Source organism: Chryseobacterium sp. BLS98 (genome assembly GCF_001045445.1).
Classification (GTDB): domain Bacteria; phylum Bacteroidota; class Bacteroidia; order Flavobacteriales; family Weeksellaceae; genus Chryseobacterium.
Genome location: NZ_LFNF01000001.1, coordinates 173,014 through 1,092,871, shown reverse-complemented (window position 1 = coordinate 1,092,871; position 919,858 = coordinate 173,014). Strand labels below are relative to the sequence as shown.

Annotated in this window: 825 protein-coding genes, 14 tRNA genes, 3 rRNA genes, 1 pseudogene and 4 riboswitches (1 of these 847 cut by a window edge); of the genes and pseudogenes, 458 read left to right on the top strand and 385 right to left on the bottom strand. The window is 37.9% G+C overall.

Features of this window, described 5'->3' with window-relative positions; translation table 11 throughout:
* Positions 1–494: 494 nt before the first annotated feature.
* Together rpmA and rplU are read right to left on the bottom strand one after the other, a co-directional pair.
* A complete protein-coding gene (gene rpmA, locus ACM40_RS04925; protein ID WP_027383144.1) occupies positions 495–752 on the bottom strand; it encodes a 50S ribosomal protein L27 in 258 nt (85 codons plus the stop codon).
* Positions 753–764: 12 nt separating this feature from the next.
* Positions 765–1,340 carry a 50S ribosomal protein L21 gene (gene rplU, locus ACM40_RS20225; protein ID WP_073062670.1) on the bottom strand — a complete coding sequence of 192 codons (576 nt, stop codon included), beginning with the start codon at positions 1,338–1,340 and terminating at the stop codon, positions 765–767.
* A 195-nt stretch (positions 1,341–1,535) separates the two neighbouring features.
* Here rplU and ACM40_RS04915 point away from each other — a divergent pair, with 195 nt between their 5' ends.
* The gene (locus ACM40_RS04915; RefSeq protein ID WP_048501659.1) at positions 1,536–2,423 is read left to right on the top strand and encodes a metalloprotease; all 888 of its coding nucleotides are present in this window, start codon (positions 1,536–1,538) and stop codon (positions 2,421–2,423) included.
* Positions 2,424–2,537: 114 nt separating this feature from the next.
* Positions 2,538–3,629: an acyltransferase family protein gene (locus ACM40_RS04910; protein WP_048501658.1), complete on the top strand. Its 1,092-nt coding sequence runs from the start codon at positions 2,538–2,540 to the stop codon at positions 3,627–3,629.
* Here ACM40_RS04910 and ACM40_RS04905 read toward each other — a convergent pair.
* Positions 3,626–3,883 carry a hypothetical protein gene (locus ACM40_RS04905; RefSeq protein WP_048501657.1) on the bottom strand — a complete coding sequence of 86 codons (258 nt, stop codon included), beginning with the start codon at positions 3,881–3,883 and terminating at the stop codon, positions 3,626–3,628. The two genes, ACM40_RS04910 and ACM40_RS04905, sit on opposite strands and share 4 nt — an antisense overlap.
* A 150-nt stretch (positions 3,884–4,033) precedes the next feature.
* Between ACM40_RS04905 and ACM40_RS04900 the strand changes: the two genes are divergently transcribed.
* The 6 genes from ACM40_RS04900 (at position 4,034) to ACM40_RS04875 (ending at position 11,802) form a co-directional block, all read left to right on the top strand.
* Positions 4,034–4,615, top strand: coding sequence for a tRNA-(ms[2]io[6]A)-hydroxylase (locus tag ACM40_RS04900; RefSeq protein WP_048501656.1), 582 nt, complete (start codon positions 4,034–4,036; stop codon positions 4,613–4,615).
* A gap of 22 nt (positions 4,616–4,637) precedes the next feature.
* Positions 4,638–5,255, top strand: a complete 618-nt coding sequence (locus ACM40_RS04895; RefSeq protein ID WP_040992774.1) for a DUF502 domain-containing protein — start codon at positions 4,638–4,640, stop codon at positions 5,253–5,255.
* 93 nt (positions 5,256–5,348) lie between these two features.
* Positions 5,349–6,725, top strand: a complete 1,377-nt coding sequence (locus ACM40_RS04890) for a tryptophanase (protein WP_048501655.1) — start codon at positions 5,349–5,351, stop codon at positions 6,723–6,725.
* A 243-nt stretch (positions 6,726–6,968) separates the two neighbouring features.
* Positions 6,969–8,048, top strand: a complete 1,080-nt coding sequence (locus tag ACM40_RS04885) for an FAD-dependent monooxygenase (protein ID WP_048501654.1) — start codon at positions 6,969–6,971, stop codon at positions 8,046–8,048.
* 4 nt (positions 8,049–8,052) lie between these two features.
* Positions 8,053–9,210 (top strand): pyridoxal phosphate-dependent aminotransferase, encoded by a 1,158-nt coding sequence (locus ACM40_RS04880; protein ID WP_048501653.1) that lies wholly within the window; start codon positions 8,053–8,055, stop codon positions 9,208–9,210.
* Between the two features lie 162 nt (positions 9,211–9,372).
* Entirely contained in the window at positions 9,373–11,802 is a 2,430-nt protein-coding gene (locus tag ACM40_RS04875; protein WP_048501652.1) for a TonB-dependent receptor plug domain-containing protein, read from the top strand.
* 68 nt (positions 11,803–11,870) lie between these two features.
* Here ACM40_RS04875 and ACM40_RS04870 read toward each other — a convergent pair whose 3' ends face one another.
* On the bottom strand, positions 11,871–13,088 hold the full coding sequence (locus ACM40_RS04870) for a PQQ-dependent sugar dehydrogenase (protein WP_048501651.1): 1,218 nt from the start codon (positions 13,086–13,088) through the stop codon (positions 11,871–11,873).
* A gap of 218 nt (positions 13,089–13,306) precedes the next feature.
* Here ACM40_RS04870 and uvrB point away from each other — a divergent pair, with 218 nt between their 5' ends.
* On the top strand, positions 13,307–15,298 hold the full coding sequence (gene uvrB, locus ACM40_RS04865; protein ID WP_048501650.1) for an excinuclease ABC subunit UvrB: 1,992 nt from the start codon (positions 13,307–13,309) through the stop codon (positions 15,296–15,298).
* A gap of 88 nt (positions 15,299–15,386) precedes the next feature.
* Here uvrB and ACM40_RS04860 read toward each other — a convergent pair whose 3' ends face one another.
* The 4 genes from ACM40_RS04860 to ACM40_RS04845 all read right to left on the bottom strand — a co-directional run bounded on the left by ACM40_RS04860 (position 15,387) and on the right by ACM40_RS04845 (position 18,258).
* The gene (locus tag ACM40_RS04860) at positions 15,387–15,614 is read right to left on the bottom strand and encodes a DUF3820 family protein (protein ID WP_083996787.1); all 228 of its coding nucleotides are present in this window, start codon (positions 15,612–15,614) and stop codon (positions 15,387–15,389) included.
* Positions 15,615–15,616: 2 nt separating this feature from the next.
* Entirely contained in the window at positions 15,617–16,705 is a 1,089-nt protein-coding gene (locus tag ACM40_RS04855; protein WP_048501649.1) for an AI-2E family transporter, read from the bottom strand.
* Between the two features lie 20 nt (positions 16,706–16,725).
* The gene (locus ACM40_RS04850; protein ID WP_048501648.1) at positions 16,726–17,463 is read right to left on the bottom strand and encodes a hypothetical protein; all 738 of its coding nucleotides are present in this window, start codon (positions 17,461–17,463) and stop codon (positions 16,726–16,728) included.
* A 72-nt stretch (positions 17,464–17,535) separates the two neighbouring features.
* The gene (locus ACM40_RS04845) at positions 17,536–18,258 is read right to left on the bottom strand and encodes a hypothetical protein (protein WP_048501647.1); all 723 of its coding nucleotides are present in this window, start codon (positions 18,256–18,258) and stop codon (positions 17,536–17,538) included.
* Positions 18,259–18,305: 47 nt separating this feature from the next.
* On the opposite strand from ACM40_RS04845, the gene ACM40_RS04840 reads away from it, so the two are divergent.
* Together ACM40_RS04840 and ACM40_RS04835 are read left to right on the top strand one after the other, a co-directional pair.
* On the top strand, positions 18,306–19,283 hold the full coding sequence (locus tag ACM40_RS04840) for an aminodeoxychorismate synthase component I (RefSeq protein ID WP_048501744.1): 978 nt from the start codon (positions 18,306–18,308) through the stop codon (positions 19,281–19,283).
* Positions 19,267–19,893, top strand: a complete 627-nt coding sequence (locus ACM40_RS04835; RefSeq protein ID WP_048501646.1) for an aminotransferase class IV — start codon at positions 19,267–19,269, stop codon at positions 19,891–19,893. The genes ACM40_RS04840 and ACM40_RS04835 overlap by 17 nt, the downstream gene beginning before the upstream one ends.
* On the opposite strand, the gene menD is transcribed toward ACM40_RS04835, so the two are convergent.
* Positions 19,890–21,566, bottom strand: coding sequence for a 2-succinyl-5-enolpyruvyl-6-hydroxy-3-cyclohexene-1-carboxylic-acid synthase (menD, locus tag ACM40_RS04830; protein ID WP_048501645.1), 1,677 nt, complete (start codon positions 21,564–21,566; stop codon positions 19,890–19,892). The genes ACM40_RS04835 and menD overlap by 4 nt on opposite strands.
* Before the next feature lie 84 nt (positions 21,567–21,650).
* Between menD and ACM40_RS04825 the strand changes: the two genes are divergently transcribed.
* Both ACM40_RS04825 and ACM40_RS20485 read left to right on the top strand, forming a co-directional pair.
* Complete coding sequence (locus tag ACM40_RS04825) at positions 21,651–22,601, top strand: isopenicillin N synthase family dioxygenase (RefSeq protein WP_048501644.1); 951 nt, start codon at positions 21,651–21,653, stop codon at positions 22,599–22,601.
* Positions 22,602–22,799: 198 nt separating this feature from the next.
* Entirely contained in the window at positions 22,800–22,961 is a 162-nt protein-coding gene (locus ACM40_RS20485) for a hypothetical protein (protein ID WP_165579273.1), read from the top strand.
* 140 nt (positions 22,962–23,101) lie between these two features.
* Here the strand turns inward: ACM40_RS20485 and ACM40_RS04820 are convergent, their stop codons facing one another.
* A complete protein-coding gene (locus ACM40_RS04820; RefSeq protein ID WP_048501643.1) occupies positions 23,102–24,151 on the bottom strand; it encodes a PA0069 family radical SAM protein in 1,050 nt (349 codons plus the stop codon).
* 121 nt (positions 24,152–24,272) lie between these two features.
* On the bottom strand, positions 24,273–24,467 hold the full coding sequence (locus ACM40_RS04815; RefSeq protein ID WP_048501642.1) for a hypothetical protein: 195 nt from the start codon (positions 24,465–24,467) through the stop codon (positions 24,273–24,275).
* A gap of 174 nt (positions 24,468–24,641) precedes the next feature.
* Here ACM40_RS04815 and ACM40_RS04810 point away from each other — a divergent pair, with 174 nt between their 5' ends.
* Positions 24,642–24,992: a hypothetical protein gene (locus tag ACM40_RS04810; RefSeq protein ID WP_048501743.1), complete on the top strand. Its 351-nt coding sequence runs from the start codon at positions 24,642–24,644 to the stop codon at positions 24,990–24,992.
* 57 nt (positions 24,993–25,049) lie between these two features.
* Here ACM40_RS04810 and ACM40_RS04805 read toward each other — a convergent pair whose 3' ends face one another.
* Genes ACM40_RS04805 through ACM40_RS20160 form a run of 3 tightly spaced genes read right to left on the bottom strand, consistent with a single transcriptional unit; the run spans position 25,050 to position 29,625 of the window.
* Positions 25,050–27,704 (bottom strand): hypothetical protein, encoded by a 2,655-nt coding sequence (locus ACM40_RS04805; protein WP_048501641.1) that lies wholly within the window; start codon positions 27,702–27,704, stop codon positions 25,050–25,052.
* A 36-nt stretch (positions 27,705–27,740) separates the two neighbouring features.
* Positions 27,741–28,538 (bottom strand): DUF2797 domain-containing protein, encoded by a 798-nt coding sequence (locus ACM40_RS04800; RefSeq protein WP_048501640.1) that lies wholly within the window; start codon positions 28,536–28,538, stop codon positions 27,741–27,743.
* 31 nt (positions 28,539–28,569) lie between these two features.
* A complete protein-coding gene (locus ACM40_RS20160; protein ID WP_053077092.1) occupies positions 28,570–29,625 on the bottom strand; it encodes a DUF389 domain-containing protein in 1,056 nt (351 codons plus the stop codon).
* A 75-nt stretch (positions 29,626–29,700) separates the two neighbouring features.
* Between ACM40_RS20160 and ACM40_RS04790 the strand changes: the two genes are divergently transcribed.
* The 9 genes from ACM40_RS04790 to msrA all read left to right on the top strand — a co-directional run bounded on the left by ACM40_RS04790 (position 29,701) and on the right by msrA (position 43,237).
* A complete protein-coding gene (locus tag ACM40_RS04790; protein ID WP_048501639.1) occupies positions 29,701–30,723 on the top strand; it encodes a GDP-mannose 4,6-dehydratase in 1,023 nt (340 codons plus the stop codon).
* Between the two features lie 142 nt (positions 30,724–30,865).
* Positions 30,866–31,087, top strand: a complete 222-nt coding sequence (locus ACM40_RS04785; protein WP_002662059.1) for a DUF2795 domain-containing protein — start codon at positions 30,866–30,868, stop codon at positions 31,085–31,087.
* 126 nt (positions 31,088–31,213) lie between these two features.
* The gene (secA, locus tag ACM40_RS04780) at positions 31,214–34,288 is read left to right on the top strand and encodes a preprotein translocase subunit SecA (RefSeq protein ID WP_048501638.1); all 3,075 of its coding nucleotides are present in this window, start codon (positions 31,214–31,216) and stop codon (positions 34,286–34,288) included.
* A 153-nt stretch (positions 34,289–34,441) separates the two neighbouring features.
* Complete coding sequence (locus ACM40_RS04775; RefSeq protein ID WP_048501637.1) at positions 34,442–36,589, top strand: TonB-dependent siderophore receptor; 2,148 nt, start codon at positions 34,442–34,444, stop codon at positions 36,587–36,589.
* A 44-nt stretch (positions 36,590–36,633) separates the two neighbouring features.
* Positions 36,634–37,836, top strand: a complete 1,203-nt coding sequence (locus ACM40_RS04770) for a PepSY-associated TM helix domain-containing protein (protein ID WP_048501636.1) — start codon at positions 36,634–36,636, stop codon at positions 37,834–37,836.
* Positions 37,836–39,953: a TonB-dependent receptor gene (locus ACM40_RS04765; protein WP_048501741.1), complete on the top strand. Its 2,118-nt coding sequence runs from the start codon at positions 37,836–37,838 to the stop codon at positions 39,951–39,953. Before ACM40_RS04770 ends, ACM40_RS04765 begins: the two co-directional genes overlap by 1 nt.
* A gap of 51 nt (positions 39,954–40,004) precedes the next feature.
* Positions 40,005–41,216 carry a PepSY-associated TM helix domain-containing protein gene (locus tag ACM40_RS04760; RefSeq protein ID WP_048501635.1) on the top strand — a complete coding sequence of 404 codons (1,212 nt, stop codon included), beginning with the start codon at positions 40,005–40,007 and terminating at the stop codon, positions 41,214–41,216.
* 83 nt (positions 41,217–41,299) lie between these two features.
* Entirely contained in the window at positions 41,300–42,268 is a 969-nt protein-coding gene (locus ACM40_RS04755; protein ID WP_040992816.1) for an ROK family protein, read from the top strand.
* A gap of 417 nt (positions 42,269–42,685) precedes the next feature.
* Entirely contained in the window at positions 42,686–43,237 is a 552-nt protein-coding gene (gene msrA, locus ACM40_RS04750; RefSeq protein ID WP_048501634.1) for a peptide-methionine (S)-S-oxide reductase MsrA, read from the top strand.
* 63 nt (positions 43,238–43,300) lie between these two features.
* On the opposite strand, the gene ACM40_RS04745 is transcribed toward msrA, so the two are convergent.
* Positions 43,301–44,152 carry a hypothetical protein gene (locus ACM40_RS04745; RefSeq protein WP_048501633.1) on the bottom strand — a complete coding sequence of 284 codons (852 nt, stop codon included), beginning with the start codon at positions 44,150–44,152 and terminating at the stop codon, positions 43,301–43,303.
* Between the two features lie 2 nt (positions 44,153–44,154).
* On the bottom strand, positions 44,155–44,514 hold the full coding sequence (locus ACM40_RS04740) for a hypothetical protein (RefSeq protein WP_048501632.1): 360 nt from the start codon (positions 44,512–44,514) through the stop codon (positions 44,155–44,157).
* 19 nt (positions 44,515–44,533) lie between these two features.
* Between ACM40_RS04740 and ACM40_RS04735 the strand changes: the two genes are divergently transcribed.
* From ACM40_RS04735 to ACM40_RS04710, 6 genes are all read left to right on the top strand, one after another.
* Positions 44,534–44,743 (top strand): hypothetical protein, encoded by a 210-nt coding sequence (locus ACM40_RS04735; protein WP_048501631.1) that lies wholly within the window; start codon positions 44,534–44,536, stop codon positions 44,741–44,743.
* Positions 44,744–44,811: 68 nt separating this feature from the next.
* Positions 44,812–46,449: an ATP-binding protein gene (locus ACM40_RS04730; RefSeq protein ID WP_048501630.1), complete on the top strand. Its 1,638-nt coding sequence runs from the start codon at positions 44,812–44,814 to the stop codon at positions 46,447–46,449.
* A 13-nt stretch (positions 46,450–46,462) separates the two neighbouring features.
* On the top strand, positions 46,463–47,128 hold the full coding sequence (locus ACM40_RS04725; RefSeq protein ID WP_048501629.1) for a response regulator: 666 nt from the start codon (positions 46,463–46,465) through the stop codon (positions 47,126–47,128).
* A gap of 125 nt (positions 47,129–47,253) precedes the next feature.
* A complete protein-coding gene (locus tag ACM40_RS04720) occupies positions 47,254–47,559 on the top strand; it encodes a DUF3892 domain-containing protein (RefSeq protein ID WP_165579272.1) in 306 nt (101 codons plus the stop codon).
* A gap of 12 nt (positions 47,560–47,571) precedes the next feature.
* Positions 47,572–47,946, top strand: coding sequence for a DUF6232 family protein (locus tag ACM40_RS04715; protein ID WP_048501627.1), 375 nt, complete (start codon positions 47,572–47,574; stop codon positions 47,944–47,946).
* 13 nt (positions 47,947–47,959) lie between these two features.
* A complete protein-coding gene (locus ACM40_RS04710; RefSeq protein ID WP_131705329.1) occupies positions 47,960–48,274 on the top strand; it encodes a hypothetical protein in 315 nt (104 codons plus the stop codon).
* Positions 48,275–48,335: 61 nt separating this feature from the next.
* Here the strand turns inward: ACM40_RS04710 and ACM40_RS04705 are convergent, their stop codons facing one another.
* The 3 genes from ACM40_RS04705 to ACM40_RS04695 form a co-directional block, all read right to left on the bottom strand.
* Complete coding sequence (locus ACM40_RS04705; protein ID WP_048501625.1) at positions 48,336–48,785, bottom strand: GNAT family N-acetyltransferase; 450 nt, start codon at positions 48,783–48,785, stop codon at positions 48,336–48,338.
* On the bottom strand, positions 48,778–49,401 hold the full coding sequence (gene yihA / locus ACM40_RS04700; RefSeq protein WP_048501624.1) for a ribosome biogenesis GTP-binding protein YihA/YsxC: 624 nt from the start codon (positions 49,399–49,401) through the stop codon (positions 48,778–48,780). Before yihA ends, ACM40_RS04705 begins: the two co-directional genes overlap by 8 nt.
* 64 nt (positions 49,402–49,465) lie before the next feature.
* Positions 49,466–50,227, bottom strand: a complete 762-nt coding sequence (locus ACM40_RS04695) for an alpha/beta fold hydrolase (protein WP_048501623.1) — start codon at positions 50,225–50,227, stop codon at positions 49,466–49,468.
* A 272-nt stretch (positions 50,228–50,499) separates the two neighbouring features.
* Here ACM40_RS04695 and mraZ point away from each other — a divergent pair, with 272 nt between their 5' ends.
* The 16 genes from mraZ to ACM40_RS04615 all read left to right on the top strand — a co-directional run bounded on the left by mraZ (position 50,500) and on the right by ACM40_RS04615 (position 70,016).
* The gene (gene mraZ, locus ACM40_RS04690) at positions 50,500–50,958 is read left to right on the top strand and encodes a division/cell wall cluster transcriptional repressor MraZ (RefSeq protein ID WP_048501622.1); all 459 of its coding nucleotides are present in this window, start codon (positions 50,500–50,502) and stop codon (positions 50,956–50,958) included.
* 40 nt (positions 50,959–50,998) lie between these two features.
* Positions 50,999–51,892 (top strand): 16S rRNA (cytosine(1402)-N(4))-methyltransferase RsmH, encoded by an 894-nt coding sequence (gene rsmH / locus ACM40_RS04685; RefSeq protein WP_048501621.1) that lies wholly within the window; start codon positions 50,999–51,001, stop codon positions 51,890–51,892.
* Positions 51,893–51,954: 62 nt separating this feature from the next.
* Entirely contained in the window at positions 51,955–52,320 is a 366-nt protein-coding gene (locus ACM40_RS04680) for an FtsL-like putative cell division protein (RefSeq protein WP_048501620.1), read from the top strand.
* The gene (locus ACM40_RS04675) at positions 52,304–54,295 is read left to right on the top strand and encodes a penicillin-binding transpeptidase domain-containing protein (RefSeq protein ID WP_048501619.1); all 1,992 of its coding nucleotides are present in this window, start codon (positions 52,304–52,306) and stop codon (positions 54,293–54,295) included. The genes ACM40_RS04680 and ACM40_RS04675 overlap by 17 nt, the downstream gene beginning before the upstream one ends.
* A 34-nt stretch (positions 54,296–54,329) precedes the next feature.
* Positions 54,330–55,790, top strand: coding sequence for a UDP-N-acetylmuramoyl-L-alanyl-D-glutamate--2,6-diaminopimelate ligase (locus tag ACM40_RS04670; protein WP_048501618.1), 1,461 nt, complete (start codon positions 54,330–54,332; stop codon positions 55,788–55,790).
* A 98-nt stretch (positions 55,791–55,888) separates the two neighbouring features.
* On the top strand, positions 55,889–57,130 hold the full coding sequence (gene mraY, locus ACM40_RS04665) for a phospho-N-acetylmuramoyl-pentapeptide-transferase (protein WP_048501617.1): 1,242 nt from the start codon (positions 55,889–55,891) through the stop codon (positions 57,128–57,130).
* A gap of 84 nt (positions 57,131–57,214) precedes the next feature.
* On the top strand, positions 57,215–58,540 hold the full coding sequence (gene murD / locus ACM40_RS04660; RefSeq protein ID WP_048501616.1) for a UDP-N-acetylmuramoyl-L-alanine--D-glutamate ligase: 1,326 nt from the start codon (positions 57,215–57,217) through the stop codon (positions 58,538–58,540).
* An 83-nt stretch (positions 58,541–58,623) separates the two neighbouring features.
* Complete coding sequence (locus tag ACM40_RS04655) at positions 58,624–59,862, top strand: FtsW/RodA/SpoVE family cell cycle protein (RefSeq protein WP_048501615.1); 1,239 nt, start codon at positions 58,624–58,626, stop codon at positions 59,860–59,862.
* Positions 59,863–59,885: 23 nt separating this feature from the next.
* Positions 59,886–60,998, top strand: coding sequence for an undecaprenyldiphospho-muramoylpentapeptide beta-N-acetylglucosaminyltransferase (gene murG / locus ACM40_RS04650; protein WP_048501614.1), 1,113 nt, complete (start codon positions 59,886–59,888; stop codon positions 60,996–60,998).
* Between the two features lie 60 nt (positions 60,999–61,058).
* Complete coding sequence (gene murC, locus ACM40_RS04645; RefSeq protein ID WP_048501613.1) at positions 61,059–62,417, top strand: UDP-N-acetylmuramate--L-alanine ligase; 1,359 nt, start codon at positions 61,059–61,061, stop codon at positions 62,415–62,417.
* An 88-nt stretch (positions 62,418–62,505) separates the two neighbouring features.
* Positions 62,506–63,471: a cell division protein FtsQ gene (locus tag ACM40_RS04640; RefSeq protein ID WP_048501612.1), complete on the top strand. Its 966-nt coding sequence runs from the start codon at positions 62,506–62,508 to the stop codon at positions 63,469–63,471.
* An 84-nt stretch (positions 63,472–63,555) separates the two neighbouring features.
* The gene (ftsA, locus tag ACM40_RS04635; RefSeq protein ID WP_048501611.1) at positions 63,556–64,938 is read left to right on the top strand and encodes a cell division protein FtsA; all 1,383 of its coding nucleotides are present in this window, start codon (positions 63,556–63,558) and stop codon (positions 64,936–64,938) included.
* An 87-nt stretch (positions 64,939–65,025) separates the two neighbouring features.
* Entirely contained in the window at positions 65,026–66,945 is a 1,920-nt protein-coding gene (ftsZ, locus tag ACM40_RS04630; RefSeq protein WP_048501610.1) for a cell division protein FtsZ, read from the top strand.
* A 97-nt stretch (positions 66,946–67,042) separates the two neighbouring features.
* The gene (locus ACM40_RS04625) at positions 67,043–67,489 is read left to right on the top strand and encodes a GatB/YqeY domain-containing protein (RefSeq protein WP_048501609.1); all 447 of its coding nucleotides are present in this window, start codon (positions 67,043–67,045) and stop codon (positions 67,487–67,489) included.
* Between the two features lie 463 nt (positions 67,490–67,952).
* The gene (locus tag ACM40_RS04620; protein WP_048501608.1) at positions 67,953–68,363 is read left to right on the top strand and encodes a BrxA/BrxB family bacilliredoxin; all 411 of its coding nucleotides are present in this window, start codon (positions 67,953–67,955) and stop codon (positions 68,361–68,363) included.
* 105 nt (positions 68,364–68,468) lie between these two features.
* Positions 68,469–70,016: a GH3 auxin-responsive promoter family protein gene (locus ACM40_RS04615; RefSeq protein ID WP_048501607.1), complete on the top strand. Its 1,548-nt coding sequence runs from the start codon at positions 68,469–68,471 to the stop codon at positions 70,014–70,016.
* Positions 70,017–70,124: 108 nt separating this feature from the next.
* On the opposite strand, the gene ACM40_RS04610 is transcribed toward ACM40_RS04615, so the two are convergent.
* The 17 genes from ACM40_RS04610 to ACM40_RS04530 form a co-directional block, all read right to left on the bottom strand.
* A complete protein-coding gene (locus ACM40_RS04610) occupies positions 70,125–70,538 on the bottom strand; it encodes a hypothetical protein (RefSeq protein ID WP_048501606.1) in 414 nt (137 codons plus the stop codon).
* Positions 70,539–70,573: 35 nt separating this feature from the next.
* Positions 70,574–70,936, bottom strand: coding sequence for a hypothetical protein (locus ACM40_RS04605; protein WP_048501605.1), 363 nt, complete (start codon positions 70,934–70,936; stop codon positions 70,574–70,576).
* Positions 70,937–70,940: 4 nt separating this feature from the next.
* Entirely contained in the window at positions 70,941–71,915 is a 975-nt protein-coding gene (locus ACM40_RS04600) for an endonuclease/exonuclease/phosphatase family protein (protein ID WP_048501604.1), read from the bottom strand.
* A gap of 79 nt (positions 71,916–71,994) precedes the next feature.
* Positions 71,995–72,984, bottom strand: a complete 990-nt coding sequence (locus tag ACM40_RS04595; protein ID WP_048501603.1) for an endonuclease/exonuclease/phosphatase family protein — start codon at positions 72,982–72,984, stop codon at positions 71,995–71,997.
* A gap of 6 nt (positions 72,985–72,990) precedes the next feature.
* Positions 72,991–73,719: a rhomboid family intramembrane serine protease gene (locus tag ACM40_RS04590; RefSeq protein ID WP_048501602.1), complete on the bottom strand. Its 729-nt coding sequence runs from the start codon at positions 73,717–73,719 to the stop codon at positions 72,991–72,993.
* Between the two features lie 3 nt (positions 73,720–73,722).
* Complete coding sequence (mutL, locus tag ACM40_RS04585) at positions 73,723–75,519, bottom strand: DNA mismatch repair endonuclease MutL (protein ID WP_048501601.1); 1,797 nt, start codon at positions 75,517–75,519, stop codon at positions 73,723–73,725.
* Between the two features lie 453 nt (positions 75,520–75,972).
* Positions 75,973–76,800: a YoaK family protein gene (locus ACM40_RS04580; protein WP_048501600.1), complete on the bottom strand. Its 828-nt coding sequence runs from the start codon at positions 76,798–76,800 to the stop codon at positions 75,973–75,975.
* A gap of 36 nt (positions 76,801–76,836) precedes the next feature.
* Positions 76,837–77,331: a hypothetical protein gene (locus ACM40_RS04575; protein ID WP_048501599.1), complete on the bottom strand. Its 495-nt coding sequence runs from the start codon at positions 77,329–77,331 to the stop codon at positions 76,837–76,839.
* 237 nt (positions 77,332–77,568) lie between these two features.
* The gene (locus tag ACM40_RS04570; RefSeq protein WP_048501598.1) at positions 77,569–78,972 is read right to left on the bottom strand and encodes a sensor histidine kinase; all 1,404 of its coding nucleotides are present in this window, start codon (positions 78,970–78,972) and stop codon (positions 77,569–77,571) included.
* Between the two features lie 3 nt (positions 78,973–78,975).
* Entirely contained in the window at positions 78,976–79,683 is a 708-nt protein-coding gene (locus tag ACM40_RS04565) for a response regulator transcription factor (RefSeq protein ID WP_048501597.1), read from the bottom strand.
* A gap of 163 nt (positions 79,684–79,846) precedes the next feature.
* Positions 79,847–80,332, bottom strand: a complete 486-nt coding sequence (locus ACM40_RS04560) for a GNAT family N-acetyltransferase (protein WP_048501596.1) — start codon at positions 80,330–80,332, stop codon at positions 79,847–79,849.
* A 16-nt stretch (positions 80,333–80,348) separates the two neighbouring features.
* The gene (locus ACM40_RS04555; protein ID WP_048501595.1) at positions 80,349–81,764 is read right to left on the bottom strand and encodes a PLP-dependent aminotransferase family protein; all 1,416 of its coding nucleotides are present in this window, start codon (positions 81,762–81,764) and stop codon (positions 80,349–80,351) included.
* A 41-nt stretch (positions 81,765–81,805) separates the two neighbouring features.
* The gene (locus tag ACM40_RS04550; RefSeq protein ID WP_048501594.1) at positions 81,806–82,174 is read right to left on the bottom strand and encodes a hypothetical protein; all 369 of its coding nucleotides are present in this window, start codon (positions 82,172–82,174) and stop codon (positions 81,806–81,808) included.
* A gap of 367 nt (positions 82,175–82,541) precedes the next feature.
* A tRNA-Leu gene (locus tag ACM40_RS04545) sits at positions 82,542–82,626 on the bottom strand.
* 178 nt (positions 82,627–82,804) lie between these two features.
* Positions 82,805–82,888: transfer RNA gene (locus ACM40_RS04540), tRNA-Leu, on the bottom strand.
* A 6-nt stretch (positions 82,889–82,894) separates the two neighbouring features.
* Positions 82,895–82,970: transfer RNA gene (locus ACM40_RS04535), tRNA-Gly, on the bottom strand.
* Between the two features lie 4 nt (positions 82,971–82,974).
* A tRNA-Leu gene (locus ACM40_RS04530) sits at positions 82,975–83,056 on the bottom strand.
* A 170-nt stretch (positions 83,057–83,226) separates the two neighbouring features.
* On the opposite strand from ACM40_RS04530, the gene ACM40_RS04525 reads away from it, so the two are divergent.
* Genes ACM40_RS04525 through ACM40_RS04515 form a run of 3 tightly spaced genes read left to right on the top strand, consistent with a single transcriptional unit; the run spans position 83,227 to position 85,195 of the window.
* A complete protein-coding gene (locus ACM40_RS04525; protein WP_040992893.1) occupies positions 83,227–83,604 on the top strand; it encodes a DUF3127 domain-containing protein in 378 nt (125 codons plus the stop codon).
* Between the two features lie 60 nt (positions 83,605–83,664).
* Positions 83,665–84,318 (top strand): leucyl/phenylalanyl-tRNA--protein transferase, encoded by a 654-nt coding sequence (gene aat, locus ACM40_RS04520; RefSeq protein WP_048501593.1) that lies wholly within the window; start codon positions 83,665–83,667, stop codon positions 84,316–84,318.
* Complete coding sequence (locus ACM40_RS04515) at positions 84,305–85,195, top strand: DMT family transporter (protein WP_048501592.1); 891 nt, start codon at positions 84,305–84,307, stop codon at positions 85,193–85,195. The genes aat and ACM40_RS04515 overlap by 14 nt, the downstream gene beginning before the upstream one ends.
* A 176-nt stretch (positions 85,196–85,371) precedes the next feature.
* Here the strand turns inward: ACM40_RS04515 and ACM40_RS04510 are convergent, their stop codons facing one another.
* The 6 genes from ACM40_RS04510 to ACM40_RS04485 all read right to left on the bottom strand — a co-directional run bounded on the left by ACM40_RS04510 (position 85,372) and on the right by ACM40_RS04485 (position 93,070).
* Positions 85,372–86,754 carry a tetratricopeptide repeat protein gene (locus tag ACM40_RS04510; protein ID WP_048501591.1) on the bottom strand — a complete coding sequence of 461 codons (1,383 nt, stop codon included), beginning with the start codon at positions 86,752–86,754 and terminating at the stop codon, positions 85,372–85,374.
* Positions 86,755–87,042: 288 nt separating this feature from the next.
* Positions 87,043–88,425 carry a phosphoglucosamine mutase gene (glmM, locus tag ACM40_RS04505; protein ID WP_048501590.1) on the bottom strand — a complete coding sequence of 461 codons (1,383 nt, stop codon included), beginning with the start codon at positions 88,423–88,425 and terminating at the stop codon, positions 87,043–87,045.
* Between the two features lie 61 nt (positions 88,426–88,486).
* Complete coding sequence (locus tag ACM40_RS04500; protein WP_048501589.1) at positions 88,487–89,515, bottom strand: DUF4421 family protein; 1,029 nt, start codon at positions 89,513–89,515, stop codon at positions 88,487–88,489.
* Between the two features lie 221 nt (positions 89,516–89,736).
* The gene (feoB, locus tag ACM40_RS04495) at positions 89,737–91,770 is read right to left on the bottom strand and encodes a ferrous iron transport protein B (RefSeq protein WP_048501588.1); all 2,034 of its coding nucleotides are present in this window, start codon (positions 91,768–91,770) and stop codon (positions 89,737–89,739) included.
* Positions 91,770–92,024 (bottom strand): ferrous iron transport protein A, encoded by a 255-nt coding sequence (locus ACM40_RS04490; protein ID WP_081780125.1) that lies wholly within the window; start codon positions 92,022–92,024, stop codon positions 91,770–91,772. The genes feoB and ACM40_RS04490 overlap by 1 nt, the downstream gene beginning before the upstream one ends.
* Before the next feature lie 134 nt (positions 92,025–92,158).
* Positions 92,159–93,070 (bottom strand): GLPGLI family protein, encoded by a 912-nt coding sequence (locus ACM40_RS04485; RefSeq protein ID WP_048501587.1) that lies wholly within the window; start codon positions 93,068–93,070, stop codon positions 92,159–92,161.
* Positions 93,071–93,273: 203 nt separating this feature from the next.
* Here ACM40_RS04485 and ACM40_RS04480 point away from each other — a divergent pair, with 203 nt between their 5' ends.
* Positions 93,274–93,771 carry a DinB family protein gene (locus tag ACM40_RS04480; RefSeq protein ID WP_048501586.1) on the top strand — a complete coding sequence of 166 codons (498 nt, stop codon included), beginning with the start codon at positions 93,274–93,276 and terminating at the stop codon, positions 93,769–93,771.
* 65 nt (positions 93,772–93,836) lie between these two features.
* On the opposite strand, the gene ACM40_RS04475 is transcribed toward ACM40_RS04480, so the two are convergent.
* Positions 93,837–96,587, bottom strand: a complete 2,751-nt coding sequence (locus ACM40_RS04475; protein ID WP_048501585.1) for a hypothetical protein — start codon at positions 96,585–96,587, stop codon at positions 93,837–93,839.
* Positions 96,588–97,022: 435 nt separating this feature from the next.
* On the opposite strand from ACM40_RS04475, the gene ACM40_RS04470 reads away from it, so the two are divergent.
* Entirely contained in the window at positions 97,023–97,904 is an 882-nt protein-coding gene (locus tag ACM40_RS04470; protein WP_048501584.1) for a cupin-like domain-containing protein, read from the top strand.
* Positions 97,905–97,939: 35 nt separating this feature from the next.
* Here ACM40_RS04470 and ACM40_RS04465 read toward each other — a convergent pair whose 3' ends face one another.
* The 14 genes from ACM40_RS04465 to ACM40_RS04400 form a co-directional block, all read right to left on the bottom strand.
* Entirely contained in the window at positions 97,940–98,344 is a 405-nt protein-coding gene (locus tag ACM40_RS04465; RefSeq protein WP_048501583.1) for a hypothetical protein, read from the bottom strand.
* The gene (locus tag ACM40_RS04460) at positions 98,334–98,615 is read right to left on the bottom strand and encodes a hypothetical protein (protein ID WP_048501582.1); all 282 of its coding nucleotides are present in this window, start codon (positions 98,613–98,615) and stop codon (positions 98,334–98,336) included. The genes ACM40_RS04465 and ACM40_RS04460 overlap by 11 nt, the downstream gene beginning before the upstream one ends.
* A 143-nt stretch (positions 98,616–98,758) precedes the next feature.
* Positions 98,759–100,483, bottom strand: a complete 1,725-nt coding sequence (locus tag ACM40_RS04455; RefSeq protein WP_048501581.1) for a hypothetical protein — start codon at positions 100,481–100,483, stop codon at positions 98,759–98,761.
* Between the two features lie 173 nt (positions 100,484–100,656).
* Positions 100,657–101,406 carry a metallophosphoesterase family protein gene (locus tag ACM40_RS04450; RefSeq protein ID WP_048501580.1) on the bottom strand — a complete coding sequence of 250 codons (750 nt, stop codon included), beginning with the start codon at positions 101,404–101,406 and terminating at the stop codon, positions 100,657–100,659.
* Position 101,407: 1 nt separating this feature from the next.
* Entirely contained in the window at positions 101,408–101,950 is a 543-nt protein-coding gene (locus ACM40_RS04445) for an RNA 2'-phosphotransferase (RefSeq protein ID WP_048501579.1), read from the bottom strand.
* Positions 101,951–101,962: 12 nt separating this feature from the next.
* Positions 101,963–102,904 carry an ADP-ribosylglycohydrolase family protein gene (locus ACM40_RS04440; RefSeq protein WP_048501578.1) on the bottom strand — a complete coding sequence of 314 codons (942 nt, stop codon included), beginning with the start codon at positions 102,902–102,904 and terminating at the stop codon, positions 101,963–101,965.
* Entirely contained in the window at positions 102,904–103,590 is a 687-nt protein-coding gene (locus ACM40_RS04435) for an SIR2 family NAD-dependent protein deacylase (protein ID WP_048501577.1), read from the bottom strand. The genes ACM40_RS04440 and ACM40_RS04435 overlap by 1 nt, the downstream gene beginning before the upstream one ends.
* On the bottom strand, positions 103,587–104,624 hold the full coding sequence (locus ACM40_RS04430) for a DUF2971 domain-containing protein (RefSeq protein WP_048501576.1): 1,038 nt from the start codon (positions 104,622–104,624) through the stop codon (positions 103,587–103,589). Before ACM40_RS04430 ends, ACM40_RS04435 begins: the two co-directional genes overlap by 4 nt.
* 13 nt (positions 104,625–104,637) lie before the next feature.
* Positions 104,638–105,453, bottom strand: coding sequence for a TIGR02452 family protein (locus ACM40_RS04425; protein ID WP_048501575.1), 816 nt, complete (start codon positions 105,451–105,453; stop codon positions 104,638–104,640).
* Positions 105,443–105,871 carry a hypothetical protein gene (locus tag ACM40_RS04420; protein ID WP_048501574.1) on the bottom strand — a complete coding sequence of 143 codons (429 nt, stop codon included), beginning with the start codon at positions 105,869–105,871 and terminating at the stop codon, positions 105,443–105,445. Before ACM40_RS04420 ends, ACM40_RS04425 begins: the two co-directional genes overlap by 11 nt.
* Before the next feature lie 44 nt (positions 105,872–105,915).
* Complete coding sequence (locus ACM40_RS04415) at positions 105,916–106,986, bottom strand: adenylosuccinate synthetase (protein ID WP_048501573.1); 1,071 nt, start codon at positions 106,984–106,986, stop codon at positions 105,916–105,918.
* A gap of 3 nt (positions 106,987–106,989) precedes the next feature.
* Positions 106,990–107,844, bottom strand: a complete 855-nt coding sequence (locus tag ACM40_RS04410) for a hypothetical protein (RefSeq protein ID WP_048501572.1) — start codon at positions 107,842–107,844, stop codon at positions 106,990–106,992.
* Between the two features lie 2 nt (positions 107,845–107,846).
* Complete coding sequence (locus ACM40_RS04405) at positions 107,847–108,182, bottom strand: hypothetical protein (protein WP_048501571.1); 336 nt, start codon at positions 108,180–108,182, stop codon at positions 107,847–107,849.
* A 373-nt stretch (positions 108,183–108,555) separates the two neighbouring features.
* On the bottom strand, positions 108,556–109,233 hold the full coding sequence (locus tag ACM40_RS04400) for an NUDIX hydrolase (protein ID WP_048501740.1): 678 nt from the start codon (positions 109,231–109,233) through the stop codon (positions 108,556–108,558).
* A gap of 187 nt (positions 109,234–109,420) precedes the next feature.
* On the opposite strand from ACM40_RS04400, the gene ACM40_RS04395 reads away from it, so the two are divergent.
* Complete coding sequence (locus ACM40_RS04395) at positions 109,421–109,630, top strand: hypothetical protein (RefSeq protein WP_048501570.1); 210 nt, start codon at positions 109,421–109,423, stop codon at positions 109,628–109,630.
* Positions 109,631–109,670: 40 nt separating this feature from the next.
* Here the strand turns inward: ACM40_RS04395 and lepA are convergent, their stop codons facing one another.
* The 5 genes from lepA to ACM40_RS04370 form a co-directional block, all read right to left on the bottom strand.
* Positions 109,671–111,467 (bottom strand): translation elongation factor 4, encoded by a 1,797-nt coding sequence (lepA, locus tag ACM40_RS04390; protein WP_048501569.1) that lies wholly within the window; start codon positions 111,465–111,467, stop codon positions 109,671–109,673.
* 212 nt (positions 111,468–111,679) lie between these two features.
* Positions 111,680–112,708: a hypothetical protein gene (locus tag ACM40_RS04385; protein ID WP_048501568.1), complete on the bottom strand. Its 1,029-nt coding sequence runs from the start codon at positions 112,706–112,708 to the stop codon at positions 111,680–111,682.
* 170 nt (positions 112,709–112,878) lie between these two features.
* Positions 112,879–113,400 (bottom strand): hypothetical protein, encoded by a 522-nt coding sequence (locus ACM40_RS04380; RefSeq protein WP_048501567.1) that lies wholly within the window; start codon positions 113,398–113,400, stop codon positions 112,879–112,881.
* A 7-nt stretch (positions 113,401–113,407) separates the two neighbouring features.
* Positions 113,408–113,941, bottom strand: coding sequence for a hypothetical protein (locus ACM40_RS04375; protein WP_048501566.1), 534 nt, complete (start codon positions 113,939–113,941; stop codon positions 113,408–113,410).
* 18 nt (positions 113,942–113,959) lie between these two features.
* Positions 113,960–114,511 carry an RNA polymerase sigma factor gene (locus tag ACM40_RS04370; protein WP_048501565.1) on the bottom strand — a complete coding sequence of 184 codons (552 nt, stop codon included), beginning with the start codon at positions 114,509–114,511 and terminating at the stop codon, positions 113,960–113,962.
* A 190-nt stretch (positions 114,512–114,701) separates the two neighbouring features.
* Between ACM40_RS04370 and ACM40_RS04365 the strand changes: the two genes are divergently transcribed.
* The 4 genes from ACM40_RS04365 (at position 114,702) to ACM40_RS04350 (ending at position 119,179) form a co-directional block, all read left to right on the top strand.
* Entirely contained in the window at positions 114,702–115,451 is a 750-nt protein-coding gene (locus ACM40_RS04365; protein ID WP_048501564.1) for a Rossmann-like and DUF2520 domain-containing protein, read from the top strand.
* Positions 115,441–115,959, top strand: coding sequence for a KdsC family phosphatase (locus ACM40_RS04360; RefSeq protein ID WP_048501563.1), 519 nt, complete (start codon positions 115,441–115,443; stop codon positions 115,957–115,959). The genes ACM40_RS04365 and ACM40_RS04360 overlap by 11 nt, the downstream gene beginning before the upstream one ends.
* A gap of 9 nt (positions 115,960–115,968) precedes the next feature.
* On the top strand, positions 115,969–116,523 hold the full coding sequence (locus tag ACM40_RS04355; protein WP_048501562.1) for a Maf family protein: 555 nt from the start codon (positions 115,969–115,971) through the stop codon (positions 116,521–116,523).
* An 85-nt stretch (positions 116,524–116,608) separates the two neighbouring features.
* Entirely contained in the window at positions 116,609–119,179 is a 2,571-nt protein-coding gene (locus tag ACM40_RS04350) for a tetratricopeptide repeat protein (protein ID WP_083996786.1), read from the top strand.
* Between the two features lie 52 nt (positions 119,180–119,231).
* On the opposite strand, the gene tsaB is transcribed toward ACM40_RS04350, so the two are convergent.
* The 7 genes from tsaB to rpiB all read right to left on the bottom strand — a co-directional run bounded on the left by tsaB (position 119,232) and on the right by rpiB (position 125,967).
* Positions 119,232–119,918, bottom strand: coding sequence for a tRNA (adenosine(37)-N6)-threonylcarbamoyltransferase complex dimerization subunit type 1 TsaB (tsaB, locus tag ACM40_RS04345; protein ID WP_048501561.1), 687 nt, complete (start codon positions 119,916–119,918; stop codon positions 119,232–119,234).
* Positions 119,919–120,003: 85 nt separating this feature from the next.
* Entirely contained in the window at positions 120,004–120,753 is a 750-nt protein-coding gene (locus tag ACM40_RS04340; protein WP_048501560.1) for an SDR family NAD(P)-dependent oxidoreductase, read from the bottom strand.
* Between the two features lie 55 nt (positions 120,754–120,808).
* On the bottom strand, positions 120,809–121,180 hold the full coding sequence (locus ACM40_RS04335) for a YraN family protein (protein WP_048501559.1): 372 nt from the start codon (positions 121,178–121,180) through the stop codon (positions 120,809–120,811).
* A gap of 3 nt (positions 121,181–121,183) precedes the next feature.
* Complete coding sequence (locus ACM40_RS04330) at positions 121,184–122,113, bottom strand: LD-carboxypeptidase (RefSeq protein ID WP_048501558.1); 930 nt, start codon at positions 122,111–122,113, stop codon at positions 121,184–121,186.
* Entirely contained in the window at positions 122,110–122,796 is a 687-nt protein-coding gene (locus tag ACM40_RS04325) for a LysE family translocator (RefSeq protein WP_048501557.1), read from the bottom strand. Before ACM40_RS04325 ends, ACM40_RS04330 begins: the two co-directional genes overlap by 4 nt.
* 62 nt (positions 122,797–122,858) lie before the next feature.
* A complete protein-coding gene (rnr, locus tag ACM40_RS04320) occupies positions 122,859–125,012 on the bottom strand; it encodes a ribonuclease R (RefSeq protein ID WP_048501556.1) in 2,154 nt (717 codons plus the stop codon).
* A gap of 520 nt (positions 125,013–125,532) precedes the next feature.
* Positions 125,533–125,967, bottom strand: a complete 435-nt coding sequence (rpiB, locus tag ACM40_RS04315) for a ribose 5-phosphate isomerase B (protein WP_048501555.1) — start codon at positions 125,965–125,967, stop codon at positions 125,533–125,535.
* 555 nt (positions 125,968–126,522) lie between these two features.
* On the opposite strand from rpiB, the gene ACM40_RS04310 reads away from it, so the two are divergent.
* Complete coding sequence (locus ACM40_RS04310; RefSeq protein ID WP_048501554.1) at positions 126,523–127,713, top strand: phosphoglycerate kinase; 1,191 nt, start codon at positions 126,523–126,525, stop codon at positions 127,711–127,713.
* A gap of 459 nt (positions 127,714–128,172) precedes the next feature.
* On the opposite strand, the gene ACM40_RS04305 is transcribed toward ACM40_RS04310, so the two are convergent.
* The 6 genes from ACM40_RS04305 to ACM40_RS04280 all read right to left on the bottom strand — a co-directional run bounded on the left by ACM40_RS04305 (position 128,173) and on the right by ACM40_RS04280 (position 136,938).
* A complete protein-coding gene (locus ACM40_RS04305) occupies positions 128,173–128,994 on the bottom strand; it encodes a class I SAM-dependent methyltransferase (protein ID WP_048501738.1) in 822 nt (273 codons plus the stop codon).
* 113 nt (positions 128,995–129,107) lie between these two features.
* Entirely contained in the window at positions 129,108–130,970 is a 1,863-nt protein-coding gene (mnmG, locus tag ACM40_RS04300; RefSeq protein ID WP_048501553.1) for a tRNA uridine-5-carboxymethylaminomethyl(34) synthesis enzyme MnmG, read from the bottom strand.
* A 150-nt stretch (positions 130,971–131,120) separates the two neighbouring features.
* A complete protein-coding gene (ybeY, locus tag ACM40_RS04295) occupies positions 131,121–131,540 on the bottom strand; it encodes an rRNA maturation RNase YbeY (protein WP_048501552.1) in 420 nt (139 codons plus the stop codon).
* Between the two features lie 4 nt (positions 131,541–131,544).
* Positions 131,545–133,701: a patatin-like phospholipase family protein gene (locus ACM40_RS04290; protein ID WP_048501551.1), complete on the bottom strand. Its 2,157-nt coding sequence runs from the start codon at positions 133,699–133,701 to the stop codon at positions 131,545–131,547.
* A gap of 2 nt (positions 133,702–133,703) precedes the next feature.
* The gene (locus ACM40_RS04285) at positions 133,704–136,151 is read right to left on the bottom strand and encodes a bifunctional UDP-N-acetylmuramoyl-tripeptide:D-alanyl-D-alanine ligase/alanine racemase (RefSeq protein WP_048501550.1); all 2,448 of its coding nucleotides are present in this window, start codon (positions 136,149–136,151) and stop codon (positions 133,704–133,706) included.
* Between the two features lie 199 nt (positions 136,152–136,350).
* Positions 136,351–136,938: a thymidine kinase gene (locus tag ACM40_RS04280; protein ID WP_040992993.1), complete on the bottom strand. Its 588-nt coding sequence runs from the start codon at positions 136,936–136,938 to the stop codon at positions 136,351–136,353.
* A gap of 61 nt (positions 136,939–136,999) precedes the next feature.
* Here ACM40_RS04280 and ACM40_RS04275 point away from each other — a divergent pair, with 61 nt between their 5' ends.
* The 3 genes from ACM40_RS04275 to fabG all read left to right on the top strand — a co-directional run bounded on the left by ACM40_RS04275 (position 137,000) and on the right by fabG (position 140,222).
* On the top strand, positions 137,000–138,493 hold the full coding sequence (locus ACM40_RS04275; protein ID WP_048501549.1) for a hypothetical protein: 1,494 nt from the start codon (positions 137,000–137,002) through the stop codon (positions 138,491–138,493).
* 2 nt (positions 138,494–138,495) lie between these two features.
* Entirely contained in the window at positions 138,496–139,170 is a 675-nt protein-coding gene (gene rsmI, locus ACM40_RS04270) for a 16S rRNA (cytidine(1402)-2'-O)-methyltransferase (RefSeq protein WP_048501548.1), read from the top strand.
* A 308-nt stretch (positions 139,171–139,478) separates the two neighbouring features.
* Positions 139,479–140,222, top strand: a complete 744-nt coding sequence (gene fabG, locus ACM40_RS04265; protein ID WP_048501737.1) for a 3-oxoacyl-[acyl-carrier-protein] reductase — start codon at positions 139,479–139,481, stop codon at positions 140,220–140,222.
* Positions 140,223–140,350: 128 nt separating this feature from the next.
* On the opposite strand, the gene ACM40_RS04260 is transcribed toward fabG, so the two are convergent.
* Positions 140,351–141,391 carry a GMP reductase gene (locus ACM40_RS04260; protein ID WP_048501547.1) on the bottom strand — a complete coding sequence of 347 codons (1,041 nt, stop codon included), beginning with the start codon at positions 141,389–141,391 and terminating at the stop codon, positions 140,351–140,353.
* A gap of 70 nt (positions 141,392–141,461) precedes the next feature.
* Here ACM40_RS04260 and ACM40_RS04255 point away from each other — a divergent pair, with 70 nt between their 5' ends.
* From ACM40_RS04255 to ACM40_RS04245, 3 genes are read left to right on the top strand one after another with little or no spacing between them, the layout of a single operon-like run.
* The gene (locus ACM40_RS04255) at positions 141,462–142,232 is read left to right on the top strand and encodes a prolipoprotein diacylglyceryl transferase (protein WP_048501546.1); all 771 of its coding nucleotides are present in this window, start codon (positions 141,462–141,464) and stop codon (positions 142,230–142,232) included.
* Positions 142,207–142,434 carry a hypothetical protein gene (locus ACM40_RS04250; protein WP_228376135.1) on the top strand — a complete coding sequence of 76 codons (228 nt, stop codon included), beginning with the start codon at positions 142,207–142,209 and terminating at the stop codon, positions 142,432–142,434. The genes ACM40_RS04255 and ACM40_RS04250 overlap by 26 nt, the downstream gene beginning before the upstream one ends.
* An 11-nt stretch (positions 142,435–142,445) precedes the next feature.
* On the top strand, positions 142,446–143,849 hold the full coding sequence (locus ACM40_RS04245; protein WP_048501544.1) for a radical SAM protein: 1,404 nt from the start codon (positions 142,446–142,448) through the stop codon (positions 143,847–143,849).
* A 124-nt stretch (positions 143,850–143,973) separates the two neighbouring features.
* Here the strand turns inward: ACM40_RS04245 and ACM40_RS04240 are convergent, their stop codons facing one another.
* Positions 143,974–144,639, bottom strand: a complete 666-nt coding sequence (locus ACM40_RS04240) for a GNAT family N-acetyltransferase (protein WP_048501543.1) — start codon at positions 144,637–144,639, stop codon at positions 143,974–143,976.
* Positions 144,639–145,409, bottom strand: a complete 771-nt coding sequence (surE, locus tag ACM40_RS04235) for a 5'/3'-nucleotidase SurE (RefSeq protein WP_048501542.1) — start codon at positions 145,407–145,409, stop codon at positions 144,639–144,641. The genes ACM40_RS04240 and surE overlap by 1 nt, the downstream gene beginning before the upstream one ends.
* A gap of 571 nt (positions 145,410–145,980) precedes the next feature.
* Between surE and ACM40_RS04225 the strand changes: the two genes are divergently transcribed.
* Together ACM40_RS04225 and ACM40_RS04220 are read left to right on the top strand one after the other, a co-directional pair.
* The gene (locus ACM40_RS04225) at positions 145,981–146,802 is read left to right on the top strand and encodes a hypothetical protein (protein ID WP_048501540.1); all 822 of its coding nucleotides are present in this window, start codon (positions 145,981–145,983) and stop codon (positions 146,800–146,802) included.
* Positions 146,803–147,108: 306 nt separating this feature from the next.
* Positions 147,109–149,238 carry a carboxy terminal-processing peptidase gene (locus ACM40_RS04220; RefSeq protein WP_048501539.1) on the top strand — a complete coding sequence of 710 codons (2,130 nt, stop codon included), beginning with the start codon at positions 147,109–147,111 and terminating at the stop codon, positions 149,236–149,238.
* 52 nt (positions 149,239–149,290) lie between these two features.
* Here the strand turns inward: ACM40_RS04220 and ACM40_RS04215 are convergent, their stop codons facing one another.
* Positions 149,291–149,794, bottom strand: coding sequence for a superoxide dismutase family protein (locus tag ACM40_RS04215; protein ID WP_048501736.1), 504 nt, complete (start codon positions 149,792–149,794; stop codon positions 149,291–149,293).
* Between the two features lie 147 nt (positions 149,795–149,941).
* On the opposite strand from ACM40_RS04215, the gene ACM40_RS04210 reads away from it, so the two are divergent.
* The 9 genes from ACM40_RS04210 (at position 149,942) to ACM40_RS04170 (ending at position 157,930) form a co-directional block, all read left to right on the top strand.
* Positions 149,942–150,844: a GyrI-like domain-containing protein gene (locus tag ACM40_RS04210; RefSeq protein WP_048501538.1), complete on the top strand. Its 903-nt coding sequence runs from the start codon at positions 149,942–149,944 to the stop codon at positions 150,842–150,844.
* A 92-nt stretch (positions 150,845–150,936) separates the two neighbouring features.
* A complete protein-coding gene (locus tag ACM40_RS04205) occupies positions 150,937–153,180 on the top strand; it encodes a TonB-dependent receptor (protein ID WP_048501537.1) in 2,244 nt (747 codons plus the stop codon).
* Between the two features lie 81 nt (positions 153,181–153,261).
* Positions 153,262–153,915, top strand: a complete 654-nt coding sequence (locus ACM40_RS04200) for a hypothetical protein (protein WP_048501536.1) — start codon at positions 153,262–153,264, stop codon at positions 153,913–153,915.
* Positions 153,916–154,044: 129 nt separating this feature from the next.
* On the top strand, positions 154,045–155,373 hold the full coding sequence (locus ACM40_RS04195; protein WP_048501535.1) for a 2TM domain-containing protein: 1,329 nt from the start codon (positions 154,045–154,047) through the stop codon (positions 155,371–155,373).
* Positions 155,360–155,662: a 2TM domain-containing protein gene (locus tag ACM40_RS04190; protein ID WP_048501534.1), complete on the top strand. Its 303-nt coding sequence runs from the start codon at positions 155,360–155,362 to the stop codon at positions 155,660–155,662. The genes ACM40_RS04195 and ACM40_RS04190 overlap by 14 nt, the downstream gene beginning before the upstream one ends.
* Before the next feature lie 165 nt (positions 155,663–155,827).
* Positions 155,828–156,397: a methyltransferase family protein gene (locus ACM40_RS04185; protein WP_048501533.1), complete on the top strand. Its 570-nt coding sequence runs from the start codon at positions 155,828–155,830 to the stop codon at positions 156,395–156,397.
* Positions 156,398–156,544: 147 nt separating this feature from the next.
* Complete coding sequence (locus ACM40_RS04180) at positions 156,545–156,841, top strand: 2TM domain-containing protein (protein WP_048501532.1); 297 nt, start codon at positions 156,545–156,547, stop codon at positions 156,839–156,841.
* A 22-nt stretch (positions 156,842–156,863) separates the two neighbouring features.
* Positions 156,864–157,139: a 2TM domain-containing protein gene (locus ACM40_RS04175; RefSeq protein WP_048501531.1), complete on the top strand. Its 276-nt coding sequence runs from the start codon at positions 156,864–156,866 to the stop codon at positions 157,137–157,139.
* A 47-nt stretch (positions 157,140–157,186) separates the two neighbouring features.
* The gene (locus ACM40_RS04170; RefSeq protein ID WP_083996785.1) at positions 157,187–157,930 is read left to right on the top strand and encodes a LytR/AlgR family response regulator transcription factor; all 744 of its coding nucleotides are present in this window, start codon (positions 157,187–157,189) and stop codon (positions 157,928–157,930) included.
* Positions 157,931–158,058: 128 nt separating this feature from the next.
* Here ACM40_RS04170 and ACM40_RS04165 read toward each other — a convergent pair whose 3' ends face one another.
* Positions 158,059–158,955, bottom strand: a complete 897-nt coding sequence (locus ACM40_RS04165; RefSeq protein WP_048501530.1) for a hypothetical protein — start codon at positions 158,953–158,955, stop codon at positions 158,059–158,061.
* A gap of 120 nt (positions 158,956–159,075) precedes the next feature.
* On the opposite strand from ACM40_RS04165, the gene ACM40_RS20710 reads away from it, so the two are divergent.
* The 3 genes from ACM40_RS20710 to ACM40_RS04150 are packed head-to-tail and all read left to right on the top strand — an operon-like array spanning position 159,076 to position 161,025.
* Positions 159,076–159,828: a glycine-rich domain-containing protein gene (locus tag ACM40_RS20710; RefSeq protein ID WP_048501529.1), complete on the top strand. Its 753-nt coding sequence runs from the start codon at positions 159,076–159,078 to the stop codon at positions 159,826–159,828.
* Positions 159,716–160,198, top strand: a complete 483-nt coding sequence (locus ACM40_RS04155) for a hypothetical protein (RefSeq protein WP_228376138.1) — start codon at positions 159,716–159,718, stop codon at positions 160,196–160,198. Before ACM40_RS20710 ends, ACM40_RS04155 begins: the two co-directional genes overlap by 113 nt.
* A gap of 5 nt (positions 160,199–160,203) precedes the next feature.
* The gene (locus tag ACM40_RS04150) at positions 160,204–161,025 is read left to right on the top strand and encodes a hypothetical protein (RefSeq protein WP_048501527.1); all 822 of its coding nucleotides are present in this window, start codon (positions 160,204–160,206) and stop codon (positions 161,023–161,025) included.
* A 152-nt stretch (positions 161,026–161,177) separates the two neighbouring features.
* On the opposite strand, the gene mnmA is transcribed toward ACM40_RS04150, so the two are convergent.
* Positions 161,178–162,365: a tRNA 2-thiouridine(34) synthase MnmA gene (mnmA, locus tag ACM40_RS04145; protein ID WP_048501526.1), complete on the bottom strand. Its 1,188-nt coding sequence runs from the start codon at positions 162,363–162,365 to the stop codon at positions 161,178–161,180.
* A 117-nt stretch (positions 162,366–162,482) separates the two neighbouring features.
* Between mnmA and ACM40_RS04140 the strand changes: the two genes are divergently transcribed.
* The gene (locus tag ACM40_RS04140) at positions 162,483–163,010 is read left to right on the top strand and encodes a hypothetical protein (protein WP_048501525.1); all 528 of its coding nucleotides are present in this window, start codon (positions 162,483–162,485) and stop codon (positions 163,008–163,010) included.
* A gap of 258 nt (positions 163,011–163,268) precedes the next feature.
* Here ACM40_RS04140 and ACM40_RS04135 read toward each other — a convergent pair whose 3' ends face one another.
* Positions 163,269–165,803 carry an ATP-dependent Clp protease ATP-binding subunit gene (locus tag ACM40_RS04135; protein WP_048501734.1) on the bottom strand — a complete coding sequence of 845 codons (2,535 nt, stop codon included), beginning with the start codon at positions 165,801–165,803 and terminating at the stop codon, positions 163,269–163,271.
* A 152-nt stretch (positions 165,804–165,955) separates the two neighbouring features.
* Here ACM40_RS04135 and ACM40_RS04130 point away from each other — a divergent pair, with 152 nt between their 5' ends.
* Genes ACM40_RS04130 through ACM40_RS04110 form a run of 5 tightly spaced genes read left to right on the top strand, consistent with a single transcriptional unit; the run spans position 165,956 to position 169,611 of the window.
* Complete coding sequence (locus tag ACM40_RS04130; protein WP_048501524.1) at positions 165,956–166,183, top strand: hypothetical protein; 228 nt, start codon at positions 165,956–165,958, stop codon at positions 166,181–166,183.
* Positions 166,180–167,274: a glycosyltransferase gene (locus ACM40_RS04125; protein ID WP_048501523.1), complete on the top strand. Its 1,095-nt coding sequence runs from the start codon at positions 166,180–166,182 to the stop codon at positions 167,272–167,274. Before ACM40_RS04130 ends, ACM40_RS04125 begins: the two co-directional genes overlap by 4 nt.
* Positions 167,275–167,321: 47 nt before the next feature.
* Complete coding sequence (locus tag ACM40_RS04120; protein ID WP_040993040.1) at positions 167,322–167,741, top strand: SufE family protein; 420 nt, start codon at positions 167,322–167,324, stop codon at positions 167,739–167,741.
* Positions 167,742–167,743: 2 nt separating this feature from the next.
* On the top strand, positions 167,744–168,715 hold the full coding sequence (locus tag ACM40_RS04115) for a glycosyltransferase family 9 protein (protein WP_228376134.1): 972 nt from the start codon (positions 167,744–167,746) through the stop codon (positions 168,713–168,715).
* A complete protein-coding gene (locus tag ACM40_RS04110; protein ID WP_228376133.1) occupies positions 168,715–169,611 on the top strand; it encodes a glycosyltransferase family 2 protein in 897 nt (298 codons plus the stop codon). The genes ACM40_RS04115 and ACM40_RS04110 overlap by 1 nt, the downstream gene beginning before the upstream one ends.
* A 52-nt stretch (positions 169,612–169,663) precedes the next feature.
* Here the strand turns inward: ACM40_RS04110 and ACM40_RS04105 are convergent.
* From ACM40_RS04105 to ACM40_RS04095, 3 genes are all read right to left on the bottom strand, one after another.
* Positions 169,664–169,738: transfer RNA gene (locus tag ACM40_RS04105), tRNA-Val, on the bottom strand.
* Between the two features lie 35 nt (positions 169,739–169,773).
* Positions 169,774–169,848 (bottom strand) — tRNA-Val (locus ACM40_RS04100).
* Positions 169,849–169,890: 42 nt separating this feature from the next.
* Positions 169,891–171,135, bottom strand: a complete 1,245-nt coding sequence (locus ACM40_RS04095; protein ID WP_048501521.1) for a bifunctional folylpolyglutamate synthase/dihydrofolate synthase — start codon at positions 171,133–171,135, stop codon at positions 169,891–169,893.
* Positions 171,136–171,233: 98 nt separating this feature from the next.
* Between ACM40_RS04095 and ACM40_RS04090 the strand changes: the two genes are divergently transcribed.
* The 5 genes from ACM40_RS04090 to ACM40_RS04070 are packed head-to-tail and all read left to right on the top strand — an operon-like array spanning position 171,234 to position 175,443.
* Positions 171,234–172,571 carry a TolC family protein gene (locus ACM40_RS04090; RefSeq protein WP_048501520.1) on the top strand — a complete coding sequence of 446 codons (1,338 nt, stop codon included), beginning with the start codon at positions 171,234–171,236 and terminating at the stop codon, positions 172,569–172,571.
* A gap of 1 nt (position 172,572) precedes the next feature.
* Positions 172,573–173,172 carry a SprT-like domain-containing protein gene (locus ACM40_RS04085; RefSeq protein ID WP_048501519.1) on the top strand — a complete coding sequence of 200 codons (600 nt, stop codon included), beginning with the start codon at positions 172,573–172,575 and terminating at the stop codon, positions 173,170–173,172.
* Complete coding sequence (locus ACM40_RS04080; protein ID WP_228376132.1) at positions 173,166–174,248, top strand: mannose-1-phosphate guanylyltransferase; 1,083 nt, start codon at positions 173,166–173,168, stop codon at positions 174,246–174,248. The genes ACM40_RS04085 and ACM40_RS04080 overlap by 7 nt, the downstream gene beginning before the upstream one ends.
* A gap of 30 nt (positions 174,249–174,278) precedes the next feature.
* Positions 174,279–174,941, top strand: a complete 663-nt coding sequence (locus tag ACM40_RS04075; RefSeq protein ID WP_048501518.1) for a hypothetical protein — start codon at positions 174,279–174,281, stop codon at positions 174,939–174,941.
* On the top strand, positions 174,910–175,443 hold the full coding sequence (locus tag ACM40_RS04070) for a GNAT family N-acetyltransferase (protein ID WP_048501517.1): 534 nt from the start codon (positions 174,910–174,912) through the stop codon (positions 175,441–175,443). The genes ACM40_RS04075 and ACM40_RS04070 overlap by 32 nt, the downstream gene beginning before the upstream one ends.
* A 166-nt stretch (positions 175,444–175,609) precedes the next feature.
* On the opposite strand, the gene bcp is transcribed toward ACM40_RS04070, so the two are convergent.
* Positions 175,610–176,059 carry a thioredoxin-dependent thiol peroxidase gene (bcp, locus tag ACM40_RS04065; RefSeq protein ID WP_048501516.1) on the bottom strand — a complete coding sequence of 150 codons (450 nt, stop codon included), beginning with the start codon at positions 176,057–176,059 and terminating at the stop codon, positions 175,610–175,612.
* A 34-nt stretch (positions 176,060–176,093) separates the two neighbouring features.
* On the opposite strand from bcp, the gene ACM40_RS04060 reads away from it, so the two are divergent.
* On the top strand, positions 176,094–176,714 hold the full coding sequence (locus ACM40_RS04060; protein ID WP_048501515.1) for an endonuclease III domain-containing protein: 621 nt from the start codon (positions 176,094–176,096) through the stop codon (positions 176,712–176,714).
* Positions 176,715–176,797: 83 nt separating this feature from the next.
* On the opposite strand, the gene ACM40_RS04055 is transcribed toward ACM40_RS04060, so the two are convergent.
* From ACM40_RS04055 to ACM40_RS04045, 3 genes are all read right to left on the bottom strand, one after another.
* Positions 176,798–177,244 (bottom strand): DinB family protein, encoded by a 447-nt coding sequence (locus tag ACM40_RS04055; protein ID WP_048501514.1) that lies wholly within the window; start codon positions 177,242–177,244, stop codon positions 176,798–176,800.
* Positions 177,245–177,247: 3 nt separating this feature from the next.
* Positions 177,248–178,153, bottom strand: coding sequence for a DUF6438 domain-containing protein (locus ACM40_RS04050; protein ID WP_131705328.1), 906 nt, complete (start codon positions 178,151–178,153; stop codon positions 177,248–177,250).
* An 83-nt stretch (positions 178,154–178,236) separates the two neighbouring features.
* Positions 178,237–180,033: a DUF885 domain-containing protein gene (locus ACM40_RS04045; RefSeq protein ID WP_048501731.1), complete on the bottom strand. Its 1,797-nt coding sequence runs from the start codon at positions 180,031–180,033 to the stop codon at positions 178,237–178,239.
* Between the two features lie 168 nt (positions 180,034–180,201).
* Here ACM40_RS04045 and ACM40_RS04040 point away from each other — a divergent pair, with 168 nt between their 5' ends.
* From ACM40_RS04040 to ACM40_RS04025, 4 genes are all read left to right on the top strand, one after another.
* Complete coding sequence (locus tag ACM40_RS04040) at positions 180,202–180,663, top strand: hypothetical protein (protein WP_048501512.1); 462 nt, start codon at positions 180,202–180,204, stop codon at positions 180,661–180,663.
* A gap of 170 nt (positions 180,664–180,833) precedes the next feature.
* On the top strand, positions 180,834–181,538 hold the full coding sequence (locus ACM40_RS04035) for a MotA/TolQ/ExbB proton channel family protein (RefSeq protein ID WP_048501511.1): 705 nt from the start codon (positions 180,834–180,836) through the stop codon (positions 181,536–181,538).
* Between the two features lie 9 nt (positions 181,539–181,547).
* On the top strand, positions 181,548–181,946 hold the full coding sequence (locus ACM40_RS04030) for an ExbD/TolR family protein (protein ID WP_048501510.1): 399 nt from the start codon (positions 181,548–181,550) through the stop codon (positions 181,944–181,946).
* 32 nt (positions 181,947–181,978) lie between these two features.
* On the top strand, positions 181,979–182,866 hold the full coding sequence (locus ACM40_RS04025; protein WP_048501730.1) for a hypothetical protein: 888 nt from the start codon (positions 181,979–181,981) through the stop codon (positions 182,864–182,866).
* Positions 182,867–182,881: 15 nt separating this feature from the next.
* On the opposite strand, the gene ACM40_RS04020 is transcribed toward ACM40_RS04025, so the two are convergent.
* The 9 genes from ACM40_RS04020 to ACM40_RS03980 form a co-directional block, all read right to left on the bottom strand.
* Positions 182,882–183,274, bottom strand: coding sequence for a hypothetical protein (locus ACM40_RS04020; protein ID WP_048501509.1), 393 nt, complete (start codon positions 183,272–183,274; stop codon positions 182,882–182,884).
* 161 nt (positions 183,275–183,435) lie between these two features.
* Positions 183,436–184,839: a nucleoside recognition domain-containing protein gene (locus ACM40_RS04015; RefSeq protein ID WP_048501508.1), complete on the bottom strand. Its 1,404-nt coding sequence runs from the start codon at positions 184,837–184,839 to the stop codon at positions 183,436–183,438.
* A 199-nt stretch (positions 184,840–185,038) separates the two neighbouring features.
* Positions 185,039–185,548: a DUF6973 domain-containing protein gene (locus tag ACM40_RS04010; RefSeq protein ID WP_048501507.1), complete on the bottom strand. Its 510-nt coding sequence runs from the start codon at positions 185,546–185,548 to the stop codon at positions 185,039–185,041.
* A gap of 54 nt (positions 185,549–185,602) precedes the next feature.
* The gene (accD, locus tag ACM40_RS04005; RefSeq protein ID WP_040993809.1) at positions 185,603–186,457 is read right to left on the bottom strand and encodes an acetyl-CoA carboxylase, carboxyltransferase subunit beta; all 855 of its coding nucleotides are present in this window, start codon (positions 186,455–186,457) and stop codon (positions 185,603–185,605) included.
* A gap of 91 nt (positions 186,458–186,548) precedes the next feature.
* Entirely contained in the window at positions 186,549–187,619 is a 1,071-nt protein-coding gene (fbaA, locus tag ACM40_RS04000; RefSeq protein ID WP_040993081.1) for a class II fructose-bisphosphate aldolase, read from the bottom strand.
* Positions 187,620–187,690: 71 nt separating this feature from the next.
* Positions 187,691–188,557 carry an NAD kinase gene (locus ACM40_RS03995; protein WP_048501506.1) on the bottom strand — a complete coding sequence of 289 codons (867 nt, stop codon included), beginning with the start codon at positions 188,555–188,557 and terminating at the stop codon, positions 187,691–187,693.
* A gap of 1 nt (position 188,558) precedes the next feature.
* Entirely contained in the window at positions 188,559–189,134 is a 576-nt protein-coding gene (locus tag ACM40_RS03990; protein WP_228376131.1) for a CBS domain-containing protein, read from the bottom strand.
* A 262-nt stretch (positions 189,135–189,396) separates the two neighbouring features.
* Positions 189,397–189,927, bottom strand: a complete 531-nt coding sequence (locus ACM40_RS03985; protein WP_048501504.1) for an RNA methyltransferase — start codon at positions 189,925–189,927, stop codon at positions 189,397–189,399.
* Between the two features lie 5 nt (positions 189,928–189,932).
* Positions 189,933–190,553 carry a toxin-antitoxin system YwqK family antitoxin gene (locus ACM40_RS03980; protein ID WP_048501503.1) on the bottom strand — a complete coding sequence of 207 codons (621 nt, stop codon included), beginning with the start codon at positions 190,551–190,553 and terminating at the stop codon, positions 189,933–189,935.
* A 56-nt stretch (positions 190,554–190,609) separates the two neighbouring features.
* On the opposite strand from ACM40_RS03980, the gene ACM40_RS03975 reads away from it, so the two are divergent.
* Positions 190,610–191,209 carry a hypothetical protein gene (locus ACM40_RS03975; RefSeq protein ID WP_048501502.1) on the top strand — a complete coding sequence of 200 codons (600 nt, stop codon included), beginning with the start codon at positions 190,610–190,612 and terminating at the stop codon, positions 191,207–191,209.
* A 9-nt stretch (positions 191,210–191,218) separates the two neighbouring features.
* On the opposite strand, the gene ACM40_RS03970 is transcribed toward ACM40_RS03975, so the two are convergent.
* The gene (locus tag ACM40_RS03970) at positions 191,219–192,097 is read right to left on the bottom strand and encodes a bestrophin family protein (RefSeq protein WP_048501501.1); all 879 of its coding nucleotides are present in this window, start codon (positions 192,095–192,097) and stop codon (positions 191,219–191,221) included.
* A gap of 105 nt (positions 192,098–192,202) precedes the next feature.
* On the opposite strand from ACM40_RS03970, the gene ACM40_RS20475 reads away from it, so the two are divergent.
* Together ACM40_RS20475 and ACM40_RS03965 are read left to right on the top strand one after the other, a co-directional pair.
* Positions 192,203–192,364 (top strand): hypothetical protein, encoded by a 162-nt coding sequence (locus ACM40_RS20475; RefSeq protein ID WP_165579271.1) that lies wholly within the window; start codon positions 192,203–192,205, stop codon positions 192,362–192,364.
* An 88-nt stretch (positions 192,365–192,452) separates the two neighbouring features.
* Positions 192,453–193,334 (top strand): cupin-like domain-containing protein, encoded by an 882-nt coding sequence (locus ACM40_RS03965; RefSeq protein WP_048501729.1) that lies wholly within the window; start codon positions 192,453–192,455, stop codon positions 193,332–193,334.
* Between the two features lie 166 nt (positions 193,335–193,500).
* Here the strand turns inward: ACM40_RS03965 and ACM40_RS03960 are convergent, their stop codons facing one another.
* Entirely contained in the window at positions 193,501–194,031 is a 531-nt protein-coding gene (locus tag ACM40_RS03960; protein ID WP_048501500.1) for a GNAT family N-acetyltransferase, read from the bottom strand.
* 297 nt (positions 194,032–194,328) lie between these two features.
* Between ACM40_RS03960 and ACM40_RS03955 the strand changes: the two genes are divergently transcribed.
* Positions 194,329–195,795 (top strand): T9SS type A sorting domain-containing protein, encoded by a 1,467-nt coding sequence (locus ACM40_RS03955; RefSeq protein WP_048501499.1) that lies wholly within the window; start codon positions 194,329–194,331, stop codon positions 195,793–195,795.
* A 66-nt stretch (positions 195,796–195,861) separates the two neighbouring features.
* Positions 195,862–198,450 carry a DNA mismatch repair protein MutS gene (mutS, locus tag ACM40_RS03950; protein WP_048501498.1) on the top strand — a complete coding sequence of 863 codons (2,589 nt, stop codon included), beginning with the start codon at positions 195,862–195,864 and terminating at the stop codon, positions 198,448–198,450.
* Between the two features lie 97 nt (positions 198,451–198,547).
* Here the strand turns inward: mutS and ACM40_RS20355 are convergent, their stop codons facing one another.
* Positions 198,548–198,706 carry a bacteriocin gene (locus tag ACM40_RS20355; RefSeq protein ID WP_117614851.1) on the bottom strand — a complete coding sequence of 53 codons (159 nt, stop codon included), beginning with the start codon at positions 198,704–198,706 and terminating at the stop codon, positions 198,548–198,550.
* 30 nt (positions 198,707–198,736) lie between these two features.
* Positions 198,737–198,898: a hypothetical protein gene (locus tag ACM40_RS20470; RefSeq protein WP_165579270.1), complete on the bottom strand. Its 162-nt coding sequence runs from the start codon at positions 198,896–198,898 to the stop codon at positions 198,737–198,739.
* A gap of 151 nt (positions 198,899–199,049) precedes the next feature.
* On the opposite strand from ACM40_RS20470, the gene ACM40_RS03945 reads away from it, so the two are divergent.
* From ACM40_RS03945 to ACM40_RS03935, 3 genes are all read left to right on the top strand, one after another.
* Positions 199,050–199,538: a TlpA family protein disulfide reductase gene (locus ACM40_RS03945; protein WP_048501497.1), complete on the top strand. Its 489-nt coding sequence runs from the start codon at positions 199,050–199,052 to the stop codon at positions 199,536–199,538.
* Between the two features lie 10 nt (positions 199,539–199,548).
* Complete coding sequence (locus ACM40_RS03940; protein WP_053077091.1) at positions 199,549–200,208, top strand: thioredoxin family protein; 660 nt, start codon at positions 199,549–199,551, stop codon at positions 200,206–200,208.
* Between the two features lie 153 nt (positions 200,209–200,361).
* The gene (locus tag ACM40_RS03935) at positions 200,362–200,760 is read left to right on the top strand and encodes a DUF2809 domain-containing protein (RefSeq protein ID WP_048501496.1); all 399 of its coding nucleotides are present in this window, start codon (positions 200,362–200,364) and stop codon (positions 200,758–200,760) included.
* Here ACM40_RS03935 and ACM40_RS03930 read toward each other — a convergent pair.
* From ACM40_RS03930 to ACM40_RS03915, 4 genes are read right to left on the bottom strand one after another with little or no spacing between them, the layout of a single operon-like run.
* Positions 200,747–201,160: a hypothetical protein gene (locus tag ACM40_RS03930; protein ID WP_048501495.1), complete on the bottom strand. Its 414-nt coding sequence runs from the start codon at positions 201,158–201,160 to the stop codon at positions 200,747–200,749. The two genes, ACM40_RS03935 and ACM40_RS03930, sit on opposite strands and share 14 nt — an antisense overlap.
* 9 nt (positions 201,161–201,169) lie before the next feature.
* On the bottom strand, positions 201,170–202,087 hold the full coding sequence (locus ACM40_RS03925; RefSeq protein ID WP_048501494.1) for a YARHG domain-containing protein: 918 nt from the start codon (positions 202,085–202,087) through the stop codon (positions 201,170–201,172).
* Positions 202,084–202,722, bottom strand: coding sequence for a DUF2306 domain-containing protein (locus ACM40_RS03920; protein ID WP_048501493.1), 639 nt, complete (start codon positions 202,720–202,722; stop codon positions 202,084–202,086). Before ACM40_RS03920 ends, ACM40_RS03925 begins: the two co-directional genes overlap by 4 nt.
* Positions 202,723–202,728: 6 nt before the next feature.
* Complete coding sequence (locus ACM40_RS03915; protein ID WP_048501492.1) at positions 202,729–203,934, bottom strand: NAD(P)/FAD-dependent oxidoreductase; 1,206 nt, start codon at positions 203,932–203,934, stop codon at positions 202,729–202,731.
* A gap of 113 nt (positions 203,935–204,047) precedes the next feature.
* Here ACM40_RS03915 and ACM40_RS03910 point away from each other — a divergent pair, with 113 nt between their 5' ends.
* The gene (locus ACM40_RS03910) at positions 204,048–204,542 is read left to right on the top strand and encodes an acyl-CoA thioesterase (protein ID WP_048501491.1); all 495 of its coding nucleotides are present in this window, start codon (positions 204,048–204,050) and stop codon (positions 204,540–204,542) included.
* A gap of 96 nt (positions 204,543–204,638) precedes the next feature.
* Complete coding sequence (gene thiL / locus ACM40_RS03905; protein WP_048501490.1) at positions 204,639–205,703, top strand: thiamine-phosphate kinase; 1,065 nt, start codon at positions 204,639–204,641, stop codon at positions 205,701–205,703.
* An 87-nt stretch (positions 205,704–205,790) separates the two neighbouring features.
* On the opposite strand, the gene ACM40_RS03900 is transcribed toward thiL, so the two are convergent.
* Positions 205,791–207,383, bottom strand: coding sequence for a helix-turn-helix domain-containing protein (locus tag ACM40_RS03900; RefSeq protein ID WP_165579269.1), 1,593 nt, complete (start codon positions 207,381–207,383; stop codon positions 205,791–205,793).
* Between the two features lie 672 nt (positions 207,384–208,055).
* Here ACM40_RS03900 and ACM40_RS03895 point away from each other — a divergent pair.
* The 8 genes from ACM40_RS03895 (at position 208,056) to ACM40_RS03855 (ending at position 227,974) form a co-directional block, all read left to right on the top strand.
* A complete protein-coding gene (locus ACM40_RS03895; RefSeq protein ID WP_048501488.1) occupies positions 208,056–208,817 on the top strand; it encodes a hypothetical protein in 762 nt (253 codons plus the stop codon).
* Between the two features lie 218 nt (positions 208,818–209,035).
* Positions 209,036–209,725, top strand: a complete 690-nt coding sequence (locus tag ACM40_RS20155) for a hypothetical protein (RefSeq protein ID WP_131705327.1) — start codon at positions 209,036–209,038, stop codon at positions 209,723–209,725.
* A 111-nt stretch (positions 209,726–209,836) separates the two neighbouring features.
* Positions 209,837–212,077 (top strand): S8 family serine peptidase, encoded by a 2,241-nt coding sequence (locus tag ACM40_RS03885; protein WP_048501487.1) that lies wholly within the window; start codon positions 209,837–209,839, stop codon positions 212,075–212,077.
* 10 nt (positions 212,078–212,087) lie between these two features.
* On the top strand, positions 212,088–214,055 hold the full coding sequence (locus tag ACM40_RS03880) for a T9SS type A sorting domain-containing protein (protein ID WP_048501486.1): 1,968 nt from the start codon (positions 212,088–212,090) through the stop codon (positions 214,053–214,055).
* A 65-nt stretch (positions 214,056–214,120) separates the two neighbouring features.
* A complete protein-coding gene (locus ACM40_RS03875; RefSeq protein WP_048501485.1) occupies positions 214,121–224,362 on the top strand; it encodes a SpvB/TcaC N-terminal domain-containing protein in 10,242 nt (3,413 codons plus the stop codon).
* Positions 224,363–224,775: 413 nt separating this feature from the next.
* Positions 224,776–225,594 carry a helix-turn-helix domain-containing protein gene (locus ACM40_RS03865; RefSeq protein ID WP_048501483.1) on the top strand — a complete coding sequence of 273 codons (819 nt, stop codon included), beginning with the start codon at positions 224,776–224,778 and terminating at the stop codon, positions 225,592–225,594.
* 173 nt (positions 225,595–225,767) lie between these two features.
* Complete coding sequence (locus ACM40_RS03860) at positions 225,768–226,958, top strand: multidrug effflux MFS transporter (protein WP_048501482.1); 1,191 nt, start codon at positions 225,768–225,770, stop codon at positions 226,956–226,958.
* Positions 226,959–227,071: 113 nt separating this feature from the next.
* On the top strand, positions 227,072–227,974 hold the full coding sequence (locus tag ACM40_RS03855; protein WP_048501481.1) for a DUF6268 family outer membrane beta-barrel protein: 903 nt from the start codon (positions 227,072–227,074) through the stop codon (positions 227,972–227,974).
* A 153-nt stretch (positions 227,975–228,127) separates the two neighbouring features.
* Here ACM40_RS03855 and ACM40_RS03850 read toward each other — a convergent pair whose 3' ends face one another.
* The 6 genes from ACM40_RS03850 to pepT form a co-directional block, all read right to left on the bottom strand.
* The gene (locus ACM40_RS03850; RefSeq protein ID WP_048501480.1) at positions 228,128–228,859 is read right to left on the bottom strand and encodes a LytR/AlgR family response regulator transcription factor; all 732 of its coding nucleotides are present in this window, start codon (positions 228,857–228,859) and stop codon (positions 228,128–228,130) included.
* Positions 228,849–229,910 (bottom strand): sensor histidine kinase, encoded by a 1,062-nt coding sequence (locus tag ACM40_RS03845; RefSeq protein ID WP_048501479.1) that lies wholly within the window; start codon positions 229,908–229,910, stop codon positions 228,849–228,851. The genes ACM40_RS03850 and ACM40_RS03845 overlap by 11 nt, the downstream gene beginning before the upstream one ends.
* Positions 229,911–229,986: 76 nt before the next feature.
* Positions 229,987–230,583, bottom strand: coding sequence for a porin family protein (locus ACM40_RS03840; RefSeq protein WP_048501478.1), 597 nt, complete (start codon positions 230,581–230,583; stop codon positions 229,987–229,989).
* A gap of 147 nt (positions 230,584–230,730) precedes the next feature.
* Complete coding sequence (locus tag ACM40_RS03835) at positions 230,731–230,973, bottom strand: hypothetical protein (protein ID WP_048501477.1); 243 nt, start codon at positions 230,971–230,973, stop codon at positions 230,731–230,733.
* Between the two features lie 215 nt (positions 230,974–231,188).
* The gene (locus ACM40_RS03830) at positions 231,189–231,761 is read right to left on the bottom strand and encodes a hypothetical protein (protein WP_048501476.1); all 573 of its coding nucleotides are present in this window, start codon (positions 231,759–231,761) and stop codon (positions 231,189–231,191) included.
* Positions 231,762–231,766: 5 nt separating this feature from the next.
* The gene (gene pepT / locus ACM40_RS03825; protein ID WP_048501475.1) at positions 231,767–233,014 is read right to left on the bottom strand and encodes a peptidase T; all 1,248 of its coding nucleotides are present in this window, start codon (positions 233,012–233,014) and stop codon (positions 231,767–231,769) included.
* Positions 233,015–233,158: 144 nt separating this feature from the next.
* Here pepT and ACM40_RS03820 point away from each other — a divergent pair, with 144 nt between their 5' ends.
* From ACM40_RS03820 to ACM40_RS03720, 21 genes are all read left to right on the top strand, one after another.
* Positions 233,159–233,575 (top strand): RrF2 family transcriptional regulator, encoded by a 417-nt coding sequence (locus ACM40_RS03820; protein WP_083996783.1) that lies wholly within the window; start codon positions 233,159–233,161, stop codon positions 233,573–233,575.
* Positions 233,576–233,658: 83 nt separating this feature from the next.
* Positions 233,659–234,372: a phosphoadenylyl-sulfate reductase gene (locus ACM40_RS03815; protein WP_048501473.1), complete on the top strand. Its 714-nt coding sequence runs from the start codon at positions 233,659–233,661 to the stop codon at positions 234,370–234,372.
* A 10-nt stretch (positions 234,373–234,382) separates the two neighbouring features.
* A complete protein-coding gene (cysD, locus tag ACM40_RS03810) occupies positions 234,383–235,291 on the top strand; it encodes a sulfate adenylyltransferase subunit CysD (protein WP_048501726.1) in 909 nt (302 codons plus the stop codon).
* 102 nt (positions 235,292–235,393) lie between these two features.
* A complete protein-coding gene (locus ACM40_RS03805) occupies positions 235,394–236,632 on the top strand; it encodes a sulfate adenylyltransferase subunit 1 (RefSeq protein WP_048501472.1) in 1,239 nt (412 codons plus the stop codon).
* 3 nt (positions 236,633–236,635) lie between these two features.
* Entirely contained in the window at positions 236,636–237,466 is an 831-nt protein-coding gene (gene epsC, locus ACM40_RS03800; protein ID WP_185097181.1) for a serine O-acetyltransferase EpsC, read from the top strand.
* 112 nt (positions 237,467–237,578) lie between these two features.
* The gene (gene cysK / locus ACM40_RS03795; protein ID WP_048501470.1) at positions 237,579–238,490 is read left to right on the top strand and encodes a cysteine synthase A; all 912 of its coding nucleotides are present in this window, start codon (positions 237,579–237,581) and stop codon (positions 238,488–238,490) included.
* A gap of 25 nt (positions 238,491–238,515) precedes the next feature.
* Positions 238,516–239,361: a uroporphyrinogen-III C-methyltransferase gene (gene cobA / locus ACM40_RS03790; RefSeq protein WP_048501469.1), complete on the top strand. Its 846-nt coding sequence runs from the start codon at positions 238,516–238,518 to the stop codon at positions 239,359–239,361.
* Entirely contained in the window at positions 239,351–241,060 is a 1,710-nt protein-coding gene (locus ACM40_RS03785; protein ID WP_048501468.1) for a sulfite reductase flavoprotein subunit alpha, read from the top strand. Before cobA ends, ACM40_RS03785 begins: the two co-directional genes overlap by 11 nt.
* Before the next feature lie 17 nt (positions 241,061–241,077).
* A complete protein-coding gene (locus tag ACM40_RS03780) occupies positions 241,078–242,751 on the top strand; it encodes an NADPH-dependent assimilatory sulfite reductase hemoprotein subunit (RefSeq protein ID WP_048501467.1) in 1,674 nt (557 codons plus the stop codon).
* Between the two features lie 138 nt (positions 242,752–242,889).
* Entirely contained in the window at positions 242,890–245,766 is a 2,877-nt protein-coding gene (locus tag ACM40_RS03775; RefSeq protein ID WP_048501466.1) for a TonB-dependent receptor, read from the top strand.
* A gap of 5 nt (positions 245,767–245,771) precedes the next feature.
* Positions 245,772–247,298, top strand: coding sequence for a TSUP family transporter (locus ACM40_RS03770; protein WP_048501465.1), 1,527 nt, complete (start codon positions 245,772–245,774; stop codon positions 247,296–247,298).
* Between the two features lie 181 nt (positions 247,299–247,479).
* Entirely contained in the window at positions 247,480–248,328 is an 849-nt protein-coding gene (locus tag ACM40_RS03765) for a hydroxymethylglutaryl-CoA lyase (RefSeq protein WP_048501464.1), read from the top strand.
* Positions 248,329–248,490: 162 nt separating this feature from the next.
* Positions 248,491–249,330 carry a sulfurtransferase gene (locus ACM40_RS03760; protein ID WP_048501463.1) on the top strand — a complete coding sequence of 280 codons (840 nt, stop codon included), beginning with the start codon at positions 248,491–248,493 and terminating at the stop codon, positions 249,328–249,330.
* 380 nt (positions 249,331–249,710) lie between these two features.
* The gene (locus ACM40_RS03755; protein ID WP_083996782.1) at positions 249,711–251,594 is read left to right on the top strand and encodes a type VI secretion system Vgr family protein; all 1,884 of its coding nucleotides are present in this window, start codon (positions 249,711–249,713) and stop codon (positions 251,592–251,594) included.
* A 160-nt stretch (positions 251,595–251,754) separates the two neighbouring features.
* Positions 251,755–253,197 carry a PAAR-like protein gene (locus ACM40_RS03750; protein ID WP_165579268.1) on the top strand — a complete coding sequence of 481 codons (1,443 nt, stop codon included), beginning with the start codon at positions 251,755–251,757 and terminating at the stop codon, positions 253,195–253,197.
* A complete protein-coding gene (locus ACM40_RS03745; RefSeq protein WP_048501461.1) occupies positions 253,194–254,003 on the top strand; it encodes a hypothetical protein in 810 nt (269 codons plus the stop codon). The genes ACM40_RS03750 and ACM40_RS03745 overlap by 4 nt, the downstream gene beginning before the upstream one ends.
* Before the next feature lie 85 nt (positions 254,004–254,088).
* A complete protein-coding gene (locus tag ACM40_RS03740; protein ID WP_048501460.1) occupies positions 254,089–255,753 on the top strand; it encodes a hypothetical protein in 1,665 nt (554 codons plus the stop codon).
* On the top strand, positions 255,750–256,232 hold the full coding sequence (locus ACM40_RS03735; RefSeq protein ID WP_131705326.1) for a hypothetical protein: 483 nt from the start codon (positions 255,750–255,752) through the stop codon (positions 256,230–256,232). The genes ACM40_RS03740 and ACM40_RS03735 overlap by 4 nt, the downstream gene beginning before the upstream one ends.
* Before the next feature lie 17 nt (positions 256,233–256,249).
* Complete coding sequence (locus tag ACM40_RS03730; RefSeq protein WP_048501458.1) at positions 256,250–257,119, top strand: hypothetical protein; 870 nt, start codon at positions 256,250–256,252, stop codon at positions 257,117–257,119.
* A 110-nt stretch (positions 257,120–257,229) separates the two neighbouring features.
* Complete coding sequence (locus tag ACM40_RS03725) at positions 257,230–258,819, top strand: hypothetical protein (protein ID WP_048501457.1); 1,590 nt, start codon at positions 257,230–257,232, stop codon at positions 258,817–258,819.
* A gap of 46 nt (positions 258,820–258,865) precedes the next feature.
* A complete protein-coding gene (locus ACM40_RS03720) occupies positions 258,866–259,798 on the top strand; it encodes a hypothetical protein (RefSeq protein WP_131705325.1) in 933 nt (310 codons plus the stop codon).
* A 119-nt stretch (positions 259,799–259,917) separates the two neighbouring features.
* Here ACM40_RS03720 and ACM40_RS03715 read toward each other — a convergent pair whose 3' ends face one another.
* Genes ACM40_RS03715 through ACM40_RS03700 form a run of 4 tightly spaced genes read right to left on the bottom strand, consistent with a single transcriptional unit; the run spans position 259,918 to position 261,817 of the window.
* Complete coding sequence (locus ACM40_RS03715; protein ID WP_048501455.1) at positions 259,918–260,244, bottom strand: SUF system Fe-S cluster assembly protein; 327 nt, start codon at positions 260,242–260,244, stop codon at positions 259,918–259,920.
* A 3-nt stretch (positions 260,245–260,247) separates the two neighbouring features.
* Complete coding sequence (locus tag ACM40_RS03710) at positions 260,248–260,949, bottom strand: 3'-5' exonuclease (RefSeq protein ID WP_048501454.1); 702 nt, start codon at positions 260,947–260,949, stop codon at positions 260,248–260,250.
* A 14-nt stretch (positions 260,950–260,963) separates the two neighbouring features.
* Complete coding sequence (locus ACM40_RS03705) at positions 260,964–261,311, bottom strand: tRNA-binding protein (protein WP_048501453.1); 348 nt, start codon at positions 261,309–261,311, stop codon at positions 260,964–260,966.
* A complete protein-coding gene (locus tag ACM40_RS03700) occupies positions 261,308–261,817 on the bottom strand; it encodes a hypothetical protein (RefSeq protein ID WP_048501452.1) in 510 nt (169 codons plus the stop codon). Before ACM40_RS03700 ends, ACM40_RS03705 begins: the two co-directional genes overlap by 4 nt.
* Positions 261,818–262,574: 757 nt before the next feature.
* On the opposite strand from ACM40_RS03700, the gene ACM40_RS03695 reads away from it, so the two are divergent.
* Genes ACM40_RS03695 through ACM40_RS03685 form a run of 3 tightly spaced genes read left to right on the top strand, consistent with a single transcriptional unit; the run spans position 262,575 to position 265,255 of the window.
* Positions 262,575–263,471 (top strand): hypothetical protein, encoded by an 897-nt coding sequence (locus tag ACM40_RS03695; RefSeq protein ID WP_048501451.1) that lies wholly within the window; start codon positions 262,575–262,577, stop codon positions 263,469–263,471.
* Positions 263,472–263,481: 10 nt separating this feature from the next.
* A complete protein-coding gene (locus tag ACM40_RS03690) occupies positions 263,482–264,330 on the top strand; it encodes a hypothetical protein (protein ID WP_048501450.1) in 849 nt (282 codons plus the stop codon).
* Between the two features lie 7 nt (positions 264,331–264,337).
* The gene (locus tag ACM40_RS03685; RefSeq protein WP_228376129.1) at positions 264,338–265,255 is read left to right on the top strand and encodes a hypothetical protein; all 918 of its coding nucleotides are present in this window, start codon (positions 264,338–264,340) and stop codon (positions 265,253–265,255) included.
* A gap of 114 nt (positions 265,256–265,369) precedes the next feature.
* Here ACM40_RS03685 and ACM40_RS03680 read toward each other — a convergent pair whose 3' ends face one another.
* From ACM40_RS03680 to ACM40_RS03655, 6 genes are all read right to left on the bottom strand, one after another.
* Positions 265,370–266,380, bottom strand: a complete 1,011-nt coding sequence (locus tag ACM40_RS03680) for a trypsin-like serine peptidase (RefSeq protein ID WP_048501449.1) — start codon at positions 266,378–266,380, stop codon at positions 265,370–265,372.
* A gap of 65 nt (positions 266,381–266,445) precedes the next feature.
* Positions 266,446–267,291 (bottom strand): caspase domain-containing protein, encoded by an 846-nt coding sequence (locus ACM40_RS03675; RefSeq protein WP_048501448.1) that lies wholly within the window; start codon positions 267,289–267,291, stop codon positions 266,446–266,448.
* 457 nt (positions 267,292–267,748) lie between these two features.
* Entirely contained in the window at positions 267,749–268,393 is a 645-nt protein-coding gene (locus ACM40_RS03670; protein ID WP_048501447.1) for a response regulator transcription factor, read from the bottom strand.
* The gene (locus tag ACM40_RS03665; protein WP_048501446.1) at positions 268,390–269,160 is read right to left on the bottom strand and encodes a sensor histidine kinase; all 771 of its coding nucleotides are present in this window, start codon (positions 269,158–269,160) and stop codon (positions 268,390–268,392) included. The genes ACM40_RS03670 and ACM40_RS03665 overlap by 4 nt, the downstream gene beginning before the upstream one ends.
* A 19-nt stretch (positions 269,161–269,179) precedes the next feature.
* Positions 269,180–269,821, bottom strand: a complete 642-nt coding sequence (locus ACM40_RS03660) for a hypothetical protein (protein WP_131705324.1) — start codon at positions 269,819–269,821, stop codon at positions 269,180–269,182.
* Positions 269,822–269,832: 11 nt separating this feature from the next.
* Complete coding sequence (locus ACM40_RS03655; protein WP_048501444.1) at positions 269,833–270,396, bottom strand: hypothetical protein; 564 nt, start codon at positions 270,394–270,396, stop codon at positions 269,833–269,835.
* Positions 270,397–270,795: 399 nt separating this feature from the next.
* On the opposite strand from ACM40_RS03655, the gene ACM40_RS03650 reads away from it, so the two are divergent.
* The 7 genes from ACM40_RS03650 (at position 270,796) to ACM40_RS03620 (ending at position 281,129) form a co-directional block, all read left to right on the top strand.
* Positions 270,796–271,377, top strand: coding sequence for a DUF4840 domain-containing protein (locus tag ACM40_RS03650; RefSeq protein WP_048501443.1), 582 nt, complete (start codon positions 270,796–270,798; stop codon positions 271,375–271,377).
* 97 nt (positions 271,378–271,474) lie between these two features.
* Positions 271,475–272,041: an RNA polymerase sigma factor gene (locus ACM40_RS03645; protein ID WP_048501442.1), complete on the top strand. Its 567-nt coding sequence runs from the start codon at positions 271,475–271,477 to the stop codon at positions 272,039–272,041.
* Positions 272,034–273,425: an outer membrane beta-barrel protein gene (locus tag ACM40_RS03640; RefSeq protein WP_048501441.1), complete on the top strand. Its 1,392-nt coding sequence runs from the start codon at positions 272,034–272,036 to the stop codon at positions 273,423–273,425. Before ACM40_RS03645 ends, ACM40_RS03640 begins: the two co-directional genes overlap by 8 nt.
* 35 nt (positions 273,426–273,460) lie before the next feature.
* The gene (locus tag ACM40_RS03635) at positions 273,461–274,423 is read left to right on the top strand and encodes a T9SS type A sorting domain-containing protein (protein ID WP_048501723.1); all 963 of its coding nucleotides are present in this window, start codon (positions 273,461–273,463) and stop codon (positions 274,421–274,423) included.
* A gap of 185 nt (positions 274,424–274,608) precedes the next feature.
* Positions 274,609–276,144, top strand: coding sequence for a YifB family Mg chelatase-like AAA ATPase (locus ACM40_RS03630; protein ID WP_048501440.1), 1,536 nt, complete (start codon positions 274,609–274,611; stop codon positions 276,142–276,144).
* Positions 276,145–276,521: 377 nt separating this feature from the next.
* Entirely contained in the window at positions 276,522–279,620 is a 3,099-nt protein-coding gene (locus tag ACM40_RS03625) for an amino acid adenylation domain-containing protein (RefSeq protein WP_048501439.1), read from the top strand.
* Positions 279,621–279,761: 141 nt separating this feature from the next.
* Positions 279,762–281,129 (top strand): head fiber protein, encoded by a 1,368-nt coding sequence (locus tag ACM40_RS03620; protein ID WP_048501438.1) that lies wholly within the window; start codon positions 279,762–279,764, stop codon positions 281,127–281,129.
* Between the two features lie 42 nt (positions 281,130–281,171).
* Here ACM40_RS03620 and ACM40_RS03615 read toward each other — a convergent pair whose 3' ends face one another.
* Together ACM40_RS03615 and ACM40_RS03610 are read right to left on the bottom strand one after the other, a co-directional pair.
* On the bottom strand, positions 281,172–281,645 hold the full coding sequence (locus ACM40_RS03615) for a YdeI/OmpD-associated family protein (RefSeq protein WP_048501437.1): 474 nt from the start codon (positions 281,643–281,645) through the stop codon (positions 281,172–281,174).
* Between the two features lie 72 nt (positions 281,646–281,717).
* Entirely contained in the window at positions 281,718–283,928 is a 2,211-nt protein-coding gene (locus ACM40_RS03610; RefSeq protein WP_048501436.1) for a S46 family peptidase, read from the bottom strand.
* An 86-nt stretch (positions 283,929–284,014) separates the two neighbouring features.
* Here ACM40_RS03610 and ACM40_RS03605 point away from each other — a divergent pair, with 86 nt between their 5' ends.
* Positions 284,015–284,449, top strand: a complete 435-nt coding sequence (locus tag ACM40_RS03605; RefSeq protein WP_083996781.1) for an META domain-containing protein — start codon at positions 284,015–284,017, stop codon at positions 284,447–284,449.
* Positions 284,450–284,557: 108 nt separating this feature from the next.
* Here ACM40_RS03605 and ACM40_RS03600 read toward each other — a convergent pair whose 3' ends face one another.
* The 4 genes from ACM40_RS03600 to ACM40_RS03585 form a co-directional block, all read right to left on the bottom strand.
* The gene (locus ACM40_RS03600) at positions 284,558–284,983 is read right to left on the bottom strand and encodes a hypothetical protein (RefSeq protein ID WP_048501435.1); all 426 of its coding nucleotides are present in this window, start codon (positions 284,981–284,983) and stop codon (positions 284,558–284,560) included.
* A 6-nt stretch (positions 284,984–284,989) separates the two neighbouring features.
* Positions 284,990–287,536, bottom strand: coding sequence for a beta strand repeat-containing protein (locus ACM40_RS03595; RefSeq protein WP_048501434.1), 2,547 nt, complete (start codon positions 287,534–287,536; stop codon positions 284,990–284,992).
* Positions 287,537–287,540: 4 nt separating this feature from the next.
* Complete coding sequence (locus tag ACM40_RS03590; RefSeq protein ID WP_048501433.1) at positions 287,541–288,023, bottom strand: T9SS type A sorting domain-containing protein; 483 nt, start codon at positions 288,021–288,023, stop codon at positions 287,541–287,543.
* Positions 288,024–288,183: 160 nt separating this feature from the next.
* Positions 288,184–288,891, bottom strand: coding sequence for a LytR/AlgR family response regulator transcription factor (locus ACM40_RS03585; protein ID WP_048501432.1), 708 nt, complete (start codon positions 288,889–288,891; stop codon positions 288,184–288,186).
* A 204-nt stretch (positions 288,892–289,095) separates the two neighbouring features.
* Here ACM40_RS03585 and hflX point away from each other — a divergent pair, with 204 nt between their 5' ends.
* The 9 genes from hflX (at position 289,096) to ACM40_RS03540 (ending at position 298,720) form a co-directional block, all read left to right on the top strand.
* Positions 289,096–290,322, top strand: a complete 1,227-nt coding sequence (gene hflX / locus ACM40_RS03580) for a GTPase HflX (RefSeq protein ID WP_048501431.1) — start codon at positions 289,096–289,098, stop codon at positions 290,320–290,322.
* Positions 290,322–290,951, top strand: a complete 630-nt coding sequence (locus ACM40_RS03575; protein ID WP_048501430.1) for a DUF4919 domain-containing protein — start codon at positions 290,322–290,324, stop codon at positions 290,949–290,951. Before hflX ends, ACM40_RS03575 begins: the two co-directional genes overlap by 1 nt.
* Before the next feature lie 20 nt (positions 290,952–290,971).
* The gene (locus ACM40_RS03570; protein WP_048501429.1) at positions 290,972–292,258 is read left to right on the top strand and encodes a cation:proton antiporter; all 1,287 of its coding nucleotides are present in this window, start codon (positions 290,972–290,974) and stop codon (positions 292,256–292,258) included.
* Positions 292,259–292,308: 50 nt separating this feature from the next.
* A complete protein-coding gene (locus ACM40_RS03565) occupies positions 292,309–293,028 on the top strand; it encodes a DNA alkylation repair protein (protein WP_048501428.1) in 720 nt (239 codons plus the stop codon).
* Between the two features lie 84 nt (positions 293,029–293,112).
* Positions 293,113–293,781: a hypothetical protein gene (locus ACM40_RS03560; protein WP_048501427.1), complete on the top strand. Its 669-nt coding sequence runs from the start codon at positions 293,113–293,115 to the stop codon at positions 293,779–293,781.
* Positions 293,782–293,796: 15 nt separating this feature from the next.
* A complete protein-coding gene (locus tag ACM40_RS03555) occupies positions 293,797–295,818 on the top strand; it encodes a hypothetical protein (RefSeq protein WP_048501426.1) in 2,022 nt (673 codons plus the stop codon).
* Positions 295,819–297,057 (top strand): hypothetical protein, encoded by a 1,239-nt coding sequence (locus ACM40_RS03550; protein ID WP_048501425.1) that lies wholly within the window; start codon positions 295,819–295,821, stop codon positions 297,055–297,057.
* A 27-nt stretch (positions 297,058–297,084) separates the two neighbouring features.
* Positions 297,085–297,423, top strand: a complete 339-nt coding sequence (locus tag ACM40_RS03545) for a DUF6122 family protein (RefSeq protein ID WP_048501424.1) — start codon at positions 297,085–297,087, stop codon at positions 297,421–297,423.
* Between the two features lie 226 nt (positions 297,424–297,649).
* Entirely contained in the window at positions 297,650–298,720 is a 1,071-nt protein-coding gene (locus tag ACM40_RS03540; protein WP_048501423.1) for a calcium:proton antiporter, read from the top strand.
* A 46-nt stretch (positions 298,721–298,766) separates the two neighbouring features.
* On the opposite strand, the gene ACM40_RS03535 is transcribed toward ACM40_RS03540, so the two are convergent.
* Complete coding sequence (locus ACM40_RS03535; RefSeq protein WP_048501422.1) at positions 298,767–299,147, bottom strand: group III truncated hemoglobin; 381 nt, start codon at positions 299,145–299,147, stop codon at positions 298,767–298,769.
* 397 nt (positions 299,148–299,544) lie between these two features.
* Between ACM40_RS03535 and ACM40_RS03530 the strand changes: the two genes are divergently transcribed.
* The 10 genes from ACM40_RS03530 (at position 299,545) to ACM40_RS03490 (ending at position 317,089) form a co-directional block, all read left to right on the top strand.
* The gene (locus ACM40_RS03530) at positions 299,545–300,924 is read left to right on the top strand and encodes a T9SS type A sorting domain-containing protein (RefSeq protein ID WP_048501421.1); all 1,380 of its coding nucleotides are present in this window, start codon (positions 299,545–299,547) and stop codon (positions 300,922–300,924) included.
* A 10-nt stretch (positions 300,925–300,934) separates the two neighbouring features.
* The gene (locus tag ACM40_RS03525; RefSeq protein WP_083996780.1) at positions 300,935–311,254 is read left to right on the top strand and encodes an RHS repeat-associated core domain-containing protein; all 10,320 of its coding nucleotides are present in this window, start codon (positions 300,935–300,937) and stop codon (positions 311,252–311,254) included.
* Between the two features lie 19 nt (positions 311,255–311,273).
* Positions 311,274–311,978 carry a hypothetical protein gene (locus ACM40_RS03520; protein ID WP_048501419.1) on the top strand — a complete coding sequence of 235 codons (705 nt, stop codon included), beginning with the start codon at positions 311,274–311,276 and terminating at the stop codon, positions 311,976–311,978.
* A gap of 294 nt (positions 311,979–312,272) precedes the next feature.
* Entirely contained in the window at positions 312,273–312,872 is a 600-nt protein-coding gene (locus ACM40_RS03515) for an RHS repeat-associated core domain-containing protein (RefSeq protein WP_048501418.1), read from the top strand.
* Positions 312,869–313,024, top strand: a complete 156-nt coding sequence (locus tag ACM40_RS20465) for a hypothetical protein (protein ID WP_165579267.1) — start codon at positions 312,869–312,871, stop codon at positions 313,022–313,024. The genes ACM40_RS03515 and ACM40_RS20465 overlap by 4 nt, the downstream gene beginning before the upstream one ends.
* A gap of 88 nt (positions 313,025–313,112) precedes the next feature.
* On the top strand, positions 313,113–313,622 hold the full coding sequence (locus ACM40_RS03510; RefSeq protein ID WP_131705323.1) for a hypothetical protein: 510 nt from the start codon (positions 313,113–313,115) through the stop codon (positions 313,620–313,622).
* 277 nt (positions 313,623–313,899) lie between these two features.
* Positions 313,900–315,003: a T9SS type A sorting domain-containing protein gene (locus tag ACM40_RS03505; protein WP_048501416.1), complete on the top strand. Its 1,104-nt coding sequence runs from the start codon at positions 313,900–313,902 to the stop codon at positions 315,001–315,003.
* A gap of 200 nt (positions 315,004–315,203) precedes the next feature.
* On the top strand, positions 315,204–316,175 hold the full coding sequence (locus ACM40_RS03500; protein WP_048501415.1) for an ion channel: 972 nt from the start codon (positions 315,204–315,206) through the stop codon (positions 316,173–316,175).
* Positions 316,175–316,663, top strand: a complete 489-nt coding sequence (locus ACM40_RS03495) for a YkgJ family cysteine cluster protein (protein ID WP_048501414.1) — start codon at positions 316,175–316,177, stop codon at positions 316,661–316,663. The genes ACM40_RS03500 and ACM40_RS03495 overlap by 1 nt, the downstream gene beginning before the upstream one ends.
* A gap of 114 nt (positions 316,664–316,777) precedes the next feature.
* On the top strand, positions 316,778–317,089 hold the full coding sequence (locus ACM40_RS03490; protein ID WP_048501413.1) for a hypothetical protein: 312 nt from the start codon (positions 316,778–316,780) through the stop codon (positions 317,087–317,089).
* Positions 317,090–317,130: 41 nt separating this feature from the next.
* Here ACM40_RS03490 and ACM40_RS03485 read toward each other — a convergent pair whose 3' ends face one another.
* The 4 genes from ACM40_RS03485 to ACM40_RS03470 all read right to left on the bottom strand — a co-directional run bounded on the left by ACM40_RS03485 (position 317,131) and on the right by ACM40_RS03470 (position 321,269).
* Positions 317,131–317,499, bottom strand: coding sequence for an iron chaperone (locus ACM40_RS03485; RefSeq protein ID WP_048501412.1), 369 nt, complete (start codon positions 317,497–317,499; stop codon positions 317,131–317,133).
* 130 nt (positions 317,500–317,629) lie between these two features.
* Positions 317,630–318,988 (bottom strand): NADP-specific glutamate dehydrogenase, encoded by a 1,359-nt coding sequence (gdhA, locus tag ACM40_RS03480; protein WP_040993259.1) that lies wholly within the window; start codon positions 318,986–318,988, stop codon positions 317,630–317,632.
* 190 nt (positions 318,989–319,178) lie between these two features.
* Entirely contained in the window at positions 319,179–320,288 is a 1,110-nt protein-coding gene (gene dprA, locus ACM40_RS03475) for a DNA-processing protein DprA (protein ID WP_048501411.1), read from the bottom strand.
* Positions 320,289–320,501: 213 nt separating this feature from the next.
* Positions 320,502–321,269, bottom strand: coding sequence for a rhomboid family intramembrane serine protease (locus tag ACM40_RS03470; RefSeq protein ID WP_048501410.1), 768 nt, complete (start codon positions 321,267–321,269; stop codon positions 320,502–320,504).
* Positions 321,270–321,526: 257 nt separating this feature from the next.
* Here ACM40_RS03470 and ACM40_RS03465 point away from each other — a divergent pair, with 257 nt between their 5' ends.
* Together ACM40_RS03465 and ACM40_RS03460 are read left to right on the top strand one after the other, a co-directional pair.
* Positions 321,527–322,453, top strand: coding sequence for a DUF3078 domain-containing protein (locus ACM40_RS03465; RefSeq protein WP_048501409.1), 927 nt, complete (start codon positions 321,527–321,529; stop codon positions 322,451–322,453).
* A gap of 214 nt (positions 322,454–322,667) precedes the next feature.
* Positions 322,668–323,588 carry a DUF3078 domain-containing protein gene (locus ACM40_RS03460; RefSeq protein ID WP_048501408.1) on the top strand — a complete coding sequence of 307 codons (921 nt, stop codon included), beginning with the start codon at positions 322,668–322,670 and terminating at the stop codon, positions 323,586–323,588.
* Between the two features lie 203 nt (positions 323,589–323,791).
* Here ACM40_RS03460 and sufD read toward each other — a convergent pair whose 3' ends face one another.
* The 6 genes from sufD to ACM40_RS03430 all read right to left on the bottom strand — a co-directional run bounded on the left by sufD (position 323,792) and on the right by ACM40_RS03430 (position 328,726).
* Complete coding sequence (gene sufD / locus ACM40_RS03455) at positions 323,792–325,099, bottom strand: Fe-S cluster assembly protein SufD (protein ID WP_185097183.1); 1,308 nt, start codon at positions 325,097–325,099, stop codon at positions 323,792–323,794.
* A 113-nt stretch (positions 325,100–325,212) separates the two neighbouring features.
* A complete protein-coding gene (gene sufC, locus ACM40_RS03450) occupies positions 325,213–325,956 on the bottom strand; it encodes a Fe-S cluster assembly ATPase SufC (protein WP_048501407.1) in 744 nt (247 codons plus the stop codon).
* A 2-nt stretch (positions 325,957–325,958) separates the two neighbouring features.
* Complete coding sequence (locus ACM40_RS03445; RefSeq protein ID WP_048501406.1) at positions 325,959–326,480, bottom strand: GNAT family N-acetyltransferase; 522 nt, start codon at positions 326,478–326,480, stop codon at positions 325,959–325,961.
* Between the two features lie 14 nt (positions 326,481–326,494).
* On the bottom strand, positions 326,495–327,943 hold the full coding sequence (sufB, locus tag ACM40_RS03440) for a Fe-S cluster assembly protein SufB (RefSeq protein WP_048501405.1): 1,449 nt from the start codon (positions 327,941–327,943) through the stop codon (positions 326,495–326,497).
* A gap of 38 nt (positions 327,944–327,981) precedes the next feature.
* Positions 327,982–328,356 carry a four helix bundle protein gene (locus ACM40_RS03435; protein WP_048501404.1) on the bottom strand — a complete coding sequence of 125 codons (375 nt, stop codon included), beginning with the start codon at positions 328,354–328,356 and terminating at the stop codon, positions 327,982–327,984.
* A gap of 40 nt (positions 328,357–328,396) precedes the next feature.
* The gene (locus tag ACM40_RS03430; protein WP_048501403.1) at positions 328,397–328,726 is read right to left on the bottom strand and encodes a HesB/IscA family protein; all 330 of its coding nucleotides are present in this window, start codon (positions 328,724–328,726) and stop codon (positions 328,397–328,399) included.
* 212 nt (positions 328,727–328,938) lie between these two features.
* Here ACM40_RS03430 and ACM40_RS03425 point away from each other — a divergent pair, with 212 nt between their 5' ends.
* Together ACM40_RS03425 and ACM40_RS03420 are read left to right on the top strand one after the other, a co-directional pair.
* Entirely contained in the window at positions 328,939–329,862 is a 924-nt protein-coding gene (locus ACM40_RS03425; protein ID WP_048501402.1) for a GLPGLI family protein, read from the top strand.
* 10 nt (positions 329,863–329,872) lie between these two features.
* Positions 329,873–330,718 carry a GLPGLI family protein gene (locus tag ACM40_RS03420; RefSeq protein ID WP_048501401.1) on the top strand — a complete coding sequence of 282 codons (846 nt, stop codon included), beginning with the start codon at positions 329,873–329,875 and terminating at the stop codon, positions 330,716–330,718.
* Positions 330,719–330,770: 52 nt separating this feature from the next.
* On the opposite strand, the gene ACM40_RS03415 is transcribed toward ACM40_RS03420, so the two are convergent.
* On the bottom strand, positions 330,771–331,628 hold the full coding sequence (locus ACM40_RS03415; RefSeq protein ID WP_048501400.1) for a neutral zinc metallopeptidase: 858 nt from the start codon (positions 331,626–331,628) through the stop codon (positions 330,771–330,773).
* A gap of 77 nt (positions 331,629–331,705) precedes the next feature.
* Here ACM40_RS03415 and ACM40_RS03410 point away from each other — a divergent pair, with 77 nt between their 5' ends.
* From ACM40_RS03410 to ACM40_RS03400, 3 genes are read left to right on the top strand one after another with little or no spacing between them, the layout of a single operon-like run.
* Positions 331,706–332,026 (top strand): hypothetical protein, encoded by a 321-nt coding sequence (locus ACM40_RS03410; RefSeq protein ID WP_048501399.1) that lies wholly within the window; start codon positions 331,706–331,708, stop codon positions 332,024–332,026.
* On the top strand, positions 332,026–332,352 hold the full coding sequence (locus tag ACM40_RS03405; protein ID WP_048501398.1) for a hypothetical protein: 327 nt from the start codon (positions 332,026–332,028) through the stop codon (positions 332,350–332,352). Before ACM40_RS03410 ends, ACM40_RS03405 begins: the two co-directional genes overlap by 1 nt.
* A 3-nt stretch (positions 332,353–332,355) precedes the next feature.
* Positions 332,356–333,483 (top strand): glutathionylspermidine synthase family protein, encoded by a 1,128-nt coding sequence (locus ACM40_RS03400; RefSeq protein ID WP_048501397.1) that lies wholly within the window; start codon positions 332,356–332,358, stop codon positions 333,481–333,483.
* Here ACM40_RS03400 and ACM40_RS03395 read toward each other — a convergent pair.
* From ACM40_RS03395 to ACM40_RS03340, 12 genes are all read right to left on the bottom strand, one after another.
* Positions 333,473–335,551: an LTA synthase family protein gene (locus ACM40_RS03395; protein WP_048501396.1), complete on the bottom strand. Its 2,079-nt coding sequence runs from the start codon at positions 335,549–335,551 to the stop codon at positions 333,473–333,475. The genes ACM40_RS03400 and ACM40_RS03395 overlap by 11 nt on opposite strands.
* Positions 335,552–335,734: 183 nt before the next feature.
* On the bottom strand, positions 335,735–336,250 hold the full coding sequence (gene ribH, locus ACM40_RS03390) for a 6,7-dimethyl-8-ribityllumazine synthase (RefSeq protein WP_048501395.1): 516 nt from the start codon (positions 336,248–336,250) through the stop codon (positions 335,735–335,737).
* Positions 336,251–336,253: 3 nt separating this feature from the next.
* Positions 336,254–336,961 carry a hypothetical protein gene (locus tag ACM40_RS03385; RefSeq protein ID WP_048501394.1) on the bottom strand — a complete coding sequence of 236 codons (708 nt, stop codon included), beginning with the start codon at positions 336,959–336,961 and terminating at the stop codon, positions 336,254–336,256.
* Between the two features lie 243 nt (positions 336,962–337,204).
* Positions 337,205–337,741 carry an adenine phosphoribosyltransferase gene (locus ACM40_RS03380; RefSeq protein WP_048501393.1) on the bottom strand — a complete coding sequence of 179 codons (537 nt, stop codon included), beginning with the start codon at positions 337,739–337,741 and terminating at the stop codon, positions 337,205–337,207.
* A complete protein-coding gene (locus ACM40_RS03375) occupies positions 337,741–338,937 on the bottom strand; it encodes an NTF2-like N-terminal transpeptidase (protein ID WP_048501392.1) in 1,197 nt (398 codons plus the stop codon). The genes ACM40_RS03380 and ACM40_RS03375 overlap by 1 nt, the downstream gene beginning before the upstream one ends.
* Positions 338,938–339,064: 127 nt before the next feature.
* On the bottom strand, positions 339,065–340,081 hold the full coding sequence (locus tag ACM40_RS03370) for a hypothetical protein (RefSeq protein ID WP_228376128.1): 1,017 nt from the start codon (positions 340,079–340,081) through the stop codon (positions 339,065–339,067).
* Between the two features lie 156 nt (positions 340,082–340,237).
* Positions 340,238–341,569: a hypothetical protein gene (locus ACM40_RS03365; protein ID WP_048501391.1), complete on the bottom strand. Its 1,332-nt coding sequence runs from the start codon at positions 341,567–341,569 to the stop codon at positions 340,238–340,240.
* A gap of 8 nt (positions 341,570–341,577) precedes the next feature.
* On the bottom strand, positions 341,578–342,291 hold the full coding sequence (locus ACM40_RS03360; protein WP_048501390.1) for a c-type cytochrome: 714 nt from the start codon (positions 342,289–342,291) through the stop codon (positions 341,578–341,580).
* On the bottom strand, positions 342,284–342,805 hold the full coding sequence (locus ACM40_RS03355) for a DUF3341 domain-containing protein (RefSeq protein ID WP_048501389.1): 522 nt from the start codon (positions 342,803–342,805) through the stop codon (positions 342,284–342,286). Before ACM40_RS03355 ends, ACM40_RS03360 begins: the two co-directional genes overlap by 8 nt.
* Positions 342,792–344,189, bottom strand: coding sequence for an NrfD/PsrC family molybdoenzyme membrane anchor subunit (gene nrfD / locus ACM40_RS03350; protein WP_048501388.1), 1,398 nt, complete (start codon positions 344,187–344,189; stop codon positions 342,792–342,794). Before nrfD ends, ACM40_RS03355 begins: the two co-directional genes overlap by 14 nt.
* Positions 344,190–344,214: 25 nt before the next feature.
* Complete coding sequence (locus ACM40_RS03345) at positions 344,215–347,274, bottom strand: TAT-variant-translocated molybdopterin oxidoreductase (protein WP_048501387.1); 3,060 nt, start codon at positions 347,272–347,274, stop codon at positions 344,215–344,217.
* A gap of 23 nt (positions 347,275–347,297) precedes the next feature.
* Complete coding sequence (locus ACM40_RS03340) at positions 347,298–348,662, bottom strand: c-type cytochrome (protein WP_048501386.1); 1,365 nt, start codon at positions 348,660–348,662, stop codon at positions 347,298–347,300.
* A gap of 182 nt (positions 348,663–348,844) precedes the next feature.
* On the opposite strand from ACM40_RS03340, the gene ACM40_RS03335 reads away from it, so the two are divergent.
* Positions 348,845–349,393, top strand: a complete 549-nt coding sequence (locus ACM40_RS03335) for an SPOR domain-containing protein (protein WP_048501385.1) — start codon at positions 348,845–348,847, stop codon at positions 349,391–349,393.
* A gap of 48 nt (positions 349,394–349,441) precedes the next feature.
* Here the strand turns inward: ACM40_RS03335 and ACM40_RS03330 are convergent, their stop codons facing one another.
* From ACM40_RS03330 to ACM40_RS03310, 5 genes are all read right to left on the bottom strand, one after another.
* A complete protein-coding gene (locus ACM40_RS03330; RefSeq protein ID WP_228376127.1) occupies positions 349,442–350,719 on the bottom strand; it encodes a DUF6080 domain-containing protein in 1,278 nt (425 codons plus the stop codon).
* 76 nt (positions 350,720–350,795) lie between these two features.
* Positions 350,796–352,337, bottom strand: coding sequence for a protein adenylyltransferase SelO (locus ACM40_RS03325; RefSeq protein ID WP_048501384.1), 1,542 nt, complete (start codon positions 352,335–352,337; stop codon positions 350,796–350,798).
* Positions 352,338–352,412: 75 nt separating this feature from the next.
* Positions 352,413–354,791, bottom strand: coding sequence for a penicillin-binding protein 1A (locus ACM40_RS03320; RefSeq protein WP_048501383.1), 2,379 nt, complete (start codon positions 354,789–354,791; stop codon positions 352,413–352,415).
* A gap of 6 nt (positions 354,792–354,797) precedes the next feature.
* The gene (locus ACM40_RS03315; protein ID WP_040993286.1) at positions 354,798–355,262 is read right to left on the bottom strand and encodes a gliding motility lipoprotein GldH; all 465 of its coding nucleotides are present in this window, start codon (positions 355,260–355,262) and stop codon (positions 354,798–354,800) included.
* Positions 355,255–356,664 (bottom strand): stage 0 sporulation family protein, encoded by a 1,410-nt coding sequence (locus ACM40_RS03310; RefSeq protein ID WP_048501382.1) that lies wholly within the window; start codon positions 356,662–356,664, stop codon positions 355,255–355,257. The genes ACM40_RS03315 and ACM40_RS03310 overlap by 8 nt, the downstream gene beginning before the upstream one ends.
* A 277-nt stretch (positions 356,665–356,941) precedes the next feature.
* On the opposite strand from ACM40_RS03310, the gene ACM40_RS03305 reads away from it, so the two are divergent.
* The 5 genes from ACM40_RS03305 (at position 356,942) to ACM40_RS03285 (ending at position 362,907) form a co-directional block, all read left to right on the top strand.
* Entirely contained in the window at positions 356,942–358,180 is a 1,239-nt protein-coding gene (locus ACM40_RS03305) for an OmpP1/FadL family transporter (protein WP_048501381.1), read from the top strand.
* Between the two features lie 9 nt (positions 358,181–358,189).
* Positions 358,190–359,752 carry a G-D-S-L family lipolytic protein gene (locus ACM40_RS03300; RefSeq protein ID WP_048501380.1) on the top strand — a complete coding sequence of 521 codons (1,563 nt, stop codon included), beginning with the start codon at positions 358,190–358,192 and terminating at the stop codon, positions 359,750–359,752.
* A gap of 85 nt (positions 359,753–359,837) precedes the next feature.
* Positions 359,838–360,776, top strand: a complete 939-nt coding sequence (locus tag ACM40_RS03295) for a ribose-phosphate pyrophosphokinase (RefSeq protein ID WP_048501379.1) — start codon at positions 359,838–359,840, stop codon at positions 360,774–360,776.
* A gap of 56 nt (positions 360,777–360,832) precedes the next feature.
* Positions 360,833–361,468, top strand: coding sequence for a 50S ribosomal protein L25/general stress protein Ctc (locus tag ACM40_RS03290; protein WP_048501378.1), 636 nt, complete (start codon positions 360,833–360,835; stop codon positions 361,466–361,468).
* A 218-nt stretch (positions 361,469–361,686) separates the two neighbouring features.
* Positions 361,687–362,907, top strand: a complete 1,221-nt coding sequence (locus tag ACM40_RS03285) for a cysteine desulfurase (RefSeq protein ID WP_048501377.1) — start codon at positions 361,687–361,689, stop codon at positions 362,905–362,907.
* A gap of 44 nt (positions 362,908–362,951) precedes the next feature.
* Here ACM40_RS03285 and ACM40_RS03280 read toward each other — a convergent pair whose 3' ends face one another.
* Complete coding sequence (locus ACM40_RS03280; RefSeq protein ID WP_048501376.1) at positions 362,952–363,077, bottom strand: GNAT family acetyltransferase; 126 nt, start codon at positions 363,075–363,077, stop codon at positions 362,952–362,954.
* 133 nt (positions 363,078–363,210) lie between these two features.
* Between ACM40_RS03280 and ACM40_RS03275 the strand changes: the two genes are divergently transcribed.
* Positions 363,211–363,843 carry an NAD(P)H-dependent oxidoreductase gene (locus ACM40_RS03275; RefSeq protein ID WP_048501375.1) on the top strand — a complete coding sequence of 211 codons (633 nt, stop codon included), beginning with the start codon at positions 363,211–363,213 and terminating at the stop codon, positions 363,841–363,843.
* A gap of 170 nt (positions 363,844–364,013) precedes the next feature.
* On the opposite strand, the gene hemE is transcribed toward ACM40_RS03275, so the two are convergent.
* The 6 genes from hemE to hemA form a co-directional block, all read right to left on the bottom strand.
* Complete coding sequence (gene hemE / locus ACM40_RS03270) at positions 364,014–365,045, bottom strand: uroporphyrinogen decarboxylase (protein WP_048501374.1); 1,032 nt, start codon at positions 365,043–365,045, stop codon at positions 364,014–364,016.
* A 64-nt stretch (positions 365,046–365,109) separates the two neighbouring features.
* Positions 365,110–365,781 (bottom strand): uroporphyrinogen-III synthase, encoded by a 672-nt coding sequence (locus ACM40_RS03265; protein WP_053077089.1) that lies wholly within the window; start codon positions 365,779–365,781, stop codon positions 365,110–365,112.
* A 4-nt stretch (positions 365,782–365,785) separates the two neighbouring features.
* Complete coding sequence (locus ACM40_RS03260) at positions 365,786–366,442, bottom strand: peptidoglycan recognition family protein (protein WP_048501373.1); 657 nt, start codon at positions 366,440–366,442, stop codon at positions 365,786–365,788.
* An 8-nt stretch (positions 366,443–366,450) separates the two neighbouring features.
* Positions 366,451–367,032 carry a DUF1287 domain-containing protein gene (locus tag ACM40_RS03255; RefSeq protein WP_048501372.1) on the bottom strand — a complete coding sequence of 194 codons (582 nt, stop codon included), beginning with the start codon at positions 367,030–367,032 and terminating at the stop codon, positions 366,451–366,453.
* Positions 367,033–367,074: 42 nt separating this feature from the next.
* Complete coding sequence (hemC, locus tag ACM40_RS03250; RefSeq protein WP_048501371.1) at positions 367,075–367,983, bottom strand: hydroxymethylbilane synthase; 909 nt, start codon at positions 367,981–367,983, stop codon at positions 367,075–367,077.
* Positions 367,970–369,244: a glutamyl-tRNA reductase gene (gene hemA / locus ACM40_RS03245; RefSeq protein ID WP_048501370.1), complete on the bottom strand. Its 1,275-nt coding sequence runs from the start codon at positions 369,242–369,244 to the stop codon at positions 367,970–367,972. Before hemA ends, hemC begins: the two co-directional genes overlap by 14 nt.
* Positions 369,245–369,619: 375 nt before the next feature.
* On the opposite strand from hemA, the gene ACM40_RS03240 reads away from it, so the two are divergent.
* From ACM40_RS03240 to ACM40_RS03215, 6 genes are read left to right on the top strand one after another with little or no spacing between them, the layout of a single operon-like run.
* Positions 369,620–370,645 (top strand): rod shape-determining protein, encoded by a 1,026-nt coding sequence (locus ACM40_RS03240; RefSeq protein WP_034700899.1) that lies wholly within the window; start codon positions 369,620–369,622, stop codon positions 370,643–370,645.
* 28 nt (positions 370,646–370,673) lie between these two features.
* Complete coding sequence (mreC, locus tag ACM40_RS03235; RefSeq protein ID WP_048501369.1) at positions 370,674–371,528, top strand: rod shape-determining protein MreC; 855 nt, start codon at positions 370,674–370,676, stop codon at positions 371,526–371,528.
* Positions 371,521–372,027 carry a hypothetical protein gene (locus tag ACM40_RS03230; protein ID WP_048501368.1) on the top strand — a complete coding sequence of 169 codons (507 nt, stop codon included), beginning with the start codon at positions 371,521–371,523 and terminating at the stop codon, positions 372,025–372,027. The genes mreC and ACM40_RS03230 overlap by 8 nt, the downstream gene beginning before the upstream one ends.
* Entirely contained in the window at positions 372,024–374,030 is a 2,007-nt protein-coding gene (locus ACM40_RS03225; protein ID WP_048501367.1) for a penicillin-binding transpeptidase domain-containing protein, read from the top strand. Before ACM40_RS03230 ends, ACM40_RS03225 begins: the two co-directional genes overlap by 4 nt.
* Positions 374,027–375,256, top strand: coding sequence for a rod shape-determining protein RodA (gene rodA, locus ACM40_RS03220; protein ID WP_048501366.1), 1,230 nt, complete (start codon positions 374,027–374,029; stop codon positions 375,254–375,256). The genes ACM40_RS03225 and rodA overlap by 4 nt, the downstream gene beginning before the upstream one ends.
* Positions 375,257–375,306: 50 nt before the next feature.
* Entirely contained in the window at positions 375,307–375,879 is a 573-nt protein-coding gene (locus tag ACM40_RS03215) for a pentapeptide repeat-containing protein (protein ID WP_048501365.1), read from the top strand.
* 227 nt (positions 375,880–376,106) lie between these two features.
* Here the strand turns inward: ACM40_RS03215 and ACM40_RS03210 are convergent, their stop codons facing one another.
* The 4 genes from ACM40_RS03210 to ACM40_RS03195 form a co-directional block, all read right to left on the bottom strand.
* The gene (locus ACM40_RS03210) at positions 376,107–376,817 is read right to left on the bottom strand and encodes a C40 family peptidase (protein WP_048501364.1); all 711 of its coding nucleotides are present in this window, start codon (positions 376,815–376,817) and stop codon (positions 376,107–376,109) included.
* Between the two features lie 338 nt (positions 376,818–377,155).
* Positions 377,156–379,351, bottom strand: a complete 2,196-nt coding sequence (locus ACM40_RS03205; RefSeq protein WP_048501363.1) for a glutamine synthetase III — start codon at positions 379,349–379,351, stop codon at positions 377,156–377,158.
* 259 nt (positions 379,352–379,610) lie between these two features.
* A complete protein-coding gene (locus ACM40_RS03200; RefSeq protein WP_048501362.1) occupies positions 379,611–380,015 on the bottom strand; it encodes a hypothetical protein in 405 nt (134 codons plus the stop codon).
* Positions 380,005–381,333 carry a hypothetical protein gene (locus ACM40_RS03195; RefSeq protein ID WP_048501361.1) on the bottom strand — a complete coding sequence of 443 codons (1,329 nt, stop codon included), beginning with the start codon at positions 381,331–381,333 and terminating at the stop codon, positions 380,005–380,007. Before ACM40_RS03195 ends, ACM40_RS03200 begins: the two co-directional genes overlap by 11 nt.
* A gap of 168 nt (positions 381,334–381,501) precedes the next feature.
* Between ACM40_RS03195 and ACM40_RS03190 the strand changes: the two genes are divergently transcribed.
* The 3 genes from ACM40_RS03190 (at position 381,502) to ACM40_RS03180 (ending at position 385,877) form a co-directional block, all read left to right on the top strand.
* Entirely contained in the window at positions 381,502–383,193 is a 1,692-nt protein-coding gene (locus tag ACM40_RS03190) for a DUF6909 family protein (RefSeq protein WP_048501360.1), read from the top strand.
* A gap of 210 nt (positions 383,194–383,403) precedes the next feature.
* Positions 383,404–383,880: a hypothetical protein gene (locus ACM40_RS03185; protein ID WP_048501717.1), complete on the top strand. Its 477-nt coding sequence runs from the start codon at positions 383,404–383,406 to the stop codon at positions 383,878–383,880.
* 158 nt (positions 383,881–384,038) lie between these two features.
* On the top strand, positions 384,039–385,877 hold the full coding sequence (locus tag ACM40_RS03180) for a M1 family metallopeptidase (RefSeq protein ID WP_048501359.1): 1,839 nt from the start codon (positions 384,039–384,041) through the stop codon (positions 385,875–385,877).
* Positions 385,878–385,990: 113 nt separating this feature from the next.
* Here ACM40_RS03180 and ACM40_RS03175 read toward each other — a convergent pair whose 3' ends face one another.
* Positions 385,991–386,593: a hypothetical protein gene (locus ACM40_RS03175; RefSeq protein WP_048501358.1), complete on the bottom strand. Its 603-nt coding sequence runs from the start codon at positions 386,591–386,593 to the stop codon at positions 385,991–385,993.
* A gap of 259 nt (positions 386,594–386,852) precedes the next feature.
* Here ACM40_RS03175 and ACM40_RS03170 point away from each other — a divergent pair, with 259 nt between their 5' ends.
* A complete protein-coding gene (locus ACM40_RS03170; RefSeq protein ID WP_048501357.1) occupies positions 386,853–387,611 on the top strand; it encodes a type III pantothenate kinase in 759 nt (252 codons plus the stop codon).
* 9 nt (positions 387,612–387,620) lie between these two features.
* A complete protein-coding gene (locus tag ACM40_RS03165; RefSeq protein WP_048501356.1) occupies positions 387,621–388,163 on the top strand; it encodes a GNAT family N-acetyltransferase in 543 nt (180 codons plus the stop codon).
* A 5-nt stretch (positions 388,164–388,168) separates the two neighbouring features.
* Here ACM40_RS03165 and ACM40_RS03160 read toward each other — a convergent pair whose 3' ends face one another.
* From ACM40_RS03160 to ACM40_RS03100, 13 genes are all read right to left on the bottom strand, one after another.
* On the bottom strand, positions 388,169–388,600 hold the full coding sequence (locus ACM40_RS03160; protein ID WP_048501355.1) for a nucleoside deaminase: 432 nt from the start codon (positions 388,598–388,600) through the stop codon (positions 388,169–388,171).
* 1 nt (position 388,601) lies between these two features.
* Positions 388,602–389,228: an energy transducer TonB gene (locus ACM40_RS03155; protein ID WP_228376126.1), complete on the bottom strand. Its 627-nt coding sequence runs from the start codon at positions 389,226–389,228 to the stop codon at positions 388,602–388,604.
* 55 nt (positions 389,229–389,283) lie between these two features.
* Positions 389,284–390,204, bottom strand: coding sequence for a helix-turn-helix transcriptional regulator (locus tag ACM40_RS03150; RefSeq protein ID WP_040993314.1), 921 nt, complete (start codon positions 390,202–390,204; stop codon positions 389,284–389,286).
* Between the two features lie 154 nt (positions 390,205–390,358).
* Entirely contained in the window at positions 390,359–391,216 is an 858-nt protein-coding gene (locus ACM40_RS03145; protein WP_048501354.1) for a hypothetical protein, read from the bottom strand.
* Positions 391,217–391,221: 5 nt separating this feature from the next.
* On the bottom strand, positions 391,222–393,150 hold the full coding sequence (locus ACM40_RS03140) for a hypothetical protein (RefSeq protein ID WP_048501353.1): 1,929 nt from the start codon (positions 393,148–393,150) through the stop codon (positions 391,222–391,224).
* Positions 393,151–393,222: 72 nt separating this feature from the next.
* Positions 393,223–397,017 (bottom strand): hypothetical protein, encoded by a 3,795-nt coding sequence (locus ACM40_RS20350; protein ID WP_131705322.1) that lies wholly within the window; start codon positions 397,015–397,017, stop codon positions 393,223–393,225.
* Positions 397,018–397,039: 22 nt separating this feature from the next.
* Positions 397,040–399,340 carry a hypothetical protein gene (locus ACM40_RS03130; protein ID WP_048501352.1) on the bottom strand — a complete coding sequence of 767 codons (2,301 nt, stop codon included), beginning with the start codon at positions 399,338–399,340 and terminating at the stop codon, positions 397,040–397,042.
* An 18-nt stretch (positions 399,341–399,358) separates the two neighbouring features.
* A complete protein-coding gene (locus tag ACM40_RS03125; protein ID WP_048501351.1) occupies positions 399,359–400,117 on the bottom strand; it encodes a leucine-rich repeat domain-containing protein in 759 nt (252 codons plus the stop codon).
* A gap of 7 nt (positions 400,118–400,124) precedes the next feature.
* Positions 400,125–400,748: a leucine-rich repeat domain-containing protein gene (locus ACM40_RS03120; protein ID WP_131705321.1), complete on the bottom strand. Its 624-nt coding sequence runs from the start codon at positions 400,746–400,748 to the stop codon at positions 400,125–400,127.
* A 7-nt stretch (positions 400,749–400,755) separates the two neighbouring features.
* Complete coding sequence (locus tag ACM40_RS03115) at positions 400,756–401,388, bottom strand: leucine-rich repeat domain-containing protein (protein WP_048501349.1); 633 nt, start codon at positions 401,386–401,388, stop codon at positions 400,756–400,758.
* A 299-nt stretch (positions 401,389–401,687) separates the two neighbouring features.
* Complete coding sequence (locus ACM40_RS20460; RefSeq protein ID WP_165579266.1) at positions 401,688–401,858, bottom strand: hypothetical protein; 171 nt, start codon at positions 401,856–401,858, stop codon at positions 401,688–401,690.
* Positions 401,859–402,090: 232 nt separating this feature from the next.
* Positions 402,091–403,128 carry a patatin-like phospholipase family protein gene (locus tag ACM40_RS03105; RefSeq protein WP_048501347.1) on the bottom strand — a complete coding sequence of 346 codons (1,038 nt, stop codon included), beginning with the start codon at positions 403,126–403,128 and terminating at the stop codon, positions 402,091–402,093.
* 189 nt (positions 403,129–403,317) lie between these two features.
* Positions 403,318–403,818 (bottom strand): M15 family metallopeptidase, encoded by a 501-nt coding sequence (locus tag ACM40_RS03100; RefSeq protein ID WP_048501346.1) that lies wholly within the window; start codon positions 403,816–403,818, stop codon positions 403,318–403,320.
* A 306-nt stretch (positions 403,819–404,124) separates the two neighbouring features.
* Here ACM40_RS03100 and ACM40_RS03095 point away from each other — a divergent pair, with 306 nt between their 5' ends.
* The 5 genes from ACM40_RS03095 to ACM40_RS03075 all read left to right on the top strand — a co-directional run bounded on the left by ACM40_RS03095 (position 404,125) and on the right by ACM40_RS03075 (position 409,988).
* Positions 404,125–405,708, top strand: a complete 1,584-nt coding sequence (locus ACM40_RS03095; protein ID WP_048501345.1) for a Na+/H+ antiporter — start codon at positions 404,125–404,127, stop codon at positions 405,706–405,708.
* Positions 405,709–405,884: 176 nt separating this feature from the next.
* Positions 405,885–407,156, top strand: coding sequence for a Y-family DNA polymerase (locus tag ACM40_RS03090; protein WP_048501344.1), 1,272 nt, complete (start codon positions 405,885–405,887; stop codon positions 407,154–407,156).
* 228 nt (positions 407,157–407,384) lie between these two features.
* The gene (locus tag ACM40_RS03085) at positions 407,385–408,245 is read left to right on the top strand and encodes a hypothetical protein (RefSeq protein WP_048501343.1); all 861 of its coding nucleotides are present in this window, start codon (positions 407,385–407,387) and stop codon (positions 408,243–408,245) included.
* Positions 408,246–408,255: 10 nt separating this feature from the next.
* Positions 408,256–409,068 (top strand): hypothetical protein, encoded by an 813-nt coding sequence (locus tag ACM40_RS03080; protein WP_048501342.1) that lies wholly within the window; start codon positions 408,256–408,258, stop codon positions 409,066–409,068.
* An 8-nt stretch (positions 409,069–409,076) separates the two neighbouring features.
* Entirely contained in the window at positions 409,077–409,988 is a 912-nt protein-coding gene (locus tag ACM40_RS03075) for a hypothetical protein (RefSeq protein ID WP_048501341.1), read from the top strand.
* Here the strand turns inward: ACM40_RS03075 and ACM40_RS03070 are convergent, their stop codons facing one another.
* The 4 genes from ACM40_RS03070 to ACM40_RS03055 all read right to left on the bottom strand — a co-directional run bounded on the left by ACM40_RS03070 (position 409,989) and on the right by ACM40_RS03055 (position 415,131).
* Positions 409,989–411,539, bottom strand: coding sequence for a helix-turn-helix domain-containing protein (locus ACM40_RS03070; protein WP_083996778.1), 1,551 nt, complete (start codon positions 411,537–411,539; stop codon positions 409,989–409,991).
* Positions 411,540–411,554: 15 nt separating this feature from the next.
* Positions 411,555–412,169, bottom strand: coding sequence for a YdeI/OmpD-associated family protein (locus tag ACM40_RS03065; protein WP_228376125.1), 615 nt, complete (start codon positions 412,167–412,169; stop codon positions 411,555–411,557).
* A 2-nt stretch (positions 412,170–412,171) separates the two neighbouring features.
* A complete protein-coding gene (locus ACM40_RS03060; protein WP_048501339.1) occupies positions 412,172–413,305 on the bottom strand; it encodes a serine hydrolase domain-containing protein in 1,134 nt (377 codons plus the stop codon).
* Between the two features lie 284 nt (positions 413,306–413,589).
* A complete protein-coding gene (locus tag ACM40_RS03055) occupies positions 413,590–415,131 on the bottom strand; it encodes a glycine--tRNA ligase (protein WP_048501338.1) in 1,542 nt (513 codons plus the stop codon).
* A 233-nt stretch (positions 415,132–415,364) separates the two neighbouring features.
* Between ACM40_RS03055 and ACM40_RS03050 the strand changes: the two genes are divergently transcribed.
* Both ACM40_RS03050 and ACM40_RS03045 read left to right on the top strand, forming a co-directional pair.
* On the top strand, positions 415,365–416,060 hold the full coding sequence (locus ACM40_RS03050) for a pseudouridine synthase (protein WP_048501337.1): 696 nt from the start codon (positions 415,365–415,367) through the stop codon (positions 416,058–416,060).
* Positions 416,061–416,183: 123 nt separating this feature from the next.
* Positions 416,184–417,221: a quinone-dependent dihydroorotate dehydrogenase gene (locus ACM40_RS03045; protein WP_048501336.1), complete on the top strand. Its 1,038-nt coding sequence runs from the start codon at positions 416,184–416,186 to the stop codon at positions 417,219–417,221.
* 29 nt (positions 417,222–417,250) lie between these two features.
* Here the strand turns inward: ACM40_RS03045 and ACM40_RS03040 are convergent, their stop codons facing one another.
* Together ACM40_RS03040 and ACM40_RS03035 are read right to left on the bottom strand one after the other, a co-directional pair.
* Positions 417,251–418,135 (bottom strand): hypothetical protein, encoded by an 885-nt coding sequence (locus ACM40_RS03040; RefSeq protein WP_048501335.1) that lies wholly within the window; start codon positions 418,133–418,135, stop codon positions 417,251–417,253.
* Between the two features lie 28 nt (positions 418,136–418,163).
* A complete protein-coding gene (locus tag ACM40_RS03035) occupies positions 418,164–419,408 on the bottom strand; it encodes a DUF445 domain-containing protein (RefSeq protein ID WP_048501334.1) in 1,245 nt (414 codons plus the stop codon).
* Positions 419,409–419,564: 156 nt separating this feature from the next.
* On the opposite strand from ACM40_RS03035, the gene msrB reads away from it, so the two are divergent.
* From msrB to ACM40_RS03020, 3 genes are all read left to right on the top strand, one after another.
* Entirely contained in the window at positions 419,565–420,011 is a 447-nt protein-coding gene (gene msrB, locus ACM40_RS03030; RefSeq protein ID WP_228376124.1) for a peptide-methionine (R)-S-oxide reductase MsrB, read from the top strand.
* Positions 420,012–420,140: 129 nt separating this feature from the next.
* Positions 420,141–420,896 (top strand): murein L,D-transpeptidase catalytic domain family protein, encoded by a 756-nt coding sequence (locus ACM40_RS03025; RefSeq protein WP_048501332.1) that lies wholly within the window; start codon positions 420,141–420,143, stop codon positions 420,894–420,896.
* 9 nt (positions 420,897–420,905) lie between these two features.
* The gene (locus ACM40_RS03020; RefSeq protein ID WP_048501331.1) at positions 420,906–421,286 is read left to right on the top strand and encodes a hypothetical protein; all 381 of its coding nucleotides are present in this window, start codon (positions 420,906–420,908) and stop codon (positions 421,284–421,286) included.
* Between the two features lie 63 nt (positions 421,287–421,349).
* On the opposite strand, the gene ACM40_RS03015 is transcribed toward ACM40_RS03020, so the two are convergent.
* The 8 genes from ACM40_RS03015 to ACM40_RS02980 form a co-directional block, all read right to left on the bottom strand.
* Positions 421,350–422,405 carry a serine hydrolase domain-containing protein gene (locus ACM40_RS03015; RefSeq protein ID WP_083996776.1) on the bottom strand — a complete coding sequence of 352 codons (1,056 nt, stop codon included), beginning with the start codon at positions 422,403–422,405 and terminating at the stop codon, positions 421,350–421,352.
* A gap of 88 nt (positions 422,406–422,493) precedes the next feature.
* Positions 422,494–423,063 (bottom strand): helix-turn-helix domain-containing protein, encoded by a 570-nt coding sequence (locus ACM40_RS03010; RefSeq protein WP_048501712.1) that lies wholly within the window; start codon positions 423,061–423,063, stop codon positions 422,494–422,496.
* A 22-nt stretch (positions 423,064–423,085) separates the two neighbouring features.
* Positions 423,086–424,327, bottom strand: coding sequence for a beta-ketoacyl-ACP synthase II (gene fabF, locus ACM40_RS03005; protein ID WP_048501330.1), 1,242 nt, complete (start codon positions 424,325–424,327; stop codon positions 423,086–423,088).
* A 2-nt stretch (positions 424,328–424,329) separates the two neighbouring features.
* Entirely contained in the window at positions 424,330–424,755 is a 426-nt protein-coding gene (locus tag ACM40_RS03000) for a PaaI family thioesterase (RefSeq protein ID WP_048501329.1), read from the bottom strand.
* Between the two features lie 8 nt (positions 424,756–424,763).
* A complete protein-coding gene (locus ACM40_RS02995; protein WP_048501328.1) occupies positions 424,764–426,032 on the bottom strand; it encodes an acetyl-CoA C-acetyltransferase in 1,269 nt (422 codons plus the stop codon).
* 10 nt (positions 426,033–426,042) lie between these two features.
* Complete coding sequence (locus ACM40_RS02990) at positions 426,043–426,648, bottom strand: TetR/AcrR family transcriptional regulator (protein WP_048501327.1); 606 nt, start codon at positions 426,646–426,648, stop codon at positions 426,043–426,045.
* Positions 426,649–426,892: 244 nt separating this feature from the next.
* Positions 426,893–427,309: an OsmC family protein gene (locus ACM40_RS02985; RefSeq protein WP_048501326.1), complete on the bottom strand. Its 417-nt coding sequence runs from the start codon at positions 427,307–427,309 to the stop codon at positions 426,893–426,895.
* Between the two features lie 87 nt (positions 427,310–427,396).
* Complete coding sequence (locus ACM40_RS02980; RefSeq protein ID WP_048501325.1) at positions 427,397–428,263, bottom strand: helix-turn-helix domain-containing protein; 867 nt, start codon at positions 428,261–428,263, stop codon at positions 427,397–427,399.
* A gap of 237 nt (positions 428,264–428,500) precedes the next feature.
* Here ACM40_RS02980 and ACM40_RS02975 point away from each other — a divergent pair, with 237 nt between their 5' ends.
* The 12 genes from ACM40_RS02975 (at position 428,501) to ACM40_RS02920 (ending at position 449,251) form a co-directional block, all read left to right on the top strand.
* Positions 428,501–429,379 carry an AraC family transcriptional regulator gene (locus tag ACM40_RS02975; RefSeq protein WP_048501324.1) on the top strand — a complete coding sequence of 293 codons (879 nt, stop codon included), beginning with the start codon at positions 428,501–428,503 and terminating at the stop codon, positions 429,377–429,379.
* A gap of 397 nt (positions 429,380–429,776) precedes the next feature.
* Positions 429,777–432,677 (top strand): SusC/RagA family TonB-linked outer membrane protein, encoded by a 2,901-nt coding sequence (locus ACM40_RS02970; RefSeq protein WP_185097180.1) that lies wholly within the window; start codon positions 429,777–429,779, stop codon positions 432,675–432,677.
* A 10-nt stretch (positions 432,678–432,687) separates the two neighbouring features.
* Positions 432,688–434,316 carry a SusD/RagB family nutrient-binding outer membrane lipoprotein gene (locus ACM40_RS02965; protein ID WP_048501323.1) on the top strand — a complete coding sequence of 543 codons (1,629 nt, stop codon included), beginning with the start codon at positions 432,688–432,690 and terminating at the stop codon, positions 434,314–434,316.
* A 183-nt stretch (positions 434,317–434,499) separates the two neighbouring features.
* Positions 434,500–435,792: an MFS transporter gene (locus ACM40_RS02960; protein WP_048501322.1), complete on the top strand. Its 1,293-nt coding sequence runs from the start codon at positions 434,500–434,502 to the stop codon at positions 435,790–435,792.
* 41 nt (positions 435,793–435,833) lie between these two features.
* Positions 435,834–436,805, top strand: a complete 972-nt coding sequence (locus ACM40_RS02955) for a glycoside hydrolase family 130 protein (RefSeq protein ID WP_048501321.1) — start codon at positions 435,834–435,836, stop codon at positions 436,803–436,805.
* Positions 436,806–436,933: 128 nt separating this feature from the next.
* Positions 436,934–439,168 (top strand): GH92 family glycosyl hydrolase, encoded by a 2,235-nt coding sequence (locus ACM40_RS02950; protein ID WP_228376123.1) that lies wholly within the window; start codon positions 436,934–436,936, stop codon positions 439,166–439,168.
* A 32-nt stretch (positions 439,169–439,200) separates the two neighbouring features.
* Positions 439,201–440,628, top strand: coding sequence for a glycoside hydrolase family 125 protein (locus tag ACM40_RS02945; protein WP_048501319.1), 1,428 nt, complete (start codon positions 439,201–439,203; stop codon positions 440,626–440,628).
* Between the two features lie 181 nt (positions 440,629–440,809).
* Positions 440,810–442,945, top strand: coding sequence for an endo-beta-N-acetylglucosaminidase H (locus ACM40_RS20220; protein WP_228376122.1), 2,136 nt, complete (start codon positions 440,810–440,812; stop codon positions 442,943–442,945).
* 55 nt (positions 442,946–443,000) lie between these two features.
* Complete coding sequence (locus ACM40_RS20215) at positions 443,001–445,415, top strand: endo-beta-N-acetylglucosaminidase H (RefSeq protein WP_083996772.1); 2,415 nt, start codon at positions 443,001–443,003, stop codon at positions 445,413–445,415.
* A gap of 138 nt (positions 445,416–445,553) precedes the next feature.
* Positions 445,554–446,429, top strand: a complete 876-nt coding sequence (locus ACM40_RS02930; RefSeq protein ID WP_048501318.1) for an ROK family protein — start codon at positions 445,554–445,556, stop codon at positions 446,427–446,429.
* Positions 446,430–446,433: 4 nt separating this feature from the next.
* Positions 446,434–448,704, top strand: a complete 2,271-nt coding sequence (locus tag ACM40_RS02925) for a GH92 family glycosyl hydrolase (RefSeq protein WP_048501317.1) — start codon at positions 446,434–446,436, stop codon at positions 448,702–448,704.
* Positions 448,705–448,753: 49 nt separating this feature from the next.
* A complete protein-coding gene (locus ACM40_RS02920) occupies positions 448,754–449,251 on the top strand; it encodes a phosphoheptose isomerase (RefSeq protein ID WP_048501316.1) in 498 nt (165 codons plus the stop codon).
* Positions 449,252–449,585: 334 nt separating this feature from the next.
* On the opposite strand, the gene ACM40_RS02915 is transcribed toward ACM40_RS02920, so the two are convergent.
* The 5 genes from ACM40_RS02915 to ACM40_RS02900 all read right to left on the bottom strand — a co-directional run bounded on the left by ACM40_RS02915 (position 449,586) and on the right by ACM40_RS02900 (position 455,822).
* Positions 449,586–452,270, bottom strand: a complete 2,685-nt coding sequence (locus tag ACM40_RS02915) for a TonB-dependent receptor domain-containing protein (protein WP_053077088.1) — start codon at positions 452,268–452,270, stop codon at positions 449,586–449,588.
* A 68-nt stretch (positions 452,271–452,338) separates the two neighbouring features.
* Positions 452,339–452,698, bottom strand: a complete 360-nt coding sequence (locus tag ACM40_RS20210) for a hypothetical protein (RefSeq protein ID WP_083996770.1) — start codon at positions 452,696–452,698, stop codon at positions 452,339–452,341.
* An 18-nt stretch (positions 452,699–452,716) separates the two neighbouring features.
* Complete coding sequence (locus ACM40_RS02910; RefSeq protein WP_048501315.1) at positions 452,717–453,343, bottom strand: hypothetical protein; 627 nt, start codon at positions 453,341–453,343, stop codon at positions 452,717–452,719.
* Between the two features lie 79 nt (positions 453,344–453,422).
* The gene (locus tag ACM40_RS02905) at positions 453,423–454,109 is read right to left on the bottom strand and encodes a response regulator transcription factor (protein WP_002982671.1); all 687 of its coding nucleotides are present in this window, start codon (positions 454,107–454,109) and stop codon (positions 453,423–453,425) included.
* 165 nt (positions 454,110–454,274) lie between these two features.
* The gene (locus ACM40_RS02900; RefSeq protein WP_048501314.1) at positions 454,275–455,822 is read right to left on the bottom strand and encodes a sensor histidine kinase; all 1,548 of its coding nucleotides are present in this window, start codon (positions 455,820–455,822) and stop codon (positions 454,275–454,277) included.
* Between the two features lie 201 nt (positions 455,823–456,023).
* Between ACM40_RS02900 and ACM40_RS02895 the strand changes: the two genes are divergently transcribed.
* A complete protein-coding gene (locus ACM40_RS02895) occupies positions 456,024–456,506 on the top strand; it encodes an SRPBCC domain-containing protein (RefSeq protein WP_048501313.1) in 483 nt (160 codons plus the stop codon).
* Between the two features lie 191 nt (positions 456,507–456,697).
* Here ACM40_RS02895 and ACM40_RS02890 read toward each other — a convergent pair whose 3' ends face one another.
* From ACM40_RS02890 to ACM40_RS02870, 5 genes are all read right to left on the bottom strand, one after another.
* Positions 456,698–457,039 carry a hypothetical protein gene (locus ACM40_RS02890; RefSeq protein ID WP_048501312.1) on the bottom strand — a complete coding sequence of 114 codons (342 nt, stop codon included), beginning with the start codon at positions 457,037–457,039 and terminating at the stop codon, positions 456,698–456,700.
* A 19-nt stretch (positions 457,040–457,058) separates the two neighbouring features.
* Positions 457,059–457,448: a four helix bundle protein gene (locus ACM40_RS02885; RefSeq protein ID WP_048501707.1), complete on the bottom strand. Its 390-nt coding sequence runs from the start codon at positions 457,446–457,448 to the stop codon at positions 457,059–457,061.
* Between the two features lie 12 nt (positions 457,449–457,460).
* Positions 457,461–459,506 carry a S9 family peptidase gene (locus ACM40_RS02880; protein ID WP_048501311.1) on the bottom strand — a complete coding sequence of 682 codons (2,046 nt, stop codon included), beginning with the start codon at positions 459,504–459,506 and terminating at the stop codon, positions 457,461–457,463.
* Between the two features lie 170 nt (positions 459,507–459,676).
* Positions 459,677–460,417, bottom strand: a complete 741-nt coding sequence (locus tag ACM40_RS02875; protein WP_034724052.1) for a uroporphyrinogen-III synthase — start codon at positions 460,415–460,417, stop codon at positions 459,677–459,679.
* 12 nt (positions 460,418–460,429) lie between these two features.
* The gene (locus ACM40_RS02870) at positions 460,430–461,098 is read right to left on the bottom strand and encodes a DUF4271 domain-containing protein (RefSeq protein WP_117614848.1); all 669 of its coding nucleotides are present in this window, start codon (positions 461,096–461,098) and stop codon (positions 460,430–460,432) included.
* A gap of 79 nt (positions 461,099–461,177) precedes the next feature.
* Here ACM40_RS02870 and ACM40_RS02865 point away from each other — a divergent pair, with 79 nt between their 5' ends.
* From ACM40_RS02865 to ACM40_RS02850, 4 genes are read left to right on the top strand one after another with little or no spacing between them, the layout of a single operon-like run.
* Entirely contained in the window at positions 461,178–461,894 is a 717-nt protein-coding gene (locus ACM40_RS02865) for a polyprenol monophosphomannose synthase (RefSeq protein ID WP_048501309.1), read from the top strand.
* Positions 461,891–462,262, top strand: coding sequence for a DUF4296 domain-containing protein (locus ACM40_RS02860; RefSeq protein WP_048501706.1), 372 nt, complete (start codon positions 461,891–461,893; stop codon positions 462,260–462,262). The genes ACM40_RS02865 and ACM40_RS02860 overlap by 4 nt, the downstream gene beginning before the upstream one ends.
* Positions 462,263–462,321: 59 nt before the next feature.
* Positions 462,322–463,452, top strand: coding sequence for a tRNA guanosine(34) transglycosylase Tgt (tgt, locus tag ACM40_RS02855; protein ID WP_048501308.1), 1,131 nt, complete (start codon positions 462,322–462,324; stop codon positions 463,450–463,452).
* 16 nt (positions 463,453–463,468) lie between these two features.
* Positions 463,469–464,578, top strand: coding sequence for an LptF/LptG family permease (locus ACM40_RS02850; protein ID WP_048501705.1), 1,110 nt, complete (start codon positions 463,469–463,471; stop codon positions 464,576–464,578).
* Here ACM40_RS02850 and ACM40_RS02845 read toward each other — a convergent pair.
* A complete protein-coding gene (locus ACM40_RS02845) occupies positions 464,572–465,288 on the bottom strand; it encodes a biotin--[acetyl-CoA-carboxylase] ligase (RefSeq protein ID WP_048501307.1) in 717 nt (238 codons plus the stop codon). The two genes, ACM40_RS02850 and ACM40_RS02845, sit on opposite strands and share 7 nt — an antisense overlap.
* Positions 465,289–465,373: 85 nt before the next feature.
* Here ACM40_RS02845 and rsfS point away from each other — a divergent pair, with 85 nt between their 5' ends.
* From rsfS to ACM40_RS02795, 10 genes are all read left to right on the top strand, one after another.
* Entirely contained in the window at positions 465,374–465,742 is a 369-nt protein-coding gene (gene rsfS / locus ACM40_RS02840) for a ribosome silencing factor (RefSeq protein ID WP_040993372.1), read from the top strand.
* 16 nt (positions 465,743–465,758) lie between these two features.
* Positions 465,759–467,774 (top strand): ATP-dependent zinc metalloprotease FtsH, encoded by a 2,016-nt coding sequence (gene ftsH, locus ACM40_RS02835; RefSeq protein WP_048501306.1) that lies wholly within the window; start codon positions 465,759–465,761, stop codon positions 467,772–467,774.
* A gap of 137 nt (positions 467,775–467,911) precedes the next feature.
* A complete protein-coding gene (locus ACM40_RS02830; RefSeq protein ID WP_048501305.1) occupies positions 467,912–468,493 on the top strand; it encodes an LUD domain-containing protein in 582 nt (193 codons plus the stop codon).
* A gap of 24 nt (positions 468,494–468,517) precedes the next feature.
* Positions 468,518–469,390, top strand: coding sequence for a phosphatidate cytidylyltransferase (locus ACM40_RS02825; RefSeq protein WP_048501304.1), 873 nt, complete (start codon positions 468,518–468,520; stop codon positions 469,388–469,390).
* Positions 469,391–469,394: 4 nt separating this feature from the next.
* On the top strand, positions 469,395–470,048 hold the full coding sequence (locus tag ACM40_RS02820) for a phosphatidylserine decarboxylase family protein (protein WP_048501303.1): 654 nt from the start codon (positions 469,395–469,397) through the stop codon (positions 470,046–470,048).
* A gap of 235 nt (positions 470,049–470,283) precedes the next feature.
* Entirely contained in the window at positions 470,284–470,697 is a 414-nt protein-coding gene (locus tag ACM40_RS02815) for a hypothetical protein (protein ID WP_048501302.1), read from the top strand.
* A 6-nt stretch (positions 470,698–470,703) separates the two neighbouring features.
* Complete coding sequence (locus tag ACM40_RS02810; protein ID WP_048501301.1) at positions 470,704–471,024, top strand: hypothetical protein; 321 nt, start codon at positions 470,704–470,706, stop codon at positions 471,022–471,024.
* 334 nt (positions 471,025–471,358) lie between these two features.
* The gene (locus tag ACM40_RS02805) at positions 471,359–472,348 is read left to right on the top strand and encodes a helix-turn-helix transcriptional regulator (RefSeq protein WP_048501300.1); all 990 of its coding nucleotides are present in this window, start codon (positions 471,359–471,361) and stop codon (positions 472,346–472,348) included.
* 156 nt (positions 472,349–472,504) lie between these two features.
* On the top strand, positions 472,505–474,298 hold the full coding sequence (locus tag ACM40_RS02800; protein WP_131705320.1) for a hypothetical protein: 1,794 nt from the start codon (positions 472,505–472,507) through the stop codon (positions 474,296–474,298).
* 102 nt (positions 474,299–474,400) lie between these two features.
* Positions 474,401–475,171 (top strand): sterol desaturase family protein, encoded by a 771-nt coding sequence (locus ACM40_RS02795; RefSeq protein ID WP_228376121.1) that lies wholly within the window; start codon positions 474,401–474,403, stop codon positions 475,169–475,171.
* Here ACM40_RS02795 and ACM40_RS02790 read toward each other — a convergent pair.
* From ACM40_RS02790 to ACM40_RS02775, 4 genes are all read right to left on the bottom strand, one after another.
* Positions 475,168–475,512, bottom strand: coding sequence for a DUF1801 domain-containing protein (locus ACM40_RS02790; RefSeq protein WP_048501298.1), 345 nt, complete (start codon positions 475,510–475,512; stop codon positions 475,168–475,170). The genes ACM40_RS02795 and ACM40_RS02790 overlap by 4 nt on opposite strands.
* Before the next feature lie 30 nt (positions 475,513–475,542).
* Positions 475,543–477,375 carry an ABC transporter ATP-binding protein gene (locus tag ACM40_RS02785; RefSeq protein ID WP_048501297.1) on the bottom strand — a complete coding sequence of 611 codons (1,833 nt, stop codon included), beginning with the start codon at positions 477,373–477,375 and terminating at the stop codon, positions 475,543–475,545.
* A 191-nt stretch (positions 477,376–477,566) separates the two neighbouring features.
* Positions 477,567–478,487: a M28 family peptidase gene (locus ACM40_RS02780; RefSeq protein WP_048501296.1), complete on the bottom strand. Its 921-nt coding sequence runs from the start codon at positions 478,485–478,487 to the stop codon at positions 477,567–477,569.
* 394 nt (positions 478,488–478,881) lie between these two features.
* On the bottom strand, positions 478,882–479,271 hold the full coding sequence (locus ACM40_RS02775; protein WP_048501295.1) for a DUF4293 family protein: 390 nt from the start codon (positions 479,269–479,271) through the stop codon (positions 478,882–478,884).
* A gap of 145 nt (positions 479,272–479,416) precedes the next feature.
* On the opposite strand from ACM40_RS02775, the gene rho reads away from it, so the two are divergent.
* Positions 479,417–481,243, top strand: coding sequence for a transcription termination factor Rho (gene rho, locus ACM40_RS02770; RefSeq protein WP_048501294.1), 1,827 nt, complete (start codon positions 479,417–479,419; stop codon positions 481,241–481,243).
* A gap of 286 nt (positions 481,244–481,529) precedes the next feature.
* Positions 481,530–482,126: a superoxide dismutase gene (locus ACM40_RS02765; protein ID WP_048501293.1), complete on the top strand. Its 597-nt coding sequence runs from the start codon at positions 481,530–481,532 to the stop codon at positions 482,124–482,126.
* 72 nt (positions 482,127–482,198) lie between these two features.
* Here the strand turns inward: ACM40_RS02765 and ACM40_RS02760 are convergent, their stop codons facing one another.
* The gene (locus tag ACM40_RS02760) at positions 482,199–482,618 is read right to left on the bottom strand and encodes a DUF6146 family protein (RefSeq protein WP_048501292.1); all 420 of its coding nucleotides are present in this window, start codon (positions 482,616–482,618) and stop codon (positions 482,199–482,201) included.
* 54 nt (positions 482,619–482,672) lie between these two features.
* Positions 482,673–483,860, bottom strand: a complete 1,188-nt coding sequence (locus ACM40_RS02755; protein ID WP_048501291.1) for an endonuclease — start codon at positions 483,858–483,860, stop codon at positions 482,673–482,675.
* 246 nt (positions 483,861–484,106) lie between these two features.
* Here ACM40_RS02755 and ACM40_RS02750 point away from each other — a divergent pair, with 246 nt between their 5' ends.
* Positions 484,107–486,974, top strand: a complete 2,868-nt coding sequence (locus ACM40_RS02750) for a carboxypeptidase-like regulatory domain-containing protein (RefSeq protein ID WP_048501703.1) — start codon at positions 484,107–484,109, stop codon at positions 486,972–486,974.
* A 36-nt stretch (positions 486,975–487,010) separates the two neighbouring features.
* Positions 487,011–488,402, top strand: coding sequence for a DUF5689 domain-containing protein (locus ACM40_RS02745; protein WP_048501290.1), 1,392 nt, complete (start codon positions 487,011–487,013; stop codon positions 488,400–488,402).
* A gap of 732 nt (positions 488,403–489,134) precedes the next feature.
* Here ACM40_RS02745 and ACM40_RS02740 read toward each other — a convergent pair.
* From ACM40_RS02740 to ACM40_RS02715, 6 genes are all read right to left on the bottom strand, one after another.
* The gene (locus ACM40_RS02740; protein ID WP_228376120.1) at positions 489,135–489,605 is read right to left on the bottom strand and encodes a DUF6702 family protein; all 471 of its coding nucleotides are present in this window, start codon (positions 489,603–489,605) and stop codon (positions 489,135–489,137) included.
* 58 nt (positions 489,606–489,663) lie between these two features.
* Positions 489,664–490,416: a TIGR00730 family Rossman fold protein gene (locus ACM40_RS02735; RefSeq protein WP_081780138.1), complete on the bottom strand. Its 753-nt coding sequence runs from the start codon at positions 490,414–490,416 to the stop codon at positions 489,664–489,666.
* A gap of 8 nt (positions 490,417–490,424) precedes the next feature.
* The gene (locus ACM40_RS02730) at positions 490,425–491,138 is read right to left on the bottom strand and encodes a nucleotidyltransferase family protein (RefSeq protein WP_048501288.1); all 714 of its coding nucleotides are present in this window, start codon (positions 491,136–491,138) and stop codon (positions 490,425–490,427) included.
* 106 nt (positions 491,139–491,244) lie between these two features.
* On the bottom strand, positions 491,245–491,652 hold the full coding sequence (locus tag ACM40_RS02725) for an RNase adapter RapZ (RefSeq protein WP_048501287.1): 408 nt from the start codon (positions 491,650–491,652) through the stop codon (positions 491,245–491,247).
* Positions 491,653–491,734: 82 nt separating this feature from the next.
* The gene (locus ACM40_RS02720) at positions 491,735–492,139 is read right to left on the bottom strand and encodes a GxxExxY protein (protein WP_048501286.1); all 405 of its coding nucleotides are present in this window, start codon (positions 492,137–492,139) and stop codon (positions 491,735–491,737) included.
* 32 nt (positions 492,140–492,171) lie between these two features.
* Positions 492,172–493,191: an aminoglycoside phosphotransferase family protein gene (locus tag ACM40_RS02715; protein ID WP_048501285.1), complete on the bottom strand. Its 1,020-nt coding sequence runs from the start codon at positions 493,189–493,191 to the stop codon at positions 492,172–492,174.
* A gap of 245 nt (positions 493,192–493,436) precedes the next feature.
* Here ACM40_RS02715 and xrtF point away from each other — a divergent pair, with 245 nt between their 5' ends.
* Both xrtF and ACM40_RS02705 read left to right on the top strand, forming a co-directional pair.
* The gene (xrtF, locus tag ACM40_RS02710) at positions 493,437–493,967 is read left to right on the top strand and encodes an exosortase family protein XrtF (RefSeq protein ID WP_048501284.1); all 531 of its coding nucleotides are present in this window, start codon (positions 493,437–493,439) and stop codon (positions 493,965–493,967) included.
* Complete coding sequence (locus ACM40_RS02705) at positions 493,954–494,391, top strand: exosortase F system-associated membrane protein (protein WP_048501283.1); 438 nt, start codon at positions 493,954–493,956, stop codon at positions 494,389–494,391. Before xrtF ends, ACM40_RS02705 begins: the two co-directional genes overlap by 14 nt.
* Before the next feature lie 76 nt (positions 494,392–494,467).
* On the opposite strand, the gene ACM40_RS02700 is transcribed toward ACM40_RS02705, so the two are convergent.
* The 18 genes from ACM40_RS02700 to ACM40_RS02615 all read right to left on the bottom strand — a co-directional run bounded on the left by ACM40_RS02700 (position 494,468) and on the right by ACM40_RS02615 (position 519,179).
* Entirely contained in the window at positions 494,468–495,469 is a 1,002-nt protein-coding gene (locus ACM40_RS02700) for a cation diffusion facilitator family transporter (protein WP_048501282.1), read from the bottom strand.
* A gap of 53 nt (positions 495,470–495,522) precedes the next feature.
* Positions 495,523–496,515, bottom strand: a complete 993-nt coding sequence (locus ACM40_RS02695; RefSeq protein WP_048501281.1) for an aspartate-semialdehyde dehydrogenase — start codon at positions 496,513–496,515, stop codon at positions 495,523–495,525.
* Between the two features lie 66 nt (positions 496,516–496,581).
* Positions 496,582–497,022, bottom strand: coding sequence for a hypothetical protein (locus tag ACM40_RS02690; RefSeq protein ID WP_048501280.1), 441 nt, complete (start codon positions 497,020–497,022; stop codon positions 496,582–496,584).
* Positions 497,023–497,106: 84 nt separating this feature from the next.
* The gene (locus ACM40_RS02685) at positions 497,107–499,800 is read right to left on the bottom strand and encodes a TonB-dependent receptor (RefSeq protein WP_048501279.1); all 2,694 of its coding nucleotides are present in this window, start codon (positions 499,798–499,800) and stop codon (positions 497,107–497,109) included.
* A 209-nt stretch (positions 499,801–500,009) separates the two neighbouring features.
* Positions 500,010–500,870, bottom strand: a complete 861-nt coding sequence (gene nadC / locus ACM40_RS02680) for a carboxylating nicotinate-nucleotide diphosphorylase (protein WP_048501278.1) — start codon at positions 500,868–500,870, stop codon at positions 500,010–500,012.
* A 12-nt stretch (positions 500,871–500,882) separates the two neighbouring features.
* On the bottom strand, positions 500,883–502,454 hold the full coding sequence (gene nadB / locus ACM40_RS02675; protein WP_048501277.1) for an L-aspartate oxidase: 1,572 nt from the start codon (positions 502,452–502,454) through the stop codon (positions 500,883–500,885).
* Between the two features lie 30 nt (positions 502,455–502,484).
* Positions 502,485–503,111 carry an NAD(P)H-dependent oxidoreductase gene (locus tag ACM40_RS02670; protein WP_048501276.1) on the bottom strand — a complete coding sequence of 209 codons (627 nt, stop codon included), beginning with the start codon at positions 503,109–503,111 and terminating at the stop codon, positions 502,485–502,487.
* 129 nt (positions 503,112–503,240) lie between these two features.
* The gene (locus ACM40_RS20150; RefSeq protein WP_053077087.1) at positions 503,241–505,502 is read right to left on the bottom strand and encodes a T9SS type B sorting domain-containing protein; all 2,262 of its coding nucleotides are present in this window, start codon (positions 505,500–505,502) and stop codon (positions 503,241–503,243) included.
* A gap of 250 nt (positions 505,503–505,752) precedes the next feature.
* On the bottom strand, positions 505,753–508,005 hold the full coding sequence (locus ACM40_RS20145; RefSeq protein ID WP_053077086.1) for a lectin-like domain-containing protein: 2,253 nt from the start codon (positions 508,003–508,005) through the stop codon (positions 505,753–505,755).
* 157 nt (positions 508,006–508,162) lie between these two features.
* Positions 508,163–508,639: a ribonuclease HI gene (gene rnhA / locus ACM40_RS02655; RefSeq protein WP_048501275.1), complete on the bottom strand. Its 477-nt coding sequence runs from the start codon at positions 508,637–508,639 to the stop codon at positions 508,163–508,165.
* 80 nt (positions 508,640–508,719) lie between these two features.
* Positions 508,720–510,309: a replicative DNA helicase gene (gene dnaB / locus ACM40_RS02650; RefSeq protein ID WP_048501274.1), complete on the bottom strand. Its 1,590-nt coding sequence runs from the start codon at positions 510,307–510,309 to the stop codon at positions 508,720–508,722.
* A 203-nt stretch (positions 510,310–510,512) separates the two neighbouring features.
* Positions 510,513–512,636 carry a T9SS type B sorting domain-containing protein gene (locus tag ACM40_RS02645; RefSeq protein ID WP_048501273.1) on the bottom strand — a complete coding sequence of 708 codons (2,124 nt, stop codon included), beginning with the start codon at positions 512,634–512,636 and terminating at the stop codon, positions 510,513–510,515.
* A 102-nt stretch (positions 512,637–512,738) separates the two neighbouring features.
* Positions 512,739–514,877 carry a T9SS type B sorting domain-containing protein gene (locus tag ACM40_RS02640; RefSeq protein ID WP_048501272.1) on the bottom strand — a complete coding sequence of 713 codons (2,139 nt, stop codon included), beginning with the start codon at positions 514,875–514,877 and terminating at the stop codon, positions 512,739–512,741.
* A 91-nt stretch (positions 514,878–514,968) separates the two neighbouring features.
* Positions 514,969–516,204, bottom strand: coding sequence for an MFS transporter (locus ACM40_RS02635; RefSeq protein WP_048501271.1), 1,236 nt, complete (start codon positions 516,202–516,204; stop codon positions 514,969–514,971).
* A gap of 93 nt (positions 516,205–516,297) precedes the next feature.
* Positions 516,298–516,660, bottom strand: coding sequence for a hypothetical protein (locus tag ACM40_RS02630; protein ID WP_048501270.1), 363 nt, complete (start codon positions 516,658–516,660; stop codon positions 516,298–516,300).
* 69 nt (positions 516,661–516,729) lie between these two features.
* A complete protein-coding gene (locus ACM40_RS02625; protein ID WP_048501269.1) occupies positions 516,730–518,229 on the bottom strand; it encodes a GH3 auxin-responsive promoter family protein in 1,500 nt (499 codons plus the stop codon).
* Positions 518,230–518,357: 128 nt separating this feature from the next.
* Positions 518,358–518,606, bottom strand: a complete 249-nt coding sequence (locus ACM40_RS02620) for a hypothetical protein (RefSeq protein ID WP_048501268.1) — start codon at positions 518,604–518,606, stop codon at positions 518,358–518,360.
* A 180-nt stretch (positions 518,607–518,786) separates the two neighbouring features.
* Positions 518,787–519,179: a hypothetical protein gene (locus ACM40_RS02615; RefSeq protein ID WP_048501267.1), complete on the bottom strand. Its 393-nt coding sequence runs from the start codon at positions 519,177–519,179 to the stop codon at positions 518,787–518,789.
* A 257-nt stretch (positions 519,180–519,436) separates the two neighbouring features.
* Here ACM40_RS02615 and mfd point away from each other — a divergent pair, with 257 nt between their 5' ends.
* The 7 genes from mfd (at position 519,437) to pth (ending at position 528,253) form a co-directional block, all read left to right on the top strand.
* Entirely contained in the window at positions 519,437–522,805 is a 3,369-nt protein-coding gene (gene mfd, locus ACM40_RS02610; RefSeq protein ID WP_048501266.1) for a transcription-repair coupling factor, read from the top strand.
* A 355-nt stretch (positions 522,806–523,160) separates the two neighbouring features.
* Complete coding sequence (locus ACM40_RS02605) at positions 523,161–523,982, top strand: hypothetical protein (RefSeq protein WP_048501265.1); 822 nt, start codon at positions 523,161–523,163, stop codon at positions 523,980–523,982.
* Between the two features lie 6 nt (positions 523,983–523,988).
* Complete coding sequence (locus ACM40_RS02600) at positions 523,989–524,804, top strand: hypothetical protein (protein ID WP_048501264.1); 816 nt, start codon at positions 523,989–523,991, stop codon at positions 524,802–524,804.
* Positions 524,805–524,811: 7 nt separating this feature from the next.
* On the top strand, positions 524,812–525,555 hold the full coding sequence (locus ACM40_RS02595; RefSeq protein ID WP_048501263.1) for a hypothetical protein: 744 nt from the start codon (positions 524,812–524,814) through the stop codon (positions 525,553–525,555).
* A gap of 148 nt (positions 525,556–525,703) precedes the next feature.
* Entirely contained in the window at positions 525,704–526,576 is an 873-nt protein-coding gene (locus ACM40_RS02590) for a hypothetical protein (protein WP_048501262.1), read from the top strand.
* 98 nt (positions 526,577–526,674) lie between these two features.
* The gene (locus ACM40_RS02585; protein ID WP_048501261.1) at positions 526,675–527,604 is read left to right on the top strand and encodes a hypothetical protein; all 930 of its coding nucleotides are present in this window, start codon (positions 526,675–526,677) and stop codon (positions 527,602–527,604) included.
* An 85-nt stretch (positions 527,605–527,689) separates the two neighbouring features.
* Entirely contained in the window at positions 527,690–528,253 is a 564-nt protein-coding gene (pth, locus tag ACM40_RS02580; protein WP_048501260.1) for an aminoacyl-tRNA hydrolase, read from the top strand.
* 146 nt (positions 528,254–528,399) lie between these two features.
* Here pth and ACM40_RS02575 read toward each other — a convergent pair whose 3' ends face one another.
* From ACM40_RS02575 to ACM40_RS02540, 8 genes are all read right to left on the bottom strand, one after another.
* A complete protein-coding gene (locus ACM40_RS02575; protein WP_048501259.1) occupies positions 528,400–529,035 on the bottom strand; it encodes a carbonic anhydrase in 636 nt (211 codons plus the stop codon).
* 45 nt (positions 529,036–529,080) lie between these two features.
* Positions 529,081–530,673, bottom strand: a complete 1,593-nt coding sequence (locus tag ACM40_RS02570; RefSeq protein ID WP_048501258.1) for a SulP family inorganic anion transporter — start codon at positions 530,671–530,673, stop codon at positions 529,081–529,083.
* A gap of 136 nt (positions 530,674–530,809) precedes the next feature.
* Positions 530,810–531,109, bottom strand: a complete 300-nt coding sequence (locus tag ACM40_RS02565) for a hypothetical protein (RefSeq protein WP_048501257.1) — start codon at positions 531,107–531,109, stop codon at positions 530,810–530,812.
* 23 nt (positions 531,110–531,132) lie between these two features.
* On the bottom strand, positions 531,133–531,801 hold the full coding sequence (locus ACM40_RS02560; RefSeq protein WP_048501256.1) for a carbonic anhydrase: 669 nt from the start codon (positions 531,799–531,801) through the stop codon (positions 531,133–531,135).
* 341 nt (positions 531,802–532,142) lie between these two features.
* On the bottom strand, positions 532,143–537,074 hold the full coding sequence (locus tag ACM40_RS02555; protein WP_048501255.1) for a T9SS type A sorting domain-containing protein: 4,932 nt from the start codon (positions 537,072–537,074) through the stop codon (positions 532,143–532,145).
* 373 nt (positions 537,075–537,447) lie between these two features.
* Positions 537,448–537,999, bottom strand: coding sequence for a serine acetyltransferase (locus ACM40_RS02550; RefSeq protein WP_048501700.1), 552 nt, complete (start codon positions 537,997–537,999; stop codon positions 537,448–537,450).
* A 10-nt stretch (positions 538,000–538,009) separates the two neighbouring features.
* On the bottom strand, positions 538,010–539,161 hold the full coding sequence (locus tag ACM40_RS02545) for a glycosyltransferase (protein ID WP_048501254.1): 1,152 nt from the start codon (positions 539,159–539,161) through the stop codon (positions 538,010–538,012).
* Positions 539,162–539,725, bottom strand: a complete 564-nt coding sequence (locus ACM40_RS02540) for a DapH/DapD/GlmU-related protein (protein ID WP_048501253.1) — start codon at positions 539,723–539,725, stop codon at positions 539,162–539,164. It abuts the gene before it with no gap.
* Positions 539,726–539,768: 43 nt separating this feature from the next.
* Between ACM40_RS02540 and ACM40_RS02535 the strand changes: the two genes are divergently transcribed.
* Entirely contained in the window at positions 539,769–540,743 is a 975-nt protein-coding gene (locus ACM40_RS02535) for a ketoacyl-ACP synthase III (protein WP_048501699.1), read from the top strand.
* A 29-nt stretch (positions 540,744–540,772) separates the two neighbouring features.
* On the top strand, positions 540,773–541,006 hold the full coding sequence (locus ACM40_RS02530) for a phosphopantetheine-binding protein (protein ID WP_048501252.1): 234 nt from the start codon (positions 540,773–540,775) through the stop codon (positions 541,004–541,006).
* Positions 541,007–541,141: 135 nt separating this feature from the next.
* Here the strand turns inward: ACM40_RS02530 and ACM40_RS02525 are convergent, their stop codons facing one another.
* From ACM40_RS02525 to ACM40_RS02515, 3 genes are read right to left on the bottom strand one after another with little or no spacing between them, the layout of a single operon-like run.
* Positions 541,142–542,308, bottom strand: coding sequence for a glycosyltransferase (locus tag ACM40_RS02525; RefSeq protein WP_048501251.1), 1,167 nt, complete (start codon positions 542,306–542,308; stop codon positions 541,142–541,144).
* Entirely contained in the window at positions 542,308–543,147 is an 840-nt protein-coding gene (locus ACM40_RS02520; protein ID WP_048501250.1) for a glycosyltransferase family 2 protein, read from the bottom strand. The genes ACM40_RS02525 and ACM40_RS02520 overlap by 1 nt, the downstream gene beginning before the upstream one ends.
* A 6-nt stretch (positions 543,148–543,153) precedes the next feature.
* Entirely contained in the window at positions 543,154–543,696 is a 543-nt protein-coding gene (locus ACM40_RS02515; RefSeq protein WP_048501249.1) for an acyltransferase, read from the bottom strand.
* 105 nt (positions 543,697–543,801) lie between these two features.
* On the opposite strand from ACM40_RS02515, the gene ACM40_RS02510 reads away from it, so the two are divergent.
* The 9 genes from ACM40_RS02510 (at position 543,802) to ACM40_RS02475 (ending at position 551,521) form a co-directional block, all read left to right on the top strand.
* Complete coding sequence (locus tag ACM40_RS02510) at positions 543,802–544,572, top strand: class I SAM-dependent methyltransferase (RefSeq protein ID WP_048501248.1); 771 nt, start codon at positions 543,802–543,804, stop codon at positions 544,570–544,572.
* Between the two features lie 129 nt (positions 544,573–544,701).
* Positions 544,702–545,730 (top strand): acyltransferase family protein, encoded by a 1,029-nt coding sequence (locus ACM40_RS20205; RefSeq protein ID WP_083996766.1) that lies wholly within the window; start codon positions 544,702–544,704, stop codon positions 545,728–545,730.
* Between the two features lie 31 nt (positions 545,731–545,761).
* On the top strand, positions 545,762–545,893 hold the full coding sequence (locus ACM40_RS20800; protein WP_262483707.1) for a hypothetical protein: 132 nt from the start codon (positions 545,762–545,764) through the stop codon (positions 545,891–545,893).
* A 17-nt stretch (positions 545,894–545,910) separates the two neighbouring features.
* Positions 545,911–547,638, top strand: a complete 1,728-nt coding sequence (locus ACM40_RS02500) for an HAD-IIIC family phosphatase (RefSeq protein ID WP_048501247.1) — start codon at positions 545,911–545,913, stop codon at positions 547,636–547,638.
* On the top strand, positions 547,635–548,543 hold the full coding sequence (locus ACM40_RS02495) for a class I SAM-dependent methyltransferase (RefSeq protein WP_048501246.1): 909 nt from the start codon (positions 547,635–547,637) through the stop codon (positions 548,541–548,543). Before ACM40_RS02500 ends, ACM40_RS02495 begins: the two co-directional genes overlap by 4 nt.
* 4 nt (positions 548,544–548,547) lie before the next feature.
* Positions 548,548–548,787 (top strand): acyl carrier protein, encoded by a 240-nt coding sequence (locus ACM40_RS02490; RefSeq protein ID WP_048501245.1) that lies wholly within the window; start codon positions 548,548–548,550, stop codon positions 548,785–548,787.
* The gene (locus ACM40_RS02485; RefSeq protein WP_048501244.1) at positions 548,787–549,164 is read left to right on the top strand and encodes a VOC family protein; all 378 of its coding nucleotides are present in this window, start codon (positions 548,787–548,789) and stop codon (positions 549,162–549,164) included. The genes ACM40_RS02490 and ACM40_RS02485 overlap by 1 nt, the downstream gene beginning before the upstream one ends.
* Before the next feature lie 8 nt (positions 549,165–549,172).
* Entirely contained in the window at positions 549,173–550,588 is a 1,416-nt protein-coding gene (locus ACM40_RS02480; RefSeq protein WP_048501243.1) for an MBOAT family O-acyltransferase, read from the top strand.
* Positions 550,589–550,594: 6 nt separating this feature from the next.
* A complete protein-coding gene (locus ACM40_RS02475; RefSeq protein ID WP_048501242.1) occupies positions 550,595–551,521 on the top strand; it encodes a hypothetical protein in 927 nt (308 codons plus the stop codon).
* A gap of 162 nt (positions 551,522–551,683) precedes the next feature.
* Here the strand turns inward: ACM40_RS02475 and ACM40_RS02470 are convergent, their stop codons facing one another.
* From ACM40_RS02470 to ACM40_RS02350, 25 genes are all read right to left on the bottom strand, one after another.
* Positions 551,684–552,622, bottom strand: a complete 939-nt coding sequence (locus ACM40_RS02470; protein ID WP_048501241.1) for a glycosyltransferase family 2 protein — start codon at positions 552,620–552,622, stop codon at positions 551,684–551,686.
* A 2-nt stretch (positions 552,623–552,624) separates the two neighbouring features.
* Positions 552,625–553,560, bottom strand: coding sequence for a glycosyltransferase family 2 protein (locus tag ACM40_RS02465; protein ID WP_048501240.1), 936 nt, complete (start codon positions 553,558–553,560; stop codon positions 552,625–552,627).
* Positions 553,557–554,708: a glycosyltransferase family 4 protein gene (locus ACM40_RS02460; protein ID WP_048501239.1), complete on the bottom strand. Its 1,152-nt coding sequence runs from the start codon at positions 554,706–554,708 to the stop codon at positions 553,557–553,559. Before ACM40_RS02460 ends, ACM40_RS02465 begins: the two co-directional genes overlap by 4 nt.
* Entirely contained in the window at positions 554,708–556,510 is a 1,803-nt protein-coding gene (gene asnB, locus ACM40_RS02455; RefSeq protein WP_048501238.1) for an asparagine synthase (glutamine-hydrolyzing), read from the bottom strand. The genes ACM40_RS02460 and asnB overlap by 1 nt, the downstream gene beginning before the upstream one ends.
* 160 nt (positions 556,511–556,670) lie before the next feature.
* On the bottom strand, positions 556,671–557,633 hold the full coding sequence (locus ACM40_RS02450; RefSeq protein ID WP_048501237.1) for a hypothetical protein: 963 nt from the start codon (positions 557,631–557,633) through the stop codon (positions 556,671–556,673).
* Between the two features lie 6 nt (positions 557,634–557,639).
* Positions 557,640–558,428 carry a glycosyltransferase family 2 protein gene (locus ACM40_RS02445; protein WP_048501236.1) on the bottom strand — a complete coding sequence of 263 codons (789 nt, stop codon included), beginning with the start codon at positions 558,426–558,428 and terminating at the stop codon, positions 557,640–557,642.
* A 10-nt stretch (positions 558,429–558,438) separates the two neighbouring features.
* Positions 558,439–559,389 (bottom strand): glycosyltransferase family 2 protein, encoded by a 951-nt coding sequence (locus tag ACM40_RS02440; RefSeq protein ID WP_048501235.1) that lies wholly within the window; start codon positions 559,387–559,389, stop codon positions 558,439–558,441.
* Between the two features lie 10 nt (positions 559,390–559,399).
* Positions 559,400–560,068 (bottom strand): NAD(P)-dependent oxidoreductase, encoded by a 669-nt coding sequence (locus tag ACM40_RS02435; protein ID WP_048501234.1) that lies wholly within the window; start codon positions 560,066–560,068, stop codon positions 559,400–559,402.
* Positions 560,069–560,092: 24 nt separating this feature from the next.
* On the bottom strand, positions 560,093–560,965 hold the full coding sequence (locus ACM40_RS02430; RefSeq protein ID WP_048501233.1) for a glycosyltransferase: 873 nt from the start codon (positions 560,963–560,965) through the stop codon (positions 560,093–560,095).
* Positions 560,966–560,967: 2 nt separating this feature from the next.
* Positions 560,968–562,152: a glycosyltransferase family 4 protein gene (locus ACM40_RS02425; protein ID WP_048501232.1), complete on the bottom strand. Its 1,185-nt coding sequence runs from the start codon at positions 562,150–562,152 to the stop codon at positions 560,968–560,970.
* The gene (locus tag ACM40_RS02420) at positions 562,149–562,745 is read right to left on the bottom strand and encodes an acyltransferase (protein ID WP_048501231.1); all 597 of its coding nucleotides are present in this window, start codon (positions 562,743–562,745) and stop codon (positions 562,149–562,151) included. Before ACM40_RS02420 ends, ACM40_RS02425 begins: the two co-directional genes overlap by 4 nt.
* 3 nt (positions 562,746–562,748) lie before the next feature.
* Positions 562,749–563,666: a glycosyltransferase family 2 protein gene (locus ACM40_RS02415; protein ID WP_048501230.1), complete on the bottom strand. Its 918-nt coding sequence runs from the start codon at positions 563,664–563,666 to the stop codon at positions 562,749–562,751.
* A gap of 1 nt (position 563,667) precedes the next feature.
* The gene (locus ACM40_RS02410; RefSeq protein ID WP_048501229.1) at positions 563,668–564,300 is read right to left on the bottom strand and encodes an acetyltransferase; all 633 of its coding nucleotides are present in this window, start codon (positions 564,298–564,300) and stop codon (positions 563,668–563,670) included.
* A 3-nt stretch (positions 564,301–564,303) separates the two neighbouring features.
* Positions 564,304–565,386 (bottom strand): DegT/DnrJ/EryC1/StrS family aminotransferase, encoded by a 1,083-nt coding sequence (locus tag ACM40_RS02405; RefSeq protein WP_048501228.1) that lies wholly within the window; start codon positions 565,384–565,386, stop codon positions 564,304–564,306.
* A gap of 9 nt (positions 565,387–565,395) precedes the next feature.
* The gene (locus ACM40_RS02400; RefSeq protein ID WP_048501227.1) at positions 565,396–566,592 is read right to left on the bottom strand and encodes an ABC transporter ATP-binding protein; all 1,197 of its coding nucleotides are present in this window, start codon (positions 566,590–566,592) and stop codon (positions 565,396–565,398) included.
* Entirely contained in the window at positions 566,592–567,332 is a 741-nt protein-coding gene (locus ACM40_RS02395) for an ABC transporter permease (protein ID WP_131705319.1), read from the bottom strand. The genes ACM40_RS02400 and ACM40_RS02395 overlap by 1 nt, the downstream gene beginning before the upstream one ends.
* Before the next feature lie 821 nt (positions 567,333–568,153).
* A complete protein-coding gene (locus tag ACM40_RS02390; RefSeq protein ID WP_083996765.1) occupies positions 568,154–569,254 on the bottom strand; it encodes a DegT/DnrJ/EryC1/StrS family aminotransferase in 1,101 nt (366 codons plus the stop codon).
* Between the two features lie 22 nt (positions 569,255–569,276).
* Positions 569,277–570,245, bottom strand: a complete 969-nt coding sequence (locus ACM40_RS02385; protein ID WP_048501224.1) for a ketoacyl-ACP synthase III — start codon at positions 570,243–570,245, stop codon at positions 569,277–569,279.
* 9 nt (positions 570,246–570,254) lie between these two features.
* Positions 570,255–570,485 carry an acyl carrier protein gene (locus tag ACM40_RS02380; RefSeq protein WP_048501223.1) on the bottom strand — a complete coding sequence of 77 codons (231 nt, stop codon included), beginning with the start codon at positions 570,483–570,485 and terminating at the stop codon, positions 570,255–570,257.
* Positions 570,486–570,489: 4 nt separating this feature from the next.
* Positions 570,490–571,017: a GNAT family N-acetyltransferase gene (locus tag ACM40_RS02375; RefSeq protein ID WP_048501222.1), complete on the bottom strand. Its 528-nt coding sequence runs from the start codon at positions 571,015–571,017 to the stop codon at positions 570,490–570,492.
* Positions 571,018–571,037: 20 nt separating this feature from the next.
* The gene (locus ACM40_RS02370) at positions 571,038–571,451 is read right to left on the bottom strand and encodes a sugar 3,4-ketoisomerase (RefSeq protein WP_048501221.1); all 414 of its coding nucleotides are present in this window, start codon (positions 571,449–571,451) and stop codon (positions 571,038–571,040) included.
* 190 nt (positions 571,452–571,641) lie between these two features.
* Complete coding sequence (rfbA, locus tag ACM40_RS02365; RefSeq protein ID WP_048501220.1) at positions 571,642–572,505, bottom strand: glucose-1-phosphate thymidylyltransferase RfbA; 864 nt, start codon at positions 572,503–572,505, stop codon at positions 571,642–571,644.
* 2 nt (positions 572,506–572,507) lie between these two features.
* Positions 572,508–572,972: a hypothetical protein gene (locus ACM40_RS02360; RefSeq protein ID WP_048501219.1), complete on the bottom strand. Its 465-nt coding sequence runs from the start codon at positions 572,970–572,972 to the stop codon at positions 572,508–572,510.
* Between the two features lies 1 nt (position 572,973).
* The gene (gene rfbB, locus ACM40_RS02355) at positions 572,974–574,053 is read right to left on the bottom strand and encodes a dTDP-glucose 4,6-dehydratase (protein ID WP_048501218.1); all 1,080 of its coding nucleotides are present in this window, start codon (positions 574,051–574,053) and stop codon (positions 572,974–572,976) included.
* A 3-nt stretch (positions 574,054–574,056) separates the two neighbouring features.
* Positions 574,057–575,370, bottom strand: coding sequence for a UDP-glucose dehydrogenase family protein (locus tag ACM40_RS02350; protein ID WP_048501217.1), 1,314 nt, complete (start codon positions 575,368–575,370; stop codon positions 574,057–574,059).
* A 69-nt stretch (positions 575,371–575,439) separates the two neighbouring features.
* Between ACM40_RS02350 and ACM40_RS20455 the strand changes: the two genes are divergently transcribed.
* From ACM40_RS20455 to pckA, 13 genes are all read left to right on the top strand, one after another.
* Complete coding sequence (locus tag ACM40_RS20455; protein ID WP_165579265.1) at positions 575,440–575,580, top strand: hypothetical protein; 141 nt, start codon at positions 575,440–575,442, stop codon at positions 575,578–575,580.
* A gap of 7 nt (positions 575,581–575,587) precedes the next feature.
* Complete coding sequence (gene rimP, locus ACM40_RS02345) at positions 575,588–576,055, top strand: ribosome assembly cofactor RimP (RefSeq protein WP_048501216.1); 468 nt, start codon at positions 575,588–575,590, stop codon at positions 576,053–576,055.
* 15 nt (positions 576,056–576,070) lie between these two features.
* Positions 576,071–577,306: a transcription termination factor NusA gene (gene nusA / locus ACM40_RS02340; protein ID WP_048501215.1), complete on the top strand. Its 1,236-nt coding sequence runs from the start codon at positions 576,071–576,073 to the stop codon at positions 577,304–577,306.
* 76 nt (positions 577,307–577,382) lie between these two features.
* The gene (gene infB / locus ACM40_RS02335; RefSeq protein ID WP_048501214.1) at positions 577,383–580,331 is read left to right on the top strand and encodes a translation initiation factor IF-2; all 2,949 of its coding nucleotides are present in this window, start codon (positions 577,383–577,385) and stop codon (positions 580,329–580,331) included.
* A gap of 627 nt (positions 580,332–580,958) precedes the next feature.
* Positions 580,959–583,802, top strand: a complete 2,844-nt coding sequence (locus tag ACM40_RS02330; protein WP_048501213.1) for a SusC/RagA family TonB-linked outer membrane protein — start codon at positions 580,959–580,961, stop codon at positions 583,800–583,802.
* Positions 583,803–583,812: 10 nt separating this feature from the next.
* Entirely contained in the window at positions 583,813–585,237 is a 1,425-nt protein-coding gene (locus tag ACM40_RS02325; protein ID WP_048501212.1) for a RagB/SusD family nutrient uptake outer membrane protein, read from the top strand.
* A gap of 55 nt (positions 585,238–585,292) precedes the next feature.
* On the top strand, positions 585,293–585,970 hold the full coding sequence (locus tag ACM40_RS02320; RefSeq protein WP_048501211.1) for a hypothetical protein: 678 nt from the start codon (positions 585,293–585,295) through the stop codon (positions 585,968–585,970).
* A 126-nt stretch (positions 585,971–586,096) separates the two neighbouring features.
* Positions 586,097–588,037 (top strand): putative porin, encoded by a 1,941-nt coding sequence (locus tag ACM40_RS02315; protein ID WP_048501210.1) that lies wholly within the window; start codon positions 586,097–586,099, stop codon positions 588,035–588,037.
* A gap of 13 nt (positions 588,038–588,050) precedes the next feature.
* Positions 588,051–589,637 carry a bacillithiol biosynthesis cysteine-adding enzyme BshC gene (gene bshC, locus ACM40_RS02310; RefSeq protein ID WP_048501209.1) on the top strand — a complete coding sequence of 529 codons (1,587 nt, stop codon included), beginning with the start codon at positions 588,051–588,053 and terminating at the stop codon, positions 589,635–589,637.
* 38 nt (positions 589,638–589,675) lie between these two features.
* Positions 589,676–591,619 carry a LysM peptidoglycan-binding domain-containing protein gene (locus ACM40_RS02305; protein ID WP_048501208.1) on the top strand — a complete coding sequence of 648 codons (1,944 nt, stop codon included), beginning with the start codon at positions 589,676–589,678 and terminating at the stop codon, positions 591,617–591,619.
* Positions 591,620–591,689: 70 nt separating this feature from the next.
* Positions 591,690–592,565, top strand: coding sequence for an ACP S-malonyltransferase (fabD, locus tag ACM40_RS02300; protein WP_048501207.1), 876 nt, complete (start codon positions 591,690–591,692; stop codon positions 592,563–592,565).
* A gap of 10 nt (positions 592,566–592,575) precedes the next feature.
* Entirely contained in the window at positions 592,576–593,481 is a 906-nt protein-coding gene (locus ACM40_RS02295) for a GYDIA family GHMP kinase (protein WP_048501206.1), read from the top strand.
* A gap of 127 nt (positions 593,482–593,608) precedes the next feature.
* The gene (gene pckA, locus ACM40_RS02290; RefSeq protein ID WP_048501205.1) at positions 593,609–595,225 is read left to right on the top strand and encodes a phosphoenolpyruvate carboxykinase (ATP); all 1,617 of its coding nucleotides are present in this window, start codon (positions 593,609–593,611) and stop codon (positions 595,223–595,225) included.
* A 107-nt stretch (positions 595,226–595,332) separates the two neighbouring features.
* Here pckA and ACM40_RS02285 read toward each other — a convergent pair whose 3' ends face one another.
* Positions 595,333–595,740, bottom strand: coding sequence for a type II 3-dehydroquinate dehydratase (locus ACM40_RS02285; RefSeq protein ID WP_048501204.1), 408 nt, complete (start codon positions 595,738–595,740; stop codon positions 595,333–595,335).
* A gap of 244 nt (positions 595,741–595,984) precedes the next feature.
* Positions 595,985–596,081: riboswitch (SAM riboswitch) on the top strand.
* A gap of 83 nt (positions 596,082–596,164) precedes the next feature.
* On the opposite strand from ACM40_RS02285, the gene ACM40_RS02280 reads away from it, so the two are divergent.
* Together ACM40_RS02280 and ACM40_RS02275 are read left to right on the top strand one after the other, a co-directional pair.
* Complete coding sequence (locus tag ACM40_RS02280; RefSeq protein ID WP_048501203.1) at positions 596,165–599,101, top strand: SusC/RagA family TonB-linked outer membrane protein; 2,937 nt, start codon at positions 596,165–596,167, stop codon at positions 599,099–599,101.
* Between the two features lie 19 nt (positions 599,102–599,120).
* Positions 599,121–600,614, top strand: coding sequence for a RagB/SusD family nutrient uptake outer membrane protein (locus ACM40_RS02275; RefSeq protein WP_048501202.1), 1,494 nt, complete (start codon positions 599,121–599,123; stop codon positions 600,612–600,614).
* 326 nt (positions 600,615–600,940) lie between these two features.
* On the opposite strand, the gene ACM40_RS02270 is transcribed toward ACM40_RS02275, so the two are convergent.
* From ACM40_RS02270 to ACM40_RS20725, 4 genes are read right to left on the bottom strand one after another with little or no spacing between them, the layout of a single operon-like run.
* Positions 600,941–601,309 (bottom strand): hypothetical protein, encoded by a 369-nt coding sequence (locus ACM40_RS02270; RefSeq protein ID WP_048501201.1) that lies wholly within the window; start codon positions 601,307–601,309, stop codon positions 600,941–600,943.
* 4 nt (positions 601,310–601,313) lie between these two features.
* Positions 601,314–607,937: an RHS repeat-associated core domain-containing protein gene (locus tag ACM40_RS02265; protein WP_053077085.1), complete on the bottom strand. Its 6,624-nt coding sequence runs from the start codon at positions 607,935–607,937 to the stop codon at positions 601,314–601,316.
* A gap of 51 nt (positions 607,938–607,988) precedes the next feature.
* Positions 607,989–608,465, bottom strand: coding sequence for a hypothetical protein (locus ACM40_RS02260; RefSeq protein ID WP_048501200.1), 477 nt, complete (start codon positions 608,463–608,465; stop codon positions 607,989–607,991).
* A gap of 8 nt (positions 608,466–608,473) precedes the next feature.
* Complete coding sequence (locus ACM40_RS20725) at positions 608,474–609,346, bottom strand: hypothetical protein (protein ID WP_053077084.1); 873 nt, start codon at positions 609,344–609,346, stop codon at positions 608,474–608,476.
* A gap of 572 nt (positions 609,347–609,918) precedes the next feature.
* Between ACM40_RS20725 and ACM40_RS02250 the strand changes: the two genes are divergently transcribed.
* The 19 genes from ACM40_RS02250 (at position 609,919) to ACM40_RS02160 (ending at position 633,542) form a co-directional block, all read left to right on the top strand.
* On the top strand, positions 609,919–610,242 hold the full coding sequence (locus ACM40_RS02250; protein WP_048501199.1) for a DUF6660 family protein: 324 nt from the start codon (positions 609,919–609,921) through the stop codon (positions 610,240–610,242).
* Between the two features lie 134 nt (positions 610,243–610,376).
* Entirely contained in the window at positions 610,377–614,738 is a 4,362-nt protein-coding gene (locus ACM40_RS02245) for a CusA/CzcA family heavy metal efflux RND transporter (RefSeq protein ID WP_083996764.1), read from the top strand.
* Between the two features lies 1 nt (position 614,739).
* Entirely contained in the window at positions 614,740–616,002 is a 1,263-nt protein-coding gene (locus ACM40_RS02240; protein ID WP_048501197.1) for an efflux RND transporter periplasmic adaptor subunit, read from the top strand.
* 125 nt (positions 616,003–616,127) lie between these two features.
* A complete protein-coding gene (locus ACM40_RS02235) occupies positions 616,128–617,009 on the top strand; it encodes a bestrophin family protein (RefSeq protein WP_048501196.1) in 882 nt (293 codons plus the stop codon).
* Between the two features lie 20 nt (positions 617,010–617,029).
* A complete protein-coding gene (locus ACM40_RS02230; protein ID WP_048501195.1) occupies positions 617,030–617,923 on the top strand; it encodes a cation diffusion facilitator family transporter in 894 nt (297 codons plus the stop codon).
* Positions 617,924–617,936: 13 nt separating this feature from the next.
* Entirely contained in the window at positions 617,937–618,356 is a 420-nt protein-coding gene (locus ACM40_RS02225) for a Fur family transcriptional regulator (RefSeq protein WP_048501695.1), read from the top strand.
* Positions 618,357–618,400: 44 nt separating this feature from the next.
* Entirely contained in the window at positions 618,401–620,365 is a 1,965-nt protein-coding gene (locus ACM40_RS02220) for a heavy metal translocating P-type ATPase (protein ID WP_048501194.1), read from the top strand.
* Positions 620,366–620,597: 232 nt separating this feature from the next.
* Positions 620,598–620,960, top strand: coding sequence for a hypothetical protein (locus tag ACM40_RS02215; RefSeq protein ID WP_048501193.1), 363 nt, complete (start codon positions 620,598–620,600; stop codon positions 620,958–620,960).
* A gap of 135 nt (positions 620,961–621,095) precedes the next feature.
* A complete protein-coding gene (locus tag ACM40_RS02210; protein ID WP_048501192.1) occupies positions 621,096–621,371 on the top strand; it encodes a YHS domain-containing protein in 276 nt (91 codons plus the stop codon).
* Positions 621,358–622,041, top strand: coding sequence for an SCO family protein (locus ACM40_RS02205; protein ID WP_117614847.1), 684 nt, complete (start codon positions 621,358–621,360; stop codon positions 622,039–622,041). The genes ACM40_RS02210 and ACM40_RS02205 overlap by 14 nt, the downstream gene beginning before the upstream one ends.
* 187 nt (positions 622,042–622,228) lie before the next feature.
* Positions 622,229–622,903: a superoxide dismutase gene (locus ACM40_RS02200; RefSeq protein ID WP_048501190.1), complete on the top strand. Its 675-nt coding sequence runs from the start codon at positions 622,229–622,231 to the stop codon at positions 622,901–622,903.
* Positions 622,904–622,906: 3 nt separating this feature from the next.
* Positions 622,907–623,275: a hypothetical protein gene (locus ACM40_RS02195; protein WP_048501189.1), complete on the top strand. Its 369-nt coding sequence runs from the start codon at positions 622,907–622,909 to the stop codon at positions 623,273–623,275.
* Positions 623,276–623,489: 214 nt separating this feature from the next.
* Complete coding sequence (locus tag ACM40_RS02190; protein ID WP_048501188.1) at positions 623,490–624,317, top strand: MbnP family protein; 828 nt, start codon at positions 623,490–623,492, stop codon at positions 624,315–624,317.
* Complete coding sequence (locus tag ACM40_RS02185) at positions 624,310–625,356, top strand: cytochrome-c peroxidase (protein WP_048501187.1); 1,047 nt, start codon at positions 624,310–624,312, stop codon at positions 625,354–625,356. The genes ACM40_RS02190 and ACM40_RS02185 overlap by 8 nt, the downstream gene beginning before the upstream one ends.
* Positions 625,353–626,309: a transporter gene (locus ACM40_RS02180; protein WP_228376119.1), complete on the top strand. Its 957-nt coding sequence runs from the start codon at positions 625,353–625,355 to the stop codon at positions 626,307–626,309. Before ACM40_RS02185 ends, ACM40_RS02180 begins: the two co-directional genes overlap by 4 nt.
* Before the next feature lie 250 nt (positions 626,310–626,559).
* Positions 626,560–626,745: riboswitch (cobalamin riboswitch) on the top strand.
* A 108-nt stretch (positions 626,746–626,853) separates the two neighbouring features.
* The gene (locus tag ACM40_RS02175; RefSeq protein ID WP_048501186.1) at positions 626,854–628,884 is read left to right on the top strand and encodes a TonB-dependent receptor; all 2,031 of its coding nucleotides are present in this window, start codon (positions 626,854–626,856) and stop codon (positions 628,882–628,884) included.
* Entirely contained in the window at positions 628,881–630,014 is a 1,134-nt protein-coding gene (locus tag ACM40_RS02170) for a YncE family protein (protein WP_048501185.1), read from the top strand. Before ACM40_RS02175 ends, ACM40_RS02170 begins: the two co-directional genes overlap by 4 nt.
* A 14-nt stretch (positions 630,015–630,028) precedes the next feature.
* On the top strand, positions 630,029–631,237 hold the full coding sequence (locus ACM40_RS02165; protein ID WP_048501184.1) for a hypothetical protein: 1,209 nt from the start codon (positions 630,029–630,031) through the stop codon (positions 631,235–631,237).
* A 28-nt stretch (positions 631,238–631,265) separates the two neighbouring features.
* Positions 631,266–633,542, top strand: a complete 2,277-nt coding sequence (locus ACM40_RS02160) for a DUF5074 domain-containing protein (RefSeq protein WP_048501183.1) — start codon at positions 631,266–631,268, stop codon at positions 633,540–633,542.
* 167 nt (positions 633,543–633,709) lie between these two features.
* Here the strand turns inward: ACM40_RS02160 and ACM40_RS02155 are convergent, their stop codons facing one another.
* The 12 genes from ACM40_RS02155 to ACM40_RS02100 form a co-directional block, all read right to left on the bottom strand.
* Positions 633,710–634,498 carry a T9SS type A sorting domain-containing protein gene (locus ACM40_RS02155; RefSeq protein ID WP_048501182.1) on the bottom strand — a complete coding sequence of 263 codons (789 nt, stop codon included), beginning with the start codon at positions 634,496–634,498 and terminating at the stop codon, positions 633,710–633,712.
* Between the two features lie 218 nt (positions 634,499–634,716).
* Positions 634,717–635,481: a T9SS type A sorting domain-containing protein gene (locus ACM40_RS02150; RefSeq protein WP_048501181.1), complete on the bottom strand. Its 765-nt coding sequence runs from the start codon at positions 635,479–635,481 to the stop codon at positions 634,717–634,719.
* A gap of 143 nt (positions 635,482–635,624) precedes the next feature.
* Entirely contained in the window at positions 635,625–636,830 is a 1,206-nt protein-coding gene (locus ACM40_RS02145) for an MFS transporter (protein ID WP_048501180.1), read from the bottom strand.
* A gap of 58 nt (positions 636,831–636,888) precedes the next feature.
* A complete protein-coding gene (locus ACM40_RS02140; RefSeq protein ID WP_048501179.1) occupies positions 636,889–637,545 on the bottom strand; it encodes a FadR/GntR family transcriptional regulator in 657 nt (218 codons plus the stop codon).
* Between the two features lie 131 nt (positions 637,546–637,676).
* Positions 637,677–638,303, bottom strand: a complete 627-nt coding sequence (locus ACM40_RS02135) for an FMN-dependent NADH-azoreductase (protein ID WP_048501178.1) — start codon at positions 638,301–638,303, stop codon at positions 637,677–637,679.
* Positions 638,304–638,362: 59 nt separating this feature from the next.
* Entirely contained in the window at positions 638,363–638,941 is a 579-nt protein-coding gene (locus tag ACM40_RS02130; protein ID WP_117614854.1) for a Crp/Fnr family transcriptional regulator, read from the bottom strand.
* 180 nt (positions 638,942–639,121) lie between these two features.
* Positions 639,122–639,193, bottom strand: a tRNA-Glu gene (locus tag ACM40_RS02125).
* Positions 639,194–639,289: 96 nt separating this feature from the next.
* A tRNA-Glu gene (locus ACM40_RS02120) sits at positions 639,290–639,361 on the bottom strand.
* A 10-nt stretch (positions 639,362–639,371) separates the two neighbouring features.
* Positions 639,372–639,626 (bottom strand): 30S ribosomal protein S20, encoded by a 255-nt coding sequence (gene rpsT, locus ACM40_RS02115; protein WP_048501176.1) that lies wholly within the window; start codon positions 639,624–639,626, stop codon positions 639,372–639,374.
* Positions 639,627–639,693: 67 nt separating this feature from the next.
* A complete protein-coding gene (locus ACM40_RS02110; protein ID WP_048501175.1) occupies positions 639,694–640,014 on the bottom strand; it encodes a hypothetical protein in 321 nt (106 codons plus the stop codon).
* Positions 640,015–640,026: 12 nt separating this feature from the next.
* Positions 640,027–640,101: transfer RNA gene (locus ACM40_RS02105), tRNA-Glu, on the bottom strand.
* Positions 640,102–640,159: 58 nt separating this feature from the next.
* The gene (locus ACM40_RS02100; RefSeq protein ID WP_048501174.1) at positions 640,160–641,449 is read right to left on the bottom strand and encodes an N-acetylmuramoyl-L-alanine amidase; all 1,290 of its coding nucleotides are present in this window, start codon (positions 641,447–641,449) and stop codon (positions 640,160–640,162) included.
* Positions 641,450–641,500: 51 nt separating this feature from the next.
* Between ACM40_RS02100 and ACM40_RS02095 the strand changes: the two genes are divergently transcribed.
* From ACM40_RS02095 to ACM40_RS02085, 3 genes are all read left to right on the top strand, one after another.
* Complete coding sequence (locus ACM40_RS02095; RefSeq protein WP_410492730.1) at positions 641,501–644,086, top strand: putative LPS assembly protein LptD; 2,586 nt, start codon at positions 641,501–641,503, stop codon at positions 644,084–644,086.
* Positions 644,087–644,217: 131 nt separating this feature from the next.
* A complete protein-coding gene (locus ACM40_RS02090; RefSeq protein WP_040993923.1) occupies positions 644,218–644,598 on the top strand; it encodes a RidA family protein in 381 nt (126 codons plus the stop codon).
* Positions 644,598–645,053: a hypothetical protein gene (locus tag ACM40_RS02085; protein ID WP_048501173.1), complete on the top strand. Its 456-nt coding sequence runs from the start codon at positions 644,598–644,600 to the stop codon at positions 645,051–645,053. Before ACM40_RS02090 ends, ACM40_RS02085 begins: the two co-directional genes overlap by 1 nt.
* Positions 645,054–645,111: 58 nt before the next feature.
* Here ACM40_RS02085 and ACM40_RS02080 read toward each other — a convergent pair whose 3' ends face one another.
* Positions 645,112–646,641 (bottom strand): trypsin-like peptidase domain-containing protein, encoded by a 1,530-nt coding sequence (locus ACM40_RS02080; protein WP_048501172.1) that lies wholly within the window; start codon positions 646,639–646,641, stop codon positions 645,112–645,114.
* 363 nt (positions 646,642–647,004) lie between these two features.
* Here ACM40_RS02080 and ACM40_RS02075 point away from each other — a divergent pair, with 363 nt between their 5' ends.
* Both ACM40_RS02075 and ACM40_RS02070 read left to right on the top strand, forming a co-directional pair.
* A complete protein-coding gene (locus tag ACM40_RS02075; protein WP_048501171.1) occupies positions 647,005–648,381 on the top strand; it encodes a rhodanese-related sulfurtransferase in 1,377 nt (458 codons plus the stop codon).
* Between the two features lie 3 nt (positions 648,382–648,384).
* A complete protein-coding gene (locus ACM40_RS02070) occupies positions 648,385–648,960 on the top strand; it encodes a 5-formyltetrahydrofolate cyclo-ligase (RefSeq protein ID WP_048501170.1) in 576 nt (191 codons plus the stop codon).
* On the opposite strand, the gene ACM40_RS02065 is transcribed toward ACM40_RS02070, so the two are convergent.
* Together ACM40_RS02065 and ACM40_RS02060 are read right to left on the bottom strand one after the other, a co-directional pair.
* Complete coding sequence (locus ACM40_RS02065) at positions 648,909–649,490, bottom strand: hypothetical protein (protein ID WP_048501169.1); 582 nt, start codon at positions 649,488–649,490, stop codon at positions 648,909–648,911. The genes ACM40_RS02070 and ACM40_RS02065 overlap by 52 nt on opposite strands.
* Positions 649,474–650,655 (bottom strand): hypothetical protein, encoded by a 1,182-nt coding sequence (locus ACM40_RS02060; protein ID WP_048501168.1) that lies wholly within the window; start codon positions 650,653–650,655, stop codon positions 649,474–649,476. Before ACM40_RS02060 ends, ACM40_RS02065 begins: the two co-directional genes overlap by 17 nt.
* A 182-nt stretch (positions 650,656–650,837) precedes the next feature.
* Here ACM40_RS02060 and ACM40_RS02055 point away from each other — a divergent pair, with 182 nt between their 5' ends.
* Entirely contained in the window at positions 650,838–651,179 is a 342-nt protein-coding gene (locus ACM40_RS02055) for a hypothetical protein (protein WP_040993509.1), read from the top strand.
* A gap of 167 nt (positions 651,180–651,346) precedes the next feature.
* On the opposite strand, the gene ACM40_RS02050 is transcribed toward ACM40_RS02055, so the two are convergent.
* The 7 genes from ACM40_RS02050 to ACM40_RS02020 form a co-directional block, all read right to left on the bottom strand.
* Complete coding sequence (locus ACM40_RS02050) at positions 651,347–652,114, bottom strand: TrmH family RNA methyltransferase (RefSeq protein ID WP_048501167.1); 768 nt, start codon at positions 652,112–652,114, stop codon at positions 651,347–651,349.
* A gap of 37 nt (positions 652,115–652,151) precedes the next feature.
* Entirely contained in the window at positions 652,152–653,654 is a 1,503-nt protein-coding gene (rmuC, locus tag ACM40_RS02045; RefSeq protein WP_410492727.1) for a DNA recombination protein RmuC, read from the bottom strand.
* Between the two features lie 77 nt (positions 653,655–653,731).
* Positions 653,732–654,409: a hypothetical protein gene (locus ACM40_RS02040; protein WP_048501166.1), complete on the bottom strand. Its 678-nt coding sequence runs from the start codon at positions 654,407–654,409 to the stop codon at positions 653,732–653,734.
* A gap of 80 nt (positions 654,410–654,489) precedes the next feature.
* Positions 654,490–654,726, bottom strand: a complete 237-nt coding sequence (locus tag ACM40_RS02035; protein WP_048501165.1) for a hypothetical protein — start codon at positions 654,724–654,726, stop codon at positions 654,490–654,492.
* 127 nt (positions 654,727–654,853) lie between these two features.
* Positions 654,854–655,324 (bottom strand): YciI family protein, encoded by a 471-nt coding sequence (locus ACM40_RS02030; RefSeq protein WP_048501164.1) that lies wholly within the window; start codon positions 655,322–655,324, stop codon positions 654,854–654,856.
* 45 nt (positions 655,325–655,369) lie between these two features.
* On the bottom strand, positions 655,370–656,548 hold the full coding sequence (gene pncB / locus ACM40_RS02025) for a nicotinate phosphoribosyltransferase (RefSeq protein WP_048501163.1): 1,179 nt from the start codon (positions 656,546–656,548) through the stop codon (positions 655,370–655,372).
* A gap of 94 nt (positions 656,549–656,642) precedes the next feature.
* Positions 656,643–657,119 carry a Dps family protein gene (locus ACM40_RS02020; RefSeq protein WP_048501162.1) on the bottom strand — a complete coding sequence of 159 codons (477 nt, stop codon included), beginning with the start codon at positions 657,117–657,119 and terminating at the stop codon, positions 656,643–656,645.
* Positions 657,120–657,484: 365 nt separating this feature from the next.
* Between ACM40_RS02020 and rpsL the strand changes: the two genes are divergently transcribed.
* The 7 genes from rpsL to ACM40_RS01985 all read left to right on the top strand — a co-directional run bounded on the left by rpsL (position 657,485) and on the right by ACM40_RS01985 (position 664,359).
* Positions 657,485–657,898 (top strand): 30S ribosomal protein S12, encoded by a 414-nt coding sequence (gene rpsL / locus ACM40_RS02015; protein WP_002983146.1) that lies wholly within the window; start codon positions 657,485–657,487, stop codon positions 657,896–657,898.
* Positions 657,899–657,921: 23 nt separating this feature from the next.
* On the top strand, positions 657,922–658,398 hold the full coding sequence (gene rpsG, locus ACM40_RS02010; RefSeq protein ID WP_048501161.1) for a 30S ribosomal protein S7: 477 nt from the start codon (positions 657,922–657,924) through the stop codon (positions 658,396–658,398).
* Between the two features lie 6 nt (positions 658,399–658,404).
* The gene (gene fusA / locus ACM40_RS02005) at positions 658,405–660,522 is read left to right on the top strand and encodes an elongation factor G (RefSeq protein WP_048501160.1); all 2,118 of its coding nucleotides are present in this window, start codon (positions 658,405–658,407) and stop codon (positions 660,520–660,522) included.
* Positions 660,523–660,538: 16 nt separating this feature from the next.
* Positions 660,539–660,844, top strand: a complete 306-nt coding sequence (gene rpsJ, locus ACM40_RS02000; RefSeq protein WP_002661363.1) for a 30S ribosomal protein S10 — start codon at positions 660,539–660,541, stop codon at positions 660,842–660,844.
* Positions 660,845–661,160: 316 nt separating this feature from the next.
* Positions 661,161–663,380 (top strand): TonB-dependent siderophore receptor, encoded by a 2,220-nt coding sequence (locus tag ACM40_RS01995; protein WP_048501159.1) that lies wholly within the window; start codon positions 661,161–661,163, stop codon positions 663,378–663,380.
* Between the two features lie 18 nt (positions 663,381–663,398).
* Complete coding sequence (locus tag ACM40_RS01990; protein WP_048501158.1) at positions 663,399–663,662, top strand: hypothetical protein; 264 nt, start codon at positions 663,399–663,401, stop codon at positions 663,660–663,662.
* Between the two features lie 199 nt (positions 663,663–663,861).
* A complete protein-coding gene (locus ACM40_RS01985; protein ID WP_048501157.1) occupies positions 663,862–664,359 on the top strand; it encodes a low affinity iron permease family protein in 498 nt (165 codons plus the stop codon).
* Positions 664,360–664,390: 31 nt separating this feature from the next.
* Here ACM40_RS01985 and ACM40_RS01980 read toward each other — a convergent pair whose 3' ends face one another.
* The 7 genes from ACM40_RS01980 to ACM40_RS01950 form a co-directional block, all read right to left on the bottom strand.
* Positions 664,391–667,117, bottom strand: a complete 2,727-nt coding sequence (locus tag ACM40_RS01980; protein ID WP_048501156.1) for a hypothetical protein — start codon at positions 667,115–667,117, stop codon at positions 664,391–664,393.
* 84 nt (positions 667,118–667,201) lie between these two features.
* The gene (locus ACM40_RS01975; protein WP_048501155.1) at positions 667,202–668,173 is read right to left on the bottom strand and encodes a hypothetical protein; all 972 of its coding nucleotides are present in this window, start codon (positions 668,171–668,173) and stop codon (positions 667,202–667,204) included.
* Entirely contained in the window at positions 668,170–668,589 is a 420-nt protein-coding gene (locus tag ACM40_RS01970; RefSeq protein WP_048501154.1) for a hypothetical protein, read from the bottom strand. Before ACM40_RS01970 ends, ACM40_RS01975 begins: the two co-directional genes overlap by 4 nt.
* Before the next feature lie 370 nt (positions 668,590–668,959).
* Positions 668,960–669,760: a hypothetical protein gene (locus tag ACM40_RS01965; protein ID WP_048501153.1), complete on the bottom strand. Its 801-nt coding sequence runs from the start codon at positions 669,758–669,760 to the stop codon at positions 668,960–668,962.
* Positions 669,761–669,769: 9 nt separating this feature from the next.
* Positions 669,770–670,501: an MIP/aquaporin family protein gene (locus ACM40_RS01960; RefSeq protein WP_048501152.1), complete on the bottom strand. Its 732-nt coding sequence runs from the start codon at positions 670,499–670,501 to the stop codon at positions 669,770–669,772.
* 22 nt (positions 670,502–670,523) lie between these two features.
* Entirely contained in the window at positions 670,524–672,020 is a 1,497-nt protein-coding gene (gene glpK / locus ACM40_RS01955; protein ID WP_048501151.1) for a glycerol kinase GlpK, read from the bottom strand.
* 11 nt (positions 672,021–672,031) lie between these two features.
* Positions 672,032–673,630: a glycerol-3-phosphate dehydrogenase/oxidase gene (locus tag ACM40_RS01950; RefSeq protein ID WP_048501150.1), complete on the bottom strand. Its 1,599-nt coding sequence runs from the start codon at positions 673,628–673,630 to the stop codon at positions 672,032–672,034.
* A gap of 117 nt (positions 673,631–673,747) precedes the next feature.
* On the opposite strand from ACM40_RS01950, the gene ACM40_RS01945 reads away from it, so the two are divergent.
* The gene (locus tag ACM40_RS01945; protein ID WP_048501149.1) at positions 673,748–674,512 is read left to right on the top strand and encodes a DeoR/GlpR family DNA-binding transcription regulator; all 765 of its coding nucleotides are present in this window, start codon (positions 673,748–673,750) and stop codon (positions 674,510–674,512) included.
* A gap of 84 nt (positions 674,513–674,596) precedes the next feature.
* On the opposite strand, the gene ACM40_RS01940 is transcribed toward ACM40_RS01945, so the two are convergent.
* Both ACM40_RS01940 and ACM40_RS01935 read right to left on the bottom strand, forming a co-directional pair.
* The gene (locus ACM40_RS01940; protein WP_048501148.1) at positions 674,597–675,040 is read right to left on the bottom strand and encodes a GNAT family N-acetyltransferase; all 444 of its coding nucleotides are present in this window, start codon (positions 675,038–675,040) and stop codon (positions 674,597–674,599) included.
* Between the two features lie 10 nt (positions 675,041–675,050).
* On the bottom strand, positions 675,051–675,443 hold the full coding sequence (locus tag ACM40_RS01935; protein ID WP_048501147.1) for a rhodanese-like domain-containing protein: 393 nt from the start codon (positions 675,441–675,443) through the stop codon (positions 675,051–675,053).
* A 132-nt stretch (positions 675,444–675,575) separates the two neighbouring features.
* Here ACM40_RS01935 and ACM40_RS01930 point away from each other — a divergent pair, with 132 nt between their 5' ends.
* From ACM40_RS01930 to rplQ, 29 genes are all read left to right on the top strand, one after another.
* On the top strand, positions 675,576–676,469 hold the full coding sequence (locus tag ACM40_RS01930) for a LysR family transcriptional regulator (protein ID WP_048501146.1): 894 nt from the start codon (positions 675,576–675,578) through the stop codon (positions 676,467–676,469).
* A 191-nt stretch (positions 676,470–676,660) separates the two neighbouring features.
* Entirely contained in the window at positions 676,661–677,287 is a 627-nt protein-coding gene (gene rplC / locus ACM40_RS01925; protein WP_007839520.1) for a 50S ribosomal protein L3, read from the top strand.
* Entirely contained in the window at positions 677,278–677,907 is a 630-nt protein-coding gene (rplD, locus tag ACM40_RS01920; RefSeq protein ID WP_048501145.1) for a 50S ribosomal protein L4, read from the top strand. The genes rplC and rplD overlap by 10 nt, the downstream gene beginning before the upstream one ends.
* A 3-nt stretch (positions 677,908–677,910) precedes the next feature.
* Positions 677,911–678,201: a 50S ribosomal protein L23 gene (gene rplW / locus ACM40_RS01915; RefSeq protein ID WP_040993527.1), complete on the top strand. Its 291-nt coding sequence runs from the start codon at positions 677,911–677,913 to the stop codon at positions 678,199–678,201.
* 21 nt (positions 678,202–678,222) lie between these two features.
* Positions 678,223–679,044 (top strand): 50S ribosomal protein L2, encoded by an 822-nt coding sequence (gene rplB / locus ACM40_RS01910; protein ID WP_048501144.1) that lies wholly within the window; start codon positions 678,223–678,225, stop codon positions 679,042–679,044.
* A 2-nt stretch (positions 679,045–679,046) separates the two neighbouring features.
* The gene (gene rpsS / locus ACM40_RS01905) at positions 679,047–679,325 is read left to right on the top strand and encodes a 30S ribosomal protein S19 (RefSeq protein ID WP_002983209.1); all 279 of its coding nucleotides are present in this window, start codon (positions 679,047–679,049) and stop codon (positions 679,323–679,325) included.
* A 2-nt stretch (positions 679,326–679,327) separates the two neighbouring features.
* Positions 679,328–679,726, top strand: coding sequence for a 50S ribosomal protein L22 (rplV, locus tag ACM40_RS01900; RefSeq protein WP_048501143.1), 399 nt, complete (start codon positions 679,328–679,330; stop codon positions 679,724–679,726).
* Between the two features lie 7 nt (positions 679,727–679,733).
* On the top strand, positions 679,734–680,480 hold the full coding sequence (gene rpsC, locus ACM40_RS01895) for a 30S ribosomal protein S3 (RefSeq protein ID WP_040993530.1): 747 nt from the start codon (positions 679,734–679,736) through the stop codon (positions 680,478–680,480).
* A 98-nt stretch (positions 680,481–680,578) separates the two neighbouring features.
* Positions 680,579–681,004: a 50S ribosomal protein L16 gene (gene rplP / locus ACM40_RS01890; RefSeq protein WP_040993531.1), complete on the top strand. Its 426-nt coding sequence runs from the start codon at positions 680,579–680,581 to the stop codon at positions 681,002–681,004.
* An 11-nt stretch (positions 681,005–681,015) separates the two neighbouring features.
* Complete coding sequence (rpmC, locus tag ACM40_RS01885; RefSeq protein WP_040993532.1) at positions 681,016–681,204, top strand: 50S ribosomal protein L29; 189 nt, start codon at positions 681,016–681,018, stop codon at positions 681,202–681,204.
* An 11-nt stretch (positions 681,205–681,215) separates the two neighbouring features.
* Complete coding sequence (gene rpsQ / locus ACM40_RS01880) at positions 681,216–681,473, top strand: 30S ribosomal protein S17 (protein ID WP_053073319.1); 258 nt, start codon at positions 681,216–681,218, stop codon at positions 681,471–681,473.
* A gap of 2 nt (positions 681,474–681,475) precedes the next feature.
* On the top strand, positions 681,476–681,844 hold the full coding sequence (gene rplN, locus ACM40_RS01875; RefSeq protein WP_007839504.1) for a 50S ribosomal protein L14: 369 nt from the start codon (positions 681,476–681,478) through the stop codon (positions 681,842–681,844).
* A 22-nt stretch (positions 681,845–681,866) separates the two neighbouring features.
* Positions 681,867–682,193 carry a 50S ribosomal protein L24 gene (rplX, locus tag ACM40_RS01870; RefSeq protein WP_047427597.1) on the top strand — a complete coding sequence of 109 codons (327 nt, stop codon included), beginning with the start codon at positions 681,867–681,869 and terminating at the stop codon, positions 682,191–682,193.
* A 13-nt stretch (positions 682,194–682,206) separates the two neighbouring features.
* Complete coding sequence (gene rplE, locus ACM40_RS01865; RefSeq protein WP_048501142.1) at positions 682,207–682,758, top strand: 50S ribosomal protein L5; 552 nt, start codon at positions 682,207–682,209, stop codon at positions 682,756–682,758.
* Positions 682,759–682,761: 3 nt separating this feature from the next.
* The gene (gene rpsN, locus ACM40_RS01860; protein WP_040993535.1) at positions 682,762–683,031 is read left to right on the top strand and encodes a 30S ribosomal protein S14; all 270 of its coding nucleotides are present in this window, start codon (positions 682,762–682,764) and stop codon (positions 683,029–683,031) included.
* A gap of 144 nt (positions 683,032–683,175) precedes the next feature.
* On the top strand, positions 683,176–683,574 hold the full coding sequence (gene rpsH, locus ACM40_RS01855) for a 30S ribosomal protein S8 (RefSeq protein WP_048501141.1): 399 nt from the start codon (positions 683,176–683,178) through the stop codon (positions 683,572–683,574).
* Between the two features lie 17 nt (positions 683,575–683,591).
* Positions 683,592–684,137 carry a 50S ribosomal protein L6 gene (rplF, locus tag ACM40_RS01850; RefSeq protein ID WP_048501140.1) on the top strand — a complete coding sequence of 182 codons (546 nt, stop codon included), beginning with the start codon at positions 683,592–683,594 and terminating at the stop codon, positions 684,135–684,137.
* A 15-nt stretch (positions 684,138–684,152) separates the two neighbouring features.
* Entirely contained in the window at positions 684,153–684,506 is a 354-nt protein-coding gene (gene rplR / locus ACM40_RS01845; RefSeq protein WP_034725976.1) for a 50S ribosomal protein L18, read from the top strand.
* A 20-nt stretch (positions 684,507–684,526) separates the two neighbouring features.
* Positions 684,527–685,048 (top strand): 30S ribosomal protein S5, encoded by a 522-nt coding sequence (gene rpsE, locus ACM40_RS01840; RefSeq protein WP_048501139.1) that lies wholly within the window; start codon positions 684,527–684,529, stop codon positions 685,046–685,048.
* 10 nt (positions 685,049–685,058) lie between these two features.
* Positions 685,059–685,235 (top strand): 50S ribosomal protein L30, encoded by a 177-nt coding sequence (rpmD, locus tag ACM40_RS01835; protein ID WP_007839493.1) that lies wholly within the window; start codon positions 685,059–685,061, stop codon positions 685,233–685,235.
* Between the two features lie 95 nt (positions 685,236–685,330).
* Complete coding sequence (rplO, locus tag ACM40_RS01830; RefSeq protein ID WP_040993538.1) at positions 685,331–685,780, top strand: 50S ribosomal protein L15; 450 nt, start codon at positions 685,331–685,333, stop codon at positions 685,778–685,780.
* 9 nt (positions 685,781–685,789) lie between these two features.
* Positions 685,790–687,169: a preprotein translocase subunit SecY gene (secY, locus tag ACM40_RS01825; protein WP_034725974.1), complete on the top strand. Its 1,380-nt coding sequence runs from the start codon at positions 685,790–685,792 to the stop codon at positions 687,167–687,169.
* A 3-nt stretch (positions 687,170–687,172) separates the two neighbouring features.
* Positions 687,173–687,388, top strand: a complete 216-nt coding sequence (gene infA, locus ACM40_RS01820; RefSeq protein ID WP_034684855.1) for a translation initiation factor IF-1 — start codon at positions 687,173–687,175, stop codon at positions 687,386–687,388.
* A 110-nt stretch (positions 687,389–687,498) separates the two neighbouring features.
* Positions 687,499–687,615, top strand: coding sequence for a 50S ribosomal protein L36 (gene rpmJ / locus ACM40_RS20195; RefSeq protein WP_007839480.1), 117 nt, complete (start codon positions 687,499–687,501; stop codon positions 687,613–687,615).
* 9 nt (positions 687,616–687,624) lie between these two features.
* Positions 687,625–688,002 (top strand): 30S ribosomal protein S13, encoded by a 378-nt coding sequence (gene rpsM / locus ACM40_RS01815; RefSeq protein WP_002983260.1) that lies wholly within the window; start codon positions 687,625–687,627, stop codon positions 688,000–688,002.
* Between the two features lie 12 nt (positions 688,003–688,014).
* Positions 688,015–688,404, top strand: a complete 390-nt coding sequence (gene rpsK / locus ACM40_RS01810) for a 30S ribosomal protein S11 (RefSeq protein ID WP_040993541.1) — start codon at positions 688,015–688,017, stop codon at positions 688,402–688,404.
* A 19-nt stretch (positions 688,405–688,423) separates the two neighbouring features.
* On the top strand, positions 688,424–689,032 hold the full coding sequence (rpsD, locus tag ACM40_RS01805) for a 30S ribosomal protein S4 (RefSeq protein WP_040993542.1): 609 nt from the start codon (positions 688,424–688,426) through the stop codon (positions 689,030–689,032).
* 33 nt (positions 689,033–689,065) lie between these two features.
* Complete coding sequence (locus ACM40_RS01800; protein WP_040993543.1) at positions 689,066–690,061, top strand: DNA-directed RNA polymerase subunit alpha; 996 nt, start codon at positions 689,066–689,068, stop codon at positions 690,059–690,061.
* Positions 690,062–690,067: 6 nt separating this feature from the next.
* Entirely contained in the window at positions 690,068–690,595 is a 528-nt protein-coding gene (gene rplQ, locus ACM40_RS01795; protein WP_040993544.1) for a 50S ribosomal protein L17, read from the top strand.
* Between the two features lie 102 nt (positions 690,596–690,697).
* On the opposite strand, the gene ACM40_RS01790 is transcribed toward rplQ, so the two are convergent.
* Entirely contained in the window at positions 690,698–691,132 is a 435-nt protein-coding gene (locus tag ACM40_RS01790) for a hypothetical protein (RefSeq protein ID WP_048501138.1), read from the bottom strand.
* Positions 691,133–691,307: 175 nt separating this feature from the next.
* Here ACM40_RS01790 and ACM40_RS01785 point away from each other — a divergent pair, with 175 nt between their 5' ends.
* The 7 genes from ACM40_RS01785 (at position 691,308) to ACM40_RS01750 (ending at position 700,765) form a co-directional block, all read left to right on the top strand.
* Complete coding sequence (locus ACM40_RS01785; RefSeq protein ID WP_048501137.1) at positions 691,308–691,937, top strand: response regulator; 630 nt, start codon at positions 691,308–691,310, stop codon at positions 691,935–691,937.
* A 5-nt stretch (positions 691,938–691,942) separates the two neighbouring features.
* Positions 691,943–692,728, top strand: a complete 786-nt coding sequence (locus ACM40_RS01780) for a hypothetical protein (RefSeq protein WP_048501136.1) — start codon at positions 691,943–691,945, stop codon at positions 692,726–692,728.
* 639 nt (positions 692,729–693,367) lie between these two features.
* The gene (locus tag ACM40_RS01770; RefSeq protein ID WP_048501134.1) at positions 693,368–694,156 is read left to right on the top strand and encodes a sensor histidine kinase; all 789 of its coding nucleotides are present in this window, start codon (positions 693,368–693,370) and stop codon (positions 694,154–694,156) included.
* Between the two features lie 263 nt (positions 694,157–694,419).
* Positions 694,420–695,712 (top strand): phosphopyruvate hydratase, encoded by a 1,293-nt coding sequence (eno, locus tag ACM40_RS01765; protein ID WP_040993554.1) that lies wholly within the window; start codon positions 694,420–694,422, stop codon positions 695,710–695,712.
* An 82-nt stretch (positions 695,713–695,794) separates the two neighbouring features.
* On the top strand, positions 695,795–697,081 hold the full coding sequence (locus ACM40_RS01760; protein WP_048501133.1) for a citrate synthase: 1,287 nt from the start codon (positions 695,795–695,797) through the stop codon (positions 697,079–697,081).
* A 179-nt stretch (positions 697,082–697,260) separates the two neighbouring features.
* On the top strand, positions 697,261–698,322 hold the full coding sequence (locus ACM40_RS01755; RefSeq protein WP_048501132.1) for a helix-turn-helix domain-containing protein: 1,062 nt from the start codon (positions 697,261–697,263) through the stop codon (positions 698,320–698,322).
* Positions 698,323–698,401: 79 nt separating this feature from the next.
* Complete coding sequence (locus ACM40_RS01750; protein WP_228376118.1) at positions 698,402–700,765, top strand: TonB-dependent receptor domain-containing protein; 2,364 nt, start codon at positions 698,402–698,404, stop codon at positions 700,763–700,765.
* 43 nt (positions 700,766–700,808) lie between these two features.
* Here the strand turns inward: ACM40_RS01750 and ACM40_RS20450 are convergent, their stop codons facing one another.
* Entirely contained in the window at positions 700,809–700,973 is a 165-nt protein-coding gene (locus ACM40_RS20450) for a hypothetical protein (protein ID WP_165579264.1), read from the bottom strand.
* 310 nt (positions 700,974–701,283) lie between these two features.
* Between ACM40_RS20450 and ACM40_RS01745 the strand changes: the two genes are divergently transcribed.
* The 4 genes from ACM40_RS01745 (at position 701,284) to ACM40_RS01730 (ending at position 705,556) form a co-directional block, all read left to right on the top strand.
* Positions 701,284–702,198, top strand: coding sequence for a dimethylarginine dimethylaminohydrolase family protein (locus ACM40_RS01745; protein WP_040993558.1), 915 nt, complete (start codon positions 701,284–701,286; stop codon positions 702,196–702,198).
* Between the two features lie 93 nt (positions 702,199–702,291).
* Entirely contained in the window at positions 702,292–702,699 is a 408-nt protein-coding gene (locus ACM40_RS01740; protein WP_048501131.1) for a four helix bundle protein, read from the top strand.
* 42 nt (positions 702,700–702,741) lie between these two features.
* Positions 702,742–703,665, top strand: a complete 924-nt coding sequence (gene ctlX / locus ACM40_RS01735) for a citrulline utilization hydrolase CtlX (protein WP_048501130.1) — start codon at positions 702,742–702,744, stop codon at positions 703,663–703,665.
* A gap of 130 nt (positions 703,666–703,795) precedes the next feature.
* Positions 703,796–705,556, top strand: a complete 1,761-nt coding sequence (locus ACM40_RS01730) for a discoidin domain-containing protein (RefSeq protein WP_083996763.1) — start codon at positions 703,796–703,798, stop codon at positions 705,554–705,556.
* Between the two features lie 192 nt (positions 705,557–705,748).
* Here the strand turns inward: ACM40_RS01730 and ACM40_RS01725 are convergent, their stop codons facing one another.
* From ACM40_RS01725 to recJ, 7 genes and pseudogenes are all read right to left on the bottom strand, one after another.
* Positions 705,749–706,639, bottom strand: a complete 891-nt coding sequence (locus tag ACM40_RS01725; protein WP_048501129.1) for an alpha/beta hydrolase — start codon at positions 706,637–706,639, stop codon at positions 705,749–705,751.
* An 82-nt stretch (positions 706,640–706,721) separates the two neighbouring features.
* Positions 706,722–709,022: a TonB-dependent receptor domain-containing protein gene (locus tag ACM40_RS01720; protein ID WP_048501128.1), complete on the bottom strand. Its 2,301-nt coding sequence runs from the start codon at positions 709,020–709,022 to the stop codon at positions 706,722–706,724.
* A gap of 47 nt (positions 709,023–709,069) precedes the next feature.
* The gene (locus ACM40_RS01715) at positions 709,070–711,301 is read right to left on the bottom strand and encodes an outer membrane beta-barrel family protein (protein ID WP_048501127.1); all 2,232 of its coding nucleotides are present in this window, start codon (positions 711,299–711,301) and stop codon (positions 709,070–709,072) included.
* Positions 711,302–711,655: 354 nt separating this feature from the next.
* A complete protein-coding gene (locus tag ACM40_RS01710; protein WP_040993564.1) occupies positions 711,656–711,994 on the bottom strand; it encodes a DUF3817 domain-containing protein in 339 nt (112 codons plus the stop codon).
* Positions 711,995–712,052: 58 nt separating this feature from the next.
* A complete protein-coding gene (gene nadD, locus ACM40_RS01705; RefSeq protein ID WP_048501126.1) occupies positions 712,053–712,637 on the bottom strand; it encodes a nicotinate (nicotinamide) nucleotide adenylyltransferase in 585 nt (194 codons plus the stop codon).
* A 67-nt stretch (positions 712,638–712,704) separates the two neighbouring features.
* A pseudogene (locus ACM40_RS01700) lies at positions 712,705–713,031 on the bottom strand (four helix bundle protein).
* A gap of 25 nt (positions 713,032–713,056) precedes the next feature.
* Positions 713,057–714,769 carry a single-stranded-DNA-specific exonuclease RecJ gene (gene recJ / locus ACM40_RS01695; RefSeq protein WP_048501125.1) on the bottom strand — a complete coding sequence of 571 codons (1,713 nt, stop codon included), beginning with the start codon at positions 714,767–714,769 and terminating at the stop codon, positions 713,057–713,059.
* A 108-nt stretch (positions 714,770–714,877) separates the two neighbouring features.
* Between recJ and ACM40_RS01690 the strand changes: the two genes are divergently transcribed.
* Positions 714,878–715,690, top strand: coding sequence for a M48 family metallopeptidase (locus ACM40_RS01690; protein ID WP_048501124.1), 813 nt, complete (start codon positions 714,878–714,880; stop codon positions 715,688–715,690).
* 82 nt (positions 715,691–715,772) lie between these two features.
* On the opposite strand, the gene ACM40_RS01685 is transcribed toward ACM40_RS01690, so the two are convergent.
* Positions 715,773–717,395, bottom strand: a complete 1,623-nt coding sequence (locus ACM40_RS01685) for an ABC-F family ATP-binding cassette domain-containing protein (protein WP_048501123.1) — start codon at positions 717,393–717,395, stop codon at positions 715,773–715,775.
* Between the two features lie 190 nt (positions 717,396–717,585).
* Between ACM40_RS01685 and smpB the strand changes: the two genes are divergently transcribed.
* From smpB to ACM40_RS01660, 5 genes are all read left to right on the top strand, one after another.
* Positions 717,586–718,044: an SsrA-binding protein SmpB gene (smpB, locus tag ACM40_RS01680; protein WP_048501122.1), complete on the top strand. Its 459-nt coding sequence runs from the start codon at positions 717,586–717,588 to the stop codon at positions 718,042–718,044.
* Between the two features lie 77 nt (positions 718,045–718,121).
* Entirely contained in the window at positions 718,122–719,606 is a 1,485-nt protein-coding gene (locus ACM40_RS01675; protein ID WP_048501121.1) for an OmpA family protein, read from the top strand.
* A gap of 93 nt (positions 719,607–719,699) precedes the next feature.
* Positions 719,700–720,440 (top strand): YebC/PmpR family DNA-binding transcriptional regulator, encoded by a 741-nt coding sequence (locus ACM40_RS01670; protein ID WP_048501120.1) that lies wholly within the window; start codon positions 719,700–719,702, stop codon positions 720,438–720,440.
* 57 nt (positions 720,441–720,497) lie between these two features.
* Entirely contained in the window at positions 720,498–721,322 is an 825-nt protein-coding gene (locus ACM40_RS01665) for a UDP-2,3-diacylglucosamine diphosphatase (RefSeq protein ID WP_048501119.1), read from the top strand.
* Entirely contained in the window at positions 721,323–722,294 is a 972-nt protein-coding gene (locus tag ACM40_RS01660) for a glycosyltransferase family protein (protein ID WP_048501118.1), read from the top strand.
* Here the strand turns inward: ACM40_RS01660 and ACM40_RS01655 are convergent.
* Together ACM40_RS01655 and ACM40_RS01650 are read right to left on the bottom strand one after the other, a co-directional pair.
* Positions 722,283–722,573 carry a GNAT family N-acetyltransferase gene (locus ACM40_RS01655; RefSeq protein WP_048501117.1) on the bottom strand — a complete coding sequence of 97 codons (291 nt, stop codon included), beginning with the start codon at positions 722,571–722,573 and terminating at the stop codon, positions 722,283–722,285. The genes ACM40_RS01660 and ACM40_RS01655 overlap by 12 nt on opposite strands.
* Before the next feature lie 238 nt (positions 722,574–722,811).
* Positions 722,812–723,561 carry an RDD family protein gene (locus tag ACM40_RS01650; protein WP_048501116.1) on the bottom strand — a complete coding sequence of 250 codons (750 nt, stop codon included), beginning with the start codon at positions 723,559–723,561 and terminating at the stop codon, positions 722,812–722,814.
* Between the two features lie 27 nt (positions 723,562–723,588).
* Here ACM40_RS01650 and ACM40_RS01645 point away from each other — a divergent pair, with 27 nt between their 5' ends.
* The 8 genes from ACM40_RS01645 to ACM40_RS01610 all read left to right on the top strand — a co-directional run bounded on the left by ACM40_RS01645 (position 723,589) and on the right by ACM40_RS01610 (position 731,477).
* Entirely contained in the window at positions 723,589–724,572 is a 984-nt protein-coding gene (locus tag ACM40_RS01645; protein ID WP_048501115.1) for a stage II sporulation protein M, read from the top strand.
* Positions 724,559–725,518, top strand: coding sequence for a DUF4013 domain-containing protein (locus ACM40_RS01640; RefSeq protein ID WP_228376117.1), 960 nt, complete (start codon positions 724,559–724,561; stop codon positions 725,516–725,518). Before ACM40_RS01645 ends, ACM40_RS01640 begins: the two co-directional genes overlap by 14 nt.
* Positions 725,511–726,308: a hypothetical protein gene (locus ACM40_RS01635; protein ID WP_048501113.1), complete on the top strand. Its 798-nt coding sequence runs from the start codon at positions 725,511–725,513 to the stop codon at positions 726,306–726,308. The genes ACM40_RS01640 and ACM40_RS01635 overlap by 8 nt, the downstream gene beginning before the upstream one ends.
* A gap of 19 nt (positions 726,309–726,327) precedes the next feature.
* Complete coding sequence (locus ACM40_RS01630) at positions 726,328–727,485, top strand: DUF4350 domain-containing protein (RefSeq protein ID WP_048501112.1); 1,158 nt, start codon at positions 726,328–726,330, stop codon at positions 727,483–727,485.
* Between the two features lie 64 nt (positions 727,486–727,549).
* The gene (locus tag ACM40_RS01625; protein ID WP_048501111.1) at positions 727,550–728,581 is read left to right on the top strand and encodes an AAA family ATPase; all 1,032 of its coding nucleotides are present in this window, start codon (positions 727,550–727,552) and stop codon (positions 728,579–728,581) included.
* Positions 728,582–728,687: 106 nt separating this feature from the next.
* Positions 728,688–730,010, top strand: coding sequence for a DUF58 domain-containing protein (locus ACM40_RS01620; protein WP_048501110.1), 1,323 nt, complete (start codon positions 728,688–728,690; stop codon positions 730,008–730,010).
* A 28-nt stretch (positions 730,011–730,038) separates the two neighbouring features.
* Positions 730,039–730,983, top strand: coding sequence for a proline dehydrogenase family protein (locus ACM40_RS01615; RefSeq protein ID WP_048501109.1), 945 nt, complete (start codon positions 730,039–730,041; stop codon positions 730,981–730,983).
* Positions 730,984–731,057: 74 nt separating this feature from the next.
* Complete coding sequence (locus ACM40_RS01610) at positions 731,058–731,477, top strand: OsmC family protein (protein WP_048501108.1); 420 nt, start codon at positions 731,058–731,060, stop codon at positions 731,475–731,477.
* Positions 731,478–731,537: 60 nt separating this feature from the next.
* On the opposite strand, the gene ACM40_RS01605 is transcribed toward ACM40_RS01610, so the two are convergent.
* A complete protein-coding gene (locus ACM40_RS01605; protein WP_048501107.1) occupies positions 731,538–734,153 on the bottom strand; it encodes an MGH1-like glycoside hydrolase domain-containing protein in 2,616 nt (871 codons plus the stop codon).
* Between the two features lie 186 nt (positions 734,154–734,339).
* Positions 734,340–734,446: riboswitch (SAM riboswitch) on the top strand.
* A 58-nt stretch (positions 734,447–734,504) separates the two neighbouring features.
* Between ACM40_RS01605 and ACM40_RS01600 the strand changes: the two genes are divergently transcribed.
* The 7 genes from ACM40_RS01600 (at position 734,505) to metF (ending at position 744,120) form a co-directional block, all read left to right on the top strand.
* Complete coding sequence (locus ACM40_RS01600) at positions 734,505–735,443, top strand: alpha/beta fold hydrolase (protein WP_048501106.1); 939 nt, start codon at positions 734,505–734,507, stop codon at positions 735,441–735,443.
* A gap of 1 nt (position 735,444) precedes the next feature.
* A complete protein-coding gene (locus ACM40_RS01595; protein ID WP_048501105.1) occupies positions 735,445–736,983 on the top strand; it encodes an ACT domain-containing protein in 1,539 nt (512 codons plus the stop codon).
* A gap of 84 nt (positions 736,984–737,067) precedes the next feature.
* Positions 737,068–738,228 (top strand): O-succinylhomoserine sulfhydrylase, encoded by a 1,161-nt coding sequence (locus ACM40_RS01590; protein ID WP_048501104.1) that lies wholly within the window; start codon positions 737,068–737,070, stop codon positions 738,226–738,228.
* A 23-nt stretch (positions 738,229–738,251) separates the two neighbouring features.
* Positions 738,252–739,262, top strand: a complete 1,011-nt coding sequence (locus ACM40_RS01585) for a homocysteine S-methyltransferase family protein (RefSeq protein WP_048501103.1) — start codon at positions 738,252–738,254, stop codon at positions 739,260–739,262.
* 92 nt (positions 739,263–739,354) lie between these two features.
* Complete coding sequence (locus ACM40_RS01580) at positions 739,355–740,446, top strand: fatty acid desaturase family protein (protein ID WP_048501102.1); 1,092 nt, start codon at positions 739,355–739,357, stop codon at positions 740,444–740,446.
* A gap of 7 nt (positions 740,447–740,453) precedes the next feature.
* Positions 740,454–743,114 (top strand): methionine synthase, encoded by a 2,661-nt coding sequence (gene metH / locus ACM40_RS01575; RefSeq protein ID WP_053077083.1) that lies wholly within the window; start codon positions 740,454–740,456, stop codon positions 743,112–743,114.
* Positions 743,115–743,160: 46 nt separating this feature from the next.
* Positions 743,161–744,120 carry a methylenetetrahydrofolate reductase [NAD(P)H] gene (metF, locus tag ACM40_RS01570; RefSeq protein WP_048501101.1) on the top strand — a complete coding sequence of 320 codons (960 nt, stop codon included), beginning with the start codon at positions 743,161–743,163 and terminating at the stop codon, positions 744,118–744,120.
* A 51-nt stretch (positions 744,121–744,171) separates the two neighbouring features.
* Here metF and ACM40_RS01565 read toward each other — a convergent pair whose 3' ends face one another.
* Positions 744,172–745,326 (bottom strand): hypothetical protein, encoded by a 1,155-nt coding sequence (locus ACM40_RS01565; protein ID WP_048501100.1) that lies wholly within the window; start codon positions 745,324–745,326, stop codon positions 744,172–744,174.
* Positions 745,327–745,415: 89 nt separating this feature from the next.
* On the opposite strand from ACM40_RS01565, the gene folE reads away from it, so the two are divergent.
* From folE to ACM40_RS01525, 8 genes are all read left to right on the top strand, one after another.
* Positions 745,416–746,084, top strand: a complete 669-nt coding sequence (gene folE / locus ACM40_RS01560; protein ID WP_048501099.1) for a GTP cyclohydrolase I FolE — start codon at positions 745,416–745,418, stop codon at positions 746,082–746,084.
* A 5-nt stretch (positions 746,085–746,089) separates the two neighbouring features.
* Positions 746,090–746,521 carry a DinB family protein gene (locus ACM40_RS01555; protein WP_048501098.1) on the top strand — a complete coding sequence of 144 codons (432 nt, stop codon included), beginning with the start codon at positions 746,090–746,092 and terminating at the stop codon, positions 746,519–746,521.
* Between the two features lie 120 nt (positions 746,522–746,641).
* Positions 746,642–748,108 carry a cysteine--tRNA ligase gene (cysS, locus tag ACM40_RS01550; protein ID WP_048501097.1) on the top strand — a complete coding sequence of 489 codons (1,467 nt, stop codon included), beginning with the start codon at positions 746,642–746,644 and terminating at the stop codon, positions 748,106–748,108.
* A 241-nt stretch (positions 748,109–748,349) separates the two neighbouring features.
* Complete coding sequence (locus ACM40_RS01545) at positions 748,350–749,516, top strand: T9SS type A sorting domain-containing protein (protein WP_048501096.1); 1,167 nt, start codon at positions 748,350–748,352, stop codon at positions 749,514–749,516.
* 148 nt (positions 749,517–749,664) lie between these two features.
* Positions 749,665–752,319 carry a 4-alpha-glucanotransferase gene (locus tag ACM40_RS01540; RefSeq protein ID WP_048501095.1) on the top strand — a complete coding sequence of 885 codons (2,655 nt, stop codon included), beginning with the start codon at positions 749,665–749,667 and terminating at the stop codon, positions 752,317–752,319.
* A 139-nt stretch (positions 752,320–752,458) separates the two neighbouring features.
* Positions 752,459–753,499: a hypothetical protein gene (locus ACM40_RS01535; protein ID WP_048501094.1), complete on the top strand. Its 1,041-nt coding sequence runs from the start codon at positions 752,459–752,461 to the stop codon at positions 753,497–753,499.
* A gap of 170 nt (positions 753,500–753,669) precedes the next feature.
* On the top strand, positions 753,670–754,119 hold the full coding sequence (locus ACM40_RS01530; RefSeq protein WP_048501093.1) for a hypothetical protein: 450 nt from the start codon (positions 753,670–753,672) through the stop codon (positions 754,117–754,119).
* A 126-nt stretch (positions 754,120–754,245) separates the two neighbouring features.
* Positions 754,246–754,755, top strand: coding sequence for a ferritin (locus ACM40_RS01525; RefSeq protein ID WP_048501688.1), 510 nt, complete (start codon positions 754,246–754,248; stop codon positions 754,753–754,755).
* 141 nt (positions 754,756–754,896) lie between these two features.
* Here ACM40_RS01525 and ACM40_RS01520 read toward each other — a convergent pair whose 3' ends face one another.
* The 6 genes from ACM40_RS01520 to ACM40_RS01495 all read right to left on the bottom strand — a co-directional run bounded on the left by ACM40_RS01520 (position 754,897) and on the right by ACM40_RS01495 (position 762,219).
* The gene (locus tag ACM40_RS01520) at positions 754,897–755,796 is read right to left on the bottom strand and encodes a hypothetical protein (protein WP_131705318.1); all 900 of its coding nucleotides are present in this window, start codon (positions 755,794–755,796) and stop codon (positions 754,897–754,899) included.
* A 51-nt stretch (positions 755,797–755,847) separates the two neighbouring features.
* Positions 755,848–756,177 (bottom strand): hypothetical protein, encoded by a 330-nt coding sequence (locus ACM40_RS01515; RefSeq protein ID WP_048501091.1) that lies wholly within the window; start codon positions 756,175–756,177, stop codon positions 755,848–755,850.
* 37 nt (positions 756,178–756,214) lie between these two features.
* Complete coding sequence (locus ACM40_RS01510; protein ID WP_048501090.1) at positions 756,215–756,634, bottom strand: hypothetical protein; 420 nt, start codon at positions 756,632–756,634, stop codon at positions 756,215–756,217.
* A 30-nt stretch (positions 756,635–756,664) separates the two neighbouring features.
* Positions 756,665–757,408 (bottom strand): hypothetical protein, encoded by a 744-nt coding sequence (locus ACM40_RS20720; RefSeq protein ID WP_048501089.1) that lies wholly within the window; start codon positions 757,406–757,408, stop codon positions 756,665–756,667.
* Between the two features lie 129 nt (positions 757,409–757,537).
* Positions 757,538–759,019: a hypothetical protein gene (locus ACM40_RS01500; RefSeq protein ID WP_048501088.1), complete on the bottom strand. Its 1,482-nt coding sequence runs from the start codon at positions 759,017–759,019 to the stop codon at positions 757,538–757,540.
* 44 nt (positions 759,020–759,063) lie between these two features.
* Positions 759,064–762,219 (bottom strand): UvrD-helicase domain-containing protein, encoded by a 3,156-nt coding sequence (locus ACM40_RS01495; RefSeq protein WP_410492729.1) that lies wholly within the window; start codon positions 762,217–762,219, stop codon positions 759,064–759,066.
* 168 nt (positions 762,220–762,387) lie between these two features.
* On the opposite strand from ACM40_RS01495, the gene ACM40_RS01490 reads away from it, so the two are divergent.
* From ACM40_RS01490 to ACM40_RS01480, 3 genes are all read left to right on the top strand, one after another.
* Complete coding sequence (locus ACM40_RS01490) at positions 762,388–763,134, top strand: carboxypeptidase-like regulatory domain-containing protein (protein WP_048501086.1); 747 nt, start codon at positions 762,388–762,390, stop codon at positions 763,132–763,134.
* A gap of 5 nt (positions 763,135–763,139) precedes the next feature.
* A complete protein-coding gene (locus ACM40_RS01485) occupies positions 763,140–763,934 on the top strand; it encodes a hypothetical protein (protein WP_048501085.1) in 795 nt (264 codons plus the stop codon).
* A 70-nt stretch (positions 763,935–764,004) separates the two neighbouring features.
* Positions 764,005–764,739, top strand: coding sequence for an SIMPL domain-containing protein (locus ACM40_RS01480; protein WP_048501084.1), 735 nt, complete (start codon positions 764,005–764,007; stop codon positions 764,737–764,739).
* A 129-nt stretch (positions 764,740–764,868) separates the two neighbouring features.
* Here the strand turns inward: ACM40_RS01480 and ACM40_RS01475 are convergent, their stop codons facing one another.
* Genes ACM40_RS01475 through ACM40_RS01455 form a run of 5 tightly spaced genes read right to left on the bottom strand, consistent with a single transcriptional unit; the run spans position 764,869 to position 769,783 of the window.
* Positions 764,869–765,381: a GNAT family N-acetyltransferase gene (locus ACM40_RS01475; protein WP_048501083.1), complete on the bottom strand. Its 513-nt coding sequence runs from the start codon at positions 765,379–765,381 to the stop codon at positions 764,869–764,871.
* 2 nt (positions 765,382–765,383) lie between these two features.
* Positions 765,384–765,605 carry a PspC family transcriptional regulator gene (locus ACM40_RS01470; protein ID WP_034712816.1) on the bottom strand — a complete coding sequence of 74 codons (222 nt, stop codon included), beginning with the start codon at positions 765,603–765,605 and terminating at the stop codon, positions 765,384–765,386.
* Positions 765,598–766,869: a DUF2851 family protein gene (locus ACM40_RS01465; protein ID WP_048501082.1), complete on the bottom strand. Its 1,272-nt coding sequence runs from the start codon at positions 766,867–766,869 to the stop codon at positions 765,598–765,600. Before ACM40_RS01465 ends, ACM40_RS01470 begins: the two co-directional genes overlap by 8 nt.
* 27 nt (positions 766,870–766,896) lie before the next feature.
* The gene (gene bshA / locus ACM40_RS01460; RefSeq protein WP_048501081.1) at positions 766,897–768,045 is read right to left on the bottom strand and encodes an N-acetyl-alpha-D-glucosaminyl L-malate synthase BshA; all 1,149 of its coding nucleotides are present in this window, start codon (positions 768,043–768,045) and stop codon (positions 766,897–766,899) included.
* A gap of 4 nt (positions 768,046–768,049) precedes the next feature.
* Positions 768,050–769,783, bottom strand: a complete 1,734-nt coding sequence (locus ACM40_RS01455) for a glycoside hydrolase family 3 protein (RefSeq protein WP_048501080.1) — start codon at positions 769,781–769,783, stop codon at positions 768,050–768,052.
* 115 nt (positions 769,784–769,898) lie between these two features.
* On the opposite strand from ACM40_RS01455, the gene ACM40_RS01450 reads away from it, so the two are divergent.
* Positions 769,899–770,456 (top strand): hypothetical protein, encoded by a 558-nt coding sequence (locus ACM40_RS01450; RefSeq protein ID WP_048501079.1) that lies wholly within the window; start codon positions 769,899–769,901, stop codon positions 770,454–770,456.
* A gap of 143 nt (positions 770,457–770,599) precedes the next feature.
* Entirely contained in the window at positions 770,600–770,995 is a 396-nt protein-coding gene (locus tag ACM40_RS01445; RefSeq protein WP_048501078.1) for a hypothetical protein, read from the top strand.
* A gap of 68 nt (positions 770,996–771,063) precedes the next feature.
* Here the strand turns inward: ACM40_RS01445 and ribA are convergent, their stop codons facing one another.
* From ribA to ACM40_RS01405, 8 genes are all read right to left on the bottom strand, one after another.
* Positions 771,064–771,660 carry a GTP cyclohydrolase II gene (gene ribA / locus ACM40_RS01440; RefSeq protein ID WP_048501077.1) on the bottom strand — a complete coding sequence of 199 codons (597 nt, stop codon included), beginning with the start codon at positions 771,658–771,660 and terminating at the stop codon, positions 771,064–771,066.
* A gap of 16 nt (positions 771,661–771,676) precedes the next feature.
* A complete protein-coding gene (locus ACM40_RS01435; RefSeq protein WP_048501076.1) occupies positions 771,677–772,135 on the bottom strand; it encodes a hypothetical protein in 459 nt (152 codons plus the stop codon).
* Complete coding sequence (locus ACM40_RS01430) at positions 772,132–772,746, bottom strand: DUF4254 domain-containing protein (RefSeq protein ID WP_048501075.1); 615 nt, start codon at positions 772,744–772,746, stop codon at positions 772,132–772,134. Before ACM40_RS01430 ends, ACM40_RS01435 begins: the two co-directional genes overlap by 4 nt.
* A 15-nt stretch (positions 772,747–772,761) precedes the next feature.
* On the bottom strand, positions 772,762–772,977 hold the full coding sequence (locus tag ACM40_RS01425; protein ID WP_034702992.1) for a twin-arginine translocase TatA/TatE family subunit: 216 nt from the start codon (positions 772,975–772,977) through the stop codon (positions 772,762–772,764).
* 31 nt (positions 772,978–773,008) lie between these two features.
* On the bottom strand, positions 773,009–774,571 hold the full coding sequence (locus ACM40_RS01420) for a peptidoglycan DD-metalloendopeptidase family protein (protein WP_048501074.1): 1,563 nt from the start codon (positions 774,569–774,571) through the stop codon (positions 773,009–773,011).
* Entirely contained in the window at positions 774,568–775,413 is an 846-nt protein-coding gene (locus ACM40_RS01415) for a DUF4292 domain-containing protein (protein WP_048501073.1), read from the bottom strand. The genes ACM40_RS01420 and ACM40_RS01415 overlap by 4 nt, the downstream gene beginning before the upstream one ends.
* A 107-nt stretch (positions 775,414–775,520) precedes the next feature.
* The gene (locus ACM40_RS01410; RefSeq protein ID WP_048501072.1) at positions 775,521–776,537 is read right to left on the bottom strand and encodes a sugar phosphate nucleotidyltransferase; all 1,017 of its coding nucleotides are present in this window, start codon (positions 776,535–776,537) and stop codon (positions 775,521–775,523) included.
* A 154-nt stretch (positions 776,538–776,691) separates the two neighbouring features.
* Entirely contained in the window at positions 776,692–778,113 is a 1,422-nt protein-coding gene (locus tag ACM40_RS01405) for an oligosaccharide flippase family protein (protein WP_048501071.1), read from the bottom strand.
* Positions 778,114–778,293: 180 nt separating this feature from the next.
* Here ACM40_RS01405 and ACM40_RS01400 point away from each other — a divergent pair, with 180 nt between their 5' ends.
* Positions 778,294–779,631 (top strand): dihydroorotase, encoded by a 1,338-nt coding sequence (locus ACM40_RS01400; RefSeq protein WP_048501070.1) that lies wholly within the window; start codon positions 778,294–778,296, stop codon positions 779,629–779,631.
* A gap of 63 nt (positions 779,632–779,694) precedes the next feature.
* Here the strand turns inward: ACM40_RS01400 and ACM40_RS01395 are convergent, their stop codons facing one another.
* Positions 779,695–780,297 carry an FMN-dependent NADH-azoreductase gene (locus tag ACM40_RS01395; protein ID WP_048501069.1) on the bottom strand — a complete coding sequence of 201 codons (603 nt, stop codon included), beginning with the start codon at positions 780,295–780,297 and terminating at the stop codon, positions 779,695–779,697.
* 108 nt (positions 780,298–780,405) lie between these two features.
* On the opposite strand from ACM40_RS01395, the gene ACM40_RS01390 reads away from it, so the two are divergent.
* Complete coding sequence (locus ACM40_RS01390; RefSeq protein ID WP_048501068.1) at positions 780,406–780,780, top strand: winged helix-turn-helix transcriptional regulator; 375 nt, start codon at positions 780,406–780,408, stop codon at positions 780,778–780,780.
* A gap of 84 nt (positions 780,781–780,864) precedes the next feature.
* Here ACM40_RS01390 and ACM40_RS01385 read toward each other — a convergent pair whose 3' ends face one another.
* The 3 genes from ACM40_RS01385 to ACM40_RS01375 form a co-directional block, all read right to left on the bottom strand.
* Positions 780,865–783,162 (bottom strand): GH92 family glycosyl hydrolase, encoded by a 2,298-nt coding sequence (locus ACM40_RS01385; RefSeq protein WP_083996762.1) that lies wholly within the window; start codon positions 783,160–783,162, stop codon positions 780,865–780,867.
* A 110-nt stretch (positions 783,163–783,272) separates the two neighbouring features.
* Positions 783,273–783,959 (bottom strand): response regulator transcription factor, encoded by a 687-nt coding sequence (locus ACM40_RS01380; protein ID WP_048501067.1) that lies wholly within the window; start codon positions 783,957–783,959, stop codon positions 783,273–783,275.
* Between the two features lie 18 nt (positions 783,960–783,977).
* A complete protein-coding gene (locus ACM40_RS01375) occupies positions 783,978–785,225 on the bottom strand; it encodes a sensor histidine kinase (protein ID WP_048501066.1) in 1,248 nt (415 codons plus the stop codon).
* Positions 785,226–785,395: 170 nt separating this feature from the next.
* On the opposite strand from ACM40_RS01375, the gene ACM40_RS01370 reads away from it, so the two are divergent.
* From ACM40_RS01370 to ACM40_RS01350, 5 genes are all read left to right on the top strand, one after another.
* The gene (locus tag ACM40_RS01370; protein WP_048501065.1) at positions 785,396–785,803 is read left to right on the top strand and encodes a DUF1573 domain-containing protein; all 408 of its coding nucleotides are present in this window, start codon (positions 785,396–785,398) and stop codon (positions 785,801–785,803) included.
* A gap of 181 nt (positions 785,804–785,984) precedes the next feature.
* Positions 785,985–786,866, top strand: a complete 882-nt coding sequence (locus ACM40_RS01365) for an SDR family oxidoreductase (RefSeq protein ID WP_048501064.1) — start codon at positions 785,985–785,987, stop codon at positions 786,864–786,866.
* Positions 786,867–786,952: 86 nt separating this feature from the next.
* On the top strand, positions 786,953–789,151 hold the full coding sequence (locus ACM40_RS01360; protein ID WP_048501063.1) for a M1 family metallopeptidase: 2,199 nt from the start codon (positions 786,953–786,955) through the stop codon (positions 789,149–789,151).
* Between the two features lie 255 nt (positions 789,152–789,406).
* Complete coding sequence (locus ACM40_RS01355; RefSeq protein ID WP_048501686.1) at positions 789,407–790,234, top strand: endonuclease/exonuclease/phosphatase family protein; 828 nt, start codon at positions 789,407–789,409, stop codon at positions 790,232–790,234.
* A gap of 153 nt (positions 790,235–790,387) precedes the next feature.
* Positions 790,388–792,253, top strand: a complete 1,866-nt coding sequence (locus tag ACM40_RS01350) for a M1 family metallopeptidase (RefSeq protein WP_048501062.1) — start codon at positions 790,388–790,390, stop codon at positions 792,251–792,253.
* A gap of 73 nt (positions 792,254–792,326) precedes the next feature.
* Here the strand turns inward: ACM40_RS01350 and ACM40_RS01345 are convergent, their stop codons facing one another.
* The 9 genes from ACM40_RS01345 to clpB form a co-directional block, all read right to left on the bottom strand.
* Entirely contained in the window at positions 792,327–793,331 is a 1,005-nt protein-coding gene (locus ACM40_RS01345; protein WP_048501061.1) for a zinc metalloprotease, read from the bottom strand.
* 408 nt (positions 793,332–793,739) lie between these two features.
* The gene (locus ACM40_RS01340; RefSeq protein ID WP_048501060.1) at positions 793,740–794,756 is read right to left on the bottom strand and encodes a zinc metalloprotease; all 1,017 of its coding nucleotides are present in this window, start codon (positions 794,754–794,756) and stop codon (positions 793,740–793,742) included.
* 261 nt (positions 794,757–795,017) lie between these two features.
* On the bottom strand, positions 795,018–795,659 hold the full coding sequence (locus tag ACM40_RS01335; protein WP_048501059.1) for a response regulator transcription factor: 642 nt from the start codon (positions 795,657–795,659) through the stop codon (positions 795,018–795,020).
* Positions 795,656–796,327, bottom strand: coding sequence for a sensor histidine kinase (locus ACM40_RS01330; protein ID WP_228376116.1), 672 nt, complete (start codon positions 796,325–796,327; stop codon positions 795,656–795,658). Before ACM40_RS01330 ends, ACM40_RS01335 begins: the two co-directional genes overlap by 4 nt.
* A gap of 92 nt (positions 796,328–796,419) precedes the next feature.
* Positions 796,420–797,070 (bottom strand): hypothetical protein, encoded by a 651-nt coding sequence (locus ACM40_RS01325; RefSeq protein ID WP_048501057.1) that lies wholly within the window; start codon positions 797,068–797,070, stop codon positions 796,420–796,422.
* Positions 797,071–797,099: 29 nt separating this feature from the next.
* Positions 797,100–797,639 carry a hypothetical protein gene (locus ACM40_RS01320; RefSeq protein WP_048501056.1) on the bottom strand — a complete coding sequence of 180 codons (540 nt, stop codon included), beginning with the start codon at positions 797,637–797,639 and terminating at the stop codon, positions 797,100–797,102.
* A 178-nt stretch (positions 797,640–797,817) separates the two neighbouring features.
* The gene (locus ACM40_RS20445) at positions 797,818–797,970 is read right to left on the bottom strand and encodes a hypothetical protein (RefSeq protein ID WP_165579263.1); all 153 of its coding nucleotides are present in this window, start codon (positions 797,968–797,970) and stop codon (positions 797,818–797,820) included.
* Positions 797,971–797,981: 11 nt separating this feature from the next.
* The gene (locus ACM40_RS20440) at positions 797,982–798,158 is read right to left on the bottom strand and encodes a hypothetical protein (protein WP_165579262.1); all 177 of its coding nucleotides are present in this window, start codon (positions 798,156–798,158) and stop codon (positions 797,982–797,984) included.
* A 149-nt stretch (positions 798,159–798,307) separates the two neighbouring features.
* The gene (clpB, locus tag ACM40_RS01315; RefSeq protein ID WP_048501055.1) at positions 798,308–800,902 is read right to left on the bottom strand and encodes an ATP-dependent chaperone ClpB; all 2,595 of its coding nucleotides are present in this window, start codon (positions 800,900–800,902) and stop codon (positions 798,308–798,310) included.
* Between the two features lie 362 nt (positions 800,903–801,264).
* Here clpB and ACM40_RS01310 point away from each other — a divergent pair, with 362 nt between their 5' ends.
* From ACM40_RS01310 to ACM40_RS01220, 19 genes are all read left to right on the top strand, one after another.
* Positions 801,265–801,840 carry a TetR/AcrR family transcriptional regulator gene (locus ACM40_RS01310; RefSeq protein WP_048501054.1) on the top strand — a complete coding sequence of 192 codons (576 nt, stop codon included), beginning with the start codon at positions 801,265–801,267 and terminating at the stop codon, positions 801,838–801,840.
* 152 nt (positions 801,841–801,992) lie between these two features.
* Complete coding sequence (locus ACM40_RS01305) at positions 801,993–803,309, top strand: phenylacetate--CoA ligase family protein (RefSeq protein WP_048501053.1); 1,317 nt, start codon at positions 801,993–801,995, stop codon at positions 803,307–803,309.
* Positions 803,309–804,394 carry a 2Fe-2S iron-sulfur cluster-binding protein gene (locus ACM40_RS01300; RefSeq protein ID WP_048501052.1) on the top strand — a complete coding sequence of 362 codons (1,086 nt, stop codon included), beginning with the start codon at positions 803,309–803,311 and terminating at the stop codon, positions 804,392–804,394. Before ACM40_RS01305 ends, ACM40_RS01300 begins: the two co-directional genes overlap by 1 nt.
* 83 nt (positions 804,395–804,477) lie before the next feature.
* Entirely contained in the window at positions 804,478–805,416 is a 939-nt protein-coding gene (gene paaA / locus ACM40_RS01295; RefSeq protein WP_048501051.1) for a 1,2-phenylacetyl-CoA epoxidase subunit PaaA, read from the top strand.
* A 122-nt stretch (positions 805,417–805,538) separates the two neighbouring features.
* Entirely contained in the window at positions 805,539–805,820 is a 282-nt protein-coding gene (paaB, locus tag ACM40_RS01290; protein WP_007846956.1) for a 1,2-phenylacetyl-CoA epoxidase subunit PaaB, read from the top strand.
* Positions 805,821–805,907: 87 nt separating this feature from the next.
* Entirely contained in the window at positions 805,908–806,657 is a 750-nt protein-coding gene (gene paaC / locus ACM40_RS01285) for a 1,2-phenylacetyl-CoA epoxidase subunit PaaC (RefSeq protein ID WP_048501050.1), read from the top strand.
* 71 nt (positions 806,658–806,728) lie between these two features.
* The gene (gene paaD / locus ACM40_RS01280; RefSeq protein ID WP_048501049.1) at positions 806,729–807,193 is read left to right on the top strand and encodes a 1,2-phenylacetyl-CoA epoxidase subunit PaaD; all 465 of its coding nucleotides are present in this window, start codon (positions 806,729–806,731) and stop codon (positions 807,191–807,193) included.
* A gap of 140 nt (positions 807,194–807,333) precedes the next feature.
* Positions 807,334–808,134 carry an enoyl-CoA hydratase/isomerase family protein gene (locus ACM40_RS01275; protein ID WP_048501048.1) on the top strand — a complete coding sequence of 267 codons (801 nt, stop codon included), beginning with the start codon at positions 807,334–807,336 and terminating at the stop codon, positions 808,132–808,134.
* Positions 808,135–808,272: 138 nt separating this feature from the next.
* Positions 808,273–808,524, top strand: a complete 252-nt coding sequence (locus ACM40_RS01270; RefSeq protein WP_316932865.1) for a four helix bundle protein — start codon at positions 808,273–808,275, stop codon at positions 808,522–808,524.
* Between the two features lie 40 nt (positions 808,525–808,564).
* Positions 808,565–809,698, top strand: coding sequence for a 3-hydroxyacyl-CoA dehydrogenase NAD-binding domain-containing protein (locus tag ACM40_RS01265; RefSeq protein WP_048501047.1), 1,134 nt, complete (start codon positions 808,565–808,567; stop codon positions 809,696–809,698).
* Positions 809,699–809,770: 72 nt separating this feature from the next.
* Complete coding sequence (locus tag ACM40_RS01260; protein ID WP_048501046.1) at positions 809,771–810,184, top strand: PaaI family thioesterase; 414 nt, start codon at positions 809,771–809,773, stop codon at positions 810,182–810,184.
* 30 nt (positions 810,185–810,214) lie between these two features.
* The gene (locus ACM40_RS01255) at positions 810,215–810,910 is read left to right on the top strand and encodes a DUF6624 domain-containing protein (RefSeq protein WP_048501045.1); all 696 of its coding nucleotides are present in this window, start codon (positions 810,215–810,217) and stop codon (positions 810,908–810,910) included.
* A gap of 51 nt (positions 810,911–810,961) precedes the next feature.
* Complete coding sequence (pcaF, locus tag ACM40_RS01250; protein WP_048501044.1) at positions 810,962–812,167, top strand: 3-oxoadipyl-CoA thiolase; 1,206 nt, start codon at positions 810,962–810,964, stop codon at positions 812,165–812,167.
* 96 nt (positions 812,168–812,263) lie between these two features.
* Positions 812,264–812,857, top strand: a complete 594-nt coding sequence (locus ACM40_RS01245) for a transferase hexapeptide repeat family protein (RefSeq protein WP_048501043.1) — start codon at positions 812,264–812,266, stop codon at positions 812,855–812,857.
* 51 nt (positions 812,858–812,908) lie between these two features.
* Entirely contained in the window at positions 812,909–813,703 is a 795-nt protein-coding gene (locus tag ACM40_RS01240) for an alpha/beta hydrolase (protein WP_228376136.1), read from the top strand.
* 84 nt (positions 813,704–813,787) lie between these two features.
* Positions 813,788–816,283 (top strand): phenylacetic acid degradation bifunctional protein PaaZ, encoded by a 2,496-nt coding sequence (gene paaZ / locus ACM40_RS01235; RefSeq protein ID WP_048501041.1) that lies wholly within the window; start codon positions 813,788–813,790, stop codon positions 816,281–816,283.
* A gap of 192 nt (positions 816,284–816,475) precedes the next feature.
* Positions 816,476–817,165 carry a hypothetical protein gene (locus ACM40_RS01230; RefSeq protein ID WP_131705317.1) on the top strand — a complete coding sequence of 230 codons (690 nt, stop codon included), beginning with the start codon at positions 816,476–816,478 and terminating at the stop codon, positions 817,163–817,165.
* Positions 817,166–817,171: 6 nt separating this feature from the next.
* On the top strand, positions 817,172–817,591 hold the full coding sequence (locus ACM40_RS01225) for a hypothetical protein (protein WP_048501039.1): 420 nt from the start codon (positions 817,172–817,174) through the stop codon (positions 817,589–817,591).
* A 79-nt stretch (positions 817,592–817,670) separates the two neighbouring features.
* Positions 817,671–818,369: an SMUG2 DNA glycosylase family protein gene (locus ACM40_RS01220; protein ID WP_048501038.1), complete on the top strand. Its 699-nt coding sequence runs from the start codon at positions 817,671–817,673 to the stop codon at positions 818,367–818,369.
* Positions 818,370–818,433: 64 nt separating this feature from the next.
* Here ACM40_RS01220 and ACM40_RS01215 read toward each other — a convergent pair whose 3' ends face one another.
* Both ACM40_RS01215 and ACM40_RS01210 read right to left on the bottom strand, forming a co-directional pair.
* On the bottom strand, positions 818,434–819,255 hold the full coding sequence (locus tag ACM40_RS01215) for a T9SS type A sorting domain-containing protein (protein WP_048501037.1): 822 nt from the start codon (positions 819,253–819,255) through the stop codon (positions 818,434–818,436).
* Positions 819,256–819,276: 21 nt separating this feature from the next.
* Positions 819,277–819,825 (bottom strand): phage tail protein, encoded by a 549-nt coding sequence (locus ACM40_RS01210; protein ID WP_048501036.1) that lies wholly within the window; start codon positions 819,823–819,825, stop codon positions 819,277–819,279.
* A 304-nt stretch (positions 819,826–820,129) separates the two neighbouring features.
* On the opposite strand from ACM40_RS01210, the gene ACM40_RS01205 reads away from it, so the two are divergent.
* The 11 genes from ACM40_RS01205 (at position 820,130) to ACM40_RS01155 (ending at position 826,896) form a co-directional block, all read left to right on the top strand.
* Positions 820,130–820,894 carry an enoyl-CoA hydratase/isomerase family protein gene (locus ACM40_RS01205; protein ID WP_048501035.1) on the top strand — a complete coding sequence of 255 codons (765 nt, stop codon included), beginning with the start codon at positions 820,130–820,132 and terminating at the stop codon, positions 820,892–820,894.
* 132 nt (positions 820,895–821,026) lie between these two features.
* Entirely contained in the window at positions 821,027–821,644 is a 618-nt protein-coding gene (locus ACM40_RS01200) for a hypothetical protein (RefSeq protein ID WP_048501034.1), read from the top strand.
* Positions 821,645–821,703: 59 nt separating this feature from the next.
* On the top strand, positions 821,704–821,994 hold the full coding sequence (locus ACM40_RS01195) for a winged helix-turn-helix domain-containing protein (protein ID WP_048501033.1): 291 nt from the start codon (positions 821,704–821,706) through the stop codon (positions 821,992–821,994).
* Positions 821,995–822,059: 65 nt separating this feature from the next.
* The gene (locus ACM40_RS01190) at positions 822,060–822,350 is read left to right on the top strand and encodes a hypothetical protein (protein WP_083996761.1); all 291 of its coding nucleotides are present in this window, start codon (positions 822,060–822,062) and stop codon (positions 822,348–822,350) included.
* A gap of 20 nt (positions 822,351–822,370) precedes the next feature.
* The gene (locus tag ACM40_RS01185) at positions 822,371–823,210 is read left to right on the top strand and encodes a metallophosphoesterase (RefSeq protein WP_048501031.1); all 840 of its coding nucleotides are present in this window, start codon (positions 822,371–822,373) and stop codon (positions 823,208–823,210) included.
* 10 nt (positions 823,211–823,220) lie between these two features.
* The gene (locus ACM40_RS01180; protein ID WP_048501685.1) at positions 823,221–823,514 is read left to right on the top strand and encodes a hypothetical protein; all 294 of its coding nucleotides are present in this window, start codon (positions 823,221–823,223) and stop codon (positions 823,512–823,514) included.
* Between the two features lie 11 nt (positions 823,515–823,525).
* Positions 823,526–824,011 carry a Coq4 family protein gene (locus tag ACM40_RS01175; protein ID WP_048501030.1) on the top strand — a complete coding sequence of 162 codons (486 nt, stop codon included), beginning with the start codon at positions 823,526–823,528 and terminating at the stop codon, positions 824,009–824,011.
* Positions 824,012–824,020: 9 nt separating this feature from the next.
* Positions 824,021–824,317, top strand: a complete 297-nt coding sequence (locus ACM40_RS01170; RefSeq protein WP_048501029.1) for a hypothetical protein — start codon at positions 824,021–824,023, stop codon at positions 824,315–824,317.
* A gap of 95 nt (positions 824,318–824,412) precedes the next feature.
* Positions 824,413–825,786: a DUF4153 domain-containing protein gene (locus tag ACM40_RS01165; protein ID WP_048501028.1), complete on the top strand. Its 1,374-nt coding sequence runs from the start codon at positions 824,413–824,415 to the stop codon at positions 825,784–825,786.
* 5 nt (positions 825,787–825,791) lie between these two features.
* Positions 825,792–826,331 (top strand): hypothetical protein, encoded by a 540-nt coding sequence (locus ACM40_RS01160; protein ID WP_048501027.1) that lies wholly within the window; start codon positions 825,792–825,794, stop codon positions 826,329–826,331.
* Positions 826,332–826,383: 52 nt separating this feature from the next.
* Positions 826,384–826,896 (top strand): hypothetical protein, encoded by a 513-nt coding sequence (locus ACM40_RS01155; protein ID WP_048501026.1) that lies wholly within the window; start codon positions 826,384–826,386, stop codon positions 826,894–826,896.
* A gap of 77 nt (positions 826,897–826,973) precedes the next feature.
* Here the strand turns inward: ACM40_RS01155 and ACM40_RS01150 are convergent, their stop codons facing one another.
* The 4 genes from ACM40_RS01150 to ACM40_RS01135 all read right to left on the bottom strand — a co-directional run bounded on the left by ACM40_RS01150 (position 826,974) and on the right by ACM40_RS01135 (position 830,132).
* Positions 826,974–827,366 (bottom strand): ACT domain-containing protein, encoded by a 393-nt coding sequence (locus tag ACM40_RS01150; RefSeq protein WP_048501025.1) that lies wholly within the window; start codon positions 827,364–827,366, stop codon positions 826,974–826,976.
* Between the two features lie 99 nt (positions 827,367–827,465).
* Positions 827,466–829,118: a S8 family peptidase gene (locus tag ACM40_RS01145; RefSeq protein WP_048501024.1), complete on the bottom strand. Its 1,653-nt coding sequence runs from the start codon at positions 829,116–829,118 to the stop codon at positions 827,466–827,468.
* A gap of 107 nt (positions 829,119–829,225) precedes the next feature.
* Positions 829,226–829,675, bottom strand: coding sequence for a D-aminoacyl-tRNA deacylase (gene dtd / locus ACM40_RS01140; protein WP_048501023.1), 450 nt, complete (start codon positions 829,673–829,675; stop codon positions 829,226–829,228).
* A gap of 1 nt (position 829,676) precedes the next feature.
* Positions 829,677–830,132 carry a hypothetical protein gene (locus ACM40_RS01135; RefSeq protein ID WP_048501022.1) on the bottom strand — a complete coding sequence of 152 codons (456 nt, stop codon included), beginning with the start codon at positions 830,130–830,132 and terminating at the stop codon, positions 829,677–829,679.
* A 110-nt stretch (positions 830,133–830,242) separates the two neighbouring features.
* Between ACM40_RS01135 and greA the strand changes: the two genes are divergently transcribed.
* The 7 genes from greA (at position 830,243) to ACM40_RS01100 (ending at position 836,105) form a co-directional block, all read left to right on the top strand.
* Positions 830,243–830,713, top strand: coding sequence for a transcription elongation factor GreA (gene greA, locus ACM40_RS01130; RefSeq protein ID WP_040993748.1), 471 nt, complete (start codon positions 830,243–830,245; stop codon positions 830,711–830,713).
* 40 nt (positions 830,714–830,753) lie between these two features.
* Positions 830,754–831,143 (top strand): HIT family protein, encoded by a 390-nt coding sequence (locus ACM40_RS01125; protein ID WP_040993750.1) that lies wholly within the window; start codon positions 830,754–830,756, stop codon positions 831,141–831,143.
* 59 nt (positions 831,144–831,202) lie between these two features.
* Positions 831,203–832,390: an ATP-dependent Clp protease ATP-binding subunit ClpX gene (clpX, locus tag ACM40_RS01120; RefSeq protein ID WP_048501021.1), complete on the top strand. Its 1,188-nt coding sequence runs from the start codon at positions 831,203–831,205 to the stop codon at positions 832,388–832,390.
* Between the two features lie 75 nt (positions 832,391–832,465).
* Positions 832,466–834,406: a T9SS type A sorting domain-containing protein gene (locus tag ACM40_RS01115; protein ID WP_048501020.1), complete on the top strand. Its 1,941-nt coding sequence runs from the start codon at positions 832,466–832,468 to the stop codon at positions 834,404–834,406.
* A gap of 5 nt (positions 834,407–834,411) precedes the next feature.
* Complete coding sequence (locus ACM40_RS01110) at positions 834,412–834,633, top strand: hypothetical protein (protein ID WP_048501019.1); 222 nt, start codon at positions 834,412–834,414, stop codon at positions 834,631–834,633.
* A gap of 61 nt (positions 834,634–834,694) precedes the next feature.
* Entirely contained in the window at positions 834,695–835,987 is a 1,293-nt protein-coding gene (locus ACM40_RS01105; protein ID WP_048501018.1) for a TlpA family protein disulfide reductase, read from the top strand.
* Between the two features lie 44 nt (positions 835,988–836,031).
* Positions 836,032–836,105, top strand: a tRNA-Met gene (locus tag ACM40_RS01100).
* A 203-nt stretch (positions 836,106–836,308) separates the two neighbouring features.
* Here the strand turns inward: ACM40_RS01100 and ACM40_RS01095 are convergent.
* From ACM40_RS01095 to ACM40_RS01065, 8 genes are all read right to left on the bottom strand, one after another.
* The gene (locus tag ACM40_RS01095; RefSeq protein WP_048501017.1) at positions 836,309–837,607 is read right to left on the bottom strand and encodes an HlyD family secretion protein; all 1,299 of its coding nucleotides are present in this window, start codon (positions 837,605–837,607) and stop codon (positions 836,309–836,311) included.
* A 41-nt stretch (positions 837,608–837,648) separates the two neighbouring features.
* Entirely contained in the window at positions 837,649–839,841 is a 2,193-nt protein-coding gene (locus ACM40_RS01090) for a peptidase domain-containing ABC transporter (protein WP_048501016.1), read from the bottom strand.
* A gap of 136 nt (positions 839,842–839,977) precedes the next feature.
* A complete protein-coding gene (locus ACM40_RS20435; RefSeq protein ID WP_165579261.1) occupies positions 839,978–840,154 on the bottom strand; it encodes a bacteriocin-like protein in 177 nt (58 codons plus the stop codon).
* A gap of 102 nt (positions 840,155–840,256) precedes the next feature.
* The gene (locus ACM40_RS01085) at positions 840,257–841,765 is read right to left on the bottom strand and encodes a vitamin K epoxide reductase family protein (RefSeq protein ID WP_048501015.1); all 1,509 of its coding nucleotides are present in this window, start codon (positions 841,763–841,765) and stop codon (positions 840,257–840,259) included.
* 656 nt (positions 841,766–842,421) lie between these two features.
* A complete protein-coding gene (locus ACM40_RS01080) occupies positions 842,422–843,477 on the bottom strand; it encodes a DUF3810 domain-containing protein (RefSeq protein ID WP_048501684.1) in 1,056 nt (351 codons plus the stop codon).
* The gene (locus ACM40_RS01075; RefSeq protein ID WP_048501014.1) at positions 843,473–844,918 is read right to left on the bottom strand and encodes an MFS transporter; all 1,446 of its coding nucleotides are present in this window, start codon (positions 844,916–844,918) and stop codon (positions 843,473–843,475) included. The genes ACM40_RS01080 and ACM40_RS01075 overlap by 5 nt, the downstream gene beginning before the upstream one ends.
* Positions 844,919–844,957: 39 nt before the next feature.
* A complete protein-coding gene (locus tag ACM40_RS01070) occupies positions 844,958–845,686 on the bottom strand; it encodes a lysophospholipid acyltransferase family protein (RefSeq protein WP_083996760.1) in 729 nt (242 codons plus the stop codon).
* Between the two features lie 3 nt (positions 845,687–845,689).
* Positions 845,690–846,148, bottom strand: a complete 459-nt coding sequence (locus tag ACM40_RS01065) for a GtrA family protein (protein ID WP_048501013.1) — start codon at positions 846,146–846,148, stop codon at positions 845,690–845,692.
* A 492-nt stretch (positions 846,149–846,640) separates the two neighbouring features.
* Between ACM40_RS01065 and ACM40_RS01060 the strand changes: the two genes are divergently transcribed.
* The 13 genes from ACM40_RS01060 (at position 846,641) to rrf (ending at position 865,929) form a co-directional block, all read left to right on the top strand.
* On the top strand, positions 846,641–846,904 hold the full coding sequence (locus tag ACM40_RS01060) for a hypothetical protein (protein WP_048501012.1): 264 nt from the start codon (positions 846,641–846,643) through the stop codon (positions 846,902–846,904).
* Positions 846,905–846,979: 75 nt separating this feature from the next.
* Positions 846,980–847,831, top strand: a complete 852-nt coding sequence (locus tag ACM40_RS01055; RefSeq protein WP_048501011.1) for an ATPase — start codon at positions 846,980–846,982, stop codon at positions 847,829–847,831.
* 15 nt (positions 847,832–847,846) lie between these two features.
* Positions 847,847–850,144 carry an NADP-dependent malic enzyme gene (locus tag ACM40_RS01050; protein WP_048501010.1) on the top strand — a complete coding sequence of 766 codons (2,298 nt, stop codon included), beginning with the start codon at positions 847,847–847,849 and terminating at the stop codon, positions 850,142–850,144.
* Between the two features lie 184 nt (positions 850,145–850,328).
* Entirely contained in the window at positions 850,329–850,913 is a 585-nt protein-coding gene (ruvA, locus tag ACM40_RS01045) for a Holliday junction branch migration protein RuvA (protein WP_048501009.1), read from the top strand.
* 57 nt (positions 850,914–850,970) lie between these two features.
* Positions 850,971–857,936, top strand: coding sequence for a cell surface protein SprA (gene sprA, locus ACM40_RS01040; RefSeq protein ID WP_048501008.1), 6,966 nt, complete (start codon positions 850,971–850,973; stop codon positions 857,934–857,936).
* A gap of 125 nt (positions 857,937–858,061) precedes the next feature.
* Positions 858,062–859,264 (top strand): hypothetical protein, encoded by a 1,203-nt coding sequence (locus ACM40_RS20715; protein ID WP_228376115.1) that lies wholly within the window; start codon positions 858,062–858,064, stop codon positions 859,262–859,264.
* Positions 859,265–859,393: 129 nt separating this feature from the next.
* Complete coding sequence (gene gcvH / locus ACM40_RS01025) at positions 859,394–859,771, top strand: glycine cleavage system protein GcvH (protein ID WP_048501007.1); 378 nt, start codon at positions 859,394–859,396, stop codon at positions 859,769–859,771.
* Positions 859,764–860,123: a VanZ family protein gene (locus ACM40_RS01020; protein WP_083996759.1), complete on the top strand. Its 360-nt coding sequence runs from the start codon at positions 859,764–859,766 to the stop codon at positions 860,121–860,123. Before gcvH ends, ACM40_RS01020 begins: the two co-directional genes overlap by 8 nt.
* Before the next feature lie 581 nt (positions 860,124–860,704).
* Positions 860,705–862,221, top strand: a 16S ribosomal RNA gene (locus ACM40_RS01015).
* A gap of 218 nt (positions 862,222–862,439) precedes the next feature.
* Positions 862,440–862,513: transfer RNA gene (locus tag ACM40_RS01010), tRNA-Ile, on the top strand.
* Positions 862,514–862,616: 103 nt separating this feature from the next.
* Positions 862,617–862,690 (top strand) — tRNA-Ala (locus ACM40_RS01005).
* Positions 862,691–862,847: 157 nt separating this feature from the next.
* Positions 862,848–865,607: ribosomal RNA gene (locus ACM40_RS01000) — 23S ribosomal RNA — on the top strand.
* A gap of 213 nt (positions 865,608–865,820) precedes the next feature.
* A 5S ribosomal RNA gene (gene rrf, locus ACM40_RS00995) occupies positions 865,821–865,929 on the top strand.
* The 16S, 23S and 5S rRNA genes sit together here with 2 tRNA genes alongside, the layout of an rRNA operon.
* A 676-nt stretch (positions 865,930–866,605) precedes the next feature.
* Here the strand turns inward: rrf and ACM40_RS00990 are convergent.
* The 7 genes from ACM40_RS00990 to ACM40_RS00960 all read right to left on the bottom strand — a co-directional run bounded on the left by ACM40_RS00990 (position 866,606) and on the right by ACM40_RS00960 (position 874,319).
* A complete protein-coding gene (locus ACM40_RS00990) occupies positions 866,606–869,134 on the bottom strand; it encodes a DUF5686 family protein (RefSeq protein ID WP_228376114.1) in 2,529 nt (842 codons plus the stop codon).
* Between the two features lie 687 nt (positions 869,135–869,821).
* On the bottom strand, positions 869,822–870,562 hold the full coding sequence (locus ACM40_RS20130) for an ester cyclase (protein WP_165579260.1): 741 nt from the start codon (positions 870,560–870,562) through the stop codon (positions 869,822–869,824).
* A 167-nt stretch (positions 870,563–870,729) separates the two neighbouring features.
* The gene (locus ACM40_RS00980; RefSeq protein ID WP_048501005.1) at positions 870,730–871,500 is read right to left on the bottom strand and encodes a helix-turn-helix domain-containing protein; all 771 of its coding nucleotides are present in this window, start codon (positions 871,498–871,500) and stop codon (positions 870,730–870,732) included.
* A gap of 290 nt (positions 871,501–871,790) precedes the next feature.
* Positions 871,791–871,864: transfer RNA gene (locus ACM40_RS00975), tRNA-Asn, on the bottom strand.
* Between the two features lie 274 nt (positions 871,865–872,138).
* Positions 872,139–872,212 (bottom strand) — tRNA-Asn (locus tag ACM40_RS00970).
* A gap of 81 nt (positions 872,213–872,293) precedes the next feature.
* On the bottom strand, positions 872,294–873,775 hold the full coding sequence (gene rseP / locus ACM40_RS00965) for an RIP metalloprotease RseP (RefSeq protein WP_048501004.1): 1,482 nt from the start codon (positions 873,773–873,775) through the stop codon (positions 872,294–872,296).
* 103 nt (positions 873,776–873,878) lie between these two features.
* On the bottom strand, positions 873,879–874,319 hold the full coding sequence (locus ACM40_RS00960) for a DUF6646 family protein (protein ID WP_048501003.1): 441 nt from the start codon (positions 874,317–874,319) through the stop codon (positions 873,879–873,881).
* A 99-nt stretch (positions 874,320–874,418) separates the two neighbouring features.
* On the opposite strand from ACM40_RS00960, the gene ACM40_RS00955 reads away from it, so the two are divergent.
* Both ACM40_RS00955 and ACM40_RS00950 read left to right on the top strand, forming a co-directional pair.
* Positions 874,419–875,174: a nitrilase-related carbon-nitrogen hydrolase gene (locus tag ACM40_RS00955; RefSeq protein WP_048501002.1), complete on the top strand. Its 756-nt coding sequence runs from the start codon at positions 874,419–874,421 to the stop codon at positions 875,172–875,174.
* A 123-nt stretch (positions 875,175–875,297) separates the two neighbouring features.
* On the top strand, positions 875,298–876,119 hold the full coding sequence (locus tag ACM40_RS00950) for a hypothetical protein (protein WP_048501001.1): 822 nt from the start codon (positions 875,298–875,300) through the stop codon (positions 876,117–876,119).
* A gap of 122 nt (positions 876,120–876,241) precedes the next feature.
* On the opposite strand, the gene ACM40_RS00945 is transcribed toward ACM40_RS00950, so the two are convergent.
* From ACM40_RS00945 to ACM40_RS00935, 3 genes are read right to left on the bottom strand one after another with little or no spacing between them, the layout of a single operon-like run.
* Entirely contained in the window at positions 876,242–876,541 is a 300-nt protein-coding gene (locus tag ACM40_RS00945; RefSeq protein WP_048501000.1) for a thioredoxin family protein, read from the bottom strand.
* Positions 876,542–876,599: 58 nt separating this feature from the next.
* A complete protein-coding gene (locus ACM40_RS00940) occupies positions 876,600–876,977 on the bottom strand; it encodes a rhodanese-like domain-containing protein (protein ID WP_048500999.1) in 378 nt (125 codons plus the stop codon).
* 1 nt (position 876,978) lies between these two features.
* Positions 876,979–878,388: an MBL fold metallo-hydrolase gene (locus ACM40_RS00935; RefSeq protein WP_048500998.1), complete on the bottom strand. Its 1,410-nt coding sequence runs from the start codon at positions 878,386–878,388 to the stop codon at positions 876,979–876,981.
* Positions 878,389–878,698: 310 nt separating this feature from the next.
* On the opposite strand from ACM40_RS00935, the gene ACM40_RS00925 reads away from it, so the two are divergent.
* The 14 genes from ACM40_RS00925 to ACM40_RS00860 all read left to right on the top strand — a co-directional run bounded on the left by ACM40_RS00925 (position 878,699) and on the right by ACM40_RS00860 (position 894,338).
* Positions 878,699–880,225 carry a helicase HerA-like domain-containing protein gene (locus ACM40_RS00925; RefSeq protein WP_048500996.1) on the top strand — a complete coding sequence of 509 codons (1,527 nt, stop codon included), beginning with the start codon at positions 878,699–878,701 and terminating at the stop codon, positions 880,223–880,225.
* A 293-nt stretch (positions 880,226–880,518) separates the two neighbouring features.
* A complete protein-coding gene (locus ACM40_RS00920) occupies positions 880,519–881,742 on the top strand; it encodes a PolC-type DNA polymerase III (RefSeq protein ID WP_048500995.1) in 1,224 nt (407 codons plus the stop codon).
* 257 nt (positions 881,743–881,999) lie between these two features.
* Positions 882,000–883,199: a diaminopimelate decarboxylase gene (gene lysA / locus ACM40_RS00915; protein WP_185097178.1), complete on the top strand. Its 1,200-nt coding sequence runs from the start codon at positions 882,000–882,002 to the stop codon at positions 883,197–883,199.
* Positions 883,200–883,242: 43 nt separating this feature from the next.
* Positions 883,243–883,665 carry a hypothetical protein gene (locus ACM40_RS00910; protein ID WP_048500993.1) on the top strand — a complete coding sequence of 141 codons (423 nt, stop codon included), beginning with the start codon at positions 883,243–883,245 and terminating at the stop codon, positions 883,663–883,665.
* A gap of 235 nt (positions 883,666–883,900) precedes the next feature.
* Entirely contained in the window at positions 883,901–885,634 is a 1,734-nt protein-coding gene (locus tag ACM40_RS00905) for a thiamine pyrophosphate-dependent enzyme (protein ID WP_048500992.1), read from the top strand.
* Complete coding sequence (locus ACM40_RS00900) at positions 885,634–886,878, top strand: MFS transporter (protein WP_048500991.1); 1,245 nt, start codon at positions 885,634–885,636, stop codon at positions 886,876–886,878. Before ACM40_RS00905 ends, ACM40_RS00900 begins: the two co-directional genes overlap by 1 nt.
* A gap of 116 nt (positions 886,879–886,994) precedes the next feature.
* Positions 886,995–887,477, top strand: a complete 483-nt coding sequence (locus ACM40_RS00895) for an energy transducer TonB (RefSeq protein WP_048501678.1) — start codon at positions 886,995–886,997, stop codon at positions 887,475–887,477.
* A 12-nt stretch (positions 887,478–887,489) separates the two neighbouring features.
* Complete coding sequence (locus ACM40_RS00890; RefSeq protein ID WP_083996758.1) at positions 887,490–887,849, top strand: energy transducer TonB; 360 nt, start codon at positions 887,490–887,492, stop codon at positions 887,847–887,849.
* Positions 887,850–887,966: 117 nt separating this feature from the next.
* Positions 887,967–889,403, top strand: a complete 1,437-nt coding sequence (gene miaB / locus ACM40_RS00885) for a tRNA (N6-isopentenyl adenosine(37)-C2)-methylthiotransferase MiaB (RefSeq protein WP_048501677.1) — start codon at positions 887,967–887,969, stop codon at positions 889,401–889,403.
* Positions 889,360–889,608, top strand: a complete 249-nt coding sequence (locus tag ACM40_RS00880) for a hypothetical protein (RefSeq protein ID WP_048500989.1) — start codon at positions 889,360–889,362, stop codon at positions 889,606–889,608. Before miaB ends, ACM40_RS00880 begins: the two co-directional genes overlap by 44 nt.
* Before the next feature lie 74 nt (positions 889,609–889,682).
* Positions 889,683–890,402 carry a tetratricopeptide repeat protein gene (locus ACM40_RS00875; RefSeq protein WP_048500988.1) on the top strand — a complete coding sequence of 240 codons (720 nt, stop codon included), beginning with the start codon at positions 889,683–889,685 and terminating at the stop codon, positions 890,400–890,402.
* Between the two features lie 39 nt (positions 890,403–890,441).
* Positions 890,442–891,728, top strand: a complete 1,287-nt coding sequence (locus tag ACM40_RS00870) for a sigma-54 interaction domain-containing protein (RefSeq protein WP_048500987.1) — start codon at positions 890,442–890,444, stop codon at positions 891,726–891,728.
* Between the two features lie 47 nt (positions 891,729–891,775).
* Complete coding sequence (gene lptE, locus ACM40_RS00865) at positions 891,776–892,297, top strand: LPS assembly lipoprotein LptE (protein WP_048500986.1); 522 nt, start codon at positions 891,776–891,778, stop codon at positions 892,295–892,297.
* A gap of 1 nt (position 892,298) precedes the next feature.
* Positions 892,299–894,338, top strand: coding sequence for a hypothetical protein (locus ACM40_RS00860; protein ID WP_048500985.1), 2,040 nt, complete (start codon positions 892,299–892,301; stop codon positions 894,336–894,338).
* Between the two features lie 53 nt (positions 894,339–894,391).
* On the opposite strand, the gene ACM40_RS00855 is transcribed toward ACM40_RS00860, so the two are convergent.
* The 4 genes from ACM40_RS00855 to ACM40_RS00840 form a co-directional block, all read right to left on the bottom strand.
* Complete coding sequence (locus ACM40_RS00855; protein ID WP_048500984.1) at positions 894,392–895,000, bottom strand: DUF4126 domain-containing protein; 609 nt, start codon at positions 894,998–895,000, stop codon at positions 894,392–894,394.
* Positions 895,001–895,251: 251 nt separating this feature from the next.
* Positions 895,252–895,626 (bottom strand): ribonuclease P protein component, encoded by a 375-nt coding sequence (gene rnpA, locus ACM40_RS00850; protein WP_048500983.1) that lies wholly within the window; start codon positions 895,624–895,626, stop codon positions 895,252–895,254.
* Positions 895,626–896,351: a ThiF family adenylyltransferase gene (locus tag ACM40_RS00845; protein ID WP_048500982.1), complete on the bottom strand. Its 726-nt coding sequence runs from the start codon at positions 896,349–896,351 to the stop codon at positions 895,626–895,628. Before ACM40_RS00845 ends, rnpA begins: the two co-directional genes overlap by 1 nt.
* Positions 896,344–896,970, bottom strand: coding sequence for a TatD family hydrolase (locus ACM40_RS00840; RefSeq protein WP_048500981.1), 627 nt, complete (start codon positions 896,968–896,970; stop codon positions 896,344–896,346). Before ACM40_RS00840 ends, ACM40_RS00845 begins: the two co-directional genes overlap by 8 nt.
* A 98-nt stretch (positions 896,971–897,068) precedes the next feature.
* On the opposite strand from ACM40_RS00840, the gene ACM40_RS00835 reads away from it, so the two are divergent.
* From ACM40_RS00835 to ACM40_RS00800, 8 genes are all read left to right on the top strand, one after another.
* Positions 897,069–897,698 carry a TetR/AcrR family transcriptional regulator gene (locus ACM40_RS00835; RefSeq protein ID WP_040999579.1) on the top strand — a complete coding sequence of 210 codons (630 nt, stop codon included), beginning with the start codon at positions 897,069–897,071 and terminating at the stop codon, positions 897,696–897,698.
* Between the two features lie 103 nt (positions 897,699–897,801).
* Complete coding sequence (locus tag ACM40_RS00830) at positions 897,802–898,797, top strand: outer membrane protein assembly factor BamD (protein ID WP_048500980.1); 996 nt, start codon at positions 897,802–897,804, stop codon at positions 898,795–898,797.
* A 41-nt stretch (positions 898,798–898,838) separates the two neighbouring features.
* Positions 898,839–899,162, top strand: a complete 324-nt coding sequence (locus tag ACM40_RS00825) for a DNA-directed RNA polymerase subunit omega (protein WP_027372958.1) — start codon at positions 898,839–898,841, stop codon at positions 899,160–899,162.
* Between the two features lie 123 nt (positions 899,163–899,285).
* Entirely contained in the window at positions 899,286–900,491 is a 1,206-nt protein-coding gene (coaBC, locus tag ACM40_RS00820) for a bifunctional phosphopantothenoylcysteine decarboxylase/phosphopantothenate--cysteine ligase CoaBC (protein ID WP_048500979.1), read from the top strand.
* A gap of 37 nt (positions 900,492–900,528) precedes the next feature.
* A complete protein-coding gene (locus ACM40_RS00815; protein ID WP_048500978.1) occupies positions 900,529–901,431 on the top strand; it encodes a DUF4835 family protein in 903 nt (300 codons plus the stop codon).
* Between the two features lie 71 nt (positions 901,432–901,502).
* Positions 901,503–903,152, top strand: a complete 1,650-nt coding sequence (locus tag ACM40_RS00810; RefSeq protein WP_048500977.1) for a DNA repair protein RecN — start codon at positions 901,503–901,505, stop codon at positions 903,150–903,152.
* A gap of 51 nt (positions 903,153–903,203) precedes the next feature.
* Positions 903,204–904,670 carry a DUF5687 family protein gene (locus ACM40_RS00805; protein ID WP_048500976.1) on the top strand — a complete coding sequence of 489 codons (1,467 nt, stop codon included), beginning with the start codon at positions 903,204–903,206 and terminating at the stop codon, positions 904,668–904,670.
* Between the two features lie 3 nt (positions 904,671–904,673).
* A complete protein-coding gene (locus tag ACM40_RS00800) occupies positions 904,674–905,393 on the top strand; it encodes an ABC transporter ATP-binding protein (protein ID WP_048500975.1) in 720 nt (239 codons plus the stop codon).
* Between the two features lie 79 nt (positions 905,394–905,472).
* On the opposite strand, the gene fumC is transcribed toward ACM40_RS00800, so the two are convergent.
* A complete protein-coding gene (gene fumC / locus ACM40_RS00795) occupies positions 905,473–906,867 on the bottom strand; it encodes a class II fumarate hydratase (protein ID WP_048500974.1) in 1,395 nt (464 codons plus the stop codon).
* Between the two features lie 136 nt (positions 906,868–907,003).
* Between fumC and ACM40_RS00790 the strand changes: the two genes are divergently transcribed.
* From ACM40_RS00790 to ACM40_RS00755, 8 genes are all read left to right on the top strand, one after another.
* Entirely contained in the window at positions 907,004–908,611 is a 1,608-nt protein-coding gene (locus tag ACM40_RS00790) for a fumarate hydratase (protein ID WP_048500973.1), read from the top strand.
* Between the two features lie 93 nt (positions 908,612–908,704).
* A complete protein-coding gene (locus ACM40_RS00785; protein WP_185097177.1) occupies positions 908,705–908,989 on the top strand; it encodes a hypothetical protein in 285 nt (94 codons plus the stop codon).
* A 305-nt stretch (positions 908,990–909,294) separates the two neighbouring features.
* On the top strand, positions 909,295–912,126 hold the full coding sequence (locus ACM40_RS00780) for an alpha-amylase family glycosyl hydrolase (RefSeq protein WP_048500972.1): 2,832 nt from the start codon (positions 909,295–909,297) through the stop codon (positions 912,124–912,126).
* A 102-nt stretch (positions 912,127–912,228) separates the two neighbouring features.
* Positions 912,229–912,337: riboswitch (SAM riboswitch) on the top strand.
* Between the two features lie 96 nt (positions 912,338–912,433).
* Positions 912,434–914,854, top strand: a complete 2,421-nt coding sequence (locus tag ACM40_RS00775; protein WP_048500971.1) for a TonB-dependent receptor plug domain-containing protein — start codon at positions 912,434–912,436, stop codon at positions 914,852–914,854.
* 7 nt (positions 914,855–914,861) lie between these two features.
* Positions 914,862–916,160, top strand: a complete 1,299-nt coding sequence (locus tag ACM40_RS00770; RefSeq protein ID WP_048500970.1) for an APC family permease — start codon at positions 914,862–914,864, stop codon at positions 916,158–916,160.
* Between the two features lie 114 nt (positions 916,161–916,274).
* Positions 916,275–917,360: a peptide chain release factor 1 gene (prfA, locus tag ACM40_RS00765; protein ID WP_048500969.1), complete on the top strand. Its 1,086-nt coding sequence runs from the start codon at positions 916,275–916,277 to the stop codon at positions 917,358–917,360.
* A 94-nt stretch (positions 917,361–917,454) separates the two neighbouring features.
* Positions 917,455–918,129: a hypothetical protein gene (locus ACM40_RS00760; RefSeq protein WP_048500968.1), complete on the top strand. Its 675-nt coding sequence runs from the start codon at positions 917,455–917,457 to the stop codon at positions 918,127–918,129.
* An 87-nt stretch (positions 918,130–918,216) separates the two neighbouring features.
* Positions 918,217–919,858, top strand: partial view of a prolyl oligopeptidase family serine peptidase gene (locus ACM40_RS00755; protein ID WP_048500967.1) — the 5' portion only. 467 nt of this gene lie beyond the right edge of the window; only the first 1,642 of its 2,109 coding nucleotides appear in the window; the start codon lies at positions 918,217–918,219; its stop codon lies off the right edge, out of view.

Sequence of the window (919,858 nt, the reverse complement as noted above, 5' to 3'; positions counted from 1 at the left end):
CCCGTTTAACCGGACTGCAAAGATATGAAAAATTTTAAAACCCGCAACCTTTTATTTCTAAAAAGTTTTAAGCTCGTTTTCCTTATATCTTTTTAAGCTTTTTTAAATAGTTATGCTTATCTAAAAGCTCTTCTGCGCTACCGTCTACTCTCGTTTTCAGTGGGGCAAAGATACATCCTTATTACATCACAAAACAAATATAGTTAACATAAAATTCATTTTTAGTTCATGTAAAGCCGTAAGAAGCTGGTATACAGTAGTAAAATTTTCAAACTAATGTTTAATTTTTTTCACCTCCCTTTCCAGAATTAGAGTTTACTATTTATTTTAGCGTATATAAGGTTGAGGATAAAATCAGATACTTCCGGAACTGGTGGTTTAAATCGAAAGTATCGGTTTTCTTTACTATATCAATATATCTATCTTTTTGGAACAGGACAAAATAAAAAAACCTCAGCGAATGCCGAGGTTTAATTTATAAAACGCTTAAATGATTATGCGTTTGGCTCTACAGATACGAAAGATCTGTTGTTTGCTTTCTTTCTGAAAACTACTTTACCGTCTACTAATGCAAACAAAGTATGGTCTTTACCAATTCCCACGTTTTCACCCGGGTGGTGTTGCGTACCTCTCTGTCTGATAATAATATTTCCGGCAATAGCATCTTGTCCTCCGAAAATCTTCACACCTAATCTTTTAGAGTGAGACTCTCTACCGTTCTTGGAACTACCGACTCCTTTCTTGTGTGCCATTTTATTACTGGATTATTTGTTAAGTGCTTTAAATTGATCGATGTTCTTAATGATAGCAGCATCTACTTCTTCATGAGTAAGAACAGTCTTTTCTAATTCAACTTTAACTGCTTTACCTAAAGTAATTAAAGTTTCTCTGTTTTCTTTAGACTGAGACAGGTTGTTTTTCTTCAAGTGATAGTTCAGTTCATGATCTTCACCAAAGTTAACCGTAGCGTTGTCTGAAAGAACTTCAGCTTTTACAGTTTCTTTTTTAGCAGCTTTCTTTGTACTTCCGTCAAAACCAGTGATACCAGTGATTTTAATTTGAGTTAAAGATTGTCTGTGACCGTTTTTAACCTGATAACCTTTTCTTCTTTTCTTTTTGAAAACGATTACTTTATCAGCTTTTACGTGGTCTAGGATCTCTGCATCTACAGTGATTCCGCTTACAGCTGGGGCGCCTACAGTGATTGAACCGTTTACAGTAAGAAGAATTTTATCAAAAGAAACTTTGTCTCCTTTTTCTCCTTTTAAACGGTTTACAAACAACTTCTGGTCTTGCTCAACTTTGTATTGAAGCCCTGCTATTTCTACAATTGCAAACATTGTTTATAAAATTTTTAGTTATTTCGAGGTGCAAATATATAAATAAATTTCTAAATAGCTTACAATCAGTTCCATATTTTTTCACAAAAATCATAACAAAAAATCATTTCACTATATTTTGAATAATTTTTTACATAAAGCGCTCATTTATAACAGATAATTTTATACCTTCGTTATCACCAAAAAATATTTTACATGAAAAGAAACTTTAAATTCTGCTTATTAGCAGGAGCCATTGCCGCTTTTTCATTATCAGCGTGCCGTGATGACAAAATGGAAGAATCTGTTCTTCCGGAATCTCAATCTGCCAGCGCCAAGATCGAACAGCCCGGAGATCTTGAAAAGAGCTGTTCTTATGTAGACCAATACTGGAGCTCAACAGCCGTTCTTAAAACAGGTCTTCAATACGCGGCAGATACCAATTTTATGAATTCCCAGATGACCAAAATCGCCAGTCTTTGGGGAAGAAGCAACCCAACTTTACGATTTGTAGATGACCCTTCTAATTTTGGTTCTACCTACAATGCAATTTCCTATTCCACAGGAAAAATTTATTATGGCTATGCCATTTATGCAGATGCCAAAAATAAAGGAGGCGATATTGTAAATGCCATGATCCTTGCCCATGAGTATGGCCACCAGCTGCAGTACATTTTTGGACTGCCTTCTGTAAGTGAAAATACAGCAAGACCCAACGAACTGGAAGCAGATGGTTTTGCAGGATATTATTTAAGAAGACCAAACGGCTACAACAAAACCAATTTCTCAGAAATTGCTGCAGCCTATGAATTTGCACAAAGTATCGGAGATTACCAGACTTCAAGCGCCAACCACCATGGGACCCCTCCTCAAAGAAGATCTGCAGTACGTTTAGGATTCCTTCTTGGACAGTATGACCTTACTGCCGCTAATTTTGACTATAACTTCTTTTACTATTACCAAGGAGTATTGAACGGTACTTATAAAATGGGTAAAAATTCTGTAAACCCAGAAATCGATGCCTATATGAGCAAATACATGGACGAACTTAGAAAAATCCAGACCGGAGAAATCTCTGAAGAACAATTTAAGCAACTTAAATAAACATTCATTTTTAGCATATTTAACAAAGGAGGCAGGCAGCAATGTTCTGTCTCTTTTTAGTTTATTTGATACATATCCCAAAGTTTATTTACTTTTGAACCAGATCCTATAATAATGAACAGAGACCTCTACATTGATTTTGCCAAGGGAATGGCAACGCTTTCCATCATATTTATCCATACCGCTTTCTGGTCCGGGCAGTTTTACATTCCCGCAGAAGTAAGGGTATTTTCCCTGGTTTTTGATGTAGCCCTCTTTTATGCCTTAAGCGGAATTACTTCCGGATCGAATATTGAAAAAACATTTTACAGATTGTTAAAACTTCAGATCACTTATATGATCTTTGTAACATTCCTGTTCTTCCTGGACTATTTTTTCAAAGTTTTTGGATTAACGTTTTTTTCTATGGAATGGCTCCAGAGTTTTTATTCAACGTTTGGATCTAAATATGCAGCTACCGGCGTTTCAGATGTTCCCCAATGGCAGAATCTCGGTAACTGGTATCTTCACCAATATACGAACGCTGATACATTCCCCGTTGTGATGGGAAGCTTCTGGTATCTGAAAGTCTATTTTATTCTAGCTGTTTTTGGAGTTCTGATCCTGAGATTTTTCCCAAAACATATCAATTGGTTTATTGGCCTATGCCTGGTTTTGACTTTATTATTCAATATTTTTCCGGAATATTACCCCGGAGGACAAGTAGGTTATGTTGCTTTTTATCTCGCCATATTCTTAATTGCCAATAGAATGCGCAGAAAAAAAATTCAAGACAGATTTGTTCCCGTCCTATATACGATAGTGGCAGCAGCTTTAATCTGGATGTTCTGGTATTACGGAAGCGACATTTTTTATAAGATCAATAAAAATAAATTTCCTCCGAAGATTCCTTATATCATTTGGTCACTATTCTCATCAACCACATTGTTCGTCCTTTATAACAGATTAAAAATTACAAAAGAAAACTTTGTAACCCATATCGGAAAGAATGCGATCTTCTTTTATTTTGCCCAAGGAATCAGCTCTTCTTTGGTTTATTTTGTAGTCGTTCCGCTAAAAGAAAATATGCCTTGGTGGATTTTAATGATGCTTATTTATATCGTGAACATCATTTTAGCATTCATCATTGCAGCGGGATTAAAAAAAGTAGATGATCTAGGCTGGAAAATCCTTGAGTTTTTACGGAAAAAAACCGCCGCCGATTAATCTCTCTCTCTTTTTGAACCTCTTGTTAAAAGAACAATAATGATAAGAAGGACAATAGCTCCTACAATGAGATATACCGGATTCGTATACCATTCCGTGGTGGTTGTGCTTGTACTTGTTGAGTTAACAGTTTTATCAGCCGTTACCGTACCGGTATCGTTATTCTGTGCAAATGACATTGCAGACATAAAGATCATAACTAAAAAAGCTAACCCTGTGTTAAGCTTATTTTTTAAAGTTGTAAGTGTTTCCATTGTTTAGATTTTTAATTATAAATATAGAATATCAAAAAAAATACCAATATTTCTATTCACTTTTATTAAAAACATTTAAACCTTTTTTAAAATTTTAATAAAACTTCTTACTTCTCGCAATTTATTTTAATTTTACAGAAAATTCAAAACATGTTTAAGTTGAAACTACCTACCGATCCAAGGTGGGCTAATATTGCAGAGGAAAACATTGAGGAAATTTTAACGGATCATGCATGGTGCGAGCAGAAAGCCGCCACTAATGCCATCGGCTTAATTACAATGCTTCCTGAATATACTGAGATTGTCACAGAACTTCTGGCCATTGCGCAGGAAGAGCTGGATCATTTCAATCAGGTTCATGAGATCATTAAAAAACGTGGGTATACTTTTGGGCGCATCAGAAAAGATGACTATGTAAATGAGCTTGTGAATTTCATTCAGAAAGGAGGCAACAGAGATGATCTCATTGTTGACAAAATGCTTTTCGCCGCGATGATAGAGGCAAGAAGCTGTGAGAGATTTAAAGTGTTAACAGAAAACATCAAAGACGAAGAATTAAAAACCTTCTATAGGGATTTGATGATTTCAGAAGCCAACCATTACACTACATTTATCGGGTTTGCAAGACAGCTTGGAAATCCCGAAAAAGTAAATCAGCGTTGGGAAGAATGGCTTGAATATGAAGCCAATATCATAAAATCGTACGGAAACAAAGAGACCATCCACGGATAAAATAAAAAGTAAAGATTCTACGTTGAAAAAACCGACCTTCGAAAATATTACCAATTTTTTTCTGAAAAATTTCTTTCAGGGACTGGTTATTATTGGCCCTATCGGGCTTACGATCTTTGTGATCTGGTATATTGTGAGTGCTATTGACAATATTATTCCTTCCGTCGCAAAAGAGATTCCCGGGCTGGTTTTTATTTCAACCATACTGATGACTGCTGTTCTTGGCTATCTTGGAAATAAGTTTGTGGTTGGAAAATTCTTTTTCGACACTATGGACCGGTTTCTTGAAAAAACTCCAGGAGTAAAACATATTTACACCCCTACAAAAGACGTCATGTCATCGTTTGTAGGTGATAAGAAAAAATTCAACGATCCTGTCTGGGTAAAAACCAATGAAAATCCGGAGATCTGGAGAATAGGCTTTCTTACCCAAAAAGAAATGTCGGACGTCGACAAGCACAATTACGTTGCGGTATATCTGCCCCACTCCTATGCTATTTCAGGATGGGTAATTGTTACTGAAGAAAAAAACATCAAGCCCGTAGTGGGAATGACTGCAGCTTCAGCCATGAAGTTTGCGGTAAGCGGCGGTGTAGCCGGATTCCATTCGGATGACAATATATTTAAAGCACCGGAGTAATTCTTCCGCTCCTTTTTAAATATATATTGATGAATTTGAATTTATTTTCAAACCAATTTTCTTTACAAACAATCTAATAAAATATTTTAACGCATGAAATTACCGTACGCGGAACCATTCCGTATTAAAATGGTAGAGGAAATCCGCCAGTCTACAAGAGAAGAAAGAGAACAGTGGCTTAAAGAAGCGAATTATAATCTTTTTAACCTTAAATCATCACAGGTTTTCATTGATCTTCTTACTGATTCAGGGACGGGAGCCATGTCCGATAGACAATGGGGTGCCCTGATGACCGGAGATGAAAGCTATGCAGGATCACGCTCTTTTGAACAGCTTCAGAATACTGTTGAAAAAATCACCGGATTTAAATATTTACTGCCTACCCACCAGGGAAGAGCCGCTGAAAACGTCCTTTTCTCCGTTCTTGTAAAAGAAGGTGACGTGGTGCCCGGAAACTCCCATTTCGACACTACCAAAGGACACATCGAGTTCAGAAAAGCACACGCTATCGACTGTACTATTGATGAAGCTTTTGACATCAATGATCTTCACCCGTTTAAAGGAAACATCAATTTAGAAAAACTGGAAGAGGTCTACAAAAGCCATCCGAAAGAAAATATTCCTTTCTGTCTGATTACCATTACATGTAATTCTTCAGGAGGACAGCCTGTTTCTCTGGAAAACATGAGAGCTGTAAAAGAATTATCTGACCGTTATGGAATTCCTGTTTTCTTCGATTCGGCAAGATTTGCAGAAAATGCCTATTTCATCAAAAAAAGAGAGCAGGGCCAGGAAAACCGAAGCATTAAAGAAATCTGTAAAGAGATCTTCTCTTACGGGGACGGAATGACGATGAGCTCCAAAAAAGACGGACTGGTCAATATCGGAGGATTTATAGCTTTAAACAGTGAAGAAGTTTTCAGAAAAGCTTCCAATTTCACAATTATCTACGAAGGTTTCATCACTTACGGAGGAATGGCCGGAAGAGATATGGCTGCCTTAGCCGTAGGATTGGACGAGGCCACTGAATTCGCTTACCTTGAAAGCAGAATTTCACAGGTAGAATATCTTGGCAATAAACTGATTGAATACGGAATCCCCGTTCAGAAGCCGATTGGAGGTCACGCTGTTTTCATCGATTCCCTGAATTTCCTTCCCAAAGTATCCCGGGCAGAATATCCGGCACAAACCTTAGGGCTGGAAATTTACAAGGAAGCAGGTATCAGAACCGTAGAGATCGGCACATTGCTGGCAGACAGAGATCCTGAAACCAGAGAAAACCGTTATCCGAAACTGGAACTTGTGCGTCTTGCCATCCCAAGAAGAACCTACACGAATAACCATATGGATTATATTGCAGCAGCAATCAAAAACGTTTATGAAAGACGTGAAGACATTTCCAAAGGGTATAAAATAACCTGGGAGCCTGATCTGTTAAGACACTTTACAGTTCAGCTTGAAGAGGCATAAAACTGAAACCGGGATTTATTTCCCGGTTTTTTGATGTATTAACTTTAAGAAAGAAATAACTGCACTTTTTTCATGACAGCATGCAAAATGTTATGTTTTTCACTTTATATTCAATCATTTTTAAACCATATCCAATTATTTTTTTCAATTAATGAATGTTTTTAATTTACATTTGCACTTATCAAATAAATAGTTTACAGAACGTAAGCTGAAACACTAACTGAAAAAATCCACTATTCCGAGATGAACAAAATTGCTGTCGTGGGCGCCGGCATCTCCGGCTTAAGCATAGCGAGTTACTTAGAAAAACACCAATTAGATTACCACATTTACGAAAGGAGAAAGAAAGATGATCTTACCGGCCATGGTTTTCTGCTTCCGAAAGAAGGAATAGAATATCTTTCACAGATTATTGATCCGTCTGTACTTTTTAAACAAGGTAACTTTTTAAAAAAATATATCCGGTATTCCCATACTGGAAAAATACTTGCAGAAAAAGAGCTGCAGGATGTCTTTGTTATTTCCAGAAGCTCCCTGATCGAGATTCTTGCCAGGAATATTCCGGCCGGAAAAATTACCTATGGTGAAACAATAACCCCATGTCATCTCCAAAAAGGAAAACTGAAAAAACAGGACGGAACCTATATAGACTCTGATCTGGCGATTGTTTCTGATGGATCTAAAAGCCGTATCAGGAGGCAAATATTTGAGGATGAAGTGATGCGGTCCGTACAGGAAAGCGAAATTGTCAATATCATCAAACATAAGGATATTGCCGCCCGCCTTGAAAATAATTTTATGAAATATCACCATGAAGACGGCGGGCTGACTTTTGGAATCCTTAAGCTTTCTGAAGACACGATACTTTGGTATTCACAGTTTGACAATGAAAAATATAAGATCAGTGAGCAATGTTCTGTTGACAACCTTAAAAACTATATGTTTGAAGTTTTCGATGAGTGGGATCCCATGGTATCTTCTATCGTTAAGGAATCCGATTACAAAAATGTTCATTTGTGGAGGGTTTATGAGCTGGAAAAACTTAATCCTTTTTATAAGGATAATATTGTTTTCATCGGAGATGCTGCTCATCCGCTTATTCCCTTTACGAGCCAGGGGGTAACCTCAGCATTAAAGGATTCTTTTACACTGACCCAACATCTGATTTCAGAAAAGGGTCCCGCTGAAGCATTCAGAAAGTACGAAGCGGAAAGAAAGCCTGAAATAGAAATCCACATCAGAAACGGAAGGATTCTGCTGGATCAGTTTTTAAAACCTCTTCACGAGCAGACAGAAAATATTTTACCCATATCATATAAATAAAGAAATGTTTACCAACAACGATATTAATTTTGATGCTTTAAAAAGGAAAGCTTATAACGGAAGATGGGCCACTATAGAAGAAGGTATTATTCCTCTTACCGCTGCTGACCCGGACTTCAGAACCGCTCCGGAAATAGAGCAGGGAATTATTGAGTATATAAAAGACGGCTATTTGAGTTACGGACCATTCTCCGGGCTTCCGGAGTTCAAGAAAAACGTTGCCGAACATTTTAACATAGAAAAACACGGCAGTTTTACCCCGGAAAATGTACTTGCCGTCAACAGTGCTGCGCAGGGAATGTTCCTGATCGCTTCCTATGTTTTAAAGCCGGGAGATGAGGCTATTATTTTAGACCCTGTAGACTTCCTGTTTAAAAAATCTGTGGAGGCAGCCGGCGGAACCGTAAGGCTGTGCCCGGTAGATCATATATCGGGAGCTATCGATTTTGAAAAACTTATAGAACTCATCAATCCCAAAACAAAACTGATCAGCATATGCAATCCCCACAATCCACTGGGAAAAGTATATTCTAAGGAAGTTTTGAAAAAAATATCAGAAATTGCGTCCGCCCATGACCTTTGGGTAATGAGTGATGAAATATGGAGCGATATTATTTATGACGATAAAGAATTTCATACCTATTCTTCAGTTTCAGAAGAAGCGAAGAAAAAGAGCTTTACGGTATATGGATTTTCAAAATCATTTGGAATTGCAGGGCTGAGAATCGGTGCCGTTTTATGCAATGACCAGGAAATCCTTGATGATTTTACAGAAAAATCCAATTTTAATTCTACAATAGAAGGAGTTTCAACACTTTCACAGATCGCAGGGAGTGTGGCTCTGGAAAGGGCAAAACCCTGGTATAAAGAGTTCCTGAACCATCTTCAGCACAACAGAGACCTTGCTTTTAACATCCTGAACCATTCAGAAATCCTTAGCCCCAATTTACCCGAAGCCACTTTTGTATTATTCCCGAAAATTCAAAATAATTTAACCAGCGATGAATTTACACAACACGTATTACAGCATGGAAAGGTAGCCGTGGTTCCCGGATCAGAAAGATGGTTCGGAAAAGGGGCAGAAGGACATATCAGAATCTGCTTTTCTACGTCCCGGGAAATTTTAGAAGAAGGGCTTGATCGTATAATTAAAAGTTTTTAAAGTTAAAAATTTTCTTAATTTATGTATTTTAAGTTTATATTTTTCTTTATTTAATGAAAATTTAACTTAATTTAAATAATTCTTACACAATAGCGTATTTTCATATTGATTTAATAGTAAAATTCAATATTTTTGATATAATCACTAACTTAAATACGAAATATGAGATTGAAGTACACGAGCATTCTTTTTTTAGGAACTGCATCACTACTGTATTCCCAAAATACTAATGATACCATTTCCAAAGAATCAAAAATAGATGAAGTTTCCATTACCGGAAGCCGGAATAAGAAGAGAACTGTTACCAATACCCCTGTTCCTGTTGACGTCATTGACATCAAACAGGTAAGTCAGTCAACGGGGCAGATAGAAGTCAACCAGCTTCTTCAGTTCAGTGCACCTTCATTCAATTCCAATAAACAGTCCGGATCGGATGGAGCTGATGCCACGGATCCGGCAACATTGCGGGGACTTGGACCTGATCAAACCCTTCTCTTACTGAACGGAAAAAGATACCACCAATCTTCCCTGATCAACGTTTTCGGAACAAAAGGAAGGGGAAATACAGGTTCGGACATGAATACCATTCCCATCGGAGCTATAAAAAGGATTGAAGTGCTCCGTGACGGAGCTTCCGCACAATATGGTTCTGATGCAATTGCCGGGGTTATCAACGTTATTCTTAATGACCGCAATCATGGCTTTGAAGGCAACGCATTTTACGGAATGAATCTTTTTAAAAGTCCGGGAAGCAATGATGTGGTATCGGATCATAAAGTAGACGGAACCACCTTTGATTTCAGCGGAAATTTAGGAACGAAAATAGGAAATAAGGGTGGATTCGGTAACTTCACCGTTGAATTCGTTAATAAAGACCGCACTATAAGAAATGCAAACCCTGAAAAATATACATCCCCGAGAGAAAGATTTGGTGATGCAAAATCCCAGAATGTTTATTTCTTCGGAAACGTGGAGCTGCCTTTATCTGACGGCTTAAAATTCTATTCCCGACAGGGGTTTTCTTACCGTAAAACCAATGCTTATGCATGGACAAGAACTCCGGATGCCGATGGAAATATTCCTGAAATATACCCTAATGGTTTTAACCCGATAGAGAATACAAGCATTACAGATTTCACGTTCGATAACGGCCTGAAATTTAAGGTTGCCAATTGGGATGTTGATTTTTACAATGCATTCGGAAGCAACAGGTTTACTTATCAGATAGACAATACCATTAATGCTACTCTGGGAGTAAAGTCACCCACGAGTTTCAATGCCGGCGGGCATGCTCTTTTACAGAATACAACCGGATTTAATGCTTCAAAACAGTTCAAAGTACTGGAAGGTTTAAACGTTGCTTTCGGATCTGAATTCAGGTATGAGCAGTTTGAGCTCATCAAGGGAGAAGAAGCGTCTTATGCCATGTATGACATCAATGGGAATGTTGTAACAACTGATACTCCAGAAAGTTTGTGGGTGAAGAACCCTCTCAATGGGAATACAAGACCAGGAGGATCACAAGGGTTTCCTGGATATTCCCAGGAATTTAAAAAAAACAGGAACAATTTTGCTGCTTATGTAGATACCGAGCTAGATATTACTAAAAAATGGATGGTTAGCGTAGCCGGAAGGTTTGAGAATTACAATGATTTCGGAAGCACTTTGAATGGTAAATTTGCGACACGATATGCATTTACCCCACAGTTTGCCTTCAGAGGATCTGTTTCCACCGGATTCAGAGCCCCTTCTTTGGCACAAAAATATTACAGCCTTCAGTTTACGAATTTCCAGGCTAACAAACTTGTAACAATCCAGCTTGCTGCCAATGATAGTGATCTTGCAAAACTTGTAATTCCTCAATTAAAACAGGAGACATCTTTAAATGGAAGCGCCGGATTTACGTTTAATACTGCAAAATTTACAGCAACAATAGATGGTTATTACATTAAAGTCAAGGACAGAATAGTTTTAACAGGAAATTTTCCTCAAGATGACGATGCCATCGGTGATATTCTAGTCGCCAACCACATTGATCAAGCTCAATTCTTTTCTAATGCACTAGATACAAGAACTAAAGGAGTAGATGTTATTTTAAGCTACACTGATAATGTTGGTCCGGGAAAACTTACCGCCACATTAGCAGGAAACTATAATGATATGGAGATTACTAAAGTAAATGTTCCAGAAAAGCTAAAAGGCAAAGAAGATATCTTTTTAAGCGCAAGGGAAAAGGCATTTATTTTAGCTTCGGCTCCTAAAACTAAGGTTAATCTGAACTTAAATTATAAAATCAATAAGTTCAATGCCAATGTTCAGCTTGTAAGGTTTGACAAAGTGAAACTAATCGGGTATGGTGGAGCAGATGATTACCAGTTTTATGGCGCAAAAGTAACTACCGACATTTCTTTTGGATATGAATTCTCCAAAAACCTCAACCTGACTATTGGAAGCAAAAACTTATTCAACCGTTATCCTACATTACAAACCGCTGCTGTAGACGGAAATACGGAATCAGGAGGAATTTTTGACCCTGTCCAGATGGGCTTTGCCGGAAGACAGGCTTTCGCACGACTTAATTTTAAGTTTTAAATAATTATTTTTTTTATGAAAGAGACTGTACCAGGATAATATCCATAATACAGTCTCTTTATCTTTATTTACTTTTTAGAAATTTTATATAATTTTCCGCTGTCTGTCACGGCATACAGATTACCGTCCATTCCATCCAGAACATCTCTGAAACGTTCTTTTTGGTCGGCAAGCAGCCGCTCTTCGCCTACTACTTTATTATCTTTCATTACAATCCTGTTAATATGTTCGCCGCTAAGACATCCGATGATTAGATTTCCCTTCCATTCCTCAATGTTTCCGGTATAGAAAGTAACCCCGCTTGGAGAAATTACAGGATCCCAGTAATAAACAGGTTGTTCCGTACCCTCTTTTTGGGTAATTCCATTTCCTACCTTAGCTCCTGAGTATTCAATTCCATAGGTTACATCTCCCCAGCCGTAATTTTTTCCGGGTTGTATCAGGTTGATTTCATCTCCTCCTCTTGGACCCATCTCAACATCCCAGAGTGTTCCGTTCGGATCTATTGCCATTCCCTGTGGATTTCTTACTCCATAAGCATAAATTTCAGGCTTAAATCCTTGTTTTCCTATAAATGGGTTTCCAGGGGCGGGTTTACCGTCTTTCGTGATCTTCAGTATTTTTCCAAGATAATTATCTGTTCTTTGGGCATACACCCTTGTTTCCTTATCAGATCTTTCCCCGGTACTTACAAAAAGGTTTCCGTCTTTGTCAAATGCCAGCCTGCTTCCGTAATGCTTGTCGCCATCATAGGAAGGTTCAGCACGGAAAATAACCTTAACTTCCGATATATTTTTAAGATGTGCTGAAAGTTTTCCTTTTGCTACAGATGTCAGATTCCCTTTTCCAAACGGCTCAGAGAAGCTGAAATAAATAATCTGATTGGTTTTAAAATCCGGATCAAGAGCTACATCCAGCATTCCTCCCTGTCCTTTTGCATCTACTTTTGGGAAGCCTTCAATTTTTGAGACCTGTTTTCCATCAGTGGAAACGATGTTCATATGACCATTTTTATCGGTAATAAGAAACTTCCCGTCTGGCAGATTAATAATTCCCCAAGGCCGGCCGAGGTCTTTATTAAGAACTTCCACTTTATAGGCAGTTGTTGTTTTTACAGCTTTAATTCTGGTTTGCCCCTTAAAAGCCGGTTGGTAGTTTGTGTTCGGTTTTCCGGTTTCTACACTACCGTCGTTTCCTGTCTGCTGCGCATTGGCGTTATTCTTTTTACACGAAGATAAAAGTAAGAACACACTGAGTGCCGGTACATAAAATTGATTGAATTTCATAGCATTAAGATTTGGTGTAAAAAGATAAATAGAAAAATAATGCCATAAAAATTTATGGGTATAAATTTATAAATAATGAAAAAATGTTACTTATATAGCGTTTTTTATTTTGCATTTAAAAAGGGGGATGAAAAAAGTTGTCGTCAAAACAGTCATTTTCAAATACTTTATGAAGGCTAAAAATTTCTTTCGTATTTTTGTTGTATACATCATTTCCTATGAAATTTAATCTTCAATCAGAATATAAACCTACAGGCGATCAGCCGCAAGCCATTGAAAAGCTTACCGAAGGTATTGAGATCGGCGAAAAATACCAGACTCTTCTCGGGGTAACAGGTTCCGGGAAAACCTTTACCATAGCAAATGTTGTACAGAATGTACAAAAACCCACTTTGGTTCTTGCTCACAACAAAACCCTGGCAGCACAGCTATTCATGGAGTTTAAAGAATTTTTTCCTGATAACGCCGTTGAATATTTTGTAAGCTACTACGACTACTATCAGCCGGAAGCATATATTGCCACAACCGGAACATATATCGAGAAAGATCTCAGCATCAATGAAGAAGTGGAGAAACTTCGTCTTTCTGCAACAGCCAGCCTGCTTTCAGGAAGAAGGGATGTACTAATCGTAGCTTCCGTTTCATGCATTTACGGTATCGGGAACCCTTCAGAATTCCATAAATCGCTTATTTCACTGGCCATCGGAGAAAAAGTGACCAGAACAGCCTTACTTCATTCACTAGTTAATGCATTATATTCCAGAACATTGGGAGATTTCCAAAGAGGTACATTCCGGGTAAAAGGAGACGTTATTGATGTTTTCCCAGCTTATGCTGATAATGCAGTAAGGATTCAGTTTTTCGGGGATGAAATTGAAAAAATTCAGAGTTTTGATCCTGTAAGCGGGAATGTTGAATCTAATTTTGACCAGATCCAGATCTACCCTGCCAATCTCTTTGTAACATCAAAAGAAACTCTGAATGGAGCAATCAGAAACATCCAGGATGATATGGTAAAGCAGGTGGATTTTTTCAACTCCATCGAGAAGCCTCTTGAAGCTAAACGACTTCAGGAAAGAACGGAGCTTGATCTTGAAATGATCAAGGAATTAGGTTATTGCTCAGGAATTGAAAACTACTCAAGATATCTTGACGGAAGACTTCCCGGTTCAAGACCTTTCTGCCTGATCGATTATTTTCCTAAGGACTTCCTGATGGTTATCGACGAAAGCCACGTTACCGTTCCTCAGGTTCATGCGATGTACGGGGGCGACCGCAGCAGAAAAGAATCATTGGTGGAATACGGTTTCAGGCTTCCTGCCGCGATGGACAACAGGCCTCTTAAATTTGAAGAGTTTGAATCCATGCAGAATCAGGTAATTTATGTCTCTGCAACACCTGCAGATTATGAACTTGAAAAAACCGGTGGGGCTTATATTGAACAGATCATCCGTCCGACAGGTCTTTTAGATCCGGTAATCGAGGTCAGACCGAGTATCAACCAGATTGATGATTTAATGGAAGAAATCCAAAAAAGAGCGGATGCCGATGAAAGGGTTCTGGTAACTACCTTAACGAAGAAAATGGCCGAGGAACTTACCAAATACTTTACAAAATTCGGGATCAGAACGAGATATATCCACTCGGATGTAGAAACCCTTGAGCGTATCCAGATCATGCAGGACCTTCGTTTGGGGCTTTTTGACGTACTAATCGGAGTCAATCTGCTAAGAGAAGGGCTTGATCTTCCTGAAGTATCTCTGGTAGCCATTCTGGATGCCGATAAAGAAGGAATGCTCAGAAGCAGAAGGTCCATGATACAGACTGTAGGGCGTGCTGCAAGGAATATCAATGGTAAAGCGATCATGTATGCGGATAAGATCACCAAATCCATGCAGGCAACCCTGGACGAGACAGAATACCGCCGAAGTAAACAGATACAGCATAATGAAGCAAACGGGCTCGTACCTCAGGCTTTAAATAAAAAGATTTCAGAAAATCTTGTGGGAAGAAGCAAAGACTTCCCGGATCCGAAATATACCCAGAAAGAGATTCTTCAAAAAGCTGCAGAAACAAAAGCAAGCTACGGTGATAAGGATATTGAAAAAATTATCAGCCAGAAGCAGAAAGAAATGGAAGCAGCAGCCAAAAACCTTGATTTTATAAAAGCTGCCAAACTCAGAGATGAGATTGCAGCATTGAAAGAGTAACTAATCATATTACAATAATTCAGGGGGGCGGCATCTTCGATGCCGCCCCCCTGAATTTATATTTTCTAATTGTCAGAAAATTCAGATTCTATTTTACAGAAGCTCTGATCGGGATCAGAAGGTCCATCAACCCGTTCAATTTAATTTCGTAAACGGTCGAAAGCTGCATTCCCAATTTACCTTTAGGCATTCCTTTTCTGTTAAACCATTCCAGATAGCTTACCGGAAGATCGGCCAGAATAGTCCCTTCATACTTTCCGAAAGGCATCTTCACGATACAGATCTCTTTTAATATTTCCGAATTTACGCCTTCCACTTTTATACAATTAAATTAATTTTTCCTTCCTGATCATTGTCTGTATCAGGCAGTTTGAGCTCAGGAGGTGTATCTTCGTCTGAGAATTCATTTCTGTAAACCTGAATCAGAAGTAAAGTAAACGAAATAAGAATCGGCCCGAAAATCAAGCCCATAAAACCGAACAAATTCATCCCCATGATAATTCCGAATACGGTATTGAGCGGATGGATATTTTCGAGTTTCTTTAGGAGAGTAAAACGAAGCAGGTTATCCGTAAGCCCTACCACTACTAAACAGTAAGCCGCCAAACCAAGTCCCTGACCGGTATTTCCTTCTGCGATCATGAATACACATACCGGAATATAAACGATAGCTGCCCCTACAACCGGAATCATGGAAGCCGCTGCTGTTAAAGCAAAAAGAAGGACCGGGCTCGGAGCACCGAAAATAAAGTACCCTACAAGGCCCACAATCCCCTGCCCTAAAGCTACAACCGGGATTCCAATGGCATTGGCCATAATCAGTTTTCTAAGCTTATCGCCGATTAAGGAAATATTTGCTCTTTTCAATGGAGCGGAAGAGCTCAGGATCTTCTCAAACAGCCTTGGCCTTTCCAGCATAAAATAAAGGATAAAATACATGGACATCACCACAGTAAGGGTGTTAAATGTCCCGCTCACCGCAGAAGTGGAAAACTTACCGGCAGAACTCTTCACTTTATCCATATTCTCTTTGCTGAGAATATCAAAGCCTGTTTTTGAGTAGATATAGGCATGTATTTTGTCCAGAAATACATTAAATTTCGCCATATAGACCTGGGCATTTCCCAGTTTCTCTATGAGGAGATCAGCAATAAAATATACCGGAAGAATAAGAATGATAAGACTCGCCAGCATTAGCACAAGTGATGAGAGCCAGGGTTTCCACTTTTTTTCTTCCTGCAGGTAAAAATTGTATTTTCTGCAGACCACATAAATAGTGATTGCCCCAAGTACTGATGGTATAAACAATGAAAGATTAAAACAGATCAGTCCGGTCAGCACCAGAATTATGGCGAGAAGGGCAACTTGTTTTATCGCAATATTGCTTATCTGTTTATCTTTATTCATTCTTTTTCTGTCTTCTTATTTTATTTCTTAAATGCAATTTGTCTTGGTTTGCCTAAAAAAGCACAGTATGCAGAATACATTACGACCATCATGAAAGGTGCCGTTAAAATAACCCCGATTCCGCACAAAATAACTCCGGCAATAGAGATCAATGCTCCCAATACCGTTGTACCAAGAAACGTTCCGTAATTTTCTTTGGCAATGTTGAAAGACTTTCCTAGAGCTTCGGTAGCTGATGCATTTTCGAATAATAAAATAGGATAACCCAATAGAAGTAAAGGATAAACAAAAATAACCGGGAAGAAACAAAGCATCATCGCAACGCTTGAAATAATCCCTGAAAGAATACTGTAGATCAGGATATTCACAAAATTCTGCTTGTATCCGATAAACAGGTCTGCAAAATCAATCTGACTTTTGGTATTATACTTATTAACAATGTAGATTAACCCTACATATAACGGGGCAAGTAAGATTCCCAAAAGACCTGAAAGCGAAAGATAAAGCGAAAAGCCGGGAGCATTCCAGTAGCTGAAGTTTGAGTAATCTCCTCCCGCATCTCTCATTTCCTCCATCATGGATGCAGAATTGAATCCGCTGACAGTCTGAATGATGAAGCCTCCTATAATATAAATTACCATCGCTACAACGCCATAAAGGAAAACCCCTTTATACATTTCAAAAGCATGGGAAATGATGGATCCTGTGTCCCTGTTCGGAACCGAACCCTGTTGATCAAATTCGTTAAATTCTGACATAGTTTAATATTTTAATGATTTCACCAAAATTAACTTTTTTTGGCATAAAAACACATTAAACCTACTTAAAATTTAACTTTTTTCGGAGAAAATCGTTTTATACAATGAGTAAATCATTGCATTCCAAAAAGGAAAGGTAAATAAACCGCCTACAAAAAACAGGGCAAACCCAATATATTTAAAGATAACCGCAACTATAACACACACAAGTATTTCCAGAAAGTAAGCTCTTAAGGCCTGCAGGTTTAGCGGAATAGCTTCAAAGATTCTCTTATTGGTAAAAAACATCAGCGGCGCAACTAATAGGGTAACAAATATCCAGATAACAGCAAGAATAATGGTCTGAAAAGTATAGATATAAACAAATAACCAGAAAATATAGTACCCTATGTATTTGAAAAAATTAATGCCATTGTATCCCGCAAGAAGATCTCCCAGTTCAAGCTTTTCGTTCAGGTCAATTTTTCTGTAAATCTGATAAAACCCAATGTTAAGAGGGTAAAGAAATACGGAAGTCCCGATAATAGCCCAAGAAAAATAGAGAAACCCCGGATTCGACTGTATTTTCATGATCTGTGCAGAATAGGCTTCCAAACCGTCTTTCGCATATTTTGCAGCTTCTGCATACTGGGCCAAAATGCCATACTTCCCGTCGAGGAAGAAAACCACTGTAAAAAATATTCCAAAAGAAAAGATTGAAAATATTAGCTGAAAGAAAAGAGTCTTACTCCAGTAGAAAAAAGCCTGCTTCAGTATAAAATCTATTCCCGGTTTCTGAGGATATTTGCTCTGCATTGAAAAATATTTCTGCAAAAGTAATCATCAATAATTATTTTTGCAGGATGTTTTCAATGAATCATCAAAAATTTCTGGAAATGGACGAACTTTCTCTTCAGAAGGTTCCCTATTTCTTCATGATCGACTTCCTTTCGGAAAATGTAGAAATCTATAGAGAAAATGAGATTGAAAAATCAGGATTATTAATTGATTTTCAGGAGTTTTCAAACATAAAACAAAGCTACAGCCTTAACAAAGAAGTTGACTGGAAACCGCTTCCGGAAACACTCGAAAGCTTTAAAGAGGGATTTGACAAGGTTCAGAAAAATATCCGTCTTGGAAATTCTTATCTTACGAATTATACCCGAAAGACTGAAGTTCAGACCAATTTAAGCCTTAAAGAAATTTTTTATCACTCAATTGCGAAGTACAAAGTGTTTTATAAAGATTTTTTTGTATTTTTTTCTCCTGAAACTTTTGTAAAGATTATAGACGGCAAAATTTTGACGTATCCCATGAAAGGCACTATTGATGCCTCTTTGGAAAATGCGGCTGAAGTTTTGAAAAACGACAAAAAAGAGAAAGCAGAGCATTATACGGTTGTAGATCTTCTGCGTAATGACCTCAGCATGGTAGCAGATAAGGTAAAAGTTGATCAGTTCCAGCATATAGACCTCATCAGGACACAGCAAAAAGATCTGTATGCCATGAGTTCTGAAATTTCAGGAACAGTAAAGCCTGAATTTGCAGGGAAGCTAGGCAGCATCATGAAAAAACTGCTTCCTGCCGGATCAATTCTCGGAGCCCCAAAGCCCAAAACGCTGGAAATAATCTTGGATGCAGAAGGATACGACAGAGGCTATTATACCGGAGTATGCGGCTGGTTTGACGGTGAAAACGTTGACAGCTGTGTTATGATCCGCTTTATTGAAAAAGAAGGTGATAAACTCTATTTTAAAAGCGGCGGCGGTATCACCCACATGAGCAGGTTAGAAGACGAATATCAGGAAATGAAAAATAAAATCTATGTCCCAATTCATTGAAAGCATAAAAGTAGAAGACCAGGAAATTTTTCTTTTGGAACTACATCAAAAACGCGTTAACCAGACTTTTGCCCACTTCGGGAAGGAAGGTTCTATAGACCTGGCCAAGATCTTCAAAAACCTTGAGCATGATGAAGACGGCCTTTTTAAACTGAGACTTTCCTATGACCTGGATAAAAGAGTACGCACCATGATGATTCCCTACGCCATTCCTGAAATACAAAGCTTCCAGCTGGTAGAAAACAACAGTTTCGACTACTCTTTCAAATTTGAAGACCGTAAGGAACTTGATAAGATGAAAATGAAGTCTAAGGCCGAAGAGATCATTATTGTTAAAAACAATCATATTACCGATACTTCGTTTTCCAATATTCTTTTTCTTAAAGGTAAGGACTGGTTTACTCCAGCTACTTATCTCCTGAACGGAGTACAGAGACAGAATCTACTGAAACATAAGAAGATCAAAGAAACGGAAATCACCCTTCAGAACATTAAGCAATTTTCTCATTTTCAACTGATTAATGCCCTGAATGATTTTGATGATATGTTTATTTATCCCATCGACAGAATTACAAATATGCCAGGGAATGAAGAGTATCTGGATCTTTAATTACCTTTCATGAATTCGAAGTAAGCCTTCTGCACATCTGCACTGTTCTTACCATACGTATTCACTTCAAGTATTTTAGGCTGTAAATCTGGTTTGAAGAAGTTTTCCAGCACCCGGTCAAGGGTAGGTTCATCCTCCACTTTAATATAGGCAAAACCAAAATGTTTGGCTAAATGTTCTGCATGCTTGCGGTGTTTTGTAGCAATAAATTCATCCAGTGTGTTCGGGTTGGCATTACCCGGACCAGGAATAATTTTAAAGATATTCCCTTCACCGTTATTGAAAATAATGATTCTTACAAATGGCGGAATATACTGATTCCAAAGGCCGTTGATATCATAGAAGAATCCCAGATCTCCCGTAATAAGCAGTGTCGGATTCGCATTTTTAATAGCAAAGCCCATGGCTGTAGAAGTAGAGCCATCTATACCGCTGGTTCCTCTGTTACAGTACATTTTTCTTTTTCCAAAATCAAACAGCTGGGCGTATCTGATCGCCGAGGAATTACTGAAATGGATATTATAGTTCTCCGGAATGGTCTGCGAAGCTTTATTAAAGAAATAAAAATCCGAAAATTCAACCATATTCAGGAACTGTTCATGCCTCGCATCTTTTTTATCCCTTAAAACATCCCAAAGGTTAAAATAAGGCCTTGGTTCAAGGTTGATAAATTTCAGAAGCTTGGAAAAGAACACTTCAGGCTTCACCTCTACTTTTTCTGTAAGAGAGAAATACGTATCCGGCTGCCATACTTCATCCAAGTGCCAGTGCTGCTTCGGACGTGCGCTCCTTAAAAATTGTTTTACCTTTTTGGAAACCACGTTCTGCCCTACTGTGATCAAAAGGTCTGGAGCATATGTTTTATAATCTTCTTCAGTGAAATTAAAGATATATCGGTCAATATGCCTGAAAAACTTTTCATGATAGAGATTGGAATTGGCTTCGCTCAATACAACAACAGAATGGTTTTTCACCAGCTGGCTTAGCTGGCTTTCCAGTTCGGGGCTGTAATCTTTTGTTCCTACCAGAATCATAATCCTTTGGGAGGTATGCCAGTCTGCAATCAGGTTGGACGGGATCTCATATTCTTTATGCCTGATTGTTTTTTCAACGGTAGGGAAAGATGGAAGCTCTGAAACCAGTTCGTACAATGGTTCCTCCAGCGGAATATTGATGTGCACCGGACCCTGTTTTTCAAAACACAGCTCGATGGCTTTTTTAATAATGTCAAAATTAACATCTTCAGCATTTTCTTTACTGTCTTCCAAAAGCTGGAAGTCACCATAAGAATGCTGATGAAAAATATCTTTCTGCCTGATCGTCTGTCCGTCAAAAATATCTACAAAATCTGTAGGCCTGTCGGCAGTCAGGATCAAAAGCGGAACATTCTGATAGAAAGCTTCAGTAACTGCCGGGTAATAATTGGCCACAGCAGAACCGCTGGTGCAGGTTATTGCCACCGGTTTTTTCTCACTTTTAGCCATCCCCATTCCTACAAAAGCAGCACTTCTTTCATCTACAATACTGAAACAGTTGAAAGCATCGGTTTCAGAAAAATGGATGGCCAGAGGTGCATTTCTGGATCCCGGGGAAATGATAACATCTGAAATTCCGTACTGCTGAAGAAGATGGGCAAGTATCTGAATACTTCTCTTAGAAGAATATTTTTTCATACAGCAAATTTAACTGATAAATACTTATTTTAGAATTATTTCATTTAAAAAAAATGTAATTTTGTCATTCGTAAATTTCTAAAAATGGATAAAATACCTAGTGTAGACCTGCGTGATTTCCTTTCGGACAACCCGGAACGCAAACAGAAATTTGTAAATGAAATCGGAAAAGCTTATGAAGAAATTGGTTTTGTTGCCTTAAAAGGCCATTTTCTTGATGACAAACTAGTAGATGAACTCTACGGAGAGGTTAAAAACTTTTTTGACCTGCCTGTAGAAACGAAGCAGAAGTATGAAATTCCAGGAATCGGTGGCCAGAGAGGTTACGTAGGATTCGGTAAAGAAACCGCAAAAGGTTTCAAAAAAGGGGATTTAAAAGAATTTTGGCATTTCGGACAGTACGTGTCTGATGATTCAAAATACAAATCCGAATACCCTGATAACGTAATCGTTGAAGAGCTGCCAAAATTCAACGAAGTAGGTAAAGAAGCCTACCAAATGCTTGAAAAGACAGGACAGTATGTATTAAGAGCCCTGGCTCTGTATCTTGGTCTGGATGAGTTTTATTTTGACAATAAGATTGCTGAAGGAAACTCTATTTTAAGACCGATTCACTATCCGCCAATTACCCAGGAACCTGATGATGCGGTAAGAGCTGCAGCACACGGAGACATCAACCTGATTACCCTTTTGATGGGATCTCAGGGAAAAGGCCTTCAGGTGCAGAACCACAACGGAGAATGGATCGATGCGATTGCAGAACCGGATGAATTGATGATCAATGTAGGCGATATGTTATCAAGACATACCAACAACAAATTGAAATCTACCATTCACAGGGTGGTTAACCCACCAAGAGAATTATGGGGAACTTCAAGATACTCCATTCCTTTCTTTATGCATCCGGTGAGTGAAATGTCACTGAATGCTCTTGACAACTGTATTGATGACAACCATCCGAAACTGTATGAAGATACTACGGCAGGAGAATTTTTACATGAAAGACTGATAGAGTTAGGATTGATCAAAAAGTAACATAAAAAAGTCAATAATTGATCTGTTTATGGTTTGCTTGCTATCTATTTTGCAGGCAATACCCAGGATTAATTATTGACTTTTATTTTTAATGTATGAATACTTATTAAAAAATTAATCCCTATTCTACCACATTTCGTTTTAGTTAAAAATATTTTAATTATATTTACTTACTATCAAATTTTTAATTAAAACAATATGAAAAATCTAAAAAAACTAAACAACAGCCAGTTAAAAAGCATCTCCGGAACAGGAGGAGTTAAACTTCCGGAACCTGAATTTTGTATGTATTACTGCAACGGTACCGTAGTTTGTGCTACCTGCAGCGATGATTTCAAATGTCCGGATAACACAATCTAAGATTGACCATCACAAAGAATAAGAAAACCGCGCCTTCAGGCGCGGTTTTTTGTTTTTTATGTTTGGCTGAAGCCATTGGAGTTTTTTATTTTATTGCGAATGGGCTAAAGCTCATTTCTATTGAATTTTACAAGAAAGTACTATTTATCAAACAATCTCAGCTGCTGATCTTTTGCTCCGGTAAAATTTGCCGTAGAAAGTTTGGGAAATTCTCTTCCGTCAAAATATTTCTTTCTTCCTATTTTAAATGTATTATGGATCATTTCAGCAATATTCCCTTCTCCCCTTTGCCTTTCAAAATATCTTTTATCACCCAGCTTTCCGCCACGCATAGAACGGATAAGATTCAAAACCTTTTGTGCCCTGTCCGGGAAATGGGTTTCGATCCAATTGACGAAAACAGGCTCCACCGTATCATTCAGCCTGACCAATGTATACCCGAAACTCAAAGCACCGGCGTCTGAAATAGCTTTTAAAATCGTAAGCGGCTCATCACTGTTCAGCCCGGGAATAATGGGCGCCACCATGACATGTACGGGAATCTTGTTTTCTGTGAGAATTTCTACCGCTTTTAATTTATTCGGAGCTGAACTCGTTCTCGGCTCCATTTTTCGCCTGAGATCTTCATTAATTGTAGGAATGCTCAGAGATACGGAAACAAGATTCTGTTCTGCCATAGGTTTTAAAATATCCAGATCTCTCAGAACAAGCGCATTTTTTGTCAGAATATTGACAGGATGTCTGTAGTCGAGACACACCTGAAGCATTTTTCTGGTGATCTCAAACTGTCTTTCTGCCGGCTGATAGCAGTCGGTATTCCCGGAAAGAAGGATGGGAGCAGGTTTATAGCCTCTTTTCTGAAAAAATTTCTCCAATAGTTCCGGAGCATTTTTTTTCACCATGATCTTTCTCTCAAAATCAATTCCGGCACTGTAGCCCCAATATTCATGAGTAGGTCTGGCAAAGCAGTAGGAACAACCGTGTTCACATCCCTGATAAGGATTCATGGAATACTCCATGGGAAGATCCTCGCTTTTCACCTGATTCACAATGGTTTTCGGAAAGACTTCCGTAAAGGAGGTTTTTACCGTTTCGAAATCTTCATCTTCAGGTTCATAGGTATACCTGTCGAAACGATTGATTACGTTTCGCTGGGCTCCCTGTCCTTTTATGAAATTTTCGTTCTGCATTCTGATGTAAAATTAGAATGGATTTTTTATAAAATCATGAGTTTTAACACTAAGTTATCCACAAAAAAATCCGGCCTCTTCAAAGGGACCGGATTTAAACATAATTAAATATATTCTTTTACTACTTCAGTGCATAAAATTCCACTCCGTGATATTCATCGTCGTGGTTTTTTCCATCAAAATGTCTGTGATAATCCGAATAGGTATCACTATATGCTTTATCTTTTTTAGTCAATATTTTTTTTAATCCAATAAAACCTAATACTGCCAAAAGACCAACTCCTCCTGCCAGTAAAACGCCAACTTCTTTTTTCATATTTTGTCCGATTTATTAACATAGCTATTGCAAAAAGTATACCTATTTTATTTTTTACAATTATAAATTTTGTTAACATTAAGCTTTATTTTAATGAAAGATGCAATTGGCTTTTTTATTTAATTTTACCTTATCAATGGTTTAATTATTGTACTCATGTTAAAAAATAATATTATGGATAATTCAGAAAATACAGACCGGATGACCACCCTGAGCCAGGTGATGAATACTTTATCGGAAAGAGGTATACAGAGGGAATTCAGAATGAATGAAGCGTGTGAAATGAAATTTGAGAATTCAGAAAAAGTGTATCAGCCTTCAGAGCTTACCATTTTAAAAACATACCGTTTTGAGGGCGACAGCAATCCTGATGATAACGCCGTATTATATGTGGTAAAGGACAATGCCGGAAACCGTGGAATGATTATAGACTCTTACGGGGCAGACAGCAACTATCCGGGAGAGGAATTCGATAAATTCTTAAGAGATATCCCTATTCAGGAAAGTGATGAATTTAATTTTTAACTTCTTTAAGATTATATCTGAAAATAACAGCTTTACCCCTTAAGATATATCCCGGAATTATTCAGTTCCGGGTTTTTCTTTTTTCTTAAAAATTCCTTTAAGGAATCCTTTCTTTTCCTTTTTCTGTTCCTGCGGCTTAAGCTCTTCTTTGTTTGCTTTAATATCCTGTTTCAGTTCTTTTACCGTCTGTTTTACTTCTTTTACAGATGAAACAGCATTTTTTACGGTCTTCTCTGTTTTATCAACATTCACTCCAATCAAAGTTTTCTTCAGACCCTGTTCAATTCCTTTCCAGAAAAGGTTAAAAAACGATTTTGTAGGATCTCTTTCAACATTTTCTACAGCAACAGCCTCCGGAAACTTTCCGGAATCTGAACGGATGAAAAGATTGGCAACAGCCGTCAGAACACCTTTTTTCTCATGATTTTCTTTATTTAAAACAGCAATTTTAAGGTCTTTATGCTTCAGGTTGAATGTTCCGTTCAGTCCGGAAGGGTTTCCTTTAAAATTAAAAAGCATTTCCTGGATGGTTCCGGAAGTAGCCGTCACATGCAGATAAGGTCTGATAAACGGATTAATGCCATTGGCTGGAAGATTGGCTGTTCTTCCTGAAATTGAAAATCTGTCATTCTGATCTGCCACATCGAAATTCCAGTTGACAGAAAGCGGGGCCAGATTCATGAATGAACAGTCGATCTTGATATCTACCCTGGTAGGCTTTCCTTTTGTTTTGGCAGAATTCAGGTTTTTAACATTCATATTAAAGTTACTGAATGTAAGCTTGCCTGGTCCTGCACTTTCAGGCGTATCTTCTTCGTACACTAAAACCGAATTCTTCAAGTCAAGGTGATTAACCGTCATTGGAATTTTTATAGAACGGAGCAGTTTAGAATATAAAGGCTTTATTTTAGGATCATCTTTAGGGATTTTACTTCTGAAAATATTGGCATCAGCGGAAAGAACTGTTACATTTGATGCATTAATCGATTTGTTGTCCGAGAAGAGCTCCCAGGTCCCATCTGCCGTTATCTGGGATACCTTAATATCGTAGAGATCCCGCTCTACCGGTATCATTCTGATAAACTGGGCTCTCGAAATGAGAGGCTTCATGGCAAAATTATTAACCTGAATCTTATTTTTATTTAATTTTAAAAGTCCCGCATTCAGATTATAGAATTGTGTTTTATAGGCAAAATTCCGGGTAGTCAGGAAGTAGTCTTTAACTTTAAAAGAAAGTCCCTGATTGTTGGGCTTTGGTGCCATTTCAATGCCATTAACCGTTGCATTAAGATCATGAAATGCCAATGGCTGCATTCCTTTATCATACACTATATCAGAGTTTTTCACAGACATCTTGCGCACGATTACTGACTGAATGATTCCCGGACCGGAATTCACTTTTGGCTTATTTGCTCCAGCCTTCACAGTTCCATTTACATTTTCAATAAGCACATCTTTAAGATCCAGATTAAGTCTTCTCTTAATAAATTCAAACTTGTTGATATTAAACGCAATATGATCAGTTTTCAGGTCCATTGATCCTTTCCCGGCCTCAGGGACTCCCGGGGACAGTATAAGATTCCTGATCTCACCGCTTTGCGGGTTTAACGCAAAACTTTCAACTGTAAAATTCTGATGGTTGGAATACTGTATATCTTTTCCTGAAAAATGGAAGTCTTTGTATCCTACAGGAATAACCTCTTCTGCAGTTACCTTATCAAATTTCAGCTGATTAACTTTTATATTCAGTGTTTTTGCGGAAAGCAGTCTGGTTCCGTCGGGCTTGTTAACGATTACCGAAGCATTATTGAGCTTTATATCTTCTAAATTAACTTCAAAATTCAGCTTTTTTTCTGCCTTTGCAGGTTTTATTCCGGTATTATAAACCGTTAGAACAGGATTTTGAAAATCAGCATTAGCCAGGGTAATTTTATTTTTTGCCAAAACGATGTCTTTGAACTCCATTTTAGGGATGGAAAATTCAAACAGTTTTGTTTTTTTAGGATAAAACCTTTTAAACTGATCAAAATTTAAAAGTGGAATCAACCGGAAATTCCCAACTGACATCTGGCCATTTGCTGTACTGATCGTGCTGATTGTTACAGCATATACATTATCCGGGCGGAAGAAAAAATTCTTTCCTTTAATATCATATTTATCAAAAACCACAGGAAGTTTATCTTCTACAGATTCTTCAGTCATCTGAAGGTTTTCTACAAAAAGATCGAGCTCCTGAACAGATAAAAACTTCTGTTTGGTATGCTTGAAAATATTAATCGTTCCTTTATTAATCCTGATATTTTCAAACAGGACTGGATTTCTTTTTTTTCCAGTCTTACGGTCTACAGGCCTGGCAAGAATAATGTTCAAATTGGGTTTAGCCAGCAGGAGGTCAGATGAGCTGATCCTTTTATTGAAGACGGCATCATAAATCCCGAACCGGCTGATCTTTAATGTATCAATGGTACCCTGAAGGCCAATAACATTGGTATTCTGTGGATTTTTACTGTTTACCGTTATTCCCGATGCAAAAATATTGCCGGACCCAAGATCCACATCTAATGTTTTATAGGAAACTTTATAATCCGTATTTTTCTTTATATATCCAGGAAGCTGGGTTTTAAGCCATACATTCAGCCCGAAATTTGCCGCAAGAAGAATAAGCAGAAGAATTCCCAGGCCTATCAATAACTTTTTAACCCATCTTTTCATATATGTGTGTGATTTTTTGTAATTTTAAATATAAGATTAATTTTTTATATCTAACTCAATCACATAACCTTCGTGTCCTCTTACATTCATAAAGTTCCCTCCCTCAAAACTAAGGTATTGTCCTTTAATCCCTCTAAGCTTACCGGTAAATTCAGGTTTTTTATCCAGAGTGAAAGAAGTTATTTTTTCGGGCTTATCGAAAGGATAATCGAACTTCCATAAATTTTCTCCTTCACTGTAGAACTTCTGGAAATCATCAGGAAAATACTGTTTAATCTTCTGCTGGAAATCAGCAAGGTCTATTTCCCCTTCAAAATCATCCTGAAGCATTTTCTTCCAATTGGTTTTGTCCGGAAGATGTTCTTTCAGGGCAACTTCTATCATCCCTGCTTCGTAGCGGTTCTCTGTACGGGCAATCGGAAGGGCAAAAGTAGCCCCTTGATCGATCCATCTTGTAGGAATTTGTGTATTTCTTGTCACCCCCACTTTCACATCTCCGGTATAGGCCAGATATACGGTGTGAGGCTGAAGCTGGATTTGTTTTTCCACTTCCAAGTCGCGTTCAGCGATGTCCAGATGGGCAGTAGAGAGTTCAGGACGAATAATTGTATCACTTGCATAGGGGCTTTCAAAAAAACAGTTTTTGCAGAATCCCATCCTGTAGACAGGCTTATTTTCTCCACAATTAACACATTGAAATCCTGTATGTTTTATCGTTAATTCCCTTCCAAACAATTCATTCATATGGATCAGATCTCCCGAAAGATTCAGATAATACTGAATGGGTTGATCATCGAAGCTTGCCATCTTTAAAATTTGCCCTTGAAACTGCATAATACTAATGTTTTAAGTAAATATAGAAATTTTATTTAATCTTGTTTTGAAATTTAAGCTGATTCAGTTCTTTTTTTAAAGCAGTAATCTGACTTTGAAGCTTTTGGAGCTCCGGATCATTTATGTTTTTTGACTGAGGTGAATACTGCCATATAAGATGAATATCCTTTATCAAATCATTATGCTCATCCAATCTCTTTTTACTGATCGTAATACTGTCATCAAGAAGAGTGATTTTAAGAAAATCCTCTCCATTTTCTTTAAATGGTTCGTAATTAATAATAGCCAGTTCAGGATGATTGTCTTTAATAATTTTAATATAATTTTCTGACCTCTCCTTTAACGTCTCTTTATCCCATTTCTTTTTGGTAAGCAATATACTTGGAAGCAAAACAATAACGGAAAGCAAGCTGATCCATACAGAAGTTTTACGGTTATTGTTGTTTTTATCTCTATAATATTTTTGATATCCCAATACCAGACTTAATATCCACGTTCCTACCGCTATAAAAAAACAATTGATCAGATAAAAATAAAAACCACCCCAAAAATATTCCCAGTTTCCATTAGCAATACCAAATCCGGCAGTGCATAAAGGAGGGATGCATGCCGTAGAAACAGCTACTCCTGCAATAACTTTTATAGCTTCTTTCCTTACAATTCCTAAAAACCAGGCTAGCCCACCCAGCAGCGCCAAAAAGCAATCAAAAATAGTAGCCGTTTTAAAGCTTTCCAATTGTGATGTTTCTGAATGAAACGGAGAAATTAGGAAATATAATGTGGAAGAACAGATAGCAACTATAATCATCAGAAGCCAGTTAAAGATTCCCAGTCTTATTAATCTTTTGTTTCCTATAGAGAATCCAAATGCAATTCCAACAATCGGGCCCATCAATGGAGAAATAAGCATAGCACCAATTACAGCAGCCGGACTGTTCACATTTAATCCAATACATGCAATTCCCATGGATATTACCAAAAGCCATAAATTATGTCCCCGAAAATAAATTCCTTCTTCTATCTCACCGAATGTAAATTCTTCATCCTCTTCTTTAGGAAGCGCAAATAATTTTTGAAGATTTATCATTATTATATTTTCTGACAAAAGTATAAAAACACCATTCAAGTTTTATTAATAAATTTGTCCATTAAAAATCCACAAATGATTTATCTTATAACTGGAGGAAGCGGCTTTATAGGCTCACACTTAATAGAACGATTATTAAGAAATGGACATTCTGTCATAAACGTTGACAATTTTGATGATTTCTATAATTATCAGATCAAAATTAAAAATACATTAGAGTCTATTGACAAAATTCCGGATTTTGAATTCTCGGACAAAGAAACCGATATTCAACATCTGATTACCCTTTCACAGTCGGATAAATACCAGTTATATTATCAGGATATCCGTGATAAAAAAGGGCTTGAAACTATTTTTAAAAGCCACAAAATAGATCTTGTCATTCATCTTGCGGCCCTTGCAGGAGTACGTCCCTCTATTGAAAGACCGCTGGAATACGAAGAAGTGAATGTACGCGGAACGATGAACCTGTGGGAACTTTGCAGGGAATTCAAGGTCAGCAAATTCATATGCGCCTCTTCATCAAGCGTTTACGGAAACAATGAAAAAATTCCTTTTGCAGAAACGGATAATGTAGACAATCCGATATCGCCTTATGCGGCAACCAAGAAAAGCTGTGAAGTTTTAGGCCATGTTTACCATAATCTATATCATATAGACATTATCCAGCTTAGGTTTTTTACAGTATATGGGCCAAGGCAGAGGCCGGATCTGGCCATTCATAAATTTACAAAACTGATCTCGGAAGACCGGGAAATTCCATTTTATGGTGACGGAAATACGGCCAGAGATTACACTTATATTGACGATATTATTGATGGAATCACGAAATCAATCCTCTATCTGGAAACCCATTCCGGAGTTTATGAAATTATTAACCTTGGGGAAAGTGAAGTTATTACCCTATCTGAAATGTTGGCTACAATAGAAACCACCCTGGGAATTTCTGCCATTAGAAAAAATCTGCCAATGCAGCCGGGTGATGTCCGGAAAACCAATGCAGATATCACAAAAGCGAAGACATTAATTGGCTACAAACCAGACACAGACTTCCAAAATGGCATAAAAAAATTTGTGGAATGGTTTTTGAGAAAATGACATCATGTAAGTTGCTGACACGGCTGTAATCCAGTCTATGACAGACAATGAACAAAAATTAATCAAAAAGAATTGAAAATCAAGTATAAAAAAGCGTATAATATAAGCTAATTTTATACTTTTGCAAAAAAATCAGAAAATTATGTACTGGACATTAGAATTAGCCTCATACCTAAGTGACGCACCTTGGCCAATGACAAAAGCAGAACTTATTGACTATGCAATCAGAACTGGTGCACCAATGGAAGTAGTGGAAAACCTTCAGGCAATTGAAGACGAAGGAGAAATCTATGAATCTATCGAAGAGGTTTGGAGTGATTATCCTACCGACGAGGATTTCCTTTGGAACGAAGACGAATATTAATGAAAGCAATAAGCTTTGAGCATTAGCTTAGAGCTTATTTGCCCTTTTTTATATACACAATTCACACGTTAAGCGTGTCATTAAAACGCTTAAAGCATATTGTTTTAAGCATAAAGCAAAAAATTTATGAGTTTTTTAAACAAAGTTCTTAAAGGGTTTTTGGGAGACAAAAAAGCGCAGGACCTAAAAGAAGTAAAAAAAGTTGTAACAAAAATCAAAGCTGTAGAACCAGCCATTCAGCAGTTAACTGATGATGGGCTGAGAGAAAAAACTGCTGAATTTAAAGAGAACATCAAATCTTCAACCAGCAAAATAACAGCGCAGATAGAACAGATAAAGGAGCAGATAAAAAATTCAGCTAACGTAGATGAAAAAGAAGCTCTTTTCTCAAAGATTGAGTCTCTGAAGAAAGAATCATACGAAATTGAAGAGAAAGTTCTTGCTCAGATTCTTCCTGAAGCTTTTGCCCTGGTAAAAGAAACAGCTAGAAGATGGGCTCAGAACGGTGAGATCCGCATCAAAGCAACTGATTGGGACAGACAATTGGCTGCTGCGGGTAAAGATTTCGTAGAGATCCAGGGAGATACTGCAGTCTGGAAAAACTCATGGGATGCTGCCGGAACTCCTGTAGTTTGGGATATGGTCCACTATGATGTTCAGTTTATCGGAGGGGTTATTCTTCACAGCGGTAAAATTGCCGAAATGGCAACCGGTGAAGGTAAAACTTTGGTAGGAACATTACCTATTTACTTAAATGCTCTTCCTGAAAGAGGGGTTCACGTAGTAACCGTGAATGACTATCTTGCCAAGAGAGACTCGGCGTGGATGGGTCCATTGTATCAATTCCACGGAATGTCTATCGACTGTATCGATAACCACCAGCCGAACTCAGACGGAAGAAGAAAAGCATACAACTCGGATATTACTTACGGAACGAATAACGAATTCGGTTTCGATTATCTGAGAGATAACATGGTTACTTCACCATCAGAATTAGTACAGAGAGAACTGAACTTTGCTATCGTGGATGAGGTTGACTCCGTATTGGTAGATGATGCAAGAACACCGTTAATTATTTCCGGTCCGGTTCCGCAGGGTGACAGACAGGAATTTGATGTCCTTAAGCCTTCTATCGACAGAATCGTTGAAGTTCAGAAGAAAACAGTTTCTGCGATCTTTAATGAAGCTAAAAAATTAATCGCTGCAGGAAATACAAAAGAAGGAGGATTCAAATTGCTTCAGGCATACAGAGGTCTTCCTAAAAACAGACAATTAATTAAATTCTTATCGGAAAGCGGAAACAGAGCATTGCTTCAGAAAGTTGAGGCGCAGTATATGCAGGACAACAACCGCGATATGCCGATTGTAGATAAAGACCTTTACTTCGTTATTGAAGAAAAGAACAACCAGGTTGATCTTACGGACAAAGGTGTTGAATATATGTCTCAGGGGAATTCTGATGCTAACTTCTTCGTTCTTCCAGACATCGGTACAGAAATCGCAGAAGTTGAGGCTAAAAATTTATCCAAAGAAGAAGAATTTGAGGCTAAAGAAAAACTTTTCTCTGAATTTGCTGAAAAATCTGAGCGTGTACACACGATGAGCCAGCTGTTAAAAGCATATACATTATTCGAAAAAGATGATGAATATGTGGTTATTGACGGTGAAGTAAAAATCGTTGACGAACAGACAGGCCGTATCATGGAAGGAAGACGTTATTCAGACGGTCTTCACCAGGCGATCGAAGCTAAAGAAAATGTAAAAATTGAAGCGGCTACACAAACGTTTGCTACCGTAACGCTTCAGAACTATTTCCGTATGTACAACAAGCTTGCGGGAATGACAGGTACTGCTGAGACGGAAGCAGGTGAACTTTGGGAAATCTACAAACTTGATGTGGTGGTAATTCCTACGAACCGTCCTATTTTAAGAAATGACAAGCAGGATTTGGTTTTCAAAACTAACCGTGAAAAATACAATGCCGTAATTGAAGAAATCGAAAACTTAACAGCAGCCCAAAGACCTGTACTTGTAGGTACTACTTCTGTTGAGATCTCTCAGTTACTTTCAAAAGCGTTGCAATTAAGAAAAATTCCTCACCAGGTACTGAACGCGAAGCTTCACAAAAAGGAAGCAGAGATTGTTGCCGGAGCAGGACAGCCAGGAGTTGTAACTATTGCAACGAACATGGCGGGTCGTGGTACGGATATCAAGCTTTCCAAAGAAGTAAAAGAAGCCGGAGGTTTAGCTATTATCGGTACGGAAAGACACGATTCAAGACGTGTTGACAGACAGCTAAGAGGTAGAGCGGGACGTCAGGGAGACCCTGGTAGCTCTCAGTTCTATGTATCTCTTGAAGATAACCTGATGCGTTTGTTTGGTTCTGAAAGAATTGCTAAAATGATGGACAGAATGGGTCACAAGGAAGGTGAAGTAATTCAGCATTCCATGATCAGCAAGTCTATCGAAAGAGCTCAGAAGAAAGTAGAGGAAAACAACTTCGGAATCAGAAAGAGACTTCTTGAATATGATGACGTAATGAACAAGCAGCGTGATGTGATCTATAAAAGAAGAAAGAATGCTCTTTTCGGGGATCACCTGAAATATGACATTACAAACATGATCTTCGATGTTGCCAACTCAATAGTTACTAAAGGGAAAGCTACCGGAAATTATAAAGATTTCGAATTCGATATTATTAAATTCTTTACTATGGAATCTCCTGTTTCTGAAAATGATTTCAAGAACAAGCAAATTCCGGAACTGACAGACATTGTATTCAAAGCTGCTCAGGAAGATTATAAAATGAAACTGAATTTACTGAAAGAGAAGTCATTCCCTATCATTGAAAATGTATATCAGAATCAGGGTTCAATGTTTAAAATGATCCAGGTTCCTTTCACAGACGGCCACAAAACAATGACTATTGTAGCTGATCTTAAAGAAGCTTACGATACTCAATGTGAAAGCCTTATCAATGATTTTGAAAAGAACATCACCTTATCCATCATCGATGAGAACTGGAAACTTCACCTTCGTGAAATGGATGACCTGAGAAGATCTTCTCAAGGTGCCGTTTATGAGCAGAAAGATCCATTGGTAATTTACAAGCAGGAATCATTCCACTTATTCAGCGAAATGGTTGACAAAATGAATAAAGAAATTATTTCTTTCTTATATAAAGGAGAAATTCCGGCTTAAGAAATCAATAATAAAATCTTATAAAAACCCCGCTTCAGCGATGCTGAAGCGGGGTTTTACTATTCAACACCAATAAAATTATGATAAAAATCAATTTTATTATTTATTTAGAACAATTAAAAACAATATATTTGCAGAAAATTAGACTTATTCATGAAAAATGTACTGATCTGCGCCTCAATGTTGGGCTCTATGCTAACGTTTGCACAAGAGAAAAAAGATTCTACCAATTCCAAAAATATTGAAGAGGTTATCATCAATAAAATGGTGAAAAAGCTCGATACCGAATCCTCCAACAAAATGCCGGTGAAATTCATAGAAAATCCACAAGTCTATTCTTCTATTGATAAAGGGATTTTGGAAAATGAAAACATTTTTACTGTTGACGATGCCTACAGAAACGTAACCGGTTTGCAGAAGATGTGGAATCCTACAGGAAGAGCCGGAGATGGCGGCTCCTTCTTCGTTTTAAGAGGTTTTCCTTCACAGGCTTCTACAAGAAATGGTGTAGTCGCTCCCGTTACGTCTACAATTGATGCGATCAATGTGGAAACATTGGAATTTCTAAAAGGTCCTGTCGGAACACTTTACGGAAGTACAGTAGCTTCTTACGGTGGTCTTATTAACAGGGTGACCAAAAAACCTCAGCAAAATTTCTTTGGTGCAGTCTCTGCGTCTGCAGGAAGTTACAATACTTACAGAGCAACTGCAGATATTAACGCTCCGATTACAAAAGGCCTTTTCTTCCGCGTAAATACAGCTTATACAAATGAAGGAAATTTCACGAAAACCAATGCCGGAAATCAATATACAACCTTCGCTCCGAGTCTGACCTGGAATGTTTCCGATAAAGTTCAGCTGAATGTAGATTATGAATTGTTCCAGAACCGGGTAACGGCAAATCCTTATTACTTCTACCTTTCGCCGAAAACGCTTAACGGCATTAATAATATGAAAGATCTGGAAAAAGCAGCCGGCCTGGACTATAAAGAATCTTTCACCGGAAAAGATTTGTATATGACGGCAAGAAATTCCAATATTTTCGGAAACGTAAAATGGAAGATCAATGATCATATCACTTCAAATACTTACATCAATAATTCCGATTCTTATTCAGACGGTTACAATCCATATTTTTCGATTTCTTACACAGAAGGACAATATTGGGTGACTAGAGCAGACCAATCTACCAACGACAGTAAAAAATCATGGTTCCAAATTCAACAAAACTTCAACTTCAATTATGATTTTTCAAATGGAATGAAAAACAGAACAGTTGTTGGTTTTGATTATATGAGAACAACAGAAAGATTGCGCTACAAATATTTGAACTCTAATTTTGATTCCGTAGCAGTTTCAGGCGCAGATTATTCAGGAATGAATGACTCTACTTTGTCAGCTCTTTATGCAGATCCTAATAACTTTTCAACCTGGGATTATTTAAGAGATCTGAATACCTATTCAGGATATATTTCCAACTTATTTACCCCGATTGCAAAACTGCACATTATGGCCGGACTTCGTTATGAAAACAACGATTATTTGGGTGGAATGTCTGGAACCAATGTAGAAAAAGCATTCAACCAATCTGCATTCTCGCCAAAGGCCGGAATTGTTTACGAAATCGTGAAAGACAAATTCTCAGTTTTCGGAAATTACCAGAACTCATTCAAATCTAACGGATATTACACTTCTGATGTAGCCGGAAACACAACTTTATCAGACCCTGAAAGAGGAAATCAGTTTGAAGGAGGTTTTAAAGCAAGTTTATTTAAAAACAGATTCAATGCAACGGTTTCTTACTACAACATCAAAGTGAAAAACCAATTGCTTTACACTGGAGAATATGCTCCCAACTTTGTTTCAGTTCAAAAGCAAGCTGCTTCTACACTCAGCAAAGGGTTCGAGCTGGAAGTTAATGCATACCTTGTAAAAGGTTTTTCTTTAGTCGGAGGTTTGGCTTACAACGATACAGTGGATGAAGGCACAGATTTAAGACCAACCACAGCAGGCTCTTTCTGGAATGCAAATTTCAACCTTGCTTATCAGTTTGTTGATGGAAAGTTAAAGGGTCTGGGATTCGGATTTGGCGGAAATTATGCCAGTGACAACAATGTAACAGGAGATTTCATTTTGCCAAAATATTTCGTTTTGAATGCCAATGCGTTTTACGATGCCAAGAAATTCAGAATCGGAGTTAAAGTTGATAATTTCACGAATGAACATTACTGGACAGGATATTCCACTGCGAATCCTCAAAAACTGGCCAACTTCTTAGGAACAATTGCTTATAAATTTTAATCAACATATTCACTATTCCTGAAATTCAGGAATAGTTTATTTTAATGAAAAAGAAGCACCACCATAAAAAGAAGCCTTCATTTACAAAAAAATGGTCTGCCAAACTGCATTTGTGGTTTGGTTTATCCGTTGGCATCATTATTTTCATCGTTGCTTTAACAGGAACAATGTATGTTTTCAAAGACGAAATTCAGAATGTTCTCAGAAAAGATGTCATTTATGTAAAACCTGGAACCATCACACAAAATCCACTTTCCATTGAAGTTCTGAAAGAAAAAGTTTCTCTGGAAATCAATGAAAAATACCCCGTCAGTTCCATTGAAATCCCTTTAGATAAAAACAAATCTTACGAATTTCTTTATTACGAAAAAGATAAAAAAGCATGGAATTATTTTGATGAAGTGCTTATTAATAAGCTGGTTTACGTTAATCAGTATACAGGAGAAATTACAGGAATTTATAATGAAAAATATGATCTCTTTCCCATTTTAAAAGCTATCCATTGGAGTTTACTGTTAAAATCGGATTGGGGGAAGTATACAGTAGGAATCCCCACAGTTCTGTTCATCATTATGCTGATCACAGGAATCATTCTCTGGTGGCCTAAAAACAAAAAAGCAAGAAAAGGACGTTTCTGGTTCAGCTGGGAAAATGTAAAGACCTGGAAACGCAGAAACTACGATCTTCATAATGTATTAGGATTTTATGCTTCATTTTTAGCGCTGCTGATGAGTTTCACAGGAATCTATTTTGCCTATCCGTATGTGAAGAATGCCTTCAATTTTACCCTGTCAGGTGCGCTTGAACTACCTAAGGAAAAAGAAATTAAGTCTCCCGATTCCCTGATGCAAAAGAACAGTTCGGTTTTTGACATCGCAGCCGGGCAGACTGAAAAACTTTATTCCTCATCTTCCAGCTTCAGAATCCCATTGAACGGAAAAAACAAAAAAGGGAAAGAACTAAAAAATATACCGGTTACCATCTACGGAAAAGATGGACGTTTCAGTGAAAGAAATACGCTGATTTTCGATAAATACTCAGGAAAACTGTTGGCAGAGAAACCTCATCAGAAACTGAACAACGCAGAAAAATACGCCAACGCCAACTATGATATCCATACCGGATCCTACTTCGGACTGTTCGGAAAAATTCTCTGGTTCATTACCGGGCTCATCTGTACTTCACTTCCTGTTACTGGATTTTTGGTATGGTGGGGAAAACAAAGAAAACTAGGAAAGAAAATATAATGAAAAAAGCGCTTTTATCAGCCGCATGCTTAGGCTCTGTATCTGTTTTTGCACAGGTTAAGGACAGTTTGCAGACCAATAATGTAGATGAAGTCGTAATGACTGCTTCCAGAAAAAAAGAAAATATTAAGGAAATACCAAGCTCAGTAACGATCGTTGCTGAAAAACAGATCCAGGCCCAGCTGACCGTCAATTCAGATATCACCAGTATTCTTCAGTATACGGTTCCCAGCCTGGGAACCAACTCCGGCCAGACTTCCAATACAGGACAAACCCTGAGAGGAAGGCAAGTCCTTGTTCTTATTGACGGAATTCCACAATCTACACCACTGAGAAACGGAGCAAGAGACATCAGAAGTATTGATCCCTCCGTGATTGAAAGGATTGAGGTCATCAAAGGAGCCTCATCCATCTACGGAAACGGTGCTGATGGAGGGATTATCAACTATATCACCAGAAGAAGCAAGACCGATAAAAAAATTTCCGGCATTACTCAGGTAGGTTTTACAGGCCAGCCGTATGGTGGAACATTAGGAGTAAGAGCCAGCCAGCTGCTATCCGGAAAGATCAATAAATTTGATTATGTATTGTCTTTAGCCTATGAAAGAACCGGCTACATGAAAGATGCCGACGGCATATACCTTACCCCAACCTACAGCACGGCAAAAATGGATAATTACAACGGAATGCTTAAAGTAGGTTATAATATCAATAATGACCAGAGAATTGAAGTTTCTTACATTGGGTATTCTTCCAGATCAGATCTTAATTTAGGTTTAAAAACCGGTAAATACGGAATAGCACCTACGATTGGTGAAGGAGAAGGAAAAAGTCTTGAAACCACACCACAGGGAACACCGAGAAACCATAATTTCAGGATTAATTATGACAACCAGAACCTTTTCGGGGGAACCACATCACTGAATTTCAATGCCTACATGCAGGATTTCAGAACCGTTTACGGATACAGCGATACATTTTTGGGTGGAGGACAATCCAATGTCATCTCCAAAAAATACGGAGCGAGATTCAATTTTGATACAAAACTCTGGAATGCCACCAATTCCCAGGGTGAAATCATGTACGGAATGGATATCCTTAACGATCAGACCGTCCAAAAACTTGAAGACGGCCGTTACTGGACTCCTGACATGAATATGACCAACCTTGCGCCTTTTGTTTTGGTTAAAATTGATTTACTGAAAAAACTGACCATCAAAGGAGGGCTCCGTTACGAAAACATGAGCGTTAAAGTTGGAGACTTCAATACTCTTTCTTCTATTAAAAGTGACGGAACTTTTACAACAAGCATTTTCGTTACCGGTGGAAAACTAAAATATAATGCTTTAGTTGCCAATTTAGGAGTCCGTTACAATATTGAGCCTTTCATTAACCTGTTCGGAAGTTTTTCACAATCCTACTCTATCAACGAGCTGGGAAGAATTCTGAGAACATCTACCCAGGAAACCATTCAAAATCTTGAAACAAAACCAATCATCGTTAACAATTATGAGTTCGGAGCCACCGGACAGATCTCAAAATGGGTTAACTATGAGATTACCTCTTATGTGAGCACTTCAAAGCTTGGGGCGTCATTCGTACAAAGCGCAGACAGGGCTTTAACCATACAGAGATCACCGGAAATTGTTTACGGGGTGGAAGGATTTCTGCATTTTACCCCTGCAAGATGGATCAGCTTTGGAGGAAGTTATAGCTGGATGGAGGGAATTACCTCCATTAAAGATGATGGAGATTATTCTGCAAAAATCAACAACAGCAGGATTTCTGCTCCAAAATTGCTGGCGTATATTCAGGTGAAGCCTATCCCCACTTTATCCATAGGTTTTGACATGCTGCATGCATTCCGGCAGGACAGATTTCAGCCCAATGCAAAAACAGGAATGTTTGTGTACGGAGAAGGCTATGTTCCGGAATACACTGTTTTCAATTTCAAATCCGGATATGAAATCAATAAAAACTGGAAAGTATCTCTGGGGGTTGAGAATATACTCAACCATATGTACCAACCTTCCATTGCCTGGTGGTCTGCCCGTGACAGCGAATTCGTGAATTCACCAGGGACAAGAGGGACTTTAATGCTGGAGTATAAATTTTAATTAAACTAAATAAAAAGTTAAGCATATCTTTGCAAGACTTTGAACTTCAATATGAAGAAAAAACATCATCATAAAAAAAAGCCTGGTTTTTTTAAAAAATGGACTGCCAAACTGCACCTGTGGTTGGGTTTAAGCATTGGCTTTCTGATCTTTATTATTTCTATTACCGGAGCGCTTTATGTGTTTAAGGACGAAATAGAAAACGTTACCAGAAAAGATGTTATTTACCACAATGAACAGAATATAGAACAGAAACACATTCTTCCTATCCGGGTAATAGAAAAATCTGTTGCAGAGCAGGTAAAAGAAAAATATCCCGTCCATTGGGTAAATATTCCGATCGATAAAAAGATGTCCTATATCTTTTATTGGTATGAGCATGATACTAGTGCCTGGAATTATTTTGATGAATTTCCTATTTACAAAGCGGCCTATGTAAATCCCTACACAGGAAAAGTCCTCAGAACCTATGATGAAAAGAACGGCTTCTTCAATATTGTAAAAATGATCCACTGGAGCTTTTTATTAAAACAGGACTGGGGAACTTATGTTGTAGGAATACCTGTTATTATTTTTGTTATCATGCTTATTACCGGGATCGTTCTCTGGTGGCCTAAAAATAAAGCAGCAAGAAAACAGCGTTTTTCTTTTAAATGGAAAAATATCAAAAGCTGGAAAAGAAAAAATTATGACCTTCATAATGTATTAGGATTTTATGCTTCTATTTTTGCCTTGATCTTCTCCATTACCGGCTTGTTTTATGCATTTTTCGTAGTGCAGGCAATGATTTATGTGATCTTTTCCGGCGGAGAAACAAAATACCCGGATTTTTCCTATATTAAAACTAAAGCCCCGATAGAAGTAAGAACGGAGGGTACGCTGGACAAGATCATTGCTACCGTTAATCAGAAATATCCGGATTCTTTCGGTTTTGCTATCGACCTTGGCCATGAGCATATGGATGACCACGAACATCCTAATTTCGAGGTATATGTAAAACACCTTTCCTATTCTTATCATAAAAGCAGCAGCTTAATCTTTGATGAAAACTCAGGAGAACTTCTTCATACCCATGACCCGAAAGACAAAAATTTTGGAGAGAAAACAGTAAATGCGAACTACGATATTCATGTCGGAGCTATTTTGGGTCTTCCCACAAAAATTATTGCATTCATTGTCAGCCTTATATGTGCTTCGCTTCCTGTAACCGGATTCCTGATCTGGTGGGGAAGAAGAAAAAAGAAAACTGCCAGACCGGCTTAAAACTTTTTTAAATAAAAGTTTTGTTAATAATCTATTAATACAATCTTTTTTATATTTTTAACCCTTTAGAATTTACAATAAGAATGTCATTAATAGATTTATCAAAACAAGTTGCTCTCGGAATTGATATCGGCGGAACAAATACAAAGTTCGGAGTGGTAAACCACCGCGGTGAAGTTCTGGAAAAAGGAAGCCTGAAGACCGATGAGTACGAGAAAGTGGAAGACTTTATCGACGCCCTGTACGAAAAGGTTCAGCCCCTGATCGAAAAATATGGTGCCGAAAAAAACTTTGACGGAATCGGTGTAGGCGCTCCCAATGCCAACTATTATAAAGGAACCATAGAACAGGCTCCGAATTTACCATGGAAAGGACTGGTCCCTTTCAGCCAGCTGATGAAAGCCAAATTCAACCTGCCTTGTACCATTACCAATGATGCCAATGCTGCAGCCCTGGGGGAAATGCTTTTCGGAGCGGCACGCGGAATGAAAGATTTTATCATGATTACCCTTGGAACAGGTGTTGGCAGCGGAATTATTTCTAACGGAAGCCTTATTTACGGGCATGATGGTTTTGCCGGAGAGCTGGGCCATACCATTGTAAAGCCGGGCGGAAGAAAGCACTGGAGCACAGGATCCGAGGGAAGCCTTGAAGCCTATGCTTCCGCAACAGGAATAGCAATTACCGCGAAGAAGATGAGGGCTGAATTCCCTGAATCGTTATTAAATCAATATCCGGAAGAATCCATCAACTCAAAAACAGTCCATGAATGTGCACTGAAAGGGGATCCGATCTCTATTGAGGTGTTCAGATATACCGGTCAGAAACTGGGTGAAGCCCTGGCGAATTTCGTTATGTTTTCTTCCCCTGAAGCCATTCTTTTATTTGGCGGTGTAATCAAAGCCGGTGATTTTATTCTGAAGCCTGCCAAACTGCATATGGAGAGAAACCTTCTCCCTATTTTCAGAAATAAAGTAAAACTGGTTTTCAGTGAGCTGGACGAAGCGGATGCTGCCATTCTTGGAGCAAGTGCCTTAGTTTGGGAAAAATAACTGAAAATATTTTAAATAACAGAAGCATCCTTTGGGATGCTTTTTTGTTTTGAACAGTTTCTGATGTTTATGTGAATTAATTTCCCCCAGATTCCCCAGATTTCACAGAGTCTTGTGTATAATTTTTAAATTCTATTAGAGAAATGTTCTTACCTGATTTGTTTTAAATAAAAGCTTTATTTCTTAAAGAGTGATCCGTGTACATCAGTGGGATCTGTGGGAATAAAAAATACCTTCCATTCCATTTATAATTCCATTGTTACATCCTCAGCAATAAAAAAAGGTAATATCAATTATGCTTTAAATCATTAGATTTCCCTTACAAAATGAAAAAGTTTTTCATATTTTTGATTGGTTTTTCATCCAATTTTATACAATTTCAAGAGAAAAACCGCTAAATAAAATAATTAAAGAATAATGGATAATAATTTAGAGCAGGTCACGTTCGGGGGCGGATGCTTCTGGTGTGTGGAAAGCTGCTTCAATATGCTGAAGGGTGTTCATTCTGCCATTTCAGGCTATTCAGGGGGGCACAAGGATAATCCTACGTATGAAGAGGTATGCACAGGAGAAACAGGACATGCGGAAGTCGTACAGATCACTTTTGACCCAAAAATCATTTCTTACGCACAGCTAATGGATGTATTTTTCTTCCTCCATGATCCTACCCAATTGAACAGACAGGGCAATGACATCGGAACACAATACCGTTCCGTTATTTATTATAAAGATGAAGCGGAAAAGGCCAAAGCGGAAGAAGCCCTTAAAAAATCCGAAACATCCGGAAAATGGCAGGGAACATACGTAACAGAAATTACCCAGTTCGAGAAGTTCTGGCCTGCAGAACAATATCACCAGGGCTATTATAACGAAAACCCGACACAACCCTACTGCAGCGCGGTAGTAGGACCTAAGATCCAGAAGTTTAAAAAACATTTTGGGGAGTTGGGAATGCTGAATGAGGCTTGATTAGCTTAAACTATTTGGCCGCAAAACAAGAAGCGAGGCCGATCAAATGATCAGCCTCGCTTCTTATTTTATATTATTCCCTGCATATTTCTCAATAATGTAAGCCGTCGATGCCCGCAGTTCTCGCCCATTTTCCGGATCCTCTCCATCCATTGTAAAAAATTCCACATTTCCATAAAACTTCGAATACCAGGTCACGCCTAAGGCATTATCAACCGTCAGTGTATCTTTCCTATTAATTCTTTTGAAATGTTTAAGCTGTACGGAATCCAACGGCTTTAAATCATGACGAGGATTTTTATCCTCACAATCAGCAAGTCTATACTCACTCTTATCCCAATACATACAGTTCTTTTCTTTGAGAGGTTCAGGTTCTGCTCCTAAAAGCTGACCAAAAGCCGGAATAAACGGTTTTTGCTTTTTATCGTCTTGAGTTCTATTTGCAAAAAAAACGCCTGCAATCAGAATTATTCCTACGATTCCCATTCCATTCTGTTTTACAAACTCCGGCATGTTGAAAGTCGGATTACTTTCCAATGTATTAGTAACTGTAATAAAAATATCAGATATTTTCTTCGACAGGCTTTCTTGTCCATCATCAACACTTATCTTAACTGTAGTAGACTTCGCTTCATCATTTTGCTTTATAAATGTTTTAGAAAAATGTTCAAAATCTTTATATTCTAAATATTGGCTTAACTTATTAAGAATTAAAGTTTCTATACCTGTTTCTTCTTTTGTTTCAGCGACAAATGAGTCATAATATCTAGAAAGAGTTTTTGCTGATATTGTAAATCTTAATTCTTTCTCAAGATCATCCGAAAGATCTTCCGCCCAACCACTTTTGGTGTCTTTGGGAGATCTCTTTCTAATTTTTTCAAATACCTCACGAATTAGTAGTTTTTTCTTGGACATAATTAGTTTTTAAAGACAATTACAAAATAGGTGATTTTCGACCATGTCGCATTACGGATTCCCATAATGAAATTCCTGTCCATTTCCTGTCTATCGATGTCCATGTTTTGTCTAACACCTGCCTCATCATTTGTTGGATATTTGTTCCAGAAATCAGTGACAAACAAAACATTAGAAAACAAAAGTACGAAACTGATTTCAAAATTACCAGATAAAACGGAGGAAAACTCCGGGTTGGGAAGCAGATGTTTCTCCTCCGTTTTTGACGGTTTACTTCCCAAAAATTTAAGAAGCGCTTCAAATTTTTTTAATCGTGTAACACTGCTTACGATCTGTTTCGTGGGGAAGAACACCAGTGCCAAATTTTAAATTTTTAAACCAATGTTAGAATTAATATTGATGCTACTGGGATTAGCATTTTCAAATAACAACGCCAATACAACATCTTGTAATAGTAATCAAATCCAAACGACAGTTCAGCTGGCAGATCCGGGAGAAGGTCTGGATCCGGGAGATGGAGGCGGAAATGGGAATGGAGGGCCAATTAGTGGGAATACAGGTCAAACACCTCCACCTTTCACTCAACCATAATACCAAAAGAGAGCAGATTGTATAAATCTGCTCTCTTTTTACTACTTTGCAGGATAAAAACCAATTCCATGCAAAAAATATTTTTCTTTTTACTGATATTTCTCTTATTATTTTCGTGTAAGAAAAAAAATTTAGCCCTTGATAATGCATTTTATAAAGAAGCAAGAAAGTTTAGAAACTCAAATATTACAGACTCCGCATTTTATTATTATAATCTGGCAAAAAGTGACTATTTAAAAGATCACGACTCAACAGGAGCAGCAAAATCTCTGGTTAATATGGCAATACTACAGTCTAAAAAAGGTGATTTTTATGGTAGTATTGAAACATCTCTAGAAGCCAATAACCTGTTAAAAAATGAAAGAGATAGTATCGTAAGAAGCACTCTTGCTTCCAGCTATAACAATATGGCTATTTCGTCTTCATTTCTGCAAAATTATGATGAATCAGCAAAATTTTATATTCAAGCATTAAAATATGCTAACCCTGGCGAGAATAAATTCATTTATTACAATAATATAGGTGACGTATTAATACTTCAGGGGAAAACGAAACTTGCGCAAAAATATTTAAATAATGCTCTCTTGGCAAAAGACAGTACTAATTATTCAAGAGCCTTAAACAATTTAGCAAAAGCTAAATTTCTAGAAGATAAAAATTATAATCCTTTACCTGAATTATATAAAGCATTAGAAATAAGATCCAGATTAAAAGAAACTGTTGAGCAAAACTCCAGTTTTGCAACTATATCAGATTATTTCACAGACAAAGATCAAAAAAAGTCATTGTTTTTTGCAAATCAGCTATTATCTACTGCAGAAAAAATTAAAAGTCCTGATGATCAGGTTCAGGCATTAAAAAGGATAATTAATCTAGATCCTGAAAATTATTTAAAGAACTTTAAAAGATTTAATTTCATTAATGATAGTATACAAACCGCAAGAAGTAAAGCAAAAAATCAATTTGCAATTATCCGTTTTGATGTTGAAAAAATAAAGGCACAAAATGCAGAAAAAGAAATTCAATTATTACAACGAAATATTGGTTTAGGTACCTTATCTATATTGTTAATCGGCGGTTTTTTCTGGAACAAAAGAAGAAAGAAAAGGCTTCAGCAGGAAAAAGAGCTTGAGATAAAAAATACACAGCTTAAACTCTCTAAAAAAGTCCATGACGTTGTTGCCAACGGCATCTATCAGGTCATGACCAAAATAGAAAATCAGGAAAATTTTGATAAAGAAAAAGCTTTGGATGAGCTGGAATTTGTATATGAGAAATCCAGGGACATCTCTTACGAAAAGACCGATCCTGAAAATGATTTAAAGGACTGGAAAGAGAAAATCTCTTCCCTTATTGCTTCTTTTAAAAACGAAAAAACAGAGACCTATACGGTAGGAAATGAATCCAATATTTGGACAGGCTTTTCTACATCCACCTTTGAAGACATCTACCAGGTTATCCGTGAGTTGCTTGTTAATATGAAAAAGCATAGCCGGGCTTCCCGCGTCGTTTTTAAATTTGAAAGAATTAATAATTTAGTCAAAATCCAGTATACAGATGATGGAATCGGAATTCCGGGTGATATGCTTTATAAAAACGGATTGACAAATACGGGAACCCGTATTGATGGTATCCACGGAGAAATTATTTTTGACAATAAATCTGAAAAAGGATTGAAGGTCAACATTTCATTTCCTGTTTCTTAAAAGCCTCAAAAGAATGTTTAAAAAAATTTTAATAGCCGAAGACCACGAAAGCAGCAGTATTTCTGTTCAGAAAACCCTTGAAGACCTTAACATATCCAATGCCGATTATGCATATTACTGTGATGATGCATTAGCCAAAGTAAAAAAATCCATCCGGGAAAATAACCGTTATGATTTACTCATTACAGATCTCTCTTTTGAGGAAGATCATCATAAACAGGATATCAATGACGGAAAGGAGCTAATCCTCAAAATACGGGAGCTGGTCCCCGATCTGAAAGTGATTGTTTTTTCAGGAGAACATAAATCAGGAATTATAGATTCTCTTTTTAATGAATATCAGATCAATGGTTTTGTCCGAAAAGCCAGAAATGATTCCAAAGAGCTGAAAAAAGCCATTGCTTCTGTTTATATCAATGAAAACTATCTGTCTCTTGACCTGAAGCAGGAAGTAAAAAAATTGAACAATTACGAATTTACATCGTATGATATCACTCTGGTTTCTCTTCTCTCCCAGGGAGTGTTGCAAAAAAACATTCCTACTTACCTGCAGAATAATAACATTAAGCCCAACAGCCTGAGCAGCGTAGAAAAAAGACTGAACAGCTTAAAAGAAAACCTCAATGTAGCAAGCAACGAACAGTTGGTGGCTTTCTGCAAAGACCTGGGAATTATTTAAACCTGTTTTTATCGGAATATATGGACCTTTCAACTTTTCGAAAGGTTTTTTGTTTTACGGAATCCCGTAAGGAATAGGCATTTAGGCTTCATACTTTTGAAATGTTAAACAAAAAATATAAAAAAATGGCAAAATTTAAAATTTCAGGTGTTTGGAAGGATTCGAAAAACATAATTACCCATTATGCTTTTCACGAAGTTAAAGAAACAACAACTTCAAGAGCAGAAAAAGTAGAAAAATCAGAAGCAGTAAGACGTCTAAAATTAGCCGGAAACAGTGCTATAACTTGGATCTGGGATTATCAAAATTCCTTTTGGAAGAATGGAGAAGAAGTAGAAGTCGTAGAAGGAAAATTTTTAAGAACAAAGCATAACAATAAAACTATTGACAATTTATCACATCTGATTGATTATGATTGGTTAAAATTTTAAAAACTACTAACTATGGAGAATCAAAATGAAACTAAATTTTATCAGGATGGTTTTGTAACTGTAACACAATCCCGTTTTGTAACCCAATCAAAAACATACGCAATGAGAAATATTTCTTCAGTTCATGTTTTTGAAATTATTAAAAGCAAAACCAAAGCAGTATTGATGATTATTTTCGGATTACTCTTTCTTTTTTCCAAAGATATTTTCTGGGTAGGATTTATAATAATTGCACTAGGAATATGGTGGTTAATTTCGATTAAAAATGAATATGCAGTGAGAATAAGTACAAATGCGGGAGAGGCCAACAGTATCGTCTCAAAAAACAAAGATTATATTCAAAAAATTGTTAACGCTTTAAATGATGCAATTATCCATAGAGGATAAAAAAATTACAACTATGAAAAAAACACTATTCACTACTCTTTTAGCCGCAGGTTTAATGCTTCCAGCAAGCTTCACAGCAACAACAAGCGGTGCTGCTTCCAAAACAGAATTATCTTCTAAAAAACAAAAGAAAAAAACGAAGACAAAAAGGAGCAAAAGCAAGACTAGCAGCAGCTATAGTTCTAGAAGATCAAATTACTATTCATCAGACAAAGGATGTACCTACAACGGTAATAAGCTGTATGTCGGCTCCCGTGGAGGCTGCTATTACTATTCAGGAAACAGCAAACAATATGTAGACAGATCATACTGCTCGGGATGCAACTGATATACAATCAAAAACTAAAAACATTCAATATAAATAAAAGCGAAGATCTCTCTTCGCTTTTCTATTTTCTGATCATTTCCGTATGTGGAATATCATCCTCCAGGTATTTCTTGCCAGTATCTACAAATCCGAATCCGGAGTAAAATCTTAATAAATAATCCTGCGCGGAGATCTTAATTTCAGAAGTATGAAAACGGTTTTCAATGGTTTCTACAGCATATTGGATAAGCTGCTTTCCAAGATTCTTTCCTCTTGCTTTTTCCGTGGTAAGCACTCTTCCCAGGGAAGTTTCATCATATTTAATTCCTTTGTCAAAAGCCCTGCAGTAGGCTAAGATTTCTCCGTCTTCTTCTGCCCAGATATGAATAGCCTTCTGATCGTAATTATCCAGATCAGGGTAAGGACAGTTCTGTTCAATAACAAAAACATCAATACGGGCTTTTAAGACCGCATACAGCTCGGGAACTGTAAACTCATCGAAGGTTTTAACCTTCCAGATTATATTACTCATCAAAACTTACACTGTTATTTTTTAAAAAGTCATTGGTTTTCTCAATGAAATTCAGAATTTCATCTCCTCCGGTTTTCTTTTCCGCAGAGGTTACATACATTTCAGGCAGATCTTCCCAGGTTTTATGCAGTTCATTCTTATAGTTTTCTACATTCTGAATAGCAATGTTTGGTTTCAGTTTATCTGCTTTCGTAAAAACAATCGAAAAAGGAATTCCGCTTTCCCCGCACCACTGGATAAATTCCATATCTATTTTTTGCGGAGTGTGTCGGGAATCTACCAAAACGAAAAGATTCACAAGATTTCTTCTGTTTAAAATATAATTCGTGATCAGCTTTTCGAAATCTTTCCTGATAGATTTTGAAACTTTAGCATATCCATAGCCCGGTAAATCCGTCAGATACCATTCTTCATTCACTAAAAAATGATTGATAAGCTGCGTTTTCCCTGGAGTTCCGGAGGTTTTTGCCAGATCCTTATGATTCATCATGGCATTGATCAATGATGATTTTCCTACATTAGACCTTCCGATAAAAGCATATTCCGGCATCGTAGGTTCAGGGCAATCCTGCCATTTTCCGCTACTCTTTACAAAACTTGCTGTTTTAATAACCATCTTTCGAATATTTTTTAGAAAAACAAACCATTAAGAAAGCTCTTAATGGTTTATTATTATTTATTTAAATTTTATCTTTTAACCAGTTGTAGAGAATTTCATTAAACTCATCCGGTTTTTCCATCATCGCAGCATGCCCGCAATGTTCTATCCAGAAGAGATCCGAATTCGGGATAAACTTATGCATATCCTCAGCCACTTCAGGAGGGGTTACATTATCCTGTCTTCCCCAGATCAGACATGTTGGTGTCAGAATCTTAGGAAGATCGTTCAGCATATTGTGTTTGATGGCGCTTCTTGCCAGCATTACCGTCTTTATTCCTTTCATTCTGTCGTTCACCACAGAAAAAACTTCGTCTACAAGATCTTCTGTAGCAATAGCAGGATCATAAAAAACCTCTTCTGTTTTCTTCCTTATATAGGAACGGTCATTTTTTCTTGGGAAACTGTCCCCGAAAGTTCTTTCATACAGTCCCGAACTTCCGGTTAATACAAGATTCTTTACCAGATCCGGTCTTGCCAAAGTCATGATAAGCCCCACATGCCCGCCCATAGAGTTTCCTACAATGGTAACAGGTTCGGAGATATGACTTTCTATAAACTTGATAATATATTTTGCAAGGGTGGTAAGATTAGTATTAAGTACGGGCAGATCGTAAATAGGCAACTGGGGAACGTATACCTTGAATCCCTTTTCCGAAAAAAAATCTACCATCTTATCGAAATTACTCAAACCACCCATTAAACCGTGCAACAGCACCAATGGATGTCCTTCTCCCGCCTCTATAAAAGTATATTTCTTTCCTTTTTTTGTACTAAATATCATAAAATGCCTTAATAAAGCTTTGCAAAAATACAAATTAAACCTCAAAAAAATTTTGATTACCCTAATTTAAACTAAAAATAATATAATATCACCCTTTTTCTGTACTTTTTTCAAAACCCTATTATTATGGGACAAATAACAGTTTTTACAACAGGCATTATATCAAACACTTACCATGTTTAAATTCAATCCTTGATAAAACTTATTAACATTAAGTCAAAAAGTGGGAAAAAGTGGGAAATTTTGGAAATTATTATATAAATTTGTCCCAAATGAAAAGTTTCATTGGAACATATGAGTGTAAAATTGACGACAAAGGCCGTTTAAAAGTTCCCTCCTCCCTGATCAAACAGATGGAAAACTTCGACGATAAGGCGTTTGTAGTCAAGAGATCTGTGTTCCAACCTTGCCTCGAAGTTTATCCCATGAATGCCTGGGACAAACTGATGGGCAAAATAAATAAACTGAACAGATTCATTAAAAAGAATGCTGATTTCATTCGAATGTTTACGGCAGGGGTAAAAACTGTAGAGCTGGACAATGCGGGAAGACTTCAGATCTCAAAAGATCTGGTTCATTTTGCAAACCTTCAGAAAGATACCGTGATTACCAGCGCAGGAGAGCTTTTTGAAATTTGGGATAAAGAAGCCTACGAAAAGGTAATCTCAACCAATGAAGCTGATTTTGCGAGCCTGGCCGAAGATGTGATGGGATCTTTTGATGAAGAATAAACCCACTTGCCGTAAAAGCAGGTAAAAAACACAATTAAGTATGTACCACAACCCCGTTTTATTGAAGCAGAGCGTTGATGATTTGGTGACGAATCCTGACGGAATATACGTGGACTGCACTTTTGGAGGAGGAGGCCATTCAAGAGAAATCCTGAGCAGACTTTCAGAGAAAGGAAAACTTTTCAGTTTCGACCAGGATCTGGATGCCCTCAAAAATACAATTGATGACCCAAGGTTTACATTGGTTAATCAGAATTTCAGGTTTTTGGAAAATTCCATGCTGATGTATGGCTTTTCCCAGATTGACGGAGTATTGGCGGACCTTGGCGTATCATCCCATCAGTTTGATGAAGCAGAAAGAGGTTTTTCAACAAGAAATAATGCTCCTCTGGATATGAGAATGAATGTGATGCAGAATCTTGATGCCAGGAGAGTCATTAATGAATATGAAGAAAGCGAACTTGCTGATATCTTTTATCACTATGGTGAGCTGAGAGAAGCGAGAAAACTGGCGAGAGATATTGTTCATCACAGAAAAACAAAAGCCATCAACACCACTGAAGACCTGAAAAAGCTTTTCAATTATCTTCCGCCGCATAAAGTCAATAAATTCTATGCACAGCTTTTCCAGGCGATAAGGATAGAAGTTAACCAGGAGCTTGAGGCGTTAAAAGAAATGCTGGTTCAGGCACTTAATATTTTAAAACCCGGAGGAAGGCTTGTGGTCATCTCTTACCATTCATTGGAAGACCGCCTGGTAAAAAGATTCCTGAAAAACGGAATGTTTGAAGGCGAGCAGGAAAGAGATATCTACGGAAACTATAAAAAGGTATTTGAATTGCTCAAAAGCAAAGCGATCATCCCCGATGATAAGGAAATCGAAGAAAACTCCAGAGCAAGAAGTGCAAAAATGAGAACAGGAATCAAGGTATAAATGATAAAATGATGAATGATCCAAATCAATTCATCATTTATCAATCATCAATTATAAACAGCGTGGCAAAAAAAACAACAAACCGCCCTCAGAAGAAGCTCACTTTTATAGATATCATAAAAGGAAACTTTCTGAACCGTGATGAGATTAAAACTCATTACAAGTATTTTTTACTGTTGTTTGTTCTGATGATGGCAATGATTTACAGCAATCACCTTGTCAACAAAAAGATCAAAATTGTCAATGCATTAAAAGAAGAAACTGAAGAATATAAATCAAGAAACGCTTACGCCCAGAGTAAGCTGATCAAAGTAAAAATGGAATCGCAACTGGGGAAGGAAGTGGCCAAAGACTCACTGATGACTTTGGAAAACCATCCTCATAAACTGCTTATAAAACTAGACAGTACAGATGCAAAAACAAAATGAATACGATAACAAACGTAAAAAAACGTTAAGGTGGGGCTACCTCTTCGCAGTGGGAGTTCTGTGCGTATTTGTGATGTTTCTTGCCAGGATAGTAATCCTGCAAAACACTAATGTTCAGGAAATTAAAGACGATTACATTAATAAAAATTACCGTGAGGCCACTTTGAAGGCTGCCCGCGGAAACCTGTTTGCCTCAGACGGCTCCATTCTTGCCACCACCGTAATGCGCTACGATATCTATCTTGATTTTAAAACCATGAAAGATACAATCTATAGCAACAATATTGGTGCGCTGACAGATTCCTTAAGCAAAATGTTCGGAAAATCAAGGGGAGAATTCAGACAGAAATTCGACGAACAGAAGAGAAAGAAAAATCAATACTATACTCTGGTAAAAGGTCTTGATTTCGACCAGTATGACCGTATCAGAAACTTTCCGATCTTTAAAAAAGGGAAAAATAAAGGAGGCTTCATTGTAGACAGGAATTATAAGAGAGAATTGGCCACTTCAGAGATCGGAGCCGGAACTATCGGTATGGATAACGGTGAAGTTAAAGCCGGACTGGAAGGCGCTTTCTCAAAATACCTTACCGGAACCGATGGTAAAAGATTAGAGCAGAGAATCAACTCTTCCCAATGGAAACCGATCGATTACTGGAAAGTAAAAGAACCGGTAGATGGAGAAGATGTTTATACCACCTTAGACCTTAGAATTCAGGACATTGCCCACTCCGCTTTAGAGAAGCAGCTGATCAATTTTGAAGCAAAACACGGAACGGTAATCGTCATGGAAACTGAAACCGGGAAAGTAAAAGCGATGGTTAATCTGAGGAGAACAGAAGATGGAGAATATGAAGATTCTTACAACTATGCTATAAAAGATAATATTGAGCCGGGTTCTACCTTCAAAACCATTTCGCTTTTAGCAGCAATGGACGACGGCTTCATCGATGAAAATACCACCGTGAACGTAGGAGGCGGAGTCTGGACCTATGCTAAACAAAGGATTTCAGACGGCCACGGCGGAGGAACTTACGACATAAGCGATGTTCTGGCAAAATCAAGTAACGTGGGAACGGCAAAACTGATCACCAAATATTATGCAGACAAGCCGCAGATTTTCCTTGATCACCTGAAAAGATGGAAATTATTCGATAAAATGGATATTGAGCTTCCGGGAATCACAAAACCAAAGATTGTGACACCGGAAAACAAGAGATGGAACGCTGCAACACTGGCTTCTATTTCATACGGATATTCATCAAACATCAACCTGTTACAGTTAGCAACTTTCTACAATGGAGTTGCTAATGGCGGTAAAATGCTTAAACCTCTGTTCATCGAAAAGATCGTGAAAGAAGGAAAAGTAGTTTACAACGCAAAACCTGAAGTAATGGTCAATAAAATGGCATCGGAAAAAGCGATTAAAATGATGACCAGTGCCCTGACCAAAGCTGTAGAAAAAGGAACCGGCCGAAGCATCTTTACTCCCAACCTGAAAATGGCAGGAAAAACAGGGACCGCAAGGTTTGAATACTGGTTACCAGGTCCTATGAAATACCGCGCATCATTTGCCGGATTCTACCCTGCAGATCATCCGAAATATACATGTTATGTAATGGTCAGTGAACCAAATACAGCAAAAGGGTTTTATGGCGCAGCCGTTTCAGCTCCGGTGTTTAAGGAAATTGCAGGAAAAACATTCCTGAAAACGCCTCAGAATATTGAAAAAGAAATGCTGGTAGACAGAAAGGTGAACCTCAATAAAATGGTAGAACCTAATGTTAAAATAGCAGTAAATAATAAACAAATGCCAAGCGTAGTCGGGCTTATTGGTAAAAATATTATCCCACAGCTGGAAAACTTAGGTTATAGAGTTGATTACAAAGGCGTCGGAAGAATTAAGGAGCAATTCCCGCTGGAAGGCACAGTAATCAGCAAGAATCAGAGAATTTATTTGTCTCTGCAGAATTAGAATTTAAAAAGCAGGAATTCCTGCCAGATATAAAATGATAATAACAGAATTATTAAAAAGGATCCCAGTTTTAGAAATTCACGGTGATGATACCCATGAGATTTCAGAATTGGTTTTCGACAGCAGAAAAGTTACGGAAAACTCACTCTATGTAGCAGTGAGAGGAACCGTTGCCGACGGACATTCATACATTGCATCATCTGTTGAAAAAGGTGCAAAAGCAGTGGTGTGCGAAGACTTCCCTGAAACATTGAATGAGAATGTAACCTATATTAAGGTGAAAGATTCATCCAAAGCATTGGGACATTTAGCCTCCAATTTTTACGGAAATCCGTCCCAAACGCTTAAACTAATCGGAGTTACCGGAACCAATGGAAAAACCTCAGTATCTACACTTCTTTTTGATGTGTTCAAGAATTTAGGCTATGATTCGGCACTGCTTTCTACTGTAGAAATCAGAATCGGCGAGAAGATTATTCCTGCCACCCATACTACTCCCGATGTTATTACCATCAATAAAATTTTAGCTCAGGCTGTTGAGGAAGGTTGCGAATTTGCTTTCATGGAAGTAAGCTCTCACGGAATTGCCCAAAACAGAATTGAAGGACTGCATTTTAAAGTGGCAGGTTTCACCAACCTTACCCATGATCATTTAGATTATCATAAAACCTTCGATGAATACCTGAAAACAAAGAAAAGATTCTTCGATGAGCTGGAAGATACAGCCATAGCCATCACCAATGTGGATGATAAAAACGGAATGGTGATGCTTCAGAATACAAAGGCAAAGAAAAAGTCTTACGCTATGAAAACCATGGCAGATTACCACGGAAAATCTTTAGAAATTGATTTCAACGGGATGCTTCTGAACTTCAATGGAAAAGAGTTTTGGACAACACTGACAGGAAAATTCAATATTTATAATTTACTGCTGGTTTTCGGAATTGCTTCCGAGCTTGGTTTTGAGCCGGATGAAATTCTGCAGGCGATCAGCAAGTTAAACAGAGTTTCCGGAAGATTCGAAACCTTCAGATCAGACGGAGGCATCTTCTTCATAGTAGATTATGCCCATACTCCCGACGCTTTGGAAAATATTCTGGACAGCATCAATGATATCAGGACAAAAAACGAAAGACTGATCACCGTTTTCGGATGCGGAGGCGACAGAGACCATTCAAAAAGACCTGAAATGGGGAATATTGCCACCAAAAAATCAACACTGGCAATTATCACTTCAGATAACCCGAGAACAGAAGATCCTGCACAGATCATCAAGGAAATTGAAGCAGGCGTTGAACCTCAGAACTTCAGCAAATACACTTCAATTCCCGACAGAAAAGAAGCAATAAAAATGGCGATAAAATTCGCAGAACCAAAAGATATAGTCTTAGTAGCTGGAAAAGGCCATGAAAACTATCAGGACATTAATGGTGTGAAACATCATTTTGACGACAAAGAAACGATCAACGAGCTTTGGAAGTTAATGAGCAAATAAATGATTTGGATTAAAAGATTTAGAAATTCAGAGATAAAGAAACACAACACGAATTTCTAAATGCCTTAATCTCTTAATCTTTAAATAAAAAAGGAAACATGTTATACTATCTATACGAATATCTAACCAGTCAGGGAATCCATATACCGGGATTGGGAATGCTGAAATACATTTCTTTCCGTGCAGGTATTGCCGTACTGTTTTCTCTTGTCATTGCCCTTGTCTATGGGAAGAGGATCATCAACTATCTGCGGGCAAGACAGATGGGCGAACTGGTACGCGACCTTGGATTAGACGGACAGAAGCAGAAAGAAGGAACTCCTACCATGGGAGGATTGATCATCATTATTGCGACGATTATTCCTGTACTGCTGTTTACCCGGATCACCAACGTATACATTGTATTACTGCTGGTTTCCATGTTATGGATGGGTGCCATCGGTTTCCTTGATGATTATTTAAAGAAAATTAAAAAAAATAAAGACGGTCTGAGCGGAAAATTTAAAATTGTTGGCCAGGTCGGATTAGGGCTAATTGTCGGAGTTACAATGTATTTCCACCCTGATATTACCGTTAAAAGAAAATATGCAGATGCAAAAGTAGTGAACAGGAACAATGTAGAGCAGAATTTCATGCCTACAGAAAAAATTACCGTTTCTACCGTACCATTTGCAAAGAACAACGAATTCGACTACAGTGGAATTCTGTTTTGGATGAATGATAAAGATGCCCACGAATGGGCATGGATTGTCTTTATTCCCATCGTTATTTTCATTGTAACAGCCGTATCAAACGGAGCCAATATTACAGACGGAATTGATGGGCTTGCCGCAGGAACCAGCGCAGTCATACTGCTTACCCTTGCCCTGTTTGCCTATCTTTCCGGGAACATCATCTTTGCAGACTACCTCAATATCATGTTCCTGCCGAATATGGGAGAAACGACCATCTTTGCAGTCGCTATGGTCGGTGCCGTCATTGGTTTCTTCTGGTACAATACCTATCCGGCACAGGTTTTCATGGGAGATACAGGAAGTTTAATGCTTGGAGGGGTGATTGCCGTTTTAGCCATCATTTTAAGAAAAGAACTTTTGATTCCTGTTTTATGCGGAATCTTCCTGATTGAAAACATATCTGTTATGCTTCAGGTCGTTGTTTTCAAATACAGAAAAAGAAAATATGGGCTGGAATATGCTCAGAATAATAGATTTTTTAGAATGTCACCATTACACCACCACTACCAGAAAGGAGGTTTCCATGAGAGTAAGATCGTGAACAGAATGATCATCATCGGGGTAATGCTGGCTATTGTATGCCTGATCACATTAAAAATGAGATAAAAACTTTTGTGTAAAGTAGAGTATTAAACAAAAACCAAATCACATTAATACCTGCTACATTATACATTTTACAAAAGAATAAATATGAAAATAGTTGTTTTAGGAGGTGGAGAGAGCGGATGCGGAGCTGCTTATTTAGCAAAAAAACAAGGTCTGGAAGTTTTTCTTTCAGACAAAGGAGCTATTAAGGATAACTATAAGCAGTTTTTAACCGAAAATGAAATTGAATTTGAAGAAGGAAACCACAACGAAGAAAGAATTTTAAATGCCGACTGGATTGTAAAAAGTCCGGGGATTCCAAAAAAAGCAGAGATTGTTCATAAAATTCATGAAAAAGGAATACGACTTTCCTCTGAAATTGAATTTGCATCAGAATTTACCGATGCAAAGATCATCGCCATCACCGGAAGCAACGGAAAAACAACCACAACTTCCCTGATCTACTACATCCTGAAAAATGACGGGCTGAATGTAGGATTAGGAGGAAACATTGGACACAGCTTTGCCAAACAGGTGGCTGATGAAAACCATGAATATTACGTCCTGGAAGTAAGCTCTTTCCAGCTGGATGATATTCAGAACTTCAGGCCTTATATTTCCCTGCTGCTTAACCTGTCGCAGGACCATTTGGACCAGTACAACTACAATTATGAAGAATATGCTTTAGCCAAATTCAGAATTGCGGAAAACCAGGAAAATGACAATTTCTTCATCTACAATAAAGATGATGAAATGAGCAAAAACATCCTTGAAAAGCTGGAAATAAAGGCCAAAATGATCCCTTTTTCCACAAAAGAGAAATTATCTGAGGGTGGTTTTATTAATAATGATGAGATCGTGGTAAAAATGAAGGACGAGTTCTCAATGAAAATTGACAAACTGTCCCTTCTTGGAAATCACAACGTTGCCAATAGCTTAGCCGCTTCAATAGCCGGTAAAATACTGGAAATCAACAATGAAAGCATCAGAAACTCTCTGATGACCTTCCAGGCGGTAGAGCACAGGCTGGAATTTGTAACGGAAACCAACGGTGTAAAATACATCAACGACAGTAAGGCAACGAATGTCAATGCCACCTATTACGCTCTGGAAAGTATGAAAACCCCGACAATATGGATCGTTGGGGGCCTGGACAAAGGAAACGATTATACAGAAATTGAGGATCTTGTTAAAAGAAAAGTAAAGGCAATTGTCTGCTTAGGAATAGACAATACGAAGATTATAGACTTCTTTAAAGACAAAAAAGAATTTATTTATGACACATCCAGCATGGAAGAAGCCGTAAAAATATCAAAATCACTGGCAAAAAGCGGTGATACTGTTTTGCTTTCACCATGCTGTGCAAGTTTCGACCTTTTCAAAAGCTATGAAGACAGGGGAAAACAGTTTAAAGAACAAGTATTAAAGTAAATGTAAAAAGTATGAAGGTATTCATGTATTAATGATTTTAACTCATGAATATATTTTACATCAATACCTGAATACAAAAAAATATGGACGAACAGAACACAGAAAACAGAATTGAATTGCTAAAGGGCGATAAAGTACTTTGGATGGTCATCCTTGTGATCTCTATTTTCTCTATTTTCCCGGTATACTCTGCAAGTTCAAATCTCGAATACATTGTTAATAACGGGACCACAACAGGTCACGTGATCAAGCATATGTTCTTTGTAGTCTTAGGTCTGGTGATCATGAGAGTCGTTGGAATGATAAAATATGAGTACATCGGAAAGCTCAGCAGCATCCTGCTTGGGCTAATGATTGTTTTGCTCATCGTTACCATGTTTACTGGCCAGACCATTGACGGAGCCAGTGCTTCGAGATGGCTGAAAATTCCCGGTACACCCATTTCATTCCAGCCTTCATCATTCGCCTTCCTTATGCTGATCATTTACCTCTGCAGGTATCTGACCAAAAAAATAACACGGGAAAGACTTCCGATAGAAAACATTATGTATATTTTCGGACCTATCCTGCTGGTTTTTGTACTGGTTGCAAAAGATAACGGTTCCACAGCATTGATGATTCTGATGGTTTCTGTAATTGTTCTGATTATCGGACAGCTTCACTGGAAATATATTGCAGGATTTATATCCTCATCCTTTGTAGCCATTATCTTATTTCTGATTATTGCTTTAAACACTAACCTCATCGGCGGAAACCGCGTGCATACATGGATGAGCCGTATCGAAACATTTACCTCCAGTAAAGCAAAAACAGCTGATGTGGACGATGAAAGTGTAAAAGCAAAAAACTATCAGGTCATGCAGGCCAAAGCAGCCATCGTGCATGGCGGAATTACAGGAATGGGACCAGGGAAAAGCGCATTGAAGCAAATGCTTCCACAGTCCGCCTCCGACTTTATTTTTGCCGTGATTGTAGAAGAATATGGACTAATCGGGGCAGCTTTCCTTATCAGTCTTTATCTCATCATGATGATCCGGATTGTAATGATCGCAAGCAAAATGCCCGCCTTTTTCGGCTCACTGCTCGTGCTCAGCCTCGGGGTGATGATTTTTGTCCAGCTTGCTGTGAATATTGCCGTAGCCATCAATTTGATCCCGGTAACAGGACAGCCATTACCATTGATAAGTTATGGAGGAACCTCCATGCTGGTTACCTATCTCCAGCTTGGAATTATTTTAAATATAAGCTCAAGAATTCAGATCTATGATGAAGAAGGAATGGGCAAAAAACAAAGTGTAGCAGAAATTAATGATATCGCTTAGATATCATCAGTAACAAAATAGAAATGAACAAAAAACTGAAAGTAATATTATCCGGCGGTGGAACAGGAGGACATATCTTCCCGGCTATTGCCATTGCAGATGAGATCAGAAAAAGATTTCCGGATACAGAATTTTTGTTCATAGGAGCCAACGGGAAAATGGAAATGGAAAAAGTTCCACAGGCCGGCTATAAAATTGAAGGCATTGATATCGCCGGAATTGACAGAGGAAATATGCTCTCAAATTTAGGTTTGCCTTTCAAAATTTTGAAAAGCTTATCCAAATCCAAAAGGATTATTAAAAATTTCGCTCCGGATTTTGCGGTAGGAACAGGAGGTTTTGCAAGCGGCCCCGCTTTATATGAAGCAAGTAAATTGGGAATTCCGATTTTCATTCAGGAGCAGAATGCTCATGCAGGGGTTACCAATAAAATTCTGAGCAAAAAAGCGAAGGCAGTTTTTACGGCTTATCCGAAAGTAGAAGGCTTCCCTTCCGAAAAAATAAAATTCCTGGGTAACCCTATTCGCGAAAATATCGTTTCGGGAATGCAGGAAACTGCTCAGGCAAAAGAAAAAATGGGGCTGGATAAAGACAAACTGACAATCCTCTCAGTTGGTGGTTCTTTAGGTTCAAGAACATTAAATAACGGATGGAAAGATAATCTTGAAAAATTAAAAGAAAAAGGCTATCAGTTAATCTGGCAAACAGGAAAGCTTGATTATAAAGAATTGAGCAACGAATCCCGGATCTCGGATCTCGGATCCCAAATCCAGTTGAAGGAATTCATCAAAGACATGGAACTGGCCTATTCTGCAGCTGATATTATTGTTTCAAGGGCCGGAGCCATTGCCATTTCAGAGCTGGCAGTAGCTAGAAAACCGGTTCTTCTGGTACCCTTCCCCTTTGCTGCGGAAGATCATCAGACCAAAAATGCCATGAACCTGGTTGAAAAAAATGCAGCCCGAATGGTAAAAGATTCTGAAATGCAGGAAAAATTCTGGAATACGCTGGAAGAAATCTGCAGTAGTGAAAGTGTAAGAAACGAAATGTCTCAAAATCTGGAATATTTTGCCAAGCCCAATGCAGCAAAAGAAATTGTGGATGAGATATTTAAAACCGTAAAGAGTACAATGTAAAATGTATTAATGGCAAAGCATACATGAATACATTTTACAAAATACATTAATACAAAAAGAATGAAGATTTTAGAAACATATCAAAATTATTACTTCGTAGGCATCGGAGGTATCGGGATGAGTGCTTTGGCACGCTATTTCAATGCTTCCGGTAAAAAAGTGCTGGGTTATGACAAAACCAACACCAAGCTTACAGAACAGTTAATGAAGGAAGGAATTGATATTGTTTTCGAAGATCTCATTGATGAAAGAATAACCCGTCTTCAAAAAGAAGACACTCTGGTAATCTACACCCCTGCCATTAAAACTTTAGGAATTCTGGATTACTTTAATCAAAATCAGTTTGAAGTTTTAAAACGGGCCAAAGTTCTTGGTTTAATCACCGAAAACACAGACTGTATTGCCGTAGCAGGAACCCACGGAAAGACAACCACTTCCACATTGGTTTCACACCTTTGTAAAGAGGCAAATCTTCCGTTTTCATGCTTTTTAGGTGGTATTTCTGAGAATTTCAGATCCAACTTCCTATATAACGGGACAAAATATTCCGTTGTGGAGGCAGACGAGTACGACAGAAGCTTTCTAAACCTTTCCCCTGATTGGGCAGTGGTAACTTCTACCGACGCGGACCATCTGGATATTTATGGTGATAAAAACCATATTGAAGAAGGCTTCAAACAATTTGCTGCTCTGGTCCCAGATGACAAACAGTTATTTGTAAGAAAAGGTCTGGACATTGGCAGAGACCATAAAACCTATGCCGTAAACGAAGTAGCAGATTACTATTCGGATAACCTGCGTATGGATCACGATAAAATTTATTTTGATTTCCATACTCCGGCAGAAACCGTAAAAGATTTTGTGTGGGAAATTCCGGGAATTCATAACGTGGAAAATGCCACGGCAGCATTAGCTATCCTTCACAATTTAGGTGTAGATTTTGAAACCCTGAAAAAGGCTATTGCCAACTTTAAAGGAATTAAAAGAAGATATACCAAACATATTTATCCGAACGGTAAAATTTACATTGATGATTATGCCCACCACCCTACAGAAATCAATGCGGTAGTAAGCTCCATCAAAACTTTTTACCCGGATAAAAAACTTCTGGTTGTTTTCCAGCCGCATCTTTTCAGCAGAACAAGAGATTTTGCTGATGGTTTTGCTGAAAGTTTGAGCAAAGCAGACGAGCTGATTCTTCTCGATATATATCCTGCAAGAGAACTTCAGGAAAACTTTGAAGGAATAACCTCTGGCTGGTTATTGGAAAAAGTGAACTTAAATAAAAAAGAAAAATCGGATTTATCCGGTGCTTTCGAAAAAATAAAAGAAAAAGATTTTGACATCCTCCTCACCGTAGGCGCAGGAAACATCGATACCCTATACGACCCTATTTGTGAATGGATTGAGAAAATGTAAAAAGTAGTAATGTATTTAAGTATTCATGACATGACAAACACAAAAAATCATGAATACATTGTACATCAATACATGAATACAATAAAGAATGAAAAATAAATACAGAATATTAAAAATTGCTGTCACAGTGATCATCCTTGGATTACTGCTGAGTTTCTCATTGAAGAGATTCAGCGGCCAGAAGATTACGGACAACAAGATTTCTGTAAAAATGAATGAAAAAACACCCGTATACTTCATTGATGAAAAAGATATCCGGGAAATTGTAAAAAAAGAAAACCCTTCAGGAAAAGTCGGGGACCTGAATATTCCGGTGCTTGAAAAAAAGATCAATGCCCTTCCTGCGGTAGACAGTGCCAATGTCTACTTAAACCTGAACGGGAAGCTGTATCTGGATATCAAGCAGAGAGTGCCTGTTTTCAGGCTGAATAAAGAAGGAAGGGATTTTTATGTAGATGAAAAAGGGATCGAGTTTCCTATTTCAAAAACCTATTCTCATCCTTGTATGCTGGTAACCGGAAATGTGAAGCCCGATGAGTACAAAAAGCTGGCTGAGCTGGTTGAAAAGATTGATAAAGATGAGTTCAGCAAAAAATTCTTTATCGGGATTTCAAAAAGCAAAGACGATTATAATCTTCTGACCAGCGACGGAAATTATAAAGTAGAAATAGGAGATCTCGATAATATTGAGTTTAAAGTAAAAGGCTTAAAAACCTTTGTGGAAAAATACCTTGTATTTCAGGATCCGCAAAAATACAGTATGGTGTCTGTAAAATATCAGAACCAGATTGTAACCACCTTAAACCCATATTTTAAAGAAAACGATAGTATTCTGAAGGCAGGAAACAAAGAGCTGGCTAATGCTCCGATTCTTGCAGCCGTAAAAAAACCGGAAGTACTGCCCAAAACTGCCGAGGCTAAAAAAACAAAAACAACTTCAGTAAAACCGAAGGAAAAAATAAAACCCAAAACGACAACACAACCAAAGGAAACCAGAAAGGCAGAGAAAAAGCCGGCCGCAACAAAGCCGAAAGCAAAAGTAAAAATAGAATAGAAAAAAGTCCGGATGGACAAATAAGTATAAAATTGGATAAGCCCAATTGTAAGAAAAAGTAGAAAAAAATCAAATCGACATAAAATGGAAAATCAAGAGTATTCAGTAGGTCTGGACATCGGAACAACAAAGATTGTTGCGATTGTCGGAAGGAGGAATGCACACGGGAAGATAGAAGTTCTCGGCGTTGGAAAGGCCAAAAGTCTTGGAGTTCATAAAGGAATTGTGAATAATATCTCACAAACCATCAACTCCATCAAGGCGGCCGTTTCTGAAGCACAGTCCAGCGCAGGAGTTCCTATCCGTAAAGTTACAGTAGGTATTGCAGGAAAACATATTCGTTCCCTTCAGCACTCGGACTATATCATGCGTGAGCATCCGGACAAATTTATTACAGACGACGACATCGAGGCACTTAAAGATCAGGTAAAAAAGCTGGTCATGCTTCCGGGTGAAGAAATTATCCATGTTCTTCCCCAGGAATATAAAGTAGATTCCGAAGGTGAAATTCAGGAACCTGTAGGAATGCACGGTAAACGTCTGGAGGCCAATTTCCATGTGGTGGTAGGACAAATGGGCAGCATCAGAAACATCGCAAGATGTGTGAGAGAGGCCGGCCTTGAAATGGAAGCCCTTACCCTGGAACCTCTGGCATCTTCAGAAGCTGTTTTAACCAAAGAAGAAAAAGAAGCCGGCGTTGCTATTGTAGACATAGGCGGCGGTACTACAGATATTGCGATCTTCAAAGACAATATTATCCGTCATACCTGCGTCATTCCTTACGGAGGCGGGATCATTACGGAAGATATCAAAGAAGGCTGCTCAATTATTGAAAAACATGCAGAACAGCTGAAAGTAAAATTCGGTTCTGCAGTTCCAGAACTGGAAAAAGACAGTACATTTGTTACCATTCCCGGACTTCACGGAAGACCGGACAAGGAAATTTCCCTTAAAACCCTGGCACAGATTATCAATGCCAGAGTAGAGGAAATCCTGGAAATGGTGAATACAGAATTAAAAGCTTACGGAGCATTCGAACAAAAGAAAAAGCTGATCGCAGGGATTGTCCTTACAGGAGGCGGATCCAACCTGAAGCATCTTCGTCAGCTGGCCAATTATACGACAGGTTTTGACAGCAGAATCGGTTTTGCCAACGAATATATCGCCAACGATAAAAACCAGTACCTGAAAGGCCCGGAATTTGCTACATCAATCGGCTTGCTGATGGAGAGTTTAAAGATCCGTGACAAAAAGCAGGGAGCCGAGGCAGAAGAGGCTGTTGAAGAGCAACCGGCCAAAGCAGAAGCTGCTGTAACACAGACAGAAACAGTTCAGTCCGTTCAGCCGGCAGCCGTGGTTCAGGAGCAAACCATTGCCAGCGAGCAACAGGAAAACAGAAGAGCTAAACTGACTTTCGGGCAGTCGCTGATGGAAAAAGTTAAAAAATTCTTTGAAGAAGTAGAGTAAAGCATAAACGATGAATGATAATTGATAAATGATGTTACCTTATCAATTATTATTATTTATCAATTATCAATTATAAAAAGCATAGTTATGGAAAACATAGATACACAAGGATTTTCATTTGATTTGCCAAAAGGAAATTCATCCATTATAAAAGTAATCGGTGTAGGTGGCGGTGGAAACAACGCTCTGAAACACATGTACGAGAAAGGTATTTACGGGGTAGATTTCGTAATCTGTAATACCGATGCCCAAACCCTGGATAACAACCCTGTTGCCAATAAAGTACAGCTGGGAACAACCATCACAGAAGGTCTTGGTGCGGGAGCAGATCCTGAAGTAGGAGAAAAATCGGCTATCGAAAGTATCGAAGAGATCAAAGCAGCTATGGGCCAGAATACGAAAATGGTGTTCATCACTGCCGGAATGGGTGGTGGTACCGGTACCGGGGCAGCTCCTGTCATTGCCAAAGTTGCCAAAGATATGGGTATCCTTACTGTAGGTATCGTTACCGTTCCTTTCAGCTTTGAAGGGAAAAGAAGACTTGAGCAGGCAGAAAATGGTCTTGAAAAACTAAGAAATAATGTTGATTCACTTATTGTGATCAATAATGATAAATTAAGACAGCAGTTCGGAAACCTTGGATTCAAACAGGGATTCTCAAAAGCCGATGAAGTTTTAACCAATGCCGCAAAAGGAATGGCAGAAGTTATTACAGGTTACTTTGATGTAAACATTGACTTTAGAGATGCCAAATCCGTACTTCAGAACTCAGGGACTGCGTTGATGTCTACCGGAATTGCTTCGGGTGAAAACAAAGCAGAAGAAGCCGTTAAAAAAGCCCTTGACTCTCCGTTGTTGAATGACAACAAGATCACAGGTGCTAAAAACGTTCTTCTATTGATCAGAAGTGGTGCTGAAGAAGTGACCATGGATGAGATTGGGGTAATTATGGACCATATCCAGAAAGAAGCTGGAAATACAGCCGATATTATCTTCGGGGTAGGTGCTGATGAAGAATTGGGAGATTCTGTAAGCGTTCTTGTGATCGCTACAGGTTTTTCAAACGACAGCAAAAAATTTGCAGGTCCTACAGAAAAAATCAGAATCAGTCTTAACGACAGTCTTGAAGCTCCAAAAGCGTCGCCTTTTAAAACCAGAGAAGAAAGAGAAACCTCTTCTGAAACACCGCGTGATTTCGGAGGAAAACATACCTTCAGACTGGATGATGAAGACAGTGATATCCCTCAGTTTGGGCTGAAGTCTTCTGAAAAAAGGATGATTATTGAGGAAGAAGAAATCAAAACAGAAATAAAATTTTTTGATAAAGAGGAGGATGTACAGAGCAATCCTGCCAACAGCTGGAGAAATGAGGAGGAACAGCAGGAAGAATCTTACAGCCTTTTCTCTTACGATGACGAAGGAGAAGATCCTAATGATCTGGAAATCGAATCTTTTAAATTTGATTTTGATGCCAAAAAAGATGAAACTCCGTCTACACCGGCAACTCGCGCTTTTTCAGACGAAAAGCCGGTTGAATTCAGTTTCTTTGTGAATAATCAGCCGTCATCCAACGAGCCTAAAACAGATTACGGGCAGCCAAAGGCAGAGTTTACAGCATCCTCAGCGGTAACCGAAATTCCGGTTCAGGCAGCGGAAACCATCTTCCAGACAAGACAGGAAGAGCCAAAAGCGGAAACAAAACCGGTTTTTGAAGAAAAAACAGAAACTGAAGCTCCAAAACCTGCAGAATCTGAATTCACGTTTGTGAATAAGGCGGTGGACCAGGAAAGAATTCTGGAGAGAAGAAATAAATTAAAAGAGTTTAATTCACGCTATCAAAGCTTTGACAGCACAAGTGAGTTCGAGTCCGTACCGGCTTTTAAAAGAAAGAATATATCTATTGACGGAACCAATGCATCAGACCAGAACATCAATACCTATCTGTCTGACAACAATGGGTCTATGCAGGTGAGAGAAAACAGATTTTTAAATAAAGACGTTGACTAAATTACTATAAGCAATAAGCAGTAAGCTACAGGCCTATCCTATCCGGAAGCCAGTTTAAAGCATTCTGCTTATTGCCTAAAGTTTAAAGCAAGAAAAAATGAGTTTAGAAAATACTATAAGCGAAGCCATTAAAACAGCGATGAGAGAGAAGGACAGAGTTGCTCTGGACTCCCTGAGAGCTGTAAAAGCGCAAATTTTACTTCTACAGACTGAAGCAAGAGGCACTGAAGTTTCTCCTGAGCAGGAAATTGCCATTCTGCAGAGAATGATCAAACAGCGTAAAGATTCTTTCGAACAGTTTTCAGCACAGGGAAGAAATGACCTTGCCGAAGTGGAGGAAGCTCAAATGAAAGTGATTGAGAAATTCTTACCAAAACAACTTAGTCCGGAAGAACTGGAAGCAGAAATCAGGAATATTATTTCTCAGACCGGAGCTGAGTCTGCCAAAGACCTAGGCAAGGTAATGGGAGCCGCTTCAAAAGCATTAGCAGGAAAGTCAGACGGGAAAAGTATTTCCGAAATGGCTAAAAAGCTTCTTTCTTAGAGTTCCGGATTTCGAGCTTCAGGTTTTTATTTTAAAATTTGTATCTCGTAACACGCATCTCAAAACAACCAAGGATATCCAACCTTTGCATATCGATTTGATTAAAGAATCCGGGAACGCTGGCGTTCCCGGATTCATTTTTGGATATTCATAATTATTAATTCAGTTATCACTATTTAAAACTGAATGAGAGCATCTGCTTTAACTACTGAAAATCAGGTTGTGTTAAATAATTTGAATGCTCGAGGGAAAGCGGTAAATGTTTTTTTCATGGTCAGTTGTTTTAGAATCATTTCAAATTTAATAAATATTTATCATTATTCATATTTTTATTTCATGTTTTTTATGATATTATTGAAATATTAATATTGCATTAATTTTTTATGACTAAAGCGTTGATAGTTTTTATATATTGACGAAACGCAAAGAATTGTTTAACTTTGTAGTGATAAAAACAAAATATATGTATCCAACAGATTTGGTAATGCCTATGAAGGCAGAACTTACAGATAAAGGTTTCGAAGATTTAACAACTCCTGCACAGGTAGAAGAGGCTCTAAAGCAGCCGGGAACTACCCTGCTGGTTATTAATTCTGTATGCGGATGTGCAGCAGGAGCAGCAAGACCCGGAGTTGTATATTCTCTTACAGGAGATAAGAAGCCTGATCATTTAACAACTGTTTTTGCAGGATTCGATACAGAAGCTGTAGCAGAAGCAAGAAAACACCTGGCTCCATTCCCGCCAAGCTCACCTTGTGTAGCTCTTTTTAAGGACGGAGAACTGGTTCACATGCTTGAAAGACATCATATTGAAGGAAATCCTGCAGGAGCTATTGCAGCCAATCTTCAGGCTGCCTTTGATGAGTATTGTTAAGAAACAATAAGTCTAAATATAAAACCGTTACATAATTTGTAGCGGTTTTTTTATTTAACACGATAAAAATTCTCTGAAAATCCAAATATTATTATATTTGTTGGAATGGCAACAAAGGCACTTTTCAATACTGTCGTCAACTGGTTTATCCGTCAAAGGATAGATCAGATTCAGAATTTCATGGATCATCCCATTGAAACCCAGAAAGGTATACTCTTTTCGCAGCTTTTTCATGCTGAAGATACTGAATACGGCAAAGCATACGGTTTTAATTCCATCTCCAGTTACCAGGACTTTAAAAACAAGGTCCCGATCGTTACTTATGAAGATTTTGAACCTTTTATTGAAAAAGCCAGACAAGGTCACAAAGATATAAGCTGGCCCGGCTACATCAAGCATTTTGCAAAATCATCGGGAACCACGAATGCGAAAAGCAAATTCATCCCGATATCTACGGAAAGCCTTGAATACTGCCACATGAAGGCAGGAAAGGATATGGTTTCTATTTATGCCAACAATCATCCGGATAATCAGCTGTTCACGAATAAAAACCTGCGTCTGGGGGGAAGTTCTGAACTTCACGCAGATTTTAACACCAAATTCGGTGATCTTTCGGCGATTTTAATAGACAACCTTCCATTTTGGGTAGAGATCACCACAACCCCCAGTAAAAAAGTTTCCCTGATGTCTGAATGGGAAAGCAAGCTTAAAGCCATCACCTCTGAAGTAAAGAATGAAGACGTAGGAAGTATCCTTGGAGTACCAAGCTGGATGATGGTTCTTCTTCAAAGGGTTCTAAAGGAAACCGGAAGCGGAAGTATTTCTGAGCTCTGGCCTAATTTAGAGGTCTTTTTTCACGGAGGAATCAGTTTTAAGCCCTATAGGGATCAATATAAGCAGATCATCGGAAAAAAGATCAATTACTACGAAATTTATAATGCTTCAGAAGGCTTTTTCGGAATACAGGACCGCTCGGACAGCGATGAAATGCTTCTGATGCTGGATTATGGTATTTTTTATGAATTCATTCCGATGGATCAGTTCCATTTTTCCAATCCGAAGGTAGTCAACCTGGAAGATGTTGAAGTGGGAAAAAACTATGCAATGGTGATCACCACCAACGGAGGATTATGGAGATACCTGATCGGGGATACCGTTGTTTTTACCTCAACCAATCCTTTCAGAATAAAAATTACGGGAAGAACCAAACATTATATCAATGCATTTGGGGAAGAGCTTATGATTACCAACGTAGAGTCTGCCCTTTCCAAGGCCTGTGAAGTTACAGGAGCCAGCATTACTGACTTTACCGGAGCACCTGTTTTCATGAAAGAAAATGAAAGCGGGGCCCATGAATGGATTTTTGAATTCAGCAGGTACCCGGATGACCTTGAACGTTTTACCGACGCCTTTGACCATCATTTAAAAACAATTAATTCTGATTATGAGGCTAAAAGATATAATAACCTCACCCTTAAAAGACCTATCGTACATATTGCCAAACCATGCTTATTCTATCAATGGCTGGAATCTAAAGGTAAACTCGGCGGCCAGAATAAAGTTCCCAGACTTAGCAATGACAGAGAGTACATAGACCCTTTGCTTGAACTTAACAAGGCAGGCTCAGAAAGAGAGACAGAAGTTGGAAGATAGAAGGTATTTGAGACTAAAAAACTAACTTCACATTAACCTTCCAGCAAAGAACCGCATAAAAAAACGCAGCCGGAATTCCGGTTGCGTTTTTTATATTTTAATATTTTTCTACTTCTTTAGATCTTCCTTCAGTTTTTTGGCTCCTTCTTCTACTTTTGAAGCCCCTTTTGCAGCAGCATCCTTAACATCTTTGCTCACCTCCTGAGCTCCTTTTTTAATGTCACTGCCTACTTTATTGGCACCTTCCTTAATATCGCTTCCTGCTTTATTAATGCCTTCTTTCGTTTTCTGTGCTGCATCATCTATTTTGTTCCCTGCAGCGTCAACTTTTGCTTTTACATCTTCTTTTGCTTTATCTATCTTAGCAGTATCTACAGATACAGCTGGAGATTCCGAAACTGTAGTGGTAGTAGTTGTTAATGATCCATCAGCATTTTCAACCTGCTCTGTTTTAGTTGTTGATTTTGTGCATGATACAACAAATAGAGCTATGGCAGCTGCTGCGAAAATTTGTTTTTTCATATTGTATATTTTTTAAAAATGTTTTTCTGTTGAATTTATTCTATTTTTGTTCCTGCGGCAGGCGCAGCATCAGAATTTTTCTGCTTTCTCTCTGCTTCTGATTTTTTCTTTTCCTCTTCCAGCTTCTTTTTGTTTTCTTTTTCAAGCTCTTCTTTCAGTTTCTGTTCTTCTTTCTGAAGTTTTACAGCTTCTTTTACGGAATCCTGGTATTTCTGGGAAGACATCCTGATCTGGCGTACAATATCTATTGATGTAGCACCTGCTGAAAATGAATCAATTGCCGCCGTATCATAGTGAACCTTCATTTCCTGTTCATTTGCGAAACCGGGCGTTTCTTTCTTTGAACAGGCAGCCAATAACAAGGACACCATAAAAAGTACAGACAATAAATTTTTCATGGAACTAATTTAGCAGAAATTCTGCAATTACAGGATAATGATCCGATAATTTTACAGATTGGTCCACTTTATAGCTTAAAGGAATAATGGATTTGGAGGTAAAGATATAGTCAATTCTCAACGGAACCTTATAATCATGAAAGCTGGTGGAAGCTCCGTTTCCTACGGTAAGGAAAGCATCCTGAAGGTCTTTCCCAAGATTATAATATTCATAAGAATTAGGTACGGAATTAAAATCGCCTGCGAGGATTACCGGATAAGGTGAAAAATCGATCACCTTTCTGATTTTTTTGATCTGATCTTCATGAGCCTTAAAAGTAGGGGTCATATGAGAAAGAAGCGTGGCAATTTTCCCTCCTTCTTTTGCAAAACCGTCAAATTTAAGCATCGATTTATGAAGTCTGAATGGCTCCAGATACACATTGACTACTCTTATGATTTTTCCGTTGATATCTATATCCGCATAAAAGGAATTTCCTCTCGCCTTATCTTCAATCAGTGATTCCTGTCTTAAAATTTTGTGCTTGGTTTTTAAAATCACCGACGGATATTTGATCATATCCTTTCTTATGGCGCGGTTGGTATCTTTTTCCTGAACAAGAATGATATCTGCATTCTGGTCTGTAATGTATTTTTTTACCTTCTCCCAGCCAAAATCACCGTATTTTACATTAAAAGTAAGAACTTTAATATCTCTGATCGATTTTAAGTTTTCTGTTTTGGGAGAAAAATTAACCCAACGTCTTACAGGGTTGTAAAAAAGAAGTGCTCCAAGTGCAAAAGCAATGGCTATTTTTTTTCTTTTGATTACCCAGACAAAAGTGAGTATAACGTAAACGATAATAAGATATGGAAAGCCCAGAGAAAGCAGGTTAAGAGCACCTAAGAAATTAGGTGGTATCCATGCATTACCCAGCGTGCATAGCAGCAGCACGGCAACAACGATATGTATAAATAGCAGTAATTGACTCAGCTTCATGGAATACGGACTAGGGTACTTCTATTTCACTCATCAAAAACCCTACCAAGCAGAAAGATTTTAACTAATTTTATGATAATTAGTTGTTTATTGAAAATGTTCCGATGACAGGATAATGATCTGAAAGCTTTATGGTTCGGTCCACTTTATAGCTAACCGACTGTATTGTTTTTGAGGTAAATATATAATCAATCCTGATGGGAAATTTATAATCGTGGAAGCTTGTCGCGCTCCCTTTTCCGGCTTTTACAAAAGCATCCTGGAGCCCATCCGACAGGTGGTAATATTCATAGGAATTGGGAACGGAATTAAGGTCTCCCGTTACAATAACAGGATAAGGTGAATTTTCAATTCCTTCTTTGATACTTTGTATCTGATCCTGATGTTTCTTGAAAACAGGAATAAGCCTTTTAACAATATTCTTCAGCTTTTTCTCGTCTTCTTCTTTTACCCCGTCCATTTTTACCATTCCTTTTTCAAATTTGAATGGTTCCAGGTAAATATTGATAAAACGATATACTTTTCCCCGGATTTCAATATCCGCCTGGGAAGCATATGCATTATTGCTATCATAATCACTCTTAATGAGTTCTTGCGTATCTATAATTTTATACTTTGAAAAGATTTTGAGAATTCCGTTTTTATTAACCTCTTCCATTCCCCGGACGGAAACTTTTTTGCCGGCTTCCTGGAGCATTACCACATCGGCATTGGCATTTTTAAGATAATCTTCGATTTCAGAAGCTCCCATTAAACCGCCTTTAACATTAAAAGTAACGATCTTCAGATCTGCTGTTTCTTTTGCACCGGAAGAAAAGTTCACCCATCTCTGTACGGGAACCATAAAAATAAGCCCGGCCAGCATAAATATAAAGGTTCTCTTTTTCAAGCTGAAAAGCCAGAAAATAGTGAATAGTATGTAGATGACAATAAAGACGGGAAACCCTAAGGAGAGCAAATTAAACCACGGAAATATTTTAGGTGGAACATATGCATTCATTAAAGTGCCCAGCAAGAGGAAAAAGATGCCTACATGCAGAATTAATACGACAAGACGGAAAACTTTCACAAAATTTTAATTGAATCTATACAGATGTTTTCTCCAGATCCTTGCAAGAATCCAGCCAACTAATGCTCCTCCAACGTGGGCAAGATGGGCAATACCTCCTCCGTTTCCTGAAACTCCCAGATATATGGACACCAAAATAACGATTGGCATCAGATATTTTACCTTCATAGGAACAGGGATAAACATCATCATGATCTTTGAATCCGGATAAAGTGTTGCAAAAGCAGCTACAACTCCGAAAATAGCTCCGGAAGCCCCAACCATAGGTGTTGTTACAATATTCTTTACATTCTCCAGCAAACCTCTTTGTGTGGCAATAGATTCTGCTGTTCCGGTAAACTCAACATTGGCGCCAGATAAATAAGCATCAACATTAAACCCGAGCTGTTGTAACTGATGGGTAAACTGCTGAACTTCTATAAAATTCCATAGATTGAAAAGGAAAAAAGCACCCAATCCACTTAAGAAATACAGTATCAGGTACTTTTTCTCACCTAATGACTGCTCAAGGATGGGTCCAAAACTGTATAACGTAAGCATATTAAACAAAATATGCATAATACTTCCATGCATAAACATATGTGTAATAACCTGCCATGAATGGAAAAACGGCGAAAAAGGATAAAACCCGGCAAGATATTCGATTGCCTTGTTTCCTAAAAAATAAGAGGCAACAAATACTATTACATTGATAATGATAAGGTTTCTGGTGATCGGCGGTATATTGTTGAACATTTTTTAAAATTTGTTTTTAAAGTCATTAAACGGAACTTCATAAAAGCATCTTTTGCCATCCGGTAAAAATTCCGGGAAGCCTAAAGCGGTGAAATCTTTGATCATCTGTTCCGCATCTTTTTTATAGATGAAATCAAATCTTGATTTAGACTGCATTTTGTTCCACTGGTTGAGATAGAACTGCATAAATTCTTCTTCCGTTTTATACTCCAGGATCTCAAAAAGATTTTCCAGAAATTTCATCGCCTGGGTTTCTTTCAGACCTTCCGGAAGGGCATCTATTCTCAGTACGCTTTCATGTGCAATTTTCATGTCAAACCCGAGCTCAGGAAGAAATTTTTTAAAAGAATTGTATTTATTCTTTTCTATTTCGTTCATGTGATACTCTAAAGAAAAGAGCAGCGTATGACTGTTTGGGTTAACGTTCGGTTTTTTTGACGTTTTATTATTTTCGGAAACGACCAGCCTGTGCATTCTTCCAAGATCGAGCATCAGGGTAACGTCGCCTTTATTGAACAGCCAATAGCCATTGGGCAACCTCATCAGGTCCTCATCAAAATCTTCATCTTCAAATAAATTGATCTTGGAAGGTTCTGCTGTAATATTAATATTCTGATGATACATTTCCGTAAGATTCTGAATTTCTTCGGGACGTACATTTCTTTCTTCAATAAATGGATTATAGTCTTTATCCACGATAATTTCCGGCATCCTGATGACTCCCCCGCCGCCGTTTCCTTTGCTTGGGAAAGGTTTATTCATCATGGCATCCATTTCAGGATCTTTATCAAAATCAAGGCTTGGAGAAACGTTGTAAATCCCCAGCGATCTTTTGATGGTAGAACGAAGAAGGGCGAAAATCAGGTGCTCATCTTCAAATTTAACTTCGGTTTTCTGGGGGTGGATATTCACATCTATTTTTTCAGGATCTAATTCAAGATAAAGGAAAAATGTAGGAACATAACCCGGCAGAAGCAATCCTTCGAAAGCTTCCTGCACTGCTTTATTGAAATACGGACTTTTGAAATACCTTCCGTTTACGAAAAGAAACTGCTCTCCCCTGGATTTTTTGGCCCCTTCCGGTTTTGCAACGAAACCGTGAAGCTTACACCAGATGATATCTTCTTTAATAGGAATCAGCTGCGGCTGCAACTTACGTCCGAAAACATCCACAATACGTTGCATCTGACTCCCTTTTCTCAGTCTGAAAACAGCCTCATCATCATGAAACAGGGAAAATTCCAGGTTTTCATGAGCTAATGCAACGCGCTGAAATTCATCAATGACATGTCTGAATTCAACATTATTATTTTTAAGGAATTTTCTTCTGGCCGGAACATTGTAAAACAGATTTTTCACCAGGAAATTGGATCCGTCGGCAGTCTGTATCGGGTCCTGAAACTGAAATACACCGCCTTCAATGTAGATATTGGTTCCGATTTTGGCATCATTCTGCTTCGTTCTCAGTTCAACCTGGGAAACAGCAGCAATAGAAGCCAAGGCTTCCCCACGAAATCCTTTTGTGGCAATTTTGAAAATATCTTCTGTTGCTTTGATCTTTGACGTAGCATGTCTTTCAAATGCCATCCGGGCATCTGTTTCAGACATTCCTTTGCCGTCATCCACCACCTGGATCAGGTTTTTTCCGGCATCCCTGATAATCAATTCTATCTTGGAAGCACCGGCATCAATCGCATTTTCCAAAAGTTCCTTCACAATGGATGCAGGCCTCTGCACCACTTCTCCTGCCGCAATTTGGTTGGCTACATGATCCGGTAAAAGCTGAATAATATCTGACATAAAACGTATAATCAACTTACAAAAATAGGCAATGGAAACCGGAATTAAAACATTAAAACCGTGAATTAAAATTTAATTATCAACATTTTAATCACATTTCCTTATCCCGTATGGCTCCAATCGTTTTAAAAAAGTTGGTAAATGATAGGGTAAATAAGGCTGTTATTTTTTAACGCAAAGTTTTATTTGGAGAACTTATGATTTAGAGAAGAGCAAGGCCGTAGCTACGCCACTGATTAAGCTATGGGGTAATGCATTTGCTTAATCGAATCAATCTTTGATTGATTCTCTTCTTTGCAGCCTTTAAATGAACGGTGTCAATAATAAAACTTTGCATTGAAAAAATTTAATTCCTTTTCTCTGAAATTCCTGAAAAAAAACACCCCTTTTCTACCATCGAAAAGGAGTGCTTCACAGCTAGTTTACACAAAAATAATATTGATATTATTTATTTTATTCATCAAAGACAAGTGTTCTTTTTTCTTTCCTTTTTGGGATCCCGTGAACTTTATCATATAAGTAGGCAAGCACGTTGGGTTTTTTATAAATCCTGCTGTAACGATACTTGGTGTTGAAATGCCTGATATGGATTTTATAGGCATCATAGCCGATGACAATCAAAAGACAAAGGCTGATCACATAAAAGACTCTAAATTCAAGATAATAATAGGTAAGTCCCGAGAATACCGCTCCTAATACATAGGCAACCATAATACTCATGAGTAGTTTCGCCCTTCCTATCAGCTCACCATTTTTTCTGTACTTTTTCTGGGTAAACATAGAAAGCAGAATGCCAAGGTCGGTGGTTGTACCTGTAAGGTGGGTGGTTTTCACCGAGAAATTGGAGATACTTGCCGTAAGACCGTTCTGAAGTCCTGTTGCAAAAAGCATCAGTGCAACCAGATATTCTGTTTCCTCCAGTGTTTTCTTGTAATAAAACTGGCCGTAAATCCCCACAAAAAGTAAGCATATGATTTCCAGCACGATCGGCATTGCATGGGCAAAATATTTACTTTTCTTATTAAAGTTGATGACAATGAAGTTGGACAAAAAGCTTCCGAAGAAGAACAGAAAAATCCAGGCTCCAACCACAGCTACCTGCGTCCAGTTTCCTTTGCTAATTTCCGCAGCTAAGATGGCATAATGCCCCGTTACGTTTGACGTGAAGGAGAGAAATATTAATAGAGAGGCAATATTTATAGTACCCGCAGTAAATGCAGTCAGCGTCCCCAATCTGATATTGTCTCCCAACGTTCGGCTGTTACTATAATTTCTTAACATTTTTTTATTCTTTTAATATTGTGTTTATCTATTTTTTTAGGCCTCAACAAAGATTTCAGCCAATTTTCCTCTTTCCGGAAGTCTTTCAGTAATTTCAACTTTAATTTCCTGAATCTTAACACCTTTGCATTTTCTGATATAAGGAGCAATATCAAATTTGCCCTTTCCTTTACTCTCAATAGATGGGGAGTAATAAGCTTCCTCAATATTTTCTGCTTTCACATAATTGTTGAATGTTCTCTGAAAGCTTCCTGTGAAAATATCGCAGACGATCTTATTGACCAGATGGGGATATTTGTTTTTGATGATTCCATAGGCATCACAGAATTCCTGCGGCCTGATTTTATTAAAAATGGTACTTTTTGTATTGAACAGAAGGTCCCTGATAGAGTCTCCCGGATCATATCCTGAAACCAAAAGAATATTATACTGATTCTGGTCTTCCGATGCATCTTTCTCTTTCAGTACTTTTTTTAATATGTTCAGTGACTCAAGAGAGTAATCCGTGGCAATTAAAATGGTTTTGGTCATATCTTTTAGATTTAGGTTTGTGTTATCTTATTTTGATGTTACAAAACTAAAGCGGCAAGATTAGAAGCCTTTTGGAATGGAATTAAAATGTGATTAAAGAGATTAAAATGAGATTAGAATATTGTTAACAGCAGTTAATATGAATAAACCGTATAATTTAAAAAAGCCGTAAAGCTAATTCAAACAGAAGAACCGAATAATTTTACTCTCGCTGATTAAGCAGATTTCGCAGATCTTTTAAACTTCTTCCGGCCGTGTACTATAAAAATTAGGAAAACGCATCTGCACAGTGGTTCCCTGGTTTTCGTGGGAACTTACGATCAGCTCGCCCCGATGCATTCTTACGATGTTTCTGGCCAATGGAAGCCCGATTCCGTAGCCTTCATAGTTTTTGGTATTGGAAGCTCTGAAGAACGGGTCATAGATTTTATTCATTTCAACTTCCGGAATTCCGATCCCGAAATCTTTAACAATGATATAAACATCTGTATCTGTGGCACCCAGCGAAACCTTTACCTGCTGGAAATTAGAATATTTACACCCGTTACTGATGATATTTGCAACTGCAAGATGCAGCAGCTGTTCATTTCCCTGTACTTTTAATTTTTTAGGATTATCAGGAAGCATACTGATATCCAAATAGATATTGTTTCTGGAATCAATTTTCCTGAGGGTTTCAATTACATCCCAAAGCAGCTGATCGATCCTTACCTTGTCCATTTTCTGAATCTTTCCATCGAAACCGGTCTGGGCAATCATTAATAATGCTTTGATCTTTTTATCCAGTTTTTCTGCTTCGTCAAGGATAATTTCTAAGGTTTCCTTGTATTCATCAGCGGTTCTGCTGATAGAAAGGGCAACATCTGCCTCGCCCATAATGGATGTCAGGGGTGTTCTCAGCTCATGGGAAACGTTTCCTATCAGGTGGTTTTGGGTTTCAAATGAGGTTTCTATACGATTCAGCATTCCATTGAAGGTATCTACAAGCTCATTCAATTCTTTGTTGTCCGGTTGTGGCTCCAGTCTGAGGTGAAGGTTTTCGGAACTGATCTCTTTTACTTTACCGGTAATCTTTAAGATAGGTTTGAATAAGGTTTTAGACAAATAAAAAGAAAAGATCATGCTGAAAAACAGCGAAAGGACGATACAGGTGATCAGCGTTCTTTTTAAAAACCCAAGATAGTAGATTACATAATGGTTTTTGGCAGAAGCAATGGCAATATAGTCCTTGTTCTCATACCTGAAGGTCTGCCCGATGTAGTAAAACTCTTTATCATTATAATTGGCCTCCCCTTTTTTAACGATACTTTTGAAAAAATAATCGGGAATATGAACTTCCTGTGAAATTTTTCTGAAATTGGAATCCGTAGGAACAGCAAAAACATAATCTCTTTCCATAGGAAGCTCTTCGTCATTCAGGCTGTTGAGGATATAATTTTCAGGAAGATCAAGGTGATCTTTGCTTTTCTCGATCTGAACAATGGTTGCCGTACGGATTTTCAGCAGCTCGTAAAATCTCTGGTGCGAAAAGTTGACAATTGAAAAGTAAACCAAACCACTGAACAACAGAATGATGGCAGTAAATACCAACATTAAGAGTACCATCGTTTTGGTCTGATTTGTGACAACTTTTTTAGACATTTATTAAGATTTTTTCAGCACATACCCCATTCCTATCACAGTATGGATCAGTTTATTATCATCCTGGTTATCCAGTTTTTTCCTTAAATAGTTTACATAAACATCTACCACATTGGTTCCCAGTTCATAATTTACCCCCCATACTGCATCCAGAATTTCAGCTCTTGAAATTACTTTTTCGGGATTATTCAGGAAGTAAAGCAGCAGTTTATATTCTGTAGAAGTTAAAGAAATTTCTTCTCCGGCACGGGTCACTTTCTTTGTATAATCATTAACGGTCAGATCCGAAAACCTGAAAACATGTGCGCTATCAGGTTCCGGTTCAGGAATTTCCTGAGAATTGAGTCCATTGCTTCTTCTTAACAGCGATTTTACACGGGCTACCAGCTCAATGAACTTGAATGGTTTTACAAGATAATCATCGCCTCCGCTTTCCAGACCCAGCACTATATTTTCGGAAGTTCCCAAAGCTGTTAAAAACAGGATCGGAACATGCTGGTTGGTTTTCCTGATTTCCTTGCAAACGTCCAGACCGTTCATTTCCGGAAGCATAATATCCAGAATGACCATATCGAAGTCATTTGCCTGTACCAGCTGTACCCCTGTACGTCCGTCAAAAGCAACGGAAACTTCGTAGCCGTTTTCCTGAAGTCCTTTCTTTATAAAAGATACAACACTGGTTTCGTCTTCGATGAGGATAATCTTTTTCATTGAAATAAGGAATTTCACAAAAATAGGGAAAAAAGAGTGAATGGGAGAAAAGGAGAATAATTAAAGGACAAGGCTAAAAGGTTAAAAGGATGAGGGTGGCTGCTATTATGAATAAAAAGATACCGGTGCGGGCATTTTATTCCATTCCGATATCTTTTTTTATTTAAATGTTGAATTCCAGAAGCATCTGGGTATCGCAACGCTCATAAGCAGAATCCGATACAGGCATATGCTTAAAACCAAGCTTCTCATACAGTCTGATGGCTGGCACCAGGATAGAGTTGGTCTCCAGGAAAATATTTTTCGCTCCTGATTCTCTGGCTTTCTCTATTAAAGACTGTCCCACCAGGTAGCCTATTTTCTTTCCCTGTGCTTCAGGACTTACCGCCATCTTTGATAATTCAAATCTAAGCGGACGGTCTGATATTTTTACCAACGCACAGGTTCCTACCGGTTTATTATTTAATAAAGCAAAAACAATATGTCCACCCTTGTTAATAATATGCTCTTCAGGATTGTCTAAAAGTTTATAATCCCCCGCCTCCATTGTGAAAAAGGATTTGATCCATTCTTCATTTAATGCCTTGAAAGCATTTTTATATTGAGGATCATAAGCTATAATTTTCACTTCATTATTTGTATCATTCATCGTTTATAAGGTTTAATTAAATTCTTTTTTTTACCATTTTTGCCAGCTTCTCAAGATCACTTTCTACCCTGTCCGTCCATTCCAGGGCATAGTTAAGGCGCATACAGTTCTGATATTGGTTATATTGGGAAAACATTCTTCCCGGGGCAAAGTTTATTTTCTGACTCATGGCTTCATCATAAAGGTTTTCTGTACATATTCTCTTATCCAGCTCCAGCCATAGCATAAAGCCTCCTTTAGGTTCCGAAACCTTTGTATTGTCCGGGAAATACTCCGCTACTGACTTCTGAATCTGAAGGTAATTTGCATACAGTTTTTTCCTGAACATTCTCAGATGGTGATCGTAGCGGCCATGTTCAAGAAAATCAGCAATCACATCCGGGTAAAGAGACGGGCTGCAAACGGTCTGCACCAATTTCTGGCGGATCACTTTTTCTTTAAATTTTCCGGGAGCAACCCAACCGACCCGGTAGCCGGGAGCAAGGGTTTTGGAGACTGATCCTATCCACATCACAAGCCCTGCTTCATCATAAAATTTACACGGCTTGGGCCTTTCGGCTCCAAAATAAAGATTTCCATAAATATCATCCTCAATCAGGGGAACATTATATTCCGTGATGAGCCTTACAAGTTCTTTTTTGTTCTCATCAGGCATCTGGAAGCCCAGCGGATTATTGAAATTGGTCACAAAACAGCACGCAGAAAGTGTAGGCATAACTTTTTTCAACGCATCAAGGTCTACTCCATAAACCGGATGGGTCGGAATTTCCACCACCTTCAGTCCCAGCTGCTTGATCGCCTGAAGGACTCCAAAATAAACCGGACTTTCCACAGCAACAGAATCCCCGGGCTTGGTTACTGCCATGAGACAGGTATATACTGCATTCATCGCTCCTGAAGTGATTACCAAATCATCTTCCGTGATTTTCCCTTCCAGAACAAGAGCCCATTTGGCAGATTCCCTGCGTAGATGCTCGTTTCCCTGTACCGGTTCATAATCTGTCCCGCTATCATTCTTCCTTTTAATCACATTAATCATAGATTTTTTCAGCTTCGCCAAAGGAAGAAAGCTTTTCCCCGGAATACCCAAAGCAAACTGGGTAACATCGGTTCCGTCGATGGTTCCGAATACCTTATCAATAAGATCTTCGGGACAGTTTTTTCTTTCTGCTCCTTTCATTGGGGCTACAGAAGGTAATGCCAGCTTTCTCTGGGAGGTCTGGCTTACAAAATAGCCATATTTGGGACGGGATTCCACTAAAGAACGGCTTTCCAGCTCCATATATGCCTGCTTGACGGTATTGAGACTTACATTATATAGTTTCTGGGCACTTCTGAGTGAGGGCAGCCTGTCCCCAAACTGAAGTGTATCACTTTTGATCTGTTCGGTGACTGATTTTGCTATTTTAAGATAGAGAACATCTTTTGACATAACGCCTGAGTTTTAAGTAAATGTACAAATTCATTTCAGGTTTATCCTACGTTCAGCCAGCCTGTCATTCTTTCGATACTGCTCTTCAGCTGATCTGCATTCCTGAAATTCCCCGAATTATTCTGCTTAAAATATCGTTCTGCACGAAGATTGAAATTCTTTTTTTCAGAATCTGAAAGTTCATTTTTTCCATGTATGGTAAATGAAATCTCTCCTTTTCCATTAATAATAAGGCTTGCAAATCCTAATATCTGATTGTTTTTCTTCACCAAAAGAAAAGGAACACCAAATTCCTTACTGAGTTTAGAAGAATTCTGTACCTGCAGAAAAATATTTTTTAAAGACGGTATATCTGAAATATAAACTTCGGCATACTGAAGCTGTTGATGGTTACGAATAATAGTTTCCATAATATTCTGTTTTAGTATAACAAAATTATGGGGTATTCATTTAAGGATACAGATACAGAAGTTAATATTATTTTGGGTACAGATTGAATAAAAATATTAATCTTATCGTTTTATGTCTAAACAAAGCTGCATTTTCTTACGCAAAGTTTAAATTGGAATGCCGGATAGCTTTAAGAATGCAAAGATGGAATCAATCTTCGATTGATCTGATTAAGCGTGTATTTCATTTCAGCTTTTAAATTAGCAAATTATTGTGTTCGAGAAATTTTACTTATTCTTGAGCTTCATATCTGATTCTGAGAAGGATTTGTTTGAAGTTCTATAAAATAAAAAACTCTCCATTGAAATTCAATAGAGAGTTTTCTTATGGTGCGGATGAAGGGACTCGAACCCCCACGCCTCACGGCACCAGATCCTAAGTCTGGCGTGGCTACCAATTACACCACATCCGCTGGTTGTCTATTCTTTTATGCAAAGAATCTGTTTCCTTTTGTGGTTACAAATATAAAACATTTTGCTTTAAATAAGAACCCAAGATATAAAAACGTTCAAAAAACTGAATAAATAAACAGCTATTTACAAACCTTTAAAACTAAAAAACTCTCCGTTGAGATCAACAGAGAGTTTTAGTACCCCAGACGGGACTTGAACCCGTACGTCCTTACGGACACAGGATTTTAAGTCCTGCGTGTCTACCAGTTCCACCACCAGGGCATGGTGTGGAGCGAAAAACGGGATTCGAACCCGCGACCCCAACCTTGGCAAGGTTGTGCTCTACCAGCTGAGCTATTTTCGCATAGTGCGGATGAAGGGACTCGAACCCCCACGCCTCACGGCACCAGATCCTAAGTCTGGCGTGGCTACCAATTACACCACATCCGCTGGTTTGTTTATTTTAAAGAGCTTGCTTCGTTTTTGTGAGTGCAAATATAGGACTTTTTCCTTTTTCTCCAAACTTTTGAGAAAAAAAAATTAAAATTCACACATTTTTTTTCCGCCCCCTCTATTATTACATTTCATTTTCTTACTTTTACAACGTTAACAATTACAATATGGAATTACAAGGAACGGTAAAGAAACTTTTTGATGCTCAGACATTTGCAAGCGGCTTTCAAAAGAGAGAAATGGTTATTTTGACTCAGGAACAGTATCCACAGCCGATAAACATAGAATTTTTGTCTGATAAGATCAGTTTATTAGATAACCTTAGAGAAGGTGAGACTGTAAAGGTGGGAATCAACATCAGAGGTAGAGAATGGGTTTCTCCACAGGGTGAAACTAAATATTTCAATTCTATTACAGGATGGAGAGTAGAAAAGGTTATGGATAACGGATCTGAACCTACACAAGCTTCTCCGTCTCAATCTGCTTCCCCGGTATCCAATGAAAATCCTTTCGCTGGAGATGATGATGACGATTTACCTTTTTAATTAAAAAATAAGATCCAATATAAATCCTGCTTTCTCAAGTGGGATTTTTTTTCCAAAAAAATGGTCCGATTAGACGAAAACGAGATTTCATTCCCCGATCCTGAGCTTTATGACGGTCATGAGGGCTTGGTTGCTTTTGGTGGCGATCTGTCCATAGAACGCATTTGGTTTGCTTATCAGCTGGGAATTTTTCCCTGGTATAACCCGGGAGAAGAGATATTGTGGTGGTGTCCGGACCCAAGGTTTGTCCTGTTTCCTGATGAAATAAAAGTATCCAAATCGATGCGGAAAATCCTAAACAGAGGTATTTTTACTTTTTCGGAAAACAAAAGTTTCAGAGAAGTTATCCTGAATTGCCAGCAGGCCAGCAGAAAAGGACAGACGGGAACATGGCTTTCGGATGAGCTGATGGAATCTTTTATCAAGCTTCACGAATATGGCTTAGCCAAAAGCATTGAGGTGTGGCAGGACGGAGAATTAGTCGGCGGGTTTTACGGTCTTCAGATTGGCAATGTTTTCTGTGGGGAAAGCATGTTTGCCAAAGTAAGCAATGCTTCCAAAGCCGGCTTTATTCACTTCGTAGAAAGGAACAAAAACAACTTAGATCTTATTGATTGTCAATCCCATACCGAACACCTTGAAAGCCTGGGCGCCAAAATGATTCCCAAAAAAGAATTTTTAAAAATCTTACACAAAAACAATGAACGCCAATAAAGAAAAATGGATACTTCTGATTGTATTAACCCTGATCTGGGGATCTTCTTTTATTCTGATCAAAAAGTCTCTTGAGCATTTCAGTCCCTATCAGGTAGGAGCGCTAAGGGTCCTGATTGCCGGTATTATTCTGATGCCTGTTGCGATCTCGAAATATAAGCTGTTTCCTAAAAAACATTTGAAATGGCTTATTCTGGCTGCGTTTACAGGAAATTTTATTCCTATGTTCCTGTTCCCGATTGCAGAGACGGAAGTGAGCAGCAGTATTGCGGGAATCATCAATTCTATGATGCCAATTTTTGTCATTATTGTGGGCGCACTGGTATGGAAGTTCGAAACAACAAAGAAACAGATTGTAGGAACATTAATAAGCTTTGCTGGGGTTTGTTTACTAGCTTTTGGCGGTGATGGAGAAGGTGGAAAATTCAAACTGATTCCTATATTACTGCTGTTATTGGCCACCTTATGTTATGCGATGAGTACTACAACCGTGAAATCTAAACTGATGGAGGTTTCCTCTACCATTTTATCTGCATTTGTTTTCTCATTTGTTTTATTTTTCCCTTCCCTTATTGCTTTGGCATTCACAGGGTTCTTTTCAACCTTCTCTTTTAATGAAGATAATATGCTGGGGCTGATGTTTGTAAGCTTACTATCTATCTTTGGAACAGGACTGGCTATGACGCTGAATTACCGTTTATTAAAAGTATCTACACCACTGTTTGCCTCAACAGTAACATTGCTGATGCCCATTGTTGCTATTATCTGGGGCTTTCTGGATGGTGAAAAACTGAGTCTTTTACAGTTTGTGGGAGCAGGAGTTATTATCGGAGGGCTGATTTTTCTAAGGTCAAAACCAGGCGTTATAAAAAAATAAAATATATTATTTAACTGATATCAACTAAAAATCCTGCATTGCTGCAGGATTTTTTATTTATGATTGTTACTTTTAACCATTAAGAATTTTTAAGCTGTTAAGGAATATTAAGGTAGATCTTTCGATTTAAGACTTTCATAAACTTCTATCTCTTCAATCTTCCTTCTCCCAACTTTTTAAGAATTCTTCTTTTTCACTTTCGCTTTGACTTTTTTCACCTCATCCTTAATGAACGGATATTTTTTCTGCATATCGGTAGCGAGTGAAGAATCAATATTTAAAGCTTTCTGAAGAGATTCTGCTCCTTTTTCCGGGTTTCTCAAGTTGAAATAGCAGTTGCTGAGCTGATAATAAAGTTCTGCTCTGTCATGCACCTTGATGGCTTTATCCAGAATCGTTACGGCCTCTTCATATTCTCCCAAAAGCATCAGTACTTCCGAATAGGCATACCAATTGTAAAATCTTGAAGGCTCTGCATCTACCAGCTTTTTAAGACAGCTAAGGCTTTCTTCAAATTTTCCGGAATCGATGAACAGGAAGGCCAGTCTTTTCTGATAGTCAAGGTTGCTGTCATTAAGCTGGGTGGCTTCTTTTGCAAAATGAAGGGCTTCTTTCATACCTCCCATTTCTTCATAAAGATAAGACTGCTCCATCATGGACAAATAAAACTGAGGGTCTTCTCTCAATGATTTCTGAAATGCATTAAGAGCCATTATGGACTGTTTCTGTGCTTTGTAGCACAATCCTATCTTATAAAATGTAAATGCTTTGGTATATTCAAGCTCAAGCATTTCCTCATATACTTCCACGGCTTTCTGATACTGCCCGAGAGCTTCATAACAGGCCGCTTTATTGGCATATACTCCTACAGAACTTGAATTGATCGCCAGCAGGTAATCATATCCTTTGATGGCTTCCTCATAGTTCTTTCTGTTGAAGTAAAACTGCCCGTACTCGAACCATGCGGTCTCGGAATAGGCAAATTCATCTAAATATTCATTAAGAAAGGCAATAGCCTCCTCGCTCTTATTCAGGTCGCTGAAGCAGATCATACAGTTTTCAAGTGAATACTCGTCCGTAGGATCTTCTTTTAGGGCTTTCCTGTAATGCTTAAGAGCGTTAAAAGGATCTCCCAAGTTTACATATTCGTCTGCAATGAAGTTGTGAAGGAAGTTCTCTTCTTCTTTCAGTTCTAATGCTTTTTTGCAGATATCAATGGCTTTTCTGGGATTTCCCAGGTTCGAATAATACTTCGCGTAGCAGACCATAAAGTCTGTGTTTTCCATAGATGAACCTTTCAGTTCGTCTATAAGTTCTTTTGCGGTATTATAATCTTCCCATTCCAGAAGAATCTCAAGTCTTTTGATCTTGATATCCAATGAATTCGGGTGAAGCTTAAGGCCATAATTAACAGCATTGTCTGCGTAGTTAAAATCTCCCAGCTCCAAATAATAAACAATAATATCTTCCAACTCTTCGGTATCGAAGTAGAATTCATCATTGTTTTCCATCATTTCCTCGAACTTTTTTACAAGTTCATTTCCAAAATACTCTTCCAATAGTGTCGTCTTCGTCGGCCAGATGTCTGAATATACATTACAAACCTCGGCAAACTTTTTAATTAATAATAACTTCTGAAACTGAAATTCAAATGTTTATGCAAAGTTGCAACTTTTTTTTGAATTAATTTTTCATAAATTTCTATATTAAAGATAGTAAAAAAAGAAAAGAGATAAAAGGATTGTGGATAAAAAACTCAAATTGTGGTTAAAAATCTGCAATGCTGTTTTCCGAACTGTTTTCTGCAAAAAAAGAACGGAACATTTCTGCTCCGTTCCTGTTTTATTTTAGATTAAACTTTTAATTTTAGCAATGATATCATCTCCAAGTTTATCGGCCTCTTCCTGTGAGTGGGCCTCGGTATAAATTCTGATGATCGGCTCGGTATTTGATTTTCTCAGGTGAACCCAGTTCTTTTCGAAATCGATTTTCACACCATCTACGGTTGAAACTTCTTCATTCTGGTATTCTTTTTCCATTTTGGCTAAGATATCATCTACATTGATCTCCGGCGTTAATTCTATTTTCTTTTTACCCATGAAATATTCCGGATATCCGGCTCTTAACTGAGATACCGTTTTGTTTTCTTTTGCCAAATGGGTTAAGAACAAAGCGGCTCCTACTAAAGAGTCTCTTCCGTAATGAAGATCAGGATAGATAATTCCTCCGTTTCCTTCACCACCGATTACTGCATTTTTCTCTTTCATCAGGTTTACAACGTTTACTTCCCCCACAGCACTTGCAAAATATTCTGAATCATGGCTTCTTGCAACATCCCTTAAGGCACGACTTGAAGAAAGATTGGAAATGGCCGTTCCTTTTTTATGCTTTAATAAGTAATCTGCTACTGCAACCAGGGTGTATTCTTCTCCGAACATCTCTCCATTTTCATCAATTAATGCCAGCCTGTCTACATCCGGGTCTACAACGATTCCTAAATCTGCATTTTCTTTTTTTACAAGCTCGCAGATGTCTCCCAAATGTTCTTTTAAAGGTTCAGGGTTGTGTGGAAACTGGCCGTTGGGTTCGCAATATAATTTTACTGTTTCGCAGCCCAGTTTATCCAGAAGCATTGGAATTGCTATTCCTCCTGTAGAGTTAACGGCGTCCAGAACTATTTTGAACTTTTTAGCTTTAATGGCTTCAACATCTACCATCGGCAAATCAAGGATCTGCTGGATATGAATATCAAATGCATCCTGTCTTGTTTCGTACTTTCCAAGGTCGTCCACTTCAGCATAATTGAAATCTTCGCTTTCTGCCAGGGCCAATACCTCAGCACCGTTTTCCCCGCTGATGAACTCACCTTTACCATTCAATAGTTTAAGAGCATTCCATTGTTTAGGGTTGTGAGAGGCTGTCAGGATAATTCCTCCGTCTGCCTTAAGCTCCGGAACCATTATTTCCACCGTTGGTGTTGTAGAAAGTCCAAGGTCTACTACGTTAATTCCCAGACCCTGTAGAGTAGCTGTAACGAGTGAAGAAACCATTTCTCCTGAAATTCTGGCGTCTCTTCCTATAACCAGGGTTAAATTCTTTTTATTTTGTGTATTCTGAAGCCAGGTCCCGAATGCGGAAGCAAATTTCACCACATCCAAAGGGGTCAAGTTATCATTTACTTTTCCTCCTATTGTCCCTCTGATCCCTGAAATAGATTTAATTAATGACATTCTGATATTATTATTTTAATTGGTTGTATTCCCGGCAAAGATACTCAAAAGACCTTATAAGTTATAAGATGGGAATTTTTTTCTGAAGCTTGTCATAATTTCTTTCTACCACTTTTGGCGGAGGAAAACGATAGCCTATGTAAAGCAATCCGAATATATTATTATTCTGCACATTCTGGTTATCTTTTTCGTTATAAGCATATGCAGTGACATTGAATTTCCCTCCAAACAGAAACCTGTCGGTATTATATCCTATATGAAGTCCTGTCGCAAACCGAAAGGTTAAATACTGTGTATTGACTTTATTGGCTTTGGATCCGTTTTCAAGAATATCCCAGCTGCTGGAGAACATCCCGCCAAGTCCCAGAGAAACATTGGGTGCAATATTGACCCTTTTTTGGACTCCCGGTACCCAGTTGTAAAAGTAGCCCATGCTGGCCCCGAAACTGTACTGGGTTTCTTTACTTTTCTGCCCGTTTAAAATATCCCTGAATACCGAAAGATCATAATCCAGAATAGGAACCCAACTCCCACGGCTTTGTTTCTGCCATTCCCCCTGAGTATAAATACTTTTCAGGGAAAAATTATCTTTCAGGACATAGGCCGTAGACCCTCCAAAGCTTTGCACTCTCAGATCAGGAAACTGAAGATACGGATCTCTTCCTTCTTTCCAGTCCGGGAAAAAATCGCTCATATTTTCCATGTAAAATCCTTTTACATTTTTGTAATAAACGGTCTGGATAAATTTTTTCGGGAAAAAGCGAAATCTCAGATCTGTGTAAGAACTGGTTCCTTTAAGCTGGTCATCATTATTCCCCGGAAGAAAACCTGGTGTGAATGAAATGGTGGCACTTATAATTCTGTAATCAATGGAAAAAGAGGTCCTTATTTTATTATTGATTGTAAAAATGGTTTCGAGGGGCTTGTCTTCGGGACCTTCTGTAAAAATATAATTCTCAATATTGGTATCAAGGTTAACGCGGACCATTACCTGATCTGCATAAGATTTGATTTTGGTGGTATCTGCCTGGGCTTTTACCAGAACTGTGAAAAGAAAAAATAATAAGGCAACTGATAATTTAAGATTCAATTTGAAATAGTTTTAGTTTCAAAAAATGAAAATACTACTATTTTTTCAATTAAAAACTTAAAAATATAATCAGGAACATCCGCAGTCCTTGTCGCAGTTGGTTCTTTTGGAGCTGAATTTTTTAGGTGCAAAATTTTTCCTGAGTACTTTAAATAAAGAGTAACAGGCAAATGCAACAATCAATATAATGATTATGTACTGAAAAATTAATGAGGTATCCATTATTTTAAAATCTGATAAGCTATTAACGACACAAAATATGCCAAACCGGTCATCATCGCCACCTGAAAGCCGGTCCATTTCCAGCTTTTGGTTTCTCTGTAGACTACTGCAAGTGTGGAAACACACTGCATTGCAAATGCGTAGAATAAAAGGACGGAAATACCTGTGGCAAAGCTGAACACTTTCTCGCCATTCGGTTTTACGTCTCTTCTCATTTTATCAATTACTTTTACTTCGGGCGCATCATCTTCCAGGCTGTACAGGGTAGACATTGTTCCTACGAAGACTTCCCTTGCGACAAAGCTGGTCAGAATTCCCACTCCCATCTTCCAGTCGTAACCGAGAGGTTCAATAAGCGGCTCAATTCCTTTGCCCATTTTAGCAAGATAGGAATGATCGAGTTCTACATTGGTGGCCACCACCTGATCAGGCTTCTGTTTAGGGCCAAAGTAACTTAAAAACCATACAATGATGCTTACAATAAAAATGATCTTTCCTGCTCCTGTAACGAATTCCCACACTTTGCCCAGAACCATTTTAAGGTCGTATCCGAAAAGTGGTTTTTTATAGGTCGGTAAATCCATTACCAGATAAGTCTTTTCTTTATTTTTGATAAATTTCTTAAGAACAGATGCTGAAAACAGTGCCACAAGGAACCCTAAAAGGTACATTGCCATCAATACCAGCGCTTTATATTTAATTCCGAGGAATGATCCGTCTGAAATAATAAGTCCGATAATAATACTGTACACCGGCAGCCTTGCAGAACAGGTCATGAAAGGAGTAACGAGTATGGTTAATAGCCTTTCTTTTACATTCTCAATATTTCTTGTAGAGATTACAGCAGGAATGGCGCAGGCGGTTCCGGATACAAGAGGAACTATACTTTTCCCGTTCAGTCCGAAAGGACGCAGCAGCCTGTCCATCAGGAATACAACTCTTGCCATATATCCTGAATCTTCCAGTAAGTATAAGAAATATAATAAAATACCGATTTGTGGTGCAAATACTACAATCCCACCGATTCCGGGGATAATTCCGCTTGAAACCAGTGAATTAATAGGCCCTTCAGGAAGATGTTCCCCTGTAAATGCAGCCAGCCATGAAAAGGTGTCGTCGATCCAGTTCATCGGATACTCTGCAAGGAAGAAAACGCTTTGGAAAATGATTAACAGGATCACGAGAAAAACTACGTAACCCCAGAATTTGTGAACCAGCACTTTGTCCAATTTTTCTGTCAGAAGTTCTTTGAACTGTGCTTTTTTAGAGATTACATTTGCCAGTATTTTATCTACGTTCTGATATCTTCTTACAGTTTCCTGAACCTGAAGCCGTTTCGGAACAAGACTTTTGGTTTCCGGCTCGTTCAGTAGGTCTTTTATTGAATCTATTTTTCCCAGTTCAGAACCTAATGAAAGGCTCATCCAGGCTTTATATTCGTTGTCAAGGCCTTTATGGGATGCTATTTTTTGTATAAAAGCTTTATGCTCGTTCGGGGTTTCAAATGATATCTTGTCGGCTTTTTGGAATCCGCTGTTCAGGACCGCCTCTTTGATCTTGTCTATTCCAATCTGCTCTTTAGCATTGGTCTGGATAATTTTAATGCCTAAGGCGTCAGAAAATTTTTGGATATCAATGCTGATCCCTCTTCTTTCCGCCTGGTCTATCTGGTTAACGATCAGAATCATTGGTATGCCAAGGTCCTGTATCTGCTGAAAGAGCAGCAGCCCTCTTTTTAAACTTAATGCTTCAAGGATATAGATGACGCCTTCATAGTTTTTCTGCTCATCAATAAGAAATTTGGAGAAAATAGCTTCATCTTCAGAACTTGGATATACACTGTATGAACCCGGAAGATCAATTACTTCAACTTCTTCGTTTTTATAGGTGTAATTTCCTGAATGGCTTGCAACAGTAACTCCTGCATAATTCCCGGTCTTTTGTTTTTTATTGCACAGTGCATTGAAAACGGTGGATTTTCCTACGTTGGGATTCCCGACCAAGAGGACCTGTTTTTTCTTATTTTCCTGCATTAATTCAATTCTTCAACAATAATATACTCTCCCTCTTCTTCACGAAGAGCGATGCGGCTTTTTTCCTCTCCAAACTCAACATACATGGGACCCTTGAACGGCGCCTGGTACAAAACCCTGAAAATAGTCTCGGGCAGAAGGCCCATTTCTATAATTTTGTTGGGCATTCTCAGCTGATCATTATCATAACCCAAAATCTTCCCCATTTTGTTTTTAGGGAATCCACTTAATTTATGTAAGTTAATCTCTTCCAAAGCCAGATTTTTTGTAAGGGCAAATATACGCTATTTAAATTTAATCTAAATAACAAAAGAGATGAAAGAAATCAACCCAAACACATTGCTGTATCTGGGTTGATTTAATAATATAATTTAGTTGATATGAATGCTTATTTTTTCTTCTTCTCCTGAGTTTGTGATGATGAAATTTCTATTGGATTATCATTGGCACTGAAGAAATCTTTAGCTACTTTTTCCTGCTTTTTCATCATTTCCCCAACGGTCATATCTGATCCAGGCATTTTCATACTCATCATTTCTGGTGTTACTCTCTGACGTGCTTCTGCCATCGGATCCTGCTTAAAGCTTGCATAAGCTTTTTCAAACTTTTCCTTGGTGGTAGGCGTTATCGTTTGAGGAATTCCATATTTTGCATTTATTTTGTCGGAATAAGACATTTCGTCATAATTAGAGATTTTCTTATTACCGCTTAGCTTCCATGAGTAATTTTTCTCGGAATCTTCGATTTTAACAATCAAGCCCGGAAGACCGTAAAATTTGTAAGGTCCATCCTGAAAAGGAATATCCGTACTGAACCAGGCTGTCCATTTTCTTCCTCCAAATTCGGTAGTGGCTTTCTGTGTATTGTATTCGCCTACTTTTTCTTTTTCCGGTAAAATGTTCCAGTTGAATTTAATGTCGTCATCGTATCCAAAAAGATTCATACTTACTCTGTCGATATACTGCTCCTTCATTTCCGGATAAGTTTTAACGACTTTATATGAAAATTTAGGCATTTTAATAAGCTTGGTTACATCTTTCCAGCTTTTTGTCTTTTCCATTTCTTCCACAGCTACTTTAATAATGGAATCTTGAGAGGGAATTGTATAATCCTGATAGATTGATTTTTTACTTGTAATGTCCAGAATAGCCACTACTTTATCCATCTTGGTGGAATCTTTCTTCGGTTTAAAAGTAAGTTCGTAAAAGAACCTGTTTGCTGTTTCTTTGGAATCTTTGGAATCCTGTGCCGATGCAAAAGCAAAAAGGGCAATAAAGAATACAGAAAATAGTTTTTTCATTGTAATAATGTTTGTATAATTAGTTATCAATTGTTGAAATATGTTACAGTTTTTTTTCAAAAATTCACCAGAACGAACATAAACTATTGCAAATCAAAAATTTACATTATTTCCAAAATAAGTCAGAAATAAAATTATGATTTCTTTAAAACTTTCTGATCTTCAAAAGCCTTATCTTTAAGTATCTAAAAAAACAAAATATTATGGACACTTTATCTCAATTAAAATCCGAACTGGAGGGAGAATTCCAAACCACAAAAAAATTTATTGAACTATTCCCTGAAGGAAAAAACGATTATGCTCCTCACGAAAAAAGCATGAAAATGATGCCTCTTGCCACCCATCTCGTAGAAGTTTTTGAATGGCCGAACACTATTTTGAAAACTTCTGAACTGGATTTTGGTAAAGGCGATTACAAACCGACTGTCCTTTCTACAAAAGATGATCTTATGAAAAAACTGGAAGACGATTATCAGTCGGCAAAAACGGCATTGGAAAATAGCACAGAAGCCGATCTCAATCCTAGCTGGACGATTAAAAATGACGGCCACGAACTGGCAAGCTGGAGCAAATATGGCGCGATTCGCCATGCTCTGAACCAGATCACTCACCACAGAGCTCAGCTGGGAGTTTATTACAGACTGAATAATATTCCTCTTCCGGGAAGCTATGGTCCTTCTGCGGATTATCAAAGTTTTTAGACAGCAGAATATATCTCAAACAAAAAACCAATCTCGCTGAGATTGGTTTTCTATTATTATGTTTTCTATTTAAAGTTGAATTTTACGGTAAACATGACTTGGCTTGGACGGAGTTGTACTCTTGTATACGCAACGCTGTTTGTAATCTGATTGATATTGTAGGTTTCAAAAACTTTTCTATTGGCAATATTCATCCACTTCAATTCAAAATCCACTTTCTTTTTAGCCCACGTGAACTGATAAGACAGATCATAAAAAGCGTTATTATATTTATTCTGACCGTCACTTGTATTCACCTGATCCCAATTGAATCCTATTGTATGATTTTCTACAGGATAGAAAAATGCGCCTAAATTATGGTTAAAGCCTGTATTGATTCCCAATCTTCCTCCTTTATCATTCAATCCTATATTGTCTTGTTTGTTTCTGGAAAAATTAAGATTATAATCTATGCTCATCCAGCTGAAATAAGTATTATTCAGTTTAAATCCATAAGACTGAGTATTATTTTTACTTAAATACTGAATATTATCCAGGAATGCATCCGATTTAGACAAGGTATTGCTATAACTTACAGAAGCATTCGTTTTAAATTTCGGAAAATATTTACCTACTTCTATGCTCAATCTGTTGTTCTTTGCATGGTTTTCCTGCTCTCTGTACTGAATTAACGTAAATCCTGTATTGATGTCAAGGATCGGAGATGCCAAGAGGTTTTTCTTACTGTCACTTAAAGAGTAGTTCACATTGAAAAACAAATTATTCAGAGGATTTCTGTACTCAATTCTTGATCCGGCGCTCTTTGAATTGGTTTGTGGAATAGGGTTATTGGGATCCATCACACTAAATCCTCCCGGACTTTGTAGCATATATCCTGCATATGCGGATTGTACATCGCCGAAATTATTGCTGATATTTCCATTCAAACTAGCTTTCCAGAAAGAGGCGAAAGAGTACTGAACAAATAGATTTGGGGTAAACGTTGTTTTATTAAGTGATTTATGAACATTTCTTAATTCATCCTCAGCTTTGATACTATTGAAATTTACCGGAGCATTAGCAAAAAGACTCCATGCTTCAGATTTATAATTTATTCCTAAAGATGCGTTAGGATTAAATTCTGTAAATCTCAGATCATTTTGATAGGCCGTTCCTTCAAAACTCGGAGCTACATCATTCTCAATAGCCGGATTTGGTATCGCTGTTCCATTAAAACGAGTATCTAGGTTTTTTGATGAAAAATCAAGTCCTACCTGAGGGGTAAAGGTCCATCCTTTCTTAGAAAAACTGATGTTCGCAGAATGAGATGTTTCCAAAGTCTTCAGCCTGAAATTCTGAATTACAGATGTTCCCGGAGCAAAATTGATTGCCGTAGCAGAATCCACTACAGGATTTTTATATAAAATCTGAAGATAGTTGGCAGGTGAAACCTCAAGGGTTTGCTTGTCGTCCTGATAACTGATATATGATTTAAAATTAACCATCTTTTCCTTCCACGGAATGATGGTACTTAACGAGTTCTGGAAAGAAGATGTTGGAGATTCTACTGCTTCATTTCCAATTCTTCCCACTCTTGTGGCCACCGCCCTGTCTGCATTCCAGAACTGGCTGAAACTTGTTGTATTCTTAAAGAAGCCCTTCTTTGCGTTTTTAGTAAAGATAAGCTCGCCTTTTACCTTGTCTGTATAAAAGTTATTTTTAGTGCTTGTTATTATTGTAGATCCCGGCTTATCATTTCTTGGGCTGTACACGGTTTCTACAATATCTTCTCTTTCCACTGCATTGTTGGTATAATTGGCATTGGCCTTAAGTTCCCATTCTTTCTTTTTATCAATATTGGTAAGATAATTGGCAGACAGATAATGTACATTGTTCATTAAATATCTTTTTACAGGAAGATTGGGAGTGCTGGCATTTTCTACATTCAGCCAGTCGTTTTGAGCAGCATTGATTCTTCTTCCTTCCCATCCGCTTCCGAATGCCAGGATATTTCCTTCATTTTCCACCTGCTCACCCATATTGTTGGTTTTATAGTTGACCACCCACTGGCTTTTCTGCCCGAAAAACATAGGGGTCAGCTTAACGTTCCATAGCCACGGATCTCCAAAACCGGTTCCTACTTCCCCTCTTCCGGTCATGGTAACAGAATTTTTTAATTTGATATTGATAGCAGCCTGATCAGAAGGCACTTTATCCTGAAGGATTTTTACCGGCTGGTGGTTTTCAAGGACTTCCACTTTCTGTACGGCATCTTTCGGAAGCGAGTTGTTGATGGTTCCATAACCTCCTTCCATAAGATCTTTTCCGTTGACATAAAATTTATTGATGGCATTTCCCTGGTAAAGAATACTTCCGTCTTTATTGACTTCAATTCCCGGAATTTTTCTCATTACATCGGCAAGCGTTCTGTCATTCTTACTATCAAAAGCCTTAAGGTCATACGCAATGGTATCTCCTCTTGCGGTAATCATCTTGGTTTTTAGCTGAACTTCTTTTATTTCTGTCGCTTCAGACTGCATTTTGAATGTCAGGGTCTGGTCGCTGTTGCTGATCTGTTTGGTCAGAGGTTTTTGATTGAATGCCTTCACCTTCAGGTCTACATTGGACTCTGAAGAAGTGAAAGTCACCTTATATTCCCCCTTGGAATTGGTAATCCCGTAGGCCAGAATGGCATCCTTACCCGGTTCTTCTATGGTAACACTGGCGCTGGGAATAGCGGATCCGTCTTCATCGGTAATTTTCCCCGACACTGTTTTCTGTGCAAAAGTGAGCACGGTGAAAAAAAGCATCAGAAATAAAGAAATCTTTCCTTTCATAATTTATTATTTGCCTAATTAGTTTACTGCTTGTGTTTTTTGTTACACTTTTATAAAGATGTGTTTTACTGGTAAAGGTTAAATTTATATCACTACAAATATAGTTATATTTTTCATTTACTAATGTTTTGGCCGCTATTTTTATAAAATGATATGTAAATTCTACTTTAATAATTTGTTTGGTATGCAAAATCCTTAAAATTATTCTGCAAAAATTAAATTCTGAATATTTATTTTCTATTTAATGATTTTCTTCCATTAACAAAAAATGATGAATTATAAAGGGAAAGTTCAAATAATTTCAGGCCTCATTTATTTTTTTAATTTTTAATTTAGTCTAAATAGTTAAAAATGATTTGAATCATAGATTAAAAAAAACTTAAACACTGATTCATATATATTTATTTAATAATTTTGTAACATAAAATTTATAGAATGGGAATTATTTTAAAGCCTATAGATGTTGTAGATGATATTACTCAGGAAGAATTTACGGAAAAATATCTAAAGCCCAGAAGGCCCGTTGTCATTAAAAATATGGCAAAAAAGTGGCCTGCTTATCAGAAATGGACCATGGATTATGTGAAGGAGGCAGTGGGTGATGTGGAAGTTCCTCTCTATGATTCTAAAAAAGCCGACCCTGCAGCACCCATCAATACACCTACTACCAAAATGAAGTTCGCAGATTATATAGATCTCATCCAAAAGGAGCCTACCGATCTGAGAATTTTCTTTTTTGACCCTATAAAGCACGCCAATAAATTATTGGAAGACTATATCTCTCCAAAAGAGCTGATGGGAGGTTTTCTTGATAAATACCCATCTATGTTTTTTGGCGGAAAAGGTTCTGTAACCTTCCTTCACTACGATATTGACATGGCTCATATTTTCCACACCCATTTCAATGGAAGAAAACATGTAAAACTGTTTGATTATAAATGGAAAGAAAGGCTTTATCAGCTTCCCTATGCTACTTATGCCCTGGAAGATTATGATATAGAGAACCCTGATTTTGAAAAATATCCTGCCCTGAACGGTGTAGAAGGAATTGAGTGTTTCCTTGAGCATGGGGATACCCTTTTTATGCCTACCGGATGGTGGCACTGGATGAAATACCTGGACGGAAGTTTCTCGATCTCTCTGAGAGCATGGGACAAATCCTGGGCTGTAAAAGCTCATTCTTTATGGAACCTTACCGTACAGCGTAAATTTGACGATATCATGAAGTCCAATTTCAAGAAAAAATATATGGACTGGAAAGAAAAAGTAGCCGTTAAAAGAGCAGAAATTGCTTTGAAAAGAGGTTTACCAAAATAAATATAAAAAGACGTTTCATTTGAAGCGTCTTTTTATTATTGTGCGTTTAGCAGAAGCTCTTCCATATTCCTTGTCACTTCATTGCATGAGAAGCAGGCTTCTTTTCCATCCTGAGAGAACCATCTGCATTGCGACCGGATCGGGCAAAAGAAAAGTTCGGTTTCTTTATGGTTATCCAGGTTCTGTACTTTCCGGGAAAGAGTACATCTGGACTCTTCTTTATCCCACTGTGCACAGCCTCCTTCAACACATTTCCCCGTAAAGCGGAAACGTTGCTCAAGGTTCTTCTTATCTCTATTCTGATCAATAAAATCTTCTGTGACGGTGAGGGGTGTAATGAAACGTACCTTCCCGTCTTTGCTGACCACTCCAAAAAGCTGTGCCCCAACTTTTCCTATATAGCTGGGACACTTCTTTGAAGTATTGGAATTAGCCTCCATAACTTTTTATTTGAGACTGAATGTCTTTCACCTGACTCTGAATATCGATTCCGGGCTTGAAAATAATGATTCCCCAAGGAAACCAGTCTTTTATTTTCAATGGTCTTATGAGTCCTTTGAAATCCCTGTGAGCTCCAAAGGCCTGAGTATTGTCAATTTTTGAAAGTTCGGACAGAACCACACTCTGAATTCCTCTGTCAATATTTTTCAACTGCTCGTCTGAAAGATCTACTCCTTCCAATGAAACGAAAAAATGCTTTTTAGTTGCCATAACTATAGTTTTTATTGGTTTTATAAAGCAAAGTTCGTTTAAACAGAAGGATTAACAGACAGGAAAAACACCCTAATTGCGTAGGGCGAAAACCTGTAAATTAAATTCTGGTTATCAATTATTTAAGTTAAAATTCATACTATCTATAAAATTCTATAAACCGGATACTGCCTGAACGTTTTTTCCTCGAAGTATGGGGAATTCCTGTAGATCCAGTCGAGTTGCGCGGTTCCATCATCCGCAAACTTTTTATCTGATGATTTTTTTGCTTCAAATGCATCTTTCAGCTTTTGATCCGTCTTTAGTAATTCTGAAGCGGTATCTTCAAAAATATAAGCGGAATAATATTCTTTCTGTGCTAAAATTCCATCAAAAAAATTCCAGTTAAAAAATGAGTCTAAAGCCTCAGGTTCAAGTGTTTCTATGATATATTTTACACCAGGCTGACCGGTCGGAATCAAATAATCTCCCGCTGAAAAAGTGAGTCTTTTTTCCTCTGCTTCCACACTTGTATCGTAGTGAAGATAGTGTCCTTCGTAAGGGTTTTTAACGGTTTTAAAATCTTTAATCCTATAAGACTGAACAGTTGCCATACTGTCTTTATGGAGCATTGTCATTTGGATCCTGTTTCTTTTCAGCTCTTCAATCACCCGGTACTGGGACTGCGGAACCACATAATATTTCGGAATGGTGATATATCCGGTAGGAACTGCTGTGGTAAAAAGCTTAATTTTTTTTGTAAAGGGTTTGTTCCTGTCGTAATACAATCTCGGTTTCCCGGAAATATCACTGGGCTTGTATTTTCCTTCGTATCCTTTAAAATCCATGGTAGAGAATTTTGAAGAGTCAATTTTCCAGCGGATTCCATACTTCATTCCGTCTTTGTACTGTTTTAAATTCTCGATACGAAGCTGCTTTATCTTCTGATAATCTTTCTCTATATTCTGAAGGTTCACCAGCATATATTTATAGGTTGCATCCACTCTTTTATCATAAGGTTTCAGCATGTGCGTTTCAGGAACGGTTCCCAGGGAGTTAAACAGCGTTGTATATCCTGTGGAATATCTCGGAGAGTCTTCAAAAGCAGCAAATCCTTCATCCGGTACATCCCCGTGAATATTGACATAAGGGGTACTTTCGTAGCCCTGCTTTTTCATATCCTCCAGGTTTTTAGCCTGATAGTCATTGTAAAAATAATTTCCAAGGGTGTTTCCCAGACGTTCTTTAAAGGTAGAAATATAGGTGAAAGTATACTGATAATCAGCTCCGTTACTTACATGATTGTCTATAAAAACATCCGGCTGAAGCCACTGATATATTTCCTGAAAACTTCTGGCGTTTCTGGAATCTGCTTTAATAAAATCCCTGTTCAGGTCATAATTTCTTACATTTCCCCTGAAACCGTATTGTTCCGGCCCGTTCTGATTCGCTCTTGAATGAGAACCCCTGTTCAGCATTCCACTGACATTGTAAGCGGAAATTGCTGCAACGATAAAGTTCTTAGGTTTCTTTACTCTCCCGGTTGCCAGATCACGGATCAGCATCATGGTAGCATCTATTCCGTCCGGCTCTCCCGGGTGAATCCCGTTGTTGACGAAGAGGATCGCTTTATCTTTTCTCAGTTTTTCCAGGTCTTTTTCCGGGAAGGGATTGTAAATGACCACATAGATCGGTTTTCCGTTGTCGTCTTCTCCTTTTTTAAGGTACTGGACTGTATTAAAGTTTTTAGAAAGTTCCTGGTAGTAGGCATTCATTTCTTCATAGGTAACCGTTTGGTTTCCGTTTCCTTTTTCAAAAGGGGTTTGAAATGAATTTTGGGCGAACAGCCAGGAAGAGCTCAGGAAGATCAGGAGGTATTTCAGTTTCATTGAAGCAATTTTTTGATCTTCAAAATTACTTAATGATTTTGTTTAAGCTTTTATTTTTAACAATAAAAAGGCACAATTTTTTGAAATAAATCGGGAGGTTGATTGTTTTCTAAAAATTATTGTGGTTTATTTTTTTCTCTCGCTGATTTTGCAGATTACCCTGATTTTTTTAATTATGGGATATTTAAGATGTCTGTATTCCGGCCTTTTTCGTCAGGATATAAGGATGGGAGCGGATCACTCTGCCAGAATTCCCTGGTATCGATATCCATTATGGAGAGGGAACCTGTAAAAGCAGCTCCGGTATCTATATTCCAGATATTTGCTTTATTTACCGGATGATTAATTCCTATATCCAATGTCGGTGTGTGGCCTATAAATATTTCATTATATAGAAGCAATCTTTTCGGATAAAGCCTCGAATCTTTCCTCAACTTTTTGTCCATGGCCACGGCTGTTTCCCAAAGAGTCCTGTCCCATCGGTAATTGCTTGAATAGACTTCTTTTTCAGGACCATGCATGGATGAGTAACCGGCATGAATAAACAATCGGTTTTCCTGATCTATATGGTAGTTTTTCATTCTCTGAAAGAATTCAAGGTGGAGCTGCAGGTCTTCCACTGAATAGTCATTATAACTTTCTACAGTGCTTTTGCCTCCATTGAAAAGCCAGATGTCCGGTCGATTTCCGGAAACGAGCCAGTCTTCGCACCAGGTATCATGGTTTCCTTTAATAAAAACACACTGCTGCTTTTCAGACAGTTCAATAAGAAAACTGATGACCTCAGCAGATTCGCTCCATCCATCCACATAATCTCCCAGAAAAATAAGATGGTCATCATCTTTAACTTGCGCTCTCTCAAAAACCTGTTTCAGAGCTTTGAAGCCTCCATGAATATCTCCTATTACTAATGTTCTGCTCATCTTACTTTGAAATATATTTGGCATCCACAAAATCTGTCAGCCAGACTCCGTTTGCTGAAAGATAGAAATGTATTCCATTATCATACATTTCCTTTGTTCTGATCGTCAGAATAACAGGTTTTCCGTGACGCATTCCTACTTTGGTGGCTGTCTCCTTATCTGCGCTCAGGTGAACATGCTGGCGGTTTCTTTTTTCAATTCCTTTTTCAAGGATGGAAGAAGTATTGGAGTCTGCGGTTCCATGATAGAGAAAGTCAGGCGGCTGTGCTGCTTTTAAAGCCAGATCTATATCGATGGAATGCCCCTGGCTGGCTCTTATTTTTGTTTTATCTTCATTAAACGCAAAACGTTTTTTATTATTGGTTTCTACTACTTCTTCAAGATCTTCAAAACTGAAGTGCATTCTGCCTTTTGCGGATTTTGCAATCAGTTCATTAACATCAGCCCATCCGTTTTCATCAAGCTTCAGCTGAATGGTTTCAGGCTGATGCCTCAGAATAAGGCTTAGAAATTTGCTTATTTTTTTATTTTCTGCTTCATTCATTGTCTAAGTGTTTCATTGTATTAATTTCTTGTGAAGCTTTTCACATAAAGCTTCAATATCGTTTTTTCTTACCAGCTCATTCACCCATTCTTCCGGAATATTTTCAAAACCATAATAAATGCCTGCAATTCCTCCGGTTATGGCTCCGGTTGTATCTGTATCTTCTCCTAAATTCACAGCTTTTAAAACAGCCTCAGCATAGCTTTCCGAGTTCAGGAAGCACCATAAGGAAGCTTCCAGACTGTGAAGAACATAACCTCCTGAACTTATTGTATCCGCATCATATTTTGAAATATCATTCTTTAAAATCCTTTCAAAAAGCCGTATCTCATTTGGGTTAAAACCCTGAATATCTGCAAATTTTAAGACTAATTCCTGAGTATGTTTATAGGCTTCCCGTTTATCTTTTCCTTTGATTAATTCAATTGCAAAAATCACATAGATAAAACATGCAAAAACAGAACGAAAATGTCCGTGAGTAATTGAAGAAACTTCTTTTACCGTTTGATATAATGTATCAATATTTTCTTCGTTTTTAAGATAAAAGGCAAGAGGAAGAATTCTCATCAAAGAGCCATTCCCATTATCTTCTTCAAAAATATTTCCTGAAAACCTTGCGCTTTCACCTTTAATTAGCCTCGCAATAGAATGACGGGTTGTTCCACCAATATCGAAAAGCCTTCCATGAGCAGTCCAATGTCCGTATTTGTTCCATTTGACAAAACTTTCTCCTATCTTTTCCAGATCATAGCCTTTCGTTAGTTCTTCTGCCAGACAAAGCGTTAATGAGCTGTCATCACTCCATGTTCCTTTCGGTTGATTCCAAGAACCAAACTCCTGCATTTTTACAACCGGAAAATTTTTCAAGGTTTCTCTGCTCTTGAATTCCACAGGGACACCCAGCGCATCTCCGATACACACTCCAAAAATTCCTGCTTTTACCACATTTTCCATTATGCCAGGTCTATTAATTTATCAAACAGCAGCCGCATTCCCCGGGTTGCAGATTCTTTCATGACTACAGCTCTTTTCCCGTAACCAAATCCTGTTTCGTTGGGATTGATCACTACTAACAGGCAGTCATCTTTGATTTCATGGATCAATCCGGCTGCCGGATATACCTGCAGAGAGGTTCCGATAACGACCAGAATATCCGCTTCTTTTACCTTTTCCTGTGCTTCTTTATATAATGGAACATCCTCGCCGAACCATACGATAAAAGGTCTCAGCTGAGCGCCATCCTCTGCTTTATCACCAATCCGGATGTCTCCTTTCTGCTCATAAATCAGGTTTTTATTGTTGCATGAGCAGGATTTGAACAATTCGCCGTGAATGTGAAGGATATTGGTGGATCCAGCTCTTTCATGAAGATCATCTATATTTTGAGTGATGATCTGAACATCAAAATGTTTTTCCAGTTCGGCTAACAATTTGTGGGCTTCATTAGGCTGTACCTCGTGAAGCTGTCTTCTTCTCTGATTATAGAACTCGAGTACCAATTCCCTGTCTTTTCTCCATCCTTCCGGACTTGCTACGTCTGTTATATTATGGTTTTCCCAGAGACCATCCCCGTCTCTGAAGGTTTTTATTCCGCTTTCGGCACTGATTCCGGCACCGCTTAATATGGTTAGTTTTTTCATTGTTTATTTATAATCTCATTATAATGAAAATCTTTATAAGGATTATCAATTGCAATCTCTTCACAATCATCACAAACGGTGATTATTGAATTAGCATATTTAACATATTCCTCATCGTTCTTGGGATAAACATTTATTAATGATTTAACTTCTTTATTATTAAAAATGTATAAGCTATTTTCTTTGATGCAAAATGCTTCTCTGAATGCCAAAATAAATTCTTTTATTTTAGATTCATTTATAGAACTTTTATAAAAAATATAATAAGATTCATGAAAAGCATTCATTCGATGTTCAAGTATATCAAACTTAAAAGTATTTACATCATATTTTAATTTTCGTTTTGTTTTTTTAATCAATTTAAAATCTAATTTAAAATTAGAAGGAAAAACTTCATAAAACCTCATATCCATATCTTTGAAGAGTCCATAAAAGGATTCTTTAATTATTTCTGGTGTATTAATTCCAAAATAAATTCCTGTGATTGCAGATGGATGAAATTTTTTCATTCCATACTTATCAAAAATCAGCCTTATTTCTTCTTCATGTCTCCAAGCCGATTTTTTAGTAGCAAACATTTTTTTAATAAATCCCTCTTGTAAGTTTGTAAGGTCATCAATACTTAAAGTTGGAATATTATCTTTATAATCAATTTCGAATTTATATTGAAAATCAAAATTTTGACCTTTATCAATTAATTTCTCTAAATCATACTCTATACAATATCCTGAATAAGAGCCTGCATAATAAGCCCATAATTGCTCATTCAAAAAATCTTTACTTAAACAATAAACTCCAATTTTTTCCTTAAAATTTAAAACCTCTTTAAATTGATTTTCGAAATTATTTAATTCTTTATATGGAAATAATTCTTTCAAAAGATTTATAATTTGAGATATTTCTTCATTAAAATAAATGTCAAATGGATCATTCAACATACTATAATTGGATGAGTAAAAAGAATTATTTTTAATTGTTTCAAAATCTCTTTTAAAAACATTCTCTTCTATTGATCTATATTTATAAACTTTCATAGAGTTAATTTTATTAAGTAAGTTCTTCGAACAATTTTATCATTTCCTGCTTTTTAGTCAAAACTGCAAAAACCACTCTTTTAAATTTGTTCTTAAACTTTCCGTGTAAGTGTTTTTTGAAAAGCTTTACAAGATCTTTTGGATCATTTCTGAAAACTCCACAGCCCCATGCTCCTAGAATCAAAGTTTCATTTCCCTGGTTCAAAGCAAGGGCAAGCATTTTCTCCATTCTGATATCCATAGCGCCATATATTTCACCCTCTCTTTCCGGTTCCTGTCTTTTTACAACGCCAGCATTCACTGCCGGAGATGTTATGAAATTACACAAAACAGGTTTTGATAATAATTCTCCTTTGTCTTTTCTAAAAACCGGAACCTTAGGACTGTAAATCATCATATCTGTATAAAAACAGGATTCCATATCTCTATGAATTTTGTAATAATCCGAAGCTTGAAGCAAAGTTTCATACAGGGCTGAAGTTCTTGCCAGACTTTCTTCCTGTGCTTCAGCTCCGTTGATAAATCCACCGCCTGGATTCTTGGCTGATGCAAAATTCAGGCACATTATTTTCTCCTGGTTTTCTTCTTCGGCTAATTGTAGAATCGCTTTTAAAGAACTGCAATGCCAGACTTCAAATTTTGTTTCAAACTCTTCTTTCGGAAGTTCATTCTTAATCATCTCAGAAAGTTCTTCAGATGAAAATAAAACGGTTCCTTTTTTACAGATTTCCAATTGGCTATTTAAATCTATTCTTTCGTTTTCCTCGTTTATATAATATGTTTTGGCCAGGATCTCTAGTGTATCTTTTGCCATTCCTTTATTGGTCATTGTTAGTTTTTTTAATTTTTAACATTAAGTTTTCAATTTCGTGGCTGTCTGTTTTTTCAAATTTATTTCCTATATATATTTTTATCACCTCAATCTCTCCCACAATTGCATCATTAAAATCATCCAATTCTTCAGACGGAACCCACAATTCATTGTGATTTCTGGCCCCAACATTCTGTGCCGGATACTTATTGACTGTTTCTTCCTTTACATTAAACTTTGTGACAAAACCCAGATAATTCCCGGCTTCATCCCTTGTGTTCCATTTTTCAGCAATTTCTGAAGCGTAGCTTTCGTCCAGGACGGGATAAAAAATAGGCTGCCATTCCAGTCTTGGCGGAAATTTTTTGTAGCCGTTTTCTGCAATCAGGATCATTTCTTTTTCGCCTACCGGTCTGTATAATGTTTTCGTGTTCATGGTTTTTAATGTATCGGCTCTATCAAATATAAGCCATTATTTGATTAAAAAATTGGTTTAAAATCTTTTGAATATGGGGAATATGAACCGTAAATCCTGTTGAATTCCTGTTTTATATTTTCTGGTTTAAACTGTTCATCGATCTGGTCCAGGCAAGTTATAACCAGGTTCTTTTTAGTCTCGGTTACATAAGCTCCATCCAAAATAAGGGCATAGTTCAGTAAATCATAATCCAGATCACCCAACCTGAGGTCTTTCTGATACTCATTAAAAATACAGGTTTCCTCTTCATTATTTTTCAGTTTCAATTCCTTCTCATTGCTCATCCAGCCGCTTCCGTGACGGGTGGAGTATATACGGGTCACATAATACATTTCAATGTCTTCTATTTTCAGCAGCCTGCAGATTTCGTATGCATTTTTAGAGGTGGTATTGGCATAGGTCACATTGGGAAATACGCCATGGTCCATATCCAGAAGAATACCCTGGCTTCCTTCAAAAATGAGGTTTTCGAATTTGTTCAGATACTTATAGTCACTTATTTTCCAGTCAATTTTATCTACTGCGTGCAGAAAATCATTCACAGCTTCTTCTACCTGTTCTTTATCCATGAAACCATAGTAATAGGCGATTCCCCTCAATTTCTCGATCAGCATTGCTCTTGGTGCTATTAAATCGGCAGCAAACAGTTTATAAGGGCTTTCGTGTCTTTTCATAGTGGCACCAATGCCTTTTCCGCAGGTTCCGTGCTCCAGGTTTTTGGTACTGGTTCTGTTTTGCCAGACATCAAACGGAGTGGTCACTTTAGCTAAAGGATGAATATGCAGCTCTGCGTTTCCATTTTTTTGCATTAATTCCTTTCTTTCATTTAGAAGAAAAACAGGATGAATGGTACAATGTTCCGTAAAATAAGACGGCAATCCCCGAAGTGCCCCGCTTCCAAAGCTGGAGTGAACATGTTTTTTATCATCGATCATTACCGTATGCGCCGCCTGCTGTCCTCCTGAAAACCTGATAACTATAGATTCCGGTTGTTGCTGTGCCAGAAAATCCGTTGTGATACCTTTTCCTTCATCACCAAAACCCAGCCCTATTACTATTTGTGCCTTTTTCATGACTTAAAACATTTGAATATGATCAAATCCTGTATTACCTGCTGTTCCTGAACTTTCATTTTTAAAAGTATTGCAAATAATTCCTTTAATAACGTCAGGAATTTGCCTGTGATCAGCTATTGAAAGACAATTCTGACCCAGCAATTCTTTCCAGCCTCTATCTGCTCTCACCGCCTGTTCTGAATGAAGAACGCTGATGTGGTATACTTCATATCTTTTCCTCGCTTCTTCCAGTAATTCATAATGAGTATAAGTGTGCTGTCCTGTTCCCATAATCTCCCTGATCGCTGATGCAGGAAGTCTTTTTAGGCAAGGCTCATCTCCTACTGTAAATAAAATTCCTTTTTGTTTTCTTTTTTCAAAAGCATCGGTTCTGGTATGAAAAGCGGCAAAATACCACGCCAGAAGATAGCTTTCCCCAGCATTTCCACCGCCACCGGATTCAATATACGTTCGGGTAAGCCACATATCCAGCTCTTCATCACCGGATTCAAACTGACCTACCTGTAAAGGAAAGCTGTCACATTCATGATCCCCGATTCCAAGAAATAAAAGTGCAGGATCCGGAACGCCGCCCTGGATAATTCCGCCCATTAATTTCGGAAGGCCTTCTTTTATAAGTTCGTGGGGGATATGTCCCATACTGCCCGTTACATCCAGTCCCAAAATAATGGGAACAGAGTTCGGGTGTACCTCAGAATCTCTGGATTCCCTGAAAGAAATACCTTTTGGGTTCATAGATTCATGAGCTCTCCCCAGTGCATTCTGAGTGAAAATTTCACCTGCGGATTTAAAACCGTAACCTGCTTTTCTTGCTCTGTCAAAACGAGCATCCATATCGTATCTTGTACTTCCCATAACTAAAATGTTTTACCGAATAAATATTCAAATCTCTTTATTGCGATTTCCAGCTGAATACTTAAATTTCTGATTGTTAATGACAATTCTATGTCTTTCTGAACAAATGCCTCCGGCTGAAAATCTGCAAAGGTTAAACTGTTCCTGTCTAAAGGGCTGATATCAATAAGCCCTTCCTGTTCCCTTTCTAGTCTTTTTATTTTAAGCTCGATGTCTTCTACCCTGCGCCTGTAAATCAATTCGGAATCTGCTCCGATGGTACGGGCACGGTCTTCTCTGATCTGGTCATTATTTCTCTGTAATGACTCGATGAATCTTGGTTTCAACTCGTCTTCCATCTTTTTAAATTTATTTTTTGTGTATTTTTTACGCTAAATAAAGCTGACATAGCAATGCCTATTCCTGCAAAGAATTTACTTATTGGAATACATTACATCGGTTCTCAAAACATAATATTTGCGGGTGTAGCTCTGTCTTTTCCATATTGAAATTGTTTTTTCTAATTGCGTTATTATTACACAAATGTAAAACAATATCATTTTATAAAACAAATTTATTTGCGTTAATTTTACACTATTTATTTAATGTACTGATTATCAATATGTAAATTTTATTGTCTTCATGTTAAAATTTGCACAAATGACACAAAGTAACGATTAAACTATAATCAAGTTTAATTCTAATGCGGAAAGTAAAGTAATGAATGAGGAGTTATTTAATTTCGAAATAAAAGCCTTCTTTTTCAAGCTCTTCATATTTTTCCTGATTGAAGGTAAAAAGTTTTCCAGGCCTGCCGCTGCCTTCTTTTTTCACATTATTGGTTTCATTGAGCAAGCCGTAGCTCATGATCTTTTTACGGAAGTTTCTGCGGTCTATTTCACGTCCGATAATGGTTCTGTACAGGTTTTCGAGATCTGAAAAAGGAAATTCTTCATTCAGCAGGTTAAAGCCGATGGGCTGATACTGAAGTTTTGTACGGAGTCTCTTTAACGCAATATCAATTATTGATTGATGGTCAAAAGCAAGTGACGGAAGTTTATTTACACTGAACCATTGGGCATCTTCTGCATCAGAGTCTGCAAAGAGTTCATGATAGGAAGGGTTAACAAGGCCCAGATAAGCCACAGAAACCACCCTGTTTCTCGGATCACGGCCTACGTTGCCAAAAGTAAAGAGTTGTTCCAAAAAATCAGGCTTTATGCCAGCTTCTTCATAAAGTTCCCGCTTCACCGCATCATCCAGGTTTTCATCATCCAGAACCAGCCCGCCGGGAAGCGCCCAGCCTCCTTTGAACGGATCAATTTTTCTTTTGATTAATAGAATCTGAAGGTCCTGCTTATCAAAATACCCGAAAATAACGGCATCAACAGCTACTTTTATATCCTGAATTTTTTTCGAAGATCCCATATTTTAGTTTGCGTTATGAATACACAAAAATACAATTTATAAATGAAACAAATCCTTCCCAAATAAAAAGAAATAAAAACAAGTGGAATCACCATCACGAAACAGTGTTTTTCCTTGCTGATTTCCTGACAGATATACTCAACTTTGGTACAAATAAAATTATACCATCATGAAAACATTATTAAGAGCCTTTATCGTGGTCATTATCATCATAGGAGGAGTTTTGATCATTGTTGTGGGGAAAAAACCTTTCCCTGAACCTGAATGTCTCGTATGCGGGATCAATCTTGTAAGAACACTGGGAATTGCTGAAGTCATTCTCGGTCTCGGAGCACTGGCAATACAGGCAAATCTGACTGAGAAGCAACGTAATTTCTGAAAAATAAAAGACCGGTAAAAATTTACCGGTCTTTTTATATTTAATCGTTTAGTTTCAATACTGCCATGAATGCAGACTGCGGGACTTCTACCCTTCCAATCTGTTTCATTTTCTTTTTACCTTCTTTCTGTTTCTCAAGAAGTTTACGCTTTCTGGATATATCTCCTCCGTAACATTTTGCAGTAACGTCTTTTCTCAAAGCTTTGATGGTTTCCCTTGCAATAACTTTTGTTCCTAATGCAGCCTGAACAGCAATATCAAACTGTTGTCTCGGGATCAGTTCACGAAGTTTTTCACACATTTTTTTCCCGATGTAATAGGCATTACTGTCGTGAATCAGTGAGGAAAGGGCATCTACCATATCTCCGTTGATCAGGATATCCATTTTTACAAGCTTGGAAGCTCTGAATCCGATTGGATGGTAATCGAATGACGCATATCCTTTAGAGATAGATTTTAGCCTATCGTAGAAGTCGAAAACAACTTCTGCCAACGGCATATTGAAAACCAGTTCTACTCTTTCCGAAGTCAAATAGCTTTGATTAACAATTTCTCCTCTCTTTTCAATACATAAAGTCATTACAGCACCTACGAAATCAGATTTTGTAATAATAGAGGCTTTGATAAACGGCTCTTCTACTCTATCCATAATCGTAGGGTCCATCATTTCTGAAGGGTTGTTGATCAGGATCGGGGTTTCAGGATCTCTTTTGGAATATCCGAAATAAGATACGTTGGGTACCGTAGTGATCACGTTCATATTGAATTCTCTGTCAAGACGTTCCTGAACGATTTCCATATGAAGCATTCCAAGGAATCCGCAACGGAACCCGAATCCTAATGCTGCTGAACTTTCCGGTTCAAAGACCAGTGAAGCATCATTCAGTCTTAGTTTTTCAAGAGAGAATCTCAATTCTTCAAAATCTTCTGAATCGATTGGATAAATACCGGCGAATACCATCGGCTTTACCTCTTCAAATCCTTCAATAGGTCCGGATGCAGGTTTTTCAAATGAGGTAATGGTATCTCCTACTTTTACTTCTCTTGCATCTTTAATTCCGGAAACGAGATATCCTACATCTCCGCATCCGATCGTCTTTTTCGGTACCTGCTTCAATTTCAGAGTTCCTACTTCATCAGCTCCGTATTCTTTACCGGTAGCAAAGAATTTAATCTTTTCATTTTTGGAAATACTTCCGTTTACTACCTTGAAATAAGCCTCAATCCCTCTGAACGGGTTGTAAACCGAGTCAAAAACCAAAGCCTGAAGCGGAGCATCCGGGTCTCCTACCGGTGCAGGAATTCTTTCTACAATCTTTTCAAGCAGATCGTGAACCCCTTCTCCTGTTTTCCCTGAAACTCTTAAAACATCATCATAGTCGCAACCGATAAGATTCATAATCTCGTCGGTTACTTCTTCAGGGTTTGCGGATGGAAGGTCTATTTTATTAAGAATTGGAATAATCGTTAAATCGTTTTCCAATGCCAGGTAAAGGTTACTGATGGTTTGCGCCTGAATACTCTGGGCAGCATCTACAATAAGAAGCGCTCCTTCACAGGCGGCAATAGAACGGGAAACTTCGTAAGAAAAATCTACGTGTCCCGGGGTATCGATAAGGTTTAAAATATATTTTTCTCCTTTATACTCATAATCCATCTGGATGGCGTGAGATTTTATGGTGATCCCACGTTCTTTCTCCAAATCCATATCATCCAGGGTCTGAGACTGTAGCTCTCTTTGAGTAACGGTATTGGTATACTCCAAAAGACGGTCTGCCAAAGTACTTTTACCGTGGTCAATATGAGCGATTATGCAAAAATTTCGTATGTTTTTCATTTAAGAACGTTGTAATTTGCAAAGATAAAAAAAAGCGAGACAATTCCTCATTCTTATTTTATCGTGTGAAATTAATTTAAAACATGATTAAAATGATTTAGCTTTTAGGAATTTTTTCTGCTCTCCGCTCTCGACTCTGTCTGACAAATTTTGTCATTTAGGAAATTCTCGGAGCGTTCATTTACCTTTTGAAACAGTTTCTTTTATTTATCTTACTTAGGTTTACCAAAGTTTTCGGGTAAAATATATTCTCCTGTAAGCTTATCAATTCCTATTCTGTAATATGATGCATTCTGTCTGCGGATTTTTGTAGCTGCGACATCTATTACAGCAGCAATTAAACCTCCAATAGCACCTGCAGCACCTGCTCCTACAATAATTGATGTACTGTTATATTGCGGAAAAATTTCTTCCTGAGATGCCATAATGAAAATTCCGTCATTATCTTTTTCAATTTCGATAATACTTACAGGGGTTTTCTTATAAGCAATTCCGTTATCAATAATTGCAAAAACATCTTTACCAAGATTATCATAACCATCGACTCTTTTCACACCTTTAATTACACCCTCTTTATTTTTCTTTACTGCAAATTCTTTATCTGGTTTTTGCTCAGCAAATGATTTATAATCTTTATATACACCATCTGTAAAAGTTTCAGAATTATAAACTGATAACTTTTCGGATATTATTTTTTCATAATTTGCAAGATCGGTTTCAGAAATAGGAATACTGAGCCCGGTTTCAGTGTATGAATCTTTGATAATATTGGCTAATTCTGATGATATTTTAGCCGCTATAGCTCTCGTAATGTACGCATGATCTCTCTGTGGATAATCTTTTGAAATTGTCCTTTTTTTCAAAAAATAATATTGATCATTTTTTTTTAAAAAGGTAGACATTTTCATTTCCAGATGTCCCGAAACTGATTTTTCAGCCGGTATATCATTAACTTTTAAATTTTCCAGCACAAGAAAATATTGAATATTTCCATGTTCCTTATTATCTTCTAAAAACCAATCAGAAAATAATTTTTCTAAATCATCTTTTTCAAATTTTACTTCAAAAGGATCTTTTCTATGAGAAACTATTCCTATGTTTTTATCCTCTCTCCTGTCCAGCAAAGTAAGAGATTTGGCAAAATGATTTTTATCTTTTATACTATTTCTGAGCTCGATAAATTGGCTTTTTTGAGCAAAAACAAAACTAGAAAGTAATAGAAATAATAATTTTTTTTTCATTTGTTTTTTTAAAATTCGTCCGTAAAAATATGAATTAGTTCACAAAAGTAAACAGCACCTGCATCAGTTTTCTCATTATATTTTTTTGTGCAAAATAGCAATTCATAAATATTAAACGGCTCTCACAGAATAAATCTGTAAGAGCCGTCCAACATTAAAAAAATAAACTATTATGGGTTCTGTTTAGGCCTTGCCATACTATTGTACCCGGAATGAGGTTTTCTTTCATTCATTTTATCTCTCATCATTCCTTCAGACTGGAATAGTTTTAATACTTTCTGGCAAGGAATTACCTGCTGCATCTTGTCAGCATATTTCTTCCTGTTATCCAGCAGCTTCTGTCCCACTTCGAAACTCTGCTGAAGTTTTGCTTTGGCCTCCTCATCAGATAAGGTTTCCGGATTAAAATTAGAATTAAACTGGCTTTTTATCTGTTTTTGGTTATCTAAATACTCATTATAAAGCTGAGTAAATTCTGTTTTATCACTGGGATCAATTTCAAGGTTTTCCAGCACCATATTATTCCTGAACTTTTTAAGAAGTTCTTTCCTCTCATCTGGAGAAAGATTGTTTATTACCTCTTTTCTTTGTTTAGGGTCCATTTTTTTCCAGTCGTAATCTGTCGTCTGCCCATTTTGTGCATTCAGACCAAAACCATAAATAATAAAAAGCGTAAATAATATCTTTTTCATCTTTCTTTTAATTATATAAATCTAAATAAACGTCCTGCGTGGAATTGCTTGCCAGTTCTGATATTTCAGAATTGGAAAACGAATCCAGGTATTCATTCATTTTAATTTCCTCTTGTTTCGTGACAGCTTTAACAGGTTCTGGAGTCGTTTTATAGTCAGCTTCCTTCTTAGGGTTGCTTGCAATAGTTTTATTTTCCTGATTTACAACTGTTTGATTATTATTTTCAACAGAAGTTAAATCTGCTTCCAGCGTTTCATAAGCTCGTTCACTTTCTGTTTTAGGCTTCTGGTTATTCTCGACTAATGTTTTTGAATTCAACACATTTTCTGTCGTATCATGATCAGAATTAAAAACATACGTTGATCCAAATATCAAAGCCAGTGATGCCGCAGCGGCATACATCCAATTTAATTTAAAAATCGGTGCCTTTTTATTCGCTTTCACTTCGTTCATTACATTATTCTGGATATTTTCAAATAAATGGTCCGGAACTTTGTAAATGTTTTTTCGTTCTAGTTTTTCTATGTCGAACTCTTTCATCTCTGTTGGTTCAAAAAATTATCTTTCGTAATTTTCTTTAATATATTCTTCTATTTTCTGTTTGGCATAATGATAATTTGTTTTTAGAGTCCCTACAGACATATCTACAATTTTCGATATCTCTTCATAGGGCAGATCATCATAATACCGCATCATAAATACCAGTTTCTGCTTTTCGGGCAGGCTTTGTATAGCATTCTGGAGCAGTACCTGTATTTCTTCGGCATCTCCGTCTGTATTATCGGCTACCAGGTTCTGCATATAATACTCCGGATCTTCATCCGTTTTCTGCATTTTCTTCATCTTATTTACCTGCTGTAATGCTTCGTTGGTAGCAATCCTGTACAACCAGGTATACAGCTGGCTGTCATTTTTAAACTGGTGAAAATTCTGATAGGCCTTAATAAAAGTCTCCTGCAGCGTATCCTGAGCCAAGTCCCCATCCACAATAATCCTTCTGATATGCCAATACAATCTGCTCTGATAAGCATCCATCAAGGCACGTACCCCTTTTTCCTGGGTCCGTGGATTCTGCATCAACGAAATAATTTCCGCGTCCTTAATCTTCATAAGATGCTTTCACTGTTTTGGATTACAAAAATAGCCGAAAGTTAAATTACTTATTCAATTTTCAGTCCAAATATTTAAAATAATATCAGATCATTATACAGTGAGCCTTAAGCATTAGGCTTAGGAAGTATTCACCATAAAACTTCCGGCTCTCTTTTTCTGTCTTCCTTTAAAATCCTATCTTTGTTAGATGCAAATTGTAATTATAGGTTCCGGAAATGTAGCTTACCATCTGGCAAAAGCTTTTAGACTGAAAGACATTCCATTAATGCAGATTTTTGGCAGGAATGGTGAAGAATTAAAGAAAATTTCTGAGGAGCTGGGTATTTCCTATTCTACGGAGCATCTTCAGGATGCCGACCTTTACATCATCTGTGTAAGTGACAATTCTGTGGAAAATGTTTCTCAGATGATCACTAAAAAAAACTGTCTGGTTGCCCATACTTCGGGATCTCTTCCTAAAGAAATTCTAACAGGGGAGTACAGAAAATCAAGCTTTTACCCTTTGCAGACATTTTCAAAATCAAAAGAACTGGATTATGAAAAAATTCCATTCTTTATTGAAGCTGAAGATGACCAGGACCAGCAGCTTCTTATTGACCTGGCTTCCAAGATTTCTGATAATGTGATGGAAAGCAGCTATGAAAAGAGAAAATACATTCACCTGACAGCTGTTTTTGCATGCAATTTTGTGAATCATCTTTTCGCAAGAGCCAAAGAAATCTCGGATTCACAGGAAATTCCGTTTGATTATTTTCTGCCCCTTATCAATGAAACGGTACAGAAAATCTATGAAATAGACCCGAAGGCTGCACAAACCGGACCTGCTGTAAGAAATGATGTAAGGGTTTTGGAGCTACATGAGCAGCTGTTAAAAGACGAAAGTCTCGAAATTTATAAGATAATGAATCATTCTATTCAAAAAATGTATGAGCTATAAAGAGAAATTAAAAGATATTAAGGCGTTTGTATTTGATGTGGACGGAGTTTTTACAGACGGAAGCGTATATCTGCTTCCCGGTGGAAATATGTGCAGGGTAATGAATGTCCTGGACGGTTATGCAGTAGTTAAAGCATTAAAAAACAATTACTTAATAGGGGTAATCACCGGTGGAAACGATGAAATGGTTAAGCACAGGATCAATTACCTGGGAATAGAGGACTACTACCCCAAATCCCACAATAAAATGGCAGATTTTGAAGACTTTAAAAAGAAATACAATCTTAAAAACGAGGAAATTCTGACAATGGGAGATGACCTTCCCGATATTCACATCATGGAAAATTCAGCTATTGCAGCTTGTCCTGAAAATGCTGTTCCTGAAGTGAAAGGAATATCTGACTATATTTCTGAAAAAAAGGGAGGAAGCGGGGCCGTACGTGATGTGATAGAGCAGGTGATGAAGGTTCAGGGGAACTGGCATGACGATAATACCCAATCTGTATAAGAACGGCTTATGAAATTACTTTTAGCATCGCAGTCACCGAGAAGAAAAGAACTGCTTTCGAGCTTAGGCTTCGATTTTGAAGTGGTAAAAATAGATTGTGAGGAAGTTCTTCCGGTAGACATCAGAATAGAAGAAGCTGCCGCTTATTTGTCTAAACTAAAAGCAAAGGCATTCAGGGAATTAGCAGCAGATGAAGTCCTGTTAACAGCCGATACAGTAGTGGCCATAGAAAATCAGATCCTGGGAAAACCGAAAGATGGGCATGAAGCAAAACAGATGCTTCGTTTGCTTTCGGGGAAAACCCACCAGGTATACACCGGAATTACTATAAAATCCGGTAGTAAAACAATTACTGAAACTGATGTAGCGGATGTAGAACTGGATGAAATGACAGATGATGAAATAGAATATTATATTCAAAAGTATAAGCCTTTCGACAAAGCAGGCAGTTATGGTATCCAGGAATGGCTGGGCATGGCAAAGATCAGCAGAATGAGCGGAAGCTTCTATACAATCATGGGACTTCCTACCCATTTGGTTTATAAAATTTTGAAAGAAATATAAATATTATTCATTACAAAATTTTGTTATTTTTACAAAATCATCAACTGCTCATAATAAAAAGCAGATAAGAGAGTTATATTGAATAATGAAAAAGAATATATTATTCCTTTTAATCATGTGTATCGTTGCTTCCTGTGCTACCAAGACGAAAAAACCGGAACAGCGATCAAAATTCTTAAAAGGATTCAACACCTACTATAATACCCTTTTTAATGCAAAAGATGCGTTAAACAGTGAATTTACGAGCAGAGATAAGGGACATAAAGATAATTTTTATGCTCCTTATATTCCTATTCTTACATTTGAGGATCAGCCTTTGGGAAGTGATCTGGGCCAGTCTGAAGCATTTGCGGAAAATTCCATGAAAATGGGTGAAATCAACAGGGGTTCTGAAAGGGGAGCCCCGGGAATGCCTCCTTCAATGCCAAACGCACAGGGAAAAGCAACTCCGGCCATGCCTGATGAACTTCAGAATAAAGGAGCAACGACTTTAGAAATTGCGGAAGCAAAAGCTCAAAAAGCCATCAACAAATACTCCGTTATCAGAAACGGTGAAGAAAAAAATAAGAAAATTTTTGACGCCTACATGATCCTTGTGCAATCCAGGATCTATCAGAATAAAGCTGTACAGGCTCTGGATGCCCTGAACTATGTTTTTACCCATATGAAGGATGATAAAAGGCTTCCACTGGCAAGAATTTATCAGGGTGTAGCCTATGCACAGATCAAGGATTATCATAAAGCCAATGAAACTTTTGCCAAACTGCAAGGGGAGGACATTAATAAGAGCTATGCCAAACTGTTGAGCATCTATCATTCTGAAGCTCTTTTGGATGCCGGGAAATTAGATGAAGCTGTAGTAGAACTGGACAGGGCTTTTGAGCTGAATTCCGACAGAAAACTGAAAAGCAGAATTGCTTATCTGAGAGGGCAGGTTACTGAAAACCTCGGACAGAATGATAAAGCCCGTGAAAGCTATACCCAGGCTTATAAATATGCCAACGATTTTGAATTTGAAGTAAAATCCCAGATCGCAATCGCTAAAACTTTCAATGGAAAGGGTGACTATAACGGTGCTAAAAACTATCTTGAAGGAATCAGCAAAAAAGGAACTTACGGCTCAAGAAAGAACGAATTTTACTATGCTTTAGGATTAATGGCCAATAAAGCCGGAAAAAAGGAGGAAGCTCAGGAATTCTTTAAAAAATCATTGTTTGAGAAAGTGTCAGATCCGCAGGTGAGAGGTCTTACCTATTATGAAATAGGGAAAAGCTATCTTGAAAAAAATGATTACATAGGAGCCGGAACCTACTACGATTCTGCTCTTACAGTAATGACTTACGAGCCTTCCAAGGTCCTTTTAAAAGACCAGTCGGAATACATTAAGAAGATCTCTAAAAATTATTACCTGATCAAGAAGAATGACAGTATTCTTTCATTGGCAAAGATGAGTGATGCTCAGAAAACAGACTTTTTCTCAAAATATATTGCCAAACTTAAAATTAAAGAAGAGAAAGAAGAGCAGGAGAGAAGGCGTGCAGAAAGGAACAAAGGTTTTGATACGGGAGATTACAATGCCAATTCAATATTTGCCAATAATACCAATTCGTTTGAAGATTTTGGGGTAACTACCAAAGGTTTTTATTTCAGCAATACGGGAACAGTAAGCAAGGGAAGCTCTTCATTTAAGCAAATCTGGGGAGATCGTGCACTAGCCGATAACTGGCGTTATTCCAAAAAAATGGCGACTATTGAAGACATGAAAAACGAAGCTCTGGGAGTGACTTCAGCACCTAACCCAAGACGTTTTGAGCCTACCTACTATATTGAACAGATCCCGACAGACCAGGAAAAACTGGGACAGCTGAAGAAGGACAGGGATACTGCCTCATTGGGACTGGGAGTCATGTACCAGAATTACTTTACCAATACACCTTTGGCAACGAAGACCCTGTATGATCTTGTTGATGTGAAACCGGAAGAAAAAGTAATGCTTCAGGCCCTGTATGAAATATTTGCGATGAATTACCAAAAGAATCCTCAGGCCGCTGAAAAAGCAAAACAAATCCTTTTAAAAGACTATCCTTATACTTCTTATGCGGAATTTGCAAGAAATCCTAAGAACAATTCATTCGTAAAATCATCGGAAGATGTTGAGAATGAATACAAAAAAGCTTATGCTCTTTATGAATCTGAAAAGTTTACGGAAAGCCGGGATGTGATCGATCAGACGATCCAGAAGTATCCTAAAGATGCCCTTGTTCCGAAATTCCAACTGCTGAATGCATTCAACACCGGAAAAACAAGCGGAAAAGAGGTAATGATCCTGCAGCTTGAACAGATCGCACTGAATTATTCGAAAACCCCTGAAGGCATAAGAGCGAAAGAGATGCTGAATTATCTGAAAAGCGATCTTTCATTTCAGGCTACCGACAATAAAGGAAATTCTCTTTCACAGCAGCCGGAAATGCCTGCACAGCCCGCACAGAACACGAATAATGGTATTCCTGTAAATCCAGCCGGAAATGATAAAAATGCCCAGCTTCAGCAATTTATACAGGACGCCGATACTGATCCTAAAAAACCTAAACAGAAGCTAAAGAAGGATAAGAATAAGGAAAACAATCCTGACGCAATTCCTGAAATGCCTCATTAGAATAAAAAAAGCGAAGATTGAGTCTTCGCTTTTTTAGTATATTTTTTTAAAGTCATTTAGAATCTGATGAATTCTTTTTCTTCACTCCGTGGAAATCTTTGAGATAAAAAGGTTCAAAATAGGCAATATCTTCAAACTCTTCCCGGCTGATCTTTTCTATGGTCTTTCTGATGAGAAACTGAGAAGAAGGATAAGCATCATCTTTAAATTCCGCATCGGGAAGATCCAGAATATCTTTTGCTTTTTTTGCACCGTCTCCTACAAAGATCACTTTTTTATCTTTAAACTCCTGGAAAGAAGTTTCATCTAAAATCTTAGCTTCGGTCCGGGAAAGTTCCTGTCCTGTCAAACCATCATAAACGGCCGTATAGACCTCCATTCTCCTCGCATCGATCAATGGCACTATATAATCATAGTTTTGTCCTAAAAAAGGCTCTATCATCGTTTCTAAAGAATTTACCGCAATTAACGGCACCTTCAGTCCGTAGCAGAATCCTTTGGCAGAAGCAGCTCCGATTCTTAATCCCGTATAAGATCCAGGTCCTTTTCCCAATGATACGGCTTCAATATCTTTCATCGTGATGCCCGCGCCTTCCAAAGCCCATTCTACATAGGTGTGGAGGCTTTCGGACTGTTTATAGTTTTCGGAAACTTCTTCACACAGGCACAGGAGCTTTTCATCGTCTGAAATAGCTACAGAACAGTTTTTGGAAGAGGTTTCCAGATATAGAATTTTCATCTCTTTTATTTTAAGCTAATGTCGAAATTACGAAAGCCCCAAAGGACTTCCGGATATTCTGCAAATTTATGCGTTTATTTTGAGACTATTTTCTGTAAATGGTCCTGGGTTCACTCTGGGCGCTCGGATAAATAGTCATATCAGAAACCATCACATGTTTTGGCGCATTGATACAATAAGCGATGGCATCTGCAATATCTTCCGCTTTTAAAGCTTCATAACCGGCGTATACGGTAGCAGCTCTTTCACTGTCGCCTTTGAATCTTACAAGTGAGAAATCTGTTTCTACAGCACCCGGTTGAATATTGGTTACTTTGATCCCGAATTCAGTAAGTTCCAGACGCATTCCTTCAGAAATTACATCAACGGCTTTTTTAGTTGAACAGTATACCGTACCGTTGGCATAAGTCTGTCTTGCTGCCACTGAACTAATGTTTACAATGTGTCCGGAATTACGGTTTTTCATTGATGGGATAATCATTTTGGAAACATACAAAAGCCCTTTTACATTACCGTCAATCATAGAATCCCAATCCTCTGTCTTTCCGGAAGAAAGAGGTTCCAAACCATGGGCATTACCTGCATTATTAATTAAAACATCAATACTTTTCCATTCCTCAGGCAGAGTATTTATGGCTTTTTCAACTTCTTCAAGATTTCTTACATCAAAATTTAAACTAAATATTTCGGTATATTGAGAAAATTCAGTTTTCAAAGATTCTAAAACTTCATTTCTTCTCCCACAGATGATAATCCTGTTTCCCTGTTTTGCCAGTAGCTCGGCAGTTGATTTTCCTATTCCGGAAGTAGCTCCGGTGATGAGTATTGTTTTCATTTTATTGTAAAAATGTATAATTTAGATCGTATAAAACAGCTTACTGCTTTATGTTTTAGTTGGCATCAAATGCTTCAAAAGCACTTTCAATATGTTCTATATTTAAATTTCCTTTTTCGCCGGGAAGAACAGAAATAATATCAAATCTTACTTCCTGATTTTTATTAAACTCTTCCATAAAATGATTGGCCACCGATACAATTGATTTTATCTTCGATTTGGTAACCGCTTCCTGAGGCAGCATAAAAGCATCCGTAGAGCGGGCTTTCACCTCTACAATAATGATCAGATTATCTTTTTCAGCAATGATATCAATTTCAGCTTTCTGAAAACGGAAGTTTCTGATAAGGATCTTATAACCATTTTTCTGCAGGTATTCTGCCGTTAAATCCTCTGCCTGCTTCCCAAAGTCATTGTGAGTTGCCATTATTTAAAACTCAATCTTAACCTTATCCTTAACCTGTAATCTCACATTTCCTCCAATAATCAAAGGTCTGTTGTCTTTAATATGTCCGTTCGGAAAACCGAAAACAACGGGAAACTTATATTTTGAAATCCTATCTGAAATCAGTTTATAAGCGAATTCGTCGAAGCTTTCTTCGTAGCTTTTATTTTCTTTTTCGTCGCCCATATTGGTCATTCCGCCAACGATAAGTCCTTTTATCTTCCCGAAAACACCGGCAAGTTCCAGGCTCATGATCATTCTGTCAAGAGCATAGAAATTTTCACCAATATCTTCAATGAATAAGATTTTATCCCTGAAATCAAAAGAATATTTGGTTCCCAAAAGGGCATAGATCAGGGCTAAATTGCCTCCAACCAGTTCGCCTTCAATATTCCCCTGCTTATTAAATTCATGAGATTTTAAGGCATATTTAGGCATTTTCCCTTTCAGCACATCAAAGATCATATCGTAGCCCTCATCAGTAACTCCAAAACTGGACGTCTTGATCGTTTGTCCATGGATTGATGCAAATCCTTTATTCAATAAATAGCTTTGAATAACGGTATTATCAGAGTATCCGATGTACCATTTCGGATTTTCTGTGAATTTTTTAAGTTTCAAATGCTGAACCAGATGCTGGCATCCATAGCCTCCTCTGGAAGCCCAGACGGCAGAAATACTGTCATCATTGAAAGCCCAGTTGATATCATTCAGTCTTTCAGTTTCTGTGCCTGCATAATTATATCCGTTTGAAAATTTAGCATAAAGGTGTTCACCAAGAACAGGCTCAAATCCTCTGTTTTTAATCATTTCTATCCCTTTTTCAAGCTGAGAGGTATCTACTGCTCCTGCCGGGGAAATAACGGCTATTTTGGCACCTTTTTTTAGGGGTTTTGGAAATCTTATTTTTTTCATTCTGTTTTTTGATACTTTATTTCTTTTTTCTCAGCTTCTTCCAGACGCCTGTCGAACTGATTAAATTTCTTAAAGCTCTGCAGGAAAATAAAGAAACTGAAAACAATAAGAATCCCACCAACAATTCTTCTGATCTGGTTGGCAAGTTTCTGGGTAAGTTTATCGTGAAATTGTTTTGCCAGGAATATTTTAGCAAGGTCAATGCATAAGTAGGTTCCAATAACAATGCTTATGTAGAAAATAAAGCTGCTGGTATCAGGATACTGGTTTCTTACGGAGATTACAGTAACCAGCCAGAAAAGTATCACTCCTACATTTAAAAGATTAAAGAAAAAACCATTGAAAAACGTTTTAAAATAGTTCTGACCAATGATTTTTTCTTCCCCGGGCATATGCATTTTGGTCTTGGTGACCATCATGACAATCCCGTACACAAAAATAAGTATGGAAGTGATCCTGTAAAATCCGGGATGTTTATCTATCAAAGTAACAATGTCCGCACTTGCATAATAAGCAGCAACGATACATAGCAGATCTGCCGTAATGACCCCAAGATCGAGTGCCAGAGCATGTCTGGGTCCTCTGGTGAAGCTGGTTTCAATTAAAAGGAAAAAAATCGGTCCTATAAAAACCAGGCTCAGCATAAATCCTAAGACAATGGCAGAAAGTACAAGTTCAAACATTCAATAGTATTTTAAATGAAAAAATTCATCCCATTTATACAAAGTTAGACTTTATGATTTAATTAATCAACAATCTTAAAGTCCAACTGTTTCTGAATAAGGTTTGCTTTTACTACTTTTATTCTAACTTCATCACCTAACTGATATTTTTTACCGGTTCTGTTTCCGTATACCGCATGGGTCTTACTATCATATGAATAGGAATCATCGACAAGGTCTCTTAATTTGATGAGTCCTTCGGCACCGTTTTCAGGAATTTCAACCCAGAAACCGAATTCCGCAACACCCGAGATGACTCCACTGAAGGTTTCTCCAAGATGTTTTTCCATAAACTTCACCTGCATGAACTTAATAGAATCTCTCTCTGCATCGGCAGCCAGTCTTTCCATTGCACTGCAGTGTTTGGCCTTCTCTTCTAGTTCCCCCTTGCTTGGAGATTTCCCTCCATCCAGATAATGCTGCAGCAAGCGGTGGGCAAGAAGGTCAGGATAACGACGGATAGGAGAGGTGAAGTGGCTGTAGTATTCAAAACCTAAACCGTAATGGCCAATAGGTTCTGTAGAATATACCGCCTTGCTCATACTTCTCATTGCCAGGGTTTCGATCATATTTTCTTCGCCTTTCCCCTTCACATCATGAAGAAGGTTATTTAATGATTCCGCCACTTTTTTGGTATTGTCGAGGTTCATTTTATACCCGAAAGTGGATACAAAATCCCTCAATGCTTCCAGCTTTGCCGGATCCGGATCATCGTGCACCCTGTATATAAAGGTATTGTTTGTAACACCACCTTTATGCGTTAATGATACAAATTCGGACACCTTTTTGTTGGCCAGCAGCATGAATTCTTCGATTAGGTGATTGGAATCCTTGCTTATTTTAAAGTAAACCCCTACAGGCTCACTGTTTTCATCCAGATTGAACCTCACTTCACTTCTGTCGAATGTAATGGCTCCGTTTTTAATACGCTGATCACGCATAATTTTCGCCAGCCTGTCCAGTGTATTGATTTCTTCTGCAAGATCTCCTTCCCCAGTTTCTATGCGTTCCTGGGCTTCTTCATAGGTAAACCTTCTGTCGGAATGGATTACCGTTCTTCCGAACCATTGTTTCTGGATCTCCGCTTTATCATTCAGTTGGAAAACTGCTGAGAAAGTATATTTATCTTCATTCGGACGTAGGGAACATACATCATTACTTAAAACTTCTGGAAGCATCGGAACTACACGGTCTACAAGATAAACCGAGGTTGCTCTTTTGTAGGCTTCGTCGTCCAGGATCGTACCGGGAACCACGTAGTGGGAAACGTCTGCAATGTGAACACCAATCTCCCAGAATCCGTTTTCCAGTTTTCTTATGGAAAGGGCGTCATCAAAGTCTTTTGCATCTTTAGGGTCGATGGTGAATGTGCAGATATCACGCATATCCCAACGTTTTGCAGCTTCTTCATCTGTGATTCTTCGGTCTATTTTATCTGCATCCAGTTCTACTTCCTGCGGGAATTCGTAAGGAAGTCCATATTCTGCAAGAATAGAGTGGATCTCTGTTTCATGCTCGCCCGGAGCTCCAAGGACCTGAATGATTTCTCCTTCCGGATTTTTATCTCCAGGTTTCCATTCTGTCATTTTAACGATTACTTTGTCACCGTTTTCAGCACCTCCGAATTTTGTTTTCGGAATAAAAATATCTGTGTTGATCGTTTTTTTATCACAAACCACAAATCCAAAATCTTTATGAGCAACGAGCTGGAATGTTCCTACAAACTCAATTCTTGTTCTTTCCAGAACTTCCAGTACTGAACCTTCCAGTTTTTTTCCTTTGAAATGATAAGTGATGATAAGGACTTTATCACCCTGTAGGGCATCTTTCACATTTTTAGAGTGAATAAAGATGTCATCTTCCACACCTTCTACACTTACGTAAGCGTTACCGGACTGATTGAAATCGATGGTTCCTGTTAAAGTTCCTGCTATCTTGAGGTTAACGATATATTTTCCTTTTTCCACTTCTTTGATCTTTTCAGAACCCTGAAGTTTATGAAGAGCCTGGATTACCTGCTCTCTCTGGCGTGGATTTTTATAATCTATTCCGTCTGCAATCTGTTTATAATTGTAGATCTTTGACGAATTGGTATTCATGAAACGCAGGATCTGTCTTCCGATCTCTATGAGTTTCTGTTCGTTTTTATGGCTTATATATTTACCTTTTCTTGGCATTTTTAATGTTATTTAATTGTTATTAACTGTAATAATCTGATTGGGAATCTCAATAATTTTAAAATCCTTTATTTCTTAAAAGAATATTTTATCCGGGCATTTGACTATTTTATTTTACTATTTAAATTCAGTTTCCGGAGATCCTATCAGAATGGCTATTACTTTATTTTATTTTTTGCAGTTATTTATTTTCTATCTGCATTGATCAATCATCTTATCGGCCTTGCAAGAAGATAAGATATAAAAATAGGGAAGATACTTTGATCTCCATTCAGATTTCATTTTCTTATTAATCGTACAGCATCAATTTTCCTTCCAATTTTATCTATTAAGGAAACTTTAATCTGTATAAAATTACTATAAATATGGAGAAGAGGGGAGAAAAACCTTTGATTAAATATCTTTTAATATTTTCAGGCCTTGTATGGAATTAATAGACTGGTAATTTCTATTTAGTAATGCAAATGTACAAAATAAATAATAAATAAGGCCTGCAATTTGATTTACAGGCCTTTATATTTTAGCAAACAGCAATTTTATCAACTCTGTTCTGATGTCTTCCCCCTTCAAAGTCAGTGGAAAGAAATTTGTCTGCAATTTCTATCGCCAGCTCTTTAGAAATAAACCTGGCTGGTATAGAGATCATATTCGCATCATTATGCTGTCTCGCCAGCACTGCGATCTCCGGCATCCAGCAAAGGGCACATCTGATCTTCTGGTGTTTGTTTGCTGTAATCTGAACTCCGTTTCCGCTTCCGCATAATAGAATTCCCAATTCATTTTCACCGTTTTCAACGGAAGTAGCAGCAGGGTGTACAAAGTCCGGATAATCCACACTGTCTGTGGAAAACGTGCCAAAATCCTGAACCTCAAACTTTTCTGAGAGATAGTTCTTAACAATCTCCTTATACTCATAGCCCGCATGGTCTGCAGCAATAGCTATTTTTCTTTTCATAATACTCTTATTAAGTCTTTTTAGATTTTATTTCAATACAAAGGTAAGAATAATAACAAAGTCTGTGAATTGTTCGGGGGTAAATTGTGAAAAGCAGTGTGAGTAACTGTGGAAAACTTTTCTCAACTTTCTATTTTTAAAGATGAATATATTTCGTAATGGGAAATGTAATTGAAAAATTTAATCACAATTTCAAAAATGTTTTCTTCACACAATCCGAATTTTTTCCAGAATAAAATAACTAATAATGATTTCATGGGAAAGTTACTCACATCTGTTAATAAGTCTGTGAAAAAGCAGATTTACAATATATTACAATGTGAATTAAATATGAATTGAATAAAAACTATTTGTTATCAAATATTTCATTAAAACTTATCCCCGAAACTAACAATACTCAACAACAACTACATCATTTCTTTTTTTTAATAGAATAAAAATTGTTGATTAGTGGGTGATTGGGGTTGGGGAAAGTTTTCCAAAACTTTTGTTTTAATGGTTCCGTTGAAAATGTTTAAAAGCTTACATTTGTGAAAAGAAAATTCAAAGATATTTATGAAAACAATCAATGATTTCAATTTTAAAGATAAGAAGGCTCTGGTAAGAGTGGATTTCAATGTTCCGCAGGACGATCAGCTGAAAGTGACGGACAATACAAGAATAGCAGCTGTAAAAGCTACGGTTGAGAAAATTCTTAATGACGGAGGTTCTGTCATTTTAATGACGCATCTTGGAAGACCGAAAGGTGAGGTGAAGGATGAATTTTCTCTTAAGCATATTGTAGATGAAGTTTCAAGCGTTCTTGGACATGAAGTGAAGTTTGTGGATGAATGTATCGGAGAAAAGGCAGAAAAGGCTGCTTCTGAGCTTCAGCCTGGGGAGATCTTATTATTGGAGAATCTTCGTTTTCATAATGAGGAAGAAAAGGGAGATGAAGAATTTGCAGGGAAGCTTGCTAAACTTGGTGATGCGTATGTAAATGATGCATTCGGTACAGCTCACAGGGCTCATGCTTCTACCGCAGTTATTGCCCAGTACTTTCAGTCAACTAAATTTTTCGGTTTACTAATGGCTAAAGAGCTTGAAGCTATTGAAAAGGTGCTGAAGAAAGGAGAAAAGCCTGTAACTGCAATACTTGGAGGCTCTAAAGTTTCAACTAAAATTACCATTATAGAAAATATACTTCCGGCTATTGATAATCTCATCATAGGAGGAGGTATGGCATTCACATTTATTAAAGCTTTAGGAGGAAAGATAGGAAACTCTTTAGTTGAAGAGGATAAGCTTCCTTTAGCTCTTGAGATTTTAGGAAAGGCTAAAGAAAATAAGGTGAAAGTATATCTTCCTTCAGATGTTATTATAGCTGAAGCTTTCAACAATGATGCTGAAAGAAAAGAAGCAGATATTTATGCAATTCCCGAAGGATGGATGGGGCTTGACGCCGGCCATAAATCAAGAGATCAGTTCAATGATGTCCTTTTAAATTCAAGAACAATTCTTTGGAATGGACCGATCGGAGTTTTTGAAATGTCAAACTTTGCGGGTGGAACTGTTGCTCTTGGTGACAGTATTGCTGAAGCTACAAAACTGGGAGCTTTCTCTTTAGTAGGAGGAGGAGACAGCGTTGCTTTTGTGAAGCAGTTCGGTTATGACGATAAAGTAAGCTATGTTTCTACAGGTGGTGGGGCGATGCTTGAAAGTCTGGAAGGATTAGAGCTGCCAGGGGTTGCTGCAATTAATAAATAATTTAAAATATTTTATCTCTATAGAAGACCGTCATTTCCGACGGTCTTTTTATTTTATAACATGAACTAATTTTTATGATTGATATGAAATTTGTATTAATGTGATGATTCCAGAAAATCACCAACCATTTTCTGTTTTTGTTTAAAAGATGTGGATATCTGTAATTTTAATCTAAGTGTAAATTTTTGCCTAAAAATCGAAACATTTATAATTTTATATTTTCATGTAATATAGTTGAGTGTTAATTCGATTCTTAAATTTTTCAATTTAATTTTTTCATGAACTTTCAAATTCTTGTATGTCTTTAAGATTTAATACAATGGAGTAGGGGAAGACTTAATTTTAAAATTGCATTAAGATCAAAATAGAAAAATAAAATCCGGAAAATTCTCCGGATTTTATTTTTTATGCTAAAATGAGTGAAAATTGACCTTCAGAAATGGCTTAAAAATCGATTTTCTACTTTTTTTCGATAATGTATATCAAACTCGAAAATTCGTTCGAAAAAAGTGCCTTTACGTTAGAAATGGTTCCATAGACAACTGCTTTTAGCCAAAAAAATGGTGATTTTTTGTATTTTTCGCTCAGCATTGAGATGTAAAATGAGTCGAGGACCAAAGGTTTGATTTTTCTCATTTTCCAGTTCGGTTTCTTCGAAATTAAATTTTCCATACCGTTTTTGGAGAAATGATAAATATGCCTCGGTACATCATAAGCTGCCCAATATTCTTTGTAATGTTTTGCATCATAGGAAGTAGGGTTGGGAACAGCAATAATTAGCAGACCTTTATCTTTTAATTTCCTGTGAAATATCTCAAGCATCTCATCCTGGTTTTCTATATGTTCAAACACGTGCCATAATGTGATGGCATCCAAACTGTTGTCGGGAATGGTTTGAATGTTATCAAGTACTACAGCTTTGGATATTTTATTCAGCGATGCTTTCCTGGCATCTGCATCAGGCTCAAAACCAAAAGTTTCAAAATCGTTTTCTATATACTTTACAAATTCTCCGGCACCGCAACCATAATCCAGAACTTTTGATCCTTTTTGTATTCTGTCTGCAAGTATATTTCTTTTGTACTGAAGATTAAAAGACTGCAGAAACTTGTAAAGCTTTTCTTTTAAGCTCCCTGAATCCTGATGATGGGAAATATAATCTTCGCTTTCATAATATCTTGAAATATTGGATGGGATAGGGGAAGTTTTAAAAACTCCTTTTGTTTCCGTTTCTTTAATTTCAAATATTTCCTGTGAAAGAAAATGATCTTTTATTCTCATGAAATGATATCTTGATATTTTAAAATAAGGGAATTTATGTATTGTATTTACGTTCATAAACACCCTTATTTTTGCTTTTAATTTACAAATGTTTCACGTGAAACATTTTTGATTTAACGTCCTAAATACACCAGCAAAACGTTTATATCAGCCGGAGAAACACCACTGATCCTTCCTGCCTGAGCAATAGTCTTAGGTCTTACATTGGACATTTTTTGTTTTGCTTCGGAAGAAAGGCTTGAAAGGCTTTTATAATCAAAGTCTTCAGGAATTTTTATGTTTTCCAGGCGGTTAAGCTTAGCAACATTTTCTTTTTCCTTTTCAATATAACCTTTGTATTTAATATTGATTTCTGCCTGTTCTCTTATTTCTTCATCATATTGAGAAGAAAATTCTTTAATAATATCAATTTCATCCAGCTTTTCTAATGTAATATTAGGTCTTGTCAGGAACTGAGCAGCTTTATAAGCTTGATCAACAGGATTACTTTCTGATTTTTCAAGGATAGGATTGATAATACCTGGTTTTAAAGAAGTTTCTCGTAAAAAATCTTCAAGTTCCTGACTCTTAGATACTTTGGTTTCAACTTTTCTTAATCTGTCTTCTTTTGCAAGCCCTAAATCAAATGCTTTTTTAGTAAGTCTGATATCAGCGTTATCCTGTCTCAGTAAAAGCCTGTATTCTGCACGGGAAGTAAACATTCTGTAAGGTTCTTCTGTTCCTTTCGTAATAAGATCATCAATCAGTACCCCAATATAAGCTTCATCCCTGTTTAGGATAAAATCTTCTTTATCATGCACTTTATTGTGGGCATTGATCCCGGCAATTAATCCTTGTCCGGCTGCTTCTTCATATCCTGTAGTACCATTGATCTGGCCCGCAAAATATAAATTAGCAATTAATTTGGTTTCTAGAGTATGCTTTAATTGAGTAGGAGGGAAGTAGTCGTATTCAATAGCATAACCGGGACGGAAAACTTTTACGTTTTCAAATCCTGGAATTTGCTTCATAGCTTTGATCTGTACATCTTCAGGAAGGGAAGAACTGAATCCGTTTACGTAAATCTCAACAGTTTTCCAACCTTCCGGTTCTACGAAAAGCTGGTGTCTTGTTCTTTCTGCAAAACGATTGATTTTATCTTCAATACTTGGGCAATATCTTGGACCTAAACTTTGGATAGTTCCGTTAAACATAGGACTTCTGTCAAAACCTTCACGCAAAATATCGTGTACCGTTTCATTGGTGTATACGATATGGCAGCTTAATTGTTTTGTTAATTTAGGGGTATCCATATAGCTGAACTTTTGAGGATTTTCATCTCCTTTCTGTTCTTCCATTTTGGAATAATCCAGGCTTCTTCCATCCACTCGGGGAGGGGTTCCTGTTTTCATTCTTCCGGCTTCGAAGCCTAAACTTACAAGCTGCTCTGTAATTCCGAAAGCTCTGGGTTCACCCATTCTTCCTCCGCCTAATTGCTTATCTCCAACATGAATCAGTCCATTCAGAAAAGTTCCGTTGGTAAGAACTACAGATTTAGCTTTTATTTCAATTCCCAAAGAAGTAATAACTCCGGTTACCTTATTATTTTCTACAATAAGCTGTTTCACCATATCCTGGAAAAAATCAAGATTAGGCGTATTTTCTAATGCTAGTCTCCATTCTTCTGCAAAAAGCATTCTGTCGTTTTGGGTTCTTGGAGACCACATAGCAGGACCTTTTGAAAGGTTGAGCATTTTGAACTGGATAGCAGATTTATCAGCTACAATTCCGGAGTATCCTCCCATAGCATCAATCTCTCTTACAATCTGTCCTTTTGCGATTCCTCCCATGGCCGGGTTGCAGCTCATCTGTCCGATGGTCTGCATATTCATTGTAACAAGCAGGGTCTTTGAACCTAGGTTCGCAGCCGCAGCTGCAGCTTCACATCCTGCATGTCCGGCACCTACTACAATTACGTCGTATATTTCTGAAATCATTTTTATATTGCTTATTTAAAGCTCTTATTTTTACTATTTTCCTTGAATGTTTCACGTGAAACATTTTTGAAGAATGCGCTCCAGGTGAGCTTTTATACTAGCTATAACTGAATACTTTACGAATTGTTATTTAAGCAATTCTTCAATTTATTAAGGATTTGTTTCCTTAAACTTAGTTAAATATAAATCTTCCATTCTTCGCATCTCTTTCTCTTCTTCTTCCGTCTTATCCTTGTATCCTGCCAGGTGAAGGATTCCGTGAGCGAGGACTCTTTTTAGTTCTTCCTCATAATCTCTGGAAAGGGTAGAAGCGTTGTCTGAAATTCGCTGCAAAGATACGAAAATCTCTCCGCTTATTGTTTTGCCTTTTACATAATCGAAAGTGATGATATCGGTATAATAATCATGCTGCAAATAATCCTGATTAATCTTCAGCAGATATTCGTCATCACAGAAAATATAATTGATTTCACCAGGTTTTTTTCCTTCTGAAAGAATAATATCTTCCAGCCATTTTTGATAATCTGTATTCACAGATTCTTCTAAGTTTTCGTAAAAGAATTGTATCATTGTATTAAAACCAGTGTCCTAAAATAACACTGAATATGCCTTTTTGATTGTTTTTAAGTGAATGGCTAAAGTTGATCTTAATCTGCCCGAACGGAGATTTGTATCCAGCCGTAAGCCCTACTGAGCTATAATTTACTTTAACTGCATCTTCGAAGTTGATATCATCCGAAAGGTTCGCAAAGCTGAAATTCCCGCTCAGGAAATAGTTTTTATTAAATTTGAACTGAATATCATTGGAAACAAGGATTACATTATTGGTATTGAGCTGTGCAAAATAAAAGCCTCCGAAACTCTTGAAGTTGATCATATTCTGTTCAAAAATCCCTCCCAGTCTGTACTGGTAAAATTCCGGAAGATCATCACCGATTGTAATTCCCCCGTAAAGGTTAAGACGGTAGGAAAACTGCTTGGAAAGGGGAACATTCAGCCTGATGTCGGCTTTAACCTGGATAATTCTCTTTTCGACCTCAGATTTTAAAAGATCTACTACTTTTCCTTCAGCATTAATGTAAATACCTCTGGAGGGGAAATCTTTATCATTCTGGGTATCGCTTTTCAAAAAGACATAAGGATTTAAAAATCTCATATATCTTTCATGCTCGCCATTTATTTCTGCTCCGAAATAATCGTGGCTGATTCCACCTCCGATGGCAAATTTATCTTTCCATACAGACTGTATAAAAGCTTCATTTCTGAACCATTCCCATTTGTCAACCACATTATTGTCCATGTTTTTCAGATCAAAGCTCATTCCGGATGAGTAAATACCGAAGCCCGGAATATATCCGTTATCTATAAAATAATTCAGATAGTATCTTGGTTTGTCGCCTACCACCACGTCAAGTGACAGATTTGAATTTTTGAATAAAAGACGTTTTCCCGAATAATTCAGAAGAAGACCGGTTTTGAATACTTCATCATAATGCAGTCCGACCTTCAGGAAATGACGAGCTTCATCTTCTGTAACGTACAGTTTAAGATAATTGGCATTATTTTCGGGAATAATATCATAATTGATAAAACGGTAATTATTGGTTGCAACCAGTTTATCTATTTTTTTATTGATGGAGCCGTAAGTCTGCATGGAAGGGAGGCGGAGCCCCATTTTCCCCAGAACATAGTTTTTACCGTAAATACGGCCTCCATCCAGTGAAATGCTGTCAATCTTATATACATTGGAATATATGGGATTTACGCGCTCTCTGAGACGGTCAAACTGGCGTTTTGGAAGCTGGTCCAGTACCGCTGCATATTTTTTTCCTTCCGCATACCCGCTGTCAAGAATTTTTTTCTTCTCATCATAGCTGGTTGCAGTCATGCCTTTTAAATCCGGCTTGATATTAATATCTGTGTATTTGTATTGCTTTTTTGTATCTCTTTTGATTCCGAAATCAATAACCTGGTTCAGAATTGAAATAATATTGTTTAAATCCTCTCTTTTCGATAAATCCTGGTTAAGGTCCACACCGATCACAATATCGATTCCTTTGTCCTTTAACGGTTTTGAAGGATAATTAACGGTCATTGCTCCGTCTATATAAATACTATCGCCAATTTTAACAGGATCCATGAGAGAAGGAAATGCTGAACTCGCCATAATGGACTGTACAAGATCTCCTTTTTCAAAAATTTCCATATTTCCGCTTTCCAGATTGGTAGCAACACACATGAAAGGGATGGGTAATTTGGAGAAATCATCAATATTGGAAACATTTTTGAAAAGCTCCTTGAGAAGGTATACATTTCTCTGGCCGGAACTTATAGAAGAGGGAAGGGATATTTTTCCGTTCTTTAAAGGGATGGATAGAAGATATTTATCAACGGATTTATTGAAGAAAGAAGACTCCTGCCGGGATTTCGGATCCATGATAAGAGAATAGAAATCCGTATCCATTACAATTTTTTCTATTTCTTTCCCGGAATATCCTGAAGCATATAATCCACCTACGATAGCACCCATACTGGTCCCTGAGATGTAATCGACTTTTACTCCCAATGAATCTAATACTTTCAGTACTCCGACATGTGAAAATCCTTTGGCACCACCACCCGCAAGTGAAAGACCTATTTTTGGATTTTTTGGTATGACCAGATCCTTTTTCACCTGGGAATGGATCATAAGAAGTTGAAATACGAAGAGAAGGATCAGGAGTTTTCTCATAACTAGTCTTTTATATAAATCCGTTTCACCCGGGGCGAAATGGAGGTTAACACTTCATAGGTTATAGTTTTGCAGTATCCTGCAAATTCTTTTAAACTTGGTTTTGCATTAAAAATGGTAACAGTGTCACCTTCCTTTACATTAGGTATTTGGTCTACATTAATCATCATCATATCCATACAAAGATTTCCTACAATGGGAGCCAGAATCTTATTAACTCCTACATTTCCTACCTGGTTGCCTATCAATCTTGGGATTCCGTCCGCATATCCCACCGGAATAGTAGCAATCTTAGCTGCATGATCAGGCTTATATTTTCTGCTGTAGCCTACAGATTCTCCTGTATCAACTGTTGAGATCTGTGAAATTACGGTTTTAAAACTTACTACAGACTGAAGTTGTTTCTGTATTTCACTACAGGGTGATTCTCCAATCATTCCGATCCCGATTCTTACCATATCATACTGGTGTTCCGCATAACTTGTTATTCCGGAAGAATTCAGGATATGTCGGAGAGGAGCGTAGCCCAGTTTCTCAATCAGATAGCTTGAATTCTTTTCGAAAATCTCAAACTGTTTGTATGTAAATTCCCTTTCTTCTGGCATATCAGAAGAAGAAAGGTGACTGAATAAACTCTGAACCTTTACATTTTTATGACTTAAAGTTTCGCTTAGCTCATCCAATTCAAAATCTTTGAAACCAAGACGGTGCATTCCCGTTTCAAGCTTGATATGTATAGGATATTTTTTATCGTAGCCTGATTTCTGTACAGCTTCATAGAATAATTCCAAAACCCTGAAACTGTAGATTTCAGGTTCAAGGTTATATTCAATAATGGCCTCGTAGCTGTGCTGTTCAGGATTCATTATTATGATAGGTGTGGTAATGCCTTTTTTACGCAGTTCTATTCCTTCATCGGCATAAGCAACCCCCAGATAATCGATATGGTGATGCTGCAGAAATTCGGAAATCTCATAGCTTCCCAATCCATAGGCATTTGCCTTTACCATAGCCATCATTTTGGTTCCCGGTTTCAGCAGGGATTTATGATAGTTGATATTATGAAGAATAGCATTCAGGTTAATTTCCAGAACGGTATCATGCTTTCTGAGTTCAAGGATATCTTTAAGCTTTTCAATCTCAAATTTCCTTGCTCCTTTGAGAAGAATAATCTGGTTTTCAATTTCTGTAAGTCGCTTACTTTCAATTAATTCCTGAGTACTGACAAAAGTGGAGGTTTTAGCTTTAAATAATTCACTGAATTTTGATATTTCATCGCCGATCAGGAATACAAAGTCAAAATTCTGATCATTCACCAACTCGGAAACTTCTTCGTAGAGTTCTTTAGAATTGGAATTAACGCCTACGATATCGGTTAAAACCAAAGATTTCTTAGGTTTTTTATATTCATTAAGAAACTGAAGGGCGGTTTTCAGGGAATCCAGATCCAGGTTAAAAGAATCATTAATAACAATATTATTTTTAATTCCTTCGATGGCTTCCAGGCGCATTTCTACAGCTTTTAAGGAATTGATCTTTTCAACGATCTTCTGATTATCAATCTTCAGCTCCTTTAAAACCGTAATCAATGCCAGGGCATTGGTGAGTGTGGCTTCATCTCTCTGATGAACAGGGAAAGAGATCTCTTCATCAAAGTAAACAACCGTTATTTTTTCATCCTTAGAAACATCTTCTTTAATGAAAACCTGGTTATCTTTCTTAAGACCGTAAGAAATTAATTTTTTGGTTGAATATAATTCCTTTATTTTTTTGGTAACCAATGAATTATCGCCATTGTAAATAATAACTTCAGAAGCTTTAAAAAGCTTTATTTTTTCGTCGATAAGCTCCTCTTCAGATTGAAAATTGGCTGCATGGGCATTTCCAATATGGGTCAGAAGACCGATTTGCGGATGGAATATACTTTCCAGCTTTTCCATTTCGTGAGGTTTTGAAATTCCTACTTCAAAAATTCCAAGCTCATAAGAGCTGTTGATCTGAAGCAGGGAAAGCGGAAGACCGATCTGGGAATTGAAGCTTTTTGGACTTTTTACAGTCGGGAATTCATTCCACAGACATTGATAAAGCCATTCCTTTAAGATAGTTTTACCGTTACTTCCGGTAATCCCGATGGATTTCAGGTGAGAATGCTCAAAATGATATTGAGCCAGTTTTTGAAGAAAATCTACCGAATTGTCAACAATGATCCATGTTACATGTTCGAACCTGGGATCCTGATGCTCGGAAATAATCACATCAATACCGCGGTCCACTGCAGATTCAATGAACTTTTCACCGGAATTCTTATGCGTATTGATCGCAATAAATGCCGTATTTTTCGTTGAATAAATAATCCTGCTGTCAAATGCTATATTTCTGATCGACAGGTTTCCGTCTCCAATGATTTGCGCATTGGTGATCTCTGCAATTTGTTTTACTGTATAATTCATTGGTACCCCTTCTGCTTTATTTTTTAGCGAAATGGCAAAAGGTAAAATAGTAAAAAGGCTGAGATTGATGATATCATCTGGTTTTTCCTTGTTAAATATTTTACAGTCTGGCTTTTTCGCTTTTCATTTTATATTAAATAGCCACTATTATATTTGCTGCATTCAGCCTTTTTACAACTTTGCTGTTTTACTTTTACAGCTATTTTCTTTTTGAAAGTACTTCATCAATAAAAACACGACGGCTTACAGCTTCATAGCTTTCGGTTTCGCCAAGCTCTACCAGATCATTTCCCTGTGAAGTCCTCATCGAATAATTGGCCAGATTACCCGTTCTCTTGCAAATAGCATGCACTTTTGTGACATATTCTGCAGTCGCCATCAGATTGGGCATGGGCCCGAACGGTCGTCCCAGGAAATCCATATCTAGGCCTGCAATTACTACTCTTATGCCGCTGTTGGCAAGCTGATTGGCAATATCAACAATGCTTTCATCAAAAAACTGTGCTTCATCTATCCCCACTACATCACAGTTGGAAGCCAGAAGGAGAATTTCATTGGGATTATCTACTGCCGTACTCCGGATCTTGTTCTGATTGTGAGAAACAACATCCTCTTCGGAATATCGGATATCCAGTCTCGGTTTAAAAATCTCCACGTTCTGTCCTGCCATTTCTGCTCTGCGTAATCTCCGGATCAATTCTTCAGTTTTTCCGGAAAACATAGAGCCACAAATAACTTCCATCCAACCACTTTGTTTGGAATGATTAATTGTATTTTCTAAAAACATTTGTTAAATTAGCCGTATATTTTTAAGATCAAAAGTAAGCAATTTTAATAAGATTCTTATTATGCAAAACATCCAAGATTTAAAGGAAAAAATTTTTTTTGAATCCAAAAATATCATTGATATTTTGGAGAAAATAAACAATGTAGACGAATTACTTTCCAAGCAGGATCTTGTAGATGAGCTTGCGAACAGGATCTCTTTTTTAAGACTTCTGGAAAAAAATATTGAGTATTTTATTACAGATCATCCACAGCAGAAGGCAGAGAATCAGTATGTTTCTTTAAGTTCGGATGATGTGCACGAGTCTCATCATGAAGTGACGGAAGAAGAGGCCATTTTCAATAATGAGTTTAATGAAATTGATGAAAATGAGATTGAAAATTATTCAGGAACATCAGCAGATGAAGAGGAAAAATTCAATCATCAGCTCGATGAGATTGTAGAAAATGAATTTCACGAAAACATGGTCAGTTTTGTGGAAGAAAACTATGAACAGGAGACGGCTGTTCAGGAAAAGACTTCTCACAAAGACATTACGGAAGAAGAAGCGGTTTTCAATAACCAGCTGAATGAGATTGATGAAAATGAAACTTTCAATGCCAGTGAAAAGGTCTTCAGCTTTATTGATGAAGAAAGAGTTCTTGCAGATGCGAAGCCTGATAATGATGAAGATCTGAATGAAGATTTATTTGTTAATGAATTGATAGAAGAAGAGGCTGTTTTTAACAATCAACTCAATGAAATTGACGAAGATGAAGAGATGGTTTCACATGAAACAATTGCTTCAGATAACCTGTTGAAAGAAGAACCAATCCATCAGGAAACTGCAGATAAAGCCAGAGAACAGGCAGAAAGAATCCCAAGCATATTCGATCCGGAAATGCTGGAAGATGAAATCCTGATTGAAGAAAATGAAGAACAGTTCATGGTAAATAGCGCTGGCATTGACCAGGGAGAAATGCTTACGGAAACATCCAATGTAGAAGGGATTCTGAGTGAAATAAAACATGACGTTCCTTCCGAAGAAAAAGAAGAGACGATTCTGGCAGAAGTGTACGACAGAAGAAAAATCGTTGAAATAGATAAACCTCTTTCGGAAAAAGAAAAACATGCTTCTGATGAAAGCTTCGAAGATCTGGATGCTTATCAGCGGGAGAAAAAAATAAAACTGGCTAATATCAAAGGCCTGAAAGTAGTACAGAGCCTTTTTGATGATGACCCTCTTGAAAGAGAGGCTCCTAAGGAAAAACCAGCACCTGAAGTAAAGGAAGACATAGGAAGCATCCTTAAAACTAACATTCCTACCAATTTTATGGAAGCTGACAAGGTAAAACCTGAGTTCAGGCTGGATCTGAATGACAGGATTGCTTTTTCAAAAATGCTGTTTGGGGGAAGCCAGTCGGATCTTAACGAAACGGTGGCCCGCCTGAACGGATTCAGAAATCTGGAAGAAGCAAAAGAATATCTCAGCGATCTTTATTACGAAAGGAAGTGGAGTAAAGTAGATGAATATGCCCAGAGACTCTGGATATTGGTAGAAAATAAATTCTTATAATTTTGAGCGGAATCTTATATTTTGTTCCCACGCCCGTCGGGAACTTAGAAGATATGACCTTCAGGGCGATAAAAGTCCTTAAGGAAGTTGATTATATTTTGTGTGAAGACACCAGGACATCAGGAATACTTTTAAAGCATTTTGAGATCTCCAAACCTTTAAAATCCTATCACCTTCATAATGAGCACCAGGCCACTGAAAAAGTGATTGGTGATCTTAAAAACGGGCAGAATATTGCCATTATTACAGACGCGGGAACTCCCGGAATTTCAGATCCGGGCTATCTTCTGGCAAAAGCAGGATCCGATAATCATATTGAAATGATCTGCCTTCCTGGAGCAACAGCTTTAATTCCGGCACTTGTAGTTTCAGGACTTCCGAATAATGAATTTCTTTTTGCAGGATTTCTTCCTCAGAAAAAGGGAAGACAGACGAAGCTTAAACAGCTTGCAGAAGAAAAAAAGACCATTGTTTTATACGAAAGTCCACATAAGATTAATACGACTCTGGAGCAGATCAGAGAATTCTTTGGTGAAGAAACAAAAGCAAGCCTGAGCAGGGAAATTTCCAAAAAGTTTGAAGAAACCAAACGTGGAACAATCAGTGAATTAATAGAATTTTCCAAAAGTAAAACTTTAAAAGGAGAGATTGTTCTTATTGTAAATAACTCGATTTAACACCATTGAGAAACTTAGTTTTTGCACTGTGATCATCAGTGTGTATGGTCCGAACTAATCATTAATTTCCTTGTCCGAAATAAGCAGGGGCATTGTCCTGGTACTTTACAAGATTTAAATAGGCATCTGCTTTTATGATATGACAAAAAACAGAGAAAAAAATTCACTAATTTGATGATTTGAAATATATTGAATAACAAATTATAATATCTTTGCGGACTGATTAATTTGTATAAAATTAAATATGCTAAATTGCCGTTTTTTAAAGACGGAAGTATTTACCACGAATATAATTATCAAGAGATATGATGAAACTATTAGAAGGAAAAGTAGCGCTAATTACCGGAGCTACAAGAGGAATCGGAAAGAAAATCGCTGAAATGTACGCTGAACAGGGTGCAAAAGTAGCATTTACCTATGCCGGCTCTGTAGAAAAAGCCAAGGAATTGGAAGCAGCTTTAAGTTCTGTAACCCAGATCAAAGGATATCAGTCTGACGCATCAGATTACGATGCAGCTCAAAAATTAATCGATGATGTAATGGAAGAGTTCGGAAAAATTGATATTCTGGTCAACAATGCAGGGATCACAAGAGACAACCTGTTGTTGAGAATGACTAAAGAGGACTGGGACAAAGTAATGAGGATCAATTTGGATTCAGTATTTAACCTTACAAAAGCGGTGATCAAACCAATGATGAAAGCTAAATCAGGATCTATCATTAATATGACTTCCGTAGTTGGGATTAGCGGAAACGCCGGACAATCCAATTATGCAGCTTCTAAAGCCGGAGTGATAGGATTTACAAAATCCATCGCGCTGGAATTGGGATCAAGAAACATCAGATGTAATGCTGTTGCCCCTGGATTCACTGAAACTGAAATGACTGCCGATCTGGATGAAAAAACACTTCAGGCCTGGAGAGACAGGATTCCAATGAAGAGAGCCGGGCAGACAAGCGACGTAGCCAATGCCTGTGTATTCCTAGGAAGTGACATGGCTTCTTACATTACAGGACAAACCCTGAATGTAGACGGCGGAATGCTGACTTAATAATAAAACAAAGTAAAACAAAACCGGCTGTACATCATTTGTACAGCCGGTTTCTATTTCTGCCAGATCAAAAAAGAAAAATCTGCTCAATCTGTAAAAACAGCGAGAATCTATTTCCCTTTAAGATATCAGTCTTTAAATATCTGGTTCTCCTGCTCCTGAACTCTGATAAAAGTAGTCCTCTTAGACAACTCTTTCAGTTTGGAAGCTCCTACATAAGTACATGTAGAACGCACTCCGCCCAAAATATCTTTCACCGTTTCCGAAACAGGTCCTTTGTAAGCCGCCTTTACTGTTTTCCCTTCCGAAGCACGGTATTCTGCCACACCTCCCGAATGTTTATCCATTGCTGTTTTTGAACTCATTCCATAAAACAGACGATACTTTTTACCATTTTCTTCAATGATTTCACCGCCGCTTTCATCATGGCCAGCAAACATTCCGCCCAGCATTACAAAATCTGCACCTCCTCCGAAAGCTTTGGCCACATCTCCGGGAACTTTACAGCCTCCGTCAGCGATAATATGCCCGCCTAAGCCATGGGCGGCATCAGAACATTCTATAATCGCGGAAAGCTGCGGGTAGCCTACCCCTGTTTTCACCCTTGTCGTACATACTGAACCAGGCCCGATACCGACTTTAATAATATCAGCGCCTACCAAAAGAAGCTCTTCCACCATTTCTCCGGTTACTACATTTCCTGCCATGATAATCTTATCAGGAAAATTAGCCCTTGCCTTCTTCACAAATCCAACAAAATGCTCGGAATACCCATTGGCCACATCTATACAGAGAAACTCGATTTTTGGGTGTCTTTCGAGGATCGTTTTAAGTTTTTCTTCATCTGCTTTGCCCGTACCAGTACTCAATGCAATATATTGGTAAATACTTTCGGGCTGACTGTCCAGAAACCGGCTCCATTCCTCTGGAGTATAATGCTTGTGAACAGCTGTAATGATTTTGTCTTTAGCCAGCTCTACGGCCATTTCAAAAGTTCCTACTGTATCCATATTGGCTGCAATCAGGGGAACACCGTTCCATTTCTTTTTGGTGTGTCTGAAAGTGAATTCCCTTTCGAGGCTCACTTCCGAACGGGATTTTAAAGTAGAACGTTTTGGTCTGAACATCACATCTTTAAAACCTAGTTTTATATCATTTTCTATTCGCATTTTGATGAATTTATTTGTTGTTTAAAAATTAAAATTAGTAATTTACCTTAAATATACTACTTTTGACAGGATGGATTTCCCTGTTACTTTTCAGATTTTCGGTAAAACGGTTCTTGCACACCCTGTATTTGAAACACTGGGTATTTTTCTCGGGATGCGTTTTTATTTTTACCTGAAAAGAAAATCAACTGAAAAACTGTCTTTCAATACTTCCGCAGCGGTACTTATCGGAGCAACGGCAGGAGCTTTAATCGGCTCAAAGCTCATTGGAAACCTTGAAAATCCTTATGTTTTATTTGAAAATTTCAGCTTTAAAAGATTTTGGACCAATAACACCATTGTGGGCGGATTAGCATTTGGGCTGATCGGGGTTGAATGGGCAAAAAAAATAGTGGGCCACAAAGAAAGCACCGGGGATTTGATTGTTTACCCTTTACTATTAGCCATCATTATCGGCAGAATCGGCTGCTTTCTCACGGGAGTTCATGAAGAAACTTACGGTTTGCCCACTACATCAATATTCGGAATGCATCTTGGTGATCAATATTTAAGACATCCGGTAGCGCTTTATGAAATTGCTTTTCTGATTATTTTATGGATTTGTTTGAAGCTCATTGAGAAAAAAAGAAAATACCCTTCAGGCTTTATTTTTCAGGTATTTATGCTGAGTTATTTTACATTCAGGTTCTTTTTGGATTTTATTAAACCTAAAATCGGGATTATCGGAAATTTAGGGATCATTCAACTGGTATCTCTTTCGGTGATTATTTATTACATTTATAAGATTAAAAACACCATACAATTAAATTATGAAAATGCTGACACTTCTGGAAGTTGGTAATCTGGGCGGCGTGGTCGTCATGATTATAGGAATAATTATAGTAATTGCCTTAGCCGTTTCACTAGTCATCACTCTGATCGCAAAAGTGATTTATGAGTGGAATAATGACAAGAAATTTACAAAAAAACAGTTTTGGCAGACGATGCTGATTTCTTTGTTGATTTGTGGCCTGATTAGTGGTTTTATTTGTGGAGGAATGTAAAAATTGAAATTATGCCGGTAAGAAATTATACCTATTACGATTATACCATCAGCCTTTGTCCCGAATGCCTGAAAAGGGTAGGAGCGAAGATTATTATTGAGGATGAAGCGGTTTTTATGACCAAAAGATGTCCTGATCACGGCTTTTTCAAGACCATGATTGCTTCAGATGTTCAATACTACAAAAATATCAGAAACTACAATAAAGCCTCTGAAATGCCTGTTCATTTCGGAACAGATGTGGAATATGGCTGTCCGTACGACTGTGGTTTATGCGTAGATCATGAGCAGCACAGCTGCCTTTCTATTGTGGAAGTCACCGACCGATGTAATTTAACGTGTCCTACCTGTTACGCAATGTCTTCGCCGCATTATGGAAGTCACAGAACTTTGGAGCAGATTGAAGCCATGTTTGATACCATTGTTAAAAACGAGGGCGAACCGGATGTCGTACAGATCAGTGGCGGCGAGCCGACGATTCATCCCGAGTTTTTTAAGATCATGGATATTGCCAAATCGAAACCGATTAAACATCTGATGCTCAATACCAATGGAATCCGTATTGCGAATGATCCCGGTTTTGCAGGAAAACTGGCGACTTATGCCCCTGAATTTGAGATTTACCTTCAGTTTGACTCTTTTAAACCTGAGGTTTTGGAAGATTTCAGGGGAAAAGATTTGACGGATGTCCGTATGAAAGCTCTGGAGAAATTAAATGAATTAAATCTTTCCACAACTTTGGTTATCGTTCTTCAGAAAGGAAAAAACATCGACGAAATTGGAAAATTAATTGATTTTGCCTTAAAGCAGAAATGCGTCCGCGGGATTACCTTCCAGCCTGTTGAGGTAGCCGGAAGAAACAGGGAGGATTCTGCTCACGAAAAAATTACTTTAACAGAAGTAAGGCAGGAAATTTTGAATCAGTTTCCGCTTCTGAACGCCGATGATATTATCCCTGTTCCCTGTAATCCCGATGCTCTGGCGATGGGCTATATTCTGAAGCTTGAAGGTGAAATCATCCCTCTTACCAGATACATCAACCCTGCCGATTTGCTGAATAATGAAACAAGAAATACAATCGTTTACGAACAGGATACAGGATTGCAAATGCAGCTTTTAGATATTTTCAGTACCGGAATTTCAGTGGATAAGGTTCAGCCTAAAGTAAACCAGCTATTGTGTTGTCTTCCGGAAGTTTCGGCCCCGAATTTAGACTATGACAATCTCTTTAGAATCATCATCATGAATTTTATGGATGCCCACGATTTTGACGTGCGTGCCATTAAAAAATCCTGTGTTCACATTGTCAACAAAGATTTAAAAATGATTCCTTTCGAGACGATGAATTTGTTTTACAGGGATGATAAAATCAAATACCTTGAGGAATTGAGAAAAGAGGATAAAATTTTGTTCTAAAAATGATTTCCCACAGATCTCTCAGATCGCACAGATTTTTTATACCCAATCATCTGTTAAATTTGTGAAATCTGTGGGAAAATACAATAGGATGACATCTTTATAATAAAAAACGCGGGAAAAATTAGCTTTTCACGCCCCATAAGTTTATTTTTCCTCTATGCATAAAGCCAAGCTTTTCATAGAGCATTTTAGCTCCGGTATTGCTTTCTGCTACATGCAGGAAAGGTGTTTTTCCATCCTCAAAGATTTTTCCGGAAACAAAAGTCACCAGTTGTTTGGCCAGACCTTTTCCCATATGATCTGTATCTGTGATTACGGCGCTTACCTCTGTCATATCATTCATTTGCATCCTTTCGCCTGTTACAGCCGCTAATTTACCATCTTTAAAAATGCCAAAATAGCGTCCCAACTCAGGAGTTCTTGCTTTAAAATAATAAGGATAGAACTTCATCACAAATGCCAGAAGTTCATTATGATTCTCTTCTTTCAGTTCAACAATTTCCTCAGTCAGATCAATACCAATTGGATTCTCCAGGACATACTGATCACATACAAGTTGCGACAGATCCGTTTTTAAATTTCCCAGATCAGGACGCTCCCCGAAAATCAGAAAATCATCACAGATTTTTGCATATTCTGTGATGTCTTCTGCTGTTGAAATCTCTGCTGCGCCACCAAAAGAGGCTACTTCCGGGTTGTAAAATTTTGTGTTCCCGAAGTTTAAGCAGAACTTTTCGTGGTATTCATTAAGTGAATGATAAACAGGATTGTCTAGCTTTTCGTACATCAGTTAAAATTCATTACCTCTTCAAGGGTTTTCATGTATTCATAAGCTGTAAGATCAAACTTTACAGGAACAATTGAAATATATCCGTTAGCCAATGCCGTTTCATCAGCATCTTCAGAATCGTCCATATTGTTGAAATATCCTGTTAGCCAATAGTATTTTTTTCCGTGGGGATTCACTCTTTCGTCAAAGCTTTCTTCCCATTTTGCGTTGGCCTGCTTACAGACCTTTATGCCTTTTATTTCCTCTGCTGGCAGCTTAGGAATATTAACGTTCAGAACAATTCCTTTTGGCATTGGGTTTTCAAGGGTTCTTCTTACAATATTCTGGATATGTTGTTTTGCCTGGGTAAAATCTGCTTCCCAGCTGAAATCAAGAAGTGAGAATCCTATAGCCGGAATCCCTTCCACACCTGCTTCCACAGCCGCAGACATGGTTCCGGAATAAATGACGTTAATGGAAGAATTGGCTCCATGGTTGATCCCTGAAACGACAATATCCGGTCTTCTTGTAAGAATTTTGTCAAGAGCCATTTTTACACAGTCTACAGGTGTTCCGCTGCATGAAAAATCTGTCTGAGGACCCTCAAGGTTTACTTCTTCATAGCTTAAAGTAGAATTGATTGTAATAGCGTGGCCTTTTCCACTTTGGGGAGAGTTGGGAGCAACAACAACAACTTCTCCTATTTCGTTCATAAATTGTATAAGGTTTCTGATACCGGGCGCGGTGATTCCATCATCATTAGTTACCAGAATAAGTGGTCTTTCCATAAAATATTTTAATTTTTACAAATATACAATGTGAATTGTTCATATTTTAATTTTATCTTTTTTAAAACCTTCCTACAATAAATAAAGCTGGTTAATTTTTGTTCATTTATAGAAAAGTTATATCGAAATATTGGAAGATTCCAAAATTTAGACCAAAAATTTTCTATAAAAGACAACATTTTGATAAAGCTTTTAATAAGGATAATCCTATCTTTTTTCCAAACACCTAACATCCTCCTCCCACTAGCTTGCAATAGGCTTATAGATCAATTACTGTTTATAATAAAGATAAAAGTTTAATTCATGAAATAATCTACAAAAAATAATTTTTCTTTTAACACGACGAGTTCTGTCGTTTTCTCACTGGATATTTGCCCTAAGAAAAAAGAGAAAATGAAAAATGATATTAAGAAGTAGGGTGGATATCCATTAGTAGGGAACCACCTTAAAAAATAAAGCTAAATCTTCGGAAGTTTTGTACTAAAAGAAACTTTCAAAAAGTCTAAACAAACTGCTGAAGGGGAGAAGTGATTGGCAAGCCTACAGCATATAATTAAAAAAAATTAAGAAAATGAAATCAAAAGACGAATTAAAACAATTATTTGAAAACGGAGACAAACCTATACAAGAACACTTTTGGGATTGGCAGGATTCCTATTGGCATAAAGAAGAAAAATTACCCTTAGAACAGGTCAATTATGATTTTTCACAAAAGGCGGATTTGGTGGATGGAAAAGTTCCTGCTTCCCAACTTCCGAGTTATGTTGATGATATATTGGAATTTGCAAATTTATCAACTTTTCCAGTTATAGGTGAACCAGGAAAATTATATGTGGCCTTAGATAAGAATAAATTATATAGATGGAGTGGTTCAACTTATGTGGATGTAAGCCAGTCGATTGATTTACAAAAGGTTATGAATACTGGAAGTCATGCTGTTTTACAAGATTCTAATTATTTATCTCAAACGGATTTTGACTCTTCTGGTATTCAATTTTTTGCCAACAGAACTAATGGAGTTTATGAATGGGGACAAGTAACCGCTTCTGCAGGTAATGTTGTCTTAATGACAGGAGACAATAATTCGGGAAGTGGATTTGGGTATGGAGTATATGCAACAAATACTGATGGTCTGCAAATATTTCCTAAAGAATTAAAAGCAGACTCATCATTTACAAAAATATTAGTATCTAAACCTGATGGAACCATTGGTTTAACAGATATCTCAAATACACTAGATAGTTTACAAACTGTTGTGGATAAGGGAAATATATCTAATAAAGATATTGAGATTTCTTCTTCAAAAGGTCTTATTTTACACTCACCAGATGGGAGCAGATATAAAGTATCAGTAAATAATTCAGGAAACTTAATAACAACTTTACTCCCTTAATTTGGAGTTGCTATCTTTGTTGAATATAGTTCAAGAGAGAAGAGTAAAATATAAATTTCTCAAAGAATACTCTAGGGTATCTCTTTCTAATTATGAAATAACGATCTTTTTTGTATCACTATTTCAGGAGTATACGCTGTTTGTAAAACTGAATCACTATTACATTATATTTCTTTTAACAAAAAAAACTTAAAACTGTCCGATAATTATAAATAAGGTATTAAATTTGATAGTTTGTAACAGCGAATTAATTGCTGCTACTAATTGTAGTATATATTTTAAAAAAAATTAATAAAAAGACAGTTTATGTGGAAAAATTTCAAACTGAATAAATTTTTACTCCTAATTCCATTGACAAGTCTAATGTTTTGTTTCAACTCGCCAAAAAATGACGATGAAAAGATGCAGACGATTATGGTGAGCGTAAAGAATACACTTTCTTATTTACATTACAGCCCGAAACCCATCAATGATGCCTATTCCAAGGACGTTTATAAACATTATTTCGAACTGGTAGATCCTGCAAAAAGATACTTTCTGCAGTCGGATATGGACGAATTCAGCAAGCATGAGACCAAGCTTGATGATTATATCGGCCAGGGTGACCTTACCTTCTACAAGCTGACGATCGACAGACTTTACCAGAGAGTGGACGAGATCGATAAGATCACTCAGGATATTTTCAGTAAGCCTATCAACCTTCAGGAAGATGAATCGCTGACTCTTGAGCCTAAGCTTAAAAAAGTGCCTGTCAACAAACAGGAACAGTATAACGAATGGAGAAAGTATATTAAGTATAACATTCTTCAGGAGATTGAGTCTATGAACAGCAAGGAAGAGGCCCAGAAAGAAAAGAAAGACTCTGTTCAGAAATATAAATTGAAAGACACCATCAAATATCAGCCGCTTAATCAGGATCAGAAGATCAAAAAAGCAACTGATGAAGTGAAAGACCTGGTAAAAGATACCTTTACAAGATTCAAGAAGAGAAAGAAAATGGATTGGTTTACCGTATATATGAACGCGTATACTGAAGTATTCGATCCGCACACCAATTACTATTCTCCAAAAGATAAAGAAGATTTTGATACCCAGTTCACCGGAAAAGTGATCGGTATCGGAGCTCTTATCCAGGAGAAAAAAGGAAACCTTTTCCTTGGAGCTTTAACGATCGGTGCACCGGCCTGGAAGTCTAAACAGCTTTCCGAAGGTGACAAGATCCTGAAAGTAAAATCGAAACCGAAAGAAGATGCGGTAAATGTAGTGGGAATGCTTTCCGATGAAGCCGTAAGACTCATCAGAGGTGAAAAAGGAACGCCGGTAACACTGACGGTTCAGAAAAAAGACGGAACGATTAAAGACGTTACTATGATCCGTGAAGAAGTAGCTATTGAAGACACATTCGCAAGAAGTATCGTAGTGAATTCTCCAAACGGAAAAAAATATGGATTCATTAACCTTCCAAGCTTTAATGCTGATTTTGAGGATGCTAAAGGAAGAAATGCTTCTGACGACATCAAAAATGAGATCATTAAGCTTAAGCAACAGAACATCGAAGGAATTGTTCTTGACCTCAGAAACAACGGCGGTGGATCCTTAACTGAAGTAGGGGATATCATGGGACTTTTCATGGATGCAGGGCCATACGTACAGGTGAAGGACGGAAACGGAAAAATCCAGACCCTGAAGAACAAAAATGAAACTCCGATCTGGACAGGTCCTTTAGTAATCATGCAGAACGAGCTTTCTGCTTCGGCTTCTGAGATCTTAGCCGGTGTAATGCAGGATTACGGAAGAGCAATGATTATCGGTTCTCCGCAGTCTTTCGGAAAAGGGACAGTACAGACTTTTGTAGACCTGAACAGATTCCTGAATACGGAAGATGATTTCGGATCTTTAAAACTGACCATCCAGAAATTCTACAGAATCACAGGAGAATCTACCCAGAGAAAAGGAATCGTTTCCGATATCCAGATGAAGGATTTCTTTACTTATGCTGAGGTAGGAGAGCGATATGATGACTATGCTTTAGCCTGGGATAAAATTCCAAGCACTAATTTCCAGAAACTGAATTATTTCAATATTCAGGCTCTTGAAAAAGCAAGCGCAGACAGAATGGCTAAAAACAGCAACTACCAGTTGTTGCTTGAATCTGCCCAATGGAGAGAAAAGCTGGATAAAGAAGAAACGATCACGTTGAATATCAATAAGTTCAATGAACTGATGAAGCAGAGAAAAGCTCAGATCGAGAAATTCAAAGCTTTGAGCAAATTCGAGAATGGTCTGAAATTCATGATGTATCCAAATGAAGTGGAAAGAGAGAAAAAAGACGAAGCATTCAAGAAAAAATCTGAAATGTGGATCAAAAATCTGAAAAAAGACCCATACTTACAGGAAGCTATGAATATCGTTTCCGATATGGGAGCTAAATCATAAAAACAAAAAAACCGCTGATGAAGATCAGCGGTTTTTTTATGATAATAAAAGATTATTTAATTTCTACGCATCCCACTCTTCCGCCTGCGTTTCCGGTAGGCTGAGTATGGAAATCATCTGCTGCGGCATGTACAATAAGCCCTTTTCCGATGATATTTTTAGATTCATCCGTACAGCCCAGGCACCATTTGGTTGTTTTGAAAGTAAGGACAGCTTTTCCGCTTGCATCAGCAGTAAGGTTTCCTATGTCTCCCATGTGGAAATGCTCAGCGCCCCATTTTCCATGGTCGTCTTTAGCTGGATTCCAGTGTCCGCCTGTAGAAGTTCCATCCGCTGCAGAACAGTCTCCTTTTTCGTGAATATGCACCGCATGAATACCTGGAGTAAGATTGGTAACCTCAAGTTTCATCGTCACTTCTTCTCCTTTCTGGGTAAACTTGGCTGTTCCGCCCGTCTGAGTTCCGCTCTTAGCGTTAACCGTGTACGTTTTTGTCGTGCAGCATGAAGCCGCTAAAAATGCACACCCCGCCAGTAATGCTAATGTTTGTCCTTTCATTTTTAAATGATTTAAAGTGATTTTAACGATAAATTTAAAAAACATTTTCCAAAGCACTTTATGATTTCAGTCTTTTTTTCGAAAACAGCAATATCTGACAAGTGAAACAGGATGGATCTTAATACCTTTACCGATCAGTATCTTTAAATGGAGGAACAGAAAAAAAGAATTGTTAAAGCAATAGCATACATTGATAATAATCTGGATGCAGATTTATCCCTGGAAAAAATGGCAGGGATTGCCATGTACTCTTCTTTCCATTTTCACAGGATTTTTAAGCTTATTACCGGCGAAACACTCCAGAATTATATCATCAGAAAGAAAATAGAAAAAAGCGCCTTTTACCTGGCCGTAAAAAAGGATATTGAATTGAAAGACCTCTATCTTGATCTCGGATTTTCCAATCATTCCGTTTTCAGTAAGACTTTTAAAAAATATTATGGAATAGCCCCAACAGCCTTCAGGAATTCCGCACCTGAAACTTTTCACAAGATTTTACAGATACAGAGCAAGAACGGACAAATGGATACGGTTTTCAGCCAATACATTTGCACTATAGAAAACCTGTTAAACTGGACCAAAATGAATTTAAAAATCGAAGTAAAAGAACTGCCGGAAATGAATCTGGCTGCGGTAATGAGCTTAGGAATTGCCAATGTAGAGCCTTCTTACAATATTCTCATAGATTGGGCAAAAAAGAAACAGCTGTTTCCCCGTGAAAACGTTAAAATGATTTCTGTTTATCATGACAGTTTTAAAGTAACTCCTCCGGACAAGGTGAGAATCCATGCCTGTATGCTTCTGGATAAACATCTTGAGAAACAGGAAGGGCTGGTATTTTCGGAAACCATACATGCCGGAAAGTTTATTGTAGGAAGCGGGGAAGTGACCCTTCACGACTTTGAGCAGTGCTGGGTTTCTCTTTTTTTATGGATGAACGAGCATCATTATTCCATGAGAAAAGCATTCCCGTTTGAGATCTATCATACCAACTTCAAAGAGCACCCGGAAGGTAAAATGATGGTGGATTTCTGCATCCCGGTTCACTAATTTCCCATTCAGAAGCCAAACTATGCCTTTCAGTAAGAATTATTTTAAAGAAAGGCATATTCCTTATTATTTTTGATCCGAAAATTAACTCCATGAAAACACAAGGAAATAAACTTTTGCTGCTGATTGCTTTTCTATCCTTCATCGCAGGATATTCACAGGTCAGGATCTCAGGAAAAGTTACGTTTAAAAGTAAAGGCATCAGTGAAATAAATGTCACGTTAAAAGATACTTATGACGGGGCTACTACAGACGCTCAAGGGAATTTTTCCTTTGAAACTTCAGAAAAAGGAAACCATATCCTGACTTTTACCCATCCGAAATATCAGGAAGTAGAAAAAGCTGTTATTATTGATAATCAGGATATTTCAGTCAATACAGAGCTTAAAGAGCAGATCAGTGAGATTGATGCTGTAGTGGTTTCCGCAGGTTCTATTGAAGCCAGCGATAAAAAAAGAGCAACAGCTTTGCTGACGCCCATTGATATTTACACGACGGCAGGAGCAGACGGACAGATTTCTTCAGCTTTAAATTACCTCCCGGGCGTTCAGAAGGTCGGGGAAACCGAAGGGCTTTTCATCAGGGGAGGGACAGGAACAGAATCCAAGATCTTTATGGACGGAAGTCTGATCAACAATTATTTCTCGAATTCAGTTCCGGGAATTGCAGGAAGAGACCGTTTCAACACCTCTCTTTTTAAAGGAAATATCTTTTCAAGTGGCGGGTATTCTGCATTGTACGGTCAGGCACTTTCAGGAGCTTTGATGCTTGAAAGTGTGGATCTTCCGGAACAAAGCTCTTATGACTTTGGGATATCACCCATCTTTTTGAGTGCAGGGTTTCAGAAACTGGGAGCAGATAAAAACCATTCTTTCGGGGCTACTTTAGGCTACTCGCTTTTAAGTGCTATGCAGAAAGTTTTTAATTTTAATACAGATTTCATTGATGCTCCTCAGGGCTTAAACGGTGATTTTAACTTTAGAATCAAAACAAAATCAGGCGGATTCCTGAAATATTATGGAATGTATGACTCGAATAAAATGGGGGTGAGAACTGAAAGCCTGGAACCGGAATACGATTTTGCCCTGGTAAGACTGAAAGGGAAAAATACCTACCATAACCTGTCTTTTAAACAGAAGTTCGGTAAATATCTTCTGAATGCAGGAACCTCTTATTCTTACAACAGGTCCGATCTTAATTTTTCCACGGAAACCCATGATACAGAGTCAGATAAGACAGAGCTCTTAACAGATGGAAATTACATTAATTTTAAAGCTGTTCTTGAACGGAAGATTAACAAAATCAGTGCAGTAAGGGCTGGTTTTGAATTGAATAATACCAATGAAAATCTGAATTTCGGAGAAGTACAGAAAAACTATAAAGATCTTATTTCATCCGTGTTTGCAGAAACGGATCTTGGATTCAGCAATGCGCTGTCTGCCAAAATAGGAGTGAGGGCTGAAAATTCTTCTTATTTAGGGAAAAGCAATATTGCACCGCGCATTGCATTGGCTTACCGTCTGGCAAAAGACTGGACGACCTCCTTTGCCTATGGGCTGTTTTATCAGAATCCTGAAAGTAAGTATATCAACTGGCCTACAGATCTTGATTTTCAGAAATCACAGCATTATATTTTCCAGGTTCAGAGAGCATCAGAAGGGAGAAGCCTTCGTTTTGAGGCCTTTTACAAGAAATACGACCAGCTGATCAAAACATTTAATATCACACCGGACAAAGAGCAGAACCAGCAGGTACAGACCGCTTTGAATAACGACGGCTATGGCTATGCAAAAGGGCTTGAGCTGTTCTGGAGAGATAAAAAAACCTTTGAAAATATAGATTACTGGATCAGCTATTCCTTCCTGGATTCAAAGAGAGATTTTGTCAATTATCCTGTAAGTCTGAAACCGAATTTTGCTTCCGCACACACTCTTTCTGCTGTAGCTAAAAGATTTATTCCGGAATGGAAATTAGGAGTCAATTTATCTTATACCTATTCCAAAGGTCGCCCTTATTATGATATTGCTACAAAAACCGAGAATAGCAATTCAGTCAATTATATCAGGAACGAAGGAAGACTGAAGGATTATAATGCCTTAAATATCAGCTTTAATTATCTTCCGAATCTTGGAAAAAAAGATGCTAAAGCCTTCACCGTATTTGTATTGAGCGTTTCCAATGTTCTGGGCTCTAAAAATGTGTATGGATACAATTTTTCCCTGGACGGATCCAGAAGTTCGGCAGTTGTTCCACCGGTCAATACATTTGTATTCATAGGCGCTTTCATCAGCTTTGGTGTCGATAAAACGCAGGATGCCATCAACAATAATTTATAAAAAAGTAATAACAGAGATCATAGATAATCACAAAATACATAACTTCGGACAACAAATTAACTAACTAAAAAAATTAGTATAATGAAAAAATACCTATTAAGTTTTGCTTTAGCTTTTATGAGTTTAACAGCTTTTGCACAGGCAGATTACGAAAAAGTAATGGCTGAAAAAATCGCAAAGATAGAAACATGTAAAACCCCTGAAGAATTCCAGACTCTGGCTAATGATTTCCAGAGAATCGGAAGCAAGGAGAGCTCAAAATGGCTTCCTCCCTACTATGCAGCTTTCTCCCAGATCCAGAAAGGAAGACTGATGATGAGAAACGGGAATATGCAGGCACTGGATGAAACGGCTGAACAAGCGGACAAATATCTGGCATCTGCCCAGAATCTTGCAGGAGCCGATAATGCAGAGATCCATTTGCTGAAAAAAATGGCAGCTTCTTTAAGAATGATGGTGAACCCGGCACAGCGTTATATGACAGACGGAGCCAAGGCTACGGAAGAAATGGGAATTGCAGAAAAACTGGATCCTTCAAACCCGAGAATCGCTCTTATCAAAGCAGAAGACACTTATTTTACCCCTGAACAATACGGAGGCAGCAAGACTAAAGGATTGGAAATGTTTAAAGAAGCTATTACCAAGTTTAATGCTTACAAACCTAAAACAGCTTTAGATCCGAACTGGGGCAGAGCAGAAGCGGAATATTTCATCAATATGCCTAAAGCAGAATAATAAAGAACCCTAAACCTTCCTTACACGGAAGGTTTTTTTATGCCGTTCAGGAAACAAAATCTGCCCTTCGGTAAAAAATAATTTCACATCCCTTTATTAAAGACTAATTTTGAGTTAAGAAAACGGATCATGAAACGTAAATACTTTATTTCATTACTTTGGATATCATTGGGCACAGCGTTGTTCTTCTTTTTGTTCTTTAATGAAAGGACTTTGAAGAGTTTTATAATGACACTGCTCCTTTCCACGATGTATTCCTTTGTACTGGGAGTAGGAAACGGCCTGATTAACGATTTCCTCAATAAAAAGTTCCCCTGGTCCGAAACAACGAGAACAAGAGCTATTTTGAGTATTATTTCCATTATTATCGGGAATTTTATCCTCGTGTATTTCTGTAATTATATGAATTATGTTGTGATTCAGAAAGTGGCAACTACAGAAGATTTCTTCTCTAAAAAGTATGGTGTCACCAATTGGTTCATGATTAATATCGCCCTGCTTATTTCCGCATTTCTTCATGCAAAAGGCTTTATGGAAGAGCTGAAGAAGACGTCACGGAAGGAAGTGGTGGAACAGAAACTCATCGCAAAATCTGCCAATGCACAGTTTGAAAGCCTGAAAAACCAGCTGGATCCTCACTTTCTCTTTAACTCCCTGAATGTACTGAGCTCGCTCATTGATGAAAATCCCGCTCAGGCTCAGAAGTTTACTGCTTCCATGTCAAAGATTTACCGTTATGTGCTGGAGCAGAAAGATAAGGAGCTTGTTACCGTAGAAGATGAGATAGAATTCGCAAAAACCTACTGTGATCTTTTAAAAACCAGATTTGAGGACAGTGTAGACTTTATTTTTGATGTTAAAAAAGAAGATTACAGGAGATATGTAGTTCCGCTTTCCCTCCAGCTTTTACTGGAAAACTGTATCAAGCATAATTTTGCCACCTCTTCAAAACCTTTGGTTATAAAAATATTTTCAGATAATGATACGCTTTGTATCGAAAACAACTTGCAGGCAAGAGAACAGATGAAAGAAAGCGCAGGGATTGGTCTGGCCAATATTGTGCAGCGGTATGCCCTGCTAACCAAAAAGAATGTTTTCATTGAAAAATCAGAAGATTATTTTAAAGTAAAAGTTCCGATACTTATCAGTAAGCCAAACAGGACCAGTGTAAAAACCGAAGATGAAAACGGATCTTATGAGAAGGCCAGAAAAAGGGTAAAAGAGCTGAAAAGCTTCTATGCCAACTTAATTTCCTACTGTACGGTGATCCCGTTTTTAACAATTATCAACCTTATAACATCTCCCAAAGACTTGTGGTTCTATTTTCCTATGTTAGGATGGGGAATTGGTCTTATTTCTCATGCTTTCCGGGTTTTTGGTGTTGGAGAATCCTGGAAAGAAAGGAAGATCCGGGAAATTATGGATAAACAAAAAAACAGTGACCATGAAAAATTATGATGAAAATGACATCCGTTACCAGCAGGTAAGAAGGCAGGTTGAGCGACTGAGCAGATTTTACAGGCATCTGTTCATCTATGTCGTTGTAAATATCTTAATTGTCTTCTATAATTATAAACATTTAGACCCCGGGGAGAGCTATTTCCAGTTCAAAAACTTCTTTACCGCTACCTGTTGGGGGATTGGGTTGGTAGTTCATGCAATAATCGTTTTTCTGCCCAATGTCAGTTTCGTCAGGAACTGGGAAGAGAAAAAGATCAGGAATGAGATGAAGAAGAATAAGGAGTAATTAAGGCGAAAAAGCGGAATGGCAAAAAGGCTGAATTGCCTATGTTCGTAAGAAAATACTTCCGATTAATGATAAGTTTAAACGAGATCAGAAGGTGTATACCTGATAAGCCCTTTTATCATTTCGCCCTTTCACTATTTTACCGTTTTACAAAAAACTAAAAAAATGAATCCACTACAAATTTTGTTCACCGTTTCAATGGTCGCCTGGTTTCTTACGGAGATTCTCTACAAAAATATCCTGAAATCCGGCAAAGAAGACAGCAAGGATAAAGACAAATCGACCCTGAATATTCTATGGATGGCTATCCCGTTCTCCATTGCAGCTTCAGTTACGGTTTCTTACATAACCAGATTTCCGATCGCTGAAGGCGAATGGATCTTGTATTTAGGAGAATTTTTTATCCTCACCGGAATTATCTTCCGATTTATCATCATCAGATCTTTAGGGAAATATTTTACAGTAGATGTGACGATAAAGCAGGATCACCAAATCAAAAAAGAAGGATTTTACAAATACTTAAGACATCCTTCCTATGCATTTTCTTTATTAACCTCTTTAGGATTAGGATTATACCTTAATAACTGGATTTCTCTGATACTGGCTTTTCTGCCACCATTTTTAGCCTTTATTTACAGGATTAAAATTGAAGAGCAGGCCCTTATAGAAAAATTTGGCGAAGAGTATCTGGAATACAGAAGAACCACAAAAAAACTAATCCCGTTCATTTACTGATCAGGAGCAATAACAGGCGTTTAATCTGTCATTTTACCATTCAGTAATCATATTCTACCATTCGGTCATATAAAGTTGATTAGAGCCTTGTTTCTGACCTACCTTTGATTCAACAAAAACAATCAACAACCTTTTAAATTAAAGATTATGGAAACATTAGGATACACAAAAGAAACATTAGCTTACGAAAAAGCAGCCAAAAGAGTAAAAGAACTGAAAGGGTTCTACGGAAACCTTACTTCATATTGTTTAGTCATTCCATTCCTGCTGGCTTTGAATCTTCTTACTGCTCCGCAACATTTATGGTTTTACTGGCCGATGCTGGGATGGGGAATAGGAATTGTAGCTCATGCAGTCAATGTTTTTGGGATAGGAAAAGAATGGGAGGAAAAAAAAATCCAGGAACTGATGAATCAGGAGAAAAACAATACAAAAACATTATAATAACCTTAAAACTTTAATTATCATGGATTACAATAACGCATACGAAAGAGTCGGCCAGCTTAAAAAATTCTATAAAAGCCTTCTTTGGTTTGGTATAGTCGCCGCATTTATATTTTTTGACGATATTTTTGAAAATGGGACCATTAATCTCTCTTTATTTGACGGATCTATAATCCTATTGATATGGGGAATTGTTTTAACAGTAAAAGCTGTAAAACTGTTTCTTTTGGATGCGGAATGGGAAAATAAGATCATAGAAAAAGAGATGAACAAGGGTAAAAAGAACATAGACTTTTAATCTTTCCCTTTTTTATCTAATTTTATCCCTGTTAAAAACAATAACCAATGATCAAGACTGTCATTATTGAAGATGAAAAACCCGCCTCAAGAAAGCTGGAAAGAATGCTGAGTAATTTCCCTGAAATAGAAGTAGTTGCGAAAATAGAATCGGTAGAAGAAGGAATAGCCTGGTTTTCCGAAAATGAACATCCACAGCTTATTTTTTCCGACATTGTTCTTGGAGACGGTTTATCCTTCGATATCTTTGAAAAAATACCCACCAAAGGGTTTATCATTTATACCACAGCTTTTGATCAGTATACCCTGAAAGCATTTAAGCTGAACAGCATCGATTACCTTTTGAAACCTATCCTGGAAGAAGACCTTTCCGGAGCGGTAGAAAAATTCAAATCGTTTATACCGGCAAGTAATACAACAGGGTCCGAAGACATCAAGCAGCTGATCAGGAAAGAAAAATCTACCCTGTCCAGAGTCCTGGTAAAAATAGGATATAACCTGAAAATTGTCCAGACCCACGAAATAAGCTGTTTTTTCAGTGAAAATAAAATTGTATATCTCCAGACGGCAGAGCGCGTTTATCCCTCAGATTTCACGCTTGATGAGCTGGAAGATATCTTGGATGAGAAAAAATTTTTTAGGGTAAACAGGCAGTTTATTATCAATTCAGATTACATAAAAAACATTCATACCTCTCCTTACTATAAAGTGGATATGGAATTTCAGCCTCAGGAAGAGATCACCGTGAGCCGCGACAGGGTGAAAGATTTTAAAGACTGGCTGGTAGGTTAGAAGATAGACCTTAGATTTCAGATATCAGATCTTAATAGCCACAGCAATAATATCCCATAACTTTAAACCTTAGACTATAAACATCAAACATTAAACCCGCACCTCGCACCTCGTAACCCGCACCGCATCTACCTGTAATCTATCCTGTTAGATTCAGTGTCTTCAAGCTGTTTAATAATAGATTTCGGGATTTCATCACTGTCAATCGGAAAGCTAATAGAGTCTGCAATAAAGGTCTTTTTGTCTGCTTTCTGAAATATTTCAAACAGGGCGATAGGCTCCTGGTTAAAACTGATACACGTACTTATAAAATGCAACTCATGGAGCTTATATTCTGGATTTTTGAGCTTTTCCTTGATATCTTTTATCCTTGAGATAAAATGTCTCTGCCGGATGAATGTATTACTGTTCATGATGATGAATACATAATCCGAATAGGCCGTCACCTTCCCGAAATACTTATGGTGATCCCCGCCGCTTCGCTCAATATAATATTCCCCGGAAGTCTCAGATTTGTAGATTTCCATTGCCGAACGCCATATGCGGTCGTCCTTGGCTTCCGATCGGTTGTCGGGCAAATTCCTGTTGTAAGAATACCAGCAGCCTACCAGACGGTCCAGAAGAACCGTATTCTGCTTCACATTATCCATGTCAATCCTCAAATTATTGAAGTTGAATGTTCCTGTGTGGGAATTAATAAAATCAATATAATTTGAATATCCCAGGACTTTAACGATAAGGCTTAATTTGGCCAGATTCGGTTTGCTTAAAACCGAATTTTCGTTGTGGTAATATTTCTTTAGTTTATTGATTATCAGGTGTTCATAAAGATAGTTTGATCCCAGGGTATCAGCTGCTTTTTTTATGCCCTTCTCTTCATAGTCACTGACGATAAGGTCATTAATTTCTGCAACGATGTATGACCATTCCGTTTTCGTAACATCTTCCCAATGGTTTTTCTTTAAAAAGTGCAGGCTGAGAAAATTCATCAGTTTCTCAAGATGGAGAATATCCTCTTTTTTCATTCGTTTGTTTTAATTTTATAAGACTAATATAAGATTTTTATGCATCCAAATAAGATTTACGAAAGACTTTTATATTTTAAAATCAAATGATATTTGAGTAGAAAAATAAAAGTTAACACAATGGAAACAACAATCTTATTAAAAGACGAAATCCTTTGGAACCGAATTCAAAGCTTTTCATTAGATGCTTCAGATGCTGATTTTCCTTTTTCTAAAAAACTGGCCAAAGAAGAAGGCTGGACTTTAGATTTTACCATGAAAGCCATTCAGGAGTACAAAAAATTTGTTTATCTCTGCTGTATTTTACCGAACGGAGCATCACCAAGCGAAACCGTGGATAAGGTATGGCATATGCACCTTATTTACACCCAAAATTACTGGGAGGAATTTTGTCCTGATGTTTTAAAAAGAAAACTTCATCACCATCCATCCAATGGAGGTGTTTCGGAGAACATGAGGCACCGGAACTGGTTTTCAGAAACCCTGAAAAGTTACCGGGAGATCTTCCAGAGTGAAGCGCCAAAAGATATCTGGTACGAAAAAGAACCTCCAAAAATAACTAAGATTTGGTTGAAAAAACTTAGGATTATTCCATTACTACTGGTTTTACTTATGCTTTCATCCTGTCTTGGGGAAGTTTTAAGCACTATAGGAACAATTGTTCTGTCCTTCGCAGGCATTATGGTTTTTGGTTTATTCCTTTCCTTATTTGGGAGTGTTAACGCGGAGGTTAACGGGAAGAAGAAAGATGACGGAAGCGTTGGAGGCGGCAGCAGTGATGGTGGAGGCTCAAGTTGCAGTGGCGGAAGCAGCGGATGTGGAAGTGGCTGTGGAGGAGGATGTGGCGGCTGCGGTGGAGGATGTGGTGGTTAAAAAATCAGAAGCTATGAAAAAGATACTTTTATATTCAGTACCGGTAATCATAAGCATGATTTGGCTTGTTCTTACCCATCATATCTATGATCCAATCTCTATGAAAGGACCGGAATTTCTAAAGTTTTACTTAATTCTTCTGCTTGGTTTCTATACTTTTACTATAATCCTTCAATTTTTTAAAGAAAGAAATTCAAAAATAACTTCTTACTTTATGATTTTCATTTTAATGATAGGAATTGTAAAACTGATCAAAGGATTAATGCTGGAAAAACCGGTTGGATATCTCGTCGTGCTATTGATCATACAAGGTATTGTGATTCTGTGCCAACCCGGTTCAAAAGGAAATAGGGAACATAAGCAAATCTGAATGAGATGATAAAAAGTAATGTTACGACCAGAAAATTTACAGAAAAGGAAAAAAATATTTTATACCAGGATATTCCCATACAAAAGCAGGGGTATGAAGTTAATTGGGAAACGTATCTGTTTATCATTTTGAACATAACGTTTTCAATACTCATTTTTAAGGCATTAATATTTGATTATAATCCTTTTTTAAAGGAAGAGACTTTTTCCTTTGGTCTTGCAATTTTTTACATTTTAATCGTGATCATACTGGTTTTCATCATTCCTTATTTGCTGACAGCTTTTATATTGACCTTAATAAGAAATATAATCGTTTATTCAAGGTACAGCAAGTATGCTGTAGAATATGCATTTGAAACCAAAGAAATAGCGATTTTTCAAGGAAAGGAAGGCGAAGATTTTATCATACAGATTTTTAATGCTGAAGGAGAAAAAGTAGAAATAAAAATAGATCTGAAAATATCTGTGGAATATTCGGTACAGGCAGATTTCCTTAAAGAAATTGGAAATTACAGACTTGCAGGCTCAGAAATAATTGACATCCCTCTTCAGGATATTCTGGAAATTTTTAATGCTAAAATCTTTACCAGAAAAGCCGGATTAATATTAAAAGATTATTCCACGACTGCAAAACTGGATTCAAGTGAGAGAATATACTCTTTCCGTGATTTTATGAAAACAAAATATAATCTGGTGTATGCTAAGAAAACGGATCAATTGCTGTTTGTCAACTTCTATGGAGATCACGTAGCAAAAGATCTGGATATCATTGTGAAAGATGTGGAAAGTAAGCTGGAGTACTATTATGATGAAGATCGATATCTGTAAATATAACAGATAATTATTTTAAAACTTATTATCAATGTGTTTTTTATATTGACTGAATTCGTGCGTAAGTTGAAGAGTCAATTGAAAAAAATAACCCCGAAACAAATATGCTTCGGGATTTATAGAGACCAGTAAGAGGTCTTTTTATTTTTTTATCCAATAACGCCACTGCCGATCAGTTCTTCACCAATATACCATGCGGCAAACTGTCCTTCGGCAATCGCAGACTGCGGCTCATCAAATTCAATATAAGCTGCATTTCCAAACTGATAAAGAGTAGCTTTTTGTAAAGGCTGCCTGTACCTGAATCTTGCCATTACTTCCATAGAGCCACCATTTTCCAGCTTCATATCCTCACGAACCCAATGCACTTCTGATTGATCTATTTTTAATGCATTTTTATGGAGTCCCGGGAAGCTGTGGCCTTCGCCTACAAAAATAATATTGTTTTCCATATCTCTGGAAACCACAAAACAACTTTCTTTGTGACCACCAATACCAAGTCCTTTGCTTTGTCCGATTGTGAAAAACTGTGCACCCTGGTGCTTTCCGATTACCTTACCGTCGGATTTTTTATAATTGATTTTCTGAGACAGATATTCCAGCTCTTCTTCTTTTGAAGAAAATTCAGGTTTTTCTACCGAAAATAAAGGTGAATCTTTGAAAATTTCTACAATTTCCCCTTCTTTAGGAATAAGTTGCTGCTGCAAAAACTGAGGAAGACTTACTTTTCCGATAAAGCACAACCCTTGGGAATCTTTTTTGTCGGCAGTCACAAGTCCGATTTCTTTAGCAATTTCCCTTACCTGGGGTTTTGTCAGTTCTCCGATCGGAAAAAGGGCTTTAGACAGCTGTTCCTGGCTTAATTGGCACAGGAAATAAGACTGGTCTTTATTGTTGTCTTTTCCAGCCAGAAGATGAAAAATTTCCTTTCCGTTTTCATCAAAAGTTGAGTTCACCTGTGCATAATGTCCTGTAGCCACTTTATCAGCACCTAAAGACATGGCTGTTTTCATAAAAACATCAAATTTGACTTCTCTGTTGCACAGAACATCAGGATTCGGGGTTCTCCCTTTCTGGTATTCATCAAACATATAATCTACGATGCGCTCTTTGTAAAGCTCACTCATATCGATCACCTGGAAAGGAATTCCCAGCTTCTGGGCAACCATCAGGGCGTCATTACTGTCTTCAATCCACGGACATTCATCCTCAAGGGTCACGGAAGCGTCGTTCCAGTTTCTCATAAACAGGGCAACCACATCATGCCCCTGCTGCTGCAGAAGATATGCTGTAACGCTGGAATCTACACCTCCGGATAATCCTACTACTACTTTCATTGTATTTCAATTTTACGAAACTCTTAACGGGAGTTCTTAGTTTGACGGGGCAAAAATACAACTAAATAAATTCGTAAAAAAACCATAATTTTAAACATTGATAAAAACGATATTAATATGAAAAAAATTATTATTCCTCTGATGCTGGTGATATCAGGATCATTATTTTCCCAGGTTTCAATAGGTACGGGTTCACAAGAAACTAACAGATGGACCTTCGGTGGAGGGATTGGTGTCGGGTTCGGAAGCAACAGTGCATTTTATCTTCAGGCTTCCCCAAGAGTAGGATATAAAATTACCGACGACCTTGAAGGCGGTGTTGTGGGAAGTGTTTCCTGGCAGACCTCCGATTATTATAAATCCACGATGTTCGGTGTGGGGCCTTTTGTCAACTATTATATTGCCAGGTCCTTTTATGTAGGAGCAAATCTTCAGCAGTATTTCATCAATTATAAAGATAAATTTTACGATTACAAAGTGAACGAGCAGGAAACCGCTTTATATTTGGGGGGTGGCTACATGCAGAGGATTGGCAGTAATTCTTTTATGCAGTTGGGACTCATGTATAATGTGCTTTGGAAAGAAAATTCAAGTGTATTCTCAAGTGGACTTGTCCCTAATATAGGTTTCGTTGTAGGGCTTTAATTTTTTAGCCACGAATTCACGAATTTACACAGATAATAGCCTTAAAAATGCTTTTTAAGTTTAATAATAAGCTATGAAAAATAATAGGCACAAGCGTCTATTTAAATTCGTGCATTCGTGGCCAGATAATGATTCATAGGTGCGGGCTTTAGCCCGCTTAACTTTTTAAACATATTTAATTCGGCTTCAGCCAAAACCTATTAAAAACAAAAAAGCACCGGATTTTCCGGTGCTTTTCTATATAATTATAGTAATCAATTACGATTGGGAAGACTTTTCAGTTGTCTTTTTTGCTTTTGGAGCTTTTCCAATTAACGCATCTTTTGTATCATTAAGATCCAGGATTACTGTTTCTCCTTCAGATAATTGCTTGTTGACCAGCATTTCTGCCAATAAGTCTTCAATGTATTTCTGAATTGCACGTTTTAGTGGTCTTGCACCAAAATCTTTATCCCATCCTTTTTCAGAAATGAAATCTTTCGCTTCTTCAGTTAACTCTACTTTGTAGCCTAATTTTTCAAGTCTGCTATAAAGCTTGCTCAGTTCAATATCAATAATTTTCTTGATATCATCCTGTACAAGAGAGTTAAAGATCACAATATCATCAATTCTGTTTAGGAATTCAGGGGCAAATGCTTTTTTAAGGGCATTTTCAATAGTGCTTCTTGCTCTTGTATCTGAACCGGTCTTTTTAGCTGAAGTTCCAAATCCTACACCGTCTCCGAAATCTTTAAGATCTCTTGTTCCGATGTTTGAGGTAAGGATGATGATTGTATTTCTAAAATCAATTTTTCTTCCTAAACTATCCGTTACATGGCCTTCATCAAGAATTTGCAGAAGGATATTGAATACATCAGGGTGAGCTTTTTCTATCTCATCCAGAAGAACCACAGCATAAGGTTTTCTTCTTACGGCTTCAGTTAACTGACCGCCTTCTTCATATCCAACATATCCCGGAGGCGCTCCCACCAATCTTGAAACCGCGAATTTCTCCATGTATTCACTCATGTCGATACGGATCAGGGATTCATCGGATTCGAAAAGTTCTCTTGCCATTACTTTAGCAAGCTCGGTTTTACCAACCCCGGTTGTACCAAGGAAGATAAAGGTACCGATGGGACGGTTAGGATCTTTAAGACCGGCTCTGTTTCTCTGAATGGCCTTAACAACCTTTTTCACAGCATCTTCCTGACCGATTACTTTTCCATTCAGTTTTTCATCCATCTGAGCCAGTTTATCAAGCTCATTTTTGCCCACTTTGGTTACCGGAACTCCACTCATCATAGAAACCACTTCGGCTACATTTTCTTCCGTTACGGTTTCTTTTTTCTCTTTTACATCTTTGTCCCATTTTTCCTGAGCCACATTCAGTTCCATCTGAAGACGTTCTTCTTCATCCTTAAGCTTTCTGGCTTCAAGATAATCCTGAGCTTTTACAGCTTTCTGCTTCATTTCCTTGATGTCTTCAATTTTCTTTTCGAAATCAATGATCTCAGTAGGAACTTTCATGTTTTTGATGTACACACGGGAACCAGCTTCATCCATGGCATCAATAGCCTTATCCGGTAAGAAACGGTCTGTAATATATCTGGATGTCAGATTAACGCACGCTAAAATAGCTTCCGGAGTATACACTACATTATGGTGTTCTTCATATTTATCTTTGATCTGATTCAGAATCTGGATCGTTTCATCAATGGAAGTCGGTTCTACCATTACTTTCTGGAATCTTCTTTCCAAAGCTCCGTCTTTCTCAATATACTGACGGTACTCATCCAGAGTCGTAGCCCCGATGCATTGAATTTCACCCCTTGCCAAAGCAGGTTTGAACATATTGGAAGCATCAAGGCTTCCTGTAGAACTTCCTGCGCCCACAATCGTGTGAAGCTCATCAATGAACAAGATGACATCCCTGTTTTTCTCCAGCTCGGTCATAATTGCCTTCATTCTTTCTTCAAACTGGCCACGGTATTTTGTTCCGGCTACTAAACTTGCCAGATCCAGCGTGATCACACGTTTTCCGTAAAGAACCCTAGATACTTTCTTCTGCTGAATTCTCAAAGCCAGTCCTTCTGCAATAGCAGATTTACCAACTCCCGGTTCACCGATAAGAAGAGGGTTGTTTTTCTTTCTTCGTGATAAAATCTGAGAAACTCTCTCAATTTCTTTCTCACGGCCGATTACAGGGTCTAATTTCCCATCTCTTGCCAAAGAAGTCAGGTCTCTACCAAAGTTATCCAATGTAGGGGTTTTACTTTTTGCAGAGCCTAAATTTCCGGTAGGCTTTCTCATCTGCTCAAATTCCTCTCTTTCATCGTCATCATCATAAGCACTCATTTGTGGTGCCTGCCCGGAATTTTTAAGCATGGTCTGGTATTCTCTTGAAACTCCTTCATAATCGATGTCATAAGCTCCCAGAATATTTGAAGTAGGGTCCTCATATTTGTAAAGAATGCCTAAAAGCAAATGAACGGTATTAATTTCATTGCTTTTGTATTGCCTGCATTCCAGCTCAGCACGTTTGATCGCATGATCTGCCATCTTGGTGAAAGAAATATTAGTAACCTCCTCAGAAATAGGATTAAGACTTGCTGTATTTAGAGTTTCAATTTTTCTTCTGATTTGTGTTAAATCCGCATTAAGGTTTTGAAGGATTTCTTTTGCAGAGTTTTCTGTTTTTATAATACCTAAAAGTAGATGTTCTGTATTAAGAAATTCACTTTTGAGCCTTTTCGCTTCGCTCTTGCTTTGTTTGAACACCTGGCTCAAACCTTGTGAAAACTTATAATCCATAATATATCTCATTAGAATAACGGCGGTGGTGCCATTTATTCATTATCTAAATTACAAATATTTTACCAAAAATCAATTAATGACTTTATGGCAGAAAAAATTTTATTATCTTATTGAAAATGATTAAGTTTGTGATCCTTTAAAATTTCCCCATGAATCCCGAAATTACTACATATATCGGTTATTCTGCATCAATATTCATAGTGCTGAGCTTCATATTAAAAGATGTAAGAAAAATCAGAATTGTCAACATGATAGGCTGTATCTGTTTTGTCATTTATGGTTTTTTTAGCGGACCTCTATGGCCTGTTATTATTCCAAACGGACTGATCTGCTTTATCCAGATTTATCATTTGCTGGCTGGAAATAGAAAGCAATGAAAAAAAAAGTAATTATTTCTGCTTTCAGTAATCTGTACACGGATCAGCGTATAGAGAAGGTATGCAGGACTTTGCATGAAGCGGGTTACCAGGTGGAACTTATAGGAAATGACTGGAAGGGTGCAGACCCTATGGAACGTCCTTATCCACTTTCACGGATCCATTTGGATTCAAAAAGTCTCAAAACGGCTTACTTTGAGTTCAACTGGAAACTATACAGGCGGTTAAATAAAAAAGCGGATCAGAATACCATTCTTCATGCCAATGATCTGGATGCATTGCTGCCTAATTATCTTATTGCCAGAAAGCTGAACATTCCCCTGATTTTTGACAGTCATGAAATTTTTTCAGAAATGCCTGCAATTCAGGGCAAAATGTCACAAAAAATTTGGCGGTATCTTGAAAAAAAGGTCATTCCCAACCTTAAATTTATGATTACGGCCAGTGGAAGCTATGCAAAATGGTTCCGTGAAAAATACGGAGTTGATCCGGTTGTTATCCAGAATGCCCCGAAAAAGGTTGATTTTATAATGGAAATTCCTGAAAACAACCCTAAAATACTTTTGTACCAAGGGGCTATCAATCCTTTTCGCGGTATCGACAAGGCTATCCTGGCCATGCATCATCTTGATGAAGTGATTTTCAAAATAGCAGGTGACGGCCCCAGAAAAAAAGAATATGAAGAACTTGTACATAAAGAAAAGCTTCAGCATAAAGTTCAGTTTTTAGGAAAATTGAAACCAGATGATTTAAGGAACATTACGGTAACAGCTGATGTGGGAATGAGTATTGAGGAAAATGGCGGCGAAAGTTATCTTTATTCACTGCCGAACAAGGTTCTGGACTGTATTCAGTCACGGGTGCCACTGGTGCTTTCGAATCTTCCTGAAATGCAGAATATCAAAAACAGGTTTGATGTAGGAGAAATTATCAAAGATCACAAGCCCAGAAATATTGCTGCTGCTATTCAGAAAATTCTTGATAAAGGAAGGAAAAGCTATCAGTCTGAACTTGAAAAGGCTTCCGAAGCTTTCTGCTGGGAAAATGAGGAAATCAAACTATTGAACGTTTTTGAAAAAGCATCCGAATAAATAATCTTTATAAAATTGGTATCTTTGCATTAAAATTTGTTAACAAAATGACCATTAAACAAAAACAGCAGGAAATAATCGACGAATTTGCATTTCTGGATGACTGGGAACAAAAATATGAGTATATTATTGATCTTGGAAAAGAGCTGAAAGGGCTGCCGGAAGACCGCAAAACGGATGATAATTTAATTAAAGGCTGTCAGAGTAAGGTGTGGATTGATGCTGAGTTCAAAGATGGTAAACTTTTTTTCAATGCAGATTCCGACGGAATTCTTCCAAAGGGAATTGTTTCTCTTCTGGTCAGCATTTACAGCGGGCATTCCACTCAGGAAATCTTAGATTCCGATTTTGAATTCATTTCAGAGATCGGGCTTCAGGAGTTTCTATCGCCGTCCAGAGCAAACGGATTAATGGCGATGACAAAACAGATCAAATTTTACGCAGTTGCCTATCAGCTAAAATCGTAACCGTGACCAGAATTTTAGCATATCGTTTTTCTGCTTTTGGCGATGTCGCGATGACGGCGCCTGTCTTTAGGGAGTTCCTGGAACAGAATCCGGATGTGGAAATTGTCATGGTTTCCAGGAAAAACTTTGAAAGCTTATTTGCTGATATCCCGAACGTTACATTTAAAGGAATTAATCTTGATGACTATAAAGGGGTCTTTGGATTAAGAAGACTGGCGAATGAACTGGCTAAAGAGTTTAACCCTGATTTTATAGCCAATCTTCATGATGTGATAAGAACCAAAATCCTTGATAGAATTTTCAGAAGAAAAGGATTTAAAGTTTTTAAAATAAATAAAGGCAAAGAAGAAAAAGAAGAGCTTACAGACGTCTGGAACCTGAATAAAGTGCAGTTGAAAAAGACTGTTGAGCGCTATGCTGATGTTTTCCGCGCTATGGGTTTTAAAGTTGAGCTTTCCCATAAGCTTAGGCCGGCGCCGGGACAGAAATCAGGAATAGGGCTGGCTCCTTTTGCACAGCACAAGGGAAAAATGCTTCCTCTGGAGAAATCTTACGAGCTCGCGAAAATTTTGGCTCAAAAACACTCCATCTATTTCTTTGGAGGCGGTAAAAAAGAAACAGAAACCCTTGAACAATGGGAAAGCGAAATTCCCAATACAAAAAGCCTTTCAGGAAAATTAAGCCTCTCAGAAGAGCTTCAGAAAATCTCTGAACTGGGACTGATGATTTCCATGGATTCTGCCAATATGCACCTTGCAAGCCTTGTAGGAACCCGGTGTGTTTCAGTATGGGGTTCAACCCATCCTTATGCGGGGTTTTTAGGCTTCGGACAGAGCGAAGATGATGTAATTCAGGTGAAAGATCTTACCTGCAGGCCTTGTTCTGTTTTTGGAGATAAAGAATGTTACCGTGGCGATTGGGCTTGCCTGGAAGAGCTTAATATTCAGAAGATTGTTGAAATAATCCAATTATAATGTTGTTATCAATCTGCATTCCGGTCTATAATTTTGATGTTCGCGGGCTCGTATCTGATTTAAAGAAAGAGATTGGTGTTAACGGAATCGATGCAGAAATTATTTTAATTGACGATGCTTCTCTTGAAAGCTATAAAAAGACTAATCAAGTGCTTCAAAATGAGGTTGAAAACTTCATTTTTCTTGAAAAAAATATAGGAAGATCAAAGATACGTAACCTTTTTCAAAAGTATGTAATAGGGGAGTATCTGTTATTTCTTGACTGTGATGGAAAAATTACAGAGAAAAACTTCTTAAAAAATTATACAGAGTTTATACTAAAAGATCAGGACACGAAGGTTATTTATGGCGGCAGAAGTATTTTGGGATACGCTCCGGCTCCTGAATATTATTTAAGGTGGAAATTTGCTGCTGAAAGGGAAAACCTGCCTATCGAGCTTCGTTTGAATAAGCCTTATTTAAGTTTTCAGACCAACAATTTTATCATTAAAAGAGACGTCTTTAAAAAAGTGTATTTCAATCCTGACTTTCAAAAATATGGGTATGAAGATCTTCTTTTTGCGATGGACCTAAAATCAGAAAAAATAAAGATAGACCACATAGACAACCCGATTCTTAATAATGATCTTGAAACTAATACTATATATCTTGAAAAAGTAGTGGAATCTGTAGAAAGTCTGGCCAAAATGCTTAAAGACGAAAGTCTGAAGTCAAAATTATCAGAAGTCAAATTGGTAAAACTGTACAATAAGTTGCTTTTTAAGCCTTTTATCAACCTTTCTTTAGGTGATAAAACATTGCACACTCTTAAGACGAAATTGTTAAGAGGAAATGTTAATCTGCGCTATCTTGATCTGTACAAATTAGGATTGCTTATCAGACTTATGAAAGAGTAATAATTTTGATATTTATAAACAAAAAAATCTCCCAGTTTCCTGAGAGATTTTGTGGGCCCTGAGGGATTCGAACCCCCGACCCTCTGGGTGTAAACCAGATGCTCTGAACCAACTGAGCTAAGAGCCCTGAAATTTTTTGAAAGGCTTCAGTTTCCTTTTTTGTGGGTCCTGAGGGATTCGAACCCCCGACCCTCTGGGTGTAAACCAGATGCTCTGAACCAACTGAGCTAAGAACCCTCTATACTTGTTTTCTCGTTTAGAGTGGTGCAAATATACGACTTATTCGGAAATCTCCAAATTTTTTTCTAAAAATTCTCCCACAACAAAATTACTTCCACCTATAAAAATCATTTCTTCTTTTGTACATTGCTCTTTTGCAGAAAGATAGGCTTCCTGCACCGAATTGAAAATTTTATAGGAAATTTTTGCCTCCTGTAAAAGATTTTCATAGTCTTCCGGATGTCTTCCCCTATTGATGGATGGTTTTGCAAAATAAAATTCTGAATTTTCAGGAAGAAGGGCCATAACTTCATCTATTTTTTTATCATTGACAAAACCCAGGATAATATGTTTATGACGGTCAATAGCATTCAGCTGGAAAAATACATATTCCAGCCCGGCCTGATTATGCCCCGTGTCACAGATCGTAAGCGGATTTTTTGAAAATTCAAACCAGCGGCCGATAAAACCGGTGTTCTGATGAACATTCAGTAGTCCTTTCTCAATATTTTCTTCGGAAACAGGAATATTTATCTTTTTTAATTCTTCTATTAGAGCAAGAACAACCCGAATGTTTTTCTTTTGGTAAATTCCTTTCAAATCGGAGGTTAAATCAGATTGTATCACCGTTGCATCAATAAACGGAGCGTTTTCCTTTTCAGCTTTTTGCCTGATGATATTTTTAACAGCTTCGTTTTCATCTCCTGAAATAACAGCAATGCCGCTTTTGATAATACCCGCTTTTTCTGCTGCGATTTCTTCGATAGTATTTCCTAAAATATTCTGATGATCCAGCTGTACATTCGTAATGGCGGCAACCAAAGGTTTAATGATATTCGTGGAATCCAGCCTTCCGCCAAGCCCCACCTCAATAATGGCAAAATCTACCTTTTGTTGGTAAAAATATTCAAAAGCCATAATGGTTGTAAATTCAAAAAAAGAAGGGAGGATATCTTTAGGAAGAGTTTTAAGCTTTTGGATAAAATCATAGACAAACTCTTTATTGCAGTTCTTGCCATTTACCTTAATGCGTTCCGTGAAATCAATGAGATGAGGAGAATTATATAACCCCACCTTATATCCTGCCTCCTGCAGAACCGAGGCCAGCATATTGCTTGAAGACCCTTTTCCGTTTGTTCCTCCGATGTGGATGCATTGTATCTTTTCCTGCGGATTGCCAAAGAAAGCACAAAGCTTTGTGATGTTGTCTAATCCCGGTTTATAGGCTTTAAGGCCGTCAATCTGATAGTTGGGAGCCTGTACGAAAAGCCAGTCGACAGATTCCTGGTATTGTTCGGTTGTCATGGTACAAAATTCTCAAAAGTTTTATTAAAAAGAAACAATAATTTTTTTAAACTGTAACTTTTTTATATTTGGCTCGTCTAATTGGGAAAATTATTAATATGAAAAAAGTTTGGATTATCGTTTTTGGATTAAGTTGTCTGGGGCTGAGTGCTCAGAAGAAATGGTCCTTAAGAGAATGCGTGGACTATGCCGTGGAACATAATCTTCAGGTTATCCAAAATCAATATTCTAAACAGATCCAGGATTCTAATCTTAAAATGGCTAAAAAAGAATACCTGCCTTCTGTATCAGCGGGGATGTCCAATTCAGTGAGTTTTGGGCAGCTTCCATTGGGTACGGGAAGTATCAGGAATGACAGGTTCAACAACAGTGCGAACCTGGGTGCGGATGTCCTGCTTTATAATAATGGCAGATTGGAGAAAAACATCAGAAAAATACAGTTTGATGTAGAGGCCAGCCAGTACGATATAGAAACGATCAAAAATGATATTTCCCTTCAGATCGCGCAGCAATACCTTACGGTTCTTCTGAATAAAGAGATTGTGAAGATTTCCCAAAGTGCTGTAGAAAATGCCCAGAAACAATATGACAGGGCCAAAATAACGACTCAGGTAGGAACGACTGCACAAACAGTTCTTGCAGAGGCTGAAGCAGCCCTTGCCAGAGAAAAGCAAAACCTGAAAACGGCAGAAATCAATGTGGGAAGGGCATTATTTGCCATTGTTCAACTTTTACAGCTTCCTGATTACAAAGGTTTTGATGTAGAAGATGTTGCAGTCTCAGATACGCTTCCCTCACAGCTGAAATCTGTCGATGAAGTTCTTGCGACGGCTTATGAGAGCCAGCCTCAGATTAAAGCTGCAGAAAGCAGGATCAAATCTGCCGAAGCACAGACGGAAGTTACCAGGACTGCATTTTGGCCGACACTGACTGCGAGTGCCGGTATTTCCTCGTTCTATAATAATATGTTAAGCAAAAACTATGACCAGTTGGGGAACATTGTTAATGATCCCTCTTTTTTCAAACAGTATAAAGATAACTTCGGTCAGAATGTAGGTCTTTCCCTGAACATTCCTATTTTCAACAAAGGAATTACCAGATTGCAGGTAGAACAGTCTGTAATCAATCAGAATGTGGCCAAAAATACTCTGGAACAGCAGAAACAGACTGTGAGGCAGAATGTACAGAAAGCCCAGTTTGATGTGGATGCCAACTATGAGACCTATCTTTCGGCACTGGAAACAGAGAAAAGCACAAAACTGGCTCTGGAGTTCGCAGATAAAAGCTATGCAGCAGGAAGATCTACCATTTATGATGTGAATGTGGCCAGAAATAACTACGCCAATGCACAGGGATCAGTTGCGCAGGCAAAATATAATTATCTTTTCAGTCTTAAGCTGCTGAACTTCTATTCAGGAATTCCATTAACTTTGTAAAATGTCTATTCAGTCACTAGAAAAATATTTACCACAAAATACCCATAAATTCTTAAGAATCTGGTTTGCAGATTATTATATACATATAAAAGTGACGAGAGGCCGGAATTCCAAACTGGGAGATTACAGAAAGCTTCCTGATAATTCCCATGAAATAACGGTTAATTCTACCCTGACGCCCCCGCTCTTTTTCTTTGTCCTCACCCATGAGCTGGCTCATCTGATTGCTTTTGAAAAGTACGGACATAGAATATCACCGCACGGAAATGAGTGGAAAGAAACGTTTAGAAATATGCTTCTGGAAAGCCTTGAGATATATGATGAAGACCTGAGGCCCATCATTGTAAGGTTTTCAAAATCTCCGAAAGCCAATTTCATGGCCAGTCCGGACCTTGTAAGATATTTTCATACTGAAAAACAAGATGATAGGCTGCATTTCATTGAAGAGCTTCAAAAAGGAGAATTTTTTATATATCGCAACGAAAAGTATTTGTTAGAAGGTCTGATTAAAAAAAACTATCTTTGTAAGAATCTGGCTACAGGAAGGAAGTATTCTTTCAAGCCTCTGGCTAGGGTTGAAAAATGTAGGCAAGAATGTTAAAATCAGATAGATACTGTGTTATCATGGCAGGCGGAATCGGGAGCCGGTTCTGGCCTATGAGTACACATAAATTTCCAAAACAGTTTCAGGATATTTTAGGAACAGGGCGTACCATGATTCAACAGACTTATGACAGAATCAGCCGTATCATTCCTAAAGAACAGATATTCGTGATTACGAATAAAGAGTATGTTGCGCTTTCCCACCAGCAGCTTCCGGAAATTCCTGAAGAAAATATTGTGGGAGAACCTCTGATGAAAAATACAGCAGCATGTAACCTTTACATGGCCAATAAGATTGCTGAAATTAACCCGGATGCGACGATGATCGTACTTCCGGCGGATCATTTAATCCTGAAAGAAGATATATTTCTAGAGAAAGTAGAGCTGGCTTTTGACCTTGCAGCCAGGCATGATTACCTGGTGACATTGGGAATTACACCAACAAGACCGGATACCGGTTACGGATATATCCAGTTTGTAGAAAAGAAAGGCTCCGATTATTTTAAAGTAAAAACCTTTACGGAAAAGCCTATTCTGGAAATAGCCCAGAGCTTTCTGGAAAGTGGCGATTTTCTTTGGAATGCCGGGATTTTTATCTGGAACGTAAAAAGCATCCACCATGCATTTGAGCTTTATCTTCCTGAAATGATGCAGCATTTCATGGCCTGTGAGTATAATTCTGCAAAAGAAAACAGCTGTATTGAAACCATTTATCCGAAAGTTCAGAAAATTTCTATCGATAACGGTATTCTGGAAAAAGCAAAAAATGTTTATGTAATTCCGTCAGATCTTGGATGGAGTGATTTGGGAACATGGACTTCCGTATATGAGAATACGGAGAAGGACGAGAATGAAAATGCTGTAAAACTAAAGCATTTTCTGAATTATAATTCCAAAGGAAACATTATCCGTCTCAAAAATAATAACAAAGCCGTGATTATCGACGGGTTGGAAAATTTTATTGTGGTAGATACGGATAAAGCACTGTTGATCTGCCCAAGGGATAATGATCAGCTGATCAAAGACTATGTTCTTGATCTGAAAAGTTTTAAGAAAGGCGATAAATTCATGTAATTTGGGTATATTTCTACGGATTTTTGAATTATGATAAAAACCGCAACACGATCAACAGCCATTGTATTTCTGCTTTTGGGATTTTTAGGATATTCCCAGAACAAAAAAAACTTTTCCGGTATCCCGAATATTCTGCAGCAGATTATCCCGAACGACAGAATAGATTCCTGGGTCCTGGTTTATAACAACTACGGGAAAAACCAGGAAATCAAAATATCAGGTGGAAAAACTGATTATACGCCGCAGTTTTCAGGATTCAATTTGTTTCCTGAAGAAGACAGTTTTTACTATATTGCCTATAATGCAGGTGGAAAAACAAATTATATAACAGATCTTGAAGGTCTGAAAAAGTTTGCCGGGAAAATAGACAACGCAGAAGAGGCAGTCATTATACTGACGGCTGACGGATATATGGTGGACGAAGAATTTAAAGATGTAGCAGGAAATTATTACGAAGATTCGGCCCACTATTATCTGGATATGGGAAAGCTTACTTCAAAAGAATGTCCATATCAGAAAACACACTATACTTTAACGGTAAATAAATCTTCCGGAACAGTTTCCAATGTAAAGGATAACGGTACTTATATTGAACTTTACAATAAGAAATGTGCGAATAACCCGAGACTTTTAAAAATCCAGAAAAAAGAAGAACCAAAAGATGAGCCTAAAAAATCAACCAAACGGAAATAACGTTTACGAAACGGAAAGACTGATCCTTCGGCCCATGTCTCTGGAGGATAAAGAATTTATTTTTGACCTTTACAACAGGCCCAGCTTTATCAGGTATATTGGTGACCGCAATATTAAAACGGTTTCTGATGCGGAAAACTATATCCGGGACAGGTTTCTTCCACAGTTTGAAAAATTAGGTTTTGGAAACTACCTGGTTATTACCAAAGATACGGGTGAGAAGATTGGTGGCGTTGGAATTTTTGAAAGGGAAGGGCTGGATGTGGTGGATATAGGATTTTCTCTGCTGGAAGAATTCGAAGGTAAAGGATATGCCTACGAGGCTGCCCAAAAGGTAAAATCTATCGGGATGGATGACTATGGTTTGAAGAAAATTTCAGCGATCACCTCAAAAGATAATTTTTCCTCTCAGAAGTTGATCCAAAAATTAGGCCTTGAATTCAAAAATTATGTGACGCTTCCCAATGATGATGAAGAGCTGATGTACTTTGAAACAAAATAGATTTTAATGTAGGAGGTTTGAAGCTGGAAGAAGGAAGCCATTGAAAGCCTGAAAGCACAACTGTAACGCAAGCTTATTGTTTTTAAATTTACGTTATCATTAGTCTATGATGACCATTAAAATAATGCGTGATAGTACTTCCATCATCCCTCTTCCAGCTTTTAACTTATCCCTCCAGAATCTGTTCTGCCGCTGTTTTAGAAGTTACCTTTTCTATCACTCTTGTACAAATACCTTTTTCATCAAAAATAAAAGTGGTTCTTACAATGCCCATATAGGTTTTTCCAAAGGTTTTCTTTTCCTGCCAAACGCCGAATTTCTCTATAATATCATGGCTTTCATCGGCAATAAGATCATAAGGGAATGCAAATTTGTTATGGAAATTCTTCTGCTTCTTTACACTGTCCCCGCTTACTCCAAGCAATTGGTAACCGGCTTTTTCAAGTTTTGAATAATTATCGCTCAAATTACAGGCTTCTACAGTACAGGTAGGAGTATTGGCTTGAGGATAAAAGAAAATGACTAATTTTTTCCCGGTTAATTTTGATGAGGTTATGGTTTCTCCATCCTGATTGGTTCCTTCAAATTCAGGTAATTTATCTCCTACTTTCAACATAATGAATTAATTTTGTTTCAAATTTAATGGTTACATGACAAAAAAGCAAAGAGCTGAGCTTGTTCAGAAAGAACTGGATAAATTATATCCTACAACGCCAATCCCTTTAGATCATACTGATCCCTATACTCTAATGGTTGCTGTAGCACTTTCTGCACAGACCACAGATAAAAAGGTAAATCAGGTAACTCCCCATCTTTTTGAAGTTGCTGGAACCCCGCAAAGGATGGCCAGGCTGGAAGAATACCAGATTAAGGAACTGATCAAAGAAATAGGACTGTCCAATACCAAAGCCAAAAACCTTAAAAGAATGGCGGAACTTCTACTCGAAAGACACAACGGTATCGTTCCCCAAACTTACGAAGAACTGGAAGCCCTTCCTGGAGTGGGTCATAAAACTGCTTCTGTGGTCATGAGCCAGGGTTTCGGATTTCCTGCTTTTCCGGTTGATACGCACATCCACAGACTGATGACACAATGGAAGCTCACTTCGGGTAAAAACGTGGTAGAAACGGAAAAAGATGCAAAAGTCCTGTTTCCGGAAGAAGTGTGGAACAAACTCCACCTGCAGATTATTTATTACGGCAGAGAATATTCTCCCGCCAGAGGAAAAGGGGAAAAGGACTTCATCACAAAAATGATGTTTGAAAAATAAAACGATATTTCAGGTTACACCAATTCCCCTTCACTGAAGGAGTGGATTTTTGCATAGCAAAAAGACAGGGTAGTTAACAAGCATTAAATATCCAGAAGCCTTCTGTGATAATTGATCTGTCCCAGATGATAGTCCAGATGCGTAATGAGATGAATAAGAAAGTATCCTGTTGTCATTTTATCTCCGAAAACAACCAAAGGATACTCTTTTTCCAGATCTTCAGGAGTTAATTGACTCAGCACTTTGTCTACCACGGCTGTTGTTGCTGCTACTTGCTCAATAAGTTCTGTCTGAGGGATATCTTTTAATGAAAATTCCAGCTCCCTGTTCCTGATATAGCCGGTTTTTCCAAGCTCTGCTCCTATAAAATGGCTGAGGTTACCCACCAAATGCAGACAGAGGTTTCCTGCAGAATTGGCAATGTTTTTATCGGTTTTCCAGATTGCAGTTTCATTTTGGTAGGACTCTATTTCTGTTTTTAATTTGTTTAAATCTCTGTTGTAGAGAGATTTAAGGCTTTCTGTAATCATATTTTATAATTTTGTCCAATTTTGATTTGTTTTCATTGCTGCCAGAATATCGTAAAGTTTTTTTAAGCCTCTTGTTCCCATTAATCCATAATCACGTATCGTTTTAGTTTTTAAATTATCATAAGTAATTGTCAAATATCCTGTAGCATCATCAGAATGGGAAACATTGTATTCGTCATTTAAATTTTCAAAATCAATGTAATTTACCAGGTCAACAATTTCCTTAAAGTCTTTTTCCGAAAGCTTTGCGGTATAAACGCCAGGGATTAAAAATCCGTCATCTTTGGTAGTCCATGTTGCATCTTTGTTTGATACGATTTCCATTTCGAAAGTATAATGATTCCAATGAGATCCTGAGGTTTTAAATTTTATTTCCAGGATATGATGTTTTTTTGGAGACAGGTTTTCTTCAATAAATTCTCCATTTTTATAAACAAGGTTCTCTTTGATTAAATTGCTTAAAAATCCAAATCTACTGAGAATTTTGATACTGTAATATTCTATCTTATTATCTTTTACAGATGAAAATGAACATTCCTCATAAAGTTTTCCCTTACCAAGGTTTTTTGATTCAAAATGAGTTCCTTTATCTAATATGTAAATGGTTTTAGGACCATCAGAACTATTTCCTGTTACCAAAAGATCTGTCAGTCCGTTATTATCAAAATCTGATTTTTCCCAGTTCTGTTTTAATTTCAGACTATCTCCAATTGATGAGCAATACGAATTATATTTTATTTTGTCTTCAACATTTAGGTAATAGTTTATTTTATTGTCTCTATTTTCAATAAACTTTTGAATATCTTTTGCTGAGGTTAATGAATCAATCCTGTTAAAAATCTTTTTATTTTGGCTATAAAAAAAGGACAAACAAAATAAAATAGTTATCAAAGAGAATTTTTTTTTCATGGCCATATTTATAAAATAAAAGACGAAGAAGTTTACTAAACCTCTTCGTCAAAATTATTGATTTTTATATCTCTTTAAAAAAATTATTTCTGTTTCTTCGCCCAAAGCTCCATCTTTCTGTTCAGAACATCAAGCGGAAGGCATCCCTGGCTTAAAACTTCATCATGGAAGCTTGCCAGATTAAACTTGCTTCCAAGTTCCTTCTGATATTTTTCTCTGAGCTCACGGATGCGAAGCGAACCAATTTTATAACCTAAAGCCTGTCCCGGCATCGCCATATATCTTTCCACTTCTGCAGTAGCGCCGGCTTCATCATACGAAATATTGCTCAGGAAATATTTAATGGCCTCTTCTCTGCTCATGGTTCCGGTGTGGATTCCTGTATCCACAACCAGTCTTACTGCTCTCAGCATCTGATCGCTCAGATATCCCATTTTCTGGTAAGGATCGGTGTAAAGACCAAACTCGGGTCCCAGAGTTTCACAATAATGCGCCCAGCCTTCTCCATAAGCTCCGAACCATCCGAATCTCATAAACTTCGGAAGTTTTGTATTCTCCTGCTGAAGCGAAACCTGATAATGGTGCCCCGGAATAGCTTCATGAAGGAAAAGCGATTCCATTCCGGAAGTTACATTGAACTTGGAAGGATCTGGAAGCGGGATATAAAATATTCCCGGTCTTTTTCCGTCAGGAGTTCCCTGAATGTATTCTGCACTCGCGCTGGCTTCTCTGAATTTTTCCGTCTGTCTGATTTCGAATTTCGTTTTTGGAGTTACATTGAACATCGTCTTCAGTTTAGGCGTGATCTTCGCTAAAATTCCATTGAATCCATTCAGAACCTCTTTAGAAGTCTTATAAGGCATAGCTTTAGGGTCTGTTTTCACAAAATTGATAAACTCTTCCAGTGTTCCTGTAAAACCTACCTGCTGCTTTACTTTTTCCATTTCTGCCCGAAGCATGGCAACTTGCTGTAATCCGATCTTATTGATCTCTTCAGGTGTTTTCTTGGTTGTAGTCCAGCTTTTGGCATAATATCTGTAAATTTCCTTTCCGTTCGGCAGGCTGTTATATCCATCAGTATCACGGGCCTTAGGAAGATATTCCTTTTCCAGGAATGTCCCCATTTTGGTGTAAGCCGGAATGATCTTTTTGGTAATGGCATCAGCATAGAGAGCAGAATATTTATCTTTCTGGGCTTTTGTAAAGCTTTTGGGGAAATTTCTGATAGGTCCGTAAAAAATATTTTTAGCCATATCAGTTGTTGTAATCTCCTCAGCTTTCATCTGGGGAATCATTTTGATAACCAGTTTTTTAGGAAGAACAATTTTATTATTGATTCCTTCGCGGAAGTTATCTGCTGCTGCATTCATCCAGTCCGGGAATTTTTCCATCCTTTTCAGCCAGTCACTATAGTCTTTTTCTGTTTTAAAAGGCTGGCTTCCTTCTCCGCTCCCATAGAGCGGGAAACTGAGAGGGAGTCCTCCAAACTGGGTAAAAGGAATGTATTCCGGATGATAGGCATACGCCTCGATTTTATCTTTTAGAGTATAGTCCAGAACGTCATAAACCACTTTTTCTTCGTCCGAAAGATTCTTATAGTCAACACTTTCCAGCTGCTTCTGAACGGAGTTGTAGAAAGCCACTTCTCCGGAAATAAAATCTCTGTCGATATTGATGGGAAGCTGGTCATTATACCTTGTATCTCCCTGAGAGGTAGCCTCCAAAGGATATAATTTAAGATACTGCTCATAATAGTTGGATGCAATAGAATCCATATTCGTAGGAGTTACCTTCGTCAGCGGAGAATCGGATTTTTTACAGGATGCAAGGCTGATCACCAGTCCAAGCCCTAAAATGCCTTTTGATAAAATGTTTTTCATTTTCAGAATCTTTATGAAGCAAAAGTAAGTATTATTGGCATATACGGAATACTCAATCATAATGATTTAAAAAAATAATTTTCAAAATATTTTCAACATTGAATCAATTTTTTATCTTTGTCTAAAACATTTAACAATCATATTATTACAGCTCTTTTTTAAGAAATAATGAAAGGGATTTTAAAAATTTACCATCCGGAGGAAACCCTAAAATACAATATTAGAAATACTTATTGTAAAGCGGTCTACAGCAACCAGCAGCATTTTCTAGAGGTTGAAATTATAACGGATGACAGTTTGGATCATGTAGATGATGATTCATTACAGTACAACTTTCCGCAGCTTTCACTTGAAATTTTTGATTTTCCGATTGAATCGAAGGAGATTGAAGGAAAAACAATCAAAATCAATGATTCTGATGAAGAAACCTATACAGAAGTAGACCTGTTTGATGACGAGGAAGCCTTTATCTACGATAATGAGCTCCTGTTTGAGAAAAATGAAGAGGACGAGCTTCAGGTTATCTGGAAAGGGACTATCGACGATTTCTATACAGGATCAGGGACACCCATCCCATTCCGCTTAAAATGCGAGTTCAAGCAGGACGATATTAATATAGACGAAGACTAACCGTTTTCTCATTATTTTTAAAACAAATTTCTTTTCAAATTCTCTTTTGGAAAGAAATTTGCTGTTTTCCAGTCATAACAAATTTTAAGTTGTTTTTAAGCAATTTTTAAGAGAGCAATTCATAATATTCCACTACATTTGTCGTTAAATTTTTATAAAAATTCACATTAATGCTGTTAACGGAACTTACTCAGATTTTATTTGCACAGATTACTGCTCCTGCAGTTGCAACAGACGATTTAGAATTTTCATTTTGGAAGATCATGTTTCACGGAGGGGCCTTCGCAAAAATAGTGATGGTGACCGTTTTAGCTTTGGGTGTATTTTCACTGTACCTGTTTTTTGAACGCTTTTTCTTTATCAAAAGGCTGACTTCAAAAACAGATGCCAACTTCATGGATAATATTGAAGATTTTATCAAAGAAGGTAAAATAGAATCTGCTGCAGATTATTGTAAAAGACAGAACTCTCCTGAAGGAAGAATTCTGGAAAAAGGAATTTCAAGGCTTGGACGCCCTGTTTCAGATATTGTAAGTGCCATGGAATCCCAAGCCCAGGTAGAAGTCGCCAATATGGAGAAAAACCTTAACCTTTTGGCTGTAGTACCGAGTATTGCACCAATGCTGGGGCTTTTGGGAACAGTTATCGGGATGATCATTGCCTTTTTCAATCTTTCCCATGCAACAGGATCATTCTCGCCTAAAACATTGTCTGAAGGTATTTATACGGCATTGGGACAAACGGCGGTAGGTTTGGCTGTAGCTATTCCTGCTAACTTTTTCTACAATATTCTTCTGACCAGAATTGATAAGTTTGTACTGAAAGCACAGAATATGTCAGGAGAATTTTTAGACCTTATCAACAAACCTTTATAAATCTTCGTTATGAAAATTCAGAGAAGAAATAAAGCGAATCCCGAGTTCAGTTTGGCAGCGATGACCGATGTTATCTTGCTGATGCTGATATTCTTTATGATCACTTCGTCAGCCGCCAATCAAAGTGCGATTGATGTAAAGTTACCAAAAGCCGGGGCCGTGGAAGATAATATTCCTAATCCTTTGACAGTAAGTATAAAACCGGATGGATCTTATTTTGTAGATGACAGCCCTGTGATGAGAGATCAGCTGGAAGCATTGATTGTCAGTAAACTAACTGGTCAGGCGAACAAGTCTTTTACCATACGGGCAGATGAAAATACCATGCATAAAGACGTTGTTTTCGTCATGGAAATTGCTGAAAAAAATAAGTTTAATATTGCTATTGCAACTGTTAAAGATAAATAATGCCTCCGGGAAACCGGAAAGAATCATTTAAAATGAGAGGTTATACAGTAAACAAAGACGAGCAAAACAAAGACAAGATAAAAAGTGCTCTACTTTCTATCCTTATCTGGTGTGGAATCTTGCTCTTTGTTTTTTTATATAAATTGAAACCGGAAATAGATAAACAGCCTGACGAGGTAATAACAACCATGCTCGTTAATTTTGGTGACAACAGGAACGGAAACGGAATTGAAGAACCTGCTGACCAACCGGGAAGTCTGGCTGCGGCTACAGAAGAAGTAATTCCTGAGCCCATCGAAACACCCGTACCAGAAACAAAAACGGTGGTGAAGCCGGAACCTGCGCCTGAGCCAAAAAAAACAGAGGTAAAAGAAAAGGTGATTACCGGTAATAATTCAAAAACCAGTGTTGCTAAAAAAGAAGAATCCAAAAAAGCAGATAAGAAAACCGCAACCAGTGCAAGTGCTTCAAAAACTGCTAAAAAATCCGGCGCTACAACGGCTAATTCCAAAACAGGAAGCGGTGATGGGAAAGGAAATGCAGCCATCGGAAACCTGATCAGAGGACGAGGAACAAAAGCCGGAAGCCAGGGTACAGGAACCGGGATAGGAAATGCAGGAGATCCTTTAGGGGGAGACGGAAACGGAGACAGTAAAGTGGGTATCGACAGAAAATTGGTCGGATACATTCCAGGAACCATGGGAAGAGGTGGAGAACAGCCTGCAAACAGCTGTAAAGCAAGTGGTACAATTACAGTAGCTTACACCGTAGATAAAGCCGGAAATGTAGTTTCGGCAAAAAGATCAGGAGGAACATCCGATCCCTGCATTACATCGAATGCAATAGCATGGGTTAAAAAATACGTGAAAGCTGAAAAAGCAAGCACATCCTCCACAGGAACTTATAAAATAACCTTCTAAAAATACAAAAGCACTTTATTCAAGTGCTTTTTTTATTTCATTGATCCTGTTGATCACCGGAAGCGCAAATATACCGCTCGTCTGGAGATACAGTTCGTAGAACGTTTTTGCTTTGTCTAAAAACACATCATTTTTTTCTCCTCTACCTTTAAAATAGAAAAGGTTGCCAAGCATTTCGTAATAGTCTTTGTGATCTCTTTCCTGCCTTTCATTAACGATTTCTATGATTTCTTCCTTTGTTTTTAAGGAAAGTGTAGTAAAATCAAATTTGAAAATATCCCTCATCAAAGAATCAAAATCTAATTCTTTCTGCATTAAACTTTCTTCAGGCTTGTCTAAAATAAGTTTTTCCAGTGCTTGAGTTAGCTGTCGTATTAATCTTAAGGTGAATTCTTTATCTGTGATCATAATTGATTTTTTATATTTAAAGTAACCGGTGGCTTCGAGTGCCTCAGCCACCTATTGGTCTTTGTTGTTATTTTTGTGATACTTATTCTTAAATATTTTGATTGGAAAATATTTGCGATGGCTATTCGTGGGTGGCTGAGGCTCTCGAAGCCACCATTCCCTTAAGCAAAAAACAAATACGCCAGTGCAATTGAAACAATAACACCCACTAAATCCGCCAGAAGCATAGCAATTACCGTATATCTTGTATTCTTCACGGCTACGGCACCAAAATAAACAGCGATCACGTAAAACGTTGTATCTGAGCTTCCCTGAAGAACCGCCGCAAGCTTACCCTGGAAACTATCAGCTCCAAAAGTTGACATTGTATCTACCATCATTCCTCTGGCTCCAGAACCTGAAAGAGGTTTTATTAATGCCGTCGGAAGACCGTCCACAAATCTTGGATCAAACCCTGCTGTATTGGCTACCCATTTCATCCCGTCTATGATGACATCAAAAACGCCGGAAGTTCTTAAAAGAGAAATAGCGATTAACATTCCAACCAGATAAGGAATAATCTTGACGCAGGTGGTGAAACCTTCTTTTGCTCCTTCAATAAAGGCATCAAAAACGTTGATTTTCTTATAAACAGCTCCCAGTACTATGGCGAGGAAGATGAAGAGAATCAGTCCGTTACTCAGTACTTTGCTGAAAGTATCCAGTTCGTCTTTGCTTAACTGAACAAGGTAAACAACGAGAAGTGCAATAACCGCTGAAATTCCTCCTACATAAGCAAGAACAACAGGTTTTAATAAATTGATTTTCTGATATAAAGAAACAATAATCATCGCTGCCAATGTTGCTGCAAAAGTGGCAATCATACAGGGCAGAAAGATATCTGTCGGGGTTTTGGACCCCATTGAAGCCCTGATAGCAATAATGGAGACCGGTATCAGTGTCATTCCACCCGCATGGAGACACAAAAACATAATCTGCGAATTGCTGGCCGTATCTTTATTGGGATTTAAAGTCTGAAGGCTTTCCATCGCTTTTAAACCAAATGGAGTAGCGGCGTTATCCAGTCCCAGAAGATTGGCGCTGAAATTCATCAGCATATGTCCGAAAGCCGGGTGATTCTTAGGAATGTCTGGGAAAAGCTTTGAGAAAAAAGGCTGTATAAAACGGCTTAAAAGATTAATTCCACCTGCTTTTTCAGCAATACTCATGAATCCCATGAACAGGGTCATGATTCCGATCAGGCCAATACAAATCTTTACTGCCGTTTCGGACGTTCCGATCACTCCGTCTGCTTCCTGAACGCGGTAGACCTTTACGTCTTGCTTTAAAGAGTCAGTTTTGTAATGGATCCTGCTGTCTGCAAAATCATTTTTTTTCATCAGACTGTCCCTTACAACAGGAACAAGTGTATTCATTGGCTGTGAAGCGATCTGAACCGTATCACCACCTTTTCCTACCACCATATCATTGAAGATGGTTTTGTAGTGGTCTGACGAAATATATTTAATACCGGCTATGGCAATGGCAATAATAATAAAAGCCGACCAAATTCTGCTGAGGACCATTCGTTTGAATTAAAATTTTAGAAAAGATAATAAATTAAATGTAAAACTTGAAAAACTTTTATTACTGGAAGTTTTTATTTTATTTATAATTGAAATGCTTCGGCTTTGCTCAGCATGACAATGCTAATGCTAACGGCTTATATATAAGCAAAATAATTTTACCTGTGTCATGCTGAGCGAAGTCGAAGCATTCCTAATTTTAGTCATTTAGATAAACCAGATATCCCTCAAAATCATCATCAAGACTTTTCAAAACTTTTGCATCAGCCATTTTCTTTTCCAGGCTATCGATAAAAAATCCTTTTTCAAAAAATTGTCGGTGAATTCCCGGAAGCAGTTCCATGAAATAATCCATCCCGATTTTGTTGTTGTGAAGGTCCATTTTAGTTTCCAAAGGCTCATTGGGGAAAAGTTCCTCGTGCATATCCGTTAATCTTTTACAGAAATCCAATGCTTTTTGGGGCGAGGAGACCTTGCAGCAGTACATCATGATGAAACAGCACCATAATGCATGTCTATAGGCATTCCCAATACCATTGTTAGAAGCTGTTTTCGGGAATTTTTTCTGAGCAATACGAAAGGTTTGTACCGTTGCATGAAAGCTTAATAATGCAAAAATGGGATGGGGGAGAAGGAGCGATAAAAGGCGCATGATCTTTTTCAGGCTCATGCTGCGGATAGCATTAAAAAATATCTTAAAAGTCCTCATAAATAAAAATCTCTCCCTAATTAGAGAGAGATTGTATAGTGTTTGTTACAGTTCTTAAGCATTTACAGCTAATAAATTGACTGTTTTAGCTACTGTATCTTTAATTTCTGTTCTTTTTACGATAAAATCTACAAATCCTTTTTCCTGTAAGAATTCAGAAGTCTGGAAACCTTCAGGAAGGTCTCTTCCGATCGTTTCACGGATTACTCTAGGACCGGCAAAACCAATCAGCGCTCCTGGTTCAGCCATGATTATATCTGCTGTCATAGCGAAAGATGCTGTAATTCCTCCAAAAGTAGGATCACACAGGTAAGCAATGTATAAAAGTCCGGCTTCCGAAAGCTGGGCAAGCTTAGCCTGAACTTTGGCAAGCTGCATCAGAGAGTAAGTTGCTTCCTGCATTCTTGCACCTCCGGACTGGCAGATGATCATGTACGGAAGCTTGTTGGCGATACAGTAATCTACTGCTCTTCTGATCTTTTCACCCATTACGGAGCCCAAAGATCCGCCGATAAAAGCAAAATCCATACAGGAAACCACCATTTCAGTTCCTTTTACGGTTCCTACTGCGTTTCTGATGGAATCTGTAAGCTTTGTTTTCGCTTTTACTTCTTTTAAACGGTCTTTGTAAGGTTTTGTATCCTTGAAATTTAAGATGTCAATACTTTCAACATTGGCATCCAGTTCAGTGAACTTACCTTCGTCAAAAAGGATGTCAAAAAATTCTGCACTTCCTATTCTTACATGAAATCCGTCTTCAGGAGAAACATAGTTGTTTCTTCTCAGTTCATCATGCTCCACTATTTTTCCTGATGGAGTCTGATGCCAAAGGCCTTTGGGAACATCCTTTTTTTCATCAGTAGAGGTGGTAATGTTTTTTGCTTTTCTTTTAAACCAGTCGAATGCCATTTTGATTGTATTAGGGTATAAATGTAAAATGTATTAATGTAAACTGCATCCATTCATGAATACTTTTTACATTAATACAAATGTACAGTTCTTATTTTAAAGTATTTACGTTATTTAAGTCTTCAAATGCTTTAACCAGTCTTGTAGAGAAAGTTTCCTCGCCTTTTCTTACCCAAACTCTTGGGTCATAGAATTTCTTGTTCGGTTTTTCTTCTCCTTCAGGGTTTCCGATCTGAGATCTTAAATAATCAATATTGTTAACCATATAGTCTCTAACGCCTTCTGTATAAGCGAACTGAAGGTCGGTGTCAATATTCATTTTAATTACTCCGTAGTCGATTGCTTCTCTGATCTCTTCCAAAGTAGATCCTGAACCTCCGTGGAATACGAAGTTAACCGGCTTAGCCGCTGTTCCGAATTTCTCCTGAACGTATTTCTGAGAGTTGTCAAGGATTTTTGGGGTAAGAACCACATTTCCTGGCTTATAAACTCCGTGTACATTTCCAAAAGCAGCAGCAATGGTAAAGTTATCGGAAATCGCTTTTAATTTCTCGTAAGTGTAAGCAATATCTTCAGGCTGGGTGTATAATTTAGAATTGTCAACATCAGAATTATCAACCCCGTCTTCTTCACCACCTGTAACACCAATCTCCACTTCTAAAGTCATCTGCATTTTAGCCATTCTTTCGAAATATTTAGTTGAAATCTCAAGGTTTTCTTCTAAAGACTCTTCAGAAAGATCCAGCATGTGAGAAGAATAAAGAGACTTTCCAGTCTGCTTATAATGCTCTTCACTTGCATCTAATAATCCGTCGATCCAAGGCAATAATTTCTTTGCACAGTGGTCTGTATGTAAAATGACAGTAGCTCCGTAAGCTTCTGCAAGAGTATGAATATGTTTAGCCCCGGCAATAGATCCTAAAATCGCTGCTTTCTGGCCGTCATTGCTTAATCCTTTTCCTGCGTTAAAAGCAGCTCCGCCGTTTGAAAACTGGATGATTACAGGAGAGTTTAATTTCGCTGCGGTTTCCATTACAGCATTTACATTGCTTGAACCAATTACGTTTACTGCAGGCAGTGCAAATTTGTTTTCTTTGGCATACTGAAAAATATCAGTAACTAATTGACCTGTGGCAACTCCTGCCGGAAAAATTCTGCTCATGTTTTACTTTTTATTTTAAATTATTAGGCGTTTTTAAAATTCCTGTAAAGGTAATCATTTTTGAGGAATTACTAATTTCTTTTGTCCCTGCCCCAAAGCAGCTTCTGGCGGATCGTTTCGTAGAAGCTTAAATGGTTCGGCTGTACCAGAAGAATCTGAAAAGCGGCCTTTTTGATGATAATTTCTTTGTCGGTTTCTATATGGACCAGTCGTGAGTCCAGCGAAAGAGAATATTGTGGCACTCTGCTTTCTACTTTAAATTTTATTTCTACCCTGTCATTGACAACCAATGGCCGTACATTCAGATTGTGCGGAGCGATAGGGGTAATGACAAAGTTTTCGTTATTCGGAGAGATAATTGGCCCGCCGCAGCTTAAAGAATAGGCCGTGGAACCCGTAGGTGTGGAAACAATGACCCCGTCACCCCAGAATACATTTAAAAATTCGTCATTGATGTAGGAGTCCACCGTAATCATGGAGGTTGTTTCCTTTCTGGATACGGTAACATCATTCAGTGCGTATGGGAAAAAATCGTCGGATCTTGGAGAAACGACCTCAATCACTGCGCGGCGGCTTGTTTTCACATCTCCTTTTAAGATGGCATCAAGTTCTTTGAAGGCCTCTTCTTTCGTAAAGCTGGCCAGGAATCCTAATCTTCCGGTATTCACCCCTACAATCGGGATTTCAAGGTCTTCAACGAAGGTTAATGAATTCACGATCGTTCCGTCTCCCCCGAAAGTAAAGAAAAGGTCTACTTCCTTGTCCAGAAGGTCCTGCTTGCTGTTGAATGTTTCAAATATCTTTGAGAACTGAAGGGCTTCAGCCATTTCATCATACAGAACAGATTTTACGCCTCTGGTTTCAAGCTCCGAGATAAACTTGCTTAAATATAAAAAAGTATCGAGGTCTTTTTTCTGAGAATATATGGCTGCCTTCATGTTATATTTCTATAAATTTTTGGAAAAACCCAAATCTGTCCTTAAACAGATCCGATTTTTCGTCAGAATAGTATTTTTCAACAATTCTGTAATCGTAGCGGTCAAAAGTAGCGTCTATCGAAGACAGGTTTTCATTGCTGATCTTAATGGTTACCTGGATTACTTCATCGGACATAAAAGAGATGAATCCGCCATAGAACTTCGAGTTGTTGCTTTCCACAATGTTGGCGATTTCCGTCATCGAATACTTTCTGGCCGGGGTTTCTATGGTAAGGATAGCTCCTGTCTCCGAAAACAGAGGGTATCTGGAAAGATTCTGGAAAATATCCTCACAGGTGATATACCCGAGATATTTTTCATTCTTGTTGATTACCGGAATCACATTGGCATTGAAAGTATAGAACAGACGGATGCTGTCCATTATATTATTGTCTTCCAGAATGGCAAAGCGCTCGATCTGATGTTCAAGATCCTTCAATATCCCGTCATCTTCATAAAGAAAATCTTCCGCAATAGCTCCGTAGAAGTGATGGGATTTTTTAATGAAAATATGGGAATATCCAAAATCCTCTAACATATTTCTTGCTGATTCTATTGAGTCAGTAAGGCTAAAACACGGAAAGTCTTTTGAGATATAATCCTTGATAAACATTGTGCTAATTTATAAAAAATTAAATGAAACTTTTTCTCAAAACATCACTTTTTTTCGGGAAAAATAAAAAAAATGATGTTAAAATTTGTTTGTAATGAAAAAAAAAGTACCTTTGTCGCCTTTCATTTTTACTTTTTATTAGATTTATTTCAAACTGCACTGTCTTTTAAGGACATATGCAGTTTTTTTATTTTAGGGCCTTTGCGAATTCCCACATCACGATTCCGCCGCATACGCTTACGTTGAGAGAGTGCTTTGTTCCAAGTTGCGGAATTTCAAGAAATGTGTCAATATTGGGCAGGGCTTCATCACTTATTCCTTCCACTTCATTTCCTAAGATCAGCGCATATTTTTTTGATTTATCAATATTGAAATCGGTGATCATGACGCTGTCGGTCGTCTGTTCAATTCCTATGATTTCATATCCGCGGCTTTTATAATCGCTGATTGTGGTGTTAATATCACTTTCGTGCCCCCAATCCACACTTTCCGTAGCTCCAAGCGCAGCTTTATGAATCTCCCGGTGTGGTGGCTGCGGGGTAATTCCACAGAGAATTATTTTTTCGATCAGAAAAGCATCTGCCGTTCTGAAAGATGCTCCCACGTTGTGCATGCTCCTTAAGTTGTCTAAAATAATGACCAATGGAATTTTCTCAACCTTTTTAAATGTTTCCACATCTATTCTGTTAAGCTCTTCCAGTTTTAGTTTCTGTACCAATTGTTTTATTTTGTTGAAATTAATTTTCCGTCTTTGTATATCTCTGTCTTTTCAATGCTTCCGTCTTCACGGTAATGAACCCGGGTTCCGTTCCATTTATCGTTGGCAAATTCTGTTTCACGCTGTACTTTTCCTGATGGATAAAGCGCTTTCCATTTTCCCACGGCCAGACCGTTTTCATACTGGCCGATCTGTTTGGGCGTTTTTCCGTCCTCATGGAACAGCTTGGTTTCACCATGAAGTTTTCCTAACCTGTAGTTTGAAACTTCAGTTATTTTGCCGGCCGGAGAGTAAAAAGTAGCGTTAGAACTGTCATCATATATATTTTTTTCACCGTTTCTGAAAACCTCTTTGGAGGTAAGAACACCGTTTTTGTCATAGTAGGACCATTCTTTTGTCTTATAACCTTTTTTGTTTTCTCCTTTGGCCTGTACTTTTCCGCTGTCGTAATAATAAACGGCTTCCCCGTCTATTTTACCTTTTTTCCATTCCACCACCTGCTTTACCTGTCCGTTTTCGTAGAAATCTTTACAGGACCCTTCCTGCAGCCCGTCTTTGAATCCGCATGGTTTTTGTGCTATAGCCCACGATGATGCGACCATTAACATCAAAAGAAAGTATTTCATAGATATTTTTATTTCAAAAATAGCAAAATACTTATATTTGATTTAAATTATTTACCATGAGAAAAATATTCGCTTTACTGCTTTTGGCATTCTCTTTTGCTCTTTCACAGGCACAAAATACGTATTATCCTCAGGCTTTTTTTGATAAGAAACTGGCCAAAGATATGCTTAGTTTCGGAAATTCTACCATAGAAGGAGTGGCTTCCACCAAACAGAAAAACAATTGGGGAATCAAACCTCTGCTTGGCGCAAAACATTATGCTCCAAAGGGAACCGTTGTCATGCTTTTTCCTGTAACTCCTTATTTTGATGAGTTTTACAATATGAGAAGAAAGTACGAGAATAAAAAAACAACGGTATATATGTCTGAAGATGCTTTTAAATACAGGCTGGAAGCTTTAACAGATGATTACGGAAGGTTTAAATTTGAAAAACTGAAGCCCGGGAAATATTACCTGGAAACCATCGTTAATTTTACGGCAACAGCAAGCTATCAGCAGCAAACAGGAACATCAGATGCTTATAATGCTTATGGAGGTTATTTGTATTCCACCCCGATATACCAGACTTTTTTCTATGGCTATTCCGCAGCCAACCGCGAAAGTAAATTTGTGGAAATAAAAGAAGACGGCGAGCTCAAAGAAATCAATCTCTAAGATCTGTTTTTACTTTAGACCCATGATCTGATGGACGCTTCTCTCAATGTTTTGTGCCAGAGCTTCCATAGGAATATCATTTTCATCATTATTAAAAGGATCTTCAATTTCTTCAGCGATCAGTTCCAGGCTCATCAGAACGTAATAAACGAAAACCGTAAGCGGGATCATCAGGAGCCCGATTGTGATAACATAGGCAACCGGCAATGCCAGTACATACAAAATGATAAACTTTTTAACAAACGAAGAATAGGAGTAAGGAATAGGCGTATTCTTAATCCTCTCACAACCTCCACAGACATCCAGAAACCCTGAAAGCTGGGTGTCGAGGTACAGCATTTCAACATCCGAGATCTTTCCTTCTTTTTTCAGCTGATTCAGCTTATGGCTCAAAAGAATGACGATTTCACTGGGACCATGGTGCTTCAGTGATTTTTCTATTTCAGAATAATCTTCATCCAAAGCCAGCCTTGTAGATTCCTTGGAAAGATGCTTGGCAAGGAAATGCGGGAAATACTTTAAATATCTCGATATCTGTTCTGCATCCTGGCGGTTCTCATCTAAAATTGCATTGATCTTTACCGCAAAATTCCGGGTATCATTCACCAGCTTTCCCCACAGTTTTCTGCCTTCCCACCATCTGTCGTAGGCTGTATTTGTTCTGAAAACAAGTAACAGAGAAAGTACAAAACCCAGCAGCGAATGGATCATTCCCACATTGCTGACCCCTGATTTTGCCGTAAGATGAAGATATTCCACTTCCAGATACTGAATACCCCACGAATAAAGCCCCACCAGGATCATTGTTGGAAAAAGGATCTTCATGGTATCGCTTTTATGCATGCTGAAAAGGATTTTCAGGAAATGCTTGGTATTGTAGACTCTCATAAATTCTCTTGGTCTTACAAAGATAATTTTTTTTCGTTTTATCCACTATTTACGGGAATCCATAAATTTTATAGGGGCAGAGACGATTTCTTTGTAAGAAAAAATATGGGTTACTACAGAAAGGGACATTTCAGGAGCGGAAAGTGGATCAGTGGGCATTATGTAAGTACTTTCGGACGAAAAAGAAGAAAATCAAATAGTCCTCAGGGATGTGCTGTGATATTCTGGGGAGGAATAATTTCTTTCCTGCTTTATATGTTGGGTTAATTAGTGAAAGTTGATTGTTTTTCTTCTGCAGATTTTTACAGATTTCAAAAAAACACTATTTTTATTTCGCATTAAACAACAAAACAAGATGATCCTCGAAAACGTAGATGTAGTAAACGATATCAGTAAAGAAGATTTTCAGAAGAATTATTTCAAAAAACATAAGCCGCTTCTGATCAAAAATTTTGCGAGCCGGTGGGATGCTTTCGACAAATGGAATCTGGCCTACATTAGGGAAAAAGCAGGCGATCAGGATGTTCCTCTTTATGACAACAAGCCTGCCGATGCTTCCAAAAGTTCCGATGCGCCCGTGACGAATATGAAAATGAAGGATTATATTGATACCATAAAAAGTAAACCTTCAGATCTGCGCATCTTCTTCTATATTATCACAGACCGGCTTCCCGAGCTGCTGAAAAATTTCACGTATCCTGATCTGGGAATCAAATTCTTCAAAAGATTGCCAACCCTTTTCTTTGGAGGAAGTGAAGCACATGTATTAATGCATTATGATGTGGATCTCGGAGATTTTCTTCACATTCATTTTGAGGGTAAAAAAAGGATACTCCTGTTTGATCAGGAACAGTCGGATTTCCTTTATAAAGTTCCGCTTTCCGTACATACCGTTTACAATATAGATTATGAAAATCCTGATTATGAGAAGTTTCCGGCTTTACAGTACGCCAGAGGTTACGAAATTTTCATGGAACACGGCGATGCACTTTTCATCCCGGGAGCATTCTGGCATTTCAACAGGTATCTGGAACCGGGATTTTCTTTGTCACTTCGTGCACTTCCCAACAGACCTAATGTTTTTGCGAATATGATGTACCATGTTTTTATCATGAGGTATACCGACAAACTTCTTCGTAAGCTTTTTAAGGCTAAATGGGTGAATTACAAGCAGAAATGGGCATATGAGAAAGGGATGGAAGCATTTGAGAAGCAGCAAAAATCTGGGAAGAGATAAGGCTGGAGGTTTGAGGCTGGAAGTTACAGCTTCTCCTGATACTTCTTGCTGCGACTGTCATTCAAGAAGATCAATGTCGCAAATAAATGCTACAAAGGTTAATTAAAAAATGTTCAGTGGTTCCACGGACCTCAGAAACTTCCATCTTCCGGCATCCATCTTCCCTCTATTCATTGATAAGTCCGAAAATTTTAGCGTCCACAAACTTTCCTTTTTCAAAAAAGTAATCACGCAGAATCCCTTCATCTTTAAAATTTAAAGATTGCAGGAGCTTTTCGGAAGAAATATTGGCAGGATCAGTGAAGGCGTCCACGCGGTGAAGTCTCATGCTTTCGAATCCAAAAGTAAGAATAGGGAGGATGGCTTCTTTCATATAAGATTTTCTCCAGTACTTCGGGTTAAGCTCATAGCCAATCTCAGCACGGAAATGATCACGGTACCAGTTATGATAGCCACATGTTCCTATGACCTTCTTTTCGGATTTTAATTCCAAAGCCCACCGGAAACCTTTTCCTTTTTCAAACTCACCATTAAAATACCGGATAATATTCCGGGCATCCTCCAGGGTTTTGAAAACCTCCAGGTCATAATATTCCATAACTTCTTGTAGAGAAAAATACTCAAAAAGGTCTTCCGCATCATCAGGAGTAAGTTGTCTTAAAAACAGTCTTTCAGTTTCCAGAACCGGATACATCATAGAATTTTTTTACTGAAAAATACAATAAATATTTTATTCTGAAATACATAAACGGCTTTTTTGATCCCGGTTAAGGGATTAATTCTACACTAATTTCAATCCCTGAATATATTTTATTTAAATTTGGGGCTCATTTTTTATTATGGCAAAAACGAAGAAGGAAATCCGCTTATGATGCAGTATTAAATAGGAATTAGCTTATTACTATTACGGCAAATGTGCGATTGTGGGGGACTTTGATCTTTTCCAAATTAGAAGAAAATTATCCGGAAATTTGTATTTTTACAAAAAAATACTATGAAAAAAAATTATCTTTTTTTAATTCTTTTTTTATTATCCGGATATCTTTTAAAGGCGCAGACTATAGCATGGTATAAGGATTTACCAACGATTCCGGGTTTTCCTTATGCTGGTGGAGTTGTATCAGCTACAGACTCATCTGATAATATATATGCAGGATGGACCTCTCAGCGTACTTCTCCCAATGTAGAACGATTATTATGTGTTGCAAAATATAATTCAGCAGGAGAATTAGACCCTACCTTTGGAAATGGGGGCATTACTAATTTCAGTCCTATCTTAAGTTCCACTATTGTAGGATTAAAAGTGCTAACAGGGGGCAAAATTGTATTGTTTATGGAAGATGGCACGGCTTTAAGAGTGAATTCTGACGGAACCCAGGATACAAGCTTTGGTTATAATGGGATTAAACAGATATTCGAGGGAGTACAATACTATTATAGAACTATAAATGTATACGAATACGACAACCACTCTTTCATTACCAACAGTTATAAAGATATTTTTAACAATTATAAAGCTGAGATTATTTGTTTAGATCAGAATCTTAATGCGGATCCCGTTTATCTCAATCAAGGACGCTTGGATGTTATTCCGGGTTTTATCGTTTCATCAACCAATAAACCTGATATAAAGGGGCTATATTTTTATAATAATAAGATATATCTCAATATTAATGGTAAATATGTTTCTGAATATGATTTACATACAGGAGTGAAGAATTTCAATTATGGGAATAATGGTGAATCTGGAGCTTATAACCTGGCTGCTGCTGTACAATATGGAAAACCGCTTTATGTTAATATGCAACTGATAGGATCAAACAACCGTCCTTTGGTAGTTAAAAGGTTTTTGCCTGATATGCAGGTAGATCCCACTTTTTCTATGACTTCACCACCGGGAGTACAATTTCAGCCTGATAACAGGACATATATTCTGCCCAATAATCAAATCTTAATATCAACAACTGTAGATATTTCACAAAATTCAGATCGTAGGGTATTACTTTGCTTAAATCCTAATGGAGATCGAGATATTGGTTTTGGAGGAATGGTTATTAATCCTTATTCTACGGCTTATGGTGTGTTTGATGTATCATCTGCTATTGACATAAAAAACCCCAACTGGTATATTCATGATAATTACTTAATAGGGGTAACATCAAGACGTATAGCTAAAATTTTATATAATACCACTACGCTTTCATCAGTTGAAACAGAAAAGCCGTCTGCAAAAATTGAGCTGGTACCTAATCCTGTTTCCGATAAAGCACAATTAATGATCAGCGAGGTAAAAGACAAGCCTTCTGCAGCCATTTACAGTGCGGATGGAAGGAAAATATCAGAAATGATCATTACTCAAAGAAGTACAGAATTAGATTTTTCTTTATTGCCTTCCGGAAATTATATTATCAAAATTCAAAATAAGGATAGAAAGGAGGCATTGAAGTTTATCAAGAAATAAATTTTATATTTTTCAACAACCTATAACCCCAGATTTATTTTTTAAATTTGGGGCTCATTTTTTATTATGGCAAAAACGAAGAAGGAAACCCCGCTTATGACGCAGTACAATACCATCAAGGCAAAATACCCTGATGCACTGCTGCTGTTCCGGGTTGGGGACTTTTACGAAACGTTCGGACAGGATGCTGTGAAGACATCCCAGATCTTAGGTATTGTTCTTACCAAAAGAGCCAATGGTGAGGGGCATATTGAGCTGGCAGGATTTCCACACCACTCGGTGGATTCTTATCTTCCCAAACTGGTAAGAGCCGGGATGAGGGTGGCGATCTGCGATCAGCTCGAAGATCCGAAAATGGTTAAAGGAATTGTGAAAAGAGGCGTTACAGAGCTTGTAACTCCGGGAGTAACTTTTAATGACCAGGTTCTGAATTCAAAAAAGAATAATTTCCTTCTTTCCCTTCATAAAGAAAAAGAAAAGTACGGAATTGCCATGGTGGATGTTTCTACCGGAGAGTTTCTGGTAAGTGAGGGGAATCTTGAAAAGATCCTGCACATCATCACTACTTTTGACCCGAGTGAAATTGTTTTCCAGAGAAGCATTCAGCTCCCGGAACAGCTAAAAAACAAAAGTGCTTTTAAACTTGAAGACTGGGCGTTCCAGTATAATTTTGCCTACGAAAAACTGACTTCCCATTTTAAAACGAATTCCCTAAAAGGTTTTGGGGTTGAAAATCTTCCGCTTGCGATTACAGCAGCAGGAGCCATTTTTGCCTATCTTGTGGAAGATACCCATCACAACCTGCTTGCCCATATCACAAAACTTCAGACCATCCCGCAGGAAGATTATCTGATGATGGACAATTTTACCTTAAGGAACCTTGAAATCGTTTATCCGAGCAATCCACAGGGAAAATCTCTGCTGGATATTATCGATAAAACATCGACCCCGATGGGTGGAAGATTATTGAGAAGAAGGATTATCCTTCCTTTAAAATCTGTGGACGAGATCATGAGAAGGCTTTCCCTGATCGACTTTCTGAATGAAAACGACCAGTTAAAGTATGAAATCTGCCAGCTGCTGAAATCTATCTCGGATCTGGACAGGTTGATGGGTAAACTGGCTGCAGAAAAAATATCACCGAAAGAGCTGGGCTATTTGCGTCAGAGTTTGATTAATATTCATCAGATCAAAGCATTACTTCATCCGCATGCTGATGTGCTTGCCTGGCTGGAACCGTTGTTTGATATGGAAGAGCTTATTAAGTTTTTGCAGAACCATCTTAATGAAGAGCTTCCGGTCAACCTTTCCAAAGGGAATATCGTTAAAGAAGGCATCTCGGAGGAGCTCGACAGGCTGAGAAGCCTTCAAAGCAAAGGACGTGGCTTCCTGGACGAAATGTGCCAGAGAGAAATAGAAAGAACGGGGATTTCAAGCCTTAAAATAGATTTCAATAATGTTTTCGGATATTATATAGAAGTAAGGAATGCCCATAAAGATAAAGTTCCGGCTGACTGGTTAAGAAAGCAAACGCTTGTTAATGCAGAACGTTATATTACCGAAGAACTGAAAGAATACGAAAGTCAGATCCTGGGAGCTGAAGAAAAGATAAGTGTTCTGGAGAATGAACTGTACAGAAACGTATGCTCTGAAACTATGGTTTATATGGATCAGATCCAAGGCAACTCCAATATTATTGCGCAAATTGATGTAGCAGTAGGATTGTCTGAACTTGCTGTTTCTGAGAGTTATACAAAGCCGGTTCTTAACCAGGGGTATGCTATAGATTTAAAAGAAGCAAGACACCCGATCATAGAAAATGCACTTCCGTTAGGAGAAAAATATATCCCGAACGATATCTTTTTAGATAAAGATTCGCAGCAGATTATTATGGTGACAGGACCGAACATGGCCGGTAAATCCGCAATCCTGCGCCAGACGGCTATTGTATGTCTTCTGGCCCAGATTGGAAGTTTTGTTCCTGCAAAACATGCTGAAATAGGGATTTTAGATAAAATTTTCACAAGGGTAGGGGCTACCGACAATATTTCTGCCGGAGAATCTACTTTTATGGTGGAAATGAATGAGGCTGCCAATATTCTGAACAATATCTCTGAGCGCAGTCTTATCCTGCTGGATGAGATTGGCCGCGGAACATCTACTTATGATGGGGTTTCCATTGCATGGGCTATTGCAGAATACCTTCACCAGCATCCTACACAGGCAAAAACTTTATTCGCAACGCATTACCATGAGCTGAATGAAATGACCGTTAATTTTGAACGGGTGAAAAATTTCCACGTTTCCATACAGGAAAATAAAGGTAATATCATTTTCTTAAGAAAACTGATTCCGGGAGGAAGTGAGCACAGTTTCGGGATTCATGTTGCTAAACTAGCAGGAATGCCTTCAAAAGTGGTCAACAGGGCCAATGAGATCCTGAAAACCCTTGAAGCAAGCCGGGCCCAAACCACAAGCACTACCGAAAGTATTAAAAGAGTAACGGAAGAAAATATGCAGCTCTCTTTTTTCCAGCTGGATGACCCTGTTCTGGAAAATATCCGCGAAGAGCTTACCAAAATAGACATCAATACTTTAACGCCGATTGAAGCATTAATGAAACTCAATTCGATAAAAAAGATGATTGGAGGGTAGCTCTGAATCCTTTTTAAGTTAATTACTTTAAAATATAAATTATATAAAAAATGACCGGAATTATCCGGTCATTTACTATTTGTATTGTACTGCGAAATTAGCAACAGTATCCATCATTACCTCTCGGTCCGATTATAATGAAGTGACCTACACCTCTAAGCTTACATTCGCCTTCCGCACACGAGCTGGCGCCTCCGTTGATGGCCTTTAGCTCCTTTTTGGTAAGCTTTCTGTTTTGGATGTTTGAAATTTTCATATTGTTTTGATTTCAGTATTAATTAAATTTTTAACAACAGTATCCATCCTGAACACCATAAACGCCATATAGCTCTATCCCGGTTTCAGGATCGGTGCAGCTTATCACTCTTGGACAAACAGGTCTTGCTCCTTTAATCTCTTTCAACTCATTTTTTGAAAGTCTTTTTTTCTGGAAATTTGATTTTTTCATAATAAAATTTGATTTGATTGTATGCTAATTTACAGTTTTATTTCATTTAATTCATTGCATTGGGATAAAATGTAAAGGGATTTTTAAAACACTTAACAAAGTTTAACAGATTGATATTTAGAGAAAAGGAAAGCATTTACTAATTTTAAGCATGAAAAATTTACTATGCCTGCTGATTCTTTGTTTTTGCTTTTCTGCTTTCCGGGCCCAGCAGACAGAAGTGCATTCTGTGAAGTATGAGGAGCTTGAAAAAAAGATACAGGAAGAGGGTGATAAACTGCTGGTTGTCAATTTCTGGGCAACAACCTGCGCTCCCTGCGTCAAGGAATTGCCGGATTTTATGGAGGTTAACAATAAGTTTAAAGATAATCCAAAATTCAAAATGATCCTGGTTTCGCTAGACAGGCTTGTGGATCAAGAAAGAGTCATTAAATTTATCAAAAATAAAAACCTTACAGCTGAGGTTGTGCTTCTAGATGATATCAAAAGAATGAATACCTGGATTCCGAAGTTTGAAAAAAACTGGGATGGAAATATTCCGGTAACCATTTTTTATAAAAACGGCGAAAAAGTACATTTCAACGATGGGGAAATGAGTAAGGAAGACCTTGAAAAAACCATCAACAATCACTTAAAATAAAAAAATAGATATGAAAAACCTGAAAATTGTAATGACAGCATTGATTGCCGGGCTAGTACTGCTAAGCTTTACCACGCCGGGTCATGGAAAAAATAATGTTGCTCCAATACATTCATCAACTCCTGTAAAAGGGTATGAAGTAGGCGACGAAGCAGCAGATTTTAAGCTGAAGAATATTGATGGAAAAATGGTCTCTTTAAGCGAATTCAAAACTGCTAAAGGATTTATCGTCGTTTTTACCTGCAACCATTGCCCTTATGCAAAGAAATACGAAGACAGAATTGTGGAGCTAGATAAGAAATTCAAAGATCAGGGTTATCCTGTTATTGCGGTAAACCCCAATGATCCCAATGTACAGCCGGAAGACGGTTACCAGCAAATGATCGAAAGGGCAAAACAGAAGGGATTCACTTTTCCTTATCTGGTGGATGAAGGACAGAAGATCTACCCTTTGTATGGAGCAACAAAAACACCGCATGTTTTTGTTCTGCAGAAGGAAAACGGAAAAAATATCGTGAAATATATCGGTGCCATCGACAATAATTATGATAACCCGAATGATGTTTCAGAATATTATGTTCAGGATGCCGTAAATGCTCTGATTAAAGGAGAGCCGGTAAAAATGACAAAAACTGTAGCCATAGGATGTACAATTAAAGTGAAGAAATAATATCTTTGCTTTATAATCTATACTGAATCGGTATTCCAAGAATACCGATTTTTTATCGCTAAAAATTGAATTCTGCCGCATGATTCAATAGTAGTGGGTTTTAGCCCGCTTAACTAATAATCAGTTAAAGGCTTTAGCCAAAATCTAAAACACATGAAATTTAAATTCAGCCTTACCTATCTTCTTCTCACCATTTTCATTTTCCTGACAGAAGTCCTGATTGCCACAAAACTGGCGGATATTTTCTTTGTAAGAGCCTATCTTGGGGATGTTATTGTAGTGATGCTTCTGTATACATTGGTTAAAACCTTCGTGAGGATGAATGATGAAAAACTGATCCTTGGGATCCTGATTTTTTCATGCATTATTGAGTTCGCACAATACTTTACTATTGCAGAAAAACTAGGCTTCCGTCCTGGAAGCCTGATGTATATTGTTATCGGAAATTCTTTCTCCTGGATCGATATTCTTTGTTATGCCGCAGGATGCTTATTGCTGTTCTTTTGGATAAAGCTGAATCCGGAAAGAGAAAAACAGACTATTGCAGGTTAAAAACCAAAGGTTGTCTCATCAGATTTCTGACCTTTTTACCATCCTGCTCGGCAGGAATCCATTTGGTCTTCACCATTTTCAGTGCTCTCAGAAATTCATCCCTCACTATTTTATATTCATAGGATTCAATTTTGATATCTACCATATTTCCTTCTGTGTCTACTATAAAAGTTGCAACAGCTTTTGCGCTCATGATCTCTGCTTTGACCATCGGATAGGTGCGGAAATACTTTAAAACCTCTGTTACAAAAGCCCGGTGACCTCCAGGGAATTCAGGAGGTTTTGTTGATGCGGATTCTGCAACAGCCATTGTTTGATGTCCCGGAACTACTGTAGAATCTTTCTGTGCAGCAACGGAAACAGCCCGGAATACCAGAATAAATAACAAATACTTTTTCATGATTTCAAATTATCTTCCGAAACTGTCATATTTATCTTCTGCATACTTGATAAAACGGTTCAGCAAGGCCACATTCTCTTTTTCCATGGGCGAAAGTTCTTTGTCTACGTTGTTGGAAACAGGGATATACCAGTCTGTTTGCTCAAAGAAATACCGGTAAGTTTCCTTTTTGAAGGAATAACCATGTCTTGCAAAAACAGAATTTTTAATGATTTCCAGGTCTATTTTCCTTAAATTTTTAAGCTCCTTTTCAGTAAGTTTCTGTTTAGAGGCATTCAGCTTAAAAATAGCTTCAGAAGCGACCCTGTTTTTAGAGGTGGTATAGCTTTCCGTTTTTCCGGTTTCTTCATCGGTATACTTTTCTACAAAATCCTTAGGATTGGACCAGTCGACAAGGTCAGAATCCTTGTCCAGCATAAAATTCGGGTTGTAGACAAATTCTTTTTTAGAAAGCTTAACCGTTTTTAAAGGAGATTTTACCGCTGTTTTATTAAATGCATTCCATTTTCCTGTGATGCTGTCTCCGCTTAGCTTTATTTCAAACCTGCCGTCGGTTTTATCATTTCCTGGTTCATCCAGCACAAAAGATTTCGTGCTTTCATTAAAGACACCCCTGAACGGGCGCTGGTTTCCATTCACAATACTTTGGCCGTAAACACTGTCTTTGGTAATTCTGTTGATCTTCAGGGAAAGCCTTTTATTAACGTAATCCTCATATTCCTCGCCATCTTCAGCTGTAATCATTTCTTTTCCTGCAAAATTCCCCATGTAAATTCCATAATATTCTTTATAGATTTCAGGAACTACAGCGGAATCCTTTTTTGCGATGACAGAATCTTTTCCTGCTTCGTTTATTTTTCCGTCTTTCTTACAGCTTATCAGAGAAATGGCAAGCAATGAGGCTAATGTGTAATTTAGAATTTTCATATCTGTTTTTTTGTGATTAAATATTCAATTAAAAGGATGTTGGGTATCCAGCCCAGCCATGCAATGATCTGGTAAACATCCATAGGATTCGGGTGGAATAAATATACAATAATTACTTTCCAGATCCGTAAAGTGAGCGCAGATAAAGTGAGGGCAAAACTCCGCCACATCCATTGCTTATGTTCTTTAAACCTTTTCTGTCTTGCCGATCGATAGGCTTTATAAGTTGTCAGCCACCAGAGAAATCCTAAAATAACGAACGAAATCTTCGAAAGGAAACCTCCGTTGGCAAAAAGTCCCATGTAAATTCCGGAGGGAGCAGCAAAAATAAGAATCATAAAAATATAGATCTTACCTATATTTTTATGAAAGTTTTTAAAGCCAAAATCTTTTCTGAGGATAGCCAGAAAGCCGGAAATTAAAACAAAAATACTGGTGTAAACGTGGGTATAGAAAAAAGGAAGATATTCCGGCCTGTCCTGAACTTCCGTCTGTTTGATCATCAGAAAGCTCACATTCGGATTAAAAGGAATGTATTCCAGTGTAATTTTGAGCATTAACCAAAAGAAATATCCAAACCCTGCTATTAGAAGAGTTTTTAGAAAAAAAGGGATATGTTTTTTGGTGGTAAGCATTTATCGTTACGACGGATTATTTAAATGTTGTGAAATAAGCCACGCCTCACTCCAGCATGCCTGAAAATTGAAACCTCCCGTCACAGCATCAATATTCAAAACCTCTCCGGCGATATGAAAATTCGGGAGCAGTTTTGATGACATGTTTTTAAAGTTAATTTCCTTTAAATCAACACCTCCGGCGGTTACAAACTCATCTTTGAAAGTAGATTTTCCTGTTACTTTTAGCTTCTTTCGGCAAAGATTTTCAAGGATTTTCTGCATTTCTTTTCCGGAAATATTGGAAACCTGTTTATTGAGATCAACCTGTGAAATCTCTACGATCTTTTGCCAGAAACGGTTCGTAATGTCAAAAATTTTTGCCTGTCCGATTGTCTTCTTAGGATTGGATTGCTTAAAATTCTGAAAATCCTCTTCAGCTTCATCTATAGGTTTTGAAATAAAATTGACTTCAATTTCAAAGTTATATTTAAGATTTGCGAGACTTATCGCTTCCCATGCGGAAATTTTCAAAACAGCAGGTCCGGAGAGCCCCCAATGAGTAATAAGCAATGGTCCGCTTTCCTCTGTTTTTAATTTGGGAATTGAAATTTCGGCATTCTCAAAGCTTGTTCCTGGTAGATCTTTCAGCAAATCATCCTTTATATTGAATGTAAAAAGAGATGGAACAAGGTCAACGATTTTGTGGCCCAGATTTTCAATGATTTTCAGCGATTTCGGAGAGCTTCCGGTCGCATAAACGATATAATCTGCATGAAAGTCGTCCAAGCTTGTTTTTACAATGTACTTTTCATCCTGCTTTTCAATCTCCTTAACGGAACATTTCGTTTTAACCTCTACATTCTTTTTTTGAATCTCATTCAGGAAAGTATTTATAATGGTCTGTGAAGAATTGCTTTCCGGAAAAACCCGGTTATCATTTTCAATTTTCAAAGGAATATTGCGCTGATCAAACCAATCCATGGTATCTCCCGGCTGAAATTTGGTGAAAACACTGAGCAATTCCTTATTTCCTCTTGGATAAAACTGAACCAGTTCTCTGGGATCAAAGCAGGCATGGGTCACATTGCAGCGTCCGCCTCCTGAAATTTTTACTTTCTGAAGGACATCGGAATTCTGTTCCAGGATGGTAATCTTATATTTTTTTTCGTCAAGGTTGGATGCGCAGAAAAAGCCTGCCGCACCGCCTCCGATAATGATGATCTGTTTCATGTATTTGCAATCCTATGCTGAAGATTATTTTTTCAAAAGTACAATTTTTATAAACCATCTTATTTGAGTAATTTTGAAGAATATAATTTAATCATACTAAAAACGACTTTTACATGATTTTTTACCATAAATTCGAAGTACGCTGGAGTGATCTGGATGCCAATAAACACCTAGCCAATTCATCATACGTGCAGTATTGCGCCCAATCAAGAATGGCCTTTATGACCAAGGAAAAAATGGGGGTTACCCAGCTGAGCAGATGGGGGATAGGCCCGGTGATCCTGCATGAAAGATATTCTTTTTTCAAAGAGATCTATGCAGACCAGACGGTGATCGTCAGCCTTGAGATCGACGGATGTTCTGAAGATTCTTCCATCTACCGGTTTGTTCATAAATTTTATACGCCGGACGGGGTGCACTGTGCCACTGCAGAAGCTACAGGAGTATGGATCGATATGATGCTCAGAAAAATGACTACACCACCAGATGATGTGGTGGAAGCCATGAACAAATACAAAAGCCCGGAAACTGTTGTAATGAGCAGGGAAGATTTCAAAAAGCTTCCTTTTCATCCCAACAATGTGGACCCGGCAGAAATTAATATATAAATGATGAATGATGATTGATCAATGATGGGGATGAAAATATTGTATTCTTGATACATCAATTATCATTGATCAGTAATCACTTATAAACAAAAAAATATGTTTGAAGATAAATCACAGGAACTTACCCCTATCTCTAAATTAGGAGAGTTCGGTCTTATAAAGCATTTAACGGAATATTTCCCGCTGGCCAATGAGTCTTCTGAGCTTGGAGTGGGAGATGATGCTGCTGTAATTAATCCCGGAAGCAAAAAAGTGGTTCTTACTACTGATGTCCTGGCAGAAGGAGTTCATTTTAACTTAGGCTATGTCCCTTTAAAACATTTAGGATACAAAGCTGTTGTGGTGAACCTGAGCGACATTGCCGCGATGAATGCTGTGCCGACCCAGATTCTGGTTTCTCTGGCAGTTTCCAACCGTTTTCCGGTGGAAGCTTTGGAAGAAATCTATTCCGGAATTCAGGCTGCCTGTACAAGATATAAAGTAGACCTGATTGGAGGAGATACCACAAGTTCCAACTCTGGATTGGTGATGAGTATTACTGCTGTAGGGATTGAAAATGAAGAGAATATTGTAAAAAGAAGCGGTGCCATACCGAATGACCTTTTGGTAGTCAGCGGAGATCTTGGCGGAGCTTACATGGGACTTCAGATCCTTGAAAGAGAGCATGCTGTTTTCCTTGCAGACCCAAATATGCAGCCGGAAATGGAAGGCTACGACTATATCCTGGAAAGACAGCTTAAGCCGGAGGCCAGAACAGATGTGAAAGGGATGCTGGAAGAGCTGGATATCAAACCTACTTCAATGATTGATATTTCTGATGGGCTGGCTTCAGAAATCCTTCATCTTTCTGACCAGTCTAAAACCGGTTTCAGATTATATGAAGAGAAAATCCCGATGGACAGCCTTACGATTTCTACAGCCGATGAAATGAACCTTAATCCGGTAATGACTGCATTGAGCGGTGGTGAAGATTATGAACTTCTGTTCACTATTTCTCCTAATGATTTTGATAAAATTAAAAACCATCCGGATTTCACAATCATTGGTCATGCGGTAGAAAAGGAAGAAGGAAATTATATGGTTGCCAGAGGATCCAATCAGTTAATTCCCCTTACAGCACAAGGGTGGGATGCTTTTTTAGGGAATCAGCAGGAAGGATAGAAATTATATTTAATTTATAATATTGTAAAAAACCACAGCAGAAATACTGTGGTTTTTTAGATAGTAAACTTCTCTGATCTTATAGGTTTATTTTTTTTCCAGTAATTGAATATAATAGGAAGGGGGCATATTGGCTCTGTTTTTAAAAGCATTGATAAAAGTGGAGGCGCTTTTATAACCAATCTCTTCAGATATTGTTTTAATAGTATATTTCCGTAGCTTAGGATTTTCACTTAGTTCTTTTAAAATATAACTGATCCTCAAGTCATTTACATACTCTGAAAATGTCATCCCTTTATGCTGATTTATTATTTGAGACAAATAAGTGGTATTCGTATTAACCTGCTTTGCAATATGGGAAAGCTTGAAATCATTAGACAGGAATTTTTTATCCAGCTCCATTAAGGTAATTTTTTTAAGAATCCGTCTAACCAATTCATCTTCTATTATTAAAGGAACTTCTTCTTTTTGAGCTATAAGAGCATACATACTGGAATTATTAATTTCATCAATCTTTTGAGGGAACTCTGAGAAGATGATCTTCTTTCTTTTATTATTTCTGTAAATGATATAAAGTATAATTATGGAGAATATCAATATGATTAAAGCAATTGACAGAAAACTATATCTTTTATTGTTATTTAACATCTCTTCGGATAAAAACGTTATTTCCTGCTGTTCATTCATTCTCAGGAAAGTATGTCCTGAATTATCCCAGTTTTTTTTCTTTTCCATTTCAGCCATGCTGAGTTTTGCAAACTTATAGGCATTTTTATGATCCCCGGTGTTTTCATAGTTAATGCTCAGTAAATGATACATTTTTAATTTACTTTCATAGGTATGGTTTACTTTATTATTTAGCTTATTAATGTAATAAAATGCTGAGTCAGTTTTATTGAGAAATGTGTATATTTCTGCTTTTCCAAGCCAGATTGCCTCGCTTGAAAAATTTTCTTTCATAAGCAATGAGTCCTTTTCACATGTATTATAGAGGGATAATGAATAGCGGTATTGCTTTTTCAGCAGAGCAATATTTGCCAGATGGTCAATCAGTACAGATTTGGAATATTGGGAGTAATCTGGTGATCTCTTCAGCACTTTATAAGCCTTTTCATAATTAATTTTGGAAGAATCCAGATACGTCTTTTTGCCGGTATCTTTAAACCATTTAATAAATGCATCTCCCTTGGCATTATAAGTAAGAGCAATCTCTTCCGGCTTAGAAAAATGACTATAAAGAACATCTCCTGTATCCAGCAGAATGTCATTTATTCGGAGATTAAGGGTCTGAATTCCTTTTTTGTAGTTTCCTAATTCTATATTCGCAACAGCAAAAAAAAGTCTTTGTTTTTTCTTCTGTACAGAGTTCATCCTTTTTGAAAAAAATTGCAGATATTTTAATCCTTGTGAAACATTTCCCAGTCTCTTTTCAATATAAAACAGTCCTGATATGCCAATATGCTTCAAGTTTTCATAATCTGCAGAGGTAAGTTGGGTCTTATTATTTTCAATCTTGTTCAATATCGTTAAGTAAGCTTTTTCTGCATTCAGGTATTCACCTTTTTTATATAAAGCAGAGGCAGAATCAAGTTTAATCAGTAAATCATAACGTAATGAATATTCAGAAGGGGGCTTGAATTTTATATTTTCATTATTTAGATTGATGTTCACCAAATCCATTCGATCTTTTTTTATTAAGTCATCTGTTTCTGCTGAGAATTTTTGGTCTGCCGCATTTCGAGAAAATATTTTTAGACCTATAAGAAAAGCATGTACAATTAGTACTCTTTTTATTAAAATCATTTGTGCGTGTGTTTGTATTTTCAAATTTATTCAAAAATCATATTCAATCTATATAATTAGGACACTTTTTGGTGATAAAAATTACGGCTATTTGATTTAATTGTTTGTAATTCAGCGCTTTGATTATGATCAAATTTATAAATTCATTCAATGGATTTATAAATTCAGTGGATGTTTCGTTTTATAGAATTTAAAGTTTGAATAGTTTTACTCAGATATATTATTGTAAAATTATATCTAAAGAAATCCAATGAAACTTCATATCTGGGCTGGTTATGTGTTCAGGAAAGACTATAAACTCAACAGTTGGAAATATGTTGAAAAGCATATTGAAGAAAAGGACATTTACCAAATATCTCTTCTGCTAAAAAATGATGGAAAATGAATTAATCTGGGTGAAATGAATGCCAAACGTCTAGAAAAAATAAAAAAGTTGGGGGAAGAGATTAGCAAACTCAGAAACAGCAGTACTCTTAATCAATAAATTATCATCAAAATTAATAATCAGATGTGGCTCGAACAGCTAGCATAGCAAACAAAAAATATCTCATGAAAAAAATTCTATTATTCGCTTTAGTGTCCTTCTCAAATTTTTATTTTTCTCAATCTTGGAATATTCAGGGAAATGCAGGCACCAATCCTGCAACCGACTTTATCGGGACAACAGATAATAAAGATTTGGTCTTCCGGACAAATAACGCCGAACGATTCAAAATTGCTGACGGCAGAATGTTTTTCAATATCAATACAATTGATGGGGACGGAATTGATATCATTGATAATACCCCAAATAAGAACAGCGGAACAGATGTGGTATGGATTAAAAGTGTTCATCCTCAGTCTAATGATGTTGGGCTTTTAACTATCTCTACTTCCAATTGGCTGTATCCTATATTTTCAGCAAGAGAAAATGGAAAAATTCTGATGGGTGTTAATGCTTACAATGTTTCTTTGTCTTCTTGCTCAGACTGTAGCAATTACAGGCTGTTTGTAAAAGATGGAATTAAGACTGAAAAGGTAAAAGTAGATGTTGCCTCTGCAAACGGCTGGGCAGATTATGTATTCAAGAAAGATTATAAACTCAACAGTTTGGAATATGTTGAAAAGCATATTGAAGAAAAAGGTCATTTACCGAATATCCCTTCTGCTAAAGAAGTGGTGGAAAACGGAATTAATCTGGGTGAAATGAATGCCAAACTTCTTGAAAAAATAGAAGAACTGACATTATATGTTATTAAGCTTAACAAGGATTTTAAAAAGCTGGAGGAAGAGAATAATAAACTTAGAAACAATAGCAGTCTTGCTCAATAAACCATCGTCAAATTAAATAATCATATGTGGCTCGAAGAGCTAACATAATAAAAACAAGAAAACATATTATGAAAAAAATTCTATTATTTGCTTTAGTGTCCTTCTCGAATTTCTATTTTTCTCAATCTTGGAATCTAACCGGAAATTCGGGAACAAACCCAACTGACAATTTTATTGGAACAACCGACGATAAGGAACTAGTCATTAAAACTAATAATATGGAAAGGTTAAGGGTTTTTGCTGGCCCTTATGCTAACGGTATGGTGATAGGCAATGTAACGGCAACGGGTACAGCAAGAGGAAGATTAGAGATTGCAAGTGTACTTTGTAATGGTTGTGCCTCTAACTGGTCTGTACCTTCAGATATTGTTATTAGAAATCTGGGGAGTAGAAATATGGAGTTTCATATGCCAAATAACAATGCAATTGATCCAAATTCAGATGTAACTACTCCTAACTCACCGGGAATTACAAAAATAAAATTTTCGGACAGTGTTCATAAAAGTAACCTTGTTGTATTCAATACAGGAAAAGTAACGGTAGGGACAGATCAGTACGATAGTGATCCTAACTATATTTTCTATGTAAGAAAAGGAATAAAAGCTGAACAGATCAAAGTTGAAAGCCCTGCTGCAAACGGCTGGGCAGATTATGTATTCAAAAAAGATTACAAACTCAACAGTTTAGAAACCGTTGAAAAGCATATTGAAGAAAAAGGACATTTGCCGAATATCCCTTCTGCTAAAGAAGTAAAAGAGAACGGAATCAATTTAGGCGAAATGGATGCTAAACTTCTTGAAAAAATAGAGGAGTTAACCCTATATGTTATTCAGCTTAATAAAGATGTAAAACAATTAGGCGACGAAAACAAGGAGCTTAAAAAAACGATAGAATCACTGAGCAAATAAACTGGAGAAAACAGCTCTGGCTTTTCTCAATAAATATTGTAACAGCCTTTAATTGTATACCAAAGGTTAAGGCTGCTTTCTTTTATAAACAAACACATTAAACTTTTTCACATGCAGAAAATCTACCATAAATCTATATTAGGGATTGCTGTGATGTTCTTTTTTTCATCCTACGGACAGACCAGGGATGGAGTAAAAACAGACCCGAAGGAACGTGAAATCCAGGCTTTTCAGAAAAAAGTACAGGATTATACGCAAAAGCAAAAAAATGAAATTCAAAGGCTTAAAGGCTCGGGCCATAAAGAATTCATTTCTGAAAAAGGGAATGAAAAACAGCTTATAGGAGCGGACGAGAGCGGCCGGCCAATGTATTATACTACTCTTAATGCAGGAGCAGCAAAAATGACGAAGGCAGATAATCTATATCCGGGTGGTGGAATTGGACTTAATATAACCGGAAACAATATGGTTATTGGCCAATGGGATTATTCCAAACCAAGAACGACCCATCAGCTATTATCCGGAAAAATCAATACTTATGACAGTTCTCAAAATCAGACTATTTCACGACATAGCACCAACATAGCAGGAACACTGGCGGGGAATAACGGGGAGGCCGAAGCCAGAGGAATTGCTTACGAGGCAAAAATCAATGCCTATGACTGGGTGAATGATGTTCAGGAAATGCTCTCCGAAGCTTATAACGGGACAACAGGAATATTAGTGGCCAATAACAGCTATGGCTTCGATCCTATGTATCTTCAGACCTATCAATTCGGGAAATATAATCTTACCGCCCAGTCATGGGATAATCTGATGTATTTGAAGCCTTACCTGCAAATTGTAAAAGCAGCGGGAAATGCAAGAGAAATAGACCCCGGTATTGTTCCGCAGGTTTCTGCTAAAAACGGATATGATTTGCTCGAAGGAGCTGGAATTGCCAAAAATGTTCTGGTTGTAGCCTCCGCAAAGAAGAATATAAATATGAGCTCTGATGAAGCATTTGACATTTCAGCGTTCAGCAGCTACGGACCGACAGATGACGGAAGGATAAAGCCTGATATCTGTGCTCCGGGAGAAAATATATATTCATCCATTGAAACATATGACGCAGCATATGGGACCTACAGGGGAACCTCTTCGGCAGCAGCTGTTGTCTCCGGTATTATTACACTTCTTCAGCAATACTATAAATCCGTAAACCCGTCACAAAAGTATATGCTTTCCTCTACAGTAAGAGCATTGCTGGCCCATACTGCAAACGATAAAGGAACTGAAGGACCCGATTATATATACGGCTGGGGACTGGCGGACGCAAAAAGAGCGTCAGAAGCCATTTATAATAATATTGAGGGAATTATTAATAATGAGAAAAAAACGACATTAATAAAAGAAGTGACTTTAAACCAAGGGAATAAGTATACGCTGTATGTAGTTCCCTATGAAACTACCCAGCCATTGTCTGCTACAATTTCATGGACAGACCCCCAGGGAAACATGGTGAGTAATGTGGTCGATCTCAATAGTCCGAATGTAGTTAATGATTTAGATTTAAAAATTGTAAAAATAAACCCTGACGGAACAGAGAGTACCTACTATCCGTGGAAGTTAGGCGGAATGAGTAATCTTACAGGTGCTGCAACGAATACCTCAACAAACGATGTAGATACCATAGAAAGGGTTGATATTAAAAACCCTCAGAAAGTCACCTACAAAATCATTGTTTCTCCAAAAACAAACACAACACCTTTGTTACCAAGTGGAAATCAGACATTTTCAATTGTAGTTTCAAATGTGGATTTCTGCTATAAAGAAGATCTGAAAACCCAGGTAAGCCCTGCAGATGACATTACAACAACTCAAACAATATTAGCTAAGCAGATCGTTGCAAGCAATAAAGTCATTGCTCCGGTTCAGGGTGTTGAATACATCGCGTCCAGGGATATCCTTTTGCAACCAGGATTTCAGGTTGAGCAGGGAGCTGGTTTTAATGCTTTTATAACACCATGTTTTGATATTATTTCTGCTTTAAGATACGTGGCCCAGCAAAGAGTTGATGCAGGAGCTCTTTCCACAACCAGCAGCGGTGTGGCACTTGAGCATTTTACCCTGTTTCCAAATCCGGCAAAAGAAGAAGTAAATATCAGATTTTTCTTACAGAGCGAATCTGCAATCAAAATCTCAGTATATGATGCTTCAGGTAAGCTGATATCAACGGATCAGAGCTCAACGAAATTTCCAAAAGGGGAATTCATAAAAACAATAGATACAAGATCTTTTTCTCAGGGAATCTATATGGTTTCTATAGAAACAGCCGAATATAAGGAAACAAAAAAACTGATAATAAAATAAAACGCTCTATATGAAAAAAATATTTACGGTTCTCAGCGTTTTACTTGCCTGTATTTCGAATGCCCAGTCTCCCGGAGGAGTAGGCGGTACAAGTGTTTGGTATAAAACCAACTCGCTTCAGACCCCCTCTCTGATGTATCAGGATTACAGCGGCAACCAGCATCAGATACAAGCTTTAACGGGAGTCAATAAACCTGCTTATTCATTACTTAATTATAATGAATGTTTAAATTTTGACGGAACAGATGATTTTTTAAAGTTTCCTTTTGTAATAGAAACAATGGATAAACTGACTTTCTTCACGGCTTATCAGAACAATAATCCCACACAGGAATCAGCTTTGTTTACTACAGATAATACAGATGAGAAAGAGTTGTTTTACAGTACGAAGAATATTTTCAGATATAATAATGATCAGATTAATTTTATTAATACCAGTACAATAGATACTCTGGCTTCTTTCAGTCTGTACTCAAAGTTTGGAAACCCTTCAGCTAAAATCACTAAAGTTATAGGCAAAACAGGACTTTCATCAATGTATATCGGAAAAGATGAAGGAAGTCATCAGTGGCAGAACTTTAAGGGAAAGCTTCCTGAATTTTTTGCCTACGGAAAGATTCTTACTCTTAATGAACGAAACAGGGTGAATTCCTATCTGGCTGTAAAATATGCGATTACCATGCCTTATACGGAATACTTAAGTTCTAAAAATAAAAAAATCTGGAAACAGGCCGATTTTAATGATTATCCTGCCCGTATCACGGGTATTGCAAGAGACGGATATTCGGACCTTTATCAAAAACAGGCTACCAGCTCATCAGAACCCAAAAGGCTGATTATTGCAGCGAAGAAATTAGCTGCAGACAACAGGTCCAATGATGCCCAATTTGCAGATCAGAGTTTTTTGATCTGGGGTGATAATAAAAAGCCCCTCGAGCTGGATAATGATACTTTCGGATATCAATTGTTAAAAAGAAAATGGAAAGCGAGATTTACCTCTGAAAACTCACAGACAATTTCAACGGAAGTGGTGTTTTCCATTAAAGATATTATTCAGCAGATTCCTGCTGATAAAAAACTTTGGCTCCTGGTGGATAGAACAGGGCAGGGAAATTTTAATTCCTCCAATATTGAAGCCTATCCAATGGATCATATTGATAATGATCAGGGAGTGCATTTTAAAGATGTTGTTTTTGATCAGGACTTATCAGGAACGGATGTTTTCTCATTTGCTTTAGGAAATAAGATTTTATCTGTTTACGAGATTACCCAGCCTACATGTACCGTTACAAACGGAACGCTTAATTTAAATATTAAAGGAGGTAAAGCCCCGTTTAATGTTGCTCTTACAGGTAGCGGAACTACACAGAATATTACTGTCCAGACTTCGCAGGTATCATTTCCGAACCTGGCAATCGGTAATTATCACCTGGTAATTAAGGATGCTGATAATAATGTAACGTCCTACGACTTTTCAGTCAGCGATTTCAGTACTATTAATTTAGACCTCGGTCCGGATGTGGCAATTTCTTCAGGAAATGCAGCTCAGTTTAATGCATCCACACACATTACAGATCCACATGCTGTATATTCATGGACTTCCGATAACGGATTTACGAGCAACTCTCCTGATATTAATGTTTATGAACCGGGAGAATATACCGTAACGGTCACAACATCAGATGGCTGTATTAAAAAAGATACGGTAAAAGTGACAAGAAAAAGAGAAAACGGAATTGTAATTTATCCTAACCCTGTACCTAAAGGACAACAGTTTACTATCAGGATTATTTCTGATAAAATAGAAACTGTGGATATAAAAATACATGACGGATCCGGCAGATTGGTAAAAACCATACAGGACAAAGGCAAGGATTATTACGAAATAAAAGATACGCTTCCAACAGAAGGAGTTTACCTAATTATTGTTAAGACTTCGTCTGAAATCAAAGTATTCAAGCTAATTGTACAAAATTAATACCCATATCCAGGGCACTTTAAATAAAACAGAAGTGCCTTGGATGAAAAAATACATATAAAAGAATGAAAAGATCTTTATTAAGCGTCTTAAGAACGAATACGAAACTTCTTAATTCAATTATATTTTTCACTTGCTGGTCCCAGGTTCATGCCTATGCTAATTCATATTATCTGAGTAAGCAGGAAAGCGTGGTGCCCATAATGAAAATTAATGATGCATTAAGAAACAGTACGAATAAAGAAATTTCCGGTAATAATGTTACTGAAGAAAATAAAGAAGATTCTAAAGTATCTGATAATATCCCGGAAAGTAGTTTTAATGGGAAGAATAAGAACTCAGCCAACAGAATGCTTGTTTCTATCAATAAAACGATCAGCAATAAGGCATCTGTATCTAAGTCCAGTGAGAAAAGGTACTATATTTCCGATATCAGAGAAGGGATAATAGGAACGAATGCTGAACATCCGATTGATCAGATCTATGATAATATTTTTACGGTTTCTGTGGATGAAAAAATAAATCCCGCTTATGAGTATACCCTAGAATATGATTTGTATGGCGTCGACAGCTATAAACAAGTCAGTAAAGTCATCAATGACGATTTGGCAGTGGGAGGCAAGAATGTCGGGAAAAACTCTGATTGGACACATCAATCAGAGCCTATGGCGAACCAGTCTGTCAGACAGGGAAAAAATACGGTAATTTTTACATTGCCTCATCTTTCAGATTATAGTTATAAAGTAAGAAACCTTAGGATAGGAATCTCCAATAAGAAACAGAATCTTGAAAATACAATTGAAGCAAAATACAATGCCCAATCTGTTTCAAAATTTGTTGGAAGCATAGGCAATGCCGAAAAGATTAGTCTAAGTTCAGCTGAATTAAACATTCCGCAAGGAGCTCTTAAAAGTGCAGAAGTTTTTTCAATTACCGCACTTAGAGACATAGATATGCCCGCACTTACTCCCGAAATGGTAAATGTCACCTCAGACAATGCAGGCTACCGGTTTCTTCCACATGGAGATCATTTTTCGGCTCCGGCAAAAGTATCTTTAGGATACGACAAAAAGAAAATACCTACCGGATATACGGAGCAGGATATCAAAACCTTTTATTTTGACAGAACAGAGAAAAAGTGGATTGCTTTAGACAAAGACAGTGTTAATATACAGCAGAATATTTTAGTGTCAAAAACCACTCACTTTACCGATATGGTAAATGGGGTTTTAAAAGTTCCTGAATCTCCGGAAACCGGAAGCTATGCCCCGAACTCTATCAAAGATATCAAAGCAGCCAACCCTTCCGAAGGAATTGTAAGTATTGCGCCGCCGTCTCCTAACAGTATGGGGAGTGTTACAACAAACTTTCCAATCAAACTTCCTGCCGGTAGAGCCGGAATGCAGCCGTCTTTAGGGGTAAGCTACAGCAGTGAAGGAGGGAATAGCTGGATGGGACTCGGCTGGGATATGTCTATCCCTGCTGTAACGATTGATACAAGATGGGGAGTGCCGACTTACAATCAGGGTACTGAAACAGAATTGTATTCAATAGGAGGAGAACAGCTGACTTTTGAGGTAAGTCCTGGTGTGTTTGCTATGCCTAATAGAAATGAAGGATTTGAAAAAACAAGACAGTCAGACAGACAATTTTATCCAAGAATTGAAGGGGCCTATAATAAGATCATAAGAAAAGGGACAAACCCTAAAGATTATGTATGGATAGTAACATCTAAGGATGGAACAAAATCATTCTTTGGAGGAGACGAAACAGGTGTAAAATATAATGCTATACTTAAAGATACTCTTGGAAATATCGGGCATTGGGCTTTGTATAAGACTATTGACACAAACGGGAATTATGTATTATATAAGTACGATAAGTCTACCTATACAGGTAGCCCTGGAAATGGGGGTCAGGAATTACATATTTCTGAAATAGATTATACACTACATACTACGCAGAATCCTGCAAAAAAATACAGCGTTTTATTTACAACAACTTCCGGTAGAGAAGATGTTCAGATTAATGGCCGACTGGGGTTTCTTCAGATAGAATCAAAAAGATTAAGCAAAGTAGAAGTTAAATATGGTAATGAAAACATAAGAAGCTATGAGTTTGAATACAAAAATGATGATAAAACCTTCAAAAAGTCCCTGTTAAAAAGTATAACGGAAAAAGATGCAGCAGGCGCTGTTTTCTATACCAATAAGATAGAATATAATGAAGCTCCTGATGCTCCAAATATGTTTGGTGCGCCTATAAACTGGGGAGCCCCGGATCATGCCAGTTTTCCAGGTTTGCTTTCTTCAGGGCAGCTATTCCAAGGATATACCATGCTTTCCGGAAGTCAGGGAAAATCTACAGGAACCAATTTTGGAATCAGTGTAGGGGTTTATAACTTATCTTCTCCTCCTACAAGTGACACCGGTCTGTTTAGTTTCAGACAAGGGACTGTAGGCGCGCATGGTTCTATTAGCAACTCAACCTCAGAAAGTAAAATCACCTTAATAGATATAGACGGGGATAATCTGGCGGACAGAGTGTATGAAAATAACGGGGTTATTTCTTATTCTAAAAATTTATCAACGGCAACAAATGGGGTTCAGGCATTTGGACCTGTGGTGAATGTTGGAAATTTACAGGATATAGGAAAGTCCAAAAACTCATCCTGGGGAGTAGGAATTGATGCTAATTTTAGTGGTGCAAGCCTTGGATTCGATTACTCCAATAGCACAAATACCACCTCATCCTATTTTATGGATTTCAATAATGATGGGTTGGTAGATTTTGTTAAAAACGGAAAAGTATACTTCAACAGCCTCGTAGGAAACGTTCCTTCATTTGATCCTAATAGCGGTTTGACGCCGTATCCTATTAATATTACAGCGATTGGTGCACAACCTTCTATCTCATTATTTGATGATCAGGATAAAGCAGAAAAAAAGATGATGCTGGAACAAAATCCACTGCATGACGTTGTTCGTGCGTGGGTTGCTCCAAAATCCGGAACGATTACAGTTAAAAATGCTTTCAAACTGAATCAGGCATCATGTAATCCGGAAGAAGACTGTAGTAAAGCAGACGGTGTTGCAATTTCTTTTCAGTATAAAAATAATGATCCTTTAGTTAATAATATTAATGCCGGAGACTATAGCCTGCATTCTTTCGGAGATCAGTTAATTAATATCAGTAAAGGAGAAAAGCTTTATTTCAGAGTATCTTCTAAATATGATGGAACACTTGATCAGGTTACATGGAATCCTGAAATTACTTATTCAACTCCAAATATTCCAGCTGTTGATAGTGATAACAGAGATTTGTCCACCTATAAATCACAGGAAGATTTTGTAAACTCCGGGACCAGCTCTTTCATGGTCGGAAATGCTGGAACATTAAATTTATATTTAAACAAAACAATCCCGTTGTCTGATGATGCTAAAATATTTCTTACAATCAATGATGTAGATTATCCTCAGTTTCCAATGACCATCACCTCTGCCTCTACTTATAACAATAGTGTTATTGGTTCACAGGTGAATTTAAATCCAAATGATAAAGTATCTGTAAAAGTATATACAGATACCCAGATCGATTGGTCAAACTTTAAATTAATTCCTGAATTTACCGAGACTTCAACCGGTGAAAAGACCTATTTGCAGGTAGAGTACAGTATGTATAATGACAGAGGAAATTTTGTAACCTATGCAACCCAATCGGGAGATATAGGGAAAAAGATTTCTGTAAAGGCATCATCCCTTCCTAATTTTAATGGGAAAAGCGGAAAGGTTGTTATTTCGGCAAAAATTAAAAATAAATTATTAACCAAGACGGTTTATAATGTTGTTAACGGTAACGCAACTCCAGTTTTTGGAACACCATACACCATAGTTTCTCAGGATTTAAATGAGAATATATACCTGGAAACAACAGTAAGTAGTGACGACAGAGACTTTATCAATAATATCACAAGCATTAGCGGTACCCTGATAAACAATGGTCTCAATTATATAGACAATCCGAATAATTTATCGGTACAGTTATCCGGTTCAAATACAGTACAGCAAACAGGAACAATTGTAATCAGTCAGGCTACAATGCTGAAGTTTGAATTAGGAAATTATGTTGCGGGAACATCAGCAACACTAGGTATTAATACATTTTTCCCTAACGGAACTTTATCCGGACAATCAGGAATGCCTGTATATTCGGAAACAATGCTTAATCCGGGAACTTATACCTATACGCTGACATTTTCTCCTGGAGGAGCACCTTCAGCATTTACGAAATTATATATTGAAAATCCGGGCAGTGAAACTACCATTACCAGTTTTACAAATGCACCGCCGCATAAACCGGTTTTAGGGCCGCAAACACCAACATCAGCATTAAACTCAAATGAATATGACAGCAGATTCGGTATACTATATCGCGGGTGGGGTGGATTTATCCTGAATGGGAATAATTTAAGCAAGAATACTGTGGTAGAAGCATATGACATTAACAATAACTATGCTAATGGTGGGACAGCTGCTGAAATGAAGGTAGATGAAACCCGCTTGAAACTAAGCAATGCTTACGGTACAGATCCGGGAACAAATCCTACGATTAATAATCCTACAGTAGATCCTGATGGTAATGTTACGATCGTAGATAATGATGGAGCATTGTCAAAGAACTATTTCCTGACCATTAATTCCAATATTAATAATAATGATAAAGGAAGATTGACAGATGTGGATCCAACCATATACATTTCTCAGAATACCATCAATGCTTCTCGTTTAGGAATACACAACATAGATTCTAATTTTAATAATAATTCATTAAGCCAGGCTGTCGGGTCTGAGCTGAATGCACCAAATATCCAGCTTAAAAATCAAAGTATAAGTGTTGGTGCCGGAGCAAGTATTGGCTTTGCCGGAGTGAACGCATCCCAAACTATTTTTTCTGAAGCCAAATCGGTCCGAAATGTTTTAGATTATAACGGAGACGGTTTCCCGGATGATTTTAGTAAAACCAATGTGAAAATCACTTATCCGGTAGGGTTTTTATCTGGCGCTTCTTTAAACGTGGGAAGCCAGTCAATTTCAAAAGCCAGTTCATCAGGACTTTCTTCAAGTTATTCATTTGTACATGGTGAATCTACCAGAATGGCTTTTATACAGACAACTGGAGAGAAATCAAAAAGCAGGGCATTTAATGATAACTTAATCAAGAGTTCAGTTGACAGTAAGGTAGCCGCTACTAAATTATCTGTCAGTGCAAATGGAGAAACTTCTACTGAGCATTCAAAGCAGACATTCCTGGATATCAATGGAGATGGTCTTCCTGATAAGTTTAATACAAATAATTTTGAACTAAATATAGGTAACGGGTTTGCAGGAAATGATTCCTGGGGATCAGATATCAAGCCAGAGGGAGTAGGAAATGGATTTGGACTTGGAGGAGGAATCAGCTTATTCAGAGGAAGTTTTGAATTCGGGGTTAATTTTAGCTCTAATACAAGTAACACGACAAAAGAACTGGTTGATATTAATGGGGATGGATTGGCAGATAAGGTTTTATATTCAGGAAATACAGCAACAGTATATCTTAATTTAGGAGATAGAATATCGGACACTCCGCTAAATTTAAATTTCCAGAATGTGAATGATGTTCATAAAGATGTATCTATCAGTGTTGGAGGGAATGCAGCGGGAACTATCTTAATTCCTATTCCTATTGTTGCAGGAGTAAGCGGGTTGAAGCTGAACGTGACTTTAGGCGTTTCTAAAGGAAATTCAACTTCAAGATCCCATGCGACGTTCAGAGATATGAATGGAGATGGCTATCCTGATTTTGTAAAATCCGACGATACAGATAACATTACCGTGCAGCTTAATCAAATAGGAGTAACCAACCTTCTTAAAAAGGTAACCACCCCGATGGGAGGCTCATGGGAAGTTGATTATGAAAGAGTAGGAAACACTTATGATATGCCTCAAAGTAAATACGTATTAAAAAGCGTAGCTACAAATGACGGATTTACGGGAGATAATGCCTTTAGTCCGGATGTATCAAAAGTTACAGTAGAGTATCAGAATCCTTATCACAGCAGAAGAGAGAGAGCTTTTTATGGATTTGAAAATGTAACAATTAATCAGATTGATACTAAGCAGGGGGGGATTTCTTCAAACGCTGTGTATAGGAAAACAATCCAAAAATTTAATAATACTAATTATTATTTAAAAGGGTTATTACTTACAGAAAGACTCATGGATGTCAACAACAAAACATGGACAACCAAAGTCAACAACTATTCATTAAAAAAGATACAAAATACGAATGATTCTTTTTTATATAAACAAAAAGAGGACGAAAAAACATACCAAGAGTTTGCATGTTTTGTAGCCTTACAGAATACAAATTCCCACTTTACTGAAGGAGATACAGGGTGGAAAACCACCATTACAAAAATAAACGCATATGACCAGTGGGGTAATGCTACAGATATAGAAGATTCAGGAGATCCGGATATTGGAGCATCTGAAATATTAACGAGTAAGGTAGTATATACTTTAATTAATCCGTCGGCATATATCATTATGCCAACCTCAGTTAAAAACACAGCAAATGCTGTAACCAGAGAGAAAAAAGCAGAATATAATACTAATGGGAATATTTCTAAAATGACGATTCTTAATCAGGGAACGAATTATTCCGTTTATGATTTTGAGTACGATGTTTATGGAAATATAACTAAGTCTACTGGTCCTGCAAATGTTCAGAACCAAAGATTCTTCCAGCAGTATACCTATGATGATAATGTAAAAACTTATCCGGTAAAAGTTCAGGATGCCTTTGGATACAGCAGCAAAACCCAGTATGATTTCCGTTTCGGAGTGCCTACTTATACTGAGGATATGAACCTGCAGCCAATGAAGTATGTATATGATGCCAAAGCAAGAACTACAGAAATTACAGGGCCATACGAATTATTTAACAACATTCCATGGACTATAAAATTTGAATATAACCCGATTACGTATGCTCCGCTTAATGCTTCCAATGCACAGTCTTTTGCAGTAACAAAACATTATGATCCGGAATACACAGACAGCACTATTAATACCATCACCATTGCAGATGGTTTTGGAGGAGCGGTTCAGGTGAAGAAAACCGGAGATATTCATAATGAAGGAGTAAAATATATTGTAGGAGGAAAAGTAGAAGAAGATGCCTTTGGAAGAGCTTTAAAAACTTACTATCCTACAGTTGAAAGTGTTGGCTCAAATAATACACAGTATAATCCTGCCGTAGATAATATTGAACCTACCATCAACCAGTATGATGTATTAGACAGGGTGGTTTATACCAAACTGCCGGGAGAAAACCTGTTCTCAACAATTACTTACGGTTTTGGAACAGACTTCCAGGGAAGAAATATGTTTGAAACCGTTTTCAAAGATGAATTGGGAAGCGTTAAAAAAACATATACCGATATCAAAGGAAGAACAACCTCGGTTCATGAAGTTTCCAATACCGGAGATATCAAAACTCAGTTTACCCATGATGCTATCGGCGAAATTCTTCAGGTAAAAGATGTAAATGGTAATATTACGACATCTGTTTATGATGATTTGGGAAGAAGGGTTTCTTACACTCATCCGGATAGTGGAGTTACCACTTACAAGTATGATCCGGCCAATAATATGACTTCTAAAACTAATGCAGCCAATGAAACAGTAGAATATCAATATGACTATTCAAGGCTGAAAGAAGTTAAATACCCTTTATATCCGGAAAACAACGTAAAATATTACTACGGAAATGCATTGGATGCTTCAGCAATGGATAATAATGCGGTAGGTAGATTATGGTATCAGACAGACGCTACAGGAACGCAGTATCTGAAATACGGAAGACTGGGTGAACTTACCTACCAAAGACGTTCAGTTGCAGTACCTGGAGCACAGGTTTACTGGTTCGGAACAGAATGGCAGTATGATACCTGGAACCGTGTGAAAACCATTACCTATCCGGATGGAGAAAAATTAACATACAAATACAACCGGGCAGGTAACTTAAATAATGTTGCCTCTGTAAAAGACGGTAATTCCTATCCGATGATCAATAGTCTTGGATATGATAAATTTGAACAGAGAGTATACCTGAAAAATGGAAACGGTACGGAAACAACATACGAATACGAGACTAATCGCAGAAGATTGTTGAAAATGTATGCTCAAAATACCAATACCAACAGATTCTTCATGCAGAACGTATACCAATACGATGTGGTATCTAACGTAATGCAGGTTCATAACAACGCTCCTGTAGTAAATGGTCTTTTAGGAGGAGGAACCAATTATGCATTCGGTTATGATGACTTGTACCGTCTGACTTCTGCTTCAGGAAATTGGAGAGGCATCAATACGCAGGCTCAGGAAGAGCGCCACAGGTATACCGTTGCCATGTCTTATGATAATATGCACAATATCATGAGCAAAACCCAGAAGCATGAATGGACGACAGGTGCCAGCAACAATAACTGGACGGCAATGGAGCCAACCTCTTACAGGCTGAACTACAAGTATGAAAATTCTTCACATCCACATGCTCCTACAACCATTGTAGATGAACCTAATTTAGTCCCATCATCTACATGTTGCAATCCGGATGATCCGGGAGTGAAGTTCCAACATTATAAATATGATGCAAAAGGAAATCCTACGACTATTGAACAGGAAACATGTACTTATACTGAAGCAAAAGCGGTATATCAGTGGGATGAGGAAAACCGCCTTCGTTTTGTAGATACTAATCCTTCTACTCCTGAAGTTGACGGAGCAGCGATCTATACCTATGATGCGGGAGGAGAAAGAATTATTAAAGATGTAATGTATTCAGGGATGCTTTTCAGAACAAGAGCAGAGCAGACAAATACATGGCCGCAGACACTTATGACATACCATTCAGCAACTATTTACCCTAATGGACTGTTGACAATGAACCTTTATTTTGATAGCCTTGGAGGTGTATCACTTCCTCGTTATACAAAACATTATTATGCAGGATCCCAGAGAATAGTAACTAAGAATGGAACAAGCGATAATATTGGAGTTTTTGATTGTAACTGGCTAATCATCCCATTTGCAGGAAGCACTCCGCCTATTAATCCAGCCAATGTGTCTAATACCATTTTACAAACTTCTACACAAAGCAGTCTGACAGTAATGCAACAGAACAACATCACGCCACCACCTAACTATGGGCAAAATGCAGGATACAATGGAGCTTGTGTTAATGATTATGCAGGAGATAAGGAAAAAGAAATCTATTGGTTCCATCCGGATCATTTAGGTTCAAGCAGCTTTATTACAGGTGCAGATGGAGAGGTAACCCAAAATATAGAATACTTCCCAAGTGGCGAAACCTTTGTGGAAAATCACAGAAACAGTAACTATAGCCCATACAAATTTAATGGCAAGGAACTTGATGCTGAAACTGGGTACTACTATTATGGAGCGAGGTATTATAATCCTAGAGTTTCTCTTTGGTTAAATGTGGATCCTTTGGCGGAGAAGTATCCCTCTTGGAGCCCTTATGTGTATTGTATGCAAAACCCAATCAATGCCATTGACCCTGACGGTCGTAGGGTATACTTCGTTGGAGGGGCAGGAAATGATTCTGATGGATGGAATTATATAGGTCGTTTTAAATCAATATGGACATCGTTAGGGATAAGAGGCTTTAAAAGAGTTAATGCAAGCCATGGTAAAATTGGAGATATAGGGTTTGTAAATGATTTTCGTAATAAACAAGCATATTGGACGAATCCAGAATTTTCTTCATCTCAAAAGCATAGTGCTTCCGATGATAAACAATATAAAATAGCACTGAAAGGTATTTTAAATGATTTAAAGAAAAATCCTTTAAAAGATGGCGAGCAATTAAATCTTACTGGTTATAGTTATGGTTCTGTTTTACAAGAACATCTTGCAATCGGGCTAGCAGATAAGGGATACAAAGTTGATAATTTAATTTTAGTAGGAAGTCCTACATCTGATGATAGTGATTTGATGAATAAATTAAAAGAATATCAAAAAGCAGGTAAAATTGGAAATATAATAAGAGAAGATATTAAAGGAGACCATTTAAGTAATCCTAAAACTGAAGGACAATTTATAAGAGGAGGAATACAAAACAGTCCTTTGGGAGATGGTGATGATGGTGCTCATTTTGATTTAGCAAGACCAGGAAAAGAAGTAGATAAAAGAATTGAACAATTAGGACGAAAATTACAGCAAAATGGGGTCAAGTAAAATAATATATGCCAGTATTGTTATTTCTATTGTTTTAACTTTAGTTATAAACCTAGTACCGTCAAAAAATTTTTTTGGGGCATATTATGTTGATCTTTATATAATAGTTCCTCTAATTTTGGTACAATTATCAACATTATTATTTTTCAAAAAGCTTATTACTTTTGCTCATATAATCAATGTGTTAATCGTTTTAATAATGATATTTATAACATATAAATTTATTGTAAATGGTTAGTGAAAATCCCGCTGAAAAGCGGGATTTTCATTTTATAATATACCTACTTTTATTAAAGAAATAATTTAGCTTTTACAGAATATTCATTGCTTCATACCATAAAAGATCCATTGCAATATTCTAGCGGTTCTTTTTATAAGCAAATATTTTCTACATTTATCATTCAAAAACAAAGATGCCCCCATCCGAAAAAAACATTCCCACTCACCATCTCACCACCGAACAGTTTCAGCTAATGACTCTCGACACTGGTCATCCGGAGAATTTTAATGATATTCACCGGCATAATTTCTTTGAAATCATATGGTTCCAGGAAGTGAAAGAAGATAGTTATTTAGAACTGGATTTTGAAAGTTATAGCCTCAAAAATAACCAGATCTGTATCATTGCACCCGGCCAGGTATTCAATATGAAGCTGAGAGGTGAAAAGGGATATGTACTTGCCGTTAGCAGAGAAATATTCAAAGAAGCGTGTGATATTGAATCCATCTTGACCGGAGGAATAATTCCATTCTTGTTGGACGAAGAAAATGAGACAGCCTGCAGTATGGTCATTTCGCTTATAGAGAAAGAATATAATGGCATGTCGAGGATCGATTTATTAAAAACCTACCTGAGAGCATTCTGTATTATTTTTACAGAACAGATTAGCTTACAGGACCCTTCAATTAATGACAGGCAGCGTATCCAGAAATTAATAAGCCTGATAGAAGAGCATTATATTGCCCAAAGAGATACCAATTTCTATGCAGAACAGCTTAAAATAAGTACTCATCATCTTAATGATATTGTCCGCCGTTCAAGAGGAACTACCGTGAAAAAAATGATTGCCCAGCGTCTTTTGCTGGAAGCTAAAAGAGAACTTAGCTTTGGAGCATTAACCGTTAAAGAAATTGCTTTTAAACTTGGATTTAGCGATGCTTCCTATTTCTCCCGTTTTTTCAGAAAACAGACAGGTCAGAATCCTGAAGGTTTTAAAACAGGGAAGTCATAATCTTCAAAATATTCTTTTAAAATTGAATTAAATAAGGGAGGTATAAAATAAAATCCTCAATTTGTACCAGTGTTCCTCCAGTTCTTGTATTGAGTTGCTTTACTTTTTAAAGCAATTTTGCCGGAAGAAAAACCGCCTTTGCGGATTGTTTTTACTGACTTACCCCCCCCTTTATGAAAAACTTAAGTATCGTAGTATTTATTCTGGCACTGCTCAACACCCTGGAATCACTGAGTATAGACCTTTATCTGCCTGCTTTTCCGAGCATGGCCCAGATTTTCCAAACCGATATAGGACATATTCAGATTTCAATTTCTGTGTTTTTTGCAGGATTTGCCTTCGGACAGTTACTTTGGGGGCCTTTGTCTGACAGAACAGGACGTAAACCCATGCTGTATTGTGGACTTTTCCTCTTTATTGTAGGTGCTACAGCCATATTTTTTACAGAAAACATTTACGTGCTTTGGGCGATGCGTTTTCTTCAGGCGTTTGGTGGAAGTGCGGGAATTGTAATCGGAAGAGCAATCGTTATTGACCTGTACGACAGACAAAAATCTGTAGCCATCTTTTCTCAGCAGTCTCAGATAAGCGGTATTGCCCCCATTATTGCTCCCTTACTCGGAAGTGTATTTCTTAAATTCTGGGGATGGAATAGTTCCTTTGCTTTTTTAACTATTCTTGGCCTGATAACCCTGTTTATGGTGTTTAAATTTGTTCCTGAAACCAATTCGAAGCAAACACTTTCCGATCATACAGAAGATGAAAAAAAACTAAAAGACCATCTGAAAATAATAATCTCCAACAAAGAATTCATCAGCAGTACCATGATTGGAAGTATCGCCTTTGCTTCCCTTATCATTTATATTTCCAATGCCCCGTTTTTATTTATGAAGCTCCACAGCTTCTCCAGCGGTGTTTTCAGTCTGATATTTGGATTCAATTCATTAGCCCTGATAACAGCAGCCTACCTTACCCCTAAATTAATAAAGAGAATAAATGACACAAAGCTTTTATTATCAGCTACCCTGATCTTACTGGCGGTATGCAGCCTTCACATCCTCATCGTAGCCGGAAATCTTTCAGTGGCACTGGAAATTATGATGCTGTACCTGTCATTATTGGCCATAGGAATTTTGTTTCCGATTACTTCTGCTCATGCTTTATCACCTTTCAAAGAAGGACGTGGAACTGCTGCTGCTGTAATGGGATTTATGCAGCTCATGGTTACCTTTTTACTCTCAGGACTTGCTGGTTTCTTAGAGGCAGATTCCATTATGCCGATGGTGCTGATTCGGGCAGGCATTGCTTGCATTGCCGTTTGGTTTGCCTATCGTTCATTTAAAAATAAAAAAGTGGCCCTATAATTTTATATTAGATCATCAGGCTGTTTCTCCGTTTGGTCATACCATCCGGACACTTAATCAAGTAATTTTTGTAAGCCATCCACAAAAGTCTCTCTTTGCATAAAATTTAAAATATGAAGAGAAATCTTTTGGCAGCTGTTGGCTGTCTGTTTGGGTGTTGGATTAGCGCGCAGTCAGGAGTATCCGGCGAGCTTAAAACCGAATATATCCCTTTCTCCAGTTATATCCGTCCGGAGGATAGCGTAAAAACAAATTCTAAAAGCAATTTTAAACGTGCTGATCTCAACCTAAGTATTCCGCTTTCAATGAAAAAAGACAGCAGCGGAAGGGTAAAGGCCTGGTCCGTACTGCTCAGTGGTTCTTATGTCAAAATGACCCATAAAGACTATGAGAAACAGCTCTTTCCTGACCAGATGCTCAATGCGCAGGCCGGACTCCAGCACTTAAGGCCCTTGGGGAAAAAATGGAGCATGATGATGACTGCCTCGGTCGGAATTTATACCGATCTTGAGCAAATAAGTTCTGATGATATTCTGGGACAGGGAGGAGTCTTGTTTATAAGACATTTTAATCCGAATTTAGCCCTTGGAGCAGGTCCGGTACTTACAACCGCGTTCGGGGTTCCCATGATCCTGCCGTGGATCTATTTCGACTGGAAAACAAATGGAAAGGTTAAGTTCAATATCAATTTTCCGGAAGGAATGGAAGCCGGTTACCTGGTTTCAGACAGGTTCGTATTAAAAGCTGTTGTAAACCTCAGCGGAATGACCGTGGAAAGAAAAAAAGACGGGAAATCAATGCTGCTGGGATATCAGCAGATTACAGCCGGAATCAGACCTGAAATAAAACTGAATGATAAGCTTAGCCTCAGCTTTACGGGCGGAACAGCCCTGCTGAGAAGCTTCAATGAAAACGACAGAAAAATCAAAAGCATTTTTAAAGACAAAAAAATGGCTGACCCGAAGTTTGCCAGCACATTTTATGCTGCAGTATCGCTGAGGTGGAATATGCCGTAAGAAATCAATGGAAGATGGGAGAGAAAAAATTAATATCCAACGTCTATTGCATGTCTTCACCTATTAGAGTTATTCTTGTACAGATATTAATAAAAGGAAGCAGAATGATAGTGATCCACTTCAAAAACTTCCCGCTCCCGTCTTCTTTCTAAACTATTTACTGATAAGCTTCTTATACACCACCTGATTCAGCAGCTCCTCCTTTCGGGTACGGGAAATAGGGAGCTCAGTTTTATTGATAAACAGCCGGCCGCCGGAGATCATATCAATATGGGTGATATTGATCAGGAAAGATTTATGGATCCTGAAAAAGTGTTCCGTAGGCAGGGATTCTTCAATAGCCTTCATTGTTTGGTGGATCACTAGGGATTTATCTTTAAAATGAAGCTTTGTATAGTTCTGCATACTTTCAATATACAAAATATCAACCCAGGATACCTTTACAAAAGTGTCAGACTGCCTTACATACAGAAAAGGATCATCAAAAGAATTCTTCTTCATCTTTTCCGAGATAATGAACTGTTGCTGAGCTTTATTCACGGCCTGGTAGAAGCGGTTAAAAGCAATCGGCTTCAGGAGATAATCTACAACCTGCAGGCGGTATCCCTCCAATGCATACTCTGAATAAGCGGTTGTTAAAATGCATAAAGGAGGATTTTCCAGCTGTTCCAGGAACTCCAGTCCGTTTAAATACGGCATATTGATATCAAGGAAAAGAAGGTCAATTTCCTTTTCCTTCACCACGGTGTCAGCTTCCAGAGCGGTAGCACAGGTTCCTTCAACCGTTAAAAAATCAATCTGATCGGCCAGTTCTTTCATGTGAAATCTTGCAAGAGGCTCGTCATCTATAATCAGGCATTTCATTTTTGGAGTATTACTGCTCATCGGTGTCAGATAATTTTAAGGTTAAATTGACTTTGTACACATTATTTTCTGTCTCAATCTTGAGATCGTGGATGCCCGAATATTGCAGTTTCAGGCGCTTTTTTACATTCTGAAGGCCAATTCCGCTGGCTCCTTCCTTCTTTTTGTAGCCAGCTACATCAGAATAGGAATTTTCGATAAAAAATAAAAGGAAACCGTCTTTTTCAGCGCATGATATTCTTACATAACCCTTGTGCCCGGGAAGCCGGCAGACATATTTAAAAGCATTTTCAATAAATGGTACAAGCAGGAGAGGAGCGATAAATGATGCCGTATTTACAGCTTTCCAATCCGATTGTACTTCCAGCTCATTCCCCCACCTTAATTTTTCTACTTCTACAAGATTTTGAAGGTGTTCAATATCTTTATTCAGAGGGACAAGATTTTGGTTGCAGTGATAAAGCTGGTAGCGTAAAATATCGGAAAATTTAAGGAGCAGATAATCTGCAAGTTGGGTGTCATTTCTCATCAGAATATGAATATGGTTCAGAATATTGAAGACCACATGCGGGTTGATCTGGTCCTGCAGCAATTTGAGCTGATTTTCCAGATGGGCCTGCTGAAGAAGGATATGATCCCGCTCTATTCTTCCGTGCTCCTGGTAAAACTTAATCCCGCAGGTAGATCCGTTAATGAGAAAAGAGGCTGGAAGGGCAAGATAAAACCCCTGCCATAAAAAAGGAAGCTGATCGGTAAATTTAGCAGGAAGCTGGTTTTTTGAATTGATCTCAATATAAGTGAAAATCAGAGAATAAATAAAGCTTAATAAAAGAATAGATACCGTGACATGGATCAGGAATAATTTCATTTTTTTTAACCGTAACGCTTTTGGAAGAAGCCTTGTCGTAAGAAAACGTGTTAAAAAAAACGAGGAAATAACCAGGGCAATAGTCTGAAAAACAGAAGAAACTTTATCAGAAGTAGCCTGTAAATTAATATATACCGCAGCAGCAAATACAAGCCAGAAAATGGTAATAAAAATATATTCTCTTAAAATAAATGGTTTAGTCATGGAGAAATAGAGTAGGTTTATAAAAAATTAGAAACTGCAGGGCGCAGTTTCTAATACGTAAAGATAATTCAAGTTTTTAGAATAAGAAATATCCTATTCCCAACGTAAAGCTGTGTGGTTTCGACTTAAATTCTTTACTGATGCTTGATAGACCGGTTTCATACCTCAGGTCTGCCGTGAAGTTTTTATAATCAATCCCTATACCTCCTGTAACACCGATATTGGATTTGTCAAAATTTTTAAAACCATCCTGCAGAGCTTTTGATGTTGATAAATTATTTTTAAAAGCATAGCTGTAAACACCTCCGGCAAACGCTCTTACATTAAAATCTTTTTCGCTGATAAGCTTATATCCGATAACGATTGGAACGTCTACAGAATTCCAGGTCAGTTTCGGAGAACTTCCTTCCTTGGAATCAAATGATGTCTTTCTTTTGTTGAATAAAGCCTCTCCCTGTACATAAAGCCTTCCGATATCCATCCTGGTCATCACTCCACCCTGATACCCAAAACCGTATTTTCCTTCAAGGGTGGAAGATTCTGTTGAGGTTTTGGTGAAATTGGCACCGCCCTTGATCCCGATATGGAAAGCGGGGGTCTGTTGTGCTTTGGTTTCTACCGAACAGGTAATAGATAATAAAAGTGTACTGAGTCCTAAAATCTGCTGTTTCATAAACTGTTGTTAATAATTTGATGCAAAGCAACAACGATTAGGATGCTCATAAAATTTTATTTGATGAATGGCACAGATGCTGTGACAAGGTCTGCTTTTGGATGAACGAAATAAAAAAGCCGGAAGCATATCTTCCGGTCAGTTGTATTAAAAAGGTTCTTCTTCGCAGATGGTAGGTGGAATGCAACCACCGCCGCCGCCCGGATTTCCTCCGCCTACCGCGACACATGTTCCCGGATTTCCGTCAGCATCCATTTCACAGGCTTTTCCGAAAGTACATTCACAGTCTGTCCAGCAGTAGGCAGAATCGCCGCTCATATGGCATCCGCTACCTCCTCCGCCGAGAATCACCGAAAGATCTTTTCTTGAAATTTTCTTGATTTTTTTCATAATAAATTGATTTTTGAGGTTAGTAGTCTGACATTTACGTAAATATACCAAAAAAATGAATCATTTCATCGGGAAGAGAAATAGGTAGAGGACGCGATCAATCAATGTCAATTGATTCTGTCTTTGTCACCTTGAATATATTGTTTTAAAATGAAAATTTTGCGCTGAAAAGCTCTTAGAAATAAAAAACCGCTGTTTTCACAACGGTTTCATTATTATTTTTTGCTGAAATTTAACTGTAAAGGAAGACTGACCACAGAAAGGACAGGTTTTCCATTGGATTCCGCAGGTTTCCATTTCCCTTTATCCTTAATACGGTAAAAAGCGGCTTCAATAAAAGCATTCACATCTTCATTATTCCCTTTTACCTTTGCATTAAAAACATTTCCTTTAGAATCCAGAGTGAATTTCAAAGTTATCTTATAAGGATTAACTGCAAAGTTCAGGAAAGTAAGATCTACAGCTTCATTTAAAAGCTTTTGGAACGAAGCCTTTCCTGTTGCGTACTCCGCTTCCTTTGTAATTTTGGCAGCTGCCGGAGGCGGAACATCCGTCATTGTTTTCTTTTCTTCCTCAGAGATTTTCTCTAAAGCATTTTTGTAGGCTGATATCTTTTCTTCCGTGAGAAGCCATTCCTGTTTGGTTCTTTCATCATTAGGCTTCGGATATTTCTTGTACAGAGACTTTATCTTTCTTTCATACCGGGAATCTGCCTTCTGAAATTCAGAGACCTGGGCATAGCTGAAAGAAAACATAAGAATCAGTGCTAATGCTGAAAGTTTTTTCATCAGAATTATGCTTTTACAATATTAATGATTACTTCAGTTGCTTTTTCCATGCTTTCCAAGGCAACATATTCGTAAGGTCCGTGGAAGTTCATTCCGCCTGCAAAAATATTCGGACAAGGCAGTCCCATGTAAGAAAGCTGAGCTCCATCCGTTCCTCCTCTGATCGCTTTGATTAAGGGCTCAATGCCGGCTTCTTTCATTGCTTTTGCAGCAAGGTCAATGATGTGCATTTTCCCTTCAAACTGCTGCTTCATATTACGGTATTGCTCTTTAATCTCCACTTCAGCGGTTCCTTCTCCATATTTTTGGTTGAATTCAGCCACTTTTTCCTCCATAAATTTCTTTCTGGCTTCAAATTTTTCTTCGTCGTGATCGCGGATGATGTATTGTAGTTTAGCCTCAGAAATATCAGCTATAATGTCCATTAAATGATAAAAACCGTCAAAACCTTTAGTGGTAGCCGGAGTCTCATTGGCAGGAAGCAATTGTATAAATTCAGCAGCCAAAAGAGCAGCATTCACCATTTTTCCGTAAGCATAGCCTGGGTGAACACTCAATCCGTGGATTTTTACCACAGCACCTGCGGCATTAAAGTTTTCATACTCAAGTTCTCCCACCTCGCTTCCATCCATCGTGTAAGCCCATTCAGCACCGAATTTGGCCACATCAAATTTATGGGCACCTCTTCCGATTTCTTCATCCGGCGTAAATCCTACGGCAATTCTTCCATGTTTAATTTCTGGGTGGGCAATAAGGTATTCTGCAGCCGTTACAATCTCTGCACATCCTGCTTTGTCATCAGCTCCAAGAAGCGTGTTTCCGTCTGTAGTGATCAGTGTCTGACCGATATATTTTTTTAAGCTTTCAAATTTTGATGCGGATAATGTAAATCCGGTAGCCTGGTTTAAAAGAAGATCATTTCCGTCATAGTTTTTCCAAACCTGTGGTTTCACATTTTCTCCGCTGAAATCCGGAGATGTATCGTAATGCGAGATAAAGCCTATCGTAGGTCGGTCATCATTGTCCAGGTTCGATGGAACATATCCCATAATATAACCATTATCATCAATAGAAACATTTTCAAGGCCTATCGTTTTCAATTCTTCAGCAATATATTTTGCAATATCCCACTGTCTGGGCGTAGAAGGTGTTGTTTCACTTTCTGCATCGCTGGTTGAGTAGATCTTTACATAGGCAAGAAAACGGTTCAGTAATTTCTCTTTCCACATTTGGTTAAATTCTATTGCGCTCATGAATTTTAAATTTCAACAAATATACAATGTAAATTTTTCAAATATAAGTTTTAGAGCATAATTTCAGCCCTGAATGCCATTTCATTTCCTGATCCGGAAACACAATTTCGATAATCAAATAAATTGTTATAACTTGCATGAATTATGATGTCCAAACGTTGCAAATATGCTTTGAAAGCAATGGTTAGATTGGCAAGAAACTACAATCAGGGATTTTTGTCAACCGCTATTATTGCACAGGATGAGAATATTTCCAAAAAATTTTTAGAGCAGATTCTTCTTGAGCTGAAAAGAGCCAAGTTGGTCAACAGTAAGCAGGGAACCGCCGGGGGATATTACCTGCTGAAGTCCCCAGATGATATTTCGTTGGCCGATATCTACCGTATTTTTGAAGGCCCGATTGCCTTAACCCCTTGTATTTCAATAAATTTCTATGAGCCCTGTGATGATTGTGTCGATGAGGCAACCTGCTATCTCCGAAATGAGCTGATCATTGTAAGAGAAAAAACAAGAAAAAGCATGATGGAAGCCACCCTTACTTCTTTCATAAAAAACAGCTGAATTTTTTTTAATTTTTATATCCTACTAATTTGGTAGGATAAATAGGATTTATATATATTTGCAGAAGTTAATTTCAATTCACAATGGAAAATACTCTGAAAATAGAATTCGATCAATTGCTTGAAGAGGCCTCTGGAGGTACTTTCAGTAGTGATTTTTTAGAGATTCTTGCAAAAAAATTTCCTGCAGAAGTCATCTTTTCTACCAGCTTCAGCTATGAAGACCAGGTAGTCACTCACCTGATAAAAAATCTTGATATTGATATTTTTACTCTGGATACGGGAAGACTTTTTGAACAGACCTACGAAACATGGACCTCATCCAGAGCGTTCTTTAAAAAAAATATAAAAGCCTATTATCCGGATCCGGAATCCCTGCAGCAATTTGTTTCAGAAAACGGGCCGGATTCTTTTTATCAGTCCGTAGAGCAGAGAAAAGCCTGCTGTAATATAAGGAAAGTAGTTCCCCTTAAAAAGGCACTTCAGGGATATAAAGTCTGGATCACCGGATTACGTTCGGAACATTCCGCAGGAAGAGGACAAATGCCGCAGCTGGAATGGGATCCGGATCATCAGATCATCAAGTTCCATCCTATCCTTCACTGGACAACGCAGCAGGTCGCAGAATATGTTCAAAACCACCATTTGCCTTATAATCATCTTCATAAAAAAGGATTTGTAAGCATCGGATGCGAGCCCTGCACAAGAGCCATCAAAGAAGGGGAAGATTTCAGAGCGGGCCGCTGGTGGTGGGAAGATGCAGACAAAAAAGAATGCGGTTTACATGTTCATCAATAAAAAATACAATATGTCATTATATCATTTAAATTATTTAGATCAGTTAGAAGCAGAATCCATCTACATACTGAGGGAAGTGGCGGGGCAGTTTGAGCGTCCGGCTTTACTGTTCAGCGGAGGAAAAGACAGCATTGTGCTGGCGCATCTTTCGGCAAAAGCATTTCCCCACGGAAAAATTCCTTTCAAATTTGTTCATGTGGATACAGGGCACAATTTTCCGGAAGTTTTAAGCTTCAGAGACAGGCTGGCCACAGAACTGAATGTGGATCTGGTTGTAAGAAAAGTGGAAGACACCATCCGGGAAAAAAAACTCACAGAACCGAAGGGGAAATTCCCAAGCCGGAACTGGCTGCAAACCTTTACGCTACTGGATACCATTGAAGAATTTGAATTTGATGCATGCATCGGAGGAGCACGCAGGGATGAGGAAAAAGCCAGGGCAAAAGAAAGAATATTTTCTGTAAGAGACGAATTCGGACAATGGGACCCCAAACTGCAGCGCCCAGAACTCTGGAATATTTTCAATGGGAAAATCCACAAAGGAGAAAATGTAAGGGTTTTCCCGATCAGTAACTGGACGGAGCTGGATGTATGGAATTATATCAGAAGAGAAAAAATTGAACTGCCATCTATTTACTTCTCTCATGACAGAGAAGTTGTAGACCTCAACGGGCAATGGATTGCCAATTCAGAATTTGCCGTACTGGAAGAAAGTGATACCATAACAACCAGAAGAATCCGTTACCGTACCGTAGGAGATATGACCTGTACTGCCGCGGTAGAATCCGAAGCAGCTACCGTAGACAAAGTCATTGAAGAGATTGTCGCCACCAGAATTTCAGAAAGAGGCGAAACAAGAATTGACGATCGTGTGACTGAAGCTGCAATGGAAGACCGGAAGAAAGGAGGCTACTTTTAATCAGTAATGAGCGATGAGTAATCAGCAATAGCGAATGCAACATGTTACTCATTACCAATTCCTTATTACTCATCATTTATCAATCATCATTTATAAAAACTCGTGGATATATTAAGATTAATAACAGCAGGAAGCGTGGATGACGGTAAAAGTACCCTCATCGGAAGACTGCTTTACGATAGCAAAAGTATTTTACAGGATCAGCTGGAAGTGCTTGAGAAACACTCTAAAAACAAAAATGAAGACGGTGTGGATCTGGCTCTTTTAACGGATGGGCTCCGTGCAGAAAGAGAACAGGGAATTACCATTGATGTCGCCTACCGGTATTTTTCGACATCCAGAAGGAAATTTATTATTGCAGATGCTCCGGGACATGTTCAGTATACCCGAAACATGATTACCGGAGCTTCCAATTCCGACCTGATGATTATCCTGATCGATGCCCGTAAAGGCGTTATTGAGCAGACAAGAAGGCATTCCATCATCGCTTCATTGCTAAAACTGAAAAAAGTAGCCGTTGCCATCAACAAAATGGATATGGTAGACTATTCGGAAGAGGTTTTTGAAACTATAAAAGCAGACTATACCAAAATTGCTGAAGAACTGGGCCTTGAAGATGTTACCTATTTCCCGATTTCCGCATTGAAAGGAGATAATATTGTTTCCTTGTCAGCCGTTACCGGTTGGTACAAAGGAAGTTCCCTTCTCGAATATCTGGAAGAAGTACAGATTGACCGGGAACAGAACAGCGGAAGCCGTTTCCAGGTACAGTACGTGATCCGCCCCCAGACAGAGGAACTACATGACTACAGAGGCTATGCCGGACCCATCGTAAGCGGAAGCTTTCAGAAAGGAGATAAGATTGCCATTCTTCCTGCCGGGATTATTACTGAAATTTCATCCATAGAGGTCAATGGTGCTGAGGTTCAGGAAGCTTTTGAAGGACAGCCGGCTGTTATTCAGCTCAAAGATGATATCGATGTCAGCAGGGGAGATTTCTTCACCTCAGCAGATGAGCTTCCCAAAGTTGAAAAAGAGATAGAGGTTTTACTGTGCTGGCTGGATCAGAAAGGGCTTCAGCCCGGAAATAAATATGTTTTGCAGCATCACAGCAGACTGTTGAAAGCTGTTGTAAAACAGGTAGAATACAAGATTGATGTTAATACCCTGGAAAAGGAAGCTGTAGAGGAAGGAATAAAGCTCAATGAAATTGCGAAAGTAACGATACGTACGGCGCAACCTTTGGTATTCGATGATTTTGTAAGCAATAAAAAAACAGGATCGGCCATTTTAGTGGATGAAACGTCCAATGCAACCGTTGCAGCATGTATAATTCAGTAGATCATGGAAGTTTCAGATTATTTTATTAACAAAGTCCTTGAAAAAAAGAACAGCAGTTCCGGAGGCTTCTTTGATAAAACCAAGATGGAAGATTTCGTCAGAGAATTGTATAGTGTTTTGTTTCTTTCTCAGGAGGTCAATACAGCAGCTCAGCTTCGGAATAATTTTGAACAATTACGAAAGCTTCTTTTGGATTTGGTTAAAAGCATTGCACCGGATGAGGTTGCAGCCGAAAAGCACATACAGGATTTTTTTCTTGCACTGCCGGAAATTTATAATAAACTGATCCTTGACGCTGAATCTATTCTCGAATTTGATCCTGCTACGGAATCTCTGGAAGAAATCCTTCTTTCCTATCCCGGTTTTTTTGCAACGTATGTTTACAGAATTTCCCATCAGCTGTGGATTCAGAAAGTGAAAACCCTGCCACGCGTGATCTCGGAATATGGGCACAGCAGAACAGGAATAGATATTCATCCCGGAGCAGTTATTGGAGAACATTTCTTTATTGACCACGGAACGGGCATCGTAATCGGAGAAACTACCCATATCGGGAAGCATGTGAAGCTGTATCAGGGAGTAACCCTCGGCGCTCTGAATGTTTCAAAAGATAAAGCCAACGAAAAAAGGCATCCCAATATTGAAGACCATGTCATTATTTATTCAGGGGCAACGATTTTAGGTGGAGAAACAACGGTAGGAAGAGACAGTATCATCGGAGGAAACGTATGGATTACTCAGAATGTACCTCCCAATTCTCTGGTCTACAATAAAAGTGAAATAAAAATAAAAGACAACGGGCCGCTCCCGGAATCTTTAACATTTGTGATATAGTAAGGATAAATGTTAACCGTTAAGAATCAGTTTCTTAATCATCAGCTTAATTAGTCCTTAATGGTAAAATCATGTTTTAAAAATTTAAAAAACAACATAAAATTGAGTCGGTATGAAGTTCCAGAACACATTAGAAACCATCGGAAATACCCCGGTCGTAAAAATTAATAAACTTTTCGGTACAGAACATGAGGTTTGGATTAAACTGGAAAAATCCAACCCCGGAGGAAGCATCAAAGATAGAATCGCTTTATCGATGATCGAAGATGCAGAAGCTAAAGGACTTTTGAATAAAGACAGCATTATTATAGAGCCAACCAGTGGAAACACCGGAATCGGACTGGCTTTGGTTGCAGCCGTAAAAAATTACAAGCTGATTCTCGTAATGCCTGAAAGTATGAGCCTGGAACGCCGCAAAATTATGGAATCATACGGAGCAGAATTCGTTCTGACCCCAAGAGAAAAAGGGATGAAAGGAGCCATTGAGAAAGCTGATGAGCTGGCTCAGCAGACCCCTAACTCATGGATACCGAGACAATTTGATAATCCGGCGAATGTAAAAGTACATGTGGAAACCACTGCCCAGGAAATCATTAAAGATTTTCCCGACGGGCTGGATTATCTGATCACAGGCGTTGGAACCGGAGGGCACATCACCGGAATTGCGAAGGTTCTCAAGCAGAAATTTCCGAATGTCAAAGTCATTGCCGTAGAACCGGAATTGTCTCCTGTCCTTAGTGGTGGAGCACCGGCACCGCATCCGCTGCAGGGCCTTGGTGCTGGATTTATTCCTTCCATTCTGGATACCGCTCTTTTGGATGAAATTGTTCAGATCGGAAAAGACGATGCTTTTGAATATACCAAAGAAGCAGCAAAGAAAGAAGGACTTTTCGTTGGGATTTCTACCGGAGCCGCTTTAGCTGCAGTAGCCAAAAAGTTGCCTGAAATACCGGCAGGATCAAATATTCTGACCGTAAATTATGATACCGGCGAAAGATACCTGTCCATAGAAGGGCTTTTCTAGACGTCCCTAATAAAAAGATTTAAAAATGAAACAAAATAGCAATTCGCCACAGGTTTTCCTGGTAGGCGCAGGACCTGGCGACCCCGATCTGATCACTGTAAAAGCCGTAAAAGCCATTGCTTCAGCCGATGTGATCTTATGTGACCGTTTGGTAAGCCCTGAAATAATAGAGCGTTACGCCAATAAAAAGGCCGAAATCGTATATGTGGGGAAAGAATGCAGTAAAAATGCTTCCACCCCGCAGTCACGTATCAATACATTAATCATTGAGTATGCTGCTCAGGGAAAAATGGTGGTCAGGCTCAAAGGAGGAGATATATCCTTTTTTTCCAATATGCTGGATGAACTGAAAGTATTGAAACAACATCACATTTCATTTGAAATAGTACCGGGTATCACTGCAGCATCAGGAGCAGCTGCCTATGCCGGAATACCTTTAACAGCGCGCGGCTATGCCACATCAGTCCGTTTCCTGACTTATTACAAAACTGAAATTCTCAGCGATGATTATTGGAAAGAACTTGGAACATCAGAAGACACCCTTGTTTTTTATATGTCCAAAGGAAACCTGAACGGATTGGTAGATAGGTTTTTAGCGGTTGGAAAAACCAATGACAAGAAAATTGCGGTCATTGAACAGGCTACCACACCTTATCAGAAAGTATATACTTCTTCTCTGGAAGATTTTCACGAGAAATTGGGAAATAGAGATTTTGTATCGCCATCATTGGTTATTATCGGGAAAGTGGTGAATTTACATGAAGAGTTTTCCTGGCTGAAAGAACCTATACAGGAAGGGATCTATTTTAAATCTGTAACAAACGGAAGCTTAGTGTCAAACCCTCAAAATATATTTGAATATGCTGTCTGAAGCCAAATTAAATGCCCTTAGGGAAATATCCTGCAGTTTCTCCAGAGATGAAGCCGTCTGGGCCAGTGGTTTTCTGGCAGGGCTTGCCGGGTCATCAGTCGCGGTACAGGAAACTATTTTCCCGGCTAATCATGCTGAAACCGTTTCTCAGAAAAAAATTACTCTTGCTTATGGTACCGAGACTGGAAACAGCAAAAAGCTGGCAGTAGAGCTTGCAGGAATCATCAAGAAAAAAGGAATTCAGGTAAAGTTGGCAGATCTTTCCCAATATAAGCCGAAGGATCTTTTGAAAGAAGACTTTTTCTTTATCATTATCAGCACACAGGGAGAAGGGGAGCCTCCGATTCTTGCGAAGAAATTTTATGATCATCTTCATGAAAATGATCCGGATCTTAATAATCTGAAATTCGGGGTTTTGGCGTTGGGAGATACCAGTTATCCTCTGTTCTGTAAAACGGGAGAAGATGTGGATTCCCGCCTTGAAATATTGGGCGCACAGCGAGTTATTCCATTAAAAAAATGTGATGTTGATTATGAACAGGAGTCCCACAGCTGGGCTGAACACATCTTGAGCGTGGTCAGTAAAACAGCAGAAAGCAGCCAAAAAGCTACGGCAGCGCCAAAGGTTTCCACGGGAAGAAAAAAATACCAGGGAAAAATCTCAACCATCATCAATCTGAATGATATTGAATCTGATAAAGAAACCTACCATATCGAAATAGAAACGGAAGAACCTCTTGTCTACAGCCCCGGCGATGCCTTGGGAGTGATCGCTTTCAATCCAAAGTCAGAAGTGGATGAAATCATTTCGTTGACAGGGATTGACCCACAAAAGCAGATTACAACTTCAAAAATTACAGCCAGTGCAGAAGAATTATTACACAAGCATCTGAACATCAGTTATCTTCTTAAATCTACAGTCGCTCAATATGCACAGATCACCGGTCAGAGTATTCCTGAAGTACGCTTAAGCCTTATTGATCTGCTTCGGATCTATCCGGTAAAAAATGCAGAAGAATTTGAACAGGTGATCGGCATTTTAACAGGTCAGTCGCCCCGTTTATATTCCATTTCTTCAGCACTGGAAGCCCACGGAGATAGTGAAGTTCATATTACCGTAGCCAAATCCGAGTTTCTGATCAGCGATAAAAAACAGAGTGGACTGTGCAGTGGCTTTCTCTCAGCCTTTAATGAAGGAGATGACCTTGAGTTTTACATTCAGGAAGCCAAACATTTCAGACTTCCGAACCAGGATAAGGACATTATCATGATTGGGCCGGGAACCGGAATTGCGCCTTTCAGATCTTTCCTCTACGAAAGGGATGCTGTGGGTGCGGAAGGAAGAAACTGGCTCTTTTTCGGTGACAGGAATTTTGTCTCGGATTTCCTTTACCAGGCCGAACTTCAGGATTTTCTGAAAACAGGAACACTTACCCATCTTGATCTTGCTTTTTCCAGGGATACAGCAGAAAAAATATATGTGCAGCACAGACTTGAACAGAAAGCACAGGAAGTATACCACTGGCTGGAAGGAGGAGCATCCCTTTACATATGCGGAGCAAAAGAGCCGATGAGTAAAGATGTGGAAAAAACAATTCTGGGCATCCTTCAGGATAAGGGAAAACAGACATTGGAAGAAGCTCAGGTCTATCTTGAAGAGCTGGAGCTCAGCGGCAGATATGTAAAAGATGTGTATTAAATCATAAACGGATAACAATGACAGATAAAAATAACCTTTCCCCCGTAGAAAGAATAAAAACAGCAAGCAACGGTCTTAGGGGCACCTTAAAGGAAAGCCTTTTGGACGATTTTACCGGAGCCATCCGGGAAGATGACCAGACCCTCATCAAATTTCACGGAATGTATCAGCAGGATGACCGGGACAGACGTGAAGAAAGGGTAAGAAAAAAACTGGAATGGCTGTATTCCTACATGATCCGCCTTAGGCTTCCGGGAGGCTTTTTAACGCCTGAACAATGGGTGGGTCTCAATGATATTGCAGGCGATCATTCCACAGGAGTGATTAAAATTACTACGCGCCAGACCATTCAGCTGCACGGCATTTTAAAATCTCATGTAAAACCGACTATCCAAAGCTTCAATCTTCACCATTTGGATTCTATAGCAGCGTGTGGTGATGTAAACCGGAATGTAACCTGTACTTCCAACCCTTCCGAATCACCTCTGCATCAGGAGGCCTTTGAACTGGCAGGAAAGATCAGTGAAATGTGTCTGCCGAAAACCAAATCCTACTATGATCTGTGGATCGATGACGAGTTGATTATCAACAGAAAAGAAGAGGAAGATCCTTTGTATCAGGACAGATATCTGCCTAGAAAACTGAAAATAGGAATTGCAGTTCCTCCCAATAACGATGTGGATGTGTTTATCAACGATATTGCGCTGATTGCCATCATTGACGATGATAAAATTGTAGGCTATAATATTGCTGCAGGCGGCGGGCTTGGCGCTACCCACGGAAACGAAGCCACGTATGCCCGTCTGGCATCTGTGCTGGGATTTGTGGATACAGAAGAAAAGGTACTGAAAGCGGTGTATGAAATCATTACTGTACAGCGTGATTTCGGGAACAGGAGTGACAGAAAACTATCAAGATTAAAATATACGATTGATAAGCTGGGCATCGACGGCTACAGAACAGAAGTAGAGAAAAGGTGTGGCTTCAGCTTTGAGCCCGCGCGGGAATTTAAGTTTGGGCAGAGAAAAGACTGCTACGGATGGACGCAGAATCATGAAGGAAAATGGTTCTACACCTTATTTGTAGAACACGGAAGAGTGTTGGATATAGAAGGGTATCCTTTAAAATCCGGGCTTTTAAAAATTGCAGAAACAGGGAAAGTGAATTTCCGGTTTACCTGTAATCAAAACCTGATCCTGTCTGATATTTCAGAAAATGATAAAGCTGAAATTGAAGTTCTACTGAAAGAATCAGGAATTTCCGGATATACGGATAAGGCGAGTGCTCTTCGTAAAAACTCCGTGGCCTGTGTGGCGCTGAATACCTGTTCATTGGCATTGGCTGAAGCGCAGCGCTACCTGCCGTCTTTAGTCACTAAAATAGAACCTGTTCTGGAAAAATACGGCCTTCAGAACGAAGATATAACTATCAGAATGACCGGTTGCCCCAACGGCTGCGGAAGATCTCCCAATGCCGAAATCGGATTTGTGGGAACAGCTTACGGCAAATACAATCTCCATATCGGGGGCGACAGGCTGGGAATGCGTCTGAACACTAAATTTAAAGAAAACCTGGGTGAAGAAGAGATACTGCAGACGCTTGATGAACTGTTTGGTACATACTCTGAACAAAAAAATCCCGGCGAAACCTTTGGAGATTTCTCTTACCGTTATTTACAAACCCTAAAATAAAAAAACATGACTAACTTTCTTTACAAACAGAAAATTGTGGGAAAACATAACCGGAATCTTTTAGGAATACGAATGTGTATGTGCTGTTCATTAATAGACAACACATAAATCATTTTTAAATCCTAAAATTTTATACAAGTGAAATCCATACACCCTAAATATTCCAAACAGAAAATATATTTTATTCCTTTTTTAATCCTTTTCTTCACGGGCTCTTTACAGGCTCAGCAGCTAATTGAAGTCAGTGGGATTATTAAACATACGGATACTCAAAAAGGCATCGCCGGAGCACAGATTCAGGTTGAAAAAACTCAGGATACTGCCATAACAAATCAGGATGGATCATTTACATTGAGGACAAGAGTGAAAATACCTTTCAGAATTGTTATTACCAAAGATGGATTTGCCGGGCAGACCACTGAAATTCTCTCACTTTCCAATAAAATTTCAATAGATCTGAATCCTCAGAATACCATCATCAATGAAGTTGTGGTTTCAGCCTCCCGTGTTCCTGAGAAAATCCTGAAGTCACCGATTGCGATTGAAAAGATTGATATTAAAACCATCCGCGAAAGCCCGGCCGCCAGCTTCTACGAAACATTGGAAAATGTAAAAGGGCTGCAGCTTTTAACCTCCAGTCTTACCTTAAAAGTTCCCAACTCCCGGGGATTCAATTCCCCGAATAACTTCCGCTTCATGCAGCTGGTAGATGGAGTAGATGTGCAGTCTGCCACACTCGGAGTTCCGCTGGGAAATGCCATTGGTCCTACAGAATTGGACATCCAGTCCATGGAGATTACTCCCGGGGCAGCTTCAGCTCTTTACGGAATGAATGCGGTGAACGGTTTGGCCAGTCTTCAGACAAAAGACCCTTTTACCTCAGAAGGAGTAAGCCTGTATTTCAGGGGAGGCGTGAACCACGTCGACAATATCAATCACAAAACCGCTGCTTTAGGAGAAAGCGCATTCAGAATTGCGAAGGTGATTAATAAAAACTTTGCGGTAAAAATCAATGGTTCCTATTTCAGCGGTGTAGACTGGATTTCGGACAACAGAACAGATCAGAACCCTAACTCACTGATCACGGCCAATCCCAATTTTTCTTTAAATAACAATCCGGCCGAAGATCTTTGGAACAAATACGGGGATGAAAGAAACAACCGGACTTCTGTAAAAGTGAATTATAATGGAAAACCAACAACCTTTAATGTTTCCAGGACAGGTTATTATGAAAAGGATCTGATAAGCCCGGAAGTAAAAAATATAAAGTTTGATGCCGGATTATATTACCGTTTCGGGGATCAGTGGAAAACATCATACGTCTACCGATACGGTTTGCTGGACGGAACTTTCCAGCGGGGAAATAAAATTCGCCTGCAGAATGCCACCGTTCAGAACCACAAGGTGGAGCTTACAGGTAAAGAATTGACATTCAGAGCTTATATGTCGATAGAAAATACAGGAGATTCTTATAACCTGAAACCCCTGGCAGATAATCTGGATCTTACCAACCTTTCCAATAATAACTGGAAAAATATATTTCAGTCCGCTTTACAGGACAGGCTCAATTCCGGAGTCAATCTGAATGATGCCTTTATTTTAGCCAGACAGGAAGCAGATAAGAACAGAGTATTACCCGGAACAGCCGCTTTTGAACAGTTAAAAAATACAATCATTGGCATTAATAACTGGGATTCCGCCAACTCAGGAATTGCTGGAGCTCCGGCCACCGGAGGGGCAAAGCTTGACCAGAGATCCCGCTTTTACCAGGGAGAAATTACTTATGATTTCAGTAGGTTCATCAAAGTATTCAGTCTATTGGCAGGAGCAGATTACCGCCTTTACAGCATCACACCGGACGGGAATAATTTTGTGGATTTCGGAAGACCTGTCAGTGAAAGAAATATTCCTTTGCCGGACGGTACTTTCGGGAAAAATGTAATCTATCAGAAGTATGGAGCTTTTGCCCAGCTTACCAAACTTTTTTTCAACGATAAACTAAAAGTGAATCTGGCATTGCGTGCCGACAGAAACCCGGAATTTGAAACCAAGTTCAATCCGCGTGTAAGCCTTGTGTATTCTCCGGTTAACCAGCATAACTTCAGAGTGTCTTTCCAGAACGGTTACCGCTTTCCTTCCTTATTTGAAGCCTTATCTTTTGTGAATAACGGAAACGTAAGAAGAGTAGGAGGCCTTTCTATGGCGAACGAAGGACTGGGCTACCTTGAAAATTCTTATACGCTGGCTTCCATCGACCAGTTTATAGGGGCAGTGAATAAAGATGTAGACGGAGGACTCAGCCAGAACCAGGCCGCTTTGAAAAACAGAAATTTGTTAGCCGCCGCCAACCTGCCTAAATTACAGCCGGAAAAGGTAAATTCCTTTGAAATTGGATATAAATCAGCCCTTTTTAACAGCAAACTGGTCATCGATTGGGACTTTTATTACAATGTTTACGAAGGTTTTCTTGGACAGGTAGAAGTGGCTGTCCCTAAAAATGAAACCATAGGAACGGATAACGCTGTTTTGGCCATGCTGGACAGAAGCAAGCAGGACCGGTACAGGGTATATACCAATAGTAATACTACCTACAAGAGTCTGGGAACTTCTCTAGGAATCCGCTATAATCTGGTAAAGAATTATAATGTGAATGTGAACGTATCTTACAATGATCTTATTTCTACCAACACTTCAGACCTTTTTATTACAGCTTTCAATACTCCCAAATGGGCAGTCAATCTGAGCTTTGGAAACAGAGAAGTTGTCAAAAATATAGGTTTTACTGTAGCAGCTAGATGGCAGAACAGCTTTTTATGGGAAAGTCCGCTGGCATCGGGAAATATTCCGGCTTACTATACCATCGATGCACAGGCCACATGGAGAATTCCTGAAATTAAAGCAAATGTGAAAATCGGAGCCACCAATCTGCTGAACCGCAGGTATCTTCAATATGCGGCAGGTCCTGAGATCGGAGGGCTGTATTATCTGGCTTTTACTTACGATTTAAAACTCTGAAAACAATGAGCAATACATTATATCCTATATTCTTAAAGCTCGACGAATTGTCTGTGCTCATCATTGGTGGTGGAAATGTGGCTTTGGAAAAACTGCAGTCTGTCCTGGGAAATTCTCCTGGAGCCCGTATTAAGCTGGTGGCCAGGGAAATTAATGATCAGGTTAGAGATTTAAAGCAAAATTATCCCAATCTTACCCTCCATGAAAGATCTTATACGGATAATGATTTTAACAGTGCCGATATTGCGATTGTTGCAGTCAATGATATTTTTGTTGCAGAGCAGATCCGGGACAGGGCTCATCAGAATAATACTTTGGTGAATATTGCAGATAAGCCTGATTTGTGTGATTTTTACCTGGGTTCAATTGTCCGCAAAGGAGATCTGAAAATAGCAGTCTCTACCAATGGAAAATCCCCGACGATAGCCAAAAGAATCCGTGAAATCCTCACGGAAACCATTCCGGATAAGGAAATGGACGGCCTGCTGGATAATATGCAGGATATCAGGAACCGTCTGAAAGGAGATTTCACCTACAAAGTGAAAGAGCTGAACAGGCTCACTACAGAATATCTGGGAGAGCAGGAAATTCATCCCGCAGAAACAAAGCTGGAGATGGAAAAACTGATTAATATTACCAAAACAGTACAGCGCAGAGCCAATATTTATTTAGGAATTATTGGAGTTTTAGCGCTTATCGGAGTACTGGCTTTGATTATTTATCAATTTAATCTGTCAGGAGATATCCAGAATTTTCTCAGTAAAGACAGGTATATTTTTTACTGGATGCTGCTGGCAGGGTTCCTGGCTGAAATTGTTGCCGGGTCAATGGGAATGGGTTATGGTGTAATCTGTACAACAATTCTTCTTTTGTTAAATGTTCCACCACCGGTTGTAAGTGCCAGCATCCATTCTGCAGAGTCGTTTACTTCAGCGGCCGGAAGCATCAGTCATTATAAACTGGGAAATGTTAATAAGAAAATGGTCTGGGTCTTATTTCCTGTTGCGGCAGTCGGAGCATTTATCGGAGCGTTTGCCCTTTCGCATTTCGGGGAATATTATGCCCATATTGTAAAACCCATTATTGCCTGTTACACCCTTTATTTAGGAGTGAATATTCTCAGAAATGCCTTTAAGGGAAAAGAAAAAAGATCAGGAGGCAGACAGCATAAGAAGAAAACGAATCTCAGAATTCTCGGTTTGGCGGGAGGCTTCATCGATTCTTTTGCAGGGGGAGGATGGGGACCACTGGTTACCGGAACCCTAATTAAAGAAGGCAGAACACCGCGATATGTAGTGGGGAGCTCAACCATGGCCAAATTTTTACTGACCATTGTAAGTGCCGTGACGTTCATTTTTACCATCGGGATTCACCACTGGAATATTGTGCTCGGACTTCTTCTGGGAGGTGTTTTTACCGCTCCTTTTTCAGCCATGTTTGCTTCACGGCTGCCGGCAAAGAAAATGTTTGCTGTTGTGGGTGTAGTAGTTATTATCATGAGCCTTGTTACGATTGTGAAGTCATTGGTATAGATCTCTTTTCGGCTGCATAACTTCAGATTTCATTTCCTGAATACCTGATCCGGGACTGCATATCAGTTATCGAAATTTTAAATCGGATATAAAACTTTGAAAATCAAAATAATGTTAGATTTGTTGGGTACAGATATAAATTGTTTAGTTTTATTATATTTGAGAAAATCAAAAAGTAAAAATGTTTCTAACAGAATGTCCTAGAGATGCCATGCAGGGTTGGGGAGAATTTATCCCGACCAGTAAAAAAATAGATTACATCAATTCCCTGATGGAGGTTGGGTTCGATGTACTGGACTGTCTGAGTTTTGTTTCCCCGAAAGCAATTCCACAGATGGCCGACTCGGATGAGGTTGCTGAAAATATTGATAAATCTCTCTCCAATACAAAAGTCTCTGCGATCATTGGGAATTACAGAGGTGCCGAAAAAGCACTGAAACATCAGTCGGTGGATATTCTGGGTTTTCCGTTCTCTATTTCGGAAACATTTCAGCACAGGAACACCAACAAAAACCAGGAAGAAGCTTTTGCAGAAGTCATCAGAATGCTTGAACTGGTTAAAAGCAAAGGAAAACAGCTGAATATCTATTTTTCTATGGCTTTCGGAAACCCTTACGGAGAAATGTGGAAATGGGAAGATGTGGATTTCTGGGCAAAAAGGTTTTCAGAAATAGGAATTAAAGACATTCTGCTTTCCGATACTACGGGAGTTGCCACTCCTGAAACCATAGCGCTTTTGTTTGAAAAAATCCCGTCAAAATATCCGGACATCAATTTCGGAGGACATTTCCATAACCGTTACGAAGATTCTTATTCAAAGCTGAAAGCAGCGTATGATCAAGGTTGCAGAAGATTCGACAGTGCCATTAAAGGAATAGGTGGATGTCCGATGGCAAAAGATGACCTTGTAGGAAATATGCCGACAGAACAGGTAATCAATTTTATGAGCGTGGAAAAAGCAGCGCATAAACTGAACCTGCTGAATTTTGAAAGCTCTTATAATAAAGCAAAGGATATTTTTCATTTTTAATAAATTCTTATCAGGCAGATAAAGCAGTAAATTTTAGACAGAAATCCGGTAAATTTGCTTGAAAAATCAATAGGAGCGGGTTTTAACCCGTTCTGTTATATTAAAAAATCAATCCGGCTTTAGTCAAAGCCTATTTTACCATTAATTCCAAAATTAATAAACATGCCACCCATCATTTCACCATCAGAATTAAAAGATATTTTCCAGAATCCTGACCTCATCATCCTTGATGCCAGAGCTGGAAAAAATATGTATCAAACCTATCTTGAAAAGCATATCAAAGGCGCCCGATTCATAGATTTGGATAAAGATCTGGCCCAGATAGGAGACGACGCTGCCTTTGGAGGAAGACATCCTCTTCCGGCCATTGAAAAATTTGCAGAAACACTGGCAGGATTTGGTATTGCTGAAAATTCGCAAGTGGTAATCTATGATGATAAAAATGGAGCTAATGCAGCAGCAAGAGCCTGGTGGATGCTGAGGTCATTTGGACTTCAGAATGTACAGGTTTTGGATGGCGGAATTCAGTCTGCTGAAAAAGAAGGACTAGAGTTTTCATCCGGCGAAGAGATATTTAAAAAGGCGGATTTAATTAAAAAAGAGAAATGGCTTCTTCCATTGAAGAGTTTGGAAGATGTTGAAAATGAGCTAATAAACTATTCGTCAACGGTTGTAGATGTAAGAGATGCTTACCGCTACAGAGGAGAATCTGAACCGATTGATCTGGTGGCCGGACATATTCCCGGAGCCATCAATATTCCTTTTTCAGAAAACCTGGATGAAAACGGAAACTTCCTGAAACCCGAAGTTTTAAAAGAAAAATATAGACAGATTTTAAAAGATAAACCTCAACATCTGATCATCCATTGCGGATCAGGTGTTACCGCCTGCCATACTATTTTAGCTCTGGATTATGCAGGTTTTCCGGTTCCTGATCTTTATGTAGGCTCGTGGAGCGAATGGAGCAGAAGGGAAGGAAAGGAGATTGCAAAGGAGGGTTAAATTACTGAAAGCTAATTATGAATATAATTTCCGATAAGTTTTCCCTTTAAAAATAGAACTATTTTAAGATCAAACACAGAAAATCCGCCTCAGTTGTGAGACGGATATTTTTTTGATTGCCAGAGAAACAATATCTTAAAATCTCAATCTGTAACCCCATCAATAAACTTTGAAAAGAAAGATTCAAAAAACAATGTTGAAGCTGAATGAAAAAAAGATCTAAAGCATTGATTACATGAAGCTAAAAATCCACTTCAAATGCAGATTTTAATGAATCGTAGTTTTACTACAATTATGCAGATTTTAATAAAATTATATATTTAGCGTTCAATTTTTTATCTAACTTAGGTGACATAATATAAAAACACACCCAAAATATTATGAAAAACACCTCAAATTCTAATAAGATTTCAGAAAACCATATTTCGGGTATTAACCGTGTGGTCAAACTGGAAATTGTGATTGAGGGCAAGGTTGTCAATCACTTCAAACACTTTCGTTTACAGCAGAGTGCGAGAAAGCACCATGATTTTGAACTGGTATTGGCTCATGACTCTTTAGGTGAAGCCCAAAATCACAACCTTGAACAAGCCCAGAAGTTTTTAGGAAAAAGAATTACCATTGTTTTTAAATATAAAGATGCTGAAAATGACAGTCCTGAAAGAACATTTGTGGGTCTTATTACCAAAGTGGCATTCAGCCAGGAAAAAATGAGCCTGGGAAATATTATCTTAAAAGGAAAAAGCCCCACCATCCTGATGGATTCTGCGCCACATACCCAAAGTTTCGGGGGAGGGCAGGAGGTGAATACAAATATTATTGCCAATCGTATTATCAATGAGACATTAGGATCAAATAAATTTGATTTCAGGATAGATACCCAAAACAAAAGCTATATCAGTTACAGCTCACAATACAATGAAACCCATTACAATTACCTTACAAGAATTGCAGAGGCCTACGGAGAACAGTTTTATTATGACGGTGAAATCCTTCATTTCGGGAAGCTTCCCGCTTCTGAGAAACCTATCCAGCTGGTGTATGGAAGCAATGTAACTGATGTGAATGTTGAGCTAAAGGCCGTTCACACCAAACCGGAATATTTTGGCTATAACAGCAGCAGTCATACCAAAATGGTTGGTGCTGATGATCCTGTAAAGCATGTAGGAGAATTGTCTTCCAAAGCTTATCAGCTAAATGATACTATTTTTACTACCCGATCACTGACTCCCACTCCCATCAATGCCAATATGTTCCGTGATGTGGATGATTCCCAGAAGAGTGCAAGAGGAAGTAAAGCAGTAGAGGTGTTTACAGTTACAGGACATACAACAGTTCCATTCCTGTATATTGGATGTGTTGCAGATTTAGCCATGAGAAAGACGGACAGCAATGAAACCTCACATTTTACAACCCTTATGATTACAGAGGTAACTCATGAAGTTAATGCAAGAGGCTATTATACAGGAAGTTTTGAAGCAATCGCTGAAGGCACCGGGTTTATGCCAAAACCTGATTTTGAAATGCCCAAAGCTGAACCTCAGGTAGCCACTGTTATATCCAATGTAGATCCATTGAATCAGGGCAGAATACAGGTTCGTTTTGACTGGCAGTTAAATGATACCACCCACTTTATAAGAATGATGAGCCCGGATGCAGGAGGAACAGACGCAGTCACTCAAAATAGGGGTTTTGTAGCCGTTCCTGAAATTGGTGACCAGGTCATGGTAGGATTCGAATACCACAATCCCGATTTTCCATTTGCAATGGGAGGGATGTTTCATGGACAGGTAGGCCTAGGCGGAGGCGTAGACAATCATCTGAAATCTATACAGACCCGAAGCGGTATTAAGGTTTTAATGAATGATGCAGAAAAAAGTGTAACCATTAAAGACCCAAGCGGAAATACCTATTTTATGGATGGCCAGGGGAACATTCATGTTACTGCGCCGAAGAACATGACCTTTACGGCAGGTGAAGATATGCATATTTCCGTGGGAAGAAATATGACCACCAAGATTGGACAGGACAGTACCCTGAATATTGGAAATGATCACACTGAATCTATTACAAAGAGATATATTCAAACTTCTGAAAATAAAATAGTTACAGTTAAGCAGGATCAGACGGAAAGCACAGGTAATAAATTTAAAAGCACTTCCGGGGAAGCTGATATACAGACCTCTAAAGGCGATTTAAAATTGAGAGGAACATCATTGGCTGTATTCCAGGGAGGAAAAGACGTTAAAGTAAGTAAAGGCTAAACCGAATATAATTCCGGCTTCAGCCATTGAATCCAATCCAAAAAACTAACACATGGAAGATCCAAATACTTCAGCGCACGATAAAAAGCTTTCTGAAAAAAGAGCAGAGCAGCAAAAGAAATCCAGTGAAGATTCTCCTGTAGAAAAAAGAGAACAGGTAATGCATGGAGCAAAGCTGAAGTGTCCCTATGCTCAGGCACCCGGGGAACTGAAAGTGACGTCTAATGAAATAAACCTTCAGGATCAGCCATTTGCAACAATTGGAGATGGTAACAATATGGTGAACCTTCAGTTTAAAGGAACCTGCGGGCATCCAAAATGGCCTGCAAGAAATATGTCTCCCCCACCATGTATGAGCGTTATAAAATTAAGTCCCTGGCAAAATCCTGGAACCTCTATTATACAGGAACAAAAGGTTTTGGTAAAAGAGTCTTTTATCAATTGTGACCCTGAATTTAATTCTGCCTCTCCGTCACCTATTCCGAAGGTAGATAGAATCTTAACACCAGAAGATAATATTTATACTGTTTCAGTTTACTATAATGATGTAAAAATAGATCCTGAGTCTTTCGTATTTATTTCACCGGAACCGACAATGCCTAAAATAAGAATTGAAGTTTATATAGGAAAGGATTGTATCCATAAAAGTTTGAGATTTAGATTAAAGACAGAATTTAAGTTTAAGGCAAGCGCAACACTCTATGACAGAAACGATGTTGATTATTTTCCGGCAAAGTCTGATGGGGGAAATGCATTTATGATTGCCAATAAAGGAAAAACTAAATGGGATGTTGACTTCCGGGGACTGTTTAGGGGGGGGACTGCTACTGTAGAAGTATGGAATGAAGCAAAAACTTCTATTATAAGTAATTTTCAATTTTATATAAGAGGAAAAAATCCTACAAAAGAAGTTGTAAAAAAATATATGAATGATAAGGGATATTTAAAGTATTGGCCAGTATATAGAATGATTCTTCACGAATCGGGCAGCGAATTTCATCCGGTTGTAAGACAGTTTTGGGATCCTGAATTTGTGGGAAAAGGGAAAAATAGAAAAGAAGCAGTATATGGACCTTCCGGAAGAGTACTTGAAAGCAAAGGAATTCCAAATTATGGAGAACCGGATGGTTGGGGGATGTGTCAAATAGATTTCACTTATGAAAAAAGAGAAAAAACAGATCAAGACTACATTACAAGAATAAATAAAAATCCTAATTATATCTGGAATTGGAAAGAAAATTTATCTATAAAAATGGATAAAAAGATTTCAGATAAACTAGATGCAGCTTCAAAACATTTAGAAAAACTATTAAAAAGAAGCAATTATAAGATAAAATCAGTAGAGCAAAAGGAAGGAAACCTTACCTATAAATGGTGCCCAACAACCATTCCGGAACTTTCACATTTAAACAAGTATATGCCGCAAAAAGCGGATAACTCTTCTGTTAAATCCTTATTGGATGCTGAATTTATAAAACTATATAATGGTGGACATTATATCACGAATATTGATAGTGATGGGAATGCAACTTTTAAAAACTATGAAGAATATAAAGGGATAAAAATATCTTACGTTGAAAAGATTAGTAATATAACTGAATGAAAAAATATATTTTAATACTAATACTGTTGATTTCCTGTGGGAGAAGTCAGTCTAAGACAATATTAAACAATGAGGATATCAATATCGCAAAAATTGATTCCACGGAGATTGATCATAAAACAATACTTCAACCAACATCTTCCAAAAAGCAAAATGTGCTAAAAGATGGTGATACATTGAATATTCCTTCGAAGTATACAATAGCTATCCCATTGGAAATTAATAAAAGAAAAATAGACATTAGCCTACAGCTCTCTAAGTCTGAAAGATTATTAAGAGGAAAAAATTATACTGTTGCTGAAATAGAAAATACAGATAACGTTTTACCTAAGTCTGCGTACGAATGTATAGAAGGAACTATTGAGCTTCAGGATTGGCAGACTATCAATAACAAATCATATTCTTATACTTATGATTATTATAAGAAAAAAAACTTTAAAGAAAATGATTTTGTAACTAAGAAAAAAATGATTTTCCGTAATGAAAATTATAATTTTATAACGATAACAGATATGGATAATGATGGATATGAAGATCTTCTTATTCTGGATCTCTCAAGTTCTATGAAAGACAATGATATGTACCAATTTTATAAATGGTCTGGAAAAGAAAGCAAATTTATATTTGTACCAGATTTTTTCAATAAAGCCGCATTCTATGGATGGGACAAAACCGGAAAATATCTCATAACAGGAGTGAGTGATACTAAAGAAAGAAAACTCTACAAAAATAAAGTTGTTGGAGGCCAACTAAAGATTGTTGATCAATGTACAGAATATGCAGTGTCAGATAAACTTTGCTGGTAAAGATTGTAAGAAAAGCTATAAAAGACCTGGAAACAAAATATAAAAATTCAAATGATTTTTACTAATGAGCTCAAAATAAAACGTTATGAGTGAAGTACAACAAAAAGATGATTATGCTGCAAACCCCAATCAAAAGTCTTTTGATATACCTCATCAGGTAGATCATGAAGTGAATGTGGTGAAAATATATTTTGCGAAACAGGTTCCTAAAATGATCTGGGAAAAGAAAGAAGAAACTTATCCTGTAAAAAGTGGCGGGCTGGTATCTGACGTAAAAAAGAAATATGAAAAAAAAGGAAGAAGAAATATCCAGGCAGATAAAGAAGATTCTGTAAAATTAAAAGCGAAAGATGAGGTGAAAATTACCTGGGAAGAAGAGGTGCAGGCGAAAAAAGCTGATGGAAGCCCGGATTTTGATTTTAAAAGAATAAACAGTACCACTATTAAAAAGAAAGTATGGGTAGTAGCCAATTGTGAAGGCGAAAGCGGAAAACTCTCTGTTGAGATTCATGAAAATAAATTGAAAAATACGGAAAACATCTATGAAAATCCTGTTAAGTTTTTGGATGGTGAAGAAGAGAAAAGTAAAATAGAATTCACAATCAACGGAAAACTGGAATATGCAAAAGAAATAACGATGCGTCCCAAAAGTGATGAAGATTTAAAAAAACTGATAGATAAATTTAATAAAAGAGATGACAGGAACGCCTTCTTATATTTCAAGGCTGAAGTAACAGGAACAGAAGATAAAGTGAAGTTTCCTGATGAAACGCATGAGTTTTTAAATAAAGATAACGAAAGGTTTGAAATCAGATACTGTAATTGCGGAAACAATTATGATATTACCTGTACCCGATACAGCAAAAGATACGGACCCGCATACTGGGGATCGAAAAAACTTGAAAATTATGCAGATTGGGATACATTAATTGCAGACAATAAAATTACTACTGAAGAAAAGGCTATCTTGGTAGGAATGTCTGAAAATGAAGGTAAATTAGATTCTGTGCAGTCCTATGATTGGGATCTTTCCGGTGAGCAGATGATACTGACTGCCGGAGCCATGCAGAAAACAGTGGATCATACCGGAAAAGGTGAATTTACAACGCAGGTTGAAGAATTTAAAGATCAGTATCCTGAAAAATATGACGAATTATTTGTATCATGCGGATGGACGGTTGAGTCCGGGATTCTGTATTATAAAGATCCGTCAGATTCCAAAGCGGAAAAAATCACAGGAAATACATTATCAAACAAAATCAGAGAAAACTGTAAAGAATCCCTATTTGGAAAAACAGTGGAATGTAAACCTCTGCAGCCGATCGTAAATGCTGTTATTGATAAGACATTTCAGGAAAAACAGGTGCTGGATTTTATCAAGAGATTAAAAGAGGTAGTACTTCCTTTAACTCCTACAGGCTATTCATATAAACTGTCAGACTATTTAAAATCAAAATTAGGTAAAGCCACCGTACTGGATCATCACATTAACAGGCCGGGATTTGTAAAAGACGATTTCGGAGCTGCATTAGGCAGGTTTTTTGCCAAAAAAGATGCGGATACGGCCAAACAAAATAAAACTAAAAAAGAAGGCGAAAAATTAGAAAAACTATCAAGGAATCCTGGTGACTGGGGAGAGATGCACGGTACATATGAACAGGAAATTCTTGATGATTATGGTAATGCAAGAAGAGGTACCGATATGGATAAACGGTATGATAAAATGAAAAAAAATTCCAACCTGTCATGAAAAAAATTACATCCATCATAATGATTTTAATCATTTGTATTACCTGCGGAAACACTGCTTCCCACCGGGATCATTACGTGCAGGACAAAAAGATAAAGAAAGATACCATCATTAGATTAAATGATACTTTATCATTATACTATGCTTCCTATAACAACGATACTAAACTGTGGTATAATCTGTATATCGTTAAGAAAAAGAAACGTATAAAAGTAGATAAAGGAAATGAATATAAAGGTACCGGGAGTGAGCTCTTTTCCAGGCTATCCCCTAATGCAAATTTTGTAGTAGTGGATGCCATCATCAAAGATTATGTGCATGAGAGTGATAAAGACAGCACCCTGCATGAAAACTACACATGCGCCATTATCGATCTGAAAAAAGTAAAAATAGTAAAACAGATGCAGCAGGACTGTGATGGATCATGGAACAAAAAAAGCCAGTGGATTTCTTCAGGTGGTAAATTAATTTTCAAATAAAATAGTACGTGAAAATTATGGAACCGGTATTTCCCATAGACGTTAAATTAAACCTTCAGGAAGGAAAGAAATTTTACCGCTATTCCTATAACGAATATACTACCACTAATGGAGAAACTCATAGAAGCGAGCTCAACAAAAATTTTCATGTTACGCTAAAGCTTTTAGAAAAAGAAAGATTTGAATACCATATTGAAATTTTTGACAGAGTTCACCGGGACAAGGAACTTTCACTATCCGAAAAAGATTTTTTAGACCAGATTGCAGCGATTAATAATGATGTAGTGCTTATAACAGATGAATATGGCAGGTTAAAAAGCTTACAGGGATTGTTGGTTCTTCAGGATAAAGTAGAGAAAACGGTAGAAAAGCTTTCCCGATCCTTTGTCGGTAAGCAGGCGGAAGATCTTTATCAGTTTTTAAAAACATTTTACCAGAAGGAAAAATTAGTCTGTACAGATTTTTTAAAAAATAACCATTTTGGAATGATCCTTCATAAATTTTACGGAAGATATGAGAAGGAAAACCAGGTAAGGCATAGCGTACGCTATCGTAATTTTATGACCAATACTGTAATAGATATAGACGAAAGTATACAAACCGAGGCAATGCGTTGTGATGATGAATTATTACTGTTACAGTATACAGGTCATATTCCTTCAGATAAAAACTGGGAAATGTTTTATGGAGAAATGCAAAGAAAGGAAATTGCTTATCATAAGGAAACAGATGTTCCCAAGTTTGATAAATATAAAGGACAGATGTTATTGGATTTTGAAACCAAACAGGTTTTAGAGCATAAGCTTACCATAGAATTTTCCTTGGGAGAAAACTATCAAAAGAAAATCATCTATCATATCAAAGAAATAAGCCATGAAGAACTTTAAAAAAACAGGATGGATTGAAGAAATACAGCACCGGTTAGATCAAAAGTTGGGCAAAAACTTATATTATACTGGTTCTATATTTTTAGTATTAAAAAAAGAAAAATCTTAAGATGGCAACACGTATTACCATAACAGATTCCGGACAAACCCAAACTTTAAATAGTCCGCTGGCTCCGGATACTCCCGATGACTCATTACAGCGCATCAGTGACGTTTATTTTGCCAAAAAAGTGACAACAGACAACGGAACAAGAGTAAGTTTTACAAAAATTGATTCTACCCACGTACAGCGGGATCATCAGAATCAGGAAATTCCATACGATTCCATATTGGGAAAAACGGTGTATCTGATCATTGAGACCAGTAATATGGCCACTTTGAGTATAGATGCAGTAATAAGGCCTTCCACCAATACCATGACAGAAAATACGGATACATTACAGCTCATGCGTTTTGTATCTCCTGACCGATACGAGGCACAGAGGCTGTTCACGGTGCAGGTAGGAAATTTTGATGCCCTTAATAATAGTCAAGGAAGCCATGACCATTACAGTAATTTAAGTGACCATAACAATAAAGCCATTATTAAGCTGCAACTCAGACCCGATGGAAGAGCTGTTTTTGATGAATGGACCAGAAGACTGGCAGAAGGCAGTATTAATTTGGAAGTAGCAGTAGAAAGAACAGACAATAACCCCTGTGCCTATAAAGATGAACAGCAGGAAGTAAACGGAGCCGGTATTTTCTTAAATGATGATACTGCAAGGTTTAGGGTGGTGGGGAAAAATATATACAACATTCATCACGGCAGTAACTCCTACAATACTTTAGCCGTGATCAGTACAAATCCGGAAAGAAGAAGACGGATTCAGAAAGTGTTGAATAACCATTCTACTGATGTTGTTTATTTCTATTATGACCAAAATGATAACGAACACAGGATTTGTTCCAGAATTAAAGCAAGTGTAACCAGAAAAAGAAGGGTTAATACCATTCCGCCGCTTGCCCAAAGAGGAACTCTTTTAGAAACAATAGATTTTACAGCGAACAGAGCTGCCGGAGAACAGATAGATGCACATCAATTATTGGTCTATTCCAACGGAACTCTCGGTGACGGGGCAACCGACAAATGGTATGCTAACCAGCAAGGAAATGTAGAACTGGTGAATATGGATATTTTAGGAAATGCGGGAGTAGGACCACAGATTTTTGAAGCATTCAATTATAACCAGAACGGAGTCATTATCCGGTATGGATTCCAGCATACAAGGAGAAGGAGCATACAGCCGGATTTATTTGCCGGATTCTTAGGATCAGTAGCGCAATTCAGGCAGGAAGGGCACAACCATTATATCGTTTCTCAGGGTTTTTCTTATTCTGATGCGTCGTGTTACCCCAGTGCAGAGCATGTGAATGGAGAGGCTGGAGATTTGAATTTACTGACCACCCAGCAGGATGGAGTCAATACGATCCTTACGGCAGCGAATTTTGATTATGATAATGCAGTTATTCTCCGAAACATTCTTTATGATTTTGGATTTTTATTGGGGCGCTCAGAGAATTTTTCCAACACCTCCAATGCCAGTACTGCAGACAATGCCAGTACACGGTTACCTCATACCACCCATACAGCTACTCCCAGACATAATAATCATTTGCATGTTCACGGTTTCGCTCAAATACCAGATATATATGCGTAAAATTAACAGAGCCTGTTTTTTTGTCTTATTTTTCATTCTTTCTTGTATGAGTAAATCTCAGACAGGAAATGAAAAAGAAATAAAGACAGAAGCACATTCAGCAGAAAAAGGATCGCTTTTTAATACCAATAAAGCTGATTGTATAACGCTGCCCTTTGGCTATGCGGATATTTCAAAGCTGACAGCTGTTGAATCAGTTCTGTCTGCCGTACAGGATGAAAATAAGCTGAAAGAAATCAGTTCATTAAAATTTGAGAAAGCCATTAAAAAAGATCTTTTATTACTTCCTGAAGAATACAATGTTTTCCTGCCTTTTAATAAAAATGTCAATGAAAAATTCGACCGGATCAAAATTGCGACCGACTATCTGTGCTACGGAGAATACTCATTGTACTTTGTTGGGGTGTTGAATACCGTTCGTTATGCAGAACCCTATATGGAAAAGATCTATCTGGTTTCCATGAAGAATAACCGCCCGATTGATATGAAAAGAATTTATCTTAATTATCAGGGAGAAATGGGATTTGCCAATTATACCTTGTTTAACATAGACAAAAATTATATCATTTCTCTGCAGGACTATGAATTTACCGAAAGTCCTTTTAAGCTGAAGCCCTTAAATAAGTACCAGATTCTTTCCTCCGGAAAATTTTCCAGATATTATGATCATGATGGCTCTTATAAAGATGGGGAAGAGCAGGGCATCGTGAAAAACCACACAAAAGAAGGAAAATGGGTAGAGTTTAAACCGAATGATCATATAGATTTACAAAAATACCCTGAGTTTACAGATTCATACACTTACCTGGAAGCCGAATATAAAAACGGTTTGCCCGTTGGAAAATGGAAGTTTTATAAATTATTGCAGGAATATAATGAAGAAACAGGAGAACCAATGGTAGAGACAAGAAAAAAAGGAAAATGGATATATACTGAGATATACAAAGACGGAGTATTGGAAAAAAGAGAGTTTTACTAAGGGTAGAACTTGTTTTTCTTAAGTAAATAAAAAAGGCTCAGATTATACATCCAAGCCATTATTTTATAATTACCAAATTTAAATAAGGATATTAATTCAAGTCTTTAGTTTTTTACAACTTAAAGCATTCCCAATTCAAACTTAGCTTCTTCGCTCATCATATCCTTGTTCCAGCTAGGCTCAAAAGTAAGCTCTAAATCTACACTTTTTACGCCTTCCACATCTCCTACCTTATCCTTTACCTCCTGCGGCAGGGATTCTGCGACCGGACAGTTCGGGGTAGTAAGGGTCATTATAATTTTTACATCGCCGTCTTCGGAGATCTGTACATCATAGATAAGGCCCAATTCGTAAATGTCAACCGGGATTTCCGGGTCGTAAACGGATTTTAAAACCTTGATGATTTCCTCACCAATGTCAGCAATTTGATCGTCTGTAAATTTCATTTTTTAATCTAGATTGATATTCCTTTTCAACAAATCTTCCTGACGCATACGCCGGAAAACATTTGCCAAAGTTAAGACATCTTTTTCACAATAGTCAACTATTCGCTGCAAGTCTTTTTCTATGTAGTAGATTGATGAAACCATTGAGCCGTCTATATCATCTTTGGGAGTAGGAATTCCGAACACATGAGCCAGTAATTCAAGGGAAACAAAACTTTTATAGTCCCCGAATTTCCAGAGCTCCATGGTGTCAATATGTGGAATCTCCCATGGCTTTTTCCCGAACATCTGGAACGGGATGGGAGGCTGAATTCCATTGATCAGATATCTTCTTGCAATCCATGGAAAATCAAATTCCTTTCCGTTGTGGGCGCAAAGGATTACATTATTCAGTCTCGGGCTGTTGAAAATTTCTCCGAATTCCTGAAGTAATTTTTTCTCATCGTGACCGGAGAAGCTCTTAATTTTTAAAGTTTCATTCTTTTCTACCATTCCGATGGTGATGCAGATGATCTTCCCGAACTCGGCCATGATGCCTGCCCGGTCATAAAATTCTTCAGCAGTTACGTCTTCTTTTCGTTGAAACCTTGTTTTCTTGTCCCAGAGTTTCTGTTCGGCTTCAGGCAGTTCGTCCCAGGAACCTGATCCCGGAACTGTTTCAATATCAAGGAATAAGATCTTTTCTAGTGGAATGTGCTGTATCATATGTATTGGTGTTTTTATCCTACTGGCATGCCATTTTTTACAGGCAGTGACGGTGTCAAAAGAGTGACATCTTTTTTGTCTTCACCATATACTCCCATTACAAGACACTCACTGAAGAAATTGGCGATCTGTTTTCTGGGAAAATTCACCACGGCCATTACCTGTTTTCCTATCAGCTCTTCTTTTCCGTAGAGAGAAGTAATTTGTGCTGAGGACTTTTTAATGCCAAGATCCCCGAAATCTATTTCCAGCTGGTAAGAAGGGTTTCTTGCCTTTTCAAAATCATTTACAGAAATAATGGTTCCGCATCGGATGTCTATTTTTTCAAAATCTGCCCAGGATATTTCCGGCTTTATGGTCATGGTAATGAATTAATTAAATGTTCTACTTCTAATTTCTCTGCTTCATATTTTTTCTGAAGTTCGGATCCTTCACCCATTCTTCTGTAATACTCCAGGGCCTGGCCCCCGAAGAATTTCTTATAATGGTCCGATAATTCGGGAATCCGTGGAAATACTTTATGAAAAAGCATTTCAGAATAAGCCTGGAATTCCCGTTCGTTTTTATCTTCGATGACCTGTCCGGGAGCTTTCTGACGTACATGAAGCATTTCATGGGCAACCATATTCAGGACAAGGTTAAGATCAAAATCAAATAAATTCTTTGGAATCATTACAGTTTGAGGTCCGCCTAATACCCCTTCTGCTGTTAAAAGCATAGAAGTGGGAGAGAGCTCTTCCCGGAATCCAAAACCGGCAAAATTTTCATGTTCCAGGTCAAAAGAATGGATTAGAAATTTGGCGGCATCCAGAATCTGGTTGTGTTCCTTATAAGCCTCAAGGTGTAAGTTGATTTGCTCGAAATTCATTCAGAATATGTTTTGAACAAATGTATTAAAATATTTATAGTATTGCTTTCTTAAAATCGAATTTACATAGGGTTTATCTGTACTGTTAAATAGAAAAGAAGCTGATAACTTACAATATAAAATGATAAAGTAACAAAGGTAAAATTAGTCATATCTGTTTTTTTTATGCATAAAATATTTAATAATAATAATTTATTATTAAATTATTATACAGAATGCTAAAATTGATTAACTTTACAAAAACATACATTATGAAAAAATCTATCCTCTCCCGATTTCTTCCTCCAAGAAAATCTCAACTGATATTACCCTTCAATTCCTCAAACCTTAAACCCTGGAAAAAATCTATATGCGTATCGAAGTATATCGACATGTTATCTTTTGATTGATTGCAGAAAATCTTGATTTTTGCAAAATATTATTCTCAATAGTTAGAATTAATAGTTGTATTAATAAAGTAAGATTCTAAAAACACATTAAATAATTAAATGAACTTCAACTATAAAGCTGTAATTTTTACTAAAATGTATTATTAATTGTTTGCCAAAAATATTAAAGTTTTGCTGGTCCCTCAAAAGTAAAACTTTAAATCTTCCTGAAGGGCTGCATCAAATATAATATTAGCGCAATTAATGTACAATTTGTTAAGTATTAAAATGATGTATGGATGTTATCTGATCTTGTTTATTTAGGGATAAATTAAGATTAACGGAGGACTATTAAATTTAATTATTACTTTAAATTTTAAATTAAGAATATGAGAAAAGAAATACACAAAACATTGGTACTTCCCGTTTATTTCCTTATTAATATATACAGTGCACAGATTGGAATTGGGACAAGTAATCCACAAGGGATTCTACATGTAGATGGAGCAAAGGATAATCCGGCTTCGGGAACATTAACGCCAACACAAATTTCAAATGATGTTATTGTAAATAAAACAACGGGTTTTATTGGAGCTGGGGTTATGAATCCTCAGGTACAGCTGGATATCAGGTCAGCCGGAAGTGAAAACTCCCTTGGTTTAGGGACAACTACCATGTCGGCAGCAACAGCAGGCGCCGGGGCTACACGATACGATGTTAATAGTGTACCGGTAGGACCTAAAATAGAAGTTTCTGATGGTGTAGCATGGAACAAAGCTTATATCGCTCCTCAAAAAGCAGTGGTTGTTCTTCGTAAAGTTTCAAGCCAGTCAATACCAACAGCTACGGCTACAACTATTACTAACTGGAGCGAAGTACGTGACATGAGTAACAGTTTCGATCCCACTTCCGGTGAATTCACAGCCCCACGGGACGGAACCTATACTTTTTTATTAACCTTTAATTTTAACGGTGCAGTTATTAGCGACGGTTCCAGAGTTGAATCACAGTTTTATAATCCCACTACAAGCACAGTTCTTGCCAGTGTATACAAAACTTTCGGGCAGTCTATGACAGGTACAGCTGATGATGCCAACTCTACACGTTCAACGCAGGCTGGCGGATCAAGTACCGTTACCCTTACTCTGACTGCAGGGACTAAGGTAAGTGCGAGACTCTATCAAAATCTCACCACAGGATCTATTCCGCTTAGGGTTACCAGTAATGCTTCCGATCCTGCCAATCCGGATGACGGATTTAATAATTTAACCATAATAGAACATTAAGATATACATCATGAAAAAGCAAATCGGTATAAGTTATAAACTATTCGCCTGTATTTTATTTTTTTCTGCCATTAAAACAACTGCACAAGTAGGATTTTTTACTTCAACTCCCTCGCAGCCTTTACATATAGATGCGGGAAAAGATAATGGCTCTGCCCCTGATGCAACAAAAATATCTAACGATGTTGTTATTTCATCAGAAGGGCAGATAGGTGTTGGGCTTTTAAATCCAGTTACTAAAGTCGACCTGCGTTCTTCAAGCGACCAGAGAATTATTGGTTTAGGCACTAATACACAGAGTCCTGCCGCAGCAGGTGGAGGAGCAATACGCTATAATGCAGGTGGATTTTTAGAATATTCTGATGGGGAACAGTGGATAGCACTGCCTCTGGCCGCTCCGACCAAAGCATTGGTGAATGCCAGCAAATCCTCTGCACAAAGCATTGCAAGTGCTACTACAACAGTTATTACAGGCTGGACGGAAACCGTTGATTTAGGCGCCGGCGCCGGTGGAGACTTCGATCCTGCAACCGGAATATTTAAAGCTCCGCGTGATGGCTTCTATCTGGTTTCTTTTAATATTACCCTGGCTAATGGAAATATACCCAAAAACACATTCATAGAAACTGCAATAGAAAGTAGCCAAAGCACTAATAACATTCCTGTGTTCAAAACTGTAAATTCTTACCCTGCTTTTCAGGCCGGTGCAGTAAGTAATTTTATAGGAGGTAATTGTAATGCTATTTTCAATCTTAAAAAAGACGATACCATACAATTTAGTGTGAGACATAATATAGGAAGTGCCCGAAATACCCTAAATGACGGTAAATTAAATAACTTAAGCATCAGTGAACTGTAAAAAATATATGATGATGGGACCAAAAAATAAAATAAAAAGATTGATCAGTGCCTTTATTGTTTTGCCAATTGCAGTAACGCAAATAAACGCCCAGATAGGAATAGGAGTGCCCAATCCAAGCAATCCTGTCGAAATAAAAACAGATGCCGGTAATGTTATCATTAATAATTCCGGGAGAATAGGGGTAATGACAGCTAATCCAAAAGTGGCCCTCGATTTACGGGGTGGTACAAATAATGGGACTATAGCCATTGGGAATACTACAAAAACAGCTTCTCAGGCTGGTGCCGGTGCGCTACGGTATGTGAACAGCCCTGCCATTGGTGTAAAGGGGTATTTAGAATTTTCCGACGGTACAAACTGGGTAAGCTTTTTCCCTAAAGGAAAGCCGCGTATTATAGTCATGGCAAGTAAAACCACTCAGGATACCTATCTATTTGAAAGTGCAACCCCTTCGGAAATAGGCCCTAAATCCGGTATTGTCCAGAGAAGATCTTCTTATTTAACCAATTGGACAGAAAAATTAGACTCTGATTCGGGTGTTCCAACTTCCAACTTCAATCCTGCTACAGGTGAATTTGTAGCACCACGTGACGGTGTGTATTTTGCAACTTTTACTTTTGCATTACAGTCCAGCCAGGTAAATACCGGCTCCAATAATCAGACAGAAGCAATCTGGGAAGTAAGAAATTCGGCAGGCACCATCACCCAGAGGGTAAAAACAAATAACGGATATTCTTCTGATACCGGGGGAAGCCCCAATGCCGTACCGGTAGGTTCAGCCTGTACTGTGAGTGTCTATTTAAATAAAGGCGATAAATTAAGACCTTTTACCTGGATTACAGTAGCATTTGATGGTACAATCAGTCAGTTTGATGTTTCAGGAGGTGGAGTTTACAATGCGCTTACAATTGTAGAACAGTAAAACCATTAAAACAATTTAATTCCTACTTTTAAAGCATTAGTTTGAAGTTGGGAAACCGACTATAAAAAAGAACCCGGCACAAAGCCGGGCTCTTTAGTAAAGATAATAAATTGGTTAAGGATGCTCGTTTCGGGCTTTTATAACAAGATTGACAAGATCAGAACCGCCACTTGCAAAATTCTCACTTGGATTATGGGCACTTTGGGTAGCAACGGCATATGGAGCTCCATCCCAGTAACCCCAGAACGGACCGCCGCTTTGTCCGGGCCAGATATCTGCCTTGTGGCTCATGCTTTCGTTATCATCAGCGCTCCAGAAATCTCCGTCCAGGGCAATACCGGTTTGATACGTTGGCCTTTGCGTTCCTGTAAGGTCTCCGGGATAGCCGGCATGCGTCCAGTAAGCCCCGCCATCCCATGAATCGGAATAGGACTTTGCTCCCAGCCAGCCTGTACTGTTTCCAATAGCTCTGTCCAGAACAATGACCACATAATCATACTGTATTTCTGTAGAATCAATGGTAGGGCCGGCTACTTTGTATTTATAATAGGTCAGTGTTCCCCAGGCACTTCCGTATGGAGCGCTTCCATTATAATACATAGGTGTAAATTTCAACCAGCCGGTGGTGTTATTAGCCTGCCAGTCTACGATATGGGCACAGGTAAGAAGATGTCTCGGACCGATCATCACTCCGCTTCCTGAGCCTAACGCGCTTTCCACTCTCCCTACACATCGCCATGGATAGGCTGTAGAATTGTATACTTTTCTCTGATCGGGACCGAATATAGTTTTTACCCCTTCTGTGGTTAAAAAAGATTCTCTGTCAATAAATTTCGGTTTGCGGTCTTTTTTGGATTCCAGTTTAGGCTGATATTCAAAGTCTGAATGGGTAGGATAGAAGTGATCGGTTTCGAAGACTTTTCCTTCTGCTGCTTTTTCATTGGCAGGCATTCCGATCGATTTCATCCCTTTTGGGAAAGACCGTCCGTCAATGGTTTCCATGGTGGGTCCCTGGTTGGTTAGTTTTTCGGCACTGGCCGGTTTTTCAGTTGATTTTGCTTTAACGGTTTTAAGTCTTGACACCTCTTCCGCTGTCATTGGTTGGTTACTTTCAGTTTTAGACATGATGATTTAGTTTTTTGTTAATTTTTCCTACTCTTTGGATAGCTTTTCGGATTCCGCCGGTATTTTTATGAAAATATCTTTTGCGAAAATTCTGCGGGGATGCTTTCTGTCTGGTTGATTTGTGCAGCACCCATTGCTGCCAGGGCTATGGCAATTTGTTTGTCGAGTGTTTTTCTCACAATATTACCATTGGTTGCCCGTAATATTTTACATAAATGATAAGTGAAATATCCCCTGATTTGCCCGCTCATATTTCCTTCCATGGATACCTGATTGTCTTTAGAAGCGGCCCATAGCGTATGATTCATTCCAGTAACCGGGACTAAGGCTTTGGTCATGGTAATTGCTTTTTTTGAATTTTCGGATGACCGCATTTCGCTTGCATAGGTCATGTAAAATTCATCTTCAAGCATAGGAGGAATGAAGCGCGGGGCTTCGTAAGAAAGTTCCATGTCAAGGCCGAGATCCATTTTTCTGGTTCCCGTTCCTGAATGACAGCAGTCGAAGATAACTTCCAGATTTACACCGGATTTCAGTTTGCTGAGAACCGTTTTGAAATCATCATCCCGGATCACCCCGGCACTTGCATAATCGTGAGGACAAATAGCTTCATCCATACCGTCAATTTCCAGATCTGTTCCGATATTGGCTACCCTCGTTCCATGTCCTGAATAATAAAAGACAAGAGAGTCTCCTTTTACACTGCTGCTAACCAATGATTTCAGGTAATTTAATATATTGGCCCTGGTGGCATTCTGATTGGTGAGAATTTTAATCTTTGCAGGGTCAAAACCGCATATTACCAATGTGTTAGCCATATCCCGTGCATCGTTGATGCATCCGTTGAGGTCCGGTCCGCCTGATCCGATAGGGGCATAGTCATTGATGCCTACGATGAGTGCTTTTTTCATTTTATTAGTTTTTTGAAATGCTCCCTACTCTGTTTGGGCTTTTCGGGTTCCGCCTTCATGGGTTATTGTACAGGACAAAATTCCGTCATTTAAGAGAGTAAAAACAGAGGTAAATGACTGATTATGAGGAAGGGAAAACCCCTTTTTTGAGACCTTTGTGCTTGGCAACCCTTATGGGCGATGAGTTTTTAACCACGGATTGCACAGATTGCACAAATGATCGTGGATATTGGCACATGAAGTAGCCGGATAGGAGACCTTGCCTAATGGAATCAATGAAATTGATTTTCTTTGCTCTCCTTATGCTATACAGTATTAAAATTGGAATTTGTGTAAAAAACAGGCATCTTTTTACAACCAGATGCTCCAATTCAGGGAAAAATAAAAAATCCGGTAAATTGTAAAATTTACCGGATAAATATTGGGCTATAAATGTTTGTTTAAAGGAAAAACAGGATCAACAAAGATCATGCTTTAAGGCAAAAAGGACAAGTCCGGCTCTGTTCTTTATTTCCAGTTTTGTGAAAACGGAATCCCTGTAACCGTCAATGGTTTTGGGACTGAGGAACATCTTATCCGCAATTTCTTTGTAAGTAAGTTCGCTGCAGGCCCATTTGATGAATTCTTTTTCCCGGTCTTTTAATTCGGAAAGAAGGGAAGCGTTTCTGATGTCTTCTGATTTTACCTTCAACAGTTTCTGGGCGACAAAATCTGTATAAAAACTGCCTTTATCAAATACGGTATCTATTGCCTGAAAGAGAATTGAGGGCTGCATATCTTTCAGCAAATACCCTTTGGCTCCGGCTTTCAGCATTTTGATCAGTATTTTTTCATCATCTTCCATGGTCAGGGCAATGACTTTTATATCAGGATGATGCTCGCTTAGCCATTCTGTGGTTTCTATACCGTTTTTATAAGGCATATTGATGTCCATCAACACCACGGCCGGCAATTCTGAAGTGTTCTCTATTGCAGTTATAAAGTCTTCGCCGTTGGGATGATTCATAATGACACTGTACTGCGGGTTTTCCATGATCATGTTCTCCAGTGCCTTGGACATCAGAGTGTGATCATCAACGATAGCTATGGGAATAGTTTTCATGGTATATGTTTATAATAGGTTATTGAGGTTTGTGTTCCTTTAGTAAGTTCCGACTGTATGGAAAATTCAGCATGAATTAGTTTTGCCCGGAGTTCCATATTCTTCAACCCCGAACCGTCCTGTATTTTGGAGGTATCAAAACCTTTTCCGTTATCCGAAATGTAAATTCGTAAAATTTCAGGGTCGTCTTCCAGCCTTATGGATACATTTTTGGCTCTGGAATGCTTTAAAATATTATTAATACTTTCCTGAATAATACGGAAGAGGATCAGTCCATGTTTGGGTGAAATATCAATATCCTGTTTCTGGGTGACGAAATCTATTTTTAATAATTTTAATTTCCGGATCCTTTTCACTTCTCTTTCTATGGATTCTGTCAGCCCGAAATGGATAATCTGCTCCGTGATCAGTGTTTTCGATAAATTCCTGATATCCTGGATACACTCGCCTAAAAGTTCACTTAATTCATTTAATTCTTCCTTTTCTGCGTTTTTCAGTTTGGAAACCAGCTGATTTTGCCGCAGACGGACCACTGAGAGTTTTTGCCCCACATCATCATGCAGTTCCTGACCAATATAATTCAGCGTCTGTTCCTTTATTTCTACCTGTGAAGTAGCCAGCTCTTTTTCGAACCGCATGTCTTTTTCTTTTTGTGCTATCAGAAGGCTTGTTTTCTTTTTGATAAAGACCACATAGATGAAGATCATCATTAAAACGACAATAAGTAGGGTAATGGTAAAGGTAATAACCAAATTATTTTCTTCCATACTTCAAAAAGATACTTATCTAAGTCTGTCCTGCTTTGTTCCGGATCAATCCAAATAGGAGTATTCCGTTACTGATAAGATTCAACATAAATAAAATGAAAAAATAAATATGTTCTGAAACGGTAGTCCTGAAATACAGGATAGGAATACTCCCTATAAAAAGAATCAGCAATGAAACCGAAATCCAAAAGGGAAGGTAATTGTTGAGTTCCAGTATTTTATCGGAATTAAAGGTCTGATATAAAAATAAAATAATGGAAAACATTAACAAGAGGATGTTGATATACAGCATATTAAAAGAAAAATGATGCAGAAGGTCATCCTCTATATAAAACATCACAACAATATTGCCTACAAAAAGAATCAGTAAAAAAAGCTGTAATTTTTTAAGAACGGGCCAATACAGCAGCTGAAAATAATACAGCAGGTACATGCAGAATACGATCACTAAAAAGCCAATTACATAAAACATTTCGGTAGATCGGTGGGTAGCCTTAAAATAGAAATAGCAAAAAGTATCAATCATAGAGAATACGATATATCCTGCAATAAAAAACAGGTTCTCTTTCCCGATTTTCCTGTATTTGATGACCATTAAAGTGATCACCAAAAGGGATATCACCATAGATATTTGTTTCCCTATTTCTATGTTCCAGTTCATGACTTTTATTTTTATGGCATATCGGCTGTAGAAACTTTTGGCGGAGGTGCCAGATTGGTCATGTTCAGAACTTCCATGTCCGTCAGATTTTTATTTTCATCCGTTGAAATAATGGCTCTGGACTTTACATTGGGACTTTCATTTTTTAGATTTTGAGCAGTTGGCACCAGAAATATAGTCTGATAGCCTGCGTATTCAGGTTTCGCCATTTTGTTTCTGGGATGATTCATCGGGTATTTTCCCATATAAATGCGGATTCCAGGGTTTTTCAGGTGCTGTTTTTTTGCCGTTTCCTTTACATAATGAATATAACCCTCCAGATCTTCCACAGAAAACCAGTACCAACGTGAATCCGGTTCTCCGTTTCGGTATTTGGTAAGAATTGCATTATTGGTTCTGGAGTATTCATCATACAGTATTCTGCCTTCACGGTAGCTGATCAATTTCTTTTTGTAACTGTCACTTACAGGTTCCTTAGGAGGTTCGGAGCAACGGGTGCAACTTAACGCGCAAAAGCTTACAATAAGTATAACAAAAAGTGAACTTAAGTTTTTGATTGAAAAGAGAGTCTTCATTTTTATGGTTTTTAATTTTAAAACAAAATTAGGTAACTGCTCAACTCTGCAAAAGGGGGAAAACACTGTTTTTTACTTAATAAATTTACGACTTTTTAATTTGATTTTCAGGGATATGTACATTTATTGATCAATTTCCGTTTGTTATTATCCTTAAGGTTAAATTTCTAGATCCATAATTAATTTTATGGCTACTTTCTGAATAAATTTTGTAATGAACTAAATGTTTAGTTATTCTAAAAAGGAAAGGATTGATGCATAAATTTTATCCACAGTAAATCAATTAATTACAAAAATATTTTCACTTTTTTTCAAATCTCCACGCAAGATTTCCCAAAAACCGGATTTTATAAATGAGTACTCAATACAATTAATGTTTAATGTTAAAAAAATAATGAAATGAAGAATTTAATAGTACTTAAAGTTATCACTGCCGTTTTGGTTGTTTCAATCCTCCTTTCCCTGTTCTCATGTATGAATGAGGACAGGATAGAAGTACCACCTGTAAAGCTGGAAGATGTTAATGGCAATTACAAAGCAAGGCTGATTACGGTACAGGGAGAGCTCAAAGCAGAGAAGATTGTTGACTTTAAAATAAAAAAAGATACATTGACATTTCCTGAGTTTCCCTTGAAAGAAATTGTAACGGCAGTAGTAAAAGATCCCTTAAAAGTGCAGAATGCCCTGGCAGCAATGGGAAAAGTAAAATATAACCTCAACTATGGTTCTGTATTAAATGCAGATAAAAACTGGGTAGAGCTCACTTTTACACCCAAAGATCTTGAACTTCAGATCCCCGTAGACGGAGTCAGTAAAAAAACAGTTGTGACATTGGTGGCAAAACAGAAAGGCTACTTTGCAGGATTGGATCACACATTGAGATTTGCTCTGGCAGCAGAAAAAATTACTGTAAACGGGACGGAGCTTAGCCCTTTTGAGCCTATTTACTACAATTTCCCATATTGCATAAAAACAAATTAATATTCATATAATATAAACAATAGATTGTGGTTTGCCGGATGCAGTCTATTTTTGCTGTAAAATTTTAATCGGTATCCAAACCGGATCTTAATCATACATGGAAGAAAACAAGGAGCAGATTTTGATAAGACGCCTTCTCACGAAGGAAGAGGCTGCCTGGAAAGAACTTTTCGGAAACTATTCCGGAAACCTTGCCGGAGTCTGTTCCCGTTATCTTTCAGGTAAGGATGATGTTCATGATGTTCTTCAGAACAGCTTTATCAAAATGTTTCGCTCTATAGAAACATTTGAGTACAGAGGCAATGGTTCATTGAAGGCATGGATGATCCGGATTACCGTAAACGAAGCTTTAAAGCATATAAGACAGCATTCCGGCAATACAACAACGGATGATCTCGCAGAATACCCCGATATTCCCAATGATGAAGAACCTGATCTTGAGGAGATTCCTCAGGCAGCAATTATGAAAATGATCCGGTCCCTTCCGGATGGGTACAGAACTGTATTTAACCTGTTTGTATTTGAGAAAAAAAGCCATAAAGAAATTGCAGGACTTTTAGGAATAGCAGAAAACTCTTCCGCTTCCCAGTTTCATAGGGCAAAAGGACTGTTGGTCCAGAAAATTAAAGAATTTAAAATGTCAAAAAAAGCACAATATGAATAATCAGTGGCTGAATGACCTGCACAGGAAAATGGAAGACCACGAAGAGGATGTTCCGGATGGGCTGTGGGATGATATTAAAGATGAACTTTTTTCCGGAGAAGAAGACAAAGGACTTGTCGGAGGTGTTTTGTTGGAAAATGATGACAAAAAAGAAGACAAAACGATTCCTGTCGGTAAAACAAATACTTTGCTGTACCGTATTGGCGGAATTGCAGCAGCTATTGCCCTATTGTTCTTTACAGGAAAATTTTTGCTGGAAACAAACACAGATAAAACAGGACCTCAAATATCAAAACGTGTTGAAAACGCAGATAATTTTAAGCAAATCGATACAAAACGGGCAGAACAAGTAAAAACAGATACAGGCGATCCAATCAATACTGTACCAGGTGAGAAATACAGCAGCCAGGGACAGCAGCCAGCGGGTAAGATGAACATTCATAGTATTTTAGATCATGTATTGGGCAAAAAAATAACAGATATTCATGGAATAATACCGGTATCAGGAGAAAAAGAAAATGGGGAAGACCTTTTAGCCAAAAAAGAATCTCCTGTTTCCGGCCTTCCTCCAGTCGATGAAAACCCGGCTCTGAAAAATGAGCAAACTGCCGGCGAAACTTTTAATAATAACGAGAAACTCCCAGAAAGGTTTGCCGCTAATGATAAGCCTAAAGCCCCTGCCCATAAATCAAAGAAATGGATGCTGAGCATGCTTACAGGCAATGTTTCTTCAAATTCCTCTGAGAAATTCCCGGGCTACACGTCCATCAGCGGAGCCCCTATGGCTTTTAGCGATATGTGGATCTCAGGGACAGATCCGGATCCGCTTACAGAGGTTCTTCTGGCTAACCAAAGTAAAGAAGTGGAAGCCAGAATAAGACATAAGATTCCGGTTACATTTGGACTGTCTGTATATTATAACCTTGGGAAAAGATGGGGAATCGGAACGGGTGTGAATTATACAAAACTTATGTCTGGACTTCACTCGGGAAGCAATTCAAACTACATAAAAGGAGATCAGAGCGTTCATTATATAGGGATTCCGGTACAGGTCAATTATAATGTGATTCAGAAAGGACGTTTTACAGGATACGTTACCGGAGGTGTACTGGTCGAAAAAGCAGTTGCAGGAAAGCTTAAAACCCAGTATATCGTAGATAATGAGGTACAGGATACCCAGGAAGAACGGCTTGATATAAAACCTGTACAGGTTTCCGTGAATTCAGCAGTAGGATTACAGGTGAAGATTATCGATAAGATCGGTATATATGCAGAACCCGGGATTGGCTACCATTTCAAGAATGACAGCCAGCTTAATACCATTTACAAAGAAAAACCTTTAAACTTCAATATGAAATTCGGGATCAGGCTTTTACTGGACTGATGCCTCTAAATACATCAACCATTAAATATTTACATATGAAACCAAAACTGATTTTTTTGGCTTTCCTTTTCATGGCCCTAATGAATATGAAAGCACAGTGCAATCCCACCATCACAAGTCCGAGACTGGGCCTGAAATATCCTGATAAAGTTCTGTTCTGTAATACGGAAACAGAAGTACTTTCAACACAGGCATTCGGAACTTACCAGTGGTATAAGCAAGAATGGACTTGGCAAACACCAAATAACAATCCCTGGACTGCAATTCCCGGGGCAACCTCGCAAACCCTTACCATCAATGGAAATGATGACCAGCTTTATTATTTTAAAGTAGCGGTTACACAGGGCGACTGTACAGCGGAAAGCCCTGCAATAATGGCAGACGGATTTGCCTATGCTCTTCCTGCAATGATCAGCACAATGGCCCCCGGAACCTTTGAGGTGGTAGGAGCGGGAGAGCTTAATGTATGTACAGGAGCTTCTGTAAAATTCGATGATGCTTTTCCTGATCTGTACGGAAACCATGTCTGGTACAGATGCATTCCCAGCAGTCCGCCGCCTTCTCCGGGAGATCCCTGCGTCATCAATGGGGTAACGGGAGATAGTTATGTGGCAACGGAATCGGGAGAATACGGATTTTATGCATGTACGGAATATTGCCCGGATCAGTGTGAGTTTTTAGGAACCGGAAACTTTGTAAAAGTGAATTTCGGGAGCTGGGAATTCTGCAGTCTGGGAACTGGCGAAGTGAAGCGAAAAGAAAATAGCCTTAAAGTGTACCCAAATCCTACGGCACAGTTCCTGTATATCGGAAAAGAATCCGATAAAATGTATAAAGAGATTTCCATTCTGGATATGTCAGGGAAAATAGTCCTGCAAAAGAAAGATCACCGGTTTAATGAGGCTATCGATGTAAGCAGGCTAGTACCCGGCAATTATATTATTCTTTCCAAAGATTCAGACGGAAAAACTTATAAGAATAAATTCATCAAAAAATAAATGGTATATAGATTCCTTAATTAGTTTTTTTTAATCAATGGTAAGCCGGTATGGAGATAATCTGTACCGGTTTGTCTTTTTTAAGAATAATTTCTTTTAAAACTTATTTTCAAACGGGAAACTATCCATATAAAAGTTGATTTTTTGAAATAATATATTATTTATTTTTACAAAAAACACCAATCATGTTAGTTAAAATTTATGGCAGTGCAATCCATGGGGTTGCTGCGCAAACCATTACCATAGAAGTCAATGTAGATACCGGTGGAGTAGGGTATCATCTTGTTGGGCTTCCCGATAATGCCATCAAAGAAAGCAGCTACAGAATTTCTGCTGCATTGAAGAACGTAGGATACAAAATCCCGGGTAAGAAAATTACAATCAATATGGCGCCTGCAGATCTCCGGAAAGAAGGGGCGGCCTATGATCTCTCTATTGCTGTAGGTATTCTTGCCGCATCAGACCAGATCCTTGCTGAAAATATTCATGACTATATCATTATGGGTGAGCTTTCTCTTGACGGAAGCCTCCAGCCGATAAAAGGAGTGCTGCCAATAGCCATTCAGGCGAGGGAAGAGGGTTTCAAAGGAATCATACTTCCTAAGCAGAATACCCGGGAGGCTGCAATTGTGGACAATCTGGAAGTTTACGGAGTAGAAAATATTAAAGAAGTCATTGATTTCTTTAATGAAGGAAAGCCTCTCGAAAGAATAATACTCGACACCCGAAAAGAATTTCAGGAAAAGATGAATGATTTCCCGTTTGATTTCTCAGAAGTTAAAGGCCAGGAAACAGCAAAAAGAGCAATGGAAATAGCAGCTGCCGGCGGTCACAATATCATTCTGATCGGTCCTCCCGGAAGCGGAAAAACGATGCTTGCCAAAAGAGTACCCGGTATTCTTCCTCCTTTGACATTAAAGGAAGCTTTGGAAACAACAAAAATACATTCTGTAGCCGGTAAAATGGGTGCAGAAACTTCTCTTATGACCGTCCGGCCTTTCCGTTCGCCGCATCATACCATTTCAGACGTTGCATTGGTAGGAGGCGGAAGCTATCCCCAGCCGGGAGAGATCTCGCTTGCCCACAACGGAGTTTTGTTCCTGGATGAGATGCCGGAGTTTAAAAGAACGGTTCTTGAAGTGATGAGGCAGCCTCTCGAAGACCGGGAAGTAACGATTTCCAGAGCCAGATTTACTGTAAACTATCCTGCAAGCTTTATGTTGGTAGCTTCTATGAACCCGAGCCCAAGTGGTTTTTTTCCGGACGACCCTGGAAATACCTCATCCGTTTACGAAATGCAGCGGTATATGAACAAGCTTTCCGGGCCTTTATTAGACAGAATTGATATCCATATTGAGGTACAGAAAGTAGAATTTGAGCAGTTGGCAGAGAAAAGAAAAGGAGAAAAAAGCTCAGACATAAGAGAACGTGTTCTGAAGGCACGCAGTATTCAGAATGAACGGTATAAAGATCTTAATATCAGTTATAATGCTCAGATAGGGCCTAAAGAAATTGAAGCATTTTGCAGTTTAGACGAGGTTTCCCTGCAGCTTATTAAAATGGCTATGGAGAGACTGAATCTTTCAGCAAGAGCTTACGACCGTATTCTGAAAGTGGCCAGAACAGCAGCAGATCTGGAAGGTACAGAAAATATATTATCTCATCATATTTCAGAAGCCATACAGTACAGAAGTCTGGACCGGGAGTTTTGGAATGTATAATAGATACTAAGTTCCTGAAATAAATCTAACTCCTGAAAAGGGCTGTAATTCATTTGATAGTTCCTGTCATTTTCAAAATGACCCGTTTTTTTACTATAAGGAATAGTAATTCTTTAGTCTTAATTTGATAAAGTATAATCAGTTTTTGCTCATGTGAAATATTATGTTAAATTTGATTACCAAATTTTTAAAAATATTGCATTATGAAAGAAAAATTCACCAACACTACTTAGTCATTTACATTTTGAATGAGGATAGTATAGAAACTAAAGTATTCTTAGCTATTTAACTTGTACTAGACGTATTAAATATGTCTGGAAGGCTGCGCAATGCAGATCATTTGATCTTTTATATCATCAAACAAAACAAAGACTAATATGCCAAATACAATACCGACACCAGTGGGGCAGCCTGCTAGTGTATCTGTTCTTTTACCCGCTGAAGACAGAGAAAAACTTCTTAATAATTTTAATGAAACAAATTGGGACTATCCCAAGGAAGAAACACTCGTTTCTCTTTTCAAAAAGCAGGTGATACTTCATCCGGAAAATACTGCTGCTGTTTATCAGGATAAGCAAATAAGTTATCGGGAGCTTGATCAGAAAAGCAATCAGCTTGCCAATATCCTGCTGAAAAAAGGAATAAAAGAAGGAATGTTTGTTCCGGTATGGCTGGATCGTTCGTTAGAGTGGCTTATTGCCATCCTTGGAATTTTGAAAACCGGTGCTGCTTATGTTCCTGTAGATCCTGCTTATCCGGTAAAACGTGTAGAATATATCCTGGCAGACACCTCAGCAGGAATTATTATTACCGATACTGTGCATGGAAGTTTATTGACGGTTGGGTCTGAAATATTTTACCTGGACCATAAAGAAAGCCTGGAATATCTGCCTATTGAACTGCCTGATATTACTTTACATCAGAATGCATCGGCTTATACCATCTACACATCCGGCTCAACAGGAAATCCCAAAGGTGTTATGATTTCTCATCATAGCATCCAGCACCTGGCGATCTGGCACAACCAGTATTTTCATGTTGATCATACCTCGCGGCTTACCCTTGTTGCCGGGCTTGCATTTGATATCTCCGTATGGGAGACCTGGTCAGCACTTACTGCCGGTGCTGTTATTTTTATAGCAGACAATGAAGACAGGGTGGAGGCATCAGCACTTGTAAAATTTTACCGAAAAAACAGAATTACCCATGGATTTGCACCTTCTGTTCTTGTGCCGTCTGTTGTTGAAGAAACCCGAAAATATAATGATTTAGATCTTAAGTACCTTTTTACAGGAGGAGAAAAGCTCAAGCCTGTGCTTACCAGCGAATTGAGTTATGAATTGATTGATTATTACGGTCCTACCGAATGTACAGTCTATGCTACTTTCAAAAAAGTTAAAGATATGAATGGACAATACATTTCTTCAATAGGGAGACCAATAGCCAATGCACAGGCTTACATCTTAGGGGAAAACAGCGAATTATTGCCCTTAGGAGCCGTGGGAGAGTTATATATAGGAGGAACTCTTTTAGCTAAAGGCTATCTTAACAATGAAGAGCTTACAGCTTCGAAATTTGTTCAAAATCCATTCAGAGGAAATGAAAGACTGTACCGCACAGGTGATCTTGCCCGTTGGAAATCTGATGGAGATATTGAATTTTTAGGGCGAATAGACAATCAGGTGAAAATTAGAGGTTTTCGGGTGGAATTGGGAGAAATTGAACGTAGTCTTACCCGTTTGGAAGGGATACAGGAAGCTGCTGTAATTACAAAAGATCATGGAAGCAATAAATATATTGTTGCTTTCATCTTGCTGAAATCCGGAGAAAAAGCAGACACAGCTTGGGTAAGGCAACAGTTGAAAGAAGAGCTTCCGGGCTATATGATTCCTGCTCAGATTATAATCATTGATAAAATACCACTTACTCCTAATGGAAAAACGGACACTCTTTTGTTAAAGGAACTTGCAGATAAAGAAGCAAGAGAGCTTATTTCTACAGAACCACCCACCAATGAGACCGAAAGGATTATAGCAGATATCTGGGCTGAAGAACTGGAGCGTCCGGTAATTAATATCACAGATAATTTTTTTGATATTGGGGGGAACTCTCTGCTTGTTGCTATCATTGCAACTGCCTTGAATTCGAGGTTGGAAACCAAAGTCTATATGCGGGATATTTACCAGTTTCCGGTCCTCAAACAGCTTTCCAATGAACTGATCATTAGGGCCCAAGAAGCCAGGGAAGCCGTTCCTGAAGAAGATGTAGAACCTTACGTAGCTCTTCAGCAGGATGTTTATCTGGCTCCGGGAACCGTTTTCGCGGGAGGTTTCGATCCAAAACAATTGAAAAATCCTAAAAACATATTTCTGACAGGAGTTACCGGATTTGTCGGAATCCATTTACTTCAGGAGCTTTTAGATACTACATCTGCAGATATCTACTGTCTCGTAAGAGCTCAGGACGAATTTCATGCCGTAGAGAAAATAGATCGCTGCTATAAACAGTACCATATTGATAGAAAAGAAGAGCAGAAACCTAGAATTATTCCGGTAATAGGAGATTTATCGCTTCCATTATTGGGCTTTTCAGAAGAGAAATTCAAAAAACTTGCAGCAATGCTGGACCTTATTTATCATTCGGGAAGCTCAGTTAATTTTATAGAGCCTTATTCCTACATGAAAGCACCGAATGTGGAGGGCTTAAGAGAAATTATAAAGCTTGCCGGTGCCGAAAGGACCAAATGTCTTGCTCTGTTATCTACCATTTCTGTTTACAGTTGGGGTCATGTTTTCACAGGGAAAACCGTCATGCTGGAAAGTGATGATATTGCCCAGAATCTGATGTCTGTAAACAAGGATATCGGGTATGTAAGAAGTAAATGGGTGATGGAAGCGGTGGCTGATCTTGCCGCTAAAGAGGGCCTTCCGTTAATTACTTACCGTCTTGGCTATGCCATGTGCCATAGTCAGACAGGCGCCAGTGCTCCTTATCAATGGTGGTCAGGGCTTGTAAAAAACTGTGTTGAGTTTAAATCTTACCCCTTGCTTACTGAATTAAGAGAGGGACTGATCACGGTAGACTATATGACCAAAGCAATGTCTCATATCACAAAAAATAAAGATGCTATTGGTAAAAAATTCAACCTGATTGCGAAACCGGAAACCAACCTTACCCTTGAAGATTTTTTTATGCTTCTGAAGAAATACTATCCGCTTACTCTTGAGGGGCTTCCTTACAAAGAGTGGAGAAAACAGTGGGAAGATGATAGTAAAAACCGTCTTTATCCATTAACAAGTTTGTTTAAGGATAATATGCATGAAGGGCTTTCTACAGTGGAGCTGTATCAGAATACATATGTCTGGGACTGTTCGAATGTCATTCAGTTTCTGGAGGGATCTGGTATTGAGGAGCCGGTTTTTGATAAAAAAATACTGGATGCTTATTTGAAATATCTGGGAATTTCAACCTCATAACTTAAATTAATGAGTATAAGGTCGGAAAGTTTATTTCCGGCCTTTTTATATTAAAAATAATACGTCGAGTTTTGTCGCAATGCGGGATGATATTTACATTATAAGAACAGTGTTTAAAATTAACCTTTAATAATTAATGAAATGTCAACAAAAAATGAACAAACAAATTCTTCGGCTGTTTTTGCCACTAATAATTTTACCGCAAACTCTTATGATGTTACAGATTTTGGGACTTTAGGAACATCTGATGACAGTGTTGTTTTTCAGAATGCAATTGATCATGTAAAAACGAATGGCGGCGGACAAATCAATATTCCTTCAGGAACATATTATGCTAATATAATTCTTGACTCAAACATATTTTTGAATGGAGCCGGACCCAATACCACCATTTTAAAATCTGTTTCCGGAAGTCATCTGGATGTAATTCAGGGGAGAGATTTTGCTTTACTTACAGGTACGCCAAAAGCAGATCCGGAAATAAGAGGAGTGAGATATGCAGGGGTAAGCAATCTTTCTATAGATGGTAACAAACAGAATAATAATGCAGGCTTTGGAATGAGAATATGGGGATGTTCTCTATATGTCAATAACATTGTCGTTGCGAATTGTAAAGAAGACGGAATATACACTGAATTTACAACTCACGATTACCCTTTAAATGATTTTTCTACAACATATGATGCGCTGGAAAGTAATTTCAATCATATTAAGACCGTTGCAAATAATGGGAATGGCTGGACATATAAAGGACCACATGATTCTGAGATTAATGACTATGTATCATTTCGGAATGGAGGATGGGCATTATATCAGGAAAAAGGATCATTAAATGGTGTACACTGGAATTCCTGGCTTAATTCAAATAGTTTTTATTTCGGTGATGTGGTAAAACTGGATAATATCGTTGCTAGCGGAGAAACAGGAACGGGGATTGAATTTTATCAAGCTGTAAGCAGCTGTTCAATCACAAATTTAACACTTGGAGGGCATAACACCGGAATTATACTAAGGGGAGAACGACATAAAATTTCAGGATATGCAGGAACCATAAAAGATGTAGCAATTATTAATGATAATGCAGGTATGTGCAATATTGAATTAATCATGTATGATATTAAAAATATTTATCAGCAAATAAACAATGGAAGTCATAATGTTTACAAAATTCAGGCAAGATTAAAATCAGGTCAGAATATAGGAAAAAATCAAGATTGGGTTCCGCATATTACAGAGCATACAGAAATTATGGTATATAATGAAGGTTCAGCAAGCTATACAACAATTTTTAGAATACCCAACGATAAACTTTGGAAAAACGGATGGCAGCCTGAATTACCGGATAGCAATTCGACAATTATTTGTGCGGACTCATTTGCATCAACGATTGAGACAGGAGTTGTTAAAAAAGCAATAAATCAGAATAACTCTTCTGCAACAACTGTTACTGAATTGGTTTCAGATTTTAATACATTATTACTAAACCTGAAAAATGCAGGTATGATGTAAACTATTGTCTCAGAACTCTAAATAAAAGAGTTCTGAGTTTAATTAAACTCCCTTTTTCCCACTCAAAATCATTTCAATCATTTTAATCTTCCTGTTTTCCCTGGTTTCAGATTTCTTTGCTTCTTCGATCCAGCGGATGTATTCTTTTCTGTGAGTATAGCTCATGGCATCAAACAGTTTTTTGGCATCGGGATTTTCATTGAAAACAAGAGCAATATCATCAGCAATATCAACGGTTCTTTCCTCTTTATCTTCAGTAAGTCTTACTGAAACTTCGTCACCAAAAGTCTTTCCCAACTGCTTCCGAATATCCTGGGTTAAACCTAAAATATGACAGTCAGATTTCATTTTGGCAAGACTTCCACGATATTCTATCTTATCATCAAATGTTGCTTTAACTTTGACCTGTCCTTTTTTGCCGAACAATTCTTCCGTAGAAAAAGGGAATTCTACAAAAGCGGCGTTCATGGATCCGTTTTGCTTTATAATTCCGGTAAATTCTATTTTCTGTTTCATGATAAAGATTTTAAGTCAAAAATAAAAAAACCGTGAATGTAAATTCACGGTTTTAAAATATATCAAAAAAGATTATTTTACTTTTTTTGCTTTTTTAGGCATTTGGGTAGTCCCTGAATTTTTAGACTTCGTATCAGGAGGTGTGTTTTCTCCTCTTACAAGCTTTAATTCGTCGATCAGCCTTCTTGCTCCAGCATATTTGTCGATTGTCCAAAGAACAAAACGTACATCTACGTTAATTGTTTTCTGCCAGTCCTGTTCAAATACGATATCACCGCTTAATGCTTCGCTGTTTCCGTCGAATGCAATACCGATAAGGTTTCCATCTCCATCAATTACAGGAGAACCGGAGTTACCACCCGTAATGTCATTGTTGGAAAGGAAGTTTACCGGCATATATCCTGCAGCATCAGCGTATTGGCCGAAATCTTTAAGGTTATAAAGATCGATCACTCTTTGAGGAAGGTCGAATTCTTCATCTCCTTTCTTGTATTTTCCTACAAGACCGGTCATATCCGTATAATAATTGTCAGTAACTCCGAAGTAGTTTCTGTCATTTCTTACAGGAAGTTTATCTACTGTTCCGTAAGTTAATCTCATGGTAGAGTTAGCATCCGGATAGAATTTTTTCTCAGGCATCGCTTTCATTAATCCGGCCAGGAATAAACGGTTGTTCTTGTTAAAGTTATCATCAACTTTAGAATACTTTTCCGTTATCATTTTCTGATCGGCAACGATTCCGTTGGCAATTTTCCAAAGCGGATCCGCATCAAGTTTCAATGCATCCGGATTCAATAAGAAGTTCGTAGCAGAAGTCTTATTGGCGAAAATTGAAGAATAAGCTACATTAGAAAGAGTCTTGGAGTCTAATCCTAAAATAGTAGCAGATGCCACTTCCTTATTCGTTACTCTGGATTGGTAAAGACCAGCCATAGAAGCAAGCATTTCTCCTTCCAGGGCCGGATTGAAGTTTTCATAAGCTGCTTTGATTGCCGCTTCAGTTTTGGCCTTCATTGCCAACCTTCCCTGCATATCCTGTGCAGAATAGGCTTTAAGAACAGACCCTACCTGTAGGGCAAGAGTAATATATTTTGCATTTCTGGAGAACTGTGAAGCATAGTTTCTTTCAACATTTCTGTCAGAAACCTGCTTGTAATAAGCTCCGATATCTTCTAAAACACCGTCATATTCTGAATTTCCTGGTAATGCGGTCCATTTTCTGTAGGTATCCTCGATCTTTTGTTTGTCAGAGATCGTTCCGTTTTTATCTACCGCATCAATCGTTCCCTGTCTGTTTTTCCAGTAGTTTGCTACAGAAGCATATTGAGAAGCATAATTAAGCTGAGTTGCTTTATCCTTGTTCATATACTTTTTCATAACATCCATAGCCAGTTTGGAAGCCTCTACCCAAGCCGGATAGTCTTTGTTAACCATCTGCTGGATTCCGTAAGAAGTAAGGTAACGGTTTGTTCTTCCAGGGTATCCTAAGATCATAGAAAAATCTCCAGGTTTGATTCCTTTAAGAGAAACCGGAAGGAAGTGCTTAGGCTTCAATGGAACGTTGCTTGGAGCATATTCCGCAGGGTTTCCTGCTGCATCAGCATATACTCTGAATACGGTGAAATCAGCAGTATGTCTTGGCCATTCCCAGTTATCGGTATCACCTCCGAATTTACCCAAAGATGAAGGTGGTGCTCCTACCAATCTGATGTCCTTATAATCTTGATATACAAAATAGTAAAATTCATTTCCGTTGAAGAAATCTTTTACCACTACCGTATATTTTCCGTTTTCAGAGTTTTCAGTCTGGATGGCTTTTGTTTCAGCATCAATGACTGCTTTTCTCTCTGCTCCGGTCATATTGTTATTAAGCTTGGAATTGATTCTCTGCGTAGCATCATCCATTCTTACCAAAAATCTTACATAAAGATCCTTTGCATTGAATTCGTCCTTCTGCTTCATAGCCCAGAATCCGTTTTTCAGGTAATCTTTTTCCGGAGTGGAAGCGGCAGCTACAGCACCGTAACCACAGTGGTGGTTCGTGAAGATAAGTCCTTTGTCAGAAACAATTTCTCCTGTACAGAAGCCTCCAAAGCTTACAATAGCATCCTTTAAGCTTGAATTGTTTACCGAATAAATTTCTTCAGGTGTCAAATGCAGTCCTTCTTTTTGCATATCGACCCCGTTAAGTCTTTTGATGAGCATTAACAGCCACATCCCCTCATCCGCCCTCATCTGGGCAAAGCCCAATAAGAAAGTGAACAGTAGAAATAGTCTTTTCATTTTATAAAATAATTTTTGTGTCGCTAATTTACTAATTTTTACGATATTCTATCCCGGAATGGTATGAAAATGGAAGGATACCCCACATGAAAAAAATACTTGTAGCATTTTTTGCAGTTTTATTTTTTGGGGCGGCAGTAAGCTGCTCTGCTGTTCCTGAAAAAAATCCCGCTCTTCAGAGACAGTGGATGCTCGTTTCTTTTGATAAATTTTCTAAAGAGAAATTGGTCAGAAATAAGGCAGAAATCAACCTCACAGGCGTAATGGAAAAAGGAAAAATAAAGGGATCTGCCCATATGGGATGCAACAGCATGTTTTTTACTTCCGAATTTAAAAACGGAGGAAAAGTAATAATTTCAGGAGTAGGAAGTACATTGAAAGCCTGCCAGAATATGGACCTGGAAACAGCTTTCAGCCAGAAATTTGATAAAATGACCCATTATTCCATAGAGGGACATTTCCTTACCTTATCTGATGATAATGGAAATTCTATGAAATTTGTAGCAGCAGACTGGGATTAAGGGTCTGATTTAAGCTAAACTGAAATTCAAGTATCTAAAACCATTGAGCCTGAAAATATAAAAAGTCCGCGCTGGAGCGGACTTTTTGCTTGAAATCTGGTTATGTTATCAGTTTTTTGGAATGGTTTTCTTTATTTCTTCCAAGGTTGCCGTGTTGGGCAGGCCTAAGACATTGCTATTTGTGTTCCTAGAATTCGCTGTATTGGTTCGGGATACCTGCCTGTTGGGGATAGAAGCTTTTATTTCAGCAATTGTTGCTGTATTGGGCAGTAATTTTCCTGAAGAATTATTTGAGCTGGAGTTCTGAGCTTTTGTGTCCTGTTTTTTTACCTCAAGTCCCTGTTCTGATGCCAGAGTGGTTACAGCCTGTTTTTTAGGGGCATTTTCCTGAAGATCTTTTGCCTGTTGAGCTTCCCGTTCTCTGAGCTGCTTCACAACCTGTGCCTGATCATCAGATTCCTGAGCTTTCTTGTTTTGCTGAGCATAAGCAGACGCGCCTAATGCTAAAAATGCAATGATATATAGTGATTTCATGATAGTTTATTTAATGTTTACCAGTACTTTAATTTTACCAATTGAGTTTTGGTCGTAGTCCTGAAGCGCTTTTCCAATCACCTGTCCTATTTTTACCTTTTTAGGGTTGGCTTTCATGGCTGTTCCCATTTTTGATGAAGTAACCAGAAGGTCTCCTCTTTTAATTTTACCGCCTTCAAGGCAAACTTTTGTAGGAATCACCCCAATAACGCCCATCGGAACTTTTCCTGTAAGCTCAGTATCTATATTCTCTTCAGTCAGAAGCACACCCGGCTTTGTTGCATACACTCCGGCTACGAGATTAGAATAAGGTTTTGATGATTTCTCTACTGTACGGTCTGAGTTGGTTGAAATAATTAAAATGTCACCAGGTTCATATTCTGAAGTATTTCCTTCCACATCAAATGCTTCAGCAACGTCTGCACCACTGTTTTGTGTTCCGCCATTGAAAAAACCTGTACCTGATTTATTCACCCTTGCCACATTGGTACCCACATTTCTCATGACCAGTATATTCCCCGATGAACCTCTGTGGTCTATCATTGCAGCAGTTCCGGTACCATCATTACGAACATCCAAAACGTTTTGCCCGTTGGCCGTATTGAAATTGGTAAAACGCCCGGCCCTTCCTGTTCCGAAGTTCGGTACCCATCCATAAATTGCAGATCCTGATCCATCAACAGTAGCTTCTACACCATCACCGGTATTAGATGCGTTAGCGGTGATTCCGTTTCCGTTTCCGTCTGCAATAGCAATCAGAGCCGGACCATTTCCGGAAGGATTGCTGGCATAGAAAAGCCCTCCATAACCTCCTGTACCTGAGGATAACCCATAGATACCGGCAGTTCCGAAATTGGCGAATTGTGAATTCACTTCACCTTTTACAGCAGGTGAGGTACCCGTTACCTTGTCAACCTTAAAATTTCCGGCCGTACCATTACCTACGGTAGTTACTGTTATAACATCGCTTGTATTGGCGTCATTAAATATGTTGAATCTTCCTGCACGTCCGGTGGCAAAAGTAGGAACCCATGCATAAAGCGCATTTCCTGCTCCGTCTATATTAGCTTCTACAGCATTTCCGTCTTTGCTGGCATTTGCGGTAATAGCATTTCCGTTTCCATCGGTGATAGCCACCAATGCAGCACCGTTCCCGGATGGATTGCTGGCATGAAATAAACCTGCAAAACCACCTGTGCCTGAAGAAATTCCGAAAATACCGGCAGCGCCGAAGTTTCCAAAGATTGTTTTTACTTCACCTCTTACCGCGGCTCCTACACTGTTTGTATTATTGACAAGAAATGAGGATGCATTACCCTTTGTATTATCAGGAATGTTTCCTGCACCATTGGTTTCTACTTCCAGGGTATTAAGGTCATTCGTAGCGTTAACGTTTTCAAACCTTCCGGCCCTTCCTTTTCCGCTATTAAGTCCAACCTGTCCGAAGACACCGATGGAAGTGCCGGTAGTATTTGTTGCTACAAAACCTCTTACCCCATAACCTCCTCCGTCATTACGGCCTACAACGGCACCTGCAATATCACTGGTTGTTCTTCCTACCACTGCTTCACCATTTCCATTATTATCACCTACGATACCTGCAGAGGTTTGTGCACTTGTAATGCCATGCAGACCGAATCCGGCCCCGGTAGAACTTTGGACACCAGCCCCGTTGCCTGTAGTGGTTACATTCACAACAGTTCCGTTTCCTACACTGGAAACATTGAGGACATTATTGTTATTGGCATTATTGAAAATAGATATGCTTGCAGGAATTCCATTATTGCTGGTTGCGGTAAGTCCGGTTCCTGTGTTGCTGTTAGCATACACGCCGGTTCCGTTTGCGCTTGCATTTCCATATACCCCCAATCCGTTAGGCGTAACACCGTAAACACCCCAGCCGCTGCCGTTTTGACTTCCCCAGACACCAACTCCGAGCCCTCCGGTTCCATTATTGATACCCCGGACACCACTGGAAAATCCCCCTGGAGATACATTATTTACAATCCCTCTTACCGAAGAAATACTTGAGGTGGTGGTATTATTGATCCCCTCTACAGAAGTTCCATCCCCATCATTGATCAGAGAGAATAAAGTTGATGCGTTATTTACTGTGTTTGTATAGGGGATAACAAAACTTCCGCCGGTTCCGCCTGCAGATTTGGCATACATGGCATAAGGAACGCTTAATAGCTGGCTGGTTCCTGCAATAGTATAATTTGTACCGCCTGCAGGATCGGTTTCGGTTTTTAAATAATAGCTTCCTGCCGGCCAGTCAATTGCAGAAAAAACTCCCGAAAGTATGGTTCCGGTTCCTATTTCCATACTGATGAGCCCGTTGGCGTTTGTGTTTCCGGTCAGTCTTTCAGAATAAACCAGCGTTCCGGCAGGAGAACCCTGTAATATGCTCACTTTGACAGCAATACTTTGATTGATCAGCAGCTGACCCGACCCATTTCTCATGACAGCCTGGTAGCTCATTTTTTCCGGAGCCTGTGCCTGTGCTATAAATAAGCCCAGCATGATCCCCAGAGAAAGTAATATTTTTTTCATGACGTTATTTTTTGATGACTTTAAATGTTTTTAGATGGTCTCCATTCTGATTGATTCTGATAATATAGACCGCCGAAGGAAGAGAAGAAAGGTTAAGCTCAGACTTAGACTGTGAGATCACGTCTTTTCTGATCAGCTTACCTTGTGCGTCGTATAGCTGATATTCCGATCCTTTGTATGGAAACGAAGTAAAATCTATATACAGGTAATCTCTGGTAGGATTCGGGTAAAGTAGAATGCCTTCTTGCCTGAATGCGGTTTCTCCGGCAGATAGTGTCGTGATTTCGTAGGCCTGCTGTACACCTTCCAGAACCTGGGAGTTTGCTCCTTTGTAAAGATAAGCCGTCTGTCCGACACTGTAAGAAACCGAGCCGTTGCTCCCTGATGCATTTGTTCCTGTGGCCAGAACTGCTGACTGAGCATTCAGTAGACTGACGGAAAACGTGAACAGAATGAGAAAGAAGCAGTGAATAGATGTTCTTTTCATGTAAAATAATTTTGTGGTTATTAATTGGTTGACAAGTTTTCGGGTGAAAATTTGTGAACACTAAATTACCACATATCGCAACCGAATTGAGGGAAAATAGACTAACGTCAAAAAAAATCGACCAACGGCATTTTATCGTAAAAATGTGGGTATGTAGGAGTTAGGGATTAAGAAAAGAGAGTCTTTCTTTATAAGTTCTGCCTATGGGAAGTCTGATTTGGTGGATCAGCTCTATCTCATTGCTGCTTTTTCCACGGATGAAATGGCGGGGAACGGCATAGCTGCGGTGTATCCTTATAAAGGAGTCGAAGAAGCTGTTGTGAAGAAGGTTTCCAAGAGAGTCCAGAACGCAGTGTTTTTTTTCATGGGTAACCAGCCGGGTATAATCTTTTAAGGCTTCCAGATACAGGATATCGGTAAGCCTTACTTGTGAAATATTACCGTTTTCTTTTATTTTAATACAGTTTTCACCGAGAAGGGCATCAAAGCATTCGCATTTTTCTTTCATTTCAAAAAAACTGAAAACTTTCTCCATGGAATGTTGAAATCTTTCTGTTTTAAGGGGTTTTGTGATAAAGTCGAGCACATCAATGTCAAAAGCTTCTGCGGCCAGCTCCGGTTGGGAGCTTAAGAAGATACATGCTGGAACCTTATGAGCTAGTTTTCTGAATTCCAATCCGTTAATGCCCTCAAGTCTGGTTTCGCAGATGAGCAGGTCGATCGGAAATTCGAGGTAAGGAGCTGCCTTTTCCGCCGAATTAAAAGACGCAATAATCTCTATGTTATCATACTGCCTGATATGATGTTGAAGAACCAGCCTGTCCAGCTCATCATTATCGATGATCATACATTTAATACGGGAATTCATGATTTGGGTGTTAGTTTTTACAATATTTACATTTTTAATTGTTTATGATTTGTAAATCCGCTTTATAAAGGTATTGCTTTTTTATAAAAGTATAGTGATCTAAACTTAAATTAACATTAAATATTGAATAAGATTAAAAAATGATTTTGTTTTTTTTCCTGAAAATTGGTATCTTGTGAAAATCACAAACATAGACAGAAATTAATGCTAGATAAGAAACAACATAATTACGAAAGAGCAGTTTTAGTAGGGGTTATTACCCAAAACCAGGATGAAGAGAAGCTTACGGAATATATGGATGAACTTGAATTCCTGGCCTTCACGGCAGGAGCAACGGTTCAGAAACGATTTACTCAGAAATTAACCCAGCCTGATTCCAAAACTTTTATAGGAAGCGGTAAGGCACAGGAAATAAAAGAATACGTAAAGGAAAACGAGATAGGGACAATTATTTTCGATGATGAGCTATCTCCTTCCCAGCTTAAAAACCTGGAAAGAGAAATAGAAGTAAAAATATTAGACAGAACCAATCTTATCCTTGATATTTTTGCCCAAAGAGCACAAACTTCTTATGCGAGAACTCAGGTGGAACTGGCTCAGTATCAGTATCTTTTGCCGCGTCTGACAAGAATGTGGACCCACCTTGAGCGTCAGAAAGGAGGAATCGGGATGAGGGGACCCGGAGAAACGGAAATTGAAACTGACCGCCGTATCATCCGTGACAGGATTTCCCTGTTAAAGGACAAACTGAAAGTCATTGATAAGCAGATGGCTACCCAGCGGAATAACCGTGGGAAAGTAGTGCGTGCAGCCTTGGTAGGATATACCAACGTTGGAAAATCTACACTGATGAACGCACTTTCCAAGTCTGAGGTTTTTGCCGAAAATAAATTATTTGCAACGCTGGACACTACAGTAAGAAAAGTGGTGATTGGTAATTTGCCGTTTTTGCTTACCGATACGGTAGGATTCATCAGAAAACTTCCTACGCAGCTTGTAGAATCTTTTAAATCTACTTTGGATGAGGTTCGTGAGGCAGATTTGCTTATCCATGTGGTAGACATTTCCCACGAAAGCTTTGAGGATCAGGTAGAATCTGTTAATCAGACTCTTATGGAGATCAATGCACATCAGAAGCCAATGATCATGGTTTTTAACAAAATTGATGATTTCAGCTACCACAAAAAAGATGAAGATGATCTTACACCGTCCACCAGAAAAAACATTTCACTGGAAGAGTGGAAAAAAACGTGGATGGGTAAATCCAAATATCCCACAGTATTCATTTCTGCGTTGACGAAAGAAAACTTCCCTGAAATGAAGAAGATGATTTATGATGAGGTCATGAAGATCCATATTTCCAGATTCCCATACAATGATTTCCTTTTCGAATATTTTGATAACGACGAGGAAGAAGAAAATAACGATTAATGAAATATCACTTTTTCCTGTTATTGGTTCTTTTTTCGGTTTTTGGCTTCAGCCAGAAATCAAAAATCGATTTAAAAAGTATTGAGAAGAATCTTAAAAACCCGGATTCTCCCTATAATTATGAGAAGCTGATTTTCAAATACAAGGGCTATCCAAAGTCCCTGGACAGTATTGAAGCTCAGTATCTTTACTATGGAAGAAATTTCAGGGATGATAAAGTTTCTACACTGGATGACAGTTTTAAGGAGCTGGCGGATGCTTTCAAACAGAATAATTTTGAAGAATGCATCAAACTTGGCAAAGTGCTCTACGATAAAGATCCTACGAACCTGGATATTCTTCTTGTTCTTCTCAGGGCATACGATTCCATGAAAGATGGCAACAACTTTATGCACCACCTGAACCAGTTCCGTTCCCTCACGGAAGGAATAAAGAATTCCGGAGACGGAACCTCAGAAAAAACGGCCTATCTGGTAAATTCTGTAGGGGATGAATATATTCTCCTGAATATCCTGAATATCGGGAAAGACTATGTAAGAGGATCAAAAACAGCCAAAGACGGCATGTTTGATATCTGGGAAAAAGACGGACATAAGTTGTACATCAAAATACTTTATTTAAACCTATAAATTAATTTAAAAAACACTTAGTGGAGTTATATTATTCATTTTCAGCCTTAATCGTACTGGCATCAATTTTCGCTTATCTTAATTACAGATTTCTGAAACTTCCGAGCACCATCGGGATCATGGTGATTGCTATCGTCGTTTCTATTGTTCTGGTCATGTTTGGAGAAACTGTTTTGCCAAGAACCTTTGGGCATCTTAATAATTTAATGAACAGTATAGACTTCACGGAAGTTCTTATGGGTGCCATGCTTAATTTCCTGCTTTTCGCAGGGGGAATCCATATCAATATCAATGATCTCAAAGAGCAGTTCCGGCCTGTTCTTATATTTTCAACGGCCGGAGTAGTAATTTCCACTTTTGTAGTGGGATTCGGGATGTTTTATCTGCTGCCTTTTTTAGGAATTCACCTTCCGTTTATTTACTGTCTCGTTTTTGGAGCGCTTATTTCGCCTACCGATCCGGTGGCTGTTTTAAGTATCCTGAAACAGGCCAATGTTTCCAAATCCCTGGAAACAAAAGTAGCGGGAGAATCTCTTTTTAATGATGGTATGGCTGTAGTGGTTTTTACTGTCGTTATGCAGCTTGCTGTAGGAAAAGAAGTGGATCTGGGGGTTGAAAGTATCGGTCTGCTTCTGATGAAAGAAGCCGGCGGAGGGATTTTGCTTGGAATTTTATTGGGATGGGTTACTTCCAGGCTGATGCGCGAAGTGGATGATTATATTATTTCTGTTCTGGTGACGCTTTCCGTAGTAATGGGTGGCTATCTTATTGCAAGACAGATGCATATTTCAGGGCCTCTTACGATGGTGGCTGCCGGTTTATTCATGGGTAATTTCAACGTAAGGTTTAAAATGAAATCTATTACCCAGGATTACCTCATCAAATTCTGGGAACTGATTGACGAAATCCTGAATGCCGTACTGTTCCTGTTTATAGGATTTGAGCTATTGATGATCAAGGACTTAAAGCATTTTATGGTTCCGGGACTTCTGGCTATTGCAGTGGTTTTAATTGCCCGTTTTATTTCGATCTGGATCCCTACAAAATTTATGTCTCTGAGAACAAGGTTTAGTCCGCAGACGGTAAAAGTGCTGGTTTGGGGGGGGATCCGAGGAGGAGTTTCCATAGCGCTGGCCATGTCTATTCCTAAAGGCGAATACAGTGAAATTATTTTAAGTATCACCTACTGTGTAGTGGTCTTTTCTATTATTGTTCAGGGACTTACCATTGCTAAGGTAGCCAATCCAAAAGCCATTGCAAAAGAAGAGGAGGAGAAAGAAAGTATTGTTGCGGATGAGCATGCTTAAAGGCAATTTATTGACTAGAATTATTCAATCTCTATAAAATAACGATCCGTATGGGCAATATCATCAGAGAAATAGAAGAGGCATTAGCTGTTTTATCCATTCCGGAAAAAGCAGAATTCTTCCCTAGATTTTTCAAAACGGGACAAGGAGAGTACGGAGAAGGAGATCTGTTTTTAGGGGTAAAAGTTCCGGATCAGAGATCTGTAGCCAAAGAATATTATTCAAAAATAAGTCTGGGCGATCTGAGTATCCTGCTGTCTTCAAAATACCATGAACATCGATTAACTGCGCTTTTTATGCTGATTTCCAAGTTTGAAAAAACAAAGGATAAGGGCGTTAAAGAAGAAATCATACAGTTTTATCTGGATCATCTTCCGCATGTGAATAACTGGGATCTGGTGGATTCAAGCTGCTATAAAATTTTAGGCAGATATGCCTTTGAGAACGGAAAAGAAGAGCTCTTGAGGAACCTTTCAACCTCTGAGGAAATGTGGCATAAGAGAATGGCTGTGGTAGGGACCATGCACTATGTGAAAAAAGGATCTTTTGAACTGACTAAAGAGTTCGTAATCAGGAATATGAAGCACACACATGATCTGATGCATAAAGCGAACGGCTGGCTTCTCCGTGAAATGGGACAAAAAAAAGAAACAGAGCTGATTAACTTTCTGAATAAGCATTATCAGGATATGCCCAGAACCAGCCTGAGATATGCTATAGAAAAGCTGGACGAAGAAGTACGACAGGATTACCTGAAGGGAAGGATTTAAAAAATGGTTGTTTTCAGTGAAATAACAGCGTCCATAAAGTATTTTCAAGCAGAATTAAGTAATTTTGTGCTTTAAAGCCGAATTATGAAAAATTTTCTGAAGCTGTTCTTGCTTTTATTTCCCTTATTCCTGCTGACGAGCTGTTTTGATATTTTAGATAAAGTAAATGTCAAAGCTGACGGCACAGGGGAATACACCATCATTCTTAATGCCAGTAAAAGCAAAACAAGACTGGCATCCATTTCAAAAATGGAAACCATCAACGGTAAAAAAGTTCCGAAAAAGACTGAAATTGAAAGCAAAATCAATGAAGCGGCAAGAATTTTTAAAGCAACTCCGGGAATCAGCAATGTGAAAACCTCCATGGATTTTGACAATTATATCATCAAACTGAGCTGTAATTTTAAAAAAATAGAAAATATCAACGCCGGACTGGAACAGCTTAAAGCTAAAAATATCCTCGGAAAAATGATCCCGACACAGATTTACAGCCAGAACCTTGAGAAAAAAATACTCACCAGAAATAAAGTCAATACCTTTAAAGCCGATTACGACAAGTTGGGAAAGGCAGATAAGGAAATTTTCAATAACGCCAGATACACCTCTGTCATGCAGTTTGAAAATACGGTAAAGTCCCAAACCAACAGCTCCTATCTCCTGGCTCCGAATAAAAAAGCGGTAAAGCTGGAAGCGGATATTTTAGACCTGATCTTTCAAAAGAAACAGTTACAAAACACTATATTATTTCAATAAATTCTACACTCGACCATGAAATCTATATTATTAAAAACACAAACCCTTAGCTTTGTCCTTTTTAGTTTTATGCTTGTTTTTGCCCAAAAAAGCATGAAACTTCCTGCGGATGCCGTATTTTATATGGAAATCAACGGAAAACAGCTTAATCAGAAAATTAATTGGGAGAAACTCAACCCGCTGTTGCATGAGCTAAGCAAAAAAAGCAAAGAGAAATCTTCGTGGAACGATTATTCCAAGACGGGAATCAAGTATGATGCAACGCAATATCATTATGCAAGCTTCAATGACTCCATAAAAACGTATACCACTCATTTTATTGTAGATAACAAAGAAAAGTTTCAGGAATTCATCAATTCTACCAAGAAAAAGGGACTGGAGATTTCAAGGAAAAAAAATTACTCTTACGTTGATATTGATGATAATATCTTTGTTGCCTGGAACGGCGACCGTGCTGTTTTGAGCATGGTAAGCTATACGAAGCCTTTTAAAGATATCTGGAGTGACGATGTTGTAATGGACAGCGCTGTAGCTGTTGCGGACAGTGCTGCTGTAGCTGTGGACAGTGCTTATGCCATAGAACCGGAAAAACCTTTTGATTATAAAGAAGAAATAATAAACCTGAAGGAGGAAATTAAATATTTAAAAGACGAGATCAGGGAAAATAATAAAGAAATTACCAGAATTCAGAAAGATATCAAGTACCTGGAAAAGAACCATAAGTATCCGAAAGAAAATGTGGATACCCAGCATTCTGAAGGTGAAACGGAAGTATACCCAAGAGAAGAGGAGTATGCTGAAGCTGAAATAGATACGGCGTATCAGAAAGAGCTGGATTCTATGCGCATTGAAAATTTCAAAATTGTTAAAAAGATTGCGGAAGACCGTTTCGACCAGTATTTCAACTCAAATCTGGAGCTTGATGTTCCGAAGGCGATGCTCAGCTTCAGGGATCCGGATTCCGATGCGTTTGTTTACACAGATTACGGAAGAATGGTCAATGACGGAGTTTACGGCAAGATGATGAAACGTTTTGAATTCGGACAGTTTCTAAGAAATGCATATGATTCAAATTCGTATTACAATTTATATTTTGATAAGGATAAGGTAAAGCTGGTGAATAATTATCAGCATAAAAATCCAAATATCCAAAAAACAATTTCATCCGTTTATAAAGGAAAGAAAAACAAAAAGCTGGCCGCGCTTATTAATGAAAAAAGCATCGGTTATTATGTAATGAACGTCAATGGAGCAAAAACCTTTGATATGATGTACGACCTGCTCCAGGATTCCGGAAACGGTGAATACAAAAAAGAAATGGAACTGATGATGGAAACCATGAAAATCATTCTGGATGAAGAAGCCATCACTAAAATAGCGCCCGGAAACGGTATTTTTGTCCTGAATGAACTGATATCCAAAAAAGTAGATTACACGGACTATGAATATGATGATGATTATAATGAAAAAGAAGTGAAGAAAACCAAAGATGTAGCCGTTCCTGATTTTACATTTGCTTTTGCCACGGAAAATGAAGGCTATTGGAACCGTGTTTTCAATGTATTGTCTACCAATAAGAATTTAGCCAAGAAATTCTCAAAGAACGGCAATATTTACTCTTTTAAGGATGAAAAAGGAGATGGTTATATGGATCAGCTGTACTTCGTTGTAAAAGACGGCATTGTATACCTTACAAGCTCTACACAGAATCTTACTCCCCAGGCACAGTCCGGGGTTTCTAAACAGTGGGCAAAAGACTCCTCAAAATATCCTTTATCCGGCAGGCTGGATGTTCAGAAGCTGTTAATCGGTCTGGAAAAAGAATTCAAAACCCCTTCCGAGAGAAAAACACTGGATCTGTTCAGAAAAAATGTAGGTGAAATGTACTATAAAACAGAGGTAAAAGGAGACAGCGTGGAAACAGAAATAGATTATAACATTAAAAACTCTTCCGAAAACAGCTTAATGTACTTCTTTGACCTGTTTGATGAAATTTTTAAAATTAAAGAGCAAGAAAAGAAGCCTCAAATATTATAGATGAACAAAAAGAAACTTATTGTCCCGTTATTTGTTTTACTCGCAGCCGCGGTCTATTTTGTATTTTTTTATAAAAACAAAACCCTGAAGTTTGTTCCTGAAAATGCAGATATTGTTGTCTTAATTGATGTAAAAAAATTAATGGGAGAATATATTTCAAGCTTAATTACCCATCCGTCAAAATGGTCAGAAAGCCAAAAGAAGGATAAGAAAATAATTCCGTTAAAAGATTCAGGAATAAGAATTCCGGATTTTCTGCAGATTTTCCATCTGAAAGGAACTCAATTTTCCGAATGGTACAGTGTGGTGGAACTGAAAGATCCTCAGAAATTTTCAGTCTTTTTAAAAAATCATCAGTTTATCAGCAAAGGCAATAATATATTCCGTAAAGATCAGATATTCATTAAAATAGAAGGTGAAAACTGTATCCTGGGAACTTCCGACATATCTTTTCCATCGATACAGCAATTCCTTTTCAGGTCATCAGGCAAAAAAACTTTTACTTCAGACCAGTTTATCAGCAGCTCTTTAGGAAGCATATCCTTTATTTCCGGACAGAAAATCCAAAATTTCTCCATTGAACTGAAAGCGGATGAAATTGAGATGAAAAATAACGCAGATGCCGTATCCTTCGTAGGAGCAATCTCTGATATCCGGGAAAAAAGTCATTTTTTAGAAGCTGAATTAGACGAGCAGCATATGAAAAACTATGCCCGTTTTTTTGGTAAAAATCTGGTAGATTCAGCTCAGATTCATTATTTTAAAGCAACCGCAGATCTTGAACAGGTGAATGACACCATTATCAGCTACGGCTACGACGATAATTTTAATGAAATAGAAAAAAAGACCGTTCAGAAAATTATTCAGCCTAATTATATTATCCATCTCCGGGCTTCTGCTCCAGAAAAAACCTGGGTCTATTTTCAGCGTAAAAACTGGATCAATACGCAGAACCAGTTCACCGCGATTCCTTTTCAGCCGAATCAGATTGTAAGAAATGGGGATGGTGTTATTATAAAATCTATCAGAAAACCTATAGCATTGTCTCCGGAACTTAAGGAAAATTATATCTTTATCAGAAACAGTCCGCTGTTGCTGTCTTCTTTAAGCACTTTAATCTCAACGGAGAAAAAAATCCTTTCCGACATTGAATATATATTCTACAGAAATAACGGACAGAACTATTGGATGAAGATCAAAGCTAAGAAAGGAGAATTACCGTTGATTTTGAGATGGTAAATCTGCAATCCTAAAATATAAATATGAATGGCCCCATCTGACATTGTACTGCTGAAAACAGGCACCCATTATTTTTTACATCTGGTTTTCCCGGTTTTTATTGCGCTGATCTTTTTCCGCGAAAACTGGAAGAAGGCTTATTGTATTATGCTGGCTACCATGCTGGTAGATCTGGACCATATTTTTGCCAATCCTGTTTTTGACCCTTCAAGAAATAGTATCGGTTTTCATATTTTACATTCCTACTATGCCATTGCGGTGTATTTTTTGCTGCTGTTTTTCAAAGGAAATATCAGAATTGTAGCCGTTGGTCTGTTATTTCATATGCTGACGGATTTTCTGGATTTTAACCTGTGGATGCATTAAGAGGGAAGCGGGAGATTGGAAGTTAGTATTGGGCAATTAACGAAGCAGTTTGGAAGAATAAAGTGGATAACAGTTCATTCTTTACGATATTATAACTTTCCTCTTCGAACTTCAGGCTTCCTTACTTCATAAAGACAGGAAATCGCTTCATTCGGATTAAAATATTATTAATATTTTCTTTTGATATTTTAAATTTAATAGATTTTTTGTATTTTGTAGACACTTTATGAGATTAAAAGAATTTTTACATTATACGTATATTTTCCCTGTTCTGGCTGTGGGGTATTACTTTTCCGGACTCATGGGAACCGGGGTTTTGTATGACCTTATTGCAGGACTTCTGCTAACAGGAAGTGTATTGTCTGCAGTACATCACGCAGAAGTAGTAGCACATAAGGTAGGAGAGCCTTTCGGAACCATTATTCTTGCACTCTGTATCACTATTATTGAGGTGGCGCTTATCATCTCGCTGATGGTAGCCGGCGGAGATCAGGCGATCACGCTGGCCAGAGATACCGTTTTTGCAGCCGTCATGATCATTCTTAACGGAATTCTGGGGATCTGCATCCTGGTAGGGGGTGTAAAATACCATGAACAGTTCTTCGCAAGAACCTCAGCGACCACTTATCTGGTAAGTATTGTTTCCATTCTCGTGCTTACCCTCGTCCTTCCCAATTTTACCTCAAGTGTCAATGGACCTTTTTATAATGAAGCACAGCTTATTTTCATTTCTATCGCATGCCTGGCCATATACGGTGTTTTCCTGATGGTGCAGACCGTGCGTCACAGAAGTTACTTTATTGTCCCGGATGAACATCCTGAAGAACATTATATCCCTTCACTGAAAAAAACACTGGTCAGCTTTGGCTTTCTCGTAGTATGTCTGATTATTGTAGTACTGATGGCCAAAGGCCTTTCCGGAACCATTGAAAATATGGTACAGAGCATTGGTGCTCCGAAATCCCTGGTGGGAGTAATTATTGCAGGAGTCGTGCTCCTTCCTGAAGGGGTAGCAGCTATCCGTGCGGCGAGAAGCAACCAGATACAGTCCAGCTTAAATCTGGCATTAGGATCAGCCTTAGCGAGTATAGGACTTACAATTCCTGCGGTATCCGTTGTATGTATCGTCTATGATATTCCGTTGGTATTGGGGCTTGATAAAAAGGATATTATCCTGCTTTCCCTGTCTGTATTTATAGTAATGCTTTCTTTAAGCAGAGGAAAAACGAACGTTTTATACGGAACTGTTTTATTGGTCAACTTGGCAGCCTATATTTTTACCGTTATCGTTCCCTAATTATAACCATACTCTATAACTCGTAACTCGAATCCCGCAACCCGAATTACAGCCTTCTCGCAAGCTCCATTTTAAAAGCCATCAGCTTAGCAATGTTTTCGGATTTATAAATCGCCATGTCGGCATTTTCTCCGACGAAATTCTCTTCAACCGTGGTTTTCCAGAGTTCAAGCCAGCGTTCAAAATGTTTTTGCTCCATGGCCTGAATTTCATTAATCGGAAAATGAACCCCCATAGGATTTCCTTTATAGCTCATCTGCCCAAAAAGGATAGATTCCCAGAATGAATACATTTTGGGAAGATGCTTATCCCAGTTTACTTTGGCCACATCATTAAAGAAGAAACCAATGGTGCTATCCTTAACGACTTTCGCATAAAATGAATTCACCAGATGCTCAATATCTTCTCTTGATTCCAATTTTTTCATATTTCAAATGTACAGCAAAATCAAAATAAAAATTTAAAAAGCGGCTTGATAAATTTCATTTATTGAAAGTTTATTTATAGTCAAAGCTAAATTGTATACAGATATAAATTACGGATAAAGCAGTATTCACGCACCAGTACGGAATAAACAAAATGTGTTGATATTCAGTAAAGTGACTATTTGTTAACATTTTTTTATATTTTTTATATTTTTTTTATGATATGTTGTTTTTTTTTATAAATTTGAATTTAAATAAACAAAAACACTAATAAACCTATGAAAACTAAACCTACTTTTTTACCAGATAAACGATAGTTTTCCAAACTATTACAACAATCTTAGAACTTAAGATTGCTATACTTCATTTCTTTTAATGTTCCACATAATTCCAATTATTATGTCAAAATTTCTGTGCCGTAAAACGGCGGCCTTACTGGTATTGTTATATTCAGCCAGTGCTTACTCTCAATTGGTTGGATCTGATGTCCAGATATGGGAAAAGTCAAGGCTGACCCTTCGTGAAGTCTCCAATGTAAAAGATGAGAACCTGCTCAACTTCCATTATGGAATTAAGGATAAGATTCTTAAAAAATATATTAAACACAGCAAAAATAAGAGTCATACCTTGAGTCTTGTCCATACTTCAAGAGAGGATGAGAAGATATGGGAGAACGAAGGGCAGAAGATCTCTTTGAGTAACAATGTTTATGAAAAGAAAAAGGCAGACAAAAATATCAAAATCCGTAAAAGGCCAAGTATTTTTACTTTTACAGATAATGCTGAGAAGCCAGACGGGAAACCAGACAGCATTAAAATAAAACTGGAGGACCGAAATCTTTATGAAATGATTTTCATCCCGAGAAGAGCCAGGAAAATGGATCTTAATAAAATCCATTCCTACCTCTCAATCAAGTATGGAATTTCACTGGAAAAAGGAAAATATTACAGCAGTGATGAAAAAGTAATCTGGGATCCTGAAAAACATAAAGAGTTCAGATACAGGCCTACCGGATTGGGAAGGGATGACGGAAATGAGCTCTATCAAAGACAATCTTCCAACCAGGAAGATCTATTCCTAACGATCGGAAAAACAGATATAAAAAAGACCAATGTAGAAAACTTAAGCCTTTTTGATCACAATAATTTTGTCATGTGGTCGGATGATAATAAAGAAATGACGATGAAGGCAGAAGGCAACTTTAAAGTCCTCGAAAGAAACTGGGAAATTAATTTTATAGGACCTACCATTCCAAAAAAAGATTATAAAGTTAGGGTGAATAAAAAGATCATTAATCCCGATTCACTTCCTCTTGTTTACTGGATGTTTCTGAAAAATCCTGCAGGCGAATTAACAAAGGTGCAGGGCGTTGAAAACGAGAATTATATAGATTTCAGTAAAGTAGATTTCTATAAAGAGAAAGGAGAAATTTTCAATCAATTTACATTTGCAGTTAGTCCTTTAAGGGATGCAGTTAAAGATAATGAACTCAACTCCGGATCATCATCAATTAATGAGAATCAGCTTAGTTTAGATATTGATAAAATTGTTCTGTATCCAAATCCTGTTAAAAAAGGACAAAACTTTATGATAAAATTTCCTGAAATGGAAAACTTATCTATCGCAATTTATGATGGTGGAGGGCGACTGGTTAAATTAGAGAAAATAGACCGTCATGCAAGATCTTACAGCAGTTCGCTTGACATTCAAAGTTCCTACCTGGTCAGTCTTACACAGAACGGGAAAATAATCAAAACATTCAAATTAATCGTCAACTAAAAACCAAATCATGAAAATAAGATCCTTACAGCTTCCTTTTACAAAGAAGTCAGTTCTGTTGGTGTGTTTTTTTGCCACTATGTTTGTTTTTGCAAGTTTTACAAAAGAAGACAGATATAAAGTACGTGAATGGAGAAAACACCTGATAAGCAGGCTGACAGATAAAAAAGATACAGATCAGCCAATTTCCGATTCAGATAAAATTTCATCTGGAGATCAATCTATTATAAAAAAAGCAGAACAATATCCATCAGGCTCTGAGGTTTATACAGCTGCTGAAAATCTAAATTTTGATCCTGCATCTGTTACAGAGTCCAACGCTGACGAAAAGATTCCGGCGGATATCATGAACGTTTTTTCTGCTAAAGAAAAAGAAGGAACGGTTGGGGTATTTTCAGATCAGGAAGAGGACCGGATTTCGGATAACTTCTTCACGGTTGATATTCCTGCCTTAAATAAAGACAATACCATTGCTTATTTAGAATATGACCTGTTTGGCCTGGCATCACATCAGTCAGTACCCAGATCCCTGAATCATAACCTGGCAATCGGAGGTGAGATTATTGTACCTCAGGCAGTCTGGAGCCATCAGAAGGAAGAATTAAGCTCTGAACTTATTAAACAAGGGGTGAATACCGTCATGTTTACTTCACCTTCCACAGGGGTAAAATACAAAATCAAAAACCTGAAGGTTGTTTTTGAAAAGAATAGAAGCACATCCAAAGATTTAATTGTTAATGCTGTTCTTTCAGGTGATGACTTATATGTAAAAGGAATTAACAGACGGTTCCAGGATCTGAATATAAATAGTAATTACGTTACCACGGCAAACGGGGAGTTCGAAAAAATCATCCGTTTATCAGAGAAAGATAAGCTGGCAGGTAATTTTTCGGTAACAGCTAATGGAATTACTCAATCCTATAAAATTCCTGCAGATATAAAGTCGTTTAAGACTTTAAATAATAATTATTTTAATTCCAAAAGGATCGCTGTTACCAATGATAAGGAGTTTGATATTCAATATGAAGATTTAAATTTAAAAATAGAAAAAGAAACCTCTGAAGCAGCGAATATTGAAATTTTAAAACTAAGAGAAAAAGATATTCCTTCTACTTCAAGCGGTCTTAAAAATATTACTCCAAACAATTCAGCCTATCGTTTTTCAATAATTTCAGGAAAACTGAATAAAAAAGTTAAGATTACAATTCCTTATGACGAAAAAAAATTAGGCCTCTTTTCTCCGAAAGAGATCAAGGTTTTTTCATTTGATTATAATAGAAGGCAATGGAAAGCTGTAGAAACAGTAAATGTAGACCAGAAGAATAAGACGGTGACATTTGAGGGTAACGGAGACGGCGATTATATCAACGGTATTATTTCAGCTCCGGAATCACCACAGCTGAATTCTTTTACACCAACCACGATCAGCGGTCTGAAAGCTGCAAATCCGGTAAGTGCTCCCTTAATGGAAGCTCCTGCAGCAAGCCAGACGGGAGATGCCAACATCAATTATCCGTTAATGTTACCGGCGGGGGTCTCAGGGATGCAGCCTTCATTATCTGTTACTTATAGCAGTGGCAGCGGGAACGGCTGGATGGGAGAGGGCTGGAATATCGGAGGCTTATCATCAATATCAGTGGATACAAGATGGGGGACTCCAGCCTTTACAGCCGGCCAGGAAACCGAGTTATACTCATTGGATGGAGAAATGTTAGCCTATCCTGAGGGCTATCTTCCTCACAGGCACAATAAAGTAAATCCAAATGGCACATTTGATACTTCCCGGCAGGTAAGGAACGGATCCGGTTCGAAAACCTTCTATTTAAGAAAAAATCATGATTTTACCAAAATCGAGAGATTCGGAACAGGGACTACCGATTACCGCTGGATTATTACTTCTACAAACGGGACAAAAACCTATTACGGTGGTGATCAGTCGACACTTGTTGACAATGCCGTGCTGAAAAATGCAAACGGAAACATTATTCAATGGGGAGTATGGAAGGTAGAGGATGTTCATGGGAATAACATGATCTATGAATATAAAAACCAGTCAATCAACAACTTTACAGGAGATGACCAGAACCTTAATGCAGGATGGGTATTCCATATTGATAAAATTTTCTATTCAGGAAGGAATGGCCAGAAAGGACCTTATATTATAACATTTTTTAATGATACTCCAAGGCCGGATAAACAAATCAATGCGAAGGGCGTCCTTAAAAGAATTGAGCCTTACTTGCTTACAAAAATAAATGTTGATTTTAAGAATGCGAGCAACCAGCAGCAAAACATACGGTCTTATATCTTTACCTATAATACCGGGATATTTCAGAAAAGCCTTCTGAGCAAAATGAAAATGAAGGTAGTAAATGTGCGCACGGATGGTGCAGCATTTGACTATAATTTTGAATACTACGACAACGGAACCGTTTTCGGGTCTCCTACCAATATAGCAACCCCGGGTACCGATGCATTCTCTGATGTGGTAAGCTCGATAACTACTCCTTCCAAAATAAGTGCTGACAATAATTTTGAATGGGGATGGTCCCTGAGAACCGGCGGTGGTTTGGCATTATTCAGACCGCAATTGGGAGGCGTAAAAAACTTTATGCTCTCTCTGTTCGGAGGTGCTTCATATCCCCGAATGAAAAGAGGGCAGGAGCTTGTGGATTTCAATGGGGATGGAATCGCAGATATCCTGTACCGAAAAAGAAATGGCGATAACGGGATTAAACTGATTCCCGGAAGCATTGACAGTAATGGCCAACTGGTATTCAACAGTCAGCAGCAATCCGTAGGAAACCTGAACAGTAATTTTTCACATTCAACAGGTACAACATGGAATCTGGGAGGAAGTGTTGTATTTAACTGGTTTAAAATAGGATTCGACTTTTCATATATTAATTCTGAAAGTGAAAATGAAACTCCTATTTATATGATGGATGCCAATTCTGACGGACTGCCTGATGTCATTAAAGATGATAAAGTATGGTTTAACCGAAGAAATGGGAATGCTCAGGAAATGGTGATTACCAGTGATTTAACGGAAAACATGGTCATTACTGATAACGATCCCCAGCCTTATACAGAGCCTGAAGATCCCGATGATATCGATCCTGTAAAACCAAAGAATGATGTGGTTAAAGTCTGGATTGCTCCCAAAAACGGATTTATAGAAATTTCGGATGAAATAGGTATTGACCTTGGTCAGGATCCTTCTGCAAGAGCGGTCTATTCCATAGAGATTAAAAATCCGAATGTTGTATCTAAAAATTGCAGATTATATTTAAAAGAACTCACTAATACATCCAATCAAAGTATTTCGATACGCCAGTATGACAGTTATCCAGGAACCCCGCTAGGAGTAAGTAATTCTTCCAGGATCTATGTAAAATCCGGTGAAAAAGTATATTTCAGGCTGCACAAAAGATCCGGGACAAATTATATTGTAAATACCAATCCTGTAGTTACTTATACTGATAATGTTGGAAACCAATTACATGATGAGTTTGTTGAGGAACAGGATGGCTATATGCCCAATCAAACCAATTATAATGATAAGTTCTTTTTGAACAACCTGACCAAATCACTTAAATTTACGGAACAGGCTGATATCCATATTACAATTCCGGAATTTACCATATCTACTCTATCCGACAGAGTAAAATATTCCATCGTACTCATTAAGGAAGATACCAGTGTGGCACAGAATCAGCAGACGGCCATTAATGTTATTTATGAAGAAACCATTGATCCTTCACCAGGACAGCCTGTAACGGTTTCACCGGTGGATCTTAATTATTCCGTTCCTGCTCTTAGTGCGCCGGGCGAAGCATGGCACCTGAAATTTTTAGTGGAAACCGATTCCCACATCAACAAAGAAATTGAGTGGAATGATATTTTGGTTGAAGGGTATCCTAATGCGTCTCACAGACATTATGCTGTAGCTCAATATCCATCTTATCATATCAGAAACCTGAAAAATAAATTTGATGTTTCCACTCTGAACAATTTACCAAGTGGTAGTGATGATTATTCAATATCCATCAATAAGAATTTTAGCTTCAATCCTTCTATCCCAGGCAGATTTATATACGTGATCAAGCAAAAAGGTCTTGTTCTTGATAAAAGAATTGTAGAAATATCCAATGGTACTTTAAAAGAATATACCATAGATCTTAATCCTATTAATGGTAACGATCCTATACCTTTTTATCACGGAGATCCTTCACACGGTATTGATGACCATGAAAAGTTGAATATCCTGATTTTCTGTGACACGAATAAAGACAGGCTTGCCTATGAATCGCTTAAGCTGCAGCTGAATGATAATATTTTTAATATTTACAATCAGTCAGGCGGTTCTCTTTTAAATCATACCACCGAGACCTCAATCAATACAGGTGAGTATAATGGAGTAAGTGCCGTTTATCACAACTGGGGGCAGTTCCTTTATAATGAAGCTAAAGATATTGTTCCTGCTCCGGGAAGCACCAATCAACAGCCACCTTTAATTCCCGGTTGTGAGCCCCGAAAAGAAAATGACTGTATTATTATCCCAACGGGACCTAGCGGAAGCACTGCTCCGGCCTATACTACCAATCCAAATACCCCGAAAGATCAGTACGGTGCATTGATTAATGATGCAACGCTTGAAAATCCTTTCCAGTTTGATTTAAACTTTCCAGCTTGTGCAGGGATTACCAACTCTCAGCAATATGGAGAATGTGTGGGAGATCAGCTTGCGAACCAGTTTCAAAACAATTATGCTAATAATCAGGTATTCGGAGCAGCGTCTCCTTTCACGCCGCTAAATCCATTTAAAACAGAAAAAGTAAGAGAACATAAATGGATTAACCAGATGTTTCATGAGCAATATTCAAAAATTGGCAGCTTTAGAGATGATGAAACACCAACCTCACCATTTTTAGACAGTGATACCGATGAAGGCGATATTGAAGTGGCCAATAATCCTAATACAAGAATGTTTGCTATTTCTAAAAAACAGAAAAGCAAATCAAAAACAAAAAATGCAGGAATCGGTATCGGTCTCAGCTTTACAAACTCAACTTCAGAACTGAGAAATATCGGTAATATACAGACTCAGGACTTCTTTGATGTGAATGGGGATAACTATCCTGATATGCTGTATAGAACCCAATCCCAGCAAACCAGCATTCTGGGTGGTTTGAAAGGCGCGCAGCCAGGTATAGAGGGATCAGATAAAGTGATCACAAGAACGGAAGACTTTATGAACACCAAATCTGTAGCATTTGGCCCTTCAGGAAGTAAATCAGTAGGTAGAAAGACTAATAATAATGATAGTAATGCCACAGGAGATACCTCTGTTTCATGGTCTATGAGCGTGGGAACATCCAATTATCCGAATTCTTACAATAAAACATCAGAATATTGGATGGATATCAATGGGGATGGGCTTCCTGATAAGATCGAAGGAAATAATTACAAACTGAACTTCGGAACCGGATTGGTTAATGGAAGTATCCCGGGATCAACAGGAGCTTTCGCAGGATTTGAAGAACCTGTATCCAAACCTGTATATTCTTCATCTTTTGGAATCGGAGGAGGCATAAATTCTGTTATTGATGCTGTTCAGGGTGTTGAATTAGGAATAGCTATTTCCGGAGGAGTTGGAGGTGGATCCTCTACTGCTACTTCAAAAAGATCTTTCCTGGATATAAATGGTGACGGACTCGTAGATATAGTTCAGGTAGATGAAAATACCGGACAAACCAGTGTAAAATACAACTTAGGCAATCGCTTTGCCAGTCCTGTAAGTTTAAATGCCAGCCTTGCAGAAGAATCAAAAACACATAGCGGGTATGCAAACTTAAACGGAGGATATTATATCAATATACCTTGTATTGTCATCTTTGGTATTCCTATTTTATATGTAAAACCTTTCGGGGCAGATCTTTCTGCAAACGTAGGACTATCTGTATCTGAAATCAATAAAGGACTGAGAGATGTAAATGGTGACGGTCTTCCTGACCTTGTAGTCAATACTAATAACGGTTTAAGAATATATTATTCCCAGATTGGTAAAACCAATAAACTTAAAAAAGTATCCTATGCCGAATCTTATGGTGGTGATGCTCCATCAAACCTGGGCAGTGCTTTTACCATTGACTATAAATATTCTACACCATCCTATAACGACCCGCAGGCAAAGCTGGTAATGTCTGAAGTAACCATACCGAATCCTGACGCCTTCTCTGGTACTTATACACAGAGTACAAGTGGTAAAGATATGATTGCTAGATTTGATTATGAAAACTCCAGGTACGACAGAAGAGAACGCGAAAAATATGGATTTGGAAAAGTTAAGACCTATGAAATGTCTGATAATTCGACGATCTACCGTACAACCGTTCAAAACTTTTATAACCAGAATTATTTTATTCACGGCTTATTAAAATCGGTAGAAACTTATGGAGGAACAGGGACATCAAATCTCTTGTCAACTTCCGCAAACAGCTATAAACTTTATCAGTTTAATCCGTCTATAAGTGACTTGATAGAGCTATCTTCAGCTCAGTTTGAAACGTATGACGTAGGCGGTACTGAAGGTAAAAAAATGGGGCGTGTATTATTATCCGGTACTACAAAAACAACTTATGAAAACGGAAACTCAATTTCTACACAAAGCCAGTTATTTTATAACAGCAAGGGGCAGCTTACCAAATACCAATACACAAGCCCGTCCGCGAGTTATAATAGTGTGATATCTTATCATACCAATCTCAATAATAATATCCTGAATGCACCGAGCATCATCACGGTTTATCCGGGAACAGGTTCTGTGAATCCTCTGCGTAAACGTTCAACGGAGATTACTAATTTAAACACCGGAGATATTTCTAAGTTTAAAGGTTGGCTTAATTCAGGAGAAATTGCTGAGACAGATCTGACGTATGATATTTTTGGGAATATTAAAACGGTTAAATATCCGCCAAATGAATTTAATGAAAGATCTGAACTGGAATATTTTTATGATCCAATGGGTAAATATGTCATTCAGGTGAAGGATCTTATCTTTAATCTGTCTTCTTATGCTACCTATGATCTTTTTATGGATACGGTTGTAGAATCTACTGATGCAACAGGCAACAAGATGACTTATGAGCATGACGGTTACGGAAGACCGCTTAGAATAGTCAGTCCAAATGACTGGCAGGCGCAGGCTAATACCATTATGTATCATTACTTTGATACACCGGTAACCCTTAGTAACGGTAACAAAATATACCTTTTTACAGCCAAAACAGCACATCTTGATCCGTATCATCCTGGTAATGATATTGAAACTATTTCCTTTGCCGACATTACAGGTAAAGTAATCCAGGTGAAAAAAGATATTGAGATCGATGACGAAGAAAAAATGTCGGTTTCAGGAAGGGTTATCAATGATAATTTGGGAAGAACGGTTCTTCAATATCATCCGTTATTCGAAAATAAAGATGCCGTACTAAATAATAAGCTTAGTCTTACTGTTGCTCAATATCATACTTCAGCAGGTTATGACTATAAAGACAGGAATATTTCTTCTACCGATGAAGACGGAAATTCTGTTGACAACAAATTTTTTATAGAAAACGGAAGATTCAAAACTGAAACTACCCAAATGCAAAATGCATCGGATCAGATTAAAACAGAGACTTTTGCCAATGCCGAAGGGAAGACTGTAGAAACCAGAAACTATTTGCCTGGACAGGTTTTAAGCACATTCTTCTCATATAGCCAAATAGGAGAAATCATGAATGTTACCGATCCTGAAGGCCTGGAAACCAGCTTCAGCTATGATATGGGCGGAAGGAGATTAACTCAGACGCATCCGGACCGTGGTGAAACTGCATATACTTACAGCAAGGCAGGACAGCTTATCAATGTTTTGAACAACAACCTTAACAATAATGGAGGTGTTCCGATTCATTACAGATATTCTTATAACAGGCTTACAAATATTGAGCTGCCGGATATACCATCAGGTACAAATCCTGCCAATGTATCCTATACTTATGGTACGTCAGGAAACAATACCGGTAGAATTATAGAAAAACAGGACGGCACAGGGACAAGCCAGTATGAATATGGCAAGATGGGAGAGTTAGTTAATGAAATCCGGTATATCTATGGCTTTTACATGCCAAATTTAAAATTTGATACTTCATACGACTATGATAACTGGAACAGAATTCGAACCATCAATTATCCTGATAATGAAAAAGTACAGTACGAATACGATTTAGGAGGAAATCTGAAAAAAATATCCAATGACGGAGGGTACGAATATGTAAAGTCTATTAAATACGATCATTACGAGCAGCGGACCAATATTATTTTTGGTAATGAAACATCTTCCACATTTACCTATGAGCCTGCAATGAGAAGGCTGCAGAACCACGTTCTGCTTGATGCTAACAATAATGTATTATTAGACGGAGCTTACAGTTACGATTATGCAAGTAATATTACAGGAATCCAGAATACAAGCCAGACAACCAATAGTGGTTTTGGAGGTAATTATGGTCTTCGATATAGATATGATACTCTTAACAGGCTTGTGAGTTCTTCAGGTAATGCCGAGCCGGGGAGAAAAGACGGTTTACCACCTAACCCGGTTGTAGGAAGTATAAATGCAATGTATGAAACCACCTTACTCTATAACATGAGTAGTGGAATAGATACAAAAGGACAACATCATGAACAGGACGGAATAGTGAATGCAAATAATACTTATGAAAATAAGTATGAATATGTTAAAGGGACCCACATGGTAGATAGAGTTACGGATGTTTCTACTGGAAATCAAGAGTATTTTAAATACGATGGTAATGGAAATGTGATCAATCATATGACACTACAATCAGGTCCTACTGATTTTTACTGGGATGAACAAGACAGGTTGAGGGCTATTCATACACCGGAAGTAGGATCATTCCAATATTATGTTTACGATGACAAAGGCGAACGTACTATCAAAGCTAATTTGAAAAATGATGCAGAACTTTATCAAAATGGTGAAATGGTAGATAATGGGTTAGTGTTTGATAACTTTAAGGTGTATCCTAATCCTTATGCTGTATACACTTCAGATGGTATCCTTACCAAACATTATTTTGCAGGAGACCAGCGTATAGCAAGCAATATTAAAGATGTAGGTGGTATGTTTAACAACAGACAGGCATCATCTGTAGGAAGTAAAGAAACTTCCGATCCTAAAAATCAACAAACTGCTGCTGAAAATGATTTTAAAAACTACCTGTCAAAAGCAGGCTACGAAAAAACAGAAATAGAGAAGGAATTTGCCAGAGCTCCGGCACCTGTTAGCGGTATTTATTACCTGCACGGCGATCACTTAGGTACAGCAACATATGTGACTAACGAATATGCAGAGCCTACGCAATTTTTCTTAAATTTACCATTCGGGGAAACTATGGTAGAGCAGCAGGAACCAACAGCCTATGCCAACCCATATAAGTTTAATGCAAAAGAATTAGACAGCGAAACAGGTCTGTATTATTACGGAGCGAGATATTATAATCCAAGGTTGAGTATTTGGTATGGTGTGGATCCGCTAGCGGAGAAGTATCCGAGCTGGAGTCCGTATGCATATTGTGGAAACAACCCTATTAATTACATTGATCCTGATGGAAATTTTAGATTACCAGCAAATGCTACGAGAGAGCAAAGAAGATTATATACAGCGGCAATAAAAACTATAAAAGCGGTGTTTCGAGATTCAGAATTTCGAGGAGCGTTTAAAGACAAATTTAAAGTAGATGATAAAATGATACAGAAAATGCTCAAAGATGGAGATGGCCCCACTGTTATAATGAATGAAAGTATGGGACATTTGGGGTTATTTGATCAAAAAAAAGATCCCAATGCTATTTATATTGATCCTGGCGTAATAAACACGGTTTCAAAACATAAAGGAGATAGAAAGTATATTGATAATTTAGCAGAAATCATAATTCATGAAGGTGGTCATTGGGGAGACTATCAAATGGACGGTGTTAGCCAGGAACATGAAGGAATATTTAAGACGAGTGCTCAATCAAAAAGTGGTTTGCCAGATGCGGGAGATAATTGGGAAATTACTTATTTTGGAACAGATACTCAATTTTCTGCTTCTGATGGTGATATAATTACTGAAAAGTTTGATGGATTTAGGAGGAATAATTTTAGAAAAAATTTTAGGCAACAAATTGAAATCAGGGACTTGAAATCACAAAAAATGCCATCTATTTTAGATAATTATAAAAAACCAAAAGATAATTTGCGAGTAAGACCATGTTATTAACCCAAAATCCCTAAACAATATGAATTTTAAAACTAAAATAGTTATAATTTTATTATCCTCTTCATTAATTACGAATTGTAAGGAGGAAATGAAAAAATGTGTAAGTCAATCTACCGATACTAATGTAAAACTATATAATGATTTAACAGATCAGTTGATACCTTATTTTTTTCGAGAAGATTATTTAGGTGAAAAAAGATATTTTGATAGTTTAAGAGTTCATAATGAGGATTTATATATCGAAGAGAAGACAAAAGCGCACAACGAAATTTTTAATCATCCTGAAAAATTTTGCAATTTGTATATAGATTCTACTAAAAGTAAAAATACATATTTTGCTACAAGTAGTAAAAACTTTATTACAGGTCATCCCGAAGCTCATATAAATGACATAAAAAGTAGGAAGGAGCTTTTAAAAGAATTTTCCAGTAATACAGATATTATTAAAAAATTAAGTACACGAAGTTCTATAAAAGCAAATCAATTTAATTTGTGTACGGCAAAAGTCCTAGATCTGGCAGAGTATGATAAACATACAAATGAATGTGAGATAGGTGTTGTCTATTTTTCAGAGATTGTATTTGATCCTTCTAAAAAAAGAGCATTAGTTTTTGTTGACCATCGTATAAAAAAAGATTATTACGGGAGAAATGCTGTATTTAAACTAAGATTGCATGATAATTATTGGGAAATAGAAGATTTTACGTTAGTGTCAACTTCCTAATTTCCGGGGAATGTATCAAATTTAGTGATGACATTTTTTGATGATTAACTCATTGAATTTCAATAATCATTAAAAATGAACTATTAACAACACGAGTAAGGATTCTTTACTCGTGTTTGTTTTAGTCGAAAAATATATATGCAGATGGTTGAAGATCATTTCCTTGTGTATCAGATTTAGCGATAAGGATAAAAAAAATAGGGTTTTAGAGCCGCAACATTCGTTACCAATTCCCAAGGTTTTGTAACACAATTTTTCTTGAATTTACCTTTCGGGGAAACGATGATGGAGTAGATGGATGGTTCTTATAACAATCCATATAAATTTAATGCTAAGGAATTAGATGAAGATACCGGGCTGTATTATTATGGAGCGAGATATTATAATCCAAGGTTGAGTATTTGGTATGGGGTGGATCCACTAGCGGAGAAGTATCCGAGTTGGAGTCTTTATGTATATACATTTGATAATCCTGTGAGATTCACAGATCCTGATGGAAGGGAGGGAATTGTAGTTTCAGGACAACCCGGGAAATCACAAAACAAAGAACATTTTTTAGCAAATGGACTTGATAGGGCAAAGAGAGCTTTAGGTAAAAGACACAATACCTCTGAAAAAGTAACTTGGATTGTTTATAATGATGGTTCTTCTAAAAATGGACACAGCGATAAGATGTTAAAATCATACAAGGAGAAAGCGAAAAAATTAGGAATTAATTTTAAAGTAGTAAATTCTGTTGATCAAATTGAAGATTATATAAATACAAAAGGAACAGGAAAAAATGAAGCTAGAGATAAAGCCCAAATAACAAGTTTTTATTATACTGGACACGCTATACCAGGAACTTTAAACCCGGGTTATCCGAAGACCGTGGACTTGATCCTGAAAATTTGAGAGATGATGCTTTTTCAAGTGGAACGTGGATTAATACTGTTGGTGGATGTCGTACAGATGTTGATAATTCTTGGATTTGGGATGATAGTGTTGTTGATAAATTTCAAGAAAAAGCAGATAAAAAAAATCAACAGTTAGTGGAAGTAGTGTAAGGGTTCAATACGATGGAGGGGTAAGAACAGATGAACAGTTAGTGAAGGAAAATAAAGGAGAGGTAGTAACAGTAAAAGGGACAAAAAAATGAAGAAAATAGTTTTTATAATTAGTGTAGTTTTTGCTTTAGCATATTTATATTTTGTGTATAATCCCATAATCATTGAGAATAAAGAGGAAAACTCTCAATCATTAGAAAGTGGAATTATCACAGAGAAAAATGGAGTTATTAAGCCTTTTGATCATTTAATTATTGATAAAAGAGATGAAATTAAAGCTATACTCATTATAAGGGATAGAGAGAATATATCTAACGAAATTCCTTTTGGTCATATTTTTAAAAGTTCTAATAAAGAAGCAATTAATAAATTGAAGTTACTTAATTTTAAATATACTGGAGCTGATATTGCTACTGTTGAAAATGAAATTATCATATATGAAAATGACAAAATTGTTTTTAGGAGTGGCATTGTATTAGATTCAAATAAAGAAGGATTACAAAATTCTGAATTTGGTTGGATTATAACGGAAAATGGAAATCTATCAAAAATTTTCAAAAATTTTAATAGAAATTTTTCTCCAATAATTGAAATATAAAACTTCTAAAACTATAGATATAAACAAAGAGGCTCTCTCCTATATTTGACTTTGCAAACATAGGAGACAGCCTCTTTTCTCGTTTACAGCTCAGCTACATTTTAAAAACATGATTGTGAAACAGAAAATAAATAATTAGGTATGTCATAGCAGCTGGTTTCTAGCTTCTTACCAATCCGACCCTTTTGTATTTCACGAATTTTGAAAGATAACTTCTTTTAAATAGCCCAACTGAATGCTAATATTGTTTTCATTAATTTAAATATTGTCATACGATATGAAAAAGAATTATTTTCGTTTTTTGAAGCTTTTAGCATTTTGCCCTATAGTAATTGGAGCGCAGGTTAATCTTCCTTACACTGAGGATTTTGGAGGGAGTACAACTCAGTCTCAATGGGATTATTCTAATGCTTCTGTAATCGTTGTTGAAAACACATCGGTAGATTCTCCCGATGGAGGAACAGGAGGGAGTTTAATGTATAATTTCTATAATAGCCAGGGGCTTTCTACTTATAATGTCAAATCTCCGGTGTTAAATAATCCTACTAATGCACCTGTCGGAGTTTCATTTCAATTTGCCGCGGCTAATAGATACACTATGCCTGTACCTCTTCAGACGGTTTTCGCAGATGATCACATTTTACTGGAGTACTCAACTGACGGAGGTCAAACCTACACGCTAATGCACGATTATGAGATTGGCCGGACAGGAGAGTTAAATACAGGTGGTACGATTCCTTCTTTCTTTACACCAACATCCCAGCAGTGGGTCACCAAAAATATACTCCTTCCCGCAGGAACGAATAGAGTAAATTTTAAAGGGGTAAAAAATAATGTGAATCAAGCGGGAAATTTTGCCTTTTTAGACCATGTAATTTTTCAGATATGTGATGGAAACACTCCGGCCCCTACGGGAAATTCATTACAAAATTTTTGTTCATCCCAGACCTTGGCAAACCTTGCTGTTACGGGCACGAACGTACAATGGTATGATGCCCCGACAGGAGGGAATTGGCTTCCTGGTACAACCGTGTTAGTGAACGGCACAACCTACTATGCTTCTCAAGTCGTAGGAGCCTGCGAAAGTACTACACGATTGGCTATTACTGTCAACTCATCAAATTGCCTGTCCGTAAACGAAGTCTCTAATGATAATGGTTTTAGTTTTTATCCTAATCCGGTAAATGATATTTTACATATTAATTCAAAAATAAATGTCGTGAAAGTCATCATTTATGCTGTCGATGGTAAGTTAGTTCAATCTGAGCAGGACAATAAGATCACTTCAGTAAATATGAATAAATTGATCCATGGAAACTATTTCGCAGAATTTATTTTTGAAAATGGGAAAAAGGTTCAACATAAGATTATTAAAAAGTAGGTTACCAGGATTATAATACATTAATCAGCATAAGAAAGAGGTGCTTCATGATAAATTATAAAGTCATGGAGCACCTTTGTATGATGCTATGTTTGGTTAAAATCATCACTATTATCGCTAAATGAGTTTATCAAAGCTTTTGATCAATTTCATAGAAACATTATTTTATCTTTGCACTGTAAAAACTAAATGATATAAAAATGGCAAGAGGCTTCAGACAGAAGATCCGTCAGAAAAATACCGAGAACAGTGGATTTGGAAGCAATGCATCCGGAAGATTCATCAACAGAGACGGTCTTCCGAATGTAAAAAGAAAGGGAGTAAATGTATTCAATCGGCTGAGCTGGTACCACACCATGCTCAATCTGTCCACATTCCGGTTCTTATCCTATCTGATTATTGCATATGTTCTTGTTAATCTGTTATTTGCACTCATCTATTATCTGATCGGCGTAGAGCACCTTACCGGAATTGATAAAAGTGATCCGTTGAATGAGTTTATTGATGTATTCTTCTTCAGTTCTCAGACCTTTACCACAGTAGGCTACGGAAGAATTGCGCCTGTCGGGTTTATGGCAAGTCTTGTGGCTACTTTTGAAGCATTTCTGGGACTGCTTACCTTTGCCATTGCAACCGGGCTTTTTTATGGAAGATTTTCAAGGCCTAGAGCCTATTTAAGGTTTTCGGATATTGCGGTGGTGGGTCCTTTTCAGGATGGGACCGCTTTAATGTTCAGACTGGCCCCTTATAAGAATAATGCACTCACAGATGCCGATGTAATTCTTTCTACAGCTATTGAAGTGATTGAAGATGGAGTTGCAAAGAATAATTTTTACAGGCTCGACACTCACCTTAGCAAGATTAATACATTGGCACTCAACTGGACGGTAGTTCATAAAATAGATGAAAACTCACCATTTTACGGCTTTTCTGAAGAAGATTTTAAGAATACAAATATTGAGATTATTGTTCAGGTCCGGGCATTTGATGAAGTTTTTTCCAATACCGTGGTTCAAAGAACTTCTTATGTTTCGAAAGAAATTGTTTACGGAGCAAAATTTTCCCTGATGTACTATCCTGACAACAGCGATCTTACGACGATCCTGGATCTGGATAAAATTAATGATTATCAAAAAGCAGATCTTCCGGCTATAGCTGGAGATCCCGAATAATGGATTTAGACCTTTATAAAAAACAGGCTTTACAGAAGCAGAAAGAACATAAAAAGTTCTTGGACGGATTGAAGAAAAAACCGCCCAAAAACCTAGATTATATCGTTCAGGAAACCCATGATGAGGTTTTCGATGAAGTGGATTGCCTTCAGTGCGCTAATTGCTGCAAAACGACCGGACCTTTATACACGGAAAAAGATATTGAGCGTATCTCTAAGCATTTGAGAATGAAGCCGGCTGACTTTGAGGCTAAATTTTTAAGGGTAGACGAAGATAATGATAAGGTGCTCCAGAACCTTCCCTGTTTTTTCCTTAATAATGACAATACCTGCTCGATCTATGAAGTAAGGCCGAAAGCCTGCCGGGAATATCCCCATACCGACCGCAAAAAGATTTACCAGATCAATCATCTGATGCTGAAAAATACGGTCATATGTCCCGCTGCATTTGAATTTGTAGAAAAAATGATGAAGAATATTCCCAAATAATCCTCTGTGGTAAAATATCTTAAATAATTATAAAGTACGTTAAATAAGACTATTACGCATAATTTAGTATTTAAAGTGTCGTTTAAGTTAAACAATCATTTAAAATATTACATTATGAAAAAATTAGTTTTAACAGCAGCGTTTACTTTAGTCGGCGTAATCGCAGTATCGGCTCAGACACAAACTCAGAAACCAGCCGATACATCTAATAACCAGACAACTCAGACTCAGACTACAACTTCTACAGATGCCAGTACTCAGACACAGAATACCACAGCAACAGCTACGGTAGACACAGCCGCTCCGGCAGCTACAGCTGATGTTACAGCCACAGTGAATGCAGAACCTGCTGCAGATGCTACAAAACCGGCAGAAGCAACTAAAGAAGAAAGAAAAGCTAAGAAAAAAGCAAAGTCCTCTAAGTAAATATTGAACAAAGTAGAAAGGGAATCCTGGGGCGTTATGTCTCAGGATTTTTTCTGGTCTATTTCACCGGCTCTGAACTGTACAATTTTCTTTACCAGTTCTGCAGGAATATTCTGATCTATAGGAAACTGAACGGCTCCTTTTGAAAATTTGTACCCTTTCTGCTTAAAATCTTCTTCAAAAACACGGATACCTTCAGCCCCAGGATAAAAACCGATATGTTTTTTATAACCTGCAAAATAGACCAAAGGTTTTCCCTTATATCTGAATGCCGGCATCTGATAACCGATATACTCCTCAAGATCGGGAACTTCAGCGTGAATAATTTCTCTTAATTCAATAAGCTTCTGCTGAACTTCTTCAGGAAACAAAAGAATGTATTCATTACTGTTTTTAAAAGTGTTTTTCATAGTATAAAAATAAAAAAAAGCGCTGTACAATTACAGCGCTTTCTCCTTTCACTTTTTACTTTTTTCCCATTATCCCGGGAACAGGCTGTATCAAAAAAGGCTGGGAACATTTCCCAACCTTTGTTTATTTTTATACTACTCCCTGAGCCAGCATTGCTTCCGCAACTTTCACAAATCCGGCAATATTTGCCCCTTTCACATAGTTTACGTAGCCATCTTCATCTTTTCCGTAGTCTCTGCAGGCTTTGTGGATTCCGATCATGATCTCCTTCAGTCTTGCATCAACCTCTTCAGAAGTCCAGTTAAGACGGATAGAGTTCTGCGTCATCTCAAGACCTGAAGTGGCAACACCTCCTGCATTGGAAGCCTTACCTGGCGAGAACAATACTTTATTATCCAAGAAATAGTTGATGGCATCTAATGTAGAAGGCATGTTGGCAGCCTCAGTAACACACAGACATCCGTTTTCAACCAAAATTTTAGCATCTTCAAGATCCAGTTCGTTTTGGGTTGCAGATGGGAATGCTACATCACATTTTATACTCCAAGGACGTTTTCCTGCGTGGAATTCTGCAGAAGGATATTTTTTAGCATAATCCTCAGCTCTGTTGTTCCCTGAAGATCTCAGTTCTAATAAATAATCGATCTTTTCACCGCTGATACCGTCTTTATCGTAGATATATCCGTCAGGACCGGAAATTGTTACCACTTTGGCACCAAGCTCAGTTGCTTTTTTAATAACTCCCCAGGCTACGTTTCCAAAACCTGATACCGTTACTGTTTTACCTTTGAAATCCTGTCCGATAGTTTTAAGCATTTGCTCTGCAAAGTATACCACTCCGTATCCTGTAGCTTCAGGACGGATCAGTGAACCTCCGTAAGCAAGTCCTTTTCCTGTAAGTACTCCTGTAAACTCGTTTCTGATTTTTTTATACTGACCGAAAAGATAACCGATTTCTCTTGCTCCTACACCAATATCTCCTGCAGGTACATCTGTTTCAGGACCGATATGCTTGCATAATTCAGTCATGAAAGCCTGGCAGAAACGCATTACTTCCATATCAGATTTACCTTGTGGATCGAAATCCGAACCTCCTTTACCTCCACCCATCGGAAGAGTGGTTAATGAGTTTTTAAATACCTGCTCGAAAGCTAAGAACTTAAGAACTGAAAGATTCACAGTAGGATGGAAACGGATTCCTCCTTTGTAAGGTCCGATTGCAGAGTTCATCTGGATTCTGAAACCTCTGTTTACCTGGATTTCTCCTTTGTCATCAACCCATGGAACTCTGAAGATAATAATTCTTTCAGCTTCAGCCATTCTCTCAAGAAGCTTCATTCCTGTATATTCCTTCTTGGTCATAATAAACGGAATTACAGTCACAGCTACTTCTTTTACGGCTTGTAAAAATTCTGGTTCATTAGGATTTTTTGCTTCAATCTTGGCAATAAACTCCTGGATTTTCTGGTCAATATTATATTGTTCCATATATTAGGGTTGAATATTATTGTCAACAAATTTAATTTTTTTTTCAAGATTCACAATACCGTATTTCAACATTGCTGAAAATTAAATAATAATGTGTCGAAATATTATTAAATTGATAATTCTGGTATAAATTTTATTAAAAATTAAAAGTTAAGTCTCAAATAATGCAATATTAAGAAATCGTTAAATCTCAAATTGCCAGGAATTGCCTCCCGGAAAATGATTTTACTTTCCCCAAAAGCTCCAATTCTAAAATTGTAGGAAGAATTTTGTAAGATGGTAGAGAAATCTTCTCTGCCAGATCGTCCAGAGATACCTGAGGATGGGCTTTGATCGATTGATATACGATGTCCTGAATGCCAGTAAGTTGAACCTCCGTTTCGCTGTATGGAAACAGCTCACCCGTTTTTTCTTTTGAGAGATTGAACCCAAGTGAATCCATCAGATCCTTAATGGTAGAAATGGCAGTTGCTTTATTCTGGAAAATCAACTGATTACACCCTTGGCTGTGAGGATCTGTTATCTTTCCTGGAAGGGCAAATATCTCACGGTTATAATCATTGGCAAAAGATGCTGTGCTTATTGAGCCTCCTCCAAAACCTGTTTCTACGACTATAGTGGAAGGAGAAAGCCCAGCTATAATCCTGTTTCGCTGGATAAAATTTTCACGGTCCGGTTTTCGTGAGGAATTGAATTCTGTAACTAATGAACCACCTTCCTGGAGGATTCTTTCAGAGAGTTTTTTATTTTTGGAGGGGTATAAAGTATGAAATCCGTGAGCAAGAACTGCTATTGTCGGAACGTTATAGTGAAGAGATTGTTCGTGAACTTCCTTATCCACTCCAAGAGCTAATCCGCTCACAGATATATATTTACAAGATCGGGATGCTTCAAAGAAATCCTCAATGAATTGCTTTCCATAAGAAGTCATGTTCCGGGTTCCTACGATACTCAGCTTTGGCATGGAATCATCAAAATTTCCTTTTTGATATAAGATTGCAGGAGCATCATCACATTCATTAAGCAGATTGGGAAGTTCTTTAAGGTGACGGAGCTTAATCCGGATATTATTCTTTTCACAAAATTGTATCTCCTTTTCTGCAAATTTCAGATAATCCTTGTTGCCGATATCGGCCACGGTTTTTCTTCCCAGACCCTCAGTCTTTGAATAATCTTTTTTTGCTTTCTTCCAGGCTTCTTCAGCGCTTCCGAAAGATCTTACAAGCTTTTGAAAATTAATATCGCCGATCAGGCTGCACTCGCGGAGAGCGATTGCATAGAGGTATTCTTCAGTGATCATGTGTGTTTTTTTCCAAATGTAATAAAATATCCCGAGTTGAATGTTGTCAGGAAGCCTGAAGCTGGAAGAAAGGTGAGGGATGTTGTTGAAACTCTAAAGAAAAACTACCACCAAGTTTTATTCTTTTGAAAACTATATTAATTTATTATAACTGTGATAGATACCGAAATCGAATATTAACTTCAGTCATCCCTCTTCAGACTTCCGACCTTTCTATTTTCTTCTTAACTCATCCAAATGATCCCAGATATCATCTCTCTTTTTATAAGGTAGTTCCAGAAAGTCGTCCGGATTATTTTCTTTGTATTCCTGCCACAGCTTATCGTCTTTTTCGCTGTAATAGTTTGGAAATTCCCAGATGTATTTTTTTTTCCTTTCTCCTACATTTTTAAAAGCAAATGCAATAATGCTTCCCACAACAGCACCCGAAAGGTGAGCCTGCCATGAAATCCTGCTCGGTTCCTGGAGATTATAAAACAATTCCTCAGGAAACATGCCCCAAACCAGACTGCCATAATATAGAACGACAAGCATCGAAATGGTAAGCAGCTTCGTATTCCATTTGAAAACCCCACTGAAGAACAGGAAGAAGGCAAGAACATAAACCACACCGCTGGCTCCAATGGTACAGGTGTACATATAATCCCCGGTAAGGATGTCTATTGGAGGCAGAAGCCATACCAGGAGTCCAGTAGCCAGCCAGCCGATAATAAAAACCTTATTGGCTACCAAAGGATAAAACTGATACAAAAGAAAAAGAAGCACAGCTATCGGGATAGAGTTACTGATAATATGATCCATATTTCCATGCAGAAGGGGAGAAGTAATAATTCCCAGTAAGCCTTCCGGTAAAAGTGGTATGATAGCCCCAAAACAGCTTTGGAAAAAGCCCTGCGTCTGTAGAAAGTAACCGAACCACATGGCTGAAAGCATCAGCAAAGGGGTTATAACAGCTCTTTTGGAAATTATATTTTTAAACATGATCAATTTATGTCAAATCAAAAGCCAATGATAAATTTCGGAAAATTTGGCGATGTATTTGAGGGAGAGCGGTTTATTTTAAGACAAAAGGTTTCAGTTTTTTAAAATTTAAAGACCCATTTTGAAATGGAATGTATGAAAGTGGCTTGTTTTTAGTTCCTTGAAGAAAAAAATATCGGTTTTAGTCTTTTTATAGGCTAATTTTTGCCTTAAAGAGAATTATATTAATATTTTTGTAATGAAAATCATGTAAAATAATGAAGAAGTTTTTATTGATTCTTTCCTTTTCTATGGGGATTTATGCAAGTGCACAAGAAGAATTGAAAAAAGATTCAGTAGTCGTAGATACGGTAAAATACTGGTCGGTATTAGGAAAAAACACCCTGATGATCAATCAGGCCGCCTTTTCAAACTGGGTGGGCGGGGGAGCCAACAATGTAGGCTGGCTTGCCGGAGTCAATTACAATATTACCTATGAAAAAAATAATGACCTTTGGGAGAATATTATCGCGATGGATTATGGACAGAATGATACCAAAGGACTTGGGGTAAGGAAAACACAGGATGTTATGAATATTTCCACCAATTATGGGCGGAAATTCTCGAAAAGCTGGTATTTTTCTGCAGGAGTGGGATTACAGTCACAATTTTATAAAGGATATGAAGACGGGAACAACCCGGCCGCTAAAAAAATATCCAATTTTATGGCTCCCGGCTATCTGAACCTCGGGATGGGGATTACATACAGGCCTAACGATAATCTTACAGTAACCATGCGTCCTATCAACGCCAGATGGACTTTCGTTCTGGATAAAGACCTACAGTTTGCGGGAAGTTATGGTTTAAAAAATGACGGGGATACTTCACTTTTGCAGTTTGGTTTTCTGGGAACGGCTTTATACAAAGTAAAACTGATGGAGAATATTAATATAACCAATACGGCTTCTGTATTCTCCAATTATCTGGACCATCCGGAACGGCTGGTTCTTGCTTATGGAGCTGTTGTCAACTTTAAGGTCAATAAATTTATATCTTCCAATATTAGCCTTGATCTGCTGTATGATCATAACCAGATTCAGAAAACACAGCTGAAGCAGACGCTTGGGATAGGTTTTGCCTACACTTTGAATAATGGAGTAAAACGATCTGACCGAAAAGACAGCCAATGGTGGATCAAAAAATAAGGATACACTGATTTGAAAACCTAAGCACTTCCATATGAGGTGCTTTTTTTGTGACAGGGAATATTTTTAAGTAGGGATAAGTTCATTTTGATCGTTTTCAGATCTATTTTACAGTCTTTTAATGCATTAAATAGTAATTTAATATTTCAAATGAGAGTGATTAGTTTTTTAACAAAAATTATATGTATATTTTTGTAACGAAAATCCTTACTCTATGAAAAAAATTTTATTGGCCGTTTCCATTTCTGCCGGAATTACCACAATGGCTCAGGAAGTCAAAACTGATGTTGCTAAAACAGATACCGTAAAAGCGTGGTCTGTCCAGGGACAAAATACATTGATGCTCAACCAGGCTGCATTTTCAAACTGGGTTGGCGGAGGAGCCAACAATGTCGGATGGCTTGCCGGAGTCAACTATAACCTTACCTATGAAAAAGGAAAAGATCTCTGGGAAAACATCATCATTTTAGGATATGGGCAGAATAACACAAAAGGCATTGGAACCAGAAAAACACAGGATGTCATTAATCTGTCTACCAATTACGGGCGTGAATTTGCTAAAAACTGGTATCTTTCAGGAGGAATGAGCCTTCAAACCCAGTTTGCAGATGGTTATGAAGACGGAAATAACCCTGAAGCAAAAAAGATTTCCAATTTTATGGCTCCGGGATACCTTAATATAGGTGCCGGTGTTACATATCGCCCTAATGATAACTTTACGATGACCCTTCGTCCAGCGAATGCAAGATGGACTTTTGTTCTGGATGAAGATCTTCAGACAGCAGGAACTTACGGACTTAAAAATGACGGAGATTCTTCTCTGTTCCAGTTCGGTTTCCTCGGGACAGCGATCTATAAGATCAAAATCATGGAAAATATTAACCTGACGAATACAGCCTCGGTATTTTCAAACTATCTTGATCACCCTGACCATTTGGTGCTTGGCTACAGCGGAGTGCTTAATATGAAGATCAATAAGTTCATTTCAACGAATATTACGCTGGATCTGCTGTATGACCATAATCAAATTCAAAAAACACAGTTAAAGCAGACTTTGGGAGTAGGATTTGCCTATAATATAGATAACGGCAAAAAACGCTCCGATAAAAAAGAGAATCAGTCCTGGATGAAATAATAAAAGGGTCGGAAGCTGGAAGAGGGAGGCCGGAAGTTACTATTAGACCTATGATTTCTGGCGGTTATCATAAGGGATTAGCTTTTTAAAAATGATAAAAAGTTTAGATGTGACTTCAATAACTTCCATCTTTAAGCTTCCATCTTCCTCATAAAAAAAGCACTTCATTTCGAAGTGCTTTTTGGTATCAATTTATATTAGTCTTAAAATTCTATATCAACCTGCAGCTTTTCAGCTAAAAGTTTTGAAATTTTTTCTTTAAGCGGTTTAATATCAATGTTCTGCATGGCATCATTGGCAAAAGCATATAAAAGTAATGCCTGAGCTTCTTTTTTAGAAATTCCTCTTGCTCTTAAATAGAATAGGGCATCTTCATTCAGCTGGCCTACGGTACATCCGTGGGAACATTTTACATCATCAGCAAAGATCTCCAGCTGGGGTTTGGTGTCAATAGTAGCGCCCTCACTCAGCAATACATTATTGTTCTGCTGGTATGCATTGGTTTTCTGGGCAATTTTGTCTACGAAAACTTTTCCGTTGAAAACACCGTGTGCATTTCCGTCAAAAATACCTTTATAGTTCTGGTAGCTTTCACAGTTCGGGAAATTGTGGTGAACTGCTGTATGGTGGTCCACAAGCTGATCTTTTCCAATGATCGTAATCCCGTTCATAAATGAATTGATATTGCTTCCGTTATGAATGAAATCCAGATTATTCCTTACCAGTTTTCCTCCGAAAGAGAAGGTGTTTACAGTGGTTAAGCTGTCTTTTTCCTGTCTTGCGAAAGTGCTGTCAATAAGATATGAAGTGTTGTTGTCATTCTGAAGCTTGTGCCAGTCTGCTTTGGCATTAGGATAGGTAAAGATTTCCGTCACAGAATTGGTAAGCACATAAGTACTGTCGAAATTATGGTGACTTTCGATAACTTCCACTTTAGCGCCTTCTTCTACAATCAGTAAATTTCTTGTGTTGTAGAAGGCGTTTTCTTCCTGATTCTGAGAAATATAGAAAATGTGGATTGGTTTTTCAATGACCACATTTTTCGGAACTTTCAAGAAGAAACCGTATTTGCAGTACGCAAGATTTAAGTTCGTGAAAGCTGTGTCTTTAGAAGCAATGGTATTGAAATATTTGTCAAATACCTCTTTATGTTTTTCATCATTCAAAGCATAGTTGAATGAAAGAAATTCTACATTCTCGATAGAAACTTTTGAAAGCTCTTTATGAAGCTTACCATTCACAAAAACAATCCAGTCAAAATTTTCTTCACCCAAATGCAGCTGATCCAGTTGTTCCTTGGTAATATTGTGACTTTCTTTAGGGAAAAAGTTATAGCTTTTTTCCGTAATCTCTTTTATGCCGGTATATTTATATTCTTCGTCTTTTTTGGTTGGAAAACCTATGTTTTCGAACTTTTGAAGAGCGGTTTTTCTTCGTTCATCCAGAAATCTGTGACGAAGACTCTCCAGAAATTCACCGTGATTGTCAATAATCTGATCGTATAAAGCCATTACTGATATTTCGGCCATCACACCTTATTTTATATATTTAAAAATACTAATTTACTGCGGGTTTTCCGCATTTTCAGAAGGATTGATAAAATTCCTGCTGAAAGGTTTTCTTCTTAGTTAAGAAGCCAGTCGTACCCTTTTTCTTCAAGCTCCAGGGCAAGGGATTTATCACCGGTTTTGATGATTTTCCCGTTGGCAAGAACGTGAACGAAGTCAGGCTGGATATAGTTAAGCAATCTCTGATAGTGGGTAATCAAAAGAACTGCGTTTCCTTCATTTTTAAAAGCATTTACACCATCTGCAACAATCCTTAAAGCATCAATGTCCAATCCGGAATCGGTTTCATCAAGAATAGCCAGCTTAGGATTAAGCATCATCATCTGGAATATTTCGTTTCTTTTCTTTTCACCTCCGGAGAAACCTTCGTTTAGTGATCTTGAAAGGAAATCCTTTTTTATACCTAACTGCTCAGATTTTTCCCGGATAAGGGCAAGCATTTCTTTGGCCGGCATATCTTCCAAACCGTTTGCTTTTCTTGTTTCATTTAAAGCAGCTTTAATGAAGTTGGTTACAGAAACACCCGGAATTTCCACAGGATACTGGAAAGAAAGAAAAATTCCTTTATGTGCTCTCTCTTCAGGAGCATCTTCAATGATATTTTCTCCTCCAAAAATAATTTCTCCGTCTGTAACTTCGTAATCTTCTTTTCCTGCAATTACAGAAGAAAGAGTAGATTTTCCAGCTCCGTTAGGACCCATGATGGCATGAACTTCCCCAGGTTTTATTTCAAGATTAATCCCTTTTAAAATTTCTGCGCCATCTTCAATTCTGGCGTGTAGGTTTTTTATTTCTAACATTTTTATTTGTTAAACAAATTATTTTTTTGAATTCTATATACTAAACTTTCAGGCTGACCGGGTACGTCATTAAGAGTCCCGATTTGCGTCATACCTGCCTTTTCCAAAACTTTAACAGAAGCTATATTATCCGGGCGGACAACTCCAAATATCTCTTCTTTGTCAAGATGATTAAATCCGAAATCCACAGCCTTTTTTGTGAATTCTGTTGCATATCCCTTTCCCCATGCTTCCACTGCAAAGCGATATCCAAGATTTAATTTTTCTTCCTCTCCATATTTTTTATAGCTCAGTCCTCCGAAACCCACAATGCTTTCATTTTCCTTCACTATAATGGTCCATGCTCCGAAGTGGTGCTGGTCCCAGTGTTCCTGCATTCTTTTGAATGTATTTTCAGCTTTTTCAAAGCTCATCGGGCCACCTGGGTTGTACAGATTAGTCTCAGGATCTTTATTAATTTCAAAAAATCTTTCGAAATCTTCTTTTTCGGTTTTTCTTAAAATCAATTTTTCAGTGACTTCCATACGCAATCTATACATTATCCTACAGATCCTTCCAGGGAAATCTCAAGTAATTTCTGAGCTTCAATGGCAAATTCCATAGGAAGTTTGTTCAATACTTCTTTGCTGAAGCCATTTACAATCAATGCAATAGCTCTTTCTGTATCAATTCCTCTCTGGTTACAGTAGAAGATCTGGTCTTCCCCGATTTTTGAAGTCGTAGCCTCATGTTCCAGTTGGGCAGTAGGATCTTTGATCTCAATATAAGGAAAAGTGTGTGCACCGCATTCATTACCCATTAGCAGGGAATCACACTGAGAAAAGTTTCTTGCTCCCTTTGCAGAAGGCATTACTTTTACCAGTCCTCTGTATGAATTCTGAGATTTACCTGCAGAAATACCTTTTGAAATGATCGTGGATTTGGTATTTTTTCCAATATGGATCATTTTGGTTCCGGTATCTGCATATTGGTGATTATTAGTCACGGCAATAGAGTAGAACTCACCGATAGAATTGTCTCCTTTCAGGATACAGGAAGGATACTTCCACGTTACGGCAGAACCTGTTTCCACCTGTGTCCATGAGATTTTTGCATTTCTTTCGCAAAGTCCTCTTTTGGTTACAAAGTTGAATACTCCTCCTTTTCCTTCTTCATTCCCCGGATACCAGTTTTGAACGGTAGAGTATTTGATTTCTGCATCATCCATTGCGATCAGCTCCACAACAGCTGCGTGAAGTTGGTTTTCATCCCTTGAAGGAGCTGTACAGCCTTCAAGATAAGAAACATAACTTCCTTCATCAGCGATTACAAGGGTTCTTTCGAACTGGCCTGTTCCTGCCTGATTGATACGGAAATAAGTTGAAAGTTCCATCGGGCATCTTACGCCCTTTGGAATATAGCAGAAACTTCCGTCAGAGAAAACTGCGGAATTCAGTGCTGAATAAAAATTATCACCTCTTGGAACTACTTTTCCTAAGTATTTTCTTACTAAATCAGGATGATTTTTAATGGCTTCAGAAATGGAACAGAAAATAATTCCCTTTTCCATTAAGGTATCCTGAAATGTGGTCTTTACAGAAACTGAATCTATAACAATATCTACAGCAACGCCTGAAAGCCTTTTCTGCTCTTCGATATTGATTCCCAGTTTCTCAAAAGTTTTTAAAAGCTCAGGATCTACCTGGTCCAGGCTTTCTAATTCCGGTTTGGCTTTTGGGGCTGCATAATAACGGATAGCCTGAAAATCAGGTTTTTCGTATTTAATGTTGGCCCAGGTAGGTTCTGTCATTTTCAGCCAAATCCTGAAAGATTCCAAACGCCATTCCGTCATCCATTCGGGCTCCTCTTTTTTCGCAGAGATCGCACGGACGATATCTTCATTCAGGCCGGTTGGAAAATCTTCATAATCTATCTTCGTTTCCCACCCGAATTCGTATTTTTTATTTTCTAGATCGACTCTTAAATCGTCTTCAGTGTATTTACTCATAATTTATTAAGAGATTCAGAAATTAAGGAATTTAAAAATTACTTAGTATCTAAAGTGCTCTTTTCAAGATATTTTATAAAATGATAAATCTCTTTTGTTATTTCCATACACTCAGTATTAAGTGAATTGAAAATCTCATCATTGATTTTCTCTAAACTGTATAAAACAAACAGCATATTTCTGACTTCAGCGCAACTTCCTTTTGCAATCCAAAGAAATCTGATAAATTGTTTGTTACTTCCATATTCTGAGCCCTCAGCAATATTATTAGTTATTGATAAAGTAGCTCTTTTTAGCTGATCTTTGAGTGAAAATTCTTTTTGTAAATTTTCATTATCAAGGATTTTAAAAATTTTAACTGTAAATGCAATTGCCTTTTTATAAATCGGGAAATTTTCAAATGAGACAGTCATAATTTCTAAATTCCTTAATCTCTAAATCTTTTAATCAGTCTTAAAGACTGAAAGATTCCCCGCATCCGCATGTTCTGGATGCGTTAGGATTGTTAAAAACAAATCCTTTTCCGTTTAAGCCTCCTGAATACTCAAGAGTTGTTCCTGCTAAGTAGAGGATAGATTTTTTGTCAATAACAATTTTCACATTATTGTCTTCAAAAAGCTGATCAGTATCTGTTTTTTGGTTGTCGAACCTTAAAACATACTCTAAACCAGAGCATCCTCCGCTTTTTACCCCCACTCGTATATAATCTTCAGCAGGGTTGAAGCCTTCCTCTGTCATCAGCTGGATGGCTTTTGCCTTTGCTTGGTCTGATACTTTTATCATTGTATTTATTTAGAATGATTTAATGATGCAAAAATACGAACTAATTTCCGCAATCTCAAATTGATGGTGTCTATTTTCACGATTTTAAATGTCAGCGTGATTCCGGGTGTTAAAAATTAGCCAATATTATCTTTTTACAGATGGAAGATTATGTTTTAATTTAACTTTGAATCATATTCTTTATCCTAATGAAACAACCACAAGGAATAATAATGAAGAAAAAATTAGCTGCCTTTTTTTCGTTGCTTTTAGTAATCATCGTCAACGGGCAGACCGTAAGATATATTTATGATACCGCAGTGAATCCCGATTCCATCAATCTGGTAAGTCTTAAACATGAAAGAACGTTTCTGGATGTGAAAGGAGATAAGTCATTGTTTATCAGTGAAAACAAGCTGATAAAAGATTCTTTGTTCACAGCTTTCAGGGCGGAAGATAAAGAAGGTCACAAAAAGAAGGAGAAGGATTTTAAAAGTCTGAGCATAAAAAAAGACCTCGAACCTGCCTTTTTTGAAAATTATATTGTTAAAGACATTCCCGGGCAAAAAGTTTTCTTTTATGATAAAGTGGCCGGCAGGGAAATTTTCTATCAGGAAGACAGACCTTTGAAATGGGAAATTACAGATGTTAAAGAAAATCAGAACGGTTATCCTGCCCAGAAAGCTGTTACGAATTTTGGAGGAAGAGTCTGGACGGCCTGGTTCACGAAAGACATCAATGTTTCCGACGGACCATACAAGTTTTTCGGGCTTCCGGGACTGATTGTAAAGCTGGAAGATGAAAATGGAGACTATAAGTTTGACCTCGTTAAAAAAGTTAAAATTCAGAATGCTTTTGAAAAACCCAATGATTCTAATGCAAAGCAAAGTACAAGAGTGGCTTTCAATGGAGATAAAGCGGCATTGATGCTTGAAGCGGGTAAAAACAGAAGACTGCCGGATGGAAGTGCAAAAGATATGAATTTCGGAAGCGGGCACGGTGGAATGAGAGGCGGCGGAATGGGCAAAATGAGTGGCGAAAGAGGAATGCATCAGGGCATGAATAATAATGTTGGAGATTTTCCTATGCGTGATACGGTTCCCGGCAATAGTTCTTTAAGAAATAATGAAAGTCAAAATCCAATTGAATTAAAATAAAAATCCAAAAATGAAAAGATTAGGAATTCTTGCTTTAGCGTTGTTTATGCAGCATATTTCTGCACAAAGCAACCGTTTTGTATATCAGGTGACTATGAAACCGGATGCAGAAAACAAAAGCGATATTAAAACTGAAAATGCGTATTTAGATATTTCCGCTGAAAAATCTCTTTTTTATTCTGAAAACAGGTATAAAAGAGATTCTATTCTACAGAAAGCCTTCCAGAGCGGAGGAGGAAGGGGTTCTATCAGCAGAGATCAGATGGAAGGAGTGAGAACCAACATCAACTATTCCGTTGAAAAGGATAAAGCCAGCCAGAAAACACTTTTTAAAGACAGGATTGGCAGAGATCTTTATTCTTATGAAGAAGACCGTCCTTTGAACTGGAAAATGTCTTCTGAAACAACCAAAATAGGGGATTACAAAGTTCAGAAAGCAACGACGGATTTTGCCGGAAGAAAGTGGACAGCGTGGTTTACAACAGATTTGCCTTATCAGGACGGACCTTATAAGTTCGGAGGCCTTCCGGGACTCATTGTAAAGGTTGAAGATGATAAAGGTGACTATTCTTTTGATTTAATGAAGAATTATAAAATCCCTGAAATTGCAACCCTGAACCAGTTTGGAAATACTTTAAAGGTAAAAAGAGCAGATTATCTGAAACAGCAGGAAAAATTCAAAGCAGATCCTATGTCGTTTATGCAGAATAGCGGAGGCGGCGGAGGCGGTTTTCCGGCGGCACCCAGATCGAACAGAGGAGGAGGAAATCAGAATCCTGCTGATATGAGAAAGCGTATGGAAGAAAGAGTAAAAGAGGAAGCTAAGAAAAACAGCAACCCGATTGAACTGCAATAAAAAAGTAAACCCTGAAGAAGCTCTTCAGGGTTTTTATATTATTGAGAAAGACTTATTTCAAAAGCTGGTTGAAAGTATCTCCCTGCTTGATATCTCCCGTGTTGTAACCTTTCATGAACCATTCTTTACGCTGTGCAGATGAACCGTGAGTAAAGCTTTCCTGGTTTACATAGCCCTGGGATCTTTTTTGAATATTGTCATCACCTACAGCTTCAGCTGCTTCAATAGCTGACTCAATATCGCCTGGTTCTAAGATATGTTCTCTGTTGTCCGTCTGTTTTGCCCAAACTCCTGCATAGAAATCGGCCTGTAATTCTGTAGCCACTGAAACTCTGTTCAGATCTGCTTCGGAATATCTTCCGCTTCTTCTTAATGCATCTACTTTCTGGGTAGTTCCCAAAAGAGTCTGTACATGGTGGCCCATTTCGTGAGCCATTACGTAGGCTATAGAGAATTCTGTCACCTGTGCTCCAAATCGTTGTTGCAATTCTTTGAAAAAGCTCATATCCATATAAACCTTTTGATCTGCCGGACAATAGAAAGGTCCCATGGCAGCTTCAGCTGTTCCACATCCTGATTGTGTAGTGCTTTCAAACAGAACGACTACAGCCGGTTGATATTGCATACCGTTTTCAGCAAAAATTTTGGTCCAGGTCTGCTCATTTTCTGCGGTAACCATCTTTACAAACTCACGGATCTGAAGCTCATTGGAGCTTAATTCTCTCTGTTCGGTAGGTGAAGAACTACCGCCTCCGGAAGAAAGTAAAGATGAAGGATCTCCTCCCAAAAAGAATATAATTGCCGCGATGATCAGGGTTCCCAAACCACCACCTACAAGAGCGCCACCGCCTCCTCCTCCAGTTCCACGCCTGTCGTCTACGTTGTCGCTTCTATCGTCTGTCCATTTCATAAATAAATTTTTTTGCTTTGTAAATTTAAAATAATATCATAACTAAATGACTACTTTTGTGAAAAATTACGACTTACGTGAAAAAAATTAAACTTTCCCTTTTATTAATTGGAGTATTGGCTTTTACAGCCTGTGAGAAAGAAAAAGAAGACGCTGTGAATGGGGTGGATAAGACCGGTTCTATTGAAACGGAACTTTCGGTTGAGCACCTGGATACTGCAGATATTCTTATTACTAAACACAAAATCTGGAAAGATAAAAAGCTTTTTAAAGAAATTGTTAAAAAAGATACTATTCCGAGTTTAGGAGATACCCTTGTAGGAGGAGAAGACAATGACGGTAATAGCCATACCGTGAAAACAAAAAAAGACTATGAATTTTTTATAACGGTTCAATAATGAAAAAGTCAAGTTCTATAAAATTACTTTTTGTAACAGGAGTATTGGCAGCCTGTTCCCAGGAAAAACCCAAGGATCAAAACGAAAAGAAAGTGTATATGAGATCCGATACTACGGCTTCCTATACAAGAACTCATGGTTTTATGACAGGACTTCTGCTGTACCATGCATTCAGGCCGTATGGTGCTTACAGCTACGGATCTTATCAAAAGGCTGGTTATTACAGTGATGCGATAAGCGCCAAATCAAATATCGGAAGGAATAATTTCAAAGGAAACGTAGTAAGGGGGCAGCTGGGAAGAAGTGGTTTCAGCGCATCATCATAAATTATGGAAAGAATTCAATCTCAGTTCAGGAAAAACTGGCAGCATAAGCTTGAAAATCTTGGGTTTGGATATCATTCCCTTGACGGGCTTTACTGGGACGAAAGTCATTATTATCAGTTTAGCGCGGAGGAAATTAACAAGATAGAAACAGCAACGGCAGAGCTCTGGCAGATGTGTCTGGAAGCGGTAGATTATATTATTGCAAAAAACCTTTGGGATAAGTTCAGTATTCCTGAATGGTTCCGGAATTATATTATCACAAGCTGGGAAGAAGATCATCCTTCGATCTATGGGAGATTTGATCTTGGTTTTGACGGTCGGAATCTGAAACTGCTGGAATTTAATGCAGATACACCTACATCACTCTATGAAGGTTCAGTTATACAATGGTACTGGCTTCAGGAGCTGTTTCCTTATAAAGATCAGTTTAATTCTATTCATGAAAAAATGGTAGGTTACTGGAAGCATCTTAAAAATTATATGAATCCGCATCATATTTATTTTGCATCCCTTACCAATATTGAAGATGTTACCAATGTGGAATATATGCGTGACTGTGCTTCACAGGCAGGCTTTGATACGGAATTTATTCCTGTCCAGGATATTGGCTGGGCAGAGGATATTTCTGAATTTATAGCCAGTGACCGCTCCATTATGGAATATATTTTCAAGCTTTATCCCTATGAATGGATTCTTGCGGACGGTTTTGGAGAAAAGCTTGTAAAAAACGGGTTCAGGTCCCAATGGATCGAGCCGGCCTGGAAAATCCTTCTTTCTTCAAAAGCTATTCTGCCTGTTCTTTGGGAAATGTACCCCAACCATCCGTATTTGCTGGAGTCTTATTTTGAGCCCCGCCATCTGAAAGATTTTGCCAAAAAGCCTATTTATTCAAGAGAGGGAGCGAATGTGATCTTACACAAAAATAATCTGCCTGTTGAGGAAAATGATGGTGTATATGGCAAAGAAGGTTTTATTTATCAGCAATTATTCGATCTTCCCAATTTTGAAGGCAATTATCCTGTTGTTGGCAGCTGGGTGATAGGGCAGGAACCTGCCGGTATCGGGATCAGGGAAAGTGTTCACCTGATCACCAATAACGAAAGCCGTTTTGTGCCTCACCTTATCGGTTAAGCTTCTTTTCTTTAAGCCAGAATGACGTGGACTGATAAGCTGAAATAGCATCGTTAACGAGCTTCTGTTCAGGATTTTTGATCAGTTTTTCATCATAATGCAGTTTGAATTCAGGAGCAAGATTGCTGGGTTCCAGCTGTAGAGAATATTGTTTTACTTTTTTAACAGGTGAAATGATCGTTAAATGTCCGTCTTTTACCAAACCAAGGTCCTGGTAAGTTGCAATATATGCTTTAGGCTGAAATTCTTTTTTAAGGACATCCTGGCCAAGGAATTTAGATTGATAACTGAAATTCAGCAGTCCGAAAAGGGTAGGCATTATATCGATCTGGGACATCAGTTTATCAAACTTCTGAGGTTCAATAAAGCCTTCTGAGAAAATCATTGCAGGAATTCTGTATTTATCCATCGGAAGCTCCGTTTTTCCTGCGCTGGATGCACAGTGGTCCGCGATGATCACAAAGACTGTATTCTTGTACCAGTCCTGTTTTTTAGCCATTTCAAAGAACATTCTGAGGGAATAATCTGTGTATTTTACGCCTCCGTCACGCGATTTTGCTGTGCCGGGAATGTCAATTCTTCCGTCAGGATATGTAAAAGGCCTGTGGTTGGAAACCGTCATCCAGTGATTGAAGAATGGTTTTCCGGATTTAGCCTCAGCATTCATAACCTGGATCGCTTTTTTAGCCATATCTTCATCAGCAACACCCCAAACATTGGCAAAAGTGATTTCTTCGGGTTTAAAATTATTCCTGTCGACAATATCATAGCCGTTTCCAGCAAAAAAGTCCTGCATATTATCGAAATAGCTGTAACCTCCATACAGGAATTTCACATCATATCCTTTGGATCTGAATACGCTTCCTGTTGTGAATTTATTTTTGTTGTCGTCTCTTTTAATAACACTTTCACCGGCAGTAGGAGGAATGCAGAGTGTCAATGCTTCCAGTCCTCTTACGGTTCTGTTTCCGGTAGCATACAGGTTGGTGAACATCATTGAGCGGTCCGCAAGGCTATCCAGGAAAGGGGTAATCTTTAAAGTGCCACCGTAATGTTCCATAAAATCTGCAGATAAGCTTTCTATAGAGATCAGAACTACATTTTTTTTAAGCTCCGGCTGCTCTGAAACCACATTTCTTGGTAATGAAGGCTCGGAATATTGGCTCAAAAAGTTCTTTTCAGCCTCTTTATGTGCAATTTGAGGGTAGAACTGAAAATAATCCAGCTCGTTGTGGGTGAAAGCCCAATAGAATTTGGGAAGCCCGTTGCTTTCGATCTCATCAGCAAAAACATTGTCTGAACGGATCTGCATTAAGGAAGATACTCCCAGAATACTCAGACTGACCATAACCATAAAAGTTCCTAGCAATACCATTTTTTGCTTAAAATTGGGCAGTTCCAGCAGCTCGTCTTTTGTTTTTTTATAGATGAACCATGTGATGGCTAACGTAACAATAAGAATGGCAGAAAACAGGGGAACAACCGGATAGCTTTCCATGATGTTTCCTATGACCTCGTTCGTATATATCAAATAATCTACTGCAATGAAGTTGTAGCGTACCCCGAATTCATTGTAAAAGAAATATTCGCTTACAGCATTAAAGATGATCAGAAGAACATAGAGCAACAATGTGATGAAATACAGTACATTCCGGATCTTGATTCTCCTGGAAGGAAGGAAAAGCATCAGTCCGAAGAAAATGGTTTTTATTCCTACAAAAGCCAAAGCTATTTCTGAAACAGATCCTCCGTACTGATTGAAAATATTATTCGGGATGAGTAAAATGTAAAGAAAAAACAGGATTAAAGCTCCAAAAATTATATATCCGTAAGGCTTGTTATACTTTGAATTAGATAGAAAAAGAAAGTAAACGGCCAATAATGTACTGGCTATAGTAAAAGTAAATATATCATTCAGTAAACCAATCGACAGGACTTTTATCACTTCAAAAAATCCAAAACTGGCTGTTGTAATAGGGTGGAAAAAAAATACAATCCGTATAATTAACGAAATAACAAGATAAAAAATCCCTAAATACAAGAATGGTTTTATTTTACTTGGAAACATGTACTTTATGTATTGATTAATTTCCACAAAGATAGTTTTTGTATATAACTTTTGGTGATAAAAAGTGAAAACATACTATTTCTTATCATTTTTTAAATTATTAATGAAGAATTAACCCGATTAAGTGTATCAATAAAAAAGGACTATTAAAAAATAGTCCCATATACTGTTAAAATGCAAAGATTATTGTCCAAAGCCAATATTGCCTTTTTTGTCAGAAAGTTTCCTTTTGAAATCAACCATTCTTAAAGCTGTTACGGCTGCCTCAACACCTTTATTACCCAGATCTCCGCCACTTCTTGCGATAGACTGTTCCTTGTTATCGTCGGTTAATACACAGAAGATAGTAGGGGTATCTGTAAGAACATTGCAATCTTTGATTCCCTGTGCTACTCCGGCACTTACAAAGTCAAAATGAGGAGTTTCACCGCGGATGATACATCCGATGGCAATTACAGCATCATATTTTCTTTCTTTGCACAGCTGCATGCTGGCATAAGTAAGTTCAAAAGCCCCCGGAACCGGGAAAAGTTTAATGTTTTCTGGCTTTACCCCTTCTTTTTCAAGAATTTCCAAAGCTGCATCACGAAGATTGTAAGTTACAAAATCATTCCACTCAGAAAAAACAATGCCGATAGAAAAATCTTCGGCATTGGTTATATGAAGTGGCTTGTAATCGGAAAGATTAACTGTTGCCATTATTTAAAAATATTTAGTCATTTCAATATAAGAATCAGACATTCCGTTATCGTAGTCCTGATACTTCTCGTCAATTGCAGAGAAATATTTCTTGGCCTCTGCGTTTTTCTTTAATCCTAATGCTAAGATACCCGCTTTTCTTGTGAAATAGTAAGTGGTATAAGGATCGTTAGAAGCAGTTGAAGCTTTGTCTAATAAGGATAAAGCTTCATCATTTTGGTTAAGACCTGATTTCGCATCTGCCATAGCACCGTATTTCAATGCCATTAATGTTTTGTTATCAGATGAAAATTTGTCCAAAAGATCGTAAGCTTCCTGGAATTTTCCAGCTTTGAATTTTAATAAACCTGCATTGTAAGCAGAAAGTTCACCAACCTTTGTGTTTGAATATTCGTTATATGTTCCTACAAAACCTGGATTAGCTGCAGAATTTCCTCCCAAAGCTTCTTTATCTTTCCCTTCGGTCTGGTTTTTTTGAGCAGCAAGGAAACTTTTTACAGCTTCAACATTCTGAGGAGCTACTACAAATTGTTTGTAAGCAAAGAATCCTAAAACACCTAAAATCAGTACCCCGAATACAATACCCAATTGCTTTGAATATTTTTCAAGGAATCTTTCTGTGTTTAATGCCTCTCTGTCAAGGTCTTTAAAGAACTCAACCGTTTCTTTACCTTCTTGCTCGTTCTGAGCATTCTTTCCCAATTTTGCCATAAATTCTTAAAAATTGAAATGCAAATTTAATTGTTTCTGAATGATTTACAAAATACTTTATGAGTATTATTGATGAAATGTTGTGAATTACTATTCTTGAATGATGAATTTATTAAAAAAGGATGCTTCGACTCCGCTCAGCATGACATTTCCAATATTATAATCTTATTTTAAAATGAATAAAAATATGGCTTTAAAGATGTCATGCTGAGCGGAGTCGAAGCATTTTTATATTCTGTAGAATTAAAATTCTAAAATATGATAGATTTCGGCATTGAATTTTTTCAGTTTTTCATCCCCGTTCAGACCTTTCAGGCCAATAAGGAAGCTGAATTGTGAAACGGTTGCCCCTTGTTTTTCCACAAGTTTAGCCGCTGCTTCTGTAGTTCCGCCTGTTGCCAGCAAATCGTCATGAATCAGAATTCTCTGTCCCGGCTTTATCTGTCCTTCACGGGTTTCTATGATAGCACTTCCATATTCAAGGTCATAGTTTTCTGAAATAATGGGTGGAGGGAGTTTTCCTGCTTTTCTGATTAAAATGAAAGGAACTTCCAGTGCTACGGCAACGGCAATTCCGAAGAGATAACCTCTGCTTTCAATTCCGCATACGGCATCTACTTTTCCTTTGCTGAAAGTAACGAGGTCTGCAATGACTTCTTCATATAGCTTTGGGTCCAGGAAAATAGGTGAAATATCCTTAAACTGAATTCCCGGGATGGGAAAATCAGGGACATTTTCAATGGTTTCTTCCAGTTTTTTAATCAGTTCTTGTGAAGCCATTATGGGTTTATTTTATAGCTGGAAATCTTCCAGTCTCCGTTTACATTTTTAAGTCCGAAAGTTACCTTTAAAGAGGTGGTTTTTCCATTCTTGTCTGTTACATCGTATGTTGCATTGACACTTGCTCCGTTGGCAGTTGTACCATTGGTTGTAATGTTTTTTACACTTACATTTTTCACTGATCCGAAGCCTGAAGTAGGATTGGAGAATGATTCATAGCTTCCCCAGCTAGGATTACTGGAGGCATCATATGCTGCCTTAAGGTTTTGTGAACTTACACTGCTTAAGAATTTGCTTACTGTATTTTTAGGGTCTGCTGCCGGCTGTTTCGGGGCGGCCGGTGTAGCTGCTGCATTCGGATCTGCAGGGGTTGTTGGAGCAGCTGCAGGATTATTAGGATCAATCACAGCATTAGGGTCCTGTGTTACAGCTGTAGAATCAGTTTTAGGCACGACAGGTACTTTTAAAGCTGATGAATTTACATCAAGCCCGATTTTGGACATTTTGAACGTCTTAGCCGTTGTTTTTACTGAAACTGTAATATCTATTTTGCCATCCACTACTTTAGCAGCTGGAATTGAAGAAAATTTTAAATTGAAACCTTTAAAGTTATTATCCTGCATAAGGTTTTTAGCTGTAGAAAGCTTTACTCCGTTGCTGAAAACTTCTAAAGTAGCTTCCAGTCCGGCTCCGGTAAAGGAAACAGGGTTACCTGAGGTATCTACAAGCCTTGGTACTACCTGGATAGCTGTAGGTGCACCGGTTCCGTCATCTCCGGTAGGTCTGGTGGTAATGCTTAATGAGTTTGCTTTTACATCATTGGGGTCAGTTTCTTTGGCCTTATCATCCCCGAAGATATTCATTTCCCCAAGAGAAGGAGGAGAGGTACTGGCCCATTCAATTCCGTTTTTCTGTGCCACTTCATCTGCCAATGCGAGGATTTCCGGAACTTTCTTTCCGTCAATAAGTTTTCCCAGTGCTTTAAGTTCTTCCACATCTCCGTCTGCTTCCACACCGAACGTCTTAAGGATATAAAGAGCTTCATTAAATTTGATCTGTTTAATTGTAGAAAGACTTGAAGTCATATCATTGATACTTGACTGCAGCGTTTTAGTATTCGTAGCATCTACATGATCCTTCTTGCATGCCGTAAAAAGCAACAGACTGAAAACAAGTAGAAAAGAAAACTTTTTCATTTTTATTGGGTTTGTTGCAAATTTAATAAAACCTTTATTAATAGTGAGTTTTTATTTTTCTTTTTAAAATTATTTGTTATGTAAGTATCTTCACTTTTCTTTCAGCTCAAATTCAAAGTTCTGTTTTTTAAGGTTTGTTCGGCTGTTCTTTCAGACCATCTTTGAAAAATGAACTGAAGATGGTCTGCATGTTCGGGAAGGAAGGTTCCTGCCAGTATCTGGTTTTGTAATTGCTGATTTTTTTGTCAAACTTAACATTTTCGATATCATCATCGTTACTGAAGTTAAGCTCTGTAGGATAGAAATTATTATAGAGGATGATCTGATTGTAATTAGGTTCGCTTTTATGTTTCAGTTTTACGAAGGCCACTTCATTATATTCAAGGAAATCCTTCAGGCTTTTTTCTGATCCTTTTTCAAAGGACATATTGAGAATGGTTCTGATGTCAAAAAATCTGAACCCGAATAAGGAAAATTCCTTCTCCTGTAAAGCGGCACCACTTACTTCTATCTGATCTTTATAATCTCCCTTAAGTTCTTTTATTGTATTTCTTTTCGTCTTATATTCTTCAGGATTTCCAACGTTTTTCAGTTTGGGAAGCTGTAAAGACTGTCCATAATCCCACGATGAAGTTTCCTTTTTCTCATTTTTTGTTTCTAATCTGAAAACCCGGTATTGCTCAACGTTTGTACTTTTCAGCTTTTTGGTTTTATTGTCAAAAATATAGGAGACTATTCCGTCTGTATAGCCGTTTAGTTTATTGTTTACAGTTACGTATGCATTAAAATTTCCTTTGATGACAATGTACTTTGCGGGTTTGGTATTTTTGATGACCACGGTTTCTATTTCTTTAACCTGGTCATTGATTTTAATGATATCCTGACTAAGTTCCGAGTAGGTGAGAAGGGCAACAGGAAAGTTATTGTAAACCAACTGAAATTTTTCCCGGGAAGGAGAGATTGCCTGCTTATCAATTTTGCCATCAATATCGGAAAAAGCGAGGATACTTCCGTCATTTCCAAAAACTGAAACTTTTGGCAGAGGTTTGTTCGTTTGTTCGGAAACAAAGGTTATGCTTTGTGCCGGAATAAAATTCAAAAGGAAGATAAACAGAATGCTGATCAGATAATGTCTTTTCATCATATTATTTTTTTGATTGATTAAAATTTATAGGTCTTATTATAAAGACACACAAAATGGAAAATGGTTGCCTGAAGAGTTTAAAACATTCACTTATCTGCACAAAAAAAGACTGATCATTATAATCAGTCTTTTTTATTTTATATCTGTTACAAGCCCTTAGAAAGGATACTCATAAATTTCAGATTCATGTAAGAATGGGTTTCCTGTAGGAATCAGCTTCAGTTTAGATAAAGCAGTTAATACAGTAAACATAAACAATCCTGCTACGAATAGAACAGCTCCTGCAATTAACAGGAATACTTCAGGAGTTTTCCAGTAAGGTCCTACCGTTCCAGGCATTACCATATTGAAATAGTCTAAAAGGTGACCTAAAATAACCACAACAGCCATTGTTGTTACTACTTTGTAGTTTCTCTTGATACTGCTACTTACCAATACCAATAAAGGTAACAGGAAGTTGACGATCAACATCGGTAAGTATGTAGGTCCATAGTGCTGGAATCTTCCGAAGAAATAGTTAACCTCTTCCGGAACGTTTGCATACCAGTAAAGCATGAACTGAGCAAACCATGTATACGTCCAAAGCATACTTGTAGCGAAAAGGAATACTCCTAAATCGTGTAAGTGGTTATCATTGAACTGTGGTAAAAATCCATTCTTCTTTAGGTAAACACTCAAAAGGATGATCACAGCGATACCACTTGAAAGGCAGCTTACCATTGAATACCAGATATACATTGTAGAATACCAGTGAGGGTCAATAGACATCAACCAGTCCCAAGCCCAAGCAGCAGAAGCAAATCCGAAGAATGCAATATATCCTACTGCCCATCTGTAAAGCATCTGATAATCTACTTTAGATTTGGTTTCGTCTACTTTCTTAGACTGAGATTTAAGTTTCCAGGCGAAGAAAGAAGCTCCAATCACATAGATTAAAGTTCTGATCGCATAGAAAGGAATATTTAAGAATCTTTTCTTTTCGAACAGGATCACGTCGAAATGTGCAGAATTAGGATCTGTCAATTCCGGATCCATCCAGTGGAACAAGTGACCATTGTGCGTGATATTCAATATCATCAAAATAACCAGAATAGCACCACCATATGGGATATAAGAAGCAATAGCTTCCATTACTCTTGTAATAATAATAGGCCAACCTGCATGGGCAGCGTGCTGAATACAATAAAAAAATAATACAGCACAACTTATTCCAAAGAAAAATACAGCTACAAAGTGTAGCGATGCAAGTGGCTGGTTGTGAACCTGAAGCTCTGCATGCTCTAAATGAGCTGCATGGTCCTGAGGTCCTACCATTTCACTTGAGTGTGTAGGGGCAGTATGACCGGAAGAGTGAACCGCTTCCATCATGTGCTCTATTTTTTCAGTGGAAAGTCCTTTATTCATAAAGAAACCAATAGCAAATAGAACTAAACCTACAACAAGAAGGATTATAGAAGTTGATTTTAATTTTGGTGAAAAACTATACATTTCTTTTCTTATTTTTTAGTTTCGGTAGTAGTCTCTTTTGCATCTGCGGCCGGTGCTGGTGTAGCAGCTGCCGTTGTAGCTGCTGCAGGGGCTGCCGCTTTTTTGAAGGCACTCATTACATACATTGCTACTCTCCATCTGTCACCAGCGTTAAGCTGTCCAGCATAAGATCCCATTGCATTTCTACCGTTAGTTAATACATAATGAACAGATCCTACAGTAATCTCTCTGTCAGCATAGTTTGGTACACCAGAGAAAGCTCCGCTCTGTACAATCGGACCTTGTCCGTCACCACCAGTTCCGTGGCATGCAGAACAAGTATGGTCAAACAAGATTTTTCCTCTTTCAATGTCTTTAGCAGCATTAGCTGGGTTAAGAGGTGATGTTGTTATTGTTTTAGAGGCGTCATAACCAGCGTTATACTCATCTGCATTCTTAGGCAGAAGGCTTTCTTCAAAGATTCCGTCTTTATTTTGAGCTACTGATCCTTCTACGGGAGCAAGACCTGTTGCAAAACTATTTTTAACGAAAGCAGGAATTTCATTTTCATGATCTGAATATGCATCCTGAGCTTTCATCAATGGATCGTAAGCTACTGGAAAGTACATATCAGGGAAATATACCAATGGTGTATTTTCTTTTGGTCCGCAAGAATTAAGTAAAACCGTTGTTAAACCTAAAACAGCTGTAATTTTTAATACATTCTTTTTCATTTTAAGCATCTTTAACAGTTATTTCTTCGACTCCGGTTTCAATCAGCAACTGCTTCACAGACTCTACGTCATCAGTTACAAATTCCATCATGAATTTATCATCAGTAGTTCTTGGATCAGGATTCTGAGCCGGAGCTCCAGGATACATTTTGTTTCTGACAAGGAAAGTCAATGACATCATGTGAGCTGCGCAGAATACCATTAATTCAAACATTGGAACTACGAATGCAGGCATGTTGTGTGCCCAGTCAAAAGCAGGTTTACCACCAATGTTTTGAGGCCAGTCGTGATTCATCACATACCAGGTTACAGTAGCACCAATGGTAACTCCGTAAAGAGCGTAGATGAATGCAGCATCAGAAATTCTGGTTTTCTTTAACCCTAAAGCTTTATCAAGCCCGTGAACCGGGAATGGAGTATAAACTTCGTTTATTGCAATCCCTTTATCGTTGAATGCTTTAACGCCGTTCATTAAATCGTCGTCGTCAGCATAAAGTCCGTATACAATTTTAGTGGTGCTCATCTCCTTCTTTTGCTTTATAAGTTTCACCTGAAATTTTCAGAATCGATTTTAATTCAGCCTGTGCAATTACAGGGAATGTTCTTGCGTATAATAAGAATAATACAGAGAAGAATCCGATTGTTCCTAAGTATACACCCACATCAATGATCGTTGGCTTAAACATGGTCCAAGATCCAGGTAAGTAATCTCTTGAAAGGTTGATAACGATGATATCAAAACGTTCAAACCACATACCGATGTTGATGATCAATGCAACGATGAAAGTCCAGATAATATTCGTTCTCAGTCTTTTGAACCAGAATGAAGCAGGAATTACAAGGTTACAGATGATCAATGACCAGAATGCCCACCAGTAAGGTCCTACGGCAGCACCCGGAGAAAGATATGTAAAGTCTTCAAATCTTGAACCTGAGTACCATCCGATGAAGTATTCAGTAGCATAAGCTACAGTTACCATACCTCCTGTTAGGATGATTACGATGTTCATGATTTCGATGTGATACATGGTGATGTATTCTTCAAGGTGACAAACTTTTCTTGCTACAAGCAATAGGGTCTGTACCATTGCGAATCCTGAGAAGATCGCACCGGCAACGAAATAAGGAGGGTAGATTGTAGAGTGCCATCCTTTAATAACCGAAGTTGCGAAGTCAAAAGATACCGTGGTGTGTACCGAGAATACAAGTGGAGTAGCCAAACCTGCAAGAACCAAAGAAAGTTCTTCGAATCTCTGCCAGTGTTTTGCTTTACCACCCCATCCGAATGCAAGGAATGTATAAATTTTTCTAGTCCAAGGAGTTTTAGCTCTATCTCTGATCATTGCAAAGTCAGGAATTAGTCCCATGAACCAGAATACTGTTGATACTGAGAAATACGTAGAGATAGCGAATACGTCCCAAAGTAGAGGAGAGTTGAAGTTCCCCCAAAGAGAACCGAACTGGTTTGGTAAAGGGAATACCCAATATCCTACCCAAACTCTACCCATGTGGATTACAGGGAAGATGGCTGCCTGCACAACCGCAAAGATCGTCATCGCCTCTGCAGATCTGTTTACAGACATTCTCCAACGCTGTCTAAATAATAATAATACTGCGGAGATTAGGGTCCCGGCGTGACCGATACCTACCCACCATACGAAGTTGGTAATATCCCAACCCCAGTTAATAGTTCTGTTAAGCCCCCATGCTCCAATACCTGTTCCGATAGTATAAGCGATACAGCCAAATCCGTAGATGAATAGAACTAAGGCTGCATATAGTGAAATCCACCATAGTTTACCTGCTCTTTCTTCGATAGGTCGTGCAATATCTTCTGTGATATCGTGATAAGTTTTGTGACCAATAATTAGAGGTTCCCTTATCGGAGCTTCGTAATGTCCTGACATTTTTTACCTATTTATTATTTAAACTTTATTTTTCTACTCTGTTTCTTACTTTAGTATGATAGAACACGTTTGGTTTGGTTCCGATCTCTTCCAGTAAGTAATATCTTCTGTTAGATGCATACTGCTCTCTGATTGAAGAATCTTTATCATTCATGTCTCCAAATGTCAATGATCCTGTAGAACAAGCTTTAGAACAAGCAGTCTGGAATTCTCCATCCTTCACTTTTCTTCCCTCTTTCTTAGCCTCAAGAATAGTATTCTGAGTCATTTGGATACACATTGAACATTTCTCCATTACCCCTCTAGTTCTTACAACTACATCCGGGTTAAGTACCATTCTACCTAAATCATTGTTCATGTTGAAATCGAACTTATCATTCAGGTTATAAGTAAACCAGTTGAAACGTCTTACTTTGTACGGACAGTTGTTTGCACAATATCTTGTACCGATACATCTGTTGTAAGCCATGTGGTTCTGACCTTGCTTACCGTGTGAAGTAGCCGCTACCGGACATACCGTTTCACAAGGAGCGTGGTTACAGTGCTGGCACATTACCGGCTGGAAGATCACATCCGGATTGTCTGCAGGGTGGTTTAATGCCCCTCCGTCTCCGAATGCTGTACCGTACAATTCCGGTACTGCCATTCCTTCTTTCAATCCTTCGTATACTTCTACTTTCTGTCTTGAAGAATAGTAACGGTCAATTCTTAACCAATACATATCTCTTGACATTCTGATTTCTTTCTTACCTACAACAGGAACGTTGTTTTCTGCCTGACATGCAATGATGCATGCTCCACAACCTGTACAAGAGTTCAGGTCGACAGATAGGTTGAAGTGAGGTCCGTCCGTATCATCGAAAGCATCCCAAAGGTCAATCTTTCTTGCAGGAAGGGCTCCACTGATGGTGTGATATTCCAAAGGCTTGTTCCATCCTTTGTGCTCATCATCAAATGCAACGTCTAAGAATTCTGCCAAAGGAACTTCTTTAGCGATTTCATAACGTCCCATCAGGGTATTTTGTAACTGAATACCAGCGAATTCGTGATCTTCTCCTGTTTTTTCGATCTTAACTCCTGAAACAACTAAGTTAGAACCGTCAAATAAAGGATAAGCGTTTACTCCGGTATCGGCAGTAGCTCCTGAATCTTTTTTACCGTATCCAAGCGCAAGACCTACAGATCCTTCTGCCTGTCCCGGCTGGATGAATACAGGAACATCTTTTATTGTTACTCCGTTTACAGTAAGGTTTACAATAGAACCATCCAGCTGCATTCTTGCATTAAGATCGTTGTCGATGGCAAACTTTTCTGCATCTTTTGGAGAAATAGTCAGATAGTTATCCCAAGACATTCTTGTGATAGGATCCGGTAATTCCTGAAGCCAAGGGTTGTTGGCCTGGGTACCGTCACCCATTGAAGTCTTGGTGTATAATACCAATTCCAGTTCAGAAGGCTTGAAGCTTCCTAATTCAGCAATAGCCTGAGCTGCATTACCTCCTGCATATGACAATGAAGTTGCATTGTTTGAAGTAGTGAAACCGTTATATAAAGCTTTGTTGAAAGAAGTACTTCCTAAAATAGAAGCTGCACTGGCTTTCAGATAGTCATAGTAATTGTTCGCAGCATTGTTTTTTCCATTCTTCCAAACCAATAGAGATTCTTCGATCTGTCTTGATTTGTAGATTTTCTGGATGGTAGGCTGCATTAATGAATATACTCCTGTCTGAGGCTCAATATCACCCCATGATTCTAACCAGTTAGCCACAGGAATTACAGCTTTTGCTGCTTTGTACATTTCATTTTTCTTATCAGCTACAGCTACTACACAAGCAACTTTAGCTAAAGATTTTTTGAAATCTTCTCCTTTCGGATGAGAGTAGATAGGGTCTACATTGTTTGCGATCAATACGCCAACCTGACCTGCATTAATCCATCCTAAGAATTCCTGGTATCTTGCTTTATCAAATTCTTTAAGGAAGTTGGCTTTACCAGTGAAAGCTACTGATCCTAATTTTTGGTTGATTAAATGTGCTAAAACCTGTGCTCCTTTAGAACCGTCAGCAAAAACAACAGCTTTGCTGCCTTTTGCTTTAAGCTCAGCTGCAATTTCAGAAGCAGTCTTATCAGAAGTACCACCTCCTACGATTGCGTTGTAAACTTCAACTAAAGTTTTGTTTACTGCACTTGGCTTTAATCTGTATCTTGAGTCAGCATTAGCACCTGTTAATGACATGTTGGATTCCACCTGAATGTGTCTCAACATGTTTGCTCCCGGCTTTCTTGCTGCTGCGTAAGATGTTTCTAAGCTTGATGCATTATAATCTCCTAAGAAATCAGCCTGGAAAGAAACTACCAATTCTGAACCTTTAAGGTCGTAAACCGGTAATGCTCTCTGTCCGAATACTTCCTGAGCTGCATCTAAAGCTGCAGAGTGAGGATAAGCATCATAAGTTACAAGTTCAGCAGTCGGGTATTTAGCTTTGAATTCAGCAAATAATTTTTTGAAAGTAGGGGAAGGTAAAGAGTGCGACAAAAGCACTATTTTTTTACCTGCTGCATTGGCATCTGCCAGACCTTTAAGAACAAAACTGTCTACTTTATCGAAAGTTTCGTCTTTACCGTCCAGTTTAGGCTGCTTTACTTTATCATTATCATAAAGAGAAAGTACACTTGCCTGAGCTCTTGCGTTGGTTTTTCCCAAGTCACCTGCTGTAGGGTTGGGTTCTATTTTGATAGGTCTTCCTTCACGGGTCTTTACTAAAACGCTGGCGAAGTCAAATCCGTCAAAATATGTTGAAGCGTAATAATTCGGAACTCCCGGAATAATGTCATGCGGTTTTACCACATAAGGAATCGTTTTGATTACCGGTGCTTCACAGGCAGCCAATGTTACTGCTGCTGTAGAGAATCCTAATATTTTTAAGAAATCTCTTCTTGAAGTACTGGATCCGTTCTGTTCAGCATCTCCAAGGAAATCTTCTACCGGAATTTCTTCCTGAAACTCTTTCTGAGCCAGCTTGTTGTTCAAAGCCGGATCTTTAAGTTCATGAATACTTCTAAATTGTATTTTGTTTGAAGCCATTTATACTTCTAATTTTTTAGTTATTAATAATGACATTTACCACACTCAAGACCTCCAATTGCATCTACAGTGATCTTACCGCCATCCTGAGGATATTGTTTTTTCAACTTGTCATGTAGATTCTTGAAGTATTCTTTATTATAACCGTTGTTCATATCAACCTCAGTAGTTCTGTGGCACTCGATACACCATCCCATCGTGAAGTCATTAGCCATCTGAACAACATTCATTGTATCAATTTTTCCGTGACAAGCTTTACATACAACATCAATTTTGTTGTTAGGATTCTTTTTGTTGAAAGAATTAATGATTGCTTGTTCCCCAGCAATTACGTGCTGAGAGTGGTTGAAGTAAACGAAGTCTGGCATGTTGTGGATTCTGGTCCATTCAACCGGTTGTGTTTTTCCAGTGTACTGCTGTTTTGCAGGATCCCAGCCAGTAGCTGCGTAGATCTTCTGGATCTCACCGTCGTAGAATGCTTTATCTTTTCCTGGCTCCATGTAGTGGTCTGCATTGTATTCAGAAATAGTTCTGTGACAGTTCATACACACGTTCATGGAAGGAATCTCAGATACCTTTCCGTATTTAGCACTGGAGTGGCATAACTGACAGTCAATTTTCTGTTCTCCAGCGTGAATTTTGTGAGAGAAGTAGATAGGCTGCTCAGGTTTATAACCTTTGTAAACCCCGATCCACATGATCCAGTTCCAAACTCCGTAAGCGGCAAGGATGGCAAGGATACCCAGGATTGCTTTACCTACATAATGGTATTTTTCATAGATTTCACTGAAAGACTTCACTCTTGTTTCGTTCAGTCCTGCAAGGTCTTCAGACTGGCCTAATTTAACCAATTGTCTCAGTTTAATTAAGATCCAAACCAATAAAGCTGCTATTGCAATAAGTGAAATGATGACAACGCTTGTTGTTGTATTGTTTGCCGGTGCTGCTGTTGCTGCTCCTGCTCCTGCAGTTGCTTTATCATCAGTTTTGGCTGGCTCAGGAGCCGGAGGATTAGTTGTAAAAGCTAAAATGTCGTCGATATCCTTATCCGTAAGGTTCGGAAACTGCAACATTTCAGTTTTATTAAACTTTTCAAAAATCTCATTGGCGTATTTATCCCCAGAAGCTCTAAGAGCTTTGTTGTCTTTGATCCACTTGTGAAGCCAATCTTTGTCTACACCGCCTTCTGTCTTTACTCGTTCTACAACCCCTTTCAAAGGAGGTCCTATTACTTGTTTGTCCAGCGCGTGACATGCAGTACAATTCGCTTTGAAAAGTTTTTCGCCGTTTTTAGGATCGCCGTCTTGCCCGTAAATTGAAGCACTGGTTGATAGCAATAAGCCTATCGCGATCAACGTTTGTTTATAATGCTTTCTCCAACTAATCATTTAAATTATCTTATGTTAGTAAAATATTGAACCAATCAATTCCGCAAAAATAATATTTTTAACAGGAATTTAACGGTATATGGAAAAGGGAAAATATCATTTACGTTTAATTTGTATTGATTCTAAATAGTGTTGTTTGGTATAATTTTTTAATTTGTATAAATTTGCGGAAACAAGTTTAAATGAGAAATTTAATCAAAATATTTTCAATATTATCGTTATTTGGGTTTTATCGTATTGAAGCCCAGCAGGTTGTTCAAAGAGATACTCTTTCGGGAACGGAGCTTATTATGACTATGGACCCTAAAGTAAGTGCTGCCCTGGAAGGAATTGAAGGGAAGTGTTCCAAAACAACCGGTGGTACTTCGGTAAGAGAAAATAATACGGACAGCGGAATTGTGGGTACACCAAAACCTCCGAAGATTTATGTTCCGAGCAGGGAACTTACAAATGCGGAAATCTGTCGCAAAAACCCGAGAATTCTCGGGTTTAAGATCCAGATCACAACGGTGAAAAGCAATGAAGAGGCGAATGAAGTGAAATCTTACTTCAGAAAAAGATTCCCGAACCTGAAGGTAGAAACGGATGCATCTTTAAGGCCTAATTACAAAATTCTTGCAGGAAGTTACTTTACAAAACAGAGCGCCGCTTCTGATCTTTCCAAAATAAGAGAATATTTTAAATCTGCGATCGCTGTACAGTACAGGATTTTCTGTTCTGAAGCGAAATAAGGATTGAGACAAAATATAAAAGAAAAGCTGGGAATTTCCCAGCTTTTTTTATTGATAGTAATTCTCCAGAAATATGAAGAAATCCGACATTCTGAAAAGGTTATTGGCTAATAAAAAGACAAATAAAATACCCGTTATTACCATCAGGAATGAAAAGATTCCCGGTTTTGACCTGTAGGCGTAAAACAGCCATCCTAAAAGAATAGGATATACAAAAACAAAGTGACCTCCATAGATGTACGAGGTATGAAGTCCGAACCTCATCACACAATGAATTACAATGTCAATCAGAAATGAAATCGCAATAATCTGCACCAGTCTGTTCCTGAGATTTTTCAAATAACTCCACAAAATCAGAATTAACAGTATGATGACAAAAGCATAGCAAAAAGCAGATGAATAGGGTTCCATGAGAAGCCCTTTGAAATCAAATCCTTTCATATTATGCTTATCCGTTGTCATAAAACTCGGAAACAAAATACTGCCTCCGAAAAAGTAAGAAAGCATCATGTCCCAGTCGGGAATTGATTCTACATTCGAGAATTTTTCATACTGCTGGTTGGTCTTTGAGAAGATATTTTCATATTTGAAATCGATCCGGAGCAGATAGAGAAACACAAAGCAGGCTGTGGTAAGCACGACGCGGAAAACAGCATTTCCCAATTTTTTCCAGCTTCTGAAAAGGTCTTTTTCAAATAATACAGGTATAAAAATTTTACTTAGGTTGGTGATGGTAATGCCTCCAATGGAGATTCCGGCAAGGACTAAAGCGGATCCCGGTATTTTTTCATCCTTTTTAAGCTTTACAGCTGCATAGTAATTGTAAATGCTAAGCAAAAGAAGGGTATAAGTGAAATTTTCCGGGGTAAAAGAAAGGATAACAGGAGTAGAAAACGTTCCAAAAAACAAAACAAGCAATACAGCGACTTTCAACGGCAGTTGTATGATGTTTCTGAGGTATTTGAAAATCTGTACAATACATAAACTTATTGCTATATTACTCAACCATGCAAGAGTAAGCCTAAATGTAGCATCCATTTTCCCGCCTGACATAAAAAGTGAAAACTCTCTGATCCAGTTGAAAAAATAATAGGCGAGGGGATGTCTTTCAAAACTTCCGCCGGACATTACGATGGCTTTATTATCAAAACTGAAATAGGCATCCCAGGGAATCCGGATGTCGAAAATGATGCGGTAATGAAGGGCTATATAAGTGCCTAATGCTCCGTAAGAAATCAGAAAGAACAGAAAGACAGACAGTTCTGTATAGGAAGCCGGAAACAGCTGCTTTAAAAGGGCTATAAGTTTTGCTTTAATAAAAGACACGGTTAATTTTTTACAAAAATAGAATAAAAAAACTCACCGTATCCGATGAGTTTAATATTATGATATTTCTTATTTGCTATGAGCTGCAGGATAAAGTAGAGCATCCGGTAGTATCATCATAGGTTGAAGGGCGTTTTGCCGAAAACTCAGGATATAGCTCTTCATAAGGATTTTCTAAGGCATGTGTGAGCTTTTCAAGAATTTCAGTTTTCCCGGCGCTGATTTCTTCGATACATTGGTAGAGAAGATAATTCCTTAGTGTGAATTTCGGATTGGCATGTTTCATCAGGGATAAGGACTCTTCCTTTGAAATGGTGTTGGACGATAATCTGGTATCATAGCTTTTCGCAAAATCTTCCAGCTTTCTTAACTTTTCCTCATTTAATACGGAATAGGAAATGTTTTCAAAAAGACTTCTGATGTCACTGTTTTCATTTAATTTTTCTAACCGATTGAAAAATAAAGTATAATCCAGATGGAGCTCCTGCATTAATCCCTGCCAGTTGGTGAAAAATTCTTCATCACTCTCTCTGAGTTCATCAAAACCGAATTTTCTGCAGAGCATTTTGTCATGGGCTTCCCAGAAATACGTCCCGTAATGATTTAAAGTATCCTCTAAAAATTTTTCATCTTTAATGAGCGGATGAAGGGCATTCGCAAGCTGCCAAAGGTTCCATTGGGAAATCTGGCCCTGTTTTCCGAAGGCATATCTTCTTCCGGGAAGGTCAGTGGTATTCGGGGTGAAGTTCAGGTCATACTCATCCATCATTGAATAAGGGCCGTAATCGATAGTTAAGCCTAAAACGGACATGTTATCGGTATTCATAACCCCATGAACAAATCCTACGCGGAACCATTCGACCATCAGATCTGCTGTTCTTGTACATATATTTTTAAAGAAGTCTTTGTATTTCTGAACACCGTCCGAAGTGATTTCGGGATAGTAATTTTCAATAGTAAAATCTGCGAGATCCTGCAAAGTGTTGTATTCTCTCTGGGCAGACATCAGTTCAAAATGCCCGAAACGTAAAAAGCTTTCAGCGGTGCGGATTACAACCGCTCCTTTTTCCAGCTGTGGGTTTCCATTGTACATCATGTCTCTTACAACATCTTCACCGGTAAAGGCAAGGCTTAAGGCTCTGGTGGTAGGAACTCCCAGGTGATACATGGCCTCACTCATGAGATATTCACGTACAGAAGATCTCAGTACAGCTCTTCCATCTGCATGTCTGGAATAGGGGGTTGCCCCTGCGCCTTTCCATTGGATTTCTGTTTTTTTTCCTTCTTTACTGATGATTTCTCCGGCAAGGATAGCTCTTCCGTCTCCGAGCTGTCCTGCCCAGTTTCCAAACTGGTGGCCGGCATACGCGGTGGCATAGGTCTTTACATTTTCAGGAAGGTGGTTTCCTACAAGAAAATCCAGATCTTTTTCTTCATATTTTCCGAGTCCTATCTCTTCAGATAGGGGTTGATTAAAGGCAATGAGCTTTGGTCCGTCAAAACCTGCCGGCTTTACCGTTGCAAATAGAACTTTTGGCGTGTTTCTCTGCATGGTGTTTCCGGAGAGGTCACCCGGAAATATATCGGTAAAGGGTTGTCTGATCTTTTCAATATTCATAGGTCAAAGGTATTAATTATAAAAGAAAAGACCTTTCAAATTGTTGAAAGGTCTTGTGTATTTGTAAAAGAGAATTTATTTATTGAAATCTACCTCATCGCCGGAGTGAAGATTTTCATTAACGTTTTCTTCTTTTTTCTCTGTATTATGTTTAGGCGTTGGATCTACCGGCCTTGGATTTTTGATCTCATCGATGGTCTGAAGTCCTCCGTCATCTCCATATCCTTCCCCGAGGCCTTTCAGGTTGGAACATCCGTCTTTCCAGTCAGATGGTCTGGTAAACTTATCATCAGGAGTAATTCCCAGGGATTTGTCTGCCCACACTTTTTTCATGAAGATAGCCCAGATCGGTAATGCCATTTTCGCACCCTGACCTTCACCGGTTCCGAAGAAGTGGGTGGCTCTGTCTTCCCATCCTACCCAGGCTCCTGTTGCCAATTTTGGAGTAATTCCCATAAACCAACCGTCGGAGTTGTTCTGTGTGGTACCTGTTTTACCTGCAATTTCCACTGCTTTTGAAATCCCTTTTCTTCCCAGCTCACCTGAAGCGGTACCGAACTGCGCAACACCTTTCATCAGCTCAATCATGGTGTAGGCATACATTGGGTTCATTACTTCTTTCGGCTCTACATTTACTTCTTTGATCACTCTTCCGTTGGCATCTTCAATTCTCCAGATCATTTCCGGCCTGTTGTAGTTTCCGTAATTGGCGAAAGTACTGTAGGCACCTAGCATTTCGTAGATGGTAATATCTGATGAACCTAAAGCAATGGTATTGTTTCTAGGAATATCCTCTGTTACTCCCAGGTCTCTTGCGGTCTGGATAACGGCATCTACCCCTGTCATTTCAATAAGACGAGCTGCTACAGGGTTCTGAGAGTGTGCCAATGCATCTTTTAAGGTCAGCATTCCGCCTCTTCCCGGAACATGCCATCCTTTGTGGTCGTAAGTCCCGTTGGAAACAGTTGAACAAGGTGTCATTCCCAGTTTCATAATGGCTGTAGCGTAAACGAAAGGCTTGAATGTAGATCCTACCTGTCTTTTACCCTGCTTGATGTGGTCGTACTGGAAATGCTGCCAGTCTATACCTCCAACCCATGCTTTGATCTCTCCACTTCCCGGAACCATAGACATTAAACCTGCCTGTGCAATCTGTTTGTGGTATCTGATGGAGTCCCAAGGTGACATTTCAACCTCTTCCTCACCAGCCCATGTAAAGCGGGAAGTTTTGATAGGCTTATGGAATTCCAGCAAAATAGAATCTTCAGAAACTCCTGCTGCTTTCAGTTGTTTGTAACGACCGGTTCTTTTCATCGCCTGGGTCATTACACTGTTCACCTGTTTGTCTGTCAGGTAGTAGAAAGGTCTGTTTTTTCTTCCTCTCTGTTCAGCATCAAATCTTTTCTGAAGATCTGTTAAATGCTCCTTGATTGCTTCTTCAGCATATTTCTGCATTTTTGAATCAAGGGTTACATATATTTTTAATCCGTCTTTATAAAGATTAAGTTTCTTTCCGGTTTCTTTTTCATAGCCTTCCAGATACTTGTCGATTTCTTTTCTTAAATAGAATTTATAGTAAGCGGAGTAGTCGTCATTGATGTTTTTGATCGGATGATAGTCTACCTCAACAGGGGTGCTGATTGCTTTGTCATAAGTAGCCTGATCTATATAACCTGTTTCAAGCATCTGCTGTAAAACGACATCCCTTCTTCTTTTTGCACGTTCCGGATTTCTCATCGGGTTATTGGCAATCGGAGCTTCCAGCATGGCTACAAAAACTGCTGCTTCCGGAAGGGTAAGCTGGGAAGTGGTTTTATTAAAATAAATTTTGGAAGCCATTTCAATACCGTTCGCATTATAAGTGAAGTCGAACTTATTGAAATACAATGTAATAATTTCTTCTTTTGTATATCGTTTTTCCAAACTTACCGCAACAGACCATTCTTTCAGTTTCTGAATCATCCTTTTGATCGGGTTTTTGGACGGTTCTTTGGTAAATAATAATTTAGCCAGCTGCTGCGTAATGGTAGAACCTCCACCTCTGTCGCCTCCATACCTTACCGCTCTTAAAATAGATTTTAAATCGATTCCGGAGTGTTCTTTAAAACGCTCATCTTCCTTTGCCTGTAAGGCATAGATAAGATAAGGAGGTAGTTGTTTGTAAGTGATTGGCTGCGTTTTTTCCTTTTCAAATTTTCCCAGTAAAACACCGTCGGATGAAATGATTTCAGAAGCAACATAGATATCAGGATTCTCCAGTTCCTTTACATCGGGCATTTCTCCAAGAAATCCCTGGGAAACAGCAAAGAAAAGTCCTGAAATACCTAAAATTACTGCAATGAGTCCAATCCAGATGAATCTGACCCATTTTTTCCAAGAGGTATCTTTCTTTTTTTTGGGAGGAAGGGGGAAGGTTTTTCCCTTATTTCCTGCATTTTGTCTGTTGTCTTCCATTTATGGTTACGGTTTAGCCGTTTCTACTTTTACTCCAACGTCTTCAATTCCCGGAAGGTTATCATTCCTCATTGCCTGGATCAGGCTGATTTCATATTTTCCCTTTCCCGGAAATTTATAGTTCATTTTATACTGAAATAATGCTTCCTTCGTATCACCAAAACCTGTACCAAGCCATTCTCCGTTTGGTTTTGCCAGCACATAGTTCAGGGTATCTGTTTCCTTCTTTTTGTTCTGGAGATTGGTGAAATTGACAATAAATCTTATATTGCTGTAAGGATAAGTGTTGTTATTTCTTACGACAAATATAATATTTTTAGGATTCTGCGGATCTGAAACTTCAAGATTAAATTTTTGCTCGCTTTTCTTGTTCCATTTGTTGTTCACAGAATTCATGATGACATTCTCTCCCGAGGAAGAATGGCAGCTAAAGAAAAGGATAAGAGGTAATAATCCTAAAATTTTACGCATTTTTATCTTTTTTTGGAGGATATTTCTTTTTGAAATTTTTCTTGTTTGGATTCTGTTGTTTTTTTTCAGGATCAGAAGAAGTCTCTGTTTTTTCCGTCTGTGCTTTTGGCTGCGGCTTAGGTTGTTGCCTTTGCTGCTGTCTTTGCTGATTTCCGGAATTGGCATTAGAATTTTCTGATCTGTCTGGTCTTTCTGACCTTTCAGGTCTTTCCTGTCTGTTTTTCTTTGGACCCTGCCCTTGGCCTTGTTGGCCCTGTGCCTGTCCGCCATTGTTTGGCCTGTTTTGATTTCTGTTCCTGTTGTTACCCCTGTTCTTCTTTTCGAATCGGTCCACATTGTTTTCCTGGATCAGGTCAATGGTGTGTACAGGGATATCAGGCTGCTTAAGATCTTCTAAAGGAAGGATTTTTTCGCCTCTTTTGTTTTTGGCGATTAACTTCTTAACAAGGTCAATATCAAAATCATACCATGCCATGGAGCTGTCTACATAAGCAAACCACATTTTCTTCTTGAAAACGTCGATTTTAATACAGAATGCTCTTCCTTTTTCCGTGTCCAGAGTGGTTGAAGAAGAAGGGAAGTTGCTTAATGCATCAAGGTAACTGTCCAGCTCATAATTAAGGCAGCATTTCAGTTTACCGCATTGTCCTGCAAGTTTTTGAGGATTAATACTTAGCTGCTGATATCTGGCAACGTTCGTGTTAACTGATCTGAAATCGGTAAGCCATGTTGAACAGCAGAGTTCTCTTCCGCATGAACCGATTCCGCCTACTTTTGCAGCTTCCTGTCTGAACCCGATCTGTTTCATGTCGATCTTTGTTCGGAAAGCACCTGCGTATTCTTTAATTAACTGTCTGAAATCCACGCGGTTATCAGCCGTATAATAGAAGGTAATCTTTGAAGCATCACCCTGGTATTCTACATCGGTGACCTTCATTTCAAGGCCAATTCTGTGGGCAATTTTTCTTGCTTCAAGCTTTACGCTGTCTTCTTTTTTACGGGCTTCCTGCCAGACCTCAAGGTCTTTCTGGTTCGCCTGTCTGTATATTTTGAGTATAGATTCTTCAGCAAATTTTTTCTTTTTCATCTGAATCTTTACTAATTCTCCGGTGAGGCTTACAACGCCTACATCGTGTCCCGGGCTTGATTCTACTGTTACTACGCTACCTATATGTAAAGGGATATTGTTTACGTTTTTATAAAACGATTTTCTGTCATTTTTAAATCTAACTTCCACGATATCGCACCTGTTCGATGCGGGATTGTTGATGTTAGAAAGCCAGTCAAAAACACTTAATTTATAACTATTACCACAGGTATTTACATTTTCACAGCCACTCGCGGTTTTTTTTGGTCCGCATGAATGGGAAGAATCGCCGGATGTTTTGCATCCACAACTCATATAACTATTTTTTATAATCTTGCAAATTTATGTAAATTTATCTTTATGCAATTCTAAAATAATTAAATATTCAATATCGTTATTGTTTAACATTAAACGTGAAAAATATATTGAATGCCAAAAAAGGATAAGTTGCTATATTATATAGATTTAAGCTGATATATTTCAAAGTGCTATTTTAAACATAATTTTCTTTTGGGATATTGTTTAAAATATTAAGAAATATTAACAGACGTATCCAAAATAATTTTATATTTGGGTTATATAATAATAGTCTATGAAAAAAATATTAGTATCAACTGCTTTATTGGCGGGTGTTTTATCTTATGCAGGAGGCTTCAGGGTATCTCTGCAGGGAGTGAAACAATTGGCAATGGCGCATACTAGTGCTCATGCCGAAGATGCAAGTGTGGCATTTTTTAACCCGGCGGGTATGTCATTCATTCCTTCCAAACTGAGTATAGTGGCAGGAGGGTTTGGTGCAAGTAATAAAGTTACTTTTCAAAATCTGAATACCTTACAGAGTACAGAAACAGATAATCCTATGGGTACTCCGATATATGCTGCTGTAGCCTATAAGCCGATAGAGAATTTATCTGTAGGTTTCAGTTTTACAACGCCTTTCGGAAGCACCATTCAATGGCCAAGTGACTGGGAAGGGAAAGAAATGGTACAGAAGCTGGAGCTTAAAAGCTTTTATTTTCAGCCTATGGTATCTGTGAAGCTGGCTCCATGGGTGTCTTTCGGGGCAAGCTACATTTATGCAAAAGGTAAAGTAGACTGGGATAAGGCTGTAACACAGTTTGGCGGTGAATTAAATATTAAGGATGACAAGGCAAGCGGACACGGTTACGGATTCGGTTTCTATTTCAGACCAGATCCAAAGTTAGACGTAAGTATTGCTTACCGTTCCCCTATAGATATGAAGGCTAAAAAAGGAACAGCTACATTTAAGTTCCCGTCTGCGGCTATTTATCCATTGCTGGGACTGGATCCAAGTACAGGACAGGATAAATTTACAGCAACACTTCCATTGGTAGAAGAATATACAATCGGTTTAACCTATAAAGTGACTCCAAAATGGTTGATTTCAGCTGATTTCAACTATCACGGATGGGAAAGATACAGCAAGCTGACTTTAGATTTTGCCAATGCTCCTGTCGGAAACCAGGCAGATCCTACTGTATTGGTAGCGCCTAAAAACTTCAGAAATTCCAAAACATTCAGATTGGGAACTCAGTATGCGTTTACAGACATGATCTTCGGACGTCTGGGGGCTTACTATGACGAATCTCCTTATACAGATGACCATTTCATTCCGGAAACACCTTCATTCAACACTTATGTAATTACCGGAGGTCTTGGCTTTAAACTAAAGCAGTTCGGAGTTGATATAGCAGGAGGATATGCACTTCCTCAGGCAAGAGATGTAAGAAATGCCTCTCTTGGCTTCAACGGACAGGCAAAAGCTAGAGCGTTCTACTTTGGTTTAGGTTTATCGTACAACCCTTTTTAATTGAAGACTATGAAAAAAATTATAATATCAACACTTGCAGTTTCTGCACTTCTTTTTACAACAAGCTGTGAGACTGATTTCGATACTGATGTAAAGGATGTCCAGGTAACCAGTGGAGAAGCGAACTTCTCAAAATATATTTCTTTAGGAAACTCCCTGACTTCCGGATACAGAGACGGAGCGCTTTACAGCAGCGGACAAAACGAATCTTATCCAAGTATCATTGCAGCTCAGATGCAGCTTGCAGGCGGTGGGGCATTTAAACAGCCTTTGATGCCGAATGATGTAGGAGGATTTATAGGATTACCAGGTTTTCCGGGTAAATTAACTCTTCAGGTAGCGGCAAACGGAAGTTTGAGTCCTGTGGCAAGCGCTCCTGCTGCTGCATTAGATAATGTAGCTGCCGGTGGACCTTACCAGAATATGGGAGTTCCGGGGGCGAAGTCTTTCCATCTGATTGCACCTGGGTACGGAAGTGCGGCTAACCTTGCCTTAGGAGCAGCCAATCCGTATTTTGTGAGATTTGCCTCTTCTACAACAACGAGTGTTTTGGATGATGCAAAAGCTCAAAAAGCTACATTCTTCTCTCTTTGGATTGGTAATAACGATGTATTGTCTTATGCTACCAACGGAGGAACCAATTCTCAGACGGTAGGTGGGGTTACTACGTATAGTCCTGCGGTTGTACAGACCAATAATGTAAACCCATTGACCTATAAATCAAATGATATTTCCGATCCTAACCTTGTAGCAGGATCTATTAAAAATGTACTGGATGGTCTTAAGAGCGTAGGAACCACAAAAGGTGTTATTGCCAATATTCCTTATGTTACTTCAATCCCTTTCTTTACAACAGTTCCTTACAATCCTTTAACGCCTACAACTTTAGGTGCAAATTTAGCAACACTTAATGCCAGTTTGTACGGGCCGTTAAAGCAGGCGCTTACTGCTTTTGGAGCCGGAGACAGAATTAATCTGCTTTCTTCTACTTCTGCAAATCCTGTTTTAATAAAAGATGTTGCTCTTACAGATTTGTCGGCACAGCTTACCGCTGCCCTGACGCCTTCATTAGGAGCACCAACAGCAGCTGCATTTGGACAAATCTTTGGACAGGCAAGACAAGCTACATCAGAAGACTATATTCTTCTTACGACCAGTTCTCTAATCGGAACCACTGCGCCCGGAGCACCGGCTCCTGCAAATGTTTACGGAATTTCTTATCCGTTACAAAACCAGCATGTATTAACAAAAACAGAGGCAGGTTATGTGAAAACAGCTGTAGATGCTTATAATAACTCTATAAAATCACTTGCTGATTCTTATGGATTAGCTCTTGTAGACAGCAATGCTAAAATGGTTGAACTTAACGGAAAGTCAGGAATCATCTATGATGGGGTAAGATATACGGCCAAATTTGTAACGGGCGGAGCTTTCTCCCTTGATGGTGTTCACCTTACAGGAAGAGGTTATGCGGTTATTGCCAATGAATTTATCAAATCTATTAATGAAAAGTATCACTCTACTTTACCACAGGTAGATATTAACAAATATTCAGGAGTGAAATTCCCGTAATGATACAGGAAAATAAAAACTTAGAAACCACAAGAGCAATTCTTGTGGTTTTTTTTTAAATTTGCAAAATCTTTAAAAAGTAAAAATGGCAGATCAGTTAAGTTATCTATTTTGTACAAGAACCAGTAAGGACTTGGCAGAAAAAATTGCCCAATATTATGGGAAAGAGTTAGGGAAAATCAACTTTCAGGAGTTCAGTGATGGGGAATTTGAGCCTGTTCTGGATGAGTCGGTAAGAGGAGGAAGAGTTTTCTTAATCGGGTCTACCTTCCCGCCAGCAGACAATCTTTTAGAGCTTCTATTGATGATTGATGCAGCAAAAAGAGCTTCCGCAAAAAGCATTACCGTTGTAATTCCTTATTTCGGACTTGCAAGACAGGACAGAAAAGACAAGCCGAGAGCTCCGATAGGTGCTAAACTGGTAGCTAATTTGTTAACCGCTGCAGGAGCAACAAGAATAATGACGATGGATCTCCATGCAGACCAGATTCAGGGGTTCTTCGAGATTCCAGTAGACCACCTGTATGCTTCTACCATTTTTGTAGATCATATCAAATCTCTGAATTTAGATAACCTTACCATTGCTTCTCCGGACATGGGAGGTGCAAAAAGAGCGAAAAACTATGCAGGACACTTAAGTGCTGAAGTAGTAATTGCTTACAAAGAAAGAAAAAAGGCAAACGTTGTAGAAGAAATGTTCCTGATCGGGGATGTAGTAGGAAAAAATGTAATCCTTATTGATGATATGATCGATACGGCAGGTACACTTTGTAAAGCTGCAGAAATTCTGATGGAAAAAGGAGCAAAGTCAGTAAGAGCGATGGCTACTCACGGAGTGCTTTCCGGAAAGGCTTACGAAAATATTGAGAACTCCAAACTACTGGAAGTTATTGTAACTGACTCAATTCCTGTTAAAAATAATTTGTCATCTAAAATAAAAGTGCTATCTTGCGCCCCGTTATTTGCGGACGTTATGAAGATGGTTCATGAGCATCAATCAATTAGCAGTAAATTTGTTATTTAATTGATTTTTAGAGGTTTGCAGAAATTAAACTGAACAATTTTTTAAATTTTTTATAAATGAAATCTATTACAATTCAAGGTACAAAAAGAGAAAGCGTGGGCAAAAAGTCTACAAAAGCTTTACGTGATGCTGAATTAGTTCCTTGTGTTGTTTATGGAGGTGAAGCCCCTTTAAACTTCTCTGCTGAAGAGAAAGCTTTCAAAGGATTAGTATACACTCCTGAAGCACACACGGTATCTATTGAGCTAGATGGGAAAACAATTCCTGCTGTTCTTCAGGACATTCAATTCCACCCAATTACGGACAAAATTTTACACGTAGACTTCTACCAGTTATCTGATGATAAGCCAGTGGTTATGGAAGTTCCTGTAAGAATTACCGGACGTTCTAAAGGTGTTGTAGCTGGTGGTGTTTTACGTCAGTCTTTCAGAAAACTAAAAGTGAAAGCGATTCCTGCAAACTTGCCGGATGAAATCGTTGTAGATGTTACTCCTTTAAGAATTGGTAACAAACTTTATGTTGGAAGCATCAAAACTGAAGGATATTCTTTCGTTCACCCTGACAATGCAGTTGTAGTGGCTGTTAAGATGTCTAGAAATGCAATGAAAGGTGGTGCAGCAGTTGAAGAAGATGATGAAGAAGAAGTTTCAGCTGAAGGAGCAGCTCCTGCAGAAGAAACTGCAGCAGAATAATATTTGCTTATTCACAAACCATATAAAACCTGTCAATCTATTGGCAGGTTTTTTATTTTGTATTAAAGTGAACGGTACCTTCCTTCTTACTATTCGCCTCATTGAATCTTTCTATCACCTGACAAGTATCAGCCCTCAACCCAATGCGTCCTTTCAGAAAAAAAGACGTAAATTTGAAGTGTTCTAAATAAGAGCCATCTAATTTAAAAATTTAATAAATGTTTGACATTCAGGAAATAAGAAGTCAGTTTACGATATTAAACCGCGAAGTGAATGGTAAGCCTCTGGTTTACTTAGATAATGCAGCAACATCTCAGAAACCGGATTCTGTTTTAAAGGTCTGGAATGAATACTATACGGAACTTAATGCCAATGTTCACAGAGGAATCCATACATTGAGCCAGCTGGCCACTGAGGAAATGGAACTTTCAAGAAGGAAGATCCAGAAATTCATTAATGCCAGGCATGATTTTGAAGTTATTTTTACCAAGGGAACAACAGAAGGTCTGAACCTCATCGCCTATATTTTAACACAGAAGCTAAAAAAAGACGATGAAATTATTATTTCCTATCTGGAACATCACTCTAATATTGTTCCGTGGCAACTGCTTTGTGAAAGGACCGGGGCAAAGCTCAGAGTGATACCGATTGATGAAAATGGTATTCTTCAGCTGGATTATCTGGATGAATTTTTAAGTGAAAAGACAAAAATAGTTTCAGTAAACCAGGTTTCCAACGCATTAGGTATCATAAATCCTATTGAAGAAATCATCGCCAGGACGAGAAAAAACTCGGATGCTTATATTGTCATTGATGGAGCGCAGTCTGCTCCCCACTTTGAAATCGATGTACAGAAGATGGATTGTGATTTCTTTGTGTTTTCAGGTCATAAAATGTATGCGCCAATGGGAACGGGAATTCTTTACGGAAAACAGGAGATTCTTGAAGAACTTCCACCATTTCACGGGGGAGGAGAAATGATTGCAACATGTTCTTTTGACGGAACAACCTATGCCGGGCTTCCTTTTAAATATGAAGCCGGAACTCCTAATGTAGGTGGAAATATTGCGCTGGGTGCTGCTGTTGACTTTATTGAAAGGACCGGCAGACAGAATATTCAGAATCATGAACATGCATTATTGGAGTATGCACAGAGAAAGCTTTTAGAGCTGGAAAATATAAAAATCTACGGTGAAAAGGCCAAAAGAACAGGAGTGGTTTCCTTTAATCTTGAAGGCGTGGGGATTTCTTCCGATGTAGGGATGATTCTCGATAAAATGGGGATTGCCGTAAGAACCGGACATCACTGTACACAGCCCATTATGGATTTTTTCAATATAGCCGGAACCGTAAGAGCAAGCTTTGCAGTCTATAATACTTTCGAAGAGATTGACAAACTTGTGGAAGGAGTAAAGAAAGCCCAGAAAATGCTCGGATAAAATATAAAAAGCAGTTGTTTATCAACTGCTTTTTTATTTAATATTTACTCCCACGGAATGCAATAGCATTTCCCGTCAATAATAACCTGATAATATCCAATGGCACATTCAAGGCAGATTTCTCCTCCGGCTACGATGGTTTTCAGTTTTTCTTTGCTTAATTTTTTCATATTGTTGATTTAAAGATTTGGTAATCAAATATAAATATAAAATAATAGATTATTGCGATCTTTCAAATAGCAATTTTTGTGGTTTATTGTCTTTATTCTTGGAGTAATTTTGCCTGGTCTAAATTTAACTTTAATGGAATTAATTGAAAAATTGAACTGGAGATTTGCGACCAAAGCAATGAACGGTCAGAAAGTACCACAGGAAAAAGTGGATAAAATATTAGAAGCTGCAAGACTGGCACCTACATCCAGCGGGCTTCAGCCTTTTGAGATCATTGTGATTACCAATCAGGAGGTAAAAGAACAGATTAAGCCTCATGCGTGGAATCAGCCGCAGATCACGGATTGTTCGCACCTTTTGGTATTTGCCGCATGGGATAACTATACGGAAGAAAGAATCAACAGTATGTTTGATCTTACTAACGAAATCAGAGGCTTTAAAAACGATGGCTGGGAAAACTACAGACAGATGCTGTTGGGAACCTATCCTCAGAGATCTGCTGAAGAAAACTTTACCCATGCTGCAAAACAGGCTTACATTTCATTTGGTGCTGCCATTATCGCAGCGGCTTTTGAAGAGGTAGATTCCACACCAATGGAAGGTTTCTCACCTGAAGCTGTGGATGAAGTTTTGAATCTGAAAGAAAAGGGACTGAAAAGTGTACTTTTATTGCCAATCGGTTACAGAGACGCTTCAAATGACTGGCTGGTGAATCTTACGAAAGTGAGAAAACCTAAAGAAACTTTTATTACTGAAGTAAATTAAACTAATTTTTTCTCATAAGGAAGCCCTTTCAATAATGATTGAAAGGGCTTTTATTATTTTAAATGAAAATCTCAGATTTTCAAAAAACTTATGTGATCTTCTTATTACAAAGTATTTAAACTTCAAATAACTTAAGTGTTAAAAACTTTTGTTCCTTTTGTGGTTAGAAACTAGTTATTCGGCCTCCAGTCAACAACAGCCCTGATAAATGCCTCTGCATTTTCCACAGGAATATTAGGTAAGATTCCGTGTCCAAGATTGGCAATATATCTGTCTTTTCCAAAACGGTTGATCATTTCAGTCACCATCTTCTTAATGGTTTCCGGGGAAGAATGCAGTCTTGCAGGATCAAAATTCCCCTGAAGGGTCATGGTATGATTCGTTAATGTTCTTGCAAATTCAGGAGTAATGGTCCAGTCAACACCTAAAGCAGAAGCTTTAGACATCGTCATGTCTTCCAGGGCAAACCAGCATCCTTTTCCAAATACCACCACATGGGTAAGAGGGCTTAGAGCCTCAACAATCTGATTGATATACTGCCATGAGAATTCCTGATAGTCCGCAGGAGAAAGCATCCCTCCCCAGGAATCAAAAACCTGAACGGCGGAAACACCTTTTTCAACTTTTCTTTTTAGATAAGCAATCGTAGTATCCGTGATCTTCTGAAGAAGTAAATGAGCGGCTTCCGGCTGCTGAAAACAGAAAGATTTGGCAATATCAAAAGCCTTGCTTCCTTTTCCTTCTATACAGTAACATAAAATTGTCCATGGAGAACCGGCAAAACCGATTAACGGAATTTCGTTGTCTAATTTAATTAATGTAAGCTCAATAGCATCAAAAACATATCCTAAAGTATCATCTACATCAGGAACCACAACATTCTGAACTTGTTCCATCGTTCTGATCGGATTATCCAGCCATGGCCCTACATTTTCCTTCATTTTGAAATCGATTCCCATAGCCTGCGGAACTACCAGAATATCAGAAAAAAGGATAGCTGCATCCAAAGGAAATCTGCGGATAGGCTGTACGGTAATTTCGGAAGCCAGTTCCGGGGTCTGACATCTTGTAAAGAAGTCATACTGATCCCGAAGGGCAATGAATTCCGGCAGGTATCTTCCGGCCTGTCTCATCATCCATACCGGCGGTCTTTCAACAGTTTCTCCGCGAAGTGCTTTTAAATATAAGTCGTTTTTAATCATAATTTATTAAACTAACATGGCCATTCCCGGCGCTTATTATTTTTACCAGCCTGTTTGCAGCTGTTTAAAGTTCCTTTTTGATCAACCCAAAAATAGAGGCCAGATTGTTTTCTTCTGAGGTGAAGATTTCTTCTGTCGTATATTTTCTCAGTTCACCTGAGGTGGTTTCACCGATTGAAAAAATCTTCATTCCTTCTAAAGAGTTGAGTTTTGCAAAACTACGAACTCCGCTTGGACTAAAAAAAACTGCAGCATGATATTTTTCAGGTACGGAAGGGTAGAGCTCTTCCGTTTTGTAAACCGTAATCTTATTATAGCTGATGTTTTGTAAAGGAAGCTCATTGTCCAGAACATCTATGGCAAGATTACCGCAGAAGTGAAGGAACTGTTCGTGCTGGCAGTTTCCGATGATGAATCTTGAAAGTGTTTCGGCATTTTTCAGAACTTTGAATGTCCCGAAACCGTGTTTTCTGAGTTTCCGTTTCGTTTTTTCACCAACGCAGTATATTTTGTTGTAGTTTTTTGCTGTAAAATCTTCGTTCGGCTTAAACTGATTTTTGAAAAAAGCATTCACTCCATTGGTGCTCGTGAAGATCAGGGAGTAATTTTTTAAATCAAATGCAGCTATTTGTAAAGGTTCTGTTCTGATCACCTCAATGCATTCAGCCGAAATATCCGCTCCAAGTTCTTTGGATAATAGGGTAGAGTCTATAATTTTGGTAAACAGAATCTTCATTCAGCTAAGGTTTATCTTTTAAATCCAAATCGGTGACCAGCAGTCTTACTTTTTTCATAAAATCTTTTCCCGGATCCTCTTTTAAGGTAAAATAATTCGGATCGGTCTCTTTCCAGAGCTTTGAACCTCTGAAGGCACCATATTCCGAATGGCCTATCAGATACTCAATATGATATTTTTTAGTTAAATATCTCACCAGCTGGGCATTGGCTGAAACCTGTTTTTCCGTAAGCGGCTGGCTTTTGCTTCCTATGTTTTCAACGCCGATGGCGCAATAGTTAATACCTATTGTATGTCTGGCAAACCTATTAGGCTCCATAAGCTGGTAAACCGTCCCGTCCCTGTCTACAATAAACTGTGAGGAAACATTTAAAGTACTTTGCTTCTTTAAAGTATTCCGGGCAGACTCCAGATGCGTCTTGTTAAAATATTTATAATTCGTTTCAACAGTTCCTCCTGCGGTATAATGCAGTACGATTATTTTAGGTGAAATAGTTGGCGAATTTTGTACAATATTATAATGATCCTTAAGATATTCTAAGCTTAAACGTACCCTCTCCTGAGAATAATCAATGGGTTTACTGATAATTTTAAATTCATTGGTCTGAGCTTCTGTACAGTATGATATCAATACAAATAAAGCATAGATAAGATTTTTCATAAAGCAGCTTATTTTTGATATTGATAATGCCCTGTAATCGTATACTTAAAGAGACAGTCTTCCAGAACTTGTCCGCCTCCTATATTATGAACGACCATAAATCTTTTCCCGTCTGCAGATTTCTTATTGACCACAATTCCAATATGAGTAAGATTCCCAGGTAAGATCCAGGTAACAATATCTCCCGGAATATATAATGCAGGATTAGTTTCAGTAGATTTTACTTTTCCAAATTTAGAAAAAAAGACTGCGAGGTTGGGAACTCTCCTGTGATCAATATTCGTATCCGGTTTTTTCAATCCCCATGTTTTTGGATACTTTGAAAAATTTTTCGCCATATCTTCATGTACTTCTTTCTGCAGATCAATTCCAAGTTTTCTATACGCTCTTATGATGACATCTGTACAAACTCCTTTGTCAGCAGGGACATCTCCATTGGGATATTTAATAACAAAATAAGCAGGATCATACCTGATTGTAGGATCAACCAAGCCTAAAGCAGAACTGGAAAGTTGAAGCGCAAATTTATTCTGTGCATTGGCAATGAATACACAAAACAGGAATACGAATAAAAAAAAGGATTTTTTCATTGTTCTGCACTTGAAATTAAGATATGGATGGGTTAAAAATTCTTAGTAAGAGTTTTTAATTTCGGTCATCAGTTCTTTTCCTCCGTTTTCAAGAACAATCTTTGCAAACTTTTCACCGAAGTTCTCGGTTTCGTTATATTCAAAGTTCTCGTCAGTGGCAATACAGTTCTTACCATCCAAGGAGCAAAGGGCAGCTTTGAAACGGATCTGGTTTTCAATAATCTCTGCATAAGCTCCGATCGGGGCAGTACATCCGCCTTCCAGTGTGCTCAGAAAGTTTCTTTCGATCTCTACACAGATCTGGGTGTTTTTATGATTGATCTGGCTAAGAATCTCATTGATCTCAGGTTTGTCCGAATGTCCCGCAACGGCAATCACCCCTTGGGAAGCTGCCGGAATCATCAGTGGAAGCATTTCATAATCAATATCCATCTTCATTCTTTTGATTCCTGCCAGAGACAGGATCGTGGCATCAAAATCTCCTTCTTCAAGTTTCTGAAGACGGGTCTGAATATTTCCACGGATATCTGAAAATTGAGCATTCGGATAATTTTTCAGCCAGAACGCTCTTCTTCTTAAACTGCTTGTTGCCAGTTTCAGTTCGTGAAATTCTTTATTTTGAGCAGATTCCTTTCTTATCAATACATCCTGTGGAAAATCTCTTTCCAGATAGGCGATGATTTCGATATTTTGAGGAAGCTGTGTCGGGACATCTTTTAAAGAATGTACCGCAATATCAATTTCGTCATTCAATAAAGCAACATCAAGGTCTCTTGTAAAAACCCCGGTGATTCCCAAAGAATAAAGCGGTTGATTCAAGTTCTTATCGCCGGAAGAGACGATAGGAACAATTTCCGTTAAATAATTACGGTTTTGAAGGTGCCTCGCAACCTCTCTTGCCTGCCAAAGTGCCAATGCGGAATTTCTTGTTCCGATTCTAATGCTTTTCATTAAATTCGTTGTTTGGTTGTTCAACTAATATTTCGTGCATTAATTTACTAATTTCTTCGGCTTTTAAAGGGTTGTCGATGATAAATTTTGCAAAACGGTTGGTAATTTTCTGGATCATTTTGTCAGAAAGCTCCATATCCGTGATGTTTATGTATTTATTTTTTTTGTAAAAATTATGCATTTCATTGCGTTCCATATTCTTCAGAACCGCTTTGAAATGGTGAATATTGGGTGCCAGCTTTCTCTTTTTTTCCCACTCCAAGAAGTCTTTCATCAGCTCTTTGATGATTTTTTCAGCTTTTGGAATTTCTTTTTCACGCTGCTGAATGGTTTCCTGAATTTGTTTTGAAAGTTCATCCACATCAATCAGCGTTACATTTTCATTCTCTGTAACATTCTTTTCAACATTATGAGGAATGGAAAGATCGATGACCAGAGTTTCTTTTCCGTTAGGGAAATGAGATTTATTAATGATAGGATGCTTTGCTCCTGTTGCAACAATCAGAATGTCTGTATTTTTTAATTCCTGGTCCACATCAGAATAGTCAACATGAGGAATACTGTATTTCTGGGAAATCTTTTCAGCTTTTTCCTGAGTTCTGTTAGCAATTTTTATTTTAGGCTGATAAACATGTTTTACCAGGTTTTCAACTGTATTCTGTCCGATTTCACCTACTCCCAAAAGAAGGATGTTCTTTTCGGTGATTTTTTTCTGGCTGTTTAAAATATAGTGAACGGCAGCATAAGAAACAGAGGCGGCTCCGTTTGAAATTCCCGTTTCATTCTTAATCCTTTTCGAAATCTGGATGGCGGCATTAATAGCTCTTTCCAGATAAGGATTGGAATTCTGTCTCTCTTTCTTAAAACGGCTGTATGCTTTTTTAATCTGTCCGATGATCTCAAAATCCCCGATGATCTGGCTTTCAAGTCCGGCTGCCACTCTGAACAGATGAATAAGCGCTTCTTCTTTGGTCAGGATATTGGCAAACTGAAGAAAATCAGTAAGTTGCACTCCGATTGTTTTGCAGTATTCTTCCGCTACTAGAAGATAATTGGGTGAAGTGGTATAGATTTCGGTTCTGTTACAAGTGGAAACCACAAATGCATCCCCTAAATCCACGCTATGGATTCTTGAGACAAAATTTTTGATGTTATCGTCAAAGAATGCAAATTTCCCTCTCGTTTCTACATCTGCCTTTTCGTAGCTAATGGAAAGTACAGCAAAATTTGATGTCTGATGAATGTTGGAATACTGTAACATAAGCAGTCGCAAATTTACGTTTTTTTTCATTAACCTTCCTCTGATAATGTATATGATAATTATCGTGAAAAACTATGGTCAAATAGCAAATGACCCTACGTTGAGAAAGCAAACAAAAGCAAGTTTGCTAAATTTTAGGTAGTAGGCTCTTAATAAGTCGATCTGCTTTCTCAGCTTTCTTACCTTTTCATTTTTACCCATTCGTTATTGTATGCCCCATTAATTTTAGTTTAAATCAGGCTTCGTAAATGATTAAAGCAAAAGTTAATAAACAATTGTGAATTTTAATAAAATTTTAACCAAATTATGTGCTGCTTAAATTTCTTTAGTGGTGTTAAATTTATATCTTTGTAAACTTAAAATCAGAAGAAATATATGAGTTTATTCGATATGTTTACGCAAGAAATTGCGATAGACCTTGGTACTGCCAATACCCTTATTATCCACAATAACAAAATTGTTATAGATCAGCCGTCAATTGTTGCAATTGAACGTTCTACGGGTAGACCTATTGCGGTCGGTGAGCAGGCTAAGCATATGCAGGGTAAAACTCACGAGGATATCAAAACCATCCGTCCTTTGAAAGATGGGGTTATTGCAGATTTTCATGCTTCTGAGCATATGATCAAGGAATTTATCAAGAAAATTCCTGGAATTAAAGGCAGATTTATTCAGCCTGCATTAAGAATCGTGATCTGTATCCCTTCCGGTATTACTGAAGTGGAAAAAAGAGCGGTAAGAGATTCTGCTCAGAAAGTCAACGCAAAAGAAGTTAGGCTGATCTACGAACCAATGGCTGCTGCAATAGGAGTCGGGATTGATGTACAGAAGCCTGAAGGAAATATGATCATCGATATAGGTGGAGGTACTACGGAAATTGCTGTGGTGGCTTTAGGAGGTATCGTGTGCGACAAATCTGTAAAAATTGCAGGTGACGTATTTACCAATGATATTGCTTATTACCTGAGAACGCATCACAACCTTTACATTGGGGAGAGAACAGCTGAAAGAATCAAAATTGAAGTAGGCTCTGCAGTGGAAGATCTTGATGTGGATATTGAAGATATCCCGGTACAGGGTAGAGACCTTATTACAGGGAAGCCGAAAGAAATTATGGTAGGATATAAGGAAATTGCCCGTGCATTGGATAAATCTATTATCAGAATTGAAGATGCGGTAATGGAAACGCTTTCCCTTACTCCGCCGGAATTAGCTGCCGATATTTATAAGACAGGTATTTATCTTGCCGGAGGAGGTGCTTTATTGAGAGGCCTTGCGGATAGGCTGCACAAAAAGACAGGTCTTCCTGTATTTGTTGCAGAGGACCCGTTAAGAGCTGTTGTTCGCGGAACAGGTATTGCCCTTAAGAATATGGATAAATTCAATTTCTTAATTAAATAATTTTAACTTTTTACGACTATATATCTGAATGGGATTTTTGCTGAGATTATTTTCGAAGAATGCTCTTTTTGTCTTCTTTATATTCCTGCAGATTATTGCTCTGGTTCTGATATTCTCTAAAAACGCCATGCAGAAATCGTGGGTTGCCGGCCAGTCGGCTGCGCTCAACTCATGGATTTCCGGCTATATTGATGAAGGGGTTTCCTATCTGAAGCTTAAACAGATCAATGAAGATCTGGTGGCACAGAACAAATCCCTGATGACACAGCTGTATGGTAAAGAAGGAGCAAAAAACCCGGTATTCAGAAAAGTTCATGATACCTTAGGCGGTGGCCAGATCTATACTTTTGTAGACGGCGAAATCGTATTCAACAGTATCAACAGAAGAAACAACTATTTTACCATCAACCGTGGCCGCAGAGACGGTGTTTTTCCTCAGATGGGCGTAATGGCACCAAGAGGAATTGCTGGAATTGTCATCAATTCTACAGACAGCTACGCTTTGGTGCAGTCTGTTCTGAGCGTTAATAAAATCAGAATCAATGCTTCACTGAAAAATTCCGGATATTTCGGAACTTTAACTTGGAACGGTGACAATTCCAGGGTAATGCATCTTGCCGACATTCCGAAATATGTTGCCCTTAAGGTGGGTGACACTGTTGTAACGGACGGTAAATCAGCGATTTTCCCTAAAGGAGTGATGATCGGGACCATTGCCGGATATTCTGTAGATAACAAAACAGGCTTCTGGGATATTTCAGTGGAATTGAGTGAGAAAATGGGGGCACTAAGCAAGGTATTTGTTGTGAAAAACCTTAAAAAAGCTGAAGTACAGAGAATTCAGGATACATTACAGACCGTCATAAAAAAAGAAAATGATTAGCAGGACCTTATTTACCGATATATTGATCATGATCTTCCTGGTTGCATTGCAAATTTTTGTACTCAACAGGATTACCATTTTCGGGAAATATACGCCGGTTCTTTACCCGGTGTTTGTCATGTTTTACCCATTTTTCAGAAATAAATTTCAGTTTTTAGCTTTAAGCTTCTTGATAGGACTTTCTGTAGATGCATTCCTCTATTCATGGGGAATCAATGCCTTTGCAACAACGCTGATCGCTTATTTCAGAACGTTGATTTTCAGAACTTCCACGGATACTTCCACAGATTTCTTCTCTTTTCAGTCCCTGCAGTGGGCGCAGTTTTTGCTGTTTCTTTTTTCAAGTATCTTCCTGCATCAGCTTTTAGTGCAGTACATCGAATTTTTTAAATTTAGCCGTTTTTTTGAAATATTGCTTAATGTAGTGATCACAAGTATAATTTCCTTTATATTTATAGTGGTTTATGCATTAATATTTAAAATCAAACAAAAAGTTTGAACACACGTTATTTAAAAATTTTTTCCGCCCTTGTCGTCATCGCTCTTATTTTTGTAGCGAGGCTTTCTTATTTACAGCTGTTTACAGACCGTTATGCTTTAAATGCAGCTAATACCTCCATTAAAATTGAATACGTCATCCCTCAGAGAGGGGTTGTTTTCGACAGAAACGGGAAAATTCTGGTAGGAAACCAGCCTGCCTATGAAATATCATTTACCCAGGCTTTAATGAAACCTGATTTTGATACCATCGGATTTTGTAACCTGATGCAGATCAGTAAATCTGATTTTATCAAGAGGATTGAAATCATTAAAAAAGAAAAATACTATTCCAAGCTGACTCCTATGACTTTTTTAAAGGATCTCAGCAGAGAAGATATTGCCAGGGTACAGGAGATTATTTTTAAATATCCGGCATTCAGTATTGTTTCAAGACCTCAGCGTCAGTATGAAGTAGCAACTTCCGGTAACCTTTTGGGGTACACCAGCGAAGTGAATGAAAGAGAAATTAAAAAAGATTCCACCTATTATCTTCCCGGAGACTTCATCGGTAAAACCGGTGTTGAAAAATCCTATGAAAAGGACCTTCGAGGAATAAAAGGAATGAAATACATCCAGAAAGATATCAAACTTCGAAATATAGGATCCTATAAAAACGGATCCCTGGATAAAGATGTTGTAACCGGTAAGGATATTACGCTAACCATTGATTATGATCTTCAGAGAATTGCTGAAGAAATGCTGGTTAACAAACATGGGGCAATTGTTGCCATTGACCCGAATAACGGAGAAATTCTGACCTTGGCAACAGGTCCGGATATTGATCCGAATTTATTTACGGGACCTTCTAAATCTAAGAACCTTTACGCGCTTTCAAAGGATACCTTATACGAAAATAAGCCAACATTTGACAGATCTGTTCAGGCAGCTTATCCTCCGGGCTCAACCTTCAAACTTCTTACTGCCCTTGCAGGAATGCAGATGGGGGTAATGGATGAAAATACAGTTTTCCCTTGTGGAGGAGGCTTTTTCTATAAAGGATTAAGAATTAAAGGACACGGTGGTGCCGATCCTCTTATCCCGGCAATCCAGGTTTCCAGTAATTGTTATTTCTCCCACGCATTTATTGCCATTATGAATAAATATCCGGGTGACCCTTCCAGGGGAGTTAATGAGTGGAAAAAAATCATGAGCAGCTTTGGAGTAGGAGAATACCTGAATAATGATATTGCCGTAGGTTCACCGGGAAGAATTCCAACGGGTGAGTTCTATGAAAAAAGAAGCGGAAAGAAAAACTGGAGCTCCGACTATACCATGAATGGATCTATCTTTAACGGAATGGGACAGGGAGATGTATTGGTTACACCTCTTCAGCTGGCCAATTATGTGGCTGCCATTGCGAATAAAGGATGGTTCTACACCCCTCATATCGTAAAATCTATTGATGGTAAACCTAACCCCGATCCGAGATTTAAAACAAAACATAAAACACTCGTAGACCCTAAACACTTCGAACCTGTATTAAAAGGTATGGAAGCTGTGGTGTTGAGAGGGACTGCAAGAAGTCTGAAATCTAATGATTTTACCCAGCTTGCCAAAACGGGTACAGCCCAGGTTCCTCAGGGAAAAGATAACTCAATCTTCGTATTGATTGCGCCTGCGGACAAACCTAGAATTGTAGTGGCTGCAGTAATGGAGCACGCCGGATTTGGGGCAACATGGGCAGGTCCTGCCTGTACTGTGATCGCTGAAAAGTATATCACCGGAGATTTGAAAAGGGAGAATCTGTACAAGAAAATGACGGGTGCCAGCTTCATGCCTGAGTACAAAAGACAGTGGGTTGCAGATTTAAAACGTAAAGGGCTGTACAAAGACCCCGCAGCAGACTCTGTAAAGCTTAAAAGAAAGCAGGACAGCCTGAACTTTATCAAAGAGCAGAAAGTAAAGCTGCAGAAAAAAATAGAAGAGGAAACAAAGAATAACACTAAAAAAGCAAAGCAATGAAGTGGGCAGAAGGAATAGATAAACTAGGTCTTGGACTGTATTTCCTGCTGTGCATTTTTGCCATTGCAAATATTTACAGTGTTGATCAGAAATTAGGAGAAAAACAATTGATTTTCTTCTGCATATCTCTGTTTGTAGGACTTGTTATATTTGTGGGAAGAAGTAAATTCTTCGAGAATATGTCGGGGATTATTTACATTGGAGGAGTTTTATTATTGATAGGTTTATTTCCGTTCGGGAAAGAAATTCTAGGTCAGAAGAACTGGTACAAATTCGGAAGCTTTACCATGCAGCCGGTTGAATTTGCAAAAATCGGAACAGCTCTGATGCTGGCCAATTATGTTTCCGGACCTGACTTTAACCTGAAAGTTAAAAAATCACTCTGGACAGCCCTGGCCATTATCGGGATTCCTGCTATAGTCGTTTTGGCTATTCCGGATGTAGGCTCTATGCTTGTGTTTATAGCATTCTTTATTGCTTTGTACAGGGAAGGTCTGAACGGGCTTTTATTTGGGGTAGGTTTTATTTTTGCTGCCGTTTTTCTGATTTCACTGGCTGTACCCCCTGTGTATGTAGCATTGGCAGTTCTTGTCATTGCCGGTGTTTTAATCGCTATGAATTACCACAGAATGTCGTGGGATGTCATTTCCATTTCAGGAATTGCAGGGTCAATTCTTCTGCTTTGCGGATTGGCTTTCGGCTCACCTTATATCTTAGAGAAACTTCCCAAACACCAGAGAGAAAGAATTGAGGTTCTTTACAAAGGAGAAAAAGCATTCAGAGATACCTCAGGGTATAACTTATTATATTCAAAAACAGCTATAGGATCCGGCGGACTTTTAGGAAAAGGATACCGTGAAGGATCGGTAACGCAGGGGAAATTTGTTCCGGAGCAGGAAACTGACTATATTTTCTGTACGGTGGGTGAAGAATGGGGATTTATAGGGAGTGCCGTACTGGTATTATGCTACATGATCTTTATCGGACGCATCTATTATCTCGCAGAACAACAGAAATCTACTTTTAACAGGGTATTTGGGTATTGCTTTGCTTCCATCCTGATGATGCACTTTACGATCAATTTAGGGATGGTTATGGGGCTTTTTCCGACGGTAGGAATTCCGCTTCCTTATTTCAGTTATGGAGGAAGCTCACTGCTTGCCTTTTCTATGATGACTTTTATTTTCTTTAAACTGAATTATTCGGATAAGAACAGTTTGGTGTAATAAAGCTAAAATTTCCTCATCCATCAGCGAAAAATCATTTCATTAATCATATGAAAGAAGCTTATACTGTAGATCAGACTTTTGAAAATACAGACTTTTCCAGGTTCCTGAAAGGCGAATATGAAAACTGTATATTCAGAAATTGTAATTTTGAATACGCGGATCTTTCAGGTTTCACTTTCACAGACTGCGAATTTACAGGATGTAACCTGAGTATGGCCAAACTGATTAAAACCGCATTTCATGAAGTTATTTTTAAAGAATGTAAAATGTTCGGTCTGCAGTTTGGTGATTGTAACCCATTTGGACTTTCCTTTATCTTTGACGGGTGTTTGCTCAATAATTCAGTATTTTATAAAACCTCAGCCAAGAAGACCCGGTTCAAAAATTCCAAATTAACCGAGACTGATTTTTCTGAATCTGACTTATCCGGCTCCCTGTTTTCAGGCTGTGATCTTTCAGGAGCTATTTTCGACCATACAAACCTTGAAAAAGCAGATTTCAGGACTTCCTTCAATTATTCCATAGATCCTACCTTAAATCGGCTGAAAAAGGCTAAATTTTCGCTTTCGGAGGTGCATGGACTTCTTTACAAACTGGATATTGAAATTGATAGAGATTAAATAACGACAAAAGAATAAAGGATTTTTTATAAAACCTATCATTCACTTTCTGTCTTCCATCATTTTCCTTCTCCGAAGGGGTGGATTTTTGCAAAGCAAAAAGACGGGGTAGTCAAGACATGTTGGCTTCGAGAACCTCAGCTTACAGTCAGCCAACGATTCGAATAAACAAATAAAAAAGCCATCAGATTTCTGATGGCTTCATTATTTAAATCAATTATTTAAAATTAAAAACTTGTCGCTGCGGATGGAGTAGAAGATGCAAGATTGTTATAAGCATCCCCGTTCTCGTTGATTACTCTTTTTGCAAACCTGAATTTAGGTCCCCAGTAAGAATCATTCAGCGATGAGATCATTACCCCTTTTGAAGTGGCTGCGTGGATGAATTTAATTTCACCGTCTTCAGTAACACTTTCTACGATACCTACGTGAGAGATTCTTCTTCCGTGTGAAAAGAAAATTAAATCTCCCTTCTGAAGCTCACTTTTATCAATGCTTTCACCCTCCTGGGCCTGAGAAGCTGCTACTCTTGGTAAGCTAAGTCCTGCTGCTGCCCCGAATACGGAAAGAACGAAAGCTGAACAATCAATACCTCTTCTTGTCATTCCTCCGTATCTGTATGGAGTTCCAAGGTATGTTTCAGCTTCTGTAAGGATATTGTCGATTGTTTTATTGTATTTGACTGCCTTTGCAATCTCAGAATTTTTAATAGCTTTTTTCGCGTTGGCGATAGATGCGGCCTTCTCAGCTAGAAAAGAATCAATAAGTCTTTGCTTATCCTGTTCCATTTTCTTAGGGTCTATAGAAGCTAGTTTGGCATCTGTTTTGTATTCTTTAGTGTAAGTTGCTGGTTGTGAAACTACATAATTTGTAGCACATGATTGAACTGAAACTGTAGACACAAAAGCAACTAAATAAAACAAAACTCTTTTCTTCATATATATTTGATTATCCGTGTTAAAAGGAATATTTATTTTTCAAAAGCATTACAAAAGTAGAAATTCCGAGCAAAAGACCCCTGATATGATTATTGTCAGGTTCTTTATTTAACACATTTTAACATATTATTTCAGTATGTTAAAGAAAAACAAACCGCAACCGCCTGTTTTTGGTGAGTCTGCGGTTTTTTTTATTAAGATTCTTTAACATAATAAATCGCTTTTCCTTTATTAATGGGATTTCGTGTTTTAAAACTCCACTTTTGGTGGTTGTTAATAAAACAAAAAAACTCTCCGGAAAACCGGAGAGTTTAAACTAATATGGAACTTTACAGATGTTATTTTGTAAATAACATTTCTCTATATTTAGTCATTGGCCAAAGTTCATCATCAACCATCATTTCAAGATCATCAGAAGCGTCTCTGATACCATCGAATAAAGGTTTTACTTTGTTGCAGTATGCTTCTGCCTGCTTTTGACTGTCTGATACAGCTTTCGCTGCTTCTCTTGCTTTAATAAGTTCTTCTACCCCTAATTTAATCTTAGAAACATTTTCGGAAATATTGGTGATCAGACTCATTTGCTCTTTCGCTAATGTTTTGAACTCTTTGTCTCCGAATATTTCTTTAAGACCTTTTACATTCTCGATCAGTCTGTTCTGATAATTTAATGCAGAAGGAATGATGTGGTTTCTTGCGATATCGCTCAATACTCTTGCTTCAATATCAATAACGGTAGAATATTTTTCTAATTTAATTTCGTTTCTTGCTTCAACCTCTCTGTGGGTGAACACTCCGATTTCTTCATAAAGATCAAGGAATTTTTTGTCCATTTCCTGCTTAAGAGCTTCAGGAGTGGTTTTTAAGTTATTCAAACCTCTCTTTTTAGCTTCTTTTGCCCAGTCGTCAGAATATCCGTCACCTTCAAACATGATGTTTTTACACTGTTTGATGTATTCTCTTAGCACATTAAAGATGGCTTCATCTTTCTTCAGTCCGGTTTCAATAAGGCTGTCAACTTCTTTCTTAAAGTCATTCAGCTGTTTTGCAGCGATGGTGTTCATTACAGTCATAGACTCTGCACAGTTGGCAGAAGATCCTACTGCTCTGATCTCAAATTTATTTCCTGTAAATGCAAATGGAGACGTTCTGTTTCTGTCAGTATTATCCAACAGAATTTCAGGAATTTTTCCAACTACATTCAGTTTAAGATCTGTTTTTTCGTCCGGAGAAAGTTTTCCTTCTGTTACTTTTTCAAGTTCTTCCAGTACTCTGAACAGCTGGCTTCCGATGAATACGGAAATGATTGCCGGCGGAGCTTCATTGGCACCTAATCTGTGGTCGTTGCTCGCAGATGCGATGCTTGCTCTTAAAAGGTCAGCGTATTCATATACAGCTTTAATGGTGTTAACAAAGAACGTTAAGAACTGTAAGTTTTTCTTAGGGTTTTTTCCCGGGCTTAATAGGTTTTCGCCCGTATCAGTTGCTAAGGACCAGTTGTTGTGCTTTCCGCTTCCGTTTACTCCCGCGAATGGTTTTTCGTGGAATAAAATATGGAAGTGGTGTTTGTGAGCGATTCTTGCCATGATGTCCATCAACAAAGAGTTGTGGTCTACAGCAACGTTTACTTCTTCAAACATTGGAGCAAGCTCGAACTGGTTTGGAGCAACCTCATTATGTCTTGTTGTTACAGGAATTCCCAGTTTCATACATTCGATCTCCAGCTCTTTCATGAAGTTCATTACCCTTGTAGGGATAGAACCAAAATAGTGGTCGTCTAATTGCTGTCCTTTTGCAGGAGAATGTCCTAATAAAGTTTTTCCTGTTAAGACAAGGTCCGGACGCGACTGGTATAATGCAGAGTCAACTAAGAAATATTCCTGCTCCCATCCTAGGGTAGGCGTTACTTTCGTTACATTTTTATCAAAATACTGCATAACGTTGGTTGCAGCCTCATCCACAGCATTCAAAGCTCTTAAAAGAGGGGCTTTATAATCTAGAGTTTCTCCAGTATAAGAAATGAAGATGGAAGGAATACATAAAGTAGTTCCCATGATGAAAGCCGGAGATGTAGGGTCCCATGCCGTATAACCTCTCGCCTCAAAAGTATTCCTGATTCCTCCGTTCGGGAAAGAAGAAGCGTCAGGCTCCTGCTGGATCAGTAAATTTCCGCTGAATCTTTCAATTGCTCTTCCTCCTTCAATCGGAGTAAAGAAAGAATCATGCTTTTCTGCAGTAGTTCCAGTCAGTGGCTGGAACCAGTGAGTATAGTGAGTTACTCCTTTGCTCATTGCCCAGTCTTTCATAGCAACAGCTACCTGGTCTGCAATGTGTCTCTGGATTTTAGTACCTTTTTTCATCGCATCCAAAATAGATTGGAATGCTTCTTTGGTTAAATATTCTCTCATGGTTTCTTCTGAGAAAACATTCTGACAGAATAATTCTGACAATTTTCCAGGAACTTCAATAGAATTATCTTTTCTGAAGTCCTTAAATGGTAAAGTTTCTAACGCTTTGAATCTTAAAGTTGACATAATAAGGTTAATTTTTACAGGGCAAATTTACAAAAAAAATGAATTGAAAATACTTAAGCCCTAAAAATTTTAGGGGTGAGTTGAAAATCTATATAATTTAAACGATTGTTTGGTGTTTTTTAACAGGGGTGTTTTGTTTTTGCTGTTTAAAAAAATTATGAAAATATAAAGGCCGATTGTCCAGTCTGTAAAAAGAGAGTGTATTTGCTGTCTCTTGTAATATATATCAAATTAAAATTACAATTACAATTATTTTAAACTAATTCTTGAGATTTTTCCTAAAAATAAATAAAAAGATGGGCAGAAAAATAAAAAACGAATAGAGAAATGGCTTAAAAAAATCCATGTCATAAATATCAAATGCATAGAATACAATATGAGTTGCTAAAGTTATGATAAGATAAGGTAGTACTTTTTTAGAAGAAATAACTTCATTGATAAATAACATCACCAGCATCTGAAGAATAATTACCAGCGGAAACTTATCAAATAAGCCATAAATTCCGGCAAAAGGTGAAATCAGAATTGATTTAACAATTTGAGTAAAATCTGGTGCTTCATCAAGCTGAAACAAAAAAAAGACAGCTCTGATAGGGAAGTATATAAATATATGACAAATCCATATTTTCCAGAAAAGAGAAATTTTGCTTAATCTATTTTTCATAAGGTTTAATAATTTTTACAATTTCATTATTTACAGTTCCATCTGAATTTAGTTTGCCCTTAAATCCATACCATTTTGGTTTATGCTTGTATAAATATAGCATTAATAATGGTAAGTCTATCCTAAATTGTGAATCTGTTACTTTGGCATTAGGTGTAAAATCATCGAATGCTGGAACAATATCATTGAACCAACTAATTGCTTGAGCTCCGGCTCCATGCCATCCGCCGAGAGGGTCTTTGTCAGCCATATTCTGAAATCTGGATATAGTGGAAGAAGCTGTTTTTCCATAAATAGGCGGAGCAATAACCCCTTGTTCATGTTGAATAAATTCTTTATCCCAGATATAGGCCGCATCTCCTTTTAAAGGAGTTTTAGCATATTGACCATACATAAGCTCATGAAATTTGGTTATTGCAAAATCACAAATACCTAAATTTAATTCATTGAGAATAGTTTCAACATCATTTGCCAAAAAGCTATTGCCTCCTTCCAGCGAATTTGATAATGCTTTTACCAGTCCTTTAGCTCCTTTGCACCACTTTACATCATGGCTGAATCGATTTTTAATATTCCAGTCTACCCCCTCGTAAAAGTCATAAATTTGCTTGAAAGGAGCAAGTCTTCCTGGTATTTTGTGTTCAATAATATAAGAATAAGCTCTTCTCCAGGTATCATTATTTTCTGCCCGGTCTTTTGTGAGCCATGAACCATCCTGTCCTTTCCAGTCTTCTATTTTTATAGCTTTGTTTCGTAAAGCAAGCTTGTAAGTTTCATAATCAGGAAATTCTCCTCCAATATATTTTTCTACAGAATTTTTATTGGTGAGGAAATCGTACATCAATTGAGGGAAATTATTGCCAACATAATTTTTGGGTAGTAGTATTTTAATTTTGCCTCCATCGATATTCATATATTTTGAATTATGTATGGAAGAATCAAAGTATTTTACTTTAGAAGCTCCCTCTACAATTTCTATAACAAGTGGATTGATGTTTTGCTCCACATCTTTTACTCCTGTGTAGTTGAAAAGAATATTGATTACCGGAAATATTTTCCCTACAATAAAAACCCTTTCTTTAGGGAAAATATCTGTAGAATAATCTGATAACTGAACTGGTTTAATATGTTTTCTGTAATAATTTGCATTACGAATCTGAAAAAGGGTTTTTACCGTATTAAGTTCTGTTTTATTGAGAAAAAAAACATCTGCTTCTTCTTCACTACCATTTACGGCTACTATTTTCTGTTGTGTGAGATTTGAAATACTTATCGATGGATATTGGGTTTGTAACCCTAATCTTTTTGGATAGCTCATCTGTATATTTTTATTATGATTATGACAAACTTAACCTTAGAAGACGCCAAATCTCGACGTATTAAAACAAATATCTATCGGCCTGAAGAATATGTTTTAAACGACTTGTTAAAAGACAGTTAAAATAAAGTGGACAAAGATTTTGTATATTTGTGTGAAATTTATTTTATGACAAATTCTAGAGCTAGAGAAACAACGGAAGCAATTGAAAGATTGTATATTTCTATGAGACACCTCTTTTACAGAGGTTTTTTTAAACCTGCCGGTGTTTCAGGAGAAAGTATCAGAAGTTTGTTGAAGACGATCAATCCAGAGATTTATGGTACCATGAATATTCCTAATAAATTGGAATTGAATGGTTTGATGTATGTTTTAGACAGGCTTCCGGAAGGAATTGAAGAATGTGCTTTTATTCATCTTACATCAGATGAGGGTTTTGATAAAGGAAGTTTCGAACCTATTGTACCTAAAAAGAGAAGAAGAAACTGTTACAGGATAGACGAGCATCAGATGAATATTGAAGTTCTTTTGGGACGTTCTGAAATTTATGACATTCTTACTCACTTAACCTTCTTATTTATAGAAGCGGATAAAGTAAGGAATCTGGCTTTCATTCAGGATGAAAACTGGAAACCGACACGTGCTTTTAAAATTATTGAGGAAGTAGTAAAAGGTGAAAAAAAATTCAGCAGAAAAGAAAAAGAGGTTGCTCTTATCCACTTATCTTCTTTAATAGGAAGAACCTTTGAAGAAACTCTGAACGCTTATAATTCTTTTGGGGATGACAATAATCCTGACCGCTTATTTAAGATCATCTACAACCTGGGAAAAGTAAGTCTGGAAGACGCAAAGCAGACCAGAGAAAGAGAAATTCATTTCAGTGCTATATTAAAGGAAAGGGTAGGACATCACTATTTTGGTGAAAAATGGGCCAACAAAGTGAAAGAAGTTTTATTTGAAAACGATCTTCACATGAGACCTCTGCATATTATTTCCGCAAACATGCACTCCGTGAAAAATATGCTGTACGGAAATGATGCTTTAAAGAAAAAAGACCACAAAGAAGTAGATTATAAACTTTACGGAGATATTTCTGATAAAAAAGAACTTCGCGACAAAGTTTCCAAATATGCTTTGGAAGAAGGCATGATTTATATTAATGATAAGAGCGGAAGTAATATTGATGTTCAGATTATTGATTTAAGCAAAACGGATCTTAAAAATACCCCGTTCAGCGGAATAAAATATGGCGGAGACGATGTGATCATGGTTTTCGACTATGCTTTCGGAGAACAGGCCTATGAAGTAATGGACGAGTTGCTGAGACCTTACGAACATAAGGGAGAAGTTTATATGATGAAGGTAAAATCTGTTTCCATCATGGGTAAAGCAGGAATTCTTGCCGGAGGAAAAGGAGATATTATGATCCCTACTTCCCACATCTTTGAAGGAACAGCAGATAATTATCCGTTTGAAAATGCTCTGAAGCTTGACGACTTTAAAGATGATGAGTTAAAAGCGTTTGAAGGTCCGATGATTACCGTTTTAGGAACATCACTTCAAAACAGGGATATCCTTTCTTATTTTATGAATACTTCCTGGAAGGCGATCGGTCTTGAAATGGAAGGGGCACATTACCAGAAAGCGATTCAGGTAGCTTCCAAGATCAGACACCACATTTCACCGGATCTGTTCGTGATGTATGCTTACTATGCTTCGGATAATCCTTTGGAAACAGGAAGTACACTTTCTTCAGGAGGTTTGGGGCTTACAGGAGTAAAGCCTACCTATCTGATCACTTTAAGAATCCTTGAAAAGATTTTACAGAGCGGGAAAAAAGAAATTCCGGCTAAAAAATAATTTTTTAAATTATAAGAATATGATCCTTTAAGGTTTTTAAAACTTTGAGGGATTTTTTATTTTGCCACGAATACACGAATTTTCACAAATACTTATTTATAAAGAATAATATGAATGTCAATTAAATTCGTGTATTCGTGGCAAAACAAAATCTACATCATCCCCAAAATCAACGAGAGAAAAAATATTATCTTTAAGAAAATTAAAACAATGAGCTCACCATCACAATTAGCTAAAAGATTCAGAGAAGTTATACTTGACGGTTTATGGATTGCCAATACCAATTTTAAAGACCAGCTTTCAGATGTAACATGGGAACAAGCAATAACGAAAGTAGATTCTTTAAACACCATCGCTATGCTTACCTTTCATATACATTATTATATAGCAGGAATCGTCAATGTATTGGAAGGCGGAAAACTCGAGATAAAAGATAAGTTCAGTTTTGATCTTCCGCCCATTGAATCTTCGGAACAATGGCATGAGCTTTTAAATAAATTATGGACAGATGCTGAAAAGTTTGCCGCCTTAGTCGAAAAGCTTCCGGAAAATAAGCTGGATGAGGTTTTTGTAGATGAAAAATATGGAAACTATCTGAGGAATATTGATGGAATGATTGAGCATAGCTATTATCATTTAGGTCAAATTACTTTGATTAAAAAACTATTGAAGTCAAATTTAAAGTAATGAAGCACCGGCGAAAAAATAATATCTCAAAAAAATCTTTTTAATAACGAGAATTAAAACCCATCTAAATTAATGATGTACCACAGGAACCCTTCAGAATAACTCCACATTTGAAGGTTTTACATAAATTACCTACCTTTAAAAAAAATAAATTTTAAATGAGAAAATCGGCTGCAATCCTTTTTGCGTTTATCATTTCACAATTTCAGGCTCAGCAGGGAGCTTATTATCAGCAGGCTGCGAAATACAAGATGGACATTGATGTTAATGCTGAAAAATTTACCTACCAGGGAACCCAGACTTTAGAATATACCAACAACTCACCCGATGAGCTGAATGTGGTATATTTTCATCTTTACTGGAATGCCTTTAAGCCTAATTCAATGATGGATCAGAGAGTGGCCGGACAAGGGAAAAACGGAGATTCCAGGTTACAGAAAGACGGAGTTTCAAGACTGGCTTCTATTCCGAAAGATCAGGAAGGTGCCCAAAATATCCATTGGATTAAGCAGAATGGTAAAGATCTTAAGTTTGAGATCCAGGAAACCATTATGAAAGTGTATCTGGCAGAACCTATTCATCCTAATACCACGACAACCTTTACAATGGACTGGGACGCGGTAATACCTCAGCAGATCAGACGAAGCGGAAGGAACAACAAGGAAGGTGTGGATATGACGATGACGCAATGGTATCCTAAAATTGCAGAATACGATTATGATGGCTGGGCCACATTCGATTATATCGGAAGAGAGTTTCATGCGCCGTTCTCGGATTTTGATGTGACCATTAAAATCAATAAAGATTATATAATCGGAGCCGGAGGAATTCTCGAAAACCCGGCTGAAGTAAAAGGGTATGATTCCGCAGCCAATATTAAGGCAGATAAAAGCAAAAAAGCAACCTGGAGATGGACTGCTAAAAATATGCTCGACTTTGCATGGAGCGCAGACAGGGATTATGTCGTAAAAAGTTTTGATGTTCCGGAAGGACCGAAAGTATTCTTTGTTTATCAGAATAATGACAAAACAAAAGTTTGGGAAGAAGCCCAGCCTTATGTTACCAAATACTTCCAGATTATGAACAGTCATTTCGGAAAATATGTATATCCCACATATGCGTTTATCCAAGGGGGTGACGGTGGAATGGAATACGGAATGTGTACCATGATTTTGGGTGAAGCCAAAGATATAAAAGGTTTAATGGGGCTGATGGCTCATGAAGGTGCCCACTCCTGGTATCAGCAGATGCTGGCAACCAATGAATCAGTACGCCCATGGATGGACGAAGGGTTTACAAGCTATGCAGAAGGATATGTAATGTACCAGCTGTTTCCTGAAGAACTTCCGAATCCTTTTGCCAATACGGTGAACGCTTACAGAAATTTTGTTAAGAAAGGAATTGAAGAACCAGCCGTTTGGTTAGGTGACCATCACGATAACGGAACTTCCTATACCTATGCGTCTTATGTAAAAGGAGAATTATACCTTGTGCAGCTGGGTTACATCATGGGTGAACAAAATCTTGCAGAAACCTTGAAACAGTATTATGACCAATGGCATATGAAGCATCCTTCGGACAGGGATTTTCTTCACATTGCTCAGAAAGTTTCGGGGATGGATCTGAAATGGTTCCAGAATTACTGGATCAACACTACAAAAACTATTGATTACGGAATCAAAGATGTGAAGTATGAGGCCAAATCTACAACCATCACTTTGGTCAATAAAGGACAGGTTCCGATGCCTATTGATTTCAATGTAATGACAGCAGATAAAAAGATAGTTACTTATCAGATTCCTTTAAATATGACCCACACCTGGAAGGAAAAAGATATCTACGGAGATTTTAAAACCATGCCTTACTGGCCGTGGACACAGAAAGAATATACACTGACCATTCCTTACACAAAAGCTCAACTGTCTGTTTTAGGAATAGATTTCAGCCAGAGAATGGCCGATGTCAATATTGAAGATAATGTTGTGGAAGTAAAATAGCACAGCCATACAATAAAAAATGAATCCCACAGAAAAACTCTGTGGGATTATTATTGCTATTAATCGGAATATTCACTATTCACTTGCAAAGCAAATTCACCATTCACCATTGGCTATTTAATTCCAAACTGCTGTACCATCCAGTGATTAGGATGATTCTTTACAAGATCGTTTCTTAAAACCTCATCTTTAGTGTTGAGGTAACGGTATACTTTTAAAGGAACCGAATCGGGATATTCCTTCAGCCCCTGATCTAAAACGGTTTTGGCCTCTTCCTTTTTTTTCGCCCCGTCCAGGGCTTCTGCTTTATACACATAAATAATAGCAGGAACCTTTCCATAAATTTCACGGCTTTCATTTTCAAGGAGTGTCATAGTTTCAGTCTGAAATTCTGTATCCGGTGCTTTACCCACCATGGAAGTCCGGCTGATATGTTGCTGATACATCAGGAAAAGTAATAAAATATGGAGATTCTTCGTGTCAGGGTTGGATGCCAGTTTCTCTATTCTCTGAATGGTTTCAGGAGTCATTTCATCATTTTCAGCCTGAAGATTTTTATTGTAAAATTCATCCAGGATATCGTAAACGGCTGTATCGTTCCGGTCAATCTTTGCGTCCTTTTTTATTTTCAGGAACAGTTCTTTTACCTGATTTCCGGTTTGTGCAAAAGTATTCAGGCCAATACAGAAGAGGAGTATTAAGATCAATTTTCTCATGGAAACAGGATAAAAATATTTTCAGATTTAAAGATAATTAAATGTTTCCAATTTTTTAAATACCAGATTTAAGTTTTCTCAGAAGGAATTTCATCAATTTAATGATAAATGCATATAATCAATGCTTTAATGCATGTTATCCTGACGAAGAGAAATGCAGAATCAGCAATTGTTCTAAATAAGACAGATATTGCTTGTTTTTAAGGATAAAGCGTTATTTTTACAACTGTTTTTTAACCCAGATTAGCTTAAAAAATAAATGAATTCAATCGTAATCAACGTAGGGAACAGCAATATCAGATTCGGACTTTTTAACGGAGACAACTGTGATATTTCATGGGTAATCAATACAAAGCCATACAGAACGGTAGATGAGCTGTATGTGCAGATTCTCATGCTTTACCAGACCTACAAAGTAGAACCGGAAGATATCAGTAAAGTGATTATAGGATCTGTAGTGCCTCAGCTTACCAAGGTCATCAGCTCAGCAATCAAAAAAATCCACGGTATCCAGCCGGTAATTGTGGACAGATCTACACCTTCAGGCGTTCAGGCAAAATCCAAACAGATGGGGACTGATATTTATGCCAATCTGGTTGCTGCTCACAACCTTTACCCAAACAGGAAAAAGATCGTCATCGATTTTGGAACAGCCCTTACAGCAAGCTGTGTAACGGAATCCGGAGAAACATTAGGTGTAATTATCGCTCCCGGAATTGTAACCTCTTTAAATTCGCTGATCAGCCAGACAGCGCAGCTTCCTGATATTGAACTGAAAAAACCTAAATCCGTACTAGGTCTGGACACAGTAACCTGCATGCAGAGCGGTATGGTGTATGGGTTTCTGGGAATGGTGGAAGGGTTTATAGACCGGATCAACGATGAGGTGAACGACGACTGTTTTGTAGTGGCCACAGGTGGCGTCTCCCATGTTTATAAGCCGTTAACGGAGAAAATTCATGTGATGGACAGGCTCCATACGCTGAAAGGACTTTATTTCTTAGGGAAAGATTTATAGAGCTATATAATGAAAGCATTAAAAGAATTTCCAGTAATAGAAACAGAAAGACTGATTCTCTCGCAGCTGCAGGAGGGTGATATTCCTTTTGTTACCGAATATCTGCAGGATAAAATCTTCTCCGATCTTACCTCCAATATTCCTTATCCTTATACCCGTGAACATGCCGAATTCTGGATGAAAATGTCCCGGGAATCCTTTGAGAACAATACAGGATATACTTTTGCAGTCCGAAATAAGGAAGGAAATATTTTAGGTGCTATTGGTCTTCACGACAGAGAAGATGATAAGGCTGAGCTGGGGTATTGGATGGGAAAACCTTTCTGGAATAAAGGATATATCACAGAAGCCGCCACAGCACTGATCGGTTTTGGATTTCAGGAGTTACAGCTCAATAAAATTTATGCTACCTATTTCCTTCAGAATCCTGCATCCGGAAGAATTATGGAAAAAGTTGGAATGGAGCAGGAAGCTCTTTTAAAGCAGCATGTCAGAAAAGGGGAGGAATATTTTGATATTATGATGTATTCTGTTTTAAAAAATAAAAACTGATTTAATTACCTCTTACTTTTAAAGAATTCTTTTACGATAGATGAGCACTCGTTTTCCATCACTCCTGTTACCAGTTCGGTTTTTGGGTGTAAAGAAAGATGCTTATTGATAAATCCTCTCTGCTCATCTCTGGCGCCAATCACCACTTTTGAGATTTGTGACCAGGAAAGGGCTCCTGAGCACATTACACAAGGTTCCATGGTTACATAAAGGGTACAGTTGATCAGGTATTTTCCACCAAGGAAATTGGCTGCGGAAGTAATGGCCTGCATTTCTGCATGGGCAGTCACATCATTCAATGTTTCTGTGAGATTGTGGGCTCTGGCAATAATCCGGTTATTGGAAACCACCACACATCCGATTGGGACCTCATCTTTTTCCAGGGCGGCTTCTGCTTCCTGGAGTGCCATTTTCATATAGTATTCGTCAGTAAACATTTTAGTCTTCGATAGTTAAAGTTAAAGGAAGTCTCAGGTAATATCTTACCGGATATCCTTTAACAATGGCCGGAGAAAATTTTTCTGAAACTGAGTACAAGGCAATTTCGGCCTGCCTGTTGAATGTGAAGTTGTCTCCCTGTGCGTGTACATTACTGATGCTTCCGTCTCTCTCAACAATGAAAACCACATTGGTTTTTACCGTTTTTGTTTCGGTATAAACGCCGCCGGTATAAAAAAGATCGGCAACTTCCTGTCTTAATGTATTGAACCCGCCGGGATAATCTGCAGATTTTTCAAAAACGGCCTGTTTTTCAGTGTCACTTGCTGATTTGCCTTTGCTGTTCTTCAAAGACTGAAGGTCTTCCAGGTTTCTCACTTTTAACAGGGTACCTATCATCGCTACATTTTCAATGCTGTCCATCTTTTTCATGAAAAGCATAAAATCAAGCTTTATATTGGCTTTTTTAAAGGAATCAGGTTCTGCATCAAATTTCTTTTTAAACTCTGTATTCAGCATACTCCGGTGCTGGTTGTAATAGTTTTTAACCTGTCGGAATTCTTCTTTCTGCTGGGAAAAGCAAAATGAAAAAATAAAACAGAATATGCTAAAGAATAAAGCTTTCAAAACGGGATATTTATGTAAATATAAATAAAAAATATGAACTTTTTGTCCTTTGATATTAGCTTTCTAAATAACGGTTCAGGGATTCCTGAAGATGGGTACGGATGTCGTCAACTAAACATTTCGGTTCTAAAACGGTCACTTCTTTTCCGTAAGATAAAATCTCCTGCATAAAATCATAAGTAGGGTGGAGGAAGAACTCAAAATAGATCTCTTCCGGTGTTTCTTTGGTTTCTTTCTGTGATTGGTGCAATGGAAAACTTCTGATGTATTCTCCCTGGTGTCTGCTACATTTCATAATGATCTTCTGAGGATTTTGCTCTGCAAGATTCATTACTCCAAAAGCATTTTTAAAGTGTTCTCTGAAGTTATAATTGTATTTTTCACGGAATTTGCTGTTGCTTACATCCAGATAATTGACTCTGTCTAATCCGAATGACTTTAGAGTTTTATCTTTAGTGTCAATCGCGATGAGATACCATCTGTCTTTCGATTCTTTCAAAGCCAAGGGATGTACTTTCCGTGAAGTCATGACTTTGTTTTTGTAGTTATAATGCTCAAAACTAACCACTCTTTTGTTACGGATGGCAAAGAAAAGATCATAAAAATGTTCTATGCCGGTAGGCTTTCTGCTCTCAAAAAAGATAAAATCTGAAAAGTCCGGATGAAGATTCAGTGCGTTGCTTACCTGAAAGGATTCCAGCAATTTCTGGTTATATTCATCCACTTCCATGATGGGGCGGCTCTCAATATAATACCGGTTGTCGCCCTTTTTCTTGTTGTGAATGGAAAGGTTAAAAAGATCGGAAATCTCACGGATATCTCTCTGTAAGGTACGGATGGAATAGCTTTTGATCCCGGCATCCTGGAATTCGAAAGAGTTTAAAAGATAGTCCTCCAGCTGGGAATAGGTAGCGGGAGAACTTTCTAATCTTTTGATAATTAAGGCATATCTTGTCAGATAAAAATCTTTTTTCATTCGTCTGTATTTTATAGGGCAGCTATGCTGCGTTTCATGGTAAAATTTTATAAGACAAATATATAGGGTTAATGCGACAAAACGTGTCGTGTTTTATTTTTTATAGAAAGTTTTTAGAAAAATAATAAGCCACAGAAACACTGTGGCTTATTGATTATTGATCAAAATATTCTTTTCCTTTTCTATCCACCCAGCCTTTTTTACCATCAGGAGTTTCGAACCTGGCGAAATATTCTATATATGGCTCAAGTTTTTGATATTTCGGTTCAGTGCCTATGTTAGGATAGAATGTAGATAGTCCGTTTTTTTCTAAGGAAAGATATGAGGTAAAGTTTTGGATTTTGTCGAAGTCTAGGGGAAATATATATTTTTCCTCTAATAAAGACCATACTCCGTATTTTTTATCCTCTTTTAAGATCACAAAATCAGGATCAAGTTTTCCCCATATATCTCCTGTATACCATCCTCTTTCAAAAGAAATCTCTTTTTTATTATTTACAAATCTTTCAAAGACAGCCTTCTGAGGTGGGATCTTGTCAAACTTCAAACTATAAGTAGTATCTACTTTATCATATTTAGAAACTTCTTTGATAAGATGATCATTAATGATAGTGTAGGAAACATAAGTACTGTTGCCAAGTTCATCATTAGGGCGTAAAGGAGCCTGTATTCTTTTTTTAGGAGTTATTCCTCGGCCCCTTTCGTCAATAAAATACACCTTATTAAAAGAATCAATAATCTGAAGAGTATTCGATGAATAAGGGTAATATGATTTTAGACTAGATTTTATCATTTTACCCGTTAAATTATAGACATCCCAGCTAGTTCCTGTCTTCCCGGTTATAAAATTACCTTCAACTTGTAAAGAGTCATATTTTTCTATAGCAATAGATTTGCCGTCAATGCTTAAGTTATATTTCTTTGAATCTAGACTCTGACGTATGTCTATTTTAGACTCTTGACTATACAGATAAAAACTAAATAATATTGTAAACAAAGATAAAATTCTCATAGATATTATTTTACTTCACTAATATACTCATTTTCTATTCCTGTCTCCAACATTTCTTTCCATTGCCATTGATAAAATAGCTTATATTGAAAATTTTCATTAAATGGTTTTTCACATGTAGCGTCTATTGGTTGTCTATAGTCCATGATATTTTCTAATGTTTTACTTTGGGATAAGACCCCTGTTAGGTCTTTCAGTTTATTATTTTCCTCTTTTAGTTTCTTTATGTTAGCTTCTATTTTTGTAATTTCTTCATCTATTGATATATCAGAAGTCGGATTAGGATTACTTTCAATTTCTATAACACCTATAATTGATTTATCACCTTCTTTTTCTACTTTTTTTCCAATAATGTTATTTAAGAAAGCACTTTCAAAATAGGAAATACTTGGAGTTTGTGTTTCATCATGATAAACAATCAATGTTTTAATGGTCAGATACTTTTTATCTAAACCATAATAATTTCTGAGATCGAGATTTTTTTTAATATTCTCTAATTCCTTTTTTTCATTTTCAAGCTTTTGTATAGTTTTAGTATTCTCACTTATTGTATTTGAATTTCGATCACTAAAAGTATGCTGTAAGCTTAGGGCATGTCCAATTTCATGTATGACTAATGCATATTTATCTTTGTCATTATATGCGCTATTAAAAACATGTACTACTCCTGATGAGTTTAAGGAATAAGCTTGTGTTTTTGTAATAGGATCTCTTCCTCCTTCAATATTTTTATTTATGAATACGTAAATAGTTTTAGTATGATCCAAATAAACGCTTCCTTTATAGTCTTTTCGTAACTTTACATAGTTGTTATAGGCATCTATAACTTCCTGTTTTTTCCAGATATTCGTTACAACAGCATCTTTATGGAATTCTTTAGCTTTTGACAGATTACTCTGTTTGTCGTATTTAAAATCTTTAGAAAAAACTTTAATCAACTCTTTCATAGCAACATCTAGTTTCTCTTTAGCTATCTGCTTTTCTTTATTATTTGAATTTAATGCTGCATATCTTTCCTCTACTAATGCGTTATAGTTTCTGGCATTTACGAATTCTCCTTTGTTTCCATAATTAACGAAAAGTCCTCCTTTATTTATTCTTCCACAAGGGTCTGTTTCTTCGGCCATTTCTTTTAGTACATCTTTCTTTGTAAAATCACTTTTTAAAAATGTAACAGAATGTGTCTTTTCAGCCAGTTTTCCTATTATGTAGGATTGGTTAAAAGAGTTACTATTAAAGTATATTTCTAAATTTTTAACAAATTCTTCATGTTCAATAGGATCAACAGTTTTTGATGCGGTGGTACCCCAGTTAATAAGCACAGGTTGTATAGTTGTTTGGTATATTTTTGAATTGGCCATAATAATTATTCTGCCAATTTTTTTAGTTCCGATTTTAGCATCAAGATAAATGTCATTATCAAAGTCGCTGGTACACTGTATAATTAATGTTTTAGTTATATTGCTTTCAATCTTCACTTTATTTCCTCCAACAATACTTAAGTTATTGTTTATACCATCATTTTTAGAATTAGAAAAAATAAAGTCAATTTCGCCACTACTTTTTTTATTTTTTTTATCAATTACTTTGATATATAAGGTGACTTTACTTTTTTTTGCCCCAAATTTTGGAGGATAAATACTTAGATAGGAGCAAACGTATTTGGGTCTATCATTGATTTTAATATCTTTTCCATCAATATCTTTATAATATGGTAAATAAGATTTTGGCATTATCTTTTCGTTGAAAGTATCAAACCCAAATTCTCCATTGTACTCATCATCTTTTGCTCCAATGATTCCTTGTGAACTTTTAGCGGAACGGTAAAATTCTAGTTTTGCTTCATCAGAAAAGCTATTTTCATCATTTGTTTTATAAACATCAATATTTGCCACTCCAATAGTTGCAGGATTTCTAATATCTATACTTTTCATTTTTTAATTATTTTAGGATTATAAATTGTGAAAAAATAGCGGTGATATTTCACACCGCCATTAAGGTTATTGTTATCCAACAATTGTAGTTGGTAATGTTGTAGGCTCATCACTATGTGATAACTGTGCCTCTTCATCCAATCTAAAACTCGTTTCAAATTCAAGTTCCAACGGATTCTCACAATTTTCCGGATTATCTTCAGGGAAAATCGGAAGCGGATGTAATGGATTCACCGGTAATCCTGTGGAGCTTTCCTGAAGAATAGTAAGCGTTGTAGGAACTCTGGTGATCCAGTATTTACCTTGAGGTTCTCCAGTCGGCTGTCTCATCTCATCTACAATACTCATATACATTGGGTCCCCGATTACCGGAACTTCGCCGCCATTCCAGATAATACCTGTTTCCAGGAAGAACTGCACAGCATTTTCAAAGCCTGGTTTTACGGTAACAATGATTCTTGCCATTCCTGCCTGCAGGAAGCTTCTGAATAATGGATCTAAGCTTTCACTCAGATAAAATTCCTGCCAGCTCTTACGGTTAGCCCAGTAATATGGATAGAAGGTATAATCCATAATTTCCCATTCAAATGCCTGTTCCATAAATTTGGCAAGGGCGGTATATTTATCCAGATTTTCACTCAGATATACCTGGAAATTATCCATTGTAGTTTTGTCCTCAGCACCGTTTGTTGATTCATACCCTAATGTATTTGAATTAAGGTAATCCTGTAGTAAGTAGGCAATACAGTTGTGTTTTAAAACATCGTGCTCCATATAACGGTAGAAATTACCTTGTCTTTCTTTAGCTGCTGCTTCTTTTTCTTTCTGTTCTGCATCTAATCTTGCCTGATCCTCTTGGAACTTTACATAAGCAGCTTCATAAGCCTTAATAATTGCATTGAAGTTTTCTGTTTTCCAGGTCTGTAAGAATGAATCTGAAAGTTTACAACGCAGGTTTAATGATATTGTAACTGTATTCAGTCTCTTTCCGCTATAGGTAAGCTTCACAGAGTTTTCAAGTAAGAAGCCTGAAGCTCCAATTGGTCCGTCTGGATTACTGTTATAATAAATTTCACTACCATTAGTTGGGTGATATACTGAAACTCTGGCATTGTTAAACCATCCTGACTGTCTCACATAATGTACCGAACCATCAATTGAATAACAAGCATAGTTTGCAGGAACAGAATAATCTAAAACGGCTGTATCTCCACCGCTTGATCTTGTATCTGAAACTGTTTTGTTGACTTCAGGAAGTGCGGACAAATCTACATTGTAAATCTGTGCCCAGTGCTGGATCTGCTCTATGGTTGCGGATTTTGGATCCGGCATTGTCCATGCTCTTTCCGGCGCTGTTCTAGGATCTACAGGAGCAGTAAGCACCTGAGCCTTGGCAACGGTAAGGGCCAGACGGTGTAATCTTGAAGGTTCAGGAACCATAAATTCAAACATAGTACGTTTACCATAGTTGTAAATCTGGTTTTTCATCTTTTTATCAACCCATCTGTAAACTCCTGTGATGTGCTGTGGTGGTACATTGGTTGTAAGAGCTTTTCCTCTGTTATCGAATTCGTGAACGTTGGTTTCAGTGTATTCTTTGATGATTTTTTGTACCCTTTCTTCAGAAATTTTAGTAAGAACCCTTTCCATAGCTCTTTCTGTAATCTCCTGGGATTTCATCACGGCTTGTCTTGTACTGTCATGCTGTGCTGTATTATTGGCATATTCTGCACCTACTTCAAAGACTGTTTTAGCTGCTCCATAGCTGTATCTTGTATGGGCTGTAATACTTTGATCTTTTTCCAGCTCTTTGGCAACTTCTGTCTGCATATCTGTTCTGGAAGTCTTGGAAGTATCTGAAATTTTCTCGGTTTCCTCTGATTTGGAAGTGGTATCTGTAATTTCAGAATAATCTCTTGAAACAGAAGATTTATGTCTCAACTCACTTGCCATCACGTTCTCAATATTGGAAACTTCTCCCGGAACGTAAGCGTGGACGCTTTGTACTACCTTCAGATAATCTGCAACTCCAAGTCTTTTGATTCCGAAATTTTTACGTTTCTGGATAACTACCGGTTCAGGTTCGCCTGGGTTTTCCGGATTTTCAATGGCGCGTTTCAGAATAAGCATTCCGGTGAGGCTAAGATCGCCTTTTGTATATTGTTGGCCAATATCTCCATATGCCATACTTCCGTTGTCAAAAATAATTTCTATTTTGAAGGTTAAGCTGTCTCTGAACTTATCGACTAAACTTGTCGGTAAAGTGATTTTGTTATCTACAACATAGATATTGCTGTAATTTTCTTCTACAGCACCTGCTACATCTGTCGTGGCAATAATTTTAGCATTGGCTACACTCCATGAAGCATCTTCAACCTCAAAAGAGAAATTAACAAATCCTCTGCTTGCTGAAAGCCTGAAGGAGCTGTGGGCAAGGAAGCTGTATGCCATTGGCGTTCTGGCCGTATTTTGTAAAACAGGGATGGATGCACCTCCTAGATTTACATACTGCTGCTGGGAAAGAGGTGAGCTTTGTAACGCATTTTGCATTGTTGAAGAAATATGATCCTGTACGCCTGTTAATGCATCGGAATAAGTTTGTATTGAGTCATCAAGTACAATGGTTTGATCTCCAATCATTAGAGTGTTTTCAGGAAGGAACTGAACTCTTTCTTCAGCTGAAACTTTAGATACTTTCTCAGCATCAAATTCAGAGAAAAGTTCTACAAAAAGGTCAAAAGATTCCGGAGAAAGTTTTGCCTGCAAATCTTCTAAATTAATCTCATCCTGGTACGAAAACTCAAAAGCAGGAACTTCATATTCCTTTAATGTGTCATAAAGACGTATTTTTTCTTCTTCTGTAGTTTCCGGAGTGATTTTACTTTCAACTTCGGCCAGTTTTCTTTCGTAGATATCCAAACGTTCCCTGTTTTCATTCATATATCTTGAATAGGCTTCCTGATATGCTTGATAACGGGATTTATGATATTTTTTCTGAAGTTTTTCCAATTCAGTATTCAGTTTGTCCAAAGCTTCTTTCCTACGGATTGCTCTGTCTGCGGCCAAAGAAGTTCTAGCTTCAGCTTCTAGTCTCTGGGTAGTTCTTGTTCCAAGAACCGGCTCAGATGGACTTTCGGATGCCTTGGAACTTGAAGAAGATGTTTCCGAATAATCCTCTGAAAATAATAAGGTTGGTAATATTACTTTCGCATCCATTGCTTTTTCTAATGGTTTTTCACCATTGACCTTGATGATTTCCGGGTCGGTGAGATCCTGGTTATTCGCAAAACCAAGCTGGAGGGCCATGAGAATATTGCTGACTGCTTCTTTAATGTAAAAGTCTCCCTGAGTAACAATCAGGTAAATGAAATTATTCCAAAGTAGAGAGAATGTTTGAACTCCCTGTGCATTAAGCTCTTTATTGGCATTAATAAGGTTTTTGTAATAATCTGTAACGTAAGTCCAGTCATTACTATCTAATGTTTCTTTTTTAGAAAGTTTTCGTCCGATAATAAGAAGATCCCCAAATGCTCCTTCCTCAATTTTCTTTTCTGATTCGAAGCCTGCATTACTAAATCCGCTGGCAGCCCTTTTCATTTCTCCTAATTTAGTGACTTTGGCAGATCTTCCGGCGACTGCAGTGTCAAAAATCCCTGCTACTCCTTTAGGTCTGTGGATGAATCCTAAATTTTTGTCTTTAGTTTCCGTTAATTGTGGGTTTCTTAAACTCACAAATCTGAAAAGTGTCTGGGATGCATTATTTGTCGTATTCATACTATTTGTTTCTTTATAATTAATGATGCCTTCTCCTATTAGTGATCCGCCTACAGTAAATGCGGTTTTTGGAGGTGTGTTGTTTGTTGCCATTTTTAATATTTTGTTTAATGATTTATTTTTTTGTGTATTCAAGGGTCAGAGTAAATGAGTTAATGACAGAATAATCATAATCCGGTTCACCTAATAACTCGATTGTAGCCTTGTCTCTTTCTACAGTGATGTAGATCTTTGTTCGCCATTGGTTGCCTGCAAATGCTGTATCCAGAGCATACCATTCTGTGAACATCTCGTTGGAAATAATAGTTTCAAGATCAGGGAATTCGGCTCTGAGATCGATCTCTCCGGTTCTCGGAATCTGGTCTAAATACAGAGTTTTTTTGTAGACAGGTTTGCCATTAATCCACTTTCCACCGGTTAATTCTTCATCCCGGGTATAAGAATGCTGTTTATCGGCATATTTCTTTTGAATAAAAGAGTTGTCAACATAATTATTGCCATAATAAACCTCACTTGTTATACCTTTTGAATCAGGAAAACTTGATGTGAAATTCAGCTCCATCGCCTGAGAAACAATTAAGGAAAAGGTATCTGATCCAGACCCTCCTGTACCTGTAAATCCAAAACCGCCATCTTCCAGAGCGAACCTGGAATTATAGGAAGGATTAACGTAATTAATAAAACTAACGCTTTCATTCAAGTGAAGATCTCCAGTGATTGGCTGTCCAGTAGCGGTTCCTGTTCTTGGTATAAATCCTGAAGCATCAACCATTCCGGAGAGTTTATCCCAGCCGGGAATACCAGTATTATTCAAGTTGTCAACCCAAACATAGTTTTCACCTGTATCAAGTAAATTCCATACATCACCTATCGTTTGCCCTGTTGCAGGTAAGGCTCCAAAATTGGCAACAGACCCTTGGACTCGATAAGTCCTGCTCAATAGTGAATTAATTTGAGTCTGGTTATAGTAATTGTTGAATACCCAGCCACGTTGAACATAGTCGTTATTACTTGCAGGAGTGTACAGTTTTGCTGCCGTTATCCCTGCTGTAGGTGTTATCGTGATATCATCAGCGTTTGAAGCAGGTGATCCGATTTGTAAAAATCCGGCATTCATTCTCACCCAACGTTCTACGAAATCACCTGTGATTAAAGCTCTGTTTAATTGACCTTGCTGGAAACTCCCAAAATTCCCTTCAGCAGTATTTGAATATCCTGCTAATGTTTGATTACCATGGATAATTAATTTATTCCCGATTCCTCCGTCGTTTATTCCTGCTCCTGTACCGATCAAAACGTTATTATTGCCTGTAACACCTGAGCCGGCTGAAACTCCAATCATAATGTTTCTATCACCCAAATTGGATTGATTATTGGCTTTCCAGCCCACTAGAGTATTAAGGTTTCCGGTCGTATTAAAATAACCGGCACCCATTCCTACAAATGTATTTTTATAGCCTGTTGTAGTTCTGTTTCCGGCTTCATCCCCAAGCATTGTATTTGAGTTACCTGTTGTGCAGCTACTCCCTGAAGCCCAGCCGAAATAGGCATTATACTGGCCCGTGGTTAGTTTTTGTCCGGCACTTACCCCGACAGCCGTGTTTAATGTACCTGTTGTAGTTGCTTCCAACGCGTAAGAACCTATAGCAACATTTGACTGGCCTGTAGTTAGTGCCGATAAAGTATTATATCCAATAGCAACTGTATAATAAGCTGAATCATTATTGCTGTGGTTTCCAAAATAATGAGAATAGGAAGTTTTGTTAAAGTTCAATTCTCCGGCTCTGCCTTGATCGGCATTAAAAACAATAGCTTTCGTAGACGAATTACCCCTATCTGTTACAGATTGTAATGTGTCATTTCCGGCAAAAGTCGGTTTGTCACTAAGGTCATTATAACTGCCTGAAATACCTACTTTATGAATTTTCACTTTTTCTACACCTTCCTGAACTAAGGAAACGCTTCCATCAACATCTGTGGCCGGGACAATACTAAATTCAGAAAGATTGATTGCAAATGAAGATCCGTCGCTCTGAGTAATCGTAATGATATTTTGGGAAGCATCATATTCGGCATTCTGTATACTTATATTGTTGGTTGCTAATCCACTTAGATCAACATTTTGACTTTGTTGAACTCCATTTTCTCCTGTATAAAATATTGTTAAAATATTTCCATTCAGTTGTGGATTCTGAATTGAGGTTTGGGTTTCAATTTTATCTTTCCAAAGCTGGGCATTTTGCGGATTTATATTGGATGCATTGGCATCTGCTTTTTGGGAGAAATCATAGTTTAATTTATCTGCCGGAATTTTTTCATCCTTGTGCCAGTAGGATTCCTGCCACTCCCAGAATTCTTCCTGTACTGGGATGTCTCCGTTTTCGAAATATTTTTTTAGTTCTTGTTTTGTTTTCATTTTGTCTGTTTAGTATTTTTAATTGATAAGTGTACCTCCGATAATTTGAACTTCCGGATCGAAAGAATTGATATTGTACTGTGTATTTGGTCCAAGTATCACCTGAGTCAGGTTATTTCCTGAAAAAGCTCCTGCCTCAATATTGAGAACACTATTAGATATTGTTACGGAGGAAAGTTGATTACTGCCAAATGCAAAGTTTTTAATTTCATTTACACCATTTGGAATTTCAACAGATGTAAGTTTATTATTGCTGAAGGTTGACTGATCAATTATTTTAAGGGTTGTTGGAATATATAATTCTGAAAGTTGGTTGTTCGAAAACGCTCCGTATCCAACTTTTGAGACATTTTTGGAAAGTCTCAGAGAGCTTATTACATTACCTGAAAAAGCCAGACTCTTAATTTCAACAACACTGTCGGGTATAAAAAGAGAAGTTAAACCAGAACTGTGGAAAGCACTTTGTCCAATGCTTACAACTCCTTCAGGTATTTTTAATTCGGTTATAAATGTTCCCTTTGTAAAATAATCAGGAATTCTTAAAGTTCCGGATTGTATAAATACTCTTTTTTCATTATAAAAATCCATTGAAGTATTCCCTTCTGCATCTGTTTTTGCATAGATATCAGTATAGGTTCCATTTTCAAGTCCGGAGACTTTTATCATATCAATTTTCTCGTCTTTGTGCCAATAAGAGTCCATAAAAGCCCAGAAATCTTCCTGTGTAGGCTTATCTCCATTCTCAAATAAAAGTCTTAGTTCTTCTTTTGTTTTCATATTATTTTTATCTATAGGTGATTGTTGCTGTTGCAGGAATACCGGAAATGCTTAGATCTAATCCCGCAGGAGCAGAAACTGTTAGAAGCGAGGAAATGGCAAAAGCATCCTGTCCTACAGATCGTATAGAATTAGGAATATGTAAATCAAATACGTTTTTATTACCGGTGAATTGGAAAGCTGTAGATCCGATAGTCTCTATTCCTTCTTCCAAAATCAGTTCTGTTATATTAGAATTTGCACCATAAAATGCTCCGGATTCAATGACTTTACATGAGCTAGGGATCCTTAGACTTCCTTTTAAAAACTGATGCATGAAAGCACTAGCTTTTATTTTTTCCAAAGTATTAGGAAAGGTGACTTTTATAATGACATTTTTAGCAGCGCCAGTATATATGAATCCTCCTATAATTTTTATACCCTCAGGAAATATGAATGTTTTCCCAACTCCAATTATTTCTGTAACGTCAGTATTAGAGTAAAGAAATTCATCATTAACTATCATACTAAGCGAATTATTCGCAATTTTTTCATCCTTATGCCAATAAGAGTCCATCAAATTCTGGAAGTCTTCTTGTGTAGGCTTATCTCCGTTCTCAAATAAAAGTCTTAGTTCTTCTTTTGTTTTCATATTATTTTTATCTATAGGTGATTGTTGCTGTAGCAGGGATTCCTGCATTACTTAAATCCAGACCGGCTGGAGCTGAAACTGTTTTTAGTGAAGGAATGGCAAAGGCATTTTGTCCGACAGATGTTACCGTGGAGGGAATGTATAAGTCTTCAATAATAGTTGCTCCGAAACATTGAAATGCAGTTGCTTCAATAGTAATTAGGCCTTCATTAAGAATAATTTCTTCCAGGGAATCCGATCCATTTATAAGATTGGCTTGGCCATTAAAAGCACCATAGCCAATAACTTTTAACGTTGATGGGGTCTTAATCTTTTTTATATTTTGTGATCCAAATGCTCCTGGTCCAATCTCCTCAAGTCCCTCATTAAAATTAACCTCGATAATTTGATAGTTCATCCCTGAATATTGAAAAGCAACTTGTTTGATTTTTTTTATATTTTCAGGAATAGATACTGAAATCGAATGTCCTGCAAGTACTCCATCAGTAATGACAGGAATTACCTTTTCTACCGAACCAATAGAGGTTTCAGAAATTTTTTCATCCTTATGCCAGTAAGAATCTAATAAAGCCCAGAAATCTTCCTGTGTAGGCTTGTCTCCGTTTTCGAATAAAAGTTTTAAATCTTGTTTTGTTTTCATAATAGAATTGTGTGATTTTGATTAGTTAATAGATTGTGATTAAAGAGTCTTTTTAGTAGAATCTCTTCATGTTTTAGTCTTAATTTTTTAGTGGTTGCACACCGTATTTCCACTTTACGGTTACATTTTCATATTGTTTACAGGTTTTTAGACATAGTTCTGGCTGTCCGGCATTTTGTGAATGATAGATGATAGATTCAAAGGTGTTTTTGAAGGTTATGGGATGTTGTCGGGTGTCTTGATTTGGTGTTTCAAAGATAATTCCGGACAGCGTCAGAACTCGTCGTGTTACAATTTATTTAGTATATATTTTCTTCAGAAATTTCGGCCTCGAAATCTTCACGGAAAAAATTTTCAATGTCATTGAGATAGCTTTCGTAGTCCATCTCAGCATGTTCGATATCGCTCCACTCAATAGTATAGAGATCTTCATCGAAAAGGATATCTGGATTGTGATCTGGTGTTTGCATATTTTGTGTTTTAAGGTTGAGGTTATGTTTTGAACATATTTCTGGCTGTCCAGCATTAATAAATGTTGAATTCAAAGGCTTTTTAAAGTTTTTATGATTGTTTTTTTGTGTCTTTGTTTATACTTCAAAAGTAGTATGAGCAGACGACAAAACTTGACGTGTTTTAAAAACTTTTACATTTTTTAAACTATTAGCGATTTAGCTTATATGGGTCCTTTATAAGTAAAAAAGCTTATATTTTATTTTTAATCAGTTTCTGTACAATCTGATTCAGTATTTCCCGGTTATCATCAATATAACTCAGTCCTGCCTGAATTAGATTTTCAATATTTGATCTTCTTACATTGTCCATACCTGGAGATGCATTTTTTAAAGAAGGATTCAAACGGTAATAATTCTTCTGGTTTCTCTGCCCCAACGTCTGAAACATCTGCCCCAACTGATAATCTACGGTTTCTGCATTGGCAGACATCAATATATCAATAATTGGGTTTACCCAGCCTATTTTCCCTGATTTTTGAAGTTTTCTGAAAGAATACGGTCTGGCTTCAATTCCTGTTCCGATAGAAACGATGATCATATCGTTCACACCCGGATGATTCGCTTTCTGATGGTTTTTTAATACCTCTGCAAAAGGAATTTTTCTGGCTTCAGCATAGGCACATAAAGCTGGATTATTAGCAAACATACCTCCGTCGATAAGACTGAAAATCTGTCCGTACATCGATTTGATCTGTACAGGACTGAAATAAGTAGGAGCAGCTGAGGTTGCCCTGCAGATGTCTTTTACATAAAAATTATCTGTACTTAGATTAGCTTCCCAGGAATTAAAAATCTTTGCTCTTCTATTCTCTATATCATAACTGGTTATTAAGCATGGTTTTATAAATTCTTTAAGTTCTAAATTTCCAAAAAAGTCATTCAAATTTTTTTCAAGAGCTTCCTGGGAAATTTTTTCATTAATCAAGCCAAACGGATTGATGAGTTTTTCCCAAAAAGAAACCTGAAATATGTCGCCTCCCTTTTCAGCGTATAATTCCAATCCCTTCTGGATAGAATATTTCGCTTTCCGGTGTTCATCGGGACATAGAATAATAGAAGCAATCAGTCCGCCTGTACTGCTTCCTGCAACCAGGTCAAAATAATCACCGAGTTTGGCCCCCGGATTATCATGATACTGAAGCTGCTCTTCTATGTAGCGGAGAATAATGCAGGTGATAATCCCCCTTATTCCGCCCCCGTCCAAAGAAAGAATGGTTGTCTTTTTCATGTGATATTGTATTGGTTTTAAAGAAAAAACTAACGTCCTGAGACAACTAAAACCAACTTTCTGCCTTTAAGGGCGGATGCTGGTTTTAGTGTTGAGAGCTCAGTTAACTAACATTTTCTTATAAAACAAAGGTAGGCCGGGGAAGCGACAGAACTTGTCGTGTTATAATTATTTTCAAATAAAAGGGAATTAAAATAGAATATAATTTTGTTTATCTCTTGGTAATTTAGATAGTGTTCTCCAATTCGTTTTTACCAGTCCTTTTTTAGTCTGAATATTCTTTTTTTCAAAGTGGGGAAGGTCTTTAAAGGTCTTCCAGTTTCCACCCCAGTCCCAGCCGTGCCGGGCGAAAATTTTCACACACTCATACCAGTCGGCTACCTGGTCATTATCCCAGTCTTTGGCAGTGTCCCAACTTGCAACCTTTCCGTCGATCATCAGGCAAATATCAACGGCAAGACCGTAATTGTGGATGCTTTGGCCGGCTTTGGCATTGGTCACTTTCTTTCCGGAAGTAATCCTTCCGATGGCATATAGTTTTTCCTGTTCTTCGAAAGATCTCAGGCCTTGTGTAATTCTTACTTTGGCCCTTCCGGTAAGAGCTTCATCACATTCTTTGATAATTTGCTTTACTTCATCTCTTACGGAAGGATGCAGCTTGTTTATTCTTTCTGACGTTACTTTATCCATGATTCATTATTTTTATTATGAAGCAAAAGTATAGGCTAAGGACGACGAAACTTGACGTGTTTATTAAAAATATGAAATAAAAAATATACTTTAAAGATAGAAATTTTCGGGCTTTCTGACTCCTTGAAAATGAGTATTGTTTCAAAAAATGAATACACAGAATAAACAATCATAAGATTTTTTATACCCGTAAAGTTAAGTTCAAATACGATCATAAAAATTAATAAAAGAAAAGCAGATTGACTGTATATTTGTATAAAAGCAACTCATAAAAATTAATGTCTTGCAATAAAAACACAATATTTCATGCATACTGTATTACCCTTTTTTCTGGCCATGATTGCCGCTATTGTTCTGCTTAATATGTGGGCAACCAAACTGAAGATCGCCTATCCCATTCTTCTGGTTGTATTCGGGCTGCTGGTAAGTTTTGTACCAGGACTACCGGTTGTAAAAGTAGATCCTGACCTTATTTTCTTTATATTTTTACCGCCTTTACTTTTTGAAGCCTCCTGGGCAATTTCCTTTAAAGAAATGAAAAGATGGTGGCGGATTATCGGTAGTTTTGCCTTTCTGGTTGTATTTTTTACGGCACTTTCCGTAGCTGTGGCGGCCAATTACTTCATTCCCGGATTTACAATCGCGCTTGGGTTCCTTCTCGGGGGAATTGTTTCCCCTCCGGATGCGGTAAGTACCGGAGCCATCATGAAATTTGTAAAAATTCCTAAAACCACATCAGCAATTTTAGAAGGAGAAAGTCTGTTGAATGACGCTTCTTCCCTTATTATTTTCCGTTTTGCACTCATAGCTGTGGGTACCGGGCAATTTGTATGGCAGGAAGCCTCTCTGAGCTTTTTATGGATGGTCATCGGAGGAGCCGGAATAGGGCTGCTGCTGGGATGGATCTTTGTTCAGGTACACAAACGGCTGCCTACAGATGCCTCTTCAGACATTGCATTAACCTTTATAGAACCTTATCTCATGTACTGGATTGCAGAGCAGCTTCACAGTTCCGGTGTACTTGCTGTAGTGGCGGGAGGTCTGTATATGTCTACAAGACGTTTGGTATTTTTGAATAGTGCCAGCAGAATAAAAGGCTATAGCGTATGGGAGAGCGTTGTATTCATCTTAAATGGTATCGTTTTCTTACTCATCGGTCTTGAACTTCCTGAAATTGTAGGAGGGCTGCGCTCTGAAGGAATTCCTTTGGGAACAGCTATCCAATACGGATTGCTGGTAACGGTTATTCTTATTTTAGCCAGAATAATCAGTTCTTATGCTGCAATGTTGGCCACGCTCATCTTCCGGCCAAGTGTTGCCCCACGGGCATCTACCAGAAGAAGGTCTCTTCTGATGCCTCTTTTCCTTGGATGGACAGGAATGCGCGGCGTGGTATCGCTGGCTGCGGCTTTAGCCATCCCTGTTACCCTTGAAAACGGCATGCCTTTTCCTAACAGGAATCTTATATTATTCATCACTTTTGTTGTAATTCTGCTTACTTTATTGGTTCAGGGTCTTACATTGCCTTATTTCATCAATAAAGTCCATGCATTCAAGGATTTTATGAATGAAGAAGAGGAAGAAAAAACAAGGCAGAAAATAAAACGTGAGTTGAGGCAGCACATGTACCATTTCCTGAAAACAAAACATGAAAATGAATTACAGGGACATGCAGGAATAGAAAGAATGCTGGCGCATTGGGAAGAAAAAAACAAAGCAAATGACGAAGGCTGGATGAATGAAAAAAACAAAGTCATTTTTGTTGAGATGCTCGAAAGCCAGCGACAGTATCTTTCAGAGCTTAATAAAGATATATCCATTAATGAAGAGGTTATCCGCCAGCATTTATACCAGATTGATCTGGAGGAAGAACGGTTGAAAATAATATAGAACGGATAAATTTAAGGGAGGCAAAATTACAACGCTAATACGACAAAACTTGACGCATTTAAAATAAATTAACTCTATCATATTCAGTGTGTTAAATATGGTGTTAATTTTTAAGCAAAATAGAATAATTATCTTTAAAATTGATAGTTTTGCATTAAAATTATTATCCTTCTGTCATGTATGCTTTAGTGGACTGCAATAACTTTTTTGTTTCCTGCGAGAGAACTTTGGATCCGTCTCTTGAGGGAAAACCTGTTGTGGTACTTTCCAATAACGACGGATGTGTGGTGTCCAGAAGTAAAGAAGCTAAAGATCTCGGCATTCCTATGGCAGCCCCTGCCTTCAAATATAAAGAACTTTTCAGGCAGCATGACGTAAAAAGTTTCTCTGCAAAATTTGAGCTTTATAATTATAAAAGCCAGCGTGTGATTGATATTTCAAGATCATATGTTATGGATTATGAGGTATATAGCATAGATGAATTATTCCTGGATCTTTCGGGCTTTAAGTATGTAGACATTCATGATTACTGCCTGAAAATTAAGGATGATATTAAAAATCAGGAAAATATCCCCGTAAGTATAGGAATTGCCCCTACCAAAACACTCTGTAAAGTAGCAAACAGAATTGTGAAAGAATTTCCCGACCAGTTTCACGGAGTTTATATCCTCAATACCCCTGACAAAATTGAAAAAGCCTTAAAGTGGCTCAATATAGGTGATGTCTGGGGAATAGGACGCAGGCTCGCCGCTACAATGCACGACAGTGGGGTCTATAAAGCCTGGGATCTCCTTCAGAAGCCTGAAATGTGGGTCCGGAAAATAATGGGAATTCATGGCGTGAGAATGATCAATGAGCTGAAAGGAATCCGCCAGCTGGAACTGGACTCGCCGTCTCCCAAAAAATCCATTGCCGTAACCAGAAGCTTTATGGAAATGCTTACCGGGAAAGAAGACGTAAGAGAACGGGTGGAAACCTTCGGGATGTACTGTTCCGAAAGACTCCGCAAGCAGAATACATGCTGCAGGATGGTCACCGTTTTCGTTCAGACCAACCGCTTTAGGAAAGACCTGCCTGAATATAGAAATGCAGTCACAAGGATTCTCCCTAATCCTACCAATTCCTCAATTTTGATAGGCAGGGTAGTGAATGAGCTTTTTGAAACCATTTACAAAGATGGCTTCCACTATAAAAAAGCAGGAGTCATTGTGAATGATTTCGTTCCGGAAAATGAAAGGCTTATCAGTCTTTTTGAAGAAGATTCTCAAAACCAACATCTTCCGGTTATGAAAGCCATGGATGCCATGAACAAAAAATTTGGCAAAGATAAGGTACGTCTCGGAAGCATGAGCGGCGAAAATACATTTGGGCGCGCCCGGCTTTCTCCGGAATATGAAGCTTTCTTAAAAAACAATACCCTTCCTGAAGCTAATTTCAGATTTCATTAGTGTTTAAAATTTTCTAATTAATGCGTTTTTTTGATTAAAAAAATGCATGTTTTACTGAAGCTTGTTGTGGTAAATTACTGAAATTCCGAATTTTGATATTGTTTTTATTCTTATAAACGATACATTTCCAGTTAATTACACTTTTATTGCCTTTTCATGTATTGTACAGGTGATCTGCTTCAATCTATCTTTGCTCAAGAATTTTACATTCTAAAAACCACAAATTGCATGAAAAAAATAAACACACTGATGAAAGGTGCGGTGGCTGGAGGATGTTTTTTGGTGAATATTGTTAGTGCGCAAGTTGGCATTAATACATCAAATCCTCAAGCCCTCCTGCACGCAGATGGAGCTAAAGATAATCCCGCTTCGGGAGTGCCAACCACGGCTCAGGCAGCTAATGATGTTGTATTTACTGTTAATGGTGAAATAGGGGCAGGAGCCCTTACTCCCGGTGTAAAAATAGACGCCCGGTCTGCTAATAATTCAGATAATTCTATAGGAATAGGAGAAACTACCCAGACAGCACCTGTAGCAGGATCCGGAGCGATGAGGTACAATCCGCTGAATGGTGGAAAAATGCAGTATTCAGACGGAATTGTGTGGCAGGATCTTATTTCTTCACCAACCAAAGCAGTTGTGGTCGCTAATCTTCAGGCCGCTAACTTTGCTGTTAAAGTTCCGTATCAAAGCTCTACCGGAATCTCCGGGTGGACAGAAATTTCTGATCCTACTGCTAATTTCACACCGGCAACAGGAATTTTCACAGCGCCCAGAACCGGCGTTTATTTAATTTCCTTTACCTATGATTTCGTAAGAATCCCCATTGTCTCAGGTTATTTTTCTGAGGCCAGATACGTTGTGAACGGTAGTACTGTCGTTAAAAAGTGCATAAAATCTTTTTCGAATACCTCAAAGCAGGCCCAGGTTGCCGGCTCATGTGTTGCCGGAGTTCAGCTTAATAAAGGAGATACTTTTCAGCCGCATCTCTACCAGTCGGTGTATAACGGAAGCTTAAGCCTGCGCACGGATACTACTCCGGCAAGTAATGAGTATGGCTTTGTCAATCTTTCCATAGTAGAACAATAACACACTTGATATGAAAAAAAGATTAGCCATTGCTTTAATGTTGGGCGGAGGCCTGTTTATTAAAGCACAAATAGGAATCAATATGTCTGCCCCGGAAGCCATTCTTCATGTGGACGGAAAGAAAAATACTGCTCCGGCAACACTGGCGAGCTATTATGATGATGTGGTAGTTACTTCTTCGGGAAATATCGGAGCCGGAACAAAATCACCTAAAACAAGACTGGATTTACGCTCCGATGAACACCTGAATGCTTTAGGTATTGGTGGAACATCGCAAACCGCTTCTGCAGCAAAAGCGGGTGCGATGAGGTATAATTCCGGAACGCAGGATCTGAGCTACTCCGATGGATCCTCATGGGTTACATTAGCCCATAAAGCGCCTAATGATTTCGTGGATGCAGAAAATTCGTCGGCACAGAGTTTTACAAACGGAACACAGACAGCCCTCACGAACTGGACGAAAAAGACAGATGTTAATGGGAATTTTAATGCCGGAACGGGTATTTTTGTTGCCTCCAAAACAGGAATATATATTGTTTCTTTTACATTTTCTCTGGCTTCAGGAACCATTGGCAATGATTCACGATATGAAACCCTGATTCAGACGAATTCAGCTTCTTCAGCAACGAACAAGGTGTTCAAATGTGTGGGAAGCTATCCGGGAACCAATTCGTTGTCCAATCGTGTGGCGGGAGGCTGCTCAGGAATTTTTAACCTTAATCAGGGGGATAACATTACGGTAAGTCTGAACCAGGCTTTAGGAACTGCAAAAACGCTGGATACAGACGGTTCACTGACTTCTCTAAGTATTTTCGGACTATAAAAACAGGAATGATGAAAAAAAGATATTTATTAATAATCTTAGCGCTGAGCTTCAATTTTACATTTTCACAGGTGGGAATCAATACCCCAAACCCAAGAGGGATTCTTCATACCGATGGCCAGAAAGATAATCCTGTATCAGGAACTTCATTTACGCCCGCTCAGCAGAGTAATGATGTTTTAATTACCAGTGAGGGAAGAATAGGAGCAGGAACACACAGCCCGGCAGTGAAAGTAGATGCCAGGAATTCCGGAAACGGGGCAATTGGCTTTGGAACTTCTACACTTACAGCAGCATCGGCAGATGAAGGAGCAGTACGTTACAATTCCGGAATAGAATATTCCAATGGAAATCAGTGGCTTCCCCTGCTTACTGCACAGCCGGCCGCTAACAAGGTGATTGTTATTGCAGCAAAAACGGACAATACGGTAAAGCTGGTTACGCCTTCCGCAGCTACCACCACGGGGCTGCAGAACCGGGCTAGTAATTATCTGGTAGGCTGGACGAAAGCTTTTGAGAGCAATTCCGGAACCAGTTTTAATGCTTCAACAGGAATTTTCACAGCCCCAAGGAATGGAGTTTATGTGGCTACTTTTACCACAGATCTGGCTCCGCTTGCCATTAATTATACAACAGATCCTTTAAACCCGATCCAGATAGAAGCGATATGGCAGCTTTACGATAATACAACGGGAGTACTTCCCGCAAATATTGTAAATACCGTAAAATGTGTCAATACGATGTCTTCAAACAGTAACGGGAATATTGATGCAGGGAGCAACTGTACGGCTTCATTTTATATGACCACGGGACAACGCCTGATGCCTTATATCTGGTTTAATCTGAACGGATTAGCTACAGCAGGCTTTTCACTCAACAATACAGGGGGATATAATAACCTGACCATAGCGGAACAGTAATCAGGAAATTCCTTCAAGAGCTTTGATAAATGCGGAAGGGTGCATTCCCGTAATTTTTTTGAATTCAAGCGAGAAAGCACTGTGGGAAGAATATCCGGTAATCTCAGCGAGGTGGTTGATTTTGTATTTGCGGAACTGAGGTTCGTTCTTTAATTGATCAACTACATAATTGATCCTCAGATGATTGATGTATTGGTTGAAATTGAAATTTTTATGTTTTTTAATAACTGCAGATAAATACTTTGTGTTCACGTTCAGTGCATTAGATAAATTATAACGTGAAATATTTTTTTTGTTAAAGTCAGAGTTCTCTTCAAAGGCTTTTAATCCTGCCAGGATATGTTCTTCTGTTTCGGGGGAAATTTTAATGTCGGCTGTAATATTGTTCCCGGAATGATCTTCGGTTTCCTGAAGGTCTTCTTCATAAGCAACAGGAGTAATTCCCTGCTGATAAATTTGGGCAACAGATCTTTTGTGTTTTTTTCGAAGGCTGAACATATTAAAAATAACTGCTCCCAAAACGATAAGAAGAATAATACAGGCTATAATCAGACCTTTGGAGAGGCTGTGGCTTTTTACCAGCTGACGGTCGAAATTTTCTTCCTTGTGACTGAGGGTTTCATTCACAGCCATTTTTTGGTTGTAAGCAACGCTGTCCTTCAGCTCAAGATTCTTCAATTTATATTTCTGAACATTTTGAAGGTCATTCAGTTGGGTGTAGGCCTCTTGCAGGTTTTTTGTAATTTCTATTTTCTTTTCGTTAAAACCGTATCTACTGGCAATTTTTAAAGCTTTCTGATAATACAAAACAGCACTGTCCTGCTTATTCTGCTGGGCAAATGAAAACCCGATATCATGAAGTATATTGGATCTCAGGTAATAATTATCATTCCCAACCAGGGCGAGGGCTTTCACAAAAAAAGACTTGGCTTCATCAAATTTCTTAGTTTCAGATAAATTATAGCCCAGATTAGTGTAAGCAGAGACCAGGAGTTCGTTCCGCCTCGGAATATTTTTGATCTGCTGAAATTCTCGGACTGCATTTTTAGAGTAAAATTCTTTCTTCTGGTGCTCATCCTGATTAAGAAGGATTAAAAAAGAATTATAAATCATTCCTTTCAGTTCGTGCCCTTCATCAGTGTTTTCATGTTTTATTTCGAACAGGCCTTTATCCAGGCTTTGGTAAGCTTCTTTCAGCAGTCCCAGCTTTGCATATTGTGTTCCCAGCATCCTGTAGGCGAGGGCTTTTCCGGGTGCATAATTGTTCTCAGAAGAAATTTTCAATGCTTTTTCTGCGAAATCAAGAGTTCCTTTTGCATCCGATTTTAAATATCTGTTATAGGATTTCAGATAGTAAGCTTTGGCAACATAACTGGGCTTGTTTTTCCTTTGTGCAGAATCTATAATAGCATTCAGTACAATTTCGGAACTGTCAGGGTTTTTAGAGGCCAGTGACCGGGCATATTGATATTGGTCCTCAAAATCAAATTTTTGAGAAAAAAGTGTGCTTGACAATATAAGGAAGAGAAAGAATATAATTTTTTTCTCCATTTGTGTTTATTGTGTTTACTTTTTTTCGTATTTCCAGTTTCTGGATTTTCCTTCGGCTAACCATTCCAAAGATTGTTCCATTCTTTTATTTCTGGTCGTTTCCGTTTTAGCTTCCGTGATCCAGTTAATGTATTCTTTTCTGAAGGAAGGTGAACCTTTTTCAAAAACAGCTAAAGCCTTTTTATTTTTTTCCAGGGCATCCTGAAAATAGTCGGGAACTTCAGTCTCCACTTTAGAGGGTGTTGTCTTTTTTACCGTAACTCCCATATCTGTAAGCTCCATCGCTTCAGCAATTGCTTTTCTTAGCAGGGTTCTGGAGGGTAGATCCTCAATTTTTGCGATCTTTCCTAAGCTGAACATGGAATTTTTTTCAATATCCCGGGTAATCTCATTCATTGTTTTCATTTCTTTTTCCAGCCAGAATCCGAAAGTGCAATGCTGTTTGAAAGAAGCCATCGCACAGAGAATCTTCCCTTTATAGGTAAAATTCGGAAAGCTCCATTTCATAGTTTCTTCTGCATCGGGACAGAATTCATGAACAGTTTCGCGGATATACTGTAAAACAGGTTTCGCGAAATCCTGGGACTTCTCGATATAAGCATCTATTTTAGGACTGTATTTTTCCATCATTTTTACTGAAATAATTGTACGGTCTCGTTAACAAGAAATCTTACCTGATCGGGTCTTCCCCTGTCATTTTTGGGATTATTCTTATAGCTTCCGGTTCTTACGATCACCATATTGTGTTCCGGAACCATGATGATATATTGTCCCTGCAGTCCCAGAAAGTAATAATGTTTAACAGGATTATCATCATTGATCCAAAGGCCCATTCCGTAGATTTCTTCGGATTTTTGAGTAGGCGTTTTCATCTGTTCGATAAAATCCAGACTGAAGATTTGTTTTTCACCTACTTTTCCGTTATCCAGAAATAACTGCCCCAACTTGGCATAATCCCTTGCATTGGAGTGGATGCAGCAATATGTTTTTTCCATGCCGTTATCGTCCGTGCTCCATGTGGCATTTTGTTCCATTCCCATGGGAATCCAGAATTTTTCAGATAAATAGCTTGCTAACGTTTGATTAAGGGCCTTTTTCAGGGCAAATCCGAGAAGCTGGGTAGACCCGCTCTGGTATTCAAATCTGGTGCCGGGCTCTTCTTTAAACCTTCTGGAAAATGTAGCTTTTACAAGATCTTTGCCATAGTAAGCTTTTGCATTTGGCAGAAAGGGGTTGCTGTAGTTTTCATCCCAGTCAAGTCCTGCTTCCATCTGGGCTAAATTTTTGAGAGTAACATTACATCCGAATTCTTTCTCTTTAAATTCAGGGTAAAAGTCAGAGAGTTTTTCGTCAATATTTTGGATAATACCCTCTTCCAGAGCTTTTCCTAATAGCATGACAGTGACTGCTTTTGCCATAGAAAAAGAATTGGTACTGGAAAGCTGGTTATAGCCGTCCCAATACTGCTCATGAAGAATTTTTCCGTTTTTTATCACTACAAAAGCAGCTGTTTTGGAGTGTTTTAAATTCTCAATCATGTGTTCAGGCAGTTCCTTATGATTATATTCGGGATCTTCCGTCCAGAGTACCGGTTCTTTGGTAGCGATGAGGTTTCCCGGAAAGAGGTTTCCATCGTCGATATTAGCGCTTAACTTTCCTTTGAGATAGGTTTTGGAAATTCCGCTTAATAAATAATCGTATCCCAAAAGATAAACTGCGGCTGCACCTACGGCTGCTCCGCCTATTACATATTTTAATGCCTTCATATGATCATGAGAATCAGTCTCAAACAAATTTAAAATAATTTTGATAAGAAAATAAGAAACGAGTGGTAAATAAACTATTTTTGCGATTAATGATGAAAATATGGCCAGAAAATTTATTGTATTTGTGCTTCTCATTTTTTCAGTGATGGGAGCAGCCCAGACCTATAAAATGATTGACACCGCAGACTATCTTCAGAGAAAAGAATTCTTAATAAAAAGAATCTGTGTCATCTGCTTATGTTGTAGATAAGGAATAAAAAAGCCCCAAATGATGGGGCTTTAATTTATATTTTAGAAAGTAAATTTCTGAAATTCGTTTTTTCGTCGATGATTCTTCTCAAATCTGAAACAGGAACTCTTTCCTGCTGCATTGTATCCCTGTCTCTTATCGTTACTGTGTGATCCGTTAAAGAATCATGATCGATGGTTATACAATAAGGGGTACCGATGGCATCCTGTCTTCTGTAACGTTTTCCGATGGCATCTTTTTCTTCGTAGAACAGGTTGAAATCATATTTCAGGTCGTTGAAGATTTTTTCTGCATATTCTGCCAGGCCGTCTTTTTTCATCAACGGAAGAATAGCAGCCTTGATAGGAGCCAATGCAGGAGGTAAGGACAATACTGTTCTTTCTGAACCGTCTTCAAGCGTTTCATCTTTCAGACAGTGAGCAAATATAGAAAGGAATAACCTGTCTAAACCTACCGATGTTTCCACAACATAAGGAACATAGTTTTCGTTTCTTTCAGGATCGAAGAACTGAAGCTTTCTTCCTGAGAACTCTTCGTGAGCTTTCAAATCGAAATCTGTTCTGGAGTGAATACCTTCCAGTTCCTTAAATCCAAATGGGAAGTTGAATTCAATATCTGCAGCAGCATTTGCATAATGAGCTAATTTTTCATGATCATGGAATCTGTAATTTTCATTCCCTAATCCAAGCGCTAAGTGCCAGTTCAGACGTTTTTGCTTCCAGTTTTCGTAGAATTCAAGTTCAGTTCCCGGAGCCACAAAAAACTGCATCTCCATCTGCTCGAATTCACGCATTCTGAAAATAAACTGTCTGGCAACGATTTCATTTCTGAAGGCTTTACCGATCTGGGCAATACCAAAAGGAAGCTTATGACGTGAAGTTTTCTGAACATTTAAAAAGTTCACGAAAATACCCTGAGCTGTCTCTGGTCTTAGGTAAAGATCCATTGCAGAATCTGCAGAAGCACCCAATTTAGTTCCGAACATCAGGTTGAACTGTCTTACCTCCGTCCAGTTTTTAGAACCCGTATCAGGATCAGCAATTTCCAGCTCTTCAATTAAAGCTTTTACATCAGCAAGGTCTTCATTTTCAAGAGATTTTGCCAGCCTGGAAAGGATAGCCTCTCTTTTTGCTCTGTATTCAAGAATTTTTGGATTCGTTGCAACAAATTGATCCTTATCGAAAGCATCACCGAATCTTTTCGCTGCCTTTTCAATTTCTTTATTCTCTTTGTCTTCAATTTTAGCACAGTAATCTTCTACCAAAACGTCTGCTCTGAAACGTTTTTTAGAATCTTTATTGTCAATCAATGGATCGTTGAAAGCGTCTACGTGGCCCGATGCCTTCCATGTGGTAGGGTGCATAAGGATCGCGGAATCAATACCCACAATATTTTCGTTAAGCTGTACCATAGCTTTCCACCAATATTGTTTGATATTGTTTTTTAATTCGGCACCGTTCTGTCCATAATCATAAACAGCGGATAAACCGTCATAGATCTCACTGGAAGGAAAAATAAAACCATATTCTTTAGCGTGAGAAATCACTTTCTTGAAAACATCTTCTTGCTTTGCCATAATTTTTTTACGTCTGATGTGCAAAAATAGTGAAAAAGCGGGAAGTTGAGGAGGGAAGATGGAAGTTTTTATATACATGACAATTAGGAGCCGGGAACCTGCTTTCGCTACTCGCTTTTTCTAGGTTTTGGATTGCTGCGGCTCCGCCGCCGCAACCCAAAACCTAGAAAAGAGCTCAGACATACCACTCAATCAGGGCTGGAGATCAGTCAAAAAATCTCTACTTTTGCCCCATGTTAGAAATTCTTTATCGCGACGAACATCTTATTGCTATCAATAAACCAAGCGGATTACTGGTTCATAAATCTTTTTATTCTGGAGAAGCCGATACTTACGCCATTCAGGAATTGAGAAAGCAAATCGGACAGAAAGTTTATCCTGTACATCGTTTAGACCGAAAAACTTCGGGGGTTTTGTTATTCACTTTAGATAAAGATACGCTGAGAATGATGAGCACTCAATTTGAGGAAAAAATAGTAGAAAAGAAATACATAGCCATTCTCCGAGGTTGGGCAAAAGAAGAAGAAACGATTGATTACGATTTAGTTAATGAAAATGAAGTCAAGCAGAATGCAGTTACTTATTATCACCGTTTACAGGCTTCGGAAATAGACCTGCCTTTTTTAAAACATCGAACTTCCAGATATTGTCTGGTGGAGGCTATTCCTGAAACAGGACGATTTCATCAGTTGAGAAAGCATTTCAAACATATCCTGCATCCGATTTTAGGCTGTCGCAAACATGGTTGCAATAAACAAAATAAATTGTGGCTTCAAACATTTGGTATCAACAAAATGACGCTTCACGCCCATCAATTGATTTTTAATCATCCTGTTTCTAACGAAAGAATTACGGTAAATGCCACTATAGATGACGAGTTCAGAAGAGTAGGGGATATTTTGAATTTCGATTTAAGTTCTTATTCTTAAGTGCTGTTACGATTATGCAGATTCACATTTATAGATGTTGTATATAAAATGCATTTTGATAAAATATCACAGGTCAATTAAAGATTAATTTTAAAATAAGTATTTTTGTAAAACTTTTTTTCAATGTACAAAAGTATCATCAGACCCATTCTCTTCAAATTTGATCCCGAAGAAGTTCATCATTTTACATTTTCAATGCTTAAAAATTTTGGATTTCTTACCAAGCTATTTTTACCCAAACCTATTGAAGACAAACGTCTGGAAAGAGAAGTTTTCGGATTGAAATTTAAAAATCCTGTAGGACTGGCCGCAGGTTTTGATAAAAATGCTGTTTTATTTAATGAATTGGGCGATTTGGGCTTCGGCTTTGTAGAAATTGGAACGGTAACTCCAAGAGCTCAGGCTGGAAATCCTAAGAAAAGACTGTTCCGTCTCATTGAAGATGGTGGAATTATCAACAGGATGGGGTTCAATAACGATGGTCTTGAAGCAGCAATCGAAAAGCTGAAATCCAACAAAGGAAAAATAATCATCGGTGGAAACATCGGAAAAAATACCGATACAAAACCGGAAAACTATACCCAGGATTATCTGGACTGTTTTGAAGGTCTTCATCCCCATGTAGATTACTTCGTCCTGAATGTAAGCTGCCCGAATGTAGGAAGCCACGCCAAGCTGGAAGATGTGGAATACCTGCGTGAGCTGATTACTGAAGTTAAAAAAATCAATCAGTCAAAAGCTGTACAGAAACCAATATTACTGAAAATCGCCCCGGATTTGAATAATAATCAATTAGATGAAATTATAGAATTGATTGCAGAAACAAAAATCGATGGAATTGTAGTTTCTAATACTTCTGTCAACAGAGAAGGGCTGAAAACTTCCCCTGAGACTTTAGCAGAAATCGGAAACGGGGGTTTAAGCGGGAAACCTATCCGCGAAAGAAGTACAAAAATGATCAGATACCTTTCTGATAAAAGCAACAGAGCTTTTCCGATCATCGGGGTAGGAGGGATTCATTCTGCAAAGGATGCAATGGAGAAACTGGATGCCGGAGCAATTCTGGTACAACTTTACACCGGATTTATCTACGAAGGGCCGGAACTGATCAATGAGATCAATAAAGAACTTTTAAAAAGAGCGAGCAGGCTTCCAAGATAAGACAAAAGAGAGTTGAAAAGCTCTCTTTTTTATTTTGTTTTTATTACAGAAACATTGTTTAGATCAACAGTAAGGGTATAAGCCGGAGAAGTTGTGGTTTTGCCGATCTTATACTTTAATATTTTCCGGTCTTTAGATTTTGTCTCAGTCGTGTCGTAGATGTTTTGCAGACAGCTTTCGGTCAGGAATTCCTCATAGTTTTTATAATTCCAGTCCTTGGTAAAATACAGGATTCTGTAGCCTTTTTCGCCTTCACTTGCCCCGCACATTCCGCATGCATTGAAATTGGACGTATGTTCAAAATATAAAAGAACCCTGTTTCCTGCATTGTCAGATTTATAGGATATTAATTCATTACCGCCATATCGGTCTATGAAATCATAGGTGTTTATTTTCTTATTATCAGGAAGGATGAGGTAATTATTAAACCTATAAATTGTATTGTCAATGGTAAATAATTTTACCGCATAAGTTTTATTTTTCAAATGAAAATTTCCGGTAATATCTGTGTGCAGATCTTCATTCGTAAAGTCAAAGCTTTCTTTTGGCTTTAGTGTCTGTGCTATACTGTCTGTTTTTTCGATAAGCTGGGGAGAAGTAATCTTATCCTGAAGTATTTTAAAACTCTGCTTTTGTTTACTTCCAAAATTATAGAGATATAGTTTACCATAATCATAAATTCCGGATAGGGGAATCTTCTTCTGATGTTTGTTATAATAATACCAGCCGTCCACAAAATGCTGATATTGACTGCAATCTACAATTCCGGTATAATTGAGTTGCATGGTAATGGGGATTCCTGCAATTTCACCTTTAAAAACCTGTGAGGAATCGGTTATTTCCTTAAGTTCAACTTTCTGGCAAAGAAAAAATGTTAAGCTTAAGGAAAATAATAAAGTAAAGATTTTTTTCATGGTTGGGTTATAGTTTTTATTGAGCTTTTCAGAGAAAGAAATGAGCTATCGTATAGATAATCAGTCCGACCAGCCCGCCGACCAAAGTTCCGTTGACCCGGATAAACTGAAGGTCTTTTCCCACTTCCAGTTCCAGCTTTTCGCTTAATTCTTTGCCCTGCCAGTTGCCTACCGTAGAACTGATGAGGTTTCCGAACTGGTGGGTGTTTTTAAGAATATATTTGTAGGCAGTTACCCTTACCCAATGATCTATTTTATTCTGAAGATTTTCATCCGTTTTTAAATTTTGGGAAAACTCGTTCAGGTTTTTGCTAAGATAGTTTTTTAAAGAAGATTGATCATCCTGTAATTCCTTCATCAGGGTTTTCTTAATGGAAACCCAGATATCAGTGGAATATTCATCCAGTTTATCACTTTTCAGGAGACCATTTTTAATGCTTTTAAATTCCTCGTCCCATTTCGGGTCTTCTTTCAGGTCTGTAGAAAACTCCTGAATTTTCCGGGTAACAAGGTTCCGGATTTCATGCTCCGGATCCCCTTCAATTTCTTTGAAGAAATCTGAAAGCCCGCTGGCAATTTTATCGGCAATCTTGTTATCAACGAAAGCCGGAATAAAGGAGTAGCTTCCTTTTTGCACACGGTCTTTGATCATTTCATCATTCTCAATAATATAATCTTTTATCTGTCTGGAAAGATTGGTTACCATTCTCTGGTGATCATTTTTTTCCAGAATATAGCTGATTCCGTTTCCTACTACTTTGTTTAATTTGATATCATCCGTCATTTCGGATACTTTCTTGCTGATAAACTGGCTTACTGAGGTATCATCAAGTTTATTGAGAATATCCAGGACGATATCCGACAGGTTTCTGATCAGAATGTCCTGATTTTTCTCCTTGGTCAGCCATTCGCCTACAAAATTTGAAATTTTAAGCTTTTGGATGTATGGACGTATATTCTGTGGCGAAAGGAAATTGCTCACCACAAAGCTTCCGAGATTGTCACCCAGCCTCTGTTTGCTGTTTTCAATAAGATTGGTATGAGGAATAGGAAGTCCTAGAGGATGCCGGAATAAAGCGGTTACAGCGAACCAGTCCGCAAGCGCACCCACCATTGCTGCCTCAGAAAAAGCCCTTACATACCCGATCCAATGTGATGGATTCGACTTCTGAAGTATGGTTGTGACAATAAAAATAACAGCCATCAGGATAAATAATCCGGTGGCAAACATTTTATATTTTCTTAGTTGTTTTCTTTTTGCTTCATCATTCATATTCTCAAATTTACTAAATTTGGTAATGAAACCATCATTCCTGAACTGGAATGAAATTCTGGACTAAAATTTACAATGAAATTTTTAGTTTTCATCATATTATTAACTTTTTTGCAGGCGTGTCCGCAGAAATATCAGTCTATTAAAACATCCCTTATGGAAAATAAAGAAGCAAAAAACAATCCATACTATTCCAGAACCGATACCACAAAACTTAACATTTCCAATGAAGAGTGGAAAAAGATCCTTGCTCCGGACCTGTATGCAATTGCCAGGGAAGCAGCTACCGAAAGAGCATTTACTGGAAAATATAATGAATTTGACGAAACGGGCGATTATTATTGTGCCGTTTGTGGAAACCATCTTTTCCGTTCAACCTCAAAATTTGCAAGCAGCTGCGGATGGCCAAGCTTTTTTGAAGCAGATAAAGAAGGAGTTTATTATAAAAGGGATACTGCGTATGGAATGGAAAGAGTGGAAGTTCTTTGCAAGCGCTGCGATTCACACCTTGGACATGTTTTTGACGACGGCCCGAAACCCACAGGATTACGATATTGCATGAATTCTGTAAGCCTGGAATTTGTTGGCGATTCTCAAAAATAAACTGCCTTTAATTCACGAAATCAGGACGTTAAAGTTTCTTAAATTCAGTTAAACTTTGTAGATTTATATGGGTCTGGTAATTATGTTTTTATAATTTTGCCTCACTAATTTGGAATTTAATAGTATTGAATGAAAGGAATTTATAGTGTATTAGGCCTGTTATATCTGGTCACGACTTCATTCTATCTTTCGCCAAAAAAGGCTGTAAAGAGTGAGAATGTCAGCACAACAAAAATTGTAAAAGCAGCAGACACGAAATCTGAGAAGACCACTTCTACCACATCTTCATCAGAAGAATTGTACAAATCAATTCAATTTGAACCTGAGCACGAACTGAATTACGAAGTTTTCGCAAAAGCATTAACAGGTTTTGAAAATTTAAAAAAATCAGGATTATTGAGCCCGGAGTCGCATTTATTGACTATCTGCGATTTTTCTATGTCTTCGAATACTAAAAGACTTTGGGTGATTGATACCAATGAGAAAAAGGTACTGTTCAATTCACTGGTAGCACACGGGAAAAATACAGGCGAAGAATTTGCGACGAATTTTTCTAATACGGAAAGTTCGCTGCAGAGCAGCTTAGGATTTTATATCACAGATGCCACTTACCAGGGAGACAACGGATATTCTTTGAAACTGTTGGGGATGGATAAAGGCTTTAATGACGCAGCGTACAGAAGAGCAATCGTCATGCATGGAGCAGATTATGTAAGTGATGAATTTGCATCCATGCACAAAAGAATCGGAAGAAGCTGGGGATGTCCGGCAATACCGAAAGCATTGACACAGCCGATTATTAATACGATAAAAGGACGAAACTGCCTTTTCATCTATTATCCGGATCAGAATTATCTTTCTTCTTCAGAGTGGTTAAAGTCATAATGATCTGAAATGGAAGATTCTTCAGAATTTATTTCTGCCGTTAGGCTGACGAATAATCCCGATGGAACATGTACGTTCGAAAAAGGGAAAATTCCGACCCTAAAGCCAATGAATACAACCACTTTTTGGATCAGCAACACTGTTGAAGAATGGGAAAAGGTTACCCATCCGGCTCCAAGAAGGCAATATGTTGTAACATTAAAGGGAAATATAAGATTCACGGTAAGCAATGGTTCTACGTTTATTATTGAACCTGGGATCATTTTGCTCGCTGAAGATACTAAAGGAGAAGGACACAGCTGGGATATAATAGAAGGGGAAAAATGGGAAAGGCTTTATATTCCGATTGCTGACCATGCAGAGGATTATTTTATTTCTGATACCAGATAGGAAATTTATTTCATTATTTGGGACCAGTTATAAAAGGAAAAGCAGTCAAAATTGACTGCTTTTTTATTTTGTTTCTATGTCTATAATCTTTTGCCCTTTTTCTCCTAGATAATGAAGGATCAATTTTTCAAAGACCTTATAGCCCTCATCAGCATTTGTAAAAATTAAGATTCCCTGCTTGGATTTAGGTAAAATGAAAGTGATACACTGACTTCCTAAATCTGAACCTCCGTGAGATAATGCAAATTCATCATTTCCCAGGTCGTAGATCTCAAACCCAAGTCCGAAATATTTATTTTCTTTTGTTTTCACCTGCTTTTTTATCATTTCAGAATAAATATATTTATTCAGATTTCCTCCGTTAATAATATTGACCAGAAAATTTCCGTAATCTTCTATTGTTGTGTGCAGGTCGTCTGCTGCGTTTGCTGTTTCATTTTTTACGGTCTTATAAGGTTTTCCTGTTTTATCATATCCGATCGCGAATCTTGATTCATCGGTTTTATTGTCCCAAATATAATTGGTATCATGCATTCCCAGAGATTGAAACAGAAGTTCTTTGGCTAATTCTTCTATGCTTTTTTTGAATTTGCTTTCCATAGCTTTTCTAAGATATTCCATTCCTTCGCCCGAATATTGATATTTTGTCCCGGGTTCAAAATCGAAAGTTAATTTTTTATTTTCCTTCATCCATCGCCAGTTTGGAAATCCTGTCTGATGGCTCAAGATGATTCTGGTGGTTAGTTTTCTGCTTCTCGGATCATTTATAATATCAGGATCTATCCAATATTTGTAGACAGGCTCATCAAGGTCCCATTTTCCTGAACTAATTAATTGCAAAGCAACCATTGCAGTAATGGGTTTGGTAAGCGATGCCACATTGAACATTGTATTATAAGGAGCGGAAATTCCATCCTTGATTTCGCCAAAAACTTGTATTTGTTTCAGTTTTCCGCTTTCAATAATTCCGAGTCCGAGAGTGTGGATATGATTTTCCTTTAACCAATTTTCGATGGTAATATCATTATTGAAGACAGGATCGACTTTTTCTGTCTGTGCATTAGCTTTAAATAAAAAAAGAATGGAGAAGAAAAATGAAAAATAAATGGTCTTTGTCATTGCTTTTAATTTTTCAGCAAAGTTTCAATTTCTTGTTTCCAAGACAAAAAAATTAGCCCGACAAAAACCCGACAATTACTTTATTTGGCTATATCATGTTGAAATTCAGCTTATAAAGTAATTTTTGTTTCTTGTCAATTTCAAATGTATTTCGAATGACCACAAAAAGATTTGATAAGACAATGATCACCATTATCGCTAAAGTATAGTTTCCTCTAAGCTTTAAAAAGATCCACAACATAAAAATAACAGGTCCTATAATTGTCCATAGAATCTGAATAGAAATGATCTGTTTTGCCAAAATATTTTTCTGTTTGAGTTTAAACATTAAAAGAATAGGCACCAAAATATTCAGAGGAGGGAATAATATAAAAGGGATCGATGATAGATTGATGATCTTGAGTAAAGAATAATTGATTGTTGGTTCCTCCTTATTTTCCTGAGCTAAAATGTTCTCTTTTTCAGTTTCTGGGATTGGAATATTTTGAAGTACGTCTTCTGAAATTCCTAAGGTTTTTGATAATGTTCGAAGAGTGTATCCTTTAGGAATGGTCCCGGCTTCTATTCTTTGTATTGTTCTTACAGAAATACCGGAGCTTTTAGCCAACTCTTCCTGAGTCAGGTTTTGAAGCTCCCGTATTTCTTTTAGTTTTGACATGAAATTATTTTTGAGAATAAAGCTAAGAAAACTTCTTAAAAACCAGAGTGGCATTGTGCCCCCCGAATCCGAAAGCATTGCTTAAGGCAAAATTAATATTCTTTTCTTTAGCTTCTCCGAAAACAATATTCACATCTTTAGGAATGTTTTCATCAATATTGTGAAGATTGATTGTAGGAGGAATAATTCCTTTTTCTACAGCTTTAATGGAAAGGATCGCTTCAGCAGCACCTGCGGCACCCAGTAAATGACCTGTCATAGATTTCGTTGCACTGATGTCAAGGTTTTTATTTCCTCTAAATATTTTACTGATCGCATTCAGCTCAATCACATCTCCAATCGGAGTAGAAGTAGCGTGAGGGTTTAGATAATCAATGTCTTCTGTATTGGCGCCAGCCTCTTTCATGGCAAGCTGCATTGCTTTAATGGCACTTATGCCTTCCGGATGAGGTGCGGTCATGTGGTAAGCATCGGCAGTCATGGCAGCTCCGGCCAGTTCTGCGTAAATTTTAGCGCCTCTTGCTTTCGCGTGTTCATATTCTTCAAGAACCAGGGCACCGGCACCTTCACCCATTACAAAACCGTCTCTTTCGGCATCATAAGGACGGCTTGCGGTTGCATAATCATCATTTCTGGTAGACATCGCCTTCATCACCGAAAATCCACCTATAGAAGCAGGTGTGATTGCGGCTTCAGATCCCCCGCTTATGATGACCTTGGCTTTTCCAAGACGAATATAATTGAAGGCATCCATCAAAGCTGTATTTCCTGTCGCACATGCTGAAATGGTAGTATAATTAATCCCCTGCAGGCCGAATTTCATAGAAATCATTCCCGAAGCCATATTGGCAATAAATTTAGGAACGAAGAAAGGATTGAATTTGGGTGTTCCGTCTCCGCCTGCAAAATTCATGACTTCACCTTCAAAGGTCACCATCCCGCCTTGTCCGGTTCCCCAGATCACGCCGGTATCAAAAGGATCCATTTTTTCCAGTTCAAGTCCGGAATCCTGAATAGCTTCGGTAGAAGCGTACATAGCATATTGTGAAAATAAATCGCTTCTTTTTATTTCGTTGTGGGTCAGGTAAACTTTCGGATCAAAGTTTTTCACTTCACAGGCAAAGTGTACTTTAAATTTCTCTGAATCAAAATGAGTAATTAAACCCGCTCCGCTGACACCGTTAATACTGTTTTGCCAAAAATCTTCGACATTGTTCCCCAAAGGCGTTACTGCGCCCAGTCCTGTAATGACAACTCTTTTCATATTTAGTTATTAATTTTGAATAGGTTAGAGGTTCCTCGGGCAATCAGTCTTGTTTTGTCTGCGTTCCATATTTCGCATTGGGCATTCACAAACTGCCGGCCTCTTTTTATAATTTTCGTTTCAGCTACAATATTATCATTTTCTTTTGCAGCTGAAAAATAATCGATCACATTATTGATGGTTGTTATAAAAGAATTTTCATTCAGCGAAAACATAGTGGCTCCGATGATATCATCAATAATGGCTGCTGTTACTCCACCGTGGAGGTTTCCGATAGGATTGAGCCATTCAGACCTTACTTTATATTGAAACTCCAGATGCCCTTCTTCTGCTGAAAGAACGATGGGGTTGAGCCACTTCATAAACGGTGATGGTGACTGATCGAATTCTTTTCCGATGAATTGCTGCAGCTGTGCTAATCTGTCCATATTTCTGTTTATTTTTCTAAAATCATAGTAACCCCTTGCCCCCGTGCGGCACAGATAGAAATAAAGCCTTTTCCGCTTCCTTTTTCGTGGAGAAGTTTTGCCAGAGTTCCGATAATTCTTCCGCCTGTTGCTGCAAAAGGGTGGGCTACGGCCAGACTTCCGCCTTTTACATTCAGTTTATTTCTGTCGATTTTTCCCAATGCTTTTTCGAGACCAAATTTTTTAGCCAGATCATCATTTTCCCAGATTTTGACGGTGGCAAGAACCTGCGCAGCAAATGCTTCATGAATTTCATAATAATCAAAATCTTCCAGACCTATTCCTGCTTTTTTAAGCATTCTTTCCGCAGCGAAAACAGGGGCAAGAAGAAGGTTTTGTTTATTTTCAACATATTCTATCCCTGCTACTTCTGAAAATGTAATATAGGCTAAAACAGGAAGGTTATTAGCCTTGGCCCATTCCTCACTGGCCAGCAGAACGGCAGATGCCCCATCTGTAAATGGTGTTGAATTTCCGGCAGTCAGGGTTCCGTTCTCTTTATCAAAAGCAGGTTTCAGTTGGGAGAGCTTTTCAAGGCTGGTATCTCTGCGGAGATTGTTGTCTTTATCTAAACCGAACGCGGGCACAATCATATCATCAAAAAATCTTTCATCATAAGCTTTGGCCATATTCTGATGACTTTTTAAAGCCAATTCATCCTGTTCGTCACGGGAGATCTTGTAATATTTGGCTGTTATTTCTGTGTGTCCACCCATGACCAGGCCTGTTTTGGGTTCCTGACCTTTGTAAGGTACCGGCATCCAGTCTTTCAGTTTTGGGGTGAGGAGCTGTTTCAGTTTTCCAAATGCTGATTTTTCTTTATTGGCTTTTAATAGTGCTTTTCTCAATCTCGGTGCGGATTCAAACGGAATGTTGCTCATCGCTTCAACTCCGCAGGCGATTCCGCTTTCGATCTGGCCTAAAGCAATTTTATTTCCGATGTACACTGCTGCTTCAATTCCCGTATCGCAGGCCTGCTGAAGATCGCATGCAGGTGTTGCCGGATCAAGAGCCGTATTCATTACGGTTTCCCGGATGAGGTTGCTTTCTGAAATATGCTTGATAACGGCTCCTCCAGCCACTTCACCAAGAAGCTTTCTCTGCAAATGGTATTTCGAGATCAGTCCGTTAAGTGTTGCTTCCAGAAGTTCCTGATTATCCAGGTCTGCATAGGCGGTATTGATTCTGGCGAAAGGAATTCTGCTGTATCCTACGATGGCCACTTTTTTTGTTTCCATAATGAAAATTTTATGACGGAAGTATTTTTAGTTCTTTGTCGATCATGAGTGCTATTCTGTTTAAGGCACGGTTTAAATACTTTTCATCTCCTGTTGTTTTGGAGAGGAGTATTCCGCCTTCTATAAGCATAATGAAGAGCGATCCGTATTCATCAGCATGAATGTCCGGTTGTATTTCTCCATTTTCCTGTCCATCAATAATGACGGATGTTATTTTTTGGATCCAGCTTTCAAAAGACTGGGTTACCTGTTTTTTCAGGTCAGGAAAAATATCATCAGCTTCTGTGGCTGCATTCATCAGGGGGCAGCCTCCGTTTTCGAATACTACTTTCCAGTTTTTCCGGTAAAAACCGACAATAGCATGGAGTTTATCTATAGTAGTTGCAAATTCATCACTGAAAGATCTCGTCATGTTTTTTGCCTGCAATGCAGCATTATACTTATAAACCTCCAGTGCAACTTCGTCTTTATTTTCAAAATTTCCGTAGATACTTCCCTTTGTAAGACCCGTAGCTTCCGAAATGTCAGACAAAGACGTAGACAAATAGCCTTTGGTATTGAACAAAGAGGCTGTTTTTTCAATAATGAACTGTCTGGTTTTTTCTGCTTTTGACATTGAAGTATTTAAATTTCAATACAAATATACAAAAATATACCGATCGGTATATTTTATTTTTAAATTGTTTTAAAAAAACTCAGATAATAAACCTCTAAAAAAATAAACCATTAAGATTATTAAGCAGTAAAGTATAGTTAAGAAGCTGCAGGCAGATACAGGCTGCCTAAAATATCATCAGATACTTCCTTAACCTTCTTTATCCCCTTAAAAATCTTAACGGTTCAGGTAAAATTCTATACAACTAAGCTAAAGTAGCATTCAGGGTAATTTCAAAATTAAAAGCAGCACTTACCGGGCATCCTTCCTCTGCTATTTTTGCATACTTCTGGAATTCTTCTTCAGAAAGCCCCGGAACTTTTGCAGCAAGGGTTAATTCGGATTTGGTGATTTTCCCGATACTTGGATCAAGGGTGATCACGGAAGTTGTTTTTAATTCTTCCGGAGTGAAACCTGCCTGGGAAAGCTCAGCACTAAGTTTCATCGTAAAACATCCTGCATGGGCTGCTGCCAGTAATTCTTCAGGATTTGTTCCTACTCCGTCCGCGAAACGGCTGTTGAAAGAATATTGAGTTTCGTTCAAAGTTGTACTTTGAGTAGTTAAATGTCCTTTACCTTCTTTGATGTTACCGTTCCAAACGGCAGTTGCGTTACGTCTCATAATGTTTGTTTTTTTATTGTTTAATATGTTGATTTTGATAATACAAAGATATGTTGGTTCTTTGCCCGATTCAATAGATAAAAAGGATTAAATATTGTACTTTTTTCCCGAATGGTAATTTTTTTTGAAATTTGCAGGTGTATTTCCCGTTTTATTGGTGAAAAGGCGGTTGAAGTAAGCCGGATCTTCATAGCCTAAATCATAGGCAATCTCTTTAACGGGTTTATCGGTATAAAATAAAAGTCTTTTGGCTTCCAGTAAAATCCTGTTGATGATTAGCTGATTTGGAGATTCCAGGTTCAGGGTTTTAAATTTATGGGTTAACGTTTTGGGAGCCAGATGAAGAAGTTCTGCATAATCTGATACATTATGTTTTTCCCTGAAATGAATTTCCAGATACCTGCTGAAATCCCTGAAAACCTCCAGTTCACTGCCGGGAATTTTTACAGTATCATTATTAAGGTGCTGCTTTTTCCAGCTTCTTGTAGCACGGATGATGATCTGCTTTACATACGTTCTGATCATTTCCTCGGCAGAGGAATCTTTCCATTCCAGCTCATCCTTTATATTTCCGAATAAATTTTTAATATCGGATGTTTCCTTATTAGTAAGCTCTACAAAAGGTATTTCGAATACATTGTGAAAAAGAAGCCCGTCGCAGGCTACCTCTTTGTCATGAATCTGAATACAGTAAAAATCCCGGTTGTAGTACAGCAGCATGGAGTCTTCTTTTCCTTTTTCTATTTTCAGGTGCTGGCTGGTAAGAAAAAACAGGGAAGGCACAGAAACTTTATAATGATTAAAATCTACGGTAAGTTCATAACCTGCCGGGATGAAGAGGATTTTAATATCATATCTGAATTTATTTCCATTGATGGTTTCCAGATTTTTTTCGGAGAAAATTTCAAGTCCGAGTTTTTTGTAGTGATCTTCAAAAATAAGTTGCTCCTGCATACTTTTACTTTAGTCTAAAGATACAAAAGAATATTTTACCCACATTAATAAGCAAAACCGTCTTTCAAAGTTTCCTCATATATCAGAAATTTTTTAAAATAGGTATTCCTTGTTTTTTCATCTTTTTTAATAAAAAAATAAAAAATCTAAAAATTATGTAGTAGTTATTGGGTTTTTTATCAAATTTGTAAAAAAATACTGTATTTGAATTATAACTTTAATTTCTTCAAAAATTAGATGAGCAAGCTAGAAAATATTTTGAGAGAAATAACGCCATTATCTCCCGAGGACAGTTTTCTTGTGTTTGACCGGATAAAGGCATCTTTTGATTTTCCCTATCATTATCATCCGGAGATTGAAATCAATTTTATCAGCAAAGGAAAGGGATACCGCAGAATGATTGGTGACCATACCGGTGAGATCGGCGATATTGAGCTGGTTTTGGTGGGCCCCAATCTTCCGCACTGTTGGGCTAATTATAAATGCAAGAACCGGAAGACCCACGAGATTACGGTTCAATTCAATCAGGACTTTTTCAATCAGTCCATGATGGATAAAAATATTTTGAAACCTATCAGTAACCTGATGAAAGAGTCTATCCGGGGAATATTGTTTTCCCAGGAAACGGCAGAAAAGCTTAAAGATTCTTTTTTCAACCTGTCCAAAATGAACAGTTTCGAATCTTTTATCGAGATCATGAAGATTCTCAACGAGCTGGCCGTTGCAGAGGACAAAACACTATTGTCTTCCTACAGTATAGAGCTGGAGACCTTTGCGGATAATGATAAAATGAAGATTGTACATGATTTTGTCCATAAAAATTTTGAAAGCAAAATAACCCTTCATGATGCTGCATCCCTTATTAATATGAGCAGTGTGACTTTCAACAGGTTCATCAAGAAAAGAACAGGTAAGACTTTTGTGAATTACTTAAACGAGATCAGGATCAGTTACGCTGCACGCTGGCTGATGGAGAAGAACCTCACCGTTTTTGAAACTGCATTTGAGGCAGGCTTCAATAACATAGCGAACTTTAATAAAGTTTTCAAATCGATTAAAAAAACGACTCCTACTGAATTTAAAGAACTTTTTAAAGGAGTGAAGAAAATAGAATAAGATGTTTATTGAAAATAGGCGTTTTTTGTCATTAGATCCGGGTAGTTATATCCGGATTTTTTTATGATGTCGATGTATTTTAATCAAAAAATGCAAAAAAAGCATTATATAACAGGAGGTGAAATACAGTAAGAATTTGTGTTATTTTATTGATAATCAATTGATAAATGCGGTGTTTTTAAAGTATGTGAAAAAATAATATCGTTTTATGATAAAATAGCATTATATCTGGCTGTGAACAAAATTTAGATTTGCTAATATGAATTAAATCTTAACAAAACTTTAATTATTTGATGCAAATGTTGCTGAAAAATGAAGATAAATATCATTTTGAAATGCATGTAATATTTAAAGCGATGTAGTTGATTCTCAAATAAATCTTAATAAAACTAACCTTATGAGAAAAACTGTTATACCGGTTTTATTAGCTATTTCTTTATCTGCCTACGCACAGGAAACAAAAAAGGCAGATACTGCTAAAACAACCAAAATAGAAGAGGTGGTTGTTACTTCTTTGGGGATAAAAAGGCAGGTACGGTCCTTAACGTACTCCAGCCAGCAGATTGGAGGGGATGAGCTTACAGAAGTAAAAACACCCAATCTTTTGAATTCAATCAACGGAAAAGTTTCCAATGTGCAGATTAATAAAACCAATGGTGGTGTAGGAGGATCCGTGAGGGTGGTGATGAGAGGGGATAAATCTACAAGAAACAGCCAGCCGTTATATGTGATTGATGGGATTCCTATCATTAACAATACAAAGGGACCCAATGTAGACTTTTTTGCTTCCATGCCGGATACCGGAGATGTTTTAAGTACAATCAATCCTGAAGACATTGAAAGCATCAATTTCCTTAAAGGTGCTTCAGCGGCGGCATTATACGGTGCTGCGGGAGGTAACGGTGCCGTTTTGATTGTAACGAAAAAAGGAAAAGCAGGTAGAAGTAAATTATCTTATACAACAAGTTTAACTCTTGATCAGGCCTATAGCCTGCCTGAACTGCAACACAGCTATCTTCAGACTATTCCTTATGATCCTAATACAGGACAAACAGGTTCCCAACAGAGCTGGGGTCCAAAAGGAGCTTCAAAAGATTATCTGAAAGATTTTTTACAGACCGGGACTACATGGGTTAACAACCTTTCATTCCAGTCAGGAAATGAAAAGTCCAATAACTTTTTCTCTATAGGGAATACGACAAATAAAGGAATTATTCCTACATCAGTATTTGATCAGTATAATATTAATTTCAGGAATTCAAGTAAATTCCTTGATGATAAGCTGACACTTGATGCTAACTTCATGGGATCGTTACAAAACAGCAAAAACAGGCTGACTCCGGGTTCCTATTACTCCCCGCTTGTAAACCTGTATTGGTTACCGAGAGGTGTTGATTTCGATCAGTTCAGCGGTTCAAAATATGCATATCAAAATAATAACAGACTGCTTCCTGCACAGAACTGGTGGGCCATAAAACCGGACGGAAGCTTTAGCGTGGAATCTCAAAACCCATATTGGATTCTTTATAAAAACCCTGTGACAACAAAGAATAAAAATCTTTACAGTGCAGCGACATTGAGCTATCAGATCAATCCTTGGCTATCGGCCAGGGTAAGAGGAAATTACAATTATACTACCTCAGACAGCCAGCGTAATGTAGCAGTTTATTCGTTGCCTGTTTTGTTAGGTGGAAATGATAATGGTAAGATTTACAAAGATGTAATTGAAAGTACATCTACTTACGGCGACGCATTATTAATCGGAAGCCCGAAAATTACTGATGATATTTCTTTGGATTTTACGGTGGGCGGGAGTATAAATACACAAAGATATTCATCAAGTAGTTTAGAGAATAATCTTTTGGTAATTCCTAACCTGTTTGAATTGAATAATTTACAATGGCCAGGCCAGAACGGAAATGGAGTGAGTTATGTAATATACAGAACAAAAAAACAGACCCAGTCCGTCTTTGCCAGTGCTAACTTAGGATATAAAAAATTCTTATATCTGGATCTTACCTTCAGAAATGACTGGGATTCAACGCTGTCGGGAACCGGCAGAGTTTCTTTTGATTATGAATCGATTGGTTTCAATGCCATCTTATCAGAAATCTTTAATATTTCAGAATCCATCAATTTCTGGAAAGTGAGAGCTTCCTATGCAGAAGTTGGAAACGGATTGTATTCCAACCTGACAGCTCCTAATATTTACCGTTATCAGGTAAATGCAGGAACTATGATTACTCCTAATTCATCACCGGTTACCAATCCGGAATTTTCTGAACTCTTTGCGAAACCGGAACTTAACAAAACTTTTGAGGCAGGAACAGAACTTAAACTTTTAAATAACCGTTTAAGCTTTGACTTCACTTACTATAATTCAGTAGTATCCAACCAGCTTTTGCAGGCAGTGGAAATATCTTCCAACTTAGGATTCGGAACCGGAAGATTTGATGTTAATGCCGGAAAAATTCAGAATGTAGGATTTGAATCCAGCTTATCTTATAAAGTATTTGCGGGAAGCAAATTTGACTGGACAACTACAATAAATGCTTCCGCCAATAAAAATACCATTAAAGAACTTTTCCCATCCAGATTACAGATTCCTGCAGACAAAACCTTTGTGCTTACAGGAGGAGGATATAACAGATTAAAAGTAGGAGGTTCCTTCGGTGATATTTATGGATCAGTATTCAAAAGAGACGGTCAGGGAAGAATCATTGTGGATGCAGACGGAGTTCCGTTAAGGGATGAGAACCAGGTTCAGTACCTTGGAAATCCAAACCCTAAATTCATCCTTGGCTTCAACAACTCATTCAATATCGGAAAACTGGGAATCAGTTTCCTTATTGACGGAAAATTTGGTGGAAAAGTATTAGGCTACACCCAGGCTAAAAATGATCAGTATGGGGTAAGCAAGGCCAGCGCAGATGCCCGTGATAACGGAGGAGTATCCATTCCAAATGCAGTTTACGAAAACGGTACTCCTTATACAGGATTGACTGATGCTGAAAAATACTATTCTAAAGTATCAGGATCTATTGATGAACCATACATGTATAAAGCGACAGCCGTGCGTTTGAGACAGGCTTCTATTTCATACACGTTTGGTGTACATTCAAAATATATGGAAAATGCAACAATAAGCTTAATCGGAAGCAACCTGTTTTTCTTATATAAAGACGCTCCATTCGATCCTGAACAAGTATCAGGAGTTAATCCTGGAGGTGTAGGTATCGATATGTTTGGAATGCCGATTACCAGATCAGTTGGTCTGTCATTAAAAGCTAACTTCTAATTTTAACAAAATGAAAATATCTCATATTAAAACCATTTCACTCAGTGCATGTATGCTATTTGCTGCTTTAGGCTGCACGGGCGAATTTGATAAATATAACCAGGAGTACATTGGAGGTCCTGAAAATTTCAATGCCGATTTCACCCAGATTGTAAATCCCCTGAAATTGATGCAGAGAAACCAGCAAAGTTCTACCAACTGGATCTATCAGCTACAGACCAACCTTAACGCGGATATGTTTAGTGGCTTATTCAGTACAGCTACCCCTTATAATGGAGGGAGAAATAACACCACTTATTTCATAATGGACGGATGGAATGAAAGGATTATGATGACGCAGCTGGAAGATGTTTTTGACAAGTCAAAGACAATTAACAATGTGATCAAAGAAAACTATCCGGGTATCAATTTTAAGGCATCTCTTGCTGTTGCAAAAATTCTTAAAGTAATCTCTGCAAGTAAAGTCTCAGATGCACACGGACCCATCATTTACAGTAAATTTGAAACACCTAATCCTACAACGGGAATTACGGATTTCGATTCACAGCAGGAAGCTTATAACAATTTCATTGCAGACCTTAGTTCTGCAATTTCAGACCTGCAGCAGACTCCGGGTGTTGAAGATAAGGCAGTTATTACCAAATCGGACCTTATATATGGCGGTAACCTGGCCAACTGGGCAAAACTTGCCAATTCCTTAAAATTAAGATTTGCAATGAGAATAAGTTATGCCGATCCTGCCAAATCAAGATCGTATGCAGAACAGGCTTTGGCATCTCCTGTGGGGCTTATTGATGACAATTCTGCAAATGCACTGATTAACTATGGAGGAGCTTCTCCTCTCAGCGATATTATTTATTCCTGGGGCGACTGTAAAATAGGGGCACCATTAATGGCATTTATGAACGGATTTAATGATCCGAGAAGATCTGCTTATGCAAAACCTGCCACCGATCCTAGTGTAGCCGGACAGTATATCGGAATAAGACAGGGAGTTGATATGGGAGGAAGTAAAGACAGATATGGAGACTTCTCCCAGCCTATCGCAGCATCTGCCAATGGAGATTATTTTTCCAATAGCAATGGTAAAAATAAAGTATTTACTGCTGCGGAAATATGGTTCCTGAAAGCGGAAGCCGCCATTAGAGGGTATGCCGGAGCAGGAGATGCAGGAACAAACTACAACAAAGGTATCGAAATGTCATTTGCAGAATGGGGGAAAAGTGCATCTTATGCTACTTATGTGGCAGATGCCGTTTCTAAGGAAGCTCCCTATATTGATCCTAAAAATGCATCAAACAGTATTTTAGCAGGAAACCCAATGCTAAGCACCATTACTATTAAATGGAATGAAGGAGATTCTTTTGAAAGAAAATTAGAAAGAATTATGACCCAGAAATGGATCGCTATTTATCCTGACGGATCCGAGGCATGGGCAGAACAGAGAAGAACCGGTTATCCTGTTATTTTCAAAAACGTTCTCAATGACAGTCAGGGAACCATCAGCACCGATGCTATGATCAGAAGAGTTCCTATTCCGACCAAATACAGAAACAATACCCTGAACTATGCTCAAGCATTGCAGTACCTTGGAGGGCCTGATACAGGGGGAACCAAGCTATGGTGGGATAAAAAGTAATAATTTTAGCAGATCAGTATAAAGATAAAGAGGCCGTCTCAAAAGTTAGATTTAATTTGATTTTTCATTCCGGTAGAAGAAATTTCTGATACACGTTAGTTTAGGTTCTTCAATTTTAGTTTCGTTTCAATTCGGAATGATGCTTTTGGGAGGCTCTCTTTTTCTTTAATATTTAGTTTAAACATGGGAAGCAACAATTCTGAAACACAGTCGGTGAAACCGATATTCTGGATATCAACATTATATTTTGCAATGGGAATTCCCTTTGTAACCATTAATGCAGTTTCCGGGATCATGTACAAAGATATGGGGATTTCAGATTCCAGAATTACATTCTGGACTGCCCTGATTATGTTTTCCTGGACATTGAAGCCTTTTTGGAGCCCTTTCCTGGAGATCTATAAAACAAAGAAGTTTTTTGTTGTAGCCACCCAGTTTGCCATAGGGATTCTATTTGCGTTAATTGCTTTAAGCTTACCGATGCAGGACTTCTTCAGGTACAGCATTGCCCTTTTTGCTGTTGTTGCATTTTGCGGTGCTACACACGATATAGCAGCAGACGGAACTTATATCAATTTTCTGACAAATAAGGAGCAGGCAAAATATATCGGTTGGCAGGGTGCTTTCTACAATCTGGCAAAAATTATAAGCAGTGGAGTTCTGGTCTATTTCGCAGGAGTTCTGGAGAAAACAAAAGGAGTTACCAATGCATGGATGATCATTATGGGAATTTATGGTCTTCTATTTTTTCTTCTGGCCATTTATCATTATGCTGTTTTGCCTAAAGAAAATAAAAAGGATGAGCAAAGGGAAGCCAGAAAAACACGGAATATCCGTAAAGAGCTGTTGGAGGTTATTACTTCTTTCTTCAGAAAAAAGAATATCCTGTGGGCAGTACTCTTTATTATTCTCTACCGTTTTGCAGAAGGATTTGCGATAAAGATTGCCCCCTTGTTTTTTAAAGCGCCGAGGACATCGGGAGGGCTTGGATTATCCACTTCAGATATAGGACTTATTTACGGAACTTACGGCTCAGCGGCATTTATTTTAGGATCCGTGCTGGCCGGCTATTTCATTGCGGCAAGAGGATTGAAAAGATCATTGATCTGGTTGTGCTCTGCTTTTAATATTCCATTTGTGGTCTATGCACTACTGGCTCATTTTCAGCCGTCAGAGCTGCTCCCGGTGGGTATTGCGGTCGTTGTGGAGTATTTTGGCTATGGATTCGGGTTTGTAGGCCTGATGTTGTATATCATGCAGCAAATTGCACCCGGCGAGCACAAAACTGCTCATTACGCCTTTGCTACCGGTATAATGAATCTTGGGGTGATGATCCCCGGGATGTTCAGCGGGATGATCAGCGATTGGGTAGGCTACAAAATGTTTTTTATCTGGGTTCTGATTGCTACCATACCGGCATTTGTCGTAACAATGCTTGTTCCATTCTCGTATCCTGAACAACCAAAAGAACACTAAATCATTTATCAAATACATTAAATAAAAAGTAAAAATACTTTATGACATTTCAACCAGCAAAGATCCCTTGGCAGGATCGTCCGGAAGACAGCCATGATATTATGTGGCGTTACTCTGCAAATCCGATCATCAACAGATATGCGATCCCTACCTCCAACAGCATTTTCAATAGTGCAGTAGTTCCTTTTGAGGACGGGTTCGCAGGAGTTTTCCGTTGCGACAACAAAGCAGTGCAGATGAATATTTTTGCAGGTTTCAGTAAGGATGGGATCAATTGGGAAATCAATCACGATCCTATCGATATGAAAGCTGGAAATACCGAAATGATAGAATCCGATTATAAATACGATCCCCGTGTTGCCTTTATAGAAGACCGCTACTGGATCACATGGTGCAACGGATACCACGGTCCAACGATCGGAATTGCCTATACTTTTGATTTTAAAGAATTCTTTCAGTGCGAAAATGCATTCCTGCCCTTCAACAGAAACGGAGTTCTTTTTCCTGAAAAAATAAATGGTAAATATGCCATGCTGAGCAGGCCAAGTGATAATGGCCATACCCCTTTCGGAGATATTTACATCAGCTACAGCCCGGATATGAAATACTGGGGCGAGCACAGATGTGTGATGAAAGTGGCTCCGTTTGAAGACAGCGCATGGCAATGTACCAAAATCGGGGCTGGACCTGTTCCTATCAAAACAGAAGAAGGATGGCTGCTTTTCTATCATGGTGTGATCAATACCTGCAGAGGTTTCCGTTATTCTATGGGAGCATCATTACTGGATCTTGAAGATCCGTCAAAAGTATTGTACAGAACAAAACCTTACTTACTGGCTCCGGCTGAATTGTATGAGCTTACAGGAGATATTCCGAATGTGGTATTCCCGTGTGCGGCACTTTCAGAAGGGGATAAGGTAACAGTCTATTATGGCGCGGCGGATACCGTTGTAGCTATTGCATTTGGATATATTTCAGAAATCATTGATTTTATGAAGAAGAATTCGCTTTAAACTGATTAAAACCTGTGAAATATGCCCGTCAACTTTATTTTTCCTCTTGTTGAAATCATGGTTGAGGTTTTTGTATTGTTAAATAAACTCCTATCTTGAAGGATTTTTAAGATTTCCGTATTATGATTATGAAAAAAGAACTCCTGATATTTTTATTACTGACTCTCGTTTCCAATATCGGAAATGCCCAGCAACGGAAAGACGATATTCTTTCCTGGGTAGATCCTTTTATAGGAACCGGAGGGCATGGCCATACCTTTCCGGGAGCTACAACTCCTTTCGGAATGGTTCAGCTAAGTCCGGATCAGAATACCAAAAGTGGTGACTGGGACTGGTGTTCAGGATACCATTACAGCAGTAAAACCATTATGGGGTTCAGTCATAATCACCTTAGCGGAACAGGCTGGGCAGATCTTGGGGACATTCTGGTGATGCCAACCGTAGGAAATATAAAAATGCTTCCGGGTACAGAAGACAAACCGGAAAGCGGCTACCGCTCGACATTCACTCATGATAAGGAAACCGCTTCACCGGGATACTATTCAGTCATGCTGGACAGCTACGGAATTAAAGCCGAACTGACAGCTTCACCAAGAGTTGGATTTCACAAATATACTTTCCCGAAAAGTGAAGAGGCCAATATTATTATAGATCCAACCAATAAGATTTTCGGAAATATTTACCATACGCTGGTAAGTATAGAGGGAAACAATAAGATTAAAGGATATTGCTACAGCAACGGCTGGGGAGGCAAAAGATTCGCCTATTTTGTGATGGAATTTTCAAAACCATTCAAATCTTACGGAACTTATTCTGAAGGAAAGATAAAAGAAAATGAAAAAATAGCGCTTGCCAAAGACGCCAAAGCTTTCGTAAGATTTTCTACTCAGGAAAATGAAAGTATAGAAGTGAAAGTTTCCCTGTCGCCGGTAAGCACGGAAGGAGCACAGCAAAACTTCGATGCCGAGGCAAAGAATGTAGATTTTGCAAAAGCTAAAGAAACTGCCCAGAAAACATGGAGAGACCTTATCAGCAGATTCCAGGTGACAGGAGGCACGGATGACCAGAGAAAAATTTTCTATACCGGAGTGTATCACACCTTTATAGCGCCTAACCTATATATGGATACCAACGGAGATTATGTTGCCGCACAGGAAAACATGAACACGAAATGGTTTACCAATTACAGCACCTATTCCTATTGGGACGGCTTCAGGGCAACACACCCTTTGCTGACTATTATGGATCAGAAACATACGAAAGAATTTGCCAATTCCTTAATCAGCAGGTATACAGATCGCAAAGATCATATGCCGATCTGGGAGCTGTGTGGATATGATAATTTCTGTATGCTCGGATATCACAGTGTATCTGTAATCTGGGATGCCATTTCCAAAGGCGTACCGGGAATAGATCAGGAAAAAGCATTTGCAGCCATGAAAGATGCTTCTTTAACCGATAAAATGAGTAGCAGCGATGGAGGAGGAGGCCTGAATGATTATATCAAACTGGGCTACACGCCATCCGAAAACGGTGCTTCAGTCTCTGCAACCCTGGAATACGCATACGATGACTGGTGCATTCAGCAGCTTGCTGAAAAGCTGGGTAAAAAGGAAGAAGCAGAAGTTTATAAAAAACGTTCCATGAACTTCCTGAATACCTTCAACAAAGAAAACAACCATTTCTGGCCAAGACAGAAGAACGGGGAATTCATTGCTGATTTTAAATTAAATGATTGGAAAAAACTTCAGCCACACTGGGTTTCCGGAAATATCTGGGCCTATGATTTCTTCGTCCCTCATCAGATCGATGAAATGATGAATCTGTACGGTGGAAAAAAAGGCTTTGAAGAAAAATTGGATAAAACCTTTACTGAAACTTTAAAAATGGAAGGAGAGCAGCATGTTGATATTTCGGGATTTATTGGTTCTCTTGGGTTTGGCGACGAGCCGGGACATCACGTTCCTTACCTTTACAATTATGCAGGAAGTCCTTACAAAACCCAGAAAATGGTGAAATTCATCCGTGATAATATGTATGCAGCAAAACCGGATGGAATTGTCAACAACGAAGACTGTGGCCAGATGTCTGCCTGGTATATTTTCTCATCATTAGGATTTTACCCTGTTACACCCGGAAAACCCGTCTATGCCATCGGAGCGCCACAGTTTCCAAAAGCATCTTTAAAGCTGGAAAACGGAAAAACCTTCACAGTAATTGCGGATAAAATTTCAGATAAAAACATCTACGTTCAGAAAATGTTCTTAAATGGTAAAGAGTTCAAAAGCTGGGAAATCAGCCACAGCGATATCATGAACGGAGGCGAACTGAAATTTGTCATGGGAAGCAAGCCTGTAAAATAAATCAATAAAAAATTAAAGAAATAAAAAGTATAATGGAAAGGAGAAACTTTATAAAGACAAGTGCACTGGCTGGAGCTGGATTATTCTTTACTCAGAATGTTTTTGCAAAAACGCTGGGTACGAAAGATTTCCCTGTTGTCCGCGTTCCTAAAGATAAAAGACATTTTACCAGTGAAGCGGTAGAAAATGCAATTTCGGCCTTTAAAAAGAAAGTAAAAAATAAAGAACTTGTCTGGCTCTTCGAAAACTGTTTTCCCAATACTTTAGATACCACTGTTTTTTATAAAGAAATAAATGGAGCTCCGGATACTTATGTTATTACAGGAGATATTGATGCCATGTGGCTTCGTGACAGCTCTGCACAGGTTTTTCCTTATCTGCAGTTCTCAAAAAAAGATGAAAAACTTCACAGACTGATCTCGGGAGTTATTCACAAACAGACAGAATTCATTCTGAAAGATCCATATGCCAATGCTTTTTATAACGATGAAAACAAAATAAGCAAATGGAAAGAATATGATCATACGGATATGAAACCCGGCATCCATGAAAGAAAATGGGAAATAGATTCACTTTGCTATCCTATCCGTCTGGCCTATCACTTCTGGAAAACAACAGGGGATACAAAACCGTTTGACAGCAATTGGTTACAAGGTATCAAGCTTACTCTACAGACTTTTAAAGAACAGCAGAGGAAAACAGACTTGGGGCCATACAAATTCGAGCGTACCACAGCCTGGGCTACAGACGGAATTCCGATGGGAGGCTACGGCTACCCAACAAACCCTGTTGGATTGATCAATTCCATGTTCCGTCCAAGTGATGATGCGACCATCTATGCTTTTCTCATACCATCCAATTTATTTGCTGTTATAAGTTTACGCCAGGCAGCAGAAATGGTTTCAAAGATCAAGAATGACCAGAAGCTGGCTCAGCAGCTGAATAGCCTTGCCGATGAGGTGGATGCGGCCATTAAAAAATATGGAATCTATGATCATCCGCAACATGGAAAAATATACGCTTTTGAAACCAACGGATTTGGAAGCTACAACCTGATGGATGATGCCAACTGTCCGAGCCTGCTTGGATTACCCTATCTGGATGCGGTAAAAGCAGACGATCCCGTTTATCTGAATACCAGGAAATACGTCTGGTCAAAGGACAACCCGTTTTTCTTCAAAGGAAAGCTGGCGGAAGGAATCGGCGGACCACATATTGGGCTTGATATGATCTGGCCGATGAGTATCATCATGAAAGCGCTTACTTCCAACGATAAGAAGGAGATCAGATGGTGCATAGAAACATTACAGAAAACCCATGGCGGAACAGGATTTATGCATGAATCCTTCCACAAGGATAACGATAAAAAATTTACCAGAGAATGGTTTGCCTGGGCCAATACATTATTTGGAGAATTGTTATGGAAAACCTTTAACGAGAATCAGGATTTACTGACTTAGATTCGATATTTGCAGCAGGTAGCAGCATACCCTTTATTCCCGTTTTTTTAGTTTCAGTGTTTTACAAAAATTTCATTGAAGGAGTTCCGTATGAAATTTTTCGGCCAGCAGCTGGTCATTTTCTTCATTGCCGGAGAGGATGAATAGATATAAATACATTAAACAACTTAAAAAAAACATTATGAAAAAAGCCATTACTATGTTGATCGTAATGATCATTCATGCAATTCCTGTGCTGAATGCGCAGCAGCTTAATCCTACGGGAATATGCTATGTGGAGGTAAACAACAATAATATCCTGAATGCCGGTTCATACAAACTGCAGACATCAGGTAAATATTTGTTTAATGTCGTCAATATTTTTGCCGCCAATATCAATTATGATACGGGCAGAGGCAGACCTTACCTGTACTGTAACAATAACGTTACAAAAGTGCTCACCAATGCAGATACCTACATAAAGCCCCTTCAGGCAAAAGGGATGAAGGTAGTGCTGACTATTTTGGGGAACCATCAGGGAGCAGGTATTTGTAATTTTCCGACCCGTGAATCGGCGAGAGATTTTGCCCAACAGCTTGCCCATACTGTAAATACTTATGGTCTGGACGGAATCGACTTTGACGATGAATATTCGGATTACGGACAAAACGGCACCGGCCAGCCCAATACAAGTTCTTTTGTGATGCTTGTACAGGAATTAAAGGCCCTATTGCCGGATAAAATGATTACTTTTTATTATTATGGTCCGGCAGCTTCAAGACTTTCATGGAACGGACTCAGAGTGGGAGATTATGTCAACTACAGCTGGAATGCCAATTATGGAACTTTCTCTGCACCAAACGTACCGCCTCTTACCAATGCACAGATTTCTCCGGCAGCCGTATGGCTTGGAAATACTTCCAATTCCACTACAACCAGCCTGGCTACCCAGACGAAGAATGGCGGATACGGAGTATTTATGTGGTATGACCTCCACGGAACCAATGAAACATCACAGCTTTCAGCCGGAACACAGACATTATACGGAGAACAGACTATCTTAAGCACTGCTTTACAGTCATGGACGCAGGGAACCAATTGTGATGCCCCGATCGGATTATTTACAAGTAACCTTACAGGAACAAGTGCAAAATTAAACTGGTCAGCAGTAGGAACCAGCACCTATGATGTAGATTATAAGCTTGCTACTTCTGCTACATGGACGAACGCTGCAACAGCTACCACTGCTACTTCCGTAACCATCTCAGGATTAACAGCCAATACGGAATACGACTGGAGAATCAGAACCAATTGCAGTGTAAAAAGTACCTATATGTTTGCCCCGAGATTCAACAGCGGGACAGGAACAGCTCCTTCGGGATCCACTTCTCTTTCACTTGACGGAAGCACAGAATCAGGTGCAGCGGGAAACATTAATCTAAGCGGATCTGCATTATCAATGGAAGGCTGGATAAAACCATCTTCTTTTAAATCTGCATCACCTTATATTTCGTCTCTTTGGGGAACGGAGGTAAGCGACAGCAATTCTGCGTTTTTAAGACTGGGCGATGCCAATATTGCCAACAATAAGCTTCAGTTTGTGGTAAGTATCAATAATGTACAGCAAAAACTAACTGCCAATACAGCTTTGAATGCCAATACATGGTATCATGTTGCGGCAACCTATGATGGCTCATCAATGAAAATTTATATCAATGGAGTTCTTGATGCAAGCAAATCCCAGACGGGAAGTGTGAACTCTAATGGAGCATTCAATGTAGGATATTTGTATAATACATCAAGGAATTTCAATGGTAAAGTAGATGAGGTACGTGTTTGGAAAAGAGCATTAAGTCAGACAGAAATCAGCCAGAATATGTGCAATGTCACACTTCCGGCGACTTCTCTTGCCGCTTACTGGAAATTTAACGAAGGAAGCGGTTCATCTGTTCAGGACAGCTCAGGAAACGGAATTACTCTGACATTAACGGGAGTGGATGCGTCCAACTGGGGAACAGATATACCATGTCCGGCAGGCTCTGCGGCAGCAAGAAATCAAAATGCAACAATCCTGGAAGAGGTTACAGCTAAAAAGCAGGTGAAATTATACCCGAACCCTGCAAGCAAATCTTCACCATTTACAGTTTCAGTTCCGGAAGAATATAACAAAGGAAAACTAACGGTATATAGCCTTACCGGTAATCCTCTGGAAACACAAACAATCAATACAGGAGATCAGCAGTATGACCTTTCAAGGCTTAAAGAAGGAAATTATATTATTCAATTTGAATCTCAGAACGGAAGCCTTAAGCAGACTGAAAAATTAATTATAAAATAAGAATCACCATCACCGGGCTCAGGCCCGGTGGTTTTACCAAAACTAAATTAATACTATGAAAAAAAAATCTATTCTTACCGCCCTGATCTTACTGGTCGTTCAAGGGGCATCCATACTTAAAGCCCAGCAGCTCAATCCTGTGGGAGTCTGCTATGTAGAAGTGAACAATAATAATATGCTGAATGCAGGATCGTATACTTTGCAGAATACGAACAGGCAGCTTTTTGATGTTGCCATTATTTTTGCTGCCAATATCAATTATGATGTCTCCAAAAACAGGGCTTACATTGCCAATAACAATAACGTGACAAAAGTGTTGAATGATGTGAACACTTATGTAAGACCTCTGCAGCAAAAAGGAATTAAGGTACTTCTGGACATCCTCGGAAACCATCAGGGAGCCGGAATTTCAAATTTCCCGAACAGGGAAGCCGCAAAAGATTTTGCCCTGCAGCTTGCACATACAGTGTACACTTACGGTCTGGATGGTATTGATCTGGATGACGAATATGCAGACTATGGAAACAACGGAACCGGGCAGCCCAACTCCAGTTCTTTTGTAATGCTTTTACAGGAACTCAAAGCTGCAATGCCGGATAAATTAATCACTTTTTATTACCTGGGGCCCGCAACGTCAAGACAAAGCTACAACGGTGATGCAGCCGGAAATTATATCAATTACAGTTGGAATCCTTACTATGGAACTTACAGTGCACCTTCAGTACCGCCTCTTACCAATGCCAAGCTTTCGGCTGCGGCTACATGGATCCGCAATTCTAACCCTCAATCCACTTCTGCCGCTACACTTACCACGCTGGCAACCAATACCAAAAATGATGGTTACGGCGTATTCATGTGGTACGATCTTAATGGAGTTGACAATGCAAGTTACCTGAGTACAGGATCAAATATTCTCTACACTGAAAATACGCTGCTTACCGGTCCTCTTTACTCCTGGACACAGGGAGATACCTGTAATCCGCCACTGGGACTTGAAGCTACAAATATTACAGGTACTTCAGCCAAACTAAACTGGACAGTCAATGGCTCACAGACTTATAATATTGATTATAAACCGGCTAATTCAACCACCTGGACCAATATTGCAAGCAACTATACAGGAAGCAATATCACAGTTAATAACCTCACTCTAAATACAGACTATGACTGGAGAATACAGTCTAACTGCTCGGCAACACTAAAAAGTACTTACATTTTTGCCCCGAGATTTAATTCGGGAAACGGGTGCGCCACGCCGTCCGGAGTAAAATCTGAGGGCTTTTTGGGAGCTACAACAAAAGTGTCCTGGGATATTGTACCAGGGGCATCTTCATACAATCTGCAGTACAAAACAGCTGCTGCAAGCACCTGGATTGATGTTCAGAATATCTCTTCAACTTACTATACACTTTCCGGATTAACGGAAAATACCAATTATGTCTGGAGAGTACAGGCAGTATGCAGCGCAACAAACAGCAGTTCATATACTGCTGATGCCTCTTTCAACAGTGGCTTTACACCTGTTCAGAGCCCGGGGGCAAGATCTCTTTCTTTTAACGGAAGCACAAACTACCTGAATGCAGGGCAGTTTAATCTTAGCGGTAATGCCATAACGTTCGAAGGCTGGGTAAAAGTAAATGCTTTTAAAACAGCATTTCCCTATATTTCCTCGGTAATCGGAATTGAAGTAGGCGATAGTAATTCTGCAATGCTGAGGTTTGGAGACGGAAATCTGGCCAATAACAAACTGCAGTTTATATTAAGTTTCGGATCTGCTCAGGTAAAACTTAACAGTGTTTCAGCATTGACAACTAATACATGGAATCACGTAGCTGCAACCTACGATGGATCAACCATGAAAATTTATATCAACGGGGTGCTTGATGCCAGTGTAGCGGCTTCCGGAAATTTTACAGCCAACGGGATTCTTTATCTGGCCAGGAATTATGACAATTCCCGTACCCTTAACGGATTTCTGGATGAATTCAGAGTTTGGAAAAGAGCCTTGACGTCTTCCGAAATTCTTGCTAATAATTGCAATGTTCCGGCTAACTCTCCCAATCTTGAAGCCAACTGGAAAATGAACGAAGGCAGCGGAAACGGGGCTTTGGACGCTACGGTAAATACTCATTTTGCAACTCTGGTCAATATGTCAGCGACAAACTGGAGAACAGATGTAGCCTGTGCTGTTGCGCTTTCCACGAAAGATATTGATTCAGAAAAAAATAATACAGTTTTTGCCTATCCCAATCCGGTTAAAAAAGGAAATGATATTCACTTTACTATTAAAGATAACACAGTCAGCGAAATTGCATTGTATGATATGGCGGGAAAGTTAATCATCAACCGGAAAATTGATAAAAATGATATACTGATCAGTACCGGGAATTTATCTGCAGGAACTTATATCTATAAAATAAATTCAAAAGACAGTAAGATAAAATCTTCAGGGAAGGTGATCATAGAATAAAAATTGAATCCTCAAAAGGCGTATAAAAAGTAAAAATAAAATTAGGGGATTTTAGGATGGCAGACGGGGAGTCATTACTTTCCTGTCTGTCTCTTTTAATGAAAAAGAATAATTTACAGAACATAAAGAAAGAATATAATGCAGAATATAGTAGGAATAGACATCGGCGGTTCGCACATCACCATGGCGCAGGTTGATCCTGAAAAACGTGAAATTATCAGTTCTACCTATGTAAGAGAACATGTTGACTCCTTCGAGGCACGGGAAACCATTTTTTCTGCCTGGATTTCAGCCATTGAAAAGGTGATCCATAATCTTGTCAGAAATGAGCTTCTGATCGGTATAGCCATGCCGGGCCCTTTCGATTATGAAAATGGAATATCGCTGATGCAGCAGGGAAAATTTATTGATATTTATAAAGTTAATATTAAAGAAGAATTAGCCCAAAGACTTTCAGTTTCCCCGGATCAGATTCATTTTGTGAATGACGCCGGAGCCTTTCTTGAAGGAGAAGTTTTTGGCGGTTGCGTACAGGAATATCATAAGATTTTTGGGGTAACCCTTGGAACAGGTTTGGGAACAGCTTTCTATAATGGAGAAACAGCTTCGGACGAAGATTTATGGGACTCGCCTTTCAAAGATTCTATCTGTGAAGATTACCTGGCAACACGCTGGTTCGTTAATCAGTATGCTGCTTTGACCGGTGGAACCATATCCGGAACCAAAGATTTATTGGATCAGCCCGAAGAGATACAAACCAGAATATTTAACGACTATGCAGATTCCTTTGCCGAATTTATAGTGAAATACGTAAAGGATTACAATCCTGAAGTACTTGTCATAGGCGGAAATATTGCAAAAATATATCCTTACTTTAAAAGGAGGTTAAATCAGCACTTAGCAGAGCATAAAATCAATCTTCCTATTAAAATTTCTGCTATTTTTGAAGATGCGGCTATTCTTGGTGCTGCAGGGTATGCTTTGAAGAAAGCCAGGATCAATTTAACAAAATGATATCATGAAGTCTTTATTCTCAAGTTTTTTTATTCTATTCAATATCTTGGCATTTGGCCAACAAGTATCTCTTGCCGATTATGTGAACCCTTTAATGGGAACACAGTCCAAACCTTCTTTGTCCAATGGAAATACCTATCCTGCTATAGGACTTCCCTGGGGAATGAATCTCTGGACTCCGCAAACGGGGAAAATGGGTGACGGATGGGCATATACCTACGATGCAGACAAAATAAAAGGTTTTAAGCAAACCCATCAGCCATCACCCTGGATGAATGATTACGGCGCTTTTGCGATCATGCCGGGTGTGGGTAAACTAAAATTTAAGGAGGAAGAACGGGCAAGTTGGTTCAGCCACAAAGCTGAGGTGGCAAAGCCTTACAGCTACAGCGTTTATCTGGCCGACATTAATGTGACTACAGAACTTACTCCTACAGAAAGAGCAGCTTTCTTCAAATTTGATTTTCCTAAGACAGACAGCGCCTATATCGTTATTGATGCACTGAATAAAGGATCTTACATCAAAATCCTTCCTAAAGAAAGAAAAATTCTTGGGTACACCACTAAATATTCCAGGGGGAAATATAACAATTTCAAAAACTATTTCGTTGTCCAGTTTGACAAGGATTTTGATTTGACTACCACCTGGAAAGACAGTGTTTTTGTGAAAAACCAGCTGGAAATCACAAGTGATCACGCAGGTGCAATTGTTGGTTTTAAATTAAAAAATAAAGAAAGCGTTTATGCAAGAACGGCTTCCTCTTTCATCAGTTTCGAGCAGGCAGAACTGAATCTTAAAAGGGAAATCGCAGGCAGGAATTTTGAACAGGTAAAAACAGATGCAAAAAATATCTGGAACAAAACCCTGGGAAGAATTGAAGTAAAAGGTGGTACGGATCAGCAGATGAGGACCTTTTATTCTTCGCTGTACAGGACATTATTCTTTCCTCAGAAATTATACGAGATTGATGCTCAGAACAAAGTAAAACACTGGAGCCCCTATAACGGGAAAATCCTGGATGGGAAAATGTTCGCAGGAACCGGATTTTGGGATACCTTCCGCGCTCTTTATCCTTTCCTGAACCTTGTGTATCCGGGCATGAATGTCGAAATGCAGGAAGGTTTGGCCAATACGTATAAGGAAGGCGGATTTCTTCCGGAGTGGAGCAGCCCCGGATACTCTGATATTATGATTGGGAACAATTCCGCTTCAGTGGTTGCGGATGCTTATATCAAAGGACTTCGCGGATACGATATAGAAACTCTTTGGCAGGCTGTAAAACACGGAGCCAATAATGAAGGCCCGATCGATGCTGTAGGCCGTAGAGGAGTAGAATATTACAATACTTTAGGCTACGTTCCTTATGATGTTAAGATTAATGAGAATGCTGCCAGAACCCTGGAGTATGCCTACGATGATTTTGCCATTTATCAGTTGGGAAAAGCATTGGGAAAACCGGCTTCAGAAATTGATATTTATAAAAAAAGAGCGTATAATTATAAAAATATGTTTGATCCGCAAACAGGTCTGATGCGCGGTAAAAACAAGGATGGGAAATTTCAGTCACCATTCAATCCGTTTAAATGGGGTGACGCTTTTACCGAAGGAAACAGCTGGCATTATACCTGGTCTGTTTTCCAGGATATTGACGGTTTATCCCAGTTGATGGGCGGAAAAAAGAAATTCGAAACCAAACTGGATGAAGTATTCTCGCTTCCGCCGGTATTTGATGACAGCTATTACGGAAGTGTGATTCACGAGATCCGCGAAATGCAGATCATGAATATGGGACAGTATGCTCACGGAAATCAGCCGATCCAACATATGATTTACCTGTACAATTATGCAGGTGCCCCATACAAAACGCAGTACTGGGCAAGACAGGTGATGGATAAGCTTTATTATGCAACCCCGGATGGATATTGCGGGGACGAAGATAACGGCCAGACTTCTGCGTGGTATGTATTTTCTGCCTTAGGATTCTATCCCGTAACACCAGCTACAGACCAATATGTTTTGGGAGCGCCGCTTTTTAAAGAAGCTGTAATCCATTTGGAAAACGGCAAGAAAATTGTAATAAATGCCGCGGAAAACAGTGCAGAAAATCTATACGTTAAGTCATTGAAAGTAAATAATCAATCATATTCGAAAAACTGGCTGAACCACAAAGAGTTGACGAATGGAGCCGTACTGGATTTCCAAATGGATAATAAACCGAATAAAGAAAGAGGATCACAGGAAAAAGATTTTCCTTATTCAATGTCGAAAGAATAATCATTACAACCTTTATATTTAAAAAATAATTTAGAAAGAAATACAATTTATGAATGCAGAGAAAACAGAAATATTCGATAAGATAGAAAAAGTGCTTGAATCCCAGGGGTTTACTATTGCATCAAAAGATAATACCAGGCCATGGGGGGGATTTTTCGTGATTGATGAAAACCAGGCGCAGAATTTTGCCAATCAGTATTTTGACGGGATTGATGTAGAAAGCCTTAAAATAGGTGGAAAATTGAGCCCGAAGATCCTTCTTGTTGCCCCGAACGCTCGTTTAAGCTGGCAGTACCATCACCGCAGAGCCGAGATCTGGCAGGTTGTGGAAGGTACCGTTGGGATAAAAACCAGCAATACCGATGAAGAAGGCGAGCTGAAAGAATATCACCCAAAAGATCAGATCAAGCTTCAGCAGGGTGAAAGACACAGGCTGATAGGTTTGGATGGTTGGGGTGTAGTGGCTGAAATATGGCAGCATACCGATGCCTCAAATCCTTCGGATGAAGATGATATTGTGAGGGTACAGGATGATTTCGGAAGATAAATATCTGTAAAATAAAAAAGACTGTTTTTAAAACAGTCTTTTTTTGTGTCAAAATAACCTATAAACCAAGTTTACTTTTTTAAATCTTTGTGTTTTTTTAATTTTTCAAAAAGTTCAAGGTTATCCCTACTTCTGTATTTTATTTCATCATTTTTGTTCCTGTAAACCTTCCCACCGGAATAACTATCAGTATTCTTATTGGGTTGGTTTTACAGTTACAAAGTAACAATATTCTAAAATAAAATTCCTTATAAAAGTCATCGATATATATCGACAGGCTGTAGAATTTTATCGACAGAAATCATCGGTATCCTTTAAATTTTTTGTTTAAAACTTAGAAAGTTACATCCAGTCCTACATAAAAATTAGCTTTCATGATAGGGGCATATACCATCCCTCCGTCAAAATAATTTCCGAAAGGATTTCTGAAATCTACGATTGCATTTTTCTGGTAATAAGATGTAAGGTTTTCACCTCCTGCATAAGCTCTGATCTTTTTATTGAAATTCCTCGAGATTTGAGCATTCAACACAGCATAAGAATCAGAGTATACAGGAAGCTGGAATTCTGCCGGATTGCCTGAAGTATTTGGAAGTCTTTGCTTTCCTACCCAATTCAGCGTTGTATCAAAACTCCAGAATCCTCCTTTGTCATTTTTATTAGTTGTATAGGCAAGGTTTACAAATCCTCTGTGCTTTGCCATGAACGGAACTTCTCTTCTGCCGTCTATATAATCTGCCTGAACATCATAATATTTGTAAGCCAATCTTACATCAAAATTTTTGAAAGGCGTAAAATCCCACTGGGTCTGGAAAGAATTGGCAAAAGACTTTCCTTCTAAATTATAAAAGGTAAGCTGCTGTGGAGCATGATCGAGGTCAATAAGTACCTGATCCTGGAAATCCGTTCTGAAAAAATCAGCGACAACCGAAGATTTTCTTCCGAAAAGCTTAAACTCCTGTTGTAAGCTTGCCCCATAGTTCCATGCGATTTCCGGCTTTAACCCATAAATATTACCGCCATTCTGTAAGATCTGAATACTTCTGTTCGATGCAAAATACTGCTGGTTTTCAGCAAAAACGTTAGCCGTTCTGAATCCTCTTCCTGCAGAAAGTCTTAAGATCGTCTGAGGCGTGAAATCATATTTAAAATTAAGTCTCGGGGTAAACTGGGTTCCTGCCAGATTATGAAAATCTGCTCTGGCTCCTGCTACTAAAGTATATTTTAACCCTGTTAATGTATATTCTGCAAAAATTCCCGGAACGATCTCATTTCTTTTCATATTGTCTGTTAAGTACGTTTCCTCATAGCCATCATATAAAAAGCTGGCTCCGGCCTTGTACTTATGATTGGTATTCCCGATAATGCTTTCAAATATTAAATTTGAATAATACGTATGTTGTTTCCCTGCATAATTTCTCAGTCCGAAAAAGCTGTCCTGCTGGTGGTATACATACTGATTCATCCATCCCAGGCTTTGGTAAGGCTTTCCTTTGAAGACATATCCTGTCTTATTCCAGACCTGGAATCTTGAAATATCAATACCTACACCGTAAGCAGGCTGTTCATCCTGCCCCAGCTTCTTATCAAATCCAACTTGTCCGGCTGTTCTCTCATCCCTGATAAAATTGATTCCGAAATGTGATCCGAATCCCGATTTTTCCAGGTCATTATAATTAAGGAGATAAGCTGCATTGATCTGTGTGCCTTTCGGTCTGTCAAGAAAAGTATCGTGATTCATGTCCGTATCCCCGAAAGTTCCGTTTCCATGCAGTAAAAAGGTCTGTGACCATTTCTCATTGATAGGGGAGACGCTGGTAATATTGGCTTCCGCTCTTCCGTTGAAATCAGCGAAAATATTTAATGAAGTTTCAGGTTCCTTGGCATTTTTCAGAAGTTCAGTATTGATTTGTCCCGTGATGCTTTCATAGCCGTTGGTTACTGTACTTCCTCCTTTTGTCAGCTGGATGCTCTCGATCCATCTTCCGGGAATGAAATTCAGCCCGTAAGCCGAAGCCAGCCCTCTGATTTCAGGAAGAAGTTCCTTGGTTAAGCTGGTATATTTTTGGTCAAGACCGAGCATTTTAAGCTGCTTGGTACCGGTAACAGCATTACTGAAAGACACATCTACAGTTGCATTGGTTTCAAAGCTTTCAGACAGGTTACAGCAAGCTGCTTTTAGTAATTCTTTCTTATCAATATTAAAAACAAGACCTGCTTCCTTTTTACTTAATGCAGTGGCGGCCTTCGAACCGGTAACCGTTACCCCTTCAATGCTTTTCTCGTGCTGCTCATGAGTTTCATTAAGGGATGCGCCATGTTCTGTATGATCGTCGTGTTTTGCCCCTTCTTCATAATGTACATTCGGGTTGGTTTCTCCGAACGGAATATCTCTGTCGTATAGACAACATCCGGGAAGGCTTTTGTAAACCGTATCAGAGGTTTTATATTTTTCATTGTCATGACCGACATCTGCAATTGCTTTTAAAATTTTATCCGATGAAGTTTTTGAAGGATCAAAGCTTAAGGTTACCGTCTGTTTTTCCGCACTCCATTCTGCGGAATCCGCACCGGCTTCTTTTGCGGTTTTTTCTATTCTCGCTTTACATGAAGCACAGTTTCCTTTTACATAAAACTCATTTTCTTTTTTAGAATGATGCTGATGAGCTTCTGCAATGGAAGGCTGAAGGTCTCTTTCATAATGGCAGCATCCCGGTAGACTTTTATAGGTTTCATCGGAGGACTTGAATTTTTCATTATCATGGCCGGCCTCGGCTACTTTCTTTAAAATTTCGTCTGTAGAAACCCTGCTGTCAGTTTCCAATGTTAAAGTTTGAAGATCAATAGAGTATACAGCAGTTTTAGCGCCTGCTTTTCTGGCTGCTGTTTCTATTCTGGATTTGCACATATCACAGTTTCCCTTGACCTTAAACTGGCTTTTTGAAAGGTTTTGAGCAGATATAAAGTTTGCAGAAAGGATCATTAGACCAAGTATAAACCTGGTAATATATAATTTCATTTTGTTTAAAAATTTAGATTAATTAAAAACGGCTCATTAAATTGTTTAATGAACTCACTGTGTGATAATTAAGCTATTTTGGGAGGTTGCCAGATCTCTTTTAAACGGTCTGATAAATGGGGTGGTGAATAGTGGAACTGTGGATTCTTATTAGCCTTGTAATAAGACAGTTCAAAGTGTAAATTCCTCGAAAAAGGTGTTTCTATGTAAGTATAGCATGCAACGCATGTTGAACAGCAGTCGTCATTACATGAAGATTTTGCTGGGTTGTTTTTACTGTCTTTTGTCGGGTGATTTTTGCAGCAGTCATTTTTTCCGGTCTCCGCTTTACAGCAGGTATCCTGCATAGATTGAGAGTAGAAGCTATCCTTGGGAACCAAAAAAATTCCCAGACAAAAAATAACTGTAAGAATGTGAAACAGCTTCATCCCTGCAAAAATACAAAATTAAGATAAAGGATCACCAACTTTTAAGGCACAATTGTGCCATGGCTCTCCATGTGCCGGGTTAAGTTTAGGTTTTTCGCCTGTGGGGGCCGGTGCTGTTACCGGGCCGGGAACATTTTGTGCGGCACTTTGAACAGGCTGTGGTGCCGGAACAGGCTTGCTGTTGAGAGGCTGTCCTACAGGAATATCACATCTGTGCCCGGGCTGTCCGTGTGGAGGATTCATTCCCGGAGCCGTTTTAACCGGTTTTGCATTATTATCGACTACCACTTTGCCTGATGACATAGAATTGGCATCTATCTTAATGGAATTATTAGGATTTTGGCCGGGGGTTGTCTGAATAGTCGCCGGATTTACATTGAGCGGCTGTCCTACGGGGATATCGCATCTGTGGCCAGGCTGTCCGTGAGGAGGATTTTTAATTCCCGGAACTACTGTGGCAGAAACCGGATTTGGATTGGACTGTACACCTGCCTGATCCATCAGTACAGTTTTGGAAGTTGAATTAACTGCCACGCTGGGCTGCTGAATACCCGCTTCTTCTTTTATATAAGTAGGTCTTTCGTCTTTTTTGCAGGAAACAGCCAATATTGAAATGGCGATAACGCCCAAGAATGTATTTTTCATATCCAATCGGTATGAAACAAAATTAGCAAAACATTTTTAATTGTTTTGCTAATTTTATATTTATAATTGGTATTTAGGCTTAATTTTTAACCAAAAGCCTGAATCCTTCACCGTGAACGTTAATGATTTCCAATCCTTCATCATCTTTTAAGAGTTTACGAAGTTTTGCAATATACACGTCCATACTTCTTGCGGTAAAATAATTTTCTTTTTTCCAGATCTTTCTCAGGGCAAGGTCTCTCGGCATGAAATCGTTTCTGTGGATACAAAGAAGTTTCAAAAGTTCATTTTCTTTTGGAGAAAGTTTGTATTCTTTATCGCCTACTTTCAGCTGTCTCAGCATGGAATCGAAGAAAATGTTGCTGATCTTGAACTGCTCCTGCTCTTCATTTTCCAAAGTGGAGCTTCTCTGCAGGATGGCTTTGATCTTGTATAAAAGAAGTTCTGTATCGAACGGTTTTGTAATATAGTCATCTGCCCCAAGTTGGTATCCTTTAAGGATGTCTTCTCTCATATTTCTTGCGGTAAGGAATATGATAGGGGTGTTTTTATCGATTTTTTTTACGTCCTCAGCTAATGAAAACCCGTCTTTTTTAGGCATCATTACGTCAAAAATACAGATGTCAAACTCATTTTCTGTAAATTCTTTCAAACCTTGCTCTCCATCGGTAGCAAGGGTTACCTCAAAGTTGTTGATTGTTAAATAATCCTTCAGCACAGCCCCGAAACTCTGATCATCTTCTACTAATAATATTCTGTTGCTCATGATTTTAATAATTATAAATTAATAATTAAAAATTTAAGAATGAACGTTCTCACTCTATCTTCTTATATTTTGTTATTTGGTTTCTATTTTATTATTGATAAATGATGATCGATGATTGATTCTTGAACTTTTATCATTCATCACTTATCACTTATCATTTATATTTTAGCTCATCGGCAGTTTGATCGTAAACGTACTTCCTTTGTCTTTATGAGATTCTACGATGATCTGTCCTTTATGGAGCTCTACAATTTTCTTTACATAAGAAAGTCCCAGTCCCTGTCCTTTCACATTGTGAATGTTACCGGTCTCTTCCCTGAAGAATTTTTCAAAAATCTTGGTTTTGTTCTGGGTTTCCATTCCCATCCCTTTATCGGAAATTTCTATGACGTACCAGTCTCCTTCATTTCTTGTTTTTACATCAATCTCAGGTGCTTCCGGGGAGTATTTATTGGCATTATCCAGAAGATTCACCAGCATATTTGAGATATGGAACTCATCTATTTTAAAAATATAATTGGTCGCATTGAATTCCTGTCTCAGGGACCCGTTTCTCTGCTGAACAATAAGGTTGAAAGACTCCGTTGTTTTCTTGATCAGTTCCCGTACATTGGTTTCTTTTAAGAATAGCTCCACTTCGTTTCTTTCCAGCTTGGACATATTCAAAACGTTTTCCACCTGCTTTTTCATCCTTAAGTTTTCCTGCTTGATCAGCTCCGAATAATATTTTACCTTATCCGGGTTTGTAGCAATCTTGTCATTGGCCAAAGAATCCGTAGCTACGGAAATTGTTGCCAGCGGGGTTTTGAATTCATGAGACATATTATTGATGAAATCTGTCTTTACTTCCGCCAGCTTCTTTTGTCTCATCATATAATTGATGGAAATAATATAAATCCCAAGAATGGTCAGCAATGAAAGGAAAGTTCCCAGGAGCATCGGCCAGTTATTCATGGCCAGGGAGTATTCTTTTTTAGGAAATACCAAAGCCAGACTGTATAAAGTCCGGTCTTTTGTATCTGTGAAAAGGGGATATGAATACGTATTGTTATCCTTTTTTTCCTTATAAGCCTTATTGACAATACTGGTGAGATTATTGTTTTTATCGGTAACTCCATATCCGAATTTTGCAGAAATTCCCCTTATTTTCAGTTCTTTGGTGATAACCGAATCAAGAACTTTATCGTCAACTCTTTTTGTAATGGGTAAATTATTTCCATAAATTTTAGCAAATTCCTTTATGGTATAATCACCGTTTTCAATATCATTATTGATCTCTGCAGTGAGCTGTTCGGGTTTGGTAGTGTCCCTTTTTATTTTGTATGCTGCTTCGTCACTGTAAAGAGTGGTCCATTTTATAGAATCTCCTCTTTGAGAAATGGGAAGCTGTGTTTTTTCAATGATATTTTTAGAATAGATAATTTGTCTTTGTGTACCGGAATCTTCTACCTGCTGTATCGTAGTCAGAGAAGGTTGCTTACTGTTGGCAATAATATTGTTTCTGAAATTCTTATTGTTTTCATTCATGTATTTTTCCACCTCGATTTCTGAAACATTTTTTACAGTACTTTCTAATGCGGTATATACTTTGCTTGAAAAATCCTGTTCCAGGACATTGTAATATCTTTTCAGCCAATAAAATTGGAGCGTAACAAAAACAATCAGTGAGATTGTCATAAACACCGAAATTATTGGGATGAATTTATTATTCATTATCTGATTTTAATATATTGGAAAAAAATGAATGTTAAAATTAATTATTTTAAGACTTCATAAACAAAAAACGAGCCAAAAAATTGTATAATTTCTCTTAAAAGGGAGTTTTTTAACAATTATTTATGAATTTAAAATAACTTGTCCTATGGAAAGTCCTGTAAACGTTTAAATACCTAGCTTTAATAAAAATAATTATTTATGGACTCTGATATCATTTTTAACAAAGATTTTGATTCGAACAGCGTATATGTCATGAAAATATATGATGCTGATGTTTCAAAAGTATGGGATTATTTTACCAAATCTGAATTATTGGATCAATGGTGGGCTCCGAAACCCTGGAAATGTGAAACAAAATCACAGGACTTCAAAGAAGGAGGCGAATGGTTATATTCAATGGTTGGTCCGGAAGGAGAAAGACATTATGCCAAAGTAAATTATGGTGAAATTACAGAGCACCGCAGCTTTGATGGAGTAGATGCTTTTTGTGATGAAAATGGCAATATCAATGAAGATTTTGCGCAGTCGAAATGGCTGTTTGGCTTTACGGGAGTGGAAGAAGGGACAAAAGTGACCATCAATATTTACTTTTCGACACCGGAAGCTATGAATCAACAGCTGGAAATGGGATTTGAGGAGGGATTTAAAATGGGACTGACACAGCTTGCAGAAATTATTTAATTTGAGAATTTGAAAATGAGTTAATTTGAGAATGATTTTGTGCTTGCTTCAGATCTATTATTCTCTAGAAATTTATACAGGCAGACCAATCTGTTTTTTTGCTTTCGGAATTCAGGAATTCATTTGAAAAATGACCGTCATCAAATTTTCAAATTAACTCATTTTCAAATTCTCAAATTGATTTAAACTTATCAAATCAACTCTTCTTCCTGAAAATATTGTATAATTGCTTTTTTCATTAAAAGAGACTGCTCGTTTGGCTTCAGTTCCGGAAGTTCTTCCAGTTTATCAAAATGAGGATATCCATCATCATCGTAATGAGTGAATTTGTAATATCCAAAAGGTTCCAGCAATCTGCAAACCGCAATATGAATTAAATTCACTTTATCATCTTTTGTATATTTCTGCTGGCCGCTTCCCAATTCCTGAAGGCCTATTAAAAACAAATAAGTTTCAATGGGGGCGTTTTTTTCAGTGTCAAAATTTTCTATAAAAAACTGCTCTACTTTTTGCCAGTATTCGGATTCGTTCATATAATTGATAAATGATAATTTATAATTGATTATTAATACGTTTTAAGTCTTCACTTAATTTCTTTTTATAAGACGATGTTGCCTTTACTATTTCATCTGCTTCTTTAAGTAGGTTTTTAACTCTTTCTACTTCAAGAAGATTTAGTTCATCAATGAGCTCCAGCCAAAATAATGTTTCATCTGCTTCTTCTACAACAATACATATTTTGGAATACTTTTCTTTTAAAGAACGGGCTCTGCACATTGCCCTGTAATTACTGGCTGTTGATGATGCTGACCTGAAAATCTGCTTTCTGATATTTGATATCTTATCCGAATAAGGAACATCAGACAACTCATTAATAATAGTTATTGTCAAAGATTTGGTCCTTTTTGAAAATATCTGATTATAATTGTTATCTGTATCCATATCAATCATCATTTATCGATTATCATTTATTTTAAGTAAAAATGCATATTCCAGCGCATCTTCCTTCAGGGATTCAAATCTTCCGCTGGCTCCGCCGTGGCCCGAGCTCATATCCGTTTTGAATAATAAAAGATTATTGTCTGTTTTCAGCTCTCGTAGTTTTGCAGTCCATTTTGCCGGTTCCCAATATTGTACCTGGGAATCGTGAAGGCCTGTTGTGATCAGCATGTGAGGATAATCTTTTGCCTCTACATTGTCATAGGGTGAATATTCCTTCATGTACTGATAATATTCCTTATCGTTGGGATTTCCCCATTCATCATATTCTCCGGTGGTCAGCGGAATGGTTTCATCCAGCATGGTGGTCACCACATCTACAAAAGGAACCTGTGCTACAATTCCGTTAAAAAGCTTTGGCTCGTAATTGACCACAGCTCCCACAAGAAGACCGCCAGCACTTCCGCCCATTGCGTATATATGTTGTGATGATGTATAGTTTTCCTTAATTAAATGCTTCCCTGCATCAATAAAATCGAAGAATGTATTTTTCTTATAAAGCATTTTCCCGTCCTCATACCATTCTCTTCCCAGGTATTCTCCACCACGGATGTGAGCAATAGCATAAATGAATCCTCTGTCTAAAATGGAAAGTCTTACATTGGAAAAGCTGGCATCCACGGTATGCCCGTAGCTTCCGTAGCCATATAAAAGCAATGGAGTATCTGCAGATTTCTTCGTGTCTTTATGGTAAACCAATGAAATAGGAATTCTTGTTTCCCCGTCTCTGGATTCTGCCCAGATTCTTTCAGAGATATAATTTTCGGGAAGGAATTTTCCTCCAAGAACTTCCTGCTGTTTCAGAAGCTGGGTGGTTTTCTCCTTCATGTTATACTCATACGTTGAGCTTGGCTGCGTTAGCGATGTATAGCCATAGCGAAGGACTTCCGTGTCAAACTCCATATTGATCCCGATGTAAGCAGTATAAGTTGGGTCAGAAAATGGGAGGTAGTAAGCTTCCTGGGTTTTCTCATCAATAACCTTGATCTGCAGAAGCCCTTCTTCTCTTTCTTCAAGAACAAGGTAATCCCTGAAAATTTCAAAACCTTCCAGGAGGACTTCAGCACGGTGTGGAATTACATCTACCCAGTTTTCCATTCCGCAATTGTCAATTTTAGTTTTTACGATCTTAAAATTGGTTGCCCCATCTGCATTCGTAATGATATAAAATTCATCTTCAAAATGCTCTACTGAATATTCCAGATCATCTATTCTGGGCTGGATAATTTTCCATTCTGCAAAAACATTGTCTGAAGGAATGAATCTGTGCTCATCGGAAATGGTACTTGAGCTTGCAATGAAGATGTACTCCATAGACTTTGTCTTGAAAACATTTACATCAAAAGTATCATCCTCTTCATGAAAAATCAGAATGTCTTCTGCGGAATCAGTGCCCAGCTTATGACGGTAAACCTGAAATGCACGCAGGCTTTCATCTTTTCTGATATAAAAAACGTGTTCGTTATCATTTGCCCAGACCGCTTTTCCTGTGGTGTTGTGAATCTGGTCCGGTAAAGTTTCCCCGGTTATAAGATCTTTAAAATTAATGGTATAGATCCTGCGGCTTACGTTGTCTGAAGAAAAAGAAACCAGCTTGTTGTCCGGGGAAACAGCAACGCTTCCTACCTCAAAATAGGTTTCTCCTTCTGCCAAAATATTAACGTTAACGATAATTTCCTCAGTATTATCGAGGCTTTTATGCTTTCTGCAAAAGATCGGATATTCTTTTCCTTCTTCATAGCGTACAATATACCAGTATCCGTTAAAGAAATAAGGAAGTGATTCATCGTCTTTTTTGTAACGTGCTTTCATTTCTTCGAAAAGCTCTTCCTGAAAAGCTTCTGTGTCTTTCATCATGAACTCTTCATAGGCATTTTCCTCTTCAAGGTATTTGATGACTTCAGGATTTTCCCTTTCATTAAGCCAGAAGTAATTATCAATTCTTCTGTCGCCGTGTATTTCCAGTATGTGTTCTATTTTTTTTGCCTGTGGAGCTTTCATTCAATATTTTAATTTATGGGCTTGGTGGAATTTACATTATCAATTTTCCTTTTTATGGGTAACTGATAAAGTGTCATTTCATTCAATATTAATTTTTGTTCAAATTTAGTTAAAAAAAAGCCATCTTTCCTGTATTGAAAAGACGGCTATATTATATTAAATATTAAAAGCTATTTATGAAGCGCTTTAATATACTTTTCAAGGGCCATAGTCATCGATGGGGTTTCCTTTGTAGGAGCCATAAGATCTACCTTTAAGCCTGCTTCTTCCGCTGCTGCTAAAGTCGTATTTCCGAAAACACCGATTTTTGTTTCCTCCTGTTTGAAGTCCGGGAAGTTCTGTTGAAGAGATTTGATTCCCTGCGGGCTGAAAAATATCAGCATATCATAATCCTTGGCATTGATATCCGTAAGATCGCTGCATACCGTTCTGTACATAATGGCTCTTGTCCAGTCTACATTCGCTGTTTCCATTGTTTTCACAATATCCGGGCTTAAGACATCTGAAGATGGCAGAAGGTATTTTTCAGTCGGGAATTTTTTAAACAGAGGCAGAAGATCCGAGAAGTTTTTCTCCCCAAAGCTGATCTTTCTCTTTCTATAAACAATATGTTTCTGAAGATAGTTGGCAATCGCCTCAGACTGGCAGATGTATCTCATCGTATCCGGAACGGCAAAACGCAATTCTTCGGCAAGTCTGAAGTAGTGGTCTATCGCATTTTTGCTGGTGAAAATAATCCCGGTAAACTGCGTCAGATCTATCTTCTGAGTTCTGAGTTCTTTGTTGTCAACTCCTTCGACGTGGATGAAAGGACGGAAATCAATCTTTATTTTTTCCTTCTTTGCTATATCCAGATATGGAGAAGACTCACTAGGCGCTGGTTGAGAAACCAATATAGACTTTATTCTCATCATTGACTTTTATTAAAAAAATAACAACTTCCAAAGCAACAATAAAGGTGCGATTTGGAGGGTGCAAATATACAAAAATTTATAATACCATTTTTCGGGAAGTATGTTGTTTTTGTGAAACAAATAGAAGAAAATCTTGAAAACGGCGACAAATGCAAAGAATCCGAAATAGTATAAAAATATTTTATTTCTGTCTACGGGGAAATAATAGTGGGTTACACACAAAATTATCAGTAAAAATGACAGGATGAAGTAAAATTTTGTGGAGGTAAAATAAAAAACAGACCATTTTCTGCCGTCGCCTATACTTTGATAAAATAAAAAGCCCAGGGCAGATTTAGAAACGTAAAAAAATGCAACTGCTAGTAATGTATACCCAAATTTATTAAGCTGGTATCCTAAAACATGCAGATCATTAATATATTTTGGAATAACAGGGATGTATTGTGAAAGTAAAACAGACAGGGTAAGGGCCGTTACACAAGAGGTTATAATCCAACTCGGAAGGTTATTGCTGGCATCAAAATATTTCTGAAGCAGAAAATCTTTCAGGCTGGCATCCCTTTCGATAACATTCATCATGAAGACATATAAGAATATGCATCCTATTAAAATAAAGATTACCCAGTCATTATTCTCAGGTATTCTTACATGGTTTATGAAATTTTGTGATAACAGCAAAAGGAATATTTTTTTTGCAAAATTATAGATTATTTTGTATAAAATAAAAAGGTTAAATAAACTATCTTTGCAAACTGAAATGAAAAAACTCGTCATTATCCCTACCTATAACGAAAAGGAAAATATTGAAAATATTATTTCCGCGGTTTTTGCATTGGAGGACGATTTTCATATTTTAGTGGTGGATGACTCTTCTCCGGATGGAACGGCTGATATTGTAAGGAAGCTGCAAAAGCAATTTCCTCATTATCTTCACCTGTCGGTAAGACATGTGAAAGACGGTTTGGGAAAAGCCTATATCCATGGATTTAAATGGGCCATCGAAAATAAATATGACTATATTTTTGAGATGGATGCCGATTTCTCACATAATCCGAATGATCTGCCCAAACTTTTTGAAGCCTGTCTGAATGCAGATATGGCAATCGGGTCACGGTATTCAAAAGGGGTAAATGTGGTAAACTGGCCTATGGGACGGGTATTGCTGTCTTATTTTGCTTCTAAATATGTGCGGTTTATTCTGGGACTTCCTATTCATGATACTACAGCAGGCTTTGTCTGCTTTTCCAGGGAAGTTCTTGAAGAGATAGGATTGGATAATGTAAAACTGAAAGGCTATGGCTTCCAGATTGAAATGAAATTCCGTGCTTTTAAAAAAGGTTTTAAAATTGTGGAAGTTCCTATTATATTTACCAACAGAATTTTAGGAGAAAGCAAAATGAATGGCGGTATTATTCATGAAGCCGTGTTTGGAGTTTTAAATTTAAAATGGAAGTCAATAATCAACAGATTATGAAAAAGCTGATCTTCATTTTCGTTATGCTGTGCATGTTCTCATGCGGCGACTATATCGACAAACCTAAAAACCTGATCGAGCCCGACAAGATGGCTGAGATCCTAGCCGATCTTTCTATAACGGATCAGGCGGTTATCGTATACCCAAACAAAAATTTAGAAGCAGGAACAAGATTTGTACTCAAAACACACAACATAAAATCGCAGGATTTTATAGATAGTTTTAAATACTATGTCGTTAAAGACAAAATGAAGGATATTGCGGAGGATGCACAGAAAATAGTAGTAAAAAAAGATCCGAAAGCAGATCAATATATTCAGGATAAACTGAAAAAAAACGGGAGTACACCACCCGCTTTCAATAGATAATAATGATGCGGAAACGAGCTCTGTCCAGTACAGGCCCGTTGAAATAAAAGAATATACGAATGAAATTTTTTAATATAGAAAAAACCTCTGAAGGAAAAGCACGGGCAGGAGAGATCACCACAGATCACGGAAAGATTCAGACGCCTATCTTTATGCCTGTAGGAACGGTAGCAAGTGTAAAAACCGTTCATCAGAGAGAATTAAAAGAAGACATTAAAGCCCAGATTATCCTGGGGAATACTTATCACCTGTATCTTCGTCCTACCATGGATATTATGCAGGAAGCAGGAGGGCTGCACAAATTTATGAACTGGGATCTGCCTATTCTTACCGATTCAGGAGGTTTTCAGGTGTTTTCACTTTCCAAAAGCAGAAAAATGTCGGAAGAAGGAGTGAAATTCAAATCTCATATTGATGGAAGCTATCATATGTTTACCCCTGAAAAGTCTATGGAGATCCAGAGACAGATCGGAGCGGATATATTTATGGCTTTTGATGAATGCACACCTTATCCTTGCGAATACAACCAGGCAAAATTATCCATGGAGCTTACCCACCGCTGGCTGAAGAGATGTATTGACTGGACAGAAGAAAATAAAGAGATTTACGGTCATAAGCAAAGGCTGTTCCCGATTGTTCAGGGTTCTACCTATTCGGATCTCAGAAAAATTTCAGCTGAAGTGATTTCTGAAGCCGGGGCAGAAGGAAATGCCATCGGAGGGCTTTCCGTAGGAGAACCGGAAGAAGAAATGTACAGAATTACCGATGAAGTAACGGATATCCTTCCAAAAGACAAACCAAGATACCTGATGGGAGTAGGAACTCCCTGGAATATCCTTGAATCCATCGGCCTTGGAATCGATATGATGGACTGCGTAATGCCTACCCGAAATGCAAGAAATGCCATGCTTTTCACGTGGCAGGGCGTGATGAATCTTAAAAATGAAAAATGGAAGCGTGACTTTTCCCCTCTGGATGAGTTTGGAACAAGTTATGTAGACAGAGAGTATTCAAAAGCATATCTACGCCATTTATTTGTGTCAAAAGAATATCTTGCCAAGCAGATTGCATCCGTACACAATCTGGCATTTTACTTAGACCTTGTGAAAGTGGCAAGAGAACATATCGTGGCAGGTGACTTCTACGAATGGAAAAAATCTGTAGTACCGGTTCTTAGACAGAGACTTTAAAATAGAGAATATCATGATCAAGATTATAGACAGATATATCATAAAAAAATACCTTGGAACATTCAGTTTCATGCTGATATTGCTGTCTATTGTTGTATTGGTAATCGATGTACAGCAGAAAATCCCAAGGATAGAAAACGCAAAAGCATTAGATCCCAAACTGGATTTAATGTACTTTCTGATTAACTTCTATCCCTTCTGGATCATTAATCTGGTTGTAACCTTCCTTTCCATTCTGGTATTTATTTCCGTGATTTATTTCACCTCCAGAATGGCAAATAATACTGAAATTGTTGCGGTAATCAGCAGTGGAGCCAGTTTTCACAGATTTGCAAAACCTTATCTTTATACTTCCCTTTTTATTGCAATGATATCGCTTGTAGTGAATCACATGGTGCTTCCGTGGGCCAATATCAAAAAAAATGAGCTGGAAGCCTATACCTATAACGCTGCCAATAAAGAAAAAATCCTGGGCACAGGTCCTGCATCCGCCCAGTTAAGCAAAACGGAATACATCTTCGTTAACTCCTGGAATAAAAGAGAAACCAGAGGTTCAGGCTTTGTGTACCAGAAATTTGATAAATCCAGAAAGATGACCTATGAACTCAAGTCATCCGAAGTATATTGGGATAAAGCAAAAAAACAGTTTATTCTCACCAATTATTTAGAAAAAACCATCAACAAAGACAATACTGAAAAACTGGGGAATGGCGTCGAAATAAGGAAAAGTTACGGGCATTCTCCTGAAGAGCTTTTCCCGAATGAGCTTCTCGGTCAGAACAAAACCACTCCCGAGCTTATAAAATTTATAGAAAGGGAAAAAGAAAAAGGAAACAGTAACCTGAATTCCTATCTTAACGAGTTTCATCAGAGAACCTCAATGCCTGTTTCTATTATTATTTTAACGTTCCTGGCACTTTCCCTGGCTTCCCAGAAAAAAAGAGGAGGTTTGGGAGTCAATCTTGCCATAGGGATTTCCCTGGCCTTTGTTTTTGTTTTCTCTTTTGAAGCATTGAAAGTAGTTTCGGAGAACAAAAGCCTGTCGCCGGCTGTAGCGATGTGGCTGCCTAACATGGTTTTCTTCCCGCTTACCCTTTATTTGTATCTGAAAAGAGCCAATCAGTAAAGAAGCTTGATTTCTTTATGGTAGAAAGATTTTAAGCCGCCTTTCTCAAGTTCTATCCAAAGTTCGCCCTTTTCGTCCGCATTCCGGATAATGCCATTTTGTCTCTCTTTTTCAATTTCGAAGACCGAGATTTCGTTTTTACGGTATAAATTCAGGTTGAACCTGTCGATAATTTCTTGTTCGGAAGGAATATTTTTCAGTTTCCCCAATAAATATTCATGAAGGTTCAGGACGAATTCATCAAGGTCGTAAACCTGCCTGGTCTGCGTCAGAAGTGATCCTGCCTGCGATATTTCCTCAAATTGATCCTGCAGGATATTGAATCCCGCACCTATGATGAAATAATTATTTTGATTAATTTTTTTCTTTTCAATCAGAATTCCGACGATTTTTTTATTTTTAAGGATAATATCGTTCGGCCATTTTATTTTTACATCATGATCAGTCAAATTGGCAAGGAAATCCCGGATAACAACTGCGGTATAGTAATTGAATATAAAATCTGAGAGCAGAACGTTTTCAGCCTTTACAGCCAGTGTATACGCTACATTTTTTCCGGCCGCCGCTGCCCATGTGTTTCCATATTGTCCGCGGCCTTTAGTTTGATTAAACGTATGTAAAGCTATAAAATCCGAATCTCCGTAAAGTAAAAACCGTGATATTTCGTCATTAGTAGAAGAACACTCTTTTAAATAAAATAATTGACCCATTTAAGAAAACTTTAAGACTTTAAAGGGCTAAAAGTAAGGTTAAAGTAAAAGAAAAACAATAAATTTGCAGATTATAGATATTTTAATGAATAAAACAGCAGAAAAGCAGGCACTAATAGATAAAATTGTTGAAGCCATCCAGGATGTAAAAGGAGAAGATATCATGATTTTCGACCTTTCGAAAATAGAAAATTCTGTAGCGGAAACTTTTATAATTTGTAGCGGAAACTCCAATACGCAGGTTTCTGCATTGGCAGGAAGTGTAGAGAAAAAAGTAAGAAACGATCTTAAAGATAGACCTTGGCATGTAGAGGGTACCGAAAATTCCATGTGGGTTTTGGTAGATTACGTAACAGTGGTGGTGCATATTTTCCAGAAAGAAATACGTGAATATTACGATATTGAAGAACTTTGGGGAGATGCAGCCATTACGAAAATAGAAAATGAATTTTAAATTTTAAAAAGTATAAATGAACAATAAAGGATTCAACTGGTTTTTTCCAATTGCAATCGTGGCTCTTTTGTTATTTTTCGGTTCCAATTTTTTAGGAGGCGACAGTGCAAAATCTATTGATGAGGATGCTTTCTTTAGGGAAATGCAGGCAGGAAAGGTCCAAAACGTTATCATATACAAAGACACAGAGAAAGCAGATGTTTTCCTGACAAAAGCAGCAAAGACGGCAATGGTCAATAAATCAGCCAATCAGAACAATCCTCTTTCTGCATTCGATATGGCTCCAAAAGCAGATTTTTCTGTAAAATATGGAGATCTTCAGCTTTTCCTTCAGAAATTTGATCAGATAAAAGCAGCAGATGCTAAAATCACGACAACCAAAGATTACGGAGCAGGCAAAAATCCATTCATGGATATCCTGGTTTCGGCATTGATATGGATCGCGATTTTAGGACTTTTCTACTTCCTTCTTTTCAGAAAGATGGGTGGAGGCGGAGGTCCTGGCGGACAGATCTTCTCCATCGGAAAATCCAAAGCGAAACTTTTTGACGAAAAGGAAAGAATCCAGGTGACATTTAAAGATGTTGCAGGTCTTGAAGGAGCTAAAGAAGAGGTACAGGAAGTAGTGGATTTCCTTAAAAACTCAGAAAAATATACGAAACTGGGAGGTAAGATTCCTAAAGGTGTCCTTTTAGTAGGCCCTCCGGGAACCGGTAAAACCTTATTGGCGAAAGCTGTTGCAGGGGAAGCCAAAGTGCCGTTCTTCTCCCTTTCAGGTTCAGATTTCGTTGAAATGTTCGTTGGAGTAGGTGCATCGAGAGTGAGAGACCTTTTTGCCCAGGCAAAAGCCAAATCTCCGGCTATTATCTTTATTGATGAGATTGATGCAATCGGACGTGCAAGAGGAAAAAATAATTTCTCAGGCGGGAACGATGAAAGAGAAAATACCCTTAACCAGCTTCTTACAGAAATGGATGGTTTCGGAACAGATGTTAACGTCATTGTCATGGCTGCTACCAACAGAGCTGATATCTTAGATAAAGCTTTAATGAGAGCCGGACGTTTCGACCGTTCCATCTATGTAGATCTTCCGGAACTGCATGAAAGAAGAGAGATATTTGATGTTCACCTGAAGAAAATCAAGCTGGATGAGAATGTAGACAGAGATTTCCTTGCGAAGCAGACTCCTGGATTCAGCGGGGCAGATATTGCCAATGTGTGTAACGAAGCAGCGCTTATTGCCGCGAGAAACAGTCATACTTCTGTAACTAAACAGGATTTCCTTGATGCTGTAGACAGAATCATCGGTGGTCTTGAAAAGAAAAACATGGCGATCAAACCTTCTGAGAAGAGGAGAGTAGCTTACCACGAAGCAGGGCATGCCACCATCTCATGGCTGGTAGAACATGCAGCTCCGCTTTTAAAAGTAACAATTGTTCCGAGAGGGCGCTCTTTAGGAGCAGCCTGGTATCTTCCGGAAGAAAGACAGCTTACGACGACTGAACAAATGCTGGACGAATTATGTGCAACATTAGGAGGAAGAGCTGCCGAACAAGTGATATTTAACAATATTTCAACAGGTGCATTATCTGATCTGGAATCTGTAACGAAAAGAGCTCAGGCTATGGTTACAGTCTACGGGTTAAGCCCAAATATCGGAAACATATCCTATTATGACAGTTCAGGACAGTCTGAGTATTCTTTCGGGAAACCTTATTCTGAAGAAACCGCTACGAAAATTGATGCAGAGATCAAATCGATCATCGAAAATCAATACCAAAGAGCTGTTCAGATCCTAAATGAGAATAAAGATAAGCTTGATGCCTTAGCGAATAAGCTTCTGGAAAAAGAAGTGATCTTCCGTGAAGACCTTGAAGATATCTTCGGTAAAAGAGCATGGGATCCCGAATTAACGGAAAGACCTGTTACCAGTACAATTGCTACGGCAAAAGAACCGGAGGAGCAGATCATTATTAAAGACAAGGAAGAAGGTAATGAAATTCAGGCTCCGGAAAGCCCGACTCAACTTTAAAAATACTTCCCAAACATATTAAAAAAAACCTGACAGTCTTAGAATTGTCAGGTTTTTTTCATATTTAAAGGCAGTTTTTTAGAATCTATTATAATTTATTTCTATTTTTGTATAAAGTTGACTAAAAATAATTTAAGTTGAATTTATTCAAGAAGATTGTAAGCAAACTTACCAACCAGCCTGAGGAAGAGGAAAAACAGAGTCTGGAGAAGCTCGGGGATTCGCTGAAAAATGCGGATCTTGACTATAAGTTTGCGCAACTGTTTACGCATTCAGGGGGATTTTTTAATTATTGTGCCGATGAGGCGGAAGCCCTGCAGACTTTGAATCAGATAGTCAAAATAGAAGGAATCACCAATGTTTTCTGCTGGGATAAAGAACTTCAAAGTTTTTTGAACGTTGTAAAAACTCCGTTTACCTCAGAAATGGAGAGTTCCAATGATGCGGCTTTTATTACCTGTGAATACCTTATTGCCTATGACGGCAGAATCATGCTTTCGCACAATAATATCCTGCATTATCATTCTTCAAGGCTTCCCGGGAAAATCATTATCATGGCCAATGTATCGCAAATCGTGAACAACCTGAATGATGCAATGGGGAAAATAAAAAGAAACGGGAATATCAAAAACCTTACTTCCATTAGCGGAGGCCAGTCAAGTCTGGATACTTCTTCCCATACGAATACAAAACTGTTTTTATTGCTGCTTGAAGATTAAGCATCAACTTATAAATTTTACATTTTGGACAAAAACCTTATTCAAAGAACCATTTCCGGACTTGTTTACGTTGCCGTTATCATTCTTTGCACAACACCGCTGGGAGCCCGGCTTATCAACAATATCCATCCGGGACTTATCAGGCAGGAATACCTGTATTTCGGACTGATTAGTCTTTTGCTGCTGGTGGGTACATGGGAATGCATCAGGATCATGAAATTCGGGAAAGGCTACGAAAAATGGATTGTACTTCCGCTTGTCATTTTTATTTACTATGTTTTTTCCAAAAGATATTTCCACCATGATTTCTTTTTTGATTTCAGGCTGAATGAAATACTGGCAATTTCCCTTATTGTTATTGCAGTAATTACTTTATTCAAATATCCCAACGAGCTTTATTACGACAGCGGAAAGCTGATCTTTACAGTTATCTATGTAGCATTGCCTTTCAGCTTTGCACTGGGGCTGCCTAAGTTTTCCAGTTATGACGGAACCTTCTCGCTTGAAGTTCTTTTCCTGTTTATCCTGATATGGAGCAGTGATACTTTTGCCTACCTTACCGGAAAATTTTTCGGAAAACATAAAATGGCCCCAAAAATCTCTCCAAAGAAGACCTGGGAAGGGTATGCCGGGGGCGTTGTCTTAACATTGGTTTTATCCTATTTTGTAGAGCATTATCAGCCTGAACTTCGCGGGAACTGGATGGTAGTAGGTTTCCTTGTAGCTGCATTTGCTCCGTTGGGAGATCTTGTAGAAAGTCAGCTGAAAAGAAATTTCGGGGTAAAAGACAGCGGAAACATCATTCCGGGGCATGGAGGTGTGCTGGACAGACTGGACAGTTTTTTAATCTGCGTTCCTGTCGTATATTTGTACTTTATTTTAGAAAAATTTATTTAATCTCATGAAACTACACAGAGAATCGAAAGGAACGATTACGGTAGCAACAATACTGTTTATCATCATAAGTGTATTGGCTATTTATTTTCTTAAAATGTGGTCGTTACTGATCATTATGCCATTATTGGTTGTTTACAGTTTAGTATTTTGGTTCTTTAGAGTTCCGGATCGTAATATTTTGGAACACAGAGAAAATGTGATTGCTCCGGTAGACGGAAAAGTGGTGATGATCAAAGAAGTGGATGAGACTGAATTCTTGAAGGAAAAAGCCATCCAGGTGTCTATTTTCATGTCGCCGTTAAACGTCCATATCTGCAGATATCCGGTTTCGGGAAAAGTGATCTATAAAAAATACCATCCGGGTAAATATCTTGTTGCCTGGCATGAAAAATCATCTACAGAGAACGAAAGAACTACGGTAGCCGTGGAAACTGGGACCAATCATAAAGTAGTTTTCCGGCAGATTGCGGGATATGTGGCCAGAAGGATTGTTTTTTACTGTAATGAAGGGGATCAGGCAAAAGCGGGACATGAGTTTGGTTTTATTAAATTCGGGTCCAGAATGGATGTATTTCTGCCTTTGGACACTGAAATTATCTGTAAGATCGGAGATATTACAAAAGGAGGTCTGGATGTAATTGCCAGAATGAAAGATTAATAGGGATCAATCAAAATATTGAAAGGAGAAATTAAATTTCTCCTTTTTTTGTTTTTAATATGAAAACTGAGATGTGTTGAACCCCATTTTTTCATGATCCGCCCATATGAGTTTCTCTACTCGTGCGTAGCGATGAGTATGCTATTGTAAGGATAATATAAATGCTATTGATAATTTTGTCTGTGATAACACAATAGCAATAGTTATATTTTTCTATAAGGTAAACTAATGGAGGATGAATTTAAAAAATATACACATTGGAAAACTCATACATGAAAGGGTTAACGAGCTTCAGATGCCTGTCGGCAGAATAGAGAAGTTTATGAAATGCAGTGAAGAGGAAATTGAAAATATGTATCTTCAAAGCAGTATCGACACTTTTCTTCTTTTAAGATGGAGCAAGCTGCTGGGCTACAATTTTTTCAGAATATACAGTGCGCATTTGATTCTTTATGCACCTCCGGCCAATCCCGGAACTCCTTCTCAACAAAAAGGTAATCTGCCTGTTTTCAGGAAAAATATATACACCGAGGAAGTGAAGAGTTTCATATTAGGAAAGATCTCCAGCAAAGAAATGACAGTGAATGAAGTGATTCTGAAATACAGAATACCTAAGACAACACTTCATAAATGGATTAAAAAAGCATAAAAAGATATGGGACCGGATTATAAACAGATATATACCGATATCATTGAAGAAAAATTCCCGGAAAAAATTGGTGATATGAAGATTATGCAGAAGATTGAAAGGATCAGCAGTGCAATAGATATTATTACCTTAAACAACCTGATCTTTGGTAAATCGGAACTTTTAACAGAATGTGGAAACCAAAAACTTCGCTCCTACGATCATAAATCAATAGTAAATATCCTCGAATATCAGAAAAAAAATAAACTTAACAATGCAGAAACGGCAAATCATTTTAAGATGAGCCGGAACACTATTTCAAAGTGGAAGCGCATATTTAAAATATAACTTCGGCAATTTGTAGTTAGAGTTGAATGTTTTGTCAAAAAAATATTCTGTTGCCTCTGTTTTTAGGAGAATAATCTTCTGATTTACAGTTACCATTTTACTTATTTACCAATGTAAGCTTTTAAATTTTTCTTGTAAACTTATTTGTTTTTTTATTCATAAAAGAGCATAGTTATTTTTGTTTTTCAATAAACAGGGATATAATCTATGTATTTTTTATTAAAAAACACATTTTATTACAAATATTATAATATTGAATCTTGATAATTCATAAATTTATATGTACAAATGTCTACCTGCGTATTTTTTAATTTCACTTTAAATGTTTTAGAATATGATGAAAAAGATTTCTGAAATAATGAACAGTGAAAATGAGGTTTTTGATAACGATTTTGACCAGAATTACGCCAAACTGATCAACCGTTATCTGATATTTCTTTTTTTACTGTTTTTATTTTATTCGGTATTTATTATCCTTTTTTTTGGAGATGCAGTAATTTCTGTATTTCTCATCATGATTACTTTTTTCTGGTGTGTTTTAATATCCGTTGAAGGAAAAATCAGCAGGTACCGTAAAATTTTAAAAAATACCATAATCATAGTTTTTATCATCCTGACTTTTATAGTAAGTTTTTTCTATGTGTATACTTCCAGGGATGCCGGCGTTGAATATTTTTACTTTTCAATTCTGTTTGCGCTGCCTTTCTTTTTCAATTATAAAAAAGACTATTATTCCATATTGTTTATTGTAGCCATTATTGCATTAAATTTCATCGGATGTTTATTTTTTGAACTGAATTTTTTACCGAGGAGCAAGTATATTATGAATGCAGACTTTAAAACCATACGTTTGCTGAATATTATTTTTTCCTTTACTACATTTCTTATCGATATATCCTTTATCCATCAAAAAGATAAACTCATAAACGGATTAATGAAGGAGACGGAAATTAAAGACTCTACTATTGAAGATCTGCTTAAGACCAATAATGAATTGATGAAGCAGCAGATCATTAATAACAATCTTTCTGAAGATAATATTGCTGAAATTTTGGAACTGGCAGAAACAGATTCACCTCTTTTTCTTGAAAAATTTCAGACCTATTTTCCGGATTTTATACCCAGCCTTTTGAAGATAAATTCCGGCCTTATCAGCTCAGAAATACATATCTGTGCGTTAATGAGACTGAACTTTGATACCAAAAAAATTGCATTGTGTACCAACAGCAGTGTAAGGGCCATCGAAAGCAGAAAGTACAGGATAAGAAAGAAACTGGATATTCCTTCAGATATTAACATTAACAACTTTATACTTAAGATATAAGCCTAACATGAGTTTTTCTACTCGTGCGTAGTGTTGCGTAGTCATATTTTAGTGATGCAGGATTGCTGTGGATAACTTTGCATGTCATAAACCAAATAATTTTTTTTAAGCACAAAGCAAAATTAAAGCAACAAATACTAAATAATTTAAAATACAATGATGACAAAATCTACAATTCATATCAGAATCATGCTTCTGGCTTTATTTCTGATTTTTGGGGAGCTTTACTCACAAAGTACTAATGGAGCAGTCGGGATTAATACAACTTCTCCCAATACCAACAGTGTGCTGGATGTAGTATCGGGCAATAACAACAAGGGAATTCTTATTCCCCGTCTTACGGAAGCTCAGAGAAATACAATTGTTATAAACCCTGCAAAAGATGATGGGCTTACCATTTTCAATACCACTGAAGACTGTTACAATTACTGGAGCCTTGCAGACAGTGAATGGAAAAGTGTCTGCGGACAGATCGGGAAATCTGTTTTTACCATAGACTGCTCGAACTCCAAAGCAATGGGAACCTATATTCAGGGCAAAGAGTTGACAGCTTCTAATTATCTAACCATTTCTGTTAATGTAACTAAAATCGGAAATTACACAATTACCGGTACAACCACCAACGGCTATAATTTTTACGGGACCGGTGTTTTCCTAAACACTGGCATACAGACCGTACAGGTGCCCGGACAAGGGACACCCGCCGCCGTACAGGTAAATACAGTAGGGCTTTCTGCAAACGGGGTAAATGTTACATGTACACCTGCTGTTACTGTTAATGTTTTAAGCTCTGCGGGAACTTATTCAATATCCTGCGGCAGCGCTACCGTAAATGGAGTATATACAAAAGGATCGGTTTTAACGGCCAGTAATACAATTACTCTGCCTGTAGTAGTTTCTGCCTTAGGAAGTTATTCAATCACAACCAATACTGTAGACGGGATTTCATTCAGTGGGTCAGGGACCTTTACTGCTACAGGTAACCAGAATGTAACTTTGTCTGGCACAGGAACTCCGACTTCTACTGCAGATAAAGTAATGACCATTACGTCCAATAGTGCAGATGGAGCAACAACATGTAATGTAACTGTAGTAATGACAATTCCTGTAAAAAAGATTTTACATATCGGGGCTGAAACAGCTTACGGATATAGTGCTTATACCGGGCCGTCCAGAAGCCTGATGGATTCTCCTACCAATTTTGGAACTACAACATCAAGTGTTGTAAAATCAGCAGGATATAGTCATACTTCATTAGGATCCAATCCTAGCAATGCTACATTATTAACATCATTAAACGCTAAACCGGATATTGTAATTATAGGTTATCCGTACACTCCTGACGCGACAGCTGCCGGATATCTTGCCAATTATTTAAATAATAAAGGGGTGGTGATTGCATTTGAAGATGATACTCCTTCTTCTCAAAACGTAATGAGAGCTATTTTCTCAGACCCGACGATTTCTTCATCTTATGGAGGCGGAGCCGGTTCAGTATATGCGCTGGTCAATACCAATGACCCTATATTAAACGGGCCTTTTGGAGATGTGAGAGGGAAAAACTGGGGCGAAGATGCTTCTACAACTGTGAATATGTCAGGGCTAACAAGTGGTTTTATTCCATATAGCTATGCCCAGCCCATTAACAGTACAACTTCAAGAACCGGTATTTCAGGATTAAGACATGCATCTTTGAACTTCATCTGGTTTGGAGACGGAGGATTTTTAAGTAATGAAAACGCCAACGGAAACCAGTTTAACAGTAATACGATAGAGCCGTTTGCCGCACCAAGCTCAGGAGGATACTTCCCGGTACAGAAAACGGCGTATGGATATGCAGGAAACGGCTATTCAGCAGGAAGTATGCAGGTACAAAACTCAATATTGTTTGCCAATATGCTGGCTTGGGCCATTAAACAGGCGGAAACTAACGGAATTAATACACAGTAAAAAAGCTGTAGCTGTATTTCTGATAGTTTAAAAAATATAAATGATAGGTAAAACACCAATGTTATTTCGACATTGGTGTTTATCGATTTTAATATAAAGATTATGAAATATATAGAAGATTTTTTTGACCTGACCTCTACAGGGCTTCTGTATTACTTTTTCCTCGCAGGATTATATTACTGGATATGTTATATTATATTTAGAAAGGCACTTTATAATGCTAAAATCCAGCAAAAGGAAATCAGGAAAGAGGATGTTATCAGAGAGATTTTTCATTCCGTGATTTCATCCCTGATGATGACGGTTTTAATTTTATTGGTAACCCATACCTCTCTGAACCAATATACCAGAGTCTACAGAAATATTCATGAATACTCTGTATATTGGCTGGTTGCAAGCATTTTTGTGGGATTGTTTATCCATGATACCTATTTTTACTGGATGCATAGTTTTTTACATCACAAAAAGATCTTTAAGTATGTACATCTTGTTCATCACCAATCTACCAATCCCAGTCCGTTTGCTGCCTATTCGTTTCATATTGCCGAAGCTGTTGCAGAAGGGATGATAGTTCCTATCTTACTTTTTATAATTCCACTGCATTCCATCAGTATTTATATATTTATCGTAAGCGCTCTGGTCATCAATATTTATGGGCATTTAGGATATGAAATTGCTCCGAGGTGGCTGAGGACCTCTTTTCTTTTCAATATAATCAATACATCCGTTTATCATAATATGCATCATCATAAATTTAAAGGAAATTACGGGCTATATTTCAGGTTTTGGGATAAAGTAATGAAAACGGAAAATCCGGATTATGTAAAAACATATGACCGTATTCAGGAAAAAAGGTTTGGTGAAGACAATTAAATATACTGTTTTACATCATCAATCACATTCATAATGAAAGAAACGGGTAAATCCTTTTCCATATCAATTAAAAGGATTTTAAACTTCTTTCTGCCCTCCTGAAGAAGTTCAGGATAATTGAGCCTGTCTCCATGATAAAAGCTTATGTAATGCTGCCTGTATTTTTTGCTGTAATAGAGATAACACAGCATTTTCTTTTTATACTTGAAAAAAGGCAGCCCAAAGCTGAATGTTTCCGTAATATGATCAGGATCAGATTCCAGGATCATTTTTCTTAAAAACAAAAGAGTACTTCTTTCAGGCTCATCGATTCTGTAGAAGTACTCTTGTATAGGATTCATTTTACTGAATTTAATTCAATAAACGCTTGATTAGTCAAAGTTCTGAAGCTCCACAAGCTTGTGGTACATTCCTTTTTTAGCAATAAGGTCATGGTGGGTTCCCTGCTCTACAACAATTCCTTTCTCCATTACTACGATCCAGTCTGCCTTCTGAATAGTTGAAAGCCTGTGGGCAATAACAAGAGAAGTTCTGTTTTCCATCATCTTGTCCAAAGCATCCTGTACAAATCTTTCAGATTCCGTATCCAGGGCAGAAGTTGCTTCGTCCAGGATCATTACAGGCGGGTTTTTCAATACTGCTCTGGCAATAGAAACCCTTTGTTTCTGACCCCCGGAAAGTTTATTCCCATCATCGCCGATGTTGGAATTATAGCCTTCAGGAAGATTAGAAATAAAAGTATCAGCATTGGCAATTTTTGCAGCCTCAATTACTTCCTCTCTCGTAGCATCAGGTTTACCCATCAGGATGTTGTTGTAAACCGAATCGTTGAACAATACAGATTCCTGGGTTACCATTCCTAAAAGCTGGCGATATTCTTTTAATTTTAAATGCTTGATATCGGTCCCGTCAATTAAAATTTCGCCCTCATTGACATCATAGAATCTTGCAAGAAGATTGGCTATTGTTGTTTTTCCGCTTCCGCTCTGTCCTACAAGGGCTATGGTTTTTCCTTTCGGAATAATCAGTGAGAAATTTTTAAGAATCACATTGTCCTTGTCATAAAAGAATCCAATGTTTTTGAATTCAATCTGGTTAGTCAATGTAGAAATGGAAACCGGTTCCGCAATTTCTTCCACTTTCAAATCATAGTCAAGAACTTCGGCTACTCTTTCCAGACTGGCCATCCCTCCCTGAATAGAGGAGATTGCACTGGAAAGCTTTTTCGCCGGATCCAGGATCTGGAAAAACATTCCGATGAAAACAAGGAAAGCCTGTGGCTTCATAGTCTGCTCCTCTAAAATCTGAGTTCCTGCATACCAGGTAATGATAAGTATGGTAATAGAACCAAGGAATTCGCTCATAGGAGAGGCAAGTTCCCTTCTTCGGCTCATATCTATGGCGAAATTCTGCCAGTTGGTTGTTGTTTCGTTGAATCTGTTCTTAAGAATCTTATCTGCATTGAAGATTTTGATTACTTTAGAAGATTTTAAAGTTTCGTCTACCAGTGAAAAAAGGTTTCCCAGTTCAGCCTGCGCATAATGGGCCTGCTTTTTTAAGCTTTTTCCGGTCCATGAGATCAGCAGTCCCATAACCGGGAAAACAACCAGTGAAAACAACGTGAGCTGAGGAGATAGTAAAAATAAGGCAATCAATGATGAGATAATCATGAACGGAGCATTGATGATATCTACCAGTACGCCCATAATTCCACCTTCTACACCTCCGATATCATTGGAAATCCTGGACATCATATCTCCCTTTCTCTGCTCCGTAAAGAATGAAACAGGAAGCTGCAGGAATTTATTGTACATCGCAGTACGAAGGTCACGGGTAATTCCTACACGGTAATTTACCAACAGGAAAGCTCCGATATACCTGAAAATATTTCTTAATAAGAATGAAACTCCGGTAATCGCGCAAAGCACAGCAAGTACATAAACGGCGCCATGCTGATCAATCTGGGTCTGTACAAAATAATAGGCTTTATCTTTAATATAATTGAAATAATCGCCAAAGGCTCCGCTCCATACCGGTTCTTTTGACTGTTTTTCAATCGTACCAAACATCAATCCTAAAATAGGAAGCATGGTTCCCACCGACAGGATGTTCAGTAAAGAGTACAGGATATTGAAAAACATACTTCCGAAAAGGTATTTTTGATGCGGTTTCGCGAAATAAAGTATTCTTTGTAATGGTTTCATTCAATGAAAAATTGGATAGCAAAATTACGTAAAATTAAAGGAAAAGACGTTCTTAATCCTCTTTTACTTTAATTAATATGTTTCAGTAAGTAGTTTTTTGTTACAAACGTTTGTTTAATTTTTTAGAATGCATACAATCCGGAATACGACAAAACCGCCATTCCGGCGGTCTTGTGTTTGTTATCTTTTATTTAAAATTTCACTTTGTCGTTATACTTCGGAGCAAAATTTTTGGGTGTCAGTTTTTCTAAAGTTTTTCCCACATTGTTGATAATAGTAGTTAAATTATCAAAATCTACCACCTTCACATCATCACTTTCATTATGGTAATGAGAAGCCTTTGTCATATCAACCGTAGAGAACGAGTGGGCGATGATCTTTTTCTTTACAAAGCTTACATTATCCGATCTGTAAAATAATTTTTGGGCAGCATATGGATCGGGGTTGATCTTTAATCCATTTGCAGCATATTGATTGAAAAGTTCATCGAAATCAGAAAATTCATCACCCGTCATAAAAAGAGCATTTTTCCCGAACTGGGATTCTGTAGCGACCATTTCAAAATTGAAAAGGGCAGTCATATTATTATATATCTTATCCAAATCGGGATCCGTAGAAATAGCTCTGGAACCCAGCATTCCTTTTTCTTCCCCGTTAAAGGCCATGAACACCATTGAGAATTCAGGCTTTTTATTTTTGAAATAATCTGCAATTCCTGCTAAAGTGGTGATTCCGCTGGCATCATCATCCGCACCGTTGTAAATATTATCCCCGGTTTTGTCACTCGTCCCGATATGATCAAAGTGTCCCGAGAATCCTAAATATTGATCTGTTTTTCCTTTTTTGATACCACATACATTATAAGCTTTCTTTCCTTCATATTCAAAAGGGATCAGGTAAGAATTGCCGGTACAGTACTCAAGATTGTTCTCTTTAAAAAGCTTGGCAATATATTCTGCAGCCTTATCATTTTCAGGAGTCCCGATTTCGCGGCCTTTCATTTCGTCTGAAGCCAATGTTGAAAGTATGGTGGTTACTCTTTCTTTTGAAACTTCCTGTGCCAATGTAAGTACTGAGCAGAATGACAGGGCCAGATAGGTTAGTTTTTTCATTTTAATATAATTTATAAATCAGTCGTACTTTTAACGGAAATGTTGCATGAAATGATATAAAATTAATCTTTAAAGTAAAATTTAATCAGGGTCATATATTGGAACCGTTAAAGAAGGTAAGGCATAAGAAAAATTAAAATTACCTGAAATTTTTTTAAACGCAAAGGATTCATCTCTATACTTTATATTCAAGGGAGCAAAGAAGGAATCAATCTACGATTGATTTGATGAAGCGTGCGTTTTAGCCCATGCCTTCATCAACGGCGAAGCCGGCATCTTTGCTTCACTTAAAAATAATACGGTTCGAATATGCAACTTTGCGTTAAAAAAAATCAGATATAACAAAAAAACAGCTCCTTTCGGAACTGTTCTCACTCAAAAAATCGTTGTAAGGCTATCGAAGTCGGTCTACAGATTTTACGAGCCTCTCATCTCTGCGGATATAAATGTTTGCAATAAGCAGGCTTATTACCGCGATCAATGGGAAAACCGGCTCAATACCCTTCTCAGGAATCTGGATTCCTCCGGATAAGTTTAGTAACCAGTACGCCAATACGCCAATCAACAAAACGTTTATAATGATGCTGATGGTATTCAGCAAAATTTGTCTTTTTCTGTTTTTAAAACTGAAAATACTCAATGCTCCTGCCAAAACAAGCACAATACAGCTGATATTAATCACCGGAATATTGCCAAAAACGTCAACATCCTGTCCCGTAATGAAAAGGAAAACAGCAGCCAAAACTGCCAAAAGAGTCCATATAGTCTGTATTCTTTGTAACATTGATTATTAAATACTGGGCAAAAATAACATAAATTTTGCACAATTCAAAAATTAGTGTAGATTTGCATTATACATATGTACTTGAAAACAAAAGTCACCGGACTTACTTTTCTTACTCACAATTAATTACATTTTTACATTAAGTATGTTTAACATAGAAACGTTAAGGTCAAAATCCGTAACGGAACTGACTAAAATCTTAAAAGATTTAGGCGTTAAAGTTGCTAGAAACAGCAATGATAATGATAAAATCTTTGCCGTTCTTGACTTTCAGGCTTCTAACCCTAAAGTTGCAAAAGATTATTTCAACGCCACAGAAACCAGTATGAATACTGAAGAACAACCGGCAGAAAAACCTGCCAAGGCCCCTGTAAAAAAAGCAGCGCCTAAAAGACAGCCCGCCAAACCTAAAGCAGAAGTAAAAGCTCCAGTGGAAGAAACTCCGAAAACTGTAGAAAAAGCAGAAGAAAAAGCACCGGCAGCTGAAGACATAAAAGCAGAACAGCCTAAACCTGAGACAGCTGCTGCTCCTGAAGAAAACAATTTGTCACAGGCTAAGAAAAAAAGAAAGAGGGTAACTGCCAACACAGGCAATACCGAAAATCCTCAGGAAAGAGCAGAAGCTCCAAAAAATGCAGAACCTCAGGAATCTGCTCCATCAGAAGAAAGGCCTAATACTCCTCCATCTCAGGCGAGATCCCAACAAAAAGGGAACAATAATCCGCAAAACAGCGGAAACCAGCATAAAAATCCAAACCAAAATCAGCACCAAAACCAGAATCCGAACCAGAATCAGCACAAACAGCATGCTGAAAAGGCTGAGGAACATCATAATGAACACAGAAAAGAGTTCAATTTTGATGGAATGGTAAGTATTGAAGGGGTTTTAGAGATTCTACCGGATAATTACGGATTTCTTCGTTCATCAGATTTCAGTTATATTTCATCTCCAGACGATGTATATGTTTCTACGGCACAGATCCGAAATTTTGGACTGAAAACCGGAGATACGGTTAAAGGAATCGTAAGACTTCCGAAAGAAGGTGAAAAATATTTTTCATTATTAAAACCTACAGAAGTAAACGGACGCGATCTTGCTTTCATCAAAGACCGTGTTGCATTTGAATATTTAACGCCTCTTTTCCCTGAAGAGAAATTCAACCTTGCTGGAAATGAATCTACACTATCGACAAGAATTGTGGATCTTTTCGCGCCAATAGGAAAAGGGCAGAGAGCAATGATCGTTGCCCAGCCTAAAACAGGTAAAACGATGCTGCTTAAAGATATTGCCAACTCTATTGCAGCCAATCACCCGGAAGTTTATATGATGGTCCTTCTGATCGACGAACGTCCTGAAGAAGTTACCGATATGGAAAGAAGCGTAAATGCTGAGGTCATTGCCTCTACATTTGATGAAGCGGCTGATAAGCACGTAAAAGTTGCCAACCTTGTTTTAGCAAAAGCACAGAGAATGGTTGAATGCGGACACGATGTAGTGATTTTGCTGGACTCCATTACGAGGTTGGCCAGAGCGTATAACACGGTTACTCCTGCATCCGGTAAGGTTTTATCAGGTGGTGTGGACGCCAATGCGCTTCATAAGCCGAAAAGATTCTTCGGGGCAGCCAGAAAAATCGAAGGAGGTGGTTCATTAACTATTATTGCTACAGCATTAATTGATACCGGCTCCAAGATGGATGAAGTGATCTTTGAAGAATTTAAGGGTACCGGTAACATGGAACTTCAACTGGATAGAAAAATTGCCAACAGAAGAATTTATCCTGCCATCGATCTTGTATCTTCAAGCACGCGTAGAGATGATCTTCTTTTAGATGAAGTTACTTCACAGAGAATGTGGATCTTAAGAAAATATCTTTCCGAAATGAATCCTGTGGAAGCAATGGAATTTGTAAATAAAAACATCAGGGGAACTTTAAATAATGAAGAATTCCTGATGTCGATGAATAAATAATAAATAGATTAATTTAATTGTTTGTTAGAAAAAGCACGGAGATCAATGATCCTCGTGCTTTTTTAATGATAAGATCTGAAAGTGAGTGCTTAGAGTATACAGAAATAAAGTGCAGCGTTAAAAAAGATAGATCTATTGCAATAATTTGTTTTATATTATTTACTTTAAAAATTTAATTCATTCTAAATCAATATATCAATGTTAAAGATTTATTAAAGTAATACCCAGTTTTTGATAATAGCTTAAATAATGGCTAAATTTGACTATAACATTAAAAATAAAAATTATGTCATTTGAATTACCTAAATTAGGATATGCATACGATGCATTAGAGCCGACTATTGATGCTAAAACTATGGAAATCCATTATACAAAACATCACCAGGCTTATATTGACAATTTAAATAAAGCAATCGAAGGAACTGAATTGGCCGGTAAAACGATCGAAGAAATCTGTCAGACAGGGACTGATAAGCCAGCTGTAAGAAATAATGGAGGAGGACACTTTAATCACTCTTTATTCTGGGAAATTTTAACTCCAGGCGGAAGCAAAGAGCCTGTAGGAAATGTAAAAGCGGCTATTGAAGCTTATGGAGGTTTTGAAAAATTTAAAACTGATTTTTCTGAAGCTGCTAAAACAAGATTCGGTTCAGGATGGGCGTGGTTAGTTAAAAATTCAGACGGTTCCGTATCTGTTTCTTCTACTCCAAACCAGGACAACCCGTTAATGCCTGTTGCAGATGTTAAAGGAACACCTGTTTTAGGACTGGATGTTTGGGAACATGCTTATTATTTAAATTACCAAAACAGAAGACCAGATTATGTTGCTGCTTTCTTCAGCGTAGTAAACTGGGATAAAGTAGAGGAATTATTCAACAAATAATTTTCAGCTATTATAAAAATAAAAAGGTTCAGAAGAAATTCTGAACCTTTTTATTTTGGTTTAAGAAAGTTATTATCTCATGGCATCACTTCCGGAAAGCCCGTTCATTTTCAGTCCGTATTTCCAGCTTACATAAGCAAAAACCTGATAAAGCTTGTACTCGAACTTAATTCCATAATTCTCTTTCGGATCGTAATCTATTCCTGATTCTATAATATTCCGGTATCTTCCTGAATGATAATAAGAGTTCCATTCGGAAACAAGGAATGCGTTTTTGGTTTTCAGATAAGATTCTGAATATTGGCTTATAGGTTTAGCCACAGCATTCAGAAAATAGTCGAATTGGGTATCGATCACGGTAAGGTCCCATTCTCCGTCTTCATTTTTAGAAGGTTTCATTTCCGATTTTTCTTCTTCCTTCTTGGTGCTGTCCTGGGAAAAACAGCTTAAAGGAATTAAAGCGAAGAAAAACAGTAGAATAAGATTTTTCATAACAAAGCATTGTATAATAAATAAGCACTCAAAATGAGTGCCTAAGTTAATTTTTTATGGTTCTTTCTGAAGAATCACGAATGCCGGGAAGTGGTCACTGTATCCTCCAGTAAACTGGTCCCCGTTCCAGGACCTGAAAGGATAGCCTCTGTAGCTTCCTTCTTTGTTCACCAGATAAGGTGGAGCAAAGATTTCTGCTTTATATACTGAATATTCTTTTGTTACCTGGTCAGACATTAGATTTTTAGAAACAATGATCTGGTCAAATAAGTTGGGGGCATCCTGGTAAGCCAGCGAAGCAATCCCTTTTTTATACAGAGGATACATTAAGTTGAGGTAAGGTGTCGTTTCGCTCAGATCTTTAGGGCTTGCTACAGCTTTTAAATAATTCTTTAAACTTGCGCTTACAGGATCATCATTAAAGTCACCCATTGCAAAAAGTTTTGTAGAAGGGTCCAATGTTCTTATGCTGTCCATCTGCTGCTTCAATAAAGCGGCAGCTGCATTTCTTTTCGGTAATGAAACGGCTTCACCACCTCTTCTTGAAGGCCAGTGATTCATGAAAAATGCTACCTTTTCGTTATCCAGGAATCCGGTTACCACCAAAATATCTCTTGTGTATTCTCTTTTGCCATCATCACCGAAAATTTTCAGTTCTTTTTTCAATGAATTGGTCGGGGTAAATCTTCTTTTCTGATAAATTAAAGCAACATCAATTCCCCTGTAATCATAAGAATTGTAATGGATAATTCCGTAGTCGTATTTGGCAAGAGCAGGCTGCTTAACAAGATCTTCAATAACCTGTCTGTTTTCTACCTCAATAAGTCCCACTACTGCAGGTGCTGTTTTGGTATACTGCGCACCCATTTCAGAAATTACTTTGGCCTCATTGGCAAGTTTTGCCTTATACACTTTAGTGTTATAGTTTTTTGCACTGTTGGGTGTAAATTCATCTGATCCGCTTTGGTATCTTACTGCTTTTTTACCTTTTAAAGCGCCGTCGCTCCATGGACCGTCATGCTTTTCAGCCTCTAAAAATTTAATAGAATCAAGCGGGATACTTCTGTGGAAGGCAGGATTGCTAATGTCTTTAGTACCATCAATATAATCTGCAGAACGGATAGTGTCCCAAAGGTTTTCTACATTCAAAAAGCCAACAGTAGCCACTTTTCTAAGCTTCCCTTGTTGTGTAAAAGCCATTATTGAAAAAATAACAGCCATAAAACTCATAAATCTCTTCATCCTTTAGAAGTATTAAAATTATTTAAACGACAAATTTACCTTTTTTTAATTCAATGCATTTTAAATATTTGTAAATTTAAAACAAGATAAAACAATTCTCTTATATAATGAATCATAAAAGATTGCAATGTTAAGAAAAAATAAGGTTAAAAAAATTGGAAATTCCAAATTTTGATTAAATTTGTGCCCCCAACTTTTAAACTGTTGAGAATTAAGAAGAAAAGTATTAAAAAAAATAATATACTCATGATTAAAAAACTATCATTAGTCTCTTTATTTACTTTACTTCCTGCCTCATTCTATTTTGCGCAGACTACTGTGTTTGCGTATCTTAAGGATGCCGAGGGAAAGCCTGTTGAAAAGGCGGAAGTAGATCTTAAAGGGAGCGAAAATGATGTAACGGCTGACAAAATTGGATATTTCCAATTTGTGGATCTACAACCGGGACATTACCAAATTGTGATTACAAAGCCGAATTACGAAACAAAAGTAATGGAGTTTGATGTAGCCAATGAGAAGAGAAAGGATCTAGGGGCCATTACTCTATATTCTGCACTTACAAGTGCAGATCAGGGATTAGCCATTATTGATAGTGATGGTGATGATGAAGACAGCAATAGTGGGCAGGCATCTACGGTAGGTTTGCTGCAGTCGTCTCAGGACATTTTCAGCAGAATCGCCGCATTTGATTTAGGATTCTATTGGTTCCGTCCAAGAGGGATTGACGGAAGAATGGGAGAGACCATGCTTAATGGTGTTTCCATGGTAAAATCTGATAACGGGAATGTTGATTTCGGAAATTGGGGTGGTCTTAATGAGATTACAAGATACCCTGAAATCTCATCCAACCATTCTCCGTCTGAATACGCATTTGGTGGAAACAGTTCGGTTGTTTATAAAAATACAAAAGCCAGTGAGTACAGAAAAGGTTTTCAGTTTACTCAGTCTTTAACCAATAGAAATTACAGAAACAGAACTTCTTTAAGATACAGCTCAGGAATGAGCAAATCCGGATGGGCGTTTACTGTAATGGGAGCAAGAAGATGGGCAGAAGAAGGAATCCAGGACGGAACTTTCTACGATGCTTACGGAGCTTATTTAGGAATTGAGAAAAAGTTTAGTGACAAGCATTCAATGACATTCAACTTTATCGGAGCGCCTTACAGAAGATCCACTTCAAGCCCAAGCACCCAGGAAGTATATGATTACAGAGGGGTACATTATAATTCTTATTGGGGATATCAGGACGGAGAGCAGAGAAGTGAAAGGGTAAGAAAAGGTTTCCAGCCGATCTTCCAGATTCAGGATTTCTGGAAAATCAATAAAAAATCAAATCTTTGGACATCTGTTTCTTATCAGTTCGGGAAAGACAAAGGATCCCGTTTAGACTGGCAGAATGTTCAGAATCCGTCTCCTACCTATTACAGAAACTTACCAAGCTATTACGATTCTTTAGATCCTAATGCTTCCGTTACCAATCCTGATGGAACAACGACTACAGCGCAGGATGCTTACAGAACAGCTCTGGCAGCCTGGCAGTCAGGAGATACAAGCGTTACTCAGCTGGATTGGGATAAGCTTTACAGAAGAAATATGCAGCAGGCTCCGGGAACCTATTATGGACAAACCGGTAAAAGAGCTTTATATTATATGGTCAATGATGTAAGCGATGATAAAATCTGGAATGCTGCAACACACTTTATCCATAATTTTACCGATACGACTAAATTCTTATTAAACGTATCTTATCAAAACTACTATTCTGAGCAATACAGAGAAGTCAATGACCTTTTGGGAGCTGATTTTGTACTGAACAGAGACCCGTTTGCGGCTACCAACCAGCCGGGAAAATCAGGTTTATTTAATGAAGGTGAAGATAATGTAGCAAAAAGAGTAGGCGACAAAATGGGTTATGACTACATCTTCAGAAGACAGGAAGTGAAAGTGAACCCGGGACTGAAATTCTCAACCGGAAAGTTTGATGTATTTGTTTCTGCTATGGCAGGATATTCATCTTCCAACAGAGAAGGTTTGTTTAAACATTACTTATACAAAGACTCTTACGGAAAAGGAGCAGATTATAACTACTGGAACTACGGTCTGAAAGGACAGGTTATCTATAAGCTAAACGGAAGAAACTTCCTGGTTTATAATGGTGCTTATTATTCTCAGGCTCCTTATTTAGAAGATTTATTCGTTAATCCGAGAGTAAACGGATCCGTAGCTCCGGGAGTAAAAAATATGGTAGTAAATGCCAATGACCTTAGCTACGTTATTTCCTCTCCATTTCTGAAATTGAGATTGACAGGTTATTTGGTGGATACGGATAACGAAACTACCGTTCAAAGATTCTTCGCTGATGGTCTTCCGTTGAACGGTGTTGATGCGGACGGTAACCAAACCAACGTTCAGAGTGCATTTGTTTCTCAGATTATGACGGATGTGAAGAAAAGAAACATGGGCTTGGAACTGGGGGTTGATGTGAAGGTATTACCTACTTTATCTCTACAAGGTCTGGCAAGTATCGGACAGTATACTTATAAGAATGATCCAATGACTTATTTTGCTTCAGACGCTGTGGGTGCATTTGCCAATGGGCTTCCTTACGCAAGTCTAGGCAAAGCATATATTACAGATTACCGTCAGGGAGGAACTCCTCAGCAGGCATTCTCTTTAGGTTTCCGTTACAATAACCCTAAATACTGGTGGGTAGGTGCCAACTGGAACTATTTTGATCAAAATTATCTGGATCCTGCGGCATTGGTAAGAACAGAGTCGTTTGTACAGAATGATAACACACACACACCATATTCCGGTTTAACAGAATCTGAACTGAGAAGAGTTTTACAGCCGAACATGTTACCTTCCTCTTTCTTCTTAAATGCTAATGCAGGAAAGTCTTGGGTAATCGGTAAGTATTATGTGTTAATTTCTGCGACCGTAAATAATATTTTAGATAACAGAAAGTATATTACAGGAGGATTCGAGCAGACCAGAAATGCTAAATATCCTACTTTCTCTCAGGATCTTGACAGAGAGTTTACTTTGTTTGCACCGAAATACTGGTACACACAGGGAAGATCATATTTTGTGAATTTACAGTTTAGATTTTAATAACCAGACAACTAACTACTTTTAAAAATTATTAAGATGAACATAAAGAAATACTTAAGTTTAGTAACAGGAGTGGCCTTTGCCGCTGTTGCTATTACCTCTTGTGTACAAAAAGACGAGTGGGAAACACCACCCATTAAGTGTGAAAACAAATTTCCTTCGCCAAACATCTCTCTTGCAGATTTCAAAGCTCAGGCTCCGGCTACAGGATATCTTTTGATCACAAATGATCAGATTTTTGACGGATATGTAATTTCTTCTGACGAAAGCGGAAATTTCTACAAAACAATTTCTTTCCAGGACAAGGCGGAAAATCCTACTGCCGGTCTTCAGATTGAAGTTGATAAATCAAGTAACTATGCAGATTTCCCTGTAGGTGCACACATCAGAATTAATGCTAAAGGATTAAGACTGGGTATCGACAGAGGAACTGTAAAAATAGGTTCTGTAGACCCTACTTATGCTATCGGAAGAATTCCTGCCTCTTTGGTAAGCAGATATGTTTCCGGGGTTTGTGGAGGTAACGGCCTTGAAGTAGTAAACATTAAGCCGGTTGAATTACCTAACCTTGCTGCAGCTAAGAGCGATCAGTACATCAATACATTGGTAAAAGTTCCTAACACGCAGTTTTCAATCGGTGATATTTATCCTGTAAACAAAACTTATATCGATTATGTTGGGGGTGCAGGGGTAGATACCGACAGAACACTGGAAGATGGTTCAGGAAATTCTACTACTATAAGAAACTCTGCATTCTTCTCTGAAGGAGCTACTTTATTACCAACAGGAAACGGAGATGCAACTTTCGTAGTTAGCCGTTATAATACCACATGGCAGATGCTTATCAGAAATACAAAGGATATTAACTTTAAAGGAGCCAGAACAGACGCTACTCCGCCTAAAGGAGGTACTGCAATTACTTATTCAGGATCTTTCCTTGAGAACTTTGAAAGCTATGCAACCACTCCTGCCAATCTGGAAGTATTCCCTAAGTATATCAACGATCCGCTTTTAGGAAACAGATACTGGCAGTTGAAATCGTTTAGCGGTAATAAATATATCCAATTGGGAGCCAATTCAGGAACAGGACCATACACTACTTACTTCATTGTACCGGTTGATTTTACAGCTGCAAATACATTGAAATTTGATGTGAATGTTGGATTCTGGAACGGAAATGCTTTAAAAGTATACTATACCACCAATTATACGCCGCTGGGAGATATTACGGCTGCAACGAAAACGGATATTACTTCTGCATTTACCATTCCGCAGACCCCGACTAGTGGTTACGGAACATTAGCTCCTGCAGGAACTTATACTATTCCAAGTACATTGACAGGAAACGGATATATCTTATTCGAATATACAGGAAACGGAAGTGGTGTAACTACAACCGTTCAACTAGACAATATCCAGGTTCAATAATCTGAATCTGATATTTTAAAATTCAGGCCGTCTTTTAAAGACGGCCTTTTTATTTGCCTGGTCTTAAAATAAGTTTAGCAATCGAAGCTCATTTCAAAAGAAAATTTAAGAATAAAAATGACTGTTACTAATTTTAGGTTTCTTCGAATCTGAACTATTCACTTTTAAGATTCATTTTTACCTCATAGTCAATATCACTTTTATCATACTGAAATGGTATTTTAGGTAATGACCATCCGACATCATAATGATTATAATTTTTATAAATATGATATTTACTCAAAGAATCTGTAATGTCAAATTTGTCTAGTATGAGAAATCCATTTCTAATATTGGTAGAATCGTATACAACAAGATACTTTCTTCCATTAACAAACTCTCCGTCTTGATGAGAATTTATGATTTCTTTCTCATACTTAAATCTAAAATCATTTCCTTTTCTACGTGCTCTGTCTCCATAATAAGCAGAAGTTATTTCTCCTACAGTATATTTGGCATTTTTAAGTATTGCTGCCGTTGGTGGGCTTATAGCTTTATACTTTAAAAATATATGATCCAGCCTATACCACAGATTATTATGATTAAGAAAATCTTATTCTCTCTCTTCATTGAATGAAATTATTTTACTTCCTGATTAATAGCATTACGATTTAAAAACGGCCTATTCAGGTAAAGGTAAAACAAAAAACCACTGCATTTCAGCAGTGGTTCATATTTTTGAAATTATTCCGTTTAGAAAGAAACTTCATTTACTTCCTTTCCTCGCTGGAAATTCATTACTTTCTGGCTACCTTTATAAGCAATGCTCACTACGTTGAACTGCTTTGGAAAGGCGCTTAAAAGAATGGTATTCTTAATCTTCATAGTGCTGATATCCGACACGCCGCCGATTTCAAAATACACCCATACAGTTTCTCCGCTTACCTGACTTCCGGTGAAAGTTATAGTTTTTGGAGAGCCATTAATGTACACATCAAAATTATTGTTCACATATTTTTTTACTTCTGCTTCAAATCCTGCTGTATTGGGATTAATTTTAATAGCGTCAGAAATATGGTTGGTATTTATTTTTGTGGTAAACTTCAATGTTTTGCTTCCATCTATATAATCAACTTTTGTCATTGAAGAGAAAAAGTCTACATACATAAAACTCATTAACACAAAAAATGTTAAAATTCCCGATATATATAAAAGTTTTTTCATCTTAATTAATAGATTTACAATCATACTTGCTTTATAAAGGTCACAAATAATATGCCAATTAGAAATTTACATTCACAGAATACTTATCGTAAAATGCCTTAATATGAGCCACTGCCTCGTCAGCCGTATCTACCACACGATATAAATCAAGATCATCCGCGGCAATCATTCCTTCTTTTAACAGTGTTGCTTTGAACCAATCCAGTAATCCGCCCCAGAATTCACTTCCTACGAGAACAATCGGGAATTTGCCAATTTTATTGGTCTGAATCAGGGTCATTGCTTCCGTAAGCTCATCCAAAGTACCGAAGCCACCTGGCATTACAACAAATCCCTGAGAATATTTTACAAACATTACTTTTCTTACAAAAAAGTAATCGAAATTCATAGAATACGATTTATTGATGTACGGATTGAAGTGCTGCTCGAACGGCAAATCAATATTAAGCCCGATAGATCTTCCCTGGGCATTGAAAGCGCCCTTGTTTCCTGCTTCCATAATCCCCGGTCCGCCTCCGGTAATAATCCCGAAGCCCAGTTTGGTAATCTTTTCGGCAATTTCCACAGCCATTTCGTAATACCTGCTTTCAGGCTTCAGCCTTGCAGAGCCAAATATAGAAACACAAGGTCCTATTTTAGCCAGCTTCTCATAGCCGTCAACAAATTCAGCCATTACTTTGAAAACCATCCAGCTGTCTTTGGTTATGGTTTCGTCCCAGGTTTTCTGTCTGAGACTATTGTGAAGTTTTGTTTCGTTGATATCAAGGGCAGGATTTACTAAACTTTCATCCCTGGTTCCATCCATTTCCATTTCCAAAATTATTTAAAATATTTTTCGGCAACTATTACAGACTCAGGTCTCCCCACATCTACCAGGATGCTGTCATGTACAAATCCGTGGATATGTTCAGTCTGCATCAGGTCCAGATATTCTTCCATAACAGAAAATTTGCCGGTTCTCTTTATTTTTTCAAAGATAACAGGGTTGATACAGTGGACGCCGCTGAATGCAAGTGCCTTAAAGCCTTTGTTGAATTCCGCAAGCCTTTGTTCTCCCGACTGAACATTCAGCCAGCCTCTTAAAACCATATCATCATTAAAAAGCAGTTTTCTTGAGCTTTCCCTGTCGGAAACTGCTAAAGTAGCAAAATCTTTTATCTTTTTGTGATACTTTACAAGATCATCAATATTGATATCCGTTAAAATATCTGCGTTCATGATTAAAAAATCTTCCCCGTGATCGAGGAACTTTCTAGCAAAAATCAAGCCGCCTCCGGTTTCCAGCAGTTCATCGGTTTCATCCGAGATTTCAATGTTGCATCCGAAATTACTGTTTTTATTCAAAAATTCAACAATCTGATTTCCAAAATGATGGATATTGATCACAAAATCTTTTATTCCGAAGCCTTTAAGATAATTGATATTCCGTTCCAAAAGCGGTATGCCGTTTACCTTGGCCAGGGCTTTGGGATGATGATCCGTAAAGGGTTTGAGCCTGGTGCCTTTTCCGGCAGCGAAAATTAAAGTTTTCATTTATTTTTATAATTGATGAATGATAATTGATGAATGATCAAATGAGTATAGTTGATAAAAGATAATTGTATTCGAATGAATCATTTTATCTCTTATCAATAATCATTTATGGATTTAGTTGGTGCTGTTCATCATGGTGAAGACTTATTTCTGTTCCTTCAGGGTATTTTTCTTTGATGAATTCAGCAATTTTGATCGCGGAATATACAGATCTGTGTTGCCCTCCCGTACATCCGAAATTGATCTGAAGATTTTCAAAACCTCTTTCCAGATAATTATCAATATTGATTGAGATAATAGATTTTACCAGTTCCAAAAACTTCGGCATCTCTGTTTTCGTTTCAAGATATTCCTGAACTCCGATGTCATTTCCTGTCTGGATTTTGTATTCTTCTATTCTTCCAGGATTCAAAATTCCCCTGCAGTCAAAGGTAAAACCTCCTCCGTTTCCTGAATTGTCTTTAGGAATCCCTCCTTTTTTGTACGAAAAGCTGTGTATGTCGATGTGTAACATTGTTCTTTATTTATTGATTTATTGTTTAACCATTAAGGTTTATTTAGTTTTTAAGATAAGTTAAGATTTGATAAAATCAAATTCAGTCAGGAAGCTCTTTAAAATATTCATTAACAAAAGGCTTTAGTGACTTTGTAATATTATTTGTGAAAAAATTAATCAATAAGCCTTGTGGTTTTTTAAGAACTTTCATGTAGGTTAACAGCTGTGCTTCATGGATAGGAATTAGTTCTTCAACTGCTTTTAATTCTAAAATAACAGTATCATTAACTAATAAATCAACAACCAGTTTAGTTTCAATTTCTACTCCTTCATAATTAATTGGAACGTAAAGCTGTTGTTTTACATCATAACCATTTTTCATAAGTTCAATCTTTAAACATTCTCCATAAACACTTTCTAGAAGACCGGGACCAAGAGTTTTATGAACTTTAATAGCAAAGCCCGTAATTTCATATGATAACTGTGTAACTTCTTTCTTTGTCATAAGCTTAATATTCTTAACAGCTTAAAAGAATCTTAATGGTTTAAAATTGCATTAATTTTTAATTTTGATTTTTCTGAGTCCAGCTGTTCTATTACTTTTTTCAGCTCCGGATAATTACTCATTTGTTCCCACGAATCTGCAAACATTGTGATATTTTCAATGCCTTTTTCCAGGCTCGTCATAAAATGTTGCTTTCTTTGGATCAGCCCTCTGAAACCATAGGCTCCGAGTACCTGCAGAAATCTCATCATCTGGATTGGTTTTACCGAATTTTTTAGTTGATGTTGAGCTTTCTGATCCTCAAACTGCCCGATGTAATAATCCAGCATTTCATTTTTAAAATCTTCCGGAAAATTGGCCTTAGCCTGAAAAAGGAAAGAGATTACATCGTACATTAACGGACCTTCCATGGCAGACTGATAATCGATGAATGAAACTTTAAGATCTTCATCAACCATAATATTCCTTGCCTGGAAATCGCGGATCATGATTCCTCTCGGTTCAAGATTTTCGATAAGTCTGGAAATTTGTTTAAACTCTTTTAACAAGTCGGACTTACGGTATTCAAGCTCCAAAACATCGGCTACAAAATTTTTAAAATAATACAGATCATGGATCACGGGAAGCTCATCATAACTTTCGTATTCAAAAGTTCTTGAAAAATCAATTTTTCCCTGCGTACTGATCTGAAGCTGAAAAAGCTTTTGCAGAGTCTGTTTTACCAGTGCTTTTACCCTGGAAGAAAGTCCTTCTGCAGTAATTATTTCAGAAAGGGTCTGCGCTCCGAGAAACTCCTGGATGTATATTTTTCTGTTTTCTGAAACAGCAAAAATTTCAGGTGTATTAAGGCCGAGTTCAGAGAATATGTCAGAATAATAGAGGAAGCTTTCGTTTTCCGGGATATTTTCATTGCTGGTGACAATGTATTTTTTTGTGCCGGACTTAGCCAGAAAATTGACCCTCGCAGAACCGCTTTGAGCCAGTGCAACAAACTCAGAAGATGGTTCATTCAGGTATTTTTCAAAAAATCGTTTTGCGTTTTCGGAAGTCATAATATGGAAACAAATATACTAATTTACTGGGAGTTTGTCGTTTTGGTTGTTTGAGGATTTGAGAGTATTAGAGTATTAGTGTTTGAGAGTATTAGGGTTAGGGTTGGTCTGATATAGGAGTTGATCGTTGCTGGATGATGATTGAGATTTGAGGGTAGTTAAATTATTTTGTAAAATCTAACGTCTGATATTTCTAAGCTGAAATTTATTAGCTTAAGTTTCCTTCTAATTTTTATCTTTGCATCATGCTAAAGGATTTTAAACCAGTATTAAACATTCTGCTGAGGTTCATTGTTATTTACCTTGTATTGCTTTTTGGGTACCAGTTTTACCTGAATGCGAGTAAAGAGGGTGGGCTGGATCCTTTTTCCCGGATGATTGCCAATCAGGTGGCATCTATTCAGAAGGCTACAGGTTTTCCGACACTGCTTTATGATGATGTGAAAAACGAACAGGTTTGGTTTTATGTAAAGAAAAGTTACGTAACGAGAATGGTGGAAGGCTGTAATGCAGTTTCTGTAATGATTTTATTCTTAGCTTTTGTTTTTGCATTTTATAAAGGTACCAAAACCTATATTTTTGCCCTTGCCGGGCTGATTCTGCTGTACATTATGAATCTCCTGCGAATAATAGGGCTTAATATTGTCATGGTAGATCATCAGGAATATGGAAAAGTGTTCCACGACTTTATTTTCCCTGCAGTGATCTACGGAACGGTAGTGGTTCTTTGGCTGATATGGATTAAATTCTTTGCTTTAAAAAATGAAAATTCTTAACTGGTTTTTGGTCATAGCAGGAATCTGTGGGCTTATAAGTGTACGGATGTTCGAGGACAAAATGTTCCACGATCCTTTCCTGGGATACTTTCATGAAGCCAATAAAAATATTCCGTTTCCCGGGTTTGTATGGGGAAAATTAATAGCAGGTCATCTTTTCAGATTTATCCTTAATCTTGGTTTTTCCTGTCTTATTATTCAGTGTCTTTTTAGAAACCGTCAATGGACAGTGCAGGCAGCTTTATTGATTACCATCATTTTTGCCATTACTTTTCCGATCTATCTTTACTGCATCTATGACCGATTCGATATTGGTTATCTTTTTTCTTTTTATATGAGAAGATTTGTGATTCAGCCGCTGGCTTTACTTTTAATTGTCCCGATGTTCTATTACAGAAAACAGTTGGGAAAAGTAGGTACGTAGCGGTAAGAAAGTTTCGGGATGCGGGTTTCGTGATTTGAACTGACAAACAAACTCTCTGACTCTCAAACTCTCAAATCTAATCTGCGGTGTGTTTGTCTACGCTCGTTACATTCTCTGGTGTCCATTCTACTCTTTTTACAAAATCTTTTTCGCGGACAGGACAGTCTTTGATCAGGCATACGGGACATGACATCGGTTTGCAGTCATCCATATGGAAGTTGAATTCTACACTTCTTTTTGTGTTTTTAGCCAAAAGGATAATCATTTTTTCCATTTCGTCATGGGCTTCCCGAAGGCTGTAGTACCATGGCAGAGTAATATGGGCATCAATATGGAGATTAGCCCCGAATTGCTGGATTTTCATATTATGGACGTCTATCCATTCTGTCCTTCTGTTTTCCTCGAGCACCCTGATAATCTGGTTAAGCAGATCGGGATCCTGCTCATCCATAATGCCACTCAAAGATTTTCTAACGATTTTATAGCCGACATAAATAATGTAAAGACCGAAAATAAGGGCAACCACTGAGTCCAGCCAGTAGATTTTAGTGAAGTAAACAATAATTAAACTGATTACCACTCCAAAGGTAGTGATGGTATCAGACTGCAGATGCTTTCCGGATGATACAAGAACCAATGAGTTTTCTGCCTGACCTTTTTTAATGGAAATATATCCCAGAAGGTAGTTGATAACAGCGGTTGCAGCAATGATCCATATTCCGAGGTCAAGCTTGGCCAGTGTTTTCCCTATAATAAGACTGTTGACGCCTTCATAGATGATCATAATACCTGCTATAGCTATGAGAGCACCTTCGATGCCGGATGTTACAAATTCTACTTTTCCGTGGCCGTACGGGTGGTCCTCGTCTTTAGGCTTTGCGGCAAGATGAAGAGAGTAGAGTCCCATAAATGCGCTGATGACATTCACAACACTTTCCATAGCATCAGAAAATACAGCATCAGAATTAGTGAGCTTCCATGCAATGATCTTTCCTATAAATAAGATGACACCGAAAATGGCAATCAGCTTTTGGAATCCTATTTTGTCTTTATGGGTAATGGTCTTTTTATTTTCCATAGTTTGATAAAAAAAAGAATCTCAATTCTGAGACTCTTTTTTATTTTGTTAGTTTAAACTAAGTTATTGGCTGCTAAGTATTCTGCAATCTGTACAGCGTTCGTTGCTGCTCCTTTTCGCAGATTGTCTGCTACGATCCAGAGGTTGAGCGTTTTAGGCTGTGAGAGATCCCGTCTTATCCTTCCGACGAATACTTCGTCTTTGCCTTCGGAGTAGAGCGGCATTGGATATTCGTTGTTTTTCACGTTGTCCATTACGACAACACCTGGGGTTTCAGATAAAATTTTTCTTACTTCATCAAGATCAAATTCATTTTCGAATTCAATATTTACACTTTCTGAATGGCCTCCCTGAACAGGAACTCTCACTGCAGTGGCTGTAAGATTGAATGTATCATCCCCTAAAATCTTCTTAGGCTCTTTCATTAATTTGATCTCTTCTTTAGTATAGTCATCATCGCTGAATACATCACAGTGAGGAAGAGCATTCTTGAAAATCTGGTAAGGGTATACTTTAGCAACGCTGTCATCTCCGCTGATTTCGGCGTTAAGCTGATCAACGGCATTTTTCCCTGTCCCTGTTACAGACTGATACGTGGAAACGATCACTCTTTTCAGGTCATATTTTTTATTCAATGGCCCCAGAACCATTACTAACTGAATGGTAGAGCAGTTCGGATTGGCAATGATTTTATCTTCTTTTGTTAAAACATTAGCATTGATCTCGGGAACTACCAGTTTTTTGGTTGGATCCATTCTCCATGCTGAAGAATTATCAATGACCGTGGTACCAGCTTCAGCAAAAAGAGGGGCAAATTCAAGGGAAGTATCTCCTCCGGCAGAAAAAATGGCAATATCCGGTTTGGCAGCTATAGCGTCTTTCATGCTTACAATGGTAAATTCTTCCTGTTTATACTTCACCTTCTTGCCTACAGATTTTTCGGAAGCTACCGGAATTAATTCTGTTACAGGGAAGTTTCTCTCCTCCAAAACTTTAAGCATAACTTGTCCAACCATTCCTGTTGAACCTACTACAGCTACTTTCATTGATTTAATTAAAAATTTAAGGTTAAACTTTTACAAAGTGAGCAATTCAACTTTGTATTTTATGTTTTATGCCCCAAAGACTCTTGTCCAAGGGAACGCGAATGCAAATAAACCTGCAGCGATTAGACCCATAATTACAATTCCTAACGAAATGGTATCATTGGACTTCACTTTTTTGTTGATGATGGTCATCAATATGGCTGCAACTAACATTGAAAATGGATGTTCTACAAATGTTTGTCTGCTATAAGGATCTTTCATTAATGTTCCGGCATCTAATGCTGCCTTGAAACCTGGAGAAAATATAAATAGTAAGCATATCCCTATCAGAAACTGAACATGAAAGAAAATCATGGTGAAGAGGGTAGTCTTCTTTAAAAACTTGTTTACTTTACCACTGAAGCCAAACATGGTAGCTAGGAGGGCAATAATAAATAATGACACCAAAAGAAGTTCAACATACCCGAATCCTTTGTGTGCACTGAGAAAAATCTTGTAAAAATCCATATTCAATTTTTTGTACACAAATATAGCAAAAATCCCGGCGAAAAGCCGGGATAGATATTTATAAAATCTAATATTGTGATCTTATTAGAATCTGTAAGAAAGAGAAGCAGCCCAAGTTCTTCCGAATCCGAAATAAACGTTGTTACTAACATCTAAACCTTTGTAGAAATTTTTAGGATTTGCATTGTAATTATCTAATTGTTGTTGAGCTGTTAACCCTCCTGCAATATCTTTATAATCTGATAATGTTTTTTTGTTTGAAGATCTTAAATCTGAAATATAAGTAGTATCAAATAAGTTATAGATATTGGCTGTAATTATTAGTCTGCTACCATTGTTCAAATTAAATGTATAAGAAGCTCCAACATCTGTCAAGTTATAAGAAGGAGCCTTCAAAGATCCTTTCTCTGCTCTAGCAGCTGGTACAACACCATCTTTAATAATATAGCTATTATTGATGCTAAATGTTCCGTATAAATTGTCATAATATCTCCATGTTGCGAATACATCAAGATTTTTAACCGGCTTCACTGTTGCTCCGATTGCTGCAGTTGTTTGCGCGGCATCTCCAACTTTCAGCCCATCCAAAGCTAAAGTAACTCCGTCTACTCCGTTTGTAATAATTGGATCTCCGTTTACGTCAGCTATTCTTCCTGTTGGGTTGTTTTTATATTTCCAGTTTCCTAGGGAAAGCATTCCGTTAAATTCCACCCAGTTTAAAGGTTTGTAGAATGTCTCAAGTTCAACCCCCATGTGCACTTCTCGTACACCTGTCAAACTTGCGGTACCATTTGTACCAGTAGTACCATCAGCATTATTATAAGCAATACCCGTAACACGTACAAATCTGTCTTTCCAATCTGTGTAATATGCATTCAAGTTAGCTCTGAATTTGTCACTTTTGAATCCGTAACCGATTTCTACAGAGGATACTTTTTCATTTCTTAAATCTTTGTTTTCAATTTGCTGATACAAAGAACCAAATGTTTTGGTTGGTAAAGAATAAGGGAAAATAGCGTTCTGATTCGGTTGTTTAGAATAAATACCAGCATTTACGAAAACATTGTGGTGTTCATCGATGTTATAATTCACACCAGCTTTTGCATTGTATCCAAATCTGAATTTTTGATCTGTTGTTTGGCTTACCGCCTGTCCTTGCTGTGTAGTAGATATACCAGTAGGAACGGCAGATGTTCCATCCCAAACCCACTTATCAATTCTTTGGTTGCTCTGCTCAGATGCAGAACCCTGTACGAAAGCTGAAATTTTATCATTCGTATATTCTAACTGTCCGAAAACACCACCCCAAAGAACTTTACCATCATAATTTCTGTACACAATCTGTGATTTGTCTTTTACAGCAGCGGCAAATGGGTTTGCAGAAGGTGTTGGATTATATGATTGTGTAACGGTATAATATGGAAATTGGTTGTAGTTACCAGCTTCACGGTATTCTTTGTTTCCTAAGAAGTCAGTGACAAGACCTGGGTGATAACCGTAGTAGTATCTTGCGTCTATCCCTACTGAGAAGTTCCAGTTATCATTAACTTTATGTTGGAAGTTAGATAGAATTCCATACCAGTCATGTGAGTTTACACTAGCTCTTCTGGTAATACCATTGGAGCTTGTCCCAATAAAAGGAGTTTTGTTATTGGCTCCGAAATCGGCAACTGCTTGCCCTGTGTTCCATGCGTAAATATCATCATAACGAATCAAACCGTCTGCTGTTTTTGGTAGAGCATTAATGTTTTTTCCGTTGATAGAACCTAAAATCCCGGTTCCACCACCTCTACCCCAAGAAGCATATCCTACCGTAGATAATTTTGATTTTTCAGAAATGTTCCAATCCCAGTTAATGGATGCAACAGGTTTGCTATAGTAATTTACACTTTGTGAAAATTGTCTGCCATTCAGGTATCCCCAGTTAGAATTGTACTTTCTGTTTGGTTTGTCAGACAAAACACCGTCTAATCTTCCGTCGCCCATATCCAAATCGGTTGCGATGGTGTTGTTGAAAGTTTGGTTATGCCATTGTGGAGCACCCGTAAAGGTAAATTGGAAATCATGTTTTTTATTTGGCTGGAAACCTAAAGCGAAATAATAGTTGTACGCTTCAAAATCTGAACCGTCAATATACATTGCTCCGGCTGTTCTACTCATCAAGAATGAAGTAGACCATCCTTTTGCGGATTTTCCTGTATTATAAGAAAATAAAGTTTTAAGATAACCGTCGTTACCAAGACCTAAAGTTACATTACCTTCTCTCTTCTTATCTGCAGCTCTTGTAATAACGTTAACTGTTCCTCCAACAGAAGCAATTGCTAATTTTGAAGCTCCTAAACCTCTTTGTATCTGCATTGCTGAAGTTACATCAGATAGTCCTGCCCAGTTAGACCAATATACAGTACCACCTTCCATATCATTAACAGGAACTCCATTAATCATTACTGCGGTATTAGAAGTATCAAAACCTCTTACGTTCATACGTCCGTCTCCAAAACCACCACCACCTTTTGTAGCATAAATGGAAGGAGTTGTTGATAAAATCTCAGGAAATTCTTGATTCCCTAATCGTTGTACAATCTGTGCTTCCTTAATGGTTGAAACTGCTACCGGTGTTTTTCTATCCTTCGCAATATCAGCAACACCAGTGATTACAACTTGTTCAATGTCATTGGATTTAGTTTTCACTGTATCCTGAACTTCTTGAGCATAATAAACACTAGCTGTAGATAAAGTAATCACTACGGATAGCATCGATTTGTTGATTAATTTCATAATCGTTAGTAATAGTTAGATTTAATTTTCTGCAAAATTCGCGAAATAAAATTTAACTAATATTAACTGTATGTTAATTTTTATTCAATCTTAATAAGATTCAACTTGCTGATTTTCAATGTAATGAATAATATATGGATTTTCACATGAAGAAAATCATATTATTGAGTTTTTAACAAACAGGTGCTGTTTTTATTAAAAATATAACGCTATTTCACAGCTTTGAGACTCAAATCGATATTTTCAGCTGAGTGGGTAAGGGCTCCAGCAGAGATATAAGTAACCCCTGTTGACGCAATTTCTTTTAACATATCACGGGTGATTCCACCTGAAGCTTCAGACTCACATGATCCATTGATCATTTCTACGGCCTGCTTCATCATAGCAACATTCATATTGTCGAGCATGATCCTGTCTACTTTGGCTTTAATGGCTTCCTTAACTTCCTCCAGATTTCTCGTTTCAACTTCAATTTTTAGTTTTTTCTTGTTGGTCTTGATATAATCTTTTGCCATTTTAACGGCGTTGGTAATGCTTCCGTTATAATCGATGTGATTGTCTTTCAGCATAATCATATCATACAGTCCATATCTATGGTTAGTTCCACCGCCTATGGCAACAGCCCATTTTTCACAAACTCTGAAATTTGGAGTTGTTTTTCTAGTATCTAAAAGCTTTGTTTTGGTTCCTACAAGTCTGGAATCCCAGTCATGAGTAAGGGTTGAGATTCCGCTCATTCTCTGCATACAGTTCAGGACAAGTCTTTCTGTTGATAGAATTGATCTTGCGCTTCCCGTTACAATCAATGCGACATCGCCTATTTTGGCAGCCTGCCCGTCTTTAATGAAAGTTTCAATTTTCAAATCCTTATCAAAGGTTTTAAAAATAATTTCCGCCAGCTCAACGCCTGCTAAAATACAGTCCTGCTTTACCAGAAGTTTGGCACTCTGCTTCAAATCCTTTGGGATTGTGGAAAGAGTAGAGTGGTCACCATCCTGAATGTCTTCTTCCAAGGCGTTTTTGATGAATGTTTTTAATACTTTATCTGTGGCGTATGCTGGTCTTTTCATTATATTTTGCTTTTAAACCAAATCTTTATTATAAAATGCTCCCTTATTTTCTGTCATTTCCATAGACTGAGTAATAATGAGGTGGGCAACGGTTGTCAGGTTTCTTAATTCGGATAATTGAGGAGACAGAATAGAGTAGTGATAGATCTCATCAACTGCTGCAGCAATTTCCTGGTGTTTCTGCAGTGCCATATTCAGACGTCTGTTGCTTCTAACAATTCCTACCAGATCACTCATCATTTCCTGGAGCTGCTTTCTGAGGTAACTTACAATCACCATTTCATCCATGATCTTCATTCCTTCTTCATTCCATTCGGGAACAGCTTTTAGATCATCGAAATTAAAATTATTTTTATTGAGAAGGTCAACTGTTTTTATAGCTGCATTATGTCCGAAAACCAAGCCTTCAAGTAAAGAGTTTGACGCAAGTCTGTTGGCTCCATGTAATCCTGAATTGGTACATTCTCCCACTGCAAAAAGATTTTTTATAGAAGACTGTCCGTCCCTGTCCACTTCAATGCCGCCCATCAGATAATGGCAGGCTGGAACCACAGGAATCAATTGAGTGAAAGGATCAATTCCTTCGTCTTTACATTTTTTATAAATATTGGGAAAATGTTCTAAGAATTTTTCATGGTTCATTTCCTTGCAATCTAACCCGACAAACTCGTCTCCGGTAATTTTCATTTCAGCGTCGATGGCTCTTGCAACAATGTCTCTTGAGGCTAATTCTTCACGCTCATCATACTTGTGCATAAATTTTTCACATCTTTTGGTTCTTAATTTGGCGCCGTCTCCACGAACGGCTTCTGAAATTAAAAACAACATTCCATCCAGTTTGCTGTATAAAGCTGTGGGATGGAACTGGTAATACTGCATATTGGAAACCTTTCCTTTTGCTCTGGCAACAAAGGCAATGCCGTCACCGGTAGCAATAGTAGGGTTGGTGGTGTTTTTGTAAACATGTCCCGCTCCACCTGTAGCAACCAAAGTTATTTTGGAAGTAATTTTTTTGATGATTTTTGATTTTTCATCTAAAATATAGGCTCCATAGCAGTTAATTTCGCCTTCACTTACTTCTTTTCCCGGTACGTGGTGCTGGGTAATGATATCAATAACGTAATGATGATCGAGGATTTCAATATTCGGACTGCTGTTGGCTGTTGCCAGAAGGGCTCTTTCAATCTCAAATCCGGTAATGTCTTTATGATGGACGATCCTGTTTTCGGTATGGCCGCCCTCTCTTCCCAAAGCAAATTCTCCGTTTTTCATGTCGAAATTGGCGCCCCATTCTACAATTTCATTAAATCTTGTAGGAGCTTCCCTTACCACCATTTCTACAACATCGCGTTTGTTTTCACCGTCTCCGGCACGCATGGTATCTTCGATATGTTTTTCGAAATTATCATTTTTAAAATCGGTGACTACAGCCAGTCCGCCCTGTGCATATTTGGTATTGCTTTCGTCTTCATCAGATTTGGTTACGATGATGATCTTGGCATCAGGGAGCTGTTCAGAAACTTTAATGGCATAAGAAAGTCCCGAGATGCCGGAACCAATTACTAATACATCCGCTTTTATCATATGCTTGCTTTAGGTACGATCATTTAAATATTAAATAAATTTAAACAATTTTTCGTTTGGTTTTCTTACTTTTTTCATGTGCTGGAAATGGTCTTCCTCGGAACGGTAGCCTAAAGCCAGGGTTACAGTCACTTTTTCTGTCTCCGGATTGATGTGGAGAATCTCTTCCATCAAATCATGGCGGAAACCTTCCATAGGACATGAATCTATATTTTCAATAGCGGCGGCATACATCAGATTGGCCAGTACTATATAGGATTGCTTTTCGGCCCAGTTGAAAATCTCCTCCTGTGTTTTTTGAGTGATATGCTGGTTAATGCTTTTTCTGAACAAATCCAACTTTTCAACAGGAGTTTCCCTTACTTCAGAAATGTGATTAAAATAGCCATGAATATAATTTTCCTCAATTGTTTTCTTTGAAATAATAACAATAAGGTGTGAGCAGGTAGAAATCTGAGACGGATTATAGAAAGCCGGAATTAATTTTTGTTTCATGGTCTCACTTTCCACAACCAGTATTTTATAGGGCTGAAGCCCAAGTGAGCTGGCGGAAAGCTTCCCCGATTCAAGAATATTATGAAGGATATCCTGAGGAATAATCTCATGATTAAATTTTTTCACAGAATATCTTCTGCTTAAAGCTTCCAAATAATTCATAGGACAAATTTAAGAATTGAATATGAATAAAGTGGGTTTATAATGAAATATCTCCTTGTAAGAAAACAAAAAAAGATCACTTCAAATTTGAAGTGATCCCGGGTATTAAAAAAATAATCAATTTTAATCTTATTCTCTATTCTTCACCATAATCCAGCCTGAGAATTTAATAGGGGTATTCTTGCTGTTGTTTTCATTCCAGGTGATAGAATACCAGTAATTTCCTGTAGGAACTTTTTTGCTTCCATTGGTGGTGCCATCCCATACGTACCTGTTGGATTTATCAGCCTGGAAAAGCTTATAGCCATACCGGTCGAAAATTCCGATTTCCAGATTCTTTTTATTGGAAAGTGCTGAATAATCAATGGCATCGTTTACGCCGTCCCCATTTGGAGTAATCACGTTGATAAGGTTAGGAACGGTAATATTAATCTGGATAGGTTCACAATCGTAGCTGTCCTTTACATATATTTTGGTTTCACCTCGCGGTACATTGTTAAATATATTGGAATCCTGCCACTGGATATTGTCCATTGAATACTGGTAAGGTGGCGTTCCTCCATTCACGAACACAGTCACTGTGCTGCCTGAAATATCGATGTTGGTCACTACAGGCTGCTCTGAAGCATATACTTTTACATTCTGTAATGTGATACAGTCTCCGGTCTTCAGCTTCACCCAATAGGTTCCTACACCTACATTGGTGATAGATTGGGTGGTAGCTCCTGTGCTCCACTCATAGCCGTTGAAACCTGGACCTGCGTCCAGAGTGGTTTTATCTTCAATACAGATAATCTTATCTTTAAGTACGCTTGAATAAACCGGGGAAAGTACCGTCAATGTTACCTTTGCGATTGAATAACATCCCTGTGCATTGAATACTTTTACATAAACTACCCCCGATGGAGCAGTATAAGTCAGGAAGCTTAAAATTTCATTGGTTCCGTTTACCGCATCTGATAATGAAGGATAATATTTTTTAGTAGCACCTGTCAGAGTGGTTACTGTAGCATTGCTTAGGTTAAATGTTCCCAGAGAAGGATTGGTTTCAAGGAAGCATGATCTTAAAGATGTATCAGTTACCGTTACAACCGGGTTAAGGTTTAAGGTAACTTTGGCTACACTTACACAGCCCTGTGGCGTGGTCACTTTTGCGAATAGTATGGCAGCTCCTGAAGCATAGGCTGTAGGATTGGGAATCTGGTTGATTCCGGCATTCAGTTCTGCCATTGTATTGTAAAACTCCATAGTACAGCCTGGTACTGTTGTTAATGCTGCCGTGGTAAGATCAAATGTTGCGGTACCTGCATTATTGTTATTACAACCTGTAAGTGAGGCATCGGTTGCTGCAAACGGGGTTGGATTCAGTTGTATGACTCCGTCTCCATTGTCACAGAGCGTGGAGGTTGGATCTTTAATGACCACTTTAATAGTTGTGTTTCCGGAATAGGCAAAATTGGCAGGATTGGCAATAGGTGTTGAACTTCCTAAAATGTAATAGGTAAATATATAATTGGCAGGGTTGTTAACGAATTGTGCATTGAAGGAAGTTAAATCTACAGTTCCTGTTCCTGTTGCCGGATTGGTACATACAAACGGAGTTACCGTAGCATTCAGAATCGGAACTTTATCTACAAAAACTTTTACGTTTTTGATAGAATGCCTTGCGCTGGCGCCTCCTGTAGCTGCGGAGAATCCGAAATATCCCTGGCTCATTCCTATTGCTCCGCCGGAAGGGGCAAAGGACTGGTCAACAATAAGGACTCCGTCCAGTTTGATTTTTATAATCCAGTTGGTAGGATTGGTAAGGTCTGTTTCTCCATTTACCTCTACATGTTTGAAGGTTGGTCCTACAAAAGGCTGAGTGGTGATAAGGTCGGGAGAGTGAAATGTGCTGCCTGGAGTAGTGTTGTATTCAATATTGTTTCCGGCAGTATTATTGGTTCCATAGAGTAAATGTATTTTACTCATCTGTCCTTCCGTAGTATTGTTGAAGATATCAAATCCTACCATTAGTCCGGATGCGTTTCCGGGAATTCCAAGCCCGCCGCCGGATACAAATCCAGTTGGAGGATTGGCAAGATACCAAAATGTAAACCCGTCTCCTCTTCCGAACTGTGCTGTTCCGTTCCCATCGATTCTAAAGTCAAATTCTACCTTCCATTTGTCGCAGTAGCTTAATGTGATAGGAGTGGCCAGCTTTATAGCGCCATACAGATTACCGTTATCTGTGGTAAGCCTTACAAAGTCAGTATCTACGGCTGCATTCGAAACAAGGTCCCAGCCCGTAGTATTTACCGGGTTTCCTGCAAGCTGATAAGTTTGAGAAAACAGCTGTCCTGAAAAGCATAGAAAAATAGTTAAATAATAAAGGAGTAGTTTTCTTTTCATATGAAGCGATTAGTTTTTGAGGTTATTCCTGTAAATATATTTATTTTATTCTCTTGGATATAATGTATAATTGTCAAATGATTAGTAAAAATTGTCAATTTTACAAGTAATTTTTAAAATTTATAAGAAATGATTAAAAATAAAATATATTTTATTTGTTAAGTTAAGATATGATAAGTCTTTATTCCGAAAGCTCAATCCTATTAAAAAAATCACTCCGATGAAGGAGTGATTTTGTATGATAAACCCATTATTCTCTGTTTTTTACCAATACCCAGCCTGAATATTTCGTAGGTGTATTGTTTTTATCATTTTCATTCCATGAAATCGAATACCAGTAAGTTCCTGTAAGGACTTTTTTGCCGGATGCAGTTCCGTCCCATTTAAAGTCTCTCAGTTTATTGGCTTCATAAAGTTTATTACCATATCTGTCATATACTATGAAAACAAGGTTCTTCTTGTATGCCAGTGCAGAATAGTCAATAAAGTCATTCACGTTGTCGCTGTTTGGTGTAATGGCATTAATCAGGTTAGGTACGGTAATCTGAACTTCAACAGGTGAACAGTTGTAGAAGTCTTTAACGAAAACCCTGGCCTCTCCTCTGTGAAGTCCTGTAAATGTATTTGAATCCTGCCAGTCGATTCCGTTTAACGAATATTTATAAGGTGGAGTACCTCCCGAAACATTAACGGTTACTGTTGTGTTGTTAATATCAATACTTGTAATCACAGGATTTGCAGAGGCGATCACTTTTACCATCTGCAGTGCAATACAGTTTCCTGTTTTCAGCTTTACCCAATAAAGTCCTACACCTACACCCTGAATAGAAGGTGTAGTAGCTCCTGTACTCCATTCATACCCATCAAAGCCTGGGCCTGCATCCAGATCGGTTCTGCCGTCGATGCAGATTATTTTATCCTTTAAAACAGAAGATATTACCGGTGGCAGCACTATAAGATTCACTTTTGCTATACCGAAACATCCGTTAGCATCTGTTACCTTTATATAGATGGCAGTGCTTACGGACAAATATTGAGAGGGATTAACAATTTCATTGGATCCGCTTAAGGCATCTGCCACACTTGTATAATATTTCTTTGTAAAACCGCTGGTTAATGTGGTTACATTGGCAGAAGTAAGGTCAAATACAGCGCTTGTAATATTATTCTGCAGGAAGCATGATTGTAATGTGGCTTCTTTTACCGGGGTTTCAGGGAAAAATGTTAATGTAATTTTTGCAGTACCGGTACAGCCCTGTGGAGTTGTAACTTTTACGTAGACTTCTCCGGGTGCAGAAGTGTATGTGCCAGGATTTGCAATTTCGTTAGTGTTGGTATTCAGATCATTCAATGTTTTGTAATATTTTCTGGTAGCCCCTACAACATCTGTTACAGCAGCGGAATTAAGGTTGAATATCCCTGTTCCTGCTTTATTATTGTTGCATGTCGTTAAAGTTTTGTCGGTGAGGGTAAGTGGGGCAAGAACCAATAGTATTTTTCCATCCGGATTATCGCATAATATTCCTGCATTGTCTTTTACAATTACCGTAACAGTAGTATTTGCATTGAACTGAAAATTCGTAGGATTCGTAATTGGTGTAGAACCCTGAAGGTAAGTGAATGTATAGTTTGAAGGATTGCTTACAAACTGGGAATTAAAAGTAGTTAAATTAACAGATCCGAATCCTGTAGTTGGATTTGGGCAGAAAGATTGGGTTGCTGTATTTTGCAGAATAGGAACTTTATCCGTGTAAATTTTTACATTTTTAATGGAGTGTCTTGATCTTGCTGCTCCTGTAGAAGCTGAAAATCCAAAATATCCGATAGTCATTGCGGCGGCAGCACCCGAAGGAGCAAAAGACTGATTACAAATTGTCGTACCGTCAAGTGTTATTTTTATGATCCAATTGATAGGGTTTGCCGGATCTACCTGTGCTGTTACTTCAACATGTTTGTATGTTGTCCCTTGAAAAGGCTGCGTTGTATTCAGGTCCGGTGAGTGAAAAGAGCTTCCGGCAGTATTAAAAAATTCTATATTGTTAGTATCTGTTGTGTTGGCAACCTGTCCGTAAGCAACATGTACTTTGCTCATTGTGGCGCCGGTTGTGTTATTGTAGGTATCAAATCCTACAATAAGGCCAACTGCATTTTGGGAAACACCAAGACCGGAGCCTAATACACTGGCAACGGGTGGATTGGCAAGATACCAAAATGCAAGCCCGTCTCCGTTAGAAGTTTGATTAGAATCCATTCTGAAATCGAATTCAACTCTCCATTTATCACAGTATTTTAAATTGATCTGATCATTAAGCCGGATTGATCCCGACTGGTTATTGGTGTCCGGGGTGAGCTGGACAAAATCACCCATTACCTGGGTTGGAGCAACCATTGACCAGCCGGTAGTACTGATGGGATTTCCGGTTAACTGATAGGTTTGAGAAAACACTCCTCCTGACAAAAAAAGCAGAAAGAGGGAAATGTACGACAGTAAAGATTTATTCATTGAAGTGGGGTTACTTAATAAGACACTGTAAATATATTAAATCCCAAGTAATTAATAGTTATTTAATGTTAATTTTACCAAAAATGATAATGATTTATTAACAAATGATAAGAAGGTTGGTAAAATAGTAAATAATATTGATGTAAAATTATATTTATTAAAAAAGAGAATTGCTTTCCAGTCCTTCAAAATAAGTGTCAATTTCCAGATCAGGTGAGCTTGCAGCAGCTACAGCCAGTTTATCGCAGAGCTCATTTTCAAAATGGCCTGCATGGCCTTTTACCCAGTGCATATGGGGTTTGTGCTTATTATACATCTCAATGAATCTTTTCCAGAGATCAGGATTTTTTACATTTTTCCAGCCTCTTTTAATCCATCCGGCAATCCAGTTTTGATTCACGGCATCTGCTACATATTTGCTGTCTGTGTAAATGTGAATATCGTTCTCCGAAGATTTTAGTTTTTCCATAGCAGTAATGACAGCGAGCAGCTCCATCCTGTTATTGGTTGTTTTTCTGAATCCTTTTGAAAATGTTTTCTGATAATTCTTTTCAGGAACGCGCATGAGGATGCCATAGCCTCCTTTTCCGGGATTTCCGCTGCATGCACCGTCGGTGTAGATTTCTATTCTCAAAAGTTTAAGGTATATTATGAAATTAGTATCCGTTTTTCAACTGAGTACTAACCTGTTATTTAATTTAAAATAGGGCAACACTAGAAAGGAAAATCATCATCGTCATCAAAATCGTTCATAGATGATCCCGAAAGTTTTGAATTGTCCGGGAGATCAAATGCTGCGCCAGGCTGAATAGTAGTTTTTATCTTGTCGAAACCACTCGGCTCATTGGATCCGAAATTGGAAGGGTAACCTCCCATACCACCATCAAAAGCAGCTTCAATATCCCCGAATTTGGCAAAGTGTTTCAGGAATGATAATCTTACATCCGCTGTTGCACCATTCCTGTGTTTGGCAATAATTAATTCAGCCTGGTTTTCCGTTGAGGTTTCCTGGCCTTCTTCATCATTATCCCAAACGGAAATTTTATAATATTCAGGTCTGAAAATAAATGATACGATATCCGCATCCTGCTCAATAGCTCCGGATTCCCTGAGGTCGGAAAGCTGGGGCCTTTTACCAGGACGGGCTTCCACACTTCTCGATAGCTGGGAAAGTGCGATAACAGGGACATTAAGTTCTTTGGCAATCGCCTTTAATGAACGGGAGATCATAGAGATTTCCTGTTCACGGTTTCCGACTCCTTTTCCTCCGCCTCCTGCGGTCATCAGCTGAAGATAATCCACCATGATCAGCTTTACACCATGCTGCATTACCAGTCTACGGCATTTTGCACGAAAGTCGAATATAGAAAGGGAAGGAGTTTCGTCAATAAAAAGCGGGGCGTTCTCAAGCTCGGAGACGTTGGAGAACAGTCTTTGCCATTCTTCATCATCCAGCGTTCCTTTTCGGAGCTTTTCGGAAGAGATTTTTGTTTCCGAAGCAATCATCCTGGTGATAAGCTGTACGGATGCCATCTCCAGAGAGAAAAGCACCATCGGGATTTTGTGGCCTACAGCTATATTTCTGGCCATGGACAGAAGGAAGGCCGTTTTACCCATCGCCGGACGAGCTGCGATAATGATGAGGTCGGAATTTTGCCAGCCCCCTGTTTCTTTATCAATATCTCTGAATCCTGAAGGAACTCCGGAAAGTCCTTCTTTATCTTTAAGGGATTTAATTGTGTCGATGGCCTGTTTTACCAATGAATTGGCAGTATCGAATCCTTTTTTGATTGTACCGTTGGTAATTTCAAAGAAGGACTGTTCAGCCTTATCCAGAAGCTCGAATACATCGGTGGATTCTTTATAGGATGAATCGATCACGTTGGCAGAAACATTAATAAGGCTTCTTAAGATGTATTTTTCAAGAATAACACGTACATGGTATTCAATATGGGCAGAGGAACTTACTCCCATGGTAAGGTCGATGATGTAGTGGTCACCGCCTGCCTGGCTGAGTTTATCTTCTTTTTTTAATTCCTGGATAATCGTCATCAGGTCCACCGGATGGTTGCCTTCATAAAGCTTTAATATGGTAGAAAAAATAACCTGATGTCTCGGGTCATAAAATACCTCAGGAGTAAGAAGGTCGATAGAGTGGTCAAGCCCTTTTTTGTCTATTAAAAAAGTTCCGATCACCAGTCTTTCAAAATCTACAGCATTGGGAGGCATTTTTCCATCCGCAATAGACAGTTCTCTTGCAAAGTTTCCGTGTGTAAGGGAGGATAATGTTTCTTTCTGCGCCATAATGCAAAGATAGTTTATTTAAGAAAAATAATAACTAACAACTTACTCGCAATCCTCGGTTAAACTACAATGAATGGGATAAATGAGTGTTAGTAAAAAAAACGGGGTTCAAAAATAAAAAAATTTAACAAGAAATCTTCATCAGGATAAAATAAAAAAGACTGTCAGTTACGACAGTCTTTTGTTGTGATATGAAGAATAGCTTATTCTTTATTTTTTACGAGTATCCATCCTGAATATTTAGTTTCAGTATTGTTTTTATCATTCTCGTTCCATGAGATGGTATACCAGTAGGTTCCGGTAGGGATTTTCTTGCCGGAAGCCGTTCCGTCCCATTTGTAATCTCTCATTTTATTAGCTTCATAAAGCTTGTTTCCGTATCTGTCATAAACAATGAATACAAGATTTTTCTTATAAGCCAGAGCAGAATAGTCGATCTCGTCATTTACCTTATCTCCATTTGGAGTGATCGCGTTAATCAGATTCGGAACAGTAACGGTAATCTGAACAGGATTACAATCGTAAGAATCCTTCAGGAAGATTTTGTTTTCTCCTCTAGGAAGCCCGCTGAATGTGTTAGTTGTTTGCCAGTTGGTACCGTCAATTGAATACATATATGGTGGAGTTCCTCCTGAGGCATTCACTGTGATTGTATTGTTGCTGATATCTACACTGGCGATTACCGGCTGTGAAGAAGCAAAAACTGTGACAGTCTGAAGCGTGAAGCATTTTCCTGTTTTCAGTTTAACCCAGTAAACTCCTATTCCTGCATTGGTAATAGCCTGGGTGGTAGCACCTGTGCTCCATTCGTATCCGTCAAATCCAGGTCCTGCATCCAATGTTGTTTTATCTTCAGCACAGATTGTTTTGTCTTTCAGAACTGCAGATTTTACAGGAGGAAGAACTTTTAACGTGATTTTGGCAATATCATAACACTGATTGGCGCTGGTTACTCTTACATAAACTTCAGTGCTTGAAGTGATGTAAGCAGTCTGAGGTGTAATTGGGTTGGTTTCTGCCTGGGCATCGTTTAATGTTTTATAAAACGCCTTCGTCTGCCCTGCTACTGCTCCTACGTCAGCTTGTGTCAGATCAAACTTAGCCTGCATGATATCATTTTCAATATAGCATTCTTCCATTACCGCATCTTTCAAAGTAACTACGGGATGGAATGATAATGTAATAGCTGCTGTAGCAGTACATCCGAATGCGGAAATTACTTTAACGTATACTGTTTTCTCAGCTGAAATATATGCGGTAGGATTAGTAATCTCATTGGTATCGGCGTTCAGGTCAGCTAAGGTAGGATAGTATTTTTTCGTAACCGTTCCGGTAAATACATCTGCTGTGGTCAGATCAAATTTCCCTGTACCTTCACTATTATTGTTACAGGCGAAAATAGTAGCATTTCTCGCTGTAATGCTGGCATTTACAAATTTGAACTTACCACTTATAAAACATTTGTTGACAGTGCTGTTTGGATTGTCCGGATCAAAATATCGAACTCTGTAGTAATAGGTTGTTGTCCCGTTTACAGTAGCAATGGTAAGTGGATTGGTTCCTGCAATAAGGTCATCGACATTATTATGGTAAGTAACCTGGAAATTAGGGTTGTTTCCATTGATAATACCAGGGGTAAGGGTAGTGAAGTTAAATTGTGAAGGAAGTCCACATACCATGATCGTTGAAGGATCATTTGGATTAGCTCCGGGAATACCAGGTGGAAGAAAAGGGTTAGGAGCTAGAACAGGGTCGTTAAATGCTGAGCTAAGAGTAGCTGTACCGCCCCAGGTCAGTTTAAATCCGTCCGGAGAGCTTCTGAAATTGTCTACAACCAGATAATAGGTTTCCCCTGCCTGTACCTGCATATAAGGGCTCCATTCAGCCGAGTTTCCTGCATTTCCATTTGTGTTAGGTGGTGGAGGTGGTGGTAAGGTTAAAGTAAGTCCGGTATTTCCAGTTGGTGTACTTCCGTTATAGTTGCATCTAAGCGGAGTTACAAAGACGTTATTTCCTGTCTGTAAAGAGGCACATCCATTTGTGGTAGGGCCATATACTGCAAAATCATAATCATCGGAATCAGTATTAGGATCAATAACGAATGTTAGGGTTCCTGATGTTGCAATGGTGAACGTGTACCATAAGGTGTAGTTTTCATCTCGGCCAAGACATCCGTTTGTGGATAGATTCTCGTTAACACTTCCGTGTCCAAGTGGAGTAGCTGAAAACTCGGAGTTTCCGCAAAGAGGAGTTGCAGTAACGCAGTCCGACTGTGCATAAAACACCTGTGTTATAAATAAGATTAAAAAAAGTAGTGTTTTTTTCATGTTTAAAATGATTTTTGTGAAACAAGATTTGAGTAAAATAAAGTTATCAGCATTTATGTTAAAAAAACCGCCCCGGAGAGCGGTTTTTATTTTGATAAGAAATTATTCTCTGTTTTTTACCATTACCCATCCTGAGAACTTGAATGGAGTGTTCTTTTTATCATTTTCATTCCATGTTACAGAATACCAGTAGGTTCCTGTAGGAACTTTTTTACCGGCTACGGTTCCGTCCCATTTGAATCCGTTGGTTTTGTCAGCCTGATGGATTTTTGTTCCGTATCTGTCAAAAATACTCAATACAAGACTTTGTTTTCCTGATAATGCTGAGTAGTCTATTACGTCATTTATGCCATCTCCGTTTGGAGTGATCACATTAATAAGGTTAGGAACTACAACTGTTATATCAATAGGTTCACAATCGTAAGCATCTTTTACATATACCGTATGATCTCCTCTTGAAACATTGGTGAATATATTGGAATCCTGCCAGTTAATATTATCCATTGAATATTGGTAAGGAGGAGTTCCTCCGATAACATTTACAGTTATAGAAGTGTTGGCAATATCAATGCTTGAAACAACAGGTTGCTCGGAAGCGTATACTTTCACGTTCTGTAATGTGATACAGTCTCCCGTCTTTAGTTTCACCCAATAAGTTCCTACACCTACGTTGGTAATAGACTGGGTAGTGGCTCCTGTGCTCCACTCGTATCCGTTGAATCCTGGACCTGCATCCAGTGTGGTTTTATCCTCAACGCAGATGATCTTGTCCTGAAGTACACTCGAATAAACCGGAGAAAGTACAGTTAATGTTACTTTTGCGATTGAATAACATCCCTGTGCATTAAATACTTTTACATAGATCACTCCTGACGGTGCAGTATATGTCAGGAAGCTTAGAATTTCATTCGTTCCGTTTACTGCATCTGTTAAAGAAGGATAATATTTTTTAGTAGCTCCTGTTAAAGTCGTTACTGTAGCGTTGCTTAGGTTAAATGTTCCCAGCGAAGGGTTGGTTTCCAGGAAACAAGATCTTAAGGAAGTATCAGTTACCGGTACCAGCGGATGGAACTTCAGGGTAATCTCAGCTGTTGCTGTACATCCGAATTCATTGGTTGCCTTTACATATATTTTTCCCTGAGCGGAAACAAACTGATATATAGAAGGGCTTGTAATCTCATTCGTTCCTGCATTCAGGTCGAACATCGTAGGATAATACTTTAATGTATGGGTTGGTCCTGCTCCTATAGCGGCCGTAGTAAGGTCAAACATTGCCGTACCCGAACCATTATTACTACAGCTGGTAAGCGTAGCATTATTTAAAGTAAAACTGCCGTCCCTGAATTTAAATTTCCCGGTAATAAAACAGCCGTTCATAGGATTTGTTGGGTTCGCAGGATCCTGATATACAATTCTGTAATAGTAAACCTGTGTAAGGCTCACTACTTCTGACGTAACAGGGTTTCCTCCTGTAATAGCGTCGTTAGTGTTTTTATGATAAGATACTTTGAAATTTGGACTGTTTCCGTTGATAATTCCCGTACTTAATGATGTAAAATTGAATGGAGTAGCAAGTGAACATACCGTTACTTCATTCGGGTCGTTAGGGTTAGCAGCCGGAAGTCCCGGAGTAGTAAACGGGAACGGAGCCAAAGAAGGATCGTTGAATGCAGAACTTAAGCTTGCTGTACCTGTCCAAGTCAGGGAGAAGCCATCCGGTGAACTTCTGTAGTTGTCCACAACAAGATAATAAGTTTCACCGGCCTGTACTACCATATGAGGACTCCATTCAGCTTGGTTTCCTGCACTTCCGTTCGTGTTTGGCGGTGGTGGTGGCGGGATTGTCAGCAATAAGCCCGTATTTCCCTGAGATGAACCTGTTCCGTTGAAATTACATCTCAGCGGGGTTACAAAAATGTTATTGTTGTTCAATGAAGTACAGCCATTTGTTGTAGGGCCGTATACTGCAAAATCGTAGTCATCGGTATCAACGGTAGGATTAATTACAAATGCCAATGTTCCCGAAGTCGATGCCGTAAAAGTATACCATACCGAAAAGTGCTCATTATCCGTATCACTCAGACACGAATTGAGACCAATACCTTCCAGGACATTTCCCGGTCCTGATGGTGTATAAGAGATATCCGAGTTTCCGCAGATAGATATTGCACTAATACAATCTGATTGGGCATATAAGATGCGTGAACAGATGATTAGAAAAACGAGTAATGCTTTTTTCATAAAGGGGGATTTAAAAAAGACAAATATAAAAAATTATTAAAGTTAAATTAAAGTTTTTGTGATATATTTAATAGAAATGGGATATTATTATCTAATAATTCATTTTTCTCAACTTGGGATTTGTACCTGCTACAAGAAGAGCTACCAATACGGTCATACTTCCCCCGAAGACCACAGACCGCACTACGCCAAGCAATTTTGCCATCAGACCGCTCTCGAACTGCCCCATTTCATTGCTGGACATGATAAATATAGAATTCACACTCAGTACCCGCCCGCGGATATGATCCGGAGTTTTTAGCTGTACAATAGTTCCTCTGATCACCACTGAAATTCCGTCAAGCATTCCGCTCATAACGAGGAACATAAATGATAGCCAGTAAAGCTTGGACAAGCCGAAACCAATAATGCAGAGTCCAAAACCGGCAACCACAATAAGAAGTATTTTTCCCTGGTTTTTTCTTAACGGAACAAGTGCCAGCAAAGTAATAATGCACATAGAGCCTATATCTGAAGCCGCATTCAGAAGACCGAAACCTTCCGCTCCTGCATCTAAAATATCAGTAGCAAATACCGGGATCATGGCAACAGCCCCTCCAAAAAGAACGGCAAACATATCCAGGCATAATGCCCCTAAAATCTCTTTTGTTTTGAAAATATAGGAAATACCTTCCCGCATGCTTTCCACAACATTTACATTCTCTTTTTTATACTCGGAATGCTGCTGTTTAAGCTGCCCGAAAAACAATGATGCAACAAATATTAAGGAAATAATCACAACAAGAGTCCATTTTACCCCGAAATAGCCAATGAGAAGCCCTCCTACAGCATGTCCGCATACGGAAGAAATCAGGAAGGTGGCCTGGTTCAGGGTTACCGCATTCGGAAGATTTTCCTTTTTTACAATTTTCGGAATCATGGAAGGAACAATAGGTCCGATAAATGCCCTGGCAATTCCTGTGAAAAAGATAACACCATATATGAAATAAGTGATTTCATGACCGTTAAAGTGCATTTCGACATTGAAAAATGCCGGAATCAGAAGCAGGCCGATCAGGAAAATGTAAGCATAATTACAGATCAGAAGCAGACGCTTTTTTTCATTCATGTCAATAACGTGGCCTGCATATAAAGCACAGCTTACCGCAGGAATAACTTCTGAAAGTCCGATAAGGCCTATTGAAAAAGGATCTTTTGTTAACTGATACACCCACCATCCTAATAAAGTCGCGAGCATTCTGAAGGCTAAAACAATAAAAAATCTTCCCGTAAGAAGATTCCTGAATTCAACATTTTGCAATGTTTTTAACGGTGTAAAGGAAATCATGCACAAAAATAGCCCTAAATATTCATTTAAGGCTGTTGATATACTGGTTTTTTAAATGATAAATCAAATAAGTCCCGAAAGATAAAATCTATTTTAGTCTGCTCTCAGTGCACTGATCACGATGGCTGCAACACCTGCTGCACCGATTACGGTAGCACCCGCTGTTACTCTGGCTTTCGATCTGTCTTTTACAGCGGCTACATTAGATTTAGGGATAATCACTTCTGCACTGTCCTTTTTTCCTGCAGTTCCTATCAGGTTGTCGCCGTCAATGTTTCGGAATAGCATTTTCTTTTTCGGAGAACCATCTTTCAGGGTAAGAACATACATTTTTCCAGCCTGCAAATTAGAATAATTGTTTTTTGAAATATCCTCGCTGTATTTTGTGGTAGCACAGGATGAAATGACAAATAAAGAGGCTAGTAAAGATGATTTTAAAAGTACAGATGCTTTCATTATTATTTTTTATTTTTTCAAATTTATAATTTTTTTCGAATATATGTTTTTGGAATTGAAAAAATATCTTTAAAGTTTGTAAATTTCTAACTGATCTGCAATTTTTCTGTCATTCGCAAGTCTTGGGATTTTATTTTGGCCTCCCAGTTTCCCTTGCGATTTTGCATACTCATGAAAGGCGTTCTTTTTCAGCGTTGTAATCATAAGAGGCTGAAGAATATTTCCTGCAATAAGATCGTCGTAATAAGTATTTCTTACACGCAGCTGACGGTCCAGTTCACTCCTGAACAAGTCTAAATCCTCCGGATTTTTTTCAAATTCTATCAGCCATTCATGGTAGGGAAGTCCTTCTGCCGGATTTACCTGCGGGGCAAGGTGGAATTCTGTAATTTGAGCTGTATATTTTTCCAGTGTGGCTTTCATGGCTGCTTCCACTTCAAAAGCAATTACATGTTCTCCGAAAGCAGAAGTAAAATGTTTTGTTCTTCCGCTTACCAGTATCCTGTATGGATCTTTATCAATAAACCTTATAACATCACCTATTGAGTAAGCCCACAATCCTGAGTTCGTAGTAAGAATCAATGCGTAGTCTTTGTTAAGTTCCACATCTTTTAAAGTAAGTCTCCGGGCATCAGGTTTTCCATATTCTTCCAAAGGGATGAATTCATAAAAAATACCGTGATTCGTTAAAAGAAGAAGTCCTTCTTTTGTATAATCATCCTGAAAAGCAAAGAAGCCTTCAGAAGCGGGGAAAGTCTGTATAATATCAACCTTTCCGCCAAGCAGATCATTCATTTTATCACGGTAGGGTTCATAGTTTACTCCTCCAGTGACGAGAAGCTGCAGGTTAGGGAAAATCTGTTTAATCTTCTTTCCGTGTTTTTCCGTAAGTTTTTCAAAATACATCACCAGCCATGGCGGGATTCCGGAGATCAGGGTCATATTTTCATGTTCCGTTTCTTCAATAATCTTATCCACCTTGGCTTCCCAATCTTCCATCATATTGGTTTCCCAGCTTGGCAACCGGTTTTTTTGAAGATATTTAGGGATATGGTGCGCCACAATTCCTGAAAGTCTGCCTGTTTTTATGCCAAAATTTTCTTTTAATTCAGGGCTTCCCTGCAGGAAGATCATTTTTCCGTTTACGAAATCTGCATTGTTTTTCCGGGCAATATAGTGGAATAATGCACTTTGTGCTCCCGCCACCTGAAACGGTATTCCTTCCTTAGAAATAGGAATGTATTTTGAACCTGAGGTAGTTCCCGAAGTTTTTGCAAAATATTCAGGAGTTTCGGTCCAGAGAATATTGGCCTGCCCTTTTTTTACCCTTTCGATGTAAGGTTTCAGATCCTCGTAGTCGGCAACAGGTACTTTGTTTTGGAAATCCTCTGTAGAATGAATGTTTTCAAAATCATGCTCCCTTCCAAAAAGAGTTTTCTGAGCTGTTTTAACTAAAGACAGCAAAAGAGCCTCCTGATTTTTCACGGAGTTTTTTTTGAATTCCCCTGTTTTCTGAACGTGTTTTTTTGCCCAGGCCAGTGCCATATTTTTCTTGAAGAAATTTAACATGCCTCAAATTTATAAATAAGTACAGAATATAAAATTATTTTTCAACAGGATAGCCATAAAAAAACCGATGAATGAGTTCATCGGTTCTTCGAAATTTGATTATGAAAATAACAACTATATGTTAAAGTTTACTTGTTTGCTTTATACCTTTTGTCCGGAGTACCATCTTTTTTAAGGTGTTTGTTTTCCTTGTACCTTTTATCCGGAGTTCCGTCTTTTTTCATTTTGGCTGCAGGTTTTGCCGTTTTAGCTTCAGGAGCTTTTACTGTTTTTGTAGTCGTTTGATGAGGGGCTGCAGACGTTGCCGGAGCAGTTTGCTGTGCGGTTGCAAATCCTAGTCCTAGGGCCAGAGACATTGCTGTTAAAAATTTTTTCATGAGAGTACTGTTTGTTTTTCTTGAGTAAAGGTATACAAAAAACAGGCTGAAAAATCAGTAATTTTAATCCTTAACTAAAGTTTATTACTGCTTAAAAAAAACTTAAACTCAGTCTGTTAAAATAAAAAAGCCTGCTTCACTGAAGAAGCGGGCTTTCATTATAAGTATGAATAGTTGATTTTAACGTGTACAGTTGGCGGTCCATGTTTTACCGTCTTTCATGTATAGAATTTTCAATTCATTATTGTCAATTCTGATATAAGATGTGGCACTTGAGCCAACCATCACAAGGGTATGGTCACCCTGCTGCTGAAATTCCACTCCGTTAAGATCCGGAATGCTGTTCGAAAATGCAAAATTATATTTCGTTCCGCTGGCGATTTTTGTTACAAATACACTTCCGTTGTCTGTGCTGTTGGTAGTAGAACCGTCATTGTACGATATCTTTCCTTTATAGGTTCCTGCAAAAAAATCATTGTTTACAGGATCATCGTCACTGCTGCACGATGCAAAAGATAATGTGGCGACAAATACCAACATAAAAATTCCTAAAATTCTAATTGCTTTTTTCATAATCTTATTTTTTTAAAAGTTTGATAAGGTGGAATTTTCAAACACTGTGCCATGCCAGATTATTGATATTTTTTTAACTTTTAATTTAAATAAATTGGTAAAAAATTAAGATTTGGGTATGTAAATGTGGTAATAGTCTGTGTTTTCTGTAATCTTCTGTTTGTGAGAGAAGAAAAAAATATCCCTATCTTTGTGATCAGATAAACGATTTCGGAAACTTCCGAAATCGCTTTTGTCGTTCATATGATTACTATTTTATGCAGCTAAAACCTATTCATGAAAAATTTCTTCCCGACCTGCTTCAGAAAGAATTTGGAAAAGAAATCTTTACTCAGTTAGAAAAAAGCCAGCATATTTCCGTGAAAGGAAGTGCTGGATCTTCGGTTTCCATTTTTGTTGCTGAACTGTTTTTAACGCAGAAGAAAACCATTCTTTATCTGGTAGATGATAAGGAAGATGCGCTGTACGCCAATACTGAAATGGAAGACCTGCTGGGAAAGGACAAAGTGCTTTATTTTCCAGCAACCCATCTTGAACCTTACCAGATAGAGAAAACACAGAATGCCAACCTTGTGCTTCGTACGGAAGTTCTAAATAAAATTAATTCCGGAAAAGCCCCTAAGATTATTGTGGCTTACGCGGGAGCCTTATCTGAAAAGGTGTTGAAGAAAGAAGATTTTAAAGCAATTTCTCATCATATAAAAGTAGGGGATCAGCTGGATTTTGATTTTGTAGATGAGCTGTTGAACCACTACAACTTTCAGCAGGCGGATTTTGTGTCTGAACCGGGAGAATTTTCTGTAAGAGGAGGAATCGTTGATGTATTTTCCTATTCCAACGAGAAACCTTACCGTATTACCTTCTTTGGGAATGAAGTGGAAAATATTAAGACCTTTGATATTGAAACTCAACTTTCCATAGACAAAGTGAAAGACTTTCAGCTGGTTTCCAATATGAATTTTTCGGTAACCGGAACCAGGGTTTCATTACTGCAGCTGCTGCCTGAAGAAAGCTTTGTGGTTTCCAGAAATGGAGCTGTAGGAATGCAGAAAATCAGGACTTTTTATGAAAAATCATTAGAGAAATATGATACTTTAAATAAAGATATTGCCCACAGGACACCACAGGAACTCTTTATTTCAGATCAGGATTTCCTGTTTGATTTTAAGAAATTTAAAACCATTGATTTCGCCGGTACTCCCATCGAAGGCCTTAAAGAAATCACGGAAATAAAAATGGAACAGCTTCCGCAGCCGTCTTTTCATAAAAATTTTGAACTGCTGATAGAAAATATTGAAGAGAAGCAGGCGGAAGGTTTTGATACCTGGATTTCTTTTTCTACTGAAAAGCAAAAAGAAAGGCTGGAATCGATATTTGAAGAGCTGGAACATGAGCTTCCTTTTAAAAGCTTTAAATCTGAGCTTCATGAAGGTTTTGTAGATAACGGGCATAAAATTTTAGTATATACGGATCACCAGATCTTTGACCGTTATCAGAGGTATAAAGCAAAAAATACCTTTGCAAAATCCGAACAGCTGACCCTGAAAGACCTGATGTCGCTTAAAATAGGGGATTATATTGCCCACATTGATCATGGAATAGGAAAATTCATGGGATTGGTGAAGGTGAATAATGACGGGAAAATTCAGGAATGTTTTAAACTGACATACAAAAACGGAGACTTATTATATGTAAGTATTCACTCGCTTCATAAGATTTCAAAATATAACGGCCCCGACGGTAAAGAAATTGTGCTGAGTAAACTTGGATCTCCCGCATGGAAATCCCTGAAGCAGAAAACAAAAGCTAAAGTAAAGCAGATTGCCTTCGATCTGATCAGGCTGTACGCCGAAAGAAAAACAGCAAAAGGCTTTTCCTATACGCCGGATTCCTATCTGCAGAATGAGCTTGAGGCCAGCTTTATCTATGAAGATACTCCGGATCAGGAAAAAGCAACGATTGATGTAAAAAGGGATATGGAAGCAGATACGGTGATGGACAGGCTGGTTTGCGGTGACGTTGGTTTCGGAAAAACGGAAGTGGCTATCCGTGCTGCATTTAAAGCGGCAACCGACGGCAAGCAGGTGGCGGTTTTGGTTCCTACCACTATTCTTGCATTTCAGCATTACAGAAGCTTTAAGGAAAGACTGAAAGACTTCCCCGTTAATGTTTCTTATGTAAACAGATTCAGAACGGCCAAGCAGAAAGCTGAAGCATTAGAGGGTCTGAAAAACGGCAAAGTAGACATTATTATCGGAACACACCAGCTGGTAAGCAGTTCGGTTAAGTTCAAAGATCTTGGTCTTCTGATCATTGATGAAGAACATAAATTCGGGGTTTCTGTAAAAGATAAACTGAAAACACTGAAAAATAATGTGGACACCCTTACCTTGACGGCTACTCCTATCCCCAGAACGCTTCAGTTTTCACTGATGGCGGCAAGGGACCTTTCCGTTATTAAAACGCCACCACCGAACAGGCAGCCTGTTGATACACAGGTGATCGGGTTTAATGAAGAAATTTTAAGAGATGCTGTGTCTTATGAACTACAGAGAGACGGGCAGGTGTATTTCATCAACAACAGGATTGAAAACCTTAAAGATATTGCCGGACTTATCCAGAGGCTTGTCCCGGATGCCAGGGTCATTACCGGGCATGGACAAATGGAAGGCAAACAGCTGGAAAAGAATGTCCTTGATTTTATGGAAGGAAAGTATGACGTGCTTGTATCTACAACCATCGTTGAAAGTGGGGTGGATGTACCCAATGCCAATACCATATTCATTAATGATGCCCAAAGGTTTGGGATGGCAGATCTCCACCAGATGAGAGGTAGAGTGGGACGAAGCAACAGGAAGGCTTTCTGCTATCTTATTACACCTCCATATGATATGATGACTTCCGATGCGAGAAAACGGCTAGAGGCTATTGAGCAGTTCTCGGATCTTGGAAGCGGGTTCCAGATTGCGATGAAAGATCTTGAAATCCGGGGTGCAGGAGATCTTCTTGGTGCGGAACAAAGTGGATTCATTAATGAAATGGGCTTCGAAACCTATCAGAAGCTAATGCAGGAAGCGCTGGAAGAATTAAAAGATGATGCGGATTTTGAAAATCTTTTTGATAATGAGGAAGACAGGCAGAAATTGTTTAAATCTGTAAAAGATGTTAATATTGATACTGATCTGGAGCTGATGCTTCCGGACTTCTATATCTCCAACACAGAAGAAAGATTATTGCTATACCAGAAGATTGCAGAGATTGATAACGAAAAAGATCTCTATCAGTTTGAACTTGAATTGATTGACCGTTTCGGTGCTTTGCCGAAAGAAGCGGTAAACCTGTTGAAAAGCGTTGCATTGAAATGGCTGGCCGCTGAAATAGGTTTCGAAAAGATTGTCATGAAAAACGGAGTGTTCCTGGGGTATTTCCCTGCAAATCCTCAGGATAAATTTTACCAGACCAACAGGTTTAGGCATATCATCAGTTATTTAACCCAAAATCCTGCGGAAGCACAGCTAAAAGAGAAGATTGGCAAGGAAGGAAACCTGTTGATGATGAGAAAGGAAAAGGTGAAAAATGTAGATGAGGTTAATGTACTTTTGAAAACGATTATCGGACATCATTAAGAAGAAAACAGCTCTTTTTAATACGTGAAAAATAAGAAAGGCTTTAAAATTTACTTTTTAAGGCCTTTTTTTATGGAAAAAAAACATGATTTTTACCCATGAATAGTATAATTACTTCGGATTCTCAGCCATTTCAAAATCACAATATGATGAGAAAAAATAATGCTGTATTGGCGGCTGGTATTGGGTTCGGATGATGCCTGTCCTCGAAAGGAGATAAAAAAAGAATGTTTTGTAGTAATAATTCTACTTTTTTGTACATTAAATTCTATAACATAATCGCTTTATTTATACGGGTTTACAAAGTTGTAAATGGTTTTTTATAATTTAAATTCATAACTTTGCAGCCCTTATTATGAAAAGAATTATCTATTGTTGTGCGGCCGGGCTTTTATCGCTTTGTGTCAACGCGCAAGTGGGAATTGGAACAAGTTCTCCCAAATCCACTCTCGATGTCAACGGGAAAATTACCTTAAGAAAAGAACTTAGAGTAGGCGGTACATCCGACAATATCGGAAATGCAGGGCTGAACGGCCAGGTTTTGGTTTCGCAGGGCGAAGGACTGCCCCCTGTCTGGAAGTCGTTGAATGTTTCCTTTATGGAAGAAGGACAGTACAAACTGATCAATTCGTATTTGTCTTCGGATCAAGTGGGGATTACAACGCTTTCGAACGGTATTGCGGCGGACAATGTTTATAAAAACAATGTTGGAGATGATATTACGGATACATCAAAAGGAAAATGGTCAAAAATTACCGGGCTTGAAAACAATATTATCATTAAAAACGGAAGAAACAGGCTTACCTATCAGTTTCAGACCGGGATAGAGATGAAAGCTCCTGATGCAACAGCTTCCCAGTCTGTTACCTTTACCTGCGGGGTTTTCAGGAACGGAAGATTGGTAGCGGTGCGTCCTGATAAGATTGTCTCGAATAACAATACAGAAAAGTCAGGGATCCAGGATTATATTTTCACGCTTAATTATACAGAGCAGAACGTTCCTGTAGGTGCTCAAAAACTTGAGGTAGCGTGCAGAAAAATCAATACATCAAATCTGAGCTCGCAGTTTACCATTGGTCGCAACGTTTCTGATGTGAATACGGTTTCCAACGCATTTACGCTTGAATCTGTCATGAAGATAGATGTCATTGAATACGTTACTTATAAAAGCAATTAAACTATAATGAAAAATATTATTTCGATCCTGTCTTTAATGGCAGGGCTGTCTCTGTCTGCTCAAGTGGGAATCAATACGGACTCGCCAAAAGCAAAACTAGACGTTAATGGTGATGTTAATCTCAGAAATAAAATCGTTGTCCTGAACGTTACAGACAATACTTTGTCACAGGGTAATAATGATCAGATCCTTGTTTCTCAGGGAGAAGGATATCCTCCGATCTGGAAGTCGCTCCGGATTCCGGAATATGAACCGAATAAATTCTATCTGATATTCAATAATTCTTTCTCAGATACAACGGGAATAAAATTTACGAGTAGCGAGCAGTCAAGCATTGCAGCCAAAAACACTGCTTTTATTAAAGGAGCGGATATTTCCAGCCTTCCGGGATTTAAGAAAATCACAGACCTGTCGCAACCTATCAGTGTGTTCAGTAGCGAAAGTAAGACGTATTTCCAGTTTGAAACAGTAGTACAGGCTAATCTTCCCGTGAATGGAACGCCTGATATTTCCATAGATTATGCATGCGGTATTTTTGTAGATAACAAGCTGGTTAACCTCAGACAGAGAAATTTAAAGGCAAGTAGTGCCTCAAGTACTTTTATTACCCATAACCAGATCGGGATGGTGACCAATCTTTCCAAAGGACAGCATAACGTAAGTGTTGCCTGCTCAAGGCTGGGGTCCTACAGGACAACAAGTGATGTTGTACTGGCTATAGGAATCAATGCAGATACCAATATCAACAGTTTTATTACCCAGTCTTCCCTGAAGGTTGATGTATACGAAATTCCTCAGGTGTTTAACCCTATTATAAATTAATTCAGGCATGAAAAAGATTATTAAAATATTATTATTGCTGTTTGCCGCATGGATACCTGCGCAAGTTGGGGTGAATACTCCGAATCCCGTTAATATGCTTGATGTAAATGGAGATTTAAACGCCAGAAAAGAACTGAGAACGGGTGGGACCAATCTGTTGAAAGGCTCAGCCGGGGCAGCGGGAACTATTCTTCATAACAATTCAGAGCTGAATATAAATGACTGGAAAAGTATAAAAATTGCGGACGGACAAGGAAGTATGTCTGTATTTTCACTGAATACTGTTGCCGATCAGACTGGAGCTTCCTTTTCTTCTCCGAACGGGGTTACTACCCCTTACACAGAAGGTACGGCAATTTCTTCTGCCTGGACGGTGCTTCCGGGAACTGTAGATACTTTTTCTATTACCAATGGAGTCAATAAAGTAGCTTTTACCTTTCAGACTACAGCCCAGAAAACAGGAAACGCCAACGCCTCTACCGGTTTTGCATGCGGGATCTTTGTAGATAATGCCCTGAGAGCGGTTAGGACTGATGTATTGATAGGTTCCGAAGGAAGCTATAAAATCTTCAACCTTAATGCAACGCTTGTGAATCTGATGCCTAAGAACAATTACAGCGTAAAAGTAGCCTGTACGAAAAGAAACCTTAATTCAGGAACGTTGGGAATCGGAAGGGCAGTAAACACAGATTTCCTGAACAATGAAATGTCTCAGTCTGTTCTTACAACATCCGTATTGCAGCCTTATTAATTTCAGGATTCATCATAAAAAACCTAAAAGCAAAATGTTTTTAGGTTTTTTTTGTAAAAAGATAAAGATTGTTATGAATTTGTTGAATAAGTAAATGTTTTCGTCAAAAAAATGAATTATATTTGTCAACTCACTAAAATATTTTTTCATGGGAAAAAACTATCTTTTTAAAATCGTTGCCGGAGTACTTTTCGGGTTGATGGTTTCATGTAACAATTCTTCTGATGATCAGTTCGAACCCAGCGCCAATGACGGAGGAAACGGGAATACACCAACTCCTCCTGCCAGAGTTTTGGAAAAGATTACGGTAAACAATAATGTTCAGGAAGAATATACAGTTAACGGCACTGTTTTTCAGAAAGGAATGCTGAGAGACGGAACCACCAATAATTATTATACAGGTACGGTAACGTATTTCAATAATAAAATCGGTAAAATAAAATTTATCGGAAGCCTGGCCGGGAGCACTACTTATGAGTTTAGTGTAAGTGAAGACAGCAAAGGCAATGTATACAGTGCAACATGTACCGGAACTGCTTCCACATTGATAGATTCTTTCGTAAGCGATTACACGTTTACTTATGATGCTACAGGTAAAAAACTGGTGAAAATCCTTGAAAAAAGAAAAGTATCCGGAAATACGGCATACAGCTTATTCACAGAAAGTACTTTTACCTATAACGGAGATAATATCTTTAAGGCGGAATGTGCCAGAGGAACACTTACTGGAACAGGAGCCCCGAATATGGCTACAGCCAAGATGACGGTTTACAGCTACCAGAACTATGATTCTAAAGTGAATCCGTTCTCTACACTTCCCAAAACTTTCTTTACAGCATGGAGTCTCGTTCGTCCCGAGAATTTTTACAGAATTTCTCCCAACAACCCGACATCGGTATATGTAATGCCGCCAAGTCCTGCACCTGGAGTAAATACACCTATGACGTATCTGTATGATGCCTATAACTATCCTGTTTCGGATAAAGATCAGGTGCTGAAATATGTTTACAGAACTTTATAAGAACCAATTGATTATCGGTTTTACTGGAATATAAATAAAAACATAACTTTTGTTCAAAAAAAAGTTATATTTGTCAAAAAATAAACAATTACCTGGAAATGAAACAGCTTTTCTATTTTATTTTATTAATCGCAGGATTTTCTTCAATACATTCCTGCAAAGACATGCTAGACGAGGATGGGGATCCGTTATTGGATCTGAACGATACGGGAGGGCTTCATGGCCCGAGAGCATTATACAGAGAAATTACAGACAAAGATACATTAGCAGAATATCAATACAGTGGGCTTTTGGTAACAAGGGTGATCACCGATAGTGCTTCAATTACGAATATCGCATACAGCGGAAACAAAGTAAGCCAGATTACCTTTAATGGTTTCCTGGACCTTGATGGTAATGGAAAACTGGATAAAGACAGCGTTTCTTACAGTCAGTTGTTTACTTACGGACCAAACGACAAACTGCAGATTATTTCTGAGAACCGTTCCGTGTTTAGAAGACCTCCACCTGTACCACCGGCAACCAATCCAGGGCCTCAGACTCTTTTAAGAAAAACAAAGACCCATTACGAGATAAAGTATAACGCTTCTACTGCAAAGCTGGATTCTATCATAATGAAAAATGGGCCTGATGTTCCCGGAACATTTAACTATATCAGTTATTCCAAAACAGGGTATACTTATTTAGGTGATAACGTATCCAGAGTGGTAAGAAATTACGGGCCTATGGCCGGAGGGGCAATGGGAAGACCTACCAGCAGGTTTGCCTATGACTTTGTAAATTACGATACTCAGATCAGTCCGTTTACATTGCTTCCTACAGTGTATAAAATTTCAAGACTTTTATCAACTGATTCGAATGATATAGAAAGTCATATCCTGTCTCCGAACAATCCTAGGAAAAGGTCTGTGACAGATCTTTTACCTCCTATACCGTCTCCAATCAACTGGACAACCAATTATAACTACGATCCACAGACTTATATGACGAAAGGATATGGTGTCAACTATATTTACAAGCCTTTCTAAAGATAAATCTTTAAAATACAGGCCCAATCTTTTGTAAGATTGGGCTTTTTATTTTTTATCCCTTAATTTTGCAAAAAATTTCTCAATGAAATATTTAATAGTCGGGCTTGGGAATAAAGGCCCTGAATACGAAAACACACGCCACAACATAGGATTTAAAGTAGCTGATAAAATTGCAGAAACGCTTGAAGCATCATTTAATACCACCAACTTCGGATGGATGGCGGAAGGAAAATATAAAGGAAGAAAAGTGTTTGTTCTGAAACCGGATACCTATATGAACCTGTCCGGAAATGCAGTGCGATTCTGGATGCAGAAAGAAAATATCCCGTTAGAGAATGTACTGATTATTACCGACGATCTGGCCCTTCCATTCGGCACATTACGGATGAAAATGAAAGGCTCTGATGCCGGCCACAACGGATTGAAAAGCATTAATGAAATGCTTAATACCCAAAACTATGCAAGGCTGAGGTTCGGGATTTCTGCTGACTTTTCCGAAGGACGCCAGGTAGATTATGTACTGGGAATCTGGAATGAAGAAGAATCTGAAAAACTTCCTGAAAGAATTGAAAAATTCTCTAAAGCCAGTCTTTCCTTTGTATTTGCAGGGATCAATAATACGATGTCTGCATTCAATGGGAAATAGAAAAAGCACATAAATTACAGACAAGTTTAAAATAAAGACCATCGGAGAAATCCGATGGTCTTCTTTTGCACTTTTAAAAATTAATTTCCAATCTAACTATAACATGATGTTCATGTATATGTAATAAATGTGCAGATTTTTAATTTTTACAGCCAGGTTACAACCCCTGTTTCAACATCATAATTAGCTCCGACTATTTTAATCTTACCTTCATCTTCAAGCTTTTTAAGGGTTGAGCTTTGTGTACGGATATCTTCGATTGCACTTCTTACATTTTGATGATTTAATCTTTCCAGAAGCGAACTGTTTTTTGATGAGCGTTCTTCACCTTCTTCAATAATTTCATTGATAATTGGATCGAAATGATTAATTAAGTGGTTCAGATTATCCATTCCCATTTCCTGAATTTGTGCTGCGTCCAGTCCCCCTTTTAATGCCCCGCATTTAGTGTGTCCTAAAACAACAACCAGCTTGGAACCTGCAACGTTACAGCCAAATTCCATTGAACCTAAAATATCCTGATTGATAAAATTACCGGCAATTCTGATGCTGAAAATGTCTCCTAATCCCTGATCGAAGATAAGTTCCGCAGAAGTACGGCTGTCGATACAGCTTAAAACGACTGCAAATGGCCATTGCCCTTCGCGTGTGGCATTTACCTGCTCTAAAAGATCCCTGTTGGCCTTCAGATTATTGACAAATCTTTGGTTCCCGTCTTTTAAAAAGTTTAATGCTTTTTCAGGAGTAATAGTAGATTGAGTTTCGTATGTATGTGCTTTCATATGATTTTTTTATTCTTTTTTAAGTTAAAAATTTTGGTTTTGAGCTTACATAGCTCTTCTGTGAGTAATAAGAATGTGAGAATCTTCATCTGTTTCATAATCTTTGTATGAAGTTTTGAAGCCTAACAGCTCAACGTTGATGTCTTCCTCTTTTGCCCTGATATTGGCGAAATCCTGGATCATTTCCAGCACGTCCGTGGCAATATATGAAGTTCCTCTTGCGTCTATCGTTACGGTAGAGTTAGGTTTGACGTTTTTCAACGTTTTTTTGATCGCTGCTTTGTTAAGGAAAGAAACTTCCTCAGCAAGTTTAATATTAATTTCATCCGCATCATTCAGCTTTTCCCTGCTCAGATAGTAGGCCCGTTTCATATTTCCCTGAAGGATATAGAATATCGAAATGGCCAGACCGATACCTACCCCCTTGAGAAGATCGGTAGCCACCACCGCTACTACGGTAGCTACAAACGGGATGAACTGGAATTTACCAAGGTGCCAGAAATGTTTGAAAGTCGCAGGCTTTGCCAGTTTGTATCCTACCAGGATCAGTACCGCGGCAAGAGTCGCAAGTGGGATTAGATTAAGAATAAACGGAATACTAAGCACACAAACCAGAAGCAGTACCCCATGAATCATGGCAGACATTTTTGAAGTAGCCCCTGCATTGGCATTGGCAGAACTTCTTACCACTACAGATGTCATGGGCAGCCCTCCGATAAATGAGCTGATCAGATTCCCGATTCCCTGTGCTTTAAGCTCAAGATTGGTATCCGTAATTCTTCTCTGCTTATCCAATCTGTCCGATGCTTCGATACAAAGCAGCGTTTCAATAGAAGCTACAATGGCAATGGTTGCCCCCACTATCCATACCTTTGGATTGGTGAATCCATTAAAATCAGGCATCGTAACAAGATTTTTGAAATCATCCAATGATTGGGGGACGGGTAGTGAAACCAGATGCTGGCTACCGATCGCCAATGAGCTTCCTGACAGTTTGAATGCTTCGTTTAAAAGTATCCCTGCTACTACTGCTACCAGTGCTCCCGGAAGCATTTTCATTCTTTTTAAAGCCGGAATTTTGTCCCACGCAATAAGAATACCTACTGAAACCAGCGTTACCAGGATAGCTCCCGGATGTACGGCTCCTAATAGTTCTGTAAAATATCCGAAATTTAGGCCGTTATCAAAAATAGATTCGTGCCCCTCGTAATCTTTATCAAATCCCAGGGCATGTGGGATCTGTTTTAAAATAATAATAATACCGATAGCGGCAAGCATCCCCTCAATAACGTTATTCGGAAAATAATTGGATATACTTCCGGCTCTGATAAACCCTAAAACCAACTGGATAAGCCCGGCAATAATTCCGGCACAAAGGAACAGTTCAAAAGCGCCCAGATCTGTAATAGCCGTTAAAACAATGGCCGTAAGACCTGCAGCTGGCCCTGATACTGATATATTTGAATTACTGATAAATCCTACAACTAATCCGCCTACTATACCGGCGATCACACCGGATAATGGCGGTGCTCCTGATGCTAAAGCGATTCCGAGACATAATGGAAGCGCAACTAAGAATACAACGAGCCCTGAAGGGAAATTCTCCTTGATTCCTCCTATAAATGATGTTTTTTTCATGTTGTTTTTGAAAAATACTATAACCGATTGATCTGTCTTTAGATAATCAATTATAAAAGATTGGAAATTTAATTTTTAGGCATGCGTATCCGATATCAGTGTTGATATGAATACTATAGTTTGGCTATACTTAAAATTAAGCTTCCGGAGGCGGAGAAAATATGGTAAGTAGGGGCGACAGATGAAAGGAATCATCGATCAGCTCAAAAGACACGCCCTGAAGGTCAGGTTCGGAAAACTTTACATAATCGAATACGTCTAAAGGTTTCGGAAGGGTCTTTTCATAAACAATAAAAGAGGATGGGTGAGAATGTGGTTCTTCTTCATTGATGATTACATTGGTCCTTGCAATATCCCAGCCAGCAACCGCAGCAATGCCCGGCAGTGCTGTGAAGTTCAGGAAAAGGGTCAATACAATAATACTCCAGAATTTCATCTTACATTCATTTTTTAGAAAAACTAGTCTGTTTTTCTGCTCATTACCCAATCGGAACTTGTAAGGTTGTAGATTTTTTGGATGTCTTTGAGGATTTTCTCGAAATCAATCTCCAAATCAATAATCTTACCTGTTCTAAGGTCAAATACCCAGCCGTGTACAATAGGATACTCTTCTAAAATATATCTTTCCTGTACGCAGGCCATTTTGATCACGTTGATGCACTGCTCCTGAACATTCAGTTCTACAAGCCTGTCATAACGCTTTCCTTCATCTGCGATAGTATCCAGTTCAGCCTGGTGCAATCTGTAAACATCACGGATATTTCTCAACCAGGGATTTAATAATCCCAGATCCTGAGGAGTCATTGCTGCTTTTACACCTCCGCAGTTGTAATGTCCACATACGATAATATGTTTTACTTTAAGATGTTCTACTGCATATTGAATCACTGCTGTGGAACTCATATCTAAAGTATTGACAACATTAGCAATGTTTCTGTGAACAAAAACTTCGCCGGGTTTTGCACCCATCAGTTCTTCCGCTGTAGCTCTGCTGTCTGAACATCCGATGTACAAATAATCGGGGTTCTGAGTTTTTGCCAGCTCATGGAAGAATTCCGGATTGTCTGAAACTTTTGATTCTACCCATTTTCTATTGTTTTCGAAAATAACTTCGTACGATTGTGACATAAATTAAAATTAAAAGGTTGTAATTATTTATTTCGTTTAAATTATTTTCAAATTCAATAGATCAAATCAATAATGATACAAAAATATAATTTTTGCGGTAAAGACAAATACTTTTAACAAAGTTTAATATTAAAATATGCTTAAAATCATATTTAAATTGCCTGTTTTAATAGTATTTCTTCACAAAGCAGGACTGAAAACCAAATAATTTAAACTCAAAACTCACATAAAATTACAAACTATAAATGATAAAATTGAAAATACAGATTAAAATATTATTAATTCTATAAAAAAACCGCCACAATTTGCATTGTGACGGCTTAATTTACAGGTTGTAGCTATTATTCTTTAATAATTTTCACTACTGTTTCAGAATTGTTGATTCTTACTACATAAGCTCCTGATACTAAAGATGAAAGATCTGTACTTTCGTTTTCAAATTTCCCTGATTTTACCAGCTGGCCGGACAGGTTGTAAATCTGATAATAATATTCTTTAGCGATATCATTTCCTTTGATGTACAGCATATTCTTCACAGGATTCGGGAAGAACTCAAGTTTGTTCTGAGTTACTTTTTCCACAATCACTGATTTTGCAAGAACATTTGTTGCTTTAGCTAAAGCATTTGGCGCAACAGGAATAGCAGACGGTTCGTATCTTCCGATTTCTTTTCCATTGGCATCGTATTTAATTTCGGCGCAACGGCAGGACATCGCTGCCTGAGGGCGGAAACCGAATGTTGGCGTTAAGAAATAATAAGGATTGGAAGTTGTTTTAAATAACATTCCTAAAGAACTTCCACCGCCACCTTGGTTGGCAGATGTCCAGATACCGGAATACTGGAAAGCTTTTAAACCTGAGGTGCCATTAAGATAATCGCTCATCGCATTACCTCCGTTGAAACCTCTTATACCAGTATTAGGAAACAAACCTATATTGTATTCTGGTCTGTTTAATATATATCCATAAGCTACAGCTCCTTTTCCTGAATAATAGGCATATAGAGTACCGCCGATATAGTTATATTTAGCCGGGTCATAATTTTCATACTTCACCATTGCATTAATATCTCCCGGATCTATACCATAAGCAGTATTAAATTGCTTATTATAGAACCAAGGTGTATTTCCTTTTGAAATAAAATTACCGAGGATAATCCCAGTGGAAACGCTTTCAAGATCTACTACTCTCCAGCCTGCAGGACATGGATCGTATGCAGATTTTTCGGTAGCATGGCCCCATCTTTCCGGCATGTTTCCATTTTCATCAGACACCCAGTCTAATTTTGCCGCATCGGTTTGATACAGATAATTTAGTGGGTTGTTAACAGAATACTTTACTATTTTCTTCAGTTTATCTGCTTTTGAATCGGATGTTGAAACATTAGCTGCAGCTGAATATGTAGGGTAAGCCTGAGTATAAGAAGTTAAATAATCTGATTCAGGCATATTGGCTGCATAAGGTATTGCCCCTGTAGTAACATTGGCAGGGTTATTTTGTCTGAATACATTATAGGCAGCGTAATTGGTTCCGTAGTTATAGTAAGACGGCCCCGGATTGTAAAACACTGGCAACGGATCTTTTCTTCCCCATTGATAGTGTAAGCCACCACTTTCACTTATTTGAGCTAATCTGGCTAGTGTGGCAGGATTTCCTGTAGGAAAACTAGCTGTAGTAGGAGCAGCAAGACCTGATGCAAATACAGAACCGGAAGGTTCATAAATATGCTCATTCACCAACTTATCTCTGGCTCCGAGATCCCTGTCCATAAAGGTCGTTTTCATAGGAACACCTGCACTGGTCATCGGATCTACAAACTGCTCGTTAGCAGGAATAACCCCTCCGTTCCCAGCGTTTTCAGGATCTACATCATACTTTGTGATGACAGTTCTTGGTGCCCATATATGCCAGCTCCATAATACCGGATCATTATGCTTGTTTGCTGACCAGGTTCCAGTACCCATGTGGAACGCAACCACAGCATTACCATATGTTTTTGAATTTAAGGTAACTCTTAATATGGCATTCTCTATAGGGCCGTCTCCACCTACAATTTCCATTGTTTTGATCAGACTTGTATTAGTGGTCCAGACTACAGATGAGGTTTTCGTTCCTTCTGCCGGTAAAGAGAAGTCCGTACTTAAATGGAGCTTATACATTGCATATGCCTTTCTTAAAGGAATATCAATAATTCTGTCATTATCCCTGTTTGGATCTATATTATTTCCGTTTGGATTGGGTGTTACCAGGTCAGAATTGGTATATTCTACATAACTGTTTGGAAGTTTGGTCCATGCCTTTAAAGTTTCAGTAGAATAGATCTCGCTTCCTGAATAAACATATTGAGTGTCAAATTCCTGCGACATAGAAGCGGCGTTAGGATCATAAATACAACGAACACCACCATTGCCTGTATAAGCACTGCTTGAGAATCTGTGCCATCCCGGTCTTGGCTTGGATCCGCTTAAAGGATCTGATATTAAAGCCAACCCGGCAGCTCCAAATGAAGGGTAACGTACCCCATTGATAACCTCGGAGGCAGTCATAAATGTAGAAGTTAATAAACCTCCATCAGCACTCTGGTCCTGGAAATTGAGAACCGGTGTAATCCATCCTGTTCCATATTTTAGAGGTCCAGTTGCGTTAGGGTAGGATTCATAATTTCCGTTGATTGGGAATTTGCCCAGATTCATTCCGGAAACACCTGAGAAATCGAACCCAAACTGAGGATAAACCTTTATACCCGGATAATCGGCATTCAATGAAGTTGCATTGAATTCAGGATCAACAGTATTGCCGGTATGTTTTCCCCAAGGGCTATATCTGTTTTCATCAGGCATTGGAGTAGAGGAGTTTCTTCCTCCTGAGAAGTAGCTTGAAGGGACTCTCCAGTTGCACGGACATGGATCATATGGTGATTTCAATGCGTATCTGGTACTGGCTTCCCCCACAACAGCATCGTCTATATCGGAATAGTTACCCTGACGTGTATCTCCCCAAAGGTCCCATGCAATAATGTTTTCACGGTAAGGAGGCTCATATTTTTTATATTTTTGTTTTGAGAACCATGTGGTGATTCCTACCGATGTCCAGCTGTCATTGCTGTTTTGCTTTAAAAAGTCTTCGCCATCATTTAATAATGCCTGATCTTTTTTAGCCACATAAATTGGGGTAGCAATAAAGCTGATCGGGTTTTGGATAGAAAATCTGATGTTTCCGTTAGGAGTATCCGTTCCCGTATTAATCTGGGAAGAGTATTTATTACCTCTTACCTTGATGAATTTAGACTGGAATGCCGGATCATTATAATTTAGATTGACCTCTCCGCTAATAGGGTACAGGCTTAAGTCTTTCAGCCCGAATGGCGGGAACGGGTCTTTTCTTCCCCACTGATACTGCAGTCCGGCGGATTTGTGCCATTCATTTCCTACAAAACTTCCATTGGTAGCCCCAAGGTTTCTGTCCATCCATTTCCAGTTCGTTACGACATTTCCGCTTTTATCTTTTTCGAAACCGTGGTGATAAGTACTTCCGTCTTCAGGATCGTCGGTAACCCATACGTGCCATGACCAGTAGATCTTATCATCTACTTTGTAAGATATTACTGCATTACCTTCTTTTACCTTATTGACCATTACTTTGATCCTGGCGTTTTCTCCTGTACCTTCTAAAGTAACTGATTTTATAAGTCCAGGCTCATCTTCCCAGTATAGTCCTGCTTTTGCAAGCCCCTGCTCGGGAATAGGAGTATAATTGCCTGTATCGTCCTTCATAAAATCGCCACCTTTGGACCACATTTCGTGGGCTTTTTTCACAGGAATATAAAGACCGTCTACATTGGCATTATTATTTTTCTTATCCTTACCGGTGAAGATATAGCTGTTCGGTGCTTTAGTCCAGTCGGCATAGTCAGACTGGGCACCGGAATTAAGGGTAAAGCATGCAACAGGACATTCCTCCGTAGTAGGGTTAGTGAAAATTCCTACATACTTTATAAATTTATTGATCTCAGTTTCTATATCCATTAAAGGTCTTGAAGGGCCGTTCCAGCCGGCGATCACTTTTCTGTTTCTGATGGCACCCACGCCGTATATTGAGGCCTGAGACGTATTGCTTAAAGAAAAGTTTTCTGAACCTGGGCCTCTCTGTTTGTCATTGAGTGGAGGATATCCATAATCATTAGTAGTATTATAATTACTCAACGCAGTAAGAGAAATATACTGTCCGTTAGCTTTATAAACTCTTAGCCCTGTGATCTTACTTATAACAATAACAACAGGCTGCTGGTTGGCAAAAACATCACCCAGCTTTTCATTGATATAATTGTAAAGATTATAATATCGGTTAACAAGGGCATTAGGATTGGTAAAATCCAGATAACCTCTTCCCCAGGCTTCTCCTCCTTCTTCCGGAGGCAAAAACCAGTTACTGAAGTTAATAAAGAAACTTTCGTTTGAGAATTTTCCTGCAAACATATAGACAGGATCATGATAGGAGAACTCGAAAGGACTTGTATCACTGTTCTGGTAAATAAATTTTTGGGAACTTGCTATGGTAGCAAGATTATTAGGGTTGGTAATGTTAACAACCGGAGAATTGACGTTGGCATTATCCAATGCTGCATTTCCTTGGAAAGATAAAACAATGTCATCCAGTTTTCTTACCAGGTGCTGGGAGGTCACCCTGTCTTTTACTCCCGAAACGGTTCCGTTGGAGTTGTATAAAACGGTTCCGTTTTTTTTAGGTGTAAATAAAATAGTGTACTGGTTTTCATCCAGATCACAGTTGGCGTAAGCATAATTCGATTGCTTGTAATGGCTTACGGTTTTATCCCATACGATGGACTGCCAGTTGGTGATGGTAGCGTCCGAGCTTAATTCAACCTTAACGGAATGCGTATTCAAAGCCGATTGAGGTAATTCAAAATTGGCTGTAAGCTCTTCATTGTAATCATAGTTACCTGCAAAAGTTTTACACCACAAAGAGACCCAGTTGTTTTGGGAATCCTTGTACTTGATGGTAACTTTTACATCTCCGGCGGTAGTGGGCTTTTGAAAGTTTCCTTTCATTACCACCAATCCCTTCTCATTCACATTTTGTGAAATGACGATAAGAGGATCCAGTTCATAGACACTTAGAGGCAAAGGTGTCATATGCTTGAATCCAATACTGGTCTCACCAGGTCTGGGGACAGTTGCTGTCCTTGCTACTGCATGAGACGATGCAATACAAAGTACTGCAGCAAAAATCTTTAAAGTCGATTTTTTTTTCATACGTATAGAATTAAAAGTGTTTTTATGAATGAATAGTAAGATATTCGAATATGCGAAGTTTACAGGCAATGCCAATCCCAAGTTGGTTAATCAGGATTGGATTATATGAATCTTAAAGTACTCCGGTATTGTATGTTAGGCTATATAATGAAGATGAGGCAATACAGAAGATTGCCTGTATTTAGAGCATAATTTTTTTTCATGTTATTGAGTTTTTACGTTGTTGTGTTTTTGTAACGATAATAAATCTAAGACAAAACTTAATTTTATTTATCCTGAAGCAAAAGTCGATAAAAAAAATTTTTTCTGCAACAGATAATGTAATTTTCGGGAAAAATGCTGTATAAATTTATAAATCTATACAGATGTTTTTCTATATTTTATTATTGATATAAGACTCTGTAGCACTTTCTGCCGGATAAATTACCCCTGGATTTCCAACCACTACAGAATTGGAAGGAACATCAAAATTAACATATGAGTTGGGAGCGATCAGAACATTGCTTCCAATAGTGATTCCACCCACAATAACGGCATTGGCTCCTATCCAGACTTCGTCAGAAATGGTAGGGAAGCCCTGAAGCTTACCGCGGTTTTGCTGCCCGATAGTTACCCCCTGTGCAATATTGCAGTTTTTGCCGATTTTAGCTTTAGGATTGATCACTAAACTTCCCCAATGCCCCAGATAAAAACCTTCCCCGATTTCGGTTTCAGGATAAATCTGGTAACCGTATTTTATCTGGTAGTGCCTCAGGACAAACTTCCAGAATATTCCTGAAACAGGTTTCTTATTATACTTCTGAGCTTTTCTTAGAATATAAATAAAATGCAGGTTAGGATTGATGCATTTCTTCAAGATCTCCACTGAAGAGAGCCATTTTCCGCTTTCCCTGTAAAAATCTTTCTGTATAGTTGTATAGCTCATGTTTACTCTTTTATAATTCATCAATGATTTCCTGAAGCTGTGCTACAGATTTCTGAAGTACAAACGGCAGATCAGTCATCGCAATTTCTTTTGGGTAATGATCTGCAAGTTCATGATGAGTAAGGATCTTTTTCATTCCTTCATAGATTCCATCCTCTGAATTTGGGGTAATGATACCTAATTTTCCATCCTGAAGAAGATCTTTAATTCCGGAAACATCTGTGGAAACAACGGGCTTATTCAAAATCAAAGCTTCTGCGATAATGGTAGGGAAACCTTCATGCCTTGAAGACATAATATAAAAATCGGCTTTTTTAAGATATGGATAAGGATTGCTTCTGAAACCAAGCATTTTTACACTGTCCTGAAGACCCAGCTGATTCAGCTTTGCCTGGATATTCTCAAAATCAAAACCATCGCCAATAATGATAATCTGATGCTTCAGTCCTTCATCAATCAGCTTTTTATGCACATCCAGAAGCCTGTCGTAACCTTTTTGCGGGTAAACAGTGCCAATGGTGATAAAAGTAGGAAGGCTATTGGAAAAAGGATAATCATCAATTGCCGTATTTGCCTTTTTTAAAGTATCGTCCTTATCTATCGGGTTAAATATTTTAATGACAGCCTGTTTTTCTCTGTCGTTTTTCGCCGACTTTTGCATTTCCTCTTTCAGCTTGTTGGAAATAACCAAAATTCTGTCAAATCTGAAAAGCTGTCTAATTACATCCGGTGTATATTCCTTCAGGTTAAAAATATCATTCTGGATCCAGATGATTTTTTTTGAATCCTTCTGCGGGCTGGAAAGAAGCTCTCTGTACATCCCATGAATAGCCGCTATTTCCACATCATATTTTTTATTCTTCAGGACGAAGCGATAAAGAAGGCCGGGGAACCACAGGAACATTTTCTGGTAAAGCACCCTGAATGCTTTCACCGGAATTTCATGAGGCCTGTTGGTGGTAATCATTTCTCCCTTAAGCAGGTAATGCAGGTTAACCCATGACGGAACTTCCTTGATGTACATTCCCGTGTACAGATTGATCAGCAGGTCAATTTCATATTTGTCCTCAGGCAGGTTTTTGAGAAAGTTAACAAGAACTTTTTCTGCACCGCCGTGTCGGAGAGAGCCTATACGAATAAGGACTTTCTTTTTTTGTGACATTTATTTTTTTACAGGTTTATAATGGTGAGGGAGATTTTTGATGAGGTATTTTTCTAAGGCAGACCGGTCGGCTTCTAACTCTAAAGGATAAACGGTGTTGTTTGCCAATAATTTTTCGCCATACTGGTCAATGGTGCAGATAAATTTTGCAGGAGTTCCCGCATACACCGAATTGTCAGGAATTGAACTGCTGACAACACTTAATGAACCTACAATACAATTGCTCCCGATAGAAACCCCGGGTAAAAGAACAGTTCCTTTTCCAATAAAAGTATTGTTACCGATTTTTATTCTTCCAAAAGTTCTTCCGTTTTTATATTTTTCAATTCTTTTGGTTACCCGGCCGTCTCCTCCGTGATTAATGAAAGAGACCCCTTCTGCAATGGTTACATTATCACCCATTTCTATAAGAAAACATTCTGAACCAAAGTTGGGAATACCTTGAACATACAGATTGTCACCAACTCTCATACCCTTATGTATTGCTACCTTTATAGCCGCATTTTTCACCATGTCTTCGTATAGGGAACGGACCTTTAAGATGATTCTGAATAGGAGCATCATTATTGTGAATTTGTTTTTATTTTTACAAAGAAAAAGAATTTCTATGATAAAAGTTTCTAAAATAGAATATTATTTACCTGAACAGGTTCTTACAAATGAGGACCTTGAAAAAGAATTTCCTGAATGGAACTCCGAGAGGATTCAGGAAAAAATAGGAATCAGACAGCGACATATTTCCTCAGACAGCGAAACCGTACTGGAGCTTGCCGTAAAATCTTCCGAAAAACTTTTTGAAAATTATGACAGGAATAAAGTAGATTTTATTCTTTTCTGCACCCAAAGCCCGGATTATTTTCTCCCCACAACGGCCTGTATTCTTCAGGACAGGCTTGGTCTCAGAAGAAATATTGGTGCCACAGATTTTAATCTTGGCTGCTCCGGATTCATTTATGGACTGGCTTTTGCTAAAGGATTAGTATCAGCCGGTATTGCAAAGAGTATTTTACTGATCACATCAGAAACTTATACAAAGCATATCAACCTGAAAGATAAAGCCAACCGAAGCATATTCGGGGATGCATCTGCATCGGTGATTGTAGAAAAAGATGAGAATGCTGCAGATTATCAATTCTGCCTGGGAACAGACGGAAGCGGTGCCGAAAATCTTATTGTAAAGAAAGGAGCATTCAGAACAGATTTTGAGCTCAACCCGGAAAATGAGTTTCATCCGGAAAACCTTTATATGAACGGTCCGGAGATTTTTAATTTCACCATTGAAAATATTCCGGGGCTGGTAAAAGAAACCTTGGAAACAAACGGGCTGACTATGGAAGATATTGATCATTTTGTCTTTCATCAGGCCAATTCTTTTATGCTGAATTATTTAAGAAAAAAGATCAAAATACCGGCAGAAAAGTTTTATGTTGACATGGAAAACACAGGAAACACAGTATCAGCAACTATTCCTATCGCTTTGAAAAGCATGATGGATAAAGGCATACTGAAAGAAGGAGAGAGAGTATTAATGGCCGGTTTCGGAGTAGGATATTCCTGGGGAGCAACCGTGCTGGAAATTTAGAAAATTAGAAGTAGTAAAATTTTAAACATATGAAAATATCCGTTTTTTTAGAGAAATTACAAGAAGAATTAGGAGAAGATGAAACATTAACCATTGAAACCAATCTGGAACAGCTCGAAAGCTATGATTCTATCAGTCTGCTTTCTGTGATCGCATTAGTTGATGAAAATTTCGATAAAAAAATTGACACGAAGGATTTCAAAGACGTAAAAACGGTTTCTGACCTGATGGATGTCATTGGTAGAGAGAATTTCGAAGACTAATGAATCTGTTTTCTTAAAAAATTACAACAGCCCTTATACAGATGCTTCTTCCGGTTATCGGGAGAAGCTGTTCTGTAGAATGCTTTGGACAATTGCTGAAAAGTATTGATTTTAGTAAAATCTGAATTCAGTCACTTATTTTTTTTGGTAAAGATCTTCAAAGATTCGTTCCACTGCATCAAAAATCTTCTGATTGTCAAACTGGTCTTCAATATTTTCAAGATTCTTTTTTATTCTGGCAATAAGCTCAGGATCTGTCAGAAAAGCTTTCATGGCAGCATACATCTCGTCTGTTTCATAATTGATGAGGTACCCTGTTTCACGGTCTTTAATCATTTGTCCCACATCTCCTGTATCGGTAGCAATGATAGGTTTCTGAAGAATTAAGGCTTCAGCAATCACTAGCGGCCATGCTTCAGATTCAGATGGGAGGATGAAGTAATCTGCATTTTTTACGTAAGGATATGGATTCATCCTGTTACCGCTTAAAATAAAAGTATCCTGAACATTATTGACGCGAATCTGTTCCGTAAGGTTTTTCATTTCCTCACCGCTTCCCACAACGATAATACTGTGGTGAAACCCTTCATCAATCAGCTTTTTATGAGCATCAATCAGCTTGTGGTAACCTTTTCTGCTGTGAAGACGTCCTACTGAGACAAAAACAGGCCCTTCAGGCAGGTCTTCTATTTTTTCCTGTGCTTTTCTCTTGATTTCCTCAATAGGAATAGCATTAATTACCACACTTTCATCAGGATATTTTAAATCCGGATAATAGGTATGCATCAGGTCTTTAATTTTCTGTGAACAGTAAATCATATGATCAAACTGTGGAAAATTTTCAAGAATACCAGGCACTAGCGGCTGCATAGCAGGCAGATTGATCTCCGAGTGGAACCAGCCGATTTTTTTTGAAGCTTTGTTACTGGATCCGGTGACGGAGGAAAATGCTGCATATGTAGGAGCAATCTCAATATCAAATTTTTTGTTCTCTAAAAGACGGTCAGATATTTTATGATTTTTCAGCGCGCGGGAAAGCTTCAGGCTTCTTCGGACAAGCTGTAGTTTATGGATCAATGGATTGGTGGAAAAATCTTCTTTTCCATCCGCTAAATATATCTTTTTAATATGCTTAGGAAATTCATTTCTCAGTTCACCCTGATTCAGATTCAGGCAAACAGTGATATCAAATTTTTCAGGATCAAGATTGTGGAGGATACTGAGGATTACTTTTTCCACACCACCCATTTCCATAGAACGGTGTCTGAAAAGAATTTTTATTTTCTGATTTTCTGTTGACATTACCTGAAAAGTTTTTGTAAAGTAATGGAGATTTTTCTTTTTATCCTATATGGAATTGAATTCTGATATTCAAGAAGCTTAAAAATTTCCTGCTGTCCGGGATAGGTTTCAGGAACCTTCATTCCGTTGATACTTTTGATATTTCTTCTCTTCATCGCATTAAAAACCACCTGTGAGAAATATTCGTAAGACTTCGATTTATTGTCATTCTGGGATATACCTCCCTGATGCGTTCTGTACAGATAATTGGTGTCGTCAATGAAATAAACGTCACCTTTTTCATATAGCTTTAAATAAAGGTCCTGATCTTCTGAAATTTTAAGACTAGGATTCATTTTTTCAGTCTGGTCGTAAATATCTTTTCTGAACGTTACAAAATGAGCGATCTGGATAGGATAGTTAAAGAAATACGGGTCCTTATTCTGAACCTGCATAGCAGATTTGAAAGGTGCAATAGGTTTCAGATCCTTATCACAGCTCATAAATCTGGAATAGGCCAGCACAACATTTTTTTTCTCTGTAAATACTTTCACGGCTTTTTCAACGGCTTCGGGAAGAATAGCATCGTCAGGGTCTACAAAACCACAGATGTCTCCGGAAGCAAACTCAATAAGCTTACTTTTGGTAACGCCAACGCCGGAATTTTCTTCATTTTCAAAAAATTTAAACCGTTCATCTCCTGCGATGATAGCTTTGATTTGCTCTTTCTCTTCTTCAGATGAAGCATCATCCAGAATTACGGCCTCCCAGTTTTTATAAGTTTGTGCGAGTAACGAACTGTAGCAGTCTTTAAAAAGCACAGCATTATTGTAGTGGGCGATAAGTATGGAAAATTTCATCTGAATTTAAAGGGAATTGAATATTAAATCCTGTTTATTGACTACCTGTGTATTAGCAGGAATATCTTTGTATATGGTACATCCTGCCCCAATGATACAGTTATCGCCAATCGTAACGCCTTTCAGTACTGTAACGTTGCTTCCCAGCCAGCAGTTACTGCCTATTTTTATAGGAGCTTTTGTGAATTTTGACGAGTGCAGCCTGAATTCCGGAGAGGTTTCATAAGCATGATTGTGATCGTACAATTTGACATTTTCGCCAAACAAAGTATTTTCACCAATTGAAATATGTTCCAGGCAGTTGATCGAGCAAAAGTTATTCATAAAGAAACGGTCTCCTATTTCCAGGCTGGCACCTTTTGCCACCAGGATACAAGTATAGTTTCTAAATTCTGCGGATTTGCCGATGCTCAATTTTTCCAAATTTTTATCCAGAACAAAACGGTTTCCTACACCCAGTCTGATATTTTCAGAAAATACTTTTGGATTTTTTTTCAGGCTTGAAAGCAGCTGTTTTCTGTAGATTTTTTCGAAAAAACTGTAGAACATAGTGGTGCATTTATTTTTTTCATTTCATTTGAGTAACACAAATATATCTGTTTTTAGATAAATGAAAAAAAAAATATTTATTTTTGCGGAATTAAAGACAACACAGTGAGTGAAATAACAAGAGTTCTCAAAACATTTATAGGGTATCTGAAAAGACCCGATCTTTACCCGGAACTGGGCCGGAAAATCATTAAGAATACAGTGAACAGAGGCAATGCTTTCAAAGGCAAGGAAAAAACAAATTCCTGGGCTGCAGAAAGAGCCATTTCCCAGGAAAAAGCTGTTTTAAAACTATTCGGCCTTGAAACAGGCGCTTTCCGTACGGATTATGCGGATATTTTAAGAACGGCAGAGCAGAAGGAAAAAGCATGTCCTGTAAAAATGGGAGGACCCGGAGCACTGGAACTGATCTATTATGCCTGCGAGTTTGCGAATGCAAAGAACGTGGTGGAAACAGGGGTTGCTTACGGATGGTCATCGCTGGTTTCGCTTCTTTCCCTGGTTAAAAGGGACGGAACGCTGTACAGTTCAGATATGCCTTATCTGGCGCAGGACGGAGATCAGTACGTAGGCTACGTAGTGCCGCAAAACCTTAAAAACAACTGGAAATTATTCCGTTTTGCAGACAAAGAATCGTTACCGAAGATCTTTGCTGAAAATTCAGTTTTTGATGTTCTTCATTATGACTCTGATAAAAGCTATAACGGAAGAATCTGGGCTTATGATGAGCTGTATAAACATCTGAAAAAAGGAGGTGTATTTATCAGTGATGATATCGGGGATAATTCTGCCTATCAGGATTTCTGTGAAAAAAACAGCATAGAAACTACGGTAGTGGAATACGAAGGAAAATACATCGGCGTTTTTGTTAAATAGTTTTTTAAAGAACGCCATATCCTGTTGTGTATTGCCGACAGTGCTTTTCAGTACTGTTGTTTTCATGACCGCGGTAAAAGTGTTTTTTATATAACCAAACTATTGTAAAACTGCTGAACTGTTTTTTGAATGAAGATAAGCCAGATTACCTTTACCAGATTCCTTGCCGCTATAGCCATCGTTATCTCTCATTTCAATAAAGATATGTTTGTCTATAAGACAGATTATATTTCCAATATCTTTCTGAAAGCCAATGTTGGGGTGAGCTATTTTTTTATTCTTTCAGGTTTCATTATGATTGTGGCCTATCATAAGAAAGTAAAAATCGAGTATTTCGAATATTATAAAAACAGGTTTGCAAGGATCTACCCGCTGTATGTGGTGGGATTGCTGCTGTATCTGGTAACCCGGTACTCAAATTTTAGTCTTATTGATTCTTTTTTATACCTGTTCGGGTTGCAGAGCTGGATTCCGGGCAAGGCAATGATCTTAAATTTTCCGGGATGGTCCATTTCTGTGGAATTTTTGTTTTATCTGATTTTCCCTGTGCTGTATAATTATTTTTATTCCAAAAAGAATAAAAGTATCTGGGTAGCAGGAATTGTCTTATGGATGATTACACAGGTATTTTCCCATCTTTATGAAGCTTCACCTTCTTATAAGGGACCGCATACAGAAAGCCACGAATTTCTGTATTATTTTCCGCTGATGCATATAAGTGAATTTTTAGTAGGAAATCTTGCCGGATTGTTTTTCGTGAACCACTTTAGGCAGAAGAATTATGATATTCCTGTAATCCTGATCTTTGCAGCTGTGATGCTTTCACTGATTTTTGTGCCTCTTTTTTATCATAACGGGCTTATGGCAGTACTTTTCATTCCGCTTATTCTTTTTATCTCATGGAATAACGGGCTGTTGACCAGACTTCTGGCATTAAAACCTCTGGAATATCTTGGTGAAGCAAGTTATGCTATTTATATTACCCATATTCCCATTTTGTATATCCTGAGGGAGGTCCTGAAATGGCAAGATTATAAACCTGATATCAATCGTGTGTTCTGGATTTATATGGTTGTTCTTATCATTACCTCGATAATTTTTTATCAATTTATTGAAAAACCGCTAAGAGATTATCTTAAAAAAGTAAATCTCAGATAAAATCTTTATTTTTGTACAAACAATAAACACGATGAAAAAAAGCACGAATGTTCCCAAGGCATATGCAGCATGCATTTATACTAAAAATCCGGTACTCTCGGAAGCCTTTAAAAGGAATAATACGGAACTGACAGAATTGAGAACAAGTACATTCATATTTTAATAAAAATAATAGAATCTATGTACAAAACGTTTTCAGAACTGAAAAAAGAACTCCGCAAAGATACTTCCCGGCTGAAGAAGGTCAGGGTGGCATTACTTGGTGATACTGCTACGCAGTTTCTCAATGTTGCTTTGAAAGGAACCGCCGTAAATGATGGCTTTGAATTTGAAATTTTCGAAGCAGATTTCGGTCAGATTTCCCGTCAGATCCTTGATCCTACCTCAGAATATTATGAGTTTAATGCAGATTATACCATCATTTTTGAGTCTTCTCATAAATTATTAAGCCAGTATTATAAGTCTTACGATACACAGGCTGTATTTGCGGAAAATAAGATTTCCTATATTGAAGACCTGTACAGAAATATTCAGAACAGAACGAAGAGCAGGGTTATCTACTGTAATTTTCCGATGATTAATAATCAGGTTTTTGGAAATTTTTCGAATAAGGTAGAGTCTTCCTTCGTTTTTCAGCTGAATAAACTGAATTATCTGCTTTCGGCAGAGCTGGCAGTTAAAAATGATAATTTTTTTATTGCAGATCTTCTTTCCATTCAAAATAAATGGGGAAGAGATTTTATGTTTTCCCCGAACATCTATGTGAACACGGAAATGGTGCTTTCACTGGATGCCCTTCCCATCGTTGCTCATCATATCAACAGTATTATTTCCTCTCTGGAAGGGAAATTTAAGAAGTGCCTGATCATTGATCTGGATAATACAACTTGGGGTGGGATCATTGGAGATGATGGTCTGGAAAAGATCCAGATTGGTAGCCTGGGGATAGGAAAAGCATTTACCGAATTCCAGTATTGGGTTAAAGCCCTTCAGAGAAGAGGCGTGATCCTGGCTGTTTGCAGTAAGAATGATGAAGATAAGGCAAAAGAGCCTTTCGAAAAGCATCCCGATATGGTGCTTAAAATGGAGGATATTGCTGTTTTTGTGGCTAACTGGGATAATAAGGCGGATAACATCAGAAAGATCCAGAGTATCCTGAATATAGGCTTTGATTCTATGGTATTCCTTGATGACAATCCGTTTGAAAGGAATATCGTACGCGAAAACCTTCCTGAAGTCTGCGTTCCTGAATTACCCGAAGATCCGGCAGAATATCTGGAATATCTGTACAGTCTGAATCTATTTGAAACCTCCAGTTTTTCTGAAAATGACGCGGAGCGTACCAGACAGTACCAGGTGGAAGCACAGCGTGCAGTTGACCTGGACAGTTTTACCAATATAGAAGATTTTCTGAAGAGTATGAATATGACTTCTGATGTAAAATCTTTCGACAATTTCTCAAAGCCAAGAGTTTCCCAGCTGACCCAGCGTTCCAACCAGTTCAATTTAAGAACGGTAAGATACACGGAACAGGATGTAGACCGCCTGATCAATTCTGAAGAACATTATACGCTTTCCTTTACCCTGGAAGATAAATATGGCGACAATGGATTGATCTGCGTAATTGTGCTGGAAAAAAAAGATCCCGAAACCCTTTTCATAGATACATGGCTGATGAGCTGCCGCGTATTGAAAAGAGGGATGGAAGATTTTACACTCAATACTATTGTGGAAACCGCAAAAAAGCATAGATTTAAAAAGATTATGGGAGAATATCTTCCTACGGCAAAAAACCAGATGGTAAAAGATCATTATGAAAGATTAGGATTTGTAAACGAGAATGATAAATGGATGCTGAATGTTGACGATTACCAGCTAAAAGAAGTCTACATAAACACCAGAATATGAAAATAGAACACCTTATTGAAAGTATTTCCGAAAAAAATGCTATTCATGGTAAAAAGCTCCAGAAAAATTTTGCCTCACTCTCAGAAGATGAAAATTATATAAAAGATTATAATACCTTCATCAGCAAATACAAAGTAATCCTTGAGAAAAAGAATCTGACATTTAATGATTCTATTAATTACTATCTTAAAATGATCGGCGATTTTAATGAGGAAATGCTGGATTTTATAAGAACCAATAAATACAGGAATACATCATTTGATGAGGTAAATCAGGCCATGTACAATAATCCGGATGTAATGGTTTCCCATATGCATGGCTTATTGCTTTCACAGTTTTTATGGAAACATCATTATGCTGTATATCAGTATTTTAAAACTACCATCCAACAGTTTCTTCCTGTGGAATCCTATCTTGAAATAGGAGCAGGACACGGCTTATATTTTGAGGCTGCGATGGAAAAAATTGGAGAAAACTGTACGTTTGAAGCACTTGATATCAGCGAATCTTCACTTGAGCTTACCAAAAGTTTAATTAAAAGTGAAAAGGTTGTTTATCACCTTAAAAATGTGTTCGATTATACAGATGAAGATGAGAAGAAAGATTTTATTACAATGGGAGAAGTGCTGGAGCATGTGGAAGACCCGCTGTCACTGCTGAATAAAATCAAAAGTCTGATAAAGCCGGACGGAACAATTTTCATTACCACACCTACGAATGCACCTTCTATGGATCATATTTACCTTTTTAACACTATTCAGGAAATCAGAGACCTGATTCATCAGGCAGGCCTTGAAATTGTTGATGAAAGGTACTTTGTAAGCGAAGACATAGAACTGGAAAAAGCAGAAAAAAGGAAAGTTGCCACAATGTATGCCTCATTTTTAAAAATAAAAAACATATAATATTATGAACAAAAACGAAATTTTATCAAAATTATCAGAAATTTTCCGTGAAGAGCTGGATAACGAAGAAATTAATTTAACTGAGGAAACTACGGCAAATGATGTTGAAGAATGGGATTCTCTTTCTCATATTCAGTTAATTGTAGCTGTGGAAAAAGCTTTCGGCATACGTTTTACCTCTTCCGAAATTCAGAGCTGGAACAATGTAGGTGAAATGGCAGATTCTGTTGCTTCAAAGTTATAATGAAATTTCATCATGTAGGAGTTGCCTGTAAAGACATACAGGCAGAACTCCAAAGTATAAGAAAGCTTCATAAGATCATTGAGGAAACTCCTGTTGTCTTTGATGAAAATCAGAAGGCAGAACTTTGCATGATCACTGTAGAAGACGGTTTTAATATAGAACTTGTTTCAGGTGCACCCGTGGAGAATCTTTTGAAGAAAAGAATATCTTACTATCATATCTGTTATGAAGTGGATGACATTGACCAGTCGATTGAAACCCTTATCGAAAATGGGGGAATGCTTATTTCCCCTCCCAAAGAAGCCATACTTTTCAACAACAGAAAGGTTGCTTTTTTAATGCTTTCCTATGGAATTGTCGAACTCTTAAATAAATAAGTTATCCTATGCAGTTCACATCATTGGTATTTATACTTTTCTTCTCTGTTTTTTTTGCTGTCTACTGGTGGGTTCTCGGGAAAAATCTTAGAGCCCAGAATATATTTTTGTTATTAGGCAGCTACGTATTCTATGCATATTGGGATTGGAGGTTATTAATACTTTTGATCGGAAGCTCGGTGATTATTTATTATTTAGGATTAAAAATTTCCCGAAGTGAAAGTTCTGAAAAAAAAATCTGGCTGAATTTAGGTCTGATTTTTTCCGTTGGTACACTGCTCTATTTTAAATATTTTAATTTCTTCATTCAATCTTTTACAGATTTGTTTGGAATTAAAAATAACCTGACTTTAAATGTAATTTTACCTCTTGGTATCAGCTTTTATACATTCAGAATGGTTAGCTATCTGCTTGATATAAAGAATAATAAATTGAAAGCTGAAACAGATGCACTGGCATTTTTCAACTATATTGCCTTTTTTCCGAGTATGACATCCGGCCCGATTGATAAAGGAGGCTTATTGCTTCCCCAGCTGAAAAAAGAAAGGGTTTTTACACTGGAAACCGGTTCTGATGCAGCCAGACAGATCCTTCTGGGAGCATTTAAAAAACTGGTGGTTGCCAATACTATTTCTCCTGTTACAGAAAATATATTCCAGGGATATGAGCATCTTTCAGGAAGTACCATAGCTTTTGGAGTTATATTGTTTTTATTCCAGATGTATGCAGATTTTTCAGGATACTCGGATATGGCCATCGGGTTTGCAAAACTTTTAGGCTTTAAAACCACCAAGAACTTTGCTTTTCCACTTTTTGCCCAGAATATTGCAGATTATTGGAGGAAGTGGCATATTTCTCTCACCTCATGGCTTACAGAATATGTATTTACACCCCTTGTCATTGCTTTCCGTGATTATGATAAAAAAGGATTGATGCTTGCTGTTTTTCTGAATTTCGTCATCATTGGTTTCTGGCATGGCGCCAACTGGACGTTCATCGTTTACGGTTGTCTCCAGGGGTTGTATTATGTTCCCCTGGTTGTTAATAACCAGATCAATAAAAAGAAAAAGCTGTCTAAAACCGTTCCTACCTTTAAGGAATTAGGAAATATTATCTATACGATGGCCTTAGTGTGCTTTGCATTGGTTTTGTTTGTAGCTCCAAGCTTAAAAGACGCTTTTGGAATGTATGGGAAGATTTTCAGTCTTTCACTTTTCTCAGTTCCGCAGTTTTTAAAAATTAAAATTTTAGGTCTGATAGGGATTGTCATTCTGATTGACTGGATGAATAAGGATCAGGAGCATGGATTAGAGATCAGCAGGTTTAAACCTGTAGTAAGAAGAGCATTTTACATTTTCCTTATTTTTATGATTATGTATTTTGGAGTTTTTGGAAATAGCAGCTTTATTTATCAACAATTCTAACCTGGTATGAAAAAATTTTTATTCAAAATATCATTTTATATTATTGGAATTATTGCCATTTTACTGTTTTTAGGAACCTATGCAGACGGCAATACGGATGATAATTATTTACATTTTACAGGCCCGAAACCTTCTGATATGATTATGGGAGATTCCAGAGGTTCCCAGGCTGTTATCCCCAATATTTTGGATGACAAGCTGAAAGGCCGGGAATTCAATAATTTTTCCCTGAATATTACGGAATCGCCTTACGGTCAGGTCTATTTTGAAGCCATAAAGAAAAAGCTTAATCCTGATACAAAGGACGGTATTTTTATTCTTACTGTTGATCCCTGGAACTTATCTATAGATAAAAACGTGAAAGAGGCAAAAGATTTGTCAGAAAATACTTCCGGTTTGGCAGATATGAATCTTTACGATGTAAAACCTAATTATGAATATCTTCTGAAACATTACCCTGAAACTTGGTTTAATATTTACAGAGACAGGGAAGCAATAGCAAAATCCAATACGTATTTGCATCAAAACGGATGGATGGAAGTTAATGTAAATGTGGAGCCCGATACTTTAAGGAAAAGACAGGAGCGCAAGGTAAGTGATTATATAGAATTTGTAAAAACCCAGAAAATATCCCAGTATAGACTGAATGCATTTGAAGATATTATTGAATACCTTAAAACCAAAGGGACCGTTTATATTGTAAGAATTCCCGGTTTTAAAGGAATTATGGAAATAGAAAACAAATATTCCCCCGATTTTAGCAAAAAAATAAAATCAATTGCTCAAAAAAAAGGAGTGAAATTTTTCGACTTTTCTCAGCAATCCGATCAATATATTTTTACTGACGGAAACCATATGTATAAAGAGTCCGGGAAAGTATTTACTGCCCAGATCGCTGATTCCATTCTTCTGGATAAGAAAAAGATAAAATAAGTAACCTTTTGATTTAAAGGCTGGAAGAGGGGAGATGATTGTCGGAAGTTATTGACAGTATTTCATTTAAAGAAGGTAATAAGCCTTAAAGAAATAAAAAATACAGTATAGAAGTACCTTTGACCGTAATAACTTCTCTCTTCCAGCCTCAGGCTTCCCTGCTTAAAACAGGTTTTTCCTGAAATTGATATTGAATAAACCCGAACGGATGCTCGGATAATCCGTAATCAGATATTTACCGATCATGCCCCATTTTTTGATAGGGGGAGCAATAGCAATCTCAAAGCTGCGAAGCATCCTTTTAATATGGAGTTTTACATGGTCCGGAACAGTTTTCTCATTCTCGGCCCAATTATTCAGCTCTCTCCAAAGCAAAACACGGGTTTGGGCAGGGTTTATTTTCCCTGAATCCACTTTTGTGATCCTGTTGTTTTCATGAACTCCTCTTAAGGCAATTGCTTCATCATTAATGCCTGTATAAAGCTTAAGGTAATAGGCAAATCTTATGGTGACTTCCGAGTCCTGGTGAAGGCGCAGAGAAGTCTCAAAAAACCGGTCCATTTTGAAAAGAGAAGATCTTCGGAGAGTTAAAGTATCCAGGTGGATAAGTCCGAAAGTTCCTCGCAAACTGATGAGGCCCTGATACACATCTTCAGGCCTGGTTTTTTTGTAAACCGTATCCAGTTTATCCTTATAAATAGAGTAGTACTGCTCTCTGGCTTTTTCCGAATAATACTTTACCCCAATCGCCCCATAAACACCTTCTACGTCAGGGTTTTTGAAAAGTTCTCTTTCCGCATCGAATCTGTTGGGCAGATAATAATCGTCTGCATCCAGGAAGGCTACAAAATCTCCCGTCACTTTTTCCATACCCAGGTTTCTGGAAGCTCCCGCACCGTGGTTTCCCTTGTCAGGATGCTGGTAAAGTTTCACCCTGTCATGCTTTTCTTCCAGCTTCCGGCAGACTTCCAGAGCATTGTCCGGAGACTTATCTTCAATTAAAATAACTTCATATACTTCTTCGAACTGCAGAGCAGATTCTACGGCTTGCGAAACATATTCTTCAGCATTATAGACGGGAATTATTACGGATATTTTCATTCTTATCGGTTGAGATACGTAAAACGGTATTGTGTTTTTAATATTTGAGGATTCTTAATGAGCTCTAAAAAGGTACAAAAATATTTATTGAATCCTGTTTTTAAAGATAAATCAAATGATTTGTAAGTTAAATAAATCTTTCTTTTGCAATCAGGCGGTAACGGATGGGCATCTGCCCATTCATATAATGATTTCCATAAAAGAAACTGCCTCTCATTATATTGTGGTGAATATCTTATGATCTTGGTAATCCTGTTATTATCATGCACGCCTCTGATTGCAATAGCCTTATCTATAATTCCGGATTTTAAATAGCAGTGAGAAGCTAATTTAATAATAAAGTCGGAATCCTGGTGTACACGGAGATTTTCGTTGAAACGGAGATTGTTTTTTACCAGCGCTGTTTTTCTGATGGTAAGTGTATTTAAATGGAAAAACGTTCCAAAAACTTTAGGCGTTAAACCCAGTAATCCTTTTAGAACTTCTTCACCTTCTGCCGGGAAATTTACGGTGGTTAAAGAAACATTTTTAAACTTATCCTCGAATTCTTTTCTGCCTTTTTCGGATAAATATTCTACCCCGATAGCTCCAAAGACACCTTCAGCTTTCTGCTCTTTAAAGATTTCCTTTTCAGCATCAAAACGGTTCGGAAGATAATGGTCATCGGCATCTAAAAACGATATGAATTCGCAGCCTGCTTTTTCAAGGCCTAAATTTCTTGTCGCTCCGGCCCCGTGGTTTCCTTGATCAGGATGTTGGTATAATTTGATTCTGGAATCCTTTAAAACCAATTTCCTGCAGATTTCCAACGAATTGTCAGTAGATTGATCTTCAATAAGTACAATTTCCTTTACTTCCTCAAAAGGCAAAGCAGAATCTACAGCCTTTTCCAGAAACTCGGATGCATTGTAAACCGGTATAATTACTGAGATATTCATGCCTTACTGTATATTGCTTTTAATTTTTTGCTGAAAATAACAGGATCGTGGTCTTTCCTGATTCTTTCCACTGAATTTTTTGATTTTTCTGCCAGCTGTTCAGGATGGGTAAAAATATCTTCCAGGATATTTTCAAGCTGTATTTTCAGCGTTTTTTTTAATTCCTCGCGCTGTTCGACTGTGAAATAAAGTGCCTGTTTCAAACGGTTCTGAGGAAGATGGATAAGCCAGCCGCAGCTTTCATTATTGATCTCCGGCAACGCCCGGATATCCGTCGTAATTACGGGAACACCTGCTGCCTGCATTTCCAGAACTGAAAATCCATAGGTATCCGACCAGGTAGGTAAAAGGCCAATATGGGACAGCTTAATAAGTTCTATTACCTTTTCGTTGGGGATATTTTCATACATATCAATCCATTCCTCTTTTTTTAGCATTTTTTTGGTTTCCAGAGCTTCTTTTTCAGTGACTTTGGTTACGTAATGATCTGTTTTAAAGGAAGACACGATGCTGAGCTTGAAGCTGTATTTTTTTCTTAATTTCTTCAGAACCTCTATCATTTCAACCCCTCCTTTCAGATGAAACTGGGTTCCTACAAAGATAAGGTTGAAACTCTCAGTGTTCTGGTAGATCTTCAGCGAATCTCTCGGGATAATTTCCTGGGAAGGATGGATCACGGAAAGTTTGGACTGTATCATTTCCTGAAAATCAGGATAATTTTTCAGAAGTTCCAGCTGAATATTGGCGGAAGCCTGGGATATTGAAATAATTCCCAGACAGTTTTTTTTACCAATCTGTCTGAGTGCGTTTTCTGTTTTTTTATTGCGGATATGCTGAGGTTCAGTCTGCTGGTGATCATTTTTAGTTTCAGGAAACCTTGGGACAAGCGTCTCAAAAGAAGTTACCCATTTCTGGGAAGAATAATTGATGTCATTATAAAGATGGAGGATATCGATCTTAGGTTTCTGATAAAAGAAATATCTCCCCTCAATATCCGTTTTTTTCCTGAATATAATTTTCTTTAGCGTAGACAGTGAATGAAAAAGATTGTTGTTCTTTCTCAAAAAAACATATTCACATTCAGAAACTTTATTTAAAATATTTCTTTTGATGGGATAATCATTTTGTGTCAGTCCTATTTTCATCATTACTGTAAATGATTTTTATTGTTCTGAAACCAAAGTGCTAAAATCAGTAAGCTCCAGTGCTGATGATGCCTGTTAAGCTTCTTCTGCACTTCGTTAAAATCTAAAAACTCAAATATATAGCTGTTTTTATTTTCAAGAAGCTCCTTACTTAAATTCTCAAGTTCAGGCTCTTTAAACCATTCTTTTACGGAAGCTCCGAAACCGTTCTTATGGCGTTTTGCAATTTCCTCTGTCCATGCCTGAGAGTAGGCTTTTCTCAGTATAATTTTATCTTCTGTGGAATTTACTTTGTACTGCCAAGGCATCTGAATACAGAATTCAGCGAAATCAATATCCAAAAACGGAATCCTTACCTCTACAGAATTGTACATAGAAGTCCGGTCGCCTTTAAGAAGCATATTGGCGGGAACATATTTTTCAAGGTCTATCCTCATCAGGTCATTAAAATCCTCATTGGTGGGCTTAAAACTGAAATCCTGTCCGGGAATTTCATCACTGATTCCCAGTTTTCTGATTTCAGTGACAGAAAAATAATTCCGGACTTTATTCTGATGATAATCTATTGTGTCGCTGGATTCCGCTCTTAAACGTCTTTCCGAGCCAATATCCTTAAATTTTCCAGCCAGAAGTAACATCTTTGAAAGATAGGACGGATAATAGCCTTTTTGAGAAAGATTGATGTTGTATTTATAGAAAGTATAGCCTCCAAACAGCTCGTCTCCTACATCTCCTGAAAGGATTACCTTCAGGTCCTTGGAAGCTTCCTTGAAAATGAGATGGGTGGGAAGAAGGGAAGAGTCCATTAACGGTTCATCCATATAGGAATATACTTCCTGCAGTGTTTCCGAAATCTTTTGCTTTTTATCTAAAAGAATATGGTGATCTGTTTTGTATTTGTCTGCAATGGCCTGTGCGTATGGCATTTCATTCAAGTCGCCGCTTTCATAGCCGTAAACCAGTGTTTTTATATTTTCTTTATATTTTGAAGCAACAGCAACGATGGTACTGGAATCCAGACCTCCTGAAAGAAAAGAGCCTACGGGAACGTCTGCTACCAGCTGTTTCTTTACAGCATTGTCCAAAAGGTATTTAAATTTCTCAATACTTTCATCCAGACTCAGTTTTGAGGTCTCTGAAGGAATAGTCCAGTAAGGCTTTACTTCTGTTTTACCATCTTTAAATACCAGCGTATGGGCAGGCTTAAGATTAAAAATATTTTTATATATCGTTTTGTGAGGATGGATGTATCCGTTTTTCAGGTAATAGGCGATCTGTGCCTTGTCAATTTCAGGTTTTATGAGTCCTGATGCCAGAATAGCCTTGATTTCGGAAGCAAAAATAAACTCCCCGTTTTTTCCGATAGTATAATAAAATGGCTTTTCCCCGAAACGGTCTCTTGCACAGAATAGTTCTTGTTTTTCTTCATCCCAAATGGCAAAAGCAAACATTCCGGGAAGGTCATGAATGAGGTTTTTCCCTTTTTTCTGATACATGGCAAGGACTACTTCAGTATCTGAACTTCCGCGGTAAGGATAATCGGAATATTGATCTTTGATGGCCTGGTAACCATAAATTTCACCGTTCAGCACAATACATTCCTTTTTTGTGCTGGAAAACATAGGCTGTTTTCCGTTTTCGGAAAGATCTATAATAGAAAGCCGGCGATGGCCTAAAGCAGCATTAGCATAAAATTCGTGATGGGAAGAATCGGGACCGCGATAAGCTATGGCATCCGTCATTCTTTGTATTTCATTCTGGTAACTTCGGGCGTTATTGCTAATTATTCCGGCTATTCCACACATAATATATTGTTTTTCATCATTAATTTTAATTTCGGATAGACAAATTTACCTAAATATCACCTATCTTCATAGGTCACAATCTGGAGATTGGTATTTAATACTAATGAAATAATATAAGAAATATAATATCGGGGATGTACTTAAGGATTTTGATTTCATATTAATCAATAAATACCTCTTTAAATTTGTCCATCACCGGGTTAGGTAAGAATTTCTCATATAATTCCCTGGCAGACAAACTTAAATCCGAATCCAGGAGTATATTTTTAAGTTCTTTTGCATCTTTATAATAATAAGCCTGATCTTCCAGATGATTGTTATGGGCTTTTTCAGGAGAATCTGCAAAAGTGATGACAGGCTTTCCTTTGATGGCAAATTCCGCAACAGTGATCCCGAATGTTTCACCTCTTTCACGGGCGTGAAGTAAAGCATTACACGTATTGATGAATTTAAGCTTTGTCAGCACATCCGAGCTTGGAGGTAAAAATTTAATATTGGCCGGAACAGATTTCCACCATCTTTTTTTCACAAACGGATCAACGCCCATGAAGATAAAATAAATGTCTTTGTATCTGGAGGCAATCTTTTCCACCATCTTCTGCACAAAACCGATATTGAAGCTTTGCCCGCCTCCGTAATACCCGAATACTTTGGCATTTTTAGGAATATGAAGTTCAGCTCTCAGATCTTCGTGGGTTTCGTTTTCAAAGTTGACCATATGGGGAACAAACGGAGATTTACCCTGGGTCATTTCTTTGCTAAGCCATTGTGATACATAAGCATAAACATCCCCGTGAGGTTCAAAATACTTGAAAACACTGTGAACAACTGTTTTACATTCCTTAGTTTCTATATCATCATAAAAGCCGTTTTTAATAGCATAAAACAGGTCAATATTGTTGTTTTTTATAAGGGTATCCACCTCTTTGAAATCCGAATAACCGAATACCTGAAATCTCTTTTCAAATTTTTCAATTCCGAGCGGATGGTTGGTAGGTAGGATTTTATTATATACGATGATAGACTCATTTCCCAGATACCTTTCATTGAAATCTGCGTAGTCATATAATGCGATGGAAGTCCCTCTGTAATTGAGTTCGTTCTCATGGAAAAGGATTCTCATTCGTGTTTATTTTAATTTATCTTTTAATTTATTAAGTATTTTCCGGAGCAGGCTTTTCTTCGGATATTTTACAAGGTCTTTATGAGTGAAAAGTCCTTCGCCCTGTGCTATTTTAAAGTCCTGTTTTACCCACCATGAAGCAATATTCCTTTCCAGCGAAACGGACTCCCCGGCGAAAGGCAGGATTTTTTCAAGAAGAAAGCTTTTTCGGACCAGATAAGGATTATTCGTCCAATTGGCCCACCGTGATGTGGTGACAAAAAAGTCTCCCTGTTTCTGTATCTTATCGGGAAATTCTACCGCCGGATTCAGCCAGTGCAGGGATTCCAGCAGGTGAGGGGAGGTGCATTCATGCCAATCGTCATAATAATCCAGCTCTTTGCCTTTATTTCTAATGGATATCAAGGGGTAGCCAGGATTTTTTCTACTCCGGAAGCGGATTACGTCAAATCCATTATTTAACAAATCCAATCCGCCTTTGAGTTCGAAAAACAGCGCGTTTTGATCTTCAATAAGTTCCCAGTCATGTTCCAGGAAAAGAATGTTTTGGGCAGAAGCATTTTCAGCAAGCATTTTCATCCCTTTTCCTATTCCTACATTTTCCTTTAAACCGATATATTTAATCTTATATTTTTCTGCTATTTTTTTATCATCATCATTGACTTCCTGAAACAGAATCGTAATATCATCCACCAAATCCAGAAGTCCGTACTTTTTGTATGATCTTAGGGTATTTTTCAGATTGGCAGCACTTTTCCAGGAGAGTATGCAGATGCTTACGGGTAACTTTTCCATTTTAAATGCTTTAAATATTCAAATAGGGATGGTTACCACTCATGGACAGTTTTCTGTAAGCTTCAATCTCATCAAATCTTTTTGAAAAGAATTTGTACTGCTCCAGGTAAAATTTATATTCGCCGGTATTTCTCTGGATACCGTGTTTCATAAGAGAGGTGATAAAAGCTTTTTTCTCCCGTCCGATATTATAATCGAAATTGGGATTCATATATCTTGTTTCCCTCTGCATCTGCATGGAAAGTCTTTTCCTTGCCAGTACTTCAGCAGGGTCTTTCATTTCCTCTTTCTGGAAATCCTGGACTTTGGCGTCGTGCACCACTTTACTTTTCGGGCAAACAATGATTTTTAACCCGAAATAGGTAATTCTGTTGATGTAATCATAATCTTCGGCACCGTGAAAGAAATAAGGATTGAAGCCGCCAACTTTTTCCAGCACTTTCCTGGGAATAAACCAATGAGCAGCGTTCACAAACCTGATTTCATAAAAGGGTTTTACTTCATGAAGAAAAACATCAGAAAGGAATCTGTTGTTCTTACAATCCTGGGCAAGGTAGTTTTCAAAATGAAGGTCAAATTTTTTCCCGGTTCCATCCATGTGCATAGGACTTAAAATCCCAATTTTCTTCTGCTCCGGATAATTATTGTAAACTTCCAGCAACTGTTCTACACTGTCAGGAAAAATCCAGGCATCCTGATTCATAAGATATACAAAATCAGCTCCTTCTTTATAGGCTTTTTCTATTCCCAGATTATTGGCTTTTCCAAAACCGGAATTTTCGGAAGACTGTATAAAATCTACTTCAGGAAAATTGTTTTTAATATATTCCTGGGTTCCGTCGCCAGAGCCATTATCAATAACTATTGATTTTACAGGAATGTTGGAGTTCCTTAAGCTTGTAAAACATCTTTCCGCCCATTTCATGGCATTATATGTAACAATAATAAAATAGATCTTCATCTTTTGTAGCTTATATATACTTATTGACCAAAGATTTTATATAATCTTCAGGATTGATGTCAGAAAAGAACTGATTGACATTTTCTTCAAAGGAAACCTGATAAAAATCTCCTTCGTTTATAGTATCGTAAACGGCTTTCTTATTTATTTTTTCTTCAATAGCCCCTATGATTTCCTGTAAATTATAATAGTACGGAAAAGCATAGCTGATGGTTTTATTCTGTATAGAAGGGCAGATTTCCACTAAAAATTTATTGATATCATCCATATCAATCAGCAGTCTTCTGGCAAGGCTATGAACTTTAAATTTATGATCGTGAGTAATCTGAGTTTTTAAATAGTTAAATAATGTATTTGGGTTTCCTCCTTTCCCTACGATATTTCCAATCCTGAGAATAAGATAGTTTTGGGAATTATCTTTGATATAATCCTCTATTTTAAGTTTATGCAAGACATAGGGACTGTCCTGTTTGGACTGGTCGTGTACGCTTAATGTTGAAAAATAGATGAATTTGCTTTGGCTGTGCTTTTCCAAAGTATTTTTTAGAAGGCTGAATTCTCTTTCGAATTCGGAATTTTTGGTTTCGAGGGAATTTGAAACACCGGATGCAAAGAACAGATGATCCTTTGAATCAATATTTCTTAATGAATTAGCAATAAGTCCGTTTCCTATAATCATTTATGTATGTTTTAGAGGGGAGTTTTATGCCCCTTTATATTTTTTATTTATTTGTGAAGAGTATTTAATGTAGCTCACATATTTTTTTGCGATGGAGAAATAATCTTTAAAAATAAAGCTTTTCATCGGAAAGAATTGTAATGTGAATCTAATATTTTTGAGGGTAACCGGATAGTATTTGAAATATGCTTGAAGGAAAGCCAAGAAAATTTTTTTCTCGGTGTCCCGATCCTTTTGTTTCTGAAAATCAGCGCCCAGTTTTTGTTTTATCAAAATATTGGTATCAAACCATTTTTTATCAGGATTTCCTTTTGAAAAATGTTCTACCAAAATATCATCAATAATGAAGTTTTGTCGTTTTTTGGAAACTCTGAGGCTAAAATCTAAGTCATATCCGTGAAATCCAGTTATTCTTTCATCGAATCTAAATAGGTTATACACTTCTTTTCTTATAGCGAGAAATACTCCGTCTACTGCAAATACGGGATTAATATTTGCCTGGGTTCTATTAAGTAAAACAACCTCCTGATTGTCTTTGCTTCCTTGAAGAATATTGATGAAGTTGTACTTTTCAGTTACTGTCCAGCTACAAGGTGCAGCAGGAACATAATCGGATCCTGCCAATCCTAAAATTCCCACATTAGGAATTGAAAAATGTTTTATAAGTTTTGCTCCCCAGTCTTTTGTGTGAAAAACAAGGTCTTCGTGAAGGAACAAAAGATTTTCAAACTGTGCTTTTTCAGCTCCGAGATTGTAGGCTTTTGTAATGCTCATCATATTAGGATTCCATATCTGGATAATTTCATATTGGAAACCCTCACCAATTGTCCCGCTAATATTTTTAACGAGCTGTTCGTAGTAATTTTGTTGGTATGATGAGATAACGATGGATAGCATAATTAAAGAAAACTATCAATTAGTGTAAAAATTTTATTGGTAAGTTCTTTATCAGAATATTCATTTTCCAGTCTTTTATTGATACTTTCTCCATAAGTTTCTCTTAGTCCGGAATCTTTCATGAGTTTTATGACTTCATTGGCCATTGTATCAAGATCAAGATAAGGTGCCAGAATTCCATGACCGTTTTCTAAAAATTCTACAGCACCCCCGCTTTTCTCAAAAGCAACAATAGGCTTATGAAGTTTTGCAGCAGTGAGCATTACCAATGGGAAAGGATCTTCTCTTGATAACAAAAGAAAGATATCAAAAATATTGATGTAATCGTTAGGCGTTTTATTGTGATCGACATATATTATTTTGTCTTCAACACCCAGTTTTTCAGCATCAATTTTAGAACATTTTACAGGACCGCTTTTGGATGAGCCACCCAGATTGATGAATTTAAAATTGATATCTGCTTTATCCGAAATCTTTTTTACTAAAAGTGGAACAAGATCGGTTCCTTTTCTTAATTCCTGAGAACTTGCAATACCCAGAATTATATCGGATCCAGTGATATTTAATTCCTTTTTTATCTGTTGCTTATCTTTTTGAATCTCCAACTTTTCATCTACAAAAGAGTGAATGGCTGTTACTTTTTTCGGATCGGCGTTGTATCTGTTGATAAGGTTGTCTGCCACAGCGTTTGAACCCGCAATAATCATGGATACATTGGAAATATTTTTTAAAATAAAATCTTTCGGATAAGAACTTTCCATACCAAAAGTAAGCTCATGAATAGCAACGATGGTAGGAATATTTTTCTTGTAAAACGGGATTGTCCATTCCAAAGTTTCTGCTGTATTGGCATATACCAGATCATAATTATTCTGAAGAAGTTTCCCTGTTACTTTTTCAATCTGTTGTTCTTTGCTTTCCTGTTTTGGGAAGAAGGCATTCTGCAATTTTTTAAAATTTCTGTTTACAAAAGATAAGGATTGGTTGAAGTGATTGGCGACAAGAATTTTATTATCAGAAAGCTTTGCAAAATCTTCATACAACTGTCCCGGTCTTAATAACAGAACATCAATTGTAAAGTCTTTTCTTTGCTGCTTTAATTTTTTTAGTAAGCTTAAGACCAGAATAGGTGCTCCTGATAAAGATGCTTCATGGGATATTAATAATATCTTTTTTGTTTCACTCATTTTTGTAAAGATTCAGGGATTAAATTTTGACTGTTTTTTATAATTGTGTTGGCAGGCACTGATTTATGAATAACACATCCTGCTCCGATGATGCAGTTATCTCCGATTTCCACACCTTTCAGAATGACTGTATTACTGCCGATCCAGCAATTTTTACCGATGATTACCGGTGCTTTTGTGTAATCATTTTTGTGGACTGAAAAATCAGGAATAAATCCATATTTATGATTGTGGTCGTATATTTTTACGCCTTCTCCAAAAATAGAATTATCTCCGATAGTTATACTGTTCAGGCAGTTAATAGAAGAATAATTGTTGAAAAAAACTCCTTTTCCAATGTTTAGTGTAGCCCCCGGAAGAACCGAAATCCTGCAGTAGTCTCTCACAAAAAAGGTTTCGCCAATAATGATATTTCCAAATTCTCCTTCATTTCCTTTAAATATATTTACATCTTGAGGAGCAAAAGTATGGTGAATATTAATATTCGGTTTCGAGATAAATCGCCACCAGCTTTTTTTCTCTTCAAGTACTTCAAAATCTTTAACAATCTTGAAGATTTTTTTATGCAGATAATTTTTTATTTTTTGGAACATCGGTTAATTCGAATTTCTATTTTTTAACTTCTTAACAATTTTAATCTTCGCCATTTTTAAAAGAGAACTAAAAGATGTTATACTTTCAAGGTAGTTATAATCTTTAACTTTCATCTCCAATGATTTTCTTTCTTCAAAAGGTCTTAAAAGGGTTTTTTGAAAATTAGTATACTGTATTTTCAGATGATCAAAAATGTCTTTATCATTTTTAAAATGCTGCAATAAGAATCTCAGAGAAAACATGGTATTTATAATTTGGTCTACTGTGTTTTGAGTGCTCCACGTCCCACTTCCGACTCTATAAACAGCCATTTCATCTGGGAAATATTTTATGAGACCATAAGATGCATTCAACAAATGCAACGGATAATCTCCGATAGGAGAGTATTGTAACCAATCCGGCATTGTTGCTATGTTTTTTTTGAAAACTACTGAAACAGTTATGATAAAATTCTCTTTAGAAAGGTCGCTGATAGTATATGTTTTTTCTTCATCAGGATTAGTAAACGTAAATTTTTCTTCTTGGGTTGTAAGTTCTTTTATTTTATGAAATGTAAGGCTATATTCAGGGTTTCTTTCCAGAAAATCGACCTGTTTTTGCAGTTTCAAAGAATCGATCCAGTAATCATCTCCTTCGCACAATGCGATGTATTTACCTTTACATTGATTATACGCCCAAATAAAATTTGGCATCATTCCCATATTTTCTCTATGTTTAAAATATTTAATGCATCCAAAATTAGGATGATCAGAGAAAGATTTTATTACTTCTTCAGTGTTGTCAGGGGAATTATCATCAGCAATTATTACCTCAATATTTTCAGAGAAATTTTGCATTAATACACCATTAATTGCTTGTCCAATATAATTTTCCTGATTATAAGTAATGATGATGACGCTTACTAAAGGATTCTGAGACATATTAATTTTGTTTAATGACTTTACCAGGTATTCCTATTACAGTACAGTTGTCAGGGACATCTTTATTAACTACAGAGCTTGCACCTATTACTACATTATTACCGATATTAACTTTTGGAAGTATAACAGCATTGGTGCCAATAAATGTATTATTACCAATTGTACAGTTTCCTGACACAGAAACACTAGGACAGATCTCAACAAAATCACCAATCACAACATCGTGCCCAATAGAGGACAGCTGGTTGATGATAACGCCTTTTCCAACAACAATATCATTGGTAATAATAACCTGCTGCATAATATTAGATCCTTCTTTTATACTGTTTCCATAATGTCCTATTATAGAAGTTGGTGAAATTGTGGAATAAAACAAGCCCCCTAAAGCTTTAAATTTTTTATAAAGATTTTCCCGTAGATCAGGATTTCCAATTCCGATTGTAAAACGGTTATCTACATTTTTAAAATAATCTTTAGCTTCTTCTAATGACTTTAAGATAGGGAATTTTTCGTATAATTTTCCAGAGACATCCTCGTTTACGTCATCATATAAATAAAGATTTTCTAATTCATTATTTTGATGGCAGACTTCCAACACCTCTTTTGCAAAACCTTTGGCACCTATTATTAACATAATTTAATTATTTTGAATTCTTAACATTAATCTTGCAATAAACTCAACTTCTTCAAAAGTAAGATCATAATAAAACGGAAGACATAAAACTCTTTTGGCAATATCTTCAGTAATAGGAAGTTCTAATTTTGGCAAATAGGGCAATGCGGAAGCTAAACTTGGATAAAAATATCTTCTTGTAAAAATCTCCTGTTTATCCATCTCCTTTTTTAATTTCAGCAATAATTCTTCACTTTCCAAAACAACAGGATAATAAGAATGATTATCACTAGCTTTTGAATGCCAGAGAGGTTTTACAGCGTGTAAATTTTTAAGCTTTTCATCGTAGAGTTCTGCGAGTGCCTTTCTTTTTTCGTGGATCTGAGAAATGTATTTTAGATTAACAAGTCCCATTGCGGCATGAAATTCTGAGTTTTTACCATTAAGACCCAATTCAGAGAATGAATCAAATCCTGAAATTCCGAAGTTTCTGATGTAAGCAAGCTTTTTTAGTAATTCAGGGTCTTTTGTTATCAACAAGCCTCCCTCAACGCTATGGTAAAGTTTTGTAGCATGCAGCGAACAGGTGGAGATATCTCCGTATTCGAAAACAGATCTACCGTTTATTTCTACTCCGAAAGCATGAGCTGCGTCATAGATTACTTTTAGATTATGTTTCTTTGCAATTGCGTCTATTGCTTCCACATCGCATGGGTTTCCATAAACATGGGTGGCAAGGATGGCCGTGGTTTTTTCTGTGATAGCTTCTTCAATTTTGTTTGCATCGATACACAGAGTTTTATCATCTATATCAACAAAAACGGGAGTACATCCTTCCCAAACAATTGAGCTGGTGGTTGCAATAAAAGAAAACGGAGTAGTAATTACTTCACCAGAAATTTCCAGTGCTTTTATTGCCATCTGGATGGCAACAGTTCCGTTGGTTACAAACAGCAAATGATTGAGCTTTAAATGATCTTTAAGCTCCATTTCAAGTTGACTGGCCAGTGGCCCCATATTGGTAAGCCAGTTTCTTTTCCAGATACCGTTTATATATTTCTCATATTCTTCCTGAGGTGGCAGAAAGGGTTGTGTTACGGGAATCATAAATAAATTTTATTGTAAAGTTATGATATTTTCGCTATCAAGCTCAAACGGTATCCATTGTTCTTTTTCCCCACCTACCGTAAACTCTAGAATATTATTGATTCTAAGATAGGGGGATTCTGTGGCAGGGTCATATAATCCTACATCCATAATGTATTTTCCTAAAGTGAAAAGAGGATTTTTTACAGTTGTTTTGTAGACAATTTTTGTGGATTGGTTTATATCTTCCCGGGGTTCCTGAATAGTGATTCCGGCAATTGGCTTTTGCTCTTTATCTTTAAATTCAAGATATAAAGTAGGTAATTTATCAAGAGGTTTATTTATTTTGAATTCAAAAGTAAGGTTAAAGTCCTGATTACGGTGTATTTCATTATTCATAAGATCCGTTTGTACCGAGATGAATTCTAAAATACCATTGTCGTATACTTTATTTTCGCTATTATTTGAGAACTTGTTGTAATAAAGCTGTATCCCTTTTCCTATTTCTTTTCCCTGATATTCAACTTTACCATGATCCATTAAGATTATTTCGTTACAGATGCGGGAAACCATAGGCATACTGTGAGAAACAAAGATTACGGCTGTGTGAGGAAGTAATTCGTCAATTTTACTAAAACATTTTAAAACAAAGCCTAAATCTCCAACTGCTAATACCTCATCAATAATCAGAATATCCGGCTCAAGATGAGCCGCAACAGCAAAGCCTAAACGCACCTTCATTCCTGAAGAATAGTTTTGTACGGGTGTATCTATAAAGTCATTAATTTCCGAAAAATCTATGATAGATTGTATTTTTTCTTCAACTTCTTTTTTAGTAAACCCTAAAATGGAGGCGTTGTTATATATATTTTCCCGACCTGTAAGTATCGGATTGAAACCGGCACCTAATTCTATCAGGGCTCCTATTTTCCCTTTCATGACAATCTGGCCTTTATCCGGAGCATATAATCCGTTTAAAACTTTTAAAAGAGACGATTTTCCGGCACCGTTATGACCAATTAAGCCAATGCATTCTCCTCTTGCTAGTTCAAAGCTAACATCTTTTACGGCCCAGAATTCCTGGGGGCGTAATTCTTTATTTATGGACAAACCAAGTGTACTGCGGATAATATCTGAGGCTCCATACTTAAGTGAGCTCTTCAGGTTTTTGCTGAATTTTTTAGATACATTCTGTACCGATACTAATACCTCTCTATCTTTTTCCATTATCCTGCAATTTTTTCAATAACTATTGGCATCGATTTTCTAAAAATAACCAGGCCAATTAATAAAACGATAAAACTGACAACCGTTACAATGATTGTGAACATCAAAGAATGTATTTCTGCTCCTACCAAAGTATTTCGGGTATCATTAATTAAATAAGTTAGTGGGTTAAGTTTAAATAAAAATTTAAAAACTCCTATTGCCGGTACAGCATATACTACAGGTGTAACATACATTAAAAAAGGAATGCCTGTAATGAGTATTTTACTTATATCGGTATAGATTAATCCCAGTGGGGTAATAATTAATCCTATGGTGAAAGCGAAGAGGGTTAGAGCTAAAATATAAAAAGGAAAAAGAAGCAGATTCCAGGAAGGAGCGATTTTATAAATTATTAAAATACCTATAATAGGCACCATTTTTATAATTAAATTAAAAAGAGAGGTATAAAAACCTTTCATTAACAACGCTTCTTTTGGGAAATTGATTTTTGAAATAATCGATTTTCCTGCATTTACCGAAATAATAGGGCTTTGGATAGCTTCAGCGAAGATACTCCATATTGTGGTTCCTAAAATAACAAAAACAGGATAAGGTGTTCCGTCGGGAGTGTTTACTTTTACTACGCCTGCTCCATTTAAGAATAACCAAACCAGGGAATTTATAATGACGGGGGCCAGAATCCAAAAGAAACCAAGCAGAGACTGTCTGTGTTGAGATTGTATATCCCTTTTGGTCATTTGATAGGCCAAAAAATTGGAGGATTTAATATCCCGCCAAATTGACTTAAGCTCCAGGAAAAAATGTGTTTTTTTATCAGATGTGTATACTACGGTTTTCAAAGTAGATTTTTTTACAAATTTATAATAATTAAATATCTTTGCATTTTCAGGTTTATGGATTATTGTTTATATAAACCAGAAAACAACAACTAATGTATGGGTATTTGTTGTTATAGGTAGAAACTATTAATCATAACGATAAATGGTTTGTAAATATTTAAAATAGAATTGCTGTTTATTGATGATTTTAGCTATTCACCCTATCCGCTTTCCAATTTTTCGGCTGTTTCAATCAGCTTGTCTTCATTGGCTAATGAACTGTACAATTGATTTAAATTCTTGTCTTTCCTTGATTTTCTGAAAATGGTTTTCTTATCTGAGGTACAAATTATTTTTCAATTATGTGTAATTCATAAATTAGGATATTGTATTGGGGAACCTGGGAATCAGATGAATTGTAAGGCTACATTCGTAGGGGTTTTCGAAAGATTCTGAAATAATTATGTAGCCTATCGGTTTTATCCAGATTTTGTTTTGTTTCATTCATTTGTATAGGGTTTTTGCAAATTTAAAATAATTAATTCTTATTCAACTTTTTTGGTGATGAAAAATTGTTCACATAAAATAGAAAAGTACAACGAATATATTAATATTTGTTATTATGAACAAAAAACTATTAGCTATAAAGCCAATAGTTTCCTTAATTTATAATGTGAATTATTATTTGGAGGCGGATGTTTGGACACATTCCGTGATAACAATGATATTATTCACTTAACTTAGAATCCGTTAACCGCTTCTATGATTGCCTGAATCTCTTTTTCTTCCAAAACAGAAGAAATGGGAAGGCTCAGTACTTCTTCATGCATTTTTTCAGTAACGGGGAAGGAAAGATGATTATATTCTTTATAAGCATCCTGTTTATGGGGCGGAATAGGGTAGTGGATGATCGTGCTGATCCCTTTTTCTGTTAAATAAGCCTGAAGTTCGTCCCTTTTTTCTGTTCTTATCACAAAAACATGCCACACATGTTCATTTTCATCGGCAGGATTTTCGGGAAGAATGATTTTTGGGTTGTTAATCCCGGCAATAAAACGCTTAGCTACTTCTCTTCGGGTACCGTTTTCATGACCTATATATTTCAGCTTCACATCCAGAACGGCAGCCTGAATTTCGTCCAGCCTGGAATTTAATCCCTTGTAAATATTAACGTATTTCTGGTTTGAACCGTAGTTGGCTATGGCACGGATGGCCTCAAACAATTCTTTATCATTCGTGGTTACGGCGCCCGCATCACCTATTGCTCCAAGGTTTTTTCCGGGATAAAAGCTGAAACCAGCAGCATCTCCGAGATTTCCTGATTTGATTCCTTTCCATTCTGCGCCAATAGCCTGGGCATTGTCTTCTACAATTTTCAGGTTATGTTTTACTGCTATATTTTTAAGCTCTTCTGAAAAAACAATTCTTCCCTGAAGGTGAACAATCAGGATGGCTTTGGTTTTAGGGGTTATGCTCTCTTCAATTTTTGAAATGTCAATATTATAAGTGCTTGCATCCGGCTCTACAAATACAGGAACCAGCCCATTATCTGATAAAGCCAGTACTGAAGCGATATAAGTATTGGCCGGTACTATAACTTCATCACCAGGCTGCATGAAGCCTAATTCTATATAGGCTCTGAAGATGAGGCGTAAAGCATCCAATCCGTTGGCTACTCCCAAAGCGTATTCTGAGCCGATATATGAAGCCAGATTGGTTTCAAAGTTTTTAAGTTCACTTCCCAGCAAATACCATCCGCTTCGGAAAACACTTAAAAGCTTGTTTTCAATCTCCTCCTGATGCTGTAAATTGACCTTTTGAAGATCAAGGAATTTTATCATAATATTATTTTTTAGCGCTCCATTATTTTTTTTTCAGACAGACTGCTCCCCAGGAATAGCCTACGCCAAAACCTACAAGCATTACGTTTTTGGAATCTCTTGTTGTAAATGAATTCTTAAAAGCAATAGGAATGGTGGATGATACGGTATTGCCATAATCCAGCATATCGATCACGAAGTTTTCCTGTGGAATATTAATTCTTTTTCTCAGGAAATCCAGCATAAAGGTATTGGCCTGATGGAAAATGAAAGTATCAATATCACTTTTTTCAAATCCGTTTTTTTTCAGGTTTTCTTCTACAAGACCGGGAATGGCTTTTGAGGTGAAATCAAAAATCTTCGGGCCGTTCATGTGAAGATAATTATCTTTATCTTGTTTGTCTTCTGTTTTTTGATTTCTGACAGCACCGTTTTTAACGATCAGGTTTTTAGCTCCTTCACCATCGGTTCCCACAGAGAATTTCAGGATTTCATAATCGCCGTCTTCAGAGATCAGGGTTGCGGTGGCTGCATCTCCAAAAAGGCTGATGTTGCCTTTATCGTCTTCATGAATGTGTTTTGAATAGGTTTCTGCTGTTATCAGAACTACATTTTTCATCATTTTAGAGTCAATAAGGGCATTGGCCAAGGATAATCCATAAATATATCCTGAACATCCCTGATTGATGTCTATTGCTCCGCAAGAAGTATTTAATCCTGCTTGTGCCTGTACAATACAGGCGGTAGCAGGAAGGAAATAGTCCGGGCTCTGTGTGCAGACGATCAGGTAATCTACTGCAGATTGATCAAGCTGGTATTCTTCAACGAGTTTATTGAGAGCCTTAACAGCAATATCTGAGGTGAATTCATCTTCTCCGGTAATATTTCTATTTCTGATCCCTATTTTTTCCAGAATTTTATCACTTTCCCAGTCAGGAAATTTTTTGGAGATCTCCTCATTGGAAATGACTCTTTCAGGAATATATGTTGAAATATGTTTTATAAAAGCCATTGTCTGATGTTACTGTTTTTTCTCAACAATAAAAGCGTAAAGTTCATTGATGTCTTTGAACGATGTAATCTGTTCCGGCTCAATATCTACTCCGTATTCATCTTCAATCATTACCTTGATGACCATAGCAGTAAGTGAGTCCCAGTAGCTTTCCTGACTGTATACTGTTTCGGGTTCTATTACTGTATCTGTATTTTCCAGCTGAGACTGGAAATTTTTAATAAATTCATTGATTGACATAAGTTTATATTTTAAATTTTTTAAGAATATCCGGAAGTATTCTGTTAAAAGTGTCTCTTTTCAGCAGATAATAATTGTTTTCGTCATCACTTCTTACCAGTTCCGGCTGGAAAAGTTTATGATAACTGTTGACCGATGTGTTCTGTTTTCTTACTTCAAACTGAAGGGTATCGAATTTCAATTCATTCAGGACAAAGTCTTTTACGGCAACATCTACTTTTATCGAATTCTTGATGTTTGAATAATCAGGTTTCGAAACCCAGCTTCCTATTTCAGGCAGTCCGGAGTCTATTTTGTAAACCCTGTACGTCGCATAATCTATGTTGTTTTGATCAACAGCAATAAAATAGAATTCTTTTTTCTGCTGCTCACGTTCTTTATAATCCGAGATCCATTGCTTCTGGGCGTCCACATCCTGAGAAGTTTTTGAAATAAATCTTGATTTTTTTTCATTGTTTCTGATGGATACTATAAATTCAGCATCATCAGCCTCAACAAATCTTAGTTTAATTCCTTTATATTCAATTATCATTGTCTGCTATTTTATGAAAATTATTTTTGTTGAGTGGCCTCTTTAAAGCTTTCATAATCCCTGAAATAATCTTCCTCATCATATACTTCCGAAGCAAGGCAGAGCAATACTGCATTATGCGAAAACTGGATATCTCTCCATACCAGTTTTGGAATATATAAACCTTTTGTAGGATGGTCTAAGGTAAAGGTTTCTTTATGACCGTTTTCATCTTCCGTATTAAAAGTGATGGTTCCTGAGACTGCAAATATCATCTGCTGCAGGGCCTTATGGGCATGTCCCCCTCGGGTTACATCATGAGGAGTATAGTAAGTCCAGTATACCCGTTTGATCTCAAAAGGCACATTGTTCTGCGTTTCGGCAATGGTAATATAGCCCAGCTGAGATGATCCTATTTTATCGAATGTGATGATTTTTGGTTTATTGTATTCCATTAATGTGATAAAAAATTCTTTAAAGCCTCAAAGTTAATTATAAAATTACTATCGGACTACTGCCTGCTGCTATTATCTGTCTATGTGTAGAAATATGTTTCATATGTTCCGGGTCAGATAAGGTATTATATTAAAAACAACTATTAGCCATAAAGCCAATAGTTGCTGAAATCTTATAAATTATAATTTTTTATTTTCTGACAAGCTGTTTCAGGTATTCCCCATAACCGCTTTTGCCATACTTTTCGGCTGTTTCAAGCAACTTTTCTTCATTGATGAACTTATTTCTGAATGCAATTTCTTCAATACATCCAATCTTGAAACCCTGTCTTTTCTCAATAACGCTTACAAATTCAGAAGCATCGTTCAGGGAATCAAATGTTCCGGTGTCAAGCCAGGCAGTACCTCTGTCCAGAACACCTACCTCCAGTTTCCCTTTGCTTAGATACACATTGTTGACATCCGTAATTTCCAATTCTCCTCTTGGGGAAGGTTTGATGTTTTTTGCTATTTCCACTACTTCATTGTCGTAAAAATATAAGCCGGGAACTGCATAATTCGATTTTGGATTTAAAGGTTTTTCTTCAATAGAAATAGCTTTAAGATTATCATCGAATTCTACAACGCCATATCTTTCAGGATCGGAAACGTGATAAGCGAAAACAACTCCGCCATCCGGATTGGTTTTGTTCTTCAGCAGGGTGCCCATTTCAGAACCATAAAAGATATTGTCCCCAAGCACCAATGCCGCAGAATCATTGCCGATAAACTGATCGCCTAAAATGAAGGCCTGTGCCAATCCGTCAGGACTTGGCTGAACTATATATTCAATGTTGCATCCGATCTGGGATCCGTCACCTAAAAGTTTAATGAATCCCGGCTGATCATGTGGAGTTGTAATGATCAGAATATCTTTAATCCCTGCCAGCAGTAAAGTTGAAAGGGGATAATAAATCATTGGTTTGTCATAAACAGGCATCAGTTGCTTGCTTACGGCGATGGTAAGAGGGTAAAGTCTGGTCCCGGAACCACCGGCTAATATAATTCCTTTCATATTTATTTTGTGGATTTTTCTTTTAAAGTCTTATTAACTTCAATACTTATTTCATTGTCCAAATTGTGAATTATTATATCAGAAACAAATACGTAATTACTAGATTTTAAATTTGAATTTTCAATGTAAAATTTAATTAAATTCTGCAGATTATCTTCAGATAAGTTTATGAAATCAAGATATAATTTACCTTGTCTCAAATAACTATCTCTTATATGTTCAAGAATGATTTTCTTTTCATCTGTACTTAAAATTTCGAAGCTTTTACCATTTTCATGTTGAATAGATTTTCTGAATAACAGTAAGTTTGCTGTTTTCATCAGAGAATTAGTATATCCACTAACTTCTATGAGTTCATCAATGAGTTTTTTCTGATTCTCAGTCGGAAATTTTGTCTGAATGACTACAGATTGGGCATATGATGAAATTGAAAAAATGATAAACAGTAATAAGAAAAATTTTTTCATATTACGAATATTGCTTTTCGTAGTATTTCTGGTAATCACCGCTGGTAACATTTTCAAGCCATTCTTTGTTCTCAAGATACCAGTCAATAGTTTTTGAAAGTCCTTCTTCAAAAGTCACAGAGGGTTTCCAGCCTAAGTCTTTATTAAGCTTGGTTGCATCAATAGCATAACGTTTGTCATGTCCAGGTCTGTCTTTTACAAATGTGATCAATTTTTCAGAATATCCTTCAGGTTTTCCGAGCTTGGAATCCATTTGCTTGATCAGTTCTTTCACCAGGTCAATATTCTGCCATTCGTTGAATCCTCCAATATTATAGGTCTCACCGGTTTTGGCTTCATTAAATATTTGATGAATACCTTTTGCGTGATCAATTACAAATAACCAGTCTCTTGTATATTTTCCGTCACCGTAAATTGGCAGTGGTCTTTCATTAATGATATTTGAAATACAAAGAGGAATTAATTTTTCTGGGAAATGATTCGGACCATAATTGTTTGAACAGTTGGATATGATAAATGGCATTCCATAAGTATTCCCATATGCTCTTACCAAATGGTCGGAAGCGGCTTTGGAAGCCGAATACGGTGATTGAGGATCATAAGCGGTAGTTTCCAGAAAGAATCCGGTTTCGCCAAGACTTCCATATACTTCGTCTGTAGAAACATGGTAAAATAAATTACTTCTTTTTTCGTCAGGGAATCTTCCGTGTGTATGATCCGGGTTAAGGGTCCAGAATTCTTTGCATAAATTAAGAAGATTCGCAGTTCCGTTTACATTGGTATTAATGAATGCCATTGGATCTGTAATGCTTCTGTCCACATGGCTTTCTGCTGCCAGGTGCACTACGGCATCAGGATTATATTTTTCGAATATCTTTCTTAGCTCTTCAGGCTTTGTAATATCTGCCTTTTCAAAAACATAGTTAGGCTCATTTTCAATGTCTTTAAGATTTTCTAAATTTCCTGCATAAGTAAGAGCATCAAGGTTGATAATCTTGGTATCCGGATTATTTTTTACAAATTCTCTTACAACATGAGAACCTATGAATCCGGCTCCGCCGGTAATAATTATATTTTTCATCTGTTAATTTTCTATGGTCTTTCTTCCGATACTTTTATAATGAAATCCATTTTGTTCCGGGATTTCCAGTGGATACATGTTTCTTCCGTCAAAAATGACTTTGTTTTTCATTTTTTTAGCCATCATTTCAAAATTCGGGTTTTTAAACTCAGGCCATTCTGTAGCAATAAATAAGGCGTCTGCATCTTCAAGAGCATCATACATCCCTTTTGCATATTGTATTTTATCACCCAGCAGTTTTTTTACATTATTTTCTGCTACCGCGTCATACGCAGCAATTTCTGCGCCTTTTTCTAATAAAAGAGCAATATTGTCCAGAGAAGAAGCCTCCCGGATATCATCTGTGTTAGCTTTGAAAGCCAATCCCCACATGGCGATTTTCTTTCCTTTGATGTCTCCTCCGAAGTATTTTTCAATTTCTGAAACAAGAATTACTTTCTGTGCCGTATTTACTTTTTCCGTAGCTTCCAGAATCTGGAAATTGAAATCTTCCTGTATTCCGGATTTTATAAGTGCTTTCACGTCCTTAGGAAAACAGCTTCCGCCGTATCCGATTCCAGGGAATAAAAATCGGTGCCCAATTCTGTCGTCACTTCCCATTCCCAATCTTACCTTGTCTACGTCAGCTCCTACTTTTTCACAGTAGTTGGCTATTTCATTCATAAAGGTAATTTTTACGGCAAGGAATGAATTGGCGGCATATTTTGTAAGTTCCGATGATTTTTCATCCATAAAAATGATCGGAATTCCCGTATTGGTAAATGGCTGGTAAATTTGGGCCATTATATTTTTTGCCTTTTCGGAGCTTGCTCCTACAACCACTCTTGAGGGATTCATGGAATCTTCCACAGCAAAGCCTTCTCTTAAGAATTCGGGGTTGGAAACTACGTCAAAAGGGATATTCGTCTTAGAGGCGATCACTTCCCTTACTTTGTCTGCTGTTCCTACAGGAACTGTACTTTTATTGACGATGACCTTGTATTCCGTCATCATTTCTCCGATATTATTGGCAACCTGAATGACGTATGAAAGATCTGCAGAGCCGTCTCCTCCCGGTGGTGTCGGAAGCGCAAGGTATATGACTTCGCTTTTGTCTAAAGCTTCTTTAAGATTGGTGGTGAAAAATAATCTTTCGGATTGAATGTTTCTCAAAAACATTTCTTCAAGGTTCGGCTCATAGATGGGAACTACGCCGTTTTTCATACCTTCTACTTTCTTTTCATCAATGTCAACACAGTATACTGAATTGCCAAGTTCTGCCAGGGTAGTACCTGTAACCAGCCCTACATAACCTGTTCCTACAATTGTTATATTCACAATGTCTGTTTTTAAATTTTAAGGCAAAAATAATAAAAATACTTTCACCCACCTGTTTAATTTACTTTAATGAAAAATTTAAGGTATTTACTTGATAACGAAGTAGATTTTGCTTTTTTAGAAAAAATGCGTATATTTGCAGTGGATTTACAGGAAAAAATGGGAAGGCTTCGGAAGAAAGCCTTTTTTCGTACTGGTAAATCAAGATAATTAATGTATGGAGTTTAAAAAAAGAATTGAAGAATTATTAAATGAATTCCTTGAGAGCAGAGAGGATTTATTTCTTGTGGATCTGAAGATTTCCGCAGGAGATGATATTACTGTGATTCTGGATGGTGATAATGGGGTGACTCTTCAGGACTGCCTTGATGCAAGCCGTGCTGTAGAGTTTAATATGGATCGTGAAGAACATGATTTCAGTCTGCAGGTAATGTCTGCAGGACTAAGTGAACCACTTTCTTCTCCAAGACAGTACAGGAAAAATATAGGAAGAGAGATTGAAGTATTGCTGAATGATTCTTCCGAAATTGAAGGAGAGCTGGCAAAAGTTGATGATGAAAAAATCACACTTGTTTTACGCTACCGTAAGCCGAAAGATATCGGAAAAGGGAAAGTGGATGTGGAGGAGGAAAAAGAAATTCCTTACTCTGAGATAAAAAAGGCATTAGTAATAATTAAATTTTAAAAGAAAAAAGAATAGATGGATAATATAGCGTTGATTGAATCCTTTGGTGATTTTAAAGACGAAAAAGGGATCAGTAAGATTGATCTTATGGCAATTATTGAGGATTCACTGAAAACTCTTCTTAGAAAGAGATATGATTCAGATGATCATTTTGATGTCATTGTGAACCCTGATAAAGGAGATTTTCAGATATTTTTAAATAAAACGATTGTAGAAGACGAAATGTCTGAAGATGATGATCTGGAAATTGAACTTTCTGAAGCTAAAAAAATTGACCCTACTTTCGAAGTAGGTGAAGATTTTACAATGGAAATTCCTGTTGCCCAATTGGGTAGAAGAAATATTCTTACCTTAAAGCAGATCCTGGCTACCAAGCTTCAGGAGCATAACAATGCAATGCTTTATGAGCAGTTCAGAGATAAAATCGGGGAAATTGTTATCGGAGAAATCCACCACATCCGTCACAAGCACGTGATCTTATTGGATGATGAGGAAAACGAATTCATTTTGCCTAAAGAAAACCAGATCCCGTCCGACTTCTTTAAAAAGGGCGAAAATATCAGAGCTATTGTTGAAACAGTAGATTTTAAAGGTTCAAAACCACAGATTATTATTTCCAGAACTGCACCTAAATTCCTAGAGAAGTTATTAGAGCTGGAAATTCCTGAAATCCAGGACGGAACTATTATGCTTAAAAAAGTAGTTAGAATCCCTGGTGAAAAGGCGAAGATTGCAGTAGATGCTTATGATGACAGAATAGATCCTGTAGGTGCTTGTGTGGGAGTAAAAGGATCCAGAATTCATGGGGTTGTAAGAGAGTTGAGAAATGAAAACATCGACGTGATTCAGTGGTCTAAAAACCCTGAAATTATGGTGAAGAGAGCTTTAGGAAATGTTACCATTAACAAAATTGACATCAACGAGGAAGCAAACTATGCGTTAGTTTATACTCCGGTTGAAGAGATTTCCAAAGTAATCGGAAAGCAGGGGCAGAATATCAGACTGGCTTCATGGCTGTCCGGATATGAAATTGATGTTTATAGAGAATCCAGCGAGGATGACGATGTTGATTTGAGAGAATTCAATGACGATATTGAGCAGTGGATTTTGGATGAATTTAAGAAAGTAGGTCTTACTACTGCGAAGTCGGTATTGGATAAAGATACTGAGAGTCTTTTAAATATGGTAGATCTTGAAGAAGAAACCATTGAAGATGTAAAACGAATTCTGAGAGAAGAATTTGAAGATTAAGATTTTAATGAATTTTAATAAACAGTAAAAAAGAAATACTTTAATTTTAAGAATTAAAAAATAGTAAATAATATAGATGCCAAAAATAAGATTAAATAAAGCGGTTAAGGAATTCAATATTTCGATGTCCAGATTAGTAGAATTTTTACAGTCCAAAGACTTCGTTGTTGAAAGCAATCCTAACGCTCAATTAGAAGAAGCGGCATATTCTGCATTGGAGGCTGAGTTTGCCAAAGACGGCGAACAGCGAAAAGCTTCCCATGAGGTGGTGATCACCAAAGTTCCGGAGGAAAAGCTGGAAATTGAGGAAAAGAAAACCCCTGAAGTAATAAGAGCTAAAGCAAATAAACCAGAAACTAAAATTTTAGGTAAAATAGATCTTGAATCTAAAGCGCCTGAAGTTGAGGAAGCTCCTGCGGCACCAGCGCCTCTAGCAACACCGGTTGAAGAAAAGAAAGAAGAAGTTGTGGCTGAACCGGAAGTTAAAGCAGCTCCTGAAAAACAGGAATTCAAAGTTCTGGATAAAATAGATCTGTCCCAAATAGAATCCAGAAATAGACCTGTAAAAAAAGATAAACCCAAAATGGAGGAGAAAAAAGAAGAGGAAAAACCGGCAGAACCTGTGAAAGAAACTCCAAAGCAGCCTGAGCCTGCAGAAAATAAGGCAGAAGCTCAACAATCCACTGAGTCAGATTCTCAGGAACCCCAGAAAATAGAAACTGTTTATCAGAAGCTGGATGGTCCTAAGATTGTAGGTGAGAAAATTGACTTAACGCAATTTGCACCAAAACCTGGTTCAGGGGCTAAAAAGAAAAGAAAGAGAATTGAAAAACCCGGAGGCCCGAATAACCAACAAGGCCAGGGGAATAACCAAAACTCAGGAAATAACAACCAAGGTGGTCAAGGAAACCGCCCTCACAATAATGGAGGCCCTGGAGGAAACCGTCCGCAGGGACAAGGAGGTCCTGGAGGGAACCGTCCGCCAGGTCAGGGAGGGCAAGGTGGAAACCGCTTTGGAAATAATCAAGGAAACCGTCCGCCAGGTCAGGGAGGCGGATTCAAAAAAGGTCCTGGAGGGAACAACAACAGACCTGGACAAAGAACAATGCCTGTTGAACTTACTGACGAACAGGTTAAAAACCAGATCAAGGAAACTCTTGAAAAGCTTACCAATAAAGGAGGTAAATCTAAATCTGCAAAACACAGAAAAGACAAGAGAACCTACCGTAGAGAACAGGATGAACGTCAACAAGAGATTGATGCTCAGGACAGATCATTAAAAGTTACTGAATTCATCACAGTAGGTGAATTAGCGAGTTTAATGAACGTTTCTCCTACAGAAGTTATTTCTGCTTGTTTCTCCCTTGGTGTAATGGTAACCATGAACCAAAGGCTGGAAGCTGATACCTTATTATTAGTTGCAGATGAATTTGGTTATAAAATAGAATTCTCAGATGCTGACCTTGAAGAGGTGGAATCTGAAGAGGATATGGATACTGAAGAGGATCTTTCTCCAAGAGCACCAATCGTTACAGTAATGGGTCACGTTGACCACGGTAAAACATCTTTACTTGACTACATCAGAAAAACCAATGTTATTGCCGGTGAGTCAGGAGGTATTACCCAGCACATTGGAGCTTACAATGTGAAATTGGAAAACGGACAAAGAATTACATTCCTGGATACACCGGGTCACGAAGCGTTTACCGCGATGAGAGCCAGAGGTGCCCAAATCACCGATATCGCAATTATTGTAATTGCTGCCGATGATGATGTAATGCCTCAGACGAGAGAAGCAATTTCTCACGCACAGGCTGCAGGAGTACCAATGATTATCGCATTAAACAAAGTGGACAGACCAAATGCCAATCCTGATAATATCCGTCAGCAGCTTTCAGGGATGAATATCCTGGTAGAAGAATGGGGCGGAAATGTTCAGTCGCAGGAAATTTCTGCTAAGTTTGGTAATAATATGGATATTCTATTGGAAAAAGTATTGCTTCAGGCAGAAATGCTTGATCTTAAAGCTAATCCGAACAGAGCCGCTCAGGGTGTTGTTATTGAAGCATCACTGGATAAAGGAAGAGGATATGTTGCTACGATGTTAGTACAAACCGGAACTTTAAGAGTAGGAGATTATGTAGTAGCAGGTAAAAACCACGGTAAGGTAAAAGCAATGCTTGATGAAAGAGGCAGAAACCTTAAAGAAGCAGGTCCTTCAATTCCGGTAACTATTCTTGGATTGGATGGCGCTCCTACAGCAGGTGATAAATTCAAGGTATATGCAGATGAAAGTGAGGCTAAAACTATTGCCAATAAGAGAGAACAGTTACAAAGAGAGCTTTCGATCAGAACGAAGAAGCATACTACGCTTGAAGAACTTGGAAGAAGAATTGCTCTGGGTGAATTCAAGGAATTGAACATTATCCTTAAAGGTGACGTGGATGGCTCTGTTGAAGCATTATCTGATCAGTTGCAGAGATTATCTACAGCAGAAATCAATGTAAATATTCTTCATAAAGGAGTTGGGCAGATCACTGAATCTGATGTTAACCTTGCTACTGCATCTGATGCCATTATCATTGGATTTAATGTAAGAGCAGGTGCTAATGCTAAAGAATTAGCTGATAAAGAAGAAATCGAGATCAGAACATACTCAGTAATTTATGCTGCTATTGATGAGGTTAAAGAAGCGATGGAAGGTATGCTTTCTCCTGAAATTAAAGAGCAGGTAATTGGTAACGTAGAGATCAGAGAGGTATTCAAGATTTCTAAAGTAGGTACAATTGCCGGATGTATGGTTCTTTCAGGTAAAGTAACAAGAAGCTCGAAAGTAAGAGTGTTGAGAGACGGTATCGTTAAATTCGATGGTGAACTGGAAAGTTTGAAACGTTTCAAAGATGATGTAAGAGAAGTAACCAAGGGTTATGAATGTGGATTAAACCTTAAAGGTTATAACGATATTGAAATCGGAGATATTCTTGAAGTCTACGAAGAAGTAGCTGTTAAGAAAAAACTAAAATAAAATTTTTAGCATAAATATAAAAACCACTTTTTTAGGAAAGTGGTTTTTTTGTTAATTTTTTTTCTTTTGATTTACGTAATTTTCATAGATTTCTACAAATATTTTTTTTATTGATAATTTAAATGTGAAAAGGGTTGAAATGTTTTAGAATTACGACTTGTATCTTATCATCAAAAATAGGTCTCAAGCTTACTCTGAATAAGGTTTAGAACACTAAATAGTGTCTAAATTTAGAGCTATAAATATGCGGTTTTAAATGCAACAGAAATGTATAATTAAGAACATTAAGAATTATAAAAAAGAAATGAGTAATTAATTTAAGATTTTTAAGTATATGAAAATCATCTTTTTTATAGCTTTTTATAAGTACTATTTCACTTTATTGTAATTTATATAAATTCTAAATAAAATTTCACGCATTAATAATAATTTGTTAAAAAAAAAGACATGTGTGAAAAAAAAATATTTATACAATAATGAGGGATGTTTTTACTTAATACAGGTTATTTCACGCATTAGTTAAAAACAATATGTAAAATAAAGCTAAAGCTTGCGAGGTGGCTATATTTGTGAGTGTTAATATTTATTAACATATTTGCTAATTAAAATATATTAAAATTTGTTAATATGAATGTTAAACTACGTGTATTAAGTGTTGGGGCATTGTTCTTTATTGGAACTACTGCTTTTGCGCAAAAAACGAAAAAAGACACAGCTACTACAGAAATTGATGAAGTAGTAATGGTTGGATTCGGACAGAAAAAAACTGTAAAAGAATTAACTGGAGCAGTAGGGACAATGAAAAGTGATGCTATAAAGGATGTTCCTGTAGCGTCAGTGGATAAAATGCTTCAAGGTAGAGTTTCTGGTGTTCAGACGGGGAATGCGTCGGGCCAGCCTGGAGGTTTTGCATCGGTTCGTGTAAGAGGTATTGCATCTGTAAATGGTGGTGTAAATCCAATTTATGTAGTAGATGGTATCAGAGTACAGAGTGGAGATTTAACAACTGGAGCAACAACTGCTAATATCCTAGCTAACTTAAATAGTGATGATATTGAGAGTGTAACTGTGCTTAAGGATGCTGCATCTACTGCAGTATACGGAGCAGATGCAGGTGCAGGGGTAATTGTTATTACAACAAAATCAGGAAAGAAAGGAAAACCGAAGATTTCATTAAACTTTGAATCTGGAACAAACTCACGTGCGATCGAAGGAATGAGGGGGTTAAATACAGAGCAATATAGATATCTACTTGCTAATGCTTTAGCCAATTATGACGGCGTAACTCCTGAAGAAGTTTATGCAGATGCAGCAACAGGAGGATATGGTGCTGTAGCACAAAATATTTACACTACTTCTAATAATACAAACTGGAGAGATGTAACTAGCAGAAGTGGATATCAAAACTCTGTAAATGCATCAATTAGTGGAGGAAATGATAATATTACTTATTATAACTCTGCTAACTACTTCCTTCAGGAAAGTGAACTTAAAGGATCTGACTTCAAGCGTTTGGGTTTTACTTCGAAAGTTGATTATAAAGCTACAGATAAATTCAAATTCGGAACTGATATTCAACTTTCATACAGTAGAATCAATACATTACCAAACGGAGGAGGATTTGCAAATCCAATTTTATTTGAATTATTTGCAAGACCTACGGACCCGGGATACAATGCAGATGGAACGTATTATTTAGGAAACAGCGGAAGATTAAGTAATAATTTATTTAACTCTGGATATGTTCAAGATAACAATTATTTTAGAGCTTCTACTGCAAGGGTTTTTGGAAATATATATGGAGAATATCAGATTTTAAAAAACCTATCATATAAAATAGTTTTTGGAACTGAATTAAATAATATAGAAAACGATACTTATTATAACCCAATCCATGGAGATGGATATCAGGTAAATGGTAGAAAAACTGAATCTACAACAAGATATTTTAACTGGAACCTACAAAATATCGTGAATTACAACTTTAAAGTTGGTGATAAAAACAGATTCAATATCTCTGCTATTCAGGAAGCTTATCAAAGAAATATGAGATATGTTGCTGGACAAGGTGTAAATGTAGGTTCTCCAAACCTAGAAACATTAAGCAATTTTATTAAGCCGGTATATGCAAGAGGTGAAAAGTCTGTAAGCTCAAGAAATGGTTATGCAGCAGTAGTGAACTATGATTTTGATAAGTTAATCTTAGTAGATGCTTCCGTAAGAAGAGATGCATTGTCAAACTTTACGCCAGGTCAAAAATGGGGGACTTTCTATTCAGTAGGAGTAGGGGTAGATTTAGCGAGACTTCAATTTGTAAAAGAATGGGAAAAAATTTCTCAATTTAAATTAAGAGGATCATATGGGAAAGTAGGAAATACAATCAGTAGTATTCCATATTCTTTATATGAATATACAGGAAACTATAATGATAATCCTGCTGCAACATTTAAATATGTATACAATCCTGATCTAAGATGGGAAACTGTAAAACCTTTAAGTTTAGGTGTTGATATGGGCTTCTTCAAGAATAGACTGACTATTACTGCAGAATACTATAATAAGAAAACAGAAGACTTAGTATTCAGTGTGCCTTTACAAATGTCTCAAGGTTTACCAATTCCAGCAGAAAGTACTTTAACATATCCTTTTAAAGATGTTAACGTTGGATCATTAGTGAACAAAGGTTTTGAATTTACAGTTAACTATGATGTAGTTAGAGGAGAAGACTTTAATTTAAGCATCGGAGGTAACTTAAGTACATTGAAAAATGAGATTACATCATTATATGGAGGTCAGGATGTAATTACAGGATCCACTATCCTTAGAGAAGGTGAAGGTATCGGAACTTTTTATATCAGAAAATGGGCTGGGGTAGATCCTACAAATGGAGATCCATTATGGTATAAAAACGGTATTGATGGAGAAACTACCAACAAATATGCTGAAGCAGGACTTGCTGTACAGGGAAGATCATATTCAAATGTATTTGGAGGGGTAAATCTTAATGTATCTTATAAGAACTTTACATTATCAGCTTTAGGAACATTCGGATTCGGTGGTAAAGTATTAAATGACTGGGCTTCTTATACACAATCTGATGGTCAGTATGTATTTTCTTATCCAGGTTCCACAGATGCACTTGATTTCTGGACCCCTTCAAACCCTAACGCTGCCAATCCAAAGCCAGTATATTTAAATGCTACAAACTCAAATAGAAGTTCTACAAGATTTTTGGCTAAAACGGATTATTTAAGATTGAGTAATATTAGAGTTGGTTACAAGTTTACAAGTAATATGTTAAAAGGAACAGGTCTTAACGGATTTGAAGTATATGCTCAAGGTAACAACATCTTGACTCACCGTTATGACAAAAATCTTAAGTTTGACCCAGAGAACAACTTAAATGCAACTAATAACCTTAACTTACCGGTACAGAAAACAGTTTCATTAGGGTTTAATCTTCAATTTTAATTAGAAAGAAATGAAAAAGTATATTTTAAAATATGGAATGTTAGCAGTTTTATCGACTGCAGCATTAACTTCTTGTAGCGATGATTTCATCGAAACTGAATTTTATCAGCAAGTTCAGCAAGGTCCTTTGAATACGATTGAAGAATTAGATTCTTTTGTAAAAGGACAATATGTTTCTATGAGAAATGCATCTTATTATGGATGTGATTTCTTAATGATCGGAGAAGTAAGAAGTAATAACATGTATTCTGATTTTGCTAATGGTGCAGGCTATTATCAAACAGTAGCATCATACTCAATGACAGCTGGTGACCAATATTCTTCAGGTCCATACATGAACATGTATCAGGTGATTTCAAAGGCTAACATTGTAATTAACAATGTACCTTCAGGTCAGTTAACATGGAAATCATCTCAGGATCCGGCAGTTATTCAGGCAAGAGCTAATTATTTGAAAGGTCAATCTTACGCTGCCAGAGCTTTAGCTTTATTTGACCTTCTAAGATTATTTGGTCAAGAATATGCAGGAGGAACTACTGGAGTGGTTGTTCCTACAGTTTATAATCCTGATGCTAAGCAAGCTCGTTCTACAGTAGCTGAAACAAGAGCTCAAATCGAATCAGATTTTGATAAAGCACTTTCTTTAATGGGGACTCCAACAGCATCTGTACATACGAACAGAACTGAAATTAACCAGTTCACAGTTAAAGCATTAATGTCTAAATATTATCTGTATAAAGGAGATTTTGCAAAAGTGAGAACCTTAGTGGCGGAGATTGTAGCTTCAAACAGATATTCTGTTATTCCAGCAGCAGATTTTTCAAGTAGCTTCTCGAAAGCAAATTCTGCAGGTAACTCAATTTTTGAAATTGCAGTAGGTTCAACTAACGATTTAGGAACTACATCTATTGCTAATAAATTAAACCTTGCTCCTGCAGGATATGGAAACATGAAAGTATTACCTGCTCTAAGAACTTCATATGCTGCAGATGACGTAAGAGGGTCTGTTGTTACATCAGCGAATGTTCTTAATGGTAAATATGTGAATAGCTTTGACAATATTCACCTTATCAGATATGAGGAAATATTATTAAACGGAGCTGAAGCTGAACTTAATGGTGGGTCTCCTACCGTAGCCTTGGGGTATTATAACCTAATACAGGCTAAACGTGGTAAAGCTACAGGAGCATTACCGGCAGCAACAGCAGTTACATTGAATGATATTTACGTTGAAAGACAAAAAGAACTTGTTGGTGAAGGATTTGGTTATTGGGATCTATTGAGAAGAAACCAACCTATCACTCAAAGAAGTGCAAATGGTACAGCAGGTACTATTAGAAACGTAGGAAATCAATTATTAACTTTCCCTATTCCTAGAGCTGAAATCAACGTTCCTGGAACATTAGTAACACCTAACCCAGGGTTTGGTAATTAATATAAAAAAAAGCCGCTCCTAGAGCGGCTTTTTAAATTTAAAGATCAATATTAATATGAAAAAAATTACTTTTATTATCACAATACTTGTAGGACAGAGTCTTTTTTCCCAAAACACCGATATCTTAAATGTTGTTACAACACCAGATGGTTTCTATAGTAAACCAGGAAGAGTGCATAAGGAGGATCGTAAAATCGATGGATCTCCATATGTAAATGGAGACAAATTCGAAAAAGTTACTATAAAAGATTACAGTAAAAATGTTCAGGATCTTCGCTACAACGCATATCAGGATGAAATGGAATTCAAAATGGGGGAAGAGTTATATAATGCAAACAAAACAGAAGGGCTTAAGATTCAATTTCCAACCCTAAAAAAAACATACGAATCCCTTACTTATTCTTATGATAGTAAGACAAAATCAGGATATTTGGTACTGCTAGTAGACAATCCTAAATTTTCTTTATATAAAAGAGAAAAAATGGAGCTTATGGGAGGGACGAAAAGTAATAATGGTTTTACTAAAGACGCTAATGACTATTATGAAAAAGATAAAGACCTTTATCTTATAGCTAAAGACAAAAAGTTCTCCAAATTCCCTAAAAACTCTACAGATGCCGCCACAATTTTTTCAGTAGATAAAAAAGATCTGGATAATTTTGTGAAATCTAATAAAATCAATTTCAACAAAGAACCAGATATGATAAAACTGGTAGAATACGTAAATAAGTAAACACCATATCTTGACCCCTGCGAAATGTAGGGGTTTTTGTTTCCTTTTATTTCTTATTTTTGCTGTACCAAAATCAATAATGAACCTTTTAGGTCCAGATGATTTTTGAACAATATAAATGAGCACATGAAGTATATCCTTATTATAATCCTCTTCTTTGGCTGCGTTCTAAAGGCGCAGGTCGTTAATAAAACAGGCACTAATCAATCCAAAAAAGAAGAAGATACCCTTGTTATAGATACCGGGAAAAAAGATTCTCTGAAGATTTTTAAGCCTACCATTAATGATTACCAGTATCAGACCCAGTTTTCTGAAAAGAAGATTTTTGATACGGTAATGACTTTTGATAAAACCCATATCTTTTCACAATATAATAATACAGATAACTTTGGAAGAGCCCAGGTTGCTAATATAGGAGCAGGATTTAACCCTCTCATTTATGAAGTCAACCCCGAGCAGAACCTTTCTCTGCTTCCTTCCAACAAGGCATACATGATCATTGGTGCTGATGATGTAAAATATTATGATGTAAAAACCCCTACGGCTGCTTTCATTTACCATACAGCCATGAAGAATGGTGCTGCATTAAAATCTACTTATACCCAGAATATCGGGAAAAGATTCAACTTTGCTCTTGAGTATATGGGACTTCGTTCTCAGGGATTTTACAGAAATTCATTGGCTTCCAATAACAATACTTTATTTTCAGGACATTATGTGTCCAAGAGTGGGAACTATGAATTATTTGCCCACTATCTTCACCAGAATGTAAACAACCAGGAAAGTGGGGGAATCACGGAAGATGATCTCTTTCAAAGCGGTGACAGCAACTACAGTAACAGGCAGAACGCTCAGGTGAATCTCGCTTCATCAAGTTCCCAGTTTTCGTACAGAAGGTATTATCTGAGCCATCAGTTTACACCCTTTAATTCAGAGAAATTTCCTTTTAGCATACGGCATACCCTATCCCATCAGGGGAACAAATATTTTTATAATCAAGGGGCAGTAGAAACTTATTGGTACGATGATGCTGCTACCGAACTGACCAATGGTTTTCCTCTCACAACAAAAAAATATTCTGATAACTTCAGCAATACGGTAAGCCTTGTTTTTAATAATGAAAAATTTAAGCTTGATGGTGGAGTGCGTTATCAGATGTTGAAATTTGGCGTTAGAGATCTTATGACAATAAATGGAGTTACTCTTCCTACTGAACTTAAAGAAAACAGAATAGGAGCGGTAGGAAATCTGCAGGTAAAACTTTGGGACAAATTTCAGCTGAAATCCTTTTTGGAATTTTCCAATGGAAGCCAGTTCGGCAGTTATCTCAGAACAACCAATAACATCAAGTTTGAGCCGGTAAAAGATTATTTTGTGAATGCAAAAGTGAACTTCCAAAGTGCTTATCCTTCATTTAATTATCTTCTGAATACTTCTGTTTACAACAAATACAATTATTATCTTGAAAATGCTAAGAATCAAACGGTAACGGAAATTGGAGGAAGTGTTAATCTGAAATGGTTTAAAACCGAAATTTTTGCCAATTATTTCAGAATAGACAATTATACCTATTTCAATGCTGACGGAGCGCCGCAACAAAGCAGCAGCTCGCTGAATATCTCTCAAATCGGGGGAGATGCCACATTCAGTTTCGGGAAATTCCATCTGAATACAAGAGTTCATTTCCAGAATGCACTGACCAATAAAGAGATCCTTCCAATGCCTGGCTTTATAGGAAGGGCCAATTTCTTCTTCCAGAGCCAGGCGTTTAAAAAAGCAGCAGAAATCCAGGCTGGGTTGAAAGTTTATTACTTCTCAAAATTTGCCTCAAGAGATTATTTCCCCATCCTAAACGAATATATTCTGCCTAATGCAGATTCATTTTCTATCGGTGGACAGCCTATCGCAGATCTTTATATCAATATGAAGGTTAAAAAAATGTTCTTCTATGTAGAAGGCCAGCAGATAGGAACAGTTCTATCCAACAATAAAGCATATGCATTTCCACACTATCCGGTTTACGACTTCAGGTTAAATATTGGTATTGTGTGGTATTTGTTCAACTAAAAGCAAAACAAAGTTGAAAACAATAAATAAAATATCATTTAACGATATAGAAAGCATTCCTCAGCTGGTAAAAGATTTTCTGAATCAAAAAATTGAGGGCTTTGAAAAAAATACCTTTTCTTTAGATCACTTTAAAGATCAGATCCATCTCAAGCAGAACGCTTTTGGACTGGATCAGAGAAATATTCTTTCCGAAGTATTGGAAAAACAGCTTTCAGAGCTTATCCTTTCATCAAAACAGAAAGAAAATCTGGAAAATCTGAAGTTGCCCAATACATTTACTATTACCACCGGGCATCAGCTGAATCTTTTTTCAGGACCTGTTTTTTTTGTCTATAAAATTTTGCAGACCATTAAAACATGTACTTATCTGAAAGAGAACTTTCCGGATTTTAATTTTGTGCCTCTCTACTGGATGGCCTCGGAAGATCATGATTTTGCCGAGATCAATCATTTCAAAACAGAGCACAATTATTACGAGATCAATGAGAAGTCTGGCGGACCGGTAGGCAGAATCACCATCAGTGATACCTTTTTTATTTCAGAATTTGAAAAAGAATTCAAAGATTCAGTCTTCGGAACAGAACTGATCCTGATGATGAAAGAAGCGTATAAAGTTGGAAATACACTTACGCAGGCAATCAAAATATTAGTAAACAGGCTCTTCTCTGAGTTTGGATTATTGATCATAGACGGAGATTCCAGAGAACTTAAAATTCAGGTTAAAGATATTTTCAAGGATGAACTGCTGAATTTCAGCTTACAGAAGAACTCAAAAGAGAAAGTAGATTTTCTGACTGAGAAATATGGAAAGGTACAGGTCAATCCACGGGATATCAACCTTTTTTACCTTTCCGGAACAAGAGACAGAATCGATTTTGACGGTGAAAAATATACTGTAGTAGATACAGGCATAAAATTTACAAGAGAAGAAATCCTTCAGGAACTCGAAAACCATCCGGAAAAATTCAGCCCGAATGCCTTAATGCGGCCGGTTTATCAGGAAAAAGTACTGCCTAACCTGGCTTATATTGGAGGAAACGCCGAGATCATGTACTGGCTGGAGCTTAAAGACTATTTTAAAGCGGTCAATATCCCTTTCCCTGTTTTGATTCCAAGAAATTCAATGCTTTTCATCAAAGAAAAAACAGTTGGGAAAATTGAGAAACTGGACCTGAATATTCAGGACTTTTTTGGAAACTTTACGGCAATTACCAATCAGAAAATTTTAAAAGACAGCAGGGTATTGTCATTGCTTGAAGAAAAAGAGCTTCTTTTAGAGAAAAACTTTTCCGAATTGAAAACTATAGCAGAAACCACAGAGCGTTCTTTCGGAAATATGGTAAAAGCAGAAGAAGTAAGACAGCTGAAATCATTTAAAAGAATGAAAAAACGTCTGCTTCATGCAGAAAAAATAAAACAGAGCGAGCTGCTTGAAAGACTTGAAAAACTGTTTTTAGATGTTCACCCTTCAAAAACATGGCAGGAAAGAGTCTATAATTTTAGCATATTCTTTTCAGACTATGGCTATTCATGGCTTGAAAATTGTTGGGAAGAGATGGTGGTTCAAGAATCCAAATTAATAATTGTTGCCATTTAATTTTAAAGAAGTATTTTTGTAAATTATAATTATCGAGTATGATAAAGAGGTTTTTTATTTTGTCCAGTTTATGTATGGTTTTGGGAGTATCTGCCCAGAACTCTCACACCGTTGTAAAAGGAGATAATCCCTATAATATTGCAAAAAAATACGGAATTACTGTAGATGAATTGTTAAAGCTGAATCCTAAATATAAAGACGGTAAGCTGGCAATAGGCGATGTTGTTACGGTGAGAGCTGAGAAACATACAGCTCCAGCTTCCAAACCTGCCGTCGCTGAAAAAGTAAAATCAAGTTCAGTAGGCCAGGTCGGGAAAATAATCCTTCAGCCTAAGCAGACCATTTACGGAATTACAAAACAATACAGAATCTCTGAAACCGATTTAAGAAAGCTGAACCCTGAACTCGATTCCCATATGAAAATAGGGGACGAGATTATTTTACCTCTTGAAAGTATAAAAAAATATGGCGGAGAACAGCAGGCTGTTCCTGCCGCTGTAGTCACTAAAGCAGAAACCCACACCGAAGCACCTGCTGTAGTGGCAACACCTGCAGAAGGAGAAGCGTATGTGATCCAGTCAAAAGATAATTATTACAGAATTACAAAACAGTTTGGAATCAGCCAGCAGGAGCTTTTTGCCCTAAACCCGGGATTAGAAGAAAAAGGTCTTAAGCCAGGTGAAACCATCCGGGTAAAAAAATCAAATACGGATGCAGATGCGGTTTCCGAACCCGTCAATCCGAAAACAAAAATAGATTCGGGAAGTGAAAAAACTTCAACATCTACAGTAACTTCTACTGTTGATGATTATGTTACCTATACTGTTCAGCAGGGAGATACGGTGTTCTCCATTGTTAATAAATTCGGAGTTTCAATCGATGAACTGATTGCTTTGAATCCTGAGCTTTCCAAAGGATTGAAAACAGGAATGGTCTTAAAGATCAAAAAACAGGATCCTGCTTATGTAAAGAAAAACGGAGATGCATTGAGCGTTGTTTTAATGCTGCCTTTCGGTTACAGTACCAACGAAACCCAATACAGAGCTATGGCCCTGGATTTCCTTACCGGAGCTAAACTGGCTATTGAAAGAAATGCCAGCGGCGGACAGAAACTGGATATTAAAATCGTAGATTCAGGAAACGAAGCCTCATTTAAAAATTCAATGGCCCAGATCAATCCCGAGAATACGGACCTGATCATTGGCCCATTCTTCAAATCCAATGTGATTGATGTCCTTGATTTTACAAGAAATCAGAAAATACCGGTTGTAGCACCATTTGCCAATTCACCGGAACTATACAACTACAGCAATCTGATCATTGTTGAAACCAATGACCAGACCTACGCAGATAAAATTGTTGAAGAAGTAAAAGCCGTTTATTCAGATCAGAAAATATATGTAGTGGCAGACAGCAAAAAAGAAATTGCCAGCTATATTAAAGGCGGCCTTGAAAAAGCAGTTAAAAATCCAAATATCATTATTGTTAACTCTCCTTCAGAAATCCAGCTGGATAAGAACATGATGACCGGGCAGTCTGCTCCTGTTATTGCGATTCTTGCCAGTGATAACGATGCTGCCGGGGAAGCTTTTGCCAACAAAACCATTGCTCTTTCCAAAGAAGTGCAGGGTGTAAAAGCCTTCAGTATGTATTATTCTCCAGTTTTCGAGAAGAAAGTGGATGAGCTGAGTCAGGCAAGCCTTGTGTATCTGATGGACAGAAAGATTAATGCAGAAGGAAGTTTTGAAAAAGAAATCCTCGCTGCTTATAAAAGCAAATACTGTAAAACCCCTCCAAAATATGCCATCGTAGGTTTTGATGTCGTGAACGATATGCTGACGAGAGAAAATAAAAAAGGAGAGATCTTTAAACAGATGAATAAAGTTCAGACTCAGCTTGCTACCAAGTTTGAGTTTGTAAAATCTAAAGCAAGCGGAGCTTATGTCAACACCGGATACCGTGTGATCAGACTAGTTCCTTAACCGATTTATGCCTTTTTAAAGGAATATTTTTAACATTATCTTTATATTTGCATAATATTTAATTCAATACATGAAAGCACTTGTATTTCCTGGGCAGGGTTCTCAGTTCGTAGGAATGGGAAAAGAATTGTACGATTCTAGAAAAGACATTAAGGACTTAATGGAATCTGCCAATGAAATTTTAGGTTTCGATATTCTTTCCTTGATGTTCAACGGTACGGATGGAGATCTTAAAAAAACTGAGGTTACCCAGCCTTCAATCTTTATACATTCAGTTGCTGCTTTAAAAGCGGTGAACGGTCTTGGAGCAGAAATGGTTGCAGGACATTCTTTAGGCGAATTTTCAGCTTTAGTGGCCAATGGAGTTTTATCCTTTGACGACGGTTTGAAACTGGTATTCGAAAGAGCAAAAGCCATGCAGGAAGCATGTGATGCCAATCCAAGTTCTATGGCTGCAATTTTAGGTCTTGAAGATGCTAAAGTTGAAGAAATCTGTGCACAGATCAGTGGAATTGTAGTGCCTGCCAATTACAACTGCCCCGGGCAATTGGTTATTTCAGGAGAAACCCCTGCAGTAGAAGAAGCATGCGTGAAGCTTAAAGAAGCAGGAGCAAAAAGAGCATTGTTACTTCCTGTAAACGGAGCATTCCATTCTCCATTAATGCAGCCGGCACAAGAAAGACTGGCCGCAGCTATTGAAAAAACAAAATTCAGAAAAGCAACTATTCCGGTTTACCAGAATATTACGACTACAGCTGTGATTAATCCTGAGGAAATCAAGCAAAACCTGATTGCTCAGCTTACAGGTCCTGTAAAATGGACGCAGTCTGTTCAGAATATGATTAAAGACGGCGCTTCTAATTTCGTAGAAGTAGGTCCTGGAAAGACTCTTCAGGGACTGATCAAGAAAATTGATCCTTCTGTAGATGTTGCCTCTGCAATATAATTAAAATACGATGAGCGGAATATTTTCACCGGGAAAGCTTATGCTTACTTCAGAATATTTCGCAATAGACGGAGCTCTTGTCCTGGCAGTACCCACTAAGCTTGGACAAGAGTTTTTTTTTGATGAAAAAGACGATGAAAAATCATTGATTTTTTGGGAAGCTCATCATCAGGACAAATTATGGCTGAAAGCTGTCATTGATTATAAAAACTGGCAGATCCTCGAAACCAACCTTCCTTCAAGCGCTGAATTTATTCTGAAAACCTTAAAAAACGTTCAGCAGCTTTCCGAAACCAAATTCAAGAACCACTTTACTTACCATCTGAAAACCAATCTCCAGTTTCCTGCAGATTACGGGCTGGGGAGCAGTTCCACCTTAATGACCAACCTTGCAGAGTGGGCAGACATTGATCCTTTCTACCTTAACAGTATCAGCCTGGGAGGAAGCGGCTATGATATTGCAGTGGCAAAAGAGAAATCCGCCGTTCTTTTTCAAAGCCGGCCAAAGATCAGCTACGAAAAGATAGATTTCAATCCTTCATTCAAAAATGAACTGATTTTTATTCATTTAAACCAGAAGCAGGATAGCAGGGAAGGTATTAGTTTTTACAAGTCCAAATTGAAGTCCCGGATTCTTGTTGATGAATTTTCGGATATCACAAGAAAAGTTTTGTTATGCAACGAATTGGAAAATTTTTCTGAATTGATGATGATTCATGAGCAAAAAATTTCAAAATTCCTTGAAATTCCTACAGTTAAAGAACGGTTTTTTGCAGACTGTCCTGTTTTCGTTAAAAGTTTGGGAGCCTGGGGTGGAGATTTTGTGATGAGTGCCAAATTTCACGGCTATAAGGACTATTTTTGGGGAAAAGGTTTCAATACTGTTTTCGAATGGTCTGATATAATTAATTTATAATCAGTAATTTACAATCCTGTTTTTTTATTTGTCATTCTGACTTATATCATTATATTTAAACCACCTTTAACAAATAATTAATATTAATTTTGTTGAACCCAATAAAGAAATAGAAAATATAAGTAAAATGAAACACGCTAAAATCATCCAGGATTTAGAAAAATTAGGGATTAAAGGAAATTATGAAGTCGTCTATAACCCGTCTTATGAAGAGTTGTATCAGGCTGAAATAGCTCCTGAAAATCAAGGCTTTGAGAAAGCTGAACTTACAGAATCCGGTGCAGTATCAGTAAAAACCGGGGTTTTCACAGGTCGTTCACCTAAAGACAGATATATCGTTCAGGATGATGTTACAAGAGACACAATTTTCTGGGACGGAAAAGTAAATCTTCCTACAACAGCGGAAAATTTTGATTTTTGTAAAGGATTAGTGCTGAACCAGCTTTCTGAGGCTAAGAAAATTTATGTAGTTGATGCTTTTTGTGGTACCAATACAGACACCAGGCTAAAAGTAAGGTTCATCGTTGAAGTAGCGTGGCAGGCGCATTTCGTTACCAATATGTTTATCCGTCCGTCTCACTATGAGCTTGAAAACTTCGGAGAGCCGGATTTCACAGTAATCAATGGTTCCAAAACAACCAATCCGGAATGGGAAGCTCAAGGGCTTAATTCTGAGAATTTTATCATGTTCAACCTTACTGAAAAACTACAGATCATCGGAGGGACATGGTATGGTGGTGAGATGAAGAAAGGGATGTTTGCCATGATGAACTATTATCTTCCTTTAAAAGGAATGGCTTCCATGCACTGTTCTGCCAATGTAGGTGAGGATGGTGATGTAGCTCTTTTCTTCGGTCTTTCAGGGACTGGAAAAACAACTCTATCTGCAGATCCTAAGAGATTCCTGATTGGTGACGATGAGCACGGTTGGGACAATAATGGCGTATTCAACTATGAAGGAGGATGTTATGCTAAAGTTATTGATCTTTCAGAAGAAAAAGAACCGGATATTTTCAGAGCGATCAAAAGAGATGCACTTCTTGAAAATGTAGTGGTACACAACGGAATCGCTGACTATAAAGACGGATCTATTACAGAAAATACAAGAGTATCTTACCCGATTTATCATATCAACAAGATTGTTCTTCCTTCTAAGGCAGGGCACGCTAAAAAAATTGTTTATCTTTCTGCCGATGCATTTGGAGTATTGCCTCCGGTTTCTATTTTAGATGAAAACCAGGCACAGTACCACTTCCTTTGTGGGTATACTTCCAAGCTGGCAGGTACTGAAAGAGGAATTACTGAGCCGGAACCATCTTTCTCTCCTGCTTTCGGAGAAGCTTTCCTTACCCTTCACCCAACCATGTATTCTAAAACACTGATTGGAAAAATGAAGGAACACGGAGCTAAAGCTTATCTGGTCAATACAGGATGGAACGGAACAGGAAAGAGAATCTCTCTTAAAGATACCAGAGCAATCATTGATGCAATCATTGACGGTTCCATCGAAAATGCTCCTAAAACTCAGGTTCCGATCATGAACCTTGAAATTCCAACTCAGCTTCCGAATGTTTCTGAAGGTATCCTGGATCCTAGAGAAACATACAGCACTGCTGCGGAATGGGAAGAAAAAGCAAAAGACCTTGCTGCAAGATATATCAAAAACTTTGAACAGTATTGCGATACTGAAGAAGGGAAGAAGTTAGTTGCTTCAGGACCACAGCTTCAGCAGCAGACTACCTAATCCAACAAAAAGCCTCATGATAATGAGGCTTTTTTTATATTGTTACCAGGAATGTCATACTGAGCAGAGTCGAAACATCTTCTTCAGAAACATTGAAATCCTGTTTATCATTTCAAACTTAAGATCGCCAGCCTGTACCCATCCATTCCAAAACCGGACAATACCGCATCTGTATTGGCTGCCGTAACAGATTTCTGACGGAACTCCTCTCTTTTGTAAATATTACTGATATGAACTTCTATTTTTGGTTTTCTGATGTTTTTCAGACAATCCGAGATGGCATACGAATAATGAGTATACGCTCCGGGGTTAATTACCAAAGCATCAAAATCATCTTCCTGCAGCCTGTTGATCATCTCTCCTTCAATGTTGGACTGATAATAGTTTAATTCATGAGAAGGAAATTCCGTTTTTAATCTTTCCAAATAATCCTCCATGGAAATAGTTCCATAGATTTCCGGTTCTCTTGTACCTAGCAGATTGAGATTAGGGCCGTTTATAATTAAAACTTTCATGTTATAAATTTAAATAGTTTAGTTCGATTATAGAACTTTTTTTTATTTTAATTATCCGTTTTGTTTCATTGCATTATATGTAATGATATTTATCATGTTTAAATATTTCGTAATTCTGTAACCCGTTGTAATTCTAAGTTTTGAATAAAAATTAAGTTAATTTTTGAAAATATTTCATAATAAATTTTAAAGTCTACTTGTTTTGTAGACTAATTGTTTTTAGATTTGCAAACATATTTCGATCGGCTTATAAAGAAAGATGGAGGGAACTGACCCTGTGAAATCTTAACAACCTGCCCAGTGCAAGGTGTTACATTCAGCCTATAAAGGAAAAATAAGCACTTGGTTTATCGTATTGAGCGATGCCCTTTGCTGATTTTTCTGCAAAGGGCAAATTTTTAATATATGATAAATAAAATTGATTATGATTAGTAAAAATTTAATTAATTCTAAAGTTTGGATTCCCCCTGTTGCTGTATTTTTCTTAGGAATAATGGGCGTACAGGCACAGACCCAAACCCAAACTAAGAAAGATACGGTCAACGAAAAGGAAATCGATGAAGTGGTTGTCATTGCTTATGGTAAGGCTAAAAGAACAAGTTACACCGGTTCAGTAGCTACTATATCCAGTGATAAAATCAATAACAGATCGGTGACCAATATTACAAAAGCCCTGGAAGGACAGGTTCCGGGAATTCAGGCAGTAAGTGCGTCCGGGCAGCCGGGTTCTACCGCTTCTGTACGAATAAGAGGAATTGGTTCCATAAGTGCTTCAAGTGATCCATTGTATGTGGTGGACGGAATTCCTTTTGACGGAAACATCAATTCCATCAGTCCTAATGATATTGAATCCATCAGTGTTTTGAAAGATGCAACGGCAAGTTCATTATATGGTTCAAGGGGAGCCAACGGAATCATTATCATCACAACAAAATCCGGCAAGAAAGGAGAGTCCAGGATTAATTTTAATATTAGTCAGGGATTTTCCGGCAGAGCGGTAAAGGATTATAAGCAGGTGAGCACAGATCAATACTTCCAGTTGTATTGGGAAGCATTGAGAAACGGATATAAATCGGGACAGATCACCTCACAGCAGGCAGCACAGATGGCGAGTGACAACCTGACAACTGCTTTGGGGATCAATCCTTACGGAGCCGGTTTTCCCAACCCTGTAGGGACAGACGGAAAGCTTGTTCCCGGAGCAAAAGCTTTGTGGAATGATGACTGGAGAGATATCCTTCAGAGAACAGCTTCCAGAAGCCAGGTAGATTTTGACATCAGTGGCGGTAGTGAGAAAAGCAATTACTTCTTTTCATTAGGCTATCTTGATGATAAAGGAATTGCCATTGAATCCGGGTTTCAAAAGTTTTCTACCAGGTTAAAAATCAATTCCGAAGTTAAAAAATGGTTGAATGCAGGAGCTAATTTAAGCTACACCAACAGTATCCAGAATGCGCCGCCGTCATCAGACTCGAGAACTGACAATATCATCAATGCGGCCAGGGTTATTCCGTCTTTCTATCCTTACTATGAAAGAAATGCAGATGGAAGCTACGTGCTGGATGCAGAAGGAAACCGTGTTTTTGATTTCGGAAAATACAGGCCTACCAGTGCATTGCAGAACCAGAATGCAGCAGCAACATTACCTTTGGACAAGAACGAAAATAAAGAGGACAACTTCTCCGGGAAAGGATTTTTAGAATTTACTTTCCTTCCGGAACTGAAATTTAAAACCAGCTTTTCCGTTGATTTGGTGAATTATAACGGTCATTACTACTCCAATCCGCTTCTCGGGGAAGGGAGTGAAATTGGCGGTTCTGTAACGAAGTCCAACAGCAGAACATTATCTTATACAACCAGTAATATTCTGACTTTCGACAAAAAATTCGGGAAACATCACCTGAATGTTCTGGGAGGGCAGGAGTTCTACAAATATGATTATCAGACGATATCCGGTTCCAGAAGCCAGTTTTCTCTTCCTTATTATTATGAGCCTGATGCAGCTGCTTTATTGGGAAGCTTTAGCGGTAACAGCGACAAATTCTCTTTGTTGAGTTTCCTGGGAAGAGCAGAATATGATTTCAATAATACTTACTTTTTATCGGTATCCGGAAGGGCGGACGGTTCTTCAAGGTTCTTTGCCGATAACAGATGGGGGAAATTCTGGTCAGTGGGGGCTTCGTGGAAAGCTTCAAATGAAGATTTTATCAAGAATTTAAATGTATTCAACCAGCTGACACTGCGTGCCAGCTATGGTGGACAGGGGAATGATAAACTGCGAAGACCGAATGGATCTTCTCTTTACTATGCTTACCAGGAATTGTATAAATTTTATAATAATCTTGGCGAGCCGGGAACTGTTCTGGAAAAAGTACAGACCAATGATGTGAAATGGGAAACCAATCTTAATTTAAACGTAGGTCTTGAGTTTGCCGTTCTTAATAACAGGGTGAAAGGGAATATAGAATATTTTAAACGTAAGAGTCAGGATCTTTTGTTTAATATGCCGGTTGCGCCATCTCTTGGGATCAGTGATTTTCCTTTTAATGTAGGAACAATACAGAACACAGGTTTTGAATTTTCATTCTTTACAACACCGGTTAAAAATGATAATTTCCAATGGAATGTGGATGTCAACCTGAGTACTCTGACCAATAAAATAACAAAGCTGCCTAAAGGATCCGTGATTACGGGAACAAAACGTCTTGAAGTAGGAGGTTCTATTTATGATTTCTTTATTCCTGAATGGATGGGAGTAGATTCTTCCAACGGAAAACCTCTGTGGAGATACATTTATCAGGATGCGAACGGGAATACAGTGGACGGGACCACTTCAGAATATGCAAAAGCAACCAAAACAGTACAGGGATCTGCATTGCCTAAAGTAATGGGAGGGGTTACCACAAGTATTGCCTATAAAAACTTTGATCTTTCAGGATTGCTGACCTTCAGTATCGGTGGGAAGATCCTTGATACGGATTATACATCATTAATGTCGAACGGAAGCGCCGGCGGACGTGCATGGAGTGCAGAAATGCTGAACAGATGGACGCCGGAAAACCCAAATACAGATGTTCCTGCATTAAGCACAGCAACAAATAACTGGACTTCCACTTCTTCAAGGTTTTTATACTCCGGAACCTATGCCAGACTTAAAAATGTGAGTCTGGGCTATACACTTCCTTCCGATTATTTTGAAAAATTAGGATTAAAAAAATTCAGAATTTATGTTCAGGCAGAAAACCTTCTGACTTTCTACAAACATAAAGGAATGGACCCGGAACAGGCACTGGATGGAACAACCTATTACAGATATCCTGCCATGAGAACGATAACTTTCGGTCTTCAGGCAACTCTTTAACCTATTTAAAATTGAAACAATGAAACAATTAAAATATATGTCTTTTGCCCTGATCGCAGCATGGTCGTTGACCAGCTGTGCAAACGAACTGGAAACGGCTCCTACGGATCAGGCTAACGGTGCTGAAGTTTTCAAAACGGCCGAAAGCGCAGAAACGGTGATCAATGGTGCGTGGGCAAAATTGAATGATGACGGTCCAACTTATGCAAATATCGGTTATTCAACCGTCTTGAGGACAAGTGATGCCATGGGAAGTGATGTGGCGATTCTAACGAATAAATATGGCTTTCCGTCTGCCTATGCTTTTACGGAAATGATCAACAATACAGCGTCGAGACCGCAGTTTATATGGTCGACATTGTATTCAACGATTAATAATATGAATAATGTGATCACCCGTATTGACCAGACCGAGGGGAGCCAGGAGAAAAAGAACCAGGTAAAAGGGCAGGCTAAAGCGTTAAGAGCCTTCTGTTATCTGAACCTGGCCAGCTTTTACCAGTTCAGTTATTTAAAAGACAAAACAGCACTTACAGCTCCTATCTACACAGAGCCTTCAACCATCAGTTCAGTTCCAAAAAAGAGAGCAAGCCTGGAGGAAATTTATACGTTGATTAAAAGTGATCTTACAGAAGCAGATAATCTGTTGGCCAATTATACCAGAAATAATAAAGATAAGATCAATAAAGCCGTAGTAAATGGACTTTTAGCAAGAACTTACCTGAATACCGGAGAATGGAGTAAGGCGGCTGCAGCTGCAAAGATTGCCAGAGCAGGTTATCCCTTAATGACTGCTGAAAAATATAAGGAAGGCTTCAATGACATCAGCAATAGCGAATGGATTTGGGGACACGGACAAACTCAGGAACAATCAGGAGCGAGCTATGCTTTCCATTATCTGGATGTGTCTTCTTCGGGAAGCTATTACTACAGTTTTATGGCGGACCCTTTTTTCAAAGATTTATTTGATACGAATGACATTAGATTTCAGCTGTTTCAATGGGATGGTCTGCCGGGCAGGGAAGGGCTGTTGAGGTATTCCAAATTTAAATTTAAAACCGGACTCATCGCAGATATTGTATTGATGAGAGCTGCAGAAATGTATTTGATTGAAGCCGAGGCAGAAGCAAGAAACGGAAATGTTACCAATGCTGTTGCAGCTTTAAACCAATTAAAAACCGCGAGAAATGCCAATCCTTATACAGGTTCTCTTGTGCAAAATGATGTGATCAAAGAGATATTGATTGAAAGAAGAAAAGAGCTTTTCGGAGAAGGATTCTCTCTTTCCGATATTATCAGAACGCAAGGTACAGTAGTAAGAAAACCGTACGTGGATACCAACGGCCAGCCGATAAAAGTACAAGTAACAACTCCTGATGGAACGGTAAAAACAGTGAACGGAAGAGGACATTCGGTCTTTAATTTCCCGGACCAAACTTCTTTTGCACCGAACAGTAAGTATTATCTGTTTAGTATTCCGCAGAAAGAGATTGAGAATAATCCGAATTTGTAGTTTTATTTAGATTTGATTTTTAAAAAAGCCACGATGTTTTAATATCGTGGCTTTTTATCAAATTAGTTATGTATTCTATTAGCTTTCACGTCACGGATTATTATAAACTTCATAAATTAAAGGGATTTTATTTGAATATATTTGTCCTGTAAATATTGTAAAGTCTCGTTGTTTATGCTTATTGTTTTTTTCTATTATGTTTCTCAGAAAATAAAGTTTAAACAGGTTGATTAAACCCTGCAACAAATGTGGCAGGGTTTTGAGAAATATTAGAAGTTAACGTAAAAAGAAGTATAAGCTTTTTATTTTGAAATGAGAACTTCATTTTAATTTGTAATATCTATATTTTTTAAAGATTTTTCTTTTATAATCTTTTTTAGATCTTTATAAGATATTTTCTTGATAATAGTATCTTTTTTTAGATCTTGTATAAAATATTTCAAATTTTTCTTATCTTTTTTTTCTGGATTCATAGAATAAGTAGTATCTACAGAAACTAACATATAAACATCATTATACATGCAATCCACTAGTCCACTATCAATAATTAATTCATTATTTTTCAGTAGCCTGTTTTGACTACCACCTTCAAAATCAATTTCATAACCCCCAAAAGGTAACTTCTCATAACTATCTGATATATTACAAGAAAATATTATAAAAAAAGTGATTACTATAAATATTATGCTTCTCATATATTTAGTATTTAGGTCCTCTTTCAAAATTCCAGACTCTCGGTCTGATGGTATTTATACCTTTAAAATTTATTTGAAATTCAATTCCTCCTTGTCCTGCATACCATTTACCAATAACTGTTGCTGCATTCCTAAAAGGACTATCTGTAAAATTTCCATGCTGTTCAAAATTATAAGTGTCTGGTAATATTTTTACTTGATTATTTCCAAGATACTTAACGGTAATATTTCCTAAAACTCTACCATCACTTGAGCTTATCAAAGTTTGAACATTATATGTTTTTCCTTTAACCCAGCCTTTCGTATCAACAGAATTTAAATCTATTTTACTTGCATCTAAAGTGACAGCACCACCATTCCCTTTTCTATACCAATTGTTTGCTTCACCCAAGTCCATTTTTCCGTCACCATTCAAGTCCCACGGCTCTTTCTCCTGCTTTCCTTTTTGTGTGGGTTCATTCCCAATTCTATGCGTAGTATGATTAAACAACGCTACAATCCCACCAATCTTCACACCGTCCCAAAAGTTTCCTCCTGTAAGGGCGGATCCTACACCCCCGGAAATCATTCCAACAGCAACCTGTCCTACACCACTGTATACATCTCCAACAGCTTGCCCATATCCGAAAGATACTGCACTTGCTAAAAATGCACTAGCAGCTGCAGTAAAGAAATTACCTCCCTGCATAAAGCTCAGCGTTCCCTGCACTCCTGCATGAACGAGGCTTCTTAAAGCTTCAGTTCCTATACTTGCAGCAGAATTAGTAAAAACATCCCCTATAACACCTGTTATTCCAGCACTTATCATACTCATTACAATGGTAGAATATAAGTTCAGAATATTAAACTTCGAGCCAGTAATCAAAACAGTGGCTGTGTAAGAAACAACAGCAAAAAGTACTGCTTTAACAATAGGAATCGCTAAAAACTGCCAGAATTCCCCGCTTGGATCATTAAACATCAAAGGATTATTCATCACATACCCATACTTATTGTAATTCTGGGTATTGTAAGGATCCTGAATATTTTCATCCGCATTTAAGAATCTTCTTAATAATGGATCATACAACCTTCCGTTCATGTGGATGATGCCTACTTCTGTAAAATGCTCGTGGCTGGTATATCCTCTATCTACTAATAGCAAAGCGTTGTCAATTATATTCTTATCTGTAACAATAGCCCCATTTCCAATTTGAAGATGGGTAAAATTACCCCAAGCATCGAAATGCCTCTGTTCAAGCTTGTTTCCTGCTTCATCACTAATGGCTAAGATACTGCCGATATAATCTTTATGTAAAAAATTATAAGAACCGCTGCTCTCCGTAAAGTTCTTTAAATATACAATATTTGATTCATATGGTGTTCCACCTATATAAATGATATGCTTTTCTTTTCCAGTCGTGTTGTCTTTTACAATTTCATAACTTCCGTCTTCACTGTAGAATTTGGTGAATTTTCCGTCTCCATCAACACTAAAGTTACCTCCGTAAGTTACTCGTTGTCTCATGCTTGTTAACCCATATTGGAAAGCAATATCTCCTTTTTCTCCATCAATGAATACCGGGTCATTGTTTTCATTATAGGCAATGCTTTGGATTAGATCATTATTATAATTTTGTGTTCCTGCGGCATTCAGGGTCATTCCAGTTGGTTGGTAAATCTTGGCAGAGTTTTCAAACTTGATAGTTCCTACCTGATCGTTCTGGGTGATTCTCCCTTTTATATCATAAACGTTTCTGTTGCTTGTTGGCTTAATTCCAGTTACAGGATTCGTCCAATTTATCAATCTGTTATTGTCATCATAATCGAATGATTCTACAATATTAAAGTCTCCTCCAGTTGTTCTGCTATTCAATTCATTTTTAATGGCATCGAATGAATAGGAAAGTTGGAGAATAGAAGGTTTTAATTGTGACGAATGATTAACATTCGTGAGGAATCCATTAGGATCGTAGGTATTGTTAATATCTGCTGCTCCTAATTTTGTTTTCAACACCTGACCTCTAGCATTGGCTTCTTTTAACTCCCAAAGGATTTTGCTTGAATTTTTGTCTTTTACCAGATACAATTCTCCATTCCAGGCGCTATACACATTTTCAATCTGAACTTTAGTAAGAACACCGGAAGAATAGAGTTGCTTCTCATAAGAAATTACTCTTGCTTTATCATCATAAGTTATTCCTTTTTGGATAAAGTATTTTCCGTTGCTGCTTTCTGAGGATGATAATATTCTTCCCTGCGGATCATAAGATATATTTGAACTGTAGGCTTTTCCTTTGGATGTTCCACCTTTTGAAATTATCCTTCCCTTATCATCATAAGTAAAGGAAATTAATTTATTGGTTGCTTCCCCACCATCAACCGTTGAAATTTCTTTTTGGGAAATTAATTGCCCTAAAGTATTGTAATTATATTCTTTGGTTCCTTTCGGACTGATAATTTTCTTAGGTTGCCCAAAACCGTCATATTCATATTTATACAATCCGTTGGAAGGATCATTAAATTCTGATTTTCTTCCCCAAGAATCATATTTTGTAGTGACAATGTTCTCAGCATATTGGGCTTTGATTTGTTCTCCTGCTGCATTATATGAGAATTGGATCGTTCCACCTTTATCTGTTGAAGAAATTACATTTTCTAACACATCATTGGTCTTGGAAGTGGTTCTTTGGTAACCGTTGAGTTCTTTTACGGTTGTGGTTAATCCTGAAACGATGGTCTCCATCTGCTTGCCATTGAATGCTGTAGCGGTTGCCTTGGTGATAGGGAATACAGAATCATCATAAGTGATAATATTCCATTGGGAAACACTTTGTCCTTCAAAATAAGGCTCAGATTCCTTGATTTTTCTTCCCAGTACATCATATTGGGTATCTTTAGAAACAAATTGTCCTTGTCCAAACGTTTTAGTAGAGGTTTTATAATCCTGACCCAATCTGCTAGTAAATTTCTTCGAGATCTTTCCATCAGGATTGTATTGGATAAGAATAATATTAGCATTATCGTCTCTTTCATACTTATAGGTGGTGGTTCCTCCTAAATTAGTCTTGGAAGTTAATAGTTTTCCCCAATTGTCATAGGTATTAACAAGCGTATTCCCTATAGGATCAGTCTGTTTTTTTATCTGTCCCCAATCATTGTATTCAATATTAGTTTCTAATCCTAAATTATCTGTCTTTTTCTCTACAAACCTTCCTTTAGGTTCGTACTGACTTGTTTCTTTCCGGGTTTGGGAGTCTACGCTATTGCTGATTGTTTTTTCGGTGATATTGCCAAAACCATCGTAATTGTAAGTTTCGAGCAAATAGCCGGTATTGTCTCTGTTCCCTATTTTAAGGGTCTTTAAAAGATTATTGTCATAGGTATATTCTTCTTTTGCCGATTTGGTATCTCCATACGCTTGTATAAGATCAGTTTTAGATTGAGGACGACCTATAAAATAATCTGCTCCGACTCCTGAGAAATTATGAATATATTCGAAACTGGAAGTTGTTATGGCATACCCGTTATTAATATTCGATACACTTTGCTTTGGAAGATAATAATCTCCATAAGTAATAGAGGTATTTGTTAATGTACCATTCAGGAAGTCCTTTGTTTTAGTACTTGTGGGGACTGTAGCTGTTACAACCTGTGGTTTATCGGTATCGGAAACTGGAGAGGTAATAACCAGTCCATTTAATAATTTGTATGATTCATATATAGTAGATTTAAAGCTCAATAACTGAGTGTTATTTTCAGAAATATCTACAGGGAAAATATTGTTTTCACTGTTAGTTTTAATACTCCATTCTTTTACTGGCATCCCATCAAAAAGAGGATCAATTTCTGCTCCAGACCAAACCTTGATATTTTCAAAGCCATCAGCATACCATGACGAACGAGCAGACTGATGATAACCCATCATTCCTTTTCCATGCATATGTCCAGTCATACCTCTGTATCGAAAATCCTGCTTTCTTCCTTCTTGCCTTAACTGTGATACAGCATAGGATTGGTCAATTCTGTTTAAAGAAAAATAAGGATAATATTCTTTTTTAAGTTTTTGATAAAAATTAGGATTAAGAGGATTATTTGGAATTACCTCTAAATAATCTACTGATGTAGTAATTCCTCCCTGACTAATAGATTGGATTTGAGATAGCAATCTGATCGAAGAAGGAGATTTAAGCTTGTGCATTCTTTCTTTCCAGAATAAAAATACATCATAATAGTTGTTATTTACTTTAATTTGTGAGGTAATCGGAGAAAATAACGTAAAATTCCCAAGATCATTAGTTACGTAATTATAACCTCCATAAGTATAGCTGGTAAAGAAATCAGGACTGTCATTTGCTGTAACTCCGTTAGCAGTATAAACTGCAATAGTATAGCCAAAGTATCGGCTAATTATACTTCCGTTTGAATTTACCTGACCAGCCTTATTAAAAGAGTTTATATGTACAATATCTGACTTACCGTCTTTATTAATATCTGATGCTGTATAAAAGTTCCTGTAAATATTAAAAGTTGGGTGACTACTGTTTTGATAGTCATTGGGTTTTCTATATTTCAACAGGTTTGCTTTCAGGAAATTAGAGAAGCCTTTTTCATTACCTATATAAAATCTCCAGTCATCTTTCTCTTGCGTATCTGTGGTTGGGATTGTAAAATCAATATTTCCATCACCATTAAAGTCTCCGAATAATACCGGAGATTCTGATGCTTTTGTTTCAGCTAAACTACCTGTGAATCTGATTTTCTTAAGATACTGATTAGAGGCAGTTTTTACAAACTCAAATACCGTATAAGCTGTATTGGAAACATCAATAATATCTATTTTTCCATCGCCATCTACATCCAGATACTGCTGCTGATAATAAGTACTTTCATTGATTCCTGAATCAATAGTATAGGTAGATAAAGGAGCGTCTGCATTTTTTAAATCTACTATAAAATTTCCAATAGAATAAGTACTGCAATTAAGTATAGTACATGGAGGGGGACGACTAGTAGTATCATTAGAATTGAAATTGTTACAATTAGGATCTGGAATCCATTCACAGATTTGCTGTTTTAAACTTAAAAATATATCTGAAATACCATCTCCGTTGAGGTCACCTTCATTTAAGGATGGTGATAGCATATGACAGCCTGCAGGTGGAGGATCGTTACCAGCTGAGCATCCTGCTTCATCATATATTAATTTTTCAAATATTTTTACAAATATATTATCTCTGAAAATATAACCTACTATCTTACCATTCTCATATTGAACAATCCCATTTCCGCTATATACTTGTTTCTCTTCATCTAATAAAGTATGAACAACCTTTGCTTCTGAATTAAAAATTTTGCCTGTAGAAATATCAGTAAAAGTATCATTAAAGCCACCAAGCTTTACAGTGCCATTATTTAAGACGAAATCGAGGTAAGAGTCCCCATTAAAATCACCTGTGAGTTTTACGTTATCAAAACTATCTACATTGTTGTTTGAAAATTCTAAAATGGGCTGTGTAGGAATTGGATAAGTAAAAGTTACTGGATTAGCCGCATTGTTATCAGCGTTATACTCTATAATTTTATCAACTACCTGATAATTTGTTCCGTTTTTAATATAACTTACAATATATTTTTTAAATTGACTTCCATTTGAAGTTACTTTAATTTCTGTTAATATTTTATTTTGGATAAAATCTTTTCCACTTACATAAGATTGTTCAATCAAGTCTCTCGTAGTATAAGTAAGCGAGATTTCATTGAAATTAGCCTTGTTAAGAGTCTCATTACCACCCCATGATATTGAGCTTAATACAGCCACGTTTCTTTCTTGCTGATAGTTATAATTGATAACATTTCCCTGTGTATCTATCCATTTTACAATATTATATTCGATGGGCGTTCTGGCTGAATAATCAAATGGAGGAGCTCCTGCCCATGACCCATACCAAGCTTGTGAACCATCTTCAAATGTTACTTCAAAATATGCAGGACTATTCAAAGGTTCTAATATATTGTGAGCCTGACCAACTGATTTGATTTTTACATTAGAATACTTCTCTGTAATATATTCCGCCCCGTCCTTTCCATATTCTCCTGATTTCAAAATCAGCCTTTGACCGTTGAAACTGTAGTAATCGGAATAATCTAATTGAACTCCTTTAGCCTCTCCATCTGCTTCAACCGTTTTCCCAACTTTTGAAATAGCTGTTAAACCTGACAGGTTCCAGCCATATCCTGCAATTCCGTTGTTAGAACCGCTTGTATAAACTAAATTAATTTGTGGAGCTACACTTTTTACCCCAGGTGGAAGAGCAATAGGCAAAGTAAACTGAAGTTGCCCAGCTCCGTTCACTTCTATATTTCCTTTAGTGTCATGAAAACTTTGTCCTGTTGGAGAAGTTGTTCCAGATGGGTTAGTTGCGCCTGCATCTGAATTTGTAGGCCCTCCTCCCGGATTTTCAGTACCCGGCCCAATTTTAGCAACAAAAGGATTAGATATATTGGATGTTGCATGGAATCCCTGCGCAAGCACTACAGTCTGTGGATCCTGAACCGTTCGCGAGGTACTTTCAGCTTGGTATAATATTGTTTGAGAGTACCCTAATATTGAGAGACAGGATATTATGAATGAATAGAAAATTTTCATATTCTTTTTCTTTGTGTTAATAAATTGATAGACGACGAATCAAAAAATAGCTTATCGTTTTGTAACATTTCGGCTAAACACTCTACCGTCTTTTAATGTAAATCGCAGAATATAAACACCCCAGTCATAACCTGCCATGTTAATCTTAAGCTGACGGTTTAATCCCGGAATATTCTGTTGCTGGAATTTCCAGTGCATTGTACTGTGCTGGTATAATGAAACGGACTCTATAAGATCATCTGCTTCTTCAGTCCAGTCGATGGTAAGAACGTCATTAACGGGTACAGGATAAAGCCTGATCTGTTTTAAGAAAGTTTTTTCATCCATAGAAGGAGCTTCTTGCTGTTGCAGGGCGGCTACTGTTTTGGTTTCTTGTTTAACCGCTTCAGTAGGTGCATTTTTAGCTGCTGCATTAGTCCCTCTGTATCTCTGATTTCCGGCTTCGTCATATTTGAAATAGACTTCTGTCTGGGAATATCCAAAGAAACCTACAAATAATGAAAATATCGAAAGTAATTTTTTTTTCATTTGTGATTTTATTTTTTAGTGGGAAGAAGCTGTTGGACTTGTTTTTTTAGTTCTTTAATTTCTTCGGATTGAGATTTTATTTGCTTACTTTGCTCGATTGAGTATAGGGTAAGCTCTTCTATTTTTTGCAATAACTTAATTTGAAATTCACCCACATTTACTCCTTCTTTTTCCATAACTTTTGCAGAAGCAATTTCGGGAAGGTGTTTTTTCTTTTTGATATGTTTTTCTACATCTTCTAATTTTGGAAGATTATAATTCTCATCAAAAACAAAATCTGCTGTTGGTGTAAGAGTTACTTTCACTTCTTTGGCTTCTAATTTTCCTTGTAAGGAAGCATTATCACCTTTGACTAAAAAACTTGTACCTAAGCGGGTACCTCCGGTGAAATCATTAGCATAATTTAACGTAAGTACATTACCCCCGTCGTGTACCATAGCACGGCCGCCTGAACCTCTGTTTGGATACTCAAGCCATAAATCTGCAGCTCCATTAAATGTAAAGTGCCCTGCATTACCTACTCTAAATGTACCCTCTGGGGTAAATCTTGCTACTTCGTTTTGATTAAATCTTATCGCCATTGCTTCTATAGGCTCGCTACCACTTCTTACAATTCCTAAATCTGCTGTATCATTATACCAAGTAAAACGTAACATTGAATTCATTGAATTGACAGCATTTGATGATTCTAAAAACTTTATTGTTTTTGGCTCTCCTCCAAAAACAATATCAAACTTAGCTTGAGGATTATTCGTACCAATTCCTACGTTCCCCGTAGAGGCATTTGCGGTTGCCTGCACCTGCCCTGAGGGAACTGCCAACTGTGCAAAACTAAAAGATGATGCCAATAGGGCGAGCACTAGTAATTTTTGTTTCATCATAATAATCTTAAAATATGTTAAATAATTTTTACAAAAGTATCTTTTTTAGTTCACAATAAAAAGAGTTATTTGTTTAATAATCATAAGAATATTCTCATAGTTAATGTTTTACAATTGATTAGTTGTGGGTATGAATATATTTTGTGAAACGTTAAAATTTGGTGTATTTTATTTCTATAAAAATGAATACTTTTTAGAAATAAAAAAGTACTGACTATAGTCTAGAGATGTTATAGATTGAATAAGAGCTGCTATTCTTTAAAATGGCTGTTCGGTTGTTTGGGATAGTTTTTTTTCGTAATGTAGTTTTTATTAAAGATTTTGAAAAAAGATAAATAAGAAATAAACTTTTTATTGCATCAAAATTTGTCATGACTCTTTCACAAAATAAACAATCTTCTCCTTTCTATTCTCCTTAAAACCGATCTTAATAGCTATGTTGGATATAATCCATTATCTCAAAAATAAAGAAAAATAGACAGTACTTTTAAAAAACAATACAATGTTAAGAATATGATAAAAATTTTAGATAAACTTTCAGTTTTAGAAAAAAACTTTACCTTTGTTCCCATATGGACCTTTTAAGATGGATACTTGCGTTCTATTTCATGGCTTTATCATTAATGCCTTGTGAAGATGCGCGCCGTCCTTCAGTAGAAACAGAGGCCAAACTGTCATTCCACATACAGGAATCTCATTCAAAAGATAAAGGAGATGTATGTTCGCCATTGTGTAGCTGCTGCTGCTGCCAGATGACCTTTGCTTCTTTCAAAATGGATCCGCTGTTTCAAGTTCAGAGCCATGTTCAGGCTTATTTTTCAAAGAAAATTCTTTTTCATAACAACAATTTTGCTTACCAGATGTACGACCATATCTGGCAGCCCCCTAAGATTTAATTTTATTGATTATTAGAAAGTTATGCTTTCTGATCTATTGAACTTTGCAATTTTATTGCAGAGGTCTTCGTGATATTTTTGCATCGGCATTATCTCCGTATGCACTTATAACCAATTAAAATTAAATACAGATCGTGTTAGATAAAATCATAAAATTCAGTATCAAAAACAAGTTGGTCGTCGGTATTATGACCCTTCTATTGATCATCTGGGGAGTATGGAGTGCTACAAAACTTCCCATAGATGCCGTTCCTGACATCACCAACAATCAGGTGCAGATCATTACCGCGTGTCCTACACTGGCAGGGCAGGAAGTGGAGCAGCTTGTAACTTTCCCTATAGAGCAGAGTATTGCGAATATTCCGGATATCCAGGAAACCAGGAGTATTTCCAGGTTTGGGCTTTCCGTAATCACTGTGGTATTCAAAGAAAATGTAGATGTCTATTTTGCCAGACAACTGATCAATGAGCAGCTGAAACTTGCTGTAGAGGAAATTCCAAAAGGCGTGGGGACACCAGAACTTGCCCCTGTGAGTACCGGTCTCGGGGAAGTGTATCAGTATATTCTTCACCCAAAAAAAGGCAGCGAAAAGAAATATTCAGCCAAAGAGCTCCGTACCATGCAGGACTGGATCGTCCGAAGACAGCTGAACGGAACCCCGGGCGTAGCAGAAATCAACAGCTTTGGAGGAGAATTGAAGCAATATGAAGTCGGTATAAACCCGGACCGCCTTAAAGCCATGGGAGTAAGCATTACCGACATTTTTACAGCATTAGAAAAAAATAACCAGAATACAGGAGGAGCTTATATCGACAAAAAGCCAAATGCTTATTTTATCCGGGGAATTGGCCTTGTGGCCTCACTGGAAGACATTAAAAATATTTACGTAAAAAATGAGACAGGAAGCGTTCCTATATTTATAAAAGATGTTGCAGATGTTCGTCTTGGGAATGCTGTACGTTATGGAGCACTGACTTACAATGGAAAAGTAGATGCGGTAGGCGGCGTAGTAATGATGCTGAAAGGAGCCAACAGTAACGAAGTGGTCAGCCGTATTAAAGCTAAAATCCCGACCATTCAGAAGTCCCTTCCCGACGATGTGGTCATAGAGCCTTTTCTGGACAGAACAGATCTTGTCGGAAGAGCAATTAACACTGTAGAGAAGAATCTTATTGAAGGTGCCTTAATTGTCATTTTCGTACTGGTGATTTTCCTTGGAAACCTGAGAGCAGGACTTATTGTGGCTTCAGCCATTCCATTATCACTGTTTTTTGCTTTGGGAATGATGAATGTTTTTGGAGTAAGTGCCAATTTAATGAGCCTTGGAGCCATAGACTTCGGCTTGATCGTAGATGGGGCTGTAATTATTGTAGAAGCCACCTTACATCATTTAGGACTGAGAAAATCCATGCGAACGCTTACCCAAAGCGAAATGGACGAAGAAGTTTTTCTCTCCGCATCGAAGATCAGAAGCAGTGCAGCTTTCGGGGAAATCATTATTCTGATCGTTTACATCCCGATCCTTACATTGGCCGGTGTGGAAGGGAAAATGTTTACACCAATGGCTAAAACGGTAGGATTTGCCATTTTAGGAGCATTGATTCTTTCACTGACCTATATACCAATGATGAGCGCATTATTCTTGTCTAAAAAGATTTCACATAAAGAAACTTTCTCAGACAAGATGATGAATTTTCTCCAGAAAATTTATCAGCCTATGCTGCAGAAAGCAGTTAAAGTAAAATACATCATTGTATCAGCTACGGTTTTCATTTTTATTGTTAGTGCTTTCATTTTCAAAAATATGGGTGGCGAATTTATCCCGCAGCTTCAGGAAGGAGATTATGCATTCCACTGTATCCTGCCGCAGGGAAGTTCCCTCAGCCAAAGTATCGAGACCTCTATGCAGGCGTCAAGAATTATCAAACAGTTTGATGAGGTGAAAATGGTTGTCGGGAAAACAGGCTCTGCTGAGGTTCCTACCGATCCTATGCCTCCCGAAGCCTCTGACCTGATTGTTGTTTTAAAACCGCAAAGCGAATGGAAATCAAAAAAATCATATACAGAACTGGCCGATGAGATCAGTGAAAAATTAGAAACCATTCCCGGAGTGTTTTTTGAAAAGAACCAGCCCATCCAGATGCGTTTTAATGAGCTGATGACAGGGATCAGACAGGACGTTGCCGTTAAAATTTTTGGCGAAAACCTCGATTCGCTTTCTATTTATGCGGATAAAGTTGGAAAAGCAATCCAGACCGTCGATGGTGCAACTGCCCCACAGATCGAAAGAGTAAGCGGACTTCCCCAGATCAACGTAGAATACGACAGAACGAGAATGGCCAATTACGGATTAAACATAGAAGATGTAAACAATGCTGTAAGTACCGCTTTTGCAGGTAAAACGGCCGGCCAGGTTTTTGAAAATGAAAGGCGTTTCGACCTTGTGGTCCGCCTCGACAGTCTTCACAGAACCAGTATCGATGATGTGAATAATTTAATGATTGCAACAGGAACAGGGACACAGATTCCGCTTTCCCAGGTGGCTAATGTCAGCTATAAACTGGGACCGGCACAGATCAGTCGTGAAGAAGGGAAAAGGAGAATTGTGATCGGTTTTAATGTAAAAGGCCGCGATGTACAAAGCGTAGTCAAAGATATTCAGGCCAAACTGGACCGGCAGATTAAATTACCTTCCGGATATTATTTTACGTATGGCGGGCAGTTCGAAAACCTGCAGGAAGCAAGCAAACGTCTGATGATCGCAGTCCCGGTTTCCCTGTTCCTGATTTTTATGCTTTTATATTTCACTTTTCACTCATTTAAGCAGGCTGCTTTGATTTTTACAGCCATTCCGATGAGTGCCATTGGAGGTATATTTGCCCTTCTTTTGAGGGATATGCCGTTCAGTATCAGTGCAGGAATTGGATTCATCGCTCTTTTTGGTGTGGCAGTTCTCAATGGAATTGTTTTGATCGGAACCTTTAACCAACTGGAGAAAGATGGAGAGACAGATGTACTGAAAAGAGTATATGAAGGAACAAAAACCCGATTAAGACCCGTTCTGATGACTGCAACAGTAGCTTCATTAGGCTTTCTGCCCATGGCAATTTCTACAGGAGCCGGAGCAGAAGTACAGAAACCTTTGGCCACAGTGGTGATAGGAGGGTTGGTGACTGCCACATTCCTTACCTTATTTGTCCTGCCCATGCTGTACATCATTTTTAATACAAAGATTCCGCGAAAGATGAATAAAATTAAACCTATCACTACAGTTGTTGTTCTTGGGTTTCTGATGTTCGGACAGACGTTCAACGCGCAGACCAGACAGATTTCCGTGGATCAGGCAGTAGAAATGGCTACAGAAAATAATTTGGTATTAAAATCAAAAGATCTCAATATAAAATCTGCAGAAGCGTTGAAAGGGACAGCAAAAGAACTTCCCAAATTAAATTTTGAAGCCCAGCTGGGACAATATAACAGTCCGAAATTCGACCAATCATTTGCCATTTCGCAAAGTATTCCTTTTCCTACGCTGTTCAAGGCAAGGAGAGAATTGATCACTGAAAATATAAAAAGCAGGCAGATTGATAAAGAGGTTTCAGCGAACGAGCTGACCAAACAGGTAAGAACGTATTATTATCAGATCGAATATCTTCAGTATAATAAATTCAAACTGAAAGATCTTGACAGTCTTTATCAGGATTTTATCAGGATCGCTACCGTAAGATTTAAAGCGGGAGATATCAAAAAGATTGAAATCAACACAGCAGAAACCCAAAAAGGAGAGATCAGCCTACTGCTCAAACAGAATGAAGTGTATTTAAATAATGCCTATAAAAATCTAAAGACATTATTAAATACTTCCGAAGATGTTGAAGTTCCCTTTAAAAGCGATTACGAACCTTTGAGAACAGAAAACATCCTCGACAGTTCTTCTGTAGCCAATAACCCCACGGTCAAAGCTTTCTATCACGAAATGGAAATTGCTGAAAAGAATAAAAACGTGGAAAAATCACAAGGACTTCCTGAATTCAATATTGGATTTACCAGCCAGTCCCTGATTGGTTTCCATACCAAAAACGGACAGGAAAAGTTCTATAATGCAGGTGATCGTTTCAATTCGTTTTCTGTAGGCGTTGCCATTCCTTTGACATTTGGAGCGACAAAAGCAAGAATGCAGTCCCTGGAATATGAAAAGCTGGCCGCCGAAACCAATGCGAAGATGAAGCAGAACCAGCTTTCAGCACAGCTTGAAAATGCTTTTGAACAATACCGGCAGGATACACAGCAGTATGAATATTACGTGAATCAGGCTATTCCTAATGCTGAGAAAATTGTAAAAGCAGCCCAATTAGGCTATAAAACAGGTGAGATTTCTTATGTAGAATATCTTTTTGCCCTGCAGACCGCTACCAATATTCAGTTAAAATACTTAGAATCCATCCAGCAGGTCAATCAGTCTGTCGTTACCATTAATTCAATCATCAATAAATAACATGAAAATAAAGCACAATATCATATATCTTACCGTCACAGCACTTTTACTTGTAAGCTGCGGAAAAAAAGAAATCCAGGCCGGAACGTCCGAAGTCAAAACTGAAAAAGCAGAAACCGGCCATGAAGAAGCTCCTCAGACGATTGCTTCATTAACGGAAGAACAGATCAAATCCGTCGGGATCTCTTTAGGTCCTGTGGAAATGAAAGAACTGACCTCTACAGTTAAAGCCAACGGTCTTCTGAGAGTTCCCAATAATAATAAAGCAACCATCACTTCTCTTTACGGAGGAGTGATCAAAACCCTGAATGTACAGGTAGGAAGCATCGTAAAAAAAGGACAGGTGATTGCCACCATCGCCAATCCTGAATTTATACAGCTGCAGGAAGAATATTTAACGACGAACAGCAGGATTACCTATGCAGAACAGGAATACAGAAGACAGCGTGAACTTTTTGACAACGATGCCGGCGCAAAGAAAAACCTGCAGAGCTCAGATGCCGAGCTTAAAACCCTGAGAACGAAAAAAGCCTCCCTTCTGAGACAGCTTCAGATGATGGGAATCAGTCCGGGGAAAGTAAACAATGGCAATATGAGATCCGGATTGGTGATTACAGCACCGATTAGTGGAACGGTCAGCAGTATTTCAGCGCAGATCGGAAGCTATGTAGATGTTTCGTCACCTGTGGCAGAAATTATTGATAATAATTCTATCCATCTGGATCTTCAGGTTTTTGAAAAAGATCTTCCCAAAATGAGAGTAGGGCAGATCGTTCACTTCAAACTGACCAATAACCCTGAAACCGAATATGACGCCATGGTTTACAGTGTAGGCTCCTCATTTGAAAACGAAAGCAAAACCGTTTCAGTGCATGGCACAGTCACCGGGAATAAAGCAGGCCTGATCGACGGAATGAATATTACCGGAATTGTCAGTTTAGATAAAAATACCACACCCGCCGTTCCCAATGAAGCCATCGTAGAAGCAGACGGGAAATATTATGTATTTGTTCAGACAGTTAAAAAGGCTGAAGTACATGAAGAAGAGGAAGGCTCTGCGGATGAAAAGAAAGAGGGAGAGGAGCCTAAGCATGAAGAAAAGACTATCAATTTTGAAAAGGTAGAAGTGGTAAAAGGAACTTCAGATATGGGGTATACAGCAATTACCCCTGTAAAGGCAATTCCTGCGGGTGCTAAAATAGTAGTGAAAGGAGCATTTTTTGTTAATGCCAAGCTTTCCAATTCCGGGGATCATGAACATTAACAGAAAATAATAAATAATTTATAAGAACAGACCGGAAGAGGTGCCGATTTTTATGCCTAAATTAGAGGTGTTTACGGTAGATTTTCAGAGTCAGAATAAGAAACATTCTAATACATTATTCAGTTATGCTGCTAAACAAGAAAATATCCATCTGGTATTTCATCCGTGAAATAAGATCCCAGATCCTGTTTATGGCCATATTTGCTGTATCCATAGGATTATTAGACCTTCTCCCGTGGTTCCGGAAAATTTCGCTTCCCCTTAATATTCCGGCACTGTTGGGAACAGCCGTATCATTGCTGCTGGCGTTCCGTACCTCCCAATCCTACGAAAGATGGTGGGAAGCCAGAACAGTATGGGGCGCGATAGTGAATGATTCCAGAACACTGATGAGGCTCGTCATCCAGTTTTTTCCGGCAGGGGAAGATAAAATCATAAAAGAATTTGCACAAAGGCAGATCATCTGGACCTATGCCCTTGGTGAATCTCTGAGAAGATTGCCTTTTTCAGATAAGGTTCAAAACTATTTGGATCAGCATCAGATCAAAGCAGCCAATGTTCCGAATGCCCTTCTGGATGCTCATTCCCAACAGCTCAAAGAGCTGGCATCTTCAAAAGGATTAACAGACTTTCAGCAGATGCAGCTAAATGATATCATCACCAGACTCTGCGATAGTATGGGAAAATGCGAAAGACTCAAGAATACGGTTTTCCCAAGATCTTACAGTATTTTGCTGCATACCCTGATCTATGTTTTTGCCGCTATCCTTCCGTTTGGACTGGATGATTCCCAGCTGGCTGTTGAAATATTAATAACTTTCCTTATTCCGGTCATGTTTCTTGCGATCGAAAAGACATCCATCATCATGCAGGACCCTTTTGAGAATGGACCTGTAGATACGCCTGTGACCACATTGGCGCAGACTATTGAAATGAATATTAAACAAATGACAGGAGATCAAAATATTCCCGTTAAAAAAGAAAATTCGTTGTATTACGAAATGTAATCATCTAAAATTCAGAAAACATGGAAGAAATAAAAATACAGACAGGTTCACCGGCCAGCAGACACAAAAAGAACTTACTCTTTGTCCTGCTGTTAAGCGGAGCCTATATGGTTGCTGAGGTGATTGGCGGTTTTATCACCCAAAGTCTTGCCCTGATGGCAGATGCAGCACACATGCTGACTGATGTTGTGGGATTGCTTCTGGCATTTATCGCCATCAAAATAGGAGAAAGAAAAGCAGATGTTTCCAAAACATTCGGGTATTACCGGACAGAGATATTGGCGGCAGTTATCAATGCTGTGGTATTATTGGGAATTTCCCTTTACGTATTGTATGAAGCTTACCAAAGATTCCAGAACCCTCCGGCTGTTCAGAGTAAAACCATGCTGATTGTAGCTGGAATAGGATTGGTAGTAAACCTTATCGGAATGATGATCCTGAGAAAAGATTCAGAAGGAAGCCTGAATATGAAAGGAGCCTATTTTGAAGTGCTTTCCGATATGCTGACCTCTGTTGGAGTGATGATTGCAGGAGTTATTATGCTGACGACAGGTTGGTATTACGCAGATCCGATTATTTCTGCAGTTATTGGGCTTTTGATTTTTCCAAGAACATGGCGTCTATTAAAAGAAGCTATCAATGTCCTGCTGGAAGGAACTCCAAAAGATGTTGATATTCATCAGCTTCGTCAGTCATTAGAAAAAATTCCGGGTGTAGAAGGGGTTCATGATCTTCACGTATGGTCGCTGACCTCAAGCGTAAATGCCATGAGTGCTCACATCGTGAAAGATAAGGAAACAGGGCAGAATCAGTTGCTCAAAACCTTAACGGAAGTTACAACAGGAAATTTTAAAATTTCTCATACCACTTTTCAGATTGAAGAAGGTTATGAAGAACAGGAAGTACATCTTTAAAAAGAAATTGAAAATGAAAAAAGATATAGAAAACAAACTCATCGATAAAAATACCAAGCCAACAAGTATGAGAATCTTGGTATATGATTTTTTAAGTACTCAGAAAGCTGCTCTTTCACTCTCGGAAGTGGAAAACCATTTTGACAATGCGGACAGAACTACCATTTACCGTACTTTGAAAACCTTCGAGGAAAAAGGAATTGTTCACAGCATCCAGGAAAATACCACTACAAAATACAAATTATGTGATGATGGCTGCGATGAGAAAACCCACAAAGACTGGCATCTGCATTTTTACTGCAAAATATGTAAGCAGACGACCTGCAGAGAAGATATTTCCTTCCCTGAAAATGTTCAGACCAATTTCAGAATAGATGAAATAAGACTTTTTGCCAAAGGAATCTGTGAGAACTGCCTTGAAAGTTTGCAATAACATTGCATTGAGTATAGCCCTAATTTTACATAAAAATAATACGTATGGAAGAATGTTGTAGCACAAAGCCTAAAAATAAAGAACCTCATAAACATGATCATTCCGAAGGAGACGGACACGATCACTCCCATGATACAGGAGACAAAACGACCTTTCAGCTGTTTCTTCCTGCCATCATATCTTTCGCGTTGCTGCTGGTAGGAATAGCATTGGACAATTATATAAAGACAGAATGGTTTACAGGCTGGGTACGCTTTATATGGTATCTGGCAGCCTATGTTCCTGTAGGTCTTCCGGTTCTGAAGGAAGCTTATGAAGGTATCCTCCAGGGAGATGTCTTTTCCGAATTTTTCCTGATGGGAATTGCCACGGTAGGAGCATTTGCAATCGGGGAATATCCGGAAGGTGTGGCTGTGATGCTTTTCTACTCTGTGGGAGAAGTATTCCAGGGGATGGCTGTTACAAGAGCCAAAGGAAACATTAAAGCATTGCTGGATCAGCGGCCTGATGAGGTAACCGTTATGGAAGGCAGCCAGCCGAGAACCATTAAAGCTAAAGAAACCAAAATAGGAGATGTCATCCAGCTGAAACCCGGTGAAAAACTGGCTCTGGATGGAGAACTGATAACTGAGTCGGCCTCGTTCAATACTGCCGCTCTCACCGGTGAAAGTAAACCGGATACTAAAACAAAAGGCGAAACTGTACTGGCGGGAATGATCAATATGAACAGCATTGCCCTCGTAAAAGTAAATACAGCCTACGAAGACAGCAAGCTGAGCAAAATTTTAGAAATGGTTCAGAATGCCACTGCCCAAAAAGCTCCGACTGAATTATTCATCAGGAAATTTGCAAAAGTGTACACACCCATTGTTGTTTTTCTGGCGATAGGAATATGTCTGCTGCCTTTCTTCTTTGTAAATGATTATATATTCAGAGACTGGTTGTACAGAGCCTTGATCTTCCTTGTGATCTCATGCCCCTGTGCACTGGTGATCTCTATCCCTCTGGGGTATTTCGGGGGAATCGGAGCAGCAAGCAGAAACGGTATTTTATTTAAAGGAAGTAATTTCCTGGACAGCATTGCAGAAATCCGGAATGTGGTGATGGATAAAACCGGAACCATGACGGAAGGTGTATTCAAAGTACAGGAAGTAAGCATTAAACCTGAATTCAATAAAGACGAAATTCTGAAGCTGGTTAATGCCCTGGAAAGCAAAAGTACACACCCTGTAGCTACCGCGATCCACAATTATGCAGGTGAGATTGATCATTCTGTTCCCCTGGAAAATGTAGAAGAAATTGCAGGACATGGCCTGAAAGCCTCCGTTAACGGAAAAGAATTGCTGGTAGGCAATTTTAAGCTGATGGATAAATTCAGTATCAGCTATGATATTAACCACGCTAATATTGTGTACACGCTAATTGCCATCGCTTATGATAAAAAGTTTGCAGGCTATATCACCATTGCAGACAGTATTAAAACAGATGCAAAAGAAACCGTTGAAAGTCTGCATAGAATGGGGGTAAAAGCCACAATGCTCAGCGGGGATAAAAATACCGTTGTACAATATGTGGCAGATCAACTGGGTATCGATAATGCTTTCGGAGATCTTTTACCGGAAGACAAAGTGAACAAAGTAAAAGAGATCAAAGCAAAAAATCAAACCGTTGCCTTTGTAGGAGATGGTGTGAATGATGCCCCTGTAGTTGCGCTCAGCGACGTAGGAATTGCCATGGGCGGGCTTGGAAGCGATGCCACGATTGAAACGGCAGATGTTGTTATCCAGGACGATAAACCAAGCAAAATCCCAATGGCGATCAATATCGGTAAACAGACCAAAAAGATTGTATGGCAGAATATCATTTTAGCCTTTGCGGTAAAAGCCGTTGTTTTAGTCCTTGGAGCCGGAGGTCTGGCAACCATGTGGGAAGCTGTATTTGCAGATGTTGGGGTAGCGATGCTGGCCATTTTAAATGCAGTAAGAATCCAGAGGATGAAGTTTAACTAGGTTGCATCATAGATTGTAGGTAGCAGGTAAAATGAAAAACAAACATACAGTTTCAAACAAAAAAATCTGCTTAATCAGCGAGATAAGAATAGAGTCTCCGTTATAATTGTAGCGGAGATTTATTTTCTTTTAACTTGGTTCACCGGTTCTCAATCAAAAATAACAATGACATTCATCATAAATAATACATAAACCCAATTTGAGTAGTATATTTGTAGAACAGAACTGATCATTGAGATTCTTTATTTCCATATTCATCATTTTTACCATTGCATTACGTCCGGTTTTGCCATTGATCAACTATGCGGTTAATTATGATTATATTGTGAAAAACCTTTGTGAGAACAGAAATAACCCTCAGTCTACTTGTAAAGGGAAATGCTATGTCAGCAAAGAGCTGGCTAAAACGGAAAAACAATCCAATAATTCCCAAACAATAAAAATAGCAGGACTGGATGTATTTATTTCTCACGATATCCTTTCTTTTTTAGGACAGAAAGAATCTGATCCTGAAAGAAAAATCAAATATTCAGATAATATCAATGATCATCATTCAGAATATTTTGCACGGATATTTCACCCTCCTTTGGTATAATTTTCAACTATTCTTTTAGTTTTTTCTCAAAAATGTCTCCCTGTTTAATCGAAAGTTTTTATAATCGGTATTATTTTTTGAGTTAATAATTTGTTTACATATTCATAATACCATCAATTTCAATTTATAATTAAAATGAAATCAAAAATTATTTTAACTGCATTACTGTCAGTTTCATTATTTGCATGTGCCCAGGAAACGCCTAAAGTAAAGCATAAAAAGAGCACTGCTTCTTCGAAATCCACTGTGAAGAAAATTAAATTTGCCAACGCAGAAGACCCGATCTGCCACATGAAAACGGAAGATGATATGAAAGATACTGCAGTCTATAAAAATAAAACGTACGGTTTTTGCAGTAGCTACTGTAAGGACGAGTTCAAAAAAAATCCTGAGAAATATGCCCAAAAATAACAAAACCAAAAACGGAGCAAAGAGGAAGGTGATCATTCCGATTGCAATTTTTGCTCTGCTGTTTCTGGGAATAGGTGTTGGAATGGGATATTTTAAGAAAAACCTATACACTGTAATGAAGGTTCCCGATTTTGAGCTCACCGACCAGAACAATAAAAAAATCACTAACAAAGATATGCTGGGGAAAGTATATCTGGTAGAGTTTTTCTTTAGCAGATGCCCTACCATATGTCCTGTGATGAACCGTAATATGAGGTTTATCGAAGATGAGGTAAACAGCCCGGAGTTCGGGATCATTTCTATAAGCATTGATCCGGAAAACGATACCCCTGCCGCATTGAAAGAGCATGCTAAAAGCGTAGGAGCAAAATCCCCGGACTGGCATTTTCTTACAGGAAACCGAGATTATATCGGGAAACTGGCAGACCAGTTCAATATCTATGTGGGCGATAAAGAAGACGACAGTGAAAGTCTTAACCACAGCGGAATGATCGCTTTGGTAGATAAGGATGGAAATATCCGTTGCCGGTACAATAAGGATCATATGCCCATCCTGTATTATTCAGGTTTGAATTATGAAGATCCGGAAGGGAAAACGCCTAAACTTACCGGGAAATATCATCCTGACCGGGAAATATTGATCGAGGATATTAAGAAATTATTGAAATAGAGTTAGGGAAGGAAGATGGAAGAATGAAGTTGGAAGTTGATGATGGGAATAATGAATGAAAATTATGAATGAAAAGAAGTCGTAACAGAGAAGGAGTAACCTTCAGACAGAAATGTCTTCGTGCTTCCATCTTCGTGCTCCCCTTCTTTTAAGAAAAAATATTGTTAAACCATAAAAACAAAACGTTATGAAGATTTTGAAAATAGCAGCTTTAAGTGCCGTATTGGCAGCACAGTTCGCTTTTGCTCAGTTTAAGCAAACACCGCTTCCTTATGCCTATAATGCACTGGAAGGTTCGATAGATGCACAGACTATGGAAATTCACTATTCAAAGCATGGTGCAGCTTATACTGCCAATTTGAATAAAGCAATTGCGGGTACACCTCAGGAGAAGCAGACCCTTTTCCAGATCCTTTCAGGAGTTTCTAAACTTACGCCGGCTGTAAGAAACAATGCTGGAGGACATTACAACCATGAACTTTTCTGGACGGTTCTTACTCCTGTAAAAGATACCAAGCCTTCTGAAAAACTGGCTAAAGCGATTACTGAAACTTTCGGAAGCATGGATGCATTCAAGGAAAAGATCAGCAAGGCAGGTGCAGACCGTTTCGGTTCAGGATGGGCATGGCTTTCTGTAGATAAGAACGGGAAACTTTTTGTGTCTTCTACACCTAACCAGGATAATCCTTTAATGGATGTGGTTGAAGAAAAAGGAACCCCCATCTTAGGAATTGATGTTTGGGAACACGCTTATTACCTGAAATACCAGAACAAAAGAGCAGATTATCTTACTGCCATCTGGAATGTGCTTAACTGGAAAGAAGTAAGCAGAAGATATGATGAAGCGATAAGCAAAAAATAAAACATGAACTTAGTTTGCAGCATATTCCTCACTCTTTATATGGTATTCAGACCTCTGATTCCATTGATGGAATATGCTGTAAATTATGATTATATTTCCACCGTTCTCTGCATCAACAAAAGTAAGCCGGAACTACACTGTAACGGTAAATGCTACCTGAGCAAAGAGCTTGCAAAAACAAATGATACGGATTCTTCGCCTTTAAATAAAACCAAGAACTCAGGACAGAAAATTCTTGATATCTGTACCCTTCCTGAAATTGCATCCGTTCAAAATACAGAAAGATTTTCTTCTCTTCATTTCAACTTTCTCTACGAAACAGCCTATTCTTTTCTGTTTCTGAAACACATTTTTAAACCACCGGTTTTTTAAGTTCAATTTTTAATTATTACAGCCACCACAAAAAAAGGTCATATAATTTGAAAATCTTTGATTTTCAAAACTTAAGTGTTCTTTTATCCGCTTTCCAATTCACTTAAAAAAACTTAAGTGTCAAAAAACTTTTGTGCCTTTTGTGGTTAAATAAATTGAATGTTAGTTCATTCAAAAGTATTTCTATTTTAAAAATTCAATTTAAAAAATCAAAATGAAAACCTATAAATTTTTATCATTATTCTTCATTGCTTTTAGCTTATTTACTTTATCCTCATGTCAAAATAGCGATGACAACGACTCACAGGATGCTTCAACAGGTAATCTTCAGATCAAATTTGAAAACGGATTCAATAATCTGGGGGATATTGTATTAAACCAAACTGTACAAACTTCAGCAGCCGGGCAGAAGCATAACTTTTCAGCCCTGAAATATGTCATCAGTAATATCACATTGATTGATGAGAGCGGAAAAGAATTCAAATATAATGAAAACAACCCCGACAAAGGCGCTTTCATCATCGATCAGGCCGATGCCGTTGCAGGTATTGTTTACATTGATCTCAATGGTATTCCTAAAAATAATTATAAGAAAGTGAAATTCGGACTTGGAATCAGCCAGAATGCTTACCTGCTGGGGCAGGACGGACAGGCAGAATTCTGGACAAAAGCCAAACAGAAGGGCATGTCCTGGTCATGGGCAGCCGGATATGTTTTTGTAAAACTGGAAGGAAAGTACGGCAATACCGCAGCAGATACAGAATTCATGAATCATACCGGGAACATGGGAAATGTTACGGCTAATAATACCCCAGACCTTTACCGGGAAATTACGTTGAATCTTCCTACAACTGCCAGAGTAACAGCACAGATAAAGCCATCCATCCATATTCTAGCAGATCTTAATCAATTTCTGAGCGGAAGCAAGACTCTTTCTCTTACTACAGAAAATAACATGATGATGGGCTCCGGCCAGCATCTGGTGGATGTTACCAATAACCTTGCAGCCATGTTTAAAGTAGATCATGTTCACAATGACTAGGATTATATTAAAAATAGTGCTGGCTGTCATTCCCATTTGGGCCTGCCTGTCCTGTTCAGATGAGGTCATCCAGCCACTGGAAAAAGATGAGGCCTATTCCCTCAGTTTTCCCTCATATTTCCCTGAAATGACTTTTGATACTTCCGGTAATCCCATAACCAAAAATGGAGTGGAACTCGGCCGGAAATTGTTCTATGAAGGAAGACTTTCCAGGAATAATACCATCTCATGCGGCTTCTGTCATATTCAGGAAAATGCTTTTACCCATCATGGTCATACCGTAAGCCACGGAGTTGATGACAGGATTGGAATCCGTAATGCACCGCCCATTCAAAACATGGCATTCCTGAAAAGGTATATGTGGGACGGCGTGATCCATAACCTGAATGAACAGCCCATCAGCCCAATCACAGACGTGAATGAAATGGACAGCTCAATGCCCGAAATCATTTCAAAGCTGAAAGCAGATCAGAAGTATAAAAAGCTTTTTGCAGCGGCTTATGGTGACGAAAATATAACAGGAGAAAGAGTACTGAAAGCCCTGTCACAATTCATGGTAAGTATGATTTCTGCAGATTCCAGGTACGACAGGTTCAGACAGGGAAAAGAAATGTTTACTTCGGAAGAATCCCAGGGAATGGCTCTCTTTCAGCAGAAATGTTCCTCTTGTCACAGCGGGGAATTATTTACCGATGAGAGTTTCAGGAACACAGGAATGTATTACAATACCCAGTTTAAAGATGCGGGGCGTTACCGTGTAACCCTTGATCAGAATGACTGGATGAAATTTCGTGTGCCAAGCCTGAGAAATATAGAATATACAGCTCCGTACATGCACGACGGAAGATTTTATACCCTCGAAGCAGTTCTTAATTTCTATTCAGATAATGTGGAAGATAATCCCAATCTGGATCCGCAGCTGAAGCAGAACGGACATGTCGGAATTGCAATGAATACTCAGGAAAAGCAGTTTATCATTGCTTTCCTGAAAACCTTATCCGATAAAAACTTTATTTCTAATCCAAAATTTGCAGAATGAGCATGATGAACCTGAAAAAAATACTTGTTATACTAAGTTTAACTTTATTAGCTGTCTGTCAGGCTAAAACAATCAATGACAGCCTTTACGTTGCACCCAACATTAACAGAACTATGCTGGAAGACTGTGATGCCTGCGGATGTGCAGCAGGAAACGGTTCCTCCGGTTTTGAATCTTTACTGAACCCCCAGTTTATCGGGATCAAGTATTTTGCACAGCACTATAAAGCCAAGGAAAACCTTTTTGTAAAAGATCATACACAGGATCAGTACTTCAATACCCTACAGGTTTGGGGCAAAATTCCATTGACTGAAAGATTGAGTGTCTACGCCAGTCTGCCATTTCATTTTCATGAGAAAAGAACAATGCAGGGTGATGTCAATATCAGTGGTATTGGAGATCTGAACCTGATGGGAATTTACCGGATTATTAATTCTAAAGATAATTTTCATCAGCTTAATGGCGGTTTCGGAGTGAAGGTCCCTTTGGGAAAATTCGATGAGAAAGGGGCTTCCGGAGTCAATCCAAGTTTTCAGCTGGGAACGGGAAGCTGGGATTATCAGGCTGCTTTGAACTATAAATTTCAAAAAAACAAACTGGCTGTACTGGTCAATACGGATTATACCATAAAAACCGAAAACAAAAAAAATTACCGGTTTGGAAACCAATGGAATTATGCGGCAACAGGTTTTTACCAGCTGACAGGAAATAAAAACACTATTTTCTCTGCCAAAGCCGGACTTCAGGGTGAAGTGTATGACCAGAATAAACAGTTTGATGAAGCTTTGCCTAATACTGCAGGAAGCGCTTTATATGGAAAGCTCGGTTTTGAGGCATCCTATAAAAAATTCAGTCTGGGGAGCGAAGTAATGCTTCCTGTTTATTCCCATCTGGCCGGTGGTGACATTGAAGCTAAATCCAGGTTCAGCATCTTTATCAATTTTGGAATTTAAGAAATGGTGGCTTCGAGAGCCTCAGCCACCATTGCCGGAAAAACAACTATATGTATAATTTGAAATATTGTTTTTTTATTATCCTTAAGGTTTAATAGTTATTTTTAAGATTGAATAGCTTCCGTTTGGTGGCTGAGGCTCTCGAAGCCACCATTTAACCAGCCAACCCAGCGACTGAGATTATGAAGTCGCCGGGTTTTGTTGCTGAAAATCATTTTGTTGAATCGATTTTGATTCTGTGAAGAATTTTCTATCTTTGCCGCAATCTGGTGCGCTGTAAAAAGCACTTAAAAGGGAATCCGGTGAAAATCCGGAACAGACCCGCTGCTGTAAGCTCCACATCAAAGTTTTTGAAGAATATATCCACTGTTTTTTAATGGGAAGGATTTCAAAAACGGAGTAAGTCAGAAGACCTGCCGGAGGATGAACGTTTGATGCTTTCGTGGAATAAAGCTTAGGACAACAAGGATTCTGTGCAGTGACAGCTGTGCTTTGTCTTTGCTATCTTATATCCATTAGCGTCTACATTATTCTAAACGAGCTAATGGTCAGAAAACTTAGTGTTTCACAGTTTCAGAAAGGTGTTATCACATTATTGGTGGCAGCATTTCAACTTCTGTTCTCACAATCCGGCGACAGTATCCGGGGAAAAACGATTCTCCCGATTCAGATTTACAAAAAAGATTTTAAAGAAATTCTCCCTGCCCAGATCCTTTCCGGAGAACAGCTTGAAAGACTGAACAGTCAGTCGGTGGCTGATGCCTTGCGGTATTTTTCAGGAGTTCAGATCAAAGACTACGGGGGAATGGGAGGTCTGAAAACGGTCAATATCCGGAGTATGGGGAGCCAGCATGTAGGGGTTTTCTATGATGGGATCCAGCTGGGAAATGTTCAGAACGGAATTGTGGATCTTGGAAAGTTTTCACTGGACGATATGGAATCGGTTTCCCTGTATAACGGTCAGAAAAGTGAAATTTTTCAGCCTGCAAAAGATTTCGGATCTTCAGGATCCATCTATCTTCAACCTAAAATACCTGTTTTTAAAGGAGATCATAAAACCAACTTAACGCTAAAATTAAAATTAGGTTCCATCAGTTTATTTAATCCTTCATTCCGTCTGGAGCAGAAGCTTTCAGACAGAGTTTCGGCAAGTTTCAGCTCGGAATTTGTGCAGAGTGACGGATTGTATAAATTTAAATACGAAAAGAAAAATTCTGACGGATCTGTTGCCAATGATACCATTGCCAGAAGATACGATTCTTACATCAGTGCGAAACGTTTTGAAACCGCTTTAAACGGAACTATTAATGAAGGTAGCTGGAGCGCACGGGGATACGGATATATTTCCGATCGTGGAGTTCCTACGGCCATTGTTAATAATAATTTTAAGCCTAAAGGTCAGCAGATGCTGGATGAAAACTATTTTGTCCAGGCCAGTTTCCGTAAAAAGCTGTTTACAAAATTCGAAACTCAGCTCAAGGCTAAATTTGCCTACGACTACACCCGGTTTTTAGACACGGTGAATGTGGCTACAACCGTTCTGCCGATAGATAATTCTTATATTCAGAGAGAACTGTATTTTTCCAATTCAAACATTTATTCTATTCGTAAAAACTGGGATGTAAGTGCGAGCTTTGATTTTCAGTATAATAATCTGAATGCCAGTCTGAGGGATTTTTCTTTTCCCACCCGTTATACCTCATTGGTTTCTTTTGCTACCACCTATCAGTGGAACCGGTTGAAATTTTTAGGAAGCGTTCTGGGAACTTTTGTGCATGAAGAAGTAAAAATGAATGCAAAATCTCCCGATAAAACCGAGTGGACCCCTTCTGCTTTCCTGAGTTATCAGCCCTTTGAATCTAAAGATTTTACAGTACGGGCTTTCTATAAAAGAGTGTTCAGGATGCCTACTTTCAATGATCTTTATTACACGATGATCGGTAATATAATGCTGAAACCCGAATACACCAACCAGTACGATGCAGGTTTTACTTACCAGAAATTGTATGACCATAAAGTTTTTAAAGGAATCTATCTGAAAGTGGATGGTTATTATAATAAAGTAGAGAATAAGATTATTGCTGTTCCCACCACCAATCTGTTCAGATGGATGATGACCAATTTAGGCGAAGTAAAGATCATTGGGGCAGATGTGAATCTTCAGGCTGAATTTGATATTCATAAAGTGAAACTGAAACCTTTGGTGAGTTATACCTATCAGCGTTCCGGAGATTATACGGATAAAAGTGACGATTATTACGGTGACCAGATCTCATATGTGCCGTGGCATGCTGCAACCTTTACCATGATGGCAGATTATAAGGACTGGAGTTTCAATTACAGTTTTATGTATACCGGAGAACGTTATGACGCACAGCTGAATAATATCCGGGCCAATTATCTGCAGCCCTGGTACACCCATGATTTATCCGTTCAGAAAAAATTCAACTGGCATTCCCATCAGTTCAAAGCCAGTTTTGAGGTGAATAACGTATTTGATCAATATTATGACGTGGTGAGGAACTATCCGATGCCCGGAAGGAATTTTAAACTTATCGTAAGCTTTATATTATGAAAAAACTAAACTTTTGCCTGCTGGCATTTACTCTTTTGCTCCTGTTCTCCTGCCGGACAGATGATTATGTAGTTCCCTCGGAAACAAAAGATGTAAGTACCGGTGAGGATACTCCTGTTAAAGGATTTTATCTTCTGAATGAAGGAAATATGGGCAGCAACAAATGTACGCTCGATTATTTCGATTATGCTACAGGAACCTACCGTAAGAATATTTACGGAGAAATCAATCCGAATGTGGTAAAAGAGCTTGGAGATGTAGGAAATCATATCATGATCTACGGAAGCAAAATGTACGTGGTTGTCAATGTTTCCAATAAAATTGAAGTGCTGGAAGCGAAAACAGCCAAGAGAATCAAAACCATTCAACTGCAGAACTGTCGTTATCTGGCTTTTAAAGGCAATAAAGTCTATGCGAGCAGCTATGCCGGACCTGTTGAACTCAATCCGAACTCTCCACCCGGAAAAGTAGTGGAAATTGATACGACATCCCTGAATATTGAAAGACAGGTGGTAGTAGGTTATCAGCCGGAGGAAATAGAAGTGATGGGAGATCAGCTTTTTGTAGCCAATTCCGGGGGATACAGATTCCCCAATTATGATAAAACCGTTTCTGTCATCAACCTTAATACATTCACGGAAACAAAAAAAATTGATGTAGCTATTAATCTTCACCGTATAAAGAAAGATAATTATGGAGATCTGTATGTGAGCTCCAGAGGGGATTATTACAATATTCCATCAAGTCTGTTTCTGGTGGATGCCGCTACAGGAACAGTGAAAAAAGACTTCCATGTTGCAGTGAGCGGAATGACGATCGTAAAGGATAAGCTGTATTATTACGGGAATGAATTTAATTACAATACCCACACTTATGTCAAAACCTTCGGAATCATCGATGTTAAGACAGAGCAGGTCATTGCGAATAAAATCATAGACCAGCAATATGCTGATGAGATTAAAGCCCCTTACGGAATTGCAGTAAACCCTTACACAGAAGATATCTATTTAACAGATGCTAAAAACTACGTGACGACGGGATATGTTTATTGTTTCGATAAAACCGGGAAATTCAAATGGAAGACAGAAGGCGGAAATATCCCTGCCCATTTTGCTTTCTTATATAAATAATCAGATCAGAAAAAATGGAAAGAAAAACCAAACTTATTTTAAAAACTATATTTCTCTCTTCAATTCTGCTAGGAACCGCAGCATGTAAAAGCGATACTGAAGAAGTGGCAGAAGAAGTGAGTTTCCCTGCGGAAGTTCTTAAAGAATCCTACACGGTTGACAGACTCAAGCTTTTGAATGTAGACCCTAAAATTGAAGGAAAGCTGACCTGGAGCATCAATGATTCTGTTATTTCTGATCATCTTCAGCTGGATTTTGTAAGTTCTCATGCAAAAACATATCCCCTGACCTTAAAAGTGGAGGTGAAGGGAGCTGTAAAAACTTATCAATCATCTATCATTGTTAATAAAGAGATAACCCCTTACAGCAAATACATCTCAAATGTTTTCGATTTCCGTCCGGCTACAGGTCAGTTCATGAATGAGATCCCTGAATATGTAAATGGCAACACAGAGGCTGATATGATCAAAAGGGTCAAAGAGTCCTTAGTAGGCGAAAATTCTACGATGATTACACTGGGAGGTTTCGGAGGCTATGTTTCATTTGGCTTCGATCATACCATTCCCAATCTTGAAGGAAGAGATTTTAAAATCCTTGGTAATGCTTTTTGGGGAAACGGGGCCAATGCCACACGGTCAGGATCATGTGAGCCCGGAATTATCATGGTGGGCTACGACAAAAATAAAAACGGAAAGCCCGATGAAGATGAATGGTATGAAATTGCAGGCAGTGAATACTTTAAAAATTCTACAACAAAAAACTACATGATAACTTACTTCAAACCCAATGAAAACAAGCCCCCTGTTCCTGGAAATGAGTTTTGGCAGACTGATGTGGAGTACATCAAATGGCAGGATAATTTTGGGAATTCAGGATTTAAAACTAAAAATACCTTCCATGCCCAAAGCTATTACCCTTTGTGGCTTTCCGGTGCTTCTTACAGCCTTACGGGAACCAGACTGAAGGATAATTTTTATGACCAGAGCGGAACGGGGGCTTATTGGGTAGGAGCATCTTACGATTACGGTTATGCAGACAATGCGCCGAACAATGATGAGGCTTCCAACATCGACATTTCCTGGGCGGTAGATAAAAGCGGGAAATATGTGAAGCTTCCCGGCATCGATTTTATCAAGGTATACACGGGAATCAATCAGGAAGCGGGATGGCTTGGAGAAGTTTCTACCGAAGTGGCAGGAGCTTACGATCTGCATCTTAAATAAAATAAGTTTTAATATATAATTCTAAAAAATGAAAAAGTTTTACCTTTTGACCATGCTGTTCCTTTTTGCGTTCTTTACGAATGCACAGGTGACAGTACAGGGAGTACCCAGAAATGATATTCAGGGTAGCAGCAACCAGCTGAATACAACAGTAGCCACCAATATCAATTTTTCCGATATTCAGTATTGGGTGGGAAGCGGAACAAATGAAGCGGCTTTTGTGGTGCAGTGGAACGACAGCAAAAATCCGGATGCCCTGGTATGGGGATTCCGATGGAACGGAAATGCAACCGGTGAAGATATGCTCAGAGCGATTGCCCAGGCAGACCACAGGTTTTTTACTTTACTTTATCCGGGAACACAGTTCGGAACGGCAATCGGAGGATTCGGTTTTGATCTGAACGGACAGAATACCAATGCCCTTTACAAAAATGGTAATACAACTTATCCTCTTTATCCTGTAAGCGGTGTTTTAAATACCTCGGCTTATGATTTTGATGATTTTACTGCGGCAGATGCAGGAGATCATTGGGGTTCCGGATGGTACAACAGCTACTGGTCTTATTGGGTAAAAGATCCTGCAGATGCTGATTTCGGATATTCAGGAGTAGGAGCTACTTCCCGTGTGCTTCAGAACGGTTCATGGGATGTCTGGAATTTTAATCCGGGAATGAATTCTTTTCCTGTTTCTTCTACACTGACACCGGTTTCGGCTTATGTTTCTGCTGCCAATTTTACCAACGGCTATTTTATGGTGAATGAAGAATGGTTCGGGCATACCAACGGTTCTGTCAATTTTATTGACAATAACGGTCAGGTTAATTACCGTGTCTACAGCAATGCGAATAACAACCATGCCTTTGGTGCTACTACCCAGTACGGGACGATCTATGGTGATAAGTTTTATTTTATCTCAAAACAGGCTGCGGATGGCGGAGACACTCAATATACACCCGGAGGAAGGCTGGTTGTAGCCAACGCACATACCATGCAGAAAATTGCAGGATTTAATAATATTGGCGGTGGCGACGGAAGATCCTTTGTAGGAGTTAACGAAAATAAAGGCTACATCGGTGCTTCCAATGGTGTTTATGTATTTGATATTGCCAATTTACAGGTTGGAAGTTTGATTACCGGAACAGGCGGTGGAGGTCAGTATGCCGGCCAGATCGGAAATATGATCCGTTCTTCTAAATATGTATTTGCTGTGAAGCAGTCTGCAGGAATTTTAGTAATCGATCCTGCTACGGATACTTTGATCAGCACAATTCCCGGAGCATTCCATTCTGTTGTACAGGCTAAAGATGGAAGCATCTGGGCTATTCAGGATCAGAAAGTGGTAAATATTCATCCTACGACTTTTGTAACCACTTCTTACAATATTCCTACGACCAAATATCTAGGTTCATGGGGAGCATGGAATGCAGGAAGTTTTTCAGCAAGCAGCAAACAGAATGTTTTATACTGGATCAATTCGGTTAACAGTTTTGTTTCAGGAACACAGATTGTAAAATTTGATGTGACTACAAAAGCATTTAACGAAAGCTTTGCAACCATTCCGGGACAGACAGGTACTTATAAACAGATTCCTTACGGGGCAGGTCTCCGCGTGAACCCAACTACTGATGAACTGATCCTGAATACGACTGAAAGCGGTTTTGGTGCCCATTATCAAAAGAACTGGATTCACACTTTTGATGTTAACGGAACGCTTACCAATACGAAGACCCTTAATGATTATTACTGGTTTCCGGCTATGGCTGTATTCCCGGATAATAGTCTTCCGGCTGTAAGCAGTACATTCCCGTCACAGGTTAACGTAAGTAATGCTTCTGTGATTGATCTGAAAGCGGTAGTTTCTGACGAAGATAATCTTTCATCTGCCATTGTAAAATCCATTAAATCAAATTCCAACCCGTCGGCTGTTTCTGCAGTGATCAATGCCAATGATGAACTTGTTTTGACTCCGCTAGCTTCCGGAACGGCTGATATTAAGATCAGTTTCAATTCAAACGGAAAAACAGTTGAAAAAGTACTTACGGTCAATAGTACAGCTTCTACTTTGGCTACAGCAGAAGCGAAGAAAATTGAGTTCAGCATTTATCCGAATCCGGTTACGGATATTCTGACTCTTAAAACTCATGAGAAAATCCAGAATGTTTCTATGTATGATGATTCGGGAAGAATAGTCAATGCACAATTGAACAATGGGCAGATCAATGTTAGTGCGCTTCCAAAAGGTATTTATATTATAAAAGCTGTAACAGATAAAGCAGTATACCAGCAAAAAATAATCAAAAACTAATGCTATTTTCAGATAGCTAATCTTGTTAGCCTAACCCTGACCAAAACTGGTCGGGGTTTTTATTTGACGGTGAAAACTATTATGGATCAGGTATCATAATAAATTTGGATATAAAAACCCGGCAAGCTTTTAAGCTTGCCGGGTCCGATCTGTTATGTTTCTTTTTATTATTTGATGATCACCTTTTTAGAGTATGTTTTTCCTTCTTTTGTAGTAAGGTTCATGATGTATATTCCTTGTGGCAGTTTTGTATCAAATGTGTTTGATGTCAACCTGGAACGAAATACCTCTTTTCCTGAAGTATTGGTTAAAGTAACCTCTGAACCTGCTGCAGTAATATTTTTGTCAAGAGTAAACTGTCCGTTCTCATTGTGAGCCATGAAACTGATGAACGGATCTTTGTACTGATAAGCATAATATACTCTAAGCTCACCACCTATATTCAATAATCCTGAATTCACATTGATTTTGACACGGTCAAAAGGAATGTTCATGGTGAGTTCAATCTCACCTTTGCTTGGGTCTCCGGCTCCAAGGCTGATCAATCCATTGTCAAGACTTTGGTAATCGTTGTTGGAAACATTGCCGTTAAATGTTTCAATTGATACTCCTCCCAATAGCTGAGCAGATAGTGGAGTGCCATTTGAACCAATTCCAATCACAAGTTTGTTGGTGTTGTTAGCAATATTGGTCGTTGGAAAGATCAATGTCTGTTCCGTTCTCGCCAAAAGACCTACTGAAACCTGAAGAGTTGAGTAGTCATTTTCGTTGCTTCCTACTGCATTTTGAGGATTCAATACTCCGCAGCCTAAGCATACTCCAAATACCTGATTGGTTTGGCTGCTTGCATAGGTCTTTACAATCTGTGCAAAAGTCATCGTGCTTGTTAAAAGTAGGAATGATGCCAGAACTGCTGCTTTCATTGCGCTTTGCGCAGGTAATAAATAAGTTTTCATAGGTATAAGATTTTGGATTTTAGTTTTTATAAATTTATAAATAAAATGATTATGTTGTTTATTTTATTTCATATTTATGTGAATTGTTAATGATTTGTTGATATTTGTGATTGTGAATTCATTTTCATTTAATTGTTGTTTTTTTGTATTTCTCTGAAAATAAGTAGAAAAAACGGCAGACTTAAAAATCTACCGTATTTATTGTATTGCTTATTTAATTATTTGATTGAAATCTTTCTGGAATATGTTTTTCCTTCTTTAGTTTGTACATTCATGATATAAACACCTTCAGGCTGTCTGGGTTCAAAAGTGTTTGATTTTAATGTAGAACGAAAGACTTCTTTTCCGTATGCATTGAACAGTGTTACTTCTGAACCTTCTACCGGAACATTGCCTCCAAGAGTAACCTGACCGTTTTGGCTGTGGGCCAGTATGCTGAACAGTGGATCCTGGTAAGCATAATAAATCCTGAATCCGCCGCCGAGGCTGAGTACGCCGCCGCTCAATCTTATTTTAACTGCGTTATAGGAGCTGGCAGGAATAAGTTCGATCGTTGCTTTGGATGGATTATCTGCAAGCTTCAGCAGATTTCCGTTGATCATCTGGCTGTCATTGTTCGATGTTGTTCCGCTCATTGTTTCTATATATACTCCGCTTAAAAGCTGGACGGTAAGAGGAATATTATTAGTGCCGATACCGATTACCAGCTTAGTGTTGATTCTCACCTCCGGGAATCTCAGGGTCTGCTCAACGCCTCCCAATAAAACAGTACCCATAACCATGGTGGAATAGTTATTTTCATCATCTCCCACAGCATTCAGAGGGTTCTGTACGGAACATCCCAGGCATACGCCATATACATTGGAAAGCTGATCGTTCGCATAGATTCTGCTTTGTGCCTGTGTGTTATTTGATTGAAATAAAAAAGACATAAATAAAGCAGCCTGAAAAAGGAGGCCTTTTGAAAGTAAAATAGATTTCATATTGTAATAAAGTTTGGTTAATGTTTTATCCAAATTTAAACATAAAAGTATATGCAAGCAATATTATTTCTATTTAATGTGAATTATGTAATATTTCTTAATTCAATATAATTACCACAACTATTAAGTTTTATAAGATTAAATTATTTTTTCTTTCCTTTAATATTAGGTAAAAACGCAGTTATTATGCCCATAAGAGGTAAGAAAGCACAGATTTTAAATACATATTCGATGCTGGTATCGTCTGCTAATGCTCCCAGAACAGCAGAACCAATCCCGCCCATTCCAAACATAAATCCGAAAAATAAGCCTGCAACCAGTCCAATCTTGTTAGGCATAAGATCTGTGGCATATACAAGGATGGCAGAAAATGCAGATGCGATAATTAAACCGATTAAAACAGCAAATAGTATAGTCCAAACCAAAGGAAGATAGGGAAGGCAAAGCGTAAAAGGGGCAGCTCCCAAAATGGAAACCCAGATAATTTTCTTTCTGCCGTATTTGTCACCCAGTTTCCCACCAAGGATTGTGCCTACAGCAACTGCTGCAAGAAACATAAATAAATATAATTGGGAATCCTTTACAGAAATGTGAAACTTATCAATAAGAAAAAAAGTAAAATAGTTAGTCATTGATGCCAGGTAGATATATTTGGAAAATACCAGAGCCAGCAGGACTGTGACAGAAAATATAATTTTTTTTCTGGACAGCTGAACGGTAATGATGTTATCAGGATGCTGAACCGTCTTTTTAAATGCCAATCTTTCGGCATACCAGTTTCCAATTCTCCATAATAATATAATGCCTATAAAAGCTGCAATAGCAAAAAGTCCTACGTATCCTTGTCCCAACGGTAATACAACTAATGCAACCAGCAATGGTCCGATAGCACTTCCTGAATTTCCTCCTACCTGAAAGATTGACTGGGCAAGTCCTTTTTGACCGCCCGATGCCAGCTGTGCCACCCGGGAGGCCTCGGGATGAAAAACGGAAGATCCCATGCCAATTAAAGCAACCGAAACCAGAATCATATAATATTGATGGGCAGCTGCCAAAAGGAGAAGTCCCGCCATCGATAGTCCCATTCCTATAGCCAAAGATCTCGGGTTAGGTCTTTTATCAGTATAAATCCCGACAAACGGCTGTAAAATGGAAGCTGTAAGCTGAAATACCAGAGTAATGATACCGATCTGGGCAAATGACAGGCTGAACTCACCCTTTAGAATTGGATATAATGAAGGGATAGTTGATTGGATCAGATCATTTAAAAAATGAGAAAAACTGATCATAAACAGGATAGGGTAAACAATTTTAGTAGTATCAATGGTTGGTTTCTGAATATTTTCCATGAATTGTAATTTTAAAATTCATCATGTCATCTGATGAATTTTGTTAAAAAATTATTTGTTAATATACTTTATCTACAATAAGCTGTGCGATACGGGCTGCATTTTCTGGATCCTTCTTTTCAATACATTGATAAAGATCTGTATGTATTTTTTGTGAAATTTTGAAAGAGTCTGTAGTGTTGTTGTGACTGCTCTCAAATGTTCTGAGAATATGCTTGCTTGTTATCTTATATATTTCTTTCAATAATGTATTACCACAAGCTTCGGCAATGGATATGTGAAAATTGATATCAGCCTGGTAGCATTCCAGTGCCTGGTTTTCTCCAGCAAGCTTTTCCCGGAGATCCAGATATATTTTCATTGTTTTTAAATCTTTTTCGCTGCGATGAATGGCTGCCTTCGCTGCAATCTTAGAATCCAGGACAGAACGTACTTCATATACTTCTTCTATTTCAGCTTTGTCGATCTTGGTTTCTAATGATTCCTGCACATTTTTAGAAGTTACGAACGTTCCCACACCCTGCTGGACACTCAATACTCCTTTTATAGATAATATTTTTATGGCTTCACGAATGCTGGAACGCCCTACACCGTAAATTTTCATCAGTTCCGGTTCAATCGGAAGCTTTTCACCAATAGCATATTCATCGTTGATTATACCTTGAATCAATCGTTCTGCAACTTCCTGGGCTAATGTTCTTCTTTGAATTTGCATAAATACATCTTATCATCTGATGAATGCAAAGGTAGAACTTTTTTCAGAATATTTCCTAAAAATTTTAGTAAAGATTAAAATGAACAGATAACAAAAGAGAGATTTTATTAAAATCTCTCTTTGTTGCAAAATTATTCAATAGCGTTGATAGCCTGGAAAATTTTCTGTTTTGAATGTTCAAATATTTCGCCTCCAAACTCTTCATTATCCAGTGAAATTACAGTAATATCTTTAACTCCCATGATTCCGAAAATAAACTTTAAATACGTTGTCTGAAAATTCATATGCTCATTTTTTTCACCTTCGCCATAACCTGTATCACCTCTGCTCGAAAGAATGAACAGTTTTTTATTCTCAAGCAGTCCAACATAATCTCCATCAGGTTTTCCGGAACGGAACTTCCAGGTTTCATTGATCCTCATTACCTGGTCTATATACGCTTTTAATCCGCTTGGAACAGACCAGTTGTACATAGGGGTTCCGATGACATACATATTATTTTCCTTCAGTTCCCTGATCAGTTCATCACTCAGTTGTAAGGCTTGCTGCGCCTCTTCATCACGGGTTTCCGGTTGTGCAAATGCTCCGGCGATCCATTTCTCATTAATCGGCTTAATCATTTCCAGTCCTGTTTCCCTGAAAGTAAAACGATCCTCAGGGTGTTTATGCATCCAATTATCAACAAATAACTGCGTCAGTTTTCTGCTGTAGGATCTTTCATTTCTAATGCTTGCATTAATGATAAGTAACTTGTTCATCTTTTTGAATTTATAAATACAAAGGTCTGAACTTAAAAAAAGGAGAATATTGATCTAGTTCAATGGATTTTGTTTTTCTTCCGGATCCTGCTCAGAAATTCTGGTGAGGTGCCCAGATAGGAGGCAATGAGATATTGTGGTATTTTAGTTGCAATTTGTGGATAGTTCTGCAAAAAATCAAGGTACCGATATTCTGCGTTATAGATATGGGTGTAGATTATTCTTTTTTGCAAAGCTCCGAGATAGCTCTCTAAAATGATGCGGAAGTACCTTTCAAGCGAAGGGATTTGCTTCAACATGTTTTGAAAAGCATGAAAATTGATCTGTAGGACTTCAGTTTTTTCCAGTGCCTGGATATTGTAAATCGAAGGCTCCTGTTTACGGAAACTCTCCATGTCCGTTGCCCACCATTCATTAATGGCAAAATACAGAATCTCTTCATTGCCGGTGTTGGCATTGATGCAGAATGCCTTCAGGGTTCCGGAGACAATATAATTATCCGTGCGGCAGATTTCTCCGTTTCTAAGCAGATAATCGCCTTTTTCCAAAATCTTTTCTGACCATAAAGTACCGAAAAGCACCTGTTCCTCTTGGGTAAGTGTAACGTACTTTGAAATGGTATCAATTAATTTTTGCAAACCGTTCAATGGATCTAGTCTGATTTAATGAATTATCAGGATGCAATTTAATAAAAGGGATTGTAAATAAAGCGACTGAAACTTATATTTTGCATTCTGAGTCTCCTGAGAATGATCTTTATATAGGATATGCCTAAAAGAAAAACAGGAAAAACGATATGAATCATTTTTCCTGTTTAGTAGCCCGTAGGGGAATCGAACCCCTCTTACCAGAATGAAAATCTGAGGTCCTAACCGATAGACGAACGGGCCCTCTATCTTCCACTATCAGATAGTGTGTTAGATTTTTTGTTTTTATAAGTGTCAACTCTTATTTTTAACCACTCGGTTAGCAGTGATTAAAATTAGTAGCCCGTAGGGGAATCGAACCCCTCTTACCAGAATGAAAATCTGAGGTCCTAACCGATAGACGAACGGGCCAACTATACTTTTACGCTAATTTATTAACGTGCTTTGTTAATTTGCTTTTCAAGTTAGCCGCTTTGTTTTTGTGGATAATGTTTTTCTTAGCTAATTTATCCAATAAAGCGATAACTTTTGGCAGTTGCTCTGTAGCAGCAGCTTTGTTTTCTTCATTTCTCAAAACTTTAAGAGCAGTTCTTGCAGTCTTGTGATAATATCTGTTACGAACTTTTCTAACTTCGTTCTGTCTAATTCTCTTTAATGCTGATTTATGATTTGCCATATCGTTCAAATGTGAGTGCAAAACTATAAACTTTTTTTGAATCTGCCAAATTATTTTTTAAAATTTTTCAATTTTCTTCGGACAGGTATTTTCTGAGTTTATCTATTGCTTGTTCTATTTTTAAATTCTCTTGTTCTCGTTCTATTTTCTTGATTGTGCTGCTAAGCATAATCATTGCATTGTTCCATTCTCCCGTAGTATTGGTAAAGGAAAGTCCGTCAATGGTTACTTCAAAGGCAAACCTTTCTCCCGTCCTGTAAAGCCTGAAACTTATTTTATCATCCCTGCCTGTAATCCCGTCTTCATTGATTTGTAAATCGTAACTTTTTGGGTTAGAGTGGATTTTCTTAAAAAGAAGATTAGCTTCTTGTATTTTTAAATCCGGCATGATATTCAAATTTGGTAGCCTATAGGGGAATCGAACCCCTGTTGCAAGAATGAAAATCTTGAGTCCTAACCACTAGACGAATAGGCCAAATTTTGAGGTTGCAAAAGTAATAATTAACTTTTTAACTTCAAAATTATTTTTCACGTTATTTAAAAACTTTTTGGATAATGGTATTCTTGATTCCCTTGGATTCAAGGTCTTTTTGAAGCTTCACAGCATCTTCCAAAGTATATACTTTACCATACGTGTAATAGAACACTCCATTGTCTTTATTTCTTTCCACATCTTTCAATGTCTGAAGAATAAACGAATTGCCATTCAGTTTTTCGCCTGTATAAACCTCTATGGTATAATAACCTGTCAGCAGTTTCTGATTCGGCATAAATCCTACCGCATAAGCATTTCTGAAGCCTGCATCTTTAGCAGTTTTAAGATTAATATCCTTGATCGAGGCCATATTGGTTACTCCATAGTAATATTTATACTGACCATTGTCTTTAATAGGAAGAATATAATTTAAGCCCTTTAAAGCCGGATCTCCGTCATTATATTTGGTAGGGGAGCTCAACAGTAAAATTCTGAAATCATTTTTTAAAGGAGTTTCAGCAGGTTTTTCAGGTTCAGGTTTTCTTGTAGCAATGGAGGATCCTCCTGTTTTTCTGTCAATTGCTTTTTTATAATCGATAATGGCATTATAAATACTTTCCGAAATTTCATTCTGTCCTTTTTCGGAGGCCAGGTAATGGCTCTCTTCCGGATGGTTGATGAATCCTGTTTCAATAAGTACCGATGGCATTGCATTCATACGAAGTACGTGAAGGTTTTTCTGAAATACTCCCCTTGAAAACCTTTTGTCTTTATTAACAAAATTATCTTCTACCAATCCGCCAAGCAATAAACTGGATTCCAGATATTTGTTTTGCTGCAGTTTTAATGCTATAAGAGATTCCGGGGAACTCGGATTGTAGGACCCGAAGGTCTGTCTGTCTTTTTCGTCCAGAAAAATTACATCGTTCTCTCTTTTGGCTACTTCAAGATTTTCGTCATTCTGGTTGGGTCCCTGTACATAGGTTTCGGTTCCATAAGCCGTAGGTCTTTGTGAAGAATTACAGTGGATAGAGACAAAAAGATCAGCTTTGCTCCTGTTGGCCAGATTGGTTCTGTCCGAAAGGGAAGGGTATTCGTCGTACTTACGGGTATATATAACTTTGAAATCTCTGTTTTTTTCCAACATTGCCCCTACTTTTAAAGTAACGGCAAGCGTAACATCTTTCTCGGCAACTCTTCCTATGTCTGCATAAGTTCTGTTCGCTCCGTGATCACTTCCCCCATGCCCAGCATCCAAAACGATTGTAAATTTCTTTTGTGAAAAAACTAAAATGCTGGAAAGGATGGTGAGAAATGATAAAATTATTTTAAATTTTTGTTTGTACATCTTACAGTTTTAAAAATTATACTAATTTTGAGCCATAATTATAGAATAAAATTGGCCAAAACCGTCCTCAAAAATATATTACAAATTTTAATTATCCTAATTTTTAACAATTTTTTAGCACAGAAAACACCTGAAAAATTGCCTAAAAATGCGGTTAATGATACTATTTCCAAAAAGGATACCATTGTAATAAAAAAGGAAGCTTTAGATGATGTTCTCCGCACAAAAGCAGATGACCAGCGAAGAGATGTTCCTAAGAAAATGACGTTTCTGAATAAAAATGCCCAGGTAAAATACCAGGACATGCAGATCGATGCAGATTATATTTCTATCGATGATAACAAAAATCTCATCTATGCACGCGGAAAACTGGATTCATTAGGAAAGATTATTGAGCCTGTAATTACTACTCAGGCCGGTAAAAAGTATGAAACCAACGAGTTCAGCTACAATACAAAAACCAAACAGGCTATAGCTTTCAATGCAAGGACAGAAGAAAGTGAAGGGGTCATCACGGCACAGAAAACCAAGAAGTATAATGATTCCGTTTTTGCCATGAGGAACGCAGATTATACCACGGACGAATATTATATCAAGAAAAAAGATACAGCTGCGGATTACTTTATGCGGGCATCCAACATCAAGCTGATCAAGACCAAAAACAAATCACAGATTGTTACGGGGCCTATACAGATGTATATAGAAAGGGTTCCTACGCCTCTTATCCTTCCGTTTGCCATTCTTCCGTTCTCAGAGAAGAGGGCTGCCGGGATTCTTATTCCAAGTTTTGGGGAAAGGGAAGATGTAGGCTTTTTTCTCAATGGGTTAGGGTATTATCAGCCGATAGGGGAGCATTTCGATCTTAAAATACTTGCCGATATTTATACCAAAGGGAGCTGGAACCTGAGGCCGCAGATGAATTATCTGAAGAAATACCGCTATTCCGGGACATTTACAGCAGATGTGGGAACTATGGTAAGAGGAATCAAAGGATTGGATGATTATACTAAAAACAGTACGTACAGAATTGCATGGACGCACACTCAGGACACCAAGGCGAACCCTTTCCTGACTTTCAGTGCTTCTGTGGATGTCGTAAGTACCAAATTTTATAACAATCCGCTTAACAATAACTATATTTTTAACCAAAACGTCCTGAATACTCAGCAGAGTTCTGCGGTAACGGTTACAAAAAGATTCTTAAAACTACCTGCAACAATTACGGGAACAGCATCATATTCTCAAAATTTTGCGACCGGACTTGCTGATCTTCGTCTTCCCCAAGTGAATGTTGCCATCAACCAGTTCTATCTGTTTAAGTCAAAAACGGGAGTGAGACAAGGACTTCTTGAAAATATTACGGTGAATACAGGTTTTAACCTGACCAACTTTGTAACGACACAGGAAAATGAGCTTTTTAAAAAAGCAATGTGGGACAAGATGCAAACAGGGCTTAAAAATAATATTGCCCTGGGGACCAATACAACGGTAGCTAAATATTTTACATTCAGTTTAAACGCAACTGTTGACAATGCTTTAACTACTAAGACTCTAAGAAAGTATTACGATCCTGTAAAAAATGTGGATGTAGACGAAATCCAGAAGAATATTGCGGGATATTCTACATTCTCATCTTCTGCCAGCCTTCAGACCACTCTTTACGGAATGCTGAAATTCAAAAAAGGATCTGCGATTGAAGCGGTAAGACATATGATGACGCCAAGCCTTAGCTTTACCTATTCACCGGATTTCTCAAGTCCAGGGTTTGGATATTACAGAAATTATTACAATGCGGAAGGAGCGCTGACTCCTTATTCTATTTTTGAAAAAGGAATTGTAGGAAGCCCGTCAAGCGGTGTGGTAGGAGCCCTGGGTTTTAATATCGGGAACAATATTGAAATGAAGGTAAAATCTAAAAGTGATTCTACCGGCGTAAAGAAAATAAAGATCTTCGAATCTCTTAACCTTTCAGGGAATTACAATTTCGCGGCCAAAGACCATCCGTGGTCTGTGTTCAGCATCAACGGGCAGTCTTCTTTCTTTAATAATAAATTAAACGTTAATACCAGCCTCTCACTGGAGCCTTATAAGATTGTGTTTGAACCGGGTGCTACACAGGGAATAAGAACAGAGCAGTTTGGCCACTTCAGCGTGCAGGGATTCAATGTACAGTTATCCTATCCTTTAAGCAGCGAACTCTTTGGCGAAAAAACAGACTATGCTAAAAAATATCCTGCAAAAGGAGAAATAAGGAATGAAAATTATTATTTTGATGATGATAATTATGCCCATTTCGATCAGGCATGGACTTTAAATATCAATGCCAACTATGCGTATTCAAAAGGGCTGTCTGCACTTGGTACCAAGATTGCTTCTATAGGTCTGGACGGCAGTATTAAACTTACTCCGTACTGGAATATCAACGGAAGTACGCATTTTGACCTCGTAACGAAAGATCTTGCCTATACCAGAATCGGGTTCTCCAGAGATCAGCGAAGTTTTACGATCAATTTCAACTGGGTGCCCTTCGGGCAGTATAAGGTATATGACTTCTTTATCGGTATCAAAGCCAATATCTTAAGTGATGCGCTGAAATACAAAGACAGAAGTTTTACACAGCCGGGCGCACCTTTCTAATATCAGATTGACAATTGTAAATATAAATTTTATATTTGCAACCAAAATAAATTCTAATGAAATCGCTGTTGACTAAATTTTACAGCAGATAGTGATGACATAAGAAATTAGAGAAAAATAAATATCCACTTATGAAACAAATAATTAACACAGTTAATGCACCTGCGGCTATCGGGCCTTATTCACAAGCTAATCTGGCTAACGGAGTTTTATATATTTCCGGACAGATCCCTGTAGATCCTGCAACGGGCAAACTGGTAGAAGGAATTGAGAAGGAAACACACCAGGTCATGAAAAACCTTGAGGCCATTCTGACGGAAGCAGGCTTAACCTTCAAAAATGTAGTGAAAGCTACCATCTTCCTTAAAAGTATGGACGATTTTGCAGTAATGAATGATATTTATGCTTCATATCTTGATGCAGACAGCTATCCGGCACGCGAAACAGTACAGGTTTCCTGCCTGCCTAAGAATGTTGACATCGAAATTTCTATGATTGCACATCAGGATTAATGAATTTTATAAGAAATACAATTGCGGTTCTTGTAGGTCTTGCTATAGCGGGACTTACGATTACTCTTGGTATAAGGGTTTTTCCGCAATGGATCACTTTCGAAGCTTTTGCCCCTTTTGAGCACTGGCAGAGATTTCTTTACAGTATGAGGGGCGATAATGCATTTTTCGGATTTCTGCTGTTTGTTTCCGGATTGGGAACTACGATAGGAGGAGTTGCTACTGCGCTTATTGTGAAGTATGCCAAGGTAGCCTATGCTATTCTTATCGGATTTATTATGCTTTTCATAGCCATGCTGGATGTGATTGTATTTCCATACCATCCAACGTTTTATAAAATCTCTATTTTTCTTACATTTTTCCCGTTTTCGTGGATAGGAGGAAAAATTGTAGCGGTTATTTATGAACGGAAAAATAAAAGGAGAATTGCCGAGAAAATGAACAAATCCAAATAAAAAACGCTGCAGATTTCTGCAGCGTTTTTGTTATATAAAAGACTATTGTCTGTAGTGATTAAGGCATCTTGAATCCTTTGGTGTAAATTCTTCCGTAGTCATCTACAAATTTCACCTGTACATTACCCTGGTATTTATCAAGAATTTTCTCAACATCTTTCTGTGAATTAACAGGTTTACCATTTATTTCTATAATGATGTAATTGTCTACAATTCCGATCTTGGCCATTTCGCTTCCTTCGCTTACATTTTTAGCAACAACACCACTGTTCAGCCCGTATTCTGTTTTGAATTTGTCACTAAGAGGATCGAAATCGGCTCCTATTTTTTCAGCGACGCTCAGATCAGCTTTTGTTCTTGTTGAAGTTCCTCCTTTCTGGTCTTTCAGAGTTACTGTAGTCGTATTTTCTTTACCATTTCTTAAGTAGGTTACCTGAACTTTATCACCAGGACGTTTGCTTCCGATAGACATGGACAGGTCAGCAAAATCAGTAATGTCATAAGTATCTATCTTAGTGATGATATCACCTTTTTTCAGTCCTGCATCTTCCGCACCACTGTTATCACCGAATCCGGTCACATAAACTCCTGAGCCTGCTTTGATACTGGTCTTAAACTGCTGGTTGTACGCAGCTACCTGCTGGTCATTGGAAAGATCTAATGACGATACGCCTAAGAATCCTCTCTGTACAATTCCGAATTTCTTGATGTCTTCCACAATCTTTCTTGCCAGATTGGAAGGAACGGCAAATCCGTAACCCTGATAATATCCTGTAGTGGACTGGATCGCAGAGTTGATCCCGATAAGATCTCCGTTTACGTTAACCAGTGCACCTCCTGAGTTACCTGGGTTAATTGCCGCATCGGTCTGGATAAAGCTTTCAATTGGGTTGGTTGCTTTCCCCTGACCTCCAAGAATTCCGATTCCTCTGCCTTTGGCAGAAACAATTCCCGCAGTAACCGTTGAATTTAATCCAAGCGGGTTTCCTACTGCAAGCACCCATTGTCCCACTTCAATATTGTCTGAATTGGCAAAATTTAAATAAGGAAGTCCTTTTTCTTCAATCTTCAATAAAGAGATATCGGTATTGGGATCGGTTCCTACCAGCGTTGCGATATAGGATTTTTTGTTGCTTAAAACAACTTCCAGCTTGTTGGCTCCTGCCACAACGTGGTTGTTAGATATAATGTATCCGTCCGGCGAAATGATCACCCCGGAACCCATTCCTGAAGGCATATTGTCCGGTGCCTGCTGCTTCGGTCGCTGCTGTCCTCTTCCTCCTCCGAAAGGGTCTCCGAAGAAGAAATCAAAAAGATCCTGCTCTGAAGCTCTGCTCGTTGATCTGCTCTGGTAGTTTTTAATGGTAACCACAGCCGGAACTGTTGTTTTCGACGCTTTTACGAAATCGTCGCCCACAGCTCCTGTATTCATTCCGACGAATGAAGCATTAGGTGCGGCAGCTGTAAAATAAGACTGGTCGCCGTTATTGGAATGTTGACCGAAATATTGTATTGTCCCAACGGTAGTAGCTCCTGAGACAACTCCCACTACTGCAAATGGTAATAGTTTTTTTAAAGTACTCTTCATTGTATATCTTTCTTTTTTATTTATTGATTTTTTGTTTAACCGTAAACAAATTTAATGCTAAATAAGTATGCAATTAGTATGCTGTGTTTCAATTTTAACTAAAATTTAACGGCTATTGTGTCATTTTATACATTATGTCATAATCTTAAATGACGGTATTAACAAAACTTAAAATATTATTAAAGAAAAACTGACATTTTTGCAAATGCACGCCAGCAAATGATTGCAATAAGATACGAAATTTTTTTAAGTCATGTGAAGGATTCCGTCCGATGATCGAACCATGACATTGCTCATACACGGACTCATTTGAAAAATGATTATATTTGCAGAAATATTTTTCTCACTTAAAACGTTTATAGCATGCAACTGTATAACACCTTAAGCGCAGAAGAAAGAGCTCAGCTTATTGATGAAGCGGGTAAGGAACGCCTTACATTGTCTTTCTATGCGTATGCCAACATTGAAGATCCCAAAAAATTTCGCGACGAATTATTTATAGCCTGGAACGCCCTTGATGCCCTTGGCCGTATTTATGTTGCTCATGAAGGAATTAATGCCCAGATGAGTGTTCCGGCAGATCAGTTTGAGGCCTTTCGGGATACGCTGGAAGTGTACGATTTTATGAAAGGAATCCGCTTGAATGTAGCGGTTGAGCAAGACAATCACTCCTTTTTGAAACTGACCATCAAAGTAAGACACAAAATTGTTGCTGACGGGCTGAATGATGATTCTTTTGATGTAACCAATAAAGGAATTCATTTAAAAGCACAGGAGTTTAATAATATGCTTGAAGATCCTAACACGATTGTAGTAGATTTCAGAAATCATTACGAAAGTGAAGTAGGACATTTTGAAGGGGCTATCACTCCTGATGTAGAAAATTTCAGGGAAAGCCTTCCTATTATACATGAGCAGCTACAGGATTTTAAAGAAGATAAAAACCTGTTGATGTATTGCACAGGGGGAATCCGTTGTGAAAAGGCCAGCGCTTACTTTAAGCACCAGGGTTTTAAAAATGTGTACCAGCTGGAAGGCGGAATTATTGAATACACCCGCCAGATAAAAGAAGAGGGTATAAAAAGTAAATTTATCGGTAAGAATTTTGTGTTTGACCACCGGTTGGGAGAACGAATTACAGACGATATTATTTCCCAGTGTCACCAATGTGGCAAACCTTGTGATAACCATACCAATTGTGCCAATGATGCCTGCCATTTACTTTTCATTCAATGTGATGAATGTAAAGCAGCTATGGAAAACTGCTGTTCCACGGAATGTTTGGAAATCATACATTTGCCTTTGGAAGAACAGTTGAAACTGAGAAAGGGGTTACAGGTTGGAAATAAGGTTTTCAGAAAAGGAAAATCTGATGCATTGAAGTTTAAAAACTCAGGAGATTTATCTGCCCAGCCTTTAGGAAAAGTAGCTAAGGCAGAAACAAAAGATATTCGTCAGAAAATCAAAATTAAAAAGACACTGATCGGAAAGGCAGAACACTATTATTCAAAATCAAAAATTGCCCAGTTCCTAATTGAAAACAAAGAGCTTTCAGTAGGAGATAAAGTCCTGATTTCCGGGCCTACGACGGGTGAACAGGAAGTTACCATTACGCAAATTTATGCCAACGGAGGTCCATGCGAAACAGCAAAAGTGGGAGATCAGATTACTTTTGAGCTTCCATTCAGAGTTCGTTTGTCTGATAAACTATATAAAATAGTGCAGCCTGAAAATGTATAAGCTATGTTAAAAGCTGAGCTTAGAAAAGAATATATGCAAAAAAGAAAAGCCTTGTCAACTGATGAGGCTTTCCTGTTATCTGAAAACATCCTGGCGAACTTCCTGGCTTATTTTAAGCCTGAGAGAGGGCAGAAGGTTCATGTTTTTATGCCCATAAAAAAGTTGAAGGAAATTGATACAGGGATTTTTATTGATGCTTTTTTAAAGGCAGATATCCGTGTTTTTGTACCTAAGGTTGTTGAAGATAAACTGATTTCTGTAGAGATTAGTAAAGATACCATATTTGAGACCAGCAGCTGGGGTATTTCAGAACCTGTTTCCAATGAAGATTCACAGGAACTGCATTTTGATTATGTCATTACTCCATTGCTTTACTGTGATCATAAAGGAAACAGGATAGGTTATGGGAAAGGATTTTATGATACCTTTTTCCAAAGCATTTCCGATGCATCCAAAAAAATAGGAGTCAATTACTTTAGTCCTGATGAAACCATCGATGATGTCTGGGAAAATGATATTCCTTTAAATTATTTGGTTACGCCTACAGAAGTGCTGTCTTTTTTTAACGGATCAGAATAGAAGTCTAAGAAATAAAACTTAAACTCTTTTTTAATCATCGGGGTAGAAAGTAGAATATACTGGGCGTTTTTCTCAAAAGTCCCCAGGGATTTATTCTTTGCATCAAAATATTCAAGGTTGAATTTGGCATAATCCAAAGTATCCTTTTTATAAAATTCTTTATAAACACTCAGGTTATTTACCTTTACCGATTTTACTTTAAGGCTATCCAGCTCATGGAAAAGTTTTTTAAATGTCGTAGAGTCGGGCTTATGAAAATAGCTTTCCATCTGGGAATAGATAAAAGTGTCTACTTCTGTATTTCTGTTGCCGGAAAGATATAGGGTGGAAAGATCCAGAAGTTCCTGCACTTTCTGTTTGGTAATGGAATTGATGGCCTGCATGCTGTCCATCTGTACAGCCGGATAGCTTTTTATATTGTTGCTGTTTCTTAGCATATCCAGATCGCTTACTTCTTTCTTTTTATTATTGCAGGAAACAAATGCTAAAAAAAGTACAGCGAAGATTAGAAATTTATTTATTTTTTTCATCTGTAGACGCGATTTTAAATTTAATGGAGACTATTTTTCCTTTATTGTCCTTTTTCATCTCAATAACACTAAGGTTTTTCAGAGATGTAGTAGGGGTTGTAACGAGTGTAATATACTTCTGCTTATCAAGCCTTTCTATACCATATGTATTATTATCGTATACCTGATAAATAACTGCATTATTGCTGATGAGGCTTTCCAGCTGGTTTCTTTTTTGTTTAATAAGAGCAACCTGTTCCGCAGAATTACCACCTTTTACATCTTTAATAGAGAAATAATAGGCAGCCATCTTATAATCGTCAGGTTTCAGCTCTATCATTTCCTCTTCAGGGGCATTCTCCAGATTTCTGTTCACTTCCAGGTACTCATAGAAAGGAGCGCTGATCTGCATTTTGATGTTTTTATCCTTGGTAGAATAATAAAAGCACTCGCCGGGCTTTATTTTATATAGCAGCGGAGATTCATTTTCCTTGATGATTCTTATCTCCAGGGTATTGATCACCGAAACACCGCGGTCTTTATCGGTAAAACAATATTTATAAGTTTTTGAAAAAATTTCATCTTTAAAACCAAGTACTCCGGTAATGGTAATTAAAATAGAGGTAATAATGGCCCATGCATTTTTTTTGAGGATATTTTTTCTTGGAACTGATGGTTGTATTTCTGTATGGGTTAGTTTTTTAGAATTTTCTGTAATTATTTGATTATCAGTTGTTGATTTTTGTAAATCATCATTTCCCTGAGCCTGATATTCGATTTTTTTAGTTGAAACCTCAGTTTTTGGAATTTCGGGAGATAAAGAGACTGTTTTTTCCAGTTCTTTTATTTCTTCCGGTTCAAGATCTTCATTTTCCTGAAGCAGTTCTCCTGCAAAAAGATGCTGTTTCTTGAAATCATACCAGGATTCATATCCCGCATAAACACTCAGTAAATTGAGCATATCAATACGCGGTAATTTGGTCACCGGGGAAGTTTTAAAATACGTGTAAAAAGATTTTTCGCTGATGTTACCTTTGGCTTTTTTGCGCAGGTCTTCCTGGAAATATATAATATCTATTCCTTTCCATTTTGAAATTTCATCATGAGAAGGAGTAGATTTTTTTAAATATTCTGTTTGAACATCTTTTTTTAACTGTTCAAAATGCAATAGATCTAAATCTGTCAATTTTTATAAAATAATTAAATTGTTGATTATCAGTATTGTTTTTTTGTAAAACAATTTTACAAATGTATTACAATTATTTTTCATAAACAACTTTTGTATCTGCTCTACCTTTGTCTTGTTCAAATAACAGAACAGAAGAAAATTTATAAAAACAATATTAACAAAATTAAATTTAATTTATTATGAAAAAGTCATTATTCGTAGCTGCTATCGCTGCAATCTCTCTAGTTGCTTGTAAAAAAACTGAAACTACTTCTACTGAAGGAGCTACTGATTCTGCTGCTGCTAACGTAGCTGATTCTGCTGCTGTAGTTACTGATTCTGCTGCTAAAGTAATTGATTCAGCTGCTAACGTTGCTGTTGACGCTACTAAAGATGCTGCTGCTGCTACAACTGCTGCTGGTGCTGATGCTGCTAAAGCTACAACTGAAGCTGCTGCTGACGCTGCTAAAGGTGCTGCTGATGCTGCTAAAGGTGCTGCAAAAGACGCTGCTAAAGAAGTTAAAGACGCTGCTAAGAAATAATTCTAGCATAAGCTTAACAATAAAAGAACCGTTTCACTCTGTGAGACGGTTTTTTTATGCTTTATTGTTTTGTTAAGAGATGGAAGATTTGAAGATGGATGATACTAAATCAGTACACTCCTTAAACTTTAAAAACTTCCCTCTTCCGGCATCAGACTTCCTTTCCCTTATCCTTTCTTTTGTTTCAATGACTCATAGCAGGTAATGGCTACAGCATTGCTCAGGTTTAAAGAATCAATACTTCCAGTCATAGGAATCAGGGTGTTTTTTCCTTTTCCTATCCAGAAATCACTTAATCCGGAATGTTCTGTCCCGAATAATACGGCTGAACGCTGGGTAAAATCTCTTTTATAAAGATCTTCAGCAGTCTCGTCCATCAGTGTTGTGTAGATATTGAACTTATTTTTCTGCAGAAATTCAAGGGTTTCTTCATTTTCGGCATCATAAACTTCCATGCCGAAGAGACATCCAACGCTTGAACGTATCACATTAGGATTATAAAAGTCAGCTTTTCCATCGGCAACGATCAGGGCATCAATTCCGAAAGCTTCGCAGCTTCTCAGGATTGCTCCTAGATTGCCCGGTTTTTCTGCTCCTTCTACAATAATAACTGTAGAATTTTCTTTAGGGACAAAAGATGAAAGAAGGTTTTCCTTGGTATTATAAATTCCTATAATTCCTTCAGAGCTTCCTCTGTAGGCTATTTTTTCATATACTTTTTCACTTACATAATGGATTCTGCCTTCCGGAAGTTTCCCTTTGAAGATATTTTCGCAGATAAAAAACTCTACAGGTTCAAAATCATACTGTAAAGCTCTTTCATTTTCCTGCTGCCCTTCAACCACAAAAACTTTGGCTTTTTTACGGAATCTGTTGTCAGCCAGAAGTTTGGTGACGTTTTTTATTTTATCGTTTTGAAAACTTTCTATCAACATGCTGCAAAATTATGCAAAAATTGTGATTGGGCATGCTTTAGTTTTCCGTTTCCAGAAAGTTACTATTGTCAATAAGACTTTGTGGTAGGTCTTTTTTGTTTTTAATTCCCAAGGATTTCAGTTTCTGGGTTTGGATCACAAGATTGTCATTTCCGGTAGAAAGCTGTTTGTAAGCATCATTGTAGACATTTTTAGCCTGGTCCAGATTTTTCCCGACTTTCTCCAGGTTTTCCACAAAACCTACAAACTTATCGTATAGTTTTGCCCCGCGATCGGCGATCTCCATAGAGTTTCTGTTCTGGTATTCACGTTTCCACAGGTCTGCAATAAGTTTCAGGGAAGTGATCAGGTTACTTGGATTCAGTAGAAGAATTCTTCTTTCATAAGCAAAGTTCCAAAGGTTCTGATCAGCTTGCATAGCTGCAATATAAGCCGGTTCGCTCGGGATAAACATCATGACAAAATCCAAAGATTTTCCATAATCATCATAAGCTTTCTGGCTCAGCTGAAGAATATGATTTTTGATAGACCCCAAATGCTGGTTAAGCTTCATCGCATAAACATCCTGGTCATTCTCATCCACCAATTCTGTAAAGGCTGTCAGAGATACTTTAGAATCAATAATTACATTTCTTTCATCCGGATATTTTATGACAGCATCAGGGCGCATTTTTTTACCTGAAAATTCGGAGAACAGCGCTTTGTTGTCTTCATCACGAAGCTCGTGCTCAAGAAAATATTCTCTTCCTTTTACTAATCCCGATTTTTCAAGGATGCTTTCAAGAATCATTTCTCCCCAGTTTCCTTGTGTTTTGCTTTCTCCTTTTAAAGCTCTGGTCAGTTTTTTGGCATCTTCCGATATCTGCTGATTCAGTTCAGCAAGTTCCTTTACTTTTTCCGCAAGGGAGAAGCGTTCCTTATTTTCTTTTTCGTAAGCTTCGTTGACTCTGTTTTTAAGATCGGCGATCTTTTCTTGGAAAGGCTCAAGAATGGTTTTTAAATTATTTTGATTTAGAGTGGTAAACTTTTCTGTTTTTTCTTCTAAAATTTTATTAGCCAGATTTTCAAACTGCAGTTTGGATTCTTCCTGAATTTTGGCAATTTCCTCTTTCTGGGTATCCAGCGACTGCTGCATACTGTCGTTTTTTGCAGAGAGCTCAGAATTTTTGGCAAAAATATGCTGCTTTTCGGAAATCAGATTTTCAATTTGAGAAGTCTGTTTGGCATTAAGCTGTTTTTGCTCCAAAAACTGTGAGTTCAGAGAAGCGTATTCGGCAGAAATTTTGGCATATTCATTTTTCAGGTCGTTCAACAGATCGGTTTGCTGCTGGTTCAGTTCTTTTTCTTTAGTAATATTTTGGTTCAGCTCCTGAACTTTCAGATTAAGATTTTCAAGATCCGAATGATTTTTAATATGCAGATTATTCAGTTCGTCATAAGAATTTCTTGAAACCGTAGATGATTTTAATGCGAAATACAAAATAACGGCGCCCAGAATTCCGCCGGCAATAAACCCAATAATTAAATATGTCATCTCCATGTTTCAAAATTACAAAAAGAAAAATTGATTTCTTTTACGGGAAACCGTTAAAATTTTGTAGAATGGGGTGGTAGTTATTATTTATAATATTCAATATCTATCATATGAATCTGGAAAGGCAGATTATTTTTTAATAAGATTAATTTATCGGGATTTTTGTGCTTGTCTTTATGAGATGTCTGAAATCTGTAAGCAATGGTTTGGGCAGTCAATAGATCTTTTACATCATATCCTGAAATATATCCTTCTTCATTGTAATAATAATCGACAAATGAATGGCTTTTAAGTTGACCGCTCTGATTGTCATAAATCATGCGTTCGTTGCTTTTTATTCTTAAAAGTTCATTATACCTATATTTATCTTTTGATACCAGCCTGTTCTGTAAGTCATACAGGTCGATGAGATATCCGCCCTTTTGATGAGTAATTTTTGCTCTGAGCCTGACTTCTCCATCTCTGCTTAAAGAATACCCTGTGTTTAAACTGTTTTTAAACTCATACTCGGTTATTTGCTGGTCTTTATTGCTTTGATATGATTCTTTTGTAGCATTTCCATCTTCATTATAATAACGGGTTTTCACAGAGATTAAGGAATCAGCAGGTTTATCTTTTATGGAATCGCTGTATATTTTGATTGTAAGTGAACGTATTTTTCCCTTATATCCTGAATTAATGATTTCAGGGTGTTTTTTATTTTGAGCTGTACAAAAAATACTTAGATAAAATAAAAACAAGATGCTAAGGTTTCTTTTCATTTTGAGAGATAGAATGTTTCTGCTTATTAAATATGATAAAAAAGTGAGCCGGAAGACTCACTTTATATTTGTTGATCAGATTATGGAGTGATCGTAATCGGATCTGGAAAAGGTTCGAGGACCAATGGTTTGCACATGGCGGCCACTTCACATCTTCCGCCCATGCATATATAATTTGTCATAGTAGTTGAGCCGTCAGGACATCTGATCATGGCCTCACCAGGACATCCTCCCGGGCATTGTGCCGGATATAAATTTCCGCCGAATACATCTTTCAGTTCTGTTCTCGAAAGTTTTGATAGGTTCATTTTTTTCATGGAATTAATTTTTGATGGTTTAGTTTGTATGAATCTGAAAATGAACCTCTAATATAATAAAAAATAAATCACTATGTAACTCCATAGTGATTTATTTTAGGTAGATATTTTTAAGGAAAAGTTACTTCTATGGATTTTCCTTAGCGATTTCCCCGTGGTGTTTTAAATAAAGTGGCAGTGCAGCAGACCCATACCAAGGAAATATTTCGTAATTGAATACCCCGGCCTGTACTGCAGGATCAGTTTTAACCCACTGTTCAGCTTCCTCTTTGGATTTCGTATTGAAAATAAACATGCCACGGTAATTTTCTTTATTTTCTTCTAAAAAAGGTCCTGCTACGACAATTTTTCCTTCATCGGCAAGCTTTCCGATATTGGTCATATGGCCTTTCATCAGTTCTCCCATTTTGGTTTTGTCATCAACTTTTGTGGTGCCGGTAGTGAGCATAACAATAGTGTAGGCTTTCATTCCGTATTGGTCGGCACCGAGAGATGTTGCTAATTCCTGGTTGAATTTTGGCTTTTCAGTTTTCTTTTCCTGAGCGAAGGAAAAAACTCCCGACAAAAGGGTAAGGGATAAATAAATTTTTAATCTCATAGCATCTATTTTTAAAGTCTAATGTCTGATGTCTGAAATCTACTACTAATCTTTAATTCTTAAAAACTCTTTAGCGAGCTCAATCATTTTAGGATCACCGGTATATTTTCCATGTTCGTCGGAAAGTTTTACAGTTGGGATCCATTCTTTGTTCGGGGCCTGTACGCCAATCAGTTTCATAACGATATTCATTGGTTTCAGTCCTACATCATTGGTAAGATTCGTTCCGATTCCGAATGATACTCCAATTTTCCCTTTGCAATAGTTGGTGATTTCTTCTACCTTTTCCAGATTTAAGGCATCAGAGAAGATAATATATTTAAATAAAGGGTTGATTCCGTTATTTTTATAATGTGCTATTGTTTTATCTGCAAATTCCAGAGGATCACCGCTGTCGTGGCGTACACCATCGAACAGCTTGGCGAATTTTTTGTCAAACTGCTGGAAGAAAACATCGGTAGTATAGGTGTCAGACAGGGCAACTCCAAGGTCACCTCTGTATACATCTACCCAATGTTCAAGAGCCATTTCGTTGGCCATTTTAAATCCGTATTCGGCGGCGTGGAACATAAACCATTCGTGTGCATGGGTACCGATAGGTTTTACTCCGTACTTCATTGCAAAATGAACATTGGAGCTTCCTATAAATGTGGATTCCTTATTTTGCGTTAAAGCTTCCATCACCAGATTCTGTACTTTATAAGAGTGTCTTCTTCTGGTTCCGAATTCAGCGAAATTAACCCCAAGCCTTGCCAGTGAATCTGCCTTTTCTAAAGTTCTGTTCATTACAATTTCATTGGAATCTCTTTCCATATGGTTCATTTCATAATGAAGTTCACTGATTAAAGCAAGAAGCGGAACTTCCCAAAGGATGGTTCTGTACCAAAGCCCTTCAACGGTTACGGAAAGATCGCTGCCTTCCTGATGAATTTTTACTTCGGACGGATCATAATGATAGCCTTCCAAAAAATCCAGATACGGCAAATCTATATAAGGACAGGTTCTTGCCATGAATTTTTTTTCTTCCTTGGTAAGTTTCAGTTCTGCCATTTTATTGACTGCTTCTTTTAAAGCTGCGTCAAAACCTTCCGGAAACTGGTGCTTCCCTCTGTTGATGAATTCGTATTTTACAATGGAGCTGGGAAATAATTTCACCACTGCATTTTGCATTGTTATTTTATAAAAATCGTTATCCAGGATAGAATTTAATCGAACATCGTGCATAATATGTGTAATTTTAACGCAAATATAGTTATTTAAAATAAAAATCGTCTAAATGTAAGACGATTTTTTTTATTAATCGGATGATTTTTATCTCTTACTTTCCTAAATAAGAATTGTACATCCATACTTCTTTTTCCTGTTCGGTAATGTAGTCGCTCATCTGGGAATTGGTTCCTTCGTCTCCTGCGGCATCTGTAATGTCCAGAAGTTCTCTCTGCAGATCAATAACTACTTTGAAAGAGCTCAGGATAAGCTCTACGCTTTTATTGGCATCAGTTACTTCTTTGCTTTCTTTAATAGTAGCTACTTTCAGGTAGTCTGAATAGTTATGGGCAGGAGTTGCGCCTAATGTAAGGATTCTTTCTGCGATCTCATCTATCTTCAATACAAGGCTATTGTACAATTCCTCAAATTTAGGATGAAGAGTGAAAAACTGATCTCCTTTGATATTCCAGTGAGAACCTCTTGTGTTTTGGTAGAAAACAGAATAGTTAGCTAATAAAACATTTAACTTTTCTGAAATGTTTTTACAGTCGGTTTCCTTTAGGCCGATAATACTTGCATTTTTCATAAGTTTATTTTTTATGTTAACAAATTTAGAGAATATTGTGCCGAAAAGGCTTTAAACTCAATAGAAGATAACTATGAGGAAATTTTTTAAAATAGTTTGGAATTATAAACATATTTACTGTTTAAAGTCATGTCCTTATTAATATAATGGTGTGTGTCTTATATTCTTAGATTTTACAATTATTTAATAAACCGCCTTTAAGGAAGCAATATATTATGTTTTTCCAATGTATATCGGCAATCCGTAATTCAGTCTTTCCGGGACAACTTCTTTTTTATGTAAGTGTTTGATTTTAATTTTTCTATAAGTGTTTGTAGATTAAAAAAATATTCCTATTTTTGCACCCTAAAATAAAAAGCAATTAAATGCCTACTATTCAACAATTAGTAAGAAAAGGAAGAGCCACGCTTGCCAAGAAGAGCAAATCGGCTGCCCTTGATTCTTGTCCACAAAGACGTGGTGTATGTACGAGAGTATATACAACTACACCGAAGAAACCTAACTCTGCACTTAGAAAAGTAGCAAGGGTAAGACTTTCTAACGGTAAAGAAGTTAACGCCTATATCCCGGGCGAAGGACATAATCTTCAAGAGCACTCGATAGTATTGGTTAGAGGCGGAAGGGTGAAAGACCTACCGGGAGTACGTTACCACATCGTAAGAGGTGCATTAGACACAGCTGGTGTAAATGGAAGAACACAGAGAAGATCTAAGTACGGAGCTAAGAGACCTAAACCAGGACAAGCAGCTGCTGCTCCTGCAAAAGGAAAGAAAAAATAATCATTAAATAAGGTACAGAAGCAATGAGAAAGACAAAAGCGAAAAAAAGACCGTTGTTACCAGATCCGAAATTTAATGATCAATTGGTAACAAGATTCGTAAACAACTTAATGCTTGACGGTAAGAAGTCAATCGCATTCAAAATTTTCTATGATGCATTGGATATCGTAGAGACTAAAAAAGGAGATAACGAGAAAACAGCCCTTGAAATCTGGAAAGATGCACTTACAAATGTAATGCCTCACGTAGAAGTACGTTCTAGAAGAGTAGGTGGTGCTAACTTCCAAATCCCTATGCCAATCAGAGCTGACAGAAAAATTTCTATGGCAATGAAATGGTTAATTAGCTACTCTAAAAAGAGAAATGATAAGTCTATGGCTTTGAAATTAGCTAATGAAGTAGTAGCTGCTTCAAGAGAAGAAGGTGCTGCTTACAAAAAGAAATCTGATACTCACAAGATGGCGGAAGCTAACAAAGCTTTCTCACACTTTAAATTCTAATCTGAAATGAGTAGAGATCTTAAATTTACAAGAAATATTGGTATTGCTGCACACATTGATGCAGGTAAAACTACCACTACAGAAAGAATTTTATTCTATACAGGGGTAAACCACAAAATTGGAGAGGTTCACGATGGTGCTTCTACAATGGACTGGATGGAGCAGGAAGCAGAAAGAGGTATTACTATTACTTCTGCTGCAACTACTTGTTCTTGGAACTTCCCGACTGATCAGGGAAAACCTGTTGCTGATACTAAACCTTACCACTTCAACATTATCGATACACCGGGACACGTTGACTTCACTGTAGAAGTAAACAGATCTTTAAGAGTATTGGATGGATTGGTATTCCTTTTCTCTGCAGTAGATGGAGTAGAGCCTCAGTCTGAAACAAACTGGAGACTTGCTGACAACTACAAAGTAGCAAGAATGGGATTTGTAAACAAAATGGACAGACAAGGTGCTGATTTCTTGAACGTTGTAAAACAAGTAAAAGAAATGTTAGGATCTAATGCTGTTCCAATCGTTTTACCAATCGGTGCTGAAGAAGATTTCAAAGGTGTAGTTGACTTAATTAAAAACAGAGCTATCATCTGGGATGAAGCAGGACAAGGAGCTACTTTCGAGGTAGTGCCAATTCCTGAAGACATGAAAGATGAAGTTCTTGAATATAGAGAGAAACTAGTAGAAGCTGTTTCTGAATATGACGAAACTTTGATGGAGAAATTCTTCGAAGATCCAGATTCAATTACAGAAGAAGAAATCAATGCTGCATTGAGAGCTGCTACTATCGATTTATCTATTATCCCAATGACTTGTGGTTCTTCATTTAAGAATAAAGGAGTACAGTTTATGTTGGATGCAGTATGTAAATACTTGCCTTCTCCATTGGATAAAGATGATATCAAAGGTACTGACCCAAGAACTGACGCTGAAATCACAAGAAAACCATCTGTAGATGAGCCTTTCTCTGCATTAGCATTTAAAATTGCTACTGACCCGTTCGTGGGAAGATTAGCATTCTTCAGAGCTTACTCAGGAAGACTAGATGCTGGTTCTTATATCTTGAACACTCGTTCAGGAGATAAAGAAAGAATCTCAAGAATCTACCAGATGCACGCTAACAAGCAAAACCCAGTAGAATATATTGAAGCTGGTGATATTGGTGCAGCAGTAGGATTCAAGTCTATCAAAACTGGTGATACGATGTGTGATGAGAAAAACCCAATCGTTCTAGAATCGATGGTTTTCCCTGATCCTGTAATTGGTATCGCTGTTGAGCCTAAAACTAAAGCTGACCAGGATAAAATGGGTAACGCTCTAGCTAAATTGGCTGAAGAAGATCCTACATTTACTGTAAGAACTGACGAAGCTTCTGGACAAACGATTATCTCTGGTATGGGTGAGCTTCACCTGGATATCATTGTAGACCGTATGAAGAGAGAGTTCAAAGTTGAAGTAAACCAGGGACAGCCTCAGGTAGAATACAAAGAGAACTTAACAAAAGTTGCCCAACACAGAGAAGTTTACAAAAAACAATCTGGTGGTAAAGGTAAATTTGCTGATATCGTATTTGAATTAGGCCCGGCTGACGAAGGTAAAATCGGTTTAGAATTCATCAATGAGATCAAAGGTGGTAACGTTCCTAGAGAATTTGTTCCTGCTATTGAAAAAGGCTTTAAAGCTGCAATGAAGAACGGTCCTTTGGCTGGTTTCGAAGTTGAAGGTATTAAAGTTACTCTTAAAGACGGATCTTTCCACGCAGTGGATTCTGATGCCCTTTCTTTCGAATTAGCTGCGAAGCTTGGTTTCAAAGAAGCAGGTAAAGCTGCTAAGCCAGTGATCATGGAGCCTATTATGAAACTGGAGGTTGTAACTCCGGAAGAATATATGGGTAACATCATCGGTGACCTTAACAAGAGAAGAGGTACGATCAGCGGTCAGGAAGAGAAAAACGGAGCTGTTGTAATTAAAGGTTCTGTTCCACTTTCTGAAATGTTTGGATATGTAACAACTCTAAGAACACTTTCATCAGGAAGAGCTACTTCTTCTATGGAATTAGAGAAATACGCACAAACTCCACAAAACGTTGCTGAAGAAATCATTGCTAAAGCAAAAGGTTAATTTTTAAATTAAAGAAATGTCACAAAGAATCAGAATAAAACTAAAATCTTACGATTACAACTTGGTAGACAAGTCTGCTGAGAAAATCGTAAAAACGGTAAAGGCTACTGGTGCTGTTGTAAACGGTCCAATTCCATTGCCAACGAATAAGAGAATCTTCACAGTGTTGAGATCTCCGCACGTAAACAAGAAAGCAAGAGAGCAGTTCCAGCTTTCAGCTCATAAGAGACTGATGGATATCTACTCTTCTTCTTCTAAAACTGTTGATGCTCTAATGAAATTAGAGTTACCAAGCGGTGTAGACGTTGAAATTAAAGTGTGATAACTGCATACTTTGCAATGATTATAGATCCGTTCCTTTTTTAGGAACGGATTTTTTTTGTATAAAACTTTAAATATTAATATTAGCGATCATAAAATATATTTCAGACAATCCTTTGTGTCATTTTTTCTCCTATACCTTTAAACCGCTTTTCCTTTGACATACATAATCAGACTTGGCGATCATTGAGGTTTTCTTACCCTATTTTAAAGCTCATTTATAATCTGATAATGCTCAGTCATAGCAGGTGAGATATGTCAGTCTTATTTGTTTATTTAGAATTAATAAAAATAATAATTTTGTAAAAAATTATCAGATGAATAAAGTAGTATCCTTTTCTCTGCTTGTATTAGGTGGGGTTTTTGTAAACGCACAGCAAGTAAATGATTCTATTAAAAAATCAAAGGAAATTGATGAAGTAGAGTTATTTGGTGAAAAAAAGAAACAGCCTGCAGGGCTTGAAGCCATTACCAGATTGCCCCTGAAGACCAGAGATCAGATCCAGAGTATTTCAGTGATCTCCCATAAAGCAATTGAAGAATTGGGAAGCCTTACAGTAACAGATGTGGCTAAAAACGTACCGGGTGTGACCTTATTTTCCAGCTACGGTGGCGGAAACGAAAGCATGTCTATCCGGGGATACCGCGGAGTGCCTGTATTAAAGAATGGAGTTCAGATGGATTCCGATTTCCGTACAGCCGGAATGATCACCGATATGCAGGGAGTTGAAAGCATCCAGGTCCTGAAAGGTTCAGCAGCAGTTACACAAGGCATAGGAAACGGACTGGGCTCAGCAGGTGGAGTCATAAATGTGGTAACTAAAAAGCCTCAGTTTGTCAACAAAAGTAATGTTGGTTTCAGATATGGAAGCTGGGATTTTTACAGGCCGACTGTAGATTTGCAGAGAGTTTTAGATTCCCAGGGAAAAGTTGCTGTAAGATTTAATGGTGCCTATCAGAATAACAATTCTTTCAGGTCTCATGTAGAAGGCGAAAGAATTTATATCAATCCATCCGTGGCTTACCGTCCTGACGATAAAACGCAGATTGTTGTTGAGATGGATTACCTTCATGACAAGCGAACTCCGGACAGGGGAACAATCAACCTTGCAGACGGAAATGTAGAGGCTCTTTATACAATGCCTAAAGGTGCTTTTCTGGGATACACTTCCGATTTTACAAAAGTACAGTCATTCAACTTTTCTACCCTGGTAGAAAGAAAGCTTACAGATAAATTGAAGCTAAGAGCAGCCTATATTTCCGGAGAAAGAGAAGTCAACAGTGAGGCATCATCTATAGCCCATGCTAAAAATACTCCCTGGACCGAGCGCTACAGAACAATAGGAAAAAGCAGAAGTATTGATGCCAACAGAGTGTTCCAGGCAGACTTTATCGGAGAAAATATTCAGACCGGATTCATCAGGCATACATTCCAGGTGGGGGTAGACTGGAAAGAAAGCGAAGTGACTACTTATGCTTTTAACGCCTATAAGAATTCTATTTCCCAGGCTAACCTTATCAATGCCAACAACCCGCTGGATTCATTTGATGTGTTGAAAGGAATTTCAAACACATTACCGGTAAACGTATTGTACGATCAGTCTAAAGATCCCGGAGTGGTAAGAACACCTACGTTCGGAGCAATGGCACAGGATGTAATGTCTTTCGGAAAATATGTAAAGGCACATGCAGGCGTTCGATATAGCAGGGTGAACGGAGCGGGCGACAATGTAAGTGATGCATGGAACCCTTCATTTGGTCTAATGCTTTTCCCTGTAGAAAACGTTAATGTCTTTGGGTCTTATACTACAACCACGTCATTGAGATCAGCAAACAATGTTCTTTTAGCAGGAGGAAATGTAGGAGCTTCCACAACCAAACAGTGGGAGGCAGGTATTAAATCCGATTGGTTCAATGAGCGTTTGAGATTTAACATTACATTGTTCGATATTAAAACAGACCACCTTTCTTTTACCATACTTGATGAAAACTATAACCCTGTTGTGATCAATAAGCAAACGATGTACGGCCTTGCAGGAGAACTGAGGAGAAAAGGAATTGAAGTAGAGTTAATCGGTAGAATCCTTCCAAACTTACAGGTAATGTCAGGATGGGCTTATCTGGATGCCCAATACCAGAATAGTCCTGCATACGTGAATGGTTCAGCACCAATGAACGCTCCTAAGCATACTGCAAACGGCTGGTTGAATTATAAATTTAATACAGGAGCATTAACAGGTCTTGATGTAGGAGCCGGAATTTATTACGTAGGAAAAAGACCGGTTGATGAATGGACTCAGAAAACGTTCACTGCAGGTCATGCCAATAGTGTAAGCCCGGGAACGAAACCGTTTAACATGCCTGAATATACAACTGTAGATGCCCAGGCAGGATATACCCTGAAAAATGGTCTGGGATTAAGAGTATTCTTCAACAATATCTTCGATTCGGTAGGGTACAGTTCTTATTTCAGAGGAGGGTACATCGATCAGATCCAGCCGAGAAACTTTGCCGTACAGGTCAATTATAAATTCTAACCGGTAAAATTATTCATTATGAAAAATATCAGAGCAATAGCCTATGCTGTAGTTTTTGGAATAGCCATAGTATCCTGTGCTTCCGATACCGAACTTTCAGAAGAAGAACTAAAGGCTGCCAATGAGGCAATGAAATATAATACTCCATACCAATGGAATAACTGGCCACAGAATACCTGGAATAACGGAATGCCGGGAATAAAAAAGCTCGGGTTCGGAAAAGATCTACCTTCGATGCAGATGTATAACCAATCTGAAAAAATGACTTTCGGAAAGAAGTAATAAAATAATCATTCATATCAAATTTTAATTAGAAAACATTAAGGCAGGATTTCTGTCTTAATGTTTTTGTTTTAAGAATTGTAATCAAAAAAGTAAAGCATAAGGTTAAGAAAATTATTCTTCATGTTGTTCTTTCCAAATTTATTTCCCCCTGATCCAAGTTAATTCAATACATTTAATCATTAAAAGAATTGACACTATGAGCCATAAAAACAATAATCTTTTTGAGAGATTTTCAGATTGGGCAACCAAATTTACAGGAAGTTCACATGCATTTATCGGAGCGGTGCTTATCGTAGTTGTATGGGCGGCTTCAGGTCCCATTTTCAATTACTCAGAAACCTGGCAGTTGGTCATCAATACCGGAACTACCATCATTACTTTTTTAATGGTATTTTTAATCCAGAAAGCACAGAACAAAGACTCAAAAGCAATACAGATTAAACTGAATGAACTTCTGGCAGCCAATGAAAAAGCCAGTAACCGGATTGTAGATATAGAAGACCTTACGGAGAAAGAGCTGGACCAGCTTCACTGCTATTATGAAAAACTTGCCGACTTTGCAGAAAAAGATAGCGATATTCATACTTCGCACTCCATAGATGCAGCTCAGAGAAATCAGGATTACAAACATAGTGTCTTTAAGAAAAGACATGAAGAGTGGCTTCAGAAACAGCAAGAAAAAAAGGAATCGTAATGATTCCTTTTTTATATTAGCAAATGTTTGATTATTTTCTAAGAAAGTATCCGAAATAACTGCAGCTTCCGGAAAGTCCCTTCAATGTTTCGGTATCTGCATACTGAGATTTCAGCTGGGCAAAATAAGTTCTGTATTTCTGATTTCTGATATTGTCCAGTTCAGCCTGATGGGCCTGTTCCTTTTCAGAATACTGAGGATCTGAGTAGCTTATCTGAGATGCATTTTTAGCTTCATACTGGTAATACTTTCCTTGTTCTGCGCTGGCCATCTGGAAAAGAACTCTGGCTCTCTGCTCCTTGTCCTTTGAAAGCTTCAGGGTCTTTTGGTAATAGTTAATAGCAAGATCAAAATTATCAGGTTCAATATAAGTCGTATCAAGGAAATTCTTATAATAATACTTGTAAGGATTTTTGCGGTCCGTATTCCAGAAATCATACTTTCCTCCGTTACTGTTATCAATATCCATCACGAAAAGCTGGCGGTAATATCCTAAGCTGGAAGTATTGTAGAGTAGGTTTCCGATAAGCTGGTTGGCTTTCGCTGCCTTTTCATCTGTCCCGTTACCGATTTTTTTAAGCTGGATCAGAGCATCTGCCAGTTCCAGTTTATTCATACTGCTTTTAATGAAAGGGAATGCGGAATAATCTTCAGCTTCCATACTTTCGGTTTCCGGGCTTCCGAAACTTTCCCATACATTATGTCCGAAAACAAGATTCGAAATATCCCTGAAGCCATTGTATTCTCCGGCCGCATATTGTTTCGGAGTTATTTTTTCCCCTTTATCGGTCCAGTCATAATTCATTCGCGGAATTCCTGCAAAGCCCTGGGCTTTTTCATAATACGATTTAGCTTTTTCAAAATCTGCCAGTTTCATGGCTCTGTCTCCGTAGATCATACTGAAGAAAGCATCAATATTCCCTACATCGTCCATGTTTTTGGCGATGATTTGCTGCTCAAACTGGGTTTTATTCGGTTTTTTGTAGAATTCCTCAACACTTTTTACCAGGCTTGAATTCGGGTTATACTGAAGATCCGAAAGTTTGTTGTTCATCAGGAACGATTTTCCGTCTTCCCCCTGAAGGAAGTAGCGGTTGGCAAGAACATCTTTCAGGAAGTCTGCTGTAGAAGGGGTTTCTCCATAGTAATCGTAATCATCCGCATTCGTGCTGTCTTTTTTTACTTCTTTTTTTACAAAATAATCAGCATAATCTTTCATTAAATGATCTTCATATTCCGCATCAATCTTAGGATGCGAAACGATATCATTCAGAACCTTCATTCTTTTGATTTCTTCCAGATATTCCGGGTTTGTTGTTTTAATATCTTCCAGAATCTCAGAACTTGCTTTGTAATCTTTTTTCAGAAACTTCAGGTAAGCATCAGCGATCTGCCAGTATTCATCCTTAGATACTTTTTTAGTTTTCTCTGTAAATTTTTCAAGATCGTTCAGATAGTCCTGGGTCTTTTCATCATATCCATAACCTGTTTTGGTATAGAAAGGAATTCTGTCAGGATTGTTCAGCAATTCGTCATCACTCTGATCATTTTTATCTCCGTTCTTGCTTTCAGATTTCGATCCTCCGAAAAGGTTTTTAAAGAATCTTACGATCTTTTGCCAGAATGAAAGCTTCTCTTCTTTTTTCACTTCTGAAGATTCAGAGGTAGAAGCGGTAGAAGTTTTGTCGTGATCGTCTGCATTTCCTCTCTGTATATATACATTGTCTGCGGCATCGGACGTATAATAATAAATTGGAAGATAGCTTCTTTCCAGTTCGTTGATGCTTCTTACCGCCATTACTTTCAGGATCTCGGAATCAGGATTGATGTCGTACATCTTTTCCATAATAGGAATTGGATTCGTGAAACCTTCATAGCCCAGTAAGAAATAAGCCATATTTTTCTCATCATTGGTGCCGGCCCGTTTCATAATATTGCTGAAAGAAGCCGTATCCGACAGTTTCATTGAGACAAAAGCGGATTCCTTGCGGTCCTTGCTGTGCATAAATACCTGGAAGAAATTCCAGTTGGCATCAGCATTCATTGCTTTTCCTCTCTGAGCACCCGCAAGCTGATCCAGTGCCATAAAGTAGACTGTTCCTTTCAGTTTGACAGGTTCTATATACGTTTTGAAAGCTTCCAGTGCAGCATCATAATTTCTAGTATAATGATTGAAACGCACCAGCTGGTATCCATAACGCTGCTTGATTTCAGGATTTCTCGCTGCATTGTATAAAGAAGTCAGAGCATTGACTGTTTTAGCATAATCAATGGAAGTGGCATTCACATTGCTTGAAGGACCATTGCTGTAAAATGAGTCCTTACTTTCCACATAATTGATGCTCATATAAGGCTCCAGATATTTGGCTTCAATTAAATAATCAATGCCTTCCCTGTATTTCTGATAGAATCCGGTACCCAGTTTCTGCAGCAATGGATTGGTCGGTGTTCCGTTTTTCAATGCGTTCAGGTCATTCATGCTGATTTTGTACACCAGATTCTCTGTTTCCGCATAATTCAGTTGGTTATTGAAAAACTTTTTCCAGGTTTCTATATTGTCATCCGGAATCTGCATTCCTTTATAGTCACCATAGAACCTGTTTGAATAGGTAAGCAGGAAAGGAAGATAAGATTTATCCTTAATGATGCTCTGGGTAAAAAGGTTGAAATATTCATAATCAGGGTCCGACCACGCGCAGGCGTCAGATTTTGTATAGAAAAGCGATAAAACCGCTAATGAAAGAATGTACTTTTTCATATAGTTGATAGGTGTTTTTAGTTTTTATAACCGAATTCAGGTAAAGTTTAAATTCTTGCAGCTTCTTAGCTAAAAGATCTGGCTTTAAAAAATTCTGTTACTTACAAATTTACTATCTAATTGATAATAAATTATATTAAAATGTGGTATTTTTTTCTCAAGGAAGCGGGTAACATCCTGCAGCTGATCATCAGATATTTCTTCAACCCTGATCCTGAAACCCTTGCTTAGGAAACTCCCGAAATAAAAGCCGTCTTTTATGATTTCGACTTCGTTATCCGAGATTCTTTTAAATCCGGGATTTTCCAGATCTTTTTTGGATAAGGCATTAATTAATTTATGCTTTTCAAGATGATTCGTTACAATTCCCCAGGAATAAATAGGTAAAGCCACCTCCATTTTTTTAATCGGATAATCCTCCAGCTTAGAAAGGTAGCTTTTTAAAACAGTCACATCCAGGATAGAATTTTTAGTGGATTTTTCAAGTGGGGATGAAGTGGAGTAGCACATGAGATAGACCTTTTCTACAGGCGGAATCCCGGTTTCATTTTTATCTTTAACCTGATGAAGCCGCAGGGTACAGGTAATCTCCTTTCCTGAAACCTTTTTCAGTTCCTTCAGGAATTTAAAATAATCGTCCCGAGTTCCAGCCGTCCAGTCACAGTCGATCTGAATTTCATTATTGATCTTCAAATGATATTCTGTTGCTTTCTTCTGAACCAGATCATGAACATTTTTAGCAAGAAACCTGATCTCCTCAGCTGATATATGATACATAGACTGATTGGTAATGAAAACGGCTGGTACAATTTGTTTATTGGTCCTAAAACTATTGTCATGGGTAATAACAGCAACCGGCTGGAATTTTCCACTGACTTTGTCAATATCAAAAAATCTTGTGTACAGATAAGGAACCGAAGCCTGGTCCAGCGCTTTTTTTTCTTCCTGATCCAGTTTAAGATGGGTTTTCCAGTAATAGAAAGTATAGAGATGCTTCTCTTTCCCGCTGCATGAGGCCAAAATAAAGAGAATAAACAGAATCTTTAGTGCTTTCATCGTTGGTACAGTTCGCTTTCGCAGGTACAGATATCTTGTGTGGCGCTTTCCATACTGGAGCAGCAGTCTTCGGATTTCTGAATATTTCCATCCTTATCTGTCATGTATATCTTATTCTTGTCAAATTTCACGTAAAAAGTTTCTTTGTATTTTTTGAAAGAGACCTTCATTACTTTTGGATTGTATTTTCCGGCATTCATTTCCTCTGTGGTTTCAGTCCGGTCTGCCTGGTTTATCTGAACATAGCCGAAATGAACATCACCGTTTTTCTGTACCTCAAGATAATAATGAGGAGTTCCGGATCCGCTGTATCCCTGAACAATATCAAAACTTCTGTATCCGGTAAAAGGGGCTTTTGTCTGTGCAAAAGAGAAAACACTAATGCATAAAATGATGAGAGTGAAAATATTTTTCATATATTTTTTTTCAAAAGTAAAAATATTTAAGCAAAAACTCAACCGTAAAAACCCGGTGATTACTTGTTTGAAGTAATTCCGATAGATTGTTAACCATAAAAGTCACAAAAGTTTTGAAACACCTTAGTTATTTTAAATTGTCAGCTTTGCGAGTAATAAGTACACTTAAGTTTTATGAAAATCTTTGATTTCTACTTATGTGATATTACTGTTTTCAGCATCGTTAAACTTTTAAAAGCTAAAGTGTTCTTAAGTGTTAAACAAACCAAAACTTTTGTGGCTTTTGTGGTTGAATTCTTTCCATCAGTATAAAAACAGAAAAACCATTCCAAAACGGAATGGTCTTATATAATTAAGTTAAAAATTCAAATTAGAATACAGTAGCAGCCAGTTGAATCCTTGCATATCTATTAGAAGGATTCCACATCGCCATCATAGCAACCGGCAGGCTGTAGTGATCTGTAATTTTTAAGGTTTTGCTGGCTTTTAGCCCTACATTCACAATGTCAAAATTATTGGTTCCGTTTCCATATAGAAAGCGGCTGTCGTTGAGGGCAAATCCGGCTCCTACAAAAGCGTCCAGATTTACTTTCTGTCCAGCAATCACCGGGTAACTTGCCTGAACATACGTAGAGTACTTATTCTTTTTATAACTTCCGTCAGGTTCCAATACCACTTCACCGGCGTTGGCACCGCCATACAGCATAATATCAGCTTCAATATTAAGCGGGAATGAGGGTCCGAAAGTATAATTGGTTCTAAGATCAATGATGTGTGCGGTTCTTCTCTGTGAGTAACTGAAGATATCATCCGCAGCTACAGCCGTATTGATGTTCCTTGAATTATACAGATCCCATAGCCCGATATAAAAACGGTTATGAGAGTACTGAATGTAATAGTTGATCTCTTTGTAATGAGTGCCGTCTTTGTCGTCAGCTAATGCCGAGGCTCCCCAGATGCCAATTTTCCATTTCTTTTTAGCATCCAAAGCGTAAGACAGGTTTCCCATTACCACAGGTTTGTCTGTAATAATAAGCCCCCTCCAAAGGTGGTTATTCTGAATATTCACTGTGAAATCTAACCTGTTGTTTTCTTTAGTCTCCTGGTTCTCCTGAGAGAATAGCTTTCCTGTGCCCAAAATGATCAGGCATGCAATTTTTAAAATTTTCATCGGGTATTTTTAATGTATTATTTCAAAAAGAACGGCTGCGATAACAGCTCCCAGAATAGGGCCTGCAACAGGAATCCAGGCGTAGCCCCAGTCACTGCTGCCTTTTACGGGAAGTATGGCATGCATGATTCTTGGTGCCAGGTCTCTTGCAGGATTAATAGCATAACCGGTAGTTCCGCCAAGAGATAAACCGATAGCCCAAACCAATAAAGTAACCGGAAGTGCTCCTACAGAACCTAATCCCACCTTGGCAGTCGGATCAGCATTCAGAGAAATACTCGGATCTGAGAAGTGAAAGATAACAAATACGAGCACAAACGTTCCGATAATCTCACTGATCAGGTTTGAAAATGTATTCCTGATAGCCGGACCGGTACTGAAACAGGCAAGTTTGCCACCTTCATCCTCTGTAATAGCGAAATGGTCTTTATTAAACAGCCACACCAGAAAAGCGCCAAGCATTCCGCCAAGCATCTGTGCTGCAATATAAGTGGGAACAAGGTCCCATGAAAATTTTCCTGCAACAGCCAGTCCGATGGTCACAGCTGGATTCAGATGGGCCCCGCTTGCCGGGCCCGCCACGGTAACGCCTACGAAAACAGCCAGTGCCCAGGCCGTCGTAATGACGATCCATCCTGAGTTGTTTCCTTTGGTGCCTTTTAAGACAACGTTGGCTACAACGCCGTTGCCTAATAATATAAGAAGCATGGTTCCTATAAGTTCTGCGGTAAATGGGGTCATGAGTAGTTTTTTTAGTTAGAATTTAATCTTCGATCCAGCTTTGTGAACGCTTTACTGCTTTGTTCCAGAAATGGATCATATGATCTGCTTTTTCTTTGTCTACTTTAGGATGGAAATCTTCGTCCACCACCCATTGGGATTGGATCTCGTTGATATCTTTCCAGTATCCTACCGCTAAACCGGCAAGATAAGCTGCTCCTAAAGCGGTTGTTTCAAGTGTTTTTGGTCTGGTGATCTTAAAGCCGAAAAGGTCAGACTGTATCTGCATCAGAAGATCGCTTGCGGAAGCGCCTCCGTCTACTCTAAGTTCAAGGCTCGGTCTTCCTGAATCCGCTTCCATGGATTTTACAATATCATATACCTGGAATGCTATTCCTTCCAGAGTGGCTCTTGCAATATGTCCGTTGGTTGTTCCACGGGTTACGCCTACAATAGTTCCGCGGGCATACTGATCCCAGTAAGGTGCACCTAATCCTGTAAGTGCCGGAACAAAATAAACACCTCCGTTGTCTTCGACGCTTGCGGCAAGATCATTCACCTCCTCCGAGGTATGGATAAGTTTAAGGCCATCTCTCAGCCATTGTATGGCTGCTCCGCCTACAAACACACTTCCTTCCAGGGCATAATTTACTTCTCCATTGATCTTCCATGCAACAGTAGTCAGAAGATTGTTTTTAGAAGAAACGGCTTCTTTTCCTGTATTCATTAATAAGAAGCAACCTGTTCCGTAGGTGTTCTTTACCATTCCGGGAGTGATGCACATCTGTCCGAATAAAGCAGCCTGCTGGTCTCCTGCAATTCCTGCAATTGGAATTTTGGTAGAAAATAAAGTGGTTGCAGTCTCCCCATAGATTTCACTGCTTTGTTTTACTTCAGGAAGTACAGATCTTGGAATGTCAAACAAATCCAGAAGCTCCTGGTCCCATTCTAAAGTATGAATGTTCAGAAGCATCGTTCTGCTGGCATTGGAAACATCGGTGATGAACATTTTTCCACGGGTAAGCTTCCATACCAGCCATGTATCGACAGTTCCGAAGCATATTTTTCCTTCTGCTGCTTTTTCCCTTGCACCTTCTACATTGTCAAGAATCCATTTTAACTTGGTTGCTGAAAAGTAAGCGTCCAGGACAAGTCCGGTTTTCTCTTTGATTTTTTCAGCATAACCCTGGTCTTTCAGTTCATCACAATATTTAGATGTCCTTCTGTCCTGCCATACGATAGCATTATAAATAGGTTCACCGGTTTCCTTATCCCAAACAACAGTAGTTTCACGTTGATTGGTGATACCAATGGCAGCTACTTCCAATCCGGAAATACCAGCTTTAGCGATAACCTCTGCGGCAACAGATATCTGGGAAGACCATATTTCGTTAGGGTCGTGCTCTACCCATCCGGGAGTAGGGAAGATCTGTTCAAAGTTTTTCTGGGAGACATATTCTATAGCTCCGCTGTGGTTGAATAAAATGGCTCTGGAGGATGTGGTCCCCTGGTCCAGAGCGAGAATCAGTTTTTCCTTCATACTGCAAATTTTTAATTATGAGTAATAGTTTTTGGGGTATATGGCGTTAATAAATATCCTTTTGCTAGTTCAATAAATTCTTTTTCCTGTTCTACGGCCCATTCCTGAGAATGTCCTTTTTCTTTAGCGATGAGCTGTGCGATGGTGTGAGCACTGTCAATCGCAGCTCTTGCATCTAAAAATAACAGACGTACTCGTCGCGCGAGAATATCCTCTATGGTTTCTGCCATCTCATATCTTATAGCCCAAACTGCTTCTGCAATAGTGAAAGCGTGGTCAGGATGAATCTTTTGGGAATATTGAGGATCACTGCTCTGCAATGATTTTATAGCCGGAATATCTGACCCATACACGTAAAGATGGCTGGTACGATCTACAAGTTCTGCTTTCATGTTGCCATGAATGGAAAGGTTTTCTGTTTGAGAAGGTCCTCCGTTTAAATGAAGGATTTCTACTGCCTTATCAATAGTATCTTGCGCCATTTTACGGTAGGTAGTCCATTTTCCTCCAATGATGGAGACTAGTCCGGTATCAGAAGCAATAACCTTATGGCTTCGGGATACTTCCTTGGTGCTTTTACCTCCTTCTTTTGGCGCTGCAAGAGGCCTCAGTCCGGCAAACATGGATTTCACATCTTCTCTCGTAGGCTTTTTAGCTAAATACTGTCTGGCTGTATTTAAAACGAAACTGATTTCGGATTCCAAAGCATGCGGCTCAAAGCTTGGATTTTCAAGAAGGGTGTCTGTTGTTCCCACCAATGCCCTGTCATGCCATGGAACGACGAAAAGAACTCTACCGTCAGAAGTTTTTGGGATCATGATGGCATCATCACTTTTGAGGAAAGATTTATCTAAAACCAAATGAATTCCCTGGCTTGGAACAACAAATTTACCATGCTTAGGATTATTCATATTCAGAATATCATTGGTAAATACACCTGTTGCATTAATCACAGCTTTTGCACGGAGCTCATACTGCTGGCCGGAGAACTGGTCTTCTGCTTTTACCCCGTTTATTTTTCCGGAATCATTCTTCAGAAGTCCGGTTACTTTCATATAATTAATAGCACTGCCCCCTTTTTCTATAAGAGTCTGGGTTAAATTAATGGCTAACCGTGCATCATCGAATTGCCCGTCCTGATACACTACGCCGCTTGCGAGATTGTGCTGTTCAATGGTTGGAAGCTTTTCAACGGTCTTAGCCTTACTGATATATTTTGTTTTACCAAGGCTCAGTTTCCCTGCAAGGAAATCATAAATAGACAATCCTATTTTATAATAGATTCCTCCCCACCAAGTATAGTTAGGGATAATGAATGACTGGTTTTTTACTACATGGGCTGCATTTTGGGCAAGAAGCCCTCTTTCTTTCAATGCCTCTTTTACAAGGCCTACATCTCCCTGGGCAAGATATCTTACACCGCCGTGTACCAGTTTGGTGCTTCGGCTGGATGTTGCTTTTGCGAAATCGTGTGATTCCAGAAGAAGGGTTTTAAATCCTCTGCTGGCTGCATCCAATGCTGATCCTAAACCACTGGCACCACCGCCAATGACGATAAAGTCCCATTCCTGGATGCTGGTTAATTTACTTATTTCTTCGTTTCGTTTCATAAATGTTTCGTTTATGTTTCGTTTTCAAATGTATAAATTAAAAATGAAACTAAAAAGAAAATAAATGAAATTTTATCGGTCTCGAAAAAAAATGGTATTTTTGATGAAAGAATCAGAATGGAAAAGTTAATACCAAGGCATAATGATATATTAAAAGAGCTGGATGAAAAAGGAAATGTTCTTGTACAGGATCTGTGCGAGAAATTCAATGTTTCATCAGTTACGGTCCGAAAGGATCTGAATTATCTCGAAAGCCTGGGACTGCTTTTCCGTAATCATGGTGGAGCAAGCAAGCATATCAGATATGCCTATGAAAGAAATGTGGATGAAAAGGAAAACATCAATGTAGAAGCTAAGCAGAATATAGCAAAAGCGGCATTGCAGCTCATCCAGGAAAACGACTGTATTATTCTGGCTTCAGGAACTACAATGCACTATCTGGCAAGAATGTTGGTGAACTTTGGCCCGCTTACGGTTCTGACTTCTTCTTTAAGAGTGGCTATAGAGCTGTGTAATAATCCTAATATTAATATTATACAACTAGGAGGAGAGGTCCGGAAGAGTTCAACTTCTATTGTAGGTTCCATTTCTGAAGGTATTCTCAAGCAGTTTTCTTGCAATAAGCTTTTCCTGGGTGTGGACGGGATTGATATTGAGTTCGGGATCAGTACCTCCAATGCTGCAGAGGCTCACCTTAATCAGCTTATGATAGAATGTTCCGAAAAGGTGGTCATTCTTGGTGACTCCTCGAAGCTGAATAAAAAAGGCTTTGGAAAGATTGCTTCTTTGGATAAGGTGGATTACCTGATCACAGATAATGGTATTGGTGAGGAGGATAAATCTGCATTGGAAGAAAGGGGAGTTACGGTCATTGTAAAATAGCTTCTTTAAATAAGAGTTTTATAGTATTAAAATAGAGACCTTCTGGAAAAAGAACGTCTCTATTTTAAATAAAGGTAAGTAGATTTATATCTGCCAGAAAAATCTTTCTTTGGCTTTTCTTTCTGCTCCGAGACGGCTGTAGAATTTAATTGCTTTTGTATTGAAGTCTGGTGTTTGCCATTGAATAATTGAACATCCCGCTTCTTTTGAATACTTTTTCACTACGTCCATTATTTGCTGGCCTGTTCCCTTTCCTCTTGCATTTTCTTTCAGAAACAGGCAATCGAGATATATGTAATAATCTGCATCCCATGTTGAAAACTGTCTGAAAAATGTGGCATATCCAATGATTTCAATACCGGATTCAACAACCAGGCATTTTAAACCGGATGATGATTCAAAAAGATGTTTTGAAAGTTGTTCCTTTTTGTTGTTTTCATTGAAATTGCTTTTTTCATAAAGGGCATGAGCTTTACACAGTCTGATAACAAATTCTATATCTCTTTCCTCTGCAAATCTTATTTTCATATTTTTTGATTTAGCAGGCACATTCAAACTGACTTCCTTTTGCGGGGCTGATTCCTTCTGTGGCATAACCGTCAAACTTCCACCATTCGATCCCTCCCATTAGTTCCAGTACTTTAAAGCCTAATTGTGTCATTTTTAAAGCACCTTTTGTAGAAGCATTACAGCCAATCCCATCACAATAGCATACATAGATTTTGGATTTGTCAAGATGTTGAGTGCTTTCCTCTGTCATTTCTTTGTGAGGCAGATTAATTGCGGAAGGAATATGTTCCTTATCATATCCGCTTGCTTTTCGGGCATCTACTGCTATGTAGTCTGTACTATTTTGAAATACCTCATAAAGGTCTGACGGGTCCATTTCATACTTTAATTTTCTTTGGTAAAATTCAATTTGTTCTTGCATAACTTTTAATTTGTTTATGGTGCAAAGCTATACTCAGGGTTCTTTTTTTTCTAAAATTAAAATTGAATGCTTTACAGTTTTAATTGAAATGTTTTCAAATACCATTTTTAAGCAGATGGTTAACTTTGCATTATGGAAATCAAATTCTTAAAACTTATTAAAACAATTGCAGAGGAGGGAAGTATTGCCAATTCTTCTGAAAAGCTTTTTTTAACACAATCGGCATTAAGCCATCAGCTTAAGGATCTGGAAATCCAACTGGGTTTTAAGGTGTTTTACAGAACAAGGAATAGTTGGGAATTAACTGAAGAGGGACATGTGCTTTATAAAACTGCATGTACGGTGATTGACAGTATAGGGGATGGGTTAAGTACTATTCAGCAAATAAGGGCAGGGGCAGCAGGCAGAATTAAAGTAAGTACAGAATGTTATTCATTTTATCAGGGGCTGCCGTTTTTTATTCAGAAAATGGGTGTTCTGTATCCTGATATTGAGGTTGATCTGGTACTGGAAGCCACCCATCAGCCTATTTTAAAAATGATAGCCAACGAAATTGATATTGCAATTGTTACTTCAAAGCCTTCTGATAAAGAATTGGTAAGTATTGAGGTTTTTGAAGATGAGATCTTTGCTGTCCTTCACCAGGAGAATCAATTAAATCATTCTGAGTATCTGGATGCTCATGATTTTATGGATATCCATTTGATTATTCATTCTCTTCCGCTAAAGACGGTTTCTGTTCACGAGATATTTCTAAAACCAAACGGAGTAATACCGGCAAAAATTTCCGCAGTTCCTTTAACGGAAGTTGCTTTGGAAATGGTGCAGGCTAATATAGGAATAACCTGTATGCCGAAATGGGCGTTGAAATCCTTTAAGCTATCAGACGAGTTGAGCTTTAAAAAGATTGGAAAAGACGGCTTAAAAAGAAAGCACTACTTGGTCGTGAGAAAATCAGATGTCAGGAAAAAGTATGTTAGTGATTTTCTTTTAAACTTCAAAGAACATTTTCAAAATTTCGGATAGTTTTTTATGCGGAATGGCTAAATGATTAAAAATCAAAATATTTTACTGTAAATATTTGTCAGTTCTAAAAATATTCATAAATTTGCACACTTCATTTTAGGGGCGTAGTATGCCTATATCAAAAGTAGAAATTACTTCAGACCTCCTGAATATGTGGAAATAGAAAGATAAATTTTATTATAATATAAACAATGTCAGGTATTATTGGTAAAAAAATCGGTATGACGTCTTTGTTTAACGAAGAAGGAAAAAACATTCCTTGTACAGTTATTCAGGCTGGTCCATGCTCGGTTTTACAGGTCAGAACCATAGAAAAGGACGGCTACAAGTCAGTTCAGTTAGGTTTCGATGACAAGAGTGAAAAGAACGTAGGTAAAGCGTTAGCTGGTCATTTTAAAAAGGCTGGTTCTGCTCCAAAAGCTAAGTTGGTAGAATTCTACAGAGAATTCGTAGACGAAGTAAAAGTAGGAGAAGAAGTAAAAGTTGATCTATTCGCTGAAGGTGAATATGTTGACGTAACAGGAACTTCAAAAGGTAAAGGTTTCCAGGGTGTTGTTAAAAGACATGGCTTTGGAGGTGTAATGCAAGCTACTCATGGTCAGCACAACAGACTTAGAGCTCCAGGTTCTATCGGTGCTGGATCGGATCCTTCAAGAGTATTCAAAGGAATGAGAATGGCGGGTAGAATGGGAGGTAAGCAGGTAACTGTACAAAACCTTCAGGTATTAAAAGTGGATCAAGAACAAAATCTTTTAGTAGTAAAAGGTGCTGTTCCGGGAGCTAAAAATTCTTATGTAATTATCAGAAAATGGAACTAGTAGTATTAAATACATCAGGAAAAGAGACCGGAAGAAAAGTAACTCTAGACGAAACAGTATTCGGAATTGAGCCAAATCAGCACGCGGTTTACTTAGAAGTTAAACAGTACCTTGCTGCACAAAGACAAGGGACTCATAAAGCAAAAGAAAGAAGCGAAATTACTGCTTCTACTAAAAAACTTAAGAAGCAAAAAGGATCTGGTTCTGCAAGATATGGTGATATTAAATCTCCAACTTTCAGAGGTGGTGGTAGAGTATTCGGACCAAAACCAAGAGATTACAGATTCAAATTGAACAAAGCTCTTAAGAGATTAGCTAAAAAATCTGTTCTTTCTCAGAAAATGAGAGATAACAGCATCAGAGTAATGGAAGATATGAGCTTAAACGCTCCTAAAACGAAAGATTTTATCGCTATCCTAAATGCTTTGGCATTGAACGATAAGAAGTCTTTATTCGTTCTTCCTGAAGCTAACAAGAATGTGTATTTATCTTCAAGAAACTTGCCTAAGACTAAAGTAATGAACTTCAACGAAATCAGTTCATACGATTTAATCAATGCAGGTGAGATTGTATTCTTAGAAGGTGCAGTTGAAAAATTCCAGGAAAATTTAAAGAAATAAATCATGTCACTTATTATTAAACCAGTTATTTCAGAAAAGGCTAACTATCTTACAGATTTAAGAGGTGCTTATTCTTTCTTAGTTGAACCTAAGGCGAATAAAATCCAGATTAAAAAAGCTGTGGAAGAAGCTTACGGTGTGAAAGTAGCAGACGTTAGAACCATGATTTATGCGCCTAAAGTTTCTTCGAAATACACTAAAAAAGGTCTTCAAGTAGGAAAGACAAACAAATTGAAAAAAGCGGTTATCACTCTTGCTGAAGGGGAAGTAATCGATATTTTTGCTGTAAATTAATTATAATTATAAATAATAGTAATGTCTGTTAGAAAATTAAAACCTATCACCCCAGGACAGAGATTCAGAATTGTAAACAATTTTGAGGAAATTACTACCAACAAACCAGAGAAATCTCTTACAGTTGGTATTAAAAAGTCAGGTGGACGTAACCAAACTGGTAAAATGACCATGCGTTACACCGGAGGTGGACACAAAAAGAAATACAGAATTATCGACTTCAAAAGAAACAAGCATGACGTTGAAGCTACCGTTAAAACTGTAGAATACGATCCAAACAGAACTGCATTTATCGCTTTATTAGAATATGCTGACGGAGAGAAGAGATACATCATCGCTCCAAACGGTATCAAAGTAGATCAGAAAGTAGTTTCAGGAGAAAGCGTAGAGCCAAACATCGGTAACGCAATGAAATTGAAAAACATTCCATTGGGTACTGTAATCTCTTGTGTTGAAATGAAGCCTGGACAAGGTGCTATTTTAGCAAGAAGTGCTGGTTCTTCAGCTCAATTAACTTCAAGAGACGGAAAATACGCAATCATCAAATTGCCTTCAGGAGAATCAAGAATGATCCTTACTGAATGTTATGCAATGATTGGATCAGTTTCTAACTCTGACCACCAGTTAACTGTATCAGGTAAGGCTGGTAGAAGCAGATGGTTAGGTAGAAGACCAAGAACAAGAGCCGTTGTAATGAACCCTGTAGATCACCCAATGGGAGGTGGTGAAGGACGTTCTTCAGGAGGTCACCCAAGATCTAGAAACGGTATGCCGTCTAAAGGTTACAAAACTAGAAAGAAAAACAAAGTGTCTAACCGTTACATCGTATCTAAAAGAAAATAATTATGGCAAGATCACTTAAAAAAGGACCGTTCATTCATCATACTTTAGATAAGAAGGTTCAGGCAAATATAGAGTCTGGTAAGAAGACAGTTATCAAAACTTGGTCTAGAGCATCGATGATCTCTCCGGACTTCGTAGGACAAACTATTGCTGTACACAACGGGAAATCTTTTATCCCTGTATATGTTACAGAAAACATGGTAGGTCACAAGTTAGGCGAATTTTCTCCAACAAGATCTTTCAGAGGTCATGGTGGTAACAAAAACAAAGGAAGCAGATAATCATGGGATCAAGAAAACAAGATAGCGCAATCGCAAGAAAAGAAGCTAACAAAGACGTTGTAAAAGCTTCATTAAATGACTGCCCATCATCTCCAAGAAAAATGAGATTAGTTGCTGATATCATTAGAGGAGAGCAGGTAGATAAAGCTCTTTATATCCTAAAATATTCTAAAAAAGAAGCCTCTAACAAATTAGAGAAATTACTTCTTTCTGCTATGGCAAACTGGCAGGTGAAAAATGAGGGTGCTGATATTGAAGAAGCAAACCTTATCATTAAAGAAATCTTCGTGGATAGTGCAAGACAATTGAAGAGACTAAGACCAGCTCCGCAAGGTAGAGGGTACAGAATCAGAAAAAGATCTAACCACGTTACATTAATCTTAGGTAATAAAGAAAATTAATCAAGGTATGGGACAGAAGACAAATCCAATTGGTAACAGACTAGGTATCATCAGAGGATGGGATTCTAACTGGTTTGGCGGAAACGATTATGGAGACAGAATCGCGGAAGACTACAAAATCAGAAGATACCTTGAGGCTAGATTATCTAAAGGTGGTATTTCAAAAATCTATATTGAAAGAACACTAAAATTAGTAACAGTGACAATCACTACTGCCAGACCGGGACTTATCATCGGTAAAGGAGGTCAGGAAGTTGATAAATTGAAAGAAGAATTGAAGAAACTTACTGGTAAGGATATTCAAATCAATATTTTCGAAATCAAAAGACCTGAACTTGACGCAGTATTAGTGGCTGACAGCATCTCTAAGCAGATCGAAAACAGAATTTCTTACAGAAGAGCTGTTAAAATGGCGATGGCAAGTACAATGAGAATGGGTGCTGAAGGTATCAAAGTTCAGATCTCTGGTAGATTGAACGGAGCTGAAATGGCAAGAAGCGAATCTTTCAAAGAAGGAAGAATCCCATTGTCTACTTTCAGAGCTGATATCGATTATCACTGGGCAGAAGCTCACACTACTTACGGTAGATTAGGAGTAAAAGTTTGGATCATGAAAGGGGAAGTTTACGGTAAAAGAGAACTTGCTCCACTAGTGGGACAACAGAAAAAAGGAGGTCCTTCAGGAGGCGGAAACAGAGGAGACAGAGACAACAGAAGACCTAGAAAGAATAACAATAATAACAATAATAATTAAAAATTTTAGGTTAGAAATTTTGAATTTTAAATTACCGTTACTTTTTTAAAATATAAAAAATCTAAAATCTAAAATCTAAAATCTAAAATTTAGAAATTATGTTACAACCAAAAAGAACCAAATTCCGTAGAGTTCATAAGATGAAGATGAAGGGGATTGCTCAGAGAGGTAATCAACTGGCTTACGGAACATTTGGAATCAAAGCTATAGAAGGTGCTTGGATCACTGCAAGACAAATTGAAGCTGCCCGTATCGCTGCGACAAGATATATGAAGAGAGAAGGTCAGCTATGGATCAAAATCTTCCCGGATAAACCAATTACTAAAAAACCAGCCGAAGTACGTATGGGTAAAGGTAAAGGTGCCGTGGAATATTGGGTAGCCGTAGTAAAACCAGGTAAAATTATGTTCGAAGTTGGAGGTGTACCTTACGAAGTAGCTAAGGAAGCCCTAAGACTTGCAGCTCAGAAATTACCGGTAGTTACTAAATTCGTAGTTGCTAACGATTTTGTTAAACCTCTTTAATCTTTGATATAATGAAACAAGCTGATATTAAAAATTTAAGCGCGGGTGATATTCAAGCAAAACTTGCTGAATTGAAAGCTCAATATTCAAAACTGAAATTGGCTCACAAGATCAGTCCAATTGAAAACCCGATCCAAATCAGAGATTTGAGAAGAACAATCGCGAGATTAAACACTGAGTTAACCACTAAACAACAATAAGATTTTCATACATTATGGAAAGAAACTTAAGAAAAGAAAGAATCGGAATAGTTTCCAGCAATAAAATGGAAAAGACCATTGTTGTAAGTGAGACTACGAGAGTAAAACACCCGATGTACGGTAAATTCGTTCTAAAAACGAAAAAATATACTGCACACGACGAGAACAACGAATGCACAGAAGGCGATACAGTTCTTATCCAGGAAACTAGACCTTTGAGCAAGAGCAAGAGATGGAGATTAGTAAGAATCATTGAAAAAGCTAAGTAATAATGTTACAAACAGAATCAAGATTAAAAGTTGCTGATAACACAGGTGCTAAAGAGGTATTGGTTATCAGAGTTCTGGGAGGAACCAGAAGAAGATATGCTTCAGTTGGTGATAAAATCGTTGTTACTATCAAAGATTCTACACCATCAGGGAACGCTAAAAAAGGTCAGGTATCTAAAGCTGTAGTAGTAAGAACTAAAAAAGCAGTTAGAAGAAAAGATGGTTCATACATCAAATTCGAAGACAATGCTTGTGTATTACTAAACGCAGCGGGAGAAATGAGAGGAACACGTGTTTTCGGACCGGTTGCTCGTGAGTTGAGAGACAAAGAATATATGAAAATCATTTCATTAGCTCCTGAAGTACTTTAATTTTTAAAATTTTTAAAAGAAAATGTCAAAGTTAAAAATAAAAAGAGGAGATAACGTCATCATTACTACTGGTAAGAAAGATATCAAAGGTAAGACTGGTGAAGTTATTGAAGTGATCAAAAAAGAAGGAAGAGATCCTAGAGTTATCGTTGCAGGACTGAACATCGTTAAAAAACACGTTAAGCCTTCAGCTTCTAACCCTCAAGGTGGAATCACTGAAAAAGAAGCTTCTATTCATATCTCAAACGTAGCTTTAGTTGGTAAAGACGGAAAAGCTATCAAAATCGGTTACAAAATCGAAGGAGATAAGAAAGTAAGAATCAACAAAAAAACGGGTGAAACTTTATAATTTGAATTAACACATGGAATTTATAGCAAGACCCAAAAATATATACAACGAGAAAATTGTTCCTGCAATGATGGAAGAATTTGGGTACAAATCAGTAATGCAAGTACCTAGATTGGAAAAAATCATCTTATCTCAAGGTTTAGGTGATGCCACTGCAGACAAGAAAATCATTGATTACGCTGTAGAAGAATTAACAATGATTACCGGCCAGAAAGCAGTAGGTACTATCTCTAAGAAAGACGAAGCAGCTTTCAAACTGAGAAAAGGTATGCCTGTAGGTGCTAAAGTAACATTGAGAGCTCATAAAATGTATGAATTCTTAGACAGACTTACTTCTTCTGCTTTACCACGTATCAGAGATTTCTCTGGTATCAAGGCAGACGGGTTCGATGGTAGAGGTAATTATAACTTAGGTATTACTGAGCAGATTATCTTTCCTGAAATCGTAATTGACAAAGTGAAAAAAATCCAGGGGATGGACATCACTTTCGTTACTACTGCGAAAACAGATAAAGAAGCGAAAGCTTTATTAACTCACTTCGGTTTACCATTTAAAAAGAACTAAGAAATGGCTAAAGAATCAATGAAAGCGCGTGAGCGCAAAAGAGAAGCACTAGTTGCTAAATACGCTGACAAAAGAAAAGCTTTAAAAGAAGCTGGTGATTATGAAGCACTTCAGAAATTACCTAAAAATGCTTCTCCTGTAAGATTACACAACAGATGTAAACTAACAGGTAGACCTAGAGGATACATGAGAACGTTTGGTATTTCCAGAGTAACTTTCAGAGAAATGGCAAACAACGGTCTTATCCCGGGAGTAAGAAAAGCCAGTTGGTAATAATTACTAATTAATCGGGACAATTAAGTTGTCTGGATACTAAAGAATAAAAATATCAGACCTAAGATTTTCTGAAGTCTGATATTTTAATCTTCAAGTCCCTTCAATACTGATTGTCTTTAACCAATAATTTAAAATAGAAAAATGGTAACAGATCCAATTTCAGATTTCCTAACAAGAGTAAGGAACGCACAAAGCGCAGGCCACAAAGTGGTGGAAATTCCTGCATCGAAAATCAAAAAGGAGATTACTAAGATCTTATTTGATCAAGGGTATATCTTAAACTACAAGTTTGAAGATAGCGCTGTTCAAGGTACGATCAAAATCGCTTTAAAGTATGACAAGCAAACTAACAAGCCGGCTATCAAGTCTATTCAAAGAGCTTCTAGACCAGGTTTGAGACAGTACAAAGGTTCTGCTGAACTTCCAAGAGTACTGAACGGGTTAGGTATAGCTGTTATCTCTACTTCTAAAGGAGTAATGACTGACAAGAAAGCTAGAGAAGAAAAAGTAGGCGGTGAAGTAATCTGCTATGTTTATTAATTTTTAATCAGAGGAAAATGTCAAGAATTGGTAAAGCAATTATAACAATTCCAGCTGGAGTTACTGTCACTGAAAATAACGGTGTTGTAACTGTAAAAGGGCCTAAAGGAGAGCTTTCTCAGGAACTTACAGCAGGAATTACTTTAGAACAGAAAGATGGCGAGCTTAACGTAAACAGACCATCTGATTCTAAACAACACAAAGCACTTCACGGTCTGTACAGAGCGTTGATCAACAACATGATCACTGGTGTTAATACAGGTTTCGAAAAGAAACTGGAACTAGTAGGGGTAGGATACAGAGCTTCACACACAGGTCAAAAACTTGAGTTAGCTTTAGGATTCTCTCACGGTATCGTATTGGAACTTCCAGGTGAAGTAAAAGTAGATACATTGACTGAAAAAGGTAAAAACCCAATTATTACTTTAACGTCTCACGACAACCAACTTCTAGGAATGGTAGCTGCAAAGATCCGTTCTTTCAGAAAGCCTGAGCCATACAAAGGAAAAGGTGTAAGATTCGTAGGAGAAATTGTTAGACGTAAAGCTGGTAAATCTGCTTAATAAATTATAAGTATTATGGCATTAAGTAAATTAGAAAAAAGAATAAGAATCAAAAGAAGAGTAAGAGGGAAAATCTCCGGTTCTTCTGAATTGCCAAGATTATCTGTATATAAAAGTAATAAGGAAATTTACGCTCAGTTAATCGATGATAAAAATGGTACAACTTTAGTTTCCGCTTCTTCAAGAGAAAAAGGTGTTGACGCTAATGGTACCAAGACTGAAGTTTCTGCTGCTGTAGGTAAAGCTATCGCTGCTAAAGCTATCGCTGCAGGAATCGAAAGTATTGTATTTGACAGAAACGGATTCGTGTACCACGGAAGAGTGAAAGCTCTTGCTGACGGTGCTAGAGAAGGTGGACTTAAATTCTAATCATAAAAATTTCGGAAAATATGTTAGGACTAGATAATATAGAAAGAGTAAAACCGGGAGGATTAGAATTAAAAGATCGTCTCGTAGCTGTTAACAGAGTAACAAAAGTAACCAAAGGAGGTAGAGCTTTCGGATTTTCTGCTATCGTAGTAGTAGGTAACGAAGACGGAGTAATCGGTCACGGTCTTGGAAAATCTAAAGAAGTAGCTTCTGCAATCGCTAAAGCTGTTGAAGATGCTAAGAAAAACCTTGTGAAGGTTCCTGTAATGAACCACACCATTCCTCACCAAACTACTGCCAGATACGGTGGTGCAGATATCTTCATGAGACCTGCTTCTCACGGTACAGGACTTATCGCCGGTGGTGCGGTAAGAGCGGTACTTGAGTCTGCTGGTATTCACGATATCCTTTCAAAATCTAAAGGATCTTCTAACCCTCACAACGTGGTGAAAGCTACTTTCAAGGCGTTATTAGATATCAGAAGACCTGAAGAGATCGCTAGAATGAGAGGAGTTTCTCTAAGTAAAGTGTTTAACGGTTAATATTAGAACAATGGCAACAATTAAAGTAAAACAAGTAAGAAGCGCTATTGGAAGAACAAAAACCCAAAAGAGAACGCTTGAAGCATTAGGATTTAAGAAACTTCACCAAGTTGTAGAGCACGAAGCTACACCTTCCATTTTAGGGATGATAGCTGCAGTTAGTCACTTACTTGAAGTTCAGAAATAATTAAAAATTCAAAGATTAAAAGATTAAAATTTTCTTTCTATCTTAGCCGGAATTTTTTAATCTTTAAATTATTTAATCTTTAAATCAATAAAAAAATGAATTTAAATAACATAAAACCTGCTGCAGGTTCTACTTTCAATTCAAAAAGAATTGGTAGAGGACAAGGTACAGGAAAAGGAGGTACTGCTACGAAAGGTCACAAAGGTCAGAAAGCTAGAGCTGGTTATTCTCAGAAAATCGGTTTCGAAGGTGGACAGATGCCTTTACAAAGAAGATTACCTAAATTTGGTTTCAAAAACGTAAACAGAAAAGAGTTTAGAGGAGTAAACCTTGATACTATCCAAACATTAATCGAGAATAAATCCATTACTGGAGATATCACGAAAGAAGTTTTAGTAGAAAACGGTTTAGTTTCTAAAAACGAATTAGTGAAAATTATGGGTAGAGGAGAATTGAAATCTGCGGTTTCAATCTCTGCTGACAAGTTCACTAAATCTGCTGAAGAGCTTATTGCTAAAGCAGGTGGAAAAGCAATTACTTTATAATACTTACTAATGAAAGAATTTATACAAACCCTTAAAAATATTTGGAGCCTAAAGGAATTAAGAGATAAAATTCTCTTTACGTTAGGTATTATCCTTGTGTATAGATTCGCATCTTATATCTCGCTTCCCGCAATTAACCTTGCAGAAGTGGGAGATCTCTTAGAGCATTATAAAAATCAAGGCGGTAACAAGCAAGGAGCAGGTCTCCTTGGCTTGCTTTCGTCGTTTACGGGGGGAGCTTTCAGCCACGCTTCCGTAATGGCGTTGGGGATCATGCCTTATATTTCTGCTTCTATTATTGTTCAGTTGATGGGAATGGCTATTCCTTATCTTCAGAAACTTCAGAAGGATGGAGAGTCAGGTAGAAATACATTGAATCAAATTACAAGATGGTTAACTATCGGAGTCTGTTTAGTACAGGCACCTTCTTATTTAACTTCTATTACTCAATTATTCTTACCATATGCTCAGTTCTCATCTGCATATTATGTAGAGCCGAATTCCATCATGTTCTGGCTTCCAAGTATTGTTATCCTGGTTGCCGGTTCAGTATTCGCAATGTGGTTGGGTGAGAAAATCACCGACAAAGGTATCGGGAACGGTATCTCTATCCTTATTATGGTGGGGATCCTTTCAAGATTACCTGAAGCATTCGTACAGGAAATGGCAGTGCAGAACGGAAAAGGAGGAATGGGATCTATCATGATCCTTATTGAAGTAATATTCTGGATGCTGGTAGTTCTTTTAGCTGTAGTATTATCTGTAGCTGTCAGAAAAATCCCTATTCAGTATGTAAGCAGAGCTCAAGCAAGAGGAGGTGTAAACAGAAATCTTATGCAGGGAGCAAGACAATGGATCCCATTGAAAGTAAATGCTGCTGGTGTAATGCCGATTATCTTTGCCCAGGCATTGATGTTCGTACCAGGATTATTAACGAAATTCGATGAGTCCAATACTTTTCTTGCAGGTTTCAAGAATGTTTTTAGCTGGCAGTACAACGTATTGTTCGCGCTATTAATTATTATCTTCTCATTTTTCTATACTGCAATTACAATTCCGGTAAACCAAATGGCTGATGATTTGAAGAGAAACGGAGGTTTAGTACCGAAAGTAAGACCCGGTAAAGAGACAGCTGATTATTTAGATGATATTTTGTCAAAAATTACCTTGCCAGGTGCAATATTTTTGTCTATCTTTGCAGTCCTTCCAGCAATAGTGCATGGAAGCTTTGTTCAGACAGATGCGTTTGCCCTATTTTTCGGGGGAACATCATTATTGATTATGGTGGGCGTAATTTTAGATACCGTTCAACAGATTAATACATATCTGCTGAACCATCATTATGATGGCTTAATGCAGTCTAAATTGTCAAGAACGACTGGATATTAATTTATGGCAAAACAAAAACATATTGAACAAGACGGCGTTATAACGGAAGCACTTTCGAACGCCCAGTTCCGTGTAGAGCTGGAGAATGGGCATATACTTATTGCTCATATTTCAGGTAAAATGAGAATGCATTATATTAAACTTTTACCTGGAGACAAGGTAAAACTAGAAATGTCTCCCTATGATTTAACCAAAGGGAGAATCACATTTAGATATTAAAAACAAACGCCAAATGGAATGTATGTTCCGTTTGGCTCTTGTTGAAAATAAATACTATCACAATGAAATCGCAAGATTCCATTGGTCAGTAAAAAAAATAAATATTTCAAATGAAAGTTAGAGCATCAATTAAAAAAAGAAGTGCTGATTGCAAGATCGTACGCAGAAAAGGTGTACTGTTCGTAATCAACAAGAAGAACCCAAAATTTAAACAAAGACAAGGCTAACATTAAATTATGGCGAGAATTGCAGGTATTGATTTACCAAAAAACAAAAGAGGTGTTATCGGTTTAACTTACATCTACGGAGTTGGAAGAAGTACTTCTTCCGAAATCCTTAAAGCTGCCGGTATCAGCGAAGACAAGAAAGTCAACGAATGGAATGACGATGAATTGGCTGCAATCAGAACATATATCTCTGAAAACGTAAAAGTAGAAGGAGAATTAAGATCTGAAGTGCAATTGAACATCAAGAGATTGATGGACATAGGATGCCAACGAGGAATACGTCACAGACTAGGACTACCTTTAAGAGGCCAGAGAACGAAAAACAACTCTAGAACCCGTAAAGGAAAGAGAAAAACTGTTGCTAACAAGAAAAAGGCAAGTAAATAATCGTTAGGAATTATGGCAAAACAAACTAAAGTAGTTAAAAAAAGAAAAGTAAAAGTTGAAGCTATTGGTGAAGCGCATATTCAGGCTTCTTTCAATAACATCATCATTTCTTTAACAAATAAAAACGGAGAAGTTATCTCTTGGGCTTCTGCCGGTAAAATGGGTTTCAGAGGTTCTAAAAAGAATACTCCATTTGCTGCTCAAATGGCAGCTGAAAATTGCTCTGCTGTAGCTCACGAAGCTGGATTAAGAAGAGTGAAGGTGTATGTGAAAGGTCCTGGTGCAGGTAGAGAATCTGCCATCAGAACTATCCACAATTCAGGAATTGAAGTTAGCGAAATCGTAGATGTGACTCCTATGCCACACAACGGTTGTAGACCACCAAAAAGAAGAAGAGTTTAATTTTTAGAATTTACCCATTATGGCAAGATATATTGGACCTAAAACTAAGATTGCTAGAAAGTTTGGTGCTGCAATCTACGGAGATGATAAAAACTTCGAGAAAAGAAAAAACCAACCGCCAGGACAACACGGTCCTAACAAAAGAAGAGGTGCTAAAAAATCAGAATATGCAATTCAGTTAGCTGAAAAACAAAAAGCTAAATATACTTATGGTATTTTAGAAAGACAGTTTGCTAACCTATTTGAAAAAGCACACAGAAGCAAAGGAGTAACCGGTGAAGTACTATTACAACTTTGCGAATCTAGATTGGATAATGTAGTATACAGATTAGGTTTTGCTAAAACAAGATCTGCTGCTAGACAACTTGTTTCTCACAGACACATCACTGTGAACGGAGAACTGGTAAACATTCCATCTTATTTGCTTAAAGCAGGTGATGTAATCGCTGTGAGAGAGAAGTCTAAATCTCTTGAAGTGGTTTCCAATGCATTAGCTTCTAAAGCAAATTATGAGTGGTTACAATTCAACGATGAGAAGAAAGAAGGTACTTTCGTTTCTGCTCCTGACAGAATCCAGATTCCGGAGGAAATCAAGGAACAGCTTATCGTCGAACTTTACTCTAAATAATTTTTTAATCAAATTTTTGCTCAACCCAATAATATGGCAATTTTACAATTCATAAAACCCGATAAAGTAATTTTACTTAACTCTGATGAATTTAAAGGTCAATTCGAATTCAGACCATTAGAACCAGGTTTCGGGCTTACAATCGGTAATGCTTTGAGAAGAGTGTTGCTTTCTTCTCTGGAAGGATATGCTATTTCATCTATCAAAATAGAAGGTGTAGAGCACGAATTTTCAACCATTCCAGGAGTAATCGAAGATGTTACCGAAATTATTCTTAACCTTAAGCAGGTAAGATTAAAAGCTTCAGCAGAAGGACAGGCCAACGAGCAGGTAGTTGCTAAAGTTTCGGGCCAGACGGTTATTACTGCTGGTGATTTAGGAAAATCTATCAACGGATTTGAGGTACTAAACCCGGATCTTTTGATCTGCAACCTAAATAGCGATGTAACTTTCGAAATTACTTTCAACATTGAAAAAGGAAGAGGGTATGTTCCTTCAGAACAGAATAAGTCAAACAATGCACCTGTGGGTACTATTGCTATTGACTCTATCTTCACGCCAATTAAGAAAGTACAATACAGCATTGAAAATTATCGTGTAGAGCAAAAAACAGACTACGAAAAACTTGTATTAGATATAGAAACTGATGGTTCCATCAGTCCTCAAAATGCTTTAACTGAAGCTTCCAAGATATTAATTTATCACTTCATGTTGTTCTCCGATGAGAGAATCACTCTTGAAACTGAAGCTGTAAAAGCATCTATCCAATATGATGAGGAAACTCTTCACACAAGACAATTACTTAAGTCTAAATTAGCAGATATGGATCTTTCCGTAAGAGCCCTTAACTGTCTGAAAGCAGCTGAAGTAGAAACTCTTGGAGAACTGGTTTCTTACAGTAAGTCTGATTTGATGAAATTCAGAAATTTTGGTAAAAAATCTTTGACAGAACTAGAAGAATTAGTGCATTCAAAAGGTCTTAACTTCGGTTTCGACGTTGCAAAATATAAGTTAGACGCTGATAAATAATTAATAATGAGACACGGTAAAAAATTCAATCACTTAGGAAGAACGGCTTCTCACAGAAGTGCTTTACTTTCTAATATGGCTTGTTCTCTAATTGAGCATAAAAGAATCAACACTACTGTAGCTAAAGCTAAAGCTTTAAGAGTATATGTTGAGCCTCTATTAACAAAAGCAAAAGAAGATACTACACACAACAGAAGAATAGTATTCTCTTACCTTCAAAATAAATTTGCGGTTGCTGAATTATTCAGAACTGTAGCTCCAAAAATCGCTGAAAGAAACGGTGGTTATACAAGAATCATCAAGACAGGATTCAGACCAGGTGATGCTGCTGATACTGCTCTTATCGAATTAGTAGATTTCAACGAGCTTTACAACCCGAATGCAGAGGAGAAAAAAGCTACAAGAAGAAGCAGAAGATCTACAACTGCTAAGAAAGCTGAAGCAGTAGTAGCTGAAGCTCCAAAAGCAGAAGAGAAAGTTGAAGAGCCGAAGGCTGCAGCAACTGACTCTGCTGAAGAGAAAACTGAAGAATAATATTCATTCAGATATAAATGAAAAGCCATCCAAAATCTGGATGGCTTTTTTATTATTTACAACTCCGGATTAAAACTTGGATCCCGAAGCAGGGAACCAGATTTAAATCTTCGTTCTCTTCAGTTCAATCACATTATTCCCCTGTTCCAGATGAAGGCTGTCTCCTTTTACCCTTGCGGTCATATCATCTTTTTTATAAATAATTTCACCATCTTTTGTTTCTGTTTTAGGCAATGTAAACGTTTTTTTATTGCTCGTAATGGCAACGTTACTTTCCTTAGGGTCATTTTTGAATACTACTTTTACCAATGATCCGTCTGTAGCTTTGTAAACAAAATCTGTTTTTTCCGTCTTCTGGCCATTCACTTCAGTAGTTGAGGAACTTTGGGTTACAGAATCAATTTTTCCATTATTATCTGTAATTACAGTTTCAGAACTGTCGGTTTTGATAATGTTTTTGTTTCCGCTTTCGCTTTTTTTGCAGCTTGTTAACAATAATGCCACAGCTGAAGTCGCAATTAAAAGGCTTTTTCTCATGATATTTATTTTTTAATGGATGGGATATAATTGTTGTTTTATTGTAACAAAAATTTAAGTAAATTAATAGAAACAAAAAACAAACCAATAACCCTGAACTCAAGCCCCTAAATTACACAAAAGTGTAATTGATTCCGTCTTGTTTTCTGCTGAAATTTGTATTAAACAAAAAACAATGAGCATTTCCATCGCCATAGTAGAAGACGAAAAGAACTACAACAATGCGTTGAAGAAAGTTATCAATTATCAGGATGACATGAAAGTAGCTGCCCAGTTCTTTGATGGGAACGAAGCCCTGAAAAACCTGCCTGATATTTCCCCGGATGTAGTGATGATGGATATTCAGCTGCAGGATATGCTGGGTATCGAAATTATTGAAAAACTCAGGAAAGAAATGCCTGCAACACAGTTCATCATGTGTACCAGCTTCGAAGATGACGAGAAAATATTCAATTCCTTAAAAGCAGGGGCTATGGGATATCTCATCAAAGGAGAAAGTATGGACAAGATTCTTTCTTCCATCCGTGATGTATACAATGGCGGAGCCCCTATGAGCCTTGCCATTGCCCGGAAAGTTTTGAGCCACTTCGAAAAAAAGCTTCCTGAAAAAGGTTTTGATGAACTCACCGAACGGGAAAAAGAAATCCTCGAACTTCTTTCACAGGGCCTTCTTTACAAAGAAATTGCCGATAAAAAGTTCATTAGTATTGATACCGTAAAAAAACATGTAGGAAACATCTACAGAAAGCTGCATGTCAGTAATAAAGTAGAGGCAATCAATAAATTTAACCATTTTAAAAACTAAGAAACATGAGAACAATTTTAAGAAAACAACTATTTTGGTGTTTAATTGTATTTTTATCAGTATTAAGCTGTAAAGATAAAGTAGAACCACCTCCTGTTCACGATGGAAGTGGTGTAACAGAAGCTGAAGCACACATACGTCCTGAATTTTTGTTTAGGATTACTGACGAAGAAGTTGAGCATGGTAAAGCAAACTTTAAGAGTGAAATAGGTGCCCAATCTGAAATAGGTAATACTAAACCTGAAATTAATTTAGATTATTCTGATTTTGAAAAAACTGTAAATCAAGATAAAAAAGCATATGCAAAGTTTTTCTTTCTTTTAAACACTGATAAATCTTTAAATTTAGGATTAGCAATATCGAATGACAGCTTGCAAAATAAAAAAGATATTTTTTATGTTTTGAAAGGAAATAAGTTCACATTAAATTCTGCTGAATTTGAGGCTCAAAAGATTGCATTTGATAGTTTCAAAAGTAAATTGGTTAATCCAGTCAGTAAAAATGATCCATGCGATATGATTCTTTACAAAGTTAATGATATTAATAATTACTTGAAACTTACAAAATTAATTTCAGGCTTCCCAGGATATACAATTCGTGATCTACAGTTTGATTATATTCTTTTTAAAGATTTTGTTAGAAAAGATGGAACTAAAGTAGATTATCTTAGAAACAGAGAATCCCGAATTTCATTTGCTGTAAAAACTAATTTTAATATAATTGATACGAAAAAGAGTTTGCTGAATGATATTGTTAATTTTTATTATGATGCAGGAGATTTAAAACCGTAAACGTATGCTAATAGGAATTATTTACAAGATCGTATTATTTTTTCCTTTAATAAAATCCTTTTATTTGGGTAGAAAATATTTTTTTTCTGCCCAAAATTATATTTTTATATATCTTTTAGTAACTTTTGCCAATGAATGCGTTGCGTTTATACGAAATCAAATCGATTCTAATGTTAAAGTAGGGCTTCAATACAATTTATATTTTATATTCTGTGTAGTATTTTTTTATTTTTTTTATTCTTTTGTATTTAAAAATGTTTTACAGAAAATTTCTTTATTATCAGCAATTTTATCATTAGGTTATATTTTTCTTTTCACAAATTTTTCTAATATTGATTTTGATAAGCGGATAGGGATATTAATTACATTATTTTACATCATTAACTCTATGTTATGGTTTTATCAGAAGATTTCTTTTTTTGACGAAAACAAAATGACGGACGATCCCGTTTTCTGGATTTCCACGGGGTTATTAATGTGGAGCTGTTTCTTTATTTTTAGGGTTACCCCAATGTTTTTCTTTGCTAAAAATGACAATGAATTTCTTGAATTTTTAAAGATTGGACAAAATATTATCAACATAGTAATGTATATTATGTTTTATATTTCATTAATAAAATATGAAAAGCAAATGAAACTATGACCCATATTCAGGATGATATAAAATTGGCTTACATTATTGCGATTTCAATAATGATGCTGTTTGTTTGCTTTATCGTTTTTGTGGTCCTTATGTACAATAAAAGACAGCTCCTTTATATCAAAGAACAACAGCTCAAAGAAGCCGAACACCAAAACCAGCTTCTTCAGAAAGAGCTCGAAAAACAAAAACTTTTAGAACAGGAACGCGAGAGAATTTCCCATGATATGCATGATGACCTTGGAGCAGGCATTTCAGCACTGAAACTTCAGGCAGAATTCTTAAAGCAAAAAGCAGAAGATGATGACCTGCAGAATGATATAGACGAACTTCTGAAAACCTCAGAAGAAATGAATCTTTCCATGCGCGAAATGCTCTGGAGCCTGAATTCAGGAAATGATACTATGGGAAGTTTTATAGATTACGCCATACAGTATACAGGTAACTTTTTAAAAAAAACAAAAATAAAATTGTGGCTGGAAAGCGAAGACATTATATCGGAAACTCCAATTTCTACAGAATTGAGACGGAATATGTTTCTATGCCTCAAAGAAGCTGTTAATAATGCTTATAAACATAGTCATGCAAATAAACTAAATCTTTCGTTTTCTCAGGAGGGAAATGTTTTTACAATGAAAATTTCCGATGACGGTGACGGAATTCCGGAAGGACATCCCGAAGGAAACGGTCTTCGGAATATGAAAAGAAGAATGGAGGAACAAAAAGGAGAGTGCTATATTTTAAAAGACGGACCCGGAACTCAGATTGTTTTTAAAACTACAATATAAAAGCTTGACACTATAAAAATTAATGGAAATATTTGCTGTAAATCGGAAGAAAAGAGATGGTTTAGCCAGGTAAAATGCCATTTAAATTGAAAATTAGACTATAATTCTCCAATGTGATAAAAAACATTGCAAAATTTTTATTTATTACCAAATATTAAAGCCCAGTTTTTTCATCAGGTTAGTTTTTTCATTAAATTTGTGATCAAGTATAATTATTAATAAAACAGCCTGAAGCTTTTGCAGAAGGTTTAAAACTAAACAATATGAGTGCAATTTCTTTCATAGAAGCAAGACAAATTTTGGATTCCAGAGGTAATCCTACCATTGAAGTAGATGTATTTACAGAAAGCGGAGCCATGGGGCGTGCTGCTGTTCCTTCAGGAGCATCTACGGGTGAACATGAAGCAGTGGAATTACGTGACGGTGGTTCAGATTATATGGGGAAAGGGGTCCTGAAAGCTGTTGAAAATGTAAAAGAAATAATTGCAGAAAACTTAATCGGGCAGCCGGTTTTTGAGCAGAACTTTATTGATCAGATTATGATCGATCTAGATGGAACTCCAAACAAGGGAAATCTTGGTGCTAATGCAATTTTGGGGGTTTCTTTAGCGGTAGCAAGAGCAGCTGCTGCTGAATTGGGAATGCCTTTATATAAATATGTAGGGGGTGTAAATGCCAACACACTTCCTGTTCCTATGATGAATGTAATCAATGGTGGATCACACTCTGATGCTCCTATTGCATTCCAGGAATTTATGATTATGCCGGTAAAAGCAGATTCTTTCTCTCATGCTTTGAGAAAAGGAACTGAAATTTTCCACAACCTTAAATCTATTCTTCATTCAAGAGGTCTTTCTACAGCAGTAGGAGACGAAGGAGGTTTTGCACCTACTTTTAAAGGAACTGAAGACGCTTTGGATACTTTACTTCAGGCTATTGAAAAAGCAGGTTACAAGCCAGGTGATGATATCATGTTAGCTCTTGACTGTGCAGCTTCAGAATTCTACAAAGATGGAATCTATGACTACAGAAAATTCCAGACTCCGGATGCAGCTCAGTTCTCCAGCAGCGAGCAGGTTTCTTACCTTGCTGAATTAGCGGCTAAATACCCAATCATCTCCATCGAAGACGGAATGCAGGAAAACGACTGGGAAGGATGGAAAATGCTTACGGATAAGATTGGTGACAGAGTACAGCTCGTAGGAGACGATTTATTCGTAACCAATGTTGAAAGACTTTCAAGAGGAGTAAAAGAAGGAATTGCGAACTCAATCCTTGTAAAAGTAAACCAGATCGGCTCTCTTTCCGAAACAATGGACGCTGTACAGATGGCTCAGAATAATAAGTTCACTTCAGTAATGTCTCACAGATCAGGAGAAACTGAAGACTCTACAATTGCTGACCTTGCAGTAGCAATGAACTGCGGACAGATCAAAACCGGATCCGCTTCAAGATCAGACAGAATGGCGAAGTATAACCAGTTGTTAAGAATTGAAGAAGCGTTGGGCGATACAGCTTTTTTCCCAGGTTTAGACGCATTTAAAATCAAAAGATAATTGAATTTATAAATAACGGCAAGCGATAATTTTTGTTTGCCGTATTTTGTAATAAGTAGTATATTTAGAAAAAAAATAAATAATGTCAGACAACAAAGTAATATTGAATTACGACGGTAATTCATATGAATATCCAATCGTGGATAGTACTATCGGAGACAGAGGAATTGATATTTCAAAATTAAGAGACCAGACAGGTTTAATCACTCTGGATTTAGGGTACAAAAACACTGGAGCTACCATTAGCGACATCACTTACTTAGACGGAGATAAAGGAGAATTATTCTACAGAGGTTATCCAATCGAGCAGATTGCTGAGAAATCTAACTTCACAGAAGTAATGTACCTTTTATTACATGGTGAACTGCCTACTCAAGAACAATTCGGTTCTTTCAACAACAACATTAAAAAATATAACTTTATAGCAGACGAGATGAAAAAAATCATCGATGTTTTCCCTCGTTCTGCCCATCCTATGGGAGTTTTATCTTCTTTAACTTCCGCTTTGACTGCTTTCAATCCTAAAGCTGTTAACGTAAACTCTAAAGAAGAAATGGACCACGCAGCAGAATTGATGATTGCCAAATTCTCTCACCTTTGTGCATGGACCTACAGAAAAACTCAGGGCCTTCCGCTTAACCACGGAGATAACAGCCTGAACTACGTAGAAAACTTCTACAAAATGGCATTCAGATTACCAAACGAAGAATTCGAAGTAAATCCGGTAATCGTAGATGCTCTTGATAAATTACTAATCCTTCATGCTGACCACGAACAAAACTGTTCTACTTCTACTGTAAGAATGGTAGGTTCTGCTCATACAGGTCTTTTTGCATCTATTTCTGCTGGTGTTTCCGCGCTTTGGGGACCACTTCACGGTGGTGCTAACCAGGCAGTGATCGAAATGCTTGAGCTGATCGATAAAGATGGAGGAGATGTTAATAAGTGGGTAGCAAAAGCTAAAGATAAAAATGACAGCTTCCGTTTAATGGGCTTTGGACACAGAGTGTACAAAAACTTTGATCCTAGAGCGAAAATCATTAAAAAAGCAGCAGATGATATCCTTAACGCATTGGGTATTCAGGATAAAGCTCTTGACATTGCAATGCAGTTAGAAAAAGTAGCTCTTGAAGACGAATACTTCGTAGAAAGAAAGCTATATCCAAACGTAGATTTCTATTCTGGTATTATTTACAGAGCATTAGGAATTCCTACAGAAATGTTCACTGTAATGTTTGCATTAGGAAGACTTCCGGGATGGATTTCTCAGTGGAAAGAAATGAGACTGAAAGGAGATCCTATCGGAAGACCGAGACAGGTTTACCAAGGTGCTCAGAAAAGAGATTACATCGATATTACAAACAGATAATATTCTGTTTTATCATAAACAAAATCCCAGAGCTTGCTTTGGGATTTTTTATTTTAAAGAGTTATATTTTATAAAATTTGGATGGATAATTTTATTAAATTTACCTTCATAAAGTAATCACTATCAATTGGTTTTGGTTTAAACCGGAATGATAGGGATTTTTCAAAAAAATCAATACTATGACTTTCGGACAGCAGATGTTATTTTTCTTCAGTGCGGTAGGAGCCTTTAATGGGTTCTTGCTCGGAACCTATCTTCTGTTTGTCAAGAAACTTAAAAACATTCCGGATTTCTTTTTAGGATTGATTTTATTGACTTTAAGTATCAGGGTTGGGATTTCCGTCTGTATCTATTTCTATCCGGACTGGCCGCAAATTATTCCGCACCTCGGGCTGTCGGCACTGTTTTTTACGGGACCGGCCTTATGTTTTTACATCAGGTCATCATTCCAAAAAGAAGAATTTGATTTAAAACAATGCAGATCATTTTTTGGGTTGTTGACGATGATGCTTGGAGCAGTCGGGTTGCTGTATTTGTTCTTCCCGGTTACATGGGATAAATATTTCGGGACCTTTATTTATACCGTTTGGTCAGTGTTTGTCCTGCTTGCTGTGTATCAGTATTATGTTTCTTCGAAGCAGACGGTACGAAATCCTAATAAGTTTATTTTTCCAGTAATGATCAGTAATGTGATCATTTTCATGGTATACCAATTAATTTCTACAGGGTGGGTACAGGTGTACTGTGCAGGCGGAAGTCTTGTATTCTCCTTTGTACTGTATGCCAACTTTTTAATTCTCTTCAGCAAAAAGTATGGTCAGGATTCTGTAAAAGGCATCCCGAAATACACCAATAAAAAGATTGCAGGAGAGCTCGCAGACAGCTTTGCTTCAAAACTTGAAAGACTGATGAATTCCGAAGAACTGTACAAGAATCCGAACCTTAAGTTAAATGATCTTGCAGTTAAAATGAACATGTCTGCTCATCAGCTTTCCCAGCTGCTGAATGATAACTTAGGTAAAAGCTTTTCTACCTATATCAATGAGTACAGGATCAATGAAGCCTGTCAGAAAATAGAAGAAGGCTCTTTTCTCAAGATTGAGGAGATCGGATATGAAGTTGGCTTTAATTCTAAGTCTACATTTTTTTCTACCTTCAAAAAAATTAAAAATACAACACCACTTTTGTACAGGCAATCACAAATCCCTTCTGAAGTGCGTTTCCAGAGTTCAGAATTATAATTTCGTACTGCGGAATTTAAACTTCAGAACCTGATTTTTCATACAGTCCAATACTTTTGGTACCATAAAATTTAAATGTATGAGTATCAGATTATGGATTTTCCTGTTTCTTTTATTAATGTCCTGTTTCATGAAAGGGCAGCAACAAATTAAGGGGAAAGTAATAGATTCGGAGACAAAAAAAGCTTTATCAGAAGCTGAAGTTTCTTTACTGGATAAACCAGGCCGGCAGATCATTCAAAAAACTCTGACTGATTCCTTAGGTTCTTTTCAGTTCGTGAATATACCGGCCGGCTCAGTTTTTATTATTGAGAAAAAAGAATATGACCGAAAGGAGCTGGATAAAATAGAAAGTCTTATTTTGGTTGAATTAAAGCCTGTTGCAGAAAGTATTTCCGAGGTTGTAATCCGCTCGCCATCTAAAAATATGAAACTAAGTGATGGAAATATCATTATGAGTGTTTCAGGGAATAAAGACTTTAAAACCTCTGCCAACCTTCTGGAAGTTTTAAGGAAGACACCCGGAATTTCTGTAGATCAGGAAGGCGCTATTTTGATGGGTGGAAGAATAAGTCCCGCAGTTTTTATTGACGGAAGACCTGTTGCCATGAGCAGCCTTGAATTACAGGCCTATCTGAGATCCTTATCTCCGGAAATGGTAGAATCACTGGAAGTGAATGGTAATCCTTCTTCAAAATACGATGCCGAATTTAAAGGAATCATTGACATCCGGTTGAAAAAAAACAGCAATCTCGGCTGGAAAGGCAACTATAATGGAAACATAAATACCAACAGGTTCAGCTACGGGGAAAATGCTTTAAATCTTTCCTATAACACCGAAAAAGTAGCCTATAGCTTGCAAACCAGTTATAACAGCGGTATTTCTACCTATCGCTATCAGGCATTACAGAAGCTTGCCAATACGAACATCATGCGGACCAACACCTATCAGGAAGATGAAGGAAAAGTATACAGTCTCGCAGGTGGGGCTGATTTCAGGCTGAATGATAAAAACAGGCTGAGCTTTAATGTGAGAGGAAATTTCCGTAGCAATGAACGGACCCGTTCGGGATCACTCTATGCTACCAATAAAGATGAATCACAGCTTGTCTTTAATACAGAAAGTGAAAATCCTACAGCATATTCCCAGGAAAATTATGGACTGACAGTTGATTATACATTTCGGAATAAGGGTTTTAATCTCAGTTTTATGGGAAACTATCTCTCTGTTAAAAACAAACAGAAAGATGATTTTATCAATAAAGATAAATCAACCTCTCAGCTTTTGTCTTACTGGAAGTCAGATCTGGTTAATAAAATTGATATCCAGACTGCGCAGATCGATATTTCCCAAAAAATTGGAAATTCAGACCTGGAAGCAGGGATAAAATACAGCCGCTCCGATACCAATAATAATATCCGGTACGATACCCTCTCTGCCGATAGCCATTTTATTTACGATCCTGAACGGAGCAACAGGTTTTCGTACAAAGAAAAAATAGCGGCAGGTTATATTTCATACAGCCATAAGTTGGGAAAGCTGCAGGTGAAAGCAGGGCTCAGGTTGGAGAATACTGACAGTATTTCAGATGCCGTTACCAAAGATTCCGTGGTGGCAAGAAATTACCTGGAATGGCTCCCTTCTTTCAGTGCATCATATCCGTTCAATCCTTCAAATGAATTATCATTTTCGTACAGCAGGAAAATCACCAGACCTGTATTTTCACAGCTCAATCCGTTCCGGTTTTATTTCAGTCCGCTGAATTACTGGATCGGAAACCCTTATCTTCAGCCCTCTTTCACCAGCCAGGTCAAACTTACTTACAGGTATAAGAACTGGATAACAAGTATTATTGTCGGAAAAGAAAAAGATGTAATGACCCGCTATCCGCTTTACAATCCGGAAACCAATGTGCTTGAATATCTGGGAACAAATCTCCCGTACCGAAAATTTGCTTCTGTAGAAACCAGTTTTCCCGTTAAAATAACAAAATGGTGGAACATGACAAGCCAGATTGCAGGATACTATAACGATGAATTCAGGCCATATCTGGAGGAAGTTTTTGCTCTAAAAGTATATAACTATGAGCTGAGAGTGAACCAGGTTTTTTCATTACCAAAAGGATATACCGTTAATCTCTTTGCGAATTATGAATCCAAAACAGGAAACAGCCTGTACATCATAAAACCAAGATATACAGTTGATCTGTCTGTGCAGAAATCATGGTTTAACAATACACTAAATACCAAGATAAGCTATAATAATATTTTTGATTCCTACGATCAGCGCTTGGAGTTCAGGCATAAACAAATCATGGATAACCGTCTTGCTCATTGGTGGGACAGCAATCGCCTGATCCTTTCGGTAGGGTACAGCTTTGGAAGCTCAAAATATCAGACCCACGAGATTCAGAGAACAGAAGAGGAAAGCAGGGCCAGATAAAAAAGAGAAACCTGCTTTAAAAGCAGGTTCAGTAGTTTGTTGGTTATGGGCAAACGCAGTTTCCACAAGTCCAGATTCTGCAGCTTCCGTCGTCATTCCATTCGCAGCAGTATCTTGGTTTAATTGGGCCAACACCTCCTACGATTGATTTTTGCTCGTTTCTTCCTAGTTTTTGTGCATTTTTAAGCACTGGATTTTTCTTGTTCATGATTTTGATTTTTTTGGTGTTAATAATTAAGTTTTAATTTATAATTCTATCAAATTATATCACTAAGATATGAATTTATTTTATAGAATGATTATTTTTTATTGCTTATGTAGATGAAAAATAGTTAGTTGTAAATAAAATAACGAAGGAGATTTAATGTGCTTATATGATTAAATATGAAATTTTATCCTGAAATATAGAATTGAGGGTTGAAAATAAACATCCTTAAATTCAAATTTATGCATAAAACAAACCAAAAGTTTTCCAGATAGAGACCTTTACTTATATTTGTAGTATTGCATAAATCTTTATGAAACTAAACATTAAAAACGAAACGGGCAGGTTGAAATCAGTTGTTCTGGGCCAGCCTAATTCAATGGGTCCCGTCCCGACACTGGAGGAAAGCTACGATGCCAAATCGTATTACTCCATCGAACACAATATGTATCCTAAAGAAGAGGATATTATCAACGAAATGAATGCCTTTGAAGCGGTATTGAAAAAATATGACGTAGAAGTGCTTCGGCCAAGCATCATCAAAGACTACAATCAGGTTTTTTCAAGAGATGTCGCTTTTGTGATTGACGATAAAATGATCATTTCAAATGTAATCGCAGACAGGGCCGATGAGCAGGACGCATATAAAAAAGTTTTTGAGAAAGTAGCATGGAGAAAAATCATCAACCTTCCGGAAACGGCCCACATTGAAGGAGGAGACGTGATTGTATGGGACGATTTCCTTTTTATTGGGACATGCTTTAGCGAAGATTACAGGAATTATAAAACAGCAAGAACCAACGAATACGCTATTGAAATTCTGAAAGAATATTTTCCGAAAAAAAGAATCATCGATCTTGAACTAAAAAAGAATGATAAGGTTCCGTTCGAAGGCATCCTGCATCTGGACTGTACCTTCAATCCGGTAGGAAAAGATAAATGTCTGATTTATAAAAACGGATTTGTAGATGAGAGCGATTACCGCCTGATCGTTGATATTTTTGGAGAAGAAAACTGTTTTCATCTTAATGATGAAGAAATGTTTGAAATGTTCCCGAATATCTTCTCTATTTCCCCTGAAGTGGTAGTTTCAGACAAAACATTTACAAGAATGAACAACCACCTGAGAAACGAATGGGGAATGACGGTAGAAGAAATTCCGTATCGTGAAATCTCTAAAATGGGCGGTTTGTTGAGATGCTCTACAATGCCTTTAGTAAGAGAGTAAGAGAGTAAGAGAGTAAGAGAGTAAGAGAGTAGAGAGTTTTAGGGTTGGAGTGTGAGAGTGTTTTAATTATAATTACTTGAAATAAATTTATATATGCCGACAATCAAGTTTCATCAGGATTTAAAAGTTTTTCAGAAATCTTTTGAAATGGCAATGCAGGTTTATGAACTCTCAAAATCCTTCCCTAAAGAAGAGCTCTATTCTCTTACAGATCAAATTAGAAGATCATCAAGATCGGTCTCGGCGAATATCAGTGAAGCTTGGGGAAAAAGAAAATATGAAAAATCTTTTATCGCTAAATTAACTGATTCTGAAGGCGAAGCAAGAGAGACCCAGACTTGGCTTCAGTTTGCCCTTGCTTGTAACTATATTAATGAAGAACAATTTAGTAATTTAAATAATCAGTATAATCAAATTATAGGGATGCTGGTCATTATGATCAGCCAGTCTGAAAAATGGTGCTCATTTTTATCTGTCAATCAGGATGATAAGGATGCCTAGAATCTCTGACTCTAAGACCCTCAAACCCAATAACTCAAAAAAATGCAGACAACAGATACAGTACTAATGATAGAGCCGGTTGCGTTCGGTTATAATGCAGAAACGGCAGAAAACAATTATTTTCAGGTAGAACAGACAGGTTCTGACATTCAGTCGAAAGCTTTGGCAGAATTCAACACCTTCGTTGGAAAACTCAGAAGCAAAGGGATCAATGTTATCACTATAAAAGATACACCGGATCCTCATACGCCGGATTCCATTTTTCCGAATAACTGGGTAAGCTTCCATAAAGACGGAAAAGTGGTTTTGTACCCGATGTTCGCTTCCAACAGAAGGGTGGAAAGAAGAGAGGATATTATTGAAAGCATCCAAAACCAGGGATTTGAAGTGGCTGAAATTGATGACTGGTCATTTCCTGAAACCCAGGGCCATTTCCTGGAAGGAACGGGAAGTATGATCTTTGACCACGACAATAAGATTGCCTATGGTTCTGTTTCTCTAAGACTTGACGAAAATTTGTTCAGGGAATTCTGTAAGAAATATGATTTTACTCCAATCGTTTTCCATTCTTACCAGACGGTAGGCACAGAAAGGCTTCCCATTTATCATACCAATGTTATGATGTGTGTGGCAGACCAATTTGTGGTGATTTGTCTGGACTGCATCGATGATGAGCTGGAAAGAGAAAAAGTAATCGAAACCATCAAAAATTCTGGAAAAGAGATTGTTGAAATTTCAGAAGAGCAAATGCAGCAGTTTGCAGGAAACATGCTCCAGGTTCAGAATAAAGAAGGTCAGAAATTCTTAGTAATGAGCCAGACCGCTTATCAGTCCCTGACTCCTGAACAGGTTGCCGCCATAGAAAAATACTGTGAAATCATCTATTCAGATCTGAATACCATTGAAGTGAACGGAGGAGGAAGTGCAAGATGTATGCTTGCAGAAGTTTTCCTTCCGAAAAAATAATACCTATCTGTTATTTGGAATAGAATTCCGGCCTTGGAACAGGGCCGGAATTTTTTTTGACAGGTTTCATTTCTTCAAATTGAGACAAAAGATAAAAAAGTTACCTAAATTTGTGACTTAAGCAAAAACTATGAAGATACAGCAGTACTTTTTAACATTCGCTGTTTTGCTGGGAATAGGTGTTGGTGCCCAGCAGAAAACATTTTGTAACCCTATTAACATTGATTACGGCTATACTCCGTTCGAAGTATTTTCGAAACAAGGCAAACACCGTGCTACGGCCGATCCCGTAATCGTTAACTTTAAAAATAAATTATTCCTTTTCTCTACCAATCAGGAAGGATACTGGTACAGCGATGATATGCTGGACTGGAAGTTTGTGAAAAGAAAATTCCTGAGGGATAATAAATACATCCATGATCTGAATGCTCCGGCAGTTTGGGCCATGAAAGATACCCTTTACGTTTATGGATCCACCTGGGAACAGGATTTCCCGATCTGGAAAAGTACCAATCCTACCAAAGACGACTGGAAAATAGCGGTGGATACTTTAAAAGTTGGTGCATGGGATCCGGCATTCCATTATGATGAAGATAAAAATAAACTGTATCTGTACTGGGGATCCAGTAATGAATGGCCATTGTTAGGAACTGAAGTGAAGGTTAAAAATCTGCAGTCAGAAGGCTTTGTGAAGCCCATTATAAAACTCAAGCCGGAAGACCATGGCTGGGAAAGGTTCGGGGAATACAATGATAATGTTTTTCTTCAGCCGTTTGTAGAAGGGGCGTGGATGACCAAACACAACGGAAAATATTATATGCAGTATGGAGCTCCAGCCACCGAATTCAGCGGATATTCTGATGGAGTGTATGTCAGCAAAAATCCTTTGGAAGGTTTTGAGTACCAGCAGCACAATCCTTTTTCCTATAAACCAGGAGGTTTTGCAAGAGGAGCAGGGCACGGAGCCACTTTTGAAGATAATTATAAAAACTGGTGGCATGTTTCAACCATCTTTATTTCCACTAAAAACAATTTTGAAAGAAGGCTTGGAATCTGGCCGGCAGGGTTTGATAAAGATGATGTAATGTACACCAATACGGCCTACGGAGATTATCCTACTTTCCTTCCGCAATATGCGCAGGGAAAAGATTTTTCAAAAGGGCTTTTTGCAGGCTGGATGCTGCTCAATTACAACAAGCCTGTTCAGGTTTCCTCTACATTGGGAGGTTACCAGCCGAATTTAGCGGTGGATGAAGATATTAAAACCTATTGGAGTGCTAAAACAGGTAATTCAGGGGAATGGTTCCAGACAGATCTTGGCGAGGTTTCCACAATCAATGCCATTCAGATTAATTATGCCGATCAGGATGCTGAATTTATGGGTAAAACCTTGGGTAAAATGCATCAGTACAAGATTTATGGTTCAAATGACGGAAAAAAATGGACTGTAGTTGTTGATAAAAGTAAAAATACCAAAGATGTTCCCCACGATTATGTAGAGCTTGAAAAACCTGCCAAAGCAAGATTCCTGAAAATAGAGAATCTTAAAATGCCTACCGGAAAATTTGCACTGAGCGGTTTCAGAGTATTTGGAAAAGGAGCAGGAGAAAAACCAAAGAAAGTGGAAGGATTTGTTCCTCTAAGAGCTGATCCTAAAAAATATGGGGAAAGAAGAAGCATCTGGATGAAATGGCAGCAGAACCAGGATGCAGACGGATACGTGATCTATTGGGGTAAATCTCCGGATAAATTATACGGAAGCATCATGGTATATGGGAAAAATGAGTACTTCTTTACCGGAGCGGATAGAACTGATGCTTACTATTTCCAGATCGAAGCTTTCAATGCGAACGGAATTTCAGAAAAAACGGAAATTGTAAAGTCTGAATAAGTAAAAGCAGACAGTTTCAACATTAAAATCTTAATTATCAAATCTGTAATATCAGCGGAATCTGCGAGAAATTTTTTAACGCAAAGATTTATTTTATTCCATTAGATTTCAGAGAGCAAAGAAGAATCAATTTTTCAAATTGATTGATGAAGCTTACTTAAAATAATACTATATATAAACGCTTTGAGGTTATCAAAGCGTTTGTTTTTTATCAATCTTTTTCAGGAAAGCATCAATTTTATTAATCAGGAATTGATCGTTCGGGGCTTTATCCCAGTCCAGATGACCTCCGTTGAATTCATAGGTTTCATACTTAACTTTATTCTGAATTAATACAGAATCCAGCTTTTTCATTTGGGATAAGGGAATCACCTGATCTCTGTTTCCATAATAAGAAATGGTAGGTGGAGAAGTTTCACAGATCCAGAAAACAGGATTAGGAATATCCGTATTTGTAATATCTGTTGGAGTTGGTTTTGAAGAATCAATCATATGTTTTTCAACAAAGGAATAATCGAAGTATTTCCTGAAATCACTACTGTTTAAATCTGCAGGTCCTACAATATTGACAATCGCCTTTACCTTTGTTCTGTGCTTATCGTCAAAAATGCTGTTATATCCGTATAACATTGATAAATGGGCACCGGCACTGTTTCCGAGTAAAATAAATTCGGGCTTACATTTCATTTCTGCAGATTTTTTCACCAGGAAGTCTAAAGCGCTGTCAATGTCATGGGTCTGATCGGGAAGAATAAAGGAATGATCAGTGGCCAGCCTGTAATCCATATTGGCAAAAACATAATCAGGAAATTTCTTCATCATTGAAAGGGTAAAAAACGTCAGATTTGTCTTGTCTCCGCCTTTCCAGCCTCCTCCATGAATGATTACAAAGATTCCCTTTATTGTATCCCTGTTGTCAGGTGTATAAAGATCCAGTTTTTGTTGAGCATCATTTCCGTAAGAAACATTTTCCTCCACATTAAAAGAAGCGTTTTCTCCAAGATGGACTGTTTTTTCTTTACACCCTATCCAGAGAGAACATATTAAAAGAAAGTATAGAAATGTCACAAAACTTTTATTCATACTCATAAAGATAGGAAAAACCCGCCGGAAATTCCGGCGGGCTTTACCACAAAAAATAATTGAATATGAAGAAATGATTGTTCTATCTTGTTCTGCTTTTGATGGCATCTGATGCGCCTTCGATGTCTCTTACCTTTTTCACTTTCTGGTTTCCGAAATTATAGGTAATGCTTAGTGTCATGCCTCTGTTGTATCTGTTCTGGTGGATATAGTTGTAGTTTCCATTGTCCTGGTAATCTTCAATTTCAATGATATTGGTTTTCAATACATCATTTACATTCAGGGCAAATGTCCATTCGTTCCAGATTTTTTTAAGGCTTAGATCCAGGCTCATAAGGTTTCTTAATACCCCAAGCTCAATCTGCTGCTTGTCTACAAAGAAGTAATTAACTCCGGCAAACCATGTTTTGTTTTTATCCAGACGGATGGTGTTGTTGGTTTGAATAACAATACTCGTTGATCTTCTTTTGTTTTCATAAGTTGGAAAAACATCTCCCGAAGTAGGATCTATACTTAAGCTTCCGTTATTGATATTACGCTGTACACCAATATTAAAATTAGTCGTCCAGTATTGTTTGAAAAGGGATTTTTGTATTCCTACCATGGCAGACATCTCCTGCTTGTCTCCGAAATTGGTACGGATGTACCTCAATTGAGTGTGTGGATCCATAATCGGCTGTCCATCTGGACCAGGGACAGGATTTCCCTGTGCATCAAGCCTCGGTTTCAGAATATCTCTTTGTAAAGGAACCTGTGTAATCACATCTTTAAAATAAGAATGGTTTAAAATCAGGAAATATGAATTTTTATACATATAGGTAAGCTCCTGGTTATAAGTGGAAGATGCTTTTACAAAAGGATTGTTCTGTGTATAATTATCTTCAGTCAAAATATTTCTTACCGGATTAATTTCCCAGAAGCTAGGTCTTCTCATTCTGCTTGAAAATGCATAGGAAATATTGTTTTTATCATTGATGGCATAATTCAGGCTCAGATAAGGCAAAAGGTTGTTGTAATTTCTCTCAATTCTTTGCAGGTCGGCAGTTGGAGCATTATCAGAAGTTCCTAGACTATGGGTGATTTCATATCGGGTTCCGATTTTTCCTGAAAATTTATCAGAGAACTTTTTTTCAAGGGTTAAATAAACCCCGTAAATGCTTTCATCATAGATAAAATGATTAGGTTCTGGTTTTTGTTTTATCAGTTGACCCTTTTTATCAAATTCGTAGGTATAATTCTTAGTATCGTTGTCTGTTTTTGTTTTATTGTAGTTTCCTCCTACAGATACAGTGAAATCATTTTTAAACTTTTGAATATAATCAGCCATTCCCGAAAAGTTATTAATAATCTGAGGCAGGTCCTGGATCACCTGTTTGCCCAGCAAGGAGTAATTTCCGGAAGCATCTGGAAAAAGAGTTCTGTTATCAGTGTACTGGAATCTCTTATAATTCAGATAGGCTGCGTTAAGATTTAGTTTACTTCCTAAAGAATCTGTTTTAAGCTCATAGTTCAGGTTGAATGAGTTGTTATAAGAACGGGCATTCTCATTATTTTTTGAATTGCTGTAATTATAAATATAATCTTTGCTGTCTGCATCGTAGGAACGAACTGTATTGTACAGATCTACAGTAGAATTATAGCTTCTGTTGGCCCATGTATTCCATGTTAGTGCCAGGTTGCTGTTTTCTGTAAGCTGATAATCAATGTTGAGGTAACCGCCTAAATTTTTATTTGGGTCATTGATGTCTCCTTTGGATTCGTTGGAAGAAAGGCTGTTTCCGTTCCTCAAAGTATAAGTTTGAGCTTCTATATTTTCACCGCCGTTAAGATTGGCACTGATTCCCAATTTATCTTTCCTGTAATTGATGGAAAAAGCTGCTGAGCTTGCATTATATTTATTTTGCGAATTAGACATTCTCATGTTTCCGCTGGTACCGTCGCTCATTTTTTTCTTTAAAACGATATTGATGATCCCATCCGAAGATTCTACCTGATACTCACTTCCGGGAACAGTAATCACTTCAATTTTCTGAATATTTTCTGCCGGTGTATTTTTAAGGAACTGAACCAGAGATTCAGTATCCATATTGGTTTTTCTTCCGTTAATGTAGATCAGGGCATTATTTTTTCCGGCAATCTTTAATGTTTTATCATCTGTTGAAGAAAGGAGGGGAGTCTGCTTCAACAGGTCAAAAGTAGTATTTCCTTTGGCTACCGGAGAAGCTGCTACGTCGTATACAAAACGGTCGCTTTGCTTTTTAAAAACCTGTTTGGTAAGGGTAATTCCTTCTATGGATTTTGTTTTTACGGTATCGGATTTTTTTTCCTGAGCGAAAACTACGCTTCCTGAAATGGCTGCTGCCAGTATAATGATCTTTTTCATGATTCTTCTTATTTAAGTGTGGTTGTGGCTGTAAATTTTATAATAGTTTATGTCCTTGATTTTATAGCATCGTTTGCTGATTTCATTTCTCTGGCCTTTTTCAGCTTCTGGTTTCCGAAGTTGTAGGTTACCCCGATGTTCAGGATTCTTGGATATTCGAAATTGACCACATTGTTATAGCTTCCGTTAGGCTGTATACCCTGAATGCTGTTGAAATTCTGGTTAAACAGATCATATACTTCCGCTACAAATGTCCAGTTTCCAAGGATTTTCTTTAAGCTTACATCAAAGCTCTGTCTTACCCCAAGAGTTCCACTTTCAATTTTTACCTTGCTTCCATAGTAATAATTAACTCCCAGGAACCAGTCTTTATTAGAAGACAGACGAATGGTGTTATTAATATTACCGGATATATTGAAGTTTTTGAAATCAATGACATAAGGATTTACTACCTCTATCTGCCCGGGAACCGGAACTGAAGTCGGGTCTTCAGATACCGTTCCTTTATAGATACTGTACCCTAAATTCACGGAATAATTGGTTGTCCAGATCTCTTTGAACCAGGATTTATTCATTCCCAGGGTCAGCCCCAGCTGTTTGTTATTTCCATAATTGGTTCTGATATATCTTAAGAATTTTGTGGTAACCATTACAGGATTTCCATTGGCATCTTTTTCAGGTTTTGTTACTGTTCCCTGAAGCGGGATCTGGTTGGAAGCATCTTCCACATAATTAAAGCTCAGGTTGGCAAAAAATGCATTTTTGTACATATAGCTGATTTCCTGATTGTAAAATTTGGAAGCCAGTACGAACGGGTTATTCTGTGTATAATTATTAGGGGTAAAATAAGTTCTTGAAGGATTCAGTTCCCAGAATCTTGGTCTTCTGATCCTGCTGGAAAAGCTGTAGCTAAGATTATGATCTGAGTTGATCGCATAATTCAGATTAAGATAGGGAAGAAGGTTATTATAGTTTCTGTCAAAGCTCGTTTTATCCAGGATTTCACCGCTGCTTCTGGTCATTTCATAGCGGGTGCCTACTTTACCTGAGAACTTTTCGCTCAATTTTCTTTCGTAGGTAATATAAGCTCCCAGAATTCTTTCCTTATATATAAAGTGATTCGTCTGGTTTACATCATTAATGATCACATTGTCTATAATATCATCCTGTCTCGTGTCGTTATCTGTATTCGTATGATTATAGCTCAGTCCCATCAGCCATGTGCTGCCTTTGGAAGTTTTTTTCAGATAGTCGATATTCGCAGCATAATTATTAATGATCTGCGGTACCGACTGCTGTAAAGCACTGTATTCGTTTTTAGGATCATTGTTCAATGGAAAACTTTCATTGATGCTCATTTTATCCCTGTTGAACCATAAATAAGAGATATTGGAAGTAATTTTGCTGCCGATAGAATCTGTTTTTATTTCATAGTTTAGATTAAAAGAGTGGTTTCTTGTCTGGGCATTTTCGTTGTTGATGGTTCTGTTGACAAGGGTGCCATTCTGCCAGTTCGTCACATCAAGGATTGAATTGAAGCTTTTATTGTATCTCATATTATAAGTAAACCCTAAGCTGTGATTCTTATTGATCTCATAATCAATATTTACGCTTCCGCCGAGATTTTTATTAGGATCATCATTGTACCCCAGAGATTCGTTCCTGAATGTGGAATCACCATTGGAAAGCGTATATCTTTCTCTGTCTGTCCAGCTTCCTGTATTGAAATTGGAGTTTACAGACCATTTGTTTTTTCTGAAATTAAACGAAACCCCTGCAGAAGGATTATTGTAATAAGCTTGTTCATTGTTCATTTTCAGGGTTCCATTGTAGCCGTCATTTTTTTTCTTTTTCATCACAATATTGATGACGCCTTCATTGGATTCTACCTGAAATTCACTTCCCGGCGTAGTAATCACTTCAATTTTCTGGATGTCTTCAGAGGGAGTACCTTTCAGCATTTCTATAAGAGCTTCGGCATCCATATTGGTTTTTTTGTTGTTGATGTAAACCACTACATCAGATTTTCCCATAATCTTCAGTGATTTTCCATCGATACTTGAAACCATTGGTGTTTGTTTCAAAAGATTGAAAGTATTCGTTCCCTTTGCAATCGGGGAGGAAGCTACATCGTAAATGAAACGGTCACTCTGTTTTTTGAAAACCTGTTTCTTGATATTGACGGCTTCAATGTTTTTTACTTTCAGGGTATCTTTTGACTGCTGGGCAGCTGCCAGTCCGCTGAAAAATAAGGCGGCAATAAAGATTTGAGTTTTCATGATTATTTTATTTTAGTTGTTTAATAGCTTGTATTTGTTATTATTTAACATAGCAAAGATATATAATAAAAACAGTATCATGCAATACAAAGTACTTAAAATGTTTTTAAAATAAATTTAACTAATTGATTATCAGTTAGTAAAATTTTGGGTTAAAATTTCAAATTATCTTTAACTTTCTATAATTAGACAATTCAACAGGATATTTTGTTACACTGAAGGTTAAAATTTGATCAAAATTTAATAGAAGTGAGGGGAAGTTTAGTGAAAGATGCGGGCGGCATGAGGTATTTATAGAGTATTACCACTTAAATAAAAAAGGACCATTACGGTCCTTTTTTTGATATTATAATATTATTCCCGGTCGAATCGGGCTAATTGTTTGTCTATCCAAATGGTGGCAAACGGGAAAAACGCAGCAATTAAAGCAAAAACGCTGTCTTCATCATCCCATTCATATATTTTTCTTATTGCAGGAAGAAATATCAGGTATAGTGTAAAGAAAAATCCGTGGATACTGCCGATAGTACTGATGTAAACAATAGGTAAAACTCCTTCCGGATCAATACGTATCCAGGTCATCGCCGTGAATAGAAAAAACCATGAAACCGCTTCAGCCAAACAGATCAGCTTAAACCATTTGATGACTTTTTCCTGAGGATATTTTGAGAAAAATTTTTCGATGAATTCCATTCTTAACGTATAAGTGATGATTGTAATTTATAATCAGAACTTGAGCACAATTGCAAAATTACTTATAAAAACTGCTTCCATCCAAATATTCAAAGACTTCCGGTGGAAGCATCGGGCGTACATTTTTTCCATCTCTGATCATATTTCTGATCTCTGTGGCAGACAATTCAATTACAGGAGCTTTGATCATAGAAATATTTTCATGCTGCAAGTATTCGGAATCTTTCTTTTCCCCTTCAAAAACCCTTGGATATACAATAATATGATGATTTTTAATCAGCAGATCAGAGTTTTTCCACTTATGAAGGCTGTCAAGATTATCCTCCCCCATAATCAGGCTGAAAGAATAATCGGGATACTTTTCATGAAGATAGGTAAGTGTATCAATGGTGTAACTCGGCTTAGGAAGTGAAAATTCCACATTTGAAGCTCTCATTTTCGGATAGCTTTTTACAGCAAGTTGTACCATGTCCAGCCTGTTGTGATCTTTTAGAAGGGATTTTTTATCCTTAAAGGGGTTCTGTGGACTTACTACAAACCACAATTCATCCATATCCGAATTTTCCAGAATATAATTTGCCAGAATTAAATGACCGATATGTATAGGATTAAAAGAACCAAAAAATAAACCGATTTTTTTCATTGATTGCTAGGGATTAGGTATAAGGACTTAGGGATTAGGGGAGGGTTGCAGTTTTGTAATGATGGCATTAAGCATTTTTTGATATTTCAGATATTTTTCCGGTTAAGCTTTCAAATTCTTCGGAAGACAAATAATTTAAATTTTTTGCAATAATAAGTTGTGTGTCCAGTTCGGTACAGCTTCCCCTGGCAATTTTTAAAAATTGAAGGTAATCCAGTGTTGATCTTCTTTAGTGCCCCTCGGCAATATTGGATGGGATAGAAATGGAAGAGCGCCGAATCTGGCTGGTAAGAGAATAAAGTTCTTCTTTCGGGAAACTTTTAGTGCACGTATAAATTTCAGTAACATAATCCACTGATTTCTGCCATACCGATAATTCCTTATAATTTCCCATAGCCCTAATCCCTGTTACCTAATTCCTAATCCCTAAATTTCACATCCTTTATATTTAAATAATGCGTTACATTGCCTTTCCAGTGATTTTCTTCCAAAGTAAAAGCAAGATCAAAGTTTTTATTTTTAAAATCTTCCACGTACTGTCCGAGCTTGAAGCCTACGCATTCTATATTTCTGCCGGTGGATTCCTGCTTGATGTAAAACTTCAGGTGGTTATTGTCTTTTCCCATTGTTTTTACATAGCCGGATAGTTTCTGGTCAGTTAGAGTAAGAATAGGTTTCATATTATGAGGTCCGAACGGTGCCAGCTTTCTGTGGAAATTAATAAATTCCCTGTTGATTTCATCAATTTTAATCTCGGAATCAATCGTGATGGAAGGTTCCTGCTGGTGTTCCTGGATTTTTTCAGAGACTATTTTCTCAAATTTTATTTTGAAAGCTTCAAATTTGTCCTTTTCCATGGAAAGTCCCGCAGCAGCATGATGGCCGCCAAATTTCAGAAAAAATTCAGAACACATATCCAGCGCCTCGTGCACATCAAAATCCGAAACCGATCTGGCAGAAGCTACCATCTCCCCATTATTACCGTCAGTAAATACAAGAGTCGGCTTATAATAAGTTTCAATAAGTCTAGAAGCTACAATTCCGATTACCCCTTTGTTCCATTCAGGGTGATAAACAATAGTTGAATATTTTGTCTGCTGCTGGGATTCAACGATTTGGTTCAATGCAGAAAGAGTGGAATTCATATCGAGTTCGCGCCTTTCATCATTAAGATCCATAATATCGCTGACGATCTGGTTGGCATGTTTCAGGTTGTCCGAAACCATAAGTTCCACCGCAGCTTTTCCCTGTGAAATTCTTCCGGCAGCATTAATTTTTGGAGCAATTTCAAAAACAATATTTGAAATTTCAAAGTGAGAAAGCTTATCTTCAGGAATTAATAGCCTTAATCCCAGATTTCTGGTTTTTCTGAGGACTTTTAAGCCCATTTTTGCCAAAACTCTGTTTTCGCCGGTCATCGAAACAATATCTGCGGCAATGGAAATAGCCAGAAGGTCTGTAAGCTCGAATAATTCGGCCTCAGGAATTTTATAGATGGTATTCAGTCCCTGGCAAAGCTTAAAGCCCACACCACATCCTGAAAGTTCTTTAAAAGGATATCTGCAGTCATTTCTTTTCGGATCCAGAACAGCTACTGCATTAGGGATCTCTTCACCCGGAAGGTGGTGATCACAGATGATAAAATCAATATCCTTGTCCTGGGCATATTTTACCATGTCGGTTGCTTTGATCCCGCAGTCTAAAGCGATAATCAGGGAAAAATCGTTTTCTTTGGCAAAATCAATACCTTCGGTAGAAATTCCGTATCCTTCAGAATTCCTGTCCGGGATGTAATAATCTAAATATTTTTTCTCAACAATTTTGCTGAGGTAAAGGTACATGAGGGCAACGGCTGTGGTTCCGTCTACATCGTAATCTCCATAAACCAGTATTTTCTCACCGTTTTCAATGGCTGTGGCAATGCGCTCTACAGCTTTCTGCATATCTGCCATTAAGAACGGGTTGTGTATATCGTTGAGGTTCGGTTTGAAGAATTCTCTGGCCTTTTGATAATTGTCAATTCCTCTTAGAACGAGGAGTTTAGATTCAAAAGTACCAAAACCAAGTGACGAACTTAATCTGTCCACAACTTCCTCATCGGGTTCGGGCTTGTAAATCCATTTCTGACTCATTTCACAAAAATAGGGAAAAAAAATAGCATTTTGAAATGATTGAAGATGAACTTGACTTTCTGATTGTTGAAAAAATATCTATCTTCGCGGTCCAAATTAAAAATAATCATGAAAAAAATTACACTCTGCCTTTTATTCTTAGGGGCTATGAATGCTGTGCCAGCACAGAAAATCAATCTTGGAAAAGCTGCTGGCGTTGTTTCGAAAGGAGCAAAAGCCCTTACTTTTACCAATGAGGATGCCGTAAAACTTTCAAAAGAATCCGTTGACTGGATGGATAAAAATAACCCGGTGGCCGGGCCGAAAGATCCTTATACTGTAAGACTTAACAAGCTTTTCGGAAAGCACAAATCTCAGGACGGACTGGCCCTGAATTATAAAGTTTACAAAGTAAAGGATATCAATGCTTTTGCCTGTGCAGACGGAAGTGTACGAGTTTTTTCTTCGTTAATGGATATCATGACGGATGATGAACTTTTAGCAGTAATAGGGCACGAGATCGGGCATGTAAAAAATCAGGATACTAAAGATGCTATTAAATCTGCTTATTTAAAAGCAGCAGCACTGGATGCAGCCTCATCAGCATCAGGAACTGTAGCTGCCTTAAACGACAGTCAGGTAGGAAAAATGGCTAATGAATTCCTTGATGCTTCTCATAGTAAAAAGCAGGAATCTGAAGCAGATACTTACTCTTATGATTTTATGAAAGCCAATAATTACAATGTAGTAGGCGCCTATTCGGCATTCAAAAAGCTGGCATTGCTTTCTGAAGGAAGTACGCAGACTGGTTTTGAAAAGATGTTCAATTCCCATCCGGACAGTGAAAAAAGAGCTCAGGCTATTAAGAAGAGAGCTGAAAAAGACGGATTATGGAAAGACCCCGGAGCAGTAGTTCTTCCTAAAACCAAACTTACGAAATAAAATAATCATTTATTAAAATAAAAATTCCTCAAAGTAGCTTTGAGGAATTTTTATTTTAATAAGTTTAATGTTGTCTCAGAAATTAAGAATACATTTTCTCTCTAAGTTCTTTTACTTTTTTATCAGCAAGATAATCGTCATAAGTCATATCTCTGTCGATGATTCCTGTTGGGGTAAGCTCGATGATTCTGTTACAGACCGTTGAAAGCATTTCGTGGTCATGAGATGCCAATAAAAGATTTCCTTTAAAGTTAGACAATGAATTGTTCAACGTTGTGATACTTTCAAGATCCAAGTGGTTGGTAGGTTCATCTAATAAAAGAACGTTTGCCTTCTGAAGCATCATTCTGCTGAACATACATCTCATTTTTTCACCTCCGGAAAGCACTTTGCAGGACTTTAGAGCTTCATCACCTGAGAAAAGCATTCTTCCTAAGAATCCTCTTACGAACTCCTCGTGACGCTCTTCGTCGTTTTTAGTGAATTGTCTCAACCAGTCAACCAGGCTTAAATCTTCCTGGAAGAAACTGGTGTTATCTAAAGGCATATGAGATTGGTTGGTAGTAACTCCCCAGGCCACAGTTCCTTTATCTGCCTGAACATTGCCTGCAAGGATTTCGAAAAACTCGGTAATAGCAAGAGAGTTTTTGGAAAGAACGGCAACTTTATCTCCTTTCTTAAGGTTCAAGTCAATGTTTGAGAATAATAGTTCCCCATCTTTTGTTTTTTCAAGCCCTTTTACATCAAGAATCTGATCTCCTACCTCTCTTTCCATTTCGAAAATAATAGCCGGGTATCTTCTCGAAGAAGGTTTAATATCATCAATGTTCAGTTTGTCGATCATTTTCTTTCTTGCAGTAGCCTGTTTCGCTTTCGCAACGTTAGAGCTGAATCTTGCGATGAAGTCCTGAAGTTCTTTCTTCTTTTCCTCAGCCTTTTTATTCGCCTGAGCTCTTTGTCTTGTCGCTAACTGTGAAGCCTGATACCAGAAAGAGTAGTTACCTGTATAAAGGTTAAGTTTAGCATAATCTAAATCCCCGATATGTGTACAAACCGTATCCAGGAAGTGACGGTCGTGAGAAACCACGATTACTGTATTCTCATAATCAGCAAGGAAATCTTCCAACCATGAAATCGTATCAATATCAAGATCATTGGTAGGCTCATCAAGAATCAGCACATCAGGATTTCCGAAAAGAGCCTGAGCCAAAAGAACTTTTACTTTGTCCTTGTTCTCAAGTTCACTCATCATCTGCCAGTGCATATCATCTTTAATACCTACATTGGATAGCATGGTCTGTGCATCGGATTCTGCTGTCCATCCACCCATTTCATCATAAATTACACCCAGCTCACCCGCTTTGATTCCGTCTTCATCGGAAAAGTCTTCTTTAGCGTATAAAGAATCCATTTCCTCTTTTATTTCAAATAATTTTTTATTTCCTCTTAAAACAGCCTCAAGAACAGTAAATTGATCGTAAGCAAAGTGATCCTGCTCCAATACTGACATTCTTTTCCCCGGCTCCAAAGATACATGCCCTGTAGTAGGATCCTGCTTTCCTGTTAATATTTTAAGGAATGTAGATTTCCCCGCACCGTTTGCTCCGATAATCCCGTAGCAGTTTCCTTTGGTAAACATGATATTTACCTCGTCAAAAAGAACTCTTTTCCCGAATTGTAAAGATAAGTTAGATACTGTTAACATATAGTTTTGTAAATTTGGCGCAAAAATACGAAAAGAATTTGGGTATTTCGTAATAATGTAATAGTCAAGTTTTTAAATATGGGGTATTTTTTCTATATTTCATTAACGAAATAAATAAAGAGCAGTCCATAGAGGCTACTTTAATAAGATTGGTACATAATCCAATCCATTTAATCACGAATTTTTTACAATGAAGATCGAAAAAACAGTAAGTATATTAAACAGAAGAGCCCGTTTTGAGTATGAAATCCTTGAAGAATTGGAAGCAGGGATGGTTTTAACGGGTACGGAAATAAAATCTTTGCGTTCATCCAAAGCATCTATCACAGAATCCTTCTGTCAGTTTATTGATGGGGAATTATACATTATTAATATGATGATTGATGAGTATAAATTAGGAACTTTTTACAATCACAAAACAAAAAGGGAACGGAAATTGCTGTTGCACAAAAAAGAATTGCAGAAACTTGAAAAAAAGTTAAAGGATGCTGGAAACACAATTATACCTCTGAAGTTATATATCACAGACAAGGGTAAAGCAAAGGTGCTCATTGCGCTTGGCAGAGGTAAAAAACTCTTTGATAAAAGGGAAGCGATAAAAGATAGAGAAAATAAACGTAACCTGGACAGAATATTAAAGAAAAGTTAAAAATCATTCAAAAAACTTTGTATATAAAGAAAAATTATATTTATTTTGCATTATCAATTATTTAATCATTTAATTCTATGAAAAATCTAAAATTAGGAATTTCAGCATTGGCGCTTACAGTTGCCTCTACTGTCTTTGCCCAGACTACCAATAATCCGTGGTTGATCGGAGTTGGTGCTCATGCGGAAAACCATAAGGCACAGAGAAACAACTTTAGTAATACGTTCTCTGCTAATAATTTAACGAAGACAATGTTCAATGTGAACAACTTCTCTATTACACCTCCATTATCTAAATTAACAGTTGCTAGAAACATCGGTAAAGGTTTAGTTATCGACTGGCAGACTTCAGTAGGTAATGTAGATAACAAGAGATTTAACATGGGAAAAGAATTTTTCCTAATGACAGGTCTTGGTTTCCAGGCTAAAGCAGCTGGTCTTTTATGGGATGAAGAATCTTGGTTCGATCCGTATTTAAGAGTTGGTGCTAACTACCTGAGACATGATTACACTGCTCTTACTTTCCCTAGATATGATTACAAAGGAGAGTTAGTTGCTAATGGTGATGGTGGTAACGAAAACGGTAAAGCTAATCACTTTACAGTTTCTACAGGTGCTGGTGCTAACTTCTGGGTGACTAAGAACTTCGGTCTTGGTGTTCAAGGAGATTATGTATCAACTCCAGGTGATAAATCTACAGTTGCTAACTTCTGGCAAGCTTCTGCATCAATCTTATTCAGATTTGGTAACAGAGATAGAGATAAGGATGGTATCCTAGATAAAGATGACCTTTGTCCAGATACTCCTGGTTTACCAGAATTCCAAGGATGTCCTGATACTGACGGTGACGGAGTTCCAGATAAAGACGATCAATGTCCAGAAGTAGCTGGACCAGTTGAAAACAACGGTTGTCCTTGGCCAGATACAGATGGTGACGGTGTTATCGATAAAGACGATGCTTGTCCTACAGTAGCAGGTCCTGCTGAAAACAACGGTTGTCCTTGGCCAGATACAGACGGTGACGGAATCTTAGATAAAGATGACGCTTGTCCTACAGTTCCAGGTCTTCCAGAATACAACGGATGTCCTAAGCCTAAGAAACAAACTGCTATTGAAACTACAGAAGCTCTTAAAGGTATCTACTTTGACTTCAATAAAGCGACTATCAGACCAGAATCTAGCGCTAAACTAGATAACGCTGCTAAAATCATCAAAACTGACGGTGGTAACTACCTAGTTGAAGGTCAAACTGATGCTAAAGGTGCTGCCGAATACAACTTGAAACTATCTAGACAAAGAGCTGCTTCAGTAGTTTCTGCTCTAGAAGCTAGAGGAGTTGATGTAAATGCTCTTAAGTCAATCGGTGTTGGTGAAACTAAAGCTACAGTTTCTGAAAAAGCTTCTGACGCTGAAAGACAAGCTGATAGAAAAGTTGTTGTAACTGCTATCGAAGATGCTAACGAGTGGAACGCAATCAAGAAAAAAGATTACGAAGATGCTCCAGTAAAAAAAGCTACTAAAAAAGCTCCGGCTAAGAAAAAAGTAGTTAAAAAGAAAAAATAATTAATTTTTCTAAATAATAAATACCTCCGATTATTCGGGGGTATTTTTTTTTTGTTGACTTTTAGTTAATTTTGTTGAAATTTAAAAATTAAAATGGGAAGAGCATTTGAATATAGAAAAGCTTCTAAAATGGCCAGATGGGATAAAATGGCCAAAACTTTCTCCAAAATAGGTAAAGATATAGCACTGGCCGTAAAAGCCGGAGGAACAGATCCTGAGGCCAACCCGGCTTTAAGGAGATGTATCCAGAATGCCAAAGGAGCTAATATGCCTAAAGATAACGTAGAAAGAGCTATCAAAAAAGCAAGTGGTGCGGATGCGGAAAACTACGAAGAAGTTACTTATGAAGGATATGGGCAGGGTGGTGTTGCTTTCTTTGTTGAATGCACTACCAATAATACAACCAGAACCGTTGCCAATGTAAGAGCGATCTTCAACAAGTTTGACGGTAACCTTGGTAAAAACGGTGAGCTGGCTTTTATCTTTGACAGAAAAGGAATTTTCAGCATTGATCTGGCTCAGGTTAAAATGGATTGGGACGATTTTGAAATGGAAATGATTGACGGAGGTGCTGAAGATGTGGAAAAAGATGATGATGAAGTGATGATTACAACAGCTTTTGAAGACTTCGGTTCATTGTCACACAAATTGGATGAATTGGGCATTGAAGCAAAAAGTGCAGAACTTCAGAGAATTCCGAACAATACCAAAGAAGTAAACGAAGAGCAGTTCAAAGCTAATATGAAAATGCTTGAGCGTTTCGAAGATGACGATGACGTACAGAACGTTTACCACAATATGGAGATCACAGATGAATTGATGGATTCACTGTAAAAAATAATATAGCATTCATATACAGTTAACTTTCAATTAGTTTCTTTGCATAAAACTATGAAAAGAAACGTTGAATTAGTTGTCATATCGGATGTTCATTTGGGAACTTATGGATGTAAGGCTAAAGAGCTGTTGCGATATCTCAATTCTATCCAGCCTAAAACATTAGTTTTGAACGGTGATATTATTGATATCTGGCAGTTTAAAAAGTCTTACTTCCCTAAACCTCATTTGAAAGTGATCAAAAAGATCCTTTCATTTGCTACAAAAAATACACAGGTTTATTACATCACAGGGAATCACGATGAAATGTTCCGTAAGTTTACCGATTTTGAATTGGGAAAACTAAAGGTTTGTAACAAAATTTGTCTTGATATTGATCAGAAAAAGACCTGGATATTTCACGGAGATGTTTTTGATGCCTCTGTGCAGCATTCCAAATGGATTGCAAAACTTGGTGGGAAAGGTTACGATCTCCTGATTATCATTAATAATATTGTAAACTGGTTTTTAGAGAAAATGGGCAGAGAAAAATATTCATTTTCCAAGAAGATCAAAAACAATGTGAAAAAAGCAGTGAAGTATATCGGGGATTTCGAACTGACTGCTTCCGAACTGGCTATTGATAACCATTACGATTATGTAATCTGTGGACATATCCACCAGCCTCAGATCCGTGAAGTGGTCACAAAAAAAGGAGCGTGTACTTATCTTAACTCCGGAGACTGGATCGAAAATCTCTCCGCACTTGAATATCATGATAAAGAATGGAAAATATTTTATTATGATGATCACAAGGACTTACTTAAAGACGACGAAACAGAAGAGATTCAGGACATGGACAGTTCCGAGCTTCTGAAAATAGTAACTAATTTTTCTTAAATGAAAGTATTGTATGCATTTCAGGGAACAGGGAACGGTCATGTTGCCAGAGCGCAGGAAATTATTCCTATTCTCAAAAAATATGCTTCGGTTGATACATTGATTAGCGGTCATCAGTCGCAATTAAAGGCTGATTTTGACATTAACTTTCAATACAAGGGGATTTCTCTTCTTTATAACAAAACAGGCGGTTTATCCTATCGCAAAACATTTACTGAAAACAAATTTCTTGAAGCTGTAAAAACAATCCGGGAACTGGAGCTTTCACAGTATGATCTGATCATCAACGATTATGAACCTCTGACCGGATGGGCAGGAAAGCTGAAAAAACTGCCGATGATTGAACTGAGTCATCAGGCATCGATGAGCTTTGCTGAAACCCCAAAACCTGAAAGGAAAGATTTTCTTGGAGAGCTGATTCTTAAATATTATGTTCCCAGCGAAAGAAAAATCGGGTTCCACTTTGAAAATTACCATCCACAGATCAAAAAACCGGTGATTAGGCATAAGATCCGGAATCTTAATCCAGATAAAAAAGGGTATTATCTTGTGTATCTTCCCAGCTTTGCAGACGAAAATATCATCAAGGTCCTGAAACAGATTCCTGTACAATGGAAAGTTTTTTCAAAGTACAGCAAAGTACAGGTTAAAATAAAAAATGTAGAAATTTTCCCTATTGATGAACTGCAGTATCTGAAATACTTTGAAAGCTGTGACGGTATTTTGTGTAATGCCGGCTTTGAAACTCCTGCAGAAGCACTTTTCTTAGATAAAAAACTGTTTGTGATTCCTATTCATAACCAGTATGAGCAGGAATGTAATGCGAGTGCTTTAAACCTTATGGGAATTCCAAATTCTAAAGTGCTAAACCCTCAGGAGATCATAGAATGGGTAGCTGCAGATCATCATCTTAAAGTAGATTATCCGGATGATATTGAAGAGATTCTGGTAAATGAAGTTTTAGTTCTTTAAAAAAACATCATCTACATCATTCATTCTTGTCATTACCGCTCTTGCATAGGAGCAGTGAGGATATACCTTCCAGTTATTTTCTCTGGCAAATTTTATAGCTTCTTCAACCAGGTATTTTCCCATTCCCCGGCCTTCAAATTCCGGATGTACCAGTACAAAAGAGATAATGAATTTATGGTCTTCCGGGAAAATAGTATACGTCAGTCTCCCCACTTCTTTGATCTCATTGTTCAGCGTAATCACGCCGCCGTTTCCTGATTTATTGTTTTCAAATTTCATAATTCAAACCTTTATTTTAAAGATGCAAAAACTGCACCGACGAATTATTATGAGTGATGAATGAGTAATTGGTAATGGTTGATTGTGAATAATCAATAGTGAATTTGCTTTGCAGTCAATTTAACCTGTATAAAACTAATAATAATTTTATCATCAATTCGCCAAATGATTTGTTTTCTACATTAAAAATTCACCATTCACTTGCGAAGCAAAATTGACCATTGACAACCACACTTCATCAATTATCTTTCCCGGTATAGTAGTTATAGTCCTTGATCACTACATTAATAAACTGTCTTTCCGTCATTTTTGCCGGGTCTATTTCAAGCTTTAGAATACTTTTAATCTTGTCAGAAAGCCTGCTGATGATCTGGCGGTCGTCAACTTTCAGGGCTTTGGTATAATTATCCTTAATGATCCGCATATCATTGTCGCTTAATGCAATGACCTGAGGAAATGAAGGAACATAACTTTCGTGAATATTTTCCAAAATGGTATGGGAAATATTGATGTTGTTTTTTAAAGAAATTACGGCAGTACCGGAAGCAATATCTCCCAGACGCTGATTATTTTTAGAAACAATCATAGAAATAAGGCCTACGACGCCGGCTGCAGAAGTATCTATCAGTCTGAACATCCAGCGGATCAGGTAATCACCAAAACTGGCCTGGTAGCCATCAATTTTCACTACACGGATTTTCATAAGCTTTTTTCCGGGAGTCTGCCCTTCCATGAGGCTTTCCAAAACGACCGGATAAATATAAATAGGGAATGTAAGCACAATATAAACAGCCATTACGGACCATTGATCAAGCCCGGCCAATAAATACCCAAGATCAAAAACGTTGAAGAAAAGATAGAATATAATCACAGCATAAGCAACCTTTATCAAAAGATCGATAATGAAGGCGAGCATTCTTTCTCCAACACTTGCAATCGTAAAGTTAATATTTACATTTTGTGAGGTATTTATCGCAATTTGAGACATAATTTTTATTATTTTAGCCTTACAATTATGAGAGAAGTTTATTTCATTAAACAAAATAAAGAAAAATGGTTGGGAATTGAACAGGTTATTCAAGGGAAAATAAAAAAAAATCCTGATGACCTGTCTTCGTTGTATATCAATCTGATCAATGATCTTTCATTTGCACAGACCTATTATCCAAAAAGCAATACTACAGTATACCTGAACCATTTGTCTTCACAGATATTCCAGAAGATTTATAAAACTAAAAGAGTAGAAGAGAACAGGCTGTTTTATTTTTTCAGGACAGAAGTTCCTCTGCTGATCTATCAGTACAGGAGATATCTAATGTATGCCTTTCTGTTTTTTATTCTGTTTACCTCAATAGGAGTACTTTCCGGAGCTTATGATAAAAATTTTGCCAATATCATTCTTGGGGAAGACTATGTAAACGAAACCATAGAGAACATTAAAAAAGGAAATGCTGTAGGGATTTATCAGAGCGGTTCCACATGGGGAAGTACGATCGGGATTATTTTCAATAATATTGGAGTGGGAGCTAAATTATATATTTATGGCATTACCGGAGGGGTAGGGACATTGTTTGCCCTGCTTTCCAACAGTGTTATGCTGGGATCTTTTCAGTATTTTTTCTATGATTATGGTGCTTTGAAGGACAGTGCAAGAGGGATCTGGCTTCATGGGGTTTTCGAGATCTTCGCAATGGTTGTGGAAGCCATGTGCGGACTGATCCTTGGAGCAAGTATTCTGTTCCCCAGAACATTTTCAAGATTTAATTCTTTCAAAACAGGGTTTAAGGATTCTTTTAAAATTTTCCTCAGTACCGTTCCGTTTACCATTTGTGCAGGAATTATCGAGGGCTATGTAACCAGACATGCTTTGAAAATGCCGTTGGCGGTAAATTTAGCTATTATAATCAGTTCACTTGCTATTATAGGATTTTACTATTTTGTTTATCCGTCGGTAGTTTATAAAAAAATTAATAACCAGATCGATCATGCAGTTTTATAAAAAAAGAGAATTTGGAGCTTTCATTAGTGACAGCTTTAATTTTTTCAAATTATACGGAAAAAATTATTTTAAAAACTATATCCTTATTAACGGATTATTGCTCACGTTAACAGTTGCGGTGGTGGTTTTCGGGTTCAGAGAAATTTTCGGACAGCTTATCGGCTCCAATGTAGGAGGAGAAAGTTATTATTTTGAAAGATATTTTTCAGAGAACGCAGGAATGCTCATTGTTTCTGCAATAATTGTTTTTATACTTTTTGCTCTTCTGATGATCATTAACTACCTGTATCCGGTTTTCTATTTGAAAAGAATTACTGAAGGTGCTCAAAAGGTAAAAACTGATGAAATTCTTGGAGATTTCAAAAGAAATGCCGGAAGAATTGCTAAAATGGGCATAGGAATGCTCTTTATTGTATTGCCTGTTATGATGATTCTTTTAGGGTTTTCCTATTTGTTGATGCTGATCATCATTGGTTTCTTCCTGATGCTGCTTTTTTATCCCACGGCATTCAATGTCTCGGCATTTTTGATGTATGACTATTTTAATACAAAAAGAGGCTTTATAGAAAGCTTAAGTTATTCCATAAGATCACAGTTTTCCTATCCGAACGGAAACGAAAAATCCCCTTACTGGAAATACTGGGGAGCATCCATTATCATGTTCATAATAATGTATATGATTACTTCAGTATTTACATTGATCCCGATGTTCTTTATTTACGGATCACTTCTGACTTCCGCCCCAGACGGAAACTTTGAAGAGAATCCTTTTGCAGGGGTTGCAGGAGTCATTTTCTTTATATTTTATGGATTTTCAATGCTTGCTTCATTATTGCTTTCCAACCTGATGTACATCAATGCAGGGCTGATGTATTATGACAGCAGGACAGATCTTCACCAGAAAGTAGAACTTGAAGAAATAGAAACCATAGGCATCAATGAATAAAATTCTGCTTTTTCTGCTGCTTTTTTTCTCTATTTGTCCTGTTCATGCACAGGATGAGAATGAGCCTGCAACGGTAGAAGACTATATTTTTGACTCGCTGGGGACAGGACATTACCGGAACATGCTTCGTGCAGATTCTGTGCTGATCCGGAAACCGGTTTCGGAAAATATGGTTTATCCCAAAACATTTAAAGAAAATCTTCAATCGAGATACAAAGGAAATGAATTTGATTATTCGGTTTCAAAGCCGAGAGAATCTTTTTTCCAAAAGCTGATGAAAAGAATAGATAAGATCCTGCAAAGCATTTTTGGCGAAACGGCTTTTAGCAATTCTGCTAAGATTACCACAATCCTTATTCGTCTGTTTGCCATTATCCTGGTAGGATTTCTTCTTTATTTTATCATTAAATTTTTAATGGACAAAGAAGGAAATCTATTCTTCGGCAAGAAAAATAAAAAAGTAGAGATCAATGCGGAAGAGCTCCATGAAAATATACACGAGATCAATTTTGCGGAAAGTATTTCAAAATTTGAAAGGCAGGAAGATTTCCGCTCGGCGATCCGTTATCAGTTCCTGTTCATTCTGAAAAAGCTGAGTGACAAAAAGCAGATTAGCTGGAACCCGGAAAAGACCAATAAGGATTATCTGATGGAACTTAAAGCAGAACATCTTAAAAATGAATTTTCTGAGCTGTCTTATATCTTCGATTATGTTTGGTACGGAGAGTTCAGCATTGATGAACAAGCCTACCTGAAATTTAAAAACCAGTACCAGGCATTTAAACCTTAATTAAACCACTGACTTAACCATGAAAAAAACCTTCAAAATATATGCTGTGATATTCATCGTTGTGATGCTTATTCTGGCGTTGCTTGAAGTCAATAAAAAAGAAACAGTAAGCTGGCGCAAAAACTTTAGTATTAATGAGAAATCTCCTTTCGGACTGTTTGTCTTTAACAACGAAGTCAAAGATCTGTTTAAAAATAATCTGAGAAGAACTGAAGAGTCACCCTACGATTATTATAGCCAAAGGAAAAAAGATCCTCACAACATCCTCGTTATAGAAAAAGACCTGGATAATCAGTCCTGGAAAAAAATTCTGGAACAGGTGTCAAACGGTTCGGATGCCATGATCCTGATAAGTCATACTCCAAAAGATATTTCAGACAGTATCGGTTATCATAGTTCGGATATTTCTTTTGCTGAGGAAAATGTATTGAAATTTACGGATAAACAATACCAGAACGATTTTATTAAACTGGATAAATTCCCTTCCGGCAGAGGATTTTCATACATTAAACCTCAGGTGGAGGTTTTGGGAAAAACAGTGGAAAAAGATAATTCAGACCAGGTCAATTTTATTAAAACAAAATTTGGCAAAGGAACGATCTATGTACACAGCGAACCGCTTTTCCTTACCAATTATTATCTTTTGAAGCCCGGCAGCTTAAAATATGCCCAGGATGTTTTTTCGTATCTTCAGGACAGAGAAACCATCTGGTTTGTAGAAAATGACACGAAGGTTTCGCGTTTTTTCATGAGATTTATCCTCTCAAACCCTGCCCTTAAGTATGCCTGGTGGGTGTTTTTAGGTGGACTGGTCCTGTTTATTTTCTTTAATGCAAAAAGAAAACAGCGGATAGTGCCTGTTCTGGAACCACTGAGGAATACTTCGGTAGATTTTGTAAAAAGCATTGGAAATCTTTATCTTCAGGAAGGAAATTTCCATGATATGATGGCTAAAAAAGCTCAGTATTTCCTGAATAAAATAAGAATGGACCTGCTGATCGATACCCGCAATCTGGATGCGGAATTTGCCAATAAACTGCATCTGAAAACAGGAAAGCCGATAGAAATGATTGATGAAGCAATAGCCCTGATCAGGAAAGGGCAGGATCCCTATGCAAGTGTCATGAAAGAAGATCTTGTAAGAATGAACAAACTTCTTGATGAAATATTGATATAATGATTTATTAAAATTTAATAAAACCGGATGAAAACCGGTTCCCATAAAACCAAAGACAAAAATTATGGAAAACCTTGAAAATGAAAATGTAGAAAATCAAAGTTCTATCGATTTAAATAAAAAAGAAGGCCAGTTTCAATCCAGAATTGATATGATTGAACTCCGCGCCAGTCTGGAAAAAGTAAAAGCTGAAATAGCCAAAGTTATTGTAGGCCAGGAAAGCATGGTCGAACATCTTATTGCCGCTCTTTTATCCAATGGTCATGTACTGATCGAAGGTGTTCCGGGGGTTGCCAAAACCATTACCGCTAAGCTACTGGCCAAAACCATTGATGTAGGATTCAGCAGGATCCAGTTTACACCGGACCTTATGCCTTCCGATATTTTGGGGACCTCTGTTTTCAATGTAAAAAATTCCGAATTTGAATTTAAAAAAGGACCTATCTTTTCCAGTTTTATCCTGATTGATGAGATCAACAGATCTCCTGCAAAAACACAGGCAGCATTATTTGAGGTAATGGAAGAAAGGCAGATCACGATGGACGGAACCCGTTATATGATGGACGAGCCATTCCTGGTAGTGGCTACCCAGAATCCTATAGAACATGAAGGAACCTACAGGCTTCCTGAAGCGCAACTAGACCGTTTTCTTTTCAAAATTAATGTTGGGTATCCTAATCTTGAACAGGAGATTGCCATTATAAGAAACCAGCACGAAAGTAAAAAAGAAGATAAGACAGAAGGGGTAAACCGTGTCATTACCGCAGAACAGCTGAAAAACTACCAACATTTGGTAAAAGAGATCATTGTAGAGTCTCAGCTTATGGAATACATTGCTAAAATTATCGTGAATACGAGAGAAAACCAGTTTTTATACCTGGGTGCATCTCCGAGAGCTTCACTGGCTCTGCTTACAGCTTCCAAATCTTTTGCTGCGCTTAGAGGAAGAGATTTTGTAACTCCGGAAGATATCAAGGAAGCAAGTTATGCTGTATTAAGGCACAGAGTAATCGTTTCTCCGGAAAGAGAGATGGAAGGCCTTACTGCAGATGAAATTATCCGACAGATCTTAGAGGGAATAGAGATTCCAAGATAGATGGTAGGGGTAGGATTTAGGGATTAGGTCAAGCAGGCAACTATTTATTGTAGATAAGCTCCCTGATTCCTAATCCCTAAATCCTATCTCCTAATTCCTTAAAACAATGAAAAACCTATACATCAATACACGATTTTTCTTTTCACTCATTGGAGTGGGGATTGTGTATGTCCTTGCATTTTTCTTTCCGGTTCTGATGTGGGTTGCTCACATATTGCTGCTGCTTTGCTTTCTTGCTGTAATGGTAGATTATCTTTTGCTGTTTAATCAAAAGAATGCGTTGCTTGCCCAAAGGATACTTCCTGAAAAACTGTCTAATGGGGATGAGAATTTCGTAAAAATAGATATTAAAAATAATTACAGTTTTAAGATCAGTACCAGGATCATTGATGAAATTCCCTTTCAGTTTCAGAAAAGAGATTTCCTGATTACAAAGAACATTGAGCCGGGCAAAAATACCTATTTCCAATACAGTTTGATACCTAAAGAAAGAGGAGAGTACAGTTTCGGACACCTGAATGTGTATGCTTCTTCGCCTTTGGGATTTGTAGCCAGAAGATTCAGCTTCCAGAAAGATGCGGTGCTTCCTGCTTATCCGTCCTTTGTTCATCTCAGAAAATACGAATTGATGGCATTACAGAGCGAATTTATGCTGGGTGGCATCAAAAAGATCAGGAAGCTTGGCCATACCATGGAGTTTGAACAGATCAAAGAATATGTTCCCGGCGATGATATCAGAACCATCAACTGGAAAGCGACTTCCAAGACCAACCGGTTAATGGTCAACCAGTTTCAGGACGAAAAATCACAGCGTATCTTTATTCTGATTGATAAGGGAAGAACGATGAAAATGCCTTTCAACGGATTAAGCCTGCTTGATTATTCCATTAATGCGGCTATGGCTTTGTCCCATATTATTTTGAAGAAAGGTGACCGCGCCGGAATGATGACGTTTTCCAAAAAGACTGAAAACAAAGTAGCTGCTGAAAATAAATCAGGTCAGCTGAAAAAGATTTCAGAAGCATTGTACAATATTAAAACTGACTTTTTTGAAAGTGATTTTAACCGTCTGTATCAGGATGTAAAATATTCTCTGAACCAAAGGAGCCTTATTTTACTTTTTACCAATTTTGAAACCCTGGATGGATTAAACCGTCAGCTAAAATACCTTCGCGGCATTGCCAAGAATCATATGCTGGTCGTTATATTTTTTAAAAACTCAGAATTACAGACTCTTATTCATAAAAATCCTGAAAGTATGCAGGAAATTTATGATGAGGTTATTGCTGAAAAATTTGAATTTGAAAAGAAACTGATCATTCAGGAACTCCGTAAATATGGAATCTATACTGTTTATACGCTTCCTGAAAATTTAAATATTGACGTTATCAATAAATATCTTGAGATAAAAGCGAGAGGAATTTTGTAAAAAGAGTTTAAATACGAATAAAAAAATAATGGAACTAACACCAAAAGAAAGAGCAGGTGCGCTGTTAAAAGTAGCAGCATTAAATGAAGATGCAAAAGAATATATTCTTAACAATCCTGTGCTCTTTAAATTTCTGTTGAAAGCAGCTAAAAGATACATCGGAGGTGAGAAGATGGAAGAAGCTATAGCAACTGCTAAAAGAATTAATGAGAAAGGGCTTCCTACTTCACTGGAGTTTATGGGAGAAAGTACCCGTTCAGTAGAAGAATCAGAATCGGTAACTCAACATTTCCTTAATTTGATCGATAAAGTGGAAGAAGAGAACATTGATTCTATCATTTCTTTGGATTTATCACATATTGGGCTTGCAATTGATAAGGATATGGCTTATAGTAATCTGATATCATTAGCAGAATCAGCCCACAAAAAGAATATTGAAGTAGTCATTAGCGCAGAAGGAGTGGAAAGAACAGATGATATTATTAATACCTTCTGTAAAATATCTCCTAATTTTTCAAACGTGGGAATTACTCTTCAGGCTTATTTAAACCGTACTCCAAAAGACCTTGAACGAATATTAAATGAAACACAAGGGAAAATAAGAATTGTAAAAGGTGCTTTTGCTGTTCCTCCAGGGCATGGTGTAGAGAGAGGAGATCACTTGGATGATCTATACATTAAATATATCGAAACTCTTTTCCTTAAAAATAGAAGATGTTCTATTGCTACGCATCACGACAAAATCCAAAATAGAGTTAAAGAGCTCATTGAAAAATATGACATTCCAAAATCTAAGTATGAATTTGAAATGTTACTGGGAATACAGGAAGGCCTACTGGATGAAATCCATAAAAAAGGTTACCCATGCAGACAATATATTGTGTATGGTGATGAATGGTATTTGTACATGTGTAATCGAATTGCAGAAAATCCGGATAATCTTTTTCAGGCTATAGTTGATATCATGTCTTAGCCGAGAGTTTAATGCATAAAGTTTTTTATATTTGAACAAGAATATTGGAAAATACTGAAATATAAATTCACACAATGAAAATAACACTGAACAGACTCAACGACGACTTTCTATTTGAATGTACCAATTCCCAGGGGAATTCAATTCTTTTGGACAATACCTCACAGCCGGGAGCCAAAGGGGTTTCTCCTATGGAAAGTGTATTGATGGCCGTGGCCGGATGCAGTGGAATAGATGTAGTCTCTATTCTGAAAAAACAACGCCAGGAAATTACAGGTTTTCAGGCAGAAGTAGAAGGGGAAAGAATTCAGGTAGAAGATGCAAAACCTTTTAAATCAATCAAGGTGAAATTTCTGCTGGAAGGAAAGATAGATCCTAAAAAAGCGCTAAAAGCGGCGGAATTATCCTTTGAAAAATATTGTTCCGTATCAAAAACTTTAGAGCCGAATGTAGAAATCGGATATGAAGTTCTTGTTAACGGAGAGAAAGTTTAATATAGCTGTAAGAAATTAAAAGATTCCGGCCCATTCGGGCCGGAATCTTTATTTTTTATTTTATACTGTTAATCTCGGTTTCATAAGCTTGGCAACCGTTGCTGTCCATCCCGTCTGATGGGAAGCTCCTACACCGCGGCCATTGTCTCCGTGAAAATATTCAAAGAAAGTAATGTAATCCTTAAAATGTTCATCATAATTAAACTTGGCATTGCCTCCATTGAAAGGCCTTTGTCCATCCTCATCCTTCAAGAATAGGGAACATAGCCTTCTGCTGATATTTTGTGCCACTTCATCCAGGTTTTTCTTTTCGCCACTTCCGGTAGGGAGCTCAACCTTTAAGCTATTGCCATAGTAAAAGTGAAAACGCTGTAAGCTTTCCACAATCAGGAAATTGATCGGAAACCAGATGGGGCCCCGCCAGTTGCTGTTACCTCCAAACATCCTGCTGTCACTTTCCGCAGGAGTATAATAAACCACATTTTCCGTACCGTGAACAGAGAATACAAACGGATTTTCCTCGTATACTTTTGACATGGCGCGTATTCCGTAAGAACTTAGGAATTCATTCTCATCAAGCATCCTTCTCAAAACCTTTGTCAGCCTGTTCTTCCGTAAAATGCTCATCAGGTGTTTTCTGCCTTGTCCTTCCTCGTCCCAGTGAGAAACCAGTTTGGTAAGTTCCGGCTTGTTCTTTAATACCCATTCCATTCTTGCCTGGAAATTCGGCATTTTATCTAGCAGATGATGATCTACAATTTCTACGGCAAACATAGGAATCAAGCCGACAATACTCCTCAGTTTCAAAGAAACACTGTCTCCGTTGCCAAGCTGCAGAACATCATAGAAAAAGCCGTCCTCTTCATTCCATAAGCCTTCTTTACCGTCTCCTAAGTTTTCCATGGCTTCCGCGATGTAGAGATAATGCTCAAAAAACTTGATCGCCATATCTTCATACACCTGATAATACTGCGCAAGCTCCATAGCAATCCGCATCATATTAAGAGCGTACATAGCCATCCAGCTCGTTCCGTCAGCCTGCTCAAGGTGCTGGCCGTCTTTCAGTTCCATATTACGGTCGAAAGCCCCGATATTATCCAGGCCAAGGAAACCGCCGCCAAATATATTCTTACCGTTTTTATCCTTACGGTTCACCCACCAGGTAAAATTCAGGAGAAGCTTCTGGAATACTTTTTCGAGGAATAAAAGATCGGGCTTGCCATTTTGTTTTTCATCAATTTTAAAAACCCGGAAACAGGACCATGCGTGTACCGGTGGATTCACATCGCTCAGATTCCATTCATAAGCGGGAAGCTGCCCATTCGGATGCATATACCATTCTTTGGTTAAAAGCAGAAGCTGTCCTTTTGCAAATTCTCCGTCAATGATAGAAAAAGGAACGCAGTGAAATGCCAGATCCCATGTCGCATACCACGGATATTCCCATTTATCGGGCATAGAGATAATGTCCTTATTGTGAAGGTGGTTCCACTCCGTATTTCTTACATACTCATTAAAATTTCTCGGAGCTTCATGGTTCGGGTCACCCTTCAGCCATTTTCCTACATTGTAATGATAGAACTGCTTATTCCACAGAAGACCTGCAAATGCCTGCCGCTGAACATTTCTTTCGTCTTCATTCGTTGTTTCGCTCTGGACTTCGTTGTAGAATTCATCAGCTTCGGCAGATCTTATGCTGAAAATTTCGTCAAAATTGGCAAAAGGTTCATCCGTTTCCTCAGGACACAACCTGAAATCAAAAACTTTGGATTGTCCCGCGCCTATCATTTCATCAATGATAAAAGAAGCTTTAGTACCTCTTTTTTCCGGATTTACCGTATTGCTTCCATAAATGATATAATCATTGATTCCGTCCTTAAAATAGGTATTACCCGGATAAGGCGCTCCATATAATTTAGGCGTATTGGTTTCATTTTCACAGAAAGCACTCTGGGCCACCCTGTTTCTTGAATAAAACTTTTTGATTGAAATACTGTCATGGTTAACATCTATGCATCCGTCATACGCAGCATTCATCTGGCCTTTATAGGTGTTATATCCCCATTTCCAGTTATTTCTGAACCAGGCAGTCGGGGCTATGACGATGGGAGCATCCTCATTACTCCTGTTATGAACAGTTACCCTTGCAAGGATATCATTGTGATCGCCTTTACAGTATTCAATGAAAATATCAAAATATTCATCATTGTCAAAAATTCCTGTATCAAACAGCTCATATTCAGGTTCCTTTTTGCTTCTTCTGCCGTTTTCGGCAACAAGATCATCATAAGGAAACGCATTGATAGGGTATTTGTACACCATTTTCATATAACTATGGGTAGGCGTATTATCTAAATAATAGAAGATTTCTTTGATATCCTCCCCGTGGTTACCCTGAGGATTGCTTAATCCAAAAAAACGTTCTTTTATAATCTTATCTTTTTTATTCCAAAAGGAAAAGGCAAAACAGAAGATCTGCTTCACATCAGAGATTCCCGCAATGCCTTCTTCGCCCCAACGATAGGTATAACTTTCTGCATTATTATGATTGGCGTAATGCCAGGCATTTCCATTCGGGCTGTAATCTTCACGTACATTTCCCCATTGTCGGTTACTGACATATGGCCCCCAGTTTTTCCATTTGGAATCTTGTAATCTTTCTTTTTCAACAGTCATATTTCATCACTTTTCAAGTACGAAGTTAGTTTTTTTGAAAAATAATTCCAATTCCTTCCATCTGAATAATTATTAATATAGCCTTGAAACACTTGTTATTACTGGTTTTTTTGATATTAAATATTTTTTTTGAAAAAATTAAAAGAAAAAACATATCTTTGCAGTGCGTTCATTCAAATATTGAAAATGTTATCAAGAAAGGTTGAGGGATTAGACCCTATGAAACCTTAGCAACCCTTTGTGCAAGCAGAGAAGGTGCTACGTTCTACCAATTTATTTTGGACAGATAACTCACTGAAGTTCTTTTCAGCCATTTCCTGTGGCATTTTCAATTGTATTAAAATAATAGAATTGAAAACAGAACTAAACTATATTAATCTTTCGTATCAAACCCATTCCAAAAAGGAATACCATATCCCGTTGACTTATCAGATCTTCGGGCCAGACTTGTTTTCAGCTCCCATTATACTGGTCAATCATGCTTTGACGGGAAATTCAAATGTTTCCGGAGAAAAAGGATGGTGGAAGCAGCTGATCGGGGAAAACCAGGTCATTGATACAAATAAATATACTGTTCTGTGTTTCAATATCCCCGGAAACGGATTTGATGACTTTTTAATTGACGAATACGAAGATTTCACCCCATCAGATATTGCTGAAATATTCCTGAAAGGCCTTGGAACTTTACATGTCAAAAATTTATACGCCATTATCGGAGGCTCTCTCGGAGGAGGAATCGCGTGGGAAATGCTTGCCAAACAACCACAACTGGCAGAAATCTTTATTCCTATTGCCTGCGATTTCAAAACCCACGACTGGCTTCATGCACAATGCCTGGTTCAGAAATTCCTGTTAAACGGAAATGATGAGCCCCTGCAGAAAGCAAGAATCCATGCGATGCTGTGTTACAGAACACCTCAATCTTTAAATGACAGATTTCAAAATAGATACGACCCGGAAAAGCAGAGATTGGAATCTGAAGACTGGCTCCTTTATCACGGAAATTCATTAAACGAAAGATTTAGTTTGAAAGCTTACAAACTGATGAATCATTTGCTGATGAATATTAACACCGAAGAATCGGAGATGCAAAAAATAAATGCACGAATACATCTTATTGCAGTAGATACAGACCTTTTTTTTCCTGCATCGGAAATTCGAATGTGCTTTGAGAAGTTGAAAGAGAAAAACAAAGAGGTTTTCTATCATGAAATACAGTCAATTCACGGGCATGATGCCTTCCTGATGGAATATAAACAATTAAATACAATCATAAAAAATATTTTGTAGAATGAGAAATGCTAACGAAATAAAGTTTTTAAAGAACAGATCAATTATCAAATTTGAAGGAGAAGATTTCCTGGGGGAAATCGGTATTGATGGAAGAATTTTTAAGGCGCTTACTTTGGCGCGTATCAGTGTGGGAGTGATCTCCCAGCAGGCTATTGAAAATGGGATCTCCATTCTGGTGAATGAAGCGGATGCAGAAAAAGCAGTTACCTGTCTGATCGATGAGTTTGAAGCTGAAAGAAAGTCAGGCAAAGTTTCACAGATTTACAGCATTAATAATGTTTCCGTACTTGGATTTGTGGCGGAAGATTTCAATAAAGTCCTTGCAGAGCTGGCAAGAAACAATGTTTTTCCACTTCTTTTGAATCAGGTAGCGGCAGAAAAAAGAGTCAATATCGTAGTGACCTCTTCGCAGGACGAGAAGACAAAAAATATCATTGAATCAGAAATATTCAAAAAGCCTAAAACCGTTCATTTAGCGATCATAGGTCATGGAAATGTAGGAAAGACTTTAATTGAACAGGTTTTACAGTCTTCCGAAGAAATCAGGCGACGTAAGAAAATCGATCTTAAGGTAGTTGCAGTAGCCAACTCAAGAAAAATTGCCTTCAATAAAAAAGGATTTAATACGAATTGGAATGATGAGGTTTTAACGGCAGAACACCCTTCAAACGTTGATGAGCTGATCAGCTTCTCAAAAGAAAACCAGCTGGAAAACCTGATCGTGGTAGACAATACAGCAAGCAAAGATTTTGTAAAAAACTATCATGCGCTTGCTGAGAACGGCTTTGACCTGGTTTCATCCAATAAAATTTTCAATACGCTTCCCATTGAAGAATACCGTAAACTAAGATATACGTTGAACAAAAACAACAGACGTTATCTGTATGAAACCAACGTTGGAGCAGGTCTTCCGCTAATTGATACTATAAAACTGTTACATCTTTCAGGAGAAAATATCACAAGAATAAAAGGAGTGTTTTCCGGGTCATTGAGCTATATCTTCAATAATTTTTCTGTAAGAAATGATAAATTCTCAACCATCATAGGAGAAGCAATGGAAAAAGGATTTACAGAACCTGATCCACGTGAAGACCTTTCTGGAAACGATGTGGCAAGAAAACTTCTGATCCTGGCCAGAGAACTGGATCTGATTAATGAATTCCAGGATATCAATATCCAGAATTTAATTCCTGAAAACCTTCTTTCCATTGAGAAAAATGAATTTATCTCTAGACTGGAAGAGCTGGATGATGAATACCAGAAAATTAAAGAAGGACAGGAACCGGGGCATGTTCTTCGGTACGTGGGTGATCTTCACGGTGATCTTCAGAAAGATAAAGGCCAGCTTGATGTAAAATTGGTTTCCGTACCGGGAAGTTCAGCTTTAGGGCAGTTGAAAGGCTCAGATTCCATTTTTGAGATTTACACGGAAAGTTATGGAGAAAACCCTATTGTGATTATGGGAGCGGGAGCGGGAGCTCAGGTAACGGCGAGAGGAGTTTTCGGAGATATTCTGAGAGTAAGTGAAACGAAATAATAATTTAATATAACAATTTAACAACGTATCGGTTTACCAATAATCTCATTGCTAAACTGCTACATTGCTACATTTTAAAACAATATGGAAAATTTTGAAACATCTGCGATAAGAACCCAGACTGAAAGAACTCAGTTTGATGAGCATACAACCCCTTTATACCTTACATCCAGCTTTATTTTTCAGGATGCGGAAGATATGAGGGCTAGCTTCGCCGAAGAAAAACCTAAAAACCTCTACAGCCGCTTTTCAAATCCGAACGTAACCGAATTCACGGATAAAATTGCAAAAATGGAAGGCGCAGAAGCCGGATATGCATTTGCAACAGGAATGGCGGCTATTTATTCAACTTTTGCTGCTTTACTGAATGCCGGTGACCACATCGTAAGCTGCCAGTCGGTATTTGGATCTACGCATACCTTATTTACCAAGTATTTTCCGAAATGGAATATAGAAACTACTTATTTTAAGGCCGGGGATGCTGAAAATGTTGAACAATATATTAAGCCCAATACAAAAATTCTATACCTTGAAACGCCTACCAACCCGGCTATTGAAATTCTGGATCTTGAATTTTTCGGACAGATTGCAAAAAAGCATAACCTGATCTTTATTGTAGACAACTGTTTTGCTACCCCTTATCTTCAGCAGCCCATTAAATATGGGGCAGATATTGTTGTGCATTCTGCCACGAAACTTATTGACGGGCAGGGGAGAGTACTGGGTGGAGTAGCAGTCGGAAAAGAGGATTTAATCAGAGAAATTTACTTGTTTGCAAGAAATACAGGACCTTCAATGTCACCTTTCAATGCCTGGGTGTTATCGAAAAGTCTTGAAACGCTTGCCATCCGTGTTGAAAAGCATTGCGAAAATGCTTTGAAAGTAGCTGAGTTTTTAGAAAATCATCCCAATGTAGAGTTGGTGAAATATCCGTTCCTGACCTCCCATCCAAGTTATGAAATAGCTAAAAAACAAATGAAATTAGGCGGGAATATCGTTGCCTTCGAAATTAAAGGTGGAATAGAAGGTGGAAGAAACTTTTTAGATAAAATAAAGCTGTGCTCACTTTCTGCCAATCTTGGAGATACCAGAACTATTGTAACCCATCCTGCATCCACTACCCATTCAAAACTGACCGATGAGGAAAGAAATGAAGTAGGCATTACCGCAGGGCTGGTACGTTGCTCTGTAGGACTTGAGCATGTTGATGATATTATTGCAGATTTAAAACAGGCCTTAGATTAATTCAATTTGCTAAAATGTAGAAAATGAAAAATTCAGAACAATTATACAAGGCGATATCCGAGAGAATTTTAATTCTTGACGGTGCTATGGGAACCATGCTTCAGCGTTACAAATTTGAAGAGGAAGATTACCGTGGCGAACGTTTCAAAGACTGGGAACATCCGGTAAAAGGAAATAATGACCTGCTTTCTCTTACGCAGCCTCAGGCCATTGAGGAAGTTCATAAGAAATATCTTGAGGCAGGAGCAGACATTATAGAAACCAATACCTTCTCCGGAACTACTATTGCAATGGCAGACTATCATATGGAAGATCTGGTATATGAGCTGAACTTTGAGTCTGCGAAAATTGCCAGAAAAGCCTGTGATGAATATACAGCTCAAAATCCGGATAAACCAAGATTTGTTGCTGGTTCGATAGGGCCAACAAACAGAACGGCAAGTCTAAGTCCGGATGTGAACGATCCGGGATACAGGGCTATTACCTTTGAAGAGCTAAGAGTAGCATATAAGCAGCAGTGTGAAGCTTTGCTGGATGGCGGCTCAGACATTCTTCTGGTAGAAACAATCTTCGATACCCTGAATGCAAAAGCAGCTTTGTTTGCTATCGATGAAATTCAGGAAGAAAGAAAAATCAAAATTCCCATTATGGTTTCAGGAACGATTACGGATGCTTCAGGAAGAACTTTGAGCGGGCAGACGGCAGAAGCATTCCTGATTTCAGTTTCACATCTGAACCTATTGAGTGTAGGCTTCAACTGTGCTCTCGGTGCTGATCAGCTTACCCCTTATCTGGAAACTTTAGCTCATAATTCAGAATTCTATGTATCTGCTTATCCTAATGCCGGACTTCCCAACGCTTTCGGGAAATATGATGAAACGCCGGAAGATATGGCCAGACAGATCAAAGAATATGTGGAAAAAGGATTGATAAACATCATAGGCGGATGCTGCGGGACCACTCCGGATCACATCAAAGCCATAGCAGATCTAGTAGCGGAATATTCCCCAAGAAAATTGGAAAAATTTGTTTGATTTATAAAAAATAATAGATTTTTTAAATTAAATATGAAGTAAGTGCTTGATTATAAAATGTTAACTTTAAGTAAATCGCAAAATTTAACATTATGGAAAAGCCTAGTTACTTAAAAAACTCAGATGATATTAAACTTTTTAATGAACTAAGAAACAGAGTGAATCAGCGGATAGAGAACATTTCAGAAAACAGGGATATCTATATTCAGATCAAAGCAGTAATCCTGCCTTTGATCTATTTTACTTTGTATTGTATTGCTTTATTCAGTGCAGGTAGATCATGGATGTATATTGGAAGTTTTGTTCTGATGGGGATTTCTCTGGTACTCATTTACCTGAACCTGATCCATGAAGCTGCTCATAATAACATTTATAAAAGTAAAAGGCTAAACTCACTCTTACTGCATATGTTCGACCTTGTAGGAGCCAATTCGTACATCTGGAAAAAAAGACATATTGCCAGCCATCATGCCTATCCGAATGTGGACGGATGGGATACCGATATAGAGCAGAGCGGCCTTCTTTTAATTATTCCATGGATTAAGGCAAAGGGAGTTCAGAGGTTTCAGCACCGGTTTTTCTTTCTGGTATATCCTCTTTATCTTTTTAATTGGATGTTTATCAGGGATTTCAGAGATTTTTTTGATAATGAAAGGGTGATTTTAAAGACCCAGGGCTCGATTCCTCTTATTGAAAAAGTAAAAATGGTGAGCTATAAACTCTTCTATTTCTTTTACCAGATTGCAGTTCCTGTCCTGTTTTTTAAAGTATCTGTAGGATTGGCATTGGGAGCATGGTTTCTCCAGGTAATAGTGGCAAGTATTTTTGCGTTGTTTGTACTGTTGCCTCTGCATCCACTTCCTGATAATGCTTTTCCAAAACTGGATGCGAAAAACGGGCTTCCGTTCAGCTGGCTTCGTCACCAGTTTGAGGTAACCAATGATTTGAGAGAAAACAACTGGTTCGTGAGAAATGTTTTGGGAAACTTTAATTTCCACGTCGCTCATCATCTTTTCCCGAATTACAGCTATATGTATTATAACGAGATCACAGAAGAGATCGAAGAATTTGCAAAAGAACACCATTTATCTTACAAAAGATTTCCAATTTTCACTGCTTTAGGTAAACATGTGGATCTGCTCCGGCAGAATGCGAACAATGCCTATTATATTTTAGAAGAATAGACAAATAATGAAATATTTAAGATTATCCGGCCTTGAGCCCCTTATTATAACCCCGGAGAGTAATTTCATCAATGTTGGTGAAAGAACCAATGTTGCCGGATCCAAAAAATTTTTAAGACTGATAAAAGAGGAGAAATTCTCGGAAGCACTCGATATTGCCCGCCACCAGGTAGAAGGCGGTGCCCAGATTCTTGATGTGAATTTTGATGACGGACTGATTGATGGTAAAGCTTCCATGATCAAATTCCTGAACTTGATAGCCTCAGAACCGGATATTTCAAGGATCCCTATTATGATAGACTCTTCCAAATGGGAAATTCTTGAAGCCGGACTTCAGGTAGCACAGGGTAAATGCGTAGTCAATTCCATCAGCCTTAAAGGTGGTGAGGAAGAATTTATCAAACAGGCAAAAGCTGTTAAAAGATATGGTGCAGCTGTAATCGTAATGGCGTTTGACGAAACAGGCCAGGCAGACAATTATGATCGCAGACTTGAGATTTCAAAACGTTCCTATGATATCTTGGTTAATCAGGTCGGCTTCCCTGCTGAAGACATTATTTTTGACCTGAATATTTTCCCTGTGGCAACCGGAATGGAAGAGCACAGAAGAAATGCCATTGATTTCATCGAAGCCACAAGATGGGTAAGACAGAACCTTCCTTATGCTTCCGTAAGCGGTGGTGTAAGCAATGTTTCCTTTTCGTTCCGTGGTAATGATACGGTAAGAGAAGCGATGCACTCCGTATTCCTTTACCATGCTATTCAGGCGGGAATGAATATCGGAATCGTAAACCCGTCTATGCTGGAAGTATACGATGAGATCAATAAAGAACTTCTGGAGCTTGTAGAAGATGTAATCCTTGATAAAAGAGATGATGCAACAGAAAGACTTCTGGACTATTCCGAAAAGCATAAATCCGTCAAAAAAGAAATCGTTGAAGATTTAGAATGGCGGACAAGACCTTTACAGGAAAGAATTACCCATGCTTTAGTAAAAGGAATTGACCGTTTCATCGAAGAAGATGTGGAAGAAGCCAGACAACAGGCGGAAAAGCCTCTTCATGTTATTGAAATTAACCTGATGACCGGAATGGGTGTTGTAGGAGATTTATTCGGAAGCGGAAAAATGTTCCTTCCGCAGGTTGTAAAATCTGCAAGGGTAATGAAAAAGGCCGTTGCTTACCTGCAGCCTTATATTGAAGCTGAAAAAGACGGCTCAAGGCCTGCCAACGGAAAAATTCTGATGGCCACAGTAAAAGGCGATGTTCATGATATTGGTAAAAATATTGTGAGCGTTGTACTGGGCTGTAACAACTATGAGATCGTAGACCTTGGAGTAATGGTTCCGGCAGAAAAAATTATCCAGACTGCGATTGAAGAAAAAGTCGATGTTATTGGATTAAGCGGATTAATTACACCAAGTCTTGATGAGATGGTCTACATTGCTTCCGAGTTGGAAAGACAAAACCTGGATTTTCCATTATTGATCGGTGGAGCTACCACTTCAAAAGCACATACAGCCGTAAAGATTGATTTAAAATATAAAAATGCTGTAGTTCATGTAAATGATGCCTCCAGAGCGGTAAATGTAGTAAGTTCTTTATTGGGCGACAGAAATAAAGATTATGTTTCAGAACTGAAAGATGAATACTCCGATTTCCGTGAGAAATTCCTCAACAGACAGGTTGATAAAGATTATGTTTCCATTGAGGAGGCAAGGCAAAACCATTTTTCTATCGACTGGGCAAGTGAAGAAATCTTTACACCAAATAATTTAGGTGGGACTGTAATTGAAGATCAGGATTTAAGAGAATTACTTCCTTTCATAGACTGGTCACCATTCTTCAGAAGCTGGGATCTGCACGGAAAATACCCGGACATCCTGGAAGATGAGGTAGTGGGAATTCAGGCCAAAGAATTATTTAAAGATGCTCAGGTTATCCTGAAAAGAATTCTCGATGAAAAATTGTTAAAGGCAAAAGCAGTTTTCGGGATTTTCAAAGCGAACTCCAATGAAACGGATGATATTATAATCTTTGACGAAAATAATCAGGAACAGGCAAAATTCCTGACGTTAAGGCAGCAGGCTCAAAGATCCAAAGGAAAAGATTATCTGGCATTAAGTGATTTCATCGCTCCGCAAAATTCCGGAAAGACAGATTATGTAGGAGCATTCTGTGTGACTACGGGCTTCGGAACAGATGAACTTTCAGAAGAATATGAAAAAGCCAATGACGATTACAACGCCATCATGGTAAAAGCCCTGGCCGACAGATTTGCAGAAGCTTATGCAGAATTTTTACATAAAAAAGTAAGAACAGAATACTGGGGCTATGCCAACCAGGAAAATTTAAGCAATGAAGAACTCATCGCAGAAAAATACAAAGGAATTCGTCCTGCACCGGGATATCCTGCATGTCCTGATCATCTGGAAAAGAAAACCATCTGGGATCTTTTGAAAGTAGAAGAAAATACCGGCGTTTTCCTTACTGAAAGCCTGGCCATGTTTCCTACAGCATCAGTTTCCGGATATTATTTTGGGAGTCCCCATGCCAAATATTTCGGTCTTGGAAGAATTACCGAAGATCAGTTGAAAGATTATGCACAGAGAAGAGGCTGTAGTATTCAGGAAGCTAGAAAGTGGCTGTCTCCTAATCTGGCAGATTAAAAGCATCAGCTCCTATTAAAGCTAAAAATAATAATTAAACTATAAAATGAAGATCACCGAACATATTAAAAACGCAAATGGTAAGACCCTGTTCTCCTTAGAAGTGGTTCCGCCTCAAAAGGGAATCGGAATTGAAGATCTCTACACGAATATAGATCCGCTCATGGAATTTAAGCCTCCTTTTATAGATGTGACGACCTCTAGAGAAGAATATATTTACATTGACAAAGGTAACGGGCTGATGGAACGCCGTATCACCAGAATGCGTCCCGGAACCTTAGGGATCTGTGCGGCCATTCAGCATAAATATAATGTAGATACTGTTCCGCACTTACTTTGCGGAGGATTTACCAAAGAAGAAACAGAATATCTTCTGGTAGACTGTATGTACCTGGGAATAGATAATATTATGGCTTTAAGAGGTGATGCGATGAAAGGACATCAGTACTTTGAGCCTACACCGGGAGGTCATGCCAGTGCAATGGATCTTGTTCACCAGATCAATGATCTGGGAAGAGGAAAATACCTTCACAATGATGAGACAGCCTGTGATGAACTTAATAAATTCTGCATTGGTGTAGCCGGTTATCCCGAAAAGCATATGGAAGCCCCTTCCATGAATTATGACCTGAAATGGCTCAAGCAAAAAGTAGATGCCGGAGCAGACTATATCGTTACACAGATGTTTTTTGATAATAAAAGGTTTATAGAATTTGTGACAAAAGCCAGAGAAATGGGTATTACCGTTCCTATCATACCAGGGATCAAGCCGATTGCAACGAAAAAGCACCTCAAAATTCTTCCGCAGGTATTCAAAATAGATCTTCCTGAAGAACTTATCAACGAGGTGGAAAATGCTAAGAACAATGAAGCTGTAAAGCAGATCGGGATAGAATGGGCCATTACCCAATGCAAGGAACTTTTGAATTTTGGAGTTCCTGTGCTGCACTTTTACTCCATGGGGAAAAGTGACAATATTAAAAAAGTAGCCGGTGAGCTATTCTAATAGAGTATCAATGAAAGGAATCCTGCTGTGAGACAGCAGGATTTTTTTATTTTACAGGAAAGGATGTCTCTCAAATTCCTTGTTGCGGTCAAATAAATACCGGTAGGTAGTTAATTTCCTGGTTATAGTAGTATCAAGACTTTCCGCTATTTTTATCATTTTTGGATTAAAGTCACCAATCCACTGAAGTTCCGTCGTTTTAAAATCCGTATGCTTTCTCAGATGTTGGGTTCCTTCCCAGATCATGTAACCATCGATTCCCTTCTTTTGCCATTCAGGAACAACACCAAATACCAACCCTATCATTTTCTCATTCTTAACGAATTGTTTTATCCATAAAAATTTCAGCTTTTCCCAAATTCCGAACTTACCGTTGAGGTATTTAAACCACTGGTTCACATCAGGAAGATTCATCCACATGGCAATAGGCTTTTCATTTTCATACACAAACCAGGAAATATGTTCGTTGATAATAGGCTTCATCGTATTGAACATTTTCAGAACCTTGTCTTCTTCAAGCTGTTTTCCTTCACCATGGGCTGCCCAGGCCTGGTTGTAAATCTCTGTGAAATCCTTTGCAAATTTAGGCAGAGCATTTTTCGTCATTGGCCTTGCAGAGATTGCAGGATTTCTGCTGTGTTTGGTATGCATGAGTGTGAAAATCCGGGAAACATCTGCGAAAATAGGCCTCGAAAAGCAAAGCTGCTCAAAATACAGTTTAAAACCATAGTTTTCAAACAGTTGCTTATAATAAGGGAAATTGTAATTCATTCCGAAAAGCGGTTCATCGAAACCTTCCGTCAGAAGTCCCCAGAACTTATCCCGTTCCCCGAAGTTAATCGGTCCGTCCATTGCTTCCATACCTCGTTTTTGAAGCCAGATTTTGCAGTGATCAAAAATAAAATCAGCCGTTTTCTGGTCATGGATACAGTCGAAAAAACCAATTCCTCCGGTTGGTTGCTTTTGTTCATAAAGATCGGAGATGAAAACCGCTACTTTTCCTACCGTTTCATTTCGTTTGTTTTTAAATAAGAATCGTGTGCATTCTCCATTCTGGAATGATCTGTTTTTCTCAGGATCAAAAATCTCTTCAATGTCTTGGTTTCGGGGTCTTATGTAGTTTTTATCTTGCCGGTAAAGTTTTGCAGGAAATTCTAAAAATTCCTTTTTCTGGGTTTCGTTCTGTACTTCTTCGACGATAATCATAGGCTAAGTTGAGAAAGGATAATGTTTTTCGTTCAAAATGAAATTAATGAACAGATTTTATCCGTATTTTTGTTGCAAATTAAATAAAAATGGTTGATTTTACCGATAACGACGATGATATTTTCACCGGAAAAGAACATACGCCTATTAGGAAAGATGCATTTGATAAATCGCCACAGGAAAAAATAGAAAAAATTACCGAACTTTTCGGTGAAATTATGCAAACGCTGGGGATGGACATGACGGATGATTCTTTGAAGGATTCACCGAGACGTGTGGCCAAAATGTACGTGAATGAAATTTTTGGAGGACTTCTTCCTGAAAACAAGCCGGGAATTTCCACTTTTTCCAATAAGTATAAATACCGCCAGATGCTGGTGGAAAAGGATATTACCGTATATTCTTTTTGTGAACACCACTTTCTGCCGATCATCGGAAGAGCCCACGTAGCCTATATTTCAAACGGTGAAGTGATTGGCCTCTCCAAGATCAACAGGATTGTGGATTATTACGCAAAAAGACCGCAGGTTCAGGAAAGACTGACTATGCAGATCGTAGACGCTCTGAAAGAAGCGCTGGGTACTAAAGATGTGGCCTGCATTATTGATGCAAAACATTTATGTGTGAACTGCAGAGGAATAAAAGATACGGCAAGTTCTACCATCACGGCAGAATTAAGCGGAATTTTCAGAACCAACCCGATCACCAGACAGGAATTCCTTCATTATGTGGGAAGTCATGCAAAACTTGATTATTAATAAAAATGAATTACCAGATCCTTAAAAATATTGTCGACGCCGAACTTCAGAGATTCGAAACCATTTCTGAGGAAGAATGGTCTTATAAACCTTCACCGGAAAAATGGTCTAAAAAAGAAATTTTAGGTCATCTTTGCGACAGCGCACTGACGAATATCCGTAGATTTGTGGTTATACAATATAAGGAGAACGACAATATTGTTTATGATCAGGATTTCTGGGTAAAAGCGCAGAATTATCAGAATGTTCCGGTTTCAGAAGTGATTACTCTTTGGAAATCTTTGAATTTTCAGATCGTTCATACTGTAGAAAATATTCCTGATGAAGCTTTGCAGAGAACCTGTGATACCACAAAAACAGTTCCTCAGACTTTCACATTAGAATATATTATTCAGGATTATATTGATCATCTGCAGTATCATTTAAAAGCTATTTAATAATGGTTATATTTAAAAAAGTTTCCAATAAAATTTTTCTTACAACAATTATCTGTTGTGGTTAAAATTATTTTAACTAATTTTTAATTCCTTAATCATTGAATCTTTTAACTTAAAAAAATGCAATTAAAACTATATAACTCCCTTACAGGAGAGAAAGAAATATTTAAACCCATTTTAGAAGGAAACGTAGGAATGTATGTCTGCGGACCTACCGTGTACAGCAATGTGCATCTGGGAAATGTAAGAACCTTCCTTTCCTTTGATTTTATCTACCGTACCCTGATGCATTTGGGGTATAAAGTAAGATATGTAAGAAATATTACCGATGCCGGGCACCTTACAGACGACGGAAATGTCGAAAATGACAGATTCGTGAAACAAACACGTCTGGAAAAGCTGGAGCCTATGGAAATTGTACAGAAGTATACCGTAGATTTCCATAAAGTATTGGAAATGTTCAACCTTCTTCCTCCCAATATTGAACCTACGGCTACGGGCCACATCGTGGAACAGATCGAGCTTACCCAAAAGCTTATAGAAAAAGGGTTTGCTTATGAAAGTAACGGTTCCGTATATTTTGACGTTCTGGAATACAATAAAAGAGGACTGAATTATGGTGAACTTTCAAAACGTAATATCGAAGAGCTTTTTGCCAATACACGTGACCTTGACGGACAAGGTGAAAAGAAAAATCCTCAGGATTTTGCCCTTTGGAAGAAAGCATCTCCCGCTCACATTATGAGATGGAATTCTCCCTGGGGCGAAGGTTTTCCGGGATGGCACCTTGAATGTACAGCTATGAGCACTAAATATTTAGGTGAAAAATTTGATATTCACGGCGGCGGAATGGATTTGAAATTCCCACACCACGAATGTGAAATTGCACAGGGAAAAGCTTGCAATGATGTTGCTCCGGTTAATTACTGGATGCACGCCAATATGCTGACAATGAATTCCCAGCGTATGAGTAAATCTACAGGAAACTATATTCTTCCTATGCAGCTGGTTACCGGAGAAAACGACTTCTTTGAAAAGCCTTTTCACCCTACTATCGTGCGTTTCTGCTTCCTGCAGGCACATTACAGAAGTGTGCTGGATATTTCCAATGATGCAATGATCGCGAGCGAAAAAGGGTTTATCAGATTAATGGAAGCCATTAAAGTATTAAACTCAGTCACTCCGGACAATGAAAAACAATCCGGTTTTGATCTTAAAGAGTGGAAGACTAAGTCCTATGATGCCCTGACCGATGATTTCAATTCTCCGATTCTTATCGCCCACTTATTTGAAGCTGTAAAATATATTTTTGCTTTAAATGATGGTAAAGAAACGATCACTGCTGGAGATCTTGAAGATTTAAAATCGACGCTGAACGCGTTTGTATTTGATGTTTTGGGACTCCAGAATATTGAAGAAAATAATAATGAGAAGCTTGACCAGACTTTGAAAGTTTTAATAGAACTGAGAAACCAGGCCAGAAAATCCAAAAACTTTGATCTTTCGGACCAGATCAGGGATAAGCTTCTTGCCGAAGGTATTGAATTAAAAGACGGAAGAGACGGAACAACTTACGTTCTGAATTAAATCTCCAATAAATAACAGGCTCCCGCCGGTTACATGGATTCTGCAGATCATCTGCTGTAATCTGTGTGGTCTGCGGGAGTTTTTTATATAAGGAATAATAGATTTCAATTGTTATTATTTTAAAGATTACATTAAATGATTGTAAATATTATGCAAATGCTAATATTTTTTTGTCATTTAATTGGTAAAATATGTAACTTAGTTATAACTAAAATGATCACGAATCTAAATTCTACATTGTATGAAGAAACATTTATTCCCTCTTTTTCTGCTTGTGCTTGGTGCGAATGTCCAGGCACAGCAGGACTTTTTTGCTATTGCCGGAAAAGATACCTCCAGCATAGTGTTTAGTGATTTCCGTGTCATGGATGCGGCAAACGGATCTTCCGGAGAGAAAGTGTTTTCGTCCGAAATGGCAGCAAAAGTATTTTCCCAGGATAGAAAAGGTTGGGTAGCGGAAGATAAAAATTCCTACAGCCATTCCCAGGCAGTGACAATGGCGGCTCTGGCCTATGACCCGTCGAACAATAACCTTGTGTATATGCCGATGTTTTCCTCAAATATTTATGTTTTGAATGCGAAAACAAAGGAAATCACTTTGGTTGAAAATACCGTTTCAAAAGTAACATCCTGTGATATCAATTCTCATATCACAAGAATGGCTACAGGATATGACGGAAATATCTATGCTCTTAATAATGCAGGAACACAGTTATTGCAGATCGGCAAAAAGGGAGATCAGTATACCGTCCGCGATCTTGGGATTATTACAGATGATGTCTCCAACGGGAAGAATTCATTCACGGCAATGGAAACCGGCTTCGGAGGTGATATGATAGCAGATGCTGAAAATAATTTTTATGTTTTTTCAGCTTCAGGAAATGTTTTTAAAGTAACGACAAAGGATTTAAAAGCAAAATTTGTAGGTAAAATTTCCGGTATCCCGGATAATTATTCAGTAAATGGGTCTGCCGTTAATTCCAAAGGAAAAGTAGTCATTGCAAGTGCTAAAGGTGATAGTTTGTATGAGGTAGATTTACAGACATTGCAGGCAAAAGCTCTTCCGGGTGGAGAAAAACCACATATTTATGATCTGGCGAGCAGGTATTTTGCCAACGACAGAACTTCTCCAGTCAATGCCCTGGCAAATATTGATATTTTTCCAACCAGGGTAAATGAGCATGTCATTAATGTTAATGTAAACGACAAATCTGTAAAAGGACATCTGAAGCTTAGTGTTTTTGATATTTCCGGAAAAAATGTGAGCAAACAGGATCTTTCTGTTAAAGATGGTTCACTCAGTCAGCAGGTGCTTCTTAAAAATTTGATAAACGGAGCTTATATTGTCAACATTGCAGATGAATCCGGCAGAGTACTATTAAGTAAAAAAATTATTGTTACCGAATAACAGCTTATATTATTGAGGTAAATTCCTTTAACTCTAATAAAATGTAAACCTTTTCAAGTTATTTTGGAAAGGTTTTTTTAATGATTATTTGATCTTCAATAAGTTTTATTTTTCGATATTAAAATGTATTTTTATAAAAAAAATATAGATGAAGCTATACTTTAATGCAGGATATAATGCAATGCCCGGACAGAATCTGCAGCTTATGATTGTGGATGGCGAAAGTGCTGTTATCCAGACTCATAACATGTTTAATGCGGAAAATGGGATTTGGAAATGTGAAGTGGATTATTTCTCAAAATCAATCTCATATAAATATCAGCTTGCCGATGAAAAAGGCAATATTCTCAGAGAAGAATTTGTGCTGCACAATCTCAATTTCTCCCACAACTACAAGGAATTTATTATTTTCGATGAATGGAACAATAAAAATTTTCCTGAAAATTATTTAAACAATAAAATTCTTTACAATAAGCTCAATCAGTTTGTTCCGGAAAAGGCTGTCATTTTAAAAAAGCATACTCATTTATTCAGAATTGAGGCACCTGTTTACAATCCGGACTGGGAAATTGCCCTGTTTGGAAGCACGGCCTCTTTAGGAAACTGGGATTACAACAAGGCGATCCGCCTTTCGCAGACAGATTTTGGAATCTGGGAGACTTCCGTTGAAATTCCTGAAAACGAATTTATTCAGTTTAAATACTGCATTTACAGTAAAAAAGAAGTAAGAATTATTGATGTGGAGACCGGTGAGAACAGGTTCACGGTTGCCAATACACTTAAAGATGTACTTCAGATTGTTTCCAACCATTACTTTAAATTTAAGTCTTACCAGATGTACCATGATGCGGGTGTGGCAGTTCCCGTATTTTCTTTAAGAAGCGAGAGCGGTTTTGGAGTAGGAGAATTTTCCGATCTTAAAAAACTGGCAGACTGGACGAAAGAAACCAATCTGGGAATTATCCAGATCCTTCCGATTAATGATACTACGGCCAACTATTCATGGACAGATTCTTACCCGTATGCCGCAGTTTCTGTTTATGCGCTGCATCCGCAGTATATTTCGCTGGAAAATCTGGATTTTGCTTTACCGGAAGAAATAGTTTCTGAGTATCAGGATGAAAAAGAAGCCTTAAATGCTCTGGACCTTATTGATTACGAAAAGATGATTTCCGGTAAATGGAAGTTTTTAAAAGCTGCTTTCAATGCAGAAAAAGAGAAAATCTATAAAGACAGGAACTTTAAGAAATTTATCAAAGACAATGATTACTGGCTGACTCCTTATGCTGCTTTCTGCGTACTCAGAGATAAATATAAAACCCCCAATTTTAACGACTGGAAAACCCACAAAAAATATATTGCAGGTAAAATATCACAGTTCTTCACTACAAAAAGTAAGGATTATGATGCTTCAATGCTCCATGCCTGGGTGCAGTATCAGCTTCATTTGCAATTAAAAGATGCTGTAGACTATACGCACAGTTTAGGAGTTTCCTTAAAAGGAGATCTTCCGATTGGCATTTACAGGTATTCCGTAGAAGCATGGACCGAACCTGAACTTTTCGGGATGGATTTCCAGGCCGGAGCACCGCCGGATCAGTTTACAGAGCTGGGTCAGAACTGGGAATTCCCTACCTACAACTGGGAAGCCATGAAAGAGGATGATTACCGCTGGTGGAAAAACAGGTTCAAAGCACTTGAACAGTATTTCGATGCCATGAGAATCGACCATATCCTAGGTTTTTTCAGGATATGGAGAATGCCGGTTTCTGCTACACAGGGAATTTTAGGGTATTTTTATCCTGCAGTTCCTGTTGTTCTGGACGAATTTAAAGCAAGGCATATTCCTTTTGATTTCAACAGGTATTGTAAACCTTTCATCAACGACAGGATTTTGTGGAACTATTTCGGAGAAGACAGCAGTAAGGTATTTGAATTTATTGACAACAATAATAATGGAACTTACTCATTCAAAGAAGAATTTGATACCCAAAGAAAACTGTCGGAATATTTCAAAAAGAATCCTAGAGGTTCTTTGGAAGATCAGCTTATTTCCTTGTGTGCCAACGTATTGTTTCTTCCTGAAGAAAGAAATGGCGAAACGGTTTATCACCCAAGATTTAATGTATTCAATACCGATTCCTATGCCCATCTTTCAGAATGGGAAAGAAAGGCGATCTATGACCTTTACCATGATTATTTCTTCAAAAGACAGGATCATCTCTGGTATGAAAAAGCAATGGAAAAACTTCCGGTTATCCTTAATGCAACAAAAATGCTCATTTGCGGAGAAGACCTGGGAATGGTTCCTGCCTGTGTTCCTGTTGTAATGGATGAGCTGGCTATTATTGCTTTAAAGGTGCAAAGGATGCCATCGGAAAATATTCCGTTTTATAACCCTAAAAAAGCTGATTATATGAATGTGGTAACCGCCTCTTCGCATGACAGCTCAACACTGAGACAATGGTGGAAAGAAGACCCTGCACTAACACAGAAATATTTTAACCAACAGCTGGTTCAGTATGGAAAAGCTCCGGATGAAATGGACTCCCATCTTGCCGAGATTATTATGAAGCAACACCTTTACACAGAAGCAATGCTGGCTGTCTTTCCGATCCAGGAATTTCTGGCTACTGACCCGGAGCTGACCAACCCGCATATGGATAACGAAAGGATCAATAATCCTGCAGTTTTCCCGCATTACTGGCGCTACAGGATGCATGTAAAGCTTGAAGATCTCAAAGAGAAAGAGTCTTTCAATCAAAAAATTGCCTATTGGATAAAAGATAGTGGAAGAATGTAAATTTAACATTTGATTATCAGTTAGTTAACTTTAAATTAAAAGAAGTTTGATCTTAGGATTTAACTTCTTTTTTGTATTGATATCCAAAAGATAGAATAGAGATATTCTGCTATATACTAACCAATTAACGACTATAGAGATGAAAAAAATATTTTTGGGATTTGCTTTGGGACTGGCAGTTTTGTCTTCCGCCCAGCAGTACCCGAATAATGGATGGGGAGATGACGGATATCAGAATGGAAATGGGTACGGAAACGACGGCTACTATAACGATGAGGATGACAGGAATTATTTCCCGGACGATTATTATTACAACTATCCTCAGGACTATTATCCAGGTGATTATTACCAGGGATATTATAACGACTACAGAAACAGTATTACCAACATCAACTGGAATGTATTCTTCAGAGATAACAGGCTGAACCGTTGGCAGATTGATCAGATCCTAAGTCTTAATAATCTGTATGTAAGTTTTTCCACATGGAATAATTTTTACAGATACAATCCGGACAGATGGTATTATGACAGATTTTATGCATTGGAAAGGATTTTAGGGCCAAGAGTATTTGTGGTTTTCCAGAACAATTATTATAGAGGAATGAGTCCGGTTGTCTACTTCCAGAACTACAGAAGAACGTATTACGCACCAAGATATGCAGTAATGCCGAGATACAGGAATGTAAATATCAATGTGTATAGAGTGGACAGATCCAGATTCCGCAGAATGGACAATCCAACCTTCAATGTAATCCGAACCAGCAGCAGATCTAACAATGGATTCAGAAATTCAGGAAGAGGAAACAGCACGGAAGGTTTCCGCGGACAAGCTGGTAACAACGGATACCGTAATGATAATAATGGAGTAAGAAATAATGATGGATTCAGAGGTAATTCTGAGAATAACGGAACCCGTGGATATGGAAATAATGGAGGTTTCAGAGGAAATAATGAAGGAAACAGAGAAAGAGTCCAGAGAGAAAATAATGGCGGTGGATTCAGAGGAAACAGTGAAGTGAACAGGGAAAGAATCCCGCAAAGAGACAATAATGGTGGTGGATTCAGAGGAAACGGCGGAGGCTTCAGATCTGAAAATTCATCTCCAAGACCGCAGCAGAATAACCGAAGCAGTGAAAACAGAGGCGGAGGTGGTTTCAGAAGCCGGCTGGTAAGCAGATAATAATTTTCATATATTATATTTAAGTGGTGTGAAGGGCAGATTTTAGGATCTGTCCTTTTTTTTATTGTTTTGATATTAAAATTTAACATTTTTTATGAATATTATCATTTAACTTATCATTTAACTGATAATCAAAAAGATGTATAACAATTAATTAAATATTTTTTAAGATGAAAAAATTAGTTTTAGCAATAACATTTATCGGAATAGGAAGTTTTGCAATGGCACAACAAACAACAACTCCACAGGACAAACAGGCAAGAAGAGCAGAGATGCAGCAAAAAATGCAGCAGAGAGAACAGGAGCATCTGGATCAGATGCAGAAAGACCTTAACCTGAACCAGTCTCAGGTAGCTCAGATAAAAAGTCTTCACGAAAAAAGAAAAACCGAAATGAAGGCCGAATTTGACAACAATAAGGAAGCCAGACAAGCCAAGATGGAAGCAATGAAAGCTAAAAAAGCACAAATGGATGCAGACATGAAGAAAATCCTGACTCCTGAACAATATGATAAATGGCAGGCTGACAGAAAAGCTAAAATGGAGCAGAGAATGGCAACAATGAAAGATAGAAAAATGATGAGAAAGCCTATGAATACTGATGCTCAGATAGCAAAATAACAATTCATAATTTTGATTTTTTAATGTGTGAAGGATGGGTTTTTTCCCATCCTTTTTGTATTAATTTTCATTAAAACTTTTGATTTCGGGCTTTTATTGCGTATTTTTGACTATAAATTTATACTTATGATCAGCGAAAAAATTGCAACATTAATTAACGAACAGATCGCTCACGAACAATATGCCGCACAATATTACCTTTCCATATCTGCTTGGTTTTCAGGAAAAGATCTTGACGGGATTGCGAATTACTTCAGGGTTCAGAGCAAGGAAGAATTGATGCACGCAGATAAAATGTTCGATTTTTTAAATGACGTAGGCGGGGAAATCATCATCGGGGAAATTGCAAAACCTCCCCATGAGTTCGAAAATGCTATCGATATTTTTGAAAAAGCACTCGAACACGAGAAAAAAGTTACCAGAAGTATTTTCAATATTGTAAAAAATGCTAACGATGAAGGAGATTTCGCAACAACTTCTTTCCTGCAGTGGTTTATTAATGAGCAGGTAGAAGAAGAGGCAAGTGCATCACAATTGGTAACCAAGATCAAGATGGTGTCTGATAACCCATCTGCATTGTATCTTTTTGATCAGGAGCTGGCTCAGAGAGTATTTGTTCCTAATCCACAGGCGTAAAATAGAATTATTTAACGATAAAGAAGGCACATAGAAATATGTGCCTTTTATTTTGCCTGGTAATCAGTTGATTTATATTACCGGCTTTCCGTCAATTTTAAACAGCTTTGCAAATTGCGAATTAATTCTATGATATAATGATTAGTCTAGTTTCTCTACAAACAAAGTCACAGAGGAGGCCACAGAAGGTACACCTCCTGATGAAGAAATATCGCCGTTCACATTTGCCGTTACTCTGTAAACTTCTTTAGTATTGTGCAGGATGATCAATGCATATCCGATATCTCTGTTATTAGGATTGATGTCTCGTGTGGCATTCCCATTTTCTCCGGTAAAGCTGTACCATGTATTGGCCAAAGAAGCCTGTCTTCCCCATTCCTCCAAAGAAGCACCGCCGCTTCCTGCTTTGTGGTATAATATTGTTACGTGATTGGCAACAGAAACATTATATTCTATGTTAGCTGCATTAGAAGAAGTTCCGTTAAACCGTAAGCTTATATTTCCGATATTTACTGTTGAATTTGTAGGAGTACTTCCATCGATAGGGGTAACTGTTTTTTTTATGTAAGTCAAAGCCTTGATATTCGGAGGTGTGGGAATTCCGAAAAATGAAAGCTCCCACAATGGGACGGCTGCATCAGACTGCTCATTTTTTATAATTTCAGCATAGCTTCCCGATGGGATGGTATAAGAAGGAGCATTACCTGCTGCCGTAATTCTTATAAGCTGGGTTCCGCCAAATCCGGATAAAGTGACATCCTGAGTAGAATTATTTTTAACATGATATATTCTTCCGGAAAAAGAATTGGTAACAGTTCCGTCAGGTAAAGTAATATTTACTGCAGATGAGCCTGTAACAGTTAAATATTGATCCTGAATAGTTAAATTAGTATTAGCTGTAATATTTTTATAAGCTCCTTCATAAGAACCTTCTACAACTAAAGTGCTGTTTGGTGTTGGTGTATTGATGCCAACCTGTGCCTTTGTGTTTGTGCTGCAAAGCAGTATTCCTAAAGTTGATAGGACTAAAATTTTCATCATAAGTGTTGGATAATAATTATTAACGATTTTTTTAATATATATGATAAAAGATCAGACTATAAAAATCTTTTTCCACTTCGTTACTGTATTTCTGCTAAGCTTGAAATGATTAGCTGTTTCAGAATTATTCATATTGTTATTTTTTTGATATCTCAAAATTCCCAGGATCGTGTTTTTGCTGTAAGATTTATATTTTTGGTTGTGTATACGACTATCTTCGCTGTCTGTTCCGAAAATTATAGCATTAAGCTTAAGTACATCAAATTCTGATAAATTATTCTTTTTTAAAATATACATGCACCTGTCTTTCTTTTCAGGATATTTTTTTGAAATTATATCCATGTATATAAGCTTATAGTTCGGGAGTTCGACTTTTTTCATTTTTATTGTTAGAATCGGGATGTTTAATTACAAGTCTTTATTTTTTGCTGTACTTAATGATCCATTTGTATAAAGTGGTTTTTGGGATTTTATAATCTTCCATTACCTGCTGCGGAGTTTTTTCACCGGTATTGATCTCATCTAAAATAAAATCTATCATCTCTTTTGTATAAATATTCTTCCGGAACTGAGGCAGAGAAGTATTTTTACTTTTAATATTTCTTTGCTCAGGTGAATATAAGATCAGATGCTGAGAATAAAGCCTGAAAAAATCGTACTGTAATAATTTACACCATTTGAGCAGATAATCAGTATTTAAGTTTTCTAGCTCAAACATCTTTTCTATTTCATTTTCATTAAGCTTGAAAAAATTACAGGTACGTTCCATAGAAATAGTAAGCTCTTTCCACCTTATTTTGATGAGTTTTCCTATATGGATGCTTTTGAGGGGGATCATTAATCTTGCTTTTAGTCAGATACTTATTTTTTATTCTACAGGAACAGCTATGATATCCAACTGATCATCGGAAGTCCCCCCGAAAGTTGCAGTTATACCAATATTATCTCCAGCCCAAGCAAATACATTACCTTCCATATTCAGTGTATATGATCCTGCATTGAGTAAAATGGTACGGCTTCCATTCAAATAGAAATATCCGCTTGCATAATAGCTTCCGCTGTTTGAGAAGGGTATTCCTTCATTAATTATTACAGAGCCATTCAATAAAAGACGTGAAGCCAATCTTTTTGAGGTTCCATCCATTAGACTGGCTCCAGTGGAAGTGGTAATATCCCCAACAGAAAGATTGTATGAAAATGTAACCATGGATTTTTTATTGAGTGTAAACACTTTTGTCAATAATGGTGGCGTAGTTCCTGCTACACCATTTTTTGATGATGCAGTTTTGGAAGTCATAATAGCATCAGTTCCATTGGCTCCGGTAATTATAACTGAGTTTTGAGCCGGAAGATAATTTAAAGTTCCTATTACTCCGTTATTATCAGAAACTACTGTTTTTATTGCAGTGAATGTCTGATCTTTAGCATTAGACTTTGTGCCGTCGATTTTTGTATTAATAGTGTTGGTGGTTCCGTTTAACGGCAGAGATCGTATTCTTGCTGTACCCTCAACATCAAAAGTTTCTGTTGGAGTTTGTGTTGCAATTCCCACTTGAGAATAGGTAAAAATATTAATCACCAAAAAGGTAATAATTGTTAATTTTTTTTTCATAAGAGATGTGTATTTATTTTGATGACAAAGTAATTACAATGTGTTATGAAAAATGAAAAATAGGGATTAGCATTTTATGACAAAAACTGTCAGAGCCTGTCAGGGAATTTAAAGTAATTGATTTTTAGCTTATTGTATTTTCATCAGCCAGGTATAAATATTATCCGAGCTGTTGATATTAAGTTTTTTTCTGATCCTGTACTTTCTGCTTTCCACAGAGCTTACCGAAGTCCTTTTGAAAGTAGCGATCTGCTTGGTATCAAAATTAAGTTTCATAAAGGCACAATATTCCAGATCAGATGGAGTGAGTTGAGAGCTTATTTCTAAAAGTTTAGAATTGAAATTTGGAAATAATTCTGAGAATTTAAGATAAAAGGAAGGATCATTGGTTTGGGCCAATTCTATGATATGACTCAATGCCTGCGAATCCGTTGAAGGTTGTTTTTCTAAAGACTGTAAAATTCCCCGTTCAGGAATCTCATTTTTTTGAATTTCAAAAGAAGTATTTTTTATTTTCTTTCTCTTATGAATAAAAAACAAAATCGATAATACGATCAACAGTAATGTAATAAGGCCAATCCAAAGCCAGATTTTAGGCTTCTCTGTATTATTTCCCTGTTCAGATTTTGCAACTTTTTCTACAATTCTTTTTTCTGCAGAAGAAAGGCTGTCATTAATTTTTTTTGCCTTTTCAGCATAAAGTGCCTCATTTTTATAATCCTTAAGATGGCCGTAAGATTCTGAAATCCCTGAATAGCTTTCCATCAGGTCTGAAGGCAATATTTTATAATTCTGTGAAAGCTGTATAGAATTGTTAAAATACTCGAGAGCCTGTTTGTAATTTCCTTTTTTATTTTCAAGATTTCCCTTGAGAATATTGTAAGAAATATATTCAGGGTTCTTTTTTGCTTTTTTAGTTAAAATTTCATACCATGTCAGATATTTTTCAGCTTCAGAGATTTTGTTTTGCTGGGAAAGTACTGTAGCTATATTTTTGACATTTTTTGCGATGTACATTTCCCTTCTGGGAAAATCCGGGCTTATTTTTTTAGACTCGACATAGGCTTTATAAAAATAAAACTGTACGGAATCATATTTGTTTTTTAAGGTGTTTTCCTCGTCAATATTTTCTGCAATTCTCCTGAATGCATTAGCTTTGGCTAAATATCTTCTGTCATTCTCCACAATTTTGTCTGCAATGTGAAGGGCTTTACGGGCACTCTGATCAGCTTTTTTATAATACCCTAATTCCGGATAAACGCTGCTTTGGAGTCTTAACAGATCTGACCAGATAACATAATTATCGGTTTTTTCAGCAAGTAAAAGACCTTCGGAAATTTTTTTCAGACCTTCCTCATAGTTTTGTTCATTAATGTAGACCTCAGACATCTTTACGAGAGCCCTCAATTCACCCTTTTCGTAGTTTATATTTTTTGATTGATAATAGATCTCGGTACATAGACGAAGCATTTCTTTAGAACCTTTTTCAAGATAAGCATTCTTATCCGTGGCTATTGTCCATAAACTGTCAATTGATTTCTGAGTAGGTGTTTGCCCGGAAAGGATATTAGAAAGCAGGATGGCAAAACAAAAAAAATATTTGTTTTTCATTGAATTTGTATTTATAGCAAAACTACATCTTTTACAAAAAAAAATTATAAATAAATCAATTGCGTCTTTAAAACATTTCTTCCCAGGCTTTCCAGAACATTTCTATACCTCTCGATCTGTCGTTCGTTTTTCTCACTTTGTTCGCCTGTTTTAAAATCGACGATAATGTACCCTTCTTCTCCTTTCAAAATACGGTCAGGACGCAATATATGACTTTGGCCCCTCTCGGAGATCATAATATCTTTTTCATTGATCACTTCCCACTTTTCGTCAAAGAACTCAGAATATTTTCGGATGATTTGAATTAGTGTATCCTGGATTTCATTTTTTTCTTCCAAAGTGATCTCCCCATCCAGTACATAACTTTCCAGAACTTTCGCGATATCCTTCTCCGTATTGATTTTCGACAGGAGTTCATGGACGAACAGCCCGATTCTTACCTTTTCATTCCGTACCTGATAATTTTTGGAAGGAGTGGCAATTTTTATGGAAGACCTGTTTTCATTAATATTTTTAAGATTTTGAATATTCTTGGTTTTGAATAACGATATTTTATCACTGGAATTTTTTTTCAGCATCTCAGGGTGCACTTCATACAGGTCGAATTCATCAGCTCCCTCTGTGTTTTTTTCATTAAAGAAATCCAGCAGCTCAAGATTATTGGACGTTTTATTCGCCTTTTGAATGTAGAAAAACAGCTGTTCTACAGGTCGGGTAGTAGCCACATATTGCAGGCATAACCTATCAATGAGATTCTTATATGAATTTTTCTTGTTAAATGCCTCTATTTCTTCATCGTAAACCTCCAGATTTTTGCTGAACTGGTTAATGTTTACGGATTTTAGGGCATCATCATTATTTGTATCAAACCAGTTGGTGAATTCACTGTCCCGGTTTTTGTTCATCATCGGAATAAATACAATCGGGAATTCCAGCCCTTTCGATTTATGAATCGTCATGATCTGTACTGCATCAATGTTTTCCGAAGCCTGTATCGTGTAAGCAGAAGCCTCTTCATCCCAATATTTTAGAAACTCTTTTGTGCTGGCACCTGCATTCTGAGTAAAATTGAAAAGCATTTCCAGGAAGTTCAGGAGAAAATCCGTTTCCTTGTTTTCCACAGCAAATTCATTGATATAATATTCCACAAAATTGTAAAGATTAAATCTTGGGAAATTGTCCTGCTTTAGTTTAAGGGAATATTTATTCTGAACGAACTGCAGGATCTCCTCATGAGTTTCTATATCCAGAATTTCTTTCATTTCCAATGTGAAGTCTGCCATGTGGATTCTCCCCAATGTATTCAGATAATACATCATCATGATCAGGTTCGGCTTGTTCTTGGGATTAATTTCCCACCGGAGAAACTCGACAACAGCTTTCAAAGTATTGGAAAGTTCCAGGGTCAGACCTTTATCGGAAATGGTTTTAATATTGGTTTCCTCTCCCTGATAATTCACTTTAAGATTTCCCAGTTTTTGCGAATAGCTGAAAATATCAAAATTTCCGCGGCATAAGATTGTAATATCAGAAAACTTAAAACCGTTATCCAGGCTTTCCTGAATATCCTTCTGCATTTTTTCCGAGGTATCATTATAAAAATCCTCATTCGTAAGATTTTCGATCAGATTAACCTTCACACGGCCTTCAATACGGGATTTTGAGCTCTGTTCAGCATCTTCCCCGAATATGTTCCGGTGCTCTTCCTCCAGGCCTGCCGAATGGTAACGGTACAGTTCATTATTGAACTGAACAATATTTTTAGCACTTCGCCAGTTATCCTTTAATACAAGAAGACTTGCTTCCTTTGGAGAAAACTCTTTTTTGTTGATAATATCCAGCATCAGCTTGCTTTCCCCGCCACGAAACCTGTAGATACTCTGTTTAGGGTCGCCTACCAGCGTAAAAGAAGTATTTTCCGTAGAAACACTGTGGTCACGCAGAGGAACAAAGTTCTGCCACTGAAGTTCAGAAGTATCCTGAAACTCATCAAAAAAATAATGCTGAAACTGCGAGCCTACTTTCTCATAAATAAAGGCTGAAGGTTCATTTTTAAGATTTTCATTGATCAGAATATTGAATTTTGAAAGTAAAACAAGGTCATTTTCTTCTTCAATTTTTTTCAACTCATCCTGAATATCTTTATTTACTTTTAACGGAAGAAGGGCAGACAGGATTTTTTCCTTCTTTTGAGTTTCAATATACAAAAGGATCAGCTGCATCCTGTTGTCAAGTAGCTGGTCCAGAATTTCCAGAATCTCAGGCTCCTTACTTTTTGATTTTGAAGAAGCTCCTTTCCTGTAATTATTGACAACCGATTCTTCAAGCGTGGTTGGAAAAGGAAAACCCGATCTTTTCTGATTATAAAAATCCTGGACCTTGCTGAAAAATCCTCCGATCCCGTTTTTACCCTGTGCAAAATCGTCGATCTCAATATTTCTGGAACGGAACAGTTCAATAGATGCTGCAGCAATTTCTGCAGACCGTTTCTTATTCTGTACGATTTCCTTTCTGAGCGTATTTTTTATATTCTCGTAGTTCGTATCATCAAAGCTTTTGTTGCTTTTCAGGTGCTCGTAATGAATATCCTTTACAAACTCCTTGGCAGAATCATACAGGTTTTTATTCAGGTTGATTCTTTCATTGTTTTCCAGGCTGTAATCTACATAATCCATGAAAGAATTGGAGATATTTTCATTTTCGCCGATCTGGTCAAGCATTTTATCCACAGCCTCAATCAGAAATGGTTCGGCCTCTATTTCAAGATTGAAGTTTTTGGCTAAACCCAGTTCGTAGGAAAAGCTTCTTACCAGCCTTGAATTAAAACGGTCAATCGTCCCGATATTTAATGTAGAATAATTGTGAAGTACATAATCCAGTAATTTTTTTGAACGGATATGGAGCTCATCAATTGTAATTTTCAGGCCTTCAGCTTCAAAGGCCTTTTGAATATTTTTCAGGTCATTATTTTCAGCAAAATTATCTGCAGAGAAATTTCCAAGCCAGGATAAAATTCTCTCCTTCATCTCATTGGCCGCTTTATTGGTAAAAGTAAGGGCGAGAATGTTCCGGATCGACTGCTGCTGGTTGGGATAGCGCAGACAGATCATCAAAAGCCTCTGGACAAGGGCATATGTTTTCCCTGAACCGGCTGAAGCATTGATGACTGTATAAGAATTTTGCATTGCTGAATTTAGAATTGAGACTGCAAGTTAGCTAATTTTTAAGTGAAATTTTAACAATTCGGAGCGGCGATTTAACAGTTTACCTGGCAAAAATCAAAAAGAAATGCTAAAACGCGTTAACTGTGGTTAAACTTGCTATTTGGATTAAAAATAATTTTAGATTTGCTCTATAAAAAACTGTCCGTGAAATTTAAACTACTCTTTCTTTTAACTTCTTTTCTTTTCATTAATAACCATGCCCAAAATTATATTTTTGGAAAAATAACTTCAGAAGATAATTCTGAAATGCCGGATGTTACAGTCATTAACATCAGAACAGATGAAAGAACAGTGACCAACCGGGACGGTCACTTCATGATTTCCGGAAGGGCAGGGGATGAGCTACGGTTTGTAAAACCGGGCTACGAGCGCCTGGTTAAAAAAGTTTCCGCCGAAAATATAGAATCACCTCTCAATATTACTTTAGCAAGAGAAACAATATTAATCCCTGAAGTAGAAGTCAAACAGGGAATTACCGGCGATCTTAAAATTGACGCAAGGAATCTTAACAAGCCTAAAAAGGTAGAGAAACTGATCAAGGATATGGACCGGTATATTGCACAGAAATCAGATCCAAGAATACTTGCTGCAAAACCGGGTGAGTTTGTACAGCCTAAAGGTCAGGGCTTTTCTATAGGTAAGGTTAAAAATAAATGGGATGATATTGATTTCGGCAATTATCTGAAAACAGCTCTAGGAGAAGAATATTTCACGGATCTGAAAATTGATAAGCCACAGATCGATCATTTTATCAGCTATGTTCTTGCTGGCGGTTTTGAAAGAAAAAGCATCCTGAAATATGGCTTCTGCAGCGATGCAGACCTTTATAGATTTCAGCGGTTTGTATTGACAAGAATTTCTTCTTACCGGGCACCACAGACTCAAAGATAATACAGATGAGAACCCATGTTAAAAGTATTTATGCAATTCCGTTTCTTGTCATCTTTAATAATTTCTTTTCACAGCAATCTGTGACAGGTCATATTACTGATGACAGTGGGGCAGATCTTAATTCTGTTATTGTGATTAATATGGCCAGCGATCAAAAAGTTTACTCCAATTCTATGGGGATGTTCTCTATTGAAGCTTATCCGAATGATGAGCTGAGGTTTGTAAGGGCAGATTTGAGGAGGGTTTCCGTCATCGTACCTCCCAATGGATTCAATGCAGATCTCTTGGTAACCCTTATCCCGATTCCAAAAGAAATTGAAGAAGTGAAAGTCGTTAAAAAACCGACCGGTGATCTTGAGACAGATTCCAGGCTGGCAGCAAAAGTAAATAAAGGTGAGATCGTACAGCAGGCGATAGGTTTACCGCAGCCTGTGGGAAAGATGAGGGAAAAGCCGGCAGAAGTAAAGCAGGTACTTCTCCCGATACTTTTGGGCAGCCTCGATGTACAGGGAGCCTATGATCTGATAAGCGGAAAAGCCAGGCGCCAGAAAAGACAATATAAATACGATGATCTGCAGGAGCATATTGCATGGGTAAGGAACAGGGTGGATAATGAATATTTTACCAAAGCAGGAATTCCGGAAGAAAGGATTTCAGAGTTTATACAATATTCTTTTGAAGTAAAACCCCAGGTCCGGACCTATGTAAAAGCAAGAAACTTATCCGGAGTACTCTTAAGAATGGAAGAAACCATGCCTCTTTATCTGGAGAGATTAAAACAGAAAAAAATACAGGAATAATGTTAACGAATTCTTAAAATTCGGAATGAAAATTGATGTATTGTTACACAATATCAATCACAATCAATTTATGAATAAAAATATTATCGCAGTAGCAGTCGGAGCACTTGGATTTGTCCTTGGGCTCGGATTATTGGGAAATGCTGTGAAAAACAGGAATAAGTCTGAAAATACCATCTCCGTCACCGGACTGGGTACGAAACAGTTTACTTCCGACCTGATCACATGGTCTGGAAGCTTTTCAAAAAATAATTCTGATTTAAAAGCGGCTTATGATGAGCTGGCGATCGACAGAAAAGTAATTAACGATTACCTTCTTTCAAAAGGCATCAAACAGGCTGAAATCGTATTCTCTTCAGTAGATATTCAAAAACAGTTCAGAAGCTATAACGATTCTAATGGAAATTACGTGCAGGGTGAATTTTCAGGATATAATCTTACTCAAAAAGTATCCATTGAAAGTAAAGAGGTCGTGAAAATTGAAAACCTTTCCAGAAACATCACAGAAATCATTAACCGCGGTATTGAGTTTACTTCTTCAGCGCCTTCTTATTTTTATACTAAACTGGCAACTGTAAAGCAGGAGATGATCGCCAGTGCAACCAAGGATGCGAAAGAAAGAGCAGAAAAGATCGCAGAAAATTCCGGGAGCAGCCTGGGAAACCTTAAAAAAGCAACGATGGGAGTAATTCAGATTACAGAACCCAATTCCAATGAAGATTATTCCTATGGCGGAACATTCAATACTTCATCCAAAGAGAAAGAAGCAAATATTACCATAAAGCTGGAATACGAAGTCAACTAACCCACTACAAATAGCTGTATATCCATTCCCCTCCTCCGGAGTGGTGGCGGATCGAAGATCTGATGGGGTGGTTAAACGGGGTGGTTGAAAAAATAAACCGCCGGAATCTCTTTCCGGCGGTTCAATATTTTAATGATACACAATGTCATAGATTTCCTCTTTCACACTGTTTAAGTTTTCAGGGGTATAATTAGCCAGTAGCCAAAGATCTAAAGGTTTTTTCCCTTCACCATAACTTGGCTGTACATACATCTCGTCGATCAGGGTAAATCCGTTTTTCTGATAGAAGGAATAACGCCTTTTTGCGTCGTCACCCAAATGATCAGGTTCTATCTCCAAAATGATCCTGGGATAGGTCTTAAAAAGGTATCCTGTAATATGTGATCCCAGTTTCTGGCTTCTGAATGCTTCGAAAACTTCAAAATGTTCTACAAAAACATAAGAACTCAGTTCCCACAGAATAAGATAGCCAATAGACTGAGATTCATGAAGTACAGAAATCACTTTCACATGAGGGTTTGAAAATAAAGCGGCAAATTGTTTCCAGTCCCTTTGTTCATCCGCGGGAAATGTACTGGAATAAGACGAATAGATGTCCTGGACTCTATAGTCTTCAGCAGAAGTAATCGGTAAAAATTCCATAGTTATAAATCAAAAACGCTTGGTCTTCTGGTAATAAAAATATCTTTGATCCAAAGCGTGAACGCCAGCCCCAGGTAAATCAAAAAGAAAAAACCGGCAGTTGCAAAAGTAGAGTAGATAAAGAAGACCCTTAATTTGGATACGGGGATTCCCAGCTTAGCACCCATCCTCGTAAGGACACCAAACCATTCTCTTTCCATTTTGTGGCGGATATTATCAAACATTAGAAGATTCTTTTAAAAGTTTAAATCCAATACTGCAATTTAAGCAATTTTTTTCTTCGCATGAAGTTTTATGATGATAAATCAGGCTCTGGCTTTCCAAAGCAGTTTCTACCTTCAGGCCAAGTTTCTTCCATCCTGAAATGACAGTGTTTTTTTCAGCTGGGCTGTTCCTGTACAATTCCAGTATTTCGTCCGTAATTTCTTCATTGTGGTATTTGTGATAGGTGTATTTTAACGGAAGTACTGTATTCAGAATAATCAGCTCAATAAAATCCCGGCTTAATGTTTTAGGCTGAAATCTAGAAACATTCCCGAAATTAAAATGAAAATCCCAATATTCCGATGCCTGTATCGGAGCGAAAACTTCGTACAGGTTATTTATATTGTCAGCTTTAATGATTTTTGAAAACAGGTTCTGATGTCTGTAATAAAGATCAGCCAGTTGGGAAAGCCGGAGCGTAGGAAAGTTGGGAGGTCGAAGTCTTAAAAATTTAGGATGTAAGGTCAGATTTGGGATATTAAACTTTTTACGCAAAAACTCAAACTCTCTTTTCCATATCATCATTCTGCTGTCTTTAGGATGTTCCAGCCATCCGGAAATACCGAACAGCAAAGCTTCCAGCTGGGATTCATTCTGACGGATCTTATTAACGATACTGAAATCTATACTCTCCGCAATCTGCCGGAAAATATGGGCATTTACCTTTAATCCGAAAGAGTAGGCCAGGCTGTGAAAAAGTACAGCTTCAAAATTGTTCTTGTACTTTTCCAGGCTTGTTTCCAGTTCCAGAGACTTTTCATCCAGCTTTTTAAGGATATTGGCTTCGTGAAAGCCCGGAGGAATTTTGATGGAATTAAAAATATTTTCACAGGGAATAAAAAGGGTTCCGTTAATGAGCTTTTCGTATTTCCAAAGAAGGTTGGGGTCAATATGGTTTTTGAGTTCCAGCGTAGGAACATTTTTAGAGATGAGGTCGCTGATCTCGACATTATTTTCATAAACCACATGAAGAATAATGTTTTGATAATTGGGATCCTGAGAGTGGTTGTGAAAAACCCAGTCGGAAGCACGGACGTGAAGCTCAATATGTCCGGCAATGACAAGGTCTTTTATTTTAATTTTAGCATCAAGGAAATCCGGACCGGCATTCGTATTCCATTTTCCAAAGCTGATGATCTCAACGGGTTGCCCTTCAATATCCTTGAAGTTGAAATGTTTGAAAACCTTATAGTTCCAAAGATATTGAAGCAGCTTTTCCGTCATAGTGTGACGATAAATATAATGTAAAAATTATACTTTCGTCAGCTCTCCCTTAAAGTTTTCTATAGTCGTTCTATACATTTCTTCATATATAGGAAGAATATTTTTCAAATCGAATTTTATAGCCTGATCTTTCGCATTTTGCTTCATTTTGGTTAAAAGATCATCGTTGCTCAATAGTTTTATCGTATAATTGCTCATAGCCTCCACATTTCCGATTTCAGCTAAGAAACCTGTCTCGCCCTGGATATTTACCTCAGGAATTCCGCCGGCGTTGGAGCTGATTACAGGGGTATAGGCGGCCATAGCTTCAAGAGCTGCCAGACCGAAACTTTCCTGTTCAGAAGGAAGAAGAAATACATCGGAAAGCTGCAGGATTTTGTACAGGTCATTTACCTTTCCTAAGAGACGGATTTTTGAAATGAGTTCAGGGTTTTCTTCCAGGAACTGGTTCACTTTTTCCATATCCGGACCTTCACCTATGATGATCAGTTTAGATTTTACCTTTTTCTCCACATTTTTGAAGATCTGCAGGACTTCATCTACACGCTTCACCGGACGCAGGTTGGAAACATGAATCAGGATTTTCTCATCAGGATTGGCAAACTGGGTTCTCTGGCATTCTGTACAGTCATCGAATTCAGAATTATCAATAAAGTTGGTAATCACCTGTATTTCTTTTTTGATATTGAAAAACTGAAGCGTATCCTTTTTCAGGCTTTCAGAAACCGAAGTTATTGCATCCGACTGGTTGATGGAAAATTCTACAGCATGTTTATAGCTTGGATGCTGGCCTACAAGGGTAATATCCGTTCCGTGAAGGGTAGTCACCAAAGGAATATCATTATTATCTTCTTTAAGCATCTGTTTGGCTGTGAATGCTGCGTACGCATACGGAATGGCATAATGAGCATGCAGCAGATCCAGTTTGTACAGATTCACGACACGGTAGATCATCGAGCTTAATGCAATATCATATGGCTGATACTGGAAAAGCGGATAAGTCTGTACATTCACCCGGTGAAAGAAAATATTGGGGTTGGTAATGTCTAATCTTGCGGGGAGCGCAGAGCTTATAAAGTGAACTTCGTAGCCTTTATTAGCCAGGGACATTCCCAGTTCCGTTGCCACGATTCCGCTTCCGCCGTATGTTGGATAGCAAAGTATGCCTATTTTCATTAGATTATTGTTGTTTTGATGTTGTAGAAACTGTTGTATTCATATTCAAAGCGGAAACCGGAATACTGTCGATTCCCATACCCGCTTTCAGCTGATCATTGACAAGGACAGGCAGTCTGCCCCATATTTTTGTTTTCCCGTTCAGGGCATTGGCTGCTGCAGTCATTGAATCGTCATTGTTTTCATAAGATACAAGAACTGTAGATATTTTTGAAATGTCAATGTCTTTTAAAGCGTAAGCACTACCAAAAACATTTAAAATAACATTTTGGTTTCTGGTAAGATCAGCAAGGATTTTTTTGGATTCAGCTGAGATTTTATAAGGTTTGTATGCTGTTGAATTATCTTTGTGAAAGCCTACGATTACTGTAGAGCCTGCAGGAATTGTGCTGATCTCATTTGCTTTTTTTATGGTTACATTAGAGCCCAGCTGATTGGCGAAAGTCTGGTAAGGAGCTTCTTCCAGTGGGACGTAATAAACCTGTTTTCCGGCCACAGGAAGTAATTTTTGGTCATCTTTCAGCAATGTCAGGGCATTGGCATAAAGATTCTGTACCAGGGTTTTATGGGAATCATTATTCAGATCACTGTTGATATTGGCAGGATCTTTTGGAGTGTATTGATTAAGGCCAAGGAAATATTTTGTCAGTAATATTTTCTTTACACTTTCTTCCACTCTGGATTGTGAGATTTCACCTTTTTCAATAGCTTTCTGAATTAGTTTTTTTCCTTCTGAAACACCCTGTGAGAATAACATGATATCATTTCCAGCTTTAAAAGCAAGTGCATCCAGTTCTCCCGGTTTGTATTTATTAGCAACAGCACCCATATTCAGGGCATCGGTAATGATCAATCCTTTATATCCCAGTTTATCTTTTAGTAAGCCGGTGATAATATTTTTGGAAACCGAAGCAGGAATTCCTTTTCCTGATTCCAGACTCGGGACATACAAGTGAGCAACCATCACACCACCAATACCTTTATCCATCAGTGCTTTAAATGGAGCGAGTTCAACGGTATTTAACCTGTCTAAATTATGGGAAACTACCGGAAGGTCAAGGTGAGAATCTGTACTGGTATCACCATGTCCCGGAAAATGCTTGATGGCTGCAAGAATAGTATTATCCTGAAGACCGTTGGAATAAGACAATGCAGAACTGATCACATTATCCACTTCCGAACCGAAACTTCTGTTTCCGATAATAGGATTATTCGGATTGGTATTCACATCAACAACCGGTGCGAAATCCCAGTTGATTCCCATTCTATGGCAATCTTCCGCTATTTTGGCGGACATCTGATAAATGAGATTTTTATCCTGTATGGCTCCAAGGGTCATCGCCCATGGAAATTTGTGTGCTGTGGCAATCCTTTGAAACAGTCCCCATTCCGCATCCATCCCTATCATCATCGGAACTCTTGATTTCTGCTGAAATTCATTAACCAGGTTAATTTCTCTGGCGGCATCATCCTGCATTAAGATCAATCCTCCGATTTTATCATTCACCACAATATTTCGGACCTGATTAATGTAATCTTCCCCTTTGTTCGTATAAAGTGCCACTATAAACAGCTGGCCAAGCTTTTCGTCCTGAGAAAGCGATCTGTAGGTCTTGTCTACCCAGTGATGAGCTTTTTTCAGGTCTTCTTTGGAAATGTCTTTAGGCTGGTACTGAGCTTTGGCTGTAAAGCTTATTAATGAAAAAATAAAGAGGGAAGTATATAGCAATTTCTTCATGATCTTTTGAATAAGAACAAAAATACAATTAAAAAAATGATGAAAACAAAGTTTTTGCAATTTTTGGTATATGATTTGAATACGCTTTATAAATAATAACTAAACTTTTCTAAAAATGAAAAAAATTCTTCTATTCTTATTCCTGGGAGCTGTAGGTTTTACAGCTTATAGCTGTGACAATAGTGATGATACTGTTGTACAGGGTCAGGATTATGATACTATAAGCCAGGCATTTGATATAACACCTAGTTTCACAAGGGTTAATGATAATCTTTACAGATGGAGTGATGATTTTAATAGTCCATTAGTACAGTCCGATATGGTACTTATTTATATGCAGACTGGTACTGATGGGGATTCTCCTATCTGGAAGCTTCTCCCATACACGTATTATGTGGGTAATTTAGCTAACGACGCTGTGGATTATGTTTATGAATTCAGTAAATATGGTGCTACCATTAATATCAATTCTACATCTACATTCAGTTTAACAGCTAATCCTTCTTATTATCAGAATAAGAAATTCAGAGTACTTGTTGTTCCGGCTAACGGATCAGGAACAGGTGGCGGTGCAAAAATGGCTAAAGGTGCAGTAGATTACAGCGACTATAACAGCGTAATCAAATATTACAATATTAACGAGTCTAAAATTCAGACTAAAGTTAGTAAGTAAAACAAAATATCTTTTCAGTTTTTTATAATTAAAAAAGCTCCGGGAGAAATTCCGGGGCTTTTGATTTATTTTGAGGCTCAATTTATTTCTGTGGGTGATAAAAAAGTTTAATTTTATCATCTTAAATAATAAGATATAATCCCATGATCAGGAAGCTTTATTTTCAATTTTTAATCATTGTACCATTATCTCTTTTATCATGCATTGACGCCGATGAAATTGTAAATAATATACATCAGAATAATGCGGAAGAAAATTATACCTCTCCTTATATGGGAAAGTGGGTGGGAACCTATTCGGGTGATGCCATCAACGGGACTTTGATTTTAAATGTAAGTAAAAGCGGCAGTATTGAGGTAACAAGAGCCGAAAACGGCAGTACGGGAGAAGTTTACTATACCGGTCTTCAGGGATCAAGCGGTGCTTTAAATCCTGCACCTTCCCCAAAAGGTTTTGTGTTATATGGAAGTTTGCATACCAAATCCGGAACATGGAATTTTCAGCATTGGAGTGGCAGCTGGTCTGTTTCCAGGCAGTAGACTGATTTAATAATCTATCATGGTATAAAATAAAAGCTCCGGAGAATTCCGGAGCTTTTATTTTTTATCTAATTGTCATTATCATCAAGCAAATGACCGAAGAAATTTTTTTTTGTCTGCAGATAGCCTTTACTTATCTCATTGGCGGGAATCTGTAAAGGAATCCTCGAATTAAGATGAATATTGCTGTCTACAACATATTTTACTTTTTCAGGGTTATTGGTAAGAAGATTAATATCTTTCACCCCTAAAAGGTTGAGGATTTCAATAGCCACCCCAAAATTTCTGTCATCAGCAGGCAGTCCCAGTTCCAGATTGGCCTGTACGGTATCCAGACCTTTTTCCTGCAGGGAATAGGCCTTAAGCTTATTGATAATCCCTATATTCCTCCCTTCCTGACGAAGGTATACAATAATTCCTCCGTGTTCATGGGTATATTTCATTGCGGCATCCAGTTGTTGCCCGCATTCACATTTTTTTGAATGGAAAACTTCTCCTGTAATACATTCTGAATGGAAACGTACGTTCACCGGTTTGGAAAAATCTGTATTTTCTGCTACGATGGCCATGTGAGGCATCCAGTCGTTTTCGTTTTCGGAGAAAGCGATCATTCGGAAAGAGCCGTGCTCCGTAGGAACATTGGCTTCTGCCTGAATTTTAATCATTAATAATGGTTCGTTTTTAATTTCCTTTTAAAGAATCTTCGATCACAGAAATATTGGTTTTTAGACGAACCAGGTATCTGTTAAGAACTTCATCATCATCTTTATCAAGCTGCTGTCTGAGTTTTTGAATTTTCTTGTACGATTTTTCGAAACTTTTAATGGATCTGTTTTTTCCTGCAGGGTTATTGGCATCAATGGCGTATAAATAATTCTGAAGGCTGTATTTCAAGCTGGTTATTTCTTCATTCAAACTGTTATTCTTAAACTTTGGAAAAGTAGATATCAGATTTGATATTTCAGAAGCATTTACATTTTCTTTCAGGTTGATATCAAAGCCTTTTTTTGCCCCTCTGTCGGAATCAGACCCTTTAGTTTCGCTATAAAAATTATTAGACAACGGGGAAAGGTTAAGCTTCTCCGTCGCGCAGGAAGTTATGATTAATAGTAGTACTCCAAAAAAAAATAGTTTTCTCATTTCTGTTGCCCCTTTTGATAAAGGATCGGGTTAAGACTATCATCATTATACATTTTCATTTGTTTGTATACTTTCATCTTAACGTTACCGGATTCAATATCAGTAAGCAACTGATCTATAGAAGTTGATAGGTCTTCCTTCTGAGTAAGCAGTACATCCAGTTTAGCCTGGCAATTGGCACGGTGCTCTTCAGAAGCGGATTCTCTATTGGCTTCTAACGACATGTGATAAACCTTTAATGCAAGAATTGATAATCTGTCTACAGCCCAAGCGGGAGTTTCTGTATTGATTTTTGCATCAGGTTTCGGAGTTATATTTTCAAACTTTGTAAGGAACCAGCTGTCGATAAATTCTACCAGATCAGTTCTTTTCTGGTTAGATGCATCTATCGTTCTCTTCAGCTTAAGAGCTTCAGCGGGATCAATATTTTCATCTCTAATAATATCTTCCAAATGCCATTGAACGGTATCAATCCAGTTCTTTGCATACAAAATCCGTTCCAAACTGTCTTTTTCAAACGGGTTATTAATTAGAGAGTTAACGTCATCGGACACGTGATAATCTTCAATACACTGATTGAAGACTTTCCATGCAGTCTCAGTAAAATTCATTAATTCTGAGGAATTTTAGTTGCTGGTAGTGTTGTTGTTATTGGTAGAAGAGGTTTTGTTTTCAGAACCTGGTTTGTCTTCTTCCTTCACTGCATCTTTAAATTCCTTGATTCCTGAACCAACTCCTCTCATTAATTCCGGAATTTTCTTTCCTCCGAACAGCAATACCAAAAGAATTGCTACGATAAGGATGTGCTGCCAAGATAGGGCAAGTATTGTTAGTGTGTTCATCTCTTAAGATTTTTGCAAAGTTACGCTTTTTTTAATATGAAATCCAACCTAGCGGATCAACTGGTGTATTTCCGTTCCATACCTGGAAATCAAGGGTGTAAGAACCGTCGAAATCCTGGGCTACCGTACCTACCGGAGTACCGGAGGAAACCTGCTGCCCTTTGGATACGCTTACGCTTCCCAGATTGGAATAAATGGTGAAATAGTTTCCATGTTTTACCATTACGGTTTTTGTTCCGTCACTGTTTGCCAATACAGAAGAGACTGATCCGGGATATACGGATTTGGCACGGGTGCCTGAAGGTACAGCTATTTTAATTCCTGTATTTTCCTCAACAATATTTTTGAAAACCGGGTGGGGCTGCCTTCCGAATCTGTGGGTAATCTGCCCGGCTCTGTCCGCAGGATAGCCAAGTCTTCCTCTGCTGTCTGCGAAACTGCTACCTGTAGTTGTGGTCACTCCATAGCTGGTCATTGCTTTGGTTTCGGCGGCTTTTTTCTCTTCTTCTTTTTTCTTATTCAGTGCGGCTTCTGCTGCTCTTGCTGCAATAAGTTTGTCAGATGCCTCTTTTGCTCTGGCATTGGCTTCGTCAGACGCTTTTTTAGCTGCTACTCTTCTGGCCTCATCTTTTGCATTGGCTTCTGCCCTTGCTGCCTCTTCATTACGTTTTCGTTCTTCTTCAGCTCTTTTTGCGGCAAGATCTGCTGCTTTTTTAGCTTCAATTTCCGCAAGTTTTCTTTCTCTTTCCAGTGCTTCAGCTCTGGCTTTGGCTTCCGCTTCAATTCTTGCTTTTTCTCTGTCTGCAATAATTTTAGCCATACGGATTTTTTCCGCCTCGGCTTTTTTTCTTGCTTCTTCTTCAGCTTTAGCTATTCTGATTTCTTCTGCGATAATGGCTCTGATCTGTCCTTCTAAAGCTTTGGACTGAACCTGCTTCTGCTTAAGCTCTACCGTAAGCTTGGCCTCATTCTTCTTGAAATCTGCCAGCAGTTGTTCCTTCTGTGCTCTTTCAGCATTAATGGTTGCCAGATCTTTCTGCTGATTGATCAGAAGGTTTTCTTTTTCTCTTGCAGAATTCTGTTTTTGTGCGATTGATTTTTTGATCTGGGCAGCTGCATCGCTTATTTCCGCCGCTTTTTTATCCTGATAGTCAGCATATTGTTTCAAATACTGAACTCTTCTTATAGCTTCCCCTAAATTTTTGGATGAAAGAATAAAGGTAACTTTGTTTTGTACCCCTTTGTTTTTGTAAGCATTCACGAGAACTTCGGCATAATTCTTTCTGAGAACTGCCAGTTCTTTGTTTTGACGGTTGATTTCCAGCTGACGCAGATAGATCTCATCTTCAATAAATCTTTTTTCTTTCTGAGTATTGGTGTATACCTTTTCTCTCAGAGTTAGTTTTTTATTGACATTATTAAGATAGGCAACTGAAAGTTTGGATTCAGTTCTGGTTTTCGCCAGGTCTGTATTTATCTGTACAATTTGTTTTTTAAGATCGGCATTCTGTTTCTGAAGCTGTTCCTTGTTCTGCTGTCCCTGATGAAAGCCGAACAGTAGAATACCTATTAAAAAGCTAAATTTTTTAATCATTTAATCTCAATTTTCTTATAACTGGATGGTACAGAATAAGGTGTTTCCATCCTCGAAAAGTCAAATTTCGTGTTTTCCAGTAAAATTTGGCTAGATTTTGATCCTTTTATAATTATTTTAACATTTTTCGGAAGGCGGATTCCATTGTATTCATTCCAGTTGCTGTAAGAGATTTCCAGCTCATCAGGAGATAGAACATCTTTTAAATTGACACTTAAAAGATCATAATTGGTATCATACTGGAGGGCAATTTTGTATTCCCTGGTTTTTTGATCGGTCACAATTTTCTGGCTGGTATTGGAAACCATTTTAAAGCCCTGCATATTTTTGGTCAGGGTAAATTGGGAATCACTGATTTTCACAAAAGTTCTCCCCATTAATATTTTTTCCAGCGATTTGTAATCGATGAAATTAACATTAAGCAGGTTGTTCAGATAATCAAAATCCGAGTCAATATAAGTTCTGCTCGTTTTGTCCTGCCCTTTGATCCCTTCCGGAGTAGCAATACCTCTTGCCACATTAAATAAAAGAGCCTGAAGATTCATCCAAACCTTTTTATCATTTTCAATATAGATAGTGGCATCAAGGGTTGGAATAAAGCTTCCTGTTTCCACATTCACTTTACTGTTGATCTTGATCTGATCAAATTTTGGCGGGATAAGTACATGCTCGTAGAAGGTAAGCTTATCTCTTACCGGCTCATTGGCATCTTTGGGATTTCCGTTGTCATCTGCTACAATTGTGCTGTCCTTGATATTACCGTTGTTGTTTTTGGCGGCATTTCTTGTTTTACAAGAGGATAGGGTAAGAAATATAAGAAGTATCGGGATCCAGTTTTTCATGTATTTATCTTTCAATTAAAAAAATACGCTGCAATATTAACGCCAAACCACACAAGAAATATTGTGTGGCCCGGACGTATGTTGCTTTATATTAAATATTTCTGATCTTATTTAGACAAAAAATCTAAAACAGAATAATCTCCTAAAGAAATCTCTCTGGAAACTCCAAAATACTGTGCAGAATTTCCGATCATGGAATTGGAAAGGTTCCCGTGATTGATCCTTGTATTTTCCTGAATTAGAGAGTTTTCAATATTGGAGTTCACAATGATTGTATTATTTCCCAATGAAACTCCAGGACCAATTTTAGAATTGGAGATCTTTACATTTTCGCCGATAAAACACGGCTGGATGATGAGTGAATTCTCAATCACTGCTGATGCAGGATAATTATGCATTTCTTCTCTTTCGTATTCAAGAATTTTGCTGTTGGTTTCTACGGTGGCATTTTTATTACCGCAGTCCATCCAGTCGTTTACTTTTCCTAAAGTAAATTTTGCTCCTTTTGCCCTAAGGTTTTCCAATGCTGTTGTCAACTGATATTCACCTCCGTTTTTAATATTATTGTCCATAATATAGTTAATCTCGTTCATCAGTTTTTCAGCACTGTTAAAGTAATAAATACCGATGATGGCAAGATCTGAAACGAAAGTCTGAGGTTTTTCAACGAAATCTGTAATAAAACCGTAGTTATCTAATTTTACAACTCCGAAAGCAGATGGATCTTCTACACTTTTTACCCAGATCACTCCATCGGAGTTTTTATCCAGCTGGAAGTCTGCGCGGAAAAGTGTATCTGCAAAAGCGATCACTACGTCTCCCTGCATGGAATCTTCTGCACATTTAATGGCGTGTGCTGTTCCAAGCGGATCGTTCTGGTAGTATATACTGCCTTTTGCTCCCAGTTTTTCAGCTATCTGAAGCAGAGACTTTTCAATCTCCGGTCCGAAATCCCCAATGATAAATGCTACTTCTTCAATTTTTTCACCTGCCACTTTAGCAATATCTTCCACCAGTCTCTGTACGATAGGTTTCCCTGCAATCGGGATAAGAGGTTTTGGAACTGTCAGAGTATGTGGACGTAATCTGGAGCCGCGTCCAGCCATAGGAACAATTATTTTCATAAATAATATGACAATGTTTTTAGTTGTTATTTTATAATTTGATCAGGCTAAAGATAATAATTAAAATCATTGCTGATCGTAATATTTATCATCTTGATAAACCTGTGTTTAATTTTTTTAAAAGAAGTCAATAGCATCAAATTAGAGGCCATAATTAGTTTTTTCTGATCCTTGACAACAGCATATTTTTTTCTGAATACATTAAAACTCCTGCATACACAAGAAATAAGAGATTTCCCACCCAGAAATTATAATCGAATAAATAAACAATAACAAAGCTGAAGAGCATCAGCAATCCAAGGAATAAGGTCATTTTTTTGATACGGTATGGGATAGGGTAATATTTCTGTCCTAACAGATAAGAGGTGATCATCATCACGAAATACGCAATAAACGTTACCCATGCAGAAACCATAAATCCGTATTTGCGGAGAAATAGTAAATTTAAAGCAATGGTAAGGATGGCTCCCAGCCAGGAAATTACAGTTCCCACTTTAGTTCTGTCCGTTACTTTATACCATGTGGAAAAGTTATAATAAATTCCAAAGCAGAGATTGGCGATAACGATAATCGGGATAATATCAATGGCTGTCCAGTAGCTGCTGTTAGGAATAAGGATCTGCTTCAGCCATGAAATATTGGCGATAATTCCCATGGCTACCGTTGAGGCAAAGAATGTAAAATATTCTGTCACTTTAGCATAGGTGTTCTTAGCATTGTTATTATTCATCTGCTTAAAAAAGAAGGGCTCGATTCCCATCCTGTAAGCCGTTACAAACAAGGTCATTAAAACAGCTAATTTATAGCATCCGCCGTAGGCTCCGGCATCTTCATTCGGGATATTGTAGATCTGGATAGCTTTATCAAAATTTTCATTGACCATGAAAGCCATTCCTGCAATCATTACCGGCCAGGAATATTTGATCATATTTTTAAAAAGCTCCGTGGAAAATTGAAATCTTACTTTGAAAACAACAGGAAGCAGAAGCAGAAAACCTAAAAAGCTTGCAGCAAGATTACTGTAAAAAGGAAATGATACCTTTTCTTTCAGTCCGAAACCCTGAGAAACACTCAGAGGAATATATAAGAATAAAGCAACGGTTATAACTGTTTGAAAAAGGGACTGCAAGACTCTCACTAAAGAATATTTAACCGGCTTGTTATTGAATCGGAGCCATGCAAAAGGAATGACACACAGGTTATCGAAAAATGCGATCCATGCAAACCACCGGATGTATTCGGGATTGGATGAATATCCCAGCTGGTCCGCCACCGACTGACTGAAAATCAGTAAACTTAAAAGAAAAGCCGTAGATAAACCGAATAAGAACCAAAATGAAGTGTTAAAAGTTTTCTTTTCATTATCCTTATCCGCCGAAAAACGGAAGAATGCAGTTTCAAAACCGAAAGAAAGCATGATGTTCACAAAAGAAATAAGAGCATACAGATTTGAAAATATGGCGAAATCCTTATTGTTAATTTGATTAATGTATAAAGGATTAAGAATGAACAGGATAACTCTTGGCATGATCGCCCCAATTCCATATATAATAGTCTCGTTGAGAAGTTTTTTCAATGTGTGAAATTTTATGCAAATGTAAATATTTAGAAATAGATTTATAATCGGCAACATTAAAATTCATTCATAAACCTTAATTTTGTTGTTTATAAAGGCAGGTACCGGAAGTTAACAACTAGTAACTCAAAACTTTCTGACTTCTCATATTTAGCCTCCAATTCTTATAAAAAGTAAAAAATGAAGACCCTAATTAAAAATGTAAAGATTGTAAATGAAGGTAAGATCTTCGAAAGCGATATCTTAATAGAAAATGACGTGATTTCCAAAATAGATTCCGGTATTACGGAAGAAGCAGACCAAATCATTGACGGTTCCGGAAAATATCTTTTGCCGGGCGTCATAGATGACCAGGTTCATTTCAGGGATCCAGGCCTGACCCATAAAGGGGATATTGAAACTGAATCAAAAGCTGCCATTGCAGGAGGAGTTACCAGTTTTATTGATCAGCCCAACACCGTTCCGAATGCGGTTACCCAGGAATTACTGGCAGATAAATACGAAATTGCCTCTCAAAAAGCTTATGCTAACTATGGCTTTATGATGGGAGGAACCAATGATAACCTGGAGGAAGTTTTAAAGACCAACCCTAGAAACGTTCCGGGCATTAAGCTATTTCTTGGGTCTTCTACCGGAAACATGCTTGTAGACAATCCTGAAACCCTTGAAAATATCTTCAGCAGCACCAAAATGCTGATTGCTGTTCACTGCGAAGATGAAGCCACCATTAAAGCCAATACCCAGAAATATATAGATGAATACGGAGAAGATATTCCGGTAAAATTCCATCACCTGATCAGAAGTGAAGAAGCCTGCTATAAGTCCTCTTCAAAAGCCATTGAGCTGGCAAAGAAAACAGGGGCAAGGCTGCATGTTTTTCATCTTTCAACAGCTAAAGAAATGGAACTGTTCAGAAATGATATTCCTTTGAAAGATAAAAAAATTACCGCTGAAGTTTGTGTTCATCACCTGACATTTACCAACGAAGATTATGAAACTAAGGGGTCTTTAATCAAATGGAACCCGGCTGTGAAAACCCAGAAAGACAAAGATGTATTATGGGAAGCACTTCTTGACGGAAGAATTGATGTGGTAGCTACCGACCATGCACCCCATACTGCTGAAGAAAAGCAAAATGTGTATACAAAATGTCCTTCCGGTGCACCTTTGGTACAGCATTCATTATTGGTTATGCTGGAAAACTACAGAAACGGGAAAATTTCTTTGGAAAAAACCGTTGAAAAGATGAGCCACAATCCTGCGATACTTTTCAGAATCGAAAAAAGAGGATTCATAAGAGAAGGCTATAAAGCAGATCTTGTTCTGGCTGATTTAAATACAGACTGGACCGTTGCTAAAGACAATATTCTTTACAAATGCGGCTGGAGCCCGCTGGAAGGGATGAATCTGCATTCCAAAGTAACGCATACCTTTGTGAACGGACATCTGGTTTACGACAACGGAAAAATAAATGAGCAAAAATTTGGAGAGCGTCTGCTTTTTGAAATTCAGGAATAAATAAGAACAAAGCCCTTTCAAATTTCGAAAGGGCTTTGTTTTTCTAACAATTCGCTTCTAAAATTAATCAATAGTAATTCCCTCGATCGCCTTTTCCAAAGAAGTTTCCTGGATTCCCGGAATAGATAAACCCTCTGCACGGAAAACGCTGACGTCTGTAACCCCATAGAAACCAAAAATGTTTTTGATGTAAGGTACATTAGAATCATAGATCTGGTATGGACCTTCCGAATAAATATTCCCTGAAGTAAAAGCAATGTATAATTTTTTGTTGTTTAAAAGCCCTTTTGGACCATTTTCGTCATATTTGAACGTATATCCTGCTCTTGAAGTAAAATCAAAATAAGCTCTGAGGGTAGCAGGAACCGAAAAGTTGTACATTGGAGAATCAATAACAATAATATGTGCCTCCTGCAATTCTGAAATCAATCCCTGAGAGTATTTATTGATTTCCTGCTGCTCGGAAGAATGACTTTCTTCCGGTGAAAAAAAAGTATTGATGTGCACTTCTTCTAAAAGTGGAACCTGGTTTTTTGTAAGATCACGTTCTGTTACAACCGTATCAGAATATTTTTCCTGAATTTTTTCGATAACGGCATTGCCTAATTTTCTGCTTGCTGATATTTCAGTTCTCGGACTTGAAATAATGTGAAGTATGTTTTTCATTTTTTAAATTAAAATTTCTTTAGCAAAATTATGTACATTTGCTTATCAAAAGTTAGTAGTAAACAAAAGGTTAGTACTAACCTTTTTGTTAGTTAAATTTTAAGATGTATGGAAAATTCTGTTGTTTTGGAAAAACATGCCTTTACCGGGAAATGTTCCGAAAATCTTTCTTCCGTGGAAGATGCAATCTACGTTATCGGTGGAAAATGGAAGCTGAAGATCATTATTGTCTTACAGGAAAACGGGAATATCCGTTTTAATGAATTGCAGAGAGCAATCAATGGCATATCGGCGAGGGTACTTTCTAATGAATTGAAAGACCTGGAGTTGAACGGCTTTGTCAAAAGAGTAGTGCATGCCGAACAGACACCGGTTGTTGTGGAATATATTTCGACCGATTACAGCCGTACACTGAAACCCGTTATTATCTCCCTTTCGGAATGGGGGAGAACTCACAAGAGAAAACTTAGAGAAGACTTTTAATCGTATAAAAATAAGGGCTGCAATTTGCAGCCCTTATTTTTATAATTTTTCAGATGATATGATCATTCTGATGCAATCAGAAAATTACTTTTTCGCCTTGGCACTCATATAAAATGTTAGCTTCCCGCCATTCATAATTTCCGAATGTTTCAGGGTAGAGTTTTTAATTTCTTTACCATTCAGAAGGATTTTCTCAACGTAGACATTCTTCGGACTCTGATTCACAGCTTCGATTTCAAAGGTTTTTCCGTTTTCCAGATTTAAAACTGCGGCATCCACAGCCGGACTCCCGATGGCATAATCTTCAGATCCCGGTGCTACAGGATAAAATCCGAGTGAACTTAAGATATACCACGCGCTCATCTGTCCTGCATCATCATTTCCTCCCAAGCCATCGGGCGTTGCCTTGTACTGCATTTCAAGAATGCGTCTGATCTGGGCCTGAGTCTTCCACGGTTGCCCTGCCCAGTTATAAAAATAGGCAACATGGTGGGCCGGTTCGTTGCCGTGAACATAGCCGCCGATAATTCCTTCGCGGGTAATATCTTCTGTATCTGCAAAAAATTCATCAGGCAGATGCATCGTAAACAGCTCATCTAGTTTTGAAGCAAATTTTTTCTTTCCGCCCATCGCCTGGATCAATCCGTCAGGATTCTGTGGGACAAAAAAGCTGTAGTTCCAGGAATTTCCCTCGATGAAACCCTGGCCGTGGGTGCTTAATACATCAAAATCCTTTATGAAGCTTCCGTCTGCCAATCGGGGACGCATAAATCCTTCTTTCGGATCGAAATTATTCTTCCAGTTTTCAGAACGCTTGATGAACTGGTTATAGATTTCCGTTTCGCCCAAATGCTTGGCCAGCTGTGCAATGGCCCAGTCGTCATAAGCATATTCCAGGGTGTTAGAAACTGAAGTTCCGTTTTTCTCTGCAGGAATATAGCCCATGTCGATATAATAACCGATGCCTTCATAATCTCTTTTATTGGCTGTTGCGATACAGGCTTTCAGTACTTCCTTCGGATCACCGGTATAATTTCCTTTGATTACCGCATCCGCTGCCACACTTACGCTGTGATAACCGCTCATGCACCAGTTATCGTTGGCGTAATGGGACCATATCGGGAGCATTTTCATTGAAAACTGATTATAATGGGCCATCATGGATTTAACCATATCGTTATTCCGTTTGGGCTGGATGATATTAAAAAAAGGATGAAGGGCACGGTAGGTATCCCAGATGGAGAATGTCGTGTAATTCGTAAAACCTTCTGCTTTGTGAATATTCTGATCTAAGCCTTTATATTCGCCATTGATGTCCATATAAGTGGTAGGACTGATAAAGGTATGATACATTGCAGTATAAAAATTTGTTTTTTCTGTGTCAGAACCTTTGATGACAATTTTATTCAGTTCTTTATTCCAGTCTTCCTGAGCTTTAGCTTTTATCTGATCAAAAGATTGGTTTCCGGTTTCTTTTTCCAGGTTTTCCAACGCATTGATCTGACTTACGGGAGAAATGGCCAATTTCACTTCAACAGCTTCATTTTCCTGGGTATCAAAGTCAAAATACATTTTCAGGTTTTTTCCGGCGATTTCAGGGAAATTTTTGGTCTGGTCGAATTTTCTCCAGAACCCTTTGTAAGCCTGTTGTCCGTCAAAGTTCTTCTGCCCGTATGATTTAAAAGGTTTTGAAAATTTCATGGCGAAATAAACCGTTCTTGTTCTTGCCCAGCCGTTTGTCTGGCGGTAACCTGTGACCGTACCGTCGTTTTCCACGCGTACATAAGTCCAGATGTTTTTACCGTCATAGTTATAAATGCCGGCAGTAAGGTCTAAAATAATATGTGCCTGATCAGATTTTGGAAATGTATAGCGGTGAACTCCGGTTCTCGTTGAGGCAGTGAGCTCTGCCAGAATATTATGATCGTCCAGTTTTACTCTGTAATAGCCTGCTTCAGCTTTTTCATTCTGATGAGAAAACCTGCTTCTGTAGCCGCTTTCAGGATTTAATGCTGTTCCCGGATTCAATTGTAATTTTCCAACAGTTGGCATGATCAGGAAATCTCCAAGGTCAGAATGCCCCGTCCCGCTGAAATGGGTTGAACTGAATCCTACAATAGTTTTGTCTTCATAACGGTAACCTGCACAGTATTTATAGACTTCACCGTTATATTTTCCGTTAAGTTCGTAAGAAATGGTATCGGTTTCCGGGCTCAATTGTACAGCACCGAAAGGAACGGTTGCCCCGGGATATGTATGACCCATTTTTTCCGTCCCGATCAATGGGTTGACGTATTGTATTAATTTTTCAAATTTTTGAGCTTTAAAATGTAAACTAAAAAAAAGAAGGAATAGAAAAACAGTTGTTCCGTAATTTTTCATTAATGGCAAATTTTCAAAGCTTAAAATTAATTAAAAATCGAAGAATAATTGTTTGTTGCTTTAACTTAAATGGAATTATATCTTAATGGTTTAGAAAAATAAATAATTCATCATGTATTTTTCTCTGAAAACCGAAAACCTATTCCATGCAGATTTTCGATCAGGATATTTTGCTCATCGGCCAATACTTTCCGCAGGCGAGAAATAAATACATCCAGGCTTCGGCCCATAAAATAATCATCATCGCCCCAGATTGCTTTAAGGATATCCTGTCTTTTCAGCACTGTATTCTTGTTTCGGATAAAGTATAAAAGCAGTTCAGACTCTCTTTGGGTAAGCGTAATGCTGTTTTCTGTATCCTGCAGGGTATAGTTTTTGGGATCAAAATTGTATTTTCCGACTTTGTATTTAAGCGGGGAGGCATCTGTCCTTTTGGTGCGTTTCAGGAATACTTCAATTTTCAGGATTAATTCTTCTATGCTGAAAGGTTTTACCAGATAATCGTCAGCACCGAGTTTTAATCCTTTGATCCTGTCCTCTTTTAGAGCTTTTGCAGAAATAAAAATAATGGGAATCTCTGAATTTTTATCGCGGATTTGCTGTGCCAGTTCAAACCCGTTCAGTTCCGGCATCATAATATCCAGCAGGCAGATATCGAAACTCTGGCTGTTGAATGCGTCCAGTGCAGATCTTCCATCCGAATAGCAGTTGATATCATAATAACTTTCAAGGCTGTCCTGGATCAGGAAAGCGATGGTTTTATCATCTTCTGCATATAAAATTTTAGATTTCTCCATACTTAAACATTATTAATTTTAAAACGGGAAAAAGAGCGTTATAGTGATTCCCCTGTCTGTATTATTCTCAACCGAAATCTTCCAGTTATGCTGTTGTACAACTTTTTTTACATAAAACAGCCCCAATCCGAAACCATTCACTTCCTCATTCTTTTTGTTGGGTACCCGGTAAAATTTTTCAAAAATATGAGGAATATTTTTAGGTGGAATTCCCATTCCGTTGTCTTTAAACTTTAAATATAAACCTTTTGAATCTTTATAGGCTGAAATTCTTACAGTGGGTTCAGTTTCACAATACTTAATCGAATTATCCAGGATATTGTATATGATATTGGTAAAGTGAAATTCATCTGCCATTACTGAGAGGTGATTTTCAATTTCTAAATCGATCGTCATATTTTCATTCTTTTGCTTGATAGTATCGGCAATTTCCTGAATAAAAGGGAGTAGTATTATTTTTTGAGGTTTTAATGACAGTCCGGAAGAATCATTCTTGGCAATATTCAGTATTTTTTCAATATGACTGTTGAGTTTGTAGCTCTGATTGATAATAATGGAAGTGTAAGTCTGCAGCTTGGCATTTTCCTGTACCATTTCCTGCTTGCTGAGAGATTCTGATGCTAAAAGGATGGAGGACAGCGGAGTTTTAAACTCATGGGTCATATTATTGATGAAATCACGCTGCAGTTCCGAGAATTTTTTCTGCTGAATAATAGTATAGATAGAATAGACATATACCAGCAGGATAATAATAAGTGCTGCCGTAAGCACATACCAAAACCTTAATGAGCTGCTGAGGTAAGTGGTTTTATCAGGAAAACGTATGGAAAAATAGTAAATCAGGTTTTTATGCTTGGGGAAATTAATCACTTTATCGCTGGGTTCTTCCTGATTTTTAGACATATACCTTCCGTACATCATTTTGTCACTATGACAATTATATAGGGCATATACATAATCTGTATTGACTTGAAAACGGGTGAATTCCGTTCTCAGGTAATGTTCCAGAACTACCGGATGAAATTCATTATTGATATTGACTACATAATAATCGTTTGCAATAGTCTGTACAGGATTTTCGGTGAAAGATATTTTCTCACCGGATAATTTTTTGGCAACCTCTAATAAGGCAATATTTACTTTCTGATTGAATTTTTTATCCTCAAGATTATAAGCCTGCCTGGTCCACAGCAGCTGGGCTATTAAAATTCCAATGATAGCAATGAATCCGAGCGTTATGATAATATTGAGTTTTTTTATTTTCATTTTCTGAAACAATATTATCCAAAAATATCTATTAATCTTTTATCATTAACAACTCGTTAACAAATGTTTGACAGCGGTTAACAAGTTGTATCGGCCTTCTGCTTTACATTTGCTATATCAAAAAGACAATAACAGATTCCTTTTATTTATTAATATTTAAATTTATACTCATGAAAAAATTAAAAATTACAGCACTTTTGGCCGTTTTGGCATTTTCCCCGTTTTATGCCAATGTATTTCCTTCCGAAACTAATCCGGTAGTAAAAGTTATTGCTGATGCCATTAAATGGAAATCAGAATCTATAGACGTGGGAAATATCCCTCAGGGAAAACCAAAACTTATCAGATTTGAATTTACCAATACCTCTTCCAAGCCGATCGTTATAGAAAATGTAGCACCATCATGTGGCTGCACCACAGCAGATTATACTAAAACTCCGATTCTTCCCGGAAAAAAAGGATTTGTAGAAGCAAGTTATAACGCAGCTAGCAAAGGACCATTCATGAAAACGGTTAATGTAACCACCAGCGAAAGCAAAACCCCTAAAGCACTTTCTTTCAAAGGAGTAGTTGCCTAAAATTTTACAGTCATATGGTTTTAAGACCCCTGCATCCTTGTGATTCGTTACAAGGGTGTTTTTTTATTTTTATTATTAAGGCAGGTAAAAGGAGAAAACTATTTATAACATTATGATTTATCCCATTATTTTAAATGGCATGAATTCAATATTTAGTATTTTTAGGAAAAAATAAAATCATATGAATTTATATACACAGCCCATGTTGCGCGAAGGTGCATTACAGGATAAGGTAGCAATTGTAACAGGAGGCGGAAGCGGCCTTGGAAAAGCAATGACCAAATATTTTCTTCAGCTTGGGGCAAAAGTGGTGATCACTTCCCGTAATCTGGAAAAATTACAGGGAACGGCAAAAGAACTGGAAGAGGAAACCGGTGGAAAAGTTCTGTGTGTTGCGTGCGACGTAAGAAACTGGGATGAGGTGGAAGCTATGAAAGAAGCCGCCTTGAAAGAATTTGGAAGAATTGATATTTTACTGAACAATGCAGCCGGAAATTTCATTTCGCCAACAGAAAGACTGACCCATTCTGCCTTTGATTCTATTTTGGATATTGTTTTAAAAGGAACTAAAAACTGTACCCTTTCCGTTGGAAAACACTGGATAGATTCTAAAAGTCCGGGAACAGTTCTTAATATTGTAACCACCTATGCGTGGACAGGCTCTGCCTACGTGGTTCCTTCAGCATGTGCAAAAGCAGGAGTTCTGGCTATGACAAGATCTCTTGCGGTAGAGTGGGCTAAATATGGTATCCGCTTCAATGCCATTGCGCCGGGACCTTTCCCTACCAAAGGAGCGTGGGACCGATTGCTTCCGGGAGACCTTCAGGAAAAATTTGATATGAGAAAAAAAGTTCCTTTGAGAAGAGTAGGAGAGCATCAGGAGCTTGCCAACCTGGCGGCTTACCTGGTTTCAGATTACTCTGCTTATATGAATGGAGAGGTAGTAACTATAGATGGAGGAGAGTGGCTTCAGGGAGCAGGAGAGTTCAATATGCTTGAAGATATTCCGAAAGAAATGTGGGATGCACTGGAAGCGATGATCAAAGCTAAAAAGACAAATTAATTTAATTTTTTCATAAAATAACCCCGGATTTGTAACGATTCCGGGTTTTTTTATAACTTATCAGAGAAATCTTATAAATTATTCCAATGAATTATAAACTTCCACGTCTTATTGCAGCAGCGGCAGTATTCCTTTTTTCAGGAACTGCTTTGGCACAGGAAAGCCCGAAATACAGTTATGTAGAAGCATTCAAGCCCTTCTTCTATCCCCAGACAGGTACGGAAACCCGTTCTGCAAGCGGACAGCCGGGGCATGCTTATTGGCAGAATTCAGCAGATTATAATCTGAATGTTAGCCTGAATGATGCTAAGAATGAAATTACAGGAACAGCTGAAATTACCTACACCAATAACAGTCCTGACCAACTGAGTTTCTTATGGCTGCAGCTGGATCAGAATTTATTTGCTAAAGATTCCCGGGGTAATGCTGTAGTTCCGCCTTCAGGCAGCAGAAACGGAGCCCATGGGGAAGATTTGGACGGAGGTTATAAAATTAAATCGGTAAAGCTGGATGGTAAAGATGTAAAATATACCATCACAGATACCAGAATGCAGATTGATCTTCCCAAAGAGCTGAAAGCAAAAGGCGGTGTCGCTAAAATTAAAATTGAATATTCATTTGTATCTCCTGAATATGGCTCAGACAGAATGGGAGTGCACAATACAAAAAACGGTAAAATATTTACCATTGCCCAATGGTATCCGAGAATGTGCGTATATGATGATGTGATGGGATGGAATACTCTTCCTTATGTAGGAGCTTCTGAGTTTTATCTTGAATATGGTCATATCACAGCAAACATTACCGTTCCTGCCAATCATTATGTAGTGGCATCCGGAGAACTCCTGAATTCCAGAGAGGTATATACTAAAGAAGAAAATAACCGTTGGGAGCAGGCCAGAAACAGTGATAAAACAGTGATGATCCGTCCTGAATCTGAAATTGGTAAAAATCAGGCTTCCGGTACTAAAACATGGAAATTCAAAATAGATCAGACCCGTGACTTTGCCTGGGCTTCGTCACCGGCATTCATTCTCGATGCGGCCAGAATAAATCTTCCGAGTGGTAAAAAATCTGTTGCCATATCTGCGTATCCTGCAGAAAGTGCTGGGGAAAAAGCCTGGGGAAGATCTACAGAATATACAAAAGCAGCGATTGAACATTATTCCCAGAAATGGTATGAATATACTTATCCTGCAGCGACCAATGTAGCAGGAAATGAAGGCGGAATGGAATATCCGGGGATTGTATTCTGCCATATGGACTCTGCCGGCGAAGACCTTTGGGGAGTTACCGATCATGAATTCGGGCACAACTGGTTCCCAATGATCGTAGGTTCCAATGAAAGGCTGTTTGCATGGATGGATGAAGGCTTCAATACCTTTATCAATGAATTATCTACAAAGGCCTTTAACAATGGAGAATATTACCATAAGAAAGATCTTGCCAGAACCGGAAGCTTTATGATGAGCGATAATATTGAGCCTATCATGGTAGGTCCGGATAATATGAAAGAAAGAAGCATAGGAGTTCTTGCTTACTTCAAGCCTGGAATGGGATTGCAGATTTTAAGAGAATCTATTCTTGGTCCTGAAAAATTTGACAAAGCTTTCAGGACGTATGCTGACCGGTGGGCTTTCAAACATCCTACACCTTGGGATTTCTTTCACACCATGGAAAATGTATCCGGTGAAGAGTTGAACTGGTTCTGGAGAGGATGGTTTATCAATAAATGGAAGATCGATCAGTCGGTTAAAGATGTGAAATACATCAATGGTGATTTTAAAAACGGTGCCCAGATCACAGTGGAAAATATTGGCCAGCTTCCGATGCCTACAACGGTTCAGGTGAAATTTAAAGATGGAACAAAACAGATCGTGAAAATTCCGATTGAAGTCTGGAAACGTAATACGGAATGGGTGCTCAAACTGAATTCAAATAAAGAGATTGCTGAGGTAATGCTGGATCCGGATGCAATGGTTCCTGATGTTAATGCAAAAAACAATATCTGGCCTTCTGCGGAAACTAAGCCGGTTGATAAGATCAATACAAAAGATTTTGCAGGGACTTATGTTACCAAAAGTGATCCGATCAAACTGACCTTTATTGATAAAAACGGACAGCTTTATGCCAAGGCAGGAAATCAGCAGGAATTTCCACTGCAATATGCAGGGAATAATACTTTTACTTTTGAAGAAGCGGCTATAACGCTGGAATTCAGTAAGGATAAAAAGGGGGTTACTTTCAAACAGGGAGGAAGGGAATACCAGTTTACCAAAGAATAAAACATATTTTAAATGATATTGAGAGGCCTAAACTTCATATACTGGAGTTTAGGTTTTTTGTTGGTGAAAGGTAGAGAATGGAGGTGGGAAGGTTATTAAAAGATTAAAAGAAAGGTTAGATTTCTATTACTTATCCTGGCAATTATAACTTCCATCTTCCAGCTTCCCTCCTTAAATTAACAATAATGTATTTCCAAACCTTCATCATCTCTCATAAAGATGTTTTATTTTTGTTACTTAATTTAAAATATGGTTATGAATTTCAGATTTTCAATCGTATCCCTGCTGTTCTTTGCCTTGGGATTCTCTCAGGACCTTAAAGTCATGAGCTTTAATATCAGGCTGCAGGTAACTTCAGATAAGGAAAATGCCTGGACGGAGAGAAAACAGGATGTTGCAGATTTGTTAAATTACTATCATCCTGACTATTTCGGGGTACAGGAAGCGCTTCCTGAGCAGATGAAAGATATTAAGACCAGCCTTAAGAATTATGATTATGTAGGGGTAGGGCGAGATGACGGAAAAGAAAAAGGTGAATTCTCAGCCATTTTTTACGATACGAACCGACTTCAGGTAGTGAAATCAGGGACGTTCTGGCTTTCTGAGACTCCGGAAAAACCTTCGAGAGGATGGGATGCTGCCCTTAACAGAATTTGTACTTATGCCGTGTTCAAAGATAAAAAATCAAAGAAGGAATTTTTAGCAATGAACCTTCACTTCGACCATGTCGGGAATATAGCGAGAGTGAAATCTGCAGACCTTATTTTGAAGAAGATCAAAGAGATCAATCCTAAAAATCTTCCGGTTACCTTAAGCGGAGATTTTAACTTAACGGATGACTCGGAACCGATAAAGATCCTTTCACAGAATCTAAATGACAGCTTTTATCATACCGAAACGAAACCTTACGGGCCAAAAGGTACATTCACGGGCTTCAATGTAAATGAGATTCCTAAGGACAGAATCGATTATATTTTTGTAAAAGGTTTCAGGATAAAATCCCAGAGACATATTAATGACAGAAGAGAAAACCTGCTGTATCCATCGGATCATTTCCCTGTTCTTACAGAGCTTTCTTTTTAATTGGTGACCGTACATTTAGCAAATAGCTTAACCAATTCCTTCTCGGAGTTGGTTTTTTATTTTACGTTCATTCATAAAACATTATTATAAAAAGAAATGATTGTCAGGTCTTACATTTTCTTTAATTTTGATATTTATTTTTAAAAATCAGATATGAAACGATTTCTTTATGTTCTGGCAATAGCTGTTTCTATGCAACAGGTTTCTGCTCAGGAATTATATATGCCAAGGAATATTAAAAAAGCCTATGAAAAAGGAACCCGCGATATTTCGGGCGCCCCGGGTAAAAACTATTGGCAGAATAAGGGAATTTATAATGTGGAGGTAAGAGTGGATGCCGGGACTAAAATAGTTTCAGGAAAAGAAACAATCATGTATAGCAATAACAGCCCGGATGCACTTCAGGAGTTGGCCATCAGATTTGTGAATAACCTTCATAAGCCTCAGTCGCCGAGATCGGGATTTGTATCTAAGGATTTCCTGTCTTCCGGTCTTCATATTAAATCATTTATTGTAAACGGGGAAAAATACCAGGTAAACAGCGATGACTGGGGAACTGTAGAAAAAGTAAAACTGAATAAAGTATTAAAGGGCGGAGCTAAAGCTGAGGTAAAGATAGAATGGGAATACCCGCTTTCCGTACAGAGCGGAAGGGAAGGACAGATAGATCCTGAAACGTTTTATGTAGCCTATTCTTTCCCAAGAATTTCCGTGTATGATGATTACAACGGATGGGACATGCTTCCTCATTCCGACAGGCAGGAGTTTTATAATGATTTTAATGATTATAGTTTCGCCATTTCTGCCCCGAAGAATTTTGTTGTATGGGCCACCGGAGATTTTCTGAATCCTGATGCTGTGCTTCAACCGGAATATTTAAAAAGGTATAAATCCTCTCTTAAAAGCGATAAAGTCGTTCATATTGCCTCCGAGCAGGAAATGAAATCCGGAAAGGTAACCAAACAAAACAAATGGAATACCTGGAAATTCAAAGCTAATCATATTACAGATTTCTGCTTTGCAATGAGTAATCATTATGTGTGGGATGCTTCAAGTGTACAGCTTAAAACAAAGCGTGCAAGCGTTCAGGCAGGTTATAAAAACGGGGCTAAGGATTTTGAGCATTATGTAGAATGGATGCGTTATAATCTGGATTGGTTCTCAAAAAAATGGCCGGGCGTGGAATATCCGTATAATGTAATGACGGCTATCCAGGGGTATGCAGATATGGAATATCCAATGATGATTAATGATACCAGTATTCCGGATGATCTTCGTGATGCACGGCTTACGGCAGATCATGAGATTGCCCATACTTATTTCCCTTTTTATATGGGAATCAATGAAACCCGTTATGCCTTTATGGACGAAGGTTGGGCGACCACACTGGAATACCTGATCGGAATTGATGAAAACGGCGAAGCTGCTGCAAAGGAATTTTACAAAAACTTCCGGGTTAAAAGATGGATCAATGATCCTTCTGCGGAGCAGGATCAGCCGGTGATTACCATGAGTACGCAGGTAAGCGGAGCCGGGTACGGAAATAATTCTTATGTAAAAGCGTCCCTGTCTTATCTTGCCCTAAAAGATTATTTAGGAGACGACCTGTTTAAAAAAGCACTTCTTCACTATATGGATAACTGGAATGGGAAACATCCTGTTCCATGGGATTATTTCAATTCAATGAATACAGGTTCCGGTAAAAACCTGAACTGGTTCTTTCAAAACTGGTTTTATACGAACAACTATATTGATTTGAAAATAACCGGTGCTTCTCAGCTTAATGATCTTCTTACGGTCAATGTGGATAATGTGGGAGGTTTTGCCATTCCTTTTGATGCTGTTCTGAATTACGAGGACGGATCTGTGGAAAGGCTTCATTTTTCGCCGGGTCTGTGGGAGAAAAATCAGAAACAGGCGGATCTTACTGTTCCTATTAAAAAGAAAGTAAAGTCAGTGACTTTGGATGGAGATATCTTTATGGATTATACTCCTGAAAATAATACAAAAGCATTATAAAAGAAAAGAAAAGAAAAGAAAAGAAAGCGCCTGAATTGAAAATTCAGGCGCTTTTTATTGAAATCAATTGTTATTAATAAACTCTTAATCCGGCTCTTGCTCCTGTAGAAGCTACTACAGACTGAACTCTTGATTTCTGTCCTGCTGAGAACATGAACATGGCAGCATCGTCTACATAATCCATATAGTTCATAAACATTACAGATCTCTGAACCCCTGTACAGGTATTGTATAACGGGTAAGTTGGTTTTCCGTAGTTCGCAGTAGTCTGTGTAGGTGTATCTGCAACCTGGTCATTGCCACAGTTGGCATCACCCCAGATATGTCTTAGGTTTAAGTAGTGGCCTACTTCGTGTGTGGCTGTTCTTCCTAAGTTGTAAGGTGAAGCAGCTCCTGTTTTTCCAAAGTACGGAGCGGCAATAGCCACACCGTCATTCCATAACCCTGCAGATTCAGGGAATGTAGCATACCCCAGGATAGTTCTTCCCTGGCTGGTCATTTTGCTTACCACCCAAATGTTCAGGTAGTTTGCCGGACTTGTGGCGTCGATTCCTCCTTTAGATGCTTTCTTCATGTCATCATTGGTTGCCCAGCTTGTTTTGGTGGTAGCTTTTCTGATGGTATTTACTAATCTGAATTTTACTTTTGTATCGCCTGCACTTACCGTCTGGAACTCGCCGGGGATTTTATTTGCATCGGTATTGGTTCCGCTGTAGTCTGCATTCAGTACGTCGATCTGCTCAGCGATTCTTGCATCAGAAACATTTTCTGCAGCGGTTTTATATAATACGTTTACAACAACAGGAATTTCCACCGTACCATCTGCAAGAACTTTTCCCATTTTTAAATCAGCCGCGAATTTTTCAGTATTTGCTTCTAATGCATTAAATTTTTGTCTGAGCTCCGCATTGTTTTTTAATGCTTCCTGTCTTACCTCTTCGGATGCACATCCTCTTTGTGTTAAACCTGCTGAAGCAATGTCTTCATTTGCCGGATTTTCATTTTGGTTCGACATGTTGTCGCTGTTACAAGCTGACATGAAGCCTAATACAACGGCTCCCAATAATAGTTTCTTCATAAGTTGTTATTTTGTATAATTTCAGATTGTGAATTTATATCATTAAAAATTATTATGCAACTTATTTTTGATTTTTATTGTACATATTACAATTTATTGTTTCATTTGTTATTGTTTTAATTGTTAATATGTAATTCTTTTGATTTTATGTTAATTTTAATATTGAATGGAAAATAATTTACTTTTTTTAAAAATTTATAGTAAAAATTTAATTTTTTAGGGTTTTAAATAGATTATAGAGTTTGTTACTGATTAAAATTCTAGGGTTGATTTCAGGCTCAAATTCTATTTTAGTGAAAACATTTTATTTTCGCTTTTTTCCAATGCGTCCGATAGATCAGACTTCATTAAAAAAGGAGCCTGAAGAAAAATTTCAGGCTCCTGTATTTAAGTTAATTTGGATATTGATTATCTTAATCCGGCTCTTGGTCCGGCTGCAGCTACTACGGCCTGCATTCTTGTTTTCTGGTTGGCAGAGAACATGAACATAGCTTTATCATCTACGTAATCCATATAGTTCATAAACATTTGAGAACGGCTTACCCCTCCGCAAACTCTGTTTAAAGGATAAGTAGGAGTACCGTAATTAGGTCCCGGAGAAACAGGAGTGTCATTAGAGTAATCTGTCTGGCAGCCAGTGTTGGAAGATCCCCAAAGGTGAGGCAGATTTAAATAGTGACCCACTTCGTGCGTAACGGTTCTTCCTAAATTAAACGGAGCGGTGGCGCCTGTTTTTCCGATATATTGATAACCTATTACAAGACCATCATACCATAGTCCTGCAGATTCAGGGTAATAGGCATATCCAAGTGTTCCCGGCTGGCTGTTTTCATCAAGGATAGAATTAACCACCCAGATGTTCAGGTTTTTAGTAGGATCAGTGGCATCAATTCCTCCTGTAGAGGACTTTTTCATTTCTTCAAGATCCGATCTCCAGCCTGTTTTTGTATATTGCTTACGGTTGGTTGCTACCAGTTTGAAGCTGATTTTAACATTCCCGGCGGCAGATGGCTGAAATGCTGCAGGTATTTTATTAATATCCGTGTTGGTTGCTCCATAATCTGCATTCAGTACTGCGATCTGTTCTGCAATTCTTGCATCAGAAATGTTCTGTGTGGAAGTATTGTAGATGACATTGAAGACAACCGGTATTTCAACAGTTCCGTCGGCAAGTACCTTGCCCATCGTTAAATCCCTTGAAAACTTTTCAGACTGTAATTCATTGGCTTCGAATCTGGCTCTCAGTGCCGGATCATTCTGAAGGTTCTTCTCTCTTATAAGGTCTGAAGGACAGCCTCTTTTGGCATTGGTAATTCCTGTAGGAGCAGCCGGATCCTGAGATATTTCCTCTTGGTTTGAAATATTATCACTGTTACAAGCTGACATGAAGCCCAGAACGAGAGCTCCGAATAATAGTTTTTTCATAATAAATTTTAAATGGTTTGGTCTCCAAATTTATATTATAAAAAATTAATACACAAAATATTTTTGAAAATATTTGAATATTTATCATTCAAATCTTGTTAATATTGAATATTTTTCTATTTTTATGTAGTTTTGTTAAATTTTAATCATATCACCAATGTGTGTTTAAAATATTTTATATTTAATTGTATTTTTGTTTAAAATAATCAGGTGATATATCTGAATTGATTTATATTTTTAATTTTGTTTTCTGTCTTTCGATCAGCCTGCAAAACCATTTTTAATAGCAAAAACAGCCAGGCCAACTCTCGTTTTAAGATCCAGTTTATCACATAACTGGTCTCTGTAGCTTTCTACCGTTCTTGGACTGCAACACATTTTGTCGGCAATTTCCTTATAACTTAGCTCTGTGACAGTATATTTCAGGAATTCTCTTTCGCGGTCGGATATTTTTACGGCATTTTCTGCTTCCTTTTCTTTGTTCAGGTTAGAGAATATAATTTTTGATGCCCATTCCGGATAAAAGAATCCGTCAGAATTTAATTTTGTGAGGGCGGTTTCAAGATCCTTCGGATGGGTGTTTTTCAGCAAATATCCTTTTGCCCCGTTTTTGATCATTTTAATAACGCTGTTGTCATCTCCCTGCATGCTGAGTGCCATCACTTTGATGTCCGGATGGTGCAGCGTAAGCCAGGCGGCAGTTTCAAAGCCGTCCATAATAGGCATGCTGATGTCCAGCAGAACAATATCAGGAATTTTTCCATTGTCTTCAAATTTCTGGATCAGGTCTTTTCCGTTCTCACACACATAGATTACCTCAAATTCATTAAAATTATCAATAATTCCTTCCAGTGCTTTGGCAATAAGTACGTGATCATCAACAATCACTATTGTTTTTTTCATGGCTGTTTCTTTAAAATAATATGGAGTGAAGTACCGGTATTTTCCTGACTTTCAAGAGTGAAATCGGCACCTATGATGGCTGCTCTGTTTTTCATATTGGTCAGGCCTATGCCGTTAGATTTTATTTTATCACTGTCAAACCCGATACCGTCATCCTTAAGTTTCAGCTCCCAAAGTATATCTTCAGAGGTATTCAGTTTGATCAGGATATTTTTGCAGTTGGCATGCTTGATACTGTTCTGGATAAATTCCTGAGTAATCCTGAGCAGTACATTTTTATGGACAAAGCTCAGATCAAGCTGCCTGAAATTATGTTCAAAAGTCACATGACACCTTTTAAACGTATTCGTATTGTCTACCTCTTCCTGAATCAAAGTTACAATTTCCTTTTGGTTTATATTGTCGTCTGTCAGGGTTTTTGAAAGGCTTCTGAGATCCTGGAGCGATTGGTTAATAATCTGAGATACCTGGTCGATCCTTTCGCTCACCTCAGGAACTCTGTTTTCATAGAGAAGCTGTTGGGTATAAAGACTTACCAGTGTCAGTTTCTGTCCGATATTGTCATGAAGCTCGCGGCCTATCTGCTGCATGGTTGCCTGCTGAATTTCAAGCTGTGTGGCGAGGAGCTCACGCTTGTGAATTTCGTTTTTTACTTCAATTTCATTCATATATTCTCTTTTGCGTTGTTTGTATTTGCGGATATAAACCATCACAGCAGCTACAAACAACACAAAAAAAATGTTGAATAGAATGATCGTTATTATGAGTTCTGTTTTCCCCATATGAATGAAATTGAAAATAAAAGGTACATTATAATTCCTGATATCAGAAAATAGTTAAAATACATGTCCCATAACTCTTTATACTTAGCCAGAAGACTGAAAAATGTCCAGAAAGGAAGGGTTCCGATATAAAATAAAGTAACCCCGAGATTGATGTAAAACATTTTGTTTCTGCTGAAATTTAAAATCTCGGTAGAGTTAATCTGCTTATAATACTCCATAATAACCAATACCATTAGTATAAGACATCCGAATGTATAATTGAAAGAGAAAATGATCTTTTTGGTAGTAAAGAATATTTCGCTTGGGATAAATGATAATAAATATAATATTGACAGGATATAAAAGAGCTTTGGTCTTCCCAATGACTTTGCAGCATACAGCCAGTAAAAGAAAAGAAACTCAACGGGAATTACGAAATAATTGAAAAACTTTGGTTTGTCGTATTCTATAAACAAGTGTCCCCATTTTCCTATTGCTTCAGATACGAACATAAGTATAAGATAGATAGAAAAATACTTCCAGTATCCGTCTTTATTACCACGATTATAATAAATAAGAGATATTAAGGCGGCGATTCCTTCCGTCCAGATTAGGGATTCCTGAAGTATCTTCTGAAAATCAGTCATGTGTGTTATTTGATAAATGGATTATTGAATTAAGGGAATTGTTCAACTTTTGGGTCTTGGGGTGGAGATAGTGTCCCATGGTTTTCAGCAATTGTTTCCGGAGAAACGGTGTCGCCATTTTTTGATGCCATAGCCAATGAGGAACCGGCATTTAAAGGGCAAAAGTCATAATTAAGCATTTCCCCGTTCTCATCTGCTTTTTTCAGGGTAGGGATCATCACTAGGGTATGTCTTTCTGCATATTCCAACTCTACAGGATGACTTTCCATGATAGCCCAGTCTTCAGCTTTAGGATAGGCTGCATAATAAAACCTGATGCCTAAATCCTCTTCAGAAACTCCGGGATTTACTTTTTGCGCTTCATTTTCTATACAGGCAATGAATTTCTTAAGTTTGGGAAGATCAAACCAGATGGCGTGGGAATCGGTAATTCCTAATTCTTTATTCACGGCCTGCATTTGGTTATTTCTGTAGTTGTCTATCAGATTCTGAACGAGATCAGAGGCGATAGTATTTGAAGCTGAAACAGCTCCAATTGATCCACTCTCAAAAGTAGGTTTTGTTTCCATAATGTTAGTTTTATAAAAGAATGTTAGTTAGTAGTGCAAATTTCGTAAAAAATAAGCAGTAAACGGATGTGTTTTTTCCTGTTTATTTTCCGTGTTTTTACGGATTGTGCATTAGTTTATAAAATGATAAACCCTCAGATAAGCTGAGGGTTGTATATTTTTATGGAGTTTATTTCTCTTAAATGCAAGGATATCTTCTGGGATCTCTGCAGATATTTCCTGTTGAGCAGCATAAACCTGCAGGACAGTTCATGTCGATATCGCACTCTACGATTTCAGCAGAAACACCGCCGCTGATTTTCTTTAATTCATTTCTTTTTAACTTTTTCATAAAATTCATTTTTAAAGCTCAAAAACTGGTTGACATTCTGACTGTGCGCAGGCAAGACTTATTTCGGTACAGTATTCTGTAGCACAGTTGCCGCTTGTCGAGCCCTCAGGATAAGTTATTGTTATACATCTGCAATCTTTTTTTCCACCTAAAATGGTTTTTAGTGCATTCCTTTTTAACTTTTTCATACTGATTTTGTTTTAGTTAGTAATTTTATTAAGCAATAAATGTACGAATATTTCACTTAGTATGGATAAATTTAATACTCAAAAAAATAAGTGATGCAGATTGGGCTGCACCACTTACTTACAAAAATAATGTATATGAAAAAAACTACTTATTGATCTGCCGGTCTGAAAACCAAACCGGTCTCTTCGAAATAATCCAGGGCAATCCTGTCGCCGTCATTTACTTTTCCTGCAAGGATCTCTTTGGATAATTTATTTAAAACTTCCTGCTGGATCACTCTCTTCAGCGGTCTCGCTCCGAAAGAAGGGTCATATCCTTTATTCATCAGATAATCTATGGCATCCTGAGTGGCAGTCATGATAATGTTGCGTTTGGCCAGCATATCATTAAAGCCTCTCAACTGATACTGAACAATTTTTCCGATTTCTTTTCTGCTTAAAGGCTGGAACAGTACCACCTCATCTATTCTGTTCAGGAATTCAGGTCGTAAGGTCTGCTTCAGAAGATCGAAAACTTCATCCTTGGTTTTATTAACGATCTCATCCTGGTTTTCATCCGTAATATTTTCAAAGTTCTCCTGGATCAGATGGGAACCTAAATTCGAAGTCATAATGATAATCGAATTTTTGAAATTCACCACACGTCCTTTATTATCCGTCAGACGGCCGTCATCCAGAACCTGAAGCAACGTATTGAAAACATCAGGGTGTGCTTTTTCAATCTCATCAAGCAGAACAACAGAATAAGGTCTTCTTCTTACCGCTTCAGTGAGCTGTCCGCCTTCATCATAACCTACATATCCCGGAGGAGCTCCTACCAGTCTGGATACACTGTGTCTTTCCTGGTACTCACTCATGTCGATTCTCGTCATATTATTCTCATCATCGAACAGATATTCCGCCAGCGCTTTTGCCAGCTCTGTTTTACCGACACCAGTGGTTCCTAAGAATAAGAAAGATCCGATAGGTTTTTTCTCATCACTTAATCCCGCTCTGTTCCTTCTGATCGCATCTGCAACGGCTCCGATAGCTTCATCCTGTCCAACTACACGGTGGTGGAGTTCAGCTTCAAGATTCAATAACTTTTCTCTTTCAGACTGAAGAAGCTTGGTAACAGGAATTCCCGTCCATTTTGCAATTACTTCAGAAATATTTTCAGCAGTAACTTCCTCCTTAATCAGTTCATTCTGATGGTTTTGCATCTCCAGTTCGAGCTTTTGCAAAGCATCTTCTTTCTCCTTTATTTTTCCGTACTGGATTTCTGCTACTTTGGCATAGTCTCCTGCTCTTGAAGCTTTTTCTGCTTCCAGTTTCAAAGACTCAATATCTTTTTTAATCTGGGTTAAATCCTCAGATTTTTGTTTTTCTTTCAGCCATTTTGCATTAATTTCATTTCTTTCTTCAGAAATTTTTGAAATATCTTCTTTTAAATGGTCAATTTTAGTCTGGTTGCCTTCTCTCGAAATGGCGGCCAACTCAATTTCCAGCTGCATTAATCTTCTGTCCAGAACATCCAGTTCTTCCGGTTTTGAATTGATCTCCATCCTTAATTTTGCAGAAGCCTCATCAATAAGGTCAATGGCCTTATCCGGTAAAAAACGGTCCGAAATATATCTCTGAGACATTTCCACCGCAGCAATGATTGCTTCATCTTTGATTCTTACTTTGTGGTGAGCCTCGTATTTATCTTTAATACCGCGCAGAATGGAAATTGCAGATTCCGTATCCGGCTCATCCACCATGACTTTCTGGAAGCGTCGCTCCAATGCTTTATCTTTTTCAAAATACTTCTGGTATTCATTCAAAGTCGTGGCACCGATTGCTCTTAATTCGCCTCTTGCCAAAGCGGGTTTAAGAATGTTTGCGGCATCCATAGCTCCTTCACCGCCTCCTGCTCCCACCAAAGTGTGGATCTCGTCAATAAAAAGAATGATCTGTCCTTCAGATTTGATCACTTCATTCACCACAGATTTCAGACGCTCCTCAAACTCACCTTTATATTTTGCTCCGGCAATCAGGGCTCCCATATCCAGTGAGTATAAAGTCTTATCCATAAGGTTTTCAGGAATATCTCCTGAAATAATACGATGTGCAATACCTTCTGCAATTGCAGTTTTACCTACACCAGGTTCCCCGATAAGGATCGGGTTGTTTTTTGTTCTTCTCGAAAGAATCTGCAACACTCTTCTGATTTCTTCATCACGCCCGATCACCGGATCCAGCTTGCCTTCGGCTGCTAATTCGTTGAAATTTTTAGCATATTTATTTAAAGACTGGTAAGTCTCCTCTGAACTGGCAGAGGTTGCCTTACTTCCTTTTCTTAATTCTTTAATAGCACCTTCCAAAAGGCTTTTGGTAACTCCCATATCTTTTAGCATTTTAGATACTTCAGAACTGGTTTCCAGTAATGATAACCATAAATGCTCGATCGTTACATATTCGTCACCCATTTTTTTTGCGATATTCGGGGCATCCAGCAAAACTTTATTGGCTGATTGAGAGAGGTAAATATTTCCTCCCTGAACTTTTGGAAGCTTTTCAATATTTTCTCTGTTTCGTTCCCTAACAAGGCTGGCATCTGCTTCAGACTTTTTTAATAGGAAAGGCGAAATATTTTCATCTACCTGAAAGATACCTTCAAGTATATGTTGCGGTTCAATACTCTGATTACCAAATTCCATAGCAGTCTGCTGTGCTGCCTGGATGGCTTCTTGTGATTTTACAGTATATTGGTTTAAGTTCATATTTTTTATGTTTTGTATAATATTTTGTTTTGGTTTAGCTTTAAAAAGACATTAAGAAACCAAATTTTAAGGCCCGATTTCCTAATGTCATCAATTATTTAATCATTTAATCGATTACTTTATTTCAAAAACCGTTCAATTATTAAATTTACAAAAAATATGGACAAATTTTCCGGATTATATATTTTTAACGATAAATTAACTTGACAAATTTTCCGATTCCTTTATTTTTTCTTTGAAATAATGGAAAATCCGTCATATTGAGTAAAAACATTCAATGCTGAAAGATCCTCACCTGTGCCTAAAATCATAACTTAAATTAATATATTAATCTGAGAATAATTACTTTTGCATTTTACCAGATGGAGCTTAAAGAAAAACAAAGGAAAATTTTAGACGTAGCCGTAGAGCTTTTCAAAGAGAAAGGCTATATGGGCAGCTCGGTGAGAGACCTTGCCACAAAGCTTAATATAAAAGCTGCGTCGCTGTATGCCCACATCCGTTCAAAAGAAGAAATCCTTGAATGGATCTGCTTTGGTATTGCGCAGGAATTTTTTGATGAGCTTCAGGCAGTTAAAAGTACAGACATCGCTCCAAAGGATAAACTCAATTTATTTTTAGATAAACACTTATCGGTTGTTCTTCAGAACAGGGATGTTACCCATATTTATTCTAATGAATGGAAGCATCTTGAAGAAAGACTCCCTGAATTTATTGAGCTTAGAAAAAATTATCAGGAAGAAGTGGAGCAGTTGATTTCCGAGATTTATAAAGCTGAAAACTGGCAACTGAAATCACCTACTTTTACGACAAGATTCATTCTTCACACCCTAAATAATTCTTACTTCTGGTTCAAAAGAAATACGGAATCCACCTCAGAAATCACTGATGAGATCCGCGCTAAGCTCCTTTATGGCTTATTAGGAAACCAAAAGTAGCAGATCCCTAAAGCAAATTTACCTTCGCGATTTCACCTTCATACTGCCTGAAATTATTTAGAATCATTCAAAATATGACAAAAATCATAAAAATTTTGCCAGCATAGAAATTCTTTTTAAATTTACACCTAACAAATGTTAGTTAGTTGAATATGGATTTTTCAGTTGAATATGTAAAGCTCGACCAGTTGAGACAGCTTCAGTCTGACCGGTTAACAGATTTGGTCGGTTATCTTGAAGAGAGATCGGAATTTTATAGACGAAAATTTAATGAATCGGGAATATCTCCACAGGATATAAGGACTATTGAAGATATTACGAAACTTCCTATTACTTACAAACAGGATCTGAGAGATCATTATCCTTTCGGATTGTTTACAGTCCCGAAAAACGAGCTGCAGAGGATTCACTGTTCCAGCGGAACAACGGGAAAGCCTACAGTGGTAGGCTACACCAAAGAAGATGTTGACCTTTTCAGTGAAGTGGTTGCCAGATCGTTGTATGCAGCGGGGGCAAGACCTGGAATGCAGCTGCACAATGCCTACGGATACGGAATTTTTACCGGAGGATTAGGACTTCATTATGGGGCAGAAAAATTAGGAATGAGTGTACTTCCCATTTCAGGGGGAATGACGGCCAGACAGGTTGATCTGATTCTTGACTTTAAACCTGAAGTAATCTGCTGCTCACCGTCTTATGCATTAACCATCGCTGATGAGTTTGCCCACAGAGGAATTTCTGCAGATGAAATTAGTCTTAAATATGCTGTTTTAGGCTCTGAACCATGGACGGAAATTATCAGGAGCCATATTGAAGAAAGATTGGGCCTTCATGCAACCAATATCTACGGATTAAGCGAAATCATCGGCCCCGGAGTATCAATGGAGGATTTTGAGGAGAAAGGAGGAGCTTACATCTGGGAAGATCATTTTTATCCGGAAATTCTGGACCCGATTACAAAACAGCCCGTTCCATTTGGAGAAGAAGGGGTTTTGGTAATTACCACTTTAACTAAAAAAGCAATGCCGCTTTTACGCTATTGGACAAATGATATTACAAGTCTCTATTATGATAAAAATGCCAAAAGAAGCATGGTGAAAATGAGACCGATCAAAGGACGTGCAGACGATATGCTTATTGTAAGAGGGGTAAACGTTTATCCAAGCCAGATTGAAGAAGCATTTTCCCATGTAAAAGGAGTGGTTCCGAACTACTACCTGACCCCTGTGGAGAAGGAACAAATGTGTGTAGCATTGGATATTGATGTGGAAATTGATGATGAATTGGTAAAAACCGAAAAAATAGATGCAGGAACCGATGATTATTTTAATTTTGTCGGCAGTTTTGGAAAAAATATAGAAAACGAAATCAAAAAGAGAGTAGGGATTACCACGAAAGTAAAAATCCACGCTCAGGACAGCCTGCCAAAGTGTGAAGGCGGAAAAATTAATAGAATACTTAAAAAATAATGAATTCATTTTATAAACTTAAAACGGTAAAGGTTCAGAAAGATACCTCTGATGCGGTAAACGTGGCAGTGGAAATTCCTGAGGAACTGAAGGATAAGTTCAGGTTTAAGCAGGGGCAGTATCTTAATTTCCGTATGATGATCGATGGAAATGAGGAAAGACGCTCTTATTCTATCTGCAACGCTCCAAGTGAAAAAAGCAATACGCTGGAAGTGCTGGTTAAGCTTTTGGAAGGTGGAAAAGTTTCAGGATATTTTAATGAGCATCTTCATATGGATGAAGTGCTGGAAGTGATGCCCCCGATGGGTGGTTTCAATACTTCTTATCATCCCACTAATGTGAAAACCTATGTAGGTTTGGCAGCGGGGAGCGGTATCAGCCCGGTCTTGTCCAATATTAAAGAAAGTCTCTATCAGGAACCTAATTCTAATGCTTACCTGTTTTACAGCAACAGAAGCATGAATCATGTAATGAAGAGGTCTGAAATTGATAAACTGGTTGAACAATTCAACGGAAGACTTAAAGTAATCTATCTGGTAAGCCGTGAAAAGCATGAAGATCCCGTATTCGAAGGAAGAATTTCTGCTGAAAAACTGGAGCAGCTATTCGAAAGATATACTGATATTGATGTAAAAGAGGCAACTTATTTTATCTGCGGACCTGCAGAAATGATTAAAGGGATTGCAGATTATCTGAAAAAAGATAAAAAAGTACCTGCTATCCAGGTATTGTTTGAATATTTTACGGCTCCCGACGAAGAAAATTCGGAGGAAATGAGTGAAGAATTCAAAGCAATAGCGAATATCGAAAGTATGGTAACGGTAATCATTGATGATGATGAATATTCGTTCCACCTGAATTCTAAAAAAGAAAGTATCTTAGATAAAGCATTAAAAGACAATCTTCCTGTGCCGTTTGCATGTAAAGGAGGGGTGTGCTGTACGTGTAAGGCAGAAGTTCTGGAAGGAGAAGTTTTCATGGAAAAGAATTTCGCGCTTACCGAAGAAGAAGTAGCCAGAGGTTACGTTCTTACATGTCAATGTCACCCTACTACCAATGTGGTGATGCTTAATTATGATGTTTAATTCAATTTGAAAATGTGCTAATGTGTTAATTTGAAAATTAATTGATGCATTCTCAAATTTTCAAATTTTCAAATTAAAAAATTATGGACTTAGAAAAATTTGTTCAATACGTTCACGAAGAAAATAAAGTGGAGCCGAAAGATATTATGCCTGATGATTACAGGAAACTTTTGGTAAGACAGATCTCCCAGCATGCCCATTCTGAAATTGTAGGAATGCTGCCGGAAGCGAACTGGATCTCAAGAGCTCCTTCATTAAGAAGAAAAATGGCCCTTTTAGCAAAGGTTCAGGATGAGGCAGGACATGGTTTATATCTTTATGCAGCTACTGAAACCTTAGGAAACGGAACCATCAGAGCAGATAGAGATGCGACCTATGATGATATGCTTTCCGGTAAAGCAAAATATTCAAGTATTTTCAATTACCCTACATTAAGCTGGGCAGATATAGGCGCTATCGGCTGGCTGGTAGATGGTGCTGCCATTATGAACCAGGTAATGCTGATGGGAAATTCTTACGGCCCTTACTCAAGAGCGATGGTAAGAATCTGTAAAGAAGAATCTTTCCACCAAAGACAGGGCTATGAAATCTTAATGGCACTTTGCCGTGGTACGAAACAGCAGAAAGAAATGGCTCAGGCTTCGTTAAATCGTTTCTGGTGGCCGGCTTTAATGATGTTTGGCCCGAATGACGACAGCTCGCCAAACTCTAAAATCTCTATGAATTACAGAGTGAAAAGAGAAAGTAACGACAGTCTTCGTCAGAGATTTATCGACGTTACTGTTTCTCAGGCCGAATTCTTAGGATTGACAATTCCGGATAAAGACCTGAAATGGAATGAGGAAAGACAGCATTACGATTTTGGGGAACTTCCATGGGATGAATTCATGGAAATCCTGAAAGGAAACGGCCCTTGCAACAAAAAGAGATTACAGACAAAAGTAAAGGCACAGCAGGAAAACCTTTGGGTAAAAGAAGCTGCAGCAGCTTTTGCAGAGAAACAACAAAAAGAAGTAATATAATTTGAAAATATGCTGGTTTGACGATTTGATAATTAAATTAACAATGTTACTAATTCTCAAATTTTCAATGATGACGATAATCAATTTTCAAATTAACCAATTTTCAAATTTTCAAATTAATTATGGCAAATTTAGATATGTGGGAAGTGTTTATTCAGACTAAACCGGGATTATCCCACAAGCACGCCGGAACAGTTCAGGCACCAACAGCTGAAATGGCTTTGCAGAACGCAAGGGACGTTTATACGAGAAGGAAAGAAGGAACCTGCGTATGGGTAGTTCCGAGCAAATATATCATCAGCTCCGAAGGAATGGATCAGGAAGCGTTTTTCGATCCTGCAGATGACAAACTATACCGTCATCCTACGTTCTACGATATTCCTAATGATGTAAAAAATATGTAATTAATAAGACTTCAGGATACAAGATATCAGATACAAGACTTTTGTCGATCTGAAATCTAATGTCTGAAATCTGAAATCTATTAAATAATGAATCCACTATATAATTATTTATTGAAATTTGCCGATGACAGTTTCATCATGGGGCAGAGGTTATCTGAATGGTGCGGTGAAGGGCCTTACCTGGAGGAAGATATTGCATTGACGAATATTGCGCTGGATGAACTCGGGCAGGCCAATAATTTCTATCAGTATGCTTCAAGAGTTGCCGATAATGGTAAAAGTGAAGATGACCTGGCATTTTTAAGATATGAACACGAATACGTGAATGCCCACTGGGTAGAACTTCCCAACGAAGATTATGCACAGACCATTCTTAAAGTATATGTTTTCTCTGTATATCAGAAACTGATGTACGAAGCTTTATCCAATTCTGCAGATGAAGAGCTTTCCGCTCTTGCTCAGAAATCTTTGAAAGAAGTAAAATATCACTATACCCATGCTTCTTCATGGATGAAAATTTTTGCCCAGGGAACGGAAGAAAGCCGCGAACGACTGGTAAAAGCCATTGAAAACATTTGGGAATATACAAAAGGCTTATTCGCAAAAGTGGAAGGAGAAGATGATTTAATTGCTTTAAATATCGCTCCGGATGTTGATGAGCTGTACAAAGAATTTGTAGCCATCACCACAAAAGATTTCCAGGAATATGGATTGGCATTTCCGGAAAATCCATTTATGCAGCCTAAATCCAGAACAGGATACCATACAGAATACTTCGGATTTATTCTCTGCGAGCTTCAGTATATGCAGAGAGCTTATCCGGGATGTACGTGGTAAGATAATTTGTTGATTTGTTGATGAAATTATCAACGCATTATCAAATCATTATATTATCACATCTATTATTTATGAATGATTTATTAAACATACTATCCCAGGTTCCCGATCCCGAAATTCCGGTGATCAACGTTGTGGAGCTGGGCATTGTAAGAGAGGCAAAAATTACAGGTGAGAATACCTGTGAAGTAACCATTACGCCCACTTACTCTGCCTGTCCTGCCATGTTCACCATTGAGGAGGATATCATGAAGATCATGAAGGAGAACGGCTGGGAAGCGAAAGTAGTAACCAAAATGTTTCCCATATGGACAACAGATTGGCTGACGGATAAAGCGAGAGAAAAACTCCGTGCTTACGGAATTACACCACCCGAAAAAGGAGCAGACGAACATCATATTGGGAAACCTAAAAAATGCCCTCGTTGCGGCTCTATGAATTCAAAACAGATCAGCAGATTCGGATCTACCTTGTGTAAGGCTTCTTACCAATGCCTGGACTGTCTGGAACCTTTTGATTATTTTAAATGCCATTGATGTTATGCATAACTATTTATTGTTACATAATTAAACTGTTAGATTGTCACATTATATAGATTGTTAGATTATTTTATATTGTTAAATTAGAGCAGTGTAATTTTTAATTCTTTTAATCATTTAATTTTAAATTTAGAACCATGTATACACAACTTGATATTGAAACGCATTTTGACGGAAAACTGAAAATAGCTTACCTCAATCAGCCAGAAACCATGAACGCGCTTACCAAGCCTTCTTTATCGGATCTCAAAGATTTTATTAAAGAATGCAGCGAAGATCCAACAGTAAGATGCGTGGCAATTTCAGGAAGAGGAAGAGCTTTCTGCTCCGGTCAGAATCTGGATGATGCCTTCGTACAGGGGAATGAACACCATGATAATGATATCATCAGAAAAATTGTGGTGGACTACTACAACCCTCTGGTAACAGAGATCACGCGTTGTAAAAAGCCTGTTATGGCATTGGTAAATGGTCCTGCAGTAGGAGCAGGAGCTATGCTGGCCCTGATCTGCGACTTTGTTCTGGCAGTTGATAAATCCTATTTTGCCCAGGCATTTTCAAACATCGGACTCATTCCTGATACAGGAGGAACTTATTTCTTACCAAAATTATTGGGAAGACAGTTAGCCAATTATTTAGCATTTACTGGAAAAAGATTATCAGCTGAAGAATCCAAATCTTATGGTTTGGTCGCTGAGGTTTTCACAGAGGAAGAATTTGCTCCTAAATCGATGGAAATCCTTGAAAAAATGTCAAATATGCCGACAGCTGCTATTAAATTAACTAAAAAAGCTTTTGCCCAGTCTTACAGCAATACTTTGAAAGAGCAGCTTGAACTGGAAGGCGATCTACAGCAAGAAGCAGCAGAAACAGAAGATTTTATAGAAGGTGTAAATGCCTTTTTACAGAAAAGAAAACCTGAATATAAAGGGAAATAAATCAATTTGAAAATGAATTAATTTGAGAATTTGAAAATGAGAAATGACAAAGAAAATATTATTATAAATAAGACTTTCGATTTTGCATTGAATATTATTGAATTTTCATAAGAATTATATAAAGCTAACAAATTTTCTTTGGCCAATCAGATTTTTAAATCGGGAACATCCATTGGAGCGAATGTTAGAGAAGCTCAGAATGCGGAAAGTAAGGCCGATTTTATTCATAAATTAAAAATTGCGGCTAAAGAAGCTGATGAAACCGAATATTGGATTTTACTTTGTTTAGAATCTCCGCATTTAAAATCTCCGAGCGAAAAAATGTTATCGGATTTGAGGGAGATTCTATTAATTCTTTCTAAAATTATTTCAAGCGCAAAGCTTAAATAATTTTCAAATTAATTCATTTTCAAATTTTCAAATTAAAATTATGAACGTAGGAATTATCGGTGCCGGGACTATGGGAATCGGCATTGCACAAGTAGCTGCAACGAACGGATGCAAAGTCTGGGTATATGATGCCAATCCAAAACAGGTAGAAACAGCCACTGTAGGTTTGGAAAAAACATTAACCAGACTGGTTGACAAGCAGAAAATTTCGGCAGAGAAAATGGTTGAAATTTTAGCTAATATTTCCATCGCTACAGAACTAAAAGACTTTAAAGATTGCGGGCTGATCATAGAAGCCATCATCGAAAATAAAGACATAAAAATCAAAGTATTTACTGAGCTCGAAACCTATGTTTCTGAAGACTGTATCATCAGTTCCAATACATCATCCATTTCTATCACCTCTCTCGGTGCAGAATTAAAGAAACCTAAACGTTTCATCGGAATTCACTTCTTCAATCCGGCTCCACTAATGCCTCTGGTTGAAATTATTCCATCTTTGCTTACAGAAAAATCATTAGCTGAAAAAATGTATAACCTCATGAAAGAGTGGGGTAAAATGCCTGTCATCGCTAAAGATATTCCCGGATTTATCGTTAACAGAATTGCACGTCCATACTATGGCGAAGGTTTGAGAATTGTTGAAGAAAATATCGCAACTCACCAACAGGTAGACGAGGCCATGAGAACACTTGGAAACTTTAAAATGGGACCTTTTGAATTAATGGATTTGATTGGTGTTGATGTGAACTTTGCCGTAACGACAACCGTTTACAAAGATTATTTCTACGATCCGAAGTATAAACCGTCCCTTCTTCAGCAAAGGATGTCCGAAGCCAAACTTCACGGCAGAAAAACAGAAAAAGGTTTCTACAATTATGCTGAAGGTGCAGAGAACCCGGCAGCTCAGAAAGATGATGCTTTATATCAGCAGATCTTTTTAAGAATCATTTCAATGTTGATCAATGAGGCGGTAGAAGCCAAAAGATTAGGCGTTGCCAGCGATGAAGATATTGAACTGGCGATGCAGAAAGGAGTAAACTACCCGAAAGGATTATTGGCCTGGGGAAAAGAGATCGGCTATTCAAAAATCTCTGAAACCCTGCAGAATCTTTACGAAGAATACCAGGAAGAAAGGTACAGACAAAGCCCTTTACTTAAAAAAATGAATTAGGAAATATGCCGATGTGCTAATTTGCCGATTAAGCGACACATCAGTATATCATCATATCAACACATTAAATTTATGACGCCGAGACAAGTTGCAGATTATATGCTCAATCAGGATTATTTTTCCCAATGGATGAATATAAAAATGATCGAAGTAAAAGAAAACTATTGCTTAATAGAAATGCCCATCAAAAAAGACATGATCAATGGGCTTAAAACCGTTCATGGTGGAGTTACCTTTGCTTTTGCAGATTCTGCACTGGCATTTTCGTCCAACAACTTAGGAGATGCGGCGGTTGCGCTGAACTGTATCATCAACTTTACCAAAGCAGGAAAAGAAGGTGATGTTTTCAGAGCAGAAAGTGTCTTGGTGAATGACACAAGAAAAACAGCGGTGTATGATATTCAGATCACGAATCAAAATAAGGAGCTGATTGCAAAATTTGTAGGAACAGTCTACAAAATTGGAAAAAAAGTAACCGACTTGTAAAAAACCAAACCAAATACCGGATCCAAAAGTATGAGAAAAATAGCTGCATTACTTTTCGTAGTTTCAGCTTTTCTGATGAATGCTCAGCAGAAAATAAATGAAACCTTAAAAAAGGAACTTGATGAAATCATGCGAGTGGATCAGGGATATAGAATGCTTTTTGATACCGGAATAACTCCGGAGAAAAAAGAACAGCTGTTGAAAGATTTGCATATTGACGAAGAAGAGTTCAAAAAGAAGAACTGGCTTTTGGTGGCAGAACATGATAGCCTGAATATGCAGAAAATTGAAAAAATTATTGCTCAATATGGTTATCCTGGGAAAACACTTGTAGGAGAACCTACGAATCAGGCAGCATGGTATGTGATCCAGCATTCTACCAAAATTGGAAAATATCTGCCACTCATAAAGGAAGCTGGAAAAAAGAAAGAAATTCCGTTCACATGGGTTGCCATGATGGAAGATCGGTATCTGATGTATGAAAACAAAGAACAGATCTACGGAACACAGGGAGCTGGAGAAATGACAAAAGATAAGGACGGAAAACAAGTCTTTGTGAATTTTGTTTGGCCTGTAAAAGATCTCAAAAATGTTAATAAAAGAAGAAAAAAAGCAGGTTTCGATTCTACTTTTGAAGAAAATATCAAAAGAATGTATGGGCCAGACTTCAAATTCGAACCCTATACTTTAAAACAGGTTGTAGAACTAAGAAATAAAAACAAATAAATCTGGAATTGCTACATTATTACATTACCGGATTATTACATCAAAATAATTATGAACAACGTATACATCATAGACTACGTAAGAACACCAATCTCAAAATTACAGGGAGGATTATCAGAAGTAAGAGCGGATGATTTAGCCGCAATTGTGATCAAAGAAGTAATGGCAAGAAACCCTCAGGTTCCTGTAGAAGAAATTGAGGACGTTATTTTCGGATGCGCCAACCAGGCAGGGGAAGATAACCGTAATGTAGCCCGTATGGCTCTTTTGCTGGCAGGACTTCCTTACAAAATCGGTGGCGAAACGGTAAACAGGCTTTGTGCTTCGGGAATGTCTGCAGTAGCGAATGCTTTCCGTTCCATTGCAGCAGGAGAAGGTGAAATTTATATTGCAGGTGGAGTAGAGCACATGACACGTTCTCCTTATGTAATGTCTAAGCCGGGTTCTGCTTTCGGAAGAGACAGCCAGATGTTTGATACCACGTTCGGATGGCGTTTTGTTAACCCGAAAATGAAAGAAATGTATGGAGTAGACGGGATGGGAGAAACCGCAGAAAACCTTGCCGATATTCACAATGTCAGCAGGGAAGATCAGGATAAATTTGCCCTTTGGTCTCAGCAGAAAGCTACAAAAGCTCTGGAAAATGGAAGACTGGCAGAAGAAATTATGAAAGTTGAAATTCCACAGAAAAAAGGAGAACCTAAAATTTTTGATACAGACGAATTTATTAAACCTGCATCTTCAATGGAAGGTCTTGCGAAGCTTCGTCCTGCCTTCAGAAAAGAAGGAACAGTAACTGCCGGAAATGCTTCAGGAATGAATGACGGAGCAGCCGCTCTTATTCTTGCAAGTGAAGAAGCTGTAAAAAAATACGGATTAAAGCCTAAAGCAAAAATCTTAGGATCGGCCGTAGCAGGTGTAGAACCGAGAATCATGGGGATAGGACCTGTGGAAGCAACGCAGAAACTATTGAAAAGACTCAACCTTTCTCTGGATGATATGGATATCATTGAGTTGAATGAAGCATTTGCAGCACAGGCTTTAGCAGTAACCAGAAGCTTAGGCTTAAAAGATGATGACTCAAGAGTGAATCCAAACGGAGGAGCTATTGCCATAGGACATCCACTGGGAGTTTCCGGGGCTAGAATTGTTGGTTCTGCTGCTATAGAACTTGAAAAACAGAATAAGAAATATGCATTGTGTACCCTTTGTATCGGTGTCGGACAGGGTTATGCAATGGTTATTGAAAAAGTATAATTAATTTGAAAATGGGCTAATCTGAGAATTTGAAAATGTTTCAGGACGTTACTCATTTTCAAATTAATCTATTTTCAAATTTTCAAATTAAATAAAATGAACATCTACTCATACCACGGCATACGTCCCATCATCAAGCCTTCTGCCTACATCCATCCGCAGGCCGTAATCATTGGGAATGTAGAGATCGGCGAAGAAGTATATATCGGACCCAATGCCGTGATCCGCGGCGACTGGGGGAAAATTATCATTAAAGACGGTGCGAATGTTCAGGAAAACTGTACCCTTCATGTATTCCCCAATATTGAGACCATTCTTGAGGAATCTGCACATATAGGGCATGGAGCCATCATCCATTCCGGACATATCGGGAAAAACTGTCTTGTTGGAATGAATTCCGTAGTGATGGATAAAGCTGTTATCGGTGATGAATGTATTATTGGCGCCTTAGCCTTTGTTCCGGCCAACTTCAAATGTGAACCAAGAAAACTCATTGTAGGAAGTCCCGCAAAGATCATCCGTGATGTCTCCGATGAAATGATTCACTGGAAAACCGAAGGAACCAAGCTTTACCAGGAATTGGCAAGAGAAGGGAAAGAAGCTATTTTACCCTGTGAACCCTTTACAGAATATATTCAGCAAACTCCTACGAAAATTGTTGATTACAGTATCTGGGATGATGTAAAATAATGACCATTAAAATTAAATATGATTAAAAAAATTGCACTTATATGCAGCATAATGTTCGCGGTGAATAGTACAGTATCAGCACAGACTGTTACTACAAAACCGCTTACAATAGGAGAAGTGAGGACGATGAAGTCCAAAACCTTAAATGAAGACAGAACGTTGAATATTTATCTTCCGCAAGGGTATGATAAAACAAAATCTTACCCTGTGATCTATCTGTTGGATGGAAGTATGAATGAAGATTTTATTCACGTGACAGGGTTAGTACAATTCTTTAATCAGATGTATTCCATGCCGGAAGCTATTGTAGTGGGGATTGCTAATGTAGACAGAAAAAGAGATTTTACTTTTCATACGGATTTAAAAGACTTGCAGAAAGATTATCCTACCACAGGACATTCTGATAAATTCATTGCTTTCCTTGAAAAAGAATTAAAACCTTACGTTGAAAGCCAGTTTAAAACCACTGACAAATATTTGTTCGGTCAATCTCTGGGAGGGCTCCTGGCAACAGAAATACTTTTGAAGAAACCTGAAATGTTTACTAACTATTTTATCATTAGCCCAAGTTTATGGTGGGATGATGAAAGTCTTTTAAAACAAGCTCCTCAATTACTTGCAAAATCTCCGGACACTAAAAAATTCGTTTATGTTTCTGTAGGGAAAGGAGAACATCCTGTGATGGTAAAAGATGCAGAAGATATTTATAATGTTCTTAAAAATTCAGGCAAGAAAAATTGGACAGTAGAATATAAAATGATGGAAACGGATAATCATGCCACCATTCTTCACAGAAGTTTGTATGAAGGTTTGGTGAAAATGTTTCCGTATAAAGAATCAAAATAAATTAAAATGTAACAATATGAAATGTATTCGTGTAACAATTATTGGTAACTGTTAAACTAATGCATTATTAAACTCAATTACTGTATGGAAAAGTTAAAAAACTATATACACGGAGAATGGGTAGAAGGTGCCGGAAACGGAATACCTTTATACAATGCCGTTACAGGCGAGCAGGTAGCCGTTTCAGATACGGAAGGGCTTAATTTTGAGCAGGCTCTTGACTACGGAAGAACAGTAGGCTACAGAAACCTTTCTTCCATGACGTTTTATGACAGAGGTGAGATGCTGAAAAAAGTAGCACTTTACCTTTTGGAAAGAAAGAAAAAATATTACGAATTATCATATAAAACCGGAGCCACCCATGCAGATTCGTGGGTAGATATAGAAGGAGGTTTCGGTACCTTCTTTACCTATTCCGGACTGGCCAAAAGAATGCTTCCGAATACACCGTTCTGGGTAGATGGAGAAACTCAGAAAATTTCTGCTAACGGAACTTTTTTGGGAACTCACATTCTGACACCAAGTGAAGGGGTTTCCATTCAGATCAATGCTTATAACTTTCCTGTTTGGGGGATGCTGGAAAAACTGTCAACGTCACTATTGGCAGGGGTTCCATCTATTGTAAAACCATCACCGTTCGGTTCCTATCTTACCAATGCTGTTTTTCAGGACATGATTGAAAGCGGTGTCCTGCCGGAAGGAGCGGTTCAGTTGGTTTGCGGTGAGCCTGGAAATATTCTGGATTATGTTCAGGACGGAGATTCCGTACTTTTTACCGGCTCAGCCAATACAGGAAGAAAGCTGAAATCTTTGCCATCTGTAGCCGGAAATGCAGTACGTTTCAATATGGAAGCAGATTCACTGAACTGTTCGATTCTTGGTTTGGATGCAAAACCTGGCACTCCCGAATTTGATCTGTTCATCAAAGAAGTAAGAAACGAAATGACCACCAAAGCAGGCCAGAAATGTACAGCGATCAGAAGGATCATTGTTCCTGAGCACCTGATTGGAGATGTGCAGAATGCTTTATCTAGAGCCTTAGATCAAACTAAAATCGGGAATCCATTAAGCAGAGAAACCAGAATGGGTTCTTTAGTCGGAAAACAGCAGTATGATGAGGTGGTAAGAAAAGTAAATATCTTAAAATCCGAAACAGAATTAATATACGACGGAAAACACGAGCTTGTAGATGCCAATTACGATAACGGAGCATTTATGAGCCCGAAATTATTCCTTAACGATAAGCCTTTCGAGAAAAATATCTCTCACGATGTAGAAGCCTTCGGACCTGTTTCGACTTTAATGCCATACAAAGATGCAGAAGAAGCGGCAGCTCTGGCAAAAAGAGGAAAAGGAAGTTTAGTAGGTTCCATTATTTCTCATGATGAGAACTTTATCGCCGAAACTTCATGGAAAATGGCTTCCCAGCACGGAAGGATCTTTGTACTGAACAGGGATAATGCCAAAGAAAGTACAGGTCACGGTTCTCCACTTCCTACCCTGATGCACGGAGGTCCGGGAAGAGCGGGAGGAGGTGAGGAAATGGGCGGACTGAACGGTCTTCATTTCTTCCTTCAGAAAACAGCCATCCAGGGTTCACCGGATGTTTTGAAAGCGATTACAAAAATTTATCAGCAGGGTGCGGAGAAAAAGTTCTCAGACAAGCATCCGTTCCAGAAATATTTTGAAGAAGTTGAAATTGGAGATTCATTAGAAACAGCAGGAAGAACCGTTACTGATGCGGATATCGTTAATTTCTCCAATGTTTCATGGGATCACTTCTATGCTCATACCGATGCTACAAGTTTAACGGGAACTATTTTCGATAAAACGGTTGCTCATGGATATTTCATCCTTTCTGCAGCAGCGGGATTATTCGTTTCCGGGAAAAAAGGGCCTGTTATCGCCAATTACGGACTCGAAAACTGTTCATTCTTTAAACCAGTTTATGCGGGAGATACCATCACTGTTTATTTAACTGCAAAAGAAAAAATCAACAGAGGAGTAAAAGGGAGAAATATTCCTTCCGGTGTTGTAAAATGGCTGGTTGAAGTGGTGAATCAAAGAGATGAAATCGTTTGTGTTGCAACCATCTTAACATTGGTGGCCAAACATTCTCCATTTATCGACCTCAACGTGAAAAATGTTACTAAGATATTGAATGGTCTGTCAGAAAATACCCAGCCTAATTGGGGTAAAATGTCTCCTCAGCAAATGATTGAGCACCTGGAACATGGAGTTCTGGTAAGTTTAGGAGAGCCGGAAGCTGACAAATGCTTTACTCCGGAAGAACAGCTGGAAAAATGGCAGGACTCCCTTTACAACCACAGAAAAATGCCGAAGGATTTCCCGGCCCCTTTCCTGGCTGAAGATGAAACTTTACTTGAATTGAAACATAAAAACCTGGAAGCTGCAAAACAGTCTTTCCTTGACACCCTGAAAAGATATTCAATTTACTACAAAGAAAATCCGCAGGCAGAGCATATGAACTTTGTATTCGGAAAACTGAATAAAGAAATGTGGGAACTGATGCATAAAAAACATTTTACCCACCATTTTGAGCAATTTGGGTTGATTTAATACATAACATTCTTAAATATAAAAGTCATAAAAGGAAATTCATTATCTTTTATGACTTTTTTAATGCACAAATTATTTATGAAAATCAATATATGTTACCTTTTTTCGGTTTTATTTCTTGTCTGCTGTACTTCTAAAAAGAAAAGTATTGCAAAAACAGAATATGAACCACTTGCCGGAATTTCATATGCAATGGAAGAAGAAGAAAGAAAATATTGGGATTCTTTATGCACTGCAGAAGAGAAAAAGGCAGTTGAGGATATTAAAAACAACCATATTTTTTATACTCATGTTTTTGGAATGGTTGAAATGTACAGGAGCGATGCTGAACTTGATTCTCTTTTAGCATTATATTCCATAAAGCCGAGGAAAAGTATGTATTACTGTACGGTACCTTACTCAAAACAGAATTGTTATGGTAAAAGAATGAATGAAGAAATTGTTAGAAGGCATAGTGTAAATTTTATAGATTCTTTAAGAAAGGTTGCAGAAATTTCTTACATCAACAAGAGGAAAAATGAGATTTTCAGTTTTGAGGAATGTGATATGAATTCACGATATGCAAAATCAAATGATTATAGTGAAGCTCTTAAATTAGTAGAAAAAGACTTTTGGAATGAAACTGAATATCCGGACGAATTTGCTTTCAGAAAAGAAAAAGATTTATATTCGTCAATGGAAGCTAACTTCATCCTTCGAAAAGACGGTACTATTTCTGAGCCTCAGGTAGAAATTCGTTTTCAGAATGAAAATAACTATCAGTTTTCAGGATACTTTATTAAAAAGCTTAAGGATTTTGTAAAGAAATCGAAATGGAAAACAGCTACTTCAGAAGGAATTCCGGTAAATAGTGAAATGCATGTACTCATATTTTTTAAATAAACTAAAATGAAAACAAAATTAAGCGTTATTATGATGATGTTCTTTTCTGTAATAGCTTTTGCACAGCAAAGCAACAGTAAAAAAAATCAGATAGATCAGAAGCTGGTAGGAAGCTGGTCAGGAGAAGAAGATGATCAGCAGATTGCAGGAATGCATAAAAGCTGGATCATGCATCGTTCGGATGATGGTAAATTTCTTTTATTATTTGTCGCTGTACAGGATGGAAAGACTACAACTTTTACGGAAAAAGGACAATGGTGGGTTGAAAACGGTAAGTTTTATGAGCTCCATAAAGGCGATGGTAAAACTGATGTCTATGATTATAAGGTTTTAGATGAAGATCATGTAAAATTTAAAGCCTCACAAATGTCTTTTGAACAAAATAATGAAAATTATGAATTCGTAGATACAAGAATAGAGGAATAATTTTATATTCAAAAAGGAGCACTACAACAATGTAGCAGTTTAGTAATAAATTGCTACATTGTTTTTATTATTCTTTTCAATGAAAACATTTGCTGATAAAGTTATAGAATTTAATAAAAACCTACAGTTCCGGGGTGATCTTCCAGATGGTTTCGAGGCGCTGAATCCTTATCTGGACAATCCTGAAACCATGAAAGTAATGGGAGAATTTTATCACAAATACTACAATGACCGGAACCGTAGAAAATTTATTATCGGGATCAATCCCAGCAGACATGGTGCAGGAGTAACCGGGGTTCCGTTTACCGATACCAAAAGACTGGAAAACGTCTGTGGCATCAAAATGAATTCAGCCCGGACCCATGAAGTGTCCTCGGTTTTTGTTTATGATATGATTGCCGGATATGGTGGTGCAGAGGGATTTTATAAGGAGATTTACATCAATTCACCTTTTCCGCTGGCTATTGTAAGAAAAGCAAAAACAGGCTGGCTGAACGCCAATTATTATGATGATAAAAAGCTTTTTGAAGCAGTAAAAGACTTTATGATAGATTCTCTGAAGAAACATATCAGCCTGGGAGTTGATACTTCTGAAGTTTTTGTACTTGGTAAAAAGAATTCAGAATTTATTTTGAAACTGAATGAAGAAGCTCAGTTATTTGAGAAAATGACCGTACTTGAACATCCCAGATATATCCAGCAGTATAAAACAAAAGAAAAACAGCTTTACATTGATAAATATATTTTAGCATTGAAAAAACAAAATCCCCCTGAATAGCTCAAGGGGATTTTTCATTTATGCATTTAGAATCTTTTTGCGGCACAAATCGCTTATGAAAAATTTATTTTTTGATAATTTTAGAAGATCCTGAAGATGTTTTAAGGATGTAAACACCATTAGAAAGTTCCGATACGTCTGCCTGATTATTTCCTTTCCTCATCTCTAATGTTTTCAGCAATTTACCATCCTGGCTGTAAATTTCCGCTTGTCCGTTCTCTTCCGTTTTAATGGTAAAAGGTCCGCTGGTAGGATTAGGATAGATGCTTATTTCTTTTTTTGAAATTGCCGCTTCATTCGTCGCCAAAACTATATTGCTGTCTTTTACCCAGGTAAATGAATCCAGACCTGCATAGGTATAGGCTCCGCCTAAAGTGATTCGAAGTTCATCAATAATAATGTTCGAATAATTTTGTCCATTCAGATTGGTTAAATCAATTAAAGTATATCCATTGGTTGCACCAAGAGATGTAGCAAACCCCGTCGTTTTGGTTTGAGTGAATTTAGTTATTCCAGATAATTTTCCGGTTACGGTAAGATTTCCGACAACATTTTGATTTAATGCATTATTGGAAAGAAATATCCAAAATCGATTTACTTTAAATAAGTTGGCTGTTGTCTTAATGCTAAAAGAAGCACCCGTGGCAACGGAACCTGAATTATCAATATATCTGTTATCATTAGCAGTGCCGTTCCAGCCTGTTCCCGGGTAATTTGCCTGAATGTCAAATATTGATACATACGAAATGATATTAAAAATCACTCCGTTATCTGTGAAACTTGGACTCCCATTGGATTCAGTTTCAAATTGTTCCGTACTGGTCTGCCCAAAAGACAGTAAAGAGATCAGCAGACTACAAAAGGTTAAAAAAATAGATCTTTTCATGATTTAGGTTTTAAATGGTTTTTAGCTGCGAGGCGGATAAATGCCTTCTACGCAAATGATATAATTTAGCCCTAAAAAAGGCGGCATATTGTTTACCGGGATACCCTGTCCCGTATAAGAGATCGATTTTACATTAATAGCAGTATCAGGATCTGTCTCTACAAAGCTTGGTACAGCAGTAAAATCTCTTCCCACCTGATTCCCTGTTATGGCAATTGAGGTATTGGCAGTAGGTGTAGAGCTGGTAGCATTGGCGTTAGCCACTTTTAATTGAAATCCGCCCCCCATACTTGGCATATTTTGTTGAAGCAATGTATTCTGCTCTGTTCCGGAAACGATTCCTAAAGGATAATATTTACTTGAGGTCATATTTCCTGCTCCTAAAGCCATACGCCCGATCAGATTAGGCAGTGCGAAAGTAGTTATCCCGTCACCCCCATACGTTGTTCCCAATAAAGAAAATAGTGCAGAGTTTTGAGAAATACTCAATATACTGCCGTCGCAGAACATCCAGCCCCTTGGTGCAAAATTTCCTGCAAATAGTTTTACGATTCCCATGTACTCATCCATGATAATATTTTTTTTTCAGTTTAAAATTTTCCTACTCTGTTCTGTGGGCTTTTCGGATACCGCCTTACTATAAGTTTGATAAGTCAAAGGAACAATATATAGGAAGGCAGTACTAGAGTAGAAAATACCAAATTGAGGAGTCCGTATTTATACGTAATAGTGATTTATTTTTCCTGTAGTTATGGTTTTTATGATGAGAGAATGCAGATATTAAGGGGTTGCATTTTAATCTGGAATTTATGTTCTATAATTTCTCCGGAAAGGTGGTATTTAGTATTTTTGTAAGAATCCAATTAAAATAAAAATGAACGAATTCGTAGCATCAGAAATTAAAAACAATATTGCCGAAATTACCTTCGGAACGCCCAAAAGCAATTCCCTTCCCGGAGCTATTTTAGAAAAACTGGCTCAGACCATTCTGGATGAAGGAGCTAAAGAAGAAGTGAAAGCTATACTGGTAAAAAGCGAAGGTGAAAAGGCATTCTGTGCAGGAGCAAGTTTTGACGAACTTTTAGCGATTGAAGAATTAGAGGCCTCTACCCAATTTTTCGGAGGATTTGCTAAAGTTCTTAATGCCATGAGAAACTGTGGAAAAATAGTTGTGGTAAGAGTTCAGGGAAAAACAACAGGGGGTGGAGTAGGTATTGCCTGCGGTGCAGATTACTGTTTTGCTACTAAAGATTCAGCTCTGGCACTTACGGAGATTAATTTAGGAATCGGACCTTTCGTAATCGGACCTTATGTGGAAAGAAAAATCGGAAAATCGCAATTCGCTGCAATGGCCATCGATGCAGATTTCAGATCGGCAGAATGGGCGGAACAGCATAACGTTTATCATTCCGTATCGGAAAATATCCAGGAAATGGATTCCAAACTGGAAAAGTTTATGCAGACGCTGGCTTCCAGAAGCAGTGAGGCTTTGGCTTTAATTAAAAAAGTATCCTGGGAAGGAACAGACTATTTCAATGAACTGATGCCGGCAAGAATTCATATGAGTGCAAGCCTGATTCTTGAGGATTCTGCGAAGAAAAATATCGAAGGAATTAAAGAAAGATTAAGAGCAAAATAATCTTTTTATCATAAATTATTAAACCGTTGATTACTTCAGCGGTTTTTTGTTTGATAAGAAATCATTAAAATTTAAAAAAAATATTTTGCAGATTGAAATTAAATTATAACTTTGTAATTCAAAGTTCTTTTTATGGATTCGAAAAACTATCACGAAGACTTATCTCATATCCGTTCTATGATGGAGCGGTCTTCCAGATTTATTTCATTGAGCGGACTGTCAGGTGTTTTTGCAGGCTTGGCTGCACTGATTGGCGCCGGATACGTGTATTTTGTTTTCCAAAGAGAAGGGATTGACTATTTTGACGGAGACAGGAATTTTTTCAGTCCCGCATTAGTAAGAGAACTTGTAGTTACCGGAGCAGTAATTTTGTTGACAGCCTTATTGAGCGGTTATATTTTTACAGCCAATAAAAGCAAAAAGAAAGGGCAGAAGATCTGGGATGCGACAACGAAGCGTTTGCTTTTAACCTTCGCCGTTCCTTTGGTAACAGGCGGAGTCTTCTGTCTTGCACTTCTTTTTCATCATCTGTTCGTATGGATCGCCCCGGCAACATTAATATTTTACGGCATTGCTCTGGTCGCTGCAGAAAGATACACTTTGACGGATATTAAATATCTTGGATATTGCCAGATTATTCTTGGCCTCATTTCCCTGTTCTTTTTAGGCTGGGGACTTCTCTTCTGGACTATTGGTTTTGGAATTTTGCATATTGTGTATGGGCTGATCATGCATAAAAAATATAAATAAAGATTAAATTTGCAGGATTTTAAGAAAAGCCTTCTTAAATTCTGCAGCACTGACTTACTATGATAAAGATCAATCAACTCAATAAAGAATTCGAAAGCCGTGTAAGACTGGGGATTATGTCCGTTCTTATGGTCAACGACTGGGTCGATTTTTCTGAAATGAAAGGTCTTCTGGAAATTACAGACGGTAATCTGGCTAGCCACAGCAATGCCCTTGAGAAGTCAGGTTATATTGAAGTAAAAAAAGAGTTTGTTGGTAAAAAGCCCAAAACCTCCTACCGTGTTACGCAAAATGGGAGACAGGCTTTTAACGAACATTTGGACGCCCTTGAAAAATTATTGGGAAGATAACCTATATTTTTTTTGAAAATTAACTTTGAAATACAAAGTACTTTATAAATTAAAAATTAAATAAAATGATGACACAAAAACAAAAAACAATCACGATTTATGCCCTTCCGTTGGCTTTACTGTGTATTCCATTATTGGGAAATGTATTGTCCAAAGAATTCAATTGGTCAGCTTCAGATTTTCTGGTAGCAGGAGCTTTACTTTTTATTACAGCTTTTATGATCAATCTGGTCAGAAGTAAAATCAAAAAGCAAAGTCACAGAATCCTGATTTGTATTGTTATTCTGCTGACTCTTGCATTAATCTGGGCTGAATTGGCAGTAGGGATTTTCGGAAGCCCGTTCGCAGGAAGTTAAAATCTGTTTTATTTTCAATCATGACAAGGAAAAAATTTATTAAAAGGCTGATGCAGCTTTCATTTATAGGAGCTTTTCCGGCATTGTATTCATGGCAGGTGGAACCTTTCTGGGTAGAATTTGTTCAGAGAAAACTTCCCATTAAAAATCTCCCGGAAACACTGAATGGAAAAATACTCATGCAGATATCAGACCTGCATGTAGGAGACCGTTTCGACTGGAATTTCCTGATTGAATCCTTTCAGAAAGCAAAACAGTTTAATCCTGATTTTGTAGTGTACACAGGAGATTTTGTCAATCATGGAACTCCGGAAGATCAGGAAGATCTGAAGAAAGTAATGAACCATGCAGCCCATGGGAAATTGTCGACTTTTGGAATTTTAGGCAATCACGATTACGGAAAAAACTGGGATGATACAGAATGTTCCGAAAAAATCTGCGATACCCTCGAAAGCTTCGGAATCAGTATGCTAAAAAACAGCAGTGAAGAAAGTCACGGACTCAATTTTATAGGCTTCGAAGATTTGTGGTCACCCAATTTCTTTCCACAAGAAGTAATGAAAACGGCTGATCCTTCCAAAGCCAATATAGTACTCTGTCATAATCCGGATGCCTGCGACAGAAATATATGGAACGGGTATAAAGGATGGATTCTGAGTGGTCACACCCACGGAGGACAGTGTAGAATCCCAGGTATTATCACGCCTCTTCTACCTGTTGAAAACAGAAAATATATATCCGGAGAAATAGATCTTCAGGACGGGAGAATGCTGTACATCAACAGGGCGATCGGTCATTCTTTTCAGATCAGGTTTATGGTGCGTCCGGAAATTACAGTCTTTACTTTAATTCAAGCTTAACATAATGTCTATGGAAAATAATGAAATTATAAAAATTGGAAAATCTGTTTTTAAACTATTCTTTTTGCTTGGAAATATCTGCCTGTTCGGTTATTTAATTACGAAATATGATGGTTTTGCTGTAGGTGGTTACTTTCTTCTTGTTTTTGGAACTTTCATCAATCTATTGGTGATATTGGGTATAATGATATATGCATTTATCTACACAACAAAGTTTCAAGCCTGTCTCAAAGCAGTTGGTATAATAATGATCAATATCCCTATTGCTATTCTTTACGCTTTTATAGGACTTAACCTAAACTAAAAAATAATACTATGAAAAAAACACGCGTTCAATTTCTGCTGTTTGTCTACGATAAAACCCAGAAACTCTACAGAAAATACTTTAAAAAGAAAAAAAGACAGTGGCAGTTCAATGAAGAACAGCTGTTAAAGTTCCAGGAAGATTCCTTAGGAAGGAAACTGGGTGAGTTTTATAAAAAACACGAATTCTCAATGATTCCCAAAATGGAAAACCATGACGTACACCATCTGATAACCGGCTGCGGAACCCAGTTTGAAGACGAGATTGCCATGCAGTACCTTCTTCTGGGAAACGGGAAACTCAATGCCCATCTCCTTGCAGCTGTTGTTTTGGGAACAATCATCCTCCCGGAATATCTGAAGTTGTATATGAAAGCTTACAGAAAAGGACAGAGTATGAGGCCGTTTTATCATTGGGATTTTGAAAGCCTGTTGTGGCAGAATTTCGATCACCTGAAGGACTACATCCAGCAGAAAGAAACAACAGTTCTATATTAAATAATTGCCATGAAGAAAATAAATTTTAGCAAAACCGGAAGAAATACCTTTTGGATATCATTTTTATCAGGAACCTTTTTACTGGTTTCCTATTTGGTAACCAGAGCAGACTTTCTTCTGATAACCGGATTTTATTTTGTAATGGTTGCAGCAGTGATCAATATACTGGTCCTGCTGTATGAACTTCTGGAGTTTTTGAACCATATTTCAAAGAAGAAGTCATCCGGGAACTCTGTACTTCTTCTTTTGATCAATATTCCCATTACTGTCCTGTATATCTATATTATTTTGAATTCAGATCCGTAATATTTTAATTAAGTGGTATTGGAAGATATCATCTTAAAATCCTCCTTTCTTAATGGTTCTAATCTTTTAATTTCTCAATTCTTCAATTTTAAATCATGAAAACACATCATTATATATTTCTTACAGCCGCTTTGTTCGTTGTCTTGTTTTATGATCAGGAGCCCGGACTCAATTTTGCCATACTTGGCATCGTTTACGCATTGCTTACCCTATTCAAAACTCCTGAAAGAAACAGGACCAGAATTTTTCTGATACTTTTTGTAATCAGTATTCTGTCAAGTCTTGCTTTTGCCTGGTTCAGAGATTTTCCGTCCCTGCTGGCGGTTGTAAGTTCCCTTCTTTTGCTGGGTTATCGCTCAAGAAACAGGAAGCTGAAAATACTTTTCCTGATTCCCGTTTTTATCATCAACACTATTACTTCCATTTTCAGGTTTTTCAACTTTGATGAATGGCTGCCGAAGAAAAATGTTTCCGGCGTATGGCAGAAAACTTTAGCTTTTATCATTATACCATTAGTATTCATCTCCCTATTTTTTGGAATTTATTCTGTGGGAAGCGATCATTTTGCTTCTATTTTCAGGGATTATGAACTTGATATAAATGTATGGCAGGTGCTTGGTCTTTCTGTTCTTGGTTTTTTCATTGCTTTCAATTACTGGAATTATGCAGTGGAAAGATTTATTTATAAAAAGAATCATCTGCTGGATGAGGATTTTCAGGATACCGATAAGGTTCAGAAGGCTACTTACTCCTTTCTGGATCTGGAGGCGGAGAGAACCAGCGGTGTCATTTCCTTCTTTTGCCTGAATATTTTACTCATATTCTTTATTGTTACTTACAATTACGAGCAGTTTTATGAAGCTTCAAAAACTCCCGTTCAGCTTTCAGAAGAAACCCATGAAAGAGTCAATGCTGTAATCCTGTCGATCATTATGGCGGTATTGGTGATTATGTTCTATTTTAAATCCGGTTTTAATTTTGATCCTAAAGCAAAACTGATGAAGATTCTCGCCAGAATCTGGATCATTCTGAATGCCATTCTCGTGTGTTCTGCCGCCTTGAAAAACTACGAATATATTATCAGTTACGGATTCACTTACAAAAGACTGGGAGTCTTTGCTTTTCTCTTGTTATCATTGATCGGGCTGGCTCTTACTTTCATTAAAATTCAGAAGAAAAAAAGAAATATATTCCTGTTCAATACAATGATCTGGTATTTTTATGGAACAATTTTGGCTTGCAGTTATGTGAACTGGGGCGGAATTATTACCTCCCAGAATATGAAACGTAAAGACTTTGCAGTCAATTATCATTTGGATCAGATCAATTTCAGTGAGAAGGGACTGCTGGAATATGCAGATGAAAAAAAGGATCTGCAGCTTAAAAAGAAAGTGCTGGAAAAAATTAAAGCAGAAAAATCCAAAACTTTCCTTTCGAAGATTCTTTACTTTGAAACATTAAAAGAGTAATTATTATGAAAAAATCCTTATTGTTAATCCCATTGATTATTATTTCATGTAAAAAAGAACCAGCCGTAACGGAAACCGTGAACAAAGATTCCGCTGTGGTTACAGAAATGCCGGATTCTATCACAAAAACAGATTCTGCAGCCCTCAGAAAGCAAGATTCAATCATTAACAATGCTCCCGTTACCAAAGAAGTACTGCGTCAAGGTGTGATGAGAAGCGAAAAAGAAGGGCAGATCATAAGAACAGCAGATGCTTCACAGCTTCCTTTTACGTTAGGAGAGGAGTTTACAAAAGACGGACAGGAATTGGTTTTAAAACTGACCCATTATGACAAGCCTACTATTAAAGCCAGGATTTCAACCAATGAAAAAGACTTTAATATCAGATTCAATCAGATCAGGCTGCCAAACGGAGATTATGACGGACCTTTCGGAAGAGAAATTACCTACGAAACCAAAGGAAAAGGCGAAGTCTGGCTGATTATTGGAAAAAGTAATATGGCTTCCGGTAATACGAAAGGAGGTTTTAATGTAAGTGTGGAATAAGATTCACCATTTTGGTATAATTTCTGCAAATTCAATCCTAAAGTTTAATATTATGAAAAATATATTTTTAATGTCAGCGGCCGTTTCAGTTTTAGCAGTAAGCTGCGGAACCGTACAATCGCTGGTTCAGAATACGTTCCCTTATACAACCAACGTTTTGGTTTCTACGGGAGTGCCTGCAGATAAAGAAGTTTCTTCCACTTCTACTGCTACCAATGTACAGACATGGTTCGGAGGAAACAATAACGCAAAAATCAAAGATGTAAGAATTTCTGATGCTAAAGTTTCTGTGGTATCTCCTTCAGGAGGAAACTTAAGTGCAGTAAAATCTGTAAAAGTTTATGTTTCATCTAACGGAACCAGTGAGAGGCTTGTTGCATCCCGTTCCAATATAACAACAGACTCTTCCAGCTTAAACCTGGATATTAACGATACAGGATATCTGGATGAGGTTGTAAAAAGTACAGGACTAACGGTAAGAACAGTGTATGAGCTGAAAAATCAGACAAGCTCAGATATGACGCTTAAAATAGCGCTTAATTTCAATAGCGTTCCTGCAAACTAATTTAAAAAAAAGTAAATAATAGGGCTGTCTTGAAAAAGGCAGCCTCTTTTTTGAGCTTTAAATTTTTATATAAATTTTCATTCAGAAAGTTTTCTCAATACTTCCATAGCCTTTTCAGTATCCTTCTTATTGATAAAGATATGATCATGATAATAGGCTGCGACTACATTACAGCTAATATTATTCTCAGAAAGAGCTTTTGAAAAAGCAGCAGTTAATCCTACAGCTTCCAGAGAAGAATGTACGGTAAGCGTTATCCATGACATGATAGCGGAGTAGTCCAGATTTAATGAATCAGCCGCCTCTTTTTTAAGAATAACAGTAAATCCTTCCTCCTCTCTGAAGAACATTTCAATCTGGTTCAGATCAATAGTTTCTGTATTTCTAACCGTACAGAAAACATAATCACCAGCGTTATGCTTAGGCTTCATATTTTTTAAAAGTGTTTCCAAATCCTTTTCTCCATTCATATTTCAGTAAATTAAAGAATACAAGATACATATTTTGCAGATATTAAATAAGGTGGCTCTAACCGACCACCTTATTATTTATATTGCTATTTCAAGTTCTTATAACTTAGTAAATTTTTCAACCACTCTTCTTGGCCCTTCTGTAATATTAATGATATACTGTCCTGGAAGAAGATCTGCGGTTCCGATCTTTTCATCAGGTAAGGCAGACCCTTTTTTGATGATTCTTCCCTGCATATTGATCATCTCAAATTCTAGTTTTTTACTTTCTTTGCTGTGAATGGTAATATGGCTGGTTACAGGATTCGGATAAATTTTAACTTCTAAAGGAAGAGGAACTTCAGTCTTATTGGGTTTAAGTAAAGGATTACTTTCCAGCTGTAATATGGCATTTTTTACATTCGGAAAAGGTCCTATTTTTTGATTGGCAACAGTACCGCCCTGAGGAATTCCTGTAGATATCAAAAGATTCTTCATAGCAGCAGGAGTCAAATACTGACCTGTTGTCTGCCGGTAAAAAGATTGGATCAAAGTAGCTGCCGATGCCACAACAGGAGTAGCAGAGCTTGTGCCGCTGAAATAATTGTATGTCCTGTTATTATCATTGTCATATTTTTGATATGAACCGTATCCGGCAGCTAAAACATTACTTCCCCAACCCTGTACATCCACGCGGTTTCCGTAAGTACTGAAGCTCAGCTTAGAGTGGGTGGCGTTAGGGGAACCGGCACCCACGATAATGGCCCCGCTGTTTCCTCTTGCCATGTAAGAAGCATAAAATGGATCATCCAGATTCTGATTTCCGTTTCCTGCAGCTGCAATAATAATGATTCCTGAATCGGTAGCTGCTTTCGTCAGGTCCCAGATCACACTGTCATATTCGGCAGGGCAGTACTGGCCGTCTTTTCCACCCGTCTGCATTTCATATAAAATAATATCCCCGGCCTGCGATGCATTGATCGATCTGCTTACTGCTGCAGCCCTGTTGTAGCCCACAGTAGTCCATTCCATATATCCTTTGATTTCTGATGCGCTGTAGGCTGCACCGGAAAGCCCGATATTATCTTTTACAGAACCTAGAATACTGACCACAGCAGTCCCGTGATCCCTGTAGTTATTGCCTGATAACCCCGAATTCGGCGAATATCCCGGCTCCAGTTGTATTGAATTCTGATTGGAAAGCATTTCGTGAGTTTTGTAAAAGCCGTATTCTACATCACGGATTCGGATATTCTGCCCTGTAATTCCTCTGGACCATGCATATTTTGCATTGATCCCGGGATTGTCGTTGAGGTAAGTCTGAAGACTTTCAAGATCCGGCGTAGCCACAAAAGTCTTAACTAACGGAGGCTCAATAGGTATGCTGCTCATTACACAAACATATTCTACTTCCGGGAATTTTTCAAGAATACGTACTGTTCTTTCAGCTTCCTCATGATTTTGGAAGGAAAGACTGACTTTGAAGATGCGTTTCAGCTTTTGAACAGATTCGCCTGAATTACCGATTGCTCTGCTGCTTGCCATCATTTCCTCAAGTTTCCTGTCACTGAAGCCAAGGTCATTAATAAATGAAATTTCATTGGCTTTGACAAATTCTGCTAATGCAGGGTTTTTACTGAGAGCCTCTTTCTCAGAGCTGAACTCTTTTGAGAAGCATACATAAATGTTAGATTTTAATTGATCGGTTTTCTGCCCGAATGAAAACACGAAAATGAAAATGCATAATGCGAAAAGTCTAATTTTTGTTCTCATAATATCTTATTAAATGGTTGTAAACCAAATATATAATTTTAATGAGAAATATTAATCACTTTTTTGTGAATTTAATAAAAATGATTGGGTTCTTAATTTCAGCAGTATTAGCTTTTCGTGAGTGAATCCATGACAATCGTTACTGGCCCGTCGTTAACCAGTGATACCTTCATGTCTGCGCCGAAAATTCCGCTTTCGGTTTTTAATCCTGATTTAGCCAGTTCCTTTTTAAAATAATCGAAAAGAGGAACCGCTTTATCCGGTTTTGCCGCTTTGATGAAAGAAGGACGGTTTCCTTTTTTATAGTCTGCAATTAATGTAAACTGGCTGATGCACAAAATTTCACCGGAAATATCCTTTACAGAAAGATTAAGCTTATCATCTTCATCCCCGAAGATCCTTAAATTCAGGATCTTCTGAACAAGCCAGTCAGCATCCTGCTTCTCATCGTTTTCATCAATTCCGGTCAGTAGCATCAGTCCTTTACCAATTTTCCCGACAATTTTTCCATCTACTTTTACATGAGCTTCGGAAACTCTTTGAATCACAATCTTCATTCTAATAATAAATATTTAATGTTTTGGTGGCAACATCATAGTTGTAAGGGTATGTTTTGGGAGGCAGGGAAGTTGCAGCACCGGATTCCGGCTGACCTGTTCTCAAAATCCAGCGGGTATTATCCTTAGGGCACAGGATACTGATATTATCTTTTACCTCAAGCGTTGTATTGGCATCAGGGCAGATATGGGGCGCATTACGGTCGTAAGCTTTGAATGAATCTCCTACCCTGACTACGATTAATCCCCTTGTTCCGGACTGCTGTTCGTTCACATAAATCCAGCCTCCGTCATAGTTGAGATTATTATAGGCGGGCAGGTTAAGATTTAAAGATACATTGATAGGGTTATTGGGGAAGCAGTTCACGGTATCTTCTCTGGTTCCGCATGAGTTTATAGTTAAATTGCTGAAAATCAGCAGTGTTAAAATGGACAGGATTGAAAAAGTTTTTTTCATTTCAATTTAAATTTTTATATATTTGTAAAAGTTAAACGATTATAACACGTAAAACATTGTCCGGCAAATGTCGGATTATTTTTTTATACCAAAACTAAATTTTGAAAATTATGGCAAGCTATGTAACAAAGGTGGGACAAGAGAAAATGAAAGCTGAGCTGGAACAGTTGGAAACTGTGGAAAGACCAAAAATTACCCAGCAGATTGCAGAAGCGAGAGATAAAGGAGATTTATCTGAAAATGCTGAATACGATGCTGCTAAAGAGGCTCAGGGTATGCTTGAAATGAGAATTTCCAAGCTTAAGGATGCTATTGCAAATTCCAAGATCATAGATGAAAGTCAATTAGATACTTCAAAGGTTTCAATCCTTACTACGGTTAAACTTAAAAACAATGCGACCAATCAGGAGCAGGTGTTTACCTTAGTGCCGGATAACGAAAGCGATCTTAAAACAGGAAAAATATCTGTAAATACCCCAATCGCTAAGGGATTACTTGGAAAAGTGATAGGTGAGACTGCAGATATTACATTACCCAACGGAAACAAACTGTCTTTCGAAGTATTGGACATTACTCTTTAGACCACAGAATTAAATTCAACTTTAAAATTTGACTTCTAAAATGAGCAGTATATTCACAAAGATCATCAATGGTGAAATTCCTTCATACAAAATTGCTGAAGACGATAATTTTGTAGCATTTCTTGATGCAATGCCTTTGGTGAAAGGGCATACACTGGTAGTTCCCAAAAAAGAAGTTGACCTGATCTTTGATCTGGAAAGTGAAGAATATAAAAACCTTTGGGGATTTGCCCAGAAGGTTGCCAAAAAAGTAAAAAATGCAGTTCCCTGCGTAAGAGTGGGAGTAGCTGTAGTAGGACTTGAAGTTCCTCATGCCCATATCCATCTTATTCCCTTAAACAAAATGGAAGACATGAACTTCAGAAATGAGAGACTGAAATTAACAGACGAAGAATATAAAGAGATCCAAAACTCAATTATTAATTCTTAAAAGCATAAAATCGTAAAAAAGAAATTTTTTACGATTTTCTTTAACATATATTATATCGTATGAATTCAAACCAATGTTCTTTCTGCGGCAGAAAAAGAAATGAAGTACAGATGCTTATTTCGGGGCAGAGCGGCTTTATCTGCGAAAACTGTATCGAACAGGCGCATGTTATTGTAAAAGACAGCGTTTCTAAGACAGGATCATCTCCTGCAGCCAATATAGAAGAACTTAAAAAACCGAAAGAGATCAAAGAATTCCTGAACCAATACGTCATCGGACAGGATCAGGCTAAAAAACAGCTTTCGATTGCAGTATACAATCATTATAAAAGACTGCTTCACGCTCAGGACGAAAACAGAGAAGTAGAGCTGGAAAAATCAAATATCATCATGATAGGCGAAACCGGTACGGGAAAAACTCTTCTGGCAAAAACCATTGCAAGAGAGCTTAACGTTCCTTTCTGTATTGTAGATGCTACGATTCTTACAGAAGCAGGTTATGTAGGGGAAGATGTGGAAAGTATCCTTTCCAGGCTTCTTATGGTTGCTGATTATGACGTGGAAAAAGCGGAAAGAGGAATTGTTTTTATTGATGAGATCGATAAAATTGCAAGAAAATCAGACAATCCGAGTATCACAAGGGATGTTTCCGGGGAAGGTGTGCAGCAGGGATTACTGAAACTTCTTGAAGGAAGCATTGTGAATGTTCCGCCTCAGGGAGGAAGAAAGCACCCTGACCAGAAATACATCCAGGTGAATACCCAGAATATCCTGTTCATTGCAGGAGGTGCTTTTGACGGGATTAAAGAGATCATCGAAAGAAGAATGAATAAACAGGCTATAGGATTCAGTTCGGAAAAAATCAATAAGACCGATGAAGAGGAATATATATTAACCCATATCAATGCAATCGATCTTCGTTCTTTCGGATTAATTCCTGAGCTTTTAGGCAGATTCCCGATTATTACTTACCTGGATAAGCTTACCAAAGAGACGATGGTGAGAATTATGAAAGAGCCTAAAAACTCGATCATCAATCAATTTGTAGAGCTTTTCAAAATGGATGGCACGAATTTGGTTTTCACGGATGGAGCTATTGAGAAGATTGTAGAAGAGACCATCGAAAAGGGTTTGGGTGCCAGAGGTTTAAGAGGTACAACAGAAAAAGTATTGGAGGACTATATGTTTTCAATAGGTGAGGAAAAAGAAATCGTATTAACGGAAGATAATATTTTTGTTAATAAATAAAATATTTTTTTTTCTTTCAAAAAAAATCTTACCTTTGCGGGTGAAGATTGTATTAACACACAAATAATTTATACAATGAGAAAAAGTTTATTTGCTATAGGTCTTTTAGCAATTAGTTACTCTGTTCAGGCGCAGATACTATGTCATGTTGACGCTAATGCTAATATGTATGTAAGCGAAGGCACCCTTGTTTATAGCGGAGGAGGTGTACAAACAAGAGATAATGGTCTTTTGGATGTGCATGGAAACGTTATGATCGTAGGCACAGCCGGAGACGCTTTAAAAACTATTGATGCCGTTGGTGGGGCTAAAACCGATGGTAACAATATCATTTTAAGGCTCAACACTCCCACAGCTACTGACGACGCGTCTACTTACGGACAATTATATGTTGATGGTTTAGCCCAAACCGATATCACCGGAGTTGTAAGTAAGGAATTCAGAACCAAGAAAAACGGAACTGGAAGTTATTACCAACAGGTTGGATTACCTTTCTTTGGTAAAACCTTGAGTAGTTTATCCACTGAATTGGGTAAAACATTTGGTACTGTAAGAAGAAGCCAGAATGAAATTCTAAAATGGAATAATACTGGAGCTGTAGCTGATCATTACACAAGCTTAACAACTAATACCAGCAATGGTTCCGAGTATTATATGCTTGGATCCAATAATAACAATTTAGATGTGAGCAGTGCTTTGCATACTGTTAATGGTCGTCCTTATGCAACATTTGCCTCTGCTGCAACTCTTCAAAATGGAGGGAATGTTACATTTGGCCCAGGCGGTACAGCACTTAACGGATACAATGAAAGATATAACACTTATCTTCAGGATCAGTTTGAGAACTCTGCTACTCCTTGGGGAGGAACTTATGGTAAAAACATTTACCAGTTTGGAAATCCTTTCTTAACCAACCTTGATTTATCGAGAATAGGATATGCAGAACCTGCAGCCGGAGGAGTTACTGATGGTAATAACATTAGCAACATTTGGGGAGTAAGATATGATCCGGGAACTGTAGTAGTAGGTTCACAAGGAAATGCTTACAGTACAGGCGCATTGATCCAGACTTACGATGTGAATACAAAAGTTCCAGTAGGAGATATTGGGATGATTATCAAACCAATGCAGACTTTTGTTCTGAAATTGAGAGATAATTCTGCACAGACCCTAAATTTCAATACCCTTAGAAGATTTAATTCAACTGTTAGAGCTGAAACTACTGACTACAGTGTTACTGCTGCCAGAAATGCCAATGGAAAAGTTGGTGAAGGTACAATAAAACAGCTTGGGGTTATTGGTTTAGATGTTAACGGGAATGAAGTTGCAAGAACATATTATGTGGTTTCACCTAATGCTGTTACAGGTCACCAGACTTCTGTAGCAACTACAGTTCAGGCAACAGCAGGAAGTAACATCATCGGTACATTTGAAGAAGCTTTAAATGGTGGTTATGATACTAACTATACAGGACAGTATTGGTTATACATTAACGAGGCCAATGAAAGTAATTTCAAAGGTAAAAATGTTAAACTTGTAAATTACGATACAGGTAAAGTAAAATCATATAAATTTGAAATAAGAGAAAACGGACAATTGGTTTCAACAGGAACTCACTTATTGTCTGCAGGAATTGGTTTCTACTATAAAGCATCAAACGGTACTTTACAACCGGCAACACAAGGCGGTATCGCTCCTAATGCTGTTGCATCTTATGATTTATATTATGGTGAGCCTAGTAATGTGGTGTTGGCTACAAAAGAAACAGCCGAACCTTCAAGAACAATAGTAGTATATAATCCGGCGATTACCAACTACATTGTTAGATTTGATCCAAACTGGAAAAAAGCAGATATTGAAGTTTATGATATGAGCGGTAAACTGGTTATCTCTAAAAGAGCAGTTGATGCATCTAGAGATTTTGTAATTGAGCTTGATAGCGCAGTTAAAAATTCTTACGTTGTAAAAATTGTTTCTGATAAAGGAGAAACCGTTAACACTAAAATCTTAAAATAAATATTATGAAAACTATTAATAAACTAGTACTTGCTCTTTTCTTTTTCGGAACACTTTTGGTCAAGGCAGATGACGAAATACCACCAGCACCAGGCGGTGGCGGTACCGGAGGTGTAGGACCGGGAGGAGTAGCATCACCTATTGATATGTATGTTTATTTACTGTCTATTGTTGCAGTAGTATTCATTATATATTTTGCTAAGAATTTAAAGAGCCAAAAAGCCTAAAATTTTATTAAAATAATATTAAACTCTCTGATTAATCAGAGAGTTTTTTTATTTTTACCTTATGAAAAAGATATATATACTATCTGCAGTATTAGCTGCATTTTCCCTACAGGCTCAGTTTACAGTTACTATTCAGACCCCTGCGGAATTTAAAGATCAGGATGCTATTCTATATACATTAAACGGTTCGAAAGACATCATCGTTACCAAAGAACAGAGCAAGAACAATACATGGACCTTCAAATATCCCAGCCATTATATGGGAATGATGAAAGTGTATTTTCCAGCTTCAAATAATTCAATAAACTTTGTTTCGGAGAATAAGAATGTAAATATTAAAATGGATGTTCAGAATAATAAGGTCAAAGATGTAATCTATCTTGATGAAGTGAATGATCTTATGAGCAAACAGCAGGAAGGCTCCCAAAAGAAAGACCTTATCCTTCCGGCCCTGGCACAGATAAAAGAATATTATAAAGATAATACAGACTTCGGGAAAGCCCTGAAAACCGAAATAGAAAGGCTTGCCGGAATGAATACGGCTATTGATGCTGGCCAGCATCCGTTTATTTCTTATTATAATACCAATTATAACAAGTTTCTGTCTAACTCTACAGATCCGGCTAAAAAAGTTACCCAGGAAGATATTGTAAACTTTCTGGATAAATCCAATGATATGCTTGAATCTTCTTCCCTTTTAAGACCAGTTTTAGTGGCTTATCTTAATTCAGGGGGAAATACCAATGTAGGAGGTTCTGTAGATACGCTTTTAGACCGTTTAAAGGTTGAAACTCCAAGAGGGCAGACGGTTTTATCAGAACTCATCGATATCTTTGATGCGTACGATATGGAAGAGTTTAAAACCAAATACCTTACACTGGCAAAAAACCTTAAGTGCACAATTAATGACAGGCTTGCATCTACTTTAAAATCCAATGCAAACGTTGAAATTGGAGCAGCGTTTCCTAATGTTAAATTTCAGTCTCCGGCGAACACATCTGCAAAGTCCCTGTATGATGTAAAAGCTGATAAAAAAATAATTGTTTTCTGGTCATCTACATGTTCTCATTGTGAAAGCGAACTGCCTCAGCTTTTGGCAAAATACAATGATTTAAAAAGCAAAAATGTCCAAATTGTTGGTTTATCCTTAGATGTAGATAAAAGCTCATATACCCAAAAGATTGCTGCGTTTCCTTGGATCAATGACTCTGAATTAAAAGGGTGGAACAGCAGTTATGTAGATACGTACAATGTTCATGCAACTCCGACGTATTTTATTTTAGATGCTAACAATAAGATAATCAATAAACCAGACCATGTGGGGAATGTTTTGGAATATTTTAAGCTAAAATAATTTTGGTGGTAAACAAATATTTTCTATATTTGCACCACCAAAACGGCGAGGTAGCTCAGTTGGTTAGAGCGCAGGATTCATAACCCTGAGGTCACGGGTTCAATTCCCGTCTTCGCTACAACAGAAGGGAAAGTAAGATAATATTACTTTCCTTTTTTTATTTTAAAAATCCTGATTACTATCTCTTAAATGGTGATTTAAAATCTGCTAAGTTTTCAGTAGCTAATTTTTTTTGGAAGATTTAAAAGGGATATTATTATCTTTTAATAAATAAAAAACCGCAACTTACACAGTCGCGGTTTTTATATTTTCTGGGGGAAATTAACTCTGGTATCCCAATAATTTTCTGATCTGGTAGAAAAACCTTTCGATCAGTCTCAGGTCCTGGGTTACAATTTCTGCATTGCCCCTGAGCTCCTTATCAAATGGAAGGGTTCTGTTATAGCTTGTTTTTAATCCTTTAGGAAGCGTTATATCTACATAGTAATTTCCTTTTTCATCAGGAATAAGGGAAATATTCTGTACTTTCCCTTCTATAATACCATATTCCTGAAAGCGGTAGTTATCAAGTTTAATCAATACTTTCTGGCCTGTAGCTACCTTTCCTGAGTTCACAGTAGGTACGGACATCCTGCCTACCAGCTTTTCTTTGTTGCTTGGAAGAATAGACAGAATAGGTTCTGCCGTTTTCACAAATTGATTTTCCCCGAAAAACTGCTGGAAACTGGCCATCCCATCGGTAGAAGAGATAACAAGGTAATTTTGCTCCCATTGCTTTAAAGATTTACGGAGCTGTTCAAAAAGCTGTAATGTCTGAGAAGAATAGGTGATCTTGTCTTTTTCCGTATTAATAGCTGTCCCGCTTTTCGTTTTGTTCAGGTTGGAAATCCCTTCATCTATCTGGGAGATAGAAATATTAAGGTTTTCAAGATTCTGCTGGGCCTGAAGGAATTTTATTTTTTCGTTTTCAAGTTCTATGGAAGCAATGACTCCCTGGTTGAAAAGTTCCTGAGATCTTTGGTAGCTTTTCTTTGATAATTCATACTTGGCCATTTCCAGGCTTTTCTGTTGTTTTAATGTGGCAATTCTTCCCCTGTATTCCGAGATACTCTGATTGGCAGCAATATTTTCCGGAGCATAGGGCTGAAGCCTGGTGAAAAGCTCTTCATCCTGAAAAGCTTTGGCAAAACTGTTGTAATCACCCTGAAGTTCACCCAGCTTAAATCTGGATGTCTGTGCAATCGGAAAAGAGCTGAGCTGATTGGGAGCTATAGAATCTATAAGCTTTTTTAATTCCAATACATCTTTATAATTTGCAGTGGACTGCATAACCATCAGTACATCATTCTTTTTAACCTGCTGGTGGTCCCTTATAAAGATTTTCTCAATTTTAGAACTGGTCCTGGCTTCTATTTTTTCAGGCGGATTTTGCGAGGTTACAATAACAGGTGCGGAAACGAATTCCGGATATTTTATAATATAGCTCATCACAAGGATAAGCAGCAGTATAATTAATATGACACTGTTTCCCCAGCGTATCATCCAATGAGGAGGCTGGGTAAGAATGTCCTGAACACTTTCCGAACGGAGTTCAATATTGTCTAAGATGTCTTCTTTCATGTTTCTGAGATAAATTCCTCCCTATTTCAGGAGGATACTATTTAATTTCCTAATTCCAGCTGATTCTTCACCAGCCTGTAGTATTCTCCTTTTATAGCAACCAATTCAGCATGGTTACCTTCCTCTACCACTTTTCCTTTGTCAAGAACTATAATTTTGTCGGCATGTTTTACAGTTGATAATCTGTGGGCAATCACAATGGCTGTTTTACCTTTAAAGAACTGTTCAAGGTTTTCCATGATCACCTTTTCATTATTGGCATCCAAAGCAGAGGTAGCCTCGTCAAAAAAGATGAATTCCGGAGACTTATAAACAGCTCTGGCAATGAACAATCTCTGTTTCTGGCCGCCGCTCACACCAACTCCTTCATTTCCGATCTTAGTATTATAGCTTAATGGGAGACTTTCGATGAAATCTTTGATATTGGCAATCTCTACAGCACGTCTTAATTTTTGCTTGTCAACATAATCTTCTCCTACTGCAATATTATTAGCAATAGTATCATTAAAAACATAGCCTTCCTGCATTACTACTCCGCAATGATCTCTCCAGACCCTTGGCGAAATACTTTTCAATTGGGTATTTCCAAGTTTGATTTCTCCTGAGTCGGGTTCGTAAAATTTCATCAGAAGCTTCAAAAGAGTGGTTTTTCCACTTCCGCTGGATCCTACAATGGCTGTGGTTTTCTGATAGGGAATTGTGAGACTGAGATCCTCAAATACGGGAACATCGGAGCCGATATAACGGAATGATATGTTGTTTACTTCAATATCTTTCTGAGGAATTTCCCCTGCATACTGTTCGTTTTTGTCTTCTTCGTCCTCTTTATCATGGATCTCGCCCAATCTTTCCAATGAGATCTTGGCATCCTGGGTTTGCTTAATGAATTCAATAAGCTGCAGCAAAGGACTGTTCAACTGTCCGATAATATACTGTACAGATAGCATCATCCCCAGAGTAAGATTTCCGCTCAAAACCAATTTGGCAGAAAGGAAGCTTACCAGGATATCTTTCATCTGGTTGATGAAATTTCCCCCTACGGACTGCCATTGTTCCAGAGAAAGAGATTTTATTCTGATCTTAAATAATTTTACCTGAAGGAATTCCCAGTCCCAACGCTTCTGTTTTTCCGCATTGTGCATTTTAATCTCCTGCATCCCATTGATCAGCTCAATTACTTTACTCTGTTCCTGGGAAACCTGGGAGAATCTTTTATAATCCAATTCCTTTCTTTTATTAAGGAAGAAAGTGATCCATCCAATGTATAGGGCCGCTCCAATAAGATATACAAGAAAAAGCCTGTAATCATAGAATAGCAGGACAATACTGAAGATAATAAGGTTAACAAGAGAAAACAGTGTGTTTAAGGAAGAGCTCGTCAGGAGCTGCTCAATTCTGTGATGATCATTGATCCTCTGCATGATATCTCCGGTCATTCTTGTATCAAAAAAGCTTATAGGAAGCTTCATCAGTTTGATAAAGAAGTCTGAAATAATCGAAATATTGATCCTTGCAGAAAGATGCAGCAAGATCCAGCTCCGGATTACTTCAATACCCATCCTTCCAAGAAACAGCATCACCTGGGCGAGAAGAACTACGTAAATAAAATTGAGATCCTGGTTCTGTATCCCGACGTCTACAATACTTTGGGTAAGAAACGGGAAAATAAGAGACAGTAAACTTCCTGCCAAAAGACCAACTGCCAGCTGTATGACCAGTGACTTATATTTAAGCAGGTATCTCGAAAGGAAAGAGAAGCTTGCCTTGCTTTCTTCTGTATCAAACTCTGTTTGAAAAAATGCAGGTGTAGTTTCAAGGATAAGGGCGATCCCTTCTTCCGTATTTTCGTTGGCATTTTCCCCGATCCACAATTTGATGAATTCTTCGCGGGTATACGTGATCAGTCCATAGCTTGGATCTGAAATGTAGACTTTATTATTTTTATCAATCTTATAAACTACAACAAAATGATTTTTGTTCCAGTGGACAATGCATGGAAACGGAACTTCTTCTGCAAGAGTATTAAAATCGATCTGGACCCCAAGCGAGCGGAATCCGAGGTTTTCTGATGCATCACTGAGCCCTAAAAGGCTGCTTCCTTCACGGGTAGTTTCAGAAAGGGTACGGATCTGCTGCAAAGAGATACTTCTGCCGTAATATTTACTTACTATTCTAAGGCAGGTAGGTCCGCAGTCTTTGGCGTCCGGCTGTTTATAAAAGGGAAATTTCTTCAAAATTTATCTCATTATAAAATGCCGTCATTAGATGACGACATTCTTCTTTATTCATTGTTAATTAATCATTGTAACCGATAACAGCACTATTTTGCGGGAAATCAACATGATCAGTTTTTTAACCTGTAATGCAAAATCAGTTTACTGGATATGCTGTACAATAATAAGTATCGGGTCCGGCTCCTGCAATCAATCTGCAAGCACCGTTTGCACAGCACTGTCCATCACCACACTCTCCATTTTCCGGGCATCTTCTGAACCCGCCTTTAATGGTTTTTAGATTTTCTCTTGAAATTTTTTTTAAGTTTTTCATATTATTTAATTATTAAGTTTTTAGTTTTTTATTCTTTAAATCTTCCTGCCAATACTTTTAATTTTGTCCTAAGATAGTGAATTTTTGAATTCTGGAGATTTCTTATTGAAAGTCCTCATCTTCCATTAATTCATCAATAAAGAACCAGATGTCTTCACGATCATACTTATCCGGGAACTGGTATCCGTTAATAATAAAAATCGGGGTGAAGTTTAATCCTGAGTTACTGTTGTCCTTTGTCATTTCAACAAATGGAGTAAGATCTTCCGGAGCAGATGAACCTGAAAGAGTAACGATCTTATTTTCATCTTTTGTTTCAAACCATTCTTCAATAGCCTTTAAAAATTCCTTTTGAGGCTTGTTTTGATAAATATGTTTAAAAGCTGAAAGTAATTGGGTATACTTCTCATCAGCTCTTTCCGAGGAATAATTAAAACGGATCTGTACAGAAATATCATCAGGATATTTTTCAAGAAGCCCCTCCATGATTTTATGACCATCTTTACAGAATCCACAGTACGGATTGGAGACAATTGAAAGACGAAACTTAGAGTTTTTATTTCCTAATGTAAAAGTTTCGGTATCCTGGAATTCTATTTTCTCTTTTTCCAAAAGCTGACTTTTGAAAAGTTCATAATTCCTTTTAAACCTAAGATTTTTAGCATTCGATTTCTGAAGGCTTTCTTTTTGGGAAAGAATGTTGTTGAAATACAGAACGGCAGAGAAAACAAGAATCCACAGAACTGCAGTTAATAATAACACCGCTATACTGAACGGCGTACTCTGGAAAAACAGTATGCTCAGTACTAATTGTCCCACAAGAATTGAAATAATTACAAGGCAGACTCTGCAGAAAGCCTTTTCTACAAATGCCTGGATGTATAATGAATAAGCAATTGCCAGTACGGAAACCAATGTAAAACCTTTCACAATATAAGCTGTTGCCGGAAGAAAAAGCCCCAGTGCAGCAAGTCCTGTAAAGTAAATCAGGGAAAAATCAGAAAATTTTAAGCCTAAAATACTGGTTTTATCCTGTTTGATGATCTTATCACATGAATTGGTGGTCTGTTTGGCTGAAGTATCTCCACAGATACTTCCAATGACGGTAGAAGTATTTCCGAATTTTTGATTGAAAATTTCAAGCGAAATATAAACACCAGCAAGGGAGAGTACATTAAAAAGAGCTTCATATATAGTTTGCGTAAAAAAAGAATAGCCAAGAATAATGGCGAAAATAAGATAAAGAAGAGGTTTGAAATTAAAAACAGCCTTACTTTCTGCATTCTCGGTTTTTTCAAAAAGCAGTACAAAATCTGTCGATTTCTGATGAAGTTCTTCTTTGTTAAGTGTTTTTGCTTTTTCAGAATAAACCGAATAGCCTGATCCTGTTTTTTTTACTAAGGAAAAAGAATTATCTACGATCGCAATAAACTCTTCCGGCAGCTCATCCCAATATTCCTTGTCAAGTTCATAGGCATCATTTTTTACTCCCATAAAGTTAAGTGTATCACTAAAAGCCAATGCAGAAGGGTAATTTGGATGAGAATTGAACTGGAAAGAAAATTCCTGTTTATCAAGCTTTAGATAGTTAATTAATTTGTCGAAAATCATAGTAATATTTTTAACTAAAATACGCAGATGTTTTAAAAAAACAAGTTTTTTTTCTTTTGTCGGTGATATACCTTTGTTAAATGCTTGATTTTCTGTAAATATAGTTGCCTTTTTTTGTTTTATTTGTTAAAAAATAAAGCTGATTCCGCAATACAATCCTGTAAAGAACTCATGATGAAGTTGTAGACAATGGGATTTTTTTAGTTGATTAGAATCAATATAATAAAATGACCAGGGCTATTTTGTTGACCTCTATTTTTTGCATCTTATCATTCCCGATTCCTTTAATTATTTTACCGTTGATTTAAAAATAACTCTAATTTTCATGATTGGAAATTTAAGGCGGAACTATAATGTTTTATTATTAAACAATCGTTTGGATTTATGAGCTTTTTATAGCCTAATTTATGTTTAAATGTAGATTGGTGACCGAATCAGCATTTTTATTAAAAATATAAAATCCAGCAATAAACTCAAAAAAACATAAAAAATCATAAAGTTTTCTTAAAGTTTCAAAAAAGATGGGAAATGTTTTTGTATTTATAAAATATATTGTACTTTTACATCGCCTTGAATGAGGGAACAAGTCAAGGTAATAAATTTTTTTTCATCATTTGTGTTTTTAGAATCGTATCGCCTGATACGATTCTTTTTTGTTATAGCTTTTCGTAGTTTAAAAGGAGATCAATAAAGTAGGAATAAGTAACTGCGCCTTCCTGCTGATTGCTTTTTAAAAAGAGATTGTTGGTAAATCCGAAGAAATCATCCAGCCAGCCCTGATGTCTGAAAATAAAACTTCTTTCGTACATACGGTCCCTTTTCATGGCAGGAGAGTATTGATTGAGAACTGATTTTACAAATTCAGGATCTTCTTCCACGATAAACCTCAGCAGGCTTTTTAACGTAAAGTATTCAGTGCTGTATTTAAGATCGACATTTTTAGAATTCACACCAAGTAAATAGCCTATAAAATTGGCTTCCTGCTCTCTGGCAAAACCGAGCTGGTGAGAACTTTCATGCGCCGAAGTAAACGGAATAAAGGTATGGGGAAGCTTTGCGTTATACTGGGCTTCGGCTGTAAAAGGATTGTAATAGCCCAATATTCCTGTGAAGTTCATCACACTTTTAAAAAGACTGGGTTTAAAAGAATTGATCTGTGGAGCTTTTTTGTCGGAAATGTATTTTGGAAGTTTTGCCTGCTGCTGTAAAATTTCTGTCTGAATAGAGGAAAGATCGGTTATGATGAATATCCCATTCCTGTCTTCCTTCACAGTTTGCCTGGTAGCTTTACATTTTTCAAGGTAGCGTAATGCCAACATTTTTGCTTTGCCAATTTCAGGTTCTTTCTGCTCAGGGAGCTTCTTAATAATAGGAGTCTGGAAATACAGCATGCCCCAAAAAACCTGGTAAATGAAGTAGAAGATATTAATGCTAGTCAGAAGCTTTAAGGCCGCTTCATTTCTTCCTTTCTTTTTAAAGCATAAAACAATTTGATATAAAAGGAAAACGCCAAGAATAATGTACAAAAGGTCCCCAAAAGAAAAAGGGATCCAGCTGAAAAGCACCTGATGGATTTTTTTCTGAGATTCAAAAAAACTTCCGAAAAAAGAAATCATGGCACCCGACTTTGAGAAACCATAAAACAAAAGAAATTGGGCAAGTAAAATACCTGCCCAAAATCTCTTCTTATATATTATTTTTGTTGTACTAATGACCACTGCCTTTAGAGATTTTATCCAGATCTATACCCTGGGATTTCAAGATTCCGGTTACACGGATTGCATAGAATGCAAGATAAGCAAAACAAATTACTCCAACCATATAACTCATATGAATAGTTGTTAAATCAGCCACATATCCTTGAATTAAACTTACAACACCTCCTCCCATAATCATCATAATCAATAATCCGGAACCCTGGTTGGTGTGTTTTCCAAGACCATTGATTGCAAGAGCAAAAATACAAGGCCATAGAGTAGAGCAGAACAATCCCACACTGGTAAAGGCATATACGGAAACCATTCCTGAGGTAACCATTCCTATTAACAGGGCAGCTATACCTGCAACAGAGAAGATCAGAAGCATTCTTGCCGGATTCCCCTGGCTCATGATATCGCAAATAATCATTACAATGATAACAGCACCGTAAACATAGAATGGAGAAAGATCATGCTTTGCAATGGCATTCACTAATAAGAACACCCCAAATGCAAGATAAGGAGCAAGGAATCTTAAGATCTTTTTGAAACCTGCACTCAGGTCAAATGCTTCTACTGCACCTGTCCAACGGCCAATCATCAGTGAAGCCCAATATAAGGAAATATAAGGTGCTACGTCTTTGGTTTCAAAACCTAAGCTTTTTTCCATATAAGCCGGAAGATTACTGGCTGTAGAAACTTCCACCCCTACATAGACAAAAATCGCAATCATTCCCATCACAAGCTGAGGGTACTGGAAAGCGGATGTTTTGTGATCTCCCGGAATCACATCGTCAGTATCCTCTATAATAGTAGGAGTGATTGCAGGGAGAGAGGAAAATTTAAGCATAATAGCTACCAGCACAAATGCAACTCCCAGCATAAGATAAGGAATCTTTACACTTTCGATGCTTGCTTCCGTATTGGCTGCAGAAGCCGATCCGAAAATAGCAAATGATACAAGAAGCGGCCCGATGGTAGTTCCCAGGTTATTAATTCCTCCCGCCATGGTAAGCCTTTGGGATCCTGTTTCAGTGGGCCCTACTTCAATAGCCAGCGGATTCGCAACAATCTGCTGTAAGGAGAATCCTAATCCTACAATGAACAGACCGGAAATCATTAAGGGGAACGATGCCATATTCGCTGCCGGATAGAACAGTAAAGTTCCTGCTGCAGAAATAAGGAGCCCTAAAATAAGGCCGTTTTTGTACCCTATTTTATTAATAAGATCCTGTTTCAAACCTTTTGAGACGACCATATAAATTAGAGAACCCACCGTGTAAGCCACGTAGAAACAAATCTGTACGAGCATACTTTCGGTTTGGGATAATTTAAAGGCTTTTTGGAAAACTGGTATCAGAATGTCATTACTTGCAGCAACAAATCCCCAGAAAAAAAACACAGTAACCAAGGGAATAAACTGTCCCCAATTGGTTTGTTTAGAATAATTTGACATGTTTGTTAAAAATTTCGCAAACAAATATAACTATTTCTTTTAAATGGAATGTTCCAGCAATGTTTTTTTTATCTCTTTATAAGCTTCGGCTTTCAGATCTCTCGGAGAATCTGATGGTTCCATGATTCCGTTGAAATATACTTTTACCCTTCCCGGATAGCCTTTTCCACTGTCAAAAGGGAATATTTCCTTCAGTCCGATAAAAGTATACACTGCGATAGGAGAATGATGTTTGGAAGATAAAGTAAAGGCCCCGTCTTTAAATTCATCAAGAATAACAGAAGTATCGTCGGGAACGCCTCCTTCAGGAAATATGGCAATGCTGTTGCCTTCTTCCATCTTTTCAGCACACCTTCTGTAGACATCTGCGCGGCTTCTTGCACTGCTTCTGTCTACCATTACACATATCCTTTTATATATAGTACCGAAGATCGGAATCTTTACAAGTTCTTTTTTGCCTACAAAACAGATCGGGTGGTGCGGCATCAGGATACAGGTAAGCATAATATCCATAATGGATGTATGGTTTGAAATAAAAACATACGGTTTGCTTTTATCCTTTTTCTGGTCAGAAAGATTAATGAGATCATATCTCAGCCCCATGCCGTAGAACATTCCGAAACACCAGATACGGATAAACCTGTAAGCATATTTGTAATGCTTTTTGTTAAAGGATAAAATATAGACAGGAATTCCTAATGTGACTGTCAGGACAAATGCCAGTAGCAGCAGCCAGAATCTCCAGAGATAATTTAAAATTTTTGTCACCGCCTATCCGTTAAAAATTACTTTCTTCTTTACTGAATAATTAAGAATGGAAACCAGCAGAATTGCTGCAATCTTACTGATCATTTCCGGGCTTAAGGTATAAAAAATTAAATCAATATTATCCTTGAATATAAAGCTGTAAAAAATCTGGAAAAAGCCTAAGCTTAATAAAGTTGAAACAAAAGAGACTGCCATAAAATAAGCAAATTCTTTTTTCTTGGAATGTTTCCCTCTTTCAAATACAAACCAGATACTCAGGAAATAATTGCTGATGATCCCGCAGCTGGTAGAGAAAATATTACTTAGCGGATAATGGATGCCATGAAAATTGGTTTCTCTGGTGAAAAAATGTGGAAGATAGGTACTGAATGCTTTGAAGCTTCCAATCTCTACAATGGCACTTAGCCCACCGGCTATAATAAAAAACAAAACCTGTTTCTGGCGTATTAGTAATTCTTTCATTCAATAGATATGAAGTTGCAAATTTATAACTATATGTTAATAATGTAAGAATAAAAGATTATTTTAAACTTAAATATTAATTTAATTATTTGAATTTCAGTGTAATGTAGGATTGTTTATTCAGTGGTAGAGCATCATGCTGTAGAAAATAATGTTTGAAGCTTAATTACTTATAATTATTAATACGGAACAGGAAATTCTTTTTTATCGTTTTAAAAATTGTAAAAACAAGAGCAATAGGGATGGCTAAAGGGATCTGAAAGTTTCAGCCCGGTAATATTGTGATAAGCATATGTTAAACAATGAAAAAAGTTGTTAAATTATTTTTTTGAACCAAAATAATTTCTAAATTTAATATTCAGAATGATGTAATTATAACCTGATAATAAATTCATTTTCAACTTCTTGTGTTGATGGTTTTTTCTATCTTGTAATGCGCGGTATAACGCATACTACCTTAATTTTTACGACCCAAATTATAATAATATTTGTATGAAAAGTCAAAACAAATACAGAAAATTCCAGCTTCAGCAAAAAAATATTGAAGCTCTTGAGAGAGAAAATTCCCGCTTCAAAAGAGTGTATTCAGAATATGAAAATATGGCAGACGAATTGTGGAATCTGGAAAATTCTACCAATGAACCCATACCTGATGATTTTATTAATGCCATCATGCTGCAGAGTTCCTATCTGGAAGATGAGATTGAAGACTGGCTGCTTAAGTTCAACAATCAAAAAGCTGATATAAAACATTAGAAGCTTCCAGTCTGTTTTTAAACGCTATTTGAAGATAAATTCATAATTTAGCATCCTTAAACTAAAATGTAATATATGGTTGCTATTGTTGATAGTGGGTCTACCAAATCAGATTGGGTGATACTTGATGATTTCAAAAAAGAGTTTTTAAAAACGGAAACCATCGGCTTTAATCCCAATTTTATCAACCGCGAACTCATTGTTCCTGAAATAGAAAAGAACAGCAGCCTTATACTTGTCAAAAATTCCATCACGAAGATCTTTTTCTACGGTTCCGGATGCGGTGTAAAAAAAAACTGCGAAACTATTGAGGAAGAACTTAAAAAAATATTCACAAAAGCTGAAGTAGTTGTGAGGGAGGATCTTGTGGCCGCTGCTTATGCTGCGTACAGTGGAAAACCTGCTGTCGTATGTATTTTGGGAACCGGGTCCAATTCATGTTATTTCGACGGTAAAGACATTAAAATAGAACTTCCTTCCCTTGGTTTCCTTATGGGAGATGAAGGAAGCGGAAGTGCCATTGGAAAACAGCTGGTGCGAAGATATTTTATGAAAAAACTCCCTGCGGATCTTCATACGGAGTTCGAGCAAAACTATGGGCTTAAAATAGAAGATGCTCTGAACAATATGTATCACAGCTCTAGACCTAACGCCTGGCTGGCAGATTTCAACAAATTTGTCATCGAAAGAAAGGATCACCCTTACTTTAAAGATATGGTATACGAGGAAATGAAAAACTTCTTCGAATACCAGGTCATTCCTTATAAAGAAGCAAAAGACGCCGAGATCAATTTCATCGGCTCTATTGCCTATTATTATGAACCTATTCTCCGCTCTGTTGCGGCAGAACTTCATTTAAATGTGGGCCACGTGGTCCGCAAACCCATCGAAAGTTTAGTAGACTACCATATTAAGTATATACTTTAATAAAAAACAAATTCTATGTCAAGCAAAAACAACCGCGACGAAAAGAACTTCAATCAGGCTGCGTTGGATTATCATAAAAATGAACCTAAAGGAAAAATTGAAGTTATTCCTTCAAAGCCACACTCTTCACAAAGAGATTTATCACTGGCCTATTCGCCGGGGGTGGCGGTTCCTTGTATGGAAATCCATGATAAGCCCGAAACCGTATACGATTATACAGGGAAAGGTAATCTGGTAGCCGTAATTTCAAACGGAACGGCTGTATTGGGACTTGGTGACATTGGGGCGGAAGCTTCAAAGCCGGTAATGGAAGGGAAAGGTCTTTTATTCAAGATCTTTGCAGATATCAACGTTTTTGATATCGAGATTGATGAAAAGGATCCGGACAAATTTATTCAGATTGTAAAAGGGATTGCTCCTACATTCGGAGGGATTAACCTTGAAGATATTAAAGCTCCTGAAGCATTCTACATCGAGCAGAAACTTAAAGAAGAGCTTAATATTCCTTTAATGCATGATGACCAGCACGGAACAGCGATTATTTCAGCGGCTGCACTGATCAATGCTTTACAGATTGCCAATAAGAACATTGCAGAAGTAAAGATGGTAGTGAATGGTGCCGGAGCGGCAGCTATTGCCTGTACCAACCTGTATATTTCTCTGGGACTGAAAAGAGAAAATGTTTTAATGTGCGACAGCAAAGGGGTTATCAATCACAAAAGAGAAAACCTTACGCCTGAAAAACTGGATTTCATCGCCAATACTGATATTGAAACGTTAGAAGATGCTGTAAAAGGCTCCGATGTTTTCATCGGCTTATCCAAAGGAAACGTTATGACTCCGGAAATGCTTTCCAGTATGAACGAGAATCCTATCGTTTTCGCTTTGGCGAACCCTGATCCTGAAATTGCTTACGACCTTGCCCTTGAAACCCGTAAGGACGTTATCATGGCAACAGGAAGAAGTGATTATCCTAACCAGGTGAACAATGTATTGGGATTCCCTTACATCTTCCGTGGTGCTTTGGATGTTCAGGCAACAGGAATCAATGAAGAAATGAAGCTGGCAGCTGTACATGCTATTGCAGATCTTGCAAAAGAACCTGTACCTGAAGCGGTAATTCTTGCTTACAACGTTCAGAACTTACAGTTCGGAAGAGAATATTTCATTCCGAAACCTTTTGATAACAGGCTGATTACGAAAGTATCCAGTGCTGTTGCAAAGGCAGCTATCGAAAGCGGTATTGCAGGAAAAACCATCGAAGACTTTGAAGAATACGAAAACCAGCTGTTGGACAGAATGGGAAGAGACGAGAAGCTGGTAAGAATGATGCAGAGCCGTGCAAAATCCAATCCGAAAAGAATCACTTTAGGAAACGCTGAAGAATACAATGTGTTGAAAGCGGCCCAGATTCTTTACGAAGAAGGAATTGCCTTCCCGAGCCTGTTAGGAGATAAAAAATACATCAAAGAACAGATGGAGCGCTTTGGAATCAATCTGGATATTCCAATCATCGATCCAAGCGACGACGATCAGAAAGAAAACAGAAAAAAATACAGGGAAACCCTTTGGAAACTTCGTCAGAGAAAAGGAATGAATGAGTACAAAGCGAAGAGATATGTACGCCAGAGAGATTATTTCGGTCCTTTGATGCTGAGACATGGAGATACGGATGGACTGATCGTAGGTTTTTCTAAAAACTATACCTCAGTGCTTCGTCCCGTTTTGGAGGTGATAGAAAAAGATAAAGGAGTAGATAAAGTAGCGGCCATGATGATGATCCTGTCAGAAAAGAAGCCTATTTTCTTTGCAGATACATCCATCAATCAGAATCCTACGGCAGAAGATCTTGTGAATATTGCGAAAATGGCTGAAATTACAGTAAAATCTTTTGCCATAGAGCCTAGAATTGCTATGCTTGGCTTCGAAAACTTTGCAGCTATCTCTGATACTTCTAAAAAAGTAGCCAAAGCAGTAAGCATCCTTCACGAAAAATATCCTAAAATGGTTGTTGACGGTGAAATCCAGCCGGATTTTGCAATGAACGCAGACCATTTGAGCGATTATCCTTTCTCTAAATTAGGAACAACTCCTGCCAATACTTTCGTTTTCCCGAACCTTGAAAGTGCCAACCTTTCTTACAAAATCATCAGAGGAATGAAAGTAGCTCAGGTAATAGGACCTATTTTAATGGGATTAAAGCAGCCTGTACATGTTTTACAGATGCGCTCCAGTGTAGATGAAATTGTAAACCTCGCTACCGTAGCCGTTCTTGATGCCCAGAGAAGAGAAAAGAAATCTTCCGAGAAATAATAAGACTGCCAAATTAATGGCAATTTTTAAATATAAACAGCTTAAGACTCCATATTTTGGAGTCTTTTGTTTTTGTATTAATTCCTTGAATTTACGATCAAAATTTAAGTTAAAAATCATTCGCACGTGAAATGAAAATATTAATTAGTTTAAATTGCTATATTTGGGAGTTTTAAAAATTAATATGATATTTTCCTTAAAAGGCAGTGTTCAAGAACTTACACCCACTTACGCAGTAATCGACGTACAAGGAGTTGGTTACTATGTAGGTATCAGTTTAATGACCTCCCAGGCCCTGGCCCTGAATAAGCCGGCATTCTTATTTACTCAGCAGATTATACGGGAAGATGCTCATCTTCTCTTTGGATTTAACACTCGTTCAGAAAAAGAAATGTTCAATCTGTTAATAAGTGTTAACGGAGTAGGAGCTGTTTCTGCCCTTATACTTCTTTCCACTTTAAGCCTTGAAGAAATCGCTTCAGCTATCCTCTCCAAGAACAGCACACTCATTCAGAAAGCTAAGGGAATTGGGGCCAAAACAGCAGAAAGAATCATCGTGGATTTGAAGGATAAAGTCCAAAAATTCAGCGTTGCAGAAGAAAATATTTCTTCTTTTGTGGATAATAAAGTGAAGGAAGAATCGTTATCTGCATTAGAAGTTTTAGGGATTCCGAAACGTATGAGTGAGAAGATCGCGGACAGAATGATGAAACAGAATCCGGAGATCTCCGTGGAAGAATTGGTAAAACAAATTTTAAAAAACATTTAACATTTGGTGGCGAATAATAAGCATCTGAAAATATTTTTGTTCCTGTCGTTCCTGTGCATGTCAGTAAGTGCCTTTGCACAGGTGCGTGATACTGCGATCATAAAGAAAGATTATCAACTGGCAGATCCCACGAGGTACGAAGCCTATTACGATATAAAAACAGGAATGTATTATGTATATCCTAAAATTGGAAATACATTCACAGGACCTCCTACAGCGATGTCTCCCGAAGAGTATAAGGAATTTATGCTCGCAACGCAGTCAAAAGCTTACTACAAAGAAAAATCCGATAAATACAGTCTCCTTTACAGAAGAGACAGAACTGATGCCCGCAAGAAAGGGCTCATTCCGTCTTTAACGATCAACAACAGGCTGTTTGAAACTATTTTCGGAAGTAATAAAATAGAGATCATCCCATCAGGATATGCCTCATTAGACTTTGCCGGGCTTTACCAGAAAATAGATAACCCACTGATTCTGCCTCAAAACAGAACCAGTTTCACTTTTGATATAGACCAAAGAATACAGTTGGGATTGTTAGGTAAAGTAGGAGAAAACCTCCAGCTGAAAGCTAACTACGATACCCAAAGTGGTTTTGCATTCGAAAACAGGATGAACCTCGTATGGCAGGCAAAAGGAAGCTGGAAAGATCTTCAGACCAAAGGTCTTGGTGAGGTAGACAAGCCGAGTGCCGGAGGAGAAGATAAAATCATTAAAAGAGTAGAATTCGGTAACGTTAATATGCCTCTTTCCACCAGCCTTATCCGTGGTTCACAGTCATTATTCGGGGTGAAATCAGAATTCCAGCTTGGAAAAACTTTTGGAACAGTAGTTCTTTCCCAACAACAGGGAGAGGCCAGAAATATTGTAGTACAGGGAGGTGGTGTAATGAATAACTTCAAGGTTAACGCGATTGACTATGAAGATAACCAGCACTTCTTCTTAGGTCACTACTTCCTGGATCGTTACGACAATGCATTGGCCAATTATCCACAAATTAATTCAACGGTCAATATCACAAGATTGGAAGTATGGGTACTTGACCAGGGAAACAGCAACCTGGCTTACCAGAAAAGTATTATCGGGATCAGGGACCTGGGAGAAGGAGCAGCCGGCCTGCCGGACAACTCTCAGAACGGATTGTACCAGTCGGTTAATGCTGCCGTAGGAACAAGAGAAGCAGGGAAAAATTATGCAACTACTTTTCAGGGGCAGATGTTCCCGGGAAGTACACAACCATACGATAACGGAGAACAGTTTATTTTTAATACAAAAGCAAGAAGGCTGAATGCCAATGAATATACATTGCAGCCTCAGTTAGGATATATCTCATTAAACCAGAAGCTGAACGAGAATCAGCTTTTAGCTGTTTCATATTCCTTCACGGATGGAACCAATAAAGTCTATAAAGTAGGGGAATTCTCCGAAGAAAGCCCTGTATTGGTAACCAAAGTTCTTAGGGTAAACAATAAAGTGAATACAGAATCCCCTATGTGGGACCTGATGATGAAAAACATCTATTCGCTGGATGCAGGACAGGTAGCACAGGACGGATTCATCCTGAATGTTTTTTACCGGGATCCGAAAACCGGAGGTAAGGTTAACTACCTTCCGGGGACCAGTGTTCAGGACAAAAACTTACTTAAATTGCTTAACTGGGACCGTCTTAATATGAACGGGGATATCCAGGCCAGCAGTGGAGTATTGGGAGACGGTATTTTTGACTTTGTCAACGGAATTACCATCAGGCCGGAAACAGGAAAAATTATCTTTACCAAAGTACAGCCTTTCGGAAGCTTCATGCAGGGACAGGTCGGGAATGATCCCCAGATTGTTTTTACCGATCTCTATAAGCAGCAGAAGCAGGTGGCATCTTCCAGCAATCTTGCCCAGAGATATACCATAGAAGGACGGTATAAAGGAACACAGGGGCAGGGAATTTCCCTTGGTGCTGTAAACGTTCCCCAGGGATCTGTAAAAGTTTCTGCCAATGGTGTTCAGCTGACGGAAGGGGTAGATTATACCGTAGATTACATGCTGGGAACGGTAACCATCATCAACGAAAATGTTAAACAGTCCGGACAGGCCATTAATATCTCGCTGGAAAACCAGCTTACGTTTAATACCCAGAGAAAAAGATTCTTAGGATTAAACTTGGAAAGAAGATTCAGTGAAAACTTTATATTGGGGGGAACAGTAGTTAATTACTCAGAGTCTCCGCTTACGCAGAAAGTGAACTACGGACAGGAAGCTGTTAATAATACAATGGCAGGGATCAATATGATGTATAACAATCAGGTTCCTTTCCTGACGAGGCTGACGGATAAAATTCCATTGATAAACACTGAAGCCCCATCCAACCTAAACTTCAAAATGGAAGCTGCATACCTGCTTCCCGGACTGAATAAAGGGACGAATGACCAATCCTATGTAGACGATTTCGAACAGACCACCTCTAAAATATCTTTAAAAGAGCCGGCAGCATGGAGCTTAGCTTCAAGACCGGAGAAAAACCTGGCCCCTCCATTTAACGGGGCGCCAAGTGACGATGCTCTGACAAGCGGTTACGGAAGAGGGCTTTTATCATGGTATAATATTGACCCGAGATTCTGGGGAGTAGGAGGAAGAGCACCGGCGGGAATTACCGCACAATCTGTTTCCAATCACGCATCCAGAAGAGTTCAGTATTCCGAAATTTATAACAACAGAGACTTTGTTGCGGGTGAGCAGACCTTCACCAATACTTTAGATATCTCTTATTATCCTCAGGAAAAAGGTCCTTATAACGTGAACCCTGGTTCTGAAACAGCAGCTTCCAGATGGGCGGGGATCATGAGACCGATCAGTGTATCCAATTTCGTTAACTCGAATATAGAATATGTTGAATTCTGGATGATGGACCCTTATGCGGATGGTGGTGTGTTAGGAAACAACGCCCGACTGTTACTTCAATTAGGAAACGTTTCAGAAGACATCCTGAAAGATGGCAAAATGCAGTATGAAAATGGTCTTCCAACACCGGGAGCACCATCTACCACTACTACATCCAATTGGGGGGTACAGCCGAAACAGCCGCCAATCCTTTATGCGTTTTCAAGTGAAGGCGATGACAGAAGATCCCAGGATCTGGGCTACGACGGTTTAAGCTCTGATCAGGAAGCGATGAGATTTGGAAATACATTTGTGAACCCGGTTACCAATCTGGTAGACCCTGCAGTGGATGACTTTGTATTTTTCATGTCAGATAAATTTACAGGAGGTCAGGCTGCATCTCTTGTTCAGAGATATAAATATTTCAGAAACCCGGAAGGAAACTCTCAGGCTAATTCTTTGGAGGTAGCTTCACAGACTCCGGATGCAGAAGATATCAACAAAGATTATAACCTTGATCAGACTGAAAGTTATAATGAATACGTTGTAAAACTGGATAAACCAAGTCTTAATTTAGGACAAAACAATATCGTAGATGTAAAAACAGTAAAGGCTACCTTCCAGAACGGACAGTCTTCCGATGTGAAATGGTACCTGTTCAGAATTCCTGTTTCTAAATATGCTGAAAACGATGCAGAAGGAGAAAGAAGTGCATCAGTACTTAATAATGTAAGGTTTGCGAGATTAATGCTTGCCGGTTTTGAGAATACTTCTACTTTGAGATTCGGTACCATGGACCTTGTAAGATCAGACTGGAGAAGATATCCAAATCAAATTGTCAGCCCTACAGTAACTTCTCAACAGGAAGGAGTAGGAATAGTGCAAAATAATAACTTCGAAGTAGGAAGTGTAAATATTGAAGAAAATGCATTAAACCAGCCTCCTTATGTACTTCCTCCGGGAATTGACAGACAGGTACTGAGTGGAAACGCAGGAGCACAAAGACAGAATGAAGCTTCACTTTATATGAAGGTAGACAATCTTGCAGGAGAAGCAAGAGGGGTATTCAAAAATACTACCCTGGATATGAGAAGATATAAAAAGCTTAAACTTTTTGTACATGCTCAGGACCCTACTGACAGATACCAGGGGATTGATTCCGAATCTAAATTCTTTATTCGTTTCGGAAGTGACGCTACAGACAACTATTATGAGTATGAATCTCAGATGACTCTTACTCCTAGAACGGCAACAACACCTTTGGAAATATGGCCAATTGAAAACAATGTCGATTTTGAAATCCAGAACTTTGTAGATGCTAAAATCAGGAGAGATAAAAACTCATCCAATATTGTAGACAGGATTATGGATCCTAACTTTGGAGATGAGTCAAAAAGAATTTATATCAAAGGACGTCCAAGTTTAGGAAATATCACGACTATTATGATCGGGATAAGAAATACAAGCCGTTCAAACTCCATCACCAGGATTCTATGGGTAAACGAAATCCGTCTTTCCGAGATTGAAAATGATGGAGGGTACGCAGGTAATGCAAGCTTGAACTTTAACCTTGGAGACTTTGCCACTGTCAATACAAATGCATCTTATACTTCTGTAGGTTTTGGTAATATAGATTCAAAACCGGCGGAAAGAAATCAGTCTACCCAATCTGCATTCAGTATTAATACGGCTGTCAACGTAGATAAGTTCCTTCCTGAAAAAAGCGGAATGAAGATTCCTTTAAATTATTCCTATTCACAAACCATCGAGGATCCGAAATACAACCCTCTTGATACCGATGTGGAATTCAGCAAGGCAGCAAACAAAGAACAGCTTAAGAAAGTAGCAAGAACATATACGCAACAAAGAAGTATAGGAGTAGTCAATATGCATAAAGAAAGGGTAAATCCAGATAAAAAACCTAAGTTTTATGACATTGAGAACATTTCTGTAACTGCAGTCTATAACGATGATTATTACAGGGATATTTATACTTCCAAAAACTACAGACAGTATCTGAGAGGATATGTTGATTATAATTACACCTTCAAGCCATGGGTAATTAAGCCATTCAACAAAATGATCAGTGATACGGCAAAATCCACAAAATACCTGAGATGGATTAAAGAATTCAATATCAACCCGATTCCTACAAGATTATCCTTCAGAACGGAAATAGACAGAAATTACAATGAACTTGAGTTCAGAAATGTGGAAGCAATTCTAAGTGGAAATACCGGTGAAAGTTTTGCTCCTATCAGAAACAGAAACTTCTATTTCGGATGGCAGTATGGCTTAGGATTTAAATTTACCAAATCATTAAACCTGGAGATCAATTCTGCAACCAGAACCCTTAATGATAATGTAGATGTGAATGGTATGAATGATAAATCCATTTTTGGAAATGTATTCAGAGCAGGTAGACCGGTATTGTACAACCACAGAGTGCAGCTTAATTACAAATTGCCGTTCCAGTATCTTCCGTATCTGGATTTCATTGATGCAGAACTTGGATACGGGCTTACTTATAACTGGAATGCAAGATCTACTGCACTTCTTTCAAGCCCTGAAGGAAGCTTAGGGTCCGTAGGTCAGAATACAAACGTGATCCAGGCTACAGCTACTGCAGATATTCCTAAGTTCTTCGGACAGTTTAAATACTTCAAGAATATCTCTGCAAAACTGCAGAAGCGTAAACAGGAGATAGACTCATTGAACAACATATATACACAGCAATGGGAGAAGAAAAGATACAGGTATAAAGGATATAAGTTCAAAAATAAACTCACATTACTGCAGAGCGCAGCTTTTGCATTGACATCGTTCAAGCAGTTGAATATTAATTATACTGAAAATAACGGAACGGTACTTCCGGGGCTGCTTTCAGCACCTAATATGTATGGCTATGGTCAGACATTGGGAGGACCTACCATCGGATTCCTTTTAGGATCGCAGGCTGATATCAGAAGAACGGTGCTCGAAAATGGCTGGGTAAGTGATTCACCTTATATGACGGACCCTTATGTGAAGATGTCGACAAGAGAATTAAGGGCCAATTTACAGATCGTTCCGATTAATGATTTCAGGATTGATCTTAGTGCGTTGCATAATTATAACAGAAACTTCTCACAATCCGGATTTAATAACCGGAATAACCTTGGAACAGCTAATCACGATTATACGTTTGCCAATGATCAGGTAACGTATTCCAATTCGGTGGTGCTTCTTAAAACTTCATTTAAAGAAACCCAGGCTGTTTACCAGGCGATCAGACAAAATGCAATGATACTTTCCCAGCAGATGGGAATAGGGGAAGTGTTGAACAATGACGGTTTTGCAGATCACTACAGTATTGCCAATGCTTATGTATTGATCCCTGCTTTCAGAGCGGCTGTGGAAGGGAAATCTGTTAAACAGATCGGAAATGCCAAAAAAGCAGGAATTCCTATTCCAAACTGGAAAGTCACTTATTCAGGTTTAAGGAATATTCCGATCATTAATGGTCAGTTTTCTAAATTTGATATATTGCATGGATATACGGCGACCTATACGGCAACTGGTATCCAATCCAGTATTGACTACTTTAACAGGATTTCAGGTGGAAATGCATTTGATGTTAATAATGATTACATCAATCCGTTTACCTTCTCGCAGGTTGGTTATGTAGAATCGTTCTCACCGCTTATCGGTATAGATGTTACTATGAGAAACAATATGCAGTTTGGACTTCAGTATAACAGAAACAGAATGCTGATTTTAGGATTGGTAAACCATACCCTTACTGAGGATGCCAATTCCGAATATGTAGTGAGACTGGGATATATTGTTAAGAACTTCAGATTAGGGATGGCCAATACAAGAGGTTCAAGAGGAAAAGGAAGTGACCTTAACATTAGAGGAGATATCTCGTTAAGAGACAGTAAAACGTCCATTATGAACATCCTGTTGAATGATTCACAGATCACCGGAGGTCAGAAACTGATGAATATAAAGCTTTCCGCAGACTACAATGTATCTGAAAATCTGAACCTGAGAGTGTTCTATGAGCAGATGACTTCCAAGTACAAAATATCAACGGCATTCCCGCTGTCTACCATTAGAGCTGGACTGTCTGCAACATTTACATTTGGAGATTCAGGCGGTGGTTTCTAAGAAAAAAATTAATATATAATTGCTAAAATAAAAATCCCTTTCTGCTAAAGAAGGGGATTTTAGTTTTTATTTACGTTTCTTGGAATAGCCTAGTTTATATAATATCTTTGCTTAAATTAAAAACTATGAAAAAAATTATTTTATCTCTTTTCAGTCTAGTATCTATAATATCCGCAGCACAGAATTTGTCTCCTACTGTATCAATTTCAACTCCCGGTTCAGCTGATAGCTTTTTAGGTGGCTACACGTTTGCTTATGCTACATCCGGAACACCTTGGAATGGATCATTAATAAGTTTTGGCGGTTTTGCAAATCAGTACGATACACAAATTAGTGCTGCTTATAATGGAAGTAATATATCTTTTAGGACAAGAAATGGGGATTTTAATGTTTGGAATTCTTGGAATGAATTGGCAACTAAAGGAGCAAATGACTTTGTAGGTAAACAAACAATTATGGGCAACGTAGGTATAGGAACTCAAAGTCCATCTGAAAAGCTAACCGTTTCTGGAAATCACGAAAATTCTACAATTCTACTACATTCATCGGGTGATGGAGGAAGCAGTTCTGCTAATTTGTCGTTTTGGGCTTCAGAGCCGCAAGAAACATACACAGGTGTAGGAATTGGGAATAATATAAGAAACTATTTTAATGGTCAAATATTTCCTCGTATTAATACAAATGTAGGAGGTTCTTATATGCGATTATTGGAGAATCAGATTAATTTTAATTTAGTATCTAATACGGATGATAGGAAACTTATAGCTACTCTAAGTAGAGACAGATTTGAAGTTAACGGGCAGCTCTCTTCTAAAATGAGTTCGAATGAAGGAGGGGTGATTGTTTTAGAAAATCCAACAAAAACAGCATCAAATACTGCTGGAAAGTGGGCTATATATAATATGACTGGAGGCTATGGGAATTCTTTACAATTTTGGAATTATTCAAACGATGGGACAATGTATGGTTCGAAATTGAAACTTTCTGACGATGGTAATATGGCTTTATTTGGAAAGTTTGAAGCAAAGGAAGTAAAAGTAACATTAACCCCTACGGCTGATTTTGTTTTTGATGAAGATTATAAGCTGCCAAAATTAGATGAGGTAGAAAAACACATTAAAGAAAAAAAGCACCTTCCTGAAATTGCATCAGCAACACAGATGGAAAAAGAGGGAGTTAATATTGGAGAATTTCAGATTAAACTCCTCCAGAAAATTGAGGAACTTACATTATATACCATCGAGCAAAATAAGCAGCTTAAAAAACTTCAGGAAAATAATGACAAGTTAGCAGAAGAAATTAAAGAATTAAAAGCTATAACAAAGTAATAAGATAGTAGGCTCAATTGCTAGCTCAGGAACGTTTTTTTATTTTCCATCCAAAATTTAATCAAGATATTCATTACCTCTTTGAACCTTTTATTATTTTGAATACATTTGTACAAAATAAAATTTAAAATGAATACACCATCAGAATTAAAGTACACTAAAGATCACGAATGGATCAAGATTGAAGGTAATGTTGCTACCATTGGTATTACAGACTTCGCACAAGGAGAACTTGGTGATATTGTATATGTAGATGTAGATACCGTAGACGATGATCTTGAAGGAGGAGCAGTTTTCGGAAGTGTAGAAGCAGTGAAAACAGTTTCAGATTTATTCTTACCTGTCGCTGGGAAAGTTATTGAGTTTAATTCCGAATTGGAAGATCAGCCTGAACTTTTAAACACAGATCCTTATGGAAACGGATGGATTATCAAATTAGAGCTTGCTGATGGTGCAGATCACTCAGAACTACTTACTGCAGAAGAATACCAGGCAATCATTGGATAATATTTCAAAAATATTTAGTAAGATCTTGCCCATTTATTGGGCATTTCTTACTTATATGCTTCTCAAGCCCGGTGAAGAAAACCATGAATATTGGTTTATGTTCAATGGTATCGACAAAGTTTTGCATGTAAGCATATTTGCAATGCTGGGATTTTCCTTCATTGCCACCTTTCCTAAAATCAAATTTTCATATTTTTTCCAGATCATACTTATATATGCCTTTCTTACCGAAATTCTTCAGGAAGAAATGGGATTAGGAAGATCAATGGAAACTTTGGATATCGTAGCAGATACTATAGGATGCCTGATAGGATATTTCATATATAAAGCACTCATCAAACGATTTTTCTAATCAAAAAGATTTCCCATCCTTATATACTGTTATTGTGGATAACTCTACAATATCTATAATGTATTTAAAATCAAAACAATACTACTGTATTTATCCACAATATGAACGGTGCTTAAATTTTATGTTAACTATATTTGTTTTGTGATGTAATAAGGGTGTATCTTTGCCCCACTGAAAACGAGAGTATACGGTAGCGCAGAAGAGCTTTTAGATAAGCATAATATTTAAAAAGCTTAAAAAAGATATAAGGAAAACGAGCTTAAAACTTTTTAGAAATAAAAGGTTGCGGGTTTTAAAAAATTTCATATCTTTGCAGTCCGGTTAAACGGGGAGCAGGAGCGATAAAGATTAAGGTTTAGGAAAGAGTTTAGGGTTGCTAAAAAAACTTTAAATTTCTTTTGAAAACATTTGGTCGGGTAAAAATAAATAATTACTTTTGCAACCGCAAATAAGGAGCAGAACGACAGAGAAGACTTCTTATTACATGCGGAAAGATATAAAGATCATTGACATACAATATAACAACCAAGTAAGGAAAAAACTAAAGCGTTAAATAACTTTGAGAGGGTCAGGAAAAACATACAATGGAGAGTTTGATCCTGGCTCAGGATGAACGCTAGCGGGAGGCCTAACACATGCAAGCCGAGCGGTAGAGATTCTTCGGGATCTTGAGAGCGGCGCACGGGTGCGGAACACGTGTGCAACCTGCCTTTATCAGGGGAATAGCCTTTCGAAAGGAAGATTAATGCCCCATAATATTTAGAATGGCATCATTTTAAATTGAAAACTCCGGTGGATAAAGATGGGCACGCGCAGGATTAGATAGTTGGTAGGGTAACGGCCTACCAAGTCAGCGATCCTTAGGGGGCCTGAGAGGGTGATCCCCCACACTGGTACTGAGACACGGACCAGACTCCTACGGGAGGCAGCAGTGAGGAATATTGGACAATGGGTGAGAGCCTGATCCAGCCATCCCGCGTGAAGGACGACGGCCCTATGGGTTGTAAACTTCTTTTGTACAGGGATAAACCTACCCTCGTGAGGGTAGCTGAAGGTACTGTACGAATAAGCACCGGCTAACTCCGTGCCAGCAGCCGCGGTAATACGGAGGGTGCAAGCGTTATCCGGATTTATTGGGTTTAAAGGGTCCGTAGGCGGACTCGTAAGTCAGTGGTGAAATCTCACAGCTTAACTGTGAAACTGCCATTGATACTGCGGGTCTTGAGTGTTGTTGAAGTAGCTGGAATAAGTAGTGTAGCGGTGAAATGCATAGATATTACTTAGAACACCAATTGCGAAGGCAGGTTACTAAGCAACAACTGACGCTGATGGACGAAAGCGTGGGGAGCGAACAGGATTAGATACCCTGGTAGTCCACGCCGTAAACGATGCTAACTCGTTTTTGGGTTTTCGGATTCAGAGACTAAGCGAAAGTGATAAGTTAGCCACCTGGGGAGTACGTTCGCAAGAATGAAACTCAAAGGAATTGACGGGGGCCCGCACAAGCGGTGGATTATGTGGTTTAATTCGATGATACGCGAGGAACCTTACCAAGGCTTAAATGGGAATTGACAGGCTTAGAAATAGGCTTTTCTTCGGACAATTTTCAAGGTGCTGCATGGTTGTCGTCAGCTCGTGCCGTGAGGTGTTAGGTTAAGTCCTGCAACGAGCGCAACCCCTGTCACTAGTTGCCATCATTCAGTTGGGGACTCTAGTGAGACTGCCTACGCAAGTAGAGAGGAAGGTGGGGATGACGTCAAATCATCACGGCCCTTACGCCTTGGGCCACACACGTAATACAATGGCCGGTACAGAGGGCAGCTACACAGCGATGTGATGCAAATCTCGAAAGCCGGTCTCAGTTCGGATTGGAGTCTGCAACTCGACTCTATGAAGCTGGAATCGCTAGTAATCGCGCATCAGCCATGGCGCGGTGAATACGTTCCCGGGCCTTGTACACACCGCCCGTCAAGCCATGGAAGTCTGGGGTACCTGAAGTCGGTGACCGTAACAGGAGCTGCCTAGGGTAAAACAGGTAACTAGGGCTAAGTCGTAACAAGGTAGCCGTACCGGAAGGTGCGGCTGGAACATCTCATTTTAGAGCGTTGAAGAACGTTAAACAAAATTAAGCACTTAACTGTGCATTGACTTATCTTAAAGTTAAAGCTTTAGTTTTTTATTTGGTTGATATATATTAAAAAATACAAAACCCACTAGAAATTAGTATCAGAGGGAGAGAGATTTTAGATTGTAAATTATAGATTTTAGATTTGAAAATTAATTTAAAATTCAAAATTTAAAATTTAAAATTAATGAAGTCTCGTAGCTCAGCTGGTTAGAGCGCTACACTGATAATGTAGAGGTCGGCAGTTCGAGCCTGCCCGAGACTACTAATTGAAAGGATTAAGGTATTTAGGAATTAAGAGATTAAGAAATTGGCAGCAGCTAATCTTTAAATCTCTGAATCTCTGAATTTTTTAATCTTACCTAGAGGGGGAATTAGCTCAGCTGGCTAGAGCGCCTGCCTTGCACGCAGGAGGTCAAGGGTTCGACTCCCTTATTCTCCACAGTTTTGGAAGCTTGATTTAAAAGTTACGGATGGAGCCAAAAACAACATCTGTTCATCAAGCTGAAAGAAAGACATTAAGATCATTGACATTAACGGTAAAGACATCACAAAGAGAAAACCGAGCGCATAAAAGCGCTTGAGTAACCAAAAATAGGAAAGAAATCGTTAAGGGCGTATGGCGGATGCCTAGGCTTTCAGAGGCGAAGAAGGACGCGGTAAGCTGCGAAAAGCTGCGGGGATCGGCACACACGAATTGATCCGCAGATGTCCGAATGGGGCAACCCGGCATATTGAAGATATGTCATCCCTTAGGGGAAGCAAACCCGGAGAACTGAAACATCTAAGTACCCGGAGGAAAAGAAATCGAAGAGATTCCGTAAGTAGCGGCGAGCGAAAGCGGATTAGCCCAAAAGTCTTTATATATTTAGAAGAATGTACTGGAAAGTGCAGCCATAGACGGTGATAGCCCGGTATTCGAAAGGTATACATAGATGATAAATGAGTAGGGCGGGACACGTGAAATCCTGTCTGAATATGGGGGGACCATCCTCCAAGGCTAAATACTCCTGAAAGACCGATAGTGAACAAGTACTGTGAAGGAAAGGTGAAAAGCACTTCGAATAGAAGGGTGAAATAGAACCTGAAACCGTACGCCTACAAGCGGTCGGAGCCCACAAGTTGGGTGACGGCGTGCCTTTTGCATAATGAGCCTACGAGTTAATGTTACTAGCGAGGTTAAGGACTTCAGGTCCGGAGCCGGAGCGAAAGCGAGTCTGAATAGGGCGCTTAGTTAGTAGTATTAGACGCGAAACCTTGTGATCTACCCATGGGCAGGTTGAAGCTCTGGTAACACAGAGTGGAGGACCGAACCGGTTGACGTTGAAAAGTCTTCGGATGACCTGTGGGTAGGGGTGAAAGGCCAATCAAACTGGGAGATAGCTCGTACTCTCCGAAATGCATTTAGGTGCAGCGTCGCAACAAAGTTTATTAGAGGTAGAGCTACTGATTGGATGCGGGGGTTTCACCACCTACCAATTCCTGACAAACTCCGAATGCTAATAAATGTTCTGCGGCAGTGAGGGCATGGGTGCTAAGGTCCATGTCCGAGAGGGAAAGAACCCAGACCAACAGCTAAGGTCCCCAAATATATGTTAAGTTGAAGCAACGCGGTTGGACTGCATTGACAGCTAGGATGTTGGCTTGGAAGCAGCCATTCATTTAAAGAGTGCGTAACAGCTCACTAGTCGAGCGGTCCGGCATGGATAATAATCGGGCATAAACATATTACCGAAGCTATGGATTTATACCTTAGGGGTATATCTGGTAGGAGAGCATTCTGTTTGCGCCGAAGCAGTATCGTGAGGTATTGTGGAGCGGACAGAAAAGAAAATGTAGGCATAAGTAACGATAAAGGGGGCGAGAAACCCCCTCACCGAAAGACTAAGGTTTCCTCAGCCATGCTAATCAGCTGAGGGTTAGTCGGGACCTAACGCGCACCCGAAAGGGGAAGTGGATGGACAATGGGTTAATATTCCCATACTTGCTCACACTAAAAAGGGGACGGAGTGACGTAGCTACTGGAGACTGACGGAATAGTCAAGGCCTAGCCTTCGGGCGAAGCTGCTGTAGTGAACTCGCTTCCAAGAAAAGCCGAAGTGAAGCAACCCGTACCAAAACCGACACAGGTAGTCGAGGAGAGAATCCTAAGGTGCTCGAGTGAGTCGTGGCTAAGGAACTAGGCAAAATAGTCTCGTAACTTCGGAAGAAGAGACGCCATCAGCAATGGTGGCCGCAGTGAAGAGGCCCAGGCGACTGTTTATCAAAAACACAGGACTCTGCTAAATCGAAAGATGCTGTATAGGGTCTGACACCTGCCCGGTGCTGGAAGGTTAAGGAAGGTGCTTAGGGTTAAACCGAAGGCATTAACTGAAGCCCCAGTAAACGGCGGCCGTAACTATAACGGTCCTAAGGTAGCGAAATTCCTTGTCGGGTAAGTTCCGACCTGCACGAATGGTGTAACGATCTGGGCACTGTCTCAGCCACGAGCTCGGTGAAATTGTAGTATCGGTGAAGATGCCGATTACCCGCAATGGGACGAAAAGACCCTGTGAACCTTTACTATAACTTCGTATTGACTTTGAGTAAGTAATGTGTAGGATAGGTGGGAGGCTTTGAAGCCGGCACGCTAGTGTTGGTGGAGCCAACGTTGAAATACCACCCTTTACTTACTTGGAGCCTAACTTCTTTTAGAAGGACATTGCGTGGTGGGTAGTTTGACTGGGGTGGTCGCCTCCAAAAGAGTAACGGAGGCTTTCAAAGGTACCCTCAGCACGCTTGGTAACCGTGCGTAGAGTGTAATGGCATAAGGGTGCTTGACTGTGAGACCTACAAGTCGATCAGGTGCGAAAGCAGGACATAGTGATCCGGTGGTTCCGTATGGAAGGGCCATCGCTCATAGGATAAAAGGTACTCCGGGGATAACAGGCTAGTCTCCCCCAAGAGCTCACATCGACGGGGAGGTTCGGCACCTCGATGTCGGCTCGTCACATCCTGGGGCTGGAGAAGGTCCCAAGGGTTGGGCTGTTCGCCCATTAAAGTGGCACGCGAGCTGGGTTCAGAACGTCGTGAGACAGTTCGGTCTCTATCTATTGCGGGCGTTAGATGTTTGAGAGGGCTTGATTCTAGTACGAGAGGACCGAATTGAACAAACCTCTGGTGTATCAGTTGTACCGCCAGGTGCACCGCTGAGTAGCTACGTTTGGAAGAGATAAGCACTGAAAGCATATAAGTGCGAAACTCGCCTCAAGATGAGACATCTTTTAAGGGTCGTTGGAGATGACGACGTTGATAGGCTACAGGTGTAAAGCTGGTAACAGCATAGCCGAGTAGTACTAATTACCCGTAGATTTATAGCCTATTGGTTGCTATATAAGAATATTAAGAGATTAAAAAATTAAGAGATTAAGAAATTAAGAGATTAAGAAATTAATTAAATAGTATTACAACAAGTTCTTTTGTGCGCAGACAAGGTTTTGTCTTTGTGAAAGTTTTTATCGATAAAAAAGCAGTATGCTTTACGCTGTAAGCCTAAAGCTTATAGCCTACTGCCTACAGCTATATACCTTCTTTAGGGTGGTTTTAGCGGTGGGGCTCACCTGTTCCCATTCCGAACACAGAAGTTAAGCCCACCAGCGCCGATGGTACTGCGACAAGCGGGAGAGTAGGCCGCCGCCAGTTTTTATTAAAAGTCTCATACAACTTGTTTGTGTGAGACTTTTTTTGTTATATACATCACTTTACTGCAGAGATACATCCATCAATCTACAAATAATCTAAAGACAATTAAAAAATCTGCTTGATCTGCTCAATCTGAGAATATTACCTTGCTATTCAAAGACTAAGTACTTTAAGATTTTGAAATAGATAGTTTGCGAAGTAGTAAAATAGTCGTTCATATAATTTAAAATATGGTCCTATCCATAATACAGCAAAATCTTCAAATGACACATTGTCCCGAATATAAGTAGTATTATTACTGAAAAAAATAACTGAAGACTATTGATGGTAGTGCTTTTGCACTTCCTCCTCTTGCCATCACTTGTAGGGAATGGTGCTCCTGGACTGCACAGCAGAGGTTCAGATGTCTCAATATGATCATAGATCCGGATCCGTGCAGATGTTAATGTTAGATAAATAAGTTATTGAAAAAAGAAATCCCTGGTATTTTGCCAGGGATTTTTTTATATCAGGGCATATTGTACAGGCTTGCTGCATTTAAGTATGTTAATCTATATACAATCTGATATCAAATTTAATGACTCTTAAACAAGTTTAAAATATGAAGATATTTATGCAGTAGTCTAATTATTTAGATTAAAAAAGCTCCTTATCATATTGAAAAGGAGCTTGTATTTTAAAACCCAACCTGGAATCCTGCTTTTATTCCAAATGTTGAAATATCTGGCCTGTCGAGATAATTGCCTCTCCAGTTAAAGTCGACCCTGAATATTCTAAGGTTTCCGATTCCAATATTTTCAATTCCGAATCCGTATTCAAAATAGATCTGCTCGCTTGGCGCCGAATATTTAAATCCATCTACATTAATGGCTTTGGAAGCGTCACTTAAAGTTCCGTAAGCACCTCTTATGAAAGCGATTTCTCTAAGCTTAAGCTTTTTAATCAAAGGAATAAAAGAAAGTATTTTTCCATTGAAATGATGTTCAAGATGCAGTGTTGTATAAGTGTCTGCAACAAATTCATAATAGTTAAGCTGTGAAAAGGTATTCTGTGCCAGGCTGTATGACTGGTTTCCGGGAATTACATTCTGCAGGGCCAGCGGAACTGTGTCAAAAGTCTTTCCGGCTTCAAAGTTTACGATGGTTTTCCCCCAGCTTCCTATGAGTATAGGTTTGTAGAACATAAACTGAAGTCTGTTATAGTTAAAATCACCGTTAAAAAGCCCTTCGATACCTCTTGTATATTTAAGGATAATGGTAGGGGCCAGTGTTCCGTGCTCATAGCGGTCAACTCCTGTCTGGGAGAACTTTGCTCCCGGCCTCGCAATTAAACTTAAAGTAACGTGAGAGTCGTTAAGTGTTTTTCTCAGATCACCATTCCGGTAATACATTAAGCTGAATTTATCAGGATTTGCTGATTTTATGCTTTGCAATGTTCCGTCTACGCGAACCTGGAAGTTTTTCCATGGCTCAATGGATGCGAAAATGTTGGTTTTGTTGATGGAGCTCAAAGAAGCGTTTTCTCCCCTTGCAAAAAGAGTGGATGAAGCAAAGGTACGAGCCATGATTCCGTCATCAGTGGTAAGCTGTACACCAAGCTGCTCAATATCTCTCTTTGTACCGGCACCGATCATAAATCTGTTAACTCTGTTGAACATATAACGGCCTTCTGCACCATATTTAACCTGTTGATCTTTGAATCCATATGCAGTATAGAACTGAAGTCTCCAAGGGTCGTTTTGCCCAAAGTAAGTTCTTGCTCCAAGTCTTATTCTGTCACCCTCCACTTCATTTTTACCGTAAATTGAAAAGATTGGGCCGATATCAATACCTTTAAATGCGTTATAATATCCGGAGGCAAGTGTTTCATAGATTTTAACGATACGGTTGAATTTTGGGGTCTGCTGAAGCCTGTCAAGCATTTCATAAACGCCTTGTTCTGATTTGGATAATGAGTCTGGTCTTGCTTTTAACCAATAAGCATCATCTTTATCTACAAATTTGTCATCGTATTCTTCCTGTTTCCGTGTGAAAACTTTATCATCAAGAGGCTTGTTGAAATCATATTGGGAATAATCTACCGTCCGTTTGGCAATAATACTTTTAGAAGTCCTTTTCTTTGCGAAAGGCGTAAGCTCTATTTCTGTAATAAATTTTTTAGGAAGAAAAGTATTCTCATCAGGATTGTCATATTCCAGTTCTGTGGAAATACTGTTGATGAAATTAACGTTGATTTTCTGCGTAGACTTTAATGTGGCTCCCAAAACTGCATAGTTATCCGTGTCTATATAAAGATAGCCCTGAAACGCTAAAACATCCTTTCTTTTAGGCTGATATCTTATTTTGTAGGCATTCTCACCATGGATAGAAATGGTGTCTGTCAAATTATAATCATAGGTGCTGAACCCGCTTGTTCCAACAGGGCTTGGAAAGCCTATATCGAAATAATTTAATGTATTGTCGTAAATATTAATATCCCGGTAAAGATTTTTCGCGGTGATGGTAATTACCTGGTTGTCCTGGAATCCTGATGTTTTTTGGGCAACAAGTAATCTTTTGGTCTTTTTGCCGGGTTTGTTTTCTCCGTAATTTTCGTAGACGGATTCATTCAGGAAGATAGGAAGCCCTATTTTTCCGCTCGCTGTAGAGTCTGCATAATCAAAAATAAAATCAAGCTTATTGAAGATTTTTTTACTCATAAAAGCGCTGTCCAGATTGTTTGCGTCAAACTGGATCTTCTCATATTCTTTATAGGTATAGGTATCGAATTTCTCCAGACCATTATTGCGCTTCCTTTTCCACACCTCCTGCATAATGGCATAAGCAGGGTTTTCTTTTTTGTTCTTGTATTTGGGTTTTTCGTTGTGGATAACAATTTCGCCGATGCTGCTTACCTTTTCCTGTGAAAGCTGCATGAAAACATTGGCAGCATTTTCAGGAGTAATAGTAACGGTTTCGTTGGAGTAGCTTTTTTTCGAAAACCTTAGTTTATAAATAATAGTGTCGGACTGAACGCTAAAGCTTCCCAGAGTGGTCTTCAGAAAAGGTTCAGTATTATCATTAATAAAGATATCCACTCCGGAAATTTCTTTATTGGTTTTTGCGTCTACAATTTTTCCGTTCGCTGTATTTTGGGCATATGCCAGGCAGGATATAAAGAATAGAAAAAAGAGATTATAGTATTTAGGGTTGTTGTTTAACATCATTTGGTTCTTCAAGCAATTAGCACAAACAAAAAGCGTGCAGTTTCTTCAAAAAAGTTCATATTTTTTAACGTTTTATGTAAAAATTCATAAAACTACAAATGTAACGAAAATAACAGTAAAAGATTATGATATTTAATGAGTTAATCATAACAGATTTTGATGTAAAAAAAGATTGTGAACGAGATTGTATTAAAGATTGAAACTAACAACTTTTTCACAGTTTTTCCGCAACTTTTCAATAGTTTGTTAATATGTTTTTAAGATGTTGTTAAGGGGTTATCCATAAGTTATTCACGGAATTATAAATGTATTTCAATAGCTTGCTAATAGCTTGTTGATATTTTTTCCACAGGTTATTAACATTGTATTTTATTTAATATAAGTTAGTTAGTAACAGAATTCAGTTTTTTCCACAGTAATATGATGATTATGAGATTTTCTTCTTATTAAGGATTATAAGGGAATTACTAACACTTTTGGTTTCTTGTGGATAATTAAAGAAGGAGATTAATAAATTAGAATTTTAAATAAATAAAAAAACTCACATTTCTGTAAGTCTTTCCGTTCTCCTGCTGGGCTTGAGCCTGATGATATCCAGATTAAATATTCTATAAATAGGAAAAGAAAATCTGTATCAGGGATAATTTTATTTATCTGTTAGAATTGAAAGAAAAGCAGCTAACGTCCCTATTCTTGAAAAATTTGATATTGCCCGCGTTCCATTTTTATATTTAACCTTTCGTAAAATTCTTGAGGATTAAATCCTATTCTTTTATATTCTGCCTGCACAGCGATTTTTGCTTCATTCAGCTTATCTTGGTTTTCCCATTCTGCAACAGTGATGATGATCAGGTTTCCACTATCATTATGGTTTTCCAAAACTTTATCGCTAACAAACCCTGAAAGATTTTTAATAAAAGTTCTATTGTAAGCCATTCTTTCTTTAAATTCTGTGACGGAAGATTCGGGAACAAAGAATTTATCGATTAGAAAAATGGTATTTGAATGATTTGGTTGTCCCGATGGATTTGGTAAAGTTCCTAATTGTTGCAAAAAGCTAAAACGGTCTGTTTCAATTTCACTAAAAATAATTTTTCCATTTTTAAATATATAGGTTGCAATTCCGTTTACGGAAATCGTTTTGTGGGTTGGGTTAATGTTTTGAAACGGGAGCTTATGTGTTCCGGTAAATATTTGTTTGACAACAACCTTGTCGTCCTCAGCAATTATATCCTCTATTTTCCACTGGGCATCAGGAAAAGCGGGGGTCAGCTCTGTGACGGACTTTCGGAAAGCAGCTACGCCTTTTGCTCCAATATAATTGGTGTAGTTATCCGATATTAAAATTGGTAATTTTTCGAACTGCTTAGCATTAAATATAGAGTCGTAGAGAAAGCGTATGGCTTCTTTGTTTTTGATCATGTCCATTTGTAGAGATTTTTTAAATGATCTGCTTTGCGAAAACAAAGGAATTGTTTGGGTTAATAGCAAAACGGATGTCAGAATTATTTTGAATTTTGGGCTCATCATTAAAGTAATTTAATCATGCAAATTTCAAGACTTGTCTCTTCAAATCATTGTAAAAATTCATTGATTTACCAAAAGGAAGAAGATTTATAAAACTCAGTTGGTGTTTGCCCTGTAAAAAGTTTAAAATCTTTGTTGAAATGGGCCTGATCGTAAAATCCGGCATCAAAAGCTGTTTCCAAAAGCCGCCCGGTTGGTTTTGAAGGAATAACGGCAGACATCCGGGTAATGGAAGCGAATTGTTTTGGTGATGAGCCGATGCTTTTTCTAAAGCGTTTCTCAAAGGCATCATTGCTGGTGTATAGCCTATCAGCCAATTCGTTTATTCTTATGTGGCCTCTTGCTTGTTGAATTTGAGCAACCGCATTTGATATAATGATGTCAGGATTTGGATTATTCAATCGTTTTAATAAGAAGAGTTCCACAATTTTTACTCTTTGAAGGTTATTTTTTGCTTCACACAACATTTCCTCAATATTTCTGACTTCATTAGGATTCAAAATATTATCAAGCAAAACGCTTTTCTCAAATAAAGCATAAAGAGGTTCTTTAAAAAATGCGGCAGTTCCGTTTTCTTTGAACAGCACAATTAACGTAGAAGTATTTTGAGAATAATTGATAAGTCGTACTGATTTTCGGAGTCCTGAAATTACTGCTTTCGGCAATACGATCCGGTCCGAGTTTACAGTGTATGAGTTTTGCCCGCTAAAGCAAAAAGCCATTGCTATTGAGGTTCCCGGCAGTACCCTGTTTTGAATCTCCTCATGGCTTTCAATAATTTTGATAGCCTTTACAAAAGGTTCCAGTGTTTTTGTTGGTCTATACTCAATTACTTTCATTTTATTTGCTTCTGACGTGATGCTGGCTTGTGGTCTTACTTTTACATAGTACTGATGTTACATTTGCTTGATTATCAGTTGTTTTTATGAAATAAATATATGAATTTTCTTCGTTATGTAGATTATAAATGTATTTTAATGTATTTTAATGTATTTAAATGTATTTAAATGTATTTAAGCAAGGTATAACAGAATAATAAGAATCGGAGAGCGTGTAAAAGAAAAGGATTTTAAGTGCTTGATTATGGGATATAACAAAAAAAGCCGCCAATTTGGCGACTTATGTTGGGCTCCTCCTGCTGGGCTCGAACCAGCGACCCTCTGATTAACAGTCAGATGCTCTAACCAACTGAGCTAAGGAGGAATTTCCTTTGTTTAAGGTGTTGCAAATATAAAAGGAATATTCATATCAGACAAATTTTATCCCCAATTAACGGAGATTTTTGACTAAAAATGTTGAATTTCAATGAGAAATATTTTCAGCCAATTTTTAATTAATCAGGCGGGCATAAAATAAATGTCGGAAATAATGCTTAATTGATGCGTACAACTCTTTATTGGCTGATGATATTCTGCTTCTTTATATTAAACAAAATATATAAATAAAAAAAGACTCACATTTCTGTAAGTCTTTTTTGCTCCTCCTGCTGGGCTCGAACCAGCGACCCTCTGATTAACAGTCAGATGCTCTAACCAACTGAGCTAAGGAGGAATGTCCTTTGTTTTAAGTGGTGCAAATATAGGACGAATATTTATACCGTACAAATATTTTTTAGAAAAAAATTCAAAAAAATTATAAACTACCCGTAAGTGCTTTAAAGATATCACTTCCGAAGATCAGTAACATCAATCCTAACAGGAAGATAACCCCGATCATCTGTGCATTTTCCAGTACTTTCTGAGGAACAGGTTTTCCTGTAACTACTTCCCATAAAGTAAATAAAACATGACCTCCGTCAAGTCCCGGAATAGGAATTAGGTTCAGGAATGCCAGCCAAACGGAGAACATGGCCGTAAAGCTCCAGAATAGGCTCCAGTTTACAGATACAGCTCCGTCTTTAGACTTTTCTACCGGCATATTCTTAATGATTGCCAGTGGACCGCCAACTTTCTTATAACCCTGAACTTTCTTGTTGAATACCAGCTTAAACTGTTTAACCTGGTAAGTTAAGCTTTCAATACTTCTTGTAAACCCTCTTCCGATAGACTCAATAAGAGTAAAATGCTTGGTACTGGCAAACTTTTCAAGCTGCTTATAAGAAGCTATTCCTAGTGTTCCTTCCTTAGAAACCTGAAGGCTTAATGGCTGTACTGCACCGGCTCTTAATACCTCCACATTAATAGTCTTGCCCGCGTTTTTTACAACAGCGCCCTGCAGTTCGTCATAATAATTGATTTTCTGCCCATTTACTGAAACCACCTGATCACCTGTTTTTAATCCGGCTTCAGCTGTTTTAGGATTCACAATTGTATCAATTACAGGAGCATATCTTGGCGTAAGGAATGCTCTTGGATTTTCATCTTTAAAAGCAAGTGCCTTCCCATCATCATTAGTATTAAAAGTAAACTCCTTTCCGTTTCTTAAAACCGTTACCTGGTCACTTAATAAAATATCCAAAGACAGTTTATCCAGGTTATTCTGAACCTTTCCGTCTACTTTTAAGATCTTATCACCATCTTCAAACCCCATTGCCTTTGCAACGTTGGTATAATGCATGGGTGTTTCCACTTTGGCGGTATCGAAAGAACTCTCTCCATTGAAGTAAGAAAGACACCCGAAAATGATCCACGCAAGGAAAAAGTTGACAGTAACCCCTCCCAGCATGATGATTAACCTCTGCCAGGCCGGTTTAGATCTGAATTCCCATGGCTGTGCAGGCTTTTTCATCTGCTCTTTATCCATGCTCTCATCGATCATTCCTGCAATTTTCACATAACCTCCGAAAGGAAGCCATCCGATTCCGTATTTCGTTTGCTCAGGATGCTTTCTCCAGTCGCTATCCGGAAGTTTTGAAGTATCGATAGGAACTTCCTGCTCTTTTCCGTCTACCACAACGGTTTCTGTATCCGGAAGGTTTTTAGAAAGAAATTTATATTGCCATTTTCCATTGATTTTCTTCATTGAAAAGATCGAAAACCACGGATCGAAAAACAGGAAGAATTTCTCAGCCCTGGTCTTAAACCATTTTGCCGGTAAAAAGTGTCCAAGCTCATGAAGAACTACTAAAATAGAAATACTTAGTATGAACTGGAAAATCTTGATTGCTAATTCCATTAATAAATTTTAGATTTTAATTTGCAAAGGTAACAATTATCAAAACTATGCCAAATAAAAAAGCCCCTCTAAATGAGAAGCTGTGTCATATATTTTGTGAATTCTACAGGTTGAAAGAAACACCGATGCTGCCGTTGTTGCCTACTTCTGCAAAAACGCCCACTTTCTCGGTGAAAAAGTAACGGGCTCCAATATGAGCTCCGATCCCGAAATCCTTCCCAAGCACACCAACGTCAACGCCGGGATAAATGTCCCATTTTGCAGGTAAATCAAGCGCTTCATTAAGATGGAAATTCAATCTTCCGAAGGCAAAAACACGGTTGTCTTTATCATGATCTTTATAATTATCAAAATAAACATTCAGTCCGGCTCCTACAGATATAAGCTTATTCAATCCGTAATCATAGGTTCCCGTAATTCCGGTTCCATATCCCCAGGCACTTAATCCTGCCTGAACCTTTTGGTCGCCCTTACCTGTGTATGCCTGTGCATTGGCTATCGTTCCGAAAAAAGCGATCATCAGCACCAAAAACAATTTCTTCATAATTTTACTTTTTAAATTGATAATGGAAATATCCTCATCAAAAATAGAACCGAAATCAACGGAAAATCGTATTTTTATTGAAGTTTTTTAACAAAGTTTATGAAAATTGCAGGACTTAATTTAGATATTGTCTGGAAAAACAAAGAAAAGAATTTCCAGGTCATCGAAGAACAGCTTAAAAGCATTGAAGCAGATATTTTCCTGCTTCCCGAAATGTTTTCTACCGGCTTCTGTATGGATGCAGCTGAAGTTTCAGACAGAAATGAAGAATCCCTTAAGTTCCTGAAAAAAATCTCAAAAGAAAAAAATGCCGCCGTTTGCGGAAGTGCTCCGGTAGAGCAGGACGGAAAGTTTTATAACAGAATGTATTTCGTTCAGCCCGGCTCAGAGACCGTTTTTTATGATAAAAGACACCTGTTTTCTTTTTCGGGAGAAGATAAAGTGTATACTCCCGGAGATAAGAGAGTTATTGTCGATTATAAAGGATTCAGGATTCTGTTGCAGGTCTGCTACGACTTACGTTTTCCGGTTTTTGCAAGGAATAATGATGATTACGATGCTGTTTTATATGTGGCCAACTGGCCGGAGAAAAGAGTGGGGGCCTGGGAACATCTGCTAAAAGCCAGAGCAATAGAAAATCTGTCTTTTGTCTTTGGTTTAAACAGGATTGGGACTGATGGAAATGGTCTTTTTTATCAGGAAAGCTCACATTGTTTTTTTGCAGATGGAACAGAAATTTCACAAAAGAATGGTAATATCATTTCTGCAGAATTAGATATTCAAGAATTGAAAAGTTTTAGAAATCATTTTCAATTTTTAAATGATAGAGATGATTTTGAGATCAAAATTAGATAATTCGGAATCTAAAATGATAGTATTTTGATTTTTATTAAATGATTGAGATGTTTTTTTAGTTTTTCAACAATATATTGTGAATTTTTTCTAATTTTAAATACATAATTAGAAAAGATAATATATATGAACAAAAAATTACTGTTTGTTGCCTTCTGTATTTTGAATTTGGTTATGAATGCGCAGGAAAATACGCATAATCAAGAAAATAATATGGCTGAATTTCATTTGGAGGACGGATCTTCATTTAAAGCAAACTCAGTTGAAGCGGTTACTAAAACTGTTAATTTGGGACAAATAATAGTTAACAACAGAGTATCTGTATTTCAATATACGACAGCGGCAGATGAGAAAAGGAAAGAAATAAATTCTAAAGATGTAAGAAAAATTATTTATTATAATGGTAATGAAATTTCCCAAATTCAGGAAAAAATTAAAGTTAAAACGGTAGATAAGAAAGGAAATCTTTCCAATGATACAGCCGAAACTTTCGAATACTTACTCTATGACGGTAAAATTAAGTTATACAGCTCAAATGTATTTGAGTGTATGGGTTTGAATGCATGTTATTATACCCATTCAAATTTTTATATCCAAAAAACAGGGGAACCTTACACGGTTTTGGCGGTAAAACAAAAAAGTCAGTTTAACTCTAAGATGGGCTCGTCTATTGAAAATATCGTTGATGCTTTTAGAGCTGTTGCCGGAGATTGTAGCCCATTTAATCAGTATTTAAATTCTTTTGACAAAGAAATGATGCAGGAAAAGCATTTAGATAAAACTTTACAAAAAGAATATCAGGAAATTTATAAAACGACTTTACAGGAAGTAAAAAAAGATAGAGAGCAAACCAGAAAATTATTTTATATCGTTGGAGATAAAATACAAAACAGGCAGGCTGAAATTTACATCGGAATTATAAAAGAGTATGAGAAAAATTGTCCGTAAGATGAATCAGTAAATCAATTTGCTATAAAACCCATAGATTTCACGGATTGCCAAGGATTCTGTTCTCAATTATCCGCGTAAATCCGTGAAATCTATGGAGGAAAACTGTGAAATAATCACAGTTAAGAATATTGTTGAAGCAGTTCCGTGAGTGTATTCACATCGTGGACTCCGCTTTCTTTCCATAAAAGCTCCCCGTTTTTGAAGACCGCAAGTGTAGGAACACCCCTTACACCATATTGTGCTGCCAAAGCAGGATACTGGTCTACATCTACTTTGATGATTCTTGCTCCTTCGCCTACATTTTCCTTAACCGTATTCAATACGGAGGACTGTACCTTACAAGGTTGGCACCAGGTAGCAAAAAAATCAATAAGAACCGGTCTTTCCGAATTAATGATTTCTTGAAATTTTTGTGACATAGCTTTTGGTTTTATTGAGCCGCTAAGATGTATTGATGAGCCTTAGCAGTATAATGTTTTATTTTCCTGATTGTTTTTCATCCTGGATTGCTTTTACATTTTTCCAGGTTGTACCGTCATAGGCTTCCACACCATTTTTCTTCAAGATTTCCATAGCCTGATCGGCCTGAATTCCTTTATTGCAGAAAACCACAACCCTTTTGCCTTTAAGCGAATCGATATTATTCTGAATTTCAGCTAAAGGAATATTGATCGCTCCTTTTGCTGTTCCTGCCTGATACTGCTCCAGAATTCTTACATCTATCAGTATTACATCCGCGCTGTTCACCACCTCTTTAATATTTGGCTTTAGTGCGCCGGCTGTATCTGCTGTTTTACAGGATGTTAAAGCTAAAACTGATGCGAAAATAGATCCGAAAATTGTTCTTTTCAACATCTTACAGTGTTTTTGACTGGCAAACGAAATCCGTGGTAGGAAGTTTTTCTATCTTTTTAATCCCGTTGAAACCACCTTCTACTTCAGTAAAATTCCTGATTCCGTGTGAGTTAAGGATACTTGCTGCAATCATGCTTCTGTATCCTCCTGCACAGTGAAGAAAGAAATGTTCAGAATCATCAATGGTTTTTACCCAGTCGCTGATCGTGTCAAGCGGCTTGTTAAATGCATTGTCAACATGTTCGGCAGAATACTCGCTTAACTTTCTTACATCGATTACCGTAGCATTTTCCGTGAATTGTTCAGCAAATTCAGAAGGGGAAATCCTTTTGATCTCATCCGTTTCTTTACCTGCATTTTTCCATGCAGTAAAACTGCCGTTCAAATACCCTAAAACATTATCGAAACCGACTCTGCTTAATCTTGTAATTACTTCCTCTTCAGTTCCCTCATCAGTCACAAGCAAAAGAGGGTGCTTTACATCTACGATCATATTTCCTACCCAAGGGGCAAAATCTCCCTTAAGGCCTATATTAATAGAATTCGGAATAAATCCTTTGTGGAATTCTGCCGGACTTCTTGTATCTAAAATTAAAGCTCCTGTTTCTTCCGCCAAAGCTTCGAAATCTTCTGCATTTACCGGGCTAAGCCCCTTATTCATTACTACATCCAGACTCTCATATCCACCTTTATTCATGGCTACGTTCATTCCGAAATATTTCGGAGGAGCGGTAAGGCCATCAAGGACCTCTCTGATAAAAGATTCCTTATCCGGCTGATTCAGAGCATAATTGGTTTTTTTCTGGTTTCCCAATATATCCACCGTTTCTTTCTGCATATTTTTTCCACAGGCAGAACCTGCGCCATGAGCGGGATAAACCGTTATGCTGTCATTCAGCGGCATAATCTTACTCTGAAGACTGTCATAAAGAATTCCTGCAAGATCTTCCTGCGTAAGATTGGTTGCTTTCTGAGCAAGATCAGGTCTCCCAACGTCTCCTAAAAATAGGGTGTCGCCAGTAAAAATAGCAATTTCGTTGCCGTTTTCGTCAATTAAAAGGTAGGTCGTGCTCTCCATGGTATGTCCGGGAGTATGCAGTGCTTTTATTTTTATTTTTCCGATCTCAAAGATCTGGTTGTCTTCAGCAATAATAGCCTCAAATTTAGGCTGGGCAGTGGGTCCGTAAACAATAGGAGCTCCTGTTTTTTCACTTAGATCCAAATGTCCTGAAACAAAATCGGCATGGAAGTGGGTCTCAAAAATATACTTTAAGGTGACGTTGTCCTTTGCAAGGCGATCCAGATAAGGTTTTACCTCTCTCAGCGGATCAATAATGGCAGCTTCATTTTCTGATACAATATAATAGGCACCCTGAGCCAGACAGCCCGTATATATTTGTTCAATTTTCATTGGGGTCTTTTTTAAATTTTAGATAAAGATACAAAGTATTAGATGAAATGTAAACGAATTGTTAAATTCGGATGATAGTTTCTTTCAATATTCATGGGTGGTCAGCTATGGAACCCTTTATTTTCGAATAAAATACGGGAAGTAAAGGGCAGAGGTTTCAGCGAATGTTTTTTATCATGTTTAAAAAACGGAAATAATTATGTAGGTGTCGATATTTACGCAGATGCTGTTAATATTATTTTGTATTATTACTTTAATGGTCCAATATTTTATAAAAAATTTTATATTTATAAGTTTAAAAAAAGATCAGATGGCAGATAAAACACAATTTATTGAAGAACTCAACGCAAAATACACTCCTAAGGGAGAACATATTATACTTGGAAAAGGAATGCTGGACGGAGAAGTAGTACCGGAAGTTAATGTTACCATTCCTTTAAAAACAATTAACCGCCACGGCCTTATTGCAGGGGCAACGGGGACAGGTAAAACAAAAACGCTTCAGGTATTCGCAGAACAGCTTTCCCATGCAGGAATTCCTTCATTGGTTTTGGATATCAAAGGGGATTTTTCCGGAATTGCAGAAGCAGGCCAGATGAATCCGGTGATTGAAGAAAGGTATGCAAAAACCCAGCTTCCGTATAATCCACAGGCTTTTCCCGTAGAGCTGATGAGCATATCAGGCGGAAAAGGGGTAAAATTAAGGGCTACCGTTACTGAATTCGGTCCTGTTTTATTAAGCAAGATTTTGGAACTGAATGATACCCAGCAGAGTATTATGTCTATTGTCTTTAAATACTGTGACGATAAAGGTCTTCCGTTAATTGACCTTAATGATTTAAAGAAAGTCCTGCAGTATGTAACGGATAATGCTCAGGGAAAAGCTGAACTGGCAGCCAACTACGGATCCATTGCCCCTGCTTCTCTGGGAGCGATCCTGAGATCTATTGTGGCACTGGAACAGCAGGGTGCTGCTGATTTTTTTGGTGAATTAAGCTTTGATGTTCATGACCTTCTTGAAACCAGGGATGGAAAAGGCGTAGTAAATATCTTAAGAGTAGCGGAAATTCAGAATAAGCCGCAGCTGTTTTCCACATTTATGCTTTCGCTTTTTGCCGAAATCTATATGACCTTTCCTGAAGAAGGCGACAGCGGAAAACCTAAACTGGTTCTTTTCATAGACGAAGCCCACCTGATATTCGATGAATCTTCAAAAGCCTTGTTGTCACAGATAGAAACCATGGTGAAACTGATCCGTTCCAAAGGAGTGGGAATTTATTTTATCACACAGATTCCCGGCGATGTTCCGGAAAATGTACTGTCCCAGCTTGGTCTGAAAATACAGCATGCTTTGAGAGGTTTTACCGCAAAAGATAAAAAAGAGATTAGTAAGGCAGTAGAAAACTATCCGACAACCGAGTTCTATGATGCAGCAACTCTGATCCAGAATCTGGGTATCGGAGAGGCTTTTGTCACTGCTTTGGACGAAAAAGGGATTCCGACACCGCTTGTCCATACCTATCTGATCTCTCCGGAGTCAAGGATGGACGTTCTGAATGACGCAGAAATTTCAGAGCTGACAGGAAGTTCTTCTTTAGTTGCTAAATATGAACAGCCTGTTGATAAGGAATCTGCTTATGAAATCCTGACCAACAGAATGGAGCAGGCCGCTCAGAACCCGGCACCTTCCCAGAAAACCAAACCGGTGAAAGAAGAGCCGGGAATGTTTGAGCAGGTCCTTCAGAGTAAGGCAGGAAGAACTTTTACCAGTACTTTGATGCGGGAAGGAGCAAAAGCTCTTCTCGGAATGTTTGGGCTGGGCGGAAGAAGAAGGTAAGAAGTGATTAAGATTTCTGCAAAATATTTTGTTATGTAAAGAGTATCAGCTTTTTATTGCCTCTTACCAGCTTTTCTTAATCTGCAAAGGAATGATATGAAAGCTGTTTTTACTTTTTTTGATATATTTTTTTGTTATTTTCGCAAAGCTGCCTTTGTTGGAATAAGATAAGACTGATGCAGTACAGTCTCTCAGGGCCTATGGCACAAGTTATGTATTAAGCTTCATAACATCAGGATTTCAGCAGTTGATTTAAATAGTAATGATAAAAACAGGAGTATAACCAGAATTCAATGTATTCGATTATTGATATAGAAAGTAATGGTGCAGGTTACAGACATGAATGCATTATAGATATAGCCATCTACAGGTATGATGGTCAGAAAATTACTGACCAGTTCATATCTCTCGTCAATCCCGAAAGTGATATCACTCCTTTTGTACAGAAGCTGACAAACATCACCCCCAAAATGGTGAAAACAGCTCCTAAATTCCACGAAATAGCAAAAAGAGTCATTGAAATTACCCAAAATACCACTTTGGTGGGTCACAATATTGATTTTGATTACAGGATGTTGCGCCAGTCTTTTAAAAGGCTGGGTTATGACTTTCAGATCAACACTTTAGATACCATTCCTTTAGCGAAAAAAATGATCCCGGATGAAGTGAGCTATTCACTAGGAAAGCTGGTGAAATCACTGGGAATTCCGTTGACGAACCATCACAGGGCCGAAGGAGATGCAAGAGCAACATTGGAACTGTTCAAGCTTTTAGTATCAAAAGATACTGAAAATGAGATCATCCAGAAGCAGCATGATGAAACCAATGCGAAAACCTATATCAACAAGATTAAGGTTTTGACCCAGGATCTTCCGAATGAAAAAGGGTTTGTTTATTTCCAGAATGAAGCAGGGAAAATTATTTTATCAGATTACGTCCAGGATATCAATAAGTTCTCCAAAAAAGTTTTCAATTCCAAGTCTAAAAAATGGGAGCAGATCCAGAATGATGTTGAACAGATCAATTATGAACTTACAGGAACGGATATTATTGCAAGACTGATTCTGAATTCCAAAAACATCAAAAAAAGAGAAGTATTTCCTTTTGGGCTTTACTTCAGGAATAATAAATATATTGTTGAAAAAAATAAGCTGAATAAAACGGAAAGGCCTATCCTTAAGTTCAGGTCGTTTACCCAGGGAACAAAAGCGGTACAGTTTATAGGGCTGCAGGAAGAATTCAATGATATCAATGCTTTTATCAAGAAAATAGATTTCAGAAAAAGAAATGAGCTCTGGCTCGGCCAGGGGAGAAAGCTGGGTGAAAAACTGTTTCTGATCATTGAAAACGGAAAAGTGGTTTCTTATGGTTTTTATGAGCTGTTTACCCAGATCCAGACCCTCAGTAAGCTTTCGAAACTCAAGATCGATCTGCCCCTTCCTTCTGCAGATCTGCATAATGATCTTCAGCTTGCCCTGCTTCGCGGTGATTTTGAGACGCTGCCGTTACCAAAATAACAGGGAAATTTATACTTAACAGATTTCATAAGAATCTGCTTTTCAAATCATTTTTCTCAGAATAAAAAAATAAATAGTATTTTTGCAAAAATAAAAATAAGCAATGCAAAATTTTAAACAAATAAAAACTGGTAAAAAGGGAGCTGTAAAGTTCTCTAAGGTTTGGAATATTTAAAAGACTTGTCTTGCATAAAAAATAATTAATGTGGCAGGCTCTTTTTTGAAGAATCTGCCTTTTTTTATGTTAAAATGAAATTATGAATTCAAAAGAATTATTAAAGATCGCCAATGAGTTTGGCACACCGGTGTACGTTTATGACGCTGAATCTATTAAAACTCAATACGAGAAACTTACATCTTCTTTTTTAAAACACACCAAGTTTTTCTATGCAGCAAAGGCATTGACGAATATCAATATCCTTAAATATGTCAAGAACCTGGGTGCCTCTTTGGATTGCGTATCTATTAATGAAGTTAAACTCGGGTTAAAGGCCGGATTTCCGAAAGAAAGAATCTTGTTTACGCCCAATTGTGTAGATCTTGCTGAAATAGAGGAAGCAATGACTTTCGGAGTTCATATTAACATTGATAACATTTCTATTCTTGAACAGTTCGGGAATAAATACGGAAATACCTATCCGATTCTTGTAAGGATCAATCCGCATATTTTTGCAGGAGGTAATTATAAAATTTCAACGGGACATATCGACAGTAAGTTCGGAATTTCCATTCACCAGGTACGTCATATCGAAAGAGTGATGAAAAGTACCAACCTTAATGTGGAAGGTCTTCACATGCATACAGGAAGCGAGATCAAGGATCCTGATGTTTTCCTTCAGGCATTGGATATTATGCTTGAGCTTTCCGAGCATTTCCCTAATCTTAAATACCTGGACATGGGAAGCGGTTTCAAAATCCCTTACCAGGATACCGAAGAGGAAACGGATGTAAGAACATTAGGTAAGAAAGTAGAAAAAGTGATTTCTGAGTTTTCAAAATCTACAGGAAAAAAATTCGAATTATGGTTTGAACCGGGAAAATTCCTGGTAGGAAAAAGCGGTTACCTTTTAGTAAAAGCCAATGTGATCAAGCAGACAACGGCTACTGTTTTTGTAGGGGTTAATTCAGGATTCAACCATTTGATCCGTCCGATGTTTTATGATTCTTACCATATGATCGAAAACCTGTCAAATCCTAAAGGTGCAGAAAGAATTTATACCGTGGTAGGAAACATTTGTGAAACGGATACATTTGCCTGGGACAGAAAACTGAATGAAGTAAGAGAAGGCGATATCCTGGTTTTCCACAATGCCGGAGCGTATGGTTTTGAAATGAGCTCGAATTTCAATTCAAGATTAAAGCCGGCTGAAGTATTGTTCTTAGATGGAAAGGCGCACCTGATCCGTAAAAGAGATGAATTTGAAGATCTGCTGAGAAACCAGATAGAAATTTTGTAGATATAACTGAAAGATTGTAAATTTAAAGAACAAAAATTAACATATGAAAAAAATAATTTCAGTTTTGGCAGTTCTTGCTTTTACATTTTCTTTTTCGCAGACATTGGTGAAAATTAAATCCGATAAAAATGTACTGAATAATGTTTATAAAGGAGGCCAGGAAAAATTTGACAAAGATTTGGCTCTTAATCTTCAGCAAACCGGAAACAGTTTTCAGGTAACAGGAGATTTTGTATTGAATTTTAATGTCAATGAGAAGGGAGAAGTGTCTGATGTAAAACTTTTACCGGAACTTTTTGAAAAAACATTTGAAGTAGAAGTGAAAAGAGATCTTGCAAGATTACAGAAAAATTTTACAAAAAATAAAGAAGAGAATATTTCTTTAGCATTAAATTTTTCCAGAAATATTCCTGACCAAGATGGACGAGCTAGCCTTGCTCCTAATACTAATATAATAAGCAGATAAATAGCCTCATTGATAATTGATATAAAACTCCGCTCATGGCGGAGTTTTTTGTTGTCTGAAAGAGAATCATAAATCATATGATTTTTACTATTCCAATATGTTGAAATTTTAATACTGTACAAACGTGGAATTATAATTTATTAGCTAAATTTGAGAAAAGGGTATGATTTTTTAATGTTAAATACATCTATTCACTTCAGTTTTCTAATCGAATAAACACCAAAAAATACTAATTATGGCTAAAAACATAGCAGAGCAGATTGTCGAAATGCTCGAAAATGCCAATGTGAAAAGAATTTATGCAGTAACCGGTGATAGCCTCAACCACCTTAATATTGCCGTTAAAAAAAGCAGCATCGAATGGATTCATGTAAGGCATGAAGAAGTAGGAGCCTATGCGGCAGCGGCAGAAGCGGAACTTGACGGATTTGCCGTGTGCGCAGGAAGCTGTGGCCCGGGACACGTTCACCTCATTAATGGAGTGTATGAAGCGCACAAATCTCACGTTCCGATGCTTGTCATTGCTTCCACAATCCCAAGCGATGAAATGGGAATGGATTATTTCCAGGAAACCAATACCATCAAACTGTTTGATGACTGCAGTCACTACAACCAGATGATCACAAGACCTGAACAGGTACAGAGGACATTGCAGACGGCTATCCAGCATGCCATTTCAAAAAAAGGAGTAGCGGTAATAGGACTTCCGGGCGATGTATCAGAACTTGATGCCGAAGAAGGGTCAACTTCTGCCCAGATATTCAGGACCAATCCTGTCATAAGACCCTCCGATGATGAATTGAAACATCTGGCGGACTTGATTAACGAAAGTAAGAAAGTAACCCTCTATTGCGGAATTGGAGCAGGAGAAGCAAATGCTGAGGTCATAGAATTGTCAAAATTTTTAAAAGCTCCGGTAGGTTATTCTTTCCGTGGAAAAATGGCCATTCAACCTAATAATCCCAATGAAGTAGGACTTACAGGATTGCTGGGGTTTCCATCAGCCTATCATGCAATGCACGAAGCAGATCTTGTTATTCTTTTGGGAACCGATTTTCCTTATCAGAAATTCATGCCGGTAAAAAATAAAATTGTCCAGATAGACGAAGCCCCGGAACGACTGGGAAGGAGGGCTAAGTTGGAGATGGGACTGACAGGAGACGTAAAGGAAACCATTAAAGCCTTATTGCCTTTGCTGGAGGAAAAAACAGATGTTCATTTTCTTAATGAGCAATTGGCATTTTATGAGAAAGTAAAGGAAAGCCAGTTTGCTTATGTAAAGGATTTTGGAAAAGAAGATGCTATTCAGCCGGAATATGTTGCCCATACTTTGGACCGGTTGGCTAAAAAAGACGCTATTTTCACAGTAGATACAGGAATGTGCTGTGTGTGGGGAGCAAGATTTATTACCGGAACCGGAGAAAGAAAAATGTTAGGCTCATTCAACCACGGATCGATGGCTAATGCTATGCCAATGGCTATAGGAGCTTCTTTGGCCCATCCGGATAGAGAAGTAATTGCGATGTGTGGTGATGGAGGTCTTTCGATGCTTTTGGGAGATATGGCAACCATCTTTCAGTACAAACTGCCGGTGAAGCTGATTGTGTTTAATAACAGAACCCTTGGAATGGTAAAGCTGGAAATGGAAGTAGGCGGCATGCCGGACAATCAGACCGATATGATTAATCCCGATTTCGCAATGGTAGCCCAGGCTATGGGGTATCCCGGGAAAAACGTTCACAAGCCTGAAGAAGTAGAAGATGCCATTAGGGAATGTCTGACCTATAACGGACCCTACCTTCTGAATATATTCACCAATCCGAACGCATTGGCCCTACCTCCGAAAATTGACTTCGACCAGGTAATGGGAATGACAAAATCTATGGCCCAGCTGATGCTTGGCGGGAAGATGGAAGAAGTTCTGGAGACTGTAAAAACAAACTATAAACATATTAAAGGACTTCTGTAATGAGTGTTTCCTTAAAAAGGTTTTACATAATCGCCTGGCTATTCGGACTCGTATTTTATTTCCTGGATTATGTAGTCCGCTCTGCACCGGCAGTCATGATTCCTGAGCTTGTCAGCAATTTCAGTACTACGGAACTAAAGCTTGTCAGCCTCATCGGAACCTATTATTATACTTATTCTACCTGCAGCCTTATTGCCGGAATTGCTCTGGATAAATTTGGCGGAAAAAAATCACTTTTTGCCGGCGCTCTAATTCTCGGAATCGGCTGTCTGTTATTTCTGGCATCTGCTTATTCGGGAGGTGTAGCGGGAAGGTTGCTGCAGGGCGCGGGATGTGCTTTTGCATTTCCGGGATGTGTTTATCTGGCAAGTAAAGGATTTTCTTCAAAATCTCTGGCTACAGCTGTTGGGTTTACCCAATGTATCGGAATGCTCGGCGGAACGGCAGGCCAGTTTGTCGTAGGACCGTGGGTGGAAGAAGGTGTCAATATAGATACTTTCTGGCTTTGGTCGGGTATTATTACCGTTATTATGGCATTTTGTCTGTTCCTGGTTATTCCCGGAGAAAAACAGTCGGAAGCACAGTCTGAAGAAACCGTTAAAAAAGTAGGCTATTTAGAACCCTATAAAATTGTTTTTAAAAATCCCCAATCCTGGTTGTGTGGCCTTATTTCCGGACTGCTGTTCGCACCAACCACTATATTTGCAATGACATGGGGAGTGGCTTTCTTTGAAAAAGACAAAGGATTTATGTTTCATGATGCTGCTATTACAAGTGCAATGGTGGCTTTTGGCTGGGTTTTCGGATGTCCGCTTTTAGGCTTTATTACAGATAAACTAGGAAGAAGGAAACCGGTTCTGATTGGAGGTGCAGTCCTGATGATCCTAAGTTTTCTACAGCTTACCTATCTGCCGGAACTGTATTCTGCTAAAGTCAGTATGTTTATTTTCGGGCTTGGGTCCGGGGCTGCCATGATACCTTATTCTATTATTAAAGAGACCAATCCGGATTATGTAAAAGGAAGCGCAACCGGTGCTATTAATTTTATCACCTTTGGAGTGACTACATTGGTAAGCCCGCTATTCAGCAGATGGTTCGGCAAAAACCTTGAAGCTTCCTCAGGAGAGATGCATTTCCAGCATTCCATATTATTTTGGATCGCAGGAATTGTATTGGCGGTTTTGATTTCCTTGATGTTAAGAGAAACAGGAAGCAAAGCACAGCCTCAGCCTTCAAATGCATAAAATATATTTCAGGATATGATTAAAACTTCAGGTAACAGCCTGAAGTTTTTTCTTTTTTCTAAAGCATTTAAATAACTAACTTTGTTAAAGTAATTTTAATAACAATGAACCGGCCTATGAAAGTTTTTACCTTATTTATAGCACTTTTTATAGCAAATTTTACATTTGCCCAGGATATTGAAGAAAGAGATGATAATCAGATCACTGAAGCCAATAAAAATCTCTTAAAAATAGATATCAAAGAGCCCCTTTTGCAGGTTGCAGTGAAAAACTGTAACGATTTTAAAGCGGCTGCGTTTGAAGGCGGTGTGGCAGTTTATAAACAAACCCTTCAGAAATTCATGTACGATTACCTGAATTCAGACTTCTATGTCCTGAACGGTGATTTTACATTCACCCTTACCGTTGATGAGTCCGGAAAAGTGACCAATATCGAAGGAAGTCCGAAAGTAGCCAACAGTACTTACTTTTTTGATGACATGAAATATGTGGTAAGACGCATCAAAAAAAACTGGATTCCAGCTTCATGTGACGGAAAACCGATTACCTCACAGATCAAACTGAAAATGAATTTCTCCTCCATAGCTACAGATCTGTAACTCTAGACAATCATGACCAGGATATTTTTTATTGTACTGGCTGTATTTTCCTTGAGTTTATCAGCGCAGGAATCCGAGCGAGCCATGCCTGGAGGGATCAATAGTTTTAGGACAGAAGTAGCAAAGCAGATTGACCTTAGTGATTTTGTCTGGAATGAACCTTTTAAATTGGTTGTAACGTTTATAGTAAGCAAGGAGGGAAAAATGGAAAACGTAAAGCTGGAAGAGTCCTCCGGAAATGCTGAATTTGATCAAAGGATTCTCGATGGGATTAGAAGAATCAAAAAGAAAAAATGGACCTCGGCCAGTAAAAATGGAGAAGCTGTAGAGTCTTTTTTCAGGCTTCCAATGACTTTTTATCCTCCACGATAATCTCCTGCCATTCTGTCACAATATTTTGTATCTTTGCAGACTAATCTGTTTGGGATTTAAAATTCATTACGATGCTTTGAATTTAAATACTAGGCATTGAACTTTAAAACGATTATTGTGCAGGAAAAATATATAGACGAAACAAAACAGGGAGAGGCTTTTGCCATCGCTGAAAGGCCTGAGAATTCTAAAAAACTCTTTTTGGAAAGCTATGGCTGTCAGATGAACTTTTCTGATTCTGAAATTGTTGCATCTATCCTTAATGAGCAGGGATATAATACCACCCTGAAAGTAGAAGAAGCAGACCTTATCCTTTTGAATACATGTTCCATCCGTGAAAAGGCGGAGCAAACCGTAAGAATGCGACTTTCCCAGTTTAAAAACCTGAAAAAAGAAAGACCGAGCATGACGGTTGGAGTCTTGGGATGCATGGCAGAAAGGTTAAAAACCAAATTCCTGGAAGAAGAACAACTGGTAGACCTTGTAGTAGGTCCTGACGCTTACAGAGACCTTCCCAACCTTCTGAAAGAAACCGAAGACGGGAGAGATGCTATTAACGTCATCCTTTCAAAAGAAGAAACGTATGCAGATATCAACCCTGTGCGTTTAGGAGGGAACGGAGTAACGGCTTATGTAACCATTACCAGAGGTTGCGACAATATGTGTACCTTTTGCGTAGTTCCTTTTACCAGAGGAAGAGAAAGAAGCCGTGATCCGCACTCCATTATTCAGGAGTGTAAAGATCTTTTAAATAACGGGTATAAAGAAATTACCCTTTTAGGACAGAATGTAGACTCTTACCTGTGGTATGGCGGAGGTCCTAAAAAAGATTTTGCCAAAGCTTCCGAAATGCAGAAAGCTACAGCCGTTAATTTTGCACAGCTTCTTGATCTTGTGGCTAAAGCCGTTCCTGAAATGAGAATCAGGTTCTCCACATCAAACCCTCAGGATATGAGTCTTGATGTATTCAGAATGATTGCCAAGCACGATAATATCTGTAAATATGTTCACCTTCCGGTACAGAGCGGAAGCAATAATATGCTGGAGGCAATGAACAGACAGCATACCCGTGAAGAATACCTGGATTTAATTAAAAAAGCAAAAGAAATCGTTCCTGATATTGCTTTTTCACAGGATATGATCATCGGCTTCTGTAATGAAACGGAAGAAGATCATCAGGATACCCTGAGCCTGATGAAAGAGGTAGAATATGACTATGGTTATATGTTTGCCTATTCAGAAAGACCCGGAACACCGGCTCATAAAAAAATGGAAGATAACATCCCTGCTGATGTAAAGCAAAGACGTCTGGCTGAGGTAATTGCGCTTCAGGGAGAACTTTCCAGAAAAAGAATGCAGTCTTACGTAGGAAGAATCCACCAGGTGTTAATTGAGGGAATCTCGAAAAAGAATAAAAACCAGTGGAAAGGAAGGAATTCCCAGAATGCTGTTTGCGTCTTTGATATGCTCGAGGGGCAGAAAATTGGTGACATTGTGGACGTGTTTGTCTATGATAATACTCAGGGCACACTTTTGGGGAGAACAGCTAAATAATAAAGGAGAGAAGCTGGCTATTATAGAAAAACTAAAAAAATATCTTCCAAAAGTAAAATTGAACAGTTATATTACCGTAAGATTTTTAGTAAATTGTGAAGGAAAAACAGGACTGTTCAGAGTTCAGCAAATGAATGCAGATCTTAAGAAAACAGCTTCGGATAAAGAACTGGGAGAAAGCTCCTGCGGTTTACGGGATTGCTGAGCGACTGGATGCCTAAAGATATAAAAGGGGGTTTAAAGCAGGCTATTATCAGTATTTAACCTATAAAATTGAAAATGGAAAAGTTTCAGAGGTATTACCTTAGCTTTTTATTGCTTATCGTTTACACCAATACTATTGCGCAGGTCAACTGTAATGCAGTAGAGGGTGAGAACTGCAAAAAAGCTTGTGAGCAGTACAACTGGGCTTCGGACAGACAGGGCAGCCAGAAGTCCCGGGAAACTTTTGACAAAGCGACTGGTCTTTGTCCCGATTTCTCCAATTCCTATATTGAGAAAACTGTTCCCTATCCTAAAAACGGAGATTTCCTGACCTGGAAAATACTGATAGATAAAGCTGTGGCTGTAGATCCTAAAATGCATTTAGGTTACAGGGGCTGGCGTAAGTTTCAGTTTTTGAGTCATTATAAAGGAGATCATTTGGATGTGGTGAGAGCCTTGTCTTACAGTGCGTTAGGGCAGAAAGAAAAAGCAGTCAGCATTGTTGAAAGATTTTCGGCATCCAAACGCTATTTCAAAGGAATATATGACCATTACCAGCTGGGAGCCACCTATTTTGAGCTGGGCAGATATGACAAGGCCTTAGAAAATTTCGAAAAGCAGAGCAAAGAAAACAACTTTGCCGGGAATATATATTTTAAAAGTAAAGTTTCTAAAATCAGAAACAAAGATTATTTAGATTTAAAACAGTTAGTATTAATGACTTATGATGAAGGAAAGACCATGAAAGATGTCTACACTCATCACTTCAACAACATCTACAGAAAACAGATCTAGGAGCTGTAGATTATTAAATCAATAATCAAAAATTTACTTATGAGCAACGACTTACAAAACATAAAAAACCGCTTTGGAATTATCGGGAATTTCCCGGCACTTAACCGGGCTTTAGAAAAGGCAATCCAGGTGGCACCAACGGATATTTCCGTTCTGGTCATAGGAGAAAGTGGTGTCGGAAAAGAATTTATTCCGAAAATCATCCATTCCGAATCCAAAAGAAAGCATCAGCCTTATATCGTGGTCAATTGTGGTGCGATTCCCGAGGGAACCATCGACTCTGAATTGTTTGGGCACGAAAAAGGAGCATTTACCGGAGCTACAGCAACCAGAAAAGGATACTTCGAGGTGGCAGACGGCGGAACAATCTTCCTTGATGAGGTTGGAGAGCTTCCCTTGCAGACCCAGGTCCGTCTTCTGAGAGTCCTGGAAAGCGGGGAATTCATGAAAGTAGGTTCCTCGCAGGTTCAGAAAACCAATGTGAGAATTGTGGCAGCTACCAATGTTAATATGATGAAAGCCATTCAGGACGGCAGATTCCGTGAGGATCTGTACTACCGTCTGAATACTGTTCAGATTGACATGCCTCCTTTGAGAGAAAGAAAAGGAGATATCCATTTGCTGTTCAGAAAATTCTCAATAGATTTTGCCGAAAAATACAGAATGCCGGAACTTGAGCTTGATCCAAGTGCCGTTCATTATATTGAAAATTATAGTTTTCCCGGAAATATCCGCCAGTTGAGAAACCTGGTAGAACAGATGACTGTGGTGGAAAGAAACAGGCAGGTAACAGTAGAAAAACTCGCCGAATACATTCCTATGGAAAGTCACCTTCCGATGGTCGTGAATAACCAGAGTGCTCAGAAGCAGAATGATTTCGGAAGCGAAAGAGAAATTATGTATAAAATTCTCTTTGATATGAGAAGTGATATTAATGATTTAAAATCTTTAACTTCAGAGCTGATTAAAAACAGAGGAACAGCAGATTTAAGCAATCAGGAAAAAAATCTGATCAACAGGATTTATTCTGCAGAACAAACACAGCCTGTGAGTCAGAATTCTTTACTGTATTTTGAAGATAAATCACCGGTGGTGCAATCTGCTCCAACTATTATTTCAAATGCAGATGACAGTTACGAAGATATTGAAGATATAGAAATAGAGGAAAACAGGCCGGAATCCCTGTCACTTCAAAATAATGAAAAAGACCTGATAATCAAAGCATTAGAGAAGCATAAAGGACGCAGGAACAGAGCGGCAGACGAGCTTGGAATTTCCCAGAGAACCCTTTACAGGAAAATAAAACAATATAACCTAGAGGACTAAAGTAGGGTTTGTAAAGAGATATCAGAGTCTGTAAATCAAAAAAAGGTATGAGTAAATTAAAAATAATATTTGGATTGGTAATCCTTTCACTTTTTCATCAGTGCTACTCCTTTACCGGATCATCATTAACGGATGAAAAAACCGTCCAGATCAATGAATTTCCGAATAATGCAGCGCTTGTGAATCCTACCCTTTCCCAGCAGTTTTCTACTGATATCCAGAACAGATTCCTGCAGAGAACCACACTAAAGGGGACAAAATCAAATCCTGATATTCTGATAGAAGGTGAAATTTCCGATTATAATTTCTCATCTGCCACAATCAGCTCCAATACCCTGACAAATCCTTCGGGAGGTGTGGTGCAGCAGGCACAGGGTAAGCTGACTATCAGTGTAAAAGTACACTACGAGAACAAAATACATCCGGATTCCAGCTTTGACAGAACTTATACGGATGAAGCGGTTTACAACAACGACCTGAGCCAGAGCCAGATAGAAACTTCCCAGGTGAAGCTTGTGACAGACAGAATTATTAATAAGATATTTAACGATATTGTAGCCAATTGGTAAGATGAATCCCAGAGTTTTAGAATTATTAAAGAGCCCTAAAAATATACAGTCAGAAGACCTTGGTCTTTTGAAAGAGGAAATCAATGCTTTTCCCTATGTTCAGAACATCAGGGCACTTCATTTGTTTGGGGTACACCTTTATGATAAAGAAAACTATCAGAAGGAGCTTTCCACAACCGCAGCTTATACTACTGATAAAAAGCTTCTTTATCAACTGATTAACGGTAAAGTCCAGCGGGAATCCAAGCCGGAAATTACAGAAGATAAGCCTTCTAAAGCACTCGAAAAACCGGTAAAATATTCCTACACGAACAAAGCTTTCCCTATAAAAAGAGAAGAATCTTCCGAAAACAGGCAGGAAAAATATGAAGAAGCGGCAGGGATGATAGAGCCTGTAAAGGAAATCAAACATATTCACGTTAATGGAGAAAGAAACAGAATCCTGTTTGAAGGTGAAGAAAACTTCCTTGATGAAACCAATACCGAAGTAATTGATCTTGAATCTACCCTGGAATCAGGAGTGATAGTGACTCAAAAAGCAGAATCCGTTGCGGCTGCGCCTGATCAGGAAAGCAATCAGGAAACAGAAGATCACAATAATGAGCTGCAGGAAAATTCAGAGGCTGGAGTAGAATTCACCCCGGAAGTGATTGTTGAAGAAAATAAAATAGACAGCCCTGCAGAAGAGCAGACAATCAATAAAGACAGTGAGGTCAGTTTCCACAAAGTAGAAACATTGGCTACGGAAACAGAAGAACCTCAGGAAGCAGAAGAAAATAAAGCTGTTGAGGAATCTGTAGTTGCTGAAACACAGACACATTCTGAAGCAATTAATGAGGATGATGCTCTAAGCGAACCCCATGCAGAGATTAGTTTCCATGGAATGGATGAGTTTATGCCGGATGTTAAGATTCAGGGAAATACTGATAACGAAGCTGTAGTACCTGAAATTTCTAAACCAAGTGTTAATAAACATGAGGAAGAAATGAGGCGTCTGATTGAAGAAGTGGAGAAAAAAATGAAAGAAGCGCAGCCCGCTCCACAGGAGGAAAAAGATGAGCCGGAAGCTGCCGATCATGAGATCAGTTTTGCAGAAACCCAAAGCTTCCACTTCTGGTCCACTGAAAAAGAAGAACCCAAAATTACCGCTGAAGAGCCTGTAGCTGAAGCTGTAAAAGATACAACAGAACAGCTGGTCCGACACGAAGAGCCTGTTGTAGAAGTTCAGGACAAAGAAGAAGATGAAGAATCCGTTGTACAGACGGTTTCTGCATGGAAGCCTATGAGCCTTGACCCTCATTTGCCTGATTCTTTGATCAGTAAGGAAACCAAAATTTCTGCACCTGATAAAGAAACTCCAAAACAGGAAGAAGTTCCTATTATAGAAGAGAGGCAGGAAGCTGCAGCTTCACAGATTGTTGAAGAGTCACCAAAAGAAACTGAAGCCGTTTCAGAAGAGAAACTCCCGGCTCCTGAAGAAAAAATACCTGAAATTGCAGAAGAGAAGGATGAAGACATTGAAAATTCAGAAGAAATCATTGAAACAAAAGAATCTAAAGAAGAAGTTCCGGTTATGAATGTTTCTTTCTTTGGTACTGATATTTCAAGCCTTGCAGTAGAAAAGACGGCAAAAGAAGAGCCTGTTGAGGAAATTAAAGCTGAAAATTCAAAACAGACGCCTGCAGACAGCAACGTTCCCGGGTTTATCAATACCTGGCAGAGCTGGCTTAAGATCGACAGGCCGGCAGAAGAGACCGTTAAGAAAGAGAAAGCCCCTGTTCAGGAGAAAGTGATAGAAGCTTTTATCGAAAATAACCCGAAGATCAGCCAGCTAAGAGATGAAAGCACTTACGTTGTCAAAGAAAAGAATGACGATATCTCCCATCTAATGACTGAAACACTGGCCAATCTTTACTTCGAACAGAAACTTTACACTAAAGCCATCAAAGCATTTGAAATTCTGATTAATAAAAACCCTGAAAAAAAGGAATATTTCCAAACCAGAATACAGGAAATAAAAGATTTCAGAAGTAAAAGCTAAGCAGGTTTAAAAAATATTAAAAAGGCTGGACACTACTGTGCTCAGCCTTTATTTTATATATCATTAGCTGCATTTTTTCTGCCCCGCAGTTTCCGCCATGCTTTCCGTCCGAAAATAACAACAAGAATAATCAGGATAATAGCAAAAACAGCCGCAATAACAGGAGCTGCCATTGCTAGGATAGACATAACACCTGCTCCCGCAGTTTCAGTAGTTCCTACGACAGAATTCCCTAATCCGCCCGTAGTGGCAGTAGAAGCGGCCCGAATCCCTGCAAAACCGGAGCTGATCGTGGCTGCAGTTCCTCCTCCGGCAATTAATGCAAGCGCCCATTGGGGAAAAGTTCCCAGATCTGCAAACTGGCTGGCAAATAAAACCGAGCCTGCCACAGTAGCCAAAGGGACTGATATCGTATCCAGGAGATGATCCACAAACGGAATATAGTATGTTAAAATTTCAGCAACAGTAGCAATTCCAGTAGTAATGAGGGCCGGAAGCCCCGAAAGCCACTCAAAACTCTCACTCATTGGAATCCAGTGGAAATAAGAAGCGAGACTTACTGCAAACATAGGCAGAAAAACCCTGAAGCCTGTCGCAGCAGCCAATCCTATACCAATAAAGGCACTCAGGATGTAAGAAAAATAGGGAACATGATCTAACATTTTAATTTTCAGATTTATTGTTTCCCCTAAAATTACAAAAACTATGCAAGATTTTGTAAAATTTAATTCTAATGGTGATATCTAAAATTTTTTCCCACAGTTTCTCAGATTACACAAATAGTATCTGTAAAAAAATGGTATGTTTAAAGGATTATTGTAGCAGATAAAAATAAATACTCATAAAAAATTATAAATATCTGTGTAATCTGAGAAATCTGTGGGCAATAAAACCGGAAACAATAATAAAATAGTTAGGATTTCTTCTGCATCTGGCAAAGCTTAATAAACTGTTCTTCCACTTCCTGGAATTTGGCAGGCATTTCAGAAGATACCCAAAACATCATTGCCAGGGTTTTTTCTCCAAAAGCATCTTTAAATAAATCCTTATTCAGGCGATAACACTCTCTTAGAAGCCTTTTCACACGATTTCTGTGTACCGCCTTCTTAAAATATCTTTTAGAAACGGAAACCCCAAATTTATGGTTGTCCACCGGGAGGTTAGGCTTGTCTTTCAGGATAATAATTCTCAAATTTCCACAGCTTCTCCATTTACCTTTATCGAAAAGTAAAGCCATCTCAGTATTTTTCTTGAGTTTTTCTTCTCTGGAGTATGTAAAATTCTGCATTAATCTTGTTTCACTAAATAATTGATCACTTCAGCTGCAGCATACAGACCGAAAATTGCCGGAATATAGCTGATAGTACCATAAAAGGACCTTTTATAATTGGTTCCATCAGTCATTTTAAGGCTTTCCTCCTGTTGAAGTTCATTGGAAAATACACATCTGAACCCCTTATTAATCTTTTCCTTTTTAAGTCTTTTTCGTATCTGTTTAGCAAGATAGCAGTTATGGGTTTTGCTGATATCTCTTACCATTACTTTGCTGGGATCGGTTTTTCCTCCTGCTCCCATAGAGCTTACCAGTTTTATTTTTCTTCTTCTGGCAGCCTTAATTAAACACAGTTTTGGAGTCACGCTGTCGATGCAGTCCAGGATATAATCAAACTTATCAGAATCAAGTACTTCATCCATTCTTTCCGGATTGAGGAACTCGTTGATCTTGACTAAATTAATTTCCGGGTTGATGTCAAGAAGTCTTTCTGCAACCACTTCCACTTTATGCTTTCCTACAGTAGAGTGCAGGGCAGGAAGCTGTCTGTTGATGTTGGTGATATCTACCGTATCGCCGTCTACAATCGTCATATTTCCTACACCCGCTCTGGCCAGAAATTCTGCCGCAAAAGATCCTACACCGCCTAAGCCTATTACCAATACTTTTGCTTTATTCAGTTTTTTAAGTCCTTTCTCTTTGATCAGGAGCTCTGTTCTCTCCAGCCAATACTTATCCATTCTTTATCGTGTCTAAATTTTCTACAATCTGTTTGTTCAGTTTTTCCAAAGAAATACCCTTTAATTCCGAAACTTTTAAATACAGTTCTTCAATGTTAAAGGCTTCATTGTCAGTTTCTAAAAACATTCTGTTCAAAGGTGTACTTCTTACAATTTCCTGCAAAGATAGATGATACAAAACAGCTTTCCCAAAACTCAAATAAAAATTATTTTTCAGTAAGTCTTCCGCGATACGCTGCTTCTTGTTAAAACCATGAATGATAACCGCCTGCTCAGCCTTCTTTCTAAAAGAAATTACCTCGTAAAATTTTCTTACACAGTGAATAATCATAGGCTTTTTCACCTCATTGGAAATAATGATCTGTCTCTTAAAAACCTCTTCTTGTATATGTTGAGGTACAGGAACCAAAGAATCCAGCCCGCATTCACCAATGGCCAGGCAGTTTTTTGTAATATTGGATTCCAGCCAGCTGAACTGTTCCTCCAGTGAATCTGCAGAAATATCTTTAGGATGTATACCTATAGAATAAGGAGAATCTGGCGGAATGGTCCCGAAATCTATATTGTAGATCCCATACAGCATATTCTTTTTATGATGGTGAAAATCAAAAAAATCCATTCACAAAAGTACAATTATTCAGAAAATTAATTTAAAATTATTAAACGAACGTTTATAATTTTGTTAAAAATTTCTTAACTTTACTCAAAGTACACTTCATGAGAAAAAAATTTACAGAAAAACAGATCCATATTTTGGATATTGCCGAAGAGCTTATTGCCAAAAAGGGGTATGACGGTACTTCTGTAAGGGATATCTGCTCCAAAGCAAACATTAATGTAGCCATGATTTCCTATTACTTCGGGTCCAAGGAGAAAATGATGTCTTATCTTTATCAGTACCGTGTTCTGAAAACCAGGGAAAATTTTTCCGAGTTTGCAGATACCATCAAGGACGGCAAACCGGAGATGCAGCTGAGAGAGATCATAAAATACATTGTTTCCCAATTATTCAAATACAACTATTTCCACGGATTTGTAACCCAGGAGCTGCGACATACGGAAAATTTAAAGGATGAACTTCTGGATTTCTATCAGTTGTTTGTAAAGAAACTGGATGATGTCATCAAAAAAGGAGTTGCTTCAGGAGTATTTACCTTTACACCGAAGCCTGAGGATATCCTTACCATGATCATTGGTTCTACACTATTCGTAATCAGGAATAAAAACTTCTATGAGCTGTATGTGCCGAGCAAAAATGAAGAAGCCTATGCAAAAGAAGCCGAGAAAAAAGTAAGAATGAATCTTTTACTCAGTGTTTTTGCCATTTTGGGATACGCTGCAGACTAAATTTACGTTAAATATTCATAAAAAAAAATCTATTGACAAAAAAGTTATATTTTTGCAAATTAGTAAATCGGCTGTATAATCCGAAAACTGTTGAATTTTTTATATGAAAAAATATATTTTAGGTCTTTTTGCAGTGGCAGTTGTTTCCTCTTGCGTAAGCCAGCAGGAAAGAGCAATGAAGAGTGCTGACAAGAATTTTATCTTAAAGGCAGCCAATGAAAATTTTGCCAAAAAGAAGTGGAAGAATGCATTGGCTTTATATGACAGGCTTACTAACCTTGTTGCAGGAACAGATGATTTTCCTAATGTAGGTTTTAATACAGCTTATGCCAATTATTATGACAAAAGCTATAAGCTGGCAGGACACCAGTTTAAAAACTTTGCCGTAAGCTTTCCTAAAGATCCAAGAGCAGAAGAAGCAGCTTATATGTCTGCATTATGCTACTATGAAGGCTCTATGGATTATAATCTTGACCAGTCTACTACAGAAACAGCAATCAATGAACTTCAGGACTTCCTGACGAATTATCCCAATTCTGAAAGATCTAAAAATATCAGCCAGCTGATTGATGAGCTGTCTTATAAATTGGAGTTCAAAGCCTATGAAAATGCAAAACAGTACTTCAAGATGGCTGATTACAAAGCTGCCAACGTAACTTTTGATAACTTACTGGAAGATTTCCCGAGTACTAAACTTCGTCCGAAGATTTATGACTACATCATGAAGTCACGTTATGAACTGGCTTTAAAATCAGTATATGATCTTAAAGACGAGCGTATAGAAAGCGCGCTGGCTTATACAAGATTCATAGAAAAAGAACTTCCTAATACAGAATATTCTAAAACGGCAGCAGATCTTAAGGTAAAGCTGGCAAAAGAAAAAGAAAATTTTGCAGTTGTAAAAAAGCAGACAGAAGCAAGAATTGCAGCATTAACGGCAAGACAGAAAAAAGAAGCGGATAAAATCGCAGAAAAGAATAAAGCTGACCAGCAAGTGAAGGATCAGATCAGCAATGAAAAGAAGGCAATGCAGATCCAGAGGGATAGTGCGGCACTTCAGACCCCTCCGCCGGCAGCCACTTTCAAAATTCAAAGATAATTCGTAAATTTGTCCTCTTAAAATAAAATAAATTTCTCAAAATGAGCGTAAAAGATACAAAAGCAGAAGTAAATACTATTACTTACGATAAAGACAAGATTGAAGATAAAGTAGGTTCAATCTATGAAGCTATTGTTATCATGGGAAAGAGAGCAGAGCAGATCAATGCGGAGATCCGTACGGAGCTTCACAATAAACTGGACGAATTTGCTGTGCATAATTCTACATTGGAAGAAGTTTTCGAAAACAGAGAGCAGATTGAAATCTCCAAACATTACGAAAAACTTCCTAAGCCTACTTCTATTGCAATCGAAGAATGGCTGAATGAAGATATCTATTTCAGAAAAACAGAAGACAGAAAATAAACATTTGTGTTTTTTATATATGAAGGTCATAAGGGAATCCGTTTCTTTTATGACCTTTGTCTGTTTATATCCGTCTTTGTGCAAAAAAAGAAGTAATTTAGGAGTTCAAAAAATTAAAACTAAATGAGTGTTTCCGGTAAAAAGATACTTATCGCTGTTTCCGGTGGAATTGCCGCCTATAAAATCCATTTCCTGATCCGGGATTTTGTGAAAAAAGGAGCTGATGTCCAGGTGATCATGACGCCTGATGCAGAACAGTTTGTAACCAAATTAAGTCTTTCAACCCTTTCCAAAAAGCCCGTATATTCAGATTTTTATGGCGATAACGGTACCTGGAACAGCCACGTGGAAATGGCCCTGTGGGCCGATGTAATGATCGTTGCCCCTTGTACAGCCAATACATTAGCCAAGATGGTGCACGGCATGTGTGATAATCTGGTGATTGCTACCTATATGTCTGCAAAATGTCCTGTATTTATTGCTCCGGCAATGGATCTTGATATGTACGCACACCCTTCCACCAGACAGAATATTGAGCAGGCAGAAGATTACGGACATGTTATCATTCCTGCTGAAACCGGTGAACTGGCCAGTGGCCTGGTAGGACAGGGAAGAATGGCAGAACCTGAAACCATCTTTAAAACCGTTGAAAAATTCTTTACTTCCGGAAATCAAGCCGGAAGTTTGGTAGGAAAAACGGTACTGATCACTGCCGGACCGACCTACGAAGCCATTGATCCTGTAAGATTTATAGGAAATCATTCTTCCGGTAAAATGGGGTTTTCCCTTGCTGAAGAAGCTTCAAAGAGAGGCGCTAAGGTTATTCTGATCTCCGGCCCGAGTTCTCAGGCAACTGACGATAAAAATATTGAACTCCATAAAGTAACCTCTGCCAAAGAAATGCTGAATAAAGTTTTTGAATTTTATGACCGCGTGGATATCGGTATTGCCAGTGCCGCCGTAGCAGACTATGCCCCGAAAGAAGTGGCTAAAGAGAAAATTAAAAAAAATGATGACAGTTTAACTATCGAACTGGTTAAAAATCCTGATATCCTTAAAACAATGGGCGAAAAGAAAACCCATCAGTTTCTCGTAGGATTTGCCCTGGAAACCCAGAATGAAGAAGAAAATGCCAAAGGAAAACTGGAAAAGAAGAACCTCGATATGATTGTACTGAACTCCCTACGGGACGAAGGAGCAGGCTTTAAGAACGATACCAATAAAATCAAGATATTTACCAAAACAGGAAAGAAGGAATTTGACCTCAAATCTAAAGAAGAAGTAGCCAAAGATATTCTGGATTTTGTTGAGGCTCAACTTTTAAAATAATTTTAATAAATTTCCGTTCTCAATTTTTAATTAGATAATGAAAAAAATCATAAGCCTATTCTTGCTGCTTTTTATATACAATCTGAGTTTTTCCCAGGAATTGCTTGCCACTGTACAGATCAACTCCCAGCAGCTGGGAGGAAGTAACCAGCAGGCCTATAAAGCCCTGGAAAAAAGTCTTAGGGACTTCATCAATAATACCAGCTGGACAGGGAAAAAACTTCAGAACTTCGAAAAGATCAAATGTAATTTTGCAGTTGTTATCGCCGAAAGAGACGGGAACCGGTTCAAAGGAAGTATTGTGATCCAGGCAGTTCGTCCCGTATTCAGTACTACTTACGAATCTCCGCTGATCAATCTTCAGGATCAGAGATTTTCCTTTGAGTATGTTGAAAATGAGAATCTTGTGTTCAATGAAAGACAGTTCTCAGGCAAAAACCTGATCGATGTGATCAGCTTTTATGTTTACGTGATTTTGGGCTATGATGCAGACAGTTTCCAGTCTTTGGGCGGTACACCATGGTTTGCAAAAGCCCAGCAGATTGCCCAGAACTCCCAGAACAGAAATTACGAAGGCTGGAACGTTATCAATGAGCCAAGAAGCCGTACCATACTGATCAATGAAATTATCAACCCGAACTGGAGCCAGTTGCGTTCCACCATGTATACCTATCACAGAGCGGGACTGGATAATTTATTCAACCAGGATCAGACTGCCGCTAAAAAAGTGATTTTTGACGCCCTCATGCAGCTGAAAAGGTATGAAAACTCTTTCCAGCAATCCTATTACTTCAACCTGTTTCTTGATAATAAAAGTGATGAGATCTTCAATATTTTCAATTCAGGAAATAATGGAGGACTTGTGATGAATGATCTTAAACAGCTGATGATGATTTTTACCCCTAAATATTCGGAGAATAAGTGGAGTAAGTGGAAATAAAGACCCTTCGCTTTAAGTTATTGAATACTTAATTCTATATTTGCATTACCTAAAGTAATCAGCTATTATCCATGCTTTCGAGAATTTATATTAAAAATTTTGCCTTGATTGATACCCTGGAAGTATCATTGAATAACGGCCTGCAGGTAATTACCGGAGAGACCGGGGCAGGAAAATCAATTATTTTAGGGGCTTTAAGACTGATCCTTGGTGAAAGGGCAGAAACAAAATCTATTGCCAGTTCAGAAGAAAAAAGCATTGTAGAAACAGAATTCGACTTAAATAATCAGTTCAAAAAATTCTTCGTAGAAAATGATCTCGATTACGAGCATCATACCATCATCAGACGAGAGATTCTTCCTTCCGGAAAGTCCAGGGCATTCATCAATGATGTGCCGGTAACACTGGATGTGCTTAAAGAGCTGTCTTCAAAACTCATTGATATCCATTCCCAGTTTGAAACCTCAAACCTTTTCACTTCGGAATACCAGTTTAAAATTATTGACGGACTTTCTGAGAATAAAAAAACGATCGAAGACTATCAGAATGAGTTCTCAGATTTCCAGAGCTTAAAAATACAGCTTAAAAAACTCCAGACCCAGCTTTCGGAAAACAGAAAAGAAAGTGATTACAAAGAGTTTTTACTCAACGAGCTTGAAGAACTGAAACTGGACGATGTAGATTATGAAGACCTTCAGAACCAGCTTTCCATCCAGGAAAATGCAGAAATGATCTCTGAAAATCTTGTACAGATCCTTTCAAGGTTTCATCAGGAAGAAGTCGGGATACTTTCTTTCTTTCATGAAGCAAAAAGTAAGCTTTCGAAAATATCAGAAGTTTCCGGGAGTTTTTCCGAGCTTGATGAAAGGCTTGAAACCTCTTTCGTAGAGCTGAAAGACATTATTTCCGAACTCGAAAACGAATCCGAAAAAATAGAGATCAATCCGGCCAATCTTGCGGTCCTGGTTGAGCTTAATAATAAAATCAATTCCTTATTTCTAAAGCATAATGTTTCTGATATCACTGAGCTGAAAGAGCTGAGAGACCAGTTGGCAGGTGAACAGAAAGGAGCTTCAGAACTTGAAGAGCATATTACTGAGATTGAAGAAAATATTTCTAAAAAAGAGAAGACACTCCGGGATCTCGCAGAAAAGCTTTCGAAGAACAGGAAAAAATCAATTCCTGTTTTCATTAAAAAAGCTGAGGGACTTCTCAAAAAATTAGGTCTTGAAAAAGCCAGAGTTGATATTGAGCTTCAGGATGCCTCTGAATTTAATGCATTCGGGAAAGAAAATATCCAGTTGCTGTTCCAGGCTAACTCAGGATTTCCGTTAAAGCCGATTCAGACCGCGATTTCCGGCGGTGAAAGATCCAGGGTAATGCTGGCGGTGAAGAAAATCATTGCAGAAAGTGATGAGCTTCCAACCCTGATTCTGGATGAAATTGATACCGGAGTTTCCGGGAAGGTAGCAGAAGAGATCGGAAACCTGATGAGGGAAATGGCTACAGATATGCAGCTTATCGTGATCTCCCACTTAGCACAGGTGGCTGCCAAAGGAAACGACAATTATAAAGTCGTAAAACGCGATATTTCCGGCAGGACCCAATCCACGATTATTCCTCTGAATAACGAAGAAAAACTCAACGAGATTGCCCAGCTTCTTTCAGGAAGCAAAATTACTGAGGCAGCATTGGCACAGGCGAAAGAATTAATAGGCTAAAAAAAACTGTAACATATTTTACATTATATTTACTAATATAAAAACTAAAATATGTTTCTAAAGTTCCTAAGGCTTGAAATCAAAAGCTTTTTCCGTGGTACTTCTGTAGGCGTAAACCTTTTCATGAAGATTCTGCGCTTTATAGCGATACTCTATTTTATGGCATGTCTGGCAGGAGGTGCTTTTGCAGCCTTCTTCTATGTGCGGGATGAAATGCATCAGGATCCTTTGATCGTGATTTCAAAACTTTTAATTGTAGCATGGGCCATAGATTTGATCTTAAAGTACATCTGGCAGGAAATGCCTACTCAGAACATCAAACCATTCCTGACGCTGAATATTCCGAAGAATACATTGGTCAATTATATGCTGGTGAAAACTTTTCTTTCAGCCCTGAGCTGGCTGAATTCCCTGTTTTTCGTCACATTTTCGATCATTGCGTTATTCAACGGGTATAGTGTTATTGGGATTCTCACCTGGTTTATCGGGATTTCTTTGCTCTTCTATCTTAATAACTTTATCAATATCCTGTTCAATGATAAAGAAACCATTGTTATTATTATAGGATGTATATTGGCTGCTGTTGCCGGTCTTGGCTATTATAATATTGTTCCTGTACTTTCTTATTCAGAAAAATTTGTATACGGTTTTTATCATAGCCCTTACCTGATTGCAATTCCGGCTGTTCTGTTCTTTGGACTGTGGAAAATAGTTTTCAACTATGTCCGCAAGGAGTTTTATCTTGATCAGGGGCTTGAAGCTAAAAAACAATTCGGGAAAACGGAGAATATTGCATTTTTAAACAAATATGGCGTTATCGGAACATTTATCAATAATGATATTAAAATGCTGAGACGCAACAAAGTAACCAAAGGTATTCTGCTTGGAAGCTTTTTCTTTCTTTTTTACGGAATGCTGATGTATACTTCCACAGCATATAAGACTCCTGCAATGATGATGTTCATGGGATTGTTTGTAACGGGGGGCTTCCAGTTTCTTTTCGGGCAGAGAGTACCGGCTTTCGACAGCTCGTATTATCCTTTAATGATGACGCTGAATGTTCCCTACAAAGAATATCTTAAGGCAAAATGGTGGCTGATTAATATTGTTACGGCGGCTTCAGTAATTATTGCATTATTTTATGCCTATTTCGGTTGGGAAGTTTATGTCACCTTTTTTGCGGCAGGGCTTTATAATATCGGGGTAAATTCTCAGCTGACCCTTTGGTCGGGAGCCTACAATAAAACCCAGATCGATCTGAATTCAAAGGAAAAAAGAATAGGTCAGAAAGGAAGCTTTAATCTTAAATCTATGTTTCTTCTGATTCCTAAGATGCTCCTTCCGATGGGTGTTTTTGCCCTGACAAAATATTTCTTTGGAATTACGGCCGGGGTGGTGAGTATTGCTATTTTGGGCCTTACAGGATTTTTATTCAGAGAAAAAATATTCAATATCATCGTTAAACAATACAAAAGCGAAAAGTATAGTACGCTGGACGCATTCAAAAATAAAGGCTAAACTATGATTACTATCAATAACTTATCCAAAACATACGGAACTGCAACAGTTCTTAATATTGATCATCTTGAAATTCCTAACGGTGAAACATTCGGGCTTGTAGGAAATAACGGGGCAGGAAAAACTACTCTTTTCAGTCTTATGCTCGATCTTATACAGCCGACCACCGGTTTTGTAAGCATTGAAGATATCAAGGTCAATGAATCCGAAGCCTGGAAAAATAAAGTGTCTGCTTTTGTAGACGATACTTTCCTGATCGGTTATCTTACTCCGGAGGAATATTTTTATTTCATCGGCGAACTGAGAGGGCAGAATAAAGCCTCCATCGATGAGTTTCTGAAACCTTTTCATGATTTTTTTAACGGAGAGATCCTGAATTCAGGAAAATACGTCCGTGATCTGTCCAAAGGAAACCAGAAAAAAGTAGGAATTGTGGGTGCCGTTATCGGAAATCCGGAGATTATTATCCTGGACGAACCTTTTGCGAATTTGGACCCTTCTACCCAGATCAAACTGAAAAACCTGATTAAAGAACTTTCAAAGCAGGAAGGCGTTACTTTCCTGATCTCAAGCCATGATCTTTCCCATACTACCGAAGTCTGCAACAGAATTGTTGTGGTGAATAAAGGACAGCTTGTGAAAGATATCAAAACCAATCCGGAAACATTGCGTGATCTGGAGCAGTATTTTGCAGATCAGGTTGCTTCACCTTCAGCAATTTAACTATTTCAAAGGCAATAAACATATAAAAGCCTCAGAAATCCTGAGGCTTTTTCTACTATTTAATCTATAATTCTAAAATTTATTTCAGGCTTCCTACCATATCCTCAGGCTTCACCCATTCGTCAAACTGTTCTGCTGTTAAAAGACCAAGGTTTACAGCTTCTTCTTTTAAAGTAGTACCGTTTTTGTGGGCTGTTTTTGCAATTTTTGCTGCATTTTCATAACCGATATGGGTGTTCAGTGCGGTAACAAGCATTAATGATTTATCTACCAGTTCTTTAATTCTCTCGTGATTCGGCTCAATCCCTTCTGCACAATGGTCATTGAAGGAGATACATGCATCAGCGATCAATTGGGCAGACTGAAGGAAATTGTAGGCCATTACAGGTTTGAAAACATTCAGTTCGTAATTCCCCTGTGTTCCTGCAAAAGAAATCGTGGTGTCGTTTCCGAGAACCTGGGCGCAAACCATTGTCATGGCTTCATTTTGGGTAGGATTCACTTTTCCAGGCATAATAGAAGATCCCGGTTCGTTTTCAGGAATATGAATTTCCCCGATTCCCGACCGTGGACCCGAAGCCAGTAAACGGATGTCCTGAGCTATTTTAAACAAGGAAACAGCCAGTTGCTTTAAAGCTCCGTGAGATTCTACAATGGCATCGTGTGCGGCCAATGCTTCAAACTTATTTTCAGCAGTAATAAACGGATGACCGGTGAATTTCGCAATATATTCCGCCACCTTTACATCGTAACCTTTCGGGGTGTTCAATCCTGTTCCTACAGCCGTTCCTCCCAAAGCAAGCTCGGAAAGGTGGGGAAGTGTATTTTTTAAAGCTTTTAACCCAAATTCAAGCTGAGCTTTGTAGCCTGAAAATTCCTGCCCGAGGGTAAGCGGAGTAGCATCCATAAGGTGGGTTCTCCCGATTTTGACAATATCTTTGAAAGCCTCGGCCTTTTCAGCAAGGGTGTTTTTTAATTTTTCAACTGCCGGAATCGTTACCTCTACTACTTTTTTATAGGCGGCAATATGCATGGCAGTAGGGTAGGTGTCATTGGAAGACTGAGATTTATTTACGTCATCATTCGGATGAATTTCAGATTTGTCGCCTAGAGTTCCTCCATTGTTAACATGAGCCCTGTTGGAAACCACTTCATTAACGTTCATATTGGATTGTGTTCCTGAACCCGTCTGCCAAATTACCAGCGGGAACTGATCATTCAGTTTCCCTTCCAGGATTTCGTCACATACTTTGGCAATCATATCCCTTTTCTCTGCAGAAAGAACTCCAAGATCAGTATTGGTATAGGCTGCTGCTTTCTTTAAATAGGCAAAAGCTTCAATGATTTCGTGGGGCATAGAACTTTCCGGCCCGATCTTAAAATTATTTCTTGAACGTTCAGTCTGTGCTCCCCAAAACTTATCTGCGGGCACCTGAACCTCTCCCATAGTATCCTTTTCGATTCTGTAATTCATTGTGATTGAAATTTTTATAAAGTTAATCATAAACGCAGAATCACGCAATTTATAATCATTATAAATATCAATACAGATGACTGATTTTACTCATGCTTTTTTGAGGATGCCGTATTTTTGCACAAACAAAAATTGAATGGATTTTAGATATCAGGATCCGTATCCGATCCAGAAAGATGATACGGTGTATAAAAAATTGACATCAGATTACGTAAAGGTTGAAAAATTAGGAGAAAGAGAGATTTTGACGGTTGATCCGAAAGGTCTTGAGCTTCTGGCTGAAGAAGCAATGGCAGATGTTTCTTTTATGCTCCGCTCTTCACACCTTGAAAGTCTGAGAAGAATCATCGACGATCCGGAAGCTACTGATAACGACAGATTCGTTGCCTATAACCTGTTGCAAAATGCTGCCGTTGCCGTAGAAGGGGCACTTCCTTCATGTCAGGATACAGGTACAGCTATTGTAATGGGGAAAAAAGGAGAAAATGTGTATACCGGGGTTGATGACGGTGAATACTTAAGTAAAGGAATTTACAATACCTACCAAAAAAGAAACCTCAGATATTCCCAGGTGGTTCCTTTAACCATGTTTGATGAGAAAAATTCAGGGTCAAACCTTCCCGCACAGATTGATATCTATGCTAAAAAAGGAGATTATTATGAGTTTTTATTTTTAACGAAAGGAGGAGGTTCAGCCAATAAAACATTCCTTTATCAAAAGACCAAATCATTACTGAACGAAAAATCTCTTGAAGAATTCGTTAAAGAAAGAATTTCAGATCTGGGTACAGCGGCATGTCCGCCATACCATTTGGCTCTTGTTATTGGTGGAACTTCTGCTGAAGCTAACCTGGCTGCTGTGAAAAAAGCATCTGCAAAATATTACGATCATCTTCCTACAGAAGGGAACGAAGCCGGACAAGCTTTCAGAGACCTTGAATGGGAAGCGAAAGTTCAGAAAATCTGCCAGGAAAGTGCCATCGGGGCTCAGTTTGGAGGAAAATACCTTACTCATGACGTAAGAGTAATCAGACTGCCTCGTCACGCTGCTTCCTGTCCTGTTGGAATGGGGGTTTCATGTTCCGCAGACCGAAATATCAAAGGGAAAATTACAAAAGACGGTATTTTCCTTGAACAGCTTGAACAGGATCCGAAAAGATTTTTACCGGCAACTCCGCCACATTTGGAAGAGGCTGTTGAAATAGACTTGAATAAGCCGATGCCTGAAATATTGGCTGAATTATCAAAATATCCTATCAAAACAAGACTGAAACTAAACGGAACCCTTATCGTTGCCAGAGATATTGCCCACGCAAAAATCAAAGAGATCATCGACAGCGGTAAACCAATGCCTGAATATTTCAAGAATCACCCGATTTATTACGCAGGACCTGCAAAAACACCGGAAGGAATGGCTTCAGGAAGTTTCGGACCAACCACTGCCGGAAGAATGGATGTATACGTTGATGAATTCCAGAGCCATGGAGGAAGTATGATCATGCTGGCCAAAGGAAACAGAAGTAAAGACGTTACCAATGCATGTGCCAAGTACGGAGGATTCTACCTTGGTTCTATTGGTGGTCCGGCTGCTATTCTTGCCAAAGACAATATTGTGTCTGTAGATGTGGTAGACTTCCCGGAACTGGGGATGGAGGCAGTAAGAAAGATCGAAGTGAAAGATTTCCCTGCATTTATCATTACGGACGATAAAGGCAATGATTTTTTTGCCAATCTCGCCCATTAATTAGTTTAAAATCAAAATAAATTATAAAATAGGGCTTCTATCTTTTGTGTACAAAACAAAAAAGTCCTATTTTTGCCTAAAATCTTTAAGAGAATGATAACGATTTTATCAGCATTTTGGCCGTTCTACCAGTTCCTATGGACTATATTCTTTGTAACAATGTTCCTAGTAGGGTTCTGGTGTATCTTTATGTTCTTCGGTCTGGTAATCCCAATGTGGTTAACTGAAGGTCTGAAAGAATATTTCGGAAAAGTAAAGCCTTTCGACCCTGAAGATATCAGAAGAAAACAACTAAACGAACAGGAAGGTGTAGAAGTAATCTTCAGCAATCCTAAAGGAAACGGACCTTTCATCCACGATCACGGACATCATCATTAATTGATTGTCATTGCTTTTTCACCTGAATTCTGAAAAAGTAATATCAAAGCAAAACAACATATATAAACCTCCTAATTTTTTAGGCGGTTTTTTTTATTACCATTCTCAGTTTTTCAGGACCAGCAAGGGCTTTTTAAAAGTATTTTGTTGTGAAATATCCTGATTAATTTATTTTAAAAAATAATTCATTACAGTTATACTTCTTGCAAAGACCCGTGAAAAATGCATGGGTCTTTTTTCTGTGAATAAAAAAAATGGAGGACTTAAATAAAAATAAATCCTATATTCGATAAAAAAAATAAAAAATGAGAAAATTTTATTCCCTTATTTACCTGTTTATTACAGCGTTTGTTTTTGGGCAAATCAATTATACGATTGCTCCGAATCCATTTAATGAAACAGATGTTATTACTTTAACGGTGCCGGGAGACCAGATTGATGAAACAGCCTGGGGTGTTTCAAACAATGCCGTTTATATCTGGTCATGGTCTTTGGATACCAACTATCAGAACAGTCAGGACTGCCCTACCAATGGCAGCTGGAATAATTCCAATGAACTGAATAAACTTACCTACAATTCAGGAACCGATACGTATTCCATGACCTTTACTCCAACTGCTTTTTATGGAAGAACAGGAATCGGCAGATTCGGGTTTTTATTGAAGGATAAAACCGGGTCTCACCAGACTTCGGACACTTTTGTGAATGTTGGGGTTTTAAATTTAAGCCTGACGAATCCGGCAGCCAACAGCTTAACTACTGTTCCGGCCGGAAATTCAATTAATATTACTGCAACGACGAATGTTGCCGCAACATTTCAGCTAAAGGCAAACGGAACAGTTGTAAATTCTACCTCTGTACCTTCGCAGTCTTACAGTTTTAGCTATACGGTAACTCAGGATGCTAATATGGAACTGATTGCAACAGCCAATTCAAATACTAAGAATGCCACATTCATGCTGCAGGTTCCGAGAAATGTGGTTTCAGAAACCATCCCGGGATGGATAAGACAGGGAATTAACTACAGTCCTACGGATCCTACCAAAGTAGGTCTTGCTTTGTATGCTCCTTATAAAAACTTTGTACATGTCATCGGAAGTTTTAATAACTGGACGGTGAATGATACTTATCTGATGAAAAGAGATACCACGAACCCTGATCTTTACTGGATTGAACTGACCGGGTTGACTCCACAACAGTTGTATACCTTCCAGTACAGAACAAACGATATGAAAATTGTAGCAGATCCGTTCTCACCTCAGATTCTCTCTTCCTATGATGACCAGTGGATTTCAGGCACTACCTATCCGAATTTGCCTCCATTCCCGGCCGGACAGAATTTTGAAGTATCGATGTTTAAAACAGGTCAGACTCCTTACAACTGGCAGGTAACCAATTTCCAAAGACCGGCCAAGGCAGATCTGATGGTGTATGAAGTATTGCTGAGAGACTTTACACAGGAAAAAAACTGGCAGTCGCTGATCAATAAAATTTCCTATTTAAAAAACTTAAATATCAATGCGATCGAGCTTCTTCCTATTATGGAATTCGAAGGCAATCTTTCGTGGGGGTACAATACTTCTTTCCACTATGCGCTGGATAAAGCTTACGGGACTCCTGAGAAATTCAAAGAATTTGTTGATCTGTGCCATCAGAACGGAATAGCGGTTATTTTAGATATTGCTTTCAACCATGCAACAGGACGTTCACCGTTAGCCAGACTCTGGAATATTGATCCGGATGGTGACGGTTATGGTGATATTGCAGCCAACAACCCTTATTTTAACCAAGTTCCAAAGCATTCTTATAATGTATTTAATGACTTTAACCATACCAGTCCGGCTACACAGTACTATGTTGAAAGAAGTCTTCAGCAGTGGCTGACGGAATATCATATCGACGGATTCCGTTGGGATCTTACCAAAGGGTTTACCCAAAGCTGTTCTGAAAATGATGAAGCCTGTACCAATGCTTACCAGCAGGACAGGGTAGATATTATGAAGAATTATGCTGACAAGCAGTGGGCAATAGACCCGAACTCCTACATGATTTTCGAGCATTTGGGAACGGATGCAGAAGAACAACAGTGGGCAAATTATAGAATCGCCGAAGGAAAAGGAGTAATGCTTTGGAACAAGCAGACTGATCCTTACAACCAAAACACTATGGGTTATAAGGAAAACAGCAACTACGACAGAATGAATCACACCCTTCATGGCTTCACGAACATGTCGGCGGTGGGTTATGGAGAAAGCCATGATGAAGAAAGATTAATGTTTAAAAACCTTGCATATGGTGCTTCTAACGGAGCTTACAATGTTACCAACCTGAATACAGCCCTTGAAAGAATGAAAACGTTCGGAGCCACATTCTTTACGATTCCCGGCCCGAAAATGATCTGGCAGTTTGGAGAGCTTGGCTATGAATTCAGTATCAACCGATGTGCAGACGGTACAATCAGCAGCGGATGCAGAACTGATGAAAAGCCTGTTGCCTTTACTTTAGGATATGATACCAATGCGAACAGAAAGTCAGTGTATGATACCTGGGCTAAAATTATCAATATCAGAAATACCTATCCTGTTTTCAAATCAAAAACATACAGTGTAGAATCTAATAACCTAGCCAATGACCCTGAAGGCTTAATTACAAGGATTTATGTATATGACAATACAATCGCGGGAGTGAAGAATATTGTGGTTTTGGCCAACTATACCACTTCTGCACAGAATGTAGTCCCTTATTTCCCTTATACAGGACAGTGGCAGAATTTGATGGATAATTCTGTTTCGAATATCGCCTCTACTACGGCTCCTATTACCTTGCAGCCAGGAGAGTTCCGTATTTTTGGAAACTATGCAGGAGCTCTGTCAACATCCGATGTGAATGCAGCCAATAAACTATCCCTTCAGATTGCAGACAATCCTGTAAAGAACGGTTTGGCAAAACTCATTTATCATAAAGCCAGAAACGGGGAAATCTCCATCTTTGATATGAGCGGTAAAAAAATGCATTCATTTAAATTAAATGCCGAAAGCGGAACCTATGAGCTGAAAGCCAATTATCCTCCGGGAACCTACCTGGTTCATCTCCAGTCTGAAACAGGCATAGCCATTCAGAAGATGATCATCAAATAAAATAAAGAGGGACAATGATATATTGTCCCTCTTTTTTATTGACAGCATAGAAAATATAACCTGTTTTTTGAAAATTAAAAATATTAGTCTACTTTTGCAGTAGATTTATCAAGAAAGGTGGAGGGATTTGGCCCTATGAAACCTTAGCAACCTGCACGGCTCTAAAAAGTGTAAAGGTGCTAATTCCAACCCGATATGGGGAAGATGAGAAAGTCAATATTCTGACAGTAATTCCATTTCTTGAAGTCTTTTATAGCTGCGGATAAGGTCCGTGGAAAATATTTATGATTAATTTACAAGGACAAAGATGAAAAAACTAAGCCTGTCTGTTATCCTTTTGGGAGTTGTTTTGGTTAATGCCCAGGAGCAGGAAAAAGGAACCCAGATCGAAGATGTAATTATTGTGGGAAACCGGAATGCCAAAAGAACCAAACTGGAAACACCGGTTCCCGTAGATGTTATCAATATAGAAAAACTGCAGAAATCCGCTCCGCAGACGACGGTTCAGGATCTGCTGAATTATGTCATTCCTTCATTCAATTCCGTAAGACAGTCAGCCTCCGACGGGACGGAGCATATTGACCCGGTGACTTTAAGAGGAATGGGCCCTGATCAGGTATTGGTGCTTATCAATGGAAAAAGAAGACATACTACCTCACTGGTTAATTATCAGAATACAGTAGGAAATGGATCTGTCGGGACAGACCTCAGTACTATTCCGGTAATTGCTATTGACAGGATTGAAGTCCTGAGGGACGGTGCAGCTGCACAATATGGTTCCGATGCCATTGCAGGAGTTGTAAATATTATCCTTAAAAAAGATATTGGAGCAACAGCAACAGCGTCTTACGGGATCAGCGGAAGAAATGACGGGGAAACCTATCAGGCCGGAATCAACTACGGATCTTCTCTGGGAAAAAAAGACAGCTATGTGAATCTCTCACTACAGTTAAGCCACAGAGGAAAAACCACCAGAACTCAAAACCACGATCTTGATATCTTCGGAAGTAATTTTGCGTATGAATTTGCAGATAATCCGGAGGCCGCGAGAGCGGAAGATGACAGGATTATAAGAGAAAGAGGGCTTACGCGGGATGATTTTAATTTCCAGATCGGAGACGCACAGATCAGGCAGGCGCAATTGTTTTTTAATTCTGAATACCCTTTCAGTGAAAACTTTAAGCTGTATTCTTTCGGAGGTTTTAGCATTAAGGAAGGAAAGGGCTTCGGTTTCAGGAGGTTGCCGGGAGAGACAGATAATGTGGTTGCTGATATTTATCCCAATGGTTTTCAGCCTGTTCTGGGATCGCAGGTGTATGATTTTTCTTATGCCTTGGGAGCGAAATATAATGTAAATAACTGGCTGATCGATTTAAGCAATACTTTTGGAAGCAATACTTTCAATTATAATGTAGACCATACCAACAATGCTTCATTGGGAGCAAAATCCCCTACAAGCTTTTATGCCGGCGCGCATAGCTTCCTTCAAAATACGATTAACCTAGATGTTTCTAAGAATATTAATCAGTTTAATGTAGCCTTTGGAGGAGAATTTCGTTTTGAGGAGTATCAGATCAAGCCGGGGGATGAAGCTTCTTACACCCGGTATGATATCAATGGAAATCCGGCAACTCCCGGATCTACAGTAGAAGGGAATGGTGGCTCACAATCGTTTATCGGTTTTTCTCCGGATAATGCACTGAAAAAATCAAGACATTCTGCAGCAGTTTATGCAGACGTTTCTTATGATTTAGCTAAAAAATTAAATATAGACCTTGCAGGAAGATTTGAAAATTATTCAGATTTCGGAAATACCCTGAACGGGAAACTGGCGGTGAGGTATGAATTTATAAAAGATTATGCAATACGGGCCGCTGTGGGAACCGGTTTCAGGGCTCCGTCCCTTCAACAGCAGTATTTTAATAATTCCTATGCCGATATCTCCACTTCCGGATCCGGAATCGTTACCAAAGGAATTTTCCGGAACGACAGTGATGCGGCCAGAGCTCTGGGATTTGATCAGCTAAAACAGGAAACTTCAGTCAACGCAAGTGCAGGATTTACCCTGAAGCCAGCCAACAGATTGTTTATTACAGTAGATGGCTATTGGATCAGGGTAAAAGACAGAATTGTGATCACCAGTAATATTGAAGATCCAAGACTCGCTCAGTACAATGTGGAAAGCGGAAGATTTTTTGCCAATGCTATCGATACGGAAACCAAAGGTGTGGATGTCGTTGTTACCTACGATTGGAAACTGGGTGGTGGAAATTTAAATATCAGCCTGGCAGGAAATTATACGGAAACCAAGATTACAGATTTTCATTTCCCGGAAAACCTGGTCCCTTCACAAGATGAATTTTTCGGACCGGATCAGGTGAATATCATTGAAACCCTTTCGCCCAAGACAAAAGCCTCGCTTGGTCTGAATTATGCCATCGGAAAATTCAATTTAATGGTTAGAAATACGTATTTTGGTCAGGTTATACGTGATGGGTATCCATTTGGAAAAGTCCAGAAATTCTCTCCTAAAGTGGTTACAGATGTGAGTGTAGGCTATGATATAACTAAAAATATTAATCTGACGATAGGAGCGAATAATGCCTTTGATGTTTTTCCGGACCGTCAGATCTATGAAAATTCCTATTATGGAGTATTTAAATATGCCCCGGTTCAGATGGGAACGCTGGGGAATTATTTCTTCGGAAGGCTTAATTTTAATTTTTAACTGCTAAATGAGTACTACGCACCAGATAGGCTGGAAAACGGCTGCCGCTATCGTTGTCTCCAACATGATCGGGACAGGGATATTCACTACTTTAGGCTTTCAGCTGTCTGATATTACCAATACCTACAGCATTTTCCTGCTTTGGATCATCGGCGGGATTCTTGCGCTGTTCGGGGCATTTTGCTATGCCGAGCTGGGTTCCTATTTTAAAGGGAACGGAGGCGATTATATTTATCTGAAGGAAACCTACCATCCCATATTTGGATATCTGGTTAGCTGGATTTCCCTGATTATAGGATTTTCTGCACCGGTAGCTTTGGCTGCGCTTGCGATGTCAAAATACCTTTCAGCCTTTAATTATACCTTTGGAAACGGCTTTGCCACTGCTGTCATTTTCATTGTGGCGGCAGCATTGTCATTCAGCCTTAAAACATCAAGCAGGTTTCATAATTTTTTTACATTCATCAAGATTGCATTTATTATTGTGCTTATCATTCTGGGCGTGGGGCTGTCAGGATCTGATGCCGGGAACAGCCTGGAATTCAGCAGCAGCTGGCAGGATGAAATTATGCTTCCTGCATTTGCCACCTCATTGGTTTTTGTTACCTATTCCTATACCGGATGGAATTCTGCCTCTTATATTGCGGGGGAAATAAAGGATGTTCAGAAAAATCTTCCCAAAGCTTTGATTGTAGGAACTGTTTTCGTGACAGTGAGCTATCTTTTGGTCAATTTTATTATGTTGAAACATGCTCCTGTAAATCAGCTGGCAGGTAAAGAAGACGTGATGGGAGAAGCAGCGCGAAATATGCTTGGAGTAGGCTTTGGAAAGATTGTCAACATTTTCATTGCTTTACAGCTTATTGCCACTATCAGTGGCTATCTGTGGGTAGGCTCAAGACTTACACAGGCTTTTGCGAAAGAAAATCATTTATGGAGGCCGCTTGCCGTGAACAACAAGAAAGGAATTCCGGTAAGAGCCATTTTTGCTCATGCAATGATTGCTTCAGTAATCATTTTAACGGGAAGCTTTAAGGAAATTTTTGTGTATACTGCCTTTATTCTCCAGCTGTTTGCCAGCTTATCCATTTCTACTGTTTTCTTTCTTAAAAAGAGTCAGCGGAAAATATTCAAATCCAATATATTCTACATTTTCCCTGCTGTTTTCCTGCTTTTCAGCATTTATATCCTTTATTTTACCCTTATCCATAATCCTAAAGAAAGCATTATAGGACTTGGAATCGTGGTTTTTGGACTGATTTTGTATGTTATCGACAGGAAATTTTTTAAAAAGCCTGCAGAATAGTTTATTTCTTGCCATTCTTAGCCTTATAGGTCTTAATGATCAGAAAATTAGAGATCAAAGGAATTTTAATTTGAATTAATAAATTCTTATCTTTGCACTCTCAAAAATTGCAGAATGTCTAAATCATTAATTCCAAAACTAGAAGCTATTAAACAAAGATATAATGAGGTTGCCGACCTTATTATACAGCCTGATGTTATTTCAGATCAAAAAAAATATTCTTCTCTGAATAAAGAATACAGTGATTTGGGTAAGATTGTGAAAGTTTACGATCAGTACAAAGGTGCTCTGGATGCCATTGAAGAATCTGATGAAATTATTGCAGACGGTTCGGACAGAGACCTGGTAGATCTTGCCAAAGAGGAAAAACTGGAAGCCCAGGCTAAAATTCCGGGGTTGGAAGAAGAATTGAAAGTTTTACTGATTCCTAAAGATCCTGCAGACGACAAAAACATCATTGTGGAATTACGTGCCGGAACAGGAGGTGATGAAGCGGCTATTTTTGTGGAAGACATCTACAGAATGTACAGCATGTATTTCAAGACAAAAGGATGGAAACATGAAGTGACAGATTCCAATGAAGCGGCAAAAGGCTACAAAGAGCTGATTATGAAGGTAGAAGGTGAAGGTGTTTACGGAATTATGAAATTCGAATCCGGGGTTCACAGGGTACAACGTGTTCCTGAAACAGAATCTCAGGGAAGAGTTCACACTTCTGCCATTACAATAGCTGTGCTTCCGGAAGCTGAAGAAGTGGATGTGGAGATCAATCCTGCAGATATCGAAATGCAGACGTCCCGTTCAGGAGGTGCCGGAGGACAAAACGTTAACAAGGTAGAAACTAAAGTACAGCTGACCCACAAACCTTCAGGTTTAGTGGTGGTATGTCAGCAGGCCCGTTCTCAGCTGGCTAACCGTGAACTGGCCATGGAAATGCTTCGTGCAAAATTATACGATATTAAGCTTCAGGAGGTTCAGGGAGATATTGCAGCGCAGAGAAAGACCATGGTTTCTACAGGAGACCGTTCTGCCAAGATCAAGACCTACAACTATCCTCAGGGAAGAGTTACAGACCACAGAATCAACAAATCTATGTACAATCTGGACGCTTATATGAACGGAGACATTTCTGAAATGATAGACGCAGTCATCATGGCAGAAAATGCAGAAAAGATGAAGGGGGAAGAGGAAAATTACTAAAAATAAATTTACAAATCAGGCTCTTGAATTTTCAAGAGCTTTTTTTTGCTTTATCTCTATATTTAAAATTAAACCAACACTAGATATAATTAATATGAAGAATCTTAAAATCATTGTATTACTGATGCTGGCATTATTCAGCCAAAACCTGCTGGCACAGACAGAAGTGAAAAAACCTTCGGAAGTTTTTGAAATGTACTTCGGAACCTTTGTGAAAAATGACAATGCTGCACTTTCTAAGCTGAATGATTATCTAAAGCCTACTGTGGAGGGAGAGAATGCCTATCAGGTAGATTTTAAAACCGTTTCCCAGGAGATGATGAAAGAAAGTACGGATAATTTTCTTTCTGCTTTTTCCAAGTCCACGGCAGATGCCTGCAGAAAAGAAGCCGAAGAGTATTTTACGGCTATGATGGAAAATTTTAAAAACGGTAAGCTTGCTGTTAAAGAGGTAAAAATTGTCCAGAATGAATATATTGAAGACCAGAAAATTGCAGAGGTTACCTATACTGTAAACTTCAAAGTTCCTGCAAAACTTCCCGATGTACCGGCCGGAGAAATCCAGAAAGTTAAGCCGGAAGATCTTAAGAAATATCTAGTTCAGAGTGTACAGGATTTTAAAAATGCAGATAAAACTGTAGAAACGGAGCAAAAATTCAGGTTATACCAACTTAATGAAGGCGGAAAAACATACTATTGGAATGGAAGCCCTGATGAAATTGTTTCAGGACTGACCGATTTTTATTTTGAAAGCTTCGGATCTAAATAATGATCTTAAAAAAATTAAATATAGGCTCTGGTTTCAGGGCTTTTTTTATTCCATATACTTTGTGTATTTTTGAGAAAACCCTTGATTATGAATTTTAAGCCTATCTTATTAACCGCTGGAGTCTTGTTTTCAGCAACTTTTTACTCTCAAAAAATGAATTATCCTAAAGCCGTAAAAGGAAATCAGACCGATACTTATTTTGGTAATGCTGTAGCAGACCCATTCAGAGACCTTGAAACTGATTCCCAGGCTACCAAAAAATGGGTAGATGATGAGGTGGCATTCAGCCAGAATTATCTTTCGAAAATCCCGTTCAGAAGTGAAATTAAAAATCAGCTGACAGAAATCTGGAATTATGAGAAAATTTCAGCGCCATTTAAAGAAGGAGATTACACCTATTATTATAAAAATGACGGTCTTCAGGCACAATCCATTTTATACAGAACAAATAATAAGACCAAGGCAACGGAAATATTTTTAGATCCGAATAAATTTTCAGAAAAAGGGACTACTTCACTTTCCAATCTGTCATTCAACAAAAAAGGAAACCTTGCAGCTTATTCTATTTCTGAAGGTGGAAGCGATTGGAATAAGATCATTATCATCGATGCTATTACCAAAAAACAGATCGATGAAACCCTGGTAGATGTAAAATTCAGCGGAATTTCATGGCAGGGCGATGAAGGATTCTATTATTCGAGCTATGACAAGCCAAAAGAAGGAACCGTACTTTCAGGAATGACCGACAAGCACAAAGTGTATTTTCATAAATTGGGAACCAAGCAGTCTGAGGATAAATTAATTTTCGGAGGAGATCAGACACCGAGAAGGTATCTTGGAGCCGGAGTTTCCGAAGACCAGAGATATCTGATTATTTCTGCTGCTAATGCAACCAATGGAAATGAATTGTATATCAAAGATTTAAAGAAGGGAGGTGATTTTGTACAGATCAATAAAGGATTTGATATTAATGCCAGCATTGTAGATACTCAGGGCGATGATCTTTTCATCTTTACCGATAAGGATGCCCCGAATATGCGCCTTGTAAAAACCAGCATCACAAATCCTTCACCGGAAACCTGGAAAGACGTTATTCCTCAGACGGAAAATGTATTGGGAATATCTACAGGAGGCGGATATTTCTTTGCTACTTATATGGTTGATGCCATTGATCAGGTCAAACAGTTTGACAAAACAGGAAAACTGATCAGGGAAATTGCTCTTCCGGGAAAAGGAAATGTAAGTGGTTTTGAAGGAAAAGAAGAGGAAAAAGAACTTTATTTCTCTTTCAGCAACTATATTACACCGGGGACAACGTATAAATTTAATGCAGATTCCGGGAAATCTGAAATTTATCAAAAGCCAAAAGTGAAGTTCAATCCTGAAGATTACGTTTCTGAGCAGGTTTTTTATACGTCAAAAGACGGGACCAAAATCCCTATGATGATCAACTATAAAAAAGGAACAAAGCTGGATGGTAAAAATCCTACGATTCTCTATTCTTACGGAGGGTTCAACATCAGCCTTCAGCCTTCATTCTCTGTGGTTAATGCCATCTGGATGGAGAACGGGGGAATCTATGCTGTACCGAATATCCGCGGAGGTGGTGAATATGGTAAAAAATGGCATGATGCCGGAACAAAAACGCAAAAGAAAAACGTTTTTGAAGACTTCATTGCAGCAGGAGAATATTTACAGAGCAAAGGTTATACTTCAAAAGAATATATGG

What these genes read in the sequence shown, in the direction of transcription:
- rpmA (WP_027383144.1), bottom strand. Translation starts at nt 752, where the DNA reads ATGGCACACAAGAAAGGAGTCGGTAGTTCCAAGAACGGTAGAGAGTCT.
- rplU (WP_073062670.1), bottom strand. Translation starts at nt 1,340, where the DNA reads ATGTTTGCAATTGTAGAAATAGCAGGGCTTCAATACAAAGTTGAGCAA.
- ACM40_RS04915 (WP_048501659.1), top strand. Translation starts at nt 1,536, where the DNA reads ATGAAAAGAAACTTTAAATTCTGCTTATTAGCAGGAGCCATTGCCGCT.
- ACM40_RS04910 (WP_048501658.1), top strand. Translation starts at nt 2,538, where the DNA reads ATGAACAGAGACCTCTACATTGATTTTGCCAAGGGAATGGCAACGCTT.
- ACM40_RS04905 (WP_048501657.1), bottom strand. Translation starts at nt 3,883, where the DNA reads ATGGAAACACTTACAACTTTAAAAAATAAGCTTAACACAGGGTTAGCT.
- ACM40_RS04900 (WP_048501656.1), top strand. Translation starts at nt 4,034, where the DNA reads ATGTTTAAGTTGAAACTACCTACCGATCCAAGGTGGGCTAATATTGCA.
- ACM40_RS04890 (WP_048501655.1), top strand. Translation starts at nt 5,349, where the DNA reads ATGAAATTACCGTACGCGGAACCATTCCGTATTAAAATGGTAGAGGAA.
- ACM40_RS04885 (WP_048501654.1), top strand. Translation starts at nt 6,969, where the DNA reads ATGAACAAAATTGCTGTCGTGGGCGCCGGCATCTCCGGCTTAAGCATA.
- ACM40_RS04880 (WP_048501653.1), top strand. Translation starts at nt 8,053, where the DNA reads ATGTTTACCAACAACGATATTAATTTTGATGCTTTAAAAAGGAAAGCT.
- ACM40_RS04875 (WP_048501652.1), top strand. Translation starts at nt 9,373, where the DNA reads ATGAGATTGAAGTACACGAGCATTCTTTTTTTAGGAACTGCATCACTA.
- ACM40_RS04870 (WP_048501651.1), bottom strand. Translation starts at nt 13,088, where the DNA reads ATGAAATTCAATCAATTTTATGTACCGGCACTCAGTGTGTTCTTACTT.
- uvrB (WP_048501650.1), top strand. Translation starts at nt 13,307, where the DNA reads ATGAAATTTAATCTTCAATCAGAATATAAACCTACAGGCGATCAGCCG.
- ACM40_RS04855 (WP_048501649.1), bottom strand. Translation starts at nt 16,705, where the DNA reads ATGAATAAAGATAAACAGATAAGCAATATTGCGATAAAACAAGTTGCC.
- ACM40_RS04850 (WP_048501648.1), bottom strand. Translation starts at nt 17,463, where the DNA reads ATGTCAGAATTTAACGAATTTGATCAACAGGGTTCGGTTCCGAACAGG.
- ACM40_RS04845 (WP_048501647.1), bottom strand. Translation starts at nt 18,258, where the DNA reads ATGCAGAGCAAATATCCTCAGAAACCGGGAATAGATTTTATACTGAAG.
- ACM40_RS04840 (WP_048501744.1), top strand. Translation starts at nt 18,306, where the DNA reads ATGTTTTCAATGAATCATCAAAAATTTCTGGAAATGGACGAACTTTCT.
- ACM40_RS04835 (WP_048501646.1), top strand. Translation starts at nt 19,267, where the DNA reads ATGTCCCAATTCATTGAAAGCATAAAAGTAGAAGACCAGGAAATTTTT.
- menD (WP_048501645.1), bottom strand. Translation starts at nt 21,566, where the DNA reads ATGAAAAAATATTCTTCTAAGAGAAGTATTCAGATACTTGCCCATCTT.
- ACM40_RS04825 (WP_048501644.1), top strand. Translation starts at nt 21,651, where the DNA reads ATGGATAAAATACCTAGTGTAGACCTGCGTGATTTCCTTTCGGACAAC.
- ACM40_RS20485 (WP_165579273.1), top strand. Translation starts at nt 22,800, where the DNA reads ATGAAAAATCTAAAAAAACTAAACAACAGCCAGTTAAAAAGCATCTCC.
- ACM40_RS04820 (WP_048501643.1), bottom strand. Translation starts at nt 24,151, where the DNA reads ATGCAGAACGAAAATTTCATAAAAGGACAGGGAGCCCAGCGAAACGTA.
- ACM40_RS04815 (WP_048501642.1), bottom strand. Translation starts at nt 24,467, where the DNA reads ATGAAAAAAGAAGTTGGCGTTTTACTGGCAGGAGGAGTTGGTCTTTTG.
- ACM40_RS04810 (WP_048501743.1), top strand. Translation starts at nt 24,642, where the DNA reads ATGGATAATTCAGAAAATACAGACCGGATGACCACCCTGAGCCAGGTG.
- ACM40_RS04805 (WP_048501641.1), bottom strand. Translation starts at nt 27,704, where the DNA reads ATGAAAAGATGGGTTAAAAAGTTATTGATAGGCCTGGGAATTCTTCTG.
- ACM40_RS04800 (WP_048501640.1), bottom strand. Translation starts at nt 28,538, where the DNA reads ATGCAGTTTCAAGGGCAAATTTTAAAGATGGCAAGCTTCGATGATCAA.
- ACM40_RS20160 (WP_053077092.1), bottom strand. Translation starts at nt 29,625, where the DNA reads ATGATAAATCTTCAAAAATTATTTGCGCTTCCTAAAGAAGAGGATGAA.
- ACM40_RS04790 (WP_048501639.1), top strand. Translation starts at nt 29,701, where the DNA reads ATGATTTATCTTATAACTGGAGGAAGCGGCTTTATAGGCTCACACTTA.
- ACM40_RS04785 (WP_002662059.1), top strand. Translation starts at nt 30,866, where the DNA reads ATGTACTGGACATTAGAATTAGCCTCATACCTAAGTGACGCACCTTGG.
- secA (WP_048501638.1), top strand. Translation starts at nt 31,214, where the DNA reads ATGAGTTTTTTAAACAAAGTTCTTAAAGGGTTTTTGGGAGACAAAAAA.
- ACM40_RS04775 (WP_048501637.1), top strand. Translation starts at nt 34,442, where the DNA reads ATGAAAAATGTACTGATCTGCGCCTCAATGTTGGGCTCTATGCTAACG.
- ACM40_RS04770 (WP_048501636.1), top strand. Translation starts at nt 36,634, where the DNA reads ATGAAAAAGAAGCACCACCATAAAAAGAAGCCTTCATTTACAAAAAAA.
- ACM40_RS04765 (WP_048501741.1), top strand. Translation starts at nt 37,836, where the DNA reads ATGAAAAAAGCGCTTTTATCAGCCGCATGCTTAGGCTCTGTATCTGTT.
- ACM40_RS04760 (WP_048501635.1), top strand. Translation starts at nt 40,005, where the DNA reads ATGAAGAAAAAACATCATCATAAAAAAAAGCCTGGTTTTTTTAAAAAA.
- ACM40_RS04755 (WP_040992816.1), top strand. Translation starts at nt 41,300, where the DNA reads ATGTCATTAATAGATTTATCAAAACAAGTTGCTCTCGGAATTGATATC.
- msrA (WP_048501634.1), top strand. Translation starts at nt 42,686, where the DNA reads ATGGATAATAATTTAGAGCAGGTCACGTTCGGGGGCGGATGCTTCTGG.
- ACM40_RS04745 (WP_048501633.1), bottom strand. Translation starts at nt 44,152, where the DNA reads ATGTCCAAGAAAAAACTACTAATTCGTGAGGTATTTGAAAAAATTAGA.
- ACM40_RS04735 (WP_048501631.1), top strand. Translation starts at nt 44,534, where the DNA reads ATGTTAGAATTAATATTGATGCTACTGGGATTAGCATTTTCAAATAAC.
- ACM40_RS04730 (WP_048501630.1), top strand. Translation starts at nt 44,812, where the DNA reads ATGCAAAAAATATTTTTCTTTTTACTGATATTTCTCTTATTATTTTCG.
- ACM40_RS04725 (WP_048501629.1), top strand. Translation starts at nt 46,463, where the DNA reads ATGTTTAAAAAAATTTTAATAGCCGAAGACCACGAAAGCAGCAGTATT.
- ACM40_RS04720 (WP_165579272.1), top strand. Translation starts at nt 47,254, where the DNA reads ATGGCAAAATTTAAAATTTCAGGTGTTTGGAAGGATTCGAAAAACATA.
- ACM40_RS04715 (WP_048501627.1), top strand. Translation starts at nt 47,572, where the DNA reads ATGGAGAATCAAAATGAAACTAAATTTTATCAGGATGGTTTTGTAACT.
- ACM40_RS04710 (WP_131705329.1), top strand. Translation starts at nt 47,960, where the DNA reads ATGAAAAAAACACTATTCACTACTCTTTTAGCCGCAGGTTTAATGCTT.
- ACM40_RS04705 (WP_048501625.1), bottom strand. Translation starts at nt 48,785, where the DNA reads ATGAGTAATATAATCTGGAAGGTTAAAACCTTCGATGAGTTTACAGTT.
- yihA (WP_048501624.1), bottom strand. Translation starts at nt 49,401, where the DNA reads ATGGTTATTAAAACAGCAAGTTTTGTAAAGAGTAGCGGAAAATGGCAG.
- ACM40_RS04695 (WP_048501623.1), bottom strand. Translation starts at nt 50,227, where the DNA reads ATGATATTTAGTACAAAAAAAGGAAAGAAATATACTTTTATAGAGGCG.
- mraZ (WP_048501622.1), top strand. Translation starts at nt 50,500, where the DNA reads ATGAAAAGTTTCATTGGAACATATGAGTGTAAAATTGACGACAAAGGC.
- rsmH (WP_048501621.1), top strand. Translation starts at nt 50,999, where the DNA reads ATGTACCACAACCCCGTTTTATTGAAGCAGAGCGTTGATGATTTGGTG.
- ACM40_RS04675 (WP_048501619.1), top strand. Translation starts at nt 52,304, where the DNA reads ATGCAAAAACAAAATGAATACGATAACAAACGTAAAAAAACGTTAAGG.
- ACM40_RS04670 (WP_048501618.1), top strand. Translation starts at nt 54,330, where the DNA reads ATGATAATAACAGAATTATTAAAAAGGATCCCAGTTTTAGAAATTCAC.
- mraY (WP_048501617.1), top strand. Translation starts at nt 55,889, where the DNA reads ATGTTATACTATCTATACGAATATCTAACCAGTCAGGGAATCCATATA.
- murD (WP_048501616.1), top strand. Translation starts at nt 57,215, where the DNA reads ATGAAAATAGTTGTTTTAGGAGGTGGAGAGAGCGGATGCGGAGCTGCT.
- ACM40_RS04655 (WP_048501615.1), top strand. Translation starts at nt 58,624, where the DNA reads ATGGACGAACAGAACACAGAAAACAGAATTGAATTGCTAAAGGGCGAT.
- murG (WP_048501614.1), top strand. Translation starts at nt 59,886, where the DNA reads ATGAACAAAAAACTGAAAGTAATATTATCCGGCGGTGGAACAGGAGGA.
- murC (WP_048501613.1), top strand. Translation starts at nt 61,059, where the DNA reads ATGAAGATTTTAGAAACATATCAAAATTATTACTTCGTAGGCATCGGA.
- ACM40_RS04640 (WP_048501612.1), top strand. Translation starts at nt 62,506, where the DNA reads ATGAAAAATAAATACAGAATATTAAAAATTGCTGTCACAGTGATCATC.
- ftsA (WP_048501611.1), top strand. Translation starts at nt 63,556, where the DNA reads ATGGAAAATCAAGAGTATTCAGTAGGTCTGGACATCGGAACAACAAAG.
- ftsZ (WP_048501610.1), top strand. Translation starts at nt 65,026, where the DNA reads ATGGAAAACATAGATACACAAGGATTTTCATTTGATTTGCCAAAAGGA.
- ACM40_RS04625 (WP_048501609.1), top strand. Translation starts at nt 67,043, where the DNA reads ATGAGTTTAGAAAATACTATAAGCGAAGCCATTAAAACAGCGATGAGA.
- ACM40_RS04620 (WP_048501608.1), top strand. Translation starts at nt 67,953, where the DNA reads ATGTATCCAACAGATTTGGTAATGCCTATGAAGGCAGAACTTACAGAT.
- ACM40_RS04615 (WP_048501607.1), top strand. Translation starts at nt 68,469, where the DNA reads ATGGCAACAAAGGCACTTTTCAATACTGTCGTCAACTGGTTTATCCGT.
- ACM40_RS04610 (WP_048501606.1), bottom strand. Translation starts at nt 70,538, where the DNA reads ATGAAAAAACAAATTTTCGCAGCAGCTGCCATAGCTCTATTTGTTGTA.
- ACM40_RS04605 (WP_048501605.1), bottom strand. Translation starts at nt 70,936, where the DNA reads ATGAAAAATTTATTGTCTGTACTTTTTATGGTGTCCTTGTTATTGGCT.
- ACM40_RS04600 (WP_048501604.1), bottom strand. Translation starts at nt 71,915, where the DNA reads ATGAAGCTGAGTCAATTACTGCTATTTATACATATCGTTGTTGCCGTG.
- ACM40_RS04590 (WP_048501602.1), bottom strand. Translation starts at nt 73,719, where the DNA reads ATGTTCAACAATATACCGCCGATCACCAGAAACCTTATCATTATCAAT.
- mutL (WP_048501601.1), bottom strand. Translation starts at nt 75,519, where the DNA reads ATGTCAGATATTATTCAGCTTTTACCGGATCATGTAGCCAACCAAATT.
- ACM40_RS04580 (WP_048501600.1), bottom strand. Translation starts at nt 76,800, where the DNA reads ATGTTAAGAAATTATAGTAACAGCCGAACGTTGGGAGACAATATCAGA.
- ACM40_RS04575 (WP_048501599.1), bottom strand. Translation starts at nt 77,331, where the DNA reads ATGACCAAAACCATTTTAATTGCCACGGATTACTCTCTTGAGTCACTG.
- ACM40_RS04570 (WP_048501598.1), bottom strand. Translation starts at nt 78,972, where the DNA reads ATGTCTAAAAAAGTTGTCACAAATCAGACCAAAACGATGGTACTCTTA.
- ACM40_RS04565 (WP_048501597.1), bottom strand. Translation starts at nt 79,683, where the DNA reads ATGAAAAAGATTATCCTCATCGAAGACGAAACCAGTGTTGTATCTTTT.
- ACM40_RS04560 (WP_048501596.1), bottom strand. Translation starts at nt 80,332, where the DNA reads ATGAATGATACAAATAATGAAGTGAAAATTATAGCTTATGATCCTCAA.
- ACM40_RS04555 (WP_048501595.1), bottom strand. Translation starts at nt 81,764, where the DNA reads ATGTCAAAAGATGTTCTCTATCTTAAAATAGCAAAATCAGTCACCGAA.
- ACM40_RS04550 (WP_048501594.1), bottom strand. Translation starts at nt 82,174, where the DNA reads ATGGAAACTATTATTCGTAACCATCAACAGCTTCAGTATGCCGAAGTT.
- ACM40_RS04525 (WP_040992893.1), top strand. Translation starts at nt 83,227, where the DNA reads ATGGAATTACAAGGAACGGTAAAGAAACTTTTTGATGCTCAGACATTT.
- aat (WP_048501593.1), top strand. Translation starts at nt 83,665, where the DNA reads ATGGTCCGATTAGACGAAAACGAGATTTCATTCCCCGATCCTGAGCTT.
- ACM40_RS04515 (WP_048501592.1), top strand. Translation starts at nt 84,305, where the DNA reads ATGAACGCCAATAAAGAAAAATGGATACTTCTGATTGTATTAACCCTG.
- glmM (WP_048501590.1), bottom strand. Translation starts at nt 88,425, where the DNA reads ATGTCATTAATTAAATCTATTTCAGGGATCAGAGGGACAATAGGAGGA.
- feoB (WP_048501588.1), bottom strand. Translation starts at nt 91,770, where the DNA reads ATGCAGGAAAATAAGAAAAAACAGGTCCTCTTGGTCGGGAATCCCAAC.
- ACM40_RS04485 (WP_048501587.1), bottom strand. Translation starts at nt 93,070, where the DNA reads ATGAAAAAACTATTTTCTGTATTCTTTATTGCCCTTTTTGCTTTTGCA.
- ACM40_RS04480 (WP_048501586.1), top strand. Translation starts at nt 93,274, where the DNA reads ATGGACACTTTATCTCAATTAAAATCCGAACTGGAGGGAGAATTCCAA.
- ACM40_RS04475 (WP_048501585.1), bottom strand. Translation starts at nt 96,587, where the DNA reads ATGAAAGGAAAGATTTCTTTATTTCTGATGCTTTTTTTCACCGTGCTC.
- ACM40_RS04470 (WP_048501584.1), top strand. Translation starts at nt 97,023, where the DNA reads ATGGGAATTATTTTAAAGCCTATAGATGTTGTAGATGATATTACTCAG.
- ACM40_RS04465 (WP_048501583.1), bottom strand. Translation starts at nt 98,344, where the DNA reads ATGGAGGCTAATTCCAATACTTCAAAGAAGTGTCCCAGCTATATAGGA.
- ACM40_RS04460 (WP_048501582.1), bottom strand. Translation starts at nt 98,615, where the DNA reads ATGGCAACTAAAAAGCATTTTTTCGTTTCATTGGAAGGAGTAGATCTT.
- ACM40_RS04455 (WP_048501581.1), bottom strand. Translation starts at nt 100,483, where the DNA reads ATGAAACTGAAATACCTCCTGATCTTCCTGAGCTCTTCCTGGCTGTTC.
- ACM40_RS04450 (WP_048501580.1), bottom strand. Translation starts at nt 101,406, where the DNA reads ATGAGCAGAACATTAGTAATAGGAGATATTCATGGAGGCTTCAAAGCT.
- ACM40_RS04445 (WP_048501579.1), bottom strand. Translation starts at nt 101,950, where the DNA reads ATGAATGAAGCAGAAAATAAAAAAATAAGCAAATTTCTAAGCCTTATT.
- ACM40_RS04440 (WP_048501578.1), bottom strand. Translation starts at nt 102,904, where the DNA reads ATGGAAAATGTGGTAAAAGCAGGAATTTTTGGAGTGTGTATCGGAGAT.
- ACM40_RS04435 (WP_048501577.1), bottom strand. Translation starts at nt 103,590, where the DNA reads ATGAAAAAACTAACCATATTAAGCGGTGCCGGAATCAGTGCCGAAAGC.
- ACM40_RS04430 (WP_048501576.1), bottom strand. Translation starts at nt 104,624, where the DNA reads ATGAAAGTTTATAAATATAGATCAATAGAAGAGAATGTTTTTAAAAGA.
- ACM40_RS04425 (WP_048501575.1), bottom strand. Translation starts at nt 105,453, where the DNA reads ATGACCAATAAAGGAATGGCAAAAGATACACTAGAGATCCTGGCCAAA.
- ACM40_RS04420 (WP_048501574.1), bottom strand. Translation starts at nt 105,871, where the DNA reads ATGAACACGAAAACATTATACAGACCGGTAGGCGAAAAAGAAATGATC.
- ACM40_RS04415 (WP_048501573.1), bottom strand. Translation starts at nt 106,986, where the DNA reads ATGAAAAAGGCACAAATAGTAATAGGGCTGGGTTTTGGTGATGAAGGA.
- ACM40_RS04410 (WP_048501572.1), bottom strand. Translation starts at nt 107,844, where the DNA reads ATGGGAAGTACAAGATACGATATGGATGCTCGTTTTGACAGAGCAAGA.
- ACM40_RS04405 (WP_048501571.1), bottom strand. Translation starts at nt 108,182, where the DNA reads ATGGAAGACGAGTTGAAACCAAGATTCATCGAGTCATTACAGAGAAAT.
- ACM40_RS04395 (WP_048501570.1), top strand. Translation starts at nt 109,421, where the DNA reads ATGAAAACATTATTAAGAGCCTTTATCGTGGTCATTATCATCATAGGA.
- lepA (WP_048501569.1), bottom strand. Translation starts at nt 111,467, where the DNA reads ATGAAAAACATACGAAATTTTTGCATAATCGCTCATATTGACCACGGT.
- ACM40_RS04385 (WP_048501568.1), bottom strand. Translation starts at nt 112,708, where the DNA reads ATGAAAAAAAAATTATTATTTCTATTACTTTCTAGTTTTGTTTTTGCT.
- ACM40_RS04380 (WP_048501567.1), bottom strand. Translation starts at nt 113,400, where the DNA reads ATGAAAAAGATATTATTTACGCTTTTTATTATTTATGGTTTTGGTCTG.
- ACM40_RS04375 (WP_048501566.1), bottom strand. Translation starts at nt 113,941, where the DNA reads ATGAAAGAGTTCGACATAGAAAAACTAGAACGAAAAAACATTTACAAA.
- ACM40_RS04370 (WP_048501565.1), bottom strand. Translation starts at nt 114,511, where the DNA reads ATGAAGATTAAGGACGCGGAAATTATTTCGTTGATGCAGAATCCACGG.
- ACM40_RS04365 (WP_048501564.1), top strand. Translation starts at nt 114,702, where the DNA reads ATGCAAATTGTAATTATAGGTTCCGGAAATGTAGCTTACCATCTGGCA.
- ACM40_RS04360 (WP_048501563.1), top strand. Translation starts at nt 115,441, where the DNA reads ATGAGCTATAAAGAGAAATTAAAAGATATTAAGGCGTTTGTATTTGAT.
- ACM40_RS04355 (WP_048501562.1), top strand. Translation starts at nt 115,969, where the DNA reads ATGAAATTACTTTTAGCATCGCAGTCACCGAGAAGAAAAGAACTGCTT.
- ACM40_RS04350 (WP_083996786.1), top strand. Translation starts at nt 116,609, where the DNA reads ATGAAAAAGAATATATTATTCCTTTTAATCATGTGTATCGTTGCTTCC.
- tsaB (WP_048501561.1), bottom strand. Translation starts at nt 119,918, where the DNA reads ATGAAAATTCTATATCTGGAAACCTCTTCCAAAAACTGTTCTGTAGCT.
- ACM40_RS04340 (WP_048501560.1), bottom strand. Translation starts at nt 120,753, where the DNA reads ATGAAAACAATACTCATCACCGGAGCTACTTCCGGAATAGGAAAATCA.
- ACM40_RS04335 (WP_048501559.1), bottom strand. Translation starts at nt 121,180, where the DNA reads ATGGCAACTCACAATGACTTTGGGAAGCAGGCAGAGGATTTAACGGCA.
- ACM40_RS04330 (WP_048501558.1), bottom strand. Translation starts at nt 122,113, where the DNA reads ATGAAAAAAATAAGATTTCCAAAACCCCTAAAAAAAGGTGCCAAAATA.
- ACM40_RS04325 (WP_048501557.1), bottom strand. Translation starts at nt 122,796, where the DNA reads ATGTTTGAACTTGTACTTTCTGCCATTGTCTTAGGATTTATGCTGAGC.
- rnr (WP_048501556.1), bottom strand. Translation starts at nt 125,012, where the DNA reads ATGCCAAGAAAAGGTAAATATATAAGCCATAAAAACGAACAGAAACTC.
- rpiB (WP_048501555.1), bottom strand. Translation starts at nt 125,967, where the DNA reads ATGAAAAGAAAAATAGCTATTGCTGCAGACCATGCGGGCTATGAGTAT.
- ACM40_RS04310 (WP_048501554.1), top strand. Translation starts at nt 126,523, where the DNA reads ATGAAAACAATCAATGATTTCAATTTTAAAGATAAGAAGGCTCTGGTA.
- ACM40_RS04305 (WP_048501738.1), bottom strand. Translation starts at nt 128,994, where the DNA reads ATGAGAATAAAAGATCATTTTCTTTCACAGGAAATATTTGAAATTAAA.
- mnmG (WP_048501553.1), bottom strand. Translation starts at nt 130,970, where the DNA reads ATGATTTCAGAAATATACGACGTAATTGTAGTAGGTGCCGGACATGCA.
- ybeY (WP_048501552.1), bottom strand. Translation starts at nt 131,540, where the DNA reads ATGATACAATTCTTTTACGAAAACTTAGAAGAATCTGTGAATACAGAT.
- ACM40_RS04290 (WP_048501551.1), bottom strand. Translation starts at nt 133,701, where the DNA reads ATGAGAAAACTCCTGATCCTTCTCTTCGTATTTCAACTTCTTATGATC.
- ACM40_RS04285 (WP_048501550.1), bottom strand. Translation starts at nt 136,151, where the DNA reads ATGAATTATACAGTAAAACAAATTGCAGAGATCACCAATGCGCAAATC.
- ACM40_RS04280 (WP_040992993.1), bottom strand. Translation starts at nt 136,938, where the DNA reads ATGTTTTTAGAAAATACAATTAATCATTCCAAACAAAGTGGTTGGATG.
- ACM40_RS04275 (WP_048501549.1), top strand. Translation starts at nt 137,000, where the DNA reads ATGCAAAACATCCAAGATTTAAAGGAAAAAATTTTTTTTGAATCCAAA.
- fabG (WP_048501737.1), top strand. Translation starts at nt 139,479, where the DNA reads ATGAAACTATTAGAAGGAAAAGTAGCGCTAATTACCGGAGCTACAAGA.
- ACM40_RS04260 (WP_048501547.1), bottom strand. Translation starts at nt 141,391, where the DNA reads ATGCGAATAGAAAATGATATAAAACTAGGTTTTAAAGATGTGATGTTC.
- ACM40_RS04255 (WP_048501546.1), top strand. Translation starts at nt 141,462, where the DNA reads ATGGATTTCCCTGTTACTTTTCAGATTTTCGGTAAAACGGTTCTTGCA.
- ACM40_RS04250 (WP_228376135.1), top strand. Translation starts at nt 142,207, where the DNA reads ATGCTGACACTTCTGGAAGTTGGTAATCTGGGCGGCGTGGTCGTCATG.
- ACM40_RS04245 (WP_048501544.1), top strand. Translation starts at nt 142,446, where the DNA reads ATGCCGGTAAGAAATTATACCTATTACGATTATACCATCAGCCTTTGT.
- ACM40_RS04240 (WP_048501543.1), bottom strand. Translation starts at nt 144,639, where the DNA reads ATGTACGAAAAGCTAGACAATCCTGTTTATCATTCACTTAATGAATAC.
- surE (WP_048501542.1), bottom strand. Translation starts at nt 145,409, where the DNA reads ATGGAAAGACCACTTATTCTGGTAACTAATGATGATGGAATCACCGCG.
- ACM40_RS04225 (WP_048501540.1), top strand. Translation starts at nt 145,981, where the DNA reads ATGAAATCAAAAGACGAATTAAAACAATTATTTGAAAACGGAGACAAA.
- ACM40_RS04220 (WP_048501539.1), top strand. Translation starts at nt 147,109, where the DNA reads ATGTGGAAAAATTTCAAACTGAATAAATTTTTACTCCTAATTCCATTG.
- ACM40_RS04215 (WP_048501736.1), bottom strand. Translation starts at nt 149,794, where the DNA reads ATGAAAGGACAAACATTAGCATTACTGGCGGGGTGTGCATTTTTAGCG.
- ACM40_RS04210 (WP_048501538.1), top strand. Translation starts at nt 149,942, where the DNA reads ATGGAGGAACAGAAAAAAAGAATTGTTAAAGCAATAGCATACATTGAT.
- ACM40_RS04205 (WP_048501537.1), top strand. Translation starts at nt 150,937, where the DNA reads ATGAAAACACAAGGAAATAAACTTTTGCTGCTGATTGCTTTTCTATCC.
- ACM40_RS04200 (WP_048501536.1), top strand. Translation starts at nt 153,262, where the DNA reads ATGAAAAAATACCTATTAAGTTTTGCTTTAGCTTTTATGAGTTTAACA.
- ACM40_RS04195 (WP_048501535.1), top strand. Translation starts at nt 154,045, where the DNA reads ATGAAACGTAAATACTTTATTTCATTACTTTGGATATCATTGGGCACA.
- ACM40_RS04190 (WP_048501534.1), top strand. Translation starts at nt 155,360, where the DNA reads ATGAAAAATTATGATGAAAATGACATCCGTTACCAGCAGGTAAGAAGG.
- ACM40_RS04185 (WP_048501533.1), top strand. Translation starts at nt 155,828, where the DNA reads ATGAATCCACTACAAATTTTGTTCACCGTTTCAATGGTCGCCTGGTTT.
- ACM40_RS04180 (WP_048501532.1), top strand. Translation starts at nt 156,545, where the DNA reads ATGGAAACATTAGGATACACAAAAGAAACATTAGCTTACGAAAAAGCA.
- ACM40_RS04175 (WP_048501531.1), top strand. Translation starts at nt 156,864, where the DNA reads ATGGATTACAATAACGCATACGAAAGAGTCGGCCAGCTTAAAAAATTC.
- ACM40_RS04170 (WP_083996785.1), top strand. Translation starts at nt 157,187, where the DNA reads ATGATCAAGACTGTCATTATTGAAGATGAAAAACCCGCCTCAAGAAAG.
- ACM40_RS04165 (WP_048501530.1), bottom strand. Translation starts at nt 158,955, where the DNA reads ATGAAAAAAGAGGATATTCTCCATCTTGAGAAACTGATGAATTTTCTC.
- ACM40_RS20710 (WP_048501529.1), top strand. Translation starts at nt 159,076, where the DNA reads ATGGAAACAACAATCTTATTAAAAGACGAAATCCTTTGGAACCGAATT.
- ACM40_RS04150 (WP_048501527.1), top strand. Translation starts at nt 160,204, where the DNA reads ATGATAAAAAGTAATGTTACGACCAGAAAATTTACAGAAAAGGAAAAA.
- mnmA (WP_048501526.1), bottom strand. Translation starts at nt 162,365, where the DNA reads ATGAAAGTAGTAGTAGGATTATCCGGAGGTGTAGATTCCAGCGTTACA.
- ACM40_RS04140 (WP_048501525.1), top strand. Translation starts at nt 162,483, where the DNA reads ATGAAAAAAATTATTATTCCTCTGATGCTGGTGATATCAGGATCATTA.
- ACM40_RS04135 (WP_048501734.1), bottom strand. Translation starts at nt 165,803, where the DNA reads ATGGATTATAAGTTTTCACAAGGTTTGAGCCAGGTGTTCAAACAAAGC.
- ACM40_RS04130 (WP_048501524.1), top strand. Translation starts at nt 165,956, where the DNA reads ATGAATCCCGAAATTACTACATATATCGGTTATTCTGCATCAATATTC.
- ACM40_RS04125 (WP_048501523.1), top strand. Translation starts at nt 166,180, where the DNA reads ATGAAAAAAAAAGTAATTATTTCTGCTTTCAGTAATCTGTACACGGAT.
- ACM40_RS04120 (WP_040993040.1), top strand. Translation starts at nt 167,322, where the DNA reads ATGACCATTAAACAAAAACAGCAGGAAATAATCGACGAATTTGCATTT.
- ACM40_RS04110 (WP_228376133.1), top strand. Translation starts at nt 168,715, where the DNA reads ATGTTGTTATCAATCTGCATTCCGGTCTATAATTTTGATGTTCGCGGG.
- ACM40_RS04095 (WP_048501521.1), bottom strand. Translation starts at nt 171,135, where the DNA reads ATGACAACCGAACAATACCAGGAATCTGTCGACTGGCTTTTCGTACAG.
- ACM40_RS04090 (WP_048501520.1), top strand. Translation starts at nt 171,234, where the DNA reads ATGAAAAAAGTTTGGATTATCGTTTTTGGATTAAGTTGTCTGGGGCTG.
- ACM40_RS04085 (WP_048501519.1), top strand. Translation starts at nt 172,573, where the DNA reads ATGTCTATTCAGTCACTAGAAAAATATTTACCACAAAATACCCATAAA.
- ACM40_RS04080 (WP_228376132.1), top strand. Translation starts at nt 173,166, where the DNA reads ATGTTAAAATCAGATAGATACTGTGTTATCATGGCAGGCGGAATCGGG.
- ACM40_RS04075 (WP_048501518.1), top strand. Translation starts at nt 174,279, where the DNA reads ATGATAAAAACCGCAACACGATCAACAGCCATTGTATTTCTGCTTTTG.
- ACM40_RS04070 (WP_048501517.1), top strand. Translation starts at nt 174,910, where the DNA reads ATGAGCCTAAAAAATCAACCAAACGGAAATAACGTTTACGAAACGGAA.
- bcp (WP_048501516.1), bottom strand. Translation starts at nt 176,059, where the DNA reads ATGTTGAAAGTAGGAGATAAATTACCTGAATTTGAAGGAACCAATCAG.
- ACM40_RS04060 (WP_048501515.1), top strand. Translation starts at nt 176,094, where the DNA reads ATGACAAAAAAGCAAAGAGCTGAGCTTGTTCAGAAAGAACTGGATAAA.
- ACM40_RS04055 (WP_048501514.1), bottom strand. Translation starts at nt 177,244, where the DNA reads ATGATTACAGAAAGCCTTAAATCTCTCTACAACAGAGATTTAAACAAA.
- ACM40_RS04050 (WP_131705328.1), bottom strand. Translation starts at nt 178,153, where the DNA reads ATGAAAAAAAAATTCTCTTTGATAACTATTTTATTTTGTTTGTCCTTT.
- ACM40_RS04045 (WP_048501731.1), bottom strand. Translation starts at nt 180,033, where the DNA reads ATGAAAAACATTTTATCAAAAGGCATTTTAGGGCTTGGACTGGTGATC.
- ACM40_RS04040 (WP_048501512.1), top strand. Translation starts at nt 180,202, where the DNA reads ATGAAAGGGATTTTAAAAATTTACCATCCGGAGGAAACCCTAAAATAC.
- ACM40_RS04035 (WP_048501511.1), top strand. Translation starts at nt 180,834, where the DNA reads ATGCTGTTAACGGAACTTACTCAGATTTTATTTGCACAGATTACTGCT.
- ACM40_RS04030 (WP_048501510.1), top strand. Translation starts at nt 181,548, where the DNA reads ATGAAAATTCAGAGAAGAAATAAAGCGAATCCCGAGTTCAGTTTGGCA.
- ACM40_RS04025 (WP_048501730.1), top strand. Translation starts at nt 181,979, where the DNA reads ATGAGAGGTTATACAGTAAACAAAGACGAGCAAAACAAAGACAAGATA.
- ACM40_RS04020 (WP_048501509.1), bottom strand. Translation starts at nt 183,274, where the DNA reads ATGATCACAGATAAAGAATTCACCTTAAGATTAATACGACAGCTAACT.
- ACM40_RS04015 (WP_048501508.1), bottom strand. Translation starts at nt 184,839, where the DNA reads ATGGTCCTCAGCAGAATTTGGTCGGCTTTTATTATTATTGCCATTGCC.
- ACM40_RS04010 (WP_048501507.1), bottom strand. Translation starts at nt 185,548, where the DNA reads ATGAGGACTTTTAAGATATTTTTTAATGCTATCCGCAGCATGAGCCTG.
- accD (WP_040993809.1), bottom strand. Translation starts at nt 186,457, where the DNA reads ATGGCATTCGACTGGTTTAAAAGAAAAGCAAAAAACATTACCACCTCT.
- fbaA (WP_040993081.1), bottom strand. Translation starts at nt 187,619, where the DNA reads ATGAGCAGAATTTTTCCGGCAGGAGTTGCCACAGGTCAATTAGTTACT.
- ACM40_RS03995 (WP_048501506.1), bottom strand. Translation starts at nt 188,557, where the DNA reads ATGAAGGCAGCCATATATTCTCAGAAAAAAGACCTCGATACTTTTTTA.
- ACM40_RS03990 (WP_228376131.1), bottom strand. Translation starts at nt 189,134, where the DNA reads ATGTTAGAGGATTTTGGATATTCCCATATTTTCATTAAAAAATCCCAT.
- ACM40_RS03980 (WP_048501503.1), bottom strand. Translation starts at nt 190,553, where the DNA reads ATGAAATACTTTCTTTTGATGTTAATGGTCGCATCATCGTGGGCTATA.
- ACM40_RS03975 (WP_048501502.1), top strand. Translation starts at nt 190,610, where the DNA reads ATGAGAAAAATATTCGCTTTACTGCTTTTGGCATTCTCTTTTGCTCTT.
- ACM40_RS03970 (WP_048501501.1), bottom strand. Translation starts at nt 192,097, where the DNA reads ATGAGAGTCTACAATACCAAGCATTTCCTGAAAATCCTTTTCAGCATG.
- ACM40_RS20475 (WP_165579271.1), top strand. Translation starts at nt 192,203, where the DNA reads ATGGGTTACTACAGAAAGGGACATTTCAGGAGCGGAAAGTGGATCAGT.
- ACM40_RS03965 (WP_048501729.1), top strand. Translation starts at nt 192,453, where the DNA reads ATGATCCTCGAAAACGTAGATGTAGTAAACGATATCAGTAAAGAAGAT.
- ACM40_RS03960 (WP_048501500.1), bottom strand. Translation starts at nt 194,031, where the DNA reads ATGATGTATCCGGTTCTGGAAACTGAAAGACTGTTTTTAAGACAACTT.
- ACM40_RS03955 (WP_048501499.1), top strand. Translation starts at nt 194,329, where the DNA reads ATGAAAAAAAATTATCTTTTTTTAATTCTTTTTTTATTATCCGGATAT.
- mutS (WP_048501498.1), top strand. Translation starts at nt 195,862, where the DNA reads ATGGCAAAAACGAAGAAGGAAACCCCGCTTATGACGCAGTACAATACC.
- ACM40_RS20355 (WP_117614851.1), bottom strand. Translation starts at nt 198,706, where the DNA reads ATGAAAATTTCAAACATCCAAAACAGAAAGCTTACCAAAAAGGAGCTA.
- ACM40_RS20470 (WP_165579270.1), bottom strand. Translation starts at nt 198,898, where the DNA reads ATGAAAAAATCAAATTTCCAGAAAAAAAGACTTTCAAAAAATGAGTTG.
- ACM40_RS03945 (WP_048501497.1), top strand. Translation starts at nt 199,050, where the DNA reads ATGAAAAATTTACTATGCCTGCTGATTCTTTGTTTTTGCTTTTCTGCT.
- ACM40_RS03940 (WP_053077091.1), top strand. Translation starts at nt 199,549, where the DNA reads ATGAAAAACCTGAAAATTGTAATGACAGCATTGATTGCCGGGCTAGTA.
- ACM40_RS03935 (WP_048501496.1), top strand. Translation starts at nt 200,362, where the DNA reads ATGAAATTTAAATTCAGCCTTACCTATCTTCTTCTCACCATTTTCATT.
- ACM40_RS03930 (WP_048501495.1), bottom strand. Translation starts at nt 201,160, where the DNA reads ATGAAAAAGTATTTGTTATTTATTCTGGTATTCCGGGCTGTTTCCGTT.
- ACM40_RS03925 (WP_048501494.1), bottom strand. Translation starts at nt 202,087, where the DNA reads ATGAAAATTCTAAATTACACATTAGCCTCATTGCTTGCCATTTCTCTG.
- ACM40_RS03920 (WP_048501493.1), bottom strand. Translation starts at nt 202,722, where the DNA reads ATGCTTACCACCAAAAAACATATCCCTTTTTTTCTAAAAACTCTTCTA.
- ACM40_RS03915 (WP_048501492.1), bottom strand. Translation starts at nt 203,934, where the DNA reads ATGAAACAGATCATCATTATCGGAGGCGGTGCGGCAGGCTTTTTCTGC.
- ACM40_RS03910 (WP_048501491.1), top strand. Translation starts at nt 204,048, where the DNA reads ATGATTTTTTACCATAAATTCGAAGTACGCTGGAGTGATCTGGATGCC.
- thiL (WP_048501490.1), top strand. Translation starts at nt 204,639, where the DNA reads ATGTTTGAAGATAAATCACAGGAACTTACCCCTATCTCTAAATTAGGA.
- ACM40_RS03900 (WP_165579269.1), bottom strand. Translation starts at nt 207,383, where the DNA reads ATGGATTTGGTGAACATCAATCTAAATAATGAAAATATAAAATTCAAG.
- ACM40_RS03895 (WP_048501488.1), top strand. Translation starts at nt 208,056, where the DNA reads ATGAAAAAAATTCTATTATTCGCTTTAGTGTCCTTCTCAAATTTTTAT.
- ACM40_RS20155 (WP_131705327.1), top strand. Translation starts at nt 209,036, where the DNA reads ATGGAAAGGTTAAGGGTTTTTGCTGGCCCTTATGCTAACGGTATGGTG.
- ACM40_RS03885 (WP_048501487.1), top strand. Translation starts at nt 209,837, where the DNA reads ATGCAGAAAATCTACCATAAATCTATATTAGGGATTGCTGTGATGTTC.
- ACM40_RS03880 (WP_048501486.1), top strand. Translation starts at nt 212,088, where the DNA reads ATGAAAAAAATATTTACGGTTCTCAGCGTTTTACTTGCCTGTATTTCG.
- ACM40_RS03875 (WP_048501485.1), top strand. Translation starts at nt 214,121, where the DNA reads ATGAAAAGATCTTTATTAAGCGTCTTAAGAACGAATACGAAACTTCTT.
- ACM40_RS03865 (WP_048501483.1), top strand. Translation starts at nt 224,776, where the DNA reads ATGCCCCCATCCGAAAAAAACATTCCCACTCACCATCTCACCACCGAA.
- ACM40_RS03860 (WP_048501482.1), top strand. Translation starts at nt 225,768, where the DNA reads ATGAAAAACTTAAGTATCGTAGTATTTATTCTGGCACTGCTCAACACC.
- ACM40_RS03855 (WP_048501481.1), top strand. Translation starts at nt 227,072, where the DNA reads ATGAAGAGAAATCTTTTGGCAGCTGTTGGCTGTCTGTTTGGGTGTTGG.
- ACM40_RS03850 (WP_048501480.1), bottom strand. Translation starts at nt 228,859, where the DNA reads ATGAGCAGTAATACTCCAAAAATGAAATGCCTGATTATAGATGACGAG.
- ACM40_RS03845 (WP_048501479.1), bottom strand. Translation starts at nt 229,910, where the DNA reads ATGACTAAACCATTTATTTTAAGAGAATATATTTTTATTACCATTTTC.
- ACM40_RS03840 (WP_048501478.1), bottom strand. Translation starts at nt 230,583, where the DNA reads ATGAAACAGCAGATTTTAGGACTCAGTACACTTTTATTATCTATTACC.
- ACM40_RS03835 (WP_048501477.1), bottom strand. Translation starts at nt 230,973, where the DNA reads ATGAAAAAAATCAAGAAAATTTCAAGAAAAGATCTTTCGGTGATTCTC.
- ACM40_RS03830 (WP_048501476.1), bottom strand. Translation starts at nt 231,761, where the DNA reads ATGAAAAAACTTTCAGCATTAGCACTGATTCTTATGTTTTCTTTCAGC.
- pepT (WP_048501475.1), bottom strand. Translation starts at nt 233,014, where the DNA reads ATGAGCGCAATAGAATTTAACCAAATGTGGAAAGAGAAATTACTGAAC.
- ACM40_RS03820 (WP_083996783.1), top strand. Translation starts at nt 233,159, where the DNA reads ATGATGTCCAAACGTTGCAAATATGCTTTGAAAGCAATGGTTAGATTG.
- ACM40_RS03815 (WP_048501473.1), top strand. Translation starts at nt 233,659, where the DNA reads ATGGAAAATACTCTGAAAATAGAATTCGATCAATTGCTTGAAGAGGCC.
- cysD (WP_048501726.1), top strand. Translation starts at nt 234,383, where the DNA reads ATGTCATTATATCATTTAAATTATTTAGATCAGTTAGAAGCAGAATCC.
- epsC (WP_185097181.1), top strand. Translation starts at nt 236,636, where the DNA reads ATGGAAGTTTCAGATTATTTTATTAACAAAGTCCTTGAAAAAAAGAAC.
- cysK (WP_048501470.1), top strand. Translation starts at nt 237,579, where the DNA reads ATGAAGTTCCAGAACACATTAGAAACCATCGGAAATACCCCGGTCGTA.
- cobA (WP_048501469.1), top strand. Translation starts at nt 238,516, where the DNA reads ATGAAACAAAATAGCAATTCGCCACAGGTTTTCCTGGTAGGCGCAGGA.
- ACM40_RS03785 (WP_048501468.1), top strand. Translation starts at nt 239,351, where the DNA reads ATGCTGTCTGAAGCCAAATTAAATGCCCTTAGGGAAATATCCTGCAGT.
- ACM40_RS03780 (WP_048501467.1), top strand. Translation starts at nt 241,078, where the DNA reads ATGACAGATAAAAATAACCTTTCCCCCGTAGAAAGAATAAAAACAGCA.
- ACM40_RS03770 (WP_048501465.1), top strand. Translation starts at nt 245,772, where the DNA reads ATGAGCAATACATTATATCCTATATTCTTAAAGCTCGACGAATTGTCT.
- ACM40_RS03765 (WP_048501464.1), top strand. Translation starts at nt 247,480, where the DNA reads ATGTTTCTAACAGAATGTCCTAGAGATGCCATGCAGGGTTGGGGAGAA.
- ACM40_RS03760 (WP_048501463.1), top strand. Translation starts at nt 248,491, where the DNA reads ATGCCACCCATCATTTCACCATCAGAATTAAAAGATATTTTCCAGAAT.
- ACM40_RS03755 (WP_083996782.1), top strand. Translation starts at nt 249,711, where the DNA reads ATGAAAAACACCTCAAATTCTAATAAGATTTCAGAAAACCATATTTCG.
- ACM40_RS03750 (WP_165579268.1), top strand. Translation starts at nt 251,755, where the DNA reads ATGCATGGAGCAAAGCTGAAGTGTCCCTATGCTCAGGCACCCGGGGAA.
- ACM40_RS03745 (WP_048501461.1), top strand. Translation starts at nt 253,194, where the DNA reads ATGAAAAAATATATTTTAATACTAATACTGTTGATTTCCTGTGGGAGA.
- ACM40_RS03740 (WP_048501460.1), top strand. Translation starts at nt 254,089, where the DNA reads ATGAGTGAAGTACAACAAAAAGATGATTATGCTGCAAACCCCAATCAA.
- ACM40_RS03735 (WP_131705326.1), top strand. Translation starts at nt 255,750, where the DNA reads ATGAAAAAAATTACATCCATCATAATGATTTTAATCATTTGTATTACC.
- ACM40_RS03730 (WP_048501458.1), top strand. Translation starts at nt 256,250, where the DNA reads ATGGAACCGGTATTTCCCATAGACGTTAAATTAAACCTTCAGGAAGGA.
- ACM40_RS03725 (WP_048501457.1), top strand. Translation starts at nt 257,230, where the DNA reads ATGGCAACACGTATTACCATAACAGATTCCGGACAAACCCAAACTTTA.
- ACM40_RS03720 (WP_131705325.1), top strand. Translation starts at nt 258,866, where the DNA reads ATGAGTAAATCTCAGACAGGAAATGAAAAAGAAATAAAGACAGAAGCA.
- ACM40_RS03715 (WP_048501455.1), bottom strand. Translation starts at nt 260,244, where the DNA reads ATGAAATTTACAGACGATCAAATTGCTGACATTGGTGAGGAAATCATC.
- ACM40_RS03710 (WP_048501454.1), bottom strand. Translation starts at nt 260,949, where the DNA reads ATGATACAGCACATTCCACTAGAAAAGATCTTATTCCTTGATATTGAA.
- ACM40_RS03705 (WP_048501453.1), bottom strand. Translation starts at nt 261,311, where the DNA reads ATGACCATAAAGCCGGAAATATCCTGGGCAGATTTTGAAAAAATAGAC.
- ACM40_RS03700 (WP_048501452.1), bottom strand. Translation starts at nt 261,817, where the DNA reads ATGAATTTCGAGCAAATCAACTTACACCTTGAGGCTTATAAGGAACAC.
- ACM40_RS03695 (WP_048501451.1), top strand. Translation starts at nt 262,575, where the DNA reads ATGAGAAAAGAAATACACAAAACATTGGTACTTCCCGTTTATTTCCTT.
- ACM40_RS03690 (WP_048501450.1), top strand. Translation starts at nt 263,482, where the DNA reads ATGAAAAAGCAAATCGGTATAAGTTATAAACTATTCGCCTGTATTTTA.
- ACM40_RS03685 (WP_228376129.1), top strand. Translation starts at nt 264,338, where the DNA reads ATGATGATGGGACCAAAAAATAAAATAAAAAGATTGATCAGTGCCTTT.
- ACM40_RS03680 (WP_048501449.1), bottom strand. Translation starts at nt 266,380, where the DNA reads ATGTCTAAAACTGAAAGTAACCAACCAATGACAGCGGAAGAGGTGTCA.
- ACM40_RS03675 (WP_048501448.1), bottom strand. Translation starts at nt 267,291, where the DNA reads ATGAAAAAAGCACTCATCGTAGGCATCAATGACTATGCCCCTATCGGA.
- ACM40_RS03670 (WP_048501447.1), bottom strand. Translation starts at nt 268,393, where the DNA reads ATGAAAACTATTCCCATAGCTATCGTTGATGATCACACTCTGATGTCC.
- ACM40_RS03665 (WP_048501446.1), bottom strand. Translation starts at nt 269,160, where the DNA reads ATGGAAGAAAATAATTTGGTTATTACCTTTACCATTACCCTACTTATT.
- ACM40_RS03660 (WP_131705324.1), bottom strand. Translation starts at nt 269,821, where the DNA reads ATGAACTGGAACATAGAAATAGGGAAACAAATATCTATGGTGATATCC.
- ACM40_RS03655 (WP_048501444.1), bottom strand. Translation starts at nt 270,396, where the DNA reads ATGAAGACTCTCTTTTCAATCAAAAACTTAAGTTCACTTTTTGTTATA.
- ACM40_RS03650 (WP_048501443.1), top strand. Translation starts at nt 270,796, where the DNA reads ATGAAGAATTTAATAGTACTTAAAGTTATCACTGCCGTTTTGGTTGTT.
- ACM40_RS03645 (WP_048501442.1), top strand. Translation starts at nt 271,475, where the DNA reads ATGGAAGAAAACAAGGAGCAGATTTTGATAAGACGCCTTCTCACGAAG.
- ACM40_RS03640 (WP_048501441.1), top strand. Translation starts at nt 272,034, where the DNA reads ATGAATAATCAGTGGCTGAATGACCTGCACAGGAAAATGGAAGACCAC.
- ACM40_RS03635 (WP_048501723.1), top strand. Translation starts at nt 273,461, where the DNA reads ATGAAACCAAAACTGATTTTTTTGGCTTTCCTTTTCATGGCCCTAATG.
- ACM40_RS03630 (WP_048501440.1), top strand. Translation starts at nt 274,609, where the DNA reads ATGTTAGTTAAAATTTATGGCAGTGCAATCCATGGGGTTGCTGCGCAA.
- ACM40_RS03625 (WP_048501439.1), top strand. Translation starts at nt 276,522, where the DNA reads ATGCCAAATACAATACCGACACCAGTGGGGCAGCCTGCTAGTGTATCT.
- ACM40_RS03620 (WP_048501438.1), top strand. Translation starts at nt 279,762, where the DNA reads ATGTCAACAAAAAATGAACAAACAAATTCTTCGGCTGTTTTTGCCACT.
- ACM40_RS03615 (WP_048501437.1), bottom strand. Translation starts at nt 281,645, where the DNA reads ATGAAACAGAAAATAGAATTTACCGGAATTATAAAGCAAAACGGATCC.
- ACM40_RS03610 (WP_048501436.1), bottom strand. Translation starts at nt 283,928, where the DNA reads ATGAAAAGACTATTTCTACTGTTCACTTTCTTATTGGGCTTTGCCCAG.
- ACM40_RS03605 (WP_083996781.1), top strand. Translation starts at nt 284,015, where the DNA reads ATGAAAAAAATACTTGTAGCATTTTTTGCAGTTTTATTTTTTGGGGCG.
- ACM40_RS03600 (WP_048501435.1), bottom strand. Translation starts at nt 284,983, where the DNA reads ATGAAATCACTATATATCATTGCATTTTTAGCATTAGGCGCGTCTGCT.
- ACM40_RS03595 (WP_048501434.1), bottom strand. Translation starts at nt 287,536, where the DNA reads ATGAAAAAAATATTACTTTCTCTGGGGATCATGCTGGGCTTATTTATA.
- ACM40_RS03590 (WP_048501433.1), bottom strand. Translation starts at nt 288,023, where the DNA reads ATGAAAAGAACATCTATTCACTGCTTCTTTCTCATTCTGTTCACGTTT.
- ACM40_RS03585 (WP_048501432.1), bottom strand. Translation starts at nt 288,891, where the DNA reads ATGAATTCCCGTATTAAATGTATGATCATCGATAATGATGAGCTGGAC.
- hflX (WP_048501431.1), top strand. Translation starts at nt 289,096, where the DNA reads ATGCTAGATAAGAAACAACATAATTACGAAAGAGCAGTTTTAGTAGGG.
- ACM40_RS03575 (WP_048501430.1), top strand. Translation starts at nt 290,322, where the DNA reads ATGAAATATCACTTTTTCCTGTTATTGGTTCTTTTTTCGGTTTTTGGC.
- ACM40_RS03565 (WP_048501428.1), top strand. Translation starts at nt 292,309, where the DNA reads ATGGGCAATATCATCAGAGAAATAGAAGAGGCATTAGCTGTTTTATCC.
- ACM40_RS03560 (WP_048501427.1), top strand. Translation starts at nt 293,113, where the DNA reads ATGAAAAATTTTCTGAAGCTGTTCTTGCTTTTATTTCCCTTATTCCTG.
- ACM40_RS03555 (WP_048501426.1), top strand. Translation starts at nt 293,797, where the DNA reads ATGAAATCTATATTATTAAAAACACAAACCCTTAGCTTTGTCCTTTTT.
- ACM40_RS03550 (WP_048501425.1), top strand. Translation starts at nt 295,819, where the DNA reads ATGAACAAAAAGAAACTTATTGTCCCGTTATTTGTTTTACTCGCAGCC.
- ACM40_RS03545 (WP_048501424.1), top strand. Translation starts at nt 297,085, where the DNA reads ATGGCCCCATCTGACATTGTACTGCTGAAAACAGGCACCCATTATTTT.
- ACM40_RS03540 (WP_048501423.1), top strand. Translation starts at nt 297,650, where the DNA reads ATGAGATTAAAAGAATTTTTACATTATACGTATATTTTCCCTGTTCTG.
- ACM40_RS03535 (WP_048501422.1), bottom strand. Translation starts at nt 299,147, where the DNA reads ATGAAAAAATTGGAATCAAGAGAAGATATTGAGCATCTGGTGAATTCA.
- ACM40_RS03530 (WP_048501421.1), top strand. Translation starts at nt 299,545, where the DNA reads ATGTCAAAATTTCTGTGCCGTAAAACGGCGGCCTTACTGGTATTGTTA.
- ACM40_RS03525 (WP_083996780.1), top strand. Translation starts at nt 300,935, where the DNA reads ATGAAAATAAGATCCTTACAGCTTCCTTTTACAAAGAAGTCAGTTCTG.
- ACM40_RS03520 (WP_048501419.1), top strand. Translation starts at nt 311,274, where the DNA reads ATGAATTTTAAAACTAAAATAGTTATAATTTTATTATCCTCTTCATTA.
- ACM40_RS03515 (WP_048501418.1), top strand. Translation starts at nt 312,273, where the DNA reads ATGGATGGTTCTTATAACAATCCATATAAATTTAATGCTAAGGAATTA.
- ACM40_RS03510 (WP_131705323.1), top strand. Translation starts at nt 313,113, where the DNA reads ATGAAGAAAATAGTTTTTATAATTAGTGTAGTTTTTGCTTTAGCATAT.
- ACM40_RS03505 (WP_048501416.1), top strand. Translation starts at nt 313,900, where the DNA reads ATGAAAAAGAATTATTTTCGTTTTTTGAAGCTTTTAGCATTTTGCCCT.
- ACM40_RS03500 (WP_048501415.1), top strand. Translation starts at nt 315,204, where the DNA reads ATGGCAAGAGGCTTCAGACAGAAGATCCGTCAGAAAAATACCGAGAAC.
- ACM40_RS03495 (WP_048501414.1), top strand. Translation starts at nt 316,175, where the DNA reads ATGGATTTAGACCTTTATAAAAAACAGGCTTTACAGAAGCAGAAAGAA.
- ACM40_RS03490 (WP_048501413.1), top strand. Translation starts at nt 316,778, where the DNA reads ATGAAAAAATTAGTTTTAACAGCAGCGTTTACTTTAGTCGGCGTAATC.
- ACM40_RS03485 (WP_048501412.1), bottom strand. Translation starts at nt 317,499, where the DNA reads ATGAAAAACACTTTTAAAAACAGTAATGAATACATTCTTTTGTTTCCT.
- gdhA (WP_040993259.1), bottom strand. Translation starts at nt 318,988, where the DNA reads ATGGAACAATATAATATTGACCAGAAAATCCAGGAGTTTATTGCCAAG.
- dprA (WP_048501411.1), bottom strand. Translation starts at nt 320,288, where the DNA reads ATGATCACTGAAGAATACCTCTATGCAATCGCTCTCCGCGAGTGCAGC.
- ACM40_RS03470 (WP_048501410.1), bottom strand. Translation starts at nt 321,269, where the DNA reads ATGTTTAAAAATATAATTTCCAAAAGAGCTGTTATAACCCCTTTGCTG.
- ACM40_RS03465 (WP_048501409.1), top strand. Translation starts at nt 321,527, where the DNA reads ATGAAGAAGTTTTTATTGATTCTTTCCTTTTCTATGGGGATTTATGCA.
- ACM40_RS03460 (WP_048501408.1), top strand. Translation starts at nt 322,668, where the DNA reads ATGAAAAAAATTTTATTGGCCGTTTCCATTTCTGCCGGAATTACCACA.
- sufD (WP_185097183.1), bottom strand. Translation starts at nt 325,099, where the DNA reads ATGGCTTTATACGATCAGATTATTGACAATCACGGTGAATTTCTGGAG.
- sufC (WP_048501407.1), bottom strand. Translation starts at nt 325,956, where the DNA reads ATGTTAGAAATAAAAAACCTACACGCCAGAATTGAAGATGGCGCAGAA.
- ACM40_RS03445 (WP_048501406.1), bottom strand. Translation starts at nt 326,480, where the DNA reads ATGGAAGTCACTGAAAAATTGATTTTAAGAAAAACCGAAAAAGAAGAT.
- sufB (WP_048501405.1), bottom strand. Translation starts at nt 327,943, where the DNA reads ATGAGTAAATACACTGAAGACGATTTAAGAGTCGATCTAGAAAATAAA.
- ACM40_RS03435 (WP_048501404.1), bottom strand. Translation starts at nt 328,356, where the DNA reads ATGACTGTCTCATTTGAAAATTTCCCGATTTATAAAAAGGCAATTGCA.
- ACM40_RS03430 (WP_048501403.1), bottom strand. Translation starts at nt 328,726, where the DNA reads ATGATAAAAGTATCAGACCAAGCAAAGGCAAAAGCCATCCAGCTGATG.
- ACM40_RS03425 (WP_048501402.1), top strand. Translation starts at nt 328,939, where the DNA reads ATGAAGAAAAAATTAGCTGCCTTTTTTTCGTTGCTTTTAGTAATCATC.
- ACM40_RS03420 (WP_048501401.1), top strand. Translation starts at nt 329,873, where the DNA reads ATGAAAAGATTAGGAATTCTTGCTTTAGCGTTGTTTATGCAGCATATT.
- ACM40_RS03415 (WP_048501400.1), bottom strand. Translation starts at nt 331,628, where the DNA reads ATGAAATGGACAGACGATAGAAGCGACAACGTAGACGACAGGCGTGGA.
- ACM40_RS03405 (WP_048501398.1), top strand. Translation starts at nt 332,026, where the DNA reads ATGAAAAAGTCAAGTTCTATAAAATTACTTTTTGTAACAGGAGTATTG.
- ACM40_RS03400 (WP_048501397.1), top strand. Translation starts at nt 332,356, where the DNA reads ATGGAAAGAATTCAATCTCAGTTCAGGAAAAACTGGCAGCATAAGCTT.
- ACM40_RS03395 (WP_048501396.1), bottom strand. Translation starts at nt 335,551, where the DNA reads ATGTTTCCAAGTAAAATAAAACCATTCTTGTATTTAGGGATTTTTTAT.
- ribH (WP_048501395.1), bottom strand. Translation starts at nt 336,250, where the DNA reads ATGGCAACAGTTAATCTTTCCGATTACAAGCCACTTCATATAACCAAT.
- ACM40_RS03385 (WP_048501394.1), bottom strand. Translation starts at nt 336,961, where the DNA reads ATGGCAAAATTGGGAAAGAATGCTCAGAACGAGCAAGAAGGTAAAGAA.
- ACM40_RS03380 (WP_048501393.1), bottom strand. Translation starts at nt 337,741, where the DNA reads ATGGCTTCACAAGAACTGATTAAAAAACTGGAAGAAACCATTGAAAAT.
- ACM40_RS03375 (WP_048501392.1), bottom strand. Translation starts at nt 338,937, where the DNA reads ATGAAAAAGTTTTCTTTTCTACTTGTTTTCAGTCTGTTGCTTTTTACG.
- ACM40_RS03370 (WP_228376128.1), bottom strand. Translation starts at nt 340,081, where the DNA reads ATGATGAAAAGACATTATCTGATCAGCATTCTGTTTATCTTCCTTTTG.
- ACM40_RS03365 (WP_048501391.1), bottom strand. Translation starts at nt 341,569, where the DNA reads ATGTATAGTTTTTCACCAAAATTAAAATCAACTTCTATAATCCTTCTT.
- ACM40_RS03360 (WP_048501390.1), bottom strand. Translation starts at nt 342,291, where the DNA reads ATGCTTAAAATGAAAAAGAATGTATTAAAAATTACAGCTGTTTTAGGT.
- ACM40_RS03355 (WP_048501389.1), bottom strand. Translation starts at nt 342,805, where the DNA reads ATGAGCACCACTAAAATTGTATACGGACTTTATGCTGACGACGACGAT.
- nrfD (WP_048501388.1), bottom strand. Translation starts at nt 344,189, where the DNA reads ATGTCAGGACATTACGAAGCTCCGATAAGGGAACCTCTAATTATTGGT.
- ACM40_RS03345 (WP_048501387.1), bottom strand. Translation starts at nt 347,274, where the DNA reads ATGGCTTCAAACAAAATACAATTTAGAAGTATTCATGAACTTAAAGAT.
- ACM40_RS03340 (WP_048501386.1), bottom strand. Translation starts at nt 348,662, where the DNA reads ATGATTAGTTGGAGAAAGCATTATAAACAAACGTTGATCGCGATAGGC.
- ACM40_RS03335 (WP_048501385.1), top strand. Translation starts at nt 348,845, where the DNA reads ATGAGAAATTTAATCAAAATATTTTCAATATTATCGTTATTTGGGTTT.
- ACM40_RS03325 (WP_048501384.1), bottom strand. Translation starts at nt 352,337, where the DNA reads ATGAATATTGAAAAGATCAGACAACCCTTTACCGATATATTTCCGGGT.
- ACM40_RS03320 (WP_048501383.1), bottom strand. Translation starts at nt 354,791, where the DNA reads ATGGAAGACAACAGACAAAATGCAGGAAATAAGGGAAAAACCTTCCCC.
- ACM40_RS03315 (WP_040993286.1), bottom strand. Translation starts at nt 355,262, where the DNA reads ATGCGTAAAATTTTAGGATTATTACCTCTTATCCTTTTCTTTAGCTGC.
- ACM40_RS03310 (WP_048501382.1), bottom strand. Translation starts at nt 356,664, where the DNA reads ATGAGTTGTGGATGCAAAACATCCGGCGATTCTTCCCATTCATGCGGA.
- ACM40_RS03305 (WP_048501381.1), top strand. Translation starts at nt 356,942, where the DNA reads ATGAAAAAAATATTAGTATCAACTGCTTTATTGGCGGGTGTTTTATCT.
- ACM40_RS03300 (WP_048501380.1), top strand. Translation starts at nt 358,190, where the DNA reads ATGAAAAAAATTATAATATCAACACTTGCAGTTTCTGCACTTCTTTTT.
- ACM40_RS03295 (WP_048501379.1), top strand. Translation starts at nt 359,838, where the DNA reads ATGGCAGATCAGTTAAGTTATCTATTTTGTACAAGAACCAGTAAGGAC.
- ACM40_RS03290 (WP_048501378.1), top strand. Translation starts at nt 360,833, where the DNA reads ATGAAATCTATTACAATTCAAGGTACAAAAAGAGAAAGCGTGGGCAAA.
- ACM40_RS03285 (WP_048501377.1), top strand. Translation starts at nt 361,687, where the DNA reads ATGTTTGACATTCAGGAAATAAGAAGTCAGTTTACGATATTAAACCGC.
- ACM40_RS03280 (WP_048501376.1), bottom strand. Translation starts at nt 363,077, where the DNA reads ATGAAAAAATTAAGCAAAGAAAAACTGAAAACCATCGTAGCCGGAGGA.
- ACM40_RS03275 (WP_048501375.1), top strand. Translation starts at nt 363,211, where the DNA reads ATGGAATTAATTGAAAAATTGAACTGGAGATTTGCGACCAAAGCAATG.
- hemE (WP_048501374.1), bottom strand. Translation starts at nt 365,045, where the DNA reads ATGATTAAAAACGACTTATATTTAAAAGCACTTCGCGGAGAAACTGTT.
- ACM40_RS03265 (WP_053077089.1), bottom strand. Translation starts at nt 365,781, where the DNA reads ATGAAGATTCTGTTTACCAAAATTATAGACTCTACCCTATTATCCAAA.
- ACM40_RS03260 (WP_048501373.1), bottom strand. Translation starts at nt 366,442, where the DNA reads ATGAAAAATCTTATCTATGCTTTATTTGTATTGATATCATACTGTACA.
- ACM40_RS03255 (WP_048501372.1), bottom strand. Translation starts at nt 367,032, where the DNA reads ATGAAAAAATCCTTTTTTTTATTCGTATTCCTGTTTTGTGTATTCATT.
- hemC (WP_048501371.1), bottom strand. Translation starts at nt 367,983, where the DNA reads ATGAAAAGCATTAGAATCGGAACAAGAAATTCCGCATTGGCACTTTGG.
- hemA (WP_048501370.1), bottom strand. Translation starts at nt 369,244, where the DNA reads ATGTTACAGTATTCCAACATTCATCAGACATCAAATTTTGCTGTACTT.
- ACM40_RS03240 (WP_034700899.1), top strand. Translation starts at nt 369,620, where the DNA reads ATGAGTTTATTCGATATGTTTACGCAAGAAATTGCGATAGACCTTGGT.
- mreC (WP_048501369.1), top strand. Translation starts at nt 370,674, where the DNA reads ATGGGATTTTTGCTGAGATTATTTTCGAAGAATGCTCTTTTTGTCTTC.
- ACM40_RS03230 (WP_048501368.1), top strand. Translation starts at nt 371,521, where the DNA reads ATGATTAGCAGGACCTTATTTACCGATATATTGATCATGATCTTCCTG.
- rodA (WP_048501366.1), top strand. Translation starts at nt 374,027, where the DNA reads ATGAAGTGGGCAGAAGGAATAGATAAACTAGGTCTTGGACTGTATTTC.
- ACM40_RS03215 (WP_048501365.1), top strand. Translation starts at nt 375,307, where the DNA reads ATGAAAGAAGCTTATACTGTAGATCAGACTTTTGAAAATACAGACTTT.
- ACM40_RS03210 (WP_048501364.1), bottom strand. Translation starts at nt 376,817, where the DNA reads ATGAAGAAAAGAGTTTTGTTTTATTTAGTTGCTTTTGTGTCTACAGTT.
- ACM40_RS03205 (WP_048501363.1), bottom strand. Translation starts at nt 379,351, where the DNA reads ATGTCAACTTTAAGATTCAAAGCGTTAGAAACTTTACCATTTAAGGAC.
- ACM40_RS03200 (WP_048501362.1), bottom strand. Translation starts at nt 380,015, where the DNA reads ATGAAAAATAGATTAAGCAAAATTTCTCTTTTCTGGAAAATATGGATT.
- ACM40_RS03195 (WP_048501361.1), bottom strand. Translation starts at nt 381,333, where the DNA reads ATGAGCTATCCAAAAAGATTAGGGTTACAAACCCAATATCCATCGATA.
- ACM40_RS03190 (WP_048501360.1), top strand. Translation starts at nt 381,502, where the DNA reads ATGACAAATTCTAGAGCTAGAGAAACAACGGAAGCAATTGAAAGATTG.
- ACM40_RS03185 (WP_048501717.1), top strand. Translation starts at nt 383,404, where the DNA reads ATGAGCTCACCATCACAATTAGCTAAAAGATTCAGAGAAGTTATACTT.
- ACM40_RS03180 (WP_048501359.1), top strand. Translation starts at nt 384,039, where the DNA reads ATGAGAAAATCGGCTGCAATCCTTTTTGCGTTTATCATTTCACAATTT.
- ACM40_RS03175 (WP_048501358.1), bottom strand. Translation starts at nt 386,593, where the DNA reads ATGAGAAAATTGATCTTAATACTCCTCTTCTGTATTGGCCTGAATACT.
- ACM40_RS03170 (WP_048501357.1), top strand. Translation starts at nt 386,853, where the DNA reads ATGAATTCAATCGTAATCAACGTAGGGAACAGCAATATCAGATTCGGA.
- ACM40_RS03165 (WP_048501356.1), top strand. Translation starts at nt 387,621, where the DNA reads ATGAAAGCATTAAAAGAATTTCCAGTAATAGAAACAGAAAGACTGATT.
- ACM40_RS03160 (WP_048501355.1), bottom strand. Translation starts at nt 388,600, where the DNA reads ATGTTTACTGACGAATACTATATGAAAATGGCACTCCAGGAAGCAGAA.
- ACM40_RS03150 (WP_040993314.1), bottom strand. Translation starts at nt 390,204, where the DNA reads ATGAAAAAAGATTTTTATCTGACAAGATATGCCTTAATTATCAAAAGA.
- ACM40_RS03145 (WP_048501354.1), bottom strand. Translation starts at nt 391,216, where the DNA reads ATGAGAATTTTATCTTTGTTTACAATATTATTTAGTTTTTATCTGTAT.
- ACM40_RS03140 (WP_048501353.1), bottom strand. Translation starts at nt 393,150, where the DNA reads ATGAAAAGTATAGATATTAGAAATCCTGCAACTATTGGAGTGGCAAAT.
- ACM40_RS20350 (WP_131705322.1), bottom strand. Translation starts at nt 397,017, where the DNA reads ATGGCAACAAACAACACACCTCCAAAAACCGCATTTACTGTAGGCGGA.
- ACM40_RS03130 (WP_048501352.1), bottom strand. Translation starts at nt 399,340, where the DNA reads ATGAAAACAAAACAAGAACTAAAAAAATATTTCGAAAACGGAGACATC.
- ACM40_RS03125 (WP_048501351.1), bottom strand. Translation starts at nt 400,117, where the DNA reads ATGAAAACAAAAGAAGAACTAAGACTTTTATTTGAGAATGGAGATAAG.
- ACM40_RS03120 (WP_131705321.1), bottom strand. Translation starts at nt 400,748, where the DNA reads ATGAAAACAAAAGAAGAACTAAGACTTTTATTTGAGAACGGAGATAAG.
- ACM40_RS03115 (WP_048501349.1), bottom strand. Translation starts at nt 401,388, where the DNA reads ATGAAAACAAAACAAGATTTAAAACTTTTATTCGAAAACGGAGACAAG.
- ACM40_RS20460 (WP_165579266.1), bottom strand. Translation starts at nt 401,858, where the DNA reads ATGCAAACACCAGATCACAATCCAGATATCCTTTTCGATGAAGATCTC.
- ACM40_RS03105 (WP_048501347.1), bottom strand. Translation starts at nt 403,128, where the DNA reads ATGAAAAAGACAACCATTCTTTCTTTGGACGGGGGCGGAATAAGGGGG.
- ACM40_RS03100 (WP_048501346.1), bottom strand. Translation starts at nt 403,818, where the DNA reads ATGGATAAAGTAACGTCAGAAAGAATAAACAAGCTGCATCCTTCCGTA.
- ACM40_RS03095 (WP_048501345.1), top strand. Translation starts at nt 404,125, where the DNA reads ATGCATACTGTATTACCCTTTTTTCTGGCCATGATTGCCGCTATTGTT.
- ACM40_RS03090 (WP_048501344.1), top strand. Translation starts at nt 405,885, where the DNA reads ATGTATGCTTTAGTGGACTGCAATAACTTTTTTGTTTCCTGCGAGAGA.
- ACM40_RS03085 (WP_048501343.1), top strand. Translation starts at nt 407,385, where the DNA reads ATGAAAAAAATAAACACACTGATGAAAGGTGCGGTGGCTGGAGGATGT.
- ACM40_RS03080 (WP_048501342.1), top strand. Translation starts at nt 408,256, where the DNA reads ATGAAAAAAAGATTAGCCATTGCTTTAATGTTGGGCGGAGGCCTGTTT.
- ACM40_RS03075 (WP_048501341.1), top strand. Translation starts at nt 409,077, where the DNA reads ATGATGAAAAAAAGATATTTATTAATAATCTTAGCGCTGAGCTTCAAT.
- ACM40_RS03070 (WP_083996778.1), bottom strand. Translation starts at nt 411,539, where the DNA reads ATGGAGAAAAAAATTATATTCTTTCTCTTCCTTATATTGTCAAGCACA.
- ACM40_RS03065 (WP_228376125.1), bottom strand. Translation starts at nt 412,169, where the DNA reads ATGATGGAAAAATACAGTCCTAAAATAGATGCTTATATCGAGAAGTCC.
- ACM40_RS03060 (WP_048501339.1), bottom strand. Translation starts at nt 413,305, where the DNA reads ATGAAGGCATTAAAATATGTAATAGGCGGAGCAGCCGTAGGTGCAGCC.
- ACM40_RS03055 (WP_048501338.1), bottom strand. Translation starts at nt 415,131, where the DNA reads ATGGCAAAGCAAGAAGATGTTTTCAAGAAAGTGATTTCTCACGCTAAA.
- ACM40_RS03050 (WP_048501337.1), top strand. Translation starts at nt 415,365, where the DNA reads ATGTTAGAAATTCTTTATCGCGACGAACATCTTATTGCTATCAATAAA.
- ACM40_RS03045 (WP_048501336.1), top strand. Translation starts at nt 416,184, where the DNA reads ATGTACAAAAGTATCATCAGACCCATTCTCTTCAAATTTGATCCCGAA.
- ACM40_RS03040 (WP_048501335.1), bottom strand. Translation starts at nt 418,135, where the DNA reads ATGAAAAAAATCTTTACTTTATTATTTTCCTTAAGCTTAACATTTTTT.
- ACM40_RS03035 (WP_048501334.1), bottom strand. Translation starts at nt 419,408, where the DNA reads ATGAATGATGAAGCAAAAAGAAAACAACTAAGAAAATATAAAATGTTT.
- msrB (WP_228376124.1), top strand. Translation starts at nt 419,565, where the DNA reads ATGGAAAATAAAGAAGCAAAAAACAATCCATACTATTCCAGAACCGAT.
- ACM40_RS03025 (WP_048501332.1), top strand. Translation starts at nt 420,141, where the DNA reads ATGAAAGGAATTTATAGTGTATTAGGCCTGTTATATCTGGTCACGACT.
- ACM40_RS03020 (WP_048501331.1), top strand. Translation starts at nt 420,906, where the DNA reads ATGGAAGATTCTTCAGAATTTATTTCTGCCGTTAGGCTGACGAATAAT.
- ACM40_RS03015 (WP_083996776.1), bottom strand. Translation starts at nt 422,405, where the DNA reads ATGACAAAGACCATTTATTTTTCATTTTTCTTCTCCATTCTTTTTTTA.
- ACM40_RS03010 (WP_048501712.1), bottom strand. Translation starts at nt 423,063, where the DNA reads ATGTCAAAACTAAAAGAAATACGGGAGCTTCAAAACCTGACTCAGGAA.
- fabF (WP_048501330.1), bottom strand. Translation starts at nt 424,327, where the DNA reads ATGAAAAGAGTTGTCATTACAGGACTGGGCGCAGTAACGCCTTTGGGG.
- ACM40_RS03000 (WP_048501329.1), bottom strand. Translation starts at nt 424,755, where the DNA reads ATGGACAGATTAGCACAGCTGCAGCAATTCATCGGAAAAGAATTCGAT.
- ACM40_RS02995 (WP_048501328.1), bottom strand. Translation starts at nt 426,032, where the DNA reads ATGGAAACAAAAAAAGTGGCCATCGTAGGATACAGCAGAATTCCTTTC.
- ACM40_RS02990 (WP_048501327.1), bottom strand. Translation starts at nt 426,648, where the DNA reads ATGTCAAAAGCAGAAAAAACCAGACAGTTCATTATTGAAAAAACAGCC.
- ACM40_RS02985 (WP_048501326.1), bottom strand. Translation starts at nt 427,309, where the DNA reads ATGAGACGTAACGCAACTGCCGTTTGGAACGGTAACATCAAAGAAGGT.
- ACM40_RS02980 (WP_048501325.1), bottom strand. Translation starts at nt 428,263, where the DNA reads ATGCAGGAGCAACTTATTTTTGAAGATCACTACAAAAAACTCGGACTT.
- ACM40_RS02975 (WP_048501324.1), top strand. Translation starts at nt 428,501, where the DNA reads ATGAGCAAGCTAGAAAATATTTTGAGAGAAATAACGCCATTATCTCCC.
- ACM40_RS02970 (WP_185097180.1), top strand. Translation starts at nt 429,777, where the DNA reads ATGAGAAAAACTGTTATACCGGTTTTATTAGCTATTTCTTTATCTGCC.
- ACM40_RS02965 (WP_048501323.1), top strand. Translation starts at nt 432,688, where the DNA reads ATGAAAATATCTCATATTAAAACCATTTCACTCAGTGCATGTATGCTA.
- ACM40_RS02960 (WP_048501322.1), top strand. Translation starts at nt 434,500, where the DNA reads ATGGGAAGCAACAATTCTGAAACACAGTCGGTGAAACCGATATTCTGG.
- ACM40_RS02955 (WP_048501321.1), top strand. Translation starts at nt 435,834, where the DNA reads ATGACATTTCAACCAGCAAAGATCCCTTGGCAGGATCGTCCGGAAGAC.
- ACM40_RS02950 (WP_228376123.1), top strand. Translation starts at nt 436,934, where the DNA reads ATGAAAAAAGAACTCCTGATATTTTTATTACTGACTCTCGTTTCCAAT.
- ACM40_RS02945 (WP_048501319.1), top strand. Translation starts at nt 439,201, where the DNA reads ATGGAAAGGAGAAACTTTATAAAGACAAGTGCACTGGCTGGAGCTGGA.
- ACM40_RS20220 (WP_228376122.1), top strand. Translation starts at nt 440,810, where the DNA reads ATGAAAAAAGCCATTACTATGTTGATCGTAATGATCATTCATGCAATT.
- ACM40_RS20215 (WP_083996772.1), top strand. Translation starts at nt 443,001, where the DNA reads ATGAAAAAAAAATCTATTCTTACCGCCCTGATCTTACTGGTCGTTCAA.
- ACM40_RS02930 (WP_048501318.1), top strand. Translation starts at nt 445,554, where the DNA reads ATGCAGAATATAGTAGGAATAGACATCGGCGGTTCGCACATCACCATG.
- ACM40_RS02925 (WP_048501317.1), top strand. Translation starts at nt 446,434, where the DNA reads ATGAAGTCTTTATTCTCAAGTTTTTTTATTCTATTCAATATCTTGGCA.
- ACM40_RS02920 (WP_048501316.1), top strand. Translation starts at nt 448,754, where the DNA reads ATGAATGCAGAGAAAACAGAAATATTCGATAAGATAGAAAAAGTGCTT.
- ACM40_RS02915 (WP_053077088.1), bottom strand. Translation starts at nt 452,270, where the DNA reads ATGAAATTATATATTACCAGGTTTATACTTGGTCTAATGATCCTTTCT.
- ACM40_RS20210 (WP_083996770.1), bottom strand. Translation starts at nt 452,698, where the DNA reads ATGAAGCTGTTTCACATTCTTACAGTTATTTTTTGTCTGGGAATTTTT.
- ACM40_RS02910 (WP_048501315.1), bottom strand. Translation starts at nt 453,343, where the DNA reads ATGAAAAATACATTCTTGGGCGTTATCGCCATTTCAATATTGGCTGTT.
- ACM40_RS02905 (WP_002982671.1), bottom strand. Translation starts at nt 454,109, where the DNA reads ATGAGCAACAGAATATTATTAGTAGAAGATGATCAGAGTTTCGGGGCT.
- ACM40_RS02900 (WP_048501314.1), bottom strand. Translation starts at nt 455,822, where the DNA reads ATGAATAATAAATTCATCCCAATAATTTCGGTGTTTATGACAATCTCA.
- ACM40_RS02895 (WP_048501313.1), top strand. Translation starts at nt 456,024, where the DNA reads ATGGACTCTGATATCATTTTTAACAAAGATTTTGATTCGAACAGCGTA.
- ACM40_RS02890 (WP_048501312.1), bottom strand. Translation starts at nt 457,039, where the DNA reads ATGAACGAATCCGAATACTGGCAAAAAGTAGAGCAGTTTTTTATAGAA.
- ACM40_RS02885 (WP_048501707.1), bottom strand. Translation starts at nt 457,448, where the DNA reads ATGGATACAGATAACAATTATAATCAGATATTTTCAAAAAGGACCAAA.
- ACM40_RS02880 (WP_048501311.1), bottom strand. Translation starts at nt 459,506, where the DNA reads ATGAAAGCTCCACAGGCAAAAAAAATAGAACACATACTGGAAATACAC.
- ACM40_RS02875 (WP_034724052.1), bottom strand. Translation starts at nt 460,417, where the DNA reads ATGAGAATAAAGTCTATATTGGTTTCTCAACCAGCGCCTAGTGAGTCT.
- ACM40_RS02865 (WP_048501309.1), top strand. Translation starts at nt 461,178, where the DNA reads ATGAAAAAACTCGTCATTATCCCTACCTATAACGAAAAGGAAAATATT.
- ACM40_RS02860 (WP_048501706.1), top strand. Translation starts at nt 461,891, where the DNA reads ATGAAAAAGCTGATCTTCATTTTCGTTATGCTGTGCATGTTCTCATGC.
- tgt (WP_048501308.1), top strand. Translation starts at nt 462,322, where the DNA reads ATGAAATTTTTTAATATAGAAAAAACCTCTGAAGGAAAAGCACGGGCA.
- ACM40_RS02845 (WP_048501307.1), bottom strand. Translation starts at nt 465,288, where the DNA reads ATGGGTCAATTATTTTATTTAAAAGAGTGTTCTTCTACTAATGACGAA.
- rsfS (WP_040993372.1), top strand. Translation starts at nt 465,374, where the DNA reads ATGAATAAAACAGCAGAAAAGCAGGCACTAATAGATAAAATTGTTGAA.
- ftsH (WP_048501306.1), top strand. Translation starts at nt 465,759, where the DNA reads ATGAACAATAAAGGATTCAACTGGTTTTTTCCAATTGCAATCGTGGCT.
- ACM40_RS02820 (WP_048501303.1), top strand. Translation starts at nt 469,395, where the DNA reads ATGAAACTACACAGAGAATCGAAAGGAACGATTACGGTAGCAACAATA.
- ACM40_RS02815 (WP_048501302.1), top strand. Translation starts at nt 470,284, where the DNA reads ATGAATTTAAAAAATATACACATTGGAAAACTCATACATGAAAGGGTT.
- ACM40_RS02810 (WP_048501301.1), top strand. Translation starts at nt 470,704, where the DNA reads ATGGGACCGGATTATAAACAGATATATACCGATATCATTGAAGAAAAA.
- ACM40_RS02805 (WP_048501300.1), top strand. Translation starts at nt 471,359, where the DNA reads ATGATGAAAAAGATTTCTGAAATAATGAACAGTGAAAATGAGGTTTTT.
- ACM40_RS02800 (WP_131705320.1), top strand. Translation starts at nt 472,505, where the DNA reads ATGATGACAAAATCTACAATTCATATCAGAATCATGCTTCTGGCTTTA.
- ACM40_RS02795 (WP_228376121.1), top strand. Translation starts at nt 474,401, where the DNA reads ATGAAATATATAGAAGATTTTTTTGACCTGACCTCTACAGGGCTTCTG.
- ACM40_RS02790 (WP_048501298.1), bottom strand. Translation starts at nt 475,512, where the DNA reads ATGAATCCTATACAAGAGTACTTCTACAGAATCGATGAGCCTGAAAGA.
- ACM40_RS02785 (WP_048501297.1), bottom strand. Translation starts at nt 477,375, where the DNA reads ATGAAACCATTACAAAGAATACTTTATTTCGCGAAACCGCATCAAAAA.
- ACM40_RS02780 (WP_048501296.1), bottom strand. Translation starts at nt 478,487, where the DNA reads ATGAAAAAACTAACCTATCTGGCCCTGTCATTCTGCTCAGTACTTACA.
- ACM40_RS02775 (WP_048501295.1), bottom strand. Translation starts at nt 479,271, where the DNA reads ATGTTACAAAGAATACAGACTATATGGACTCTTTTGGCAGTTTTGGCT.
- rho (WP_048501294.1), top strand. Translation starts at nt 479,417, where the DNA reads ATGTTTAACATAGAAACGTTAAGGTCAAAATCCGTAACGGAACTGACT.
- ACM40_RS02765 (WP_048501293.1), top strand. Translation starts at nt 481,530, where the DNA reads ATGTCATTTGAATTACCTAAATTAGGATATGCATACGATGCATTAGAG.
- ACM40_RS02760 (WP_048501292.1), bottom strand. Translation starts at nt 482,618, where the DNA reads ATGAAAAATCTTATTCTACTGTTTTTCTTCGCTTTAATTCCTTTAAGC.
- ACM40_RS02755 (WP_048501291.1), bottom strand. Translation starts at nt 483,860, where the DNA reads ATGAAGAGATTTATGAGTTTTATGGCTGTTATTTTTTCAATAATGGCT.
- ACM40_RS02750 (WP_048501703.1), top strand. Translation starts at nt 484,107, where the DNA reads ATGATTAAAAAACTATCATTAGTCTCTTTATTTACTTTACTTCCTGCC.
- ACM40_RS02745 (WP_048501290.1), top strand. Translation starts at nt 487,011, where the DNA reads ATGAACATAAAGAAATACTTAAGTTTAGTAACAGGAGTGGCCTTTGCC.
- ACM40_RS02740 (WP_228376120.1), bottom strand. Translation starts at nt 489,605, where the DNA reads ATGAAAAAACTTTTATATATATCGGGAATTTTAACATTTTTTGTGTTA.
- ACM40_RS02735 (WP_081780138.1), bottom strand. Translation starts at nt 490,416, where the DNA reads ATGGAAATGGATGGAACCAGGGATGAAAGTTTAGTAAATCCTGCCCTT.
- ACM40_RS02730 (WP_048501288.1), bottom strand. Translation starts at nt 491,138, where the DNA reads ATGAAAACTTTAATTTTCGCTGCCGGAAAAGGCACCAGGCTCAAACCC.
- ACM40_RS02725 (WP_048501287.1), bottom strand. Translation starts at nt 491,652, where the DNA reads ATGTTACACATCGACATACACAGCTTTTCGTACAAAAAAGGAGGGATT.
- ACM40_RS02720 (WP_048501286.1), bottom strand. Translation starts at nt 492,139, where the DNA reads ATGACAAAGAAAGAAGTTACACAGTTATCATATGAAATTACGGGCTTT.
- ACM40_RS02715 (WP_048501285.1), bottom strand. Translation starts at nt 493,191, where the DNA reads ATGACTTCCGAAAACGCAAAACGATTTTTTGAAAAATACCTGAATGAA.
- xrtF (WP_048501284.1), top strand. Translation starts at nt 493,437, where the DNA reads ATGCTAAAGGATTTTAAACCAGTATTAAACATTCTGCTGAGGTTCATT.
- ACM40_RS02705 (WP_048501283.1), top strand. Translation starts at nt 493,954, where the DNA reads ATGAAAATTCTTAACTGGTTTTTGGTCATAGCAGGAATCTGTGGGCTT.
- ACM40_RS02700 (WP_048501282.1), bottom strand. Translation starts at nt 495,469, where the DNA reads ATGGAAAATAAAAAGACCATTACCCATAAAGACAAAATAGGATTCCAA.
- ACM40_RS02695 (WP_048501281.1), bottom strand. Translation starts at nt 496,515, where the DNA reads ATGAAAGTAGCTGTAGTAGGTTCAACAGGAATGGTTGGACAAGTTATG.
- ACM40_RS02690 (WP_048501280.1), bottom strand. Translation starts at nt 497,022, where the DNA reads ATGGATTTTTACAAGATTTTTCTCAGTGCACACAAAGGATTCGGGTAT.
- ACM40_RS02685 (WP_048501279.1), bottom strand. Translation starts at nt 499,800, where the DNA reads ATGAAATTAATCAACAAATCGATGCTATCCGTAGTGATTACTTTATCT.
- nadC (WP_048501278.1), bottom strand. Translation starts at nt 500,870, where the DNA reads ATGAAAAGACCAGCATACGCCACAGATAAAGTATTAAAAACATTCATC.
- nadB (WP_048501277.1), bottom strand. Translation starts at nt 502,454, where the DNA reads ATGATAAAAGCGGATGTATTAGTAATTGGTTCCGGCATCTCGGGACTT.
- ACM40_RS02670 (WP_048501276.1), bottom strand. Translation starts at nt 503,111, where the DNA reads ATGAATTATTTGGAAGCTTTAAGCAGAAGATATTCTGTGAAAAAATTT.
- ACM40_RS20150 (WP_053077087.1), bottom strand. Translation starts at nt 505,502, where the DNA reads ATGAAAAGAAAACTACTCCTTTATTATTTAACTATTTTTCTATGCTTT.
- ACM40_RS20145 (WP_053077086.1), bottom strand. Translation starts at nt 508,005, where the DNA reads ATGAATAAATCTTTACTGTCGTACATTTCCCTCTTTCTGCTTTTTTTG.
- dnaB (WP_048501274.1), bottom strand. Translation starts at nt 510,309, where the DNA reads ATGGCGCAGAAAGAAACATTATCCTCCCTTACACACGGAAACTTTGCA.
- ACM40_RS02645 (WP_048501273.1), bottom strand. Translation starts at nt 512,636, where the DNA reads ATGAAAAAAACACTACTTTTTTTAATCTTATTTATAACACAGGTGTTT.
- ACM40_RS02640 (WP_048501272.1), bottom strand. Translation starts at nt 514,877, where the DNA reads ATGAAAAAAGCATTACTCGTTTTTCTAATCATCTGTTCACGCATCTTA.
- ACM40_RS02635 (WP_048501271.1), bottom strand. Translation starts at nt 516,204, where the DNA reads ATGATTTCCTTTACACCGTTAAAAACATTGCAAAATGTTGAATTCAGG.
- ACM40_RS02630 (WP_048501270.1), bottom strand. Translation starts at nt 516,660, where the DNA reads ATGAAAGCATCTGTACTTTTAAAATCATCTTTACTAGCCTCTTTATTT.
- ACM40_RS02625 (WP_048501269.1), bottom strand. Translation starts at nt 518,229, where the DNA reads ATGTTAAATTTCTTCAAGAAAAATATGGCACTGGCCTGGGCAAAAAAA.
- ACM40_RS02620 (WP_048501268.1), bottom strand. Translation starts at nt 518,606, where the DNA reads ATGAAAAAATTTTTAACAGCAATGTCTCTGGCCCTAGGACTAGGATTT.
- ACM40_RS02615 (WP_048501267.1), bottom strand. Translation starts at nt 519,179, where the DNA reads ATGAAAAAAGCAATTAGAATTTTAGGAATTTTTATGTTGGTATTTGTC.
- mfd (WP_048501266.1), top strand. Translation starts at nt 519,437, where the DNA reads ATGCAGCTAAAACCTATTCATGAAAAATTTCTTCCCGACCTGCTTCAG.
- ACM40_RS02605 (WP_048501265.1), top strand. Translation starts at nt 523,161, where the DNA reads ATGAAAAGAATTATCTATTGTTGTGCGGCCGGGCTTTTATCGCTTTGT.
- ACM40_RS02600 (WP_048501264.1), top strand. Translation starts at nt 523,989, where the DNA reads ATGAAAAATATTATTTCGATCCTGTCTTTAATGGCAGGGCTGTCTCTG.
- ACM40_RS02595 (WP_048501263.1), top strand. Translation starts at nt 524,812, where the DNA reads ATGAAAAAGATTATTAAAATATTATTATTGCTGTTTGCCGCATGGATA.
- ACM40_RS02590 (WP_048501262.1), top strand. Translation starts at nt 525,704, where the DNA reads ATGGGAAAAAACTATCTTTTTAAAATCGTTGCCGGAGTACTTTTCGGG.
- ACM40_RS02585 (WP_048501261.1), top strand. Translation starts at nt 526,675, where the DNA reads ATGAAACAGCTTTTCTATTTTATTTTATTAATCGCAGGATTTTCTTCA.
- pth (WP_048501260.1), top strand. Translation starts at nt 527,690, where the DNA reads ATGAAATATTTAATAGTCGGGCTTGGGAATAAAGGCCCTGAATACGAA.
- ACM40_RS02575 (WP_048501259.1), bottom strand. Translation starts at nt 529,035, where the DNA reads ATGAAAGCACATACATACGAAACTCAATCTACTATTACTCCTGAAAAA.
- ACM40_RS02570 (WP_048501258.1), bottom strand. Translation starts at nt 530,673, where the DNA reads ATGAAAAAAACATCATTTATAGGAGGAATCAAGGAGAATTTCCCTTCA.
- ACM40_RS02565 (WP_048501257.1), bottom strand. Translation starts at nt 531,109, where the DNA reads ATGAAATTCTGGAGTATTATTGTATTGACCCTTTTCCTGAACTTCACA.
- ACM40_RS02560 (WP_048501256.1), bottom strand. Translation starts at nt 531,801, where the DNA reads ATGTCACAATCGTACGAAGTTATTTTCGAAAACAATAGAAAATGGGTA.
- ACM40_RS02555 (WP_048501255.1), bottom strand. Translation starts at nt 537,074, where the DNA reads ATGAAAAAAAAATCGACTTTAAAGATTTTTGCTGCAGTACTTTGTATT.
- ACM40_RS02550 (WP_048501700.1), bottom strand. Translation starts at nt 537,999, where the DNA reads ATGAGCTATACAACTATACAGAAAGATTTTTACAGGGAAAGCGGAAAA.
- ACM40_RS02545 (WP_048501254.1), bottom strand. Translation starts at nt 539,161, where the DNA reads ATGTCACAAAAAAAGAAAGTCCTTATTCGTATAGGCTCTCTCCGACAC.
- ACM40_RS02540 (WP_048501253.1), bottom strand. Translation starts at nt 539,725, where the DNA reads ATGATGCTCCTATTCAGAATCATCTTAAAGGTCCGTTCCCTATACGAA.
- ACM40_RS02535 (WP_048501699.1), top strand. Translation starts at nt 539,769, where the DNA reads ATGATAAAAGTTTCTAAAATAGAATATTATTTACCTGAACAGGTTCTT.
- ACM40_RS02530 (WP_048501252.1), top strand. Translation starts at nt 540,773, where the DNA reads ATGAAAATATCCGTTTTTTTAGAGAAATTACAAGAAGAATTAGGAGAA.
- ACM40_RS02525 (WP_048501251.1), bottom strand. Translation starts at nt 542,308, where the DNA reads ATGTCAACAGAAAATCAGAAAATAAAAATTCTTTTCAGACACCGTTCT.
- ACM40_RS02520 (WP_048501250.1), bottom strand. Translation starts at nt 543,147, where the DNA reads ATGAAATTTTCCATACTTATCGCCCACTACAATAATGCTGTGCTTTTT.
- ACM40_RS02515 (WP_048501249.1), bottom strand. Translation starts at nt 543,696, where the DNA reads ATGTTCTACAGTTTTTTCGAAAAAATCTACAGAAAACAGCTGCTTTCA.
- ACM40_RS20205 (WP_083996766.1), top strand. Translation starts at nt 544,702, where the DNA reads ATGAAGATAAGCCAGATTACCTTTACCAGATTCCTTGCCGCTATAGCC.
- ACM40_RS20800 (WP_262483707.1), top strand. Translation starts at nt 545,762, where the DNA reads ATGAAAAAAAGCACGAATGTTCCCAAGGCATATGCAGCATGCATTTAT.
- ACM40_RS02500 (WP_048501247.1), top strand. Translation starts at nt 545,911, where the DNA reads ATGTACAAAACGTTTTCAGAACTGAAAAAAGAACTCCGCAAAGATACT.
- ACM40_RS02495 (WP_048501246.1), top strand. Translation starts at nt 547,635, where the DNA reads ATGAAAATAGAACACCTTATTGAAAGTATTTCCGAAAAAAATGCTATT.
- ACM40_RS02490 (WP_048501245.1), top strand. Translation starts at nt 548,548, where the DNA reads ATGAACAAAAACGAAATTTTATCAAAATTATCAGAAATTTTCCGTGAA.
- ACM40_RS02485 (WP_048501244.1), top strand. Translation starts at nt 548,787, where the DNA reads ATGAAATTTCATCATGTAGGAGTTGCCTGTAAAGACATACAGGCAGAA.
- ACM40_RS02480 (WP_048501243.1), top strand. Translation starts at nt 549,173, where the DNA reads ATGCAGTTCACATCATTGGTATTTATACTTTTCTTCTCTGTTTTTTTT.
- ACM40_RS02475 (WP_048501242.1), top strand. Translation starts at nt 550,595, where the DNA reads ATGAAAAAATTTTTATTCAAAATATCATTTTATATTATTGGAATTATT.
- ACM40_RS02470 (WP_048501241.1), bottom strand. Translation starts at nt 552,622, where the DNA reads ATGAAAATATCCGTAATAATTCCCGTCTATAATGCTGAAGAATATGTT.
- ACM40_RS02465 (WP_048501240.1), bottom strand. Translation starts at nt 553,560, where the DNA reads ATGAATATCTCAGTAATTATACCGGTTTACAATGCATCCGAGTTTCTG.
- ACM40_RS02460 (WP_048501239.1), bottom strand. Translation starts at nt 554,708, where the DNA reads ATGATGAAAATAGGACTGACACAAAATGATTATCCCATCAAAAGAAAT.
- asnB (WP_048501238.1), bottom strand. Translation starts at nt 556,510, where the DNA reads ATGTGTGGAATAGCCGGAATAATTAGCAATAACGCCCGAAGTTACCAG.
- ACM40_RS02450 (WP_048501237.1), bottom strand. Translation starts at nt 557,633, where the DNA reads ATGAGAATCCTTTTCCATGAGAACGAACTCAATTACAGAGGGACTTCC.
- ACM40_RS02445 (WP_048501236.1), bottom strand. Translation starts at nt 558,428, where the DNA reads ATGGAAAAGTTACCCGTAAGCATCTGCATACTCTCCTGGAAAAGTGCT.
- ACM40_RS02440 (WP_048501235.1), bottom strand. Translation starts at nt 559,389, where the DNA reads ATGAAGATCTATTTTATTATTGTTACATATAATGCCATGAAATGGGCG.
- ACM40_RS02435 (WP_048501234.1), bottom strand. Translation starts at nt 560,068, where the DNA reads ATGATTATAGGAAACGGACTTATTGCTAATTCATTAAGAAATATTGAT.
- ACM40_RS02430 (WP_048501233.1), bottom strand. Translation starts at nt 560,965, where the DNA reads ATGCTATCCATCGTTATCTCATCATACCAACAAAATTACTACGAACAG.
- ACM40_RS02425 (WP_048501232.1), bottom strand. Translation starts at nt 562,152, where the DNA reads ATGAGTGAAACAAAAAAGATATTATTAATATCCCATGAAGCATCTTTA.
- ACM40_RS02420 (WP_048501231.1), bottom strand. Translation starts at nt 562,745, where the DNA reads ATGTTCCAAAAAATAAAAAATTATCTGCATAAAAAAATCTTCAAGATT.
- ACM40_RS02415 (WP_048501230.1), bottom strand. Translation starts at nt 563,666, where the DNA reads ATGTCTCAGAATCCTTTAGTAAGCGTCATCATCATTACTTATAATCAG.
- ACM40_RS02410 (WP_048501229.1), bottom strand. Translation starts at nt 564,300, where the DNA reads ATGTTAATAATAGGTGCCAAAGGTTTTGCAAAAGAGGTGTTGGAAGTC.
- ACM40_RS02405 (WP_048501228.1), bottom strand. Translation starts at nt 565,386, where the DNA reads ATGATTCCCGTAACACAACCCTTTCTGCCACCTCAGGAAGAATATGAG.
- ACM40_RS02400 (WP_048501227.1), bottom strand. Translation starts at nt 566,592, where the DNA reads ATGGAAAAAGATAGAGAGGTATTAGTATCGGTACAGAATGTATCTAAA.
- ACM40_RS02395 (WP_131705319.1), bottom strand. Translation starts at nt 567,332, where the DNA reads ATGACCAAAAGGGATATACAATCTCAACACAGACAGTCTCTGCTTGGT.
- ACM40_RS02390 (WP_083996765.1), bottom strand. Translation starts at nt 569,254, where the DNA reads ATGATAAAATTCCTTGATCTTCAAAAGGTCAATTTACAGCATCAGGAG.
- ACM40_RS02385 (WP_048501224.1), bottom strand. Translation starts at nt 570,245, where the DNA reads ATGGCTTTTATAAAACATATTTCAACATATATTCCTGAAAGAGTCATT.
- ACM40_RS02380 (WP_048501223.1), bottom strand. Translation starts at nt 570,485, where the DNA reads ATGTCAATCAATGAATTTATTAAAAATTTCCAGTCTCAGCTGGAAAAT.
- ACM40_RS02375 (WP_048501222.1), bottom strand. Translation starts at nt 571,017, where the DNA reads ATGATAATTGAATATAAAGGAATTAAACTAAGATTTGTTGAGGCTGAT.
- ACM40_RS02370 (WP_048501221.1), bottom strand. Translation starts at nt 571,451, where the DNA reads ATGGAATACAATAAACCAAAAATCATCACATTCGATAAAATAGGATCA.
- rfbA (WP_048501220.1), bottom strand. Translation starts at nt 572,505, where the DNA reads ATGAAAGGAATTATATTAGCCGGTGGTTCCGGGACCAGACTTTACCCT.
- ACM40_RS02360 (WP_048501219.1), bottom strand. Translation starts at nt 572,972, where the DNA reads ATGAAAAAATTTTTCTTATTACTGTTTATCATTTTTTCAATTTCATCA.
- rfbB (WP_048501218.1), bottom strand. Translation starts at nt 574,053, where the DNA reads ATGAAAAATATAATTATTACCGGCGGAGCCGGATTCATAGGTTCTCAT.
- ACM40_RS20455 (WP_165579265.1), top strand. Translation starts at nt 575,440, where the DNA reads ATGAAAAATTTAAGGTATTTACTTGATAACGAAGTAGATTTTGCTTTT.
- rimP (WP_048501216.1), top strand. Translation starts at nt 575,588, where the DNA reads ATGGAGTTTAAAAAAAGAATTGAAGAATTATTAAATGAATTCCTTGAG.
- nusA (WP_048501215.1), top strand. Translation starts at nt 576,071, where the DNA reads ATGGATAATATAGCGTTGATTGAATCCTTTGGTGATTTTAAAGACGAA.
- infB (WP_048501214.1), top strand. Translation starts at nt 577,383, where the DNA reads ATGCCAAAAATAAGATTAAATAAAGCGGTTAAGGAATTCAATATTTCG.
- ACM40_RS02330 (WP_048501213.1), top strand. Translation starts at nt 580,959, where the DNA reads ATGAATGTTAAACTACGTGTATTAAGTGTTGGGGCATTGTTCTTTATT.
- ACM40_RS02325 (WP_048501212.1), top strand. Translation starts at nt 583,813, where the DNA reads ATGAAAAAGTATATTTTAAAATATGGAATGTTAGCAGTTTTATCGACT.
- ACM40_RS02320 (WP_048501211.1), top strand. Translation starts at nt 585,293, where the DNA reads ATGAAAAAAATTACTTTTATTATCACAATACTTGTAGGACAGAGTCTT.
- ACM40_RS02315 (WP_048501210.1), top strand. Translation starts at nt 586,097, where the DNA reads ATGAAGTATATCCTTATTATAATCCTCTTCTTTGGCTGCGTTCTAAAG.
- ACM40_RS02305 (WP_048501208.1), top strand. Translation starts at nt 589,676, where the DNA reads ATGATAAAGAGGTTTTTTATTTTGTCCAGTTTATGTATGGTTTTGGGA.
- fabD (WP_048501207.1), top strand. Translation starts at nt 591,690, where the DNA reads ATGAAAGCACTTGTATTTCCTGGGCAGGGTTCTCAGTTCGTAGGAATG.
- ACM40_RS02295 (WP_048501206.1), top strand. Translation starts at nt 592,576, where the DNA reads ATGAGCGGAATATTTTCACCGGGAAAGCTTATGCTTACTTCAGAATAT.
- pckA (WP_048501205.1), top strand. Translation starts at nt 593,609, where the DNA reads ATGAAACACGCTAAAATCATCCAGGATTTAGAAAAATTAGGGATTAAA.
- ACM40_RS02285 (WP_048501204.1), bottom strand. Translation starts at nt 595,740, where the DNA reads ATGAAAGTTTTAATTATAAACGGCCCTAATCTCAATCTGCTAGGTACA.
- ACM40_RS02280 (WP_048501203.1), top strand. Translation starts at nt 596,165, where the DNA reads ATGATTAGTAAAAATTTAATTAATTCTAAAGTTTGGATTCCCCCTGTT.
- ACM40_RS02275 (WP_048501202.1), top strand. Translation starts at nt 599,121, where the DNA reads ATGAAACAATTAAAATATATGTCTTTTGCCCTGATCGCAGCATGGTCG.
- ACM40_RS02270 (WP_048501201.1), bottom strand. Translation starts at nt 601,309, where the DNA reads ATGAGAAGCATAATATTTATAGTAATCACTTTTTTTATAATATTTTCT.
- ACM40_RS02265 (WP_053077085.1), bottom strand. Translation starts at nt 607,937, where the DNA reads ATGAAAATTTTCTATTCATTCATAATATCCTGTCTCTCAATATTAGGG.
- ACM40_RS02260 (WP_048501200.1), bottom strand. Translation starts at nt 608,465, where the DNA reads ATGAAAAAAAAATTACTTTCGATATTTTCATTATTTGTAGGTTTCTTT.
- ACM40_RS20725 (WP_053077084.1), bottom strand. Translation starts at nt 609,346, where the DNA reads ATGATGAAACAAAAATTACTAGTGCTCGCCCTATTGGCATCATCTTTT.
- ACM40_RS02250 (WP_048501199.1), top strand. Translation starts at nt 609,919, where the DNA reads ATGGACCTTTTAAGATGGATACTTGCGTTCTATTTCATGGCTTTATCA.
- ACM40_RS02240 (WP_048501197.1), top strand. Translation starts at nt 614,740, where the DNA reads ATGAAAATAAAGCACAATATCATATATCTTACCGTCACAGCACTTTTA.
- ACM40_RS02235 (WP_048501196.1), top strand. Translation starts at nt 616,128, where the DNA reads ATGCTGCTAAACAAGAAAATATCCATCTGGTATTTCATCCGTGAAATA.
- ACM40_RS02230 (WP_048501195.1), top strand. Translation starts at nt 617,030, where the DNA reads ATGGAAGAAATAAAAATACAGACAGGTTCACCGGCCAGCAGACACAAA.
- ACM40_RS02225 (WP_048501695.1), top strand. Translation starts at nt 617,937, where the DNA reads ATGAAAAAAGATATAGAAAACAAACTCATCGATAAAAATACCAAGCCA.
- ACM40_RS02220 (WP_048501194.1), top strand. Translation starts at nt 618,401, where the DNA reads ATGGAAGAATGTTGTAGCACAAAGCCTAAAAATAAAGAACCTCATAAA.
- ACM40_RS02210 (WP_048501192.1), top strand. Translation starts at nt 621,096, where the DNA reads ATGAAATCAAAAATTATTTTAACTGCATTACTGTCAGTTTCATTATTT.
- ACM40_RS02205 (WP_117614847.1), top strand. Translation starts at nt 621,358, where the DNA reads ATGCCCAAAAATAACAAAACCAAAAACGGAGCAAAGAGGAAGGTGATC.
- ACM40_RS02200 (WP_048501190.1), top strand. Translation starts at nt 622,229, where the DNA reads ATGAAGATTTTGAAAATAGCAGCTTTAAGTGCCGTATTGGCAGCACAG.
- ACM40_RS02195 (WP_048501189.1), top strand. Translation starts at nt 622,907, where the DNA reads ATGAACTTAGTTTGCAGCATATTCCTCACTCTTTATATGGTATTCAGA.
- ACM40_RS02190 (WP_048501188.1), top strand. Translation starts at nt 623,490, where the DNA reads ATGAAAACCTATAAATTTTTATCATTATTCTTCATTGCTTTTAGCTTA.
- ACM40_RS02185 (WP_048501187.1), top strand. Translation starts at nt 624,310, where the DNA reads ATGACTAGGATTATATTAAAAATAGTGCTGGCTGTCATTCCCATTTGG.
- ACM40_RS02180 (WP_228376119.1), top strand. Translation starts at nt 625,353, where the DNA reads ATGAGCATGATGAACCTGAAAAAAATACTTGTTATACTAAGTTTAACT.
- ACM40_RS02175 (WP_048501186.1), top strand. Translation starts at nt 626,854, where the DNA reads ATGGTCAGAAAACTTAGTGTTTCACAGTTTCAGAAAGGTGTTATCACA.
- ACM40_RS02170 (WP_048501185.1), top strand. Translation starts at nt 628,881, where the DNA reads ATGAAAAAACTAAACTTTTGCCTGCTGGCATTTACTCTTTTGCTCCTG.
- ACM40_RS02165 (WP_048501184.1), top strand. Translation starts at nt 630,029, where the DNA reads ATGGAAAGAAAAACCAAACTTATTTTAAAAACTATATTTCTCTCTTCA.
- ACM40_RS02160 (WP_048501183.1), top strand. Translation starts at nt 631,266, where the DNA reads ATGAAAAAGTTTTACCTTTTGACCATGCTGTTCCTTTTTGCGTTCTTT.
- ACM40_RS02155 (WP_048501182.1), bottom strand. Translation starts at nt 634,498, where the DNA reads ATGAAAACTTATTTATTACCTGCGCAAAGCGCAATGAAAGCAGCAGTT.
- ACM40_RS02150 (WP_048501181.1), bottom strand. Translation starts at nt 635,481, where the DNA reads ATGAAATCTATTTTACTTTCAAAAGGCCTCCTTTTTCAGGCTGCTTTA.
- ACM40_RS02145 (WP_048501180.1), bottom strand. Translation starts at nt 636,830, where the DNA reads ATGGAAAATATTCAGAAACCAACCATTGATACTACTAAAATTGTTTAC.
- ACM40_RS02140 (WP_048501179.1), bottom strand. Translation starts at nt 637,545, where the DNA reads ATGCAAATTCAAAGAAGAACATTAGCCCAGGAAGTTGCAGAACGATTG.
- ACM40_RS02135 (WP_048501178.1), bottom strand. Translation starts at nt 638,303, where the DNA reads ATGAACAAGTTACTTATCATTAATGCAAGCATTAGAAATGAAAGATCC.
- rpsT (WP_048501176.1), bottom strand. Translation starts at nt 639,626, where the DNA reads ATGGCAAATCATAAATCAGCATTAAAGAGAATTAGACAGAACGAAGTT.
- ACM40_RS02110 (WP_048501175.1), bottom strand. Translation starts at nt 640,014, where the DNA reads ATGCCGGATTTAAAAATACAAGAAGCTAATCTTCTTTTTAAGAAAATC.
- ACM40_RS02100 (WP_048501174.1), bottom strand. Translation starts at nt 641,449, where the DNA reads ATGTACAAACAAAAATTTAAAATAATTTTATCATTTCTCACCATCCTT.
- ACM40_RS02090 (WP_040993923.1), top strand. Translation starts at nt 644,218, where the DNA reads ATGAAACAAATAATTAACACAGTTAATGCACCTGCGGCTATCGGGCCT.
- ACM40_RS02085 (WP_048501173.1), top strand. Translation starts at nt 644,598, where the DNA reads ATGAATTTTATAAGAAATACAATTGCGGTTCTTGTAGGTCTTGCTATA.
- ACM40_RS02080 (WP_048501172.1), bottom strand. Translation starts at nt 646,641, where the DNA reads ATGAAGAGTACTTTAAAAAAACTATTACCATTTGCAGTAGTGGGAGTT.
- ACM40_RS02075 (WP_048501171.1), top strand. Translation starts at nt 647,005, where the DNA reads ATGCAACTGTATAACACCTTAAGCGCAGAAGAAAGAGCTCAGCTTATT.
- ACM40_RS02070 (WP_048501170.1), top strand. Translation starts at nt 648,385, where the DNA reads ATGTTAAAAGCTGAGCTTAGAAAAGAATATATGCAAAAAAGAAAAGCC.
- ACM40_RS02065 (WP_048501169.1), bottom strand. Translation starts at nt 649,490, where the DNA reads ATGAAAAAAATAAATAAATTTCTAATCTTCGCTGTACTTTTTTTAGCA.
- ACM40_RS02055 (WP_040993509.1), top strand. Translation starts at nt 650,838, where the DNA reads ATGAAAAAGTCATTATTCGTAGCTGCTATCGCTGCAATCTCTCTAGTT.
- ACM40_RS02050 (WP_048501167.1), bottom strand. Translation starts at nt 652,114, where the DNA reads ATGTTGATAGAAAGTTTTCAAAACGATAAAATAAAAAACGTCACCAAA.
- rmuC (WP_410492727.1), bottom strand. Translation starts at nt 653,654, where the DNA reads ATGGAGATGACATATTTAATTATTGGGTTTATTGCCGGCGGAATTCTG.
- ACM40_RS02040 (WP_048501166.1), bottom strand. Translation starts at nt 654,409, where the DNA reads ATGAAAAGAAACCTTAGCATCTTGTTTTTATTTTATCTAAGTATTTTT.
- ACM40_RS02035 (WP_048501165.1), bottom strand. Translation starts at nt 654,726, where the DNA reads ATGAAAAAAATGAACCTATCAAAACTTTCGAGAACAGAACTGAAAGAT.
- ACM40_RS02030 (WP_048501164.1), bottom strand. Translation starts at nt 655,324, where the DNA reads ATGAGATTAAAAATTTATTTATCCCTTACCCTTTTGTCGGGAGTTTTT.
- pncB (WP_048501163.1), bottom strand. Translation starts at nt 656,548, where the DNA reads ATGCACGATGTTCGATTAAATTCTATCCTGGATAACGATTTTTATAAA.
- ACM40_RS02020 (WP_048501162.1), bottom strand. Translation starts at nt 657,119, where the DNA reads ATGAAAAATGCAAGTATTATCGGCCTAAAGGAAACCGACTGTAAAAAC.
- rpsL (WP_002983146.1), top strand. Translation starts at nt 657,485, where the DNA reads ATGCCTACTATTCAACAATTAGTAAGAAAAGGAAGAGCCACGCTTGCC.
- rpsG (WP_048501161.1), top strand. Translation starts at nt 657,922, where the DNA reads ATGAGAAAGACAAAAGCGAAAAAAAGACCGTTGTTACCAGATCCGAAA.
- fusA (WP_048501160.1), top strand. Translation starts at nt 658,405, where the DNA reads ATGAGTAGAGATCTTAAATTTACAAGAAATATTGGTATTGCTGCACAC.
- rpsJ (WP_002661363.1), top strand. Translation starts at nt 660,539, where the DNA reads ATGTCACAAAGAATCAGAATAAAACTAAAATCTTACGATTACAACTTG.
- ACM40_RS01995 (WP_048501159.1), top strand. Translation starts at nt 661,161, where the DNA reads ATGAATAAAGTAGTATCCTTTTCTCTGCTTGTATTAGGTGGGGTTTTT.
- ACM40_RS01990 (WP_048501158.1), top strand. Translation starts at nt 663,399, where the DNA reads ATGAAAAATATCAGAGCAATAGCCTATGCTGTAGTTTTTGGAATAGCC.
- ACM40_RS01985 (WP_048501157.1), top strand. Translation starts at nt 663,862, where the DNA reads ATGAGCCATAAAAACAATAATCTTTTTGAGAGATTTTCAGATTGGGCA.
- ACM40_RS01980 (WP_048501156.1), bottom strand. Translation starts at nt 667,117, where the DNA reads ATGAAAAAGTACATTCTTTCATTAGCGGTTTTATCGCTTTTCTATACA.
- ACM40_RS01975 (WP_048501155.1), bottom strand. Translation starts at nt 668,173, where the DNA reads ATGAAAGCACTAAAGATTCTGTTTATTCTCTTTATTTTGGCCTCATGC.
- ACM40_RS01970 (WP_048501154.1), bottom strand. Translation starts at nt 668,589, where the DNA reads ATGAAAAATATTTTCACTCTCATCATTTTATGCATTAGTGTTTTCTCT.
- ACM40_RS01965 (WP_048501153.1), bottom strand. Translation starts at nt 669,760, where the DNA reads ATGAAAATTTTAAAAATTGCATGCCTGATCATTTTGGGCACAGGAAAG.
- ACM40_RS01960 (WP_048501152.1), bottom strand. Translation starts at nt 670,501, where the DNA reads ATGACCCCATTTACCGCAGAACTTATAGGAACCATGCTTCTTATATTA.
- glpK (WP_048501151.1), bottom strand. Translation starts at nt 672,020, where the DNA reads ATGAAGGAAAAACTGATTCTCGCTCTGGACCAGGGGACCACATCCTCC.
- ACM40_RS01950 (WP_048501150.1), bottom strand. Translation starts at nt 673,630, where the DNA reads ATGAAACGAAACGAAGAAATAAGTAAATTAACCAGCATCCAGGAATGG.
- ACM40_RS01945 (WP_048501149.1), top strand. Translation starts at nt 673,748, where the DNA reads ATGGAAAAGTTAATACCAAGGCATAATGATATATTAAAAGAGCTGGAT.
- ACM40_RS01940 (WP_048501148.1), bottom strand. Translation starts at nt 675,040, where the DNA reads ATGAAAATAAGATTTGCAGAGGAAAGAGATATAGAATTTGTTATCAGA.
- ACM40_RS01935 (WP_048501147.1), bottom strand. Translation starts at nt 675,443, where the DNA reads ATGCAAGAACAAATTGAATTTTACCAAAGAAAATTAAAGTATGAAATG.
- ACM40_RS01930 (WP_048501146.1), top strand. Translation starts at nt 675,576, where the DNA reads ATGGAAATCAAATTCTTAAAACTTATTAAAACAATTGCAGAGGAGGGA.
- rplC (WP_007839520.1), top strand. Translation starts at nt 676,661, where the DNA reads ATGTCAGGTATTATTGGTAAAAAAATCGGTATGACGTCTTTGTTTAAC.
- rplD (WP_048501145.1), top strand. Translation starts at nt 677,278, where the DNA reads ATGGAACTAGTAGTATTAAATACATCAGGAAAAGAGACCGGAAGAAAA.
- rplW (WP_040993527.1), top strand. Translation starts at nt 677,911, where the DNA reads ATGTCACTTATTATTAAACCAGTTATTTCAGAAAAGGCTAACTATCTT.
- rplB (WP_048501144.1), top strand. Translation starts at nt 678,223, where the DNA reads ATGTCTGTTAGAAAATTAAAACCTATCACCCCAGGACAGAGATTCAGA.
- rpsS (WP_002983209.1), top strand. Translation starts at nt 679,047, where the DNA reads ATGGCAAGATCACTTAAAAAAGGACCGTTCATTCATCATACTTTAGAT.
- rplV (WP_048501143.1), top strand. Translation starts at nt 679,328, where the DNA reads ATGGGATCAAGAAAACAAGATAGCGCAATCGCAAGAAAAGAAGCTAAC.
- rpsC (WP_040993530.1), top strand. Translation starts at nt 679,734, where the DNA reads ATGGGACAGAAGACAAATCCAATTGGTAACAGACTAGGTATCATCAGA.
- rplP (WP_040993531.1), top strand. Translation starts at nt 680,579, where the DNA reads ATGTTACAACCAAAAAGAACCAAATTCCGTAGAGTTCATAAGATGAAG.
- rpmC (WP_040993532.1), top strand. Translation starts at nt 681,016, where the DNA reads ATGAAACAAGCTGATATTAAAAATTTAAGCGCGGGTGATATTCAAGCA.
- rplN (WP_007839504.1), top strand. Translation starts at nt 681,476, where the DNA reads ATGTTACAAACAGAATCAAGATTAAAAGTTGCTGATAACACAGGTGCT.
- rplX (WP_047427597.1), top strand. Translation starts at nt 681,867, where the DNA reads ATGTCAAAGTTAAAAATAAAAAGAGGAGATAACGTCATCATTACTACT.
- rplE (WP_048501142.1), top strand. Translation starts at nt 682,207, where the DNA reads ATGGAATTTATAGCAAGACCCAAAAATATATACAACGAGAAAATTGTT.
- rpsN (WP_040993535.1), top strand. Translation starts at nt 682,762, where the DNA reads ATGGCTAAAGAATCAATGAAAGCGCGTGAGCGCAAAAGAGAAGCACTA.
- rpsH (WP_048501141.1), top strand. Translation starts at nt 683,176, where the DNA reads ATGGTAACAGATCCAATTTCAGATTTCCTAACAAGAGTAAGGAACGCA.
- rplF (WP_048501140.1), top strand. Translation starts at nt 683,592, where the DNA reads ATGTCAAGAATTGGTAAAGCAATTATAACAATTCCAGCTGGAGTTACT.
- rplR (WP_034725976.1), top strand. Translation starts at nt 684,153, where the DNA reads ATGGCATTAAGTAAATTAGAAAAAAGAATAAGAATCAAAAGAAGAGTA.
- rpsE (WP_048501139.1), top strand. Translation starts at nt 684,527, where the DNA reads ATGTTAGGACTAGATAATATAGAAAGAGTAAAACCGGGAGGATTAGAA.
- rpmD (WP_007839493.1), top strand. Translation starts at nt 685,059, where the DNA reads ATGGCAACAATTAAAGTAAAACAAGTAAGAAGCGCTATTGGAAGAACA.
- rplO (WP_040993538.1), top strand. Translation starts at nt 685,331, where the DNA reads ATGAATTTAAATAACATAAAACCTGCTGCAGGTTCTACTTTCAATTCA.
- secY (WP_034725974.1), top strand. Translation starts at nt 685,790, where the DNA reads ATGAAAGAATTTATACAAACCCTTAAAAATATTTGGAGCCTAAAGGAA.
- infA (WP_034684855.1), top strand. Translation starts at nt 687,173, where the DNA reads ATGGCAAAACAAAAACATATTGAACAAGACGGCGTTATAACGGAAGCA.
- rpmJ (WP_007839480.1), top strand. Translation starts at nt 687,499, where the DNA reads ATGAAAGTTAGAGCATCAATTAAAAAAAGAAGTGCTGATTGCAAGATC.
- rpsM (WP_002983260.1), top strand. Translation starts at nt 687,625, where the DNA reads ATGGCGAGAATTGCAGGTATTGATTTACCAAAAAACAAAAGAGGTGTT.
- rpsK (WP_040993541.1), top strand. Translation starts at nt 688,015, where the DNA reads ATGGCAAAACAAACTAAAGTAGTTAAAAAAAGAAAAGTAAAAGTTGAA.
- rpsD (WP_040993542.1), top strand. Translation starts at nt 688,424, where the DNA reads ATGGCAAGATATATTGGACCTAAAACTAAGATTGCTAGAAAGTTTGGT.
- ACM40_RS01800 (WP_040993543.1), top strand. Translation starts at nt 689,066, where the DNA reads ATGGCAATTTTACAATTCATAAAACCCGATAAAGTAATTTTACTTAAC.
- rplQ (WP_040993544.1), top strand. Translation starts at nt 690,068, where the DNA reads ATGAGACACGGTAAAAAATTCAATCACTTAGGAAGAACGGCTTCTCAC.
- ACM40_RS01790 (WP_048501138.1), bottom strand. Translation starts at nt 691,132, where the DNA reads ATGAGAAAAAGCCTTTTAATTGCGACTTCAGCTGTGGCATTATTGTTA.
- ACM40_RS01785 (WP_048501137.1), top strand. Translation starts at nt 691,308, where the DNA reads ATGAGCATTTCCATCGCCATAGTAGAAGACGAAAAGAACTACAACAAT.
- ACM40_RS01780 (WP_048501136.1), top strand. Translation starts at nt 691,943, where the DNA reads ATGAGAACAATTTTAAGAAAACAACTATTTTGGTGTTTAATTGTATTT.
- ACM40_RS01770 (WP_048501134.1), top strand. Translation starts at nt 693,368, where the DNA reads ATGACCCATATTCAGGATGATATAAAATTGGCTTACATTATTGCGATT.
- eno (WP_040993554.1), top strand. Translation starts at nt 694,420, where the DNA reads ATGAGTGCAATTTCTTTCATAGAAGCAAGACAAATTTTGGATTCCAGA.
- ACM40_RS01760 (WP_048501133.1), top strand. Translation starts at nt 695,795, where the DNA reads ATGTCAGACAACAAAGTAATATTGAATTACGACGGTAATTCATATGAA.
- ACM40_RS01755 (WP_048501132.1), top strand. Translation starts at nt 697,261, where the DNA reads ATGACTTTCGGACAGCAGATGTTATTTTTCTTCAGTGCGGTAGGAGCC.
- ACM40_RS01750 (WP_228376118.1), top strand. Translation starts at nt 698,402, where the DNA reads ATGAGTATCAGATTATGGATTTTCCTGTTTCTTTTATTAATGTCCTGT.
- ACM40_RS20450 (WP_165579264.1), bottom strand. Translation starts at nt 700,973, where the DNA reads ATGAACAAGAAAAATCCAGTGCTTAAAAATGCACAAAAACTAGGAAGA.
- ACM40_RS01745 (WP_040993558.1), top strand. Translation starts at nt 701,284, where the DNA reads ATGAAACTAAACATTAAAAACGAAACGGGCAGGTTGAAATCAGTTGTT.
- ACM40_RS01740 (WP_048501131.1), top strand. Translation starts at nt 702,292, where the DNA reads ATGCCGACAATCAAGTTTCATCAGGATTTAAAAGTTTTTCAGAAATCT.
- ctlX (WP_048501130.1), top strand. Translation starts at nt 702,742, where the DNA reads ATGCAGACAACAGATACAGTACTAATGATAGAGCCGGTTGCGTTCGGT.
- ACM40_RS01730 (WP_083996763.1), top strand. Translation starts at nt 703,796, where the DNA reads ATGAAGATACAGCAGTACTTTTTAACATTCGCTGTTTTGCTGGGAATA.
- ACM40_RS01725 (WP_048501129.1), bottom strand. Translation starts at nt 706,639, where the DNA reads ATGAATAAAAGTTTTGTGACATTTCTATACTTTCTTTTAATATGTTCT.
- ACM40_RS01720 (WP_048501128.1), bottom strand. Translation starts at nt 709,022, where the DNA reads ATGAAAAAGATCATTATACTGGCAGCAGCCATTTCAGGAAGCGTAGTT.
- ACM40_RS01715 (WP_048501127.1), bottom strand. Translation starts at nt 711,301, where the DNA reads ATGAAAACTCAAATCTTTATTGCCGCCTTATTTTTCAGCGGACTGGCA.
- ACM40_RS01710 (WP_040993564.1), bottom strand. Translation starts at nt 711,994, where the DNA reads ATGGAATTCATCGAAAAATTTTTCTCAAAATATCCTCAGGAAAAAGTC.
- nadD (WP_048501126.1), bottom strand. Translation starts at nt 712,637, where the DNA reads ATGAAAAAAATCGGTTTATTTTTTGGTTCTTTTAATCCTATACATATC.
- recJ (WP_048501125.1), bottom strand. Translation starts at nt 714,769, where the DNA reads ATGAGTCAGAAATGGATTTACAAGCCCGAACCCGATGAGGAAGTTGTG.
- ACM40_RS01690 (WP_048501124.1), top strand. Translation starts at nt 714,878, where the DNA reads ATGAAAAAAATTACACTCTGCCTTTTATTCTTAGGGGCTATGAATGCT.
- ACM40_RS01685 (WP_048501123.1), bottom strand. Translation starts at nt 717,395, where the DNA reads ATGTTAACAGTATCTAACTTATCTTTACAATTCGGGAAAAGAGTTCTT.
- smpB (WP_048501122.1), top strand. Translation starts at nt 717,586, where the DNA reads ATGAAGATCGAAAAAACAGTAAGTATATTAAACAGAAGAGCCCGTTTT.
- ACM40_RS01675 (WP_048501121.1), top strand. Translation starts at nt 718,122, where the DNA reads ATGAAAAATCTAAAATTAGGAATTTCAGCATTGGCGCTTACAGTTGCC.
- ACM40_RS01670 (WP_048501120.1), top strand. Translation starts at nt 719,700, where the DNA reads ATGGGAAGAGCATTTGAATATAGAAAAGCTTCTAAAATGGCCAGATGG.
- ACM40_RS01665 (WP_048501119.1), top strand. Translation starts at nt 720,498, where the DNA reads ATGAAAAGAAACGTTGAATTAGTTGTCATATCGGATGTTCATTTGGGA.
- ACM40_RS01660 (WP_048501118.1), top strand. Translation starts at nt 721,323, where the DNA reads ATGAAAGTATTGTATGCATTTCAGGGAACAGGGAACGGTCATGTTGCC.
- ACM40_RS01655 (WP_048501117.1), bottom strand. Translation starts at nt 722,573, where the DNA reads ATGAAATTTGAAAACAATAAATCAGGAAACGGCGGCGTGATTACGCTG.
- ACM40_RS01650 (WP_048501116.1), bottom strand. Translation starts at nt 723,561, where the DNA reads ATGTCTCAAATTGCGATAAATACCTCACAAAATGTAAATATTAACTTT.
- ACM40_RS01645 (WP_048501115.1), top strand. Translation starts at nt 723,589, where the DNA reads ATGAGAGAAGTTTATTTCATTAAACAAAATAAAGAAAAATGGTTGGGA.
- ACM40_RS01640 (WP_228376117.1), top strand. Translation starts at nt 724,559, where the DNA reads ATGCAGTTTTATAAAAAAAGAGAATTTGGAGCTTTCATTAGTGACAGC.
- ACM40_RS01635 (WP_048501113.1), top strand. Translation starts at nt 725,511, where the DNA reads ATGAATAAAATTCTGCTTTTTCTGCTGCTTTTTTTCTCTATTTGTCCT.
- ACM40_RS01630 (WP_048501112.1), top strand. Translation starts at nt 726,328, where the DNA reads ATGAAAAAAACCTTCAAAATATATGCTGTGATATTCATCGTTGTGATG.
- ACM40_RS01625 (WP_048501111.1), top strand. Translation starts at nt 727,550, where the DNA reads ATGGAAAACCTTGAAAATGAAAATGTAGAAAATCAAAGTTCTATCGAT.
- ACM40_RS01620 (WP_048501110.1), top strand. Translation starts at nt 728,688, where the DNA reads ATGAAAAACCTATACATCAATACACGATTTTTCTTTTCACTCATTGGA.
- ACM40_RS01615 (WP_048501109.1), top strand. Translation starts at nt 730,039, where the DNA reads ATGGAACTAACACCAAAAGAAAGAGCAGGTGCGCTGTTAAAAGTAGCA.
- ACM40_RS01610 (WP_048501108.1), top strand. Translation starts at nt 731,058, where the DNA reads ATGAAAATAACACTGAACAGACTCAACGACGACTTTCTATTTGAATGT.
- ACM40_RS01605 (WP_048501107.1), bottom strand. Translation starts at nt 734,153, where the DNA reads ATGACTGTTGAAAAAGAAAGATTACAAGATTCCAAATGGAAAAACTGG.
- ACM40_RS01595 (WP_048501105.1), top strand. Translation starts at nt 735,445, where the DNA reads ATGAGAAATGCTAACGAAATAAAGTTTTTAAAGAACAGATCAATTATC.
- ACM40_RS01590 (WP_048501104.1), top strand. Translation starts at nt 737,068, where the DNA reads ATGGAAAATTTTGAAACATCTGCGATAAGAACCCAGACTGAAAGAACT.
- ACM40_RS01585 (WP_048501103.1), top strand. Translation starts at nt 738,252, where the DNA reads ATGAAAAATTCAGAACAATTATACAAGGCGATATCCGAGAGAATTTTA.
- ACM40_RS01580 (WP_048501102.1), top strand. Translation starts at nt 739,355, where the DNA reads ATGGAAAAGCCTAGTTACTTAAAAAACTCAGATGATATTAAACTTTTT.
- metH (WP_053077083.1), top strand. Translation starts at nt 740,454, where the DNA reads ATGAAATATTTAAGATTATCCGGCCTTGAGCCCCTTATTATAACCCCG.
- metF (WP_048501101.1), top strand. Translation starts at nt 743,161, where the DNA reads ATGAAGATCACCGAACATATTAAAAACGCAAATGGTAAGACCCTGTTC.
- ACM40_RS01565 (WP_048501100.1), bottom strand. Translation starts at nt 745,326, where the DNA reads ATGATTATCGTCGAAGAAGTACAGAACGAAACCCAGAAAAAGGAATTT.
- folE (WP_048501099.1), top strand. Translation starts at nt 745,416, where the DNA reads ATGGTTGATTTTACCGATAACGACGATGATATTTTCACCGGAAAAGAA.
- ACM40_RS01555 (WP_048501098.1), top strand. Translation starts at nt 746,090, where the DNA reads ATGAATTACCAGATCCTTAAAAATATTGTCGACGCCGAACTTCAGAGA.
- cysS (WP_048501097.1), top strand. Translation starts at nt 746,642, where the DNA reads ATGCAATTAAAACTATATAACTCCCTTACAGGAGAGAAAGAAATATTT.
- ACM40_RS01545 (WP_048501096.1), top strand. Translation starts at nt 748,350, where the DNA reads ATGAAGAAACATTTATTCCCTCTTTTTCTGCTTGTGCTTGGTGCGAAT.
- ACM40_RS01540 (WP_048501095.1), top strand. Translation starts at nt 749,665, where the DNA reads ATGAAGCTATACTTTAATGCAGGATATAATGCAATGCCCGGACAGAAT.
- ACM40_RS01535 (WP_048501094.1), top strand. Translation starts at nt 752,459, where the DNA reads ATGAAAAAAATATTTTTGGGATTTGCTTTGGGACTGGCAGTTTTGTCT.
- ACM40_RS01530 (WP_048501093.1), top strand. Translation starts at nt 753,670, where the DNA reads ATGAAAAAATTAGTTTTAGCAATAACATTTATCGGAATAGGAAGTTTT.
- ACM40_RS01525 (WP_048501688.1), top strand. Translation starts at nt 754,246, where the DNA reads ATGATCAGCGAAAAAATTGCAACATTAATTAACGAACAGATCGCTCAC.
- ACM40_RS01520 (WP_131705318.1), bottom strand. Translation starts at nt 755,796, where the DNA reads ATGATGAAAATTTTAGTCCTATCAACTTTAGGAATACTGCTTTGCAGC.
- ACM40_RS01515 (WP_048501091.1), bottom strand. Translation starts at nt 756,177, where the DNA reads ATGAAAAAAGTCGAACTCCCGAACTATAAGCTTATATACATGGATATA.
- ACM40_RS01510 (WP_048501090.1), bottom strand. Translation starts at nt 756,634, where the DNA reads ATGATCCCCCTCAAAAGCATCCATATAGGAAAACTCATCAAAATAAGG.
- ACM40_RS20720 (WP_048501089.1), bottom strand. Translation starts at nt 757,408, where the DNA reads ATGAAAAAAAAATTAACAATTATTACCTTTTTGGTGATTAATATTTTT.
- ACM40_RS01500 (WP_048501088.1), bottom strand. Translation starts at nt 759,019, where the DNA reads ATGAAAAACAAATATTTTTTTTGTTTTGCCATCCTGCTTTCTAATATC.
- ACM40_RS01485 (WP_048501085.1), top strand. Translation starts at nt 763,140, where the DNA reads ATGAGAACCCATGTTAAAAGTATTTATGCAATTCCGTTTCTTGTCATC.
- ACM40_RS01480 (WP_048501084.1), top strand. Translation starts at nt 764,005, where the DNA reads ATGAATAAAAATATTATCGCAGTAGCAGTCGGAGCACTTGGATTTGTC.
- ACM40_RS01475 (WP_048501083.1), bottom strand. Translation starts at nt 765,381, where the DNA reads ATGGAATTTTTACCGATTACTTCTGCTGAAGACTATAGAGTCCAGGAC.
- ACM40_RS01470 (WP_034712816.1), bottom strand. Translation starts at nt 765,605, where the DNA reads ATGTTTGATAATATCCGCCACAAAATGGAAAGAGAATGGTTTGGTGTC.
- ACM40_RS01465 (WP_048501082.1), bottom strand. Translation starts at nt 766,869, where the DNA reads ATGACGGAAAAGCTGCTTCAATATCTTTGGAACTATAAGGTTTTCAAA.
- bshA (WP_048501081.1), bottom strand. Translation starts at nt 768,045, where the DNA reads ATGAAAATAGGCATACTTTGCTATCCAACATACGGCGGAAGCGGAATC.
- ACM40_RS01455 (WP_048501080.1), bottom strand. Translation starts at nt 769,783, where the DNA reads ATGAAGAAATTGCTATATACTTCCCTCTTTATTTTTTCATTAATAAGC.
- ACM40_RS01450 (WP_048501079.1), top strand. Translation starts at nt 769,899, where the DNA reads ATGAAAAAAATTCTTCTATTCTTATTCCTGGGAGCTGTAGGTTTTACA.
- ACM40_RS01445 (WP_048501078.1), top strand. Translation starts at nt 770,600, where the DNA reads ATGATCAGGAAGCTTTATTTTCAATTTTTAATCATTGTACCATTATCT.
- ribA (WP_048501077.1), bottom strand. Translation starts at nt 771,660, where the DNA reads ATGATTAAAATTCAGGCAGAAGCCAATGTTCCTACGGAGCACGGCTCT.
- ACM40_RS01435 (WP_048501076.1), bottom strand. Translation starts at nt 772,135, where the DNA reads ATGAGAAAACTATTTTTTTTTGGAGTACTACTATTAATCATAACTTCC.
- ACM40_RS01430 (WP_048501075.1), bottom strand. Translation starts at nt 772,746, where the DNA reads ATGAATTTTACTGAGACTGCATGGAAAGTCTTCAATCAGTGTATTGAA.
- ACM40_RS01425 (WP_034702992.1), bottom strand. Translation starts at nt 772,977, where the DNA reads ATGAACACACTAACAATACTTGCCCTATCTTGGCAGCACATCCTTATC.
- ACM40_RS01420 (WP_048501074.1), bottom strand. Translation starts at nt 774,571, where the DNA reads ATGATTAAAAAATTTAGCTTTTTAATAGGTATTCTACTGTTCGGCTTT.
- ACM40_RS01415 (WP_048501073.1), bottom strand. Translation starts at nt 775,413, where the DNA reads ATGAAAAACTGGATCCCGATACTTCTTATATTTCTTACCCTATCCTCT.
- ACM40_RS01410 (WP_048501072.1), bottom strand. Translation starts at nt 776,537, where the DNA reads ATGAAAATAATTGTTCCTATGGCTGGACGCGGCTCCAGATTACGTCCA.
- ACM40_RS01400 (WP_048501070.1), top strand. Translation starts at nt 778,294, where the DNA reads ATGAAGACCCTAATTAAAAATGTAAAGATTGTAAATGAAGGTAAGATC.
- ACM40_RS01395 (WP_048501069.1), bottom strand. Translation starts at nt 780,297, where the DNA reads ATGAAAAACATACTTCACATTATTTCAAGTCCGAGAACTGAAATATCA.
- ACM40_RS01390 (WP_048501068.1), top strand. Translation starts at nt 780,406, where the DNA reads ATGGAAAATTCTGTTGTTTTGGAAAAACATGCCTTTACCGGGAAATGT.
- ACM40_RS01385 (WP_083996762.1), bottom strand. Translation starts at nt 783,162, where the DNA reads ATGAAAAATTACGGAACAACTGTTTTTCTATTCCTTCTTTTTTTTAGT.
- ACM40_RS01380 (WP_048501067.1), bottom strand. Translation starts at nt 783,959, where the DNA reads ATGGAGAAATCTAAAATTTTATATGCAGAAGATGATAAAACCATCGCT.
- ACM40_RS01375 (WP_048501066.1), bottom strand. Translation starts at nt 785,225, where the DNA reads ATGAAAATAAAAAAACTCAATATTATCATAACGCTCGGATTCATTGCT.
- ACM40_RS01370 (WP_048501065.1), top strand. Translation starts at nt 785,396, where the DNA reads ATGAAAAAATTAAAAATTACAGCACTTTTGGCCGTTTTGGCATTTTCC.
- ACM40_RS01365 (WP_048501064.1), top strand. Translation starts at nt 785,985, where the DNA reads ATGAATTTATATACACAGCCCATGTTGCGCGAAGGTGCATTACAGGAT.
- ACM40_RS01360 (WP_048501063.1), top strand. Translation starts at nt 786,953, where the DNA reads ATGAATTATAAACTTCCACGTCTTATTGCAGCAGCGGCAGTATTCCTT.
- ACM40_RS01355 (WP_048501686.1), top strand. Translation starts at nt 789,407, where the DNA reads ATGAATTTCAGATTTTCAATCGTATCCCTGCTGTTCTTTGCCTTGGGA.
- ACM40_RS01350 (WP_048501062.1), top strand. Translation starts at nt 790,388, where the DNA reads ATGAAACGATTTCTTTATGTTCTGGCAATAGCTGTTTCTATGCAACAG.
- ACM40_RS01345 (WP_048501061.1), bottom strand. Translation starts at nt 793,331, where the DNA reads ATGAAGAAACTATTATTGGGAGCCGTTGTATTAGGCTTCATGTCAGCT.
- ACM40_RS01340 (WP_048501060.1), bottom strand. Translation starts at nt 794,756, where the DNA reads ATGAAAAAACTATTATTCGGAGCTCTCGTTCTGGGCTTCATGTCAGCT.
- ACM40_RS01335 (WP_048501059.1), bottom strand. Translation starts at nt 795,659, where the DNA reads ATGAAAAAAACAATAGTGATTGTTGATGATCACGTACTTATTGCCAAA.
- ACM40_RS01330 (WP_228376116.1), bottom strand. Translation starts at nt 796,327, where the DNA reads ATGAATGAAATTGAAGTAAAAAACGAAATTCACAAGCGTGAGCTCCTC.
- ACM40_RS01325 (WP_048501057.1), bottom strand. Translation starts at nt 797,070, where the DNA reads ATGACTGATTTTCAGAAGATACTTCAGGAATCCCTAATCTGGACGGAA.
- ACM40_RS01320 (WP_048501056.1), bottom strand. Translation starts at nt 797,639, where the DNA reads ATGGAAACAAAACCTACTTTTGAGAGTGGATCAATTGGAGCTGTTTCA.
- ACM40_RS20445 (WP_165579263.1), bottom strand. Translation starts at nt 797,970, where the DNA reads ATGAAAAAGTTAAAAAGAAATGAATTAAAGAAAATCAGCGGCGGTGTT.
- ACM40_RS20440 (WP_165579262.1), bottom strand. Translation starts at nt 798,158, where the DNA reads ATGAAAAAGTTAAAAAGGAATGCACTAAAAACCATTTTAGGTGGAAAA.
- clpB (WP_048501055.1), bottom strand. Translation starts at nt 800,902, where the DNA reads ATGAACTTAAACCAATATACTGTAAAATCACAAGAAGCCATCCAGGCA.
- ACM40_RS01310 (WP_048501054.1), top strand. Translation starts at nt 801,265, where the DNA reads ATGGAGCTTAAAGAAAAACAAAGGAAAATTTTAGACGTAGCCGTAGAG.
- ACM40_RS01305 (WP_048501053.1), top strand. Translation starts at nt 801,993, where the DNA reads ATGGATTTTTCAGTTGAATATGTAAAGCTCGACCAGTTGAGACAGCTT.
- ACM40_RS01300 (WP_048501052.1), top strand. Translation starts at nt 803,309, where the DNA reads ATGAATTCATTTTATAAACTTAAAACGGTAAAGGTTCAGAAAGATACC.
- paaA (WP_048501051.1), top strand. Translation starts at nt 804,478, where the DNA reads ATGGACTTAGAAAAATTTGTTCAATACGTTCACGAAGAAAATAAAGTG.
- paaB (WP_007846956.1), top strand. Translation starts at nt 805,539, where the DNA reads ATGGCAAATTTAGATATGTGGGAAGTGTTTATTCAGACTAAACCGGGA.
- paaC (WP_048501050.1), top strand. Translation starts at nt 805,908, where the DNA reads ATGAATCCACTATATAATTATTTATTGAAATTTGCCGATGACAGTTTC.
- paaD (WP_048501049.1), top strand. Translation starts at nt 806,729, where the DNA reads ATGAATGATTTATTAAACATACTATCCCAGGTTCCCGATCCCGAAATT.
- ACM40_RS01275 (WP_048501048.1), top strand. Translation starts at nt 807,334, where the DNA reads ATGTATACACAACTTGATATTGAAACGCATTTTGACGGAAAACTGAAA.
- ACM40_RS01265 (WP_048501047.1), top strand. Translation starts at nt 808,565, where the DNA reads ATGAACGTAGGAATTATCGGTGCCGGGACTATGGGAATCGGCATTGCA.
- ACM40_RS01260 (WP_048501046.1), top strand. Translation starts at nt 809,771, where the DNA reads ATGACGCCGAGACAAGTTGCAGATTATATGCTCAATCAGGATTATTTT.
- ACM40_RS01255 (WP_048501045.1), top strand. Translation starts at nt 810,215, where the DNA reads ATGAGAAAAATAGCTGCATTACTTTTCGTAGTTTCAGCTTTTCTGATG.
- pcaF (WP_048501044.1), top strand. Translation starts at nt 810,962, where the DNA reads ATGAACAACGTATACATCATAGACTACGTAAGAACACCAATCTCAAAA.
- ACM40_RS01245 (WP_048501043.1), top strand. Translation starts at nt 812,264, where the DNA reads ATGAACATCTACTCATACCACGGCATACGTCCCATCATCAAGCCTTCT.
- ACM40_RS01240 (WP_228376136.1), top strand. Translation starts at nt 812,909, where the DNA reads ATGTTCGCGGTGAATAGTACAGTATCAGCACAGACTGTTACTACAAAA.
- paaZ (WP_048501041.1), top strand. Translation starts at nt 813,788, where the DNA reads ATGGAAAAGTTAAAAAACTATATACACGGAGAATGGGTAGAAGGTGCC.
- ACM40_RS01230 (WP_131705317.1), top strand. Translation starts at nt 816,476, where the DNA reads ATGGAAGAAGAAGAAAGAAAATATTGGGATTCTTTATGCACTGCAGAA.
- ACM40_RS01225 (WP_048501039.1), top strand. Translation starts at nt 817,172, where the DNA reads ATGAAAACAAAATTAAGCGTTATTATGATGATGTTCTTTTCTGTAATA.
- ACM40_RS01220 (WP_048501038.1), top strand. Translation starts at nt 817,671, where the DNA reads ATGAAAACATTTGCTGATAAAGTTATAGAATTTAATAAAAACCTACAG.
- ACM40_RS01215 (WP_048501037.1), bottom strand. Translation starts at nt 819,255, where the DNA reads ATGAAAAGATCTATTTTTTTAACCTTTTGTAGTCTGCTGATCTCTTTA.
- ACM40_RS01210 (WP_048501036.1), bottom strand. Translation starts at nt 819,825, where the DNA reads ATGGATGAGTACATGGGAATCGTAAAACTATTTGCAGGAAATTTTGCA.
- ACM40_RS01205 (WP_048501035.1), top strand. Translation starts at nt 820,130, where the DNA reads ATGAACGAATTCGTAGCATCAGAAATTAAAAACAATATTGCCGAAATT.
- ACM40_RS01200 (WP_048501034.1), top strand. Translation starts at nt 821,027, where the DNA reads ATGGATTCGAAAAACTATCACGAAGACTTATCTCATATCCGTTCTATG.
- ACM40_RS01195 (WP_048501033.1), top strand. Translation starts at nt 821,704, where the DNA reads ATGATAAAGATCAATCAACTCAATAAAGAATTCGAAAGCCGTGTAAGA.
- ACM40_RS01190 (WP_083996761.1), top strand. Translation starts at nt 822,060, where the DNA reads ATGATGACACAAAAACAAAAAACAATCACGATTTATGCCCTTCCGTTG.
- ACM40_RS01185 (WP_048501031.1), top strand. Translation starts at nt 822,371, where the DNA reads ATGACAAGGAAAAAATTTATTAAAAGGCTGATGCAGCTTTCATTTATA.
- ACM40_RS01180 (WP_048501685.1), top strand. Translation starts at nt 823,221, where the DNA reads ATGGAAAATAATGAAATTATAAAAATTGGAAAATCTGTTTTTAAACTA.
- ACM40_RS01175 (WP_048501030.1), top strand. Translation starts at nt 823,526, where the DNA reads ATGAAAAAAACACGCGTTCAATTTCTGCTGTTTGTCTACGATAAAACC.
- ACM40_RS01170 (WP_048501029.1), top strand. Translation starts at nt 824,021, where the DNA reads ATGAAGAAAATAAATTTTAGCAAAACCGGAAGAAATACCTTTTGGATA.
- ACM40_RS01165 (WP_048501028.1), top strand. Translation starts at nt 824,413, where the DNA reads ATGAAAACACATCATTATATATTTCTTACAGCCGCTTTGTTCGTTGTC.
- ACM40_RS01160 (WP_048501027.1), top strand. Translation starts at nt 825,792, where the DNA reads ATGAAAAAATCCTTATTGTTAATCCCATTGATTATTATTTCATGTAAA.
- ACM40_RS01155 (WP_048501026.1), top strand. Translation starts at nt 826,384, where the DNA reads ATGAAAAATATATTTTTAATGTCAGCGGCCGTTTCAGTTTTAGCAGTA.
- ACM40_RS01150 (WP_048501025.1), bottom strand. Translation starts at nt 827,366, where the DNA reads ATGAATGGAGAAAAGGATTTGGAAACACTTTTAAAAAATATGAAGCCT.
- ACM40_RS01145 (WP_048501024.1), bottom strand. Translation starts at nt 829,118, where the DNA reads ATGAGAACAAAAATTAGACTTTTCGCATTATGCATTTTCATTTTCGTG.
- dtd (WP_048501023.1), bottom strand. Translation starts at nt 829,675, where the DNA reads ATGAAGATTGTGATTCAAAGAGTTTCCGAAGCTCATGTAAAAGTAGAT.
- ACM40_RS01135 (WP_048501022.1), bottom strand. Translation starts at nt 830,132, where the DNA reads ATGAAAAAAACTTTTTCAATCCTGTCCATTTTAACACTGCTGATTTTC.
- greA (WP_040993748.1), top strand. Translation starts at nt 830,243, where the DNA reads ATGGCAAGCTATGTAACAAAGGTGGGACAAGAGAAAATGAAAGCTGAG.
- ACM40_RS01125 (WP_040993750.1), top strand. Translation starts at nt 830,754, where the DNA reads ATGAGCAGTATATTCACAAAGATCATCAATGGTGAAATTCCTTCATAC.
- clpX (WP_048501021.1), top strand. Translation starts at nt 831,203, where the DNA reads ATGAATTCAAACCAATGTTCTTTCTGCGGCAGAAAAAGAAATGAAGTA.
- ACM40_RS01115 (WP_048501020.1), top strand. Translation starts at nt 832,466, where the DNA reads ATGAGAAAAAGTTTATTTGCTATAGGTCTTTTAGCAATTAGTTACTCT.
- ACM40_RS01110 (WP_048501019.1), top strand. Translation starts at nt 834,412, where the DNA reads ATGAAAACTATTAATAAACTAGTACTTGCTCTTTTCTTTTTCGGAACA.
- ACM40_RS01105 (WP_048501018.1), top strand. Translation starts at nt 834,695, where the DNA reads ATGAAAAAGATATATATACTATCTGCAGTATTAGCTGCATTTTCCCTA.
- ACM40_RS01095 (WP_048501017.1), bottom strand. Translation starts at nt 837,607, where the DNA reads ATGAAAGAAGACATCTTAGACAATATTGAACTCCGTTCGGAAAGTGTT.
- ACM40_RS20435 (WP_165579261.1), bottom strand. Translation starts at nt 840,154, where the DNA reads ATGAAAAACTTAAAAAAAATTTCAAGAGAAAATCTAAAAACCATTAAA.
- ACM40_RS01085 (WP_048501015.1), bottom strand. Translation starts at nt 841,765, where the DNA reads ATGATTTTCGACAAATTAATTAACTATCTAAAGCTTGATAAACAGGAA.
- ACM40_RS01075 (WP_048501014.1), bottom strand. Translation starts at nt 844,918, where the DNA reads ATGTCAAATTATTCTAAACAAACCAATTGGGGACAGTTTATTCCCTTG.
- ACM40_RS01065 (WP_048501013.1), bottom strand. Translation starts at nt 846,148, where the DNA reads ATGAAAGAATTACTAATACGCCAGAAACAGGTTTTGTTTTTTATTATA.
- ACM40_RS01060 (WP_048501012.1), top strand. Translation starts at nt 846,641, where the DNA reads ATGAAAAGTCAAAACAAATACAGAAAATTCCAGCTTCAGCAAAAAAAT.
- ACM40_RS01055 (WP_048501011.1), top strand. Translation starts at nt 846,980, where the DNA reads ATGGTTGCTATTGTTGATAGTGGGTCTACCAAATCAGATTGGGTGATA.
- ACM40_RS01050 (WP_048501010.1), top strand. Translation starts at nt 847,847, where the DNA reads ATGTCAAGCAAAAACAACCGCGACGAAAAGAACTTCAATCAGGCTGCG.
- ruvA (WP_048501009.1), top strand. Translation starts at nt 850,329, where the DNA reads ATGATATTTTCCTTAAAAGGCAGTGTTCAAGAACTTACACCCACTTAC.
- sprA (WP_048501008.1), top strand. Translation starts at nt 850,971, where the DNA reads ATGTCAGTAAGTGCCTTTGCACAGGTGCGTGATACTGCGATCATAAAG.
- ACM40_RS20715 (WP_228376115.1), top strand. Translation starts at nt 858,062, where the DNA reads ATGAAAAAAATTATTTTATCTCTTTTCAGTCTAGTATCTATAATATCC.
- gcvH (WP_048501007.1), top strand. Translation starts at nt 859,394, where the DNA reads ATGAATACACCATCAGAATTAAAGTACACTAAAGATCACGAATGGATC.
- ACM40_RS00990 (WP_228376114.1), bottom strand. Translation starts at nt 869,134, where the DNA reads ATGATGTTAAACAACAACCCTAAATACTATAATCTCTTTTTTCTATTC.
- ACM40_RS20130 (WP_165579260.1), bottom strand. Translation starts at nt 870,562, where the DNA reads ATGGACATGATCAAAAACAAAGAAGCCATACGCTTTCTCTACGACTCT.
- ACM40_RS00980 (WP_048501005.1), bottom strand. Translation starts at nt 871,500, where the DNA reads ATGAAAGTAATTGAGTATAGACCAACAAAAACACTGGAACCTTTTGTA.
- rseP (WP_048501004.1), bottom strand. Translation starts at nt 873,775, where the DNA reads ATGGAATTAGCAATCAAGATTTTCCAGTTCATACTAAGTATTTCTATT.
- ACM40_RS00960 (WP_048501003.1), bottom strand. Translation starts at nt 874,319, where the DNA reads ATGAAGAAATTGTTTTTGGTGCTGATGATCGCTTTTTTCGGAACGATA.
- ACM40_RS00955 (WP_048501002.1), top strand. Translation starts at nt 874,419, where the DNA reads ATGAAAATTGCAGGACTTAATTTAGATATTGTCTGGAAAAACAAAGAA.
- ACM40_RS00950 (WP_048501001.1), top strand. Translation starts at nt 875,298, where the DNA reads ATGAACAAAAAATTACTGTTTGTTGCCTTCTGTATTTTGAATTTGGTT.
- ACM40_RS00945 (WP_048501000.1), bottom strand. Translation starts at nt 876,541, where the DNA reads ATGTCACAAAAATTTCAAGAAATCATTAATTCGGAAAGACCGGTTCTT.
- ACM40_RS00940 (WP_048500999.1), bottom strand. Translation starts at nt 876,977, where the DNA reads ATGTTGAAAAGAACAATTTTCGGATCTATTTTCGCATCAGTTTTAGCT.
- ACM40_RS00935 (WP_048500998.1), bottom strand. Translation starts at nt 878,388, where the DNA reads ATGAAAATTGAACAAATATATACGGGCTGTCTGGCTCAGGGTGCCTAT.
- ACM40_RS00925 (WP_048500996.1), top strand. Translation starts at nt 878,699, where the DNA reads ATGGCAGATAAAACACAATTTATTGAAGAACTCAACGCAAAATACACT.
- ACM40_RS00920 (WP_048500995.1), top strand. Translation starts at nt 880,519, where the DNA reads ATGTATTCGATTATTGATATAGAAAGTAATGGTGCAGGTTACAGACAT.
- lysA (WP_185097178.1), top strand. Translation starts at nt 882,000, where the DNA reads ATGAATTCAAAAGAATTATTAAAGATCGCCAATGAGTTTGGCACACCG.
- ACM40_RS00910 (WP_048500993.1), top strand. Translation starts at nt 883,243, where the DNA reads ATGAAAAAAATAATTTCAGTTTTGGCAGTTCTTGCTTTTACATTTTCT.
- ACM40_RS00905 (WP_048500992.1), top strand. Translation starts at nt 883,901, where the DNA reads ATGGCTAAAAACATAGCAGAGCAGATTGTCGAAATGCTCGAAAATGCC.
- ACM40_RS00900 (WP_048500991.1), top strand. Translation starts at nt 885,634, where the DNA reads ATGAGTGTTTCCTTAAAAAGGTTTTACATAATCGCCTGGCTATTCGGA.
- ACM40_RS00895 (WP_048501678.1), top strand. Translation starts at nt 886,995, where the DNA reads ATGAAAGTTTTTACCTTATTTATAGCACTTTTTATAGCAAATTTTACA.
- ACM40_RS00890 (WP_083996758.1), top strand. Translation starts at nt 887,490, where the DNA reads ATGACCAGGATATTTTTTATTGTACTGGCTGTATTTTCCTTGAGTTTA.
- ACM40_RS00880 (WP_048500989.1), top strand. Translation starts at nt 889,360, where the DNA reads ATGATAATACTCAGGGCACACTTTTGGGGAGAACAGCTAAATAATAAA.
- ACM40_RS00875 (WP_048500988.1), top strand. Translation starts at nt 889,683, where the DNA reads ATGGAAAAGTTTCAGAGGTATTACCTTAGCTTTTTATTGCTTATCGTT.
- ACM40_RS00870 (WP_048500987.1), top strand. Translation starts at nt 890,442, where the DNA reads ATGAGCAACGACTTACAAAACATAAAAAACCGCTTTGGAATTATCGGG.
- lptE (WP_048500986.1), top strand. Translation starts at nt 891,776, where the DNA reads ATGAGTAAATTAAAAATAATATTTGGATTGGTAATCCTTTCACTTTTT.
- ACM40_RS00860 (WP_048500985.1), top strand. Translation starts at nt 892,299, where the DNA reads ATGAATCCCAGAGTTTTAGAATTATTAAAGAGCCCTAAAAATATACAG.
- ACM40_RS00855 (WP_048500984.1), bottom strand. Translation starts at nt 895,000, where the DNA reads ATGTTAGATCATGTTCCCTATTTTTCTTACATCCTGAGTGCCTTTATT.
- rnpA (WP_048500983.1), bottom strand. Translation starts at nt 895,626, where the DNA reads ATGCAGAATTTTACATACTCCAGAGAAGAAAAACTCAAGAAAAATACT.
- ACM40_RS00845 (WP_048500982.1), bottom strand. Translation starts at nt 896,351, where the DNA reads ATGGATAAGTATTGGCTGGAGAGAACAGAGCTCCTGATCAAAGAGAAA.
- ACM40_RS00840 (WP_048500981.1), bottom strand. Translation starts at nt 896,970, where the DNA reads ATGGATTTTTTTGATTTTCACCATCATAAAAAGAATATGCTGTATGGG.
- ACM40_RS00835 (WP_040999579.1), top strand. Translation starts at nt 897,069, where the DNA reads ATGAGAAAAAAATTTACAGAAAAACAGATCCATATTTTGGATATTGCC.
- ACM40_RS00830 (WP_048500980.1), top strand. Translation starts at nt 897,802, where the DNA reads ATGAAAAAATATATTTTAGGTCTTTTTGCAGTGGCAGTTGTTTCCTCT.
- ACM40_RS00825 (WP_027372958.1), top strand. Translation starts at nt 898,839, where the DNA reads ATGAGCGTAAAAGATACAAAAGCAGAAGTAAATACTATTACTTACGAT.
- coaBC (WP_048500979.1), top strand. Translation starts at nt 899,286, where the DNA reads ATGAGTGTTTCCGGTAAAAAGATACTTATCGCTGTTTCCGGTGGAATT.
- ACM40_RS00815 (WP_048500978.1), top strand. Translation starts at nt 900,529, where the DNA reads ATGAAAAAAATCATAAGCCTATTCTTGCTGCTTTTTATATACAATCTG.
- ACM40_RS00810 (WP_048500977.1), top strand. Translation starts at nt 901,503, where the DNA reads ATGCTTTCGAGAATTTATATTAAAAATTTTGCCTTGATTGATACCCTG.
- ACM40_RS00805 (WP_048500976.1), top strand. Translation starts at nt 903,204, where the DNA reads ATGTTTCTAAAGTTCCTAAGGCTTGAAATCAAAAGCTTTTTCCGTGGT.
- ACM40_RS00800 (WP_048500975.1), top strand. Translation starts at nt 904,674, where the DNA reads ATGATTACTATCAATAACTTATCCAAAACATACGGAACTGCAACAGTT.
- fumC (WP_048500974.1), bottom strand. Translation starts at nt 906,867, where the DNA reads ATGAATTACAGAATCGAAAAGGATACTATGGGAGAGGTTCAGGTGCCC.
- ACM40_RS00790 (WP_048500973.1), top strand. Translation starts at nt 907,004, where the DNA reads ATGGATTTTAGATATCAGGATCCGTATCCGATCCAGAAAGATGATACG.
- ACM40_RS00785 (WP_185097177.1), top strand. Translation starts at nt 908,705, where the DNA reads ATGATAACGATTTTATCAGCATTTTGGCCGTTCTACCAGTTCCTATGG.
- ACM40_RS00780 (WP_048500972.1), top strand. Translation starts at nt 909,295, where the DNA reads ATGAGAAAATTTTATTCCCTTATTTACCTGTTTATTACAGCGTTTGTT.
- ACM40_RS00775 (WP_048500971.1), top strand. Translation starts at nt 912,434, where the DNA reads ATGAAAAAACTAAGCCTGTCTGTTATCCTTTTGGGAGTTGTTTTGGTT.
- ACM40_RS00770 (WP_048500970.1), top strand. Translation starts at nt 914,862, where the DNA reads ATGAGTACTACGCACCAGATAGGCTGGAAAACGGCTGCCGCTATCGTT.
- prfA (WP_048500969.1), top strand. Translation starts at nt 916,275, where the DNA reads ATGTCTAAATCATTAATTCCAAAACTAGAAGCTATTAAACAAAGATAT.
- ACM40_RS00760 (WP_048500968.1), top strand. Translation starts at nt 917,455, where the DNA reads ATGAAGAATCTTAAAATCATTGTATTACTGATGCTGGCATTATTCAGC.